This window comes from Halanaerobium hydrogeniformans, assembly GCF_000166415.1.
Classification (GTDB): Bacteria; Bacillota; Halanaerobiia; order Halanaerobiales; family Halanaerobiaceae; genus Halanaerobium; species Halanaerobium hydrogeniformans.
Genome location: NC_014654.1, coordinates 576,714 through 1,499,459 on the forward strand (window position 1 = coordinate 576,714; position 922,746 = coordinate 1,499,459).

Annotated in this window: 806 protein-coding genes, 15 tRNA genes, 1 other RNA gene, 23 pseudogenes, 9 riboswitches and 4 other annotated features (2 of these 858 running past the window's edge); of the genes and pseudogenes, 668 read left to right on the top strand and 177 right to left on the bottom strand. The window is 32.6% G+C overall.

Annotated features, from left to right (window positions below; translation table 11 throughout):
• Positions 1-459, top strand: partial view of a transposase gene (locus HALSA_RS02520; RefSeq protein WP_013405073.1) — the 3' portion only. It extends 84 nt beyond the left edge of the window; the window shows 459 of its 543 coding nt (coding positions 85-543); its start codon lies off the left edge, out of view; the stop codon is at positions 457-459.
• Between the two features lie 87 nt (positions 460-546).
• Here the strand turns inward: HALSA_RS02520 and HALSA_RS02525 are convergent, their stop codons facing one another.
• Positions 547-2,103: a PTS sugar transporter gene (locus HALSA_RS02525; protein WP_013405074.1), complete on the bottom strand. Its 1,557-nt coding sequence runs from the start codon at positions 2,101-2,103 to the stop codon at positions 547-549.
• A gap of 244 nt (positions 2,104-2,347) precedes the next feature.
• On the opposite strand from HALSA_RS02525, the gene HALSA_RS02530 reads away from it, so the two are divergent.
• The 8 genes from HALSA_RS02530 (at position 2,348) to HALSA_RS02565 (ending at position 12,916) form a co-directional block, all read left to right on the top strand.
• Positions 2,348-2,926: a hypothetical protein gene (locus tag HALSA_RS02530; protein ID WP_013405075.1), complete on the top strand. Its 579-nt coding sequence runs from the start codon at positions 2,348-2,350 to the stop codon at positions 2,924-2,926.
• A 184-nt stretch (positions 2,927-3,110) separates the two neighbouring features.
• Positions 3,111-4,172: an SARP family transcriptional regulator gene (locus HALSA_RS02535; RefSeq protein ID WP_013405076.1), complete on the top strand. Its 1,062-nt coding sequence runs from the start codon at positions 3,111-3,113 to the stop codon at positions 4,170-4,172.
• A gap of 192 nt (positions 4,173-4,364) precedes the next feature.
• Positions 4,365-6,215 (top strand): excinuclease ABC subunit UvrC, encoded by a 1,851-nt coding sequence (gene uvrC, locus HALSA_RS02540; RefSeq protein ID WP_013405077.1) that lies wholly within the window; start codon positions 4,365-4,367, stop codon positions 6,213-6,215.
• Positions 6,216-6,233: 18 nt separating this feature from the next.
• The gene (locus HALSA_RS02545) at positions 6,234-7,421 is read left to right on the top strand and encodes an FAD-dependent oxidoreductase (RefSeq protein WP_013405078.1); all 1,188 of its coding nucleotides are present in this window, start codon (positions 6,234-6,236) and stop codon (positions 7,419-7,421) included.
• 196 nt (positions 7,422-7,617) lie between these two features.
• A complete protein-coding gene (locus tag HALSA_RS02550; protein WP_013405079.1) occupies positions 7,618-8,610 on the top strand; it encodes a Gfo/Idh/MocA family protein in 993 nt (330 codons plus the stop codon).
• A 103-nt stretch (positions 8,611-8,713) separates the two neighbouring features.
• On the top strand, positions 8,714-10,315 hold the full coding sequence (locus HALSA_RS02555; protein ID WP_013405080.1) for a UDP-glucose--hexose-1-phosphate uridylyltransferase: 1,602 nt from the start codon (positions 8,714-8,716) through the stop codon (positions 10,313-10,315).
• 23 nt (positions 10,316-10,338) lie between these two features.
• On the top strand, positions 10,339-11,025 hold the full coding sequence (locus HALSA_RS02560; protein ID WP_013405081.1) for a GntR family transcriptional regulator: 687 nt from the start codon (positions 10,339-10,341) through the stop codon (positions 11,023-11,025).
• A gap of 55 nt (positions 11,026-11,080) precedes the next feature.
• On the top strand, positions 11,081-12,916 hold the full coding sequence (locus tag HALSA_RS02565) for an HD domain-containing phosphohydrolase (RefSeq protein WP_013405082.1): 1,836 nt from the start codon (positions 11,081-11,083) through the stop codon (positions 12,914-12,916).
• Between the two features lie 78 nt (positions 12,917-12,994).
• Here HALSA_RS02565 and HALSA_RS02570 read toward each other — a convergent pair whose 3' ends face one another.
• The gene (locus HALSA_RS02570; protein ID WP_337998478.1) at positions 12,995-14,146 is read right to left on the bottom strand and encodes a diguanylate cyclase; all 1,152 of its coding nucleotides are present in this window, start codon (positions 14,144-14,146) and stop codon (positions 12,995-12,997) included.
• Entirely contained in the window at positions 14,116-15,321 is a 1,206-nt protein-coding gene (locus HALSA_RS02575) for a PAS domain-containing protein (protein ID WP_013405084.1), read from the bottom strand. The genes HALSA_RS02570 and HALSA_RS02575 overlap by 31 nt, the downstream gene beginning before the upstream one ends.
• 547 nt (positions 15,322-15,868) lie before the next feature.
• Here HALSA_RS02575 and HALSA_RS02580 point away from each other — a divergent pair.
• Positions 15,869-18,805: an inverse autotransporter beta-barrel domain-containing protein gene (locus HALSA_RS02580; RefSeq protein WP_013405085.1), complete on the top strand. Its 2,937-nt coding sequence runs from the start codon at positions 15,869-15,871 to the stop codon at positions 18,803-18,805.
• 329 nt (positions 18,806-19,134) lie between these two features.
• Here HALSA_RS02580 and HALSA_RS12915 read toward each other — a convergent pair whose 3' ends face one another.
• Positions 19,135-19,257, bottom strand: coding sequence for a transposase (locus tag HALSA_RS12915; protein ID WP_238524772.1), 123 nt, complete (start codon positions 19,255-19,257; stop codon positions 19,135-19,137).
• A 79-nt stretch (positions 19,258-19,336) separates the two neighbouring features.
• Between HALSA_RS12915 and HALSA_RS13295 the strand changes: the two are divergent.
• Positions 19,337-20,718, top strand: a pseudogene (locus tag HALSA_RS13295) (RNA-guided endonuclease InsQ/TnpB family protein).
• A 107-nt stretch (positions 20,719-20,825) separates the two neighbouring features.
• Here the strand turns inward: HALSA_RS13295 and HALSA_RS02590 are convergent.
• A complete protein-coding gene (locus tag HALSA_RS02590) occupies positions 20,826-21,011 on the bottom strand; it encodes a nucleotidyltransferase domain-containing protein (RefSeq protein WP_041595758.1) in 186 nt (61 codons plus the stop codon).
• A 165-nt stretch (positions 21,012-21,176) separates the two neighbouring features.
• On the opposite strand from HALSA_RS02590, the gene HALSA_RS02595 reads away from it, so the two are divergent.
• The 18 genes and pseudogenes from HALSA_RS02595 to HALSA_RS02680 all read left to right on the top strand — a co-directional run bounded on the left by HALSA_RS02595 (position 21,177) and on the right by HALSA_RS02680 (position 43,699).
• Positions 21,177-22,325, top strand: a complete 1,149-nt coding sequence (locus HALSA_RS02595; RefSeq protein WP_013405086.1) for a glycerate kinase family protein — start codon at positions 21,177-21,179, stop codon at positions 22,323-22,325.
• 198 nt (positions 22,326-22,523) lie between these two features.
• A complete protein-coding gene (gene gltB, locus HALSA_RS02600; RefSeq protein ID WP_013405087.1) occupies positions 22,524-27,116 on the top strand; it encodes a glutamate synthase large subunit in 4,593 nt (1,530 codons plus the stop codon).
• A 21-nt stretch (positions 27,117-27,137) separates the two neighbouring features.
• Entirely contained in the window at positions 27,138-28,604 is a 1,467-nt protein-coding gene (locus HALSA_RS02605) for a glutamate synthase subunit beta (protein WP_013405088.1), read from the top strand.
• Positions 28,605-28,784: 180 nt separating this feature from the next.
• Positions 28,785-29,519, top strand: coding sequence for a basic amino acid ABC transporter substrate-binding protein (locus tag HALSA_RS02610; RefSeq protein ID WP_013405089.1), 735 nt, complete (start codon positions 28,785-28,787; stop codon positions 29,517-29,519).
• A gap of 163 nt (positions 29,520-29,682) precedes the next feature.
• Entirely contained in the window at positions 29,683-30,372 is a 690-nt protein-coding gene (locus tag HALSA_RS02615) for an amino acid ABC transporter permease (protein WP_013405090.1), read from the top strand.
• On the top strand, positions 30,362-31,120 hold the full coding sequence (locus HALSA_RS02620; RefSeq protein ID WP_013405091.1) for an amino acid ABC transporter ATP-binding protein: 759 nt from the start codon (positions 30,362-30,364) through the stop codon (positions 31,118-31,120). The genes HALSA_RS02615 and HALSA_RS02620 overlap by 11 nt, the downstream gene beginning before the upstream one ends.
• Complete coding sequence (locus tag HALSA_RS02625; protein ID WP_013405092.1) at positions 31,120-31,782, top strand: amino acid ABC transporter permease; 663 nt, start codon at positions 31,120-31,122, stop codon at positions 31,780-31,782. Before HALSA_RS02620 ends, HALSA_RS02625 begins: the two co-directional genes overlap by 1 nt.
• A gap of 280 nt (positions 31,783-32,062) precedes the next feature.
• Positions 32,063-33,580, top strand: coding sequence for an FAD-binding oxidoreductase (locus HALSA_RS02630; protein WP_041595759.1), 1,518 nt, complete (start codon positions 32,063-32,065; stop codon positions 33,578-33,580).
• Between the two features lie 235 nt (positions 33,581-33,815).
• The gene (locus HALSA_RS02635) at positions 33,816-35,114 is read left to right on the top strand and encodes an MFS transporter (protein WP_013405094.1); all 1,299 of its coding nucleotides are present in this window, start codon (positions 33,816-33,818) and stop codon (positions 35,112-35,114) included.
• 6 nt (positions 35,115-35,120) lie between these two features.
• A complete protein-coding gene (locus HALSA_RS02640; RefSeq protein ID WP_013405095.1) occupies positions 35,121-35,915 on the top strand; it encodes an electron transfer flavoprotein subunit beta/FixA family protein in 795 nt (264 codons plus the stop codon).
• A 1-nt stretch (position 35,916) separates the two neighbouring features.
• A complete protein-coding gene (locus tag HALSA_RS02645) occupies positions 35,917-36,858 on the top strand; it encodes an electron transfer flavoprotein subunit alpha/FixB family protein (RefSeq protein WP_013405096.1) in 942 nt (313 codons plus the stop codon).
• 10 nt (positions 36,859-36,868) lie between these two features.
• The gene (locus HALSA_RS02650) at positions 36,869-37,648 is read left to right on the top strand and encodes an SDR family oxidoreductase (RefSeq protein WP_013405097.1); all 780 of its coding nucleotides are present in this window, start codon (positions 36,869-36,871) and stop codon (positions 37,646-37,648) included.
• Between the two features lie 29 nt (positions 37,649-37,677).
• The gene (locus HALSA_RS02655) at positions 37,678-39,108 is read left to right on the top strand and encodes an FGGY-family carbohydrate kinase (RefSeq protein WP_013405098.1); all 1,431 of its coding nucleotides are present in this window, start codon (positions 37,678-37,680) and stop codon (positions 39,106-39,108) included.
• A gap of 127 nt (positions 39,109-39,235) precedes the next feature.
• A complete protein-coding gene (locus HALSA_RS02660) occupies positions 39,236-40,849 on the top strand; it encodes a BCCT family transporter (RefSeq protein ID WP_013405099.1) in 1,614 nt (537 codons plus the stop codon).
• Between the two features lie 30 nt (positions 40,850-40,879).
• Positions 40,880-41,692 (top strand): 5'/3'-nucleotidase SurE, encoded by an 813-nt coding sequence (gene surE / locus HALSA_RS02665; protein ID WP_013405100.1) that lies wholly within the window; start codon positions 40,880-40,882, stop codon positions 41,690-41,692.
• Between the two features lie 110 nt (positions 41,693-41,802).
• Positions 41,803-42,393, top strand: coding sequence for a Coenzyme F420 hydrogenase/dehydrogenase, beta subunit C-terminal domain (locus HALSA_RS02670; protein ID WP_274377475.1), 591 nt, complete (start codon positions 41,803-41,805; stop codon positions 42,391-42,393).
• 20 nt (positions 42,394-42,413) lie between these two features.
• Positions 42,414-42,566 (top strand): annotated as a pseudogene (locus HALSA_RS13300) (hypothetical protein); the annotation flags it as partial.
• A 404-nt stretch (positions 42,567-42,970) separates the two neighbouring features.
• Positions 42,971-43,699 carry a MurR/RpiR family transcriptional regulator gene (locus HALSA_RS02680; RefSeq protein WP_013405101.1) on the top strand — a complete coding sequence of 243 codons (729 nt, stop codon included), beginning with the start codon at positions 42,971-42,973 and terminating at the stop codon, positions 43,697-43,699.
• 23 nt (positions 43,700-43,722) lie between these two features.
• On the opposite strand, the gene HALSA_RS02685 is transcribed toward HALSA_RS02680, so the two are convergent.
• Positions 43,723-44,244 carry a GGDEF domain-containing protein gene (locus tag HALSA_RS02685; RefSeq protein ID WP_083789290.1) on the bottom strand — a complete coding sequence of 174 codons (522 nt, stop codon included), beginning with the start codon at positions 44,242-44,244 and terminating at the stop codon, positions 43,723-43,725.
• A 135-nt stretch (positions 44,245-44,379) separates the two neighbouring features.
• Entirely contained in the window at positions 44,380-44,628 is a 249-nt protein-coding gene (locus HALSA_RS02690) for a PAS domain S-box protein (protein WP_041595764.1), read from the bottom strand.
• Between the two features lie 246 nt (positions 44,629-44,874).
• On the opposite strand from HALSA_RS02690, the gene HALSA_RS02695 reads away from it, so the two are divergent.
• From HALSA_RS02695 to HALSA_RS02760, 15 genes and pseudogenes are all read left to right on the top strand, one after another.
• On the top strand, positions 44,875-45,735 hold the full coding sequence (locus HALSA_RS02695) for a patatin-like phospholipase family protein (RefSeq protein WP_013405102.1): 861 nt from the start codon (positions 44,875-44,877) through the stop codon (positions 45,733-45,735).
• A 142-nt stretch (positions 45,736-45,877) separates the two neighbouring features.
• Entirely contained in the window at positions 45,878-46,975 is a 1,098-nt protein-coding gene (locus HALSA_RS02700) for an alpha-amylase family glycosyl hydrolase (protein ID WP_160143047.1), read from the top strand.
• 36 nt (positions 46,976-47,011) lie between these two features.
• Entirely contained in the window at positions 47,012-50,032 is a 3,021-nt protein-coding gene (locus HALSA_RS02705) for a histidine kinase (RefSeq protein ID WP_013405104.1), read from the top strand.
• A 16-nt stretch (positions 50,033-50,048) separates the two neighbouring features.
• The gene (locus HALSA_RS02710; RefSeq protein WP_041595765.1) at positions 50,049-51,560 is read left to right on the top strand and encodes a GGDEF domain-containing protein; all 1,512 of its coding nucleotides are present in this window, start codon (positions 50,049-50,051) and stop codon (positions 51,558-51,560) included.
• Positions 51,561-51,601: 41 nt separating this feature from the next.
• Entirely contained in the window at positions 51,602-52,696 is a 1,095-nt protein-coding gene (locus tag HALSA_RS02715) for a response regulator (protein ID WP_013405106.1), read from the top strand.
• A 179-nt stretch (positions 52,697-52,875) separates the two neighbouring features.
• The gene (locus HALSA_RS02720; RefSeq protein ID WP_013405107.1) at positions 52,876-53,238 is read left to right on the top strand and encodes a response regulator; all 363 of its coding nucleotides are present in this window, start codon (positions 52,876-52,878) and stop codon (positions 53,236-53,238) included.
• 58 nt (positions 53,239-53,296) lie between these two features.
• The gene (locus HALSA_RS02725; protein ID WP_013405108.1) at positions 53,297-55,945 is read left to right on the top strand and encodes a TonB-dependent receptor; all 2,649 of its coding nucleotides are present in this window, start codon (positions 53,297-53,299) and stop codon (positions 55,943-55,945) included.
• A 66-nt stretch (positions 55,946-56,011) separates the two neighbouring features.
• Positions 56,012-59,137 carry an MBG domain-containing protein gene (locus HALSA_RS02730; protein ID WP_013405109.1) on the top strand — a complete coding sequence of 1,042 codons (3,126 nt, stop codon included), beginning with the start codon at positions 56,012-56,014 and terminating at the stop codon, positions 59,135-59,137.
• A 26-nt stretch (positions 59,138-59,163) separates the two neighbouring features.
• Positions 59,164-59,286, top strand: a pseudogene (locus HALSA_RS13305) (hypothetical protein); the annotation flags it as partial.
• Between the two features lie 138 nt (positions 59,287-59,424).
• The gene (locus HALSA_RS02735) at positions 59,425-61,410 is read left to right on the top strand and encodes a DUF11 domain-containing protein (RefSeq protein ID WP_041595766.1); all 1,986 of its coding nucleotides are present in this window, start codon (positions 59,425-59,427) and stop codon (positions 61,408-61,410) included.
• A 163-nt stretch (positions 61,411-61,573) separates the two neighbouring features.
• Positions 61,574-62,965 carry a FecR domain-containing protein gene (locus tag HALSA_RS02740; protein ID WP_013405111.1) on the top strand — a complete coding sequence of 464 codons (1,392 nt, stop codon included), beginning with the start codon at positions 61,574-61,576 and terminating at the stop codon, positions 62,963-62,965.
• Positions 62,966-63,128: 163 nt separating this feature from the next.
• Positions 63,129-65,855, top strand: a complete 2,727-nt coding sequence (locus HALSA_RS12345) for a sensor domain-containing diguanylate cyclase/phosphohydrolase (protein WP_013405112.1) — start codon at positions 63,129-63,131, stop codon at positions 65,853-65,855.
• 51 nt (positions 65,856-65,906) lie between these two features.
• The gene (locus HALSA_RS02750) at positions 65,907-66,086 is read left to right on the top strand and encodes a SurA N-terminal domain-containing protein (protein ID WP_013405113.1); all 180 of its coding nucleotides are present in this window, start codon (positions 65,907-65,909) and stop codon (positions 66,084-66,086) included.
• A gap of 394 nt (positions 66,087-66,480) precedes the next feature.
• On the top strand, positions 66,481-66,807 hold the full coding sequence (locus HALSA_RS02755; RefSeq protein WP_013405114.1) for a hypothetical protein: 327 nt from the start codon (positions 66,481-66,483) through the stop codon (positions 66,805-66,807).
• An 8-nt stretch (positions 66,808-66,815) separates the two neighbouring features.
• The gene (locus HALSA_RS02760) at positions 66,816-67,490 is read left to right on the top strand and encodes a carboxypeptidase-like regulatory domain-containing protein (protein ID WP_041595767.1); all 675 of its coding nucleotides are present in this window, start codon (positions 66,816-66,818) and stop codon (positions 67,488-67,490) included.
• Here HALSA_RS02760 and HALSA_RS02765 read toward each other — a convergent pair.
• Positions 67,396-68,522 (bottom strand): IS3-like element ISHahy2 family transposase gene (locus HALSA_RS02765; RefSeq protein ID WP_095522093.1). Its coding sequence is split into 2 segments (ribosomal slippage): positions 67,396-68,270 and positions 68,270-68,522, totalling 1,128 coding nucleotides; the frame shifts between segments, so codons are not numbered across the junction. The genes HALSA_RS02760 and HALSA_RS02765 overlap by 95 nt on opposite strands.
• A 120-nt stretch (positions 68,523-68,642) precedes the next feature.
• On the opposite strand from HALSA_RS02765, the gene HALSA_RS13115 reads away from it, so the two are divergent.
• Complete coding sequence (locus tag HALSA_RS13115) at positions 68,643-69,053, top strand: formylglycine-generating enzyme family protein (RefSeq protein WP_337998479.1); 411 nt, start codon at positions 68,643-68,645, stop codon at positions 69,051-69,053.
• A gap of 1,057 nt (positions 69,054-70,110) precedes the next feature.
• Here the strand turns inward: HALSA_RS13115 and HALSA_RS02780 are convergent.
• The gene (locus tag HALSA_RS02780; protein WP_013405117.1) at positions 70,111-70,821 is read right to left on the bottom strand and encodes a flagellin; all 711 of its coding nucleotides are present in this window, start codon (positions 70,819-70,821) and stop codon (positions 70,111-70,113) included.
• Entirely contained in the window at positions 70,822-71,793 is a 972-nt protein-coding gene (locus tag HALSA_RS12350) for a flagellin (protein ID WP_013405118.1), read from the bottom strand.
• An 817-nt stretch (positions 71,794-72,610) separates the two neighbouring features.
• Between HALSA_RS12350 and ltrA (HALSA_RS02790) the strand changes: the two genes are divergently transcribed.
• The 7 genes from ltrA (HALSA_RS02790) (at position 72,611) to HALSA_RS02825 (ending at position 80,142) form a co-directional block, all read left to right on the top strand.
• Positions 72,611-74,026 (top strand): group II intron reverse transcriptase/maturase, encoded by a 1,416-nt coding sequence (gene ltrA, locus HALSA_RS02790; RefSeq protein ID WP_013405119.1) that lies wholly within the window; start codon positions 72,611-72,613, stop codon positions 74,024-74,026.
• Between the two features lie 106 nt (positions 74,027-74,132).
• The gene (locus HALSA_RS02795; RefSeq protein WP_013405120.1) at positions 74,133-74,318 is read left to right on the top strand and encodes a hypothetical protein; all 186 of its coding nucleotides are present in this window, start codon (positions 74,133-74,135) and stop codon (positions 74,316-74,318) included.
• A 204-nt stretch (positions 74,319-74,522) separates the two neighbouring features.
• Complete coding sequence (locus tag HALSA_RS02800) at positions 74,523-74,714, top strand: hypothetical protein (protein WP_041595770.1); 192 nt, start codon at positions 74,523-74,525, stop codon at positions 74,712-74,714.
• Between the two features lie 108 nt (positions 74,715-74,822).
• Positions 74,823-75,122, top strand: coding sequence for a M48 family metalloprotease (locus HALSA_RS02805; protein ID WP_041595771.1), 300 nt, complete (start codon positions 74,823-74,825; stop codon positions 75,120-75,122).
• Between the two features lie 54 nt (positions 75,123-75,176).
• The gene (locus HALSA_RS02810; RefSeq protein WP_049773828.1) at positions 75,177-75,620 is read left to right on the top strand and encodes a host-nuclease inhibitor Gam family protein; all 444 of its coding nucleotides are present in this window, start codon (positions 75,177-75,179) and stop codon (positions 75,618-75,620) included.
• Positions 75,621-75,960: 340 nt separating this feature from the next.
• Entirely contained in the window at positions 75,961-78,879 is a 2,919-nt protein-coding gene (locus HALSA_RS12355) for an inverse autotransporter beta-barrel domain-containing protein (protein ID WP_013405121.1), read from the top strand.
• 136 nt (positions 78,880-79,015) lie between these two features.
• A protein-coding gene (locus tag HALSA_RS02825; RefSeq protein WP_095522093.1) for an IS3-like element ISHahy2 family transposase occupies positions 79,016-80,142 on the top strand; the annotation gives its coding sequence in 2 pieces (ribosomal slippage) (positions 79,016-79,268 and positions 79,268-80,142; 1,128 coding nt in all).
• A 31-nt stretch (positions 80,143-80,173) separates the two neighbouring features.
• Here the strand turns inward: HALSA_RS02825 and HALSA_RS02830 are convergent.
• The 4 genes from HALSA_RS02830 to HALSA_RS02845 are packed head-to-tail and all read right to left on the bottom strand — an operon-like array spanning position 80,174 to position 84,256.
• A complete protein-coding gene (locus HALSA_RS02830; RefSeq protein ID WP_013405122.1) occupies positions 80,174-80,887 on the bottom strand; it encodes a CpsD/CapB family tyrosine-protein kinase in 714 nt (237 codons plus the stop codon).
• The gene (locus tag HALSA_RS02835) at positions 80,871-82,334 is read right to left on the bottom strand and encodes a GumC family protein (protein ID WP_013405123.1); all 1,464 of its coding nucleotides are present in this window, start codon (positions 82,332-82,334) and stop codon (positions 80,871-80,873) included. The genes HALSA_RS02830 and HALSA_RS02835 overlap by 17 nt, the downstream gene beginning before the upstream one ends.
• 11 nt (positions 82,335-82,345) lie before the next feature.
• On the bottom strand, positions 82,346-83,464 hold the full coding sequence (locus HALSA_RS02840; protein WP_013405124.1) for a polysaccharide biosynthesis/export family protein: 1,119 nt from the start codon (positions 83,462-83,464) through the stop codon (positions 82,346-82,348).
• A 15-nt stretch (positions 83,465-83,479) separates the two neighbouring features.
• Positions 83,480-84,256, bottom strand: a complete 777-nt coding sequence (locus HALSA_RS02845; RefSeq protein WP_041595772.1) for a tyrosine-protein phosphatase — start codon at positions 84,254-84,256, stop codon at positions 83,480-83,482.
• Between the two features lie 126 nt (positions 84,257-84,382).
• On the opposite strand from HALSA_RS02845, the gene HALSA_RS12770 reads away from it, so the two are divergent.
• The 38 genes and pseudogenes from HALSA_RS12770 to HALSA_RS12595 all read left to right on the top strand — a co-directional run bounded on the left by HALSA_RS12770 (position 84,383) and on the right by HALSA_RS12595 (position 123,611).
• Positions 84,383-84,523 (top strand): OmpA family protein, encoded by a 141-nt coding sequence (locus HALSA_RS12770; RefSeq protein WP_013405126.1) that lies wholly within the window; start codon positions 84,383-84,385, stop codon positions 84,521-84,523.
• Between the two features lie 157 nt (positions 84,524-84,680).
• Entirely contained in the window at positions 84,681-85,832 is a 1,152-nt protein-coding gene (locus tag HALSA_RS13310) for a YecA family protein (RefSeq protein WP_013405127.1), read from the top strand.
• A gap of 129 nt (positions 85,833-85,961) precedes the next feature.
• Positions 85,962-86,468, top strand: coding sequence for a hypothetical protein (locus tag HALSA_RS02855; protein ID WP_013405128.1), 507 nt, complete (start codon positions 85,962-85,964; stop codon positions 86,466-86,468).
• A 195-nt stretch (positions 86,469-86,663) separates the two neighbouring features.
• Positions 86,664-88,589, top strand: a complete 1,926-nt coding sequence (locus HALSA_RS02860; protein WP_013405129.1) for a sigma 54-interacting transcriptional regulator — start codon at positions 86,664-86,666, stop codon at positions 88,587-88,589.
• Between the two features lie 260 nt (positions 88,590-88,849).
• Positions 88,850-90,157, top strand: a complete 1,308-nt coding sequence (locus HALSA_RS02865) for a four-carbon acid sugar kinase family protein (RefSeq protein WP_013405130.1) — start codon at positions 88,850-88,852, stop codon at positions 90,155-90,157.
• Entirely contained in the window at positions 90,150-91,172 is a 1,023-nt protein-coding gene (gene pdxA, locus HALSA_RS02870; protein WP_013405131.1) for a 4-hydroxythreonine-4-phosphate dehydrogenase PdxA, read from the top strand. Before HALSA_RS02865 ends, pdxA begins: the two co-directional genes overlap by 8 nt.
• Before the next feature lie 16 nt (positions 91,173-91,188).
• On the top strand, positions 91,189-92,046 hold the full coding sequence (locus HALSA_RS02875) for a dihydrodipicolinate synthase family protein (protein ID WP_013405132.1): 858 nt from the start codon (positions 91,189-91,191) through the stop codon (positions 92,044-92,046).
• Positions 92,047-92,069: 23 nt separating this feature from the next.
• Positions 92,070-93,233, top strand: coding sequence for an iron-containing alcohol dehydrogenase (locus HALSA_RS02880; protein WP_013405133.1), 1,164 nt, complete (start codon positions 92,070-92,072; stop codon positions 93,231-93,233).
• Between the two features lie 79 nt (positions 93,234-93,312).
• On the top strand, positions 93,313-94,317 hold the full coding sequence (locus HALSA_RS02885; RefSeq protein ID WP_013405134.1) for a TRAP transporter substrate-binding protein: 1,005 nt from the start codon (positions 93,313-93,315) through the stop codon (positions 94,315-94,317).
• A 118-nt stretch (positions 94,318-94,435) separates the two neighbouring features.
• Positions 94,436-94,996, top strand: a complete 561-nt coding sequence (locus tag HALSA_RS02890) for a TRAP transporter small permease (protein ID WP_013405135.1) — start codon at positions 94,436-94,438, stop codon at positions 94,994-94,996.
• Between the two features lie 34 nt (positions 94,997-95,030).
• Entirely contained in the window at positions 95,031-96,317 is a 1,287-nt protein-coding gene (locus HALSA_RS02895) for a TRAP transporter large permease (protein ID WP_013405136.1), read from the top strand.
• 48 nt (positions 96,318-96,365) lie between these two features.
• The gene (locus HALSA_RS02900) at positions 96,366-97,580 is read left to right on the top strand and encodes an MFS transporter (RefSeq protein ID WP_013405137.1); all 1,215 of its coding nucleotides are present in this window, start codon (positions 96,366-96,368) and stop codon (positions 97,578-97,580) included.
• Between the two features lie 37 nt (positions 97,581-97,617).
• Positions 97,618-98,364 carry an SDR family NAD(P)-dependent oxidoreductase gene (locus HALSA_RS02905; protein ID WP_013405138.1) on the top strand — a complete coding sequence of 249 codons (747 nt, stop codon included), beginning with the start codon at positions 97,618-97,620 and terminating at the stop codon, positions 98,362-98,364.
• Between the two features lie 69 nt (positions 98,365-98,433).
• Positions 98,434-99,507: a sialidase family protein gene (locus HALSA_RS02910; protein WP_013405139.1), complete on the top strand. Its 1,074-nt coding sequence runs from the start codon at positions 98,434-98,436 to the stop codon at positions 99,505-99,507.
• Between the two features lie 403 nt (positions 99,508-99,910).
• A protein-coding gene (locus tag HALSA_RS02920; protein WP_095522092.1) for an IS3-like element ISHahy4 family transposase occupies positions 99,911-101,178 on the top strand; the annotation gives its coding sequence in 2 pieces (ribosomal slippage) (positions 99,911-100,211 and positions 100,211-101,178; 1,269 coding nt in all).
• Between the two features lie 450 nt (positions 101,179-101,628).
• Positions 101,629-102,732, top strand: coding sequence for a glycosyltransferase family 4 protein (locus HALSA_RS02925; protein WP_041595733.1), 1,104 nt, complete (start codon positions 101,629-101,631; stop codon positions 102,730-102,732).
• 16 nt (positions 102,733-102,748) lie between these two features.
• On the top strand, positions 102,749-103,366 hold the full coding sequence (locus HALSA_RS02930; RefSeq protein WP_013404664.1) for a sugar transferase: 618 nt from the start codon (positions 102,749-102,751) through the stop codon (positions 103,364-103,366).
• Between the two features lie 20 nt (positions 103,367-103,386).
• Complete coding sequence (locus HALSA_RS02935) at positions 103,387-104,562, top strand: LegC family aminotransferase (RefSeq protein WP_013405141.1); 1,176 nt, start codon at positions 103,387-103,389, stop codon at positions 104,560-104,562.
• Positions 104,563-105,154: 592 nt separating this feature from the next.
• A protein-coding gene (locus HALSA_RS02945; RefSeq protein ID WP_095522093.1) for an IS3-like element ISHahy2 family transposase occupies positions 105,155-106,281 on the top strand; the annotation gives its coding sequence in 2 pieces (ribosomal slippage) (positions 105,155-105,407 and positions 105,407-106,281; 1,128 coding nt in all).
• 141 nt (positions 106,282-106,422) lie between these two features.
• Positions 106,423-107,460, top strand: coding sequence for a glycosyltransferase family 4 protein (locus tag HALSA_RS02950; RefSeq protein ID WP_013405142.1), 1,038 nt, complete (start codon positions 106,423-106,425; stop codon positions 107,458-107,460).
• Between the two features lie 93 nt (positions 107,461-107,553).
• Positions 107,554-108,603, top strand: coding sequence for an IS30 family transposase (locus HALSA_RS02955; protein WP_013405143.1), 1,050 nt, complete (start codon positions 107,554-107,556; stop codon positions 108,601-108,603).
• A gap of 184 nt (positions 108,604-108,787) precedes the next feature.
• Positions 108,788-109,732, top strand: coding sequence for an NAD-dependent epimerase/dehydratase family protein (locus HALSA_RS02960; protein WP_013405144.1), 945 nt, complete (start codon positions 108,788-108,790; stop codon positions 109,730-109,732).
• 42 nt (positions 109,733-109,774) lie between these two features.
• A complete protein-coding gene (locus HALSA_RS02965) occupies positions 109,775-110,851 on the top strand; it encodes a mannose-1-phosphate guanylyltransferase (RefSeq protein ID WP_013405145.1) in 1,077 nt (358 codons plus the stop codon).
• A 139-nt stretch (positions 110,852-110,990) separates the two neighbouring features.
• Positions 110,991-111,263, top strand: a complete 273-nt coding sequence (locus HALSA_RS02970; protein WP_013405146.1) for a hypothetical protein — start codon at positions 110,991-110,993, stop codon at positions 111,261-111,263.
• 134 nt (positions 111,264-111,397) lie between these two features.
• The gene (locus HALSA_RS02975) at positions 111,398-113,278 is read left to right on the top strand and encodes a DEAD/DEAH box helicase (protein ID WP_013405147.1); all 1,881 of its coding nucleotides are present in this window, start codon (positions 111,398-111,400) and stop codon (positions 113,276-113,278) included.
• 48 nt (positions 113,279-113,326) lie between these two features.
• On the top strand, positions 113,327-113,671 hold the full coding sequence (locus tag HALSA_RS02980) for a hypothetical protein (protein ID WP_013405148.1): 345 nt from the start codon (positions 113,327-113,329) through the stop codon (positions 113,669-113,671).
• 959 nt (positions 113,672-114,630) lie between these two features.
• Positions 114,631-116,047: pseudogene (ltrA, locus tag HALSA_RS02985) on the top strand (group II intron reverse transcriptase/maturase).
• 371 nt (positions 116,048-116,418) lie between these two features.
• Positions 116,419-116,547 (top strand): hypothetical protein, encoded by a 129-nt coding sequence (locus HALSA_RS13120; protein WP_013405149.1) that lies wholly within the window; start codon positions 116,419-116,421, stop codon positions 116,545-116,547.
• 15 nt (positions 116,548-116,562) lie between these two features.
• A pseudogene (locus HALSA_RS02990) lies at positions 116,563-117,288 on the top strand (DarT ssDNA thymidine ADP-ribosyltransferase family protein); the annotation flags it as partial.
• A 57-nt stretch (positions 117,289-117,345) separates the two neighbouring features.
• Positions 117,346-118,613: pseudogene (locus HALSA_RS03000) on the top strand (IS3-like element ISHahy4 family transposase).
• A gap of 165 nt (positions 118,614-118,778) precedes the next feature.
• Positions 118,779-119,474 carry a macro domain-containing protein gene (locus HALSA_RS12360; RefSeq protein WP_013405151.1) on the top strand — a complete coding sequence of 232 codons (696 nt, stop codon included), beginning with the start codon at positions 118,779-118,781 and terminating at the stop codon, positions 119,472-119,474.
• Between the two features lie 183 nt (positions 119,475-119,657).
• A complete protein-coding gene (locus HALSA_RS03010; protein WP_013405152.1) occupies positions 119,658-119,996 on the top strand; it encodes a helix-turn-helix domain-containing protein in 339 nt (112 codons plus the stop codon).
• Positions 119,997-120,728 carry an ImmA/IrrE family metallo-endopeptidase gene (locus HALSA_RS03015; protein WP_013405153.1) on the top strand — a complete coding sequence of 244 codons (732 nt, stop codon included), beginning with the start codon at positions 119,997-119,999 and terminating at the stop codon, positions 120,726-120,728. It abuts the gene before it with no gap.
• Positions 120,729-121,005: 277 nt separating this feature from the next.
• A pseudogene (locus tag HALSA_RS13315) lies at positions 121,006-121,602 on the top strand (IS3 family transposase).
• Between the two features lie 176 nt (positions 121,603-121,778).
• Positions 121,779-122,027, top strand: a complete 249-nt coding sequence (locus tag HALSA_RS03035; RefSeq protein WP_041595773.1) for a hypothetical protein — start codon at positions 121,779-121,781, stop codon at positions 122,025-122,027.
• A 70-nt stretch (positions 122,028-122,097) separates the two neighbouring features.
• On the top strand, positions 122,098-122,655 hold the full coding sequence (locus HALSA_RS03040) for a HipA domain-containing protein (RefSeq protein WP_041595774.1): 558 nt from the start codon (positions 122,098-122,100) through the stop codon (positions 122,653-122,655).
• 2 nt (positions 122,656-122,657) lie between these two features.
• A complete protein-coding gene (locus tag HALSA_RS03045) occupies positions 122,658-123,359 on the top strand; it encodes an HIRAN domain-containing protein (protein WP_013405154.1) in 702 nt (233 codons plus the stop codon).
• A 123-nt stretch (positions 123,360-123,482) separates the two neighbouring features.
• The gene (locus HALSA_RS12595) at positions 123,483-123,611 is read left to right on the top strand and encodes a helix-turn-helix domain-containing protein (RefSeq protein ID WP_013405155.1); all 129 of its coding nucleotides are present in this window, start codon (positions 123,483-123,485) and stop codon (positions 123,609-123,611) included.
• Between the two features lie 108 nt (positions 123,612-123,719).
• Here HALSA_RS12595 and HALSA_RS03055 read toward each other — a convergent pair whose 3' ends face one another.
• Both HALSA_RS03055 and HALSA_RS03060 read right to left on the bottom strand, forming a co-directional pair.
• Positions 123,720-124,034: a type II toxin-antitoxin system RelE family toxin gene (locus HALSA_RS03055; RefSeq protein ID WP_013405156.1), complete on the bottom strand. Its 315-nt coding sequence runs from the start codon at positions 124,032-124,034 to the stop codon at positions 123,720-123,722.
• Positions 124,027-124,281 carry an AbrB/MazE/SpoVT family DNA-binding domain-containing protein gene (locus HALSA_RS03060; RefSeq protein WP_013405157.1) on the bottom strand — a complete coding sequence of 85 codons (255 nt, stop codon included), beginning with the start codon at positions 124,279-124,281 and terminating at the stop codon, positions 124,027-124,029. The genes HALSA_RS03055 and HALSA_RS03060 overlap by 8 nt, the downstream gene beginning before the upstream one ends.
• A gap of 206 nt (positions 124,282-124,487) precedes the next feature.
• On the opposite strand from HALSA_RS03060, the gene HALSA_RS03065 reads away from it, so the two are divergent.
• The 8 genes from HALSA_RS03065 (at position 124,488) to istB (HALSA_RS03105) (ending at position 132,580) form a co-directional block, all read left to right on the top strand.
• Positions 124,488-124,817: a sugar transferase gene (locus HALSA_RS03065; protein WP_041595931.1), complete on the top strand. Its 330-nt coding sequence runs from the start codon at positions 124,488-124,490 to the stop codon at positions 124,815-124,817.
• 57 nt (positions 124,818-124,874) lie between these two features.
• Positions 124,875-126,142 (top strand): IS3-like element ISHahy4 family transposase gene (locus HALSA_RS03075; RefSeq protein ID WP_095522092.1). Its coding sequence is split into 2 segments (ribosomal slippage): positions 124,875-125,175 and positions 125,175-126,142, totalling 1,269 coding nucleotides; the frame shifts between segments, so codons are not numbered across the junction.
• 72 nt (positions 126,143-126,214) lie between these two features.
• Positions 126,215-126,475 (top strand): sugar transferase, encoded by a 261-nt coding sequence (locus HALSA_RS03080; protein WP_049773831.1) that lies wholly within the window; start codon positions 126,215-126,217, stop codon positions 126,473-126,475.
• A gap of 199 nt (positions 126,476-126,674) precedes the next feature.
• Positions 126,675-128,549 carry a polysaccharide biosynthesis protein gene (locus HALSA_RS03085; protein WP_013405158.1) on the top strand — a complete coding sequence of 625 codons (1,875 nt, stop codon included), beginning with the start codon at positions 126,675-126,677 and terminating at the stop codon, positions 128,547-128,549.
• Between the two features lie 270 nt (positions 128,550-128,819).
• A complete protein-coding gene (locus HALSA_RS03090) occupies positions 128,820-129,260 on the top strand; it encodes a hypothetical protein (protein WP_238524775.1) in 441 nt (146 codons plus the stop codon).
• 173 nt (positions 129,261-129,433) lie between these two features.
• Positions 129,434-129,919: a TIGR00725 family protein gene (locus HALSA_RS03095; protein WP_013405160.1), complete on the top strand. Its 486-nt coding sequence runs from the start codon at positions 129,434-129,436 to the stop codon at positions 129,917-129,919.
• Positions 129,920-130,247: 328 nt separating this feature from the next.
• Positions 130,248-131,825, top strand: a complete 1,578-nt coding sequence (gene istA, locus HALSA_RS03100; RefSeq protein WP_013405161.1) for an IS21 family transposase — start codon at positions 130,248-130,250, stop codon at positions 131,823-131,825.
• Entirely contained in the window at positions 131,825-132,580 is a 756-nt protein-coding gene (istB, locus tag HALSA_RS03105) for an IS21-like element helper ATPase IstB (RefSeq protein WP_013405162.1), read from the top strand. Before istA (HALSA_RS03100) ends, istB (HALSA_RS03105) begins: the two co-directional genes overlap by 1 nt.
• Positions 132,581-132,638: 58 nt before the next feature.
• Here the strand turns inward: istB (HALSA_RS03105) and tnpA (HALSA_RS03110) are convergent, their stop codons facing one another.
• Positions 132,639-132,998, bottom strand: coding sequence for an IS200/IS605 family transposase (gene tnpA / locus HALSA_RS03110; RefSeq protein WP_013405163.1), 360 nt, complete (start codon positions 132,996-132,998; stop codon positions 132,639-132,641).
• A gap of 335 nt (positions 132,999-133,333) precedes the next feature.
• Here tnpA (HALSA_RS03110) and HALSA_RS12600 point away from each other — a divergent pair.
• The 3 genes and pseudogenes from HALSA_RS12600 (at position 133,334) to HALSA_RS03130 (ending at position 136,350) form a co-directional block, all read left to right on the top strand.
• Positions 133,334-134,600 (top strand): annotated as a pseudogene (locus HALSA_RS12600) (IS3-like element ISHahy4 family transposase).
• A 108-nt stretch (positions 134,601-134,708) separates the two neighbouring features.
• On the top strand, positions 134,709-135,845 hold the full coding sequence (locus HALSA_RS03125) for an RNA-guided endonuclease InsQ/TnpB family protein (RefSeq protein WP_238524796.1): 1,137 nt from the start codon (positions 134,709-134,711) through the stop codon (positions 135,843-135,845).
• Between the two features lie 154 nt (positions 135,846-135,999).
• Positions 136,000-136,350, top strand: a complete 351-nt coding sequence (locus HALSA_RS03130) for a hypothetical protein (RefSeq protein ID WP_041595777.1) — start codon at positions 136,000-136,002, stop codon at positions 136,348-136,350.
• Between the two features lie 85 nt (positions 136,351-136,435).
• Here HALSA_RS03130 and HALSA_RS03135 read toward each other — a convergent pair.
• From HALSA_RS03135 to HALSA_RS03155, 4 genes and pseudogenes are all read right to left on the bottom strand, one after another.
• A pseudogene (locus HALSA_RS03135) lies at positions 136,436-137,874 on the bottom strand (carbon starvation CstA family protein).
• 74 nt (positions 137,875-137,948) lie between these two features.
• Positions 137,949-139,075, bottom strand: a protein-coding gene (locus HALSA_RS03140) for an IS3-like element ISHahy2 family transposase (protein ID WP_095522093.1) whose coding sequence is annotated in 2 segments (ribosomal slippage) — positions 137,949-138,823 and positions 138,823-139,075 — 1,128 coding nt in all. Because the reading frame shifts where the segments join, the coding sequence is not laid out codon by codon here.
• 121 nt (positions 139,076-139,196) lie between these two features.
• The gene (locus HALSA_RS03150) at positions 139,197-139,967 is read right to left on the bottom strand and encodes a LytR/AlgR family response regulator transcription factor (protein ID WP_013405165.1); all 771 of its coding nucleotides are present in this window, start codon (positions 139,965-139,967) and stop codon (positions 139,197-139,199) included.
• Position 139,968: 1 nt separating this feature from the next.
• A complete protein-coding gene (locus HALSA_RS03155; protein ID WP_013405166.1) occupies positions 139,969-141,669 on the bottom strand; it encodes a LytS/YhcK type 5TM receptor domain-containing protein in 1,701 nt (566 codons plus the stop codon).
• Positions 141,670-141,848: 179 nt separating this feature from the next.
• On the opposite strand from HALSA_RS03155, the gene HALSA_RS03160 reads away from it, so the two are divergent.
• From HALSA_RS03160 to HALSA_RS03270, 23 genes are all read left to right on the top strand, one after another.
• Positions 141,849-142,283, top strand: coding sequence for a phosphoenolpyruvate hydrolase family protein (locus HALSA_RS03160; protein WP_013405167.1), 435 nt, complete (start codon positions 141,849-141,851; stop codon positions 142,281-142,283).
• A 251-nt stretch (positions 142,284-142,534) separates the two neighbouring features.
• Positions 142,535-143,788, top strand: a complete 1,254-nt coding sequence (locus HALSA_RS03165) for an RNA-guided endonuclease InsQ/TnpB family protein (RefSeq protein WP_013405168.1) — start codon at positions 142,535-142,537, stop codon at positions 143,786-143,788.
• A gap of 118 nt (positions 143,789-143,906) precedes the next feature.
• A complete protein-coding gene (locus HALSA_RS03170; protein WP_013405169.1) occupies positions 143,907-145,304 on the top strand; it encodes a sigma 54-interacting transcriptional regulator in 1,398 nt (465 codons plus the stop codon).
• 257 nt (positions 145,305-145,561) lie between these two features.
• Positions 145,562-146,776 (top strand): Tm-1-like ATP-binding domain-containing protein, encoded by a 1,215-nt coding sequence (locus HALSA_RS03175; RefSeq protein ID WP_013405170.1) that lies wholly within the window; start codon positions 145,562-145,564, stop codon positions 146,774-146,776.
• 16 nt (positions 146,777-146,792) lie between these two features.
• Complete coding sequence (locus HALSA_RS03180; RefSeq protein ID WP_013405171.1) at positions 146,793-147,623, top strand: phosphoenolpyruvate hydrolase family protein; 831 nt, start codon at positions 146,793-146,795, stop codon at positions 147,621-147,623.
• Positions 147,624-147,934: 311 nt separating this feature from the next.
• Complete coding sequence (locus HALSA_RS03185; protein ID WP_083789297.1) at positions 147,935-149,269, top strand: SLC13 family permease; 1,335 nt, start codon at positions 147,935-147,937, stop codon at positions 149,267-149,269.
• A gap of 95 nt (positions 149,270-149,364) precedes the next feature.
• Positions 149,365-149,838, top strand: a complete 474-nt coding sequence (locus HALSA_RS03190) for a Rossmann-fold NAD(P)-binding domain-containing protein (protein ID WP_013405173.1) — start codon at positions 149,365-149,367, stop codon at positions 149,836-149,838.
• A gap of 115 nt (positions 149,839-149,953) precedes the next feature.
• The gene (locus tag HALSA_RS03195; RefSeq protein WP_013405174.1) at positions 149,954-151,762 is read left to right on the top strand and encodes an ABC transporter ATP-binding protein; all 1,809 of its coding nucleotides are present in this window, start codon (positions 149,954-149,956) and stop codon (positions 151,760-151,762) included.
• Positions 151,763-151,813: 51 nt separating this feature from the next.
• Positions 151,814-152,959: a glycosyltransferase family 4 protein gene (locus HALSA_RS03200; protein WP_013405175.1), complete on the top strand. Its 1,146-nt coding sequence runs from the start codon at positions 151,814-151,816 to the stop codon at positions 152,957-152,959.
• Positions 152,960-152,988: 29 nt separating this feature from the next.
• On the top strand, positions 152,989-154,176 hold the full coding sequence (locus tag HALSA_RS03205) for a glycosyltransferase (protein WP_013405176.1): 1,188 nt from the start codon (positions 152,989-152,991) through the stop codon (positions 154,174-154,176).
• Positions 154,173-155,069, top strand: coding sequence for a glucose-1-phosphate thymidylyltransferase RfbA (rfbA, locus tag HALSA_RS03210; RefSeq protein ID WP_013405177.1), 897 nt, complete (start codon positions 154,173-154,175; stop codon positions 155,067-155,069). Before HALSA_RS03205 ends, rfbA begins: the two co-directional genes overlap by 4 nt.
• 23 nt (positions 155,070-155,092) lie before the next feature.
• Positions 155,093-156,031, top strand: coding sequence for a UDP-glucuronic acid decarboxylase family protein (locus HALSA_RS03215; protein WP_013405178.1), 939 nt, complete (start codon positions 155,093-155,095; stop codon positions 156,029-156,031).
• A gap of 24 nt (positions 156,032-156,055) precedes the next feature.
• Positions 156,056-156,910 (top strand): DUF4422 domain-containing protein, encoded by an 855-nt coding sequence (locus tag HALSA_RS03220; RefSeq protein WP_013405179.1) that lies wholly within the window; start codon positions 156,056-156,058, stop codon positions 156,908-156,910.
• Between the two features lie 53 nt (positions 156,911-156,963).
• Positions 156,964-157,515: a dTDP-4-dehydrorhamnose 3,5-epimerase gene (gene rfbC / locus HALSA_RS03225; RefSeq protein WP_013405180.1), complete on the top strand. Its 552-nt coding sequence runs from the start codon at positions 156,964-156,966 to the stop codon at positions 157,513-157,515.
• Between the two features lie 22 nt (positions 157,516-157,537).
• Positions 157,538-158,395, top strand: coding sequence for a glycosyltransferase (locus HALSA_RS03230; RefSeq protein WP_013405181.1), 858 nt, complete (start codon positions 157,538-157,540; stop codon positions 158,393-158,395).
• Positions 158,396-158,405: 10 nt separating this feature from the next.
• Positions 158,406-159,248 carry a dTDP-4-dehydrorhamnose reductase gene (rfbD, locus tag HALSA_RS03235; protein WP_013405182.1) on the top strand — a complete coding sequence of 281 codons (843 nt, stop codon included), beginning with the start codon at positions 158,406-158,408 and terminating at the stop codon, positions 159,246-159,248.
• A gap of 4 nt (positions 159,249-159,252) precedes the next feature.
• Positions 159,253-160,275, top strand: coding sequence for an EpsG family protein (locus tag HALSA_RS03240; RefSeq protein ID WP_013405183.1), 1,023 nt, complete (start codon positions 159,253-159,255; stop codon positions 160,273-160,275).
• 19 nt (positions 160,276-160,294) lie between these two features.
• Complete coding sequence (locus HALSA_RS03245) at positions 160,295-161,215, top strand: glycosyltransferase family 2 protein (protein ID WP_013405184.1); 921 nt, start codon at positions 160,295-160,297, stop codon at positions 161,213-161,215.
• Positions 161,216-161,265: 50 nt separating this feature from the next.
• A complete protein-coding gene (locus tag HALSA_RS03250) occupies positions 161,266-162,036 on the top strand; it encodes a glycosyltransferase family 2 protein (protein ID WP_013405185.1) in 771 nt (256 codons plus the stop codon).
• Between the two features lie 29 nt (positions 162,037-162,065).
• Positions 162,066-163,031 (top strand): dTDP-glucose 4,6-dehydratase, encoded by a 966-nt coding sequence (gene rfbB, locus HALSA_RS03255; protein ID WP_013405186.1) that lies wholly within the window; start codon positions 162,066-162,068, stop codon positions 163,029-163,031.
• A 54-nt stretch (positions 163,032-163,085) separates the two neighbouring features.
• The gene (locus HALSA_RS03260; RefSeq protein ID WP_013405187.1) at positions 163,086-164,414 is read left to right on the top strand and encodes an O-antigen ligase family protein; all 1,329 of its coding nucleotides are present in this window, start codon (positions 163,086-163,088) and stop codon (positions 164,412-164,414) included.
• A 36-nt stretch (positions 164,415-164,450) separates the two neighbouring features.
• Positions 164,451-166,256: a sugar transferase gene (locus HALSA_RS03265; RefSeq protein ID WP_013405188.1), complete on the top strand. Its 1,806-nt coding sequence runs from the start codon at positions 164,451-164,453 to the stop codon at positions 166,254-166,256.
• A gap of 373 nt (positions 166,257-166,629) precedes the next feature.
• Complete coding sequence (locus HALSA_RS03270) at positions 166,630-166,860, top strand: DUF2905 domain-containing protein (RefSeq protein ID WP_013405189.1); 231 nt, start codon at positions 166,630-166,632, stop codon at positions 166,858-166,860.
• Between the two features lie 2 nt (positions 166,861-166,862).
• Here HALSA_RS03270 and HALSA_RS03275 read toward each other — a convergent pair whose 3' ends face one another.
• From HALSA_RS03275 to HALSA_RS03285, 3 genes and pseudogenes are all read right to left on the bottom strand, one after another.
• The gene (locus tag HALSA_RS03275) at positions 166,863-167,198 is read right to left on the bottom strand and encodes a DUF190 domain-containing protein (RefSeq protein ID WP_013405190.1); all 336 of its coding nucleotides are present in this window, start codon (positions 167,196-167,198) and stop codon (positions 166,863-166,865) included.
• 18 nt (positions 167,199-167,216) lie between these two features.
• Positions 167,217-168,398 (bottom strand): cation:proton antiporter domain-containing protein, encoded by a 1,182-nt coding sequence (locus tag HALSA_RS03280; protein WP_013405191.1) that lies wholly within the window; start codon positions 168,396-168,398, stop codon positions 167,217-167,219.
• Between the two features lie 3 nt (positions 168,399-168,401).
• A pseudogene (locus tag HALSA_RS03285) lies at positions 168,402-170,115 on the bottom strand (dynamin family protein).
• 72 nt (positions 170,116-170,187) lie between these two features.
• A riboswitch (Fluoride riboswitch) is annotated at positions 170,188-170,254 on the bottom strand.
• Positions 170,255-170,365: 111 nt separating this feature from the next.
• Here HALSA_RS03285 and arsM point away from each other — a divergent pair.
• The 17 genes from arsM (at position 170,366) to HALSA_RS03365 (ending at position 187,052) form a co-directional block, all read left to right on the top strand.
• Positions 170,366-171,157, top strand: coding sequence for an arsenite methyltransferase (arsM, locus tag HALSA_RS03295; protein WP_013405192.1), 792 nt, complete (start codon positions 170,366-170,368; stop codon positions 171,155-171,157).
• A gap of 41 nt (positions 171,158-171,198) precedes the next feature.
• Positions 171,199-171,513, top strand: coding sequence for an ArsR/SmtB family transcription factor (locus HALSA_RS03300; protein WP_013405193.1), 315 nt, complete (start codon positions 171,199-171,201; stop codon positions 171,511-171,513).
• A 309-nt stretch (positions 171,514-171,822) separates the two neighbouring features.
• Positions 171,823-174,735 (top strand): sigma 54-interacting transcriptional regulator, encoded by a 2,913-nt coding sequence (locus tag HALSA_RS03305; protein ID WP_013405194.1) that lies wholly within the window; start codon positions 171,823-171,825, stop codon positions 174,733-174,735.
• On the top strand, positions 174,728-175,192 hold the full coding sequence (locus HALSA_RS03310; protein ID WP_013405195.1) for a PTS sugar transporter subunit IIA: 465 nt from the start codon (positions 174,728-174,730) through the stop codon (positions 175,190-175,192). Before HALSA_RS03305 ends, HALSA_RS03310 begins: the two co-directional genes overlap by 8 nt.
• Before the next feature lie 24 nt (positions 175,193-175,216).
• Positions 175,217-175,507: a PTS sugar transporter subunit IIB gene (locus tag HALSA_RS03315; RefSeq protein WP_013405196.1), complete on the top strand. Its 291-nt coding sequence runs from the start codon at positions 175,217-175,219 to the stop codon at positions 175,505-175,507.
• A gap of 34 nt (positions 175,508-175,541) precedes the next feature.
• On the top strand, positions 175,542-177,011 hold the full coding sequence (locus HALSA_RS03320; RefSeq protein WP_013405197.1) for a PTS galactitol transporter subunit IIC: 1,470 nt from the start codon (positions 175,542-175,544) through the stop codon (positions 177,009-177,011).
• A complete protein-coding gene (locus HALSA_RS12780; RefSeq protein WP_013405198.1) occupies positions 177,011-177,163 on the top strand; it encodes a hypothetical protein in 153 nt (50 codons plus the stop codon). Before HALSA_RS03320 ends, HALSA_RS12780 begins: the two co-directional genes overlap by 1 nt.
• A gap of 13 nt (positions 177,164-177,176) precedes the next feature.
• Entirely contained in the window at positions 177,177-177,821 is a 645-nt protein-coding gene (locus HALSA_RS03325; protein WP_013405199.1) for an L-fuculose-phosphate aldolase, read from the top strand.
• Positions 177,822-178,024: 203 nt separating this feature from the next.
• Positions 178,025-178,159: a hypothetical protein gene (locus tag HALSA_RS13135; protein WP_013405200.1), complete on the top strand. Its 135-nt coding sequence runs from the start codon at positions 178,025-178,027 to the stop codon at positions 178,157-178,159.
• 18 nt (positions 178,160-178,177) lie between these two features.
• Positions 178,178-179,254: a mannose-1-phosphate guanylyltransferase gene (locus tag HALSA_RS03330; protein WP_013405201.1), complete on the top strand. Its 1,077-nt coding sequence runs from the start codon at positions 178,178-178,180 to the stop codon at positions 179,252-179,254.
• 223 nt (positions 179,255-179,477) lie between these two features.
• Positions 179,478-180,389, top strand: coding sequence for a sugar-binding transcriptional regulator (locus tag HALSA_RS12370; protein WP_049773836.1), 912 nt, complete (start codon positions 179,478-179,480; stop codon positions 180,387-180,389).
• A 2-nt stretch (positions 180,390-180,391) separates the two neighbouring features.
• Positions 180,392-181,306 carry a sugar ABC transporter substrate-binding protein gene (locus HALSA_RS03340; protein WP_013405203.1) on the top strand — a complete coding sequence of 305 codons (915 nt, stop codon included), beginning with the start codon at positions 180,392-180,394 and terminating at the stop codon, positions 181,304-181,306.
• Positions 181,307-181,368: 62 nt separating this feature from the next.
• Complete coding sequence (locus HALSA_RS03345) at positions 181,369-182,871, top strand: sugar ABC transporter ATP-binding protein (RefSeq protein ID WP_013405204.1); 1,503 nt, start codon at positions 181,369-181,371, stop codon at positions 182,869-182,871.
• Entirely contained in the window at positions 182,871-183,803 is a 933-nt protein-coding gene (locus HALSA_RS03350; protein WP_013405205.1) for an ABC transporter permease, read from the top strand. The genes HALSA_RS03345 and HALSA_RS03350 overlap by 1 nt, the downstream gene beginning before the upstream one ends.
• An 18-nt stretch (positions 183,804-183,821) precedes the next feature.
• Entirely contained in the window at positions 183,822-184,622 is an 801-nt protein-coding gene (gene trpA, locus HALSA_RS03355) for a tryptophan synthase subunit alpha (RefSeq protein ID WP_013405206.1), read from the top strand.
• On the top strand, positions 184,612-186,105 hold the full coding sequence (locus tag HALSA_RS03360) for a xylulokinase (RefSeq protein WP_013405207.1): 1,494 nt from the start codon (positions 184,612-184,614) through the stop codon (positions 186,103-186,105). The genes trpA and HALSA_RS03360 overlap by 11 nt, the downstream gene beginning before the upstream one ends.
• Positions 186,106-186,287: 182 nt before the next feature.
• Positions 186,288-187,052, top strand: coding sequence for a nitroreductase family protein (locus HALSA_RS03365; protein WP_013405208.1), 765 nt, complete (start codon positions 186,288-186,290; stop codon positions 187,050-187,052).
• Here HALSA_RS03365 and mgtE read toward each other — a convergent pair.
• Positions 187,049-188,413 (bottom strand): magnesium transporter, encoded by a 1,365-nt coding sequence (mgtE, locus tag HALSA_RS03370; RefSeq protein ID WP_013405209.1) that lies wholly within the window; start codon positions 188,411-188,413, stop codon positions 187,049-187,051. The two genes, HALSA_RS03365 and mgtE, sit on opposite strands and share 4 nt — an antisense overlap.
• Positions 188,414-188,569: 156 nt before the next feature.
• Positions 188,570-188,738, bottom strand: a riboswitch (M-box (ykoK) riboswitch).
• 132 nt (positions 188,739-188,870) lie between these two features.
• Here mgtE and HALSA_RS03375 point away from each other — a divergent pair.
• The 4 genes from HALSA_RS03375 to HALSA_RS03390 all read left to right on the top strand — a co-directional run bounded on the left by HALSA_RS03375 (position 188,871) and on the right by HALSA_RS03390 (position 191,819).
• Positions 188,871-189,110, top strand: coding sequence for a hypothetical protein (locus tag HALSA_RS03375; RefSeq protein ID WP_013405210.1), 240 nt, complete (start codon positions 188,871-188,873; stop codon positions 189,108-189,110).
• A 108-nt stretch (positions 189,111-189,218) separates the two neighbouring features.
• The gene (locus tag HALSA_RS03380) at positions 189,219-190,046 is read left to right on the top strand and encodes an aldo/keto reductase (RefSeq protein WP_013405211.1); all 828 of its coding nucleotides are present in this window, start codon (positions 189,219-189,221) and stop codon (positions 190,044-190,046) included.
• Between the two features lie 30 nt (positions 190,047-190,076).
• The gene (locus HALSA_RS03385) at positions 190,077-190,382 is read left to right on the top strand and encodes a hypothetical protein (protein WP_013405212.1); all 306 of its coding nucleotides are present in this window, start codon (positions 190,077-190,079) and stop codon (positions 190,380-190,382) included.
• Between the two features lie 78 nt (positions 190,383-190,460).
• Complete coding sequence (locus tag HALSA_RS03390; protein ID WP_013405213.1) at positions 190,461-191,819, top strand: FAD-dependent oxidoreductase; 1,359 nt, start codon at positions 190,461-190,463, stop codon at positions 191,817-191,819.
• A gap of 142 nt (positions 191,820-191,961) precedes the next feature.
• Here HALSA_RS03390 and HALSA_RS03395 read toward each other — a convergent pair whose 3' ends face one another.
• Positions 191,962-192,732 carry a DeoR/GlpR family DNA-binding transcription regulator gene (locus tag HALSA_RS03395; RefSeq protein ID WP_013405214.1) on the bottom strand — a complete coding sequence of 257 codons (771 nt, stop codon included), beginning with the start codon at positions 192,730-192,732 and terminating at the stop codon, positions 191,962-191,964.
• A gap of 208 nt (positions 192,733-192,940) precedes the next feature.
• On the opposite strand from HALSA_RS03395, the gene HALSA_RS03400 reads away from it, so the two are divergent.
• The 10 genes from HALSA_RS03400 to HALSA_RS03445 all read left to right on the top strand — a co-directional run bounded on the left by HALSA_RS03400 (position 192,941) and on the right by HALSA_RS03445 (position 204,543).
• Complete coding sequence (locus HALSA_RS03400; RefSeq protein ID WP_013405215.1) at positions 192,941-194,107, top strand: iron-containing alcohol dehydrogenase; 1,167 nt, start codon at positions 192,941-192,943, stop codon at positions 194,105-194,107.
• Positions 194,108-194,284: 177 nt separating this feature from the next.
• Positions 194,285-194,950 (top strand): aspartate/glutamate racemase family protein, encoded by a 666-nt coding sequence (locus HALSA_RS03405; protein WP_013405216.1) that lies wholly within the window; start codon positions 194,285-194,287, stop codon positions 194,948-194,950.
• Positions 194,951-195,704: 754 nt separating this feature from the next.
• Complete coding sequence (locus HALSA_RS03410; protein ID WP_013405217.1) at positions 195,705-196,187, top strand: RpiB/LacA/LacB family sugar-phosphate isomerase; 483 nt, start codon at positions 195,705-195,707, stop codon at positions 196,185-196,187.
• A 25-nt stretch (positions 196,188-196,212) separates the two neighbouring features.
• The gene (gene fsa, locus HALSA_RS03415) at positions 196,213-196,866 is read left to right on the top strand and encodes a fructose-6-phosphate aldolase (RefSeq protein ID WP_013405218.1); all 654 of its coding nucleotides are present in this window, start codon (positions 196,213-196,215) and stop codon (positions 196,864-196,866) included.
• Positions 196,867-196,885: 19 nt separating this feature from the next.
• Positions 196,886-198,859 (top strand): transketolase, encoded by a 1,974-nt coding sequence (gene tkt, locus HALSA_RS03420; RefSeq protein ID WP_013405219.1) that lies wholly within the window; start codon positions 196,886-196,888, stop codon positions 198,857-198,859.
• Positions 198,860-199,086: 227 nt separating this feature from the next.
• Positions 199,087-199,647: a glycerol-3-phosphate responsive antiterminator gene (locus tag HALSA_RS03425; RefSeq protein WP_013405220.1), complete on the top strand. Its 561-nt coding sequence runs from the start codon at positions 199,087-199,089 to the stop codon at positions 199,645-199,647.
• A 256-nt stretch (positions 199,648-199,903) separates the two neighbouring features.
• Positions 199,904-200,671: an SDR family NAD(P)-dependent oxidoreductase gene (locus HALSA_RS03430; RefSeq protein ID WP_013405221.1), complete on the top strand. Its 768-nt coding sequence runs from the start codon at positions 199,904-199,906 to the stop codon at positions 200,669-200,671.
• Positions 200,672-200,751: 80 nt separating this feature from the next.
• Complete coding sequence (locus HALSA_RS03435; protein WP_013405222.1) at positions 200,752-202,290, top strand: FGGY-family carbohydrate kinase; 1,539 nt, start codon at positions 200,752-200,754, stop codon at positions 202,288-202,290.
• A gap of 100 nt (positions 202,291-202,390) precedes the next feature.
• Positions 202,391-203,254: a class II fructose-bisphosphate aldolase gene (locus HALSA_RS03440; RefSeq protein WP_013405223.1), complete on the top strand. Its 864-nt coding sequence runs from the start codon at positions 202,391-202,393 to the stop codon at positions 203,252-203,254.
• 32 nt (positions 203,255-203,286) lie between these two features.
• Complete coding sequence (locus HALSA_RS03445; protein WP_013405224.1) at positions 203,287-204,543, top strand: zinc-binding dehydrogenase; 1,257 nt, start codon at positions 203,287-203,289, stop codon at positions 204,541-204,543.
• Between the two features lie 50 nt (positions 204,544-204,593).
• On the opposite strand, the gene HALSA_RS03450 is transcribed toward HALSA_RS03445, so the two are convergent.
• On the bottom strand, positions 204,594-205,364 hold the full coding sequence (locus HALSA_RS03450; protein WP_013405225.1) for a DeoR/GlpR family DNA-binding transcription regulator: 771 nt from the start codon (positions 205,362-205,364) through the stop codon (positions 204,594-204,596).
• 338 nt (positions 205,365-205,702) lie between these two features.
• Here HALSA_RS03450 and HALSA_RS03455 point away from each other — a divergent pair, with 338 nt between their 5' ends.
• From HALSA_RS03455 to HALSA_RS03535, 17 genes are all read left to right on the top strand, one after another.
• A complete protein-coding gene (locus HALSA_RS03455; RefSeq protein ID WP_013405226.1) occupies positions 205,703-207,028 on the top strand; it encodes a sn-glycerol-1-phosphate dehydrogenase in 1,326 nt (441 codons plus the stop codon).
• Between the two features lie 43 nt (positions 207,029-207,071).
• A complete protein-coding gene (locus tag HALSA_RS03460) occupies positions 207,072-207,872 on the top strand; it encodes an HAD-IIA family hydrolase (protein ID WP_013405227.1) in 801 nt (266 codons plus the stop codon).
• Between the two features lie 184 nt (positions 207,873-208,056).
• Entirely contained in the window at positions 208,057-209,055 is a 999-nt protein-coding gene (locus HALSA_RS03465) for a dihydroxyacetone kinase subunit DhaK (protein WP_013405228.1), read from the top strand.
• Between the two features lie 189 nt (positions 209,056-209,244).
• Positions 209,245-211,131 (top strand): LTA synthase family protein, encoded by a 1,887-nt coding sequence (locus HALSA_RS03470; RefSeq protein ID WP_013405229.1) that lies wholly within the window; start codon positions 209,245-209,247, stop codon positions 211,129-211,131.
• 39 nt (positions 211,132-211,170) lie between these two features.
• On the top strand, positions 211,171-212,115 hold the full coding sequence (locus HALSA_RS03475; RefSeq protein ID WP_013405230.1) for a glycerophosphodiester phosphodiesterase family protein: 945 nt from the start codon (positions 211,171-211,173) through the stop codon (positions 212,113-212,115).
• 179 nt (positions 212,116-212,294) lie between these two features.
• Positions 212,295-213,461, top strand: coding sequence for an iron-containing alcohol dehydrogenase (locus tag HALSA_RS03480; protein WP_013405231.1), 1,167 nt, complete (start codon positions 212,295-212,297; stop codon positions 213,459-213,461).
• 16 nt (positions 213,462-213,477) lie between these two features.
• Positions 213,478-213,984 (top strand): Na+/H+ antiporter subunit E, encoded by a 507-nt coding sequence (locus HALSA_RS03485; protein ID WP_013405232.1) that lies wholly within the window; start codon positions 213,478-213,480, stop codon positions 213,982-213,984.
• On the top strand, positions 213,981-214,238 hold the full coding sequence (locus tag HALSA_RS03490; RefSeq protein ID WP_013405233.1) for an MrpF/PhaF family protein: 258 nt from the start codon (positions 213,981-213,983) through the stop codon (positions 214,236-214,238). Before HALSA_RS03485 ends, HALSA_RS03490 begins: the two co-directional genes overlap by 4 nt.
• Entirely contained in the window at positions 214,235-214,600 is a 366-nt protein-coding gene (gene mnhG, locus HALSA_RS03495; RefSeq protein ID WP_013405234.1) for a monovalent cation/H(+) antiporter subunit G, read from the top strand. Before HALSA_RS03490 ends, mnhG begins: the two co-directional genes overlap by 4 nt.
• Complete coding sequence (locus tag HALSA_RS03500; RefSeq protein WP_160143049.1) at positions 214,578-214,829, top strand: Na(+)/H(+) antiporter subunit B; 252 nt, start codon at positions 214,578-214,580, stop codon at positions 214,827-214,829. The genes mnhG and HALSA_RS03500 overlap by 23 nt, the downstream gene beginning before the upstream one ends.
• Before the next feature lie 23 nt (positions 214,830-214,852).
• Positions 214,853-215,572: a hydrogen gas-evolving membrane-bound hydrogenase subunit E gene (mbhE, locus tag HALSA_RS03505; RefSeq protein WP_013405236.1), complete on the top strand. Its 720-nt coding sequence runs from the start codon at positions 214,853-214,855 to the stop codon at positions 215,570-215,572.
• A complete protein-coding gene (locus HALSA_RS03510) occupies positions 215,573-215,908 on the top strand; it encodes a sodium:proton antiporter (RefSeq protein ID WP_013405237.1) in 336 nt (111 codons plus the stop codon).
• A complete protein-coding gene (locus tag HALSA_RS03515) occupies positions 215,908-217,440 on the top strand; it encodes a complex I subunit 5 family protein (protein WP_041595781.1) in 1,533 nt (510 codons plus the stop codon). The genes HALSA_RS03510 and HALSA_RS03515 overlap by 1 nt, the downstream gene beginning before the upstream one ends.
• Positions 217,441-217,443: 3 nt before the next feature.
• Positions 217,444-218,985: a complex I subunit 5 family protein gene (locus tag HALSA_RS03520; RefSeq protein WP_013405239.1), complete on the top strand. Its 1,542-nt coding sequence runs from the start codon at positions 217,444-217,446 to the stop codon at positions 218,983-218,985.
• 122 nt (positions 218,986-219,107) lie between these two features.
• Positions 219,108-220,292, top strand: a complete 1,185-nt coding sequence (locus HALSA_RS03525) for a M20 metallopeptidase family protein (protein ID WP_013405240.1) — start codon at positions 219,108-219,110, stop codon at positions 220,290-220,292.
• A 187-nt stretch (positions 220,293-220,479) separates the two neighbouring features.
• Complete coding sequence (locus tag HALSA_RS03530; RefSeq protein ID WP_013405241.1) at positions 220,480-221,697, top strand: pyridoxal phosphate-dependent aminotransferase; 1,218 nt, start codon at positions 220,480-220,482, stop codon at positions 221,695-221,697.
• 54 nt (positions 221,698-221,751) lie between these two features.
• Positions 221,752-222,531: a thermonuclease family protein gene (locus HALSA_RS03535; RefSeq protein WP_013405242.1), complete on the top strand. Its 780-nt coding sequence runs from the start codon at positions 221,752-221,754 to the stop codon at positions 222,529-222,531.
• 122 nt (positions 222,532-222,653) lie between these two features.
• On the opposite strand, the gene HALSA_RS03540 is transcribed toward HALSA_RS03535, so the two are convergent.
• From HALSA_RS03540 to HALSA_RS03550, 3 genes are all read right to left on the bottom strand, one after another.
• Positions 222,654-224,609 carry a TRAP transporter permease gene (locus HALSA_RS03540; protein WP_013405243.1) on the bottom strand — a complete coding sequence of 652 codons (1,956 nt, stop codon included), beginning with the start codon at positions 224,607-224,609 and terminating at the stop codon, positions 222,654-222,656.
• Complete coding sequence (locus tag HALSA_RS03545) at positions 224,588-225,118, bottom strand: DUF1850 domain-containing protein (protein WP_013405244.1); 531 nt, start codon at positions 225,116-225,118, stop codon at positions 224,588-224,590. The genes HALSA_RS03540 and HALSA_RS03545 overlap by 22 nt, the downstream gene beginning before the upstream one ends.
• Positions 225,119-225,191: 73 nt before the next feature.
• Complete coding sequence (locus tag HALSA_RS03550) at positions 225,192-226,151, bottom strand: TAXI family TRAP transporter solute-binding subunit (RefSeq protein WP_013405245.1); 960 nt, start codon at positions 226,149-226,151, stop codon at positions 225,192-225,194.
• Positions 226,152-226,485: 334 nt separating this feature from the next.
• Here HALSA_RS03550 and HALSA_RS03555 point away from each other — a divergent pair, with 334 nt between their 5' ends.
• Entirely contained in the window at positions 226,486-227,580 is a 1,095-nt protein-coding gene (locus HALSA_RS03555) for a putative sulfate/molybdate transporter (protein ID WP_013405246.1), read from the top strand.
• A gap of 81 nt (positions 227,581-227,661) precedes the next feature.
• On the opposite strand, the gene HALSA_RS03560 is transcribed toward HALSA_RS03555, so the two are convergent.
• The gene (locus HALSA_RS03560; protein WP_013405247.1) at positions 227,662-228,867 is read right to left on the bottom strand and encodes a hypothetical protein; all 1,206 of its coding nucleotides are present in this window, start codon (positions 228,865-228,867) and stop codon (positions 227,662-227,664) included.
• Between the two features lie 430 nt (positions 228,868-229,297).
• Between HALSA_RS03560 and HALSA_RS03565 the strand changes: the two genes are divergently transcribed.
• From HALSA_RS03565 to hydE, 3 genes are read left to right on the top strand one after another with little or no spacing between them, the layout of a single operon-like run.
• Positions 229,298-229,567: a TM1266 family iron-only hydrogenase system putative regulator gene (locus HALSA_RS03565; protein ID WP_013405248.1), complete on the top strand. Its 270-nt coding sequence runs from the start codon at positions 229,298-229,300 to the stop codon at positions 229,565-229,567.
• The gene (hydG, locus tag HALSA_RS03570; protein WP_013405249.1) at positions 229,568-231,019 is read left to right on the top strand and encodes a [FeFe] hydrogenase H-cluster radical SAM maturase HydG; all 1,452 of its coding nucleotides are present in this window, start codon (positions 229,568-229,570) and stop codon (positions 231,017-231,019) included. It abuts the gene before it with no gap.
• 18 nt (positions 231,020-231,037) lie between these two features.
• Positions 231,038-232,090 carry a [FeFe] hydrogenase H-cluster radical SAM maturase HydE gene (gene hydE, locus HALSA_RS03575; RefSeq protein ID WP_013405250.1) on the top strand — a complete coding sequence of 351 codons (1,053 nt, stop codon included), beginning with the start codon at positions 231,038-231,040 and terminating at the stop codon, positions 232,088-232,090.
• 26 nt (positions 232,091-232,116) lie between these two features.
• On the opposite strand, the gene HALSA_RS03580 is transcribed toward hydE, so the two are convergent.
• The gene (locus tag HALSA_RS03580) at positions 232,117-233,850 is read right to left on the bottom strand and encodes a SulP family inorganic anion transporter (protein ID WP_041595782.1); all 1,734 of its coding nucleotides are present in this window, start codon (positions 233,848-233,850) and stop codon (positions 232,117-232,119) included.
• A gap of 142 nt (positions 233,851-233,992) precedes the next feature.
• Here HALSA_RS03580 and HALSA_RS03585 point away from each other — a divergent pair, with 142 nt between their 5' ends.
• The 28 genes from HALSA_RS03585 to HALSA_RS03720 all read left to right on the top strand — a co-directional run bounded on the left by HALSA_RS03585 (position 233,993) and on the right by HALSA_RS03720 (position 264,443).
• Entirely contained in the window at positions 233,993-235,924 is a 1,932-nt protein-coding gene (locus HALSA_RS03585; protein WP_013405252.1) for an SLC13 family permease, read from the top strand.
• Between the two features lie 183 nt (positions 235,925-236,107).
• The gene (locus tag HALSA_RS03590; RefSeq protein ID WP_013405253.1) at positions 236,108-236,482 is read left to right on the top strand and encodes a DUF2089 domain-containing protein; all 375 of its coding nucleotides are present in this window, start codon (positions 236,108-236,110) and stop codon (positions 236,480-236,482) included.
• A 35-nt stretch (positions 236,483-236,517) separates the two neighbouring features.
• Complete coding sequence (locus tag HALSA_RS03595; RefSeq protein ID WP_013405254.1) at positions 236,518-236,907, top strand: SHOCT-like domain-containing protein; 390 nt, start codon at positions 236,518-236,520, stop codon at positions 236,905-236,907.
• Positions 236,908-236,987: 80 nt separating this feature from the next.
• Positions 236,988-237,095, top strand: a riboswitch (TPP riboswitch).
• Positions 237,096-237,140: 45 nt separating this feature from the next.
• Complete coding sequence (thiT, locus tag HALSA_RS03600) at positions 237,141-237,677, top strand: energy-coupled thiamine transporter ThiT (protein WP_013405255.1); 537 nt, start codon at positions 237,141-237,143, stop codon at positions 237,675-237,677.
• Between the two features lie 18 nt (positions 237,678-237,695).
• A riboswitch (TPP riboswitch) is annotated at positions 237,696-237,797 on the top strand.
• Between the two features lie 104 nt (positions 237,798-237,901).
• Complete coding sequence (thiW, locus tag HALSA_RS03605) at positions 237,902-238,402, top strand: energy coupling factor transporter S component ThiW (RefSeq protein WP_013405256.1); 501 nt, start codon at positions 237,902-237,904, stop codon at positions 238,400-238,402.
• A gap of 51 nt (positions 238,403-238,453) precedes the next feature.
• Complete coding sequence (thiD, locus tag HALSA_RS03610; protein ID WP_013405257.1) at positions 238,454-239,278, top strand: bifunctional hydroxymethylpyrimidine kinase/phosphomethylpyrimidine kinase; 825 nt, start codon at positions 238,454-238,456, stop codon at positions 239,276-239,278.
• Positions 239,279-239,294: 16 nt separating this feature from the next.
• Complete coding sequence (thiE, locus tag HALSA_RS03615) at positions 239,295-239,948, top strand: thiamine phosphate synthase (RefSeq protein WP_013405258.1); 654 nt, start codon at positions 239,295-239,297, stop codon at positions 239,946-239,948.
• Positions 239,949-239,950: 2 nt separating this feature from the next.
• Complete coding sequence (gene thiM, locus HALSA_RS03620) at positions 239,951-240,754, top strand: hydroxyethylthiazole kinase (protein ID WP_013405259.1); 804 nt, start codon at positions 239,951-239,953, stop codon at positions 240,752-240,754.
• 19 nt (positions 240,755-240,773) lie between these two features.
• Complete coding sequence (locus HALSA_RS03625; protein WP_013405260.1) at positions 240,774-241,484, top strand: methyltransferase domain-containing protein; 711 nt, start codon at positions 240,774-240,776, stop codon at positions 241,482-241,484.
• A complete protein-coding gene (locus tag HALSA_RS03630; RefSeq protein WP_013405261.1) occupies positions 241,485-242,141 on the top strand; it encodes a TenA family protein in 657 nt (218 codons plus the stop codon).
• 112 nt (positions 242,142-242,253) lie between these two features.
• Positions 242,254-243,555 carry a radical SAM/SPASM domain-containing protein gene (locus HALSA_RS03635; protein WP_013405262.1) on the top strand — a complete coding sequence of 434 codons (1,302 nt, stop codon included), beginning with the start codon at positions 242,254-242,256 and terminating at the stop codon, positions 243,553-243,555.
• A gap of 202 nt (positions 243,556-243,757) precedes the next feature.
• Positions 243,758-245,302, top strand: coding sequence for a transposase (locus HALSA_RS03640; protein WP_013405263.1), 1,545 nt, complete (start codon positions 243,758-243,760; stop codon positions 245,300-245,302).
• A 405-nt stretch (positions 245,303-245,707) separates the two neighbouring features.
• Positions 245,708-247,345 (top strand): sigma-54 interaction domain-containing protein, encoded by a 1,638-nt coding sequence (locus tag HALSA_RS12375; protein WP_013405264.1) that lies wholly within the window; start codon positions 245,708-245,710, stop codon positions 247,343-247,345.
• A 271-nt stretch (positions 247,346-247,616) separates the two neighbouring features.
• A complete protein-coding gene (locus HALSA_RS03650) occupies positions 247,617-248,303 on the top strand; it encodes an aldehyde ferredoxin oxidoreductase N-terminal domain-containing protein (protein WP_013405265.1) in 687 nt (228 codons plus the stop codon).
• 123 nt (positions 248,304-248,426) lie between these two features.
• Positions 248,427-250,949, top strand: coding sequence for a glycyl radical protein (locus tag HALSA_RS03655; RefSeq protein WP_013405266.1), 2,523 nt, complete (start codon positions 248,427-248,429; stop codon positions 250,947-250,949).
• 21 nt (positions 250,950-250,970) lie between these two features.
• Positions 250,971-251,375 carry a GlcG/HbpS family heme-binding protein gene (locus tag HALSA_RS03660; protein WP_013405267.1) on the top strand — a complete coding sequence of 135 codons (405 nt, stop codon included), beginning with the start codon at positions 250,971-250,973 and terminating at the stop codon, positions 251,373-251,375.
• 72 nt (positions 251,376-251,447) lie between these two features.
• Complete coding sequence (locus HALSA_RS03665; RefSeq protein ID WP_013405268.1) at positions 251,448-252,428, top strand: glycyl-radical enzyme activating protein; 981 nt, start codon at positions 251,448-251,450, stop codon at positions 252,426-252,428.
• 260 nt (positions 252,429-252,688) lie between these two features.
• Positions 252,689-253,651, top strand: coding sequence for a transposase (locus HALSA_RS03670; RefSeq protein ID WP_049773841.1), 963 nt, complete (start codon positions 252,689-252,691; stop codon positions 253,649-253,651).
• The gene (locus HALSA_RS03675) at positions 253,618-254,232 is read left to right on the top strand and encodes a transposase (protein ID WP_041595783.1); all 615 of its coding nucleotides are present in this window, start codon (positions 253,618-253,620) and stop codon (positions 254,230-254,232) included. Before HALSA_RS03670 ends, HALSA_RS03675 begins: the two co-directional genes overlap by 34 nt.
• A gap of 301 nt (positions 254,233-254,533) precedes the next feature.
• Positions 254,534-254,657: riboswitch (molybdenum cofactor riboswitch) on the top strand.
• An 8-nt stretch (positions 254,658-254,665) separates the two neighbouring features.
• On the top strand, positions 254,666-256,471 hold the full coding sequence (locus HALSA_RS03680; protein WP_013405269.1) for an aldehyde ferredoxin oxidoreductase family protein: 1,806 nt from the start codon (positions 254,666-254,668) through the stop codon (positions 256,469-256,471).
• Complete coding sequence (locus HALSA_RS03685; protein ID WP_013405270.1) at positions 256,472-256,753, top strand: MoaD family protein; 282 nt, start codon at positions 256,472-256,474, stop codon at positions 256,751-256,753. It begins immediately after the preceding gene.
• Positions 256,754-257,425, top strand: a complete 672-nt coding sequence (locus HALSA_RS03690) for a HesA/MoeB/ThiF family protein (protein WP_013405271.1) — start codon at positions 256,754-256,756, stop codon at positions 257,423-257,425.
• A 79-nt stretch (positions 257,426-257,504) separates the two neighbouring features.
• Positions 257,505-258,254, top strand: a complete 750-nt coding sequence (locus HALSA_RS03695) for an MBL fold metallo-hydrolase (RefSeq protein WP_013405272.1) — start codon at positions 257,505-257,507, stop codon at positions 258,252-258,254.
• Between the two features lie 23 nt (positions 258,255-258,277).
• Positions 258,278-258,928 (top strand): DUF1028 domain-containing protein, encoded by a 651-nt coding sequence (locus HALSA_RS03700; protein ID WP_013405273.1) that lies wholly within the window; start codon positions 258,278-258,280, stop codon positions 258,926-258,928.
• Between the two features lie 81 nt (positions 258,929-259,009).
• Positions 259,010-259,954, top strand: a complete 945-nt coding sequence (locus HALSA_RS03705; protein ID WP_013405274.1) for a carbohydrate kinase family protein — start codon at positions 259,010-259,012, stop codon at positions 259,952-259,954.
• Positions 259,955-260,018: 64 nt separating this feature from the next.
• Positions 260,019-260,229 (top strand) — a binding site (T-box leader).
• A gap of 91 nt (positions 260,230-260,320) precedes the next feature.
• Positions 260,321-261,535 (top strand): argininosuccinate synthase, encoded by a 1,215-nt coding sequence (locus HALSA_RS03710; protein ID WP_013405275.1) that lies wholly within the window; start codon positions 260,321-260,323, stop codon positions 261,533-261,535.
• Positions 261,536-261,551: 16 nt separating this feature from the next.
• The gene (argH, locus tag HALSA_RS03715; protein WP_013405276.1) at positions 261,552-262,946 is read left to right on the top strand and encodes an argininosuccinate lyase; all 1,395 of its coding nucleotides are present in this window, start codon (positions 261,552-261,554) and stop codon (positions 262,944-262,946) included.
• A gap of 192 nt (positions 262,947-263,138) precedes the next feature.
• Positions 263,139-264,443, top strand: coding sequence for a M48 family metallopeptidase (locus HALSA_RS03720; protein ID WP_013405277.1), 1,305 nt, complete (start codon positions 263,139-263,141; stop codon positions 264,441-264,443).
• Positions 264,444-264,527: 84 nt separating this feature from the next.
• Here HALSA_RS03720 and HALSA_RS03725 read toward each other — a convergent pair whose 3' ends face one another.
• Both HALSA_RS03725 and HALSA_RS03730 read right to left on the bottom strand, forming a co-directional pair.
• Positions 264,528-265,829, bottom strand: a complete 1,302-nt coding sequence (locus tag HALSA_RS03725) for a chloride channel protein (RefSeq protein ID WP_013405278.1) — start codon at positions 265,827-265,829, stop codon at positions 264,528-264,530.
• A gap of 24 nt (positions 265,830-265,853) precedes the next feature.
• The gene (locus HALSA_RS03730; protein WP_013405279.1) at positions 265,854-266,522 is read right to left on the bottom strand and encodes a potassium channel family protein; all 669 of its coding nucleotides are present in this window, start codon (positions 266,520-266,522) and stop codon (positions 265,854-265,856) included.
• A gap of 547 nt (positions 266,523-267,069) precedes the next feature.
• Here HALSA_RS03730 and HALSA_RS03735 point away from each other — a divergent pair.
• The 3 genes from HALSA_RS03735 (at position 267,070) to HALSA_RS03740 (ending at position 268,119) form a co-directional block, all read left to right on the top strand.
• Positions 267,070-267,432: an ArsR/SmtB family transcription factor gene (locus HALSA_RS03735; RefSeq protein WP_013405280.1), complete on the top strand. Its 363-nt coding sequence runs from the start codon at positions 267,070-267,072 to the stop codon at positions 267,430-267,432.
• 207 nt (positions 267,433-267,639) lie between these two features.
• Positions 267,640-267,783, top strand: a complete 144-nt coding sequence (locus tag HALSA_RS12785; RefSeq protein WP_013405281.1) for a hypothetical protein — start codon at positions 267,640-267,642, stop codon at positions 267,781-267,783.
• 84 nt (positions 267,784-267,867) lie between these two features.
• The gene (locus HALSA_RS03740; RefSeq protein ID WP_013405282.1) at positions 267,868-268,119 is read left to right on the top strand and encodes a hypothetical protein; all 252 of its coding nucleotides are present in this window, start codon (positions 267,868-267,870) and stop codon (positions 268,117-268,119) included.
• A gap of 145 nt (positions 268,120-268,264) precedes the next feature.
• On the opposite strand, the gene tnpA (HALSA_RS03745) is transcribed toward HALSA_RS03740, so the two are convergent.
• Positions 268,265-268,708, bottom strand: a complete 444-nt coding sequence (gene tnpA / locus HALSA_RS03745) for an IS200/IS605 family transposase (RefSeq protein ID WP_420795045.1) — start codon at positions 268,706-268,708, stop codon at positions 268,265-268,267.
• A gap of 40 nt (positions 268,709-268,748) precedes the next feature.
• Here tnpA (HALSA_RS03745) and HALSA_RS03750 point away from each other — a divergent pair.
• The 28 genes and pseudogenes from HALSA_RS03750 to HALSA_RS03885 all read left to right on the top strand — a co-directional run bounded on the left by HALSA_RS03750 (position 268,749) and on the right by HALSA_RS03885 (position 301,940).
• Positions 268,749-270,130: pseudogene (locus tag HALSA_RS03750) on the top strand (RNA-guided endonuclease InsQ/TnpB family protein).
• Between the two features lie 387 nt (positions 270,131-270,517).
• Entirely contained in the window at positions 270,518-271,699 is a 1,182-nt protein-coding gene (locus tag HALSA_RS03755; RefSeq protein ID WP_013404695.1) for an IS256 family transposase, read from the top strand.
• A gap of 41 nt (positions 271,700-271,740) precedes the next feature.
• Complete coding sequence (locus HALSA_RS03760) at positions 271,741-272,586, top strand: PfkB family carbohydrate kinase (RefSeq protein ID WP_013405284.1); 846 nt, start codon at positions 271,741-271,743, stop codon at positions 272,584-272,586.
• A 167-nt stretch (positions 272,587-272,753) separates the two neighbouring features.
• Positions 272,754-273,731, top strand: a complete 978-nt coding sequence (locus HALSA_RS03765; RefSeq protein ID WP_013405285.1) for a type I phosphomannose isomerase catalytic subunit — start codon at positions 272,754-272,756, stop codon at positions 273,729-273,731.
• A 121-nt stretch (positions 273,732-273,852) separates the two neighbouring features.
• Positions 273,853-274,629: an IclR family transcriptional regulator gene (locus HALSA_RS03770; protein ID WP_013405286.1), complete on the top strand. Its 777-nt coding sequence runs from the start codon at positions 273,853-273,855 to the stop codon at positions 274,627-274,629.
• A 90-nt stretch (positions 274,630-274,719) separates the two neighbouring features.
• Positions 274,720-275,757 carry an acyl-CoA dehydratase activase-related protein gene (locus HALSA_RS03775; protein WP_041595949.1) on the top strand — a complete coding sequence of 346 codons (1,038 nt, stop codon included), beginning with the start codon at positions 274,720-274,722 and terminating at the stop codon, positions 275,755-275,757.
• A 2-nt stretch (positions 275,758-275,759) separates the two neighbouring features.
• The gene (locus tag HALSA_RS03780; protein WP_013405288.1) at positions 275,760-276,845 is read left to right on the top strand and encodes an acyl-CoA dehydratase activase-related protein; all 1,086 of its coding nucleotides are present in this window, start codon (positions 275,760-275,762) and stop codon (positions 276,843-276,845) included.
• Positions 276,846-277,799 (top strand): annotated as a pseudogene (locus tag HALSA_RS03785) (acyl-CoA dehydratase activase); the annotation flags it as partial.
• Positions 277,800-278,030: 231 nt separating this feature from the next.
• A complete protein-coding gene (gene fumC, locus HALSA_RS03790) occupies positions 278,031-279,425 on the top strand; it encodes a class II fumarate hydratase (RefSeq protein WP_013405290.1) in 1,395 nt (464 codons plus the stop codon).
• A 434-nt stretch (positions 279,426-279,859) separates the two neighbouring features.
• On the top strand, positions 279,860-281,149 hold the full coding sequence (locus tag HALSA_RS03795) for an HD-GYP domain-containing protein (RefSeq protein ID WP_013405291.1): 1,290 nt from the start codon (positions 279,860-279,862) through the stop codon (positions 281,147-281,149).
• Between the two features lie 21 nt (positions 281,150-281,170).
• Entirely contained in the window at positions 281,171-281,785 is a 615-nt protein-coding gene (locus HALSA_RS03800; RefSeq protein WP_013405292.1) for a hypothetical protein, read from the top strand.
• Positions 281,786-281,931: 146 nt separating this feature from the next.
• Complete coding sequence (locus HALSA_RS03805) at positions 281,932-282,513, top strand: TetR/AcrR family transcriptional regulator (protein ID WP_160143051.1); 582 nt, start codon at positions 281,932-281,934, stop codon at positions 282,511-282,513.
• 210 nt (positions 282,514-282,723) lie between these two features.
• Complete coding sequence (locus HALSA_RS03810) at positions 282,724-283,041, top strand: cupin domain-containing protein (RefSeq protein WP_013405294.1); 318 nt, start codon at positions 282,724-282,726, stop codon at positions 283,039-283,041.
• 110 nt (positions 283,042-283,151) lie between these two features.
• Positions 283,152-284,231 carry a TolC family protein gene (locus HALSA_RS03815; RefSeq protein ID WP_013405295.1) on the top strand — a complete coding sequence of 360 codons (1,080 nt, stop codon included), beginning with the start codon at positions 283,152-283,154 and terminating at the stop codon, positions 284,229-284,231.
• Positions 284,218-285,630, top strand: a complete 1,413-nt coding sequence (locus HALSA_RS03820; protein ID WP_013405296.1) for a TolC family protein — start codon at positions 284,218-284,220, stop codon at positions 285,628-285,630. The genes HALSA_RS03815 and HALSA_RS03820 overlap by 14 nt, the downstream gene beginning before the upstream one ends.
• A 1-nt stretch (position 285,631) precedes the next feature.
• On the top strand, positions 285,632-286,927 hold the full coding sequence (locus tag HALSA_RS03825; RefSeq protein WP_013405297.1) for an efflux RND transporter periplasmic adaptor subunit: 1,296 nt from the start codon (positions 285,632-285,634) through the stop codon (positions 286,925-286,927).
• Positions 286,928-286,930: 3 nt separating this feature from the next.
• Positions 286,931-290,038, top strand: a complete 3,108-nt coding sequence (locus tag HALSA_RS03830) for an efflux RND transporter permease subunit (RefSeq protein ID WP_013405298.1) — start codon at positions 286,931-286,933, stop codon at positions 290,036-290,038.
• 237 nt (positions 290,039-290,275) lie between these two features.
• A complete protein-coding gene (locus HALSA_RS03835; RefSeq protein ID WP_049773920.1) occupies positions 290,276-291,844 on the top strand; it encodes a gamma-glutamyltransferase family protein in 1,569 nt (522 codons plus the stop codon).
• A gap of 92 nt (positions 291,845-291,936) precedes the next feature.
• The gene (gene argC, locus HALSA_RS03840; protein ID WP_013405300.1) at positions 291,937-293,004 is read left to right on the top strand and encodes an N-acetyl-gamma-glutamyl-phosphate reductase; all 1,068 of its coding nucleotides are present in this window, start codon (positions 291,937-291,939) and stop codon (positions 293,002-293,004) included.
• A gap of 50 nt (positions 293,005-293,054) precedes the next feature.
• Positions 293,055-293,945, top strand: coding sequence for an acetylglutamate kinase (argB, locus tag HALSA_RS03845; protein ID WP_013405301.1), 891 nt, complete (start codon positions 293,055-293,057; stop codon positions 293,943-293,945).
• 16 nt (positions 293,946-293,961) lie between these two features.
• The gene (locus HALSA_RS03850; RefSeq protein ID WP_013405302.1) at positions 293,962-295,155 is read left to right on the top strand and encodes an aspartate aminotransferase family protein; all 1,194 of its coding nucleotides are present in this window, start codon (positions 293,962-293,964) and stop codon (positions 295,153-295,155) included.
• Positions 295,156-295,190: 35 nt separating this feature from the next.
• Positions 295,191-297,095: an SEC-C domain-containing protein gene (locus HALSA_RS03855; protein WP_013405303.1), complete on the top strand. Its 1,905-nt coding sequence runs from the start codon at positions 295,191-295,193 to the stop codon at positions 297,093-297,095.
• Between the two features lie 123 nt (positions 297,096-297,218).
• Positions 297,219-297,767: an ECF transporter S component gene (locus HALSA_RS03860; protein WP_013405304.1), complete on the top strand. Its 549-nt coding sequence runs from the start codon at positions 297,219-297,221 to the stop codon at positions 297,765-297,767.
• A 169-nt stretch (positions 297,768-297,936) separates the two neighbouring features.
• Positions 297,937-298,674 carry a polysaccharide deacetylase family protein gene (locus HALSA_RS03865; RefSeq protein WP_013405305.1) on the top strand — a complete coding sequence of 246 codons (738 nt, stop codon included), beginning with the start codon at positions 297,937-297,939 and terminating at the stop codon, positions 298,672-298,674.
• A 5-nt stretch (positions 298,675-298,679) separates the two neighbouring features.
• A complete protein-coding gene (locus HALSA_RS03870) occupies positions 298,680-299,246 on the top strand; it encodes a hypothetical protein (RefSeq protein ID WP_013405306.1) in 567 nt (188 codons plus the stop codon).
• 135 nt (positions 299,247-299,381) lie between these two features.
• The gene (locus tag HALSA_RS03875) at positions 299,382-300,002 is read left to right on the top strand and encodes an HAD family hydrolase (protein WP_013405307.1); all 621 of its coding nucleotides are present in this window, start codon (positions 299,382-299,384) and stop codon (positions 300,000-300,002) included.
• A 4-nt stretch (positions 300,003-300,006) separates the two neighbouring features.
• On the top strand, positions 300,007-301,362 hold the full coding sequence (locus tag HALSA_RS03880; RefSeq protein ID WP_013405308.1) for a mechanosensitive ion channel family protein: 1,356 nt from the start codon (positions 300,007-300,009) through the stop codon (positions 301,360-301,362).
• A 29-nt stretch (positions 301,363-301,391) separates the two neighbouring features.
• On the top strand, positions 301,392-301,940 hold the full coding sequence (locus tag HALSA_RS03885) for a DJ-1 family glyoxalase III (protein ID WP_013405309.1): 549 nt from the start codon (positions 301,392-301,394) through the stop codon (positions 301,938-301,940).
• 115 nt (positions 301,941-302,055) lie between these two features.
• Here the strand turns inward: HALSA_RS03885 and glgP are convergent, their stop codons facing one another.
• The 3 genes from glgP to HALSA_RS03900 all read right to left on the bottom strand — a co-directional run bounded on the left by glgP (position 302,056) and on the right by HALSA_RS03900 (position 306,268).
• Positions 302,056-303,669, bottom strand: a complete 1,614-nt coding sequence (gene glgP, locus HALSA_RS03890) for an alpha-glucan family phosphorylase (RefSeq protein WP_013405310.1) — start codon at positions 303,667-303,669, stop codon at positions 302,056-302,058.
• 131 nt (positions 303,670-303,800) lie between these two features.
• Positions 303,801-305,282: a glycosyltransferase gene (locus HALSA_RS03895; protein ID WP_013405311.1), complete on the bottom strand. Its 1,482-nt coding sequence runs from the start codon at positions 305,280-305,282 to the stop codon at positions 303,801-303,803.
• Entirely contained in the window at positions 305,282-306,268 is a 987-nt protein-coding gene (locus tag HALSA_RS03900) for a carbohydrate kinase family protein (protein WP_013405312.1), read from the bottom strand. The genes HALSA_RS03895 and HALSA_RS03900 overlap by 1 nt, the downstream gene beginning before the upstream one ends.
• 202 nt (positions 306,269-306,470) lie before the next feature.
• Here HALSA_RS03900 and pulA point away from each other — a divergent pair, with 202 nt between their 5' ends.
• From pulA to HALSA_RS03915, 3 genes are all read left to right on the top strand, one after another.
• On the top strand, positions 306,471-308,390 hold the full coding sequence (gene pulA / locus HALSA_RS03905; RefSeq protein ID WP_013405313.1) for a type I pullulanase: 1,920 nt from the start codon (positions 306,471-306,473) through the stop codon (positions 308,388-308,390).
• 162 nt (positions 308,391-308,552) lie between these two features.
• On the top strand, positions 308,553-310,451 hold the full coding sequence (locus HALSA_RS03910) for a DUF4914 family protein (protein ID WP_013405314.1): 1,899 nt from the start codon (positions 308,553-308,555) through the stop codon (positions 310,449-310,451).
• A gap of 207 nt (positions 310,452-310,658) precedes the next feature.
• Positions 310,659-312,026, top strand: a complete 1,368-nt coding sequence (locus HALSA_RS03915; RefSeq protein ID WP_013405315.1) for an alanine/glycine:cation symporter family protein — start codon at positions 310,659-310,661, stop codon at positions 312,024-312,026.
• Between the two features lie 61 nt (positions 312,027-312,087).
• On the opposite strand, the gene glgD is transcribed toward HALSA_RS03915, so the two are convergent.
• The 3 genes and pseudogenes from glgD to glgB all read right to left on the bottom strand — a co-directional run bounded on the left by glgD (position 312,088) and on the right by glgB (position 316,392).
• A complete protein-coding gene (gene glgD / locus HALSA_RS03920) occupies positions 312,088-313,239 on the bottom strand; it encodes a glucose-1-phosphate adenylyltransferase subunit GlgD (protein WP_013405316.1) in 1,152 nt (383 codons plus the stop codon).
• 1 nt (position 313,240) lies between these two features.
• A pseudogene (locus tag HALSA_RS13320) lies at positions 313,241-314,422 on the bottom strand (glucose-1-phosphate adenylyltransferase).
• Between the two features lie 23 nt (positions 314,423-314,445).
• Positions 314,446-316,392, bottom strand: coding sequence for a 1,4-alpha-glucan branching protein GlgB (gene glgB / locus HALSA_RS03930; protein WP_013405317.1), 1,947 nt, complete (start codon positions 316,390-316,392; stop codon positions 314,446-314,448).
• Between the two features lie 263 nt (positions 316,393-316,655).
• Here glgB and glgA point away from each other — a divergent pair, with 263 nt between their 5' ends.
• From glgA to hcp, 22 genes are all read left to right on the top strand, one after another.
• Positions 316,656-318,428 (top strand): glycogen synthase GlgA, encoded by a 1,773-nt coding sequence (glgA, locus tag HALSA_RS03935; RefSeq protein WP_013405318.1) that lies wholly within the window; start codon positions 316,656-316,658, stop codon positions 318,426-318,428.
• A 153-nt stretch (positions 318,429-318,581) separates the two neighbouring features.
• Positions 318,582-319,808 (top strand): L-arabinose isomerase family protein, encoded by a 1,227-nt coding sequence (locus HALSA_RS03940; protein ID WP_238524777.1) that lies wholly within the window; start codon positions 318,582-318,584, stop codon positions 319,806-319,808.
• 19 nt (positions 319,809-319,827) lie between these two features.
• Positions 319,828-320,577 carry an ABC transporter ATP-binding protein gene (locus tag HALSA_RS03945; RefSeq protein ID WP_013405320.1) on the top strand — a complete coding sequence of 250 codons (750 nt, stop codon included), beginning with the start codon at positions 319,828-319,830 and terminating at the stop codon, positions 320,575-320,577.
• Positions 320,577-321,515 (top strand): SufB/SufD family protein, encoded by a 939-nt coding sequence (locus HALSA_RS03950; RefSeq protein ID WP_013405321.1) that lies wholly within the window; start codon positions 320,577-320,579, stop codon positions 321,513-321,515. The genes HALSA_RS03945 and HALSA_RS03950 overlap by 1 nt, the downstream gene beginning before the upstream one ends.
• 30 nt (positions 321,516-321,545) lie before the next feature.
• Positions 321,546-322,505: an ABC transporter substrate-binding protein gene (locus HALSA_RS03955; protein WP_013405322.1), complete on the top strand. Its 960-nt coding sequence runs from the start codon at positions 321,546-321,548 to the stop codon at positions 322,503-322,505.
• The gene (locus HALSA_RS03960) at positions 322,486-323,238 is read left to right on the top strand and encodes an ABC transporter permease (RefSeq protein WP_013405323.1); all 753 of its coding nucleotides are present in this window, start codon (positions 322,486-322,488) and stop codon (positions 323,236-323,238) included. Before HALSA_RS03955 ends, HALSA_RS03960 begins: the two co-directional genes overlap by 20 nt.
• Positions 323,231-324,013, top strand: a complete 783-nt coding sequence (locus HALSA_RS03965; protein WP_013405324.1) for an ABC transporter ATP-binding protein — start codon at positions 323,231-323,233, stop codon at positions 324,011-324,013. The genes HALSA_RS03960 and HALSA_RS03965 overlap by 8 nt, the downstream gene beginning before the upstream one ends.
• Positions 324,014-324,028: 15 nt before the next feature.
• Positions 324,029-325,069 (top strand): bifunctional lysylphosphatidylglycerol flippase/synthetase MprF, encoded by a 1,041-nt coding sequence (locus HALSA_RS03970; protein WP_013405325.1) that lies wholly within the window; start codon positions 324,029-324,031, stop codon positions 325,067-325,069.
• A 22-nt stretch (positions 325,070-325,091) separates the two neighbouring features.
• A complete protein-coding gene (gene lpdA / locus HALSA_RS03975; RefSeq protein ID WP_013405326.1) occupies positions 325,092-326,489 on the top strand; it encodes a dihydrolipoyl dehydrogenase in 1,398 nt (465 codons plus the stop codon).
• Positions 326,490-326,688: 199 nt separating this feature from the next.
• Positions 326,689-327,060 (top strand): encapsulin-associated ferritin-like protein, encoded by a 372-nt coding sequence (locus tag HALSA_RS03980; protein ID WP_013405327.1) that lies wholly within the window; start codon positions 326,689-326,691, stop codon positions 327,058-327,060.
• The gene (locus HALSA_RS03985; protein ID WP_013405328.1) at positions 327,060-327,860 is read left to right on the top strand and encodes a family 1 encapsulin nanocompartment shell protein; all 801 of its coding nucleotides are present in this window, start codon (positions 327,060-327,062) and stop codon (positions 327,858-327,860) included. The genes HALSA_RS03980 and HALSA_RS03985 overlap by 1 nt, the downstream gene beginning before the upstream one ends.
• A gap of 128 nt (positions 327,861-327,988) precedes the next feature.
• Positions 327,989-328,711, top strand: a complete 723-nt coding sequence (locus tag HALSA_RS03990) for a radical SAM protein (protein ID WP_013405329.1) — start codon at positions 327,989-327,991, stop codon at positions 328,709-328,711.
• An 87-nt stretch (positions 328,712-328,798) separates the two neighbouring features.
• Positions 328,799-330,190, top strand: coding sequence for an aminomethyl-transferring glycine dehydrogenase subunit GcvPA (gcvPA, locus tag HALSA_RS03995; protein ID WP_041595953.1), 1,392 nt, complete (start codon positions 328,799-328,801; stop codon positions 330,188-330,190).
• A 21-nt stretch (positions 330,191-330,211) separates the two neighbouring features.
• Entirely contained in the window at positions 330,212-331,786 is a 1,575-nt protein-coding gene (gene gcvPB / locus HALSA_RS04000; RefSeq protein ID WP_013405331.1) for an aminomethyl-transferring glycine dehydrogenase subunit GcvPB, read from the top strand.
• 28 nt (positions 331,787-331,814) lie between these two features.
• Complete coding sequence (locus HALSA_RS04005; RefSeq protein ID WP_013405332.1) at positions 331,815-332,939, top strand: ATP-NAD kinase family protein; 1,125 nt, start codon at positions 331,815-331,817, stop codon at positions 332,937-332,939.
• 211 nt (positions 332,940-333,150) lie between these two features.
• The gene (locus HALSA_RS04010) at positions 333,151-334,398 is read left to right on the top strand and encodes a putative DNA modification/repair radical SAM protein (RefSeq protein ID WP_013405333.1); all 1,248 of its coding nucleotides are present in this window, start codon (positions 333,151-333,153) and stop codon (positions 334,396-334,398) included.
• A 122-nt stretch (positions 334,399-334,520) separates the two neighbouring features.
• Complete coding sequence (locus tag HALSA_RS04015; protein WP_013405334.1) at positions 334,521-335,294, top strand: TIGR03915 family putative DNA repair protein; 774 nt, start codon at positions 334,521-334,523, stop codon at positions 335,292-335,294.
• Between the two features lie 36 nt (positions 335,295-335,330).
• The gene (wecB, locus tag HALSA_RS04020) at positions 335,331-336,479 is read left to right on the top strand and encodes a non-hydrolyzing UDP-N-acetylglucosamine 2-epimerase (protein WP_013405335.1); all 1,149 of its coding nucleotides are present in this window, start codon (positions 335,331-335,333) and stop codon (positions 336,477-336,479) included.
• Between the two features lie 151 nt (positions 336,480-336,630).
• Positions 336,631-338,304: a 2-oxoacid:acceptor oxidoreductase subunit alpha gene (locus HALSA_RS04025; RefSeq protein WP_013405336.1), complete on the top strand. Its 1,674-nt coding sequence runs from the start codon at positions 336,631-336,633 to the stop codon at positions 338,302-338,304.
• On the top strand, positions 338,304-339,155 hold the full coding sequence (locus tag HALSA_RS04030) for a thiamine pyrophosphate-dependent enzyme (protein WP_013405337.1): 852 nt from the start codon (positions 338,304-338,306) through the stop codon (positions 339,153-339,155). The genes HALSA_RS04025 and HALSA_RS04030 overlap by 1 nt, the downstream gene beginning before the upstream one ends.
• A gap of 60 nt (positions 339,156-339,215) precedes the next feature.
• Complete coding sequence (locus tag HALSA_RS04035; protein WP_013405338.1) at positions 339,216-339,704, top strand: ferritin family protein; 489 nt, start codon at positions 339,216-339,218, stop codon at positions 339,702-339,704.
• Positions 339,705-339,950: 246 nt separating this feature from the next.
• Positions 339,951-341,615 (top strand): hydroxylamine reductase, encoded by a 1,665-nt coding sequence (gene hcp, locus HALSA_RS04040; RefSeq protein ID WP_187323469.1) that lies wholly within the window; start codon positions 339,951-339,953, stop codon positions 341,613-341,615.
• Positions 341,616-341,707: 92 nt separating this feature from the next.
• Here hcp and HALSA_RS04045 read toward each other — a convergent pair whose 3' ends face one another.
• Positions 341,708-343,516 carry a S8 family serine peptidase gene (locus HALSA_RS04045; protein WP_083789302.1) on the bottom strand — a complete coding sequence of 603 codons (1,809 nt, stop codon included), beginning with the start codon at positions 343,514-343,516 and terminating at the stop codon, positions 341,708-341,710.
• Positions 343,517-343,704: 188 nt separating this feature from the next.
• Here HALSA_RS04045 and hydF point away from each other — a divergent pair, with 188 nt between their 5' ends.
• The 8 genes from hydF to HALSA_RS04085 all read left to right on the top strand — a co-directional run bounded on the left by hydF (position 343,705) and on the right by HALSA_RS04085 (position 353,286).
• Positions 343,705-344,934, top strand: coding sequence for a [FeFe] hydrogenase H-cluster maturation GTPase HydF (hydF, locus tag HALSA_RS04050; RefSeq protein ID WP_013405341.1), 1,230 nt, complete (start codon positions 343,705-343,707; stop codon positions 344,932-344,934).
• 155 nt (positions 344,935-345,089) lie between these two features.
• On the top strand, positions 345,090-345,866 hold the full coding sequence (gene phnC, locus HALSA_RS04055; RefSeq protein ID WP_013405342.1) for a phosphonate ABC transporter ATP-binding protein: 777 nt from the start codon (positions 345,090-345,092) through the stop codon (positions 345,864-345,866).
• A gap of 6 nt (positions 345,867-345,872) precedes the next feature.
• Positions 345,873-346,685 carry a phosphonate ABC transporter, permease protein PhnE gene (phnE, locus tag HALSA_RS04060; protein WP_013405343.1) on the top strand — a complete coding sequence of 271 codons (813 nt, stop codon included), beginning with the start codon at positions 345,873-345,875 and terminating at the stop codon, positions 346,683-346,685.
• Entirely contained in the window at positions 346,685-347,497 is an 813-nt protein-coding gene (phnE, locus tag HALSA_RS04065; RefSeq protein WP_013405344.1) for a phosphonate ABC transporter, permease protein PhnE, read from the top strand. Before phnE (HALSA_RS04060) ends, phnE (HALSA_RS04065) begins: the two co-directional genes overlap by 1 nt.
• A gap of 83 nt (positions 347,498-347,580) precedes the next feature.
• Positions 347,581-348,552 carry a phosphate/phosphite/phosphonate ABC transporter substrate-binding protein gene (phnD, locus tag HALSA_RS04070; RefSeq protein ID WP_013405345.1) on the top strand — a complete coding sequence of 324 codons (972 nt, stop codon included), beginning with the start codon at positions 347,581-347,583 and terminating at the stop codon, positions 348,550-348,552.
• 195 nt (positions 348,553-348,747) lie between these two features.
• Positions 348,748-350,160 carry an aspartate ammonia-lyase gene (locus tag HALSA_RS04075; RefSeq protein WP_013405346.1) on the top strand — a complete coding sequence of 471 codons (1,413 nt, stop codon included), beginning with the start codon at positions 348,748-348,750 and terminating at the stop codon, positions 350,158-350,160.
• A 307-nt stretch (positions 350,161-350,467) separates the two neighbouring features.
• Entirely contained in the window at positions 350,468-351,721 is a 1,254-nt protein-coding gene (locus HALSA_RS04080) for an RNA-guided endonuclease InsQ/TnpB family protein (protein WP_013405347.1), read from the top strand.
• Positions 351,722-351,897: 176 nt separating this feature from the next.
• Complete coding sequence (locus tag HALSA_RS04085) at positions 351,898-353,286, top strand: MBL fold metallo-hydrolase (RefSeq protein WP_013405348.1); 1,389 nt, start codon at positions 351,898-351,900, stop codon at positions 353,284-353,286.
• Positions 353,287-353,387: 101 nt separating this feature from the next.
• On the opposite strand, the gene HALSA_RS04090 is transcribed toward HALSA_RS04085, so the two are convergent.
• The 3 genes from HALSA_RS04090 to HALSA_RS04100 are packed head-to-tail and all read right to left on the bottom strand — an operon-like array spanning position 353,388 to position 355,161.
• Positions 353,388-353,597: a hypothetical protein gene (locus HALSA_RS04090; protein ID WP_013405349.1), complete on the bottom strand. Its 210-nt coding sequence runs from the start codon at positions 353,595-353,597 to the stop codon at positions 353,388-353,390.
• A 24-nt stretch (positions 353,598-353,621) separates the two neighbouring features.
• Positions 353,622-354,458, bottom strand: coding sequence for an RnfABCDGE type electron transport complex subunit D (locus tag HALSA_RS04095; protein WP_013405350.1), 837 nt, complete (start codon positions 354,456-354,458; stop codon positions 353,622-353,624).
• 34 nt (positions 354,459-354,492) lie between these two features.
• On the bottom strand, positions 354,493-355,161 hold the full coding sequence (locus HALSA_RS04100; protein ID WP_013405351.1) for a Crp/Fnr family transcriptional regulator: 669 nt from the start codon (positions 355,159-355,161) through the stop codon (positions 354,493-354,495).
• Between the two features lie 214 nt (positions 355,162-355,375).
• On the opposite strand from HALSA_RS04100, the gene HALSA_RS04105 reads away from it, so the two are divergent.
• The 5 genes from HALSA_RS04105 to HALSA_RS04125 all read left to right on the top strand — a co-directional run bounded on the left by HALSA_RS04105 (position 355,376) and on the right by HALSA_RS04125 (position 361,100).
• On the top strand, positions 355,376-356,581 hold the full coding sequence (locus HALSA_RS04105; RefSeq protein ID WP_013405352.1) for an ABC transporter substrate-binding protein: 1,206 nt from the start codon (positions 355,376-355,378) through the stop codon (positions 356,579-356,581).
• Entirely contained in the window at positions 356,582-357,283 is a 702-nt protein-coding gene (locus HALSA_RS04110; protein ID WP_013405353.1) for a GTP-binding protein, read from the top strand.
• Positions 357,276-358,310, top strand: a complete 1,035-nt coding sequence (locus HALSA_RS04115) for an ATP-binding cassette domain-containing protein (RefSeq protein ID WP_013405354.1) — start codon at positions 357,276-357,278, stop codon at positions 358,308-358,310. The genes HALSA_RS04110 and HALSA_RS04115 overlap by 8 nt, the downstream gene beginning before the upstream one ends.
• A 209-nt stretch (positions 358,311-358,519) precedes the next feature.
• The gene (locus tag HALSA_RS04120) at positions 358,520-360,322 is read left to right on the top strand and encodes a DAK2 domain-containing protein (RefSeq protein WP_013405355.1); all 1,803 of its coding nucleotides are present in this window, start codon (positions 358,520-358,522) and stop codon (positions 360,320-360,322) included.
• A gap of 1 nt (position 360,323) precedes the next feature.
• A complete protein-coding gene (locus HALSA_RS04125; RefSeq protein ID WP_013405356.1) occupies positions 360,324-361,100 on the top strand; it encodes a DUF1295 domain-containing protein in 777 nt (258 codons plus the stop codon).
• A gap of 71 nt (positions 361,101-361,171) precedes the next feature.
• Here the strand turns inward: HALSA_RS04125 and HALSA_RS04130 are convergent, their stop codons facing one another.
• The 6 genes from HALSA_RS04130 to HALSA_RS04155 form a co-directional block, all read right to left on the bottom strand.
• Positions 361,172-362,341 carry a glycosyltransferase family 4 protein gene (locus HALSA_RS04130; protein ID WP_013405357.1) on the bottom strand — a complete coding sequence of 390 codons (1,170 nt, stop codon included), beginning with the start codon at positions 362,339-362,341 and terminating at the stop codon, positions 361,172-361,174.
• Positions 362,342-362,422: 81 nt separating this feature from the next.
• Positions 362,423-363,823, bottom strand: a complete 1,401-nt coding sequence (gene gndA / locus HALSA_RS04135; RefSeq protein WP_013405358.1) for an NADP-dependent phosphogluconate dehydrogenase — start codon at positions 363,821-363,823, stop codon at positions 362,423-362,425.
• Positions 363,824-363,834: 11 nt separating this feature from the next.
• Entirely contained in the window at positions 363,835-364,491 is a 657-nt protein-coding gene (locus HALSA_RS04140; protein WP_013405359.1) for a cyclase family protein, read from the bottom strand.
• A 24-nt stretch (positions 364,492-364,515) separates the two neighbouring features.
• Positions 364,516-366,045, bottom strand: a complete 1,530-nt coding sequence (zwf, locus tag HALSA_RS04145; protein WP_013405360.1) for a glucose-6-phosphate dehydrogenase — start codon at positions 366,043-366,045, stop codon at positions 364,516-364,518.
• Positions 366,046-366,136: 91 nt separating this feature from the next.
• Entirely contained in the window at positions 366,137-366,772 is a 636-nt protein-coding gene (locus HALSA_RS04150; RefSeq protein WP_013405361.1) for a lactate utilization protein, read from the bottom strand.
• Positions 366,773-366,848: 76 nt separating this feature from the next.
• Positions 366,849-367,655 (bottom strand): glutaminyl-peptide cyclotransferase, encoded by an 807-nt coding sequence (locus HALSA_RS04155; RefSeq protein ID WP_013405362.1) that lies wholly within the window; start codon positions 367,653-367,655, stop codon positions 366,849-366,851.
• 198 nt (positions 367,656-367,853) lie between these two features.
• On the opposite strand from HALSA_RS04155, the gene HALSA_RS04160 reads away from it, so the two are divergent.
• The 41 genes and pseudogenes from HALSA_RS04160 to HALSA_RS04345 all read left to right on the top strand — a co-directional run bounded on the left by HALSA_RS04160 (position 367,854) and on the right by HALSA_RS04345 (position 411,624).
• Positions 367,854-368,381, top strand: coding sequence for a tryptophan transporter (locus HALSA_RS04160; protein ID WP_013405363.1), 528 nt, complete (start codon positions 367,854-367,856; stop codon positions 368,379-368,381).
• Positions 368,382-368,514: 133 nt separating this feature from the next.
• The gene (locus tag HALSA_RS04165; RefSeq protein WP_013405364.1) at positions 368,515-368,949 is read left to right on the top strand and encodes a MarR family winged helix-turn-helix transcriptional regulator; all 435 of its coding nucleotides are present in this window, start codon (positions 368,515-368,517) and stop codon (positions 368,947-368,949) included.
• Positions 368,950-368,969: 20 nt separating this feature from the next.
• On the top strand, positions 368,970-371,666 hold the full coding sequence (locus HALSA_RS04170; protein ID WP_013405365.1) for an efflux RND transporter permease subunit: 2,697 nt from the start codon (positions 368,970-368,972) through the stop codon (positions 371,664-371,666).
• 32 nt (positions 371,667-371,698) lie between these two features.
• Positions 371,699-372,520 (top strand): outer membrane lipoprotein-sorting protein, encoded by an 822-nt coding sequence (locus HALSA_RS04175; RefSeq protein ID WP_013405366.1) that lies wholly within the window; start codon positions 371,699-371,701, stop codon positions 372,518-372,520.
• Between the two features lie 57 nt (positions 372,521-372,577).
• On the top strand, positions 372,578-373,954 hold the full coding sequence (locus HALSA_RS04180) for a DUF1302 family protein (RefSeq protein WP_013405367.1): 1,377 nt from the start codon (positions 372,578-372,580) through the stop codon (positions 373,952-373,954).
• Positions 373,955-374,146: 192 nt separating this feature from the next.
• Positions 374,147-374,317, top strand: a complete 171-nt coding sequence (locus tag HALSA_RS04185) for a DUF362 domain-containing protein (RefSeq protein ID WP_013405368.1) — start codon at positions 374,147-374,149, stop codon at positions 374,315-374,317.
• 203 nt (positions 374,318-374,520) lie between these two features.
• On the top strand, positions 374,521-375,753 hold the full coding sequence (locus HALSA_RS04190) for a serine hydroxymethyltransferase (protein ID WP_013405369.1): 1,233 nt from the start codon (positions 374,521-374,523) through the stop codon (positions 375,751-375,753).
• Positions 375,754-375,822: 69 nt separating this feature from the next.
• Positions 375,823-376,662, top strand: a complete 840-nt coding sequence (locus HALSA_RS04195; RefSeq protein WP_013405370.1) for a Cof-type HAD-IIB family hydrolase — start codon at positions 375,823-375,825, stop codon at positions 376,660-376,662.
• Positions 376,663-376,740: 78 nt separating this feature from the next.
• On the top strand, positions 376,741-377,403 hold the full coding sequence (locus HALSA_RS04200) for a YesL family protein (RefSeq protein ID WP_013405371.1): 663 nt from the start codon (positions 376,741-376,743) through the stop codon (positions 377,401-377,403).
• A gap of 28 nt (positions 377,404-377,431) precedes the next feature.
• Positions 377,432-378,406 carry an ROK family protein gene (locus HALSA_RS04205; RefSeq protein ID WP_013405372.1) on the top strand — a complete coding sequence of 325 codons (975 nt, stop codon included), beginning with the start codon at positions 377,432-377,434 and terminating at the stop codon, positions 378,404-378,406.
• On the top strand, positions 378,399-379,316 hold the full coding sequence (hprK, locus tag HALSA_RS04210) for an HPr(Ser) kinase/phosphatase (RefSeq protein ID WP_013405373.1): 918 nt from the start codon (positions 378,399-378,401) through the stop codon (positions 379,314-379,316). The genes HALSA_RS04205 and hprK overlap by 8 nt, the downstream gene beginning before the upstream one ends.
• A 24-nt stretch (positions 379,317-379,340) precedes the next feature.
• The gene (locus HALSA_RS04215) at positions 379,341-380,279 is read left to right on the top strand and encodes a glucodextranase DOMON-like domain-containing protein (protein WP_013405374.1); all 939 of its coding nucleotides are present in this window, start codon (positions 379,341-379,343) and stop codon (positions 380,277-380,279) included.
• Positions 380,280-380,309: 30 nt separating this feature from the next.
• Entirely contained in the window at positions 380,310-381,284 is a 975-nt protein-coding gene (locus HALSA_RS04220) for a squalene/phytoene synthase family protein (protein WP_013405375.1), read from the top strand.
• Positions 381,285-381,338: 54 nt separating this feature from the next.
• Entirely contained in the window at positions 381,339-382,187 is an 849-nt protein-coding gene (rapZ, locus tag HALSA_RS04225) for an RNase adapter RapZ (RefSeq protein WP_013405376.1), read from the top strand.
• 38 nt (positions 382,188-382,225) lie between these two features.
• On the top strand, positions 382,226-383,506 hold the full coding sequence (locus HALSA_RS04230; RefSeq protein WP_013405377.1) for a gluconeogenesis factor YvcK family protein: 1,281 nt from the start codon (positions 382,226-382,228) through the stop codon (positions 383,504-383,506).
• Positions 383,507-383,538: 32 nt separating this feature from the next.
• Positions 383,539-384,462 carry a DNA-binding protein WhiA gene (gene whiA / locus HALSA_RS04235; protein WP_013405378.1) on the top strand — a complete coding sequence of 308 codons (924 nt, stop codon included), beginning with the start codon at positions 383,539-383,541 and terminating at the stop codon, positions 384,460-384,462.
• A 155-nt stretch (positions 384,463-384,617) separates the two neighbouring features.
• Positions 384,618-385,664 carry a sugar-binding transcriptional regulator gene (locus HALSA_RS04240; protein ID WP_013405379.1) on the top strand — a complete coding sequence of 349 codons (1,047 nt, stop codon included), beginning with the start codon at positions 384,618-384,620 and terminating at the stop codon, positions 385,662-385,664.
• Between the two features lie 94 nt (positions 385,665-385,758).
• The gene (gap, locus tag HALSA_RS04245; RefSeq protein WP_013405380.1) at positions 385,759-386,757 is read left to right on the top strand and encodes a type I glyceraldehyde-3-phosphate dehydrogenase; all 999 of its coding nucleotides are present in this window, start codon (positions 385,759-385,761) and stop codon (positions 386,755-386,757) included.
• Between the two features lie 115 nt (positions 386,758-386,872).
• Positions 386,873-388,060, top strand: coding sequence for a phosphoglycerate kinase (locus HALSA_RS04250; RefSeq protein ID WP_187323470.1), 1,188 nt, complete (start codon positions 386,873-386,875; stop codon positions 388,058-388,060).
• Positions 388,061-388,090: 30 nt separating this feature from the next.
• Positions 388,091-388,855, top strand: a complete 765-nt coding sequence (tpiA, locus tag HALSA_RS04255) for a triose-phosphate isomerase (RefSeq protein WP_013405382.1) — start codon at positions 388,091-388,093, stop codon at positions 388,853-388,855.
• 61 nt (positions 388,856-388,916) lie between these two features.
• Positions 388,917-390,461 carry a 2,3-bisphosphoglycerate-independent phosphoglycerate mutase gene (gene gpmI / locus HALSA_RS04260; RefSeq protein WP_013405383.1) on the top strand — a complete coding sequence of 515 codons (1,545 nt, stop codon included), beginning with the start codon at positions 388,917-388,919 and terminating at the stop codon, positions 390,459-390,461.
• Between the two features lie 66 nt (positions 390,462-390,527).
• On the top strand, positions 390,528-391,814 hold the full coding sequence (eno, locus tag HALSA_RS04265; protein ID WP_013405384.1) for a phosphopyruvate hydratase: 1,287 nt from the start codon (positions 390,528-390,530) through the stop codon (positions 391,812-391,814).
• Between the two features lie 172 nt (positions 391,815-391,986).
• Positions 391,987-393,171, top strand: coding sequence for an HD domain-containing phosphohydrolase (locus HALSA_RS12380; RefSeq protein WP_013405385.1), 1,185 nt, complete (start codon positions 391,987-391,989; stop codon positions 393,169-393,171).
• 127 nt (positions 393,172-393,298) lie between these two features.
• On the top strand, positions 393,299-393,469 hold the full coding sequence (locus HALSA_RS12605; RefSeq protein WP_013405386.1) for a TetR/AcrR family transcriptional regulator: 171 nt from the start codon (positions 393,299-393,301) through the stop codon (positions 393,467-393,469).
• A gap of 114 nt (positions 393,470-393,583) precedes the next feature.
• On the top strand, positions 393,584-394,765 hold the full coding sequence (locus HALSA_RS04275) for an IS256 family transposase (RefSeq protein WP_013404695.1): 1,182 nt from the start codon (positions 393,584-393,586) through the stop codon (positions 394,763-394,765).
• Positions 394,766-394,783: 18 nt separating this feature from the next.
• Positions 394,784-395,212 (top strand): TetR-type transcription factor C-terminal domain-containing protein, encoded by a 429-nt coding sequence (locus tag HALSA_RS04280; protein WP_013405387.1) that lies wholly within the window; start codon positions 394,784-394,786, stop codon positions 395,210-395,212.
• Positions 395,213-395,215: 3 nt separating this feature from the next.
• Entirely contained in the window at positions 395,216-396,544 is a 1,329-nt protein-coding gene (locus tag HALSA_RS04285; RefSeq protein WP_013405388.1) for a TolC family protein, read from the top strand.
• Positions 396,534-397,778, top strand: coding sequence for an efflux RND transporter periplasmic adaptor subunit (locus tag HALSA_RS04290; protein WP_013405389.1), 1,245 nt, complete (start codon positions 396,534-396,536; stop codon positions 397,776-397,778). Before HALSA_RS04285 ends, HALSA_RS04290 begins: the two co-directional genes overlap by 11 nt.
• Positions 397,775-400,855 carry an efflux RND transporter permease subunit gene (locus tag HALSA_RS04295; protein WP_013405390.1) on the top strand — a complete coding sequence of 1,027 codons (3,081 nt, stop codon included), beginning with the start codon at positions 397,775-397,777 and terminating at the stop codon, positions 400,853-400,855. Before HALSA_RS04290 ends, HALSA_RS04295 begins: the two co-directional genes overlap by 4 nt.
• Before the next feature lie 203 nt (positions 400,856-401,058).
• Positions 401,059-401,280 carry a preprotein translocase subunit SecG gene (gene secG, locus HALSA_RS04300; RefSeq protein ID WP_013405391.1) on the top strand — a complete coding sequence of 74 codons (222 nt, stop codon included), beginning with the start codon at positions 401,059-401,061 and terminating at the stop codon, positions 401,278-401,280.
• 194 nt (positions 401,281-401,474) lie between these two features.
• On the top strand, positions 401,475-403,427 hold the full coding sequence (locus HALSA_RS04305; RefSeq protein ID WP_013405392.1) for a sodium-translocating pyrophosphatase: 1,953 nt from the start codon (positions 401,475-401,477) through the stop codon (positions 403,425-403,427).
• A gap of 66 nt (positions 403,428-403,493) precedes the next feature.
• On the top strand, positions 403,494-403,922 hold the full coding sequence (locus tag HALSA_RS04310; protein WP_013405393.1) for a PaaI family thioesterase: 429 nt from the start codon (positions 403,494-403,496) through the stop codon (positions 403,920-403,922).
• Positions 403,923-403,939: 17 nt separating this feature from the next.
• Positions 403,940-404,491 (top strand): HDIG domain-containing metalloprotein, encoded by a 552-nt coding sequence (locus HALSA_RS04315; RefSeq protein WP_013405394.1) that lies wholly within the window; start codon positions 403,940-403,942, stop codon positions 404,489-404,491.
• Between the two features lie 88 nt (positions 404,492-404,579).
• Positions 404,580-406,727, top strand: a complete 2,148-nt coding sequence (rnr, locus tag HALSA_RS04320; protein ID WP_013405395.1) for a ribonuclease R — start codon at positions 404,580-404,582, stop codon at positions 406,725-406,727.
• Between the two features lie 18 nt (positions 406,728-406,745).
• Positions 406,746-407,228 carry an SsrA-binding protein SmpB gene (gene smpB, locus HALSA_RS04325; protein ID WP_013405396.1) on the top strand — a complete coding sequence of 161 codons (483 nt, stop codon included), beginning with the start codon at positions 406,746-406,748 and terminating at the stop codon, positions 407,226-407,228.
• Between the two features lie 115 nt (positions 407,229-407,343).
• Positions 407,344-407,700: a transfer-messenger RNA gene (gene ssrA / locus HALSA_RS12610) on the top strand.
• Positions 407,701-407,843: 143 nt separating this feature from the next.
• On the top strand, positions 407,844-408,770 hold the full coding sequence (locus HALSA_RS04330; protein ID WP_013405397.1) for a PAS domain-containing protein: 927 nt from the start codon (positions 407,844-407,846) through the stop codon (positions 408,768-408,770).
• A gap of 26 nt (positions 408,771-408,796) precedes the next feature.
• Positions 408,797-409,114, top strand: a pseudogene (locus HALSA_RS13225) (PAS domain S-box protein); the annotation flags it as partial.
• A gap of 9 nt (positions 409,115-409,123) precedes the next feature.
• A complete protein-coding gene (locus HALSA_RS13230) occupies positions 409,124-410,155 on the top strand; it encodes an HD-GYP domain-containing protein (RefSeq protein ID WP_337998481.1) in 1,032 nt (343 codons plus the stop codon).
• A gap of 124 nt (positions 410,156-410,279) precedes the next feature.
• Positions 410,280-411,359 carry a mechanosensitive ion channel family protein gene (locus tag HALSA_RS04340; RefSeq protein ID WP_013405399.1) on the top strand — a complete coding sequence of 360 codons (1,080 nt, stop codon included), beginning with the start codon at positions 410,280-410,282 and terminating at the stop codon, positions 411,357-411,359.
• Positions 411,340-411,624, top strand: coding sequence for a DUF503 domain-containing protein (locus tag HALSA_RS04345; protein ID WP_013405400.1), 285 nt, complete (start codon positions 411,340-411,342; stop codon positions 411,622-411,624). Before HALSA_RS04340 ends, HALSA_RS04345 begins: the two co-directional genes overlap by 20 nt.
• A gap of 4 nt (positions 411,625-411,628) precedes the next feature.
• On the opposite strand, the gene HALSA_RS04350 is transcribed toward HALSA_RS04345, so the two are convergent.
• Together HALSA_RS04350 and HALSA_RS04355 are read right to left on the bottom strand one after the other, a co-directional pair.
• A complete protein-coding gene (locus tag HALSA_RS04350) occupies positions 411,629-412,192 on the bottom strand; it encodes a chromate transporter (protein ID WP_013405401.1) in 564 nt (187 codons plus the stop codon).
• A gap of 26 nt (positions 412,193-412,218) precedes the next feature.
• On the bottom strand, positions 412,219-412,794 hold the full coding sequence (locus tag HALSA_RS04355; protein WP_013405402.1) for a chromate transporter: 576 nt from the start codon (positions 412,792-412,794) through the stop codon (positions 412,219-412,221).
• Positions 412,795-412,973: 179 nt separating this feature from the next.
• Here HALSA_RS04355 and HALSA_RS04360 point away from each other — a divergent pair, with 179 nt between their 5' ends.
• From HALSA_RS04360 to HALSA_RS04485, 26 genes are all read left to right on the top strand, one after another.
• On the top strand, positions 412,974-413,378 hold the full coding sequence (locus tag HALSA_RS04360) for a hypothetical protein (RefSeq protein WP_013405403.1): 405 nt from the start codon (positions 412,974-412,976) through the stop codon (positions 413,376-413,378).
• Between the two features lie 307 nt (positions 413,379-413,685).
• Positions 413,686-414,747 carry an ABC transporter permease gene (locus tag HALSA_RS04365; protein WP_013405404.1) on the top strand — a complete coding sequence of 354 codons (1,062 nt, stop codon included), beginning with the start codon at positions 413,686-413,688 and terminating at the stop codon, positions 414,745-414,747.
• Positions 414,740-415,255 (top strand): hypothetical protein, encoded by a 516-nt coding sequence (locus HALSA_RS04370; protein ID WP_238524778.1) that lies wholly within the window; start codon positions 414,740-414,742, stop codon positions 415,253-415,255. The genes HALSA_RS04365 and HALSA_RS04370 overlap by 8 nt, the downstream gene beginning before the upstream one ends.
• Positions 415,248-416,177 carry an ABC transporter ATP-binding protein gene (locus HALSA_RS04375; protein WP_041595787.1) on the top strand — a complete coding sequence of 310 codons (930 nt, stop codon included), beginning with the start codon at positions 415,248-415,250 and terminating at the stop codon, positions 416,175-416,177. Before HALSA_RS04370 ends, HALSA_RS04375 begins: the two co-directional genes overlap by 8 nt.
• Positions 416,178-416,226: 49 nt before the next feature.
• On the top strand, positions 416,227-417,804 hold the full coding sequence (locus HALSA_RS04380; protein WP_013405407.1) for a sensor histidine kinase: 1,578 nt from the start codon (positions 416,227-416,229) through the stop codon (positions 417,802-417,804).
• A 19-nt stretch (positions 417,805-417,823) separates the two neighbouring features.
• Positions 417,824-420,106 carry an N-acetylmuramoyl-L-alanine amidase gene (locus HALSA_RS04385; protein WP_013405408.1) on the top strand — a complete coding sequence of 761 codons (2,283 nt, stop codon included), beginning with the start codon at positions 417,824-417,826 and terminating at the stop codon, positions 420,104-420,106.
• Position 420,107: 1 nt separating this feature from the next.
• A complete protein-coding gene (locus HALSA_RS04390) occupies positions 420,108-420,647 on the top strand; it encodes a GerMN domain-containing protein (protein WP_013405409.1) in 540 nt (179 codons plus the stop codon).
• Positions 420,648-420,674: 27 nt separating this feature from the next.
• The gene (gene murI / locus HALSA_RS04395; RefSeq protein WP_013405410.1) at positions 420,675-421,550 is read left to right on the top strand and encodes a glutamate racemase; all 876 of its coding nucleotides are present in this window, start codon (positions 420,675-420,677) and stop codon (positions 421,548-421,550) included.
• Positions 421,543-422,262 carry a ribonuclease PH gene (gene rph / locus HALSA_RS04400; protein WP_013405411.1) on the top strand — a complete coding sequence of 240 codons (720 nt, stop codon included), beginning with the start codon at positions 421,543-421,545 and terminating at the stop codon, positions 422,260-422,262. The genes murI and rph overlap by 8 nt, the downstream gene beginning before the upstream one ends.
• A 2-nt stretch (positions 422,263-422,264) precedes the next feature.
• Positions 422,265-422,867: an XTP/dITP diphosphatase gene (locus HALSA_RS04405; RefSeq protein WP_013405412.1), complete on the top strand. Its 603-nt coding sequence runs from the start codon at positions 422,265-422,267 to the stop codon at positions 422,865-422,867.
• A gap of 128 nt (positions 422,868-422,995) precedes the next feature.
• Positions 422,996-423,072 (top strand) — tRNA-Pro (locus HALSA_RS04410).
• A gap of 8 nt (positions 423,073-423,080) precedes the next feature.
• Positions 423,081-423,154, top strand: a tRNA-Gly gene (locus HALSA_RS04415).
• Positions 423,155-423,156: 2 nt separating this feature from the next.
• A tRNA-Arg gene (locus tag HALSA_RS04420) sits at positions 423,157-423,234 on the top strand.
• 243 nt (positions 423,235-423,477) lie between these two features.
• Positions 423,478-423,554 (top strand) — tRNA-His (locus tag HALSA_RS04425).
• A 14-nt stretch (positions 423,555-423,568) separates the two neighbouring features.
• Positions 423,569-423,645: transfer RNA gene (locus tag HALSA_RS04430), tRNA-Pro, on the top strand.
• A gap of 27 nt (positions 423,646-423,672) precedes the next feature.
• A tRNA-His gene (locus HALSA_RS04435) sits at positions 423,673-423,749 on the top strand.
• 101 nt (positions 423,750-423,850) lie between these two features.
• On the top strand, positions 423,851-424,972 hold the full coding sequence (locus HALSA_RS04440; protein ID WP_013405413.1) for a YibE/F family protein: 1,122 nt from the start codon (positions 423,851-423,853) through the stop codon (positions 424,970-424,972).
• 160 nt (positions 424,973-425,132) lie between these two features.
• Positions 425,133-426,662: a putative bifunctional diguanylate cyclase/phosphodiesterase gene (locus HALSA_RS04445; RefSeq protein ID WP_013405414.1), complete on the top strand. Its 1,530-nt coding sequence runs from the start codon at positions 425,133-425,135 to the stop codon at positions 426,660-426,662.
• 86 nt (positions 426,663-426,748) lie between these two features.
• Positions 426,749-427,381 (top strand): TetR/AcrR family transcriptional regulator, encoded by a 633-nt coding sequence (locus HALSA_RS04450; RefSeq protein WP_013405415.1) that lies wholly within the window; start codon positions 426,749-426,751, stop codon positions 427,379-427,381.
• 144 nt (positions 427,382-427,525) lie between these two features.
• Positions 427,526-427,611, top strand: a tRNA-Leu gene (locus tag HALSA_RS04455).
• Positions 427,612-427,723: 112 nt separating this feature from the next.
• Complete coding sequence (tig, locus tag HALSA_RS04460; RefSeq protein WP_013405416.1) at positions 427,724-429,004, top strand: trigger factor; 1,281 nt, start codon at positions 427,724-427,726, stop codon at positions 429,002-429,004.
• Positions 429,005-429,106: 102 nt separating this feature from the next.
• Positions 429,107-429,703 carry an ATP-dependent Clp endopeptidase proteolytic subunit ClpP gene (clpP, locus tag HALSA_RS04465; RefSeq protein WP_013405417.1) on the top strand — a complete coding sequence of 199 codons (597 nt, stop codon included), beginning with the start codon at positions 429,107-429,109 and terminating at the stop codon, positions 429,701-429,703.
• A 21-nt stretch (positions 429,704-429,724) separates the two neighbouring features.
• The gene (gene clpX / locus HALSA_RS04470) at positions 429,725-430,990 is read left to right on the top strand and encodes an ATP-dependent Clp protease ATP-binding subunit ClpX (protein ID WP_013405418.1); all 1,266 of its coding nucleotides are present in this window, start codon (positions 429,725-429,727) and stop codon (positions 430,988-430,990) included.
• Positions 430,991-431,156: 166 nt separating this feature from the next.
• Complete coding sequence (gene lon, locus HALSA_RS04475) at positions 431,157-433,508, top strand: endopeptidase La (protein ID WP_013405419.1); 2,352 nt, start codon at positions 431,157-431,159, stop codon at positions 433,506-433,508.
• Positions 433,495-434,097, top strand: coding sequence for a ribosome biogenesis GTP-binding protein YihA/YsxC (gene yihA, locus HALSA_RS04480; RefSeq protein WP_013405420.1), 603 nt, complete (start codon positions 433,495-433,497; stop codon positions 434,095-434,097). Before lon ends, yihA begins: the two co-directional genes overlap by 14 nt.
• A 1-nt stretch (position 434,098) precedes the next feature.
• Complete coding sequence (locus HALSA_RS04485; protein ID WP_013405421.1) at positions 434,099-434,968, top strand: class I SAM-dependent DNA methyltransferase; 870 nt, start codon at positions 434,099-434,101, stop codon at positions 434,966-434,968.
• Positions 434,969-435,027: 59 nt separating this feature from the next.
• Here HALSA_RS04485 and HALSA_RS04490 read toward each other — a convergent pair whose 3' ends face one another.
• A complete protein-coding gene (locus tag HALSA_RS04490; protein WP_013405422.1) occupies positions 435,028-436,788 on the bottom strand; it encodes an FAD-dependent oxidoreductase in 1,761 nt (586 codons plus the stop codon).
• Between the two features lie 402 nt (positions 436,789-437,190).
• On the opposite strand from HALSA_RS04490, the gene HALSA_RS12960 reads away from it, so the two are divergent.
• From HALSA_RS12960 to HALSA_RS04545, 11 genes are all read left to right on the top strand, one after another.
• Complete coding sequence (locus tag HALSA_RS12960) at positions 437,191-437,646, top strand: hypothetical protein (protein WP_238524779.1); 456 nt, start codon at positions 437,191-437,193, stop codon at positions 437,644-437,646.
• 667 nt (positions 437,647-438,313) lie between these two features.
• A complete protein-coding gene (locus HALSA_RS04500) occupies positions 438,314-439,378 on the top strand; it encodes an FAD:protein FMN transferase (protein WP_420795049.1) in 1,065 nt (354 codons plus the stop codon).
• Positions 439,359-440,360, top strand: a complete 1,002-nt coding sequence (locus tag HALSA_RS04505) for a polyprenyl synthetase family protein (RefSeq protein ID WP_238524780.1) — start codon at positions 439,359-439,361, stop codon at positions 440,358-440,360. The genes HALSA_RS04500 and HALSA_RS04505 overlap by 20 nt, the downstream gene beginning before the upstream one ends.
• 100 nt (positions 440,361-440,460) lie before the next feature.
• On the top strand, positions 440,461-441,123 hold the full coding sequence (locus tag HALSA_RS04510; protein WP_013405425.1) for a peroxiredoxin: 663 nt from the start codon (positions 440,461-440,463) through the stop codon (positions 441,121-441,123).
• A gap of 186 nt (positions 441,124-441,309) precedes the next feature.
• Positions 441,310-442,323 (top strand): peptidoglycan-binding protein, encoded by a 1,014-nt coding sequence (locus HALSA_RS12390; protein ID WP_013405426.1) that lies wholly within the window; start codon positions 441,310-441,312, stop codon positions 442,321-442,323.
• Between the two features lie 14 nt (positions 442,324-442,337).
• Positions 442,338-442,414, top strand: a tRNA-Arg gene (locus HALSA_RS04520).
• A gap of 75 nt (positions 442,415-442,489) precedes the next feature.
• Positions 442,490-444,004 (top strand): sensor histidine kinase, encoded by a 1,515-nt coding sequence (locus tag HALSA_RS04525; RefSeq protein WP_013405427.1) that lies wholly within the window; start codon positions 442,490-442,492, stop codon positions 444,002-444,004.
• Positions 443,997-445,508, top strand: coding sequence for a response regulator transcription factor (locus tag HALSA_RS04530; RefSeq protein WP_013405428.1), 1,512 nt, complete (start codon positions 443,997-443,999; stop codon positions 445,506-445,508). The genes HALSA_RS04525 and HALSA_RS04530 overlap by 8 nt, the downstream gene beginning before the upstream one ends.
• 138 nt (positions 445,509-445,646) lie before the next feature.
• Entirely contained in the window at positions 445,647-446,627 is a 981-nt protein-coding gene (locus tag HALSA_RS04535) for a TRAP transporter substrate-binding protein (RefSeq protein ID WP_013405429.1), read from the top strand.
• 73 nt (positions 446,628-446,700) lie between these two features.
• On the top strand, positions 446,701-447,231 hold the full coding sequence (locus HALSA_RS04540) for a TRAP transporter small permease (RefSeq protein WP_013405430.1): 531 nt from the start codon (positions 446,701-446,703) through the stop codon (positions 447,229-447,231).
• Positions 447,231-448,523 (top strand): TRAP transporter large permease, encoded by a 1,293-nt coding sequence (locus tag HALSA_RS04545; protein ID WP_013405431.1) that lies wholly within the window; start codon positions 447,231-447,233, stop codon positions 448,521-448,523. The genes HALSA_RS04540 and HALSA_RS04545 overlap by 1 nt, the downstream gene beginning before the upstream one ends.
• A gap of 83 nt (positions 448,524-448,606) precedes the next feature.
• On the opposite strand, the gene HALSA_RS04550 is transcribed toward HALSA_RS04545, so the two are convergent.
• Positions 448,607-449,596 (bottom strand): SDR family oxidoreductase, encoded by a 990-nt coding sequence (locus HALSA_RS04550; protein WP_013405432.1) that lies wholly within the window; start codon positions 449,594-449,596, stop codon positions 448,607-448,609.
• Positions 449,597-449,854: 258 nt separating this feature from the next.
• On the opposite strand from HALSA_RS04550, the gene HALSA_RS04555 reads away from it, so the two are divergent.
• Together HALSA_RS04555 and HALSA_RS04560 are read left to right on the top strand one after the other, a co-directional pair.
• Complete coding sequence (locus HALSA_RS04555; RefSeq protein ID WP_013405433.1) at positions 449,855-450,124, top strand: ACT domain-containing protein; 270 nt, start codon at positions 449,855-449,857, stop codon at positions 450,122-450,124.
• A 42-nt stretch (positions 450,125-450,166) separates the two neighbouring features.
• On the top strand, positions 450,167-451,525 hold the full coding sequence (locus tag HALSA_RS04560) for a PFL family protein (RefSeq protein ID WP_013405434.1): 1,359 nt from the start codon (positions 450,167-450,169) through the stop codon (positions 451,523-451,525).
• A 92-nt stretch (positions 451,526-451,617) separates the two neighbouring features.
• Here HALSA_RS04560 and HALSA_RS04565 read toward each other — a convergent pair whose 3' ends face one another.
• Positions 451,618-452,433, bottom strand: a complete 816-nt coding sequence (locus HALSA_RS04565; protein WP_013405435.1) for an alpha/beta hydrolase — start codon at positions 452,431-452,433, stop codon at positions 451,618-451,620.
• A 157-nt stretch (positions 452,434-452,590) separates the two neighbouring features.
• On the opposite strand from HALSA_RS04565, the gene HALSA_RS04570 reads away from it, so the two are divergent.
• From HALSA_RS04570 to folK, 58 genes are all read left to right on the top strand, one after another.
• Positions 452,591-453,274: a GntR family transcriptional regulator gene (locus HALSA_RS04570; RefSeq protein WP_013405436.1), complete on the top strand. Its 684-nt coding sequence runs from the start codon at positions 452,591-452,593 to the stop codon at positions 453,272-453,274.
• 110 nt (positions 453,275-453,384) lie between these two features.
• The gene (locus HALSA_RS04575) at positions 453,385-454,068 is read left to right on the top strand and encodes a GntR family transcriptional regulator (protein WP_013405437.1); all 684 of its coding nucleotides are present in this window, start codon (positions 453,385-453,387) and stop codon (positions 454,066-454,068) included.
• Between the two features lie 175 nt (positions 454,069-454,243).
• Positions 454,244-455,476, top strand: a complete 1,233-nt coding sequence (locus HALSA_RS04580; RefSeq protein ID WP_013405438.1) for an ABC transporter substrate-binding protein — start codon at positions 454,244-454,246, stop codon at positions 455,474-455,476.
• Positions 455,477-455,592: 116 nt separating this feature from the next.
• Entirely contained in the window at positions 455,593-456,462 is an 870-nt protein-coding gene (locus HALSA_RS04585; protein WP_013405439.1) for a carbohydrate ABC transporter permease, read from the top strand.
• 11 nt (positions 456,463-456,473) lie between these two features.
• Positions 456,474-457,322, top strand: coding sequence for a carbohydrate ABC transporter permease (locus HALSA_RS04590; RefSeq protein WP_013405440.1), 849 nt, complete (start codon positions 456,474-456,476; stop codon positions 457,320-457,322).
• Positions 457,323-457,365: 43 nt separating this feature from the next.
• Positions 457,366-458,433, top strand: a complete 1,068-nt coding sequence (uxuA, locus tag HALSA_RS04595) for a mannonate dehydratase (RefSeq protein ID WP_013405441.1) — start codon at positions 457,366-457,368, stop codon at positions 458,431-458,433.
• 27 nt (positions 458,434-458,460) lie between these two features.
• Positions 458,461-460,077, top strand: coding sequence for a mannitol dehydrogenase family protein (locus HALSA_RS04600; RefSeq protein ID WP_013405442.1), 1,617 nt, complete (start codon positions 458,461-458,463; stop codon positions 460,075-460,077).
• A gap of 174 nt (positions 460,078-460,251) precedes the next feature.
• Positions 460,252-461,334, top strand: coding sequence for an aldose epimerase family protein (locus tag HALSA_RS04605; protein ID WP_013405443.1), 1,083 nt, complete (start codon positions 460,252-460,254; stop codon positions 461,332-461,334).
• 94 nt (positions 461,335-461,428) lie between these two features.
• Complete coding sequence (locus HALSA_RS04610; RefSeq protein WP_013405444.1) at positions 461,429-462,685, top strand: PorV/PorQ family protein; 1,257 nt, start codon at positions 461,429-461,431, stop codon at positions 462,683-462,685.
• Positions 462,686-462,974: 289 nt separating this feature from the next.
• A complete protein-coding gene (locus HALSA_RS04615) occupies positions 462,975-463,523 on the top strand; it encodes an outer membrane beta-barrel protein (RefSeq protein ID WP_013405445.1) in 549 nt (182 codons plus the stop codon).
• A 285-nt stretch (positions 463,524-463,808) separates the two neighbouring features.
• Positions 463,809-465,344, top strand: coding sequence for a tagaturonate reductase (locus HALSA_RS04620; RefSeq protein ID WP_013405446.1), 1,536 nt, complete (start codon positions 463,809-463,811; stop codon positions 465,342-465,344).
• An 88-nt stretch (positions 465,345-465,432) separates the two neighbouring features.
• On the top strand, positions 465,433-466,953 hold the full coding sequence (locus HALSA_RS04625; protein WP_013405447.1) for a tagaturonate epimerase family protein: 1,521 nt from the start codon (positions 465,433-465,435) through the stop codon (positions 466,951-466,953).
• 110 nt (positions 466,954-467,063) lie between these two features.
• Entirely contained in the window at positions 467,064-468,431 is a 1,368-nt protein-coding gene (gene uxaC / locus HALSA_RS04630) for a glucuronate isomerase (protein WP_013405448.1), read from the top strand.
• A gap of 56 nt (positions 468,432-468,487) precedes the next feature.
• Positions 468,488-469,993 carry a UxaA family hydrolase gene (locus HALSA_RS04635; RefSeq protein WP_013405449.1) on the top strand — a complete coding sequence of 502 codons (1,506 nt, stop codon included), beginning with the start codon at positions 468,488-468,490 and terminating at the stop codon, positions 469,991-469,993.
• 101 nt (positions 469,994-470,094) lie between these two features.
• On the top strand, positions 470,095-471,042 hold the full coding sequence (locus HALSA_RS04640) for an AEC family transporter (protein WP_013405450.1): 948 nt from the start codon (positions 470,095-470,097) through the stop codon (positions 471,040-471,042).
• Positions 471,043-471,199: 157 nt separating this feature from the next.
• Positions 471,200-473,068 carry a glycosyltransferase family 2 protein gene (locus tag HALSA_RS04645; protein ID WP_013405451.1) on the top strand — a complete coding sequence of 623 codons (1,869 nt, stop codon included), beginning with the start codon at positions 471,200-471,202 and terminating at the stop codon, positions 473,066-473,068.
• Complete coding sequence (locus HALSA_RS04650; protein ID WP_013405452.1) at positions 473,061-473,843, top strand: hypothetical protein; 783 nt, start codon at positions 473,061-473,063, stop codon at positions 473,841-473,843. The genes HALSA_RS04645 and HALSA_RS04650 overlap by 8 nt, the downstream gene beginning before the upstream one ends.
• Positions 473,844-473,948: 105 nt before the next feature.
• On the top strand, positions 473,949-474,221 hold the full coding sequence (locus tag HALSA_RS04655) for a hypothetical protein (RefSeq protein WP_013405453.1): 273 nt from the start codon (positions 473,949-473,951) through the stop codon (positions 474,219-474,221).
• 133 nt (positions 474,222-474,354) lie between these two features.
• Positions 474,355-476,319 (top strand): sigma-54-dependent Fis family transcriptional regulator, encoded by a 1,965-nt coding sequence (locus HALSA_RS04660; protein WP_013405454.1) that lies wholly within the window; start codon positions 474,355-474,357, stop codon positions 476,317-476,319.
• 432 nt (positions 476,320-476,751) lie between these two features.
• Complete coding sequence (locus HALSA_RS04665; RefSeq protein ID WP_013405455.1) at positions 476,752-477,738, top strand: thiamine pyrophosphate-dependent dehydrogenase E1 component subunit alpha; 987 nt, start codon at positions 476,752-476,754, stop codon at positions 477,736-477,738.
• Positions 477,738-478,712, top strand: a complete 975-nt coding sequence (locus HALSA_RS04670; protein ID WP_013405456.1) for an alpha-ketoacid dehydrogenase subunit beta — start codon at positions 477,738-477,740, stop codon at positions 478,710-478,712. Before HALSA_RS04665 ends, HALSA_RS04670 begins: the two co-directional genes overlap by 1 nt.
• Before the next feature lies 1 nt (position 478,713).
• A complete protein-coding gene (locus HALSA_RS04675) occupies positions 478,714-479,730 on the top strand; it encodes an ATP-NAD kinase family protein (protein ID WP_013405457.1) in 1,017 nt (338 codons plus the stop codon).
• A complete protein-coding gene (locus HALSA_RS04680; RefSeq protein WP_013405458.1) occupies positions 479,731-480,441 on the top strand; it encodes a class I SAM-dependent methyltransferase in 711 nt (236 codons plus the stop codon).
• Positions 480,441-481,637 carry a dihydrolipoamide acetyltransferase family protein gene (locus tag HALSA_RS04685; RefSeq protein ID WP_013405459.1) on the top strand — a complete coding sequence of 399 codons (1,197 nt, stop codon included), beginning with the start codon at positions 480,441-480,443 and terminating at the stop codon, positions 481,635-481,637. The genes HALSA_RS04680 and HALSA_RS04685 overlap by 1 nt, the downstream gene beginning before the upstream one ends.
• Before the next feature lie 66 nt (positions 481,638-481,703).
• A complete protein-coding gene (locus HALSA_RS12865; protein ID WP_013405460.1) occupies positions 481,704-482,705 on the top strand; it encodes a VOC family protein in 1,002 nt (333 codons plus the stop codon).
• A gap of 36 nt (positions 482,706-482,741) precedes the next feature.
• Positions 482,742-483,803 (top strand): 2,3-butanediol dehydrogenase, encoded by a 1,062-nt coding sequence (locus tag HALSA_RS04700; protein WP_041595966.1) that lies wholly within the window; start codon positions 482,742-482,744, stop codon positions 483,801-483,803.
• Positions 483,804-483,822: 19 nt separating this feature from the next.
• Positions 483,823-484,602: an SDR family NAD(P)-dependent oxidoreductase gene (locus HALSA_RS04705; protein ID WP_013405462.1), complete on the top strand. Its 780-nt coding sequence runs from the start codon at positions 483,823-483,825 to the stop codon at positions 484,600-484,602.
• A 144-nt stretch (positions 484,603-484,746) separates the two neighbouring features.
• Complete coding sequence (locus tag HALSA_RS04710; RefSeq protein WP_013405463.1) at positions 484,747-485,190, top strand: GNAT family N-acetyltransferase; 444 nt, start codon at positions 484,747-484,749, stop codon at positions 485,188-485,190.
• A 101-nt stretch (positions 485,191-485,291) separates the two neighbouring features.
• On the top strand, positions 485,292-486,104 hold the full coding sequence (locus HALSA_RS04715; protein WP_420795046.1) for an inositol monophosphatase family protein: 813 nt from the start codon (positions 485,292-485,294) through the stop codon (positions 486,102-486,104).
• A 47-nt stretch (positions 486,105-486,151) separates the two neighbouring features.
• Positions 486,152-486,610 carry a hypothetical protein gene (locus HALSA_RS04720; protein WP_013405465.1) on the top strand — a complete coding sequence of 153 codons (459 nt, stop codon included), beginning with the start codon at positions 486,152-486,154 and terminating at the stop codon, positions 486,608-486,610.
• Positions 486,611-486,759: 149 nt separating this feature from the next.
• Positions 486,760-487,338, top strand: a complete 579-nt coding sequence (locus HALSA_RS04725) for a class I SAM-dependent methyltransferase (protein WP_013405466.1) — start codon at positions 486,760-486,762, stop codon at positions 487,336-487,338.
• Positions 487,339-487,445: 107 nt separating this feature from the next.
• Positions 487,446-488,636 (top strand): MFS transporter, encoded by a 1,191-nt coding sequence (locus HALSA_RS04730; protein ID WP_013405467.1) that lies wholly within the window; start codon positions 487,446-487,448, stop codon positions 488,634-488,636.
• Positions 488,637-488,799: 163 nt separating this feature from the next.
• Entirely contained in the window at positions 488,800-489,687 is an 888-nt protein-coding gene (locus tag HALSA_RS04735; RefSeq protein WP_013405468.1) for a bifunctional metallophosphatase/5'-nucleotidase, read from the top strand.
• 64 nt (positions 489,688-489,751) lie between these two features.
• Positions 489,752-490,417: a bifunctional metallophosphatase/5'-nucleotidase gene (locus HALSA_RS04740; RefSeq protein ID WP_013405469.1), complete on the top strand. Its 666-nt coding sequence runs from the start codon at positions 489,752-489,754 to the stop codon at positions 490,415-490,417.
• A 193-nt stretch (positions 490,418-490,610) separates the two neighbouring features.
• Positions 490,611-492,209, top strand: coding sequence for a sigma-54 interaction domain-containing protein (locus HALSA_RS04745; protein WP_013405470.1), 1,599 nt, complete (start codon positions 490,611-490,613; stop codon positions 492,207-492,209).
• Positions 492,206-493,495 carry a HisA/HisF-related TIM barrel protein gene (locus HALSA_RS04750; protein WP_238524781.1) on the top strand — a complete coding sequence of 430 codons (1,290 nt, stop codon included), beginning with the start codon at positions 492,206-492,208 and terminating at the stop codon, positions 493,493-493,495. Before HALSA_RS04745 ends, HALSA_RS04750 begins: the two co-directional genes overlap by 4 nt.
• Positions 493,474-494,871: a DUF4346 domain-containing protein gene (locus tag HALSA_RS04755; RefSeq protein WP_013405472.1), complete on the top strand. Its 1,398-nt coding sequence runs from the start codon at positions 493,474-493,476 to the stop codon at positions 494,869-494,871. Before HALSA_RS04750 ends, HALSA_RS04755 begins: the two co-directional genes overlap by 22 nt.
• A complete protein-coding gene (locus HALSA_RS04760) occupies positions 494,861-495,412 on the top strand; it encodes a DUF447 domain-containing protein (protein ID WP_013405473.1) in 552 nt (183 codons plus the stop codon). Before HALSA_RS04755 ends, HALSA_RS04760 begins: the two co-directional genes overlap by 11 nt.
• A gap of 4 nt (positions 495,413-495,416) precedes the next feature.
• The gene (locus HALSA_RS04765) at positions 495,417-496,391 is read left to right on the top strand and encodes a beta-ribofuranosylaminobenzene 5'-phosphate synthase family protein (RefSeq protein ID WP_013405474.1); all 975 of its coding nucleotides are present in this window, start codon (positions 495,417-495,419) and stop codon (positions 496,389-496,391) included.
• A 381-nt stretch (positions 496,392-496,772) separates the two neighbouring features.
• On the top strand, positions 496,773-498,260 hold the full coding sequence (locus HALSA_RS04770) for a DUF2193 domain-containing protein (protein WP_013405475.1): 1,488 nt from the start codon (positions 496,773-496,775) through the stop codon (positions 498,258-498,260).
• 89 nt (positions 498,261-498,349) lie between these two features.
• On the top strand, positions 498,350-499,207 hold the full coding sequence (locus tag HALSA_RS04775; RefSeq protein WP_013405476.1) for an NAD(P)-dependent methylenetetrahydromethanopterin dehydrogenase: 858 nt from the start codon (positions 498,350-498,352) through the stop codon (positions 499,205-499,207).
• 3 nt (positions 499,208-499,210) lie between these two features.
• Positions 499,211-500,416 carry an ATP-grasp domain-containing protein gene (locus HALSA_RS04780; protein WP_013405477.1) on the top strand — a complete coding sequence of 402 codons (1,206 nt, stop codon included), beginning with the start codon at positions 499,211-499,213 and terminating at the stop codon, positions 500,414-500,416.
• A 56-nt stretch (positions 500,417-500,472) separates the two neighbouring features.
• Entirely contained in the window at positions 500,473-500,826 is a 354-nt protein-coding gene (locus tag HALSA_RS04785) for a molybdopterin dinucleotide binding domain-containing protein (protein ID WP_013405478.1), read from the top strand.
• Positions 500,823-502,106 carry a formylmethanofuran dehydrogenase subunit B gene (locus HALSA_RS04790; RefSeq protein ID WP_013405479.1) on the top strand — a complete coding sequence of 428 codons (1,284 nt, stop codon included), beginning with the start codon at positions 500,823-500,825 and terminating at the stop codon, positions 502,104-502,106. Before HALSA_RS04785 ends, HALSA_RS04790 begins: the two co-directional genes overlap by 4 nt.
• Positions 502,099-503,775 carry a formylmethanofuran dehydrogenase subunit A gene (locus HALSA_RS04795; RefSeq protein WP_013405480.1) on the top strand — a complete coding sequence of 559 codons (1,677 nt, stop codon included), beginning with the start codon at positions 502,099-502,101 and terminating at the stop codon, positions 503,773-503,775. Before HALSA_RS04790 ends, HALSA_RS04795 begins: the two co-directional genes overlap by 8 nt.
• Positions 503,757-504,656 carry a formylmethanofuran--tetrahydromethanopterin N-formyltransferase gene (fhcD, locus tag HALSA_RS04800; RefSeq protein WP_013405481.1) on the top strand — a complete coding sequence of 300 codons (900 nt, stop codon included), beginning with the start codon at positions 503,757-503,759 and terminating at the stop codon, positions 504,654-504,656. Before HALSA_RS04795 ends, fhcD begins: the two co-directional genes overlap by 19 nt.
• Positions 504,649-505,503: a formylmethanofuran dehydrogenase subunit C gene (locus HALSA_RS04805; protein WP_013405482.1), complete on the top strand. Its 855-nt coding sequence runs from the start codon at positions 504,649-504,651 to the stop codon at positions 505,501-505,503. The genes fhcD and HALSA_RS04805 overlap by 8 nt, the downstream gene beginning before the upstream one ends.
• Positions 505,488-506,453, top strand: a complete 966-nt coding sequence (mch, locus tag HALSA_RS04810; RefSeq protein ID WP_013405483.1) for a methenyltetrahydromethanopterin cyclohydrolase — start codon at positions 505,488-505,490, stop codon at positions 506,451-506,453. The genes HALSA_RS04805 and mch overlap by 16 nt, the downstream gene beginning before the upstream one ends.
• 17 nt (positions 506,454-506,470) lie before the next feature.
• Positions 506,471-507,337 (top strand): ATP-grasp domain-containing protein, encoded by an 867-nt coding sequence (locus tag HALSA_RS04815; RefSeq protein ID WP_013405484.1) that lies wholly within the window; start codon positions 506,471-506,473, stop codon positions 507,335-507,337.
• A 22-nt stretch (positions 507,338-507,359) separates the two neighbouring features.
• Complete coding sequence (locus tag HALSA_RS04820; protein WP_013405485.1) at positions 507,360-508,271, top strand: triphosphoribosyl-dephospho-CoA synthase; 912 nt, start codon at positions 507,360-507,362, stop codon at positions 508,269-508,271.
• Positions 508,272-508,292: 21 nt separating this feature from the next.
• A complete protein-coding gene (gene mptA / locus HALSA_RS04825) occupies positions 508,293-509,303 on the top strand; it encodes a GTP cyclohydrolase MptA (RefSeq protein ID WP_013405486.1) in 1,011 nt (336 codons plus the stop codon).
• Entirely contained in the window at positions 509,300-510,013 is a 714-nt protein-coding gene (locus HALSA_RS04830) for a (5-formylfuran-3-yl)methyl phosphate synthase (RefSeq protein WP_013405487.1), read from the top strand. Before mptA ends, HALSA_RS04830 begins: the two co-directional genes overlap by 4 nt.
• A 1-nt stretch (position 510,014) precedes the next feature.
• Positions 510,015-511,061, top strand: coding sequence for a hydantoinase/oxoprolinase family protein (locus tag HALSA_RS04835; protein ID WP_013405488.1), 1,047 nt, complete (start codon positions 510,015-510,017; stop codon positions 511,059-511,061).
• Positions 511,061-511,708: an amino acid kinase family protein gene (locus HALSA_RS04840; RefSeq protein WP_013405489.1), complete on the top strand. Its 648-nt coding sequence runs from the start codon at positions 511,061-511,063 to the stop codon at positions 511,706-511,708. Before HALSA_RS04835 ends, HALSA_RS04840 begins: the two co-directional genes overlap by 1 nt.
• A gap of 17 nt (positions 511,709-511,725) precedes the next feature.
• The gene (locus HALSA_RS04845; RefSeq protein ID WP_013405490.1) at positions 511,726-512,724 is read left to right on the top strand and encodes an ADP-ribosylglycohydrolase family protein; all 999 of its coding nucleotides are present in this window, start codon (positions 511,726-511,728) and stop codon (positions 512,722-512,724) included.
• A 34-nt stretch (positions 512,725-512,758) separates the two neighbouring features.
• Entirely contained in the window at positions 512,759-513,622 is an 864-nt protein-coding gene (gene folP, locus HALSA_RS04850) for a dihydropteroate synthase (protein WP_013405491.1), read from the top strand.
• Positions 513,612-513,986 (top strand): dihydroneopterin aldolase, encoded by a 375-nt coding sequence (folB, locus tag HALSA_RS04855; RefSeq protein WP_013405492.1) that lies wholly within the window; start codon positions 513,612-513,614, stop codon positions 513,984-513,986. The genes folP and folB overlap by 11 nt, the downstream gene beginning before the upstream one ends.
• A gap of 1 nt (position 513,987) precedes the next feature.
• On the top strand, positions 513,988-514,500 hold the full coding sequence (folK, locus tag HALSA_RS04860) for a 2-amino-4-hydroxy-6-hydroxymethyldihydropteridine diphosphokinase (protein ID WP_013405493.1): 513 nt from the start codon (positions 513,988-513,990) through the stop codon (positions 514,498-514,500).
• On the opposite strand, the gene HALSA_RS04865 is transcribed toward folK, so the two are convergent.
• Entirely contained in the window at positions 514,487-515,494 is a 1,008-nt protein-coding gene (locus HALSA_RS04865) for an ATP-grasp domain-containing protein (RefSeq protein WP_013405494.1), read from the bottom strand. The genes folK and HALSA_RS04865 overlap by 14 nt on opposite strands.
• Positions 515,495-515,669: 175 nt before the next feature.
• Between HALSA_RS04865 and HALSA_RS04870 the strand changes: the two genes are divergently transcribed.
• From HALSA_RS04870 to HALSA_RS04895, 6 genes are all read left to right on the top strand, one after another.
• Positions 515,670-516,848: a dicarboxylate/amino acid:cation symporter gene (locus tag HALSA_RS04870; protein WP_013405495.1), complete on the top strand. Its 1,179-nt coding sequence runs from the start codon at positions 515,670-515,672 to the stop codon at positions 516,846-516,848.
• A gap of 81 nt (positions 516,849-516,929) precedes the next feature.
• Positions 516,930-517,033, top strand: a riboswitch (SAM riboswitch).
• A 64-nt stretch (positions 517,034-517,097) separates the two neighbouring features.
• Positions 517,098-518,375: an O-acetylhomoserine aminocarboxypropyltransferase/cysteine synthase family protein gene (locus tag HALSA_RS04875; protein ID WP_013405496.1), complete on the top strand. Its 1,278-nt coding sequence runs from the start codon at positions 517,098-517,100 to the stop codon at positions 518,373-518,375.
• Between the two features lie 53 nt (positions 518,376-518,428).
• Entirely contained in the window at positions 518,429-519,346 is a 918-nt protein-coding gene (gene metA, locus HALSA_RS04880; protein WP_013405497.1) for a homoserine O-acetyltransferase MetA, read from the top strand.
• Between the two features lie 393 nt (positions 519,347-519,739).
• Positions 519,740-520,438, top strand: coding sequence for a purine-nucleoside phosphorylase (gene deoD, locus HALSA_RS04885; RefSeq protein WP_013405499.1), 699 nt, complete (start codon positions 519,740-519,742; stop codon positions 520,436-520,438).
• A 246-nt stretch (positions 520,439-520,684) separates the two neighbouring features.
• On the top strand, positions 520,685-521,314 hold the full coding sequence (trhA, locus tag HALSA_RS04890; protein ID WP_013405500.1) for a PAQR family membrane homeostasis protein TrhA: 630 nt from the start codon (positions 520,685-520,687) through the stop codon (positions 521,312-521,314).
• Between the two features lie 31 nt (positions 521,315-521,345).
• Positions 521,346-522,440: an RNA polymerase factor sigma-54 gene (locus HALSA_RS04895; protein ID WP_013405501.1), complete on the top strand. Its 1,095-nt coding sequence runs from the start codon at positions 521,346-521,348 to the stop codon at positions 522,438-522,440.
• 28 nt (positions 522,441-522,468) lie between these two features.
• Here HALSA_RS04895 and HALSA_RS04900 read toward each other — a convergent pair whose 3' ends face one another.
• From HALSA_RS04900 to HALSA_RS04910, 4 genes are read right to left on the bottom strand one after another with little or no spacing between them, the layout of a single operon-like run.
• Complete coding sequence (locus HALSA_RS04900) at positions 522,469-523,575, bottom strand: ABC transporter permease (protein ID WP_013405502.1); 1,107 nt, start codon at positions 523,573-523,575, stop codon at positions 522,469-522,471.
• A 58-nt stretch (positions 523,576-523,633) separates the two neighbouring features.
• Positions 523,634-524,602 (bottom strand): ABC transporter permease, encoded by a 969-nt coding sequence (locus HALSA_RS04905; RefSeq protein ID WP_013405503.1) that lies wholly within the window; start codon positions 524,600-524,602, stop codon positions 523,634-523,636.
• 5 nt (positions 524,603-524,607) lie between these two features.
• Complete coding sequence (locus tag HALSA_RS12395) at positions 524,608-524,817, bottom strand: hypothetical protein (RefSeq protein WP_049773849.1); 210 nt, start codon at positions 524,815-524,817, stop codon at positions 524,608-524,610.
• Between the two features lie 51 nt (positions 524,818-524,868).
• Positions 524,869-526,332: an ABC transporter substrate-binding protein gene (locus tag HALSA_RS04910; RefSeq protein ID WP_049773850.1), complete on the bottom strand. Its 1,464-nt coding sequence runs from the start codon at positions 526,330-526,332 to the stop codon at positions 524,869-524,871.
• A 298-nt stretch (positions 526,333-526,630) separates the two neighbouring features.
• On the opposite strand from HALSA_RS04910, the gene HALSA_RS04915 reads away from it, so the two are divergent.
• The 36 genes from HALSA_RS04915 (at position 526,631) to HALSA_RS05090 (ending at position 560,320) form a co-directional block, all read left to right on the top strand.
• Positions 526,631-527,605 (top strand): helix-turn-helix transcriptional regulator, encoded by a 975-nt coding sequence (locus HALSA_RS04915; RefSeq protein WP_013405504.1) that lies wholly within the window; start codon positions 526,631-526,633, stop codon positions 527,603-527,605.
• Positions 527,606-527,731: 126 nt separating this feature from the next.
• A complete protein-coding gene (locus HALSA_RS04920) occupies positions 527,732-528,070 on the top strand; it encodes a phenylpyruvate tautomerase MIF-related protein (RefSeq protein WP_013405505.1) in 339 nt (112 codons plus the stop codon).
• A 143-nt stretch (positions 528,071-528,213) separates the two neighbouring features.
• Positions 528,214-529,554 (top strand): phosphomannomutase/phosphoglucomutase, encoded by a 1,341-nt coding sequence (locus HALSA_RS04925; protein WP_013405506.1) that lies wholly within the window; start codon positions 528,214-528,216, stop codon positions 529,552-529,554.
• Between the two features lie 43 nt (positions 529,555-529,597).
• Positions 529,598-530,386 carry a nitroreductase family protein gene (locus HALSA_RS04930; protein WP_013405507.1) on the top strand — a complete coding sequence of 263 codons (789 nt, stop codon included), beginning with the start codon at positions 529,598-529,600 and terminating at the stop codon, positions 530,384-530,386.
• Between the two features lie 166 nt (positions 530,387-530,552).
• Entirely contained in the window at positions 530,553-531,686 is a 1,134-nt protein-coding gene (locus tag HALSA_RS04935) for an aldo/keto reductase (RefSeq protein WP_013405508.1), read from the top strand.
• A 60-nt stretch (positions 531,687-531,746) separates the two neighbouring features.
• On the top strand, positions 531,747-532,640 hold the full coding sequence (locus HALSA_RS04940) for a YegS/Rv2252/BmrU family lipid kinase (protein WP_013405509.1): 894 nt from the start codon (positions 531,747-531,749) through the stop codon (positions 532,638-532,640).
• A gap of 161 nt (positions 532,641-532,801) precedes the next feature.
• Positions 532,802-534,064 carry an ABC transporter substrate-binding protein gene (locus tag HALSA_RS04945; protein WP_013405510.1) on the top strand — a complete coding sequence of 421 codons (1,263 nt, stop codon included), beginning with the start codon at positions 532,802-532,804 and terminating at the stop codon, positions 534,062-534,064.
• A gap of 75 nt (positions 534,065-534,139) precedes the next feature.
• Complete coding sequence (locus HALSA_RS04950) at positions 534,140-535,792, top strand: glycoside hydrolase family 10-like protein (protein ID WP_013405511.1); 1,653 nt, start codon at positions 534,140-534,142, stop codon at positions 535,790-535,792.
• 45 nt (positions 535,793-535,837) lie between these two features.
• The gene (locus tag HALSA_RS04955; RefSeq protein ID WP_013405512.1) at positions 535,838-536,101 is read left to right on the top strand and encodes a YkoF family thiamine/hydroxymethylpyrimidine-binding protein; all 264 of its coding nucleotides are present in this window, start codon (positions 535,838-535,840) and stop codon (positions 536,099-536,101) included.
• A 301-nt stretch (positions 536,102-536,402) separates the two neighbouring features.
• The gene (locus HALSA_RS04960) at positions 536,403-537,539 is read left to right on the top strand and encodes a CBS domain-containing protein (protein WP_013405513.1); all 1,137 of its coding nucleotides are present in this window, start codon (positions 536,403-536,405) and stop codon (positions 537,537-537,539) included.
• Positions 537,540-537,563: 24 nt separating this feature from the next.
• The gene (locus tag HALSA_RS04965) at positions 537,564-538,787 is read left to right on the top strand and encodes a sensor histidine kinase (protein WP_013405514.1); all 1,224 of its coding nucleotides are present in this window, start codon (positions 537,564-537,566) and stop codon (positions 538,785-538,787) included.
• Positions 538,788-538,859: 72 nt separating this feature from the next.
• Positions 538,860-540,473, top strand: coding sequence for a response regulator (locus tag HALSA_RS04970; RefSeq protein ID WP_013405515.1), 1,614 nt, complete (start codon positions 538,860-538,862; stop codon positions 540,471-540,473).
• Positions 540,474-540,708: 235 nt separating this feature from the next.
• Positions 540,709-540,978, top strand: a complete 270-nt coding sequence (gene pduA, locus HALSA_RS04975) for a propanediol utilization microcompartment protein PduA (protein ID WP_013405516.1) — start codon at positions 540,709-540,711, stop codon at positions 540,976-540,978.
• Positions 540,979-541,006: 28 nt separating this feature from the next.
• A complete protein-coding gene (pduB, locus tag HALSA_RS04980) occupies positions 541,007-541,840 on the top strand; it encodes a propanediol utilization microcompartment protein PduB (protein WP_013405517.1) in 834 nt (277 codons plus the stop codon).
• A gap of 75 nt (positions 541,841-541,915) precedes the next feature.
• Positions 541,916-543,586 (top strand): propanediol/glycerol family dehydratase large subunit, encoded by a 1,671-nt coding sequence (locus tag HALSA_RS04985; protein WP_013405518.1) that lies wholly within the window; start codon positions 541,916-541,918, stop codon positions 543,584-543,586.
• 24 nt (positions 543,587-543,610) lie between these two features.
• The gene (locus HALSA_RS04990; protein ID WP_013405519.1) at positions 543,611-544,267 is read left to right on the top strand and encodes a propanediol/glycerol family dehydratase medium subunit; all 657 of its coding nucleotides are present in this window, start codon (positions 543,611-543,613) and stop codon (positions 544,265-544,267) included.
• Between the two features lie 25 nt (positions 544,268-544,292).
• Positions 544,293-544,811, top strand: coding sequence for a diol dehydratase small subunit (locus HALSA_RS04995; protein ID WP_013405520.1), 519 nt, complete (start codon positions 544,293-544,295; stop codon positions 544,809-544,811).
• Positions 544,812-544,835: 24 nt separating this feature from the next.
• Positions 544,836-546,677 carry a diol dehydratase reactivase subunit alpha gene (locus HALSA_RS05000; RefSeq protein ID WP_013405521.1) on the top strand — a complete coding sequence of 614 codons (1,842 nt, stop codon included), beginning with the start codon at positions 544,836-544,838 and terminating at the stop codon, positions 546,675-546,677.
• The gene (locus tag HALSA_RS12400) at positions 546,670-547,257 is read left to right on the top strand and encodes a glycerol dehydratase reactivase beta/small subunit family protein (RefSeq protein ID WP_013405522.1); all 588 of its coding nucleotides are present in this window, start codon (positions 546,670-546,672) and stop codon (positions 547,255-547,257) included. Before HALSA_RS05000 ends, HALSA_RS12400 begins: the two co-directional genes overlap by 8 nt.
• Before the next feature lie 34 nt (positions 547,258-547,291).
• Complete coding sequence (locus tag HALSA_RS13160; protein ID WP_013405523.1) at positions 547,292-547,861, top strand: BMC domain-containing protein; 570 nt, start codon at positions 547,292-547,294, stop codon at positions 547,859-547,861.
• A gap of 19 nt (positions 547,862-547,880) precedes the next feature.
• Positions 547,881-548,186 carry a BMC domain-containing protein gene (locus tag HALSA_RS05015; protein ID WP_013405524.1) on the top strand — a complete coding sequence of 102 codons (306 nt, stop codon included), beginning with the start codon at positions 547,881-547,883 and terminating at the stop codon, positions 548,184-548,186.
• Between the two features lie 84 nt (positions 548,187-548,270).
• Complete coding sequence (eutJ, locus tag HALSA_RS05020) at positions 548,271-549,098, top strand: ethanolamine utilization protein EutJ (RefSeq protein ID WP_013405525.1); 828 nt, start codon at positions 548,271-548,273, stop codon at positions 549,096-549,098.
• Between the two features lie 20 nt (positions 549,099-549,118).
• A complete protein-coding gene (locus HALSA_RS05025) occupies positions 549,119-549,943 on the top strand; it encodes a flavoprotein (protein WP_013405526.1) in 825 nt (274 codons plus the stop codon).
• The gene (locus tag HALSA_RS05030) at positions 549,925-550,200 is read left to right on the top strand and encodes a EutN/CcmL family microcompartment protein (RefSeq protein ID WP_013405527.1); all 276 of its coding nucleotides are present in this window, start codon (positions 549,925-549,927) and stop codon (positions 550,198-550,200) included. The genes HALSA_RS05025 and HALSA_RS05030 overlap by 19 nt, the downstream gene beginning before the upstream one ends.
• 12 nt (positions 550,201-550,212) lie before the next feature.
• Complete coding sequence (locus HALSA_RS05035; protein WP_013405528.1) at positions 550,213-550,779, top strand: cob(I)yrinic acid a,c-diamide adenosyltransferase; 567 nt, start codon at positions 550,213-550,215, stop codon at positions 550,777-550,779.
• A 1-nt stretch (position 550,780) separates the two neighbouring features.
• Complete coding sequence (locus HALSA_RS05040) at positions 550,781-551,197, top strand: GlcG/HbpS family heme-binding protein (RefSeq protein WP_013405529.1); 417 nt, start codon at positions 550,781-550,783, stop codon at positions 551,195-551,197.
• A gap of 22 nt (positions 551,198-551,219) precedes the next feature.
• Positions 551,220-552,623, top strand: a complete 1,404-nt coding sequence (locus HALSA_RS05045; RefSeq protein WP_013405530.1) for an aldehyde dehydrogenase family protein — start codon at positions 551,220-551,222, stop codon at positions 552,621-552,623.
• Between the two features lie 35 nt (positions 552,624-552,658).
• Positions 552,659-554,008 carry a 4Fe-4S dicluster domain-containing protein gene (locus HALSA_RS05050; RefSeq protein ID WP_013405531.1) on the top strand — a complete coding sequence of 450 codons (1,350 nt, stop codon included), beginning with the start codon at positions 552,659-552,661 and terminating at the stop codon, positions 554,006-554,008.
• Positions 554,005-554,553, top strand: a complete 549-nt coding sequence (locus HALSA_RS05055) for a BMC domain-containing protein (protein WP_013405532.1) — start codon at positions 554,005-554,007, stop codon at positions 554,551-554,553. Before HALSA_RS05050 ends, HALSA_RS05055 begins: the two co-directional genes overlap by 4 nt.
• Positions 554,554-554,571: 18 nt before the next feature.
• A complete protein-coding gene (locus HALSA_RS05060) occupies positions 554,572-555,708 on the top strand; it encodes an iron-containing alcohol dehydrogenase (RefSeq protein WP_013405533.1) in 1,137 nt (378 codons plus the stop codon).
• Between the two features lie 28 nt (positions 555,709-555,736).
• The gene (locus HALSA_RS05065; protein ID WP_041595790.1) at positions 555,737-556,966 is read left to right on the top strand and encodes an acetate/propionate family kinase; all 1,230 of its coding nucleotides are present in this window, start codon (positions 555,737-555,739) and stop codon (positions 556,964-556,966) included.
• A 25-nt stretch (positions 556,967-556,991) separates the two neighbouring features.
• The gene (gene eutS / locus HALSA_RS05070; RefSeq protein ID WP_013405535.1) at positions 556,992-557,336 is read left to right on the top strand and encodes an ethanolamine utilization microcompartment protein EutS; all 345 of its coding nucleotides are present in this window, start codon (positions 556,992-556,994) and stop codon (positions 557,334-557,336) included.
• Position 557,337: 1 nt separating this feature from the next.
• The gene (locus tag HALSA_RS05075; RefSeq protein WP_013405536.1) at positions 557,338-557,772 is read left to right on the top strand and encodes a EutP/PduV family microcompartment system protein; all 435 of its coding nucleotides are present in this window, start codon (positions 557,338-557,340) and stop codon (positions 557,770-557,772) included.
• Positions 557,773-557,798: 26 nt separating this feature from the next.
• On the top strand, positions 557,799-559,067 hold the full coding sequence (locus HALSA_RS05080; protein WP_013405537.1) for an S-methyl-5-thioribose kinase: 1,269 nt from the start codon (positions 557,799-557,801) through the stop codon (positions 559,065-559,067).
• Between the two features lie 39 nt (positions 559,068-559,106).
• On the top strand, positions 559,107-559,754 hold the full coding sequence (gene pduL, locus HALSA_RS05085) for a phosphate propanoyltransferase (RefSeq protein ID WP_013405538.1): 648 nt from the start codon (positions 559,107-559,109) through the stop codon (positions 559,752-559,754).
• A gap of 164 nt (positions 559,755-559,918) precedes the next feature.
• Positions 559,919-560,320: a DUF2177 family protein gene (locus tag HALSA_RS05090; RefSeq protein WP_013405539.1), complete on the top strand. Its 402-nt coding sequence runs from the start codon at positions 559,919-559,921 to the stop codon at positions 560,318-560,320.
• A gap of 82 nt (positions 560,321-560,402) precedes the next feature.
• Here HALSA_RS05090 and HALSA_RS05095 read toward each other — a convergent pair whose 3' ends face one another.
• Positions 560,403-561,164 (bottom strand): hypothetical protein, encoded by a 762-nt coding sequence (locus HALSA_RS05095; protein ID WP_013405540.1) that lies wholly within the window; start codon positions 561,162-561,164, stop codon positions 560,403-560,405.
• Positions 561,165-561,316: 152 nt separating this feature from the next.
• Between HALSA_RS05095 and HALSA_RS05100 the strand changes: the two genes are divergently transcribed.
• The 18 genes and pseudogenes from HALSA_RS05100 (at position 561,317) to HALSA_RS05195 (ending at position 580,532) form a co-directional block, all read left to right on the top strand.
• A complete protein-coding gene (locus HALSA_RS05100; protein WP_013405541.1) occupies positions 561,317-561,868 on the top strand; it encodes a Spy/CpxP family protein refolding chaperone in 552 nt (183 codons plus the stop codon).
• 232 nt (positions 561,869-562,100) lie between these two features.
• Entirely contained in the window at positions 562,101-562,625 is a 525-nt protein-coding gene (locus HALSA_RS05110) for a hypothetical protein (protein WP_013405542.1), read from the top strand.
• A gap of 269 nt (positions 562,626-562,894) precedes the next feature.
• Positions 562,895-563,929: a TIGR00341 family protein gene (locus tag HALSA_RS05115; RefSeq protein WP_013405543.1), complete on the top strand. Its 1,035-nt coding sequence runs from the start codon at positions 562,895-562,897 to the stop codon at positions 563,927-563,929.
• A 590-nt stretch (positions 563,930-564,519) separates the two neighbouring features.
• Complete coding sequence (locus tag HALSA_RS05125; protein ID WP_013405544.1) at positions 564,520-565,272, top strand: hypothetical protein; 753 nt, start codon at positions 564,520-564,522, stop codon at positions 565,270-565,272.
• A 120-nt stretch (positions 565,273-565,392) separates the two neighbouring features.
• On the top strand, positions 565,393-565,683 hold the full coding sequence (locus HALSA_RS05130) for a DUF2325 domain-containing protein (protein WP_013405545.1): 291 nt from the start codon (positions 565,393-565,395) through the stop codon (positions 565,681-565,683).
• A 146-nt stretch (positions 565,684-565,829) separates the two neighbouring features.
• Positions 565,830-567,155 carry a radical SAM/SPASM domain-containing protein gene (locus HALSA_RS05135; protein ID WP_013405546.1) on the top strand — a complete coding sequence of 442 codons (1,326 nt, stop codon included), beginning with the start codon at positions 565,830-565,832 and terminating at the stop codon, positions 567,153-567,155.
• Between the two features lie 83 nt (positions 567,156-567,238).
• The gene (locus HALSA_RS05140; RefSeq protein WP_013405547.1) at positions 567,239-567,559 is read left to right on the top strand and encodes a hypothetical protein; all 321 of its coding nucleotides are present in this window, start codon (positions 567,239-567,241) and stop codon (positions 567,557-567,559) included.
• 261 nt (positions 567,560-567,820) lie between these two features.
• Positions 567,821-568,603: a polysaccharide deacetylase family protein gene (locus HALSA_RS05145; RefSeq protein ID WP_013405548.1), complete on the top strand. Its 783-nt coding sequence runs from the start codon at positions 567,821-567,823 to the stop codon at positions 568,601-568,603.
• 74 nt (positions 568,604-568,677) lie between these two features.
• A complete protein-coding gene (locus tag HALSA_RS05150; RefSeq protein ID WP_013405549.1) occupies positions 568,678-569,550 on the top strand; it encodes a damage-control phosphatase ARMT1 family protein in 873 nt (290 codons plus the stop codon).
• A 70-nt stretch (positions 569,551-569,620) separates the two neighbouring features.
• Complete coding sequence (locus tag HALSA_RS05155; RefSeq protein ID WP_013405550.1) at positions 569,621-570,265, top strand: cobalamin B12-binding domain-containing protein; 645 nt, start codon at positions 569,621-569,623, stop codon at positions 570,263-570,265.
• A 286-nt stretch (positions 570,266-570,551) separates the two neighbouring features.
• Entirely contained in the window at positions 570,552-571,865 is a 1,314-nt protein-coding gene (locus tag HALSA_RS05160) for an AraC family transcriptional regulator (RefSeq protein ID WP_013405551.1), read from the top strand.
• A 154-nt stretch (positions 571,866-572,019) separates the two neighbouring features.
• Positions 572,020-573,564 carry an FGGY-family carbohydrate kinase gene (locus tag HALSA_RS05165; protein WP_013405552.1) on the top strand — a complete coding sequence of 515 codons (1,545 nt, stop codon included), beginning with the start codon at positions 572,020-572,022 and terminating at the stop codon, positions 573,562-573,564.
• 82 nt (positions 573,565-573,646) lie between these two features.
• A complete protein-coding gene (locus HALSA_RS05170) occupies positions 573,647-574,795 on the top strand; it encodes a uroporphyrinogen decarboxylase family protein (RefSeq protein ID WP_013405553.1) in 1,149 nt (382 codons plus the stop codon).
• 169 nt (positions 574,796-574,964) lie between these two features.
• A pseudogene (locus HALSA_RS05175) lies at positions 574,965-575,606 on the top strand (corrinoid protein).
• A gap of 76 nt (positions 575,607-575,682) precedes the next feature.
• Complete coding sequence (locus HALSA_RS05180) at positions 575,683-577,482, top strand: ASKHA domain-containing protein (RefSeq protein ID WP_049773852.1); 1,800 nt, start codon at positions 575,683-575,685, stop codon at positions 577,480-577,482.
• Between the two features lie 73 nt (positions 577,483-577,555).
• Positions 577,556-578,251, top strand: a complete 696-nt coding sequence (locus HALSA_RS05185) for a hypothetical protein (RefSeq protein ID WP_013405554.1) — start codon at positions 577,556-577,558, stop codon at positions 578,249-578,251.
• 5 nt (positions 578,252-578,256) lie between these two features.
• Positions 578,257-579,606 carry a uroporphyrinogen decarboxylase family protein gene (locus HALSA_RS05190; protein WP_013405555.1) on the top strand — a complete coding sequence of 450 codons (1,350 nt, stop codon included), beginning with the start codon at positions 578,257-578,259 and terminating at the stop codon, positions 579,604-579,606.
• Positions 579,597-580,532, top strand: a complete 936-nt coding sequence (locus HALSA_RS05195) for a CobW family GTP-binding protein (protein WP_013405556.1) — start codon at positions 579,597-579,599, stop codon at positions 580,530-580,532. Before HALSA_RS05190 ends, HALSA_RS05195 begins: the two co-directional genes overlap by 10 nt.
• Before the next feature lie 112 nt (positions 580,533-580,644).
• Here the strand turns inward: HALSA_RS05195 and HALSA_RS05200 are convergent, their stop codons facing one another.
• Entirely contained in the window at positions 580,645-581,772 is a 1,128-nt protein-coding gene (locus tag HALSA_RS05200) for an IS3-like element ISHahy2 family transposase (RefSeq protein ID WP_083789307.1), read from the bottom strand.
• 333 nt (positions 581,773-582,105) lie between these two features.
• On the opposite strand from HALSA_RS05200, the gene HALSA_RS12405 reads away from it, so the two are divergent.
• From HALSA_RS12405 to HALSA_RS05245, 9 genes are all read left to right on the top strand, one after another.
• Positions 582,106-582,720, top strand: coding sequence for a TetR/AcrR family transcriptional regulator (locus HALSA_RS12405; protein ID WP_013405558.1), 615 nt, complete (start codon positions 582,106-582,108; stop codon positions 582,718-582,720).
• 88 nt (positions 582,721-582,808) lie between these two features.
• Positions 582,809-583,855: an AI-2E family transporter gene (locus HALSA_RS05210; protein WP_013405559.1), complete on the top strand. Its 1,047-nt coding sequence runs from the start codon at positions 582,809-582,811 to the stop codon at positions 583,853-583,855.
• A 371-nt stretch (positions 583,856-584,226) separates the two neighbouring features.
• The gene (locus tag HALSA_RS05215) at positions 584,227-584,562 is read left to right on the top strand and encodes a hypothetical protein (protein WP_013405560.1); all 336 of its coding nucleotides are present in this window, start codon (positions 584,227-584,229) and stop codon (positions 584,560-584,562) included.
• A 228-nt stretch (positions 584,563-584,790) separates the two neighbouring features.
• Positions 584,791-585,972 (top strand): IS256 family transposase, encoded by a 1,182-nt coding sequence (locus HALSA_RS05220; protein WP_013404695.1) that lies wholly within the window; start codon positions 584,791-584,793, stop codon positions 585,970-585,972.
• Between the two features lie 36 nt (positions 585,973-586,008).
• Entirely contained in the window at positions 586,009-587,586 is a 1,578-nt protein-coding gene (gene istA, locus HALSA_RS05225) for an IS21 family transposase (protein ID WP_013405161.1), read from the top strand.
• Entirely contained in the window at positions 587,586-588,341 is a 756-nt protein-coding gene (gene istB / locus HALSA_RS05230) for an IS21-like element helper ATPase IstB (protein WP_013405162.1), read from the top strand. The genes istA (HALSA_RS05225) and istB (HALSA_RS05230) overlap by 1 nt, the downstream gene beginning before the upstream one ends.
• A 306-nt stretch (positions 588,342-588,647) precedes the next feature.
• Positions 588,648-589,760, top strand: a complete 1,113-nt coding sequence (locus HALSA_RS05235; protein ID WP_013405562.1) for a hypothetical protein — start codon at positions 588,648-588,650, stop codon at positions 589,758-589,760.
• Positions 589,714-590,244, top strand: a complete 531-nt coding sequence (locus HALSA_RS05240) for a replicative helicase loader/inhibitor (RefSeq protein ID WP_013405563.1) — start codon at positions 589,714-589,716, stop codon at positions 590,242-590,244. Before HALSA_RS05235 ends, HALSA_RS05240 begins: the two co-directional genes overlap by 47 nt.
• 53 nt (positions 590,245-590,297) lie before the next feature.
• The gene (locus HALSA_RS05245; protein WP_013405564.1) at positions 590,298-590,585 is read left to right on the top strand and encodes a hypothetical protein; all 288 of its coding nucleotides are present in this window, start codon (positions 590,298-590,300) and stop codon (positions 590,583-590,585) included.
• A 62-nt stretch (positions 590,586-590,647) separates the two neighbouring features.
• Here HALSA_RS05245 and HALSA_RS12620 read toward each other — a convergent pair whose 3' ends face one another.
• Together HALSA_RS12620 and HALSA_RS05250 are read right to left on the bottom strand one after the other, a co-directional pair.
• Entirely contained in the window at positions 590,648-590,824 is a 177-nt protein-coding gene (locus HALSA_RS12620; protein WP_013405565.1) for a YvrJ family protein, read from the bottom strand.
• Between the two features lie 646 nt (positions 590,825-591,470).
• Positions 591,471-592,833 (bottom strand): annotated as a pseudogene (locus tag HALSA_RS05250) (DDE-type integrase/transposase/recombinase).
• 184 nt (positions 592,834-593,017) lie between these two features.
• Here HALSA_RS05250 and HALSA_RS05255 point away from each other — a divergent pair.
• From HALSA_RS05255 to HALSA_RS05295, 9 genes are all read left to right on the top strand, one after another.
• Positions 593,018-593,248, top strand: a complete 231-nt coding sequence (locus tag HALSA_RS05255; protein ID WP_013405566.1) for a hypothetical protein — start codon at positions 593,018-593,020, stop codon at positions 593,246-593,248.
• A gap of 216 nt (positions 593,249-593,464) precedes the next feature.
• A complete protein-coding gene (locus tag HALSA_RS12625) occupies positions 593,465-593,692 on the top strand; it encodes an MBL fold metallo-hydrolase (protein WP_049773854.1) in 228 nt (75 codons plus the stop codon).
• A 57-nt stretch (positions 593,693-593,749) separates the two neighbouring features.
• A protein-coding gene (locus HALSA_RS05270) for an IS3-like element ISHahy4 family transposase (protein WP_095522092.1) occupies positions 593,750-595,017 on the top strand; the annotation gives its coding sequence in 2 pieces (ribosomal slippage) (positions 593,750-594,050 and positions 594,050-595,017; 1,269 coding nt in all).
• Positions 595,018-595,261: 244 nt separating this feature from the next.
• Complete coding sequence (locus HALSA_RS05275) at positions 595,262-595,906, top strand: hypothetical protein (protein WP_160143053.1); 645 nt, start codon at positions 595,262-595,264, stop codon at positions 595,904-595,906.
• Between the two features lie 15 nt (positions 595,907-595,921).
• The gene (locus tag HALSA_RS12790; RefSeq protein WP_013405568.1) at positions 595,922-596,098 is read left to right on the top strand and encodes a hypothetical protein; all 177 of its coding nucleotides are present in this window, start codon (positions 595,922-595,924) and stop codon (positions 596,096-596,098) included.
• Positions 596,099-596,118: 20 nt separating this feature from the next.
• Positions 596,119-599,067 (top strand): site-specific DNA-methyltransferase, encoded by a 2,949-nt coding sequence (locus tag HALSA_RS05280; protein WP_013405569.1) that lies wholly within the window; start codon positions 596,119-596,121, stop codon positions 599,065-599,067.
• 15 nt (positions 599,068-599,082) lie between these two features.
• Positions 599,083-602,457, top strand: a complete 3,375-nt coding sequence (locus tag HALSA_RS05285; RefSeq protein WP_013405570.1) for a DEAD/DEAH box helicase family protein — start codon at positions 599,083-599,085, stop codon at positions 602,455-602,457.
• Between the two features lie 20 nt (positions 602,458-602,477).
• Positions 602,478-605,312, top strand: a complete 2,835-nt coding sequence (locus tag HALSA_RS05290) for an ATP-dependent DNA helicase (RefSeq protein ID WP_013405571.1) — start codon at positions 602,478-602,480, stop codon at positions 605,310-605,312.
• Between the two features lie 109 nt (positions 605,313-605,421).
• The gene (locus HALSA_RS05295; protein ID WP_013405572.1) at positions 605,422-607,461 is read left to right on the top strand and encodes a hypothetical protein; all 2,040 of its coding nucleotides are present in this window, start codon (positions 605,422-605,424) and stop codon (positions 607,459-607,461) included.
• 122 nt (positions 607,462-607,583) lie between these two features.
• Here the strand turns inward: HALSA_RS05295 and HALSA_RS05300 are convergent, their stop codons facing one another.
• Positions 607,584-608,765, bottom strand: coding sequence for an IS256 family transposase (locus tag HALSA_RS05300; RefSeq protein ID WP_013404695.1), 1,182 nt, complete (start codon positions 608,763-608,765; stop codon positions 607,584-607,586).
• Between the two features lie 77 nt (positions 608,766-608,842).
• On the opposite strand from HALSA_RS05300, the gene HALSA_RS05305 reads away from it, so the two are divergent.
• The 14 genes from HALSA_RS05305 to HALSA_RS05365 all read left to right on the top strand — a co-directional run bounded on the left by HALSA_RS05305 (position 608,843) and on the right by HALSA_RS05365 (position 621,267).
• The gene (locus HALSA_RS05305; protein WP_013405573.1) at positions 608,843-609,844 is read left to right on the top strand and encodes a hypothetical protein; all 1,002 of its coding nucleotides are present in this window, start codon (positions 608,843-608,845) and stop codon (positions 609,842-609,844) included.
• A gap of 60 nt (positions 609,845-609,904) precedes the next feature.
• Positions 609,905-610,576, top strand: coding sequence for a PDDEXK family nuclease (locus tag HALSA_RS12875; RefSeq protein WP_202943514.1), 672 nt, complete (start codon positions 609,905-609,907; stop codon positions 610,574-610,576).
• A gap of 96 nt (positions 610,577-610,672) precedes the next feature.
• A complete protein-coding gene (locus HALSA_RS12880; protein ID WP_202943515.1) occupies positions 610,673-610,846 on the top strand; it encodes a hypothetical protein in 174 nt (57 codons plus the stop codon).
• A 160-nt stretch (positions 610,847-611,006) separates the two neighbouring features.
• Positions 611,007-611,633: a DUF2225 domain-containing protein gene (locus HALSA_RS05315; protein WP_013405574.1), complete on the top strand. Its 627-nt coding sequence runs from the start codon at positions 611,007-611,009 to the stop codon at positions 611,631-611,633.
• A 57-nt stretch (positions 611,634-611,690) separates the two neighbouring features.
• Complete coding sequence (locus tag HALSA_RS05320; RefSeq protein WP_013405575.1) at positions 611,691-611,990, top strand: hypothetical protein; 300 nt, start codon at positions 611,691-611,693, stop codon at positions 611,988-611,990.
• A gap of 280 nt (positions 611,991-612,270) precedes the next feature.
• Positions 612,271-612,396, top strand: a riboswitch (cyclic di-AMP (ydaO/yuaA leader).
• Between the two features lie 123 nt (positions 612,397-612,519).
• Positions 612,520-614,361, top strand: coding sequence for a HAMP domain-containing sensor histidine kinase (locus HALSA_RS05325; RefSeq protein WP_013405576.1), 1,842 nt, complete (start codon positions 612,520-612,522; stop codon positions 614,359-614,361).
• Positions 614,354-614,752, top strand: coding sequence for a response regulator (locus tag HALSA_RS05330; RefSeq protein WP_013405577.1), 399 nt, complete (start codon positions 614,354-614,356; stop codon positions 614,750-614,752). The genes HALSA_RS05325 and HALSA_RS05330 overlap by 8 nt, the downstream gene beginning before the upstream one ends.
• Positions 614,742-615,437, top strand: a complete 696-nt coding sequence (locus HALSA_RS05335) for a response regulator (RefSeq protein ID WP_013405578.1) — start codon at positions 614,742-614,744, stop codon at positions 615,435-615,437. The genes HALSA_RS05330 and HALSA_RS05335 overlap by 11 nt, the downstream gene beginning before the upstream one ends.
• Positions 615,438-615,836, top strand: coding sequence for a potassium channel family protein (locus HALSA_RS05340; protein WP_013405579.1), 399 nt, complete (start codon positions 615,438-615,440; stop codon positions 615,834-615,836).
• Positions 615,837-615,853: 17 nt separating this feature from the next.
• Positions 615,854-616,516: a potassium channel family protein gene (locus tag HALSA_RS05345; protein ID WP_013405580.1), complete on the top strand. Its 663-nt coding sequence runs from the start codon at positions 615,854-615,856 to the stop codon at positions 616,514-616,516.
• Between the two features lies 1 nt (position 616,517).
• Complete coding sequence (locus tag HALSA_RS05350) at positions 616,518-618,002, top strand: TrkH family potassium uptake protein (protein ID WP_013405581.1); 1,485 nt, start codon at positions 616,518-616,520, stop codon at positions 618,000-618,002.
• A 402-nt stretch (positions 618,003-618,404) separates the two neighbouring features.
• Positions 618,405-618,917: a YeeE/YedE thiosulfate transporter family protein gene (locus tag HALSA_RS05355; protein ID WP_013405582.1), complete on the top strand. Its 513-nt coding sequence runs from the start codon at positions 618,405-618,407 to the stop codon at positions 618,915-618,917.
• An 18-nt stretch (positions 618,918-618,935) separates the two neighbouring features.
• Complete coding sequence (locus HALSA_RS05360; protein WP_013405583.1) at positions 618,936-619,472, top strand: DUF6691 family protein; 537 nt, start codon at positions 618,936-618,938, stop codon at positions 619,470-619,472.
• A 1-nt stretch (position 619,473) separates the two neighbouring features.
• Positions 619,474-621,267, top strand: coding sequence for an SLC13 family permease (locus HALSA_RS05365; RefSeq protein WP_013405584.1), 1,794 nt, complete (start codon positions 619,474-619,476; stop codon positions 621,265-621,267).
• A 34-nt stretch (positions 621,268-621,301) separates the two neighbouring features.
• Here the strand turns inward: HALSA_RS05365 and HALSA_RS05370 are convergent, their stop codons facing one another.
• A complete protein-coding gene (locus HALSA_RS05370; protein ID WP_013405585.1) occupies positions 621,302-621,883 on the bottom strand; it encodes a hypothetical protein in 582 nt (193 codons plus the stop codon).
• A 302-nt stretch (positions 621,884-622,185) separates the two neighbouring features.
• Between HALSA_RS05370 and HALSA_RS12415 the strand changes: the two genes are divergently transcribed.
• The 15 genes and pseudogenes from HALSA_RS12415 to HALSA_RS05445 all read left to right on the top strand — a co-directional run bounded on the left by HALSA_RS12415 (position 622,186) and on the right by HALSA_RS05445 (position 645,319).
• Positions 622,186-624,831 (top strand): diguanylate cyclase, encoded by a 2,646-nt coding sequence (locus tag HALSA_RS12415; protein WP_013405586.1) that lies wholly within the window; start codon positions 622,186-622,188, stop codon positions 624,829-624,831.
• Positions 624,832-625,181: 350 nt separating this feature from the next.
• Positions 625,182-625,637 carry a hypothetical protein gene (locus tag HALSA_RS12970; protein ID WP_041595794.1) on the top strand — a complete coding sequence of 152 codons (456 nt, stop codon included), beginning with the start codon at positions 625,182-625,184 and terminating at the stop codon, positions 625,635-625,637.
• A 401-nt stretch (positions 625,638-626,038) separates the two neighbouring features.
• Entirely contained in the window at positions 626,039-626,215 is a 177-nt protein-coding gene (locus HALSA_RS12795; RefSeq protein ID WP_160143054.1) for a hypothetical protein, read from the top strand.
• Between the two features lie 248 nt (positions 626,216-626,463).
• Positions 626,464-626,649 carry a hypothetical protein gene (locus HALSA_RS05390; protein WP_013405587.1) on the top strand — a complete coding sequence of 62 codons (186 nt, stop codon included), beginning with the start codon at positions 626,464-626,466 and terminating at the stop codon, positions 626,647-626,649.
• 287 nt (positions 626,650-626,936) lie between these two features.
• Positions 626,937-630,338 (top strand): HD domain-containing phosphohydrolase, encoded by a 3,402-nt coding sequence (locus HALSA_RS12420; RefSeq protein ID WP_013405588.1) that lies wholly within the window; start codon positions 626,937-626,939, stop codon positions 630,336-630,338.
• A gap of 48 nt (positions 630,339-630,386) precedes the next feature.
• The gene (locus tag HALSA_RS05400; RefSeq protein WP_013405589.1) at positions 630,387-631,835 is read left to right on the top strand and encodes an ATPase domain-containing protein; all 1,449 of its coding nucleotides are present in this window, start codon (positions 630,387-630,389) and stop codon (positions 631,833-631,835) included.
• A 36-nt stretch (positions 631,836-631,871) separates the two neighbouring features.
• Positions 631,872-633,638: a diguanylate cyclase gene (locus HALSA_RS12425; RefSeq protein WP_013405590.1), complete on the top strand. Its 1,767-nt coding sequence runs from the start codon at positions 631,872-631,874 to the stop codon at positions 633,636-633,638.
• A gap of 171 nt (positions 633,639-633,809) precedes the next feature.
• A complete protein-coding gene (locus tag HALSA_RS05410) occupies positions 633,810-635,120 on the top strand; it encodes a glucose-1-phosphate adenylyltransferase (protein WP_013405591.1) in 1,311 nt (436 codons plus the stop codon).
• A 163-nt stretch (positions 635,121-635,283) separates the two neighbouring features.
• Positions 635,284-637,764, top strand: coding sequence for a GH39 family glycosyl hydrolase (locus HALSA_RS05415; protein ID WP_013405592.1), 2,481 nt, complete (start codon positions 635,284-635,286; stop codon positions 637,762-637,764).
• Positions 637,765-638,106: 342 nt separating this feature from the next.
• A protein-coding gene (locus HALSA_RS05425; RefSeq protein WP_095522093.1) for an IS3-like element ISHahy2 family transposase occupies positions 638,107-639,233 on the top strand; the annotation gives its coding sequence in 2 pieces (ribosomal slippage) (positions 638,107-638,359 and positions 638,359-639,233; 1,128 coding nt in all).
• 175 nt (positions 639,234-639,408) lie between these two features.
• A pseudogene (locus HALSA_RS12975) lies at positions 639,409-640,752 on the top strand (MFS transporter).
• Between the two features lie 72 nt (positions 640,753-640,824).
• The gene (uidA, locus tag HALSA_RS05435) at positions 640,825-642,618 is read left to right on the top strand and encodes a beta-glucuronidase (protein ID WP_013405593.1); all 1,794 of its coding nucleotides are present in this window, start codon (positions 640,825-640,827) and stop codon (positions 642,616-642,618) included.
• 122 nt (positions 642,619-642,740) lie between these two features.
• Positions 642,741-642,893, top strand: a complete 153-nt coding sequence (locus HALSA_RS12800; RefSeq protein WP_160143055.1) for a hypothetical protein — start codon at positions 642,741-642,743, stop codon at positions 642,891-642,893.
• Positions 642,894-642,896: 3 nt separating this feature from the next.
• Positions 642,897-643,583, top strand: a complete 687-nt coding sequence (locus HALSA_RS05440; RefSeq protein ID WP_049773859.1) for an HAD family hydrolase — start codon at positions 642,897-642,899, stop codon at positions 643,581-643,583.
• A 29-nt stretch (positions 643,584-643,612) separates the two neighbouring features.
• On the top strand, positions 643,613-645,319 hold the full coding sequence (locus HALSA_RS05445; RefSeq protein WP_013405594.1) for a glycoside hydrolase family 3 protein: 1,707 nt from the start codon (positions 643,613-643,615) through the stop codon (positions 645,317-645,319).
• Between the two features lie 123 nt (positions 645,320-645,442).
• On the opposite strand, the gene HALSA_RS05450 is transcribed toward HALSA_RS05445, so the two are convergent.
• Positions 645,443-647,239 carry an alpha-amylase family glycosyl hydrolase gene (locus tag HALSA_RS05450; protein ID WP_013405595.1) on the bottom strand — a complete coding sequence of 599 codons (1,797 nt, stop codon included), beginning with the start codon at positions 647,237-647,239 and terminating at the stop codon, positions 645,443-645,445.
• A 252-nt stretch (positions 647,240-647,491) separates the two neighbouring features.
• Here HALSA_RS05450 and HALSA_RS05455 point away from each other — a divergent pair, with 252 nt between their 5' ends.
• The 5 genes from HALSA_RS05455 (at position 647,492) to HALSA_RS05475 (ending at position 649,922) form a co-directional block, all read left to right on the top strand.
• The gene (locus HALSA_RS05455) at positions 647,492-647,794 is read left to right on the top strand and encodes a hypothetical protein (protein WP_013405596.1); all 303 of its coding nucleotides are present in this window, start codon (positions 647,492-647,494) and stop codon (positions 647,792-647,794) included.
• A 55-nt stretch (positions 647,795-647,849) separates the two neighbouring features.
• Positions 647,850-648,125 carry a hypothetical protein gene (locus tag HALSA_RS05460; protein WP_013405597.1) on the top strand — a complete coding sequence of 92 codons (276 nt, stop codon included), beginning with the start codon at positions 647,850-647,852 and terminating at the stop codon, positions 648,123-648,125.
• A 255-nt stretch (positions 648,126-648,380) separates the two neighbouring features.
• Complete coding sequence (locus HALSA_RS05465) at positions 648,381-648,656, top strand: hypothetical protein (protein WP_013405599.1); 276 nt, start codon at positions 648,381-648,383, stop codon at positions 648,654-648,656.
• A gap of 88 nt (positions 648,657-648,744) precedes the next feature.
• Positions 648,745-649,419 (top strand): HD domain-containing protein, encoded by a 675-nt coding sequence (locus HALSA_RS05470; RefSeq protein WP_013405600.1) that lies wholly within the window; start codon positions 648,745-648,747, stop codon positions 649,417-649,419.
• Positions 649,420-649,448: 29 nt separating this feature from the next.
• Positions 649,449-649,922, top strand: coding sequence for an FxsA family protein (locus HALSA_RS05475; protein ID WP_013405601.1), 474 nt, complete (start codon positions 649,449-649,451; stop codon positions 649,920-649,922).
• 81 nt (positions 649,923-650,003) lie between these two features.
• Here the strand turns inward: HALSA_RS05475 and HALSA_RS05480 are convergent, their stop codons facing one another.
• Positions 650,004-650,594: a zinc dependent phospholipase C family protein gene (locus HALSA_RS05480; RefSeq protein ID WP_013405602.1), complete on the bottom strand. Its 591-nt coding sequence runs from the start codon at positions 650,592-650,594 to the stop codon at positions 650,004-650,006.
• Between the two features lie 243 nt (positions 650,595-650,837).
• Here HALSA_RS05480 and rpiA point away from each other — a divergent pair, with 243 nt between their 5' ends.
• On the top strand, positions 650,838-651,506 hold the full coding sequence (gene rpiA, locus HALSA_RS05485; protein ID WP_013405603.1) for a ribose-5-phosphate isomerase RpiA: 669 nt from the start codon (positions 650,838-650,840) through the stop codon (positions 651,504-651,506).
• Positions 651,507-651,586: 80 nt separating this feature from the next.
• On the opposite strand, the gene HALSA_RS05490 is transcribed toward rpiA, so the two are convergent.
• Positions 651,587-651,829 (bottom strand): glutaredoxin family protein, encoded by a 243-nt coding sequence (locus tag HALSA_RS05490; protein WP_013405604.1) that lies wholly within the window; start codon positions 651,827-651,829, stop codon positions 651,587-651,589.
• Between the two features lie 249 nt (positions 651,830-652,078).
• Here HALSA_RS05490 and HALSA_RS05495 point away from each other — a divergent pair, with 249 nt between their 5' ends.
• The gene (locus HALSA_RS05495; protein WP_013405605.1) at positions 652,079-653,080 is read left to right on the top strand and encodes a M23 family metallopeptidase; all 1,002 of its coding nucleotides are present in this window, start codon (positions 652,079-652,081) and stop codon (positions 653,078-653,080) included.
• A 111-nt stretch (positions 653,081-653,191) separates the two neighbouring features.
• Here the strand turns inward: HALSA_RS05495 and HALSA_RS12635 are convergent.
• Positions 653,192-653,302 (bottom strand): annotated as a pseudogene (locus HALSA_RS12635) (transposase); the annotation flags it as partial.
• A 67-nt stretch (positions 653,303-653,369) separates the two neighbouring features.
• On the opposite strand from HALSA_RS12635, the pseudogene HALSA_RS13325 reads away from it, so the two are divergent.
• From HALSA_RS13325 to tkt (HALSA_RS05605), 22 genes and pseudogenes are all read left to right on the top strand, one after another.
• Positions 653,370-654,578, top strand: a pseudogene (locus HALSA_RS13325) (RNA-guided endonuclease InsQ/TnpB family protein).
• Between the two features lie 225 nt (positions 654,579-654,803).
• Complete coding sequence (locus HALSA_RS05505) at positions 654,804-656,930, top strand: heavy metal translocating P-type ATPase (RefSeq protein WP_013405606.1); 2,127 nt, start codon at positions 654,804-654,806, stop codon at positions 656,928-656,930.
• A 43-nt stretch (positions 656,931-656,973) separates the two neighbouring features.
• Positions 656,974-657,360 (top strand): ArsR/SmtB family transcription factor, encoded by a 387-nt coding sequence (locus HALSA_RS05510; RefSeq protein WP_013405607.1) that lies wholly within the window; start codon positions 656,974-656,976, stop codon positions 657,358-657,360.
• A gap of 128 nt (positions 657,361-657,488) precedes the next feature.
• Complete coding sequence (locus tag HALSA_RS05515) at positions 657,489-658,256, top strand: class I SAM-dependent methyltransferase (protein WP_013405608.1); 768 nt, start codon at positions 657,489-657,491, stop codon at positions 658,254-658,256.
• A 53-nt stretch (positions 658,257-658,309) separates the two neighbouring features.
• The gene (locus HALSA_RS05520; RefSeq protein ID WP_013405609.1) at positions 658,310-658,942 is read left to right on the top strand and encodes a molybdenum cofactor guanylyltransferase; all 633 of its coding nucleotides are present in this window, start codon (positions 658,310-658,312) and stop codon (positions 658,940-658,942) included.
• Positions 658,943-658,973: 31 nt separating this feature from the next.
• Entirely contained in the window at positions 658,974-659,795 is an 822-nt protein-coding gene (locus HALSA_RS05525) for an FxLYD domain-containing protein (RefSeq protein WP_013405610.1), read from the top strand.
• Between the two features lie 59 nt (positions 659,796-659,854).
• Positions 659,855-660,098 (top strand) — a binding site (T-box leader).
• A 49-nt stretch (positions 660,099-660,147) separates the two neighbouring features.
• The gene (locus tag HALSA_RS05530; protein ID WP_013405611.1) at positions 660,148-662,802 is read left to right on the top strand and encodes a valine--tRNA ligase; all 2,655 of its coding nucleotides are present in this window, start codon (positions 660,148-660,150) and stop codon (positions 662,800-662,802) included.
• 231 nt (positions 662,803-663,033) lie between these two features.
• Positions 663,034-664,413 (top strand): SLC13 family permease, encoded by a 1,380-nt coding sequence (locus HALSA_RS05535; protein WP_013405612.1) that lies wholly within the window; start codon positions 663,034-663,036, stop codon positions 664,411-664,413.
• A 27-nt stretch (positions 664,414-664,440) separates the two neighbouring features.
• Positions 664,441-665,700 (top strand): molybdopterin molybdotransferase MoeA, encoded by a 1,260-nt coding sequence (locus tag HALSA_RS05540; RefSeq protein ID WP_013405613.1) that lies wholly within the window; start codon positions 664,441-664,443, stop codon positions 665,698-665,700.
• A 29-nt stretch (positions 665,701-665,729) separates the two neighbouring features.
• A complete protein-coding gene (locus tag HALSA_RS05545; RefSeq protein WP_013405614.1) occupies positions 665,730-667,649 on the top strand; it encodes a molybdopterin biosynthesis protein in 1,920 nt (639 codons plus the stop codon).
• Positions 667,650-667,692: 43 nt separating this feature from the next.
• Entirely contained in the window at positions 667,693-668,658 is a 966-nt protein-coding gene (moaA, locus tag HALSA_RS05550) for a GTP 3',8-cyclase MoaA (RefSeq protein ID WP_013405615.1), read from the top strand.
• A 3-nt stretch (positions 668,659-668,661) separates the two neighbouring features.
• Positions 668,662-669,144, top strand: a complete 483-nt coding sequence (gene moaC, locus HALSA_RS05555; RefSeq protein ID WP_013405616.1) for a cyclic pyranopterin monophosphate synthase MoaC — start codon at positions 668,662-668,664, stop codon at positions 669,142-669,144.
• The gene (mog, locus tag HALSA_RS05560; protein ID WP_041595796.1) at positions 669,125-669,634 is read left to right on the top strand and encodes a molybdopterin adenylyltransferase; all 510 of its coding nucleotides are present in this window, start codon (positions 669,125-669,127) and stop codon (positions 669,632-669,634) included. The genes moaC and mog overlap by 20 nt, the downstream gene beginning before the upstream one ends.
• 30 nt (positions 669,635-669,664) lie before the next feature.
• Positions 669,665-670,111 (top strand): MOSC domain-containing protein, encoded by a 447-nt coding sequence (locus HALSA_RS05565; RefSeq protein ID WP_013405618.1) that lies wholly within the window; start codon positions 669,665-669,667, stop codon positions 670,109-670,111.
• 75 nt (positions 670,112-670,186) lie between these two features.
• Positions 670,187-670,792 (top strand): P-loop NTPase family protein, encoded by a 606-nt coding sequence (locus tag HALSA_RS05570; protein WP_013405619.1) that lies wholly within the window; start codon positions 670,187-670,189, stop codon positions 670,790-670,792.
• Between the two features lie 169 nt (positions 670,793-670,961).
• The gene (locus HALSA_RS05575; RefSeq protein ID WP_013405620.1) at positions 670,962-671,951 is read left to right on the top strand and encodes a beta-ketoacyl-ACP synthase III; all 990 of its coding nucleotides are present in this window, start codon (positions 670,962-670,964) and stop codon (positions 671,949-671,951) included.
• Between the two features lie 76 nt (positions 671,952-672,027).
• Positions 672,028-672,957, top strand: a complete 930-nt coding sequence (gene fabD / locus HALSA_RS05580; RefSeq protein ID WP_013405621.1) for an ACP S-malonyltransferase — start codon at positions 672,028-672,030, stop codon at positions 672,955-672,957.
• Between the two features lie 32 nt (positions 672,958-672,989).
• Positions 672,990-674,231, top strand: a complete 1,242-nt coding sequence (gene fabF / locus HALSA_RS05585; protein ID WP_013405622.1) for a beta-ketoacyl-ACP synthase II — start codon at positions 672,990-672,992, stop codon at positions 674,229-674,231.
• Between the two features lie 195 nt (positions 674,232-674,426).
• Positions 674,427-675,245: an Asp23/Gls24 family envelope stress response protein gene (locus tag HALSA_RS05590; RefSeq protein WP_013405623.1), complete on the top strand. Its 819-nt coding sequence runs from the start codon at positions 674,427-674,429 to the stop codon at positions 675,243-675,245.
• A 15-nt stretch (positions 675,246-675,260) separates the two neighbouring features.
• Positions 675,261-677,600, top strand: coding sequence for a glycoside hydrolase family 65 protein (locus HALSA_RS05595; RefSeq protein WP_013405624.1), 2,340 nt, complete (start codon positions 675,261-675,263; stop codon positions 677,598-677,600).
• Between the two features lie 48 nt (positions 677,601-677,648).
• Positions 677,649-678,554: a DMT family transporter gene (locus tag HALSA_RS05600; protein ID WP_013405625.1), complete on the top strand. Its 906-nt coding sequence runs from the start codon at positions 677,649-677,651 to the stop codon at positions 678,552-678,554.
• A gap of 99 nt (positions 678,555-678,653) precedes the next feature.
• Positions 678,654-680,615 carry a transketolase gene (tkt, locus tag HALSA_RS05605; RefSeq protein WP_013405626.1) on the top strand — a complete coding sequence of 654 codons (1,962 nt, stop codon included), beginning with the start codon at positions 678,654-678,656 and terminating at the stop codon, positions 680,613-680,615.
• A 96-nt stretch (positions 680,616-680,711) separates the two neighbouring features.
• Here the strand turns inward: tkt (HALSA_RS05605) and HALSA_RS05610 are convergent, their stop codons facing one another.
• Complete coding sequence (locus tag HALSA_RS05610) at positions 680,712-681,146, bottom strand: divergent PAP2 family protein (RefSeq protein WP_013405627.1); 435 nt, start codon at positions 681,144-681,146, stop codon at positions 680,712-680,714.
• Positions 681,147-681,270: 124 nt separating this feature from the next.
• Between HALSA_RS05610 and HALSA_RS05615 the strand changes: the two genes are divergently transcribed.
• From HALSA_RS05615 to abc-f, 30 genes are all read left to right on the top strand, one after another.
• Positions 681,271-682,578, top strand: coding sequence for a bifunctional folylpolyglutamate synthase/dihydrofolate synthase (locus tag HALSA_RS05615; protein WP_013405628.1), 1,308 nt, complete (start codon positions 681,271-681,273; stop codon positions 682,576-682,578).
• Positions 682,579-682,588: 10 nt separating this feature from the next.
• Positions 682,589-683,092, top strand: coding sequence for an SPOR domain-containing protein (locus HALSA_RS05620; protein WP_013405629.1), 504 nt, complete (start codon positions 682,589-682,591; stop codon positions 683,090-683,092).
• Positions 683,093-683,216: 124 nt separating this feature from the next.
• On the top strand, positions 683,217-684,548 hold the full coding sequence (gene rsxC, locus HALSA_RS05625; RefSeq protein ID WP_013405630.1) for an electron transport complex subunit RsxC: 1,332 nt from the start codon (positions 683,217-683,219) through the stop codon (positions 684,546-684,548).
• Between the two features lie 11 nt (positions 684,549-684,559).
• The gene (locus HALSA_RS05630) at positions 684,560-685,471 is read left to right on the top strand and encodes an RnfABCDGE type electron transport complex subunit D (protein ID WP_013405631.1); all 912 of its coding nucleotides are present in this window, start codon (positions 684,560-684,562) and stop codon (positions 685,469-685,471) included.
• Positions 685,472-686,029 (top strand): RnfABCDGE type electron transport complex subunit G, encoded by a 558-nt coding sequence (locus HALSA_RS05635; protein WP_013405632.1) that lies wholly within the window; start codon positions 685,472-685,474, stop codon positions 686,027-686,029. It abuts the gene before it with no gap.
• A complete protein-coding gene (rsxE, locus tag HALSA_RS05640; protein WP_013405633.1) occupies positions 686,029-686,637 on the top strand; it encodes an electron transport complex subunit RsxE in 609 nt (202 codons plus the stop codon). Before HALSA_RS05635 ends, rsxE begins: the two co-directional genes overlap by 1 nt.
• A 3-nt stretch (positions 686,638-686,640) precedes the next feature.
• Complete coding sequence (gene rsxA / locus HALSA_RS05645) at positions 686,641-687,231, top strand: electron transport complex subunit RsxA (protein WP_013405634.1); 591 nt, start codon at positions 686,641-686,643, stop codon at positions 687,229-687,231.
• A gap of 20 nt (positions 687,232-687,251) precedes the next feature.
• On the top strand, positions 687,252-688,247 hold the full coding sequence (locus tag HALSA_RS05650; protein ID WP_013405635.1) for an RnfABCDGE type electron transport complex subunit B: 996 nt from the start codon (positions 687,252-687,254) through the stop codon (positions 688,245-688,247).
• A 516-nt stretch (positions 688,248-688,763) separates the two neighbouring features.
• Positions 688,764-690,179, top strand: a complete 1,416-nt coding sequence (gene ltrA, locus HALSA_RS05655) for a group II intron reverse transcriptase/maturase (protein WP_013405636.1) — start codon at positions 688,764-688,766, stop codon at positions 690,177-690,179.
• 161 nt (positions 690,180-690,340) lie between these two features.
• On the top strand, positions 690,341-690,748 hold the full coding sequence (locus HALSA_RS05660; protein WP_013405637.1) for a NusG domain II-containing protein: 408 nt from the start codon (positions 690,341-690,343) through the stop codon (positions 690,746-690,748).
• Position 690,749: 1 nt separating this feature from the next.
• Positions 690,750-691,274 (top strand): Gx transporter family protein, encoded by a 525-nt coding sequence (locus tag HALSA_RS05665; RefSeq protein WP_013405638.1) that lies wholly within the window; start codon positions 690,750-690,752, stop codon positions 691,272-691,274.
• Positions 691,271-691,864 (top strand): Maf family protein, encoded by a 594-nt coding sequence (locus tag HALSA_RS05670; protein ID WP_013405639.1) that lies wholly within the window; start codon positions 691,271-691,273, stop codon positions 691,862-691,864. The genes HALSA_RS05665 and HALSA_RS05670 overlap by 4 nt, the downstream gene beginning before the upstream one ends.
• Positions 691,865-691,883: 19 nt before the next feature.
• Entirely contained in the window at positions 691,884-692,579 is a 696-nt protein-coding gene (radC, locus tag HALSA_RS05675) for a RadC family protein (protein WP_013405640.1), read from the top strand.
• 37 nt (positions 692,580-692,616) lie between these two features.
• A complete protein-coding gene (locus HALSA_RS05680) occupies positions 692,617-693,657 on the top strand; it encodes a rod shape-determining protein (RefSeq protein WP_013405641.1) in 1,041 nt (346 codons plus the stop codon).
• A gap of 12 nt (positions 693,658-693,669) precedes the next feature.
• Positions 693,670-694,500: a rod shape-determining protein MreC gene (gene mreC / locus HALSA_RS05685; protein ID WP_013405642.1), complete on the top strand. Its 831-nt coding sequence runs from the start codon at positions 693,670-693,672 to the stop codon at positions 694,498-694,500.
• A gap of 33 nt (positions 694,501-694,533) precedes the next feature.
• Positions 694,534-695,031, top strand: a complete 498-nt coding sequence (gene mreD / locus HALSA_RS05690) for a rod shape-determining protein MreD (protein WP_013405643.1) — start codon at positions 694,534-694,536, stop codon at positions 695,029-695,031.
• Complete coding sequence (gene mrdA / locus HALSA_RS05695; RefSeq protein ID WP_013405644.1) at positions 695,019-696,866, top strand: penicillin-binding protein 2; 1,848 nt, start codon at positions 695,019-695,021, stop codon at positions 696,864-696,866. Before mreD ends, mrdA begins: the two co-directional genes overlap by 13 nt.
• Positions 696,867-696,978: 112 nt before the next feature.
• The gene (gene minC, locus HALSA_RS05700; protein ID WP_013405645.1) at positions 696,979-697,584 is read left to right on the top strand and encodes a septum site-determining protein MinC; all 606 of its coding nucleotides are present in this window, start codon (positions 696,979-696,981) and stop codon (positions 697,582-697,584) included.
• Between the two features lie 23 nt (positions 697,585-697,607).
• Complete coding sequence (gene minD, locus HALSA_RS05705; protein WP_013405646.1) at positions 697,608-698,402, top strand: septum site-determining protein MinD; 795 nt, start codon at positions 697,608-697,610, stop codon at positions 698,400-698,402.
• Positions 698,403-698,425: 23 nt separating this feature from the next.
• Positions 698,426-698,680, top strand: a complete 255-nt coding sequence (gene minE / locus HALSA_RS05710; RefSeq protein WP_041595797.1) for a cell division topological specificity factor MinE — start codon at positions 698,426-698,428, stop codon at positions 698,678-698,680.
• A 32-nt stretch (positions 698,681-698,712) separates the two neighbouring features.
• On the top strand, positions 698,713-699,852 hold the full coding sequence (gene rodA / locus HALSA_RS05715; protein WP_013405648.1) for a rod shape-determining protein RodA: 1,140 nt from the start codon (positions 698,713-698,715) through the stop codon (positions 699,850-699,852).
• A 16-nt stretch (positions 699,853-699,868) separates the two neighbouring features.
• Positions 699,869-701,731 carry a TIGR03960 family B12-binding radical SAM protein gene (locus HALSA_RS05720; RefSeq protein WP_013405649.1) on the top strand — a complete coding sequence of 621 codons (1,863 nt, stop codon included), beginning with the start codon at positions 699,869-699,871 and terminating at the stop codon, positions 701,729-701,731.
• A 1-nt stretch (position 701,732) separates the two neighbouring features.
• Positions 701,733-702,434 (top strand): TIGR03936 family radical SAM-associated protein, encoded by a 702-nt coding sequence (locus tag HALSA_RS05725; protein ID WP_013405650.1) that lies wholly within the window; start codon positions 701,733-701,735, stop codon positions 702,432-702,434.
• 4 nt (positions 702,435-702,438) lie between these two features.
• Positions 702,439-704,121: an Rne/Rng family ribonuclease gene (locus HALSA_RS05730; RefSeq protein ID WP_013405651.1), complete on the top strand. Its 1,683-nt coding sequence runs from the start codon at positions 702,439-702,441 to the stop codon at positions 704,119-704,121.
• Between the two features lie 88 nt (positions 704,122-704,209).
• Positions 704,210-704,287 (top strand) — a sequence feature (ribosomal protein L21 leader region).
• A 12-nt stretch (positions 704,288-704,299) separates the two neighbouring features.
• Positions 704,300-704,611 carry a 50S ribosomal protein L21 gene (rplU, locus tag HALSA_RS05735; RefSeq protein WP_013405652.1) on the top strand — a complete coding sequence of 104 codons (312 nt, stop codon included), beginning with the start codon at positions 704,300-704,302 and terminating at the stop codon, positions 704,609-704,611.
• Between the two features lie 84 nt (positions 704,612-704,695).
• Entirely contained in the window at positions 704,696-704,971 is a 276-nt protein-coding gene (gene rpmA, locus HALSA_RS05740) for a 50S ribosomal protein L27 (RefSeq protein WP_013405653.1), read from the top strand.
• An 85-nt stretch (positions 704,972-705,056) separates the two neighbouring features.
• Entirely contained in the window at positions 705,057-706,328 is a 1,272-nt protein-coding gene (gene obgE / locus HALSA_RS05745) for a GTPase ObgE (protein ID WP_013405654.1), read from the top strand.
• A gap of 35 nt (positions 706,329-706,363) precedes the next feature.
• Positions 706,364-706,657 (top strand): ribosome assembly RNA-binding protein YhbY, encoded by a 294-nt coding sequence (gene yhbY / locus HALSA_RS05750; protein WP_013405655.1) that lies wholly within the window; start codon positions 706,364-706,366, stop codon positions 706,655-706,657.
• A gap of 45 nt (positions 706,658-706,702) precedes the next feature.
• Positions 706,703-707,584, top strand: coding sequence for a DegV family protein (locus HALSA_RS05755; RefSeq protein WP_013405656.1), 882 nt, complete (start codon positions 706,703-706,705; stop codon positions 707,582-707,584).
• Positions 707,585-707,614: 30 nt separating this feature from the next.
• Positions 707,615-709,555, top strand: a complete 1,941-nt coding sequence (gene abc-f / locus HALSA_RS05760) for a ribosomal protection-like ABC-F family protein (RefSeq protein WP_013405657.1) — start codon at positions 707,615-707,617, stop codon at positions 709,553-709,555.
• Positions 709,556-709,661: 106 nt separating this feature from the next.
• On the opposite strand, the gene HALSA_RS05765 is transcribed toward abc-f, so the two are convergent.
• The 4 genes from HALSA_RS05765 to glnA form a co-directional block, all read right to left on the bottom strand.
• The gene (locus HALSA_RS05765; protein WP_013405658.1) at positions 709,662-710,003 is read right to left on the bottom strand and encodes a P-II family nitrogen regulator; all 342 of its coding nucleotides are present in this window, start codon (positions 710,001-710,003) and stop codon (positions 709,662-709,664) included.
• A gap of 1 nt (position 710,004) precedes the next feature.
• Positions 710,005-711,354, bottom strand: coding sequence for an ammonium transporter (locus tag HALSA_RS05770; protein WP_013405659.1), 1,350 nt, complete (start codon positions 711,352-711,354; stop codon positions 710,005-710,007).
• A gap of 144 nt (positions 711,355-711,498) precedes the next feature.
• A complete protein-coding gene (gene nadE, locus HALSA_RS05775) occupies positions 711,499-712,281 on the bottom strand; it encodes an NAD(+) synthase (RefSeq protein ID WP_013405660.1) in 783 nt (260 codons plus the stop codon).
• Positions 712,282-712,476: 195 nt separating this feature from the next.
• Complete coding sequence (gene glnA / locus HALSA_RS05780) at positions 712,477-713,811, bottom strand: type I glutamate--ammonia ligase (RefSeq protein ID WP_013405661.1); 1,335 nt, start codon at positions 713,809-713,811, stop codon at positions 712,477-712,479.
• 591 nt (positions 713,812-714,402) lie between these two features.
• Positions 714,403-714,660: a binding site (T-box leader), on the top strand.
• Between the two features lie 112 nt (positions 714,661-714,772).
• On the opposite strand from glnA, the gene ilvB reads away from it, so the two are divergent.
• The 15 genes from ilvB (at position 714,773) to HALSA_RS05855 (ending at position 733,279) form a co-directional block, all read left to right on the top strand.
• Positions 714,773-716,515 carry a biosynthetic-type acetolactate synthase large subunit gene (ilvB, locus tag HALSA_RS05785; protein ID WP_041595985.1) on the top strand — a complete coding sequence of 581 codons (1,743 nt, stop codon included), beginning with the start codon at positions 714,773-714,775 and terminating at the stop codon, positions 716,513-716,515.
• A 127-nt stretch (positions 716,516-716,642) separates the two neighbouring features.
• Positions 716,643-718,520: an LTA synthase family protein gene (locus HALSA_RS05790; RefSeq protein ID WP_013405663.1), complete on the top strand. Its 1,878-nt coding sequence runs from the start codon at positions 716,643-716,645 to the stop codon at positions 718,518-718,520.
• Positions 718,521-718,547: 27 nt separating this feature from the next.
• Positions 718,548-719,864, top strand: a complete 1,317-nt coding sequence (locus HALSA_RS05795; RefSeq protein WP_013405664.1) for a hypothetical protein — start codon at positions 718,548-718,550, stop codon at positions 719,862-719,864.
• 59 nt (positions 719,865-719,923) lie between these two features.
• Positions 719,924-720,041, top strand: a riboswitch (FMN riboswitch).
• Between the two features lie 228 nt (positions 720,042-720,269).
• Entirely contained in the window at positions 720,270-721,415 is a 1,146-nt protein-coding gene (gene ribD / locus HALSA_RS05800) for a bifunctional diaminohydroxyphosphoribosylaminopyrimidine deaminase/5-amino-6-(5-phosphoribosylamino)uracil reductase RibD (RefSeq protein ID WP_013405665.1), read from the top strand.
• Positions 721,416-721,439: 24 nt separating this feature from the next.
• Complete coding sequence (gene ribE / locus HALSA_RS05805; protein ID WP_013405666.1) at positions 721,440-722,090, top strand: riboflavin synthase; 651 nt, start codon at positions 721,440-721,442, stop codon at positions 722,088-722,090.
• Positions 722,091-722,128: 38 nt separating this feature from the next.
• A complete protein-coding gene (locus HALSA_RS05810; RefSeq protein ID WP_013405667.1) occupies positions 722,129-723,325 on the top strand; it encodes a bifunctional 3,4-dihydroxy-2-butanone-4-phosphate synthase/GTP cyclohydrolase II in 1,197 nt (398 codons plus the stop codon).
• Positions 723,326-723,366: 41 nt separating this feature from the next.
• Positions 723,367-723,834 carry a 6,7-dimethyl-8-ribityllumazine synthase gene (ribH, locus tag HALSA_RS05815; protein WP_013405668.1) on the top strand — a complete coding sequence of 156 codons (468 nt, stop codon included), beginning with the start codon at positions 723,367-723,369 and terminating at the stop codon, positions 723,832-723,834.
• Positions 723,835-724,064: 230 nt separating this feature from the next.
• The gene (gene glpK, locus HALSA_RS05820) at positions 724,065-725,567 is read left to right on the top strand and encodes a glycerol kinase GlpK (RefSeq protein WP_013405669.1); all 1,503 of its coding nucleotides are present in this window, start codon (positions 724,065-724,067) and stop codon (positions 725,565-725,567) included.
• 44 nt (positions 725,568-725,611) lie between these two features.
• Complete coding sequence (locus HALSA_RS05825; RefSeq protein ID WP_013405670.1) at positions 725,612-727,051, top strand: NAD(P)/FAD-dependent oxidoreductase; 1,440 nt, start codon at positions 725,612-725,614, stop codon at positions 727,049-727,051.
• An 18-nt stretch (positions 727,052-727,069) separates the two neighbouring features.
• Positions 727,070-727,372, top strand: coding sequence for a hypothetical protein (locus HALSA_RS05830; RefSeq protein ID WP_041595798.1), 303 nt, complete (start codon positions 727,070-727,072; stop codon positions 727,370-727,372).
• A 72-nt stretch (positions 727,373-727,444) separates the two neighbouring features.
• A complete protein-coding gene (locus HALSA_RS05835; RefSeq protein WP_274377481.1) occupies positions 727,445-727,699 on the top strand; it encodes a GNAT family N-acetyltransferase in 255 nt (84 codons plus the stop codon).
• Between the two features lie 98 nt (positions 727,700-727,797).
• Entirely contained in the window at positions 727,798-729,000 is a 1,203-nt protein-coding gene (gene msrB / locus HALSA_RS13235) for a peptide-methionine (R)-S-oxide reductase MsrB (RefSeq protein ID WP_013405671.1), read from the top strand.
• Between the two features lie 202 nt (positions 729,001-729,202).
• Positions 729,203-730,516 (top strand): Na+/H+ antiporter family protein, encoded by a 1,314-nt coding sequence (locus HALSA_RS05845; protein ID WP_013405672.1) that lies wholly within the window; start codon positions 729,203-729,205, stop codon positions 730,514-730,516.
• A 240-nt stretch (positions 730,517-730,756) separates the two neighbouring features.
• Positions 730,757-732,292 carry a phosphohexomutase domain-containing protein gene (locus tag HALSA_RS05850; RefSeq protein ID WP_013405673.1) on the top strand — a complete coding sequence of 512 codons (1,536 nt, stop codon included), beginning with the start codon at positions 730,757-730,759 and terminating at the stop codon, positions 732,290-732,292.
• Between the two features lie 30 nt (positions 732,293-732,322).
• Positions 732,323-733,279 carry an aldo/keto reductase gene (locus HALSA_RS05855; RefSeq protein ID WP_013405674.1) on the top strand — a complete coding sequence of 319 codons (957 nt, stop codon included), beginning with the start codon at positions 732,323-732,325 and terminating at the stop codon, positions 733,277-733,279.
• Positions 733,280-733,397: 118 nt separating this feature from the next.
• Here the strand turns inward: HALSA_RS05855 and HALSA_RS05860 are convergent, their stop codons facing one another.
• Both HALSA_RS05860 and HALSA_RS05865 read right to left on the bottom strand, forming a co-directional pair.
• The gene (locus HALSA_RS05860) at positions 733,398-733,766 is read right to left on the bottom strand and encodes a GerW family sporulation protein (protein WP_013405675.1); all 369 of its coding nucleotides are present in this window, start codon (positions 733,764-733,766) and stop codon (positions 733,398-733,400) included.
• A 20-nt stretch (positions 733,767-733,786) separates the two neighbouring features.
• Positions 733,787-734,461: a hypothetical protein gene (locus HALSA_RS05865; protein WP_013405676.1), complete on the bottom strand. Its 675-nt coding sequence runs from the start codon at positions 734,459-734,461 to the stop codon at positions 733,787-733,789.
• A gap of 133 nt (positions 734,462-734,594) precedes the next feature.
• On the opposite strand from HALSA_RS05865, the gene thrC reads away from it, so the two are divergent.
• The 3 genes and pseudogenes from thrC to HALSA_RS05880 all read left to right on the top strand — a co-directional run bounded on the left by thrC (position 734,595) and on the right by HALSA_RS05880 (position 738,547).
• Complete coding sequence (gene thrC / locus HALSA_RS05870) at positions 734,595-736,088, top strand: threonine synthase (RefSeq protein ID WP_013405677.1); 1,494 nt, start codon at positions 734,595-734,597, stop codon at positions 736,086-736,088.
• A 32-nt stretch (positions 736,089-736,120) separates the two neighbouring features.
• The gene (locus HALSA_RS05875) at positions 736,121-737,794 is read left to right on the top strand and encodes an EAL domain-containing protein (protein WP_013405678.1); all 1,674 of its coding nucleotides are present in this window, start codon (positions 736,121-736,123) and stop codon (positions 737,792-737,794) included.
• Positions 737,787-738,547, top strand: a pseudogene (locus tag HALSA_RS05880) (Mut7-C RNAse domain-containing protein). The gene HALSA_RS05875 and the pseudogene HALSA_RS05880 overlap by 8 nt, the downstream one beginning before the upstream one ends.
• 65 nt (positions 738,548-738,612) lie before the next feature.
• Here the strand turns inward: HALSA_RS05880 and HALSA_RS05885 are convergent.
• On the bottom strand, positions 738,613-739,662 hold the full coding sequence (locus tag HALSA_RS05885; protein WP_013405143.1) for an IS30 family transposase: 1,050 nt from the start codon (positions 739,660-739,662) through the stop codon (positions 738,613-738,615).
• A 153-nt stretch (positions 739,663-739,815) separates the two neighbouring features.
• On the opposite strand from HALSA_RS05885, the gene HALSA_RS05890 reads away from it, so the two are divergent.
• The 10 genes from HALSA_RS05890 (at position 739,816) to HALSA_RS05935 (ending at position 756,192) form a co-directional block, all read left to right on the top strand.
• Positions 739,816-741,321, top strand: coding sequence for an SLC13 family permease (locus HALSA_RS05890; RefSeq protein WP_013405680.1), 1,506 nt, complete (start codon positions 739,816-739,818; stop codon positions 741,319-741,321).
• 129 nt (positions 741,322-741,450) lie between these two features.
• Positions 741,451-741,978 carry a GNAT family N-acetyltransferase gene (locus tag HALSA_RS05895; RefSeq protein WP_013405681.1) on the top strand — a complete coding sequence of 176 codons (528 nt, stop codon included), beginning with the start codon at positions 741,451-741,453 and terminating at the stop codon, positions 741,976-741,978.
• The gene (locus HALSA_RS05900; protein ID WP_013405682.1) at positions 741,966-743,924 is read left to right on the top strand and encodes a fructose-bisphosphatase class III; all 1,959 of its coding nucleotides are present in this window, start codon (positions 741,966-741,968) and stop codon (positions 743,922-743,924) included. Before HALSA_RS05895 ends, HALSA_RS05900 begins: the two co-directional genes overlap by 13 nt.
• Before the next feature lie 410 nt (positions 743,925-744,334).
• Positions 744,335-746,455 (top strand): BglG family transcription antiterminator, encoded by a 2,121-nt coding sequence (locus tag HALSA_RS05905; RefSeq protein ID WP_013405683.1) that lies wholly within the window; start codon positions 744,335-744,337, stop codon positions 746,453-746,455.
• Positions 746,456-748,342, top strand: coding sequence for a PTS mannitol transporter subunit IICBA (locus HALSA_RS05910; protein WP_013405684.1), 1,887 nt, complete (start codon positions 746,456-746,458; stop codon positions 748,340-748,342).
• A 45-nt stretch (positions 748,343-748,387) separates the two neighbouring features.
• Complete coding sequence (gene pfkB / locus HALSA_RS05915; protein ID WP_013405685.1) at positions 748,388-749,317, top strand: 1-phosphofructokinase; 930 nt, start codon at positions 748,388-748,390, stop codon at positions 749,315-749,317.
• Between the two features lie 13 nt (positions 749,318-749,330).
• On the top strand, positions 749,331-750,587 hold the full coding sequence (locus HALSA_RS05920) for a zinc-binding dehydrogenase (RefSeq protein ID WP_013405686.1): 1,257 nt from the start codon (positions 749,331-749,333) through the stop codon (positions 750,585-750,587).
• A 21-nt stretch (positions 750,588-750,608) separates the two neighbouring features.
• Entirely contained in the window at positions 750,609-750,887 is a 279-nt protein-coding gene (locus HALSA_RS05925; protein ID WP_013405687.1) for an HPr family phosphocarrier protein, read from the top strand.
• A gap of 242 nt (positions 750,888-751,129) precedes the next feature.
• Positions 751,130-754,189 (top strand): stalk domain-containing protein, encoded by a 3,060-nt coding sequence (locus HALSA_RS05930; RefSeq protein ID WP_013405688.1) that lies wholly within the window; start codon positions 751,130-751,132, stop codon positions 754,187-754,189.
• Between the two features lie 260 nt (positions 754,190-754,449).
• Positions 754,450-756,192 carry a collagen binding domain-containing protein gene (locus HALSA_RS05935; protein WP_013405689.1) on the top strand — a complete coding sequence of 581 codons (1,743 nt, stop codon included), beginning with the start codon at positions 754,450-754,452 and terminating at the stop codon, positions 756,190-756,192.
• 93 nt (positions 756,193-756,285) lie between these two features.
• Here the strand turns inward: HALSA_RS05935 and HALSA_RS05940 are convergent, their stop codons facing one another.
• Positions 756,286-756,957: a DUF3159 domain-containing protein gene (locus tag HALSA_RS05940; protein ID WP_013405690.1), complete on the bottom strand. Its 672-nt coding sequence runs from the start codon at positions 756,955-756,957 to the stop codon at positions 756,286-756,288.
• Positions 756,958-757,184: 227 nt separating this feature from the next.
• Between HALSA_RS05940 and HALSA_RS05945 the strand changes: the two genes are divergently transcribed.
• From HALSA_RS05945 to HALSA_RS05960, 4 genes are all read left to right on the top strand, one after another.
• A complete protein-coding gene (locus HALSA_RS05945; protein ID WP_013405691.1) occupies positions 757,185-757,730 on the top strand; it encodes a macro domain-containing protein in 546 nt (181 codons plus the stop codon).
• 52 nt (positions 757,731-757,782) lie between these two features.
• On the top strand, positions 757,783-758,373 hold the full coding sequence (locus HALSA_RS05950) for a hypothetical protein (protein ID WP_013405692.1): 591 nt from the start codon (positions 757,783-757,785) through the stop codon (positions 758,371-758,373).
• 207 nt (positions 758,374-758,580) lie between these two features.
• Complete coding sequence (locus HALSA_RS05955; protein ID WP_013405693.1) at positions 758,581-759,201, top strand: cyclase family protein; 621 nt, start codon at positions 758,581-758,583, stop codon at positions 759,199-759,201.
• A 50-nt stretch (positions 759,202-759,251) separates the two neighbouring features.
• Positions 759,252-759,998, top strand: a complete 747-nt coding sequence (locus HALSA_RS05960) for a DUF1385 domain-containing protein (protein ID WP_013405694.1) — start codon at positions 759,252-759,254, stop codon at positions 759,996-759,998.
• A 51-nt stretch (positions 759,999-760,049) separates the two neighbouring features.
• Here the strand turns inward: HALSA_RS05960 and HALSA_RS05965 are convergent, their stop codons facing one another.
• Positions 760,050-760,244 carry a DUF6485 family protein gene (locus HALSA_RS05965; RefSeq protein WP_013405695.1) on the bottom strand — a complete coding sequence of 65 codons (195 nt, stop codon included), beginning with the start codon at positions 760,242-760,244 and terminating at the stop codon, positions 760,050-760,052.
• A gap of 147 nt (positions 760,245-760,391) precedes the next feature.
• Between HALSA_RS05965 and HALSA_RS05970 the strand changes: the two genes are divergently transcribed.
• The 11 genes from HALSA_RS05970 (at position 760,392) to HALSA_RS06020 (ending at position 771,810) form a co-directional block, all read left to right on the top strand.
• Entirely contained in the window at positions 760,392-761,192 is an 801-nt protein-coding gene (locus HALSA_RS05970; RefSeq protein ID WP_013405696.1) for a Cof-type HAD-IIB family hydrolase, read from the top strand.
• A 51-nt stretch (positions 761,193-761,243) separates the two neighbouring features.
• The gene (locus HALSA_RS05975) at positions 761,244-762,605 is read left to right on the top strand and encodes an N-acyl-D-amino-acid deacylase family protein (RefSeq protein WP_420795034.1); all 1,362 of its coding nucleotides are present in this window, start codon (positions 761,244-761,246) and stop codon (positions 762,603-762,605) included.
• 48 nt (positions 762,606-762,653) lie between these two features.
• Positions 762,654-764,060, top strand: coding sequence for a YfcC family protein (locus HALSA_RS05980; protein WP_013405698.1), 1,407 nt, complete (start codon positions 762,654-762,656; stop codon positions 764,058-764,060).
• A 267-nt stretch (positions 764,061-764,327) separates the two neighbouring features.
• A complete protein-coding gene (locus HALSA_RS05985; RefSeq protein WP_013405699.1) occupies positions 764,328-765,551 on the top strand; it encodes an NAD(P)-dependent malic enzyme in 1,224 nt (407 codons plus the stop codon).
• Between the two features lie 118 nt (positions 765,552-765,669).
• Positions 765,670-766,212, top strand: coding sequence for a nucleotidyltransferase family protein (locus HALSA_RS05990; RefSeq protein ID WP_013405700.1), 543 nt, complete (start codon positions 765,670-765,672; stop codon positions 766,210-766,212).
• 57 nt (positions 766,213-766,269) lie between these two features.
• The gene (locus tag HALSA_RS12640; protein ID WP_013405701.1) at positions 766,270-767,292 is read left to right on the top strand and encodes a GTP pyrophosphokinase; all 1,023 of its coding nucleotides are present in this window, start codon (positions 766,270-766,272) and stop codon (positions 767,290-767,292) included.
• 260 nt (positions 767,293-767,552) lie between these two features.
• Positions 767,553-767,759: a hypothetical protein gene (locus HALSA_RS06000; RefSeq protein WP_013405702.1), complete on the top strand. Its 207-nt coding sequence runs from the start codon at positions 767,553-767,555 to the stop codon at positions 767,757-767,759.
• Positions 767,760-767,997: 238 nt separating this feature from the next.
• Positions 767,998-769,281 (top strand): homoserine dehydrogenase, encoded by a 1,284-nt coding sequence (locus tag HALSA_RS06005; RefSeq protein WP_013405703.1) that lies wholly within the window; start codon positions 767,998-768,000, stop codon positions 769,279-769,281.
• A gap of 91 nt (positions 769,282-769,372) precedes the next feature.
• A complete protein-coding gene (locus HALSA_RS06010; RefSeq protein WP_013405704.1) occupies positions 769,373-770,392 on the top strand; it encodes a class I SAM-dependent methyltransferase in 1,020 nt (339 codons plus the stop codon).
• A gap of 57 nt (positions 770,393-770,449) precedes the next feature.
• Positions 770,450-771,205: a hypothetical protein gene (locus HALSA_RS06015; protein WP_041595800.1), complete on the top strand. Its 756-nt coding sequence runs from the start codon at positions 770,450-770,452 to the stop codon at positions 771,203-771,205.
• Positions 771,206-771,234: 29 nt separating this feature from the next.
• Positions 771,235-771,810: a TVP38/TMEM64 family protein gene (locus HALSA_RS06020; RefSeq protein ID WP_013405706.1), complete on the top strand. Its 576-nt coding sequence runs from the start codon at positions 771,235-771,237 to the stop codon at positions 771,808-771,810.
• 11 nt (positions 771,811-771,821) lie between these two features.
• Here HALSA_RS06020 and HALSA_RS12445 read toward each other — a convergent pair whose 3' ends face one another.
• A complete protein-coding gene (locus HALSA_RS12445) occupies positions 771,822-772,982 on the bottom strand; it encodes an acyltransferase family protein (RefSeq protein ID WP_013405707.1) in 1,161 nt (386 codons plus the stop codon).
• 212 nt (positions 772,983-773,194) lie between these two features.
• Between HALSA_RS12445 and HALSA_RS06030 the strand changes: the two genes are divergently transcribed.
• Together HALSA_RS06030 and HALSA_RS06035 are read left to right on the top strand one after the other, a co-directional pair.
• Positions 773,195-773,530, top strand: a complete 336-nt coding sequence (locus HALSA_RS06030; protein WP_013405708.1) for a rhodanese-like domain-containing protein — start codon at positions 773,195-773,197, stop codon at positions 773,528-773,530.
• Positions 773,531-773,558: 28 nt separating this feature from the next.
• On the top strand, positions 773,559-775,511 hold the full coding sequence (locus HALSA_RS06035) for a thioredoxin domain-containing protein (protein WP_420795035.1): 1,953 nt from the start codon (positions 773,559-773,561) through the stop codon (positions 775,509-775,511).
• Between the two features lie 9 nt (positions 775,512-775,520).
• On the opposite strand, the gene HALSA_RS06040 is transcribed toward HALSA_RS06035, so the two are convergent.
• Positions 775,521-776,783, bottom strand: coding sequence for a 4Fe-4S dicluster domain-containing protein (locus HALSA_RS06040; protein ID WP_013405710.1), 1,263 nt, complete (start codon positions 776,781-776,783; stop codon positions 775,521-775,523).
• A gap of 203 nt (positions 776,784-776,986) precedes the next feature.
• Between HALSA_RS06040 and HALSA_RS06045 the strand changes: the two genes are divergently transcribed.
• Both HALSA_RS06045 and HALSA_RS06050 read left to right on the top strand, forming a co-directional pair.
• On the top strand, positions 776,987-777,757 hold the full coding sequence (locus HALSA_RS06045; RefSeq protein WP_013405711.1) for an S-methyl-5'-thioinosine phosphorylase: 771 nt from the start codon (positions 776,987-776,989) through the stop codon (positions 777,755-777,757).
• 147 nt (positions 777,758-777,904) lie between these two features.
• Positions 777,905-779,245 (top strand): citrate synthase, encoded by a 1,341-nt coding sequence (locus tag HALSA_RS06050; protein WP_013405712.1) that lies wholly within the window; start codon positions 777,905-777,907, stop codon positions 779,243-779,245.
• Between the two features lie 63 nt (positions 779,246-779,308).
• On the opposite strand, the gene HALSA_RS06055 is transcribed toward HALSA_RS06050, so the two are convergent.
• The gene (locus HALSA_RS06055; RefSeq protein ID WP_013405713.1) at positions 779,309-779,653 is read right to left on the bottom strand and encodes a hypothetical protein; all 345 of its coding nucleotides are present in this window, start codon (positions 779,651-779,653) and stop codon (positions 779,309-779,311) included.
• Positions 779,654-779,815: 162 nt separating this feature from the next.
• Here HALSA_RS06055 and HALSA_RS06060 point away from each other — a divergent pair, with 162 nt between their 5' ends.
• The 3 genes from HALSA_RS06060 (at position 779,816) to HALSA_RS06070 (ending at position 782,455) form a co-directional block, all read left to right on the top strand.
• Entirely contained in the window at positions 779,816-780,655 is an 840-nt protein-coding gene (locus tag HALSA_RS06060; protein ID WP_013405714.1) for an oxidoreductase, read from the top strand.
• A 42-nt stretch (positions 780,656-780,697) separates the two neighbouring features.
• Positions 780,698-782,044, top strand: a complete 1,347-nt coding sequence (locus tag HALSA_RS06065) for a C1 family peptidase (protein ID WP_013405715.1) — start codon at positions 780,698-780,700, stop codon at positions 782,042-782,044.
• An 81-nt stretch (positions 782,045-782,125) separates the two neighbouring features.
• Positions 782,126-782,455: a tRNA-binding protein gene (locus HALSA_RS06070; RefSeq protein ID WP_013405716.1), complete on the top strand. Its 330-nt coding sequence runs from the start codon at positions 782,126-782,128 to the stop codon at positions 782,453-782,455.
• 165 nt (positions 782,456-782,620) lie between these two features.
• Here HALSA_RS06070 and HALSA_RS06075 read toward each other — a convergent pair whose 3' ends face one another.
• A complete protein-coding gene (locus tag HALSA_RS06075; protein WP_013405717.1) occupies positions 782,621-783,928 on the bottom strand; it encodes a YihY/virulence factor BrkB family protein in 1,308 nt (435 codons plus the stop codon).
• A gap of 125 nt (positions 783,929-784,053) precedes the next feature.
• Between HALSA_RS06075 and HALSA_RS06080 the strand changes: the two genes are divergently transcribed.
• From HALSA_RS06080 to HALSA_RS06105, 6 genes are all read left to right on the top strand, one after another.
• Positions 784,054-784,539: a hypothetical protein gene (locus HALSA_RS06080; RefSeq protein WP_013405718.1), complete on the top strand. Its 486-nt coding sequence runs from the start codon at positions 784,054-784,056 to the stop codon at positions 784,537-784,539.
• A 211-nt stretch (positions 784,540-784,750) separates the two neighbouring features.
• Entirely contained in the window at positions 784,751-788,182 is a 3,432-nt protein-coding gene (locus HALSA_RS06085; RefSeq protein ID WP_013405719.1) for a pyruvate carboxylase, read from the top strand.
• A 219-nt stretch (positions 788,183-788,401) separates the two neighbouring features.
• Positions 788,402-788,752: a DUF4870 domain-containing protein gene (locus tag HALSA_RS06090; RefSeq protein WP_013405720.1), complete on the top strand. Its 351-nt coding sequence runs from the start codon at positions 788,402-788,404 to the stop codon at positions 788,750-788,752.
• Positions 788,753-788,887: 135 nt separating this feature from the next.
• Positions 788,888-789,346, top strand: coding sequence for a hypothetical protein (locus HALSA_RS06095; protein ID WP_013405721.1), 459 nt, complete (start codon positions 788,888-788,890; stop codon positions 789,344-789,346).
• Between the two features lie 28 nt (positions 789,347-789,374).
• Entirely contained in the window at positions 789,375-790,691 is a 1,317-nt protein-coding gene (locus HALSA_RS06100) for a metallophosphoesterase family protein (protein ID WP_013405722.1), read from the top strand.
• Positions 790,692-790,693: 2 nt separating this feature from the next.
• Positions 790,694-793,591: an AAA family ATPase gene (locus HALSA_RS06105; RefSeq protein ID WP_013405723.1), complete on the top strand. Its 2,898-nt coding sequence runs from the start codon at positions 790,694-790,696 to the stop codon at positions 793,589-793,591.
• A gap of 18 nt (positions 793,592-793,609) precedes the next feature.
• Here HALSA_RS06105 and HALSA_RS06110 read toward each other — a convergent pair whose 3' ends face one another.
• Positions 793,610-794,866: a Y-family DNA polymerase gene (locus HALSA_RS06110; RefSeq protein ID WP_013405724.1), complete on the bottom strand. Its 1,257-nt coding sequence runs from the start codon at positions 794,864-794,866 to the stop codon at positions 793,610-793,612.
• Positions 794,867-795,021: 155 nt separating this feature from the next.
• Between HALSA_RS06110 and HALSA_RS12805 the strand changes: the two genes are divergently transcribed.
• Positions 795,022-795,174 (top strand): hypothetical protein, encoded by a 153-nt coding sequence (locus tag HALSA_RS12805; protein ID WP_013405725.1) that lies wholly within the window; start codon positions 795,022-795,024, stop codon positions 795,172-795,174.
• Between the two features lie 114 nt (positions 795,175-795,288).
• Positions 795,289-796,458: a ribose-phosphate diphosphokinase gene (locus tag HALSA_RS06115; protein WP_049773862.1), complete on the top strand. Its 1,170-nt coding sequence runs from the start codon at positions 795,289-795,291 to the stop codon at positions 796,456-796,458.
• Positions 796,459-796,601: 143 nt separating this feature from the next.
• On the opposite strand, the gene HALSA_RS06120 is transcribed toward HALSA_RS06115, so the two are convergent.
• The 3 genes from HALSA_RS06120 to gdhA form a co-directional block, all read right to left on the bottom strand.
• Positions 796,602-797,870: an ATP-binding protein gene (locus tag HALSA_RS06120; protein WP_013405727.1), complete on the bottom strand. Its 1,269-nt coding sequence runs from the start codon at positions 797,868-797,870 to the stop codon at positions 796,602-796,604.
• A 146-nt stretch (positions 797,871-798,016) separates the two neighbouring features.
• Positions 798,017-799,606: a DEAD/DEAH box helicase gene (locus HALSA_RS06125; protein WP_013405728.1), complete on the bottom strand. Its 1,590-nt coding sequence runs from the start codon at positions 799,604-799,606 to the stop codon at positions 798,017-798,019.
• Between the two features lie 1,006 nt (positions 799,607-800,612).
• On the bottom strand, positions 800,613-801,953 hold the full coding sequence (gene gdhA, locus HALSA_RS06130) for an NADP-specific glutamate dehydrogenase (RefSeq protein ID WP_013405729.1): 1,341 nt from the start codon (positions 801,951-801,953) through the stop codon (positions 800,613-800,615).
• Between the two features lie 251 nt (positions 801,954-802,204).
• Positions 802,205-802,395, top strand: a riboswitch (Lysine riboswitch).
• A 116-nt stretch (positions 802,396-802,511) separates the two neighbouring features.
• Between gdhA and HALSA_RS06135 the strand changes: the two genes are divergently transcribed.
• From HALSA_RS06135 to HALSA_RS06155, 5 genes are read left to right on the top strand one after another with little or no spacing between them, the layout of a single operon-like run.
• Positions 802,512-803,744 carry a diaminopimelate decarboxylase family protein gene (locus tag HALSA_RS06135; protein WP_013405730.1) on the top strand — a complete coding sequence of 411 codons (1,233 nt, stop codon included), beginning with the start codon at positions 802,512-802,514 and terminating at the stop codon, positions 803,742-803,744.
• A gap of 1 nt (position 803,745) precedes the next feature.
• Positions 803,746-804,624 carry a 4-hydroxy-tetrahydrodipicolinate synthase gene (gene dapA, locus HALSA_RS06140; protein WP_013405731.1) on the top strand — a complete coding sequence of 293 codons (879 nt, stop codon included), beginning with the start codon at positions 803,746-803,748 and terminating at the stop codon, positions 804,622-804,624.
• Positions 804,621-805,268 (top strand): 4-hydroxy-tetrahydrodipicolinate reductase, encoded by a 648-nt coding sequence (locus HALSA_RS06145; protein WP_013405732.1) that lies wholly within the window; start codon positions 804,621-804,623, stop codon positions 805,266-805,268. Before dapA ends, HALSA_RS06145 begins: the two co-directional genes overlap by 4 nt.
• A gap of 23 nt (positions 805,269-805,291) precedes the next feature.
• Positions 805,292-805,990 carry a 2,3,4,5-tetrahydropyridine-2,6-dicarboxylate N-acetyltransferase gene (gene dapD / locus HALSA_RS06150; protein WP_013405733.1) on the top strand — a complete coding sequence of 233 codons (699 nt, stop codon included), beginning with the start codon at positions 805,292-805,294 and terminating at the stop codon, positions 805,988-805,990.
• Between the two features lie 12 nt (positions 805,991-806,002).
• The gene (locus HALSA_RS06155) at positions 806,003-807,121 is read left to right on the top strand and encodes an aspartate aminotransferase family protein (protein WP_013405734.1); all 1,119 of its coding nucleotides are present in this window, start codon (positions 806,003-806,005) and stop codon (positions 807,119-807,121) included.
• A gap of 41 nt (positions 807,122-807,162) precedes the next feature.
• On the opposite strand, the gene xerA is transcribed toward HALSA_RS06155, so the two are convergent.
• On the bottom strand, positions 807,163-808,098 hold the full coding sequence (xerA, locus tag HALSA_RS06160) for a site-specific tyrosine recombinase/integron integrase (RefSeq protein WP_013405735.1): 936 nt from the start codon (positions 808,096-808,098) through the stop codon (positions 807,163-807,165).
• Between the two features lie 153 nt (positions 808,099-808,251).
• Between xerA and clpB the strand changes: the two genes are divergently transcribed.
• The 3 genes from clpB to HALSA_RS06175 all read left to right on the top strand — a co-directional run bounded on the left by clpB (position 808,252) and on the right by HALSA_RS06175 (position 812,223).
• Positions 808,252-810,834, top strand: a complete 2,583-nt coding sequence (clpB, locus tag HALSA_RS06165; RefSeq protein ID WP_013405736.1) for an ATP-dependent chaperone ClpB — start codon at positions 808,252-808,254, stop codon at positions 810,832-810,834.
• Between the two features lie 197 nt (positions 810,835-811,031).
• Entirely contained in the window at positions 811,032-811,736 is a 705-nt protein-coding gene (locus HALSA_RS06170) for a methyltransferase (protein WP_013405737.1), read from the top strand.
• 79 nt (positions 811,737-811,815) lie between these two features.
• Positions 811,816-812,223, top strand: coding sequence for a pyridoxamine 5'-phosphate oxidase family protein (locus tag HALSA_RS06175; RefSeq protein ID WP_013405738.1), 408 nt, complete (start codon positions 811,816-811,818; stop codon positions 812,221-812,223).
• A gap of 390 nt (positions 812,224-812,613) precedes the next feature.
• Here HALSA_RS06175 and HALSA_RS13330 read toward each other — a convergent pair.
• Positions 812,614-812,872, bottom strand: a pseudogene (locus HALSA_RS13330) (RNA-guided endonuclease InsQ/TnpB family protein); the annotation flags it as partial.
• Positions 812,873-812,929: 57 nt separating this feature from the next.
• On the opposite strand from HALSA_RS13330, the pseudogene HALSA_RS12810 reads away from it, so the two are divergent.
• Positions 812,930-813,040 (top strand): annotated as a pseudogene (locus HALSA_RS12810) (transposase); the annotation flags it as partial.
• Positions 813,041-813,331: 291 nt separating this feature from the next.
• On the opposite strand, the gene HALSA_RS06180 reads toward HALSA_RS12810, so the two are convergent.
• The gene (locus tag HALSA_RS06180; protein ID WP_013405739.1) at positions 813,332-813,727 is read right to left on the bottom strand and encodes a type II toxin-antitoxin system death-on-curing family toxin; all 396 of its coding nucleotides are present in this window, start codon (positions 813,725-813,727) and stop codon (positions 813,332-813,334) included.
• Entirely contained in the window at positions 813,724-813,948 is a 225-nt protein-coding gene (locus HALSA_RS06185; RefSeq protein WP_013405740.1) for an AbrB/MazE/SpoVT family DNA-binding domain-containing protein, read from the bottom strand. The genes HALSA_RS06180 and HALSA_RS06185 overlap by 4 nt, the downstream gene beginning before the upstream one ends.
• A gap of 370 nt (positions 813,949-814,318) precedes the next feature.
• On the opposite strand from HALSA_RS06185, the gene HALSA_RS06190 reads away from it, so the two are divergent.
• From HALSA_RS06190 to HALSA_RS06260, 15 genes and pseudogenes are all read left to right on the top strand, one after another.
• Positions 814,319-815,407: a Fic family protein gene (locus HALSA_RS06190; protein ID WP_013405741.1), complete on the top strand. Its 1,089-nt coding sequence runs from the start codon at positions 814,319-814,321 to the stop codon at positions 815,405-815,407.
• Between the two features lie 178 nt (positions 815,408-815,585).
• Positions 815,586-816,344 carry a class I SAM-dependent methyltransferase gene (locus HALSA_RS06195; RefSeq protein WP_013405742.1) on the top strand — a complete coding sequence of 253 codons (759 nt, stop codon included), beginning with the start codon at positions 815,586-815,588 and terminating at the stop codon, positions 816,342-816,344.
• A gap of 12 nt (positions 816,345-816,356) precedes the next feature.
• Positions 816,357-817,127, top strand: a complete 771-nt coding sequence (locus tag HALSA_RS06200; RefSeq protein WP_013405743.1) for an SAM-dependent methyltransferase — start codon at positions 816,357-816,359, stop codon at positions 817,125-817,127.
• A 181-nt stretch (positions 817,128-817,308) separates the two neighbouring features.
• On the top strand, positions 817,309-818,154 hold the full coding sequence (locus HALSA_RS06205; protein ID WP_013405744.1) for an SDR family oxidoreductase: 846 nt from the start codon (positions 817,309-817,311) through the stop codon (positions 818,152-818,154).
• 83 nt (positions 818,155-818,237) lie between these two features.
• Complete coding sequence (locus HALSA_RS12450) at positions 818,238-818,936, top strand: type II CAAX endopeptidase family protein (RefSeq protein WP_013405745.1); 699 nt, start codon at positions 818,238-818,240, stop codon at positions 818,934-818,936.
• A gap of 251 nt (positions 818,937-819,187) precedes the next feature.
• Complete coding sequence (locus tag HALSA_RS06215) at positions 819,188-820,441, top strand: RNA-guided endonuclease InsQ/TnpB family protein (protein WP_013405746.1); 1,254 nt, start codon at positions 819,188-819,190, stop codon at positions 820,439-820,441.
• 274 nt (positions 820,442-820,715) lie between these two features.
• The gene (locus tag HALSA_RS06220; protein ID WP_013405747.1) at positions 820,716-821,213 is read left to right on the top strand and encodes a dihydrofolate reductase; all 498 of its coding nucleotides are present in this window, start codon (positions 820,716-820,718) and stop codon (positions 821,211-821,213) included.
• A 142-nt stretch (positions 821,214-821,355) separates the two neighbouring features.
• Positions 821,356-821,982 (top strand): NAD(P)H:quinone oxidoreductase, encoded by a 627-nt coding sequence (gene wrbA, locus HALSA_RS06225; protein ID WP_013405748.1) that lies wholly within the window; start codon positions 821,356-821,358, stop codon positions 821,980-821,982.
• 191 nt (positions 821,983-822,173) lie between these two features.
• On the top strand, positions 822,174-823,343 hold the full coding sequence (gene trpB, locus HALSA_RS06230) for a tryptophan synthase subunit beta (RefSeq protein ID WP_013405749.1): 1,170 nt from the start codon (positions 822,174-822,176) through the stop codon (positions 823,341-823,343).
• A 308-nt stretch (positions 823,344-823,651) separates the two neighbouring features.
• A pseudogene (locus HALSA_RS13175) lies at positions 823,652-823,819 on the top strand (GntR family transcriptional regulator); the annotation flags it as partial.
• A gap of 36 nt (positions 823,820-823,855) precedes the next feature.
• Positions 823,856-824,323: a GntR family transcriptional regulator gene (locus HALSA_RS06235; protein WP_238524736.1), complete on the top strand. Its 468-nt coding sequence runs from the start codon at positions 823,856-823,858 to the stop codon at positions 824,321-824,323.
• 55 nt (positions 824,324-824,378) lie between these two features.
• Positions 824,379-824,948 carry a chromate transporter gene (locus HALSA_RS06240; protein WP_274377483.1) on the top strand — a complete coding sequence of 190 codons (570 nt, stop codon included), beginning with the start codon at positions 824,379-824,381 and terminating at the stop codon, positions 824,946-824,948.
• Positions 824,949-825,002: 54 nt separating this feature from the next.
• A protein-coding gene (locus HALSA_RS06250; protein WP_095522095.1) for an IS3 family transposase occupies positions 825,003-826,129 on the top strand; the annotation gives its coding sequence in 2 pieces (ribosomal slippage) (positions 825,003-825,255 and positions 825,255-826,129; 1,128 coding nt in all).
• A 100-nt stretch (positions 826,130-826,229) separates the two neighbouring features.
• Entirely contained in the window at positions 826,230-826,754 is a 525-nt protein-coding gene (locus tag HALSA_RS06255) for a chromate transporter (RefSeq protein ID WP_013405753.1), read from the top strand.
• Between the two features lie 45 nt (positions 826,755-826,799).
• On the top strand, positions 826,800-827,300 hold the full coding sequence (locus tag HALSA_RS06260; RefSeq protein ID WP_013405754.1) for a flavin reductase: 501 nt from the start codon (positions 826,800-826,802) through the stop codon (positions 827,298-827,300).
• A gap of 250 nt (positions 827,301-827,550) precedes the next feature.
• Here HALSA_RS06260 and HALSA_RS06265 read toward each other — a convergent pair whose 3' ends face one another.
• Both HALSA_RS06265 and yneA read right to left on the bottom strand, forming a co-directional pair.
• Positions 827,551-828,222, bottom strand: a complete 672-nt coding sequence (locus tag HALSA_RS06265; protein WP_041595994.1) for a YneB family resolvase-like protein — start codon at positions 828,220-828,222, stop codon at positions 827,551-827,553.
• Positions 828,223-828,273: 51 nt separating this feature from the next.
• Complete coding sequence (gene yneA / locus HALSA_RS06270; RefSeq protein WP_013405756.1) at positions 828,274-828,621, bottom strand: cell division suppressor protein YneA; 348 nt, start codon at positions 828,619-828,621, stop codon at positions 828,274-828,276.
• A 177-nt stretch (positions 828,622-828,798) separates the two neighbouring features.
• On the opposite strand from yneA, the gene lexA reads away from it, so the two are divergent.
• Positions 828,799-829,425 carry a transcriptional repressor LexA gene (gene lexA / locus HALSA_RS06275; RefSeq protein WP_013405757.1) on the top strand — a complete coding sequence of 209 codons (627 nt, stop codon included), beginning with the start codon at positions 828,799-828,801 and terminating at the stop codon, positions 829,423-829,425.
• Positions 829,426-829,447: 22 nt separating this feature from the next.
• Here the strand turns inward: lexA and HALSA_RS06280 are convergent, their stop codons facing one another.
• From HALSA_RS06280 to HALSA_RS06335, 12 genes are all read right to left on the bottom strand, one after another.
• Positions 829,448-830,080 carry a uracil-DNA glycosylase gene (locus HALSA_RS06280; protein WP_013405758.1) on the bottom strand — a complete coding sequence of 211 codons (633 nt, stop codon included), beginning with the start codon at positions 830,078-830,080 and terminating at the stop codon, positions 829,448-829,450.
• Positions 830,081-830,106: 26 nt separating this feature from the next.
• Entirely contained in the window at positions 830,107-830,745 is a 639-nt protein-coding gene (locus tag HALSA_RS06285) for a hypothetical protein (RefSeq protein WP_013405759.1), read from the bottom strand.
• A gap of 37 nt (positions 830,746-830,782) precedes the next feature.
• A complete protein-coding gene (gene hfq, locus HALSA_RS06290) occupies positions 830,783-831,025 on the bottom strand; it encodes an RNA chaperone Hfq (RefSeq protein ID WP_013405760.1) in 243 nt (80 codons plus the stop codon).
• 87 nt (positions 831,026-831,112) lie between these two features.
• A complete protein-coding gene (locus HALSA_RS06295) occupies positions 831,113-831,490 on the bottom strand; it encodes a thioredoxin family protein (RefSeq protein WP_013405761.1) in 378 nt (125 codons plus the stop codon).
• Positions 831,450-832,418, bottom strand: coding sequence for a tRNA (adenosine(37)-N6)-dimethylallyltransferase MiaA (miaA, locus tag HALSA_RS06300; RefSeq protein WP_013405762.1), 969 nt, complete (start codon positions 832,416-832,418; stop codon positions 831,450-831,452). Before miaA ends, HALSA_RS06295 begins: the two co-directional genes overlap by 41 nt.
• Positions 832,418-834,256, bottom strand: coding sequence for a DNA mismatch repair endonuclease MutL (gene mutL / locus HALSA_RS06305; RefSeq protein WP_013405763.1), 1,839 nt, complete (start codon positions 834,254-834,256; stop codon positions 832,418-832,420). The genes miaA and mutL overlap by 1 nt, the downstream gene beginning before the upstream one ends.
• 1 nt (position 834,257) lies before the next feature.
• On the bottom strand, positions 834,258-836,864 hold the full coding sequence (gene mutS / locus HALSA_RS06310) for a DNA mismatch repair protein MutS (protein ID WP_013405764.1): 2,607 nt from the start codon (positions 836,862-836,864) through the stop codon (positions 834,258-834,260).
• A gap of 82 nt (positions 836,865-836,946) precedes the next feature.
• A complete protein-coding gene (miaB, locus tag HALSA_RS06315) occupies positions 836,947-838,275 on the bottom strand; it encodes a tRNA (N6-isopentenyl adenosine(37)-C2)-methylthiotransferase MiaB (RefSeq protein ID WP_013405765.1) in 1,329 nt (442 codons plus the stop codon).
• A gap of 28 nt (positions 838,276-838,303) precedes the next feature.
• Positions 838,304-838,957 (bottom strand): potassium channel family protein, encoded by a 654-nt coding sequence (locus HALSA_RS06320; RefSeq protein ID WP_013405766.1) that lies wholly within the window; start codon positions 838,955-838,957, stop codon positions 838,304-838,306.
• 21 nt (positions 838,958-838,978) lie between these two features.
• Positions 838,979-840,301 carry a TrkH family potassium uptake protein gene (locus HALSA_RS06325; RefSeq protein ID WP_013405767.1) on the bottom strand — a complete coding sequence of 441 codons (1,323 nt, stop codon included), beginning with the start codon at positions 840,299-840,301 and terminating at the stop codon, positions 838,979-838,981.
• Between the two features lie 114 nt (positions 840,302-840,415).
• Positions 840,416-840,580: a rubredoxin gene (gene rd / locus HALSA_RS06330; RefSeq protein ID WP_013405768.1), complete on the bottom strand. Its 165-nt coding sequence runs from the start codon at positions 840,578-840,580 to the stop codon at positions 840,416-840,418.
• Between the two features lie 117 nt (positions 840,581-840,697).
• The gene (locus HALSA_RS06335) at positions 840,698-842,983 is read right to left on the bottom strand and encodes a chloride channel protein (RefSeq protein ID WP_013405769.1); all 2,286 of its coding nucleotides are present in this window, start codon (positions 842,981-842,983) and stop codon (positions 840,698-840,700) included.
• A 324-nt stretch (positions 842,984-843,307) separates the two neighbouring features.
• On the opposite strand from HALSA_RS06335, the gene HALSA_RS06340 reads away from it, so the two are divergent.
• A complete protein-coding gene (locus HALSA_RS06340) occupies positions 843,308-844,351 on the top strand; it encodes an IS30-like element ISHahy10 family transposase (protein WP_013405770.1) in 1,044 nt (347 codons plus the stop codon).
• Positions 844,352-844,440: 89 nt separating this feature from the next.
• Here the strand turns inward: HALSA_RS06340 and gyrB are convergent, their stop codons facing one another.
• Positions 844,441-846,351, bottom strand: coding sequence for a DNA topoisomerase (ATP-hydrolyzing) subunit B (gene gyrB, locus HALSA_RS06345; RefSeq protein WP_013405771.1), 1,911 nt, complete (start codon positions 846,349-846,351; stop codon positions 844,441-844,443).
• A 163-nt stretch (positions 846,352-846,514) separates the two neighbouring features.
• Between gyrB and gyrA the strand changes: the two genes are divergently transcribed.
• On the top strand, positions 846,515-848,896 hold the full coding sequence (gyrA, locus tag HALSA_RS06350; RefSeq protein ID WP_013405772.1) for a DNA gyrase subunit A: 2,382 nt from the start codon (positions 846,515-846,517) through the stop codon (positions 848,894-848,896).
• Positions 848,897-848,971: 75 nt separating this feature from the next.
• On the opposite strand, the gene HALSA_RS06355 is transcribed toward gyrA, so the two are convergent.
• The 27 genes from HALSA_RS06355 to HALSA_RS06485 form a co-directional block, all read right to left on the bottom strand.
• Positions 848,972-849,577 carry a cell wall hydrolase gene (locus HALSA_RS06355; protein WP_013405773.1) on the bottom strand — a complete coding sequence of 202 codons (606 nt, stop codon included), beginning with the start codon at positions 849,575-849,577 and terminating at the stop codon, positions 848,972-848,974.
• A 42-nt stretch (positions 849,578-849,619) separates the two neighbouring features.
• Positions 849,620-850,309, bottom strand: a complete 690-nt coding sequence (locus HALSA_RS06360; RefSeq protein WP_013405774.1) for an S-layer homology domain-containing protein — start codon at positions 850,307-850,309, stop codon at positions 849,620-849,622.
• Between the two features lie 2 nt (positions 850,310-850,311).
• Positions 850,312-852,306: a hypothetical protein gene (locus HALSA_RS06365; RefSeq protein WP_013405775.1), complete on the bottom strand. Its 1,995-nt coding sequence runs from the start codon at positions 852,304-852,306 to the stop codon at positions 850,312-850,314.
• A 9-nt stretch (positions 852,307-852,315) separates the two neighbouring features.
• A complete protein-coding gene (locus HALSA_RS06370; protein ID WP_013405776.1) occupies positions 852,316-853,263 on the bottom strand; it encodes a TonB family protein in 948 nt (315 codons plus the stop codon).
• A gap of 15 nt (positions 853,264-853,278) precedes the next feature.
• Positions 853,279-853,686 carry an ExbD/TolR family protein gene (locus HALSA_RS06375; protein WP_013405777.1) on the bottom strand — a complete coding sequence of 136 codons (408 nt, stop codon included), beginning with the start codon at positions 853,684-853,686 and terminating at the stop codon, positions 853,279-853,281.
• The gene (locus HALSA_RS06380) at positions 853,667-854,326 is read right to left on the bottom strand and encodes a MotA/TolQ/ExbB proton channel family protein (RefSeq protein ID WP_229343208.1); all 660 of its coding nucleotides are present in this window, start codon (positions 854,324-854,326) and stop codon (positions 853,667-853,669) included. The genes HALSA_RS06375 and HALSA_RS06380 overlap by 20 nt, the downstream gene beginning before the upstream one ends.
• Before the next feature lie 75 nt (positions 854,327-854,401).
• A complete protein-coding gene (locus HALSA_RS06385) occupies positions 854,402-855,769 on the bottom strand; it encodes a sensor histidine kinase (protein ID WP_013405779.1) in 1,368 nt (455 codons plus the stop codon).
• Complete coding sequence (locus HALSA_RS06390; protein WP_013405780.1) at positions 855,769-856,446, bottom strand: response regulator transcription factor; 678 nt, start codon at positions 856,444-856,446, stop codon at positions 855,769-855,771. Before HALSA_RS06390 ends, HALSA_RS06385 begins: the two co-directional genes overlap by 1 nt.
• A gap of 139 nt (positions 856,447-856,585) precedes the next feature.
• Positions 856,586-856,846: a stage V sporulation protein S gene (locus HALSA_RS06395; protein ID WP_013405781.1), complete on the bottom strand. Its 261-nt coding sequence runs from the start codon at positions 856,844-856,846 to the stop codon at positions 856,586-856,588.
• 96 nt (positions 856,847-856,942) lie between these two features.
• Positions 856,943-857,719, bottom strand: a complete 777-nt coding sequence (locus tag HALSA_RS06400; protein WP_013405782.1) for a TIGR00282 family metallophosphoesterase — start codon at positions 857,717-857,719, stop codon at positions 856,943-856,945.
• 137 nt (positions 857,720-857,856) lie between these two features.
• Positions 857,857-859,401 carry a ribonuclease Y gene (gene rny, locus HALSA_RS06405; protein WP_013405783.1) on the bottom strand — a complete coding sequence of 515 codons (1,545 nt, stop codon included), beginning with the start codon at positions 859,399-859,401 and terminating at the stop codon, positions 857,857-857,859.
• 142 nt (positions 859,402-859,543) lie between these two features.
• Positions 859,544-859,996, bottom strand: a complete 453-nt coding sequence (locus HALSA_RS06410) for a regulatory protein RecX (protein ID WP_013405784.1) — start codon at positions 859,994-859,996, stop codon at positions 859,544-859,546.
• Between the two features lie 3 nt (positions 859,997-859,999).
• Positions 860,000-861,037, bottom strand: coding sequence for a recombinase RecA (gene recA / locus HALSA_RS06415; protein ID WP_013405785.1), 1,038 nt, complete (start codon positions 861,035-861,037; stop codon positions 860,000-860,002).
• 88 nt (positions 861,038-861,125) lie between these two features.
• A complete protein-coding gene (gene thpR / locus HALSA_RS06420; protein WP_013405786.1) occupies positions 861,126-861,680 on the bottom strand; it encodes an RNA 2',3'-cyclic phosphodiesterase in 555 nt (184 codons plus the stop codon).
• A 12-nt stretch (positions 861,681-861,692) separates the two neighbouring features.
• Positions 861,693-862,868, bottom strand: a complete 1,176-nt coding sequence (locus tag HALSA_RS06425; RefSeq protein ID WP_013405787.1) for a tetratricopeptide repeat protein — start codon at positions 862,866-862,868, stop codon at positions 861,693-861,695.
• 13 nt (positions 862,869-862,881) lie between these two features.
• The gene (locus HALSA_RS06430; RefSeq protein WP_013405788.1) at positions 862,882-864,114 is read right to left on the bottom strand and encodes a CinA family nicotinamide mononucleotide deamidase-related protein; all 1,233 of its coding nucleotides are present in this window, start codon (positions 864,112-864,114) and stop codon (positions 862,882-862,884) included.
• A gap of 99 nt (positions 864,115-864,213) precedes the next feature.
• Positions 864,214-864,654 (bottom strand): phosphatidylglycerophosphatase A family protein, encoded by a 441-nt coding sequence (locus HALSA_RS06435; RefSeq protein WP_013405789.1) that lies wholly within the window; start codon positions 864,652-864,654, stop codon positions 864,214-864,216.
• Between the two features lie 20 nt (positions 864,655-864,674).
• Positions 864,675-865,205, bottom strand: coding sequence for a CDP-diacylglycerol--glycerol-3-phosphate 3-phosphatidyltransferase (gene pgsA / locus HALSA_RS06440; RefSeq protein ID WP_013405790.1), 531 nt, complete (start codon positions 865,203-865,205; stop codon positions 864,675-864,677).
• A complete protein-coding gene (gene rimO / locus HALSA_RS06445) occupies positions 865,189-866,526 on the bottom strand; it encodes a 30S ribosomal protein S12 methylthiotransferase RimO (protein ID WP_013405791.1) in 1,338 nt (445 codons plus the stop codon). Before rimO ends, pgsA begins: the two co-directional genes overlap by 17 nt.
• An 85-nt stretch (positions 866,527-866,611) precedes the next feature.
• Positions 866,612-866,688 (bottom strand) — tRNA-Pro (locus tag HALSA_RS06450).
• A 71-nt stretch (positions 866,689-866,759) separates the two neighbouring features.
• Positions 866,760-867,053, bottom strand: coding sequence for a DUF2103 domain-containing protein (locus HALSA_RS06455; protein WP_013405792.1), 294 nt, complete (start codon positions 867,051-867,053; stop codon positions 866,760-866,762).
• A gap of 118 nt (positions 867,054-867,171) precedes the next feature.
• A tRNA-Thr gene (locus tag HALSA_RS06460) sits at positions 867,172-867,247 on the bottom strand.
• 26 nt (positions 867,248-867,273) lie between these two features.
• Positions 867,274-867,349 (bottom strand) — tRNA-Trp (locus HALSA_RS06465).
• Between the two features lie 98 nt (positions 867,350-867,447).
• Positions 867,448-868,953, bottom strand: coding sequence for a MutS-related protein (locus HALSA_RS06470; protein WP_013405793.1), 1,506 nt, complete (start codon positions 868,951-868,953; stop codon positions 867,448-867,450).
• Positions 868,953-870,479 (bottom strand): MutS-related protein, encoded by a 1,527-nt coding sequence (locus HALSA_RS06475; RefSeq protein WP_013405794.1) that lies wholly within the window; start codon positions 870,477-870,479, stop codon positions 868,953-868,955. The genes HALSA_RS06470 and HALSA_RS06475 overlap by 1 nt, the downstream gene beginning before the upstream one ends.
• A 557-nt stretch (positions 870,480-871,036) precedes the next feature.
• Positions 871,037-871,112: transfer RNA gene (locus HALSA_RS06480), tRNA-Thr, on the bottom strand.
• 25 nt (positions 871,113-871,137) lie between these two features.
• Positions 871,138-871,213, bottom strand: a tRNA-Trp gene (locus tag HALSA_RS06485).
• A 290-nt stretch (positions 871,214-871,503) separates the two neighbouring features.
• Between HALSA_RS06485 and HALSA_RS06490 the strand changes: the two genes are divergently transcribed.
• Both HALSA_RS06490 and HALSA_RS06495 read left to right on the top strand, forming a co-directional pair.
• Positions 871,504-872,907, top strand: coding sequence for a dihydrolipoyl dehydrogenase family protein (locus HALSA_RS06490; protein WP_013405795.1), 1,404 nt, complete (start codon positions 871,504-871,506; stop codon positions 872,905-872,907).
• Positions 872,908-873,014: 107 nt separating this feature from the next.
• Complete coding sequence (locus tag HALSA_RS06495) at positions 873,015-873,968, top strand: L-lactate dehydrogenase (protein WP_013405796.1); 954 nt, start codon at positions 873,015-873,017, stop codon at positions 873,966-873,968.
• 54 nt (positions 873,969-874,022) lie between these two features.
• On the opposite strand, the gene HALSA_RS06500 is transcribed toward HALSA_RS06495, so the two are convergent.
• From HALSA_RS06500 to surE (HALSA_RS06510), 3 genes are all read right to left on the bottom strand, one after another.
• A complete protein-coding gene (locus HALSA_RS06500; protein ID WP_013405797.1) occupies positions 874,023-875,312 on the bottom strand; it encodes a DUF362 domain-containing protein in 1,290 nt (429 codons plus the stop codon).
• 135 nt (positions 875,313-875,447) lie between these two features.
• The gene (mnmM, locus tag HALSA_RS06505; protein ID WP_013405798.1) at positions 875,448-876,020 is read right to left on the bottom strand and encodes a tRNA 5-(aminomethyl)-2-thiouridylate-methyltransferase MnmM; all 573 of its coding nucleotides are present in this window, start codon (positions 876,018-876,020) and stop codon (positions 875,448-875,450) included.
• Positions 876,010-876,825 (bottom strand): 5'/3'-nucleotidase SurE, encoded by an 816-nt coding sequence (gene surE, locus HALSA_RS06510; protein WP_160143058.1) that lies wholly within the window; start codon positions 876,823-876,825, stop codon positions 876,010-876,012. The genes mnmM and surE (HALSA_RS06510) overlap by 11 nt, the downstream gene beginning before the upstream one ends.
• Positions 876,826-877,152: 327 nt before the next feature.
• Here surE (HALSA_RS06510) and HALSA_RS06515 point away from each other — a divergent pair.
• Both HALSA_RS06515 and HALSA_RS06520 read left to right on the top strand, forming a co-directional pair.
• Positions 877,153-877,228, top strand: a tRNA-Glu gene (locus HALSA_RS06515).
• A gap of 4 nt (positions 877,229-877,232) precedes the next feature.
• A tRNA-Tyr gene (locus HALSA_RS06520) sits at positions 877,233-877,317 on the top strand.
• Between the two features lie 54 nt (positions 877,318-877,371).
• Here HALSA_RS06520 and HALSA_RS12455 read toward each other — a convergent pair.
• The 14 genes from HALSA_RS12455 to HALSA_RS06590 form a co-directional block, all read right to left on the bottom strand.
• Positions 877,372-878,445 (bottom strand): helix-turn-helix domain-containing protein, encoded by a 1,074-nt coding sequence (locus tag HALSA_RS12455; protein ID WP_013405800.1) that lies wholly within the window; start codon positions 878,443-878,445, stop codon positions 877,372-877,374.
• A gap of 344 nt (positions 878,446-878,789) precedes the next feature.
• Positions 878,790-879,434: a reverse transcriptase domain-containing protein gene (locus tag HALSA_RS06530; protein ID WP_274377484.1), complete on the bottom strand. Its 645-nt coding sequence runs from the start codon at positions 879,432-879,434 to the stop codon at positions 878,790-878,792.
• 719 nt (positions 879,435-880,153) lie between these two features.
• Positions 880,154-881,053 carry an ABC transporter permease gene (locus tag HALSA_RS06535; RefSeq protein WP_013405801.1) on the bottom strand — a complete coding sequence of 300 codons (900 nt, stop codon included), beginning with the start codon at positions 881,051-881,053 and terminating at the stop codon, positions 880,154-880,156.
• Positions 881,053-882,165 carry an ABC transporter permease gene (locus tag HALSA_RS06540; protein WP_013405802.1) on the bottom strand — a complete coding sequence of 371 codons (1,113 nt, stop codon included), beginning with the start codon at positions 882,163-882,165 and terminating at the stop codon, positions 881,053-881,055. The genes HALSA_RS06535 and HALSA_RS06540 overlap by 1 nt, the downstream gene beginning before the upstream one ends.
• The gene (locus tag HALSA_RS06545; RefSeq protein WP_013405803.1) at positions 882,158-883,708 is read right to left on the bottom strand and encodes an ABC transporter ATP-binding protein; all 1,551 of its coding nucleotides are present in this window, start codon (positions 883,706-883,708) and stop codon (positions 882,158-882,160) included. The genes HALSA_RS06540 and HALSA_RS06545 overlap by 8 nt, the downstream gene beginning before the upstream one ends.
• A gap of 93 nt (positions 883,709-883,801) precedes the next feature.
• The gene (locus HALSA_RS06550; RefSeq protein ID WP_013405804.1) at positions 883,802-884,893 is read right to left on the bottom strand and encodes a BMP family lipoprotein; all 1,092 of its coding nucleotides are present in this window, start codon (positions 884,891-884,893) and stop codon (positions 883,802-883,804) included.
• Positions 884,894-885,046: 153 nt separating this feature from the next.
• Positions 885,047-887,305 (bottom strand): FtsK/SpoIIIE family DNA translocase, encoded by a 2,259-nt coding sequence (locus tag HALSA_RS06555; RefSeq protein ID WP_013405805.1) that lies wholly within the window; start codon positions 887,303-887,305, stop codon positions 885,047-885,049.
• Between the two features lie 151 nt (positions 887,306-887,456).
• Positions 887,457-889,133: a ribonuclease J gene (locus tag HALSA_RS06560; protein ID WP_013405806.1), complete on the bottom strand. Its 1,677-nt coding sequence runs from the start codon at positions 889,131-889,133 to the stop codon at positions 887,457-887,459.
• A gap of 201 nt (positions 889,134-889,334) precedes the next feature.
• Positions 889,335-890,348 carry an aspartate-semialdehyde dehydrogenase gene (locus tag HALSA_RS06565; protein WP_013405807.1) on the bottom strand — a complete coding sequence of 338 codons (1,014 nt, stop codon included), beginning with the start codon at positions 890,346-890,348 and terminating at the stop codon, positions 889,335-889,337.
• Positions 890,335-891,267, bottom strand: a complete 933-nt coding sequence (locus HALSA_RS06570) for a DMT family transporter (protein ID WP_013405808.1) — start codon at positions 891,265-891,267, stop codon at positions 890,335-890,337. Before HALSA_RS06570 ends, HALSA_RS06565 begins: the two co-directional genes overlap by 14 nt.
• Before the next feature lie 11 nt (positions 891,268-891,278).
• The gene (locus HALSA_RS06575; RefSeq protein ID WP_013405809.1) at positions 891,279-892,418 is read right to left on the bottom strand and encodes a THUMP domain-containing class I SAM-dependent RNA methyltransferase; all 1,140 of its coding nucleotides are present in this window, start codon (positions 892,416-892,418) and stop codon (positions 891,279-891,281) included.
• An 11-nt stretch (positions 892,419-892,429) separates the two neighbouring features.
• Positions 892,430-893,026, bottom strand: a complete 597-nt coding sequence (pncA, locus tag HALSA_RS06580; protein WP_013405810.1) for a bifunctional nicotinamidase/pyrazinamidase — start codon at positions 893,024-893,026, stop codon at positions 892,430-892,432.
• A gap of 11 nt (positions 893,027-893,037) precedes the next feature.
• Positions 893,038-893,319: an acylphosphatase gene (locus HALSA_RS06585; protein WP_013405811.1), complete on the bottom strand. Its 282-nt coding sequence runs from the start codon at positions 893,317-893,319 to the stop codon at positions 893,038-893,040.
• Between the two features lie 81 nt (positions 893,320-893,400).
• The gene (locus HALSA_RS06590) at positions 893,401-894,588 is read right to left on the bottom strand and encodes an FAD-dependent oxidoreductase (RefSeq protein WP_013405812.1); all 1,188 of its coding nucleotides are present in this window, start codon (positions 894,586-894,588) and stop codon (positions 893,401-893,403) included.
• A 123-nt stretch (positions 894,589-894,711) separates the two neighbouring features.
• Here HALSA_RS06590 and HALSA_RS06595 point away from each other — a divergent pair, with 123 nt between their 5' ends.
• Positions 894,712-895,056: a YlbF/YmcA family competence regulator gene (locus HALSA_RS06595; RefSeq protein ID WP_013405813.1), complete on the top strand. Its 345-nt coding sequence runs from the start codon at positions 894,712-894,714 to the stop codon at positions 895,054-895,056.
• Positions 895,057-895,118: 62 nt separating this feature from the next.
• Here HALSA_RS06595 and HALSA_RS06600 read toward each other — a convergent pair whose 3' ends face one another.
• The 4 genes from HALSA_RS06600 to pepV are packed head-to-tail and all read right to left on the bottom strand — an operon-like array spanning position 895,119 to position 899,285.
• Positions 895,119-896,342 (bottom strand): BaiN/RdsA family NAD(P)/FAD-dependent oxidoreductase, encoded by a 1,224-nt coding sequence (locus tag HALSA_RS06600; RefSeq protein ID WP_013405814.1) that lies wholly within the window; start codon positions 896,340-896,342, stop codon positions 895,119-895,121.
• A gap of 23 nt (positions 896,343-896,365) precedes the next feature.
• Positions 896,366-897,583, bottom strand: a complete 1,218-nt coding sequence (locus tag HALSA_RS06605) for a MalY/PatB family protein (RefSeq protein ID WP_013405815.1) — start codon at positions 897,581-897,583, stop codon at positions 896,366-896,368.
• Positions 897,584-897,615: 32 nt separating this feature from the next.
• A complete protein-coding gene (locus HALSA_RS06610; protein ID WP_013405816.1) occupies positions 897,616-897,846 on the bottom strand; it encodes a hypothetical protein in 231 nt (76 codons plus the stop codon).
• 44 nt (positions 897,847-897,890) lie between these two features.
• The gene (gene pepV, locus HALSA_RS06615; protein WP_013405817.1) at positions 897,891-899,285 is read right to left on the bottom strand and encodes a dipeptidase PepV; all 1,395 of its coding nucleotides are present in this window, start codon (positions 899,283-899,285) and stop codon (positions 897,891-897,893) included.
• A 219-nt stretch (positions 899,286-899,504) separates the two neighbouring features.
• On the opposite strand from pepV, the gene HALSA_RS06620 reads away from it, so the two are divergent.
• A complete protein-coding gene (locus tag HALSA_RS06620) occupies positions 899,505-900,320 on the top strand; it encodes an alpha/beta hydrolase (RefSeq protein ID WP_420795036.1) in 816 nt (271 codons plus the stop codon).
• A 16-nt stretch (positions 900,321-900,336) separates the two neighbouring features.
• Here the strand turns inward: HALSA_RS06620 and pepF are convergent, their stop codons facing one another.
• From pepF to nusA, 21 genes are all read right to left on the bottom strand, one after another.
• Complete coding sequence (gene pepF / locus HALSA_RS06625; protein WP_013405819.1) at positions 900,337-902,133, bottom strand: oligoendopeptidase F; 1,797 nt, start codon at positions 902,131-902,133, stop codon at positions 900,337-900,339.
• Positions 902,118-902,657 (bottom strand): methylated-DNA--[protein]-cysteine S-methyltransferase, encoded by a 540-nt coding sequence (locus HALSA_RS06630; protein ID WP_013405820.1) that lies wholly within the window; start codon positions 902,655-902,657, stop codon positions 902,118-902,120. Before HALSA_RS06630 ends, pepF begins: the two co-directional genes overlap by 16 nt.
• A gap of 44 nt (positions 902,658-902,701) precedes the next feature.
• On the bottom strand, positions 902,702-904,093 hold the full coding sequence (gene asnS, locus HALSA_RS06635; RefSeq protein WP_013405821.1) for an asparagine--tRNA ligase: 1,392 nt from the start codon (positions 904,091-904,093) through the stop codon (positions 902,702-902,704).
• A 180-nt stretch (positions 904,094-904,273) separates the two neighbouring features.
• Entirely contained in the window at positions 904,274-904,399 is a 126-nt protein-coding gene (locus HALSA_RS06640) for a desulfoferrodoxin FeS4 iron-binding domain-containing protein (protein WP_013405822.1), read from the bottom strand.
• Between the two features lie 81 nt (positions 904,400-904,480).
• On the bottom strand, positions 904,481-905,704 hold the full coding sequence (locus HALSA_RS06645) for an aspartate kinase (protein WP_013405823.1): 1,224 nt from the start codon (positions 905,702-905,704) through the stop codon (positions 904,481-904,483).
• A 31-nt stretch (positions 905,705-905,735) separates the two neighbouring features.
• The gene (locus HALSA_RS06650; protein WP_013405824.1) at positions 905,736-907,022 is read right to left on the bottom strand and encodes a homoserine dehydrogenase; all 1,287 of its coding nucleotides are present in this window, start codon (positions 907,020-907,022) and stop codon (positions 905,736-905,738) included.
• Between the two features lie 3 nt (positions 907,023-907,025).
• Positions 907,026-907,946 carry a homoserine kinase gene (gene thrB / locus HALSA_RS06655; protein WP_013405825.1) on the bottom strand — a complete coding sequence of 307 codons (921 nt, stop codon included), beginning with the start codon at positions 907,944-907,946 and terminating at the stop codon, positions 907,026-907,028.
• Positions 907,947-907,967: 21 nt separating this feature from the next.
• Complete coding sequence (mtnA, locus tag HALSA_RS06660; RefSeq protein WP_013405826.1) at positions 907,968-909,011, bottom strand: S-methyl-5-thioribose-1-phosphate isomerase; 1,044 nt, start codon at positions 909,009-909,011, stop codon at positions 907,968-907,970.
• A gap of 20 nt (positions 909,012-909,031) precedes the next feature.
• Positions 909,032-909,472, bottom strand: a complete 441-nt coding sequence (gene dut / locus HALSA_RS06665) for a dUTP diphosphatase (RefSeq protein ID WP_013405827.1) — start codon at positions 909,470-909,472, stop codon at positions 909,032-909,034.
• Positions 909,473-909,519: 47 nt separating this feature from the next.
• The gene (locus HALSA_RS06670; RefSeq protein WP_013405828.1) at positions 909,520-910,446 is read right to left on the bottom strand and encodes a cell wall hydrolase; all 927 of its coding nucleotides are present in this window, start codon (positions 910,444-910,446) and stop codon (positions 909,520-909,522) included.
• Positions 910,436-912,901, bottom strand: a complete 2,466-nt coding sequence (locus HALSA_RS06675) for a helicase C-terminal domain-containing protein (RefSeq protein ID WP_013405829.1) — start codon at positions 912,899-912,901, stop codon at positions 910,436-910,438. Before HALSA_RS06675 ends, HALSA_RS06670 begins: the two co-directional genes overlap by 11 nt.
• Before the next feature lie 12 nt (positions 912,902-912,913).
• The gene (locus HALSA_RS06680; RefSeq protein WP_013405830.1) at positions 912,914-913,762 is read right to left on the bottom strand and encodes a deoxyribonuclease IV; all 849 of its coding nucleotides are present in this window, start codon (positions 913,760-913,762) and stop codon (positions 912,914-912,916) included.
• A gap of 5 nt (positions 913,763-913,767) precedes the next feature.
• Positions 913,768-915,858 (bottom strand): polyribonucleotide nucleotidyltransferase, encoded by a 2,091-nt coding sequence (gene pnp, locus HALSA_RS06685; RefSeq protein WP_013405831.1) that lies wholly within the window; start codon positions 915,856-915,858, stop codon positions 913,768-913,770.
• Between the two features lie 76 nt (positions 915,859-915,934).
• Positions 915,935-916,201, bottom strand: a complete 267-nt coding sequence (rpsO, locus tag HALSA_RS06690) for a 30S ribosomal protein S15 (RefSeq protein ID WP_013405832.1) — start codon at positions 916,199-916,201, stop codon at positions 915,935-915,937.
• Between the two features lie 99 nt (positions 916,202-916,300).
• Complete coding sequence (locus HALSA_RS06695; protein ID WP_013405833.1) at positions 916,301-917,224, bottom strand: bifunctional riboflavin kinase/FAD synthetase; 924 nt, start codon at positions 917,222-917,224, stop codon at positions 916,301-916,303.
• Between the two features lie 69 nt (positions 917,225-917,293).
• Positions 917,294-918,187, bottom strand: a complete 894-nt coding sequence (truB, locus tag HALSA_RS06700; RefSeq protein WP_013405834.1) for a tRNA pseudouridine(55) synthase TruB — start codon at positions 918,185-918,187, stop codon at positions 917,294-917,296.
• Positions 918,180-919,154, bottom strand: a complete 975-nt coding sequence (locus tag HALSA_RS06705; protein WP_013405835.1) for a DHH family phosphoesterase — start codon at positions 919,152-919,154, stop codon at positions 918,180-918,182. Before HALSA_RS06705 ends, truB begins: the two co-directional genes overlap by 8 nt.
• Positions 919,138-919,521, bottom strand: a complete 384-nt coding sequence (rbfA, locus tag HALSA_RS06710; RefSeq protein WP_013405836.1) for a 30S ribosome-binding factor RbfA — start codon at positions 919,519-919,521, stop codon at positions 919,138-919,140. The genes HALSA_RS06705 and rbfA overlap by 17 nt, the downstream gene beginning before the upstream one ends.
• A gap of 12 nt (positions 919,522-919,533) precedes the next feature.
• A complete protein-coding gene (gene infB, locus HALSA_RS06715; RefSeq protein WP_013405837.1) occupies positions 919,534-921,564 on the bottom strand; it encodes a translation initiation factor IF-2 in 2,031 nt (676 codons plus the stop codon).
• A 30-nt stretch (positions 921,565-921,594) separates the two neighbouring features.
• Positions 921,595-921,855 carry an RNase P modulator RnpM gene (gene rnpM, locus HALSA_RS06720; RefSeq protein WP_013405838.1) on the bottom strand — a complete coding sequence of 87 codons (261 nt, stop codon included), beginning with the start codon at positions 921,853-921,855 and terminating at the stop codon, positions 921,595-921,597.
• Between the two features lie 39 nt (positions 921,856-921,894).
• Positions 921,895-922,746, bottom strand: the 3' portion of a protein-coding gene (gene nusA, locus HALSA_RS06725; RefSeq protein ID WP_013405839.1) for a transcription termination factor NusA. It continues 357 nt past the right edge of the window; the window shows 852 of its 1,209 coding nt (coding positions 358-1,209); its start codon lies beyond the right edge, outside the window; it ends in the stop codon at positions 921,895-921,897.

Genomic DNA, 922,746 nt, shown 5'->3' on the forward strand with positions numbered 1-922,746 from the left:
GATCAGGCTGATAACAAATATTTTCTTAACATAATGTTAAAAGCCAAAAACAAATTTAACTTTCAATTATTTTCATATTGTTTAATGATTAATCATTATCATTTAGAAATTCAAACAAATGAAACTGAAATATGGAAAATTATGCGCAGTGTTAACCTTCATTATGCAAAATATTTTAATAATAAGTATGATCTTTCGGGACACCTGTTTCAGGATAGATATAATTCAACTATGATAGAAAATAATTACCAAAAACTTCTTGTTAGCCGATATATACATTTAAATCCAGTTAGAGCAAATTTAGTTAGTGAGGCAGCAAAATATAAATGGAGTAGTTTTGGGGTGTATCTGGGCAAAAGAAAAAGTGAGTTAGTAACGACCGAAGCTTTACTAAGTTTTTTTGCTAATAATAGCAGAAAAAAATATAAAGACTATGTAGAATCTTTGATTAAAATTTAAAAGTACCGAGAAGTACCAGGTACCACCAGAAAGAACACTGCTATCTGGCGGTACCTGCTTTATTTTAAAACTATACGTACCTGGTACTTATTCCACGTGTTTTATTTTGTTGGCCATTACTGTAAAAGTGAAAGAAGATATTAAAGCTACAGCCATAGAAATTGCGAATCCGATTCCATTATTAGATAAAAAAGGAGCAGAAAAAGAAGGCACATAGGCTGTTCCTCTAACTCCTAAAAAGCCTACAAAAGCTCCAGATATTGCTCCTGAAACCATGGCTCCAGCAAAGACCAATTTATCTGAAAACATGAAAGGATAGGAAGCTTCAACAAAGGTTCCAAATCCCATGTTAATTAAAAATCCTGGTAAAGCAATTGCTGTCTCTTTTTTCTTTTTTGGAAATAGTATATTGGCCAGGGTAATACCTGCAGAAACCATGACCAGGCCGGTCATATCTATTGCGCCAAGAAAACTTGAACCGGTCTGTTCCATTTCTAAAAGCACAATTGGAAGTATTGCAGCATGATAAACCCCGCCAATAATTGCCGGCCAGATTAAAAATCCTGCCAGAGCACCAGCCAATACAGCATTATAATTAAGAGCCATTTCAATTAGATCTCTAATCCCATTCCCTAGATAAAGGGTAATTGGTGCCAGGATAAAAAAGACTAAAAAACCAGCTGCCAGTCCTGCTATTCCACCCGCAACTATATTTGCAGTTGTACCGGGGAAATTTAAATTTAAAGTAAATCTGATCAAATAAAGAGCTAAAATACCAGCTAAAATACCACCTGCTAAACCACCAATGATCCCACCATCAGTAGACAATACACCGGCAACTATCCCAGCAACTACACCAACCTCATCCAATCCCGAAACCTGTTTGGCTGCTATTGCTGCTATGATAACAGGTAAAGCATTGATTAAAAGATCAAAAGCATCACCTAAAGGAGCAAAGGCAGGTACTTTACTTAAAGCAAGGGTAATAGCCATCGCTATAAAACCTGGTAGAGCTGCCATCATAATACCTCTAAAACTTATTCGCTTTAAGATGTTTTCATCCACTGCTGAATTAGAACTTTCTGCAGAACCAATCACCGGTTTGTACTTAATATTCCAGTATTTCGCTAGGGCCTGAATGGCCGCAACAGCTCTGGTCCTATTAGTGGTACCTGTTGTGCCAGAGGTTGAAATTACATTTGCCCCCATATATTGAACAGCAGCCATAGAACTACCACCTGTTCCTACTACAGGGATATTTTTTTCAACAGCAGCTTCAACTGCTTTTTTATTAACACCTTCCGGATCACAGCTGACAAGTATTAAAGCATCTATTTCTTCTTTTTCTATCATTTGAGCAAGCTTTTGATCTTCTTTTTCAGCCATTTTATTTATTTTTTTTATCTCTTTTTCCTCAGAAATTTCTATACTGTCTTGATTACCATCCCAGCTGTAAAGCCTGGCCTTAGTTTTGGCATTCACATTATCCATTGATTTATTGGCTCCCACAAACTGTACTGCAGCAATTTGCAGTTTAGCTGCCTTAATCTGATTTTCTATTTCTTCGATCAATTTGATCGGATTTTTGCCACCTGAATTATATAGATTACCACCACTACTGCCCAAAATCGCAATATTTTTCACTAAATCTCCTCCTTGATTTATTATACTTTAATACTTTAATAGTTTAATAAAGTAAAATATTTAATTTCAATCATTATTATAACTTTTATTTGCAAATAATTCAATTAAAAAATATATTATGCAGGAATTTTTAAGCAAATAAAGAATAATAGTATATAGCAATAAAAGTAAATTATAATAATTTTATCAATTAAAGCAAAATAAATGTAGAAAAATATCTTTTTTTGGGGAAGGGTGTAGTATTATGGATTTATATGATATTTTTATTTCAAATTCAAAAGTTGATTTTATAAAAAAAGTTGGTCTGGAAGATTGGTGGGAGTCAGCTTTTACTCCAAAAGAAAGAAAATATATTAGGAGCAGAAATAAAGATTTGTTCACTTTAGAAAACTATGATGATGTTTTGAATTTTCTATATTTACTTGCCAGTAATTTGTTTACCAAAAACACCGAAAAACATAGAAGATTAGCTTTTATAATCCTAAAAAAAGCCGTAAATTCCACAGAAGATCAGTTAAAATTGTTTGATTTATATAATTTAATCATTTACATGTTAGATAAATATCAGGATCCGTCTTTTTATAGCTCAGAGAGATTATCTGATTATTGTCAAAAACAGATTGAGATTTCTGAAAAAGTTTTAAAAATAATTAAAGAGGAAGATGAAGAAAGCGTTAAACTTTTTAATCATCATGGTTATAAAATACTGGCAAAAATGAAATTAAAGCAGGGAAAAACAGCTGAGGCATTAAGTATTGCTAAAACAGCAAAATCACAAAACTGGTCAGGTGAATGGGATAAAATCATTTGCTGTATAGAATAAAATATTCAGAAAATTAATTTATCTCGTTATTATTTACTTGTTTAGTAGAGCAATAAAGTATATAATAAATAAAGAGATTAATAATGAGATTAATAATTATTGTTGATAACAAAATGAAAACATTAAGAATTTTAATAAAAGTTAAAAGCAAGACTAAAATTTTGTTCAAAGAGAGGAGAGTTTTATGAATTCTGTTGTATATATGGGTGATCGTGAAAATGATGATATTTTAAATGTATTAAGTTCTGACACAAAAAACCTTGAGATCTCAGATGTTTTTTATTCTGCAGAAATCCTCCTTGATTTTTTAAGAGAAGATGAAGAAAAAATAGATATTATCTTTCTGGATATAGATAAGAATGAAGATGATATTTTTACTTTGGTTGAAAAATTATTAAAATTATCTCCTGAATTTAATTTTGTCTTTATGATTTCTAAAAATCATGATTTTTTAGAAATATTACAAAACAAAGAGTTGTTCTATCTTTTAAAGCCTATTTCTGCTGCTGATCTTAAGGTAGTGATCGAAAAGGTTAGAAAAGAAAAGCAAAGTGTTGGTTCTTTAACTGAATTATATATAGAAACTCAGGGAGATATAAGAATCTATGATGTCGATAGAAATAAGCTTAATATAAATTGGCCTGATTCAAAAACAAAAGAATTATTCGCTTTTTTACTTCATCATAAAGGTGAATTTGTAAGTAGAGATAAAATTATTGAAAAACTCTGGGGAGCAAACGATAACAAAAACTTTAGAATATTATTTTTCAGCACCCTGTTAAAGCTCCGAAAAATTTTCTCTCAATATGGATTTGATAATCTTATAGAAGCAAATTTGACAGCTTATAGAATTTCATTAAAAAGAATTGAAGTAGATTTTATCAAAATTGAGATTCTTTTAAAAAAATCTATCACAAACAAATATAGAGTTTATAAGTTGTTGAATTTATTAAAAGGTAGTTATTTAGCTGCTGATAATTTTGACTGGTGTAAAGAATACAGAAAAGAATTTGAAAAAAGAATAAAAAAAGAATTAAATCATGCCGCAGAATATTTTATGTCAGTAGGTCAGAATACAATTACAAAAAATATCTTAACTACACTTATAAATATAGGAGTAGTGGATGAATCTGTTTATGATAAACTTATAAACATCTATAAACGAGAATGTAATAATGAGAAAGCTGAACAACTTTTAAAAGAATTAGATAATATTTCAAAAGAAGAACTAGCTTCAATAATTTAAAATAGCTAAAATTTTTAGTTCTAAGTTTTTTCAGTATTAATTTTAATTAACAGACCAGCAATTATTAGTGCTGGTCATTTTTTTGTCTGGATAATTTTTAAAAGAATTCTGCTGATTGATAAATAGCTTTAAATCAATTATAATTAAGTTAAATTAATATTAAAATAATTAAGTTAATATCAGGTGATAGAAATGACAGATAACAAAATAACTAATGCTCAAATTGAAGCTCAAATAAAAGAACTTCCCGCTCAACCGGGAGTATATATGATGAAAGATGAAACCGGAATGATCATCTATGTTGGCAAGGCAAAATCACTTCGGAGTAGGGTCAGATCATATTTTCGCAAAAATAACCAGAGTTATAAAACCCAGCTTTTGGTCCGTTATATTTACGATTTTGACTATATAATAACTGATACTGAAGTGGAAGCATATATTTTAGAGGCCAATTTAATAAAAAAACACCAGCCTAAATTTAATATCAGGCTTAAAGATGATAAAACTTATCCCTTTATAAAAGTAACTAAAAATCTTGATTTTCCCCGGGTTTTTAAAACCAGGCTTGTTAAAAATGATGGGGCAGAATATTTTGGGCCTTTCGCTGATGTTGATGCGATATATAAGACATTAGATGTGATTAAAGATATTTTTCAATTGAGAAGCTGCAAAAAAGAAATTATAGCAGGTGAGCCTGAGGCTAAACCCTGTTTAAATTATCATATCAACAAATGTCTGGGTCCCTGTATCGGGGCTGTTAGTAAAGAAGATTATCATGAATTGATAGATCAGGTTATGCTCTTTTTATCAGGTCGACAGGAAGAACTCAAAGCAGAAGTTGAAAAAATGATGGAAAATGCTGCCCAGGAGAGAAATTATGAAAAGGCAGCTCGTTTTCGAGATGCTTTAAAAGCTTTTGCCAAATTAAGTGAAAGTCAGAAGGTAATGTCTGATAAAAACATCGATCAGGATGTTGTTGCCTTAGTAGAAGGTGAAAATGATTTAGCCTGCTCACAACTGCTCTTAGTTAGAAATGGTCGTTTAATAGGTCAGGAATACTTTATCTTAGAGGGAACCGAAGAAGAGAACAAGGCAGAAATGATGGGGTCATTTTTACAGCAATATTATGAACAGGCGGCAGGGATACCTGATGAATTACTGCTTAACACAGATCTGGCTTACCGAAAGCTTATAGAAGAAAGACTTGCTGTTTTAAAAGGCAAAAAAGTAAAAATACTTCAGCCACAAAAAGGAGATAAAAAGAAGATGCTGGAGATGGCAGAAAGAAATGCCGCTCAGAATCTTAAAAAAGAAGATATCAGGAGCAAATATGAAAAACAGCGGACTTCAGGAGCTGTAAAAAAGCTGGCTGAAATATTAGAGATTGAGAAAGAACCACATCATATAGAAGGTTTTGATATTTCCAATATACAGGGGACAGATACAGTTGCCTCAATGGTTGTTTTTAAAAATGGTAGGCCTTCTAAAAAAGATTACCGACGTTTTAAAATTAATACTGTAGAAGGGCCTGATGACTTTTCCAGCATGAAAGAAGTTGTGGAAAGAAGATATGCAAGGTTATTGCGTGAAGATAAAAAACTTCCTGATTTAATTTTGATCGATGGTGGTAAAGGTCAGTTAAGTGCAGCTTATGAGGTGCTTGAACTTCTGGGAATTGATGATTTAGCAATCATTGGTTTAGCTAAAAAAGAAGAAGAAATCTTTAAACCAGGTCAGAGTGAAGCAATAATTATTCCTCATCATTCACCAGCTTTACAGCTTTTGCAGAGGGTAAGAGATGAGGCCCATCGTTTTGCTGTTAGTTATCATCGCAAACTTCGTTCAAGAAGATTAACCCATAGCATGTTGGATGAGATTCCGGGAGTGGGAGAAACCCGCAGAAACGCTCTCCTCCAGCATTTTGGTTCTTTAGCCAAGATAAGGGAAGCAAAAATCTGGCAGTTAAAAGAGGTAGAAGGGATAAGCTCTAAAACTGCCCGTAAGATTTTCGATTATTTAAGAGAAAATATGAGAGCATTTTAAAAGAAAGGGTTTGATTTGATGAATAAGTCAGATATTGAAATCTATACAAAACAGTGGTGCCCTTACTGTAGAAGAGCAAAAGCAATGTTGAGAAGTCTGGAGTTAGAATATATCGATTATGATATCACAGATGATAAAGAATTATATGAAGAAATGGTAGAAAGAAGTGGCCATAAAACTATTCCCCAAATTTTTATAGATGGTGAAAACATCGGTGGTTATGATGCTTTGATTGAAAAAATAAGTTCTGGTGAACTGGATTATTTAATCGATTTTGAAATACCGGAATGTGAAGGCAATGTCTGGGATCTAACAGTGATTGGTGCTGGCCCGGCTGGAATGACAGCAGCAATTTATGCGGTAAGAAAGGGATTGAAGGTGCTTTTAGTTGCCAGGGATATAGGAGGACAGGTTCTAGAAACAGATATAATAGATAATTATCCACCTGAATATAATGTTAGCGGACCTGATCTGATGCAGGATTTTTTAGATCACCTGAGAAACTATAAGATCGATACCCTGTTTGGAGAAGAAGTTATTGAGATCAAAGTTAAAGAAGCTGGCCATCAGATAATCGTCAAAAGTGGTAAAAAAATCAATACAGATGCAGTCATAATTTCTGCCGGTACCAAAAAACGTCACCTTGGTATCCCTGGTGAAAGCCAATTAAAGGACAAAGGTGTAAGTTACTGTGCTACCTGTGATGGATTTTTATATGAAGGCCAGCCAGTTGCAGTAGTTGGTGGAGGTAATTCCGGTCTTGAAGCAGCCCTTGATATGGCCAGAATAGCAGAGAAGGTTTATCTTCTGGTCAGAAGTGAGCGGCTTTCTGGTGATCAAACTCTACAGGATAAGGTAATGAATTCGGATAAAATTGAGATCTGCTGGTCCTATCAGGCGATTAAGATTAATGGTGATACTAAGGTAGAGTCACTTTTAATTAAAAACCTAAATACCGGCAAACAGAGAAAGCTTAATGTTGATGCAGTATTTATAGAAATCGGATTGCTTCCAAACAGCGGTTTTATCTGTGAAGATCTTAAAATAAATGATTATAATGAAGTAATGATAGATCAAAACAATCAAACAAGTGTCGAAGGGATTTATGCAGCTGGAGATATAACTGATATAAAGGACAAACAGATTATAGTAGCAGCAGCAGAAGGTGCCAAAGCAGCTTTAAGAGTAAATGAGTATTTGAGCTAAATTTTGCTTTTTCCGTCAATTCACGTTTCTATTATTAAATATTTTCACAAATCTGGGCGGTTTAAAAGCTGTCTGGATTTTTTGTCTTTTAGAGGAGATATGTCTTTATTCTTGAATATAATAGATAAGAAAAGAAATATATTTTTATTATTTTAATTATAATTAAAATTAACTATATTAATCAAGGAGAGATATTATGACTAAAGTAAAATGGGGAATTTTAGGTTGTGCAAATATTGCAAGAAAAGCTACTATACCAGCAATTTTAGCAGCAGATAATAGTGAGCTTTATGCAGTAGCTAGCCGCAGTAAAAAGAAAGCAGAAAGTTTTGCAAAAGAATTTGGAGCAGAAAAATATTATGATGATTATCAAAAGCTGCTTGAAGATCAAAATATTGAAGCAGTTTATATACCATTACCAAATAAACTTCATAAAGAGTGGACAATCAAGGCAGCTGAAGCAGGTAAAAATATATTATGTGAAAAACCTCTTTCAGGTAGTTCGAAAAAAGAAGCTGAAGCGATGTTAAAAGCAGCTCAAGAAAATGATGTACTGCTGATGGAAGGTTTTATGTATAGATTTCAGCCCTTTGTGATTAAACTCAAAGAAATGGTTGATAAAGGTGTTATCGGAGAAATCAAGGAGATTAAAGCTAATTTTGCCTTTGATGTAAGTGATAGAGGCCAGGATCTCAGGCTTAATGCCGAATTAGATGGTGGAGCTTTAAATGATATCGGCTGCTATACCGTTAATATTGCCCGTTATTTAATGGGGGAGAATCCAACTAAAGTAGCTAATTTCTTTGAAAAAGAAAGTGCAGATGGAGTTGACTTAAGTGGTAGTGCAACCCTTTATTTTGCAGGTGGTTCATTTGCCAGCCTCTATTATTCTATAATGTCTTATGAAGAAAAAGATATTGAGATTATTGGAACCAGAGGTATTATTAAGGTGCCTGGATTTTTTGCCTGGAAAGATGATAATTATTTTTTAGTTGAGCAGGAAGGTCATAAACAAAAAATGCCTGTAGAAACAGGTGAACAGTACAGATTAGAGGTTGAAGCTTTTGCTGATGCTATTCTCAATCAAAAAGAAGTACCCTTAAGTGTTGAGGAAGAAAGTTTTGCTAATCTTGAGGTGGTTGAAGCAATGCGAAAATCAGCTGCAGAAGATGTGATAGTTAGACTTTAAGCTTTTTTATAATTTGATAAATTAAAAAAAATGTTTAAAAGTGGATTTTTTTGGTGAAATAAATTACAATATATATAGAGCTTGATTTAAAGGAGGTAATTGTGTGCAGGTAGCTAAAGCAAATCAACTGATAGAAAAACTTTTAGCCTATGGTGAAAAAAACAATTTATTGGTTGAGTGGGATAAAATAGCTGCTAGAAATGAAATTAGAGATATTTTAGAGATCAAAGAAGCACCAGCAGAAGCATTGGATTCGGAATCAGAGCTTGAATTAGCCGATAATCCCCAGCCAATCCTTGATGGTCTGCTTGATTTTGCAGTGGCTAAGTCTTTAATCAATGATAATCTGACTGAAAGAGACCTTTTAGATACCAGGATCATGGGTGCCCTAACCCCCAGACAGTCAGAAATAGCCAAGCGTTTTTATGAGACCGCTGAAGAGGTCGATGTCAAAGCTGCAGCCGAGCAATATTATAATTTTGCTCAAAAAAGCAATTACATCAGGCTTAAGAGAACTTCTAAAAACTTAAACTGGAAGGCAGAAAGTGATTACGGTCAAATTGAGATCACAATCAACCTCTCTAAACCAGAAAAAGATCCAGCAGAAATTGCCAGGGCCAAAGCAGAACCACAGAGCAATTATCCTAAATGTTATCTCTGTTTAGAAAATGTTGGTTATGCAGGTAGTTTAAATCATCCTGCCAGGCAGAACCATCGGGTAATCCCCCTGAAGTTACAGAATGAAGACTGGTTTTTACAGTATTCTCCCTATGTTTACTATAATGAACACTGTATAGTTTTTCATCGGGAACATAAGCCGATGAATATCAACAAGAACACCTTTGCAGTTTTGATGGACTTTTTAGATCAGATACCCCATTATTTTATCGGTTCTAATGCAGATTTACCTTTAGTGGGTGGATCAATCTTAAACCATGACCATTTTCAGGGAGGTAGACATATATTCCCGATGGAAGAAGCAGAAAGTGTTGCTTATTATGAACACCCCACTTTTATGGATATTGAGATATCGAGGCTTAAATGGCCTTTGTCGGTGATCAGGCTAAGGTCAGCAGAGCGGGGAGAGCTTATCAATCTGGCTGATAAGATACTGCAAAACTGGCGTGAATATACAGACCATGGTTTAAAGATCAAGGCCTACAGCAAAGAGGAGGGCAAGAAAACAGCCCATAATACGGTTACTCCAATTGCCCGGAAAAGAAAGTATGGTAGTGAAGAACAGGCTGAACAGTATGAGCTTGATCTGGTACTGCGCAATAACCGCTGTAGTGAGGAATACCCTTATGGTATTTTCCATCCTCATCAAAAGCTGCATCATATTAAAAAAGAGAATATAGGTTTAATAGAAGTAATGGGGAGGGCTATTTTACCGGGGCGTTTAAAAAAAGAGCTTAATCTTATAGCTGAATATCTAAGTGCAAAGCTTAGCCTTGAGGAACTTAAGGCTGCAGAAGGAATGGCAAAACATTTAGAATGGGTAGAAGAACTGGAAAGCACTTATGGAAATGAGCTTCAGTTTGAGCAGGCAGAAAAGATCTTAGAAAAAGAAACAGCTAAAAAATTCAGCCAGGTTTTAGAAAGGGCTGGAGTTTTTAAGAATGATATTGTTGGTGTAAAAGGCTTCGAAAGATTTTTAAAAAGCATTGGTATTAAGAGGCTCGAAGATGGAAATTCAGAGCTTTAATAAAGAGAAGGAAGTGTTATAGTATGAGTAAATTTAATTTATCAGCCATTGATTCTTATAGTTATGAACCCCTGCGTAAACAGGTTTACAATGTTTTGAGGGAGGCAATTTTAAAGGGCGAATTAATGATCGGCGAAAAAATTACTGAAATGGAAATTGCTGATGAACTTAGTGTCAGCAGAACTCCTGTTAGAGAGGCATTCAGGATGTTAGAACAGGAGGAATTGATCAACATCATTCCTCAGCAGGGAGTTTTTGTAGCCGGGATTGAAACTAAAAAAGAAATTGATGATATTTTTCAATTGAGGGCAGAACTTGAAGGGCTGGCCGCTTATCTGGCAGCTCAGAATATTACTGAAAAGCAGAAAGAAAAATTAAAAGAATATACTGAAGAGCTGAAAGACCATATTGCCCATAATGATTACCGGGGCTGTATTAAAGTTGATATTGCCTTTCACAGGATTATAAAGGAAGCTTCTGATAATAAGTGGCTGGAAAAATTTCTTGATACGCTTTTTGAACAGGCAACCCGTTTTCGCCGCAGCAGTTTTAGTAGACAGGGTAGGTTACAGGAATTTTTACAGGAACATCAGGAATTAGGAGAGGCCATTATAAATGGTGACCCTGATAAAGCAAGAGAATCTGCAGAAGGGCATATCAGAGCCGCCTGGGATAGTATTATTACAGTATTTGAAAAAGAACAGCGATAGGTGATAGGTACCTGGTACCAATAGCACTTATAGCTGACTGGGGGTGTTGATTATATTGTTTAAAAAAGAAAAGAAAATTATATTTGTATATCTTATTATAGGAATAAGCTGGGTTTATTTTTCTCAGCGATATCTTCCTTTATTCTCAGATAACTTTGAACAGTATAATCAACTACAGAGCTATAATTTTTTAATATTTGTTCTTTTGAGTTCTTTGTTCTCTTTTCTATTTTTAAAAAAATATCTAGCAATGATAAGGGATAATAATCGCCTGCTTAAATTAAAAGAAAAAGATCTTCGAGATCTCAAAGAGCAAAAACAGCAGCTTAATAACAATTTAGAGCAGGCAGATCAAAAGATTAAAAGCAAAAATCAGAGGTTCGTTAAGATGATAGCTGCGGTTTCTGCCTTAAATGACAATCCAGAGGAAGTTGAAGAAGATTTTTTAACTAAAATTCTCAGCAGTGCGGTTCATATTATTCCTGAGGCTGATTATGGAAAAATATATATTTTTGAAGGTGAGAAATGTAAGTTTGTAAGTGCTGTAGGCCATGATTTTGAAATTTTAAGGAAAACTGATATCAACAAAATTTTCGTTTGTGATTTAAGTGATTATAATTCTAAATGTATTCGAGATTATACGATAAAACTTGAAAAGCTGCCAAAAAAACAGCGTGAAGAGATCATTAGGGCTCTAAGACCGATTAAGGAATCTATTTACAATGAAATTAAAGTTAAAGGTAAGGTAATAGGTCGAATAAGCTTAGATATTGCAGAAGAAAGTGATCAGAATTTTAGTAATCTTAGCTCTATTATTTTAGAATCCTTTGCTGCTTTGGCTTCCTCTCATTTCGCTTACAAAAAATATGATAAATTACAGGCTAAGTTTACTAAAGAGTTAATAAATTCTATTATTAAAATCTTAGAAATGTATGACATGTATACAAAGGGTCACTCCGAACATGTAGCTAATTTATCGCTTTTATTAGCAGAGGAAATGGAGTTGTCAGATAAAAATGTGATGGATGCATATTGGGCAGGAATGGTACATGATATCGGTAAGCTTTTGATTCCAATTAATATACTTAATAAGAAAAACAGGTTAACAGATGTTGAATATGATCTGATCAAAAGGCACCCTTTGTGGGGCAGCAAATCGCTTTCTGATTCTGATGCTTTAAAAAATATTGCCAGGTATATTCATTATCATCATGAAAGGTGGGATGGTAAGGGATATCCAAATGGTTTAGAGCGCAATGAGATTCCAGTAATTTCACAGATTCTTTCGGTGTCAGATACCTGGGATGCCATGACTTCTGATAGATCATACAGAAAATCATTAACAAAAAAGGAAGCACTCGAAGAAATCAAAGAAAATAGAGGCAGCCAGTTTTCACCCGTGGTTGTAGATGCATTTGTTCATATTATGGAAAAAAGAAAGCTTAATATTGAGCAAAAAGTTAAAGAAAAATTTAATCAATTAGAGAGCAAAGCAGTTATTGGTAGTGAAAATAAGCTTTTTGAAAATTTATTTGAGCGGTCAAGACAGGGTATAATTATCCTGGATGAGGAATTTAATGTGGAGAAAGTAAACCCCTATTTTTTAAATGTTTTTGGTTTTCAAAGAAATGATGTGCTGGGAATTAATATTAAAGACTTTTTGCTGCCCCGAGAAAAAAGAGCTGAGTCAGAAAAAAATATTGAGGCTCTAAAAGCTGGAAGAGAAATAAATGTGAAAACATACCGGCAGAAAAAAAGCGGTGAAAAAATTGAAGTTGAGATCCAGGCTTTTCCGGTGGGCGAATCAGAAAATGAAATAAATTATTGTTTTATCTATCGAGATATATGTGAAGCTGGTTTGAAAAGAAATCTTTATAATTATCAGATGTAAAAAAGCTCTCCCTTTTGGGAGAGCTTTAACACTTTAACAGGGGGTAAATCTGCTAAAGCAAAATTAATTTCTTTTAAATTAAAGATCAGATTCAATTATTTTAAAAAACTTATCCACTAATTCTGGGTCAAATTGACTACCTGCACATCTTTGTAATTCCAGATCGGCTTCTTTTTTAGTCATTGCCTTTTTGTAAGGCCTCTCATTTATCATGACATCATAAGCATCAACTATAGTTAATATCCTTGCTAAAAGGGGAATCTCTTTGCCTTTTAACCCCCTCGGATAACCACTGACATCAAAGTGTTCATGGTGGCTTAATATTTCTTCAGCTACAGGAGCAAATTCATCAGTTTCGGAGGCTATTTCTGCTCCTTTAATCGGATGTTTTTTAAGTATTTCCCATTCTTCTTTATCTGGTTTTCCAGGCTTGTTTAAGATTGATTCAGGTATAGTAATTTTACCTATATCATGGATATTGGCCAATAGAGCAAGTTTATTTAAATCATTATTTCCTACCCCAACAGCTCTGCCTAACTCTTGAGCTAGTTCTGCCATTCTGACTGAATGATGCTCGGTTTCATTACTTTTATTTCTTAAAGTACTTAATAAGCTTTGGACAATTTTATTTTTGCTGCTCTTTTCTTTTGTTAGCTGATCTGTAAATAAGGCCTGCTCTGCCTGCTGGATGAGATTTAAGATCTTTTCCTCTGCAGTGATTTTCAAAGCTGAACCAGCACTCAAAGAGATATCAATTTTACTTTGAGGCTCAATATTAATTAGATTTTTTATTTCACGGGTATAAAGCTCAACTTCCTGTTTGTGAGTATTAATCATTATAATTATGAACTCATCTCCACCCCAGCGTCCGATAATATCATTGCTTTTGAGGGTGGTTTTTAAAAGTTCCGCACTTTTTATAATTATTTGATCGCCAATCTGTTGTCCGTAACTATTATTTATTAATTTAAGGCCATTGATATCTGTCATGATTATTCCAATCGGGAGATTTTCTTTTTTGTCCAATTTTTTCATTTCGGAAATAAAGCACTTTCTATTATATAATCCCGTTAGGTTATCATGTGTATTAAGATGAGTGATTTTTTTGAAATTAATATATTTGTTATAAGCAGCAGAAACAAGATCTCCTAAAACTTCTAAAGGATATATTACTTCTTTGCTAAAAGCTCTTTTTTTCTTTACCGATTCAAAGCTAGAAAGCCTTTTAATTCATCTTTATTGAAAATAGCAACTGCAACTAAAGACTTAATCTTTTGATCTTTTAAGGATTTTTTTTTATTAGCTGCATCTTCACTCAATTGATCTGTATCAGCAATGTAAACATAATGATTGTTAACTAAATTATCTCTAAACCAGGGGAAAGAATCATTATCTAAATCCTGAAGTTCATCAATCTTAGGCTCGATACCATCTCTACACCATTCATGAGTATTACTGCTGTTACTCCCATCTTCAGAGGTTAAAAACAAGTAACTACGATCTATTTCAAAAAAACTTCCTACTTTTTTTAAAGCATAATCTACTGCTTCATCAAATTGATCAGAATCTAATTTAACAAAATTAGACGAAATATCTGCTATGAGTTTTTGGAAATCAAACTGAAATTCTAATTTTTCATCTGATTTTTTTCTTTCTGTAATATCCTGTACAATTCCTTCAATTCTAATTGGATTGTTGTTTTCATTGTATATAAATCTATTTTGATCTTCTACCCAGATAATCTCACCACTTTTTTTGATGATACGCATTTCTTTTTGGGAAAATCCTGTTTTATGTAAATCATTATAAGTCTCTTTAATTTTATTTCTATCATCAGGATGTACACATTCATACCAGAGTTTAAAATTATTTTTGAAGTCTTCGGCTTCATAACCATAAATATCTTTGATGGAAGGACTAATATAATATGTTTTATAATCAGGCCAGGAAGCAGACCAGATTGCATTTTTGACATTGTTTAAGATGCTCTTTAGTTTTTCGGTGCATTGATCTGGATCTAAAATATTTAAAGCAAAGCTCAAATTTTCTTTGCTCTTTTGTTTAAGTTTAAAAGGATATATTTCGAGCTCAGCTTTAATTTTTTGCCTATTTTTATTTATGATCTCAATGTCTTCATACTTTAGTTCATTTTTTAATGCTTTATTCACTATGTCTGAAATTATATTAGTCTGATTTTTATTTAGAATTACTGCAAAATTTTTATCTATTAATTCAGTGCTTTGATAACCTAAAAGTTTTTCCGCTCCACGGCTTAAAAATTTGATATAAGCTTGTTTGGTTTTCTTGTTAAACTGGATGATTATTAAAGCAAGCTTTTTGTTTTTGGTGAATAATTTTTTGCAATTTTCTTCATCGAATAAATTAGTATTTAAGTTAGATTTCATATTAGCTCCTTTTTAAACCTAGATTTAAATCTTTTTACAGTAATTGTAATTAAATTCTATATTAATGATATTAATATTATATATAATATTGAAAGAATTTTCAAGTAATAATAACTATTATTATATAGGTACCAGGTACCAATAAATATCGACATAATTAGATGAAATATTTGGAAGATATTACACTAAAGTGTAATATCTTTTGCTGCTTTAGTATAGTAAAATAAATATATATATCTTTTGAGGGGAGAATAATATGGAATTTGATAAGAGATTTTTTACTATAATTTTTATTATGATTTTGATTTTATTTTTCAGTCATTTAGTTAACTCTCAGACTTTTTGTATAAATTGCATATATAAAGATAACTGTTTATTCAAAGCTAATTTTATAAAGATCTTTTTGTTCTTGGCGTTTGTGATAGCATAGAAAATCATTTTTGGAAAATATTACACTAAAGTGTAATATAATTATTCTCTCAGAATTGTTAAAATTAAATTGAAGAAAGAAAAGCTCTGCGGATTTTAAAAGGGAGGTATTAAATTTATGAGCTATAAAGCCAAATTTTTTCTTTTTGGTGCTCTAATTTTCATATTTCTAATTTTTTTGCTGACAATGGTTTGTTATGGAGAAGTGGATAGAAGGGCCAGGTTTGATATTGATGGCAGCATCGGAGATGATTTTATAGGTCAGGCAAGCATATTATATCCTTTAAGAAATAGTGAAGATTCTATTGTCTATTCTGACTTAAGGTATAGGGTTGGTAGTGATGATCCTGAAGAATGGAATATTGGTTTAGGCTATAGAAGAAAATTTAGTGATAGAGACAATGCTCTAGCCGGTGTATATCTTTTTAGAGATCGCCGGGATGAATATGATAACTACTGGGATATGTGGACCATCGGTGGGGAAATATTAACTGATCAGTGGGATTTTAGGGTCAATGCTTATTTAAGTGATGATGATAAGGTACTGGCAGCTGGTTCTGAGAATGCAAATAATGAGCTTTTGGTGAATAATGAACAGCAGTTAATATTTGCTAGTAGTGGAGCAGTATATTATAAAAGTATGGATGGTGTTGATTTAGAAGTAGGGAGAAGGCTTAGAGAAAGAGATGACTTTTTAAATAATGTTGGAGCCTATCTCAGAGTCTTTAGATTTTCGGCTGATGAAATGGAAACAATGACAGGACAACAATTAAGAATAGATAAGTTAATAGGTGAAAGAGATGATATCAACTATAAATTTGGTGTAGACTGGCAGAATGATAATCTAAGGGACAGTGAAACTAAGGCTACTTTTTCAGTTTCTATTCCTTTTGGCGGCAGTTCAGATAGCAAAGAAAGTGAAGAAAGAGAAAGCGAAATGACTGCAGATGAGGTATTAGAAGCAAGAATGACAGAAAAACCAGTCAGAGATTTAGATATTATTATAAGTGAAACAGAAGAAGATGGAGAAATTAGAGAAGAAAGAATAGCTGTTGATCCTTTAACCGGTGAAGAAATAGGCACTGTATATTTTGTTACTGATGATGGAGATGGCGATGGAAGTGAAGATAACCCTACTAAGTTAAGTGATTTAAACAGTGAAGAACATGATTTAATCATACTTTCAGGAGAAATTAATTATGATCAATTAATCCTATCTGAAGGCCAAAAATTAATATCTGCTGAAACCGGAGAACTTGAAGTAAGTGATGGCAATGGAAGTACCGCTGTTTTTGCTCCTGATGGTAATTCGGCAACATTGAAAGGTGAACCATCTGAAAATGATGCATTGTTGAAATTAAATAATATGAATACTGTTTCAGGGCTAAGGATGGAAATAGAATCAAACGGTGATTATAAAAGACAGATAGCAATAATTATTGAAGATTCATCTGATACTGACAAATTTCATATCATAAAAGATAATACTATTGATTCAGCCAATATTGGAATCGCTTATGAAAATGATGAGATAGATTTAGAAGAAAAGTATGAAGCTGAGAATACATTCAATTCGGTAGATCTAAAATCTCTGGATGGTCAATGTGCTTCTGATGATTCTTTAATAGTAAATTGGCATGAGTTAGATAATGTTAGAGAAGATTTAACAAAAGATTATGAGCTAGTCAATAACTTAAATGAAGACGTAAGTGGTTATGATGAACATGCAAGTGAAAATGCTAATGATGATAAAGGCTGGAATCCTATAGGTGCTGATTCAGTTGAATTTGTGGGTGTTTTTGATGGTAATGATTATGTAATAAGTGATTTATATATAGATCGTGAAGGAGAAAATTATATTGGTTTATTTAGTGAAATAGACTCAGCAGGGGAGATTAAAAATCTTGGCTTGGCAGATGTATATATAACAGGTGATGATTATGTTGGTGGCCTTGTTGGTCGGAATGATGGGACAATCGAGAATATCTCTATAAAAGATGTAGATATAACAGGTGATAAATTTGTTGGTGGTCTGGTTGGATATAATCATAATGGGACAATCGAGAATATCTCTATAAAAGATGTAGATATAAGTGGTAAAGCTCAATTTGGTGGGCTCGTTGGTATAAATTATCAAGGGACAATCTATGATTCTTATGTAACAGGTGAGGAAAAAATAACAGGTGATGACCATGTTGGTGGTCTGGTTGGTATAAATTATCAAGGGACAATCTATGATTCTTATGTAAGAGGTGATGTAGATATAACAGGTGAACAAAGAGTTGGTGGACTGGTTGGATATAATAATTTTGGTGAAATAATTAATTCGCATGCAACAGGCTCTGTGACAGCTACTGAGCGTCGAGTAGGCGGATTAGTTGGCCAAAATAGTGGTGGCACAATAGAAAAATCTTATGCAGATGTAGATGTAGAAGCAGAAAATTCTGATGAAATAAGAGTAGATATAGGTGGTTTGGTTGGACATAACAGTGGTACAATTGAACAAAGTTATGCTGAAGGGTTGGTAAAAGGAAGCAATGATAGTGATGATTCTGATGCAAGGATAGAAATAGGTGGTTTAGTAGGACGTAATCAAGACGCTACAATTAAAAATAGTTATGCAACTGGAGATGTTGAATTAGTATCTGCTGGAGATAATGTTGAAGTTAATTTAGGGGGATTGGTCGGCAAAAATCGTAACAATCATAATCCTCCTAAAATTGAGAATAGCTACGCAATTGGAGAAATTAATGGTGGAAATTCTGAAGAACATAATTTAGGAGGCTTGGTTGGTTATAATAATAAAGATGGTAGCGATAAACCAGAGATTATTGATTCATTTGCCTTAGATAATAGTCTTGAAATAATAGGGGAAGATGAAGGTGAATTAACTGGTAGAGTTGCACTAGCTTCTGAAGATGATTTGAAGGGAAGTAATCTTTATAGAAAAGTAGAAGATTTCAATAGCTATGATAATCTAAATGAAGCCTGGGATGAAAACATCTGGGATTTTGGCAGTGATGAAGATTATCCAATTTTAGAATGGCAGGATTAATTATCAGAAGAATTTAAGTTATAAATAATAAGAAGGTAGCAGTTGCTTTACTTTTTAAAGTAGCTGCTGCTTTTTTTTAGCTTAAAAATATGTAGGTACCAGGTACCTTTTCAGCTCTCAAATCTTTTTTCTTTAATTCTTTTATCTAAATATTTAGCCTGAACTTTATACATCGGCAAAAAATCTAGATATTCTCGCATTGTCTTTTCATGAAAGCGGCTTCATTTTTGATCGGACTTATTAATTAGCAAAACTCCACTCTCAGGTTTTTTATCTAAAACTGCCAAGAAAACTCCATCCAAGCTATGCATTGGGTGGAGATGAATTGGCTATTTATTCTGATTTTCAATATACTTTTTAATTGTCTCAATAGTAGCACCACCAGAAGATACAACTAAATGATATTGTAGACTATAAACAGAATGATAATTGTTATTTAAGTCTCTATTCATAAAAATCAAACCTCCATTTTTTCTTTTACAAGCAAACATATGTATGATATAATTATAGTAGGATGGAGGTGAAAAATCAATGCGATTATCATTTAAATTCAAGCCTAAATTAAGCCATAAGCAATTAGTAATAATTAATGAATTAGCCTGGCATTGCTCTAAATTATATAATACAGTCAATTATCAGATTAAAAATAATAAAGATGTAAAAGCTGTCTATACTGAATTAGAAACTAGATATAAAAATAACTGGCATAATGACTACCTTCACTCCCATAACAGACAGCAGGCATTAAAGCAGTTAGCTAAGGACTGGAAAAGTTTTTTTAATTCTCTCAAAGATTATAAAAAGAATCCTCAAAAATATAAGGGGCAGCCAGGGTCACCTAATTTTAAACATATGAACAGTAATCCCTGTGAAATAATTTTTACCAATTTAGCTGTTAGAATTAAAGATAACAAATTACTCTTATCCTTATCTAAAAAGATACAATCTAAATATAATGTGAAGGTCACTAAAGCTTTTAATTTATAATACGCAAGGAAAGCTTTAGTATGACCGTATTCGATTTGGCCTCCTTAATTTTGAGCTGCCTGAAGCAGTTCAAAGCATTATAGATTTAGATGCTGTCCAGCAGATAAAGATTAAGCAGGACCGTATTTCTAAAAGATGGTATCTCTTAATTATCTATAAGACCGAGGAAATAAAAGAAAATAATAACCCTAACATAATGGCAATAGATCTAGGTCTTGATAATTTGGCTACTTTAACATTTAAAAACAATTTTGATTGTTATATTATCAATGGTAAAACTATTAAATCCAAAAATTCTTATTTTAATAAAGAAATTGCCAGACTACAAAGCATTAGAATGAGGCAGTTAGCTACCAGTAAAATTAGAGATACTAAACGAATAAAATATCTGAGATTAAAGAGAAGAAATTATATTAGCGATTATCTCCATAAAGCTAGTTGCAAAATAGTTGATTTAGCAATTGAAAATCAAGTAGAAACTATTGTAATCAGAGATATAAAAAATATTAAACAATGCAGCAAGCTTAAATCTTTTGTCCAAATACCAATCCAGAGATTAAAAAAATTAATTGAATACAAAGCTAAACTAAAAGGTATCAAAGTTGTTGAAATTGATGAAAGCTATACTTCTGGGTGTACTAAAGCTTTTAATTTTAATTACGCAAGGTAAGCTTTAGTATGACCGTATTCGATTTGGCCGCTATTCAGTAGATCTGGAAAAAATAAATAAAAGTAACTATGATAAATCCAGAAGAATTACCAGAGGTCTCTTTAAAACTAACGAGGGCCTATTAATTAATGCTGATCAGAATGGTAGCTTTAATATACTTCGTAAATATCATAAGGATAAATGTATTCTCAGACCTATCAAAGAGGCGAGAGATAATGGATTTGTGGACAATCCTTCAAGATTAAGGGTATCCTAAACTATTAGGAGCAAAACTTAAAAGCCAAACATCTTGTAAACTGACCTAGTAATATAGGTTGAACTTTAATCTATATGAAGCAGTTAGAAGCTCCATCCGACGCGAAGCTAGTATCTCTTTTGATGCAAATCTTGGTTTTGATTTAGATGGAGAGGTTCACTTTGATCTATATAGACAGCTAAATCTATATCGCTAAGGGAATTTTCTTTATTTTCAGCAAAAGATCCGAAAAGATAAGCAAATATTATTTCTTTTCTCTTTAATAGGATTTCTTTTAATTTTTCTATATTCATCTTATCGCCCCTTTTCCAGATAAATATTTTCTAACTAATGGCATTTAACTTAATATAATTATATGCTGAAAAATTAGCATTAGCAAATTTGTGCTGCTAAAGTTTCTGGTTTATAATTGAAATATATATTGGTACCAGGTACCTATATAACTAAGGAGTGATATTATGAAAATACTTGTTGCCCCGGATTCTTTTAAAGGCTCATTAACAGCTTTAGAAGCAGCAGAAAATATCAAAAAAGGCATCAAAAACTTTGATGCTCAGATAGAGGTTGATCTTTTACCCCTGGCAGATGGAGGAGAAGGAACTGTTCAATCCCTGGTAGATGCTGCTGATGGTGAAATAATCAAAAAGAAAGTTACAGGCCCTCTTGGTGAAAAAGTAGAGGCTTTTTATGGTTTGCTTGCTGAGCAAAATACTGCTGTTATAGAGATGGCAGCTGCTTCTGGACTTCCGCTGCTTGCTGAAGCTGAGAGAAATCCTCTTAAAACTACCACATATGGAACTGGAGAGTTGATTGCAGCAGCTTTAGATAAAGGAATTGAAAAAATAATTATCGGAATTGGAGGTAGTGCTACCAATGATGCTGGAGTGGGGATGGCCCAGGCTTTAGGTGCTAAAATTACTGATAAAAATGGCAGGCAATTGGCTTTTGGAGGAGAAAGTCTGGCTGAAATCGATAATATAGATTTAAGCAGCTTAGATCCCAGATTAAAAGAGGTAGAAATTTTAGCAGCCTGTGATGTAGATAACCCTCTTTATGGCGAAAATGGTGCTGCCTATGTATATGCACCGCAAAAAGGTGCTGATCAAAAGATGGTAGAAATTCTTGATAATAATTTACGAAAATTTAATCAGGTTGTTATGGAAGAACTCAATATAAACAGCAATCATATTGCTGGAGCTGGTTCAGCCGGAGGACTTGGAGCTGGCTTGGCAGTTTTTTTAGGTGCTGAATTAAAGGCTGGAATTGAGATTATATTAAATAGTCTTGATTTTGAGTCCAGACTGGAAGGTGTAGATTTTTTGATAACCGGTGAAGGAAGGTTGGATGGGCAGAGCATTAATGGTAAGGTGCCAACTGGAGCTGGCAGGCGAGCTCAAAAATTACAGATACCTGTTATCGCTGTAGCAGGCAGCCTGGGTGAAGGAGTAGAAAAAGTTTTGAAACATGGTATTGACGCTTATTTTTGTATTATAGATAGACCGGCTGATTTAGAGGCGATAATAAAAGATAGCCCAAAATTGCTGGCAAGTTTAAGTGAACAGCTAATGAGAACTTTAGCCCTATCTGTACCAGGTACTAAACGCTAAAGCGCTGTTATACCAGTATTGCTATGCAATGCAATGCAATACTGGTACCAGGTACATATATATAATCCCTGTATACAGGTATAGAAATCATGACTACTATTTACACTTTAAGCTTTTCAATTTATACTATGAAGTACACCTTTCAAGATTTAATTAGCAGGAGAGAAGCGAAAAACTTTAAGAGAAGGAATGATTATTATGCGATTTAGTAGAATGCCTGAAAAGCAGGGATTGTACAGTCCAGAATTTGAACATGATGCTTGTGGAATGGGATTTGTAAGCCATATTAAAGGAAGAAAGTCCCATCAGATAGTGGAACAGGCACTGGAAGTGCTTGTCAATTTAAGTCACCGAGGAGCTACAGGAAGTGAAGAAAACACTGGAGATGGAGCAGGTATTTTGCTGCAGATTCCAGATCAGTTTTTACGAGCTAAAGCTCTAGAAAATGATTTCAAACTGCCTGAAGTCGGTGATTATGGAGTAGGACTGGTCTTCCTACCCAGAGAAGAAGAAAAAAGAAATGTGATAGTTAAAATAATAGAAGATATTACTGCAGATGAGGGGCAAAAAGTTCTCGGTTGGAGAGATGTACCAGTTGATTCTTCTGAAATTGGTAATTCAGCCAGAGAGGTTATGCCCTATTTTAAGCAGCTTTTTATTAAACGCTCTGCTGAAATAAAAGCAGGGATTGATTTTGAACGCAAACTATATTTGATCCGTAAAAGATTGGAAAAAAAGATTCGAAATTCAGAATATAAGGGTGAGCTCTACATTGCCTCACTTTCAAGCCGGACTTTAGTCTATAAAGGTATGTTGACACCAGGTCAGCTAAAAGGTTTTTATCCAGATCTCAGTGATCCTGAACTTAAATCAGCAATTGCCCTGATTCATTCACGTTTTAGCACAAATACCTTTCCCAGCTGGGAGAGAGCCCATCCCAATCGCTATTTAATCCATAATGGTGAGATAAATACTATGCTTGGTAACCAGAATTGGATGCGGGGAAGAGAGAGTCTATTTGCCAGCAAAGCTTTTGGGAATGATTTAGCTGAGCTTCTGCCTGTAATCAATGAAGATGGCAGTGATTCAGCTCGATTTGATAATGCCCTGGAATTTCTTTATTTATCTGGACGTTCTCTGGCCCATTCGATGATGATGATGATTCCAGAACCATGGGAGCACAATGATTTAATGGAAGAGAAAAAAAGAGATTTTTATCATTTTCATAGTACTTTAATGGAAGCCTGGGATGGTCCAGCAGCCATGGCTTTTACAGATGGAACCCAGGTTGGAGCTGTGCTTGATAGAAATGGACTCCGTCCCTCCCGTTACTATATTACCGATGATGATCTTTTAATAGTTGCTTCTGAAGTGGGAGTATTAGATCTACCGGAAGAAAAGATAGTCAGCAAACAGAGGTTAGAGCCCGGCAGGATGCTTTTATTAGATACTGAAAAGGGTAGAATTATCAATGATAAAGAACTTAAAGCAGAAATTTCAGCAGCTGAACCGTATGGAGAATGGCTGGATGATAATCTGCTTAAAATGGAAGAGATAAATAATATGGAAGATAGTGAGCAGGACTTAGAGATTGATTCCAAACGGCTGCTCAGAATGCAGAAAAGTTTTGGCTACAGTTATGAAGATCTGCAAAAAATATTGATTCCAATGGCTAGAGATGGAGTTGATCCGATCGGTTCTATGGGTAATGACGCCTCTTTGGCTGTTTTATCTGATCAACCCCAGCTTTTATATAACTATTTTAAACAATTATTTGCCCAGGTAACAAACCCTCCCATTGATTCGATTAGGGAGAAGTTAATTACCGCCAGCAAATCATATTTAGGTTCAGAAGGCAATCTGCTTTCTCCTGAAGCTAAAAGTTGTAGACAGTTGGAATTAGAAGATCCATTTTTGAGCAATGCTCAACTTAAAAAGATTAAAGAACTTGATCAAGCTGGTTTTAAAACAGCTGAAATAGATATTATATTTGATAAAGAAGAAAATGATTTAGAAAAAGCAATCAACGAAATTTTTGCTAAAGCAGATAGTTTAATTGAAAATGGAACAAATATTATTATTTTAACAGATAAAAAAATCAATGCTGATAAACTGCCGATTCCAGCCCTTCTTGCCGTATCTGCTTTACACCATCATCTGATTAAAAATGGAAGCAGGACAAAGGTCTCCATAGTCTTAGAATCAGGAGAGCCAAGAGAGGTTCATCATTTTGCACTTTTGATCGGTTATGGTCTGGATGCTGTTAACCCATATTTAGCCTATGCTTCCCTGGTTGACTTAGTTAAGGAAGGTCATTTGGAGATGGACAGCAAAAAGGCTGTGCAAAAATATATTAAGGCAGCTGTTAAAGGGGTTATCAAGGTAATGGCCAAGATGGGTATTTCAACTGTACAAAGCTACAGAGGAGCCCAGATTTTTGAAGCGATCGGGATTGGAGAAGAAGTGATCGATAAATACTTCTGTCGTACACCTTCTCGAATTGGTGGAATAGGCTTAGAAGAAATAGCAAAAGAAAGCCAGCTCAGACATGATAGTGCCTTTAAGGGAATTAAAATAGAAAGAGATACCCTTGATCCTGGAAGTAATTTTGCCTGGCGAAAAGATGGAGAAGAACATCTATACAATCCGGAAACCATCTACCTGCTGCAGAGAGCAGTTAGGGAAGATAATTATCAATTATATAAAGAATATGCAGCTAAAATAAATGACCAAAGTGATAAAATGCTAACCTTAAGAGGACTGCTTGAGCCTGATTATGCTGCAGAAGCTATTCCTTTAGAAGAGGTTGAGCCAGCTGAAAATATAATGAAGCGCTTTAAAACAGGTGCTATGTCATATGGTTCAATCAGCCAGGAAGCCCATGAAGCTTTGGCCATTGCGATGAATAGAATCGGCGGTAAGTCGAACACCGGTGAAGGTGGAGAAGACCCTGATCGTTATACTCGCGATGCCAATGGTGATCTCCGCAATAGTGCAATTAAACAGGTTGCTTCAGGTCGCTTTGGAGTTGATTCAAGTTATCTCGTTTCTGCTGAGGAGATCCAGATCAAGATGGCCCAGGGTGCTAAACCCGGTGAAGGTGGTCAGCTGCCCGGCAAGAAGGTTTATCCCTGGGTAGCTGAAGTTAGGGGAACAACACCTGGTGTTGGCTTGATCTCCCCCCCTCCTCATCATGACATTTATTCTATAGAAGATCTGGCCCAGCTGATTCATGATCTAAAAAATGCCAATCGGAATGCCGACATAAATGTTAAATTGGTATCTGAGGTTGGGGTAGGGACCGTAGCAGCTGGAGTGGCCAAGGGTAAAGCAGATGTAATTTTAATCTCTGGTTATGATGGTGGTACAGGTGCTTCTCCCAGAACAAGTATTAGACATGCAGGTTTACCATGGGAGCTCGGTCTGGCTGAAACTCATCAGACTCTGGTTTTGAATGATTTAAGAGATAGGGTTAAATTAGAAACTGATGGTAAGATTATGACAGGTAAAGACCTTGCAGTTGCTGCAATGCTGGGAGCTGAAGAATATGGTTTTGCTACAACACCTTTAGTTGCCTTAGGTTGTGTTATGATGCGGGTCTGTAATAAAAATACCTGTCCGGTTGGAGTTGCAACCCAGGACCCGGAATTAAGAAAGAAATTTACAGGTAAACCGGAACATGTTGTTAATTTTATGCGCTTTATGGCTGAAAATCTCAGAGAAGAGATGGCAGCCTTAGGTTTTAGAACAATTGATGAGATGATAGGCCGGGTTGATAGATTGGGTAGAGATAAGGCTTTTGATCACTGGAAGGCGAAGGGACTTGATTATTCAGCGATTTTACATCAACCTGAAGTAGCCAGAAAGAAAGCTGTTTTCTGTCAACAAAAACAGGAACACGGTCTGGAAAATAGTTATGATTTGAGAGAACTGCTTGAGTTATCAAAAGATGCCATTGAAAATGGAGAAGCAATAGAAAAAGATCTACCGATTAAAAATACTGACAGGGTGGTTGGAACCATTCTTGGTAGTGAAATAACAAAGAGATATGGTGGAACTGGCCTAAAAGAAGATACGATCAAATTGAACTTCAAAGGTTCAGCTGGACAGAGTTTTGCCGCCTATTTACCTAAAGGATTAACATTTAGCCTTAGTGGAGATAGCAACGACTATCTTGGTAAAGGACTTTCTGGTGGTAAGGTAATTGTTAAAAAACCTGCTGAAGCTTCATTTAAGGCTGATGAAAATATCATTATTGGTAATGTAGCCTTTTTTGGTGCAACTTCTGGTAAAGCCTATATAGAAGGAGTTGGCGGGGAAAGGTTTGCAGTCCGCAATAGTGGAGTTGAGGCGGTAGTTGAAGGCCTTGGAGACCATGGTTGTGAATACATGACAGGTGGTAGGGTTGTTGTACTCGGCTCGGTTGGCCGCAATTTTGCTGCCGGGATGACCGGTGGAACTGCTTATGTGCTTGATCTTAATGGAGATTTTGCTTTAAAGGCCAATCAAGAGATGGTTGATTTAGAAGCTCTGCCTGAGGTAGAAGATGGCCCGATCGTTAAAGAAATGATAAAAGAACATTTAGCTTACACAGGTAGTCTTAAAGCAGAAGAAATCCTGAACAACTGGGAAGAGTATAAGCATAAATTTGTGAGGGTTATGCCGAGAGATTATCAGCGGATGATTACAGCAATCGAGGACTTTAAACAGCAGGGATTATGTAGAGAAGATGCCTTAATGAGAGCTTTTGAAGAAAATGCCCAGGATAAAGCCCGTGTCAGCGGTAACTAAAGCAGGAGAGGAGAATATATTATGGGTAAAGCAACAGGTTTTATAGAATATCAGCGGGAAGTGCCAGAGGAGCGCCCGGTTAAAGATAGAATTAAAGACTGGCAGGAGTTTAAAACTAAGTTCAGCGAAGATGCTGCAAAGATTCAGGGAGCCCGCTGTATGGAATGTGGAATTCCTTTCTGTCACAGTGGTTTAGAAATCGGAGGAATGGTCTCAGGTTGCCCGGTTAATAATTTGATTCCAGAATGGAATGATTTAATCTATAAGGGGAAGTGGGAGGAAGCAGTAAAAAGACTGCTTAAAACCAATAATTTTCCCGAGTTTACTGGTCGAGTTTGTCCGGCACCATGTGAGGGTTCCTGTACTTTAGGACTTAATGAGCCTGCAGTGACTATTAAACAAAATGAATATCAGATTATAGAAAAAGCCTTTGCTGAAGGCTGGATGGAACCTCAGCCACCTGAAACAAGAAGTGGAAAATCTGTGGCTGTTGTTGGTTCTGGTCCGGCTGGTCTGGCAGCAGCTGATCAGCTGAACAAGCTGGGACATTGGGTTAAAGTCTATGAACGTCAGGATAGAATAGGTGGTCTTTTAACCTACGGTATCCCTAATATGAAGCTGGATAAAGAAGAAGTTGTTAAAAGAAGGCTCGATATTATGGAAGCAGAAGGTGTGGAGTTTGTAGTTAGTACAGAAGTCGGTATTGATATCAGTCTAACAGAACTCCAGAAAGAAAATGATGCTGTTGTGCTGGCAGGAGGAGCTACTAAAGCAAGAGATTTAAAGGTACCCGGTAGAGATGCTGAAGGAGTTCATTTTGCCGTTAAATTTCTTAAAGAAAACACCAAAAAAGTCTTGGATAAAGATAATCCTGATTATATTTCAGCAGAAGATAAAGATGTTATAGTAATCGGGGGAGGAGATACAGGTACCGATTGTGTTGCAACTTCTATTCGTCAGGGCTGTAATAGTGTAACCCAGTTTGAAATTATGCCTCAACCCCCAGAAGCCAGGCAGGATAGTAATCCCTGGCCTGAATGGCCCAAAACAGAAAAAATAGATTATGGGCAAGAAGAGGCAACAGAACTTTATGGAGCTGATCCGAGAGAGTATCTGATCATGACAAAAGAGATTATTAAAGATGACTCAGGTCATGTTAAAGCAATTAGAACTGTAAAAATTAACTGGGATAAAGATGAGCAGGGTAATTTTTATCCTGTAGAAAAAGAGGATACAGAAAAGATCTGGCCTGCTGATCTGGTTTTAATTGCAATGGGCTTTTTGGGTCCAGAAGAGACTTTGATTAATGCTGCAGGCTTAGAACAGGATGCTCGTTCTAATGTTAAGGCCAATTATGGTGATTTTAGAACCAATCTCGATGGTGTTTTTGCAGCAGGTGATATGAGAAAAGGTCAGAGTCTGGTTGTTAATGCAATTGATGAAGGTAGAAAAGCGGCTAAATCGGTTGACCAGTATTTAGCAGAATAAATAGATACAGGCAAAAGAGACGAATAAGAGCTCTTTTGCTTGATTTTTATGCTTTAATGTAGTAAAATTAACTTTAAATAATCTTTATTATATAAGATTAAAGAATATTTTTTTTGCTTTAGTAATTATTATTTAGGAGCGAGTATTAAAAAAAACGATTTTGAAGGAGGAAATTTAATAATGAAAAAGATTTTAGTTTTAATGCTTTTAGTTTTTGCTGTTTTTGCATTTAGTTTTTCAGCTTATGCAGAAACATATGTTGTAGGTACAAGTGCTGGTTTTCCACCTTTTGAGTATGTAGAAGATGGAGAGATCGTTGGTTTCGATATGGATTTAATTACCGAGATCGGTAATCGTCAGGGTTTTGAGGTTGAATTCAGAGATATCAGTTTTGATTCTCTAATTCCAGCTTTAACCACAGGTAGTATTGATATCATTGCAGCTGCAATGACAATTACAGAAGAAAGAGCAGAGGTACTTGACTTTTCTGATCCCTATTATTCAGCCAATCAAGCTGTTTTAGTTCATGAAGATTCAGAAGAGGGCTTAACAATACTCTTTGGCGATAATGATATTGGTGTACAGACAGGTACTACTGGAGATATCTGGGTACAGGATCATTTAGTTGAACCTGGTATTTTAACAGGTAATGTAAGAAACTATGATAGTTTTGTGCTGGTTATTAGAGATCTGGCTAACCAGAACATCGATGGTGTTGTTTTAGATAAGCCTGTTGGTGAAACTTACAGTCAGGGTAATCCTGTTAAAGTTGTAGCAGAGATCATTACCGGTGAAGAATACGGAATGGCTGTTGCTCAGGGTAATGATGAATTATTAGAAAAAATCAATGCTGGTTTAGAAGAAGTTAGAGAAGATGGAACCATGGATGAGTTAATCGAAAAGTATTTTGAGTAAAATAATAATTGAAATTTTAGTTCTAAGCTAGTATAATATTAAATTGTATAAGCTATTGAAATATCTAAAAGCTTAAAGCAGTTGAGTTTATTATTAACTCTGGCTTTAAGCTTTTATTTTACTAAAACTTTACTATTTTTTTGTTTGAAGAAAGGGTTATTCTATGCTAGAGAATATTGTTTTAATTCAGAGAGCATTACCATTTTTACTGAGAGGTACGGTTGTAACTATCCAGCTGACATTCTGGAGCCTTCTTTTGGGTGTGGTTATCGGGCTGCCGTTAGCTTTTGCTCAGGTTTATGGGAATAAAATTGTTACTTTCTTTACAGCTATTTATGAGAGGATTGCCAGGAGTATTCCCCTGCTGGTTATACTTTTATTGATTAATTATGCTCTACCGATGTTAGGTTTTAGAATACCTGTTTTTAGAGCAGCTGTATTGGGGATAGGTCTGCGTAGTTCTGCCTATCAGTCACAGATCTATCGGGGAGCTATTCAATCTGTCAGTGGTTCTCAGCTTAAGGCAGCTATGTCACTGGGGATGAACAAACTGACTGCTTTTAGCCATATTATTGCACCTCAGGCGATCAGGATTGCTATTCCACCGGTTACCAATGAATCGGCAATTGTGTTAAAAGATACTTCACTTGCTTTTACTATCGGGGTTGTCGAGCTTGTTAGGCAGGGAGATTACTTTATTGCTACTTCTAATGAACCGATGGTAATTTATCTAACAGTTGCAGCAATATATTTTATTTTAACTACGACTATTAACCTGGCCCTGTCCTTATTTGAGAAAAAGTATAAGATACCGGGGATAGGGATTGAAGGAGGACATTCAGATGCCTACTAAGCATTTATTAAAAATAGAGGATTTACACCACAGCTTTGGTGATGAGGAAGTTTTAAAAGGTATATCTCTTGCTCTAGATAAAGGAGAAACCAAAGTTATTGTAGGACCAAGTGGTACCGGAAAAAGCACAATTTTAAATAATATCATTCGTTTAGTACCTCCTGTTAGTGGTAAAATTTATTTAGAAGATGTAGAGATTACTTCTACTAAAAAGATCAACCAGATTAGACAGCAGATTGGTTTTGTTTTTCAGGATTTTGGGCTGTTTAATCATTTAACTGCTAAAGGAAATGTGATGATTGGTTTAACAAAGGTTAAAAAAATGGATAAAAAAGAGGCCGAAAAAATTGCTATAGAAGAGTTAGATAGAGTTGGAATCGGTAATTATGCAAACTCTTATCCATCTCAGTTATCAGGTGGTCAAAAACAGCGGGTTGGTATAGCTAGAGCTCTCGCTATGAAGCCCAAATTGATCTTATTTGATGAACCGACTTCTTCTTTAGATCCTGAACTAACCGGAGAAGTTTTAACAGTTATGAAAAACTTAGCTCAGGAAGGTATGACGATGTTAATTGTTACTCATGAGATGGGTTTTGCCAGAACTGTTGCTGATGAGCTTATATTTATGGAGGGTGGTCATATTGTTGAACAGGGGCCTCCAGAAAAATTATTTAAAAATCCTGAACACAAAAGAACCAGGGAATTTCTCTTTAAGCTCACAGACTTATATGGTGAGGGTGAAGAATAATGCTAGATATCTTTCTTGATTTTTATCCGGTCTTATTTAGAGGTCTGGGAGTTACCATAATGATCACTCTTATTTCTTGTACTTCAGGCACTATTTTAGGGATTTTTCTTTCCCTGGGTAAGATTTATGGAAATAAGCTGATTTCAAGAACGGTAACAGCCTTTATTGCTGTTATCAGGGGAACCCCTTTACTGGTTCAGCTTTTCATAATATATTATGGCTTACCTGCTTATGGAATTCGTTTTGCTCCAATTACTGCAGCTGTAATCAGCTTTATCATTAATTCTGGAGCTTATCAGGCAGAGTATTTAAGAGGTTCTATTCAATCTGTAAGTTCAGGTCAGCTTAAAGCTGCTCTTTCTTTAGGAATGACCAAATGGATGGGGATTATCTATGTTGTTTTACCACAGGCATTAAGGAGGGTTATTCCCGCCTGGACAAATGAATTTATTTATATGATCAAGTATTCTTCTTTAGCCTATGTTATCGGTGCTAAAGAATTGATGACAGAAGGTAAGTTAATTGCCAGTCGTAATTATCAGTTTTTTAATGTTTATATGGTTGTAGCTTTAATTTATCTTGTTGTGATAATTATCTTTGTTTATCTATTTAATAAGTTTGAAAAGAAAGTTGCTATACCAGGTTTTGATTTTGAAAGGTAGATAGGAAAAAATATCTTTATATTATATCTCAACCATTAAAGAAATTGAATTTTCTTTGCTGGTTGAGTTTTTTTATGCCTTTAGATAAAAAAATAATAGAATTAAAACCTTTTAATGGAATTATATAGAAATAAAAAATAGAAAGTTTTCCATTTTAGCTATAAAAAAAGCAAATAAAACGAAAATTTTCTACATTTTCTCTTGACATCGACAAATTCGCGTATTATAATGAGTTTAAATTGAAATAGTCAAATAAATTCAAAGATTAAAAATTATTAAAATGAGGTGGGAGAAAGTGAGTATAGCTCAGAAAGGTAAAAAGAAAGTAGTTGTTCAAAATTTAATTGATTTATTATCAGAAAAACAGGTAAATACCAATGAAGAAGATTTATATGAAGCATCAGTGGATAGGTATAAAAAATTTGCTTTTGCACGCAATGCTATTGATGTTCCAAAACCGGTAGCGATAGTCTATCCGAATTCCTCAGAAGAAGTAAGCAGCATTTTAGAATTTTGTAATCAGCAAAAGATTAATGTAATTCCTAGGAGTGGTGATACTTCAACAGAAGGGGGGTTAGAAAACTGGAAAGAAAATACCATAATTATTGATGCAGAAAATTTAGACAAGATTGTAGATATTAATACTTATAATATGGAAGCAAAAGTTCAGGCAGGAGTACCATTAGAAGAACTTGAAAATGCCCTTAGAGAAAAAGGATTTACAACTGGACATTCTCCACAATCTAAACCTGTAGCAAAAATGGGTGGACTTGTGGCAACAAGAAGTATAGGGCAGCTTTCAACTTTATATGGTGGAATCGAAGATATGGTTATTGGATTAGAGTGTGTATTTCCTGATGGGCATATTGCTAATATCAAAAATGTTCCCAGAAGAGCTGGTGGCCCAGATATAAGGCATATTGCAATTGGAAATGAGGGTACACTCTGTTACATAACAGAAGTTACAGTAAAAATATTTAAATATTATCCTGATAATAATAAGTTTTTCGGATATCTCACAGAAGATATAGAAACAGGGATAAAAGTGCTAAGAGAAGTAATGGTTAATGGTTATCGTCCTTCAGTAGCAAGAGCATATTCTGAAGAGGATGCTAATCAACATTTCTATCACTTCAGTAAAGACAAATGTGTTTTGATTTTAATGGCAGAAGGACCAGAAAATATTGTTGAGGCTACTGGTGAAGCAATTGAAGAAGCAGTTAAAAAGTTTAGTGATGGTATTATCGAAGAGGTGGATAGTGAACTAATTGAAAACTGGTTTAATAACTTAAACTGGTCACAGCAAGATATTGATGATGAATATGAAGGTATGATTGAAAATGATTCGCATACTGGATTTACTACAGAAATATCTGCTAATTGGGAAACTATACCGGTAATTTATAATAATGTCATGAAAAGAATTAAAGAAGAATTTCCTCGTGCTCATGAATTAACTTTGCTTGGTGGTCATTCATCTCACAGTTACATTAATGGGACAAATTTATATTTTGTCTACAATTATGAAATTAATTGTGCACCTGAAGATGAATTAAGGGTTTATCACCATCCAATTCACAAGATTATTGTAGACGAGACCTTAAAACAGGGTGGTTCAATGTGTCATCACCATGGAATAGGAAAATACAGAAGTGAATGGACTAAAGAAGAACATGGATCTGCTTATTATATGTTAGAAAAACTAAAAGAGGCGTTCGACCCTAATGATATTATGAATTATGGATCAATTTTCCCAAAAGAAGATGGAATTAAAAAATATATAAATAAAGAAAAATAAATAAAAAAGAGGTATCCTTCTTTGAATTTCTAATAAAACAACAGCCATTGTTCTAATATTCAAAGAAGGAATCCTCAATTAATATTTTATCAGAAAAGAACTTAAATTAAAATAGATTATTAGTTTGATTTTTGATAAAATAAATTATTTTTATTTTTAAAATTTAGAATCTTTTAAATTTATCAAAACTAGTAATTAGCTTTCAGTAGCTTTGTAATTAAAAAAGGAGGGAATTATGCTTAATAAAATAAAAAAGAAAGATTTAAAAAGATATATTCAATTTTCATTAGTAGTTTTAGCTGCAGGTGCTATTTATCCAGTCGTATATATGAGAACTCAATTTCAAGAAACCATACTCGAAGTATTTAATATGACGAGTGGCCAATTCAATAATATTTACTCTATTTTGGGTATAGTATTTATTGTTGGCTATCTACCTAGTGGGTTATTGAGTGACAAATTTTCAGCTAAAAATTTATTGACAGTATCACTTTTAGGGACTGCTGCTGGTGGTTTTTGGTTTGCTCAGGTACCAGACTACCCTCAAGTACAAATAATTTTCGCTATATGGGGCTTCTTTACAGTATTTACCTTTTGGAGTGCCCATATGAAATTAGTTAAAATGATGTCTACAGATGATGATGAAGGAAGATTTTTTGGTATACTTGATGGTGGTCGAGGAATTATAGAGGCTGGATTGGGAAGTGTAGCAGCTTTCATTTTTGCTCAAGTTCTTGGATCGAGTACTGAACTAGCAATAAAAACAGATGCTTTAACGTCTGTCATATATATGTATTCTTTTGTTTTATTGATTACAGCTGTTTTAATATTTATTTTTGTAGAAAAGCAACAGAAAGATTTGGAATCTAAAGCTGATAAGTCTAAAGCTTCATCTTTTAAGCTTTCCGATCTTAAAAAAGTGTTTAAAAATAAATATATTTATTTACAGGGCGGAATTGTATTTATGGGTTACTCAGTTTTTTGGACTTCATATTATGTTGGAGGTTTTTTAGAAACAAATGTAGGTGTGACTTCAGTTGCAGTTGGAACAATTATGGGTATAGTACTTTGGATGCGACCACTTGGAGGTTTTTTAGGAGGATATTTAGCAGACAAAGTAGGTAAGGAAAAAACTGTAGGTGGAGCAATATTGGGAGCATCTATTACTTTGGTATTAATAGCCACCTTACCAACTGCAATAAATAATTATATATTTTATACATTAGCTATAATCTTGGCTATATTTTATTATGCAATTCGAGGGACCTATTGGGCTTTATTGGGAAAAGCTAATATTAGTCCATTAATTCTGGGAACTGGAATTGGAATTATTTCATTAATTGGTTATTTTCCAGATATTTTGATACCACAGTTGAATTCATTTTTATTTAATACATTTGGTGATACCGGTGGTTATAATGCATACTTTTTGGTTAGTGCATTTATAGGTTTATGTGGTGTACTAATAGCTGGTATTTATTATAAGATTAATCAAAAAGAAATAAAAGAAAATGCAGAGAAAGAGGTTGCATAAATAATTATGAAAATTATCTGTCTTGTTAAATATGTTCCTAATGTAGAAGATATAAAATATGATTATGAAAAAAATATTTTAATTAGAGATAATGTTAAATTGATTCTTAATCCTGATGATGCCTGTGCAGTAGCTTTTGCACTTGAATTGAAAGAGCATCAGCCTGAGACCGAGATAAAGGTTGTAACAATGGGACCGAAAGCGGTTAAACCTTTTGTTGAAGATCTGTTGAGAAGAAATATTGATAAAGCCAGCATTATTTCGGACAAGTTATATGCAGGTAGTGATACTTATGCAACAAGTAAAATATTGTCTCATTATTTAAAGAATGAAGAATTTGATTGTATTTTAACAGGAACAAATAGCCTAGATGGGGACACATCTCATATCCCTTCTCAAATTGGAGAGTTATTGGGTCTAAACCAAATGTCAAATATAACTAAAATTAACCTGGCAAAATTTAAAAAAGCAAAGGCAGTGATTGAAGTAGAAAATGGAGAGAAAATATTAACTTATGAAATGCAGTTGCCAGCTATATTAAGCCTTAGAAAAGAAAGTGATTATAAACTACCTTATATTAAATATGAGAATATTTCTTTAGATGTTAGTGATAGATTAGATATCGTTTCCAATCAAGAGTTAGGTCTTGCTAAAGAAGAAATAGGTCTTAAAGGATCTTTAACCAAGGTAGTTAATACCTATAATAAGAACTTTGAAGAAAAAGACAAAGTAGTAGTTGAAAATAATGAAGAAGGTATTGATTTTGTCTACTCATTTTTAAAAAAGAAAGGCTTTGTTTAAAATGAAAAAAACTTTAATCTATATTGACCAAGAAAATATAATTAACTCAATAGAATTATTGGAGGCTGCCAGACAAATCCATGCTGATCAAGAATATCAAAGCTTTGGTCTAATAACCAATCAGCAAATTGAGAATAAATATCTAGGTGAATTTGATTCAATTATCAATATCAAAGATCAAAACATAAAAAGTTATGATCAGCTTGCTTTAACAGATGTGATAGAAGAGCTTCAAAATAAATATCAATTTGAGAGCATAATAATACCAGCAACTCACATTGGAAGGATGCTGGCACCTCGTTTAGCAATGAGACTTCATGTTGGTTTAGTTGCAGATGTGACAGAGATTAAAAAAGATGAAAAAAGCTTAGAATTGATCAGGCCGGCTTTTAGTGGAAGGATTATGGCTGGGATTGAAACAAATGCAAAAAAACCAATCATGTTGACTGTTAGACAAAATGTTTTCACTCATCATATCGATCAGAATAAAGAAGTAGAGATGGTTAATTATCAGCCTAATAATTATAATAAAGCTGAGATTGATTTATTAGAAAAAAAGCAATGTGAATTATCTTATGATATTCGTGAAAGTGAAATTTTAGTTTCAGGAGGAGGTGGAGCTCTTAAAGACTTTGAGCAAATCAAAAACTTAGCAGATAAATTAAATGCTGAGGTTTCAGCAAGTAGGAAAATAATAGATAATGGTAAAGCATCTAGAAATATTCAGGTTGGACAGTCAGGTAAAACAGTTAGTCCAGAACTTTATATTGCTTTGGGAATTAGTGGAGCAATTGAACATGTGGCAGGACTAAAAAATATAGAAAATATTATTTCGGTAAATATTAATAAAAATGCTCCTATCTGCAGTCTTTCTGATATAGTTGTAGTGGGAGATGCAATTGAATTTGTTAAAAAATTAACAAATAAATTAGAAAAAAATTAGGGGGATAAAAATGAAAATTATGGATTTTGATTTGGATATGTTTAGTTTAGAAGGTAAAAACGCTCTGGTTACAGGTGGCAATACTGGGCTTGGACAAGCTTTTTCTACAGCTTTAGCTAAAGGTGGAGCTAATGTCATGGCAGTAGGTTTAGATGATGATGGTGGAGAAACTAAAGAAATGATAGAAGCCTGTGGTAGTGAATATAAATTTATGCAGGCTGATATTACTAAAGATGGTAAATGTAAAGCAGCGGTTGATGCAGTTGTTGATGAATGGGGAAGTATTGATATTTTAGTAAATTGTGCTGGTATTTCTATAAATGTTAAAGATGTAACAAAATATACGAGAAAAGAATGGGATAAAATGATTTCTGTTAACTTAACTGCTGCATTTGAGTTGATACATGAGTCAGCTAAGTATATGATAGAACAAGAAAGCGGTAAAGTTATAAATATTGGTTCTCTTTTCTCTTTCTTAGGTGGACAATGGTCACCTGCTTATGCCTCTACTAAACATGGTATTGTTGGTTTAACCAAAGCTATGTGTGACGAATTAGCCCAATTTAATGTACAGGTTAATACAATTGCTCCAGGTTATTTTAAAACAAAAATCACTGAAGAAACCAGAAAAAATGAAGAGAGAAACAAAACTATTTTATCACATATTCCTGCCAATAGATGGGGAGATAAAGCTGATTTAATGGGAGCATGTGTATATCTTGCCAGTCCTGCTTCTGATTATGTAAATGGAACTGTACTGACTGTTGATGGCGGTTACTTAGTAAGATAAATTTATATTTTAAAAAGGAGAATCTAAAAATGGCTAAATATATACTTGGTATAGATCAAGGAACTCAGAGCACAAAAGTTACGATTTTTGATACCTTCGGCAAAAAAATTGCTTCTCATACAGAACAATTAAGAGAAATTCAATTAGGTGATAATGGTAAAGCTATTCATCCTGATGATGATTTATGGACCAGTCTTAAACTGACCTGTAATAAATTATTTGAAAAGTTCGAAGGGAATAAAGATGATATAATTGGAGCAGGCTTATTATCTATTAGATGCTGTAGAGCAGTTATGAAAGAAAATGGTGAATTATTTTCACCAGTTCAGAGCTGGATGGATATCAGGCTTTCTCGTCCCTATAAAGTAGAAGATGATGAAATAGCTTATGTTACCACAACAACAGGCTATTTAACCCACAGGTTAACAGGAGAAACAAAAGATACACGCTCTAATTATGTTGGTCCCTGGCCTATTAACCCAGAAACTTTAGAGTGGTATGCAGATGAAGAAAAATATACCACTCCCAAAGAAATGTTGTTTGAACTTGTAGATCCTTCTACAGTTTTAGGAGAAGTAACAGAAAAAGCAGCCGAATTAACCGGTATACCGGCTGGGATTCCAGTAGTATCTACCTCAAATGATAAAGCTGCAGAAGGTTTAGGAGCAGGTTTAGTTAATGATGGAACTGTCCTAGTTTCTTTAGGAACATACATAACTTCGATGATGCTAGGTGAAGACTATGATCCAAACCCAAGCAATTATTTTACTAACCCAGGTGCAACACCAGGTGAATTTCTCTATGAGAGTAGTGGAATTAGAAGGGGTATGTCAACAGTAACCTGGATCAAAGAATTACTTGGTAGTGATATTATAGATGAGGCAGAAAAGAGGGGGATTTCACCGGAAAATTATTTGAATATTTTGGCTGATGATGTTCCAGCTGGTAGTGATGGCTTATATACAGTTCTTCATTGGTTACCTCGTCCAAGTAATATTCATGAACGGGGAATAATGCTTGGTTTTAATGGTAAACATAAGGGGCCTCATATGTTCCGCTCTATTTTAGAAGGTATTGCTATGACCATGTATAATAATTCTCAGGCAATGTGTGATGAATTAGATATTGATCTCAATCATATAGTTGTAAGTGGGGGAGGTTCTAAAGGGGACTTATTCATGCAAATTTTTGCAGATATCTATGGAGTACCTGCTCGTAGAAATGAAATAAATGGAGCAGCTGGACTTGGTTCTGCAATTTGTGCAGCTTTAGCACTTGATGTATACGATAGCAGAGAAGAAGCAATAAAGAACATGGTTAATTTTGAAGATGAGTTTTTACCTAATCAAGAAAATCATGAATTATATCAAGAAATAAACGAAAAAGTATATAAACATATTCCAGAAACAAATGATGAGCTTCTAAAAAGATCATATCAAATTATTAATGGAAATAATTAATATGATTTAATGATTAAAAAATAATGGCTGGCAGGTAATACTATCTGTCAGCTATTTATTAGACTAAATATTTTGAAAATACCAATAGCAATTCAAATTAAAGTAAAATGGAAGGAGATTTATTTTAATGAAAGAAAAGCAAAAAACAAAAGTTGATCAAGCTAAAAACAAAAAAATAAAGCCTTTAGTATTTTGGCCACCTTTTTTAATATTAGTTAGTGCGGTTGTTTTTAGTTTAGTTAATTATGATGCTTTTTCAGTAGCAATGAACAATGCTAATGATTGGTTGTTAGGCAATTTTAGTGGTTTGTTCAGTATTGGGGCTTTGTTAATGTTGATTTTGAGTATTTTTATTATTTTTTCTCCTTTTGGCAGGGTTAAAATTGGTGGCTCTCAGGCTAAACCAATGTTAACTAAATTTGAATGGTTTTCAATTACTATCTGTACAACTATTGCAATTGGTATTTTGTTTTGGGCAGCAGCTGAGCCAATGTATCATATGATGGAACCACCTGCCTCTTTAGGTATAGATCCTAATAGTGCTCAATCAGCAAATTTTGCCATGTCTACTATGTTTTTGCACTGGACTTTTACCCCTTATGCTATTTATTCCATACCCGCATTGATGTTTGCTTTTGCATATTATAATATGAAAGAAGATTTTAGTTTATCGTCACTTCTTACACCGTTATTTGGTAATAGATTAAAAGGAAAAGCTTCTAGTATTATAGATGCCATAGCTTTATATGCTTTGGTCGGTGGGATGGCAGCTTCTTTAGGAACAGGTATTTTAACAGTCTCTGGTGGTATTAATAATGTTTTTGCTATTCCAAGCAATCATTTGTTATGGGCAGTAGTTGCTTTAGCAATTATAGGGACTTTTATAATTTCTGCTTCTACAGGTTTGATGAAAGGGATTAGAATCTTATCAAGTCTTAATGTCAAAGTCTTTTTAATATTGATAGTTTTTACTTTTATTGTGGGACCGACAGGCTTTTTTATAAACTTTAGCATTGAATCTTTTGGACATTACTTAAGAAATTTTTTCCAGAGCAGTCTATTTACGGGTGCTGCAGCTGGTGATGATTGGTCAAAATGGTGGACAACATTTTATTGGGCAAATTGGTTGGCCTGGGCACCTGTAACTGCTCTATTTCTGGGAAGAATTGCTTATGGTTATACTGTCAGGATGTTTATGTTTGTTAATTTTGTTCTACCCTCATTATTCGGAAGTTTATGGATGTCAATATTTAGTGGAACAGCTATTCACCAGCAATTAAATGGTCTCAATCTAGCAGAAGCATTAGGTGGAACAGGTCCTGAAGCAGTTTCATTTGCAATGTTTTCTAATCTTCCTCTTTCAGGTATAGTTATTCCCTTTTATATATTTATTGCTTTTATTTCTTTTGTTACAGCAGCAGACTCTAATACAAGTGCTATGGCTGGAATAAGCTCTACGGGTATTTCGCCTGATAGTCCTGCTCCACCGCTGCACATAAAATTAATCTGGGGATTAACAATTGGAGTTGTAGCTTGGGGAATGATTACTTTTGCTGGTATAGACGGAATAAAAATGCTTTCAAATTTAGGTGGATTTCCTGCTTTGTTTTTAATTTCTTTGGTTGGAATATCTTTAGCCTTAGTTGCATTTAATCCTAAAAAATATGATTCCTTTAAGTCTGACTATGATAAAGCAGGTAGACCTTTAAATAAAAGTGAAATTATAGAAAAAAGCAATTAATTAGATATAGATTTTGGAGGAGGATTTGATTTGAATAAAAAAAAGAAAGAAAAACCTTTAGTTTTAATTACAAATGATGATGGGATTAATTCACCTGGTCTAAAATCACTAGCAGAAGCTATATTACCATTGGCCAATTTATTAATTGCTGCTCCCAAAAATCAACAGACAGGTATGGGAAGGGGATATTTAAAAGGGGAAGATGTAGGAAGTATTGAAACAAAAAAAATAAAAATAAATAATCAGTTAATTAAAGCTTATGCTGTTAATGGTTCACCAGCACAATCTGTAGCTCATGCTGTTTTAGAATTAACAGATAGAAAACCGGATTATTGTATTAGCGGAATAAATTATGGTGAAAACATTGGCCTTTCTTATACCTGTAGTGGAACTCTTGGAGCAGCATTTGAAGCTGATAGTTTAGGAATAAAATCTTTGGCTTTTTCCAAAGCTTTTCCATTTAATAAACAACAGTCTCAAAATTATATCAATATAGATTGGAGTTCTGAAAAGTTTTATATTAAAAAAATATTTTCTAAAATAATTACTAATGGCTTTCCTGAAAATACAAGAATATTAAATATAAATTTTCCTTATAATCTTAGCAAAAATACTGAGATTCGTATAACTGAACAGGCATATACAAATTTTGGGGTTTATATAAAACCTAAAAATAGGACTTTGAATAAAGCTCATTCTTTAGACTGGAAAATAAACCCTGAAATTAATAATTTAGAAAAATATACAGATATTTATGCAGTTCATAAAGATCAAGTTGTTTCTATTACACCAATGAATGCAAAAATGTCAGTTGAAATAGATAAAGAATTTAGTGTTTTTTAATATTTTAACTTTAAAAGATAAAGAGCCTTGATTGGAGCTGGATAAAGAAAATGAATCATGTGGGTAAATTATAATTAGATTATATATTAGGAAATTATATCTCCAATTATATTGGCTATTCCAATAACAATACTTTAAGATTTAATGCTGCTTCTGGTGGAATAGCAACACATTTGTTATTATCTTTATTAAAAAATAATTATATTGATGGTGCAATTGTAACTAAAATTGATGAAAAATATCCACTCAAGGCTAAAAGCGTTATTGCTCATAGCAGTGAAGAGATCATCAAATCAAAAACTTCAAAATATTGTCCTACAAATCCGATTACTGCAGTAAAAAAAATCAAAACTCAAAAGAAGAATGATAGAAAGTATGCCTTTGTTGGTTTACCATGTCAAATTCAGGGTTTGCGTAAGTTGCAGGAGAATGATCAATGGGTAAAAAATAATATAATTTTTACTATTGGCTTGTTATGTTCACATAGTGTAAAATATTCAGGGACTAAATTAATTTTAGATAGATTAGATTATAAACAAAATAAAGTAAGAAAAATTCAATATAGGGGTCATGGTTGGCCCGGCGAATTAAATATAGAGCATGAGAAATTAAATATTTCTATCCCCTTAATGATTACTGGGAAGCTTATTTTGGTTCATATTTTTTCACACCATACAGATGTCTTACTTGCCATGACTTAATGGCATAATTAGCAGATGTTTCACTGGGTGATGCTTGGTTAAATGAAATAGTAGAAAAAGATAATATAGGTAGTTCAATTATCATTTCGAGAACTGAATTTGCTGAAAAAATAATAAATGAAATGAAAAATAATAATTCTATCACAGCCTATAAAATTAAAAAAGAAAAATAAAAGAATCCCAGAAAGAGATTATTATGAGAAGAAAGGGTGCTTTCAAATACCGGATGCTATTATTAGATTTTTTTAATAAACCGATACCTAAATATGACGATTATTCTTTAGACGATATTAATCAAGACCCAATAAAAATAAAAGTTAAATTTTATTTTGGAGCTTTTTTGATTTACTTAAATGCTTATTTAGGTTCAACTTCATTGGGGAAGTTTTTAATAAAATATTCTCCAACAAAATTACTAAAAAAATGGTGTTTTTTTATATATAAATTTGGAGGTAGGCAATGTAATCAGAATTATAAAAATTCCATTCTTTGACTAAGCAAAATTTATATTATATAATAAAGACTGGAAATTTATTATAGACAATTAAAATTACAAAAATGGGGAAAGTGAAAAATATTGATACAAATCAATCTTAGCAATTTAAATGATTTTGAAAAGGAAATATATAATAAACTTTTAAAGTATTCGAAGGAAAATCCTCCTTTTAGAATTAAAGATGCTGCAGAAGTTTGTGATTGTTCAGTTTCAAAAATTTCTAAATATGTTAAGAAGCTTGGCTTTAGAAATTACAAACAATACATATCCTTTTTATATGGAGAAGAACTAGAAAATGAAAATCAATCTGATGAATTGGATAGGCTTAAAAAATTTATTAATGACTTCGATACCTCAATGGTTGATGAGTTTATAGAGTTACTGGATAACCATCAAAAGATAGTTTTGTTTGGTTATGGTCCTTCTGGAGCAATCACCGAATATTTTGAATACAAACTTAGAACTTGCTCAGATAATTTTGTTATTTCCTTATTAGATGAAACTTCACTATTATCTGTAATTGATGATAATACTTTACTGGTTATCTTTACAGCTACAGGAACATTTCGCTCATTTGAACCGATTTATAAAAAAGCTAAAAAACAAGGTGCTAATGTGGCAATAGTTGTTGAAGAGTATAATACCAGGCTATTTAACCAGTGTGATCGAATTTTCTGGTTATCAAAGTTCAATCAGCCTGATTATTTAGAGCCATATCAAAAGACCAGAACGATATTTTTTATATTTATGGAAGAGGTTATAAATAAGATAATATTGAGTGAAAAGAATATAAAACAGGAAGATAAATAGAAAAAAGCCCGAAAGGGCTTTTTTTAATATGAAATCATATTTTTATTGGCATTTTTGGCTTTATAAAGCATTTTATCTGCTTTGGCAACAAAATTATCTGCATCTTCTCCATCAAATTGATAGAGACCAGCACTCATTGTAATCTTAGCATCATTAATATCTATTTTTCTAACCTCATCTAATATTCTTTCGGCAACTATTTTTGCTTCTTCTAAGCTTGTATCAGGAAAAACAATTAAAAATTCATCTCCACCATGGCGGCCTGCAATATCCATTTCTCTGATATTTTCATCGATTTTTTTTGCAAATGCAGCTAAAACTTTATCTCCAATTACATGGCCGTGGTTATTATTAACATTTGTAAAATCATCAATATCAAGCATCATTATTGTTAGCTTATCATTACCATGACTTGCTCTATTGATTTCAGCTTTAAGTCTCTGCATTATCTCACCATAGTTATACAACCCTGTCAAATCATCGATCAATGCCTTTATTTTTAATATTTCATTCATTTGAATTAATTCTTCTTCCTGTTTTTTCATTTTTGTAATATCAATTACATAGGTAACTTTTTTATATTTACCATCTGGACCAAGAACTCTGGCTGCACTGGCAGAAATGGTCTTTTCTTCTCCATTTTTTGTTTTTACCTTCCATTCTTTACTGAGTTCACAACCTTATTCTATGAATTCATCATGCAGTTTAGTTAAAGTTTCTCTATTTTCTTCAGTTGTAACTATTGAGAAGTGTTTGCCAATAAGTTCATCACGGCTGTAACCATATATTTTTGAATAATGAGAATTAACAGTTTCGAAAATTCCCTTTTCATTAGTAATACAAAAGCCAATTGGAACTGCATTTACTATTGTTTCATTGATATTAAGTAATGCTATTAATTCCTCTTTACTCAAATTATCGTAATTCACTTATATCTACCCCTATTTTTGTAATTTTATATGATGATTTTAGAAAATAATAATTTTGATATTTATCATTACACATCATTTAAGAGTAAAAATTCAAATATCATTATAGCATAAGAGATATTTCTAAGCAAGAAATGAGAATATTGAGGAGTTTGTTTTTGTAGCTGTTTTTCTCTTATGTTATAATTATAGTTGCTTGATTTGTAAATTAACGCTAAATAATAGATATAGGCGGGGTGAATAATATTGAAGATTAAAGATTGTGCTTTTGTACTTGAAGGTGGAGGTATGAGAGGTGCTTTTACGGCCGGAATTATAGATTATCTATTGCAAAATAATATATATTTTGAGCAGCTATATGGTGTTTCAGCTGGAGCTAATAATGCTGCTAATTACTGCAGCAGGCAGAGGGTGAGAAATAAGAAGCTCTTTACTGAACTTGTGGAAGATAAAAGATATATGGGAATTAAAAATTTAATTAAAAATGGCAGCTATTTTGGGATGGATTTTCTCTTTCATAAACTTCCCCGGGAGGTACTTCCTTTTGATTATCAGGCTTTTAAAAATTCTTCCAGCAATCTAAAAGTAGCTGTTACTGCCTGTGAAAGTGGGGAAGTAGAATATTTTTCTCCTCAAAAATTTGAGAGTAATGAAAAAATAGATAAACTATTTAAGGCTTCAAGCAGTTTGCCTTTGATGGCAAGTCCGGTAGAGATTGAAGGAAAAGCCTATCTAGATGGTGGAATAAAAGACTCAATTCCTGTTAAAAAGGCTTTGGCTGATGGTTATAAAAAGGTTTTTGTAATCTTAACCAGACCTAAAGATTACCGTAAATCACCTCTTAAAGCTAAATTCATATTAGATCTTTTCTTAAAAAAGTATCCTAATTTAGTTGAAGGCTTAAAAACAAGACATCTTAATTATAATAAAACTTTAGAATTAATTGAGGAGAAAGAAGATAAAGGTGAATTTTTTGTATTTAGACCTAAAGACTTAGAGATTGATCGCTTTACTAAAGATGTAGATCAGCTTAAAGATCTTTATAGTAGAGGCCATGATTTAGCACTAGAAAAAGCAGAAGAATTAAAGAATTGGCTTAAAATTTAACTAAGCAATCTTTGTGTTATCTGTCTATTTGTGAAAATACAGGTAAAATTGTGTGTTTAATTCTAAAATATGTTATAATTAAGTAAGAATAGAAATTAATATTCACAAATAAATGATAGATCTAACAGGAGATAAAAAAAATATGGTAATATTACAGGCTTTTCATTGGAATTGTTTGAATGACTGGTGGAAAGAAATTAGTGCAATTGCTGAAGAGATTTCTATAAAAGGTTTTGATGCAGTCTGGCTGCCACCTCCTTCAAAAGGAATGGCGGGAGATAATTCTATGGGATATGATATTAAAGAACATTACAACTTGAATTCAAAATTTGGAGATAAGAAATCGCTGAAAGAACTGATAAATAAACTGCATAAAAATGATGTCGAAGTGATGGCTGATCTAGTTTTAGGCCATATGTTGGGTGAAAAAAAAGAATGGAATCCATATTTTAAGAAAAAAACATATACTAAATTTGAGGAAAGACACTTCCCGAAAAATTACGAGCATTTCTGTCACGAATGTGGTAACTGTCAGAGCAGAAACAGTTTTGGGGAAACGGTTTGCTATTATTCAGATAATGCATATATGAAAGATGGACTTATCGATTGGGCTAAATGGTTAAAATATGAAATAGGTTTTGATAGTTTTAGGCTTGATAATTTAAAAGATATGCGCTGGGATTTTTCAAAGGATTTTGCAGCTGAATTTATAGATCATACTTTTATGGTGGGTGAATACTGGTCTGGTGATGATGAATATTTAAATGGTTTTATTAATCATACCAATTTAAATGTTTTTAATTTCCCTCTCTATTATAATATTAAAGAGATGTGTATGAACCCCTTATTTTCAATGCGAAATTTAGAAAAAACATCTAAAAAGAATAAAATTAACTTTTTATCCAATCATGATATTGAGAGAGATGAAAGAGATTTCAATAAAGATGCTATTATTACAAATAAAGAGCTGGGTTATGCTTATATACTATTTCAGGATAATCCGGCAGTCATTTACTGGAATGACTATTTTAAATATGCTCTGAGAGAAAAACTGGATGAATTGATCAATCTTAGAAAAAATTCAATTGATAAAAAACTGGAATTAATAACTTTAAATGATGATATTTATCATGCCCGTCGGGGAAGATACAATATAATTATAAATAACGGTTATGATAGTTATAATTACTCAGGACTGGATGTTAAGGGTAGAGACTATGAGATCTTCATCCAGGATTAATGCTAAACTAATTTCTTTAATAAGGGAGCGACCTTAATGAAAAAAATCTTTATAATATTTGCATGTTTTCTGTTTTTATTTCTTTTAGCTGATGGAAGCCATGCAAATAATGATATTAGAGAATTTGAAAATCAGACCTGGGAATATATCCCTGGTGATCTTCCAAGTGGAAGAGATAATATATATAATTTTGATTTAGCAGAAGGCTGGCAGTCCTATCAGCCTGGAGATACAATTGAACAATCTACCGATTATAGTTATATCTGGCTTAGAGTAAAGCTGCCAGATTATGATATCGATAATCCTACGCTTTATTTGCCAGGAGTTCTAGCCATAGAATATCCTTTCCCCTATCAATTATATCTTAATGGTGATCAAATTTATGAAAATGGCAGTTTAGAAGGAAAACTCAGGCTGCCAGAAAATTATCATTCTCTGGTTTCTTTACCTCAAAACTGGCAGGATAAATATCTTTATTTCCGTTTTTACAATAATAATCGTCAATTTACTATTGGAGAAGAGATTATTGCTTCGATTTCTTCATACCAGAATCTAATTGATGATTTATTTTCTCGAGCTCCAATCGGGCTTATTTTCGCTTTAATTTATCTTTTGCTTGGGATCTTTGCAGGAATTATTTATTTTTTTAGACTAAATGAAAAAATTTACTTATATTTAGCTCTTTTTTTATTGGCAACTTCTATTTATACAATACTCTATAACCAAATTTTTTCGGTAGTATTTAATCAATGGAATTATAGTTTTTATTTAATTTATTATTTTAGTATTTTTGTTTTAGCCGGTAGTTTCAGTTTTTTAATTAGTCAGATTATAAGCTCAAAAGAATTTTTATATAAAGCAATTGGTTATTCATATTTGATTACACTGGTTTTAGCTGTATTTTCTTATCTACTTCACCCACCATCTATGTTTACATTTTTAAAATTTTATAATATTTCGATTATTATTTTTTCTATATTTACTTTTGCCCAGATATTAAAGATCTTTCTGGTAGATAAAGAAGAGTTAAGTAAAGAGATTCTGATTTTATTAACTACAATTTCTTTTTTGGGAATAATTGCACTAATACTTGTTTTCGATATGTTAGCGGTTCAATATGATATTCAAATTTTTAGAGATCAATTTGATTTGCTTTCCTATAATCTTTTGTCATATGGAATATTCTTCGTTGTCCTCTCATTGCTCTTTATAGTCGGCAGGCGTTTTTCTGCTGTATATACCGACCTAGTTCAATATTCAGAAAAACTGGAAGAGGCTAACAAAAATTTAAGCAAATTAGACCACTTTAAAGATAAATTTATTACTACTACTTTAAAAGAATTTAAACTACCCTTATATAATATTATTTCAGCTGCAGAGTCGGTAATTAGGAATAATGTTAAAGCCCTAACAGTAGATTCTAAAAAAGATTTAGCCGGTATAATTAAAGGAGGTCAGGGTTTAAATTACCTTTTTGACAGTTTTATTGATTATGCAGATATTAAAAAGGGAACTATTGAATCAGAAACTGAAGATTTAGAGCTTAATCAGATTATTGATTATATAATAGAGTTTTTTAAGCCCATGCTTTCTGAAAAAGATATTAAGGTAGAAAATAATATTGAGAAAGAAAAGTTTATTATTGTTGCTGATAAAGGTCAGCTGATTCAAGCGATTTACAATCTTTTAGAATATGTCACAGTTTCTATCGATTCAGCGGAGATCTCATTTATGGCAGAAAAAGCTAATAATAAAATTAAAATAAAGCTAAAAATCGAAGCAAATAAAATTTTATTTAAATATAAGTCAGACATTCTTGATATTGAAGGTGATTCTTTATTTATTACTGATTTAAATGATTTAAGACAGTTTATTATTCAGCAGCTGATTAAAAAACAGGGAGGAGATTTTGAGGTCGAAAAGCTGGCCAATAGGTCACTGCTTTTTACTATTTCGCTTCCGGGTTTAAGTTATGATAATTATCAAGAAGTTCCTGAAATTGTTGATTCAATTAGATCAGAAACAATTGAAAAAGAAAATAAATTAAAATATTCACCTAACAATAGTAAAGAAACTATTTTGATTATAGGAGAAAAATCAAGTGATATTGAATTCTTAAAAAATATTTTAATAGTTGAAGATTATAATATTCAGTTTGTAGATAAAAAAGAAGATATTAAAGATATATTAAATGAGGAAGTTGCTTTGATTATAATTAATTTATTTTCTTTAGATCAATCAACTCTGAAATTATGCAAAATAATTAGAGATGATTATATGCTGTTTGAGCTTCCTATATTAGTGGTTTTAGCCAGAAGTGAACCCGATTATTTAATTCAGGGCTTTGAAATAGGCATTAATGACTTTATTCAAAAGCCTTTTACCAGCAGTGAATTAAAGGCAAAAGTAAGAAACATGGTTATTTTAAAAGAAAAAGTAAAAGATAGTATCCAGCAAAAGCAGAATTTTCTTAGAGCCCAAATCAAGCCTCACTTTTTATATAATACCCTGGGTGCCATTGCTTATTTATGTGAAAATAATCCAGCAAAAGCCAGCAAATTAGTGTTAGAACTTTCAAGTTATCTCCGTTATAGCTTTGATTTTGACAGTTTAAATAAGCAGGTTTCCATCAAAAAAGAGTTAGAACTTATTGATTTTTATTTAAACATTCAAAAAGCTCGTTTTGGTGATAAGATAACAGTAAAATATAATCTAGCTGCAGATTTAATATTTACGGTACCACCTTTAATAATTCAGCCTTTAGTTGAAAATGCAGTTAAACATGGACTTTTAAGCAGAGAAAATGGAGGTAATTTAGAAATTTGCATAAGCGAGTTAAAAGATTATTTTGAAATTAAAGTCATTGATGATGGGCCGGGTATGAGTGAAGAAGAATTGAAGCATTATCTGTTAAAAAATGATAATAAGGAAAGAGAAAAAGTAGGGCTTAAAAATATCAATCATCGTTTAAAAAGGATTTATAATCAACAATTAGAAGTAGAAAACACTAAAAGAGCTGGCACAACTATAAAATTTAAAATACCGAAGCAGGGTTAGAGGGGTGAGGCAAAGATTGAATAATTTTTTTATAAAGTATAAATTTCTTTTTATTATTTTATTAACTTTAGTGATAATGTTCATTTCTTATAATAATTATCAGAGAAGCAATGTCTTAATAGAAAATAATTATGAGAAACGTCAGAAACTGGTGGAAAGAAATATAGTAGATTCTATTATTCATGTTGATCAAAGTTTAAAAATTGCTGATAATCAATTAAACATGGAGATGCGTAAATATTCTCAGGTTTTATTAGATAAATATAAAGATAATCCTAATGTGAAAGAATGGAATTTAGAAGAATTAAAAAAGGAGTTTGTTGATTATGAAATCTTTATTGTTAATAGTGATTTAAAAGTCACAGCAACAACTTATGCTCCTGATTTAGGATTGGATTTTAATCGCTTTCCCAGCTTCGCTGAATCATTAAGGCAGCGATTAAAAGGTGATTCATTAGTTATTGATAGACTTGATTTATCGATAAACACGGGTGAATTTAAAAAATATAGTTATCAGCCAACCCCTGATAATCAGTATTTATTAGAATTAAGTGTTGATATCCTGAAAAGATTTCCTGCGTTAAAGGATTTGAAATTATTTAGAGATGTAGATAATTTAATTGCAGAATATGAAATTGTAGAAGACATCGGACTTTATAGAGTTGATGCTCTCCAGGGAAATGTTAGTAGGTTAAGTAATGAAGAACCCTTTTTATATTCTGAGATACCTGAATATGAGGCTGAATTAGCCAGCAATGCTGCTCAAAGCAATCAGATGCAGTCAAGAAATATTCAAGCAAATGGAAGTAATTATATCCATAATTTTTTTCCAGCTATAGTTGAAGACTCTCTGGAAAGCAGCCAGGGCTGGGCTTCATATATTGTAGGTATTCAGTATAACGAGTCTGTAATGCAGGCTGACATTAATTTTAATAGAAACTTATTTTTAATTAACAGTATGATTATGTTTGTAATTCTTTTAATTTTCATCGGTATTGTAATATATTTATTACAAAATTTAGAGAATCAGGCTTATCATGATCAGCTTACCGGTTTGGCTAATCGTGATTTAGTTGTTAAATCATTTTCTGATTTAAAAGAAAAAGCTAAAAACAGGCAGAAAAAAATTGGAATATTATTTTTAGATATAGATAATTTCAAAGAAATTAATGATAATTACGGGCATGATGTTGGTGATAAAGTTTTAAAAGAAGTAGCTGATTTGTTAAGTAGCAGTTTGCGAAGTAATGATAAATTGTTTCGGCTTGGTGGTGACGAATTTGTGATTACGGTTACTGCTATTAATTCCATGGAGGAGATAAAACAGGTGGCTAAAAGAATTGTCGATGCTTTCAAAGAACCACTGATAGTTGATCAAAGCAACTTTTTTATAAGTGTTAGTTTAGGTATCAGTATTTATCCTGAACATGGGCAGGATCTCAGTGAACTTTTAAAAAATGCTGATAATGCAATGTACAGGGCAAAACAGCAAAAAGAAGATTATATTTTATATGAAGATTTCGAATAAAGATAGAAACTTTTTAAATAGCTTAGATGAGGAGGTCGGATATGTTAAATGCAATAATAGTAGATGATGAAATACATGCTTTAGAAAGAATGAAAGATTTTGTAATTAAATCTGACAGCTTAAATCTACTTGGCAGTTACAGTCAGGCAGAAAAGTGTCTTAAAGAATTAGAGCAGGGTAAGTTGCCTGATGTAGTATTTTTAGATATTCAAATGCCTGGAGTTAATGGTTTAGAACTGGCCCAAAAGATCCAAGATATTGATGAAAATCTTGATGTGGTATTTATTACCGCTTATGATAATTATGCAGTTGACGCTTTTGAGTTAAATGCTCTAGATTATTTATTAAAACCGATTTCTAAACAGCGATTTAAAAAAACAGTTCAGAGATTAAAAGAAAAGCAAGGTTTAGTAGAAGAAAAATCTGAAAAAATAAAGGTCAATTCTTTTGGTCAATTAGACTTAAGCTATCAGGAAGAAAAACTAAATATTAAATGGCCGACCTTAAAATCTCAAGAATTATTTTTATTATTGCTTGATCATAAAGGTAATCTTGTAGCAATTAATAAATTAGCAGGAAAGTTGTGGCCGGACAAAACACAGCAGAAAGCCAATAATATTTTATATACTACCATTTATAGTTTAAGAAAGGCTTTTAGAGAGATAGGTTTCAAAAAAATTATTACCAGTAAAAGGGGTTATTACAGACTTAATTTAGATAACTTCGATTTAGCTTTATTAGAATTTGAAACTCTAATTACTAAAATAAAATCTAATTCTGCTTTTTCTTCTGAAGAAATTGAGCAGTTGATAAAAGTTTATCAGGGCCCTTATCTTGAAGATGTAGATTATGAATGGGCCTATAATTATAAAGCCAAACTTGAAAAAGAATATAAAGATGCTCTTTTAAAAGCAGCAGATAACTATTATAAACAGCAAAAATTTCAAAAGTCAGAGCAGCTTCTAAAAACTATTTTAGAGCTTGATTTTTTATTTGATCCAGCTCAGAAAAAGCTTATAAAACTTTTAAAATTTCAGGCTAAAGAAGAATTAGCAAGAATGCAATATAATCAGTATAGGATGACCTTAAGCAGGGATTTAGGTATTGAGCTTAAAATCAGTTATGATGACATTTAATCAAGTGAATTTTAAAAATAAAATATTTTAATCAAGATGATTCCAGGTTGTTTTTAGCAGACAATCTGGGATTTTTTTATGGAGTGAATTATTTTTGATTGCCAGTTTTAGATTACTTTTAGATTTCTATGCTATGCTGTAAATATAATACAAAATTAGCAGTTTAGAAGGGAGAACTTATGTTCAACACAGTGATAATTAATGATAATGCCAACTATTTTAAAGAAATAACAAGCTTGATTTCTCAAAATAAAGAATTAAATTTGATAGCAAATTATGAAAATCCTATCAGATGTTTAACTGAATTAAAAAAAGATAAAAGAGAACTTAAAGTAGTAATTATGACCACTAATATTATGGGATATAGTGGTTTAGAGGTAGCAAAACAAATTCATCACTTGGACAAGAAGATTAAAATTATCTTTATTGCTGATAATCATGATTATGCAGTTGAAGCTTTTGACGTAGGCGCATTTGACTATCTTTTATGGCCGGTTGAGGAAAAGAGATTTAGAGAAACCATTAATCGCCTGGAAGAATAGTGATTTATTAGAGCTTATTTTTATAATTACAACAAAAAAAGATTAAGGGGGAGCAGTTGTGAAAATTTTGAAAACTAATTTTTCTTTTATATTTATATTTTTCATATTTTTCTTATTAGCATTAACTCTTATTTATTCAGCAGACATTAAAGCAGAAGAAGGCAATTCATTTTATCAGGGAGAATTTTTTGTAGGACTGGCCGAATTATATTATGGAAATAATTCTATAAAAAGCGAAATTGAGCTGGTAGATGATAGTGATCAATTTGCAGAGGAAGTAGATATAGGAAGGATCGCCTTTTATCTTAGAGGGAAAATACAGGGTAAGTATTTAATTACCGCCTGGTTAGATACCGGAGAAGAAAAAATTGATGAAATTTTTAAAAATATAACTGATAAGAAAAAGACTACACCTTTTGAAAAAATAGATGCAGAAAAATACTATCCGGTTTATGGTGATGATTCTAAAATATATTCTGAAGTTGATACAGCAGGCAAATTTTATCTTGCATTAGAATCAGAAACCTTTAAAGCCTTATGGGGTAATTATCGGGTTAATTATGATCAGAACTCTTTAATTAACCTCAGAAAAACTATTTATGGTCTCAATTTAAGCTATGATAAGCGATTTTTTGCAGATGCTTTTCTGCAGCAGCCTTTTACCATCAGAGCTCAGGATGAATTGGAACTTACTGGAGGCTCACTATATTATTTAAGAAATGATGATATTACAGCAGGTAGTGAAAGTATAACTTTAGAATTAAAAGATGCAGTAACTGGTAGGGTGATTGAAACAAAGAATTTAGCAGCAGGTAGAGACTATGAAATCAACTATCTACAGGGAAGGCTGATCTTAAAAAATAGGCGAGAACTTATCGCTGATAGAAATTTAATTGAAGATGCAAGTGGTGAAGATAAATACTACATAATAGTAAATTATGAAGTTGACTATGATTCTGCAGCAGATAGCTATGATAATTATGGTCTGGAAGCAGGGCTTAAATTGAGTGAAGATCTAAGCATAAGTTTACAGCAGGCAGAAGAAGTTAATATAAATGATGATGATTACAAAATTAGAGGTGTAAATTTAGAATATAGTCCTTCTTCAACGAGGAATATATTAATTGAATGGGCAAAAAGCAATGAACTTGCTGCTGGCAGGTATTTTTCTGATGATGGGGGCTTAAATTACAGAGAACTTAATTTAACTTCTCAAGCAGAGGCAGAAGCCTTTAATTTTGAATTCAAAGAACAGCTGACCGAAAAGATTTATCTTGATGGTTATTACAGTGATAAAGAAGCAGGTTTTAATTCAAGCAGCAGTTTTTTAGAAGAAGACAGGACTGATTATGGATTAAAGACAATCTATAGTGGAGTTAAATATGAAAATAGTTTAAGTTATGATAAAAGCAGTAGAGGTTATAGAGATACTGAGATGATTACTTTAGCTTCTAAAATGGATTACAGTCAGAAAACAGATATAAGGGTAGAACTAAAAAATAAATATGAGCAGGAAGAAAGTAAAGAAAGTGAAAATACCTTAACCGGAGCCTTAGGTTTAGATTATATATTAAGTGAAAACAGAAGTATTTATGCCAAACAGCAGCTTACTTTAAGTGGGGACAATGATGATTATAATATCACAACTTTAGGTGGCAGGGCTGACTTTGATAAGTGGAGCTTTAATGCTCAAGCTGAAGCTGGAGATAAGCAAAGCTTGAGTCTGGGTACAGCTTACAGGATAAATGAAAAAAGTGAGCTTTATACAGAGCTTAAAAGAGATATTACTGAAGAAAAAGATACAGCGGTATTTGGCAGCAGCTCAAGTCTGAATGATAAAACAGATATATACGGAGAGTATAGAATCGAAGCTCAAAATCAGGGTAGAGAAAATACTAATATTATAGGTATAGATTATTCACCTTTAGAAGGATTATTGTTGAGTCTTGATTACAGCCGTAGTGATGTGATTAGAGATGATCGGGATGATTTTAAAAGAGATATAATTGGTTTTGGTACTAGTTACAGAAGAAACAATCTCAATAGTTCAGCTCGTTTAGAATACAGAGAAGATGGAGGTAGTGAAGATTTAGAGCAGTTTTTCTATAAATCTGATTTAAGCTGGAACTACAGTCCTGCTTTAACTTTAGTCTCAGGAATAGAATATTCAAGAGAAAAAAGTGAGGAAGAGGATGAATATTTAGATGCTAGTTTAGGTTTTGCTTACAGGCCGGTAAAAAATGATAGACTTAATTTACTCGGTAAGTACACATATTTAAAAAAGGATAATTATCTAACTGATGATGATTTTGGCAGTTTTCCGGCTGAACGATCGCAGATATTTGCTCTAGATTTTATTTTTGAGATAAGTCCAAAATGGCAGCTTACAGAAAAGATAGCCTATAAAAACGGAGAAGTAAAGCTTAATTCTTTGAGTGATGAATGGACTTCAAGCGAAACCTATCTCTGGGTTAATAGATTAAATTATCAGTTAAGAGAAGATATAGAACTATTTGGAGAATACAGAATTTTAGAGAACAAACTGGCTCAAGATAGAAAGAGCGGCTTTTTACTGGGAGGTTATAAGAGATTTGAGAATGATTTAAAACTTGGAATTGGCTATAATTTTACCGATTTCAATGATGATCTGAGTGATTTGAGTTATGAGTCAGAAGGCTGGTTTGTTAATATTATAAAAGCATGGTGAGCTTTAATATAGTTGAGTTAATGGTAAAATTTTGATTTATAAGGAGATAATCCGGGAGGGAATATAATGAAGATAAAAGCACATAAAACTAATAAATTATATTACATTTTCTTTTTTGCTTTGATGTGTTTATTATTTATCGGTATTACTAATACAACCCCTGCTTATGCCAGGGGTGGTTCAGGGGATTTTCGAGTTTCAAATTATGCAAGTGGGTTTCAACTCAATAATTTTTTATGGCGTGGTTATGCATTTACAGTTTCTCGAGAAGTTGAGGTTACACATTTATGGGGTGGTGGTGGGCCAACTGCAACTGGTGGATTTCAAGGTGGTATATATGAAACCTCCTGGACTGGGGATACAATTGGGGATGGAAATCCAAGACTTGACAAACTTTTGAGTGGAGTTGTATTTGACCATACACGAGATGTTGTAGTTGGTGGTGACTCAGGTCAAGAAGAGATGGTAAAATTAGGCAAAAGTGTTACTCTATATCCCGGGCAAACATACTTTATTGCTCAAGGGAGAGTAAGTACAGGTAGTGGAACTCACTACGCAGCTGACAGCATTGATTATGAAAATATTGAAATCGGAAGTCCGATTATTGATCAGTGGTGGCCGCAGGCAAACATGGCTTATCAACCAGGAGGTGATGGAACAGCTGTGGACGCTGTTGGGAGAACAGCATTGAGTGAGACACCTATACGTGTCATGATGGGATTTAGATATATAACAGATGTCAATGAACCAAGTTTAGGACCTGAAGCAGAAACAGGTGCTATGTCTACAGGAAAATATGAGGCTGTCCTGGAAGGTGTATTAAGTGATTCTGGAGCTGCTAATGATGAGCCTACAACCTTATATTTTGAATACAGCACTAACTCAGATCTAAGTAATTCGACCCTAGTTGCTGCTTCCCCTCATACTATTGAAGGTCCAGCTACAGATGTAGGTTTTTCTCGTCAGATTACTGGCCTTAACGATGGTACTACATATTATTATAGGGCGGTTGCAATTAATGAAGCAGGCAGATCTAATGGTGATATTGTTAGTTTTGTCCATGATAGTGTGAATTTTGCCAGGACATTAACAGCAGAAGTATTAGGTTCGGGAGGAACGGTTATTCCAGAGACCAGAGCTGTTCCTATTGGTGAGAGTACAACTTTTGAACTTAGACCAGATAGTGATTATGAGCGATCTGACAATGTTGTAATTTCTTCAGAACACTCTTTTGATAGTGAGGGTTCTTGGAATGGAAATGTTTTTACAACGGGAGTGATTGCTGAAGGAAGTGAAGAGAACATTACTTTGACATTTTCTTTTCTTAAAGAACAAGCTATCACCTTTGAAGCAGGTGATTGGCAAAGCAAGACATATGGAGACGATAATTTTGTTCTTGAGGCAACTGCATCTTCAGGCTTAGATGTTTTCTATGAGAGTTCAAATCCAGATGTAGCAAGTATTGATGGTAATACAGTAAACATTCATAATGCTGGAACAACTACAATAATTGCTTTACAGGATGGTAATGTATCTTATCTACCAGCAGATAATGTAGAGCGCTCACTTACAGTTGAGAAAAAAGCAATAACAATTGCAGCAGATGATATATCAAAATATGAGGGTACAGATGATCCAGAACTGAGCTATCAGATAACAGAAGGAAATCTCGAAAGTGGAGATAGCTTAGCTGTAGAATTAAACCGTGAAGACGGAGAAGAACCAGGAAATTATGCTATTGAACTAAATACATTAGATAATCCCAATTACGATATAACTTGTGAAAATGCAAATTTCACTATTAAACCAGCTTACAGTGTGAGTATTGATCAAGAAATTATTAACTCTAACAATGAAGAAAATATATCTTTTAAATTTGCAGATGGAGATGTAGGTGCAGATTATGATTACATTATAGTTGATGAAAATGAGAACACAGTAGAAGGAAATGGAGAAATAACTGAAACTGTTCAAACAATTTCTGGAATAAATGTTAGCAGTTTAAGTGATGGAATTTTAACATTAACTGTGACCTTAACAGATTCTGCCGGTAATACTGGTAATGAGGTAACAGACCAAATTGATAAAGAGACTTCTATTCCTACCTTAGATACTGTAAATATAGAATCAGATAATGATAATAATGATCATGCAAAAGTAGGAGATAAAATAACATTAAACTTTATATCAAGTAAAGACATAACTGAACTGAGTATAACCATAGCTGATAATCAAGTCTCCGCAACAGACTTAGAAGATAATGATGCTACCACCTGGCAGGCCGAATATACCATGACAGATGAGGATACAGAAGGCGAAGTTGTTTTTGTAATCAATTATGAAGATATGGCAGGAAATTCAGGACAGGAAATAAATCAAACAACAGATAATAGTTCAGTTTTCTTTAGCAAAACTGCACCTGAAAACTACTATATTGATGAAAATAGTATTAATTTTGAAAAAGAAACCGGCCTTTACTTTGATATAAAAAATGCAGAAATAGATAGTTCCTACAATTCAATTATTAGAGATCAAAATGGCAGAGAAATTAATGAAAACGGAGTAGTCAGTTCAGAAACTCAGCAAATCACTTTTGCTGAAGATAAGCTTGATAGATTAGATGCAGGTGATTGGACAATAGAAATACAGCTTACAGATCAGGCAGGTAATATTGGTGAGAAAATTAGTCATACTATAGAACGCCCAGAAATTAAGGCTGAATTAACTGCAGACTATGATGGAAACACTTTAAGTTCTGGTGCAGAAATAACTTACAGCCTGGAAATAGAAAATATCGGGGCAGGATTACTCAAAGACATAGAAGTTTATGCTCCAATACCTGCAGGTAGTGAGTATATTGCTGGATCAACAATAGTTAATGGCAAAAATATAGATGACATTAATAATAGCCTTCCACTTTTAGATGGGCTTAATATAGCAAATCTGGCCAATGAAGATGGTAATTTAGAAAGTGGCAAAAATATAGAGATAAGCTATAAAGTAAAAACCATGGATAATCTAATAAGTGGAACTGAAGTAATAAATCAGGCTGAAGTAAGTGGTAAAGATGATCTTAACTATCAGCTGAAAGATAAATTAAGTGATGATCCAAGAACAACAGGATTAGAGGATCCCCTTAAACTTAGAATAGGTGATGTGATAGTGCAGTACTTGATATTGAAAAAGAAATAACTAAAATTGATATAAACGAAACTGAAATTAATTCTGGAGATGAACTAGAAATTAAAACAACAATTAAAAATATTGGTGGAGCATCAGCATTAAAGGTTAACTTAAGTGATTTAATACCAGACAATACTAGTTTAATTGAAGAAAGTATAGAAATAAACCAGATTCAAAAACAGGCATTTTTAGGAGTTAGACTATTTGAATTTGCATTAAATAAATATTTCAATAATACAGTTGAAGCTTCAGAGTTTGGAAGCTATAGTATAGTCGACAATCAAGTGGTTTTTGATTTGGGTGATTTAGAAGCTGGTGCAGAAATTGAAATCAAATATCAGGTCAAGGTTAATGAAGGAGTTGACAATGGAGAAATAATAAACAGTAGAGCAGATCTTTCTTCAGAGAATAGTAGTACAGTTAAGAGGAGTAAAGATGTGACTGTAGGAAGTACTCCAGTTATCCGGGCAGAGATAGAAGTTAATGATATTAATGGTGGAAAAATCGAAGTTGGAGATACTCTGGAATATATCTTCACATTAGAAAATATAGGTAAAAATACAGCCTATAATCTTAATCTAAGTGCTCAAAATCCAGAATCTCTTAGTTATATAAAAGAAAGCACAAAAGTTGATGGTAGGACAATAGATGATGAAAATGACGAATCAATCTTCTTTAATGGATTAAGCTTTAACGAAATAGCTCCAGAAATAGCTCCAGGAGAAAGAAAAGAAATCAAGTACAGAGCCAAAGTAGAATCAGCCGAAAAAATTACTGTAAAAATTGATTATTTTGCTTCAAAAAATAATTATGATCCCTTAAGCGGAAGTGTAGAAAAAACTATAACAGCAGGTGTTTTAAACAGCCAGGCAAATCTGAAGTTTGAACTCAACAGCAGTATATTTAATGACTTTAGCGGCTGGTATTTAGATATCAGAGCTGAAAATGGAGAAGAAATCTACAATGACCATAAAGTTCTAAGTGCAGCTGAAAGTGGACAGTTAAGTCTGCCATCTGCTGATAGAAACTACACAGCTTTAATTAAGAATCAGGACAAAACAACATTTGCTAAGATAGAAATTACTGCAGATGAAATATCAAATGGTAATCTGACAATTAAAACTGAAGAGATTGATCCTGAAGGTATAGTTTACAACTCAATTACAAGAGAAGCTGTTGCAGGGGTAGTGCTCTATCTGCTGGATGAAGATGGCAATAAAGTTGACCCAGGACTTTTAGAAACAGGACAACAGGGTCAGGTAACTGATGCAAGTGGAAGCTATCAATTTATAGTAACAGCAGAAGGGAAATATCAGATTGCAGCTGAAAAAGACGGTTATGATCTGACCCCATCTGAAGTATTATCACCAGAGTCAACTGAATATATTAGACCTACTGATATCACTGATGCAGATCCATCAACTACTGGGGTTCAGGTTGTAGATTATAGTAGACCACCGAAACTGAATGAAGATGCTTTATATTATCTCAATTTTGATTTGCAGACAGGTGATCCAGATGTTTTCAATAACCATATTCCAATTGATCCAATTCAGGAAAACCTGCTCAAAATAAATAAAGAAGCATCGGCCAAAACAACAGCAGTCGGAGAATTTATCAGCTATCAGATTAGAGTAGAAAATGATGGTGAAAATGATGTTGAAGACTTTAAACTCTATGATAAGCTACCTAATTTCTTTAAATACACAGCTGATTCAGCCTTAATAGAAAGAAATGGTACTAAAGAACTCTTTGAGCCAGAAGGAGAAAGACTATTAAGCTGGGAGATTTCTGAATTAAAAGCTGGAGAAAGCTTAAAGCTAAGCTATACATTAGTGGTTGGAAGTGGAACTCAAACTGGTATAGAATATCTAAATGAAGCTTATCTAATGAAAGCTAATACATTGATTTCAGATAAAGTAGAAGCTGCAGTATTGGTCAGTAAAGATCCTGTCTTTGATTTATCAACAATAATCGGAAAAGTCTACCATGATAAAAATGAAAATGGTGTACAGGATGAAGGAGAAGCAGGAATAGCAGGAGTGGAGATTATTTCAATCACTGGAGAAATAATAGAGGTTGATAACCAGGGAAGATATCATTTTGTGTTTGACCCTGATAGTAACACTGTGGTTGGAGAAACTCTTGTCTTAAAGATTAACGAAGCTAGCCTGCCCGAAGGTGCAGAGATAATAAGTCAAAATCCGTTGATTATAAAGGTTAGACCTGGGTTAATGGACAAGGCTAACTTCAGAATTAGACTTCAAGATTGCAATGATTAAAACAAGTAACATGATAAAATAAAATAGAAAATCAAGCTGATTATACACTCCTGATGGTTTTTAATTAGGGGTGTATAATTATATTTTTTTACTAATTTTGAATATTGTAGTATAATAAAGATTATTAATACTATTAAATTAATTATTGCAAGGAGTGCTGAGAATGAAAAAAATATTTAAGGTTTTTTTCTTTTTATTTATATTGTTTATATTTTCTTTTCCAGTAAGTGCTTCACAGCCAGAATGGCCTCTGGATTTTGAAAGTAATATTTCAATATATGGTGAAACTTTAGAAGTTGTTGTCAGAGATGGAAAAGTTGTTGAAGCTGGATTTAGATTAAATAAATCAATGTTTGAAAACAGTCGATATAAAGTAGTACCTGATTTAATTGATATTTCTCAGACTCCAACTGATGTCCAGGAACTTCATAACAATTATGAAACCTGGTATTATATGGATGAAAAAAATTATGCTAACTATCAAGAACTTGAAACTGATGGGGAAATGATAATTTCTGATGATTTAACTCTTATGGAATTTGCTATTCTTGGTGCAGCAGGATATCATCCAGCAATTATTATAGAAAATTATCATATTGAGCAAATTAGTTATCGACAAGGGGTTCTAGAAATTAGTGTAAATAAACATGAAGAAATAAGATATACGCGTTTTGAAATAGAAGGATATCCTGATAAGATGCTCGAAGGCTCTGTTACTGATACAATCAAATATCGTTTTTTGAATAGAGCGGAAACAAGCAGAAATTTAAGAGAAAATCAGGCAGATTGGGACGTGGAGAAAAAAGTTGACCGCTATATTGATGTCTTTAAGTTAAAAAATCACTATAGTCATTATCTTGGTCATAGAAATCTTGGTAGTTTTAAAGAAGAATATGAGATTGAAAATACTCGAATGCGTCTTTCAAACCTGGGAAATACGGTAAAAGAAGAAGCAGATAGGTTTGATGCTGCAGGAAGTATTTCATATGTTTATGGTATAGTTGAGATAAAAAAATTGGGTAGTGATGAATGGGTTAATGCTAAACAGCAAGATCAATTAATACCTGGTGACCGTATTAGAACGGGAAGAGCATCACATGTAGAAATTGTTCATGAAAAGGCTCAGAAAATAATAAGTCTTAACCCAAACTCTGACGTAGAGTTTAAAGAAGAGCTCAAAGCGAGAAGTAAATGGTCAGAAGCTTTGAGAATGTTTTTTGGTTTTATTTATATAAATGGTAAAGAAACCGAAGGTGAGTTAAATGTTCATACACCAAAAGCAATATGTGGGAGTAGAGGCACAATATATTCAATTGAAGTAGATGATGAGCAGGGTGTTGAAACTTTTAGTGTCTATCAAGGCACTATTGTTATAGCAGCAGCTGAAAATATTGATAATTACGAAGAAATAGATAACGAAAAATTAGATGAGATTGGAACATTTTTGGAAGCAGGTCAAAGAATAAAAATTGATCAAGACGGTAATATTTCCAGCATTGAAAACTTAAGTGATGCAGAGATAAAAGAAGGAATAAAAAATTCTGAAGCGAATTAATAAGCTGCTAATTATTTTTATTTCTTTTTCGATATAAATTAAAATTTAGCAAATAAAGGAATTATCTGCTCTTTAACTAATTATAGAGTAGACAACCATTAAGCATTTAAAAATTCACTTAAAGCAGATAAATATAACTTTGTTGTATATGAGGAGGTTGAAAATGGGAAAGCCAAAATCTGATTTTATAAAAAAGAAAAGAAAAAGAGAGCAGATAGATTTCCTCTCTATAACCTTAAATTCAATTGGTGATGGTGTTATAGTCACCGATAAAAAGGGAAAGATAATTAAGATAAATAAAGTTGCTCAAAATATAGCTAGATTTAGTCAGAAAAAAGCAAAAAGAAGCCATATTAGTGAAGTATTTAAAATGATCAATTCTAAAACTGGTAAAATTATTAAGAATCCTCTTAAAAAAATTATCAGAGAAGGTAAACATCTTAACCTGGCAAATGATATAAAATTAATTACTAAAACTAAGCAGGAAGATTACATTGTAGATATTGCTGCTAATATTAAAGATGAAGCAGGAGAAATTTGCGGGATTGTTTTTGTTTTAAGAAATGTAAAAGAAAAATGTAAAATGAGACAAGAAATAAAGAATAAATCAGAGCTTTTTACTAATGCAGTTGAAGAATCTCCATTCTCGATAATGCTTCACAATGATAATGGTGAGGTTTTAAAAGTCAATCAAACCTGGCAGGAGTTAACTGGTTATTCTGAAGCTGAATTACCTACAATTGATAAATGGCTGGAAAAGGCATATGGGAAAAATTTAGATAACAAAGATTTAAAAGAAGTTTATAATAATATCAAAAACGTAAGTAGTGGAGAATTTAAAATAAGCACTAAGAAGAATGAGCAAATAATCTGGGATATAAAAAATGCATATCTTGGCTTGGATGAAGATGACAATAAGTTATTTATCTCAATGGCAGTAGATGTAACAGAAAAAAAACAGCTGGATAAGAAAATAGAAATTTTCAATCGTATTTATCAAAGCTTGAGTTCAATTAACCAATTAATCGTAAATGAGAATTCTTTAGATCGTTTGCTCAAAAAAGCTGTTCAGATTATGACAAATGTAGCTAAGTATGATACTGCCTGGATTGCAGAGTTGTCAGATAATAAAGAGTTATTAAATGTAAAAGCTTTGGCTGGCTATCAATGCAGCTTTTTGAATGAGAGAAAAGTTAAGCTTAATTATGGAAAAGATGATTTAAATATTTATAAAAATGCAATTTTAAAGGAAGAAGCTGTTATTATAGATGTTGATACAGAAAAAGAACTAAAAGGTAAAAACTGTGGTTCAACAGGTATTTTTGTTTTAAAAGTATTTGATAAAATCTGGGGACTTTTGGTTTTTTGTTCACAAGAAGAAAACCGTTTTGATGATAAAGAATATGCTCTATTAGAAGAGTTGACAACAGATATTTCATTTGGAATAGAAAAAATAATTTCAAATAGTAAACAAAAGGAATATGAGGCTAAGCTGACAAAAAGTGAAAAAGAATATAGACAGTTAGTGCAAGAATCACCAATTGGGATCTATAAAACAAATTTCAGCGGTAAAGTTTTATTTATTAACTCTGCAATAGTTAATATGCTGGGATTTAATAATGCTGAAGATCTTTATGTTCATTATAAAGATGATTTAAAAAATAATTTTTATGTTAATCCCAATAAACGCAGAGAATTTCTAAATAGGCTGCAGCAGAATGGTGTGATAAAAGGTTTTGTGTGTCAAGTTTATGATAAAAATAATAATATAAAATGGATAGAAAACAATGCGAGAATCAGCTCCGAAAAGCAGGAGGGAAGTACTGTTATTGAGGGTTTTATTTCCGATATTACAGAACGAAAAAAACGTCAAGAAAAAATAGCCTATCTTAGTTTACACGATGATTTAACAGGACTTTATAATAGAAGCTATTTAGAAGATATGATGAAAAGAATTGACACCAAAAGGAACTTGCCGATCAGTATAATAATGGTTGATATCAATAATTTCAAAATAATAAATGATACATATAGTCATTCTAAAGGTGATGAATTATTAAAGAAAACTGCTGAATTATTGAACGATCTTTGTAGACAGGAAGATGTTGTTGCCAGGTGGGGTGGAGATGAGTTCGTTATTTTACTTCCAGATACTAGTTTAGAACAGAGCGAAACAATAATTGAAAGAATTAATGTTAAATCAACTTTTGTTTACAAAGATATTCCAATATCTTTAGCTCTTGGAGCAGCTACAAAAACTGAAGATGAGGAGGACCTTATTGAATTATTAAACACAGCAGAAGATAGAATGTATACCAATAAACTGGCCAAAAGATCAGGTGGTAGAAGCATGGTAGTTTCTAGTTTCTTAAATACATTGAAAGAAAAAAGCCATGAAACTGAAGAACATGTAAATAGAATGAGTATAATAGCTGAGAAGTTTGCAAAAAGGCTTAATCTTTCTAAAGAGAAAATTGATAGACTGGCTTTATTATCTCTTCTACATGATATCGGTAAAGTTTCTGTTCCAGAAAAAATACTAAATAAAGTAGAAAAATTAACTGATGAAGAATGGGAAATAATAAAGTCTCATCCTGAGGCAGGTTATAGGATTTTAGTTAGTATTCCTAAATTTTCACATATAGCAAAAGATGTATTATATCACCATGAGCGTTGGGACGGAAGTGGCTATCCTGAAGGACTAAAAGGTAAAAAAACCCCACTACTTTCAAGAGTATTAACTATTATTGATTCTTATGATGTTATGGTTAGTGGTAGACCATATAAAAAAGCTATGAGCCAGAGCGAAGCCCTTGCAGAGATTAAAAGATGTTCTGGAACTCAGTTTGATCCTGAACTAGCTCAAGAGTTTATAAAAATGTTAAGTTAATATTTTCAAGACTATTTGACTTCTCTATGTTAGAAACTTAAGGGGGAAAAAATGGGAAAAGTAATAGCTGTTATTATTATTTTGTTTGTTTTAATGGTGATTTTAACTTTATCTTCCTATATTTCAGCAGCAGACTTTGATAGTGCAGCAAGAATCAATCTTAGAGAGATAACTGAAGATGATTTTATTGTTATCTATCAAATTAATCCATTAGAAAAAGATAAATATTAATCAAAATAAATAAAAAAGTATACATAATATTGGCAGAGCATGGGGGAGAATGTTATCTCTTCCATGCTTTTATTATTTAAAATACAATTTAGAAAAATAATGTTTATAATTCAATAAGTATTAACAAAACAAAAATTTACAATTAAGATCCATTTTTTTATACAAAAGAATTATTTTAGTGAAGGTGGACAATTACAGAAAAAGCAAATATTATACTTTCGTGTAATATCTAAAAGCGACTCAAATTGTTATAATTAACTATATATAATTTTATACTATATGAAAACTATGTTTTTTAACATATTGGATAGGGTTAAAATATTCTTGACTCAGCCATCCTGCAACTTTCTTCTGCCTGAATCACCCATATGTGGGCTTAAGAAGGTGTGAAAACTTGTTAATAGATATTGCCGAGCACTATTTATTATTTAGCAAGCTCCTTCCAAATCTTTTTTATGATTTGGTGGGAGAAGATGACCAGGGTAGCTATAAGTTAAAAATAGTTAAAGATGGCTTTCCTGAAAGCTATTGCAACAATAATCTAGAGCTGGAGATTGCCAGAGAACAATGGCTTGAAGGCCTTGAAAATACAGACGAATATAGTAAGGTCTTTAATGGTAAATGGTACTATTTTAAGTTCCCCAAAAACAGCAGTAATAAAATAAGCTCAATGTGGATTCCAGAAACTATAGTGTTAGAAGTCTTTAAAACCGAAAGTTAAGTTATTTTTTGTTTTTACTATTGGTGCTGTCTTTATTTGTCATAACAGCCTGCGGAAGTTCTTCGGGAAGTAGTGATGTTAGCAGTGGAGACTATATTGTTGCAGAGTTTGAGGTATTGGTGCTCGATTCAAACCAGGATCCTGTTGAAAACGCAGAGGTTTCTTTGGATCAAAAAACCCATTCTACAAACAGTCAGGGTGTTGTAGTCTTTAACGACATACAATCTGGGAGCTATACATTAAACGCTCAGGCAAGCGACCATGAAGAGCACAACGAAAGTATTATTATTGGAGAAGATTATCAAGCTCATAAGGTAAATTTAATGCCGGTTTTAGATCCTATGGTGCTGGTGGAGTCTGGCACTACTTTACCTGATAACGGGTCTGTAAGTGTTCACGAACATTTTTATCTGGGTAGATACAATGTTACACAGAAAGAATATGAAACTCTCATGAGTAAATATTATGATAGCGATGATTATGTTTCAAACAACTCTCCCTTTTCAGACGAGCCAGACAGTTCTAATAGACCTGTTGAAAGCATAAGGTGGATCGATGCTGTAATGTATGCTGGATTGTCAATACTTTTTACAACAATTTTTTATCGAACATTAAATATCTATATTCAACAGGTGTTAGGTAATCTAACGACCCGTGGATTCTGTGGTTATTATACCAGTTAACATAGTCAAATAGCTCATATTCCAGCTCTTCAAAGCTGTTAAATATTCTGTCATAAGCAAATTCAGTCTTAACTACTTTAAAGGCTGCTTCTGCCACTGCATTATCATATGGGCATCCTTTATTGCTTAAAGAACGCTCAATATCAAACCTGACTAAAATATCATCGATAGCTTTATTTTTGAATTCATTACCTCTATCAGTATGTAAAATATTAATTTGATTTAGTGGTCTTTTAATACTTTTAAAAGCCTCAGTTACTAATTCGGCATTTTTCTTTTTACCTGCTGCATAACCAACAAATTCACGGTTGAAGAGATCTATGATCAGACAGACATAGTTCCATTTTCCTTTTACATTAACATAGGTTAAATCACTGACAACAACGTCTAGAGCTTCTTCTTTGTTAAATTCTCTGTTTACAATATTAGCAATTTTATCTTCATTACAGCTTGGAGAATGAACTTTGTATTGTTTTTTAGTATAAGTAGAAACTAGATTATATTTTTTCATTATTTTACCTATTCTTCGCTTGGACACCTGATAACCTTTTTTAGCTAATTCTCTTTTGATTTTTCTGGTTCCATAGTGATTTCTACTTGCTTTGTAAATGGAAATCACTTCGCTTTCTAGTTCAACATCAACCTGTTTTTCTTTAGGGGTATAATAGATCATACCCCTTGATATATTGAGTGCTCTGCACATGGCGCTAATACTGTATTTATCCCTGTTTGCCTTAATAACTGCTACTTTCGTCCCATTATCAGCGCCGCTTGCTTTAAAATATCATTCTCCATTTTTAACTGCTTGTTTTCTTTTTGTAATTTAATTAATTCTTTTTCTTTATCAGATCTATTATCTTTAGCGCTGAATGAACCTGAGTTATTATAGTCTTTTATCCATTTATGAAGTGTGGACCTTGCCATTCCATATTCATTGAGTATTTCAGTTTGATTTTTACCATTATTGGCCAGAGCAACAACTTTTCTTTTGATTTCTTCAGGATATTTTGTAGGCATGATATTTTCCTCCATTTTAGTTTGTTATTATCTTATTATATCATGTCCGAGAAAAAACTGTTTAATTAATTATACCCGATCCATGCCAACGCCTTAAGCCAGGAGGAAGGTTTTGATGTCTATTATAATATAGACCTGGAAGAAGAAACACTATCAAGAAACGAGAATGCTGACGGATATCGACTTCCCACCTCACTAGAGCATGAATATGCCGCAAGAGGCGGAGCAGACGGCGATGCCACAGTCTATCCTGGTAGTGATAATATAGATAAAGTTGCCTGGTATAATGCTAATTCGAACAACGAAACTCATCGGGTTGGCTTAAAAGCCCCTAATGAATTAGGGTTGTTTGATATGGGAGGTAATGTAGCAGATTGGGTAGATGACGGGAGATCATTTGATGAACCAGTAACATATAGAGGTGGAGGCTATACTTCTGGTGCCACAAATATAGAGGTAGGAAGTACAACAAATGAGGTAGAAAATGTTCGTCTTGTACTCTCATACACAGGCTTTCGTTTAGCAAGACCGTCCCCAGTTTTATAAAAAGTTTTTAAGAATTTAATAGGGTTGATTTTAGTGTTAAACAAAGAGTAATTTTCTATCGGAGACTAAATTTATATTATGAGATTGATAGAGTTTTTGAAGATGGTGTAGAAACAGATACATCTCAACTTCCTTCCGAAATAAAAGACCTATTTTCAGGCGACATTGACCTAGATGGTTTTAAGATAACAGTAGGGCTGTCATATAGTTTTTAACTTTAACAATATATAAATATAACCTAATAAGCTCAGGATTTCTCTGGGCTTATTTTTTTGTCTAAATACTGCTATCATTTAATAACTCAATCGGTGAATATTTTCCTATTAAATTTAAAACAAAAACAATTTTCGATGAACATTAAATATTTGCAGGACTTTATTAGTTCAAAATATATATCTTCTGGATATGCAAATATTATAGTTGCTATCGATTAAAAGGGATAAGTTGACTCTTTCCCTATCTGTATCAAAATTTTTGGCTTCTATAGGCACTCTTTTAGGTAGATTGTTGCCTTCTATTGTTTGTGAATGATTAAATCACTAATAAAAGTATATCTCCTCATCTTATTCTGATATAGGAAGCAAAACCTGATTAATACTTATTAGTGATAGTTTGAATTTTTAAAAGAATAGCAAATCACAGGTTATTAACCAACATTAATATTTGTAGACTTTAATTTTAGAACAGCAGATTAATTTACTAATAATATAAGATAAATGTTTCTAAAACTGTTACCAGCAGCAACCCAGCAGATTTTTCCTTCTATATAGAGCTCCCCTCCCCCTGTCAGGGTATCCCAGCAACAAGTATTTCTCAAATAAACTGCTAGTTGAGCAAGTAAATTAGCAAGAATTGAGCAGAAAAATTTAACACATTAAGACACCCTTAAACGATGCTATATAGGCTTTAGGAGGTCTCTATTGCTTATCATGTAATATGCATAGTTTAAATAATCCTCTTTGCAGCCACCCTGAGAGCCTGTTATAACCAATTTAATGCCCAATACATTTAATCTATCTTTTTGCTAAGCATATTTTTAAAGATATAATATAGCCTTTTAATTTATTAATTGCATTATCCCTTGAGGAATTTGATTTGCTTGAGCTAATATAGCTGTTCCAGCCTGAGATAGTATCTGCTGTTTACTCATTGAAACCATTTCTTTTGCTATATCTGCATCTTCAATTAATTCCACATTAAAATGCTCTCCTGGATTAGGACCTATCTGTAAAGTAAGCGAAGTATCTTCTATTTCTTTAAGTTCTTCAGGATCAGGTTCTATTGGATCTTGGTCCTCAGGTGGGTCAGGATCTACTGGATCTGAATCATCAATTGGCTCATAACCTTCTTGAGAAATTTTAATTACATCAGAATACCGACTAGTTATATATAAATTTCCTTCATTGTCAATATCTATATCCGATATATCAAAACTTAATTCATGTTCCCATAACAATTCACCGCCTGAATCATATTTGTACAATGTATCATTATCTGATTCACTAGTATAAATATTGCCTCTATCATCAACTAGTAATCCTCTAAATGATGAATCTGATGTTGTTTCTATATTCCAAATTTTATTACCATCTGAATCATACATATATAAATTTTTATTTTCATTTATTGCATAAACATTTCCATCATTATCAACTTCCACTTCATTAAAATTAATATATTCTTCATCGCCCCCAAATTCTATAGACCATTCTTTTTCTCCCTCAGAATTTAACTTAATTAGACCTTTTCCTTCAACAACTGCATACAATTAATTGTTTTCATCGCTTACAATATCAAGAGTACCTATAGCTTCACTAGGTAAAGAATATCTCCATATCTCATCGCCAGAAGAATTTTTTTTTCTAATTGTATCATAATTTCCTGGACCAGCTCTGCTTCCAGTTATAATATTATTATTATTATCAATGGCTAATCCTTTTACATGGTCATAATGGTCATTAAAAACCCATAAAGTATTCTGATCAGGATCTAGCTTTTTTACAGTTTCATCATTACTAGTTATAACAATATTATCATTTAAAGAAATTTCGATTTCATTTATCATGGCATTATCAGCTGCTTTAAAATTAAAAATTTCATCACCATTACTATTAAGCTTTATAATAGTGCCATCATAATAACCAACATAACTATTTCCTTCTGAATCCACTGAGATTGCATTAGTCCATTGTCCATATTCATTATAAACCCATTCTCCAACAGGTTCTACTTTTTGGGATTCCTCAGTACCTTGAGTTTCTTCAGTACTTCCAGTCTCATCCGTGCCATTTACAGAATCCACCTCAGTTACTGACTCGATTTTAACATTCAACAGCTTTTGCGTATTAAACTCAGTATTATTAGCAATATCATCGATACTATTTTTCATTTCATCAAACTCATTCTGCATAGCTTTTCTATCATTTTCTGTGTATGTATCGTTAGCAGCCTGTAGGGCAAGTTCTCTCATTCTCTGCAGAGGCGGATCTTGGATTTCAGCTAACCCACCTTCAGCAGTTTGCAGCAAAGAAATACCGTCCTGAACATTTCTTTGCGCTTGAGCGGTACCTCTAACTTGACCATTCATTTTTTGAGAAATAGCTAGACCAGCTGCATCGTCTGCAGCCTTATTGATTCTTTTGCCAGAAGATAATCTTTCTAAAGAAGATCTTAGATTCTTTTGAAATTTATTAACTTTATTATATGTATTTAAAGCTGTAGCATTTGTGTTAATTATCAACAAAATCCCACCTTAATAATTCTATGTATTTTGAGTTTATAGACTCATAATTTGCCCTTAAAATATTTACGATTTTATGTTTAATATTCAATATATATTATCATGCTATTTAAATAATTATTAAACAAGTACAACAGTGATTAAAAGTTCTAAGCTCTCTATAAATAGAACATACTTCAATTATTGGCAAGATATGTCTAATTTAAAGTAATTTTAAAAAATAAATGGCAAAGTTTGTTCGGATTATTTTATTTGTTATATTTTCTTAGATATACAAATCAAGATATTCCATTAGGCGATTTGAAAAATTGGTTTTTGAATGAGCGATCCAGGTAATAGTTATAGAAAGGTTTAAGTCTTTCGAGCCCCCACCCCTAATTTAAGGGGTGTTTTTTTATGGTTTGCCTGGCATGAATATTTGCTAATCAGTGAAAGTCTGATGTGGGGGTTGATAGTGCCAACCACTAGCTGAAGACAAGGGTGTCCATCGTAAGGTGGAATCTGAAGGAAGTTGGAGGCAAAGCTTCGGTCTGAGGGATACGAACTGTATAAAAGGCACAATCCTGTGGATGAGTTTGCCATACAAAACAAAGTCCAAAACTATTCAAGACAGGAAGTGTAAATACAGCAGATAGATGGAGTGAAAGCAAATATTCTTAACCAGGGAAGGTCTGACAGTAAATTGTGAGGATGAATTTCTAAGCAATAAACTCTGCAGTAATGCAAGAACTGAACTGTCAGAATGCAGCAGAAGTCATAGTAGATTGGTGGATATATACACTAATTGAAGGATGAAACATTAGGAGGTTTCTTAAATTTGAACAACTCGACGGAAACACATAGAAAGCAGACAACTTCATATGAAGGCTGCTCTCAGGAGGAGAGGCTGGAAGCTGGAAGTAATGAGAGAGTGCAGAGTGTTTCTGCGGCGTTGCCGAAGAAAAGAAACGGTGAAAAGGCAGACTCCAGTAATCTGATGGAGAAAATTCTTGCAGCTCCAAACCTGAATAAGGCATATAAAAGAGTTGTAGGAAATAAAGGCAGCCATGGTATTGATGGGATGAGTGTAGATGAACTTCTACCCCTCCTTAAAAGAAACGGCAGTCAACTTCTGAAAGATATACTGGAAGGTAATTACAAACCACAGGCAGTAAGAAGGGTAGAAATACCTAAGCCTGGTGGTGGAGTAAGACTACTTGGTATTCCAACAGTAATAGATAGAATGATTCAACAGGCAATAACACAACAGCTGACGCCAATATTTGACCCAGGATTTTCAGAATACAGTTATGGATTCAGACCTGGAAGAAATGCACATCAGGCAGTAAATAAAGCTAAAGAATATATCAATGATGGTTATACATGGGTGGTCGATATCGACCTTGAAAAGTATTTTGATACTGTTCAACATGATAAACTAATGTCTTTAGTAGCCAGGAAAGTGCAAGATAAAAGGGTACTGAAACTAATAAGAGCTTATCTTAACGCAGGAGTAATGATTGATGGTTTAATTAAGAAAACAGATGAAGGTTGTCCACAGGGCGGGCCTTTAAGTCCGTTACTTAGTAACATAATGCTGGATGAACTGGATAAAGAACTGGAAAAACGCAATCATAAATTCTGCCGCTATGCTGATGATAGTCAGATCTATGTCAAAAGCAGAAAAGCGGCCAAAAGAGTTATGAAGAGCTTGACGGTATTCATTGAAAAGAAACTGAAACTCAAAGTCAATGCAACAAAAAGTGCAGTCGGCAGACCCTGGAGAAGAAAATTCCTGGGGTTTTCATTCTACAATAGTAAAGGTGAAGTAAGGGTTAGAGTCCACCCAAAATCAATCAAGAAAATTAAAGCAAAAATAAGAGCACTCACATCAAGAAGTAAGCCCTGGACAATGAAATATCGTTTTAAGAAGTTAAAGCAGACGATTACAGGCTGGGTCAGCTACTATAAAATAGCTGATATGAAAAGTAATATGAGAACTCTTGACCAGTGGGTAAGACGAAGAATAAGAATGTGCTACTGGAAACGGTGGAAGAGAATCAAAACTCGTTTTAGGATGCTCAGGAAACTGGGTATTAAAGAAACCAAAGCTTGGGAATATGCTAACACAAGAAAAGGCTACTGGAGAATATCCAATAGCCCAATACTTGCAAGAACCTTTACTAACCAGTTCTTAAAGAAACTGGGATACTTTAGTTTTACAGAAAGATATGCACAAGTAATTAATTCTTAATGAACCGCCCAGTACCGAACGGTAAGCTGTGGTGGTGTGAGAGGACGGGAAATAAATTAATTATTTCCCTCCTACTCGATTCTAAATTAAAGAGGGAGTGAGATAAATGGGAAAATTTAAATTTGATGTTAACTGGATGGAAAGACACGGTGGTAGTTTGGTGGTCGAGGCTGATAGTAAGGAGGAAGCTCTTAATTTACTGAAGGCTGACGAGAATAGATTACTTGAGATTATGGTGGACAAATATGGTGTTGAGACTTTTGTTTATGTAAGTGGAGTTACTATTGTTTAAGGTGAGGTTGTTGGTGATTCTATTGTAGATCTTACTAATAATATGTATAAAGCTGAAATTGATTTGTCTTGATGTGAGATGGTTCTTTTGTTAGGCTCTGTCTTTTTAAAACTCTTACTTCTCATCTTAATGAGAGGACCTGGTTAACTTGTGGTCCTCTCTTCTTTTTTATTAGTGGTATTAAAAACGAAAGGATATTCTATTATGTCAAAAAAGAAAACAGCTAAACTTTTAGAAAAGCTAAATGAAAAAATTGATCAGGTTCAAGGCTCTGAAGAATTTAAGGAGATACTTGCTTTCTTTTCTAAGTTCCACAATTACTCTTATCATAATAGCCTGTTGATTTTGACGCAGAAATCTGAAACTATATTTGTGGCAGGATATAAACAGTGGTAGAAAAAGTTTGATCACCACGTAAAAAAGGTGAAAAAGTAATAGCTATATTAGCTCCTTTTACCTACAAGAAAAAAGTTAAAAAGACTAATCTTAACTCTACCCCTGATGATGAAGAACGCTAACGACACTGAAAAAGCCTGCATATTAGCCCATGAAATTGCTCATGAGCTCCTTCATATTAAGGATAATAAAAATAAATCAAAGCTTACTAAAGAAGTTCGAGAAATGGAAGCAGAAGCAGTCTCTTTTGTGGTGATTGATTGCTTTGGTATAGAAACTAAATCCGAAAAATATCTTGCTTTATACAAAAAAATCTATGACCTGATGAATAGTTTAAAAAAGATCAGCAAGATGAGTGAAAAAATGATCGACTATATTTTAGAGCAGCTCAAATTAAAAGAGAAATGAATCCAACCAGCTGATTATTTTATTAGTGAATTAGAATTCAAAAAGGAGGAAATTATGAATAACAACGTAAAGAAACTGGAAACCAATGAGCAGCAAGAAAAAAATGAAGGCTTTGTAGTGGATAATGACAATAAAGCTATCTGGTGTCTTAGGAAGATAAGGCATTTCAAAAGTAAGCAGCAGAAAAATAAAGAGCTAGCACAAAAACAGATTGAAGAAATAGAAAAAGAAATCAGAAAGGTGGAAGAATGGTTAGAAGGTGAGAATTCTAAACTGGACAACAGCATCGAGTTTATGAAAACAAAACTTTTTGCTTATGCTCAAACTTTGAAAGAAGATAATCCAGAGCTAAAAACCCACAAGCTACCTTTTGGTCAGCTGCAGTTTAGAAAGAAACGCCCGAAATGGAAGTATGATAACGATAAGCTGTTGGAGTTTGCAGAGAAAAGTCTTAAGGATACTGTTAAAATCAAGAAGTTGTGGATAAGAGGAAGTTGAAAAAGAAGGTGAAAGTGGTAGACAGCCTTGCTGTGGTAGAGAAAACTGGAGAAGTCGTGGAAGGAGTAGAGATTATAGAAAGACCAGAAGAATTTAAGGTAAAAGTTAAGTAAGATAACTACCAGGCAGCTTGTAGCGGGGTTGCTCTGGTTTTAATAGATATTTTTCTTTGCTTCAATTAACTTTCATTCTTTTTATGCAAAAAACTCTTTTAGTGAATGGGAATCAATTAAAGAAAAAAATATTATACTTTCGGGTAATATCTAAAAACAACTTAAATTGTTATACTTAAATATATATAATCTTATACCATATGACAACATATGAAGGGAGAGAAAAAATGAAATATGTATCAACTATAATCATTGCTTTATTAATTTTATTAATTTTTTTAACATTAGCTTCCCCTATTTTAGCAGAAGAGTTTGATAGAGCAGCAAGAATTAATCTAAGGGGAATTACTGGAGATGATTTTATTGCTCAAGCAGGAGTGCTTTACCCCTTTAGGAATAGGGAGGATTCTCTCTGGTATTCTGATGTGAGGTATCGGTTTAGTGATGATGATATTGACGAATGGAATTTGGGTTTAGGCTATAGAAGAAAGTTAGATAATTATGATAACAGATTAGCAGGAGCTTATATATTTAGAGACAGGCGAAATGAGTTCGATCACTACTGGGATATGTGGACCTTAGGTGGAGAAATTCTAACAGATCAGTGGGATTTTAGGTTAAATGCCTATATAAGTGATGATGATGAAGTATTAGCACCTGGTAGTACTGTTGGTGGCGGTGGATTGGATGTAAATGATAATCAAGAATTAATTTTGACTTTAGGTAATGAGCTATATTATAAGTCGATGGATGGGTTAGATCTTGAATTTGGTAGAAGATTTACAGAAACAGATTCAATATTTAGAAATGTCGGTGTTTATGGTAGGTTATTTAGATTTTCTGAAAGTGATACTCCTACTATAACAGGTAGGCAGATAAGAATAGATAAGCAGTTTGGAGATGTAAATAAAACCAACTGGAAATTAGGTGCCATGTGGAGAGATGATAATGTGAGAGATAGCAAAGTAGAAGCTACTTTTGCAGTATCTATTCCTTTTGGAAGAAGCACAGCAGCAGAAGTAGAAAAAGAAGATAAAACAAAAGCAGATATTTTGGAAGCCAGAATGACAGAACAGCCAGAAAGGGATTTAGATATTGTAGTAGGAAAAGCAGTTGTTGAGAATGGTATGGCTGGAGAAGTAATAGTAGTTGAAAATCCTGTTTTAAAAGGTGAATCTATAAGAGTATGGTATGTAACAGGTGATGGGGAGTATTTTGCTTCAGGCTCAAAAGATGATCCGATTAGAATAGAAAGAATTGAATATACTGGAGATGCTCCTAAAGAAGGAGATATTATAGTTTTAAGTGGTGCAAGTGGAGATATATTGTTGAATTCAGGTAATATTACAACATTAGGAATACCTGATCTGGATTTTATAGAACTTAAAGACTATCAGCAGTTGATTTCTAAAAGAGGTTATGCTGTAGTGAAAACTGAAGTTTCAGGTGAATTAAAAGAATTTGAATTCAGACCAAATGTAGAGCAGGCAACTTTAAAAATTAATGGTGGTTTTACTGGTGATGGTGCTATAATACTAAATCAATACAATACTGTTTCAGGATTAGATATAGTTAATAATAGCTTAGAAATATATGATAACAATACCGAGACAGATATATATAAAGGTATTTATCAGCAAACATTAGATGTTAATAATGCTCCTGATATCAGAGATAATAAAATAGAAAACTTTGATATTGGTATATTCTTTGAAGAAATAGCGGGATCCAATAACCAAGATAAGATAGATAATTTGAGAACATTTGATACAGAATACGAAAAAATGAATGAAATAACTGGAGCAAAGATTGTAGCTGTCCATGACCATTTAATAAGAGACTGGTATGATTTAAATTCAGTGAGATACAACTTAGCTGGAGTTTATATAATGAAAGGTAATTTAGATTCTGATACAGCTGGATATGATCAGTTAGCCAGTGAAAATGCTAATGAAAACAAGGGATGGGAACCTTTAGGAGATGATAATGAAAAGTTTTCTGGACATTTTGATGGGCAAGTTTATGAGATAAGTAATCTATATATCAGTAGAACAACAGAACGCGAAGTTGGTTTATTTGGATATATTGAAAGTGGTTCTTTTATTGAGAATGTGGGCTTAATAAATGTTGATGTCGAAGGTGGAGATTATAACGTAGGTTCACTAGTTGGCCGTAATGATGATGGAAAGATAGCAAACAGCTATGCAGCAGGTAATGTTGCAGGAGATAATAATGCAGGTGGACTGGTTGGACGGAATAATGGAATTATAGTAAACAGCTATGCAGAAGTTGATATTACAGGAAATGACCTTGTAGGCGGACTGGTTGGTTATAATTTTGATGGGGCAATAGATAACAGTTATGCAGCAGGTGATGTTAAAGGAAGACAAGAAGTAGGTGGACTGGCAGGCTGGAGTTATAAGGGAACGATAGATAACAGCTATGCAGTAGGTGATGTCACAGGAAATGAACGTGTAGGTGGACTGATTGGACGGAATGATGGTGGAACGATAAAAGAAAGCTATGCAACTGGTAATGTTATTACAGGAACAAATACTTATTCAGCTCATTTAGGTGGATTGGTTGGAGACAACGAAAATGGAGCGATAGTAAAAAGTTATGCTGAAGGTGATGTTACAGGAATGAATGATGTGGGTGGACTAGTTGGACGGAATAAGGATGGACTGATAAAAGAAAGCTATGCAACAGGTAATATTGAAGGAGAACGTAGAGTAGGTGGACTGGTTGGATGGAATAGAGATAATGCAACGTTAGAGAACAGCTATGCAACAGGCAATGTTACAGGAACGGTTGAAGATGTAGGTGGATTGGTTGGATACAATTATTTAGGAACAATAGAAAACAGCTATGCAGCAGGTAATGTTACAGGAGATAATAATGTAGGTGGATTGATTGGACGGAATAATGATGATGAACAAACAAATAACAGTTATTGGGATATTAATTCTTCAGGCCAAAAAACATCAGCTGGTGGAGAAGGTAGAACTATAGAAGAAATGATACAACAAGATACATTTGAACCAGAATGGGATTTTGAGGATAATTGGGTTATAATTGATGGAGAAAGTTATCCATATCTTCAATGGCAGGGAGAGGAAAATATTCCTTATCCACCTGCTGGCTAAAAAAAAAGAAAACCCTACTAAAGAAATATTAATTATCATTTATAGTAGGGTGACCGTTAGGTTATTTGTGGATCGGGTATAATTAATTAAACAGTTTTTTCTCGGACATGATATAATAAGATAATAACAAACTAAAATGGAGGAAAATATCATGCCTACAAAATATCCTGAAGAAATCAAAAGAAAAGTTGTTGCTCTGGCCAATAATGGTAAAAATCAAACTGAAATACTCAATGAATATGGAATGGCAAGGTCCACACTTCATAAATGGATAAAAGACTATAATAACTCAGGTTCATTCAGCGCTAAAGATAATAGATCTGATAAAGAAAAAGAATTAATTAAATTACAAAAAGAAAACAAGCAGTTAAAAATGGAGAATGATATTTTAAAGCAAGCGGCGCTGATAATGGGACGAAAGTAGCAGTTATTAAGGCAAACAGGGATAAATACAGTATTAGCGCCATGTGCAGAGCACTCAATATATCAAGGGGTATGATCTATTATACCCCTAAAGAAAAACAGGTTGATGTTGAACTAGAAAGCGAAGTGATTTCCATTTACAAAGCAAGTAGAAATCACTATGGAACCAGAAAAATCAAAAGAGAATTAGCTAAAAAAGGTTATCAGGTGTCCAAGCGAAGAATAGGTAAAATAATGAAAAAATATAATCTAGTTTCTACTTATACTAAAAAACAATACAAAGTTCATTCTCCAAGCTGTAATGAAGATAAAATTGCCAATATTGTAAACAGAGAATTTAACAAAGAAGAAGCTCTAGACGTTGTTGTCAGTGATTTAACCTATGTTAATGTAAAAGGAAAATGGAACTATGTCTGTCTGATCATAGATCTCTTCAACCGTGAATTTGTTGGTTATGCAGCAGGTAAAAAGAAAAATGCCGAATTAGTAACTGAGGCTTTTAAAAGTATTAAAAGACCACTAAATCAAATTAATATTTTACATACTGATAGAGGTAATGAATTCAAAAATAAAGCTATCGATGATATTTTAGTCAGGTTTGATATTGAGCGTTCTTTAAGCAATAAAGGATGCCCATATGATAATGCAGTGGCAGAAGCAGCCTTTAAAGTAGTTAAGACTGAATTTGCTTATGACAGAATATTTAACAGCTTTGAAGAGCTGGAATATGAGCTATTTGACTATGTTAACTGGTATAATAACCACAGAATCCACGGGTCGTTAGATTACCTAACACCTGTTGAATATAGATATTTAATGTTCGATAAAAAATTGTTGTAAAAAGTATTGACAATCCATTTGATTTTAATAATTATTCTTCACCATAATAGTAATAGTTTTCATAAGTATAATAAGAGCTTTTATTGACAGGATATTTATTTAATATAGTACCTAAGATATTTGCTTCTACCTGCTCTAAACGCTGTTGAGCTTTTTGAAACACATCTTTGCGGGTTTCATTACATTCAGCTGTAATAATAACTCCATCAACTTTTTGTGATAAAAGCACTGCATCTGTAACAGGTAAGATTGGTGGAGCATCAATTATTATAATATCTGCTTTTTCTTGTAAATTTTCTAATACTTTACTCATTCTTTTTGAACCAAGCATTTCAGCTGGATTCGGTGGGATAGGACCGGCAGGTAATATATAAAGCCCGCTTTGATCACATTTAGCAGTTAATTCCTCAAGATTTTCTTTTTCACCAGAAAGATAAGAGCTTAATCCCTGAAAATTGGGAAGACCAAATAATTGGTGCAGCATTGGTCTTCTCAAATCTGTATCAAGCAAATAAGTTGTATTACCTGTCATTGCAAATGTTATAGCTAGATTAGAAGCCATAGTTGACTTACCAACACTTTTTTCCGCTCCAGTTATCATTATGATTTTAAGATCTTCATCTGGACTCATGAATTGAAGATTAGTCCTTATAGTTCTAAAGGCCTCTGTGGCTGGTGATTTAATATGGTGGAGAGCGACCAGTTTGTCACTGTTTAATTCACTTTTTTTATTTTTCTTTTTCATCTTGATCCTCCTCACCGTAATTTTTATGGTGATCTATCTCATCTAAATCAGGTATTATTCCAAGTACTGGAAGGTCTGAAATGTTTTCCAGATCATTTTCATTTTTGATTCTATTATTTAAGAACTCGAGCATGAAGATAATAAATACTGCTAACATTAAAGCAAGTACAGCTGCAATTGCTATATTTAAAGTTAAATTAGGTCTAACAGGGTTTGTAGGTAAATGAGCAGCATCAATAACAAATATGTCTGAGGTCTGCATTGCCTGTTGGATACTTATTTCTTCTTTTCTGTTTCTTAATAGTAGATAAATTTCTTCAGTAATATTTTTTTCTCGCTGAAGTCTTAAATAATGAAGTTCTGCTGCTGGAAAAGCTGCTAATTCTTCTTCTACTTCAGCTGCTAGATCTCTATAGGAATTCACTTTTGCTTCTGATGTGACCATCTGCACTTCAAGATTGATAAGCTGGTTGTTAAAATCGCTATATAATGGATCAGTTCTTTCTATTCTACCAGCCATAATTTCTTCTGTCTTTTCCCTGAGTCTCGCTTCAAGAGAATCTATTCTTGCCTGGATATTTAGTACTTCTGGATGTTTTTTAGTATATTTTGTTTTAAGTCCTTCAAGTTCAGTATAAAGAGTATTTAGTTGGGATTGTATTTCAGTAATTTCAGGATTGCGGTTTAAAGATTCATCTCTATCTACTGATTCAAGGGTATTATTAATTTCATTGATGCTTAACTGGGCTTCCTCTTGCATAATTTCAGCTTCCAGCAATTTAGCTTCTAGTTCTGTAGAACGACTTAAAAGGCTCTGTGCTTGAGTTTCTGGCATTAGAATCTCATTGTTTTCTCTATAATCTAAAAGTTCATCTTCTAAATCTAAGAGCCTATGCTGAGTATTTTCAAGCTGAGAATCTATAAATTCATTTGCTGCTCGCAAAGAAGCTTGATTTAATTCTCTGATCTCATACTGCATGTTCTCGACCAGAGAATCAGCTATTTTTTGAGCAATTGCTGGATCATTATATTCAACCTCAATGGTCATTAGATCAGATTCTCCACCTGACTGAATAGAGATATTCCCTCGTAAAGCACCTGCTGATATATATTCTCCAGCTTCATTTTTTAGTTCCACATCTCTAATTACTTTGTCTAAAATGAGGCGGCTGGTAAATATTCTGCTATAAGTGTTAATGGTTTTTTCATTACGACCTCCAAAAGCAAGTTGTTCTTCAAAGAGACTAGCTGCTCCACTGTCAGTTTGTACCATAACTAAAGTTGAAGTCTGATAAATTCTTTCCATCTGTTGAGTTAAAAAAAATGAAGCAATTATTGCGATAGCTACTAAGGCAATAATTAGCCATTTTTTGTGCCAGATTATCATAAGATATTCTCTTAAGTCTATTTCGTAAATTTCCTCGTTATTTATGTAGTCATCCTGCATTTTATCGCTCCTTACCAACTTATATCAAAAAAGTCTTTGATATTATTAAAGCCGCTAAACATAAAGAATACGCGTGACCAGTTTATTGAGTCTTCTTCTCCGATAAGAACCAGGTCACCAGGTTCTAAGACAGGATTTGCTGCGAGATTATTATTTTCAAAGAAGTCTTCTATATTAATTTCTCTCATTTCTCCTTCTTTGTGAATCAATCTTATTTTCTCTAAATTAGCTCTATCTGAAGTATTACCTGCCTGAGCTATTAAGTTGGCAAGTCTCATATCTTCATTCCATTCATAGCTACCTGGACTTGATATTTCTCCTAGTATTGTTACCTGCTCTACAGCAGAAGGAATATATACAGCATCCCCTGCTTTTACAACAGGATTCGAATCACTTTTTGCAGCTAAAGTATCTTCTAATTCAAACTCTATCGGCTCACCATCTGAGATCAAACGTATTATATCTCCAGAATTTTCGGTAACACTACCTGCTTGAGCTAAAAATTCATTGAGGCGTATTTCCTGTTCGTGTTTAAGCTCATATTGACCAGGGTTTCTTACCTCGCCCTGAATCGAAGCATTAAGTATTTCTCTTTCTGGAACAAAAATTTGATCACCATCTTCAAGTTGATAGTTATCTTCCTGGTTATTGCCTCTTAATAGTTCTTTTAAATTAATTGGAATCTTCTGGTCATTTCGCTGCAAATTTGTTTCTTCTGCAGCTGCATTTTCTCTTATTCCACCGGCAAGAGAGATAACATCAAGCAATTTATTATCAGCTCTAACCTCAAAACTGCCTTCGTTTCTGACTGCCCCCATTACTATTATTTCTAATTTTCTATGAGATAAGATACTGACATTGACTTCAGGATTTATTATATATTCTGCAAGTGAAACTTTAAGTTCTTCTTTAAGTTCATTTATACTTTTACCTTCAGCTTCAATTGTTCCCACCAGGGGATAAGAAATTCTTCCATCTGGATCTATAGTTGATTCTCTAGTTAAATCCTGATGACCCCAAACAGAAATAGAAATCCTATCACCAACATTTAGCTCATACTGTTGGCTTAAAACTGGAGTTGTTATTAACAATATTATAATCGTTGTTAATAATATTCGTTTTATTTGCAAAGATACTCCTCCTTTTTAGATCAAAAAAGAAAAAATATTATTCAATATGCTTTTTTCTTCTCTTTGAATTCTAAAGTTTTTTAATTCTTTATTATTTAGAACAGACTGAGCATTAGCTTTAAATATTTTTGAACTACCGTTTTTTATTTCTTCCGCTCTTTTAAGTCCCTGATCAAGGGTAAATGATCTTTTAATTAAACCATGGGTATCTGAGGCCATAAGATGGCCTAAACCCAGTCTCAATAATTTTTCAGCCGTTGCTTGGGCTTTTTGGCCATGATGCCCCAAAAATGAAGAGCTGTTAAAGATTAATTTTAAATCATATTCTTCCAGCCATTTGTATAAAATGGTGTAATCTTTTTGGACATAGTGGTATCTTTCGGGATGAGCTATTATTATCTTAGCTCCCATTGCTTTTAAATCATGAATCACATCAAAAAAATATTTCGGATATCTGTTGAGTGATGTTTCTAACAAGAGATAATCCGAATGACCGATAGATATTAATTTGTTGTTATAATATAGTTCTGCTGTATTTTGGCTTATAAGTATTTCTGATGCTTTTATTAATTTTATATTAAGGTCAGCTGCTCGAATTTTTTCTTGCAATAGTTTAAATTTATTGTTTATTTCACTTTTATAATTATCATATTTATAAATTGGGAAGTGTGAAGATAATGCTACTTTTGTTACTCCTCTTTTTTCCATAGTTTTTAAGATTGCCAGAGATTCTTCAAGAGTGGATGCTCCATCATCTATCCCTTGTAGTAAGTGAGTATGTAAATCTATCATCTTTATCACCTAATTCCTATAAATTCCATATTAATTATAGCATAAGCCATTTAAGTTAACAAGAGCTTTTATATAATTTTACTTTCTTTGTTAAATTATAGTCATTTAGCTAAACGAGAGTGGCTTGTGGAGTTCCTTGTTAATAATCATAATATTGATGAAAATAGGCTTCAGCCCTATGGTGTTGGTCCACTTGCTCCTCAGGCTACCAATGAGACAGAAGAGGGAAGACAGCAAAATCGGCGGGTGGAACTGGTTAAACCTTGAGCTGAAAAAGATGATATACAACCCTCCGGGCTTAACTGGAGGGTTTTTTGATGGAAATTATGTTTTTATTTAATTATAAATGTTATAATAAAGAAAAAGTGAAAATATTTAATTTTAGAAGGGAAAATTTTATCAGCTTTATAGGAGGATTGGGATTATGAAGCAAAATAACTTAAAACAATTTTTATCATCTTTAACTAAAAAAGACCTAACTGAAATCAGACAGTATTGGCAGTTTGGAGGAATCAGTCAGCTAAATAAAGCGGAATTAATTGAAGCATTAGATGAAAGAATCAAATTAAACCTTAAAGATTGCTTAAATTATCAACTTTCAAGAAATATTGAATTTATAGAAAAAGTAATTGCAGAGCAAAAAAGCAACAATCGAGTTGAAGTTAACTTTAGAGATATTTTACCACCTACCCTTTATAATTTTTATTACAGAGGGATAATAGATCTAAAAGATAATGAAGAAGAAAGCTCAGTCAGAATTCCGGCTGATTTAGTCAAAGAGATTAAAGAGATCATTAGTGAACCTGAGTTTAAAGAACAAATCAAAGAAAACGAAGAAATTATGACTTTTGTTCGCGGTTTATTAGTTTATTATGGAGCGTTAAGTGGAAGTCAAATTTATGATTTTTATGAAAAATACTATAATAATAAAGAAAAAACATATTCTTATATTCATCTATTAAACTTAGTAGAAGAAACATATTTCTCAAGTTATGATATTGAACGCCATAATTATTATTATCTTGACCCCGGAGTTTTGAATCCAAAAAATATAATTGATGAAATAGAGATGAGACCGAGCATCGATTATTATCTGCCGCACAAAAAAGAAATACTCTATGCAGGAAGCAATGAAATAGAGAAACTTAATTTTGTGCAGCGCAAATTCAAAAAAATGCTTAAAAAGGATTTTCCAATTAACGATGATACAGCAGAGGATATTCTCTGGGAAATGATGCTTGACATAAAAAATGATTTAAATTCAATAATAACCTTTCAAAAATTTGCTGACCAATATAGTTTTAAAAGTGAAGAGCAGACAGACGAGTTTTTGCGGCAGTTAAATGAGCTGCACAATAATACCAGGATGTGGATTCTTAAAGGTCATAGCCCAGCCGATATTTTTGAAGAAGAAAGAAAACATTTAAAACCTCTGCCTAAAAAGAAATATAATTCTGGCTCAGTTGGAAGTCAGACCGTTGTTAAAGGCGAAAAGGTTGGCAGAAATGATCCCTGTCCCTGTGGCAGTGGAGAAAAATATAAAAAATGCTGTCTGGGAAAAGATAATAACAGATAATAATTTAAGATTTAAGTTTTTTTCATTGTTTTAATCCTTTTTTTGGTATATAATATAACTGTTAGTTAGTACAGATTTTATATTTAATTTTCACTATGGAAACCCGGGAGAAAGGAATGGTGAGATTAATTGGCTGAAGATAAGGCTTTAGATCAAATCCTTTCTAAAATGGAAAATATGGATAATAAAATGGAGAAAATGGATTCAAAGCTAGAAAGTTTAGATTCTAAGGTAAGTAGTCTTGATTCTAGGGTAGAAAAGATGGATTCTAAAGTAAGCAGCATGGATTCTAAAGTAGGCAGTCTTGATTCTAGGGTAGAAAAGATGGATTCTAAAGTAAGCAGCATGGATTCTAAAGTAGGTAGTCTTGATTCTAAATTTGACGGAATCGAAAATATATTATCTAACTTCAGAAATGAATTTGATGACTTTAGAGAACAAACTGATGAGACACTTGCTCGAATTGAACATAGAGCAGATGCTACTTTTGAACAAACTGGCATGCTGAGTGAATTCAGGACTGAAACTCTATCAGGAATTGATGATCTAAAAGATGATATTAATTTTTTTATCAACAAAGAAGCTGAAAATGAAAAAGAGATATATAAATTGAAGCAGAAAATAATAAATAACTAAATATGATTAGTCTAAAAATCGACCCTCTGGTGCTCAACCAGGGGGTTTAATTATCTGTTACAGATATTAAAATGCTTACAAACATTTAAAATTATAAAAAATCGCTGTTTGGAAAAGGATAATATGCTATAATATAAATAAATTATTTAAAAATTTAGATAAAACAATATATTTAATATTTTTGGAGGTATTTTAATGAAACATAATATAGCGTTTATTGCTCCTTATAAAAAAATGGGTGAGGTTTTTAATGAAGTAGCTAAAGAATTAAATCTTAAAATACCAATCTATATTGGTGATTTAGAAGAAGGTGCTGCAATAGCTGTTAAACTTGAAGAAGAGGGAACAGATGTTATTATAAGCAGAGGTGGAACTGCATTAAGCATTGAAAGTAAGGTTATGGATGTACCAGTAGTAGGAGTTAATGTAAGTGGTTTTGATTTGATTAGAATAATTTATCAGGCTAAAGAAGAGACTGATAAAATAGCTGTGGTTGGTTTTGACCCCTTTACTTCGGGTATCAAACAGTTAGGTAATATTTTAGACATTGAGCTTGAAGTATTAACTATTGAACCGCGATGGTCTAATCAACCTTATTATATCGAAAATAAATTAAATGAATTAAAAGCTAAAAATTTTAATTGGGTTGTTGGAGATAATATTTCAGTAAAAATAGCTAAAAAACTAAATATGAATGCTCTTTTAATTAGATCGGGGAAAGAGGCCTTTGCTCAGTCTATAAAAAAAGCTCAAGACATTGCTGAAGTTAGAAATAAAGAAAAGAAAAGAGCCCAGAAAAACAAAAGTATTATAAATTATGCCTATGAAGGAATAATTAGTATTGATCAAAATGGTATAATAAATACTTTCAATCCTCAGGCTGCAAAGATTTTAAATAGAAAAATATATAAAGTGCTTGGTGAAAATATTAAAAATGTTTTCCCAGATTTTGAACTCGAAAAATATATTTCTCTTAAAACAAGAGAAGAAAATAAAATTTTAACTGTTAATAAAATAAAAATAGTTGCAAATATTATCCCAGTAACTATTAATAAAGAGCTTTCAAATATAGTAATTACCTTTCAAAAAGGTAAAAATATTAAAATTGCCGAAAAGAAACTGAGAGAAGATTTAAATTATAAGGGTTATACAGTCAAAAATAAATTTTCAGATATTATTGGTAAAAGTAATGTATTAAAAAGAATAAAAGAAGAAGCCAAAGATTACGCTCAGGTTGACCTTCCTTTATTGTTATTTGGTGAAACAGGTACGGGTAAAGAACTATTTGCACAATCAATTCATAATCATTCTCCAAGGCGTAATCAACCATTTGTAGCCTTCAACTGTGCTGCGCTGCCCGAAAAATTAATTGTAAGTGAATTATTTGGTTATGTTAGTGGGGCATTTACTGGTGCAAAAAAAGAGGGTAAAGAGGGTTTGTTAGAACAGGGTAATGAAGGTACTATTTTTTTAGATGAGATTCAGGAAACTTCTTTAAAAATTCAGGCCAGATTACTACGCTTTCTTGAAGAAAGAAAGATTAGAAAAATTGGAGATAATAAATTGACACCTGTTGATGTAAGAATAATTTTAGCTACAAATAAAGATCTTGAAGAAATGGTAGAAAACAAAGAATTTAGAGAGGATTTTTATTATAGAATCAATGTTTTAAATTTAAACCTTCCTCCTTTAAGGGAGCGTAAAGAAGATATTGCAGAACTGGTAGAGTTTTTTATAAAAAAGGTTAATGCAAAGGTAAATATGAATATTAAAGGCATAACTGAAGAAGGAATTGAAATTCTAAAAAAATATCACTGGCCTGGTAATGTAAGGCAATTAGAAAATGTAATAGAAAAACTGGTCATTCGTTCTAAATCAGATTATATTCTAACTGATATGGTCAGAAAAACTGTTGCTGAATTAAAAATGCCACAAAAAAAGAAAAACAAGCTTAGCGGAAATAGAAATATTATTGATCTAAATAGAAGTTTAAAAGAGATTGAGAAAGAAATTATTTTAAAAGTTCTGGCAGAAGAGAATGGTAATAAAACAGAAACAGCTAAAAGACTGGATATTGGTAGGACAACAATTTGGAGACATTTAAAAAATGAAGTTAATTAATGTTTCAAAAATAAACTATATTTCATAATGAAACACCAATTCGGTTCATTTTGAATCGAATTGGTGTTTAACTTATTTTTAGAGTTTGAAAAAAGAATAAATTTGCTAAATTATTTAATTTAAAATATTTTTCTCCTGCTATTTGGCTTCAAAACCATAATTTAATGCATAAAATAAGAAATTTTCTAAAAAATCTGCCTTTTGGCATAAATAATGCATTTTAACTTTAGTAAGTAAATATTTTTCGGAGGTGATAAAAATTGATATACATAATTGCTGATGACCTTACTGGAGCAAATGATACTGGAGTACAGTTCCATAAACAGGGTTATGAAGTGAAGGTATTAATAGAAGATTTAACAGAAATAGATCTTTTTAATGAAAAGCCAGAAAAAAAGGTAGGTGTTATTGATACAGAAACTAGGGAAAATAATTTGACCGAAAGTAATGTCAAATTAAATAGATTATTTAAAGATTTGAAATTCAAAAAAGAGGATATTATATATAAAAAAATTGATTCTACATTAAGAGGTAATATAGGTTCAGAAATAGAATTAATTATGAATTTTGCTAATAAGGATTTAACAATGTTGACTCCAAGTTTTCCTCAAAATAAAAGATTTACTATTGGTGGTAATTTAATTGTAAATGATGAACCTTTAGGTAGCAGTGAATATAGCCAAAGAAATATTGATGCTGGTGAAGCTTCATATATACCATCAATTATAAATTTGCAAACTGATTTAGCAGTTGGGAAAGTTGAATTAAAAGATATAATCAAAGGTAGAGAAAAAATATTAGAAGAAGTAAAAAAATTATATGATCAGGGAAAGAGAATTATTGTTTTAGATTCTATTACAGAAGAACATTTAAATGAAATATTATCAGCTGGTGAAAATTTAGATAAAAATGTTTTATATTCAGGTTCTGCTGGGTTTGCCAATATTATTGCTAAAAGATATTCATTGGATAACAAAAAAAATAATTTTTCTTTAAATGCCTCTCCTTTTTTAATAATTAATGGCTCGAGGAACAGTATTGCTAATCAACAAATAAATTATTTGAGCAAAAATAAAGAACTTTTTATTTATGAACTTGATGTTGAGAAAATACTGAGCAATAAAGAGGCAAGCAGTTTCTTTTATGATGAAATTATTCAAAAATATGAGAATCAAAATTACATAGTAATTAGACCAGATCCTTATTATATGGATGAAAAGATAATCAAATCTCTATTAAAAGAAAAAGATATTTCTTTCCGTTATTTAGGAGAAAAAATTAGAGATAGTCTCGGTAGTTTAGCTAAAAGGATAATAAAAGAATATGAGATTAAAAACTTAATGGTTACTGGTGGAGATACTCTAATAGGTTTATGTAAATTATTGAAGATTAATAAAATGAAAATACTTGCTGAAATTAGTGAAGGTATACCGATGGTTGAGCCAATAACATTAGATATAGAAAACAATTTTAAAATAATCAGTAAAGCTGGAGGTTTCGGTGAAGTTGAGACAATAGATAAAGTCATTAATAAAATGTTGAGGAGGATGAAATCAGAAAATGAATAAAGCCATTATAGCAATTACAATGGGTGATCCTGCAGGAATTGGAGCAGAAATAATAGTAAAAGCTTTAAACAATAAAGATATTTATGAGAAAGCTAATCCAGTGGTGGTTGGAAGCTCTAATTTCTTAAAAGATGCAGTGAACTTAATTCCATCTAACTTAAAAATTAATCCTGTCGAATCTGTAGATGATATTAAGGGAGAATATGGGACAATAGATGTAATGGATTTAGAAAATATCCAATTAAGTGATATACAATATGGTGTTGTAGATAAAAAAGCTGGAAAAGCTGCAGTAGAATATATTTTTAAGGCAATAGAACTAGCAAAAGAGAAAAAAATTGATGCTGTAGTAACTGGTCCCATAAATAAAGAAGCTATAAATGCTGCTGGTTTTCATTATTCAGGCCATACAGAGATTTTTGCTGAAAAAACTGAGACAGATGACTATGCAATGATGCTGGCAGATGATGAGATGAAAGTTATTCATGTATCCACTCATGTTTCACTTCGTGAAGCCTGTGATTTAGTTAAAAAAGAAAGAATTTTAACCGTAATAAATCTGGCCGACCAGGCATTAAAAAGTCTGAGTATTAAGGAACCTAAAATAGCAGTTGCTGGACTTAATCCGCACTGTGGGGAACAGGGATTATTTGGTAGTGAAGAAGCGCGCGAAATATCCCCTGCTGTTAAAGAGGCACAAAAAGCTGGCATTAATGCTGAAGGTCCTATTTCTCCAGATACGATTTTTTCTAAGGTTAGAGGTGGTCAGTATGATATTGCAGTTGTAATGTATCATGATCAAGGGCATATACCAATGAAGGTAATAGGCTTTCAATATAATCAAAAATTAGAAAAATGGGAATCGGTAAGTGGTGTTAATATTACAGTTGGTCTACCAATTATTAGAACTTCAGTTGATCATGGTACAGCTTTTGAAATTGCAGGTGAAGGAAAAGCAAATCAGGAGAGTATGATCGAGGCTATAGAAATGGCAATTCAATTTACAGAAAATTAATAGGGAGGTTTTAAAAATGGAGCAAAAAGAAATTTTGAAGGGGATTATTCCCCCAATGATTACTCCTTTAAATAAAGATTTTAAAATAGATAGAAAATCTACTGAAAAACTTGTTGATTACTTAATTGATGGTGGTATTCATACTCTTTTTATACTTGGCACAACAGGAGAAGGCCCATTAATATCTAAAGCAGAGCAGTTTAAATTAGCAAAATTTGTTGTTGAATATACAGAAGGTAGAGTCCCTGTTATTGCAGGTGTTTCAGCTCCTTCTAGCCTAGAGGTCTTAAAAAATATTGAAAATTTAAATGAGAGTGGACTTGATGGCTATGTCAGTACTTTACCGTTTTATGATAAAACTAATCTAAAAGAAGAGATCAAACACTTTGAGATTTTAGCAGCTGAATCCGAGTTGCCGATAATTATTTATGACATTCCGGTAAAAGTTGGACAGAGATTGAGCGAAAAAGCTTTAGAAAATTTGGTAGAGGTTGATAATATTATAGGTTTAAAAGATTCTTCTAGTAATTTAAGAAATTTTAGGGAAAGAGTAGAGAAATTCAGACATAAAAAGGACTTTTCTTTTGCTTTAGGACATTCAGATATGATCGATATTTCTATTTATTTAGGTGCAGATGGTGTAGTACCTTCTGATGTTCATCTTTTTCCTGAATTGTGTGTAGAAATCTATAATAATGCTCAGAAAGAAGATTGGATTAAAGCCAGAAAGCTGCAATCTGAATTAAATAAAAAAAGAATAGAACTTTATAACAGCTTTCCAGCTCAAAGCAGAGCAAATAATAAGGTGTGTAAAAAACATCTTAAAGCAAAGGGAATAATAGCTTCTGATTATATAATGGCTCCCTATATATAAACACTCATACTTAAATAAAAGAGGTGATAGCAATTAAAGATTTAGATTTTAAGATTCCAAAAGAAATTAAAATTGGTTATGATAAGAGAAATCATTTGTCAGAATATCTAAAAGAGCTTAAAATAGATAAAGTTTTAGTAGTTATTGATAAAATACTTGAAGAACTGGGACTTTTAGATAATATTTGGTCAGAGTTTGATAAAAATAACATACAATATAGTATATATGACGAGATTAAGGGCGAACCAGGTATAAAGGATATAGATAATGCTTTAAAAGAATTAAAAGTTGATAGGAATTTTACAGGGGTTATTGGTATCGGTGGTGGTAGTGTAATGGATACTGCAAAAGTTTTAGCAGCAGCTGGAGAAATAAAAGGTTCAATAGTTAATTATATAGGTACAGATACAATTCAAAAAAAAGCTCTGCCTATGATAATGATACCTTCTACAGCCGGAACTGGCTCAGAAGCAACTCCAAACTCAATTGTCAAAAATGAAGAAGTAGAGAGCAAACAGGGTATAGTTAGTTCATATTTGATTCCAGATTTAGTTGTCTTAGATCCAGCTTTAACCCTCTCTCTACCTGCCAGAGTAACAGCAGAAACAGGTATGGATGCTTTTACCCATGCAGTTGAATGTTTTATTTGCAATAAATCAAATGAGATGAGTGATCTCTATGCATTAAAGGCGGTTGAATATATAAGCAAATATATCAGAAGAGCTGTTAAAAATAAAGAAGATAAAGAGGCTAGATATTATATGCTGTTGGCAAGTTTTATGGGAGGAGTAGCTATAACTAATTCTGGCACAGGTGGAGTTCATGCTTTATCATATCCGCTAGGTGGTAAATATGGAATTAGTCATGGTTTATCTAATTCTATATTACTACCTGCTGTAATGGACTTTAATTCCCAGGCAGTACCAGATAAATTTATTCAGATAGCTGAGGCAATGGCTCTAGATACTGATGGCTTATCAGAGGAGCAGATAGTCACTAAAGCAGTTCAAGAAATTCAGAAATTGATTGAAGATTTAGAGATTCAACTTGAAGATTTTAAAATAACTGAAGAATTAATTGATGATTTAGCAGAAAATGCAATGCAGGTAGAAAGATTACTCAATAATAATCCTATTGAGATTAAATATGAAGATGCAGTAAATATATATAATACAGCTTTGAAATAAAAGGAGGTGAGGTAATCAAAATAATTTAAGACTTGCTGGTATTTTCTTAACATTCAAAAAATAAGAGGAGGAAAATTTAATGTTAAAAAAGTTTAAAATTAAAAAAATGACTTTATTAGTATTGGCAGTATTTTTAATCACAGGGATTTTTGCTAGTAGTATGAGTGCGGCAGAAGTAAACTTAATTGCAGCAACTATTAATCGAGGAGATCATATTCATACTAGAACCTTAAATTATTTGGCAGAACTAGTTGAAGAAAGAAGTGATGGAAGATTAACAATGACAGTTTATCCAGATGCTCAACTTGGTGGAGCCGCGGAACTTTATGAAGGAACCATCGAAGGTGCAATAGACTTAGTAAGTCTTGATCCAGGCTGGTTTGCTGAGCACCATGAAGATTTTGATATTTTGGATTCCTTCTACCTATTTAGAGATGGTGAACATTATAAAGAAATAATGAATGAGCCCGGAAGATTATCATATTTTGAAGATCTTTTAAGAGAAAATCCTGGTTTAGAAACTATTTATTATGTTGGTGGTTTTGAAAGAAATATCTTAAGTACATTTGCTATCAATTCGATTGAAGATCTCGATGGACAAAACTTTAGAAGTAGAGAAGTTGCAGCAGAGATGGATTGGTGGTCTGCTTTAGGTGCAAACCCTATCCCAATAGCATATGAAGAAGTCTATACTGCTATTCAGACTGGTACAGTTGAAGGCTCCCAAAGTAGTATAAATGCTATTTTAGAAATGGGATTTGCTGAAGTAGCGGGCTATCTGGCTCGTACTCAGCATGTATTTAATATTAATCTTGGTGTTATGAATATGGATACTTATAATAATATGGATCCAGAGTTACAAGATATTTTAAAAGAATCAGCAAGAGAAGCACAGATGAGATTTATTGATGAAGCAATGGGAGAGCAAGATGATTTATTAGACCAGCTTGTTGCAGAATATGATGTAACAGTTACTTACCCAGATACTGCTCCTTTTGTAAATGCTTCTCAGGGCTTAGTTGTAGACAAAGCAGTAGAATTAGGGATTGAAGATGTTGTTGCTGAGATTTTTGATATTCAATAATTATTATATTTTAAAATATAATAATTAAAAATACACTGCTCATATGTGTGTTTTTAAGCACGCATATGAGCTTATAATACCCGTAACATAAAGTTTGATTTTAAAGGGGTGATTATTTGTGGCCAGTAAAGACAATAGGAAAAATCAAAGCATTTTAATTTCTATTGAAAAAATAATTAATAAAATTACAGATTACCTTGGTTATTTTGTAGCTTTTTTAATAGTTTTTATGACTACAGTTATGTTTGCTCAGGTAATTTTAAGATATGTTTTTGGTACTTCAATTCGACAACTCACAATATTAGTTCGTTTTTCTATTTCCTGGATGACTTTTGTAGGTTCTGCAATTGCATTGAAAACACAGGATCATTTAGAAATCGAAATTTTTCCTGAGTCTACACCAAAAATTATTCTAAAAATAAGAAATTTTATTGTAGATATTGTAACTTTTTTTGTAATTTTTATTTTGCTCCGGGTAGGTCATCATGCTTTTAACTTAGGTTTTGCTAAAGCAGAATTGGTTGATAGAAGAATTACTCAGGGCTATTATTATAGTTCTCTATTTATCGGTGCAATTTTGATGTTAATATTTTTTACATGGCATTTAGTTAAAAGATATATTATCAAAAATGAAAATTTGTTAGAAGAACATCAGGATAGAAGTTGTAATATTAAATAATCAAAATAGCTATAATATAGAAAGGAGAGATTTAATGATTTTAGGTGCTGTTGTGGGAATTTTTCTTGTCAGCCTATTATTAAAAGTACCAGTTGCCTTTAGTCTTATTCTGGCATCTTCCATTCCTGTTTTTTTAGATCCGGGAGTAAGAATTGCGATGATGACCTCCAGATTTTTTGCTCAGATGAGAAGTTTTCCTTTATTGGCAATACCACTTTTTATTTTATGTGGTAAGCTACTTGGAGCAGGTGGGGCAACAGATGATTTAGTATATATATCAAAGGTTTTGGTCTGGAGATTGAGAGGTGCCATGGCACAGGTTAATGTTGTGGCAAGTATATTTTTTGCTGGTATCTCTGGTTCATCAGTAGCGGATGTTTGTTCTATAGGTACAGTATTAATCCCAGGTATGAAAGAAGAGGGTTATAGTGCAGAATTCAGTGCTTCTATTACTGCTGCTTCTGCTGCCATAGGCAATATAATACCTCCAAGTATATTGATGATAGTTTATGGAGCAATAGCTCAAACTTCTATTGCTGCTTTGTTTTTGGGTGGTATAATTCCTGGTATATTAATTGGACTTATGCAGATGATTTACTGTTATTATTATGCTAGAACAAGAAATGTTGGTGGAGGAGAGTATAATAAGAAACCTACTATTGAGATGAAGAAAAAAGCTCTTAAAAAAGCTATATTTCCTGCTTCAATTTTTTTGATAATTATTGTAGGTATAACTAGTGGAGTATTTACTCCATCTGAAGCTGGAGCATTTGCGGTTATTTATTCTTTTGTTATAATCTTTTTTGTTTACAAAAAACGAAATATAAAAACTTATATAAATGTAGCCAGGCAGTCAGCGATTGATACGGCAACAATTTATATACTAATATGTGGAGCTTCATTTTTTGCCTGGGTTCTTACATATTACAGGGCAATGATGCCAATTGTTAACTTAGTACAAGGAGCTGGAGTTGGTCAGGTACCTTTTTTAATAACAATTGCAATTCTTTATGTAATTTTAGGAACTTTTATGGAGCCTGCTTCAGCAATGCTAATATTTGTGCCATTACTTAGGCCTATAGTAACATATTTGGCTATTAATCCAGTTGCATTGGGGATTATCACTGTAATGTCAATCAGAGTGGGAACTATTACTCCACCTTATGGATTATCAACACTTATGGCTGCAAAAATAGCAGAGGTTAGTGTGCCTAAGATGATGAAACATATTCTGATTTTACTTGGCTTTTATATGTTTGTAGTTTTTGTATTAATTTTCTTCCAGGATATTATCTTATTTTTACCTAATATCTTTCTTTAATTAATAATTAGGTATAAATTAAAAGGCTTTTAAAAGTGAGTGATAAATATGATAGGCCAAAAATCAAAAAGTAAACTCGATTGGGGATTCTTATTATTACTTTCTTCTTCTTATTTTTCAGGTACAATTATATTACAGGGTCTCCAATCTTTAATGCCTTTTTTCCAAAGTGATTTTAATCTTAGTAGAGCTCAGGTAGGGCTTTATTCAACTGCTTTTTTTATTACCGCAACTATAGCAGCTATTTATAGTGGTCAGTTGGTAGATAAAATAGGTAGCAAAAATGGAATGCTACTTTCTGGTTTGATGATGGGGATATTTGTTATTTTACATAGTTTAACATCAAGCTTTGCTATATTACTTGTTTTTGCTTCTTTTACAGGTTTGGGTTTTAGTGTAATTTCTCCTGCCTTAAACAAAGCGGTTATTGATGAAAGTCCACCTGATAAGGTAGGGCTGTCGATGGGTATAATGCAGTCTGGTGGAGGAGTTGGAAGTTTTGTTGGTGCTAGTCTTCTACCTGTTCTTGCAGTAGCTTATGGATGGAGATTGGCAGTAATACTAGCCGGGTTAAATTCTATTTTAATCTTATTTTTGGTGAAATTTAAATTACCAGATGATTTTGGAGTAAGTAATTATCAAAATGAAGACCAGGGTAATTTGTCAGAAAAAGTTAAACTTTTATTTGCTAATAAATCAATGCTTTTAGTCTGTTTTTTGGGGTTGATTCTGGGTACTTCATCTGGAACAATTCCCAACCATTACACTCTTTATCTAACAATGGATTTAGGATTCACACCACAGATGGCAGGTTTAATGCTTGGAGTATTACAGATTGGTGGACTTTTTGGCAGGATATTTTGGGCCTGGTTGAGTGATAAATTACATAGAAACAAGAGGCATTTAAGCTTTTTATATTTAATTATTACTATCAGCTTATTATACATATTCTATAGTTACTTTATTTGGCGTGCAGCTGCTCTGACCTGGTTAATTTTTATCTTTTCTTTTTTCTTGGGTACAGCAGCTATGGGTTGGATGGGATTATATTTTACTGTTGTCGGTGAACGATCAAGTTCAGAAATGACAGGTTTAGCAACGGGTTTATCTTTGATTTTTATTAGACTTGGAGTCTTAGTAAGCCCACCTGTTTTTGGTTTGATTGCAGACCAATTTGATCATTATAATTATAGCTGGCTTGTATTAGCTATATTTACATTTGTAGGTGGAATGATATTATATTTTCAGGAAAGAAAGATTTAATTTTAAATCTAATATATTTTCTATGGGAGGTGTTTTTTTGCTGCTTGAAAACAAAACTGCTGTTGTTACTGGTGCAACAAGAGGTATAGGTCGAGAAATCGCCTTAAACTTAGCAGAAGAAGGAGCAGATCTTGTTATCAATGGAAGAAATGAAAAGCTGCTTAAAGAAGTCAAAAGCAGCATTACTCAACTTGGTAGAGATTGTATTTATATTGCTGGTGATATATCTGCACAAAAAACCAGCAAGTTAATTATAAAAAGAGCTATTGCGAAATTTTCTAAAATCGATATTTTGGTCAATAATGCTGGTATCATAATAAGAGATTCAACAGAAGAAATGGATTTAGCTGATTGGAATAAAGTTTTGGCTGTTAATCTAAATGGAACTCTTTATACAATATTAACTGTACTACCTCACATGAAAAAAAAGAAAGCTGGTAAAATTATCAATATTGCTTCGAGTGCTGCTAAAAAACCACATGCAAATGCTTCTCCCAGTTATGGAGCCTCTAAAGCAGGGGTTGTTTATTTAACCAGACATTTCGCAGCTGAAATGGCTAAATATGGTATTTATGTAAATGCGGTTTGTCCTGGACCAATTGAAACAGATATGTCAAAAGATTGGAGTAAAGAATATAAAGAAAGAGTAATTAATAAAATACCTTTAAATAAATTAGGCACTCCTAAAGATGTTGCCCAAGCTGTTCTGTTTTTGGCTTCAAATATGTCTGATTTTATTACAGGTGAGTCGCTAAATATTAATGGTGGTTCATTTATGGATTAGTTTATCATTTTAAATAAAACTAAATTATAGAAATCATATTCAAAATTAGCTATATAAGGAGTTTTAATCATGAAAAATTATAAAATACCAAATAAATATCCTCATAATCATGCACCTAATCTATTATTATTAAGTAATGGTGATTTATTGTGTACCTGGTTTGGTGGTAGCTGTGAAGGTAAGGCTGATATTTCAATTCACTACAGTCGTTTAAAAAAAGGAGAAGTTAGTTGGTCTAAAGCAGTAGTATTATCAGGTGATGAAAACAGATCTGAACAAAACCCCATCTTATATGAAGTTAAACCCGGTCACCTTTGGTTGCTGTATACCGCTCAAATTGGTGTACATCAAGAAACTGCAGTTGTACGAATTAGAAGATCAGATGATTATGGTCATAACTGGAGTAAGGCTGAAGATTTATTCGAAGATGAAGGATTATTTGTTCGAAATCCACCAATAAAGCTTGAAAATGACGATATATTATTACCAGCTTATTACTGTCAAAAATCTGAAACAGGATTTTTGGGGGATGATTATAGTGTTGTGAAACTTTCTTCAGACGGTGGATCTACCTGGAAAGAAGTATCTATCCCAGAAAGCAAAGGCCTTGTTCATATGTCTGCTGTAGAGCTTGATAATAAAGATATTGTTGGTTTTTTTCGCAATAGAAGAGCAGATTACATATATAGAACTTTTTCAAAAGATCAGGGGATAACTTGGTCGGTTCCAGAGCCATTGGAACTTCCAAATAATAATTCCTCTATCCAATGCCTTAAATTGAAGAGTGGAAAACTTGCATTAGTTTATGATGATGTTAATAAACATATTTCTCCGCCTACAGTCGATATGCCTCCCTGGTTTGATAAAAAAGATATGGAGAATGTAGGTGTTAAAGAAGTTGAAAAACCAAGTGCAGTTTGGGGAGTAAAAAGGAATCCCTTAGTAATATCTCTGTCAGATGATGGTGGTAGGACATGGCCGCAAAAAAAAGAATTAATGACAGATGAAGGTTTAGAAGGGGAGCCAGAATTTTCTTATCCATCTTTAGTGCAGGATGATACAGGACTTATTCATATAGCATACACATATTTAAGAGAATATATTAGATATGTAACTATAGAAGAGAGTGAAATATTAGACTAGATTTTTCTGTTTAAAATGAACAAACAAAATATAAATTCTTTAAATAGCAATCCTTGGATGCTCATATGCAGCAATCAGGGGTTGTTATTTTAATTCATTCTATTAATTTTTAATTAATATATGAGCACCTAATTACAGAAAAAAGAGCATAATATCTGGTTGAGCATGCTTTTATAAGGAAATACTAGTAAAAACATTGATATTTTCTAGTAAATATTGTAAGATGATAATGTCTTCATATTATTTTTAAATTAGGAGCTGATATTTTTGACAGATAATGGTAATGGAGCACCGCAATATTATGATGAATACGAGATAGATTTAAGAGAGCTATATAGCCCCCTAACAGAATTGGAGAAAAAGTTTGAAAGTGATATACTCTAATTACAAGGGGGAAACACCAATGGCAAACAGAAAATATTCCGATGAAACTAAAGAACAAATTGTAAAAGAATGTCGCGAAATAGGTAACACAGCTCTTGTAGCAAGACGACATAATATTTCTAAGCATACTGTTTACAGCTGGGTCAAAAAAGCTAAAGAAACAGGATCAGTTAGATCTCTTCCTAAAGATGAAAAAAAGCAAATGAAAGAGATAGAAAATAGATTAAGTAAAATGAGCGATGAAAATGATAAGCTCAAAAAAATTGTAGCAGAAAAAGAATTAGAATTAGCGATTTTAAGGGAGTTGAGAGATAAAGTAAACCCCCGATAGCCCTCAAAGTTCAGATTGCATCAAAGTGGATAAATAAAGGGTATAAAATCTCTATTGTTTTAGACTTTGTTGGGCTTAATTCTTCCACTTACTACAGTAATATAAATAGAAAAACTGAGAGTGAAAGTACTAATAGCAGCAATTCCAATAATCCTCAAGGAAGACCTGTCCCTGGGTATTCTCTAACTGAATCAGGTGAAAAAATATCTGATGAACAGATTAAAGAATGGCTCTTAGAACTGGTTGCAGGAGATGGCTTCCCTTATGGTTACAGGAAACTTACAGTCTGTTTAAAAGAAGACTATAACTTGAAAATAAATAAGAAAAAAGTATACAGGTTATGCAAAGAACTGGATATATTAAGATCGCAAAGAAAAATCAAAAAATTTAGACCTAAAAAGATTGCAAAACAGGAAGAAATTACAGAACCAAATCAACTCTGGCAGATGGATTTAAAATACGGCTACATAAATGGAACAGATCAGTTCTTTTTCCAGATGTCAGTAATTGATGTCTTTGATAAGACTGTTATAGATTATCACCTGGGACTAAGCTGTAAAGCTAAAGATACCTGCAGGGTATTAAAGGCTGCTTTAAATAAAAGAAAGCTGTATAAAGGCATGAATTTGCCTAAAATTAGAACAGATAATGGACCACAATTTGTCTCTAAATTATTTGGAGACACCTGTGAAAAACTGGGGGTAGAGCATCAGAGAATTCCAGTTAGAACACCTAATATGAATGCTCATATAGAATCATTTCATTCGGTTTTAGAAAAAGATTGTTATTCAATTAATGAATTCAGTAGTTTTATTGACGCCTATAAAAAAGTCAGTGAGTATATGAATTATTATAACAACAGATACCGTCATGGCAGTCTTAATGATATGCCTCCAGCAAAATTTTATAAACTGGCTAAAGCAGAAAAAATAGTTGCTGAACCAGTACTCGCCTAAATCAAAAAATGAGAAACTAAGAATGAGCGAGCTTAACAAACATATTTTCCATATTTAGGGGGTTGAACCGAGATGACTTATGCTGATGTTAAGGATTTAATTGAAGATGTTGGCTATAAACCTGAAACTCCTCTAAAAACTGGAGTTAAGAGGTTTATTGATTGGTACAGAGAGTATTATGGATTTTAATCACTTCAAAAAATAGCAATAATTTCAAATATTTTAATCTCACTTATAAATTATCGCGTTGCATTATTAAAAATGTCTTAGTTTAAATTACAAAGTACATTTATTAGCTTTTTATTTTGACAAATAACATAAAAAATCAAATTAATTTAATATAGTATTTTTGAGTTATTATTTGCACTGCAGTGGAAAGAAATACAGTTAAAGTTTTTAAATCAGGCTTTGAAGACCCTATTGATTGATATAAGGAGAATCTATAATTTGATGAAAAATAACAAAAAAAGAATTTTGATATTAGCTAATTCGGGTAGAGATATATATATATTTAGAGGAGAATTAGTATCGAGATTGATAAAAGAAGGATTTGAAGTATATTTTTCTGTCCCTCAAAAGAACTCTAACAAGAAAGTTGAAGTATTGGAAAATATGGGAGCAAAACATATTAAGACTTATATTAATAGGAGAGGAATAAATCCTTTAGAAGATTTAAAGCTTATCATTGATTATAAAAATATAGTAAAAAAAATATATCCAGATTTAATTTTAACTTATACAGTAAAGCCTAATATTTATGGTAACTGGGTTGCAAGTTACTATAATATCTCTTCAATCATGAACATAACTGGGATTGGAACCTCTTTAAATTCAAAGTTAAAGTATTTTGTAAAACATTTATATAGTTCTGCTTGTAAAAGAACAGATATTGTATTTTTTCAAAACAAATCTAATTTAACTTTATTTCTAGAAAAAAATATGGTATCAAAAAATAAAAGTGTTTTAATCCCTGGGTCAGGTGTTAATATTGATAAATTCAAACCACTAGAGAAAGAAAGTAATGATAATAAGATTAAGTTTCTATATATAGGAAGAGTGATGAAAGAAAAAGGAATAGAGGAATATATTGAAGCTTCAAAACTATTAAAAGAAAAATATTCAAATTTAGAGTTTCAAATTTTAGGTTCTTTTGAAGAAGATGAATATGAAGAAATAATTGAAAAAACCTCCTCGGTAAAATTTCTTGGTTATTCTCATGATGTAAGACAAGAAATAAAAGAAGCAGATTGTATAGTTAATCCATCTTATCATGAAGGTATGTCGAATATTTTGTTGGAGGGAGCTGCAATGGCTAAACCTTTGATTGCTTCTAACATACCTGGATGCAAAGAGATTATTGAAAATAATATTAATGGTTTTTTATTTAAAGCCAAATCTTCTCTTCAACTACAAAAAAGAATAATTCAATTTATTAGCTTAAGTCCAGCAGAGAGAACTAAAATGGGAGAAGAATCTAGGAAAAAAATTGAAAAAGAATTTGATAGAAAAATTGTTACAAATGAATATTTAAAGAAAATAAATAAATTAATTTAAGAAGGGTAAGTTTTTAATGAGTAAAAAGATTAGAATTTCAAAACGAGAAAAGTTAATCAAACGATTTTTTGATTTTATAATTGCTAGTATTGGTTTAATTATTGTTTTGCCTATTATTTTAATAAGTTATTTAATTGCTTTAATTGAAACTAAAGAAAGTGGTTTTTTTACTCAAAAAAGAGTCGGTAAAAATGGGAAGATATTTAAAATAATAAAAGTTAAAACAATGAAATCTAATACTAAACATAATACTAATGTAACTACAAAAAAGGATCCCAGGATAACGAATTCAGGAAAATTTTTTAGAAAAACTAAAATAGATGAATTACCACAGTTGATTAATATTGTCAAAGGAGAAATGAGTTTTGTTGGGCCAAGACCTGATGTGCCAGAGATAATAAATACAATGAACAAGGATGATAAAGATATTATTCTTTCAGTAAGACCTGGGATTACCGGTCCTGCTTCTTTAAAATATGAAAATGAAGAAGAAGTATTAGCAGAAAAAGACAATCCGGAAAAGTATAATGAAGAGGTAATCTTTCCGAATAAGGTTAGGCTGAATAAAGAATATATAAGGAATTATTCTTTTTTTAAAGATATATATTATATTTTTAAGACAATATTTTTTTAATTTTAAAAAAGGGTGATATAATGCCAGAAAAAAGATCAATCCCACTTTCAGTACCCAATCTATCTATGGATATAGTTGAAAATATAAAAGACACCATAGAATCAGGCTGGGTATCCACAGGTGGTAAATTTATAAAAGAATTCCAGGAAAAGATGGAAAAGTACTTAAAAGTAGACAGAGCAGTAGCAGTTCAGAGTGGAACAGCAGGTTTGCATCTTGCTATGAGAGTTTTAGGAGTAGAACATAATGATGAAGTAATTGTTCCGACAGCTACCTTTATAGCAGCAGTAAATCCAGTTACTTATGTGGGAGCAGAACCTGTTTTTATGGACTGTGGAGATGATATTAACATAGATCCAGATAAATTAGAATCATTTTTAGCCAATCAATGTAAAATGGTCGATGGTAAAGTAATCAATCAGAAAACAGGTAGAGAGATTAAAGCTATAGTAGTAGTTCATGTCTTCGGTAACCCAGCTGATATGGAAAGAATAATGGAAGTTGCAGTTAAATATAATCTAAAAGTAGTAGAAGATGCAACAGAAGCACTGGGCTCATATTATACTACCGGTAAATATCAGGGGCAGCACTGTGGAACAATAGGAGACATCGGAGTTTATTCCTTTAATGCAAATAAGATAATTACTACTGGTGGTGGAGGACTGATGGTTTCCAACCACCCTGAGCTTTTAGAAAAAGCATCATTTTTAGGGGTTCAGGCTAAGACTGACCCTTTATATTATCAGCATGATGAAATAGGATATAATTACAGAATGACCAATATTCAAGCTGCTTATGGGACAGAACAGATAGACAGGCTGGAAGACTTTATAGTAACTAAAAAGAAAAACTATCAGCTTTATAAAAAAGCAATAGCTGAAATAGACGGTTTAAGTTTATTACCTTTTAATCAGGGAACAAGAGCTAACCACTGGTTTTATGCAGTAATGGTTGATCAGGATAAATACGGAATAGATAGAGATCAACTTTTAAGAAAGTTAAATGATGTTAATATTCAGGCCAGACCTCTCTGGGGACTGATTCATCAGCAGAAACCATATCTTGACAATCAGTCCTATCAGATAGAAAAGGCTCAATACTTTGTAGATAATTTAATTAATATTCCCTGTTCTTCTAATTTAACGACAGAAGAAGTGGATATTGTAGTTGAGTGGTTAAAAGAATTTAAAAAATAATAATGATACAGAAATTATTTCAGTTTTCTTAACTGAGTTAATAAAATTGAGTAACAACGATGAGTGCAGAAAGGTGTTTTTTTTGCAAACAAATTTCCGGTTTTTGCAATTTTATTAGTAGCTACCCAATAGCGAAAAATTAAAATAAATTCTGGGCTCTTTTGAATGTCCAATAATATTTTACACTTTTCGTTAATTAAGATTTTACACCTAAGATTTTCTAAAAATGCTTTCTTTGTGATTTAGTCTGCAGTTGTAATAACCTGATCACCTAATATTTAACCCCACTTTGAGGTTCTCTTATTCGAGGTGATAATAATTGAGATATGACCAAAAAGTTTTTTATCAACTGTGAAAACAGGAATTCAACCTATTTTTGCAGGAAATTTTTAATTAAAAGAGAAATAAGAAAACAGGTGTTTAGTTTAGGTTTTATTTTTAAATTTATAAATTGAAAATCTGATTACATTGAAGCTAGCTATGAGTAGAATTAAATCAGGAGTGGTTAAATGAATTGGGAAAATTGGATCGGGTATAATTAATTAAACAGTTTTTTCTCGGACATGATATAATAAGATAATAACAAACTAAAATGGAGGAAAATATCATGCCTACAAAATATCCTGAAGAAATCAAAAGAAAAGTTGTTGCTCTGGCCAATAATGGTAAAAATCAAACTGAAATACTCAATGAATATGGAATGGCAAGGTCCACACTTCATAAATGGATAAAAGACTATAATAACTCAGGTTCATTCAGCGCTAAAGATAATAGATCTGATAAAGAAAAAGAATTAATTAAATTACAAAAAGAAAACAAGCAGTTAAAAATGGAGAATGATATTTTAAAGCAAGCGGCGCTGATAATGGGACGAAAGTAGCAGTTATTAAGGCAAACAGGGATAAATACAGTATTAGCGCCATGTGCAGAGCACTCAATATATCAAGGGGTATGATCTATTATACCCCTAAAGAAAAACAGGTTGATGTTGAACTAGAAAGCGAAGTGATTTCCATTTACAAAGCAAGTAGAAATCACTATGGAACCAGAAAAATCAAAAGAGAATTAGCTAAAAAAGGTTATCAGGTGTCCAAGCGAAGAATAGGTAAAATAATGAAAAAATATAATCTAGTTTCTACTTATACTAAAAAACAATACAAAGTTCATTCTCCAAGCTGTAATGAAGATAAAATTGCCAATATTGTAAACAGAGAATTTAACAAAGAAGAAGCTCTAGACGTTGTTGTCAGTGATTTAACCTATGTTAATGTAAAAGGAAAATGGAACTATGTCTGTCTGATCATAGATCTCTTCAACCGTGAATTTGTTGGTTATGCAGCAGGTAAAAAGAAAAATGCCGAATTAGTAACTGAGGCTTTTAAAAGTATTAAAAGACCACTAAATCAAATTAATATTTTACATACTGATAGAGGTAATGAATTCAAAAATAAAGCTATCGATGATATTTTAGTCAGGTTTGATATTGAGCGTTCTTTAAGCAATAAAGGATGCCCATATGATAATGCAGTGGCAGAAGCAGCCTTTAAAGTAGTTAAGACTGAATTTGCTTATGACAGAATATTTAACAGCTTTGAAGAGCTGGAATATGAGCTATTTGACTATGTTAACTGGTATAATAACCACAGAATCCACGGGTCGTTAGATTACCTAACACCTGTTGAATATAGATATTTAATGTTCGATAAAAAATTGTTGTAAAAAGTATTGACAATCCATATATTAATAAATATAATTTAGAATATTTAAACATTGATAATAATACTAAGTCAGACTTAAATGATAATATTGAATCTATAAATGAATTCATTAAAAATATGATGGAAACTCAGGAAGGTAATTATGAAAAATAAATTAGTAATAATCTCTAACATTTCAACTTCTCTTATAAATTTCAGAGGGGATTTAATAAAAAAATGGATTGATTTAGATTATGAGGTCTATACCTTTGCTCCTAAATATAAAGCTGATCATCAAGAAATTTTAGAGGGCTGGGGAGCAAAAACAGTAGAATATAAATTAAATAGAAGTGGATTAAACCCTTTTAAAGGTATTAGTTCAATAATTGATTTAAAAAATAAATTAAAAAATATTGAACCTGACTATATTTTTGCCTACACAATTAAACCAGTCATATTTACATCCTTAATAAGTAAAAGTTTTAATTTAAAAGGCATGTATTCTCTGATGCCAGGTCTTGGTTATACTTTTAATAGTGGTGGAATTAAAAATAAAATAGTAAATAAAATAGCAGTTTTTTTATATAAACTTTCATTAAAGAATAACGATAAAGTATTCTTTCAGAATCCAGATGATCAAAATTTATTTATTGATCTAAATTTAATCGATAAAGAAAAAACAGTCGTTGTAAATGGTTCAGGAGTAGATATAGAAGAATTTTATAATTCTGATCCCCAAACTGGAAAAATTTCATTTTTAATTATGGCCAGGTTACTTAAAAGTAAAGGCATAAAACAGTATATAGAAGCAGCAAGTATAATTAATAAAGAATACCCAGAAGCAGAATTTAATATTTTAGGTTCTCCGGGTTCAGGACCTGATGCAGTTTCTTTAGATTATGTAAAAAAAGCAGATCAGGATAATATAATAAATTATCTTGGGCGAGTAGAGGATGTAAAACCATTTATAGCTCAAAATAGTGTTTATGTATTACCTTCCTATTATAGAGAAGGTACACCAAGATCTATATTAGAGGCTATGTCAATGGGGAAACCCATTATAACTACCGATAATCCTGGCTGTAGGGAAACTGTAGTTGATGGTCAAAATGGATTTTTAATACCGGTTAAAGATCATAAAATATGGGCAGAAAAAATGAGATATTTTATTAAGCTTAATTGTAAAATGAACTTGAACTAATTAAAAAAAACTAATAAAAAATGCCCATAGTGGCACAAACTGTAATATAATTGAATTACTACAAACAATAAACATTACAGGAGGGTGCACACTATGGACTACTTATATGATACACCAAATTCTCGAAAAAATAAACACCTTAATGCTTATGATCGCGGTCAAATTGCTTTATTACATTCAGAAGGAATGTCACCTTATGCAATTGGTAAACGCTTAGGTAGAGCTTCAAATACAATTAGAAACGAGTTGAAACGTGGTACAGTTTCTCAAATAAAGGCCAATAAAAAGGTTGATATTTATTTCCCTGATGTTGGTCAAAGAGTTTATGAAAATAATCGTAAAAATTGCGGACCTAAGTTTAAACTCCTAGAGTGCGAAGATTTCATAGAACATGTTTTAGATAAATTTTACAACTCAGATCATTCAATTGATTCTATTTGTGGATCAGCTCAGGTGCATAATAAATTTCCAAATTCAAAGATGGTTTGCACCAAAACTCTCTATAATTACATAGATGCTGGACTACTTAAGATTAAAAATATTGATCTACCATTGAAATTAAAGCGTTCTACAAAACCAAAACGTATTAAGCAGAATAAAAAGAAACTGGGTACCAGCATTGATGAACGCCCTGAAAGCGTTAATGATCGCAGCGAATTTGGCCACTGGGAAATTGATACTATTATTGGTAAAAAGACTAAAGATGAAGCAGCACTACTTACTATGACAGAACGTACAACTCGCTCACAAATTATTCGCAAAATTGATGACAAAACATCTTGTTCTGTTCAGGAAGCTATGACAAAGCTAATCAAAGAAACTGGAGATCTTTTTTCTACAGTCTTTAAAAGCATTACCAGTGACAATGGTTCTGAATTCTCAGAGCTAGCCAGTGTAGAAGAAATAGTTGGCACTAAAATTTATTATACTCATCCCTATTCAGCCTGGGAAAGAGGAACAAATGAACGTCACAATGGCTTGATAAGAAGGTTTATACCTAAAGGTAGAAGTATAAATGAATTTTCAATTGAAGCTATTGCTAGAGTTCAAAATTGGTGTAATACTTTACCTAGAAAAATATTAGGATATTTAACTCCTGATGAAGCTTTTGAAGACCAACTAAAACTAATTCTATACAATTAAAATTATTACAGTTTGAAACTAGTTCAATTTAACATTGCAATTCAAGGATAATTTATTAAAAATAAAAATGAAATTATAAGAATGGGTAAAGAAAGCAGAAAGATTGCTGAAGAAAAGTATGATGTACATAAGGTAAATCAAAAAATTATAGAAGAGATGAATTTAGAATAGTTGGGGGATAACTATGAAAACATTAGTAACAGGAGCAGCGGGATTTATAGGTTCAACATTAACAGAGAAATTACTTGAAGAAGGATATGAAGTTATAGGAGTAGATTGCTTTATAGATTATTATGACCGTTCATTAAAAGAAAATAATATGAGTTCATTTATAGATCATGAAAACTTTACTCTAATAGAAGAAAACATAAATGATCTTGATTTAAAAGAATTACTTAAAGATGTAGACTACATATTTCATCAAGCAGCTCAGGCTGGAGTAAGATCAAGCTGGGGAGAAGATTTTGAAATTTATACTCATAACAATATAATGGGGACTCAGAGACTATTAGAAGCAGCTAAAGAGAGTAATATTAAAAAGTTTGTTTATGCTTCTTCATCTTCAGTTTATGGAGATACAGATCAATTACCAATGCAAGAAACAAATAGATTACAGCCTGTTTCTCCTTATGGCGTATCTAAACTTGCCGGAGAAAACCTATGCTATTTATATTATAAAAATTTCAATGTACCAACAGTATCCTTAAGATATTTTACTGTCTTTGGAGAGAGACAGAGACCGGATATGGCTTTTCATATTTTTATTAAAGCTATTTTACAGGATAAAAAACTAACTATTTTTGGTGATGGTAAGCAGTCAAGAAACTTTACCCATGTTCAGGATATAGTTAAAGCCAATATTCTGGCAGCAGAAAGTGATGCTGCAGGAGAAATATTTAATATTGGTGGCGATGGTAAAAGAGTAGTCTTAAATGATTCTATTGATTTAATGGAAGAAATAATAGGCAAGAAAGCCAATAGAGAGTATCAGAAGGTTGTTAAAGGCGATGTCAAACATACTTCTGCCGATACATCAAAAGCTAAAGAAATGCTCGGCTATGAGCCTGAAACTGATTTTGAAGAGGGTCTTGAACGTGAGGTTGAGTTTTTAAAAGATTTATATCTGTAAATAAATTTTAATGTATACTTTTTTATCCGGAGTTGATTTCAAATGCTAACAGCACTAATAATGGCTGGAGGAGAAGGAACCAGATTCTGGCCTTTAAGCAGAAAAGATAATCCAAAACAATTTTTTAAATTAAATGATGACCAAAAAACAATGTTACAGGAGACTGTAGCCAGAATAAAAGAACTTGTACCAATAGAACAGGTCTTTATAGCTACCAATGCAGCTTATCAGGAAGCCATTAAAAGGCAGCTTGATGGAATACCTTCAGAAAATATAATAGTAGAACCAATGAAAAGAAATACAGCTGCCTGTATAGGTCTTTCTTCAGTAGTTATAGAAAATAAATATCCTGGTTCAGCAATGATTGTCTTACCTGCAGATCATTTAATAAAAGATGAAAAGAAATTTATTGATATTTTGTCTAAAGCAGTAATGACAGCTGCAACAGGTAAAAATCTTGTTACTTTAGGTATTAAACCAACCCATCCAGAAACAGGTTACGGCTATATCCATTATGGTAATCACCTACATACAATTGATGGAGACCAGGTATTTGAAGTTCAAAACTTTACTGAAAAACCTGATTTAGATACAGCTAAAGAATTTTTAGAAGCTGGTAACTATCTCTGGAACAGCGGCATGTTTATCTGTCAGCTGGATAGTATCTTATATAATATAGAAAAACATCTACCTGAGATGTATAGTTCCTTATTAAAAATAAAAAAGGCTTTAGGAACAGATTTAGAAAAGAAAGTTATTAAAGAAGAATTTGAACAGATGGAAAGTGTATCTATCGACTATGGAATCATGAAAAGAGCAGATGATATCTTTGTTATTCCCTCCTCTTTTGGCTGGGATGATTTAGGCAGCTGGCCTGTTCTGGAGAGAGTTGAAAAAATAGATAATGATGGTAATGTGGTAATTGGTAAACATTACGGTATAGATACTACTAATCCTATTATTCACAGTCCGAATAAGGTAGTAACTACCATTGGACTTGATGATGTAGTTATTATGGATACAGAGGATGCTATTTTAATCTGTGATAAAAAAAGAGCTCAAGAAGTAAAAGAGATCAGAAATATTCTGGCAGCTGATGGGCTGGAGGATTGTTTGTAGGAGTTTATTTTTCTTTATATTAATTAATACCTAAATTAAACTTCAAAATTATTTTCAGAAAATTTAAAATAAACTTGCTTTTTGTGAACATCTGTTTTATAATGTTCTTATAAATTAGTTAATGTGAAGGAAATATTACATGAAGCTAACTCATGAGATTAGAGACCCTATACATATTTTTATTAAACTTTCTTCGGAAGAAAGGAAAGTCTTAGATTCTCCGCAATTTCAGCGTTTACGCTATATTCACCAATTAGCATTAACATATCTAGTTTATCCAGGGGCAACCCATAATCGCTTTGAACATTCATTAGGTACAATGGAACTGGCAAGTACTGAAGAATTAAACTGCCATAGAATTACAGTAAGTCGTGAAATTTCAAAAAAAGAAATAAAGCTTAAAAATAGATAAAGATAATTTTATATATGAGACCTAAAAAGTTGAAAAAGATAAGGCTAAAGAAAGAGTAGCGCTACGAGACGCATAGAAGGTCAGACAATTAGAGATTGGCCTGAAGAAGCTGATACAAGTGGGAGGGTTTATTCATGGATGAAATTGATTTTAATGAAGAACATTTTTTGATTTCTGATCCCCAAATGATTAATAATAATAATTTAAGAGAACCTCAAATTAGCGCATATCATAAAGTATACAATCATTTTGTTACCAAAAGTAAAACATCACATGCAATAATAGTCTTACCAACTGGAGTAGGAAAAACAGGTTTAATGGCAATATTACCGTACCATATTTCTGAAGGCAGAGTATTAATTATAACTCCTGGTACAACAATAAGAGATTCTATTATTGATTCCTTAGATCCTGATAATTATGACAATTTCTGGTTAAAAAGAAAAGTTTTTAAAGATGTTGAGAAGCTACCTAATTTAATTGAATATGAAGGAGACGATACTCCCTTAGAAATAATAAATAACGCAAATATAGTTGTTTTAAATGTACATAAACTTCAAAATAGACTTGATTCATCACTATTAAAAAGAGTTAATGAAGATTTTTTTGATATGATATTAATTGATGAAGCTCATCATTCTACAGCAGATACCTGGGTTGAAGCAGTAAACTATTTTTCTGATGCTAAAATAGTTAAATTAACCGGTACCCCTTTTAGAAGTGATGGTAAACCAATTGTAGGGGAAGAAGTATTTAAATATAAGTTGAGTGCTGCTATGGCGAATAATTATGTAAAAAGTTTAGAAGATATTGTCCATGTACCTGGAAAATTATATTTAACTATTGATAACAAATATAAAAAAGAGTATACTGTAAAAAAAATATATGATATGGATTTAAAAGATGAAAATTGGATCAGTCGGTCTGTAGCATATTCTAAAAATTGTTCTGAAAAAGTTGTAGTTGAAAGTCTTAAACAGTTAGAAGAAAAAACTAATAAGAGTTCTGTTCCCCACAAAATTATAGCAGTTACTTGTAGTATAGATCATGCGGAACAAATTAAAGAAATATATATAAACAAAGGATATGAAACTACAATTGTGCATAGTAAGATGAGTGATGAAAAGCTGCAAAAAGCTCATAGTGATATTGAAAATCATAGAGTTCAAGTTGTAGTTAATGTGGCAATGTTAGGAGAAGGTTTTGATCATAAGTACTTATCTGTTGCAGCTATTTTTCGACCTTTTAGGAGTAAATTACCATATGCACAATTTGTTGGTAGAATATTAAGAAGAATTCCTGAAGATGAAGTAGAGAGTGTAGAAGATAATATTGGTGTAATTGTATCTCATCAATACTTATACTTAAAGGATTTATGGGATTATTATAAAAAAGAAATTCAGGAAAGTGATACTATAAAATATTTGAATGAATTAGAAATTTCGGATGATGAATCAGAAACTATAGATGGGAAAAGAGATCTAAGTATTGGTAATGCTAGAGAAGAGGGTGAAGGAAAGGTTATAGTAGATCCCTATATTACTACAGAATTGCTCAAAAAAAGGAAAGAAGAAATAGCTAAAAGAAAAGAAGCAATTAAAAATTTACAAGATATGTTAGAAATACAAAAAGAAGAAGCAGCAAAGATTTATGATTCCAGTCAGACTAGTAAGTCTAAAATAAAAAGGCCGGATCAATATTTTAAAAACAGAAAAAAAGATATAGATCATTTGATAAAGTATGAAATTGTTCCAGAATTAATTAATGAATTTAATTTACAAAAAGATGGTGATGAAATAATTGGCTGTAGGCTTTTTAAAGATAAATTTTCTTGGATTAGAAAGATAGGTAATAATGCGGGGATGTTGTCGGCTTATTTTAGTGATGCATTAAGGCATAAGATTAGCAAAAAAAGAAAGGATTGGAATTTATCTGATTATGATATTGCATTTGAACAAATAGATGCAATTAAAGAGTATGCAGAAAATGTGCTTCATAGTTATTTGGAAGGTTAAAAGTTTAAAGTTTTGAAACTTAATGATTAAAATGAAGGGTGTGATCAAATGAAAGACGATATCAAAAATCTTTATGAGTTATTTTATTCTTCGGTGGTAACCCCCTATAATTTACTAGAAAATGCAAAATTACCAAATTATAGTTATGTTAACTATTATATGGGTGATGATGGTTTAATTGCAGAAATGAAGTGTGAAATAGAAGATTATCAGGGGCAGGTAATTTTTTATTATAATTTTGATAAAGAGGATAAGTTGGAACAAGTATTTATTGAAGAAAATGCAGCTGAAAAGAAGTTGATTTATGATAGAAAAACAGAACAAAAATATCAAATCAATGATATTTTAAAGAAATGGATGGAAAACAGTGATAATATGGGTGAAGCAATTTAAATAAAATAAATGGTTGTATAAAAGTAATTGTGTATTTTTAAAACTAACCAGAAATAAAAAAATACTTGGTTTTTAAGTTTTCAACTTTGGGAATAATAAAGTCAATTCTTTTGACAAATTTGACTTTATTATTTAAAGCGTGAATAGACTTTTTAAAATAAAGGTATACAGTAAGTTTCTAAACTCCTCTGTAAGCGCCCATGCTTTTTCTAAAGCGGGAGATAGTTCGAAAATTTCTATCAACCGCTGGTGTGCATCATCATTAAGTTTTTCATCGGTTATTAAAAGAGTGAGCTTGATTTATGGAATTTATTTCTATTATAAGCAGTTTGCTTTAAAAGATAGAGTTTGAAACGCTTAGATTTCCTAGAATATTTAGTGATACTCTGTATTTTTTTCGGTAGTGTTCTTTTGCCACAGTGACCGTATGTGAATGTCAAATAACATTTTACACTTTTCGTTTATTAATAGTTCAATCTAAAATTTTTTATTTGTCATATCATTAAAGCTGACTCTCACTGGAAGGTGGGAGTTTTTTTATGTTTGCCTGGCATGGATATTTGCTAGTCAGTGAAAGTCTGATGTGGGGGTCAATAGTGCCAACCACTAGCTGAAGACAAGGGTGTCCACCGTGAGGTGGAATCTGAAGGAAGTTGGAGGCAAAGCTTCGGTCTGAGGAATACGAACTGTATAAAAGGCACAATCTTGTGGGTAAGTTTGCATAACAAAACAAAGCCCAAAACTATTCGAGACGGGAAGTGTAAATACAGCAGATAGATGTAGTGAAAGCAAATATTCTTAACCAGGGAAGGTCTGACAGTAGATTGTGGTGATGAATTTCTAAGCAATAAACTCTGCAGTAATGCAAGAGTTGAACTGTCAGAATGCAGCAGAAGTCATAGTAGATTGGTGGATATATACACTAATTGAAGGATGAAACATTAGGAGGTTTCTTAAATTTGAACAACTCGACGGAAACACATAGAAAGCAGACAACTTCATATGAAGGCTGCTCTCAGGAGAAAAGGCTGGAAGCTGGAAGTAATGAGAGAGTGCAGAGTGTTTCTGCGGCGTTGCCGAAGGAAAGAAACGGTGAAAAGGCAGACTCCAGTAATCTGATGGAGAAAATTCTTGCAGCTCCAAACCTGAATAAGGCATATAAAAAGAGTTGTAGGAAATAAAGGCAGCCATGGTATTGATGGGATGAGTGTAGATGAACTTCTACCCCACCTTAAAAGAAACGGCAGTCAACTTCTGAAAGATATACTGGAAGGTAATTACAAACCACAGGCAGTAAGAAGGGTAGAAATACCTAAGCCTGGTGGTGGAGTAAGACTACTTGGTATTCCAACAGTAATAGATAGAATGATTCAACAGGCAATAACACAACAGCTGACGCCAATATTTGATCCGGGATTTTCAGAGTACAGTTACGGATTCAGACCTGGAAGAAATGCACACCAGGCGGTAAATAAAGCCAGGGAATATATAAATGACGGTTATACATGGGTGGTCGATATAGACCTTGAAAAGTATTTCGATACTGTTCAACATGATAAACTGATGTCTTTAGTAGCCAGGAAAGTGCAGGATAAGAGGGTGCTGAAGTTAATAAGAGCTTACCTTAACTCAGGAGTAATGATTGATGGTGTAATCAGTAAAGATGATAAAGGTTGCCCCCAGGGCGGCCCGTTAAGTCCGCTGCTCAGCAACATAATGCTGGATGAACTGGATAAAGAACTGGAGAAACGCAATCATAAATTCTGTCGCTACGCTGATGATAGTCAGATCTATGTCAGAAGCAGAAAAGCGGCCAAGAGAGTTATGGAAAGCATAACTGTATTTGTTGAAAAGAAACTCAAACTTAAAGTCAATGCAAGGAAAAGTGCAGTCGGCAGACCCTGGAGAAGAAAATTCTTAGGGTTTTCATTCTATAGTAGGAAAGGTGAAGTAAGGGTTAGAATCCACCCGAAATCGATTAAGAAAATTAAAGGAAAGATAAAAGCACTCACATCAAGGAGTAAGCCATGGACAATGAAATATCGTTTTAAGAAATTAAAACAGATAATCACAGGCTGGGTCAGCTACTATAAAATAGCTGATATGAAAAGAAAGATGAGGGAACTTGACCAGTGGGCAAGACGAAGAATAAGAATGTGCTACTGGAAGAGGTGGAAGAAAATTAGAACCCGCTTTAAGATGCTCAGGAAACTGGGTATCAAAGAAGCTAAGGCATGGAAATATGCTAACACAAGGAAAGGCTACTGGAGAATATCCAATAGCCCAATACTTGCAAGAACCTTTACCAACCAGTTATTAAAGAAACTGGGATACTTCAGTTTTACGGAAAGATATGCACAAGCAACTAATACTTAATGAACCGCCCAGTACCGAACGGTACGCTGCGGTGGTGTGAGAGGACGGAAAATAAATTAATTATTTTCCTCCTACTCGATTTCACTACAACACAATTTACACAGTGTTGAAGTGTATGGGTGTTTTTGTCCTGCAATAATAGGGAATTTTAGTTTGCAACTTTTGGGAATGCTACTTTGCAATTCCCGGTAATTATATTATGCAAAAAATAAATAATAGGAGTTGCAGGAGTTGAGGACTGATTTTGCTGAGTCTGTAGATAAAAAGAAATTTGAGATTTAGAATTCAATTAAAATATAATATTTAACTTTATTTCCAAATTATTCTATGTTATACTTTAAGTAGTATAAATATTATAAGGAGATGGGGTTATGTATAAAGATAATTATAAAAAATTAAAGGCTGCTATTAATAAACTCAAATCTAAATATGACTTTAAAGGTTTATATCATTTTACTGATTTCAAAAATTTAAAAAGCATTATTGAAACAGAGTGTTAAAAAAGCAGGGCTGAATGCCAGAATAGTGAGATTGATTTTTTAGATGCAGCCAATGAGGATGTTATTGAACATACTAAACAAGATATAAAAAAATGTGTAAGGTTTTATTATAAAGAAAAAACTCCTACTTTATACAAGAATGAAGGAATTAAAGTAGATAATGCGAAACCTCATATTCCCCTGCCAGTGTATTTATTATTTGATTATGAGTTAATATTATTAGAAAATACAGTATTTGCGAGTTGTAATGCAGCATCCTCAAATGTTAATTTTGGAAAAGATTTTGAATTTTTTAAGACGATGGACTGGGATAAAATATTTCATCGAGGATCATTGCATATCGAAGATACCCCATTAAAAAGAGAAATTATTAGTAAACGGCATGCTGAATTATTGGGGTTACAGGATATTTCACTGAATTATTTAAATAAGATATTTTTTAGAAGTAAGGCAGATTACAAAAGAGCAATTAATTTATTTGGAAAGGATGATAAATTAGAGCTTGACGCCAGCTTATTTAACTGCAATAATAATTATATAGAAGATTATAAACTAGAAATTCATAAACAGACTCAGAAAACTATTGATATTAACTTAGAATTTAACAAAAGAAATTATAAAAATTATACTCATACAATTATAATTAAAGATTTGGAATCTGCTAATATAGTTTATGATAAAAATATTAATTTCACGAATGGAAATGATTTGAAACGTCATGGTAACTATATAGCCCCCTAACAGAATTGGAGAAAAAGTTTGAAAGTGATATACTCTAATTACAAGGGGGAAACACCAATGGCAAACAGAAAATATTCCGATGAAACTAAAGAACAAATTGTAAAAGAATGTCGCGAAATAGGTAACACAGCTCTTGTAGCAAGACGACATAATATTTCTAAGCATACTGTTTACAGCTGGGTCAAAAAAGCTAAAGAAACAGGATCAGTTAGATCTCTTCCTAAAGATGAAAAAAAGCAAATGAAAGAGATAGAAAATAGATTAAGTAAAATGAGCGATGAAAATGATAAGCTCAAAAAAATTGTAGCAGAAAAAGAATTAGAATTGGCGATTTTAAGGGAGTTGAGAGATAAAGTAAACCCCCGATAGCCCTCAAAGTTCAGATTGCATCAAAGTGGATAAATAAAGGGTATAAAATCTCTATTGTTTTAGACTTTGTTGGGCTTAATTCTTCCACTTACTACAGTAATATAAATAGAAAAACTAGAGAGTGAAAGTACTAATAGCAGCAATTCCAATAATCCTCAAGGAAGACCTGTCCCTGGGTATTCTCTAACTGAATCAGGTGAAAAATATCTGATGAACAGATTAAAGAATGGCTCTTAGAACTGGTTGCAGGAGATGGCTTCCCTTATGGTTACAGGAAACTTACAGTCTGTTTAAAAGAAGACTATAACTTGAAAATAAATAAGAAAAAAGTATACAGGTTATGCAAAGAACTGGATATATTAAGATCGCAAAGAAAAATCAAAAAATTTAGACCTAAAAAGATTGCAAAACAGGAAGAAATTACAGAACCAAATCAACTCTGGCAGATGGATTTAAAATACGGCTACATAAATGGAACAGATCAGTTCTTTTTCCAGATGTCAGTAATTGATGTCTTTGATAAGACTGTTATAGATTATCACCTGGGACTAAGCTGTAAAGCTAAAGATACCTGCAGGGTATTAAAGGCTGCTTTAAATAAAAGAAAGCTGTATAAAGGCATGAATTTGCCTAAAATTAGAACAGATAATGGACCACAATTTGTCTCTAAATTATTTGGAGACACCTGTGAAAAACTGGGGGTAGAGCATCAGAGAATTCCAGTTAGAACACCTAATATGAATGCTCATATAGAATCATTTCATTCGGTTTTAGAAAAAGATTGTTATTCAATTAATGAATTCAGTAGTTTTATTGACGCCTATAAAAAAGTCAGTGAGTATATGAATTATTATAACAACAGATACCGTCATGGCAGTCTTAATGATATGCCTCCAGCAAAATTTTATAAACTGGCTAAAGCAGAAAAAATAGTTGCTGAACCAGTACTCGCCTAAATCAAAAAATGAGAAACTAAGAATGAGCGAGCTTAACAAACATATTTTCCATATTTAGGGGGTTGAACCGGTAAAATCAAAAATTTGCCTAATGAACAATTAAAGTTTGAATATTATATGAACGGAATACTAAGTATAGAGGCGACTATTTAGGATGGTGAAATTATGATTAAATACTATCAAGGAACAGTATTCAATGCTCCCGCTAAAACTATAGTTAATACAGTTAACTGCGTTGGAATAATGGGGGCAGGTATAGCCCTGGAATTCAAACTCAGATTTCCCGAAATGTATAAAGATTATAAGGATAAATGCAATAAAAACTTAGTTAGAATAGGACGGCCTTATATCTACTGTCATAGTGATGATTTATGGATATTGAATTTCCCAACAAAAAAACACTGGCGAAATAAGTCAGAAATAGAATGGATTGAAGCAGGACTTAAATATTTTAATAAAAATCATTCTAAAGTTGAGATGGAATCAGTTGCTTTTCCCAAATTAGGTACAAACAATGGTGGTTTAGACTGGGAAGCAGTTAAAGATTTAATGGAGAAATATTTATCTGATTTGGATATTGATATTTATATCTGCTTGAATGAGAAAAATGAAGCAGAGGGTATAGAAAAAAAGATGTTGGATCTAGTTAATAAAGTTGATCGTGAACATTTAATTAAAGAGGTTGGTATAAACGCCAAGCAGGCTAAAAAAATAGTAGATAAGCAGCCGGTTCAGAGATTCTGGCAGATAAATAATTTTAAAGGAATAGGGAAGAAATCTTATGAAAAAATATTTAGATATTATTATCAACTGGCGAAAGGTAAAAAAAGAGAATTAGTTCAGATGGCTTTAGAGATGTAAATTGAATCTAGAAAATAATTTTATCTGAAGATTACTCTCACTGGAATTATTAAAATTCTGGTGGGATTTTTTTATTTCTTTGTAGCATATTTTAAATTATGTTACACTAATAAATTAATATTGATAAATTGTAACAATTATGTTACAATAAATATACAATAATTTAAATGAAAGGGTGGTCTAATGTTAGATTATGAAGTGATTGCAAAAAGGCTAAAAGCAGCTCGGAAAGAAATGAATTATTCACAGCAGGAAGTAGCTAATTTCATTGGCAAAAAAAGAAGTCAAATATCGTATTATGAAACTGGTGCCAGAAAAATTAATTTATCTTTGTTAAATCAATTTTCCAATTTATATGGTAAAAGTATTGAGTATTTCATTGGTGAAAGAGAGGAAGAGGATAAATTAGAAATAGCTCACCGCTCGACTGATATTGCTCAGGATGATCTAGAAAAAATAAAGTGGGCTAAGAATTTTGTGAACAATTTATGTGAATTAAGAAATATGCTGGGGGTAAAATAAATGAGTAAAGCAAATAATCCTCTTGCTGAAACAAGAGCTATAGAAACCAGAAATGAATTTGGATTGAGCAATACAGAAGCTATAAATATTTTTGAAGTATTAAAATACAATGCTAATGTCAGTATTATCAAAATGCAAATTGATAGTGGTTTATATGGGCTTTTTCTTAAAAAAGGTGAAGTCCAGGCAATATTAATTAATGTGAATACCTCATTAGGCCGGCAATACTTTACTGCTGCTCATGAATATTATCATTTAAAATATAATGTAAATTTAAATGGAAAGCAAAAATACCTGGAAAAAGAAGCTGATACTTTTGCCTCTTATCTATTAATGCCTCGTGAAGCTTTAAACTTTCATCTAAAGAAAAGATTAACCCAAAAAAATAGAAATAAGGTAGATATTTCAGATTGTCTTTATTTAGAAAACTATTTTAAGATCAGTCATCAGGCTCTAATTTTAAGGCTTAAACTAGACAGGCATATCAATAACAAAAGATATAAAGAATTGAAAGAGATTAATGTTATTAAAAAAGCAAGAAAATATGGATATTCAACAGAATTATATACTAAGCCCAAAGTAGAGGATGATGTAATTGTTGAGTCTGATTATGCAGAATTAGCCGAAGAGGCTTTAGAAAAAAACAAAATCTCAGAAAGTAGATATAATGAATATCTAATTGAAGGTGGATATGGTTATTTAGTCTTTGGAGATGAAAACGATGAGGGCTGATAAATTAGTATATAAAACTGATATTAAATTAGTTTTTGATAATGATTGTCTTGCCTCTTTTATTTGGATTAAAAGAATAGATATTCTCGTTGACTTATATCGAGATAGGATATTTGTTCCCCAGGTAGTAGTTGATGAATTTAGTTTTATGAAAAGATATAGTAAATACAGCTGGGTTTATAAAGATGAAATTGAGGCAATTGATGTAGGTCTGTTTAAAGTCATTGAAATAGATAGTGAGTATCAAGCTTTTATTGAATATAACAAGCTTATAAAAATGGGGAAAAGAAGAACTTACACAGAAGAATTCAAAAGAGATGCTGTTGAACTCAGTCTGAACTCTGATAAATCTGTTAAAGAAATTGCTGAAGATCTAGGTATTAATTATGGTAATCTCAATCGCTGGCGTAGAGAATATAGAAACAACAGGAAACTGAAAAATGAGAAATTAAAGCTAGAAATAGCTAAAATATATTGGCAGCATGGGGCCGCTATGGAAGCCCCAGAATACACCAACAGTTGGTAAAAGAAGGCCATAAATGTAATATAAAAAGAGTTGTTAGACTTATGTGAGTAATGTTCTTAAGGCAATTCAGAAAAAGAAATTCAAAAAGAACTATGGAAAAATGTTATAAGATCCTCAATGAGCCGAAAAGGAGACTGCTGGGATAATGCAGTTGCAGAAAGTTTCTTCTCCACTATAAAAACAGAATTAATTTATCAAAAAGATTACAAAGCAAGAAAACAAGCAAGACAGGATGTTTTCGAATATATAGCTGTTTATTACAACAGAATCAGAATGCACTCTAGATTAAATTATAAAAGTCCAGAAGAATACGAAAATGAAAGAAAACTATCTAAACTATGTGTCTAATTTAATGGGGGAACCTCAGAAGTATAGTTACAGAGATGCAATTGATTCACTCTTTAGATAAAAAATCCATAAAGTATGTAGGGAAATAACGAGATATGAAGAAGTAATTAAGTAGGATTAATTTACATTCAATATATATTAAAGTATAATGTAAATATAAGAAGGGTAATTTAAATATGAATAAAAATCAAAAATATAAAATTGTAGATGTAAGTGACTGGGAATTAATAAAAGAAGGAAAAGGTTATAGTAATTCTTATTGGCTTCGTGACACAGAATCTAGAAATAGAGCTTTATTTAAAATGCCAAAATATAATGAACATTATGATTGGTATGGTGGAGGGCACTGGGCAGAAAAAATTGTTTCAGAAATAGGGGAAGAACTAAATTTAAAAGTTCCAAAAAGTAGATTTAGCTCTTTATAATAACAGTCAGGGTTGTATTAGTTATAGGTTTTTAGATAAAGATGAAATCCTGAAAGAAGGCGTAGACCTAATGAGCTATGAAATCACTGAGACTAATAGACAAAATTATACTCTGAATAATATTTTGAGTGATCTAAAAGAATATGATTTAATTGAAGATTTTATTGAAATACTGCTTTTTGATGGCTTTATTGGTCAAACTGACAGACATGAAGAAAATTGGGGGATAATAGTTTCTGAAAAAAAAGATATAACTCCAAAATTAGCTCCAATTTATGATAATGCTTCTTCTTTAGCAAGAGAAAGATTACCACATCATGTTGAGAAGCTTCTTAAAGATGAGAACTTTTTAAAGTCCTATTTAAGAAAATGCAAATCTTGTATTAGACTAAACGGTAATGAAAAAATTACACAATATGATATGCTCTGCTATTTAAATCAGTGTTATTCGGATATATATAAAGCATTTATTATTAAATTAAAATTACTGCAAGAAGATATTATTCGAGAGATTATTTTTAAAGTACCTGAAAATTTCATAAGTGCTAACCAAAAGAGATTAGTGCTTAAGATATTAATGGAACGCAGAAGTTGGATGTTAGATTTAGTGGAGAAAGAAGGTGATTGATTGTGGTAATTGCTAAACACAAAAATGAGCTTTTAGTTGTCTGGAAGGATCCAGATACCAGAGAAAGAATTGTAATCGGTAGATTATGGAAAGAAGATGGATTGTTTCAATTTAAATATATTAGAGAAGACGAAAATGAGCATGGGAGTATTGAATATGCACTTAAGATGGGATATAAAACGATTAAGATTTTTGAAGATATTGACCAAAAATATACTTCTGAAAAATTATTTGCTCCATTCCTTAATAGATTAAATGGTAAAGATAGAAAAAATAAGCCATTTGAGGCACTGAAACGAACTGGAGGAAGATTGAATACAGATACATTAGAATTCATGGAGCCTATTGATGAAGAAAAGAAATGTAGAACAGTTAAATTCAATATTGCAGGTTGGAGACATTATGATGGAGATAAAGCTTTAGAAAACTTAGATTCAGGACAGGAAATTCATTTAGAAATTGAAGAGGATAATATTTATGATATGCATGCAATTGAAATCTGGACTAAAGATAAAGAGTACAAACTTGGTTATGTTCCAGCTGTTTACAGTAGGTATATTGATAAGCTGGTAGAAGATGGAGAATATGATGCTGTAATTGCTGAGGTTAATCCTAAAGCTGACCCCTATCAAATTTTAGAGATTAGATTTAGAGGTGAGATGGTTAATCCCAAGGTGGAAGAAACTAAATTTTCTATCGCTTAGGAAATATCAAAATATAATATGAATTAACTTAATGCCGTTACTTTCATTTGTAGCGGCTATTTTTAATATTTCACACTTTATGTTCCAATAAATATATTATAATTTAAATGAAAGGGTGGTCTAATGTTAGATTATGAAGTGATTGCAAAAAGGCTAAAAGAAGCCCGGAAAGAAAGGAATTATTCACAGCAGGAAGTAGCTAATTTCATTGGCAAAAAAAGAAGTCAAATATCCTATTATGCAAGAAATTAGTTTGTAGATAATTAATTAAAAATGTGATGAATATAAAATGGTTAGATAGGGTAAAAAAAAAGTATCAGATCACTGGATTTTCTTACCATCAATTCATCTGATACTTCACTAGATTAATACCTGTTTTTTTAGAGATTTAACTCTTCGTTTGGCTTCTAAATAGATATTTTGTCTGCTGCCGATAATGATTAGCAGGTATACTTTATTATCTTCTAAAATTTTAAAGATTGCTCTATATTGTCCATCAGCTAAAGTGAATTGAAAACTTCTTAATCCTTTGAGAATTCCAGATAGAGATTTACTTTTTTTAACTGGGTTATTTTCTAAAGAAATAATCTGATTAATGGCATCTTCTTTTTGATGTTTAAGTTTTTTTAAGTCGTTTTTAATTAAGTGAATAATCTCAATTGAATAATCACTCATCTAGTTTAATCCCTTCTTCTTTAGCAAAATCTCTCAAATTTTGTGTATTACCTTTTTTATATTCACTTTCCGCATATGCTGCTAATTCTACAATTGGATCCTCAATAGCTCTTGTCAATTCTACTCTTCCAGGACTAAGATTCATAAAAAGAGCATCTCCTGATTCAATATCTGCAGCCTCTCTAGCTTCTTTGGGGATTGTTATCCTGCCTCTTGAGTCAACTTTAACAACTAATTTGTCATTCATTTTATCACCACCTATTGTATTTTGTGGGTTTTACCCACACTTATATTATATAATGGGTAGAATTTTATAGCAAATAATCAATCAAATTTGCAAAATTTTTCTATATAATTTGAAAGAGTTGACTTTATAGAGTATAATTAAAATGGTGTATTTTAATTTTTAAGAGAAGGGAATAATGACTATTGATTAGGGCAGGAGGACTTTAATTGTTTTTTAAAAGATTGTTTGATTTTATACTATCAATTTTTTTAATTATTTGTTTAGCTCCATTTCTAATTATAATTGCCATTTTAATTAGACTGGAGTCAAAGGGGAGCCCAATCTTTGCCCAGGAACGAGTTGGTCAGGATAGCAATCCATTTACCATTTATAAGTTTAGAACTATGAGGATCGATACTCCTGATGTACCTACAAATGAATTTAATGATCGTGACAAATACATAACTAAGATGGGTAAGTTTCTCAGGGTGACCAGCCTTGATGAACTACCACAACTATTTAATATTTTAAAAGGTGAGATCTATATAGCCCCCTAACAGAATTGGAGAAAAAGTTTGAAAGTGATATACTCTAATTACAAGGGGGAAACACCAATGGCAAACAGAAAATATTCCGATGAAACTAAAGAACAAATTGTAAAAGAATGTCGCGAAATAGGTAACACAGCTCTTGTAGCAAGACGACATAATATTTCTAAGCATACTGTTTACAGCTGGGTCAAAAAAGCTAAAGAAACAGGATCAGTTAGATCTCTTCCTAAAGATGAAAAAAAGCAAATGAAAGAGATAGAAAATAGATTAAGTAAAATGAGCGATGAAAATGATAAGCTCAAAAAAATTGTAGCAGAAAAAGAATTAGAATTAGCGATTTTAAGGGAGTTGAGAGATAAAGTAAACCCCCGATAGCCCTCAAAGTTCAGATTGCATCAAAGTGGATAAATAAAGGGTATAAAATCTCTATTGTTTTAGACTTTGTTGGGCTTAATTCTTCCACTTACTACAGTAATATAAATAGAAAAACTGAGAGTGAAAGTACTAATAGCAGCAATTCCAATAATCCTCAAGGAAGACCTGTCCCTGGGTATTCTCTAACTGAATCAGGTGAAAAAATATCTGATGAACAGATTAAAGAATGGCTCTTAGAACTGGTTGCAGGAGATGGCTTCCCTTATGGTTACAGGAAACTTACAGTCTGTTTAAAAGAAGACTATAACTTGAAAATAAATAAGAAAAAAGTATACAGGTTATGCAAAGAACTGGATATATTAAGATCGCAAAGAAAAATCAAAAAATTTAGACCTAAAAAGATTGCAAAACAGGAAGAAATTACAGAACCAAATCAACTCTGGCAGATGGATTTAAAATACGGCTACATAAATGGAACAGATCAGTTCTTTTTCCAGATGTCAGTAATTGATGTCTTTGATAAGACTGTTATAGATTATCACCTGGGACTAAGCTGTAAAGCTAAAGATACCTGCAGGGTATTAAAGGCTGCTTTAAATAAAAGAAAGCTGTATAAAGGCATGAATTTGCCTAAAATTAGAACAGATAATGGACCACAATTTGTCTCTAAATTATTTGGAGACACCTGTGAAAAACTGGGGGTAGAGCATCAGAGAATTCCAGTTAGAACACCTAATATGAATGCTCATATAGAATCATTTCATTCGGTTTTAGAAAAAGATTGTTATTCAATTAATGAATTCAGTAGTTTTATTGACGCCTATAAAAAAGTCAGTGAGTATATGAATTATTATAACAACAGATACCGTCATGGCAGTCTTAATGATATGCCTCCAGCAAAATTTTATAAACTGGCTAAAGCAGAAAAAATAGTTGCTGAACCAGTACTCGCCTAAATCAAAAAATGAGAAACTAAGAATGAGCGAGCTTAACAAACATATTTTCCATATTTAGGGGGTTGAACCGAGATGAGTTTTGTTGGGCCAAGACCACCACTTTTTTCTCAAAAGCAGCTGGTAAAAAATCGCAAGCAGTATAAAATAGATCAATTTAAGCCAGGAATTACCGGCTGGGCTCAAATCAATGGACGAGATGATATTGATGATCAGGTAAAGTTTGAATATGATCTGTATTATAAGAAAAATTATTCTTTTCTGCTTGACCTTAAAATAATAATGATAACTTTTCTACAGGTCATTAAGCAAGAGGGATTAATTGAGCACAAGTAGAGATATCAAAACATATAATAAATTAAATAAATACAATAATAAATCTAACACTCACTATAACACTACTCCTACTAAAATTTATTTGTCTTATTGACAGTAGGGGCCTTTTTATTTTTAGATAATTGAATTTGTAATAAAAATTCACTATAATTGAGTTAGAATAACAGGGAGAAATTTAAACTTTGGGGAGTTGAAATTTATGCTCGAATATTTATTAAAATTGTATAAAAAACCACGTTTAATAATCATAGATTTATTATTGATTAATTTTGCCTTAATATTTTCTTTTATGCTTCGTTTTGATGAAAATTGGCTGCAGTATTTTAGATTCAGCTATTTTATTGCAATTACTATAATTAGTTTTGTAATCCTATATTTCTCATCTCTATATAACAAGATGTGGCAGTATGCCAGCATGTCAGAACTATACTCCATTTTTAAAGCTGCTCTAGCGATTAATTTTGTTTTTGTGATCTACCTATATTTCTTTAGAGTTGCTTTTCCCCGCAGTATAATAGCAATTAATCTGATGTCAAATATCTTTTTGCTGGGTGGATTTAGATTTTCTTTGCGGCTGCTCAAGGACTTTTTGAACCGCAACCAAAACAAAAAATCTAAAAGTAGAGTTTTGATTATTGGTGCCGGTGATGCAGCAGAAATAATCATTAGAGAAATGCACAAACATCCAGAATTAGGCAAAAAAATAGTTGGTTTGGTAGATGATGATCCTGACAAACAATCACTGGAAATTCATGGTTATGAAGTACTTGGAAAAACCAAAAAGATACCCCAACTTATAGAAGAATATGATGTAGATGAAGTTATTATAGCAATACCTTCTGCAGAAGGTAAGACAATTAAAAGGCTATATAAACTCAGTAATAAAAAAGATGTAAAGGTCAAAATAGTACCTGGAGTTTATGAAATACTCAAAGGTGATGTTTCCTTAAATCAGATTAGGGAAGTTAAAGTAGAAGACCTTTTAAGAAGAGATCAGGTCGACTTAATTACTGATGAAATATCTGACTATCTGGAAGAAAAAACTATTTTAGTAACAGGTGGTGGAGGTTCAATCGGTTCTGAACTCTGCCGACAGTTAGCAAAATTTAATCCAAAAGAAATAATTATTTTTGATATTAATGAAAACAATACATACTTTTTAGAACGCGATTTAGAAGATGAATATCCTGATTTAAAGATAACATCTATTATCGGTAGTATTAGAGATAAGAATAAACTACAGAATTTATTTAGAGAATTTGAAATTGATGTAGCCTTTCATGCAGCTGCTCACAAACATGTTCCCTTAATGGAAACAAGCCCAGAAGAGGCTGTTAAAAATAATATTCTAGGAAGTAGAAATGTAGCTGAAGTTGCTGCTGAATTTAAGATTGATCGTTTTGTTTTAATTTCCACCGATAAAGCGGTAAATCCAACCAATGTTATGGGGGCTTCTAAAAGAGCTGCCGAAATGATAGTCCAGTCAATTAATAAAAAGTCTGAAACGAAATTTATGGCAGTTCGCTTTGGCAATGTTTTAGGCAGCCAGGGAAGTGTAATTCCTTTATTTAAGAAGCAGATTGCCAATGGTGGGCCTTTAACGGTAACCCACAAAGATATAACCCGCTATTTTATGACCATCCCTGAGGCTTCTCAGCTTGTTATACAGGCCGGAGCATTAGGTGAAGGGGGAGAGGTCTTTGTGCTCGATATGGGTGAACCGGTTAAAATTATGGAATTAGCAGAGGATTTAATTAATCTTTCTGGTTTAACTCCCTATGAAGATATTGATATCGATGTAGTTGGGTTAAGACCGGGAGAAAAGCTTTATGAAGAACTGCTCTGTAATACAGAAGATAATATTGCGACAAAACATCAAAGGATCTTTATCAATAATCTGGAGGCTGTGGATGGAGAGTTTTTAAATATGCATCTAAGTAAATTGGAAAGATTAGCTGAGCAAGCTGATGCTTTAGAGATCATCTCTGCTTTAGTTAATCTTGTTGATAGTTATCAACCGAGGCGAGATAATGTAAAAAAGATCGATTTTAAAAATAAACAGAAATCATCTTAGCTTTTCATAAGGCTTTCTTTTCCTTTTTTGAACTAAAATGCTAAAATTAAATAACTTTCGATATCTCCTGCTATTTAAAAGATGGCAGGATTTTTTTATTTCAACTGCAACATAATGCTCACTGTGTTGAATAATGAATTTTTAATATTAATGAGGTTAAAAAATATTATTTGCTAATTAATAGCAAAATAATGTATAATAATTGTATATGGAGAATACGAGGGAAGGCAGGTGAAACAGATGTCAGAACCTAAATTTTTAGAGAAACTTATGAGTCGCTTTGATGAAATAGACAGCCGCTTTGATGATATAGACAGCCGTTTTGATAAGGTTGACAGTCGCTTTGATGAGCTAGAAAAAAATACAGACGATCGTTTTGATAAGGTTGACAGTCGCTTTGATGAGCTAGAAAAAAATACAGACGATCGTTTCGATAAGGTTGACAGTCGCTTTGATGAGCTAGAAAAAAATACAGACGATCGTTTTGATAAGGTTGATAAAGTTCTTGAAGAACAAAGTATTGAACTTTACAATGTTAAAAATATACTTAAAAAACATAGTAGCCAATTTGATGAAATAAATTATACTACTAAGATGATTCATAATCAGACTGTTCGCCTCAGCCTTGAACAGGCTAACTTAAATATGAAAATTGATAAAATCACAAAATCTGATGATCAAAAAGAGAGCAAAAATATTAACAGCATATAATTTTGCTACAAATTAAAATATTTTAGAGCAGTTCTTAAGGTTTTTTAATGAACTGCTCTTTTTAAATTGGGTTATTTTTTACTTGCAATTACATATTTAATATTTTGTAGAGGATTTAAAGCTGTGCTATAATTAAAATAGAAATGATAATATAAACGGACCGGAGGGATACAATGAATATTGGTGTTATCGGCAGCAGTGTTTGTTCCAACCAAACCTATGAGACAGCAGTAGAAATAGGTAGTTTAATTGCTGAACAGGGAGCTGTCCTTGTTTGTGGCGGCAGAAGCGGAGTAATGGAAGGGGCAGCTGAAGGTGCTTTAAAAAAAGATGGTACAACTGTCGGTATTTTACCGGGAATGGATCGGCAGCAAGCTAACGAGTTTGTCAAATATCCAGTTGCTACAGGTATTGGCCAGGCTAGAAATTTAATTGTTGTTCTCAATTCAGATGTAGTGATTGCTGTAGAAGGTAAATATGGGACACTTTCAGAAATAGCTTTAGCTTTAAAGCATGGGATTTCTGTTGTTAGTCTTAATAGCTGGGATTTAAGTAAAATTACTTTAGATAATAGTATTAATAAGTTTTTCTTCAAGGTTGAAACAGCAGAAGAGGCGGTTGGAAAAGCCTGTCAGCTAGGAGAAAAAAGAAAAAGATAAAAAGAGAATTAAAAATGAAAAATATCTTTTAAATGACAAACATATGTTTGACTTGCATAAATCTTTATGATATAATTTAATAAATGAGAGTATTTTTTTACTTTCAGTCATTAAAGCCTGAACTAAAATTTTAATTTAGGGGGAGATGAATTTCAACGGTCTTGATTTTCTATATATTTCTTTACAGCATCAATACTAGCTCCACCTGTAGACACAATTGTATATGATAATCTAAAAGTGACCCAGGATAATAATTTAAAATTGACCCGTTTAAATAGATAATATAAACTGTCCATAATAAAATAAAAATTATGGGCAGGTGAAAAAGGTGATAAAATTGAATGAAAAAGCCGATATTCTAATTAAACATTTTGTCGAGGGTCAATCAATTAGAAAAATAGCTAGAGAGTCAGAATTTTCAAGAAATACTATCCGCAAATATATCCGAGATCATGAAGAAAAACTTCAGAATCTGGATAAAGCAAAATCCAGAGATGAAATATTAACCTTAATTGAATCTCTAGTAGAAACTCCTGAGTATGACAGCTCTAACCGTAATAAATATAAAATGAATGAAGCTATCAAAAAAGATATTGATTACTGCATTAAAGAAAACAAAAAACGGCGAGCAACAGGTATGCGTAAGCTGCAGCGTAAAAAGATTGATATTCATGAATATCTGCTCGGTAAAGGTCATGATATTAGTTACTCAACAGTCTGCAACTACATCAGAAACACCTATGAAAATGCAGCCAAAGAAGCATATATAAAACAGCTCTATCATGAAGGAGAATCCCTTCAGTTCGACTATGGTGAAGCCAATTTAGAAATTGCAGGTAAAAACAAAACCCTTAATATGGCTCTATTCACAACTGGTTTTGGTTTTCATCACTATGGTAAATTTTATGCTAATAAAAAGATGACTTCATTTTTAGATGCTCATGTTAAAGCATTTAAGAACTTCAATGGAGTATATCATGAAGTAGTTTATGATAATTTAAAACAGGCTGTAAAAAGATTCGTTGGTCCTTCTGAAAAAGAAGCTACTGAGGATCTAGTTAAGCTTTCCCTCTACTATGGCTTTAAATACCGCTTTTGTAACGCATATCGCGGGAACGAAAAAGGCAAAGTTGAGAAAGGCGTTGATTTCGTCAGGCGGCGGATCTTCTCCCAGAAAACAAGTTTTGAATCCATAGAAGAAGCAAATGAGTATCTTGCTGCAGGACTAAAAAGGCTTAACTCAATGAAAAAAGCTGAATTAGATAACAGATCACCATATGAGCTCTGGCAGCAGGAAATACCATATCTACTGCCTTTAAAACCTCCATATGAGGCCTGCAGAGAAAAAGAATGTAGAGTCAATAAATACAGCTTTGTAACCTTTGAGCAGAATAAATATTCTGTACCTGATCATCTTGTTGGAAGATTTGTTAACAGCAGAATTTACTCAGATTATATAAAAATATACTACAACGATGAGCTGGTAGCAAAGCATCAGAGAATATATGAAGTTCATAAATGCAGTATTGAAATAGAACATTATCTTCTAACTCTAAAAAGAAAGCCTGGTGCATTGAAAAAATCCCTAGCTTTTCATCAAATGGCACCAGACCTCAAAGAGATATATAAATTATACTACGATAATTATACCAGAAAAACTAAAGAATTCATAGAGCTTTTAGAACTGGTAAGTGAGAAAGGTCTGGATGAAATTAAGGGTGCTATAGAAACTCTTTCTAAAAACAAAAAGTCAATGGTAACAACTGCTAATATCAAAGTGTTAGTTCAAAAGGAGAATACTCCTGATTTTACAATTTCCAGTGAAATAAATGAGAATTCTCTGGAACTATTAAAAAAATGGGATACTATGTTTAGTCTCCAAAATCATCAGGAGGTGATCCAGTAATGAATAAAGAAATAATACTGGAAACTAAAAATTACATCAAAGAACTAAAGATTGCTGGTATTAGAAACGACTTAAATCAAAAACTGGCTGAAGCTTATCGCAACAATACACCTTACGAAGAACTATTAAGAGATCTATTTCGAGATGCATATGATATGCGTAAAGAAAATGGCCGTAAAAATAGGATTAAAAATGCTAAATTCCCATACAAAAAATATTTGGATACCCTAATTGTAGACTATCTACCTGAGAGTGCTCAAGCTAAGTTTAAAGAGTTAAAGTCGCTTAAATTTATTGAAGAAAATAGAAACATAATTTTCTCAGGAAATCCTGGGACTGGAAAAAGTCATTTGTCTATAGGCCTTGGTATCAAGGCCTGTAACGAGGGCTATAAAGTCTTCTTTGCCACAGTACCACAGTTTATCAACCAATTGAAAGAAACCCAGAGCGAAAGAAGATTAACTAATTTTGAATCTAAATTCCAAAAATATGACTTAATAATTTTAGATGAATTGGGCTACATCTCTTTTGACCAGAAAGGAAGCGAACTTTTATTCTCCTTTCTTTCACTAAGAGCAGAACGCAAATCTACTATCATAACTTCCAATCTCTCATTTGAGAGGTGGAATGAGGTGTTTAATGATCCAGCATTAACTGCAGCTATGGTAGATAGATTGACCCACAAATCATATGTAATTAATATGAATGGTAATTCTTACCGAATGAAAGAAACTGAAGAGTGGCTGGGTCAATAAAATTAATATTATTTTTTGCTTACCCGGGTCAATTTTCAATTAATAAAAGGGTCAAATTTCACTTGACAAAAACACACAATACAATAACTTCTTGACCAGAAATATTTTTTAGATAAAAATCTTTCAGATAATCACCATAGTCTCTTCTAATCAACCTAGATGTACTAGTCTTTAAACTATTAAGCACTTTTGATAATTGAACTTGTGGTGGTGTACTAAACATGACATGAATATGATCTTTTTCACCACCAAATTCTAACAAGTTACAGTTTTTACCTTCCAATAATCTCTTGAAATGCTTGTTCAAATCACTATACATATTATCACTGATACATTCTTTCCTAAATTTAGTTACTACAACTAAATGATAAATTAAATTATATTTAGCGTGTCTATTACTATCAAGTTGGTTGCTCATATATATCCTCTCCTATAAAATATTAGTTTACAACTAAGTTATATCATAATATAAATATACTATAATATAACAATAGAGTCAATAATTTCAAATAAAGGGGGGTGAAACAATAAATAAAATTGTCTTTTAAATTTAAGCCAGCTATTAACCATAAGAATTTAAATATTATCAGAACATTAAGTTTTCACTATATAGCCCCCTAACAGAATTGGAGAAAAAGTTTGAAAGTGATATACTCTAATTACAAGGGGGAAACACCAATCTATATAGCCCCCTAACAGAATTGGAGAAAAAGTTTGAAAGTGATATACTCTAATTACAAGGGGGAAACACCAATGGCAAACAGAAAATATTCCGATGAAACTAAAGAACAAATTGTAAAAGAATGTCGCGAAATAGGTAACACAGCTCTTGTAGCAAGACGACATAATATTTCTAAGCATACTGTTTACAGCTGGGTCAAAAAAGCTAAAGAAACAGGATCAGTTAGATCTCTTCCTAAAGATGAAAAAAAGCAAATGAAAGAGATAGAAAATAGATTAAGTAAAATGAGCGATGAAAATGATAAGCTCAAAAAAATTGTAGCAGAAAAAGAATTAGAATTAGCGATTTTAAGGGAGTTGAGAGATAAAGTAAACCCCCGATAGCCCTCAAAGTTCAGATTGCATCAAAGTGGATAAATAAAGGGTATAAAATCTCTATTGTTTTAGACTTTGTTGGGCTTAATTCTTCCACTTACTACAGTAATATAAATAGAAAAACTGAGAGTGAAAGTACTAATAGCAGCAATTCCAATAATCCTCAAGGAAGACCTGTCCCTGGGTATTCTCTAACTGAATCAGGTGAAAAAATATCTGATGAACAGATTAAAGAATGGCTCTTAGAACTGGTTGCAGGAGATGGCTTCCCTTATGGTTACAGGAAACTTACAGTCTGTTTAAAAGAAGACTATAACTTGAAAATAAATAAGAAAAAGTATACAGGTTATGCAAAGAACTGGATATATTAAGATCGCAAAGAAAAATCAAAAAATTTAGACCTAAAAAGATTGCAAAACAGGAAGAAATTACAGAACCAAATCAACTCTGGCAGATGGATTTAAAATACGGCTACATAAATGGAACAGATCAGTTCTTTTTCCAGATGTCAGTAATTGATGTCTTTGATAAGACTGTTATAGATTATCACCTGGGACTAAGCTGTAAAGCTAAAGATACCTGCAGGGTATTAAAGGCTGCTTTAAATAAAAGAAAGCTGTATAAAGGCATGAATTTGCCTAAAATTAGAACAGATAATGGACCACAATTTGTCTCTAAATTATTTGGAGACACCTGTGAAAAACTGGGGGTAGAGCATCAGAGAATTCCAGTTAGAACACCTAATATGAATGCTCATATAGAATCATTTCATTCGGTTTTAGAAAAAGATTGTTATTCAATTAATGAATTCAGTAGTTTTATTGACGCCTATAAAAAAGTCAGTGAGTATATGAATTATTATAACAACAGATACCGTCATGGCAGTCTTAATGATATGCCTCCAGCAAAATTTTATAAACTGGCTAAAGCAGAAAAAATAGTTGCTGAACCAGTACTCGCCTAAATCAAAAAATGAGAAACTAAGAATGAGCGAGCTTAACAAACATATTTTCCATATTTAGGGGGTTGAACCGTTCATACATCTAAACTATATAATATTGTTAATTATTCTATTCACAATGGAGAAAATAAACCTGTATATACTAAATTAGATAAAAAATTTAGAGGTAACTGGCATTGTGATTATTTACATTCACATAATAGACAACATTGTCTAAAATTATTAGCTCAAAATTGGAAATCATATTTCAGAAGTTTAAATGATTATAAAAATAATCCTTCTAAATACAATGCCATACCTAAACCTCCTAGATATAAATATTTAGATTCTAATCCCAATGAGATTATTTTTACCAACCAAGCTATTAGAATTAAAAACGGTAATCTTTTATTATCTTTATCTAAAAAGATAAGATCTGATTATAAAGTGGACAATCTTAAATTTGAGCTTTCTGATAAAGTTCAAAGCTTTATAAACATGGATTCTATCCAACAGGTAAAGATCAAAAGAAAATCCGGTTCCAATAGATGGTATTTAATTGTTTTTTATAACAAAGAGTGTAAAAACAACGATGGTAAAAATGTAATGAGTATTGATCCTGGATTAGATAATTTAGCTGCTATAACATTTAAAGACAGTAATAAAAATTATTTAATTAATGGTAAACCTCTTAAATCTAAAAACTCTTATTACAATAAAGAAATTGCAAGACTGTCATCTATTAGAATGAAACAGGTTGGTAGTAGGAAATTTAAAAACACCAATAAGATTAAAGCCCTTAGAGTTGATAGGAATAATTATGTTTTAAACTACCTGCATAAAGCAAGCAGGCGGGTAATTGATATAGCATTAGATAACAAGGTGGGTACTATTGTTATTGGTAATATTAAAAACATCAAACAAAATTCTACTATTAAATCTTTTGTTCAAATACCAGTACAGCGATTCATTAATATGATTGAGTATAAGGCTGAATTAGGAGGTATTAATGTTGTTAGACTTAATGAAGCATATACTAGTGGATGTAGTGCTATTGAGTTAGAAAAAATTAATAAATCTAATTATAATAAGTCTCGTAGAGTATATAGGGGTTTGTTTAAAAATAAAAAGACCAACATTAATAGTGATATTAACGGTAGTCTCAATATATTAAGGAAATATTTGAAAGATAAATGTATTCCTGAACTCATTAATGGAGCTAGGGATAATGGAGTTGTGTACCCTCCGAGACGAATAAGTGTTGCTTAATAGGTGGAAACTTAATTACAAAACTTCGTCTAAATCTATCTAGTAGCATATAGCCACTGTGGTTTATGTGAAGTAATAGAAGCTCCTTCCAAATCTTGTTTTTGATTTGGTGGGAGAGGTTCACGGAGACCTTGAGGGAAGGAAGGTGAATAAAATGACTGAAGATAACAAACTTAATAAAATACTTTCGAAAATTGAAGCAGTAGATACAAAAGTTACTAATTTGGATACTAAAGTTACTAATTTAGATACAAAAGTTACTAACTTAGATGGTAGAGTAGCTAAGCTTGAAGACAAATTCGATAAGCGTGCTGAACAGGTCGATAGAAGGTTTGATAAAGTTGATAATAAACTGAACAAAATGGATAAAACCTTAACTGTGACATATAAGCAAACTGGTCATTTAACCGAGTTTGAAAATGTAACTCTTTCGAAACTAAACAGTATACAATATGACCTTTCTTATTTAATTAAAAAAGATAAAAAAGCTGTTAAGAATGATTAATTAAATATAGTAAAAATTTAGAGCCTCTTAAATATTTAAGAGGCTCTCATAAGTTCTTTTTAATTATTTTTTAAATTAAATGACTTTAAACTGCTTCTTTTTGTTGTTGAGGATACTCTATAAAATCAGCTTTTGATATTTTGTATAAAAATAACAGCATTGTAGTTACAGCTGTGATTATTCCTATAGGAACTGAAATATTATAGGCTAGTTGAAATCCTTCAGGAGCATAAAGAATATATGTAGCAGAAACTCCAGTCATAAAGAATGCTGGTAAAGAAGCAATCCAGTGATTTTTGTCGTTCTTAGCAAGCCAGACTGCTCCAGCCCATAATACTACCATAGCTACTGTTTGATTTGACCAGGCAAAATAGCGCCAGAGAATATCGAAGTTAATTTGAGACAGGCTGCCACCAATTATAAAAATAGGAATTGCCAGCATCAGTCTATTTTTAATAGATTTTTGTTCAAGATCAAAAATATCAGAAAGAGCTAATCTAACACTTCTAAATGCAGTATCTCCAGAAGTTATTGGTGCTGCAACAACTCCTAACATTGCCAGCAATCCACCAACAACACCCATCATTGAGCCAGTAATCTCATGAACGATTCCAGCTGGACCACCAAGTTCAACTAAAGCTGTATTCAAACCACCAGTGCTTTGGAAAAATGTCATAGCTGCAGCTGCCCAAATTAAAGCAACTATTCCTTCTGCTACCATAGCTCCATAGAAAATTTTACGCCCTTCTTTTTCATTTGTCGTACAGCGAGCCATAATAGGAGACTGGGTAGAGTGAAAACCACTAATAGCTCCACAGGCAATGGTAACAAACATCAAGGGCCAGATTGGCAGAGATTCAGGATGTAAATTATTTAAAGCTATGTTCGGAATATCATAACTTCCAAAAATCAAGCCACCACCAACACCTAAAGCCATTACCAAAAGCGCAAGTCCAAAAATCGGATAAAGCTTGCCGATTATTTTATCTACAGGTAAAAATGTTGCCACAAAATAATAAGCTAAAATAATTATTAGCCAGCTGTTTACACCCATAAATGCAGGGGTTAAGTTAGCAAGTAACAGGGCCGGTCCTGTCATAAAAACTGTACCTACTAATATTAAGAGAAGAATAGTAAATACTCTCATCGCTTGTCTAACTTTATTACCGAGATTTTCGCCGATAATCTCAGCTATAGAAGCTCCGTTAGAACGAATTGAAAGCATACCAGATAAATAATCATGTACGCCTCCTGCAAAAATTGTTCCCAAAACTATCCAGATAAAAGCACTTGGTCCCCAAAGAGCTCCAGCAATTGCCCCAAAGATTGGTCCTAAACCAGCTATATTCAAAAACTGAATTAAAAAGCTTTTTTCCAATCCATTGCAACATAATCTACACCATCAGCATTCGTAACAGCAGGAGTTTCTCTATCTAATTCTGAACCAAAAATGTGATCAACGATCTTTCCATAAGTAAAATACCCTAAAATTAAAACTGCTAAAGAAATAAGAAATGAAGCCATATATGCATTCCTCCTCATAAGTTTTTATTACATATACAATTATACACTTATAAGGATTGGATTGTCAATACTTTTTACAACAATTTTTTATCGAACATTAAATATCTATATTCAACAGGTGTTAGGTAATCTAACGACCCGTGGATTCTGTGGTTATTATACCAGTTAACATAGTCAAATAGCTCATATTCCAGCTCTTCAAAGCTGTTAAATATTCTGTCATAAGCAAATTCAGTCTTAACTACTTTAAAGGCTGCTTCTGCCACTGCATTATCATATGGGCATCCTTTATTGCTTAAAGAACGCTCAATATCAAACCTGACTAAAATATCATCGATAGCTTTATTTTTGAATTCATTACCTCTATCAGTATGTAAAATATTAATTTGATTTAGTGGTCTTTTAATACTTTTAAAAGCCTCAGTTACTAATTCGGCATTTTTCTTTTTACCTGCTGCATAACCAACAAATTCACGGTTGAAGAGATCTATGATCAGACAGACATAGTTCCATTTTCCTTTTACATTAACATAGGTTAAATCACTGACAACAACGTCTAGAGCTTCTTCTTTGTTAAATTCTCTGTTTACAATATTGGCAATTTTATCTTCATTACAGCTTGGAGAATGAACTTTGTATTGTTTTTTAGTATAAGTAGAAACTAGATTATATTTTTTCATTATTTTACCTATTCTTCGCTTGGACACCTGATAACCTTTTTTAGCTAATTCTCTTTTGATTTTTCTGGTTCCATAGTGATTTCTACTTGCTTTGTAAATGGAAATCACTTCGCTTTCTAGTTCAACATCAACCTGTTTTTCTTTAGGGGTATAATAGATCATACCCCTTGATATATTGAGTGCTCTGCACATGGCGCTAATACTGTATTTATCCCTGTTTGCCTTAATAACTGCTACTTTCGTCCCATTATCAGCGCCGCTTGCTTTAAAATATCATTCTCCATTTTTAACTGCTTGTTTTCTTTTTGTAATTTAATTAATTCTTTTTCTTTATCAGATCTATTATCTTTAGCGCTGAATGAACCTGAGTTATTATAGTCTTTTATCCATTTATGAAGTGTGGACCTTGCCATTCCATATTCATTGAGTATTTCAGTTTGATTTTTACCATTATTGGCCAGAGCAACAACTTTTCTTTTGATTTCTTCAGGATATTTTGTAGGCATGATATTTTCCTCCATTTTAGTTTGTTATTATCTTATTATATCATGTCCGAGAAAAAACTGTTTAATTAATTATACCCGATCCAGATATTAACAAAGAATATTTAACTGAAAAGTAAAAATATTATACTGAAATGCATTATTTAAGATTCAAAAGTTTGTTAATCTCATCAACTCGACTGCGGCTGACAGAAATTTCACTTTCTGAATAGTTTTCCATTCTAATCTGATACTTGCCTTTAAACCATGGAATTACCGCTTTAATATTCTTAAGATTTACAATATAGCTTTTATGAATTCTATAAAAATAATCAGGTAATATTTCTTCTAAGTCTTTAAGCTGGAATTGAGTCATATATGATTTTTTATAACTGTGTGCCCAAACTTTTTTATCTTTAGTAGAAAAATAGTAAATATCTTGAAAGTTAAGCATCAAAAAACAGTCTCCATCTACTACGGCAATTTTATTGATCTCCTCTTTATTTTCATTAGCTTCAAGTATATTTAAAAGATTTTCCATCTTTTTTTGATAATTACCTTGATCTAAAATTCTTTCTTTAGCTTTTAATAGGCTTTTATGAAGCCTTTGCTCAGAAATAGGCTTGAGCAGATAATCAACAGCAGATAATTTAAAAGCTTCAACAGCATGCTCATCAAAAGCAGTGGTAAATATTATATAAGGAGGATTATCTCGATTTTGCAGCTGTTGAGCAATTTCAATGCCAGTTTTACCAGGTAATTGAATATCCAGCATTATAAGATCCAAGTCATTTTTTTCTAAAATTTTTAATGCTTCACTGCCATCAACAGCTAAAAATAAAAGCTCAAAGTCATCTTCTTGTTTTAATAAATATTTAAGTTCAACTCTAGCTGGCCGCTCGTCTTCTACAATCATTGTCCGGATTTTCAATTTATTCTTCTCCTTTCATAAGTGGTGTTAAAGGGATTTTAATTATATTTTTAAAACTATAATCAGAATTCGAGCTGATTTTTAGTTTTGCACTATTACCATAGACAGACTGCAGGCGCTCTTTAATATTTTTTAAACCAATAGAGTTATTATCAGAATTAAAAATATCATCCATATCTTTTTCTGAAACACCAATCCCATTATCGCTAATTACAATTTTTAGACTATCATTTTCTTTAATTATAGATGTTTCAACTTTCCCACCTTCTTTAAGTGGATAAATACCATGTTTGATTGAGTTTTCAATCAGAGGCTGAATAATAAATGGAGGTATTTTATAATCCATTAAATCAGCTTCAATATTCCATTCTACTTCAAGTCTTGACCCCAGTCGAGCTTTTTCTATACTCAAATAATCTTTAGAAAAATCTATTTCCTGTTTTAAAGTTATTTGGTGAATATCACGTTTTAAAGTTCTACGGAAAATACCGGCTAATTTAATCAAAAGATTTCTTGCTTTTTTCGGTTTGTTTCTGCATAGAGCAGAAATCGTATTCATTGAGTTAAATAGAAAGTGAGGGTTAATCTGTGTCTGAAGTGCTTTTAATTCTGCTTCGCTTTTGAGTTCTGCCTGTTTGGAAAGGCGAAACAATTTAATCTGAGTTGCTAAAAGATTAGCAATACCTTCCGCCATTTTAATATCTAAAACAGATATCTTTTTATTAATTCTATATAATTTAAGCAAACCATATACACTATTTTCGATTTTCAAGGGGGTAATTACAACATTGGCAAGTGGACATTTATTATTAGCACAATTAATTTCTCCTTTTTCATCAATAACTATAGTTGTCTCTTCTTTAAGTGCTTTTTTACTGGCTTCAGTTTTAATCTTTTCTCCTTCAAAATGATGATCATCTCCACTACCAACAAAAGCAAGAACCTGTTTTTTATCAGTTATTGCTACTGCATCAGCACCACTTTCTTCTTTTATCATCTTAATAATTTCAGCAGCTGATTCTGAATCAAGTCCACTTTGAATGATAGGAAGTGAGCGGTCAGCAATAGAGAGAACTTTTTCTGCCTGAAGGGCTCGTATTTTTTGATGCTCTTCTTTAACATTGTTTAAAATACTGATGAAAATAGCAATACCTAAAGCATTGCTAAATACCATTGGTATAGCAATAATCTGGACAAGGTCTACAGCTAGAGCAAATGGTCTGCTAAAAATCAAAACTATAATCATTTCTATAACTAAAGCAAAGCCTCCAATAAGAAAACCGTTTTTAAAATTTATTTCGTCATTTAAATATTTTTGGTGAAAATAGCCACCTATTAAACCGGTTAAAGTTGTACCAACAGCACAGGCTAAAGCTGTAAAGCCACCTAATGAAAAGCGGTGTAAGCCAGAAGTTAAGCCAACTGCAAAACCAATTAAAGGCCCGCCAACTAAACCACCTACTAAAGCACCAATACCTCTGATATTAGCATAAGCATCCATTATTATAATACCCATATATGTACCTAAAATACTTAAGATAGAGAAAAAGACAAACAAAAAAGTTTTTTCATATTTATTAAATTTTTTTTTGAAAATATATTTAACACCATTAATTCGGCTCAAAACATAAGCGAATGTTACTATAACACTCATGCTGCGAAATAAATTAAATAATAATACAAAAACTCTACTATAATCCATTTTTTAACCCCTTTATAATTTTTAAAAAAATTCCAAAACTTGACATCTATTTTTATTATATAACATAAATTTTAATAAGTGAAATAAAATTTGTTCTCAGCCTGAATTAGCTATATAATTAATATAGATTAACCTATTATCTTAAAAGTTAATTATACTTTAATGAGGAGCAAGAGAAAATGGATATCAAAACTCGCATTGCTAAAAGTATTAAAGAAAATCATCCTGTCATAGGAGTTGCTGTAGGCAGTGGATTATCAGCGAAACAGGTTGCAGAAGGTGGAGCTGATTTTATACTTGCTTTAAGTGCAGGTAAATTCAGAAATGCTGGTGTGTCTTCAATGGGATGTATGCTTCCCTTTGCCAATAGCAATGATATGAACCTGGAATTTGCTAAAAAAGAGATTTTGCCGAGGGTTAAAAACATTCCGGTGGTTTTTGGTGCTTTTGCAGCAGATATTACTAAATCTAACGATACATTATTGGCTGATATTATAGAGGCTGGCTTTGTAGGAGTTAATAACTTTCCAACGGTAGCTTTAATCGATGGAAATTATAGAAAGGCTCTTGAAAAAAGTGGACTGGGCTTTCAAAGAGAAGTAGAATTTATCTAAAACTGCCAAGAAAACTCCATCCAAGCTATGCATTGGGTGGAGATGAATTGGCTATTTATTCTGATTTTCAATATACTTTTTAATTGTCTCAATAGTAGCACCACCAGAAGATACAATAATGATATTGTAGACTATAAACAGAATGATAATTGTTATTTAAGTCTCTATTCATAAAAATCAAACCTCCATGTTTTCTTTTACAAGCAAACATATGTATGATATAATTATAGTAGGATGGAGGTGAAAAATCAATGCGATTATCATTTAAATTCAAGCCTAAATTAAGCCATAAGCAATTAGTAATAATTAATGAATTAGCCTGGCATTGCTCTAAATTATATAATATAGTCAATTATCAGATTAAAAATAATAAAGATGTAAAAGCTGTCTATACTGAATTAGAAACTAGATATAAAAATAACTGGCATAATGACTACCTTCACTCCCATAACAGACAACAGGCATTAAAGCAGTTAGCTCAGGACTGGAAAAGTTTTTTTAATTCTCTCAAAGATTATAAAAAGAATCCTCAAAAATATAAGGGGCAGCCAGGGTCACCTAATTTTAAACATATGAACAGTAATCCCTGTGAAATAATTTTTACCAATTTAGCTGTTAGGATTAGAGATAACAAATTACTCTTATCCTTATCTAAAAAGATACAATCTAAATATAATGTGAAGGCTCTTAATTTTGAGCTGCCTGAAGCAGTTCAAAGCATTATAGATTTAGATGCTGTCCAGCAGATAAAGATTAAGCAGGACCGTATTTCTAAAAGATGGTATCTACTAATCATCTATAAGACCGAGGAAATAAAAGAAAATAATAACCCTAACATAATGGCAGTTGATCTAGGTCTTGATAATTTGGCTACTTTAACATTTAAAAACAATTCTGATTGTTATATTATCAATGGTAAAACTATTAAATCCAAAAATTCTTATTTTAATAAAGAAATTGCCAGACTACAAAGCATTAGAATGAGGCAGTTAGCTACCAGTAAAATTAGAGATACTAAACGAATAAAATATCTGAGATTAAAGAGAAGAAATTATATTAGAGATTATATCCATAAAGCTAGCTGCAAAATAGTTGATTTAGCAATTGAAAATCAAGTAGAAACTATTGTAATTGGAGATATAAAAAATATTAAACAATGCAGCAATCTTAAATCTTTTGTCCAAATACCGATCCAGAGATTAAAAAAATTAATTGAATACAAAGCTAAACTAAAAGGTATCAAAGTTGTTGAAATTGATGAAAGCTATACTTCTGGATGTAGTTCAGTAGATCTGGAAAAAATAAATAAAAGTAACTATGATAAATCCAGAAGAATTACTAGAGGTCTCTTTAAAACTAACGAGGGCCTATTAATTAATGCTGATCAGAATGGTAGCTTTAATATACTTCGTAAATACCATAACGATAAATGTATTCTCAGACCTATCAAAGAGGCGAGAGATAATGGATTTGTGGACAATCCTTCAAGATTAAGGGTATCCTAAACTATTAGGAGCAAAACTTAAAAGCCAAACATCTTGTAAACTGACCTAGTAATATAGGTTGAACTTTAATCTATATGAAGCAGTTAGAAGCTCCATCTAAATCTTGGTTTTGATTTAGATGGAGAGGTTCACGAAAAAAGCTGTAGAAAAAGGTCTTTATACTATTGCTTTTGTGTTCAACAAAAAACAGGCCAGGGCCATGGCAGAAGCAAAAGTGGATATGGTTTGTGCTCATCTTGGCTGGACTGCAGGGGGAGAAAAAGGAATAAAAACCAGGGAAGATATTTCAGAAAAAATTAAATTAGTTAAAGATATCTTTTCTACAGTTGAAGCAATAAATCCTGATATATTACATATGATTTATGGAGGAGGAGACATACAGAATCCCATTAAAGCCAATGAATTCTATAAAGAGACTGATACATTAGGCTATATTGGTGGCTCAACTTTTGAGCGAATACCAGTTGAAAGCTCTATCAAAGATACTGTCAGCAGTTTTAAAAATTTTTATAAATTACAGAAAGAAAATATTAAATTAAAAGAAGAATTAAACAAGAAAAAGAGCTTTGATAATCTGGTCGGTCACAGTTTAATCATGCAGCAGATGTATGAATTAATCGATAAGGTAGCTAATAAAAATGTCAATGTTTTAGTTTTTGGAGAAAGTGGAACAGGTAAGGAGTTAGTTACCAGGGCCATCCATTACAGCAGCCAGAGAACAGATAAAGCCTTTGTTAAAATAAACTGTGCGACAATACCAGAAAAGCTCTTAGAAAGTGAACTTTTTGGTCATGAAAAAGGATCGTTTACAGGAGCAGCAAAACAGCGAATCGGCAAATTTGAATTAGCAGATGGAGGCACTCTTTTTCTAGATGAAGTTGGAGAAATAGATATTAATCTACAGTCAAAACTTTTAAGGGTATTACAGGAAAAAGAATTTGAAAGAGTTGGCAGCAATAAAACAATTAAAGTAGATGTGAGAGTTATTTCGGCTACAAACAAAGATCTCTGGCAGGCCGTAGCAGAAGGCAAGTTTAGAGAAGATCTTTTTTACCGTTTAAATGTTGTTTCAATAAACACCCCACCTCTTCGTAAACATAAAGAGGATATACCTCTGCTTGTTAATAGCTTTATCAAACAGATTAAAGAAAAGTTTGATATCAAAATACTAAAAATAGAGCCCAGAGTTTTTGATGTTTTAATGGAATATGATTGGCCAGGTAATGTACGAGAATTAAAAAACAATATAGAAAGAGCAGCAATACTATCTGAAGATAAAACAATCAAGCTTGAAAATCTACCCCAATATTTTAAAAAATTTACTAAGCAGCAGGATTATTTTAATCCGAGCAAGGAAAATGATGATTTAGCTGCTCATTTAGCAACCTTTGAAAAACAGATAATACTTAATGCTTTAGAAGAGCAGCAGTGGAATCAAACAAAAACTGCAGAAATGCTGGGTATCAGCAGAAAAACACTCTATAATAAAATACAAAAATATAATCTAAATAATTGAGATGATCAGTGGGTAATTAATTACACAAAAGCATTTTTTGGGGTTTTAGCAGCTTATTATTTGTGTAAATAATTACTCACTTTTAATTTTAACTAAAAACTATTTTTTAAAAATCGGCTCAATTTAGTCTCAAATTATCTAAAAATAAACAAAATTTAGTATATTGTTGGCTTTTTAATCTATTTGGCATAGATAATGCATTTATATATTAGTGAAGAGAATATATTTAAGCAAATAATAAGTAAAGGGGTGGTTTTTTGTCTAAAGTAGCTGTTCTAGGAACCCTTGACACAAAAGGTGAAGAATTTCTTTATGTCAAAGAAATAATCGAAGGTGAAGGTTTAGAAACGATAGTAATTGATGCTGGAGTAATGGGTGAACCCTATTTTGAAGCTGAGATAAAAAAAGATATGGTTGCAAAAGCAGGTGGAGAGTCGATTGAAAATTTAATCGAAAAATCTGACCGAGGTTATTCAATGGAAGTGATGTCTAATGGTGCAGCCAAAGTAGTAGAAGAATTATATGAAGCTGGCGACATAGCTGGAATAATATCATTAGGAGGCTCAGCAGGAACAACAATTGGAACTACAGCCATGAAGAAGCTTCCGGTCGGTATTCCTAAAGTTATGGTTTCTACTCTAGCTTCAGGTGACACAAGACCTTATGTAGGAACAAAAGACATAACGATGATGTATTCAGTAGTAGATATACTTGGAGCAAATAGCTTATCAGCTAATATACTGGCTAATGCTGCCTTTGCAGTTGCCGGGATGGTAAAAGGTAAAAAGCCTGAGCCTAAAGAAAAAAGACCTTTAATTGCTGCTACAATGTTCGGGGTAACAACTCCCTGTGTAGAAAAAGCAAGAGAATATTTAGAAGAAAACGGTTATGAGGTTATCGTTTTTCATGCTACAGGTACAGGTGGAAAGGCAATGGAGAATTTAATAGAAGAAGGCTTTATAGCAGGTGTTTTAGATCTTACCACAACAGAATTATGTGATGAACTGGTAGGAGGAGTGCTTTCGGCAGGACCTGATCGTTTAGAAGCTGCTGCAAAAAATTCTGTTCCTCAGGTAGTTTCTACCGGTGCTCTGGATATGGTTAACTTTGGCCCTATTGACTCATTGCCAGAAGAATTCAAAGCTAGAAATATTTACAAACACAATCCAACAGTTACACTGATGAGAACTAATTTAGAAGAGAACAAAGAATTAGCTGAGATCATGGCAAAAAAATTAAATCAAAGCACAGGCAAAACAGCACTAGTACTACCATTAAAAGGTGTATCGATGATCGATGCAGAAGGACAGCCTTTTCACGGAGCGGAAGAAGATCAAGTCCTTTTTGATACTTTAAGAGAAAAAATTGATCAAGATAAGGTAGAATTAATCGAAAAAGAGCTGCATATAAATGATGAAGAATTTGCTTTATCAGTTGCTAAAAAATTAATTGAATTAATGGAAAATAATTAAAGGGGGAAGATAAAAAATGGCATTTACTCGTCAAGAGGTTAGAGAAAAATTACTGGCTGAAGTTGAAAAAGGAAATAGTGTTGTTGGAGCAGGGGCTGGAACAGGTATTTCTGCTAAATTTGCCCAACAGGGTGGAGTAGACTTAATAATTATCTATAATTCAGGCCGCTATAGAATGGCAGGTAGAGGTTCATTGGCCGGTCTGCTTCCCTATGGAGATGCAAACGGGATCGTTGTAGAAATGGCAGATGAAGTTTTACCCGTAGCAAAAGAAACTCCTGTTTTAGCAGGTGTCTGTGGAACAGATCCCTTCAGATTAATGGATAAGTTTCTGGCAAAACTTAAGGAGATAGGTTTTTCAGGAGTACAGAATTTTCCTACAGTTGGTTTGATCGATGGAGTCTTTAGACAAAATCTGGAAGAAACAGGTATGGGCTATGATCTGGAAGTAGAAATGATCAGAAAAGCTCATCAGCTGGATATGTTCACCGCACCATATGTCTTTAGTGAAGAAGATGCAGCAGCTATGGCCGAAGCAGGTGCAGATGTCTTAGTAGCTCATATGGGACTAACAACAAGCGGCAGCATTGGTGCAGAAACAGCATTAACCTTAGAAGAAAGTGCTAAAAAAGTTCAAAGAATTGCAGATGCCGGTAAAAAAGTAAATCCTGATGTCATGGTTATCTGTCATGGTGGGCCAATTGCAATGCCTGATGATGCAAAATATGTACTTGAGAACACTGAAAACGTGATCGGTTTCTTTGGTGCTTCAAGTATAGAAAGACTCCCAACTGAAAAAGCAATTAGAGAACAGACCGAAGACTTTAAAAATATTAAAATAAAGTAAATATCAAACATTTATCTAAAAATAAAATTTCACAATAAATTGTTTAATCAAGCCCTCTTAAAAATAATAAGAGGGCTTTTTAAAATTAATAGTAATTGAACTTCAGCTTTTCAAGCAGTTTAAGTATTTTAACTTAGCTGAGCCAGAGCAGAAAATCAGATAGCTTGTTATTATTCTCTTAAAGTAATATAATTAAATTAATTCATGTTGTCTTTTCACAATTGAATGATTATTTATAGTTTTTATTTTAGGAGGTTATTGCTATTAAATACATAAAAAGTATTATAAAATACACGGGTATAATTCTCTTTATATTATTATTAGTCCTGCCAACTTTTGAGGGCTTAAGTATTGAAGGGCAGCGAGCTTTAGCAGTATTTGTGTTAGTTATGACCTTCTGGTTAACTAATATTATACCACTGGCTATTACAGCTTTGCTGGGAATGGTTTTAATGCCATTATTAAATATTATGTCAGTTGACCATACATTTGCATTATTTGGTAATAAAGCTATATTTTTTATATTAGGTGCTTTAATTATTTCTGCTGCTCTTTACTATACCGGTCTGGGAAGCAGAATGGCTTTTTCTATAATTAAGCTTTTTGGCAATAGCCCTCGCAATCTCCTGGTGGGTATATTGTTAACTGCAGCTTCTATGGCCTGTTTAATGCCTGAGCATGCAGTAGCAGCTCTTTTATTTCCGATAGTTATGGAAATAGCTTTAAGTTTGGAACTAAAACCATTAGAAAGCATTTATGCTAAACTTCTTTTTCTATCGATGGCCTGGGGAGCTATTATAGGTGGTATAACTACTTATCTTGGTGGTTCACGTAATTTACTTGCTGTTGAGATATTAGAACAAAAATATAATATGAGTATTGGTTTTTTTGAATGGATCAAATATTCCTGGCCTATTCCTACTTTAATGCTGATATTTTTTATGTTATTGATCTGGAAGTACTTTAAGATTGATATCAATAATATAGATAAGGCATATAGTGTTCTAGAAGATAAGCTGGCTCAAAAGGGTGGTTTAAGTTTTGCTGAAAAAAAATTAATTGGTGTTTTAATAATAATAATCTTTAGCTGGCTTTTTTTAGCTCAAATTATTCATATTTCTGTCACCGCAGTAGCAGGTGCTGTGTTAATTTTTATTTTAAAAATAGTGGTCTGGCGGGAAATAGAGGAATATGTTAACTGGGGAATAATTATAATGTGTGGAGGTGCAATAGTAGTTGCCAGTTCACTGGTAGAAACTGGAGCAACCTCCTGGTTATCCAATCAAATTTTTGCAGAGCTTGACCTTTCAATATTCTGGTTTTTATCACTTTTAGCTCTATTTACTATTTTATTAACTGAGGGAGTTAGTAATGTTGCAGCAGTAGCTGTAGTTTTACCGATCGCCTTTAGTATTAGTGATATTTATCAGTTAAACCCAATAATTATTACCCTTTCTGTTGCTTTACCAGGTGGGCTTGCTTTTATGTTTCCCATGGGAAGTCCTCCAAATGCTATAGCTTTTTCTTCCGGCTATTATAAAATAGAAGATTCAGTTAAATTAGGAATAATTTTAAATATAGCAGGCTGGTTAATTTATATGCTGGTACTCAAATTTTATTGGCCACTTTTAGGATTAAGATTTTAAAACAAATTAATTATCTAATATAGGTTGCAATCGCTATTTCCTCCAACTATAATATGAATATAGAAAGATAATCTAATTAATTAAGGATTGATAATATGAAAAAATATCTACTCATTCTTTTCAGCTATGCTGGTTTAGAAGGTTTAAATAAAGTTCTCTTTAACAAGCTCAAAAGTGGTGACAGGCTATTTGTTAGAGCAGTTATTTTAGAGGGTGTACCCAAATTATACAATCACCTAACTTCTGATCTTGGCTTTTTAGGGGATAAGGTAGCAAATGATATAGAAGAATCAGTGCTGGAAGGCCATCAATGCATTACTGATAATTATTTAAAAAATTTAGAAGAAACTGCTGCAGAAAATAATATTGATTTTACTAAACACTTAATTGATCATCATCAGCTAGATAAGATGAAAAAAGATATTTTGGAAAAAGACTTAGATGCAGTATTTATAAACTTTTCTAAGAATGAATTTATCTCAGATCAAGTTAAAGAAAAAGAAATAAAAGATTTTTTAAAAAAAGCTGGGCTTAAACATTACAGTTTTTATGATGGAAAATTAGAATAGGCCTGGCAAGATCACCTTCCTTAAAAGGAGGGCTTTTTCTTTTTAGGCAGGATTTTATCTAAAGATGTTTAACTATAACAATAATAATTATTAATTTGCAGGAGCTGAAAAAGAGATGCAGCAGACATTAAAAAAATTATGGGAGTTATTTAATAAAAAAGAGAAAAAACAAATATTAATTCTATTTATAGCTGTTTTAACCATGGCTTTAGCTCAAATTATTGGTATAGCCTCAATAATGCCCTTTATGGATTTGGTCATGAGCCCTGATATGATAGAGGAAAGTCGAGCATTACAAAGCATTTATAACTTTTTAGGCTTTCAATCAATCACTGCTTTTACCATTTTTATCGGGACAGTAATGTTTTCTCTAATCCTCTTATCGAACGCGATTTCTACTTTTGCTAGCTGGTATAAACTAAAATTTGTCTGGGAAAATAATCACCGCCTTTCCAGAAGACTATTAAAAAAATATATGTCAAAACCATACAGCTATTTTTTGATGCACAACACTGCTGATCTAGGCAAAAATGTTCTGCATGAAGTTTATGCTCTGACGATAAATTATTTAATTCAGCTGATCGATTTAATAACTTATTCTATAGTAGCCTTAGCAATTATAATTTTATTATTTCTTACAGATCTTTTAATAACTTCAGCAGCAATTATTATATTAGGCAGCAGCTATATTTTAATCTACCTGGCCACAAAAAACAAAATGAAAACTGCTGGAGAAAAAAGATTAGAAGCCAACATGAACCGTTATAAAACAGCATATGAAGCCTTTAATGGAATCAAAGAAATTAAAGTCAACAGTCGAGAAAATGAATTTTTAAATAGATATACCCATTATTCAGCCAAAAATGCTAAATTACAGGCCTGGAATCAGATAATCAGGCAGATGCCCCGCTATGTTATGGAGGCACTAGCCTTTGGCTCAGTAGTTTTGCTTGTCCTATACTTTGTCATAAGAGGAGAAGACAGCACTCAGCTGATTTCTAAGGTAAGTCTTTTTGCCTTTGCCGGTTACAGATTGTTGCCTGCTCTGCAGAGTATTTTTAATTCAGCCAGTTCAATGGTCTTTAATACTGCAATTTTAGATAGAATACATGAAGATATTTTTGAAGCAGGTAAGTTTGCCGCTCAAAAATGGCCTGATAGCTTACCAGAACCGATGGAATTCAGGGAATCCCTCAAACTAAAAAATATAACATTTAGTTATCATGAACAGGGTGAAAAAATATTAAAAAATATAAATATAGAGATCAGAAAAGATAGCCAGATCGGTCTGGCAGGGGAAACAGGCTCCGGTAAATCAACCCTGGTTAATATCATTTTAGGTCTATTAGAATCAGATCAGGGTAAAATAATAGTTGATGGTAGAGAACTTAACAGAGATAATATACGGAACTGGCAGCGTAATATAGGGTATGTACCCCAGGATATCTATCTTTGTGATAATACTATTGTAAAAAACATTGCCTTTGGGGTTCCCGAAGCAGAAATAGATTTTAAGGCTGTAAAAAGAGCTGCTCAGATTGCAAATATCGCAGATTTTATAGAAAATGAATTAGAAAAAGGCTATCAATCTATAGTTGGAGAGAGGGGCATCAGGATCAGTGGTGGTCAAAAACAGCGGCTTGGTCTGGCCAGAGCTCTTTATCATGACCCTGAGATATTGATCTTAGATGAAGCCACAAGTTCTCTAGATGAAGCAACTCAAAAAGCAGTAATGGAGGCAATAGATAAAATAGCTGAAGTTAAAACAATGATAATTATTGCCCACCGGCTGAGTACTGTGCAAAACTGTGATAAGATTTATTTAATCGAAAAAGGTCAAATAATAGATTCAGGTAATTATGCTGAATTGGCTAATAACAGTCAGAAATTTAGAAAACTGGCTGATATAAACAGCCAGTTATAATAGATGATTATTGTTTAATCTTCATTAAATATAGTTTGGAAAGGAAATACAATGAAAATAGCAATTGATGCATCTGCTTTAACTTTACCTATTACAGGAATAGGACGGTATACTCAGCAGTTAATTAAACAACTAAATAAAATTAAAAAATCTAAAGATGAAATAATATATTTTTGGGGTGCAGGCTATAAAGAAAGTGATTTTATTAGAGATGATATACAAACTTCTAAACATACTCACCGCAACAAAATAAAAGGTTTTCAAACTTTATGGGAACAATTTGTTTTACCATATAAAATCTCTAAATATAAATTTGACCTTTATCATACACCAAGAGATAAAAACATTCCTTATTTAAAAATAAATAACACTTTGATCTTTGTGACAATGCATGACACACTAGTTTTTTCTCATCGTTCTAATTCTATTTCTAATTCTATAAATAAATTGAGATGGCATAGAGCAGCAAAAATTGCTGATAAAATTATTACTGTATCTAATAACTCTAAAAAAGATTTATTAGAACAATTTCAATTTTTAAATAAGGAACAGGTTTTTGTAAATTACTGTGGAGTTGATGATAAATTTTTAAAGAAAAATATAAATATTAAATTATTAGCTAAAATAAAAGCTAAATATGGAATAAAGAAAAAATATTTTTTAGCGACTGGCAGTACAGAACCAGTAAAAAATAATAAATTATTACTAGAAGTAATGAAATTAGCAAATAAATATTTTGAAAAAATGTTTGAAAATTATGAATTAATTATAGTAGGTCCAGAATGGCCAGGTGAAAAAGAACCTAGAAAATTGGCCAAAAATATTAAATTTACTGGCTATGTTGAAGAAGAAGACCTGCCAGTTTTAATGTCCGGAGCGGAAATTTTCCTTTTTCCTTCTCTTTATGAAGGATTTGGTTTACCAAGCTTAGAAGCAATGGCAGCTGAAACTGTGGTTATTACTAGTAATAGCTCTTCCTTACCGGAAGTTATTGGAGAAGCAGGCATCATGCTTGATCCAAATTCACCTCAAATTTGGCTGGATTCAATTATAAATATATTAAAAAATAATGTAAAAAGGCAAAAATATATTAATTTAGGAAAAAAAAGAATAGGTAAATTTTCCTGGCAGCACAGTGTAGAAGAATTATATTTATTATATGAGAAAGCAGTTTGGAGAGCTGATTCAAACAAATAATTTTAGAAAGCTAGGAGTTGCAATTAAAAGTGAAAATTGTCTATATTTCTTCTTTAAAAATAAAAGGAATAAGTGGTGGCAGTATCGAAGCTGCAAAGATTCATTTATCTTTAAAAAAACTTGCCCAAAAAGACCAAAATATTGATTATCAAGTTATTTCCTTAGATAAAAATATTTCTTTTAAATCAGACATTAATATTTCAAAAAGCCAAGCAAAGAACTTTTTAACAAGATTTTTTTTACATAGTAATTATATTTATATTGAGTGGTTAAAAATACGCAAAAAAGTATTGAATTTAGATGCAGATATTATAATATTGGGTAATTCAAGAATGGGTTTTATAGCTAAAGAGATTAAAAAGAATAATGATGAGATCTTTATAATTGGGCATTTTGATAATATTGAATTAGATTACTTAAAAGCATATTCTTTAGCTTATAATTCATTTAAAGCAAAATTATTTAAATTTATAGAAAGCAAGGCAGTAAGAAGAGATGAAAAAATGTTCAATGATAATATTGACTTAGGGTTATTTTTAACTGAAAGAGATTTAATTAGAGCTAAAAAATTATATGATTTTAAAGGAGATTATAGAATATTAGGAGTTTGTTTAAATAAAATTGACTACAGCTTAAAAGCTGCAAATAATTATGATCTTAATCTAATATTTTTAGCATCTTTGTGGTATGGAAGCAATATTGAAGCAATAAAATGGTTTTTAAATAATGTCTGGTCTGAAATAAATAAATTAGATTATGATCTTCAGCTGATCATAGGAGGTAGTAATCCCAGTCATAATTTCTTGAAATATTTAGGTGCTGTTAAGAATGTTAAAGTTTATCCTAATTTCAAAAACAAAGAAAATATTATACCTAAAAATTCTGTTTTTATATCACCAATACAAACTGGATCTGGAATGAAAGTTAAAGTAGCTGAAGCATTGTCCATGGGCTTAGCTGTTATTGCTTCCCAAGAAAGTCTAATTGGTTATGAAGAGGCAATAAATGATCAGGAAAACAAAGCAATAATAAATGAGGTTAGAACTGCTTCTGAATATATAGATAAGATAAAAAAACAAATAGATTTAAATAATATTAAGCAAATTAGAAAAAGAGCAAAATTACTATTTAATAAATATTATTCTATGCAAAGAGCTGCTGCAGCAATTGAAAGTATTATAAATAATATAAAAATAGAAAAATATCAAAGTAGGTGATTATAATTTATCACACTAAAAAAGGTATAATTTTAGCAGGTGGAAAAGGTACAAGACTCTATCCTCTTACATTGGTGACTAACAAACATCTTTTAGCTGTATATGACAAACCAATGATATTTTATCCATTGGCAGTTTTAATGTTGGCGGGTATACAAGATATTTTAATTATTTCAACATCAAAAGCTTTGCCTGCTTACAGAAGGCTATTAGGAGATGGAAGAAAATATGGAATTAACTTATTCTATAAAGCGCAAAAATCTCCAGATGGATTACCACAGGCATTTATTATCGGTGAAGATTTTATAGCTAATGATTCTGTAGCTATGATATTAGGTGACAATATTTTTTATGGAAATAATTTAGACAAATTATTGAAAAAAGCTGGCTCTAGAAAAATTAAATCTACAATTTTCGCTTATTATGTTAATAATCCTAAAAATTATGGAATAGTTGATTTTGACCAAAAAAATCGAGTTAAATCTATTGAAGAAAAACCTGATAATCCAAAATCAAATTATGCAGTAACAGGTTTATATTTTTATGATAATAGAGTAGTGGATTATGCAAAAAAATTAAAACCCAGTCACAGAGGAGAATTAGAAATAACTGATTTAAATAATTTATATCTTGGTCAAGAAGATTTAGAGGTTGAAATATTGGGTAGTGATTTTACCTGGTTTGATATGGGAACGGTTAACAATTTAATTGAAGCTTCAAAATTTGTTAAAAATATTGAGCAAAGAACAGGGACTAAGATTTGCGTTTTAGAAGAAATAGCTTATAGAAATAATTGGATTGACAAAAAAAAGATCTTAAATGTATTAGATAAATATGAAAATTCTCCATATGCTAAGTTCTTACAAAAAGTAGCGAAAGATAAAATAAGATAACTTAATTGAAAGGAATAATTTTTATGAGAAAAAAAGAGAAAATTCTTATTACAGGTGGAGCTGGCTTCATAGGGGCAAATTTAACAAAAAAGCTATTGGCTTCTGGTTTTTATGTTATCTGTATGGATAATTTATATTCTTCTAAAAAAAATAATATTGAAGAATTTTTAAATAATAAAAATTATGAATTTATAGAACATAATATTATTGAACCTTTTTATTTAGATGTTGATAAAATATATAATTTGGCTTGTCCAGCTAGTCCTGATTTTTATCAAAAAGACCCTATTTATACAATGAAAACTTCTATTTTTGGAGCATTGAATGTGCTTGAAAATGCAATTAAAACAAATGCAGTAGTTTTGCAGGCTTCTACATCAGAAATTTATGGTTCGCCTACACTACATCCACAAACAGAAAACTATTGGGGAAATGTAAATCCAGTTGGGTTCAGAAGTTGTTATTCTGAAGGGAAAAGAGCTGCAGAGACAATCTTTTATGATTACTTGAGAAATTATGACTTAGATATAAAAATAGCTAGAATATTTAATTCTTATGGACCAAAGATGAGAGAAGATGACGGGAGAGCAATTCCAAATTTCATTGTCAATGCACTGAAAAATAATAAGATTGAAATTTTTGGTAACGGTAATCATACAAGATCTTTTTGTTATATTAGTGATCTTGTTGATGCTCTCATAAAGATGATGAACAGTGATCTGAGTGGTCCAATAAATTTAGGTAAACCTGAAGAAATAACTATCCAAAAACTTGCCAAAAAAATAGTTAGTTTAGGTGATTCTAAATCTAAAATAATTTATAAGAAGTCACGCTGTAATGATCCGAAACACAGAAAGCCAGATATAAGTCTTGCTAAAAATAAATTAAACTGGGACCCCAAACATAATCTTTTAGACGGCTTAATTAAAACTATTGATTATTTTAAAAAAGTATTAAAATAAAATTTTAAGTTAGGTGTTATTATAATGTATTCTATAAATAAAAAAGTAAAAATAATAAATGTTTTTCATAAAAAATATTATCAATTTGATAATGATTTATACTTCAAAATTCAGGCTGGGTCAGCTCTTTCAAAAGAAAATTTGGCTATGTATAAAGACAATTCAGGAGATAATATTTCTAATAAAAACCCATATTATAGTGAATTGACAGCACAATATTGGTTTTGGAAAAATTATAATTATAGTAATTTAGATTATATTGGATTATGTCATTATCGAAGGTATTTTGCTTTTTTAAATGCAAAAAATAAAATTAAAAAAAACATCAAATATTTAAAGTTTATTGTAAAAAAATATTTTTTGAAAAACAATTTAACATTTAGTTATTTTCCAACCTTATATTTAAATTATGATGAAGCGGATAAAGAATTAGAAAATTTCAATGACCAAATCATTGATCAATTACCTACATTTGATATATTTTTGCCTTATAAAGTTATTTTCAGCAATTTTAATATTGAAGAGCAATATATATACTCTCATATTTATCAAGACTTTGAAATAATTAAAGAAGTTTTATTGAGAAAAAATAAAAATTATCAGGAGAGTATGGAGACTGTTCTTAATCAAAATAAGTTTTTAGCATATAACATGTTTATTATGCGCAAAGATATTTTTGTTGAATATAATAAATGGCTTTTTAATATATTGTTTGAAATAGAAAAGAAAGCTAAAATAAGCAAATATAATTATCAGGCCAGGTTATTAGCTTTTGCTGCTGAAAGATTATTTAATATATATATTCATAAATTAAAGCAGGATAAAACAATAAAAATTAAGTATCTTGATACGATTTTTATAAAGGAAAAAAATAAGTAAAATAATTTGATGACTTTAAAGTTTTTAAAATATCAAAATTATGGGGTGGCAAAATGAATTTACTAAAAACTAAAATACAGGGCCTATATATTTTAAGTGCAGATGTTTTCGCTGATCAAAGGGGCTGGTTCATGGAGTCATATTCTTTGAAAAAGTTTAGGGAGTTAGGAATAGATATTAATTTTATTCAGGATAATTATTCTTATTCAAAAAAAAGAGGAGTTTTGAGAGGCTTACATTTTCAAACTGAACCTAAAGCACAAAGCAAGTTAGTGAGATGTATTAAAGGTAGAATTCTAGATATAGCAGTTGATTTAAGAAAAGAATCACTTACATATAAAAAACATTGTAAAGTTTTATTAAGTCAAAAAAACAAAAAACAGTTATTAATTCCAAAAGGCTTTGCTCATGGTTTTATTTGTTTAGAGGATGAGACAGAAGTTTATTATAAAGTTGACGAATATTATTTCCCTGAACATGAAAAAAGTATTTTTTATAATGATCCAGAATTAAATATAGACTGGGAAATAGAAAATGTTATTCTATCAAATAAAGATAAAAATGCTCCATTATTAAAAGACCTAGAACTTGATAAAAGTATCTAAGCAAAGGATGTTGTGAATAAAAATGAAAATTGCAGGAGTAGTAGTTTTATATAATCCTGATGAAGATATAATAAACAATATATTATCTTATTATAATAATTTAGAGTTGTTATATATAGTTGATAATTCAAGTTTTGCTAAAGAAGAATTAATTGCTAAATTAATTTCTTTTGACAAAATCTCTTATTTTAAAAAAGAAGATAATATTGGTATTGCTGCAGCCTTAAATTTTGCTGCTGAAAAAGCCATAAAAGCAAGATTTGATTGGTTGCTAACTATGGATCAGGACAGTAAATTTTCAAGTAACGGATTACCATATATGAAAAATTTTATTAAGGTTAATGATACTGAAAAAATTGCTTTAATAACTCCTTTTCATAAGATTAGATCTAGAAAAGCGCCTAAAAGTTCAGAAAATGAATATGTTTTACATGCAATGACTTCAGGTAATTTAGTGAATTTAGATATCTTTCAAATTATAGGGGGATTCAATGAAAAACTTTTTATTGACTCTGTCGATCATGATTATTGTTTAAAAGCTAATTCTAAGGGTTACAAAATACTCAGAATGAATTCTGTGATTTTAAATCACAATCTTGGCAATATATCAATCGAATTAAATATTTTAGGCAAAAAAATCATTACGACTAACCACAATTATATACGTCGCTACTATATTTATAGGAACTCATTTTATATAATAAAAACATATGGCAGAAAATTTCCTCAAATAGTAATATTATTTGTTAGAATTAGAATCTTGGAATTAATAAAAATAATATTTTTTGAAGACAATAAATTTAAAAAAATAAAATACATTTTAAAAGCTATAATTGATTTTAAAAATAATAATTTTTATAAAATTAATAAAAAAGATTAAGGTGATTAAAATGAAAGTTTTTTTAACAGGTGGAACAGGGCAACTTGGGAGTGCTCTAATAAATTTACTTAGAGATAAAAATATTGAATATTCTGCTCCAACAAGAAAAGAATTAGACTTAAAGAATAAAGAAAAAATAAAATGTTCTATTAGCAAATATAAACCTGATATTATTATACATTCCGCAGCCTATACAAATGTTGAAAAAGCAGAATTAGAAAAAGACTTAGCTTATAAGGTCAATGTGGAGAGTACAAAATGGATTGCTAAATCTGTTAAAGAAATTGATGCAAAATTATTATATATAAGCAGTGATTATGTTTTTGATGGTAAAAAGGAGGAAGCATATGAGAATTATGATCTTCCTAATCCTATTAACTATTATGGTTTAACAAAATATTTAGGTGAAAAGCAAATAAAAACAATAACTGATAAAGCTTTTATTATAAGAACCTCATGGCTTTATGGAAAAAATGGAAATAATTTCGTGAAAAATATTCTTAAGTTAACTAAATCAAATCAAAAAATTAAAGTTATTGATGATCAAATTGGGTCACCTACTTATACAAATGATTTAGCAGAACTAATATTAAATATAATGAAAACTAAAAAATATGGTATTTATCATGCTGTTAACGAAGGTTTTTGTAGCTGGTATCACTTTGCTCTAGAAATAGTTAGGGCGAAGAATATCAAGGTAAATGTTAAAGCAATTAAAAGTGAAAAGTTTATCAGTAATATAAAAAGACCAAAAAACTCACGATTATCCACGAAGTCTTTAGAAAATAATGGTTTTAATTTATTAAGAAATTATAAAAAAGCTCTAAAAGAATATCTAGATTGTGAGGTTTAATAATATGATTGTATATTTTAAAGAAAATAGAAGAGAGCTAATTTATAATTTATCCTTCGTATTATTTTTTATTATTTTATTTAGCATTGCTGCTTCTAGAGAAATTGGTTTTGATCGAGATTCAATTGTTTTTGCTGAAGTTATTTATGATTTTTTAAATGGAGAAATAAACATAAATTTGATTGATAAAGAGCCAACTTTCTGGTTGATAATTTTAATTTCTGATTATCTTTTTTCAGATCCTGTATCTGGAGTATTTATTATATATTCTGCTATAAGTATCTCTATAAAACTATATGTAATTAAAAAATTATCTTTATCACCATTTTTAAGCATTATTGTTTATATTTCTTTATATTATATTCTGCATGAACTGACTCAATTTAGAATAGGTGTTGCAGCGGCTTTTTTCTTACTTAGTATAGATGATATTTATAAAAAAAATTTTAAGGGGTTTTTATTAAAATATTTTTTAGCAATTTTATTTCATTACTCAGCTGTTATTATCTTCCCCCTATATTTTATTAATCAGAAAAAGAAACACTTAAATTATTATTATTTTCTTCCTGTTTTAGCTTTGTTAATTTCTTTATATCCAAACTTTCTAATGAATTTTATTAAATTATTAATCCCAATTTTACCGATTTTTTTGGGAGATAAATTGGATTTATATTTTCAAATTTATGAGCAAGGAGTTCATACAGACATTAATTTATTTAATTTTTATATTTTATCTTTAATTTTTATATATTATTTTGCTCTTTATTTTTCTGGAAATTTTAAGTCTGATTACGATATAATTCATTTAAAAATTATGGGTATTATGATTTTTTCCTTTTATACTTTTGCTTTTTTGCCTGTTTTATCATTTAGGATTTCAGAATTTTTAGGAGTAATTCTGATAATTTTTTTAGCAAACTTAACTCATATCTTTGATAATATAATTCTTGCTAAAATATTATTAATTTTATATTCTTCAACAATGCTATATAATTATCTCTTTATTCAAAATATGTTAAGATTTTAATTTAATGGAGTTGAATATTATGCATCAAAAAATAGATATTCTTCTGGCTGTATATAATGGAGAAAAATTTTTAGCAGAACAGTTAGAATCCATAATAAACCAGAGCTATAAAAACTGGAACTTGTTAATTCGTGATGATAACTCTAAAGATGATAGTTTAAGAATTATTAATAAATTTCAAAAAAGAGATCAAAGAATTACTGTAATTAAAGATGAAATTGGAAATTTAGGTGTTAATAAAAACTTTCAAGTTTTACTAAATAATTCAAAAGCAGAATATATAGCTTTTGCAGATCAAGATGATTACTGGTTAGAAGAGAAAATAGAAATGCTATATAATAAAATTAAAGAAATAGAGACCAAAAAAACTCAGCCTTCTTTAGTACATTCTGATGCATTTGTTGCAGATGCAAATTTAAATATTATTGCTAATGAATTTATAGGAGCAAGAGCTCTTGAAAAGGGATTAAACAAAATTATTTTTTCTCCTTTTGTTCAGGGAGCTTCAATGCTGATAAACAAGAGTCTTAAAAAAGAAGTTATAGATTATTTAGGAGATTTTAAACTTTATGATTATTATATTTCTCTAATAAACGAGGCTATTGGTAAAAGAGCTTACATTAATCAGCCTTTAATGTATTATAGGCAGCATCAAAATAACCTAATTGGTGCTTCTCCACATATTTTAGTAAAATTATGGCAAAAAATAATTGGCGGTTATAATTCTATTAGTAATGATCAATATCAGATGTTAAATATCATTTTTAATGACTTCTATGATTTAATAAAGTATGAAAACAAAAAATATTTAGAAGCATATTTTAGAATTATTAATTCCAATAATATTTTAGAAATGTTTAATCTGATAAGAAAATATAAATTTAGTTATTGTTATGGGTCAATACCCTTAATGATAAAAATCTTAATTGAAAAAAAATAATCTAAAATTAAATTTTTATAATCTGTTTTATGATTTAACTGGAGGACAAAATGAATAAAATAACAGTTTCTATTGTCACATATAATAGCCAAGATTTTATAGAAAGAGCAGTCAAAAGCCTGATTAAAAACTTATTATTTATTAAATATAAAATATTTTTGATTGATAATGCTTCTCAAGATAATACATTATCAATAGTTAAATATTTAGCTAAATTAGATAATAATATAGAAATAATAAAAAATGATTATAACATTGGCTTTGGAGCTGCACATAATAAAGTATTAAATTTTATTGATTCAGATTATCATATTGTAATGAACCCAGATATTGTAATAACAACAAATGTAATTAAAGAATTGATAGATTATATAAAAAATGATAAAAAAATAGGGTTAGTAGTCCCTATGCTCAAATATCCAAATGGAAAAATACAATATACTGCTCGACGCGAAATTACTTTTCTTGATCTATTAATTAGGAGATTTTTTCCTAATCAATTTAAGCAAAGGCAGAATTATCATAAAAGATTAAATCAAATCAAAAAGCCAATAAAAATTGAATTTGCCTCTGGAGCTTTTCAATTATTTAGAACTGACATTTTTAAACAAATTAATGGTTTTGATGAGAATTTTTTTATCTATTTAGAAGATGCTGATATTACAAAGAGAGTAAACAAAGTTTCTAATACAATTTTTTATCCACATAATTATGTTATACACCACTGGAATAAAGAATCTTACAAAGAAATTAATGCTTTTATTTATCATTTAAAATCAATGTATTATTATTTTAAAAAATGGGGATTTAAGTTATATTAAATTAGAATGATATGAAAGGAGCGAGGAATGTGAGAATTTTAATTGCAGGAGGAGCAGGTTTTATTGGCAGCAATTTCATATATTATATGAATGATAATTATCCTGAGTATAAATTATTTTGTCTTGATGCTTTAACTTATGCTGGAAATTTAAATAATTTAAAGCACATTATAGGTAAAAAAAACTTCAGTTTTTATAAAGGGAATATTTGTGATCGCAATTTTGTTTACAGATTTTTTAGAGAAATGGAATTTGAATTAGTTATTAATTTCGCTGCTGAATCTCATGTTGACAAGTCAATAACAGAACCAGTAATTTTTTTAGAAAGTAATGTTAAAGGTACCCAGGTTTTATTAGATGCTTGTAAAAAGTTTGGTGTGAAAAAATTTCATCAGATTTCAACAGATGAAGTATATGGTTCTTTACCATTAGAAAAAAAAGAACTAAAGTTTACTGAACAATCAGTACTAAATCCATCATCACCTTATTCTGCCTCTAAAGCAGCAGCTGATCTTTTGGTTAAGTCTTATTATAAAACTTACAATCTAGCAATTACAATTTCGCGTTGTTCTAATAATTATGGTCCTTATCAACTTTCTGAGAAGCTTATTCCCCTTATGATTATCAAAGCTTTAAAAAACGAGAAGCTACCTATTTATGGAGATGGAAAAAATATTAGAGATTGGATTCATGTGAAAGACCATTGTCAAGCCATAGATTTAATCGTTCATAAAAGCAAGCCTGGAGAAGTTTATAATATCGGTGGTGGGTATGAAAAAAACAATTTGCAGGTAGTAAAAACAATTTTAAAAGAATTAAAAAAGCCATTATCTTTAATTTCTTTTGTCAAAGATAGAAAAGGTCATGATTTAAGATATGCAGTTGATATAAGAAAGATGAATTATGAATTTGATTGGCAGCCTCAAATTGATTTCAAAAATGGATTAAAACAAACAATAAAGTGGTATTTAGAAAATCAAAATTGGTGGGAGTAAATATAAGATTATTGAATATAAAATTTAAATTACTTAAGTTTGGTGGGATATAAAATGAAGGAAAAATCAAATATTTTAACAGCAGCTCTCATAATAGCATTATTATCTGTGCTGATTGATATAGAGTTATTTTCTTTTATTACTTTAAATATTTCAACTGCAGAGTTGGGCTTATTATTTTTTATTTTGATTTCAATTTATATAATGGATTATAAAAAGATAATTATGAGCTATTCTGATAAGTTTGTCTCATTAAAAATGGGAGAAAAATTAATTATAATAATTACTCTGATTATTCTAATTATAACTTCGGTTTTCAGTCCTTATTTTATTGAAGCACTTAAAGCAAACCTGAGACTAACTGCTGTTTCTATTTTTGCTTTATTATTTGTTTATAGCTGGAAAAATAAATATCTAAAAAAAAGACTGCTCAAAAAATTCTTGTTAATTATTTCTTTTATTTCAACTTTATTAGTTGGCTTACAGTACATTTTCCCACGTTTAAACCTGCTAATGATCAATCTTTTCGCAGATGGATTTGCTAATTATGGAAATAGTTTGGCAAGACCTATAGGAACTACCCATCATCCTAATTTAATTGCCTGGTTTTTAATGGCCGCATTTATATACATATTAAGTGACAAATTCTTTTCAAATTATCTCAATAATAATTTTCTCCTGGCTTTAATGTTAATATTTTTCTTTTCTTTTTCTATAGCAACCACACAGTCGCGCAATGCATGGTTAGTTTTTATTTTTGCAATGGGATTTATTATTTTATTCTTTCCTTTAAAAAGAATAAAATTATATGCTTTATCAGCTATTTTAATTCTAATTATGAGTATTTTTCTATTTTTTCCTGCTAGAACTGATATTTATTCTGAAGTTTCAGCTTTTTTAAATAGTATAGGTTTAGAAAATATTGAAATCACAAGAGATGAAAATATTAATAAAAAACTTAGAAATTGGCAGGCAGAAGCTTCTCGCTTGGCTCTGTGGGAAGCAGCTTATAATATTGGCTTAGAAAATCCCTGGACAGGTGTAGGTAGAGGAGTATTTAAAAATGTTTTTCCCGAATATATATCAGAAAAAAATGATACAGAATGGGCTGAATCGAATCTAGGCAACTTTTATTCTCATAATCTATTACTATCCTCGTGGGCTGAGTTTGGTATCATTGCCACCCTTTTTATTATGATATTTTCAATTTATTTATTTGTAAATATTATAACTTTAAGTTCAATTAATTTATTAGCTTTTTTTATAGTTGTTTTAGCTTCGGGAATATTTGATGATTTTTCTTATTTTTATATTTATTTAGTTTATACCTTTGTTTTTGCATTTATATTATTTGAAAATCATAAAAAATATAATCTGAATTAAGAATTTCAAAACTATAATTGAATTAGGGAGATATATATGAAGATATTATTTTTATTAAGCTTATTTATAATCATATATGGTTATTTTGTTTATCCGTTATTATTATTTATCACTGTTAAATTTATAAAAAAGGATGAGATTAATTTTGATGGAAATGAAGAATTGCCGACGATAACTATGATTACTGCTGCTTATAATGAAGAAAACATAATAGAAGAAAAAATAAAAAACTTTTATAAGCTTAAATATCCTGAGGATAAATTAGAAATTTTACTTGCTTCAGATGGAAGCACTGATCTTAGTAGTAAAATAATTGCTGCTAATAAAGGCAAAAAAATTAAATTTTTCGATTATAATTTTCGTAGGGGAAAATCAGCTGTTATTAACTCATTGATTAAAGAAGCTAAGGGAGAAATTTTAGTTTTTTCAGATGCAAACACGATTTTAGAATCTGATATTTTAATAAAGTTAGTTAGACCTTTTAATAATACGCAAATTGGAGGAGTTAGCGGCAATTTAATCTTTGAAAATCCTAATTCTAATCCTGGTGGTGAAGGAGAAAAGCTTTATAGTATTTACAAAAATTATCTCAAAGAGCTTGAAAGTAAATTCAAGACAATAATTTCGGTAGAAGGAGCTATATATGCTATTCGGAAAAAATTGTTTTCTCCAATACCCGAAAATACAATTGTTGATGATTTTATAATTGCAATTTTAATAATAACTAAGGGATACAAAATACATTATCAAAAGTCTGCTAGAGCATATGAAAATACAGCTTTATCTTTGAGTGATGAATTCAAGAGAAGAATCAGAATTGGAACAGGTAATCTGCAGTCAATATCTTTGCTAAAAGATATATTTTCTTTTAAAAATTATAAAATATTATTTATGTTTTCGTCTCATAAGATAAGTAGATGGTTAGTTCCTTTTGCAATCATCACAACTTTTATTAGCAATTATTTTCTTTATGGCAATCACATTTTTTATCAGATAGCTTTTTATTTACAAATATTATCTTACTTTATTATAATTTTTGTCCATTTTCTAAATAGATTAAATATTCCTATTGGGAAATTATATATACCCTATTATTTTTTGGCGATGAATATAGCTCTACTTTACGGTTATATTAATTTCATTTTTAAAGCAAAAGATGCTAAATGGGAAAAAATAGCTAGACAAAATAAAGTGGCTAAAAATAGCAAGCAAAAACAAGCACGTAGAGAATATGATTTTATTAAGCGGATAATGGATCTCATATTATCACTATTAGCATTAATCCTGCTATTGCCGTTATTTTTTATCATCGCTTTTTTGATAAAAAAAGAAGATGGAGGTCCAGTAATTTTTAGCCAAAATAGGATCGGAAAAAATAAAACAGAATTTAAATTATATAAATTTAGAACCATGGTGGTTGATGCTGAAGAAAAATTGAATAAAATGATTTCAGAAAATGAAAAAATCAAAGGAGAATATTTATCTAATTATAAATTAAAGAATGACCCTAGAATAACTGAGATCGGGAAAATTTTAAGAAAATTACGTTTAGATGAGTTACCACAAATTATTAATATTCTTAAAGGTGAGATGAGTATAGTTGGTCCTAGGCCGGTATTAGAAAAAGAACTAAAAAGACATTATGGGAAAATTGGGGAAAAAGTCTTTTCTATAAAACCGGGTTTGACAGGTTATTGGCAATCAGAAGCGATCAAAAATGAAATAGATTATCAGCAGCGAATAACTTTAGATCTTAAATATTTAAAAGAAAGAAATATTTTATTAGACTTAAAACTGATTATTAAAACTCTTAAAGATATTATAGTTTTTGAAGAATTCTAATTGCTCTAAAAGAAATCCTATACTATTCTATTAGTGCTGTAAGTATCTCACAATAATTTAATTGAATAGAGCCGTATATTTTAATATAATCAAGTCTAGGCAAGAGTTTCTCGAGCATACAAAGATAATTCTAATGTTTTAGTACAGGTAGTTAATGTAACTGCCAGAATAATTTTTGCTGAAGAATTATTTGTTATTCAGGAAAATGGTCTGATTAATATTGATGTTCCAGATGATATATACGTTAATAATGTTGATATTTAAATCTATTTAAAAGCACTATTTAATAAATCAAAATTTCACTTAAGGTCAGAAATTTAGAAAACTGGCTGATATAAACAGCCAGTTATAATTTAAAAAGGAGTTAACTAAGATGATATTTAGGAATATTGGATTTTTAATGATAGTTGTTGGTCTTATAATGGTAGTTTTAGGTGCCCTCTTTTTTATTTCTGGAGATCATTTTTCCTGGCTGGGCAATCTACCCGGTGATCTTAGAATAGAGAGGGATAATTTCACCCTCTATTTTCCGATAACCACCATGATAATAATTTCGATTCTTTTAAATATCATCGTCAGGATCTTTCTTTATTTTTTTAGATAAGACTATTCTTCTTCTTGAGATTTATAAGTTATAATTTCTATTTCTTCTACTGTTACCAGGCCATCTTTGACCATTTCTTCAACCATAGGAATTACAGCTTCTATTTTTTCTGCCTTATCGACAACTTCAACTATAATAGGTAAGTCTTCAGAAAGCTCCCAGATATGAGAACTTTTAATTTTTGTGCTGAGACCAAAACCTTCAATACCGGCAATTGCTGTTGCACCTGCAAGACCCTTTTCCTTGAACTTCATTATTAATTGTTCATAGAGTGGTTCACCCTGCCATTGATCAGTTTCACCAATATAAATTTTTAAGATTTTTCCTTCACCAATCATTTTATTCACCCCTTTAATTTATTTTTTACTGAGCCATCTTTCACCACTAAATTTAATCCCTACAGCACCCAGGGGAGCAGTTATAATAATAGCTAATACTGCTATAGCTAGGATCAGTTCTCCTGATTCAACACCTGCTGCCAGTGGAACAGCACCAATTGCCGCCTGAACAGTTGCTTTGGGAGTATAGGCAATAACAGCAAAAAATCTTTCTTTCCAGTTAAAATCTGTACCTGCTACAGAAAGGAGAACCCCTGCCGATCTTGCCAGAAGTCCAGCTGTAATAATTATAAGTCCCAGTATACCAGATTCAAAAGCAAGATAAATATTTACTTCTGCACCTACCAACACAAAAAGCATAATTTCTGCAAAGACCCAGATTTTATTAAATTTCGAAGATAATCTTTTCCCCAGAATTTTATATCTTTCCTGAAGAACAAAACCAATTGTCATCACTCCAAGTAGAGCTGCAATAGGTATTATACCTTCTAGAACCTCTTCAAAACCTGTCAGCAAAATAGCAGAACTTAAGATTAAGAGAGCCTTTTTAGTATCACGCATATGATATTTTTTAAACAAATAGACGAGAATAAAGCCAGCAATTATACCCAAAATTATACCGATAATTATTGAGACAGGAACATTAAATATTTGCTGTCCAATACTAAGGTGACTTCCTCCATACATACCTAAAAAGGTAGAAAAAATGGTAATTGCAATAACATCATCAATTGAAGCACCTGTTAAGATTAAAGTTGGAATACCTTTTTCAGCTCCGCGATTATCATTAATTAAAGATAACATCTGGGGAACAACCACTGCAGGGGAGACAGCTGCAACAATAAAAGCAAGCATCCCTGCTTCAATAATCGAAAGAGAAAATATGTAGCGGGAAATAAATAAGATGGTTATTCCTTCCATAACACCCGGAATAAAGCTAAGTTTTACTGCAGGTAAACCTACTTTTTTTAAGGTATCTTTTTCTATACCAAGACCTGCTCTTATTAAAATTATTATTAAAGCTATTTTCCTTAAATCAGCTGAAATATTTAAAATATCACCACTAATTAAAGAAAATCCATAAGGACCAATCAAAACTCCTAAAATCAACATTCCCAATAAACTGGGTAGTTTTATTTTTTCAAAAATTTTATTTATCAATAATGCTAAAATCAAAATTAATGCAAGGCTAAATGCCATCAACTAACACCTCATTATAAAATTATTTAAGTTATTTAGGTCTTTTTCCAATTTTTTTAGATGTTTATTCTGTTCTTCTAAACCTTTAGTCTTTTTTTCTCTACTGTTTTCAATTATTTTATTTATCTTTTCGATTAATTCATTAATTTCTTCTTCCCAGTGAGAAATGAATCCAGCAGCAGTTTTATTTATTCTTTTATCGAAGTCATAGCGGATCCGACCACAATTTTTATCAACCTGATGTTTTACCTCCTCTTCAATTTTGTTTTTAATAATCTTATCTTTAAATATAGCAGGTAGGAATTTTAAGAATTTGCTGGCTTCAATTTTGGTATAGAAAGTTTCTTCTTCTTTAAAATGGTAAGAAAAATCCCAGCTTTCAACGATTTGATCAGGTTCCTGAATTTGCACTCTTAGTTCAAATTGTTCTGTTAAAACCTGATTAATTTCTTTTATAACTGACTTGATTTCTTCAACAAATTTTTGACCCTGCTTTTTAATCATTTCACTTATTTTTTCTTTTTCTTCCTGCCGCCATTTTTCGAAACTTTCTTCAATTTCTTTGCTCAAAAATTTTTCTAATTCTTCAACAAAATTTGAACTATTACTTGCATTTATTTTTTCTTGAGCAGCTTTAATAAGTCTTTTTTCTTCCTTCTTTTTAAAATTATCTATATCGTCTGCAAGTGTTTTTATAATATTTTCTATTTCAGCTTTAAAAAGATAGATTTTATTTTTTTTCTTTTCCCTGATTATTTCAAGTTTTTCATCAATAATTTTGATCTTTTCCTGCAGTGTTTCCAGTGGTTCCAGCATTATCTTCTTTTCTAATTTTAGTTTAAAAAGCAGTTCTTCAATAATATAGTTCAACTTTCTTTCAACAGAATCAATAATTATTTGAGCTTTTTGTTCAGTTATAAGTTTTTCGACTTTTTGACTGAACTTTTGAAAAGCAGAACTTTTTTCGTCATTAGAATTTAAGATATTTTCTGCAGAAAGGGGAAAAATGGAGATCTCATCAAGCTTTGTTTTATTTGTAATAACTTTTCGAGCAAAATCAATAATCTCTTTTTTTTCATCCTCAGCAACTAAATCAATTTTATTAACGACAAATATTATTTTATTTGCTATTCCTTCTACTTTGTTTAGAAAATTAACCTCATCTTCGGTCATCGGTGGATCTACAGCCAGGACAAAAATTACAGCATCTGCATGTTTTAAATATTTTTCTGTTGTTTCTGTATTATTCTGGTGAATAGAGCCAATACCAGGAGTATCAATTAAAATTACACCTTTTTTAAGCAATTCAGAAGGATAATAAATATTAACTTCTTTAATATTTTTTTCGTTTTTAGGATTCTCTTTTTCTGAAATATAATTATTTAATTCTGAGAATTTAATAGCTTTTTTTTTCATCATTTAAGAATACAACCTCAGCTTTTTTCTCTTCTCCATAATAGAGTTTTGTTATAATGGCCGTTAAAGGTAAAACCCCACTGGGCAGTAATTCCTCATTGATAAGAGCATTAATCAAGGTTGATTTACCTCTTTTGAACTGTCCTAAAACTGTAAGATTAAAATGGCTTTGTTTTAATTTTTCTTTTTGTTCTAATAAAAGTTTTTCTAAGCCCTGATTATCATATTCTTCAATAAAATAGTCAAGTTCCTCAGCTTTATTAAATAGTTCATTTTTGCTCTGCTCAAATTTTTCTAACATCAAATCACCCCATAAAAATAAATTTACAATAAAAAAAGCCCCTATTTATCAGCTATATCTTTAAAATATAACCAGTAAATAGGAGCCATCATCTCAATTTAATGAGCAATTATAGGTGAGCACCTTCACCTTATTTATATGTACTATTAAATTATATGGGAAGCTCAGTCTAAAGTCAAGTAGAACCTTATAATCGCCTATTTACGATTAACGATTAATATGCTATAATAATGCTGAGGAGGTTGATATAATGGAAAATAAAAAAGAAAAAATAAAGCAGAAAGTCAAGCAAAATTATGGGGAAATAATAAATGCTGATCAGCTAGGCTGCTGCAGTGGTTCTTCCTGCTGTGGAGAGGAAACAGGGATTGGCAGAACCAAAATAGCACAAAAAATAGGCTACGAAAAAGAGGCGCTCAACTCAGAATTTGCAGAGGCAAACTTCGGCTTGGGCTGTGGCAATCCCCGGGCCATCGCTGCTCTCAAGGAAGGAGAAACAGTTCTTGATCTCGGCTCTGGAGCAGGTTTTGATGCTTTTTTAGCCTCCAGAGAAGTAGGTGAAAAAGGCAAAGTGATCGGGATCGATATGACAGAAGAGATGGTAGAGAAAGCCAGAGAAAATGCGCAAAAAAATGGAGTTAAAAATGTAGAATTTATTCTGGGTGAAATTGAGGATTTACCTCTGGCAGATGAGAGTATAGATGTAATAATCTCCAACTGTGTCATTAACTTGTCAACAGATAAAAAACAGGTTTTCACTGAGGCAAAAAGGGTCTTGAAAAAAGGTGGTAGGCTTGCCATTTCAGATGTCTTAAGGGCAGCTGATTTCCCAGAAGAGATCAAAGCTGATCTTGATAATTACAGCAGCTGTGTCACAGGTAGTATTGAGGAAAAAGAATTAAGAACCATTTTAACAGAGCTTAACTTCAAAAAAATTAATATAGAAAGAAAGTCTAATAGTGATCAAATTGTTGCAGACTGGAGTTCTAAACTGCAGCTATCTAACTATATCTATTCTGCCTATATTGGAGCAGAAAAATAAGGGAGGTGCAGGTTTATCGTTAATTTCGATAAACTGCAAAAATGGTTGAAAAAGAATCTTTAAATCAAGAAGCTAAAATAGCAGAACTGGCTGAACTTGCTAAGGCGCTGGGTCACCGCCACCGGGTAAAAATTATTAAAATGCTGGCAGAATTTCCGGAAAACAATAAATGTATGGTAAGCTCAATTGTAGAAGAATTACCGATTGCTCAATCTACGGTTTCCCAGCATCTTAAAATTCTAAAAGAGGCAGGCTGGATAGAAGGCAGAATAGATGGACCCAGGGTCTGTTACTGTCTTAAAGAAGGAATTTTAGAATATTTTAAAGCGGAATTTGATCAGCTGTTGAATAGTTAAATGCAGGATATATTTGCTAATTGATAAAAATAATAAACAAACTTAAACCTGCTTATGGCAGGTTTTTTATTTTAAATAGTAATTTTTTTTACAGGTATTAATAGCGGTAGATTTTGTTATTACATTTTATACCACAAAATAAATAGTATATAATGTTATTAGCTTAAATAATTTAAATAAATATTTTAAAAAATTTTATGCCATAAGTGTTGTTTTGCAAGTGATTTCTCAATTTTTTATAATTTATTTTTTTAAAAATCAGACTATTGGAACAAGAATTGCATAATTATTAAGTGAGGAGGAAAAGAGATGAATAGTGAACTAAAAAAAATAATTGGTGGTGAAAACAAAAAAAATCCGTTTACAGATGAAGAAATCGCAGAAAAAATTAATTTAAGCAGAGAAAAGGTAACCTTAATGAGAAAAGAAAATAATATTCCCTCATCTAAAGAGCGAATGAAACCATTATTAAAAAAAGAGATTAAAAATATATTAACTGATAATCCAGATATTTCAATAAGGCAGCTGACCCAAAAGGTTAAAGAAAATGGATTTGCAGTTTCAAGATATATAGTGAGACAGGAGTACAATAAACTTTCTGCTCAGATACTTAATGGGAAAAACAATGTTGAAAATTATAATTCCAAAATAGATGATTACAGTTTCAATGATAAATTTAGTTCTGATAAAGAAGATTCTTTTAAAGAAATTATAGGTGCAGAATTAAGCTTAAAAACACAGATCCAGCAGGCAAAAGCAGCGGTTCTTTATCCACCTAATGGGCTTCATACCTTGATAATTGGAGAAAGTGGGGTAGGCAAGAGTTTTCTAGCAAAGAAAATGTATAATTTTGCTGAAGCTAATAAAAGGCTTGAAAAAGATAAATTTGTTGTTTTTAATTGTGCAGATTATTCAGAAAATCCTCAGCTTCTTTATTCCCATCTCTTCGGTCATAAAAAAGGTTCATTTACAGGTGCAGAAAAAGATAAAGATGGTCTAATTAAAAGGGCTGATGATGGCATACTTTTTCTCGATGAAGTGCATAGATTATCCAGTGAAGGCCAAGAAATGCTTTTTAATGTTATCGATAATGGTTTTTATAGAAAATTAGGTGAAACAGAAAAAAATGAAAAGGTTAATCTCATGATTATTGCTGCAACAACGGAGGATATCAAGTCAAATTTATTGGCAACTTTTAGACGAAGAATTCCTCTGATAATCGATCTTCCTCCTCTAGATAAAAGAACTTTAGAAGAAAAATTAAAGTTTATAAAACTTTTTATTTCAAGGGAAAGCAGGCAGATAAATCAACAAATTACATTAAAATATGAAGCTGCCAGAGCCTTATTGAGTTTTGACCCGGATAATAATATCGGACAGCTTGAAAGCAAGATTAAAGAAATTTGTGCACGTGCTTACCTTAATTTTATAAGCGGAAAAAATGAAAGCGTAAAAATAACAATTGAATTGCTAGATCTAAAAATTCAGCGAAGTTTTTTTGAAGGCAGTGTAAAACGAGAAGATATCAAAAAACTGATTAAAGATGATATTATTTTGAACCCTGATGCTAAAAAGAATGCCATAAAAACTGATTTTAAACAGGCATATAAATTAGATAATGACATTTATAAATACTTAGAAGAAAAAAATAAAGAACTATATTCTTTGGGCTTTACTAAAGATGAGATAAACAAAAAGTTGAATCAATTGTTAGCTGAAAAAGTAAAAAGTGTTTTTAATCAGGCAGAAGATAGTTTTTTTGAGAATGAAGAAATATTAAAAGAAATAGTTTCTACAAAGGTATTAGATATGGTGAATGATGTATTGGTGATTGTTCATCGTGAATTACCAGAATTTGTTTTTAATCAGCGCTTAAAATATGCTCTGTCTATTCATCTGGATGCGGTAATTGAAAGAATCAAATCTGGCAAAATTATTAAGCACCCTGATCTTAGAGAAATAAAACAATCACATGAAAAATTATTTAAGGTCTCAAAAAAGATTGTTGAATATATAAATCAAGAATATGCACTTCAGATACCAGAAGATGAGATCGGATATATTACAATGTATCTTAACTCTGTAATAGATAGTGAAAAACAAAGAAATAAATTATCAAGGCCTGGTGTTATTGTGGTTTCACACGGTGGTGTTGCATCCGAGATGCTTAAAGTTGCAAACTGTCTTTTGGGCAAATCAAATGCAGTAGCAGTTGATATGTATTTGGATCAACCACCAAGACAAATTTTAGAAGACATTGTAATGCTGGCAAAAGAAGTTGATCAGGGTAAGGGAATATTACTGTTAGTTGATATGGGATCACTTAAAAGTTTTGGTGATATTATCACAGAAAAAACAGGAATTAATACAAAAGTAATTTCAAGAGTCGATATTGTTATGCTGATGGAGGCCATAAGATGGTCAAGGTATGATAATTTAGATCTGAATGAAATCGCTGCTAGAATAACAAAATCAGTGAATAGTTACACAGGAAGCAGAGAAAAAGTATTATTGATATACTGTATAACTGGTCAGGGAGCTGCTTTAAGAATTAAAGATTATCTAATCCACAGACTACCTGGATTAGAAGACGAATTGAAAATAATCACAACTGGTCTGCATGATAAAAATATAAAAAAATATCTAAATGATATTGCGAAGGAATACCAGGTGGAGGCAGTTATCGGCAACTTAAAACCAGACATTACTGATATTGATTATTACAGTTTTGAAGATATATTTTCTGAAAAAGGTTTTGATAATTTTATAAAAAAACATAATTTGCAGAAAATAAATGTAAAAGAATTTGATTCAGCAAAACTATTAGATAAAAATTTAATTTATCTTAGTCCTGGATTTAACAGTAAAAAAGAAGCAATAGAATTTTTAAGTAAGAAAATGATTGTTTCAGGTTCTGCAAAAGATACATATTACAATGCAGTTCTTGAAAAAGAAAATCAGGGTGTAACATATGTTGGCAATGGAATTGCAATTCCACATGCAGAAAGCAAACATGTCAATTATTCACAATTTGCAATTGCTATACTTGAAGAGCCAATTGACTGGTCAGGTTTTGAAGTAGATATAATATGTATGTTTGCATTTAAGGATCTCAAAACCGACCACTTCAAGGAATTTTATAATAGATTACAAAAAAATATAGATTATATAAAAAATGCTGATAATATTGATCTTATTAAGGAGGTGCTTATAGATGGATGAAATACATATTGATGATGATTTAATAGAAATGGATTTAAAGGTTGATTCTAAAAAAGAAGTTATAAAAAAATTAAATAAGAAGATGCTAAAAAAGGAGATTGTAAAAGAAAGCTATCTGGATGCTGTATTAAAGCGGGAAGAGGAGTTTCCAACTGCACTTAGTACTGAAAATATAAACTTTGCTATACCACATACAGATCCTAAACATGTCAATCGAGCAGCACTTGCAATTGCACTTTTAAAAAACAAAGTAAATTTTATTAGTATGGAAAATTATGATAAAGAAATTGAAGTAGAGATTGTTTTCCTTTTAGCAATTAAAGATCCATCAAAACAGGTGAAAGTTTTGCAGAAACTAATGGAAATTATGCAAAGCAAAGTTATAGTAGATAAAATTTTGACTGCTGAAAATCAAAGCAAACTGGTAGATATTTTTGAAAAAAGATTAAAAATATAAATCAATAATTTAGGGGGGTTAGAAATGAAAAAGAAAAAAGTATTGGTCGCTTGCGGTTCAGGTATTGCCACTTCCACATTAATAATGGACAAATTAAAAAATGGTTTAGAAGAAAGGGGTGTTGATATTGAATTAGAACAGTGCAAAATATCTGAGGCAAAAAACTATATAGAAGATTTAAACTTAGATATTATTATCTTAAATGGGCCGGTAAACAGTGAATACGACATACCAGCTTTTAGTGGGGTTAGTTTTTTAACCGGGGTCGGAGAAGAAAAACTTCTAGATGAAATTGAAGATGAACTAAGAAACTAGAATTTAATAAAAAATAAGAAGAGGAGGAAAATTTATGCAACAAGTAATGGATATTATTAATTTTATTTTGGATATGGGACCCAGTATAATGATGCCGATTATATTGTTTGTTATGGCAATGGTTTTCAGAATTAAAATTAGCAAAGCAATTAGGTCATCATTAACAGTAGGCATGGGCTTTATTGGTATTAATTTAGTTTTAGGTTTAATGGTTGAAACTCTTAGTCCAGCAACTGAAGCAATGGTAGAAAACTTTGGTTTACAGTTAAATGTTATGGATGTAGGATGGCCTGCAGCTTCGGCTATTGCATTTGGGACTACATCGCTTGTTCCCTGGATATTTGGTTTGGGAATACTGCTAAATATAGTAATGATCATGCTAAAATGGACAAAAACTTTAAATATAGATTTGTGGAATTATTGGCATTTTATATTTGCAGCAGCTTTTGTTTATGCCGCTACCAACAACTTTGTTTTAGCAATTACAATTGGTTTATTGACAGAAGCAATTGTTTTGATTTTAGCTGATATAAGTGCACCCATTGTTCAAGATTTTTTTGGTATGCCTGGAGTATCTTTGCCCCATACAGAAACAATCTCCTGGGCACCAGTAGGATGGGCAATCAATAAAATTATAGAAAAAATTCCAGTTGTTAGAGAATGGGATTTAGACCAGGATAAAATTCAAGAAAAATTTGGTATAATGGGAGAATCTTTAATGATTGGTACAGTCATAGGTTTAATTATTGGTTCATTAGCTTATGGCCCGGGTATTGCAACAGATATGTCAGGCAGTCTTTCTCAAATAATTAATACAGCAATAACATTGGGTGCTGTAATGCTTATATTCCCAAAAATGGTTAAATTACTTATGACAGGGTTATTACCCTTATCAGAGGGTGTTAAAAAGTTCTTAAATAAACGTTTTCCTGATAGAGATTTATATATAGGTCTTGATGCTGCTACAGTTATTGGGCATCCTGCAAATGTTGCAACTGGTTTAATCTTGATCCCTGTGTCTATACTTCTAGCTGTTCTTTTAAGCATGTTGGGCTTAAATCGGATGTTACCATTTGCTGACTTGGCGATTATGCCTATTTTAATTCTATGGGCGACAGGCTGGTCAAAAGGTAATATTTTTAGAGGTGTTGTAATTGGAAGTGTATTTATCGTTGGATTTTTAGTAATTGGAACATTTTTAGCCCCTATGACAACAACCCTTGCATATGAAGCAGGTTTTGCTATACCAGAAGGAGCAACACAAATTTCTAGTTTAAATGGTGGTGCTCATCTTGCCCCCTGGCTATTAATGCTTCCTTTCATAGGTAATATATTTGCAGAACTTGGAAGTGGATTTGCAATATTTTCAATTATATTTGCAATATTCACTGCCGGGTGTTATGGAATATTTTTTTACAAAGCTGCTAAAGGAGAACTGATAACAGATTCTGATGCAGGTATTGAGTCAGAACAATCATTTAGAAAAAAGGAAAGTGTTAACTAATGATATATCAATTTGTCTTAGCAGCTTTAGGCCCACATGGGCGGAGGATGTTGAGCTTTATTGTTGATCATCAATTAATAATAATGGCAATTGTTTTTACACTTTTGATTATAGAAAGAATTAAAAAAGGACCTGAAACAGATAATTATTAACTGGAGGAAAAAAATGAAATTAGAATTGGAAAAAATGAAAATAATAGAATTTGGCAAAAAATTAGTTGATACAGGTTTAACCAAAGGAACTGGTGGAAATTTAAGTATTTATAATCCTGAAAAAGGGTTAATGGCGATCAGTCCATCTGGAATTCCTTACTATGATATAAGATTAGAAGATATTGTCGTAATGGATTTAGATGGCAATATAGTTGAGGGAAGCAGAAAACCCTCTAGCGAATACGAAATGCACAAAATATTTTATGAAAAAAGAGATGATATTTTTGCTGTAGTTCACTGTCATTCTATTTATTCAACCACTATCTCGATCTTAAGAGAAGATTTACCTGCATCTCATTATATGATCGCTTTAGCAGGGAAGAATGTTCGCTGTGCTGAATATGCAACATATGGTTCTTCAGAGCTTGCAGTAAATGCCTTTGAAGCTATGCAAGATAGATATGCAGTAATCCTGGCAAATCACGGATTGCTTACTGGAGCAGATTGTATAGAAAATGCATTTAATACTGCAGAAGAATTAGAATATGTAGCTGAAACATATTATAGAGCCAAATCTATTGGTGATCCTATAATTTTAGATGATCAGGAAATGGAAAAGATGGAAGAGAAGTTTAAAAGTTATGGACAGGCTAGGTAATTAACTTGTCATCTATAAGTTAATTAAATATTTGCATCTATCAAAAACTTTACATTATTCACTGTGAGGCTCTCTATTATAGAGAGTCTCATTACTTATGTAAAGCAGAATTTGATCAACTGCTGAATAGTTAAATGCAGGATATATTTGCTAATTGGCTAAATATATTAATAATGATATAATAATTACAGGAGGTAATTATTATGAGCAAAGAAAAAGAAAGCCAAAAACAAAAAGAAGAACTCAGAAAAAGGCTAAAAGAAGATTGTGGTAGAATTATGATCGGCAGCAGTCAAAAGGGTTGTAAGATGGGCTGTTGTGACTTTAAAATAAAATAATTTTGGGAGTGGTAAACTGTGATAAATGCGCTCATAATGGCCGGAGGAGAAGGGACTAGATTTTGGCCTTTAAGTAGAAAAAACAAACCAAAACAATTTTTAAAACTAAGTGATGAACAGTGTAATATGCTGCAGAAAACAGTTCATCGGATCAAGAGCTTTGTTGGTTTGGAAAATATATATATATCAACAAATCAACTTTATGCTCCTGCCATTAAAGAACAGTTATCTCATCTGCCAGCAGAGAATATAATAATCGAGCCATTAAAAAAAGGGACTGCTCCTTCTATAGCATTATCTACTGCTGTAATTTCTAAAAAGAATCCGGGGTCTACTATCATAGTTTTACCCTCTGATCATTTAATACAGGATTCTGAAGCTTTTATTGAGATTATAAAAAAAGCAGTTATGACTGCTTCGATAGGTAAAAATTTAGTCACAATCGGGATTGAACCAACCCATCCAGAAACCGGTTATGGCTATATTCAATATGGTAAAGAGATTCATAATATAGATGGTAAATCTGTTTTCAAAGTTGAAAAATTTAGAGAAAAACCAGATCTGGCTAAAGCTAGAGAATATTTAGAGGCAGGAAATTATCTCTGGAATAGCGGTATTTTTGTCTGGAATATAAAAACTATTCTGGCAAGTTTTAAAAAATATTTACCTGAAATTTATCAATCAATGCTCAAGATCAAAAAAGCTCTTGGCAGTGAAAATGAAACAGAAATTATTAGAACTGAATTTGAAAAAATGCCTGAGATAACTGTTGAATACGGAATAATGGAAAAAATAGAAAATATTTATGTAATTCCAGGTTCATTTGGCTGGGATGATTTAGGTAGCTGGCCTGCCCTGGCAAGAATAAAAAAATCAGATCAAGAAGGTAATATCGTAGTTGGTAAACATTATGGTATAGATACTACAAATTCTATCATTTACAGTCAGGATAAGGTAATTACCACTATCGGCCTTGATAATCTGGTTATCGTCGATACTGATGATGCAATTTTAATCTGTGATAAAGATAGAGCTCAGGATGTAAAAAAAATCAGAGATATTCTGGCAGCAGCAGGTTTAGAAGCTTATATTTAAAGGCTCTTCTTTTGAAAAAAACTTCTTAACATTAGAAATAATGTTTTTAATCCTCTTATGAGGATTTTTTTCTTTTTAATATAAAGAATTTTCAAATTAATTTGACAGCTCAAATATTTAGGTATATAATTGAATTGAACAAAAATTCAAAGCATGAAATATTGTAAGGAGGTGTTCTAAAGTCGCAAATAAGGATATAGATTTAATTACGAAGGTTGCAATATTGTATTACAAAAAAGAATTAAACCAGACCAAAATTGCTGAGAAATTAGGTATTTCAAGACCGAAAGTAAGCAGACTTTTAGCAAAAGCTCGTGATAAAGGGATAGTAAAAATTGAAATAGTAAGTCCTGTTACTGATACCTCCTATTTAGAAAGTGAACTGGCTCAGAAATTCAACCTAAAAGAAGTTATAATTGTTGATATGACAGATGAAGAGCCAGAAGCAGAACGAAAAAGAACTGCCGCAGATGCAGCCCTATCTTTTGTTGAAAGAATAACAACCGGCAGTGAATACATAGGAGTTTCTGCCGGTACAACCATCCATGCTTTAGCCAAAAGAGCCCAAGCGACTGCAAAAGAAAATTATAAGATAATACCAATCATTGGAGCTTTAAAAGATACCGGAAAGAGTTTTAATGCCAATGAAATTTCCAATCTTTTATCAGAGAATATGGGAGGAACAAGTTTTCTTTTAAATGCACCTGCCTTTGTTAAAGACAGTAAAACTGCCGCTTTTTTTAGAAATGAAGATAGGATTAGAAAGATATTTAAGCTCTATGATAAATTGGATTTGGTTTTGCTGGGAATTGGTAAGGCAGATCAAAAACATCCACTTATAGCAGGGCATTTAAGGGGAAAAGAGCTTGCGAAATTTAAAAAGTTAAACACCTGTGGCAGTATTAGCTCTATTTTTTTTGATCAGGCAGGAGAGATTTTAGAGCTCCCCTTTAGAGATAGAATTATAGCAATCTCTGCTGAAAAATTGAAAAAAGTAGAATTTAAAATTGGAGTAGCTCTGGGAGGATATAAAAAACAGGCAATTTTAGGAGCTTTAAGAAGTGGCTTAATTAATGTCTTAGTTACAGACAGGTCGATGGCAGCCTGGTTAAAAAAACAAAAACAAGGAGTGTAAACATGAAAAAAACATTAATCTTATTTTTAGTGGTAGCCGTTGTTTTAACTTTTTCCATTTCGGTCTTGGCTGAAAGCAAAGAGATAGCAGTTTTAACACCCTATCTAGAATCAGTTACAACCAATACCATGATCAGAGCTTTTGAAGAAAAGGCAGAAGCAGAAGGCTGGAATGTTAGGGTCATTGATACCAAAGGTGACTTTAATGAACTGGCAAATCGCTATGATGATGTTATATCTCAGGGAGTAGACGCTATTGTAATGGGAATGGGAGATCCCAATCAGCTGAGACAGCAGATAAGAAAAGCCAATGAAGAAGGTATTCCTGTTTTTGGTGGAGATGCAGGCTATATAGAGGGAATGGAAGTTAATGTAACTTCTAATAACTACGTTTTAGGAGCTCAAAATACAAGTTATTTATTAAATAGGATCGGTTCCGGAAAAATAGTTAAATTATATCATTCTGCTCATCCAGGTGTTTATCAGCGTGAAGTAGTATTTGACGCTATAGTTGATTCGCGTGATGATATTGAAGTAGTAGCAGAACACTATGTACAGGTTCCTGGACCAATCGAAAATGCTCAGCAGGCTATGCAGTCAATTCTTCTCTCCAATCCAGATATTGATGGAGTCTGGGCAGCCTGGGATGAACCTGCAATTGGAGCAGAACTTGCGATAAGGCAGTCCGGAAGAGATGATATTGTTGTTGTAGGTATAGATGGCAACTCTCAGGCAATTGAAATGATAGCCCGCGGTTCTTCTATTAAAGCAACAGTTAAACAGGATTTTGCAGCGATGGGAGAAATTTTAGTAGAACAGATTAAAACCGTTTTTGCCGGGGAAGAACTAACAGATCATATTCTTTATGCACCTGCTAATTTAATAACTGAAGATAATGCAGCCGAATTTATGGATTAAAAAGTTAAATATAACAGCCCCTCAATATCCGGGGGGTTGTTTTTTTAAAAGGTGGTGAAAAAATGGCAGAGAATTTATTAGAACTAGAGAATATAACAAAAACTTTTCCCGGTGTTAAAGCATTAGATAAAGTCGATTTTTCACTTAATAAAGGAGAAATTAGAGCCCTGGTCGGAGAAAATGGTGCCGGTAAATCAACTTTGATTAAAATTCTGGCAGGAATATATGAAAAAGACAGTGGTAAGATATTTTATCAAAAGCAAGAGGTTGAAATAGATGATCCAGCCCGGGCTAAGGAACTTGGTCTGGCCTTTATCCATCAGGATTTAAATCTGATCCCCTATTTTAATGCGGTAGAAAATATCTGGTTGGGTTATGATTATCCCAGACAGGGGGTTAAATTTAATAAAAAAAAGATGAGAAAAAGAGTTTTAGAACTGGCAGAAAGTTTAAATTTCGAATTTGACATTCTAAAACCTGTTTCAGAACTATCAACTGCCAATAAATGGCTGGTGGCAATTTTAAAAGCATTTATCATGGATGCAAAATTACTGGTTTTAGATGAGCCAACAGCAGCTTTAACAGATAAAGAAATCAAGGAATTATTTATAAATTTAAAGAGGATTAAAAAAATGGGAATAGCAATAATCTATATTTCTCACCGTTTAGAAGAAATTTTTGAGATAGCAGATTCGATAACTGTTTTAAAAAATGGCAAAAAAGTAGCTGACCGTAAGATAGATGAGGTTAGTAAAGAAGCTTTAATCAAACTGATGACAGGAAAAGAAAAATTGAGCCGTTTTCCAGCCCGTGAAAACAGGCAAAAAAGCACAGAAAAGGTTTTAGAATTAGAAGGCTTAAGTGGAGAAAGCTTTTCTGAAATCTCTTTTACTTTAAACAAAAATGAGATATTGGGCTTTTTCGGCCTGGTGGGTGCAGGCAGAACAGAACTGATGGAAGCAATATTTGCTTTAAGAGAAATTAAAAATGGCAGTCTTAAAATAAATGAAGAGGAGATCAAAGTAAAAAATCCCGGGCAGATGATAAAAAAGGGTGTTGTTTTAATTCCTGAAGATAGAAGAGAAGAGGGTCTTGTTTTAAATATGGGTGTAGATGAAAATATCTCCCTCCCCAATTTAGAAATGATGCTGCAATCAAAGCTTTTAAAAAATATAGATAAAAAAGCAGAAAAAAAAGAAAGTAAAAGGCTAATAGAGGAGCTGAGTATTAAAACACCTAGTTTAGGTCAGCAGGTAAAATTTTTAAGTGGTGGTAATCAGCAGAAGGTAGTAATAGCAAAATGGTTATATAGAGACACCTCCGTCTTTATTTTTGATGAACCAACAGTAGGCATAGATGTAGGAGCTAGAACTGAAGTCTATTCGCTAATCAATCAGCTTGTTGATGAGGCCGGTGTTATTGTGGTTTCTTCTGATATACTGGAGGTTATGGGTATTTGTGACCGGATTGCAGTAATGAGTAATGGTAGCTTAACAGGTATCTTAAATAAAGAAGAGTTCAGTCAGGATAAAATACTGCAGTTAGCCTATGAGGAGGTTAGATGATGACAGAAATTTTTAAAAAATATGGAACAATAATTGGACTAATGATTATAATAATTACCTTTGCAATATTAAGGCCAAATACATTTTTAAGCCTTAGAAACTGGTCTAATATCTTAGAACAGATCTCCCTTTTAGCAGTAATTTCTGTTGGGGCAACAGTGGTAATGGTTATTGGAGAATTTGATCTTTCTATAGCCAGTGTGGCAAGTTTTGCCGGAATAATTACAGCCGGACTTTTGGTACAGGGATTTTCCATGTATTTAGTAATCCCAGCAGTTTTACTTTTAAGCTTTGCTTTTGGTTTAATCAATGGATTTTTTGTAGCAAAGTTAAACATCCTTTCTTTTATTACCACTCTTTCTAGTGGTACCTTTTTAGGTGGAATAACTTACTGGTATTCGGGAGGAACTATAATCTTTTCCGGAATTCCAGATGAATTTTTAATCTGGGGTCAGGGAAGTTTTTTAAATATAGCTCTGGTAATCTGGATTATGCTGATAGTTGCTGTAGTTTTCTGGTATATCTTTAATCAAACAATGCTGGGCAGGCATCTCTATGCTATTGGGGGTAATGAAAAAGCAGCCCGCTATTCTGGAATCAAGGTAGAAAAAAATAAATTAATCGCCTTTGGTTTAACAGCTGTTTTAGCAGCCTTAACTGGAATACTTTTGGCATCACGTCTCGGCTCTGCCCATCCAACAGCTGGAGGAGGTTATCTTTTAAGAGCATATGCAACAGTGTTTTTAGGAATGACCCTCTTTAAACAGGGAGAAGCTAATGTTTTAGGAACCCTGGTTGGTGTTTTAATCATGGGAGTATTGGCAAATGGTTTAACCCTCCTAAATGTTCCTAATTATTTTCAGGATATGCTTACAGGCTCAATAATAATTGCAGCTTTAGTTTTTCAGGGAATGACAGTTAAAAACAATTAATTCAGGCAGGTGATAAATGTGGACAATAAAGAATTAAGCCAATATCTAAAAGAAAAAAAAGCAGCAGATAAAGCAATTTTAGTAGCATATTTACCTGCACTTTATCCGGACTATGAAAGATCAAAAAGATGGATAAATTTACTTTTTGCAAATGGAGTAGATGCTGTAGAACTTGGTTATCCAGCCCGGGATTCCAGTATGGATGGCCAGATTATTACAGAAGCCAACCAAAAGCTCTATCAGGTAGGTTTTAATGCAGAAAAATATTTAAAATTGGCTGCAGATATAAATAGCAAAACAGAGATCAATAGATTGATCTTGATGGGTTACTGGAAAGAGTTAAAAAAAGAATTTTTCAGTGAATATAAAAAGCAGTGTCTTGAAACAGGTATTGAATCATTGATTTTACCTGACCTAAAGGATAATGAGGATAAAAAATATCTCCAGGCTGAGGGTTTTAAAATAATATCTTTTCTGGACAAAAAAGAAAAAATAAAAAGCTACCAGCCTGATGGAGAACCTTTTGTTTACTGTCCCAGTTATCTGGGGAAAACAGGTCAGAGCAGTGAATTTGATTATGAACATTTAAAAAATTTAAAAAAAGCTCTTGCCAATTCAGCTTTTGCTTTAATGCCACAGTTGGTTGGTTTTGGCATCAGTTCTGCCGAAGATGCAGCTCAGGTCATGGAATTAGGTTATGATGGGATAATAGTCGGCAGTGCTCTGCTGAATAAATTTGAAGAGAGCGAAGCCGAAGCTATCGAATTTTTAAGAGAACTTAAGAAGGGTCTTAATAAGGAGTGGTCATATGTCAGATGAAAAATATCTGTTGAGTTTTGATATCGGATCAACTGCAGTCAAATTGATCATATTTGATAAAAAGCTAAAAGTAGTTTATAAAGCTCAAAAGGCGGTTCCAGGCTACCAGGAAGATGGTTTTCAGTATCAGAAGGCTGAAGACTGGTGGGAAATCATCATAGAATTAAGCCACAAAATGCTGCAAGAAAGTTCAATTGATGCGGATGAGATTGCTGCAGTAAGTTCTACAGGCCAGATGGAAGACTGCCTACTTTTAGATCAAGCAGGTAAACCATTGACAGAAGTGCTGCTTTATTCTGATGGCAGGGCAAAAAAGCAGTATCAATTTTTAGTTGATAAATATTCACAAAAAACTTTAAATAAAATGACAGCCAACCAGTTTGATGTTTTAATGTCAATTAATAAATATCTCTGGCTGAGAGAGAACAGAAAAGAAACATTTAAAAAACACCGTAATCTTATTCTAGGTGCAAAAGATTATTTAAACTTTAAATTAACAGGAAAAAATGTATCTGATTATACTAATGCATCTACAACAGGATTTTTAGCTATGGAGAAAATGGAATATAATCAGAAATTGATTAAGGAGCTTAATTTTGAGCGGGAGTATTTACCAGAACTTAAGACAGCTGAGGAGATTATTGGCACTATTAATGCTGAAGCAGCAGCAGAACTTTGGCTGCAAGCAGGAACGAAGGTTATTAATGGTTCAGGTGATGTTGGAGCCTCAACCCTGGGAGCAGGAGCCCTAAAGGTAGGAGATATTTACTGTTACTTGGGTACTACCGGTTGGTTAGCAATGCCCTCTGAAGATATTTCTGAAAATAAAAATTTATTTACTTTAAGTAATACAAGAGCAGAAAATTATATTATTGCTGGAGCTGTTTTAAATGCAGGTCAGGCTTATGATTGGTTTTTGAGTAAGATAATGAACCATCAAGAAATAGATGAAGAGGTTTATAAAAATGCAGAAAATAAATTATCCAACTTAGACAGCACAAAAAATCAATCGATATTTATTCCCTATATAAATGGAGAAAGAAGTCCGCTTAAAGTCAGCGAAAAAAGTGGTGTTTTTGCCAGGCTAGGTGCTAATTCAGATAGCTGGCAGCTTTTAGAAGCTGTACTGGAAGGTGTGAGCTTTTCTCTAAAACATAACTTGATTGAAATGACCGGCAGCTCCAGCTTATTTGATAAAAAGCTACAGCTTAACTTAATTGGTGGTGGCAGTAAATCTAAAATCTGGCCGCAGATGCTGGCAGATATTTTAGAAAGCAGAGTTAATGTACTTGACTTAGAAGTTGGTGCACCATCTCTGGGAGCAGCGATGATAGCCCTTAAGGCTCTTGGTGAAATTGATGGCTATGGAGAGCTGAGAGAGAACTTTAAAATAACTAAAAGCTTTGAACCACAGAGTAGATTGAAAGATCATTATCAGCAGAAATATGAAAATTATATTCAGTTGGTAAATAAGATTTTTTAGTAATATCTACTGAAAAATTTTATATTCAACTAAAAAGCTCCTGCATATGCAGGAGCTTTACTGATAATATTAAATAAATTCAATTTGTAATTTGCTTTTTTAAGTCATATAATTAAGCTGAAAACAGGCTGAAATTTAAATTTTTTTAACTCAAATGATCTTTAAATAAGGAGCTGAAAAAAATGGCAGGAAATAATATAGAAGAAAAACTTTATCAGAGTATTTTTAAGAGAAAATCGATTAGAAAGTACAGCCAGGAGCCTTTAGAAATGCATAAATTGAATCAGATCAGAGATTTTTTAGCCAGCAGATCAGGACTCTATTCAAACATAGATGTAGAGAGCAAAATTGTTTCCGAAGATAAAATCAGCAGTCTGCTGCCGATCAAAGCTCCCCATTATCTTGTCTTTTTTTCTGAAGAAAAAGACGGGTATTTGCAAAATGCCGGTTTTATACTTCAGCATTTAGATCTTTATCTTTCTTTAATTGGTCTTGGTAGCTGCTGGTTTGGACTTGCTAAAGCAAAAAAAGAAATAGCTGAGCAGTCTCAGCTCAGCTATGTAATAACTCTAGCCTTTGGTGCGGCTGAAGAAAAGCTTTATAGAGAAAATAAAGCAGAATTCCAACGCAAAGAGCTTCAAGAGTTAAGAGATAAAGATATTCATGATGAGCTGATTGAAGCTGCCAGGCTTGCACCTTCAGCAACCAATAATCAGCCCTGGTATTTTAAAGTCTCTCAAAATAGGATAGATCTTTATTTAGAAAAGCCTAACCTTTTAAAAAAGATATTTTATCAAAAAATGAATCAAATTGATATAGGTATTGCAGCAGCTCACTTAAAGTTAGCTGCCACTCACTATAATAAAGATGATAAATTTTTATTCAACTGTCCAAAAGCAGATCAATTAGTTGATTATCTTTATCAATTTTCTTTAAAAGTTAATTAAAGCAGATGGCCTAAAAATACATTTACCAAAAAGAAGTAAATAAATAGGCCGGTAATATCTTTAATGGTTGTGATAATCGGGTCAGAACCTGCTGCCTGATCAAAACCTAATTTAACCAGTAAATAGGGGATCATGAATCCGAGTGCAGTAGCAATAGTAATTGTAAAGGTTAAAGAAAGCCCTACAACAATACCAAGAGCAGGCATCTGCTGCCAGAGGGCTGCAATTATTCCTGCTGCTAGGCCCAGTAATGCGCCCATGCTTAAACCTACCTTTACCTCACGCCACCAGTGCTGAAAAAACCTGCGGACATTGATCTGGCCTAAAACTAAGGCTCTAGTAAAAATTGTTGATGACTGAGTACCAACATTACCACCCATATCCATGATAACAGGGATAAAAATTGCCAGGGCTGCAATTGCCTCTAAACTTGCTTCAAAACCTTCAATCACCAGGCCGGCCAGCATACCACCGATTAAGGTGATAATTAAAAACGGGAGCCGAACCTTCCAGACATCCATCATTGAACCTGAAATCAATACTCTACTCCGGTCTGTTTCATCTTCACCAAAACTACCAAAACCAGCTTTATTTAAAATATCCTCTGTTGTTTCTTCTTCAAGTACATCCATAGCATCATCAAAAGTAATAATTCCAACCAGCCTGTTTTCTCTATCTACTACAGGAACTGATAAAAGATCCTGGTGCTGGAGAAGTCGGGCAACCTCTTCCTGATCAGTATAGGTATTTACAGAAACAGGATTATCATACATTATATTTTCGATTTTTTCTTCGGGATCTGCTATTACCAGAACTCTTAAAGAAAGAACACCTTCAAGCTTTCTCTTGCTGTCAAGGATATAGATCGAATATATAGTTTCTTGATCGATCCCCATTTTTCTGATTTGTTTTAAAGCATCTTCAGCTGTTATTCCTTTTTTAAAGGCAACATAATTGGGGTTCATTATCCGACCTGCTGTTTCTGGAGCATATCCTAAAAGTTCTGCTATTGTGTCTCTTTCTTTTTTGCTAAAAGAGTTCATGATCCTTTTGGCAACTTTCGCGGGTAGTTCATCTAATAGTCTGGCCCGGTCATCAAACTGCAAATCTTCCATTAGTGCAATAACTTCATCTTCAGCAAAATTATTAATTAAATCTTCCTGGAAATTAGGGTCTAATTTTTCAAATACCTCAATTGCAAAGTCTTTATTTAATAATCTAAACACAATGACCTGATCATTTTTTTCTAATTCACGCATCAGTTCAACTATTTCTACTAAATTCAGCTGATTTATTCTTGCTTTCAGCTGTGTCATCTTCTTTTTATCAATGAGATGAGTGATTTCTTCATAAAGTGACATTTTAATTCCTCCTCAATCTTTATTTTTTTAAATTTTATAAGTGTTTGATCATCATCATCAGCCACTTTTGTATCACCCCCAATTAAAATTATTGCCAGGAAAAAGAAAAAGGCTCCCTAAGGAGCCTTGAATAATCAAGATAATAATTTTTAGATTAATTTTACTCCTCATCCTGGCTTTAGCACTATATGACGTAGATTAAAAATCAATCAGCTGCATTGGGTAGGCCTTATTCCGACCGTACCTGTTATACCCATTGGCGTCTCTGGACGTTTTTGGGCAGCAGCCTATATTCATATAGGAGCCTCACCTAACAAGTAATATTTATTTTTTTTAATATTAACACACAATTTTTTTGCTGTCAAGAAAATATTAATTTTTATCTTCTCCAGGTAGATGATATAATGAAAAAAATGAATGAATATTTGTGTAAAACTTTTAAGGGGGCTAATAAATTATGAGAAATGACTGCTGCTGGTGTGGAAAAGATACGACTGGTGGTCCTGTGTTTTCGCTGTCTGCTTCTTTTAATGAAAAGGGTCAAAGTCTGACTGAAGAAGAAGGTTATATTAAAGACTTAAAAACAAGTGATGGTAAAGAAGTCTGGACGATGATTACTGGTGAAAAATCACCTGCTAAAAAAATGGACAGGATATGCTCTTTATGTGCTGTTCGAATAAATGTGCTAGTGAGTTAAAAGAAACTCTTAAAGAAGAAAAATCATTTCTGGATTCCATTTCTTTTTTCTAAAAAACTAAAAATAGTTAATTATTTCTCTTAAAAAGATAAAAGGAGATGGTAGTTGATGCTTAAAGAAAAAAAATTAATAACAGGTGATAAAATACCAGAGATAGGATTTGGAACCTGGGATATAGCAGAAGAAGATGTTGGTAGAGCAGTTGAGATGGCTCTTGAAGCTGGCTATAATCATATAGATACAGCTGAAGGCTATAAAAATGAGGAGGGAATTGGCAGAGCAATTAAAGATTATGATCGCGAAAAATTATATTTAACCTCAAAGGTTCTGCCTAAAAACCTCTATTATGATCAATTGCTTGAGGCTGCTGAAAGATCAATAAATAAATTAGGTGTTGATTATCTAGATCTCTATTTAATCCACTGGCCTAATCCGGCTGTTTCTTTAAGAGAAAGCCTGGCAGCTATGAATAAACTTTATCAAAAAGGGTTAGTAAAAAGCATTGGAGTCAGCAACTTTTCTATATACCAACTAATGTTTGCTTTAAAAATAACTGATGTTCCGATTGCTGTTAATCAGGTAGAATTCCACCCCTATTATTATCAAAAAGAATTACTGGAATTCTGCAAAAATAATGATATTGTTGTGACTGCTTCTGCACCTTTGGCCAGAACAAAGGTTTTAAAAGATGAGCTCATTAAAAGTCTGGCTCAAAAATATGATAAATCAGCTGCTCAGATAGTACTGAAATGGGAACTCGCTAAAGGAGTTGTTCCTTTACCTAAGTCTACTTCTGCAGAGCATATAAAAGCTAATCTTGAATTATATGGATGGGAGATTGAACAAGACGACCTTGAAAAAATTGATCAACTTGAACAGCAGAAAAAAGTATATATGATCAGTTTAGATAGTGAAACCTATGGTATTAATGCTTAAGTATAGATAAAAAATAGAAATGAGGTATTTATGAGAAAAGAATGTACTATAAAAGCACTAAATTATGATAAAGAAATCGAGGCAACTATTTTTGTCGAATTAAAAGGGGAATGTCTTTGCTGGCATGGTTATGGAACAAGTGAAGACAATTGGGAAGAGGAAGAAGTATTTGCTACAGATCATGGAAATCTTTCCCTAAAATCTGTTTCTGCAGCTAATTATAATTATGAAATCGAAGGACTAGGAGAATTTAAGGTTGAGCTCAAGTGGTGTGATTCTTCCGAATCCGAAAAGGATATTGACTTATCATCAATGGGCCAACAGATAGATTTTTAAAATTTAACAAAAAGTTAACAGAGAAGATATAGTTTGTTCAGCTCAATTATGTTAATATTATTTTAAGGAGCTGAGAATATGAAAAAAGAAGTTGTAATTGTTGGAGGAAGTGATGTAGGAATTAGTGCTGCTCTGCGGATCAGAGAGCTTGATCAGAGTCTTAGGCCTTTAATAATAGCTGATAATAAATTTCCTAATTTCAGTATCTGTGGGATTCCCTTTTTCCTAGGGGGAGAAGTAGAAAAATGGCAGGATTTAGCCCATAGAAAAGAGAGTGACATTAAAGCGGCTGGAATAGATTTGCTTTTAGAAACAAGGGTAGAAAAAATTATACCTGAAGAAAATAAGCTGCTGGCAGTTAATGAAAATGGGACTCAGGAAATATTTTATGAGCAGCTTGTTCTGGGTACAGGTGGAATTAATATTGAACCCCCGATTAAAGGTCTAGAATTAGATGAGGTCTTTTTTATGCGCTGGATGGATGATGCGATTAGTTTTGATAATTTTACCAAAGCAGAAAAGCCCAAAAAAGCTGTTGTTGTTGGAGGCGGCTATGTTGGTCTTGAAATGGCAGAAGCTCTGATCAACAGAGGTTTAGAAGTTACCCTGGTAGAATTTTTAGATAGTGTTTTGACAACAGTAAATGAAAATTTTAGAGAGAAAGTTAAAGCAAAACTTGAGGAAAAAGGTGTTAAAATAATAGTTAATACAGCTGTAGAAAAGATCGAAAAAACAGAATCAGGGTTAAAGGTTTTAGGTAGTGATGGCTTTAAAACAGAGGGAGATACAGTTGTTGTATCAGTTGGTACGAAGCCAAACACAAAATTAGCAGAAGGAACAGAGCTTAAAACTAATGATACTAATGGTGCTTTTAAAGTAAATAAAAAGCTGCAGACAAATATCGAAAATATCTATGCCGGTGGTGATTGTGCAGAAACTTTAAACACTATAACTCAAGAATATGCATATTATGCTTTAGGAACTGTAGCTCACAAGCACGGCAGAATAATCGGTAGTAATATTTGCGGTAAAAAGGTAGAATTTGAAGGTGTAATTGGAACTCAGTCAATTAAATTGTTTGATCTGGTAGTTGCCAGAACCGGTTTAGATGAAAGAGAAGCCAAAAAGGCAGGTTTTGAAGTTCAAAGTACTCAAATAGAGGCCTGGGACCACAAAATATATTATCCACCAGCCTATAGAACTTATCTTAAGGTTATCGCTGATGAAAAGACCCGCAAAATATTGGGAGCCCAGATTTTGGGAAATATCGAAGCTGAGATTTCCAAAAGAATAGATATCTTTGCAACAGCTATCTATAATGAGATGACAATCGAAGAGTTTAGCCAGCTTGATTTAAGTTACACACCGCCTTTAAGCAGTCCCTGGGATCCGGTTCAGTCAGTAGTTCAAAAACTAGAATTGAAATTAGAAGAATAAAAAGCTTAAAACCTTAGACCAGTTTAAAAGCGGTCTAAGGTTTTTTCTTTATATCTTATATGTACCAGGTACAGACAACGAGATCATTGATATTGTGGGGAATTAATAACCTGATGAAAGATTTCGTACCAGGTACCTATTATTATTCCTCCTTATTTTGAGTTTTTATAATCTTTAAGTACTGACTATATTTATCAAATTTGTCTTCACTTAAATTTTGATCAGTAATAATAGCATCAATTTCATCAAAATCAGCAATTTTATAAAAAGAAGCTTTATCAAATTTTGGGCTTTCACTTAAAATAAAGCTTTGCTCACTGCAGTCGATCATTGCCTTTTTGCTAAGAGCTTCTATGGAGCTGGCAGTTGATAAACCAAGACTGCTGTCAATTCCATTAACACCTAAAAAAGCTTTATCAAAATGCATTGCTCTGATCTGTTTTTCGGTTATAGGACCTTCAATCGTCCTAGCAAGATGAACATAATCCCCTCCAAGGACTGAAATATCATATTTTTTGCTGCCGCTTAATTCATTAATCACATCAATAGAATTGCTAACGATTTTTAAATTAGCAGCCTCAAGTTCTTTAGCCATGAGATAAGTTAATGTACTTGAGTTAATTGCAATAATTTCTCCATCTTCTATTAAAGAAGCTGCATATCTGGCAATAGAGCTTTTTTCTGCCCTATTTTCAGTTGTTTTTTTAATAAAATTATATTCATCATCAAAATTCTCTTTTAAGATTGCTCCCCCGTGGGTTCTTTTAACATAACCTTTTTCCTCTAAATCGTTTAAATCACGCCTGATTGTAGAATCTGAAACTCCAAAAGAATCAGCTAATTTTTTTATTGTGGTAGATTTGCTAACATTTAATTTATTAATAATTTTGAGCATACGTTGTTCTTTTAGCATTAGCATCTCCTTTCCAGCTTTATATTAATTTTATCAAGAAAGCCTGTTTTAATCAAGCTAACTGCATACTTTTGATAAATTTACACCTATTTTAATAAATAATTGGCATAAAAGTGAAAGAATTTGCTAATTATGCTTGACAAAATGCTCACTTTAGAGTATTATTAATTTAAGTTAAATAATTCACAAACTCTAAGGAGGAAATTAAATGTATGATTATATGTTACCAACAGTAAATTTTATGGGAGCAGGTTCTGTTAAAGTAGTAGGAGAAAGAGCAAAAATTCTGGGTGCAAAAAAAGTTCTTTTAGTCACTGATGACTTTTTAAGTAATCTAGATGGTGGACCCTTTGAGACCGTAGTTAAATATATTGAAGAAGCGGGTTTAGCATATGCTGTTTATGATGGTGTAAAGGCTAATCCCAGAGATACTAATGTTTATGAAGGCTTAGAAATTTACGAAAATGAAAATTGTGATATGATAATTACAGTAGGTGGAGGAAGTCCTCATGATTGTGGTAAGGCAATCGGGGTTGCTGCAACTCATGATGGAGATTTATATAAGGATTATGCCGGAGTAGAAAAATTAGAAAATGAAACACCTGCTATGATCTGTGTTAATACAACTGCTGGAACAGCCAGTGAGGTTACCAGACATGCAGTAATAACTGATACTTCTCAAACACCTCATGTAAAGTTTGTAATTGTCAGCTGGCGTAATGTGCCAGATGTGTCTATTAATGATCCGGAACTAATGGTAGCTAAACCTGCTGCATTAACTGCAGCTACAGGAATGGATGCTTTAACTCATGCTTTAGAAACCTTTGTTTCAACAGGTGCTAATTCATTAACAGATGCAGCTGCCAAAGAAGCTATGGAACTAATAGCTAAGTACTTAAGAAGGGCAGTTTATAATGGAGAAGATATTGAAGCCAGAGAAGAGATGGCTAATGCTTCAGTTTTAGCCGGTTTTGCCTTCAACAATGGTGGTTTAGGTTATGTTCATGCTATGGCCCATCAGTTGGGTGGATTTTATGATATGCCACATGGGATAGCCAATGCAATCCTCCTGCCTTATGTTGAAAAATTTAATTTAGGAGCTAAAATAGATAAATTTGCCAAGGTCGCAGAAATATTTGGAGTTCCTACAGCTGGGCTTTCTAAAAGAGAAGCTGCTGAAAAATCTTTAGATGCAATTGTACAGCTGGCTGAAGATATCGGAATCCCGACTTCTTTAAGTGAATCAGAATATGATGTCAAAGAAGAAGATTTTGAGGAGATGGCAAGATTAGCTTTAGAAGATGGTAATGCTTTAAGCAATCCTAGAAAAGCAACTCAAGCAGAAATTGCCGGAATCTTTAAAGCAGCTTATTAATTAATTGACTAATTAAAAAATGAGCAAGAACGAGAAAGCCTTTGTCTTAGACAGGGGCTTTTTTTAATGTCCAGAAAATTATAATTAATGCTTGTTTTAGATAAAATTTAAAGGTTTTTTCTTTTCAATCTAAAATTAATATATTAGAAGAATTATTTAAGGAAGGGGAGATTAATAATGGCCAAAATCGCTCTTATTCATACAACACCTGTTACAGTTGAGTCACTTAAGAATTTAATTAAAGCAGGTGCTCCTGATCTAAAAATTATTAATATAGTAGATGATTCAATTTTACCGGAGTTAATTGATAATGAGGCTGACCTTAGTCTGGTAGAAAAAAGGGTTAAATATTATATTAATACGGCAGTTAAGCAGGGAGCAGATTTAGTCATGAGTGCCTGTTCATCAATTGGAGAGATTTTTGAAGAGGAAAATAGAAAATATGAGATTCCAATTATGCGAATTGATTCTGCAATGGCAGAAAAAGCAGTAGCAAAGGCTAGAAAAATTGGAGTAGCAGCAACTTTAGCAACCACTTTAAAACCAAGCACTAAATTATTAAAAAATAAAGCTGCTGAAATAAATAAAGATATAGTAATTAGAAAAGTTCTGGCAGATAAGGCCTATCAAAAATTAATGGCTGGAGATCAAAAAGCCCATGATCAACTTTTAGCTGAAAAACTAAAAGAACTGGCAGCAGAGGTAGAAATAGTGGTACTGGCTCAGGCATCAATGGCCAGGGCAGTAAAAGTTTTACCAGCTGAATTAAAGGATAAATTTTTAACAAGTCCTGAACTAGGAATAGAAAAAGCCTTAAAAATATTAGAAAAAAAACTAAATTAAAAGAGGAAGACTCCACAATTTTTTCTCTGCTCATTAAGAAAAAAAGTGAAGTCTCTGCGTTGGAAATTATGTCTTAGCCTTATAATTGATCAGGAAAATTATTTAGCCCTAGCTAAATTTTTATTTACTTGTTAATAGTTTACACTAAGCAAAGAACTTTTTAAAGCTTATTTTAGCAATTATCAAAAAATTCATATAATTGAACAGGATATTACTATTGCTTGATTTTTGGTATTTTTGGTACCAGGTACCTAGGTACCTGGTACCAAAAATCAAGTACCAAAAATCAGGTACCAAAAATACCTATAAATAGAGGGAGCTTCACTACTTAATCTCTTGCTCAGGGAGAAATAGAAGTGAAGCCCAATTTGGAAATATGTCTTAGCCATTTATTAATTCGTATTATATTGCAATTATTTTTTGTTGTCAAGCATTTTTTATTAAAAATTAAAAAATATTTTTGAATTATTTCATTTAATAATAGTTTTAAATAGTGGGATATGATTGTTAGATCGGCACTTTAAAAGGCGTTACAGCACAATTAATAGAGAAAAATAGCTTTATTTTAGATTTGTTAACTTTTTAAAAAAGCTAATTAATATAAAAAAACTAAACTTTAATTGCAATTATGAAAAAATATAAAAGAAAATAAAAATAAATAATAAAAATTGCTTGCATTACTTTTTATATTGTGGTATTATCTAATTAAGAAAGAAAATAAGCAGAATTAAAATTATTTTAGGAGGGCTTAAATATGAGTGATAAAGTCAATAAAAAGATCGTTATTGGTGCAGCAGCAGCTGGTATAGAACTAAAAGAAACAATTAAAGAACTAATGGATGATTTAGGAGTAGAATATGAAGATGTAGGTCTTAATTCAGCAGATGAAGATGTATATTATCCTACAGTTTCAAAAAGGGTTGCCGAAAAGATAATTGATAGTGATTATGAAAAAGAAGGTATAATTATCTGTGGAACAGGGATAGGAGTTGCAATTACAGCAAATAAATTCCCGAAAATTTATGCAGCTCAGGTATATGATTGCTATGGTGCTGAAAGAGCAGCTCTAAGTAATGATGCAAACGTAATAACCTTAGGTTCTAGAATTACCGGTCCTGTTTTAGCTCAAAAAATAGTTAAAGAATGGTTAGGCCTAGAATTCAAACCAAGCCGCTCATCTAAAAAACTGGACGAAATTTATGAGATAGAAGCAGAAAATTTAAAAGATCTTAAATAATAAGCACCCAAAAAGGAGTGATATAATGAAGTTTTTTATAGATACAGCTAATTTAGAAGAAATTAAAAAAGCAGAAAGTCTTGGAGTAATTGATGGGGTGACAACAAACCCCTCTTTAGTTGCTAAAGAAGGCGATATAGATTTCGAAACAAGAATCAAGGAGATTTGTGATATTGTAGATGGTCCTGTAAGTGCTGAAGTAGTTGCTTTGGATGCAGAGGGAATGATTGAAGAAGCAAGAGAATTAGCAAAAATTGCTGATAATGTAGTTATCAAAATTCCAATGACGATGGAAGGTTTAAAAGCGGTTAAGACTTTAAGTAAAGAAGGTATAGATACCAATGTAACCTTGATCTTCTCTGCTAACCAGGCTCTTTTAGCTGCAAAAGCTGGAGCAACTTTTGCCAGTCCGTTTATCGGTAGGTTAGATGATAGAGCACATGATGGAATGGATTTAATAAAAGAAATAGTTCAGATTTATGATAACTATGATCTCGATACAGAAATAATCTCTGCCAGCATTAGACATCCAATGCATGTTAAAAATGCAGCTTTAGCTGGAGCACATATTGCAACTATACCATTTAATGTAATTGAAACACTTTCTAAACATCCTTTAACTGATATGGGAATTGAAAGATTTTTAGAAGACTGGAATAAAACTCAAGGTTCTAAATAAATAAGAAGGTGGTTATGAAATGTTAAATAAAATAGCAAAAACTGTCCGGGGTCTGGCCGCAGATGCAGTAGAAGATGCCAGCTCTGGACATCCAGGATTACCAATAGGTTGTGCTGATATCGGAGCAGTTCTTTATGGAGAAGTTATGAATTATGATCCTCAAAAAACTGATTGGGCAAATAGAGATCGTTTTGTACTTTCAGCAGGTCATGGTTCAATGCTGCAGTATGCTTATCAGCATCTAGCAGGTTTTGATCTTTCTATAGATGATTTAAAGAGTTTTCGTCAGCTAGGTTCTAAAACACCAGGTCATCCAGAATATGGCTGGACACCAGGAGTAGAAACAACAACCGGTCCTTTAGGCCAGGGTTTTGCCAACGCGGTCGGTATGGCTCTAGCTGAAGAAATTAAAGCAGCTAAATTCAATACAGAAGACCATAAAATTGTTGATCACTACACTTACAGTTTAGCCGGTGATGGTTGTATGATGGAAGGTGTAACTTCAGAAGCAGCTTCACTTGCAGGTCATTTAGGCTTGGGTAAATTAATCGTGATCTATGATGATAATGATATTTCTATTGCTGGAAATACAGATCTAACTTTTACAGAGGATGTAGCAGCCAGATTTAAAGCCTATAACTGGCAGGTAATAGAAAATGTAGATGGTCATGATGCAGAAGAAATTAAGGCTGCAATTAATAAAGCGAAAGCCGTAGGAGATAAACCAAGTTTAATCATGGCTAAAACAAAAATAGCCTGTGGTGCCCCAACTAAAGAGGGTACAGCCGCATCTCATGGTGCTCCTTTAGGTCAAGCTGAAGTTGATGGTTTAAAAGAAAACATTGGTCTACCTGTAGATGAAAAATATTATATCCCCGGTGAAGTTAAAAAATATTTTGCCGAACATCAAGCAAAACTAAAAACAAAACGTTTAAAATGGGAAAGTGAATTTTCTGGCTGGGCAGCAGCAAATCCAGAACTTAAAAAAGCCTGGGATAAAGCAGAAAATCAGCTACTACCAGAAGGACTTAAATCAAGTCTTAAAAATTTAAAAATTAAAGCACCTGCTTCAACAAGAGATGTTTCAGGAGCAGTTTTAAAAGAGATGGCAGATCAAATCGATTATCTGCTTGGTGGTTCTGCAGATTTAGCACCATCGAATAGAAGTTATTTAGATAAATATGCCGAAATCCAAAAAGATAATTATAATGGTCGTAATCTGCGTTTCGGAGTTAGAGAACATGCTATGGGAGCGATTGTAAATGGGATTTCTCTTTATGGTGGTTTTAGACCATACTGTGCAACCTTCCTGGTATTTAGCGATTACATGAAACCAGCAATCAGGATGGCTGCTTTAATGAAACAACCAGTTATCTATATCTTTACCCATGATTCAATCTATATTGGTGAAGATGGACCAACCCATCAGCCTGTAGAACATCTGGAAGCCCTAAGAATTATTCCAGGACTTAAGGTTTTAAGACCAGCTGATGAGGAAGAAACAAAGGCTGCCTGGTTAGAAGCACTTGAAAACAAATCAGGTCCAACAGCTCTAATTTTAACCAGACAGGGATTAGACCACTTAGATAAAGAAAATGATTTCTGGACAGGTGTTAAAAAAGGTGGTTATACTGTTTTATCCACTCAAGCTGAAAAATATGATTATACATTTTTAGCAAGTGGTAGTGAGGTTTCACTGGCAGTTGAAACAGCAAATAAATTAATTGAAGAAGAGAAAAAAGATGTTAGGGTAATATCTGTTCCGGATAGAAAAACCCTGGCTGAACAAAAAGATTTTGTAAACAAATTAACTGCAAATAGCAAAAAAACCGTTGTCATAGAAGCTGGTATTGGAAATGGCTGGTACAAACTTCTCAAAGGAGATTGTGAACTGATTACAGTTGAAGATTATGGAGAAAGTGGTCCAGGTCAGGAAATTGCAGAAGAAAAAGGTTTCAGTGTAGATAAAATTATTGAAAAAATAAGTAAATAGAAAAAATATCTTAAGAAAACAATTATTAAGCAGGCTCTGGAAAGTTAAGTTCCAGGGTCTGCAAACAAATGAAATAATTCAGAATATTATTTAAAAAAATAGCAAAAATTTGTTTAATTTTTTTGACTTTCTTCAAATAAGATGTTATAATTATAAACGTGATAAGAAGTAAAAGTTCAAATGTAAAAAAATAAAAGGTTGTGAAAATAATTAAAAAGAGCAAATTAATGATAAGTGAAATATTTAATAACAATTTGATCATACCATCACTTAGAAAGTTGAGATATCTTGAAACTGCTCTTAACGGTAAAGCTCCTGCCCTTTATTTATCCAATGTCCATATCGGAAATTTGAAATCAATAACTCAAAAATGTCATCAAAAAAATAAATTAGTTATTGTCCATACAAAATTGATTGGTGGTTTTAAGGCTGATCAGACGGGGATTAAATTATTGAAGAACTCATTTAAGGTAGATGGATTATTTTCTACCAACCCCCAGACAATAAATCTGGCTAAAAAAGAAGGACTTTTTGCTATTCAAAGATTGTTTTTTATGGATTCAATCTCAACTGATTATGCACTTGATAATCTGAGAAATTCAAGTCCTGATGCCTGTGAACTCTTACCTGGACCTATAGCTTTAAAAGTTAAGGATAAGATTAAAGAAGTGGTCCCAGAAATACCTCTTTTAGCAGCAGGATATATAGATAATCAAGAACTTGTAGATAAAATCTTTGCAGCTGGTCTGGATGGTCTAACTACGAGCAGCAAAGAATTATGGCCTTAAAAACTTATTTTAAGTAAATTAATCTTAATTTTCAAAATAAATAAGCAATTAAAACTAATTAAAACAAAATAACATAACAAAATAATGAGCTAAAAATAAATATCATTTTAAATTTTTAATATTAACTAATTAAAACAAAATTAACCTAACGGGTCTGTGAAGAGAAACCCCACTCTTAGACAATAGAAGATTTTCTGTTGTTCTAAAGTGGGGTTTTTATGCATTTTTTTAAGACCTATTTGAGGAGAGTGAGTTTATGGAAGCAGATTATCTGGGAATCAAAGGCAAAAAAGCTTTGGTAACCGGTTCTTCACGTGGGGTTGGTAAGGCAATAGCTCTAGCACTGGCAGAAGCAGGGGCAGATGTTGCTGTTAATTATAGAAGTAGTGCAGAAGAAGCCCTGGATGTTGTTGAAGAAATTAGAGAAATGGGTAGGGATAGTCTGGCTATTCAGGCGGATTTAGCTTATCCTGATCAGGCCTTAAATTTAATGGAAAAGACCACAGAAAGATTTGGTGAGCTTGATCTTCTGGTAAATAATGCAGCTTATTTCCCTACAAATTGGGTTAAAGATATCAGTCTTAAAGAATGGCAGAAAACCCTTGATGTTAATCTAACAGCTGTCTTTCTCTGCAGTAAGTTTTTGGTCAATCATGCTTTAGAAAATGAGAAAAAGGCCAAAATTTTAAATATCAATTCACAGGCAGCTTTCCATGGCTCAACTACCGGTCATGCCCATTATGCTGCTTCAAAAGGTGGGATGTGGACCTTTACAATCTCTCTGGCCAGAGAGGTTGCAGATCAGGGTATAAATGTAAATGGACTGGCTTTAGGAATAGTTGAAACTGAGATGGTTAAACCACTTTTAAAAAAAGATGAAGAATATTATTTAGATAGAATACCGAAAAATGAGTTTGCTCAACCTGAAGAAATTGCAGATATTGCAGTGTTTTTACTTTCAGAAAAAGCAGATTACATTACCGGAGCAACCTTAGATGCAACTGGTGGAATGTTAATGCGTTAATTTGTCAAAATTTTTAAAATAGCTTTTAAATTTGCTTATTTTAAGCAAGTATCATAAATCTAATTAGGAGGTAATTTTTTATGAAGTATTTATTAGGAGTAGACATTGGGACATCTGGAGCTAGATCAGCCGTTTTAACTGAAGAGGGAGATTTTGTAAAGTCGGCTTATACAACCCATACTTACAATATCCCCAATCCTGGCTGGGCAGAGCAGGAAGCAGAAGTATATTGGGAAAGCTTTTGTGAAGTAGCAAAAGAAGCAGCAGAATGGATAGAGGAGCAGAATGGCGAATTAGCGGGCTTATCTATTAGTGGTTTAACACCTGATGTTTTACCAATCAACAAAAATGGTGAAGCGATTTATCCGGCGATTTTATGGTTGGACAGAAGAGGGACAGATGAAGATGAATGGATTAGAAAAAATATCGGTGAAGAAAAGGTATTTAAACTGAGTGCAAATACAGTAGATCCTTATTATGGTCTGGTAGAACTTCTCTGGCTTAAAAACAAAGAACCTGAGATTTATAAAAAAGCATATAAGTTCTTAAATGTTAAAGATTATGTAGCATATAAGGTTACTGGAGAAATAACCATGGACTATACTCAGGCTGGATGTACAGGTATCGGCTTTGACATTAGAAATAAGAGATGGGATCCTGAAATGTTCAATAAATTAGGACTTGACATCGAAAAAATGCCGATGCTGGTTGAATGTGAGCAGGTAATAGGTCATACCCAGCCAGAAATTCAAGAAGCTACAGGATTAGAACCTGGTATCCCTGTTGTTGCAGGTGCTGGAGATGCAATGGCAAGCATGATGGCTGCCGGAATAAGTGAAGTAGGAGAAAATGTTGTTGCTTTAGGTACCTCTGCAGTTTGGGGCTTTTTAGGAGAATCAGATGAATTTGCTAAAAATATGCTGGTAACACCTGCAGTAGGCTATAAAGATATGTATTTAACCAGTGCAGCTCCTGCCTTTACAGGTGGTGTATTTAAGTGGATGAGAGATGAATTGATGAAAGATGTAGAAGATGGTGCCTATGATACGATGAACGAAGAGGCAGCTAAGATTAATCCTGGTTCAGATGGTGTAATAACCCTTCCTTATTTTGCTGGAGAAAGATCACCTGTCTGGGATGCAAGAGCACGAGGAGTTGTTTTAGGACTTTCAACAGATCACAGCAGAGCTCAGCTATTTAGATCAGGTTTAGAAGCTGTAGCATTTGCCCTATTAGATAGTTTGAAATATATTAGAGCTTCAGGAACAGAAATCGGTGAAGATATGGTTGTAACCGGTGGTATGGCTAAAAGTAAGCTCTTACGTGAGATCTTAGCCAATGCTCTTAATATGAATGTAGTCTATATCGGTGGTAATGTTAGTGCAGAAGTAGGAGTTGCCTATATTGCCGGTAGAGGTGTAGGAATCTTCGATAGTTATGAAGTAGCTAAAGAAAAGCTAGAGGTTATTGATAGAATAGAGCCAGATCCAGAAATGAACGAAATCTATGAAGAATACTACGAAAAAGTATATAAGAAGATGCACCCTGCTTTAAAAGAAATTTTTGCTGATAACTATGATATTAGAGCAAAAGTAGACAAAATCATGGAAAAAAAATAATTAAATAATCATAGCTTGGCCTCCTTTACGTATAATTAGGGGGCTGAGTTATTATTTTGCAATATTATCTCAGTGTTCATATTATAAGGAGTTGGTAATTATGTTAGCAAATTTAAATTATGTATTAGCAGATGCTCAAAAAAAAGGCTATGCAGTTCCTGCTTTTGACTGTGTAGAAGATTTTATGGTTAGGACAATTTTAGAAACAGCGGAGGCCAAAAATTCTCCTGTAATTTTAATGTCATTAAGACATGATTTAGAAGAGGGAAAAGGTTTTGAATATATTTCTGGACTTATCAATACAGTTGCTCCTGCTTATGATATTCCCATCGTTTATCATTTAGATCATGCTGAAGATTTTGATTTTATTAAAAAAGCAATAGATATGGGTTTTACCTCGGTTATGTATGATGGCTCTAAACTTCCTTTCGAAGAAAATGTTAAAAACACCAGACAAGTTGTGGAATATGCCCACAAAAGAGGTGTTTCAGTAGAGGCAGAATTGGGTCATGTTGGTGGAATGAACTTAGATGGAAGCAAAGAAGGAGACTCACAGCTTACAGAAGCTTCTGATGTTAAAAGATTTATTGAAGAAACAAATGTAGATGCCCTTGCAATTTCAATTGGTACAGCTCATGGAGTATATGAAGCAGAACCTGTTTTAAATATAGAACGCCTAAAAGAAATTAGAGAAATTACTGATGTACCACTAGTTTTACATGGGGGTTCCGGAACTCCTTTAGATCAAGTACAGGAGACAATAAAAAATGGTATTACAAAGATAAATATCTTCGCTGACCTCAGAATAGCAATGTATAAAGGCCTGCTGGAAGCAGCAGAAAAAGCAGAGGCAGCAGATAGAGATGACCCAACCCCAGATGTATTATTTGCTCCAATTAAAAACTCTTTAGGAAAAGTTGTTGGGAAAAAAATAGAGCAGCTTTATGCTAATGATAGAGTTTAAATAAACTCACATTTGAATGGAGATGATAAATAGTGAAGAATAAAGCGCTTAGATTATATGGAAAAAAAGATTTGCGATTAGAAGAATTTGAAATGCCGGAAATAAAAGAAGATGAAATACTGGCTAAGGTAGTGACAAATAGTGTTTGTATGTCAACCTATAAAACTGCCCTTCAGGGTTCTGATCACAAAAGGGTACCTGATAATGTAGCAGAAAATCCTACTATTACCGGTCACGAATTTGCCGGAGAAATATTAGAAGTGGGTGAAAAATGGCAGGATCAGTTTTCAGCTGGACAAAAGTTTACCGTCCAACCAGCTTTAGAGTATCAGGGTAGTTCTTATGCAGCTGGTTATTCCTATCAATACTTTGGTGGAAACAGTCAATATGTAATTATTCCTCCAGAAGTAATGGAATTAGGTTATCTGCTTAAATATGATGGGGAAAGCTATTTTGAAGCTTCTCTTGCCGAACCCGTTGCCTGTGTTATTGCAGGATATAAGACGGTTTATCACACTCATCCTAAGGATTATGGTCATGATCATGGTATAGTCGAGGATGGTAAGATGGCCCTTTTTGGAGCAGCTGGACCTATGGGTTTAGCAGCTATAGATTATGCAGTTCATGCTGATAAAACCCCAGCATTGCTTGTGGTAACTGATGTTAACCAGGAAAGATTGGATAGAGCTAAAAGGATTTTCCCTAAAGAAGATGCAGCTCAAAATGGAGTTGACCTGCATTTTGTAAATCCTAATGATTTAGATGATACTGTTGCTGAGCTGAAAGAGATGACAGGTGGAGATGGTTTTGATGATCTATTTGTCTATGCTCCGGTAAGAGAACTGGTAGAACAGGGAGATCAGCTACTTGCTCAAGATGGTTGTCTGCACTTTTTTGCCGGTCCGACAGATAAGAATTTTTCTGCAGAGGTTAATTTCTATGATGTACATTATTCTGCAACTCATTTTACCGGTTCTTCTGGCAGTAATGACCGGGATATGAAAGATGCCCTAGAGCTATTTGCTAAAGGAAGATTAAATCCAGCAAAAATGATAACCCATATCGGTGGCTTAGATAGTGCAGAAGGTGTTATCTTAAATTTACCTGATTTACCTGGAGCGAAAAAACTAATTTATACAGATATCGAAATGGAATTAACGGCACTTGAAGATTTGAGAGAAAAAGGAGAAGAAAATCCGCTTTTTATAGAGCTTGCTGAAATAGTAGAAAATAATAATGGGCTCTGGTCTAAAGAAGCAGAAGATTTTTTATTGAAAAACTTTAGTTAACAATAATAAAACCCCGCAGTTTAAAAGCTGTGGGGTTAAATTCAAAACTATTATTCTCCAACTTCTATATTGATTCCTGACTTACGGATCCTTTCTACTTCTTTAGGATCTACATTGGAGTCAGTTATTAAAACATCTATATCCTTTGTTCTGGCAAATTGGGCTGCAGAAGTATGACCGATCTTAGTATGATCAACTAAAGCAATTAATTTATCTGCTTTAGCAACCATTCGCTTTTTTAGTTCAACCTCATAAAAGTTGAAATCTGTCAGGCCGTTTTCTACATTAAAGCCGTGGGAAGAAGTAATCATTATATCTGCCGAAAGATTATCTATCATACAGCCACCAATTAATCCTTCAACAGAACCTGATTTAGGCCGAACAATACCACCTAACAATATAACATTGAAATCTTCTTCGTTCTTTACTTCTAAAGCAGTATAGATGCCATTTGTAATCACGGTTAATTTCTGACAGTTTGATAAATAAGGGAGCAGATATAAGATAGTTGAGCTTGCATCAAGGATAATGGTCTGACCATCTTTAATATACTCTTTGGCTTTTTTACCGATCGATTTTTTTTCTTCAACATTTTTTTCGCTTCTTTTGTGGAAGCTTCTAAAACTGCTTTTATCATCCTGCTTGGGTAAAACAGCTCCACCATGGATTCTTTCTATCAGGCCTTTTTCTTCTAACTGAGCAAGGTCATTTCTGATTGTTGCTCCGGAGACATTTAACTCTTCTTCAAGCTCCTGAGTAGAAATCTGTTTATGAGTTTTTAAAAGCTCTAGTATTTTGTTTTTTCTAGTATGTGATAGCATTGTTCAAAGTCCCCCCATTTATATAATAATAATTCTTGTTCTTATACTTCATTTATTATAATTGTATTTTATTTGATTTTATTTGTCAAGAATTCCTTTGCAATTCAAGAGCAAATAAGCATTATTAAACAAAAAAATAAGATTAAATAAAAAAATATTAAAAATAAATAAAAAATAATAAAAATAAATAACAAAAAGTGCTTGTTTTTAGTTTTATTTTATGGTATTATTTAATTAAGAAAATCATATTTATATTGTTATTTCAAAATTGCTGAAGATGGAAATTATAGACAACTTGACAAATAAGGGTAAAGACATAACATGAGGAGGAAAAAATTATGGATTTAAAAGAAATTTCAGCTAAAGAATGTTCTTGTGGAAGGGTACACCAGGTTCCAATTAAAGAAGTCTTGATTGAAGAAAATGCTGTAAATAAGGCTCCCCATTTGTTAGAAAAAGTAACAGATTTCAAAAAGATTTATTTAGTAGATGATAAAAATACCAAAGAAGCTGCTGGTAATGAACTCAAAATGACTCTAGAAGAAGCGGGTTTTGAAGTAGTAGAAATAATGCTTAAAGAAAAAGAAGGGGATGACCACCTGGTACCAGATCCAGATGCAGTTTTTGGGGTGTTAGCAGGGGTAGAAGCTGATGGTTATATTTTAGCCTGTGGTTCTGGTAGTTTAAATGATTTAACTGCTTATGCAGCCCATAAGATGAATAAACCTTATTCAATTTATGCTACTGCACCCTCGATGGATGGTTATGCATCTTCAATTGCTTCTATTACTGTTGATGGAGTTAAGAAGTCATATGATATTACACCACCTGAATTAATTATTGGAGATTTAAATGTACTTGCAGAATCACCATGGAAATTGATCCAGTCAGGCCTGGGAGATCTACTTGGTAAGGTTACTTCATTATTAGGCTGGAAAATGCAGAACTTTTTATTGGATCCCTATTTTTGTCAGGAAGCTTATGATTTAGTTGAAAATGTTTTAGATGATTTAATGGATAATTATGAAAGTATTATAGAAAGAGATATAGAGGGAGTAGATTCTTTAACCAAAGGTTTAATCTATTCCGGTATAGCAATGATGATGGTCGGTAATTCCAGACCTGCCTCTGCGGGCGAACACCAGATTTCACACTTTTTTGATATGTATTCAGGAATCTTTAAAGAGCCTGTTCCAACCCATGGAATCAAAGTTGGGGTTGCAAGTGTTATCACAAGTGATTTATACTTAAGGTTGTTAGAGCAAGATTTTTCAGAATTAGAGCTTAATCATGACCGTCTGGCAAGAGAAAAAGCTATCAAAGAAATTTATTTAGAAAAAGCTCCTAAAATTCTAAGCCTTTTAGATGAGAGATGGGAAAGAGAAAAAATCTCAAAAGAAAGACTTTTAGATAAAGAGGCTGAAATTAAGGCAGCAATTAAAGAATATCAAAGAAACCTCAAACAGGTTGAAGGTATTTTAGATGATTTCGAATTTTTTGCCAGAGAAGATGTAAAGAATTTAAACAGGGATTGGTTGAGAAAAGCCGTAAATTATGGTTTTGAAATTAGAAGTCGTTATTCCATCTTAACCCTATTATCACAGGTAGGACTCTTAGCAGAATGGGGAGAAGATGCGGTACAAAAACTTGAAGCAAAACTTTAAGAATCTTAAGTTCTAAGAATTTAATTACAAAGGAATGGTTTAAATGACAAAGCTTAAAGAAATAGAATGTTATTTACTTGATATGGATGGGACTATCTATTTAAGTGATCAGCTGATTGATAAGGCCAAAGAATTTGTTGAGACCCTGGAAGAAAAGAACAAGGATTATGTGTTTTTCACCAATAATTCTGCTAAAAACAGTCAGGATTATCAACAAAAACTGGAGAGACTTGGTCTTTCAATACCCTTAGAAAGAATTATTAATTCTGGAGAGGTTACTGCCGATTATATCAGAAGCAAAAAAGAAGGTGCAAAGGTATATCCGCTCGGAACACCTTCATTTGAAAAAGAACTGGAAGATGCCGGTTTAGAGGTAGTTAAAGAAAAAGAGGCAGGAATAGACTTTGTAGCTTTGGCTTTTGATACAACTTTAAGCTATCAGAAACTCTGGGATGCCCATGATTTAATTTTAGCTGGAGTAGAGTATGTAGCAGCAAATCCAGATTATGTTTGTCCTTTAAAAGATGGTAAAACGATGCCGGATTGTGGCTCAATGATCAGTCTTTTAGAAACTTCAACCGGTAAAAGTCCACTGGTTATAGGTAAACCAAATAGTTTGATGATAGATTATGTAGCTAAAAATTTAGGGATCAAAAAAGATAACCTGGCCATGGTTGGAGATAGATTATATACAGATATTCAGATGGCTATAGATGCTGATATTACAAGCATCTTGGTTTTAAGTGGAGAAACCGATAGGGAAATGTTAGCAGAAGCTCCTCAAGATCCGGACTTTGTTTTTGAATCAGTTGCAGAAATAAAAAGCGAATTAGAAAAGCTCTAAAGAAAAAACTTAAAGCTTTTAAATAGATTATAATATCTTTATAAATTAAAAGAGAGCTGAAACTAAGCTGAAGTTTCGGTTCTCTTTTTAAGAAATTAAATTAACTGAATTATTTAAATATTTCAAAATAAATGATAAGATAAAAGAGAGATAGTATTTTTATATTTAAAGGAGGGCTTAGAAAATGAAAATTTATAATGATCCAGAAAAGGTTGCAGGTGAAGCAGTAGAAGGTTTTTTAAGAGCACACAGGAATAATTACAAAAGAATCGGTGATTATAATGCTGTGGCAAGAAAAGAAACCCCTATTGATGACAAAGTAGCTGTTTTAATTGGTGGAGGTGCAGGTCATGAGCCGGTATTTTTAGAATTTATTGGTCCAGGACTGGCAGATGTTTCGGTTAATGGAGATATTTTTACCTCACCTGATCCAAATATGATTTATGAAGCTACTAAAGCCGTTGATAGTGGTAAAGGTGTGCTTTATCTTTATGGTAATTATGCTGGAGATAATATGAATTTTGATATGGCTGCAGAAATGGCAGAAGCAGATGGAATAGCTGTAGAAACTGTTCGAGTTTGGGATGATGTAGCTTCCGGCCCACCAGAAGAAAAGAGCAAAAGACGTGGAATTGCTGGCGACTTATTTTTAATCAAAATTGCAGGAGCAATTGCCGATACAGGGGCAGATTTAGCAGAGGTAAAATCAGTTGTAGAAGCAGCCCGGGCAAATACAAGAAGTTTAGGAGTTGCTTTCTCAGCAGCAACCCTGCCGACGGAAAAAGAACCGATGTTTGAAATGGCAGACGATGAAATGGAGATTGGAATGGGTCTTCATGGTGAACAGGGTATAAAAAGGACAAAAATAAAACCAGCTGCCGAACTGGTAGAGATGATGACAGAAAAATTGTTGAATGATGATTTAGAATTAGATGCCGGAGATGAAATAGCAGTTCTAATCAATGATCTGGGAGCTATGACCAGAGAAGAGTTATTACTGGTATACAAGGAATTAGATGACATTCTAGCTGCAAAAGAGATTAAAGTTCATGATGTAGTTATGGGCGGATATTGTACAAGCCTTGATATGGCAGGTTTTTCTATCAGCTTCTTTAAATTAAATGATCAGCTAAAATCTCTTTATGACAGTAGTGCAGAATCTCCAGGTTTTAAAAAGCTTTAACTTTTAGAAAAAGTATAGTTATAGATGATCAGCCCTCTTTAATTAGGGGGCTTTTTTTCTGCAAAAAATTGCAGTTTATGTGTTTTTTTGACCACCTTTAAATTTCAAAAAATATCTTTTAAAAAAACTTTTAATAAAGCAAAATATCTGATATGATAAAAACGAAAATAGAAAAAGGAGGTCAATCTATTGTTGCAAAATAAATTAGAGCAGAGGGTTAGGTATTTTTCCTTAATTCTCTTTTTAGCTTTTTTAATCAAATATAATTATTTAATGTTCCATATTTTTCAAACTCCATCTGTTATATCACTGGGTTTGAGAAATATAATTTTTGCTTATTTTTATATCAACTTCATTGAGCCTCTGCTAGTTTATAAAAGATCTCGGCAGAGGTTATTTATACTTGTCATTATTTTCACCACTTTTTTCTTTAGCAACTACTTTTACAACCGTTATTTTGGTAATTTTTTAAGTGTGAGTGATATAATGTCTGCAGAAGGTCTGGGAACTTTTTCCCTTTATGAAGTTCTTTTCAGACATATTATTAGATATAGAGATGTTGTATTTATTCTTGATATTATCATCCTCGGTTTTTTAGGATTTAGTTATTTACCTGATTTTAAATTTATCAAAGATCCACAGCGTATTTTTAAAAATGCTGCCAGTGATAAAAAAATGGCTATGTTAATAATCGTACTTTTAATAGTGGTTCAGTTATTCACAGCTTCATTAATCTTTAATGGAGCTCAGCCAAACAGACTTTATCAGATTGGAAGCGGGAGTTTTGTTTCAGTCCATGGTCTAAGTTCATTTTATGCTGTTGATAGTTATAGTTATCTGCAGCGCCAGAAACAAGCAACTCCTGAATTAGAAGATATGCCCTATTACAGGAGGAGGGAACAATTAAGTGATATAGAAAAACTACCTGAGAATACAAATGTTATCATGATTCAGGTAGAATCACTTGATGAAAGAATAATTAATTTTACCCAGGAAGGAAAAGAAGTTGTTCCGTTTTTGAATTCTTTCAAAGAAGAAAGCATATATTTTGAAGACTTTTATGCTCAAAAGGTAAATGCCAGCTTTGATGCTGATTTATCTGTTTTGACCTCTCTTTATCCGGTTAATAGGAGTTATGTTTATAGAGATATAGATTTGAGTAATTTTGCTTCATTACCAAAATTGCTAAATGAAAGAAATTATCAAACCCTTGCTTTTCACAACAACAACAAGGAATTTTTTAATCGTGGAGAAGCTTATCCAGCTTTAGGCTTTGATAATTTTTACAGCAAAGAAGATTTTAGTGAAGAAATTTTTGTGCTCCCTGAAGAAAGATCACTTGGGGTAAATGATTATGACTTTTTCAATCAGGCAGCTGAGATAATTATTGATGCTGAGCAGCAGGATGAGCCGTTTTTGGCTTTCATGATATCACTGACCTGTCACACTCCCTTTAATTTTTATCCTGAAGATGGAGTGGATGATTTTGAAGGAGTAAACAGCAATTTTGTGCTTGATTATTTTAAATCAATCAATTTTACTGATAGTGCTTTAGAAAACTTTTTTCAAAAATTAGAACAAGCAGGTATTTTAGATAATACTTTAGTTGTGATTTATTCTGATCATGAATCTGAAGTTGATACACCAGAATATAGTTCAGATAGGGATTTTAATCTCTGGAGAAATATTAAAAAGCCAGATCATGTTCCTTTATTTATCAGTCACCCTGATCTAGAAAGTCAAATAAGCAATAATCCCGGTACGACTACAGATCTCAGCCCAACAGTGCTAGATTTACTTGGGTTTGAGGAACTCCCTCAACAGTTTGTTGGCCGTTCACTATTTTTAGATAAAGAAGAGCCCCTGCTCTTTTTGGATGAAACTCCCAAGATCTTATATAAAGATCAGCTTTTTGTAGAAGAAATGGGTGTGTTAAATAAAGTAGGTTATCTTGAAGATAAAGAAAAAGAAGTAGAAATTGATCAGCAGAGAATTGCTGAAATGGAAGGGATAATCCGCTATATGCGGAGAATTTTTGGAGTTCATGAAGGAGAGATTTTTAGGGAGGTGGAATAAATTAAAAAATATCTAATAATAATTGCCATTGTTTTAATAGTGGCATTTATATATTTCGAATTTTATTATTTAATCCGTCCTTCTAGACTGGGAAAAGAAATTATTGAGAAATATAATTTTGATTATCCTGTTTTAATTGCTCACCGAGGTTCTTCTTATGAGGCTCCTGAATCAACAGAACCTGCCATGAAAAAATCTGTTCAAAGTGGTATCGACTATATAGAAATGGATGTACAGAGAACAAAAGATGGAGAGTTGGTTATCTTCCATGATCAAGAACTCTTAAGATTAACCGATGCAGCTGAGGTTTTTCCTGAGCGTGATAACTACAGATTCAGGAATTTTACCCTGGAAGAATTAAGAAAACTTGATTATGGCAGCTGGTTTAATGAAGCCTACCCTGATCGAGCCAGAGATGAATATGAGGGTTTAGACATCTTAACTTTAGAAGAGGTAATTGAGATTGTTGATCCTGTAAATACTGGGGTGGGACTGGCAATAGAGTTGAAAAGTCCTTACCTTTATCAGGATATTGAAAAAGAAATAATTGAACTATTAAATGAAAAAGAAATATATGAAGATGAAGAATTAGCTCCCAGGGTTCTTTTTCTTTCCTTTTCACCTGCCAGTTTAGAGAGATTGGGAGAGTTGAGACCAGAATCCCCAAGGCTGCTTTTAACCAGCAGTAATGTAGCTACTAAATGGCGTTGGGAGGGCTGGCTTAATTTAACTGAAGAGGTTGCAGAAGGAATTGGACCGAAAGGACATGTCTCTCTGCCCTGGTATATAGGTGCAGCTCATAGAAGAGGGCTGTTTGTATTTCCTTATGTTATTAATCATTCCTGGCAGATAAAAGTATTGACCTGGTTTAGTGCAGATGGCTATATTACAGACCGACCAGAGCTGCTTAATAACTTTTTTGACAGGGCCAGAGAAATCAGTGAAAGAACTGAAGAATTTGGTGAAGAAATGTTTTCTGATTAATTCTTAATTTTTATGGAAATCAAAGTTGTTTTTGTGATATAATTTATTGAGTAAGAAATTTATTAATTATAAATGTTTTTTGAGCAAAAAGCTGAATTTTTTTCAGGTTTAAAGGAGTTTTATGAAAATTTTTGCCTGAAAACATTTTCATAGAGCTATTTAAAAGGAGGCAGTTAATAATGAGAAATTTTATTTATGAAAATCCTACCAAAATTATTTTTGGTAAAGATAGAGAAAAAGAAGTGGGTAAGCATACTGCAGAACACGGAACTAAGGTGCTGCTTCACTATGGTGGTGGTAGTATTGAAAAATACGGCACCTATGATGCCGTAGTTAAATCTTTAGAAGAGGCAGGTATAGAATATGTTGAGCTTGGTGGGGTTAAACCTAACCCCAGATTGGAGCTTGTTAAAAAAGGTATAGATATTGTAGAAAAAGAAAATATAGATTTCATCCTAGCTGTTGGTGGTGGTAGTGTAATTGATTCTGCTAAAACTATTGCAGTTGGCCACTATTATGATGGTGATGTCTGGGATTTCTTTGAGTCCAATGCAAAAATCAAGCAAGCTTTAGCAGTAGGGGTTGTACTAACTATTCCAGCTGCAGGTAGTGAATCAAGCACCTCAGCAGTTATCACTAAAATGGAAGGAGAGCACAAGCTCTCTATAAATTCAAAACATATTAGACCCCAATTTGCGATTATGAACCCTGAATTAACCTACACCCTTCCTGATTACCAGACAGCTGCTGGTGCAGTTGATATTATGTCCCACATCCTGGAAAGATATTTTACAAAAACAAAAAATGTAGAATTAACAGATAGACTTTGTGAAGCTGCTTTAAAAACCATGATTACTAATACTCCACTTGTTCTAGAAGATAATGAAAATTATGCTGCCAGAGCAGAAATTATGTGGACTGGAAGTATAGCCCATAATAATCTTTTAGATACAGGTAGGATTGGTGATTGGGCTTCACATGGGATAGAACATGAGTTAAGTGCTCTTTATGATGTGGCTCATGGAGCTGGGCTTGCAGTAATTTTACCTGCCTGGATGGAGTATGTTTATGAACATGATTTAGAACGTTTTGCCCAGTATGCGGTTAGAGTTTGGGGTGTAGATCCTGATTTTAAAGATCTTAAATGGACTGCTGAACAGGGGATAAAAAAGACCAGAGAATTTTTCAAATCTATAGGAATGCCCCTTACACTTAAAGAATTGGGTGTACCCGGTGACCGCCTGGAAGAAATGGCTGCTAAAGTAGTTGCAGGTAAGGAAAGAGGAAGTATTGTTAAAATAGATAAAGAAGATGTTTTAAATATATATAAGAGCGTATTAAAATAAAATTGGAGGTGTTTAAATGCTGCAAAAAATATCTGCTTTTATCATCTTATTAATAGTTTGGATTATTTTTGCAGGAAGAATAACTATAGATGTATTGATAGTTGGTAGTGGCGCCTCCCTATTGGTAACCCTATTTTTTAGTGATATGCTGTTTAGAGAGGTTAAAAGAGATCTACCCTGGTACCATTATTTTCGTAAGTTATTTTTATTGTTCTTATTCATTCCAGTTTTTTTCTATGAAGCAATTTTGTCTGCTCTAAAAGTTTCTAAACATGTTTTTGAAAAAGATCCAAGTTTTAATCCGGGAATAGTAAAGGTTAAAACAGAGTTGACAGATATTACCGGCTTAAGTGTGCTGGCAAATTTAATTACCCTGACTCCGGGGACTCTAACCCTAGATTATGATAGGACAGAAAAATCATATTATATTCACTGGATAGATGTAAAAACTTTAGAACAGGCAGAAATGAAACAGGAAATCATTGCCCGTTTTGAAAAATGGATTGGAGTGATCTTCAGATGATACTTGGATTGGCAATATTTTTTACAACGCTTTCAATTATAGTATCTTACCGGGTTATTGTGGGACCTACAATTACTGACAGGTTGATCGGTGCAGATACAATAGGAATATTTATGTCCCTTGTAATGTTGATGATTGCCCTACATTTTGATTTATTTTTACTGGTAGATATCGTTTTAGCCTATGCAATACTGCTTTTTGTTGATATGTTGATTTATGCCAAATACTTTGAACATGGGGAGTTGTATAGATGATGTCAATCAGGTTAATAGCCGCATATTTTTTGATGTATTCTGGGGCAGGTTTTGCCCTGATAACGGTGCTTGGATTGCTGCGTTTTCCTGACGTATATACCAGAATTCATGCCGGGGCTGTGGTTTTAACAATTTCTGCTGTGCTGGTGACTATGGGGACTGCAGTGTATGTCTGGGAATTCTTTTTAAGTGCTAAAATAGTATTGATTGGAGTATTTTTTCTCTTTTCAAACCCGATGGCTACTCATGCAATAGCAAGGGCGTCTTATCATCGTGAGGTTGCATTACCAAAAGAATATGCAATTGATGCCTATTCTGAATACTTAGGGAGAGATTATGATGACAGCAACAGTAATTCTTGAAAATTTATTGCTTGTATTTTTGGTTTTATGTGCTGTAATGGCAGTCAGATTTGATGAAGAATTAATTTCTATAATATTTTTGTCGACATTTTCTATAGTTTTAACAGCACTTTATCTACTACATAGAGCTGCTGATGTTGCATTAGCAGAAGCAGTTATTGGAGCAGGTTTAAGTACTGCAATTTTTATGAGTGCAATCAGTCAGATCAGACATGGTGATTCCGACTGAAATTCAGCCGGAGGTGAAAAAATTTGCATAAATATTTTAAAAAAACATTGGTTATTTCAGTTTTTATATTAACAGCAATTGCTTTATATGAAAATTTTTCCCTGGTACCTGAATATACAGGTCTTGAGCTTGGAGTTTCTGACTACATTATCAGCTCAGGCTTAAGTGATACAGGTTCACTAAATTTAATTACAGCTGTACTTTATGATTATAGAGCTTTTGATTCACTTGGAGAAAGTACGGTGATTTTTGGTGCAGTAAGTGGTATTGTTTTGATTTTATCTAGAAAGATGCTACCGGTTTCTTCACGTGGGCTTTCCTTTATAGTTAAAAGAACTTTTGGTCTGGTTACTCCTTTTATTGCCCTTTTTAGCCTTTATGTAATCACCCATGGGCATTTAAGTCCTGGTGGAGGCTTTCAGGGTGGTGTTATTTTAGCAGTTATTTCGATCATTTTCTCTATAGTTTATGGTAGTGCCTATGATTACAGGCGTTATAGTCCACAGATGAAAACTGCTTTGGAAACAGTTGGAGCTTTTACCTTTTTGGGGCTCGGAGTTGCCGGTATTTTTATGGAGGGCTTTTTCCTGAAAAATTTAGGTTTTTTAACCGCTGAAACTGGAACTTTAATTTCAGCTGGTAGTATTCCATATGTAAACTTTGGGGTTGGAATTAAGGTTGGAGCAGGACTGGCGATAATATTTTATAGTATGATTCAAAAAACTTTTAAGGAGGATTTTTAAATGCGAAATAATTTCATCTTTATAATCCTCTTTATGCTGGGTTTATATGCACTGATAATGAAAACTAACCTGATAAAAAATGTAATTGGTTTAAATTTAATGGAGGCTTCAATATTTTTCTGGGTAATTGCCTTTTCTGATGTTGGAGGAGATGTAGCAATTCATAGAATGGGAGAGGAGTTTAGCAAGTTTAATGATCCTGTACCACAGGCTCTAACTTTGACGGGAATAGTTATTGGAGCAAGTACTGCAGCTCTTTTGTTAACCTTGATCATTGAATTAAATCAGTTTACTGATACCATTGATAGAGAAAAGATAGAGGGGTTGAATAATTGATGGAGACAAGAATAATACTGCTGATTATAGTACCCCTCGGAACAGCTTTTATAATTCCTTTTATCGATTTGATTAATGCAAAGCTGAGACGACTTTTTGTTCTGCTGGGTATTTTTATTCAAATCTTTAATTTGAGTTCGATTATTGTCAATTATTATGAGCAGATTAGAGATGGAAGTTTGTTTTTACAGTACCACCTAGGTGGTTGGAGGCCACCTTTTGGTATTAATCTGGTAATGGATAATTTAAGCTTTTTGTTTTTGTTAGTAGTTAATCTAAGTTTATTTTTCATAATAATATATTCTATAGGCTATGTTGGTCATCATGAGGGGAAATTTTATGTACTTTATTTTATAATCATTGCAGCTTCTAATGGTGCAATGCTCACCGGTGATCTCTTTAATATGTATGTATTTATAGAACTTTTAACGATTGCTTCAGGTGCTTTGATTGCTTTTCAGAGGAGTCATCCAGGTAGTGAGGCTGCAATTAAATATTTATTTTATAATATTGTTGCAGGATCTTTAATCTTTTTTGGAGTTTTGTTAACTTATTTTAATCTGGGTACCCTGACAATGGCAGATGTGGCAAATAACTTTGCCTCTTTAGAAAGTGGAATCCAGCTTTTTATTATTTCAATATTTTTAACAGCTTTATTAATCAAAATGGGTGTATTTCCATTTTTGTTCTGGCTGCCTAAAAGTTATGATTCTTCACCGGCACCCGTAACGGCTGTTTTATCTGGAGTTCTTTCTAAAATTTATCTTTACTTATTTATTCGGATGATCTGGACAGTAATAGGTTTTGAAACTATTGTGGCATTAAACTTAAATGTATTACTTTTGGATATTGCACTCTTTTCTTCCTTTTTAGGCCATGTTTTTGCCCTGCAGTCAAATAATATTAAAAGATTGCTGGGATACTCAAGTATTGGCCATATTGGGATGATTTTTGCTGTAATAATGCTCAATACTGAAGCCGGTTTTTATGGAGGGATACTCCATATTATTGCCCATATGTTTATGAAAGCTGGACTTTTTGTAGCCTGTGGTTATCTCCTGCAGTATACGGTTTCTAATCATTACCGCGATTTTAAAGGGGTAGGGTTGAGAGATAAACCAGTTTTTATTGCTTTTATCATCCTGCTTTTAAGTATGATCGGGATGCCACCACTTTTAGGTTTTGCAAGTAAGTGGTTTATTTTAATGGCCTTTTTGGAGGCTCAAAGTTATTTTGGTGCCTTTATAGTTATTTTTGGTAGTTTGACCGCTGTAATTTATTATCTGCGTTACATAGCAAAGGGATTTGAAGAGGTTAGGCTAACCGAAGATGATTTGAAAATGGAAGTTTTCAATCAGCCCCTGCTCTCTGTATTATATAGGGAAAAGATTGTTAGCTTTATTACCTATGCTTATACTGCAGTAATAATATTTTTTGGCTTTGGTTTCAGATTTCTTGATATACCACTGAGAATGTCAATTGAAAGTATTATGAATGTGGAAAGATACATAGAACTAGTGTTGGGAGGTTAAACAGTGGCTTTATTATGGCAGCAGTTTTTAGCAAGTTTTAGTTTTGAAAGTTATTTTCCTCTGCTGGCTGAAGTTGGGGTTATTTTAACCCTTATTACAGCTTTAGCAGCCTGGAATTACATAAAAGAATATAAATTTTGGTATTATATATTAACCCTGGTTTACCTGATCAGCACGGTGGTAGTAATTTTAACAACTGACTGGTTCTTTTTTCTCTTTGCCTGGGAAATGGTCACTTTGAGCACAACTTTTTTATTGGCCTGGAGCAGCTGGAAGCTGGTTAAACAGTATTTTGTGATTCAATTTGCGGGTAGTAGTATTTTGCTTTTTGCAGCTCTGGCAGCTAATGCCCTTGGTTATACCGAAATCGCAGCAATAGATTCTGTGCTGCTGCAGTTTTTATTAATTATCGGTATTGCCACCAAAAGTGGTATTTTTATCTTCCATTTCTGGTTGCCTCCCATTCATTCTGAAGCACCATCACCTGTTAGTGCAATTCTTTCTGGTTGGGTTGTTAAACTTGGTTATATTTTCTTGCTTAAGATTATCCCGGTTGAAAGTGGAAATACAATGCTTTATTTGCTGGGGATAGCAATGGTGGTTTATGGAGGTTGGCAGGCTATACGCTCTGCTGATCTTAAAATTATGCTTGCCTATAGTACGGTAAGTCAGCTCGGATTTATTGCTTTAGCAATCGGTACAGGTGGAGAAGTGGCATTTTTAGGAGCTGTACTTTTTATTATTGCACATGGTTTTGCTAAAACAACCCTCTTTATTACAAGTGGTATTTTGCAGAGAGAATATGGGAGCAGAATCGTCTATGATTTTAAAGGTGCTATTTTTAAAAGACCTATTACCTCTCTGGCAGTTATTATTTCCTTTTTGTCAATGGCTGGTCTTGTTTTTTCAGCTGGATATAATGCTAAATATTTGATAAGCTCTGCCCAGATTCCAGGTCTTTTAACTAGAATAGTATTTTTTGGTTTTACCTTAATCAGTGTTATTTATTCATTGAGAATACTGTACTGGATCTTTGTTGTTGATGAAGATTACAGTCACTTTACTGAGAAGCTAAAAAAAGCTATCAACAGCTATCAAATTCACAGTACAGATATTCTTGCCATATTATTTGGTACTTTAGGGGTTTTAGTAGTTGCTTTTTGGCCGGAAATGCCAGGTGATATGCTGGGATATTTAGTTGATTATGATTTTAATATCATGGCTGGAATTAGGGATAGTCTATTATATCTTTTAATCGTGGTTTATTTACTTCATAATAATGTAGGTTTTAAAGTTAAAGTAAGAGAAAATCTTTCATTGGAAAGATATCTCAGTTCAGCCCTTGATTTTATATTTAGTATGAGTCGTAAAGATGCTAAATTTGATACTGATAAAATCTTTGAGACGGTTTTCTATAATACGATTTTTAATACATCAAAGAAAATACATGATTTTTTCTATCAGGACTTAACTCTACAGCTGCTTTGGATTCCTGTCTTTTTAAGTATTTTACTGCTCTGGCAGCAGATTTACCGATATTTTTAGTCATTTAAATAATTTGACATTAAGACTATCTTTTTGCTATTATATATTTATCTTAATGATAATTATTATTATTTAATAAAAGAGCAGGAATAAGTTCTTTGAAAGATTGAGGAGTGAAAAAAATGAGAGAAGAAAAGATATTAAAAAAAGCAGCTGAAATTGAAAATAGAATTATAGAAATTAGACATCAAATTCATCAAAATCCGGAACTTTCTTTTGCAGAAAAAGAAACAGCTAACCTTGCTGCAGATGAGATGAAAAAACTCGGTTTTAAAGTAGAAGAAAATATCTTTGGTACAGGAGTTTGTGCAAGTTTTTTAAATAGTGATAGTGATGATGCAAAAACACTTCTGATCAGGGCTGATATGGATGCTTTACCGGTAGAAGAAAAAAATGATTTAGACTATAAATCGAAAAATAAAGGGGTAATGCATGCCTGTGGTCATGATGGTCATACTGCTATTTTGATCGGTACAGCCATGGTTTTAAAAGAACTGGCAGCAGAATTTAATGGTAATCTTAAATTTATTTTTCAACCTGGTGAAGAAACCAGCGGTGGAGCTGAAGGCATGATCAAAGCAGGGGTTCTAGAAGATCCTAAAGTAGATGCTGCAATGGGTTTACACCTCTGGGGAAGTACTGAAGAAGGAATTGTTGAATATAAAAGTGGGCCTTTGATGGCTTCACCTGACCGCTTTAATTTAAAAATTATTGGTAAGGGAGGTCATGCAGCCAGACCTCATAATACAATTGATCCTATTCCGATTGCTGCCCAGATTATCTCTTCTCTACAGAATATAGTTAGCAGAAGAATTGATCCCCTTGAGTCAGCAGTTATTTCGGTTGGTAAAATAGAGGCCGGTCAAACCCATAATGTTATTCCTGATGAAGTGGAAATCAAGGCAACTGTCCGTTCTTTAAAAAAAGATATCAGAGAAAAATTGGCTGAATATGTGGAAAGTGTAATTAAAAACATCTGTGAAATATATGGAGCTGAATATGAACTTGAATATATTTTCGGTTATCCAGCTGTAATTAATGATCCAAAGATGACAGATATTATTAAAAAAGCGGCTCAAAAGATTCTTGGTAAAGAAAAGGTTAGAAAAAAAGAAAAAGCTGAGATGGGTGGAGAAGATTTTTCTTATTTTGGTAGAGAAGTACCAGCAGTATTCTATTATCTTGGGATCGCTCCTCAGGGGGAGATTGTAAACCATCATCAATCAGATTTTAAGTTTAATGATTCAGTTCTAAAGACCGGGGTGGCGGTTATGGCCCAGGCAGCTTTAGATTATTTTGAGGCCTGAGCTAAAAATTAAAATTGTTTTTAAATTCACATTTAATATATTAAGATTCTACTTAAATCGGCTCTAAATTAGAGTCGATTTTCTATTGCTAGATGCTAAAAAGTTTGATATAATCAATTATTAACAAGAATTTAATTATTAGCAGTAGCTCGAGTAGAGAGTATTGAGTAAAAATGGGGGAAAAAAGATGGATTATATTAAAAAGTCTCAAAAGTTACAAAATGTTTGTTATGATATTCGGGGACCTGTTTTAGAAGAGGCGACCAGACTGGAAGAAGAAGGCTATAATATCTACAAATTAAATATTGGTAATACCGCACCATTTGGCCTGGATGCACCAGATGAAATTATTCATGATGTGATGTATAATTTAAAAAATGCCCAGGGATACTGTAATGCCCATGGAATTTTTCCGGCCCGCAAGGCAGTAATGCAGTACTATCAGAATAAAGGTATTTTAGATGTAGAGATGGATGATATCTTTATTGGTAATGGAGTCAGTGAGTTGATTGTTATGGCAATGCAGGGGCTTTTAAATGATGGAGATGAGATTTTAGTTCCTACACCTGATTATCCACTTTGGACTGCAGCAGTGAATTTATCAGGTGGCAAGGCGGTTCATTATCTCTGTGATGAAGAAGCAAAGTGGTATCCTGACTTAGATGATATTAGAAATAAAGTTAATGAAAAAACAAAGGGGATAGTGATTATTAACCCCAATAATCCGACAGGTGCTAATTATCCACCGGATATATTACAGGGAATAATCAATATCGCTAGGGAAAATGATTTGATTATTTACAGTGATGAAATTTATGAAAAGATAATTTATAACGGGACAGAACACACTTCAGTGGCAACTATGACTGATGAAGTTTTAGTTGTAACCTTCAGTGGGCTTTCTAAGTCTCATCGGGTACCAGGTTTTAGAGCAGGTTGGATGATGCTGAGTGGCCAGAAATATCATGCTAAAAGTTATATAGAAGGTTTAAACATGCTGGCTTCGATGAGGCTCTGCAGTAATGTTCCTTCTCAGTACGCAATTCAGACCTCACTGGGAGGATATCAGAGTATTGAAGATCTTGTTTTACCCGGAGGAAGATTAAAAGAACAGCGTGATCTTGCCTATGATCTGCTAACAGATATTCCAGGGTTAAGCTGTGTAAAACCAGAAGCTGGACTTTATTTATTCCCGAAAATAGATACAGAAAGATTTAATATTAAAAATGATGAAAAGTTTATCCTGGATTTTTTAACCCAGGAAAAAGTATTATTGGTCCAGGGTAGTGGCTTTAATTGGCCAAAACCAGATCATTTTAGGATCGTTTTTTTACCTGCTGAAGAAGATTTAAGAATTGCTCTAGGACGTTTAAAGAAATTTCTAAGTAACTATTCTCAATCATAGTCGATTAGATTGATCTTTAAGAGCCTTTAGAAAATTAAGTTAAGGATGATTTTAATGCTGAAAAAGCCTCTAACAGCTGTTATTTTAATAGCGCTAATAATATCGGGTTCATATTATTATCTGACAGAGGAAAGTCTTGAAGAGGTTTATATAAATCATGTTATTGATGGAGATACGATTAGAATAGCCAATGGTGAATCGGTCAGATTTATCGGCATAGATACCCCAGAAATTGACTGGGATAATAATGAGGCCGAATATTATGGCTGGGAGGCAAGAGATTATCTTCAGCAAAAAATTCAAGCTAAAAATGTTAGGCTTAAATATGATCAAGAAAAAGAAGATCACTATGGACGACTTCTAGCTTATGTTTATTTAAATGGGCTGCATCTTAACCAGGTCTTACTGGAAAATGGTTATGCTACCTTAATGATCGTTGAGCCCAATAATAAATATGAAACAGAGTTTAAAAAAGCAGCAGAAGAAGCCAGAAGAGCTCAAAAAGGACTCTGGAATAAGGTGGAAGAATTTAGTTCAAAATTACCACTGCTTGATTATCAGACAGCTCAGTTATTTATAGGTGAGAAGGTTATAGTAGAAGGAGAAATCGTCAATACTGCTAAAACAGATGCTGTGACTTATTTAAACTTTTCTGATGACTATCATAACACACTTTCAATAGTGATCTTTAATCGTAATCTGAATAAATTTGCCTATGAGCCTGATCAGTATTTAAAAGATAAGAGGATTAGAGTTCTGGGAACCATTGAAATATATCAATCAGCTCCCCAGATTATTGTTAGTGATCCTCACTATATTATGGTTGAATATTAAAACTAATAATTTATTAACTTTAAAAATTAAATTTTAGCAAATAAAGAAGCCCTCTCAACACTTAATTGTGCTGAAAGGGCTTTTGGTTTTTCGAAAAATTTCTTTAGAAGTATTTCTTTAAATTAAGCTGCAGCCTGATGGACACTAATTTCCTCTTTGTAATGAAGGAAAACAATAAATGCAACTATAATTGCCCCGATAAAATCAGTCGTCAAACCTGGTACTAAAAGTCCTAAAGAACCCAGGATTAAGGCAAGCCTTTCAACATTACTTACTTTTCTATTCAAATAACCAAGCACTGCTGCTGAAAGTGCAAATACTCCCAGAATAGAAGTTATAACAATTAAAACAACCTGAAAAATAGTTGCATCAATTAAGAGCATTGAGGGTGAATAAGCAAAAACAAAAGGAACCACAAAACCAGCCACAGCTAGTTTAACTGCCGTGAGCCCTGTTTTAAGTGGGTTTGAACCAGCAATACCAGCTCCGGCATAAGCAGCTAAAGCAGCTGGTGGAGTAAGATCAGCTATAACACCAAAATAAAGTACAAATAAATGTGAGGCTAAAATAGGAACTCCCAAATTAGTTAAAGCAGGAGCCGCCATTGTTGCCAAAACAATATAGGTTGCAGTTGTAGGCAGGCCTTTTCCTAAAATAGTACAGGCTACCATTGTAAAGAATAATGCTAGAAAAAGATTGCCCCTTGATAAAGCAACAGTTAGACTGGTAAACTTAAGTCCAAGCCCGGTTAAAGTAGTAGTACCAACAATAAAACCAACTGCTGCACAGGCTGCAGCAACTCCTAAGGCAGAAATTGCCCCTTCTTTAAGTGTATCAATTAAATCCATTAAACTCATCCTTGTATCTTTTTTTAGAAAACTTAAAGCAAAAGAAACTAAAATACCAAGATAAGCTGCTCTTAAAGGCGTATAACCCCTAAATAGATAATAAAAAATTACTATCAATGGTGCTATCATATGTCCTCTAGTTTTTAAAACAGTTAAAAACTTTGGAATTAATTCTGGAGCCATTCCTTCTAAACCCTGCTTTTTTGATTCCAGGTGAACCATTATACCAACTGAGATATAATATAATAATGCTGGTAGAATAGCTGCTCTTGCAATCGTTACATAAGGCACACCAATAAATTCTGCCATTATAAAAGCAGCAGCTCCCATGATCGGTGGCATTATCTGTCCTCCAGTTGAAGCAGCAGCCTCAACAGCAGCAGCAAACTGTGAATTATATCCGACTCTTTTCATTAATGGGATCGTAAATGAACCTGTAGTAACTGTATTAGCAACAGAACTTCCTGAAATCGAACCCATAAAACCACTGGAAACAACTGCAGCTTTAGCAGGTCCACCGGTTGTTCTACCGGTTAAAGACATAGCGAGATCAATAAATAAATCTCCCAGTCCGGTTCTTTTGGCAAAAGCTCCTAAAAGTAAAAAGAGAAAAATAAAAGTAGATGATACTCCAAGAGGAATACCAAAAATACCTTCAGTTGTATAATACATATGTTGAGCAATCCTTGTCCAGGAATAACCACGATGGCCTAACATTCCAGGCATCATAGGTCCAAAACGGGCATAAACTAGAAAAAGTATTGAAATAATCGGTAATTCTGGACCAATTACTCTTCTAGTACCTTCTAATACGATAATTATAGCTAAAACAGCCATTATATTATCCAGTTGTGTAAACATTCCTGCTCTTCTAACTAAAACTTCATAATTAATAATAATATATGAAGATACTGCTATACTTCCCAATACAAATAATAGGTCAAGCCCCCAGATAAATTTATTATCTTCTTCTCCCTTTATTGCTGGATAGAGTAAAAAGATTAAGGTAAACATTAAACCTAAATGAGTTGCTCTTTGTTTAAGAGCTAAAAGAACTCCAAAACCAGCTGTATAAAGATGAAAAAGTGAAGTAAATACAGCAATACTTGTCACTATAATTGCTGCAATACCAGTATAACTGCGGTAGTCAGTACTGGGATCATATTTTTTTAGTAGTTCATCTTCTTTAAGATGTCCATTTTTTAATTTTAGTTCTTCTGATTCAGCCATTTTTTAACCTCCCATGTCAAAAATTGAAAATAGCTTAATTTTTCAGTCCTAAATTCTATTAAAGTATTAGTGCCAGCCAATTCATAGAGAGGATATCTTTTATTCAGATATATCAACTCATGTTGAGAACTATCACTAATCCTTAACAAAAGATTATCTATTTTTTCTTCAATATCCTTAATAATAAATTTATCATTTTTTAAAATATATTGTCCTCTAGTATTGACAGGAAGACCTGCTCCATAAGATTGGTATTCAGTTGCTGTGAGAATGATTTCTCCATCTCTAATTTCAAAGAATTCTTTAACTTCTGTTTTAGCTACAGAATGAAGGTACTTAATAACAAAGCTATTTTTATTTATAATTCTTCTTTCCCAGATTAAATTTTCATCTCTACTTTCAACTACTCTTAAAATTGTAACTTCATTTTGAAGAGAATAAAATAAAGTAAAAAAAATAAATAAAACCAGGATTATTAAAATTAATTTAAAAGTATTTTTTTCTAACATAACAAATTAGAGCCGGGTATTTTGCAATACCCGGTCATCCTCCTTTAAAATCTATAATATTTTAGATTTTAGTTTACATTACTTCATCAAAGTATGCTCGAGCACCAGGATGTAATTCTACTGTCATTCCTTCTAGAGCTGTATCAAGTGTGATATCATTTGCTCTTGAGTGAGCATCAACTAAACTCTGGCGATTTTCAAATATTGCTTTAGTCATATCATAAACTACTTCATCAGATAATGAAGCTTCAGCAACTAAGATAGCCTGTAAAGCAACAGTTTGTATATCATTGTCAACACCAGAATAAGTTCCAGCAGGAACTGTTACTCCAGTTAGGAATGGTAATTCTTCATTGATTTTTTCTACATCAGAATCACTAAACTCAAGGAGTTCAATATCCTGTGTTGCTGCTACATCCATTACAGCTGCGGTAGGAATACCAGCTGTTAAAAATGCTGCATCAATCTGTCTATCACTAAGACGTCCAGCTGCTTCTCCAAATGAAAGATAATCTTCATTAATGTCATCATAAGTTATTCCAAATAGGTTTAAGATCTGGCTTGCATTAGCTTCAGCACCACTACCTGGAGCACCAACAGCAACTCTTTTGCCTTTTAAATCTTCCATAGTCTCGATATTGGCATCGGCACGAACAACAATTTGAATTACTTCAGGATATAAAGCGGTGATACCTTTCATATTAGTAACTTGATTACCCTCAAATTGATTTTCTCCAGCAACAGCATAACTTGCTATATCATTCTGGATTATTGCTACTTCTACTTCTTGATTGTAAATCAAACGTGCATTCTCAACAGAAGCACCGGTAGACTGAGCTGAAGCATTCATACCCTCAATATTATTATTGAAAACAGAAGCAATAGCTCCTCCAATTGGATAATATGTTCCAGCCGTTCCTCCAGTAGCAATTGAGAGGAAAGTTCTTCCCTGGGCAGCAATACTACCACTAAGCACAACTGCTAAAATCATAAAAACTGCTAAAATCACTAAAAACTTTTTGCTTTTTAACATAAATTACATCTACTCCCTTCGAAATTATGATAATTAAAAATCAGAGAAAAATTAACATAAACATCTCCATAAATATTTTATAACAAATTTGTGAAAAAAGCAAGTTTTGACAGCTGCGATTAGCTCTTGAAAACAAGAGTATAGCAGTATTCATGGATAATTACTAAGTAAATTGATGGATGCTTTTTAAACAGTTTTGAAAGAAAATTAAAGCCCAAAAAATTAATGATTAATCAACAAAAAGCTTTGGATTTAATTGAATTATCTATTTTTCTATAATATAATTCACATTAGTTAAGCTTTAGTCAATAAAGACAAAGGTTAGGTGAAAGATATGCAGAAGAAATGGCCTGATTTTCGTTTTACAGCAGAAGAGACTGCAGGAGCTGTTGGAGATTTTGGGACCCTTTTTCCAATTATTATGGCTGTGGCAGTAATAAGTGGGATGGAATTAGGTCCCATACTTTTATTTATGGGTATCGCCTACATAATAACCGGTTTATATTATAAGCTGCCGATGCCTGTAGAACCAATGAAATCTATCGGTGCTGTAGCTATAGCCGGTGGATTGAGTCAGGCTGAGATCGTTAGTGCAGCAATGATGATGGGGATAATCTTACTTATTTTAAGCTATACAGGCTGGATGTCCAGATTTAAATCTGAAATACCTGAGTGGTTGATAAGAGGTATTCAGCTGGGATTAAGCTTTATTTTATTGGAACAGGCCGTAGTCTTTATAGTGGGCGATCTTTACCTTGGTTTAATCGCTACTGCAGTGATCATTGCCTTTATTTTTCTACCCTTTAAAGATATATCTTCTCTGCTTGTTTTAGCTTTAGGTTTGCTAATCGGTTTTATGGAGTTGGGCTATATTCCAATTCATATTGCTGATCTACCTCAATTATATATTCCACCAGCAGAAGCATGGCTGCCCGGACTTTTGCGGGGAGTCTTTCCACAACTGCCTTTAACTATTGCCAATGCAGTTTTGGCAACTTCGTTGATCATCGATGACCTTTTTGCTAAAAAAGTACCTGAAGAAAAGCTGCTTAAAACTATGGGTTTTTACTGTCTTTTTTTCAGTCCATTTGGTGCTTTTCCGATGTGTCATGGTTCAGGCGGACTGGCTGCTCAGTACCGCTTTGGAGCCAGAACCGGAGGCTCAAATATAATTTCTGGGGTTATTATCTTAATAATGGGTCTGTTTTTTGCCTCACCTCAGCTTTTAGAGTTTTTTCCCTATGGAGTTTTAGGAGCTCTGCTCGTTTTTTCTGCTTTGCAGATGCTTAAATCAGGTAAAGAGAGCAATAGACCACTTCTAAGCCTCAGCACAGCTGTAATCGCATTTTTTGCTGATATAGGTATAGCATTTCTAGTTATGTTAGCCTTTATAATTTTAAGTAGATTTTTCAGGCAGCAGGCAGAGTGAATTATTCTCTATCAAAAGCCCAACTAAACTATAGTTGCTGTTTAGTTGGGCTTAATCTTTATCTTATGTCAAACATAATTTTTAATATGGTGGATAATCTCTGTATTCTATTGGTATATCTGAATTAAATTCATGAATTGTTATTTCTCGAGGGTCTTTAGGGTTTTGATAAATTTGTTCAAATTGATTATTTCTTATAGTATTAGCAAGATAATTTTCTCTGTATTTATTTGCTACATTTGTTTTTGTACCTATAGCTGGTAATCTTGTTTCTGATATTAGGCTCATGTGAGCAATATTTGGGTTGAAATATGTCAACATATCAATGAATGGATTGAAATCAGGATTACCATATTCATCAATATTTATTTCATGGATTACCCCTAATGAATTTCCTTCATAATAAGTTTGACCATTTTCTGGTGAAGAATAAACTTCTTGTTCCATAATATAGGGGAGGCCATCAAATACATAATATTTATTATTATGTTTTATATAATTAATTAGATGGCCACCTCGTCTATCACCTAAAATATAACTATTGCTATACCAAATTGTCCCAACTTCATCATAATTATCTTCAAGTAAATAGGTTATTAAATTAGCCATACCAGCACAATTAGCATGATTTTTTTCTATTGTATATTCAGCAGGAGCTGGAAACTGCCATGAGATTAAATAATTGCGATATTCTTCCATTGTCGTTTTATTTCCCGAACTAAGCTGCATATCAGATATTTGAATATATGCCAGTGCTTCGTATAAGGTTGTAATTTCATTTCTTAATTCTTCAGGCTTACCTTTAAGTGCTTTAAGTTCATCTAAAGTTTTTATCGGATAACCCAGTCTGTTTGATGGTACCCAGTGCATTTGACCTGTTTCAGGATGATAATTTGTCAAATCAACCCTATAATTTGCTTTGACCCTTAATTGTCTTGTGTTAAAATCAGCTTCATCATAATTGTTTATTATCTCTTGATTAAAATCTTGAATAATTTTTTCTGCATTTTTATTTTGCATATCATGACTATCGAAATAATTTTCTACAAATTCTATTGTTATATTTTTTTCTTCTATCATATGTATAATCTCATTAATTAGATTATTTCTTTGAACAGTATTTAAGTTAGGTACTCTATTGATGCCCATTGTTAACTGAATTCTAAAGCTCCTGGGTATTTCTATTTCGTTTTGGCTGGCAGACACTTGCCCAAAAAACATAAAAGCAATTAAGATTGTTAGAGAAAAAACTAAAATATATTTTTGAAATAGATGTTTTTCTTTCATATTATCATCCCCTTTAAGAATATATTCACGATAAAGTAAATTTTTCCTTTTTTTATTTAATTTATAAGTAAATATTTAACTTTTATGATTAATTTTGTTACAGATATCAATAAAGCTTTAGATAAGCTGAGAAAACAGGAATAATAATTAGCTTTCAAAACATTTTTTAAAGAACAAAAAAGATTTATTTTATTAGTGAAAACTTGAACAAAGTCTAATTTTAGTGTATAATTAACTCAAATTTAATATTTGAGCTGCCGGGTTAGTTAAATTTTACTAAGCTGTCTCCAAGGATATAATAATTAAGCACTTCCTGAATTTAAGGGGTTTAGCCTAAAAATCAGGGGAGGGGATCTTTTTATGCCTAATTTTACCCTGCCTATTTTTGGCAGGTTTTTTGTTTTTAAAATATTTTTATGAGGTGAATTTAATGAAAAAAAGAATTGGTGTTGTTGGTATTGTAGTAGAACAGCGAGAAAAGGTAGGGGACAGGATTAATAGTATTTTAAGCAAACATGTTGAAATTATTATTGGTAGGATGGGTATTCCTTCTGCAGAACATAATTTATCGATGATTTCTTTAATTGTAGAAGGTACTCCAGATGAGATCGGTGCTCTTACCGGTCAATTGGGTAATCTTAAAGGTGTAAATTTAAAATCAGCCTTAACTTCTGTAGAAATAGAAGAGGAAGGAGAATAAATGAGTAAGCAGATAAATTATTTTAAAGAGGATTTTGGTGAAGATTATAGAACAGAAGTCTGTGATTATATAACAGACGGTAAAATAGAGTCAATATTAGATTCTGCTAAAAAGCCTGACAAAAAAGAAATTGAAAGAATTATTGCTAAAGCTTTAAAAATAAATGGAATTACCCCCCAGGAAGCAGCAGCTTTACTGCAGGTTGAAGATGAAGAGATGATCAATCAATTTTTAAATGCAGCCAAAAAGGTCAAAGAGAAAATTTATGGTAAACGACTTGTTATCTTTGCCCCTTTATATTTTGCCAATCAATGTGTTAATGACTGTCTTTACTGTGGTTTCAGAAAAGGGAATAAGGATATAGCAAGAAAAAAATTAAGTCAAAAAGAGATTATAAATGAAGTTGAAGCTTTAGAAAGAGAAGGCCATAAAAGGCTTTTGGTTTTAACCGGTGAGGCACCAAATACAGATTTAGACTATGTAGTTGAAAGTATTAAAACTGCCTATTCTGTAAAAACTGAAAATGGAGGAGAAATAAGAAGAATTAATGCTGAAATTGCTCCTTTAAGTACAGAGGACTTCAAAAAATTAAAAGAATCAGAGATTGGAACCTATACCTGTTTTCAGGAAACATATAATAGAAAGGCTTATGCTGAGCTTCATCCATCTGGCCCCAAAAGTAATTTTGAATGGAGGCTTTCAGTGATGGATAGGGCCCAAGAAGCCGGAATTGATGATCTCGGAATTGGAGCTTTATTTGGTCTCTATGATTATAAATTTGATGTAATCGGCCTGCTCTTACATGCAGAATATCTTGACAAAAAATATGGAGTTGGTCCCCATACTATTTCGGTTCCCCGCTTAAATCCTGCCAGTGGTAGTCCTTTAACTGAAGTTCCGTATCCGCTTTCTGATGCTGATTTTCGCAAACTGGTAGCTGTGTTAAGACTGGCAGTTCCTTATACAGGCATGATTTTAAGCACCAGAGAAAGCACTGAAATGAGAAATGAGCTCTTTGCCCATGGTGTTTCTCAGATAAGTGCTGGTTCAAGAACAACTCCAGGTGGTTATGAAAAAAAAGAAAAAAACAAAGAAGAACTGGCCCAGTTTTCACTCCATGATTTAAGGCCTATTGATGAGATAATTACCGGTATAGCCAAAGATGGTTATATACCTAGTTTTTGTACTGCCTGTTACAGATTAGGAAGAACAGGAAAGGACTTTATGGATCTGGCTAAACCTGGTAAAATCCAGGAATTTTGCCGTCCTAATGCAATGTTGACCTTTAAAGAATATCTTGAAGATTATGGAACGGAAAGCAGCATCAATCATGGAACTCAGTGTATAAGTAATCTAATGGAAGAACTGAAAAAAGATAATTCTAAATTAGCAGCAAATATTGCTCAAAAACTTGAGGCGATTGCTGATGGTGAACATGACCTTTACCTATAATTTTAAAGAGGTGTTGTAATGAAAAATAAAAAAATAAAAGAGCTGGTTGATAAAGCAGCTGCTGAAGCTAATTTAAGTAAAAAAGAAATAATATATTTATTAGAACAGGATTTTTCTAAACTTGATTATTTAATAAAAAAAGCTGATCAAAAACGCAAAGAATTATTTGGAGATGAAGTCCATTTAAGAGCTATCATAGAAATTTCTAGTTACTGCAAACAAAACTGCCATTATTGTGGGCTTCGCAAAGACAACAGTGAGTTAGAGCGCTATCAGCTTGAGAAGGAAGAAATCATAACTGCAGCCAATCAGGCTGCTGAGCTGGGTTATAAGACCATTGTTATTCAGTCAGGAGAAGACGATTATCCAGCTCAAAAAATAGCGGAAATTATAAGAGAAATAAAACATAATAATGATATTGCTGTAACACTTAGTCTGGGTGAACGTGATTTTGGAGTCTATAAACTCTGGAAAGAAGCTGGGGCAGATCGCTATCTTTTAAAACATGAAACAGCAGATAAAAAACTTTATCAAAAATATCATCCCGGAATGAGTTTTGAAAATAGAATTGAAAGTTTAAAGTATTTAAAATATCTAGGTTATCAAACAGGTAGTGGGGTAATTATTGGTCTGCCGGGCCAAAATGCAGAAACCCTGGCTGAGGATTTATCACTATTAAAAGAACTTGATGTTGATATGGTCGGTTCTGGTCCTTTTATCCCTCATCAAAACACACCTTTAAAAAACAGCAGGCAGGGAACTTTAGAAATGACCTTAAAATTTAATGCATTAAGCCGCTTATTATTGCAGTTGACCCATATTCCTGCTACAACAGCTTTAGGTACTATAGATGATTTTGGCAGACAAAAAGCCCTTCAGGCTGGAGCAAATGTTGTGATGCCTAATGTTACAGATAGCAAATACCGTCGTAAATATGAAATCTATCCAGCTAAAATTTGTATTGAAGAACAAGCAGCTGACTGCAGACAGTGTATAGGTGGAATTATTAATTCTCTAGGACGTTTTGTAAGTACAGAGCGGGGAGATAGTCGAAAAATTAAAACTGGCTGATTAAAGCCAGTTTTTTTGCTAAATATTTAATTTTTATCACTTTCATTTTTCTCGCTTTCGTCTTCTTCGCTTTCACATTGGCTTGTTTTATCTTTATCATTATAGCTTGTACTCATATTTAAGGCTTTATTTGTTGAAGCAAAATATTCTTTTTCGGGTTGGAAGATATTTTCCTCTCCAATTTTTTCTGCAATGCCTAATCTTCTTAGTATTTTAATGATTGTTTTATTAACTCCGGTTAAGATCACCTCTGAGCCTCCAGCTTGAACTTTATCTATAAATTCTTCTAAGACTCTAATGATCGTAATATCTATTCTACAGACATTGCGGAGTCTAATTATATAATCGGTATCTTTAGTATAAAATTCTTCCAGCTGTTTTTTGAGGTCATCAGCAGCACTAAAATGAACTGCTCCTTTAAGATCAATTACTCTTGCTTGTTTGCTTTCAATTTTTGATTTATCACTATCTTCATGTTCGACATGGTGGAGATGGTAACCTTTATCACTCTCTTTTTTATCATAATAGAGCATATCTATATCAGCTTTTTTGGAAATCTGCAGTACTACTACAAGTGAGACAAAAACTCCAAAATAAATTGCCTGATCAAGATTTGGCAGGATAACAGTTGCTAAAAAAGTTGACCAAAAGATTATTGCATCTCCCTTTGTTGTTTTCATATTTTTTATTATTTCTTTAATATCAACAATAGAGATTGCAGCTGCAATAACCAATCCAGCTAGAACAGGAACTGGAACGAATGAGATTAAAGGTCTTAAAAAGACGATAAAGATTATTATTGATAGGGCACAGAAAAACTGTGATATCCTATTTTTAGCTCCAGCAGTTAAATTGGCAAAAGTATTTGAAAAAGAAGCAGAAATAGCAAAACCACTGAAAAAGGAGATTATCATATTGGTAAGTCCCTGGCTTCTAAACTCCCTTTTGAAATTTGCAGTTTCTTCTGTTTTTAAGGAAACTGCCTGTAAAACAGCCATGGTCTGAATTAAACCAAGTAAGGCGATAGAAAAAGCAGTTGTATAAACTTCACCTATTATCCCCCAATCAAAATTAACAATATTAAAATCAATAATCCGACGGGGTATTTCACCAATCACAGGCACATAATTATTTAAACCACTTAAACTTGTAATAATTGTCATAATGATAACTGATAACAGATATTCAGGCAAATTTTCTTTTAATTTAGGTAGTATATAGATAAGGGCTATAGTAATAGTGCCAATTATTATGCTTAAATAATTTATTTCTGAGAGATTCGATATAAACTGCCAGCTTTTTGTCAAAACATTGTTCCCATATACAGTGACACCGGTAAAATTTTCTATCTGACTGAATAGGATTAAAACTGCAGCCCCATGGGTTAAAGCTACTACCACCGGATGTGAAACATATTTAACCAGCTCACTTAAATTTAAACTGACAAGCAAAAACTGAAATAAACCGATCAAAAAGGTGGTTAAAAATATTACTTCCAGATAATTATCTCCCTGAAAATTGCTTAAACTACTGTAAAGTGCTACAGCCATCATATTTGTAGGACCAACGATCATATATTTAGAGACATTAAAGATAGAAGCACTTAACATCGAAAAAATCGAAGCATATATACCATAAATTGGATTAACACCAACAATTAAAGCATAAGCCATATTTTGTGGAAGTGCAATCGTGGCCGTTGTTAAACCACTAATCATGTCAGGTTTTAAGCTATCAATTTTTTTTCTTAAATCATCCATCACATCCACCTCCCGGCCTTTGAAAAATCTTTGCTTATAGTTTAAAAGCTATACTGTTAAGATTCAATAATAATCTAGAAATATCCTCTATTTTTTGTTAAAATATAAATAAATGGTTTTAAGAATTGCTAGGAGGGAGATAATGTTTAATCTTAAGAATAAGGTGTTATTTGTTTTATTAATAATCTTAATTTTAAGCAGTTTATTTTCTGCTAATATATTGGCCCAGGATATAAATTTTGAAAATAATGGAGAACTGGCTGAACCAGAAAGTCAATTAAATGCCAGTATAATTTTTATAATGCTATTAATAGCTGTATTAGTAACTTTATTTATCTGGGAGCCCATGCCGATAAGTATGCTCGCGGTTTTGGTTCCTATTGCCCTGGCCTTTTTTATCAATTTAAGTAATATGACCGTTGAGGAAGCACTCTCAGGTTTTGGTAATTCTGCTACAATTACAGTTATGTCGATGTTCGTTTTTAGTGCAGGTATTCAGCGAAGTGGAGCTGTACAGCTTTTAGGTGATAAAATTTCTAAAATAACGGGTAGTAATCCCAGAAGGCAAATTGCCTTAATTTCTGCTCTGACAGGTTCAACTTCAGGCTTTATCAATAATACCCCGGTGGTTGCTGCCTTGATTCCCATGGTAAGAGAATTAGGGAGAAAAACTAAAGTTTCTCCTTCAAAATTATTGATTCCTCTTTCCTATACAGCGATGTTAGGTGGAACAGTAACTTTAATCGGTACTTCAACCAATCTTCTGGCCAGTGAGGTTTCTGATAGGATTATCGGCCATCCTTTCCATCTTTTTGAGTTTACAGGTCTGGGGATTATAGTTTTGTTTATCGGAGTTTTTTATCTTTTAACTATCGGATATAAGTTGATACCAGCTCGCCTTGATGTAGAATCCAACTTAACTGATGAATATGAAATGCGGGATTATTTAACAGAAGTTTTAATAGGAGAAGATTGTGTTTATGTGGGAAAAAGTGTTGCTGAAATTGAAGCAGATAAAGAACTTGATTATGATATTATTAGAATAATTAGAAATGGCAAGCAGTTTATGGAACCTTTAAATGCCAAAACTATTAGACCAGGTGATCATCTAATTATTAGAGCTAAACAGGAAACTCTGCTCGAACTTGTCAAAAATAAGGGTATGACCACAATGGCTGAGCTTATAGTAAATGGTAAATCTATTGAACAGCCATTAAAAGGTGAGATCTTAGTTGAAATAGTTGTCCCTGCTCACTCGCTTATGGTGAATAAAACCATGGAGGAAATCAACCTCCTACAGCGATATGACTGTAATGTTCTGGCTTTAAGACGTGGGGAAGAAATAACCCATCAAAAAATGACAGATTACCGCTTTAAGGCAGGAGACTTGATTTTAATGCTGGTTACTGAAAATACCTTAGAAAGAATGAGGGCTAACAGTAACTTTATAATTGATAGAGAATATGATCCTAACTTTTTTGACCGCAAAAAAATGTATATATCTATTGCTATTTTAGCTTATTTTATAATTACCGTGGCTTTTAATCTGCTTCCCGTTGCAATTGCAGCTTTAAGTGGAGCTTTTATGATGGTTCTTAGTGGTTGTATAAATAAAAAGGAGTTTTTTAGTGCCATAGACTGGGAGGTATATTTTCTATTATCAGGTTTGATCCCGATGGGGCTGGCAATAGAAAAATCAGGTACAGCTTCTTATCTGGCAGCCCAGATCTTAAATCTATCTTCATTAATGCCACCAATTTTTATTATGATGTTAATCTATTTAATCACATCATTGATGGCAAATATTATCGGTAATAATGCCAGTGTGCTTTTAATGTTACCGATTGCGATTGGGACAGCTCAGCAGTTGGGTGTAAATCCTTTCGCTTTTGTTTTAACCACAACCTTTGCTGCCAGTGCTGCCTTTGCAAGTCCTGTTGGATATCAGACAAATCTGATGGTTTACAGTTCAGGAGGTTTCAAATTTAAAGATTTTATTGTTGTCGGGGCACCATTACAGTTGATTTTGACTGTAGTTGTCCCTTTATTGATAAGATTGTTTTGGGGATTCTAAATCAAAAAAATATCTAAAGAATATTCAACCTGGAATGGTATTAAAATTAATATTATTCCAGGTTTTTAAGTTATTAAATAAATATATTTAATTTTTTTATTAAATTAATCAATTTTATTAAAAATATATTTACAAATATTAATTTTTAGTTTATAATATTAAATATAGAGAGGGGTGAAAGAGATGAGTTATCCAATTCCTGATCAATGCCCTAGCTGTGAAGCTAAATTATCTGTAAGAGAATTAAAATGTCAAAGCTGTCAGACCAGAATAATCGGTGATTTTTATCTTGACGAAATTTTTCAGTTAAATTATGAACAACAGCAATTTTTGAAAATTTTTATTAAAACCAGGGGCAATATTAAAAGTATGGAAAAAGAGCTGGAGATGTCTTATCCTACTGTTAGAAATAAACTTAATGAGCTTATCAAAAGTCTTGGCTATGAAGATGAACTGTTAGAAGAAGACCAGGAAGAAAAAAGAAAAGAAATTTTGGATATGTTAGAAGCTGGTGAAATTGAAGCTGCAGAGGCAGCCCAAAAATTAAAAGAACTTTAAAGAGCTAAGAAATTAAAACTAAGGGGATGAATTAAATGAATCAAGAAAGAATGAGAATTTTAAAAATGCTGCAGGAAGGCCAAATTAATGCTGAAGAAGCAGAAGAACTGTTAAGTGCTTTAGCTGATGTTGATTCAACTTCTCAAATCGAAAAAAAAGGCAGTAAAACTGAAGCTCAAAAGAAAAATAAAAAACATCTGAGAATTATTGTTAATGAAAAAGGAAAAGAAAAGGTCAATATTGCGCTACCACTGGGGATAGCAAAAACTATGCTGAACTTTGTTCCAGGATCAGCTAAAGCAAAACTGGCTGAAAATGAGATCAATTTAGATGCTTTAAGTCAAAGTTTTGAAGATCTCTCAGAGGAGAAAGAAATATTAAGGGTTGATGATGACGATGAAACCGTAATCATCAGAGTTGAGTAAAATTGTTAAATGTTTTATTTGATTTACGAAATTTTATGTTATATAATACAGGTAGAAAGAAATTAATAATAATTACTAAAAAATAAAAACTGGGGAGTCCGAACTGGAGGCTGAGAGGATGAATTTATTCATCGACCCATTGACCTGATCCTGGTAATGCAGGCGTAGGCATTAATAATTTTTAAAATCCTTAAACCCTCCGGTTCGTAATCCACACCAGGAGGGTTTTTACTATGGAAAGCAAATTTTCTACTCGGATGTTAGCAGAAATTGGAGTTGCCGTCGCCTTAGCTGTAGTGTTGAATTTTTTTAAACTCTGGAGAATGCCCCAGGGTGGTTCGATTAGTTTAGAAATGCTGCCGATTTTAGTTGTTGCTTTTCGCTGGGGTTTTGGTGCAGGTGCTTTTAGTGGTCTTAGCTATGGTTTATTACAGTTGATGTTTGGAGCCTATATTATTCATCCCGTGCAGCTGATAATGGATTATCCGCTGCCATATATGTTACTGGGTATTGCTGGCTATTTTACAATCAGAAAAGATGGAGTAATTAAGCCGCTTAATGTTCTGGTAGCTGTTGTTGTTGCCGGGGGAGCAAGGTTGATAACTCACATTTTATCAGGAGTTATTTTCTTTTCACAATATGCTCCAGAAGGTCAAAATGTCTGGGCATATTCTACAATCTATAATGCAAGCTTTTTAATTCCAACTTTAATTATTAACTATATTGTTATTTTGATCTTGTTGAAAAGTTTAAACACATTAGACACTTAAAAAATTAAAAACAAATATTCACTAACACAGGGGAGCCATCTGGCTGAGAAAAGTTCTTACTTTAACCCTTTGAACCTGATCTGGATAATACCAGCGGAGGGAGATGTGCATTTTAAAAGTATCTAAAATATTTTGATATTTTTATAAAAGGCACAGTTCCTGACTCTGGGGCTGTGTTTTTTTGTTTATTAATTAATATTTTTAGAAAAGAAAGGATGATGGAAATGAAAAATAGAAATTTAACTTTTTCAGCATTGTTGATTGCTTTAGGAACTATTACAGGTCATATAATTTATATACCGGTTGGAGTTGCCAGAGCTTTTCCGGTTCAACATTTAATCAATGTTTTATCTGCGGTTTTATTGGGACCTGCCTATGCTGTCTGGAATGCCTTTGCTATTTCTCTACTCAGAAATCTTTTAGGAACGGGTTCACTACTTGCTTTTCCCGGTAGTATTGTTGGAGCCTTTTTAGCCGCTTTATTTTTCAAACTGAGAAAAAGTAATTTCTCAGCAGTGTTGGGAGAAGTAATTGGCACAGGGATTTTAGGTGCCCTGGCAGCTTATCCGATCGCAAATTATTTAATGGGAAGTGGTTCAGCAGTATTTTTCTTTGTTATCCCATTTTCAGTTAGCTCTATCGGAGGTGCACTTATAGCCTATTTCTTTTTAGAGATTGTTGCAGAAACAGAATTGTTTACCGGTTTAATAGATAGTGATTTTTAGATAAACGAAAAATTAAATTGAAATCAAAATATTTCTCAAGGAGCGATAAAAATGAAAAAAGTTTTAACTATTGCTGGTTCTGATTCCGGTGGTGGAGCTGGAATACAGGCTGATTTAAAAACAATGACTGCTCATGGAGTTTATGGTGCATCTGTGATTACTGCAGTGACAGCCCAAAATACCCTGGGTGTACAGGCGGTTGAAACATTAAATAAAGACTTCGTGGCTGCTCAGCTTGATTCTGTGCTGAGTGATATAGATTTTGATGCTCTTAAAACTGGAATGCTGGCTACAAAAGAGCTGGTAGAAATTACAGCTCAAAAAATTGAAGAATATGAGCTAAAAAATCTGGTTGTTGATCCGGTTATGGTTGCTACCAGTGGTGATTTGCTGCTGGCAGAAAATGCTGTAGAAAGTTATAAAGAGCTGCTTTTTCCTCTAGCTGATTTGATAACCCCTAATTTAATGGAGGCTAAGGTTTTAGCAGGAATAGACAAAGAAGCTGAGGTTGAAGCGGAATTTCTAGCGAAAAAGCTCCATAGTTTTGGCAGTAAATATGTTTTAATTAAAGGTGGTCACTTTAGTAATACTGTTCAGCAAAGCAAAAAAGCTGTTGATCTGCTTTATGATGGCAGCAGCTTTGTAAAATTTGAGGCTGATTATATTGAGACCAATGATACCCATGGTACAGGCTGTACATTATCTGCAGCTATAGCGAGCAATCTGGCCCTTGGTTATAGCATGGAAAAAGCGGTAGAAAAAGCCAAAATATATTTAACTAAAGCCATAGCTGAAGGAGAAAAAATTGGTATGGGTAACAGTCCTCTCAATCATATCTATCAGCTCGATCTTAAAAGAGAATCAATACGAGGCTAGTTTAAAGGAGGAAAAAATGAAGGATACAAACTGGAGCTTATATTTAATAACTGAAGAAAACCTTTCTCAGGGAAGAACGAGCCTTGAAGTTGTAAAAAAGGCTGTAGCAGGTGGAGTTGATGCTGTACAACTTCGTGATAAGTCATTATCGGTCAGGGAGAGGTATTCGCTGGGTTTAAAATTAAAAGAGTTTACCGCTTCTAGAGGGGTAAAACTAATCATAAATGATAGGGTGGATCTGGCCCAGGCCTTAGATGCAGATGGTGTTCATTTAGGTCAGGATGATCTACCTTTAAAGGAAGCAAGGGCCATCCTGGGACCAGACAAAATTATTGGGATCACTGCCACAGAATTAAAAGCAGCCCAAAAAGCAGAAAAAGAGGGAGCAGATTATCTGGGGGTGGGCTCAGTTTTTAAAAGCAATTCTAAAAAAGTAGCCGCTTTTAAAGCTGGAATAGGAACTGCAGGTATCAATAAACTGAGAAAAGAATTGTCTCTGCCAATAACTGCAATCGGTGGTATTCAAACAGCTAATGCCGCTGAGGTTATTAAAGCTGGTGCTGACAATATTGCTGTCATTTCTGCATTAAGCCAGGCAGAAGATATACAAAAATCTGCTCAAGAATTCAGAAAGATAATAGTCAAAGCTAAAAAAGAAAGGGAAGTTTAAGCATGGAAGTAGAAGCTAATAGTTTAGCAAAAAATATTGAAGAAAACTGGCAGCAGATAAAAGCAGTAATTAAAAAGGAAAGACCGTTAATTCACCAGATAAGTAATTATGTTAGTGCCAGTGATTCTGCCAATATAACTTTAAATTGGGGGGCCTTACCTGTAATGGCATCAGCCCCAGAAGAAGCTGCAGAAATGGTAGAATCAGCATCTGCCCTATTAATAAATTTAGGGACCCTTAATCAAGAACGATTAAAAGCAATTTTTAAAGCCGGCAAAAGAGCCAATCAGCTAAATATACCAGTAATCCTGGATCCTGTAGGAGTAGGTGCCACGGAGTTTAGAAAAGAGGCAGCCTTTAAAATTTTAAAAGAATTAGATTTAACTTTAATTAAAGGAAATAGGGCTGAGATTGCTGTGCTGGCTGAAGAAAAAGCAGAACTAAAAGGTGTAGAATCGATCGGTGAATATAAGAATATGGCCAAAATTGCTCAAAAACTGGCCCAAAAAGAGAATAGTCTTGTGGCAGTCAGTGCAAAGGTGGATATTCTGGCCGGAGAGGAAGAAATTTTTTATTCAGACCGGGGAAGCTACTTAATGGGAGAGATCGTTGGAACAGGTTGTATGCTGGGTTCAACCCTGGCCGTTTTTGCAGCAGTTGAATCAAAGTTGAGCCTATTTGAAAAAATAAAAACTGCTTTAATATATTATGCTTATGCAGGTGAAATAGCAGCTTTAAAAACTCAAACCCCTGCCAAATTTAAAAGAGAATTTATGGATACGATCTATTTGCTGGCTAACAAATAAAAATCAGGAGGAGATAATAATGACAAAGATAAAAAGCAAAAAACTTAACAGATTGGAATTAAATCAAGAAAAATTTAATCAGGGTGCAGAAGATTTTGAGATCTGGTTTAAAAATAATGAAAATTTATTTTTGACTGAACTTAATGCTCTTGCTAAAATGATAACAAAGCCAGAAAAATGTCTTAGTGTTGGAATTGGGAATGGTCTCTTTGCTGAAAAGCTGGATATTAAAAAAGGAGTTGAGCCTTCTCAAGCTATGGCTGATCTTGCAAGGGCCAGAGGAATAGAGGTCAAAGCTGGAAAAGCCGAAGCCCTACCCTTTGCCGACCGGAGTATAGAGCAGATTCTTTTAGGAACAATACTGGCCTATGTAGAAGATAAGCAAAAGGCGGTTTCAGAAGCTTATCGGGTACTTAAAAAGGGTGGTGAGATAATAGTCTCTATTCTACCTGCTGAATCATCTTTTGCTCTGCTCTACAGACTGGCCTTTTTGGAAGGCCATTACAGAACTGAACTTTCACCTAAATATCCCTATCCAATGGATTTTCTGGCAGGAACCGATTGGCTTTCCACCGAAGAACTAATAGAAATCATGGAAGAAGTTGGCTTTAAAAATTTAGAATTCAGGCAAACTTTAACTAAACACCCCAAATATGTTAATGATGAGGTAGAAAAATCAATTCCAGGCTACAAAAAGGGAGATTATGTTGTTGTGAGGGGGGAAAAATAATTGCAGTTTAAAGATTTAGTAAGCGAAAACAAAAAAGACTGGCTTAAGGTTGTTAAGCATCCTTTTGTAGATGAAATTTACCGAGGCAAATTAGCTGAAGAAACATTTAAATTTTATTTAATTCAGGATCATTATTACCTAAATCAATCGATGCGTAATATGGCCATTTTAATCTCTAAAGCGGAAAATTTAAAGCAAAAACAGCAGTTGATAGACATTTTAAATATTGAAGCAAATGTTGAATTTGCTAAATATCAGGAGCTTTTAGAATATTATAGTCTTGAAGTTAAAAGTGCTGAAGAAATGAAAATGACTTATTCAAATATCGCCTATTCAAATTATTTGCTGGCGGTAAGTTCTCAAGCAGGTTTTGCCGAAGGAATGGCAGCTTTGATACCCTGTTACTGGATATATTTAAAAATGGCTGAATATCATCATCACAAATTAAAAGAGAATGATAATCAAATATATCAGGACTGGGCCACCGTTTTTAAAAGTTCAGATTACAAAGAGTTGGTTGAAAATATGGTCGAGATTTTAGAAAAAGAAATAGAAACAAAGAACTTCAAAAAGCTTAACTATCATTTCAAAAATTCTATCAAATTTGAATATCAATTTTTTTCTGATGTTTACCAGAGAAAAATTTGGGAAATATGATTGAAAAAAGTTGACAGAAGTTGTATGATATAATTACTTAATCTTAAGTTTTTTATTATTAAGCTTAAAGTTCAGAAAAATATGACTTTAAAAAGAGAAAGGGGTAAAAATATTGCAGTTTTTAGTCAACAATCCTCAATTTTGGAGAAGTGATGGTTTAAATGAAAAGCCACCAGAAAGTCTGGAGGTTAAGCTTGAAGATGGTAAATTAAAAATCCCATCTGAAGTTAAAGATAGACTGGGTATAGAAGAAAATACAGAATTAAAGTTAAAGCTTGGCTCAAGGGGTTTTTATTTAGAAAGAATGGATCCTCTTTTAACTAAAGTTTATATTGAACCAACCAGTGACTGTAACCTTGACTGTATAACCTGTGTCCGCCATTCCTGGGATGAAGAGATGGGGCATTTAGATCTTGATGTTTATAATAAATTAATTGAAGATTTAAAAGAATTCAAAGGGGTAGAAAAGATTTCTTTTTGGGGGATAGGTGAACCACTCTATAATCCCAATATTGTTGAAATGGTTGAAAAAGCATCTGAGCTTGATGTTCAAACCCAGATGATTACAAATGCACTGCTGCTCGACAAAGAGAAGGCAGAAGGTCTTTTAAAAGCTGGTCTTGACAGTATTGTGGTTTCAGTTGATGGAACTTCACCTGAAACAATGGCAAATATTCGCTCTGGAGCTGATTTAAATCAGGTTGTTTCCAATGTGCAGGAATTTAAAAAAATCAGGGACAAATTAGGTTTTGAAACAGAAATTGGAGTTCAGTATGTTATTATGAAATCAAATGTAGATGAGCTTAAAGATCTACGCCGTTTGGCTTTTAAAATGGGAGCATCATTTATCTTTTTAACCAATCTACTTCCCTATACAGAGAGCATGACCGATGAAATTCTCTATTCTTTTTCAATCAGCCGCTCCAGACCTGAGATAAGAACAGAGCACCGACCAGAAATATATTTACCACCGACAGATTTGAGAGAAAATATTGTTAAAGATATAGCTGCAGTGGGAGGTAAATCTAGTTCTATCAGTACAACCCAGGTGCCATTTAATCCCCATAAGGGTTACTGCAAATTTGTAGAAGAAGGCTCAATCGCTGTTAACTGGCGGGGAGAAATCGCCCCGTGTATTGCTCTAATGCACAGCTATGACCTTTATATCAGGGAGAGAGAAAAACACATCAAAAAATATTCACTGGGTAATGTTAAAGAGCAGCCATTAAATGAAATCTGGAACAGTTTGGAATTTAAAGACTTCCGTAAAGAAGTTAAAGAATTTCCTTATTCAGATTGTACTCAATGCTCGGGTTGTGATATGTCAGAAACAAATGAAGAAGACTGCCATGGAAATCAGTTTCCAGTATGTGGTGACTGCCTCTGGGCCAGAGGTGTAATCCAGTGTCCTTAATCCAGTAAATACTTCTTTAAATTGATAATTGCTATTTGGTTTGCCCCCAAAAAGCCTAAATAAATTTCATCAATAACCAAATAATAACAATTAATTTTTCTTTTATCATCCTAAAATTAATTAGATTAATCCGCCATAATCCTTTATATGACAGGCTTTCTTTGATATAATTAACTTAATAAATCATAGAAAGGATGATAGAATGTTTGTTCCCAACAGTCACCAGCAGTTAAGTCTTTACGACTCATTTAAGGATTTACCTAAATATCTACAGGAATATCTTTTAAATTCCTGGGCCGATACTTTTCAGGAAATTATCTTCCCTGCAATTGATGAAGAACGCTTTGCTGTACTCTACAGTGATAAAGGTTCAAGACCGAATACTCCTGTTAATATAATTATCAGTTCCCTTGTAATTAAAGAACTTTTTGATCTCACTGATGAAAGATTAGTTGCCAATATCCATCTAAGTATGGAATATCAGTATGCTCTTAGATTAACCAGTGAAGAAAGACCGCCTGTCTCTAAAAATACATTCAGTAATTTTAGAGAACGGGTTACAGATTACTACAAAGAAACAGGTATAGACTTAATTCAGCAGGAAGTTGAATCCCTGGCTGAATTAATTACAGATAATCTGGAAATCGAAGGCGATAGAGCTAGAATTGATTCTTTTATGGTTTCTTCTTCCGCCAGAGAATTATCCAGAATAGAACTTGTTTATACTGTTAATGCTAACTTCATCAAAATGCTTTCTCAGTCTTTTGAAGATCTAATTCCTGAAGGACTTGAAGTATATTTAAAAGAGTCCCACAGAAATGAAGTCATCTATCGAACCAAAAATGATGAAACCAAAAGCAAACTCAAAAAGCTATTAGAAGATGCTAAAACTCTTTATGATTCAGCAGTTACTGCCGGAGGCAGTGTTACTGAAACTGAAGAATTTATGCTTCTAAAAAGAATGCTCGGAGAACAGACAGATTATGATGACGATGATTTTGATGATCTTGATCCTGATAATATTGAAGCTAAGGACGGTACAGAATTGGAATCTGATATTCTGCAGAACCCCAGTGATCCTGATGCAACTTTTAGACAGAAATATGAAGCTAATATCGGCTATACAGCCAATGTGCTGGAAGTTTTTGACGACGATAATTCTGTAATTACAACCTATGATTTTAAGCCTAACATATATTCTGATCAGGACTTTAGTGCTGATACTTTAGAAAAGCTGAACAGTGAGCATGTGCTAAACTTTAATATTGAGAACCCAATAAAAATCTTTATGGATGGTGCTTATTATACTTATGGCCTTGCTAAAAAGGCTTTAAATCTCGGTATTAAGTTTATGCCCGGTGAATTAACCGGTAAAAAACCTGCTGCTGACAAAATGACCTATTATCAAAACTTTAATCTTGGTTCTGACTATGAAAATGTTTTAAGCTGTGCCAATGATGTAGAACCTGATTATCAGGAGAAAGACCCTGATAAGAATTCATTCTATGCCATCTTTGATAAAGAAAAGTGTGCTGGCTGCAAACTAAAATCAGAGTGCAGAATAAAAAGCAACAAAAAACATAATTCAGTCAGTTTTACTGAACAACGATATGAAACAGGAAAACTAAGAGAAACAATGGGAGAAAAAGAATACATCCAAGAATGTAACCAGAGAGCAGGCGTAGAAGGAATACCTTCTGTTTTCAGACGCAAATATGATGTCGATGATATGCCGGTCAGGGGTTAAGTATGTCAAAAAATCTGGTTTGGATTCAAAGTTGCAGCAGCAAACTTCAAAAAGTTGCTGAAAGGACTGGAACCATCCACCTCCTGAACCAGGTAAGTCTTTTTTACACTATATAATTTTATTTTTACTGATAAATGAGAAATTTATTACTCAAGACCTTAGATAATTTTATTTCTAAGGATATTTATTTAGTCTTTTTGGGGGCAAACCATAATATAGAATTATGGATCTCCAGATTTAAGTGCTTTGTTTTATTAATCATTTCTTGAATTGGATTCGTTATAGATTATTTCAGACTTTTTGCAGTGCAAATATTTATTTTTTTAAAATAAAGGAGTTTACAGAATATTCGTGAACATTAACATTATAAGCTGTTATTATTTTAAATGAGAGGAGGCAAAAAAATTGTTTGTTGAAAATACTTATTATTTAGAAAAAATAAGTGATGCATGGGAAAAATTAGCAATTAGTGGTGATATAGAAGAATCTATCAGAGATAATATTAAAGAATCATGGAATAGATGTATTAATGATGATAATAATAAATTAAACCCAATAACTGATAAACCAACTGATGTAATAATAAGGGGTAATAAATTAAAAGAAATTAAAGAACAAAATAGCAAATTAATTTATTACTGTTTGCCTAAAATGAAAGAGCTATACTCTCTGGTAAAAGGTTCAGGTTATAATGTAATTCTTGCTGATAACAAAGGTTGTATTTTAAAAGTTATAGGAGATAAAAGTTTGGCTTTTTCTAAAAAATATGATATTATCGAAGGCGCTAATTGGTCAGAAGAAGTACAGGGAACTAATGCAGTTGGAACTTTAATTAAAAACAAAACACCGGTTACAATATTTTCTAAAGAACATCTTCTTAAAAAAAACCATGATTTAGTTTGTACAGCAGTACCAATCATAGATAAATTCGGTTATATATGTGGAGTATTATGTATGGCTGCCAATTATAAAAATATTCATCCTCATACATCTGCACTTTTAAAAAAAGTATGTGAGGATATTAACAGAGAGCTAATTGTTCAGAGTAAGGATTATAGTTCGTTAAATAACAGCTTAAAAAACAAGCAAAAAGAAGAAACTGCTGATTATAATTTTTCTGATATAATTTATAAAAGTCTTAAAATGAAAGAATTAATGAAAGCTGCAAAAAAAGTAGCATTTAATGATTCTACGGTTTTGATTCATGGCGAAACCGGAACAGGTAAAGAGCTTCTGGCACAATCGATTCATAATTATAGTTTTCGTTCAAACAAACCATTTGTTGCTGTAAACTGTAGTGCAATACCGGATGATTTGTTTGAAAGTGAATTTTTTGGTTATGAAGAAGGTGCATTTACAGGCGGGAAAAAAGGTGGTAGAGTAGGAAAACTTGAATATGCAGATGAAGGAACAGTATTTTTAGATGAAATTAATAATTTAACCAAAGTAAATCAGGCCAGATTATTAAGAGTAATTGAAGAGCAGAAAATCACTTCATTAGGAAGTAATAAGAGTAAAAATATTGATTTAAGATTTATTGCAGCTTCAAACAAATCGCTTGCTAAACTTGTTGAAGAAAATAAATTCAGAAAAGATCTTTATTATAGATTAAATGTTGTCAATCTAAATATTCCACCTCTAAAAGAGAGGAAAATTGATATTTTAGTATTGGCAAATTATTTTTTAAGAAAATTAGGTTATAAATTCAATAAAGGTAGTCTTAAAATTGGAAGGGAAGCAAAACAAATATTCTTAGATTATAACTGGCCGGGAAATGTCCGAGAACTGAGGAATGTAATTGAAAGCGCATTAAATTTAATGGACAATTCTATACTTAAATTAGAGCATATACCTAACCACATCAGAAAGATTCTTAATGATAAGGGAAATAGAATTCTTACTTTTGATGAGTATGAAAAGAAATTTATTAGAGATGCTTTAGTATTTTTTGATGGCAATATCACTTTAACAGCTAAACAGTTAAACATTGCGAGAAATACTCTTTATAGGAAGCTTGAAAAATATAATATTAGTGGTTGTTAGAAAATCTAACACTAATTGAATAATATATAAAGCCTTACATCTCAACTTTTAATCTCCTTAATTTATTGATTAGGGAGGTTTTTTTATTTTTATATGAAAGATGTGTAACTAAACCTAACAGTTTTTTAAATTTTGTGAATTTATTAACTATATATTTCTTTGGAATTGACACTAATAATAGGAATAATAGCTATTTTTTTTGATTGGCATAATTAATGCATTTAAATATATGTAAATTGAACTCCTAACTAATTTGTAAAGGAGAATTAAAATGGATAGTAAAATTCTAAGAATTAATATGTCAGAACTTAAAATTAATGAAGAAGAAGTTTCTAAAGATTATTTGCTTTTAAATGGTAGAGAATTAACTACAAAAATTATGAGTGATGAAATTCCTGAAAATTGTAACCCACTAAAAGAAAAAAACAAAGTTGTAATAGCTCCAAGTATATTAAATAATACTAATTCATCATGTTCAGGAAGACTTTCTATTGGAGCTAAAAGCCCTTTAACTTTAACTATTAAAGAATATAATTCTGAAGCAGTCTGCAGCCACAAATTAATTAAACTCGCTATTAAAGCAATAATTATAGAAGGCCTTTCAGAAGAAAATAAATTTTATAAAGTAATAATAAAAAACGAATCAATTGTACTTGAACTTGCTGAAGAATATGAAGGTATAGGAAGTTATAATTTAATTGACTTAATTAAATCTGAATATGGAAACGAAATTGTTTTAATTTCTATTGGAGTTGAAGCAGAAAATAAAATGATTGCTGCTGGGATATCCATTAATGATGTGGATAGCCATTTTCATAGATATGCTGCAGGAGGGGGGTTAGGAGCAGTTTTAGCTGCGAAAGGGGTTAAAGCTTTAATAATTGATAATAATAATTCTGATAAAGCTGAATTGCATAATAAGGCAAAGTCTAATCTATCAGTAAAAAAGTTTGACTAAAGTTATATTATAAAAAAAGAAGGGAGTTGGTTATTTGAATTGATGGTTCATATTTAGTATTTTAGTTTTGAAGCTGACAGAGTTATATTTTTAAAATTCAAATTAATAATAGGAGGTTTCTAAATGGCAATTACAAAAGATAAATTAACTTATGGAATTAAGCCTTATAATGAAGATTGGGGTACTGGTGTTTCTGGTATGAATGCGGAGACTGCCTCTCCATTTGAAAGAATTCGCAATTGGAGAAAACAATTTTTAGATACTCCGCTAACTCTTGATGAAGAAAGGGCAATTCTTTGGACAGAAGCTTTAAAAGGAAATGAAGATAAACCACAGATTATAAGAAATGCAGAGGCATTGGCCTATGTGTTGGAAAACATTCAAATTCATATTGGCGATTACGAATTAATTTTAGGTAACATGGCTGCTCCGCCTCGCTGTGCACCTGTGTTTCCAGAGTTTTCTTATGAATGGATGTTAGATGAATTAGAAAATGCTCCTTTTAACGAAAGAGACGGAGATAGATTTGAATATAATAAGAAAACTAAAAACAATTTAATGAACCTGGCTGAATTTTGGAAAGGTCAAACTGTTCATGATTTAGCTAAAAATCTAATGAGTGAAGAAGAATTAAAAGGAACGGGCGGGTATGGGAAAGGTCTATATTTACTTGGGAATTATTTTTATGGTGGAGTTGGTCACTGTTCACCTAGATATGAAAAACTTTTAGATTTAGGCTGGCAGGGGATCAAAGAACAGGTAGAAAAAAATTATGCTAAAATAGATATGACAGATCCTGAAGGAATAAAAAAAGCAGCATTTTACAAAGCAGAATTAATTAGTGTAGAAGCAATAATGAATTATATAAAAAGATATGCTCAATATGCTAGAGAAAAAGCTGAAGCAGAAAGTGGTGCTCGTAAAGAAGAATTAATGCAAATGGCAGATAACTGTGAATGGATTTCAGAAAATCCACCAAGAAATTTCTGGGAAGCAATGCAGATGTGGTGGTTTATTACAGTTACTATAACTATAGAAGGTAATGGACATTCTATAGCATATGGAAGATTTGATCAGTATATGTATCCATTTTATAAAAAAGATATTGAGGATGGTACTTTTTCTAAAGAATTTATACAAGAATTAATTGAATGTGGTTGGATAAAAATAAGTGAACTGACCAAAATTAGAGATGCCGGTTCTACAGCTGCTTTTGGTGGTGTTGAACTTGGTGGAACTTCTTTAACCCTCGGTGGAGTAACACCTGATGGTGATGATGCTACAAATGATTTATCATTTATGGGAATTGATGCGTTAGCTCATGTAAGATTACATGCACCATGGATAACAACAAGACATCATATCGATGAACCTAAAGAATGGATGCTAAAATGTACCAAAGTTGCAAAAATGGGATTTGGTTTACCTTCATTTTTCAATGATGAAGTAATTATTCCTTCTATGTTGAACAGGGGCAGAAAAATTGAAGATTGTCGTGACTATAATGCACTTGGTTGTGTTGAGCCAGATGCAGGAGGTCGTGAATATGGCTGGCATGATGCTGCATTCTTTAATATGAACAAAGTACTTGAGCTTGCTATAAACAATGGAAAATGTATCAACTGTAGTTCTGACTGCCCTATTTATGAAAATTGTGTAGGAGCTGGCTCACAGCTTGGTTTAGAAACAGGTTCACTTGCTGATTTTGAAACATTTGAAGAAGTAAAAGAAGCATATGAAAAACAGATGGAATACTGGGTTGATCGTTTAACTGCTGCTCTTAATTCTTGTGATATAGCTCATATGGAGCGCAAACCACTACCATATTTATCACTACTTATCGAAGATTGCATAGATAAGGGGGTTGATGTTACAAGAGGTGGAGCTAGATATAACTTTATTGGTCCTCAGGGTGTAGGTGTTGCAAATGTAGCTGATGGGCTTTCCAATATTAAATATCTTGTTTTTAATGAAAAAGAGATAAGCGGAGAAGAATTATTAGAAGCTTTAGAAAAAAATTGGGAAGGCTATGAACCTATTTATGTTAAAGCAAACAGCAGCAATATACCTCATTACGGAAATGATGATGACTATGCAGATACATTAGCTAAATACGGGGCCAATGTATATTGTAAAGAAGTAGAAGAAAGACCGGCTGCTCATGGGGGTATTTTTCAGCCTGGATTATATCCTGTTTCTGCTAATGTTCCACATGGTGCTATGCAAGCTGCAACACCTGATGGTAGGAAAGCTGGTGAAGCAGTTGCAGATGGAGTTTCCCCTGTTCATACAAGTCGGGCTTCACATGATATTTCTGGACCTACAGCATTATTTAAATCTGTATCTAGTCTTGATCATGCAAGAGCATCAAATGGTACACTATTAAATACAAGATTTGCGCCATCAACACTTGAAGGTGAAACAGGTGATGAAAACTTCATGGCTTCAATGAGAGTATATTTTGAACGCAAGGGTATGCATAATCAGATTAATGTAATTAGCAGTGAAGTATTGAAAGATGCTATGGAAAATCCTGGAAATTATAAAGGTCTACTTGTTAGGGTAGCTGGATATAGTGCTTTCTTCACTGAACTTGATTCTAGTTTACAAAAAGATTTAATTGAAAGAACTGAGATGTCTTATTAAATATATGGAGGTTTGACAAATATGAAACTAAACTTAAAAACTGCATTAAAAATGATTGAAGCGGCTGAAGCAAAGGCAGAAGAAATTGAGGTGCCAATGGTAATAACTGTTTTAGATGGAGGAGGAAATCTTATTGCTCAACATCGTATGGACGATGCAATATTTGCAAGTGTAGATATTTCTCTTAATAAGGCATATACTTCAGTTTCTACTAAAATGCCTTCTCATGTTATTGGTGAAGCTTCTCAGGTTGATCAACCTCTATTTGGTATAAACACCACTAATAATGGCAGACTTGTGATATTCGGTGGAGGCTTTCCAGTTAATGATAATAAAGGTAATGTAATAGGTGCTATAGGTGTTAGTGGAGGAGAAGTAGAAGATGATATGAGCTGTGCTGAGGCTGGATTAGAAGTTTTAGAATAAATATCAACTATATAAGTGGTGGGGCTTGAATTCCTCACCACTTGTATACTAATTTGTCTAGAGGTGATTATTTTGAATGATATAAATGGAAATGTATTTAACATCCAGCGATATACAGTTCATGATGGCCCTGGAATTAGAACTGAAATATTTTTAAAAGGTTGTTCTTTAAAATGTCTCTGGTGTTGTAACCCAGAAAGTTTTAATAAAAATCTTGAAATTGGAGTATATCCAGATAAATGTATAGGGATAGATAAGTGTGGTTATTGTCTAGAAGCATGTTCTTTTCCTAAAGAGAAAATATTTGAAATAAATGAAAATAATGCTGTAGAATCAATTAATAGAGAATTATGCACTAATTGTCTGAGATGTGCTGAAGTTTGTCCAGGCGATGTGATTATTACTTGGGGTGAAATTAAAAAGGTTAGTGAAGTAATTGAAGAAGTAAGTAAAGATAAAATATATTATGATGAATCAGGTGGTGGAATTACTATTTCTGGAGGTGAGCTTCTCGTACAGTGGGAGTTTGCGCTAGAATTATTAAAAGAGAGTAAAAGACTAGGTATCAATACTTGTATAGAAACCACTCTTTACGCCAAATGGAATATAATAGAACAATTATTAGATTATAGTGATCTTTTAATAACAGATATTAAACATATGAATGCAAAAAAACACAAAGAATTTACGGGAGTTTCTAATAAATTAATATTAGAAAATATTATTAAAGTTTCAAAAGAAGATATTCCATATCTTATTCGTATACCTATGGTTCCTGATCATGTAGCAACCGAAGAAAATATGAGAGAAACTGCAAAATTTATCAAAGAAGAACTAAAAAATATGCCTTTGCAGATACAACTACTTCCTTTTCATGAATATGGCCAAAGCAAATATAATACACTTGGAATGAGTTATCTTTTAAAAAATTATAATTTTCCTGAAAGAAAAACTCAAAATTATCTAATTGAAAGTCTGCATACAATAATGTTAGATTATCAAATACCAGTTGTTATCGGAAGTACCAACAAACTTCCTTTGAGTAAAAAATAAGAAATTTAAACTTTTTGATAGAGCTCTGTCAGTATGATATTGTTTATTTTCATTCAGTAAGAAAAACACAAAAAGTTTCATTAAAGATAAAATAAGGTTTGCCCCCAAAAAGCCTAAATAAATTTCATCAATAACCAAATAATAACAATTAATTTTTCTTTTATCATCCTAAAATTAATTAGATTAATCCGCCATAATCCTTTATATGACAGGCTTTCTTTGATATAATTAACTTAATAAATCATAGAAAGGATGATAGAATGTTTGTTCCCAACAGTCACCAGCAGTTAAGTCTTTACGACTCATTTAAGGATTTACCTAAATATCTACAGGAATATCTTTTAAATTCCTGGGCCGATACTTTTCAGGAAATTATCTTCCCTGCAATTGATGAAGAACGCTTTGCTGTACTCTACAGTGATAAAGGTTCAAGACCGAATACTCCTGTTAATATAATTATCAGTTCCCTTGTAATTAAAGAACTTTTTGATCTCACTGATGAAAGATTAGTTGCCAATATCCATCTAAGTATGGAATATCAGTATGCTCTTAGATTAACCAGTGAAGAAAGACCGCCTGTCTCTAAAAATACATTCAGTAATTTTAGAGAACGGGTTACAGATTACTACAAAGAAACAGGTATAGACTTAATTCAGCAGGAAGTTGAATCCCTGGCTGAATTAATTACAGATAATCTGGAAATCGAAGGCGATAGAGCTAGAATTGATTCTTTTATGGTTTCTTCTTCCGCCAGAGAATTATCCAGAATAGAACTTGTTTATACTGTTAATGCTAACTTCATCAAAATGCTTTCTCAGTCTTTTGAAGATCTAATTCCTGAAGGACTTGAAGTATATTTAAAAGAGTCCCACAGAAATGAAGTCATCTATCGAACCAAAAATGATGAAACCAAAAGCAAACTCAAAAAGCTATTAGAAGATGCTAAAACTCTTTATGATTCAGCAGTTACTGCCGGAGGCAGTGTTACTGAAACTGAAGAATTTATGCTTCTAAAAAGAATGCTCGGAGAACAGACAGATTATGATGACGATGATTTTGATGATCTTGATCCTGATAATATTGAAGCTAAGGACGGTACAGAATTGGAATCTGATATTCTGCAGAACCCCAGTGATCCTGATGCAACTTTAGACAGAAATATGAAGCTAATATCGGCTATACAGCCAATGTGCTGGAAGTTTTTGACGACGATAATTCTGTAATTACAACCTATGATTTTAAGCCTAACATATATTCTGATCAGGACTTTAGTGCTGATACTTTAGAAAAGCTGAACAGTGAGCATGTGCTAAACTTTAATATTGAGAACCCAATAAAAATCTTTATGGATGGTGCTTATTATACTTATGGCCTTGCTAAAAAGGCTTTAAATCTCGGTATTAAGTTTATGCCCGGTGAATTAACCGGTAAAAAACCTGCTGCTGACAAAATGACCTATTATCAAAACTTTAATCTTGGTTCTGACTATGAAAATGTTTTAAGCTGTGCCAATGATGTAGAACCTGATTATCAGGAGAAAGACCCTGATAAGAATTCATTCTATGCCATCTTTGATAAAGAAAAGTGTGCTGGCTGCAAACTAAAATCAGAGTGCAGAATAAAAAGCAACAAAAAACATAATTCAGTCAGTTTTACTGAACAACGATATGAAACAGGAAAACTAAGAGAAACAATGGGAGAAAAAGAATACATCCAAGAATGTAACCAGAGAGCAGGCGTAGAAGGAATACCTTCTGTTTTCAGACGCAAATATGATGTCGATGATATGCCGGTCAGGGGTTAAGTATGTCAAAAAATCTGGTTTGGATTCAAAGTTGCAGCAGCAAACTTCAAAAAGTTGCTGAAAGGACTGGAACCATCCACCTCCTGAACCAGGTAAGTCTTTTTTACACTATATAATTTTATTTTTACTGATAAATGAGAAATTTATTACTCAAGACCTTAGATAATTTTATTTCTAAGGATATTTATTTAGTCTTTTTGGGGGCAAACCACTATTTGAGCAATGAATTATTAAAATAATTTTCAAAAAATATAGAAATTTACAAAAACTAAGCAGGAATTTAGCCTTTTATATTTAATAATATTAGTAATACCTTCGAGTTTTTCTGCCTAAAGAAAATAGCTTTCTAAGGTGGCTAAACCGATGGGTTGAGAAAGAAATGACTCAGCCTCCCGTGCTTGGAAAGAAGAGTAATCTTAAGGAGGTATAATTAATGGGAAAAATTTATGAATATCAGGTATTAAGGGTAAATTTAAGTGATGGAGAAATTTCACGCGAAACAATTGCTGGTGAAAATGTTAAAAAGTTTTTAGGTGGGAGAGGTCTCGCTTCTAAAATGCTTTATGATGAAATTGATCCAAAGGTTGATCCTTTAAGCCCTGAAAACAAGCTTATTTATGCTTCAGGTCTTCTAACAGGTACTGCAGCTTCTACGGGAGGACGCTATATGGTAATCACCAAGGGTCCTTTAACAGGTACTATTGCAAGTAGTAACTCAGGTGGATTCTTCGGTGCTGAAATGAGATTTAGCGGTAATGATATAATTGTATTTGAAGGTAAAGCAGAAAAACCTGTCTATCTATCTCTAAAAGGAGATAAGGCTGAACTCAAAGATGCTTCACATCTGTGGGGTAAAGGTGTTTATGATACTACAGATATGTTAATTGAAGAATTTGGTGATGAAAAAGCAAGAGTAAGCTGTATCGGTCCTGGTGGAGAAAAACTGGTTAAATTTGCTTCAATAATGAATGAAAAAGATAGAGCAGCAGGTAGAACCGGTGTTGGAGCAGTTATGGGTTCTAAAAACTTAAAAGCCATAGTTGTTAAAGCTGATGAAAAACAGGTAGAGTATTTTAAAGATGAGATGATGGAAGTGGTTAAAAAGCAGACTAAAACATTAAAAGAAGATGGAGTTACAGGAGAAGGTCTTCCTGCCCTGGGTACTAAGGTGCTTGATAATATTATCAACTCACATGGAGCATATCCAAGAAATAACTTCCAGTATGGTACCTTTGCAGATGTTGAAGAGGTATCAGGAGAAGCTTTAGTAGAAAAAGGCTATCTACAGGGTAATAAAGGATGTTATGGTTGTCCTATCCGCTGTGGTAGACATACCAAACTTCCAAATGGCCAGGAAGGTGAAGGTCCTGAATACGAAACTGGTTGGGCTTTTGGTGCTGACTGTGGTGTTAATGATTTAAATGCTATAGTTCAGGCAAACTTCCTCTGTAATGATTTAGGTTTGGATACAATATCTGCTGGTGCAACCATTGCAGCTGCAATGGAATTATATGAAAAAGGTTATATAGATAAAGATGAACTGGAAAATGGTCCAGAACTTAAATTTGGTTCTTCAGAATCAGTTATTTATTATACAAGACAGATGGCTTATCGTGAAGGTTTTGGCGACCAGATGGCTGAAGGTTCATATAGATTAGCAGAAGCTAAAGGTAATGCAGAACTTTCTATGAGTGTTAAAAAACAGGAATTACCTGCCTATGATCCTCGCGGAATTCAAGGCCAGGGTTTAAATTATGCTACCTCTAATCGTGGTGGATGTCATGTAAGAGGATATATGGTTTCTCCAGAGGTATTAGGAGTACCAGAAAAACTTGATCCGCTTGAATTAAAAGGAAAGCCAGAGTGGGTTAAAATATTCCAGGATCTAACAGCAGTAATTGATTCACTTGGAATGTGCCTCTTTACTTCTTTTGCCCTTGGTTTAGAAGATTATACAGAAATAGCTAATGCCGGAACAGAGTTTGATTTTACACCAGAAGAAATGCTGGAAAATGGAGAAAGAATCTGGAACCTGGAGCGTCAGTTTAACCTTGAAGCAGGTATTACACCTGATCAGGATAAACTTCCTAAGCGCTTTGATGAACCACTTCCAGATGGAACCTTTAGAGGTTCTGCAGCTAAATATAGAGAAATTCTGCCCGAGTATTATGAAATTCGCGGCTGGCAGGAAGATGGCTGGATTAGTGACGAAAAATTAAGTGAGATGGGATTGAAATAAATGTCAGTAGAAGTTAAGTTTCATTCTTTATTTAGAATTAATTTAAAAAGTCGCGGTCACAAATATCAGATTGAAAATGAAATCAATGTAAGAGAATTGATTGATCTACTTGACAGCGACTATGATGATTATTTTTCTAAAAAATTGTTGGATGCCGGGAAAATTTCTCCCGGCTCCATCATCTTATTAAATGGAGAAAATGTAATCCATTTAGATGGTCTGGATACTAAAATTAAAGATGGGGATAAAGTCACTCTATTTCCTCCCTCAGCAGGTGGTTAGATGCGAGAATATCTTAAAAGACAGAAAAAACTATTTAGCAGTGAGGAAAGAAAAATAATGGCAGGCTTAAATGTAATGCTCGCTGGTACAGGAGGTCTTGGCACAAATCTAGCAGTTCAGCTGCAGAGAATTGGGGTTAATAAAATCTATCTTTATGATTATGACAAAGTAGAAGTCTCCAACTTAAACCGGCAGATTTGTTATGGCCGTGATGATATTGGTAAAGCCAAGGTAGACTGTGCTGCAGAATTCTTAAAGAAATTTAAGCTTGATACTGAAATAGTTGCTAAAAATGAAAAAATTAGAGAAGACATGGAACTGCCTGATGATTTAGATATAATTTTTGATGCTCTTGATAACTTTAATACCAGATTTATCGTAGATAAGCTGGCTCAAAAGTATGAGCTTCCCTTTATTCATGCCGGGGTTGAAAATTTTTTCGCTCAGATAATGCTGATTCTACCCGAGAGTGAAAAGAGACTCAAGGATATCTTTGCCGGAGCAGAAAAAGATGAAGTGCCGGCAGTATTTTCACCTGCAGTTACTATAGCCGCTTCTTTTCAGGTGCTTGAAGCATTAAAATATCTATTGGGCAGGGATAATTATTTAAGTGATAGTATTTTGCATCTTGATTTTATGAATTCAGAAATAGAAAAAATAGAGTTAAAATAACTTGACTTAAATATTTGATCTTAATTAAGCCCTGTTTTTAAAAATGGGGCTTTTTGTTTTTTAAAAAGGAGGTAATTTTATGCAGGCAGAAGTATATCATCTTTATCACAGTGGAACAGCAGTTAAAATTGACAATAAGCTTTTTATCTTCGATTACTATAATGACCAGCCAATGAAATCAGAAAAAGGTAGTTCTTTAGAACGAGGAGTTATTAGAGAAGAGAGCTTTTCTAGAATAGAAAAGGCCTATGTTTTTGTTTCTCATGACCATCATGACCACTATAATAAGGTGATTTTTAAGTGGGAAGATTACTGTGAAAATATCAAATATATACTGGCAGACCAGGTTTCATTAACTAATCAATTAGCACAGAAAGAAAACTTATTTACAATAGCTAAAGATCAAAGCTTAGAATTAGAAGCAATTAAGGTTAAGGCTCTTGGCAGCACAGATAAGGGAGTATCTTTTCTAGTAAAGAGTGATAATATAAATATATTCCATGCCGGTGATCTAAACTGGTGGAAGTGGAAAAAGTTTACCCCCAAAGTACAAAAAAAAGAAGAGCAGGACTATAAAAGAGAGGTTAATAAGTTAAAAGGCGAAAAAATAGATATTGCCTTTGTGCCTGTTGACCCTCGTTTAGAAGAAAATTATTATCTTGCCGGTCAATATTTTATTGAAGAAATAAAACCGGAGCTTTTTGTACCTATTCACTTTTCAAATAATTTTGAGGTTACAGCAAATTTTGCCGAAAAAATGCTGAAAGAAGGGCTCGATTACAGCAAAATTGCAAAAATTAATTCTCGTGGAGAAAAAATTATTTATTAAAATAATCTCAAGAGGTGTAAAAAATGGTCCAGAGAAATTTAATCTCAACTTTTTCCATAATCGCCTATGATCCAGAAAGCAAAGAACATGGAGTTGCTGTACAATCAAAGTTTCTGGCAGTTGGCTCAATGGTTCCCTGGGCCAGAGCAAAAGTTGGGGCAGTAGCTACTCAGGCCTGGGGAAATCCTTCTTTTGGGCCTAAAGCACTTGATCTGCTTGAAAAAGGGAAGAGCCCTGAGGAGGTTATTGAAATTCTGAAAGCTTCTGATCCGGGGATCGATTACAGGCAATTTGCAGTAATAGATGCTAAGGGTAGAACAGCAGCTTATACCGGTTCAGAGTGTTCGGACTGGGCAGGAGAAATAACTGGGAAAAATTATTCGGTGCAGGGAAATGTCTTAGTGAATGAAAAAACCCTGCAGGCTATGGCAGATAGTTTTGAAAATAGCAGAGGAGCTTTAGCAGAGCGGCTTGTTAAAAGTTTAAGAGCAGGTCAATTTGCCGGAGGAGATAAAAGAGGCAGACAGGCAGCAGCCCTTTTTGTTGTAAAAGAGGGTGGAGGGATTGGTGGTTTTGATGACCGCTATATTGATCTGAGAGTAGATGATCATCCTCAACCAATTGAAGAACTTTCTCGTTTATTAAAGCTTTTTTATGAGCAAAGGGATAATTAAATATTAAATTTAAAAATTCTTCTAAAGAAAACTAACTGATTAATAATTTAGAGATTATTATTTTAATGAAGGAGGATTAAAATGACCGATATTATTACCTTAGGGGAAGCTTTAATAGACTTTACCCCACTTGATAAAGGAAATAGAGATTTCCGCAAAAATCCAGGTGGTGCTCCAACAAATGTAGCTGTAGCTTTAAGTAGACTGGGAGTAGATGTCAGTTTTATCGGTAAGGTTGGAGACGATGTTCTGGGTAGATTTTTAGTAAATAAGTTAAAATCAGAAGCCGTTAACATAGATAATATGCTTTTAACTGATGAAGCCAAAACCGCCATAACTTTTGTTACTCTAAAAGAAGATGGAGACCGCAGTTTTGATTTCTACATTGATCCGAGTGCAGATCGTTTTTTAAGGAAAGAGGAAATAGATAGAGAATTGTTTAATGAGGCTGAAATTTTTCATTTTGGTTCTATATCATTGATCGATGAGCCTGCTAGATCTGCTACTAAAAAGGCTATAGAGCTGGCCCATAAAAATGAAATGCTGGTCTCATATGATCCAAATTTAAGAGAAATGCTCTGGGATTCTCTTGCTGAAGCAAAAGAAATGATCTTATCAGTTATGGAGAGTATAGATATTTTAAAAGTTTCAGAAGAAGAATTAGAGTTTTTAACAGGCAAAAAAGATATAAGTGAAGGCACAGCAGAGATTTATAGAAAATATCAAATTCCCCTGATTTTTATCAGCTGTGGCAGTGAGGGTTCATATTATCATTATGAAAATGAACTTTTCTTTAGTCCGGCTTTTCAGATAGATGCTGTTGATACTACTGGAGCGGGAGATGCTTTTGTTTCTGCTGTTTTATATAAGATATTAAAGTCAGAAAAAGATATTTCAGAAATGGAACATTCTTATTTAGAAAAAACTCTTAAACTGGCCAATTATTCCGGATCACTTACTGCTTCTGCCAGTGGAGCTATGGCAGCTTTACCTACTTTAAAAGAATTAGAGGCTTTAGAAATTTAAGAAATATTTTTAATCACTTGCAAAAATTAAAAAAATACTATATAATACTTAAAAATAAACAATAATAAATCCTGTGACTAGAAATAGTAGGAAAAAAATAAAAGTCAGCGAATCGAGGATGGTGTGAGCTCGAGTAGAGGTTTTTTCTGAACGCATCTGTGAGGATTTTTCTTGAAATAAGTAGGGAAAAACGTAGAACTGCGTTAAATTAACTTAAAGTGGATAAATTTTATTTATCAAGCAGAGTGGTACCACGGAATTAACCTGTCTCTATTAATTGGAGGCGGGTTTTTTAAATTTTATCTGGCTGGAATTATTAAAAGTTTTAAAAAGCTAGTAATCAAAATTGAGGAGGAAGATATTAAAATGAAGATTGAAAAAGACAAGATCAACAAAATTTTATTGGCCTATTCTGGTGGTTTAGATACCTCAGTAGCTATTAAATGGCTGCAGGATAAATATGATGCAGAAATCATAACCTATACTGCTGATTTAGGTCAAAAACAGGACTGGGATGAAGTTGAAGCAAAGGCACTTAAAACAGGGGCTTCTAAAGCATATATCGATGATATCAGAGAAGAATTTATTACTGATTATGTTTACCCGGCTTTAAAGGTAAATGCCTTATATCAGGAAAAATATCCCCTTGCCACAGCCTTAGCCAGACCTTTAATTGCTAAAAGAATGGTCGAGGTTGCTAAAAAAGAAAATGTAGATGCACTTGCTCACGGCTGTACAGGTAAAGGTAATGACCAGGTAAGATTTGAGGTTACCTTTAAAGCACTTGCACCTGAACTTGCAATTTTAGCACCACTTAGAGACTGGGGTTTTACCTCTAGAGATGACGAAATAGAGTATGCAGCAGAAAACAATATTGATGTTAAAGCTACCAAAGATAGTCCTTACAGTATTGATCAAAATCTCTGGGGAGTCAGCATAGAATGCGGTATTTTAGAAGATCCCTGGGCTGAACCACCTTCTGATGCCTATCTCTGGACAAAGGATGTAGATGATACTCCTGAAGAGCCTAAATATATTGAAATCGAATTTGAAAAAGGAGTTCCAACTGCAGTTGATGGAGAAAAATTATCTCCAATCCAAATAGTAAACAAGTTGAATGAAGCTGGTTCTGAATATGGAGTTGGCAGGATTGATATGGTAGAAGATAGGCTGGTTGGAATTAAGTCAAGGGAGATCTATGAAGCTCCTGCAGGTGAAATTCTAATCACAGCTCACAAAGCCTTAGAATCTCTTACCTTAGATAGGGAGAGCAAAAACTATAAAGCAGAAATGGCCGCTAAATATGCAGAACTATGCTATTATGGTCTCTGGTTTTCACCGCTGAGAGATGCCTTAGATGCTTTTGTAGATAAAACTCAAAGCTATGTAAGTGGAACAGTTAAGGTTAAACTTTATAAAGGTAACTGTACTCTGGCTGGAAGAAAATCAGATTACTCCTTATATGACCACGGGCTTGCCACTTATGATGAAAGTGATGTTTTTGATCATGAATCAGCAGCTGGCTTTATCAACCTCTGGGCATTACCTGTTCAGGTTGCAAATGAAAAAAATAGAAAATAATTAAAGGGTGAATAAAATGAAATTATGGGGAGGCCGCTTTGAAGGCGGAATTTCTGAAAAGATGGATAGATTTAATGCTTCACTGCCCTTTGATATAAATCTTTTGGAATATGATATCGAGGGCAGTCTGGCCCATGTTAAAATGCTGGGTAGAGAAGGAATTATTTCCGAATCTGAAGCTGAAAAGATAATCTTAGGCCTTAAAGAACTAAAAGCTGAATTATTAGAGGAATTAGAAAAAGACAAATTAGATTTAAGCCAGGCGGAAGATATTCACAGTCTGGTTGAGATGAGATTAACAGAAAAAATCGGAGCTGTTGCTGGAAAACTGCATACAGGTAGAAGTAGAAATGACCAGGTAGCTCTTGATATGAGGCTTTATCTGCGTGATCAGACTGCTGATATCAAAGCTTTGATCAAAGCTTTTATGAAAGTATTGCTTGAACTTGCCGGTGAACATACAGAAACTGTTATGCCCGGTTATACTCATTTGCAGAGGGCCCAGGCTTTAACCTTTGGTCACCACCTTCTGGCCTATTACTTTAAATTAAAACGTGATTATGAGCGGTTTGAGGATGCTGAAAAAAGAATTAATGTGTCCCCACTTGGTTCTGGAGCACTGGCAGGTAGCTCTTTTAAGCTTGATCGTGAATTTACAGCTAAAGAACTAGGGTTTGCTAGAGCCTGTGAAAACTCTTTAGATGGGGTCAGTGATAGAGATTTTGTGCTTGAGTTTTTGGCTGTAGCTTCTAATCTAATGTTACATTTAAGCAGGTTAAGTGAAGAAATTATTCTCTGGAATGCAGCAGAATTTTCTTTTATAGAGTTAGCTGATCAATATACAACAGGCAGTTCTATTATGCCTCAAAAAAAGAATCCTGACCTGGCCGAGTTAGTCAGAGGCAAAAGCGGTAGAGTAATCGGCAGCTTAAATCAATTGATGATTACGATTAAAGGTCTTCCTTTAGCCTATAACAAGGATTTACAGGAAGATAAAGAAGGACTTTTTGATAGTGTGGCAACAGTTAAGCTGATTTTAGAATTATATCCTGAAATGCTTAAAACCATGAAGGTAAATAAAGAAAAAATGAAAAAAGCTGCAGAAACAGGTTTTCTCAATGCTACTGAACTGGCCGATTATCTGGCCGCAGAAGGTATACCTTTCCGTAAAGCTCACCAGATAGTTGGGAAGGCGGTATTATTTGCAGCTGAAAAAGATAAAGAATTAGAACAATTAAATTTAGAAGACTGGCAGTCATTATTTTCTGGAATTATAGAAGTTGACCAGAAGAAGTTAAAAGAGATCTTAGCTGTAGAAGCTGCTGTCAATTCTCATGCAACAAAAGGTGGACCTGCTTTTAAAGAAACAAAGCGGGTTATTGCTGAAGAAAGAAGTTTTTTTGATGATTAATTATTAAAAATCAATATAGATATTAATTTACCCCCATTAGATTTAAATATATTTCTAATTGGGGGTTTTAATTTTAGCTAAAAAGCATTAAAATATACTTAGAAGCTGAAAAAGTTCTTAAATTATTCTGGAAAATTTAGCCGAGCCGACATTTCAAATTTAAGCTCAATTTGATGAGCAGGAGGAATAAAAATGGCTGCAAAAAACTTATCTTTAAAAAAAGTTAATAATGTTTATAAGGGATCTTTAAAGTCAAAGTTATTTAAGAGTATTTTAGTCCTAATCACATTGTTCATATTTTTAAGTACTTCTTTTCTTTTGAGTCAGCAGGTTGAGGCGGCTTTTTCCAGTTATGAAAGATCAACTTCGGAAGCATTGTTAAAGGATTTAAATAGACAGCATGATATGCGTGAATATGGAGAAGATGATAAGGAATATCAAATTTTAAAAAGACTTAAGCAAAATATTGACAAAAGAAAATTTAGAGAGGCAGACTTTAAAATATATCATGTTGATGATGAACTTATCAATGCCTATTATATTGGTGATGGCAGGATTATTTTATTTGATGGTTTGCTAAAACTATTAGAAACTGATGATCAGCTGGCTGCTTTAATTGCGCATGAGATCGGTCATGGTGTTGAAGGACATTTAGATAGTAATTTAAAGAGAAATTTAAGTCTTTCTTTAATGAGCATTTTATTTAACAGGTTTACTGACCGGGAATATCAAACCATGACAAATGTAGCCTATAATTTAATTAATAATGGTTATTCCAGACAGCAGGAAAAAGAGGCAGATATATTTGCTGTTGATCTGATGCTAAGAGCTGATTATGATCCGCAGGGTTTAATTGAGCTGATGAAAATTTTTAAAGAAAGGTCTCATAATATTAAACTGCTGGAATTCACCCAGACTCACCCAATACCTGACAGTAGAATTGAATATATAAGTCAATATATAGCTGAAAAGCAGGGTCCAGAAAGCATAAAAGTAAAAAATGAAATAAAAGAAGAAACACCTTCAGAAAGTCAAACAGAGCAGTCAGATAAGGAGAAATTTCAAATGAGAAATACTTTTAATGCTGATATAGTTAGTTTTAGATATCCTGCAGAATGGCAGTTGAATAAAGTTGAGTCTGTAAATAATGAGGAGATTTTCAAATATAATCTTATAGCAGATAATATTGAGGGAGAATTAACCTTTTTTGACTTCAGCAGCAGAGACTTTATGGCAACAGCGGAAAGGAATTTTGATTATGCCTTAATAATGGCTGATTCAGAAGGTTATAGAGTTAATAGAGCCATTCAAAAAACAGCCGAAAAAGAGGTATACAGGCTTCAAAAAGAAAAAGATGAAAAAATAACAATAGAATATTTTATTGGGATTGCTGAGACAAAAAAAGTTCTTAATTTAAATTTTTCTTTTGCAACAAAAGATTATGAACAAATTATTAAAGTGCTTAATTATTTAATAAATACTTTAAAATTTCAATAATTGTTTGTTAATATGCAAAGAGAGCCTCGCTGTTTCCAGCAAAGCTCTCTTTGCGCTAATTTATAGGCAGGGCTAACTATCAAATTATTTTTCATTACCAAAATGGTGTAATACTTTTGCCATCTCAAAACGACTAACATATGATTCTCTATATAAAGTATCGCTCCTGGCAATCCAGGCTCCTGCAAAGCAGACTATAGTTCCTGGAATTATTAACTCAATTCCAAACATCTCAGCGATCATAATTGAAGTTGTCAAAGGAATATGGGCTGCACTCCCAAGCACACCGGCAGCACTTGCAGTTATGATAGCAAGAGGAAAGTCAAAATTAATCACTCTAGCTATAATTGCTCCAGTTATAGCACCAATTGTTAAACTGGGGGCTACAACTCCACCACTACCTCCAGAACCAATAGTAAATGATGTGGCCAATATCTTACCAATCAGTAACATAATTAACAGGCCAAGAGAAAATCCTCCCTGAACAGATATCTGTTCCACCAGAGAAATACCTGTACCTAAAATCAATGGAGTAGCAAAAATAGCCATAAGGCCAGTCAATGCTCCACCTATTGCAGTCTGAACATAAGTCGGTAATTCAATATGTTCATTTAATTCTTCATAACCATATAATGATTTAATATATACAAGGCTTATAAGTCCTACTATAACTCCTATACCGACAAATAACAGAATATCTCTTTCTGGAACAAAAGAGTATTCTGAAGGGATCGGGAATTTAAACAAGCTTTCCTGCCCCATAACAATTGAAAATAAGAAAAAAGCAGTAATACTTGATACCAGACTTGGAAAGAGCATATTATATTCTACATCATCCCGATATAAAACTTCAGCTCCAAAAATCCCCCCGGCTAAAGGTGACGTGAAAATTGAACCAAAAGAAGCTGCCATACCACAGATAACGATCTTTCTAGTATCTGTCAGACTCAATTTTAATTTTTTTCCGATCATATAACCAAGACCACCACCCATCTGAACTGTAGGCCCCTCTCTACCTGCAGAGCCGCCAAAAGCAATCGTAAAAACTGAAGCAATTAATTTAATTGGTACAACAATAAAATTAATTCTACCCCAGTTTTCATTATAAGATTTTATAATTGCGTCTGTACCATGACCGGCTGCTTCCGGGGCAAAAGTCGATGTTAACCAGCCACTCATAAATAGTCCAAAGACTGGCATAATATAAACCCACGAGGTATCAGATAACCCGGCTAACAAAGCAATCCCAAAATTAAGGGCACCTGTAAATACTACAGCAGCAAGCCCAACTATTAGACCAACTAAAACTGCAATCAAAGTCCACTTTATAATATATTGAAGTGACTCTTTTGTATCCTTTTTAATCTTATCAATTTTTAAATTCATAAATTCGACCTGCCTTTTTATTTATTATCTTAATCCTAAAATTCCGCTAGTTTTTTTCTTTTGTTTCTTTTTAATAATATAAACAACTGTATCAGATATTTTTAAGTAATCCACCTCATTTGGCATAAAATACTTGTTATCGCGAATCAAAAATATTGGATAAGCAATATCATCAAAAAGGCTAGGGAAATCACATAATTCTTTTCCCTCAGCTCCTTCTAAATCCTGAACTTTAATCTTATTAAACTCTATATCTAAGTGGAGATCCTGAATCAAATTAACAAAATCTACTCCCTGCAGCCTGGTTATAATCTCTGCTGAAACTGCCTCGGCCGGGTCCATCACATGATCAAAATCCATCAATTCTGCAAGTTCTCTATACTCAGATGCTGTTACTTTAACCATAATATTGTCGATTCCCATCTTTTTAGCTGCCTTGGCTGCCAAAATGTTAGATTTATCATCTCCAATAACAGCAATAAAAACATCTGCTTTCTCTACTTCAGCAGATTTTAATACATTGGGATAAGTCGCATCTCCCCAGACAATATTAACATCAGGGTAACCCTCAGAAATCCATTCACACCTTTTAGCATCTGTTTCAATTAATGTGATTTTAAAACGATCTTTTTCAGAAAACAATTTAATTAAATTTTGTCCAGTTTTATCGCCACCAGCTATAATTATTTTCATAAAAAACACTCCCTCTTTAAATTATGTTATATTTACCTCAATTATAGTAATTTTAATAATATATATCAAAACCTTTTTGTGTTTATTAAATTAACCCTTAAATGAAATCGAAATTAATTATATATTTGTTTTTTTACTAAGTCAACCAAAATAATTCGAATTAATCAAATTCTAATATATGGTTCATTGTAAATATTAAATTCCACTCCATCCAAGCTATGCATTGGGTGGAGTTTCAAAGAGGTGAGAGATAATGGATTTGTGGCCAATCCTTCAAGATTAAGGGTATCCTAAACTATTAGGAGCAAAACTTAAAAGCCAAACATCTTGTAAACTGACCTAGTAATATAGGTTGAACTTTAATCTATATGAAGCAGTTAGAAGCTCCATCCGACGCGAAGCTAGTATCTCTTTTGATGCAAATCTTGGTTTTGATTTAGGTGGAGAGGTTCACTTGACAGTTTCTAAAATTACTGCTATTATATAAGTAAAGATTTATATTCAAATATAAATCTTCCTGAATTTATTTATGGAAGGAGAGTTTGTAATGGTTCAAGACGATAAATTTATCGATGCATTTGCAGAATTCCTTAGTATACTTGGAGAAAAAAGCAGATTGCAGATTTTATTTGCCCTGCATGAAGCCCCAAGATCGGTCAAGGAAATTGTTAAGGTAACAGGACTTTCACAACCCCTGGTTTCATTTCATCTAAAAACCCTTAGGGAGAGAGGCTTGGTAGGTACAGAAAGAAAGAAAACCTTTGCCTACAATTATATAATAGATAAAGAATTAGTGGATGATCTTCTTAAACTGAGCAAGCATCTGGAAAATTACTCTTCACAGGAAGAAGATTTCGATTTTAAATGGCCTCCCTGGAGGAATTGTAAATTCTTTAAGGATTTTAGCTAGAGAGATCTATATGATTAGACTTATTTTAAATATTTTTCTTTTGTAGCTTGACAAATATAATATTTTATGTTAATTTATAATTAAGATAAATATAAACAACTACTTATATAAGCAAAAACTTATAGTTAAATTTGAGGGAAAAAATTTTAATCACTATATAAGTAAATGCTTATATAAGTAATTATTAATAAAAAGGGGGTGAAAAATATGATGTTTATGAACCTAAAAAATTCTGAACAGGCACAAGAAATAATGGAAAAACGCAGAGAAATGTGCGAACAGGCTATGGATCTCTGTCAAAAGATGACAGAAGAGATGATATCTGGAGAGGAAGAAAAGCAGAGAGACTAAAAGCGATATTCTGCCAGTTGTTTTCGGTCGGTCTTTTATATTGCAGAGAAAGATCGTCTGAATTTTCACTAGGAGGTGAAAAATATGCCATTTTGTTTTGCCTGGTTATTTCCATTTATGTTTTTTGGGTTTTTCATCTATATGTTCTTTTTCAATAAAAAAGGACCATCTTTTCAACCACCCTGGAATAATCACGAAAAGCCTTATCGAGAAAAAGCTCCAAAAAAAAATTACTATGAGGATACAAACAAAGAAATAGAACTTCAAAAAAAAGTACAGGAACTTGAACAGGATCTGGAATATCTTCGCCGCAGATTGAATGAAAGTGAAAATTAAGAGAAAAAATATTGTATTTAAATAGAATTATATTTTTAATAACACCTGTTAATTAACTCAAACTTCACACTTGCAAAATAGTTGTTTTATCTAAAACTGCCAAGAAAACTCCATCCAAGCTATGCATTGGGTGGAGATGAATTGGCTATTTATTCTGATTTTCAATATACTTTTTAATTGTCTCAATAGTAGCACCACCAGTAGACAAAATGCAGTAGCTTCTAGACCAAAAAGCAGGTTTCCAATAATATTTTTTCAGATGGTGTTCATATTGCTTTTTGATAAGTCTTGAAGATACTGTTTTTAATATATTAACTAACTTAGATAATTGTACCTGAGGTGGAGTTTCAAAGAGGATATGCACATGATCTTTTTCTCCTCCAAACTCTAGAACATTACAAACTTTGTCCTTGAGTAATCTGGTGAATATTTTTTCTAATTCTTCAAGCATTTCAAAAGTAATACATTCATGTCTGTATTTTGTAATTACAACTAAATGATATTGTAGACTATAAACAGAATGATAATTGTTATTTAAGTCTCTATCCATAAAAATCAAACCTCCATTTTTTCTTTTACAAGCAAACATATGTATGATATAATTATAGTAGGATGGAGGTGAAAAGTCAATGCGATTATCATTTAAATTCAAGCCTAAATTAAGCCATAAGCAATTAGTAATAATTAATGAATTAGCCTGGCATTGCTCTAAATTATATAATACAGTCAATTATCAGATTAAAAATAATAAAGATGTAAAAGCTGTCTATACTGAATTAGAAACTAGATATAAAAATAACTGGCATAATGACTACCTTCACTCCCATAACAGACAACAGGCATTAAAGCAGTTAGCTCAGGACTGGAAAAGTTTTTTTTATTCTCTCAAAGATTATAAAAAGAATCCTCAAAAATATAAGGGGCAGCCAGGGTCACCTAATTTTAAACATATGAACAGTAATCCCTGTGAAATAATTTTTACCAATTTAGCTGTTAGAATTAAAGATAACAAATTACTCTTATCCTTATCTAAAAAGATACAATCTAAATATAATGTGAAGGTCACTAAAGCTTTTAATTTATAATACGCAAGGAAAGCTTTAGTATGACCGTATTCGATTTGGCCCTCTTAATTTTGAGCTGCCTGAAGCAGTTCAAAGCATTATAGATTTAGATGCTGTCCAGCAGATAAAGATAAAGCAAGATCATATCTCTAAAAAATGGTATCTCTTAATTATCTACAAAGTTAAAGAGGCAAAAGAAAGTAAGAAATCTAACATAATGGCAGTTGATTTAGGCCTTGATAACTTAGCTGTACTAACATTTAAAGATAATTCTGATTGTTATATTATCAATGGTAAAACTATTAAATCCAAAAATTCTTATTTTAATAAAGAAATTGCCAGACTACAAAGCATTAGAATTAGGCAGTTAGCTACCAGTAAAATTAGAGATACTAAACGAATAAAATATCTGAGATTAAAGAGAAGAAATTATATTAGAGATTATCTCCATAAAGCTAGTTGCAAAATAGTTGATTTAGCAATTGAAAATCAAGTAGAAACTATTGTAATTGGAGATATAAAAAATATTAAACAATGCAGCAAGCTTAAATCTTTTGTCCAAATACCGATCCAGAGATTAAAAAAATTAATTGAATACAAAGTTAAACTAAAAGGTATCAAAGTTGTTGAAATTGATGAAAGCTATACTTCCGGATGTACTAAAGCTTTTAATTTTAATTACGCAAGGAAAGCTTTAGTATGACCGTATTCGATTTGGCCGCTCTTCAGTAGATCTGGAAAAAATAAATAAAAGTAACTATGATAAATCCAGAAGAATTACCAGAGGTCTCTTTAAAACTAACGAGGGCCTATTAATTAATGCTGATCAGAATGGTAGTTTTAATATACTTCGTAAATACCATAACGATAAATGTATTCTCAGACCTATCAAAGAGGCGAGAGATAATGGATTTGTGGACAATCCTTCAAGATTAAGGGTATCCTAAACTATTAGGAGCAAAACTTAAAAGCCAAACATCTTGTAAACTGACCTAGTAATATAGGTTGAACTTTAATCTATATGAAGCAGTTAGAAGCTCCCTCTAAATCTTGGTTTTGATTTAGGTGGAGAGGTTCACGTGTGAAGTTTGAGTTAAAAATATTAAAGGCCATATTGTAAATAATTAACTATTATTTTTTAACTAAGAGTATGTTATAATAATATATATGAAAATGATAAAAATATTAAGTAAAGTTCTTTTTTTAAAGGAGGTCTTTAGTAGTGTACAATAAGTTGTGTAAATAGATTTTTTTCAATAAAAAAAGAGGAATCCTTCTTTGAATGGTTGAAATATTTATTAGCGAAATAAACTCAACCCAAAGGAGGACTCCTCATGAACAGTATACCCGAAAAAAACAGTGATGGTCAAGTTGAATTTCACGATTTAATCATTGAACTCATCAAAAATTTTCTCGAGAATTTCCTCAAGGCTGAATTAACTGAATTTCTAAACTATGAAAAACATGAATACTCAGGTAGAAACTCTGGCAATAGTCGTAATGGATCTTATCTTCGTGATTTCTTAACTCAGTTTGGCAGTATTAAAGGCTTAAATGTTCCTAGAGATAGAAATGGTGAATTCCAAACTGAACTATTCCAACCATATAAACGCTATGATAACTGGCTTGAAGAAGCTATAATAAACATGTATGCTAATGGCCTTTCCACCCGCTATGTAGCTGATTGGATAGAGCAGATGTATGGACAAAAATATAGCCCTACTACTATTAGTAATCTAACTAATGTTGCTCTTGAAGAGGTTAAAAAGTGGAAAGAAAGACCACTTCAAAAACGGTACAGCGTTATTTTTATTGATGGCATGAGCATAAAAGTCAGACGAGATACTGTTGCAAATGAATCTGTATATATTATCATTGGTATCAATGAAGACGGCTATCGTGAAATACTTGATTTCTACATTGGTGCAACTGAATCTGCTGCTTTATGGGAAGAAGTACTAAGTAATTTAAAAGAACGCGGAGTCCAGGAAGTCCTACTAGGTGTTATAGATGGACTCCCAGGACTTAAAGATTCTTTTCTAAAAGTATTCCCTAAAGCGGATGTGCAGCGTTGTATAGTTCATAAAGTGCGTAATACAATAGTCAAAGTTAGAAAAAAAGATACTGATGAAATCGTTAAAGATTTAAAAAAGATCTATAGATCTCCCAGCAGAGAGTTTGCAGAAAAAGCTTTAGAAGAATTTGATTTTAAATGGAGTAAAATCTATCCTAAAGTTACTCAAAGCTGGTACGTAGATAAAGATGAACTATTAACATTTTATAAATATCCAGAAAGCATACATAAAGCCATATACACAACAAACTGGATTGAAAGAGCCAATAAAGAAATCAAAAAAAGATTAAAGCCTATGAATAGTTTGCCTAATGTACAAGCAGCTGAAAAAATAATTTATTTAAAGATTATTGAGTACAACTCAAAATGGTCTGATAGAAAGATGAGAGGATTTTTAGCTGCAAAAGATCAGCTCCATCAACTATTTAAAGAACGATACTGATTTATTTACACAAGATTCTTGACGTTATCAGGTCTTTAACAATGAAATATGATATTTTTGCAGTTGGAGATAATGTAGCAGATTATTATCCGGAGCAAAAAAAAATATATGCAGGTGGAGGAGCCTTTAATGTAGCGGTGATTGCCAGAAGGCTGGGAGCAAAAACAGCCTATTATGGAGCCTTTGGCACAGACGAAAATGCCAAATTTCTTTATGATACATTAAAAAAAGAAAAGGTAGCTTATCCGGTTAATGATATCCGTAAGGGAAGAAATGCGGTCTCAATTATAGAAAAAACCGATGGCATAAGCAGGGTTAAAGGTGTTGACAAAGGTGTATATAAAAATTTAAATCTCAATAAAACTGTCTTAGAAATTATCAAAAATTCTAAGATAGTTCATACAAATATTTATAGCTATTTTGAAGATTATTTAAAAAAGATCGAAGATAAAGCAATAATTTCTTTTGATTTTTCTCATTTACGGAATAAAAGCTATATAAGTGAAATTTCTAAAATGGTTGATATCGCATTTTTCTCTAAACCTAAAACAGATGAAAATCCCAGGGAGTTTATTAACTGGGCCGCTGAACAGGGAGCAAAAGCAGTAATTTTAACCCTTGGCAGTAAAGGTGTATTGATGAATTATCAGGATCAGTTAATAAAAAAAGAGGCCAAAAATACAAAGCTTAGAGATACATTAGGAGCAGGAGATGCTTTTATTGCTGGTTTTTTAAATAATTTCAAGGATTCTAAAAATTATGAGGCAGCTTTAGAAAAAGGTTTAGAGCAGGCTGCCAAAAATTGTCAGATTAATGGTGCTTTAGGAGTTGCTGCCTTGAGAGAAGAAGATATAATTTTAGAGAATGATATTCATCAGGATTTTTAATGATAATAAATACTCAAAGGCCATTTCTGGCCTTTTTATTTGCTTAAAGATGTTTTTTACTAATTGCTATTTGGAATTTTTTAGAGGTATATAAGCTTTAATATAGAATAATATTAGCAGGTTAGATTAAGCAGGTTAGGTTATCAGTTAATTTAGGGGGAAATTAAATGTTTTATCCATTAAAATTTGACCATAAATATATTGAAAAAGTCTGGGGAGGTAAAAAATTAAGCAAATACAGAGATGATATGCCAGAAAAGCAGATCGGTGAAAGCTGGGATGTTTCTGCCCAGAAAAAAGCTGTTAGTGTTGTAAAAAATGGCAAATTGGCTGGAAAAAGCCTCAGTGAGCTGGCTGAAATGTATCCGGTTCAAATTATGGGAGAAGAATTTGAGGATAAAACTTTTCCACTTTTATTAAAGATAATTGATACTCAAGAACAGCTGTCTATTCAGGTTCATCCTGATAAAAGATATGCAGCTAAATTTGAAGGTGAAGCCTCAAAAAATGAAGGCTGGTATATTATTGATGCTGCAGAAGATGCTTATTTAATTATAGGAACTAAAGATTGTACTGAAAGCGAATTTAAGAAAGCGGTACAAAACAAAGAGATCAATAAATATGTAAATAAGGTCAAAGTAGAAAAAGGTGATGTCTTTTTTATTAAAGCTGGACTTTTACATGCAATTGGACCCGGGATATTGATGGCAGAAATTCAGGAAACAAGTGATACTACCTATAGAATTTTTGATTATGACAGGGGTAGAGAACTTCATTTAGCAAAAGCTATGGATGTTATTAATTTCAAACTTCAGACCAAAAAAAGAAAAGGGCTTAAAGTTTGTGCTAAAGACTACGATTATACTTATTATTGCCTTACTGAAGAGCTGGCCCTTGACATCATAGACCTTAAAGACATTTTACATGCTGAGGGAGATAGGAAACGATTTTATATTTTAACAGCTGTAAAAGGCGAAGGATTTATAAGCTGGGAGGGTGGAGAACTGGAAATTACCGAAAGTGAAAGTGTTTTAATTCCAGCTTATGCTCAAGAATATAAAATTGAAGGTGATTTAAAGTTAATGAGAAGTTATGTGCCGGATTTTGAAAAGCAAAAAGAAGAAATTATCGATATAATAACTTAAATATTTTTTAATAATGTAAATTACTTAATTGCTTTTTTTAGGGTGTTTTATTAAACTTTAACAAAATAATCGATACAAAAAGTTATTATAGTGATTACAAATGGTAAAAAAGGAGAAAATGATGAGTAAAAAAGAACCGAATCAGTTAATTAAATCTCTTGATAGAGCTTTAACTATTCTAGAAAAATTGCTGGAATCGGAAAATGGAATGGGAGTTACTGAGCTCAGTAGAGAACTTGAACTACATAAAAGTACTGTTTACAGGCTTTTAGATACTTTAAAATACAGGGGTTATCTAGAAAAAAATGAAGATAACCAAAAATATATTGCAGGGATTAAACTTTTTGAATTAAGCAGCAGGGTTTTAAATGATATCGACAGTCGAATTAGGGTTAGACCCTATTTAGAAGAATTAATGGAAAAAACAAAGGAGACAATCCATCTTGGTATATTAGATGATGGTGAAATAATTTACTTAGATAAGGTAGAAAGCAATGCTACAATCAGGATGTATTCACAGATAGGCAGAAGGGTTCCTGTCCACTCTACAAGCCTGGGAAAGGCTATTTTGGCTCATCTTTCTGAAAAAAAAGTTAGAGAAATAGTTAATGATAAGGGTATGGAAGCTAAAACAGAAAATACTATAACCGATATAAATGAACTGCTTAAACATTTAAAAAAGGTAAAAAAACAGGGTTATGCTGTAGATGATGAAGAACAGGAAGAAAATATTCGCTGTATAGCTGCACCGGTTTTCAACCATAAAGGAGAGGTTATTTCTTCTTTCAGCCTGTCTGCTCCAATCAGCAGGATGGGTGAAGAAAGGATGGAAAAACTTAAAAAGCTGATAGTAGAATATTCAAATAAAATGTCAAGATCATTGGGCTATAATATTTGATTTATATATGATTATCATATAAAATACTTATAAACTAAAAATTATTAAGAAAACTAATTGAAAATTTTGGAGGCTTAAGAGATGGATAAAATAAAAATAGGTATCCCTCGTGCTTTGATATATTATTATTATTTTCCTTTTTGGCTGAAACTTTTCAGCTCTTTAGGGATGGAAGTAGTTGTTTCAGACCCAACATCAAGGGAACAACTAGATCAAGGCATTAAAAATTCTTTGTCAGAAATTTGTGTACCAATTAAAATAATTGTAGGTCATGTTTTAGATCTCCAGCAAAAAGGTGTAGATTATATATATTTACCTCGTTTTAAAAGTTTGAGGAAAGATGCAGTTTTATGTCCTAAGTTTTTAGGATTACCGGATTTATTTAGACACTCACTGCCACAGCTTAATGATTTTATAATTTCTGATACTATTGAATCAAAAAGTGATGATATTTCTGATTATAGTAATTATAAGCAGCTTGCGGAAGTATTAAATCTTGATAAATCTGAACTTAAAAAAGCTTTAAAAAAGGCTTCAGTTTTATGGCTTAGATTTAGAAAATTATTATTTGATGGCTATTTAATTGATGAGTTTTTAGCTCTTGATAATATAGGAGCAGTAGAAGCGAAAATAGATAAGCTAGAAAAGGCAACTGATTTACCACAGAGCAGGGCTGAGGTTGCTTTAGAAGAAGGAATGGAAGAGACTCTTGATATAGCATTAATAGGTTATGTATATAATATTTATGATAATTATGTAAATATGGATATTATCAATAAATTTAAAGAATTAGGAGTTAGGATCCACACTTTTTCTATGGTAAAAAATAAGATAATAGAAAAAGAATTAAAAGAGCTCCGGAAGCCAATGTTCTGGGAATTTACTAATAAACTTTATGGTGCCTCACAGCACTTTTTTAAAGATAATAAAATAGATGGATTGATTCATATTACTGCCTTTGGTTGTGGACCTGATTCAATCTTAGGGCAGATTTTAGAATTGGATGCCAAGAAATACGATAAACCTTTTATGACTTTAAGAATTGATGAGCAAACTGGAGAAAGTCATATCACTACAAGAATCGAGGCATTTATAGATATGCTGAGATTAAAAAAGGAGAGTAGTTAATAATGAGATTATCTTTTCCCTATATGGGACCAACTATAGTCTATGCTAAGCTTTTAGAACTGCTCGGCCATGAGGTAGTTATGCCTCCTAAACCAAATAAAGAAATTATTGATTTAGGAGTTAAATATAGCCCTGAATTTGCCTGTTTTCCTTTTAAGGTACTTACAGGTACTTATATAAAATTGATGGAAAAAGATGTGAAATACTTTGTAACCAGTGGAGGCCATGGGCCCTGTCGTGCCGGTTATTATGGCGAGGTACATCAGAGAATACTTGATGATTTAGGTTATGATGATGTTGAGATTATTGTTATTGATTCTATTCATGATGATTACAAATATTTTTATGATGTAGCAAAAAAACTTAAAGGAGATAGTTCCTGGCTGCAGGTATATAAGGCGATTAGAATAGTCTATGATCTAACAAAAGCCATTGATGAGGTAGAGAAGCAGGTAGAAATTTTAAGAGCCTATCATGAAAATTCAGTTATTAATAAAATCTGGATGGAAGCTGAAGCAGAGTTCTATAAGATCGAAGATAGAAATGATGTAGAAAGGGTTAAAAATAAATATTTACAAAAACTGAATCAATATTCAGATAAAATACCTGAAGAAAAAGATCGCTATAGGATTGGAATTATTGGTGAAATCTTTGTTATTTTAGAGCATTCAATTAATTATCAGGTTGAAGAAAAGGTAAATAAATTTGGTTTTGAGGTAGAAAGATCACTCTATTTATCTGATTGGATTAATGAAAATGTTATTCCCTTTGCCGGGAAAGAAATTGAAGAAATTGAAGAACTCGGTGAAGAATTTATCGAAATTCAAATCGGTGGTCATGCTCAGGAAAATATCGGCCATATCTTAGACTTTAAAAAGAAGGGTTTTGATGGTATCATACACATAAAGCCATTTGCATGTCTGCCTGAGTTGATCTCACAGAGTGTGATGGATGATTTATCAGAGAAATATGATATTCCGGTTTTAACAGTTTCTGTTGATGAACAAACAGCTGATGCAAATATATTAACAAGAATTGAAGCCTTTTTAGATATGATTAGAGAAAAAGACTATGAGGAGGTTGTGTAGATGAAAAATCTTTATCTGGGAGTTGATATTGGCTCAGTAAGTATCAATATAGTAGCAATAGATGAAGAAAATGAACTAGTTTTTAAATTATATACCAGGAATTCTGGCAATCCGATTGATCTAGTAAAAAAAGGATTAAGTAAATTTGAAAAAGAGATAGAATTGGATGACTTTAAGATTAGTGGAGTTGGAGTTACAGGAAGTGGAAGACAGCTGATCGCCTATGTTTTAGGGGCAGATACAGTAAAAAATGAGATTACCGCTCATGCCCGTGCTTCAACCTATTATCATCCTGATGCTGGTACTATCTTTGAAATAGGTGGTCAGGATTCTAAGCTAATAATTGTAGAAAATGGAATAGCGGTTGATTTTGCTATGAATACCGTTTGTGCTGCTGGTACAGGTTCTTTTTTAGACCATCAGGCAGAAAGACTGGGAATTCCAATCGAAGATTTTGGTGGTCTGGCCCATGAAGCAGAAAGAGATGTTAGAATTGCAGGCCGCTGTACAGTATTTGCTGAATCAGATATGATTTCTAAACAGCAGTATGGCTTTACTAAACCAGAAATAATTAAAGGGCTTTCAGAAGCTCTTGTGAGAAACTATATGAATAATCTGGTTAGAAATAGAGCTTTAGAAGGAGAATTCATTTTCCAGGGTGGTGTTGCTGCAAATGAAGGAATCAAAGCTGCCTTTGAAGAAGAAATCGAATCTGAGGTCACAGTACCTAAACATTATGATGTAATGGGAGCTATCGGTATTGCTATGCTGGCCAAAAGAGATGTAAAGAGAAAAGGTGTAGAAAGTCAGTTTAGAGGTTTTAATTTAACAGAGCAAGAATTTGAAACAAGTAGTTTTGAATGTAGTGATTGTGCAAATTGCTGTGAGGTTATCAGGGTGATAGCTGATGATAAGATAATTGCTGTAACCGGTGACCGCTGTGGTAAACACACTGCTGCCTCAATGACAGTAAACGATAGGAATCCCAAAAAAGATGAAAAAGAAAGCAGTAAAGAAAAAAAGGCTGAAAGAAAAGAAGAGGAAATAGAAGAGGTTGATCTTTATAAAGTTGATCCTGATAAAGAGAAAAAAGTTATGAAAGAGCTGGAAGAATTAGAAGAACAGGAAAGAGAAAAAGAAGAAGCAGAAGATAATGTATTATTATGATAGATAATGAGGTGGAGTATGGATTATAGATATGAAAGTGATAGTTTAGGTGAGGTTAAGGTGCCCAAAGATAAATATTATGGTGCTCAGACTGCTAGAGCTGTTGCCAATTTTCCTATTGGTGAACAAAAAATGCCGGTCGAAATCATTAGAGCCTATGGGATTATAAAAAAGGCAGCTGTCTTGGCCAACCACGAGCAGGGCTTAATAGATAATGAAAAAAAAGAATATATCATTAAAGCCTGTAATGAACTAATTGCCGGCAAATTAGATGAACATTTCCCAATATCTCTCTGGCAGACCGGTTCTGGTACTCAGACAAATATGAATGTTAATGAGGTGCTTGCCAATAGAATATCAGAAATAGCAGGAGAAAAATTGGGATCAAAAAAACCGGTTCATCCTAATGATCACCTTAATATGTCCCAATCTAGTAATGATACTTTTCCTACTGCTATGGCTGTAGCCGTAGTAAAAAAGACCAAAGATTATCTAATCCCAATTCTGGAAGAACTTAAAGCAGAATTGAGCAATAAAGCTAAAAAATATAAAGATCTGCCCAAGGTCGGTAGAACTCATCTAATGGATGCAACCCCGATAACCCTTGGTCAGGAATTTGATTCTTTTAGGGCCCAGCTTGGTGAAATCCTGGAGATTTTAAAAGATAGTTTAAAGTATTTAAAAAGACTGCCTATTGGTGGAACAGCTGTAGGTACAGCTTTAAATACCAAAAAGGGTTTTGATAAGCTGGCAGTTAAATATATTAATACAGAAACCGAAAAAAAATTTAAGGCTGCCGAAAATAAATCAGCAGGAATTTCTGCCCACAATAATTTTGTTAATTTTAGTGGTGTTTTAAAAACTCTGGCCGCTTTTTTAATGAAATTAGCAAATGATATTCGCTGGCTGGCTTCTGGCCCTCGCTGTGGAATTGCTGAAATAAAAATACCTAAAAATGAACCAGGTAGTTCAATTATGCCGGGCAAGGTTAATCCAACTCAGGCTGAGGCTCTTTTCCAGGCAGCAGCCCAGGTTATGGCCAATGATACGGCGGTTAATATCGGTGGCAGCAGTGGTAATTTTCAGCTTAATACTGCTAAACCATTAATCATCTATAATATACTGCAGTCTATTAACTTAATCGGTGATAGTGTAAAATCATTTCAACAAAGATGTTTAAACGGAATAGAGGCTGATGAGGAGAAAATAAAAGAATATCTTGAGCAGTGTTTAATGCTGGTAACTGCTTTAAATCCCATTATCGGTTATGATAAAGCAGCCGAAATTGCTCAAAAAGCTTATCAAGAAAATATTTCTCTAAAAGAAGCTGCAGTTAAACTGGATTATTTAAGTGCAGAAGAATTTGATAAATACATAGACCCTGCTGATATGACAGAGCCAAATCTGGATTAAATTAATTTTTATTTAAAAAAAGGAATATTGATCTAAATTATTCAAAAGAGCAGGTTTCTGCTCTTTTCGTCATTAATTTACATTTTTATAAAAAATGCCACAAAATAAAGGAATTTTCTAATATATATTGAAATATATTAAAGAGTGAATTGACGGCAGAGAGACTAGCTTAAAAAAAATAGAGCTTAGCTTACCTTCGTGTTACGAGCTTAGAAAGATATATGCGAAGGGAGCTGGATCTTAATGAAAAAGTTTTACGTTGCCATTACAACAGCATTAATTACTTTTGGTACTGCAATTTCAGTACTGGCAGAATCAAGTAGATGGGGTTAAAACTTAAGTAATACCTTTAACCTGTCCGTCATTCACTCACTTATAAATATACTAAAAATATAGTAGTTAATAAAATATTAATTAACAGAGGATGTTTTAAGATGGATAAAAACTTAAAACTATATTTAACAACAATTTTTACAGCTGCCTTTTTAGTTTTTTTGCGTCTAGGCAGCAGCTATATATTTGATTTTGCTCTGAATGAGGTGCTTTTTTTTACTGCAGCTCTTTTGATATTAAGTAATATGAGCATGTTATTTAATAGTATCTCTAAGGTTATAACATCTATGAACCTGCCGATTTTGCTGACGACCTTTGTTGTATTAAATCCTTTCTGGGCTGCAGTGGTATCTGCTGTAGGTACTACAGAATTTAAGACTAGAGAAAGTGGTTTTATCTGGTTTAAATTTTTATTTAACAGAGCTGTTTTTTTCCTGAGCGCAGCTGCCGGTGCTTTAGCTTTTAATTTTACCCAGGCGCGGCTGGGGGAAAGTGGTTTTCCATTTTCAGCCCTTCTGGCAGCCAGTCTAATTTATTTTCTGGTAGATAATATTTTAGTTTACATAGTTCTATATTTAGCTGAAAATGATATTAAACAAACTTCTTTAATTAATTATTTTTTCGAACTTTCTAAAAATTTAGTTACATCTTATTTTATCGGTATTATACTATTTGCTTCCTATATTTATTTTGGCAAGGTCTTTTTTGCTCTGGTAATTGTATTATTATATGTGATTAAAGATTTCTTTTATTCGCGTTTACAGCAGATCAACTCCTATACCCAGATCGTGGAGAGCTTTTTAAAGGTTATCGATTCTAAAGATCATTATACTGAAGGCCACTGTAAGCGGGTAGCATATTACACCTATCATCTCTGTAAACAGCTTGGATTATCAAAAACAAAGTCAGAAAAAATAATCAATGTGGCTAAAATTCATGATATAGGTAAAATTTATGTTAATGATGAAGTATTAAAAAGTTCTGATAAATTATCTAATACTCAGTATCAGGAGATAAAAAAACACGCAGTTTATGGATATCAACTTTTGAAGGATATAGATATTTTAAAAGAAGAACTGGATGTTTTATTACACCATCATGAGCGATGGGATGGGACCGGTTATCCTGATGGTCTTTCCGAAAAAGAGATACCAATTGGGGCCAGGATATTAAATATCACGGATTCTTTTGATGTTATGACAACAGGAAGAAGTTATAAAGCACCATTAACAAAAATGGAAACAATAGAAGAATTAGAGATCTGTTCTGGCAGTCAATTTGATCCAGAAATTGCTGCAGAAATGATTAAACTGATTGAAGATGGGCATTTTGACAACAACTTTTTAAGAGAGGATTTAATTAGTGAGTACCAATTTTCTATAGAATATTAAAAATGGGGGTCTGGCTTGGCTATGGAGAAGAATATTAAGAATTTAATTCAGGAGTTAGATGGTGTGGTCTCATGTACTTTAACTGGTGGTAATGAAGTAGACGAAATACATATTATTGCTGATCAAAAAAGAGATCCAAAAAGGATTGTAAGAGATGTAGAAACAGTATTTTTGGTTCATAATGATCAAAAAATTGATCATAAAAAAATTAGTATTGCAAGAATTAGAAGTGATTTTTCCCAGGATATAGAGAAAATGGCTTCAAATAGGGTTGAATTAATCTCTGTTTATACTGAAAATAATCGTTCTCGCTGTATGGTGATAATGGAAATTAATGAAGAGCGAATAGAAGAGAGCTTCGAAGCTCAAGTTGGAGAAAGTATCGAAAAACTAATTGCCAGGTCAGTGATAGAAGTTTTAAATAGATACTTTAAAATTGAAGGACGTTTGATTGTAGAAGATGTTTTTACGGTAAAAGGAAAAGAAGATTTGGTAATTGCACAAGTATCTAAATTTGAAAGCCAGAGAAATCGACTGGCAGAAAAGTTGGTTGGAGCAGTTTATCTAGATAATAATATGGCTTTAGCAATTGCAAAAGCCTGTTTGAAGGCGGTCAATCGTCAGTTAACAGCTTAATTAGCTCTGCTTAATCTGGGAATAAAAAATATAAAACTGGGTCCCAGCTTACCGGCTTTTTTATCAGAAATATTGCTGAAACTGCAATTTAATTTGACATAATAAATAAACTCTGCTACAATATGAATGAACATTCATTCAAGGAGATGATTAATGTGGGTCAGGAAACTAAATTAAAGATCAGAAATGCTGCAGTTCAGGTAATATCTAAAAAGGGCTTTTATAATACAAGAATGTCAGATATTGCTGAAGAGGCAGAACTTGCTGTTGGTACCCTCTATAACTATTTTAAGAGCAAAGATGAAATCTTAGAATATATTTTCAAAAAAGAAATGGAAAGAAGAATGGAGATAATGGCAGAATTAAGAGAAAAAGATATCTCCACTAAAAAATTTCTTAAAGAATTTTTAGATAGACATTTTGAAGTATTAATCAGGAATCCTCATTTAGGTAGAGTGGTTGTCAGGGAAAAAGATTTTTCTGGTAGAGAAAAGTCAGGCAATATTCAAAAGTTTATAGAAACATTAATCAAAGCTTTAGAAAATATATTTGTTGAGGCTATAGAAAACTCTGAGATTAAAGATCTTGACCCTCATTTGATGGCAGTTTTCTTTTTTGGGGCGATTCATGGAATTATAGAACATGCTCTAACTAAACCAGAAATAATGATGTTAAAAGATGCTCCGGAATTTATTATGGCGAGAATAGAGCATATATTTATCAAATAATATTTATTCATCATTAATGAATGTATATTCATTTTCTAATTAAATTTTGATTTCTGGGCCAGAACTATTTTCAATGAAAGCAAATTAATGTGAGCTGTATCACGGAATTAAATAGAGTAAAGCACTATACTTAATGTACTGAATGAATAATCATTCATATTTGTAGATGGCGATATAAATTAAAATTAATCAAAGGGAAGGATGATAAAGATGGAAATAATCAAATTAGAAGAACTAGAAGGAAAGAAAAATAAAAGAGGTGTAGTTGCAAAGGCAGTTTTGAAAAATGATAATGCTCAAGTTATGAATCTAGTTTTAAGTCCAGGTGATGTAGTACCTCCACATCAGGTACCGGTAGATGTATTTTTCTATATTGTTGATGGTAAAGGAACTCTAAGTATTGGTGATGATTCAGCTGTTGTAGAAGCAGGTACAGTTATAACCTGTCCAACAAATACCAAGATGAAACTTGAAGCTGATCAGGGAGAGAAATTTGAAGTTTTAAATGTAAAAACACCTTCACTCTAAATTATAAAGTGTTTCCCAGGGAAAGTTCCAGAATAAGCCGGCTGTTTCTGGCAGCTGGTTTTTTAATCTCAATAAGTGAATGAACATTCATTCAAAGGGGTATTGATAATATGAAAGCTAAAATAGCCATAATCTTAGTATTTTTCTTTAGCCTGTTATTTTTAGTGACCGGCCTTCAGGCAGCAGAGCATAATCAGTATAATTTAGAAGAATATCTAAAAGAAGCAGTTGAAAAAAGTAGAGAACTTGAAGATTTCAAATTGGCTCTATTAGAAAAAGAAATTAATTTAAAAACGGTTAAGGCAGATCAAGAAGTATCACCTTCACCATTAAATTTAAGACAGGCAGAGTTGGAATTAGAATTAGCCGAAAAAGAACTAGAAAAGAAAAAAGCAGATTTAATTTATCAATTTCTAAACGACTTTTTTAATTATTATAAAACAGAAAACTTGATTGCTCTTCATCAAAGATATCTAGAAACTTTTAAAATAGAATTTGCTAATATTCAGCAAAAATACGAAGAGGGTATATTAATAAAATCAGATATTTTTCAGGCTGAAGTTGAGTTAAACAGGGTTGAAGCTAATCTAAAAGCTGCCAAAAGAGATCATAATAAGATTAGCTATAAATTAAAAGATAATCTTGGCTTAAGTTATGATAGAAAATTAAAAATAACTTTTTCTGAAGCTGATTTAAAAGATTTTAGATTGGATAAAAGTTTAGATTCATTATTTGAGCTTGCTTTAGATAATAGAATAGAAGTTGAGTCTGCTGAAGTTAATAATGAGCTGCAAGAAATAAATTATAGATTAGCTCAGCAGGATTATAATCCCTGGCTGCAGGAAAAAAGGGCTGAAAATGAATATTTGAAGGCAAAAAATAATCTTGCTTTAACAAAATCAAGGATTAAAATAGATCTCAATAATCACTACCAGGATTATTATAAAAGTAAAGCTGATATAGAAAGCCAGCTTAAACTTAAAGCAAGTTTTGAAGAAGCACTTAGGGTTAAAAAACTATATTTTACAGAAGATTATATAAGTGGAACCGAATTTTTAGAGGCAAAAAATGATTTGTATAATGCGGAAATAAATTATCTTCACACAAGAATTGATAATTACCTGGCATTAGCAGAATTATATTTAAGTGCCGGTGACTTCAAGGAGCTGTTTAGCTATGTTGAAAAATAAAATAATTACAGCAGCTTTAATACTTTTAATGATCTTTTCTGCCTTATTTGTTAATTATGAAAATCTTAAGGCAGCCGAAAGATTGGATTTGAGTACTGCTATAGAGATGGCACTTAAAAATAACCGCAATTTCGAAGCTGCCAGGAATAAACTGCTTCAGGCAGAAAAGCAGAGTGAAGCTGCAAAAACAATTATGAATTCAAAATTATTTGCTGAAACCGCCTGGCAGAGCGAAGAATTAAATCAATCGGGAGACTTCATTGCTTCATTAAATTATCAGAAATTATTGGCCCAATCTAAAGGAACTAAGGCAGTTCTTCAAAAAGCAGAACTTGAACTATTAATAGCTAAGTTAAACTTTGACAAAAATAGAGAAGAAGTTCTTCATAATTTAATTAAACAGTACTATGCTATTTTAAGTATTAATGAAAAAATTGAAAGTCAAAAAGTGATAATTGAAGAAGCTGAATCATTTTTTGCAGATGCTAAAGCTCGATATGATGATGGTTTGTTAACAGAGGCAGACCTTTTAGAATTAGAAATTAACTTAGATAAAAGTTTAGATGCTTTAGCTAATTTAAAAAATGAAGAGCAGAGGGCTAAAGAACACCTGGCCAGATTAACTGCCTATCAGGAGACCGATTTTATAGTTCAAGCTCCAGAAAAAGACTTTGAGGTATATGAAGCTAGAGAAATGCTAATAGAAAAAGCATTAAATAACCGCAGTGATTATTTAACTCAGGAGTTAGAGCTGGAAATAATAAAAAGTGAAATAGCATATTTAGATAGTGAAAAAAGAGCAGATCTTAATTTGAGAGGCGAATATATATTCGAAGATGGCAGGATTAAAGCAGCTTTTAATGATGACTATCAGCTCAGCTTAAAAGGATCATTTGATACCATCGATAAAGAGCTTGTTGATAGAGATATGCTGCAAAGTGAAGAAACAATTAAATTGATAGATAATTTAACTGAAGAAAGTGAATGGAAAATAACAGCCTCAATTTCCTATGAATTTTCAGATGGAGGCAGAAAAAAAGCAGAAAGCAAAGCCTTAGAAGCTGGCTATAATGCCCTTCATTTAAACAGGGAAGATTTAGAAGAGGAGCTTAAAATAGAAATTAAGCATTTAGTAAATAAAATTAGAGAGGCAGAACAGAAGCTTTTAACTGCTGAAAAGAATCTAGAAAAAAGTAGATTACAGTATCAAAGCTCTAAAAATAGATTTGAACAGGGTGCAATAAATCAAAGTCAATTGATAACTTCTCAGCGTCTTTTTAGAGAAGCCGAGGATAATAAGATTAATGCTGATTATAATTTATCACTAACTAAATTAGAACTGCTTGCTTATTTAGAAATTATTTATCAAGAAATTTTTGTCAGCAGTCTGGAGGTATAAGATGAAGAAAAACTTTAAAAAATATTTAATCATAGCTCTGATAATTATAGTAGGTATAGCTGCTTTATTGCTTATAATTCAGCTGAGAAATAGAGAAGCAGAAAAAAGAGAAGAATTAGATTTAGGAGTACCTGTAGAAACTTATCAGCTTAGAAAAGATGATTTAGAAATAATACTAAATTATAGTGGTACGGTTAGTTATTTAAATAAAGCAAGAATTTTTCCGCAAACTCAGGGAGAGATTATTGACATTTATGTAGAAGAAGGTCAAAATATTGAAGCAGGAGAAGTATTAGCAAAATTAGATGATCGTGAAATCAGAAACAATTTAAGTCAGGCAGAGATGGCAAAACAAGAAACAGAGCTTGCCTATAAAAAAGCCGAGCTTTCACTTGAAAACTCCAAAAACAACTTAGTACAGAGCAGAGCTGCTTTAAATGAAGCTAAAAGCGATTTAGAACAATGGCGTAAAGACTATCAAAGGGACAAAAAATTATATGAAGAAGATGTAATTGCCAGAGTGAAATTTGAACAGAAAGAAAATCAATATCTAAAGGCAAGGTCAAGGGTTGAGAGCCTGGAGGCTGCACTTAATATTGCAAGAACGGCTATAACTATTGCCGAGTCTGATCTAGAGATAAGAGAAAGCCAATTAAATCGGGCAGAAAGCGAATTAGAAAATGCCAGAATAAGACTTGATAATACAGAAGTAAAGGCACCTTTTTCAGGTATAATCCTGGATAAAATTTCTGAAAAAGGAGAAATGGCAGCCAGTTCTCAGCCTATATTTCTGGTATCAAAATCAGTAGAACAAATAGAGGTAGAAAGTCATATAGGAATGAGTGACCTCAATAAAATCGCGATTGGCACTGAGGCTGAAATAACTTTTTCTAATTTAAAGGGAGAAAAGTTCAGAACAGAAATTAGTGAAATTTCTCCTATCTCCAATCCTCAAAATAGAACACCAAAGATTAAATTTAAAATTGATAATAGGGAGCAAGTATTAAAAGATGGAATGGCAGCATCTTTAAAAATAATTGCAGACAAAATTGAAAATGAGCTAATTATTCCCAATCAAGCTATTTTTGAATTTAGAGATCAAGCCCATGTTTATGTAATTAAAGATTCTCAAGCAGAATTAAGAAAAATTGAGCCCGGGATAAGTGATGGCCATTCTACTGTTGTTGAAGGTGGACTAAATGAAAATGAAATAGTAGCAGTTTCAAATATTAATGAACTTAGAGATGGAGCAGCAGTATATTTAAGATCAGAACAGATTGAAAATGGAGATGATTAAGCTATGACACTCTCAGACTTTTCGGTAAAAAACAAATATACTACAATTGCTGCTGTAATAGCGATCATTCTACTTGGGATTGCTGCAGTTTTAGCTTTAAATATTCAGTTGAATCCTGATATAGATCCGGTTATTGTAACGATTCAGACTTCATATCAGGGGGTTTCAGCTTCTGATATAGCAGAGCAGATAAATGAGCCTTTAGAGGAAGAATTAGGTACTATTGAAGGTATAGATAGTATTAGTTCTGATGCTATGGAAGGTATCTCGATCATAACAGTTGAATTTGATTATGATCAGGATATAAATGTTGCAGCAGTTGATGTGCAAAATACAGTTAATCAAATAAGAAATCAGCTACCTGCAGATATAGATGAACCTCAGGTTAAGAAATTTAGTACTGCAGATAGACCGATTTTAACCTTAGCAGTAAGTGGTCCACGTTCAGAGATTGATTTGAGAACTCTGGCAGATAATCAGCTCACAAATCGTCTGCAGCTTGTCAGTGGAGTTGCTAATATAGATGTGTATGGAGGTAAGGTAAGAGAAATACAGATCAATGTAGACCGGGATAAACTGAACAGCTATAATATTTCAATAGCACAGATTGTAAACAGATTGGACAGTGAGAATGTGAATCTGGCTGGTGGAAGACTGAGCAGAGATGAAAGTGAATATTCGATTAGAACAATTGGAGAATACAAAAATTTAGAAGAGATGAAAAATTTAATAATTCACTCTCATAATTCCCAGAATATTTATTTACGTGATATTGCTGAAGTAAATGACAGTTTTGCAGAACTAAGAAATAAGTTTAGGGTTGATGGAGAAGAAACAGTTGCTATAAGTATTCAAAAACAGCAGGATGCAAATACTGTGCAGGTTGTAAACAATATTAAAGCTGAACTAACAAATCTTGACAGGGAATTTCCAGATTTAGAATTTCATATTACAGATGATCAGTCAGATCTGGTTAGACTGGTAATAAATAATATGGCCAGTACCCTTTTGATTGGTGTTCTTTTAACAATATTAGTTATTTTCCTATTTCTTGATAGCTGGAGAAGCACCCTGGCAGTAACGATTTCAATCCCGACAACCTTTGTTTTAACCCTTGCTTTAATGAGAGCTTTTAATTTAAGTTTAAATATGGTTACAATGACAGGACTAATCTTATCGATCGGGATGCTGGTAGATAATTCTATTGTAATAATTGAAAATGTTACCCGGCATTTTGAAGAGTTAAACAAATCTGCTTTTGAGGCAGCTATTGATGGAACAAATGAAATGATCCTTGCTGTTATTGCCGGGACCACAACCTCTATGATAGTTTTAACTCCAGTTATGTTTATCGGTGGATTTGTCCAGCAGATGTTTAGACCTTTATCAATGACATTATTGTTTGCCTGGACAGGTTCTGTATTAAGTTCATTTACCATCGTTCCCCTTGTCTTATCTTTAGTTTTAAAAGCTAAAGATATAAAAAAATCTAATTATAGCAAGTTTAACATTTTTAAAAAAATTACATCTGCCTTTTCTGCTGTTTTAGATAAAAGTAGAGAAATATATTTAAAATTGCTGGAAAAATCCTTAAATAACAGGGCGATTGTAATCACAGCTGCAGTAGTCTTATTAATTATTACCATAAATTTAATTCCCTTGATTGGTGCTGAGATGACACCCGTAATGGATAGCGGCCAGAGCTATATCTCTATAGAAACAGAGGCTGGCTCATCTTTAGAAAAAACTGAAAGAATTTCTAAAGAGGTCGAAGCAATTGTAGAGAAAATACCTGAAGTAATTATTTATTCAAATCAAATCGGCTTTGAACCCGGTTCTGGTACTCAGGCAGTTACCGGTGCTAATGGAGTACAGCAGTCATTTATGTCATTAATTTATGAAGACAGAAATAATAGAGACCGTTCTATCTGGGAAATTCAAAGTGAATTAAGAAATGAAATAGCTAAAATTCCTGGAATCAAAGCTTTTGTTGTTGAAGAAGCAGTTTCAACAGCTGTTTCAACTACACAGGCTCCCCTAGTTCTCAGGGTGAGTGGAAGGGACCCGGCTTTACTTGAAGCTATTGCTAAAGATTTAGCAGAAGAGATTAGAGCTGTTCCTGGAGCAACTAATCTTAATTTACGCTGGTCTTTAGATCATCCAGAATACTGGGTTAATATAGATAAAGAAAGAGCTGCTGAAGTTAATTTGAGCAGTAGAGAGATATCTCAACAGATTGCTGCTTCCGCAAGAGGAATAGAAACTCAAAATGATTTTAAGGTTGAAGGTCAAAAGAATATTAACATTCTGGTTAAGTATAGGGATGAGCAGATCTATTCTCAGGGTGATTTAGAAAACATTATAATTATTACTCCTCAGGGAGAAAATATTCCTTTAAGAGAATTAGCAGAGATAGAGATTCAGAGAGGTCCTAATCTTGTCAGTAGAGAAAATATGCAGTATACTCTTGATATTTTAGGATTTACCGAAGATCGAGCGATGAGCATGGTAACATCTGATATTAACAGTATTTTAGAAGATTATTCTCTACCGGCAGGATATAATGCTGAGATAACTGGTGAACAGGATGATATGGAAGAAGCCATTGGTAGATTGGCAGTAAGTTTAATCTTTGCTATAGCCTTTATCTATTTGCTGTTAGTTTCTCAGTTTAAATCACTGCTGCATCCTTTAACGATTATGCTTTCTTTACCACTTGAACTGGTTGGAGTAGTTGCAGTACTGTTAATTACAAATACCTATCTTTCTATGCCTGCTATGATGGGGGTAATACTTCTGTCTGGAATTGCTGTAAATGATGCTATTCATTTGATTGAATTTATTATAGAAAGAGAAAAAGAAGGGATGTCAACCTTTGCTGCTATATATGAAGGTGCCAGACTTCGTTTTAGACCGATTTTGATGACTACCTTCTCTACTTTAGCTGGTATGACACCACTGGCCCTGGAATTAGCAGTTGGTACTGAGCAGTATTCGCCACTGGCAAAAGTGGTAATGGGTGGATTATTTTCTTCAACCATGCTGCTTTTAATTATAGTTCCAGTTGTTTATTCACTATTTGAAGATCTTAAGCTTAAATTAGCAAAATAATAATTTTTAAACTAAGAGCCTATTTAAATTAGGCTCTTTTTGCTTGCAGACTATTTGCTGCTCTTTTGGCAGTTCTAACTGTACTTCTGTCTATGTGAATTTAAAATATTAAAATAAAAAAGAATATTTATTTAAATTTCTGCTAAAAAAACATATAATGGTCTTAGATTAAATATTTTAAAGGGAGGGCTCAAATTGAAATTTAACTTTCAGGACTATCCATTTAGATCAAAGAGGATGGCATCATTCTCAAAACGGGGAATGGTTGCCACTTCTCAGGCTTTAGCTTCTCAAGCAGGATTAGAGATCCTCAAAAAAAGTGGGAATGCAGTTGATGCAGCTGTTGCAGCCGCAGCCTGTTTGACTGTTGTGGAACCATGTTCTAATGGAATTGGCTCAGATGCCTTTGCTATGGTTTGGATTGATAATCAACTTTATGGCTTAAATTCCAGTGGGCCAGCTCCTAAATCGATTTCCATCCAGGCTTTAAAAGATAGAAATATCACTGCAATGCCTAAATACGGTTTTATTCCAGTAACCGTTTCTGGTGCACCTGCTGCCTGGGCAGAACTTAACGAGCGTTTTGGCAGCTTATCACTTGCAGAATGTTTAGCTCCAGCAGTTAAATATGCCAGAGAAGGTTTTGCAATTACTCCGCTTACAGCAGCAGCCTGGAAAAGAGCATTTGCAGAATACAAAAAAGAATTAAAAGGCGAAGAATTTGAAGAATGGTTTAAAGTATTTGTACCTGGTACCAATCCACCTGAGGCTGGTGAAGTCTGGCACTCAAAAGATCATGCTGAGACCCTTGAAAAAATTGCTACCACAAATGCCAAAAGTTTTTATCAGGGAGAGATAGCCCAAAAAATTGTGGATTTTTCAAATAAATATGGTGGCTTTTTGCAATTAGAAGATTATGCAGATTTCAGTCCTGAATGGGTTGAACCATTAAGTGTAAATTATCGTGGTTATGATGTCTGGGAGCTTCCTCCCAACGGCCAGGGGCTGGTAGCTTTAATGGCTTTAAATATTCTGAAACACTTTGATATTTCAAGTATGTCAGCTGTTGAAAGATATCATAGAGCTATTGAAGCTTTAAAATTAGCTTTTTCAGCTGGTAAAAAATATATTACTGACAGCAGAGATGTTGATTTTGATTACCAGGATTTTTTAACTGCTGATTATGCTCTGCGGAGAAAAGAGCTGATAACCGATCAGGCAATTTCTCCACCTCCAGGTAATTTGCCTGCTGGAGGTACCGTTTATCTGGCAGCTGCTGATAGTGAGGGAAATTATGTTTCTTTTATTCAGAGTAATTATATGGGCTTTGGCTCTGGCCTGGTGGTACCTGGTACCGGTGTTGCACTCCAGAATAGAGGTCATAATTTCAGTCTTGACCCGGAAGCTCATAATGCGCTTAAAGGCGGTAAAAGAAGCTATCATACCATAATTCCCGGTTTTTTAACTAAAAACGGGAAGCCGATTGGTCCCTTTGGAGTTATGGGAGGTTTTATGCAGCCTCAAGGTCATCTCCAACTTTTAATTAATACAATTGATTTAAATTTAAATCCCCAGGCTGCCCTTGATGCACCTCGCTGGCAGTGGATTGAAGATAAAAAGATAAAATTAGAGGCGGATTTTCCTGAACGGGAGGCCAAATTACTGGCTGCTAGAGGTCATGAAATAGAACTCAGTCTCGATTCCTCAACATTTGGCAAAGGCCAGATGATCTGGAGAGATCAGAAAGAAGAAGTACTAATAGGTGGGACAGAGCCCAGAGCAGATGGTGCAGCTGCAGTTTATTAAAGCTAAATCCTGTGAATAGCTTGATTAGATCACTTTAATGAGATAAAATAAGCAAAAGATCAATAAGTAAAAAACAGCTAGGAGATGATAAGATGATCAAGGTCAGTATAGTTGGTGCTACTGGATATGTGGGAATTGAATTAATGAGATTACTGCAGCAGCATCCGCAAGTAATAATCAAAGATCTAATTTCAAAAAGCAATGCTAAGAAAAAGCTGGTAGATGTTTATCCTCAATTTAGAGGCTCTAAACTCGAAAATTATACTTTAATTGCTCTAGAAGATTTTCAGCCGGAAGATAGTGATCTCATATTTAGCGCTCTTCCCCATGGCGTATCACAGGACATTAGCTCCCAGTTAATTAAATCCGGGACAAAAATAATAGATATGAGCGGTGATTTTAGATATCATGATATAGAAATATATGAAAAATGGTATGGAGTTGAACATAAGCATCCTGAACTTGCTAAAAAGGCAGTTTATGGACTGACAGAATTAAATAGAACCCAAATAAAAAACGCGGAGTTTATTGCAAACCCGGGTTGCTATGTAACAGCATCACTGCTTGGTATTTTACCTTTGATAGACTCTGATTTAGTAAAAACTGAATCGATAATTATTGATGCCAAATCAGGTGTCAGTGGAGCTGGAAGAAGCTTAAAAAGCAACCTACTTTTTACAGAATGTCATAATACAATGAAAGCATATAGTCCGGCAGTACATAGACACAGTTCAGAGATCGAATATATTTTAAATGAGTTTTTGCAAGGAAGTTATGATAGCAGATCTTCTGAACAGAGGGCTGAGATTCTTTTTACACCTCATTTAATTCCTATCAAAAGGGGAATTCTGACAACTATTTATCTTGACTGCAAAAGAAAAAGTTCTGATAGCGAAATTTTTAGTCTATATGAAGATTTTTATGGACAGGAAAAATTTGTTCAGGTCTTAAAAGATGAGCTGCCAGAGATTAAAAACATAGCAGGCTCTAATTTTGCTCAGCTTGGCTTTAAATATGATCAAAGAACTGATAGAATAATAGTAATTTCAGTTATTGATAATATGCTTAAAGGAGCTGCAGGACAGGCAGTCCAGAATATGAATGTCTTATTTGGTATTGATGAGGATACAGGTCTACAGGCAACTGCCCTATTTCCTTAAAACTATAGTAAATCCAGAAATTTGAGAGCTAAAATTTAAGCACTTTTATAATGCTTGAGGAGGAGAGTAAAATAGAAGAACTAATAGAGAAGGCATATGTTTTAATCGAAGCACTACCATATTTTAAGGACTATTATGGCAAAACTTTTGTGATCAAATATGGTGGAAGTATTATGGCTGATGAAAAACTAAAAAAGAATTTAATTGAAGATATTACCCTGCTTAAATATGTTGGTATTAACCCGGTAATCGTCCATGGTGGAGGTCCTGCTATCAATAAAACACTTGATAGATTAAATATTAAAGCAAATTTTGTTGATGGACTAAGGGTTACAGATAAAGAAACAATGGAAATTGTAGAAATGGTTTTATCTGCCCAGATTAATAAAGAAATTGTTTCTTTGATTAATCAAATGCAGGCCAGTGCTGTTGGTATTTCCGGTAAAGATGGTAATCTAATTAAAGCGGTAAAAAAGACTTTTGACTCAAAAGAAAAAGACCTTGGTTTTGTGGGTGAAGTAGAAAAAATAAACCCAGAGCTTGTTGAACAATTAATAGCAGATGGCTATATCCCTGTAATTGCACCAATTGGAGTTAGTGAAAGCGGAGAAACATTAAACATTAATGCTGATAGTGTTGCAGGAGAGTTAGCAGTTGCACTTAAGGCAGAAAAGTTGATTTATTTAACTGATGTAGATGGAATTCGTTATGATCCTGAAGATGAAAACAGCAGGGTTTCGAAATTAACATTTGCTGAAATTGATGAATGGATAGAACAGAAAAAGATTAAAGGGGGAATGGTGCCCAAGGTTAAAGGTTGTAAACAGGCTGTTGACTCTGGGGTGCTGAGAACCCACATTTTAAATGGTTTAGTACCACATCCACTTTTACTTGAGATCTTTACTGATCAGGGTGTTGGAACAATGATAATTAAAGAATAGCAAAGGAGTAGATAGTATGGAGATAGCAGAAATTATTCAGAGTGATAAAGAACATTTTATGACCGTTTATGGTGGTAGATATCCTCTTTATGCTGAAAAAGCTGAAGGAATAAAAATCTACAGTAAAGATGGTAAGGTATATCGTGATTTTTTATCTGGTATAGGTGTTAATTCTATCGGTTACAGTAATCAGCGTTTTAAAGAGGCTTTAAAAGATCAGATTGACAAGATTATTCACTGTTCAAACTTTTATTATATAGAACCCCAGGCAGAGCTGCAGAAGAAATTATGTGATAACTCTGCTTTTGATAGAGTTTTTTTCGCCAATAGTGGTTCTGAAGCTAATGAGGGTGCTTTAAAACTGGTTAGAAAGTATTTTAGAAAAAAAGGTAAAAAGAAATATGAAACCATCACTGCTGACAGATCATTTCACGGGAGAACGATGTCAACAGTAACAGCAACCGGTCAGGATAAATATAAAAAGCCATTTGCTCCTTTACCAGTTGGTTTTAAAACTGTTCCCTTTAATGATTTAGAAGCTTTAAAAAATGCTGTTGGAGAAAAAACTGGAGCAATTATGCTGGAGCCAATTCAGGGTGAAGGAGGAATTTATCCAGCCAAGCAGGAATATCTTGCCGGTGTAAGAGAATTATGTGATGAGAAGGATATACTGCTGATCTTTGATGAAGTACAGTGTGGTATGGGCAGAAGTGGAGAACTCTTTGCCTATCAGCATTATGGAGTTGAACCCGATATTATTACCCTTGCCAAAGCACTTGGTGGTGGAGTACCAATTGGTGCTTTTCTGGCTAAAGAAGAGGTTGCAGCAGCTTTTGAACCGGGAGACCATGGAACTACCTTTGGTGGGAATCCACTCGCAACCAGAGCGGCTTCTGAAGTGCTTGACATTATGCTGGCAGATGGCTATTTAGATAATGTCAAAAAGATGGGAGAATATTTTATTGCTGAACTTGATAAATTAATTGAGAGAAGTGATAATTTAGTTGAAAGTAGAGGGATGGGTTTGATGCTGGCCCTTGAGCTTGCTGAAGATCTATCTGCAAAAGAGCTTACCCAGCTCTTATTTGAAAGAGGCTTTTTGGTTAATGCTGTTAAAGATCATACACTTAGATTTTTACCACCCTTTGTGCTTGGAAAAGAAGATATTGATTTATTAATCGAAAATATTGAGGAGATTATCAATTTTTAGTTAAATAAATATTTTGTTTGAGAGGCAGGGTTTTTATGAATAATTTAAATATGATTAAAAATTTAGTCAAAGAAGATAAAGATCAGCAGAGTAAAATAAGTTATAATATAGGTAGAAATGAGAAATGCCCCTGTGGCAGTGGCAAAAAATTCAAAAAATGCTGTGCACTTAATAATCCTGAGTTAAGTCGCGAAGATTATTTTCAAAAAGTAAAAGAGATAAAAGATGAAGAAAAATTAATTGCAGTGCTCAAAGAGGCTGTAGAAAATTATCCATTGGAGCAGAGCTTTATTTTACCATTGATAGTTTATTCTCTGCAGCACAGCAATTACCAGACAGCTGTTAAATATCTAAAACATGCCTGGCAGCTGATGGGTACAGATTTGGATGAAGCATTTATCTCACCGCTTGTAAATATCATGCTGGATAAAGGGGAAATAGAAGAGGCAGAAGCAATTATTAGAGAATCTCTAGAATCCAAAGGAGAATCGATTCCTCTTTTAATTGCCCTAGCAGAGGTATACAAAAAAGAAGAAAAAATGCAGAGGGTAAATGATATAATCGATCGGGCAATGGAGATTGATCCAGAAAACTTACAGTTGATAGTTTTTAGACTTGAAACTTTAATGGACTTTGATGATGTAGTTAGTTCTCTTGCCCTTTATGAGAAACATTATGAGAAGCTCAAAGACTATAAGCAGATGCGGGTAATAGGTTTTTTAGATGATTTTATAGAAAAAAGGTTTAATTTAAAAGAAAATCAGGAGTTAAATGAAAAAGAAGCTTTAAATTCTGCCAAAAAAACCTTTAGTGTATTTGAAGAAATTGATAACTTACAGCTAAATGCTGCTGACAGCAGGGCTAAAGAACTACTTGAAAAAATAAAAGAGCTACCTCCTAAAAATTCTCAAATTGCCTTAGATATTTTAGCCTATTATCTGACAGCTGAATTATATGATGAATTTGAAGAATATGCTCAGGAAATTAATGCAGTTCAAAAAAATAATCCTAATTACTTAAGGCTGCTATTTTTGAAATTCTACAACCAGGGTGAACTAAAAAAGGCCTATCAATATATTTCTCAAGCCTTTGAACTTGAAAAAACAAGAAAAGATGGGCATTTCCATAACTGGCAGGTTGCAGCTGATTATCTGCAGTTTATAGTTGATTATGACAGCAATGATGATTTAAAGAATTTTATTAATGATTTTGCTGCTTTAATTGCAGAAGATAAAGATCTGCTTTCTAACTTAATGATGCTGCTTGAAAATAATAACTCTGAACAGTATAAAGAGAAATTATTAAATAAAATTCTAGAAGTATTAGAACAGAGTGATATTAAAAATATTGAGGCTAAGGATGTCTACAATAAACTGTTTTTTACAAAACTGCTGGAACTTGATTTGAGAGAACATTTTAATAATACAGCTGCCGAAGAAATTATTAAAGAGATTGAAAAAGTCAGCAGAGAAGTTGAAGAAAAAGCGATAAATACTCCTGTTTTAAGTTATGCAAAATTGAGATTGCTTAAATATCAGGCAGGTAATTTAGAAGAAGAAAAAGAAAAATTAATTGCTTCACTTAAAAATTCTAAGATAGAAAGCTATTATGATGCTATTGCTTATTATGAAACTATGCTGCGTTTTGCTGATCCAGCTCCAATCTTAACTGAGATTCCCTATAGTAAATACTTAGATGATCAGCAGCTTGAATTCTATCGACTCACTGCAGCATTAAAATTAAGATATTATGAAATAGCTTCAAAAATATTTTACAAGCAGTTTTTAGAAAAAACTCAGAAAAGTGAGCTAGGGTCATTTTTTATAAGTCTGCTCCGCTATTTTGATAGCAAAGATATATTAGAACACTTAGAAAATATGGAAGTTAATGAAGAAATAGTTAATTATTTAATAGATATAATGAATATCAAAAATAATTAGCTAAATACCCTTGTCAAAAGTGAAAATAATTACTATAATATAGCTATGACGGTAGGGGCGGAATTCATTTATTGATACTGCACCCACAAATACTGTTAAATTTATTTAGTTTGGTCCACCTGGATCATTGGACCGGGATGGGAGGAAAAGAAGATAAAACTTAAGACAAGACAAATTGTTATTGCTGGAATGTTGGGAGCTATTTCTATTATTTTGGGGGCTACAGGTTTAGGGTTAATACCTGTTCCTACCCCGGCAGGTCATGTGACGATAATGCACCTACCTGCTATTTTGGGTGGTATTATTGAGGGACCTGCGGTTGGACTGCTGATCGGTTTAATTTTTGGTGTATTTAGTTTTCTTAGAGCTACCAATCCGATTTTTGCAGATCCTTTAATTGCAATATTACCGAGACTTTTTATTGGTGTTGCAGCTTATTATAGTTATAGGGCAACTTTAAGGCTAAATCAAAATGTATCTTTAGCAGTTGCTGGTGTAATTGGAACAGTTGTTAATACTGCAGGTGTTTTGACTCTGGCTGTTTTGAGAGGTTATTTACCGATGAGTGCAGCTTTAGCAGTTGCAGGTACTCATGGGATTCCAGAAGCAGTTATTGCAGCACTTTTTGCAGTTCTTCTCGGAAGAGTTTTAATCAATTATCAGGCAAGCTAAGAGTAAATCTATGTTTTTGAGCAAAATAATTTAAGTTAAATGAAAAGAAGGCTGCTAAAGCCTTCTTTTTGACTTAAATAACTGTTATAATGTATAATATAGATAGAGAAATAGCTTTTCAGTCAAAAATTGAATAATCTCTACTTCAGGCCTGAGAGGAGGAGTTAAGATGAAAGATAAAAACAAGATTAAAGAAGTTCTGGAGAACACAGAAATATTGTTAGAACCAGAAGATTTAATTTCAACATCTCATGATACAACTCTCCACTATTTTGTGCTCAGTGAGCCATATTATCTGGAAGAATTTCCGGAAGAAGGACCTGAAACCAAGGTAAGAGAAGGAAAAATTACCTGGGAAAAACCAAAACTTCTAACCCCAGATTACATGATAAATATGAGTGGATTTAGTGGTGAAGCCAAAAAAGCGATGCAGATGATTGCTAATGAAAACCCTGATTTGGCCGGATTATTATATAAAATGAATTATCGCAAACAATCAATCAGTACTTTTACAATATCAAGAGAATTAGAAAAAGCTCAGGAAGAGATTGAAAATGAAAGAATTAATGATGAAGATAATTTAACTGTAATAATCAAAGGTGTTGATGAGCTCTGGGATGTTTCACTGATGAAGTTTATTCAAAGTCTGATGTTAAAAAGTGCTTATAAATCTCAACTTCCCTATTATGAGGAAAAGGGTTATTTAAGTACTGATGAAGAAGGTTATTCTGTTGTAACAAGAAATTTAGAAGGACTTCCAATCGCAGCAAGTGAAGAGATAGAAAGAATGTTTGAAATGGTTAAAAAAGGTGAAGAAGACCCGGCTAAATTAAAAAGAGAATTAGACCGCTGGGGAGTCTTCAATGCTTATCAAGATAGATTCTTTGATCTTTTTAAGGAGGATTGATAGTTGTGAAAAGCGCATATGAAGTTGCTATGGAAAGAGCGGAAAGAATTTATGCTGATGATGAGGGTGATAATTCACTGGAGATCAGGGAAAATTTAAAAAAAGTTATGGCCCCTTTTTTCAAAGGTGATATGGATCCTGAAGGTTTATGGCATGAATTAAAAGATGAAGATGAGGCTGTTTTAGTTGAGGCCCAGTTAATGTTAATTGAGTCGATTGGACTACGTAATAGCTCTGAACAGATTGAGCGGAGAAAAGAAGCAGTAGTTGCCGTAGAATCACTTAAAGATACGGAAAATAGTAGTTTTTTCGAAAAATCTTTTACTCAGGCTCAGAGCCTACAGCAGCAGTATCAAACTCAAAAAAATAAATTAGATCAACAGGTACAGCAGCATCTAGATAATTCTCAGGCACAGGGTTTAAGTGCTCAGGCAGCTGCAAATGGTGGCCAGGAACAGGGAATGAATGGTCAGATGAGACAGCAGCTTGCTAAAAAACTTTCTGAATTTCAAAAAAGCTATAATCAGCGTTTTGATAAATTAATTGAAAAAATGAAAGCAGAATTGAAATAATAATTAAAAACTTATTTTAGGAATCCGACTTTTTGGTCGGATTTTTTTTTAGACGATAGTTCATTTATAACTTTAAGCAGGATTAACATAAAACAGCTAGAATTATATACTTAGATAATATTCTGGGGTGAGAAAATGATTAAAAATATAGTGTTTGACCTGGGGAATGTCCTCTTAGACTTTGATCCGGAAAGTTATTTGGCTGATCTAGAGTATGATGAACAGCAAAAAATGGAAATTAAAAAAGCTGTTTTTGCCAGTCCCGAATGGCTGCAGCTGGACAGGGGAAGCCTTAACTTTGCTGAAGCTAAAAAGAAAATGATCGCGAGAAATCCCCATTTAGCGCCTGAGATAGAAAATGTAGTGGATGGCTGGGAAAAAATACTTAGTTTGAAAGAAGATACTCTTTTAATTTTAAAAGAGCTGGCTCAAAAAGATTATCAGCTTTATGTGCTTTCTAATTTTCATCAGAAAGCTTTTGCTTATGTTCATGAAAAATATGATTTTTTCAGTTATTTTTCTGGGATTGTTATTTCTTCTGAGGTAGGGATGATCAAACCAGAAAAAGAAATTTATTCTTATTTATTAAATGAATATCAATTAAAAGCAGAAGAAACTTTATTTATTGATGATACACTGGCTAACATTGAAGCAGCTCAAAGCAAGGGGATAAAAGGAATTCATTTTCAAACAGCAGAAATGTTAAAAGAAGAGTTGCAATATTATTTCGAATCAGTAGAATCTTTAGGGGAGTGAGGCTATGTTTGAAGGCATCGAACCGGATTATGTTTATCATCAATTAATTGAAATTATAGAAAATTATCTTTTGGTTCGAACAAATTTAATAGAATTAATTATTTTTCTTATAATGATTTTTGCAGCTTATTTTTTAAGCAAAATAACTGCAACTAGAATAGAAGAATTACTTAAAAAAATAAAGTTTTTTAAAGAAAATAAGATAAAAAGGGCTGTTAATAGACTGTTATTGCCTTTAATTTTAATGCTTTTGATTTCTGCTTATTATGTTATTGCAGCTGTTTTAAATCTACCATTAGCAGTAATCAGTATTTTTGCGAATCTTGTTACAGCCTGGTTGATCGTCAAATCTATAACTCTGTTTTTTCCTAAAAAGAAAATGTTTAAATTTCTATCAGTTTTAATTTGGATAATTGCCGCTTTAAGAATTCTTAATATTTATGAAGAAACGATTAGCTTTTTGGATAGTCTTGCTTTTAGAAGTGGCAACCTGAGAGTCTCAGTTTTACTTATTGCCCAGTCGTTAATTATTTTCAGTATATTATTATGGGCTGCTGATAGAATAAGCAGGATCGTTAGTAGACAGATTAATAAAAATACGGACCTTACTCCTTCGGTCAGGGTTTTATTAAATAAAATTGCTAAATTTTTGATCTTCACCGCTGCAGCTTTATTTGCCTTAAGTTCACTGGGAATTGATTTAGGTGCTTTTGCCTTCCTTGGTGGTGCTGTTGGTGTTGGTTTAGGTTTCGGGCTGCAGAAAATTGTATCTAATTTTATCAGTGGAATAATTATCTTGGCTGATAAATCCATTAAACCCGGGGATGTTGTAGAAATCGGTGATGTTTATGGCTGGGTTAGGGAACTTGATACCCGTTTCGTCTCTGTGGTTACCCAGGCAGGCAAGGAATTTCTGATTCCAAATGAGGATTTTATAACTAAAAAGGTAATTAACTGGTCATATAGTGATAACCTGGTTCGGGTTAATGTAGAAGTTGGTGTTTCCTATGATAGTGATTTAAGACTGGTTGAAGAACTGATTCTAAAAGCTTCAGAGGGGAAAAAAAGAATCTTGGATTCTCCTAAACCAAGCTGTTTGCTGATGGAATTTGCTGATAGCTCTGTAAACTTTGAGCTGCGATTCTGGATTAGTGATCCACAAAATGGGATCCATTCAATTCAAAGTGATGTACTCTTATCCATCTGGGATAATTTTAAAGAACATGATATAGAAATTCCATTTCCGCAGAGAGATTATCATCTTAGATCTATGTCTGAATCTATATCTGAATCTATTAACAAAAATTTGGCTGGTTTGGGCAAAAATTCAAAACAAGAAGATAATATTGAGCAAGAATAATTTGAAAACTGGATTAAGGAGGCTAATTTATGGGAAAAATTTTAATTCCACTTGCTGAAGGTTTTGAAGAAATAGAGGCGGTTACCAATATCGATGTTTTAAGAAGAGCTGGTCTTGAGGTTGTTACTGCAGGAATTGGTGGCAGAGAAATCATGGGAGATCATGCTATAAAAGTAGAAGCAGATGAAAAAATCGAGAATATTGACAGTGCCGATATTTCTGCGGTGGTTTTACCTGGTGGTATGCCTGGAGCTGCTAACTTAAGAGATAGTGAAGAACTCTTAGAGATAATCAGGGATGTTAATAATAGAGGTGACCTGTGTGCAGCGATTTGTGCTGCTCCAATTGTTTTAGAAGCAGCAGGAATATTAGAAGGTAAAAAAGCTACCAGTTATCCAGGTTTTGATGAAGAGATGCAGTCTGCTGATTATCAGGAAAAAAAGCTTGTTATAGATGGTAATATTATAACCTCTCGTGGCCCTGGACTTGCCCTTGAGTTTGCTCTAAATATAGTTGAGTATTTAGTAGATAGTGATAAAAGTGAGCAGCTAAAAAATGCGATGCTCTTTCAGGGCTAAATATTCAATTTTAAAGCAATAATAAAATAATTGCCGATAAGAAAACCCCGTTCTTTAGAACGGGGTTTTTATTTGCTAAATTTAAATCAGCAAGTTATTATATTAGCTTTTTGTGTTATTCACTAACATACATTTCTTCATAATATCTTTCCACCATTTTTTTAGCAGAAAATCTTTCATAAGTTGATTGCACACTTTCAAACATCATATCCTGCCAGCGATCTTTGTTTGCATAAAAGGTAGGAATTACATCATTGAATAGAACCCTATAGAGAGCGTAAAGATCACTTTCATCCTGGCCTTCACCTTCATAGCCATCTCCAAATTGCCAGCCGTTAATCCCGTGCTCACAACCTTCGACCCACCAACCATCAAGTATACTGAGGTTGAGACCACCATTCATGGCAGCTTTCATACCTGAAGTACCACTTGCTTCTAGAGGTTTACGGGGGTTGTTCAGCCATACATCAACACCACGGGTCAGCATTCTTCCAGTTTCCATATTATAATCTTCTAAGAAAACTACACTATTTGGGAATTGTTTTGCTTTTTTAACAATATTAGCTACGATGTTTTTACCATTATCATCTGTTGGATGTGCTTTACCTGAGAATACTAATTGAATATCACCACATTCTAAATAAGGATCGATCACATCTGATTTTTGAAAAATAAGATTTGGTCTTTTATATGCTGTAGCTCTTCTTGCAAAACCAATAATAAGCTTATTGGGATCAAGTTGTGCTCCATTAGTTTCTTTTATATAATCTACCAATTCATTTTTCATCTCTTGATGTTTTTCAACAATTTTCTCCTTGTTATCAACATTATCTCTAATTCTTTTGTCAACCCAGGTACTTCTGTGTACACCATTCGTAATTGAGATTATTGGTGATTTTCCTGTAACATCTTTCCACATTTCTCGAGCTGTTTGACCGTGTAATTTTGCAACACCATTAGAGATTCTAGAGAGGCGTAAGCCTGCCACTGTCATTCCAAAAGGGCTGTCTCCAATTTCTTTCATCTGTTCTCTTGTCAGGCTATTAAAGGCACCCATTTTTTCTAAGCTATCTAAGCTATGAGCCTCATTACCTTCTTTAACAGGGGTGTGGGTTGTAAAGACAATATCTTCTTTAACAGTTTTCCAGGCTTCATGGAAATCCATTCCGTTTTCCATTTTTTCTCTGATTAATTCTGTACCTGCTAAAGCTGCATGTCCTTCATTGAAGTGATAAATATCAATGTTAAGGCCTAATTTTCTAATTGCCTTAACTCCACCAATTCCCAGAACAATCTCCTGAGCAATTCTTTTTTCATTAAAACCATCATAAAGTCCGTCAGTTATGTTCTGGAATTTCTTGTTTTCAGCTAAGTTAGCATCGAGAAGGTAAAGGGTTGCATTATCAAATTTATCAACTTTCCAGATTTTAAGTGTTACATCTTGATCCTTAACTTTTACGGTAACTTTTTCTCCTGTATCAACTGCATGTTCATAATTTCTTTTTTGGATAGGATGTTTATCAACAGGACGTCCATCTTTATTTATAACCTGCTTAGAATATCCTTTTTTCCACAAAAGACCAATTCCTGTAATAGGATAAGAATATTCTTTTGCTGCCTTTAAAATGTCTCCTGCCAAGATTCCTAGTCCACCTGCATAAATCCTCATATCTTCATCTAAACCATATTCCATACAAAAATATGCTGTATGGGGTTTGCTGTTGTTCATCTACTTCACTCCTTTTTAATATTAAAACTTTTCCCAAATATAATAAATTAATATAGATCCAAAATGCCTACCTTTTTTACAATTTATAAGTATGCATCTATTTATTATAACAAATTCTCAGCAAATGTCTATTATTTTAGTACATTTTGGTTAAATTTTTCTAATAGTTTATGTTCATTATCACTATCTGGTAGGAAAAAATAACTTGGTATATCACTGTGATCAACCGGAATTTTAAATTCTAGACCTTTTTCTATAGCTGCTATATATCTTTTTGCTGTCTGCTTCCAGGTATATTTGCTTTCAACCCGCTTTATTGCTTTTTTCTGATATTTCTCCCAGACATCTTTTTTACCGAGAATCTTTTTTAGACCTCTAGCAATATCAGCTGAATCTTCAGGATCAATTAGTATTCCATACTCATCATCTTCCATAATTTCTTTTTGCCCACCATTTTTGGTCACAACTGCTGGTAATCCTGCGGCCATAGCTTCAACTGGGGCTAAACCAAATGGCTCATAAAATGAAGTCAGAGAAAAAACAGATTCTTTCTCTGCCAGGAAGGCATAGCATTCAGAAAGCTCTTTTTGGCTTGAAATTGGAAACATACTTACTTTTCCTTCAAGGTTATTTTCAGCGATAATTTTCATTATCTTAGCTAAGATTTCTTTTTCTTCTCCACCTGCAGCACTGTAATCTTCAAATGGATTTTCAATACCTCTTAATGTTATAATAAGGTTTGCAATTTCCTGCAGTTTTTTATCTGCAGCAAAAGCTTTAACAAGGCTGATATGATTTTTCTTTTGATCAAGTCTACTGGCAGAAATTACGCAGGGCAATTCAGTCCGTTCTGCACTAAGATCTCTATTTAGATAATTGGCCAATTTTTCAGCAGTTTCCTGGCTATAATTGCCATCAAAGACTGTAGTATTTACCCCCGGTGGAATTACGGAAAACTTTTTGTCATCCTCAACTACAGCTGCTCCCTCATAATAAGGGTGAGAGTACTGCTCATATCTTTCCTGTGAGGTGCTAACTATGATTTGATTGCAATATTTCATTGCCAATCTTTCTGCAACTATTCTAGAGTGGAACTTAAATCTCTCTATTAACTCATTATAATTATCTTTACTAAAATTGAGTTTATCCATTTTTTGAGCACCTAAAGAATGGCCGGTAAAGGAAAAAGGAGTTTCCATTTTTTCTTTTAATAACACACCGGCAAGACCGCCATCTCCATAGTGAGTTGTAAAGAAATCAGGAAAAACTCCTTCTTCATCATAAAAATCGGCAACTGCATCAACATATTCTTTAAGATGAGGCCATAACTTTTCTTTTTCTAAAAATTTGTCACCACCAAAAGGAAGCCTGATTATTCTTAAGTTATCAGCTCCTTCATAACTATCATATAAATCACTAAATTCCGGCCATTTTGGATCATTAATTTGTCTTGTTACAATATCAACTTTAACTCCCAATTCTGCCATGGCTTTACTAACTTCCTTAACATAGACCAGTTGACCTCCAAAATCGGGATGTTCTGTCCAATAACTATCATCTTTATCAAAGTTTCCCTGTGGATTCAAAAAAGCAACATGTTTAATATCACTCATTAATTTTCTCCCCTTTCAGCCGGATTAATATTATAATATGACATAATTTCTAGAAGTGGTGGTATTGATGACAGGGCACCAACTCCCTGGATTTTGAAAGCTGCTACTGCATTCCCCAATTTAGCTGATTCTTTAATAGTTAATGATCTTAAAATGCCACTTAAAAAACCAGACCAAAAAGAATCACCTGCTCCAGTTACATCAATAACCTTTTCTGAAAAAACTTCTATATGTACGGGTTCGTTTTTTCCATCAGATACTAAGACTCCATCTTTACCTAAGGTTAAAATAACTATTTTGGCTCCACATTGATGATATTTTTTAAGATAATTTTTTGGGGTATCTTTAGCAAATAAATGCTCTGCATCATCAAGTGAGGGTTTAATAAAATCGGATTTACTGATAATGTCTTTAATGATTTGTTTGCCTTTTTCACCTTCAGGCCAGAGGCTGGCTCTAAAACTGGGATCAAAGGCCAGTAAAGTATCATTTTCAACTGCATAATCAATAATTTTTAAAGCAGTTGATCTGGCAGGATTTTTTGAGAGAATAAAACTGCCGATAAAAAAGATTGAAGATTGATCAATTTTTTCATAAATTTCTTCTTCAAGTTCAATATTAATATCTGCACCTCTGTAAGCTAACCAGGAGGGTGTAGCTTTACTTTTATTAACGAAAATTACCGGTGTAGCGGCAGAACTGTCTATTTGAAGACAGTCTAAGTTAACTCTTTCATCTTTTAAAATATCTTTTAAATAATCTCCAAAGGCATCATCTCCTATTCTCGATATAAAAGCAGTTTGATTGTCCAGTCTCTGTGAATTAACAAGAACATTGGCAGGAGAACCACCAAAATATCTTGTGAAATTAATACACTCTTTTAAAGGAGCTTCCTCACGAGAGATCATATCAAGAAGAACCTCACCAAAAGCTGTTATATCGATAGGTTTTTTCTCAGGGTATAAGCGATCATAAATACTTAACAATAGTCTCACCTCAGTGTTAATTATTATACTTCCTATCTAATCATTATTTCTACATAAATTTTAAATAACCTGTTTTTTTTGGAGATTAATATATTCTCTGGGCAGGAAATGAGTATTTAATAAAGAATTAGTAATAAAATAGCAGGGTATATTGATATTTATTGATGTTTACAAAACTGTAATTATTTTGGGGATGGTTTAAATGCTAAAAGAAAAAGTTAACAGGCGGGCTGCTAAACTCTATTATTCTGGTGATGATCTAGGTTTTACATTCGATTCTAAAAAAATATATTATAGAATTTGGTCACCTCCGGCTCAAGCTGCAGCAATAGAAATTTATGATGATGATAAAGGCAAAAAGAAAATTGAAGAATATAAATTAGAGCGATCTATAAGTGATACCTGGAAGGTTAAACTACCTTTAAGTGTTTACGGTAAATATTATCGTCTCAGATTAAGGACACCAAAACAGGAGTTTAATTTTGTTGATCCCTGGGTTAAAGCTGTTGGTACAAACAGTAAATATGGTTTAATAGTTGATCCTTCAAAAGTTAATCCACCTACCTGGAAAGAAGATAAGAAAGTCGAAATAGAGGATCCGGTTGATGCAGTTATTTATGAACTCCATGTTAAAGATTTCTCCATTTCTAAAGAAAGTGGGATGAGAAATAGGGGTAAATATACAGCTTTTACTGAAAGACATAGTGTTAATCAGGAGGGAATGTTAACCGGTATTTCTCACTTAAAAGAACTGGGTATTACCCATGTGCATCTTCTACCAGTCTTTGATTTTTGTACTGTTGATGATCTAGATAAAAAAGATTATAATTGGGGCTATGATCCACTATATTATATGGTTCCTGAAGGTTCATACTCATCAAATCCCAGCAATGAAAGCAGGATTTATGAGTTTAAAAAAATGGTTAAAACTCTTCATTCTTATGGGATTGGAGTGATTATGGATGTAGTCTATAATCATACATACCAAACTGAAGATTCACCCTTCCAAAAAATATTTCCAAATTATTTTTACAGGTTTACTGAAGACGGAGAATTTGCCAATGCTTCTGGTTGTGGTAATGAAATAGCAACCGAGCGCGAAATGATGCGCAAATTTATTTTAGACTCTTTATTATATTGGAGTCGCGAATACCACATTGATGGTTTTCGCTTTGATTTGATGTCTGCTATTGATCGAGAAACGATGCTTTTGGCATCAGAGAAGTTAAGACGAGAAAACCCTTCGGTTTTAATTTATGGAGAACCATGGACTGCTCTTGAGCCACAGCTGAGCAATTATCAGCAGATTAAAAAGGGTGATCAAAAAGGTACGGGTATTTCAGTTTTTAATGATGATTATCGTTCTGCGATTAAAGGAGATAATGATGGGATTGGAAAGGGCTTTGTTCAGGGTAAAATAGGTCTTGAGAGACAGATAAATGAGGGGATCATCGGTTCTGTTGGTCTTGCTGAAAGAAGGCTGCATGGCTTTGCCCATTATCCGAGTGAAACAATTAATTATGTTGAATCTCATGATAATCTTACCCTTTGGGATAAACTGGCCCGCTGTTGTCCTGGTGCTGATGAGGAAGAACGCAAAAAAATGCATAAATTGGCTATGGTAATCCTTTTAACTTCACAGGGGGTACCATTTGTTTTAGCAGGAACTGAATTTTTAAGAACAAAGTTCGGTGATCATAACAGCTATAATTCAGGGATAGATATTAATGAGCTTAAATGGGAACGTAAAACCACTTATAGAGATCATTTTAATTATGTCAAAGGTTTAATCAATTTACGCAGCCACCATCCTGCTTTCAGGATGAAAACGAAAGAGGAGATAAGAAAAAATATAGAATTTATCAATTCACCTTTTGGTACTGTAGGTTATGGCATTTATAACAATGCAAATGGTGATGCCTGGAATAAAATATTGGTACTTTTAAATCCTTCTCATGAATGGAAACAGTTTTTTCTGCCAGAACATGGCACCTGGGCCATCGTCGTTGATGAGCAGGAAGCTGGTACTGAACCGATTAGATTTTTTCACTCTGATGAGGTTGTTGTCCCACCTATTACAGGAATGGTGATTTATTCTGAAGATCTTGTTTTAGGGTATTAGAGATTCAAAATACTTGTATAAAAATATTTTCTGTGATAAAATTCAATTACTAAACTGAATTTTTTTTATATTTTCGCAATTAAAAATATAAAAATTTTGGTTTTTAATAAATTTTTTAAAAATCTAAATTTTAAAGAAAGAAAGGAGAAGCGAGTATAACTTATGATTAAAGAAAAACAACTAGAAAATGTTGTGTTACCTGATGAAGTATCTGAATTGTTAGAAGCATGTCCAAATTATATTGTTGCTCACAAAGAAGAAGAACTGGTCGATTTAGCAGTTAGAGATGCAAAAAATGGCTGCCAGGAAGTTAAATATGATATTCCCGGCCAGGGAGAAGTAGTAGAGGCTGTTGTTTGTAAGGTTAGAAATGGTATATCTGCTAATTATCCTGACCCATATATGAGAAGGCGTGATCCCAACTGTATGTTAATAGCAGATGATCAGCCAACTGATAAGGAAAGATATGAAAATAGATTTGGTGAGGATTTTTCCGGAGTGAGGGAAGAAACCTTTGACTGGTTAAAAGAACAGGAACTTGCCGTATTCTTTTTTGAAACTGGACCTTCTGGTTTAGGTGTCAAAGCAATGGCAATTGCACCAGCTAATGCCGGTTTTTTTGCTTTTGGGCTGGCCCTACTCCAGGGAATAGTTGATACACGGGAATTAGAAAAGGATTTTGTACCAGAATCCTTTATCTATATCGCTCCCCCATTTAGACACACCCATTTTGACGGTAAACAGGTAGTTGTCCATAGAAGATTAAAAAATAAATATGAAATGTTCGCCTATAATCTTTATCCAGGCCCTAGTGCCAAAAAAGGTGTTTATGGAATGTTAATTAATCAGGGGGTAGAAGAAGAGTGGGTTACCCTTCACTGTTCAGCAGTTCAGGTAGTTACTCCTTATGGTAATACTGTAAACATCTCTCATGAAGGTGCAAGTGGTGGTGGAAAAAGTGAGATGTTAGAAGATATGCACCGCGAAAGAAGTGGTAGGTTGCTTTTTGGTAAAAATTTAATGACCGAAGAAAAATATCGGATCACCTTACCTCAAGGTTGTGGTTTGAGACCGATGACAGATGATATGGCTATCTGCCATAACTCCTTACAGAAAAATAATGGCAAATTAACCTTAATGGATGCGGAGAATTCATGGTTTGTAAGAGTAGATCATATTAACAAATATGGAACTGAGCCAAACCTAGAGGCAATTACTGCTGATCCAGACAAACCGCTTTTATTTTTGAATATTGATGCAGCACCAAATAGTACTGCTTTGATCTGGGAGCATATTGAAGATGAGCCAAATAAGCCCTGTCCTAACCCCAGGGTTACAATACCAAGAGATATTATACCAGATGTATTAAAAGAGCCACTTTCTATCGATGTAAGAAGCTTTGGTGTTAGGGTTCCCCCCTGTACAAAGGAAAACCCAACTTATGGTATTTTAGGGTTATTCCATGTTCTACCACCTGCTCTTGCCTGGCTGTGGAGACTTGTGTCCCCACGTGGACATGGTAATCCCAGTATAATTACTGGTGATGGTATGAGTTCAGAGGGTGTTGGTTCTTACTGGCCCTTTGCTACCGGTAAAAAAGTTGATCAGGCCAATTTGCTTTTAGAGCAGATTATAGAAACCCCGAAGGTAAAATATATTGTAACTCCCAACCAGCATATTGGTGCCTGGAAGGTTGGCTTTATGCCAGAATGGATAACCAGAGAGTATTTAGCCCGGAGAGGTGGAGCCTGGTTTACAAAAGATCAGTTGAGACCTGCCAGGATGCCGCTTTTAGGTTATTCTTTAAAAGAATTACTGGTTGAAGGTCAGCAGATAGAAAAAGAATTTCTGCAGGTTCATCGTCAGGCAGAAGTTGGCGAAAAAGCCTATGATATTGGTGGTAAGATTCTTTCCGACTTCTTTAAAAAATGTGTGAGAGAATATCTAGAACCAGGTCTTCATCCAATTGGAGAAGAAATAATAAAAACCTGTTTAAATGATGGTAAAGTTGAAGATTATTGTGATCTAATAGAGGGTGAAGCAATTATAAGAGAGGTTTAATTTGCATCCTTTATAAAGCGGTAATTTTTTAATAGTAAAATATATATCAAATCAAGCTTCTGCTTCACAAGCAGGAGCTTTTTGTATACATGGATAAGATTATTAAACATATTTATTACTTTTATTTTGCAGGAATATGCAGCCTGCTATCTAATTATAAATCTATGTAGTTAATATAACTGCAAATATCATACGAGGAGGAAGCAGATGTTAGAAACATTTTTATCTATTAATGATGCTGTAAATGCAGTTGTTTGGGGACCACCGTTTTTAGTTTTACTTGTCGGTACAGGTCTTTATTTAACGATCAGGCTTGATTTTTTCCAGTTTAAACACTTTAAACTTTCCTGGGACAAAAGTTTTGGCCGATATTTTAGTAAAGAAGTAGAAGAGGAGGGAGGAGTTTTATCTTCATTTCAGGCCATCAGTTCAGCTATGGCGGCTACCCTTGGAGTTGGTAATATTGCAGGGGTAAGTACTGCAATTTCTTTAGGTGGTTCGGGAGCTGTTTTTTGGATGTGGATTTCGGCCTTAGTAGGTATGGCGACCAAATTTGGTGAGGCCCAGCTTGGTGTAAAATTTAGGGAAAAACACGGAGAAGACGACTATACTGGTGGAGTTATGTATTATATAGAACATGGTATGGGAGGAAAATGGAAGTGGCTGGCGGTTTTATATGCATTTTTTGCTGGAATTGCCGCTTTTGGAATCGGTAATATGGTTCAGTCAAATACTTTAGCCCATGCTGCAGAAAGTGGATTTGCTATTCCAACCTGGATTACAGGAGTTGCTGTTTCCTTTTTTGTGGGGCTTGTAATTTTAGGTGGGATTAAAAGGATCGGTAAAGTGGCAGAAAGACTCGTTCCGGTAATGGCAATTTTTTATTTTATAGGTGGATTTGTAATTATTTTAATGAATATTTCTGCTTTACCAGGAGTTATGGGTGATATTTTTGCGAATGCCTTTAGTCCTGCAGCAGCATTTGGTGGATTTGCTGGTGCTTCAGTAAGAATGGCAGTTCGTTTTGGTATTGCCAGAGGAGTTTTTTCTAATGAAGCCGGTTTAGGTGCAGCTTCAATAGTTCATGCCCAGGCTAAAAATCAACCAACTCGTCAGGGCATGTGGGGCATTTGGGAAGTATTTATTGATACAATTGTTGTTGGTTCTATAACTGCTTTTGTTGTTTTATTAACTGGAGCTCTTGGTACAGGAGAAACAGGGGCTGTTTTAGCTGCAGAAGGTTTTAGCAGAGGTTTGCCCGGGCCAGGTGGTTATATAATTAATATTAGTATCATTATTTTTGCTTATACCACAATGTTAACCTGGAGTTTTTATGGAGAAGAGAGTTGGAGATATCTATTTGGCAAGAAAATAGTTAAGCCCTATAGATTTGTTTTTGTAATTTTACTTTTTGTAGGGGCAGTTGGAGCTTTAGAACCGATCTGGCTTTTAGCTGATACATTAAATGGTTTAATGGCAGCCCCTAATTTAGTTGCCTTAATTGTACTGGCAGGGGTTATAGTTAAAGAGAAAGATGATTATATGGCCACCCTTGACAAGGACAAGGCTGCTTAAAATATTATAGTTTACAAATACGAAAAGGATGAGCCGGGGTTACTCCCAGTTCATCCTTTTTTTAAACTATTGAGTTTTTAGCAATTATCATTGGTAAATTTATATCTCCTTTGAGAGATTTATCAGCTGTAATCTGAACTCCTTTATCCAGGATAACATTTTCTAGTTTAGCGTTTTCTCCAATAATAGATTTTTGCATAATAATCGAATTTTTAACAACTGCTCCCGGGTGTATTTTAGCACCCCTAAAAAGAATACTATTTTTAACTTCACCCTGGATCGAACAGCCATTAGCTACCAGAATATTTCTGGCATTGGCACCACTTTTATAAGAACTTGGGGCTTCATCCTTTGGTTTGGTAAAGATCGGTGCACCTTTTAAAAAAAGGTCCTGCCAGACATTTGGCTTTAGAAGCTCTAAATTCGCTTTGTAATAACCATTAATAGAATTGATGACTGCTGCATAAGAATCAAAAGGATATCCATATACTTTAAGCTTATTTAAATTACCGATAATAGCATTTTTAACAAAATCCCACTGCCCCATACTGATACAATCATCAATAATATCTAGCAGCAGATCTTTTTTAATAATATATCTCTGTAAAGAGATTTTTTTAAAATATTTATCTTTAGGATTAACCTTCATTTCTATTATTCGGTCATGATCATCTGTATTAATCACTATATATGAAGTATCACGACGAAAAACATCCAGCTGCTTATAGATAATTGTTATATCATTTTTGTTTTGTAGATGAAATTTAAAGGCATCTCTGTAGTCAATATTTGCGACTATATTAGGACTACCGATAATTGCATATTCCTGTTCACTTCTTTCTATATAATCGATATTACTGCTGAAATTTTGCAAATCCCCTTTATAGGCTCGCTCAGCCTTGTAAATATGAGATGGTGGTAGAATAAAAAGGCCGTTTCTTTTTCTATCCAGATCCCAGGCCTTACCAAAACCAATGTGATCCATTAAGGAGCGATATTTAGACTGCAGCAGTAGACCGACATTGGTGATTCCCGAATTTACCATATTAGAAAGTGGGAAATCAATCAATCTATACCTTGCCCCAAAGGGAACAGAAGCTAAAGAGCGGTGTGAGGTTAATTTATCTAAAAATGACTCATCAAGGGCATTATTAATTATTCCCATTACATTTTTCATACTCTGTCCATCTTTTTTATAAATTGAGCTCACCATTTTAGCCCACCACCGTTCCGGATTTAATTTTAGAGTTCTCTGGAATCAATTCATCATCACCAATAACCGTAATTTTTAATCCATCAGTTTGAGAATCAATTCCTATCTGAGAATTTTTCTCTATATTGACATTACGCCCAATAATAGAATTATTTATCTGAGAACCTGAAGCTATACAGGTATTGGGCAGGACAACTGAATTTTCTACAACAGCATCCCTGCCGATTTTGACCCCAAAAAAGAGTACAGAGTTTTTAACCTTACCCATTACCTGTGTCCCTTTATTAATCATTGAATTTTCTACTTCGGCTTCACCGGCAATATATTGGGGTGGTCGATTGGGATTAACACTGTAGATCACCCATTTGCGACTCTGAAGGTCAAGTTCAGGTTGATCACCTAACAGATCCATATGAGCCTACCAGTAGCTTTTTATTGTTCCAACATCTTTCCAGTAATCTTTAAAAGTATAGGCATAAAAGGAGAGCTCATCATCCATCATCGCTGGAATGATATTATGACCAAAATCTCCAGCAGAATTTTCATTTCTTTCTGCTTCTGCATTTAGATATTTGCGGAGTGTTTCCCAGTTAAAAATATAGATCCCCATTGAAGCTAAATTATTTTTTGCGTTTTTTGGTTTTTCCTGAAATTCAATAATTTTTTGATCCTGGTTTGTATTCATTATTCCAAAACGATGGGTTTCCTCCCAGGGAACTTCAAGAACAGCAATACTTACTTCTGCCTTTTTTTCTTTGTGAAATTCCAGCATCTTAGAGTAATCCATTTTATAGATATGATCTCCTGATAATACTAATACATATTCAGGTTCATAGAGATCGATAAACTCTATATTTTGATAAATAGCATCTGCAGTTCCCTTATACCAGTGGCCTCCCCCTTCTTTAACATAAGGAGGTAGAACAGTAACTCCACCACTATTTCTATCTAGATCCCAGGAACTACCACTACCGATATATCTATTTAAAACAAGGGGCTTATATTGGGTTAAAACCCCTACTGTTGTAACTCCAGAGTTCGAACAATTACTCAAAGGAAAGTCAATTAACCTGTATTCTGCACCAAAGGGAACAGCAGGTTTAGCAATATTATTAGTTAGAACACCGAGCCTGGTACCTTTACCACCTGCAAGCAGCATTGCAAGCATTTCTACTTTGGGCATGAGCTACCTCCTTTTTAAAACTTTTAGCCATTTTTGCTCTCTTTCTTTTTTTCATCTCTCTTTTTGACTTCATTCGTCTTTTTATTGTATTTTAAATAAATACCAGCCAGTGGGGGTATGTTGATACCGATAGAATAATCAAAACCATGATATGGCTTTTGTTCAGCCTTAACCCTGGCAGATGTTTCATAATCTGAGCCACCAAATACTTCCTGGTCACTATTTAAGAGCAGTTCGTATTCTCCTGGACCAGGTACCCCAATCCGATAATCATCTCTGGGTTCAGGTGTGAAGTTCAATAGAACAATAATCTGCTGTTTAGCATTTTCTGAGCTTCTGATAAAACTGAGCACACTTTGTTCATAATCATCGGCTTCAATCCATCTGAAACCATGGACATCATGATCTAGTTCCCAGAGAGCTTTTTCTTTTAGGTAAAGTTGATTAAGATCTTTAACAAATTCCTGGGTTTGTTGATGTTTTTCATAATCAAGTAAAAGCCAGTCTAGTTCCTGTTTGTAATTCCACTCTATAAATTGACCGAATTCTCCACCCATAAAAATCAGGTTTTTACCTGGATGAGCATACATATAAGTAAATAATAATCTTAAATTGGCAAATTTCCTCCAGTAATCTCCAGGCATTTTATCTACAAGAGATTTTTTGCCGTGGACTACTTCATCATGAGATAGGGGAAGAATATAATTTTCGCTGTGACTGTACATGCTGGAGAAAGTTAATTTATTATGTTCCCATTTCCTGTAAACAGGATCTTTTTCCATATAATCTAAGGTATCATTCATCCAGCCCATATTCCATTTAAAATTAAAGCCCAGACCACCTTCATGAACAGGTGCTGTCACCAGAGGCCAGGCACTTGATTCTTCGGCAATCATCAGCAGACCTGGATAACGGCTGAATAGTTCGGTGTTGAGTTCTTTAATAAATTCTATAGCTTCTAAATTTTCGAAGCCTCCATATTGATTGGCTGCCCATTCTCCATCTTCTTTTTCATAGTTTAGATAAAGCATATTGCTGACAGCATCTACTCTTAAACCATCAATGTGGAATTTTTCCATCCAGTAGTTGGCACTTGAAATTAAAAAACTCCAGATCTCATTTTGGGCAAAATCAAAATTTAAGGTATCCCACTGTAAGTTCTCTGCCCGCCGGGGATCATTACTTTCAAATAATGCAGTACCATCAAAAAGTCTTAGCCCATGGTCATCTTTACAAAAATGACTTGGAACCCAGTCCATTATTACACCTATATCATTTTTATGGAGTTTATCCACAAAATACATAAAATCTTCGGGAGTACCATAACGGGAAGTTAAGGCGAAAAAGCCTGTTGTTTGATAACCCCAGGAACCAGGAAATGGATATTCGGTTAAAGGCATTAGTTCTATGTGGGTAAAGCCCATCTCTAAAATATAGGGGACCAACTCATCTGCTATGTCTCTATAATTCATTAATTCACCATCATCCTGTTTCCAGGAACCGAGGTGAAGTTCATAAATGCTTATTGGCTCTTTAAGAACATTTTTCTTTTCCCGTTTTTTCATCCATTTTTTATCCTGCCAGTCATATTCTTCTGCCTCATAGATCTGGGAGGCTGTTTTAGGTGCTTTTTCCTGTCTTTTTGCATAAGGATCTGCCTTGACTCTAATTACACCTCTATATCCTCTAATCCAGTATTTATAATACATCTTATTTTCTGCTTCAGGCACGAAAACAGTCCAGATTCCAGATTCTTTTATCTTTTTTAATGGATCAGCAGTCTTATCCCAATCATTAAAATCACCAATTACACTTATCTCTTCTGCATTGGGAGCCCAAACTGAAAACCTAACTCCTTTTACACCATCTTCTTCTGTCAGGTGAGCTCCAAGAAATTCGTAACTTTCATAATGTCGTCCCTGATGAAACAAATATCTATCATAATCACCAGGATAATTATCCTTTGTCATAAAACTCCCTCCTCTCAGTCAAAATCAAAATTATCAAAAAAGTTTTTAACTTACTGTATTATAACTATTCTCTATTTAGTGATATTTTCCTTTAATTAACTTGCTTTTGTGCTCAATTTAATCAGCTTAAAAATCTTTAATTTGACAGGAGGTGAGAGTTTTAATAAACTATTGTTATACGGGGAAATATATATTTAGCTTAATTTGGAAATTATTCACTTGTCGGAGATAAAGATTTATCGAACTTTTTAGGAGGTGGCTTGATGAAAAAAGAAAAAATGAAAATTTTATTTGTAGCTTCAGAGGCAGATCCATTTATCAAAACTGGAGGTCTTGCTGATGTAGCAGGTTCTTTACCACAGGCTTTAATTGAAGAAGGCCATGATGTAAGGCTGGTAATACCTCAGTACAGACAGATTCCGGAAAAATATCAGGAGAAGATGGAATCAGTCTGTCATTTTAGGACTAAACTGGCCTGGAGAGACAGATATCTAGGGGTTAACTATTTAGAAGAAGATGGAGTACCGGTTTATTTTATTGATAATAAACATTACTTTGATAGAGATTCTCTCTATGAAAATGAGGATAAACATGAGCAGTATGCGTTTTTCTCACAGGCTGTATTAGATATGCTGCCTGTAATTGGGTTTCAACCTGATGTTATTCATGCTAATGACTGGCAAACTGGTCCTTTGCCTGTGCTTTTTGCAGACCGCTATCGACAGCAGGATTTTTATAAGGATATAAAGACCGTATTTACTATACATAATATCCGCTATCAGGGTCAATTTGGACCTGAAGTAGCTGGCGATGTTTTAGGTTTAGCTCATAATCACTGGGAGAGCGGTAAAATCCGTCATAATGGACTTACAAATTATATGAAATGTGGAATAATGTATGCTGACCATATTACAACCGTTAGTGAAAGTTATGCTCAGGAAATACAGACTTCATATTTTGGAGAAGGTCTTGATTATGCTCTCAGGCTGCGTGGTGATGATTTAAGTGGAATAGTTAATGGAATAAGCTATGATAAATTTAATCCTGCCACAGATGAGAACATCCCGGTTCGTTATTCTAAAGGGGAGATTGATAAAAAAATAGCTAACAAGATCCATATTCAGCAGAAAATGGGCCTTAAAGTTGATGCAGATATTCCTTTAATCGGCTTTATTTCTCGCCTGGTTGAACAAAAGGGTCTTGATTTGGTTAAGGCTGTTTTTGATGAGATCTTAGAAACTGGTGCTCAGCTTTTAATTCTGGGTACAGGTTATAGAGAATACGAAGATTTCTTAAAAGCTAAACAGTCCGAATATCCGGATAATCTCTCTGTTAATATTATGTATGACAGCAAACTGGCCAATCAAATTTATGCAGGTAGTGATATGTTCTTAATGCCTTCTCGCTATGAACCATGTGGTTTAAGCCAGTTGATCAGTTTCCGTTATGGAACAATTCCTATCGTTAGAGAAACCGGTGGCTTGAATGATACAGTGGTTTCCTACAAAGAAGAGACAGGAGAAGGAACAGGCTTTGCATTTGCTGCCTATAATGCCCATGATATGCTTTATACGATCCAGAGAGCGGTTTCTTTCTATAAGCAAAAAGGAGTCTGGAACAAATTAGTTTCAAGAGTTATGAATCTTGATTACAGCTGGCACAATTCAGCTCGCAAATATGAAGACCTTTATGCTGAACTTGTTGGTTTAGAGATCGAAAAAGAAGAACAAGAAGCTGATACCCCCGTAAATATTAAAGTTTATGAACCACAGGTAACCGATATTGTTGAAACTAAAGAGAGTAAAGAGGCAGGAAAAGCAGAGTCTGAGCAAAAAGAAAAAGCTCGGCTAATTGATATTAATGCTGCTTCTGTTGAAGAACTTTCGCAGTTAGATGGGATCGGCAATGCTTATGCAGAAAGAATAGTTTCTTACAGAGAAGAAAATGGTCCTTTTGCAGCAAAAAGTGATCTAACAGCTGTTAAAGGTATAGGCAAGAAAAAATATCAAAATATTGCCGATATGATTAAGGTATAGTAAATATAAATTATCAAATATTAAATCAAGGCCGTCTACTTTGGAATTGCAAATCAAAGTAGCGGTCTTTTTTTGTTAAAATTAGGTTTGCTTATAGAGCTAAAATTAAATATAATAGTAATGGAAAAGAGAAAAAGACATTTTGGAGGTTAGATGATGAAAATTGCCCTGCTTTCTATATTATCAGAGATACATGATGAAGAGAGGATTAATGATAGTCTTAAAGATAAATATCAATTTTTAAATAATAATTTTGAAATTACAGAAATAGCAGTTGATGAGGTTGCTGACCATGATTTTTCAGATTATGATCTAACTATTAATTTTATTAAATCAGGAGGTTCTGAGAAAAATTTTGCCAGGATTTTTGAATATCTACCCCAACCGGTTTATTTATATGCTGTTGAGCTTCATAATTCCCTTCCAGCTGCTTTAGAAATATTGAGCTTTGTTAATGCCCGAGGAGCAGAAGCGAAGATTCTTCATGGAGAAAATGAAGATCTGCTGGTTGAAATTAAGGAATTAATTGAATACAGACGGATCAGAAACAAGATCTCAGAAGCTAAAATCGGTGTGATTGGTAAACCATCTGACTGGTTAATAGGGAGTCAGGTCGATAGAGAGCATGCTGCTCAACACTGGGGTACAGAATTTATCGATATAGAAATGGAAGAAGTTTATAGTGCCTTGAAAAATATTGAGCAAAAAGAAGCAGAAAAAGTTGCAGAACAATATTTTATTAAGGCTGAAAAGATGCTTGAAAGTAGTAAAGCAGATTTAATAAAGGCTGCTGAGATTTATCTGGCCCTTAAAAAGCTTGCTGTTGATTATGATTTAGATGCTTTAACGATTAGATGTTTTGATCTGGTTGAAAAAATTAATAATACCGGCTGTCTTGCACTTGCACTTTTAAATGATGAAGGGATTACTGCAGGTTGTGAAGGAGATATAGCAGCTGTGTTTACTATGTATTTAGCTGCACAATTGACCGGTGAGACACCCTTTATGGCAAATCCGGTTAAAATAGATAGTAAAAAAGATCAGATAAATTTTGCCCACTGTACTGTTCCCCTCTCTATAAGCGAAAAATTTATTTTGCGTTCTCATTTTGAAACAGGAATTGGGGTCGGAATACAGGGTATTTTAAGAAAAGAGGCTGTTACCGTTTTTAAAATTGGTGGAGCTGGTTTAGAACAATATTTTGTTGCTGAAGGAAAAATTATAGAGAATATGAATTCTCAAAATGCCTGTAGAACTCAAATCAAAGTTGAGCTACCACAGAGCTCAGATTATTTTCTTTCTGACGCTATTGCCAATCATCATTTGATTATAGCAGGTCATCATGCCGCTAAAATAAACCATTTTTTAGCAAAGGAATAAATTTATAAGGAGTGTTATAATGCCAAAATTACTGGAAGTTAAAGATTTACATTTAAAAATTGAAGATGCTGATATCTTAAATGGCTTAAGTTTCAGCCTGGAAAAAGGAGAAGTCTTTGCCCTGATAGGTCCAAATGGTTGTGGTAAATCAACCCTTGCCTATACTTTAATGGGGATTAATAAATATTATCCCGACCAGGGCCAGCTGCTTTTAAACGGAGAAGAGATAAAAGACCTGCCGATTAATGAAAGAGCAAAAAAAGGAATAACCCTGGCCTGGCAGGAACCAGCCCGTTATCAGGGTGTTACAGTGAGAGAATTTTTATCACTTGGCTTAAAAGCAAAAGGTGAAGAAGTTACAGAAGCAAAACTCAGAGATGCTCTGCAAAAAGTTGCAATAAGACCAGAAGTTTATTTAGATCGCTTTGTTGATAAAAGTTTAAGTGGTGGAGAAAGAAAAAGAATAGAGTTAGCTTCTTTGATTTTAATGCACCCAGAATTGATCATTTTAGATGAGCCTGATTCTGGAGTAGATATTGTAGCTTTAAATAATATTGCTGATATGATAAATTATTTTAAAGATTCACAGAGCGGAATTTTATTGATCACCCATTCACAGGAAATGCTCAAGTATGCAGATCGGGCCGCTTTATTATGTGATGGTGAAATCATTCGTCAGGGTAAACCTGATGCAATAAGTGAGTACTTTCAATCATTCTGTGGGCCCTGTAAAAAGGCTGAAGAATGTGAAACGGAGGTGGCAAGTTAATGAAAGATTATGAAATGATGGTTGATGCCTATAAAGAGGCTGGTGGAAATGATATATTTTCTGATAGTGAAGTAGCCCATTTAGTTATGGAAAGAGATCAAATACTGGGTTCTAATCTGGTAGAAGGTTTAGAAGTTGATGCCAAAAAAATTGCCGAAGATACTGTTGCTGTTAAAGTAAGAATTAAAGCAGGCTATAAAATAAAAAATCCTGTTCATATGTGTTTTGGAGTTCTCCCAAAAGAAGGTAGACAAAAAATAGATATGCAGGTTGAAGTAGAAAAAAATGCCCATGTTGAGGTTAGAGCAGACTGTGTATTTCCAAATGCAGTTAAGGTTCAGCATATCATGGATGCTGTAATCAATGTTCAGGCTGGAGGCAGCTATATCTATAAAGAACATCATTTTCACGGAGATAATGGTGGAGTAGAGGTAATTGCTAAATCTAAGATCAATGTTGGTCCTCATGGTCATCTGGTTACAAAGTTTGATCTGCTTAAAGGTAGATGTGGTAAGATCGATTTTGATTATACTGCCGATTTAGATGATTATGCTAAAGTAGATATGCTGGCCAGGATAAGTGGGGAAAAAGATGATGTGATTAAAATAAGGGAAGCCGCCCATTTAAATGGCAGGGGCTCTAGAGGAGTGCTTGATTCTAAGATCGCTATTAAAGATAAAGCAGAAGCTGAGATATATAATGAATTGACAGCTGATGCACCAGAAGCGATGGGACATGTTGACTGTACCGAGATCATTAAAGACCATGCTATTGCAAGAGCAATACCGATTGTAGATGTTAGGCATCCAGAAGCAAAGGTAACCCACGAGGCTGCTATAGGGAGTGTGGACAGTACCCAGCTGCAGACTTTAATGGCCCGTGGCTTAGATGAAGAAGAAGCTTCAGAAGTGATTATTCAGGGTCTGCTAAATGACTAAAGAAAGTTTAGCAACAAGGAGGAATAAGTAGTGCTTAAGAAAAAAATAAAAAGCTTATCAATTCTAACCCTACTTTTATTAATGCTCTTTATATTCTCAGCCTTTAATCCGGCAGCAGCTTTAGAAGTAAATATTAATGCTCCTAACGTACCAGCTGCAATTCCATTTTTGTGGATGCAGGAAGAAGCTGAAGTTTTAGATTCTCTTGAGATCAATTTAAATTTATCCTCAGATCACCAGCGGGGAATATCACTAATAGCTCAAAATGAGATAGACTTTTTGCTTACAGGCAGTAATGTTGGAGCAAATGCCTATAATAGAGGAGTAGATTTAAAACTTTTAAATATCAATACCTGGGCCATCGACTATTTATTAACTTATGATTTTGAAATAGAAGAATGGCAGGAACTTAAATCTAAATCACTTGCTTTACCATTACAGGGAGGTCCACTTGACTTTTTGGCCCGTTACTTGCTGGAGGCCAATGCTGTTGACCCAGAATCTGTCAACTTTGTCTACAGATCTTTACCAGGGGCTGCCCAATATTTTATGGCAGGTAATCTTGATGCAATAATCTTGCCTGAACCCCTTGTTACGGTGACAATGCTAAATTCTGAAGAAGCTGTACTGTCAATGGATATTCAGGAAGAATGGGCTGAGGTTCATGGAGATCCCAGGATTCCTTTTGTAGGTCTTTTTGTAAGTGGTAAATTTGCAGAAGAGAACCCCCAGTTTACAAATATCATCAACGGTTATTACGGTCAGGGAGTTAACTGGGTAAATGAAAATCCAGCTGCTGCAGCTGAGCTTGCCGCAGAGCATTTTGACATGCCTGCTCCAGTGATCGAGCAGTCTTTAAGCAGGGTTGATTTAAATATCTATCCTGAAGCTGAAAGCAGAGCTCTTGTAGAGTTATACTTCTCTGAAATATTAGAGATGTATCCAGAAATGATAGGTGGCCAGATGGTAGATGAAGAATTCTATTTTTAAACCCTTTTATTTAGTTTTAATTATTCTAATCCTGATCTGGGAGCAGGCAGCTGCTGGTTTAAACAGCCTGATCCTGCCCTCGGTCGGGGAGAGTTTAAATGCTTTACATGAAATTGCAGCCACAGGGATTTTGTATTCAAGTTTTATGATTACCCTCAGGAGAACTTTAATAGCTTACAGTCTGGCTGTAGCTGTTGGAATAATACTGGCTTTATTAATGCATAGATTTGAATATTTTAAAAGATCATTTAGACCTTTAATTACGATGATTCAGGCTACTCCACCTGTTGTCTGGATCGCCTTGGCTATAATCTGGTTTGGAGTAGCAGAAGATCTTACCCCGATTTTTTTGATATTTATTGTTTCAATGCCGGTTATATTTGTTAATCTTTTTCAGGGTATAGATGATCTCAATACAGAGCTGGTGGAAATGGCAGAGGCCTATTCTACTCCCCGATTGAGAATAATTAAAGAAATATATTTCCCAGCTTTACTTCCTGCCCTTGTCTCTGCTTTAAGTATAGCTTTTGCCTTTGCCTGGAAGTCATCAGTTTTTGCAGAGTTTATCGGTTCTTCCAGTGGAATCGGTTATCAATTGAGCAGGGCTAATAGTATGCTGGCAACAGATAAATTGTTTGCCTGGACCATAATCTTGCTTCTGTTTATGATTTTTGTAGAATATTATCTCCTGGAAAAATTAAAGGCCAGGGTTAGTAGGTGGAAAAATGACTGAAGAAAAAGAAAAAATACTGGAATTTAAAAATGCTAAAAAAAGTTATGGGAAATTAACAGTTTTAAAAGATTTAAATTTAAGTGTTTATAAAGGGGAAATAACCTGTTTGCTTGGTCCCTCAGGTAGTGGTAAAACAACCGTATTTAGAACTGCTGCCGGAATAGAAGAACTTGATGAAGGAGCCATAATTAAAAAAGATTCACTGCGTTTAGCTTATGTTTTTCAGGAGCCAAGGCTTTTGCCCTGGAAAAGTGCAGAAGAAAATTTAATTTTTGTTCAGAAAAATTATCAACTGGAAAAGGAAGCCAAATTGCGTGATCTCTTATTTAAGCTCTCTGGTTTAAGTAATTTTAAAAATAGCTACCCTCATGAATTATCCGGGGGAATGAAACAGCGCTTAGAGTTGATCAGAGCTTTTGCGGTTAAAGCTGATCTGGTTTTTTTAGATGAGCCGCTCAAGTCATTGGACATGAAAACTAAATATAATCTCAGAAAAATGATTAACTTAATCCAAAAAGAAAGTGGAGTCAGCCTGTTTTTTATCACCCATGACCCAGAAGAGGCTCTTCTGCTGGCAGATAGGATTTATATTTTAGCAGGAGAAGGTTCGGGAATAAAAAAAGAGATGCAGATCAAAAAAGAGCGCTCTAAAAGGAAAATAAGTGATCCTGAGCTTTATCAAAGCTTAGAAGAGATAATGGCAATATTTACTGACTTAGTTGCAGAATTTGCGGTAGATAAAAATGAATTAAAAGAATTACAAGTAAAGAATTAACAGGGATGTGCTTAAATGGATAAAAATAAAAAGGACTATTTGTATCAAATTGTCAGCAAATATGGACAGAACCCTATTTCTTATCATGTTCTAGAAAGTGATAAAAAACATTTTTTCGTTGCAGGGATAGAGGGGGTTATAGCATATGCGACAGTTGGTGATGTGGTGGTAGTTTCTGGAGATATTGTTGCTTCTCAAGCAGATGCAGCAGAACTTTTATCAGAATTCACTGCTTTTTCTAAAAAAAATAATTATTCTATTCTTTTTTTAAATACAACCGAAAAGTTTTTGGAATTATATAAAAAATTTGGTTTTGAAAATATTAAGTATGGAGAAGAAGCCCTTTTTAAACTGGCTGATTATGATCTTAAAGGTGGTAAGGTGGCAAAGGTTAGAGCTGCTATTAATCATGCTAATAAAGCCGGGATCGAGGTTGGTGAATATAAGCCTAAGGAAAAGAGAGATCCTGAATTAGAAGATGAAATTATAGAACTATCTAAAGAATGGTTTAAAATGAAAAAAGGTGGAGAAATTAAGTTTAGCCTGGGTGGAATTGGGCTTGAAGAACCTTATGACAGAAGATATTTTACGGCAAAAAATAGTGAGGGCAAACTATTAGGTTTTGTAGTATTTATCCCTTATGAAAACAAAAAGGGTTATCTGGCTGAAGTTACTAGAAGGCTGCCTGATGCACCACAGGGAGTAATTGAAAAAATGGTTTATGAAGCTTTTATGCAATTTAAAGAAGAAGGAGCAGAATGGGGAAGCCTGGGGCTTGTACCTCTGGTAAATGTTAGAGAAGAGGATATTAAAAACAAGTTAACCACCAGGATTTTCGAATATATATATGAAAATATGAATTATTTTTATGGTTTTAAAAACCTGCATCATGCCAAAAAGAAATATGCACCAACTGATTGGGAAGCAAGATATTTAGTTTATTATCCCAAAAGATTTACTCCCCAACTTGCTTATGCATTATTAAAGGTTAAAAAACCGAAGGTGCTTAAAAATTATTTACTACCGATGCTCAAAAAGGGTTTTATATCTAACTAATTTAAATTAAGGAGTTGAAAAAATGGCTGAAAAATATGACATTGCGATTGTAGGAAGTGGACCAGGAGGATATGTAGCAGCTATTAGGGCTGGACAGATGGGAGCTAAAACTGTTTTGATAGAAAAAGAAGTTTTAGGAGGTACCTGTTTAAACTGGGGGTGTATACCCACTAAAGCCTTTGTTAGATCAGCAGAACTCTTTGCAGATATCAAAGAAGCAGAAAGTTTTGGGATAAAAGTAGAAGGAGCAGAAGTTGATTTCCCGGCTGTTGTAAAAAGAAAAGATAAAATAGTTAAAAGATTGGTTGCCGGAATAGATCATCTGCTTAAGAAAAATGGGGTTGAGAGAATAGAAGGTAAGGCTTCATTTATCGATAAAAACTATCTGAAGGTAGTGGGTAAAAAGACTACTGCAATAGAGGCAGAAAATATCATCATAGCCACCGGTTCTGTTCCCTCAAAACTGCCGATAGCAGGAGCAGATTTAGCTGGGATCTTAAGCAGCAGAGATGTACTTGATTTAAAAGAACTACCTGAATCGATGATCATCGTTGGTGGTGGAATAATCGGGATGGAATTTGCCTTTATCTTTCAAAACTTCGGGGTTGATGTAACAGTAGTAGAATATTTAGATCAGCTTGTAACAGGAGTGGATACAGAAATTGCTAAAGAATTAAACCGTTCTGCTAAAAGAAGGAAGATAAGTGTTAAAACAGGGGCAGAGGTTAAAGAGATTAAAGAAACAGCAGCAGGTTATGAGGTGATCTTTGAACAAAAAGGCAAAGCAAAGAGTATAGAGGGTGAGAAGGTTTTAATGGCAGTTGGCCGCAGACCCTATCATGAAGGTTTAAAAACAGCTAATGCCGGGGTAGAGATTTCAGAAAAAAGAGGAGCAATAGTTGTTAATAATAAACTGGAGACAAATGTAGAAGGTATTTATGCAGTTGGAGATGTAACTGACAAAGTACTGCTGGCTCATGTGGCTTCACATCAGGGAGTAATAGCGGTGGAAAATATAATGGGTCATGATAAAGAGATAGATTACACTGCAGTACCAGGTGCAATTTTTACCTCACCAGAGATAGGAACAGTGGGCTTAACAGAAGAAGAAGCCAGAGAAAAAGGAATTGATTATAAAGTGGGAGCTTTCCCCTTTGCAGCAAGTGGTAAGGTACTGGCGATGGGAGAAAGAGAAGGTAAGGTAAAAATAATAGCAGAAAAAGAAACAGGAAAAATTATTGGTGGAGCAATAATAGGGATAGAAGCCAGTGATTTAATTGCAGAATTAACCCTGGCAGTTAACCTGGGTTTAAAAGCAGAAGATCTGATAGAAACGATCCATGCTCACCCGACAACAGCAGAGGTTATTCATGAGGCTGCTTTAGGCTTAAAAGATGGTCCAATCCATTTTATGAGCTAAAATGAGAAGCGTTAATTTTATCACAACAAACCGTTATAATCCCTGATTTAACAGTATTGATAACTAATATAGCTATTAAGATTTATTTGACATTAGCTCGAAAAAAATATATAATATATATGATAATTGTTATCATTAAAAAAGATTTTTAATGTAGTTAAAAACAAAGTGAATAAAAAATGAAAGGGTGGTCAATTTTATGAGTTATCATGAACCAGAAGACAAATTAACCCCAGAAGCTATTGATTATCACCGGATAATCAAAAGTGTAATTGAGGAACTAGAAGCTGTTGATTGGTACAATCAGAGAGCTGTAGCAACTGATGATCCTGATGTAGAGGCAATTGTGGCCCATAACCGGGACGAAGAAATTGAACATGCATGTATGGGATTAGAATGGCTGCGCCGTAACAGTGAGGTCTGGGATGAGATGCTTAGAACTTTCCTTTTCACAGATGCGAAGATAACAGAAATAGAAGAAGATGAAATGGCTGAAGGTGAAGAAGGAGCGAATCCTGCTTCTAATTCAAATGGATCACTCGGCCTTGGTAATATGAGAGGAGGAGAATAATGGATATTTTAAAACGTTCAAAAGCACCATTTGCTGATGAAGCCTGGTATTTTCTGGATGAAGAAGCAACCGATGTTTTAAACCAGAAGTTAAAAGCAAGATCAGAGGTGGATTTTATAGGACCTAAGGGTCTAGAATTATCTTCAATTAATACTGGTCGTTTTACAGATGCTGGAATTCAAGATGTTGAAGGTGTAAGTTATGCAACTAGAGATGTTCTGCCTTTGGTGGAATTGAAGATTCCTTTTACAATGGAATTAAGTGAGATAGAAGCTCTAGCTAGAGGTGCAGAAGATGTTGATACTGATGCTCTAATGGAAGCAGCTTCTAAAATTGCTCAGGCAGAAAACAAAGCGATTTTCTATGGTCTAGAAGAAGTTAATATTAAAGGTATTATCGAATCTTCAGATTATGAAGAGGTTAGTGTATCAGGTGGAGAAAAAGAACTGATTTCCGGACTCTTAAAAGCATTATCTCTCTTTGAAGAAAATAGTGTTGGTGGACATAAGCGTCTACTTTTAGGGCCTGAACTTTATTCTCTACTTTATGAATTAGATGATAAAGGCTATCCTCTGAAGCGTAAGGTACAGGAAATGGCATCAGCTGGAGTAGTTTATGTGCCAGATCTAGCCAATAGAGGACTTTTGATCTCTGAACGTGGTGGAGATTTCGAATTAACAGTTGGTCAGGATATTTCTCTTGGTTTTGAAGAAAGAAAAGGTGACAAAGTAGAGTTATTCTTCCTTGAAACATTTACATTTAGGGTAAATGGACCTGAGGCTGCAGTTGTACTTAAGTAAACTACCCTGTAATATAAATTAATATAATACCGTCTGCTATGGTGGAGGCGGTATTTTCTTTGCTCTTTAAAAAATCAGAAAATTCAAAATAAAACAAATTATGGAATCATTTGAATTGGGGGATGATAATGGGTTATCAATATATTTATGGTCCAGTAAATTCAAGAAGGTTAGGGCTCTCATTGGGGGTGGATTTATTAGGAGCTAAAGTTTGTTCTTTTAACTGTGTATATTGTGAACGGGGTAGGACCGATCAACTCACAGTAGAAAGAAAAGAATATGTTGCATATAAAGAAGTTACAAATGAGCTCAAAGATTTTTTAGCAGCAGGACCTAAATTAAATTACATAAGTTTTTCCGGCTGTGGAGAACCATTATTACATAAATATTTTGGCAGGATATCTGCTTATTTAAAGGAAAATTTCCCCCGGTATAAACAGGCTCTGCTGACAAACAGTTCTCTAATAACTGCAGAAATAATGCCTGAGCTTAAAAATTTAGATTTAATTGTACCTTCTTTAGATGCTGTTTCTGAAAATACTTTTAAAAAAATTAATCGTCCCCATAAAACAGTTGAAATTGATAAGATCATTACTAATATTGCTAAAGCTAAAAAAGAACTTAAGGCAAAAATGTGGTTAGAAATATTTTTGCTGCCCGGGATTAATGATCATCAGGAAGAATTGGAGCTCTTTAAAAAGGCTGTTCAAACGATCAAGGCTGATAAAATTCAACTAAACAGTCTGGACCGACCTGGTGCTGAAAACTGGCTAGAAAAAATGAGCAAAGATAGATTAAGAGAAATTGCTGATTTTTTAGGAGATAATGTAGAAATTGTGGCAGGCTATTAAATCTTAAGGGAGGTGAATTTAACGAGCACTGGAGCTCAAACTTTGATAATTGTAAAAGACGATAATATTAAAGGGGAGGAAAAGAAATTGGCTAAAAGAGCGTTTCCATATATACCAAATTCAGTTGAGGAAATTAAAGCAGAGCTTTTAGAAGACATAGGCCTTTCAGATGTAGAAGACATTTTTAAAGAGATTCCTGATCATCTAAGATTTGATGGCAAACTAAATATTCCTGAGCCCAAATTATCAGAATATGAGCTAAAAAAACATGTTGAAAGAATATTGAGTAAAAACGAAAGTGCTCAAAATAATTTAAATTTCAAAGGAGGAGGAGTCTGGCAGCATTATGTTCCTTCGGTCTGTAGAACTATTGCCGGAAGGGATGAGTTTTTAACCGCTTATGTAGGTGATGCTTATGCAGATCACGGCAAATTTCAGGCCTTATTTGAAACTGCAAGTATGATCGGAGAATTAGTTGAGCTGGATGCGGTTAATACTCCAACTTATGATTGGTCTAATGCTATCGTGAGAAGTATTAGAATGGCTTCTCGGATTAATGGTCGGAAAGAGGTCTTAATTCCAGCTTCAATGAGTCCCAGCCGTAAAAAAGTTGTTTTAAACTACTGTAAACCTGATATCAAGGTTACAGAAGTTGATTTTGATCAAGATACAGCTTTAATCAATCTTGATGATTTGCAAGCTAAACTATCTGATCAAGTAAGTTCGGTTTATATAGAAAATCCTAATTATCTGGGTTATTTAGAAATTTCTGCTCAAAAGATCGGCGAACTTACTCATCAGCATGGAGCCGAGTTTATTGTCGGAGTTGATCCCAGCTCACTAGGTGTATTAGAAGCACCTGCAAATTATGGAGCAGATATGGTCTGTGGAGAACTACAACCCTTTGGTTTAAATATGAAGTGGGGAGGAGCCCTGTCAGGTTTTATAGCCTCACCAGATGAAGAAAAATATGTTGGAGAATATCCATCTCTGCTCTTTGGAATAACACCTACTGTTGAAGAAGGAGAATATGGTTTTGGTCATGTTGCCTTTGAAAGAACATCTTATGCACAACGCGAAAAAGGTAAAGATTTTATTGGTACAAGTACAGCCCTTTACGGGATAGTTGCAGGGGTTTACCTGGCTCTAGTTGGACCAAAAGGTTTAATAGAACTTGGGGAAGGAATTATGCAGCGCTGTGAATATGCTAAAAAGAAATTTGCTGAAATAGAAGGTGTTTCAGTCCCGATTAAAACTCCTTCATTTAAAGAGTTTGTAGTTGATTTTTCAGGATGTAATAAAAGTGTAAAAGAGATCAATCAGCTCCTAGAAGAAGAGAATATATTTGGGGGAATTGATCTAGGAGAAAAAATGGAAGAGTATGAAAATTGTGCCCTCTTTTGCTTTACAGAAGTTCATGACAGATATGATATTAATAAACTGATCAATAGTATAGAAATGATTATCGAAAAATATTAAGTTAATGAAGGAGGAAGAAAAGTGGGAAAAACAATTTTTAGAGAAAATTTTCATCAGGCAGATTGGGATGAACCGATCATTTATGAGATGTCTACTCCTGGTGTCAGGGGAATACTTGTTCCTGAGCCAGATCAGAAAATAAAGGATAGTGCAGGAGATGTAATGGCAAAAATTCCAGACAGTTTGAGAAGAAAAAAAGAGCCTAATTTACCAGAGGTTTCACAAAAACATGTTTTAATGCACTGGACCCATTTAGCCCAGGAAACGATGGGCTCTAACCTGACTAATGATATTAGTGAAGGTACCTGTACTATGAAATATAATCCACGTATTAACGAAGAACTGGTAGAAAATACTGATTTTTCACTGCTGCATCCAGAACAGAGTGAAGAAACTGTTCAGGGTATTTTAGAAATATATTCTGAGTTCGAAAACATAGTCAAAGAGGTTTCAGGTCTTGATAAAGCAACCTTACAGCCCGGTGGTGGAAACCATGCTGTTTACACAGCTGCCTCTATTGTTAGAAAATACTGGGAAGAAAAAGGTGAGCTTGACCAGAGAGATGAGATTATTACAACTATTTTCTCACATCCCTGTGATGCAGCTACACCAAAAACAGCCGGTTTTAAGGTGATAACCCTACAGCCTGATGAACAGGGCTTACCTGATATCGAGGCTTTAAAAGAAGCTGTTTCGGAAAGAACAGCTGCAATATTTATGACCAACCCTGAAGATATTGGTTTATATAATCCTAAGGTAGATAAATTTGTAGAAATAGTTCATGAAGCTGGAGGCTTGTGTTTTTATGATCAGGCAAATGCCAATGCATTTTTAGGTGTTGCCAGAGCTAGAGAGGCTGGCTTTGATATGTGTCACTTTAATGTGCATAAAACCTTTGGTACTCCTCATGGTGGTTCTGGACCTGGTAATGGAGCCTTTTGCTGTAAAGAAAAACTGGCCAAATATTTACCGGTACCAACCGTTGAGCATGATGGTGATAAATATTATCTTGATTATGACCGCCCTCACAGTATCGGTAAGGTTAGAGATTTTTATGGTACTGCAGGGGTAATTGTCAGGGCATATGCCTGGGTAATGGCAATGGGCGAAGAAGGTCTAAGAGAAACTGCCGATATATCAGTTATTAACAACAATTATCTTTATAGGAACCTGGTTGAAGAGGTTAAAGGACTATCCTATTGTTATCGTGATAATGGATTGATCCGTCAGGAACAGGTAAGATATACCTGGGAAGAACTGACAGATGATACAGGGGTTGATACCCTTGCCATCGAAAGAAGAATAGCAGACTTTGGTATTCAGCATTACTGGACAAGTCATGAACCATGGTTGATTCCAGAGCCAATGACACTTGAACCATGTGAAAGCTATTCTAAAGATGATCTTGATGAATATATTAAGGTGCTAAAAAGAATTGCAGAAGAAGCATATCAGGATCCTGAACTGGTTAAAAATGCACCTCATAAAGCAGCATCCAGGAAAAGAAAAGACGATAATATGCTTGATGATCCAGAAAGATGGGCTTTAACCTGGAGAGCATATCAGAAGAAAAAAGATAAAATTCATGCTGATTAATTATAATAAAGAATGGATGGTGTAATTTATGAAAAAAGTGGGGTTTATAGTAAATCCTATTGCCGGAATGGGCGGAAAAGTCGCCCTTAAAGGAACAGATGGAAAAAACATTGTAAAAAAAGCTAAAGAACTTGGAGCAGAACAGGAATCACCCCAAAAAGCAGAAATGGCTCTAAAAAGCCTAAAAGAAGAATTAAAAAAAGAAGCTGAAGTCGAGCTGATAACCTTCCCCCATTTAATGGGGGAGGAACTGCTCAAAAATTCCGGTCTCAGCTATCAGGTGATAGGTTCTATAGAGAAAGATAATACTACTGCAGAAGACACCAAAAGGGCGGCCAGATTAATGAAAGAAAAGTACCAGGTGGATTTACTGCTTTTTGCAGGTGGAGATGGTACGGCCAGGGATGTTTATGATGCTTTAAATCTTGATCTACCAGCCCTTGGTATTCCTGCAGGAGTAAAAATTCATTCTGCAGTATATGCAACCACTCCTAAGAATGCCGGGATTATTGCGGCTCGATTTATTGAAGGGGAGATTTCTGCTACCGAAGAAGCAGAAGTTATGGATATAGATGAAAAAGAATTTAGAAAAGGCAGGGTAACTGCTAAACTCTACGGATATTTAAAAGTTCCAGTAGAAAGAAGATTAAGGCAGAATTTAAAATCAGGTAGTGCAGATAGTGAAGAAAGGGCAGCAGAAGCCATCGCTGCAGGAATAATAGAAACTATGAAAAAAGACTGCCTTTATTTAGTTGGTCCTGGTACCACAACCAGACCGATCATGCAGAAATTAGGTCTAGAATACTCACTATTAGGAGTTGATGCGGTTGCAAATAAAGAACTGCTAGCTCTGGATCTTAGAGAAGCTGATATTCTAGATTTATTAGAACAATATCCTGAGGCTAAAATAATAGTAACTGCAATTGGTGGTCAGGGATATATCTTCGGCAGAGGTAATCAGCAGTTTAGCGAAAAGGTACTGAAAAAAGTTGGCAAAAAAAATATTATTGTTGCTGCAACCAGAAATAAGCTGAGCGCTTTAAATGGTCCTCTCTTGATAGATACTCCTGAGCCAGCCTTAAATAAAAAATTAGCTGGTTATTATAAAGTTGTGATCGGTCATCAGGACTTTATGATGCAAAAAGCTGAATAAGTGACTTCAACCCCTTTTTTAAAAGGGGTTTCTTTTTTAAAATGCTAATTAAAAACACATGTTTGTGCAACAAGCTTGAATATGATAAAATAAATAAAAGAGTAGAGATAGTTCTGCATATTTAAGCCGTCTGAAATGTAATTTAACCAGGCAATAAGCTTTTCTTTATTCTTAATACATTTTTAAAATTATGGAGAAAGAAGGATTTAACATGGAACTAGAAGAAAAACTTGAAATTTTAAGTGATGCAGCTAAATATGATGTTTCCTGTTCTTCCAGTGGCAGCAGTAATCGGGGTGGGAAAAATAGTCTTGGTAATACTAAAGCCTCAGGTATCTGTCACAGCTGGTCTGATGATGGACGCTGTATTTCCCTCTTAAAAATATTATTCAGCAACTACTGTATTTATGACTGCCAGTACTGTGCTAACAGGTCCAGTGTTGATAGAAAAAGGGCCACCTTTACTCCAGAGGAAGTAGCTAAATTAACCATTGATTTTTATAAGCGCAATTATATTGAAGGCCTTTTTTTAAGTTCAGCTGTCACAAAAAGTCCGGACTGGACCATGGAACAGCTGCTGGAAACTGCCAGACTGCTGAGGAATAAATATAATTACCAGGGTTATCTCCATTTAAAGGCTATTCCAGGAGCAGATTTTAAACTTATTTATCAGGCAGGTCTGCTGACAGATAGGATGAGCGTTAATATTGAACTACCCAGTGAAAAAAGTTTAAAAAAATTAGCACCTCAGAAAGAAAAAGCTGCAATTTTAAAACCGATGCAGAATATCGGCACTGAAATAGAAAATAATTTAGTCGAGCGCAAAAAATATAAAAAGCAAAAAGAGAAATTTGTTCCTGCAGGTCATTCAACCCAGCTAATAGTGGGAGCAAGCCCGGAATCAGATAGAACCATCATTAATTTAGCTGAAGGTTTATATAATAAATTCAACTTAAAAAGAGTATATTATTCTGCCTATCTACCTGTTTCTAATTCTTCTTTATTACCTGCTTTAAACAGCAGTCCACCTCTTAAAAGAGAACACAGGCTTTATCAGGCAGACTGGCTCTTGAGATTTTATGGATTTAAAGCTGATGAACTGCTTAATCTTGCTAGAGAAAATCTTGATTTAAAGCTTGATCCTAAAGCTGATTGGGCACTTAATAATTTAGATAAATTCCCGGTAGAGGTAAACACCGCAGATTATCAGATGCTTTTGAGGGTGCCGGGGATTGGGCCACGTTCGGCGGCTAAGATAGTCAAAGCCAGAAAAGAGAAAAAATTAAATCACTACAATCTTAAAAAAATGAGAATAGTACTAAAAAGAGCTAATTTTTTTATTACCTGTGATGGCAAATATGCAGCTGCTGTTCCCTTTGATTCAGAAATTATTTATCAGCGTTTAGTTGAAAAAGAAGCCAAACAGCTTTCTTTATTTTCAAATCAGGGTAATAAATAGAGTTAAGTTTCAGCTTTGTTAAATTATTTACCTACTTTATATAAAAAATATTATATAATAAGCTATGGTTGAAAATTAATTTCAAATAAATAACTTAAAAGCAGAAAATGGAGAAATATACTATGAAAAAAGAAATTTTTATTTATGATGGCAGCTACCAGGGTTTATTAACAGCTTTATACACTGCTTTTAAAAGGAAAATAATGCCTGTCAAAATTGTTAAAGCAGCTGATTTTAGAGAAGATCTCTTTTATAAGAAGACAATTATTAAAAGCTCTGAAGAAAAAGCTGCTCTATTAATGGAAAATATAAAAGAACATATTTCTTCAGCAAGTTTAAAAAATGTATTTGCTGCTTATCTCTCTGAAATAGAGTCCATTGAAGATTATATTTTTCGTTACCTTTTTTTGGGTTTTAAAAAAGGGGAAAAAATCGATGAATTTTTAAGCACTACTGCGGTAATCAAGGTACAGGAAGCAGCCAAAAAAGTTAGGAGAGAAAGTCATAGGTTTAAAGGACTAATTCGTTTTCGGGAAGCTCAGGGAAATAAATATTATGGGGCAGTTGAGCCAGACCATGACATCTTGATTTTGCTGGCACCCCATTTTAAAGATAGGTTTTCTATTCAGGATTGGCTTATCCATGATAAAAAAAGAGAAAAAGCCGTTATTTATTCTGCAGAAAGCGGGGAATGGCTTCTAATCGAGCTGGAGGCTGATTTTGAACCACAATATTCAGAACAAGAAGATATGGTCCAGGATTTATGGAAATCATTTTTTTCAGCAGTTAGTATTAAAAACCGTTATAATCCTAAGCTGCAGAGTCAGTTTATGCCTAAAAAATACTGGGGATATTTAGTTGAAAAACCTGGCAGCAGCAGGGATAGCAATAAATGAATATTATAAAATATTATAAATTAGGATGATTTTAAAATGAAAAAGAAGATAATGGCTGTCTTTGGCACCAGGCCGGAGGCTATTAAGATGGCCCCATTATTAAAAAAGTTAGAGAATGAAAAAAATTATGAGCTAACAATCACTGTAACAGCTCAGCACAGAGAAATGCTTGATCAGGTTCTAAATCTTTTCGCCTTAAAAGCAGATTATGATCTGGACATCATGCAGCCAAAACAGACTTTAAATGAACTTACAGCAAGAATAATCAATAAATTGGCTGATGTTTTGAAAAAAGAAAAACCCGATCTATTACTGGTTCATGGAGATACCTCAACAACTTTTGTCAGTGCTTTAGCTGCTTTTTATCAGCAGATCAGTGTAGCTCATGTTGAGGCTGGACTCAGAACACATGTCAAGTATTCACCTTTTCCAGAAGAAATGAACCGTCAACTAACAGGAGTCTTAGCCGATCTTCATTTTGCACCAACCAAAAAGGCAGCAGAAAATTTACTTAGTGAGAATATCGAAAAAGATAAGATTTACATAACAGGAAATACGGTTATTGATGCTCTTTTTTCTGTGGTCGATAAAAATTATAGCTTTCAGAATCCAGTATTAAAAGAAATTGACTTTGAGAAAAAGGATGTGCTGCTCCTTACTGCCCACCGCCGTGAGAATTTAGGGGAACCGATGGAAAATATTTTTAGGGCTGTCAGAGATCTAACAGCAGAGCTCCCTGATTTAGAGGTGGTATTTCCTGTTCATCTCAATCCTTTAATCAGAGAATTGAGCAAAAAAATGCTGGGCGATAATTCTCAGATTCATCTGATAGAGCCACTTGATTATCTGCCTTTTGTAAATTTAATGGCCCGTTCTAAAATAATTTTAACAGATTCTGGAGGTATTCAGGAAGAAGCTCCCTCTTTGGCTAAACCTGTTTTGGTTTTAAGAGATACTACCGAAAGGCCAGAAGCACTTGAGGCTGGAACTGTAATCAAGGTAGGTACTGAATATCAGGCTATTTATCAGCAGAGCCTTAAATTATTAAAAGATGAGGCTGAATATAAAAGAAGGGCTGCTGCAGTTAATCCTTATGGGGATGGAAAAGCTTCTGAAAGGATCATTAAAGCCTTAGATTATTATTTTGCTTTCAGCCAAGAAAGAGCAGCTGATTTTAAGGGTTAATTCTTTTCTTATCTCTTTGCTATCCAAACGAACTAAAAAAAATGGATTTAATAGGAAGGATTTAGAGAAGGCTTATGGAATAAATTATATTAGCAAGAATAATTATTAAGAAAATTTATTAATTAGAAGTTGAGAAGAGGAGGTAATAAGATTGGATTTTAATATTGTAATTGCTGGAGAAGCAGGACAGGGTTTAAAAACCGTAGAATCACTTTTAACAAAAACTTTTTCCAGGCACGGATATTACTTATTCAGCACCAAAGATTATATGTCAAGAATCAGAGGTGGCCATAACTTTATGCAGGTCAGAATAAGTGATGAAAAGGTTGAAGGTCCAGCAGAAGGAATAGATTTGCTGGTCGCATTAAATGAAGAAAGCGTTGAGGTTCATCGGGATGAGATGAGTGAGCGAGGAGTCATTTTAACTTCACTTGAATCCGATTCTGATCAGGTTGTGACTATTGATGCAAAAGCAATCGCAAAAGATGTAAACCCCAGAGCAGCAAACACGGTGTTTGTAGGTGCTGCTTTTAAAATTATGGGACTTCCTACAAAAGAGGCAAAAACTGCTTTAAAAGAACATTTTGCCAAAAAAGAATCTGTAATCGAAGATAATCTCACCTTATTAGATCAGGGCTATGAAACAGTAAACGAGGTTTTTGAGCTTGAAGATTTAGGTGCTAAAGAAGGTAGAATGATTATTGATGGTAATAGTGCAGTTGGTCTTGGAGCAGCTTTAGCCGGGCTGAGCTTTTATGCGGCTTATCCGATGTCACCATCTACAGGTATTTTAACTTATCTGGCTGGAAAACAGGAAGAGCTGGGGATAGTTGTAGAACAGGCAGAAGACGAAATTGCCGCGATCAATATGGCCCTGGGTGGCACATACAGTGGTATGCGTTCAATGACTGGTACCTCAGGTGGAGGTTTAGCACTGATGGCTGAAGGGGTTGGACTGGCCGGTATTACAGAAACACCAATTGTAATTGCAGATGTACAGAGACCAGGGCCAGCAACAGGCCTACCGACAAGAACAGGACAGGGCGACCTATTATTTGCAATAAATATTGCCCAGGACGAGTTTCCTTTAATGGTTATTGCTCCTAAGGATCAGGAAGACGCAGTTTACCAGACCTTTAGAGCCTTTAACCTGGCTGATAAATATCAGATTCCAGTAATTATTTTATCTGATCAATTTATCGGTGATTCTTCTAAAACTATCAGTGAAATAGATACTAGTGGATTAGAGATCAATAGATATCTTATGGATGAAACAGAAGTTGAAGGAGAATATAAGCGCTATAAATATACTGAAGATGGTATCTCACCACGAGCTTATCCAGGTCAGTTAAAAGATCAGATTGTTTTACTAGACAGTGATGAGCATGACGAATTTGCTCATATAGTTGAAGATGGTGAAACAAGAAATAAGATGGTTGAAAAACGGGCCAGAAAAATGGAAAAACTAAAAGAAGAAGATCTCTTAGATGCAGAATATTTTGGTCCTGAAGATCCTGAATATATAATAGTTAATTGGGGTTCTACAGCTGGTCCAACTAAAGAAGCAAGAAAATTACTTGCTGATGAATTTAAGGTAGGGCAGCTTTGCTTTAATGATGTCTGGCCATTACCGGAGAAAATGATAAAAGAAAAAGCAGCTGAAGCTGAATTAGTGATTGTAGAGAATAATAGTACAGCTCAATTTGCAAAACTGCTGAGATCTGAGACCGGTATTAAGGCTGATTATAATATTTTAAAATATGATGGTAGACCATTTTCCGGCAGCGAATTAGCGAGAAGATTTAAAGAAGAGGTGAGCAAATAATGACTGATATAAATACTTATGAAGCAGATAGAGAAACTGCCTGGTGTCCAGGCTGTGGTAACTTTCCTCTCAGAACCGCTCTAGCAGAATCTCTGGCTGAAATGGATTTAAAGCCAGAAGAGATTACTATGTATACTGGAATCGGCCAGGCTGCAAAAATGCCTCATTATATAAAAGTTAATGGTTTTAACGGTCTTCATGGGCGTTCATTACCACCTGCAGTGGCTATGAAGGTTGCAAATCCAGAAATGACTGTAATAGTAGAATCTGGTGATGGCTGTAGTTATGGTGAAGGTGGTAATCATATACTCCATAATATCAGACGAAATCTTGATATTATTCACCTTGTTCATGATAATCAGATTTATGGACTTACCAAAGGCCAGGCCTCTCCAACCAGTGGGCCAGAAATTAAAACCGGAGTTCAGACCCATGGAGTTAATGCAGAACCTTTTAATCCAGTTCGCTTTGCAGTTGGTATGAAAGCCAGCTTTGTGGCCCGGAGTACAGTAGGGGATAGGGAGCACCTTAAAGAAATGATTAAAGCAGCTAAAGCTCATAAAGGCTATGCTTTAATAGATATTTTTCAACCCTGTGTATCTTTTAACAAGATTAATACCTATCAGTGGTACAATAAGCGGGTCTATAAATTAGAAGACCATGATCCCGGTGATTATGAGGCAGCTGTTAAGTTGGCAGATGAGTTTGGAGATAAGATTCCTATCGGGATCATCTATCAGGAAGAAAAACCAAGCTTTAGGGATAGAATTCCTTATCTTAAAGATAAAGCACTGGTTGATAGAAGACCCAAGGTTGAAGAATTGAAGTTTTTAATTGACGAGTTTAAATAAATTCAAGCTGATAATATTTACTATTTGACTTGATTGCTCAAAATCAAAGGAGGCCAAAAAATGGATATTTATGAATTTGCGATTAATTTTGAACAGGAAAATCGAGCTTTTTACGAGGAATTTGCTGAAAAGTGCAGCCATACTTCACTAAAAAGTGTATTTTTAAATCTTGCTGATGAAGAACGCAAACATGAAAATATAATCAGACAAATGCGTGATAACAAAGAACTTGATTCAGTAGAATCAGATATTTTACCAAAAGCTAAAGAGGCATTTGAAGCGATTTCTAAAGATCTGCCTGAAAACGAAATTTTCGACACTGAACAGGTAGATGTGTATCGGAAAGCAATTGCTGTTGAAGAAAAAAGTATCGAGTTTTATACTGAGCAGGCAGAAAAAGCAACAGATCCTGAAACAAAAGCAGCTTTTGAACGTCTGGCAGAAGAAGAAAAGAAACACGAAAAGATCATGAGAAATATAACTGAAATGGTTAATCGTCCAAATACCTGGTTAGAAGATGCAGAATGGTATCATCTGGATGAATATTAATAATCTCAGTTTAAATATGTTATAATAATATATAAACAAGCAAAACACCTGTATCTGGTTAAAAATTTATCAATTTTCTGGATATAGGTGTTTTTTGTGATATATATCATAGAAGAAGTAATTTAAAAGGATATAATTATACTTGAGTTAAATGCTTATATTTATTTTTAATTATCATGCTGTTGTTTAAAAAAGAAATAATATCAGCAGTTTTATTTATTAAAAAGAGGAGGAATAATTATGTCCATGTTTTGTTATCAGTGTCAGGAGACAGCTAAAAACGAGGGCTGTACAGTTCGAGGTGTCTGTGGAAAAGATGCAGATGTAGCTAATCTTCAGGATCTATTGATATTTGTTTTAAAAGGTGTTTCAGTTTATGCAGAAAAGGCAAAAGAAGAAGGGATAGATCTTTCAGCAAAAACAGCACCATTTATCATGGAGGGTTTATTTGCAACGATTACCAATGCTAACTTTGATGCCAAGCGCTTTGAAGATTTAATTGTTGAGGCTTTTTCCTTAAGAGATGAAGTAAAAGCAGAGTTTGAAAAGGCTTATCAAAAAAATCATGGTGAAGAATTTGATGGTGAACTACCTGAACATGCTGTCTGGACAGCAGAAGAAGTTGATGAATATTACACTAAAGGTGAAGGTGTAGGAGTTCTAGAAACAGATGATGTTGATCTAAGATCTTTAAGAGAGCTTGCTACCTATGGTCTAAAAGGTATTGCAGCTTATGGAGATCATGCCAGAGTATTAGGAAAACATAAGGAAGAAATTGATAGATTCACTCAAAAAGTACTTGCTGCAACTACAGATGATAGCTTAAGTGTTGATGAACTGGTAGGTCTGGTTATGGAAACAGGTGAAAAGGCCGTAGAAACAATGGCTCTACTTGATGAGGCTAATACTTCTACCTATGGTCACCCTGAGCCTACAGAGGTTAATATCGGTGTAAATGATAATCCTGGTATTTTAATCAGTGGTCATGATCTAAAAGATATGGAAGAATTATTAGAGCAGACAGAAGGTACTGGAGTAGATGTTTATACTCACAGTGAAATGCTGCCGGCTAATTCCTATCCAGCTTTCAAAAAATATGATCACTTTGTAGGTAACTATGGTAATTCATGGTGGAAACAGGATAAAGAATTCGAGCAGTTTAATGGTCCGATTTTGATGACTACTAACTGTATAACACCGGTTAAAGATTCTTACAAAGACAGAATCTTTACTACAGGTATGGCGGGTTATCCGGGTGTAACTCATATTCCTGATCGTGAAGAAGGTGGAAGTAAGGACTTTTCTGAAATAATCGAATTAGCTAAAACATGTGATTCTCCAGTTCAGCTTGAAGAAGGTACAATTCCAGGTGGTTATGCTCGTAATACGGTAATGAGTGTTGCCGATAAAGTTATCGAAGCTGTAGAAAATGGAGATATCAGCCGTTTTGTTGTGATGGGTGGTTGTGATGGCCGCTTTAAATCCAGAGATTATTTTACAGATGTAGCTAAAGAACTACCAGAGGATGCTGTAATCTTAACTGCTGGTTGTGCAAAATACCGCTATAACAAATTAGATTTAGGAGATATTGGTGGAATTCCTAGAGTTCTAGATGCAGGTCAGTGTAATGACTCTTATTCCTTAGCTTATATTGCCTTACAGCTTAAAGAAGCTTTAGACCTTGATGATATAAATGAACTACCTATTTCTTATGATATCGCCTGGTATGAGCAAAAAGCTGTAGCAGTATTACTTGCTCTGCTTTCACTGGGGGTTAAAGGAATCCGCTTAGGACCCACCTTACCAGCCTTTGTTTCAGAAAATGTATTAAATGTACTGGTTGATAAATTTGATATCAAGCCAACTACTGATGCAGAATCTGATGTTGCTGCTATTATGGCAGGAGAGTAATTTAAAAATAGATATTTAAAACAGCTAATTGTATACCCTTAGATAAGTAGAGACCTGCCGTGATGGCAGGTCTTTCACAATGTCTAGGTTTTTTAGATTTCTTCTTTGTTTTCTAAGGCTAAAAGGGCAGGTTCTTTTAATTTTTGTTTATTTTTATTTAAAAATTGCTGATAATCATTATCTTCTTTACCCAGTTCTTTATAGGCCTGTAATAAATAATATTTGAGCCAGTTGTCATCACTAGCCTGAAATATTTGCCGGAGAAGTTGAGAAAAGTCTGCAGCTTTAAACCCAAAATCTCTTAGAATTTCCAGAATAAAATAGAGGCTATGATTATTATTAATTATTGCAGAGCTCTTTTTTAAAATATTTTTTAAAGGGATCAAGAGCAGCTCATCCTGGTATGAGCCTATTATCTGAGCTGTAAGTTCCTGCTTTTTATAATCTTTATTAAGCAGATAATAGATAAGCTCAGCTGTGAGAACTGCTCTATCAGTATAATTTCTTTCTGTTTTATTTAATTCTTCTCCTATAAAATAGGCTTTCAATTTATTTTTCTTTAAGCTTTTTATGATTTCTTCAAGTGGAACTTTATTTAATCTGGCCAGGATCTTGAGCTTGATTTTATCTTTTTTTGGATTAATACCTCTACTTAGCTTTTTAAAAATTATTTCTTCTGAGTGTTTAGCAGAACTGTTAAGTAATAAAACGATTCGCTTGATTATCTCTTCCTGCTTTTTTTCACCCAGATAATAGCTCAAAAATAAGAGGAAGTTCAGGTTTTTAGTGTTTTTGAAATAATATAAAGCTAATATATTAACTAACTGTGATAATATGATTAACATAAAAATTGTAAATAATATTATTCTAAAGCCTAATTCCCTGTAAAGGATTATTAAAAAGGGTTGGGCTAAAATAATAATTACTGCTAAAGCTGTAAAGATAAAAAGAGAAACAAAGGAAAACTTTTTCCAGAGTATAATTAAGCTGGTTAGAGAAAATATGAATAAAGCAGTATAAGTGATTAGAGTTAAATAAAAATAAAAAGGGCTGCCTTCTCTTAATGCTCTGTTAGAATTTATAGCACCTGCACCCAGTTTGGAATTTTGATATAATTCATCTTCGATAGGAGAAGCGGTTGTTTTAACGATTTCCAGGGCTTCAAATGGGTTTAGCTCATTATTATAAGCCAGCATTTTTGAGATTAAAGCTGTAAGTTGAGGAGCTGCAAAAGAGCTTCCCCTGCTGACTATAGTTCTACTTAAGTTAAGTGAAGGGAGATAAAGATACTGGTTAACTGCTAAAACACCAGGTGCAGAAATATCTATATATTCTCCATAATTAGATGCTGCCATCTTTTTGCTATTTTCAAGGGCTGCTACTGCAATAGTTTCTTCAAAACCGGCCGGATATATTTTTACCTCACTATTATTATTGCCTGCAGCAGCGATGATAAGCAGGTTAGGGCTGCTCATTTTTTCTATTATTTCTGCCTGTGAATCTTTTTCAGAAAAACCAAGGCTTATATTGACCAATATATTCTTGTCAGGATTATTTTCAGAATAACTTTTTACTTCTTCTAAAGCCTCTAGATATTTATCCTGATCAATCTGTCCAAAAACATTTTCTACGGCTAATGCTTTTATTTGAACCTTCGATCTATTCCGAATTATGGCCGCTATTTTACTTCCATGAGAGCTGTCTGCTGTTATTTTTGCCAGGGGAGATTGTAAATAGGCCTGATCTATTTGAGAATCAATTATAAAGATAATAGTATCAGCATTTTGTGGAATTTCTTCAGAAATATGAAAAGCAATTAAAAATATTAATAAAGCTATTAAAGCAATAAAGAAATATTTTTTGATCCTCAGCCCCTCCCTTCTAAAAAAGTTTTGTTCTATTTAAATAATATTATATCACAGCTGGGGGAATTAAATTAAATTAAAGTTAATATATGTTTGTGAATTCTTGCACGTTTATTAATGCAGTGATATAATTAAAAGAAATTGTTGAGCTTTCATTGAAGCTAATCCAATAGTTAAGGCCATTAAAATTGAAAGAAAATATTATTATATAAAAGGATGATTTTATGCAGTCTACACCAAAAGGGAATAGACCTCACATTGCGGTTTTTGGCAGAAGAAATGCCGGTAAATCTAGTTTGATTAACAGCCTCTGCAATCAAAAGCTGGCCCTGGTATCAGAAGTTCCTGGTACTACAACAGATCCAGTCTATAAAGCTATGGAATTACTACCATTAGGACCGGTGATGATGATCGATACTGCTGGAATAGATGATAGTGGAGACCTGGGAGAGATGCGGGTTAAAAAAAGTTATGAAATAATTCGAAAAACCGATCTGGCAGTGCTGGTAATCGATAACCAGGTTGAGTTTGGTAAATATGAGCAAAAACTGCTGGATAACTTTAATAAAACAAATACGCCAGTGGTAGCTGTAATTAATAAAATTGATTTAGCTTTTGATAAAACCGAGGTAGTTGATAAGCTGCAAAGAGAATATGATCTTAAGCCGATTTTGCTTAGTGCAGAAAGTGGTCAGGGTATCGAAGAATTAAGAGATAAAATAGCAGAAAAAATGCCCCAGGATACTGAAGAAGCTTTTATAGTTGGAGATATCGTTAATCCTGGTCAAACGGTGGTTTTAGTTACTCCTATTGATACTGCTGCACCCAGGGGAAGATTAATTTTACCCCAGGTACAGACGATAAGAGATATACTTGATCATGATGGGATTTCAATTATCTGTAAAGAAACAGAGCTTAAAGCTTCGCTGGCTGCTTTAAAGGAAAAACCTAAATTAGTTATAACTGATTCTCAGGCTTTTATGAAAGTTGCTGCTGATCTAGATGAAGATATTTTACTGACAGGATTTTCTATTCTTTTTGCCCGTTATAAAGGTGATTTAGAGATCTTTTTAAGAGGTGCAAAAAAATTAGCAGAATTAAAAGCAGATGATAAGGTATTAATAGCTGAAGCCTGTACTCACCGCAGACAGGCTGATGATATCGGCACTGTTAAACTGCCCCGCTGGCTGCGTTCTAAAGTGGGATCTTCATTAGAATTTGAGCATGTTTCGGGAAGAGAGTATCCAGAGAATTTAAGTGATTATGATTTAGTCCTTCACTGTGGCAGCTGTATGCTGAACAGAAAAGAAGTTTTGTCAAGGTTGAGAGAGGCAGAAGAAGCAGGTGTAGCTGTTATTAATTATGGAATGGCCATTGCTCAATTACATGGAATACTTGATAGAGCTTTAAAGCCTTTTCCAGCAGCTTATCGGCTCTGGCAGCAGCAAAAATAATATTTTAGGGGGCCTGCTTTTTAATAATCGCAGGCCTTTTAATAATGTAAATATAAGTAAAATTATATTTCAAATTTTAAGCAGGATTTAAAAAATCTATAGAGAAATAATTTAATAGTGTGAAAATTAATAATATTTATTAAAGGAGATGGGTTATGCTTGAAATAATTGATCTGGTAAAAAAATATGATTCTGGTCCATTGGCTTTAGATGGAGTTAATTTAGAAATTGAAGATGGTGATATCATAGCATTGATTGGCCCGTCAGGAGCAGGCAAAAGTACCCTTGTTAGATGTATAAACAGACTTGTCGAACCTACTTCTGGCAAGATACTGCTCAATGGGGTTGATATTAGCTCATTAAATAAAAAAGAATTGCGTGATGCAAGAAAAAATATCGGGATGATTTTTCAGGAATATGCACTTGTAGAGCGCTTAAGTGTAATGGAAAATGTTTTATCAGGCAGACTTGCTTCTGTGAACTTTTGGCAGAGTCTGCGCCGTAAATTTCCGCAAAAATACATAAGTGAAGCTCTATCTTTGTTGGACAGGGTTGGTTTAGGTGATTATATTGATACCAGAGCAGATCAGCTTTCTGGTGGTCAGAGACAGCGGGTTGGTATTGCCAGAGCATTACTGCAGAAACCGGATTTACTGCTGCTTGATGAACCGACAGCCAGTCTTGATCCTAAAACAGCCAGGCAGATAATGCGCCTGGTAGTGGATTTAGTTCAGGAAAAAAATATTTCTGCGATTATTAATATTCATGAGGTTAAACTAGCTGAATTATTTACCAAAAGGATTGTGGGCTTAAGAGAGGGTAAAATTGTTTATGATGAGGAAGCGGCTAAATTGGATACTGATGCCTTAACCCTCATTTATGGGGAAGAAGACTGGGATTCTGAGGGCCCTGCAGAAGATGAAGGTGAGTGATATGAGATGAACACAGAAAATCAAGCAGTTGAAGAACGAAGCTGGTCAAAACCGAAACTTATTAATTCAGCATTTTTAAGATGGACAATTATTTTTCTAATATTTATTTATATTGTTTTTGCAGTTAGATCATTTGAGATCAATGTAGACAGAATTATTAGAGGTCTTGATAGAGCCTGGGAGATGCTTTATGCATTTTTGCAGCCTGATTTTTTGGCCAGACAGAGCCATATTTTTCAGGGAGTTTTAGAAAGCATAACTATGACAGTTGTGGCAACAACCCTTGGTATATTATTTGCAATTCCTGTTACTCTGGGAGCAGCCAAAAACATTTCGCCTCTGCCTGTATATTATGTCTGTAGAGGTATTTTAGTAGTTTTTAGAAGCCTGCATGTAGTTATTTTAGCTATTTTATTTGTTATCATGTTCGGATTTGGTCCTTTTGCAGGAGTTTTAACTATGATAATCAACAGTATGGGTTTTATCGGTAAACTTCTCTCTGAAGATATTGAAAATATTAATGAAGAGACTTTAGAAGCCATCAGAGCTACCGGGGCTTCCTGGCCACAGCTGATTATTTTTGGTGTCTGGCCTCAAATTTCTTCTAGATTTATTGGTTTATCAATTTACAGAGCAGATATGACATTCCGTCAGTCAACAGTTATTGGTCTGGTCGGAGCTGGTGGAATAGGTGCTGTTTTGGATACAGCGATGGGACGTTATGATTTTAATACTGCTGCTGCAATTTTAATAGTTATTATAATACTTGTACTGATCGGCGAATATGTTTCAAGTGCAATTAGAAGGAGGTTAACCTAATGCCCTGGAAAAATATAGAGAATAAAAGTGAGTGGGTATTTAGAAATCAGAAGGAATCTCTAAAAAGGTTTTTTCTCCTTTTAGCTGGTTTAATAGTATTTTTAATCGCTTCCAAATTTATCTCTGATGCAACGATGTGGCCTTTTGTTATGGATGCCCCTGCTCAGGCGATGGATTTTGTAACCAGGATGTTTCCACCTGATTTAGGATATACAAGGAGAATATTACCTGCCCTCTGGGATACGATTAATTTAGCTGTTTTTGGGACTGTCCTGGCTGCTTTAATATCTGTTCCTATAGCAGTTATGGCAGCACAAAACACAACTCCCCACAGGATAGTAAGGGGAATGGCTCTAACAATTATTGTTACTTCCAGGTCGGTCAATAGTTTAATCTGGGCTTTATTAATAGTTCAGGTTGTAGGTCCGGGTTTGTTTGCCGGGATGCTGGCTATTGCTGTGCGTGGAATTGGTATGATTTCTAAATTATTTTATGAAACTATAGAAGAAATAAATCAAGAGCCGATAGAAGCTATTAAAGCAACTGGTGCTTCTAAAGCTCAGGTCTTTTTATATGGCTATATTCCCCAGTTAATGCCCTCTTTTGTAGGAGTTTCTGTTTACCGCTGGGAAATAAATATCAGAGAATCAACAATAATTGGGATTGTTGGTGGAGGTGGAATCGGCTTTTTATTAAATTCTGCTATCAATAGATTGCGCTGGGATCAGGCGATTATGGTTTTAATTACAATATTAATTACCGTGTTTATTGCCGAATGGGTTTCAGCGAAGGCTAGAGAGGCAGTTGCTTAAATTATTTTATTAAAAAGTGGGGTGATAAAATATTTTTTAAAGCTTAAGTCAAAACAAATAATAACAAGGAGGAGTTAATTAAAATGAGATTTAAAAAAATATTTATAATAATGTTAGTTATGATTTTTGCAGCTTCATTTTTTGCTTTAGCTGCAGTTGAGGCTTCAGAGTTAGATCCTCGCTACACAGATGAAGATGGAGATATGGTAGCCGATCCGCCAGCAGATGAATCAGAATGGCTTGATCCTAATATTATTGTATTTGCCTATTCTCCTGTAGAAGATCCTGCAGTTTATGAAGAGGTATTTGCAGACTTTACCGAACATCTTTCTAATGAGCTGGATCGTCCGGTTCGCTATTTTGGAGTACAGAGTTATGCTGCCCAGGTCGAAGCAATGCGGGCAGGAAGACTTCATGTATCAGGTTTTGCATCAGGAGCAGTTCAGGATGCTGTTAATAAAGCAGGTTTTGTACCTCAGACCGCCATGGGTGATGAAGATGGCATGATAGGTTATCGGATGGCTTTAATTGCCAGACAGGATAGTGATATTGATTCAGTAGAAGATTTAAGAGGTAGAGAAATTCCCTTTGTTTCTGAATCATCAGGTTCAGGCTTTTTTGCTCCTCGAGCTCTTTTATATGAAGAGTTTGATATGCTGCCAGGCAGAGATTATGACTATACCTTCTCTGGATCACATGATAACTCAATTTTAGGAGTTTATCATGAAGATTATATAGCAGCCCCTATTGCTGATGTTGTAGTAGGCAGAATGTATGAAGGTGGTAGAATCGAAGATCCTTCTGGCTGGCTAAAAACTGTTTATGAATCACCTTTATTTCCATCTACTGCTTATGGTGTAACCCATAAATTACATCCAGATTTACAGCAAAGAATCAAAGAGGCATTCCTTAACTTTGACTGGGAAGGTACAATGCTTACCCAGCAGTGGGAAGATGAAGATCGTTTTGTAGAAATAAACTATAAAGAAGACTGGGAAGTTCAGAGAACAATTAGAGCTGGTAGTGAAGCAGTAGCAGAGCTATTAGGTGAATAAATCTAAGTTTATACTCAAACAAAAAGGGCTGTTTAAGCAGTCCTTTTTGTTTTTTCGCTTTTAATTGTTATTTAATTTTCTCAGCTTTAAAATTTCAAATAAGTGAAATCTTGAACATTATTGGATATTCTGTTACAATAAATAGCAATAATTACCTTATTTGATATTAAATTAAATGGATCAGGAGTGTTAATAATGAAAAAAGATACTAAAAATAATTATAGAATTGAATCAGATAGCATAGGTGAAAAAAAGCTTGCAGCTGAATCTTATTTTGGCATCAATACGATCAGAGCCTTTGAAAACTTTTCTATCAGCAGGAAAAAAGTACACCCTGATTTAATAAAGAGTATTGCCATGATAAAATTTGCTGCTGCCCAAACAAATCTTGAGATTGGCCTTTTAGAACAAGAGAAAGCTGAGGCAATAAAAAGTGCAGCTCAAGAAATGATTAATGGTAAATTTGATCATCTTTTTAAATTAGATGCTCTGCAGGGTGGTGCAGGAACTTCAAGCAATATGATGGTTAATGAGATAATCGCAAATAGAGCTTTAGAAATTATGGGTCAGCAAAAGGGGCACTATCAATACCTCCATCCTAATGACGATGTTAATAAGGGGCAATCGACAAATGACGTTTATCCCACAGCTCTAAGAATTGCTGTTTTAAACTTACTTAAAAAATTAACTGATTCAATAGCGAATTTGCAGGAAGCATTACAGAAAAAAGAAAAAGAATTCGCAGGGGTTATAAAGCTGGCCCGGACGCAACTTCAGGATGCAGTACCAATCACTTTAGGTCAAGAATTTTCAGCCTATGCAGAAGCAGTCAATAGAGATAGATGGAGATTATATAAAATAACTGATCGATTAAAAAAGATAAATCTGGGTGGAACTGCTGTTGGAACAGGTCTCAATACCAGCTGGGCATATATCTATAAAATAGCCAAAAACATTAGATCCATAACCGGTCTGAGTCTGGCTCATTCAGAAAACATGATCGATATAACCCAGAACATGGATATTTTTGTTGAAGTCTCAGGTCTATTAAAATCTGCAGCAGTTAATCTTAATAAAATTGCAAATGACCTTAGATTGCTTGCCTCAGGTCCCAGAGGAGGCTTAGCTGAGATAACATTAAGTGAAGTTCAGGCGGGTTCATCAATCATGCCTGGAAAGGTTAACCCGGTAATATGTGAAATGATAAATCAGCTGGTAATAGAGGTTATTTCCAGTGACCAGGCTATAACTTTAGCTGCTAAAGAAGGACAGTTAGAATTAAATGCCTTTGCTCCAATTATAGCTCATCATCTATTAAACATGATTGAGGAAATGACAAAGGGAATTGATATTTTTATAAATAAAACCATCAATGGGATTGAAGCAAATCCTGAGCGCTGTCGTGAACTTTTAGAAGCAAGTTTAGCCCAGTTAACTGCTTTAGTTCCTCATATCGGCTATGAAAATGCGGTTAAAATAGCAAAGAAAATTTTAAAAGGTGATAATAAAAATATTAAAGAATTAATTATTGAGGAGGGACTATTGTCAGAAGATAAATTAGAAGAGCTTTTAACCATAGAAAAAATGACCGGATTATATAACCTGTAAATTAATTGCAGGTATTGAACTTCTAACGTAGAATAAATTATTAAGAATTTATCTAAAACTGCCAAGAAAACTCCATCCAAGCTATGCATTGGGTGGAGATGAATTGGCTATTTATTCTGATTTTCAATATACTTTTTAATTGTCTCAATAGCAGCATCACCAGAAGATACAATAATGATATTGTAGACTATAAACAGAATGATAATTGTTATTTAAGTCTCTATTCATAAAAATAAAACCTCCATTTTTTCTTTTACAAGCAAACATATGTATGATATAATTATAGTAGGATGGAGGTGAAAAATCAATGCGATTATCATTTAAATTCAAGCCTAAATTAAGCCATAAGCAATTAGTAATAATTAATGAATTAGCCTGGCATATTAGTAAACTATATAATACAGTCAATTATGAGGTTAAAAACAATAAAGATATAAAAGCTGTCTATACTGAATTAGAAACTAGATATAAAAATAACTGGCATAATGACTACCTTCACTCCCATAACAGACAGCAGGCATTAAAGCAGTTAGCTCAGGACTGGAAAAGTTTTTTTAATTCTCTCAAAGATTATAAAAAGAATCCTCAAAAATATAAGGGGCAGCCAGGATCACCTAATTTTAAACATATGAACAGTAATCCCTGTGAAATAATTTTTACCAATTTAGCTGTTAGAATTAAAGATAACAAATTACTCTTATCCTTATCTAAAAAGATACAATCTAAATATAATGTGAAAGCTCTTAATTTTGAGCTGCCTGAAGCAGTTCAAAGCATTATAGATTTAGATGCTGGCCAGCAGATAAAGATTAAGCAGGACCGCATTTCTAAAAGATGGTATCTACTAATCATCTATAAGGTCGAGGAAATAAAAGAAAATAATAACCCTAACATAATGGCAATAGATCTAGGTCTTGATAATTTGGCTACTTTAACATTTAAAAACAACTCTGAGTGTTATATTATCAATGGTAAAACTATTAAATCCAAAAATTCTTATTTTAATAAAGAAATTGCCAGACTACAAAGCATTAGAATGAGGCAGTTAGCTACCAGTAAAATTAGAGATACTAAACGAATAAAATATCTGAGATTAAAGAGAAGAAATTATATTAGAGATTATCTCCATAAAGCTAGCTGCAAAATAGTTGATTTAGCAATTGAAAATCAAGTAGAAACTATTGTAATTGGAGATATAAAAAATATTAAAAAATGCAGCAAGCTTAAATCTTTTGTCCAAATACCGATCCAGAGATTAAAAAAATTAATTGAATACAAAGCTAAACTAAAAGGTATCAAAGTTGTTGAAATTGATGAAAGCTATACTTCTGGGTGTAGTTCAGTAGATCTGGAAAAAATAAATAAAAGTAACTATGATAAATCCAGAAGAATTACTAGAGGTCTCTTTAAAACTAACGAGGGTCTATTAATTAATGCTGATCAGAATGGTAGCTTTAATATACTTCGTAAATACCATAACGATAAATGTATTCTCAGACCTATCAAAGAGGCGAGAGATAATGGATTTGTGGACAATCCTTCAAGATTAAGGGTATCCTAAACTATTAGGAGCAAAACTTAAAAGCCAAACATCTTGTAAACTGACCTAGTAATATAGGTTGAACTTTAATCTATATGAAGCAGTTAGAAGCTCCCTCTAAATCTTGGTTTTGATTTAGGTGGAGAGGTTCACTATATTTAAAAAATAGTAATATTATAAGTCAGAGGGAGGAAAAAATGTTTTATAAAAAAATTAGTTCAAAAGGTTTAGCTCATTTTTCGTATTTAATTGGTGATGAAAATGAAGCAGCTGTTATAGATCCCAGGCGAGATATAGATGTTTATCTTAAAGAAGCAGAAAAAGAAGGAACAGAGATTAAATATATCTTCGAAACCCACCGGAATGAAGATTATATTATCGGCTCTCGAGCTTTAGCTTCTGTGACAGGTGCTGAGATTTTTCATGCAGATGGACAATTAGCTTATCAATATGAAAACACTGTAGAGGCCGGAAAAAAATATAAATTGGGTAGATTGAACCTGGAAGCAATGCATACTCCCGGACATACTAAAGGTTCTCATTCTTATATTTTAAATGATTATGATGATCAACCCTGGATGATTTTTACCGGTGATATACTCTTTGCCAATGATGTTGGCAGGATCGATTTTTATGGCGAAGAAAATATTCCCGAAATCGCTGCTCTGCTTTATGATTCACTATATAATAAGATAATGCCACTCGGAGATGGAGTGATTATTTGTCCGGCTCATGGTGCTGGCTCAGTCTGTGGCAGCCAGATAGCAGATCGAGAAATAACTACAATCGGGATCGAGAAAAAGTCAAATCCGTATCTCCAGTATAAGAGTAAAGAAGAATTTGTCAGTGAAGTGGGAGAAATGGAGGAGAAGCCTCAGTATTTTAAAGCAATGGAAGCCGCTAATTTAGAAGCTCCAGCAAGAACAGAGCTTCCTTTTGTTAAGCCCCTAAAGCCAGGAGAATTTGAAGAAAAGGCTGCCCAAAAAGATTATGTTGTGATTGATATTAGAAGTGAAAGTGACTTTGCAAGTGCTCATGTTCCATCTGCTCTATATTTACGGGATAATATTCTGGCCAGTTTTATTGGTTGGTTTATGCCAACTGATAAAAAGATTCTACTGGTTAATGATGGTAGTTATCCAGAAGAAACTATTAGAACCCTTTATAGAATGGGCTATGAAAAGATTGAGGGCTATCTTTACAGAGGAATGTTAAGCTGGAATATGGCAGGGAAAGATAGTAATTCGATTTCTGCAGTTAACATTAGTGAATTTTGTGACTTTGTTAAAGACAAAAATAAAGATGAATATTTGCTGCTGGATATTAGAAAAGAAGAAGAAAAGGAAGAAGAGGGTTATCTTGAAAGTGCAAAAGAGATTCCTCTAAATGACCTTCAGGCAGATCTGAACAATTATCTTGCAGAACTGGAAAACAAAAAAGATATATATGTATTCTGTGGGAGTGGAATTAGATCTATGACTGCAGCCAGTCTTATTAACGCTCATTTAGAAGCAGATGTTAAAGTTGTATTAGGTGGTTTAACTGCCTGGTCAGCATCAAAATGTTTGCTTAAAATTAAAAAGTAGATTTTTACAGAAAAAAATAAATTTAAATAATAATAACTCAAACTTCGCACTTATAAAAGAGTTAAATATCTGCGAAGTTTGAGTTAATTATTTTCAAAGGATTATCCTGAAATCCCCAGTATTACAACCATATATATTACACCTAAAACTACTGAAAACTTAATCCCTTCATTTTTTGCCTCTTCTTTTATTTTTTTGTGATCTTCTTTCTCATTCTTTAATTTCTCCAGCTTTATTTTATACCAGCCTATACCTGTCACAATCATTAATATGGCAAGCGAAATAATTCTAAATAAAGAGTCTTCTATCATCAGTAATCCACCTCCTGAAGTATGTTAAGCTTTGAATTTTTTATCGAGTAAAGGTACAAAGATATTCATTATCAAGACACCAAAAGCCATACCTGCTGGCAGCCAACCCCAGAACCTCATGGCCATTAGAATCAAAGCAATTCCTATCCCGAAAACTATCTGAGCTTTCGGAAAACGGGGAGAAGTCATCGGATCAACTGCATAAAAGAAAGAACCAAGCATTACACTACCTGTGAATATATGAAAAAGAGGATTATGTCCCATTAGCAGGGCGAAAATACCTACGGTAGTAATAAGGCTGACCGGAATTCTCCAGCGGGCATATTTTTTATAAATTATATATATCCCACCAATTAATATTAAAAGAGCAGACATTTCCCCCAGACTTCCAGGAACTAGCCCTAAAAAGGCTTCACCTGTTGAAACCATTTCCCCGCTATCCCAGAAAATACCAAGAGGAGTAGCTGTACTTACCATATCTATCCTCGTCTGCCAGGGAGATAGAGCCGCAGGAAAAGCAAAAATCAAAAATAATCTACCAAGTAAAGCGGGATTAAATAGATTTTTTCCTACTCCACCAAAAAGTTCTTTTCCTACTATTATACCAAAAGCAACTGAAATTGCAGCTGCATAAATTGGAGTACTTGGAGAAAGTGTAAAAGAAAATAATAAGCCTGTAACTACTGCACTTAAATTTTTGATCTTCAGAGGCTGATTGCTTAATTTCTGATAAGCTGCCTCAGCAGTTACAGCACCTAAAATTGAAACCGATATTAATATAAAAGCTGATAAACGATAACTATATAAAGCATATAAAGTTACCGGTATTAAAGCCAATAACATGCCCTTCATCATCTTCATAATTAAATTCCTCCCTTATTTTCATTAAAAGTAATCAATCGATATCTTTTAATTTGTCAAGTTCAAAAATGTATATTTTTTTGCGAGAAGTTTTGATGATTTCTTGAGCTTCAAATTTACCGAGCACTCTAGAGACCGTCTCTCTGCTGCTGCCTATCATATTAGCCAGTTCTTTTTGGGTTAGTGAGAGATCAAGTACAATTTTATCTTTTTTCTTGACTCCATATTTTTTTGCCAAAAAGACCAGCAGTCCTGCCACCCTGGCCGAGCTGTCTTTTAAGGCTAAGTCTCTAACATTTTCCTGAGCTCTTCTAAGGCGGTGACTCATCTCTCTTAAAAGCTTAATCGCTATCTGGGGATTGTCTAAAATTAGTTCTTCTAATTTTTCTTGTTCAAAAACTAAAACCCGGGTTTTGGCCATGGTAACAGCGGAAGCAGGATAATTACCCTTATCAAAAGCCACTATTTCTGCAATTATATCGTTTTTACCAAAAATATTTAAAATTTGTTCATCACCATTTGCTATCATTTTGATTAATTTAACCTGACCAGCTTCTATTATATAGAATTTATCTCCTTTTTCTCCTTCAAAAAAGATATACTCCCCTTTTTTAAAAGTCCTTTTAATAACTATTTGATCAATTAATTTTATTTCTTCATCTGTGAGTGAACTAAAAAGAGGTATTTCTTTGACAATACTCATTTTTTCACCTCGTTTAAATTATTAATTACCTATAGCATAACCATATCTTTGAATTTAATGATATTAAATCAGAACATAAATTGCAAGAAAACTGTTTTTTTGTAGATTTATAATTTTTTTAAAAAATTTTAAGCAGAGTGAGCTGTATCACAGTGTAAACCTGAGTACAATGCTATACTTTAAATAATGAAAATTAAAGGAGTTGTAAAAAATAATGAAAAACTTAAATATTAATGTAAATGATAATTTGTACCAGATAACAGAAAAGTACCCTGCAGTGATCTCTGTATTAACAAATAAAGGTTTTAACCAGCTTGATGACGAAAAGAAAAGAAAAGTTTTCGGCTCTAAAATAACTTTAAAACAGGCAGCAGCTTTAAAAAATATTGATTTAGATAAACTTGTAGAACTTATGGAAGAAACAATCTTAGAAAACAGCCAAAATAATTCTCAGGCAGAAACGATCAGGGTTGCAGGCTCACTACCATGTCCTGTTAAAAATCCTCTTACTGAGGAATTAGAAAAGTTGAGAGGAGAGCTGGATTATAATCTGGAATTAGATTTAAAATCTGCCTCCCAGGGTTTAGAATGGTTGAAAAATGGCTTTGAAGATATAGAATCAGAAGATGAACTTTTTGATTTATTTATTTCAGCTGGATTCGATCTTTTCTTTGATCGTGATCTAATGGATCGCTTTAGAAGACAGGATGTTTTTAAAGATGCAAGTGGAATAAATGAGCTAAACAGTGATTTTGAAGATCAGAACATCGATCTACTTGATCCTGAAGGTGATTATTCGGTCTTATCAATTGTACCAGCCGTATTTTTAGTTAATGAAGAAGAACTAAATGGAAGAGATGTTCCCAGAAGCTGGGAAGAAATTATGAGTGAAGAATTTGCTAATAGTGTTAGCTTACCTGTCAGTGATTTTGATCTTTTTAATGCCATCTTATTAAATATCTATAAAAGTTATGGTAGAGAAGGGGTAAAAAATCTAGGGCGCTCAATGCAAAAAGCTCAACACCCTTCACAGATGATTAAAGAAGGTGGCCGCAAAGCCCAAAACCAGGCAGCAGTAACAATAATGCCATATTTCTTTACCAGAATGGCTAAACGTTTTCCTCATATGCAGTTTATCTGGCCTGAAGATGGTGCAGTGATTTCACCAATCTTTATGTTAAGTAAAAAGAAAAAGAATCAAAAAATGAAAAAATTAATTGATTTAATGGCATCAGAAAAAATTGGCCGGATTTTATCTGAACAGGGACTTTTCCCAAGTGTATTAGCAGGAATAGATAATAATTTACCTGAAAACGCTAAATTTATGTGGCCTGGCTGGAAATTCTTAAGAGAAGAAAATCCCGGTCAGCTGCTTAAAGAATTAGAATCGGAATTCAATAGTGCAGTGGGAGTGGTATAAATGAATTTAGTAACTTTTTCTGGACCTCCTTCTTCTGGAAAAACTGCAGTAATTTTGAAAACAATAGAAGCAATTCAGGAGCGGGGACTAAAGGTTGGAGTTGTGAAATTTGACTGTCTCTATACAAATGATGATGAGCTTTATGCAAAAGCAGGAGTACCTGTAAAAAAAGGTCTTTCCGGTTCACTCTGTCCTGACCACTATTTTGTCAGTAATATTGAAGAAGTGGTTCAGTGGGGTAGAAAAAAAGAGCTGGATCTATTGATCACAGAAAGTGCGGGCTTATGTAATAGATGTTCTCCCTATATTAAAGATATTAAAGCTATTTGTGTAATCGATAATTTAAGTGGAATCAATACTCCGCGTAAGATAGGACCAATGTTAAAAACTGCAGACATAGTTGTTATTACAAAAGGCGATATTGTTTCTCAGGCGGAAAGAGAGGTTTTTGCTTCTCGGGTTAGTTCAGTAAACCCTGAAGCCATGGTTATGAATATCAATGGTTTGACAGGTCAGGGAGCTTATGAATTTTCAACTTTGCTCTATGATCAAAAAGAAGATGTTGAAACTGTTAAAGGTAAAAGATTGAGATTTTCTATGCCTTCAGCAATGTGTTCTTATTGTTTAGGAGAAACCAGAATTGGTTCAGAACATCAGCTTGGCAATGTCAAAAAAATTGATTTAGGTGATAATAATGCTTAAAAAAAATGAATTAAAAAAATTAACTATTAATGAAATTTTTGAAAAATATCCTTATACAGAAAGTTTTTTTGCTGATCAGCAATTTCCCCTTAAAGATAAAGATAAAAGACTCTCTGAGATTTTCATTTCACTCAGCAGAGAAGAAAGAGAAGACCTGGTCTATGATCTTGATGAACTATTGGCCAGTTTAATTTCTTATATCAAAAATATGCAGGAATTTTTGGGTGAAAATGATTCAACTGTTGAGGTATTATCAATTCTGGCCGGTCAAAACAAAGCCGGTGAAAAAGAAAATTATCAAAAACTTGATATTAAAAGTGGAGAAATTATTTCAATAGTGGGTCCAACCGGTTCTGGTAAGAGCAGGCTTTTGGCTGATATCGAATGGACTGCTAGAGGTGATACACCGACTGAAAGACATATTTTAATAAATGATGAGGTGCCTGATAAAAAATGGCGTTTTTCTGGCGGCAAAAAATTAGTTGCCCAGCTTTCACAAAATATGAACTTTGTAATGGATCTTTCAGTAATGGAGTTCTTGAACCTACATGCTGAAAGCCGTTTAATAGATAACCAGACAGAGGTCGTAGAAAGAATTTTTAAAGAGGCAAATCAGCTGGCTGGTGAGCAGTTTGCACGTGATGCCCAGATTACAAGTTTAAGTGGTGGGCAGTCAAGAGCTTTAATGATTGCTGATACAGCAATTTTAAGTTCTTCTCCGATTATATTGATAGATGAAATCGAAAATGCTGGGATTAACAGAGAAAAAGCACTTGAGTTACTGGTTGGTGAAGAAAAGATCGTGCTAATGGCCACCCATGATCCTATTTTAGCCTTAATGGGTGATAAAAGGATTATTATCAATAATGGTGGAATTATTGATATCATAGAAACTTCTGCTGAAGAAAAAGAACTGATGCAGGAACTTAAAGTACTTGATAAAGTCTTAACAAATCTGCGTGAAGACCTCCGTTATGGAAATAAGCTTAATAGATTGAATTCTAAGTTGAATGCAGTCAATATCTAAACTTTAAAAAAATATTATATTCTCTGAACCTTATTTTCTTAAATTTTTAAGAGAATAAGGTTTTTTTGTTGAAAAACTATTCACATTTAAAGCTCGATAAATAATTTAAAAGAAATTTTTGTAATTGAAGAACTTTTAATTACTATTAAAAAAGGTTATAATAAAACTAAGGTAAAGAATGTAAAAATTAAAATCAGGAGGGATTAAAATTGCAAATAAACTATCTTGATGGTAAACGTCTCTATTATGCCGTTTTATCAGGCTCTAGAGAGGTAATTAAAAATAGAAGAGAATTAAATGAAACCAATGTATTCCCTGTGGCAGATGGTGATACAGGTACCAATCTCAGCCAGACCCTTAATGTTGTAAAAACAGAATCAGTTAAAGATGATTCCTTAAATGTTACCTTAAATTCAATGGGAGATGCAGCTTTAAAAGGTGCAATTGGAAATTCAGGCATTATTTTTGCTCAATTTATAAATGGACTTAAAAAGAATTTAGCCGATAAAGCCAGTACAGATTTAAACGAATTTGCCGCTGCAGTAGAAAATGCTGTTGAATACACTTATCAGGGGATGAGTAACCCTGTTGAAGGTACCATTTTAACTGTTATGAAAGACTGGGCTGGAGCTTTAAAAGAATTTAAATATATAACAGATGATTTTGCAGAAGCAATGGAAAAATCGCTTGAGACAGCTTTTAAATCACTTCAGCAGACCAAAGAAAAACTGCAGGTATTAAAAGATGCCGATGTGGTTGACTCTGGTGCTCAGGCTTTTGTTTATTTTTTAGAGGGAATTGTAGATTTCATTAAAAGTGGTAATATAAAAGAAATTAGCAGTTCTCAGATAGAAAATATTGAAAGAATAAGTGAAAAAGAGCTTAGCCTGGAAGAAGAAATTAATCATCGTTACTGTACTGAAGCCTATCTTGAAAACCTCAGCATCTCTATTGATCAGTTGAGAGAGGAAATTTCATATTTAGGAGATTCACTGATTGTTGCTGGAGATAAAGAAAAACTGAGAGTTCATATTCATACAAATAATCCAGAAGAACTATTTGCCGACCTTGATCAACTGGCAGATATTATTGATCAAAAAGCAGATGATATGCTGCTTCAATATCAGGTAAAGTATAATAAAAATTCCGAGACTGCAATTTTAACTGACTCTATAGCAGATTTGCCGCGAGAATTTATCGACAAACATCAGATTCATTTATTACCTTTGAATATTTTAATAGATGGAACAAATTATCTTGATAAACTAACTTTAGATAGTGATAAGTTTTTTGAAATGCTTGAAAAAGCAGAAGAATATCCAAGTTCAGCTCAACCAGCTATTAAAACAATAGAAAATAAGCTTGCCTATTTAGCAGATCATTATCAGTCTATTATTGTAATTACTGTTTCTCAGAAAATGAGTGGTACCTATGATAATGTTGCAAAAGCAGCTGAAAAGATTAGAACAGAAAATGAGAATTTAAAAATAGATGTTATCGATTCCAGAAGCAATTCCGGTGCTCAGGGACTATTAGTTATGGAAGCAGCTGAGCAGTTGAGTAGTGGTAAAAGTTATCAAGAAACAGTAGCACATTTAGAAAAAATCAGAAAAGATCTATATATATATGTTAGTGTGGATGATTTTAAATATATGGTCAAAGGTGGAAGGGTCAGCCCACTTAAGGGTAAGATTGCTAATTTCTTAAATTTAAAACCTATTATTTCCATTGATCGAAAAGGTAATGGAATAGCTCTTGCCAAGGCTTTCAGCAAAAAAGGTAATTTTAAGAAAATAAAAGCTATTTTAAAAGAACATCAAGAAAATAGAGGAATAAAAAGATATGCAATTGTTCACGGTGATGACCGAAAAAGGGCGGAAATGTTTGCCGAAAGCTTTGAAGAGTTATTGGGCCAGAAAGCAGATTTTGTTGAAAATATTTCTCCGATAGTTGCAATTAATGCGGGAAGGGGTAGTACAGCGGTTGCTGTTTTGTTGAGAGAGGAAGGATAAAATGCTAACTTCAATTTATTTACAGGTTTTATTATTTATCTATGTATTTTTTACAGCTTTTTTTCTTCTAGCAGTTTATAAAGATAACAATTCTATTATCGATATTGCCTGGGGTTTAGGTTATGTACTGGCAGCCAATTTTGCTCTTTATATTACCGATAACTTTAATCCCAGGACAATACTTATAACCTTAGTTGTGAGCATCTGGGGTTTGAGATTGGCCTATCATATAATGAAGCGAAACTGGGGTAAAGGGGAAGATTACCGATATAAAAAATGGCGAGATGACTGGGATAATTTTTATTTGAAATCATATATTCGGATTTTTCTTTTACAGGCAACCCTGCTTTTTATCATAGCCAGTCCGATTATAAAAGTGATTAATTCCTCCTATCAGAGCTTTAAAATAACAGATTTCATTGGCCTGGCAGTCTGGGGAATAGGATTTTTCTTTGAAGCTACTGCCGATAAACAGCTGCAGGATTTTAAAAAGAAAACAGCTGCAGAAAAAGATGGCCATGTTATGAAAGAGGGGGTCTGGAAATACAGCAGACATCCTAATTATTTTGGTGAGACTTTAATCTGGTGGGGTGTTTATATTATAACCCTTTCGGTTAGTGGAGGCTGGAAATTCATTTACAGTCCAATTTTAATTACTTTACTGTTGTTATTTGTTTCGGGTGTACCACTTTTAGAAAAAAGATATGCAGATGATGAAGAATATCAAGAATATGCGGAAAAGACCAATAAGTTTTTCCCCTGGTTTCCAAAAAAATAAGTGATTTAAATTATTAAAGAGATGGTGTACACCATCTCTTTTGCTTTGCTGTGAAAATTATTTAAAATTGATCAATTTAAGATTGAATTATAAACTTCTAATAATTCGTCAATTACTCTGGCCCAGGAAAAATTATTTAGGGCATAATCTGCTGCATATTCTCCTTTTTCATTTTTATCATCTTCTTTGATGGCAGTAATGATCTTAGCGGCTAAATCATCAGAATTATCCATCTCAAATAAGCGTCCGACCTTTTGATTTATAAAATCGGGTAGTCCACCAGCCTTTGAAGCAATGACCGGAGTTCCACAGGCAAGAGCTTCTAATGCAACAAGACCAAAGGGTTCAACTCGAGAAGGAACTATAGATAGGTCTGCACTGCTGTAAAAAGCAGGTAATTCACTTTGATTTAAATTACCAAGAAAATAAATATTTTCTAAGTTTAATCTTTTTACCTGTTCTTTAAGCTGAGCTGATAATTCTCCACTACCGATTATCAAAGTTGTGATACCGGGAAACTCTTTTTCGTATTTTTGAGCTGCTTCAATTAAGAGATCTATCCCTTTAAAATCGGTTAGCTTGCCGACAAAATTAATTAAATAAGGAGGATCTTCTTTAATATCTGGCAGATACTTCTGCAGTAATTTAAGCCGATTAAGCTCTAATGGTTTAAATAATTCATCATCAACCCCATTTAAAATTTTTCTTAACTTCTTTTTATCTGGAGAATAATATTTTTCCACCTCCTGGTGAACCTGATCAGAGATGGTGATTATTTTTTCAGCATTTCTAGCTCCCTCTAAAGCAAATTTTCGATAGCGTTCATCTTTTTTAAAACCTTTAATATCTGTACCATGGGCTGTAATTATATAAGGTAGATTCGTACTTTGGGCAGCATAGGGAGCAATCCAGAGATGTTGAGCGTGGATTAGATCTGCCTCAAATTCTTCTGCTTCTTTTTTTATTATTTCTTCAAAACTATTCAGATAGGAATCTATTTCAGATTTACTTAAATTATAAAATTGATTATTGCTTTTAGGATGGGTAGTAAAACAGGGAAAATCATCGTGAACTAAGGTTTCAACAGGAAATTGATATTGATTATTTTCAGCTTTTTGATTATCCACTGCAATTACTTTTACTTTATGTCCTTTATCTAAGAGACGCTGGGCTATATTTTTAGTATAGATTCCACTACCTGATCCCTCAAGTGGAAAATGATTAACCAATAAAATTCTCATAATATTTAGCTCCTTCCTGTAACCACTCAGTCTATAGCAAAACCCTCTTTTACAGATAAAAGAGGGCTTCTCAAATTCATATTAAGCTTCCCATTCTGTATGAAAAACTCCTTCTTTATCTCTGCGCTGATAAGTATGGGCACCAAAAAAATCTCTTTGAGCCTGGATTAAATTAGCAGGCAGTTTTTCGGACTTTAAACTGTTAAAATAATCAGAAGCTGCATGGAGGGCTGTTAGAGCTAATTCAGATACTGCAGCAGTAGTAAATATTTCTTCTAAATCTGCCCCTGCTGCTTTTAACTTATCTTTAAACTGATCTGATTTGATCAAAGTACTGAGATCATTATCTACAGCAAATGACTTTTGAATAGGCTCTAAAAAAGCAGAGCGAATAATACAGCCATCTTCCCAGATCCTGGCTATTTCCTGATAATTAAGCTGATAATTATATTCCTTAGAAGCAGCCTGCAGCAGTTTAAATCCTTCTGCATAAGCAATTACAGAAGCAAAATAAAGGGCCGATTTGAGCCTGGGAATGATAAGTTCATTATTTACATTAACTGAATCAGGAGCAGGAAAATCTTTAGAATTTTCTACCCTTTCTTCTTTTAGAGCAGAAAGGAGACGGGCATTTACCCCTGCATTAATTGTAGGTATTGCTACCCCTAGATCAAGAGCATTTTGTACACTCCATTTTCCTGTGCCTTTGTGTTTGGCTTTATCTAAGATAAGATTGATCAATTTTTTTCCGCTTTCTGGATCATCTTTTTGCAGAATTTTGGCGGTTATTTCTACTAAATATGACTGGAAATCCAGATTCCACTCAGCAAAAATATAACTCATTTGAGCTGGCTCTAAAGCCATAACCTTTCTCATATAATCATATATTTCTGCAATTATTTCCATGATCCCGTATTCAATACCATTATGGATCATTTTTACATAATGACCTGCTGAATCAGGACCAAGATAACTTACACAGGCACCTTTTTCTGTTTTAGCAGCGGCATTATTAAAAATTGCTTCTACTTCCTGATAAGCTTCTTTGTTCCCTCCAGGCATAATTGACGGTCCGTGCAGGGCTCCATATTCACCACCACTGATACCTACTCCCAGATAACGAATTCCTTTTTTAGCCAGTTGTTTTGTTCGTCTATTTGTATCTTTAAAATGGGAGTTGCCGCCATCAATTATTATGTCACCAGTCTCAAGATAAGGCAGTAGACTTTCTATAACTAAATCTACCGGTTCACCTGCTTTAATCATCAGCATAATTTTTCGAGGTTTAGCAAGTGAAGAGACCAGCTCCTTTAGATCATAACTGGCTTTAATTTGCTGCTGTTCTACTTTCTCTTCCATAAATTTTCTTGTTTTAGCTTCTGTCCGATTATAGACGGCTATAGAATGATTTTCAGCAATATTTAAAGCTAAATTTTGCCCCATTACTGAAAGACCAATTAATGCGATTTCATATTTTGACATATTATGTCCTCCTAATTAAAACTGTTTAAAAGCTTTTCGATTTCACCCTTTTCAAAAAGATGAGCTCTGGCAGGCAGTCCATCACTATTGGCTACTTTTAATAAAGCGAGTAAAAGCACATAATCTCCTGCGGGAACATCATTTAACCTTAAACCTTCTAGAATTATTACCCCATTTTTAAGCAGATTTTTGTGGGTTGGATGATCAGACTGATTTCTTTCAATACCATTAGAATCGATTCCAATTCCCCTGAGATTTTTTTCTAAAAGATATTCTGCACCTGATTTGGCCAGATAAATGAACTTTTCTGGAGTTTTTTCTAAATAATCTTTGGCTGAATTTCTGGTTTTTAAAATTAAAAAAACATTATTTTTAATCTGATATTCTTTTAGATCAGCTGCAGTAATTTTTTCCTCAACTTTAGTTAAATCTATAAGTTGAGCATTATAAAAAGGATTTTCCTGCAGAAAAATATTACTGTTTTCTCCATCTTCCAGCATGTGAAGAGGTGCATCAATATGAGTACCGGTATGAACATTCATTTTGAGCTCACTTTCATGGGCATCTCCATCACTATAATCTCTTACAATTTTTAACTCCGGCCTAATTTCATCTTTACCTTTATAAACTAACATATCTTCTTTAATTGTCATAGAAATATCATACATTGTATGGCCTCCTATAAATCGAGATTATTTTAATTTTTTATCCCACCACTGTCTTTCATCATCTGCTAATAGTTCATCTGCAGCTTTTGGTCCCTGACTTAAAGCAGGATAGTGGTGCAGATTTATATTTTCTTCTTCACATTTTTGCATAAATTTATCAATAAATTTCCAGGAATAATAAACTTCTTCCCAGCTGGTAAAAAGGGTTTTGTCTCCAACGATCATATCATGAATTAAAACCTCATAACTTTCTGGTGAGTTAAAAAGTTGCTCACAGCTGTGGCAGAACTCCATTTGAACAGGAACAATTCTATTAATGCTCCCCGGTTTACGGGTATTAAACTGTAAGGAAATACCTTCTTCAGGCTGGATTTTAATTAAGAGCAAATTGCTTTCACTGCCCTTTTCTTTAAGATAAGATTGATGAAAATCATCGTTAAATTCTACAGCGATAGCCGCTTCTTTTTTGGCCAGTCTTTTGCCTGACTTAATATAGATTGGAACATCCTGCCAGCGCTGATTATTTAAAAAGAGTTTTAAGGCTATAAAGGTTGAGGTCATTGAATTATCAGGGATACTGTTTTCTTCCCGATAAGACTTGATCTCCTGTCCGTCTTTTTTGCTCCCCGTATATTGAGCTCTAACTATATGATCATCAAAATTATCCAGGTTAATTTCGGCAAGTTCTTTAAAAACTTCAACTTTTTTTCGAGAAATTTCCTGAGATGATAAATCATCTGGTTCTTCCATGGTGATTAATGATAGTATCTGCAGCATGTGATTTTGAATCATATCTTTAACCACACCGGTATCATCATAATATTTACCCCTGTTTTTTACCCCTTCTGATTCATTTAAATAGATCTGAATATTATCGATATAGTCTTTATTCCAGAGGGCTCTAAATATTGGGTTGCTTAATCTGATTACCATGATATTTTGGATCATTTCTTTACCTAAATAATGATCTATTCTAAAGATATTCTTTTCTGAGAAAATATTGCTAAGACTTTTATTTAATTGCTGGGCAGAATCTAAATCACTTCCAAATGGTTTTTCTATAACAAGTTTTGAGTCTCTGTCTTCAAAGCCCAGATTTAATAAATTAAACTTTTTAAGATTTTCAGCTATCTCAGCAAAAAAGCCGGGAGCAGTAGCAAGATAAAAAAGACGGTTATGAATTGTTTTTCCGGCTGATTTTTGTTTTAAGATTTTCTTTAAAGCTAAAAAATCAGCTTCATCTTTAAAATTAAGCTCAAAATATTCGATATTAGCAGCTAATAACTGCCAGATACGTTTATCAAGCTTGATGTTTGAACTTAGAGATTTTTTAATTTCAGCAAGATATTCCCGCTGGCTGTCATAACGCCTTCCTGTTGCAATTATGGTAAATGTTTCTGGAAGTATATCCTTTTTGAGCATATTATAAAATGCTGGCATTATCTTGTTATGAGCCAGATCTCCGGTTCCTCCAAAAAGGATAAACTGAAAATTATCTTTTATTTTTTTTTCCTGATCTACCTGTTTTAATTTTGTAATCAATTTTTTATTCATTTACAGCCACCTTCCTTAATAGTAGATTGGCTATTTTAATCAGTATTATCAACTTAACATAAATACTGTTTTAAAACTGTAAATGAATTAACTAATAACCTAATTCTTCTCCAACTAAGATTACTTTAATCCTGCCGTTCTTTCCAGAGCGCCTTGTAATCACAGTCTGACAGCAGATAGTATCTTCTTCCTGGCATTCATGACAGCGGCCTGTTTGAGAACAGGGTGTATTTTTATCTAAGCGCATCACATTTTCAGGGGCAGCTTGATTTTTTACTCTTTTTAAGGCTGCTGATTCATCGATACTTACTTTGTTCATCCCGGCAACAATAATAACATTTTTGGGACCATAAAGCAGAGCAGCCAGGCGATTTCCTGTACCATCTATATTTACAAGTTTACCATCTTGAGTAACTGCATTAGAACTCATTAAATAATAGTCTGCATTTAAAGCCTGATGATAAATATCTTCTTTTTCAGCTCTATTTTTTGCAGTTGCTCTATCGATTAAGTTCAGCTCAGCTTTTTGCAGCTGCTCAAAAATATTAATTTCTTTTAAAGTCATTGAGCCTCCCCATGATACTGAAGCATTATCCTCGATCAGGCTCATCACTTTTTCGGCTGCTTTTTCTGAACTATCACAATAATAAGCTTCCATATTCCTCTGTTTAAGACTCTTAATTAAATCTTCTGCTTTTCTTTGATAATAAATTTTTTTCGTTTCCATTATTGATCACCCTTCTTTTTAAATTTTAGTTTTATCTTTTAAAAAAATTATTTAAAATAAAAATCCTCTACCAGCGTTAATCTAATAGCACGATCTCAAATAATTTAGGCCACAATTTACCAGTAACTAAAAAACTTTCTTTTTCCTCTAAATATGCTATACCATTTAAAACATCAAGTTGATGTTCATATTGATCTTTATCTATAATATTTTCCAGATCAAGGTATGCTTTAACTTCAGCATTTTCCAGATCAATTTTAACAATATAATCTTCTAACCAGATATTTGCATACAAATACCCATCTAAGTACTGAAGCTCATTAATATTGTTTAGGGGGATATCATTAGCAGTTATAGAAATTTTTTTAACTATTTCAAAATCTTCTGGATTACGGTAATAGATATACTGGCTGCCATCACTCATGATTAAAAAATCTTGATTTGAAGTTAAACCCCAGCCTTCTCCTTGATAAGTAAACGTTTTTAGCAAATTAAAATCTAAATCATAAACGAAAGCTTTATTTTCTCGCCAGCTTAATTGATATATTTTATTAGCAAAAATTGTGATTCCCTCTCCAAAATAATTTTCATCAAGTTGAATTGATTTAATTATTTCACCACTTTGATAATCTGTTTTGCGCAGAGAAGAACTTCCATACTGACCTGTACTTTCATAAAGATATCCTTCATGAAATATTAAACCCTGGGTAAAGGCATCACTGGCATGGGGATACACAGCAATAATCTGATAATTGATTTCTTTTAGCTCAGAATTTATTTTTTCAACCGGAATAGCATTAACAACTTTCATTTGACTGGCTAAAAAAATGCTGATTAGAAAAAACATTGTTGTTATAATGCTAATTTTAATTAATTTTTTCATCTGCTTCTCCTTCAAAGAGCTATGATCAGCCTATATCAAAAATTTTGTGATTAATTATTATTTTCTTTATTGAGCTTTTAAAACCTTTATTTTAGTTATTTTAAAATATTTTGACATAAAATTCTTGATAATATATAATATAAACAATTAATAGTTGAGTTTAGTTTAGAAAAAATATAAGAGGAGAGATGAGTTGAGATGAGAACAAGAGATTTAGCACAGGCGGCTTTGTTGGTGGCAATTGCAATGATTTTGAGGACTTTAACACCCCCGTTGGTATTGGGAATGAAACCTGATGTAACCCTGGCAATGATGTTTATTATCCTGATAATTAAAAGAGATATTAAATTAGGATTTTTGGTTGCTTTGTCTACCGGGTTATTTACAGCTTTAACCACTACTTTTCCCGGGGGTCAGGTAGCAAATATTGTAGACAAATTACTTACTTTTATAATTGTATATAATTTGATACCTGTTATTACAAAGTTTGCCTCAAAAAGAATTGCCGCAGGGATTACAACTGCAGTAGGAACAATTATAAGTGGAAGCTTATTTTTGACTATTGCTTCTTTATTAGTTTCTTTACCGGCTCCATTTGTGGTTTTATTTACTACAGTGGTTTTACCGGCAGCAGTGATTAATACAGTAACAGCAGTTGTACTCTTTAGTGTGGTTAACTTTGCAATGGACATCGAATATAATCAGGCTGAAAATAAAGCCGTGTAAAAAATTAATAATTAATTTTTGGGTCCTTTTAATAAAGGGCTCTTTTTTTATAAATATAGTTGCATCTGCAACTAATCTATGTTATTATTGATTAAACAAGTTGCAGCTGCAACTAAAAAAAGAGGTGGTAATTATGCAGATAGATGCGCCAATTGGAAAATGGATTGCTAAATTATATAAACATCATGATCAATTTGTGGATAAACTATTAGAACCACTTAGTATTAATCACAGTGAAGGTAATATGCTGATTTATCTCTATAAAGATGGAGATGGGATAAGTCAGAAAACTTTGCAAGAAAACCTTGGAGTAGATAAAGCTACAGTGTCACGCTCGGTTAATAGTTTAATCCAAAAAGGCTATATTCGTAAAGAGTCTTCTCCTGAAGATGGTAGAGTGAATTTGATATATTTAACTAAAAAAGCAAAAGAGTTTGAAAAAAAGATCAAGGATATTTATCAAAAATGGTTTGATATTTTTTTAAAAGAGATTTCTGAAAAAGACACAAAAATAGTGCTTAATACTTTAAAGAAGATGTATGAAATGGTTCAGGGCACAGTTGATTAATGAATTTGGGAGGTAAAGTCATGAAAGAGATTTTAAAACATAATAAATTGATAGTTGTGGTAATTTTAGTGATGACTGTATTTTTTGCCATACAACTGCCGAAGGTAGAAATAGATAATGATATCGAGGTGTTTTTACCAGATGACCATATTTCAAAAGTTACTACTGAAGAAATAGAGGATATATTTGGTGAAAATGATGGTATAGTTACTGCAGTCAGATTTAAAGAAGGTAGTATTTTTGATTATCATAATATCAGCAGAATAGAAAATATTACCCATGATTTAGAAAATATTAAAGAAGTTGATGAGGTCACCTCATTGACAAACGTAGATTTTATCGAAGGAACAGCAGAAGGTATGCTGGTCGAAAATTTAGTAACTGAACTCCCCAGAACAGACAGAGAGAAATATCAGATTAAAGAAAACATATTAAGCTGGGATTTTTACAGAAATAATCTTTATTCAGATGATTTTCAGTCAACCCAGATTTTAATAACCCTTAATGAAGGGCTTTCAACAGAAGAAGAAAATGCTGCCTATTATAAAGTTGAAGAGATAACAGAAGAATATAATGCCCGAGATCTAGAGAGTTACATTTCTGGAGCAACAGCTATTAATGTCAGGATGGGAGATAGCATGTTAGAGGATATAAAATACTTGATCCCTTTTATTGTCCTGGTTTTAATACTTACATTATATATATTTTTCAGAAAAATATTACCTGTAATTTTGATCATGCTCAATGTATCGATAAGCAGTATCTGGGCAGTTGGCTTAATGGCCTATCTTGGGGTCAATCTGACACTTGTCTCTACGGTTATACCTGTACTCTTAATCGCAGTGGGAAGTGCATATGGAATCCATATTTTAAGCCATTATTATGATTATCTGGCAGAATATGATGGAGAGATAGATCAGGAAAAGCAGGAAGAATTAGTACTTAAAACAGTTAAGCAGTTGGGCAAACCGGTCTTTCTTGCTGCCTTAACAACTGCGGTTGGTTTTGGTTCACTTGCATCAAGTGAGATTATTCCAATTAGAACTTTTGGTATTTTTACAGCGATAGGTATTTCAACAGCTTTTATAATTTCTCTATTTTTGATACCTTCGTTGTTGATTTTAATTTTCTCATATCAAAAAGACACTTCTAAACTTGACTATCAAAAAATAGATTATTTTGAATCAACGATTTTAAAACTGCATAAATTTTATTCAAATAAAAGGATCTCAATTATAATTACCGCTTTAATCATCGTAATTGTTTCAATTATAGGTTTACCCAGGATAGTAATAGATACACCATTAATAGAAATGTTTAGAGAAAACAGTCAGATCAGACAGGCAGATGATTTTATTAATCAAAATTTTGCCGGAACAACAATCATGAATGTGATGATTGAGGGTGAAGATACTGGAAGTCTTAATCACCCTCAGATATTAAAACCAATGGCTGATATGCAAAACTATATGAGTTCATCTTTTAAAGAAGTTGGTAAGATGTCTTCAATCGCTGATTATATCAAAAGGATGAATCAAGTAATGCATTATCCAGAAGAAGAGATAGTTGAGGAAGAAACGGATTCTCAAGAAGTTGATGATGGGGCCAGCTTCTATAATCAAAGTGAGGAAGAAGATAATGATACCGGTAGTTTTTATCAGGAAAACAATGAGGCTGATACCGGCAGTTTCTATGAAGAAGAAAACTCCAGTGAAGCAGATACAGGCAGTTTCTATGAGGCAGAGACTGAGCCAGAAGAAGAAACCCCGGCTAGGGAGATAATTCCCGGTCCTGACAGGGAGCAGAATCTAAGTGAATATGAGTTTATGATGCTAATAAATAGGGCGCTGGCAAGAGCTGATAGGCTTGATATTTCTGCAGATGAGATGGTCAGACTGCTTAATCAAGAAATGAACTACCAGGCAGCAAATTATTATGAAATACCGGTTGATCTAGAAAAATATGGTGCTGAAAGAGAAGAAAATCTCCAAAATCTAATTTCTCAATATTTACTGCTTTATTCAGGTAGTCTTGATGATATGATAAATGATGATTTAGAACCAGATAAAGCTCAGATCTTAGTTCAGCTTAATGACCCCAGTACAATTGTAGCTGGAGAGGTTAGAGAGACAATTTTAAATTATGCGGATAATAATTTTCCGGATGGTTATGAAACTACAGTTTCTGGTAATGCTGTAATGGCTCAAGCGGCAAATGATTTAATTGTCAGCAGTCAAACCAGAAGTATTTTAATCTCATTTATTGTGGTATTTTTGATAGTTTCTTATTCGTTTAAGTCTTTAATTGCTGGAATTTATGGGATTATACCATTAGCCTTTGCTCTATTGATAAATTTTGCCTTGATGGGTTATACAGGTATAAAACTCGATGTGGGAACAGCTATGGTTGCTTCAATCGCAATAGGTATTGGAGTAGATTATACAATTCATTTTCTCCACAGCTATCATAAAGAGAGACTAAAAAGTGATGATCTATTTTTGGTAACACAAAATACTTTAACCTCAACAGGTAAAGCGATTATCTTTAATGCAATATCTGTGGCAGCAGGTTTTATGGTACTTCTCTTTTCGAACTTTTATCCACTTGTATATTTAGGGCTTTTAATAACAGTTACTATGTTTTCTTCTTCAATGGCTGCTTTAACAATTTTGCCATTGATGCTCAATATATTTAAACCTAAGTTTATTCAAAAATAAGTTTTGACCCAAATTAAAAGGAGGAATTAAAAATGACAAAATTATTTAGAAACTCACTAAAGATAACAGCTTTGATTTTGATGATTTTAACCGTATTTAGCTTTTCTGTATTTGCTGTTGATGGTAGAGAGGTGATGGAAAGGGTAGATGAACGTGATACCGGAGATGCCAGACATGCTCTGATGGGAATGGATTTGATTGATGAATCTGGAGATGTGAGATCCAGGGTTATAGAGACCTGGTCAAAAACAGCCGATCAGGAGCTTGATTTAGATAAAACCATAATGGTGTTCCATGAGCCCTCTTCTGTTAGAAACACCCGTTTTTTACAGGAAGAGGTTGATGGTGATGATGATAACCAGTGGATATATTTACCTGATTTAGGTAGGGTAAGAAGAATTTCTGGTTCTCAGGGTGAAGACTCTTTTATGGGTTCTGATTTTACCTATGATGATATGAAATCTAGAGAACTTGATGATTTTGAATATGAGCTTTTAGGTGAAGAAGAACTCGGTGAATATGATACCTATGTTGTAGAGGCAATTCCAATCAACCCGGAAGAAGAACAGTACAAAAAGACCATTTCCTGGGTTACTAAAGAACATTATATCCCTGTTAAAGTAGAGATGTATGATCATGATACTGGTGATTTATATAAAGAGATGACTGTAGAGCATAATATAGAAAAGATTGATGGAATCTGGACTGTTTTTTCTACAACCATGAAAGATTTAGATTCTGGCCACAGTACCCGTCTTTATGTACAGGAAAGAGACGGAGAACCTCTGATAGAATATAATGTAGATATAAGTGATCAGAGATTTACTCAGCAGTTTTTAAGAACAGGTCGGTAAACTTAGATTGAAATAAAATTTGCTTTAAGATAGTTAAGTCCAAGGAGGGTCAAAAAAATGCTAAAAAAAGATAAAATGATACTGCTATTACTGCTGATTTTTGTGCTAAGCTTTTCTTTTTCCACAGCAGCTTTTGGAGGTGGATTTTATACTCAGGATACTCAGGTAACATTGGAAGGAGATATTTATCCAGAATTTAGAATCTTTAGTGATAGTGGTGATATAGAGGAAAACTTAAGGGGTAAGCTGGATATTGCTTATCCTGGATCAACCCATGAATTTAATGTACTGCTCAATTACCAAATAGGTGCTGCAGAAGAGATAGATTTTGCTGAAGCATATTACAGGTATTATGGAGAACAGTATGAAATATTGATCGGAAAAAACAGATTGGTCTGGGGTGAAGGTGATCAGGTCCATGTAGTTGATCATATTAATCCAGAGGATTTAAGTGACTTTATTAATCCTGATTATTTAGATAGGCAGGTTGGTGAAGAAATGATTAAAATTGACCGCTATTTTAGAGGTGGTAATGCCAATTTAGAGTTCGTCTATACTCCTGATTTTAATGGTAATCGGCTGGCAAATGATCCTGACAGTCCTTTAGGCAATTGGATTATCAATCCTTTTGCAGCAGAAATAACTTTTGCAGAGATATTAGATAATACTGCTTACAGGAGTGAAAAGGAAATACTAGATAGGGTGGAATCCTCAATTCAGGATGAAGACCATCAGTTTGCCCTTCGCTTTACAGATAGCCGTGGTGGAACAGATTATGGTTTCAGTTATTATAAAGGTTATTTAAGAGAGCCAAGTTATGATAAGGCTGCTATTAATAGACTTAGAACTGCTTTGGATCAAAATGGTTTTGATCAAAGTGAATTTGAGGCAGAACTTGATGCGGCTGACATCCACTATGATGAGGTAGATGCATTTGGTTTTGAGATGGCCAGGGTTATCGGTGATATTAACAGTCGTTTTGAGTTAGCCTATTTAAGAACAGATGACAGCTCTGGTGATGATCCTCTAACCAGAAATAATCGAATAGGCTGGGTAGTCGGTGGAGACAGAAATCTTCCTTATAATAATCTGAATTTAAATATTCAGTTTACCGGTGAAAAAATACTTGATGATGATGCAATCGGAAATAATGAACTGCATATAGATTATGATGAAGATGGTGACTATACAACCCACCGGGCCATAGTTAAGCTTGAAGACAGCTATCAGAATGAAAGGATAATTCCCCAGTTAACCTGGATCTATAACTTCAATGATAATGACTACAGTTTAGAAGCAGCTGTTGATTATGAACTACAGCAGGATCTAGAACTGCAGTTATCTCATAAGATCTTTAGGGGAGATGAAGATACTACCTTTGGCCAATTTGAAGACAATGATTTTACTTCAATTGCTTTAAAATATAGTTTTTAAACAGCTTTTTTAAAAAGCAATATATTTGGCTGATATTAGCTGGCTAAAAAAATAATTATGGGCCATAATAAAATAACTCTCCTGTAATTGTAAAATAGTTGACAATTATATAGTGAATAGTTATAATAGTTTTGTGAACTTTTTTTTAAAAATTATAAATAAAGTTGAATAGCAGGAGGTGAACTACTTAATATGGCTCATGTAATTAATGATGATTGCATTCTTTGCGGTGCCTGTGCACCTGAATGTCCTGTTGACTGTATTAGCGAAGGTGATACTAAATACGAAATTGATGCTGACGAATGTATCGATTGTGCAGCATGTGTATCTGTTTGTCCTGTCGATGCTATTAGTCAAGCTTAAACCATTTTTAGAAGCCGGAGTATTTGCTCCGGTCTTTTTCTTTATTAGATATTGAATTTATCTTTAAATAATGGAGTGGTAATTTTTGGGAGCAATAATTAAAGCAGGATTTGATTATTTTTTAGAGAATTGTTAATAATGTAGAGAAAAAAATTGAAAAAATATAAATTAGTACGGATTTTAAATAAGGAGATGAAGCTTGAATGCAGGAATTAAAAAAGGTTGATCCTGAAATTGCAGCAATAATTTCAGAAGAGGATAAAAGGCAGGTTCAAAATATTGAACTTATTGCCTCGGAAAATTTTGTTAGTTCAGCTGTTATGGAAGCAGCTGGGTCAGTTTTAACAAACAAGTATGCAGAAGGTTATCCCGGGAAAAGATATTATGGTGGCTGTGAAGTAATCGATAAGGCAGAAGAACTAGCAATAGAGCGAGCTAAAGAATTATTTAATGCAGAACATGCAAATGTGCAACCACATTCTGGCTCACAGGCAAATCAGGCAGTTTATTTTGCCCATGTACCTCTAGGTGGTACGATTTTGGCGATGGACCTCACCCATGGCGGACATTTAACCCATGGTAGCCCGGTTAATATGTCAGGTGAATACTATAATTTCGTTCATTATGGTGTTACTAAAGATAAGGAAATTATAGATTACGAACAGGTAAGAACACTGGCCAAAGAACATAAGCCGGATATGATAGTTGCAGGAGCAAGTGCCTATTCGAAGGTAATTAACTTTAATGCTTTTAGAGAAATAGCTGATGAAGTTGGTGCATTATTTACAGTAGATATGGCCCATATTGCAGGGCTTGTTGCAGCAGATCTGCATCCTAACCCTGTTCCGGTGGCTGACTTTGTTACAACTACAACCCATAAGACCTTAAGAGGAACCAGAGGTGGAATGATCCTCTGTAAAAAAGAATATGCAAAATCAATCGATAAAGCTATATTTCCTGGTCTGCAGGGTGGCCCTCTGATGCATATTATTGCAGCTAAGGCAGTTTCTTTTAAAGAAGCATTAACAGATGATTTTATAAAATATCAACAGCAGATCATTAATAATGCCAGAGTACTTGCTGAAGAAATAAGCAGTTATGGAATGAGAATTGTTTCCGGAGGAACCGAAAATCATATGATGTTGGTAGATTTAACTAATATGGAAATCACCGGCAAAGAAGCAGAAGAGGCTTTAGATAAAGTCGGTATAACTGTTAATAAAAATACAATTCCATTTGAAACTAGAAGTCCTTTTGTTACAAGTGGAATTAGAATTGGAACCCCAGCAGTTACAAGCCAGGGAATGAAAGAAAAAGATATGAAAAAAGTAGCAGAATATATTTTTGAGGCACTAAAAAATATTAAAGATGAAGAAAAATTAAAAGAGATGAAAAAAGAAGTACATGCTTTCTCAGCTCAATTTAAAATGAACTAAAAAGCAAAAAAATTCAATCTCTAATGAGCCGGGGAGACCCGGCTATTTTTATAATAGAAGGTGGTAAAAATGAATATAAAATTAATATCTTTTGATTTAGATGGAACCCTTTTAAATGATCAGCATCAGCTACATGAAAAAACTATTGAAGCTGTTCAGGCAATCCGCCAAAAGGGGATAAAAACTTTAATTGCTACAGGTAGAATGTATATTTCTGCTAAACCATATGTAAATTCTTTAGAAATGAAAGACCCGGTTATTACCTATAATGGTGCTTTAGTGATGAATCCGCTTTTAGATCAAGAAATTTATCACTCCCCAATCCCCTTAGATATTGCCAAAGATATCAGCAAAAGGTTAAAAGAAGGGAATTATTATTTACAGACTTTTCTCGATGACACACTTTATGTTGCTGAAAAAAATGATTTCACCCTTAAATATGAAAATATTGCCGGGGTAGAAGCTCAGGTTGTAGGTGATCTGACGGAGTTCATGGATAAAGGACCCACTAAAATGTTGATTATTGAAGAAGATGAAAGTGTTCAAATAGAAATTCAAAATTTTCTTTTAGATAATTTTTCTGATGAAATTGAAATTACTTCTTCTTATCCTTCTTTTCTTGAAATAACTAAAAAAGGTATTTCTAAAGCAGTTCCTTTAAAAAAATATGCTGAAGAAAACAACTTAAAAAAAGAAGAAATAATGGCTTTTGGAGATGGATTAAATGATTTAAAAATGATAGAGTGGGCTGGACAGGGAATAGCAATGGAAAATGCTCATCCTGGGTTAAGAGAAGCAGCTGATGATATTGCTCAAAATAATAATCAGCTCGGTGTAGCCAGATATTTAAATGATAAATTTGATTTAGCTTTAGAGATAGAAGCAGAAGTTGAGAAAGAAAAAAACTAAAATTGCTGTTATTCTAAAATAGAAGCTAAATATGTTATAATTAAATTAAGTTTAAAGTTTTCTCAGGAGGGGTTTTTATTGGAAATATTCTCTGTCTTAAAATATACTTTCAAAAAGTTTTATGAACACCTATTTAAACTTTTTATTTTAGGAATGAGCTGGTTTATATTAACTTTACTGCTGTTACTGGTGGTTATAATTTCTATTACAACTGGCTGGTATATTATTTTGCCTATACCACTGCTTTTATTAGGCCCTCTGTTTTTAACTGCTCTTTATGGGGTTAATCAACTTTTAGAATATCGAGAGTATTCTTTAAAGGTGTTATTAAGTTATTTTAAAAATAATTTTTGGCGGGGATTTTTAGCCTGTATTTTTAGTATAGTTATTTATCTGATCCTATTATTTGATATACGCTTTTTTATTCTGCAGGGCCAACATAATACCTGGTTTTTAGCTTTCGCCTTTTTATTTGGCTATTTGTTAATTTATTTTTCTATTTATGAGGCTTATTTATGGGGTATGTTAGTTATTCAGCCTGAAAAAAGTCTTAAAGATATTTTTAAAAATGCAATTGTATTAAGCCTTGACAATATTGTTTTTTCTTTGGTCTGGTTTTTAGCATTATTTTCAATTTCATTTTTATTATTAATGATCGGAATCGGACTGCCGACAGCTTTTATCGGTATTATCGGGACTTTGATTTTAAAAGGCAATAAAGAAATGCTGGCAAAATATTAATTTTAGTTAATCTGAGGGGGATTTGGGGATGAAAGAATATTATCTTGGTCTAGATTTAGGTGGCACAAAAATATTAACCGGTTTAGCTGATAAAAATGGCAAAATTTTAGCCCGTTCACGTAAAGATACTGAGGCAAAATATGGTGAAGAAAAAATTATAGCCAATATGGTTGAGAGTATAGAAGATGTTTTAGCAAAAACAGAACTTAAAGCAGAAGATATCAAATGTCTTGGCATCGGAAGCCCTGGTCCTTTAGATGCTAAAAAAGGAATAATTATAGAGAATTCTAATTTGCCCTGGAAAAATGTTGCTATTGTTGACAGAATTGAAAAAGAAGTTGGAATTAAAACTTTGTTAAAAAATGATGCTAATGCTGCAGCTTTAGGTGAAAAATGGTTTGGAGCAGGTAGAAAAGTAAAAAATTTAGTTTATATTACCATTTCAACCGGTGTTGGTGGAGGAGCTATAATCAATCAGGAATTATTTACTGGAGTTAATGATAATGCCTGTGAAATCGGTCATACCGTAATTGATCCAGATGGGCCTCTCTGTGGATGTGGCAATCATGGCTGTTTAGAAGCTTTTGCTTCTGGAACTGCGATAGGCCGGATGGCTCAGGAGGCAACAGCTGAGGGTAAAAGCAAAAAAATGCTTGATCTGGCAGATAATATTATAGAAGATGTTGATGCTGTTATCTGTGCTCAAGCTGCTTATCAGGGTGATCAGATAGCAAAAGACATCTTTGCTATAGCAGGATTTTATCTTGGGATTGGCCTGGCTAATTTGATAAATATCTTTAATACAGAAATGATAATCTTAGGAGGCGGAGTTATGAAGGCATCTGATCTTTTTTTAGATAAAGCTTTAGAGTTGATGCGGGAAAATGCCCTGGCAGGACCACTAGAAATCGTTGAGATAAGGGAAGCTGAACTTGGTTCTGATATTGGTTTAATGGGAGCTATTGCAGTTGCAATGGAAGACAGGTTGATAAAAAATGGCTGAAGAAGCACACGTACTTGTATTAGATATTTTTAATCGTTTTGATCTTGAAATCAAGGCAGGCCGAAGTGGTATTAAAAATAAAATTACTGTTAGTGATATAAAAAGGCCGGGTATAGAATTAGCAGGTTTTTGGGAGCATTTTTATCCAGAGAGAATTAATTTGATAGGTACAACTGAACTTTCTTTCTTAAGAGGCTTAGATGAAAATGTCTTTATAGAAAGGATAGATGAATATGTTTCTTATGATCCGGTTTGTATTATTGTTGCAAGGGGAGAAGAAATACCAAAATATCTGCTTAAAAGAGCTGAAGATAAAGGAATACCCATTTTGTCAACTAAGATTACTACCACTAGATTTAGCAGTATGCTTTTAAATTATTTAGAAGAAAAGCTGGCTCCTTTAACCGTTATCCATGGAGTTTTAGTAGATATTTATGGAATAGGGGTTTTGATTAAAGGAGAAAGTGGAATCGGTAAAAGTGAAACAGCAATCGAATTGGTTAAACGTGGACATCGCCTGGTAGCAGATGATATAATTGAAATTAAAAAGATTGGAGAACTGCGTTTATCGGGTAGTGCTCCTGAAAATGCCCGCTATTTTTTAGAAATGAGGGGAATAGGAATAATCAATGTTAAAACCCTTTTTGGGGCTGGAGCTGTTAAACATGATTCACCAATAAATCTGGCAGTTCGGCTTGAAAAATGGGTGGAAGGATATGATTACGAAAGATTGGGCTTAGATGATCACAAAACAGAAATTATGGGTCTAGAGATAGACGAGATTGTTATTCCTGTTAAACCGGGTCGTAATCTGGCCCTGGTACTTGAGGTTGCGGCAATGAATTATAGGATGAAAACGATGGGTTACAATGCGGCTGTAGATTTTACAGAAAATATTATGAAAAAATAATCTAAACAGCAGAGGTGATTAAAATTGACTTTACTTAGCAGAAAAATCTGGCAAATAATAATCTTATTATCAATCCTCATTTTCCTGATTTCTTTTTTGATGACAGCTGTTTCAGCAGCTGAATATCGAGTTGTTTTTAATCACCTTGATGCTCGTGGAGATGACTTTGGCCCAGGAGATTATGAATATCCTTTAAATCATATTTTCCATCAGGCTGATAATCTTTTTGATATCCAGGCTTTAACAATTTTCGAATCAGAGCACAGTTATCGTTTTCGCTTTTCTTTTGGAAATTTGACTGATCCCTGGGATTCAGAATATGGGTTTTCACTACCTTTAATAGAAATCTATCTTGATAATCAGAGTTCAGGAGCCGATCAGCCTTTTCATGAAGGTGCTAACATATCTTTTTCTGATGATTTTAAGTGGAATAAATTTTTGAAAATTAGCGGCTGGTGGGCCAGACTTTATACACCAGAAAGTGAAGAAGAATTTCTTAACTTAAATGAACTGGCCCTTGATGATAAACACCAGGCCCAAAGTGCAGAAATTATTAGAGATGATAATGATCTGTATTTAACTTTAGCTAAAAGTGAGCTTGGTTCATTAGATGACAGTTCAATTGTGCTGCTTGTTGGCAGCTTTGATCCTTTTGGTTATGATTATTACAGAGATCTTTCGCGGCGGAGGCAGCTCTGGAAGATTTATACAGAAACAGACTTAGATCTAGCTAAAGCACCTCGAGTTATGGATATTTTAACTCCAGGTCCTTACAGTCAGCGAGATATTTTAGATAATGAGCTGGCAGAAGTACCGGCAATAAGGGTCAAACCTCCTCTACCTACGCGAAGGAGAGGATTAATAGAATTTTTTATGATTGAAAACTTATTGATTGTATTTGCTTTTCTAATTTATCTTGTATTGATAAAGGTAATTGTTCATAAATTTGAATATAAAAAATAATATCAGTTTAGTTTGATTTGAGGTGAGAAGATGAGAGATACTCCAATTAAATTTGCTAAAAATATATTAAAAGATGTTTCCCGAAGCTTTGCTTTGACCATTCCCATGCTCGATAAGATCATTAAAGATGAGGTGCTTGTTAATTATCTTCAGGATAGGATTCTTGATAACTTTGAAGATGAAATTCAACCTCCAGATCTTAAGTTACAAAAGAGGATGATGGATAAGGTAAGCAGAATATTTTCACCTGAAGATTATGATCGTCAGGAAGATTTTAAAGAAATTAAAGCTAAAAGTGCTTTAATTAAGGATGCAGATTTATCTCGCTTAAATTATAATATTGATATAATTTATCAGGCATATCAAAGCTTCGACTTAGAAACTCAAAAAATATCACATAAGTGGCTGCAGGAAATGAAGCTGGGAATGCAAAAATATTTGACTAAAACGGTAGAAAACTTTACAGAACTGGATGAATATTGTTATTATGTAGCTGGAACGGTTGGTGGTTTTTTGACTGAGCTGATCATCTACAAATTAGATTTTGCTGCAGAAGATAAAGAGATTTTGCTGGATAATTTTAATGAGGCCGGTCTATTTTTACAAAAAGTTAATCTGATCAGGGATATCAAAGATGATTTAGAAAATAGAGAAAAACACTTCTGGCCTTTAAAGGAATTAAATATTACAGAAGAAGAACTGCTCAACAGAGAAAATGAATCTAGGGTGATGGAAGCTTTAGATAAAATGCTGGATGATTTACTCAAACATACAGCAGCTTTAAAAAAATACTATCATGCTCTACCACAAAGTTTGAGCGGCTATAAGAAGTTCTTTGCAGTTAATAATGCTCTTGGCTTAGCTACGGTTGAGAAATTACGGGATAATACAGCTGTTTTTTATGGTGATAAAGCTGTTAAGGTTTCTAAATTAGCCTTTGCCAATATTTTGCGAGCACCAGAGAAATATTTTTTAAAATATTGTTCTAAATACATAACAGACTAAATAATTATGGCAATTGGAGCTGTACCATAAATTGAAAGGAGCTAAACTTTAAAAATGGATTTTTTATTGATCACAGGTATGTCAGGAGCTGGCAAATCACTTGCTTTAAATCATTTTGAGGATAGAGGCTATTTTTGTGTTGATAATTTACCACCTGCTTTAATTTCTAAGTTTGCAGAAATTTGTCTGCAGTCTGATCTAGAAAAAATTGCCCTTGTCAGTGATATTAGAGGCAGAGAGTTTTTTAATGATCTTTTTGCAGAGCTGGGAAAATTAGAAAAACTTGAATTAGATTATAATATATTATTTTTAGAAGCTTCTGATGATATTTTAATAAGACGATATAAAGAAAGCAGAAGACGTCATCCCCTTGATAAAGAAGGAAGAGTTCTTGATGCTATTCAGCAGGAGAGAAAAATCCTTGAAGAGCTTAGAGGACGGGCAAGTAAGGTTATTGATACAGGAGAATTAAAAATTGCAGAACTTCAGGAGGAACTAGATAATCTTTATATCAGTCAGGATCAAAAAAGTTATTTGCAGATTAGTTTAATTTCTTTTGGCTTTAAATATGGTATACCGCTTGATGCTGATCTGGTTTTTGATGTACGCTTTCTGGCCAACCCATATTATGTAGAATCACTAAAAGAAAAAACAGGTGAGGACAAAGTTGTACAGGATTATATATTGAAATGGCCGATTACCGAAAAGTTTTATGAGAAATTTTTTGATTTAATTAAATTTTTGATTCCCGAATATAAAAATGAGGGCAAAAGTCATCTCGCTATAGCAATTGGCTGTACAGGAGGAAAACATAGATCTGTTACAACGGTTTTAAAATTATCAGAAGTTTTAGCAGAACAGGATTTAAACTATAATATAGAACATCGTGATATAGATAAATAAGATTAAGGTTAATTTATCTTAATAAAGGAAGTGTAATTATGAACCTGCCTAAATGGTTTTTTCCAGGTTTGGGTGTTAAAAGATGGTTTATTTTGATGATTTTTGCTTTTACTTTAATAAGTATTGGCATAACACCATTATTAGGTTTTGACCTAGGTGTTTTTGTAACTGAATATTTAACATTTCATTTAAATAATTTAATTGGAGAAGGTACAGAAATCGCCCTGAAATCTATCGCAGTGATAATGGTTGTTGGGGGATTATTTACTATATACTATTCTTTGATTAAAATAAGAGCTGAACTTAATACCCATATAACACCACATTCAGAGATTTTAGACCTTTTATATGAAAAAAGGCGCTCAAACAAAGGTCCAGAAATTGTTGCTTTTGGTGGAGGGACTGGTTTAGCTAATTTGTTAAGAGGGTTGAAAAAAAATAGCGATAATTTGACAGCAGTTGTCACTGTTGCAGATGATGGAGGTAGTTCTGGGCGCTTAAGAGATGAAATGGGTATATTGCCTCCTGGTGATATTCGCAACTGTCTGGTAGCTTTAGCTGACCGGGAACCGCTGATGGAAAAATTATTTCAGCACCGCTTTAAATCAAATGGTGGTCTGGAGGGCCATAGTTTTGGCAACCTATATATAGCTGCAATGACAGAGGTTTTAGGTGATTTTGAAGAGGCTGTACTTGCTTCCAGTAAAGTTCTAGCAATTAGAGGTAAGGTATTAGCTGCAACAAATGAAAATATTAAATTGGGTGCTGTTTATGAAGATCAGGAAAAAAGAATTGGTGAATCCGCAATCCCTGCCGATAACAAAAAGATTGAAAGAGTATTTTTAACACCTGAAAATCCTAAAACAACTCCTGAAGTAAAAGCAGCAATTGCTGGAGCAGATGTTATAGTAATCGGCCCTGGTAGTCTATATACCAGTATTTTACCCAATTTACTGGTTGAAGGGATCGCAGATGCTATCAGAGAGAGTGATGCTTTAAAAATATATATTTGCAATGTGATGACCCAGGCCGGTGAAACTGATGGTTATACAGCTGCTGATCATGCTAAAGCAATTATAGATCACTGTGGAGAAGGAATTTTCGATTATATTATTCTTAACAACCAGACAGGAACAAAAGAATTAAGGAAAAAATATGAAGCTGAAGGTGCTTATCCGGTCAAAATAGACCGTAAACGCTTAAAAAAATTAGGTTTAAAAACTATAGAAAAAGATCTTTTGAAAAAAAACAGTTATCTTCGCCATAATCCTGATGCTTTAGCTGAGTTGATCTATAAGCTTAATGCAGAAAAAAAATAATATTATTAAAATTATTAAAGTAGGTGTTTAAAATGTCATTTACTGATCAGGTTAAAGAAGAATTAACCCGAGCAAAAAAGAAAAGTTATCAGGAGCAGCTGGCAGAATTAGCTGCTTTGATAAGAGTTGATGGCTCAATTCAGATATCTAATAAACATCTTTCTTTAAAAGTTAAACTATATCATGGCAATTTAGCCAGGAGGATATATTCGTTGATCAAAGATCGTTTCGGCTTTGATATAGAGATTAGAGTAAGACAGCATAAAAAATTCAACTTAAGTCATAGTTATGATATTATTGTTACACCCCAACCGGGGATTAGAGAATTTTTACTTGAGCTGGGTTTTTTAACTCCTCAAAACAATTTGATTTTTCACATTAAAGAAGAATATTTAGAAAATAGGAAGCTGGCCCAGGCATATTTAAGGGGTATCTTTTTAGCGGGAGGGTCTGTAAATAGTCCCAAAAGTGAATATCACCTTGAATTCCGCTGTGAAAGGGAGAGCCTTGCTGAAGATTTAATTAAATTACTTGCTAAATTTGAGCTGGATGCCCATCAAACTGAGCATAAGGGCTTTTATGTTGTTTATTTCAAAAGCTATGATGAGGTTATAAAGGTTTTAAATATTATTGGAGCCCATCAGGCGATGTTAAAAATGGAAAATGATCATATAGTTAAGCAATTAAAAAATGATGTAAATCGTAGAGTAAATTTTGAAACAGCAAATCTAGAGAAATCTGTTTCTGCAGCTATGGATCAGCTGGAAAATATAAGAATAATTGAGAGAGAAAAAGGTTTGGAGAACTTAAGCCCCAGTTTAAGGGAAATGGCCCAGGTTAGAAGAGAAAATCCCTATGCTTCACTTAAAGAATTAGGTGAGATTCTGGATTTAAGTAAATCAGGTGTAAATCATCGTCTCAGGAGAATTAAAAAAATTGCTGAAAATTTAGCTTGATTTATTTTCAAATGATGATATAATAAACATGAAGGAAAAAATATTCTTAACTAAATAAACTATTACAGCTGATTATTAAGTCAGCTTTGTTTTTGGCTTTATTGGGACATTTTTGTTCCGTTTGGACAAAATCGTTCCAACTCGGAGGCTTAGTTATGAAAAAACTTTTTAAAATTCAAGAAAAATTAGTTCCAGAAATTGTAGAAAGAGCTCAACAGCGTTATAATATACTGAGAGGTATTTATTATAATCAACCTGTTGGCAGAAGAGCACTTGCCAGGATATTAGATCTTAGTGAGAGAAAAATCAGGAATGACCTTGAATTTTTTGAAAAAAATGCTTTTATTACTATTACTCCCTCAGGAACAAGAATAACTAGAATTGGCGAAGAATTTTTGATAGAATTAGATGAATACATAAAAGAATTAAGAAATATTAGCTATTTAGAAAAAAAACTTGAAAATATATTAGGACTTCAAAAGGTTAAACTTGTTAATGGTGCTGTTCCTGCTGATAATATAAAAGTAGAAATCGGTCGAATGGCATCACAGTTATTGAAACAAGAAATCAAAGATGGAGACATTCTTGCTGTAACAGGAGGGACAACCCTGGCCCAGGTGGCCGCTGAAATGACATATAGTCCTGAATCCTATGATATTACAGTTGTACCAGGTAGAGGTGGTCTCGGTGAGAATGTTGAGATCCAGGCAAATACGATTGTAGCACAAATTGCTAAAAAGCTAGGTGGAAGTTATCATCTGCTGCATATACCTGATAATATTGCCCAGGAAAATATCCATCCTTTAATCACAGAACCCAGTATACAAAAGACACTGGAAATTTTGAAGAAAGCAAACATTTTAATTCATGGTGTTGGTACTGCTGAAGACATGGCCGGTCGGCGAGGAATGAACGAAAAAGAAATAAAGGAATTACTGGCAGCCGGTGCTGTTGGTGAAGCCTTTGGATTCTATTTTAACTATCTAGGTGATATAGTTTATTCTACAAGTAGTGTTGGCTTAAACTTGAGTGATTTAAAAGTCATAGAAAAAGTTATAGTCGTGGCTGGTGGAGAAAACAAAGCTGAAGCAATAATAGCAGCTGTCTCTAATGTATACCAGGATATTTTAATAACTGATGAAAATACAGCCAGGAAAATTATCTCTCTTAAGGGGGGTGAGGCCGAAGCAGGGGCTGAATAATTAAATCAGTAATCCATCGAAGTCTTGAAGTTTTGTAATTTAAATTTTGCACAATAAATGTTTAATGTTCCATAATTATAAGGAGGTATTTTAAATGACAAAAAAAGTAGCAATTAATGGTTTTGGAAGAATTGGTAGAGGATTTTTAAGACTTGTAGAAGGTAGAGACGTAGACATGGAAGTAGTAGCAATTAATGACCTGGTAAATGTAGATAACTTAGCTTACTTATTAAAGTATGATTCTGTACATGGACGTTTTGATGGTACAGTAGAAGTTAAAGATGACAATACTTTAGTTGTTAATGGTAAAGAAATTAATGTAACTGCAATTAAAGATCCTGCAGATTTACCATGGGCAGAACATAATATTGATGTTGCAATAGAAGCAACCGGTGTATTCCGTCATAAAGAGCAAGTTATGAAGCACATTGAAGCTGGAGCTAAAAAAGCTATTCTAACAGTTCCTGCGAAAGATGAAATTGATAACACAATTGTACTTGGTGTTAATGATGATGATCTGAAGGATGATGATCTGATTCTTTCTAATGCATCCTGTACTACTAATTGTCTGGCCCCAATGGCTAAAGCATTAAATGATGAGTTTGGTATCAAAAAAGCTCTAATTACTACTGTTCATGGTTATACAACAAGTCAGGCTATCTTAGATATGCCAGCTTCAAAAACTAGAAGAGGTAGAACAGCAGCTGAAAATATTATTCCAACTACAACTGGTGCTGCTATTGCTACAACTAAAGTACTGCCTGAATTAGAAGGCAAAATTGATGGTATGGCTATTCGTGTTCCTGTACCTAATGGCTCCTGTGTTGACGGAGTATTTACTTTAGAAAAAGATGTTACAGTAGAAGAAGTAAATGCAATGTTTAAAGAAAAAGCAGAAGGAGAAATGAAAGGTATCCTTGGCTATACAGAAGAAGAATTAGTTTCCAGAGATATTATGGGACAATTTGAATCTTCAATGATAGATGCTGAGTCCACTATGGTTGTTAATGGAAATATGGTAAAAGTTATTTCCTGGTATGACAATGAACTAAGTTATACCAATAGAGTTATTGACTTAGCTTTAAAAGTATAAATAATTAATACATTTATTTCAGGGTCAGGTTCGCCTGTCCCTGAAATTTTAATGTTAAGTAAATATAAAGGATTTTACTGAAGAATATAAGTGGAGGTGGATTTTAATGTACGATATTAATAAAAAAACATTAAAAGATATGGATTTTAAGGGCAAGAAAGTTTTAGTTAGGGTTGACTTCAATGTTCCGCTTAAAGAAGGTGAAGTGACAGATTCAACTAGAATCAAAGCTGCTCTGCCAACTATTGAATATTTAATTAGAGAAGAAGCAAAGGTGTTATTGATTTCTCATCTTGGGCGTCCTGGTGGAGAGGTAAATGAAGATCTCAGAATGGATGCAGTTGCTAAAGAATTGGCAAACCAATTAAATAAAGAGGTTAAAAAAGCTGATGACTGTATCGGTAAAGAAGTTAAAAAAGCTGCTAATAACCTTGAAAATGGTGAAGTGCTTTTACTGGAAAACAGTCGTTTTTATCCTGGTGAAAAAGCTAATGACCCAGAATTTTCAAAAAAACTGGCTTCTTTAGCAGATCTTTATGTAAATGATGCTTTTGGTGCAGCTCACAGAGCTCATGCTACAACAGTTGGAGTAACTGAATATTTACCATCTGCAGCAGGATTTCTAATGCAGAAAGAATTAAATGCTTTAGGAGAAGTAATGGCAGCTCCAGAAAGTCCTTTTGTTGCAATTATGGGTGGAGCAAAGGTTTCTGATAAAATCGATGTTATTAAAAATTTAATCAATAAAGTTGATATCTTAATCGTTGCCGGTGGAATTGCAAATACATTCTTATTGGCAAAAGGCTATGAAGTTGGAGATTCCCTGGTAGAAGCAGATAAAGTAGATCTTGCCAGAGAACTTATGGCAGAAGCCGAAGAAAAAGGTGTTAACATTGTACTTCCGATAGATGTTGTTATAGCTGATGAATTTTCCAATGATGCTGAAACTCAGGTTGTTAAAGTTGATCAAATTCCAGCCGGCTGGCAGGTATTAGATTGTGGTGGACCGGAAAGTTTAGAACAGTATAAAGAAATTATTAAAAATGCTAAAACTGTTATCTGGAATGGACCACTTGGTGTTTTTGAAATGGAGAAATTTGCCCATGGTACTGTTGAACTGGCAAAAGCTCTGGGTCAATCTGATGCTCATTCAGTAATCGGTGGAGGAGATTCTGCTGCAGCTATCAATCTTGCTGGAGTAGCAGATCAAATGGATCATATTTCTACAGGTGGTGGGGCTTCCTTAATGTTCTTCGAAGGAAAAGAACTACCTGGTGTAGTAGCATTAGATGAAATTGAATAATTAGACATTCCTTATAGAGGGGGAAATAAAATGCGTAAACCATTTATTTGTGGTAACTGGAAAATGAATAAAAATGTTGATCAGGCTAAAGATATGATAGAAAAACTAAAAGCTAAAGTTGCAGATGTAACAGAGGTCGAAATGGGAATCTGCCCAACTGCTCTTGCTTTAACTGCATTTAAAGAAGCTGCAGCAGGTAGTGATATTGTAACTGGAGCACAAAATATTTACTGGGAAGAATCCGGTGCTTATACTGGAGAAATTTCTGCGAAAATGTTAGCTGATAGTGAGATAGAATATACAATCATCGGTCACTCAGAACGCAGAGAAATATTCGGTGAAAGCGATTTTGAAGTAAATAAAAAGGTTCATGCTGCACTTGAAAATGGAGTAAAAGCAATTGTTTGTGTAGGTGAAACTTTAGAAGAAAGAAAAGCAGAAAAAATAGAAGCCAAGGTTAACTTTCAGGTAGATGCTGCTTTAGCTGGATTAAGCGAAGAAGAAATTGCCGAGGTAGTAATTGCCTATGAACCTATCTGGGCGATTGGTACAGGAGAAACTGCTTCTGCAGAAGAAGCAAATAGAGTGATCGGCATAATTAGAGATCACATTAGAGAAAGTTATCCTCAAGCAGCAGAAAAAATTCGTATTCAGTATGGTGGTAGTGTTAAACCACATAATGTTGAAGAAATCATGGCTCAGGAAGAAATTGATGGTGCTTTAGTTGGTGGAGCCAGCCTTAAAGCTGAATCTTTTTCTGAGATAATATTAAAAACAGAAGAAATATATAAATAAATCTAGAGTCTAAGGTTAGAACAAACCTATAAGACAAATAAGTTAATAAGGAGGTTATTTAATGGATAATAATAGACCACTTGCTCTAATCATCATGGATGGAGTAGGTATTAATGAAAATGCAGAAGGAAATGCTGTCTATCAGGCAGATACTCCTTATTTAGATAAACTATCTAAAGAGTATCCCCATTCTATTTTAAAACCATCTGGAGAAGCAGTTGGTCTTCCAGAGGGACAGATGGGTAACTCAGAAGTTGGCCACCTCAATATAGGGGCAGGTCGGATAGTTTATCAGGATTTTACAAGAATCAATAAAGCTGTAGAAAATAAGCAGTTATTGGATAATGAAGCTCTAAAAAAAGCAGTAATGCATGCTAAAGATAATGATGGTGCTCTACACTTAATCGGATTATTATCTGATGGTGGAGTTCACAGTCATATTAAACATCTTTTTGGCCTGATTGAAATGGCTGATCGTGCTGATTTAGATAAAGTATATATTCATCTAATTCTTGATGGTCGTGATACACCACCCTCCAGTGGTACAGGTTATTTAAAAGAGCTGGAAGAAGAAATAGAAGAGGTTGGAGTAGGCAAAATTGCAACAGTTAGCGGTCGTTATTACACGATGGACCGTGACAATCGCTGGGATAGAACTAAAAAAGCTTATGATGCCCTTGTTTTAGGAGAGGGTGTAAAAGCAGAAGATCCAGTTGCTGCTGTAGAAGCATCATATCAAGAAGATGTAGAAGATGAATTCGTTCTGCCAACAGTTATAACTGAAAATGGAGAGCCAGTTGGGACAATGGAAGACCATGATTCTGTGATATTCTTTAACTTTAGGGCAGATAGAGCTCGTCAAATTACAAAAGCTCTTACCATAGATGGTTTTGATAAATTTGAAAGAGCAGCAGAACACCCAAAAGATCTCTATTATGTAACAATGACAGAATATGATGAAGAGTTTGATCTACCGGTTGCATTTGAACCGGTTGAAATAGAAGATGGCCTGGGAGAAGTTTTAAGTCGAGAAGGATTAAAACAGCTCCGGATAGCTGAAACTGAAAAATATGCTCATGTAACATTTTTCTTCAATGGTGGAGTTGAAGAACCAAATAAAAATGAAGATAGAATTTTAATTCCATCTCCCCAGGTTGCAACCTATGAAATGAAACCTGAGATGAGTGCTTATGAGGTAACCGATACACTCTTAGAGAAAATTGAAGCAGATGAGTATGATGTAATAATTCTTAACTATGCAAATGCAGATATGGTAGGTCATACAGGTTACCTTGAGGCAGCTATTAAGGCTGTTGAGGCGGTTGATGAATGTCTTTCAAAAGTAGTTCCTGCTATTATAGAAAAAGGTGGGCAGGCTTTAATTACTGCTGATCACGGTAATGGAGAACAGATGGAAGAACCTGATGGTAGTCCATTTACCGCTCACACTGCAAATCTGGTTCCACTCTATTATGTTGGTGGACCTAAAAATAAAGGGATCGCTTCTGGCAAATTAGCAGATTTAGCTCCAACTATGCTGGAAATTCTCGGTATTGAAAAGCCAGAGAAAATGACCGGTGAATCTCTTTTAATCGATAAAAAATAAAAAATGAAGTTGTTTAATACTTAACTAAAAAGTTAAGTTTATATTAATAAGGAGGTTATTAAATATATGTTTAATACAACAATTGTAGATGTTTATGCAAGAGAAATTCTGGATTCCCGTGGGAACCCAACTGTTGAGGTAGAGGTTGTTTTAGAAGATGGAGTAATGGGTAGAGCTGCTGTACCTTCTGGAGCTTCAACTGGTGCTTATGAAGCAGTAGAATTAAGAGATGGTGGAGACCGTTATCTTGGTAAAGGTGTTTTAAAAGCAGTTGAAAATATTAATGAAATTATCGCTCCAGAAATTATTGGTTATGATGTTAGAAGTCAAATCGAAATTGATAATATTATGTTAGAACTTGATGGTACAGCTAACAAAGGTAAGCTTGGTGCAAATGCTATTTTAGGTGTTTCTATGGCAGTTGCTAAAGCAGCAGCAGAAGCTACCGGTACTTTCCTCTATAACTATATTGGTGGTGCTAAAGCAAATACTCTTCCTGTTCCAATGATGAACATCTTAAATGGTGGGGAACATGCTGATAACAATGTAGATCTGCAGGAATTTATGATTATGCCTGTTGGAGCAGTAAGCTTCCGTGAAGCTCTGCAGATGGGAGCAGAAGTTTATCATAACCTTAAAAAGGTTCTCCAGGATAAAGGTCTTGGTACCGGTGTTGGTGATGAAGGTGGATTTGCACCTGACTTAGATTCAAACGAAGCTGCATTAGAAGTTATTGTAGAAGCTATCGAAGCGGCCGGTTATGAATCAGGCGAAGATTTCTATATAGCTCTTGATCCAGCTGCTACAGAGTTCTATAAAGACGGTAAATATGTTTTAGCTGGTGAAGGTGTAGAAAAAACTTCAGAAGAAATGATTGAGTTCTATGCAGAATTAGCTGACAAATATCCAATTATTTCAATTGAAGATGGACTTGCCGAAGATGACTGGGAAGGTTTTGCCAAGATGACTGCTCAACTTGGTGACCGTATGCAGATTGTTGGAGATGACCTCTATGTTACAAATACCGAAAGACTTTCTAGAGGTATTGAAGAGAATAGCAGTAACTCAATTTTAATTAAGGTTAATCAGATTGGTACTTTAACAGAAACATTAGAAACAATTGAAATGGCTACAAGAGCTGGCTTTACTTCTGTAGTATCTCACCGTTCAGGTGAAACAGAAGATGTTACCATCTCAGACTTAGTAGTAGCTATGAATACTGGTCAGATTAAAACCGGTGCACCTGCTCGTTCAGAAAGAGTAGCTAAGTACAATCAGCTGCTAAGAATCGAAGAAAGTTTAGGCGAAGCCGCTCAGTATGCCGGTAAAGATGCTTTTTATAACTTAAAGTAAGAACTTAATTAATTAAATAGTAATCAACTTGAGGAACAGGAAATTTCCTGTTCTTCTTTTTTTGCTTAAAAATTGATTCCTTAATAGATTTTTTTGTAATTATATGTTATTATTATAATATTATAAATTTCTAAATTGTGTATTAGATTGAATTTGAGTGGAGGTCTTCAGGATGAAAAATAGCTATTTTGATAAAGATTATACTATGGATGAATTAGTAAAAAAATATGAGTTGGAACTGGAGTATCGAATAAATTTTGAGAACCAAATTAACCAAATTACTGAAGCTCTAACTCATTATCAGGAAAATAATATAGATCAAGCTCTGGCTAAGCTTGGAATTACAACAGATATGGATAGAGTATATATTTTTGAGTTTAAAGAAGAATTAAATATAATGGATAATACCTATGAATGGTGTGCAGAGGGTATAACACCCCAAAAAGATTATTTAAGTGATTTAGAAAGCAGCATGTTTCCCTGGTGGATGGATAATTTAAAAGAAAACAAAGCCATTGTTGTTAATGATGTAGAAAAAATCCCACCTGTTGGAACAAATGAACAAAATATATTAAAAGAACAATCTATTAAATCGGTTCTTGTTATCCCGCTTTTTAATGAAGAATTAATAGGGTTTATGGGTTTTGATGATACCCGAAGCACGAGAGAATGGAATCTGGCTGATATAGAGCTTTTAAATGCTGCAGGTAATTTGATTATTTCTTATTGGGATAAAAAAAATAAAACTGATGAATTAAAAGAAAAAAATCGTGAACTTGAAGAAACTGTTAATACAATAATTCAAACCCTTGCTAATATCAGTATAGAAAGAGATCCCTACACTAAAAGACACTCTGTTAGGGTAGAAAGCATTGCCTCTAAAATGGCAGAAAAATTGGGTTTTGATAGTGAGACTGTTAGAATTATTAGAATTGCATCGCTATTACATGATGTAGGTAAGGTAAATGTACCTAAAAGTATCCTCTTTAAACCTGGTCCCTTAACTGAACTGGAATATGAGATGGTCAAAAAACATTCAGAAATGGGCTATGAAATTATAAGCAATATTAAACTTCCGGAAAAGATCAAAGATATAGTCTTACAGCATCATGAAAAAAACGATGGTTCCGGCTACCCAAATAATTTAAAAGCAGATGAAATCTTAATTGAGGCGAAAATTGTTGCTGTTGCTGATGTATTTGAATCGATGATTTCTCATCGTTCTTATCGACCGGCACATGATGTTTCTACAGCAGCAAAGTTTTTAAAAGATAATCGAGGAAATTTATTTGATAAACATGTAGTAGATATCCTTATTGAGATGGTTGAAAACAAAGAAATTGACATTTTAAACTAAGTTAATTTTCAATTAAATAAAGCAATATTAAATTTATTGAAGTTTATGCATTTTTTTCTTGCATAAACTTTTTTTATGCTATATAATCATTATAAACTGACCGGTTAGTCGAGAGGAGTGTCAACAAGTGGGAAATGATACAAAACAGTGTATTTTAAACTCTGCAGTAAAAGTATTTTCAGAAAATAATTATCATGCTGCTTCAATGGCAATGATCGCAGAAGAAGCAGGAGTTAGCAAAGGCACTCTTTACTGGCATTTTGACAGTAAAGAAGAACTCTTTAGAGAAATTGTTTAGTAGTGTACAATAAGTTGTGTAAATAGATTTTTTTCAATAAAAAAAGAGGAATCCTTCTTTGAATGGTTGAAATATTTATTAGCGAAATAAACTCAACCCAAAGGAGGACTCCTCATGAACAGTATACCCGAAAAAAACAGTGATGGTCAAGTTGAATTTCACGATTTAATCATTGAACTCATCAAAAATTTTCTCGAGAATTTCCTCAAGGCTGAATTAACTGAATTTCTAAACTATGAAAAACATGAATACTCAGGTAGAAACTCTGGCAATAGTCGTAATGGATCTTATCTTCGTGATTTCTTAACTCAGTTTGGCAGTATTAAAGGCTTAAATGTTCCTAGAGATAGAAATGGTGAATTCCAAACTGAACTATTCCAACCATATAAACGCTATGATAACTGGCTTGAAGAAGCTATAATAAACATGTATGCTAATGGCCTTTCCACCCGCTATGTAGCTGATTGGATAGAGCAGATGTATGGACAAAAATATAGCCCTACTACTATTAGTAATCTAACTAATGTTGCTCTTGAAGAGGTTAAAAAGTGGAAAGAAAGACCACTTCAAAAACGGTACAGCGTTATTTTTATTGATGGCATGAGCATAAAAGTCAGACGAGATACTGTTGCAAATGAATCTGTATATATTATCATTGGTATCAATGAAGACGGCTATCGTGAAATACTTGATTTCTACATTGGTGCAACTGAATCTGCTGCTTTATGGGAAGAAGTACTAAGTAATTTAAAAGAACGCGGAGTCCAGGAAGTCCTACTAGGTGTTATAGATGGACTCCCAGGACTTAAAGATTCTTTTCTAAAAGTATTCCCTAAAGCGGATGTGCAGCGTTGTATAGTTCATAAAGTGCGTAATACAATAGTCAAAGTTAGAAAAAAAGATACTGATGAAATCGTTAAAGATTTAAAAAAGATCTATAGATCTCCCAGCAGAGAGTTTGCAGAAAAAGCTTTAGAAGAATTTGATTTTAAATGGAGTAAAATCTATCCTAAAGTTACTCAAAGCTGGTACGTAGATAAAGATGAACTATTAACATTTTATAAATATCCAGAAAGCATACATAAAGCCATATACACAACAAACTGGATTGAAAGAGCCAATAAAGAAATCAAAAAAAGATTAAAGCCTATGAATAGTTTGCCTAATGTACAAGCAGCTGAAAAAATAATTTATTTAAAGATTATTGAGTACAACTCAAAATGGTCTGATAGAAAGATGAGAGGATTTTTAGCTGCAAAAGATCAGCTCCATCAACTATTTAAAGAACGATACTGATTTATTTACACAAGATTCTTGACGTTATCAATTGTTTTATCAGGTTTCGATTATTTTAATCAAAAGTTTATAGAAATTGGAAAAGAAGACATAACTGCCGAAGAAAAAGTATATAAAATTATCGATTTTGGAGTTACGACTTTAATAGAAAACTCTCAAATGGCAGATATTCTAAGAAATAATGTCCAGCTGGTAAGTGAAGATTTTCAAAAAAGAATTGAAATAAAACAGATAGAAAGTGTAGAAATTTTCAAGAAGATTGTTGAACAGGGAATTAAAGAAAAAAGTATAAAAAAGTTAAATCCAAGAAATACTGCAGTTATGGTGCTGACCGCCTTATTTACTTCGAATTCAGAATGGTTGATCGATGAAACTCCTGAGAGTGAACAACAGGTAGAATTTATCTATAATTTTTTAATGGATGGTATCCGCAGAAGGGAGAATTAAAAGATGAAAGCAAAGAAAATTATTGTTATTTTAATTGTATTATTAATTTTTTCAGCAATTAATGTTACTGCAGCTCAGGATTTGAGCTTAGATGAAGCAGTAAATATTTTAGTTAATCAAAACAGACAGCTTGAAAATGCCCGTAAGGATATAGAAAAAGCTGAACAGGATATTAGCTTAACAACGAGAAGCTATTTTCCCAGTTTAGAACTGCAGAGTTCTTATACGAGAATGGATGATGGGCAATCACCTTTTGGAGATATAGATGAATCTGAAGACTTGCCATTTGATATCGATACCCCAAATGAAAATTATAGAACCTCTTTTAATCTAAACCAGCCGATCTGGCTGGGTGGTAAGGTTGGTCTGCAGAGAGAAATTGCAGGATATGGTTTAGAAATAGCAAAAGCTGATTATCAGAGTCAGGTTGAAGAACAGATATTCAATTTAATTCAGGCTTACTATGGGGTGCTGCAGGCTGAAGGTCTGGTAGGCATAAGAGAAGAAGCACTTGAGATAGTTAAGGAACATTTAAGGGTAGTAGAAAGAAGATTAGATCTCGGTACTGCCATTCGCCAGGATTTACTGCAGAGTCAGATTGAAGAAAGGCGAGCTCGGGAAGAGCTGAGTTCTGCTGAAAACAATTTAAAAATAGCCAGAAGAAGGCTGGCTCAACTTCTGGTAAGCACTGAAGAATATAGTGTTTCTAGACCAGAGATGGACTTTGAGATTAGTTTAGAACAGCAGCAGTTATTTGGAAAAGCAGTTGAAAATGATCTAGAGCTTTTAAAATTAGAAATAAATCGCAAAATTATAGAATTAAATCAGAAATTAGAAAGACAGCATTATCGGCCTGATATCAGTCTCAGTGGTTCCTACAGCTGGGAAGGTGATGAATTTTTAGATGAAGATAGCTGGTCAGTAACGATTGGCGGCAGTATTTCCCTTTATGATGGAGGAAGAGGTAAAATTACTTCTGAGAAAGAAGAAAAAGAATTAGAGAAACTGGCTAACAGCCGTCAGGATTTTTTGGAAAATCTTGATATAGAGATTGAAGAAGTTATTTTAACAGTTAAAGAAAATGAAGAATTGATAGAATTAGAAGAACTTTCTTTAGAAAATGCCGAAGAAAATCTGCAGATTGCCAACAGAAGTTATGATGCTGGAGTAGCCAGCAATACAGATGTAATCGATGCACAGAGCAGATATAATCAGGCACAGATTTCTCTTTTGCAGGCAGAATATGATTATGAGATAGAATTATTCAGAAGTCTTTATAAGAGCGGACAGCTTACAGACTATTTTGAGGATGTGATAGAATATGAAAAATAGAATAATTATTTTTTTGGCCTTGATGTTAATTTTAACTGCAGTACCTCTTTCAGCAGCTACAACTGTTGAAGTAACTGAAGCGATTATAGAAGATATCAGTCTTGATGAAATTATTACCGGTAATCTAACTCCTTTTGAAAAAGCAAATATACCTGCTCAAGTTGGAGGAGTTGCAGAAGAAGTTAATATTGATATTGGAGATGAAGTTGAAGCAGGTTCAGAATTAATTAAAATGGAACAGGATAGTTTTTTAATTCAAAAAAGGCAGGCTGAAGCAGCTTTAGAAAGTGCAGAGGCAAATTATGATGAGTTAATAAATGGTGTAACTGAAGAAGAATATAGAAGGGTTAAATCATCATATGAAGATGCAAAAGCAGGTCTGGAAATTGCAGAAATTAATTATAAACAGGCAAAAAGAGCTTTTGAAAGATCAGAAGAGCTTTTTCAGGACAATATAATTTCCAAACAGGATTTTGAAGATGCAGAAGATGCCTTTAAAAATGCTAGAAGTCAGGTAAAAAGTGCAGAAACAAATCTTGCAGTTGCAGAAGCTAATTTAGATGAGGCAGACAGAGGTCCCCGTGAAGAACAAATAAGAGCAAGTGCTGCTCAGGTTAAACAGGCTGAGGCAAGTCTTGATGAAATAGAGGATACTTTAAGTAAAACTGTTATTAGAGCACCTTTTACTGGTCTTGTTTTTGAGCGTCACATAGAAAAAGGGGAAATGATCGGTTCTGGTCAGCCAATAGTTAATTTAATTAATATTGATCAGCTTTATGTAGAAATAGAGATTACAGCTTCTGCAGTTTCCAGGATAAATAAAGGTGATATTGTAGAGGTTAAAGCAGAAACGATGCAGCACTATATTGAAGGAGAAATTACTAATATTGCTCCTCAGGCAGATCCAGAGAGCAGAAGTTTTTTGGTTAAAGTAAAAATAGATAACCCTGACCACAGCTTAAGACCAGGCATGTTTGCTGATGTTAGATTACTTAAAGGTGAAGCAGGTGATGCAGTTGTAGTGCCCATAGAAAGTATTCTGGATTTAACAGAAGAAACCCCCTATTTATATGTAGTCGAAGATGGTAAAGCAATAAGAAGAGAGGTAGAAGTAGGACTGCAAACTGATACACAGGCAGAAATTATTTCCGGACTAGAAGCTGGAGAAAGTGTAATTATCCGAGGCCAGCAGAGGCTTGATGCTGAAGATGAGGTTGAGGTGATTAATCGATGAAGATATCAGAATTCTCGATAAAAAGACCAGTCACCACCTCTATGATTATTCTAGCAGTAATTTTAATCGGGATAGTTGCTTTGCTAAATTTAAGCCTTGATCTTTATCCTGATATAACCTTTCCGGGAGCAGCAATAGTAACAAGTTACAGTGGAGTAGGTTCTGAAGAAATTGAAAATTTAGTAACAAGACCAATAGAAAGTTCTGTCTCTACTGTTGAAGGAGTACAGGCAGTTCGTTCTACTTCAGCGATGGGCTCTTCAACCGTAGTAGTTGAGTTCAATTGGGGTAGGGATATGGATTTTGCGGTACTTGATTTAAGAGAACAGATCGATATGATAAGTGGTACAGCTCTTCCTGATGGTGCAGATAATCCTTTAGTTTTTAAGTTTGATCCAGCAATGCTTCCAATAATGGTTTATGGTGTTAGTGCAGATGATCTGGATTTAGCTGAGCTTAAAGAAGAAACAGAAGATCAGTTAATTCCCCGTTTAGAAAGAACTCCAGGGGTTGCCCAGGTTAATCTACAGGGTGGTTTAGAAAGAGAGATTATAGTTTCTTTAAAAAGAGACCGCTTAAATCATTATAATCTTGATTATGAGACTATAAAAGGTATACTGGCTCAGGAAAATGTAAATGTTTCTGCCGGTGATGTCAGACAGGGAAATAGAGAGCTGTTGGTTAGAACCATCGGTAAATTTTCTTCTATAGAAGAGATTAAGGATGTAAACATCCCTGTAGGAGAAAGAGGTTTTGTTAAACTATCTGATATTGCTGAAGTAGAAGATGGTTTTGCAGATGTCCAAACAATTTCAAGAACTGATGGTAAGGAGAGTATTTCACTTTCGATTCAAAAACAAACAGACGCAAATACTGTAGATGTGGCTGAAGCAGTAAAAGAAGAGGTTGAAGCTATTAAAGGAGATTATCCTGACTATAATTTTGCTGTAGCATTTGATCAATCAGAGTTTATAGTGGATTCAATAAACTCCGTAAGTAGAAATGCAATAATTGGTGGTTTATTAGCAGTACTGATACTCTATCTATTTTTACGTAATATTCGCAGTACATTAATAATTGCTACAGCTATGCCGGTTTCGATTATAGCAACTTTTGTACTAATGTTTTTTGCCGATGTTAACTTAAATGTTATCTCACTGGGTGGTTTGGCCCTTGGAGTCGGGATGCTCGTTGATAATGCGGTGGTAGTTTTAGAAAATATATACCGCTATAGAAGTATGGGTCAGGGTAGGATTGAAGCAGCAAAAGAAGGTAGTTCAGAGGTTGGGATGGCAATTGTAGCTTCCACTATAACTACGGTAGTAGTATTTTTGCCAATTGTTTTTGTTGAAGGGCTGGCTGGAGAGCTATTTAAGGATCTAGCTTTAACTGTTGCATTTTCATTACTGGCTTCTTTAATGGTTGCTCTTACACTTATTCCAATGCTTTCATCTAAATATTTAAAAGTAACTCAAAAAGAAATCGAAAGAGGTAAAACAGAGGGGAAGATCAGAAAAAAATACCGCAGTCTTTTAACATCTGCCCTAAACCATAGATGGGTGATTATTGGGATATTATTAGTTTCTTTAGTTGGTAGCTTTGCCTTATTACCGAGAATTGGTTTTGAATTTATACCCGCCACAGACCAGGGAGATATTTCTATAAGCTATAATCTACCTGTAGGTACTGTGCTTTCAGAATCTGATCAGGCAGCTGCAAAAATTGAGGAAATCTTGTTTGATCTACCAGAGGTTGAAACAGTTATTGCAAATATTGGCTCAGGAAATATGATGCAGACAGCTACCAGTAGTCATACTGGAAACTTTAATGTTTCACTTGTGCCCGCCTCAGAGAGGGATCGAACAACAATTGAAGTTATGGAAGAGATTAGGCAGAAAGTTAATATTCCAGACCTTGATATCAATGTCTCAGAACAGGGTGGCCCAGGTGGAGGAGATGATAAACCTGTAAATGTTAGACTAAGAGGAGACAATTTAGAGATTTTAGAAAGAGAAATCCAGAGAGCTGTTATGGAAATTGAAGATATTGAAGGTTTAGTTGAACTGGAAGATAGCTTTGATGAAGGCCGACCGGAATTGCATTTAAAAGTTAATCGATCCATGAGTTCAAGATTTGGCTTAAATGTAAATCAAATTGCTAATACGGTCAGAAGTGCAGTTAGTGGAGATGTTGCTACCAGGTATGAAGTTGATGGTGATGAATATGATATAAGAGTTCGTTTAGATGGAAAAGAAATCGAGAGCTCAACCCAACTAGAAGATTTAACTATTCGTAGTCCAGGTGGTAATATGATTCCGTTAAATCGTTTTGTTAGTACCGAAATAACAGAAGGCCCTGTAGAAATACTAAGAAGAGATCAGGAAAGATACGCAGAAATTACAGCTGATATTCAAGGGAGAGATTTAGGTTCTGTGATGGGAGAAATCCAGCAGAGACTGGAAGAATTGGAACTACCTGATGGTTATAGATTTACCTATGAAGGAGAGTTTGAAGATACAATTGAGGCTTTTGAAAGTTTAATATTTGCTTTTGGCCTTGCTGCAATACTGGTTTATATGGTTATGGCGTCTCAATTTGAGTCACTTGTCCATCCCTTTACAATAATGTTTACAATTCCAATGGCTATAATTGGAGTGATTTTTGGACTCTTTATCAGTGGTAGCATAATTTCAGTACCATCCTTTTTAGGATTAATTACACTGAGTGGAATTGTTGTTAATAACGCTATCGTAATGGTTGATTTTATCAATCAACTGAGGAGAAGAGGTCAGAATAAAATTGAGGCTATTATCAATGCTGCTTCAATAAGATTGAGACCAATTATGATGACCGCTTTAACAACTATTCTTGCCCTACTACCAATTGCTTTTGGAATTGGTGAAGGAGCAGAAGCAACTCAGCCGATGGGAATTGTTATAGTTAGTGGACTTAGTTTTGCTACTTTCTTAACACTTTTCGTAATTCCGATAGTATATTCATTATTAACTGATCTAAGAGAGATAACAATTGCAAAGCTGAAAGGCATAGATAGAGAAGAAGCTTCTAAATTTGTTTAAAATTATAATTCCTGTACCTGACTGCAGTTTTAGCAGGTACAGGAATTCTTATTGTTCTATTTTTCTGAATATTTGCAGTTCAACATTAGTGTAGTTTTTCTCTTGAAATTATTGTTTTTTTATCTTTTGTATGTTAAAATTAAAGCTGTGTTGAAAGATGTTAAGCAAGCAATATTTTACTAATCACTGGAGGTGAGATTAGAGTGTTAGTTCTTAAAGTAATTCATTTTATTATAGCTATCGCTGTAATTGTTGGTGTTCTGCTGCAGTCAGGTAAAAGTGCAGGTCTCTCCGGAGCAATTGATGGAGGAGCAACAACTTTTTTTGGTAGCTCAGGTAGAAAAATGGAGGATAAAATAAGCAAGGCTACTACAGTTGCAGCTATATTATTTATGTTAAATTCTCTACTTCTAGCTATTTTATAATATTTTAAATAAGGGTTTAAAAATAGAATATAAGTAGTTGTATTTTATATCATCAAATAAACTCTGATGTAATATTTAAAATTATTAACTATTATAAACTTGAAATTTTACTTTGTATTTTTTTAAAATTCATTTTGATTCAATTCATTTAATTTATAAGCTGAAATAATATTAATTTATAAGGAGGTTGGTGCATGATTTTTTATACACCCCTGGCAGGAATAATTGCCTTAGTTTTTGCATTTATTCTTACAGGAAAAGTTAAAAAAGCAAGTATGGGTTCTGAAAGAATGGCAGAATTATCACGTGCAATCAATGAAGGAGCTATGACATTTTTAGGGCGTGAATACAAGATGCTGTCAGTTTTTGTTGTTGTAGTAGCAATTATTATGGCGTCTGTTCCTAATTTAGGGTGGCAGACAGCTGTATCCTTTATACTGGGAGCATTCTTTTCTGCTTTAGCTGGATTTATTGGGATGCAAATTGCAACTCAATCTAATTCTAGGACTACAGAAGCTGCAAAAACTGGGCTTAATGAAGCATTAGATATTGCCTTTTCTGGTGGTACAGTAATGGGGATGTCTGTTGTTGGATTGGGTACTTTAGGTTTAGGAATTCTCTACATATTTTTTGCAGACAATGTTGAGTTTATTCGTGGTTTTGCCTTCGGGGCAAGTTCTATAGCACTTTTTGCCCGTGTTGGTGGTGGAATTTATACCAAAGCTGCTGATGTTGGAGCTGACTTAGTTGGTAAGGTAGAAGCAGGAATTCCAGAGGATGATCCTCGTAACCCTGCTGTTATTGCTGATAATGTTGGTGATAATGTTGGAGATGTTGCAGGTATGGGGGCAGATTTATTTGAATCTTTTGTAGGTTCAATTGTTGCTGCAATGACTCTTGGTGTAGCAAGGGGAGCGAATTATGTTATTTTGCCAATGCTAATTGCTTCTGTTGGTATAATCGCTGCTATTATAGGAACTAAATTTGTTAAGGCAAAAGAAGGTACTAATCCTGCTAAGGCACTGGAGAGAGGAACTTTAACAGCAGCATTCTTGACTGTTATTGCTGCCTATTTCCTTGTTCAGAATTTGATTGGTGGTACCGGTGTCTTTATAGCGATCGTTGCTGGATTATTGGCTGGTACTTTAATCGGTCGGATTACTGAATACTATACATCTGAACATTATGGACCTGTAAAACATATTGCAAGTCAGTCACAAACAGGTGCTGCTACAAATATTATTAGTGGTTTATCTGTTGGAATGAGAAGCACGATGTTCCCAATTCTGGTTATTGCTATTGCAATTTATTTTGCTTATCAATTTGCCGGTTTATATGGAATAGCGATGGCTGCTGTAGGTATGCTTTCAACAACAGGGATTACACTTTCTGTTGATGCCTATGGTCCAATTGCTGATAATGCAGGTGGAATTGCTGAGATGGCAGAACTAGATCCTTCTGTAAGGGATATAACAGATAAGTTAGATTCAGTTGGTAATACAACAGCTGCAATCGGTAAAGGTTTTGCAATTGGTTCAGCTGCATTAACAGCTTTATCACTATTTGCTGCTTTTTCCGAAGCTGTTCAATTAGATTCAATTAGTTTAACTAATCCTCAGGTAATCATTGGTCTCTTTATTGGAGCAATGCTTCCTTTCCTATTTTCTGCGATTACAATGGAGGCTGTTGGAAAAGCTGCTTCTCAGATGATAGAAGAGGTTAGAAGGCAGTTTAAAGAAATGCCAGGAATTATGGAAGGTACTCAAAAACCTGATCACAAAAAATGTATTGATATTAGTACAACAGCTGCCTTAAAAGAAATGATATTACCAGGTCTTTTAGCAGTAATAGTCCCAGTTCTGGTTGGCCTCTGGGATGTTCAAGCTCTTGGTGGATTACTAGCTGGTGCTCTTTCTTCAGGTGTTTTATTAGCTATCATGATGGCTAATGCTGGTGGAGCCTGGGATAATGCTAAAAAATATATTGAATCTGGAGCTTTTGGTGGTAAGGGTACAGAAACCCATTCTGCTTCAGTTGTAGGAGATACAGTAGGAGATCCTTTTAAGGATACATCTGGTCCTTCCTTAAATATTCTCATCAAGTTAATGACTATTGTTTCTCTTGTATTTGCTCCATTATTCATGTAAAATTAAAACTAGTAGTAAAGTTATTAAACACCCTCCTTGTAGTAAATTACTGCTGGGAGGGTTTTTTTGCAGGAAGGTAGTGATAGAATGCCGGAAGTTGATGATGCAATGTGTTTTGCCTGTGGAGAAGAAAATCCAATTTCTCTTGGGCTAAAATTTAAAAAGACTTCTGCAGATATTGTAGAAGCAAAATTTACTGCTCTTAAAAATCATCAGGGCTATAATGGGATCATGCATGGTGGTTTAGTGGCAACACTATTGGATGAAGCGATGGCTTATGCAGTAGGGATTAAGGGTATAACTGCTTATACAGCTGAACTAAATGTCCGTTTTAAAAAAGCATTAAAAATTGGAGAAAAGGTAATTATTATGGGTGAGTATGAAAAATCTCTGAAAAGAACTATTGCTGTAATTCACTACTGTTCAGCTCAAATTTTAGATAGCTCGGATAAATTAATTGCAAAAGCTGAGGCCAAATTTGTAGAAAAAACTTAAGCTGGGAGGTTTTAATTATGCAGAGAGAAGAAGCACTTCAATTGATGAAAGAAAATATTAAAGAAAAAAATCTTCGCAAACACTGTCTGGCGGTAGAAGCAGTTATGGCAGAACTTGCCGATTATTTTGATAAAGATCAAGATAAGTGGCGCTTGGCTGGTCTTCTTCATGATATAGATTATGAAGATACTGCTGATCAGCCACATAAACATAGCCAGCTTGGAGCTGATATGCTTGAGGAGATGGGAATGGATGAAGACCTGGTTAATGCGGTAAGAGCTCACAATGGTATGCATGGTTTAGCTAGAGAAACTCTACTGGCAAAAGCTCTTTATGCAGCTGATCCTCTGACCGGATTAATAGTGGCATCTGCTTTAATTCATCCTGAGAAAAAATTAGAAGCTTTAGATAGTGAATTTGTCTTAAATAGATATTCAGATAGCTCTTTTGCTAAAGGGGCAGACAGGGATGTTATAGCTTCCTGTCAGGAGATGGATTTAGCATTGAAAGAATTTGTAGGACTTTCATTATCAGCAATGCAGAATATTTCTGATCAGCTGGGACTCTGATTTTTACTTTTAAATTATCTCAGTTTTTGGAATGAATTTATCTTAAAATTTTTAAAAATAGTCTAAAATGACTGGGGATGATTAATAAATGAGTGCAAGAAGTGAATTATTAAGAAAACTAAGAGAAGATGTCCATAAACCACTTAGCAAAAAAGAAATTTATAAAAAATTTGATATTAGTCGTGATCAACAGCAGCTATTTTCTGAACTGCTGGATGATCTTTTAGAATCTGGCTATATTTATCAAAATGAAGCAGGTTTACTTGGTATACCAGAGAAATTTAATTTGATTGCAGGTAGAATAGAAAAAACAGCTTCTGGTAATGCTTTTTTAATACCTGATGACCCAGAAAAAGATGACATCTATATTTCTTCAGCCAATATGAATGGTGCTATGCATAATGATAAGGTATTTGTGCGTTTAGTACGTTCTTCAAGGGGTAAAAGCCAGGCGGGAGAAGTTGCAGAAATAATAGAAAGAGTTAACAAAACAATAGTAGGTAATTTAGAAAAATATAAAAATTATGGTTTTTTAATACCTGATAATAAAAGAATTTGTAATGATATATTTATTCCGCCAGATGCTTTAAATGGTGCTCAAAATGGGCATAAGGTCGTAGCTAAAATAACACGCTGGCCTGCTAAAAACCGTAATCCTGAAGGTGTAATTACAGAGATTTTGGGCCACAAAGATGATGCTGGAGTTGATATTGAGGCTATTATTCGTCAGCTTGATTTACCTGGAGAATTTCCGAAAAATCTCAGAAATGAATTAAAAAATATTGCTGATGAGGTTGATGAACAAAGCATTAAGACCGATGAAGATCGAGTAGACTTAAGAGACTTAAAACTGCTTACCATTGATGGTGCTGATGCAAAAGATCTAGATGACGCGGTTTCTATAGAAAAAATCAGTGATAAGAAATATCGCCTGGGGGTTCATATTGCTGATGTGAGTCATTATGTAAAAAAGGGCAGTTTGCTTGACAAGGAAGCATATAATAGAGCAACAAGTATTTATCTGGTAGATAGGGTTATTCCAATGCTGCCTGAAAAATTATCAAATGGAATCTGTAGTCTTAATCCTCATGTGGATCGGATGACATTAACGGTCTTTATTGAATATAAACTATGTGGAAAGATAGGAATTGAAATTTCGGATCACCAAATAGTTAAATCTGTTATCAAATCTAATCACCGGATGACCTATGATGATGCTCAGGCAATAATTGAAGATAAAGATGAAAAGATAAAAGATGAATATAGTGATTTTGTCGAAGAAATAAATATGATGAATAAGCTCAGAGAAAGATTGCGCAAAAACCGCTTTGAAGAAGGAAGTATGGATTTCAACTTTACTGAGGTTAAGGTGGAACTGGATGAACAGGGAAAGCCGGTTAAATTAAAGAAAAGACCTCACCGGGAAGCAGAACAGTTGATTGAAGAATTTATGATTGCAGCTAATAGGATTGTAGCTGCTGAAATGTCATGGCGGGAAATGCCCTTTATTTATAGAATTCATGAAGAACCAGATCTTGATAGGATGATCCAGTTTAAAGAGTTTATCCATAATTTTGGTTATGAATTAAAGGGAATAAAAAATGGTGTTCATCCCCGTTCTTTACAGGCTATATTAGAGGAAGTCAGGGGAAGTAAAGAAGAGAAGATAATTGAAACAGTTATGTTAAGATCATTAAAAAAGGCAGTATACTCGGAAAAAAATATCGGTCATTTCGGTCTTGGTGTTACCCATTATACTCACTTTACTTCACCGATTAGAAGATATCCTGACCTCACAGCTCATCGAATCATTAAAGAAACTATAGCAGCAGGTTATTTAAGCAAAAACAGGCAGGATAAAATTGATGCTGAACTTCCTAAAATTGCCGATCACTGTTCTTTACAGGAAAGAAGAGCCACAGATGCTGAGAGAGATTCAGTTGATCTTAAAAAGATTGAATACATGGAAGATAAGATTGGCGAGGAATTTGAAGGCATTATTAGTGGTATAACCGGTTTTGGTATTTTTGTAGAGCTGGAAAACACTGTTGAAGGTTTGATCCATATCAAGGAACTAAAAGATGATTATTACCATTATGATCAGGATCAATACCGCCTGATAGGTGAGAGAACAAATAAGATTTATAGAATTGGTGATGAACTCAAAATTAAAGTAGTCAATGTTAATCGTGATGAGCGAGAGCTTGACTTTAGCTTAATAGAAAAGATTGAATAATTAAAGGATGTGGTAAACTTGGCTAAAAAAGATGAAGATATAGAGATAGTGGCCAGAAATAAAAAAGCAAAGCATGACTTTTATATAGAAGAAGTATATGAAGCAGGAATTAAATTACAGGGAACAGAGATAAAATCTATCCGTAACCATAGGGTTAACCTAAAAGACAGTTTTGCCCTGGTTGAGGGAGGAGAAGTTTATCTGCATAATATGCATATAAGTCCTTATAAAGAGGGCAACCGTTTTAATCATGAACCGGAAAGAAAGCGGAAACTTTTACTGCATAAAAGTCAGATCAGAAAGTTGATCGGTTATACTACTCAAAAAGGATATACCCTTGTTCCCCTAACTATTTATTTAAGAAAAAACCTCTGTAAAGTAGAGCTTGCTGTTGCTAAGGGTAAACAAAAGCATGATAAAAGAAGAGATATTGCAAAAGAAACAGCCAAAAGAGAGATGGAAAAAGCTTTTAATAGAAGAAGAAAAGAGGGAGACTTTTAATTTATTTTCCTCCTTTTCCCGCTTGAATGCAAGTTAAATGGCTGTTTTTAAATTAATTTGACATTTCCTGACCTTTAAGTTATAATAGTTATGCAGTAAAGATAAAGCTAATTTTGGGGGTGTTCTGGCTTCGCCTGGATGGTAAATCCTTTAGAAGCGAGTCGAGGATTCTCTTTCACTCGAAAAACACTGGGAACTATAAAATTATCCGCAAACGATAATAGTTACGCTTTAGCTGCCGCGTAGGCAGTTAACGCCTGGCCGTCTCCTGCCTGTGGAGTCGTCCCAGGTGCCATATAAAGCAGGCTAACTTTCTTCTGATGTCTGTAAGAAGAAAGGACAATTAACAGACTGGCAGTAAATGATCCTGTTCAGTGGAGCATTTACTGTGAGATTAAAAACTGAACTACACTCGTAGAAACTACTGGGTGAGTCATTCAGTACGTGGGTTCGACTCCCACCACCTCCACCAAAATTAAAATATATTTATTTGGAATGCTCAGCTGAGGCTGAGCTTATTTTTTTGCAAAAAAATATCTATTTTTATTTAAAACTGGTGAATAATACTATATAATAATTATAATGTTAATAAAATGTCGGGAGAGGGAGATTATCTTGTTTAAAAATAAGCTTAAATTTCTCAAAGAGCAAAGTAAAGATAAATACGGCTCTGCTAATTTTTACAGGGTTATTTTATTGGTTATTGCTTATTTTTATTTTGTTTCAGGACTTTTTTATTATAATATTCCCACTGGAGCGGATCCGATTCCACTTGCCCATCGGGGATTTATAATCTTTTTATCCATAATTTTATTTATCATATCTTACTTTAATGATTGGCTTAAAAGGAGACTTGAAACAGCTTCTTATCTAATAGTTTATTCTGTTTTAGCCCATCTAGCCTATATTACATATTTTTATTCTTTTCAATATAATCTGGCTGTAGCATTGATTGGCTCAATGATAATTGCCAACCTCTTTTTTAAGGGAAATCAGGTTCTCCTTTACTGCAATGTTGCTCTGGCTCTTTTTGTGGGCTTAACCCTGCTTCTTGCAGAAGAGCTTTCGATCAGTTTTAGACTATATTATTTTGCCTTTTATTTAAGCTCAGCAGCATTTACTTCTATAGTTAGCTATCAAAAATTTAAAACAAGACAGCAGTTAGATAAACTGAATCAAGAGCAAAAAATACTTTTAAATAATACCGATACCCAAATCTGGTATCTTAAAGATTATGATAGTTATGGGAAGGTCAATCAGGCTCATGCAGATTTTTTAGGATATGAAAAAGAGGAAATTGAGAATAAAAAACTGGCTGATGTTCTTTCATTTGAAGAGGCAAAGATCTGTAGAAAAGGCAATAAAAAAGTTTTTGAAGATAAAAAGAAAAACAAGAGTGAAGAATGGGTAAAAAATCACAGGGGAGAAAGAAGACTTTTAAGTATTAGAAAAATTCCTAAAATAAATGAGCAAAATGAAGTAGAATTTGTAGTTTGCTCTGCCGAAGATATTACTAAAAAAAGGCAAGGGAAGAAAAACTAAAATTAACTCAATTTTCAGTTGACAATGCCCCTTTAGGCATATTCTGGATTAGTCCAGAAGGTAGTTTTGAATATGTTAATAAACAGGTCAGTGAAATTTTAGCTTATAGTTCTGATGAGTTGATCGGCAAAAAAATATTTGATATAGATATGAGTTATTTAAAAACTGAGCGAAAAAAAGATTGGGAAAATTTAAAAATACAAAAAACTGATATAATCGAAAGTAAAGTTATAACTAAAAATTCGAAGCTAATTGATGTCGAAATTACAAGCAGGTATTTAGAACATAATAATAAAGAATATGAGTTAGCTTTTTTAAAAGATATTACTGAAAGAAAAGCAAAAGAAGAAGAGATTAAATATTTATCATATAAAGATAAACTTACTAACCTCTATAATCGAAGATTTTTTGAAGAAGAATTACAAAGACTTGATACAAAAAGACAGCTTCCGATAAGTATAATCATGGCTGATGTAAATGGTTTAAAAATTATAAATGATACCTTTGGCCATGATAAAGGAGATAAAATGCTGATCAAGGCTGCTAAAATATTAGATAATGTGGTTAGAAAAGAAGATATTTTAGCCAGGCATGGTGGAGATGAGTTTGTTATATTGTTACCACAGAGTGACCAAACAACAGCTGAAAAAATATTAAAAAGAATAAAAAAAGCGACTCAGAAAACAGAAAATGAGCAAATCCCCATCTCACTAAGTTTTGGTGTGGCTACTAAAACACAAAAATCAGAAAAGATCGAAGATATTCTAAAAAAAGCAGATGATGCAATGTATCAAAACAAGCTGCTCGAAGGCAAAAGTGCCAAAAATAAAATTATTCAGGGCTTGCTAAATACTTTAAGTGTTAAAAGTAGTGAGACTAAAGAACATGCTTTAAGAATGATTGAGTTGGCCCATGATTTGGGAAAAGACAAGGGGCTGCCAAGTTCGGAATTAGACCGTTTATCTCTGCTGGCAGTATTACATGATATAGGGAAGGCTACTATTTCCGAAGAAATATTAAGCAAAGCAGGTAAGCTAACAGATGAGGAATGGGAGATAATAAAAAAACATCCGGAGATAGGCAGTAGAATAGCTGCTTCTACCAAAGAATTCGCCTTGATTGCAGAAGAGATATTAGCTCATCATGAAAATTGGGATGGCTCTGGTTATCCCAGAGAGCTGGAAAAAGAAGATATTCCCTATTTAGCAAGAATAATTGCAATCGCAGATGCTTATGATGTGATGACCAATGAAAGGCCATATAGTGCTGCTATTTCTCAAAAAGAGGCTTTAGCAGAAATAGAAAGCTGTTCAGGAAGTCAGTTTGATCCAGAATTAGCCAAAGCTTTTATAAAAATGATTAGATCTTTAAAAAAAGAGCCTTAAAAGGTTCTTTTTTTAATCTAAAATAGCTAAATTTAGCTGATTTAAAAGCAGGTAAATAGCTAAAAATGGTTAATATATAATATAAGCCTATTATCGGCTAAGCTTTAAAACCGGGAGGAATTTGATGCAGAATCTAAATTTAAATACCATAATTTTTAATAATACTATACTCAATTATTTAAGAGCATTTATTTTTATTATAAGTGTATATTTATTAATCAAATTATTTGATAAATTTTTACTTGATAGAGTCAACATATTCATTGATAAATTTTCTCATTCATTTGCTGAGCTACTTAAAAAACTGATCAAAAAGAGGCTTTATCCATTATTATATTTCTTGACAGTATATATAGCTTTCAATCAATTAAGAACTATAGATGTGCTAGATACCGTTATTACTGCTGTGCTAATGATCTTAACTGTATTTTTTGCAGTTTTAATTATTCAGGATATTATTACATATCTCTTAAGAAAACACTGGGAGAAAAAAGAAAGAAGTACAGAAGAAAATAATATTCTCACAATAACTTTATTTATAATTAAAGCGATTATCTGGATCGTTGCCTTTTTATTCATTCTGGATAATTTAAATATTGAGATTACAGGTCTTGTAACCGGTCTGGGTATCGGTGGTATTGCTATTGCTTTTGCAGCCCAGAATATTTTAAATGATCTCTTTAATTATTTTACTATTTATTTTGATAAACCTTTTGATGTAGGGGACTATATAGTGATTAGTGATTATAGAGGTACGATTGAGCATATTGGGATCAAAACAACTCGTTTAAGAAGCATAAGTGGAGAAGAATTAATCATTTCTAATACCGATTTAGTTAACTCAAGGATCAACAATCTCAAGCGAATGCAGAGAAGAAGGATTAACTTCAACTTTGGAATAGAATATGGAACTCCTTTAGAAAAAATAAAGCAGATTCCTGGAATCGTTGAAGAAATAATTAAGGCTGAAGATAAGACCGAATTTGATCGAGCTCATTTTGAAGCATATGGAGATTTTTCGCTAAAATTTCAGGTGGTCTTTTTTGTTCAGAGCCGGGAATATAGGGTGTATATGGATATCCAGCAGAATATAAACTACAAATTAAATGAAAAATTTAATGAGCTAGGAATCAACTTTGCCTTCCCCACTCAAACTATTCATTTACAGGATGGTGGTAAAAATAATGATAATAGCAAGCTGTAAACTTAAATTATATCTACCAGGGCTTAGTTCTCTAAAAGATAAAAGGCATATAATTAAAAGTCTGCTGCAGAAAAGCAAAAATAAATTTAATGTTGCTGCAGCAGAGCTCGAATCTCAAGATTATTTACAGACTGCTGTGATAGGAGTTGTTACAGTTGGAAATGATTATCGCTATCTACAGAGTATAATGGATAAATATTTAGATTTTATAGATACTTTTCATGAATTTTCAGTTGATGACTATGAGGTAAATATCAGCAGATAGCTTTTTAGAATTTGAAAACGATTCCAATTAAAGCAGAAGCCAAAATATATATAATTGGATGTTTTTTAAATTTCCGGATCGCTAAAAATATTAGCAGTAATAATATGATTCCCTTTAAATCTAAAAAACTTAAAATTTCTAAATCGGTGTTAAGTTTATCGAAATGAAAGATTTGTCCTCTGCTGAGCTGAAAAGCTGCAGAAGCAATTAGTCCGGCAACAGCAGGTCTAATTCCGACAAAGGCAGATTTAACAAGAGGATGATTATTAAACTCTTTAAAGTAATGAGCAATAATTGAAATAATAATAATTGATGGGGCAGCGAGTCCAATTGTGGCGATAACTCCTCCCATAATACCAGCAGTATTATAACCTATAAAGGTGGCTGTGTTAATACCAATTGCACCTGGAGTTGATTCTGAAACTGCAATCATATTTAGCAGTTCTTCAGAGGTTATCCAGCCATATTTTACTATTAGTTCCTGTAAAAAGGGGAGGGCAGCTAAGCCTCCACCGAGGGCGAAAAGACCTACTTTAAAAAATTCTAAAAATAATATTATGTAAATCATTAAAATTGACCTTCTTTCTTGAAAATTTAGTTTTTATTATTTTTATATTCTTTAACACTTTTTTTGAATTCACCTCTAAACCTTTGAATAATTATACCACTTATTGCAGAGGCTAAGATTACAAAAACTGGTGAAACCCTTAATAAGGCAAGTAATATAAAAGCCAGAACAAAAATCAATAAACTTATTTTACTTTTATCAGACTTATTCCACATTTTTATCACTATGTCTATTATAAGTGCTACAACAGCAATCTGAATTGCAGAAAAAGCATGCTGGAATAACTCTATTTCTTGAAAACGACTAAAATAGCTGGCAATAATTGTAATAATAATTAAAGAAGGCATAATAAAGCCTGATGTAGCAGCTAAAGCACCCTTAATTCCTTTTAGATTATAGCCGGTCATAGTAGCAGTATTAACTGCGATTATTCCCGGTGTGCTTTGACCAATCGCATAATAATCAAGGATATCACTTTCTGTGATCCAGTTTAGATTATCGACCAGTTCTCTTTTGATTATTGGCAGCATGGCATAGCCACCACCAAAAGTAAATAAACCTATTTTAAAAAATATAAAAAATATTTTAAATATCTCTTTCATCTTTACCACCACCTGAGCTAAAATAATATTTCAAAATATATTATAAAAGAATTCGCTCTTTATTATAACATATTAATTATATTTTATCTAAATTATATGATATCAATTAACCTGACCGGAACATTTTCTTTGCTTTAAAAATAAAGTAATTACTTTAAAGAGAAAAGAGGTGTAAAAAATTGAAAAAAAATCTAAATATATTGATATCTTTTTTAATGATTTTCTTTTTGAGTGCTGTATTAAATACTGCTGCAGTAGAAGCGGTTGAATTGGAATTTGAAGAAAAACACTTTATGATCATGCCTCAACAACTCGATGAATCAACTTTATTTGTGGTCGATGAATTAGCAGATGAACTTGATATTAATCTTTATCAGCTTGAAGCAGAAAGATTCTTATTGATTTCTGGAGGTAGGTTTTATTTATTAAATGTCAATAGTAATATATTAGAAACTGAGGCTGGAGATTATGAAATGCCGACAGAAGTACTGTTTGTTAATAACAAATTATTGGCTCCTCTTTATATAATAGAACTTTTAGCCGGTTTAGAGCTAAGTGAATATGGGATAATAACAACCGAATAGTGCACTTTGACAGTGCTTTTAAAGGAGATTAATAATTTTTGTAGAAATATCTATATAGTAGAAAATAAAAAATCTATAGTCTTTTTGAGGAAGGGGGGAGTTATAATGGCAGAAATAGTAGGAATTATAGTAATAGTTTGGGCATTAGTTTACTTTTTTGATAGAATGGCTCCCTAATACTGAATTTAAAAGGGAGAAATATAAAAATATTTCTCCCTGCTATTATTTTGCAGCAGGAATAACTATTAATTTCCAGAATATAAAATATATAGAGTATAAAAAGCAGTAATATTTAAAGGAGTAATTTATGCAAATTTTTTTTAATAAAATCAAAGTCATTTCATTGATTATTTTAAAAGATCTTAAAGAATCTTTGAAAAATAGAACAGCAATTATGATAATTTTACTACCACTTTTTGCATCTTTAATGTTTTCGCTTGTTAGTGGAGAACAGCTGATGAGAAACTTTAATTTAGGTATTAGTGGTGAAGGTTCAGAAGAAATTGCAGCTTTTATAGATGATAATTTTCAAAATTTTAATGTAAATAAATATTCTGAAGCAGAAGCAGGCAGGCAGGATACAGCTTCAGGTAATATTGATGCAGCTTTAATATATTATCAGGATAGAGAAAATATAGAAGACCGGTATCAAATTTACCTTGACAGCAGGGATACAATTAATTTTTTTATTTTAAGAGAAAATATTTCACAGATTTTAAGTTCATATCATAGACTTGATCAGGGACCTCAATTCAACTTTGAAAGTGCAGCTGAATTTGAAGCAGCAAGTGCTATTTTACCGGTCTGGTTAACTGTAACAATAACGATGATTGGTTTAATGCTTATTTCAGGTTCGCTTTCTGAGGAAAAGGATAACTATACCCTGGCAGCTTTAATGGTTACAAAACTTAAAGCATCTGATATAATAATAGCTAAGAGCCTTTTTGCACTCGTTTTAACTTTAATAACTTCTGTTTTAATGGGAGCTTTAAATGGTGTTTTGGTACTTTCATTTAACCGTTTATTACTTTCACTTTTTATAATAACCATTGCTTCTTTTGTTTTCAGTGGTTTAGGTCTAATAATAAGTATCTTTACAAATTCTCAGGCTTCAGCTAGATCAATTTCTACAGTTATCTATTTTCCTATAATTTTTCCGGCTTTAGTAGCAGATGTATCTCCTTTAACTCAGAGGCTGGCCCTGTTTTTTCCGTCACATTATCTTTATCGGGCTTTAGACAAAACTTTAGTTTATCAAGGAGCAAATATCAATCTTTTTATTGAAATAACAGCATTAACTCTTTTTGCCCTACTATTTTATATTATAATATATGTTTATTTAAGAAAGGCTGATTCATTTGTTGAATAAAAATTATAAGTGGAAAATATTTTCTTTGTTGGTATTGACGATTTTAATTTTTTCTTTTACCCAAAGTACTGAGGCAGGTTATTTTGCTAATCCGGTAGAATTTGGCGAATATATCTATGACAATTATGCTCAAGAAAATTTCAAAGAAGTTTATGATAATTTTGCAGATGAATTAAAAATAATTTTGAGCAGTGATGAATATATTGAATTTCAACAGGATAATTTCGAAAAATATGAGCTTGAATATACTGATATTGAAGTAACTAATCCTGAGGAAATTTCTTATCAAGAGTTTAAAAAAGAATTTCCTTTTCTAGAAGATGAAGGTACTTTTTATACAGTTGAAGTTTCATATTTAATCAAGTTTAGGCGTTTAGGTAGTCGGGAAAGAGAATCTGATAAATTGATCTATTTAAGAGAGAAAGATGATCATTTTGAATTGTTTTGGGATCCGGAACCTATTTTAGATGATCTGAGTCCGGAAAGTGTGGCCGAGGATAATGGTTGATGATTATATCTTAGAGATCAAAGATCTCAAAAAAAGTTTCGGCAGCTTTGAAGCTTTAAAAGGTATTGATTTAAAGGTTAATAAAGGTGAAATCATTGGGCTCTTAGGACCAAATGGAGCTGGAAAAACAACAACTATTAAAATTATTATCGGACTTTTAAAAGCAGATAGTGGAGAGATCAATATTTTTAGCGAAAATATAATATCTGGGCTGCCCGGTTGGATTAAAGAAAAAATAGGAGTTGTTTTTGAAGAAAGCAATTTGTATCATCGGCTTAGTGCTTATGATAACCTGATTTTTTTTGCCAGAATAAATAATGTTAAAAAAGCTAAGGTTGAAGAGCTTTTAAAGGAATATAAATTATTTGATGTTCGCAAAAAAGCTGTCAAAAACTTTTCTAAAGGTATGAAAAAAAGGTTGATGATCTGTCGTTCTCTTTTAGCAGAACCAGAAATATTAATCCTTGATGAAGCAACTGGAGGTCTTGATCCAATTTCTGCAGAAATAATAAGAAAAAAGATTTCTCAATTAAAAAATGAGGGTAAAACTGTTTTATTAAGTACTCATTATTTAGAAGAAGCTGATCGCCTCTGTGATAGAGTAGCTTTTATAAATAAGGGAAATCTGATTGCACTGGATAAACCATCGATCTTTAAAGATAATTTACAACAGGATTTTTTAGAACTGATTTTTGCTTATGATCCTTTTTCTTTAAATAAAAAAAGTTTAAAAAGGCAGTTAGAAGTTTTGCTTAAAAAAGGTGAAGAATTCAAAATTGAAGAAGACAACTTTTATCTTAAGCTATTTGTTGAGGAGAATCTTTTTAAAAGGCTAAATCAGATTACTGACCAATACAAATTAGTTGATCTTAAAAATAGAGAAGGAGACCTACAGGAAGTTTTTAAACAGATTAATTCTTAGCCTCCTTATAATATACTGTTTTAAATTTTTTAAAAAAGAGGTTTTTAAATTGACTATATTATCAGATGATTTTTATTTTCTATTTAATGATTTAAAACAAATTGCATTTACTTTTAATAAGGCAGATGAGTTTGGTGCTGTTAATAAAAAAATGGCCGATTTTTGCGGATTAAAAATTGAAGAACTTGAAAATAAAAATATATCAGTGATTTTAAATCAAGAGGACTCTCTAAAAATCAAAAACTTTAATCAAAAGATTTTTGAAAGTGGAGAGCGGAAAAAGAAAAAAATAATTTTGGAAATAAATAATAAAAAGAAGAATGTTGAGGTAGATGTAATTCCTCATCAAAATTATGAGCAGGAAATTGATTATTTGCTCTGTCTAGCAGTTGATATCACAGATAAGATAAAAAAAGAAAATATATTTTTTAGAAATAGAGAAAGGTATAGAACCTTGTTTGATCAGGCTCCATTAGCTTTTGTCGTTTATGATCGTCAGACTAATATTATTGATTGGAATCAACGGGCAGAAGAAATTTTTGGTTGGGAAAAGGAAGAGGTTCTTGATAAGAATTTTAATCTTTTAGTTCCAGAGGACTATTATTCAGAAGTTACAGAGATGACTGAAAAGTTATTCAGTGGTTTTCAAAATTATAATAATAATATTAACAAAAATGTTTCTAAAGATGGTAATGAGATATATTGTGAATGGAACAATGCAATTATAAGAGATCAAGAAGATAATATAATCGAGGTTATTTCAATTGCGAGAGATATTACAGAAAGACTTAGAGCTGAAGAAAAAATTAAAAAACAAAACGAAGAACTAGAATACAGTAAATTAAGAACTCAATTTTTTGCCAATATTTCTCACGAATTAAAAACGCCATTAAATTTAATTTTTTCTAGTCTACAGTTGCTCGAGTTTTATTTGTATAATTCTCAAACTTATAAAGACAAAGACAAAATAAATAATTATTTAAAATCCATAAAAAACAATGGTTTTAGACTTTTGCGTCTGGTTAATAATTTAATAGATATAACACGAATTGAAGTGGATGCTTTCAGTTTGCACAGAGGTAATTTCGATATAGTTAAACTTATTAGAGAAATTGTGAATACAGTTAGTGATTATCTTGAAGAGAAAGAAAGAGATTTTAAATTTATTTGTGATTTAGATTCTGCTGTTATTGCCTGTGATCCTTTTAATATAGAAAGAGTTATTTTGAATTTAATTTCTAATGCTGTCAAGTTTTCTGCTAGAGGAGATCAAATAATTTTAACTCTCCAGAAAGTTGATGAAGCTATATCATTATCTGTTAAAGACACTGGAATTGGAATTGAAAAAGAAAATCAGGCAATAATTTTTGATAAGTTTAGACAGGTCGACCAAAGTTTTAAGAAAAAAAGAGAAGGCAGTGGAATTGGACTTTCTTTAGTTAAATCAATAATCGAAATGCACGGTGGCAAAATAGAGCTAGAAAGTGACTATGGTTATTATAGCAATTTTAAAGTTTTTTTGCCGTTTAAAACTATTGATCAAGAAATAGTTGAAAAAGAAAGTTATTCTCCTGATAGTTTGTTAAACAAAGTAGAACTAGAATTTAGTGACATTAATTATATATAACCAGAAAGGGGGAGAGATCTTGTCTTTAAGATGCAGGGTAATTTTTACAGCATTTATTTTATTATTACTTCCAATTCTTGCTTTTGAATCCGCTGCTGCTCAAAATACTATTTATTTTAATAATGAAGATATTACAGATCAAATTTCTAGTACTGTGGTTGAAGGTGAATTTTTAATTAAAGCTACTGATCTTGCTGATCTCTTGGATATTGATTATAACTGGCACCCTTCACTTAAATTACTGGAAATGGAAACAGATGGGGTAGAAGTTAAATTGATGGCCAACAGCAGATTTATTCAGATTAGAAATAATAATCGAAATGATGCTATTCGGACTGAAGCCGGGCTGGTTTTAATTGATAATCAGGCTTACATACCACTGGCAAAAACAATAGAAGCTTTTGGCTATTTATTGGAATTTCAGCGAGATAGTGATGAATTATATATTTTTCAGCCAGATACTACCATTAATAATATCGAGTGGAAAGAGGATGGTAATCAGTTAAATATTGAAATGGATGAGATCTCTCCTTATCGGGTTTTACAGAGTGATGATGGTAGAGAAATTATAATTGAAATCGATAAAGCTGAGGTCAACCGAGAATTCAGTGATAATGTTTCAAATAACAACTTTTATTTAAGGGTAGTCAATGTTCCAGATCGGGCACTTTTGAGACTCGTTTTGAGAAGTAGAAATCCGATTCCATTTCAAATTGATGGAGGAGTTTATGAATATAGTGGTGAAGATAGTGATACCCTTGCTCTGAGCTTTTTGCCTCAGTTAAAAAGAGTATCTATTGGTGATGACAATTTCTTTAATATAGAAGCTACCGGAGATATACCTCAGGCAGACATCAATTATTTAAGTGATTCTAACCGGGTGATTATTGATATTCCTTCACTTGTAATTGGTAATTATGAAAAGGATCTGCGAGATAATCCCCTAATTAAAGATGTGAATGTCACTCAACATAGCCTGGATCCTGTTATTTTAAGAATAGAAGCCCAACTTAAAGATAATCAAATTATGCAGGCGGTTGATAACAGCGAAGACAGGCAGAGCAGTATTTTGAGCTTTAGAAAAGGTGAGCAGTCAGAAATCAGCAATTTAGAATATGCAGCAGGCAAAATTACTTTTCAATCACAATCTTCTATAAATCCTGACAACTTTTTGTTGTCTGAGCCGCCAAGACTTGTTGTTAATCTCTTGAATACTAAAAGAGGTGCAAATATTGCTGATAAATTAGAGGTTGATGATCCCTTAATAAACAGTATAAGAACTGCTCGTTTTGATAATGATACAGTTAGACTGGTAGCTGATTTACATGAGCTAACTGGCTATAACTGGCATGAAGAAAAGAAAAATGGAGTTTATAATTATACAATTAGCTTTCAAAATAAATTTTCTAGCATACAAAGCAGTGAAGATGAAGATTTTCAAAATCTGGCTGTAGCATTAACAGGTAATCCAGATTATGAAGTTAAAAAATTTACTCATCCTCACCGAATTGTTATTGATGTGGAAAATACTATAGATAATATTTCTGAACTAGATTTGCCAGAAAAGGGTTCTTTAATTAAGGACATTCGAAGCAGTAATTATGTTATAGAAGACAGAGAAGTTACCCGTTTAGTTTTTGAATTAGATGAATATTATAATCATCGGGTAAATGAAAGTGATCAGGGAAGGGTAATCAATATTGCTCTTTCTAAGCATGATGATGTACTTGATGATATTAAAGAAATGCCGGAAAGATTAATTGTTGTTGATGCTGGCCATGGAGGTTTTGATCCTGGAGCAATTGGCAGAGCAGGTTTAGAAGAAAAAGAGCCTGCACTTGCTATTTCATTAAAAATTGCTGAATTATTAGAAGCAGAGGGTCAGAATGTTCTTTTAACCAGAGATAAAGATGAATTTCTTTCTTTACAACAGAGGGTAAGAATTGCCAATCAATCAGGGGCTGATTTATTTGTTAGTATTCATTCTAATTCGACGAACAACCCTGAAGTTGGTGGTGTTGAAACTTATTTCAACCATAACAATACTGAGTACAGTCGCAGATTCGCGGAAAAAATTCATGATAAGTTATCAAGGAATCTTGGTCTTGTAGATCGTGGTCTGAAAAACGATAATTTTTATGTAATAAGATACACAGAAATGCCGTCTGCACTGGTGGAATTAGGTTTTCTATCTAATCCTGAAGAAGAAGCTCTACTTAAAACAGATGAATTTCGAAATAAAGCTGCCAATTTAATTGTTGATGGTGTTCTTGACTATATCAGAGAGAACGGAGGCAGATAAAATGGCAGAAAAGCAAAGTATTTTGAATCCAGAAATGAAAAGAAAGATTTTAGCTGTCATGCGAATTCTTCTTTTAACTGCTGCTTTAGTTTATTTGCTTATCTTTATCTCCAATAATTTATTTGTAGATGATCAAATTAATGTCTATTTTTCAACAGAGGATGCTCAATATTTAGTTGCCGAGCAGAGAGAAATTATTGAAGATGATGATCTTTATTTTCAGATCATCGCAGAGCTAAATAAAGGACCCGAGTCTGAAAATCTTTCAGCTACAATACCAGAGGAAGTGGAGTTGCTGGAATATGATTTAGATGAAGATGTTTTAATATTAAATTTCAATTCAGCTTTAAGAGAAAACCACTGGGGTGGAAGCACTGGTGAACTATTAACTATCTATTCTATAGTTAATAGCTATACAGCTTTAAATGAGGTTCAATCAGTACAAATTTTACTGGAAGGTCAAGAAGTAGAAACTTTAGTTGGTCATCTTGACTTGAGTCGCCCTTTAATGTACAATCAAGAACTAGTTACAGACAATTAAGAATAGGAGATTTAGGAGTTGGTCTTTTTGGATGATTCTAAAAGAGCAATTGGTTTGCTTGATTCAGGTGTTGGAGGTTTAACAGTTGCTCGCGAAATATTTAAGCTATTACCTGGAGAGGATATAATTTACTATGGTGATACTTTGCACCTGCCTTATGGTCCTAAAAAACTCTCTGAGGTTAGAGAATATGTAGAAAATATAATAGCTTATTTAAAACAAGAAAAAAATGTTAAAGCTGTTGTAATTGCTTGTAATACTGGTAGTTCAGCAGCTTTAGATTATGTAAAGCAAAAATTTGAAATTCCGATCTTCGGAATGATCGATAGTGCGGCCAAAAAAGCTGTTAAAGTTAGTCAGAACAATAAAATTGCGGTTATAGGTACTGAAGGGACTATAAACAGTCAGGCCTATCAGAAGGCTATTAAGTATGAATCAGCAGAGTCAGAGATTTTTGCAAAAGCCTGTCCGGGTTTTGTAAAATTAGTAGAAGCAGGAAAGTTTTCTGGCCCTGAGGTAGAAAAAACTGCTTATAGATATTTAGAATCAATTATAAAAGCGAAAGTGGATGTATTGATTTTAGGCTGCACCCATTTTCCATATTTAATGCCTGTTCTAGCAAAGGTTATGGGAAAAGATGTAATGCTTGTTAATCCTGCTCAGGAAACAGCCTTAAAGTTCAGAAAAGAATTAAATAAAGCTAATTTATTGAACAAGGATATCTTTTTAAATAAAGATATTGTTGAGGGGGAACATAAATTTATTGTAAGTGATGAGAGTAGAATATCTAAAAGCTTTTTGGAACATGGAAGACGTTTTTTAAAGCTGGATAATTTAGAATTTAAAGAAGAAAATATTTTTCTTGCTTTAAAAAACAGAGGGGGAAATTTAAATAATGCGTAATGATGGAAGAGAACTTGATCAGTTAAGAGATATTCAAATAACGAGAGATTTTACAAAATATGCTGAAGGCTCAGTATTAGTTGAAACTGGAGATACAATGGTTTTGTGTAATGTTTCTATAGAAGATAGTGTACCATATTTTTTGAGAGGGCAGAACACTGGCTGGTTGACAGCAGAATACTCTCTTTTACCTAGAGCTACTCAGGATAGAAATATTAGAGAAGCTGCTAAAAGAAAGTTAAGTGGCAGAACCCAAGAAATACAGCGTTTAATTGGTCGTAGTTTAAGAGCAATAATTGACCTTGATAAAATGGGAGAAAGAACTATCTGGGTTGATTGTGATGTTTTACAGGCTGATGGAGGGACTAGAACTGCTTCAATAACAGGAGCTTATGTTGCTTTAGTTGATGCGGTTAACTTTTTGCTTGCTGAGGGTAAGTTAAGCGAAAACCCTTTAAAAGATTTTATGGCAGCTACCAGTGTGGGAATTGTTGAGGGGAAAGCAATGCTAGACCTCTGTTATGAAGAAGATTTTAGGGCTCAGGTGGATATGAATATCGCTATGACCGAAAATGGTGAGATAATCGAAATTCAGGGTACTGCTGAAGAAAATCCCTTCACCAGAGAAGAAATGAACAAATTGTATGATTTAGCTGAAAAAGGAATTAGAGAATTAATAGAGATACAAAAGCTGAATCTGGCAGTTGAATAATTATGCAAAAAATTATAATTGCCAGTGGTAATCAGCATAAAATTGAAGAGATAAAATCTTTTTTTTCAGATTTAAAAATAGATTTTTTGCCGTTACCAGAAGATAAAAAGCTGCCTGAAGTTATAGAAGATGGGAAAAGTTATAGAGAAAATGCCCTCAAAAAAGCAAGGCAAAGGGCAGCTGAACTTAATGAGGTTGTTTTAGCAGATGACTCAGGGCTTTCAGTAGAATATTTAGCTGGTGCTCCAGGTATCCGTTCTGCTCGATTTGGTGGAGATGATCTGGATGATCGTGAGAAGTATTTAAAAATCATCTCTCTATTAGAGGGAATAAATGGGGAGCAGCGCAAAGCTGCTTTTATTTCGGTACTGGCCCTTGTAGATCCTTTTAAAGAGGAAGAAATAGTTGTAGAAGGACGCTGTGAGGGCTTGATAGTTCAACAACCTGCAGGAGAGCATGGTTTTGGCTATGATCCCATTTTTTATCTACCAAAATTCAATAAAACTATGGCAGAAATATCACCTGAAACAAAGAATAAAATAAGCCATAGAGCTAAAGCACTTCAGAAATTAAAAGAGGTACTTAAAGAGTGTTATATGGAGTAAATGAGAGTATCTAATACTTTATTTAATTTAAGAGCTAATATATGGCTATTTGTTTTTTGACCGAGGCATATATTTACTATATACTATTAATTGCTGTCACAGAAAAAATACTTTTTTGGCGGCATAATCGGAGCGTGGCGCAGCTTGGTAGCGCACCTGCTTTGGGAGCAGGGGGTCGAAGGTTCAAATCCTTTCGCTCCGACCATTTTATACGCGGGAGTAGCTCAGTTGGCTAGAGCATCAGCCTTCCAAGCTGAGGGTCGCGAGTTCGAGTCTCGTTTCCCGCTCCGCGCCTGTAGCTCAGTCTGGATAGAGCAACGGACTTCTAATCCGTAGGCCATAGGTTCGAATCCTATCAGGCGCGCCATTTTTATTTTAATAAGAACAAGTATTAATTCACCTGAGAAGGTGTTTTTTTATTTAAAAAACATTTAAATGTGATATAATATGAATAGAAGCTTAATAGAGTTAATAATATTAGTTTTATTTTTGTCTGATTTTTAATTTAAAAGATTAAAAGCTGCTTGACAAATACTTAATTTTACTGTTATAATAACAATTGTCGTCAGATAATTAAGCTTGATTTTCAAGCTTTAATCAATCTAATATGGTGGATGTAGCTCAGTTGGCTAGAGCGCAGGATTGTGGCTCCTGAGGCCGTGGGTTCAAGCCCCATCATCCACCCCATTTTTATTTTTTTGCGGAGCGTGGCGCAGCTTGGTAGCGCACCTGCTTTGGGAGCAGGGGGTCGAAGGTTCAAATCCTTTCGCTCCGACCATTTCAAGTTTTTAATCAATCTAATATGGTGGATGTAGCTCAGTTGGCTAGAGCGCAGGATTGTGGCTCCTGAGGCCGTGGGTTCAAGCCCCATCATCCACCCCATTTTTTTATAAAAGTTTATAACAGCTTCTCCACTCTATAATCGGTGGGGATTTTTTTGGTTAAATTGATATACTTAAAATTCAAATAAGTTGGTGAAAAATATGGATTTAAAGATAGATTTTAAAAAATGGATATTTGTGATTATTATACTCAGCCTGATATTTATTATTTCAAGTTTTTTTATTCCAGAAACAAACTTAATTTCATCTCAGCCTACAAACGAAGAATATTTTAGGGGTAGAGTTTTAGAAATTGAAGAATATCAATCTGAGGATGGATATATTCAAGAGGCTTTAGTTGAAGTTACTGATGGACCCCTGGCTGGTGATATAGTAGAGATTGAAAATGACTATCAGGCTGATCACAGATTTTTAAATATTAGACTGGAAGAAGGATTAAGGGTTGTTTTAGTTTCTTTTGAACATAATGGAACAAGAGATATTTATCTGCAGGATATTGCAAGAGATCGAGGATTATTATTAGCGGTAATAATATTAGTTTTAGCTCTGCTTTTGGTTGGCAAACTAAAAGGTCTGGAAACTATATTTACCTTATTTATTACAGCATTTATAATTGTTCGGGTTATGCTGCCTCTTATTTTAGCGGGCTGGTCACCAATTTTGGCAACTACTTTTAGTGCACTTGCAGTTATAGTGTTAATTTTAACAATTATTGGTGGTTTGAATGTTAAATCTTTATCTGCAATAATTGGTACTGGTTCAGGTGTAATAATAGCCGGTATTTTGGCCTATTATATTGGAAATATAGCTCACCTATCAGGGCTTGGAACCCAGGAGGCTCAAATGTTAGCTTCAGGTATAGAAGGACTTGATTTCAGAGGCCTTTTATATGCAGGAATAATAATTGCTTCTTTAGGTGCAATTACTGATGTGGCAATGTCAATAGCTTCAGGAGCTTATCAGATTAAAAATGCCAATCCTGAGATTGAATTTAAAGAATTAATGGATCATTCACTTGAGCTGGGAAGAGATATTATGGGGACAATGGCAAATACTCTGATCTTAGCCTATGTAGGTGGAGCAATTCCGTTTTTATTACTTTTATTATTTAATCAAATTTCCTGGTTGAGAATTATCAATATGGATTTTGTAGCAACAGAAATTTTAAGTGGTATAGCAGGAACGATAGGACTGGTAATTTCTATTCCTATTACAGCTTTTTCTGCAGCACTTTTAATTAATAAAGTTAAGAAAAAGCATTAATTATTTTACTGCTTGATAATATTGCTAATTTTAGTATATAATGAAGTTAAAATAGTAAATAAATTTTGTAAATTATTAAAACTCCGGTTATAGCTTTATAAGCTTTAGCTGGAGTTTTATCTATATTAGTAAAATAGTTACGCTTTGATTGGAGGATATTATGAAAAAAAATGATAGTAATAATCCTGTTAGGAAAATAGTCATTAGATATTTCGTGTTTGGGATTTTATGGATATTGTTTTCTGATTCTTTAGCTGCCTTTCTTTTTAAAGATTATGTTAGCTATCAGCAAATCCAGTCGGTAAAAGGGATAGCCTTTGTTGTAATAACAGGTTTCTTTTTATATTATCTTCTAGTTAGTAATTTTGAAGAGATTTTTAAAAAAGAGGAAGAGTTATATCAGCAGGCTTATTATGATTCATTAACCTCACTTCCTAATAAAAGATATTTAGATGAAGAATTAAAAGCTAAGATAAAAAAATCACAAAATAATAAAAATTATAACTTTGCAGTTTTTTACATAAATATTGAAAATATTAATACTTTAATGGATATTAAAGGCTATAAGCAGACCAGTAATTTTATCAAAAAACTGGCTGATATCTTAAAAGATATAGAAAAAGAAGATTCAAAATCATTTATTGCAAATTATAATTATAGTAAGTTTATAATCATTAACAATAGGGTCAACAAGAAAAAATATAGTAAGAAAGCAGAAAAAATTCTAGCAGCTGTTCAAAAACTCTGGGAAAAAGGAGAAATAGATTATTATTTAAATATTAATATAGGTATAGCTTTTTACCCTGATTCTGCATTAGATGGTGAAGGATTAATTTCGGCTGCTCAAATAGCTGCTCACAGTATAGAAAATAAGAAACAAAATTATAGATTTTTTGATCAGGAACTTTATTTAAGAAAGTTGAAATTTGAAAATCTAAAACAAGATTTAAGAACCGGTTTAGAAAAAGATGAGTTTTCACTTGTCTATCAACCTAAAATCAGGCTTAGTGATAAAAAAATTGTCAGTTTAGAAGCTTTAATTCGCTGGCAGCATCCTGATTTAGGTATTATTTCTCCAGCAGAATTTATACCAATTGCCGAAAAAACTCATCTGATTAGAGAAATAGGCTGCTGGGTATTAGATGAAGTTTTAAAGCAGATAAGCAAGTGGAAAAATAATACTGAAGAAGAAATCAAGGTTTCTATTAATTTATCTCCACTGGAATTATCCAATCCAAATAAAATTAAAAATATTGATAGGGCTTTTGAGAAATATAAAATAAAACAGGAGCTAATAGAATTTGAAATAACAGAAAATGCTTTTTTAGATAATAAATATAATTTTCTAAAGATCTTAAAGCAATTAAAGGGACGAGGTTTTACTATAGCTTTAGATGATTTTGGAAGTGGTTATTCTTCTTTAAATTATCTTAGCTATTTACCTATTGATAAATTAAAAATTGATAAATTATTTGTAGATAATTTAGAAAAAGAGAAAAATCAGCTTTTAACTCAATCGATAATTAGTTTATCACATAATTTAGATTTAAGTGTTATTGCCGAAGGAGTAGAAACCAAAGAACAATTAGATCTGCTTGAAAAATTCAATTGTGACCAGGTTCAGGGTTATTATTTTTATAAAGCACTTAGTCCAAAAGAAATAGAAAAATTATTGCTAAATAACGACTGATTTTAATCTTTAATTTTTTTAAAAACTATGCTATAATATATATACCTTGTTGACCATAAGTCATATTACAGTGGAGGGAATAAAGATTGGCTAAAAAGACAAAAAAATCGCTTAAGAGGCGTAACACAATTTTAAGAGAAGCAGAAAAGCTATTTATTGAAGAAGGTTTTGAAAAAGCAACTGTTAAAGAAATTGCCGAAAGAGCAGGAGTTGCTAAAGGAACCTTTTATTATTATTTTGACACAAAAGAAGATATAATTAATGCTTTGTTAGGAAAAAGGTATAATCATACTGAAAAAAAAGCTCAACATATTTTAGAAAGTGATAAATACAGTCCACTTGAAAAATTAGAAAAAGTAATTTTAAGGCTTATTTTTACCAGACAGGGTAATTTTAAGGTTTATGAGTTTTTTAAGATAGATGAAAATGCAAAGTTTATGAAAAAAAGAAATAAAGAATTCTGGAATAAGTTTATTCCGGTTTTTACTGAAATAGTAAAAGAAGGTGTAGAAGCTGGAGTGTTTGAAACCGACTACCCGGAAGAATTAACAGAAATATTATTTATGGGTATTGATGGTTTTTTGCATCGGCATTATGCTAAATTTACTACCAAAGAAATGTACCAGGCAAAATTTTGTGCTGTAGAAGAATTATTAACCAAAGCACTTAATTTAAAAGGACAAAAAGTTGATCTATCATTGATGAAACCGGATAATTAAATTTAATCTAAAATTTATTAAGAAAATTAGGTCTTAAGTCTTGACATTTATAAAAAGCTATGCTAACATTATATGTGCTTTTTGTGAAAAGTAAAGTTAATTTTTACAATTAAAATAATTAATTTGAAATTATCTCAAAAGCTTGCGAAAGTGGCGGAATTGGCAGACGCGCTAGATTTAGGATCTAGTGGGTAATCCCCGTGTGGGTTCGAGTCCCACCTTTCGCACCATTTAATAATTCTGTCATTGACCCCCGATATTGGCCCGGTGCCAGATCGGGGATTATTAACATATAGAGCCTATAACAAAATAGTTTTTAAATATGAGTTAGGAGGAATATTGGTGGAAATAAATAAAGAGGTATTAGAAGGTAACAAGATTAAACTGGATATTGAAATAGAAAGTGAAAAGGTTGAAGAAGCTTTAGAAAAAGCATATCGTAAGGTTGTTAAAGATATGACCATTCCTGGTTTTAGAAAAGGGAAAGCTCCTCGAAAAATTGTAGAAAAAAGATATGGTGAAGAGGTGCTTCATAAAGATGCACTTGATATTTTAATTCCTCAGGGATATAGTCAAGCATTAGAAGAAACTGATATTGAACCAATAGATCAACCAGAAATTGCAGATTTTTATATTGCCAAAGGTGAGCCTGCTAAATTTACAGCAGTAGTTGAAGTTAAACCTGAAGTAGAACTTGGTGAATATAAAGATTTAGGTATAGAAAAAGAAGATGCTTCTGTAAAAGAAGAAGAAATAGATGCACGTCTTAAAAATATGCAAAATGAACACAGCCAGCTTGTAACTTCTGAAAGAAAAGAACTGCAGGAAGGTGATTTTGCAATAATAGATTTTACCGGTTATGTTGATGGAGAAGAATTCCCCGGTGGATCTGCTGAAGAATACAGTTTAGAGATTGGGTCAGGTAGCTTTATTCCTGGTTTTGAAGAACAGCTGATTGGACTTGAGGTTGGTGAAGAAAAAACTGTTGAAGTAACCTTCCCCGAAGAATATCAGGCAGATGACTTAGCCGGTCAGGATGCTTCATTTGATGTAAAGTTAAAAGAAATCAAGGTTAGAAAGTCTCCAGAGCTTGATGATGATTTTGCTGTTGAAGCCAGTGAATATGAAACTTTAGCTGAATTAAAAGAAAGTATTAAAGAAGAGCTTTCAGAACAAAAAGAAAAAAATGCTGAAAATAACTATAGAGAAGAATTAATTAAAAAAGTAAGTGAAAATGCTGAAGTTGAGATGACTGATACTTTAGTAGATGAACAGCTTGATCAAATGTTCCAGAGTCTTTCCCAATCAATTTCTCAGCAGGGTATGGAAGTTGAAGATTATCTAGGATATATGGGAATAGATGAGGAAGAATGGCGTGAACAGAATAGAGATTCTGCAGCTGAAAGAGCTAAAGAATTGCTTGTTTTAGATGCTATTGCAGAAGTTGAGGGAATTGAAATTAGTGATGAAGAATTAGATGAAGAAATAGAAAATATAGCTGAAATACATGACAGAGAAGCTGAACAAATTAAAGCTATCTTTCAGATGCAGGGACAGCTTGAAACTCTAAAAGATGATATTAAACGTCAAAAAACTATTGAGTTTTTAAAAGAAAATAACTAAATGTAATTATAGTATTTTGTAAATTATTAACTGTTTTTAAGTGATAATACTGTTATAATTTATTTAAATACTTTGATTTAAAAAATAAGGAGGTAAATTGTTATGAGCCTTATACCAATGGTAGTAGAACAAACAAATCGAGGAGAGAGATCATATGATATATACTCTCGTCTTTTAAAAGATAGAATCGTATTCTTAGGTTCTCCAGTATCAGATCAGGTCGCCAATACAGTAATTGCTCAATTGCTTTTTTTGGAAGCAGATAATCCAGATAAAGATATATATCTTTATATTAACAGCCCAGGAGGTTCTGTAACAGCTGCTCTGGCTATGTATGATACAATGCAATATATTAAACCTGATGTTGTTACAATCGGTATGGGACAGGCCGCAAGTGCGGGTGCACTTCTTTTAGCAGCTGGTGCTGAAGGTAAACGTTATGCTTTACCTTATGCGAGGGTTATGATCCATCAACCTGCTGGAGGAGCACAGGGAAAAGCTACTGAAGCGGAGATTCATATTAAAGAGCTGATGAGGATTAGAGAGCTCTTAAATCAAATATTAAGTGAGCATACTGGTCAGGATGTAGAAAAGATTGCTCAGGATGTAGAAAAAGATTATTTCATGACTGCAGAAGAAGCACTTGATTATGGTATCATTGATGAAGTAATCACACGTAACGAGTTAGAGGAAAAGTAATTTAGCCTAAGAGGTGATATAATGTTTAAATTTGGCGATCATGAAGAAGGAGAACTTAAATGTTCTTTTTGTGGAAAAAGCCAGGATCAAGTAAAAAAGCTAGTTGCTGGCCCAGGTGTATATATATGTGATGAATGTATAGAATTATGTAATGAAATTGTTGAAGAAGAAATTGATGAAGAAATTGATCTTAAGCTTAGTGAAATACCAAAACCAAAAGAAATAAAAGAAATCTTAGACCAATATGTAATTGGTCAAGAAAGAGCCAAAAAATCACTGTCTGTTGCTGTATATAACCATTATAAAAGGGTTAATACAAATATGGTAGTTGATGATGTTGAATTACAGAAAAGTAATATTATGATGGTTGGACCAACCGGATGTGGTAAAACATTAATGGCTCAGACTTTAGCAAGAATCTTAGATGTTCCTTTTGCTATTACAGATGCTACTTCTTTAACAGAGGCTGGTTATGTAGGAGAAGATGTAGAGAATATTCTCCTCAAATTAATTCAGGCTGCTGATTATGATGTAGAAAAAGCGGAAAAGGGAATTATTTATGTAGATGAAATTGATAAAATTGCCCGCAAATCAGAAAACACCTCTATAACTAGAGATGTGTCTGGAGAGGGAGTACAGCAGGCACTGCTCAAAATAATTGAAGGGACAGTTGCAAGCGTACCACCACAGGGAGGCAGAAAACATCCCCACCAGGAATTCATTCAGATAGATACAACAGATATTTTATTTATTGCCGGTGGAGCTTTTGATGGTCTGGAAAAATTAATTGATTCTAGAATTAGTGAAAAAGTGATGGGTTTTGGTGCTGATATTAAAACCAAGAATGAAAGTAAAAATATAGGAGAAATTTTAAAGCATATTCAACCACAGGATCTTCTTCATTATGGTTTGATTCCTGAATTTATCGGTAGAATGCCTGTTCAGGTGACTTTAGACGAACTTGAAGTTGAAGATATGGTGAGAATAATGCAGGAGCCTCGTAATGCACTTGTAAAACAATATCAGAAGTTTTTCTTGATGGATGATATAGAGTTAGAATTTACAGATGATGCTTTAGAAGCTATTGCCAATCAGGCACTTTCTAGAAATACAGGTGCCCGTGGTTTAAGATCTGTAGTAGAAAATACTGTACTTGATATTATGTATGACTTACCATCAAGACCAGAAATCAAAAAATGCATTATAACTAAAGAGGTTATAGAAAATAATGCAGATCCAATTTTAGAAATAGAAGATGAAATGACAGAAAAAGAAGAAAGTGCTTAAAAACTTAGTTCAGACTAAAATCATTTAGTTCTCTGCTAAGGATTGCTTTACTAAGAATTAGAGATAATATTACTCTTTAAGAGTGGTATTGTCTCTTTCGTTTTTAAAGATTTATAAAGGTAAAATATTAATTATATCGAATTATAATAGGTGAGAGGTGAGATAAATGTCTGAAGCAATTAAAAGTAAAAAAACTATGGAACTGCCTTTGCTGGCTTCAAGAGGAGTAATTGTTTTTCCCCATATGGTTATACCTCTTTTAGTGGGTAGAGATAAGTCGATTGAAGCACTTGAAGAAGCAATGATGGAAGAGAAGAAAATTATTATTGTGGCCCAAAAGGATGAAAAAATCGAGGACCCAGAAATAGATGATATTTATTCATTTGGTACTATTGCTGAGGTTAAGCAATTTGTTAAATTACCAAATGATATGATGAAAGTAGTTGTAGAAGGTTTAGAAAGAGCCAGAGTTAAAAGATATATTGATACTGAAGGTTATTTTCTAGCCGAGGTAGAAAGTTGCCCTGAAGAAAAAGTTGAGGTTGATACTGAAACAAAGGCTCTGATGAGAACAGTTGTTAAAGAGTTTGAACAGTATATAAAATTCAATCGTAATTTACCCGCAGAAACCATTATGTCGGTTAATGATATAGAAGATCCCGGTAGACTGGCAGATGTTATATCTTCGCAAATCGACTTAAAATATCAGCAGCTGCAGGAACTTTTAGAGGCAACTGATATAATAGAACGTTTAGAAAAAATGCTGGCTGTACTTCGTAGTGAGATAGAGGTTCTTAAAATTGAGCAAGATATAAATAAGAGAGTGAAAAAAAAGGTAGAGAAAAATCAAAAAGAATATTATCTGCGCGAAAAGATGAAAGTTATTAAAGATGAACTTGATGAAGATCAGGGTGCAAGTGCAGAGATAGCGGAGTATTATGAAAAGCTTGAAGAAGTAGATCTACCTGAAAAAGCTGCAGAAAAAATTGAAGAGGAGATAAAAAAATTGGATCGAACCCCAAATATGTCTCCTGAGGCAACTGTGATACGTAATTATCTTGACTTTATACTTGATTTACCATGGAATATTTCTAAAGAAGACGAAATTGATATTAAAAAATCTGATGAGATACTTGAGGCAGATCACTATGGTTTAGAAGATGTCAAAGAAAGAATCATCGAATATCTGGCTGTAAGGAAAATGGCACCTGCTAAAAAGAGCCCGATCTTATGTCTTGTAGGTGCTCCAGGAGTTGGTAAAACTTCACTTGGGCGTTCAATTGCAAGGGCTTTAAATAGAGAATTTGTTCGCCTGTCTTTAGGTGGTGTAAAAGATGAGGCAGAAATTAGAGGGCACCGTAGAACCTATATTGGTTCACGTCCAGGTAGGATATTAAGTGCAATAAAAGATGCTGGTACTAAAAATCCTGTGTTTTTATTAGATGAAGTGGACAAAATGAGTTCCGATTTTAGAGGAGATCCCGCCTCAGCTTTATTAGAAGTTCTTGACCCGGAGCAAAATATAGAGTTTAGTGATCATTATTTAGAACTTCCTTTTGATTTATCAGAAGTATTATTTGTGACCACTGCTAATGTTGCTCATACAATACCGGCTCCACTTTTAGATAGAATGGAATTGATAGAGATACCTGGTTATACAGAAGATGAAAAATTAAAAATAGCAGAAAAACATCTCTTGCCAGATATTTATGAAGATCATGGTTTAAAAGAAGATCAAATCAACATTTCTTCTAATGCTATTTATAAGGTTATTAGAGAATATACAAGAGAAGCTGGAGTTAGAAATCTTGAGCGCAAACTTGCAGCAATTGCTCGTAAAGTAGCTAGGGAATTTTTAGAAGGCAGAGACAAAAAAGTATTAGTAGCTGTAAATAGTGTTGAAAAATACCTTGGTTTACCAGATTATGAATATCAGCAGAGCAGCTTGGAGGATAGAGTTGGAGTTGCAACCGGTTTAGCCTATAATCAGGCAGGTGGAGACATTTTAGATATTGAGGTTGCTGTAGTACCGGGCAAAGGAGAGCTTACTCTAACTGGTTCTTTAGGTGATGTTATGAAAGAATCAGCCCAGGCTGCATTGAGTTATGTTCGTTCAAAACAAAATGAACTTTCTTTAACTGATGGATTTTATAAAAACTTTGATATTCATATTCATGTTCCTCAAGGTGCCGTACCAAAAGATGGCCCATCTGCAGGAATCACAATTGCTATTGCTCTTGCTTCTGCACTTACAAATCGTAAGGTGCGGGGAGATTATGCAATGACAGGAGAGATTTCACTTAGAGGTAGGGTGCTGCCAATCGGTGGCTTAAAAACTAAAATTCTTGCCGGCCGTAGAGCGGGTTTAAGTAAGTTTATATTACCTCAAAAAAACAAAAACAATTATGAAGAAATAGATAGAGAAATAACAAAAGATATAGAGGTTTCTTTTGTTTCTCATATGGATGAAGTATTAGAAATGCTGTTATGTAAGGAAGATGAAAATGAAATTGAGTAATGCTAAATTCTATAAAAGTGTTTATAAATATGAAGAATGTCCAAGATTACAACAGCCAGAGGTTGCTTTCAGTGGGCGTTCAAATGTTGGGAAATCATCTTTGATTAATAGAATTACAAAAAGAAAAAAACTGGCAAGGACAAGTAACACTCCTGGCCGGACCCAATCATTAAATTATTTTAATATTGATGATAAATTTTATCTGGTAGATTTGCCGGGTTATGGTTTTGCAAATGTACCCAAAAAGGTCAAAGATGATTGGGCAGAATTAATAGATAGTTATTTAAATTATAGAGAAAATTTAATCGGGATAGTACAAATTATTGATTCCAGACATAAACCAACTAAAGACGATAAAATGATGGTAGAATGGTTAAAAGCCAGTGGGTTAAGCTTCTTAATTGCTGCTACTAAAGTTGATAAAATTTCAAATAATGAAAGAGCAAAACAGAAAAAAATTATTTTAAAAGAACTAAATTTAGATAAAGAAGACAATTTTATTTTCTTTTCTGCAGAAACAGGAGAAGGAAGTAAAGAAATTTATAATTATTTAGAGTCTCTACTTCAACTTGCCAAAGACAGGTCTTAAAATGGAAAATAGTTATACGAATTCTTTTGCCAAAATATATGATGATATAATGCAGGAAGTACCCTATCAATTTTGGTTTAAATATTTAAAAGATCTGCTTAGCTATTATAACTTAGAAGTAGAATCCATTCTTGAGCTTGCAGCAGGAACTGGCAATATGACAGAAGAACTGATAAATCTTCCTAAAATAAAAGAAATTAAAGCTCTTGATCTATCATCAGCAATGCTCGAAAGAGCAGAAAACAAACTTTCCCAATATGAGCTTAAAAATTTAAAGCTAGAATTTGTTCAGGCAGATATGACTGACTTTAAATTTCCTGGTAATTTTGATTTAATTTTATCTGTTTTTGACAGTTATAACTATCTTCTAACTGAGAAAGATCTTAAGGAGAGTTTTAGCTGTGCTGCAGAAGTTCTACAAAAAGATGGCTTATTTATTTTTGATATGAATTCGATTAAAAGGATTAATACTATTGAAGAAAAAAAGACAATGCTTGAGGGCGAAAATTACAGCTGTTTATGGGAAGATATTGTGAATACAAAAGAATCCGTCTGGCAGGTTAAATTACAGATCAGTCCTGAAGATGATAAGCTACCTGCTTTTGAAGAATTTCATACTGAAAAAGGTTATGAAATTAAAACAATTAAAAAGTTACTCCAGCAAAGTGGTTTTAAAGGGGTAGAAGTTTATCGATCATTTAATTTTTTTAAAGCAAATGATAAGGTGGATAGGATTTATTTTGTAGCAGCCTTAAGTGAAGAAAGGCTGGCAGAGAAAAAAGGTTTTATGACTAAACTTTATTTCTCAATAAAAAATGAATTTAAATATTTATTAATCGGTTTAAAAACCATTTTTAAACAAACTATCTGAAACTAAGAAACTGCCGGGTATAATACCCGGCAGTTTGTGTTTAAATAGCATATTATCTTTTATTTTCTTTTTGTAACAACTTCTTTAAGATGTTCAGCTTTATTTTTGGGTTTTCTCCAGACTAATTTCTTGATTAAAGGAAGTACATAATAGTCAAGTCCTAATGATTGACCTGAATTTGCCAGACAGGGGAAAGAAGCCATTAAATACCACATGTTTCCCGTTCCAGATAAAAAGAAATTAATATTCATGAATATAGAAGCCATGGCTCCTAAGACACTAAAGAGACCTAAAAAGAGTGATAGTCCAATCGCAATTTCGGTAAAGGTTACGACAACCTGGAAGAACATCGGATACTGCATAACCACTGCTTCCATAAAAGCTTCATACCAGCCAACAGCATTTGGCCCTATTGGAGCAGCTGTTGCTCCTGCAACTAGATGATCAGGGCTCTGCAACCAGCCATCCTGAACTTTAGATATACCACTCATCAACCACTGATAACCAAGGAATATTCTTAAAATAGCGATAAAGAAAGTATGAGATTTCATTGTAGCTTGATCAAATAGCTGAGGTACTATACCCTTTTTTGAAGCCTGTTCATGGATGTATTCATTTACTAAAGAAAAACCTTCTTTAATTCCACCTATTTCAAAGAAATAAAACATATTAACAAAATGTTTTAGCAATAATGCGGGTCGTCCTTTTAATGATAGGCCGGTAACATCTGCAACAGCATAATCCGAACCTACTGATACCATTACTCCATGTAATTTGGCATCAATTTTTTCTTTATTCTGGCCTTTTATATCTGCAAAAATATTTTTTGCTGCACATTCACCAGTCTGCATGGCTGTCTCTACTAAAGCAGGCAGTGTTTTTTTATCGGCCCATGGAGCTGCAGAATTATCACCAATTGCATAAACTTCTTTATGCACTGGTATTTGTAAATATTCATTAACTATTAATCTTTCAGTTTTATCTTTTTCTAAATCTAGATCTTCAACTAAAGGAGCACTTTTTACTCCACAGGTCCAGATTACTGTATTTGAAGGTATTGTTTCAGTTCCCTGCTCACCTTTATCAATAATAATAGCATTTTCTTTTACTTCCTGAGCGAAGTGACCTGTTAAAATTTCTACATTTTTTTTATTGAGATATTTTTCAGCTTTTTTGGCCATTTCTTTATCTATATTGGGAAGAATTCTTTCTAATCCTTCTACAAGATAAAGTTTGATTTCATTTCTAGGAACTTCATATTGTTTAGATAATTCATCAAACCATTGAGTCAATTCTCCAACCATTTCAACTCCGGTAAATCCAGCACCTGCTACAACAAAAGATAATAATTCTTTTCTTTTCTCAGGATCATCTTCAAATTGGGCTTTATGAAACATTTTTTCTACCTGATGATTTATTTTTTTAGCATCATCCATTGACCAGAGAGTAAAGGCATTTTCGTTAACACCTTTGACACCACAGTCATTTGGCTGACTACCAGTTCCTAAGATCAAATAATCGTAACTATATTCTTTTTCCTCGGAATAAAGCTTTTGATCATCAAAATTTATCTCAGTTATTTCATCCCAGATTAGATTAACCTTGGTACTTTCAAAAAGTCTGTTTAAGCTAATTTCTAGATTTTCAGGCTCAACTCTATTACCTGCAACTTCGTGTAATTCAGTAATTAAATGGTGCTTTTTTCCTTTATTAAGAAGCGTAACCTCTATATCTTCTTCTTTTTTGGCGAGTTTAGCCATTTTTTTGGCAGCAGAAACACCTCCATAACCTGCGCCTAATATAATAACATGTTGTCGCATAGTAGTTCCTCCCTTTTAATTAATGTGCAAAATTAAATTACTTAAATAATTAGCTAGTAGTTATATTTTTCACACTACAATTATAGCATATATAAAAAAAAATGCAAATATCTGAGTAAATTACTCAAGAATAAAATATTATTTTATCTAAAACTGCCAAGAAAACTCCTTCCAAGCTATGCATTGGGTGGAGATGAATTGGCTATTTATTCTGATTTTCAATATACTTTTTAATTGTCTCAATAGTAGCACCACCAGAAGATACAATAATGATATTGTAGACTATAAACAGAATAATAATTGTTATTTAAGTCTCTATTCATAAAGATCAAACCTCCATTTTTTCTTTTACAAGCAAACATATGTATGATATAATTATAGTAGGATGGAGGTGAAAAATCAATGCGATTATCATTTAAATTCAACCCTAAATTAAGCCATAAGCAATTAGTAATAATTAATGAATTAGCCTGGCATTGCTCTAAATTATATAATATAGTCAATTATCAGATTAAAAATAATAAAGATGTAAAAGCTGTCTATACTGAATTAGAAACTAGATATAAAAATAACTGGCATAATGACTACCTTCACTCCCATAACAGACAGCAGGCATTAAAGCAGTTAGCTCAGGACTGGAAAAGTTTTTTTAATTCTCTCAAAGATTATAAAAAGAATCCTCAAAAATATAAGGGTCAGCCAGGGTCACCTAATTTTAAACATATGAACAGTAATCCCTGTGAAATAATTTTTACCAATTTAGCTGTTAGAATTAGAGATAATAAATTACTCTTATCCTTATCTAAAAAGATACAGTCTAAATATAATGTGAAAGTCACTAAAGCTTTTAATTTATAATACGCAAGGAAAGCTTTAGTATGACCGTATTCGATTTGGCCGCTATTCAGTAGATCTGGAAAAAATAAATAAAAGTAACTATGATAAATCCAGAAGAATTACTAGAGGTCTCTTTAAAACTAACGAGGGCCTATTAATTAATGCTGATCAGAATGGTAGCTTTAATATACTTCGTAAATACCATAACGATAAATGTATTCTCAGACCTATCAAAGAGGCGAGAGATAATGGATTTGTGGACAATCCTTCAAGATTAAGGGTATCCTAAACTATTAGGAGCAAAACTTAAAAGCCAAACATCTTGTAAACTGACCTAGTAATATAGGTTGAACTTTAATCTATATGAAGCAGTTAGAAGCTCCCTCTAAATCTTGGTTTTGATTTAGGTGGAGAGGTTCACTCATTTTTAAGGCGGTTTTTTCCTATAAACCTTTAAAATCTAGTGAAAAATATGTAATTTAACTAAAAAAAGTTTTAATTTCTTGGTGACTTAAATCAAAAAAACAATCCAAAATAAGATTTAATTGAAATAAAAAAATGCTATGTTAAAATTATAACAAATATATTCCGATATTATTTACTTTGCATTAATTAATATTTATGATAAAATATAAGTAGTTTACTCCGGTTTAAGTTGAGCCTTAATAAATTAATACAAAATAATGGAGTGGTAGATTTGTTAAAAAATAAAAAATTAACTTTTTTATTAATTGTAATTATTAGTTCATTTTTGTTTATGACTGCTTGTGGAAGGGATGGTGGACAAGATATTCCTTCTGCTGAAGACAATTCTTTTATTATGAATACCCTGGTCCAGATGAGGGCTTATGGTGAAAATTCTGAAATAGCAGTTGAAGAGAGTATGGAGAGGATAAGAGAGATTGAATATTTAATGAGTAGAACTTTAGAGGATAGTGAAATTAATCAGATTAATATGAATCCAAAAGAATTTATTGAACTTTCTCAAGAAAGTAAAAAAGTATTGGAAGAAGCGCTTTATTTTGCTGAATTAAGCAGTGGTGATTATGATCCCACAATTGGCCCTATTGTAGACTTATGGGGTATTGGTACTGATCAGGCTCGAATCCCTTCTGAGGAAGAGATTGCTAAAGCTTTAGAATTTGTAGATTATAATTATCTCGAGATCGAAGGTAATAGAGCTAGAGTTACTAAAGAAGGAGTAAAAATTGATTTAGGTGGAATTGCCAAGGGTTATGCTGCAGACGAAGTTAAAGAGATCGTTAAAAAGCATGATGTCCCAAGTGCTTTTATTAATATCGGTGGTAATGTATTAGTTGTTGGAAATAATGTTGATGATTCAAAGTGGAGAATAGGTATACAGGACCCCAGACATGGTAGAGGTAATGTGATGGCCATTATTGAGAGTGAAGATCAAACTATAGTTACTTCAGGTAATTATGAACGCTATTTTGAAGAAGATGGAGAAATTTATCATCATATTTTTGATCCAGAAAATGGCCATCCAGCCAGAACCGGTCTGCTGAGTGCTACAATAATTACTGAAACTTCTTTAGACGCTGATGCTCTATCAACAATAGCTTTTATTAAAGGTTTAGAAGATGGAATGAAATTTGTTGAAGATATTGAAGATGTTGAAGTGATGTTTATAACTGAAGAATTAGATGTTTATATTTCTTCAGGTTTAAATGATGGTTTTGAAATAACGGGTCCGGACTTTAACTTAATTGAAGGTGGAAATATTGCTGATTGAAGATAGGTATTACAAAAATATTGTAAAAAAATTAGATAAAAATATTATAGAAAAAACTACAACACATCGAGAAATAATTAATTCTGCCATTGTTGATTTAATTGATGGTGGTGGAAAAAAGCTTAGGCCGTTCTTAATGTTTTTAGCGGCAAGTTTTGGTGATTATGATAAAAAGGAACTCTTAGATCTAGGAAGCAGTATTGAAATACTGCATATGGCTTCATTGCTTCATGATGATATAATTGATGATGCTGATTTGAGGCGGGGAAAAGTAACTGCTCAAAAAAGATTTGGTAAAAATGAAGCTGTTTTTATCGGAGACTTTTTAATATCCAGAACTTTTGATATTTTATTTGAATATCTTGATAAAGAAACATTAATAAAAATGAATAAAAACCTCCGTTTAATCTGTGAAGGAGAAATAGAACAGGCTGAAAAAAAATATGATTTTAATATTTCAATTAGAGATTATTATAGGAGAATTAGACATAAAACAGCCTTATTATTTGCAATCAGCAGTTATTTAGGTGCATATGTAAGTGGAATTAGAGGTAAAAAGTTAAATATATTATATAAACTTGGTTTAGAAATTGGAATGGCTTTTCAGATCCAGGATGATATACTTGACTTTAATGGAGAACAGGCAAAAACCGGCAAAAAAATTGCCAAGGATTTAGAAGAAGGAGTTATAACCCTTCCTGTAATTTTATTATTTCAAAAAGAAGAATATCAAAAAAAATATTCTCATGTATTAGAAATGGGTGGACTTAAAAATACTGAGCTTGATAACAGAAAACTTGAGCAGGAGACAATTATTTCAATTACTGAAGATGTAAGGAACTCTTCAGTATTAGAGGAAAGCCGTGAAATTTTAAAAATATTTATCACTAGAGTGGATAAATATTTGAATTATCTGCCTAAAAACAAAGCAAAAAAGAGATTAAAAAAGCTAATTGCTGCTCAAATTGATAGGAAATATTAATTGAAGAAAAAATTAATTATTTTGCTTGACAAATAACCTATTTTTGACTATAATTGATAATAGCAATCAATACTAATAATTAATAATAGGAGTGATAAAAATGGAAGAGAAAAAATCTATGCCATTAATTGGGGATCAATTTCCAGAATTTGAGGTAACTACAACTAAAGGTAAAATTAATTTACCAGAAGATTATAAGGGTCAGTGGTTTATATTATTCAGTCATCCTGCTGACTTTACACCTGTTTGCACAACTGAATTTGTTGCTTTTCAAAGAAGATATGATGAATTTCAAGAATTAAATACTGAATTAATCGGATTAAGTATTGATCAAGTATTCAGTCATTTAAAATGGGAAGAATGGATAGAAAATAATATGGGTGATAAAATTGAATACCCAATTATAGCTGATGGAACAGGCAGAGTTGCAAGAGAAATAGGTTTACTACATACTGCTAGTGAAACTGCTACAGTAAGGGCGGTATTTATTGTTGATCCTGAATCAAAGATAAGAGCAATTTTATATTATCCTTCCGAATTAGGTAGAAACATGGACGAAATAGTTAGAATGGTTAAAGGACTGCAGAAAGCAGATAAAGAAAATGTAGCAATTCCTGCTAACTGGCCAAATAATGAAGTTGTAGGAAGCAATGTCATAGTACCACCTGCTAATAGTGCAAAAGAAATAGAACTGAGGAAAAAACAGGTTGAAAGTGGAGAACTAGAAAGTTTTGATTGGTGGTTATGCCACAAAAAATCTTAGAATTTAGAAATTTAATAACTTATATTAAGGCGGAGAGCTTATTTCTCCGCCTATATTTAGTTGATAGCGATTATTTTTAACTTTTTAGCAAAAAAAATAATTTAATTATAAAATATTATTTATAAAAATTCAAATATATGTTAAGATTAATATTGAGGATTTAAATTTAAACAGGAGGTAGGATTTATGCTGATAGAGAAAAAAAATGAAGAATCTAAAGAAAATAATATTTTAATAAATATATTTAAATTTAAGCAATTTAAGTTTGGGATACTGATACTGCTTTTACTCTTATTTTTGGGAAGTCAAAACACTATGGTTTTTAATAATCAAGTTTTTGCACAGCCGGATAATACAGGCAGCAGAGAAAGCTTTTCCAGCAGCCAGGCAGAATCAATTTTTTCCAGTAATCAAATTTTACGTGAAAATGATCGCGGTGAGAATGTAAAAAAAGCTCAAAAGATTCTTAGACAAAAAGGTTTTTATCAGGGGGAAATTGATGGTCATTACGGACATCAGACAAGGCTGGCTGTGATTAAATTCCAAAAAATAGCTGGGTTACAGGCTGATGGTGTTTTGGGTCCTAAAACTTTAAGCAAATTAACTGCAGAAGGAGAAAATGATGTTGCTGAATATACTGTACAGTCAGGAGATAGTCTGTGGGTTCTGGCAAGAAGGTTTGATAGCAGCATTAATGAACTCAAAGCAATTAATAATTTAAATTCTGATAGTATAAGAGCAGGAGATAAGTTAAAAATTCCTGGTGACAATCACAGTTCTTTTTCGGTTAATATTGTTGACATGGAATGGAGCAAGGTAGATTCTATTTTTCCCAGGGAATCTAAAGCAATTATAACTGATGTAGAAACAGGTTTAAGCCTTGAGGTTAAAAGACTTTATGGAACAAATCATGCAGATGTTGAACCACTAACTGCTCAGGATACTAGAATTTTACGTAGTATTTATGGTGGTAGCTGGAGCTGGGAGAGAAGATCAGTAATTGTTTATGTTGACAATCATTTAATTGCAGGTTCTATAAATGGTAAACCACATGGTGGTGCAGCCATAGAAAACAATAACTTTCCAGGCCATATCTGTCTTCACTTTAAAAACAGTCGCTTACATAATAATGGAACAAAAGATCCTGAACATCAAAATATGATTGAAAGTGTTGTTGAAAATGATATTTATGATCTTTAATTTATAATATAAAAGGGGCTATAGCTCAGGCGGATAGAGCGGTAGATTCCTAATCTGCAAGCCACAGGTTCGAATCCTGTTAGCCCCACCATTATATTAATAATATTATTATATTTTATAAAATACCTCCCACTTTGGTTGGGAGTTTTTTGCTATTAAATAGGGGGTGGAAATAATATTTTCTAAAATAAAGGAGTTTTTTAGTAAAGATAAACGTTCAATAAGAACTAGAATTATTAGTGTTTTTATTATAATAATTATTATCTTAAATTTAGTTTTCTTTTTTTCTTTTATCAGAAGAGAAAGAGAAATCCAAATTTATCAAGATAATGTAGATATAAATTTTAAATTAAATCAGCTGTCATTAGAAATAACTGAAAACTCTCGTTATTTCTCGCTTTATTTTCAAAACAGAAATGAAGAAAACAGAGAGATGTATTTAAATTCTAGGGAAAAAATTATGGGTTTAATTTCAGATATAGAAGCGGAAGTAGCTCAAGATCAAAAGAGTAGAACTTTTTATAGAAATTTAAACAATATGTTAAATTATCATGATGAGTTGGTCAATGAAGTCCTAGAGACTAATATTTTTGATTCCAGCACTTATCAGACTTTAACCAGAATAGACACATTATATTCCTATATGAGCAGTCATTCTCAAAATCTTATTAATTCTTATTTAGAGCATCACAGTAGAAGTTATGTAGATTTATTGATCAGCACTCAGGAGAGAACAAAAACTATTTATTTAATTATTATTTTGATCAGTATAGCAGTTTTTATTTTTTCAGTTTTATTTACCAACAATATTTTAAAAGCAATAGAAAAACTTTCTTATTCTGCTCGTTATCTATCTTTAGGCCACTGGGATATTGAAGATATAGAAGAAATTAGATATAGAGAATTAAATATATTGGGACAAACTTTTAATTTAATGAAAAATAATATTAAAAAATATATAAATGAGTTAAAAGAAAAAGCCGAATTGGAAAACAAATTAAATAAACAGAAGATGAAAAACATCGAAAAAGAAAGACTTTTAAAAGAATCGCAATTATTAAATCTGCAGATGCAGATGGATCCACATTTTTTATTTAACACTTTAAATACAGTTTCGAGGACAGCAATGTTCGAAAATGCTAAAAAAACTCAAAAGTTAATAATAGCTATTTCAAAAATAATGCGTTACAATCTTGATCACACTGGTAAGTTGGTAAGTTTAGAAAAAGAAATTGAAGTTTTAAAAGCATATTTAACTATTCAGAAAACTCGTTTTGAAGAACAGATGGAGTTTGATATACAGATAAATGGAGATATTTCTGATATTGAAATCCCCCCAATGCTCTTACAACCTGTTGTTGAAAATGCTATTATTCATGGTTTATCTGATAAAGATTCAGGTGGTCAAGTGATAATTAGAATTGAAAGAAAAGCTACAAACTTGAAAATAATTATTGAAGATAATGGTATAGGTATTAAAAAAGAAAGATTAGTAAGTATTCTAAATGGGAAAATAAATGACAAAGATGAATCACAAAAAGGTAGTCTTGGTTTGTTGAATGTAAAAAAACGCTTAAAGCTTCAATACGGAAAAGATTTACTTTCAATAAAAACGGAAGTCGATAAAGGTACAAAAATAATAATTAATATTCCTTTAACAGCAGGAGGTAATGATGTATAAAATTTTAATTGCAGAAGATGAAAAGATTGAAAGAAAAGCTATTAAATTCTATTTAAATGAGTTTTATTCTAAAGAATTTGAAATTGTTGCAGAAATTGCAAATGGAAAAGAAGCAGTTAAAAAGGCACTTGAAAATGATGTAGACTTAGTATTGATGGATATTAAAATGCCTAAAATGGATGGTTTAGAAGCTGCCAAAAAAATTAAAGAAAAAAATGAAGAGATTGAGATTATTATATTAACTGCTCACAGTGAATTTGATTATGCAAAAAAATCAATTGAAATTGGAGTTATTGATTATTTAGTAAAACCATATCTTGAAGATGATTTTTGTCGAGTAATTGATAAAAGTTTAGCTAAAATAAAAGAGAAAGAAATAAATAAATCCAGAGAAAAAAATCTTGTTAATAAAGTTAAAGAAACCTTACCTTTTTTAGAAAAAGAAATAATTCTAGAAGTTGTTTATAACACAAAAGCTTCTTTAGTTAATTTTGAAGAACATAAAAAATTATTAGGTATAGAGGCTGCTGAACATCAGTTTCTTCTTTTGAGTGCCAAACCACGAGAAAAATTATCTGATACTTTTTTTTATAAAGCAAAAAAAATAGTAAAGAAGCATTTCAAAGGAACTATTTCTTATAATGGTTTAAATGATATAATTTTTTTAATAATTGCTGATAATTTAGAGGATGATGCTGAACAAAAAAAAATGGATATCATCATAAATGAGCTTAAGAAAAATTATAATGAAAAATATAATTCGCGTTTATATCTTAAAAAAAGCAGGGTAATTAAAGATATAAAAAACTTAAACCAAATTTATAATAAAACTAGATCACATCTTTTTGAAAGTGAGCTTCAAATTGATAGCTATCCTTATCAAAGAGAAAAAAATATTTTTGCTAAAATAATTGATAAAGATCAAAATGCTGCTGAAACAGAATTTGCAGAAGTCTATCAATATTTAATTGAAGAAGAGAATTGTGATATTTCAAGTATAAGATCCTATTTAAGACGCTTTGTTATCTTTTTAAATAGAAGGATCATGGAATATTACAATAGAGAAGAGCCACTATTCAATTTAGAAAAAACAGAAAATGAAATTGCAGCTATAAGTGATTTAGAAAACTTAAAGCTTTATGTTGAAAACTTGATCAACAAAATAATCTTAAATATAAGTCACACACATAAAGAACAAAAAGTTGAAGTTATAGAAAAAGTAAAACAATATATTCAGGATAATTATTGTCATGATATTACTCTAGAGATGGTTGCAGAACATATAGCTTTTAGCAAATACTATTTAAGCAAATTGTTTAAAGAGGTTGAAGGTATAAATTATAAAGATTATTTAATCAAGGTTAGAATGGAGAAAGCTAAAGAACTGTTAAAAGATGGTGTAAAGATAAAAGTAGTTGCCCAAAAAGTGGGATATTCAAATCGTAATTATTTCAGTAGATCCTTTAAAAAATATACGGGTATTTCACCCGGTAAATACAAATAGTATAAGAAAAACAACTCTATTTAGACAATTTTCAGAAAATAAACAATGAAGTGAATAAAATAGCAATTTAGTCTATAGTAATCATTTATTTGCCCTGATATTATATTAGTAGAGTAAATAAATGAGGAGGAGAAATTAATGAAAAAGATTTTTGCTTTCGTTTTAGTTGCTGTTCTGGTATTTTCATTTGGTGTTCAGGCTCAGGAAATGACACTTCGCCTGGCTGATAACCAACCTGAAGGATATCCAACAGTTGTTGGTGCTGAAGAATTTGCCCGTTTAGTTGAAGAAAGAACTGATGGTAGAATTAAGATCGAAATTTATCCTGGTGGTGTTTTAGGAGATGAAAGTTCTACAATAGAACAGATTCAGTTTGGTGCAATTGATTTTGTAAGAACTTCAATTACTCCAATGTCTAACTTCGAACCTGCTATGGATGTATTATCACTTCCTTACTTATATCCTAGTGATGATTTCATGTTTGAAGTTCTTCAAAGTGAAATTGGAGAAGGAATCCTGGAAGGTTTAGAAGATTCAGGTATTGTTGGTTTAACCTGGTATGATGCTGGTGCTCGTAGTTTTTATACAGCAGATAAAAGAGTAGAAAGTGTTGAAGATTTAGAAGGATTAAGAATTAGAGTTCAGGAAAGTGGTTTGATGATGGATATGGTAGAAGCTTTAGGTGCATCACCTACTCCTATCGCCTGGGGTGAAGTATACAGTGCCCTACAAACTGGAGTTGTAGATGCTGCAGAAAACAACTATCCTGGATGGTATTACAACAGTCACCATGAAGTTGCTCCATATTTTGTAGAAGATGAGCATAACCGTATTCCTGAGTTAATTATTATGAGTAAAATTACCTGGGATAGCTTAAGCCCAGAAGATCAGGATATTATTAAAGAAGCAGCAGTTGAATCAACTGATACTCAGCGAGAAGCATGGGCTGAAAGAACAGAAGAAGCTAAAGAACTGGCTGTAGAAGAAGGAGCAGAGATTATTACTTTATCCGAAGAAAAACAAGCAGAATTCCAGGATGCAGTAATGGATATGTATCCAGAATATAGTGAAGGATATGAAGATTTACTTGAAAGTATTCTTAATTTCGAAGTAGAGTAATTAATATAGAATAATAGTATTGTAAATTAAGGTGGAGTATTCATTTCTCCACCTTTAATAAAGGGTGAGAGTAATGAAAGATAATAAAAAAACAGGATTTATTAAATCTGGCATTGAACTTTCTGATAAATTACTTAATTATCTTGCAATGTTTTTTTTAATTATTATGGTTGTGGTTGTTAGTACAACTGTATTTACCCGTTATGTATTTAATTTTACTTTAAGATGGACCGATGAGGTTGCCCTATTGATGATGATCTGGTTTGGGTTTATTGGAATGGCTTTAGGAGTTAAAGAATCAATTCATTTAAGTATAGAATTTTTTATGAGTTTACTACCCGATAAATTTCAGGAGTTTATTTATAGAATTGAAGATATATTAGTAGGTCTTTTTGGTTGGTTTTTATTAAGGTATGGATGGCAATTATATAATGCTACAAAAAGAACTAGATTGCCAGCAACTAAATGGTCAAGAGGCCTATTGTTTATAGTACTACCAATTTCAGGTTTTTTGATTATAATTTATTCTTTAGCAAAAATGTTTTCTGTAATTAAGCATGGCACTAAAATTGCTAGAGTTGATGAATGTGAGGGGGAAGAATAGTGGATCCAGCTGTACTGATTTTGTTAGGTTCATTTTTAATCATGTTAGTTATTCGTATCCCCATTGCTTTTGCACTTGGTCTTTCAAGCATGTTTACTGCCTTTTATGTTGGCTTATCACCGATGGTAATAGTTCAGCAGATGGTAAGTGGAATTAATTCTTTTTCACTTATGGCAATACCGTTTTTTATAATAGCAGGAGAAATAATGGGTAAAGGTGGTATTTCTGACCGGTTAATAAAATTTTCGAATGTTATGATCGGCTGGATGCGTGGTGGACTGGCAATGGTAAATATTTTAGCAAGTATGTTTTTCGGTGGAATTTCTGGTTCCTCAGTAGCTGATGTTTCTTCAATTGGATCTATCATGATTCCAATGATGGAAAAAGCAGGTTATGATAAAGATTATTCCATAAATGTTACAATTACTTCTTCTGTTCAGGGGATTATTATCCCTCCCAGTCATAATATGATCATTTATTCACTGGCTGCTGGTGGAGGAATTTCAGTGGCAAGATTATTTTTAGCTGGTATAGTTCCCGGTGTTTTATTGGGAGTAGCTTTGATGATCTTAAGTCATCATATTGCTGTAAAAAGGGATTATCCAAGAGAAAAAACTGTTTCACTAAAAGAATCATTGATTATTGTAAGAGATAGTATACTTGGTTTATTGACTGCAGTAATTATTATCGGTGGAGTTACAACTGGTATTTTTACAGCAACAGAATCTGCTGCAGTAGCTGCGGTATATGCCTTTATTCTTACATTTTTTGTTTACAGAGATATTAAGCTAATAAAGTTGATAGATATTTTAAAAAATTCATTGAGTACTATAGCAATGGTTGTTGCAATTATTGCAACCTCCAGTTCTTTTGCCTGGATGATGTCATATTTACAGGTTCCAAGGATGATTACTAATACTTTACTGGGTATTTCAGAAAACCCGATAATTATACTTTTATTAGTTAATCTTGTTTTACTACTTTTAGGTATGATAATGGATATGGCACCATTAATATTGATCGCCACTCCAATCTTATTACCTGTAGTGACAAGTGTTGGCATGAATCCAATTACCTTTGGTGTAGTAATGATGCTTAACCTGGGAGTAGGATTATTAACTCCTCCGGTTGGCTCAACTTTATTTGTTGGCTGTTCAATTGGTGGGGCTCCAATAGAAGATATTGCGAAATCACTGATGCCTTTTTATATGGTGCTCGTTATTATGGTACTGCTGCTGACTTTTGTACCAGAAATAACTCTCTTTTTACCCCGCTTATTAATGGGAATTTAAACTAAAGTTTTTAAGATAAAATTTATTTCAAAAACTCCTTATAAATTAATATAATCTAGAAAAAAGCCCTTAAGGGCTTTTTTCTATTTGTTTTCTGCGATGATTTTATCTATCAGTTTATTCCAATCTTCATCTACGGTCTGATATTCTCGATTATTGTCAAACCAATCAATTGATTTTTTTACACCTTTTGCAAAAGGAATTAGAGTTTTATAATCAGGGGCAAATCTTTTTATTTTGCTATTGTCAAAAACAACACTCACTGCTTTATCACCCAGTAAAGTACCTCTTAGGCTTTGATCATACTGAATGATCTTTTCAGATGCTACATGAAGCAGTTCTATCTCTACTCCAGCTGCTTTAGCTATTAATTTAAATATTTGATTCCAATTTAGACTTTCATCGGAAGTAATCTGAAAAGCATGCCCAATTGCTTGAATATTGCCCATTAAAGGTAGAAAAGCCCTGGCAAAGTCTGTATTATGGGTCATTGTCCAGAGTGAACTTCCATCTCCATGAACTAATATTTTTTTCCTTCTACGCATCCTATCGATTAAAGACCAGGGAGCTTTACTACTGTTTAAAGCTGCTGGTATTGAACGATAACCATAAGTATGAGAAGGTCTGACAATTGTCACCGGAAAACCATTGCGGCGATATTCAGCCATCAGTAGGTTTTCACATGCTATTTTATTTTGTGAATATTCCCAGTAAGGATTTGCTAAAGGTGTGGATTCATCAATCAGATAACTACTCTGTGGTTTCTGATAGGCAGAAGCAGAGCTGATAAAAATATACTGTTCTGTTTTGTCCCTGAAAATTTCTAGATCATTTTTAATGTGCTCAGGCTTATAGGCAATCCAGTTAACAACTACATCAAAATTATGATCTTTAAGTTGAGTTTTTACTTCTTCTTGATTGCGAATATTGCCTTTGATAATGGTAGCTTTGTTTGGAGCAAATTGATTATTATTACCTCGATTAAATAAATACAGGTCGATGTCTTTTTCCATACTTAATTTTGAGACTGCTTCACTTATAGTTCCAGTGCCTCCAATAAATAAAACCTTCATTTAATCCACCACCCATTTTGATTTTTAGTTTACTATTATTTAATATATTCACTATTAAATTTTTTTCACCTTTAAGTAATTAGATTAAAAGCCAAGTTTTCTTGAGATAACTACTGGAATTTTTAAAATAGCTGGAAATAGCCTTTGATAAGTGATAAGATAGTATATTAGTGAAGGGATAATATATATTAAAATATTATTAAAGTAAATTTAAAATGACATCTATATAATTATTAATTTGGAAAGGAAGTCACTTATATGAAAGCAATAATTAGTGTAATTGGAGTAGATCAAATAGGAATAATAGCTGAGGTAAGTTCTTTACTGGCGGCAAATAAGGTTAATATTCTTGATATTAATCAGACAGTTTTAGATGAGTATTTTACAATGACAATGTTGGTTGATTTAGAAAAATTAGAAACCCCATTAGAAGAATTAAAAAAAGAATTAAGCAATAAGGGGGAAAAGATGGGGCTTTCAATTAAGCTGCAGCATGAAGATATTTTTAGATCTATGCACAGAATTTAGCAGTATTAATTAAATAATTTTTTCTAAAAAGGAAGTGGAGAAATGATAAATAATTATGAAATAATGGAAACTATTAGAATGTTAGAGGAAGAAAAGCTTGACATTAGAACAATAACAATGGGCATATCTTTAAGTGATTGTGCTGATAGTGATGGCGATAAAGCCAGAGAAAAGATTTATAATAAAATAGTTGATTATGCGGGAGAGCTGGTCAGTGTAGCTGAAGAAATTGAAGTTAAGTATGATATACCGATAATAAACAAAAGGATTTCAGTTACCCCGATCTCACTAGTAGCAGCAGCTTCAAATGATGATAATTATTTAAAATTTGCTAAAACATTAGATAAAGCTGCAAAAGAGGTTGGTGTTGATTTTATTGGCGGCTTTTCTGCTTTAGTACATAAAGGAATGACTAAAGCTGATAAAAAATTAATCGCCTCCATTCCTGAGGCGTTAGCTCAAACTGAGCGGGTATGCTCATCAGTTAACATAGGTACTACAAAAGCAGGTATAAATATGGATGCAGTTGCATATATGGGTTTAATAGTTAAAGAGGCTGCTCAATTAACTGCAGAAAATGGAGGAGCAGGAGCCAGTAAATTAGTTATTTTTGCTAATGCCCCTGAGGATAATCCGTTTATGGCCGGTGCTTTTCATGGAGTTGGTGAGGGAGAATGTATGATTAATGTTGGTATTTCTGGTCCGGGAGCTGTAAAATCTGCTTTAACCAATGTTAAAGGAAAATCTTTTGATGTAGTTGCAGAAACTATTAAAAAAAGTGCCTTTAAAATTACCAGAATGGGTCAGCTTGTTGCAAATGAAGCTTCAGAAATGCTTGGGGTAACACCAGGTATAGTAGATTTATCTTTAGCACCTACTCCAGCGGTTGGAGATAGTGTAGCAAGAATTCTAGAAGAAATGGGTTTAGAAAGCTGTGGTGTACATGGTACAACAGCTGCTTTAGCCCTTTTAAATGATGCAGTTAAAAAAGGTGGGGTTATGGCTTCTTCTCATGTAGGTGGCTTGAGTGGTGCCTTTATTCCGGTCAGCGAAGATGCGGGTATGATTGAGGCTGTAGAAAAAGGATCTCTCAGTTTGGAAAAATTAGAAGCTATGACTGCAGTTTGTTCAGTGGGACTCGATATGATCGCAATTCCAGGCAAAACAACGGCAGAAACTATTTCTGCTATTATTGCTGATGAAGCTGCAATTGGGATGGTAAATAATAAAACTACTGCCGTTAGAATTATACCAGTACCAGGTAAAGATGTCGGTGATGAAGTAGTATATGGAGGTTTATTTGGCCGGGCTCCTATTATGAAGGTTAGTGAATTTTCCAGCAGTGAATTTATAAAAAGAGGTGGCAGAATTCCTGCTCCAATGCATAGCTTAAAAAATTAATAATTAAAAAATTAACTCCCTTTTTAGATAAAAGCTTAGAAAAGCATCTATCAAAAAGGGAGTTTTTTAATTAGAAAAAATTAAACTACTTGTTAGATTCTTTTTTCAATCCAGTTAAGGATATCTATAATTACATCTTCTTTTTCTGGAGCATTTAAGATTTCGTGATAAAGTTCATCGTAAATTTTTAATTCTTTATCTTCAGATGAGATTAATTTATAAAGTTCTTCTGAGCAATATGAATCTACTATCTGATCATCTCCACCATGTAAGATCAAAGCAGGGTAGGTGTATTTATTTAAATTACTTACCAACCAGGGGATACCTTTATCAAGCATTGTTTTCATTAATCTTAAGGTAGTATATTCTGATACATAAGGATCTTTTAAATAATCGTCTATAACATATTGAGATCTTGAGATTAAATCTCCCAGTTCATTTGGTAATTTAAGGTCTGGATTATCTTCTAAGCTCATATTATCAATTTCTGCAAAAGCATCAGTTTTATTTGTCCAGCCTCCTGTTAAAATTTGACCATCTAAACTTTCAGGATATTTAATACCATAGCCTGCTGCAATAAAACCACCCATACTGTGCCCAAGCATAAATATCGGCAAATCCGGATTTTCACTGCTGGCTTTTTGGACTGCAGTATCTGCATCATCTAAATAAACATTATGATCTTCTAGATATGCCTGTTTGCCATCAGAGCGCCCATGACCTCTATTATCAAATCTATAAACAGAAAAACCTTCACCATTAAAACGACCAGCCAGATAATCATATCTGCCCTGATGTTCATCTAAACCGTGAACTATAACGATTACTGCCTTCGGGTTATCAACTAGGTCTCTGCGAAAAAACATCTTTTTACCGTCAAAAGTTTTAAGATATTCACTATTATGCATTTAATTACTCCTCCTTTAAGATTAAGTAATTTCTAATTATATAATTAACTATAAAAGATTTTATTCCTGCTTGAGAAAATTTAATTTAAATATCGTTGAGTGTTAATCCACTATATGGTAATATATAATCAATACAGTTTAGATTGGGGCTGGTAAAATGAACCTGCTTAAACATGAGGAATATAAGAATCTCAAGATGAAAGATTATGTTTATAATGTTTTAAAGAAAAATATAATTTACTTAAAATTAAAACCAGGGAAACGTTTAATAAAAAAAGAAATCAAAAAAGAATTTAATGTCAGCAGAACACCTATTAGAGAAGCTTTTATAAAACTGCAGGAAGAAGCTTTAATTGATGTTTATCCACAAAGAGCAACTTATGTTTCCTATATTGACTTAAAAAATGTAGAGGAAGCAAAATTTATGCGAAATACTTTAGAAAAAGAAATTGTAAAATTAGCGGCGCAAAAAAGGACTGAAGAAATAATTTTTGAACTTGAAACAAATTTAAAGTTGCAGGAGATAAGTTTTGAATCTAAAGATCATCTCAAATTATTTGAATATGATAGTGAGTTTCATAAAATTTTATTTGCCTGTGCTGATAAAATTAAAACCTGGGCTGCAATTGATCAGATCAGTACTGATTTAAAAAGAATGAGGATTTTAGCTTTATCAACAGGACTAAGTCGTAAAAAAATTATTGAAGACCATCAAAAAGTAATAGAGGCATTAAAAAAAGCTGATGCAGATTATGCAGAAGAGATGATGCAGTCTCATCTTGCTAGAATAAAAATCGATCAGGAAAAATTAATTAATAAATATCCTGATTATTTTAACTAAAAATTCACTATTAATTTAACTTTGGAAATTGTTTGACAATTATGAACTGATATGTTAGTATACATCTAGTGAGTTTATTTTTTAAACTGTTTAACTGAAAGGAGAAGCTGATGAACCTTATTGAACTTAAAAATAAAGATAATTTATCCATGAAAAATTATGTTTATAAAATATTAAAAAAGAATATTTTAGAATTAAGATTAAAACCAGGTACAAATTTGCGCAAAGAAGAAATTGCTGAAACTCTTCAGGTCAGTAGAACTCCTATCAGAGAAGCATTTTTAAAATTAGCTGAAGAAGCTTTAATTGATGTTTATCCACAAAGAGGAACTTATGTTTCTTATATTGCTCTTGATAATGTTGAAGAAGCAAAGTTTATGCGCCAGACTTTAGAAACAGCTATAGTTAAACTGGCCTGTGATTTATTAACAGAAGATGATCTGTTTAAATTAAGAACAAATATCAGGCTGCAGGAAATGACTTCAGCCCAATCAGATTATATTAATTTTTTTAGACATGACAATAATTTCCACAGAATATTATTTGATGCCTGTCATAAAAGTAATATCTGGAATGCTATGGATCAGATGAGTAATCATTTAAATAGATTTAGAATTCTTAGCCTTCAAGAGAAATTTAACAGTAAGGCATTAATCGAAGAACACAGATCTATTTATAAAGCATTAGAAAAAAGAGATAGCTTAAAAGTTGAAAATGTTATGAAAGAACATATTGAAAGAGTAAGAATTGATGCTAATATTCTTAAAAGAGAACACCCAGAATATTTCAAATAATTTTTTTATTATAATGCTAACATGTTAGTATTATAAGTATGTTAATAATTAATATTTTTATTAATTATTAAATTTTTCTAATATTCAATCAAGGAGGTGAAAAAGACTTTAGTTGTTGTATTAGTAGGTATGTTTTTTAATAAAACTTAAAAATTGATCTATAGGGGGAAGTAAATTGTTTAAAAAAACAAAAGTATTATGGGTTTTAATGGTCTTGATTTTAGCTTTTTCTCTTAATGTTAGTGCAGAAAATATTGAATTAGATGTCTGGGTTGTTAGGGATAATTATCAAATTGATTTAACTGAATGGAATGAAGCTAATCCAAATGTTAAAATCAATTTTGAGGTTGTACCATGGGAGCAAGCTTTAAATCGTCTAATTATGTCTGCAAGTTCAAATAGAGCCCCAGATGTAGCGGTTTTAGATAGACCCTGGGTTGGTACTCTTGGTGGTTTAGGTCATTTAACACCACTTGATGATTATATGGATGAGTATTATACCGAAGAAGAACTTAATGATTATATTGATGCAGCCTGGGATTTTGCCCAATATGATGGTACTACATATGCAATGCCATTTACAGTTTTTGGTAGAGCATTATTTTATCGGGCAGACTGGTTTGAAGAAGCTGGTTTAGATACTCCTGAAACCTGGGAAGATGTTGTAGAAGCTGGAAAAGTATTTACTGATCCTGCTCAGGATAAATGGGGCTTAAGTGTTAGAGGTATTAGAGATGACGGCACCACACAGGGTTGGTTACCGATCTTTGCAGCTATGGGTGGAGAATTTGATGGGCAGGCCCCACAAATTAATTCTGAAGCAGGTATTGAAGCTTTAAAATTATATAGAGATTTAGTTTTTGACTCAGAAATCATGTCACCAGAAACAGTTATTTTTGGTAGTGGAGAAGCCAGAGGACTATTCCTCTCAGGCAATGCAGCAATGGCCATTATGGGAAGTCATATTGCACCTGCAGTTGTAAATAATGGTATCGAATATGGAGATTTTAAAATGACTCATATTCCAGTACCTGAAGCAGGAATGCCGAAAAGAAATGTTGCAACCGGTTTTCAGTGGGCTGTTCATGAACAATCTGAGCACAAAGATGCAGCTTTTGAATTTGTAAAATATGCTACAGATACAGCTGGACAGTTCGAGTTTAATCAGGATTATATGGAAGCTGTAAGGTTAAGTGTTTATGATATACCAGAATATAGAGAAGCAAAGCCATGGGTTGACTTTATTTTAGATGATATGGAAGGTTTTAGTGCTATTCCAGCAGCTCCACAATACAGTCAGATGTCACAGGCTATTCAAAACGGTATCCAGGAAATGTTAAATAATCCAGATGCAGATGCTGAGGCAGTAGCTGCAGAGATACAGTCAGTTATAGATCCTTTATTCTAAAATAATTCAAATCAAGAATAATTAAAAACTGATAAAAAAAAACTCAAAAGATAATACTGTCTTTCGCTCCAGTTTGAACGGAAGACAGTATTATTAAATTAGGAGGATAGCATAAAATGAAATTATCGAAGTTAAAATTTAGCAGTGATGATAAAGTAGCTTATACATTTATCTTACCTTCTTTTATTATTATTGTTTCTTTATTAGGTTATCCAATGCTTTTTGCTTTAAACCAGAGTCTCCAGGATGTAACAGTTTTTAATGAGGGCAGTTATATAGGTTTAACAAATTACATAAATGCTTTTCAAGATACAGCTTTTATGGGGAGTTTTGGCAGATCATTTGCATTTGTAGGATTTTCTATGATAGGGGCCTTTTTCATCGGCTTGATAATTGCCCTATTATTAAATAGAGATATTTTTGGCCGTGGCTTTTTAAGAGCGCTAATAATATTACCATTTATAGTTTCTGAAGTGTCTGTTGGTGTTATCTGGCAGTGGTTATTATCACCACAATTGGGTGTATTAAATCGGATGTTAAGTGCAGTTAATCTACCTACTTTCCGCTGGTTGAGTAATCCTTTTTTAGCAATGGTATCGATTATTATGGCAAATACCTGGCGCTTAACTCCTTTTGTAGTTTTAATATTATTGGCAGGTCTACAGGGAATTGACAAAAGTTATTATGAAGCTGCCGATGTGGCTGGAGCTAATCACTGGCAGAAATTTAAAAGTATTACTTTACCGATGATTAAACCGATGATGCTTGTTACTTTAGTATATCTATCTTTTGCATCTTTTAATCAGTTTTCAGTTATTTTTTCTTTAACAGGTGGAGGCCCGGGTAATGCGACTGAGGTAATTGCTTTAAATATGTATCAAAATGCTTTTCAGCATTTTAACTATGGTTATGGTTCTGCTTTAGCAATTTTATTATTTTTATTAAATGTTGCTTTAAGTATTTTTTATACTAAGGTATTAGATTAGGGAGGATAGTAATGAACTTAACATACAAACAAAAAACTAAAATTAGAAATATTTTCTTATATTTATTAACGATTGTCTTAGTTTTGTGGGCGGTAATTCCTTTTATTTGGTCTCTGTCAACTTCATTTAAAACTTCAGCAGAAATATATTCGGGTGGGATGACTTTGATTCCCAGAGCAGTAACTATTGCCAATTATGAGATCATTTTTGAAAGGTTGACCTTTTTCAGATTTATGTTAAATAGTGCAATAGTAACTACTGCAACAATCATAATAACGGTTGTTTTTAGTTTATTTGCTGCTTATGCTTTTTCTAGATTTAATTTTCCATTCAGACATCTTCTATTATTATTTATTTTAATACCGAGAATTATTCCAAGTGTTACCAGAATTATTCCTTTATATCAAATATTTGCTCGCTTCAATTTATTGGATAGTTATATTGGTTTGGTCTTACCATATGTTGCTGATGCTTTACCTATAGCTATCTGGATTTTAATTGGGTTTTTTGATGGTATACCAAAATCATTAGAAGAGGCTGCCTGTATTGATGGATGTAATAGGATACAGGCTCTATGGAAGGTTATAATACCTTTAACTGCACCTGGCATAGTTTCTGTAGCCTTATTTACTTTTCTAAGGGCCTGGAATGAGTTTATTATTGCTTTTACATTTATTTCAAGAAATGCAATGTCTACTTTACCGGTTTCTCACTACCGGGTATTTGAACTCTTTGGTTTAAGAGACTGGGGAGCAATAAATGCCTTTACAATTCTGGCTATATTGCCAATAGTGATTTTCTTTATGATTTTCGAGAAAAACCTGGTAAAAAGTATGGTTTCTGGAGCAGTAAAAGGGTAATCAGTATATAATTTATATAACAAATAAGGATTGGTGATGAAAATTGAAAATGGTCTTTCGTTGGTTTGGCAGTAATGATGATAGTGTGAGCTTAGAAGAAATTCGACAGATTCCTGGTATGACAGGGGTTGTTAGTGCACTACAGGAAATTCCTGTCGGAGAAATCTGGCCTTTAGATAGAATACTGGAATTAAAAAAAGAAGTAAATGAAGCAGGACTTGAGTTAGAAGTTATAGAAAGTGTTAATATACATGAAGATATTAAACTGGGTCTTCCTGCTAGAGATGAATATATAGATAATTACATAATTACCCTGAAAAATTTAGCAGAAGCAGGGATTAAAGTAATCTGCTATAATTTTATGCCTGTTTTTGACTGGTTGCGATCTGATCTGTCCCGTATACTTGAAGATGGTTCAGAGACCATGTCATACGATGAACAAAAGATTAGAAACACAGACCCGGTAAAATTAGTAGAAGAATATGATAAGGAAAACTCTGAATTCTCTTTACCAGGCTGGGAACCAGAACGTCTGGCTGAATTAAAGGAAATAATGGAAAAGTATAAAAATATTGATGAAAATGATTTGTTTACAAATTTAAAATATTTCCTAGAAAAAGTGATACCAGTCTGTGAAGAAAATGAGATTAAACTTGCAATTCATCCTGATGATCCACCCTGGCCGATTTATAATTTACCGAGGATTATGACAGGGGCAGATAATATGAGAAGAATGCTCAACCTGGTTGATAGTCCCTACAATGGTTTAACATTATGTAGTGGCTCTTTAGGTTCTAACCCAACTAATAATGTAGCAGATTTAGTCAGAGAATTTGGCAGCAGAATTCATTTTGCCCATGTCAGGAATTTGAAATTTGATGGTGATGACAAATTTCATGAAACCTCCCATTTATCATCAGATGGATCACTTGACTTATATGAGATTATGAAAGCTTATTATGAGATAGGATTCGAGGGTTATTTAAGGCCTGATCACGGTCGGATGATCTGGGGAGAAAAAGCAAGACCAGGTTATGGACTATATGATAGAGCTTTGGGTGCAAGTTATATAAATGGGCTCTGGGAAGCTATTACTAAAATGAGTTATTAAATAATGTATTTAAGGTAGGTGTAAAAAATGCTTGAATTAAATAAAGAAGAATTAAAGAACAAAGAACAGTGGCAGGATGAAGGAATTAAAACCCCAGAATTTAATTTTCAAAATTTATGCAATAATACTAAAGAGAATCCAGAGTGGGTTCATTTTGGAGCTGGAAATATTTTTAGAGCTTTTATAGCCAGACTGCAGCAGGAATTAATTAATCAAGGAGAAGTAGAAACCGGTATTATTGCAGCAGAAGGTTATGATTACGAAATAATTGATAAAGTTTATGCTCCTAATGACAATTTGAGTTTACTTGTTAAAATGCATCCCAGTGGAGAATTAAGTAAAACTCTTCTGGCCAGTATCACAGAGGGCTTAAAAGCTGATCCAAGCTTTAGTTCAGACTGGGAGAGACTTAAAGAGATTTTTCAAACAGAAAGCCTTAAAGTGGCAAGCTTTACTATAACAGAAAAGGGCTACAGTTTAAAAAATATGGAGGGAGATTTTTTTGATTTAATTTTAGAGGATTTCAAAAATGGCCCTGAATCACCAAATCATATTATGTCTAAAGCTACAGCATTGGCTTATGAAAGATTTAAAAGTGGACAACTTCCTTTTGCTTTTAGCAGTTTAGACAACTGTGCTCATAATGGACAAAAACTTCATCAGTCTATACTTACAGTTGCTGAAGCCTGGGTTAAAAATGGTCTAGTTGAAAAAGAATTTTTAGGCTATCTTAATGATGAAAGCAGGGTTACTTTTCCCTGGTCGATGATCGATAAAATTACTCCAGGGCCATCTAAAATTGTTCAAAAAGAATTAGAAAAAATAAACTTTAAAAACTCCGAAATAATAACAACTGATAAAAATACAGAAATAGCAGCTTTTGTAAATGCTGAAGCACCAGAATATCTAGTTATTGAAGATAAATTTCCCAATGGCAGAATCCCTCTAGATAAAGTAGGGGCAATTTATACTGATCAGGAAACTGTAAATAAAGTTGAAAAAATGAAGGTGACAACCTGTTTGAATCCCCTTCATACCGCAATGGCAGTTTATGGTTGTCTGCTGGGCTATCATTCAATAGCTGAAGAAATGCAAGATCAGGAAATTAAAACTTTAGTAGAAACGATTGGTTATCAAGAAGGATTACCTGTGGTTGTAAATCCAGGTGTTCTTGATCCAAAAGAATTTATAGATGAGGTTGTAGAGGAGCGTTTAACAAATCCCTATATTCCGGATACACCACAAAGAATTGCTAAAGACACATCACAAAAGATAGCAATTCGCTTTGGCGAAACCATTAAATCTTATCGTGATGGCAGTGATTTAAAAGCTGCTGATTTAACAGCTATTCCACTGGCTATTGCCGGCTGGTTGAGGTATTTAATCGCTGTTGATGATTCAGGCAAAAAAATGTCTTTAAGTTCTGACCCGATGTTAACTGAGCTTAGAGAAGAATTACAGGGTATTGAATTTGGCAGTCCTGATACTGTTAACGGACAATTAAAAAATCTTTTAAGCAGTGAGCAGCTGATGGGCTTAGACTTATATCAAGTTGGACTTGGCGATAAAATAGAAAGCTATTTCAAAGAAATGATTGCTGAAAAAGGGGCAGTTAGAAAAACATTAAAAAAATACCTAAATTAAATTTAATATCTTAACTTTTTTTAAATGCTTGCAAATTGATTTGATCCTCTTAGGCTAAACAGATTTAGTAAATCTGTTTAGCGAAAGGGGATTTTTTTGCTTATTTTTTGCAGAATTTAACTTAATAACATATAATTAATTAAACTGAAGAATTATTAAAAGAGGAGGGCTGAGATGTCAAATATTAAAATAACTAAAGATACCTTCGCAAAAAAAGAAAAGATTAAAGGACTTAAACTTTATAGCCTTGAAAACGAAAATGGAATAAAGGTTGATATCACTAACTATGGTGGGATAATCCAGAAATTGATCGTTCCAGATAGGTATGGAAATAAAGAGGATATTGTTTTAGGTTATAATGACTATCAACACTATTTAAGAGATAAAAACTATTTTGGTGCTTTAATAGGTCGTTATGCTAATAGGATTGCTGAAGGTAAATTTGAGCTTGATGGCCAGAAGTACCAGGTACAGACAAATGAAGAGATAAATGACAGATTAAACTGCTTACACGGTGGAGAGCAGGGTTTTAATTCAGTCATCTGGAAGGCAGATGTGAAAAAAATAGATTCTAATAAATCTCTCAGCTTAAGTTATTTAAGTAAAGATGGAGAGGCAGGATTCCCCGGCAATATAGAAGTAACTGTAAACTATATTTTAAGAAATGATAATACTTTAAGAATTGAATATCATGCTAAAACTGATCAGACTACAGTTGTTAATTTAACCCAGCACAGTTATTTTAATTTAAAGGGGCATGGAGAAGGTAAAATCACAGATCATCTTCTACAGATAAATGCAGATTATTTTACCCCGGTTGATAAGTTTATGATTCCCACTGGAGAAATTAAGGACGTTAATGATACTCCATTTGATTTTAGATCAGCAACTGAAATCGGAAGTAGAGTTGAAGTAGAAAATGAGCAGCTACATATTGGGGGCGGTTATGACCATAACTGGATTTTAAATAAAGAAGAAAATGAGCTCTCTCTTGCAGCAAAACTAATTGAAACTTTCAGTGGTAGAACTATGGAAGTCTGGACTACCGAACCTGGGCTGCAGTTTTATAGTGGGAATGTAATAGATACTGGAAATATAGAAGTTAAAGATAAGCAAATTTATCAAAAAAGAGGAGCCTTATGTTTGGAAACACAGCATTATCCCGATTCACCAAACCAGCCAAACTTCCCTTCAACCGTCTTGGAAGCTGGTGAAGAATATAATTCAATAACAGAATTACGTTTTAATACACAGTGATTTAGTTTCTGATTTATTTTAAAAAGAACATTGTATTATAAGAATAATTAAAAATATTAAATGAGAACTAAAGAAAATAAAACAGGAGGAATTTATGTATAAGAAAAGATTAATAATTTTATTCGTGTGTATTATTTTGCTTACCACCTTAAATGCTCAAGCAGCATTAAATCCCAGGGCCATCGGGTTAGGTCATGATTTCTCAACTTTGAGCGGTGATGATTTTTATTATTCAAATCCTGCTGGTCTGGCTGGAAGAGAAAAAACAGCTTCTTTAAAAAGCTTTGCATCTTTTTCAGCCTGGAATAATATCCTCGATAACACAGAGTTTACAGAAGATGTTATCAAAAGCAAGTTAGAAGATGAAGATTTAATTTTAGCTGCTCGATCAGCAGCGGGGGTTCATTTTTATTATAAGAACTTTGCCCTTGGAATAAGTGGTAGAGCAGATGGGTTGATGGAACTAGACAGTGATGTAACAGAAATTTTAACCGCTGACAAACCACAAATAACCTTTGAAAATGGAGAAATTACTGCTGATAGTGTGACCGCCAACTTTGATGTTACTCAAGGTGGGGCAGCTGCAGCAGCTGATATTTCTTTAAGTTATGCCAGACCTGTTGCAGATCGATTTATAGATAGTTTTAATGAAAACAGAGATAACAAAATTGAATCTATTTATCTTGGTGGAACATTTCATTATTTAGAAGGAGATATCTATAATTTTTCAGGTGATGGAGAAATAAAGGCAGAATTAGAAAATCAACAAATTAAATATTCAGGTGAAGCAGAATTTATCACAAATAGAACTGACCAAAAAAAAGCTGTCGGCAGTGTTTTTGATCTGGGAATCAATCTTAAAATGGAAGATAGATATAGTTTTGCTTTTGCTTTAATGAATATTGGTGAGCTATCTGCAAATAACTTTATAAGAGATGGTTATAAATATTATCCTGATGAAAATGATAATACTGAACTTATTGAAGAAGAAATAGAAGATCAAAAAGTTGAAGAGCAGATAAAATACAAATTGCCTTTAATCTATAAGCTGGGAGCGAAGCTGGATTATAGTGAAAACACCGCATATTATGCTGAATATTCAAGAGTTGATTACGATAATGGTCCTACTGATAATATTTTTTCTTTTGCCGGTGATTTTAGACAAGACAGCAGCGTACCTTTAAGATTTGGAGTTAATTATGCCTCTTTAAGAGAAAGTTTAGAAGTTGCTGCAGGTTTAAGTCTTAACTTCAATAATTTTAAAATAGATTTTGGTATGGCAGATTTAAGAGCTTTATTTGATGATGCAAAAAGTGTTAAATTAGGACTAGGTACAACCATTACTTTTTAAATTTAGAAATAATTTAAAATGATTGTATAACTGAATAATGGTATTAAAATATATAATAATTCAGATAGCTTGACACTTGAAAATAAAAGGATTAAGATTATATCAGTATCGAATATTTGTTAGGCTTGGATTGTAACTTTTGGTGGGGTAGTTTTGAACTCTCCTGCTTCTGCCTCACCAAAGATTAAATTATTAAATTGATATTTTTTTGTTTTTTAAAAAAGAAAGGGTTTTTTTGCCTTATCCGGAATATTATTAATAAGCGATAAAAAAAAAGGAGGAATTATTTATGAAAAGAACTTTAATTGTTTTAATGGTACTTTCTTTAATGTTATTTAGTTTTTCAGCTCTGGCAGAAGCTTATACTGCTCAAAGAGCTGGTGATTTTGAGGTTAAGCTGGGTATCGATTTTGGTGGAGATTTTGATTATGGTTCAGATAGTTATGATGTTGATATGGGTTACAGCCTGATTGGTGAATATAAGTATGCTTATAATCAAAATATTAACTTAGGTGCTGGCTTAAATTATCAATTTGACCGTGACTTTGATGATACTGATGGTGACTTTTCTTTTACAACAGCCTATATTTTAGGAGAATATAAAGTAACAGATAGTCCTGTTTATTTAATCGGTCATCTTGGTTATGGTTCTCTAAGTGTTGATAGTGCAACATTTTCTGGAGATGAAAGTGGAGGCCTTTATTATGCAGCTGGTGCTGGTATGATTCTAGATAATGATTATGTGGCAGAAGTTCTTTACAGCCGTAATAACGGTGAAGTTAATGATGAAGATGTAGAATATGATAAATTTACTATTTCTTTTGGAATTAGATATTAATTTAACAGCCCTGTTTTAATAATATAAAGTATTTACTTAAATTAGTCTTCCTCTGCATTTAAAAGTGCAGGGGAGGCTTATTTTTATTTAAAAGAGGAGAAATGCAAATGAAAACAGCAGTTATTTATTTGTCAAAAACTGCTTTTGTAAAAAAAGAAACTGCGCTAAAGATTACATAAAAAAACAAGTTATTTTATTGTTTATTAACTAATATTCTTATATCATTAAATTTGAAAGGTAAAATAGATTTAATAGTTAGTTTTTAGAAGTTGAGGGAGGATAAAAATGGCTAAAAAAGAGTTGAAGACCTTGAATCGAGAACTTCTTGAAAATGAATTTTTGGGCAGTAACTTAGCTGATTTCCCGGCTGAAATATTGGATTATCCCGAAAAAGTGGTTCAGTTTGGAGAAGGGAATTTTTTAAGAGCTTTTATTGACTGGATGTTTCACAAAATGAATAAAGAGGGGATTTTTAAAGGTAGAGCTGTTGTAATTCAGCCGATCAGAAAAGGAAGGGTCAGTAATTTAAATGAACAGGATGGTCTTTATACCCTTTATTTAAGAGGTATTGAAGCAGGTAAAGAAGTTAATAAAAAAGAAATAATCACCTCTATTTCAAGAGGCTTGGAATCTTATGCTCAATGGGATAAGGTGCTTGAGCTTGCTGAAAAAGAAGAAATAGAAATAGTTGTTTCAAATACAACTGAAGCAGGCATAAGTTATAATCCAGAAGATCATCTAGAAGACTGTCCACCCGAATCTTATCCAGGCAAATTAGCTGCCTATTTATATAGAAGATATGAACATTTTGCTGGTGATCCTGAAAAAGGTATGATTATCCTACCAGTAGAGCTTATAGACCGCAATGGTGATAATTTAAAGAGGATTATCTTAAAACTTGCAGATGACTGGAAGCTTGAAAAGGAGTTTAAAGATTGGATTAAAAACAGCAATCATTTTTTAAATACTCTTGTTGATAGGATAGTTACCGGTTATCCCTTCAACGAGATTGCTAAATTAGAAGCAGAATTAGGCTACCATGATCAGAATTTAGATACCGGAGAGATTTTTCACCTCTGGGTTATTGAAGGTGATGAAAGTTTAAAAGAAAAATTACCTTTTCATCAAGCTGCTTTAAATGTTAAATGGGTTGATGATTTAACACCATACCGCACAACTAAAGTTAGAATTTTAAATGGAGCCCATACTTCAACAGTTCCGGTCGCTTATCTAGCTGGAATCGATTTAGTTAGAGATGCAGTTAATGATCAACTGCTAGGAGAATTTATCAAAAAGGCTGTTTTTGAAGATATTATACCAACCCTTACAGCAGGTAATGCTGAATTAGAAGATTTTGCAGCAAAGATATTTGAAAGATTTAAAAATCCATATATTGATCACAAGTGGCTGGATATATCATTGAATTCTACCTCTAAATTTAAAACAAGAGTATTACCATCTATAATTGAACATATTGAAAAATTGCATAAAACACCGAAATATTTAAGTTTTTCTCTGGCTGCTTTAATAGCCTTTTATAAAGGTACAGAAATAGAAACTTCTCAGCTTAAAGCCTATCGAAATGGAGACAGCTATTTAATCAAAGATGATCAGGCTGCTTTAGAATTTTTTGCTCAACTCTGGTCTGAATATGAGAATAAAGAAATTAAATTATCTGAGCTAACAAAAAAAGTTTTAGCTGCAGAGAAGTTCTGGGAAAGAGATTTAACTGAACTGCCAGAATTAGAAAAAACTGTTGTTGATCAGCTTAAAAATATTGAAAAAGAAGGAATGAAAGCTGCTTTAGAGAATTTATTATAATAGAAAGAATAAAATAAATTTTAAAATAAGCAGATTAGAAGATTTCTATTAGCTGCTATTTTGCTTTAACTTCTAAGGAGGTTATATTATGCCATGGAGAGACTTTGCTGAAGAACTTGTAGGTACTTCAAAAGAGGCAATTAAAAAGCTTGCAGAATATGCTGAGGATTATAGAATTTATCCTCGCTCTATTAACAAACTGGGTAAATCATTTTTCTTTTTAGCAAAAGTTGAACAAAAAAAGAAGCTCATTATTTTAAATGAAAGCAAACACTTTGAAAGTTTTAATGGTGAGATTGAAGAGTTTGCCGGTTTTAAAGCAAAGGTAGCACCTTTAAACCATCACAATGCTCAAAGACTTAGAAAACTATTTCCTCATACAGCTCCTAAAGTACTGGGTAATAAAAATCCAAGTATTGGCCTTGGAGACAGGCTTGGTATAGCAACACCTGGCCATATCGATGCTGTTAAAGAAAGTGAAGTTATGCCAGTTTTTGCTCAGCAGTCAGTTCGTGAGTTAAATTTAACAAACCGAAGTTTCGAAGCTGTCTTAGATGATGTAAGTTGGGCTGTTTTTCAAGAGGGTTATGAAGACGGTTTTGCTGCTGATGCTGATCATTTAAAAAATAAAAATGAGGTCGAAACAGCTCTTGATATTGGTTATACCATGATAACTCTGGACTGTACTGATTATATCAATAACCTTAGAGAAGGTATAACATTTCAGGAACTTAAGGCACAATATGAGGAAATTGCTGATTATTTAAAAGATGGTCTGGAAAGTCAATATTTAAATAAAACATTTGTTTTAGGTTCAAATCATGAATTGGAATATAATAAAATGAATTTTTATAAAATTGTGCTCACCTATTATCAGATAATTGATTTTGCCAAAGAAATTTATCACCTGATAAAAAAAGAAAGTAAAGAGATTGATTTTGAAATTTCGATTGATGAGACTTCTCTACCTACCAGTGCAGAAGCTCACTTTTTTGTTGCAAATGAGTTAAAAAGAAATGGAATTAATATCAATAGTCTTGCCCCAAGATTTGTTGGCAGTTTTGAAAAGGGTATTGATTATATTGGCAGTTTAGATAAATTTGAAAAACACTTTAAAATCCATGCTGAAATTGCTGATCGCTTTGGCCATAAGTTGAGCATTCATTCCGGTAGTGATAAATTCAGTCTTTATCCTATTATCGGTCATCATACAAAGGGTAGAGTTCATGTTAAAACTGCTGGTACAAATTGGCTGGAAGCACTTAGAGTTTTAGCAGAAAATGACCCAGCACTTTTTAGAGACATTTATTATTATGCTCAGAAAAAATATAAAGATGCTAAAGAATATTATCATGTAAGTACTGAACTGGTTGATATTCCAGATTTAGCAAGGTTAAGTGACAAAGAACTGTCAGAGCTGCTGGAAATTGATGAGGCCAGACAGCTGCTTCATATTACCTATGGTTTTATTTTAGAAGCAAAAAAAGATGGGGATTATCTATTTAGGGACAAACTCTATAAATTTTGGGAAAAACATGATAAAGAATATAGAAAAGCCCTTGAGTTTCACATTATAAAACATCTAAAAAAGTTAGGGTTTTATAATTAAAGCTGATCAATAATTTCTTTTAATTGAGAGAAATTACGTCTAATATCTATGAAATATCTAGATTTTTAAGTATCATGAAAACATTTTCAAAAAAGTTAAGGAGGCTTATAATGGCGTTATTAGATCAAAATTATTTGTTAGAAAGTGAAAGTGCAAAACGTTTGTATAAAGAAATTGAAGAACTGGCAATTTTAGATCCCCATAATCATGGAGATGTAAAAGAGATACTGGACAATGAAGCCTGGAATGATATTTGGGAGGTTGAAGCTGCAACTGACCATTATGTCTGGGAATTAATGAGAAAAAGAGGGGTTCCTGAAGAAAAAATAACAGGTGACGCTTCAAATAAAGAAAAGTGGATGGCCCTTGCGGAAGTATTTCCAGAATTTGCTGGTAATCCAACCTATGAATGGATCCATCTTGATTTGAAGAGACAGTTTGGTATTGAAGAGAGTATTTCCAAGGATACTGCAGAACTGATCTGGGACAAAACTAAAGAAATTTTAGCTCAGGCTGATATGAGGCCTCAAAGTTTATTAAAAAAGATGAATGTTGAGATAATGTGTACAACAGATGAGCCATATTCTCTATTAGAAGAACACAAACGAGCTAAAGAAGAGGTGGATGGAGTTAAAATATTACCCACCTGGAGACCTGACAAAATCATGAATATAGAAGCTGATAACTGGCTTGAATATGTTGAAAAACTAACTAAGGCATATAATGAATCAAAAATTGAGCAGTTAGATGATCTTTTAACTGCCTTAAAAAATTCTCATGATTATTTTGCCGAGATGGGTTGTATTGCAAGTGATCACGGGATTTTAGAACCGATTTCTTATAGAGTTGAAAAAGGCAGAGCTGCAGAAATTTATCAAAAAGGCCTTAAAAATAAAGAGCTCAGCAAAAAAGATATTAAAGATTTCAAGGCTTTTATGCTGGCAGAATTCGCTAAATTAAATCAGGAAAAAGACTGGGTAACCCAACTTCATATTGGTGCAGTAAGAAACTACAGAGAGAGCCTGTATGAAAAGCTCGGACCTGATACTGGTGGAGATATTTCTAATTATTCTATAGAGATAGTAGATAACCTTAAGTATTTTATTAACCAATTTGGTGAAGACTTAAATATAGTACTTTATACTATGGATCCTGTCCATTGGTTTACGGTTTCTACGATCAGCAGGGCTTTCCCTAAAGTAAGTTTAGGTGCCCCCTGGTGGTTAAATGATACTCCTTATGGTATGGAAACACAGCTTAAACAGGTGACTACTGTTGATTTGTTTTATAATTTGGCGGGAATGGTAACAGACTCAAGAAAATTAATGTCTTATTCTTCTCGAACAGAGATGTTTAGAAGAACATTAGCCAATGTAGTTGGAAAGATGGTTGATAAAGGCCAGATGCCTTATAGTGTTGCTGCTGACCTTGTGAATCATGTTTGTTATGAGGGTCAATACAATCTATTTTTTAAATAAATATTATAAATAGCCCGGTTATAACCGGGCTATTTAAGGTTTAGGAGGAGTTAATTTTGGGAGATAAAACATTATTAATCAATCAAAAAGATAATATAGCTATTACTTTAACAGAACTGGATGCAGGAGAGTTTGTTGAAATAGATTCACAAAAAATTAAAGTTTTAAGTGATATTCCACTTGGTCATAAAATTGCTCTAAAAGATATTAATAAAGGAGAGCAGGTTATCCGCTATGGATATCCAATTGGAAATGCAAAAGAAGATATTAAAAAGGGAGAATGGGTACACACCCATAATCTAAAAACCGGGCTCCAGGGTAAGCTTGACTATAATTATCAACCTCAGCTAAAAAACCTAGAATGTTCTGGGAAAATCCCGGAATTTCTTGGCTATAAAAGAGAAAACAAGAAAGTTGGAATTAGAAATGATATCTGGATTATTAATACTGTTGGCTGTATAAATAAAGTTGTAGAAAAATTAGCTTTTAAAGCAGAACAAAAATATCAATCTTTAATTGAATCAGGCATTATTGACAGCATTCATGCTTTTCCTCATCCTTATGGTTGCTCACAATTAGGAGGCGATTTAAAAAATACTCAAAAAGCTTTAGCAGGTCTGGTAAATCATCCCAATGCTGCTGCAGTTTTGGTTGTTGGCCTGGGTTGTGAAAATAATTTGATTGAAGACTTTAAAAAATATATTGGTGATTATAACAACAAAAGGGTTAAGTTTTTAAATCTTCAGGATGTAGAAGATGATATTAAGGTAGCAGAATCTCTGCTTGATGATCTGGTTGTTTATGCTAAAGATTTCAAACAGGAAAAAATTCCGGTTTCTAAGCTAAAGATTGGTCTTAAATGTGGAGGTTCAGACAGTTTTTCCGGGGTAACAGCAAATCCTCTTTTGGGTAAAATTTCTGATAAAATAGCAGCTTATAATGGGATCAGTATTTTAACTGAGGTTCCAGAGATGTTTGGCGCAGAAAAGATTTTGATGAATAGGGCTAAAGATAAAGCAACGTTTTATAAGCTTGTTAAATTAATAAATGATTTTAAAGATTATTTTCTTTCTCATGACCAAGAGATTTATGAAAATCCATCTCCTGGTAATAAAGAAGGTGGGATCACAACTTTAGAAGAGAAGTCATTAGGTTGTACTCAAAAAGGTGGTACAGGGACTGTAAATGATGTCTTTTTCTATGGTGAACAGGTTGAAGGAAAGGGTTTAAATCTTTTAGAAAGTCCTGGCAATGATCTGGTTGCAACTACTGCACTTACAATAGCTGGTGCCCACCTGATCCTCTTTACTACAGGAAGGGGAACCCCTTTTGGAGGAGCTGTTCCCACTGTTAAAGTTTCTACAAATAGTAGAATTTATGATCAAAAAAGAAATTGGTTTGATTTTAATGCCGGGCAATTACTTGAAGGCAAAAATATGGAAAATCTGGCAGAAGAATTTTTTGATTATATTATTAAAGTTGCCTCTAAACAAATAAAAACAAAAAATGAAATAAATGATTATCGCGAAATTGCAATTTTTAAAGATGGTGTAACATTGTAACATTGTAAAAAGAGAACTTGATTAAAGCTCTAAAATTTAGTATTATTAACTAACAAAATATAAATTATATAATTAATTACAGCACCTCAGAGGAGGTTTAAATGTTAGACGACTTTATTTTTAGTCTAAGTGTAGCTTTACCGATATTTTTAATAATGCTAAGTGGCTTTATATTCAGAAAAAAACGAATAATTACTGTAGAGTTTATTGATGCAGCTAATTTCATTATTTTTTATTTGGCTTTACCAATAAAACTTTTTAATAGTGTTGCAGAAAGCTCTGTTACTGAAAATTTTGATATTAGATTTATTGGCTATGCCCTTTCAGCAACAATTATAAGTGTTATCATAGTCTATTTGTTTTCAGTATTTTTTATTGATGAAAAGAGCAAAATAGGAGCTTTTGTCCATGGAACTTTTAGAGGTAATTTTATATATGTAGGTTTTTCATTAATGGAAAATGTAACTGGAAGTATTGGGGCTAAAACCCCTTTGATAGTTGCTTTTATAATCCCACTATATAATATAATCGCTGTTTTGATTTTAGTTTTTACAAATCCAGCCAATAAGGCAAAAAATCAACTTAAAAGTGCCTTTAAAAATATTTTAACTAATCCCTTTATCATTGCAATAATTTTAGGTGCTGCAGCTTCTTTAATTGATTTTAAATTACCTTTAATTTTGCAGAATACTGCTGATTATTTTGATGTACTGGCAACACCTTTAGCTTTATTGACAATTGGGGCAACATTTAAAATTGACAAATTATTTGTAGATATTAAATCTTCTATATTTGCCACCATATTAAAATTACTTATTTTACCTGCTTTAGCAGTTTCAACAGCAATTGCTTTTGGTTTTGCAAATGAGGAAGTGTTTTTGATTTATGTACTTTTTGGAGTACCCAGTGCTGTTGTTTCTTATGTGATCACAGCAGCTATGAATGGTGATCAGGACCTGGCAGCTTCAATTGTTATGATGACAACCTTATTTTCTGTTTTTTCGATCACTTTGTTTATCTTTTTATTTAAGGTTTTTGCTATTGTATGATAATGATAATTTTAACTTTTTAGATTAAATTTTATTCTAATTAAAAAAGTATATATCATTTAGACAATATTATCTTTGATTTACATATATAGAAAATAAATTTCTATAATGATGTTTAATAATCAAAATACAGCAGCAAAAAGGTAGGCGACAGATCATGAAAAATAATAAGGATAGTTTTTTAGGAGAAGCGTTAGTTAAAAGAGCTTTAATAACCGAAGAAGAACTTAATAAGGCCCTGCAAATCCAGGCTAAATCCGGAGGACTGCTTGGAGAAATACTTGTGGCTGAAGGTTTTATTAAGATGATTGAGTTGTTTTATATTATTGCTGAAAAAGAAGAGCTGTCTTTAGGAAGTAATGATTTAGCAGCCTGTCAAAAACTGCTTGATCCTGAGTTAGCTCATAAATTTGAAGTGGAAACTCTGGTTATTCATCAATTTTTCCCAATTATTATAGAAGACCAGAGATTAAAGGTCTTTGTTTCAAATCAAGGGAATCGGAAAGTTGATGAACTGCTTAAAAATGAATTTGGAGATATAGAAATCCACAAGATTATTGCTACAAGTCGGGATATCAGGTTTATGCTCGAAGAAGTTTTTAAAGAAGAGATGGTTGAAGAAGCAGTAAATGGCTTATTTTACCGCAGTCCAAAAGAATCTGCTTCAACCGTATTTACCTCTGAACAGATATTTTTCTTTTTTCTGGTTATAGCTATTTCTGCATTTTTGGCCTATCTTTATCCAAGTGAAGCATTAAAATATTTTCTTTATTTTTTCAATATTTTGTTTTTAGCTTCTATACTTTTTAAGTTTGTTTTAAGTATTGTTGGATCTTTTCAAGAAAAAAAGAACCTTATTTCAGAAGAAGATGTCACCGGTATAGATGAAAAAGAACTGCCTGTTTACAGTATTTTGGTACCCGTTTATAAAGAGCCAGAAGTTATAGATAAACTGATTTCAAGTTTGAAGAATTTAGATTATCCTAAAAGCAAATTAGATGTTTTGTTTTTATTTGAAGAAGGCGATATAGAAACTATTGAGGCAGCTAAAAATGCTTCACCTCCTGATAACTGGAGCTTTATTTATATTCCCGACAGTCATCCGAAAACTAAACCGAAAGCCTGTAATTATGGGCTTAAAGAAGCAAGAGGAGAACTCTTAACTATTTATGATGCTGAAGACATGCCGGAGCCAGATCAGCTCAAAAAAGCTTATTTAGCATTTAAAAAATCTGATGATAATGTAATTTGTTTTCAATCTGCTTTAAATTATTTTAATAGAGATGATAATATTTTAACAAAATTATTTACCCTTGAATATTCTTACTGGTTTGATTATATGCTGCCAGGACTTGATGCTTTAAAACTTCCTATTCCTTTAGGTGGCACATCAAATCATTTTAAAATTGAAAAATTAAGAGAACTGGGAAGTTGGGATCCTTTTAATGTTACTGAAGATGCAGATCTAGGAATTAGAGCTAATGCACGAGGTTATAGAGTTGGTGTTTTAAATTCAACAACCTATGAAGAAGCCAATAATAAATTATCTAACTGGATTAATCAGCGTTCTCGCTGGTTAAAGGGATATCTGCAGACTTTTCTGGTTCATAACCGACAACCCGTTAAATTTATCCAAAAAGTTGGATTTAGAGGTTGGTTTACTCTGCAAATTTTCATCGGTGGTAGTGTACTAACTCATCTAGTAGCTCCATTTTTCTGGTTTTTATTTATTTACTGGCTTTTAAGTGGCACACCTTATTTTGGAGAATTTTATTACGGAACATTACTGCAAATTTCACTCTTAAACTTGCTATTTGGTAACTTTTTGGGCATCTATCTGGCAACAATTGCAGTTTTTAAAAGAAAATATTACAGCTTAATAACCTATGCTCTATTAAATCCTTTTTATTATTTACTGCAGTCGGTAGCAGCCTGGAAAGCACTTTATCAATTATTTTTTAATCCATTTTATTGGGAAAAAACCCAACATGGTCTTACTGCAAGAGAGGTGAAAGAAAATGATTGAGCTAATAGTATTTGCAGCTGCCAATTATTTCTTAGTGGCTTACTTTAAAAAAGAAGAAACTGCTTATTTGTATATAGGTAGTTTGATGCTGGCCTTAGTTTATGTTTTAGCACCAGCAGTAATATTTTTGCTGCCTTTATACAGTCTTATTTTTTATTTTGAGCTAGTTTTTAAAAATAGTGAAAAAGCCTGGGCCCAGCTCTTTACTTTTATTCTGCCTTCTTTAGCAGCAATATTTTCCTTAAGTTATATCAGCTGGCTTTATGGAAGAGGCTTTCGTTTGATTTATCTCAATGATGCTCTTTTTAATTCGGTTTCACTTTACAGTGGTAATTTAGATTATCAGGCTTTTATTTCAGCTTTGTTTAGCAATATAATCTTTCTTGCCTTAAGTTATTTGCCTGTACTGTTGTATTTTGTTTTTAAAAAAGGTTTTAACAAACCATATCTATATTTATTTTTGATGCCTGCTTTATGGCAGTTTACCGGTTATTTTACAACAGGTTTAAAAGCAGAACTTTCTTTTTATATGCTCTATTTGTTTTTTGTGATAATATTTTTTGTATTATTTAGTGATGAGCTATCATTAAAGCTAAATAGATTGTACAGTCTTGCTGTAATCACTAATGTAGTAATTGCTGCAATATATCTCAGTACTGCTTTAAATATCTATCTACCGGAAAACTATATATTTATCAATCAAAGTATAGATAGTTTTTTACAATCTTTTGAAAATATAGTTGTAGATAATTGGCCTGGCCCCAGCTTATTTTGACATTGTCAATAAAGATTGATATTATATAAATACTGAATATATTATTAAAAAAGGAGAAGTGATATTATCAGTAAGAAAGCTACAATTTTAAAAGATCTTCTCTCAATGTTTATTGCTCAACACAAAAGCCAACTATCCTATGCCTTAGGATTTCTAACAGCCTTTGCTTTTAGTATAAGCTATATAAAATTTGGATTAGAATATGCTTTGCTTGCTCTTTTAGCAGGTCTTGTGATATTTGAAATATTCAATTACTTTTTTGGTAGTACTCCTGATATTATTGTGATGGGTGTAGATAGTGAAGAAGATATTATGAAGACTTTGAAAAAATCTTTAAACAAAGCCGTACAGGAGAAGAAAGAAGAAAATAACAAATAAATTTTAAAATTAAGACAGCCGAGCAGGCTGTTTTTTTTATTGCTATTAGTCTAGAATTATTGCTCAAATTATGATAATATTAAAATATAGAAAATTTAGACAATAAGCCATTATTTCAAAGAGGAGAAAAATAATGAATATAGATATTAAAAAAATCGAAGAGGCCTGGCAAAAGTTTATAGAAGAGGATATTGTAATTGAGAATAATTTAAGAAATGTGATTATTGAATCATGGCAGCGCTGTAAGGAGTATCAGGTAAATCCCTTTAGTGGGAGGGGTTCACATATTGCCGATAAAACTTTACAGAGAATTAGAAAGGCCAATCAGAATTTAATAAGAATTGCTCAGCCCTTTATGGAAGAATTAGCTGAGATAGTAAAAGATTCTGGTTTTGTTGTGGTATTAACAGATAATAAAGGTATGATTATGGAATCTACAGGTGATAAGCAGACTCTTAGCAATGCAGAAAAATTGAAATTCACTCCTGGTTCTTACTGGTCAGAAGAAAAGGTTGGAACTAATGCGATCGGAACAATAATAAAAATAGATAGACCACTTCAGGTCATTGGTGCAGAACATTATTGTCAAGAACATCATCCCTGGACCTGTTCTGCTGCTCCTATTCATAACCCTCAGGGAGAGTTAATTGGTATTTTAGATATGTCCGGTCCTTTTGATCATGCTCACCCACATACTCTCGGTATGGTAGTTGCTGCAGCTAAATCAATTGAAAATCAGCTTTCTTTAACTGATAAAAACAAAGAATTAAGAAAAACAAATAAATTTTCTAATGCTGTCTTTAACTCGATGTCAGAAGGTTTAATTTCTATAAATAAATTTGGGAGTGTTATTTTTATAAATCAGGCTGCTTCAAGAATGTTCGGTATTGATAGGAAAAAAGTAAATAACAAAGATGTAAGAGATATATTAGGAGAGCAAAAAGTAGTAGAAAAGATGTTAGCTGAACACAAAGTTTTTACAGATGAAGATATCTATATCCATAAGAATGAAGAAAAATTATACTTTAATGCTTCTGCCAGAATGATGTTAAGCCATGGTGGAGTTGCAGATGGTTTTATTATAATATTGCGTAAAATGAAAACTGTAAAAAAGATAGTTAATAGAATGTCCGGTAGTGAAGCAAGATTTTCTTTTAAGGATATCATCGGTAAAGATCCAGGTTTAAAAAAGGTTTTAGAAACAGCTAAAATGATCAGCAATAGTGATGCTGCAGTACTAATTGAAGGTGAAAGTGGGACAGGAAAAGAGATGGTTGCCCAGGCAATTCATAATAACAGCACCCGCAGTAAAAGGGTCTTTTTAAGTATTAACTGTGCTGCTATTCCGCAAAGCTTATTAGAAAGTGAGTTATTTGGTTATGAAGGAGGAAGCTTTACAGGTGCTCGCAAAAAGGGGAGACCTGGTAAATTCGAACTGGCTTCAGGTGGAACATTACTCTTAGATGAAATAGGAGAAATGCCGCTTAATATGCAGGCAAGCCTTTTAAGAGTTCTGCAGGAAAAAGAGATTAATAGAATAGGTGGTTTAGAACCTGTAGCAGTAGATGTAAGGATTTTAGCTTCTACAAATAAAGATTTAGAAGAAGAAGTAGCAAAGGGTAATTTCCGTAAAGACTTATTTTTTAGATTAAATACTGTGAAATTAGAAATGCCTCCTTTAAGAAAAAGAAAAAAAGATATAGAAAAACTGATAGAACATTTTATTTTTATTTTAAACCAGAGAAGCAATAAAAATATCCATGGAGTAGAAAAAAAGGTAATTGATCTACTTGAAGGATATAACTGGCCTGGCAATGTAAGAGAATTACAGAATGTTATTGAAAGAGCAGCTCTTTTATCTGAAGATGGTTTAATTAGGATTGAACAGCTTCCAGAAGACCTTAAAGAAAGTGAGCAATTTAATTTTAGTAATTTTGATCCAGGTCAAATTCCTTTAGTTAAGCTCAAAGATATGGAAAAAATAATGTTAAAACACAGTTTAACTCAAACCAAAACAATTACTGAGGCTGCAAAAGCACTTGGGGTTAGTCGCTCTACATTTTATAGAAAAGCTGATCAATTCAATATAAAAATTTAAGCAAAAATCAATATACTTCTAAAATTAACCATCCCTTGTATTAGTGAAAATAAACACTTGTTTTATTTTAACACATATCATTATATTGTATCAAAATAAAACATATACCCCCGCGAAGCCTGTCATCACAAATATTTATATTTTTTTTAGTTCTATTCATGTTTCACTTTAAAACATAAATTAATTAATTCACAAATAAAATACTTTTTAGATTTATATATAATAAAAAAATAACAGAACAAAAAAGCTGACATGACAACAATCTTAGAGCATTTTTAAAAAAATATTACAAATTATAATATTTTGGTATGATTAATGCATCTTAAATAGTGTGAAAGTTTAAAATTTTATTATTTTCTTGTAATAATTAATTATTAAGGAGGTGAGACTTACTTTAGTTCATTGAATTAACTTATAAAGGGAGGGGTCAAATTGAAGGAAAGTAAAGAAGAATTGGTTGAATTGTTAGAGAAAATGTTAGTAATCCGTGAATTTGAGACCAAGGTACAGAAACATTTTGCAGAAGGTGAAATTCCAGGTTTCGTGCATCTTTATTTAGGTGAAGAAGCAGTTGCGGTTGGTGCCTGTAGTGCTCTTAAAGAAGATGATTTTATAACCAGTACTCACCGTGGACATGGTCACCTGTTAGCTAGAGGTGGAGATATTAAGAAAATGATGGCTGAGATTTTTGGTAAAGCCACCGGTTATAATAAAGGTAAGGGTGGCTCAATGCACATTGCAGATGTTAGTCTTGGTATTCTTGGAGCAAATGGTATTGTTGGTGCAGGTTTGCCAATAGCTGCCGGTTCCGGAATAAGTGCTCAAATATTAAATAAAGATTCTGTTACTATCTGTTTCTTTGGTGATGGAGCCTCAAATAGGGGTACATTCCATGAAGCAATTAATATGGCTTCTGTATGGAATTTACCTGTAGTTTTTGTTTGTGAAAATAATCTATACGGAATTTCAATGCCTCAATATACCAATGATAAAAGAAAAGGACAAAACATTCAGGATGTATCAGATCGGGCAGTAGCATATGGTATTTCTGGTGTAACAGTTGACGGTAATGATGTTATGGCCGTTAATGAAGCTGTTGTAGAAGCAGTTAAAAAAGCTAGAGCTGGAGGCGGACCAAGCTTAATCGAATGTAAAACTTATCGTCACCGCGGACACTTCGAAGGAGACCCAACTGTTTATAGATCAGATGAGGAAGTAAAACGCTGGAAAGAAAAAGATCCTATTGATAGATTTGTTAAAGTTCTTAAAGACCAGGAAGTTCTCGATGATGACGGCTATAAAAAACTTCGACAAGAAGTTAAGGGCAGAATAGAAGAAGCACTCCAGTTTGCCCAGGAAAGCCCTGAGCCAGATCCATCAGAAGTTACAACAGATGTTTATTATGGGGGTGCTGAATAATGAAAAAATTAAGTTATGCTGAAGCTTTAAGAGAAGCAATGGCAGAAGAAATGGAAAAAGATAGCTCAGTATTTATAATGGGTGAAGATGTAGGTATATTTGGGGGCTGTTTTGGTGTTACAGGTGATCTTGTAGAAAGATTTGGTGAAGATAGAGTTAGAGATACACCTATTACCGAAACCGCGATTATCGGTGGTGCAGTTGGGGCAGCAATGACTGGAAGTCGCCCTATTGCAGAAATAATGTTTGCAGGCTTTTTGGGGGTATCAATGGATGAGATTTTCAATCAGGCTGCCAAAATGTGTTATATGACAGGTGGTCAGGCTAAAGTACCAATGGTCTTAAGAGCACCTAATGGAGCAGGTATTGGAGCAGCAGCCCAACACTCCGAAAGAACAGAAGCCTGGTTTACTCATATTCCAGGTCTTAAAGTAGTTTATCCTTCTAATGCAGCAGATGCAAAAGGGCTCTTAAAAACAGCGATTCGTGATGATAATCCGGTCATGTTTTTTGAGCACAAAATATTATATAATCATGTTGGAGATGTACCAGAAGATGAAGATTATGTAATACCTTTTGGAGTTGCTAAAATTAAAAGAGAAGGTAGTGACTTAACCATAATTGCTACAGGTATAGAAGTTAGTCATTCTCTGGAAGCTGCAGAAAAATTAGCAGAAGAAGGAATAAGTGTAGAAGTAATTGACCCAAGAACATTAGTTCCACTTGATAAAGAAACTATTTTAAAATCAGTTGAGAAAACTGGTAAATTATTAATAGTTTCTGAAGAAACTAAAAGAGGTTCATTTGCTTCAGAAATTTCTGCAGTAGTTGCAGAAGAAGGCCTGTTCTATCTAGAGCAGCCAATTAAAAGAGTCTGTGCACCAGATGCACCAGTTCCATTCAGTAGTGTACTAGAGCAAGCCTATCTACCAAATCCAGATGACATTGTTGCTGCAGTAAAAGAGATGTTGTAATGTGACTGAAAATATTAATTCAGTTGGAATCATTGCTAATCCAGCCTCCGGAAGAGATATCCGGAGGTTGGTAGCACATGGTTCTGTCTTTGATAATGTTGAAAAAGTCAATATTGTAAGGCGTATACTGCTGGCTTTAAATAATCTTGATCTGGATAAAGTATATATAATGCCTGATTCATTTGGAATAGGTAATTCTGCTTTAAATGGACTCTGGGGTGAGGAAAAGAAAAACTTCAAGCTTGATGTAGAAATTATGGATATGATCATAAATGGTTCAGCAGAAGATTCTTTTAATGCTGCCTGTTTGATGGAAGAAAACGGGGTAGATGTAATCATCGTCTTAGGTGGAGATGGTACAAATAGGGTTGTTGTAAAAGCTCTAAAAAATACAGCAGTACTTTCGCTATCAACAGGAACAAATAATGTTTTTCCAATTATGGCCGAAAGTACGATGTTGGGGCTTGCAGCAGGTTTATATACTAAATTTACTCCTGAAGAAAGAGAAAAAGTAACCAAGCCAATAAAGTGTATCTATATCATTATAGATGGAGAAATAGTCGATATAGCATTAATAGATGCAGTAGTGGTTAATGAATCATATATAGGAAGTAAAGCACTCTGGCATGTAGAATTATTAGAAGAAATACTTGTTACCAGAAGCACTTCCTATGATATTGGGATGGTTTCAATTGCCGGTCGTTTAACAGATGTTGGAGTACTTGATAATGGTGGAGCTTTTATTAGAATAGGTGATTCAGAACATAAGGTTAAAGCTGCAATTGCTCCAGGTGTTATCAAAACTATTCCAATTAAAGATTGGAGGAGAATAAAACAGGAAGAAGTTATTGAGCTTCCCAAGAAAAAAAGAATAATTGCTCTGGATGGGGAAAGAGAAGTAGTTGTAAAAAAAGATCAAAATTTAAAAATGCAGTTGACTTATGCTCCTGCCAGATTTTTAGATTATAAAGCAGCTTTAGAACTGGCTGACAGCAAAAAAATGCTGGAGGTGAAGTAATTGGATCTAGATCAATTGGCAGAAAAATATGCGGATTGGTATAAAACTGCCAGAGGAAGTTATGTTGGCGAAAATGAATATCAGTGTCTTGCCAGACACATTGGTGATTGTTCTGGAAAAAAAATTATTGAAGTTGGCTGTGGTACTGGCTTTTTTTTAAGGAAATTTGCAGTTGATGCAGAAGAAACCGTAGGTTTAGATATAACAGAAGGTATGTTAACTGCGGGCAGAAAAATTGCCAGAGAAAAAGGTATAGATATCAATTTTATTCAGGGAGATGTAACCGAAAATATTCCTTTTGCAGATAATTATTTTGATATAGTCTATTCTAATTCAATGATAGAATTTTTTGAAGCCGGAGAGGAATTAGAAGCTGTATTAAAAGAAATGTGGAGGGTTCTTAAACCAGGTGGTAGATATGTAATTGGTGTTCTAAATTCAAAAAGCACCTGGGCATATAAAAGAATTGCAGAAACTATAGAAAAAGATAGTATTTTTTCTGAAGCTACTTTTTACAGTTGGGAAGAACTAAAAGCTATTTTAGGAAAATTTGGTCAGGTAAAAATTGAATCAACACTTTTTGTTCCACCATATTTTAAAGCTAAAGAGGACTTTGATTGGTTTAAAGATTTAGAAGCTGAATTTAAAGCACGTTATCCTAAAAGGGGAGCACTGTTAGTTGCAAGTGTTGTAAAAGAGGAGGGAAATTGATGTCAAATCAATTGTTAATGCCAAAGTTAGGTCTGACAATGGAAGAAGGTACATTGATTGAGTGGTATATAAAAGAAGGGGATTCATTTACAGAAGGGGATTTGATTTATTCTGTTGAAACAGAAAAATTAACCAATGATGTGGAGGCAAATCAAAGTGGTGAGATATTAGAAATATTGGTACAAGAAGGAGAAACAGTTCCTGTTAAAACACCTGTTGCCAATTTAGTTGGTTATGAAGGTGATTCAGCAGCAGAAAGCAAAGAGGAAGCTTCTCAAGAGGAAGCTGAGCCTAAAGAAGATGTTCAAGAAAAAGAGGTTAAAAAAGCAAAAAAAGAAATTTCCTCTGATATGAAGGTCGTTGCTGCTCCAAAAGCGAGAAAGATTGCATCTGATAATGATATAAGTTTAGAAGAAGTTGCAGCAGCATTGGGTAAAAGCAGATTATCAGTTTCTGATGTAGAAGAATATCTTGCAAGTGAACCCGAAGAAGTTGAAGTTGAAGTTAAAAAAGAGAAAAAAACAGCAGCTAAAAAACAATCTTCTTCTATGCGTAAAATAATAGCAGAAAGACTAACAGAAAGCTGGAGAGCACCTCATATTTATCTGCGCAGAGAAATAGATGTAGAAGCTCTAATGTGTTTTAAAGAATCATTAAAAGCAGAAGGTAGAAATGTTTCTTTAAATGATGTTATTACCTATGTTACTGCAAAAGCTATCAGTGACAGTAAAAAGGTAAATACAGTTGGAACTGGAGATGGAGAATTCGAGGTTGCAGAAGATATTAATATTGGCTTAGCTGTGGCTGTTGAAGATGGTCTCTTAGTACCAGTAGTTAAAAACGCAGATCAGTATAGAATTGAAGAACTGGCTGCTAAAAGCAGAGATTTAATTAGTAGAACAAAAGAAAATAAATTAACTCCAGATGAAATGCAGGGTGGAACATTTACAATAACAAATCTAGGCATGTTTGGAGTAGATGAGTTTACAGCTATTTTAAATCCACCCCAATCAGCTATTTTAGCAGTAGGTACAATAAAAGAAAAACTATATATAGACTCATTTAATGAGCTTCAGCAAAAAAGGGTAATTAACTTTACTCTGGGATTAGATCACAGATCAATTGATGGAGCAACTGGAGCTAAATTTATGCAGAAATTTGCCTCATATATTGAAAATCCATATTTATGTTTTTAATCTGCTGAATGGATTGAATTTTTAATTCCAGGGTCAAAATCATATCTTAAACAGGGGTGAAATAGAATGGAAGCTGTATTTAAAGATGTTTTACAGGTGGGTGTAGTTGTGAAAGACCTGGATTCAACGATGAAAACTTATGCAGACAAATACGGTATTGGACCCTGGGTTGTTTATGAATTCAACAAGGATACAGTCGCAGATATGGAAGTTGAAGGAGAAAGACAGGACTACAGGATGAAGTTAGCAGTTGCAGATATTGGAGGAGTACAGTGGGAGCTTATTGAGCCTCTCGATGAGATCAGTGATTATGCTAAGTTTTTAAAAGAACATGGGGAAGGTATTCACCATGTTGCTCTTGATACTGAATCATATGAGAGTGCTTTAAAGTTTTGTGAGGAAAATGATCTGGACCCCCTCCAGTATGGTTACTGGGGAAGTAATTTTCACTATGATTACCGCAAAACTCAAGAAGATCTAAAATGTATAGTTGAACTGTACGGTCCAGAAGAAGATTTTGAGTGGCCTGAGCCTGATGCGGTTTATCCCGAGGGCCCGATGGAAAAAGAAGCTGTATTTAAAGATCTTTTACAGGTAGGTGTAGTTGTTAAAGACCTGGATTCAACGATGAAAACTTATGCAGATAAGTACGGTATTGGACCCTGGGTTGTTTATGAGTTCAACAAGGATACAGTCGTAGATATGGAAATTGAAGGAGAAAGACAGGACTACAGGATGAAGTTAGCAGTTGCTGATATTGGTGGTGTACAGTGGGAGCTTATTGAGCCTCTCGATGAGATCAGTGATTATGCTAAATTTTTAAAAGAACATGGGGAAGGTATTCACCATGTTGCTCTTGATACTGAATCATATGAGAGTGCTCTAGAATTTTGTGAGGAAAATGATCTGGACCCCCTCCAGTATGGTTACTGGGGAAGTAATTTTCACTATGATTACCGTAAAACTCAAGAAGATCTAAAATGTATAGTTGAACTTTATGGACCAGAAGAAGACTTTGAGTGGCCTGAACCTGATGCAGTTTATCCAGAGGAAAAGTCAAAAGTCTAATAATAATATTTAGGGGGAACAAATATGGGCAAAAAAATGAAGGCAGCTCTTTGGTATGGACCTAAAGATATAAGAATAGAAGATGTTGATGTTCCAAAAGTAAAGTCCGGGCAGGTTAAAATTAAAGTAGAATGGTGTGGAATCTGTGGCTCTGACTTACATGAATATATGGTTGGACCAATTTTTATACCTTATAAACAAAAACACCCTTTAACAAAAATGGAAGCTCCGATTATTATGGGCCATGAATTTGCAGGAGAAGTTGTTGAAAAAGCAGATGATGTCTCTAATTTAGAAGTTGGTGATAAAGTAACTTTAGAACCTATAGTTGCCTGTGGTGAATGTCCTAACTGTCAAAAAGGATATTATAATATCTGTGAAAGCTTAGGCTTTCATGGTTTAGCTGGTGGAGGTGGAGGACTGGCAGAATATACAACATTCCCTGCTGAATTTGTCCATAAACTTCCCGATGGAGTAAGCACTAAAGAAGGTGCTTTAATTGAACCAATAGCAGTAGCTGTACACTCTCTAAGAAGAGCAGACTTTTTACAGGGAGAAACAGCTATAGTTACGGGAGCCGGTCCGATTGGTCTTTCAACAATACTCTCATTAAAAGCAGCCGGTGCTCAGCAGGTTATTTCGGTAGAAATTGCAGATGCTCGGAAAAAGTTTGCCCTGGAATTTGGAGCAGACCATGTTTTAGATCCCAATGAAGTTGATGTAATAGAAGAAGTTAATAAATTAACAGATAATAAAGGTGTAGATGTTGGTTTTGAAACGACAGGTGTCCAGGCTGGTTTTGAAACAGCAGTTGCAGCCACAGCCAGGAGAGGTAGAATTGTTGTAACAAGTATCTGGGAAGAAGCTGTAGAATTTAATCTTAATAATCTGGTTTTAACTGAAAAAGAAATAAAAGGTACAATCGCCTATTCAAAAGGTGTTTTCCCGGCAGTTATTTCTTTAATTAAAGATGGTAGAATCAAAGCTTCTAAAATGATAACAGAAGAGATTAAACTAAGTGATTTAGTTGACAAAGGATTTGAGGAGTTAATGGGTCACAAAGATAAACATGTAAAAATCATAGTAAAACCATCTTAAATCAGGGGAGGAATTTATAATGGAACTAAAAGGTAAAGTTGCTCTTGTTACTGGTGGTGGCAGAGGTCTTGGTGAAGGGATTGCTAAAAAACTTGCAGAAGCTGGTTGTGATGTTGCAGTTGCTGATATCGATTTAGATAATGCCAAAAAAGTTGCAGCAGATATCAAAGATATGGGCAGAAAAGCTGTAGCGATTAAAGTTGATGTAACTAAATGGGAACAGGTTAAATCAATGGTCGATAAAACTATTAAAGAACTGGGCAGTCTTGACATTGCAGTTAATAATGCAGGTGTGATTTCTATTAAATCTGTCGAAGACTTAAGTGAAGATGATTGGGATCATGTTCTCGATGTTAATGCAAAGGGAGTTTTCCTCTGTGCAAAAGCTGAAATACCCCATATGAAAAAACAAAACTGGGGAAGGATCATTAACACAGCTTCTATAGCAGGAAAAGCTGGATTCCCTGATTTAGCTCACTACAGTGCTTCAAAATTTGCTGTGGTTGGTTTTACCAATGCTCTGGCCAAAGAATTAGCACCATCTACCAAAATTACTGTAAATGCTATCTGTCCAGGGATAATTGGAACCCAGATGTGGTATGGAGATAAAGGTCTTGCCAACAAATGGAAGGGCGAAAATGAATCTATGGATGAGTCCTGGCAGCGCAATCAAGAAAGTTTAATTCCTCAGGGTGAAGCCCAAACTGCAGAAGATATGGGAGATCTGGCGGTTTATTTTGCAACCGCTCCTCATGTAACCGGTCAGGCAGTAGCAGTTGATGGTGGTATGACTTTATAGTATAATAAAATATGAGTTAAAAATTATTTATTGAACTTAACCTCTTTATTTTGTTCTTATAATAACGGGGTTAAGTTTTTTCTATTTTAAAAAGAAAGTTCAGCTAAAAAAGGATTTACTATAATCAGATAAAGGAGTTATCCGATGAAATTTATTATCAAAGAATTTGATGAGCTTAGTACTTATGAATTATATAAGATTATCCAGGTCAGGATAAATGTTTTTGTGGTAGAACAAAATTGTCCTTATGAAGAATGTGATGATAAAGACTTTGATTCTTATCATTTATATTATGAGGATAATGAAAACATTGCAGCATACTTAAGAATTATAGCAGCCGGCGTTTCCTATCCGGAACCTTCAATCGGAAGAGTTTTAGTTAAAAAAGAATATAGAAGGCAGGGGCTAGCTTCGGAAATGATGAAAAAAGCTATAGAATTTATAAAAGAAAATTTCAAAAGTGAAGCTATAAGAATTTCAGCTCAAAAATATCTGCTGGAATTTTATCAAGATTTAGGTTTTGAAAGAGTTTCTGAAAAATATTTAGAAGATGATATTCCTCATTATGAAATGCTTTGTGAATTTTAAAGTTAACAATTTTTAAAAAAATGTTAAATTATTTTTTATATAAATTGTAATAAATAATTCTATCTGATAAAATTAAATTGCTCTCTTTTAAATACATGGAGGTGGACATTTTGTTAGATTTAAATGAAGCTTCTTTACTGGCAAAAAAATGGGCTTTAGAGGTAGGTCAGATTCAGAGAGAAAAATTTAAACAGAATGATTTCAAAACAAAAACGAAAAGTAGTAGTGCAGATTTAGTGACTGAGGTTGATATTTTAAGTGAAGATATAATTAAAAATAATATAGAGAACAATTATCCTGAGCATAATATTATTGGTGAGGAACAGGGAGAAAGCCAAAAAGAAAGTAATTACACCTGGATTATTGATCCTTTAGATGGTTCGAATAATTATTCAATGGGCTATCCAATTTATGGGATTTCAATTGCACTTCAGCTTAATCAGGAAATAGTAATGGGATTAATATATTTACCTGAACAGGATGAACTGTATTCAGCTGTCAAGGGTAGAGGTGCTTTTAGGGCAGCTGAGCCAATTAAAGTTGCAGATAAAAAAGAATTAGAACAGGCAACAGTTTCCACCGGCTTTCCCTATGATAAAAAAGATTCTGAACTTGATAATCTGCTGCCCTTTATGAAAATTGTGAAAAATTCCAGGGGAGTACGCCGTTCTGGTAGTGCAGCTTTTGATCTTATCTCAGTGGCCTGTGGTAGAACAGATCTATTTTGGGAGTTTAAATTAGCAGAATGGGATATTGCAGCTGCAAAAATAATAATTAAAGAAGCCGGTGGGACGTTGTTTGAAGCTCAGGTTGCTGATGCTCCTTTAATCATAGTGGGTAACAGTTATCTGGTTAAAATTGTTAAGAATATTATATCTGAAATATACACCTTAGAAAAAGAAAAATTTCTTTAATTTATCTAAAATTGAATATTTAAAATAAACTCTTCGGGGAGGTATTTATGCAATTTTTTAATCAACAAACAATGACTTTATTAGTCCCTGTTCTCTTAGTTGTCCTATATTTTACTATTAAGAATCATTTAAATAAGATAAAAAGTAAAAGGGCAGAAGAACTATTTACAAATTATCACAAAGATCGGATACTATATTTTTCAAAAGAAGTTGATTATCTGGGTAGAGAATCAATTGGAAAGCGCAATATAGTAAAAAATGGTTCATTATTACTAACTCCTGATGAATTACATTTTTTAAGGTGGGGTCCAAAAGAAGAACTTATAATTCCTTTAGAAAATATTAAAAAAGTTGAAGAAGTCAATTCGTTTTTAGGGGTAAATAAAAACAAAGCAATATTAAAAATAGAATTTAATGATCAAAATGGAGAGCTAGATTCTGCAGCCTGGAGCATTGATAATATGCATGCCTGGATGGAAAGCTTAAAAAATCATACAAGTAATTAAAATTTTATTTTATATTCAGAAGAAACCGCTCTATCATAAAGATGGAGCGGTTTCTTGCTTAAATATTAGATGTTTGTTTTTTACTTAAAAATAATTTTAAATAATGTATAATAAATAGAGTAAGTTAATATAAAGAAGGAGTGTTTAAAATGGCTAAACATAGATTTGACCCCACAAAAAAAGATAAATTATTTAATAATGACAGAAAAGATAGGCTAAAACCAATGCAGCTATTAAAGAATCATGGTTTAAAAGAAGGGGATAAGATTGCAGATATCGGAGCTGGTAATGGCTTTTTCGCTATACCAGCTGCTCAAATAGTTAAAAGTAAGGGTAGAGTATTTGCGGTTGATGTTGAGGAAATCATGCTTAGAGATTTAAAGATAAATGCTAAAAAAGCTGATGTTGATAAGACAATAGAATTTATAAAAAGTGATGAATATAAGGCTGACTTAAATGAAAAGGTGGATTTTATGCTCTTTTCCTATTTGATTCACGAGATTGATGATAAGGAGTTATTTTTAGATAATTATTTAAGTTTTTTAAAAAGCAATTCTAAAGTACTGATAGTTGAGTGGACTAAAAATGATTCAGAAGCTGGTCCACCCAAGGAACATAGAATAAGTAGAGATGAACTTAAAAAAATATTAGAAAAAAAACAAATAAAAAATATTAAAGTAGAAGATATTGATGAAAAGAATTATTTAATTAGTGGGATTAAAAGCTAAATTATTAAAATAATTCAATATAGTTTCTAGGTGCAGCATCCTTATTTATTGGCTGGGGCTGCACCTTAGCTTGTTATAAATAAATATTTTGGGAGTTGGGTTCTTAAATGAATAAAGCAGACAGTTATAATAATAAAAGAAGATTAATGATTTTAGCATTCACAATAATGCTTACAATTGGAGTAGTAAATAATTTAAGAGGTCAGATTGGTCCCTTAATTATTGATGATTTTGCTCTTAATTACAGCCAGCTTGGCTTTTTATTCTCATTTTTATCTATTGGGCCGATTATAGTATTTTTCTTTAGTGGAAAACTAATAGAAAAATTTGGTCTGATAAAAGTTTTAGTTTATGGTTTGATCCACACTGCAATATCACTTTTTGCGGTACATATTTCACCAGGTTATTATTTTTTACTTATTTCTTTCTTTTTTGTTAGCCTGGGACTAACCCTGTTAAACATAGTTTCTGTTACAATAATTTCGCTTGGTTATTCTAATCAAAGAGGCAAAATGATAAATCTACTTCATTTATTTTATGGTTTAGGAGGAATTATTGCTCCTTATTTTGTAACTTTATTAATTAGATTTGGTTTCGGTTGGTCACACAGCTTTTTATTTTCAATAATATTTATTATTATAGTATTTTTTGAATTCAAAAACTCTAAATTGCCAGAAACAAGGGCTTCAAAAAGTGATTCTGTGCTTAAAACAGCAGAATTACTTAAAAATAAGGTGGTTATCTTATTTTGTATTGTTGTCTTTATTCAGGTAGGGGTAGAAATCTCTATAGTGACCTGGCTGGCCCCGTATTTAAAAGATGTACAGGGCAGATCAGAATTGGTTATTAGTTTTTTTCTATCTTTATTTTTTATAACTTTTACTGTTGGAAGACTTTTGGCCAGCTTGATTGTAGAAAAAATTGGTTATTATAACTTTTTACTCTATACCCAGGTTTTAACGGCTTTATCAATCCTCTTAGCACTGATTTTTGGCAGTCCCTTGACTTTTCTTTTATCTGTTTCTGGAATTTTTATTGCAGTACAGGTTCCTACAAGTCAGGCGGCTATTTTAGACAACTTTGGAGCCAGCGGAATTAAAGTTGTAGGTTTTGCCCAAACAGCTGGAACTATTGGAGCAGCTGTTTTATCAAACTGGGTGGTAGGTTTTATAAATGATATTTTGAGTATCAACGCTGGTTTTATCTTTTTAATCATACTTCTAATAATTCTATTTATTATTACAATCTATTTAAAAAAATTAACTTTAAATAGTCCAATGTTTGCTCAAGATAATTAAAAAATTTGTAATTTATAGAGGAATATTCTAAATTATCGTGAATTTTAGCTATAGTATGAAATAAATAATGATTTCAGTGCTTTAAAATTAAATTGAGTTTTAATTTAAAGAGGGAGGTAAAAATGCTGTTTAAAAAAAGTTTTTTCTTACAGGTATTTTATTGGTGATATTATTCTTACTTACAAGTACTTTAATTATTGCCCAGGATAATAAATTAATAGTTTTACACACCAATGATATTCATGGCCGGATTGCTGTTGATGATGATTTGATGGGAATGCCGTATCTTTCTTCAGTGTTTAAAGACTATCAGTCTAATTATGATAATTTATTAATTCTAGATGCTGGTGATACACTTCATGGTAGACCTATTACAGATCAGCTCGAAGGAGAGAGTGCAGTAAAACTTATGAATGAGGCGGGGTATACTGCTATGGCTCCTGGCAACCATGACTTTAATTATGGTTACCAGAGGCTCTTGGAATTAGAAGAGATGATGGAATTTGATCTTATAGCTGCAAATGTATTTAAAGAAGGAGAGCTTTTATTTAATCCTTATATAATAAGAGAATTTGCAGGTTTCAGAGTTGCTATTTTCGGTCTTGCGACCTCTGACACCTACAGCACTACTCACCCAGATAATGTAAGGGGCATAGATTTTGAAAATACTGTAGAAACTTCACAAAAATACTTAGATATTTTAAAAAATGAGGAAAATGCTGATTTTGTTATAGCCTTAACTCACGTCGGTTTAAGGGGAACCACCGAGATTGCTGAATCAGTTTCTGGGATAGATTTAATAGTAGATGGTCACAGTCATGATCTCTTACCATCAGGGAAAATGGTTGGAGAGACAATGATCGTCCAGGCCAATGAATACAGCAAATATTTAGGGAGAGTGGAAATCACTTTAAATGATGATAGAAAAGAAATAGAGGCTGCAGTAATTTCTGCTTCAGAGGTAAAAGAAAATTATCAACCTGACCCAGAAATCGAAGCTTTATTAGATCACTTTAGTGAAGAGCTAACTGCAATAATGCTTGGTCTTTAGATTAACCCGTCTTTAAGGATTTAATAGATCCTTAAATATAAAAAACAATGGAGGGGATTAACCAATGAAAAGAAAATTATTAACTATTGCTGTGTTGACTGTATTTGCTTTATCATTTTTTAGTTTATCATTATTTGCTCAGGGATTAGATACTGTAATTGGCGAAACAGGGATCAGCCTTAATGGGGAAAGACAGCATGTAAGAACCCAAGAAACAAATCTGGGTAATCTTATAAATGATATTTTAAGAGAAAATACAAAAGCAGACATAGCCCTTTATAATGGAGGAGGTATCAGAGATTCTGCAGACTTAGGAGAAATAACTCTTGAGGATGCTATGGCAATTCTGGCCTTTAATAATGAAGTAGTTACTTTACTTATGTCAGGTCAACAAATCTGGGATACTTTAGAACATGGACTCCATGAATATCCTGAAGTAGCAGGTAGTTTTTTACAGGTTAGTGGACTCAGATTTTATTTTGATCCAGCTGAAGATCCTTATAACAGGGTAGAAAAAATTCTGGTTGCTGGAGAAGAAATAAATCTTAGACGTCACTATGTTGTTGCCACCAACGAGTTTTTAGCAGCTGGTGGAGATGATTATCAAGTTATGGGAGAAGCAGAACAGCTTAAATTATTTGAGAATACAGACCAGCAGATGTTTATCCAATATATACAGGAAAACTCCCCGCTTTTCCCATCAGTAGAGGGCAGAATAGTTATTCAATGAGATTAAGTAAAAGCTTAAAATTAAACAATTCAATATAACAAAAATAAAGGCATTACTTAAGCATTAAAGCAACTGAACTAATACAGCTTAGGTGGTGTCTTTTTATCTTTAAAGCTAGATTAATATTCAGGCAGGATTAAAATATTGTTTGTAGAAATATATATGTAGTATAGTAAAAAAAGGGGAGTTTTTTATGAATAATCAAAATTCCGATTTTAATGCTCTTCTGACTAATATAAAAAGAAATTATACTCCAACTAGAAAAACTATTCAAAAATCATGGGCAAGAAGTGGTAATTATGGAATTAAAACAGATCAATTTTCAAGTGATATAATCCTAAATAAAAGTGAAATAAGGGAAAGAATTAAGAAAAACAAAAACTTTGTTGAAAATTTTGACCTCTTATTTTCAGAATTTAGAGAATTAATCACAGAGCTTGCTGCTGCTTTTTTTGTTACCGATAAAGAAGGCTATATTCTTTCTTCAAAAAATTATCTGGACAATTATCTAAAATTGTCTGCCGGAGAAAATTATAGTGAATTTTATCAGGGGACAAGTGCGGTTGGTTTAACTTTATTTTCTAAAAAAGATTCTTATGTAAAAGATAAGGAACACTACAAAAAATTCTTGATAGATTATAATTCAGCTGCCTATCCTCTTTTAGATAAAGCAGGAATATTGACGGGGACAATTGCTGTTTTTTTTAGCAAAAATATCGATATATACTATATGCGTTTACTTATAAAATTATTTGCTTTTGCTTTAACAGATAAGATTCCTGTTAAAGATTTAGTAGAAGAAGAATCAGATAAGAATAATCCCAAAACCGGCTCAAAAGCTCGTTATTTTTTCGAGGATATAATTACCAATTCTAAAAAGATGAAAAAAGCCAAAGAAGTTGCAAAAATTGCGGCTAGAAATGATTCAACTGTAATGTTAATAGGTGAGAGTGGAACAGGTAAAGAGATGTTTGCTCAGGCTATTCATAATTATAATCACCGCAAAAACAGTCCCTTTGTTGCAATAAATGTGGGTGCGGTGCCGAAAGATTTAGTAGAAAGTGAGTTTTTCGGTTATGAAGAAGGAGCATTTACAGGGGCCAGAAGAGGTGGCCGGCCTGGCAAATTTGAATTAGCAAATGGAGGCACAATTTTTTTAGATGAAATAGGAGAAATGACCCTCTCAGCTCAGCAAAATTTATTAAGGGTTATTCAGGAGCGCGAGGTAACAAGGATTGGTGGAAACCATGCTATAAATATTGATGTTAGAATTATCACAGCAACTAAGAAAAAACTCATGGATGAAGTTAAAAAAGGAAACTTTAGAGAAGATCTTTATTACCGGCTTAATGTAATCAGAATTCCACTGCCGAATTTAAAAGAACGCAAAGATGATGTAATTTTATTGGTTAAAAACTTTATTAAAAAACACTGCCAGAAATTTGGAATACCAAATAAAGAGATTTCTGATGAGAGCAAAAAGTATTTTATAAATTATGATTGGCCGGGTAATGTTAGGGAATTAGAAAATGTAATAGAAGGTATAATAACTTTTGCAATGGATGACAAAGTTATTCAAACAAAGCATCTACCCAGAGAAATCAAAGAAAATAAAAGCTTAGATACTGATTCCGGGCAGATATTAACAATAGAAGCAGCAGAAAAAGAAGCAATAAAAAATGCTCTAAAAGTAGCAGCTAATAATGTCTCTGAAGCTGCTGAAATATTGGGTGTTACCAGAGCAACACTATATAATAAATTGAAAAAATATAATATAAACTACAGGGAGTGATCTATTTGGAGGCAGTAGCAGTATTAGATATTAAACATGGAATTGTGGTCCAGGGTAGGGCTGGTGATCGAGAAAATTATCAGCCGATAGAAAGCAGGTTAATTGCTGCTGATGATAAAAGTCCTCTGGCAGTTGCGAAAGCATTTTATAATAAATTAGCTATTAAAAAATTGTATATTGCAGATCTAGATGCAATAATGAAAAAAGATGAGGCTAATATTGATGAAATTAAAGCCATTAAAAAAGAACTTCCCCAAGTAGAAATAATGCTCGATGCAGCTTTACTTGATTTTAAAACTGCTCAAAAGTACTTAGATGATTTTTTAGATTATTATATAATTGCCACCGAAAGTTTAAATGATCTTAAATACCTGGCAAAATTTAGTGATTACAGCAAAAAAGTAATTATTAGCATTGATCTAAAAAATGGTGAGTTAATTAATAATCTAGAGCAGTGGCAGGATAAAACTACCCGGCAGATAATTGAAGAAATCAAGGGATATGGCTTTAAAAAATTCATCATCCTTGATATAGCTGCAGTTGGAACAGCTAGAGGTATAGCAGCCTATATTAAGGAACTGAAAAATTTATTTCCAGAACTTGAGTTCATAACCGGTGGAGGGGTAAAAGATTACAGAGATATTAAACCCTTAAAAAAGCAGGGTTTTTCTGGTGTTTTAATTGCAACTGCTTTTCATAATGGTTCTTTAGGCAGAAAAGAAGTAGAATTAATCGAAAATGAGAAAATATTATTTAAAATTGCCTGGTGTATTACTGGAGCTGGCCATCTTTTGGCAGAATCAATAGAGGAAATTGCGAACCTTAAAAATAAATATAATAACTTAGAGATAGATATCTATCTTTCGAAAGCCGGTTTTGAGGTTTTAAAAATTTATAAATTATTTAATAAATTAGAAGAACTTGGCTGTGAGATTCAAAAGGATAGTGCTGCAAGTTCTCCTATAATGGGCAGACTTTATAAGGGTCATTATGATCTGCTGGTTAGTTCTCCCACAACCTCAAATACAGTCGCAAAATTTGTGCATGGTATTTCTGACACCTTAGTTAGTAATTTTCTGGCTCATGCAGGTAAATCAAAGATTCCAATACTTTTGCTGCCAACTGATACAGAGGAGGAACTAGTCTCAGCTGCCCCAAATAAAATGGTAGATGTTTATCCAAGAGAAATTGATATTAAAAATACCGATAGACTTAAAGGAATTGATAAGCTAGAAATTATTTCTGATCTAGAAGAGGTGGAGCAATGGTTGAAAAATTATTTATAACAGGCAAATTAGCTTATCCAGCTCTCAATAATACTTTAAAAAAGCTTGATTTAAAATTTGATTATCAAATAATTGAAATGCCGATTACCGTTGCAGCTTTAATTGACAGTAGTTTTATCTGCAAAAATCTCGAAAAAATAAAAGGTGATGTTTTAAAAAATGCAGAAGATTTAGAGATCATTATTCCAGGCAGATCTCAGGCAGAAGTCAAGAAATTACAAAACTTTTTTCAGAATAAAAATCTCAAATTTTATCAGGGACCAGATGAAATAATGGATCTGCCAGAATTTTTAGGCAAGAAAAAAATCAAGATCAATCTGGAAGAAAAAAGCCGAAAAAATAAAATACTTGCTGAAATCAATGCAGCTGCTCTGATGCCAATTTCCGAAATAGTTAAAAAAGCAGAATATTATAAAAAAAATGGAGCAGATATAATCGACCTGGGCTGTGTAAATGGCAGAGAATTTCCTCATCTAGAAGAATGTATTGCTATTTTAAAAGATAAGGGTTATACACTGAGTATTGATACCTTTAATGCAGAAGAAATAAAAAGAGCAGATAAAGCAGGAATTGATTATTTGCTAAGTATCAACAGCCATAATGTTTCTTTAATAAATGGAGAAAATTCTTTTATACCTGTTGTGATTCCCGACCCTGAAAAAGATTCTTTAAAATCATTATTAGCCAATATAGAAGAAGTAGAAAAAAGAGGCTGTGATAACTATATTGTAGATCCCATTTTAGATCCGGTTAATTTTGGTTTCAGTGATTCACTTTTTAGATATTTAAGCCTGGTTAAAAACAAAAATATTAAACAGCCAATTATGATGGGAGTGGGCAATTTAATAGAATTAAGTGACTGTGATAGTGTAGGCCTTAATTTTATAACCGCAGCCCTGGCTGTAGAGCTTAATATTGACTATCTATTAACCACAGAGGCTTCTTTTAAAACCAAAGGTGCGGTAAAAGAGTTAGATCTGGCCCTGAAAATGATTTCTTATGCTGCTCAAAATAATAGTTTACCCAACAATATTTCTGAGTTATTATTAAATCTAAAAGACAGAAAAGACCTCAATTACAGTTTAGAGGAAATCGAAGAACTGGCAGACTCTGTAAAAGACAAAAATTACAGGATTTTAAATGACGGCCAGAATATAAATATTTTTAATGCAAAAGAGTATTATAGAGGTCAGGATATTAATCAGCTTTTTAAAAAATTATCAGAAGTCAATGAACAGTCTCATGCCTTTTATCTGGGCAAAGAACTGCAAAAAGCTTATACTGCTCTCAAACTCGCCAAAAATTACCGCCAGGAAGATGAGCTTAACTGGGGTTATTTAAATCAAAAATTTAAGGGAGATAAAAATGATAATTGAAACAGTTATGACTAGCCTGGACAGCAAAAACGATTTAAATTTTTCTGCAATTGGGGTTGAGTTTGTTAAAGATAAAGTTATTTTTTACCCCTATAAAAATACAACAACAGCTGAAAACATTTTAGCCACAAAAAAAGGAACTGTAAATATAGTTGATAGAAGCTATTATCTTATCCTGGCAGCTCTCTCAGAGCCTGAATTTGCAGTCGATAAAACCGATCTGGGTAATTATTATTTAAAAGACTGCTGTTATTATTATGAATTTAAACTCTCAGCAATTTCTGATCTGGGTAAAAAATATAAATTAACAGCTAATATAACCGCTCAAAAGAGCAGAAATGATTTTATAGGTTTAAACAGGGCAGAGAATCTTCTTCTTGAAGCAGCAATTATTGCCTCGAGAATTGGAATTACTAAGAAAACAAAAGAATTAAAAAACTACTTAGCTGAAAACAGAGAAATTATCTTTAAAACAGGGGATCAAAAATCAAAAGAAAGCTATCTTTTCCTAAAAAAATATTTACAAATACAGGAGGAATAAATAATTGCTAAAAATAAAAACTCCAGCAAGACTTCATTTTGGTCAACTTGATCTAAATGGTGGTTTAGGCAGAATATATGGTGGCTCAGGAGTAGGGGTAAAAGAGCCCTATACTTTAATGTACTTTAAAAAAAGCAGAAAACTTGAAGTAAAAGGTGCTGATAATATAAAAAAAATCGCAGCAGATTTTTTAAGCAGTTTAAAAAATGCCGATCTACTGGCTGAAGAAGCAGCTTTAAATATCAGGGTTGAAAAGCTTTTACCTGCTCACTGTGGTTTAGGCTCTGGAACTCAGATCGGGCTTTCTATTGCAGAAGCGGTTAAACAATTATATAATTTGCAGTTAAAAGAAAAAAGAACTGCCACCTTAGTAAATAGAAAACACAGTCGTTCAGCAATTGGATTTGGTGCTTTTTATCAGGGAGGCTTTATTGTTGATGGAGGTAGACCAACTTCCCAAAAAGAAAATGATAATTATTTGCCACCAGTACTATATAGAAAAGAGGTACCAGAAAGCTGGAATTTTATCATAATAATTTTAAATGAAAAAAGTGATAAAGTTGCAGGCAAAAAAGAAATAAAAATATTTAATAACATAGAAAAAATGCAGCTTAAAAAAAGTGCAGAAAACTGTCACCACCTTTTACTGGGTATGCTGCCGGCTTTAGAAGAAAAAAATTTAACTAAGTTTTCAAAACATCTTAATACAATAGAAGATAATGTTGCCAATTATTTTGCTCAAATTCAGGGAGGAAAATATAGCAGAGATTGTTCAGCAAATATTATAAACTTAATGGAAAGAGAAGGGATCCAGGCCAGAGGTCAGAGTTCCTGGGGTCCAACGCTTTATGGAATAGCAGAAGACAGAGAAAAACTGCTTAATATTAAAAGAAAATTGGAAAGTGAATACCCAGAAATCATAAAAAATATCCTGGTAACTAAAGCTGCCAACAGTGGTGCAGAAATAGTTTATGTATAAAAATTAAACAAAGCGTATAAAAATTAAACACAATTTAAAAAACTATTTGCAATAGTAAAAATATTCACATAATAAAAGGTTTATGATTCCTATTATGTCAAGTTTTAAAAAAATATTTATTTTGTACTCTTTTTGGAACACTTTATGCATTATATATAAGTGGAAACAAGTTTCACTAGTTTTTTAATTAGCTACACATAAATTTCAGATGATTTCAGGTAATTATTGTTTTCAAAACTGCTTATAGTTATCTGAAATTAAAATTACTTTATAGAAAGGAGGGTCATCTTAATAATAGGGGATTAGAAGACAGAATAATAAGAAAATTGGGTTATTTGTTTTGAAAAATGAAATCTAAAAATTTACAGAGGGGGATGTTTTATGGTTGCTAACGCAAAAATTGCTAAGAAAATGATCGATGAGGCTGTAGCGGCACAGATGGCTGATGTTGGTGTATTTAAAGAAAAGAGAGGTAAGAAGTTTAAAATCACTGATGCACAGCCTTATGTTGATGCAGTAAAAAACATGAAAGCCATTGAAGGTCAAAGCAAAGAAGTAATCGATCTTCATGTTGAATCTGTAAAAGCTCATTATGAGATTCTAAAAGATTTAACTGATACTATTGCTCCAAAAGATGATCCATTTGTTGAGCATTATCAGACACCTCCAATTCTCGAAATTCTTTATGAAGATGATCCTGATTTCCGTGCTGCAGCCGAAAAGTTTATGGCACAGTTAGAAGCTGATGAAGCTCTAATCGCCAGAGAATCAATGCGTAGATATGGTGGAATGTATGGTCCTACCTGTGTTGTTGACTTTGCATTCAGTCCTGGCTCAGTAAGTAATGTAGTTAATGAAGTTCTAAAAAATACTGATATTGATAGTGATTACAAAAAAACACTTCTAGCTTCTAAGTCCTGGGGTATGAATACTTCTTATGGTATTGGTGCTGCCTTTACCGAAGCTGTTGAAGCAGGTAAAACTGCTACAGAAGCAGCTAGATTAGAAGTAGAGCAAATGCAAAAACTCTATGATACTCCTGTACAGGCTCAGGTAGATCTGATGGATGATGCAGATATGACTTCCTTTGATCAAGCTGAATACATGAAGCGCTATAAAAAGTGGATGAAACCTTATGTATTAGCTGCTAAAGAAGCTGGCGTACATCCCGGTAATATAGTTGTAGTTCCTGCTTATTGTGTTGGGGATGTAGGACACCATATTGCCCAGTCAACCTTTAATATGCTTAAAGATGATGTAAATATGGAAATAGTAGAAGTTGTATCAAATATAATGAAAAATACACTTGAAAGAGGACTCGAAGAAGGTTATGAGAGCCTCTATGATATTTTAAGTGTTGCAACTGGTTCTACTGCAGCAGCTGTAAGTGCTATGTTATGGGATGAAGGATTTACTGCTCCGATGATCGTTGATCTACTTACAAAAAGATTCCACAACTATGTAAATCTAAATCCTGCTAGAGGACAGGCAGCTGAATTACACAATGTTGACTTTATGGATATGATCCACCGTGGCGATAAAATTATTGATGATGAACCTATCGGTGCTGGCTGTAAAGTTAAAGGAATCGATGTTGACTTTAGCCCATGGAAAGAAAGCGATATTCTCAGTAATCTACATCGCTATGCTTATCCAGCCTGTTCTATAACAGTTAAGTTTTCTTCCTTTATGAGAATGGCTGACTTCCCTTGTCTATTAACCAGTGAGCCAGTTACTGCTACCCTGATGACCAATATTATTGCAACCGATCCAGGTCAGGTAGTTGCTCCTGCACGTTATTGTAAAGATTGTGCAGTATGTATGTATATTAAGAAACACAAGCACTGTAACTGGAGTGATACTGTTTAAAATCTCATAGGTGAGCTATAAATAAATAAATCTTTGTTGAAGACAGTGGAATATTCCACTGTCTTCACAAATTATATAGGGGTGAAAAGATGAAAAAACTTTTAATTCAACTGGATACAGATAAAAGGGTTAGTACTTTTGATCAGGTTGTAGCTTATGATGCCGGGGTGGATAATATTATCGCTCACTCTGGAATAACTAAAGAAGAAGTAGAAGATATTATCTATGGTGCTATTTTTACCCGTAGTGCAAAAAAATTAAAAAATACCGCTGTATTTATTGGTGGTTCTGATGTTGAAGCAGGCGAAGAAATCATGAAAGCTGTTAAAGATGTATTTTTTGCTAATTATAGTATTTCTACTATGCTGGATTCAAATGGTTCAAATACTACTGCAGCTGCAGCGGTATTAAAAATTAGAGAAGCCATTGATTTAGTAAACAAAAAGGTTGTTATTTTAGCAGGTACAGGACCGGTAGGAGTTAGAGCAGCTGCTCTCTTTGCTAAAGAAGGAGCCTCTGTAACAATAACTTCCCGTAAACAGGCTAAAGCTGATAGAAAAGCAGCCAATATCAAAGAAGTATATGGATTTGAAGATGTTAGAGGTTTAGAAGCAAATACTGATCAAGAATTCAGAAACGCTATCAAAGATAAAGATATTATCCTATCTGCTGGACCTCCTAAAATTAATTTCTTAAAAGAGGATATGTGGAAAAATACTGAGGGAATTAAAGTTATGGCTGATATTAATGCGGTAAGTCCTGCCGGAATAGAGGGTATAAAACCACAGGATGATGGTGAAAAACTTGCTGATATTACAGTTTTTGGTGCTTTAGGTATTGGCGGCTTAAAAATGAAGTTGCATAAAAAGGCTGTTGCCAGTTTATTTAAAGATAATGATAAGTTTTTAAATGCTTTAGAAATCTATAAACTTTATGAGAAGATATAAAAAATGAATTTAATTGTCAGTGCTTTTTCCAGTCGGGCATTAGCAGAAACTGCTGCAGTATATGGTGCAAAAGTATTTTCTTTTGATTTTTTTGCAGACCAGGATCTAAAAAAATATACTGAAGAATCTTATTCATTAAAAAAAGCTCAAAAAAAATATAGGACAGAAGAATTATACAGAATCATTCAGAGGTTTTTGCTAAACAATAAAGAAAAATCCTTTTATTTCTGCTATGCTTCTGACTGGGATAATCACTATCAACTGCTCTCTAAATTAGAAGCTAATGATAATCTGATTATCACTGGTAATTCAGCAGCTGTTTTAAAAAAATTAACCGGGGTCAAAAAGAAAATAAGATTATTTAATCTGCTAAAAAAAACAGATTTTAAAATCCCCGAAGTGATCTTTAAACAAAAAGATCTTAAAAAAATCAATTATACTGCTGATTCAATTTACCTAAAAAAGCCTATCAGAAGTGGTGGAGGCAAAAATATAGAAATTATAAAGAATAAAAAAGAATTAAGCAAAAAGCTTGCAGAAAATAAGTCTGATATCTATTATTTTGAAAAATATATAGAAGGTGAGCTTTTATCTCTGCAGTTTGCAGCTGATGGTCAAAATGCAAAATTAATTTCCTTCAGCAAACAGTTAACTGCTTTAGACTCTGATTCTCCATTTAAATATGGTGGCAATATTTTAATAAAACCTTCTTCTCAATTAGTTCAAAAATCAAAAACATTAATAAATCTTTTAACTAAAAGATACTCTTTGCGGGGAATTAATGGAGTTGATTTCATTAAAAAGGCTAATGATTTATATTTTTTAGAATTAAACCCAAGATTTACAGCTGCAGTAGAATTATTGCTTGATATTTATGGCAGTGAATTATTTGCCATCTATTTTGAAAATGATTTACAAAAAGATTATTTGGCTAAATATTTAAAGCAGCTTAAAAAAATAAAAGCTAAGCTCATACTTTATAGTTTTTATGATCTGAAAGTCACCCATAATATTACTGAACACATTGATAAATTTGCTTCTAATAATTTTGATTTTAAAATAAAAGATATTCCTGAAGCAGGAGAATCTTTTGCTAAAGGAGAGCCACTCTGTACTCTAATAATTGAAACGGAAAGTGAAGAAGGATTGTGGGAGTGCTATCACTATTTAAGTGAGCTTATAAAAAGAGAGTTTACCAAAAAAGTTTAAAAAATTTTGATTTCAATAGTTTTACCTATCACATAAACAAAAAAGGAGGGGTAATTTTGCTTGAAAATAAAAGTTTTACCCTGATTACCGGAAGAACCATTAAACAGGGAATGGCTTCAGTCTCTGGCAAAAAAAATGAGGGCTATAAAAAAGAAACAGCCTATGTAGAGATAAGCAAAAAATTGCTGGAAGAATATGAGATAAAAGAAGATGAAAAAGTGATTTTGCAGAGTGATTCAGGTAAAGTAGAAGTTAGATGTAAAGGGGCAGATCTTTCTGAGAAGATAGTTTTTATGCCCTATGGAGAAACTGCAAATAAATTAATTGGAACCGATACAGGTGGTACAGGAATGCCTAACTCTAAAAGTAAAATTGTTAAGATAATGCGGAAGGAGGAGAAGGCTAATTGACTAAAGTAAAAGAACACAAAAATATTACCTGCACATTTTGTGGAGCGCTCTGTGATAATATCGAAGTTGAAGTAGAAAATAATCAGATTAAAAAACTAAAAAATGTCTGTGCAATTTCCAGAAAAAAATATGAGCATGCTCTAGAAGATAGAACCGTGCCGATGATTGAGGGAAAGAAAAGTGACTATCAGTCAGTAATTAAAAAGGCAGCAGAAATTCTTGAAAATAGTAAAAATCCTTTGATTTATGGATTGAGCAGCACAACTGCTGAGGCACAAAAGAATGCGGTCAAATTGGCTGAATTATCTGGGGCTAATATTGATAGTACCTCTTCTGTCTGTCATGGCCCGGGTACAATGGCCAAACAGCTGGTTGGAATGGTTACTGCAACCTTAGGTGAAATAAAAAATCGCTCTGATTTAATGCTTTTCTGGGGAGCTAATCCTGTTGAAGCACATCCAAATCATTCTAAAAGATACAGCATTTTATCTGAGGGATTATTTAAAAAGAACCGTTCAGAAAGAGAAATAATTGCCTTTGATGTGAGAAAAACTCCAACAGCAAAAATGGCAGATCATTATGTAGAGCTTGATCCGGGTAAGGATTTTGAACTACTAATGGCTTTAAGACTTTTGATAAATGGTAAGGAACTGAATACAGAAAAAGACAAAATAGCTGGAGTGAAAATCGCAGAAATAAAAGAAATTGCAGAAAAGCTTAAAAAAGCTAAATATGGCAGTATTTTTTATGGAATGGGTTTAACTATGACAGGTGCAAAATATATGAATACCTGGGCAGCAATGAGCCTGATCAGAGATCTTAACAGTTATGGTCGCTTTGTAATGATGCCGATGCGGGGACACGGGAATGTAGCTGGAAGCGAAATTACAATGGCCTGGCAGACCGGTTATCCCTTTGCTGTTAATTTTAGTCGTGGTTATCCGCGCTATAATCCTGGAGAATATACAGCTGTTGATTTACTGGCCAAGAAAGAGGTTGATGCAGCATTTATCATAGCTTCAGATCCAGCCGCTAATTTACCTCATCAAGCAGCAGCATTTTTAAAAGAAATACCAACCATTGTCCTTGATCCTCACTGGAATTTAACGACTGATCTGGCAGATGTAATAATTCCTTCAGCTTTAAAGGGAATTACTGCCTCGGGAACAGTTTACAGAATGGACCATGTACCTCTTCATCTGCGATCATTTTTAGAAGATGAGTGGCCGGATGATGCAGAAGCTGTTTCTAGAATAGGGGAGCTGATAGAAAATGCTTAAATTAAAAAATGCTTTAATTTACGATCCAAAAAATAATAAAGACGGAGTTAAAGAAGATATCTGGATTAAAGATGAAAAAATAGTAGATAAACCGTCAGAGAGAGAAATTAAAGAATTAAAAGCCAAGGATCAATTAGAAGAAATAGATCTGCAAAACAAAATTGTAATGGCCGGGGGAGTAGATATCCACTCTCATATTGCCGGTCCCAAAGTAAACTCCGGTCGGGTATTAAGACCTGAAGATCACAGGAGAGATAATGTACCCAGAAAGGGTAAACTGCGTTCTGGAGTTGGATCTACTGTACCCTCAAGTTATGTAACAGGTTATCGCTATAGTTTAATGGGTTATACCACTGTTATGGAAGCAGCCGGTCCACCCATGAAAGCCAAGCATATTCATGAAGAATTTAATGACCTTCCTTTCATAGATAAAGGCTTTTTGGTTTTAAGTGGTAATAATTACTTTGTTTTAAAGTTTATCAGTGAAAATAATTTTGAAGCACTTAAAAATTATTTAGGCTGGTTAATAAATGTTACTGGTGCTTTTGCTCTAAAGGTTGTAAATCCGGGTGGAGTTGAAGCCTGGAAAGAGGGCAAAAGGATGCGAGGTATCCATGATAAGGGGACATCATTTAATTTAAGCCCTTCAGAAATTTTGCTGGCCCTTGCAAAAGCAAATGATGAATTAGGTATTCCTCATGCAATTCATGTTCATACTAATGATCTTGGTACTGCAGGTAATTATAAAACAACCAACGAAACTCTGCAGCTGCTTAAAGATTATAGGGTTCATGTTACCCATATCCAGTTTAGCAGTTATGGTAAAACTGAAAATGACAGGGTTAAATTTATCACTGCTACAGACCAGGTAGCAGCAGAAATAAACCGTCAGCCAAAATTAACTGTAGATATTGGACAGTTAGTATTTGGAGAAGCTACCACTATGACCGCAGATGGAATATTAGAGTATAATCTGCATAAACTCTCGGGCAATAAATGGGTTAATACCGATGTAGAAATGGAAACAGGTTCGGGGATCGTACCCATGAATTATAAAAAGAAAAACCTAGTTAATGATATTCAGTGGGCTACCGGGATGGAATTATTCTTAAAAATTGAAGATCCCTGGAAGGTCTTTTTAACCACTGATCATCCAAATGCTGGCCCATTTACAGCTTACCCCTGGATAATAAAATTACTGATGGATAGCAACTATAGAAATGATTATATTTCTGGAATGCACAAAAAGTTTGATGATTATACAGATCTAAGTAATTTAAAGCGAGAATATGATTTATCTGAAATTGCAGTTATTAGCCGTTCAGGTCCAGCTAAAGCACTTGGGCTAGAAAATAAAGGGCATTTAGGTGTTGGAGCTGATGCAGATATTACTGTCTATGAAAATTTAGAAAACAGGGATATTGCAGAAGTTTTTGCAAAACCTAAATATGTATTTAAATCTGGAACGATGATCGTCAAAGATGGTGAATTAATAACCGAATTACAGGATGGTAAAACATTGGTTACTAAACCGGATTATGATCCTCAAATTGCGGAAGATATTAGAGAAGAATTCCAAAAATACTACAGTATTTCTATTGACAATTATGGTGTTACAGATAATTATTACAAGAAAGTAGAGGTGGTTCCATGCAATTTCAAGGGATAGAGATAGAAAATACATTTGCAGAAGCATTTAATATGTATGGAACAAGAATTATTGTTACAGCTGATAATAAAAAATGGGCAAAGATTGCCGCTCGAGAATCAACTGGTTTTGCTACCTCAATTATTGAATGTGGTATTGAAGCAGGAATCGAAAGAGAACTACGTGAAGAAGAAACTTTAGATGGTAGACCGGGTTACAGTTTGCTCTTTTTTACAATGAAAAAAGATAATCTCCAAAAAGAATTACGCAAAAGAATCGGTCAGACCATTATGACTGCAGCTACAGCTGCCTGTTATAATGGATTAAAGAGTCAGGAAGAAATTAAAGTAGGCTCTAATATCCGCTATTTTGGTGATGGCTATCAAATCTCTAAACTCTATGATAAAAGAAGGTTCTGGAGGATCCCGATTATGGGAGGAGAATTCTTGATAGAGGAGAGTTTTGGCATTAAAAAAGGTCTTGGTGGTGGAAACATTATCATTGTTGCTGAAGATCAGAAAAAGGCCCTCAATGCGGCTGAAAAGGCAGTAGAGGCAATGAAAGAGGTTGAAGGTATAATTATGCCTTTTCCAGGTGGAATTGTCAGCAGTGGCAGTAAAGTTAAATCAAAATATTCATTTTTAAATGCCTCTACCAACACTCCCTACTGTCCAACAATAAAAGCACAGGTTGAAAGTGAACTTCCTGCTGAGGCCGGTTCTGTCCTGGAAATAGTTATTGATGGTTTAAGTGTCAAAGCTGTAGAAGAGGCAATGAAAGTTGGAGTTAAAGCAGCTGCTGTTCAAGGAGTGATCAAGATTACTGCAGGTAATTATGGAGGAGATCTTGGCTCTGAGAATATCTATCTTCATGAAATATTGAGAGGTGGTCTTAGTGAGTAAATTACAATTAACTTTAAAAAGAGAAAACCCGGCGCTAATAAAAAAAGATAAAAAGATTATAGGAAAAGTACCTGTAGAAGCTCAAAATATAGATCCCGCTCTGCTAAAAGACCTCAATATTTCTGAGATAGGAGAGATAAATTTATTATGCGGCAAAAATACTTATCAGCTCAATGATTTTTTCGAAATTGAGGGTAGTCCCTCAGAAGAGATAATTATCAATGGTAACTTAAGCAATTTTAAATATTTAGGAGCTGGTATGAAAACTGGCAGTATAACAGTCAATGGCAACCTGGGTATGCATTCAGCTTCAGAAATGGAAGCCGGTTATCTTGAGGTTAACGGTAATGTAGGGGACTGGCTGGGAGCCGAAATGACCGGAGGTTTTATTAAAATAAATGGTCATGCTGGTAATTATATAGGTGCTGCTTTCAGAGGAGATACCCTTGGCATGAATCGTGGTGTTATATATGTAAAAGGAAATGCCGGTAATTTTGTTGCTAATAAGATGCGTAGAGGTGAAATAATTATCGAAGGTGATTGTGGTGAGCTTCTTGCTGCTCAAATGATAGCGGGTTCAGTCTATGTTTTTGGTAGTTGTGGCAGCAGGATTGGAGCAGGTATGAAAAGAGGTACGATTGTTACTTTAAATGATGTTGAGACGCTGCCCACTTTTAATTACAATATTAGTTATTTCCCCGATTTTTTAAATATTGCCTATAATCATCTCAAAAAAGATTATGGAGTTGAGGTACCACCTAAGGCACATAAAGGCAGGTACAAAAGATATACAGGTGATAATACCGAATTAGGGAAAGGAGAAATATTGATATGGGAAAACGCCTAGCTTTAAACAAAAATGCTGTAATGCTGGTTAAAGAAATGTTACAAATGAGAAGAGAGTTAAATATAGAATTACACCATTATGATGATGGAATTACAGTAATAGATGGTGGAATTAATGTTAAAGGTGGTTATGAAGCTGGAGCGTATTTTTCAGAAATCTGCCTGGGTGGAATGGGAAAGGTTGATTTTTGTGATTATGAAATTGATTCTTATTTAATTCCTGCTGTTAAGGTTCAGGTTGATCATCCCTTAGAAGCATGTATGCTATCTCAATATGCAGGTTGGAAAATAGAAAAAGATGACTTTTTTGCCATGGGATCTGGCCCGGGTAGGATGTTGGTCAAAAAAGAAGATATAATAAAAGAATATGATGCATATTATGAAAGCAAAAATGCTCCTGCTGTAATAGTTCTTGAATCATCACAGCTGCCAGATGAAAGTACAGCAGAGTATATTGTTGATGAAATGACAACCCCCTGTAGTGATAGCTATATACTGGTAGCTCCAACCGAATCTTTAGTTGGTTCTATTCAAATTAGTGCCAGGATTGTGGAAACGGGAATGCACAAACTTCACGAATTAGATTTTGACCTTAAAAAAGTCGAAGCAGCTTGGGGTATCTGTCCGGTTTCTCCAACAGCAGATGATAGTTTAAAAGGTATTGGCAGGACCAATGATGCGGTTTTATATGGAGGTACAGCCTATTATCAATTTTACTGTGAAGATGAAGAAATCGAAAAAATAATTGAGCAGATACCTTCTTCTTCATCAGAAGATTATGGAGAAAAGTTTTTAACCCTTTTTAAGCGTTACAATAATTTTTATGATATCGACCCTATGCTTTTTAGCCCTGCTCGTGTTATAATAAATAATAGGAAAACTGGAAAAGTATATAAAGCAGGTAAAATTAATGCAGAAATATTAAAAGAATCATTTTTCAATAATGGTTGATTAGGGGAGGTAAGTAATTGCAGGCTATAATTTTGTCTTCTGATGATGGATGGCACATTAGAGAGTTAAAAAATGCTTTAAAAAAACATAATATCCTCGCAAAAAGGGTTGCTTTTAAAGAACTTGGGGCAGCAGTTGCAAGTTCTTTTCATTTAAAAAATAGAGAAACAATTTTTGATGAGGTTGACTATATTTTTGTTAGAATTATTCCGGGTGGGAGTTTAGAACAGATTATTTTAAGGATGGATATTTTAAATAGAATGGCTGCTCTGGGCAAAAATATTATCAACAAACCTTCGGTTATAGAAAAAACCGTTGATAAATACTATACTCAGTTTTTACTTGCTGACCAGGGTATTCCCACCCCTGAAACTTTTGTCAGTGAAGATTTTAGACAGGCTTTAGAATTTTTTTCTAAATGGCAGGATATTATTTTAAAACCCCTTTTTGGTTCACTGGGAAAGGGGATCGTTAGAATCAAAGATGAAGATACAGCTTACAGGGTTTTTCGGGCCTGGGAAGAAAATAATTTCGTCTATTATATACAAAGATATATAGAACACGGCAATAGTGACCTTAGAGTTTTTGTCTGCAGAGGAGAAATTATTGCTGCTTCTAAAAGATGTGGTAGGAGCTGGAAAACTAATGTGGCCCGCGGTGCAACAAGCCACAAAGTTTCTTTACCAGATCATATTAAAGAGCTGGCTTTAAAGTCAGCTTCTATTTTAGACTTAGATTATGCAGGGATAGATATTGTCTTAAAAAATAGTAATTATGATGATCCCTATGTCATTGAAGTTAACAGCATACCAGGCTGGCATGGTTTGCAGCAGATTACTGACTTTAATATAGCAGAGAAAATTGTAGAATTGCTGCTGCAATAAATTAGAGATAGGAGTGAGCTGGATGTCATTAACTGATCAAGAAATCGCTCAGGTTTTACAGATTGCCTGTTTACTGGAGGCAAGTACTGCCAAACCTGGTAATGTAAGTCCGGGCAGAGAATTTGAAGATTTAAAATATAGAGATTTTTTATTTAGTTCTGCAGCAGTATTTCCAGCTTTTTTGGATCTTGAGCAGAAATCAGTGGGAGAAATAATTTATCAGGCTGTTAGAGAAACTCATTCTTTTATCAAAACTAATACGAATCTGGGGATTATACTTCTCTGTGCTCCTTTAGCTTCTGCCTATTCTCGGTTAAGAGCTAAAACAGAGATTGAATCTCTTGCTCAGAGTGAATTAGTTATTCAGCTTAGAAAAGAACTTAAACTGCTTTTAAATAATTTAGATCAAAAAGACGCAGAACACTGTTATCAAGCAATTAATTATTCAAAGGCTGGTAATTTAAAAGAAGTTGATCAGGCTGATATCAGTGAAAAACCGGAAATAACTCTTTTAAAAGCCATGAAACTGGCTGAAAAAAGAGATAATATAGCATTTGAATATACAAATAATTATTCTATAACTTTTGATTATGCTTATCCTCGTTTTAAGCAATACAGTCAAAAATATAATGAGATAGAAAAAATAATAATAATGACTTTCTTAGAAATATTAGCTGAATATCCTGATACTTTAATTGTTAGAAAACACGGTCTTAACAAGGCTGTAGAGGTATCCAGATCAGCTGCAGAAGTTTTGCGGTCAATTAATTTAGAACAGAAAGATTTCTGGCAGCAGATAGAAAAATTTGATCAAGAATTAAGAACTCAGGCAGAGAAAGTTAATCCCGGAACTACTGCTGATTTAATTACAGCAGTAATATTTTTAGCTATTTTAATTTCCGGGAAAAAATTGATTAAAAATTGGGCAGATTAGTTAATTAGGAGGGGGATATTAATGGATCAATTTAAAAGAGATGTTCAAAAAGAAGAACCCAGATTTATTGTTGGTTTAAATAGAGTTGGAGTTAAAAATATTCACAAAATAATTAGAATAAAAAACAATAATAAAGATAATCTTTTTTACTCAGAAATAGATATTTATGTTGATTTGCTTCCTCAACAAAAAGGAGCACATATGTCCCGTTTTGATGAAACCATCACCCAAATCATTGATGAAACTATTCAAAAAAATGCGATGGTTTTGGAAGATTTTGCTTCCTATATGGCAGAGATGGCCAGAAAAAAACAGGGAGCAAACAGAGCAGAGGTTAGAATAAAAGCTAAATATCCGGTAGAAGAAATTGCACCTGCTTCAAATAAAAAAACGCAAAAGATTAATACAGTAATGGCCAGGGCTGTCAGTACTCCAGAAGGTACCAGGCACTTATTTGGGGTAGAAACAAATGGGATGACCGTCTGCCCATGTGCTCAGCAGATGATAAAAGAATATTCTGAAGAAAAACTCTTAGCAGAAGGATTTACTAAAGAAGAATTGAAAAAGGTTTTTAAACACATTCCCTTAGCTTCACATAATCAAAGAGGTACAGGAATTTTGATGATAGGAAGTAAAGAAAAAATAAATGCAGAAGATCTGGTAAAAATTGTAGAAAACTCTATGAGCAGTAAGGTATTAGATCTTTTAAAAAGGGTAGATGAACTAGAAATCGTCAAAAACGCACATCAAAATCCCCGTTTTGTAGAAGATGTGGTTAGAGAAATGGTAGCTCAAACTTTAGATAAATTTGATTTTTTAGAAGATGACGATTACTTTTTAGCAAAACAGACTAATTACGAAGGAATCCACAGTTATGAGGTATATGCAGAAAGAAGTGGAAAAATAAAAGAAATAAAATCAGAAATAGAAGAAGCCGTTCAAAATAATAATTCAAAAGACAATCATTATATAACCTGTGAAAATACTACTGCAGAAAAATGGCTTCAGGATACTGGAGGATCTGGAAAGTGAAACTATTAATTAGTGTGCAAAGTATTTCAGAGGCAAAAAAAATTAAAAGAAGCGATTTTGATATTTTAGATATAAAAAATCCAAATGAGGGATCACTTGGGACTAATTTTCCTTATGTTATTAAAGGAATCAGGGAGCAATTCCCTGATTTTCCTTTAAGTGCAGCAGGTGGTGATCTACCAGCTTTACCGGGTCTGGCCTCTCAGGTTGCTTTTGGCCTTGCCCATTTAGAGCTTGATTATATTAAACTCGGATTATATGGCATGCAGAGTGTAGAAGCTGCCACAGATTTATTAAGAGAGGCAAAAAGGGCAGTGGATATGAGTGGAGCTAAAAATATAAAAATAATAGCTGCTGCTTTTGCAGATTTTAGAGAAGCAAATACTTTTAGTCCTTTTTTGTTAAATGAAGTTGCAGCTGAGACAGGTATTGATGGGGTTATGATAGATACAATAAATAAAAAGAATAAAAGTCTTTTTAGCTTTTTAAAAATAAAAGAATTAAAAAACTTTGTCGAAGATGGCAAAAAATTAAATCTAATAACTGCTTTAGCGGGTTCGTTAAACTTTAATGACCTTGATAAATTGCGAGAGATAAAGGCAGATATTATCGGTTTTAGAGGAGCAGTTTGTAAAAATGAGGACCGCAGTGCAGAAATATCACCAGAAAAAATAAACTCTCTTTATAAAAAAATAAATAGGAGAATTTAAAGTGAAAAATTTTACAATTACCGCCTGGGATATTGGGGGAGCAAATATAAAGGCGACTAGAATTGAATATAACCATAATGTAGATCAGATTAAAAATATTAGATCAAGCAGCAGCTTTTTCCCGATGTGGGATCAGAGCAAAAATCCCCTTGATACAATAAAAAAGCTTGATAAAAAATTGGGTTCTAGCAATTATTTTGCTGTAACAATGACAGCAGAACTGGCTGATCGCTTTAATACTAAAATTGAAGGCATCAATTATTTAGTAGAATTATTTGAAAAAAATTTTATGCAAAAAAACATTTTTTATTATGATTATTATGGAAATGTAAAACAGAAATCAGAGCTCAAAGCTATTCAGACTCTGGCTGCAGCAAATTGGGCGGTTTCGGCAAAATTTATTGCAGAGTTTTTTGATGAGTTTATACTTTTTGATATGGGAAGTACCAGTACTGACTTAATCCCGGTTAAGAATTCCCGGTTAATTAATCGCGGCAAAACAGATAGTGAGCGGCTTTTTTGGGGAGAACTAATATATTTGGGTTATCTCCGCAGCAACCTCAGCTTTTTGGTTGATCAACTCCCCTACCAGGGTAAAATGATAACAGTGATAAATGAACATTTTGCCAGTACAGCTGATCTCCACCTTGTTAAAGGACTTATTGAACAATCTGAATATAATATTCCAACAGCTGATGGCAAAGCTAAAAACAGAAGGGCTGCTCTAGCAAGAATTGCCCGTTTAATCAGTCTTGATTTAAATACTGCTTCTGAGGCAGAAATAGAGCTGATTGCAGATTATATCTATCAGGAAGAAATCAATTTAATATTTGAAAAAATAATGCAGCTTTATTCTCGAGTTGATCCAGCTTTTAAAACCGTGATTTTGGCCAATAAGGGAGCATTTAAATTTGCTGAAGAGCTAAAAAAGAAAAAGAATATAGAAATTTTAAATTTAGAAAACGAGATCGAACTTTTAAAAAATAATATACTAACTACTACTGCTGGAGCATATTTATTATTAAAAAAGCTAAAAGAGGGTTCTTGATGGAAAAATTATTTGTAATTAAAATAGGAGGTAGTTTTTTTAGGGATGATAAAATAGATATTCTTAAAAAGCTAACAGAGATTATCAAAGCAAATACTGAAATAAAATTTTTGATTGTCTGTGGAGGAGGAGTGGCTGCAGATTTAGTTAGAAATTTTGATCAAAGAGAAAATTTAACTGATCATGCAGCTCATTTTGCCGCAATCACTGCGATGGATTTAAATACATTTCTCCTCTCTACTTACTTTAAAGATAAATCTTATTTAGATGCAGAACTGAAGCTAAAAAGTAGAATTAATCTTTTCTTAGCCCAGGATTATTATAGAAAAATAGATCCACTCCCTCATTCCTGGAAGGTGAGTTCTGACAGTATTGCTTTAGAACTTGCAGATAGATTTAAAGCTGATAAGTTAATTTTATTAAAACAGCGCTATTGTAAAAGCAGTAAAAAAAGAGATGAAAATACCGCTAAAAGAAAAATTAAAGCAGATAACCTGGCAGCAGATGGTTTAATAGATCAATATTTTCCCACCCTGTATAAAAAACAAAAAACTAAGATTACAGCTCTAATTATTAATGGCAATCAGCCAGATTATTTGAGAAAATATTTTTTAAGAGAAAAATCGGTGATTGATATAATAAGCTAGTTTTAGGGGGCTTTTAAATGGATATTGCTAAAAGAGCTTATGGTGTATTAGCAGGTTTAGCACTTGGAGATGCTGTAGGAATGCCTTTTGAAATGATGAATCGTGAGCAGATTAAAAAAATTATAAAAAGTGATCAATTGTTTTATGAAATTCCAGAAGAACATTTTTTAAATAGAGATCTCGGCCGAGTTGAGGTTACAGATGATACAATTTTAACCCTCCATCTTGCCGATTATCTAATTGCTAATCAGGCTGAACTAAATAGAGATGAGTATTTTCAAAGTTTGGCTAATTTTATTAAATCCCGACAACTTATTGAGAAGGGTGTTATTGGACCAAGTACTGGGAAAACGGTCACTAAAATACTAAATAATGAGAGTTTCACTAAAGGTGAAAGAGCCGGCTTTTCAAGTGGACTACCTATGAAAATTACCCCTTTAGGAATTATCTATTCTGATACTCAAGGGGATAAAATACTTGCAATGCTAGAAGAAATAGCCTATTATTCTCATTACACTGATACAGCTCTTTCTGCAGCTGCAGGGGTAGCAGGCTTTATTGCAGGTGCTTTAAATGCCAGAAAATATGAAGAAATATTAGAGTTTTCCTTTAAACTAATGGAAAAAGCTGAAAAAATAGCCCTAAAAACTTTTCAGCCTTCTACTTTTAAAAGATGCAAGTTTTTGCTATCCTATTTAGATAGTTATAGTTCTCAAGAAGAGGCCTTAGATTTTATCAGCCAGGTTATGGGGACAGGAATTAACAGTTATGAAGTAGTACCAGCAGCTTTTGCTGTGTTTAATTTATATCTTGATCAGCCCCAAAAAGCTATCAAAAGTTCAATGGCTTTAGGAGGAGATACTGATACTATTACTGCGATTTTAGCTTCTTTTATCGGAGCATATCATGGGGTCGATATATTTGAAAAACAATGGTTGAAGTTATTATATAAAGTTAATGATAATTTAAATCTTGCCAACACAGCTCAATCTTTACTTAAATTAAGAAATACTTAATGGAAGTTAAAAATACTTAACAGAGGTGATAGAAATGGGCAAAAGTAAAAATGTTATTATCACAAATCGGGGAGAACTTGATTATAGCAGAAAAACATTGATTATGGGGATTCTTAATCTAACACCTGATTCTTTTTCTGATGGAGGAGAATATAATGATCTTAAAGGAGCAGTAGCAAGGGCTGTAGAAATGGAAAAAGCAGGTGCAGATATCATTGATATTGGTGCAGAATCCAGCCGTCCTTACTCAGAAAGGATCTGTGAAGAAGTAGAGAAGAAGAGATTACTGCCTATTTTAGATGAAATATTAAAAGTTACTAAAATTCCTATTTCAATCGATACTTATAAAAGCTCTGTGGCTCGTGCTGCACTCAAACGAGGTGCTTCGATGATCAATGATATTAGTGGGCTCCGTTTTGATAAAAAAATGGCTGCCACTGCTGCGGAATTCAATGCTCCAGTTATTATAATGCACATTCAGGGAAAACCAGAAAATATGCAGGATGATCCCAGTTATAAAAATCTGATTTTCGAGATCAAAGAATATCTCTGGCAGGGCATAGAGCTGGCTATAGAAGCAGGGATAAGTGAAGAACAAATTGTTATTGACCCCGGAATAGGTTTTGGCAAAAAACAGATTCATAACCTGCAGATTTTAAATAGGCTGGAAAGTTTTAAAGAGCTAAATTATCCTATTTTAATCGGTACTTCAAGAAAATCTTTAATTAAATTTATAAATGAGGATGAAACAGATAACAGACTTTTTGGAACAGCTGCAACTGTATCAGCTTCGATTCTTAAAGGAGCAAATATTGTTAGAGTTCATGATGTTAAAGAAATTAAAAAGGTTGCCTTAATGTCAGATGCTCTTAAATGGGAGGGCAAACATGAAAAATAGTATTGCTTTAAATGAGATGATTTTTTATGCCTATCATGGAGTGCGTGACACTGAAAAAGAACAGGGCCAGCGTTTTATTTTGAATTTCAGAGCAGAACTTGATTTTGAAGAAGCTGCAGTCAATGATGATTTAAATAAAACTGTCAGTTATTCCGAAGTTTATAAGTCTATTAAAAAGATTGTTGAAGCTGAGAAATATGATTTATTAGAAAGTTTGGCTCATAAGATCATCAGCGAATTATTTAAAAACTTTTCGCGACTGGAAATGATAGAAATAGAGATCAAAAAACCAATGGTTCCAATTCCTGGTGTCCTGAGCAGTGCTTCAGTAAAAATGAGCAGAAAAAGAACTGAGGTTGAATAAGATGCCTGATGTCTTCCTGGGACTTGGTTCTAATATTGAGCCAAGATCTGAATATTTAAAAAAAGCTGCAGCAGAACTTGCTGAGCTTAAAGCTGTCAGAGTAAAAAAAACTTCTTCAGTCTATGTTACAAAGCCCTATGGTGGGGTAGAGCAGGCTGATTTTTTAAATGCTGTAATTTTGATCAACACTTCATTAAACCCGGAAGAACTTTTAAAAAAGATTTTAGAAATCGAAAAGAAACTGGGTCGGGTAAGAGATATAGAATGGGGACCAAGAAAAATAGATATAGATATCCTGTTTTATGATAAACTTTATTATCAAAGTCCAAATTTACAGATTCCACACCCGGAAATTAAAAAAAGGGCTTTTGTTATCATTCCTTTATTAGAGATAATTGGCGAAAAAAAATTATTGATTGAAGGTAAAGATTTAAATTATTGGTTGAACCAACTAGAAATGGATGAAGATGAGATTAAACTATATTCAGATTTTCCGGAGTTTAAGCAAGCATAAATCTAGATTGAGCTTTGTTTTTGAGCTCCGGAAAGATATTAGTCTCTTGAAGTTGACAAATAAATTTAATTGGATTATAGAGCTCTGCAAGTCCGATTAAAGAAGAGGTTATCCGGGGATTTATTTCTAAAAGATAAAATTCCTTATCCTGACAGATAAAATCAACTCCATAATAACCTCTAAGCTCTGGATATTTTTCTTTGATTTTAGTTGAAATTTCAGTAAATTTTTTTGAACTTTTAAAGGGGTAATTAACTATTCCTCCCTGATATTTAAAATCTTGCCTGTTAATAATTTGTTTGTTGATGGTTAAAATCTCTGTTCTTTCTTGATTTGCCAGCACAGAAAGACTACCTGCTGTACCTTGAACTATTTTTTGGATCAGATAATTTTTATTTTCTTTTAAATCCAACTTTTTTAACGACCGATAATCATCGATAACCATCAATTCTGAGCCAGCACCATAAAATTCTTTGATAACTGCTGGAAAGATATTTTGCTTAATCTTATTATCTCTGATCAACTGATTATTAACCAATTCAGTTTCTGGTAGAAAGATTTTGCTTTCAATAAAATTTTGATAAAGCAGCCATTTATTAGCTGCTTTTTTTATGCATTTAGAACTACTACCAAGATTTTTAATCTCTTTTTGTTCTAATATTTTGCTCATTTCATAGAGTATATTATCTGTTTCTGGAGCAATAATTAAAAAATAATCTAAGTTCTTTATTTTTAAATTTTCAAGAAAGCTAAAATATTCTTTATTGTTATTAAAATCAGGAAGAGAAAAGTTTATATTTATCTCAGCTCTATCTGTATTTTCGAAAGTGCTGTTAAAACTTTTATTGAGCCAGCTATATAATTTTAAATTTTCTGTTTTTAAACAAGAATTAATAATGGCCTGAAAAATATTTATAGCTTCACTGTAAAAAGAAAGCCGTTTATTATTAGGAGTTCCTTTACTTAAGAAATATTCGAGAACTAAAATATTCATCTTTAACCCACTTTCATAATCAGATAATTTAACTTGATTTTATCATATTTTCTAGGTATTTAAAAATATTTAAAATAGATTGATTTATTAAGTTTTTTTTAGAAAATGCTTGTAATTTATTCCTTTAGCCTTTAAAATATAAATAGGTTTGTATAAAAAAAAAGGAGGCAAACAAATGAAAAAGATTCCATTAGTTCTAAGATTATTAATTGGTATTATATCAGGTATTATTATTGGTTTATTTTTTCCTGAAGGTATTTCAAGAATATTGTATACTTTTACAATAATTTTTGGAGAATTTTTAAATTACATAGTACCTTTAGTTATTCTAGCATTTATCATTCCGGGAATTGCTGATTTAGGAGAAAAAGCTGGTAGATTATTGGGTACTACAGTTTTAACTGCCTATGTATCTACTATTGCTGCAGGTACAATTGCCTATTTAATCTCAGTAAGAATTGTGCCAGCAATTGTTGAAGCTTCTGAAATAGCTGATCCTGAAGCTGGAGGTCTGGAGCCATTTTTACGTTTAGAAATTTCTCCAGTAATCGGTGTTATGGCTGCACTTGTGACAGCTTTTGTTTTTGGACTGGGTATTAATTATTTATTAAGAAATAATGGAGATGAAAGTTTATATAATATTGCTAATGAATTTAGAGATATTATTGTATTGGTAATAGAATATGTTATTATTCCATTTTTACCACTGCATATTGCCGGGGTATTCGCAGATATGGCATTTGCCGGGAATGCATTTGAAACACTAGCAGTATTCAGTCAGGTATTTGGAATTATAATAGCCATGCATATTGGATATCTCTTGATTCAATTTGCTATTGCGGGAAGTGTTTCTGGTAAAAATCCACTGACAAGCTTAAAAAATATGATTCCAGCTTATACGACTGCAATCGGTACCATGTCAAGTGCTGCTACTATTCCAGTTACCCTAAAAAGTGCCAGAAAAAATAATATAACTGCAGAAATAGTAGATTTTGTAATTCCACTGGGGGCAACTGTCCATTTAGCCGGTAGTACTATATCACTAGTTGTTTGTGCTGTTGCAGTTGCAGCAATTATGGGACTGCCATTAGATTTTGCTTTGTTTTTCCAATTTATCGCTTTACTTGGTGTAACAATGGTTGCTGCACCAGGTGTTCCGGGAGGAGCAGTTATGGCTGCTTTAGGATTATTAACTACCATCCTTGGATTTGGTGAAGGTGCAACTGCTTTAATGATCGGTTTATATCTTGCCCAGGATAGTTTTGGTACTGCCTGTAATGTTACCGGTGATGGTGCAATTGCTATATTTATTGATGCAATTAAAGCTAAGCTTCCAGCTCCAAAAACTGCTTAATTAAAGCAGCCTGGAGAAAAATTAAGCTGAATTATTCTTGACAGATTTCAAAATCTGTGTTAAAGTAATAAAAAACAATATAACTTATCAAGAGAGGTGGAGGGACTGGCCCTTTGAAGCCCAGCAACCAGCATAATTTATGCCCGGTGCTAATTCCAGCAGGTAAAAGACCTGGAAGATAAGTAGGTAAAGAAATTAACCCATTCCTACTTACAGGAGTGGGTTTTTTAATTCAAAGGAGGAATAAAAATGACTTTAGGATTTGACACACTTGCATTACATCATGGTTATGATCCGTTGGAGAACAGAAAAGCTGCAGCAGTTCCAATTTATCAGACGACCTCATATACTTTTGATAGCACAGAACATGCTGCTAAATTATTTGCACTAGAAGAAAGTGGAGATATTTACAGCAGAATTCAGAATCCAACCAATTCTGTCTTAGAAAAGCGGATTGCTGCTTTGGAAGGTGGGGTTGGTGCTCTTGCTCTATCATCAGGACAGGCAGCTGAAGTGACTGCTCTATTAACAATAGCTAAAAATGGTGATGAAATAGTAAGTGGGAGTTCAATTTATGGTGGTACTCACAATCTTTTCAAACATACTTTTAAAAATTTTGGAATAGAGGTTAAATTTGTTGACTCAGATAACCCTCAATCATTTAAAAAAGCAATAACAGATAAAACAAAAGCACTATATATTGAGACTATTGCTAATCCAACTTTAAATGTGCCTGATTTTAAGCTGATTGCAGAAATAGCTCATCAGAATGGAGTGCCACTGGTAGTTGATAATACCTTTGCTTCTCCCTATTTAAGCAATCCAATTGAATATGGAGCAGATATAGTTATTCACTCTACAACGAAATATATTTCAGGTCATGGGAATTCAATTGGGGGCATAATTGTAGATAGTGGTAATTTTGATTGGGATACAGGTAGGTTTCCAGGTTTAGTTGAACCTGATCCGAGCTATCATGGGATTAAATTCCAGGAAGAATTTGCTGAGGCAGCATATATTACTAAGGCAAGGGTGCAGCTTTTAAGGGATTTAGGTAGTGCTCCCAGCCCCTTCAACTCATTTTTAACCCTAAATGGTATAGAAACATTAAGTTTAAGAATGGAGAGACATTCAGAAAACGCTTTAAAAATTGCAAAATTATTGGAAGCAGACAATAGGGTAGAATGGGTTAATTATCCAGGTTTAAAAAGCAATGAAAGTCATGAGAATGCAAAAAAATATTTAAAAAATGGTTTTGGTGGGATGGTAACCTTTGCTGTTAAAGGTGGTAAAAAAGCAGCAGAAAAATTCATCAATAATTTAGAACTCTTTTTACACCTTGCAAATGTTGGTGATGCAAAATCTCTGGCTATTCATCCGGCAAGCACTACCCATCAACAGCTCAGCGAGGAAGATTTAATTAAAACGGGTATTTCACCTGCTTTAATAAGACTTTCAATTGGTATTGAAGATGTCAAAGACTTAAAGGCAGATTTAGATCAGGCTTTAGAAGCTTCACAGCGATAGATTAAGAGTTTTTCAAAATAATATTTTTACTAATATTTTAGGAGGTGAAGAAAATGCCGATTAAAATCCAGGATGAACTACCAGCAGTTGAAACTTTAGAAAATGAGAATATATTTGTTATGAAAGAATCAAGGGCAACTCATCAGGATATTCGTTCTTTAAAAATATTGATTTTAAATTTAATGCCTAAAAAGATTGTAACTGAAACACAGATCTTAAGGTTACTGGGAAATTCTCCGCTTCAGGTTGATATTGATCTTTTACATCCTGCAACCCATAATTCTAAGAATACGGCTCAGTCACACCTGAATAAATTTTATAATACATTTTCTGAAATTAAGGATAACAATTATGATGGAATGATTATTACAGGTGCACCGGTGGAAACACTGCCTTTTGAAGCTGTGGATTACTGGGAAGAATTAAAAAAGATTATGGAATGGAGCTTACATCATGTTTATTCTACCCTGCATATCTGCTGGGGAAGTCAGGCAGCACTTTATCATCATTATGGTGTACCAAAATATCCTTTAGAAGAAAAAATGTTTGGAGTTTTTCCTCATTATCAGTCAAAAGAACATGTAAAATTATTAAGAGGTTTTGATGATATTTTTTATGTTCCCCAGTCCCGTCACACTGAGACCAGAAGAGAGGATGTAGAAAAAGTTGACGAACTGGAAATACTATCAGAATCAGATGAGTCAGGTCTTTATCTAATGGCCAATAAAAATGGTAGGCAGGTGTTTGCAACAGGTCATTCTGAATATGATGCGGAAACACTTAAAACTGAATATCTGCGTGACTTAGAAAAGGGAATTGATATTGCTGTACCTAAAAATTACTTTAAAGATGATGATCCAGAAAAAGACATATTAGTTCGCTGGCGTGGTCATTCTAATCTCTTATTTGTCAATTGGTTAAATTACTATGTATATCAGGAAACTCCTTTCGATTTATCTGAACTAAAATAATTCAAAAATATTGACTAATTGTCTGTAAATTTAGACTTCAGACTAAAACTTGACAGTTCTTTTAAAAGGTGTATAATTACCTTAGATAATTCCTATAACTAAAATAAGATTATAAGAAAGGATGATTTAGATGTTTAATTCGATGTATTCATTTATTAGAGAGGCTAAACTGGAAAAACTACACAAAAAATCAGTTGAGCTTGATGCATTTAAAAATCTTGGTAACTACTAAATAAAAATAATAAAATAATATAATAACTAATAATAAGAGATCGATTTATTTTTGGAACATCCATTCAGGGTGTTCTTTTTTTTGCCTAAAAAAAGGATTTAGCTAACAATTGAATAATTATATATAAAAGGGATTATAATAATTACAGGAGGGTAAAATATATGAGTACACACATTAATGCTGAAAAAAGAGATATCGCTGATACTATTCTTCTGCCCGGGGACCCTTTAAGGGCAAAATTTATTGCTGAAACGTATTTTGAAGATCTAAAACAATATAATTCTGTAAGAGGTATGTATGGTTATACCGGGACTTATAAGGGTAAAAGAGTTTCTGCTCAGGGAACAGGAATGGGAATGCCGTCTTTATCAATCTATGTAAATGAGCTGATTAGAGATTTTGGTGTTAAAAACTTGATCAGAGTAGGTTCTTGTGGATCATTAAATGTAGAAGCAAAACTTAGAGACGTTATTCTGGCCCAGGCTGCCTGCAGTAATTCTCAGATGAATAAATTACGTTTTAATGGTAAAGATTTTGCTCCAGCAGCAAGTTTCAAGCTTTTATCTCAGGCACACCAAATAGCAAAAGAAAAAGGGATTAAAGTAAAAGTTGGTACTGTTTTAAGTACTGATTCGTTTTATAATGATGATCAGGATGCCTGGAAAAAATGGAGACAGTATGGAGTTCTAGCTGTAGAAATGGAAACAGCCGAACTATTTACTCTTGCTGCAAGATATGATGTTGATGCTTTAAGTATTTTAACAGTTAGTGATTCTTTAGTTAGTGGTCAGGAAACAACTGCTGATGAGAGAGAAAAAACCTTCACTGATATGATGGAAATCGCTCTAGAGCTTGCCTAACTAAGTTTTTATTAATTTTTTCCAGACTGAAAACTTAGCAATTTATCAAAAAAAACCAAAAATTAAGCCAGTAATAAATCTTCACCGATTATTACTGGCTTTTTTTGCTGAAATTTTAAATTAATAATGTTATAATAATAATTAACAAGCTCAAGTAGTTTTATTGGCTAATTTGTTATTGCTTTGACTTAAAAAAATAAATATAGTTGATACACTTGTTTAAAGGATTATCTGGAGGTAAATATTATGAAAAAAGAGGAGCGAGTATCATTTTATTCTCACTTTGCTGGTTTTATAATGGCTTTTATAGGTTTAATATTATTGATCTATAGAGCTTTAAACGATCCGGGACGAATTGTCGTGGCAGCTGTATATGGTGTATCAGTTGTATTCTTGTTTTTAGCTTCTTCTCTCTATCATGCTTTTAAAAAAGAAGAAGATGAAAAATCTATCTGGAGAAAATTAGACCATTTTGCTATTTTTGTTATGATAGCAGGTTCTTACACTCCTATAGCCTATCTTTATTTAGATGGTTGGCTGCGTTTGACGATTATCTCTATTCAGTGGGGACTTGTTATTGGTGGTTTTTTCTTGAAATTTCTTTATTTTAAAACTCCCAGAATATTGTATACTATTATCTATATTGCAATGGGCTGGGTAGGTGTTTTTGCTCTACACAGATTATTTACTGAAATGCCTACCTCCTTATTTATGCTAATGTTTGCTGGAGGTCTATCTTTTACAATAGGAGCAGTATTTTATATTATTAAAAAGCCAAATAGTAATCCTAATTTTGGTTTTCATGAGATTTTTCATTTTTTTATATTAGCTGGTGGCTTATTTCATTATTTAATGGTTTTTTTTGCTCTAGGTTAATTTTCAAAATAATTTTTAAGGAGAAAAATATATGCAGCTTGACTTTGACTTAAATCTAGAACAAAAACAGGAGCTGGTCTTAACTCCTAAATTACAGATGGCGATTGAAATTCTGCAGTATAGCAATTTAGAATTAAAAGACTATATCGAGGAAGAAATGAAAGAAAATCCTCTCTTAGACATGTTAGAGGCTGAAAAAGAAATGGATTATAGGCAATCTAATTTCAATGTTATTGAAAAAGATAGGATACAGTATGAGAACTTTGTAGCTTACAGGCCGGATTTTTGTGAATATCTTGAAAATCAACTTTTTGAAGTTTTATCTGATGAACAAATAGAACTGGGCAAATTTATTGTTGGTAGTTTAAATCAGTCTGGCTGTTTATCCATAGAACCTGAAAAAATTGCAGAAATCTTATCTAGAACTGAAAAAGAAGTATTAGAAGTCTACGATAAAATAAAAGAACTGGATATAAAATCAGCAGATGATTTAAAAAACTGCAGCACAGAATATATTGATCCTGATTTAATAGTTAAAGAAAAAGATGGTGATTTTGAGATTATCTCAAATGATAAATCATATCCTACCCTAAGGATTAGTTCGTATTATTATAACCTGCTCAAAAATCAGGATGATGAAGAGATAAGTGATTATTTAAAAAGAAAGTATCAGTCTGCTATCTGGTTGATGAAAAGTATTGAGCAGCGCAGAGAGACGATTAGAAAGATTGTCGAAACCATTGTTGAAAAACAGAGGGATTTTTTTAAAAAAGGTTTAAAACATCTTTATGTGATGACCATGGAAGAGGTAGCTGAAGCAATTGATATGCATGAGTCTACCGTTAGCAGAGCAACAACCTCAAAATATTTGCAAACTCCCCATGGTATATTTAGTTTGAAATTGTTTTTTAATAGTGGAATCAATAATATTTCTTCGGTCAGTATCAAGGCAATTATCAGTGAAGAGATAGCAAAGGAAGATAAAAACTCACCCTTAAGTGATAGTAGTTTAGCAGAAATATTAATGACAGAATATTCACTTGATATTTCAAGAAGAACTGTTGCTAAATACCGCAAATCACTTGGCATACCATGTTCGAGAAAAAGAAAGAAGAATTTTAAATAAATAAAACTCTGTCAGCAAAGACAGAGTTTTATTTATGTTTAGGGTCTAAAGCATCTCTTAAACCGTCCCCAAGGATATTATAACTTAATACGGTTAGAAAAATAAAAAAACCGGGTAATAATAACCAGGGGAAGTCACTGATTTTTGTAATGTTTTGTGCTGCAGTCAACATATTGCCCCAGCTTGCCGAAGGCTCCTGAATCCCAAGGCCGATAAAGCTCAAACCACTTTCCATAATTATATAACCGGGAATCGCAATTGTAGCTCTAATAATTACATAAGTAGTAGTTGCAGGTAGAATATGTCTGGCAATAATCCTTTTGTCTCTAGCACCCATCGCTTTTGCAGCAGCAATATATTCTTTTTCTTTTACAGATAAAACCATACCTCTAATTACTCTGGCCATTCCTGCCCAGCCTTGAAAAGCCAGGATAGAAATAATTAAAAAGAAACGAAAACCGGATGAGATCTCAACCGGAAGAACTGCTGCCAGGGCCAAAAGTAGATAAAAGCTTGGAATAGACATAATAACTTCAACAATTCTCATTACTAAATTATCAAGCCAGCCTCCATAATAACCTGAGATACCACCGATAATTAGACCAAAAAAAGTAGTGATAAAAATTGCTCCAAAACCGACAAAAAGCGAGATCCGACCTCCATAGAGGATCCGGGTAAAAAGATCTCTGCCATAATTATCACTTCCAAGTAAAAAGATCGGTATATCACCTTCTACCTGAAAAAAATGAAGATCAGTGTTAATAACACCAAACAGTTTATATTCATCACCTCTGGCAAAGAACCTGACGGGATATTTTTTCTCATCATTGATTTCATAGTCTGCCCAACCTCTAACTTCTGTTTCATAGATAAAAGGAGACCGAAAACCATCTTCATCTCTAAAATGAACTTTGGTTGGAGGATGAAAAAATTTATCTTTAAAATTCCTATTAGCAGAATAAGGAGCAAAAAAGGGTGCAAATATTGCCAGTAAATATAAAAATAAAATTAAAAAAGCTGCACTGACAGCAAATTTATTTTTTTTAAATTTTTTCCACTTCTTTTTCCACAAAACATTATTAGAATTTCTATTATTTTTTTTTCGTTTTTTGCTGCTAGTATTTATTTTCTTCATTTAAACACCTCAAAATTTGATATGAGTGTGTTTCATCTTCAAAAATATTATAAGTATTTTAACTATAATGAATACGAGGATCATTAAGAGCTAATAATAAATCAGCAATTAAATTACCTATTACAAGCATCAAACTGCCCATCATTAAACCTGCCATAGCTAGATAGAGATCTTTTGATCTTACTGCAGTCAGCATCAGATTACCAAGTCCAGGCCACCCGGTTACTATTTCAGTTAAAGCTGCACCACTGAATAAAGAGCTGAGCTGGAGTCCAAAAATAGTTATCATTGGATTGATAGCATTGCGAACGGCATGTTTGTTAATTACAGTACGTTCTTTAAGACCTTTAGCCCTGGCTGTTCTGATATAATCACTGTTAATAACATCTAACATCTGACCCCTCATCTGTCTCATTATAGTTGCAGTACCTGCTGAACCAAGGACAACAGTTGGTACAATTAAGTGTCTTAAAATATCTATAATTTGCTCTCCTGGTGTCATAAAATCATGCATTATACTTGTCATCCCACTTACAGGTAATGGTATATTATATCTTACAATTAAAAACAATAACAGCAGAGCAAAAAAGAAATTGGGGATAGAAAGTCCTATAAATGCCAGCACACTAAAGAGATTATCAAGTATATTATAACGATGAGTGGCCGAATAAATTGCAATCGGAATTGCGATTACCCAGGCGAAGATCATCGCAGATAATGATAGAATTAGAGTGTTAAAAAGTCTGCTGCCGATAATTTGTGTTACAGGAACTCTATAACTAAATGACTCACCTAAATTACCCTGAAGTATTTGACCCAGCCAGGCAAAATACTGGGTCACTACTCCTTCGTTGAGGCCGAAATCTTCTTTCATATTTTCGATCAATTCCTGTGAAATATCTGGATTCATTCTCATCTGATCCAAATAATTGCCTGGCGAAAGCTGCATAATAAAAAAGGAAAGCATCGAAATCGCCAGCAAAAGAGGAATTACAATTAAAATTCTTCTTAATATATAAGTTTTCATATTAATTAATTCTCCAGATATAATTCATAAATGTTCCAGAGGACTCCACCATAAGCAGTTGTTTCAGTGTTTTTAAGATTATCTCGAACAGCATAAATATTATTTGGTGTAACAGTATAAATAACAGGCAGTTTTTCAGAAATTATTTCCTGAAACTCATTATAATATTCTACCCTTTCTTCAGTTTCTACTGTAGAAACTCCTTTTTTAAACAATTCATCTATTCTAGCTTCCCATTCGGTTGCTGGTTCTTCCTGAACTGGATTTCACATATGGAGATGACCATGTGAAGGCCAGACATTAGCACCTGCATGTGGTTCAACCCCACCGGTTAGACCGATTAATATGCTGTCATAATCCCAATCACTGCTCATGTGGCTGGTCAACCTGTTAAAATCGATTGGATTAGAATTAACTTTCATCCCCAGTTCTCTTAATTCATTTGCAATAATATTAAGTAATGTTTCTCTGGCTTCATTACCGGAATTTGTGAGCATATTAAATTCTACCCTTCTGCCATCCTGATCAATTAAGTGTCCATTATCATTCCAGCTAAAACCACCTTTTTCTAGTTCTTCTCTCGCTTTTTCTAGGTCATAGGGATATTTTTCTACATCTTCATTCAAAAAGACTTTATTGGGTGCGCTAATTGGACTCCACTGCTTACTGCCCTGACCTGCTAAAGCCTGATTAATCATAGAGTTTTTATCCATCGAATAGGCAACTGCCCTTCTAAAATGAAGATTTGTAAACCAATCATATTTCCAGGGCTGTTTTTCTAAATTTGGATTACGAGGATTCATATTAAAAACCAAAAAATTTGTGCTAAATGATGGCCCACCATCTATAATCGAAAAATTACTTCTTTCTGATTGCTGTTTAAGCCTATTATAATCTATTCCTCTGACACCAAGAATATGAGTTTCTCCTCTTTCAAAAAGCAGAGCTTCAGTTTCCTGACTGCCAACTATAATTCTTACCCATCTATCAAGATAAGGCAGTGTTCTTCCTTCAGGATCCTGCCGCCAGTAATGTTCATTTTTTTCCATGACAATTCTTTCGCCATTTCTGTAGTCAGCAAGCTTGTAGGGGCCGGTACCGACTATTTCGGATGGGTCGGTATTGATCCCCCAGGTAGAATTAAAGTTACCATTCTGCCATGGTTCATATAATTTATGTTTGGGTAAAATTGATAAAGTCATACTGTTTAAAAAGGGCGCAAAAGTTGAGGGTAGTTCAAATTCTACCGTGTATTTATCAATTTTCCTGTATTCTGGAAACTCTCCGTCAATAATCAAACCATCTCTAGCACTGGTAGGAATATCTCTATCACTTATCAAATCAAAGGTAAAAATAACGTCATCAGCGGTAAATTCATGCCCATCATTCCATTTGACACCTTCTCTTAAATAAAATCTGTATGTTTTTCCATCTTCACTAATATCCCAATCTTTGGCCAGACGGCTCTCAATTTCTGTGGTTATTCCATTTCTTCCAACAAGACCTTCAAAAATATAACCATCTGTAACTTCGCTGGAAGAGGTTTCTTTTGCAATCAAAGTATTAAAAGTTTTTGGATCACCTAATAAAGTTGTTATCAATGTACCACCATGATTGCCCTGATCTCTTTGCGAAATCCAGGGATCTTCTAATTCGATATTGTCTGCAGCAGCTAATATTGCAAAATTAAAAAGTAATATAATTGTAAGAATAAATACCATTTTTTTCATTTTCGACTCTCCCTTATAGTTTAATTGAGAAATACTTCTTAATAAAATATATTCTAGTTATTGAGGTGATTTCCTGCAAAATCACAGTTTAATTTACATTATTCGCGTTAAATCAAGCGATATTAGCAAAATGAAAGAAATCAAGCCATTAATTTTCAAAAGTTTTTAAAAATAAGCAAAGAATACTAAATTATAGAGGGGAATTAGATTTTTTAATGAATATTATAATTAGAGACCTATATTATGCTCTAATAGTTACTAACTGCTTATTAAAAAACTGTAGAGGAGAGTATTGCTGATGGCAGATAAGAACAGGATATTTAGAATAATTAAAATCATGATGCTATTAAATGAATCATATAATAGCTGGAATGCAAGAAAAATAGCAGATTATTTTGGTATTTCAATTAGAACCTTTCATCGAGATAAAAGCTTAATGGAAGAACTGGGAATTCCAATCTATTATGACCACAATTTAAAATGTTATAGAATTCTAGATAATTTTAGATTGAAAAGTCCGGATTTAGATAAAGAAGAAACAGAAGCTGTTTTTTTAGCTGCTAAAGAATATCAAAATAGGAATTTTCCGATGAAGACAGAACTAGAATCTGCTCTTGCTAAAATTTTTAATTCTTTACCAGAATACTTAAAGGGGAGTATTGGCAGCTATATTAAAAATTATGAAATAATCTCTGCTCCCTTTGTAAAACTTGAAAAGCACCAGCAGAAATTCAATAAAATAAAGGAAGCGATGAGCAGCAATCTTCAGATAATGGTTAAATATTATTCTATGAGTAGTGATGAAATCAGGGAGAGAAAACTTAACTGCTACAACCTGTTTTTTAATAATGGTGCTCCCTATCTTTCTGCATACTGCCACCTCAGGGAAGAAACAAGGTTTTTTAGAATCGATAGGATTAAGGAGATAGAATTATTGGCTGAGGAATATCAGATTCCAGAAGATTATTCTTTAGATAATGAGCTGGCAGCTACCTGGGGAGTTGAGCAGGGGAAAGAAGATCTTGCTTTAAAGATCAAGTTTAGCGGTAGAGCGGCAAGATTCGTCCCTGAATATCACTGGAGTGATAAACAAAACATTGAAAGGATAAATGACAATGAAATAATATTTTCTATAAAAACGAGCAGCAAAGAAGAGATTAAAAGCTGGATATTAAGTTTTGGTTCAGATGCAGAAGTTCTACAACCAGCTAGCTTGAAAAAAGAAATTGAGGCTGAGATAAAAAAGATGCTAAAAATATATCAGCATAATTAAATAACCCTTTATCTTTACTTAAGCTGACTTTTTGCAAGAAAATTAAAAATATCATATAATTAAACTGTTGATAAAAAGCTGTAATTAATTTTATGTTTTAAAAAATATTGAGGGAGGCTGATACTATTGCCTTATTTAAAAGTACAGACAAATCAAAAAGTTAAATCAACTGAAGATTTTATTAAAAAATTATCCAAAGAGAGTTCAGAGGCTCTATCAAAACCAGAAGATTATATTATGGTGGTTTTAGAAGCAGAAAAACAGATGAGTTTTGCTGGAAGCTCAGAGCCCTGTGTTTTCATGGAAGTTAAAAGTATTGGGCTAAAAAAGTCTATGACAGAGGGTCTATCAGAATTTTTATGTAAATTTGCCGAAAAGGAGTTAAAAGTTAATCAGAACAGGGTATATATTGAATTCAGTGATGCTCCAGGCAAGATGTGGGGCTGGAATGCTGGTACTTTTTAAAGATCGGCAGCACTTTAAGGTGCTGCTTTTTTCGTTATTAACAAGGAATATTTGTATATTTATCGAATATTAATAATATAGAGACAGCTTATAATTATTAATTAAAAAATAATAGATATATTTTCATCAGAGGGGGCGGTAATTTGAAAGCATTTAAAGCTTATGATATTAGAGGAGTTTATAATAAAGATTTTAATAAAGAAGATGTATATAAAATAGGGTATTTTTTACCCAAACTACTGGCAGCAGATAAGGTATTAGTTGGTTATGATGATCGTGAATCAACTCCAGAGCTTTTTGAAGCCCTAGCAAAGGGTATAACCGATCAGGGAGCTGATGTATATAAAATAGGTTATGCTACAACTCCGATGGTTTATTATGGTACAGCTAAACATAATTATAAAGCATCAGTTATGATTACCGCATCACATAATCCTCCTGAATATAACGGATTAAAGATATCTCGCGAAAATGCTCTTCCGGTTGGCTATGATTCCGGATTAAAAGAGTTAGAAGAGATGATAGCACAGGAAGAGGTAAAAGCGGTAGGTAAAAAGAAAAAGGGTAATATTTTAGAACATGATATAAAAAATGAATATCTAGAATTTTTAAAAGGTTATTTACCAGATCTTTCAGAACTAAATCTGGCCATTGATGTTTCAAATGGAATGGCAGCAATATTAACAGAGCAAATTTTTGGTAAAGAACCTCATTATCTATATAATGAGCTTGATGGTAGATTCCCAAATCATGAAGCAAATCCCTTAAATCCAGAAAATAGAGAAGATGTGCGGAAACTACTTTTAGAAAAGAATTCGGATTTAGCTTTGATCTTTGATGGAGATGGAGACAGGGTAATGTTTTTAGATGAAAATGGCGAATTTATTGCTCCTGATTTAATAATTGCCCTGCTGGCAGAATACTTTATAAAACAGGGTAAAGGTAAAACAATTTTATATGATATTAGAACCTCCTGGTCAGTAAAAGAGCATATCGAAGATTTGGGTGGAAGTACCCATATGTGGAAAGTAGGTCATGCATATGCAAAACTAAAATTAAGAGAAATTGATGGGATCTGTGGTGGAGAACTGGCCGGCCATTATTATTATAAGGATTTCTTTTATTGTGATTCAGGAATGCTGACTGCTTTAATAGTTTTAAATGTAGTTGCCAGATTAAAAAAAGAAGGGAAAAGTATTTCTGAGTTAATAGCTGAGCTTGATAAATATGCAAATTCAGGTGAGGTTAATTTTAAAATCGAGTATAAACAGGAAGTAATGGAAAAATTAAAGGAACATTATTTAAGCACAAAAGAACCAGAAAGATTTTTCGATTTTGATGGTTATAGAATTGAGTATGAGAACTGGTGGTTTAATGTGAGACCGTCTAATACTGAACCATATTTAAGGTTGGTTGTTGAAGCTGAAAATCAGAAGCTGTTAGATGAAAAATTAGCTGAGATCAAAAGTATCATGAATGTTTAAATTTTATTTAATAAAGAGACTTCTTTAGAAAGGAGCGGGTTTTATGCATATCCCAGTCAAAGAATGGTATAATGCAGTTCAGACGAGATATTCTCATCAAAAATTTTCCACAAAAAATATTAAGGCCTATACTCAAAAAACGCTGGAGAATACTATTTATTCACTCAATCAGGTATATCCTGAAGTGAGGTTAGAACTTTACAAAAGTTCAATTCAAGATATTTTACCTGCCTTAAACGGTAAATATGGTAATTTTACTGATAGTCCGGCATTTTTGGCTATCATTATTAAAGATGAAGGCAAACATCGCTGGACAAAAGCAGGTTATATTGGTGAGGCTGCAATACTTGAGGCAACTGCTGATGGTTTAGGAACCTGTTGGATTGGAGCAAATTTTGTACAAAGAAAATCTTTGATTAATATTAATCTCCAGCCTGGAGAACAGTTAATTGCAGTTAGCCCTTTAGGATATTCATCTGAGGGTTATAGTTTTACCAGGCACTTTATCTCTAAACTCTTTCCAAATCGAGATCGCAAAGATTTAGAGCTTCTCTGTCCAAATGGCTATAATGATGAATGGCCTGGCTGGGTAAAAAATGCAATCCAAACAGCCAGAGCTGCTCCTTCCAGGTTAAACAGACAGCCATGGCGTTTTTATTATGGAGATGACAGGATTGTCGTTGACTGTGCAGGTGAACCAAGTGAATATAAAAGGCTTGAGTGTGGAATAGCCCTTCTGCATATTCAAATTGGAGCTATGGATGGTGGGGCAGAAGGGAATATAGAATTCGGTGAAGTAGGACTTGCTTCTTTTGTAAAGAAACATTATTAGATAAATATTAGATAAATTATTAAATAAAATCTTCTAAACCGCAGATGAAAAATATACTGCGGTTTTTTTAAATTTAATTAAAATACTCAAGATAAATAAAGAGGATTTAAAGTACTTCTCTTGAAATATATAAAATAAGAAATAAAAAATTTTTGGAGGTCAAATAATGCAGTATAGAGATATGGGAAGTTTAAATATAAAGGTTTCCGCATTGGGCTTTGGAGCGATGCGTTTACCAATAATCGATGATGATTCAGCTAATATTGATAAAAAAAGAGCTGCTCAGATGATCCGTTATTCAATTGATAAAGGAGTTAATTATATAGATACCGCCTGGCCCTATCATCAGGGGGAAAGCGAAAAATTAGTGGCAGAAGTTCTTAAAGATGGCTATAGAGATAAAGTTTATCTTGCCACAAAATTACCTATCTGGGAAGTAGAAACAAAAGCAGATCTTGACAAATATTTAAATCAGCAGCTGGAAAAGCTAGAAGTTGATTATATTGATTTTTATTTATTACATGCTCTCAACCAACAAAGATGGGAAAAGGTAAAAGAGCTTGAAATACTTGAGTGGCTGGAAGAGAAGGTCGAAGCAGGAAAAATAAATTACATTGGTTTTTCTTTTCATGATAGTTATCAGGTTTTTTCTGAAATACTGAATGCCTATCAGTGGGATTTCTGTCAGATTCAATATAATTATTTGGATACAGAATATCAGGCTGGTAAAAAAGGGCTTAAAGAAGCCTATGAAAAAGATATTGCTGTTATAGTTATGGAGCCACTAAGAGGAGGGTGGCTTGCTCAAAAACCTCCTCAGAATGTAAAAGACCTGTTTAAAGAAAAAAATAAAGAGTGGAATGCTGTTGAATGGTCATTACACTGGCTCTGGAGTCAAAAAGAAGTAGCACTTGTTTTAAGTGGTATGAGTAATTTCGAACAGGTAAAAGAGAACATCCAAATTGCTGAAGAATCTGAGATTGGACTTTTAAACGAGTCAGATTTTGAAATGATGGCAAAGGCAGCAGAAAAAATGAGAGGACCCATTAGCTGTACAAGGTGTGAGTATTGTTTACCCTGTCCGGAAGGAATTAATATCCCCAGGATTTTTTATCTTTATAATAAGGCTATATTATTGGATGAGGCTGAGAAAATGGCAGAAAAATATTATAAGCTAGATGAGGAGACAAGGGCAGATAATTGTATAGAATGTCAACAGTGTGAACCTGCCTGTCCTCAAAACCTGGAAATTATCGAACTATTAAAAAAGACAGAAAAGTTTTTTGCTGAGTATCGTTAATAACAAGGTAAAAATTAAAATATTGCTTTAATTTGAATTGTTTTAGGAGTTGATCAGATTTTGGGAAATAAAGTTAAATTTATTTATAATCCTGCTGCAGGTGACAGAAGTGTGATTAGATATCTGGATACTTTTTTTGAAAAATTTCAGTCAGCAGGTTTTAAATTAGATGTATATAGAAGTATGGAAGAAGGCGATTTTAGTAATGGACTTAATGATTTAAGCAAAGAGTATAAGGCCATTATAATTGCAGGTGGAGATGGTTCTGCAAGTAATGTTATTAATATTATGCAGCAGAAAAATATTGAACTCCCACTGGGCATTATCCCCACCGGTACGGCCAATGATTTTGCCTCATATATTGGCATGAGTGAAAATATAGAAAGAAGTATCGATATTATTTTAAACTGGAATATTAGAGAAGTTGATATTGGAAAGGTAAATGATAGATATTTTCTTAATGTATGTGCAGGTGGTATTATATCTAACATTGCCCATCGTACAGAAACAGAGATGAAAAATCGTTTGGGTAAAGTAGCATATTATCTCTATGGCTTAAAAGAATTGCCCAATATTAAACCCATGTCTTTAAAGATTACAACTTCTCAAACAGAAATCAGTGGTAATTATTTAGCCTTTTTTATATTTAACAGTAAAGATGCTGGGGGTTTTAAAAACATAGCCCAGTTTGCATCTATTGATGATGGACTTTTTGATCTAATTGCAGTTGAATCTGCTAATATTATAAAGATAAGCTCTGTTATTGCAGATCTTTTACAGGGTAAAAATATTAACGATGAAAATATTTTTTATGTTCAGGATAACTATTTTAAAATTGAAAAAACCGATACAAATATACAGACAGATCATTGTGATATAGATGGAGAAAAGGGGCCAGAATTCCCCCTGGAAATAGAATTGCTGCCAAAAGCTCTAAAAATTATTAGTGCTTGAAGGAGTGATTTTTGCAGGAATATAATTAATTATCTCTAATTATATTATATGTATTTATAATATTGCATATAATTTTACCCTGCTGCCAGGTAAGAGCCTCTCTAAAGTGAGAGGCTTTTATCATCTAAAGAATTTAAAATAATTTTAGGTGGAGGCATAAAATGTTTAAGCAAAGTAAAAAAATAATCTTTTTAACTTTAATCTTAGTTTTTTTCTTTAGTATTTATACAAGAGCAGAAACTCAGATAGAATTCTGGACCATAAATTTAAGCCCCCAGTATGATCAGTATTTCCAGGATAAAATTGCTGAATTTGAAGCTGAAAACCCAGATCTTAAAATTAAATGGGAGGATATAAGTTTTTCTTCAATTCAGCAGCAGTTAAGACAAAAAATTTCTGAGGGTAATCCACCTCAGGTGGTTAACCTTTCTCCCCAATTAATGTCAGCTCTGGTTTATGAAGATTTATTATATCCGGTCTCAAATTTTGAGAAAAATTATAAATCAGAATATTTTGTAAATTTATGGGAATCTAATAATTATGATGGTAAAATATATGCTTTCCCCTGGTATGTTAGTTCGCGAATAATGGCTTATAATAAAGAGATTTTTAAGATTGCTGGATTAGACCCTGATGATTTTCCCAAAAGTCAAAAAGAATTTTTTGAGACTGCCCACAGAATAAAAGCAGAAAGTGGAGTTTATGCTTTTATGCCTCAACTGCAGATCCACGAAGAATTCATAAAAGCTGGTCTTAATATTTTTGAATTAAATAATGATAAACCTCAGGTTGCTTTTAATAATGATCAGGCAGTCGAAATAGTTGCAGAATATCAAAAGCTAGCTCGGGAAAGTGTTATACCGGCTGATAGTCTTAATTCTTCTTTTAACATTGCTTTAGACAGATATTTAAAAAATGAACTGGCTGTTTTAATTACAGCACCACAGTTTTTAAAAGAGATAGAAGCAGAATCAGATTATCTAAAAGATATGACAGCTTTAGCTGTTCCACCAGCCGGAGAAGGAGAGTTGATTAATGCTTCTTTGATGAATCTGGTCATTCCTAAAGCTGCTGAAAATAAATCGGAGGCAGCCGATTTTGCAGCATTTATAACTGGAGCAGAGGCACAGCAAGAATTTGCTAAAATCACCGGTTTACTACCTTCAGCAAAAGGAGCAGTTAATGTTGATTTTTTTGCTGATACTGATCAATTAGAAAATGAAGACATATCGTTAAACGATCAGGCAAGATATTTAATGGCAAAAGAACTTGAAAATATGGCTGATATGACCCTGATTATTGAAAATTCTTCTGCTTTAACTAGAGCTATGAATGAACAATTTGCTAGAGCTTTTTCTGATAAAATAACCGCTCAAGAAGCTGTAGATTTTATGGAGCAGCGTTTCTTGGAGATTTTAGATTAAGATAATATTTTTAAATAGCTTATTTTAAATATTAATTATTTTGACAAAAAAGTATAAGATGCAAAGGAGTATAAGATGAAAAACTTTAGCTTTAAGCTTATAATTTTTTTATTGATTTCAATAATTTTAATTTTTACTTATAATACAGCTGCTTATTTTAAAGCTGAAGAATACAGGCCGATTTTATTGGAAATCAGAAGGGCTGAAAGATCAATTAGAGAAGCAGAAAATAAGCTTGAGCAGGCAGAAAATAAATTTATTTTAATTGATAAAAATTTAACTGCAGAGATCCAGGCAGAGATTGAAGAAAATTATCAGTTGATGATAGAAGCCTATCAACAAAATAATGATCCGGTATTGAAAAAAAATGCTGATAAAGTGGTAGAGCAGGCAGAACAACTGGCCTTAACAGCTGTAGAATCCAGGGAAGTCCAGTTGAGAGCTTTTTGGCTTGACAGCAGAACTTTAGCTGAAGCCGGAAGTAGAGAGGGTATTCAGGAATTATTGGACCTAGCTGCTCAGGCTAATTTTAATGTTATTTTTCCTGAAATTTATTTTAAAGGTGAATCTATAATTCCCGATAATGAGTTAATTAAACAGGATGAGAGATTTAAAGACTGGGAAGAAGACCCGCTTAAAGTTCTGATAGAGGAAGCTCAGCAGCGGAATATTGAAGTTCACGGCTGGGTCTGGGTTTTTAATGAAAATACCGCCGGAGAAGCAGGACCTATACTTAAGCAAAACCCAGAATGGGCTAATAAAAATAGGGCAGGAGATTTTATAACTTATCATAATACCAGCTGGCTTAGTCCTGCTCGTGAAGATGTAAGAAAATATCTCCAGCAGAGATATATCTATCTGGTAGAAAATTATGATTTAGATGGAATAAATTTAGATTATATTCGCTATCCAGATGAATATCATGGCAGTTTTGGTTATGATCAAAAAAATATAGAATTATTTATAGAAAAAACAGGGATTAACCCCTTCAATATTGAAGATAATACAGAGGCAGAAACACAGTGGAATAGATTTAGAGAAAGCTTAATAACTAAAATGGTTAGAGAAACAGCTCAGCTTTTAAGAGAAGTTGATCCAGATTTAAAATTATCGGCAGATGTATTACCAGGACTCACAGAAGCCAGATATCGTTCAATGCAGGATTGGGGTTTATGGCTGGAAGAGGGTTATTTAGATTTTGTGCTGCCAATGACCTATACAGAAAATATGTTTTCTGAATTAGAGAGATGGATTAAAAATGATAGACAAAGGCTGTCTGAACCTATTTATCCCGGAATAGCAGTTTTTATGTTAACGGAAACTCAACTTTTAAGACAGATAGAGGAAATAAACGCTCTAAACCCTAATGGGCTTTCACTTTTTGCAGCAGCCCATTTAAAAGAAAAGGATTTTGAAGTTTTAGCCCGGGGCTTATTTAGAGAAAAGGCTTTACTGGCTGAAAATGATAAAAACAAAGCTCTAAACCAGCTTAGTGATGGTATAATTAATAGATTAGAGCTGATAAAAAAGGCAGATAAAATAAAAGCAGATGACAAAAAAATCATAGAAAAATATTTAAGAGAAATTATAGAATCTGATCAAAAAAATTATAGTGAAGAAAATTTTTTAAATTATTTAGAACAAAAGTCTATAACTTTAACAGCTCAGATTAAAGATGTTTTAATAAAGGACCTCGATTATCTTAATGATATTTTAACTTTATATTAATATTTTGCTTAAAAACTTCAGAAAAACCTGGGAAGGTGTTATAATATGAGTAAAGCTCAAATAATTTCCTGTCAGATATCATTTTACCCTCTTTATACTGAAAAGGTTAATGATGCTGTCAAAGAAGTCATCAAGTTGATTGAAGATTCTGAACTACAGAGTGAAAGTAATTCTCTTTCCACAAATATTTTTGGGGAAAGTAAGCAGGTATATGATTTACTTGCCAAAATAACAGATTTTATGGCAGATAAAGAAATTAAATTTGCCATGAACTGTAATATTTCAAACAGCTGTGGCTGTGAAATTTAAAAGAATGATTTCAAGTAGTTAATCTTTATCTCGGAGTATCCAAAAATAACAATTTTAGTGGAAAATACTGTTTATAAAAAAATCTTCATAAAATAAAAAGTGATAGAGAAATAGCAAATAATATTTTTCTTAACAAATTTAATGATGATATCAGTCTTTTTATGCAAAGTAAACAGGGATTAGTAATTATTTTGGGCTGTAGTCACAAAGGTATTATCAATATTGTTGAAGAAATAATAAAGAAGAGCGGAGATAAAATTAAATTTGCAGGGGTTGGTGACAGTATATAGGAGGAGATTTCATGAATATAACTTTTGATTTAGGTGAGTTATTCGGTATTCCTATCAAAGTACATTTAAGTTTATTGATCATTCTTCCCTTTTTTGTCTGGGCTTTTGGTAGTAATTTTATCTACTTAGCAGAACAGACAGATATCGCAAGAAGAGAATTGATTTTAAACCCCTATATACTTGGTGCAATAATGGCTACCTTGCTTTTTATGAGTGTTTTAGTTCATGAACTCGCACATTCACTTACTGCAAGAAGTAAAGGTGTCAAAACTAATGATATAACCCTTGTTTTATTTGGTGGAATGGCTAATATAGAGGATTTTTCTGATAAGCCAAATGATGAAATAATAATTTCTGCCAGTGGCCCCTTATTGAGTTTAGTGATTGGTTTGATTCTGGTTCCAGCTGCAAATCTTGCTCCAGAATTTTTATTAGAAGATATTAGATTAATTATTCTTTATACAGGTCAGTTGAATATAATTTTAGCATTGTTTAACTTACTGCCGGCTTTTCCAACTGATGGTGGAAGAATTTTGAGGGCCTTTATAGCTAAAAAACATTCTTTAGCAGAGGCTACCGAGATTGCTTCTAGAATTGGCAAAATTTTTGCAGTAGCCTTTGGTATTTTGGGTTTAATGAGTGGTAACTTGCTTTTGGTTCTGATTGCTTTATTCATCTATTTTGGTGCAATGCAGGAACACAAATACAGTGTCATTAAATCAGCTCTTTCCAATTTGAAAGTAAAAGATTTAATGACCAGGGATGTAAAAACTGTACCGGTAAATATTAGTGTCCATCGCTTGATAGAAAAGATGTTTGAATGCAAACATTCAGGTTTTCCGGTTGAGCGAGATGGGAAAATCGTCGGGATGGTTACAATGGAGGATGCCCGAAAAATTCCTCAAGAAGAATACAGTAATACACCTGTCCAGGCTATTATGACAAAAGAAATACACAGTGTAAAAGCAGATGACGAATTATATGAGGCTTTTAAACTTCTCTTCCAAAAAGATATCGGGAGACTTCTGGTAATGGATGGTCAGGAACTTTTAGGTATAATTACCCGTTCTGATGTTATGACCGGGATTAGAGTACAGCAGTTAGAAAATATAAAACGAGAAAATGATGATCAGCTTTTTAGTAATTAAATATGCTAATCAATTTTTAGGAGGATGATTAAAATAAGATACGATTATGATTTGAGTGAAGTAATAAATATAGATGTACTTCAGAGTATTCAGGATAAATTTGCTGAAGCAACCGGTTTAGCAGCTGTTATTGTTGATCGTGAAGGTATTCCAGTAACTAACTGCAGTAGGTTTACATCTTTTTGTAAAACAATTCGCTATTGTGAAAAGGGTTTTCAGAAATGTACTCTATCTGATTCTCAGGGTGGTATCAGAGCAAAAGAAGAGGGTAAATCTGCTCCCTATGTATGTGAATCTGGTCTAATAGATATGGCGGCTCCTATTATTTTAGAAAATCGTTTTATTGGAACTATCCTTTGTGGGCAGATAATATTAGAAGAAGATGGAAGAGAAAAAACCCTGCAGCGGGTTAAAGAAAGAACTAAGGATATTGATATAGATTTTGAAACGATCAAAAGAAAGTTTAATGATATAGAAGTTCTACCAAAAAGTAGAATAGTTGCTGCAACAGAATTTCTCTCTATAACGGCTAACTATATTGCAGAAATGGGTCTGGCAAATATTTATCAGCAGGAATTACTGGAAGAATCAAGATCCAGAAGACAGCTTGAAGAACATTTAAGAACAAAAAAATTGCAAATTTTACAGTCACAGGTTAATCCTCATTTTCTATTTAATGTTTTAAATTCTATTGCCAGACTTTCGTTGATAGAAGGAGCATCTGAGACAGAAGACATGGTTTATGCCCTCTCAGATTTACTAAGGTATAGTTTGAGAAATGTAGAAGAAGTTGTTAAATTAGAAGAAGAATTAAACTGTGTTAAAGATTATATAACGATCCAGAAAAAAAGGTACAAAGATAAATTTGATTTTGATATCGATATTGATGAGGATTTACTGGATATTAATATTCCTTTATTGACCATCCAACCATTACTAGAAAACTCTATCATCCATGGATTTAAAGAAAAGTCAACCGGAAAGGTTAAAATCAAAGCAGAAAAAATGGATAATATGATCAGTATTTCTGTGATTGATGATGGTTTAGGGATGAAAGATAATTACACAAAAGAACTTTTAAGTTCTGCTGGCAAAAGCAAAGATAAGATTACCAGCCATATTACAGGAATTGGAATCAATAATGTTCATCAGAGATTAAAACACTATTTTGGTGAAGAATATGGCCTGGAAATAAAGAGTGAGCTCAATAAAGGAACCGAGGTTAAGATTAATTTACCAGGAGAGTAATCTAATGATTAACACAATTACAATAATTAAATGCTGAAGCTAATATATATAGAAGTGATTGGAGGGTAGCAATTGTTTAAGATACTTGTTGCAGATGATGAATATTTAGAAAGAAAGGCTCTTTCTATAATTCTAGGAGAAAAAAGTGGAATTGACAATATAGAAATAGTAGGAGAAGCTGCTGACGGAAAAGAAGTTGTAGAACTTGCCAGAGAAAAGAAGCCTGATATTATTTTCATGGATGTTAAGATGCCAGGGATGAATGGTTTAAAAGCGATCAAATTGATTAAGGAAAATTCATCTAATACTAGATTTGTAATTTTAACTGCTTATGATGAATTTGAATATGTTCAGGAAGCTCTCTCCCTTGGTATTGAAGAATATCTATTAAAACCGGTTAAACCACAAAAAGTTAGAGAACTGGTTAGCAGACTAGTTAATAAGATTCAGAGTTCTAAAAAGGATGAAAAAATAAGAAAACAGATGAGAGAAAAACTTGATATGGTTATGCCCTATATTAAGATGTCCTTTGTTTTTGACCTTGTTTTTTTAAATATTGATACCATCGAGGAAATTAGAAGTAGAACCGAATTTTTTGATATCGAAGAACTGCCTTCTGCAGTTATGATCGCAGACATTGACCAATTTGCCAGTTCAACGGTTAATGAAGATGAATTAAAAAGACAGCTGCATAAAAAAGAAGTTTTCAGTGTGATTAAAAATTTCGAAAAAAAATATAATTCTTTAATGGTAGTACCGATGACAAGTGACAAGATAATCATCCTTTATTTTGGCGAAAAAATGTACAAAAATGAAAAAATAAAAAAATGGTTAAAAAAAGTAGCAGCAGAAATCAGCCAGGAAGTAAAAAATAAGACCGAATTTACAATAACAATTGGTATCGGTAGTTATTACGATGATCCACGGCTAGTTGATAGATCATATCATGAAGCTCTTGGTGCAATAAGAAATTCATTATTGGTTGGTGAAGGTTCTGCTGTCCACTGGGAAGATATTAAAAATAGGGATTTTCATGAAATAGCTTATCCATATGATATAGAAAGTCGTCTGGTGGAAAAGTTTAAATCAAGGAAGGTTAATCATTTTACAGAATTAGTTGATACACTTTTTAATAGCTGGCAGGTAGATGAAAGCTTTAACTCGATTCTGGTAAAATCAAGGATGATGGAATTATTGGGTGTGCTGTCGAGATCAGCTGTTGAAGCAGGGGCCAGTTTTAAAGATATATCCCCTTTAAATTATAAGTTTACCCAGGAATTATTTAAAATAAATAACCAGGAACAGATGAAAAACTGGCTTAATACGGTTTTGGTAAAATTATCGGAAAAGATCGATGATTTTGGAGCAGACTTTAAAGAAAAAATTATCTATAATGGTGTAAAGTATGTACAGTCTAACTATACCGAGGATATTACTTTAAGTGAAGCTGCTGAAGCTGCCAGTTTAAGCACCCATTATTTTAGCAGAATTTTCAAAAAAGAGATGGGCTGCACATTTAAAAGTTATTTAACTAAATTAAGGATAGAAGAAGCAAAAAGAAGACTGGATAATAAAAATGTAAATATTGCTATAATAGCTAAAGAAATCGGTTATAATGACCCAAGTTATTTTTCAAAAGTTTTTAAAAAATATGAAGGAGTTTCACCATCAGAATACAGAGATTGACAATTTATAATAAAATAATACAAAAAACAATTTATTAATACTAAAAGACAATTTAATACCATATTTAAGCTTATATAATTAGCTAATATTTAGAAAATAAAAAAAATATGGAATAGAGCAAATAATTCTTACAAGAAAACTGTTTTTTGACAAGGGAATTAGAAGTTTTTTGTGAACAATAATAGATAGGGGCACCGAAAATTTATTTAATTATGTTTTGAAAGGAGGGGAATAAATGGCTAGAGAAGCATTAGGCCTGGTGGAAACGATTGGACTTGTTGGTGCTATAGAAGCTGCTGATGCTATGGTTAAGTCTGCAAATGTTGAGCTGGTAGGATATGAAAAAATCGGTTCAGGTTTGGTTACTGTTATGGTAAGGGGGGATGTAGGAGCTACAAAAGCTGCTACTGATGCTGGTGCAGCTGCCGGAAGAAAAGTGGGTGAGGTTGTTTCTGTACATGTAATACCAAGACCACACGAAGATGTTAATAAACTTCTTCCGTAATTTCTAATGGAGAGGAGGGTTAATCGATATGGAAGAGCAGAAAATTAATGATTTAGTTAATGAAGTCATGAATAGGATTAAAGATGCAGAATCTTCAAATGAGACTGAAAATAATGAAAAAAATGTAGAAAAAAGCGAAAATAAAAAAGGTGGTGAAGCTAAATTGAATCTGGCTAATGAAGTAACTGAATTTATCGGAACAACTATTGGAGATACAATTGGTCTTGTAATTGCAAATGTAGATCCTCAATTAAGAGAAATGATGGGTATTGATAAGAAATATCGTTCAATTGGTATATTTAGCGCAAGGACTGGTGCAGGTCCACAAATCTATGCTGCAGATGAAGCAGTTAAAGCTTCAAATACAGAAATAGTAAAAATTGAGCTTCCAAGAGATACTAAAGGTGGAGCCGGTCATGGTTCTTTAATTATCTTTGGTGCTGAAGAAGTTTCTGATGCAAGAAGAGCAGTTCAGGTTGCACTAGATGACCTGGAACGTACTTTTGGTGATGTATATGCTAATGATGCTGGTCACCTTGAATTCCAGTATTCCGCAAGAGCAAGTAAAGCTCTAAATGAAGCTTTTGGCGCTCCTGAAGGTAAAGCGTTTGGTATTTCTGTTGGTGCTCCTGCTGGTATTGGAGTAATTATGGCTGATGTTGCTGTTAAGGCTGCAACAATAGATGTAGTTGGCTATGCTAGTCCTGCTGATGGTACAAGCTTAACTAATGAGTCCATTTTATTCTTCAGCGGAGATTCTGGAGCTGTTCGTCAGGCCGTTGTTGCTGCTCGTGAAGTAGGATTAAAACTTCTGGGTAGTTTAGGTGACAAACCTGAATCTGTTACAACTCCATATATTTAAATCTAACAAAAAATACAATAAAGCAAGTTGTCTTGTCAATAGAAATATTGCAAAACGAACTAAGGAGGGAAAAATGTGAAAAGGTCCAAGCGATTTTTAGAACTTGAAAAAAGGCCGATTAGTAATGATGGATTTATCAATGAATGGCCAGAAGCTGGTCTTGTGGCTATGGAAGGACCCAATGATCCAAAACCAAGCGTTAGAGTTGAAAATGGTAAAATAGTAGAGTTAGATGGTAAAAGAAGAGAAGAATTTGACATGTTAGACTCTTTTATTGCCGATCATACTCTTGATCTAGATATAGTTGAAGATGTTATGGCCCAGGATTCAAAAGAACTGGCTCATAAAATAGTAGACATAAATGTTTGTAGAGATGAGGTTAAGAGATTTGGTTTAGGTATGACCCCTGCTAAAGTTGTTGAAGTGGTTGGTCATATGAATGTTGTTGAAATGATGATGGCGGTTCAGAAGATGAGAGCTAGAAAAACTCCTTCTAACCAGTGCCATGTTACAAATGTAAAAGACCACCCAGCATTATTAGCTGCAGATGCAGCAGAAGCAGCTCTGCGTGGTTTTGATGAAATGGAAACAACAGTAGGTATAGTTAGATATGCGCCTTCTAACGCTATTTCAATCATGGTAGGTTCACAAACTGGCCGTGGTGGAGTTTTAACCCAGTGTGCTGTTGAGGAAGCTATGGAATTAGAAATGGGTATGCGTGGATTTACAGCCTATGCTGAAACAGTTTCAGTATATGGTACAGAGCAGGTATTTGTTGATGGTGATGATACACCATGGTCTAAGAGTTTCTTAGCATCTGCTTATGCATCCCGTGGATTAAAAATGAGATATACTTCTGGTACCGGTTCTGAAGCAGAAATGGGATTTGCTGATGGTAAATCTATGCTTTATCTTGAAGCTCGCTGCTTATATATGACCAAAGGTGCAGGAGTTCAGGGTATACAGAATGGTTCAATCAGTTGTATTGGTGTGCCCGGGGCAGTTCCATCCGGAGTTAGAGCAATTCTGGCTGAAAACTTAATTGCCATGTTACTTGACTTAGAGTGTGCATCTGGTAATGATCAGACATTTACTCACTCAAGTACAAGAAGAACTGCTAGAATGTTAATGCAGTTTTTGCCTGGTACTGACTTTGTATTCTCAGGTTACAGTGCTGTACCAAACTATGATAACATGTTTGCAGGTTCAACTCATGATGTTGATGACTATGATGACTATCTAACATTACAGCGTGACTTAAAAGTTAATGGTGGATTAGTACCTGTAGATGAAGAAGATGTTATTAAAGTTAGAAACAAAGGTGTTAGAGCTTTACAGGCAGTATTTAAAGAAATCGGTATGCCTGATATTACAGATGAAGAAGTAGAGGCTGCAACATATGCCCACGGTAGTAAAGATATGCCTGACCGTGATGTAAGAGAAGATTTCAGAGGTATAGAAGAAATGCTCAATAAAGGAACCACAGGTGTTCAAATCGTACAGGCACTTGCTAAACATGGATTTGAAGATGTAGCTGAAAACTTCTTTAATCTCTTAAAACAGAGAATTGCTGGAGATTATCTCCATACATCAGCGATCTTTGATGAAAACTTCCATGCAATAAGTGCTGTTAATGATAAAAATGATTATGCAGGTCCTGGAACAGGATATAGAGTTTCTGATGAACTCTGGGAAAAACTTAAAAATGTTAGATTCGCTAAAGATATTGACGAAATAGGAGAATAAATAAATATATCGGGAGGTGTAACAATGCAATTAAATGAAGATGCTATTCGCCAGATCGTTGTCGATGTTGTATCAGGAATGACAGATAAAGGTGGAAACTCTGCTTCAACTAAAACTTCCACTGCTAGATCTGGGAATATGACTTTAAAAGAAGTAGGATTGGCCAAGGAAGGTAAAAGTAGTGATGAAGTAGTTATTGCAATAGCACCAGCTTTTGGAACTCATTTATCTAAAACCATGACAGAACAGAATCATTCAGATGTTTTAAGAGAAGTTATGGCTGGTATAGAAGAAGAAGGTATCAAAGCCAGGGTTGTTAAAAATTATATTACCGCAGATGTTGGGTTTATGGGACATAAAGCTGCTCAATTAAGTGGTTCAGGGATAGGAATCGGGTTACAATCTAAAGGTACTATTTTAATTCATCAGAAAGATTTAAATCCACTTTCTAACTTAGAATTATTCCCACAGGCACCACTTATTGACCTGGAAACATTCAGACAGATTGGTACAAATGCTGCAAGATATGCTAAAGGTGAAAACCCTGATCCAGTACCTACAAGAAATGATCAGATGGCCAGACCTAAGTATCAGGCAATATCTGCAGTACTATATAACAAAGAAGTTAAGTTCCTTTACGAGAACAAAAAAATTGTAGAAGTTGAGGTAACATTCAAATAATTTAAAATACCAGGAGGTGTATGTAATGGATAAAGAGTTAGTTGAATCTATTGTACGCAATGTGCTCAGTAATCTTGATGAAGGTCAAAGTAGCCCTTCAAAAAGTTCAAAGAAAAGTACTGGAGGTAATGGTTTAACAGATAAAGATTATCCTCTAGGAGAAAAAAGAAAAGATCTTGTAAAAACTCCTACAGGAAAATCACTTGATGATGTTAAGTTTGCCGATATAATCTCAGGTAAAACTGATGGTTCAGAACTTAAAATTACAGCTGATACATTAAACTATCAGGCTGAAATCGCAAGATCTGTTGATAGAGAACAGTTTGCAAAAAATCTAGAAAGAGCTGCTGAATTAACCAGAGTAGAAGATGAGAGAATTCTTGAAATTTATAATCAGCTTCGCCCTTATCGTTCAACCAAGCAGGAACTTTTAGATATTGCAGACGAATTAGAAAATAAGTATGATGCGGTAATTAATGCTCAATTGATCCGTGAAGCAGCAGATGTTTATGAAAAGAGAAACAGACTAAAAGGTGATAGATAAAGAGTCTAATAGGTAGGTGGGAGTATGGAATATATTGTAGGGGTCGATATTGGCAACTCTACTACAGAAGTTGCTATCGGAAAAGTGGATAAAGAAAAAGAGAATATTGACTTTATTTCAGATGGGATATATAAAACAACTGGTTTAAAGGGCACCATTGATAACATAGATGGTATTCTTAATTCTTTAAACTCTGCTTTAGATAAGGTTAATCTGAGCTACGATGATCTTGCCCTGATTAGATTAAATGAAGCTACACCAGTTATTGGAGATCTAGCAATGGAAACTATAACTGAAACTGTGATTACAGAATCAACTATGATTGGCCATGATCCCTGGACTCCAGGAGGAATTGGTTTGGGTGTTGGAGTTACAACACTTGTCGATGATATTGATGACTGCAAGGCAGGTGATGATGTTATACTTATCATTCCAGGATCAGTTGATTTTGCTGATGCTGCAAATATCATTAATCAGGCTAAAGAAAGAGGGGTTAATGTAAATGGTGCAGTTGCTCAAAAAGATGATGCAGTTTTAATTGTAAATCGTCTTGATGAGACAATCCCTGTGATTGATGAGGTTAAATATATTGATCGGATTCCACTTGCTAAAAAAGCTGCTGTAGAGGTTGCAAGACCGGGAGGAACAATTGATAAACTTTCGAATCCCTATGGTATAGCTACGATCTTTGATCTTGATTCTGAAGACACCAAACATATTTTTCCAGTGGCAAGGTCGTTGATTGGTAACAGATCTGCAGTGGTTATTAGGACACCAGCAGGGGATATTGAAGAACGAAAAATACCGGCTGGAGAAATAGTGATAATTGGTGATAGAGGAAAATCAGAAATTGGTATAGATGCAGGAGCAGAAGAGATCATGGATTCTCTTGAGAAAATACATCCCATAGAAGATGTTAAAGGTCAGCCTGGAACTAATGTTGGTGGAATGCTTGATAGAGTTAAAGTAACTATGAGTAAAGTTACAGATCAACCACTTGAAGACATTAGAATAAAGGATATATTAGCAGTAAATACCTTTGTTCCTAAAGAAGTAAAAGGTGGCCTGGCTGAAGAATATGCTATGGAAAATGCTGTTGGTCTGGCTGCAATGGTTAAAACAAGTCAGCTGCCGATGCGCAAGATAGCAGATAAACTTGAAGATGAAACAAATGTTGAGGTTGAGATAGCTGGTGTTGAAGCCAATATGGCAATATTGGGTGCTTTAACAACACCGGGTACAGATAAACCTTTCGTTATCCTGGATATGGGTGGTGGCTCAACTGATGCTGCAATGGTTACCAACAGAGATAATATTTACACTACTCATCTTGCTGGTGCCGGAGATATGACTTCACTTTTAATTAATATAGAACTTGGCTTAGGAGATATAAATCTTGCAGAATTAATCAAGAAAAATCCTCTGGCTAAAGTAGAAAGTGTTTTCCATGTCAGGCATGAAGATGGAAGTGTTAGTTTCTTTGATGAGCCCCTTGCACCTAAGCTTTTCGGTAGGGTTATAATTCTCAGTGATGACGATAAAATACCAATACCTACAGATCATTCTCTTGATAAGATACGCCAGGTGCGAAGAGATGCTAAAAATGATGTTTTTGTTCGCAATTCAATCAGAGCATTAAAACGGATTATTCCAACTGGAAATATCAGAGATATAGATTTTGTAGTAATGGTCGGTGGCTCAGCAATTGATTTTGAAATACCTACTATGATTTCCAATCAACTTTCAGAATATGGAGTGGTTGCAGGTCGTGGTAATATAAGAGGTGTTATGGGACCTCGAAATGCTGTAGCAACTGGTCTGGTTCTTTCCTATTTGGAAACGGAGGGAAGTGTAATAGATGAGTAATCAATCTCAAAAGCCTTCTGTGAATATAGGAGTACAGAAAGAGTATGAAGAAAATAGCCTTTTCAGAAATCTATGTTATGGTCTGGAAGAAGAAGGAATACCATATCAATTCTTTTTAAGTGATGATAAAAACGTCCATAAACTTGCCAATGATGCGGCAAACGAATCTCGTTTAAATGTGGGTGTTGGAATCGGTGATCAGGACAATATCATAATTCAGCATAAAAAACTGAATATTGATCAGCCATTTTTAGAGAAAAAAGTTGATGAGGACTTTCAGGCTAAGATTATGGGCTCTAATGCAGCTCGTCTGGTAAAAGGTATTCCAATTAAAGATATTCCTTTAGAAGATGAATACAGCAGAAACTCTATTCCAGAACAAAAAAGAGAAGATATAGTTAAAGAAATAAATAAAGCAAACGATACAGCAAAAAACACAACAACTACTAAAATAAATAAAGAAACAAATAATGAGACTAAAGAAGAAAAACCAGTTAATCAAGCCCAGAATGCAGAAATCAACTCAGATGATGTCGAAAGAATAACTAAACTGGTACTTGAAGCACTAAAAGATAGCTAGATAATGGAATAGAGATAGAAAGGAAGGAGGGAATATGTCCAGAACTGCAATTGGTTTGGTTGAAACCCGTGGTTTATTACCTGCATATGAAGCAGTAGATGTAGCTGCAAAATCAGCCAATGTTGAGCTTATTGGTTATGAAATAAGCCGTGGAGGTATGATAATTATCAAAATATCCGGTGATATTGGAGCAGTTAAATCGGCGATTGATGCTGCCAAAACTGCTGCATCCAAACTGGGCAAGGTTTATTCTGCTCATGTTATTCCAAGACCGGCTAAAGATATTCACGAAAAACTCATCTATACAGATGATACAGTTGGATATCAAAAAGATGATGTTGATGATCAATCTACGGTAGAAGAAATAGATCAAGAAAAAACTGAAGATCAAGCTGTAGAAGAAGTTGTAGAAGAAACTGAGGCTGAAGAAACTTCTTCTGAAGAAGAGGCTGAAACAGTTGAAAGTGAAGAAGAGGAAGAATTAGAGGATTCAGAAGATGAAGAAATTTGCAATATCTGTGAAGATCCTAATTGTCCTCGTACTAAAGGTGATTTAAGAACAGATTGTATACACTATGATGAAATCATAGGTGATGATGAATAAATTTAAGGGGGAATGACAAATGAGTGGTGAAGCTTTAGGTTTGATTGAAACTAAAGGTTTTGTTGGAGCAATTGAAGCTGCAGATGCTATGGTTAAAGCAGCAAATGTTAGTCTGGTAGGATATGAAAAGATAGGTTCTGGACTAATTACCGTTATGGTAAAAGGTGATGTTGGAGCTACAAAAGCTGCTACAGATGCTGGTGCAGCTGCTGCAGGTAGAGTAGGAGAACTAATCTCCGTTCACGTAATTCCAAGACCACATACCGATGTTGACGCTATTTTACCACAAATGGCTAAAGATAAATTAGACGAATCACAATTATAATAATTTAAATATAATATCCCCCTTCTTTTGGGAGGGGGGATACTATTAATGATTTATATTGTCTGATGGAGGAGAAATGTATGTATGGATAAATATGTTGAGAAGGCAAATATGACATTAGATATTCTTGCGGGTTTAATAGATGATAAACCTGAAAGTTTAGACTACCAGGGTAAAATAAAGGCTGGAGTTGACCTTGGTACAGCAAATTTAGTATTAACACTTTTGGATGAAGATAATAATCCCATTTTAGCTGCAAGTCAAACAGGTACAGTTGTCAGAGATGGACTTGTTGTAGATTATATTGGGGCTCTCAGGATGGTTAAAAGTATGAAAGCAGAGCTCGAATCAATCTTAAATAGAGAGATAGAATTTGCTGCAACAGCCGTTCCACCTGGAACCGGTGATAGGGATGTTGATACATTCAAAAATGTTGTTCAGGGAGCAGGATTTACGGTAAGTAATGTTGTTGATGAACCATCTGCTGCCGCTGCTGTACTTGGTATTGAAAGAGGTGTTGTAGTAGATATAGGTGGTGGGACTACCGGGATTTCTATTATGCAGAATAAAGAGGTTGTTTATACTGCTGATGAAGCAACTGGTGGAACTCATTTAAATCTTGTTATTGCTGGTGGACTTGGAGTCAGTGTAGAAAAAGCAGAACAAATAAAAAGAGATCCCCAGCGGACAGATGAGATCTTTCCCATGGTTATACCTGTAATCGAAAAGATTGCCTCGATCATTAATAATCATATAGGTCGCTATAAGGCAGAAACAGTTTATCTTGTTGGTGGTACTAGTGCTATTGATGGGATTGAAGATATTCTTGAGCAAAGAACAGGCTTAAAAATTATAAAACCTTCTCAAACTTTATTGGTAACTCCCCTCGGTATTGCCATGAATTGCAAATAGTTGAGGATGGAGGTAAGAAGATGTTAGAAGTAACAGAAGAATTGATCACTAGATTAGTCAAAGAGGTTTTAGAATCTCTTAACAATGAAATATCTCAAAAAAAGAATATAATAGCTCTTTTTACTGGGGGTAAAGTAGATTGTGAAAAATCTTTATCACAATTGAAAAAAATTGATAAACAATTTTCTGTAAATTGGCAGCTCATGTTTTCTCAAAGTGCAAAAAGTGTACTTGATTATGAGTATATTGCCTCAGAATTAGGAGTTGAAAATTTTTTAGAAGAAAATTCTTTTGCCTGTCTTGAGGATGCAGACTTGATTGTGGTTCCTGTTTTAACAAGGAATACCGCAGCTAAGATTTCTGCTCATTTTGCTGATACAACTTTAATTGACTTGATTTTTCATGGGCTGATGGCTGGCATACCAGTCGTAGCTGCTCGAAATGCTGCTGATTTAAGCAGTGATATCTGGGCAGAACTTGGGATGGATAAGATTCCACCTGCTTTATTAGAGGAGAACCAGAAACAGCTGAGAAAAATCGAGAGTTATGGTATTCAGTTAATAGAAGCAGAAGCTATCTCTCAAACAGTTCAAAGATTGCTTGGTCAGACTGAAAAAAGTTCTGCCGGGCAAAAATCGAATAAAAAAGTTGAAAGCAAAAATACAGATAATAATACTATTAATAATTCTATCTATCTCGACAGTAAGGTTTTAACCTACAGGGATATTAATCCTCTTGCTGACGAAATTGAAATAGTATATGTAAAAGAAAATGCAATAATTACTCCTTATGCCCGTGATGTGGCACAAAACAAAGGAATGATAATATGTTCTCAGCCAGAGTAGTTGGTAATGTTGTTGCTACCCAAAAAGACAAAGGTCTTGTTGGAACTAAACTGCTGATAGTTTGCCCACTTTATGAAGAATTTAAAAAAGAAAAGTGTCTGGTGGCAGTTGATAGTGTTGGTGCTGGAATTGGTGAAACAGTTTTAGTTGCCAGTGGTAGTGGTGCTCGTAAGACAAATCAATTTGAAGGTAGTCCTGTTGATCTTGCTATTGTTGGTATAATTGACGAAATTGAACTGGATGAATCCAGTTTTTAGGAGGTGGTTAATATGTCATCTATAGCCACCAAAAGAGGTGACAAAGGCAAAACAAGTCTTCTCAGTGGTGAAAGAGTTTTAAAATCAGATCCCCAGGTAGAAGCATATGGTGTAATTGATGAACTTAATTCCTGGCTGGGTCTAGCCAGGGTAAAATGTGATTATTCCGATATTAAAGAAATAATCTATAAGATCCAGAAGGATCTATTTATTCTTGCTGGAGAACTTGCTTCCAGGCAAAAAGAAGCTAAAGATCAAATTGGAAAAAGTCATTTAGATTATTTAGAAAGTAATCTTGAATGCTATCAGGCTGAGTTCAATTTTACAGGATTTACAGTACCAGGGCAAAGTGAGCTGGGAAGCTACTTAGATATATCAAGAACTATATGTCGCAGAGCTGAAAGAAGAATTGCAGCTGCTGAAGAAGAAAATAATATTACTTTCTCTGAGTTAGTTCACAAATATGTAAATAGATTATCTGATGTAATCTATATTTTAAGCCGGACTGCAGATAAAAGAGAATTAGTTACTGCAGTTACTGAAGAAGTTATAAAGGCCATGGAAAGTGAGGAGAATTAATATGAAAATTACTCTTGATATTGCAGAAAAAATTGCTCAAAAATGTGTTGATAAGGCAGAAGAGATCAATGTACCCATGATTATCTCCATAATGGGTGATGACGGTAGATTGATAGTTTTCAAAAAAATGAATAATGCTCTTCCAGTAAGTATAAAAATCTCTCAGGCTAAAGCTTATACTGCTTATGCTTTAAAAATGAGATCTGATGAACTGGGCAAACTGTCTCAACCAGGTGAAATGCTTTATGGAATAGATACAGTTTGTGATGATATAGTTCTCTTTGGTGGAGGAATTCCGCTTAAAGTTAAAGGAGAACTCGTTGGATCAATCGGTGTAAGTGGAGGCTCAGTAGAAGAAGATATGACTGTTGCTGAAGCCGGCGAAGAGTTCTTTAATAATAGATATACCAGCAATTAGTATTTAATGAGGAGGTACGATAATGGACATAAATAAAGATGAACTTGCTAAAATAATAGATGAAGTTGTTAAAGCATTGGATGATAATGTTTGTGAAAGAAATTCTGAATCAGCAGGTGATTATGGTGTCTTCAAGACTATGGATCAAGCAATTGCTGCTGCAGAAAAAGCCCAGACAGAACTGCAGACTAACTTCTCAGTTCAGGAAAGAGAAGTATTGATCAAGGCAATGCGGGAAGAAATCAAAAAACATGTTGAAAAAATGGCCAAAATGTCTGTTGAAGAAACAGGGATGGGTCGTCCTGAGGATAAGGTTGTTAAGATTACTCTAGCAACTGATAAAACTCCGGGTACAGAAGATTTAAGAACCGAAGCTTACAGTGGTAGAGATGGATTGAGTATTTTAGAAGAAGCTCCTTTTGGAGTTATCTGCTCAGTTACTCCATCTACCAATCCAGCCCCAACAATTATCAACAACTCTATCAGCATGATTGCTTCCTGTAATAGTGTTGTCTTTAACCCCCATCCTGTAGCAAAAGGTGTTTCGCAATATGCTATGAAACAGTTAAATAAAGCGATAATTAATGCAGGTGGACCGGCTAACCTATTAACAGCTGTTGAAAAACCAACTTTACAGACAGTAGAAGAATGTATGCATGATGACAGAGTTACAATGTTAGTAGTAACTGGAGGTCATGGGGTCGTAAAAGCTGCTTTAAGTTCAGGTAAAAAAGCAATTGGTGCAGGAGCAGGTAACCCACCTGTTTTAGTTGATGATACTGTTGATATTGCAAAAGCTGCCAGTGACATAGTTAAAGGCTCCAGCATTGATAATAATGTTTTATGTACTTCAGAAAAAGCTATTGTAGCTTTAGATTCAATTGCAGATCAATTGATTGACTGTATGGAGGCTGAAAATGCCCAATTTGTTGATAATCCAAAAGCGATTGAAAACATAGTTATTAATGAAGATGGAACAGTTAATAAAGAGTATATAGGTAAAGACGCTTCTTATATCTTAGAAAGTGCTGGAATAAAGCCAAAGAACAAAGATGTACGTCTGGCTATAATCGACGTAGATATAGATCATCCTATAGTTAGAAAAGAACAATTGATGCCTGTTTTACCACTTGTAAGAGCTAAAAACTTTGAAGAAGCAATGGAGATGGGTGTAAAAATAGAAAATAAAAATCGTCATTCAGCGATAATTCATTCCAAAAATGTAGATCACTTAACAGCTTTTGCTAAAAAAATTGGAACCACTATCTATGTTAAAAATGCTCCTTCTTATGCAGGTTTAGGTGCTGGTGGAGAAGGATTTTCTTCCTTTACTATCGCCGGACCAACTGGTGAAGGAATCACTTCAGCTAGAACATTCACCAGAAAGAGAAGATGTATTTTAGTAGATGGATTCTCCATAATATAATTCAGCAAAAGTTTTAGACGGAGAGGGGTAGTAATATGAGCCTTATTGATAAAATTGCTGAAGCAGGAGTGGTAGGAGCCGGCGGTGCCGGTTTTCCTACTCATGTTAAATATGGTGCTGAAGCAGAGTATTTTATAATAAATGGAGCAGAATGTGAACCTTTATTAATGACAGATAAATTTTTAATGCGCAGTTTTGCAGCAGAAATTTTAGAAGCAATCGATGAAGTTGCCAAAATTGTAGGAGCAGATAAAGTTGTTTTTGCTCTTAAAAAGAAATATACAGAAGAACTGGCCTGTTTAAAGCGAATTAGAGATGAAAACAATTATGATATTGAATTTTTTCTAATGGAAAGTTATTATCCAGCTGGTGATGAACAGGTAATGGTATATGAAATTACCGGTAGAACTGTTCCTGAAGGTGGGATACCACTTCATGTTGGAGCAGTGGTTTCAAATGTTGGAACCCTTTATAATGTTTACAGGGCAATTAGAGCAGATAAAGCTGTAACAGATAAATATGTTTCAGTCTTAGCCGAAGTAAATAAACCCAGAATTGTTAAAGTTCCAATTGGAACTTCCATCAACGAATGTATTGAAGCTGCTGGAGGAAGTACCCTCGACGAGTATGCTGTCATAATTGGTGGACCGATGATGGGAGAAAATTTAGTTGAAGAAGAAGCGATCAATCAAGCGGTTATAACTAAAACTGCAGGTTCAATAATTATTTTACCTAAAAAGCAGTTCGTTATCGAGATGAATCAACAGAGTATGGAACATATCAAAAACAAAGCAGAAGCTGCCTGCATACAGTGTACATTCTGTACTGAGTATTGTCCCCGTTATTTAATTGGCCATGAAAATCTTGAGCCTCATCGTATTATGAGAGCTTTAGCCTACGAAAAAGAAGACAATACTGATATATTTAAAACAGCCCAACTCTGCTGTGAATGTGGTATCTGTGAATTATATGCCTGTCCTATGGGATTATCTCCCAGACTGGTTAATGTTTATTACAAGCAAAAAATAGATGAAAAATATGAAACAGATAAAGATGAGTTTAAGCCCCACATTATGCAGGAATACCGAAAAATTCCTACTGATAGACAGATCGCTAGATTAAATCTGAGCAAATATAATCATCAGGAATTACATGAACCGGTAGAAATTGAAGTTGATAAAGTTAAAATACCTCTCAATCAGCATATTGGTGCACCGGCAGAATTAATTGTTAGTGAAGGCCAAACAGTAGAAAGAGGACAAAAAATCGCAAAAATAAGAGAAAATGCTCTAGGAGCAAATATACATGCAAGTATCAGTGGTAAAGTTATCAAAGCCGATGATAATCAAGTCATTATAAGTGGAAGCGCAGAGGTGGTATCATGATTAATACAATTGGAATGCTTGAGTTTAACTCTATAAGTCAGGGTATTAAAGTAGCAGATGTGATGAAAAAAGCTGCTGATGTTGAGATAATTTTAGCTCAACCAAATTGTCCTGGAAAATATACTGTATTGATTGCTGGAGATATAAGTGCTGTAAAATCTTCAATGCAGGCTGGTAAAGAACAGAGTGGACCATTTTTAGTAGATGATATGATTATTTCTCGTATCCATCATTCCTTAATCAGTGCTATTAATGGTACAACCCAGATCGAAAAGGTCAATGCTGTTGGAGTATTAGAATACTTTTCTATGCCCAGTGCTATAATAGGTGGAGATGCAGCAGCAAAGGCCTCAGATGTAAATTTAATTCAGGTTAGACTGGGTACAGGTCTTGGTGGTAAGGGTTATGTTACTTTTACCGGTGATGTTAGTGCAGTCAAAAATTCTCTGGATGCTGCAGTTGCTGCCAGCAGTAAAAACGGAATGCTTTATAATAAAGTATTTATTTCTTCACCCAGTGAAGAAGTGTTTAAAACATTATTATAATTTTAAGGGGAAAACAATATGAATAGCTTTGATTTTGAATTTCAAATTAAAACTAAAATTAAATTTGGTAGAAATAAGATTAAAGAAATCAATTCTACTTTACATTCCTTAGCTGCTAAAAACTTAATGGTTGTGGTTGATAAAGGAATAATTGAGGCTGGAATTTTTTCTGGTATAGAAAAAGAGCTGCAGAATTCTAATATTAATTATGTAGTTTATGATAAAGTAAAACCTGATCCAACCATTGAAATAGTTAATTCTGCTGTAGAGTGTGTTTTAAAAAATGATATTGACTCCCTTTTGGCAGTTGGTGGAGGAAGTCCTATTGACACTGCTAAAGCTGTAGTTGCATCTTTTTTTGATAATGATTTAAAAAAGGAAATCAGTGTTGATAGATTAAAGCTCTTAACAATACCAACTACCGCTGGATCTGGAAGTGAAGTAACAACTGCAGTTGTAATAACAGATCAGGAAAACAAGAAAAAATTTGCTTTAATTGATGAAAATTTAGCTCCTGATGTAGCAATTGTTGATCCAGAGCTAACTAAGAGTTTACCTACTTTTTTAACAGCAGTTGGAGGTATGGATGCTTTAAGCCATAATATTGAAGCTTATGTATCACAGGATGCAGTTCTTCCCTTTGAAATGATTGCAACTAAAGGTATTGAGATGGTTAAAGATTATCTCAGACCTGCAGTTGGTAATGGTAATAATATGGCTGCTCGTGAAGGTATGGCCTTAGCTTCACTTTTTGGAGGGATTGCTTTAACTAATTGTGGATTAGGTTTAGTTCATGCAATTTCCCATCCTTTAGGAGGTAATTTTGAGATACCTCATGGTTTAAGTAATACCATCTTATTACCGTATGTAATGAAGTTCAATTTAATAGCTAATCCAAAAAAATATGCAAATATAGCTAGGATCTTTGGAATAGATATTAATCAGTACACAGAAATGGAAGCAGCTTATAAAGCTGTAGAAGAAGTTCAAAAATTAATAAAAGATATAGGTATTACAGAAAGTTTAAGAGATTTTAAAGTAGATAAATTTGAATATATAGCTGAGCATGCTTTAGAAGAAAGAGCAATGCTGAAAAGTAATCCAAGACCCGTTACTAAAGCAAACATTATAGATATTTTAAAAGATGCCTATTAACTAAGCTGATATGGAAGGGAAAGATTATATGAATATTTTTGTTCTCAATTGTGGCAGTTCTTCATTAAAATTTCAATTAATAAATATTGAAAATGAAGAAGTTATTGCAAATGGCTTAGTAGAAAAAATTTCTGAGAGCATCTCTGACTTTAAATATTATACTAAAAACAAAGTAGAACTTGAAATTAAAATGGAGATACCTGATCACAAAAATGCAATTCAGCTGGTGCTCGAAAGATTAATCAGTAGTGAGCATGGAGTAATCAATGATTTTGACGATATTGATATTGTTGGGCATCGGGTTGTTCATGCGGGTGAAAAATTTTCAGGCTCGGTTTTAATAACTAAAGAGGTCATTAATGCTTTAAAAGAAAATATTAAATTAGCTCCTCTGCATAATCCGGCTAATATTGTCGGCATAGAAGCCAGCAAAAAATTAATGCCGAATACTCCTGATGTAGGTATTTTTGATACCGCTTTTCATCAATCGATGCCTAAAGAGTCTTATTTATATGCTCTTCCCTATCAGTGGTATCAGGAAAATGGAGTACGCAGATATGGCTTTCATGGAACATCTCATAAATATGTTACAGAACGGGGAGCAGAACTTCTTAAAAAAGATTATGACAGCTTAAAAATAATTAGCTGTCACCTCGGCAATGGAGCAAGTATTGCTGCTGTTGACCAGGGAAGGGTAATTGATACCAGTATGGGTTTTACTCCCTTAGAAGGACTGGTTATGGGTACAAGACCTGGTGATTTTGACCCTGGAATCATATCCTATATTATGCAGGAAAGAAATTTAAGTATTGAAGAAATTGATGAAATTCTGAATAAGGAAAGTGGAGTGCTCGCTTTATCTGGAATCAGCAATGATTTTAGAGAAATTTCCGAAGCTGCAGAAGCAGGAAATGATAGGGCTCAATTGGCTTTGGATATATTCTGCAGGCGGGTTAAAAAATATATTGGTGCTTATGCTGCCCTGCTAGGTGGAGTGGATTTATTGATCTTTACTGCTGGAATAGGTGAAAATGCCGTAAATATTAGAGCTAAAATACTGGCTGAATTAGAATATTTCGGGATTATCATTGATCCTGAAAAAAATAATATACAGGGTAAAGAAGCTAAAATCAGTGCCAAAACTTCTATTGTTGATGTTTATGTAATACCAACCAATGAAGAACTTGTAATTGCCAGAGAAGCAAAAAAGGTTATAGAACAAGAGATAGAAACTATAATTAAAGATATACTTAAGTAATTCGTTTTAGTCCGGAGGAGATATTATGGCAAAAGAAAAGGAAAGAGTAATCCAGGAATATGTTCCTGGTAAACAGGTGACAATGGTTCATTTAATTGCTCATCCTACTAAAGGCCTTTATAAAAAAATTGGTTTGAATGAAGAACATGAGGCCCTCGGCATTCTAACCATAACCCCAAGTGAAGCAGCCATAATTGCTGCAGATGCTGCCAGCAAAAATGCTGATGTTAAAATAGGTTTTATTGATCGTTTTAGTGGTTCCCTTGTTATCAGCGGCAAGGTATCAAGTGTAGAATCTGCCTTAAAAAATATATTAAATTTATTAGAACACGTGCTTGGTTTTGATGTAACCAAGATAACGAGGTCTTAATATGCAAAAAGTTATTCTCATGGGGGGAACAAAGGCAGGTAAAACAACCCTGCTTGAAGTTCTTAAAGGTAAGGAATTTAGAGAAATTGATACAAGAACACAGAGTCTGGAGTTCGAAAATAAAGCCATTGATACCCCAGGCGAATATATTGAAAACAGACATTATTATACAGCTTTAATTTCTGCTGCTCAGGAGGCTAAGGTAATTGCCCTTGTTGCTGATGCTACTGCAGATCAGTATTTTTTTCCACCAACATTCGCCTCTATTTTTTCCAGACCGGTAATCGGTATTGTAACCAAAATAGATGATGATGAAGCAGATGTTGAGTATGCAAAAGAAACCCTGGAAATGGCAGGTGTCAGTAAAATATTTTTAACAAGCGCAGTTAGTAGAGAAGGTTTAGAAGAACTTGCCGAGTATTTAGCAGAAATATAATTTTTCGTTGATCTGGAGGCGATTTAATGGAGATAGACGGTTTTTTAGATGAAAAAACAGCCCTTAAATATATTAAAGAAGAAACAGAAATATTATCTGATGCAGAAAAAATCAATGTTAAAATCATGGACTCCAACAGCCTCAGTTTTGATGGACTGGCCAATAATTTGCTCGTTATAGGAGATGAAAATACAAAAAAACGCTTTATTCTCAAACAGATGCTGCCATATGTAAGGGCAGCTATCCAAGAGAGTGATTTAAAAATATCTCTACCTGAAGAGAGAATTTATTCTGAATACTGTTCCCTAAAACTTTTTAAAGGTATCTGTCCTGATTATGTGGCAGAAGCCTATTTTTTGGATGCAGAAAATAATATTATAATTTTTGAATATATAGATGATATGGAGCTTTTAAGAAGTGAATTTATCAGGCAAAACAGACATGAACATCTGGCTGAACAGATAGCTATTTTTCTGGCCAGAATTCACTTTTTTACTTCAGGCTTTTTTTTAGATAAAAAAACACTAAAGGATCTGCAGGATTTCTTTGCAAAATCTGACTCAGTTAAATCCTGGGATAAATTCATTTTCACCGGCTCTATACTTGAAGCAGAAGATAAGCAAATGAATCCCTATCTGGAAGAGAAAATAACTGAATTTAGAGAAGATGAAATTGTCAGAGAAAAGGTAAAAGAAATCAGAGCTATATTTATGAACAAAAAAGAGTCGCTAACTCATGGTGACTTTCACACCTCAAATATTTTTATTAACAAAGAAAAAATTATGGCTTTTGATACTGAGTATTCTAATTACACTCCGGCCTCTTTTGACTTAGGAAGACTTTTGGCCAATGTAATTTTAAATTATGCTTCTTTAATTTCTAAAGATTACAGTCAGGATAAGAAAGAATATCAGGTCTATCTTTTAAACTTAATTGAGGCTATATTTAATCATTATCAAAAAGAATATTCAAAACTGCTAAAAAAGCACTGTAATTATGGGCAGCAATATCTTGATGATTATTTTGATAATTATTTATTCGAATTAATCTCGCTTATTGCCTGTACAATTATTACCAGGATTTATGATGGTGGTATCTGTCTGGACTTTGCACTAATTGAAGATTTAAAAAAGCGAGCTCTTGGCCAGGAATTTATTATAGATCTTGCTAAAATACTTTTAGAAAAAAATAAAGAATTTAAAAATATTGAAGCGGTCACAGAATGTATTTCTAATTTTGCAGTTGAATTTCAGTTGACTAAAATAGTTGAAAATACTCTGGCTGAAATAACTTAAGCTGTGAAAAATATAAAATTATTAAAAAGAGGTGGTTTAATGTCCAATCCAGAACTCAGACAAAAAATAAAAGAGATAATTGCAGAAATGAATCTAGGCGAAAAAAAAGAAGAAAAAATAATTCCCATCGAAGCATCAGGAAGACATGTTCATTTAAGTAGAGAAGATGTTGACCGCCTATTTGCAGAGGGTTATGAGCTAACTCCTAAAAGAGAGCTTTCTCAACCGGGACAGTATTTAGCTGAAGAAAAGATAAGATTAATTGGGCCCAAAGGAATTATCGAAAGAGCTGCTATTTTGGGACCTGCCCGCTCAGATACTCAGGTAGAACTTTCAAGAACAGATGCCGTAAAATTAGGTATAGATCCACCTTTAAGATTTTCAGGTAATGTAGAGGGTAGTGCTTCTATCTTTTTAGGCTCTGCAAAAGATATAGTTAAACTTGAAGAAGGAGTAATAATAGCTAAAAATCATATACATATGCAGCCTCAGGATGCCGAAAGACTTGGAGTAGAAGATGGAGAAAAGGTCAATGTAGAGGCTATGACCGAAAGACCCATTATCTTTAAGAATGTTTTGATCAGGGTTAATGAAGCTTACAGGTTAAGCATGCATATCGATTATGATGAGGCAAATGCCTGTATGCACAAGCCTGGAGATAAGGGAAAAATTATAAAATTAGATTAAAAATTAGAGTTAATTATGACTGGATAAAATCCAGTCTTTTTTTTATTCTACAATAATTTTAAAAAATAATTTTTAAAAAAGAGGATTTGAAAGAATTATTTAGAATTATCTAATAGAAATGATAATTATTATTAAGAAATAATTCTTGAAAAGGAGGTTTTAAATTGTTATATTTAAAAAGTTATTTAATTGCACTTGTTATTTTCTTTGGCATAGATATCATCTGGCTGGGAACAATAGCTCAGGACTTATATCAAAAACATCTCGGCTTTTTATTAAAAGAAAATTTTAATATGACTGCTGCAGTAATATTCTATTTATTTTTTATTGCCGGCCTGGTCTTTTTTGTTATCAATCGAGCTCTTTATTTATCCAGCTGGCAGTATGCCCTTTTTGCAGGGATGTTCTTTGGCTTTATAACTTATGCTACCTATGATATGACAAATTTAGCAACAATTAAGGATTGGCCGGTGATTATTACGGTAATTGATATAGTCTGGGGTTCTATTTTGTGTGGTGCAACTTCATTATTCACTTATTTAGTTATTAGCCATTTTAACTTGTAAAAGCAAAAAAAATATAAATTCAAAAAAGAGGTCCAGAATATTCCGGACCTCTGCTTAATTTAAATAATAAATATTTTTAAGGTTAATTCAACAAATCACTTAAATCTATAACTATGTCAAAACTTATATCTATGCCATTATCTCCATTATCCTTATCATCAGTTTCTTCTTGATAGCTATCCTTAAGTTGATTATAAACTGTATCTCTAGAGAGCTGTCTACCTCTACCATCTTTTTCGATTGTCCTACCGGTATTTAAATCTTCATAATAATAGCTATATCTATTATTCGCATAATGAACACTTAGTTTTTCGATCATATTTCTATCACGGTAATAGTAATCATATTTTTGATTTTTTATTTCGATTTCTTCTTCAATTCCACGAGCTTCATTATAGTAGCTGTAATCATAATTATGTCCTCTTACCCTTACAGTTTCTATTCCACCCCTATATTCGCGCTTTCTATCATAATTTTTGCTGTCAAGTGGGGGTAAAAGCCTCTGTCGTCTGGGATGTCTCAGACGGATTAAAGAATCTTCAAATATTACGTTTGGCAGCCAAAAATTATGGTGATACTTTTCTAAACTGCCTCTTTTTCTGGCAATATTTCTTAATTCATGTTCGTCTAACTTCTGACCTGAATTACTATAATAATATAATATTAGGCTGATATCTTTACTGTTAAGGCCTAATCTGGCCATATATTCTAAATCATCAGAATCTAAATCATTATAAACTCTAATTAATAATTCTTTATCAAAATCATCCAGTGAAACAGCAGCAGCTGTAACAGATAGCAAAAAGATTATTATAAGAGTTAAACTGAGAACTTTTTTAGGCATAAATAACACCCCTTTCAATATCTTTATTATACTTCTTAACAACAAAAAAAGCAAAGTAAATTATATTATTTACTAAAATTCATATTCTCTTCATATTTGCCCTCTATAATGAACTCAGAAGTTAAAAAACAACAAATAAGGAGTGGAAATTAATGAAAAAAATATTAACAGGAATTTTAGTACTCACATTTTTAATTACAGCTTTTGTAGGAATGACTTATGCACAAAGACCTATGGACAGGGCAAATCATGATCAACAACAGGGTAGTATGCATTTTGCCCAGCGAGGATCTGGCATGGGTTATCAGGAGCTTGATTTAACAGAATCTCAAGTTGATAGAATGTCTGAACTGCGAGAAGAATTTTATAACGATACTTCCGAGTTGAGAGAAGAGTTAAGAGCTTTAAACTGGGAAATGAGAGATTTAAGGTTAAAAAATGCTTCTAATGCAGAGATTGGTGCAGTTCAGGATGAAATAGATGTTATAGTTTCTCAATTAAATGAAAAGCGGTTGGAAATGCAGGAAAACATGCATAACTATTTAACTGATGAGCAGCTTGCTTTAATAGAAGAGGCCAGAAGTGATTTTCAGGGACGCTTTGGCGAAAAAGGTTCTAGAACAAATAGAGGATCTTCTTCAAGCACAGGCAGATTTCATCAGAGAGGAAGTAGAGGCAGTTTTGGTTTTGGCTGGTGTCACTAATTCATTAAAATAATATTTTAGCTTAAAATAAATTGATTTTCATGATATACTCCCTTTCGTAGAGGGAGTATTTTTTTGCCTATTTATTGGTATTTTTTTATACTACTGGCAGGATTACAGGCTTAGATATTGAATTTAATAATAAGACTAAATTTAGTTTCAATTTTTTTACTTATAAAGGTTCTATTTTAAAATTGGCATTAGAAAAATATTATTGGAAGTTGGTGGTTAGATGGAAGATATTTATAAATACAATAACTATAAATTTTTAGAAAAGATATATACTCCAATTGGGGTTGTAATGGCAGGATTTTTACTTCAGTTTTTTTATCCGGTAAGTGGTTTTTACCAGAGAATTTTAATATATTTAATTTATCTCTCAGCAGTATTACTTTTTGTTTTTGATGCGGTTCCAGTTATTATCAGCACCTATCATGCCTGGAATAAGGAAGTTATACTCACAAATAGGACCGTAATAGTTAAAGGTGATGATCATCTTGATACCAGAATAGTTAACCGCAGTGATATCAATAAGATAGTTTTTAGAAGTCTAAGGGGAGAAGATGTAGAAATACCTCACTACAGAAAACTGGAAGATATAGACGATGATATTTATGAATTACCGGGCAGAAAATTTGTGATAGATTATGATTCAGATACCGCAGAAGATAATCTTGTTATTTATTTAGAACTTCTACCAGAGGAGTTTGTAGAGGAATTTATTAAATGGTATCAGGCCGATGTCGCTTTAAAATAATTATTTAACCTCATTGAGATTATTCATATTTATCTTAATGAGGTTTTTGTCTTTGCCTGGCATTAATATTTGTTGGTCAGTGAAAGTCTGATGCAGGAATTAAAAAGATTCTGAAGAAATATAAACTTGAAAGCAGAACATAAGCTGCTGCTACCAAAAGTGTTAATTTAATGGCAGCTTATTTACTATATTAACTGAACAAATTAATCTTGATTAGATTCACAATAACTAAATTTAGATATAAATGCAAGAAAGGCTGTGATTATTTTATGTTAAGAAAGATTGAAATTGTTCTGCCTGTTGATGAGACTGATAAATTAAATGAAATTCTGGAGGATTACAAAGTTCTGGATAGATATAAAATTTCTCTACTTGAAGACCAGGCACTCTATTTAATCACCCTAAATGTTGAAAATAGTGGACCTTTATTGGATGAGCTAGAAAAGAAGCTGGCTTTTGCTGAAGGTTTTAGATTAAATATGCTTGAGGTTGAGGCTACTATTCCAGCTGTAAAAATGGATGAAGAAAATGATAAAAACAAAGAGGACAAGGCAATTACAGATGAAGATTCTGAGGATAAGCAAGAAGAGAAAAATAATACAACTAAAGGTTTAAGCCGGCAGGAACTTTATGCTGATATCTCTGATTCTATAAACTTAAATAGCAATTATATATTGATGTGTCTCCTTTCGGCTATTGTTGCCTCCAGTGGTGTTATGCTGGATAATGTTGCTGTTATAGTTGGTGCCATGGTAATTGCCCCATTACTGGGTCCAAATGTCGGTATGGCTCTAGCCTCAACCCTAGGAGATATGGAATTAGGCAAGAAAGCTTTTAAGGCATCTTTATATGGTGCCGGAGCTGCTCTCATAGTTGCTCTAATAGCTGGATTAATTTTAAGTCCTGATAGCTGGCCCCATGAGGTTTTAAGCAGGACCAGTGTTGGCTGGGGAGATATTACTCTGGCTCTGGCCTCAGGAAGTGCAGGAACCCTGGCCTTTACAACTGGAACCTCTGGCGCTGTAATTGGAGTCATGATTGCTGTGGCCTTGATGCCACCCCTGGTGGTTGTTGGAATATTATTAGGAGCAGGGGAGTTTTTTATGGCTGGTGGTGCTTTAATGTTATTTATCTCAAATATAATCTGTATAAATTTAGCCGGAGTTTTAACCTTTATCTATCAAGGGATTAGGCCTTTAAACTGGTGGGAAGAAAAAAAAGCTGAAACTTCAAGGAAGTACAGCCTTTTTCTCTGGATAGTTTTATTGACTCTATTAATTATCGGAATTCAGTTTATTCAATAGGAGATCAGATCTATATCAGAAGCAGAAAAGCGCCCAAAAGGACTTCTTTTTAACTTTACATAGCCAATAATGAATGTGCTAAACTCAACAAATATAACTGTTAGCCATATTCCACGGAGAGGTTCACTAATTACGGTTTCCCATAATTCCCTTGCAGCTTCTCCATTTCTTTCAATAACTCTAGCTAATCTTATATCTCTAGGGGTGTCTAGCCAAATTTTAAAATCATAAAACAATTCCAATCAACTCATTAAATTCTATAATTAAATAGCTGGCAACTTAAAGTTCATGAGGACAAGTTGAAAACAACTCTTATCTCAGGACGATGTAGTCTTAAAACAACACAGTAATGGTTATTATTACTGTTATGACAGTGTTTATAACAAAAAATATTGTTGACAAAAAAATAATAATAGTATATAATATATTTGAGATTGAGAATCGTTTTCAATTAAAATATAAATAAAGAGGAGATGATGCTGTTAATAGATGTTATTTTTTTTAGTATATATTACATAAATATCTAAAATTGTTATATTAAGGCTTTGAGTTTTAAGTTAGTTTTTTTAAAAAAAAGGGGTGTTATATTAATGTTTAAAAAGAAATATCTAATTATTTTTGCTTTCACTGTATTGCTGGTCAGTCTTTTCTCAGTTTCTGCTCTGGCTCACTGCGTCTGGGTGGAGCTTCCAGCCCAAACTTCTCTAAATGAAGAATTTGAAGTTTATGCTTACTATGCAGATCCGGATGATCCGATGGAAGAGAGAGATCAAACAGAACTTGAGTTATATATTATTGATTACAATGGAGAAAAACACGATTTGGATTTAAGTGAACAAAGTACATATTATAATGCATTTGCCGAATTATCAACTGCAGGAGAATATAATTTTATTCTTGAGAGGGAGCCCAACAGATACCGCTTACAGCAGATTAGAGACTTCGGGAAGGCAGTAACTCTGGCCGGTAATAGTTTAAATTATTCATATGAGCCAGCTGGGATTCCTTTAGAAGTACAGCTTGTAGAAAGCAATACTATTAATGAGCAGGAAGTAGAAATTGTTGTCGAAGTTTTATATGAGGGTGAAGTAATAACTGATAGTGATATAGAACTATTTCAATCCCTGGAAAAGGGTTTAATAACCGAAGCTGGAATGGCTTATGAAGAAATTGCAGATGTAGAAATTTCTGAAGATGGCAGAACTACCTTTGCTATCAATCCAGAATATAATTATGTTTTTGAAACAGATTATCATGTAGATGCCGATCAGGTAGAAGATACTGGCTTTTTTATTAGGGAAGTAAGATTTAGATCAACACTATTTTTACCTGCCGCTCAATAATATAAGAGGTATTTAAAAATATTCAATTAACCCTCCATTAATCCGGGGGGTTAATTAGATTAATAGCTGTTAAATATTTTTTTAACTTAGTTTATACATAAAGTAGAGAGGAGTTTTAATATGAGTATTATGATAGTTGGTGCAGATAATTTAGGTTCAATTGAAAACAATGTTAGAAAACTCGGTTTTGATCAAATCACTCATCTTCCGGGAAGAAAAAAATCTAAATTCAGGAATTTTAATATTCCCGGAGAGGTAGATGTTGTCTTAGTAATGACTGATTATATTAACCATGCAGTTATGAAAAAAGTCAAAAGAGCAGCAAAAGCTAAAGACTTAAATGTTATCTATGCTCGCAGAAGCTGGGCTGCTATTTATAAAAAACTGCAGAGAAAAAGAATTGTAAATTAAAAAGTTCTAGTTATTAATTTGAAATCTCCAGTGATTTCTATTGAAAAAAATAGATTTAAAAATTTTTGAAAAATAAAAGGATAAATATTGTAGGCCGCGAATAGAAGGTTATAATAATTAAAAACAGAGAGGGGGAGTGAAAAAGGATGTCAAAATGGAAACTGTCTAAATATACAGTAGTTTTTAGATGTGAATCCGGTGATGCGATCTTTCATAACAGTTTTATGGGTGCAATAGCTGTAATCCCCTCTAATGAATTTTCCAGGCTAGAAGAAGATCTTTATCAAGAGATTGATGAAAAAGATTTTGCAGATAATTGCTTAAAGGAGCTTTGTGAAAATGGATTTTTCTTTCCCAGCCAGATCGATGAAGCAGACTTTGTAGAGAAAATTTTAAAAAGAGAAAATAGATCTAAGAACTTAGATCTTGTTATACTCCCTCATGAAAATTGTAATTTCAGGTGTGATTATTGTTATGAAACCCATCAGGGTGGTATTATGGAAACAGAAATTGTTGAAGGCCTTAAGTTGTTCACCTATAATAAAGTTGCAGAATACAGCAGCCTTAATACCAGGTGGTTTGGTGGGGAACCTCTATTAGCAAGGGATATTATCTATCAACTGTCGGACTCTTTTCTGGAAAGCTGTGAGCGAGCGGGAATTCCTTATAGTAGTCATATGACAACCAATGCCTATTTATTAACGCCAGAAGTAGTAGATGAACTTTTAAAGCGAAAGATCAATAAATTTCAAATCACTTTTGATGGTCCTGAAATTATTCATGATAGTACAAGGAAGTTAGCAGGAGGCGGGAAGACCTTTAAAGTGATTCTTAATAATTTATTAGCGATGAAAAATAGGGATCTTGATTTTTATGTTTCGCTGAGAGTTAATTTTAATAATGCATCTTTAGTATTAATGGAAGATTTGTTTCGATTAATTTCAGAAAATTTCGGCAATGATCCCAGGTTTGGTTTATATTTTAGACCGATTGGCAAATATGGTGGGCCAAATGATGAAAAGCTTGAAATCTGTCAGCCGGAGTATGCCAAACTAATTGAAATGGAACTTACTGAGGAATACAGTCAGTTTGGTTATTTAGATAAGTTAGTTAAAAAGAGTCTGCAGCCTCATGGTCAGGTCTGTTATGCTGCAAAGGAGTCTTCTCTGATCATTGGTGCTGACGGAACTATTTATAAGTGTTCGGTGGCTTTTGAAGACCCGAAAAATCATGTCGGTAAATTAAAGCCTGATGGCACAATGGCAATTGATAAGTCGCGTTGGAATTTATGGGTAGCCAATGAAGATAGTGAAGCCAGCAAATGTATTTCATGTCCGGTCAAGCCAATCTGCCAGGGCAAGTATTGTCCAAGATATACTATTCGAAAGAAGGAGCCTATCTGTGCTATGAAGGCAAAAGAGTATGAGAAACTAGTTCAAATTGCCAGCAGTTATGATGGAATGCTCCTCTAAGTTTTTAGGGGGTGATTGCTAAATTAAACAATTGTTAGGGCATTAACTATTGGGCCGTTTAAAGTTTAAAAGGAGGAAATCTGATGGATAAGAAAAAGTTACAGGATATTAAAGAAGCTAAGAAAAAAATAGTTGAGGGTTCATTGACTATCTGGAATGCCAGGTTAGATGCTTTAGCAGAAAGAGGAAATATTAGAGATTTAATTAATTATATTGGTGGACCAGTTGTTGATGATTCCTGGACAAATATTTGTGGTTGTCCCGAGCCTGATTCTCCTGTTTGTTTTTGTTCATGTCCACCTGACAATTCTGAAGATCTTTATTATCATATCAACGAAATGGGAAGAAAGATTAATCTAATTTTAGAGAATATAGATGATCTAAGGAATAACTTTAAAAAATAAGAAGATAAAAGAAATAAAAAAAGCTTAAAAAACTGAAGATTGATATTTATTCACCTGCTAATAGCAGGTTTTTTTTGCTTAAAAATTTATTTAATTAACTAATTGTACACTAATAAATTGCAGGACAAGCTGTAGTTTATCTTGAATTATAAAATAACGAAAATTTTTTAAAAGCATTACAAAATCAAAATTATACTTCACCTGCCAATTATGATAACTATAAATATTTAATTTTATATATTCACAGACTGGAGGATAAAAATGAATAAAAGATTAATATTTTTCTTATTAATAATAATATTATTTGCTTTAATAATAGGAGATAGTGGATTAGCTGCAGCAGAATATCCCAAGTTATATAATTATTTAGAAGGCTCAGAAGAATTTAAAGAAAATGTGGAAAGACAGGCTGTAAAGTATGCTGATACTTTTCATTTAAGTGCCAGGACTGAGGAAAAAGTGGTAGCACTTACTTTTGATGATGGCCCTCATCCTAGCTACACTGAGAAAATTTTAGATATTTTAGATGAATATGAAATAAAAGCCAGTTTTTTTATGATTGGAAATAGGGTTGGGAGATATCCCGGACTTGTAGAGAAAGTTGCTAATAAAGGTCATTATGTAGGCAATCATTCTTATAATCATCCTAATTTAAGTAATATGAAGGATGAAGCTGTATTTGCTGAAGAAATATATCCCACTTCAGAAATTATAGAAGAAGTTACCGGTAATTATCCTAAGATAATTAGACCACCTTATGGCAGTATTACAGACTCTCAAATAGAGTATTTAAAAGAAGAAAACTGGCAAATTATTAACTGGTCTGTTGATACTTTTGATTGGAAAAGTGAATTAAATGATCCGCAGCAAATGTATGAAGAAATAGTTAAACATCATCATCCAGGAATGGTTATTTTAATGCATGATTCAAGTGGAGGCAGTGGAAACGGTTTAGAGATGCTACCTCAGTTAATAGAAACTCTTCATGCTAAAGGATATGAGTTCGTAACAGTTAAAGATCTATTATATCTATATAATAATTGAGGATAAGAAGATTTAGAGCATCGTTTTCTCAGATTTGATGCTCATGTTTTTAAAAGAATTGGAGGAGATAAGTTATGAATTTTGGTTTTGAATGTTATTCCTGTATTTTACGGCAGGGTTATGAAGCAGCTACAATGGTTACAGATAATGATGATGTGATCAGGGAAATATTGTCTGAAATATGCTCTGAATTAGCTAAACTTGATCCGACTATTAGCCCACCAGAATTTATTGCAATTGTTCATCAGATAATAAAGAAAAAAACAGGTGTAGAGGATCCCTATGCGAAGATTAAAGCCAAAAACATGAAGACTTCTTTACAGATTTATCCTAAGGTTGAGAAAATTGTCAGTAATTCAGATGATCCACTTTTAGCTTCTTTAGTGATGTCGGCAGTTGGTAATTCTATTGATACAGCTGTTGGTTTGGAAGTTGATATTGTTAAAAATATAGAAAAATCTCTGCAGACAGGACTTAATTATTCTGATTATGGACTTTTAAAAGAAGAGCTTGATCAGGCAGATAATGTTCTGATAATTGCAGATAATACTGGTGAGGCCGTATTTGATAGATTATTACTGAAAGAACTTAATAAACTAGATATGAAGATAACTTATGTAGTAAGAAGTAAAGCTGTATTAAATGACATAACAATTAGAGATGCAAAAAAGTTAAACATTGATTCAATGGCTGAAGTAATTGAAAGTGGTACCTTTACTCCAGGTGTTATTTTAAGTCAGTGCAATGATAATTTTAAAAATATTTACTACAATTCAGATCTAATCATAAGCAAGGGCCAGGGTAATCTGGAAGGCCTTAGCAATGCAGGGGAAAATATTTTCTTTCTTTTAAAAGCCAAGTGTAAATTTATAGAGTTTATTTTAAAAAATGGTATAGAAAAAGGAGATTTAGTATTGATTAAAAGTGATAAAATTTCTGAGAAATAATTTCTGTTGAGCAGAACGATTAAATATTAATTAATATACTAATTTATTATATCAATAAGGAGCAAAAATCATGGAGACATTTAACACATTATCTATTAATCTGCAGAAGGGTAATATTAAAAAAACTAAAAATATAATAATTAATGCTTTAAAAGAAGGATATAAACCTGAAGAATTACTGAATAAAGGTCTTTTGCCTGCTATGGAAATAATAGCTGAAAAATTTAGAAAAGATGATATTTTTATACCAGAAGTTTTAATATCTGCAAGAGCTATGAATGCTGCTTTAAAAATTTTAAAAAAAGAACTTATTAAAACAGATTATAAAGCAAAAGGAACTGCTGTAATTGGAACTGTTGAAGGTGATATACACAATATAGGTAAAAATATTGTGAAAATCATGCTTCAAAGTAAAGGTTTTGAGGTTTATGATCTTGGTACTGATGTGACACCAGAAAAATTTACAGAAGCTGTTAAAAAATATCAGCCAGATTTACTCTGTATTTATGCTTTATTGACTACAACAATGCCTGTTATGAAAAAAGTCATTGAAAGAATGGAGGTGGAGGATCTTAGGGAAGATTTAATTATCATGATTGGTGGTGCTCCAATTACAGATAATTTTCGTAATATTATTCATGCAGATTTATATGCCGCAAATGCAGCAGATGCAGCTGATAAAGCGGAAAAGATATTAAAAAGTAAAAGAAAATAAAGATTGGTTTAATACTCTATTTTCAGAAAATTATGAAAATAGAGTATTTTTTAAACTGTTTAATATTTTACAAAAATTTATTGAATATTACAATAAATATATTGAGAACCTAACTATAATGTAATTATGGTAAATGATATCGCTAATTTTTGAGAGCGAGCTTAAAACTAAAAAAGATGATATTTAATCAAAGCTTATATTGAATGTATACAATTATTCTTTAATAGAGAAAATTAAATATCTTTAAATTAATACAACAAATATCTTAAAAATAAGGATGAATAAAATGAAATTTAAATCTGACAAAGATGAAAAATATTTAAAAGAAATAATTAATGATTATACATCTACAAGTGGTATGAATGTCAATGCTTGCAAGATAGATAACTCTGAAATAGTTAAATGTATTAAATGCAGTGAGCTGAGAAAAGAATATAAATTTTGCAATCTTGTCCATGAATTAAGCAGTACTGAAAATAATAATAAAGATATATGTACTAATGATGATTGTAAAAATACCTGTCTTTATGGAAGTCTTCAAGCAGAAAAACTTGGTAAAGAATATATTTATTTTTGTCCTTTCGGATTAGTAAAATGGACAGTACCAATTTTAGTTGATGGGGAAATGAATTATTTTCTTTCCGGTGGTCCTGTTTTAATGCATTCTATAGATGATTTATTAATAGAAGATGTGATAAGTAAAAATAAAAAATTAGAACCAAAAGTAGATGAAGTCAAAAAGTATCTTCAAGAATTTGAAGTAGTAAATACTAAACGGGTAAGACATCTGGCAAGGGTTTTAAGAATGCTTGCAGAAAGTCTGATGACAGATGAAAATCTTCGGCGGGTTAGAGAAAAAATGAAAATTAATGAAGATAATGCTGCAGTCGCAGAATTTGTGGGAGACTTCAAAGAAAAGAATGATGAATATTTGTATCCACTTAATAAAGAGAAGAAATTGATTTCTAAAATTAAAATTGGAGACAAAGATGAGTCACGTAAAATATTAAATGAAATTTTAGCTTATATATATTCAAAAGAAAATAAGGGATTTCAGATGACAAAAGTACGAATAATCGAGCTGATTGGAGTGCTTTCAAGAACTGCTGTTGATGTAGGTGCAGATTTAGAGATTATTTTTGGTTTAGAATATGAATATTTAGAAAAAATAAATCAAGTTAAACAAATTGATAAACTTTCAATTTGGTTGACAAAAATAGTTGAAAGATTTATAGAGTGTACTATTTCTATCAAAAATGTAAAAAATAGAGATTTAATATATAAAAGTATGGATTATATAAGAAATAATTATTCTAACAATATTTCTCTTAAAGAAGTAGCACATCAGGTTGGATTAAGCCCAAATTACTTAAGCTCATTGTTTAAGGAAGAAGTCGGTATGACTTACAATACTTATTTAAATAGAGTTAGAATTGAAAATAGCAAAAATTTATTAAAAAAAGGATATTCACTAGTAAAGGTTGCACATATGGTTGGATTTAATGATCAGAGCTATTATTCAAAGGTCTTTAAAAAAATAGAAAAAACCTCACCTGGTAAATGGCAAACGGGGCAGAAGATTAACATCTATAGAGGTTAGTAATTATTAATCTTAAGAAGGGTGGAGATATATAGGAGAATAATAAGGATCTTTAGTTAGGTAGTGTTGATTGTATAGTTGGATTCATATAACTAGTGTTAATTTTCATTGTAAATTTTTTTAAAATTTCTAAAATAGAAGGAGTGCAGATAATATGGGGAAAAAATATGTATGTGGAATTGATAATGGGACAACTGGAACAAAGGCCATGATATTTGATTTGGAAGGTAATGTAGTAGGTAGTGCTTATCGTGAATATAAATGTGAATATCCTAATCCAGGTTGGGTAGATCAAGATGCAGATGTGCTCTTTAATGAACTCTGTAATGCTGTAAAGTCTGCTGTACAGAACTCGGGAGTTGAAAATAAAGATATAATTTCTGTTGGGCTTTCAACACAGAGATGTACTATGGTTCCGGTTGATAGTGATTGTAAACCTATACGTAAAGCAATTTCCTGGCAAGATAGGCGTCCAACTAAAGAATGTGATTGGATAAGGGAAGAATTTGGAGCGGATAGATATTACAATATAACAGGACTACCTGTAGATACAACTTGGGCATTACCTGCTATTATGTGGATTATAAATAATGAAAAAGATATATATGATAAGACGGATAAATTCCTGTTAACTCAAGAATATATTTTACATAGATTGGGGGCGAAATCTTATCCAGAAGATTGGTCAAATGGATCACTTTATGGTCTCATGGATATTGAAGAATTTGAATGGAGCACTGAACTTTTAGAAGCCACTAATATTTCAATAGATAAGTTACCTGAATTAGTACCGTCTGCCAAAAAAGTTGGGAAAATTGATAAAAAAGCTTCTATATTAACAGGTTTGGCTGAAGGAACTATTCTGGTTACTGGTGGTGGAGATCAGCAGTGTGCAGGAGTTGGTGCAGGAGTAATTAAAGAAGGTCTGGCAGAAGTTACCTTAGGAACTGCTGGGGTTAGTCTCTGCTTTATGAATGAGCCCAATAAAGATCCAGATGGAGTTATGCCCTGTTCTGCTCATGCAGTACCTGGTAAATGGGAATATGAAGGACTGCAGATGGCTGCTGGAGCCTCACTGAAATGGTATAGAGACAATTTTGCAGATTTAGAAAAACTTATGGCTGAAAGAGTAGATATGGATCCATATGAGTTCATTAATATTGAGATTGACAAAGTTCCAGCTGGTTCAGATGGACTTATCTTTTTACCTCATTTAGCTGGTGCAGGTGCTCCTATCTGGAATCCAATTGCTAAAGGTGTTTTGTTTGGTCTGACATTATCTCACACCAGAAATTCCATCGCTAGAGCAATTATGGAAGGTGTATCGATGGAAACTAGACAGATATTAGAATCCTTTGAAGATTTAAATTTAGATCTAAAAGAGATTAGGATTACTGGTGGAGCAACTAAATCAAATATCTGGAATCAAATGCAGGCCAATATTTATGGTAAGCCTGTTGTTCCATTAGTTGTTGGTGAAGCGACTGTTCTTGGTGCTGCTTTATTAGGAGCAGTTGGTGCAGAATTATTTGACGATATAGAAAGTGCAGTAGAAAGCATGGTAAGAACTGAAGGCGTATTTGAGCCTGATGAAGAAATTCATGAACATTATAATAAAATATTTAAATTGTATAAAAATATTTATAATAGTTTAGCTGATGGAAATTCTTACGAGAAAATGTCAGATATCATGAATTAAAGAAGATTTATATAACTTTCAGATTAATTAATATAAAAAAGATTCTAAATTTAAATAAAAGTTAGTTGAAGGAGATGGGAAAATGAATGAAATGACTTCGAGAGAAAGGGTTCAGAAAACTTTAGAGCATAAAGAACCTGATAGAATACCTATTGATATAGTGCCGCTACTTGAAACATATAAAAATTTAAAAGAGTATTTAGGATTTGACATTGAAGAAGAGCTCAATCCTGGCAAATGGACTAATGTAGAAATGCATCCAAAGGTTATGGATAGACTGGGTGTTGATATTGTTCACTTAGGTCCCGGCAAACCAAATAATTGGAGTCCAACAGTTTATCCAGATGGTTCAGTAGATGATGAGTGGGGTGTTAGGCGCAAAAAGGTATCACATGGTGAAAGCTATTATAATGAGATAGTAAAATCGCCTCTGGCAGATGCTGATATTGATGATCTTGATGATTATCAATGGCCTGATCCAGATGATCCGGGTAGAGTAGAGGGATTAAGGACAAAGGCTAAGAGGATTCATGAAGATACTGACTATGCAATTCTAGCACGTTTTGGTGGTAATGTTAATGAAGGGGCTACTGCTTTTCGAGGTTTTGAGCAGTGGTTAGTTGATTATATGATCAATCAGAAATTTGTGGAGAAGCTACTTGATATAGTAATGGATATACAATTTAAAATTAATAAGAATTGTTTAAGAGAAGCCGGAGAATATATTGATATTTTAAGACTTGGTGGAGAAGATATGGGAACCCAAAACTCACTTCTTTATCCACCTGATAAATTAAGAGAAATATGGTTTCCTAGACTAAAAGAATTTATCAAAAAAACCAAAAATGAATTTCATAAATATAATCCAAATGGGAAGATTATGTTACATTCTTGTGGTGCTATCTATCCAATTATTGAAGATCTAATAGATTGTGGGGTAGACATTCTTAATCCAATTCAACCTATGGCAAAAGGTATGGATACTAAAAAAATGAAAGAAGATTTTGGTGATAGATTAACTTTCCATGGAGCAATTGGTATTCAGGAAGTTCTGCCTAATTACACTCCTAGCGAAGTAGAAGAATTTGTTAAAGAAAAAATAAATGATCTTGGGCCTGGTGGAGGTTATATTCTATCACCAGCCCATAATGTACCTGAAGACTGCAAGGCAGAAAATATCGTTAAAATGTGTGATACTGTTAAGAAGTACGGAAGATATCCTCTGTATTAATTAAATTAGAAATCAGTGATTAAATTGTCATAGAGTTTAAATTATTATAAGAATATATTCAAAATATTATAATGTTAAAGAAGCCTCAGGCTGCTCACTATTATGGGGCTTCTTTATAAAAAATAAAAATTTTAATTTATAAAATTGATTTGAGAGGGGAAATATAGTAATGAGCATATTAGATAAATTATCAACATCAATACAGGCAGGTAATGTTGCCAAAGTAACTGAGCTAGTCAACCAAGGTTTAAGAGAAGGAATTGAACCGTATGCTATTTTATATGATGGCTTAATGGACGGTATGGGAATTATTGGTGAGAAGTTCAAAAAGAATGAAGTTTTTGTACCTGAAGTACTGATTGCTGCTAGAGCAATGAACGCTGGCATGAAAATACTAAAACCAAAGTTAATAGAAACAGGTGTGGAGGATATTGGCAAGGTTGTTCTTGGTACTGTTAAAGGAGATTTGCATGATATAGGTAAAAATCTAGTCAAAATGATGCTTCAGGGAAATGGTTTTGAAGTAATAGATTTAGGAACGGATGTTTCTGCATAGGAGTTTGTTGATGCTTTAGTTACACATAAACCAGATATTATAGGTCTTTCAGCTTTATTGACAACAACAAAACCTGTTATGAAGGAAATTGTAGAGAAATTAGAAGCAGAGGGAGTTAGAGATAAAGTTATAGTTATGATTGGTGGTGCCCCTATTTCTGAGAAGTACTGTTTAGAAATTGGAGCTGATTTTTATGCAAAAGATGCTGCCACTGCAGCCACTATTGCAAAAGAAAAGGTTACGAGAGTTTCATAAAATATTATAAATAAAAAGACTAAAGATATGTTTTTTAATTATCATATAGAATAATTTTATTCTAGGAGGTGCTATTTTGGTATATCAGCTGAAAATTTTATCATCAAAAAAAGAAAGTATCATAGCAGTTAGACAGCCGGATAATTTATTAGAAACACTTCACTCTCATCATTACAGCCTGCCCTCTATCTGTGGTGGTAATCAAAGCTGTGGGCAGTGTAAAATCAAAGTATTAGAAGGTGATTTGAAGCTTACTGATGCTGAAATAGATATGCTTAGCAGAAAAGAAATTAACAAAGATATAAGACTTGCTTGCTGCCATAAAATTAATGGATACCTTAAAATTAGTCTTCCTGAATATAATAAAATAAATATATTAACAAAAAGTTCGGAAGTTGATATAGAGTTAAATCCTTCTATTAAAAGAAAAATTATAAATCCAGTTAATTCTTCCATAGAAAAACAAACTGATTTATTAACAATTTTAAAAGAAAATAATACCTGGTTTAATTGTATTAAGATTAACTTATTAAATAAATTACCTAATTTATCAACAGAAAGAAAAACTGCAGCAGTTGTAAATCAGGGAGAGATAATAGATTTTCAAAGAGTTGATCATACTTCAGGTGTATATGGATTTGCATTAGATATTGGTACTACAACAGTGGTAATGTATTTGGTTAATCTTTTGTCTGGTAAAGAAGTAGATGTGATTTCATTTGCTAATCCTCAAAAAGAACAGGGAGCAGATGTAATTTCTCGAATAAATTATACTCAAAAAAATAAAGAAGGCCTAAAAAATTTGCAGCAGAAAATAATCAATGGGTTAAATACAGCAATTGATAAAATACTTAAAAAAAATAATATTAAAAAAAATAATATTTATCAAATAAGTATTGTTGGTAACACTATAATGCTCCACTTTTTATTAGGTGTTTCAGCAGAAAAAATGGCTAAATCTCCCTATATTCCAGTATTTACAGAGGAATTAAACTTAGACCCTGGTGATTTAGATCTTAATATCAATAAAAATGCAGTAATAAAGTTGCATCCTTCTATTTCCAGTTATATTGGAGCTGATATTGTCGCTGATATTACAGCTACTGATTATGAAAATTACAGATACAGTTTACTAATTGATATTGGTACAAATGGCGAAATAGTTTTGTTTAAAGATGATAAGATTTATGCATGTTCTGCAGCAGCAGGACCTGCTTTTGAAGGTGCAGGGATTAGATATGGTTCTGCTGGAGTTCCTGGAGCTGTTGCTGCTTTTGATGAAAATGGATATCATACCATTGCTGATCAGCCCCCACATGGAATCTGTGGTTCAGGCCTACTTGATATTGTTTGTTATTTGCTGGAAAAAAATTATATTGATAAAAATGGTGCTTTTAATAAAAAAGAAAATCTTTCAAAGCCTAAACAGAAAAGATTACTTCAATACAAAGGAAAACCTGCCTTTATAGTTGTAGATTCTGAAGAAACAGCAAATTCTGAAGCTTTAATACTTACTCAAAAGGATATAAGAGAATTTCAGCTTGCTAAGGGTGCTGTTGCAGCTGGAATAGAGATTTTAATTAAAAAAGCAGGTATCCAAACTTCTGATATTGAGAGATTATATCTTGCAGGTGGATTTGGAAATTATATCAATATTGAAAACGCAAAAAAAGTAGGTCTTATTCCTAATATGTTGACAGCAAATGCAGTTAAAATGGGTAATGGAGCAGGATTAGGAGCAAAAATTTATTTGCTTAATCTAGATAAAGCAAATGAAGCATCAGAAACTTCAACTAAAATTGAGTATGTAGAATTATCAAAAATCAAATTATTCCAAAAATATTTTATGGATAATATGCTTTTTAATATGATTTAAATAACATTAAAAATTTTCCAGTTTATACCGAAGTGCAAAGTAGAAGTTATAATAAATAATGGGGGGGTTGAGAGTGTTTAAAAAATTAGTGCCAAGGGCAGATAAAGAAAAATTAAAAAAGCAACTTTATTTAAGAGAAAATCAGTTTAAAGAATTTAATTTGATGTTAGAAGAGGCTTTAAAAATAGCTGTTCCTAAATCTCTTTTTAAAACAGCAACAGTGGAAATGCAAGGAGAAGAATTTGTTGTTATTGACGGAATAAAATATAAAAGTCGAATTTTAAGTGTTAACTTAACTGAAGTGAAAAAGGTTTTTCCATATATAACTACAGCTGGAATAGAACTTCAAAATTGGGCTGAAAAATATACAGAAATACTTGCAGATTATTGGGCTGATTCTATTCAAGAGGAGATATTAAGAAATGCAGTTAGTGATATCTGTGGTTTTATAGATAAGATCAATAACTTGGAAAAATCTTCTGAAATGAATCCAGGATCTCTTAAAGACTGGCCAATTGAAGAACAGCAACAGCTTTTTGAACAATTTTCTGATATACCTTCTGAAATGAAAATTGAGTTAACAAAGTCTATGCTGATTTTTCCACCAAAGACTATAACTGGGATAAGGTTTTCTGATAATAATGACTATGAAAACTGTCAGTTGTGTCCACGAGAAAATTGCATAACTAGATGTGCAAAATATAATCCTAATTTATTTGAAGAAAGATATCAAAATACTAAAAAAATCTGTAGCACTAGGGAAGTGTAAATTTAATGAATGGTAAAGAACTAATATTTCAAGTTTTTGAATCTGGTAAAGGTGATAGACTGCCCTGGGTTCCTTTTGCAGGAGTTCATGCAGGAAAACTAAAAAATTATACAGCAAGAGAAGTACTGGAAGATGAAGAGAAATTATTTGAATCTTTGTTGGAGGTTAATAAGATATATCAACCGGATGGGCAACCCATATTATTCGATCTTCAAGTGGAAGCAGAAGCCCTGGGTTGTGAGTTAATGTGGGAAGAAGATTCACCTCCTACAGTGAAAAATCATCCACTCAAAGATACAGATGAAATTCCTACAAAGATACCACAAAAAGATGAGGCAAGAATACCAATGGCTATGGAGGTTACTAGAAAAATGAAAGAGGCTGTTGGAGATCACACTGCTTTATATGGTTTGATCTGTGGTCCTTTTACTCTTGCATCACATTTGCGAGGTACAAATTTATTTATGGATATGATCACTAATCCAGGGTATGTTAAAGATCTGCTTGGCTATACAAATAAAATTGCAAAAAAAATGGCATCATATTATATAAAAAATGGAGTCGATATTGTTGCTGCTGTTGACCCTATGGTTTCTCAGATTTCTCCAGCTCACTTTAATCAATTTTTAAAGGAACCCTATACTGAATTATTTGCAGAGATTAAAGATCAGGATATTTTTGCTTCATTTTTTGTCTGTGGTGATGCAACAGCAAATATAGAGCCTATGTGTCAAACAGAACCTGATAATATTTCTATTGATGAAAACATTCCATTGGAAAAAGCAAAAGAAATTACAGATAAGTATGATATAGTTCTTGGAGGTAATATTCCATTAACAACTGTTATGCTTTTAGGAAATCAGCAGGATAATATGAAATGGGTAATTGATACCCTTGATAAGGTTAGCAAAGAAAATCTTATTTTGTCTCCAGGTTGTGATATGCCTTATGATGTTCCAATAGAAAACTCAATTGCTGTTGAACAAGCAGTACATGAGCCAGAACAGGTAAGAGAAATGGTTAAGAACTATCAAGCAGAAGAGATTAACACGGATGCTGTAGAATTACCTGATTATGAAAATTTAGATCGACCATTGATAGAAGTATTTACTCTTGATTCTGCAACTTGTGCAGCCTGTACATATATGAAGGAAGCAGCAATGGATGTTAAAGAAGAATATATAAAAGATATTGATGTTGTAGAATATAAATATAACAGCAAAGAAAACATAGCTAGAATTACGAAAGTCGGCGTTAAACAGTTACCCAGTATTTATATAAATGGTCAACTTGAGTTTTCTTCTATAGTTCCCAACAAAGAAGAGCTTGTGGAGGCAATTAAAAAATGCCAGTAAAAAAAATAAATCCAAATTCTAAGCCGATACCATTAATAATTATCACAGGATTTTTAGGGTCTGGGAAAACTACATTTTTAAATAATATTTTAAACAGCCTTCGCTTAAAAAAAATAGGGTTAATAATAAATGAATTTGGCGAGATAAATGTTGATGCAGAGCTAATTAATATGGAAGGTGATTCTGAAATAAGTGAGATAAATAATGGTTCAATATTTTGCAGTTGTTTATCTGGCTCTTTTATTAATACACTTGCAAAATACCAGGATTTAGACTTAGATTATATTTTTGTAGAGAGCTCAGGTATGTCAAGGCCGATCAGTTTAGATAAAATTTTGGATAGTTTAAACACTTTAACAGAACAAAGTTTTAATTATTCAGGTATGATTTGTATTGTAGATGCTTTAAACATTAATAATTTGCTAAAATCAGTCAATTCTGTTAAAGAACAGATTGCCTATAGTGATCTTATATTGATAAATAAGACTGATCTTGTAGATGCTAAAGATATAGAAAATGCAGTAGTTAATATAAAAATGATTAATGAGCATGCTAAGATAGTAGAAACATCTTTTGCAAAAATAGATATTAATTTATTAGAGAATTTATCTAATATAAATGATTTAAAGTCAGTTAGATTAGATGATAATTTATCTTCGGAAAATATTATACCTGAGAATTTTTTATTAAAATTTGAAAAAGAAATTAAAGAGCAGGAATTAGAATTTTTTTTAAATCAAATTAAAAATAATATATACCGGATAAAAGGATTTGTTAAGATTAAAGGAGGTAAAACTGCTCTTGTAAACAGCAGTAGAAAAGAAGTAGAATGGAGCCTTGTTGATAATAAAGAAATTAAGGATTCTAAATTGGTAGTTTTTGCTGAAAATAAAGCAGATATATCGGTACCTAGCTCTTGGAAGTAAATTCAAATCAGAGCAACTGAAATTAAAAGTACTAAACAATTTCATATTATAATGATAACTCCACTTTTTTGATATGATACTTCCAAAGTAGACAGTGGATTGTCAATACTTTTTACAACAATTTTTTATCGAACATTAAATATCTATATTCAACAGGTGTTAGGTAATCTAACGACCCGTGGATTCTGTGGTTATTATACCAGTTAACATAGTCAAATAGCTCATATTCCAGCTCTTCAAAGCTGTTAAATATTCTGTCATAAGCAAATTCAGTCTTAACTACTTTAAAGGCTGCTTCTGCCACTGCATTATCATATGGGCATCCTTTATTGCTTAAAGAACGCTCAATATCAAACCTGACTAAAATATCATCGATAGCTTTATTTTTGAATTCATTACCTCTATCAGTATGTAAAATATTAATTTGATTTAGTGGTCTTTTAATACTTTTAAAAGCCTCAGTTACTAATTCGGCATTTTTCTTTTTACCTGCTGCATAACCAACAAATTCACGGTTGAAGAGATCTATGATCAGACAGACATAGTTCCATTTTCCTTTTACATTAACATAGGTTAAATCACTGACAACAACGTCTAGAGCTTCTTCTTTGTTAAATTCTCTGTTTACAATATTGGCAATTTTATCTTCATTACAGCTTGGAGAATGAACTTTGTATTGTTTTTTAGTATAAGTAGAAACTAGATTATATTTTTTCATTATTTTACCTATTCTTCGCTTGGACACCTGATAACCTTTTTTAGCTAATTCTCTTTTGATTTTTCTGGTTCCATAGTGATTTCTACTTGCTTTGTAAATGGAAATCACTTCGCTTTCTAGTTCAACATCAACCTGTTTTTCTTTAGGGGTATAATAGATCATACCCCTTGATATATTGAGTGCTCTGCACATGGCGCTAATACTGTATTTATCCCTGTTTGCCTTAATAACTGCTACTTTCGTCCCATTATCAGCGCCGCTTGACTTTAAAATATCATTCTCCATTTTTAACTGCTTGTTTTCTTTTTGTAATTTAATTAATTCTTTTTCTTTATCAGATCTATTATCTTTAGCGCTGAATGAACCTGAGTTATTATAGTCTTTTATCCATTTATGAAGTGTGGACCTTGCCATTCCATATTCATTGAGTATTTCAGTTTGATTTTTACCATTATTGGCCAGAGCAACAACTTTTCTTTTGATTTCTTCAGGATATTTTGTAGGCATGATATTTTCCTCCATTTTAGTTTGTTATTATCTTATTATATCATGTCCGAGAAAAAACTGTTTAATTAATTATACCCGATCCACAGTCTAATTAATTAAAATAGACTGTCTACTTGGAGGTGTTTTTTTATGGAAAGAAAAAATCACAAAAGACCTTAATTATTTTGTATGTATGATAACTAATGCCGTGAATTATAATACCTTGAAAAAACTAATAATCAAAAATCTACCCTAAATAAATTCTAATATCTTTGACAGAAGTGTATTTTTTTGTTAAAATATGAGTGTACTCATTAAATGAATATACTCATATTATACATAATAATATGTTTAGGAGGAATAATTATTATGAGTTTAAGAAATAAAAGAAAGCAAGAAACTAGAGAACAGATATTAAAGTATGCCAGGCATCTTTTTTCGGATAGAGGTTATCAACAAACTACTGTTTCAGAAATTGCGGCCCAGTCGGGAATTGCAGAGGGTACAATCTATAACTACTTTGACTCTAAAGGAGAAATCTTAGTTACTATTTTTGCTGAATATTTCCCACAGAAAAGTTATCAGTTTAATGATATTAAGCCTGGTAAGCCAGAAGATTTGGTAGAAGAAATAATTAATTTTTTAGAACATCATTTGTCAATAGTTAAAAAATTGGATAAATCCCTGCTTCGAGAGGGATTTTCTTTACAGCTTAAATACAAGCATGAAAATGAAAATATTTTTAAAGAATTAGATAAGATCGATCAGAAAATTATAAAAGAAGTGAGAGAATTTTTGTTTGAGCTAAAAGATAAAAAGGTTATAGTTTCTGATGTAGATCTATATAAATTTACCAATATATGTTATTCGATTTATCATTATAACTTCAGCAAATTTGTGATGGGCCCTCAGAGTGATTATGGAAACTTTATATCAGAGTTAAAAGAAGAAATTAGATTTATAATTAGAGAAATTTTAATGTAATAGTTCTTAAAATTTATGGTGATTAATTTCAGTCCTGGTGGTGCAGTTATATATAGAAATTAAAAAAAATATTGTGGGGTGATTAAAAATGTTTCAGAATCGTTTTTTCAAATTTACTGCAGCTATTATAATGCTTTTGTTAATATTTTTCATAATAACCCAGCTTCCCCAGTTAATTAATTTTTTAAAGGGAGTTTTTCAATTAGTTATTATTCCTTCATTGTTGGGAATATTTATTTATTATCTTTTGAGGCCTTTAGTACGCTTTTTGCATAAATATATCAAATATAAAAATTTATCGATTCTGCTTACAATTACTGCACTGTTAATCCTGATATCATTTATAACATATTTTGCCGGTAATATTATCTATACTGAGATTCAGAGGTTAATCAGGTTCTTAAGTGATTACGAAAATATTGCAATCCGGATTAGTGAGTTAATTAGTGATATAGAAGAGATTGGCTTTTTAGAAGAATTAGATATAGAGAGCAGATTAATCCAATTTGCCAGAAATGTCGGCAATCGGCTAACAGATTATGATTTTGTAGGTATCTTTGATTCGCTGGCCCAAATGTTTACAATTGTCTTTTTAACTCCATTTATAGTAATTTATTTTCTTAAAGATGATAAGCTTTTATTTGAAAAACTAATTAAATTAGTTCCAAAAGATAATCAGGAAACAGTTAAAGTTATTTTTAAAAAAATAGATCGTATCTTTGGAGTTTATATGCCCAGCCAGCTCTTAGTTGGAGCAATCTCAGGTACTATTATGTTTATTGGTTATACATTTATCGGCATGCCCAATGCCCTGGGCCTATCCTTTATTTTAGCAATAGCCTCAATAATACCTGTTATAGGTCCAGCTATTGGAGTTTCCCCAGCAGTCTTTATTGCCTTAACAACTAGCTGGGTAATGCTTATTCAGGTGGCAGTTTTGATGACTATTGTCCAGCTCTTTGAAAATAATGTTGTTCGGCCTATTCTTCAGGGAGGAATGTTAAATACTCATCCTATCGCCATTATTTTTAGTATTGTGATTGCTACCCTTCTATTTGGCATTTTAGGAGCTTTAGTGGCAGTTCCTATATATGTATCTATTAGAGAGAGCAGCAAGGTTATACTCAATAGATGAATAGGATTATTTTAGACAAGTAAATGATAATTTAAAACTGGAAATGAATAATAAAAGTAGCGCTTTGACATTCACAATAGTATTAAAACAGCTAAAAAATATATAATTTAGTATTTTCAAAGTTTGAACATAATTCACCCTAAAATATTTATTATGAGAGATAACAATAACATCTCGAATCTTACAATCAATAACTTCACTTTTTTTTGATATTATACTTTCAAAGTAGACGGTCTAATTAATTAAAATAGACTATCTACTTGGAGGTATTTTTTTACTGCTGAATACTATATATTTTAAGCAGCTAGCAGGAAATTTTGTTTAATAATAGAACTTAAATATAATAAATATAAAAAAAGGAGTTGTTTATTATGGGAAAAAATGATTGGAAAAGTAAAATGTTACCTGGTTGTCCAGGGAATTTTGGTAGTTTCAAAAACTTTTTAATAGAAGGAAATAAAAAAGTTTTTGTAGGCTTTGATGGAATGACTCAAGCTGTTGAAGTATGGGAAGGCACTTTTGAAGAGGATATTAGTTTATATTTTGAAAAGGAGGAGCAGGATCTTACTAACTATGGATTATGTTTTTTCGACTGTGATAAATCAATAGTAAAAAAGAAACTTCAAGAAAAGCTATCAAAAATAGGTTTTAATGATGAACAAATTAATGATATATATCAGGAGTTTGTTGATTCTTTCTATTATTAATTGTATATGATAATCTAAAAGTGACCCAGGATAATAATTTAAAATTGACCCGTTTAAATAGATAATATAAACTGTCCATAATAAAATAAAAATTATGGGCAGGTGAAAAAGGAGTAGTGTACAATAAGTTGTGTAAATAGATTTTTTTCAATAAAAAAAGAGGAATCCTTCTTTGAATGGTTGAAATATTTATTAGCGAAATAAACTCAACCCAAAGGAGGACTCCTCATGAACAGTATACCCGAAAAAAACAGTGATGGTCAAGTTGAATTTCACGATTTAATCATTGAACTCATCAAAAATTTTCTCGAGAATTTCCTCAAGGCTGAATTAACTGAATTTCTAAACTATGAAAAACATGAATACTCAGGTAGAAACTCTGGCAATAGTCGTAATGGATCTTATCTTCGTGATTTCTTAACTCAGTTTGGCAGTATTAAAGGCTTAAATGTTCCTAGAGATAGAAATGGTGAATTCCAAACTGAACTATTCCAACCATATAAACGCTATGATAACTGGCTTGAAGAAGCTATAATAAACATGTATGCTAATGGCCTTTCCACCCGCTATGTAGCTGATTGGATAGAGCAGATGTATGGACAAAAATATAGCCCTACTACTATTAGTAATCTAACTAATGTTGCTCTTGAAGAGGTTAAAAAGTGGAAAGAAAGACCACTTCAAAAACGGTACAGCGTTATTTTTATTGATGGCATGAGCATAAAAGTCAGACGAGATACTGTTGCAAATGAATCTGTATATATTATCATTGGTATCAATGAAGACGGCTATCGTGAAATACTTGATTTCTACATTGGTGCAACTGAATCTGCTGCTTTATGGGAAGAAGTACTAAGTAATTTAAAAGAACGCGGAGTCCAGGAAGTCCTACTAGGTGTTATAGATGGACTCCCAGGACTTAAAGATTCTTTTCTAAAAGTATTCCCTAAAGCGGATGTGCAGCGTTGTATAGTTCATAAAGTGCGTAATACAATAGTCAAAGTTAGAAAAAAAGATACTGATGAAATCGTTAAAGATTTAAAAAAGATCTATAGATCTCCCAGCAGAGAGTTTGCAGAAAAAGCTTTAGAAGAATTTGATTTTAAATGGAGTAAAATCTATCCTAAAGTTACTCAAAGCTGGTACGTAGATAAAGATGAACTATTAACATTTTATAAATATCCAGAAAGCATACATAAAGCCATATACACAACAAACTGGATTGAAAGAGCCAATAAAGAAATCAAAAAAAGATTAAAGCCTATGAATAGTTTGCCTAATGTACAAGCAGCTGAAAAAATAATTTATTTAAAGATTATTGAGTACAACTCAAAATGGTCTGATAGAAAGATGAGAGGATTTTTAGCTGCAAAAGATCAGCTCCATCAACTATTTAAAGAACGATACTGATTTATTTACACAAGATTCTTGACGTTATCGAAAAAGGTGATAAAATTGAATGAAAAAGCCGATATTCTAATTAAACATTTTGTCGAGGGTCAATCAATTAGAAAAATAGCTAGAGAGTCAGAATTTTCAAGAAATACTATCCGCAAATATATCCGAGATCATGAAGAAAAACTTCAGAATCTGGATAAAGCAAAATCCAGAGATGAAATATTAACCTTAATTGAATCTCTAGTAGAAACTCCTGAGTATGACAGCTCTAACCGTAATAAATATAAAATGAATGAAGCTATCAAAAAAGATATTGATTACTGCATTAAAGAAAACAAAAAACGGCGAGCAACAGGTATGCGTAAGCTGCAGCGTAAAAAGATTGATATTCATGAATATCTGCTCGGTAAAGGTCATGATATTAGTTACTCAACAGTCTGCAACTACATCAGAAACACCTATGAAAATGCAGCCAAAGAAGCATATATAAAACAGCTCTATCATGAAGGAGAATCCCTTCAGTTCGACTATGGTGAAGCCAATTTAGAAATTGCAGGTAAAAACAAAACCCTTAATATGGCTCTATTCACAACTGGTTTTGGTTTTCATCACTATGGTAAATTTTATGCTAATAAAAAGATGACTTCATTTTTAGATGCTCATGTTAAAGCATTTAAGAACTTCAATGGAGTATATCATGAAGTAGTTTATGATAATTTAAAACAGGCTGTAAAAAGATTCGTTGGTCCTTCTGAAAAAGAAGCTACTGAGGATCTAGTTAAGCTTTCCCTCTACTATGGCTTTAAATACCGCTTTTGTAACGCATATCGCGGGAACGAAAAAGGCAAAGTTGAGAAAGGCGTTGATTTCGTCAGGCGGCGGATCTTCTCCCAGAAAACAAGTTTTGAATCCATAGAAGAAGCAAATGAGTATCTTGCTGCAGGACTAAAAAGGCTTAACTCAATGAAAAAAGCTGAATTAGATAACAGATCACCATATGAGCTCTGGCAGCAGGAAATACCATATCTACTGCCTTTAAAACCTCCATATGAGGCCTGCAGAGAAAAAGAATGTAGAGTCAATAAATACAGCTTTGTAACCTTTGAGCAGAATAAATATTCTGTACCTGATCATCTTGTTGGAAGATTTGTTAACAGCAGAATTTACTCAGATTATATAAAAATATACTACAACGATGAGCTGGTAGCAAAGCATCAGAGAATATATGAAGTTCATAAATGCAGTATTGAAATAGAACATTATCTTCTAACTCTAAAAAGAAAGCCTGGTGCATTGAAAAAATCCCTAGCTTTTCATCAAATGGCACCAGACCTCAAAGAGATATATAAATTATACTACGATAATTATACCAGAAAAACTAAAGAATTCATAGAGCTTTTAGAACTGGTAAGTGAGAAAGGTCTGGATGAAATTAAGGGTGCTATAGAAACTCTTTCTAAAAACAAAAAGTCAATGGTAACAACTGCTAATATCAAAGTGTTAGTTCAAAAGGAGAATACTCCTGATTTTACAATTTCCAGTGAAATAAATGAGAATTCTCTGGAACTATTAAAAAAATGGGATACTATGTTTAGTCTCCAAAATCATCAGGAGGTGATCCAGTAATGAATAAAGAAATAATACTGGAAACTAAAAATTACATCAAAGAACTAAAGATTGCTGGTATTAGAAACGACTTAAATCAAAAACTGGCTGAAGCTTATCGCAACAATACACCTTACGAAGAACTATTAAGAGATCTATTTCGAGATGCATATGATATGCGTAAAGAAAATGGCCGTAAAAATAGGATTAAAAATGCTAAATTCCCATACAAAAAATATTTGGATACCCTAATTGTAGACTATCTACCTGAGAGTGCTCAAGCTAAGTTTAAAGAGTTAAAGTCGCTTAAATTTATTGAAGAAAATAGAAACATAATTTTCTCAGGAAATCCTGGGACTGGAAAAAGTCATTTGTCTATAGGCCTTGGTATCAAGGCCTGTAACGAGGGCTATAAAGTCTTCTTTGCCACAGTACCACAGTTTATCAACCAATTGAAAGAAACCCAGAGCGAAAGAAGATTAACTAATTTTGAATCTAAATTCCAAAAATATGACTTAATAATTTTAGATGAATTGGGCTACATCTCTTTTGACCAGAAAGGAAGCGAACTTTTATTCTCCTTTCTTTCACTAAGAGCAGAACGCAAATCTACTATCATAACTTCCAATCTCTCATTTGAGAGGTGGAATGAGGTGTTTAATGATCCAGCATTAACTGCAGCTATGGTAGATAGATTGACCCACAAATCATATGTAATTAATATGAATGGTAATTCTTACCGAATGAAAGAAACTGAAGAGTGGCTGGGTCAATAAAATTAATATTATTTTTTGCTTACCCGGGTCAATTTTCAATTAATAAAAGGGTCAAATTTCACTTGACAAAAACATATTAATCCAGCAATTTTAAAAAATATAAATAAATATAATTGGATATCAATTAGTATATTATATGAGTATGTGCAAAATGAAAATCAATAACTCCACCTTTTTGGTGGAGTTATTAGTTTATTATAGAAAAAATTACCAAAAGCCCTTTTATTAATTTACAATTTATGTTATAATGAATTAAATGTAAATATTTTACATCAATTACATAAATTATAAAAGGAGCTGAGATAAATGCATTATAATAAAGTGCAGAATAACTTTTGGCGAGATTACCCACGCAAAGGCTGGGATAACAACACGAAATTGATAGCTATTTATCTACTTACAAATCATCACAGAAATACTGAAGGTCTATTTGTTCTTGCAAAAGGATATATTATGGCTGACCTTGGTTTATCAAAAGAAGAGATAGATAAAGCATTAAAAGTTTTGATCAAAGATGATTTTATATGTTATGACAGCAATTATTCTGTATTTATGATAACTAATGCCTTAAAATATAATACCTTAAAAAATCCCAATCATCAAAAATCTGCCTTGAATAAATTAGAAAATTTACCTCCAACCCATCTTTTCTTTGATTTTCTAGAAAAAACAAAAGAATACTGCCCTTCCTTTACTGAGATGCTTCTAGAATGTCTTAATAATAAATATCTTGAGCAAATAATAGCTGCTAAAATAAAGGAAGAAGGATGCCATTCCGATGTCATCATTGATAGGTTCAATGATACTATAGGTGATCCTCAAGCTCTATCTCTAACTCTAACTCAAACTCAATCTCTAACTCAAAAAAAGAATAATCGTTCCCACGCCAAAAATCAAAATGAAATAATCACTAAAGAAGTTGATGATAAATTAAAATTAGATAAAAGCACTGAATTAGTAAAAACAAAACAAACATCTAAAAGAAATAATAAAACAAAAGCTTATGAGCTTACTAATTACTTAATAGCTAAAATTAAACAAAACAACAAAAGAGCTTCTGTACCAGATATTAATTATAAATCTTCATTATTTAAAAGCTGGGTTAAAGAAATTGATAGACTTCACAGGCTTGGTCCTGTCGGAAGCAAAAAGTTAGAAAAGAATGGTTACAGCTGGAATGAGATCAGACAACTCATTGATTTTAGTCAGCATGATCAATTCTGGAGAACAAATATTCTTTCGGCAAAAAAGTTGAGAAAGCAGGTGATAAAATTAGAAAATCAGATGAAAAGTTCTAGCCTTTCAGATTCACAAAAAAAGATGGATATGCTTCAAGAGATTTATATTGAAGCTTCCGAGGAGGATAATATTGATGAACAGAAAAGAGATTGTTCGACTTCTAAGCTACATGAACTATAATTATTCCGGGAGGTTTAAGTTTCCAAGGGATTCGAAAACTGAAAACAAGATGATGATAGAAGTCTGGTTAGATTTGCTAAAATATTATGACTATTCTCTGATCATAAAAGTTTTGAAGAAACTTATGATCACTAATGCAATGTGGCCGCCATCTGCTGGAGAACTGATTAAAGAAGCAGAGATGATTATGAAAGCTCCAGAAGATAAATTAACTGCAGGAGAAGCATGGAGCCTGGCATTAAATGCTGTTCGCAATTATGGATATTATGAAGTTCATAAGGCTATGGATTCTTTACCAAAGAAAGTTAAAGATACGGTTGAGCATTTCGGTGGATTTAGAACTCTCTGCCATTCTGATATTACTAATGGTTATGCCAGAAATCAATTTATGAGACTTTATAAAGAGGTAGACAGAAAAGATAAAGAGCTTCTCTTTCTTCCAGATAAATTAAAAAATGACATTTTAATGCTTGCTGACAAATAGAAAAATAATTTATCTGGAGGTGTAATCCAAATGATATAGATAAAGAAAAATTAATGAATTTATTCAGGCAGAAAGCAGAAGAGATTGGCAAAGTCCCAAACAGTAATGACATACAGCAGGATATAGATTTACCTTCTTACGAAATTTTCAAGAAAGAATTAGGCAGGATAAGAGAATCTGTTTACTTAAAAGATATAGTAAAAGAATTCAATGACCTCTATAAAAAAAATAAAAATTTTTGTAAAGACTGTGTTAAAGATCCAGATAGTTGTAATGAAAATCTAGAAGTTTGCAAACAAGATGCAAAACTGTATTTTGAAAAATATGATGAAATTTACTAATCCTCCCCTTGTGTAACACCACCCCATGCAGCCTTTGTTTTATACAGGGGCTGCAAAATTAATTAATGAATAAAATCAGTTTTATTACTGGATCTATTATCAGAGCTGTTGTTAAGAAGAATTAGTGTGTCGATAGAAGATTCAAGGTCTTTAAGCTTGGTTTCAAAACGAATCAAGAGATAGACCGATAAAACCATCGGAAAACCATAAGAACTGATAAGAGTAAATAGTTCTTCCATGATTGCTCCTTTCTTAAAATGCTATTTATTAACTATATATTACCATTTATTTGTTAAAAATGTAACACTAAAACTTGATTATTTTACGAAAATATAAAAAAATAGCAATTTTATTTTAAATGAGTATAGTCTGAACTTGAAATTCAAAGTAACTGCTAAATAAATAGTCATTTTTTTGCTTTCCTTCTACAATATAGTAGAGGAATTTTTTGATTAAAATATTATAAAATTAATTTAAACACAGGAATTTTAATTTTGTTGTTGAATTTAGATAACAGGAGTAAAAATAAAGAAATATTAGGAAAATTATAAAATATAAAATAATGTCTGTTTGTTTTATATTTTTTTTAGACACTTATGACTGATATATGTATTCAAACAAACAGCTAAAAAGCTTAACATATAAAGGGTTTTATTGCTTATTATTGAATATATTAATTAGAACGATAATTTAAGATAACGTCAAATAAAATATGATAGTTACCATAAAATGTAAGCAAATAGTAATAGAGCACCACTAATTACGATTATAATGAAAATGATCAGAATGTCAAAAGTTTAAAGTTGTAAATAAAGTAATAAAATGGTATCTGGTGATTATAAATATCTAAAGGGATAAAACATGATTTTTCTAAAAGATATTTAATTACCTATCAGTTTTGGTGATCCATCTGATAAGTTGGGCCCAGGATTCGATAGGCTGACCTCTTGCTCCTTCTACTATCAGTGGTGGTTTATCATTAAAGGAACTATGAGGTTTTAAATAATTAAAATAGAGCTGATAAAGAGTTATATGAGCAAGTGCACCATCAAAAGAGCTAAAGCTTTTATGGCGTTTGTAATGGGCTTTATAAGTACCGAAAAACCTTTCAATGATGTTTTTATAAGGTCTGTAAATTTCATCTGAGTTATCATCGTTAGCAAATAGCCCCTTAAGTTGTTTGTGGTCAATATTGGTTTTCAAAAACACTTTAGCAGCATGGACAGCAGCTCTGTAAATTGGAGCCATATCAGTAACTAGAACAAAGTTTTGATCTTGATATTGGTCGATGATTCTTTTTAAAATGGTTATTGCACCTTTAGCGTCGCGATTTTTAGAAAGATGCTGAGCGATAACACAGCCATTTTCACCATCTATGGCAGTAAAAAGATAATGCCAGCTGCCTTTGATTTTAATATATGTTTCATCAACAGCAACAATACCAGATAAAGGCAGATCAAGCTCATTGATTTTAGGAGCAAGTCTGTAAGCTAAAGAGACAGTCCAGTTTTGGATGGTTTGAGCTGAAGGTGAAACACCATAGGCAAGTTTAAGAGCTCTTTCAGCCTGTCTTAAAGAAAGACCAAGACTGACATAAAAGTCAATAGCTTTAGAGATGGTAAAGTTTCCATAGTGAGAATTATCAAGGTTAACAGGTTCTTTATCAGGTCTGGAAACTTCAAGCTTATTGATATCAAAATTATAGGCTCTGTAGCGATAACGCTTATGTTCATTTTTCCATTTAGAACAGTCATCATTGCGGCATTTATACTTGGTAAAATGCTTGCGCTTTTTCTCTTTAGCAAGAGCATAGTTGCAGAAAGGACAGCGATATGTAGGGTGGTTTTTAGGTTTTTTAGGTTTCTTAGGAGCCCCACTGATGTTTACAGAGTTTACACTGGAACTTTTGGTATCCATCTGGATCATGACCGAAACTGTAGAGATATTTTTTGGGAGCTCCACATTGAGAGCACTCCTCAACCTTTACAGTTAGAGGTTTATTGCGATTAACAGGCTGAATATTTTCACCATTTTTTTCAGCTTCAGCTAGAATATCGCGATAGTCAACCTGATTATATTCTATAATAGGTTGTGGGTCATCAAAACTGTTAAATTTAGTATAACTATCATCGAGTTTATCATTGGGTTCAAAATCAACCTGGAAAAGTCTGGCGAAAAAAAGATAGGTCAAAAGAACAAAATTCATGATAGGTTTAAGCAGGAAATTAGGTATTTTTCGAGAAAACATAACTTACATCCCTTCCTTTCTGGGTTTAGTAGGTTGTGACTTTTTCAATTACTATTTACTAGCTCAGGGGGAGGGATTCCTTCTTTTTATGGAGATTCCTAGCCTGACAACTATGATAACTATTAATATTTTTGAAAAAACTATTAGATTTGACGTAACATAATTTAAATATGGAGGAGATCATATGGTGAGAAAAAACGAAAAGTTTGCAAGTGATAGCATTTTAGGTATCCAAATTGACAATAATATTTGTTTTAAATGCATTAGAGTTTATAAAAATGGATTTACCTGTGATGCTTTTTCAGAAGGAATACCGCGTGAGATCCTAAATGGAAGTTTTGACCACAGGAAAAATCATCCTGATGATAATGGTTTAAAATTTAAGCTCAACGAGTTTTTTGCAGGCGAAGATTAATATTTGATTTTAGTTAGAAAGTTTATTATAAAAGATAGATTTAAGGAGTGAGATTGTATTAAAACCAACAAGTTAAATAAACTACTAAAAGCACTTTTTTTAAGCATTATTTTAATTCTTATAACAATAGCTCCTGTCCAGGCAGCACTTGATGTTCATTTTATAGATGTTGGCCAGGGAGATGCGATACTCATTCAGAGCAGCGAAACAAATGTCTTGATAGATGCAGGTGATAGGTACAGCAGTATAGCAACAAAAATGGTGGATTATCTTAATTCTAATAATGTAGAAAGGCTGGATGCAGTTTTTTCTACTCATCCTCATGCAGATCATATTGGTGGTATGTCAGCAGTTATAAATAATTTTGAGGTTTCTCAAATATATGATTCAGGCAAAATACATACTTCTAAAACCTACGAGGATTATTTCTATATAGCCCCCTAACAGAATTGGAGAAAAAGTTTGAAAGTGATATACTCTAATTACAAGGGGGAAACACCAATGGCAAACAGAAAATATTCCGATGAAACTAAAGAACAAATTGTAAAAGAATGTCGCGAAATAGGTAACACAGCTCTTGTAGCAAGACGACATAATATTTCTAAGCATACTGTTTACAGCTGGGTCAAAAAAGCTAAAGAAACAGGATCAGTTAGATCTCTTCCTAAAGATGAAAAAAAGCAAATGAAAGAGATAGAAAATAGATTAAGTAAAATGAGCGATGAAAATGATAAGCTCAAAAAAATTGTAGCAGAAAAAGAATTAGAATTAGCGATTTTAAGGGAGTTGAGAGATAAAGTAAACCCCCGATAGCCCTCAAAGTTCAGATTGCATCAAAGTGGATAAATAAAGGGTATAAAATCTCTATTGTTTTAGACTTTGTTGGGCTTAATTCTTCCACTTACTACAGTAATATAAATAGAAAAACTGAGAGTGAAAGTACTAATAGCAGCAATTCCAATAATCCTCAAGGAAGACCTGTCCCTGGGTATTCTCTAACTGAATCAGGTGAAAAAATATCTGATGAACAGATTAAAGAATGGCTCTTAGAACTGGTTGCAGGAGATGGCTTCCCTTATGGTTACAGGAAACTTACAGTCTGTTTAAAAGAAGACTATAACTTGAAAATAAATAAGAAAAAAGTATACAGGTTATGCAAAGAACTGGATATATTAAGATCGCAAAGAAAAATCAAAAAATTTAGACCTAAAAAGATTGCAAAACAGGAAGAAATTACAGAACCAAATCAACTCTGGCAGATGGATTTAAAATACGGCTACATAAATGGAACAGATCAGTTCTTTTTCCAGATGTCAGTAATTGATGTCTTTGATAAGACTGTTATAGATTATCACCTGGGACTAAGCTGTAAAGCTAAAGATACCTGCAGGGTATTAAAGGCTGCTTTAAATAAAAGAAAGCTGTATAAAGGCATGAATTTGCCTAAAATTAGAACAGATAATGGACCACAATTTGTCTCTAAATTATTTGGAGACACCTGTGAAAAACTGGGGGTAGAGCATCAGAGAATTCCAGTTAGAACACCTAATATGAATGCTCATATAGAATCATTTCATTCGGTTTTAGAAAAAGATTGTTATTCAATTAATGAATTCAGTAGTTTTATTGACGCCTATAAAAAAGTCAGTGAGTATATGAATTATTATAACAACAGATACCGTCATGGCAGTCTTAATGATATGCCTCCAGCAAAATTTTATAAACTGGCTAAAGCAGAAAAAATAGTTGCTGAACCAGTACTCGCCTAAATCAAAAAATGAGAAACTAAGAATGAGCGAGCTTAACAAACATATTTTCCATATTTAGGGGGTTGAACCGATAGAAGCTGCTCAAATTGAAAAAATTTGGGAAGATGCTAAAAAAGCAATATTAAAAACTTTCGATTTTTTTGAGAACCATTTACATTTAAAAGGGCCTAGATTAGTACCTTTTCGCTATTTTTATATGAGTATAGTTTCTTATTTTTATAAGAATCCAGAACCTAATTATGAATTGCTGAATAAATATTTTTGGTTTTATAGTTTTCATACTGAAGAAAAGTTAAGAAACACTACCCATTTGAGAAATCATGTAGATTGGCTTGAAAGAGCTAAACAGGGAAAAGAAGTAAAATTTCCTGATTTTGTATTAAATAAAAATGATTTAAGAGATTCATCTTATAGTTCTCGTGGACGATTATCTCGTTCAATTCTATCTTTATTATCCAGTCAAGAACCTAAAGACTGGAAGTATAAAGACAGTTCTGTTTTAAAAGATGTTTATTATCATTTAACTGACAAACCTAATTTACATCATATATTTCCTTTGAATTTTTTAGATAATTTTACTGATGAAATTGAAGTTAATAAAAATAGTTTAATGAATATTGCTTATATACCACAAAAAACTAACCTTGAAATCAGTGATAAAAATCCTGTTAATTATTTAAAAGAATACAATTTAGAAGAATTAGATGAAGTTTTTGAGGATCATTTAATACCTAATGAATTAATTCAATGGGCAAAAAAAGACTATTTGCCTGAAGATGCTTTAGATGTTTTTATTGAAAAAAGAATTGATTGTTTTATTGATTCTTTAGAAAATAGATTAAGAGAATTAAATTTTAATGTGATTGATTCAAAAGGTGAAGAAAGCTAGAACAGGAGGATATTAATGAAAGACAAACAAAAAAATTTAATTGAAGATTTATATGAAATATTAATAAAGATAAATGAAGAAGGATTAGAGGATGATGAATTTTATAGTTGGTTGAGCAAAAATTATTTTTTCGAGAAAGATTTAGAAGAAGTTATTTTTAAAATAAAAGATGCTAAAGAAAAATATAATTAAAAAACCAGGAGGAATATTTAATGAATGATAGAGATAGGCTAACATCTTTGCTAAAAGAATTATTTCGTTTTGATAAAGCTGAATTAGATTTTGGAATATATAGGATTATGAACCAGAGGAAAGATGAAATAGAAAAATTTATCGAAAAAGATTTAGTACAAACTATTGATAAAGAAATGAATCAACTTGTAAATAAAGATAAGGAATTATTGGAAGAAAAAATTGAAAAGATAAAAAATGAAGCTGAAGAATTAGGTGTGGATTTTAAAGACTCAAAAAAATATCAAAAAGCAAAAGAACAGCTAAATTCATTATCTAGCTCTACTAATATTGATACTAATATTTATAATGATATTTATAATGATATTTATAGATTTTTTAAAAGATATTATGATAATGGTGATTTTTTATCTAAAAGAAGATATTCAAAAGATGAAAAATATGCTATTCCATATAATGGTGAAGAAGTTCATATGCATTGGGCTAATAAAGATCAATATTATGTCAAAACAACAGAAGAATTTGACAATTATAGTTTTAAAAATAATTGGGTAACTGTTAATTTTAAAGTTGTGCAAGCTGAAGAAGAAAAAAATAATAATAAATCTGATGAAGATCAGTATTTTTTACTTAAAAAAGAAAATTATTTTGATTATGATAATGAAAATAAAGAATTAAATATTTACTTTGAATATAGAAGTTTGACTAAAAAAGAAAACCAAAAATACAAAAATAGAAATACGCAAGCTGATATTAGAGATAAAACTTTTGATAAATTAGAGAATAAAATTAAGAAACAGACTAAAGATATCTATGATTTAGGATGGTTAATTGATGGAGATAAAAAAGCTAATCCACCTTTGAAATCTCAGCTTTATAAATATACTACAAAAAACAAATCAGATTATTTTATACATAAAGATTTAAAAGGATTTTTAAATAGAGAATTAGACTTTTTTATTAAAAATGAAATTATGAATATTGATGCTATAGGTACAGAAGATGAAAAGAGTGTAGATTCATACTTAAATAAAGTCAGAGTAATAAAGAATGTTTCAAAAAAAATAATTGAATTTTTAGCTCAAATAGAAAATTTTCAGAAAAAGTTATTTGAGAAGAAAAAGTTTGTAATTGATGATGAATATTGTTTGACATTGGATAAAGTGCCAGAGGTAATTCAAGATGAAATATTTGAAGAAGTATTAAATAATAAAAAACAAATTAATGAATGGAAAGTCTTTTTTAATGAGAAAATTGAAACTAAAGATGATTTATTTATCAATAAGAGTAAATTATTTAATGAGAGAAAATTGAAAAACTTAGTTGTAGATACTAAATATTTTAATAACGATTTTAAAGAAAAGTTGCTAGATTCATATAATAATGTTAATGATGAAATAAAAGGATTAATGATTAATAGTGAAAACTTTCAAACACTTAATCTTATAATGGAAAAATATAAAGGTAAAGTTAAAGCTATCTTTATTGATCCTCCCTATAACACAGGTGGAGAAGATTTTGTATATAAAGATAATTATCAGCATTCCAGTTGGTTAACAATGATGGAAAATAGATTGAAGCTTGCTAGTAAGCTTATGGCAAATAATGGAGTAGTTTTTATTAGTATTGATGATAATGAACATTCTAATTTGAAAAAGCTTTGTGATGAAATTTTTGGTAAAAATAATTTCGTGTCAAATATTATCTGGCAAAAGAAATATTCACCTCAAAATGATGCCCGCTATTTTAGCGATAATCATGATTTTATTTTAGCTTATGCCAAAAATAAAGATAATTGGGATATAAATTTATTACCGCGAACAGAAGAAATGGATGAGAGATATAAAAACCCTGATAATGATCCACGAGGCCCATGGAAGTCAAGTGATTTATCAGTTAAAAGAGTTACCCCAAAAGATATTTATGAAATTAGGACTCCTAGTGGGAGAAAAGTTTTGCCTCCCCAAGGAAGAAGTTGGGTAGTATCTGAAGAAAAATTTGAAGAAATGGTTGAAGATAATCGTATCTGGTTTGGGGAAGATGGGAATAATGTTCCTTCAGTAAAAAGATTTTTATCAGAGGTTAAAGATGGTATAACCCCTATGACAATTTGGACATATGAAGAAGTAGGACATAATCAAGAAGCAAAACAGGAATTGAAGGCTTTATTAAATGAAGAAGATGATGTTTTTGATACACCAAAAACATTACGACTAATCAAAAGAATTTTAAGAATTGCTTCTAATAAAAATGATATTGTTATGGATTTCTTTGCTGGATCAGGCACTACTGGCCACGCTTGTTTGGATTTAAATGAAGAAGATGATGGAGAACGCAAATATATTCAAGTTGAATTGGGTAATTATTTTTATACCACTATGTTACCTCGTATAAAGAAAGTGATGTATTCAAAGGAGTGGAAAGATGGTAAACCTCAAGATAATGATGGTTATAGTCATTTTTTCAAATATCAGAGTATAGAACAATATGAGGATACTCTTGAAAATATAGAATTTGAATCTAATAATCTAAAGTTAATTAATAATTATGATGATTATCTAATAAAATATATGCTAGACTATGACACTAAGTCTTCTGTAATAAATATAGATAAATTTAAAGAACCATTTAATTATGAAATAATTTTTACAGAAAATAAAGAAAAGATAAATAAAAAAGTTAACTTAATAGAAACATTTAATTATTTGATTGGGCTTAAAGTAAAAACATTTGATGTATATGATCAATTTGATAGGAAGTATAAAATTGTAAGTGGTAAGAAAGATGATGAGAGTGTATTGGTTATCTGGAGAAAGACTATTGATTTAGATTTAAAGAAAGATAAAGAATTTATTGAAAACAAACTAAATCTTGATGATTATAAAAAAGTATATATTAATGGAGATAATTATGTAGAAAATTCTTTACTAATAGAGGAAAGCTTTAAGAAGTTGATGCTTAATGATTAAAGGATTGGTGAGATAATGCAATTACAAGACAGAGAAATTTTAAATAAATATCTTTTGTCATTATTTGGAGTTGAAGAATTTATAAGTAATGAAGGTAATTTTAAAACACTTAGGAAAGTTGCACAACCTGATTTAATAGATGATGGTTTTGATGAAGAAGGGAGGAGTTATATACTTCAAAACCTATTGATGGTTAATTTTGAAATTGAAGATGAGTTATTTAATAAATTAGAAACCTATGATAGTAATATTAAAGAATATGTAGATCATATCAGCGAAAACAGGGAAAATTTGATAGACTTAAAATATTTTCAGTATTTTGCTGTTTTATTTACTGAAATATTTTTGGATAGATATTTTAATAGTAAAGAAAAATTTCTTATTGATATAAACGAATTTGTAGATGAAGAAAATAAAAAAATTAAGAAAGATAAAAGGAAATATTCATATTTTGAAGAAGACGATTTAAATAAATTAGCATATTATATGGCCACTGGGTCAGGAAAGACTCTTATAATGCATATAAATTTTCTTCAGTTTTTAAAGTATAATAAAACTAAATTAGATAATATTATACTAATCACTCCAAATGAGAGACTAACAAAACAACATATAGAAGAATTTAAAGTAAGTAACATTGATGTTGATCATCTAAATAAAATGGGTGGTGGATTAATTGGAGATAAAGATATTTATGTAATAGAAATACACAAACTTAAGGAAAATAAAACTGGTGAAGGTGAAAGTGTAGAAATAAGTACATTAGAAGGTAATAATTTAGTTTTTGTAGATGAGGGACATAAAGGTATGCAGGGAGTTGAATGGAAATCTAATAGAGAAGCACTGGCTAGAGATGGATTTTTATTTGAATATAGCGCAACTTTTGGTCAGGCCATTGGTGATAGAATAGATAGATCAGAAAAGATAAAAAATGATTATCCTAGATACAATGAAAAAGTTGAACTTTTAGGTCTTGATAAAGAAATCAAAGAGGAAATATTTAATATTAATAAAAATAATACCTATATTAATATGTCAAAATATCAGTTAGATAAAAAATTAGATAATATGGAGATATCTGAGTATAAGAAAAGTCAGATTAAACAGTTCCATGTAAATTTATTAGAAGAGTATTCTAAAGCTGTTATTTTTGATTACTCGTACAGATATTTTTATCATGACGGATATGGTAAAGATTATAACATTTTAAATTTAAAAGATTCACAGCTTAAAGAATATAATTTCCGATATATGCTAGCAAACTTATTATCATTTTATGAGCAGAAAAAATATTATGTTGAGAATAGAAAAGCAATAAAAAAATATAATTTAGAGAATCCTTTATTAGTATTTGTTGGAGATACTGTGCTGGCTCCAAGTGGAAGTATGGCTAAAATAGATAAAAGAAGTGTTAGTGATATAGAATTTGTTATTGAATTCATTAAAAATTTATTTGAAAACAAAGCTGAGATAATAACAATTATAAAAAATATTTTAAATAAGAAAAGCGGATTTGAAGATGAAAATGACAGAGATATTTTTGATGATAAATTTAGATATCTGAAATCTAAAAATATTGATGAAAGAATAAGTTATAATGAAATGTTAGAATTAATTTTCAATACATCTAATATAACTGGAGAACTAGAATTATATAATATTAAGGGTGGAGATGGTGAGATTGGCCTGAAGTTAAAGGGAGCTAAAGATTATTTTGGATTAATAAATATTGGTAATTCTTCTAAATTGATAGATAAGTTTGAAGAAAATAATTATAGAGTAAAAGAAGATGAATTTTCAGATTCGCTATTTACCGATTTAAATGATTCTACTTCAAATATAAACTTATTAATAGGATCAAAGAAATTTACTGAAGGCTGGAATAGTTATCGTGTTTCAAATATTGGAATTTTAAATTTAGGTCGTAGCCGAGGCTCACAAATAATACAGTTATTTGGCAGGGGTGTACGAATAAAAGGTTTAAATGGGTCTTTAAAGAGAAGTGAAGCTTTTAGTGATGTATTTCATCCAGATTATATTAATCTTCTAGAAACTCTAAATATATTTGGTATAAGAGCTGATTATATGGAGGATTTCAGAAAATATTTAGAGGAAGAGGGAATAGAAGATAAAGATGATAAAGAAATTATTCTTCCAATTAAAGAAAATAGTGAGTTTTTGAATAAAAATCTATATACAATAAAGGTGAAAGATGATGCTAACTTCTATGAAGAGTTAATTGAATTAGATATTACTAAAAACAATGAAATATCTGTAGAGTTAGATTTAAGGCCTAAGACTGAAATAGTTTCAAGTTTTGATGCTGATTTAGAATTTAAAGATAATAGCCAATATGAGAATTATTATTTTGATCAAGAAATTTTAAATCTAATGGACTGGGACCAAATTTATTTAAATTTGGTTAGATATAAGAAAAAGAAAAGGTTTCATAATTTACTTATACAAAAAGATAAACTCAAAGAGATTTTAGAAAATAAAAATTATGAGGTTTTTTGTGAAGACGATACTCTAAAAATGAATAAATTTGCTGATTTAAAAAAATTGCAAGAGATAGCTGAAAAGATTTTAAAGAAATATGTAAATAAGTTTTATAAAACTTCGCATAAACATTACCAGGATGATAAATTAGTTTACAGGTCATTAACCAAAGAAGATTCTAACTTTCAGGATTATGTAATAAAAATAGAGAGAAAAAACTTTAATTTAATTGATGAAGTTGAAGATTTAATTCAAGAAGAAACAGAAATGTTTTATTCAGCAAAATTAAATGGTAATGATCACTTTAAAAATATTTATTTTGATCGTCATCTTTTCCAGCCATTGTTATGTAAAAATGGTGAAATTAAAACAACACCACAAGGTTTGGAAGAGAGCGAAGAAACTTTTATAAGTCTTTTAAAAGATTATATAGAAAGTGATGAAGCAAAAGAAATAATAGAAGATAAAGAAATATTTTTATTAAGAAATTTAACCAGAAGTAAAGGTGTATGTTTTATGGATGATGTAGATAGATATTATCCAGACTTTATGCTTTGGATAAAAGAAGATAAAAAGCAATATTTAAGTTTTATTGATCCAAAAGGGATTCATAATTTAGGGAAAATAGAAAAACATCCTAAAGTACAATTAGCAGAAACTATAAAAGAACAAGAACCTAAAATTGCAGCTAATTCGATTAATGAAGATGAGATAATTTTAAATTCATACATTATGGCCTACAGTGAATTTGAGAGTTCAAATAAACATTATAATCTAACTAGAGAAGAATTTAATGCTTTAAATATATTCTTTATAGATAAACAATCATTGAATAAATATAATTCCAGACCTATTGATAAATTATTTAAATCAATATTAGAAGTTAATTAATCTTTGGGAGGAATAAAACCATGAATGACATCTATAATTTACTAGATTTTACACCAAATAAAGAGCAGCAAAAAGCAATTGAGACAACAGATGGTCCTTTATTAATAATTGCAGGTCCTGGTTCAGGAAAAACTCAAAGCTTAATTTTAAGGACTGTAAACTTATTAGCTAATAAAAAAGTAAAGGCCAAAAATATTTTAGTTTGCACCTTCACAGAAAAGGCAGCTCTCCAATTAAGAACCAGGATAGCTAATATGATTGACAATTTGGATCATAGAATTGATACTAGTGATATTATGATTAACACCATTCATGGTTTTTGTAATGAGATTTTAAGAGAGTTTACAGATGTTCATCCACATTTAGATAGAGGTTTTGAAGTTTTAGATGAAGTAATGCAAAAGTTTTTCATTAATGATAACTTTAATAAGATATTAGAAGATTCTACTGATGAATCTAGATATAAGAAGTATCTTAATAAATGGAAATATAAATGGAGAACTATAGAAGGATTAATTAAATATTTCAATAAATTGACTCAAGAGTTAATATCACCTGAAGATTTAGTGTTTAGTGGTGATAAATTTTTCGAGGAATTAGGTTATGCTTATCAAAATTATAGAGATTTGCTTTCTGAAAAAAATTATGTTGATTTTGCTTTTTTACAGTTCTATCTTAACGATCTATTAGAAAACAAAGAAACAGAAGAAGAATTAAAAAATAGATTTAAATATATAATGGTAGATGAATTTCAAGATACCAATTATATACAAGAAACAATAATTTATAAACTGATTGAGAAAACCAATAATATTTGCGTTGTTGGTGATGAGGATCAGTCATTATATAGATTTAGAGGTGCTACTGTTAGGAATTTACTAGAATTCCCCAAACATTTTCCAGAGGCTGAAAAGGTTAATTTAACTATTAATTATAGATCTCATCAGCAGATTATTGATATTTATAATCGTTTTATGAAATCACTTAAATGGGGTAATGCAAGGTTTAATAAAAAAATAAAACCATGCAGACAAAATAGAATGCCTTTTTATAATAGTGTTTTTAAGATTAATGAATTTGATAAAAGCAAACAAGCAAAAAAAGTGGCTGACTTTATTGAAGATTTAAAAACAAGAGAAGTTATCAATGATTATAGTGAAGTTGCAATTTTAATTGATTCAGTAAAAGGAAAATACTCTGATTCTTTTATAAATGCACTTGCTGATAAAGGAATAAGAAGCAATTGCCCTAGAGCCAAAAACTATTTTCAGTATGAGGAGATAAGATATTTGCTGGCAGCTTTTGTCTATATTTTTGAATTTGATGAGAAAGCTGTTTCATATGCAAATGATTGGAGATTATACCTAGAAGAAATAAAATTTGAACTTAAAGAATTATTAGAAGAAGAAAGGTATCATTCTTTTTCTAACTGGCTTCGAGAAAAGAGAAAATATTATAAAGAAATTGCAGAAAAAAAGGAAACAACAGATGAAAATTTATTAGATGTAATGTATCAGATGTTTGAGTTCAAACCATTTAAAAAATATTTAGAAGACAATAGTTTATCTAAATACAATCTGGGAATAATGTCAGATTTATTAGCTAAATTTAATAAATTTTACTTAAAAGAATCACAAATCATAACTTTTAGAAATGTTGAGTATATACCACAAAGATTATTTAAGAGTTTCTTTTATGTTCTTCATCGATCAGGTTTAAATGAATATGAAGATCGAGAAAAGATATTGATAAAAGACCATGTTTCAATAATGACTATTCATCAAGCCAAAGGATTAGAATTCCCTGTAGTTATTGTCAGCAATTTAGGTAAGAAGACGATGCAAAGTGGTCAGCTTGATAAGGAATTAAAAGACTTTAAGCACAGAAAAATATTTGAAGATTTAAATAAAATTAATGATTTTGATTATATGAGAAAATATTATGTAGCTTTTTCACGAGCAGAGAATTTTTTAGTGCTAAGTAAATATAGAAAGAATGCTAATCCTAAAATAAGACCAGTGTGGAATATGGTGAAAAGTTTAGAAGAAATAAATAAAAATGACTGGGATCAAGTTAATATTAATGAGAAAAAAGACAGTAAATTAAAGAAGCAATATAGCTTAACTACTGATATTTTGGTATATGATACTTGTCCTAGACAATATAATTTTTATAAGGAATCTGGATTTACTTCAAGTCGTAGAGGTGGAGCATTGTTTGGTAGTTTGGTTCATGAAACTATTGAAGATGTAAACAAATATTGCTTAGAAGAAAATAACGATAAGCTTAGCAATGAGAAGATTAAAGAGTGGTATGAAAATAATTATGACAATTTAAGAGAGCATATGCAGCAGAGTTTAGCACCTAATATTAAAAAAGAAGCATTTAATCAAATTATTAGATATTATAAAAATAATCAAGAGTTAATAGAAAAAATCAGTGAGTCTGAATTAAATATAAGTATAGAAAAACCTGATTATTTTATTAGTGGAAAAATAGATATAATTTTGGATGATGAGGGGAAGTATCATTTAATTGATATTAAAGCGACTAAACCAGAAGAATCAGAAGAAAAGATGGAAAAATATAAATTTCAGCTTGCAACTTATGCTAACTTATTAAAAAACAAACATGAAGTTAATATTGAAAATGCAATGATATATTTCACTGGAGCTAAAAATCCTGAAGAAGCAAAAGTGAATATTTCAATAAATGACAAAGACTTTAAAGAGGCAAATTACAAATTTGATAATATAGTTAAAAAAATACAAAACGAGAAATTTGCTCTTGAAAGTTTTCCGCCAAAGAAGATTTGCAGAGAATGTGATTTTAGGTTTTTCTGCAATCAATATTAAGTATTAACGATAACTTTAATTTCAAATAGAAGGTTGTTATCGATTAGGATAAGTTTTATAGCGAAAAGGAGGTATTTAAATTAATAAAAAAATATTGATATATATATTATTGCTTTTAATTATAGGTTTTTTCGCCTTTAACGATTTTAGTGAAAGTACAATTCAAATCACCTATAAGGAGCAGATACCTGGAAGTACAATCACTCATTCAGGAGAAACCATTGAGGAAGTTTTAGGAAATAAAGAATCTTTAAGTGATAATGAAAAAGCTTTGCTTCAAGAATATCTAGAGAAATATTCAAGTTTATTAAAAAATCAGTTGGTAGAAAATACTGATATAGAAGAAGATTACACGAATATTATAGAACATTATCCAGTAGAGAATAGAGAACCTGCATGGGTGGATTTATTTCGGGAAGGTCGTTTTCAGCTTTATTATAATTCTGACTTAATAAGGGTTTTTGTTCAAGGGAGTAATCCAAAAGAAGATTTTGAAAAGCATAAATCCATTATTAGATTTCCAATTCGCTCAGTTATAAATAGTGATGATACAGAAATAAAAGAAATTGAGGTTTATAGTTTCGAAAATGATTATGCATCTCAAAAATTAACTTTATATGAAAAACCTCATTCTATTTCTATTAATGATTTGGATTTAAAAAATAATAAGCAATCTATTGACTTAACTAGTATACAAAATATGTTTAATCAGAAAGTAAACTTAGAAGCACTAGAGATAACAAATGATGATGAATTATATTTTTATGGGAAATTAGACGAAACTGCCACTTTAGCCAACGAAATCATATCCTTGTCAGATATAGCAGTTGTTTACAGAGCATTATTTCATCATGGATATAATAGCCCCTATATAAGTTTGGATAAACATGAAATAAATAAGTATGCTAAAGTAAATTTTGGAGGTTATTTAGATAACACTAGAGCAGGATATGTTTTGCTAGAAGCAGATAAGTTTTTTAAAACATTATCAGTGGGATTAGATCCTAACACTTATGAATTAGTTGCTGATGATATGAAAGAAGATATTCCTGGCTTTTTAACCGAAGATGAAAGAACTTTATTAAATGAAAGTGGAAAAAGTATATCAAAAAATGATCAAATAAGTTTTTTGTTTGATAGTTATACAAACAATGACATCAAAAGAATAAGATATTGGTTTTACCCAGAAGAAATAACAACCATCACTGATGGCAACATTGGAGTGATAAAAAACAATCAATTTTTAGCTGGTTCAGAAAGAATGGATGAAGAAGATATTACGTTAGATAAGTCTACTAAAGATACAATAGCACACTTAAATAATAATTATCATTATTATGAAAGTCATTCAAAAAGAATGAAAGAATTAAGCAATCTTGGTAAAATATTAGGGTTAATAAATTGGCTTAAAGAAGAACGTATTGATAATAGAGTAGATTTAGATCAGTTTTTATCGGTAGAATTACCATCTTTAAAAACAGATAATAAAACAGACAAGTTGTTAGCAGCTACTGCTTTAATTTATCCAAGTGGCAAGGTAACATTAAATGAAAATAATATTAATGAATATACACACGTAATGAATAAATCTAATCTGTTTAAAGAATCCTCTCTGAATAAGAGTGATCAATATTATATAGATCAAATCAGTGAGAATATAGACGAGGAAGAATTATATGGCTACTATGAGCCTTATAAAGAACTTAATGAAGAAATAAAAACATTAGAAAATGATATTGATGAATTAGATGAAAAAATAGAAACCCTATATGAAGAAATAAATAGCTATATTCCTGTCAATAGGTATGATAGTGAAGAAGTTGACAAGTATAATAATTTGGTTAATAAATATAATAATTTAACCAAAAGATATGAAGAATCAGTAAATGAATACAATGATAAGATAGATAGAATGAATAATATGGCTTTAAAACAAAAAGTAATTGTTTCTATTAGTGGTGGAATTTCTTTAAACCCAACTGAGTTTAAGAGTCCAATATATAATGAAAATGCATTAGAAGTTAATACAATTAAAAATATCAAAACTTCTTTTGAGGATAATGGCCAATTTTTAGAATATAATAATTGGGTTAAAAGTGATTATAAAGATTCTGAAGTTTACTATAATGAGCTGCCAGCTATTAATTAAATGATGATATAGCAAATAACAAATTAATAAAGAATTGTTGTCATAAAAACTATCTGAACTATGTGTCTAATTTAATAGAAGAACCCTACCTCAGATAACGTCAAGAATCTTGTGTAAATAAATCAGTATCGTTCTTTAAATAGTTGATGGAGCTGATCTTTTGCAGCTAAAAATCCTCTCATCTTTCTATCAGACCATTTTGAGTTGTACTCAATAATCTTTAAATAAATTATTTTTTCAGCTGCTTGTACATTAGGCAAACTATTCATAGGCTTTAATCTTTTTTTGATTTCTTTATTGGCTCTTTCAATCCAGTTTGTTGTGTATATGGCTTTATGTATGCTTTCTGGATATTTATAAAATGTTAATAGTTCATCTTTATCTACGTACCAGCTTTGAGTAACTTTAGGATAGATTTTACTCCATTTAAAATCAAATTCTTCTAAAGCTTTTTCTGCAAACTCTCTGCTGGGAGATCTATAGATCTTTTTTAAATCTTTAACGATTTCATCAGTATCTTTTTTTCTAACTTTGACTATTGTATTACGCACTTTATGAACTATACAACGCTGCACATCCGCTTTAGGGAATACTTTTAGAAAAGAATCTTTAAGTCCTGGGAGTCCATCTATAACACCTAGTAGGACTTCCTGGACTCCGCGTTCTTTTAAATTACTTAGTACTTCTTCCCATAAAGCAGCAGATTCAGTTGCACCAATGTAGAAATCAAGTATTTCACGATAGCCGTCTTCATTGATACCAATGATAATATATACAGATTCATTTGCAACAGTATCTCGTCTGACTTTTATGCTCATGCCATCAATAAAAATAACGCTGTACCGTTTTTGAAGTGGTCTTTCTTTCCACTTTTTAACCTCTTCAAGAGCAACATTAGTTAGATTACTAATAGTAGTAGGGCTATATTTTTGTCCATACATCTGCTCTATCCAATCAGCTACATAGCGGGTGGAAAGGCCATTAGCATACATGTTTATTATAGCTTCTTCAAGCCAGTTATCATAGCGTTTATATGGTTGGAATAGTTCAGTTTGGAATTCACCATTTCTATCTCTAGGAACATTTAAGCCTTTAATACTGCCAAACTGAGTTAAGAAATCACGAAGATAAGATCCATTACGACTATTGCCAGAGTTTCTACCTGAGTATTCATGTTTTTCATAGTTTAGAAATTCAGTTAATTCAGCCTTGAGGAAATTCTCGAGAAAATTTTTGATGAGTTCAATGATTAAATCGTGAAATTCAACTTGACCATCACTGTTTTTTTCGGGTATACTGTTCATGAGGAGTCCTCCTTTGGGTTGAGTTTATTTCGCTAATAAATATTTCAACCATTCAAAGAAGGATTCCTCTTTTTTTATTGAAAAAAATCTATTTACACAACTTATTGTACACTACTGAAATATTTATCAGTTATATCTATAGTTTAATAAATAGAGTAGAGCCTCAAGATGAAATTCATTTCAAAACACAACAGTCAGGCAAAGATTTAACAAGGCCTGATATGGTAGGAGTTAATGAAAAACAGGAAGAAATATTAATTATAGAATCAAAATTTTGGGCTGGATTAACTGAAAATCAACCCATAGCTTATTTAAAAAGATTAGAAGAATCTAATTATTCAGGTGTTAAAATTCTTTTGTTTATTTGTCCAGAAAAAAGAATCAATTCTTTATGGTCTGAATTAAAAAGAAAATGTAACAATGAATTTAGTGTTTTGAAAAATAAAAATTCAGAATATTATAACTTTGATGTTAAAGAAGAACTGACTATTACAATAACCTCATGGGATAAAATTATTAATATAATTAGGCAGGAATTAGTAACAAATAATTTGGATATATTATTATCAGATATCAATCAGCTTGATGGACTTTGCTCAAGAATGGATGAAGAAGCATTTTTACCACTTAAAGAAAAAGATGTTGGGGTTGACATAGCAAAAAGAATATATGGGTATATTCAACTAATAGATAAATTTACTGATAAATTAAAAATAAAATTAAATGTAAATACAGATGGGTTGAAATGCAGACATTTTCGTGAAGGATATAAGCAATATTTGATGATTAATGATCAATGGGGTGTTAGTTTAGAATTTAATTTAGAATACTGGATTAAAAAAGCTGAAACTCCTTTTTGGATAGGAATAAAAGATAGTAATTGGAATTATGCTCCTGAAATCAAAGATGAATTGTTAGCAATAAAGAAAATTGATATAAATCAGGTTTTTATTGGTAAATATGACTTTACTTATATACCAATATTTTTACCTTTTGGAGTGAGTGAAGATGTTGTTGTTAATAATGTAATAGATTTTATTGATGAAATTTTTGTGAGGCTTTCATTTAGCAAGTCTTAAATCTTTGTAGATTATTTTTGATTAATTTAAGTAAATAGATTAAAGAATGAGGTGAAATATATGCCAATAGAAGTAGGTTTTTGGAAACTAAATAATAATCAAATTGAGAAAATTGAATTTACTAGTATAGAATCAGAAAATAAATTGGAAAACATACTTGAGAGTGATATATCTATATTAAGTGATGATATATTCTTATTAGGGAGGCAAATATTAACAAGTTACGGGAAATTTATTGATATGTTGGGTATGGATATGGAAGGTAATTTAAACATTATTGAATTAAAAAAAGATAAGACTCCAAGAGATGTTGTTGCACAAACTCTTGATTATGCTTCCTGGGTACAAAATTTATCATATGAAGATATTAGTCATATTTATTCTGAAAATAATAATGGTAAAAATATTGAAAAAGCTTTCTATGAAAAGTTTGATACTGATTTACCTGATACAATAAATGAAACACATAATATACTTATTGTAGCTGCTGAACTAGATTTTGAAACTGAAAGAATTATTAATTATTTATCTGATAATTATAATGTTCCAATTAATGCTGTCTTCTTTAGATATTTTAAAGAAGCAGAAAATGATTATATAAGTAGAACTTGGTTGATTAATCCAAATGAAGTAGAAGAAAAGAAAAATATAAATAAGAATTTGAGTAAGTCTGAACCTTGGAATGGTAGAGACTTTGTAGTTAATATTGAAAATAAGAATGAAACGGAATAGAATGATTGTAGAAAATTCAATTTTGTAATTGGAAGCGGAGGAAAGTGGTACAGCAGAACTCTGAAAAAATTGTTTTCTGGAGCTCGGATATTTTGTATGATTCCTGGTCAAGGATATGTAGGTGTAGGAATAGTAAAAGAAAAAGCCGTTCCGGCTAAAGAATTTAAGGTGGAATATAATGGTGAAATGGTTTCTATTATCGATGCTCCAACAAAAACTAATGGTCTTGATTATGAAATTAATGATCTAAATAATTGTTATTATTTGTAAAAATTGATTGGATAAAAACAATTGATGCAAAAAATGCTTACTGGAAGAAAGGACTAAAGGCTAATCAGAATACTGCTTTTAAATTAAAAAGCAAGTATACAATTGAAAAGCTTGTTAAATTTTTCGATATAGAAAAATAATCTTCAAAGGAGGAATACCCATGCAACCAGGGCCAGTTGAGATAATTCAATGTCCATATTGTGACAATAAATTTAAAAAGTCAACCTTAATGTCGGGTAATACTATTGGAGCTAAATTTTGGACTGATGGGAAAAGAGAAGCTCCAATGCTCCCTGATAGTGTTGTTGTAAGCTTTTGTGAAAAGTGCAGCGAATATTTCTGGGTAGAAGATGCCAAAAAAATTGATCAGGTTTTATATGACAGTGATAAATATTCAGATTTAGAGTTTTTGAAAGATTTAACTTTAGAAGAATATATTTATGCCTTAAAGCAAATAGACATTCGCAGTGATGACGATACTTTTTATCTATTAAGACAAATTTGGTGGAAATATAATGATTATTATCGCAAGAATAATGAGGCAGAATTATCGCAAGATGTAGAGAAAATAATGCCGGATCTATTGGAAAAATTATTAAATGTTTTTGATGAAAACGATGATAATCATCTATTGATGAAAGGAGAATTATTGAGAGAATTGGGTCAATTTGAAAAAGCTAAAGTAACTTTAAATAAAATATCTTCAGATGAATATGACAAAGTAAAACAAATTATAATAGACTTAGCAAAAAATGAAGTTTCAGAATTAAGGGAATTAAAATTTTAATTCTATGAAAAAAATTCTAAGCAGGTTTAAATTTTAAAATGAAAGGAATTTAGAGTAATGGATGAAAAATTAAATAAAATTCCTAAAGAAGATGCTAATTGGATGGAAATACAAGAATTTAGTCTTAGTTTTAACGGTTATGATTATTGGGGCAGCTTCGAAAAAGCAGCTGATATTGCAAATCAGCATTACAATAGATATGAAAAAGATAATATTATTTCTAATAATATGGAAGTGTTGAGAACATCTTTATTTTTCGAACAAAGAAGATATCGTCACTTTGGATCTGATCCTGGACCTGAGACAATGAAATATTTAAGAAAGATTATTAAGAAAATCAAAGAATTAGTTAAGTGAATATCTATAGATGAAGATGAGAATAATATTAATTTCTTAGAGATAATAGTGGAAGAGTATATAAATTGGGATTGGACCTAGGTCAATATCAACTTTATTTAAACCATCTAACAAGAAATATAATCAAGAAATTTAAAGGAGAGTTTCATGTCTAAATTTGTAAATTTTAGCTTACCATGATAAACTAAAAATGAGAAGAATGTTAAAATCTTCTCATATGATTACTGGTGAAAATATTTGACAAAATAATTATAATATGTTTTAATAATATGAAAAGAAAATATTTCTGTTGTCTAATCTCAATTGAGAGCGGGGGACCCACTTTTTTGGGGCGAATCTAAATTTTAGAAGAAGACCTTTACTTCTAGCCCGACAGCTAACTCCGTAGACTTTAAATAAAGGACAGACTTTATGCCACCATTATGCTATTTTTTGGTGAACTTAACTATTGGCACTACAGTCTATCTGTGGTGTTTTTTTTATTTTTAATTATATTTAAAGAAAAATATATTATTTAGGAGTGTAAAAAATGAATATTAAAACTTTAAAGGGTAAAATGCTCCTTGGTTTTGCAGTGATGATAATCATTATAGCTGGAGTTGTAGTCTGGAGTATTTATAACTTTGAAATTCTTTCAAATGCTATCAATGATATTATGGTGGAAAACTATAGAAGTATTACAGCCAGTGATGCTATGGTTGAGGCACTAGAGCGTCAGGATAGTGCTTTACTATTATTAATTCGAGCACCTGAAGATCAGGGTCAGGAAATATTTAGAAGCAATCAAAAGGAATTTTACACCTGGCTGGCCAGAGCAGAAGATAATATTACAATTGAGGGTGAAGGAGAAATCTTGTCCAGGATAAATGATAACTATTTTAATTTTATTACAAGCTTTGATAATTTTTTTATTGCTTCACCTGGAACAGACGAAACAGGAGAACGCTGGGAAATATATAATGAAGAACTCCTACCTACTTTTACAGAAATAAAAGAAGATATTCGAGAACTTAGAGAAATAAACCGTGAGGAAATGGTAAATGCTCAGCTAGGTGCTGACTCTAGAGCCAACCAGGCAATAATCTATACAATTGTACTTGCGTTATTGGTCACAGTTTTCTCGCTTATTTTTGCCTTTCATCTTACAAAACAGATATTGCGGCCAATTAAAGAACTGGGAAAAGGTATTAAAGAAGTAGCTGCAAGAAATTTTCAGCAGAAAGTTGAAGTCGCTTCTGAAGATGAGATTGGTGTTCTGGCTGATGAATTTAATGAAATGATTTCAAAATTGCAGGAATATGAAAAATTAAATGTAAAAAAATTATTGATAGAAAAAGAAAAATCAGAAGCAGTAGTAAATAATCTGAGCAGTCCTTTAATAGTTACAGATATTGAGCATAAAATTGTTTTAATTAACGAAACCGCTAGAGAATTATTTTCACTAAAAAATGACGTTGTTGGGACTCACTTTTTAAAAGTTATAAAAGCAGAAGAAATTTTTGAACATATTAAAAATCCTGAAGCTAAAGAAGAAAAAACTTTTATCTTAAAGAAAAACGATAAAAAAAGACATTATAGGATTTCTACTAAACAGGTAATTGATGAAGATGAAGAATATCAATTTACTGTTACCCTCTTAGAAGATATTACTCGATTAAAAGAAATTGATAATATGAAATCTGAGTTTGTTTCTACTGTATCTCATGAATTTAGAACACCTCTTACATCTATGAATATGGGATTAAGTATGGTAATTAATGAAGATACTGGAGAATTAAATGAGGAGCAGCATGAATTGTTAGAAGCTGCTTATGAAGATGTTGAGCGGCTAACAGAACTGGTTAATGATCTACTTGATCTCTCAAAAATTGAATCCGGTAAAATTGAAATGGAATTTGATAAGGTTGATGTCAATGATATTATTGAAAAAACACTAAATCCATTCTTTAAACAGGCAGAAGAAAAAGATATAGAGCTTAAATTTAAGCAGTCAGAGGAAAATGTTTTTGCCTATGCAGATCCTTCAAAAATCAGCTGGGTTATTTCTAATTTGATTGGAAATGCACTTCGTTATGCTGAACAGGGTAAAATAGAAGTAGATGCAGAAATTAAAGGTAGAAGGGTTTTGGTTTCTGTAGCAGATAATGGCCCGGGAATTCCAAAAGAATATCAGGCAAAAATATTTGAGAAATTTGTGAGGACAGGTAATGATCAGGACGAAAAGAGTGGAACTGGTCTTGGCCTGGCTATTGCAAAAGAGATAATTACGGCCCATAATGGTAGGATCTGGTTTGATAGCGAAGAAGGAGAAGGCTCTACCTTTTCATTTTACATTCCAAGATATGGCTATCAGGAGGAAGATAATGAGTAAAATTCTAGTAGTAGATGACGAAAAAAATATTAGACTGGTTGTTGGTAAATGTCTGGAAAAAGCTGGTTTTGAGGTAGATTATGCTGTTAACGGAGTTGAAGCAGTTGATAAAGCGAATGATATAGGCCCTGATTTAATATTACTCGATTTAAGACTGCCGAAAATGAATGGTTTTTTAGTGCTAGAAGCTTTAAAAAGTGATTCAGCAACTGTGGATATACCAGTAATTATATTATCTGCCCTGTCTGAAGAAGACGATGTTCAAAAAGCTATTTCTTCAGGTGCTGAGGATTTTTTAGTTAAACCTATCAGTCAGGATAATTTACTAACAGCAGTAGAAGAAAATAATAATAATATAGAAATAAAGGAGGAAGATGATAATGAAAAATAAAATCTTAATTGTTGATGATGAAAAGAATATTCGTTTAACTTTAAAAAAGGCCCTTTCTAATGCAGGTTATGAAGTCGAAACAGCTGTGAATGGAGAGGATGGACTTTCCAAATTAAAAGAAGAAGAAATACCAGTGGTGCTGCTTGATATGAAAATGCCAGGAATGGATGGGATCCAGTTTTTAAAAGAGGTAAAAAATGAGGGAATTAAAACTAAAATAATTTTGATAACGGGTTATGGTAGTGTTGAAACAGCAGTTGAAACTCTTAAATTAGGGGCTGTTGATTATCTGCGCAAACCATTTAAGCCAGAAGAGATTATTGGTATTGTTGAGGATGTTTTTGAAAGGTATGAAGTAGAAAATAGTGAAAAAGAAGTAGAAAGTTTTGAAGAATATATAATGCTGGCAAAAAATGCAATTAATAAAAGAGATTTCTCAAAGGCAAAAGAAATGCTGCAGCAGGCTACATCTTTAAACTCTGAGAAACCTGAACCTTTCAATCTTCTTGGAATCATCTATGAGATGCAGCACAAACAGGGAGAAGCAATGAAAATGTACAGAGCAGCTCTGGCACTCAATCCTGGTTATAAACCTGCAAATGAAAACATCGAAAGAGCAGGAGAGAGTATGGGTGCAGTTGATCTTGATGAATTAAATCTTGGAGATGATGAGGAGGAGCAATAGATGTTTATTGTTATTGTAGGTTGTGGTCGTACAGGTTCTTTGCTGGCGGGTAAGCTTTCTCGTTCTGGAAATGAAGTCGTTGTTATAGAAAAAAATCAAACTTCATTTTCTAATCTGCCTGTTGATTTTTCCGGCTTTGAAATAGAAGGTGATGCTGCTGAAAGAGATGTATTAATTGAAGGTAAAATAGAATCAGCAGATTTGTTAATAGTCAGCACTGGAGATGACCAGATAAACTATCTTGTGTCTCAAATGGCCAGGGTTAATTTTGATGTACCCAGGATTATGGTTAGAACTATAGATCCAGCAGTAGAGAAGATGTATGAAAATGAAGACCGATTTGAGATATTTTCTCAGATATCTCTTTTAGCTGAAAACATGATAAATAAAATTGAGTGAGAAGGGATGAGATAGCTATGGAAATCATAATGATTGGGGGAGGAAAATTAATTTATCATCTTGCCAAAAAATTAATTTCTAAGGGCCATTTTGTAACTATTATCAATAAAGATAAAAAGCTTGCTGAAGATTTAGCTAGAGAAATAAATGCGACAGTAGTTTTTGGTGATGCAACTGATCAAAAAGTTTTAGAAGACGCCGGTGCCTATCAGGCAGATAACTTAGTTTCCTTAACCCAGAAAGATCAAACTAATCTTTTTATATGTAAGATGGCAATGGATTATTTCGGTGTAGATAGAACTACAGCTCTGGTAAATAGTCCAGATAATGTGGAATTATTTAATATCTTAGGGGTCACAGGTATATTTAACATCACTGATTTAATTAGTTCAATAATAGAACAGACTGTAATTTCAGAAGATGTAAGTAACCTGACAATGATTGAAGAGGGAAAATTAAGTATCTTTCAGGTTGAGGTGTCCCCTGATTCCGAAGCTGTGGGAAAAGAAATTAAAGAAATAGACCTCCCCCTCACTATTGTTTTAGGTGGTATTGTTAGGGATGGAGATATTTCTATTCCTAGAGGCGGTACGAAGATACAGGCTAGAGACAAAATAGTTATAATTTCTCTGCCAGAAGAACAGGCAAAAGCTATTGAAGTTTTTGGTGGTGAAGAATAAAATGAAATATAAAAAGTTGCTTATTTCTCGTTACTATTTAATTTCAAAATATACCGGCATTATAATTATTTTTGCCGGTGCTGCTATACTTTCTCCTCTTTTATTTTTGCTGGCTTATCCAGAAGAAAGTATGCTTGCTCCCCACTTTTTGCTGGCAGGTGGACTTTCAATACTGACAGGATTAATATTATTTATTTATGGAAGTAAATATCAGACAGAGAATGTAGAATTATCTTTAAATGAGGGAAGTATAATTGTTATATTTTCCTGGCTGGGAGCAATATTTTTTTCTGCAATACCGTTTGTAACGATCTTAAATATGAGCTGGACTCATTCGATTTTTGAGGTGGTAAGTGGCTGGACAACAACTGGATTATCACTTGTTGATGTTACCACAGCTCCTAAATTAATTTTAATCTGGCGCTCGATTATGCAGTTTTTTGGTGGAGCTAGTCTGGCAGTAATTGCACTGTCATCACTGCTGCCTGTACATGGAATGGGGCTTTATATTGCAGAAGCAAGAAGTGACAAACTTTTACCTCATGTAAAAAGATCAACAATGATGATAATGAAAATCTATACTTTTTATACTGCAGCCGGTATTTTCCTTTATTATATTGCCGGGATGCCTTTGTTTGATTCAATTAATCATTCTATGGCAGTAATTTCTACCGGTGGATTTTCTACTCAAGTCGACAGTATAGGTCATTATAACAGTCTTTCTATCGAAGTTGTAACAATTGTTTTAATGTTTTTAGGAACTATCAATTTTGCAACTCACTATACATTGATTAAAGGTAAAATAAAGACATTTTTTAAAAATGCAGAAATTCGTCTGATGATTACTTTATTTACTCTACTAACACCAATTTTAATGTTTTTCTCATTAAATGCTTTATATCCCAGGTTAAGTGAGAATTTTAGGATTACTTTTTTCCAGATAATTACTGCTTTATCAACAACAGGTTTTTCAACTATTGCATTTGCTGGTTGGCCGGTTTTTGCTATCTTTATTATAGTTTTGATTATGCTGGTAGGTGGTGGAACAGGATCAACTGCGGGTGGTATTAAGCAGTACAGAATTTATCTAATTTTCAAATCAATTTACTGGGAAATTAAAGAACAATTTTTGCCAAGGAGAAGTGTAAGCAGCAATTATCTCTGGCGGGGAGAAAATAAATTTTATGTAAAAGATCAGCATGTAAAAGATGTAGCCAATTATATAATTTTGTATTTGTTTACCTTTTTTGTCGGAGTGGCAATACATACAGCTTATGGATATTCTTTATTAGAAAGCATGTTTGAGTTTGGTTCTGCTCTGGGAACTGTTGGGCTTTCAATTGGTCTAATTTCTCCAGAAGCACCAACAGGTATCATCTGGACTCAAACTATTGGTATGTTTTTAGGAAGGTTAGAGTTTTTCATTATTCTTTATGCCGGTATAAAATTATTTAAAGATGGAATTTACATTTCAAAACATAAATGATTTTATACATTGTTTTGTCTAGAAAAATCAATTTGATAAAATGTAAATCATAAAAGCGCTCTTCCCTTAGGATAGCGCTTTTTTAAGTTCAATATGTACCTAAATTTGAGCTTTTAATTTTTTAAGAACCATAAGTTTTTATTAATTTAGCTTTTATGATATAATTTAAGCAACTTAAAATTTACATTAAAAGTATAATAAGGAAAAATTATATCAATTCGTCAGCAATTTTAAAAAACTTTAGCAGAAAAAAAGAAATTCAGCATTAGCTTGACCGATATTATAAAAATATCACTTCTCTCATTATTAGAGCTGGATATTGAGATTGCTGTTGGATTGTTTTCATTTTACTTGCATTAATTGCTTTAATTAAATATCATTATATGAAAGGAGATGATATTTATGACTCAGTTGATTTTTGCAGGACGCTGGTCACCATATCTTGTGGGTACTTTCATAGGTGTGTTAAGCTGGTTATCCTTTATTATTTCTAAAAAACCTTTAGGAACTTCTACTTCCTATGCCAGAGTTTCCTCTAGATTAGGAGCTCTCTTTCTTGGAGATAAAGTTTATGACTGGAAATATTACAAACAGTATAAACCTGTACTGGAATGGCAGATTATGCTGGTGATCGGAATAGTCATTGGCAGCTTTATTTCAGCAGTACTTTCTGGGCAGTTCAGTTTAACTTTTATACCTCTGACAGATTTTGAGTCTATCTTGAATCAGAATATACTGGGCAGGATATTTTCTGCTTTTTCAGGTGGTATTTTATTAGGTTTTGGTGCTCGCTGGGCAGGTGGCTGTACAAGTGGTCATGGGATCAGTGGTGCTCTTCAGTTGAGTATTGCCAGCTGGATAAGCCTGATTTCTTTTTTTGTTGGTGGAGTTGTAACTGCACTTTTAATACTTTAATGGGGCAGGTGAATATAAATGGAAAGTAAGCTTAGATTGATGAAGGGACTTGGCACGGGAATTGTTTTTGGTTTTTTTCTGCAGCGCGGTGGAGTAACAGATTATAATGTATTGGTTGGTCAGCTGCTTTTAGAAGATTTTACTGTAGCCAAGATAATTTTAACGGCTGTAGTTGTAGGAATGATCGGTGTTCATTTTTTAAGTGAGAGAAACATTATTGAGCTGAAACCTAAATCCGGTTCTCTAAGGCGGACTATCCCAGGAGGTTTGATTTTTGGTGCCGGTTTTGCTCTGCTTGGCTATTGTCCGGGTACTATTGCTGGAGCCATTGGTCAGGGCAGTATAGATGCTCTTATCCCTGGACTTTTAGGGATAGTTACAGGTTCATTCTTTTTTGCAGCCTTTTATGAGAAATTTAGTGATTCAATAGATAAGAATACCTTTAAAGTGAATACATTGCCTGAGCTACTTAAGATTAATCACTGGAAGATTATCATTCCCCTATCAGCTGTGATTATTATATTTTTAGTCTGGCTTGAAGGCATAGGGTTTTAAGATGAATTTTGATATAGCTTTAACCTTAATGATTCTGTTGACTACAATCATATTATTTGTAACTGAAGCTTTTCGGGTAGATATTATTGCGATTCTGGTAATGTTAACTCTGGGCTGGACTGGTCTTGTTACACCAGCTGAAGCTTTTTCTGGCCTATCCAGTAATGCTGTTATAGCTGTAATCGCAGTAATGATAATTGGTTATGGTCTGGACCAGTCTGGAGTTATGCAGAAAATAACCCGGCCCTTGATGTCGGCTTCAGGCAGAGAAGAAAAGAGGCTGACAGTTATTCTTTCTTTAGCTGCAGGTGCAATCTCTAGTTTAATGCAAAATATCGGTGTTATAGCTTTGTTTTTACCTATAGTCAGGAAGATAACTAGAAAACTTAATCTGCCTTTAAAAAGAGTTTTGATGCCGGTTGGATTTGCTGTTATTCTTGGTGGTAACCTAACTATGGTTGGTGCTGGAAATCTAATTATCCTCAATGACCTTTTACTTCAGCAGAATGCAGAGCCCTTTAATCTTTTTGCTGTGTTTCCAATTGGGCTTGCGGTTTTATTATTAGGAATTATATATTTTTATTTTTTTGGTGGCAAACTGCTTTCAGCAGATAAAAAAGAGGAAGAAGGATTTTTAGAAAAACAGCAGAAATTGATTACAGCCTGGGAAATATCAACTACTGTGTATACATATAGAGTTCCAGAAGGCTGTAATCTTTTAATTAATACCCTGGAAGAAACAAATCTCTGGTCTGATTATAATCTCTATCTTCTTGCTTTAAGAGAAGATGGTGATATTTCCTATGCTCCCTGGCGGTTCACCAGATTTTCTGCTGGCCAGGAATTGATTATCATGGGAGATAAAGATAATCTAAATGCTTTTGGTAAAGACTACAATTTAACCCTTGAAAAAGAATACAGTGATTATTTGGATCATCCTAAATTGGAGAATACAGCTTTTGCTGAGCTGATGTTAACCCCTCGCTCAGATCTGGCTGGAAAATCTATCAGAGAGATTGCACTTAGAAAAAATTACTATGTTAATCCTGTTCATCTAATCAGAGGAGAAAAAGAAATTAGTTCTGATTTTTCTGATGTTACTTTACAGGCAGGGGATACCCTGGTTGTCTATGGTCCCAATGAAAATATCAGACTATTGGAGTCTGAAAAAGGTCTAATTCTTCTGACTGCTTTACCTCCCAAAAAATCTGAAGGAAATAAACCGCTTTTTGCAGTAGGAGCATTTTTGCTTTCTATTTTATTGATAATCCTTGGTTTTAATCTGGGTCTTGCTTTCTTTACTGGAGCAGTGCTTATCATATTATCGGGGATTTTAAAGATTGACGAAATTTATGAGGCAGTTGACTGGAAAACTGTTTTTTTACTGACAGGTTTGATTCCTCTTGGTGTAGCTATGGAGAATACCGGTGCTGCTCAATATCTGGCTAATTTGATGATTATGCCGCTTAAAGATGGCCCGGTTTTTTTAATACTTTTAGCAGTGGCACTGCTGGCCAGCATTTTTACATTATTTATGTCAAATGTTGCTGCATCAGTTGTGCTGGTTCCACTTGTAATGATAATCGGCAGACAAATCGGGATCGATCCCCGAGGGCTTGCTCTGCTTGCTGCAGTTTCAGCCTCTAATTCCTTTATACTGCCAACCCACCAGGTTAATGCCTTCTTTATGTCGGCCGGTGATTATAAGAGCAGTGATTATCTAAAAGCAGGAGGTTTTCTGACATTGATCTATATTTTTACTGCATCTTTGATGGTTTATTTATTTTATATTTAGAAAATTAAAAGAGTAAAATTTTGTAGATGTTTTATTAAACACTTTCATATTTGCTGCTAAAATATAAAATAATTATAACAATACTTATTCCAAAACCAGAAGAACCTAAAAGCATTGTTAAAAGAAGAGGACTGATGATAAAAACAGTTAATAAGCAAGCAACACTTTTTATTTTATCAGAAGCTTTATGCATTTTATAAGTCAAAAAGTCTGCAGGCTTTTTGGCTTTGAAATTCGTTGCAACTTTCTTATTTATTGATTTTTTATTTACTTTTTGTATATTTTTCTCAATATATACCTCACATTCTAGGGTTTTGCTTTCATTATCTTTTTCAATAATTTCTGATATTTCAGCCTTATATTGATTACCATCCTGGATCCACTTGTAAATGCTTTCTGCCTTTGAGATTTCGAGCCATCCAAGTTGTTCATTCAAAGGTTTGCTTATTACTTTTAAAACAGGTTTTTTATATTCATTAACTGAAGGGATTAAAAATAATTCATCTCCAGGTTTTGATACCTTTAACAATTTTTGTCTATTTATACCATTATCAGTATCTAAAGTTACTCCGACAATTTTTCTATCAAATCCATGGTTTTCATTTTTTTCGTTCATCAAATCCCCCCTTATAGTTTAATTAAAATCTTTATCAATTATAATTATAATTAATATGATTAAAATGTCAAAAGTTCAGCTGCAGTAAATGGCTTTAACAGTAAGAACTGACATAGAATTAATATATCAACTTTTTTTGGAAATATAGAATATATTATCAGCTAATTGATTTGTGTCTTCTAATTTGTTAAAATAATAGCAATAGTTAAATTATTCTGAAATTGAATAAATTAAGTAAAAATTTGTATCTGCTAAATTGTTATGTTGGAAAATAATATTAAAATAATTTGAGGAAGTGAGAAATGATGGGGAATAAAGTGATAAGCCTTATTTTAGATGATAATGACAAAAGTTTTGATAAATTAAGACAGATTTTAAAACAGGGAAATTATCAAGTAGAATTAGCAGGCTGTTATCAGGATGGATTAGATATCACTTCTAAAGAGCAAATAGATTTAATATTATTGGAAAACGAACTTTCTGGAAAAAATGCTTTTGAAGTTTACGAAAACTTAAAAACAAAAAACAGTAACCGAGATATTCCGGTAATCTTTATCAGTTCTCTAAATAAGGCAGAGCAAAAAGCAAGAGCTTTTGAGTTAGGTGCTGTAGATTATATCACTAAACCTTTTAACGAAAATGAAATTATGGCAAGAATAAATAGACATTTAAATATTAAAGAAGAAAAAGATAAGTTGAAAGTAAAGAATGAAAAGCAGGAAATTCTATTAGAAAATATTGAAACTCAAATCTGGTATCTAAAAGATCCTGAAACTTATGGGCCGGTAAATGAGGCTCATGCTGATTTTTTGGGATTTGAGAAGTCAGAGATAGAACATAAGAAAATAAGTAATTTTTATTCCGAAGAAGAAACTGAGATTTGCATAATGGGTAATAAAAAAGTATTCCAGAAAAAAGAGAAAATAGAAACAGAAGAATTGATCAATAATCGTGAAGGTGAAAACAGACTTTTTGCTGTAACTAAAACCCCAAAAATTAATAAAAATGGGGAAGTAGAGTATGTTGTCTGTACAGCATTAGATATAACGGAAAGAAAAAAACAGGAAGAAAAACTTAAAAAACAGAAAGACAGGTTAAACTGGATTATTGAAGGTACTAACTCGGGTACCTGGGAGTTGAATCTTCAGACAGGAGAAGCTTTTTGCAATCAAAAATGGGCAGAACTGCTTGGATATGAACTGGAAGAAATTGATTTAACAACTATAAATAACTGGAAAAATCTAGTTCATCCAGATGATTTAAAAAAATGTAAAAAGGCTTTTAAAAAGCATTTTAGGGGAGAAGCAGAATCCTACAATGTGGAAGCACGAATGAAACATAAAGCAGGTCATTGGATCTGGATGCTCGGACTGGGTAAAGTTATTTCCTGGACAGATGATGGTAGTCCATACAAAATGTTTGGAATTGATATTGATATTTCAGAGCAGAAAAAACAGGAGCAGATCATCAAAGAACTTCACAGTGCTACTATTGGTTTACAAAAGCTTGATAGTGAAAAAGAAATCTGCCTGAAAACCATTGAGTCAGCCAGAGAAATATTAGATTTTGATTTGTGTCATGTTAGCCTGCTTAAAAACGATCAATTTGTTCCAACAGCAGCTTCTGAAATAATGGAAACAAAAACCCTGCCTCTAGATTATGGAATTGCTGGTAAGGCATTTAAAAATAATGAAAGCTATCTTACTTTAAATACGGCTAAAGATCCAGATGCAAAGCCAACCGAGAAAAAGTATAAATCAGGAATTACTATCCCAATGAAGGATACCGGTTTTTTCCAGGCTATATCTACAGAGATAAATGATTTTAATCAAAAAGATTTAGAACTTGCTGAGATTCTTATCGGGAGCACTAAAGCAGCTTTAGACAAGCTTTATTATCAAAAAGAACTAGAATATAAATCTTTTCATGACAGCTTAACTAATTTATATAATCGGAGGTTTTTTGAAGAAGAGCTGCACAGACTGGATACCAAAAGACAGCTGCCAATTAGTATTATAATGGCTGACTTGAATGGCCTAAAACTTATCAATGACAGTTATGGTCATGAAAAAGGTGATGAATTATTAAAAAAGACAGCAGAAATTTTAGAAAGCTCTATACGAAAAGAAGATATAGTTGCTCGTCAGGGTGGGGATGAATTTGCTGTTCTGCTGCCTAAGACCGATAATGAGCAGTTAAACAAAATAATAAAAAGAATTAAAGCTGAAGTTAAAAATGCAAATAATAAAGAGAATATTCCGATCTCTATAGCTCTTGGTTCAGCTACTAAAGAAGACCCGGCAGAATCAATAAATCAGGTACTCAAAAAAGCAGATGACAATATGTATCAGAACAAATTATCAGAAAGTAGGAGTACTAAAAGCAAGATAGTCCAGGGATTATTAAACAGCCTCAGTGCAAAAAGCAATGAAACTCAAGAACATTCTTTAAGAATGCGGAATTTAGCGCTTAAATTTGGCAATAAATTGAAACTAACTTATTCTGAGCTTAACAGACTTTCGTTGTTAGCCACCATGCATGATATTGGTAAAACTACAATCCCAGAAAATATCTTAACTAAACCTGGACAACTAACTGATAAAGAATGGGAGTTAGTTAAAAAACATTCAGAAAAGGGATATAAAATCGCTTCTGCCTCTGAAGAATTGGTTTTAATAGCAGAGGATATATTATCTCATCACGAAAACTGGGATGGGAAGGGTTATCCACAGGGGTTAAAAGGTGAAGAAATCCCCTATTTAGCCCGCATAATATCAATTGTTGATGCTTATGATGTAATGGTAAATGAAAGTTCATACAACAGGGCTATCTCAGCTGAAAAAGCTTTAGAAGAAATAAGGAAAAATTCTGGCAGTCAGTTTGATCCAGAGTTAGCAGATGAATTTATTGAGTTGATGACTGAAGTTTTTTCTCTGTCTTTAGAATAAGCAATTTTACCTCACTAAATTTAGCATAAAGGAGGGGCGATTTATGCAATATTTATATATCATCATGTTTATTTTGCTTATCATTTCATTTTTATCTAAAACTGCCAAGAAAACTCCATCCAAGCTATGCATTGGGTGGAGATAAATTGGCTATTTATTCTGATTTTCAATATACTTTTTAATTGTCTCAATAGCAGCATCACCAGAAGATACAATAATGATATTGTAGACTATAAACAGAATGATAATTGTTATTTAAGTCTCTACTCATAAAGATCAAACCTCCATTTTTTCTTTTACAAGCAAACATATGTATGATATAATTATAGTAGGATGGAGGTGAAAAATCAATGCGATTATCATTTAAATTCAAGCCTAAATTAAGCCATAAGCAATTAGTAATAATTAATGAATTAGCCTGGCATTGCTCTAAATTATATAATACAGTTAATTATCAGGTTAAAAACAATAAAGATGTAAAAGCTGTCTATACTGAATTAGAAACTAGATATAAAAATAACTGGCATAATGACTACCTTCACTCCCATAACAGACAGCAGGCATTAAAGCATTTAGCTCAGGACTGGAAAAGTTTTTTTAATTCTCTCAAAGATTATAAAAAGAATCCTCAAAAATATAAGGGGCAGCCAGGGTCACCTAATTTTAAACATATGAACAGTAATCCCTGTGAAATAATTTTTACCAATTTAGCTGTTAGAATTAAAGATAACAAATTACTCTTATCCTTATCTAAAAAGATACAATCTAAATATAATGTGAAAGTCACTAAAGCTTTTAATTTATAATACGCAAGGAAAGCTTTAGTATGACCGTATTCGATTTGGCCGCTATTCAGTAGATCTGGAAAAAATAAATAAAAGTAACTATGATAAATCCAGAAGAATTACTAGAGGTCTCTTTAAAAATAACGAGGGCCTATTAATTAATGCTGATCAGAATGGTAGTTTTAATATACTTCGTAAATACCATAACGATAAATGTATTCTCAGACCTATCAAAGAGGCGAGAGATAATGGATTTGTGGACAATCCTTCAAGATTAAGGGTATCCTAAGCTATTAGGAGCAAAATTTAAAAGCCAAACATCTTGTAAACTGACCTAGTAATATAGGTTGAACTTTAATCTATATGAAGCAGTTAGAAGCTCCCTCTAAATCTTGGTTTTGATTTAGGTGGAGAGGTTCACAGTGCAGTATTTAGGGACACAGAATATCTTAGTTGGCAGTTTAGTCGGCACAGTTATTGGCTCTATTACCATGATGCCGGGCTTTATAGCTTATCCCTTAGCAGGGATATTACTTAGCCGTGGAGTTAGTTATATGGTGGTAGCATCTTTCATAATTCCACTTATAACTTCATGTTAGAATGGTGTGATCGTCAGGCTGAAGAAAAACCAGAATGTGATTGCGGCTGCTGGGGTTATCCGCTGGAAATAGGAACTTACTGGACCTGGGATCACAAAAAATTTAAAGGCTGTCCTAAATGTGGTGAAAAGATTTAAATAGCTGCAGAACTAATTGAACTTTAATCTTAAGCAAAGATAAAATTAATATTCAGCTGATAAGATTTAATTAAGATAAAGTTATTGAATCTTTAAAAGGAGCTGATAATAATGGTTTATATTAAAATATGTCCAGAATGCGAAAGCAGAAGTATAAGTGCTAGCAAAGAAGAGTGGCCCTGTCCGCACTGCAATAAAGATCTATCTGAAGAACCGGTATTTAGAGAAATTAGAACTCAAAAAGAATGGTGGAAAACTGCAGAAACTAAAAAAAATAAAAAAAGAGTTTTTGCATAAAGAGATTAAATACTTTAATTATTAATTTCAAAACATCTGTTTTTAGATAAATGATTGAGCCCGGAAGCTTCCGGGCTTATTTTTTTTGGAAAAAAATTAAATAAATTTTCATAATGTCGAATAATGTTATATAATGAACATAGTGCTAAAAAAATTCTATAAGTAAAATTTAATACTTAATAGCAAATCCGGATTTGAAATATAATTATCTGAACTGCAATTTTCAATATTTAGCAATTAAAAAAGAAGGGTTAATTTTTTAACAATATTATATTGGAGGCTAGAAAATGCGGGAAAACAATTTAGAACTAAAAAAAATCCTCTTCAACAATCTAACACTAATTATACTAGGGCTTTTATTTATTTTCATTTCTCTATTTACCGTGGTAGAAATAATTTTACCCCTGGTTTTTTTATTGCTGATTTATTCCAGTTACAAATATAATAAAAGAGGTATTATCTATGCAACATTATTTTCTATTTCACTTTTATTGATTCAGAATTTATATATTCTAGAAGTTCAGCCAATCGAACTTATCATAGAAATATTTATAATTATAACTGCCGCATTATATATTTATAACAGTAGCTCTTCGATTGAAAAACTAAATTCTAATTTAGAAGAAAGGGTTAAAGAGCTCAGTGCTTTAAATAATATTTCTAAAATAACTGAGGAGTTTTATGGATCTCTTGATACAATATTAAAAAAAATAGCCTCAGAAATACCTCAGGGTTATCAACACCCTGAAGATCTCTGTGTGAAAATCAACTATCAGGATAAAGAATATAAGACAGATAACTTCAAGAAAACAAAGTGGCAGCAAAAAACTGCAATAACCATAGATAACGAAGCTGTAGGTAGGATTGAAGTATGCTATCTTAACAAATATTCAGAAGAATATGATAACTCTCCTTTTTTAAAAGAAGAATTTAATCTTTTAGAATTATTTTCAGATAAAATAAGCAATATTATAAAGATTGCTGAACAGGAAAAAAGAGCAAAAGAGCAGAGAGATTTCCTATCTATCACCTTAAATTCAATTGGTGATGGTGTTATTATCACCGATAAAAACGGTAGAGTAACCAGGCTAAACAAAACTGCTCAGAAGATGACTAAGTGGAATCAAGAAGAAGCAAAAGGAAGTCATATTAGTGAAATATTTAAAATAATCAATTCTAAAACTGGAGAAATGGTTAAAAATCCAGTTAAAAAAGTTCTGACAGAAGGCAAAACTGTTGATCTGGCAAATCATACAAAATTAATTGCCAGAGATAATACTGAACATCATATTGCAGATAGTGCTGCACCTATTAAAGATAAAGCAGGAGAAATTTATGGTGTTGTGCTTGTCTTTAGAAATGTAACGGAAAAATATCAAATGAGAGAAGAAATAAAAAATAAAGCAGAGCTTTTTTCTAATGCAGTTACAGAGGCTCCATTCCCGATAATGCTTCACAATAATAAAGGTGAAGTATTAGAGGTTAATGATGTCTGGCAGGAGTTAACAGGTTATTCTGAAACTGAGATATCTACGATAGATGAATGGCTGGAACAAGCATATGATAAAAGTTTAAATAAAGAAGATCTTAAAGAAATTTATCAAAACATTTCTGAAGTGAGCACAGGAGAATTTACGATTAGAACCAAAGAAAAGCAGCAGAGAATCTGGGACATCAAAAATTCATACCTTGGCTTAGATGAACAGGATAATAAATTATTTATCTCAATGGCGGTAGATATAACAGAAAACAAACAGATGGATAAGAAAATAAAGATGTTTAACCGTATTTATAGAACTTTGAGTTCAGTTAACCAACTAATTGTCAATGAAAATTCTATAGATCATTTACTAAAGCAGGCGGTTGAAGTTGTAGTAGATGTTGGTAAATATGATACAGCCTGGATTGCAAAGGTATCAGATAATAAAGATTTATTGGATGTTAAAGCTATTGCTGGCTATAATTGTTCATTTTTGAGGGAAAGAAAAGTTGAGCTTAATTATCAAAAAGATAATTTAAACATCTATAAAGATGCAATTTTAAACGAAGAAACTGTTATTCTAAACTTTGATACAGAACAGGAACTAAAAGGAGAAAACTGTGGTTCAACAGGCGTATTTGTCTTGAAAATATTTGATGAAATCTGGGGGCTTATGGTATTTTGTTCAAATGAAGAAAACCGTTTTGATAATAAGGAATATGCCTTATTAAAAGAATTAACTGCAGATGTTTCTCTCGGAATAGAAAAGATAATTTCCAAGCAAAAACAAAAAGAATCTGAAGCTAAGCTGGCAAAAAGTGAAAAAGAATACAGACAGTTAGTACAGAAATCACCGATCGGGATCTATAAAACAAGCTACAGTGGTAAATTGTTGTTTGTTAACCCCACAATAGCTAAAATGCTTGGCTTCAATACTCCTGAAGAGGTATATGATCATTATAATGAAGATTTAGAAAACAAATTATATGTGGATTCTAACAAACGCAAAAAATTTATAAAACAGCTGCAGAGGTATGGTGAAGTTAAAGATTTTGTTTACAGAATTTATGATAAAAATAATGAGATAAAATGGATAGAAGACAATGCCAGAATCAGCTCTGATAAACAATTAAACGATTTTACAATTGAGGGGTTTGTTCTGGACATAACTGAAAGGAAAAAACACCAGGAAAAGATAGCTTATATGAGTTTTCATGATAGTTTAACAGGTCTATATAATAGAAGTTATCTAGAAGATATGATGGAAAGAATAGATACCAAACGAAATCTACCGATATGTTTAATAATGGCTGATTTAAATAATCTAAAACAGATTAATGACTTATACGGTCATTCAACAGGTGATAAGTGGATAAAAAAAGCAGCAGAAATAATAAAAAATTCCTGCAGGCAGGAAGATGTTATAGCTAGATGGGGTGGAGATGAGTTCGTTATTTTGCTGCCCCATACTAAAATAAAAGAAAGCGAAAAAATTATCGCCAGAATAAATGAAAGCAAAATTGAAACTGATGAGGGAATAGAAATTTCCATTGCTCTGGGTACTGCCTGTAAAAACAAGCGTGAACAGGATATTTTTGAAGTTTTAAATGAAGCTGAAAATAGGATGTATATAAATAAATTTGCTGATAGAGAAAGTGGTAGAGGAATTGTTCTGGCAGGTTTTTTAAACACTCTAAAAGAAAAAAGTTTTGAAACTGAAAATCATGTTAATAGAATGGGTGAATTATCCAGACGGTTTGGTAAAAAGTTAGATCTATCAAATGAGCAGATAGATAAACTATTTATTTTATCACTGCTGCATGATATAGGCAAAATATCTGTACCTGAAAAAATATTGACCAAAGCAGGAAAGTTAAGTGAAGAAGAATGGGGAATTATAAAATCTCATCCAGAAGCAGGTTATAGAATAATCGAAAGTATCCCCAGATTTTCTCATATTGCAGAAGAAATACTTCACCATCATGAACGCTGGGATGGAAGAGGTTATCCTGATGGTCTTGCGGGTGAAGAGATCCCTTTATTATCACGTGTATTAACCATCGTTGATTCCTATGATGTAATGACAGGTGGTAGACCATATAAAAAGGCTATGAGCAAAAAAGAAGCCATCGAAGAATTAAAAAGATGTGCTGGAACTCAATTTGATCCAGAGTTAGTTAAATATTTTGTTGATATGATAAGCAATTAAAATAGCAGAAAAGAAAGATAAAATTCAAACTATTGGAGGAGTCAATATATGAGAAAACACCTATCTACAGGTATTAACGGTCTGGATGTAATCTTAAGAGATGGGCTAATTCCGGGGAGGTTTTATTTGCTTCGTGGAGGTCCCGGGACCGGGAAAACAACCCTGGGCTTACATTTTTTGATTGAAGGTTTAAAAAATAAAGAAGAAGTTCTTTTAATAACTATGACTGAAGATATAGAAAAAATAAAAGAAAATGGCAAGCAATATAATTTTCCCATGGACGAAATCAACTATATTGATTTAAGCCCTGGTGAAGACTTTATCTCTGCTAAAAAAGATTATGACATTTTTTCCTCAGCTCAGAGTGAACAAAAACCCTTGGTTGAAAAAATGACTCAAAAGATTGAAGAATTAAGTCCTGATAGGATTTTCTTTGATGGTTTTACTCAGTTAAAATATTTGAGTTCAGATACTTATAAGTTTAGAAAACAGATTTTATCTTTTATGCAGTTTGTAAAAAAATATGATTCCACTATTTTATTGACATCTGAAGTAGGTGCTTCAAATCCTGATGATGATCTGCAGTTTATGGTAGATGGAATTATAAACATCGTTTATGAAAGTCAAAATCATTATTTAGAAATAACAAAATATCGTGGTTCAGGTTTCCAAAAAGGGAAACACTCCATGAAATTTAAAAAAGATGGTATTGAAGTTTATCCTCAATTAGAATTTATAAAAAGCAGCTATAATTATGAAAGCGAATCACTTTCTTTTGGTGTTCCAGAAATAGATAAATTGCTTAATGGAGGTATTGAAAAAGGAACCACAACTATTATTACCGGACCAACAGGGGTTGGCAAAACCACCCTCGGAACTCAGTTTATTAAAACTAATGGTGATAAGGATTTAAAATCAATTATATATACTTTTGAAGAAACCCAAAAATCTTTAATGCTGAGATCTAAGTCGGTTAAAATCAATTTAGAACAGTTAAAAAATGATAAAAAAGTGTATATTAAAGAAATTAGTCCTTTAGAATATACTCCTGCTGAATTTGCTTATGAACTAAGCAGAGATGTACAGGAAAAGGGTATCTCAATTGTTTTACTTGATTCAATCGCAGGTTATTTTTTAACCTTTAATAATCCTGATAAGATGCAGAAAATGATTACGGGGATTCATAATTTATGTGAACATTTAAAATCTCTGGGAGTTACAGTTTTAATGATTAACGAACAAAAAATGATCACCGGTGATTTTCAGGCAACAGATACACAGACCAGTTTTATAGCAGATAATCTGATATTTTTAAGATATTTAGAGATTCAGGGTAAACTGGAAAAGGCAATTGGTGTCTTAAAAAAGAGGATGAGTGGTTTTGAAAATACTATGCGAAAATTTGAGATAACTGAAGAGGGAATAAAGGTTGGAAAACCATTGGAAAATTTAAGAGGTATATTAAGTGGTAATCCTGAATTTTTGAATAAAAAATGATTATTAGTTAAAGTATAAAAAGGAGACTGAATAAAATTGATAGATAAAGATATTTTGGATGATAAGCTCAATTTAATAGAAAAAAACAGGATTTTTTTACTGGTATCTCATCGGGAAAATCAAAATATTTTAAAAAAATATTTAATGCCAGAGCATGAAGTTATTACAAACAATTTTTCTCAAAATCTTGAAAAAATAGATTTAATAATCGCTGATGAACAGGGATTACAAAAATTTGAGGAAGATATTTTTGAAATCAAAAAAACCAAGAGCAGCTTTCTTTATTTACCTCTGCTTTTAATAACTAGAATTGCTATCGAAGATATACCTGATAAGTATCTTAATATAATAGATGAAATAATCGAGATCCCCATTGAACAAAGGATTTTTATTTCTCGAATAAAAAAATTACTGGGTATTAGAAGTATGTTTTTAACTGTACAGATATTTCAAAAACTAATAGATAATAATCCGGCTGGGATATGTATTTTACTGGAAAACAGGGAAATAAAGTATGTTAATGATACATTTTCAAGTATTATAGAAAAAAAGAAGGAAGATATTATAAATAAAAATATAGTTGAAGTTTTCCCTGAAGATATAATAGATCAATATTTTAATAAGAGGAAAAAAATTGATAAAAGCAGATCCACAATTGAACTACAGTTAAAAGATAAACACAAATGGCTGGATATACAGAGTATAGAATCAAAATATAAAAATATTAAATTAAGTTCATTAATTATAATTGATATGTCAGAACGAATAGAACAACAACAAGAAATAGAGTATTTATCTTATAAAGATAAATTAACCGATCTCTATAATCGGCGTTTTTTTGAAGAAGAAATGGAAAGACTGGATACAGAAAGACAACTGCCAATAAGTGTTATTATGGCTGACTTAAATGGTTTAAAATTAATTAATGACAGTTACGGACATAAAAAAGGTGATGAATTATTAAAAAGAACAGCAGAAATTTTAGAAAAATCTATCAGAGAAGAAGATATTCTAGCCCGTCAGGGTGGAGATGAGTTTGCCTTTTTGCTGCCCAGGACCAGTAAAAAGCAGACAGAAAAAATATTAAAGAGAATTAGAGAAGAAATTCAAAAGTCAGAAGACAAAAAATTTCCTATCTCTATTGCTTTAGGTACAGCAACTAAAAACAAGTCTGAGCAAAACCTGGCAGATGTTTTAAAAAAAGCAGATGATAAAATGTATCAAAACAAATTATCAGAAAGCAGAAGCAGTAAAAGTAATATTGTCCAGGGCTTACTTAATGCTTTAGCAGCTAAAAGTCATGAAACAAAAGAGCATTCGGATAGAATGCGAAAATTAGCTTTGGATTTTGGCGAAAGTTTAGTACTTTCTAATTCTGAATTGAATAGATTATCTCTACTGGCCAGGTTACATGACATAGGTAAGACTAATATTAGCGAAAAGATTTTAAACAAGCCAGCTGAGCTAAACAAAGAAGAATGGAAGATCGTTAAAAATCATTCAGAACAGGGTTATAAAATTGCTTTAGCCTCAGAAGAATTTGCTGTAGTAGCTGAAGATATATTTGCCCATCATGAAAACTGGGATGGTAGTGGTTATCCTCGAAATCTTGACGGAGAAGATATTTCTTATCTCGCCAGAATAATTTCTATAATAGATGCCTATGATATAATGATTCATGATCTTCCCTACAGTAAAGCAATAAGTAAAGAAGAGGCTTTAGCGGAGATAAAAAGATGTTCTGGAACTCAATTTGATCCAGAGTTAGCTGATAAATTCATTGAATTTATCAAAAACAATTAAACTTTTTGTCTATCCCCTACTTGAATTAATGTTAAATATTTTGAATATTTAAAAAGGAAAACAGAGAGAAATCTAGAAGTATATTTATATAAGCAAAATAAATAATTTCCCATTTTTTAGAACTCTCTATATATTCAGTTTAAACTGCATTAATATTAAGGGGGTATAAGAATGAGAACATTAGCATTGATTTTAGCAGGTGGAAGAGGTAGTAGACTGGATCTTTTATCGGCTCATAGAGCAAAACCAAGTGTGCCTTTTGCTGGTAAGTTTCGATTGATTGATTTTGTTTTAAGCAATTGTGTTAACTCTGATATTTTCAATATTGGTGTTTTAACACAGTACTTACCTCATTCTCTTAACAATCATATTGGTATTGGTAAACCCTGGGATCTTGACCGAAAACAAGGTGGTGTAACCATTTTGCAGCCTTTTAGAGGCAAGCCAGGTCAGACAGATTGGTATGAGGGAACCGCTCATGCAATTTATAAAAATTTAAGTTATTTAAAAAACCAGTCTCCAGATCAGGTTATTATTTTATCAGGAGATCATGTTTATGAGATGGATTACGGTAAAATGGTAGATTATCATATCAAAAAAGATGCAGATTTAACAATTGCTGCTCAGCCAGTACCATATGAAGAAGCCAGTCGTTTTGGCATTTTAGACTGTAATCAGGAGAAGAAAATTACTGATTTTGTAGAAAAACCTGTTGATCCTCCCAGTAATTTAGCTTCAATGGGGATTTATGTTTTTAAATATGATGTTTTAATAGAGGTATTAAAAAAATACTGTACTCATCAAAGTACAGATTTTGGTCATAATATTATCCCCCCAATGATCGAAGAAAATAATGTTTATCTTTATGAATATGATGGTTTTTGGAGAGATGTAGGAACCCTTGGTTCATATTGGGAAACTAATCTTGAACTTGTAAAATCGATTCCAGAGTTAAATCTTTATGATGAGGAATGGAAAATGCAGACAAGAAGTGAAGAAAAACCACCTGCAAAATTCGGAAGATACGGGAAGGCTTCCTGCAGCCTTATCTCCAATGGAGCAATTATTAATGGTGAGGTAGAAAATTCGATAATAAGTCCGGGAGTATATATAGAAAAAGGTGCAGTTGTTAGAGATTCGATTATTTTCAATAACAGTATAATCCGCAGCAACTCAGTTATAGATAAAACAATTATTGACAAAGAGGTAGAAATAAAAGAAAACTGCAAAATAGGTTATGGAGATGATTACACTCCAAACAAAGAAGTACCTGATCTTTTAGCAAATGGTTTAAATGTTATTGCAAAAAGGGCTAAAGTCCCAGCCGAAACAAAAATGGGAAGAAACTGTAGAGTTCACTCATATGTTGGAATAAATAGCTTTGATGGCAAAGACATAAGCAGTGGTAGTACTATAACCTCTGGTATTGGCAAAAAAATTGCTGAAGGTGATGAAAAAACAATTGAAGAATTGAATATTTAGCTTTTTTAAAAGCTCAGGTTTTCCTGGGCTTTTTTTGTTTAAATATTTTTAAAAGAAGTTAATTTAAGTGGTTATATTTGTCAAAATTTAATTTTAGTGTTAAAATATTAATAGATATAATGTGATTCTTTTTCGAGAAAACTAATTTTGAGGAGTTTAAATTATGACCTGTGAAAACATAAATTTCATATTTGGAGTACCATATAAAATTTCTCTTAATTCTCTTAGTAAGAAAAAGATTTTTAACCGATCTTTCAAATTGATTTGGGTTTTAAAAGGTAATATTACTTTTGAGAGCAGCAATTATTATTCTGATGCTAAAGAAATCAGCAATTTAAAAGAAGAAGAACTGCAGATAATTAATTCATATTCACCTTTTAAATTAATCAATCAAAGTAAAGATGCTAAATTTCTTGTTTTTGATTTTAAAACAAAATATTTAAGAGATTTTAAACTAGATTTTGAAGAAAAAATATTTTATCTAAATAATAGCAATAGTTTAGATAATCTAAAATATTTACTTGCCTCTTTAGCAAAAGATTATTTTCAGCTGGATTATCAACTTCATGAAAATTCAAAACCTACTTTAGATGAAGTTTTAACTTTACTGCATAATAAATACTGTATTCACAATCAAAGAAAGGACGATTTTTACCAGCAAAAACAAAATAGTATTGTCATGAAAGTTGTAGAAAAGATTGAAAAAGATTATAATCGAAATTTAACATTAAACAGTATAGCAGATGAGTTTCATTATAATAGTTCATATTTATCAGAAAAATTTAAGTCTTTAATGGAGATAAACTTTAAAAATTATTTAGATAGATTACGCCTTGAAGAAACACTGTATGAACTTTATTATACAGATAAAAATATTAATCAGATAGCTCTAGAAACAGGATGTAATAATATAAAAAGCTTTTACAGAGTTTTTAATAAATATTTTAATTTAAGTCCTATACAGGTTAGAAAAAAATATCCAAAACTCAAAAAAGACTCTTTAGTTGAAGAATTTGGCGAAATAGACTTTTTTATAATTTATTTTAAGCATGTTATTAGAGCTTATGAAAAAAAGGAATTACAAAGAAAAGAAAAATTCAAAAAAGAAATCAAAATTGAACTAGGGCATTCTAAAAAAACCATCAATCCTGTCTGGCAGAAACTGATTAATGCCGGAACAGCACAGAGTATTATGGATTCTAATTTGAGAAAGCAAATTAGAGATTTGCAGGAAGGAATTGGATTTGAGTATCTGCGTTTTGAGGGTATTTTTAATGATGATTTAGAAATTATCAAAGGTGATAATCTGGATAATATACATTATAACTGGAAATTAGTAGACAATATTTTTGATTTTGTTTTAGAAAATAATTTAAAACCTTTTGTTAGTCTGAGTTTTATGCCTAAAGCACTTGCCAGTAAGGATAAAACTATTTTCTATTATCAGGCTAATTTTTCTCCTCCAAAAAATATTAACCATTGGCTTGATTTAATTGATGCTTTTATTATTCATTTGATAAATCGTTATGGAATTGATGAAATAAAAAAATGGTACTTTCAAGTCTGGACTGAGCTTCCTCATCGAGGATTTCACTGGGCTGCTTCTCTAGAAGAATATTTTGATTTTTATGCTGCCACAGCAGTTAAGATAAAAAATATTTCCTCAGATATAAAAGTTGGTCCAGCTTCTGACAGTTTTTTGGAAAATAAAATACAGACTAAAAAGTTTTTAAAATATGCGGCAGATAACAACTTACCCCTTGATTTTTATAATATTAATTTATATCATAATGCTATTCCTGCTATAGAAGAAGAGATTAATTTAAGAGATTTTTATAAAGAGAGAACTTTAGAAAATATTAAATTTAAATTTCAAGAAAAAGATTATTCTTTTAAGAAGGCAGAAAAAATTAAGTCTATGTTAAAAGAATTTTATCCAGAGACAGAATTGATTTCTACTCGTTGGAATTTAAGCTGGAATCCTAAAGAATATATTCATGATACTGCTTTTATGGCAAATTATATAGTCGACAATGCTTTAAAACTTCAGCATAAATTAGATGGTCTGGGCTATTTAAATTTATCTGATTTAATTTCAGAATGGCCTATAAATGAGCTTCCCTTTTTTGGTGGTAGAGGCCTGGTAAATACTGAAGGAATCAAAAAATCCGCTTATTATGCCTATCTTATTTTATCTAAATTAGGCAGCAAAATTATTGATCAGGGTGACAACTATATTGTGACTGTAGAGGGAGAAGATATCCAGATCATTATTTATAATTATGCTTATTTAAGTAAGAGTTATCAAAATGCGGATTATAGTTTAATTAATGAACATGAAAGATATCAGGTTTTCGAAAAAAAAGATCCGCTGGACTTTGAATTAAAATTATTAAATTTAAGTGGCAAGTATAAAATGAATCGGTATTTTTTGAATAGAGACTCTGGTTCTGCTTTTGATGAATGGCTTAAAATGGGAGCTCCGCCTGAATTGAGCAAACACGAAATAAAATATCTTAAATATAAATCATATCCTGACTTAAAAGTAAAATATTTAAACTTAAGTGGCGAATTTGAGATTAATACTGTTTTAGAAGCTCATTCACTTGAATTTATCGTTTTGAAAAAACAATTTTCGGTGTAAATCAAGTTTTTTCATAGTTTATTTAGCTAACCCAAAGAAAAGCTATTAAATTTTAGCTTTTTCTTGGGTTATTTTCTTTCTATACTTTTTTATTTTCTTAGTGCGAAAATAAAAATTAAATTTTACTAAAAAATAGAAGCGACATATTATTATTATTATTTTATAATGTTATTAGTGATTGATATAAGAGTTAGTTTTGCTAACATAAGTCCGATAATAAAAAATTGCTCATTTAAATTCCCCGGGAGAATTTAATAAAACTTAAAAAATAAGGTGGATCGGGTATAATTAATTAAACAGTTTTTTCTCGGACATGATATAATAAGATAATAACAAACTAAAATGGAGGAAAATATCATGCCTACAAAATATCCTGAAGAAATCAAAAGAAAAGTTGTTGCTCTGGCCAATAATGGTAAAAATCAAACTGAAATACTCAATGAATATGGAATGGCAAGGTCCACACTTCATAAATGGATAAAAGACTATAATAACTCAGGTTCATTCAGCGCTAAAGATAATAGATCTGATAAAGAAAAAGAATTAATTAAATTACAAAAAGAAAACAAGCAGTTAAAAATGGAGAATGATATTTTAAAGCAAGCGGCGCTGATAATGGGACGAAAGTAGCAGTTATTAAGGCAAACAGGGATAAATACAGTATTAGCGCCATGTGCAGAGCACTCAATATATCAAGGGGTATGATCTATTATACCCCTAAAGAAAAACAGGTTGATGTTGAACTAGAAAGCGAAGTGATTTCCATTTACAAAGCAAGTAGAAATCACTATGGAACCAGAAAAATCAAAAGAGAATTAGCTAAAAAAGGTTATCAGGTGTCCAAGCGAAGAATAGGTAAAATAATGAAAAAATATAATCTAGTTTCTACTTATACTAAAAAACAATACAAAGTTCATTCTCCAAGCTGTAATGAAGATAAAATTGCCAATATTGTAAACAGAGAATTTAACAAAGAAGAAGCTCTAGACGTTGTTGTCAGTGATTTAACCTATGTTAATGTAAAAGGAAAATGGAACTATGTCTGTCTGATCATAGATCTCTTCAACCGTGAATTTGTTGGTTATGCAGCAGGTAAAAAGAAAAATGCCGAATTAGTAACTGAGGCTTTTAAAAGTATTAAAAGACCACTAAATCAAATTAATATTTTACATACTGATAGAGGTAATGAATTCAAAAATAAAGCTATCGATGATATTTTAGTCAGGTTTGATATTGAGCGTTCTTTAAGCAATAAAGGATGCCCATATGATAATGCAGTGGCAGAAGCAGCCTTTAAAGTAGTTAAGACTGAATTTGCTTATGACAGAATATTTAACAGCTTTGAAGAGCTGGAATATGAGCTATTTGACTATGTTAACTGGTATAATAACCACAGAATCCACGGGTCGTTAGATTACCTAACACCTGTTGAATATAGATATTTAATGTTCGATAAAAAATTGTTGTAAAAAGTATTGACAATCCAAGGAGGACTTATTAATGTTAAAAGACATGGATAAAAAAGAAATTGAAAAGAAAAGAAAGAAATTGAAGGAGCAGGGAAAATATCATAATGCAGAGAAATGGCAGATCGCTTTATTTGCTTTAAATAATACTGCAACAAATACGGCTTTTGTTTTAATAATGTATTATGCATTTTTCACTCAAAATGTATTGGGCCTTTCAGCAGCAATTGTTGGTGGTATTGCAACAGCGATGAGAATGTTTGATGGTTTTACTGATCCCTTTATTGGTTTTATTCTTGATAAAACTGACACTAAGTTTGGTAAATTTAGACCCTTTATGTTTGCTGGAAATGTTATTTTAGTTATTACTATAATTCTACTATTTAATACACCACCAGAATGGGCTTCAAATATGAAATATATTTACACTGCAGCTCTTTATGGTATAGCAATTATTGGCTATACTTTTCAAACAGCCTGTACAAGAGGTGCACAGGCCGCTTTAACAAACGATCCGGAACAACGTCCATTATTTACATTTTTTGATTCTATTTATAACACTGTTTTATTTGCTGGAGCAACCTACCTAATTATGACAGTTATGGCTCCAAATTATGCTCAGAATGTTAATGACCCTCAACTGTGGTCACATGTATCGGTAATATTTATGGCTGGTTCTTTTGTAATGATAATTTTAGCTATAATTGGAATCTGGTCTAAAGATCAGACAGAGTTTTTTGGTCTTTCAGATGTTAAAAACAAGGTCGAAGTTAAATTTGGGGATGCCTGGGATGTAATAAAAAATAATAGACCTTTACAAATGTTAATTGTTGCCGCATCTACTGATAAGCTTGCTTTAACGGCTAGAAGAGCTGGATTTGTTTACTTTTTCTCAAATATTCTTTACAACACTGCTTTGTAGGGACGCTTTGAAATGTGGGTAATGGGACCTGCGATCTTAGTAACCTATATTGGGGTTAAATTTGCTGAAAAAGTAGGACTTAAAAATGCTTTTGTTACTTTAACCTGGATTGGAACATTTTTAATTATTGCTCTTTTAGTACTAACTCCAGTTATAGATGGTGGAGAAATGACTACAGGAGTTTGGATTCTATTGATTGTTCTGGGAGCTCAATATTCTGTAAGTCAGCTTGCAGGTAATATTGTGATCCCGATGATCGCAGACTGTACTGACTATGAAAGCTTAAGATCTGGAAAGTTTATGGCAGGTTTTATTGGAACTATTTTCTCTTTTGTAGATAAAATGATTTCTTCTTTAGGAACGGTAGTTATTGGTTTAAGTATCGCAATGGCAGGTTATGGTGGAGTTCGCATACCACCCAATAGTGCAGTTTCTACAAGTCTTGAGGTTGCAATAATGTTTATTATCTTAGGCTTACCTCTAATTGGCCATGTAGCTTCGTTAATTGCAATGAAGTTCTATAAACTAGATGCTAAAGAAATGGCAAAGATTCAAGATGCACTTGATGAGAAAAAACAAGCTGCAGCAGATGCTGTATAATTATTAAATATAATTAAAATTATAATTGGGGGCGGCCCTGGCTGCTCCTGATTTAAATATGGAGTGATAAAAATGGAATCGCAATTTTTATATCCTGCTGAGTCTTCAACTCGACAGGTAGTAGATTTATCAGGAATCTGGAAATTCAAAGTTGATTATGAAGGAAAAGGAAGAAAAGAAGGCTGGCAAAATGGCTTAGATAATTACAGTGAAGTTCCTGTTCCTTCAAGTTATAATGATCTATTTACAGATAAAGATATTAGAGAACATGTTGGAGATGTCTGGTATCAAACAGAATTTTATTTAGCAGAAGAGTGGCAGCACAAAAATGTAAATTTACGTTTTGGTAGTGCTACACACAGAGCTGAAGTCTGGCTGAATGGCGAAAAAATTGCAGAACATGAGGGAGGCTACATGCCTTTTGGTGCAATTATTAATGAAGCCGGTAACTTTGGGCAGAAAAATACTCTTGTAGTTGTTGTAAACAATGAGCTTGATTTAACAACTATACCAACAGGCCAGGTAAAAGAGTATGATAATGGTAAAAAAAGATTATTTCCCTATTTTGATTTCTATAACTATGCTGGAATTCATTCTGCAGTAAAACTACAGATTTTACCCAAAGACTATATATATGATATTACTACAGTTACAGATTATGACGGAAGTACTGGTTTGGTAGAATATGAAATAGAAAGCAGCAGTGATTTAGAAATAAAAGTTGAATTAAAAGATGCAGCCGGAAATATAGTTGCTGAAGCTACTGGAGCTAAAGCTAAGCTTGAAGTAGAAGATGTTAAGCTCTGGCAGCCTGGTGAGGGATATTTATACCAGTTGGAAGTAAATTTATTAAATGATGGAGATCTTGTTGATAATTATCCACTACCAGTAGGAATCAGAACAGTTGAAGTTAAAGGCAATCGATTTTTAATAAATGGAGAGCAGTTCTACTTTAAAGGTTTCGGTAAACATCAAGATAGTGAGATTAATGGTCGTGGATTTGATCCTGCAGTAATGATCAGAGATGCTGAGCTTTTAGACTGGATTAATGCTAATTCAGTCCGTACATCTCATTATCCCTATGATGAAGAATTTTATCGGATGTGTGACCGCCGTGGAGTTGTGGTTATTGACGAGACTCCAGCAGTCGGCTTATTTGATATGAATATGAACTTCCTGGCAGCTGGTACCGGTAAGAAATCCGATTTCTTTGATAAGGAAATTGTACATCAGGAGACCAAAGAAAATCACAAAAGAGAAATTGAACGACTGATAAAAAGAGATAAAAACCATGCCTCTGTTGTCATGTGGTGTCTGGCAAATGAACCTGATAGTGCTCAGGAGAGAGCAGAAGAATATTTTAAAGATATCTTTTCCTTTGCCAGAGGGCTTGATCCACAGGAGAGACCTTTAACCTTTACCAATATAATGACAGCTCCTTATGGAAAATGTAAGGCTGCTCAATTTGCAGATGTGATTTCTTTAAACCGCTATTACGGCTGGTATATAATTGGTGGTTCTGAGCTCGAATATGCACAAAAAGATTTTGAAGAAGAACTTGCAGGCTGGGAAAAAGAAGGAAAACCAATTCTGATGACAGAATATGGTGCAGACACTAAAGCTGGAATTCATAAACTTCCTTCAGTACAGTGGTCTGAAGAATATCAGAATGAATATTTAGAACTTCAACATAAAGTCTTTGATAACTGTGATTCTTTAGTTGGAGAACAGATGTGGAATTTCGCAGATTTTCAAACTGTTGAAGGGATTTTAAGAGTCAATGGTAATAAAAAAGGTGCATTTACCAGAGATAGACAGCCTAAAATGGCAGCCCATCTTTTAAGAAAAAGATGGTCAAAAATTTAGTATATGTACCTGGTACCAAAAAATAAATCTTAGATGCGAAAGTTGTTATACCAGGTACCAAGCACTTGGTACCTGGTACCAATAACAATAAGTGACAAAACTTATAAAAGATAGGTGAAAAAATGAATACGATAGATAATTTTAAAAAAGAATCGGATTATCTGCTTTGTATAGATTCTGATGGCTCAGCAATAGATACTATGACAGAAAAACATTTAAAGTGTTTTGGTCCCGTTCTAGTAGAAGTATGGGATTTAATCGAGATTAAAGAATAATTTTTGCAAAAATGGAATGAAATTAATCTATATTCTAATACAAGAGGTATAAATCGCTTTAGAGGTCTAGTTGAAACTTTTAAAGCCTTAAATGCTGATGGTTTAAAGCTACCTGAGATTAGTAATCTCGAGAATTGGGTAGAAAATAGTGAAGAATTATCAAATCCAGCTTTAAAAAAAGAAATAGAAAAAAAAGAGGATAATGAAGATCTTAAATTAGCTTTAGAGTGGAGTCAACAGTTAAATATAGAAATTTCTAGGCTTAAAAAAGATATCTCTAAAGTATTCAGTGGAGTTAAAGCTTCTCTTGAAAAAATGAAAAAAAAGGCAGATTTAGCTGTTGTGTCTTCAGCAAATACTGAAGCATTAATGGATGAATGGCAGAGTTATGGACTGGATAATTATGTGAAGATTATTTTAGGTCAGGAATCAGGCTCAAAATCTGAAAATATTAAAAAGTTAAAAGCTAAAGGTTATGCTGAAGATAAAATACTGATGATAGGTGATGCCTTAGGTGATTTTAGAGCAGCTGAAGAAAATAAAGTTTTATTTTATCCTATTCTAGCTGGCCAAGAAGAAAAATCCTGGCAGTTATTATATGAAGAAGCCTCAGATAAGTTTTTCTCTGGTACTTACAGAGGAAAATATGAATCAGAACTAATAGCTGAGTTTAAATCAGTTTTAAATTAATATTAAATTAGCATAAATGGAGGAGAAAGATGGTTAATTTAAAAGCAAAACCGTTTTATTTAGATGATGATGATATAAAGTGGGTTAAAGATACAATTGCAGAAATGACTATAGAAGAAAAAATTGGACAGCTCTTTATTACTCGTTTTCATGGTGAGCTTGATGATCCAGAAAATGTAGAAAGAATCAAAAATTATCATGTTGGTGGTATTCGTTATGCCAGCAAAAGTTCTGAAGAAGTATATAATTTTATTAAAGAAATGCAGGCAAACTCTAAAATACCGTTATTAGCTGCTGCTAATTGTGATAATGGTGGAGATGGAGCCTGTACCGATGGTACATTTATAGCCAGTGGAGCAATGGCAGAAGCTTCAGAAGATGAAGAAGTAGCCTATAATGCCGGTTTGGTTAGTGGGCGTGAAGAAGCAGCACTTGGTGTAAATTGGAACTATGATCCCTGTGTTGATATTTTATATAACTGGAGAAATACCATTGTAAATACTCGAGCATATGGAAATACTCCAGAAAAAGTAATAAAATATACTTCAGCTTATTTAAATGGATTAAAAGATAGTGAAGTAAGTGATATTGCAAGTTGTGTTAAACACTTTCCGGGGGATGGAGTAGAGGAAAGAGACCAACATCTTGTTTTAGGTATAAATGATTTTGAACCAGAAAAATGGGATGATACTTTTGGTAAAGTATATAAACATCATATTGACAATGGCTTAATGAGTATTATGGCAGGCCATATCGCAATGCCTGAGTATCAAAAGAAATTAAACCCACAATTAAGTGATCAGGATATTATGCCAGCTACTTTGGCACCAGAATTATTAAATGATTTATTGAGAGATAAATTAGAGTTTAATGGGTTAATTTTAACTGATGCCTCCCATATGCTTGGTATGACAGCTGCTATGCCGAGAAAAGACTATGTACCGAAATCTATAGCTGCTGGTTGTGATATGTTCCTTTTCTTTAATGATATTGAAGAAGATTTTCAATTTATGTTAGATGGATATAAAAATGGAATAATTACAGAGCAAAGATTAAATGAAGCTTTAGAGAGAATATTAGGTCTTAAAGCAGCAATTAAGCTGCACAAAAAAGCAGAGAAAAATGAACTTGTTCCTGCCAAAGAAAACTTAGAAATAATCGGCCAAAAAGAACATTTAGATATGGCTGCTCAAGCCGCTGATAAAGGTATTACTCTGGTTAAAGATAGTTTAAATCAATTGCCAATAACACCTGAAACTCACCCAAGAATTAAATTATATTATCTATATGGAGAATTAGGTGGAATTTATAATAGTGACATTGCTTCAAGAGATATAATTATTGAAGAGTTAGAAAAAGTTGGTTTTGAAGTAGATTTAAATGAGGGTGAAGGTCGAGAAAAAGGTAAAATAATGGATTATCGAGATAATTATGATGCTGCTTTCGTTTTTGCCGATGTAAGAGGTTATGCTCAACAAAATAATTATCGTATCCAATGGAAAGCTCCTATGGCTAATGAAGTACCCTGGTATGCTGCTGAAATTCCTACAGTATTTGTTTCTTTAAACTTTACAAATCATTATATTGATGTACCTATGATAAAAACATTTATAAATGCCCACTCTAATACAAGAGAAGTTATCAGACAAAGTATTGAAAAAATTATGGGTGAATCAGAATTTAAAGGCAGTTATAATGAAAATGTTTGGTGTGATACCTGGGAAGCAAGAAGATGATTTTTTAATTAGCTCCTTATTAAATTAATATAGATAGTAGAAGACCCTACATTTAATTTTGTAGGGTCTTTTGCTTATAAATAAGTAATATTTAGCATAATGATGAATAGATGTTCTTAAAGCTTAAATAGACTTATAAATTATTCTTCCCTGAGCTGGGATATGGATTTCAAGATGTTGATTCCATGTATCAGTTTTTATTACCTCTATCTCTTTTCCAACATGTTCTTTCTCAGAAGAGTAGATACACTCAAATTTATCTCCTGGCTGATGGAGGGTTCCATCAACCATTACCCTTGCGCTTTTTTCATTTTCTAAATTACAATTTACTGCTAAAAGAAATTCTTCCTGGCTAAAAACTCTGGACCAGGCGATTATCTCTTTATATCTCTTTTCATCGAAAGAGGGTAGATGGAATTCCTGTTCATTAAATTTTGATATATTTCTTAAATACTGACGACCGATTCTAAGATGAACATATTCATTTCTAATATCAGCAAAATTTTTAATTTCCTGATAAATCGGATTATTTTTATTAAAAAAATTCCTGTTTTTAGTTCTGAAAGCTCCAAAATCACCGCCAAACATCGATTCTCTTATATATTTATCATTGTCACCATTGCCATCAAAACCCTGTTCTGTTCCATAATAAATGCAGGGAATGCCAGCTGTAAAGTAATTAATAAATTCAGCGTTGATTAATAAAGGAGCTGTTTTTTTGTCAGCGCAAAATCTTTCTTTATGATGCTGTTTATAAACCATATCATGATCATCAAGCATGGTCATTACTTTTTTATGATACCATTGATGTTTACCTTCCTCCATCTGCTCAGTATTGGTAAAAATCGAAAAATAATTTTCGGGAGGATAATATCCTTTAGCAACATATTCTAAATTTTCGGGTATTTTATTAATTCCCAAAGCAGCGTTAAGACCGGTTTTCTCACAGATCATTTTTGCAAATTCCATTCCTCCAGTGATTTCTCCAACAATAAAGAAATCTTTTTTATCTATTGTCTGGGCAAATTCCTTTAATTCTTGTACAAAATAGCGTACAGCTCCAGGATTTATATGTTTTACTGTATCAAGTCTAAATCCATCTAAATCAGCATATGCGATCCAGTATTTATAGCATTCTGTAAGAATCTTTAATGCTTGAGAAGGATGATAATTTTTTATATCTCCAGTACCAGTGTTGATGTTTTTTAAAGAATAAAAATCACCTTCCCTATATTCAGGATCATTATCCCAATCAGTAATATAGCCTTTACGGCTAAATGTTTCTAAATTAAATATCTCCTGGGGCCAAACTCCTCCTTCAGGCCAGCTTTTATCATAATCAGGATTTTCTGGGTCAATATTTGGCTCTCCAGTTTCATCTCTAAAAGCCTTAACCTTATATTCTTGGCCATTATAGGCAGGGTTATCATTTTCATAGGCAAAAACATCACCTGAATGATTAATAATCACATCTAATATAATATAGAGCCCCATTGAATGTGCTTTATCTACCAGCTCTTTTAAATCCTCTTTAGTGCCAAAATGAGGATCAATTTCTAAAAAGTTTTGAATCCCATAACCATGATAATTGTTAGAAAATTTAGGCTGTTTAAGCACAGGACTTATCCAGAGCACAGTAACTCCTAAATCTTTTAAATAATTTAATTTTTCGATGATTCCTCTTAAAGTTCCTCCAACCCATTTGTCTCCAGCTTTAATCCATTTGTCTTTATCAGTTTCATTTTGAATTGCATTTTCATAATCTTTGTTTGGGTCATATAAGGGATAATCTTCTTGATGTGAATTAAACCTATCAACAAGTAAAAAATAAAAAATTTCTTCATCCCAGGCGTCTGGTGATTTAAAATATTTTTTATCTTTTGTTATTTCTTTTAAATTTATCGATTTATATTTTCTCATAATCAACCCTCTTTCTTTAAGTAGTGTAAACATAATTATAGCAAAATTATGAAAATTAATAAAGAAATATCAATTTTTAAGTCAGATAATCCTTTAAAATTGTAGTTAATAATTATTAAATAAATTATACAAATGAAAAATATCCTATTATTTAAAGGATTATTACCGTTAATAAAGAATAGTTTAAACAGACTAGAGCTAGAATTTATTAATTTTATCTATTTGTTTATTTCAAAAAAGGGGTTGTTAATTATGATGATTAACTATCAGGTTGGTGAGTATTATACAGTTAAAGAAGATCATGACAGTGTTTATGATTTTCCAGAGGGAAAATATAAATTAAAAATTATTATGGATGGTTTACCAGAAAGAACTATTTATACAGAAGACGAAATTGCAATAGCAGAAGAACTCTGGTTGGAAGGTTTTGAGGGTTTAGAACAGTATAAAATTGATTTAGAGGGCAACTGGTATTATTTCGAGTTTCCTGAAAATGAAAATAATGTAGAATATATGTGGATACCAGAGTCAATAGTAATCGATGTCTTTGAGTAAATTTTTAGTTTCTTAAATCGCAATGCTAAAAAAAACATATCAAAGGAGCAAATAAATGCTTGGAAAAATTATTCCGATTGTACTTATAATTACCAACCTTGTTTTTGTAGTACTTGGTTGGATGTTATTATATCTTTACTTTAAAAACAAAGACAAATTTGTCTTATTTGGTGGGTTAACCTATTTAGCTTCTGCTGTAATCGCCCATAACCTCTCAACATGGTGGCCGCTTCTAATAGGCCTTATTTTAGCCAGGATTTTTAAAAAGTTTGAGACTGACCTTCCAGATAATAACAAAGCAGAATTAAACTCTTCTGAACAGGGTCGGTGAAATTTAATGAAGATGTAGATATACTGGAAATGGAAGAAGCAGAGCTAAAATTTAAAGCTGAAATAGAAGAAGAGAATTACAAAACTGCCTAATAGCTATTAAATCCCGTTTTATTTCGGGATTTTTTGTTATTTAATTGCAAAAGCCCTTAATCTTCTATATTATTAGTTTAAAGCAGTTAAATTTAAGATTTTAATATGATTTTAATTTTCTTACTATATAATAAGAAGAGATCTTGTTGAAGGAGGAAGTATAATGTCTAAGCAATGTGGAGATTGTAATTGTGAACATCGGAGCAATTTTGCAGACAAGGCAGATCAAAGTAAAACAACAAAAAATAGAAACAGAAAATATTCTGTAAAATATAGAGTTAAATTAAATAATCTTGAGTGTGATGAAGATCAATTTATAGAAAGAATTAAGTCATACCAGGGTATAGTTGATGAAGTAGAGTTTACCGAAGAAGAGTTAATTATTTCTTATGATGATAGATTAATCTCACCATCTGAAATAGAAAAAATTGTGTCTTAATTGCTTGCAATTCCTCCAGTATTATTAGATAATATTTACTAATAACTTTTTAATTAGTAATTCACGATAATTTTAAGGAGGAATTATAATGCTTTATTTAAATGATATAAAAAACAATTCTGATTTTCAGCATATGATAGAAGAAGCCAACAATTATCTTTCGGAAAAAGGTTATACTGAACATGGTTTTCGCCATGTTAATTATGTTTCCGAAACAACTGAAAGGATTTTAAAAAGGCTTAACTTTGATGACAGAACAGTTGAATTAGGTGCTATAGCAGGTTATCTACATGATATTGGAAATATGTTTAATCGTAAACACCACGGAATTTCTGGTGCGAATATAGTTTATACAGAGCTAAGAAGGCTTGATGTTCCATTAGAAGATATAACCAAAATAACTACAGCAATTGCAAATCATGATGTAGATATAGGTAAAGCAGTAAGCCCTATTACCGCTGCTTTAATTCTGGCTGATAAAAGTGATGCTCATCGAACAAGGGTCAACAAAAAAGATTCTACTTTTATTCATGACAGAGTAAACCTTGCTATTCGTGATTCAGAAATATCTGTTCAACCAGAAGCTGAAACTATTACCTTAAATATCGATTATGATTCTTCAATCAGTCAGGTTATGGATTATTTTGAAATATATCTTTACAGAATGGAAATGTGTAAAGAAGCTGCATCTTATCTCGGCTCTAGATTTAGACTTTTTATCAATGATCTCGAATTATTGGGTCATGTTGATTATCAAGAATAATAATATTTTTTATATAAGGAAGGTACATTATGTTTTTTAAACTATTAATGCTATTTATTTTAATACCTTTAATTGAATTGTTTTTACTCCTGGAAATTAGTTCTTATATCGGTGTTTTTACAACTATAATGATAATTGTTTTAACAGGAGTTATTGGAACTGTAATAGCTAAAACGCAGGGATATATGGTCGTAAATAACATCAGGCGAAAGCTGAATACAGGGCAGATGCCCACTGATGATTTAATTGGTGCGTTATTAATCCTTATGGGAGGGGTTACACTTTTAACTCCGGGTTTCTTAACCGATATTACTGGATTTTTATTAATCCTACCAGGTTCAAGAAACGTAATTGCTGCTCTGGTTAAAAAGCGGTTCTTAAAATATGTAAAAGAAAACAAAGTGGAGGTCCATCGAAGTGGAGATAGTTATTATTCCAGCAGTGATAATAGTGAAGATGACTTTATTGATATAGATCCTGAAGATGTTGAGGATATAAAATAAAAAAAAGAGGAAATCCAGCTCTGATTAAAGCTGTGATTTCCTTTTTGTTTTTGTAAATATATTAGTATATTTAAATTTTTATTATGCATTTTGGTAAAGCAGACGATGTCTGAGATTAAACTCATATGAGAAAGCATAATTATGTTGTGCCTGCAGCTCAAACACCAATTTATTTGTCATTAATACACACATTCTAAATGCTGCATCAATATCATTTTTAAAGCTATATTCAGATTCAGTAAATTTTTGGTGTTCGTCCTCAATAAAAGCTGCTAAAGTTTTTTTATAAACCGGTCTTGTTTCTATATCTTTTTTGAAAAAATCTGGATGTAAGTTTTGAGCAACTCTATTTAGTTTCCATTCATAAAAAATGTGTTTTGCTTTTTCAAAAAAAGTTCCAGCTTCTAATTCCGGATCTGTGTGAGCCCGACTAAAATAATCAGTAATATAGTGAAATAACTCTCCCAGTTTAACAGCAAATTGATAGGGATTTTGATCAGGATTAATTTCTTTTAGTTCATCATAATTTTCATAAAAGATTTCGATGGTTTCATCTTTAAAATGACTGATTTCCCCTTCTATAATATCTGGTTTAATACTACCCCAGGTTAATGCTGTTTTGGAAAGCCATATATCATCCTTTGCAAAATAATCATGAATTTTTCCGGCCAATAACTTGTGTGTTCTAGTATCCAGTTTGACTACCTCCCGAAGATTTTTCTCTTTCTTAAAATCCTAATTTAACTAACTGTTTTTATTCTATCATAGATAAATGCTTTTGACAAATGGTAATTATTGTTAACAAACAAACTGTTTTTTTCATAAGTAAAATCAGCTTAAAAACAGGTTTGCTTAATAATAATTTTTTTGATAATATTTTAATTGGAATATAATTATATAAATGGAGTGATAAAATTGAATCCTAAAAAGTTAACAGGAGAAAAAGCAGCAGAATTTATTTCAGATGGAATGATTATTGGACTTGGTACAGGTTCAACAGCTTATTATGCAATTAAAAAAGTAGGAGAAATGGTTAGAGATGGTCTTAATGTTAAAGCAGTACCTACTTCTAAAGAAACAGCAGAATTAGCTCTTGAAGAAGGAATAGAATTGATTGAACTTTCTCAGGTTGAAAAGCTTGATCTCACCATAGATGGAGCTGATGAGGTAGATCCTGACTTTAATTTAATCAAAGGTGGGGGAGGAGCTCTATTAAGAGAAAAAATAGTTGCAGCAGCTACTGAGAAATTAATTATAATAGTAGATGAGTCTAAACTGGTTGATAAGTTAGGAGACTTTTTATTACCTGTAGAAGTAACTCCTTTTAGCTGGCAATACACACAGAAGATGATTAATAAAATGGGAGGAAGCTCTGAAATCAGAAAAAAAGATGGAGAAATATTTGTAACTGATAATGATAATTACATATTAGATTGTGATTTTGGTAAAATAGAAAAGCCAGAAAAACTAACCATTGACTTAAATACAATTCCGGGTGTTGTTGAAAATGGGATTTTTGCAAAGATGGCTGAAGTTGTTGTTGTCGGCCATAATGATGGTAAAATAGAAGTTTTATATAGATAAATTGAAGCAATAATATTAAAAGCACACTCTCTTTAAAGTTATAAATTTCTTATGAAGCACTTTAAAAAGAGTGTGCTCAATTAATCATTAAGCTTATTTTTCTTTAGCCATTTTATAATATCATCAGACTCATAAAGAGCTTGACCATCAATAAATAAGCAGGGTACCTGTCTTTTCCCACCAACTTCGACTAATTTTCTAGCAGCTTCTTTATCTTTATTGATATTTTTTAAATTAACTTTAAGATCATGTTTGTTGATAAACCTTGTTACCTTCCTACAGTAAGGGCAGGCTGGGTAATAATACAATTTTAATTCTTGCATTTTTGTCTCACCCTCTCATTAATTATAATTCTATCTTTATAATTATTTTCTCTTTAAACTTTATAATTCCTTTTAAATTATAAATAATCTTAAAAATTTATGCTGAACTCTTTCAAATTTATGCTTTTTTTGGTATAATAGTAAAGGTAGTATAAAATTTATAGGGTATTAAAGTAAAATAATAAATATTTTTTATTTTTTTGTTTAATTATTATCTTTTGAAAATAACTTGAGAAGGTGGAGAGTAGATTGAGAAGACGAGAGCGTTTAACGGGTTTTTTTATCATTTTTATTTTGCTTGCATTTTCTGCTTATAGTAATTCAATGTATGTCGGGGGAAATATTACGAATCTTTCCGATCAAAGTATGGTTCAGAGCAGAAACATTGAAGAAAACAGAGGAGAAGATAGTAGTGAGCAAAGCACTGTTTTAGATGGAAAATACTCAGAAGACTCAGATTCTTTAAGTTCTCAAATGGAAATTGATAACTCAGCAAACAGAGATAAAGCACCTCAAGTTAAAGAAGAACCACCAAAAAGTTTAACAGAACAAATAAAAGTACATACGGTAAAAAGCGGTGAAACACTCTGGGATATTGCTCACCATTACTCTTTAAACATTGATTCTTTAATTGGAGCAAATAACATAAGTAATATGAATAGTATTAGGCCAGGTCAGGAGTTTAAAATCCTACCAGTCCGAGGTATTTTGTATCGAGTTTCACCTGGTGAAAGTTTAAGTGATATTTCAGATAAATTTGATATTAGTGCTGAAACAATTAAAAAAGATAATAATATTGCTGATGGTTCTAAATTAAGGGTTGATCAAAATATAATTTTAAGAGATGTTAAGCCAGAATTAACCTATCAAGATCGTCTGGATGAGAAACTGATGTTTCCTATTAATACACGAATAACTTCTCCTTATGGTCCAAGATGGGGGCGTATGCATTATGGTGTTGACTTTGCTGCCCCGATGGGGAGTCCGATCAGAGCTGCATCTTCGGGTAGAGTTGTTTTTAGTGGTTGGTCTGGTGGTTATGGAAAAGTTGTTATTATTGAACATAGAAAAGGCTTAAGAACACTTTATGCACATAACTCACAGTTATTGGTAAGTGAAAGACAAACTGTTGATAAAGGTCAGGTTATAGCACGTTCTGGTAATACAGGTAATTCTACTGGTCCTCATCTACATTTTGAGGTTCAGATAAATGGTAGACCCGAAAATCCTTTAGACTATTTACACAGGTAACAAATAATATAGTAATTAACTCCCTTCTCATTGCTTATGCAGAAGGGGGTTTTTTTATCTAAAATTGTCAAGAAAACTCCATTCAAGCTATGCATTGGGGGAATGGTGTTCATATTGCTTTTTGATAAGTCTTGAAGATACAGTTTTTAATATATTAACTAACTTAGATAATTGTACCTGAGGTGGATTTTCAAAGAGGATATGCACATGATCTTTTTCTCCTCCATTTTTCCTTTTATAAGCAAACATATGTATGGTATAATTATAGTAGAATGGAGGTGAAAAATCAATGCGATTATCATTTAAATTCAAGCCTAAATTAAGCCATAAGCAATTAGTAATAATTAATGAATTAGCCTGGCATTGCTCTAAATTATATAATATAGTCAATTATCAGATTAAAAATAATAAAGATGTAAAAGCTGTCTATACTGAATATGAACAGTAATCCCTGTGAAATAATTTTTACCAATTTAGCTGTTAGAATTAGAGATAACAAATTACTCTTATCCTTATCTAAAAAGATACAGTCTAAATATAATGTGAAGGTCACTAAAGCTTTTAATTTATAATACGCAAGGAAAGCTTTAGTATGACCGTATTCGATTTGGCCTCCTTAATTTTGAGCTGCTTGAAGCAGTTCAAAGCATTATAGATTTAGATGCTGTCCAACAGATAAAGATAAAGCAAGATCATATCTCTAAAAGATGGTATCTACTAATCATCTACAAAGTTAAAGAGGCAAAAGAAAGTAAGAAATCTAACATAATGGCAGTAGATCTAGGTCTTGATAATTTGGCTACTTTAACATTTAAAAACAATTCTGAGTGTTATATTATCAATGGTAAAACTATTAAATCCAAAAATTCTTATTTTAATAAAGAAATTGCCAGACTACAAAGCATTAGAATGAGGCAGTTAGCTACCAGTAAAATTAGAGATACTAAACGAATAAAATATCTGAGATTAAAGAGAAGAAATTATATTAGAGATTATATCCATAAAGCTAGTTGCAAAATAGTTGATTTAGCAATTGAAAATCAAGTAGAAACTATTGTAATCGGAGACATAAAAAATATTAAACAATGCAGCAAGCTTAAATCTTTTGTCCAAATACCGATCCAGAGATTAAAAAAATTAATTGAATACAAAGCTAAACTAAAAGGTATCAAAGTTGTTGAAATTGATGAAAGCTATACTTCCGGATGTACTAAAGCTTTTAATTTTAGTTACGCAAGGTAAGCTTTAGTATGACCGTATTCGATTTGGCCGCTATTCAGTAGATCTGGAAAAAATAAATAAAAGCAATTATGATAAATCCAGAAGAATTACTAGGGGTCTCTTTAAAACTAACGAGGGCTTATTAATTAATGCTGATCAGAATGGTAGTTTTAATATACTTCGTAAATACCATAACGATAAATGTATTCTCAGACCTATCAAAGAGGCGAGAGATAATGGATTTGTGGACAATCCTTCAAGATTAAGGGTATCCTAAACTATTAGGAGCAAAACTTAAAAGCCAAACATCTTGTAAACTGACCTAGTAATATAGGTTGAACTTTAATCTATATGAAGCAGTTAGAAGCTCCCTCTAAATCTTGATTTTGATTTAGGTGGAGAGGTTCACTTGACATCAGAATTAAATTAATTTATAATTTAATTAATGAATATTTGAATAATTGTTCATATATAGTTTGTTTTGTCAGGAGGAGATATTATAATGGATAAAGAAAAACAGGAGGAATATCAAATAGATGGTTTAAGTTGTGCAAATTGTGCTTTAAAAATTGAAAAAGAAGCTCAAAAAATTGAGGGGCTCGATAATGTAGAGCTTAACTTTGCTGCTTCAACCATAAATGTTTCAGGTGATAGTAAAAGGGTTTCAAATTTAGAACAGGAACTGCAAAAAATATCTGATAGAATAGAATCTGGAATAAAAATTAAAAAGCAGGATAATAATAAAGAGAAAAAAGAACTGAATGTTTTTTCTTTGAAAGAGTATTTATGGATTAAAAAAGATCTTATTATTGGAGCAATAATTTTCTTTGTAGCTCTTAGTATTTCCTATACCGATTATTTCAGGGCTGATTTCTGGCCTAATCTTAGTCTTCCACTTTATCTGAGTGCCTATTTACTTATCGGCTGGCCGGTTTTAAGAGCAGCTTTAAGAAATATCGGTAGAGGTCAGCTTTTTGATGAAAATTTTTTGATGACAATTGCAACTTTAGGTGCATTTGCAATTAATGAATATCCTGAAGCAGTAGCAGTAATGCTTTTTTATATGATTGGAGAGCTTTTTCAAGAAAGAGCGGTTAATGACTCAAGACGCTCAATAAAAGATTTAATGGATATTAAAGCAGAATATGCTAATTTGATTAAAGGTGATGAGATTATACAGGTTGACCCAGAAAAAATAGAAGTAGGAGCACAGATAGTTGTTAAAGCAGGAGAGAAAATACCGCTTGATGGTAAGATCATTAGTGGCAGTTCAGCACTAGAGACCTCTGCTTTAACTGGAGAATCATTACCAAGAGAAGTTGAAAGTGGAGATGAAGTATTGAGTGGTATGGTAAACTTAAATCAACTTTTAACGATTGAAGTAACTAAAGAATATAATCAATCAACAGTTAAAAAAATATTAGATCTGGTTGAAAATGCAAGTTCGAAAAAAGCAAAAACGGAAAAATTTATAACAAAGTTTTCACGTTATTATACACCTTTTGTTGTTGGAATTGCTTTTCTTGTAGCCGTATTACCACCTCTATTGACCGGAGCTGCTTTTAACACCTGGTTTTATAGGGCACTAATCTTTTTAGTTGTTTCCTGTCCCTGTGCCCTGGTTATTTCTATTCCGCTTGGCTTTTTTGGTGGAATTGGACTAGCTTCAAAAAATGGTATATTAGTTAAAGGTGGCAATTATCTAGAAGCTTTAAATTCTGTTGATAAAATTGTGTTTGACAAAACTGGAACATTAACTAAAGGTAGTTTTGAGGTTGCTGAAGTTAAATCACATAGCAGCTATAGTGCTGATGAATTATTAAATTTAGCAGCTGAAATTGAACAGTTTTCAAATCATCCAATTGCGTTATCTATTATTGATGCAGCTGGTAGTTTTGAAAATCATTCTTCAAACTCTCAATATGAGGAAATCAGTGGTGCCGGTATAAAGGCAAAGTTAAATGGAAAAACTTATTTAGCCGGTAATAAAAGATTAATGGAGAACAATAATATTAAACTGGAAGATCACGAAAAAAATGCTACAGTTGTATATCTGGCTGAAGAAGGTAATTATTTAGGACATATTTTAATCAGTGACCAGATTAAGGAAGACTCTTATGAGGCTATTAAAAAACTAAAAGCTATGAATATTACTAATATAACAATGCTTACCGGAGATAATGATTCAACTGCTCAGGATGTTGCTTTTAAACTGGGGATTAACCATTATTATGCAGAATTACTACCAGACCAAAAAATTGAAAAAATCGAATCATTATTAGATAAAAAAGGGAAACTTGCTTTTGTTGGTGATGGAATTAATGATGCTCCAGTACTGGCAAGATCTGATTTAGGTATAGCAATGGGTGCTCTAGGTTCAGATGCAGCAATAGAGGCTGCTGATATAGTGTTGATGACAGATGAACCATCTAAAATAGCAACGGCTTTAGAGATAGCAAAAAAAACAAAAAGAGTAGTCTGGCAGAATATAGTGATGGCTCTTTCAATTAAGGCTATTGTCATGATCTTAAGTGTTTTTGGTTTAGCTTCCATGTGGGCTGCAGTTTTTGCAGATGTTGGTGTAGCTTTAATGGCTCTCTTTAATGTGATGAGAATCTTGAAATCATAATCTATAATTGCTTTAAATTTTAAATAAGAATGGAGTGTAAAAAATGCTTAATCAAAGTAATAAAGAAGTTTTAAAGGAAGAAATATGCGATGTTTGTGAGATCTTTAATCCTAATAATGAAGTTGTAGAAATGATGAAAGAACAAAGATTAGAAGATGGAGTAGTATTTGATCTGGCAGAGCTGTTTAAAACAATTGGAGATCCAACCAGGATTAAAATATTATATGCTTTAAAAGAACGTGAACTATGTGTTTGTGATCTATCTGAACTTTTAGATATGAGTTCTTCAGCTATTTCTCATCAACTGAGGGTGCTCAGAAATAATAAACTGGTTAAATACCGTAAAGAGGGAAGGTCGGTCTATTATTCACTTGATGACAGCCATGTATTAAGTCTTTTTCGACAGGGGCTTGAACATGTATTAGAATAACGAACATTTTTTTAAAATAGTCAATTAATTCCTGTTTAAAAGCAGGGATTATTTTTTTTATAGTTAAATATTTAGTATAGATACAGAACTATATAATTAATCCTAGAATTTTTATGGAGGTTTTATAAGTGGAATTTTACAGCGGCTTTAGTAAAAACTATGATAAGATATTCCCACTCAAAGAAAACAAACTAAAATTATTAGATCAAACTTTCAGTTATTTAAAGAATGATAAAAAGCAGACAAAGCTATTAGATGTTGGTTGTGGAACAGGCAGCTATGCTGTAGCATTGGCTGGAAAAGGTTATCAAGTTATTGGAATTGATTTAGATTCAGAAATGATAGCTCTGGCTAAAAACAAACAGGCAGGTCTGAGTCAAACTGAAGCTGAAGATAGGCTTGATTTCTTTGTTCTGGGCATGTTAGAACTTAAAGATAAGTTTTCACAGGATACTTTTGATGGTATCTATATAATCGGTAATGTTTTGGTCCATTTAAATAAAAGTGAGATCAAAGAATTTATTCATATTTTAAGAAAGTTAATAAAAAAAGAAGGGAAAATTGTTATTCAGATCGTTAATTATCAACGTATTTTAGATCTAGAGTTGAAAGGATTGCCAACGATTTATAGCAAAGACGAAAAGCTGCGTTTTGAAAGAGATTATGAATATGATCCAGCTGATAATAATATCTATTTTAAAACTACTTTAGTAGAGCAGGAAGATAATAATATTTTAGCTAAAAACAAAATAAAGCTTTATCCGTTGACAAAAGATGAACTAATTGATCTACTTGAAGCTGCAGCTTTTGAAATAGAAAATATTTACGGAAGTGCTACCGGTGATTCCTATCAAGAGCTGGAATCATTACCTTTAATTTTAACAGCAGTAAAGTAAAATTTCTTGTGGTTAATGCTTACTAAAAACTTTTTATAATGGGAAGTGGAGTAATGACAAGTTCAAATGCAATCTTATTAGCAGGTGGTGAAAGTAGCCGTTTTGGTGGTAATAAAGCCTTAGCTGAATTTAACGGCAGGCCTTTAATTGAATTAATCTATGCCAATTTAAATGATTATTTTAATCAGGTTATAGTAATTGGAGATAAGAAAACCTATAGCTTCCTTAAAGGAGCAGAAATAAAAGCAGATATTATTGAAAACAAGGGGCCCCTGGCAGGTCTTTATACAGGTCTTTATTATTCAAATAAAGATTATAATTTTTTAGCAGCCTGTGATATGCCTTTTTTAAATAAAAGCTATTTTTCTTTTTTAGAATCATATTTTTCTAGTGATAATAATAATTATCAGATAATTGTTTCTGAATACAGGAGTTTTCTTGAACCTTTAGCCGGATATTATCATAAAAATTTATTAAAGCTTATCGAAAAGAAATTAAAAAATGATGAATTGCGGATTAAATCTATTTATCAAGAGGCTGATTTGAAAATCGTGAAAGAGGATATTTTAAAAGAAAAGTTTAATTTAAAAAAGTTGTTATTTAATATAAACTATCCTGAGGATAAACTTAAGGCAGAAAAAATATTAAATAAACTAAAGAGTGAAGACGATTTTAGTAGTGTTTAGTCTGAGTTTAATCTGAGAAAGGAGCTTTATAATGAAAAAAAATTCAATATTTGTAATAATTATTTTTGTTCTTTTTATCTTATCACTTAGCTCGACTGTTCTGGCCCAGGAATTAGAGATAACATATCTTAATTATTATACAGAAAATAGAATTGATATATCTGAACTGAGGTATTATGGTAATCCAACCCCCAATCTTTTTGATTATAAAAGTGTTATCGTTGGTGAAATAAGAAATAATAGCTCCACAGATATGACATCAGTCAAAATAATAATCGAATTGTATGATCCTGAAGAGCAGGAAATGCTTGCGACAGGAACTGCAAGACCACTTGCCTCAACAATTAAAGCAGGAGAAACTATCCCTTTTTCTTTTCCTATTTCCGCACTGCAACCTCATTCTCTTAGCGAACAGGCTATCAGAGATTATTTGAGTTTAGAAGATCAGAGCCAGGACTGGGATGAAAAGATTAATCTATTTACTGATCCCAGATTTGAATTTTATCTAAGTGAGTATCGAGAAGTTGAACACCCTAGTGATAATAATGTTTTTAACCACAGGGATTTAGAGATTATTAATCTTCAGAGAATGCGGGAAAGTAATGAGCAAGTCTATTATGACTTTTCTGTTCAACAGATAGATAACTCAGCTTTCAGAGAAATATATGGTGGTGGGCTGGCAGTTTATGGTAATGCTAATAATCTAATTTATATCAGCAGTTTAAGCAGAAAAAATAATAATTTTGCTGCAGAAGAATTTTATACGGTAGATTATAATTTTAGCATACCTAAACATATTGATAAATATGCAAGTGAATTTGAGTTTTTTGCTATTGGAACCCTTGTTGACTAAGTTTTTAGCTCTTGACAGATAAAGGTTTAATACGATATTATATTAACGATAGTTGAATAATTAAGACTTTGATGAGAAGTAGTAGTTTTACCTGAAGTTGGAAGAGAACGGAATCCACTGGCTGTAAGATTCCGGCAGCGTCAAAAAATGAAGTCGTCTCAGAGTTTTACCGATGAAGCAGAATGCTGAGTTAGAGAATTCTGTGGGTAGTTGGTAACGGCACAGCAGTCGTTAATTAATGAGAGCTTTCTTAATAAAAGGAAGAACTAAGGTGGTACCGCGAATAAACTCTTCGTCCTTATGGATGGAAGGGTTTTTTTATTTTAGATTAAAAATATGGGAGGTAATCAGTTTGGAAAATTTAGAAAAAACTTATGATCCGGCTAAAACAGAAGATAAATGGTATGATTTTTGGCTGGAAAACGATTATTTTAAACCAAAAGAAAAAAGTGAGACAGAGAAGGGTACTTTTAGTATTGTTATGCCACCACCAAATATTACAGGTCAACTGCATATGGGGCATGCTCTTGATAATACCTTACAGGACATTTTAACCCGCTGGAAAAGAATGCAGGGTTATCGCTCACTCTGGCTTCCTGGCACAGATCATGCAAGTATTGCTACTGAGGTAAAAGTTGTAGATAAGCTAAAAGATCAGGGAATAGAAAAAGATGAAATCGGTAGAGAAGGATTTTTAGAAAAGGCCTGGGAATGGAAAGAAGAATACGGTAATAGGATCACCAATCAGCTCAAAAAAATGGGTTCATCCTGTGATTGGTCAAGAGAGAGATTTACCCTTGATGAAGGTTGTTCTGAAGCTGTGGAAGAGGTTTTTATCCAACTATATAATGAGGGCCTAATTTATCAGGGAGATTATATTGTTAACTGGTGTCCAAGCTGTCATACAACTTTAAGTGATATCGAGGTTGAGCATAAAGAAACAGAGGGTAAATTTTATCATATGAAATATCCGTATAAAAATAAAGAGGGCTATATTACTGTTGCTACTACCAGACCAGAAACTATGCTCGGTGATACCGCTATTGCAGTACATCCATCTGATGAGCGCTATAAAGATTTAGTCGGGGAAAAAATAATTGTTCCGCTAGTAGATAGAGAAATAAAAGTAGTAGCAGATGAATATGTTGATAGTGAATTTGGAACCGGGATGGTAAAGGTAACTCCAGCCCATGACCCAAATGATTTTGAAATTGGCCGCAGAAACAATCTGGAAGTTATTTCTGTTATTGATGAAGATGCAAAGATGACAGAAGCTGCTGGTGCTGACTATAGTGGTCTTGATCGGTATGAAGCCAGAAAAAAAGTTGTTGCAGATTTAGATAAAGAAAATTTATTGATTAAAACAGAAGATCATCAACATAATGTTGGAGAATGTTATCGTTGTGATACTGTAATTGAGCCTTTAGTTTCTAAACAGTGGTTTGTTAAAATGCAACCCCTTGCTGAGCCTGCAATTGAAGCTGTAGCAGAAGGTGATATAAATTTTGTTCCAGACAGGTTCAGCAAAGTATATATGAACTGGATGAACAATATTAGAGACTGGTGTATTTCAAGACAGTTATGGTGGGGTCATAGAATTCCAGTCTATTATTGTGATGATTGTGGAGAAGTAATGGTAAGCCGGGAAAGACCTGAAAACTGCAGTAACTGTGAGAGTAATAATCTTCATCAGGATGAAGATGTATTAGATACCTGGTTTTCTTCAGCACTTTGGCCTTTTTCTACATTAGGCTGGCCAGAACAATCAGAAGACTTAATTAGCTTTTATCCAACAGATGTGCTGGTTACAGGTAGGGATATCATCTTTTTCTGGGTTGCCCGAATGATTTTTATGGGACTTAAATTCCAGGATGAGAAACCATTTTCTGATATATATATTCATGGTTTGATTCGTGATGCTCAGGGTAGAAAAATGAGTAAATCTTTAGGTAATGGAATAGATCCTTTAGAAGTTGTAGATAAATATGGTGCAGATGCATTACGCTTTACTTTAATAACCGGTAATACACCTGGAAATGATATGCGTTTTAGAGAAGAAAGACTCGAGGCAAGTAGAAATTTTGCCAATAAAATCTGGAATGCTTCTCGTTTTGTGCTGATGAACTTAGAAGATTTTGATTTGGAAGCTCTAGATAAAAGTGATCTCAAAGAGACTCTTGCCGATAAATGGATGCAGAGTCGACTAAATACAGTAATTGCTGAAATTGATGATGCTTTAGAAGATTATAATTTTGGCGAAATGGCAAGCAGTTTATATGATTTTATCTGGAATGAATTTTGTGACTGGTATATTGAGCTTTTAAAAGCTAGATTATATCAAGAAGAAGATCCAGCAGCAAAATTAACCGCCCAGTATTATGCTTTAAATACCTTAGAAAGCCTTTTAAGACTGCTCCATCCGGTTATGCCTTTTATAACAGAAGAAATCTGGCAGAAACTTCCCGGAACAGAGGGAAGTATTATGAGGGCTCCCTGGCCGGAAAAAGATAAAACAAAGCTTAATAAAGATGCAGAAAACAAAATGGAAGTAATTATGAGTGTTATAAAGGCAGTTCGGAATATTAGAAACGAAATGAAAGTTAATCCTGGCCGGCGGATTAAAGCTTTACTTTCTGCCCCAGAGAAAAAAGTAGCTGTCTTAGAAGAAGGTAGAGAATATCTTGAGAACCTGGCCCGAATTAAAGATTTAGTTATTGCCGGTGATCAGTTAGAGAGACCTGAGAAAGTTTCTACCTCAATTGTTAATGAAGTTGAAGTTATATTACCTTTAGAGGGTATGATTGATCTTGATAAAGAAATTAAGCGCTTAGAAAAAGAGATCGAAGAGGTAGAATTTGAAATTCAAAGAGCTCAGGGTAAATTAAATAATGAAGGTTTTGTAAATAATGCTCCAGATGATTTAGTTGAGGGAGAAAAAACAAAGCTTAAAGAATATAAAGAGAAGAAAGCAAAATTAATTGAACGTAAAGAAGAACTTGCAAAATAAGAGTTCAGATATTTTAGATTAGAAGCTTATTTGATTATAAGGACCAGGGTGAAGGGGTTTTTAACTTTCAACCTGGTCTTTAAACTATTAATTAGCTATTTAATATCCAGAAAATAGCACAAGTAAAAGAAGGATTTGACCTGCTAAGCTAGAATATATTTCTTAGTAATATACTATATTTTATAACATAACTCTATTAAACAAAAAATATGAGCAGGGAGAAGGAGAAAATTGAAAAAGTACAAAAAGGAAATAAGTTTTTTTGTAGCTATTATTTTAGCAATTATAGTCTGGAATTTAGAGATAAAAACCTTACCTGCTGCCGGCCAAAAAACTCTGGCCTTATCATTAATGACTGTTCTTTTTTGGGCGACTAAAGTAGCCCATCCTGGTTATGTTTCTGCTTTGTATTTATCATTATTATTAATTTTTGAGATTGCTCCTCCAGAAGAGGTTTTTTCACTCTGGACTTCATCTTTAATTTATATAATCATTGGAGCTTATCTGATAGCCGCTGCTGTCAAATCTTCAGGCTTAGGTGAGAGAATCGCATATAATTTTATCTTAAATTTTGTTAATTCTTATAAAAGTATTATCTATTCAATTTTTATTTTAACTCTTTTTTTGAGTTTGTTAATTCCTCATCCCTGGCCTCGCTCATTTTTGATTATGTCAGTTATGGCAGTTGTAATTGAAAGTGCTGGTTTATCAGATAATGATGCAGCTAAGGTGGGATTAGCGGTATTTGCTTTTTCAGTACCGATTTCAATGATATTTTTAACTGGAGATAGTACAATTAATATTCTGGCCGTAGAAATGTCGGGACAGACAATGAGCTGGTTAGGCTGGCTTTATCATATGGGAGTTCCAGCAGCTTTAGCATCGATTTTAACCCTTATTTTATTTTTAAATTTATTTAAAGCAGAAAAAAAAGTTACAATTGATAAAGCAAAAATTAAAGAGAAATTATTAGATTTAGGTTCATTTTCAAGTAAAGAAAAAAGAATGATTTTCTGGATTACAACAGCAATTATACTCTGGACAACTGACTCTTTGCATGGAATAGATTTAGGTTGGGTTACACTATTAATTGCAGTTTTAATGGGGATGCCTGTTGTTGGTAATGTTTTAGAAGCCAGAGACTGGCAGAATGTTCCCATCGGAATTTTGTTTTTTTTAACTGCTGCTGTTTCTATTGGTAGAATCGGTAGTAGTACTGGTATGAATGCCTGGATTGCTTCAGTTATTTTACCAGCTGAAATCCCGGCCAACATGCTTCTTTTTGCATTAATGGTTGCTTTAATATCAATAACTTTACATATGTTTTTGGGCAGTGTTATAGCGGTAATGGGAATTGCCATTCCTTCTTTTATCATTTTTGCAGAAGGCTATGGAATAAATCCTTTAGTACCAGCATTAATGGCCTATTCTTCGATAGCACTGCATTATGTTTTCCCGTTTCATCATTTAAATATACTGGTAGGATTGGGCAAACATAACGGCTTATATGATGATAAAAAGGTAATAAAGCTTGGAATACCACTTACTATTGTAATTATAATTGTAGTTGTATTTGAGGCTGTCTGGTGGCAGTTAACCGGATTATTATAAATTAAATAGATAATTAGAGGAGGAAATATGAGAGAATTTTTGGAATTAAATCCACCCAAAATATTTTGGGAGAAAATTAAAGAATATTTAGTAAATAAAGAATTAGAAGTTGAAAAGTTAAATTTAGATGAGTCACTGGGAAGAATTGTGGCAGAGGATATACTTTCACCAGTAGATCTTCCCCCATTTACTAGATCCACTGTGGATGGTTATGCTGTTAGAGCAGCAGATACAGCTGGAGCATCTGCCTCTATGCCTTCGTTTTTAGAGCTTGTAGGTAGTGTTGTAATGGGCGAAAAAACTGAATTGGAAGTTTTAGCAGGTGAGGCAGCTGCTGTACCTACTGGAGGGATGCTCCCTGAAGGTGCAGATGCTGTTTTGATGATAGAAAATACCGAAAAAATTGATGATATAACCATAGAGAGTTCTAAATCTCTGGGTATTGGTGAAAATCTTGTAAAAAAAGCAGAAGATATAGCAAAAGGAGAAATATTATTTAAAAAAGGTCATAAGTTGATGGCCCGTGATATCGGTGCATTAGCAGGTTTAGGTATTACTGAACTTAAGTGTTTTAAAAAACCTGCAGTATCTGTAATTTCTACAGGAGATGAATTAATTCCGCCTGAGGCTGAAGCAGAAGCAGGTCAGATAAGGGATATTAATAGTTATTCAATTGTTTCTTATCTTAAAAAAATTGGTGCTGCTCCCAATAAAGTTGGAATTATAGAAGATAACTTAGCAAGTTTAAAAAACAGTGTAAAAAATGAACTTAATCAAGACCTTGTTTTAATCTCAGGAGGAAGCTCAGTTGGGATTAAAGATATGACAATAGAGATTCTTGATTCTCTCGGTGAACCAGGTGTTTTATTACATGGACTTTCTATAAAACCTGGCAAACCAACAATACTGGCAATTATTGATCAGACAATTGTGATTGGTTTGCCCGGACATCCAGGTTCAGCCTGGACTGTGACAACAGTACTGGTTTCAGAGATTATTAAAGTGCTGGCTGGAGAAAAAAATATTTCAGAAATTGGTCTTGATGATGAGAAATATATTATAAAAGCGAAATTGAGCAGAGCTATAGTCTCTGATAAAGGAAGAGAAGAATATATACCTGTAAAAATAACTAAAAACAGCTCTGGTGAACTCTTAGCTATTCCTCAGCTTGGCAAGTCAAGCTTAATTAGCAATTTGGTAAAAGGAGATGCAGTATTAAAGATTAAAAGCTATCAAGAAGGAAAAGAATTAGGAGAAATTGTGGATTTAAAAATAATCGAAAATTAAATAGATGTTTATAAGGAAGGATGTTTTTAATGGCTAAAAGATATTTAGATAAACTGCCGCTTCAGGTAGCTCTTGATCAACTGCATGAAGAATTTAAAAATTTTAGGGCTGAAACAGAAATTATTGCTGTTGATGAGGCAGCTGGCAGAATAACTGCTCAGGCTGTTAAAGCCAATAGATCTGCTCCGGATTTTTATGCATCTGCTATGGATGGTATTGCAGTTAGGGCTAAAGAAACAGCAGATGCCAGCAGCAGAAACCCGGTTTTATTAAAAAAAGGTGTTCAAGCTGTAGCAGTAGACACGGGTAACCCTATTCCTGAAGGATTTAATGCAGTAATTAAAATAGAAGAGGTTAATGAAGTTGATGAAGATTATTATAAAATCGAAAAAAGTGTAGCGGTCTGGAATCATGTTCGTTCAATCGGAGAAAGTGTAGTTAAAGGTAATCTCATTTTAACTGTTGGACATAAAATTCGAGATTTTGATCTTGGTGCTTTACTGGAAGCTGGTATAACTGAGGTTGAAGTTTATAAAAAACCAGTAGTAACAATTATTCCCACCGGTGATGAACTTGTTAAGCCGGTAAAAGAATTGCAAAAAGGTGAACTAGTAGAATTTAATTCAACTATGGTAAAATCTGCCCTGAGAAAATGGGGAGCAGAGGTTAAAATCACAGATATTATAGTTGATAATAAAAAATTAATAAAAAAAGAATTCAAAAAAGCAATTAAAGAAAGCCAATTAGTTATTATTTTATCAGGTTCGTCTGCTGGAAGAAAAGATTTTACCCGAGATATCTTAAAATCAGAGGGCAGAATATTATTTCATGGAGTAAATATAATGCCTGGCAAACCTATTTTAGCAGCTAAAGTAGCTAATAAGCCTGTTATTGCTTTGCCTGGTTATCCGATCTCTGCTCTGCTTGATAATTATTTATTTGTTAGAGAATTAGTATATTTAATGCAGGGCCAAAAAGCCGCTGAATTTGATCAGCAGCAGGTAGAAGTTAAACGCAAGATAAATTCGGATATCGGTTTAGAGGAATTTTTAAGAGTTAATTTGATTGCTAAAAATGATGATCAGGAACTATTAACCGCTGTTCCTTTAAAAAGAGGTTCTTCAGCAATGGAATCAATGGTAAAAGCCGATGCTATTTTGAGAATTTCCGAAAATAAAGAAGGATTGGCTCCTGGAGATAAAGCACCTGCTATATTATTAAAATCAAAAGCTGAAATTAAAAAAGATTTACTTTTAATAGGTAGTCATGATTTAAGTCTTGATTTAATCAGAAATGAAATTGCAAAAAGAGGATTAGATTTTAGGCTCAAGCTGCAAACAGTCGGTAGTATGGCAGGTTTAACAGCTTTAAGAAGAGGAGAATCACATCTTGCAGGAGCTCATTTGCTGGATATTGAAAGTGGAGAATATAATATATCTTATCTTAAAAGATTTTTTAAAAATAAAAAGATGGCTTTAATAAATTTAGTTGAAAGAGAACAGGGTTTTTACTTAAAAAAAGGTAATCCTAAAAATATTAAATCGATTGCTGATTTAAAAAATAATGATCTTAATTTTGTAAATCGACAGCGTGGAGCTGGAACAAGGGTTTTATTAGATTATTTACTCAAAAAAGAGGGAATAGATAGCAGTCAGATCAACGGTTATAATAAAGAGGAATTTACTCATATTGCTGCTGCAGCAGCTGTTGGGAGAGGTTCTGCAGATGCAGCTTTAGGTATTAGAGCAGCAGCTGCTGTAATTGGGGTTGATTTTCTAACTGTTGCTGAAGAAAGATATGATTTAATTGTTGAGGCGGCTATGTTAGAAGATCATCGGATAAAATATTTAATTAAAATCCTGCGTGACAAAAAAGTTAGAGAAGAGATTAAAAATCTTGGTGGATATAGAACAACTGATAGTGGTTCCCTAAAAATTTTAGATCTTTAATTTAATTTTAATTAAGTTATGATATGTTAGGGAAGGAGATATCATGGAGAATTTAAATGATAAATTAGGTAGAAAAATAGATTATTTAAGGGTTTCAATTACAGATCGCTGTAATTTGCGCTGTCATTACTGTATGCCTGCAGAAGGTATTAAAGAGAAAAGTCATTCTGAGATATTAAGTTATGAAGACCTTATAAAAATTATAAAAACAGCTCAAAAAATAGGAGTGGATAAAGTTAGAATCACAGGAGGGGAACCTCTGGTAAGGCTTGGTGTTGAAGATTTAATCGCCGGTCTTTCTAAACTCGGTTTAAAAGATTTATCGATGACAACAAATGGTGTTTTACTGGCTGAAAAAGCAGCAGAATTAAAAAAAGCAGGTCTTGATAGGATAAATATCAGCCTTGACACTTTACAAAGAGATAAATTTAAAAAAATTAGTAGACGTGATGATTTTGACAATGTAATAAATGGTATTAAAGCAGCCCAAAATTATGGGCTGGATCCTGTTAAGTTAAATGTTGTTGTTATGAAAAATATCAATGATGACGAAATACTTGATTTTGTTGAGCTCAGTAAAAACAATAAGCTCGTTGTCCGTTTTATAGAATACATGCCCCTTGGTGGAGAGACAGAATCAGAAAAATTTATCAGTGTTAATGAAATCAGATCTATAATTGATAAAAAATTTAAATTGATAAAAACTGAATCAGAAGGTAATGGTCCTGCTGAGTATTATAAATTAAAATCTGCAAAAGGAAGAATAGGTTTTATTGCTGCTTTGACTGAACATTTTTGTGCAGACTGTAATCGCTTAAGATTAACAGCAGATGGGAAATTAAAACCCTGTTTAGCCAGCGATTTAGAGGTCGAAATTGATAAAAGCATGAAAAGTGATCTGATCTTAAAAAGTTTTAAAAAAGCATTGATGATAAAACCTGCTGCTCACAATTTAAATTTTGACGATGAGCTCAAATATAAAAGGAGCATGTCACAAATTGGAGGTTAAGTTATGAAAAATGCTTTCACACATTTAGATGAAAATGGAAAGGTAAAAATGGTAGATGTTTCAGAAAAAGAGATTACAATGAGAAAAGCTATTGCTGCTGGAGAAATTGTTATGAAAGAAGAAACTTTAAAAATGATTAAAGCGGGCGAAATTAAAAAAGGAGCGGTTTTAGAAACAGCAAGAATTGCTGGAATAATGGGAGCTAAAAAAACTTCAGAATTGATTCCTATGTGCCACCCCTTATTATTGAGCAGCATAAAGGTTGATTTTAACAGTGATTTTTCTGATAGAATTAAAATAAAGGCTGAGGTTAAAAATAGTGGTCAGACAGGTGTTGAAATGGAAGCTTTAACAGCTGTAAACCTTAGTGCCTTAACAATTTATGATATGTGTAAAGCTGTTGACAGGTCAATGGAAATTGGTGATATAAAATTGTTATATAAATCTGGAGGGAAGAGTGGGATTTATGAGCGAAAAAAAGAATAATAAAATTAAAACAGCAGTTTTAACTATTAGTGATAAAGGTTCTCGAGGTGAACGCGAGGATTTAAGTGGGCCAGTATTAGAAAAAATGATGCTTGAAGTTGGGGCTGAAATAGTTCATCGAGAAATTATTGCAGATGAAATGGAAGAAATTAAATCCGCTCTGATTTACCTCTGTGATCATAAAGATGTAGATTTGATATTAACTACCGGGGGCACAGGATTTGCAAAAAGAGATATCACACCAGAGGCTACACTTGCCGTAATTGAAAAAGAAGTACCTGGACTGCCGGAAAAAATGAGAGCAGATACGATTTCAATTACACCTCAGGCTGCCCTATCTAGAGCTAGAGCAGGGATCAGAAAAAATAGTTTGATAATCAATTTCCCGGGCAGTCCCAAAGCTGTTCAGGAATGTTTAGAATCGATAATAAATGTAATCCCCCACGGAGTAGAAATACTAAAAGGTGAGTTTACTGAACATAATCATTAATTATATAGAAAAATTTGAGAGGTGGTAAAGTTGGAAGCTAAAGTATTAGCTGTCTCTAAAAGCGAAAATAAAGGTACTGTTAAAAAACCGGTTGAAATAGCTTACTTAAAAGAAAATCATGGGCTTAAAGGTGATTCTCATGCCGGAAAATGGCATCGTCAGCTCAGTCTATTAGATAAAAGCAGTATTGATAAAATGAGAAATAAAGGATTTGAACTAAAATATGGAGATTTTGCAGAGAATATTACAACTGAAGGTTTGAGTAATTTATATGAACTCCCAGTTGGAACAAGATTTAAAATAAATGAAAATATAATTATCGAGCTTACTCAGGTTGGCAAAAAGTGCCACCATGATTGTGAAATTTTAGAGGCAATAGGTGATTGTGTGATGCCTAAAGAAGGAATATTTGCCAGGGTAATTAGTGGTGGTCCCATTAAAGCTGGAGATAAAATTAAGATTTTAGAAAATAATTAAAACAAGCAATTTCATTTTAAATAGTGATAAAGTTTAATGTCACTAAGTATATTATACGAGGGAGGAAGAATAATTATGGAAATGATAGGAGTCAGTGCATCGACAAGTAAAGCTGGCAAGACAACTTTAATTTCCTTAATGCTTAAAAACAGCCGTTATAAAGATGCTGTTATCAAAACTTCGGTTGACAATGAAATGGATCAATACAAAGTTATTAATGATCCTAAAATTATTAACCAATCAGGTACTGATACAAGTAGATTTGTTGAACACGGTGCAGACAAGGTTATTTTATTACAGAGCCCGGCTGCTGAACTGCCAAGTGCTTATCAGTTAGCAAGAAGCCTGCTTGCTGATGATATAGAAAGATTATTTATTGAAGGAAATACAATAATTAATTTTTTAAATCCTGATCTGTTATTTTATTTAGAAAATAAAGATCAACCAGAAAAAAAATCTGCTAAAATGGTTAAAAATAGAGCAGCCATTAAAATAAATACTAACCTTATTTTACAGACAAATAATTTAAGTAATCTATCTTTTGATATTCAGGCTGAAAAATTAAGCTGTTATCAGGCCCATCTTTTAGCTGATCTCTTTGATTTGAAGCTGGGAGAAGTAGGGAAAATAGTTAAAGAACAGGATGTTAAAATTACAAAATGTATGCTGGGTCTTTTTTAAGAGAAATATCTTAGAGTTAAAAGGGAAAGAGATTATAAAAAATATTAAAGTTATAACGAAAAAATCTCTTTTCTTTTTTTTGACTAAACTTGACTAGTAGTCGAAAAAGTGATATAAATTTAGTTAGACTAGCTTATTTAGTTAGACTAACTTAAGGAAGGTGAATGATGTGCGAAAAGCTACAATAACTGGATTGGGTAAATACCTCCCAGAAAAAGTAATGACAAATAAAGATCTGGAAAAAATTGTTGACACAGATGATGGTTGGATTAAAGCTAGAACCGGAATCGAAGAACGCAGAATAGCAGCTGATGATGAAACTGCATCTGATTTAGGAGTTAAAGCTGCTGAAGAAGCTTTAAAAAAAGCTGGGATTAAAGCTGAAGAATTAGACCTTATTATAGTAGCTACAATAACTCCTGATATGCCTTTTCCTGCTACAGCCTGTTTGATCCAGGATAGAATCGGGGCAAGTAATGCTGGAGCATTTGATTTAGAAGCAGCGTGTTCAGGTTTTGTTTATGGGATAAGTGTTGCCAGTAGTTTTATCGAATCAGGAATGTATGATAATATTATGGTTATAGGGACAGAAGTATTATCTAAAATAATAAACTGGGAAGATAGAGGAACCTGTATTTTGTTTGGTGACGGTGCAGGTGCAGCAGTTTTACAACCCACTGATAAAGGTGGTATACTTGCTTCTGATCTTGGTTCAGATGGATCAGGAGGAGACACATTATATATGCCGGGTGGAGGCTCACTTAAACCTGCTACACATGAGACTGTTGATAATAAAGAACATTATTTATATATGGAAGGTAATCAGGTATTTAAATTTGCAGTAAAAATAATGAGTAAAGCCTCACTAAAAGTTTTAAAGAAGGCAGGTCTTAGTACAGATGATGTCGACTTATTGATACCTCATCAGGCTAATACCAGAATCATTGCTTCATCTACAAAAAGATTAAAGCTTAAGCCAGAACAGGTTTTTGTTAATCTAGATAAATATGGGAATACATCTGCAGCCTCAGTTCCAATCGCTTTAGCTGAAGCTGAAGAACAGGGTTTAATTAAAAATGGAGATACTATAGTTTTGGTTGCTTTTGGGGGAGGATTAACCTGGGCATCTACAGTATTAGAGTGGAATGATCTAAAGTAAATAATTTTTAATTTAAAAATAAAATGTATATTTAAATAAGTAATAGTGAAAATATTAATAAAGTGGAGGTTTCAAAATGACTAATAATTTGGTATTTATGTTTTCAGGTCAGGGTTCCCAGTATGTTGGAATGGGAAAAGATCTTTATGATAATTATAGAGCTGCTGAAGAAGTTCTCAATAAAGCTGATAATTTAGTAGATTTTGACCTAAAAGATATAATTTTTAAGGGACCAAAAGAAACTTTAAATAATACTAAAAATACTCAGCCCGCTATTTACACTATCAGTGCTATGGTTAAGGCTGTTTTAGAAGAAGAAGGTATTAGAGCTTCTGCAGTGGCAGGTCATAGTTTAGGTGAATATTCTGCTCTTTATGCTGCTGGTGTTTTATCTTTTGCAGATGGACTTAAACTGGTGCGTAAAAGAGGAGAACTAATGGATAAAGCTGACCCAGAAGGTAAGGGAACTATGGCTGCTGTAATTGGTTTAGAAGACCAGATAGTAGAAGATATATGTGAGCAGGTTGACGGAATCTGTCAGGTTGCTAATTATAATTCTCCTGGTCAGGTTGTTATTTCTGGTGAGGTTGATGCTATAAAAAAAGCTGAAGAAATTTTAAATGAGCAGGGAGCAAAAAGGGTTATTCCTTTACAGGTTAGTGGGGCTTTTCATTCTCCATTAATGGAACCTGCAAAAGAGGAATTAAAAAAACTGATCGAAGAAATTGAATTTAAGGATGCAGAACTACCCCTATTAGCAAATGTTAGTGCTGATTATGTTAAAGATCGTCAGGATATAAAAGAGGTATTAATTAAACAGCTTGATAATAGTGTACGCTGGTCAGAGATAATCCAAAAGTTTAAAGAAGATGGTTATCAGGATTTTGTAGAATTAGGGCCAGGAAGAGTTTTAAAAGGGTTAATGAGAAGAATTGATCGTTCTTTAAATGCCTATAATGTTGAAGACAGCAAAAGTTTAAACAAGACATTAAAAAAACTAAAATAAATGCTAAAATTTTTTAGGAGGAATTTAATAATATGAATAAAAGAGTAGTAATTACTGGTGCAGGTGTTGTTCATGCCCTTGGTACTGAGGCAGATGAATTCTGGGAAAAAATAGCAGCAGGTGAATCAGGGGTAAGCAAGATCGAAAATTTTGATGCATCTGAGTTTCCAAGTCAGATCGCTGCTGAAATAAAAGATTTTGATCCAGGAAAGTATATTGACCGTAAGGAAGCTAAAAGAATGGCCCTTTACAGCCAGTATGCAATTGTATCATCTTTAAAAGCTCTTGAAGATGCAGATTTAGAATTAACAGATGATATTGCAGATAGAGCCGGTGTTATAATGGGTTCTGGTATTGGAGGAATAGAAGTTTTTGAAGAGCAGGTAGAAAAGTTACATAAAAGAGGTCCCCGCAGAATCAGTCCTTTTTTTATACCGATGATGATTGCTAACATGGCAGCAGGTAATGTTGCTATTTATGCAAATGCCAAAGGACCAAATATGAATACAGTAACTGCTTGTGCTTCAGGTACCTCCGCAATTGGAGAAGCATTTGAAACAATTAAAAGAGGTGCAGCAGATATTATGATTGCTGGAGGAACTGAGGCTGCAATTTCCCCTTCCGCATTAGCAGGATTTGGTAATATGAAAGCCCTATCTACCAGAAATGATGAACCTCAAAAAGCAAGTCGTCCCTTTGATAAAGATAGGGATGGATTTGTTATGGGTGAAGGTGCGGGAGTACTGATTTTGGAGGAATTAGAAACTGCTAAAGCTAGAGGAGCAAATATCCTGGCAGAAATTGTTGGTTATGGAGCTTCTGGTGATGCTTATCATATTACTTCTCCAGCTCCAGAAGGTGAGGGAGCATCAAGAGCTATGCTGGCTGCAATAGAACGTTCTGGTCTTGAGTTGACTGATATTGATTATATTAATGCTCATGGGACTTCAACCCCTTTAAATGACGAATATGAAAGTACAGCAATTAAAAATGTTTTTGGAGATCATGCTTATGATTTAACCGTTTCTTCTTCAAAATCTATGACAGGTCATCTACTTGGAGCTGCTGGTGGTGTGGAAGCCTTAATTACCACTATGGCAGTAAAAAATGACTTAGTTCCACCTACAATTAATTTTAATGAAGGTGGAGAAGGCTGTGACCTTAATTATCAGCCAAATCAAGCTGGCAAAAAGACCATTAAAGCTGCCTTAAGTAATTCTTTTGGTTTTGGAGGGCAAAACGCCTGTATTATCATTAAAAAATATCAGGATTAAAAAAATCAATAAATAAATAATTAATTGCCTGTCAGCTGAATAAGTTGACAGGTTTTATTTTAATTAATTTTATAATTACTTTTATCTCAACAATTAATTTGTCTCTAAATGATTGAAATTTCGCAACAAAAAATATATAATCAAAATGAAGTAAAAAATATATTTTGTTTTATCAGGAAGAAGGTATTCTAAAATATGAAAGTATATGCACTTGTAGGTGCCAGTGGGACCGGGAAAAGCCATAGGGCTGTTTTGCTGGCCAATAAATATCAGATACCCCTTATAGTTGATGATGGTCTTTTAATATATTCTGGTAAGATCATGGCAGGAAGTTCTGCCAAAAGGGAAGAAAGTAAAATGGGAGCAATCAGACGTGCTCTCTTTTTTGATGACAGACATGCAGAAGCAGTAAAATCTTCAATAAAAAAAATTAATGAAGATAAAATACTGCTGCTGGGAACTTCACTTGGAATGGTAGAAAGAATTGCCGAGCGACTGGATTTAGAAAAAATCGATAATTATATTGATATAAAAGATATTTCATCTCCAGAGGAGATAGAGAAAGCACTTGAAGTAAGAAATAAAAAAGGAAAACACGTTATTCCAGTACCAACAATCGAGGTTGAAGAAGAATTTACTGGTTATTTGCTCCATTCATTAGAACTTTTCTTTAAAAAGGATAATCGTACGGTAAGACATGAAAAAAGCATAGTAAGGCCGAGATTTAGCTTTTATGGAAATTTAAGTATTCATAATCGTGTTTTAGTAGATTTAATCAAGTATTTTTTAAAAAGAAAAAAAGAAGTTGGAAAATGTAAAAAAACTAGAATCGAAGAATTAAATAATTTTTTATATGTTGATATTTCAATTGAATTAATGTATGGAATTAATATACCTCGATATTTAAAACAGCTTCGTTATAATTTGCGGGAATATCTAGCAAACAGTACTGGAATAAATGTTAAAGAAATTAATATAGAGGTTTATACTCTTTTTTTGGAGAATGAAAGTTAATTAAGGGGGGATTTTATGCGCAAATATCATCAAAAAAAATTGGAGGCTGAGGCAATTTATCCATATCAGCCCTGGAAGATAACCGAGGAAGAATTTTTGGTAGAACACAATCATCATAATGAAGCAATTTTTGCTTTGGGTAATGGTTATATGGGGATTAGAGGTACTTTAGAAGAAGATTACCCTGCCAGTGAAAAAACTACAACTCCCGGATTTTATATTAATGGAGTTTATACAAGTGAAGAGATTATTTATGGAGAAAAGGCACCTAATTTACCTAAAGATGGTCAGACTATAATAAACCTGGCTGATTGGAGTGAAATAAATCTCTATATTAATGAGGAAAAACTTAATCTACTCAAAGGTAATTTAATTGACTATAAAAGAGAATTAGATCTTCAACACGGTGTATTGAAAAGAAAATTAATCTGGGAAGACCGAAAAGGGAGACAGGTTGAAGTTAAAATAATAAGACTTGTTTCTTTAAGTAGAGATCACATTGCAGCAATTAGATATGAGGTTACTCCACTTAACTTTTCTGGAAAAATCAGTATAAACTCAGCAATTAATGGGGATGTTAGTAATCACCATCATCTTCGAGACAAAAAAACTCTTGAAGGTTTAAAATCAGAGTTAGATGGAAATACAGGTATTTTATTACATAATGTTAAGAAAACTAATTTTAAAGTTGCCTATGTTGTTGAACATATTTTAAACGAAGATGCCGAGGAAAATTGTGAGATTAAAAGTAATTCTTTTAATGATAGAATTGACTGGGTATTTGAAGCAAATGCGACTAAAGGTAAAACCTGCAGGCTAGATAAAATTGTTGGTATTCATCACAGTAAAGAGGAAAAAGAAACTCCACTTAGTGATGCTAGAGCATCTGTTGCTAGAGCTGTAATATCCGGTTTTGATAAGCTAGTTCAGGAACAAACAGAATTCATGAGAGGATATTGGCGTGATACTGATGTTAAAATATCCGGGAATATGGCACTTCAACAGGCTTTTCGTTTTAATGCATTCCATATTCTTCAGGCAACAGGTAAAGATGGGATGACAAGTGTTGCTGCTAAAGGTCTAAGTGGAGAACATTATGAAGGTCATTATTTCTGGGATACTGAAAGCTATATCTTACCATTTTATGCTTTTCAGAGACCTGAAGTTGCCAGGAATTTATTGCTTTATCGTTATAACTGTTTAGCAGAAGCTAGAGAAAATGCTAAAAGAATGAAACTTGATGGAGTATTATTCCCCTGGAGAACTATAAATGGTAAAGAGGCATCCGGATTTTTTATGGGCTCAACTGTACAATATCATATTAATGCTGACATAGCTTATGCAGTAAATTTATATTATCAGGTTAGCAGAGACCAGGAGTTTATGCAAAATTATGGTCTGGAAATCTTGATTGAAACTGCCAGGATGTGGATTAGTTTTGGAAGTTATATTGCTGATCATGACAATAAGTTTTGCTTTAATGTAGTCTGTGGTCCAGATGAATATAAGCCCGGTGTTAATAATAATGCTTTTACAAATTATATGGCTAAATTTAACTTAAAAACTGCTGCAGAAATGGCAGAGATAATTAAAGCTAAAGCTCCTGAAAAATATAATAAATTACTAAATAAAATAGACTTCAGCCAGGAAGAACTAAATAAATTTAAAGAAATTGCTGAAGATATTTATTTACCATATGATGAAGAACTGGAAATAACTCCTCAAGATGATTCATTTTTAAGTAAAAATCCGATAGAAGTAGATAGTATACCTGAAGCAGAACTGCCTCTGGTTAAAAACTGGCATCCATTAATTATCTGGAGATATCAGGTTATTAAACAGGCAGATGTTATTTTATTAATGCTGCAGCTGGGTGATCAATTCAGCAGAGAACTAAAAACTAAAAACTATGATTATTATGAGCCTAAAACAACTCATGATTCTTCCTTATCACCGGCTATTTATAGTATTATAGCTTCAGAAATTGGCTATAAAAAACAATCATATAATTATTTTATCCAGACGGCCAGACTTGATCTTGATGATTATAATGAAAATGCCTATCAGGGTGTACATACTGCCTGTATGGGTGGGACATGGATGGCTTTAGTACAGGGATTTGCTGGAATGAGGATGTTTTCTGGTAAATTATATTTTCATCCTCATCTACCAGAAAAAATGGATGAATATCAATTTAGAATTCGTTTTAGAGGCAGCCAATTAGAAGTAACTGTTGATGAGCACGAGACAAATTATCTGCTAATTTCTGGCGATAAGATTGAATTTAAACATTATGACCAGTTAATTATTCTGGATAAAAATAATTTATCAAAAAAAGCAAGAAATGAAAAGTAGTATTTAGTTTATTTGAGCTTTAAATTTATATTTTAAGCAGGTGTAAAAATGGATTTTAAGCAAAAAATATATATCTTACTTGCTGGAGGAGTTTTCTTTTTATCTCTTTCAGGTATTTTAGTAAAAATTGCAACTTCTCCACCAATGATTACAGCTTTTTATCGTATGTTCTTTACTGTGCTGCTATTAACACCTTATTTTATAAAAAATCACCGCCACAAAGCAGCTTACTTTTTGGATTACCGACCCCTGCTGGTCGGTTTTCTGCTTGCAGTTCATTTTATACTCTGGATTACTTCAATTGAATATACTGATATTTCAAATTCGGTAATTTTTGTTGCTTTACAGCCTCTTTTTACTATTATTCTGGAGTTTTTGTTTGCGAAAGAAGATTTAAGACCAGGAGCCTTAATAGGGATTATTATGGCATTTATCGGGACTAGTATAATTAGTATCGGTGATTTTTACCATTTAGGAGATAAATTATTTGGTAACTTTCTTGCTTTATCAGCAGCATTATTTGCAGCCTCATATTTATTTATTGGGCGAGGAGTAAGAAAAAAACTAGATTATTTTCCCTATTTATTCATTCTTTATACTTATGCGGCTTTTTTCCTGGGGATAGGAGCTTACATTTTTGAGATCCCATTTTTTGGTCATGGAATAAATAATTATTTGATTTTATTGGCTCTGGCTGTTGGACCAACTTTAATTGGTCATTCTATATTAAATTATTCTGTTCGTTATCTACCGACTTCAATTGTTTCTTTATCTATTTTAGGTGAGCCAGTTTTAACTACTTTTTTAGCCTGGTTATTATTAAATGAACAGGTTCTTTTAACTACATTAATTGGAGGAGCTTTCATATTGGGTGGGATTTATTTAGCCTCAATCTATAATTATCGAAAAAGCAAAATGCAAAAAAAAGCTTTTTCTGCTAAAAAAAATAGTTAAATTAAAAATTTATCAGTTTCTGACTGGACATTTATAAATATTACATATAAAATAAAAAATGAGTTAAGTTTAAAAAGTTTATTGAGGGAGGGATAAAACTTGTTAAAAGAACTTGCGAATACTGTAAGAGGCTTATCAGCTGATATGGTTGAACAAGCTAATTCTGGTCATCCTGGAATGCCGATTGGCTGTGCAGATATAGGAGCTTTATTATTTGGAGAAGTTATGAATTTAGATGGTTCAAAACCAGACTGGCCAAATAGAGATCGTTTTGTATTATCTGCTGGACATGGTTCTGCCTTTCTTTATTCATTTTTGCATTTGAACGGATTTGACATTACAATGCAGGACTTAAAAGAATTTCGACAATTACACTCAAAAACTCCTGGTCATCCAGAATATGGAGAGACAGCTGGTGTAGAAACAACGACTGGACCTTTAGGACAGGGTTTTGCCAATTCAGTTGGTATGGCTGTTTCTGAAAAAATGCTGGCTGAAAAATTTAACACCGAGAAACACAAAATTATTGATCACTACACATATACTATCCTTGGTGATGGATGTATGATGGAAGGAATTACTTCAGAAGCTGCTTCTTTAGCAGGTCACCTTGGTTTAGAGAAATTAATTGCTATTTATGATGACAATAATATTTCTATTGCTGGTAAAACCGATTTAACTTTTAGTGAATCTCCAGCAGATAGGTTTAAATCCTTTGGCTGGCATGTAATCGAAGATGTTGATGGTCATAATATAGCTGAGGTCCGTCAGGCCATCAAAGAGGCAAAAGCAGAAAAAGATAAGCCAAGTTTAATTATGGCTCAAACTCACATTGCCTTTGGTGCCCCTACAAAACAAGATACTAGTGATTCTCATGGTGCTCCATTAGGTGAAGCTGAAATTAAAGGTTTAAAAGAAAAGTTTAATTTACCAGTTGATGAGAAATTTTATGTAGCAGAAAATGTCAAGGATTTTTCCCGTAAAAGAGCCTCAAAAATGCAGGATTTAAGATTGGAATGGGAAAAAGAATTTAATAAATGGGCCGTAGAAAACCCTGAACTTAAAAAAGAATGGGATCATGCGCAAGGATTAAGGTTGCCCATAGAATTAAAAGAAGAACTTACAGCACTTGATATTAAGACTCCAATAGCGACCAGAAAAGCAGCTGGAGCTGTTCTCAAAAAAGCAGCAGATATGATCCCATATTTAGTTGGAGGTTCTGCTGATCTTGCTCCATCAACTAAAACATATCTTGATGACTATGGAGAAATTCAAAAAGATAATTTTAAGGGTAGGAACTTTAGGTTTGGAGTTAGAGAACATGCTATGGGAGCTGTAGTTAATGGGATTTCCTTACATGGAGGTTTGCGTCCATTTGCAGCTACTTTCTTAGTCTTCTCCGATTATATGCGTCCTGCTATCAGGTTAGCTGCATTAATGAAACAGCCAGTAATTTATGTATTTACCCATGATTCTGTTTATGTAGGTGAAGATGGTCCTACCCATCAACCGGTAGAACATGTTGAAGCATTAAGAATTATTCCTGGCCTAAAAGTTTTAAGACCTGCTGATGCAGAAGAAGCAAAAGAAGCCTGGGTAGAAGCTTTAGAAACTAAAGATCAACCAACTGCCCTGATTTTAACAAGACAAAATCTTCCTCATATTGATAAGATAAATGGTTTAAAAGAATTTCATAAAGGTGGCTATTTTGTTAATGATCCAGAAAATGCTGATCTAATTATTTTTGCCAGTGGCAGTGAGGTTTCACTTGCTGTAGAAAGCAGTAAACAGCTTGCTAAAAAGGACATTAAAGCTGCAGTTATGTCTGTCCCGGAAAGAAAAAAACTTGAAAACTATCTTGTCCAACATAAGCTGCCAGATTTCAGTTTAAAAGTTGCTCTTGAAGCAGGAGTGGGAAGTGGCTGGTATAAATTAGTTGGTAGTGATGGTTTAGTTATCTCACTAGATCGTTTTGGTTTGAGTGGAAAAGGGCAGGAAGTAGCAGAAGAATTAGGTTTTAAAGCCGAAAAAGTAACTGAAAAAATCATGAAAGCAATTTAATAAACTATTGTTAAAGAAAGCTTAAAATTAAATATTCAATTCGGATTGAGATAATGAGTAAATCCGCCTGGAGCTAATGCTGCTCTAGGCGGTTTTTTACAATAGAAAAATATACCAATTTATTATAGCGATTAAAGCACCTAATAAAATACCTGCTAAGACCTCAAAAGGAGTATGGCCTATTAATTCTTTAAGATCTTCTTTAATTATTTCTTTATCATCACTAAAAGCTTTAGCTTCTAAATGTCGGATCAGATTATTTAATACATTAGCCTGTTGACCTACTGCCCGTCTGACACCACTGGCATCATAGGTAACTATCATTGCAAAAACTGCAACTATAGCAAAAAGATCAGAGTTAAAGCCATATTTCAAGCCGACCGAAAAAGCTAATGTAGAAACAAAAGACGAATGAGAACTGGGCATACCTCCTGAGGTAAAAAAGACATAAAAATTAAAGGGTTTGATAAAAAATATTTTCAGAAATTGAGCGATAAATAATGATAAAATAGAGATTGCAAGTAAGGACATTCTGAATCCCCCTTATATATATTTTGTTCTTTTATAACATTTTGTGTATAATGATATTAATCTTATAAATATATTTTAACTTATATGTAATATTGAATGCAAATAAAATCGAGGGAGGATAAATGTGGATCCTTATAGCTATATAAATTCTCTTTCACTTTTTGGGACAAAAGGTGGATATAATCCTGGTTTAAAAAGAATAAAAAAACTGCTTGCTTATCTTGGTAATCCTGAGCAAAATTTCAATGTAATTCATCTTGCTGGAACTAATGGCAAAGGTTCGACTGCAGCATTTATTGAAAATATTTATCGTCAGGCAGGATATAAAACTGCCCTTTATACATCACCTCATTTTTATCATTTTAATGAGAGAATAAAAGTTAATGGTAAAGCTGCCTCAACTTATTTATTAAAAGATTTAATAAAAGAACTCAAAAAGGCAGTGGAAAAACTTAAAAAAGATGGTTTTGGTGAAGCAAGTTTTTTTGAGGTTGTTACAGCACTGGCTTTTCTGTATTTTGAATTTCATCAGCCAGATATTGTTATTTTAGAAACAGGACTTGGCGGAAGGCTAGATGCGACAAATGTCATTAAAAAACCTCTTTTATCTATAATTACCACTATAGATATTGAGCATAGCAAATTGCTTGGTAATTCTCAATCAGAAATCGCTTATGAAAAAGCTGGTATTATTAAAGAAAATTCAAAAGTATTAACTGCAGTGACTTCTCAGGAAGCTTTAAGTGTTATTGAAAAAACTGCAGCTGAAAAATCAACTCAATTGATTAAATTAACTCAAAAATATGATAAAATAAAAAGCAGTGGTGGATTAAAGAAAAATTATTTATATTTTAGCAGCTCCAATAAAAAATATAAATATAAATTATCTCTTCTTGGAATGTATCAGGCTCAAAATGCTGCTCTTGCTCATTTGGCAGTAAATATCTTGAAATCTGAATTCCCTTTTAAAAAAGAAGATCTTCAAAAAGGCCTATCAACAGTTGTCTGGCCGGGAAGAATGCAAAAAATTTCTAAAAAACCTTTAACCATTCTCGATGGTGCTCATAATCCGGCAGCTGTTAAAGCACTTGCTGAAAGTCTTAAAACTGCAGCAGCTGAATTTAATAATATTCATCTTATATTTTCTGCTCTTAATGATAAAGATATTGTAAATATGTTGAGTTGTTTTTTGAATTTTAAGCCAAAAATTCAATTATATTTAGCAGAAAATAATTCTTTTAGAACATCTACTTTAGCAGAACTAGAAAAAACAGCAAAAAGTCTTAATTTTAAATATCAGTTATTTTCAAGTTTATCACAGGCAGCTGAAGAGGTTGTTAAAGTTAGCAAAAAAGATGATTTGATTTTAGCTGCAGGTTCTTTTAGTACGGTTTTTGAGTCTGGTATAACATTAATGACAAAAAAATTTTGAGGTGGCAGAAATGAAGAAAAATGAAAAAGGATTTTCTCTAGTAGTAGTAGTAATTTTTATGTCAATCGCTGCTTTATTTGTAGGTTATTTACTGGGAAGTTGGTTGATTACTTTTTTAGTAGATGATACTGAGGACGAAATTGCTCAAAATGAGGTTGAAGAAGTTCAGGAAGGCACTTTAAACGGTATATCTGATGACTTATTAGAAGATGAGTTCGTTGATGAACAGCCTGTAGATGATCCTCAAGCTGAGCCGGGAGAAACTATTGAAGAAACTCCAACTACTGAAGAATTTTCTGGGCAGTATGGTGTTCAGGTGGGAGCATTTGCTAACTATACTAGTGCACTTGCTCTAAAAAACGAATTAGAAGAATTGGGTTATGAAGTTTTTATAACCGATACAAGCCCACATCAAATTCAGGTTCATGGCTATGAGAGTAGAGAAGATGCGGAAGAGGCACAAAGCGAACTGGAGACTGAAGGTTATGAGGGATTCATAATACATCGTGAATAATTTCTTTAATACTGATTTGGTGTTGTTTTTAACTTATAATTAGTATATAATAATAAATGGTTTGCAATATATTTTGAATAAAAATGGATAAATTTATAAAAATTTAAAGGGGTGAAATTAAATAGTGAAAGCATTGACTTTTAAACAGGGGATACATCCTGCTTATAATAAAGAAATGACAAAGGATAAACCTCTGAAAAATGCAGAGCGACCTAAAGAGGTGCTGATACCGATCAAACAGCATATCGGAGCACCATTAGATTTATTAGTTAAAAAAGGTGATCAGGTTAATTTAGGTCAAAAAATTGCAGATAGTGAAAGTTTTGTCTGTGCACCGATTCATGCATCAGTTTCAGGTAAGGTAAAAGAGATTAGAAAAGTGACTGATCCTGGTGGAAATGCCGTTGATGCAATTGTAATTGAAGCTTCTGCTGAAAAAGATGAAAAATTGGTTTCAGACTTAGAAAAACATCAAAATCTTGATAATTTAAGTCCTGATGAGATCAGAAATATTGTTCGTGAAGCTGGTATTGTAGGCTTAGGTGGAGCTATGTTTCCTACCCATGTTAAACTTTCTGTGCCAGAGGATAAAAATGTTGAGTATGTTATCTTAAATGGTGCTGAATGTGAACCTTACTTAACTGTTGACCATAGAGTGATGGTTGAAAGACCTAATGCAATTGTTTTTGGTCTAAAAGCACTCATGAAAGCAGTTAATGCCGAAAAAGGCTTAATCGGGATTGAAGATAACAAAATGGAAGCAGTAGAGAGTATGCAGGATGCAGTTGCTGATGAAGACAATATAGAAATAAAGATCGTTGAGACAAAGTATCCTCAGGGTGGAGAAAAAATGTTAATTGAAGCCCTTTTGGATAGAGAGGTTCCTGTTGGAGGATTACCACTTGATATTGAAGTAGTAGTAAATAATACTTCAACAGCTGCAGCAGTTGCAGATGCGATTCGTGAGGGAAAACCATTAATTGACCGATCAATTTCTATAACTGGAAGGGGTATAGAATCTCCCTGTAATTTAATTTATAGAATTGGTACGAAATTATCTGATTTAGTTGAACAGGCTGGTGGTTTAAAAGAAGATGCAGTAAAGGTTATAGCTGGTGGTCCGATGATGGGAGCTGCCCAAAAAAATCTTGATGTCCCTGCAGTTAAAGGAACATCAGGTCTTTTAGTGTTTGTAGCTGATGAAGTAGAAGAGTTTGATCCAGATCCATGTATTAACTGTGCTAAATGTGTTGATCACTGTCCAATGTATTTAATGCCAACTACTTTAGTTAGATATGCTAAAAACAATATGGTTGAAAAACTAGAAGAATATCAAATTCTAAATTGTATTGAATGTGGTTCTTGTTCTTATGTTTGTCCATCAAAAATACCGCTTGTTCATTATCTGAGACTGGGAAAATCTCAGGCAATGGCTAAAAGGCGAGAAGAGAAATAAGGAGTGTTAAGATGAATAGTGCAGAATTACTAGTAACATCCTCTCCCCATGTTAGGTGTGAGGATTCAGTACCTAAGATAATGTGGTCAGTAGTAATTGCTCTGCTGCCGGCATTTTTTGCCTCTGTATATTTTTTCAGTGCTAGAGCAATTTCAATTGTTTTAGCAGGAATAGCTGGTGCTGTAATAAGTGAGTACATATTTCAAAAGGCACGAGGCAAAAAAATTACAATCAAAGATGGTAGTGCAGTTGTAACAGGCTTACTTTTAGCTTTAACTCTGCCTCCAACCATACCTCTCTGGGCTACTTTTTTAGGTGGAGTAGTGGCCATAGTTTTAGGTAAACAGGTTTTTGGAGGGATCGGACATAACCCTTTTAACCCGGCTTTAATTGGTAGGGCATTTTTGGTAGCTGCTTACCCGGTATTAATGACCGATTGGGCAGTAGATGGTGTTTCTACGGCAACTCCACTTGCTTTAATGAAATCAGATGGAGTTGCTACTGATACATGGAGGCTTTTTGTTGGCCAAATTGGTGGTTCACTTGGTGAGACATCTGCTTTAGCATTACTTTTAGGATTTTCATTTTTATTATATAAAGGTTATGTAAACTGGAGAATACCTCTTTCCATGATATCTACAGTATTTTTAATGACTTTCATTTTTGGTCAAAATCCAGTATTCCATATTTTTGCTGGTGGTTTAATGATAGGTGCTTTATATATGGCAACTGACATGGTATCAAGTCCAACCACAAAATTAGGTCGTTATATATTTGGTATTGGTGCCGGTATTATCGTTGTAGTAATTAGACTCTGGGGTGGCTATGCAGAAGGTGTATTATTTGCCATCTTATTGATGAATGCAGCAGTACCTTTAATTAATAGATACACAAGACCTCGCAGTTTGGGAGAGGTGAAATAAATGGAAAAGAATAGCAATTTAAGGCTGGTTATAACTTTAGTAACGATTGGACTTGTTTCAGCTTTTGTTCTAACCTTTGTTTATCAGTGGACTACTCCATATATAGAAGCAAATCAGGCTGAAATAAGAAGAAGAGCTATTAATGAAGTTCTGCCAGGTGCTGAAGAAATTGAAGAGATTGATATTGATGGAGATATATTTTATAAAGCTTATGATCAAGATAACCGCAAGATAGGTGTTGCTACTCAGCATTCTGGAGCAGGTTATAATGGTATGATCGATGTTATGGTAGGAGTGGATATTGAAGAGCAAAAAGTATTAAATATCAGTATTGTAGAACATGAAGAAACTCCTGGATTGGGTGCTAGAATTACTGAAGAAGAATATAGACGTCATTTCCAGGAAAAACCATTTGGTGATTATCAGGCTGTAAGTACTGAGCCAACTGATCCGATGGAAGTGCAGATCATTGCTGGTGCTACAATTTCTTCAGAGGCAGTAATGAAAATTGTAGAAAATGCTGTTGATAAAATAAATACTGTTTATGGAGGGAGATAATGATGGCCGAAAAAGCAAAAAGTTTATTTCATATATTCAAAAATGGGCTCTGGAAAGAAAACCCCGTCATGGTATTAGTTATCGGTATGTGTCCGACCCTTGCTGTAACCAATACTGGTGCAAATGGATTTGCAATGGGAATTGCTACAGCTTTTGTGCTTATTTCTTCAGAGATTGTAATCTCTATAATTAAAAATTTAATTCCGAGTAATGTTAGAATTCCTAGTTTTATTTTAATTATTGCTACCTTTGTAACTTTTACAGATTATTTTGTAAAAGCATTTTTTCCAACTATTGCAGCATCTTTAAGTATCTTTATTCCTCTAATCGTAGTAAACTGCTTGATTTTAGGACGTCAGGAAGCTTTTGCCTCTAAAAACCCTACTCATAAAGCAATTGCAGATTCAATAGGTATGAGTATTGGTTTTACCTGGGTATTAACTCTTCTGGGTATTATAAGAGAATTTTTTGGAATGGGATCAATTTTTGGTCTGCAGTTATTAGGTGAATGGTATAGACCGATGGTTATTATGTTGCTTCCTGGTGGAGCATTTCTAACATTAGGTTTAATGGTTGGTATTTATAATCATGTTAGCAGGGAGGGTTAAATAATGGAAGAATTTTCTCAGATATTACTTTTATTTATCAGTACCATTTTAGTTAATAATTTTATTTTAGTTAGATTTTTAGGGATATGTCCATTTTTAGGTGTCTCTAAACAGATCGAAACAGCTTTTAGTATGGGATTAGCTACGACCTTTGTTATGACTCTAACTGCTGGAGCAACATGGTTAATAAATACATATATCCTTGAAGCATTTAATTTGCCATTTCTACAGTATGTATCATTTATTATTGTTATTGCTTCATTAGTTCAGTTTGTAGAAATGTTTATTAAAAAAACCAGCCCTGTCTTATACAAAGCACTTGGAATTTTCCTGCCCCTAATTACTACTAATTGTGCAATCATGGGACTGGCATTATTAATCCCACTCAATAATTATAGCTTTATTGCAAGTATAGTATTTGGTTTTGGTGCAGGTGTTGGTTTTACCCTGGCGATCGTTTTGATGGCAGGATTAAGAGAAAACTTAGAATTTGGCGATGTACCAGAAGCCTTACAGGGAGTGCCAATCACCTTAATGATTGCAGGTATTTTGGCATTATCTTTTATGGGTTTTGCTGGTATGATCGCAATGTAGTGGAGGTGGCAGAGAAATAAATGAATTCAATATATTTTTACTCAATGATTAGTATGGGTGGTATTGCAGCCTTGCTTGCAGGAGGACTCGGTTTTGCTGCAAATCACTTCCATGTAGAAAAAGATCCTAGAGTTGCTAAGATTGAAGACACATTACCTGGTGCAAATTGTGGTGCTTGTGGTTATGCTGGTTGTGAAAGTTTTGCAGAAGCGGTTGCTAAAGGGAATGCCCCGGTCGGTGGTTGTCCGGTTGGTGGAGACAGCGTTTCCAGTGAAATTGCTGATATAATGGGCTCTGAAAATGAAAGTTCAGAAAAAGTAGTTGCTGAACTTTTATGTGGTGGAGGATTAAAAGAAACCAAAAAATCAGGCAGTTATGATGGTATAAAAACCTGTAAAGCAGCTAATCAGGTAAATGGTGGAGTTAAAGTTTGCCAGTACAGTTGTATGGGTTTTGGAGATTGTAAGGTAATTTGTCCTTTTGATGCCATAATAATGAATGATAATGGTTTACCAGAGATTGATCCAGATGTATGTACTGGATGTGGCAAATGTATTGAGGAATGTCCAAGAAATATTTTGCTTTTAGCTCCCTATAAATCAAAAAACCATATTAGATGTTCATCTCATAATATAGGTAAAATTGTCCGTAAAACATGTGAAGTTGGCTGTATAGCCTGTAGTCTTTGTGTTAAAGCATGTCCGGTTGATGCAATAGAAATGAAAGATAATCTGGCCGTTATTGATTATGAAAAATGCGTTGACTGTGGTATCTGTGCTGAAAAGTGCCCTACAGGAACGATAGAATTTCAGGGGGAGAGAATTAAAAATGTTGAAATTAATGATAATTGTGTCGGTTGTACTCTCTGTGCTAAAGCATGTCCGGTTGATGCAGTCGAGGGTGAAATCAAAAAACTTCATAAAATAGATCAAAATCTTTGTATTCAGTGTGGTCTCTGTTATGAAGCTTGTAATGTTGATGCTGTTGATCTTTTCTATGAGTCAGATCTAGATTAAATATCACCTTATTATTGTTAAAGATATTTCTTGATTAAAATATAATATAAGTTAATAATTATTAAACCCGGCCAGCAAAGGTCGGGTTTTCTTTATGTTTGCCTGGCATGGATATTTGCTAGTCAGTGAAAGTCTGATGTGGGGGTCAATAGTGCCAACCACTAGCTGAAGACAAGGGTGTCCACCGTGAGGTGGAATCTGAAGGAAGTTGGAGGCAAAGCTTCGGTCTGAGGAATACGAACTGTATAAAAAAGGCACAATCTTGTGGGTAAGTTTGCATAACAAAACAAAGCCCAAAACTATTCGAGACGGGAAGTGTAAATACAGCAGATAGATGTAGTGAAAGCAAATATTCTTAACCAGGGAAGGTCTGACAGTAGATTGTGGTGATGAATTTCTAAGCAATAAACTCTGCAGTAATGCAAGAGTTGAACTGTCAGAATGCAGCAGAGGTCATAGTAGATTGGTGGATATATACACTAATTGAAGGATGAAACATTAGGAGGTTTCTTAAATTTGAACAACTCGACGGAAACACATAGAAAGCAGACAACTTCATATGAAGGCTGCTCTCAGGAGAAAAGGCTGGAAGCTGGAAGTAATGAGAGAGTGCAGAGTGTTTCTGCGGCGTTGCCGAAGGAAAGAAACGGTGAAAAGGCAGACTCCAGTAATCTGATGGAGAAAATTCTTGCAGCTCCAAACCTGAATAAGGCATATAAAAGAGTTGTAGGAAATAAAGGCAGCCATGGTATTGATGGGATGAGTGTAGATGAACTTCTACCCCACCTTAAAAGAAACGGCAGTCAACTTCTGAAAGATATACTGGAAGGTAATTACAAACCACAGGCAGTAAGAAGGGTAGAAATACCTAAGCCTGGTGGTGGAGTAAGACTACTTGGTATTCCAACAGTAATAGATAGAATGATTCAACAGGCAATAACACAACAGCTGACGCCAATATTTGATCCGGGATTTTCAGAGTACAGTTACGGATTCAGACCTGGAAGAAATGCACACCAGGCGGTAAATAAAGCCAGGGAATATATAAATGACGGTTATACATGGGTGGTCGATATAGACCTTGAAAAGTATTTCGATACTGTTCAACATGATAAACTGATGTCTTTAGTAGCCAGGAAAGTGCAGGATAAGAGGGTGCTGAAGTTAATAAGAGCTTACCTTAACTCAGGAGTAATGATTGATGGTGTAATCAGTAAAGATGATAAAGGTTGCCCCCAGGGCGGCCCGTTAAGTCCGCTGCTCAGCAACATAATGCTGGATGAACTGGATAAAGAACTGGAGAAACGCAATCATAAATTCTGTCGCTACGCTGATGATAGTCAGATCTATGTCAGAAGCAGAAAAGCGGCCAAGAGAGTTATGGAAAGCATAACTGTATTTGTTGAAAAGAAACTCAAACTTAAAGTCAATGCAAGGAAAAGTGCAGTCGGCAGACCCTGGAGAAGAAAATTCTTAGGGTTTTCATTCTATAGTAGGAAAGGTGAAGTAAGGGTTAGAATCCACCCGAAATCGATTAAGAAAATTAAAGGAAAGATAAAAGCACTCACATCAAGGAGTAAGCCATGGACAATGAAATATCGTTTTAAGAAATTAAAACAGATAATCACAGGCTGGGTCAGCTACTATAAAATAGCTGATATGAAAAGAAAGATGAGGGAACTTGACCAGTGGGCAAGACGAAGAATAAGAATGTGCTACTGGAAGAGGTGGAAGAAAATTAGAACCCGCTTTAAGATGCTCAGGAAACTGGGTATCAAAGAAGCTAAGGCATGGAAATATGCTAACACAAGGAAAGGCTACTGGAGAATATCCAATAGCCCAATACTTGCAAGAACCTTTACCAACCAGTTATTAAAGAAACTGGGATACTTCAGTTTTACGGAAAGATATGCACAAGCAACTAATACTTAATGAACCGCCCAGTACCGAACGGTACGCTGCGGTGGTGTGAGAGGACGGAAAATAAATTAATTATTTTCCTCCTACTCGATTTCTGATAGTGTGGACATAAGCATTGAAAGATGTTAAAATATATAGTAATGATAGGAAAAAGAAATTAGTGGTGAATTATTTTGAGAATACTTGATATAACAACAATTTATGATAAAATACTTATAATAATTGTTATAATAGCCAGTTTAATTATGATGGTTATACCTTTTTATTATTATAGAACAACTGAAGGTGATGAATTATATTTGATCGTTCAGCAGGACAACGAAATTATCAGGGAAGTACCAATAGCTGATAGTTATGAAAGCCCAATTCACTTTACAGTAGATGGTCCAATTGGAACTCACCATATAGAGATTATCCAGGGTAGGGTTAGGGTCAAAGAAGCTCCACCTGATGACCCTCTAAAAATATGTGAAAAAACAGGCTGGATAGATAGGAAAGGGCCTGTTATTATTTGTGTTCCAAATCGTTTAAGCCTTTGGATTGAGAGTACTAACTCTGATATAGATGGGATGAGTTGGTAAAATGAAAAATACAAAAAAAATAGTTATTATTGCTCTTTTAATAGCACTTGGTCTGGTACTACATCTGGTTGAAAATATTTTTCCTTTAGCAGCCTTAATCCCTGGTGCAAAATTGGGTTTAGCAAATATTGTAACTTTAATTGCTATTGTACTTTTTGGATTTACAGCTGCATTTCAAGTGCTGATGTTTAGGGTGATTTTAGCTTCATTACTTGCAGGAACTTTTATGACAATTAGTTTTTATCTAAGCTTTAGTGGAGGTTTATTAAGCTTTTTGCTGATGTATTTAGCTTATTATCTTTTAAAAGATAAGTTGAGTTTAATTGGAGTCAGCATAATTGGAGCAGTAGCTCATAATACTGCTCAGGTTATTGCTGCTTATTACCTTATCGAAAATCCGGGTATATTCTATTATCTACCTTTTCTAACACTTTTTGCAATACCAACTGGTTTTAGTATTGGTTTAGTAAGTTATTTTACTATTGATTATTTGCCTATTTCTTTAAAACAGGGGGTTAGCAAATGAGCGAAGAATCAGAAGAAAAAAAATTAGTTTTAGCTTCAGCCTCACCGCGGAGAGAAGAAATATTAAAACAATTGAAATTAAAGTTTACGATCATTCATCCAAAAATTGATGAGAATAATTTTAATGGAGATACACCTGAAGAACTTGTTGAAATTTTGGCAGAAAAAAAGTCCAGGTCTGTATCTGATATAGTAGAAAATGCTCTGATAATTGCTGCAGATACAATCGTAGTCTTAGATGGGAAAATTCTCAATAAACCTATTGATAATGAAGATGCAAAAAAAATGCTGCATTTATTGAGTAATAGAGAGCATAAGGTTATTACAGCATTGGCAGTCTTAGACTCAGATAGTGGTAAAATAATAGTAGAAAGCAATGTTACAGATGTTAAAATGCTTGAATTAAGTGATGATGATATAGATAAATATTTAAATACTGGTGAAGCTATGGATAAGGCTGGTTCTTATGCAATCCAGGGATTTGGTGGCTTATTTGTAGAGTCTATTCAGGGATCTTATTATTCAGTTGTTGGTTTACCTATCCATCAATTAGCAACAATTTTAAAGAAATTCAATTATGGAATCTTATAAGAGAAAGGAGCTTGTTTTGATGGAGAGCCCAGAAAAGGGATTTACCATCAAAGAATTACCAGCAGAAGAGAGGCCACGCGAAAAAGTTTTAAAAAGAGGCAGCAGTTATTTATCTAATGCCGAATTACTTGCTTTGATAATCAGAACTGGAAATAGGAAAAGGACTGCGGTTGAGCTTTCTCAGGATCTTTTAAATTCTTTTGGAGGTCTCAGAGAAATTTTGGACCTAAGTTGTGAAGAACTGCAGGAGGTTAAAGGGATAGGATTAGCAAAAGCTGCTCAAATTGTAGCAGTTGTTGAGCTTGCCAAAAGAATATCATCAATAAAAAATTATGAAAAGGATTTAGTTAGTAATCCTGTTCAGGCTGCAGAACTTCTTGCTTCAGAAATGAGGTTTTTAAAGCAGGAAGTTTTAAGAACTATTTTATTAGATGTAAAAAATAGGGTTATTGCTATACCAGAAATTTCTAAAGGAGGACTTAGCAGTTCTATAGTTCATCCCAGAGAAGTTTTTAAAGAAGCAATTAGAAGAAGTAGTGCTGCAGTTATTCTAGTTCATAACCATCCCAGTGGTGATCCAAAACCAAGTGCCGATGATTTAAATATTACTAAAAAACTGCAAAAAGCAGGAGAAATTATCGGGATTAAGGTAATTGATCACATTATAATAGCTGGTGATAAGTTTTTAAGCTTTAAAGAAGAAAATTTAATTTAAAAAGATAGATGTTATATTCGAAAGGGGTATTTATTAAATGGTTTTCAAATTTCTTAGTGCACCATTTTCAAGAGATATGGGTGTTGATTTAGGAACAGCTAATACACTAGTTTATATTAAAGATAAAGGTATTTTAATTAGAGAACCTTCTGTTGTAGCTTTAAAAAAGGACAAAAATGAGGTACTCGCAGTTGGTAATGAAGCAAAAAGAATGATCGGTAGAACACCGGGTAATATTATCGCGGTAAGACCTATGAAAGACGGTGTTATAGCAGATTTTGATGTTACTGAAAGTATGCTGCGGTATTTTATAACCAAAGCTCATAAAAGAAGCAGAATGGTCAGGCCAAGAATAATAATCTGTGTTCCTTCAGGTGTAACTGAAGTAGAAAAAAGAGCAGTTATAGATGCTGCAATACATGCTGGAGCCAGAGAGGCATATTTAATTGAAGAGCCCATGGCTGCTGCGATAGGAGCTGGATTACCGGTTCATGAGCCAACTGGAAACATGATTGTTGATATCGGGGGAGGAACTACTGAAGTAGCAGTAATCTCCCTGGGAGGTATTGTAACAAGCCGTTCTATCCGTATTGGTGGTGATGATATGGATACTGCGATCGTACAGTATGTTAAAAGAACATATAATTTAATGATTGGTGAAAGAACAGCTGAAGAAATCAAGATTGACATAGGTTCAGCTTTTTGTGATAATCCAGAAGGAGTTAAAGAAATCAGGGGTAGAGATTTAGTTAGTGGGTTACCAAAAACTATAGAAATTACTGCTGGTGAGATTCAGAATGCACTCAAAGAACCGGTTATAAATATTATTGATTCAGTTAAAATGACTTTAGAAAAAACACCTCCTGAACTTGCCTCAGATGTAATGGATAGAGGAATAATTTTAACAGGAGGAGGAGCCCTGCTTAAAGGTCTTGATACTCTATTAAGAAATGAAACTCAGATGCCTATCCATATTGCTGATAATCCTCTAGATTGTGTTGCTAAAGGAACAGGGATTGCTTTAGAAGAGATAGATGAATTGAAGAAAATTTTAATTACCAACAAAAAGTTATCATAAGGGGGGAGCCTGTTGTATAAATTTGACAGGAACTCTTTAATAATCGCCGCTCTCTTATTAATATTAGTTCTTACATTTCTTTTTGTCTTTATAAACGATATTGAAATTGGTTTTTTAAATTGGTTTGGAGATATAATATATAATTTATTAACTCCCATTTTGAACTTAATGAATAATATTATTAGCAGAATTCAGGGCTTTTTTAATACATTATTTTCTATCAATGAAATTCAGGAAGAAATAAGCAATTTAAGACAGCAAAATCAAGTTTTAGAAAGACAAATAATGTTTTTAAGCAATTATGATCGTGAGAATAAGAGACTGCGAGAACTCCTTGATTTTCAAGAAAGAGTTGAGTATGAGATGATTGGAGCAGAAGTAACTGCTAACTCTCCCTCGGTTTTTGAACAGATAATTACAATTAATAGAGGTAGAAGAGATGGTCTGGAAGAAAGAATGCCTGTAATTACTTATAATGGTTTTTTAGTTGGTAGAATTGACTATGTTGGCAGCAGCTCAGCTCAAGTTAGATTAATTACTGATAATCAATTTGTAGTTGGTGGTGTAGTTGCAAGAAGTGATTCAAGACAAATAGGTTTAGTCAGAGGCTCAGGCCGAAGAGATCAGAATAATACTATGGATAATATTGCCTGGGATGCAGATGTAGAAATTGGAGATGTTATTTTAACTTCCGGATTATCAAATAATTTTCCTGAGGGCTTAAAAATTGGTCAAATAAAAAGTATAGAGACTGATAACTATGGTTTATCTCAAAAAGCAGAGGTAGAACTTGACATTCAGTCAGTAACTATTGAAGAAGTGATGGTAATTAAGAATTTTTAAGTTTATCAATCAATATTAACTGGAGAGATTAAATTGAAAAAATACTTTAAAAACCTCATTATTATGGTTTTACTATTAATCTGCCAGTTATTAATAGGTATAATTTTCCCTAACCTTTATTTGATACCTGATTTTATTTTAATTTTTATAGTTCTAAAAGCAATTTTCCATGGTTCAAATCAGGCCATGATTTATGGTTTTACTGGAGGAATATTACAGGATGCTTTTTTGGGTACATTTATTGGTATCTTTACTCCTGTTAAAACAGCGGTTGCCTTTCTTTCTGGACTGCTTTCAGGCAGGTTTTTTCCAGAAAACCTTTTAATTCCTCCATTAGGGGTTTTTTTGGCAACTATAGTCCATCAATTTCTATATATTTTACTAAAAGAAAATTATCTGTTTAATACAAATATTATATTGTTATTTAGAGAATTAATCTTACCAATGGCTGCTTTAAATGCTCTGCTCACATTTGGCTTTTATTTAATATATTTTTTCTTAGGAAGGCGGAATATTAATTGGATAGACTAAAAATACTAAGAATTATAATTCTAGTTATATTTATTATTTTAATTTCTAGAGCAGCTTATTTGCAAATTATCAATGGAGATTATTTCTTTAGATTATCTGAAGGTAACAGGATTTCTGTACGTCCAATTAATGCTCCTCGAGGTAAGATTATTGACAGTCAGGGGAAAGTAATCGTTTCTAATCGTTTAACCTATAATTTATATTTAATGCAAAATGAAATTCCACCTGGAGTATCTGCAGAAGATATTCTAGAAGATCTTTCAGAAATTAGTGGTATTGATTCTCAGAGATTGATAGGTAATTATAGAAATACTGATGCAAAAAGTTTGGTTGAACCGATTCTTTTAGCCCGGCATCTTTCTAAAGAAGAGATGGTAGTCATAGTCGAGAATAATGATTTATTACCCGGGATAATTGTTCAGGAAGCATCGTTAAGAGATTATATTTATCCTGAAAATTTGGTTCATACTACTGGCTATATTGGCGAAATAAGCAGAAATGAATTAATATCTTTCAATGAACTGGGATATAATTATAAAGCTGGAGATTTTGTCGGTAAAAGCGGTTTAGAAAGACAGTATGAATTTTATTTAGCTGGTCAAGCAGGTGCAGAACAAATAGAGGTAGATAATCGGGGACAAAAAAAACAGACTTTAGGAATTAGAAAGCCTATTGCCGGGAATGATTTAACTTTAAATATTAATTTTGATCTACAGCAGTCTGTAGAAGAAATATTAAAAGAAAGTTTTGATCGCTTGCGTATTGAAGCTGAAGAAGATGATGAAAGAACCAAACCGACTTCAGCTGCTGCTATTGTAATGGATGTAAACAGTGGGGCTGTGCTTGCAATTAGCAGTATACCCAATTACAATTTAAATCTATTTGCAAAAGGTATTTCAAACAGTGAGTTTCAAGAACTTTCAAATAATCCTTTACGGCCAATGCTTGACAGAACGGTTATGTCTGACTATCCTCCAGGCTCAATTTTTAAATTAATTACAGGAGCTGCTGCAATGGAAGAACTTGGAGTAAGAGCTGATACAAGTTTTTATGATCCTTCGGGAAGATTTTATCTCCCTAATTGGTCCAGACCTTTTAGAAACTGGCTTGATAGAGGTGAAGGACAGCTTGACTTTGTAAGAGCAATGGCCCGTTCAAATAATATAGTTTTTTATGAATTAGGCCATGAACTATATAAAGAATATCGTGGTGATAAATTAGCAGAATATGCTCGTAAATTTGGCTTGGATGAAAAAACAGGTATTGATTTACCATCTGAAAAAACCGGTGTAGTACCTGATGATCAGTGGAAAAGAGAAAAGTTTAATGAACCATGGTATCCAGGTGATGCAGTCAATCTTTCGATTGGTCAAAGTAATTTATTAACAACACCACTTCAAATTGTTCAGATGTTTTCTGTTTTTGCTAATGAAGGCTTATTATATAAACCACAGCTAGTAGATAAAATAACTTCTCCAGAAGGCGAAATAATAGCAGAATTTGAGCCGGTTATCAAAGCTGACTTACGCTCTGAAATTAGCCCTTCAACCTTTTCAGCTCTTAAGCAGGGACTTTATGATGTTGTAAATCAAAGCTATGGAACTGCTTCTCATCATTTTATAAATTTTCCGATTGAGGTAGCTGGTAAAACCGGGACTGCTCAAACTTCAGTGGCCCTGACAAATCATGCCTGGTTTGGTGGGTTTGCACCTTATGAAGACCCAGAAATTGCAGTAGTTGTTTTATTAGAAAATGGAGGATCAAGTTCTTTTTCGGTACCCATTGCTAGAGATATTATAGCTCATTATTTTGGGGTTAATCAAGAAGATGAGTAAAAAATAGTAGTTTAATGAAGATTAAAAAATATTAAAGTTATAATTGATGAAGGTATTTCAATTATATTAAAGAATATAATTAATTAAGTGCATATAATTGAGGAGAGATTTTATGAGTTCAGTTTTTTCTTTTCAGGCAGTATCAGATGGAATTGTGATGAACTTCCGCAGTGGTAGTACATTTGGTAGTATTAAAGAGGCAATTACTTTACATGCTTCACAGGCTTCAGATTTTTTTAATGGGGTTAATTTATACCTTAATCTAAGTGGTTTGGAGCTGGCTTTTGAACAACTTCAGACACTGATGGATATTGTTCAAAATTATAACAGAGTAAATAAGATATATTTTACAGCAAAAGAAATTAAAGCGGAAAATAAAGAGGCTGTTCCAAAATCTGAAGCTGTAATTATTAATAGGACTTTGCGTTCAGGCCAGATGGTAAAAAATCAGGCTAATGTCGTGATTGTTGGAGATGTTAATCCTGGTGCCGAAGTAATCGCTGGAGGTGATATTATCGTCTTTGGCCGCTTAAGAGGAGTTGTTCATGCAGGAGCTGGAGGAAACGAAGCTGCTCAAGTAGCTGCTTTAATATTAGATCCAACTCAACTTAGAATAGCTTCTTTAATTGCCAGGTCACCAGATGATAATCATAATTCAGGGCTGAATCCGGAAAGAGCATTTATCAAAAATGACAGTATAATGGTAGAAAAGATTTAATCATAAATCAGGGGGGATATAATTTGGCAGGCAAAACAATTGTTGTCACTTCAGGAAAAGGTGGAGTAGGTAAAACAACATCTTCAGCAAATATTGGTACAGCACTTGCTATGAATGGCAAAAAGGTGTGCTTAATCGATGCTGATATTGGTTTAAGAAATTTAGATGTTGTTATGGGCTTAGAAAATAGGATAGTTTATGATATTGTTGATGTTGTAGAAAATAACTGTCGTTTAGAACAGGCTATGATTCGTGATAAAAGATATGATGGTCTTTACTTATTACCGGCAGCTCAAACCCGTGATAAAACTTCAGTAACCCCATTTCAGATGAAAGAACTACTTGATAATTTAAAAGAAGAAATGGATTATGTAATAGTTGATTCACCGGCTGGTATTGAGCAGGGATTTAAAAATGCTATATCTGGTGCAGATAGAGCAATTATTGTTACAACTCCAGAAATTTCTGCTGTTAGAGATGCAGATAGAATTATCGGTCTTTTAGAAGCTGAAGGGCTGCGTGATCCAGAGGTAATAATTAACCGGATTAGGGCAGATATGGTTGATAGAGGTGATATGATGGGTATTGACGATATGATAGAGATATTAGCAATCGATCTACTGGGAATAGTCCCGGAAGATGAAGGTATTGTTGTTTCTACAAACAAAGGTGAACCGATTGCCATCAACCAAAAAGCAAAAGCTGGACTGGCATATAGAAATATTGCTAAAAGAATAATGGGAGAAGATTTACCAATTATGAAATTAGAAAAAGAAAGTTTTCTTTCTAAATTTAAGAAATTAGTTGGCTTATCTTAATTTAAGGGGGGAGTAAAATCGATATTCTAAAATGGCTCGGCTTAAAGAGTGATAAAGACAAATCAAGTAAAAATGTTGCAAAGGAAAGACTTCAATTTGTACTTGTTCAGGATAGAATAAAGTTAACTCCAGATGAAATGGATGCAATGAGAGAAGAATTGATCGGAGTATTAAGCAAATATATCGATGTAGATTCTCAAAAAATAGAGATGGATGTAAAAAGAGAAGACGAAATGACAGCTTTAGTAGCTAATTTTCCCCTTAAAGGTTCAAAATAAGGGTTAAACTTAATAATTTAAGGAGCTTTACGATGTCTTGGAACAAAAAATTTCTACACTATTTAAATTTAAATGTACCTTTAACAGTTGTTTTTTTGATTATAATAGGATTTTTAACAATTAGTTCAGCTGTAGAAATTAATCAAGTTGATTCTAATGCTCTTGTATTTTTGCAAAGACAGGCAGTCTCAGTAGTGTTGGGACTGCTAGTAGTTTTTATAATACAGGCTTATGATTATAGGATATTTAAAGAATATGCAGCAGTAATCTATTTGCTAATGATCGGGCTTTTAAGTTTTACCCTTTTAATGGGTAGAACAGTTGCAGGTGGTAAAAGATGGCTCAGTATTGGACCAATCAACTTTCAGCCAGCTGAATTGGCAAAAATTATGCTGGTTTTAGTTTTAGCTGCGGTCATAGATAATAATTCAGATGATATGGGTTATCTTAAGGGAATGTTTCTGCCTTCAATTATAGCTTTTATACCATTTGTATTGGTAGTGCTCCAGAATGACCTTGGTACTGCACTTGTTTTATTCTTTATTTACCTTGTAATGCTCTTTGCAGGTGGAGGTAATATAAAATATATGGCCCTGGTTTTTGGGACTGGTTTCTTAATTGTTGTTTTAGTTATCAGTGCTCATGTGATGCTCGATACACCTTTACCTTTTTTACAGGAATATCAGTTAAATCGATTAATAGTATTTATTAATCCAGATATTGATCCTTTTGGTAGTGGCTATAATATTATTCAATCAAAAATCGCTTTAGGATCAGGCCGATTAACTGGTAAAGGCCTTTTTGCTGGTACTCAAAATCAGCTTAATTTTTTACCGGAAAAACACACAGATTTTATTTTTTCTGTGATTGGAGAAGAATTTGGTTTTATAGGATCTGCTGTAGTAATTATATTGTTTTTATTTTTGCTCTGGCAGTTTTTAAAAATTGCTGAAGAGGCAAGGGATAGATACGGTTATCTGGTGGTTATAGGAATAACTGCTATGTTTTTGTTTCATGTCCTGGAAAATATCGGGATGACCATGGGTATTATGCCTATTACTGGAATCCCACTCCCTTTTATTAGTTATGGGGGTACATTTATGATAACCTCTTTAACTGCAATTGGTATAATAATTAATATAAACTTAAGACAAAACAAGTTAATGTTTTAATAGATGAGGTGGTTTTTTGCAGTATAAGAAGAAAATAATGGAAAACTTATATAAGGTTTCAAGTCCAGAAAGATATACAGGAAATGAATGGAACACAATAAATAAAGAATGGCAGGCTGAAAAATTAAAAATTGCCTTCGCTTTTCCCGACGTTTATGAGATAGGAATGTCTCACCTTGGACTTAAAATCTTATACCATTTAATTAATAATGAAGAAAATATGCTGGCAGAGAGGGTTTATGCTCCCTGGCAGGATATGGAAGATTTACTGAAAGAAAAAGAGATTCCACTCTATACACTGGAATCATATCATGAAATAAAAGATTTTGATATTTTAGGTTTTACCCTTCAGTATGAAATGAGCTATACAAATATCCTGAATATGCTCGATTTAAGCGGGATGTCTATTTATTCGAAAGAGAGAAATGAAGATGATCCGCTGGTAATTGCTGGTGGGGCAACTGTTTTTAATCCAGAGCCAATAGCAGATTTTATTGATCTCTTTTTTATCGGTGAAGCAGAAGGCATTATTATAGAATTATTAAATAAATATCAGCGGTTAAAATCTAAAGGGATGCTCAAAAAAGATGTTTTGCTTAAATTAAGCAAAATAGATGGAGTATATGTACCATCCTTATACAGTGAAATTTATGGTGAGCAGGGAGAAATTCTAGCTTTGAATTCTCAAAATGGAGTTAAAGCAAGAACAAAAAAACAGCTTGTGCAAAATTTAGATCAGGCCTTTTATCCTACTGATTTTATTGTTCCTTATCGTGATACGGTCCATGAGCGGGTTGTTTTAGAAATTTCTCGGGGCTGCACCAGAAGCTGTCGCTTTTGTGCTGCTGGAATGACATACCGCCCCAGTAGAGAAAGAAGTGTAGAAAGATTGATGGAATTAGCCGAAAAAGCCTTAAAATCTACTGGTTATGATGAAATTTCTCTAACTTCTTTAAGTGCAATGGATTATACAAAAATAGAGGAATTATTAAAAAGAATGACTGAAAAATTTAGTCAGCACAAAATTAGTGTTTCTTTATCCTCTCTTCGAGTAGATGAATTTTCTGTAGAACTTGCTAAAGAAGTTCAAAAGGTCAGGAAAACTGGTTTAACCTTTGCACCAGAAGCTGGGACTCAGCGTTTAAGAAATGTAATTAATAAAAATATCAATGAAGAAGATCTTTATAATGCTGTAAGGTCTGCTTTTGAAAATGGCTGGTCAAGGATAAAACTATATTTTATGATCGGATTACCAACAGAAACTATGGATGATATAGCAGGGATTGTAGAACTGGCAAAAAAAGTAAGAGATATTGGTAGAGAAGTTCGTAAAAACACTAAAAAAAGAATGAGAAATATACAGATATCTGTCAGTGTTTCTACATTTGTTCCTAAAACCTTTACCCCTTTTCAATGGGTAAAGATGGATGATGTTCAGACTATAATCAAAAAACATGATTATTTGAGAAATAATTTGCGGGGACATGGTTTGAATTTCAGCTGGAATGATCCAGAGTTATCAAGGCTTGAAGGGGTAATTGCTAGAGGAGATAGAAGACTGTCAGAGGTTATAGCCAGTGCCTGGGAAAAGGGAAGTCGCTTTGAAGGCTGGAATGAATGTTTTGATGCCAGAATCTGGGGAGAAGCATTTAGAGAAAATAAAATTGCTCCTGCAGAATATTTAAGAGAAAGAAAAATATCAGAAATTTTTTCCTGGGAAAAAATTGATGTAGGTGTTTCTAAAGAATTTTTACTAAAAGAATATCAAAAATCTGAAGATGGAGATTTAACAACTGATTGTCGCTTTGAAGAATGCACAGGCTGTGCAATTTGTGCTGATTTTGGAGTCGATTTAGAACTGGTGGGTGGTAAAAGATAAAATGAATTATAGAATTAAATTTGAAAAGTTAGAAGATCTTATGTATATTTCTCATTTAGAGGTTATGAAGACGATTAGAAGGATCATCAGGAGAGCAGAGTTTCCTGCAGCTTACAGTCAGGGCTTTAATCCCCACATTAAAATTTCTATGGGTCCCCCACTTGCTGTTGGTTTGATTAGTTATGGTGAATATTTTGATTTAGAACTAGAAGAAGAATTACTTGAAACTGAATTAATTGAAGCTTTAAATCAATTCTCACCTAAAGATTTAAATTTTATTAAAGCAGTTAAAATTCCAGAAAACATCAGATCTTTATCTTCACTACTTGATACAGCAATTTATACGATAAAATTTAATTTTAAAACAACGAAAACAAGGGAAGAGGAAAAAGAAATTTTAAAAAATTTTATGGACGAAGAAAGTATTATGATTATTAGGCACCGCCGCAAGAAATCAGATAGAGAGATAGATTTAAAGAAAAGAATCTTTTCTGCAGAGGTAATCGAAAAAAACAAATGGAAATTTGCTGTTGTTACAGGCAGTAGAGGCAACTTAAGACCAGAAGAGCTAAATAGAGCTTTGAAGGACAGATATCCAGAAATCAAAGATTTTTCACCTCTCAATGTTGTTAGAGAGGGAGTTTTTGTAAATGAAGAAGACGATTTTTATCCTCCCTATGCAGAAAAGTTTATCGGGAGTTGAGAAGATGAGTAGACAAATAATTATTAATTCGGAGTTTAGAGAAAAAAGAGCTGCATTATTAAAAAACAATACTTTAGAAGACCTGTTTTTTGAACGTGACACTTATCAAAAAATAGCAGGCAATATTTATCGAGGTAGAGTACAGGATGTACTGCCTGGAATGCAGGCAGCATTTGTTGATATTGGTATTGCTCGTAATGCATTTCTTCATTTAAATGATTTATATCCAATCTTGAGTAATACACAGAAAAATAAATTGAGTAAAAAAGAATTAAATATCAAACATGTTTTACAGCCTGGACAATGGTTGATGGTTCAGGTAGTTAAAGAACCCATGGGTTCTAAAGGAGCAAAGGTTACCTGTAAAATATCGATTCCAGGCCGCTTTTTTGTTTACATTCCTTCAGATAACAAAATCGGTGTTTCGAGAAGAATTACTGATGATGAAGAGCGTAATCGTTTAAAATCTATTGCCGGTGATTTAAAAAATGGCAAAGAAGGTTTGATTATTAGAACTAATGCTCATTCTGAAAGCTATTCTAAATTACAAAATGACTACAATTTTTTATCTGGAACCTGGAAAAGAATTAGAAATGATTTTTTCCAGAAAAATAATATCGATATACTTTATCAGGAAGAAGATTTACTTAAAAATTTAATCAGAGATTATTTAGATGAAAATATAGATAGGGTTGTTGTAGATGATAAAAAAGATTATCAGCGTTTAAGAGATTTGACATCAATTTTTGCACCTGATCTAAAAAATCGGATTGCACTTTATCAGAGGAATATTCCTATTTTAGCAGCTTATAATATTGAAAAAGAAATAGAGAGCCTTCTTCAGCGCAAGGTCTGGCTTAAATCGGGTGGTTATCTGGTTATTGACCAAACAGAGGCCCTTGTTGCTATTGATGTAAATACAGGCAAATTTACCGGCAAGAAGAACCTTCAGGATACCATCGTAAAGATCAATAAGGAGGCAGTTGCCGAAATTGCACGGCAGATAAAGCTGCGTGATATTGGTGGGATAATTATAATCGATTTTATAGATATGAATAATAGTTCTGATCAACAGTCTGTTACAGATCTTTTAGCTAATGAACTACAAAAAGATAGAACTAAAACCTCTATTTTGGGTTTTACCCAGCTTGGTCTTTTAGAAATGACCCGAAAAAAAGTTAGAGAAGGTTTTGGATCTTTGATGCAAAAAGATTGCCACTGTTGTGGTGGAACTGGAAAAGTTTTATCAGAATCTACTGTTGCCATGAAGGTTATTCGAAAAATTGATGAGATAACTATTAGAGATAAATATCCTGCTGTATCTTTAGAACTTCATCCTGAAGTTGCTGCAGTTTTAATAGGAGCCGGGGGAGAGAAACTTGAGGAGTTGGAAAATAAGTTTGGAATAGATATTTTCATAAGTGGAAATACTGAATTAAATTATGAAGATATGGTAATTGAAAAAGGAAGCAAAGAAGAACTTCAACCTGATTTTCTGGATTTAGATGTTGGTGACAGAATTACTGTTGAAATAGAAGATCAGCATGCAAGCAATCAAAATGCAGGTATTGCTAGAATTGATGGTTATATTATTATCGTTAATCATGCCGGGAATATGGTTGATAATGAGGTGGAGATAATTATTGATGATCTTCATCGGACTTATGCTAGAGCACATTTAGCATAAACCAAAAAAATCGCGTGATTGCTTGACTCATAGCTTAAACTATGCTAAAATTTATATCTGGAGTTATATATCCGGTCTCCGTTCTGCGGAGATACCAAAACCGCACGGTACAGGCTGTCAAATCTCTTTTAGTAGAGTGCCTCATCCGGCGAGTCTGAGGTAAGGGAGGTGCAAGAATATGTATGCTATTATAAAGACTGGTGGTAAACAATACCGCGTCGAAGAAGATCAAATTATCACAATAGAAAAGCTTTCTGCTGAGGAAGGCGATAATGTAGAGTTTGAACAGGTTTTAGCTTTATCTGATGATAATGGTTTTAAAGCAGGTTCTCCATTTGTAGAAGGAGCAACTGTTAAAGGAAGAGTAATTGAACAGGGTAAACATAAAAAGGTCATTGTTTTTAAATATAAACCTAAGATCAGGTATCGCAAAAAGACGGGTCATAGACAACCATTTACAAAAGTTATTATTGAAGAAATTACTGCTTAGTAATTAATTAAATCAAAAATAATGTTATTAAAAATATTTAGCTTTAAAAATATTTAAACTTAATTTATAGGGGGGTGGAGTTAAATGTCCCAGAAGAAGGGTGTCGGTAGTTCGCGGAATGGTCGTGATAGTGAATCGAAACGACTTGGAGTTAAAGAATTCGATGGTGAATTCGTTTCTGCAGGTAGTATTTTAGTACGGCAAAGAGGTACTAAATTTAAACCTGGTTTAAATGTTGGCCGTGGGAAAGATGATACATTATTCTCCAAGGTTAACGGTTATGTAAAATTTGAAAGAAAAGGAAAGAAAAACCGTCAAATAAGTGTTTATACAGAAGATCAGGTGGCTGCTTTAGCCTAATGTAAGTTCTTTGCAAATTACCCTCAGTGCTTTGGTGCTGGGGGCTTTTTTCGCTTATAATATTTTTAATTATGGAGGTGATCACTTGTTTATAGATGAAGTAGAATTTAAAGTTAAGGCTGGTGATGGGGGTAATGGTGTTGTCAGCTTTCGCAGAGAAAAGTTTGAAGATATGGGTGGGCCTGATGGTGGAGATGGTGGTGATGGTGGTGATATAATACTGGAAGTTGATGAAGGTATGAACACCTTAGCTGACCTAAGGTATAATAATATATATAAGGCTGAAAAAGGTAAAAATGGTAAAGGCAAAAATCAGCATGGTAAAAATGGTGATGATTTAATATTAAGAGTACCACCTGGAACAATGGTTTATGATGCTGATACAGATAGCTTTTTAGCCGATTTAAAAGAAGCTGGTGAGAAGCATATAGTAGCTAAAGGTGGAAAGGGTGGAAGAGGTAATGCCCGCTTTAAAAAATCAACCCGTAAAGCTCCTCGTTTTTCTGAAAATGGAGCACAAGGAGAATTCCGCAAACTTAGGCTTGAGCTAAAAGTATTGGCTGATGTTGGTCTGGTGGGTTATCCTAATGTCGGTAAATCAACATTAATTTCACAAGTTTCACATGCTAAACCTAAAATTGCTTCCTATCATTTTACAACCCTTACGCCCAATCTTGGGGTAGTAAAGTATGGAGAGTATCAGTCATTTGTAATGGCAGATATTCCTGGTATAATAGAAGGAGCACACCAGGGAACAGGACTTGGTGATGAATTTTTAAAACATCTTGAAAGAACAAGGCTATTAGTTCATGTAATAGATGTATCGGGAATTGAGGGTAGAGACCCACTGGAAGATTTCGAAAAAATTAATAATGAACTGCAGAAATACAATGAATATTTAGCATCATTAGAACAGGTTATTGCTTTAAACAAAATAGATTTACCGGCAGCTAAGCAAAATATTGAAAGGGTAAAATCTGAGCTTAATGACCGCGGTTATAGTGTGTTTCCTATATCTGCTGTAACTTCTGAAGGCTGCCAGAAATTAGTTTACCATCTTGGTCAGAGATTAGAAGAGCTACCTGAAAGAGAAATTGCAAAAGAAGAGGAAGTCGTGATTAGACCTGATTTTGTTGATGAGATCTATTTTGAGAAATTAAATGATAATAAATATGAACTTAAGGGAACTTTGCTCGATTCTTATCTAGAAAAAACTGATTTTAATAATGATGCAGCAGTTCAGCGCCTGATGAGAGTTTTAAAACATCATGGCTTAAATGAAATTATGGAAAAACAGGGTATTAAAGAGGGAGATACTGTTATTATCGGCCCCTTAGAATTTGATTATGTAGAATAAATATAAATAAAATTATTAAAAAGGAAGGTGATTAAATGCTTAATGGAAAAAATAGAAGTTATTTAAGAGGAAAAGCAAATAAACTTAATCCAGTAATTCATGTTGGTAAAGAGGGAATCACAGATGCTGTAATTGATCAGCTTGATCAGGCATTAGAAGACCATGAACTACTAAAAGTTAGGATTTTAGAAAGTGTTGGTCGTTCAACCCGTTCTAGTGCAGAGGAACTTGCAACTGCTACTGCAGCAGAAGTTGTTCAGGTTATTGGTGGTATTGCTGTACTTTTTCGTCAGCGAGATGAAGATTCTGAATATAAATTAAAAAAATAATTTCAGTTTAGATTAATTTTTTACTCGGGGGAGAAATTAAAGGGAGTGATCTTTATTTCTAAAGTTAAAATTATTGCAGACAGCTGTTCTGATCTACCACAGGAGATTGTTGACCAATATGATATAGAAATACTTAATATTCCTGTTCATATAGCAGATCAAGTTTACTATGATAGAGATGATCTGCAGCCAGCAGATTTTTATGAGCTTTTAGCAGAAAAAGAGATTAAACCTACAACATCGAGAATTACACCGGAAAGGTTCAAAAAATGTTTTGAAAAATACTTAGCTGATTATGATAAAATACTCGTAATAGCTTTTTCTTCTAAATTGAGCGGTATCGCTGAATCAGCTGTTATAGCTAAAAATGAGCTTGGAACAGATGATATAGTTATTATTGATTCAAAAGCTGCTTCTGTTGGTTTTGGATTATTAGTCTATCAGGCTGCTAAAATGCTTCAAAATGGAGAAGACTTTCAAAAAGTTGTAAGAAAGACTGCTCATACTGCTTCTCATTTAGAGCATATTTTTGTTGTTGGAGATCTGGAAATGCTAAAAAGGGGTGGTAGGATATCTAAAACTAAAGCCTTTTTTGCTGATGTATTAAATATCAAACCGATACTTCATATTCAAGATGGAGAAATATTAGCCTATGATCGGATTCGTGGTAAAAAGAGAATGTATAATTATTTGTTGAATGAAATCGAAAATAAGTGTAAAAATCCAGGTGAGCAAATTATTGGAGTCAGTTATTCAAAAGATCATAAAGCTGCAGAAAAATTAAAAAATATGATTTTTGATAAGTTTCAACCTAGAGATGTTTTTACCGCTGAAATTGGAGCAGCGGTTGGTTCTCATGCTGGTCCAGGAACACTCGCAGTTGTATTTAAAAATAGTGAAAAAACAGCAGAAGCAAAAATATATTAATCTTAAAATTTAGCAGATGTGGGGTAAATTATGTCAATTTTAAATATCACTGATCTCAAAAAAGAATATGGCATAAATGAAGTATTAAATGGATTTTCTATGCACATTAATGAGGGAGAAAGAATTGCTTTAATTGGTGCTAATGGCTCAGGCAAAACCACTGTGTTTAAATTAATCGCTGGAAAAGAGAATTATTCTGAAGGTAATATATCTATTCGTAATGATATCGAGCTTGGTTATTTAGATCAGCTGCCTGATTTTGAAGCTGACTTGACAATTTATGCCGAACTAGAGAAAGTTTTTCAAGCAGTTATTGAGCAAATAGCGAGCTTAAAAGAATATGAAGAAAAAATTGCTCGTTATGGTAAAAGAGCGGATGGCTCAACTTCTGATTCACCAAAATTGAATAAGTTGATGCGGGAATATTCGCAACTTCAAGAAGAATTTAATCAGGGAATAGCTTATGAATATCAAAGTAAGATACGCCAGGTTGCAGCAGGACTTGGTTTTAATGAAGAAGAGCTTTATCAAAAAAAACTGGGCCAATTAAGTGGAGGCGAAAAAACTAGATTAGGTTTGATAAAACTTCTTTTAACTGAGCCAGATTTATTATTATTAGATGAACCCACAAATCATCTTGACCTAAAGGCTGTAGAATGGCTAGAAAATTATTTAAATAGTTATCAGGGTACCCTATTAATTATATCTCATGATAGATATTTTCTTGATAATGTTGTCAATAGGATAGTTGAAATAAAAAATGGTAAAAATGAAGATTATACAGGTAATTATAGTTATTATAAAAAGGCAAGAAAACGCCGTTACGAACAGCGCTTAAGAGAATATAAAAACCAGCAGAAAAAAATAAAAGAGTTAGAAGATGCCATAGAACAACTCTATATCTGGGGAAGATCCAGAGATAGCGAAAAAATGTTTAAAAGGGCAAAAGCCATGCAGAAAAGGCTTGATAAAATTGACAGATTAGAAAAGCCAACTCTAAAGGGAAGAAAAATGAACCTTAACTTAAACACAGAAGTTAGAGGTGGCAATGATGTACTTAAAGTCGAAAATTTAGCGAAAAGTTTTGCTGATTTAAATTTGTTTAGGGATTTAAACCTTGAGCTTTATAGAGGTGATAAGGCTGCTATTATTGGGGATAATGGGAGCGGCAAAACCACTCTTTTGAGAATAATAATGGGAGAAATCAAAGCTGATTCTGGCCAGATTAAAATAGGTACAAATATTTATCCTGATTATTACAGACAGGAATTTGATGGTTTTGATGAACAGGATGATCTGATAACTGCTTTAAGAAAAGAGACTAGAATTACCGTCTCAGAGGCCAGAAATCGACTTGCTGCCTTTTTATTTACCGGAGAAGATGTATTTAAAAAAGTTTCTCAGTTAAGTGGTGGAGAAAAAAGTAGATTAAGGCTTTTACAGCTGATGAGTGGAAATTATAATTTTTTAATCCTGGATGAGCCTACAAATCATCTTGACCTGCCTTCTAGAGAGGTTCTAGAAGATGCCTTAAAAGAATTTGAAGGTACTGTTTTAATTGTATCTCATGATAGATATTTTCTGGATGAAGTTGTTGATTATATTTATGAACTAGAAAATAGTGTGCTAAAAAAATATTATGGTAATTACAGTTATTACAGCAGAAAAAAAGAGAAAATAAATATTGAAAGTGATGCAACAGAAGCTGAAACAATAAACCAGGGAAAACTCGATTATGAAGCCCAAAAACGGGCCAGAAATGAAGAAATGCAGCGTCAAAAAAGTTTAGAAGAAACTGAAGCTGAGATAGAAAAGTTAGAAAATAACTTAGCGGAGATCGAATCAGAGCTGACAGCAGAAGAGAACCTGTCCGATTTTGAACTGTTACAGGATCTAAAAGAAAAATATAAGCGATTAAATAATAGATTAGATAAATTATATAAAAAATGGGAAGAACTTTTAAAACATTAAAAAGAAAACCCCCTGCTAAGAGAAGGAGAAGTGAACATGGCAGGGGGTTTTCCGGTCTATAATATTATTTATATGTGATAGTTAATAATATTATCAATATTAATTTTTATTGCAGGGCTTTTACACCTTCTTCACCGGTTCTAATTCTGATGGCATTTGAAATATCTGAAATAAATATTTTTCCATCACCAATTTCACCAGTGCCAACGGCTTTTTTAATTGCTTCAACTATTTTGTCTACCTCATTATATTCTACAACAACTTCTACCTTGATTTTTTTTCTGAGCCTAATCCTATAAGTAACTCCTCTATACATTTCGGAATGGCCTTTTTGAGAACCATAACCTTTTACCTCAGTAATATTTAAACCACTAACTCCCTGTTCTTCAAGTATATCGATTAAATTATCGGTTTTTTCAGGTCTGATAATAGCTTCAATTCTTTTCATTTTATACCTCTCCTTTTTGTGCTTTTAAGTTGGGGACAAAATCTGGATAAGATTCTGTTCCATGCTCTGAAAAGTCAAGGCCTTCTATTTCATCTTTTTCAGAAACTCTTAAACCAATTACTAAATCAATTGCTTTAAAGAGTACTAAACCAAGGCCAAATGCCCAGAAGAAAACTGCTGCAACACCGATTAATTGAGTTGTTAAAAGGCTTATTCCTCCACCATAGAGAAGACCACCATCTATAGCAAAAACACCGACTGCTAAAGTACCAAAGGCACCACAGACACCATGAACCGAGATAGCTCCAACTGGATCATCAACCTGGATTTTATCAAAAAATTCTACAGAATAAATAACTATAATACCTGCAATTGAACCAATTATTACTGCTGAAATATTGGTTACATCAGCTGTTCCAGCTGTTATCCCAACTAAACCTGCTAACGCACCATTTAAAGTCATACTTACATCTGCCTTGCCATATTTTATCCAGCTAACTGTCATTGCTAATACAGCACCTGCTGCAGCAGCTAAATTTGTAGTAACAGCAATAGAAGCTATACTTAAATCAGTTCCTGCAATTGTAGATCCCGGGTTGAAACCAAACCAGCCAAACCAGAGGATGAAAACACCTAAGGCAGCCATCAATAAATTGTGACCGGGTAAAGCATTTGCTGAACCATCTTCATTATATTTACCTATTCTTGGTCCTAAAATTATTGCACCAGCTAGAGCTGCCCAGCCACCTACTGAGTGAACAACGGTTGAACCAGCAAAGTCGATAATACCCATCTGTTCCAACCAACCTCCACCCCAGATCCAGTGTCCTACAACAGGATATATAAATGCGGTAATAACGACACTGTAAGCCAGGTATCCGGAAAAGTTAGTTCTTTCTGCCATTGCTCCAGAAACTATAGTTGCTGCTGTTGCTGCAAAGACTGTCTGAAAAATAAAGAAAGCCATAATTGGAATATCAAGTCCTAAATTTTCAAATGTTCCCTGAAGAAAAAATCCAGTACTCCCTATAAAAGCATTTCCAGCTCCAAACATGAAAGCAAATCCAACCGCCCAATAAACCAAAGAGCCAGCTGCAAAATCCATCATATTTTTCATGATAATATTTCCAGCATTTTTTGCTCTGGTAAAACCAGCTTCCACCATTGCAAAACCGGCCTGCATAAAAAATACTAAAAAAGCAGCTATTAAAGTCCACATTGTATTAATAGCTACTGCGTTAGCTGCAGCCTGATCTTCCTGGGCTAAAACTAAAGAGCTCATCAAAATCACCAGCATAAATGTCAATCCAGCTGTCTGCAAAATCTTGCTTCTCAATACTTTTCTACTCATTGTTATTTCCTCCTATGTAAGGTTTATGTTAACTATGAATAGATTATATATTAGCTTTATTCAGCAAAGCAAGTGATTTTAAGTTTATATAATGGTATACAGTGTATACATTATTTAATAGAATTTTCAGACACAAAAATACTTTTAAAAGTCCGGCATTTCGGGGAGTTCTAACTTATGAGAGTTCTTTTTAGCAAGATTTTCTATTTTTGTTTTTGTTTCTTCTTTTGCCTCACCTGTTAAAATGTATTTATCTATTTCTTCATAACTCATTCCCAGTTCAGTTTCATCTTTTTGTTCTTCCCAGAGTCCGGCAGAAGGTGCTTTATTTATTATTTTATCGGCTATATTTAACTCTGCTGCTGTTTTTCTGACCTCGGTTTTTGTTAGATTGGCCAGGGGAGCCAGATCAATTCCTCCATCACCAAATTTAGTGAAATATCCTAATTTTAACTCACTTCTGTTGTCGGTTCCAACTACCAGATAATTGTTTAAATTGGCATAAAAATAAAGGTAGGCCATTCTCAATCTTGGTTTAACATTTGCCAGGGCCAGTTTTAATTTTTGATCACCATTAATATTTTTAATTGAAGTAGAAAATCTATCTAAATTATCAAGATTTAAACTCTTAACAAATTCCTGATAGGTATTTTTAAGATCTATAATCTTATAATCTATCTCAAACTTTTCGGCATGTGCAATCGCATCTATTTGATCCTGTTCATTGCTCTGACAGGGTAAGATTAAGCCAAGTGTATTGTCTGGAAAAGCTTTTTTGCAGAGAAGAGAGGTAAGTGAAGAATCAATTCCACCGGACAAACCTACTACAGCACCATCAGATCCACTTTCTTTAACCTTATTTTTAATCCATCGACTTAAATTTTCTGCAATTTCCTTATAATCTTTATCTAAATAATCTTCAATCATTTTTTTCACCTCTTAATTAATTTAAAAAAATATATATTATAAAAACTTAACCTCCCACTTGTTTTGTAGGCAAGCGAGAGGTTAAGAACCATAATTTAAACATTTATTGTTTAAGTAATTAGGGGGGGCTAATAGCTGCTCATTTTAAGCGCTAAACAATTAAATATTTATAATTATTAGCAATTAATAATTTGTTTAGAAAGTTGTCAGGTATTGCTCAAGTTCCCAGTTTGTGACCTGGGTTCTATAGGCATCCCATTCTGCTTTTTTAGCTATTACAAAGTGTTCATAAACATGTTTGCCTAAAGTAGCTTTGATTAATTCATCACCAGCTAAAATGTCTACAGCTTCATTTATATTAGAAGGAAGACTCTCTATTTGTAACTTTTCTTTACGATCTGCAGTCATTTCATAAATATTTTCTAGAACTTCTTCTGGTGGTTCAATTTCATTTTTAATACCATCTAAACCAGCTTTTAACATTACTGCAATTGCAAGATAAGGGTTTGCGGTTGGGTCAGGATTTCTAAGTTCGAGTCTGGTTCCGTTCCCACGTGCTGCTGGGATTCTTATTAAAGCACTTCTGTTAGCACTTGACCAGGCGACATAAACTGGAGCTTCATAACCAGGAACAAGCCTTTTGTATGAGTTAATAGATGGATTAGTTATTGCAGCAATTGCTCTAGCGTGTTTTAAAATTCCACCAATATAATGATAGGCAGTTTTGCTTAATCCTAATCTATCATCTCCATCATAAAATACATTTTCCCCATTTTTAAATAAAGATTGATGGACATGCATTCCTGAACCATTTTCTCCAAAAATAGGTTTAGGCATAAAAGTGGCATGTAAACCATGTTGATGGGCAATAGATTTTGTTACAAACTTAAAGGTTGCAATATTATCTGCTGTTCTTAAAGCAGGAGCATATTTAAAATCAATTTCGTGCTGACCTGGAGCAACTTCATGGTGAGATGCTTCTACCTCAAAACCCATTTCTTCTAAAGCTAATACTATATTTCTTCTAGCATTTTCACCTTTATCAACTGGACCTAAATCAAAATAGCCACCATTGTCATGGGTTATAGTAGTTGCTTCTCCATTCTCATCTAATTGAAATAAGAAAAACTCTGGTTCAGGGCCTACATTCATTTCAAAGCCCATTTCTTCAGCTTCTTCCAGTGCTTTTTTTAATACATTTCTTGGTCCACCAGAAAAAGGTTTTCCTTCAGGGGTATATACATCACATATTAAGCGAGCTACTGTACCACCTTCATCTGGGCGCCAGGGGAAAAGAGTAAAGGTATCATAATCTGGTCTTAAATACATATCAGATTCCTGAATTCTTGTAAAACCATCTACAGAAGATCCATCAAACATAATTTTATTATCTAAAGCATCTTCTAATTGTTGAACTGTGATCGCTACATTTTTTACTATACCTAAAATATCTGTAAACTGCATTCTAATAAACTTAACATTGTTTTCTTCAGCCATCTTTAAAATATCTGTTTTACTTAAACTTGACATTAAAATCACTCTCCTATTTTTTAATTAATATTTTTAAATCTTGATATCAGTATAAGCACTTTTTTAAAGGGTGTCAATAGAGCTAAAAATTAAAAATAAAGTGCTATAAAGCCTGCTATGACAGGAGTGTTGTTCTTGAATTATAAAAATAAAGTAATTTTAAATACCTGTATACAAATATAATATACTGTATTTTTACTAAAAATATAAAACTTTTGTTAAAATTTATGCTGATATTTACAATAAGAAATATTATCACAACTAAATTTATGATTATAAACTATTAAAAAGGACTAATAGATAGTATTTAGGAGCTAATTAACTTTAAAAGCTATATTTAATGTGAAATAAAGCACAAGTTATTTGTATTTTTACTTAATTTCTGATAATCTATAATTAAATAATAAAGCAAAGTTGTTTTCTGGTTTTGAGACCAGGAAATTTAAAATAAACTTTAAAAATTTGCCCAAATGCTATACTAATCCTCTGTAAAGGTGTCCCTGCCCGGACGCCTTTTTTTCTTGCTTAAAAAATTTCTCTGATTCTTGACAATTTTCTAAAAATAATATATACTATACAAAACATAATAGTTAAAAAGTGTTGAGAGGAAGGAAAATAATTGTTCTAGATGACAGAGAGTCGGATCAGCTGAGAGCCGACATCTAAGCCAATTATTTTTGTAGTCCTTGAACTGTAAAGCTGAAAAGAAGTAAGCTTTACCGGCTGCCCAAATGGGCCAGGCATCCGTTATCATATGCTGAGGTATAATCAGTTTAAAACTTTTTGTACCAATGAGGCTGTTTACAGCAAAAATGGGTGGTACCACGTGAGGGAACTCTCGTCCCTATTAATAGTTAGAACTATTAGTAGTGATGAGGGTTTTTTTGATTTATTTTTTAATTAATATTAGAATTTTAAACTAAGAGGAGTGAGTAGAGTGACTAAAAATAATGAAAAATTGATGAGTGGAGCAGAAATTTTTGTTAAATCGTTAGAGGCAGAAGGAGTAGAAGTAATTTTTGGTTATATTGGTGCTAAGGTTATTACTATTTATGATAAGCTTTATGATTCCAAGATAAGGCATATTATGCCTCATCACGAACAGGGTGGTGTTCATGCTGCAGATGGATATGCTCGCTCTAGCGGTAAAACTGGGGTCTGTATAGCTACTTCTGGCCCGGGAGCTGCTAATATGGTAACTGCTTTAGCAACTGCCCATATGGATTCTGTGCCCCTTGTTGCTTTTACTGGACAGGTTCCTAATACAATGATAGGTACAGATGGATTTCAGGAAGCAGATATTAAAGGTATTACCATGCCGATTACTAAAAACAATTATATTGTCAATGATGTTAAAGATATTTCACGGATTATAAAAGAAGCTTTTCATATTGCTTCAACCGGAAGGCCAGGGCCAGTTTTAGTTGATATACCTTCTAATATTTTAGCTGATCAGGCGGAGTTTAATTATCCAACAACCGTTGATTTACCAGGTTATAATCCAACTTATAAAGGGAATAAACTTCAGATTAAAAGAGCAGCTGAACTGATTAATAATGCTGCTAAACCTATAATCTATGCTGGAGGAGGAGCAATAATATCCGGTGCAGATAAAGAGGTTGCAGAACTTGCTAAAAAAGCAGAAATACCTGTTACAACAACCTTAAATGGAATAGGTATTTTTGATGAAAATGATTCTTTAAGTTTAGGTATGCTTGGAATGCACGGCAGTACTGAAGCAAATTTAGCCATCACTAATACCGATTTAATAATAGCTTTAGGAGCTCGCTTTGATGATCGAGTAACCGGTAAGATTGATAGCTTCGCTAAAAATGCAGCTGTTATCCATGTCGATATAGATCCAGCTGAAATCGGTAAAATCATAAAAACTCAGGTGCCGATTACCGGTGATGTAAAATCTGTAGTTGAAGAGCTTATTCCAAAAGTTAAAAAGGCAAAAAGGCCTGGCTGGTTAAAAGAAATAGATGACTGGAGAAAAATCGATAAAAAGGCTGACCCAGCACTCAATGATAAACTATTACCATCTGAGATAATTGAAACTCTTTATGAGCTGACTGATGGAAAGGCTATTATCACTGCTGGAGTTGGTCAGCATCAGATGTGGGCCGCACAGTATTATAAGTATTCTCGCCCCCGAAGTTTTATCAGTTCTGGTGGACTTGGAACAATGGGTTTTGGATTCCCTGCTGCAATTGGAGCAAAAATAGCTAATCCAGATCAGGATGTATTTGCCCTGGTAGGAGATGGAAGTTTTCAAATGAATATTCAGGAATTGGCGACAGCTGCTAAAAACAAGGTGCCTGTTAAAATAATCTTATTTAATAATCAGTATCTAGGTATGGTTAGACAATGGCAGGAACTATTTTTTGATAAACGTTATTCAGCTACCTGTTTGCGCAGACAGATAGATTGTCCACCTCAGTGTTCCGGACCTAATCAAAATTGTCCGGAAATGATACCAGATTTCATTCAGGTGGCTAAAGGTTATGGTATTCAGGGCCAGACTATTACTAATAGAGAAGATATAGAGAGTGCTTTAAAAGCTGCCATTGAATCTAAAGAGAGTTATTTGCTTAACTTTATGATCGAAGAAGAAGAAAATGTATTTCCGATGGTATCAGCTGGTGGTAGCTTGAAAGATATGATTTTAAGAAAAGAACAGGAAAAGTATGCTAATAAATAAAAATAAAATAATTCACTAAAAATCAGCTCATAATTATGGTACAATAATATAAGAAAGAATAGACAGCTCTAAAATTAAAATAATAGATAAAACTTTAGAAATATTATTTATCAAGGGAGAGATTTTAGTGGATATTACAGCAAAACTAAAAGGAAAAAATAAATTTTTGTTTTTCCTTTTAGTTTTTGGTATTTTAATTAAGTATAATTTTTTACTCTGGTCTGTTTTCCAGGTTTCATCTTTTATTAGTATAATTTTAAAAAATATTATTATTATAGCTTTGCTTACAATATTATTTGACTTTTTAGTAAAAACTAATAAAAGAAAGATATTAACATTTATAATTTATTTCTTTTTTCTGATTTTCTTTTTAGCAAATCTCTGGTATAATCGATATTTTGGCAATTATTTAAGCTTAACTGATATGACTATGGGTCAGGGTGTAAGGCCATTTAAAGTTTTAATTCGCCAACTTATTAGATGGCAGGACATAGTATTTATTATTGAGCTGCCATTTTTAAGTTATTTGCTATTATTTAATCGGGAGAAAGGAAATAAATATACTTTTAATCATGTTACTTTAAAAAAAGACCGTGTGAAATACAAAATTATACTGGCTGTATTAATAGTAATTTTATTTGCAGCTCAAATATCTTACAGCAGTTCTCTTTTCAAAAAAAATGGCTTTATGGAATTATATGAATTCAGTACATCTGCTTTTGTCAATGTATATGGAGTTTTTCCCCTCTATATTGCAGAATACAGACAGCTTAAAATTAGAGAGGAAAGAGCAAAAAATCTTCCTGATATAAATGCTGTAGCCACTGAAAAGAAGATGAGTGGAAAATACGAAATTGAAGATGTTGATAATATAATAGTAATTCAGTTAGAATCGGTAGACAAAAATATTATTGATTATGAATATCAGGGCCGAGAAATCACGCCTTTTATAAATAAACTAAAAAGGAAGTCTCTTAACTTTACTGATATTTATGCTCAACACATTAATGGTAGTTTTGATGCTGAATTTTCACTTTTAACTTCTTTATATCCGATTAATAGAAATTATGCTTTTAAAACAAATGATATGGCAGAATTTAATACCTTAAATAGAGTTTTAACAGAAGAAGGTTTTCAAACCTTTGCTTTTCATGGAAATGATGATCGCTTTTTTTACAGGGATAAAGGATATTTAGAAATGGACTTTGATAAATTTTACAGTCGAGATCATTTTTCGGCATCAGAGGGAGTTATTGGTGATGATAGCTATTTAGGGATTAATGACTATGATTTCTTTGATCAATCCTTAGATTATTTAGCAGAAGCTGAAGAAAATATTTTTGCTCTTTTTATTACAGTAACCAGCCATACTCCATTTGATTTTTATCCAGAGGAAAAAAGTGTAGAAGAGTTTGAAGATATTAGTCCAAAATTCCTTAAAGATTTCTTTAATTCTATGGCATTTGTTGATCAATCATTAGAAATGTTTTTTGATGGCTTAGAAGAACTATCATTGCTTGAAAATACCTTATTTGTTATTTATTCTGATCATGTGGCTGATATAAATCAGGACAAATATACCTCTGCCGGTAATTTTGTCACAAAAAGAAATATAAAAGAGCCAGAGCATATACCGCTTTTTATATATCATCAGGATTTAGATCCAGAAGAAATTGATAAAACAGGTACTCATACAGATATTGCACCAACCATACTTGATATTATAGGTTATCCTGAAAAGCCAGAAGAATTTTTGGGTGTTTCTTTACTTAATGATATTAGAAAACCAGTATTCTTTTTACATGAAATTCCTCAAATCTTATATCGAGATCAATTATATTTAAGACTTCCTGGTTCTGAAGATGAAGGGGCTATTTTTAATAAAATTGCTTATAAAGCTGATACAGAAATAAGAGAGCTTGATTTTAGTAGTGAAGAAAAAGAAAGAATGGATCAAATTATAAACTATATGCAAAAAATAATGAATACAATTTTATATCAGTAAAAGCTTTGATTATGAGGGGGCAAAAATATGTCAGGTAAATTAAAAAAAGGCTCCATTTATTTATTGATGATGGTATTGATTGCTGCAGTGATTTTTTCTTTAAACTATTTTTATGCCAGTAGAATTTCTGAAGATATTGAAGAAAACATTAGAACATTTGCCATTGAAGAAGATTATCAGATTAGAGAACTTCAGATCAGTGCTAATCCCTTTTTAAGAACTGTAAATATCGAGCGTTTGAATTTTTTGGAAACAGATAATTTTAGTCTGGAGTTAAGTAATCTAGAAATAAAGTTGAGCTGGCAGCAGTTAATTAACTATATTCAGGAAGGTGATTTTAACCTTTATAGAAATACTCAACTTCTTATTGATGATATTATTTATTCAAATTTATCAGATGACTACCAGTTAAACTTTAAAGAGAGTAAAATTAATTATCAGGGCAGTTCAGATTTTGATAAATTTATAGAAAGTAAAAATATATATGAGGCAGATCATGATTTCGATTTTAGAGCAGCAGAACTTAAAGTAGATTATCCTTATTACAGACGCTATGGAATAACTAAAGATAGCTGGGATAAATTACCACTTTTTGACAATTTTGTGCTCAAAGTTAATTATGATTCTCAAAGTGATGAATTAATAATTGAAGAATTTGATTTAAGTGGAGAATTTTTAAGTTGCCAGGCTGATTTAGAAGCAGTGGTGATTGATATTGATGAACAGCAGGCTTTAGAAACAGATTATAGTTTAATAACTGCTGATTCTAAAAAGGCTTTTAGTGATTTTAAGGCAAATTATTATTTTGCTTTTGATGGTAGTGGATTAGAAATACTCGAAAATGAATATTTCAAAGACATTAAGCTTGATTCTTTAAGTTTTGATGGCTATTTTGATTTATCTTTAGATGAGCCTGAAGAAATGAGCTATCATGCTAATCAGCTTAATCTAATCCTGGAATTAAAAGATTTAAAACTATTATTTTCAGAAGAATTAAGTCAGCAAATTAATCAGAATACATTTGGTATTTTAGCAAGTGATCAGCTTTTTTCTATAGAAATAAATTTATTTAATTATCTCCAGGATTTCACACATCCTCGGGGTAGTACTGAATCTAATCTTGAATCTCCTTTTGCAGATGCTCAATTAATAGCCGATTTTAATTATAGTCAGGAAACACCATATCTCACCAATGGTCAGTTGAGGTTTAGGCCTAAAAAAGATTCAGCCCAGCAGCTGATTTTATTTTCACAGTTAATTTTTAATAGAGAATTTGAAGAAGATGAAGCTGGATACTATATTATCGAAGCCTGGGGAGATTTTGATGATCTACAGTTTGATTAAAAAACACTTTACAACTCAAGATTAAAATGCTAAAATAATTATTAGTATTTTAAAATTAAATATACTAGCGAGGATGGGTGTGATTCCCTACCGGTGGTTAAAGTCCACAAGCCTATTTGGGGTTGATCTGCTGAAATTGCAGAACCGACAGTAAAGTCTGGAAGGGAGTTAGTAAAGTAATCTTAAGATTGTCTCTTTTAAATAGCAGTTATTTAACATTTTATTTAAAAATAGTTGTATCTGGATCTGTCATGCTGTTTAAAACGAGATTAACAAATCTTTTTATGAATTTTACAACCCTTCCATTTCTCTGGAGGGGTTTTTTAATGCCTGGTTTAATTACAGATTTCTAGAGGACATTTTGTCCTTTGAATTAATAATTTTAATTAAGATGGGGTGAGAATTATGGAAGAAAAGTTTTCAATTACTGACATTAGATATATGGCAAGAGCACTTGAAATTGCTAAAAAGGGTGAAGGTAGTGCCTCTCCAAACCCTATGGTAGGAGCTGTTTTAGTAAAAAATGGAGAGATAATCGGTGAGGGATATCATAAATTTTATGGCGGTCCTCATGCAGAGGTTTATGCACTAAAAGAAGCGGGTCAAAATGCCAATAATGCTGATATTTATTTAACTTTAGAACCCTGCAGTCATTATGGAAAAACACCCCCCTGTGCGGATAAATTAATTAAATCAGGAATAAAAAGAGCAGTTATTGCTATGGTTGATCCAAATCCAGAGGTCTCAGGTAGAGGTATAGAACTATTAAAAGAAGCTGGAATCGAGGTCGAGTTAGGCTTGATGGCCGAGAAAGCTAAAGATTTAAATGAAGTATTTTTAAAGTATATTACAAGTGATTATCCTTATGTATATTTAAAAAAGGCTCAGACCTTAGATGGTTTTATTGCAAGCTCTACCGGTCATTCTAAATGGATAACAAATGAAAAAGCTCGTTTAGAAGGACATAAATTAAGACATAAAGTAGATGCGATAATGGTTGGGATAGGAACTGTTTTAGCTGATGATCCATCTTTAACAACAAGATTAGAAGAACAGGGAGGTATTGATAGTTTAAGGGTTATACTTGATCCGGAACTGGATATGCCCTTAGATGCTAAAATTATTAATCAAGAATCTACTGCTTCAACCCTGTTGATTGCATCAGAGGCGAGTTTAGAAAGCAATTCAGCAGCTTTAATGGAGAAAAAAGAAAAACTTTTAGCTAAAAATAATGTAGATATTATTGCTGTCCCTTTAGAAGAAGAAGGTTTTTTAAATTTAGATTTTATTTTAAGACAACTTCATGATTTAAATATCAGCAGTATTTTGCTTGAAGGTGGAGCTAAATTAAGTTACTCATTTTTAAATAAAGGTTTAATTGATAAATTTTATTATTTTATCGCTCCTAAAATTTATGGTGGTGATGATGGTATTTCTTCATTCTGTGGTCAGGGACCTAAATTAATGTCAGATTCAAAAGATATTAAAATTTTAGATAGAAGATTTTTAGGTGATAATATCCTATTAATTGGTGAATTACAAAACAAATAAGATTTAAGCTGGAGGTGAGCTTAATTGTTTACTGGAATTATACAGGAAAAAGGAGAATTTATTCGTAGAAACAAAGGTGATAATAAATATCAGCTGGAAATTGCTGCAGAAACTGTGCTGAAAAATGTTAAAACTGGAGATAGTATTGCAGTGAATGGTGTCTGTTTAACTGTAGTTGATTTTTCTGATAATTATTTTAGAGCTGATGTAATGTTAGAAACTTTAAAAGCTACAAATCTTGTTCAACTTGCCGGTGGTGATAAGGTTAATTTAGAGCAGGCCCTACAGCCAAATAGTTTTATAGGTGGCCACTTTGTAACCGGGCATATCGATGATACTGCTGAAATAAAAAAAGTTGTAACAGAGAAAAATGCAAAGATAATTACAATGGAAGTTACGGCTGAAGTAGAAAAATATATAGTTAAAAAGGGTTCAGCTGCGATTAATGGTGTTAGTTTAACCGTGATGGAAATTGAGGATAATCTTTTGACCATTTCTTTGATCCCAGAAACCTGGTCAGAAACTAATTTAGCTGATCTTTCTGTAGGAGATAAAGTTAATATAGAAACAGATATGCTGGGTAAATATATTTATAAAATGTTGAATAGAGAACAGAGCAAAAATGCAAAAAGTAAAATCTCTAAAGAATTTTTAGCTGAAAATGGTTTTATTTAAAAATTTAATTTAAAAATTATTTTGAAAGGGAGATAAAGATGGATAAAATTGAAGATGCGATAGCTGATATAAAAGCAGGGAAAATGGTTGTTGTCGTTGATGATGAAGATCGTGAAAATGAGGGGGATCTTCTCATGGCAGCAGAAAAAGCTACTAAGGAAACTATAAACTTTATGATTAAAGAGGGCAGAGGGCTTGTTTGTACACCTGTAGAAGAAGAGATCATCGAAAGGCTTGATCTACCGATGATGGTTGATAAAAATACAGAAACTCATTCAACAGCTTTTACAGTTTCAATTGATCATGTTGATGTAACTACTGGTATTTCTGCTCAAGAAAGAGCTTATACCATCTTGAAAATGGTTGCTGAAGACTCTGAACCGTCTGATTTTATGCGCCCAGGCCATGTATTTCCACTTGGTGCTAAAAAAGGTGGGGTATTGAGAAGAGCCGGCCATACAGAAGCTGCAGTAGACCTTGCTAAATTAGCCGGTCTGAAACCAGCAGGTGTTATCTGTGAAATTATCAAAGAAGATGGTGAGATGGCTAGAATGCCCTATCTGGAAAAATTTGCTCAAAAACACGATTTGAAATTAATCTCAATTGAAGATTTAATACAATATAGAAAAAAAGAAGATAAACTAATAAAAGAGGCTGCAAAAGCAGAACTACCAACTGAATTTGGTGATTTTAAAATTAAAATTTATACAACAGATGTTGATAACAAAGAACACATTGCAATTATTAAAGGTGATGTTAAAGGTAAAGAAAATGTTTTGGTTAGGGTTCACTCTCAATGTATTACAGGTGATATATTTGCTTCTAAACGCTGTGATTGTGGTGAACAGCTGGCTGCTGCATTACAGTTAATAGAAAATGAAGGAGAAGGAGTTGTTCTTTATATGCGTCAGGAAGGTAGAGGTATTGGACTGGCAAATAAGATTAAAGCATATCATCTGCAGGATGAGGGTATGGATACTGTAGAAGCTAATGTTGCCTTAGGATTTGAAGTTGATATGAGAGATTATGGTATTGGAGCTCAGATTCTTGCAGAACTTGGTTTATCAACCCTGCGCTTACTGACAAATAATCCAACCAAAATCGTTGGTTTAGAGGGTTATGGCCTTGAAGTTACTGAAAGAATACCACTTGAGATTAACCCAAATAAAGATAACGAATTTTATTTAAAAGTTAAAAAAGATAAGATGGGACATCTTTTAGATTTTGAAGAATAAAATTTTACTAAAATAAATACTTTTTAAAAAGGAGAATTATAATGCATAAAACATATGAAGGTAAGTTAATCGGTGATGGAATTAAAGTTGGTATTGTCGTAGGTCGGTTTAATGAATTTATTTCCGGCAAATTACTTGAAGGAGCCTTAGATGCTTTAAAAAGGCACAATGTGGCTGAAGAAGATATTGAGATTGCCTGGGTACCAGGTTCTTTTGAAATGCCTTTAACCGCAAAAAAAATGGCTTCTTCTGAAAAATATGATGGTGTAATCGCACTTGGAGCAGTCATCAGAGGTGAAACTCCTCACTTTGATTATGTATCTGCAGAGGTTTCTAAAGGTATAGCAAATGTTGGCTTAGACCTTGAAATACCGGTTATTTTTGGTGTTTTAACCACCGATACTATTGAACAGGCTATTTCAAGAGCAGGGACTAAATCTGGCAATAAAGGTTATGATGCAGCTGTTTCTTTAATTGAAATGGTTAATCTTTTTAAAGAAATAGAGTAAATTGTCTTTAATCAAGGAACCCGAGCAGTTTTGCTCGGGTTAATTGTTTCCCTCCTACTCGATTAATTATTAACTAAAAAAGCAGGAAGTTTTGAAATTATCTTTAATAGAGAAAATAGTACTATAAAATATTTAGTGCTGATGTTTTAAGTTATAATTTTTCAAAATATTCTTTATTTTAATAAAAAGTATAATTTTTTGTAATAAGTTAATTTGTGAGGAGGTATAAAATGAAAAAGAAAAAATATGTTGTAGGTATTGACCAGGGGACTTCTGGAACGAGGACTTTGATTTTAAATGATGATTGGGAAATATATTCTCAGGGATATTATGAACATCAACAATATTATCCAAAACCAGGCTGGGTGGAACATGATCCAGCAGAGATCTGGGAAAAAACAAAACAATCAATGGTTCAGGCGATTAAAAATGCTAAAATTAATAAAAAAGATATCAAGGCTCTGGGGCTTGATAACCAGGGTGAAACTGTAATTGTTTGGGACAAAAATACAGGTAAGGCTATTTATAATGCCATTGTCTGGCAGGATAGACGTACTTCTAAAATGGCAGATAAATTGAAAGCCAGCCATGGGAAATTAATCAAAGAAAAAACAGGTGTAGTAGTTGATTCTTACTTTTCTGCTTTGAAGATAAAATGGATTTTAGATAATGTAAATGGAGCTCGTGAAAAATCCGAAAAAGGAGAACTACTGGCCGGGACAACTGATACCTGGCTGATCTGGAATATGACTAATGGTAGATTACATATGACTGATTATTCTACTGCCTCTCGAACAATGCTTTTAAATATTCACAGTAAAAAATGGGATCAGGAGATTTTAGATATTTTAGATATACCAAAGCAGATGCTGCCTGAATTAAGAAATAGCAGTGAGGTATATGCAGAAACAGATCCTGTGTGTTTTTTAGGACTTAAACTACCTATAGCAGGAAGTGCTGTAGATCAACAGGCTGCATTATTTGGTCAGACCTGTTTTGAGGCTGGTACTGTTAAAACAACTTATGGTACAGGTTGTTTTATGCTGATGAATACCGGTGATAAAATTGTTAATTCAGAAAATGGATTATTAACAACTGTAGCCTGGGGATTAAATGATAAATTGAGTTTCGCTCTTGATGGAGGAGTATATATTACAGGTGGAGCTGTTCAGTGGTTGAGAGATGGTTTAAAAATTATTGATAATGCTGCTCAATCTGAGTCAATGGCAAAATCAGTTGAAGATACTGGCGGGGTATTTTTTGTGCCTGCTTTTTCTGGTCTGGCAGCACCATACTGGGATCAATATGCAAGAGGTACTTTAATTGGAATTACTGGTGGGACTGAAAGAGAACATATAGTTAGAGCAACTTTAGAAAGTATAGCTTATCAGGTAAATGATAATCTTAAAGTAATGAAAAAAGATTCAGGGATGGATATCGATGTAATGAGAGTTGATGGAGGTGCGGTAGTTAACGAATTTTTAATGCAGTTTCAGGCAGATATTTTAAATATACCGGTTGATGTACCTGCAATAACAGAGACAACTGCTTTAGGTGCAGCATATTTAGCAGGTTTGGGAATAGGTATTTTTAATAATTTAGATGAAATCTCGAAAAAATGGAAATTAGCAAAACGCTATGAACCACAAATGAGCAGCAAAAAAAGAGAATTTTTAACCGGCCGCTGGAAAGAAGCTGTTAAACGCTCAAGAGACTGGGCTAAAGGAGAATAATCATTTCACTTAATTTTTAATATATAAATAAGGAGAGGATTAAGATGAAAGAGCACTATGATATTGTAATAATTGGTGCTGGTGCAATTGGTAGTGCAATTGCCAGAGAACTATCAAGATATAAATTAGATGTTTTACTCTTAGAAAAAAATGTGGAAATCGGTGGAGAAGCAACTACTTCTAATAGTGCTATAATCCATACGGGTTATGATGCTAAACCTGGTACTTTAGAATCGAAGTTAGTTGTAGGGGCCAATCCGATGTATGATCAGCTTTGTGATGAGTTAGATGTTCCTTTTAAAAAAGTAGGGGCCATTTTAGCAGCTGTAACAGAAGAAGAACTAAAAGCATTACCTCAGATAATGAAAAAATCATATCAAAATGGAGTATATGATATTGAATATTTAACTGGAGAAGAAATAAAACGTAGAGAAAAAGATCTAAGTGATGATGTAAAGGGTGGTATTTATATCCCTAGGGAAAGCATTATTGATCCATTTATTTTAAATATAGCTTATGCAGAAAATGCTTATACAAATGGAGTAGATGTTAGCTTATCTACTAAAGTAACTGATATTAAAACAGCAGATAATAGAGTAAAAAGTGTGGTGACAAACAAAGGAGAAATAAATTGTGATTATATTGTCAATGCAGCTGGAGTATACTGTGATCAAATAGCTGAAATGGTAAATTTATGTGATTTTAAAGAACATCCTCGAAAAGGGGAATTCTTTATTCTCGATAAAAATGTTTCATATGAGTTAGACCACATTATTTTACCAGTACCAACTAAATTAACGAAAGGCAAGCTGATTACTCCCACTATTCATGGTAATCTATTATTGGGACCAACTGCTGAAGATATTGAAGATAAAAAAGATAAATCAACAACAAGGGAGGGTTTAGAAAGCATTATCGAAGATGTGCAAAAAAGAGTTCCTAAAGTAAGTGCCAGGGATTCAATTAAGCAATATGCCGGTTTAAGGCCAACCAGGACTCCAGAGGGCTATCACATTGAGAGCTATGATTTAAAGGGATTTATTGGCTTATCAGGTATTAGATCGACCGGTTTAACCTCTTCACCATCTGTAGCTAAATATGTTGTAGATTTGCTTAATGAAGAAGGTGTTAAACTAATTGCTGATCCTGATTTTAACCCCAATCGAGAAGGCATAAGAAAATTTAGTGAATTATCCTGGTCAGAAAAAGAAGAATTAAAAAAAGAAAACAGTAAATATGGCCAGCTGATCTGCAGATGTGAAGAAGTACCTGAAGCAGAAATAATTGCAGCTATTAATAGACCACTGGGAGCTACAACTTTGGATGGAATTAAAAGAAGAGTACGCCCGGGAGCGGGAAGATGCCAGGGTGGTTTTTGTAAGCCAAGGATTTTAAAAATACTTGCCAGAGAATTAAATATTCCTGTAAGTGAAATTCTCAAAAAAGAAAAGGGAAGTAAAGTTATTTCCAGAAGTAAAATTTAATAATTGAGGATGATAGCCATGTATAATATAAAAATATTAAATGCAGGAAAAGATGATTTAAAAGAGGTTTTTACTGTTTTTAGCAATGCTTTTGTAAATGAAGGAATTAGTAGTTATATTTTTGATTTCTCTAAAAAGAACAGTAAAGAAGTATTTTGTCGTCTCAACATTTTAATAGGTGAGTTATATTTAGCAAAAGGAAATCAGATTCTGGCTGCTAAAAAAGAAAAGAAAATTGTTGGGAGTGCTATACTTGCTAAAGAGTATGAACTTTCTGATGCTCAACTATTTAAACATATTTTAACTAAAGATATTGTTTGATTTGCAGCAGTTTTAAAGAGTTTAAATTTCATCAGGGCATATAAAGTACATAAAGCATCTAAAAAGCCTGACATTCTTCCTGATAACTATATTACCCTTGATATGCTGGCAGTAGATCCTGCCTGTCAAAATCAGAGCATTGGCACTCAATTGTTAAATAAGGTTCATAAAATTTCTGAAGAAAGTGGAAAATATAAAGGAGTTTATTTAATTACAGGTGAGAAAGAAAATGAAGAACTTTATCAATATTTCGGCTATAAAACTATAGAGGTCAAAAAAGTAGGTGATTTAAACATTTATCATATGTTTAGAGAAAACAATCTTTAAATAAAAGTATAATACTTACTTTTAAACAGTAATGATAATTGTTAAAATTAAAAAAATGATTAGATTTGTCATACTGTTTAGAGATAAGGAGGAAAAATATGAGTAATATAATTATACTTTTATTAACATTTTTATTAGTTCTTAGTACGATTAATACAGTTCAGGCAGAAAGCCAGATTTCTTTTGATCAAAAAATGAGAAATATTGAAACAGAAACTGCAACCTTTGCTTTAGGCTGTTTTTGGGGTCCAGATGCTTCTTTTGGTGCTTTAGAAGGTGTTGTGAGGACAAGGGTTGGTTATGCAGGAGGAACTACTGAGAATCCGAGCTATAAAGCAATTGGTGATCATACTGAAACGATAGAAATTGATTATGATCCTGAAGTTATTTCATATAGAGAATTGCTAGAAATATTTTTTAAGAGTCATAATCCATTTCAGAGATCTTATTCCAAACAATATGCTTCATTAATATTATTTCACAATGAAGTACAAAAAAATATGGCACTTGAAGTTAAAGCAGAGCTTAATGCTGAAAGATCTGCTGAGATTAAAACGAATATAAAAAAATTAGATGAATTTTATTTAGCTGAAGATTATCATCAGAAATTTAGATTACAGCAGAGTTCGAAATTTAAAAATCATTATTTAACTAAGATGTCAATGGAAGAATTTATTAATTCACCTGCTGTCACAAAAGCCAATGGGTATATAAGTGGTAATGGTTTAAAAGACAACATTATTAAAAACATTGGCGAGCTTGGACTTTCTGAGCAACTACAGGAAGAACTCCTGGAATTAAATGATATTGATCCAGCCGAATGTACAAGTTTTTGTGCAACCCAGGCTGCTGATAGTGTAGAAATAAATGAAGCAGAAAGTGATGCAGAATTAAGGGAACGTTTAACTGATCTGCAGTATAAAGTAACTCAGCTTGATGCTACTGAACCTGCTTTCAATAATAAGTACTGGGATAATAAAGAACCTGGTATATATGTTGATATAGTTTCTGGTGAACCACTATTTTCTTCTAAGGATAAATTTGAGTCAGGTTCAGGCTGGCCCAGTTTCACTAAACCACTGGTGGATGAAAATATAGTCGAAAAAGAGGATAACTCATTTTGGATGAAAAGAATAGAGGTTAGAAGTAAAAACGCTGACTCACATTTAGGGCATGTATTTAATGATGGTCCTCAACCAACTGGTTTAAGGTACTGTATTAATTCAGCTGCTTTAAGGTTTATACCAGTTGAAAACCTGACTGAAGAAGGTTATTCTGAGTTTAAAGAATTATTTGAGTAAAATTGCAGATCAGGTCCTTGGCAGTTTTGTTAATGCTGAGGACTTTTTTATCTTTATTTAAAGCGAGAATTTGCACTAAAAAAAATACCAAAAAGAATTTAATAATTTAATTGATTAAAGTATCTAATCTATGTTAAAATTAGGATACTTAATAAGTCTGAGCAGAATTGCTCAAATAAATAGAAAAAAAGGAGGATTTATTTTGTTAACTAACCCAGTAGTAATCTCAGTAATTGTTATGACAGTGTTATCATTATTAAAATTAAATGTAATTTTAGCTTTAATCATGGCGGCTATAGTAGGTGGAACACTTTCCGGTCTTTCAATTGGAGAAACAATGTCAACTCTGGTTAATGGAATGGGAGGGAATGCAGAAACTGCTCTAAGCTATATTTTATTAGGAGCTTTAGCTGCATCCATTCATAAAACAGGATTGGCTGCATTATTAGCAAAAAATATGGCCAGATGGATGAAGGGGAAAGGAACTGTTTTAATTTTAATTATTGCTTTTGTTGCTTCTTTATCTCAGAATTTAATTCCGGTACATATAGCTTTTATTCCAATTTTGATACCACCTTTAATTGGTGTTATGAATAAACTTAAAATTGACAGAAGAGCTGTTGCAGTAGCTCTTACCTTTGGTTTGAAAGCACCATATCTTGCTTTACCAGTTGGTTTTGGATTGATCTTTCATAATATAATTAGAGACCAGATGATTGAAAATGGCATGGAAGTAACGAATTCTATGATTACAAGTGTAATGTGGGTTCCAGCCCTGGGAATGGTAGTTGGTCTTATCCTGGCAGTTTTCTTTACTTATAAAAGTGGTAGAGAATATAAATCACTGGAAGAGTTGGATCTTGCAGATAAAATAAATGGTAAGCAGGAAACTGAAGAATTTAATTCAAGACATTTTGTAGCTTTAGTCGGGGCAGTTGCAGCTTTAGCCATTCAGCTTTTAACAGACTCTTTGCCATTGGGTGCTATAGTTGCTTTAACAATAATGTTAGTTTTTAGAGCAATCCAATGGAAAGATATCGATGAGCTTGTAAATGAGGGAATAGGAATGATGGGCTTTATTGCCTTTGTAATGTTAGTTGCATCCGGTTATGGTGAAGTTATCAGGGAAACCGGTCAGGTTGCAGTTTTAGTAGAAAATGCTTCTGCTTTAATGGGAGGCAGTTCTTTTGTTTCAGCCTTTATTATGGTTTTCGTTGGTTTAATAGTTACAATGGGGATTGGAACTTCTTTTGGGACTATTCCTATCTTAGCAGTAATCTATGTACCACTGGCAACAGCTACCGGTTTTAGTCCTTTAGCGACAATAGCTTTAATTGGTACAGCAGCAGCTTTAGGTGATGCTGGTTCACCGGCTTCTGATAGCACCTTAGGCCCTTCAGCAGGACTGGATATTGATGGGCAACATGATCATATCTGGGATACCTGTGTGCCAACTTTTATACATTTTAACATTCCAATTATGATCTTTGGTATAATAGCAGCACTTGTATTTTAATTATTATTAAAGCATGAATTTAATATAAGATTTATTTGTCGCCTGCCAGAATTATGAATTAAAATTCTATCTGGGAGGCGATTTTTGATTTCCGTGAAAAATTATTAAAATCACAAATATGATTGAAGATGAAATAACAATGATTTATAATAATAAGTGAAGGTTTGTTATAAAAATAATTATCTATCTAATAGTTTTAGTAAATTTCAAACAAATTTAATAAAAATTGGAGTGATAAATTTGTCAAAAATTAATTGGTCAAAATTATTAAGTGGTACAGATATTAGAGGTAAAGCAGTAGGAAGTAAGGATTCTCAGATCGAATTAACCGATCAAGTAGTTTATGGAATAGGAATTAGTTTCTGCACCTGGCTTGCTGATAAAAAAAATAAAGAAGTTAAGAATCTTACAATTGCAGTTGGACATGATTCTAGGGTGTCTGCCCAGAGGCTAAAAGATGCTCTGTTTAAAGGTCTGTCTCATTATGATGCCAGGGTCTTTGATGCTGGTTTGGCTTCTACTCCAGCAATGTTTATGGCAACTGTTTTAGAAGGTCATCAATATGATGGAGCAATCATGATTACAGCCAGTCATCTTCCCTTTGATAAAAATGGATTTAAATTCTTTAGTCGAGAGGGTGGACTGGAAAAAGAAGATGTCAAAAATATATTGAGCTTTGCTGCTCAAAATGAAACAGATATTTTAGAAAACTATAAAAAAGAGCAGTTAAAGGAAATAAAAGCTAATAAAATTAATTTGATTTCTGATTACTGTAGTCATTTAAAAGCTATAATTAGAAATGAGTTAAATAAAGATATTGATAAAGATAAACCTTTAGCCGGCTCAAAAATTATTGTTGATGCTGGTAATGGAGCAGGAGGCTTTTTTGCTGATCAAATATTAAAGGATCTTGGTGCTGATATTGATGGAAGTCAATTTTTAGAAGCTGATGGTTATTTTCCTAACCATCCCCCAAATCCAGAAGATAAAGAGGCAATTAAGTCTATCAAAAAAGCTGTAGTTGAAAATGATGCTGACCTTGGCATTATTTTTGACACAGATGTGGATCGAGCAGCAGTTGTTGATGGTGATGGACAGGCAATTAATAGAAATAAGTTGATTGCTTTAGCAGCAAAAATTGTTTTAGAAGATTATCCGGGAACAACTATAGTTACCGATTCTGTAACTTCAGTTGGTTTAAATAAATTTATAGAAAATAAACTGGGTGGTATTCATCACCGTTTTAAAAGAGGCTATAAAAATGTAATTAATGAAGCCAAAAGATTGGAAGAAGAAGGCCAAACGGTTCCACTTGCTATAGAAACCTCAGGCCATGCAGCATTTAAAGAAAATTATTTTTTAGATGATGGTGCTTATATGGTTGCTAAAGTTTTAATTAAAATGGCTAATTTAAAAGCTGAGGGAATTAATAATATAGGAGAATTAATTTCTGATTTAGAAGAAGCAGAAATTAAAAAAGAATATAGAATGCAAATTGAATTGGAAGATTTTCATCAATATGGACAGGATATAATTGATAACTTAAAAAATTATATAAAAGTTATTGATAATTGGGAGCTTGCTCCTAAAAATTATCAGGGTATTAGGGTAAATTGTGGTAATAAAGACTGGTTTTTATTGAGAATGTCTTTACATGACCCGGTATTAGTTTTAAATGTAGAATGTGATGATAATTCTAAACTGGAGTATATTAAAGAACAATTAAGAAAATTTTTAAGTAATTATGAAAAAGTTAAGCTTGAAAATTTAAGATAATTTCAAAAGAGATTATTAGGAGGAATTAATATGCAGTATAGAGAAATTGCTGGAACTGATCTCAAGGTATCTGCAGTTGGCCTGGGTACCTGGGCATACGGAAATGATACATTTGGTAGGGTTGATGATCAAAAATCTATTCAGGCTATTAAAACAGCAGTGTTTTCTGGAATTAATTTAATTGATACTGCTCCAGCTTATGGAGATGGACATGCAGAAAAGATAGTTGGAAAAGCAATAAAAGGCATTAAAGATCAAGTGATAATTGCAAGTAAATGTGGAACTTATAGAGATGGTTCAAAATATATTAGAGATTTAAGTCCTGCCAGGATAAGAAAAGATCTTGAGCTTTCTTTAGATAGGCTTGAGGTTGAAGAAATCGATATTTATCAAATCCACTGGCCTGATCCTGATACACCACTTGAAGAAAGTATTGAAGAACTAAAGAAATTAAAAAATGAGGGTAAATTTAAGTATTTAGCTGTCTGCAATTTTGATATTAATTTACTGGATAAAATTAGAGAATTAGCAGACATTATTAGTTTGCAGCCTCAGTATTCGCTTTTAAAAAGAGATATTGAAGCTAAAATAATACCCTATTTAATTGAGCATCAATTAGCAGCCATAAGTTATGGAACCCTGGGTGGTGGAATTTTAAGCGGTAAATACAAAAAAAGACCTGACTTTAGTTCTGATAAAGAAAATCGAGATTCATTTTATCCTTTTTTTAAAAAAGAGAACTGGGGTCTAGTACAAAAGCTGATTAAAGTTATTGAAGAAATTGCAGCAGCAAATAGAAAAACTCCAGCTCAGGTTGCAATTAACTGGGCTATAAATAGAGCCGGGATCACAACTGCTTTGGTTGGAGCTAAAAACAAAAAACAGGCTGCAGAAAATGCTGGAGCAGCAGAGTTTAACTTAAGTGAAAAAGAAATGGAGTTATTAACAGAAAAATCTGATCAAATAATTTCTAAACTTGAATTGTAAATATGAACTATTATACTGAAAAAAGCGGACAAAAAATGGTTTTGCCTTTCTTGTCCGCTTAATTATTTTTAGCTTTTAATTTTAATTAGGTGGATTTTTGCTGATAGCTTTTGCTAAATTACTCTTCGTTTTCTATATCACTTTCTTGCTTTTTCTTTTCTCGGCAGGAATTTATTTTTTCCAAAAGTTCTGGTACTTTTTCAATAAGCTTATCTAGAGAACCACGAGTATTTACAGGCATCATCTCAACTTGATTATCTTTAATGACTAATATTGCATCTGGGGAGATTTTGCAGCCTAAACCACCTCCACCCCCACTTTCATTATTTTCTTCTCCAATACCGCCACCTAAACCAAAAGAAGCAGTTATGATTGGAATTAATTTTATATTGTCTACAACTATTGGTTCACCAATTACTGTTTCTGTTTTCAAAAAATTATCCAGCTTATCATACATTGATTGTAGTACTTTTTGGGTTGTCTCCATATCAATTCACCTTCCATTTTTTAGTTTTTTGCTATTTTGTAAAATTGTTTTAAAAGTCTTAAGGTTTTCATTGAAAAAAGAAATGAGATTAAAATCCAGAGCAGTCTAATTACAATAACATTACCTGTCAATTCTAAATCAGCTTTTAATTTAGTTTCCTGCCAGCAAATATTTGTTTCTAACACTCCTTTCTTAAATATTTTTTTAAAATTATAATAATAAGCAAAAAATAAACCAAGATAATAGGGGTCAGAGAGTGAAAAGTTGAGTTTTATTTTTATTAAAGTATCTTTGAAATAATCAAATAACCTAATTAAAAATTTAAAAATATGGCTAAAATTTTCCTGATTAATTATTAAAGAAAATTCTTTAAAGTTGATTTTATTTTTAAATGATTTAACCTTTTTTTTATCAGAGCCCTTACTTTTTTTTGGTTTAGAGAGGGTGCTTAAATCTTTATTCTTTAAAAAAGGAATTTCAGCTAAATTAATATTGTAATCAAAAAAACTTATGGTCAGCTCAGTACTTAATAACTTTCCTTTGATTTTAAAAGAAATAAAGGCAAATTTTATTAACATTAAGTATTTTAGATCATCAGCATAAGCTAAATTAATTTTATAATCATATGGAATTAATAATAGGGTTATGAGAAAAAATAATATTAAAGCAAATAATATAAATATAAATTGTAGCAATTTATCCACCCCTCTATTAGTTATATTATACAAAAAATTATCAAATTTGTATATTAATATTTTCATTTAATAGACATCAGGTGCAACATTCGATATAATAGTAATTGATCATATAAATTGGGGGTTAAAAAGAATGGAGTATTTGAGTACAAGAGGAAAACATAAAAATGTAAGTGCTGCAGAAGCAATCCGTTTAGGATTATCTCCTGATGGAGGTCTTTTTGTTCCTGCAGAAATAAAAAAAATAAGTAGAGAAGAAATAATGGGGAATAAAGATAAAAGCTACCAGGAAATAGCAGTCTGGATTTTAGAATATTTTTTAAGTGACTACAGTAGAAAAGAAATTGAGGAGGCAGTTAATGCTGCCTATTCAAAACAAAACTTTCCAGCCGCTAAAGTAACTCCTTTAAAGAAATTGGATACTGATAGATATATTCTTGAATTATGGCATGGACCTACAGCTGCATTTAAAGATCTTGCTCTTCAGATAATGCCATATTTACTTGTTATTGCTGCAGAAAAAAGCGAGATAGATGATGAGATAGTTATTCTTGTTGCTACTTCAGGTGATACTGGTAAGGCCGCTTTAGAAGGTTTTAAAGATGTTGATGGGGTAAAGATAATTGTTTTTTATCCAGAAGCTGGTGTGAGTAGGGTCCAAAAAGATCAGATGAACACAACAACTGGTAGAAATACTGAGGTTGTTTCTTTACAGGGTAATTTTGATGACTGCCAAAATGCTGTAAAAGAAGTTTTTAGTGATCAAAAATTTAAAGAAAAAATGGAGAGAAATTCATATCGTTTTTCTTCAGCTAACTCAATAAATTGGGGTAGGTTATTACCCCAAATAGTATATTATTTTTCGGCCTATTTTCAATTGATAAATGATAATGCGATTGATAAAGGTGAAGAAATTAATATTACAGTACCTACAGGCAATTTTGGTAATATACTTGCAGCTTATTATGCCTATAAGTTGGGTCTGCCAGTTAATAAATTTATCTGTGCCTCAAATGACAATAAGGTTTTAACTGACTTTTTAAAAACAGGTGTTTATGATATAGATAGAGAATTCAAAAAAACTATTAGTCCTTCTATGGACATTTTAATTTCTTCAAATTTGGAGAGATTTTTATTTGAGATCACTGAACACGATAGTGAACAGATAAATAAGTGGTATGAAGAACTAAAAGAAAACAACAGATTTAAAATAGACAGTAAAAGTTTAGCTAAAATCCAGGATAAATTTGTTGGTCAATTTAGTCAGGAAGATGAGGCAAAACAAGCTATAAAGATTTGTTATCAAAACTTTGACTATTTAATTGATCCTCATACTGCTGTTGCTTATGATTCTTTAGATAAATATCGAAAAGAGAGTTCGGATTTAACTACTGCTGTGATTGATTCTACTGCCAGCCCTTATAAATTTAGTCGGGCTGTTCTGGAAGCATTAAAAGATAAAACTGTTGAGAAGGATGAATACAGAATAATAGAGGAACTTAAAGAGCTAACCGGTACAGAAATTCATCGGGCGATCAAAGGTTTAGAAAATATGGAAGAAAAACACCAAAGAAACTGTGCTAAAGATGGGGTTAAAGCTCAATTAAAAGATATTTTAGCTATTTAAATAACTGAATTAATATTTTCGCTTTAATTGAGGTGATTATTATTAAAACTGATTTTTTTGCTTATAATAAACTTAAAACATTTAAAAATCATTCTAAAGCACTACAGGGCTTTTTGCTGATATTTATTCTTTTAATAGGAGCTTTAGTATATTATACAGGTGGAACTAGAAACAGTTATGCTCATTTAATTTATCTACCGATTGTTCTTTCAGGATATTTTTATGGTTTAAAGGGAGGCATTACTGCTGCAGTGATCAGTGGGCTTGTGCTGGGCCCTTTTATGCCTATTGATACTGAGACAATGTTAATGCAGCAGCCGCAAAACTGGCTTTTTAGAATGGTATTTTTAATTATTATTGGAAGTTTTGTGGGCTATCTTTTTGCAAATCTAGAAAGGCAGGTAATTAAAAATAGGAAAATAGCTTATTTTAATCAAGAAACAGGTTTGCCTAATAAAAGTACTTTGAAAAATGTTATAGATAATAAAATAGATAATAAAAAGGAATTTCATTTATTTATTTTGACCATTAACAACCTTTTAAATATCTATAAATTGACCGGTTTTAGCAATTTTACGGATTATATGGATCTTTTAATTGAACATATTAAGCAATATCCAGCCTTAGGAAAACAAATTTATTATATTAATGAAAATCACTATGGAATAATTTTGGATAAAGATAAAGTTGATGATCTAGTTGAATTCTCAAATGATTTTTTAAAATACCTTGATAAACCTGTTAACTTTGGTAATATTTCAATTTATAATAATTTTACAATGGGAATCACAACTTATCCAGATTATGCGAAAAAAACCGATAAAATTATTAATCAGGCTTTTTTATCGATTAAAAAAGCCAAAAACAAAAAACTTCCTTTCTGGCATTATGAGAATATTAATTTTAAAGAAAAAAATATTAATCTGGATTTGCTAGCAGAAATTAATAATTCTATTGAGAACAATAATTTTGAAATTTATTATCAGCCTAAAATTAACTTAAAAAACAATAAGGTACAGACTTTTGAAGCTTTACTTCGCTGGAACCATCCTGGTAAAGGCTATATATCTCCAGGAGACTTTATTCCCCTTGTTGAAAAAAGCAGTTTAATTGAACCTTTAACAGAGTGGGTAATTAATGAAGTTTTAAAAGATATTAGCAATTTTAAAGCTAAAAATAATAGTTTTAAATATGATATTGCCATAAATATCTCAGCTCGCAATCTTCAGCAGCCTAATTTTGTCGAATTATTAATTGATTATCTTAAGCAATATAATGTTAACCCAGAAAGATTTAGCATTGAATTAACAGAAACTGACCTGATGGTTGAAATAGATAAAAATATAAAGAAGTTGAATCAATTAAAGGAAAAAGGGATAAATATTTATCTAGATGATTTTGGTAAGGGATATTCCTCTTTGAAATATCTAAAGGAAATTCCAATTGATTTTATCAAAATTGACCAATATTTTATCAAAAACTTGACTAAAGAAAAAAAGTCTCTAGATATAGTTCGTTCGATTATAGAATTAGCTCATGCCCTTAATATTGAAGTTGTTGCAGAAGGTGTAGAAACTGAAGCTCAACTTGAAGTGCTAAAAGATATTAATTGTAATTATGCACAGGGTTATTTATTTGCTAAACCGGATAAAAAAGAAAAGATAATAGAGTTTTTAAAAGAATTGGAAGCAGAAAGTTATGCTTAAAAAAACTATTAGATTAAGATTTTACGCAGCTTTAAATGATTTTATTGATGTTGATAGAAAAAAGAATTTGAGAGCAGTTGGTAGAGAATATCTACATTATTATCAGGGGAGACAAACTATTAAAGATAGGATTGAAAGCATTGGCATTCCACATCCTGAAGTTTCTTTAATATTAAAAAATTCACAAGCAGTGGATTTTTCTTATCTGGTTAAAGCAGGGGATAGATTTTCTATTTATCCCTATTTTTATGAATTTAAACTTGATGATAAGATCAAGCTTATCAATGAATATCAGGGTAAACCTGCCTTTATTCTTGATGTACATCTTGGTAAATTAGCCCGTTATTTGCGCCGTTTTAATTTCGATACTGTTTACAGCAATAAATATGATGATCAAGAAATTGTAGATAGATCTCTTCAAGAAAAAAGAATTATTATAAGCAGAGATCTTGGTTTACTGATGAGAAAGAGGGTCAAATGGGCTAAGTTCATCAAAAGTGATGATCCTAAAAAGCAGTTTAAAGAGATTTTAGAACGTTTTGATTTAGCTGCATATTATAATGGAAAAGAAAGTAGATGCCCTGACTGCAATAAATTATTACAAAAAATTGAAAAACATAAAATTCTTAATCGGCTAGAGAAAAAACAAAAAAATATTATAATGATTTTAAAATTTGTCCTGCGTGCAGAAAAATTTACTGGAAAGGTTCTCATTTTAAGAGCACAGAAGATTTATTGAAAAAATTTTGTTAAAAATTGATTATAATATTTTCTTGAATTGCAATGTTAAATTGAACTAGTTTCAAACTGTAATAATTTTAATTGTATAGAATTAGTTTTAGTTGGTCTTCAAAAGCTTCATCAGGAGTTAAATATCCTAATATTTTTCTAGGTAAAGTATTACACCAATTTTGAACTCTAGCAATAGCTTCAATTGAAAATTCATTTATACTTCTACCTTTAGGTATAAACCTTCTTATCAAGCCATTGTGACGTTCATTTGTTCCTCTTTCCCAGGCTGAATAGGGATGAGTATAATAAATTTTAGTGCCAACTATTTCTTCTACACTGGCTAGCTCTGAGAATTCAGAACCATTGTCACTGGTAATGCTTTTAAAGACTGTAGAAAAAAGATCTCCAGTTTCTTTGATTAGCTTTGTCATAGCTTCCTGAACAGAACAAGATGTTTTGTCATCAATTTTGCGAATAATTTGTGAGCGAGTTGTACGTTCTGTCATAGTAAGTAGTGCTGCTTCATCTTTAGTCTTTTTACCAATAATAGTATCAATTTCCCAGTGGCCAAATTCGCTGCGATCATTAACGCTTTCAGGGCGTTCATCAATGCTGGTACCCAGTTTCTTTTTATTCTGCTTAATACGTTTTGGTTTTGTAGAACGCTTTAATTTCAATGGTAGATCAATATTTTTAATCTTAAGTAGTCCAGCATCTATGTAATTATAGAGAGTTTTGGTGCAAACCATCTTTGAATTTGGAAATTTATTATGCACCTGAGCTGATCCACAAATAGAATCAATTGAATGATCTGAGTTGTAAAATTTATCTAAAACATGTTCTATGAAATCTTCGCACTCTAGGAGTTTAAACTTAGGTCCGCAATTTTTACGATTATTTTCATAAACTCTTTGACCAACATCAGGGAAATAAATATCAACCTTTTTATTGGCCTTTATTTGAGAAACTGTACCACGTTTCAACTCGTTTCTAATTGTATTTGAAGCTCTACCTAAGCGTTTACCAATTGCATAAGGTGACATTCCTTCTGAATGTAATAAAGCAATTTGACCGCGATCATAAGCATTAAGGTGTTTATTTTTTCGAGAATTTGGTGTATCATATAAGTAGTCCATAGTGTGCACCCTCCTGTAATGTTTATTGTTTGTAGTAATTCAATTATATTACAGTTTGTGCCACTATGGGCATTTTTTATTAGTTTTTTTTAATTAGTTCAAGTTCATTTTACAATTAAGCATTATAATATTTTATGAATGGGGAGATTATAAATGGAAAATGGTTTAAATAACTCAGAAAAAGAAAAAAAACTAAAAAAAGGTGGAAGATTTTTAGTTGATAATTTTGGGGTAGATATGGGCCAAATTTCTTACATACTTATCGGGCCATTAATTTTTCTAGCGATTATGCTTATTCCAATTCCAACTCTTGACTGGCAGGCTAGAGGAGGACTGGGTGTTTTAATTTGGATGGCTTTTTGGTGGACAAGTGGCCATATTGCTGTTGCAATAACAGCCCTTGTACCAATTTTTGTAACTACATTTATTCCAATAGCTCCAGTTGGTGAGATCGTTTCTGTATTTAGCCACAGGATAGTTTTTTTAATTGCAGGAAGTTGTGCAATGGGGGCTGCCTGGCAGAGATGGGGGATAGCCCGGAGATTATCCCTTAAAATCTTATCTTTATTTGGGAATAGTGCCCGAAAACAGATTTGGGCCTGGTTTTTAATTTCTGCGCTTTTAAGTTCTATTATTGCAGATACTGTAACCGCAGCTGTTTTTGTGCCGGTAGCAGTTACATTATTAAAATATTTAGGTTATGATTCTAATTCTAAACGCTGGAATAATGCTGCTGCAACAAATATCTTGCTTGCGATTGCCTGGGGAGCCTCAATTGGTAGTTTACCGACTCCACTTGGAGGAGGTCAGAATTTATTAATTTATGAATTTCTTACAGAGGCTGTAGGTAGACAGATATATTTTTATGAATGGACAATTAGAATGCTTCCCTTTACTCTATTTTTTATACCCTTTATTGGTTTTTATTTAACAAGAATTTTGCAAAAAGAAGATGTAATTTTACCTGGTTCTAAAGAAATATATCAAAAAGAATTAGATAAGATGGGAAAATTAAGTAAGGGAGAATTATATTCTGGTTTGGTATTTGTTCTTGCTGTTTCAGCAGCTTTTTTAGAGCCTTTATATACGAATTTTTTACCTTTTTTAGACCCGGCATTTATATTTTTTAGTCTGGCATTTCTCTTATTTTTCATCCCGACTGAAGAACATGAAAATGTATTATCTATTAAAAGCATGGGCAATTTCCCCATAACAGTTATGATAGTCTGGCCAAGTGCTTTAGCTTTAGCAAAAGTTTTAGAGCATTCTGGTTTAGCAGAAATTATTGGAGAGAATCTCAGTTTTTTTGCTACTGGACATGGAATAATTACCTTTTTAATCTTTGCTGGAGTGACAGTTTTACTGACAAATATATCTACTAATACAGCTTCAGCTGCTTTGTTAATGCCTGTTATAATTCAGCTTTTTATAGCACAGGGGATTAATCCGGTTCCTATCATATTGCTATTAACTGTATCAGTTAATTTATCATTTGCAATTGCATCTGGAAATGGTTGTCTTGCTGTAAGTGCTGGCTATGGTGTAAATCTTAAAACCATGTTCAAACATGGTATTATTATAGCTTTTTTGGGTTTTTTCCTTTCAACATTTTTTGCATTTTTTCTGGATAATATTCTTCCCTGGTGGGGAGTGCTCTAAAATTAATAATAAATTTTTACCATATCTTTATTAATTTTAATCCTTTGCAGGAAAAGTTCCTGATAACTAGAATAATGTTATATAGACTTCTTTAAAAAATATCTGTAATTATTAAGGAGTTAATTGAAAATGGAATTTAGATTAGCTGAAAAAAAAGATTTAAAAGCTATTATGAAAATAATTAATGCGGCCAAAGACTTCTTAAAATCTGAAGGAATAGATCAGTGGCAGCAGGGTTATCCAGATTGTAAAGTTATGAGAAAAGATATTTTAAATCACAATTGTTATATTTTAGCTGAAAAAGATAAAATATTTGCCCATGCAGCTGTAACATTTTCTGAAGAGAAAAGTTATAATAAGATATATCAGGGTAAATGGCTGAGCAATGCTAACTATGCTGTTGTGCACAGATTAGCTGTTGATAATGAATATAAAGGTAAAGAACTGGCAAAACTACTGCTGGATAAAATAGAAGAATTAGTTTTTAAAAATGGAATAAATAGCATTAAGATTGATACCCATCAAGATAATATTTCCATGCAGAGATTATTAAAAAAAAGTAATTTTAAATATTGTGGGATAATATATTTAGAAGATGGAAGTAAAAGGTTGGCTTATGAGAATCATTTGGAGGGAGATAACTTATGGAAGAATTAAAATATTTAAAGCTTTTATCTAAGCAATTTCCAAATATACCAGCTGTGAGCACAGAAATTATAAACTTAAAGGCAATTTTAAATCTGCCTAAAAGTACAGAACATTTTCTTACTGACCTTCATGGTGAGCATGAGGCGTTTCAGTATATGCTTAAAACAGCTTCTGGAGTAATAGAATACAAGATTAATAATATTTTTGATAAAGAGTTAAATGAGGTTGAAAAAAGAGATTTAGCAACTTTAATTTTTTATCCAGAAGAAAAAATGGAGAAGATCGAAAATAAAAATATAGATGGTTTAACTGAAGAATGGTATAAAGATTCTTTAGATAAAATTATTAAATTATGTAAAGAAGTTTCTTCAATTTATACCCGGTCTAAAGTAAGAAAAGCTTTGCCTGAAGAATTTGCCTATATTATAGAAGAACTTCTTCACTTAAGAGACGATGATGAAAACAAAAAAGATTATCATGAGCAGATTACTTCAACAATTATTGAAATTGGACAGGCTAAAAATTTTATAAAGTCTCTTTCAGAATTAATTCAAACATTTGCTGTCGATAAACTTCATATTATTGGCGATATATATGACAGAGGGCCAAATCCTCATAAAATAATGGATGTTTTAAAAAATCATCATAATGTAGATATACAGTGGGGAAATCACGATATACTCTGGATGGGAGCAGGTTTAGGCCATAAGCCGTTGATTGCAACTGCTATTAGAATTGCTTTAAGATATGGTAATTTAGAAATGATTGAAGAAGGTTATGGTATTAACATGAGACCTTTAGCAAGACTGGCTATGGAAAATTACAAAGGGGATATTTGTGATGTTTTTTGTCCGAAATTACTTGATAAAGAACTAGAAGAAAAAGAACTTAGAATAAGTACTCAGATGCAAAAAGCTATAGCTATAATTCAGTTTAAGTTAGAAGGTAGTTTGATTAAAAGAAGAGCCGAGTTTAATATGAATGAAGCACTTTATTTAGAAAAGATAGATTATGATAAAGGAATACTTTATTTAAATGACAATGAAATTGAGCTGACTGATAAAAACTTTCCAACTATTGATCCTGATGATCCATATCAATTAAGTCCTCAAGAAGAGGAGGTAATTAATCAATTAAGTGAGTCATTTAAAAATAATGATAAACTTCAGGAAGATATAAGATTTTTATTTAATAATGGCAGTATGTATAAAAAATATAATGGAAATCTCTTATTTCATGGCTGTGTACCTTTAAATGAAGATGATGATTTTGCCTGTGTTGATGTTGGTGGACGGAGAGCAAAAGGTAAAGAACTCCTTGATTTCTTCCAGGATATAATCCGTAAAAGTTATTCTGATACAAATGGAGATGAAGATCAAAGAGATTGGCTCTGGTATCTCTGGAGAGGTGAATACTCACCTTTATTCGGTAAAGATAGAATGACAACATTTTTACGTTACTTTACTGATGAAGATGATAAATCTTTATATAAAGAAAATAAGAATCCTTATTATAAAGCAAGAGAAAATGAGTTCACCTGTAAAAAGATCTTATCTGAATTTGGTGTTGATCCTGAAAAAGGTCATATTATTAATGGGCATACACCAGTTGAAGAAAAAAGGGGTGAAAGCCCAATTAAGGGAAATGGAAGACTGCTTGTAATTGATGGTGGAATTTCAGCTGCCTATCAAAAGAAAACTGGTATAGCAGGTTATACTTTAGCATATACTCATTCTGAATTGAGATTAATCTCTCATGAACCGTTTATCTCTAAAGAAGAAGCTTTAACAAAAAGAAGTCATGATACTGTGTCATCAATCAGAATAATGAAATTTGATGGTCAACAAAAAATTGCAGACACAGATAATGGAGCAAAATTACAGGATGATGTAAAATATTTAAATAAACTTCTTGAAGCATATGAAAAAGGCATTATTAAAGAAAAGTATAAGTAAAGAAAAAATCAGATTATGATAGAACGTGTTTAAAAATGATTAAATATGTTTGTTGTTATTAAAATAAAATACTTTACTTTTATTTAAAACAGCTCTTTAATGGAGCTGTTTTTTTTCTTTATATTAAAATTTAATTTTTTTTTAAATATAAAGTGGTATGAATTACAGGATGTAACTGACATTTTTAAAGATTATAAATTCTGTCATTTGTGATAATTGACATATCTATTTTTCTTTAGCTTGCATTATTGGAAGCATACGAGTAAAATTAAATTAGCGCTGAAGAAAAGCAGGTATAATAATTTTAATAAGTGACACAATTTAATAGTAGCTCTATTAAATTGAAAAGTACCTGGTACCTTCAATAGATTTGATTACATTAATTTATGATTATCTTGGAGGGTAAAAAAATGAAAATTAGTTCTAGAACTAAGAAGATATTGGAAATACTGCTCACAAACGAAAATTATGTTGTTATTGATTTTATAGCAGAAAAACTTGGAGTTAGTTCTCGTACTATTTTAAGAGCTTTACCCAGGGTAGAATCCTGGCTTGAAAAAAATGACTTTAAGCTAGAGAAAAAAAAGGGGACAGGAATTCGACTTGACTGCAGTCTAGAAGAAAAAGAGAAGATTAAAAATCTACTTAATATTGAATCTGTTGAGAATTATTATTCTCCTGAAGAAAGAAGACTGATAATCTTGGCTGAGTTATTGAAAACTCAAGAGGCTACAAAGTTATTTAACTTTACAATGCTGACAAATGTATCTGAAGCAACAATAAGTCATGACTTAGATGAAATTGAAGAATGGATAGAAAAGTATAATTTAAAACTAGTTCGCAAACCTGGTCTGGGTGTTTATCTAAAGGGTAGAGAAAAAGATATCAGAAGAGCAAGCATAAATTTACTTTATGATAATTTAGATCTACAGGAAATATTTGATATCATGCAGAACAAATTTAACGAAAATACTAAGGATACAAAGAGAACAAATTTATCAAGAAGTAGACTTTTAAATCTGATTGGCTTAGATACAATTCATCTCCTCGATAATTTTATTCAAGAACTAGAAGAAAATTTAGATTATAAGTTGGCTGATGATTCATATGTGGCTTTGATGGTTCATTTAGCAATCGCTTTAAAAAGAATAAAAAATGGAGAAAAAATTGTAATAAAAGAAGAAATATTAGATGAATTAAAAAAGAGCAAAGAATATCCAATTGCTGTCTCACTAATTGCTAAGATAGCTGAAGCATTTTCTATGGATATTCCAGAAGCAGAAATCGGCTATGTGACAATGCATCTTAGGGGAAGTAAAGGTAGAGGTGGTTTTTATAACGATAATATCTCTATAACTGATGATTATAAATTAGTATTATTGACCAAAAAAATTATTGAAAAAGCAGAAATTGAACTCGGCATTTATCTAGAAGATGATGATGAATTATTGATTGGATTGGTTAGACATTTAGAACCTACGATTAACAGAATTAAGTTAAACCTTGATATTCGAAATCCTCTCTTAGATGAAATAAAAGAACAATATGCTGAACTTTTTAAAGTTTCACAAAAATGTGCAGATATTATTGCTGAAAATGAAAAGATAGATGTGCCAGATTCAGAAGCAGCTTATATTGCCATGCATTTAGGAGCAGCAATAGCTAGAAAAAAAACACCTGTTAAGAAATTCAGAGCAGCAGTGGCCTGTACTAGTGGGATAGGAGCTTCAAGACTTCTAGCTTCGAGATTAAACTCAGAGTTTGAAAATTTAGAAGTGGTTGCATTAATTTCAACGATAGATTTTAACAATCAAGAAATATCTAAAATGAATGTTGATCTTATTATATCAACGGTTTCTATTCCTAAAAGCAATGTTCCAGTTATTGTAGTTAATCCTCTTTTAACTGATAAGCATCAAAGAAAGATAAATGAATTTCTAGCAACTCATAAAGCTGCTAAAAGAAAAATTAATAGTAATAACATCAGTCTTAAAGAAAAATTATCAATTATAAATAAATATAACCAAAGAATTTTAGAAGTTTTAAATAATTTTGAACTTCAAAATAATTATAAATACAAAAATCTTGAGCAATTATTAAGTGATGCTGCAGAACTATTAGCTGATAATGGAGACGAAAAAAAGGTTATACAAAAAGATTTATCTTTGCGTGAAGAAAAGGGAAGTACAGTATTAGAACACAATAAAATACTATTATTACACTGCAGAAGTAAGGTAGTAGAAGAAGTTAAATTTATCGTTATCAGACCGGAAAATAAATTTAAAATTTTAAATGAAGATAAAAATAAGGCAGAAATTGAGATTGTTGTTGTTATGGCAGCACCTTTAAAAGGAGCTGAACAGGGAAGAGAAGTTTTAAGTGAAATCAGTCGACTCTTAATTGAAAGTACAAGTTTTATTAAAGCAATTAATTCAGGACTAAAAAATGAAGTTTATTTTGAGATGGCAGAGTATTTTGATCATTTTTTACAACAAAAAAGTACTATGGAATATCACAAGGAGGAAAAATAAATGACTAAGAGTAGTTTTCAAAATAGTGTACAGAGTTTTGGTAGATTTTTAAGTGGGATGGTTATGCCTAATATTGGAGCATTTATTGCCTGGGGTTTAATCACAGCCCTATTTATTCCAACTGGTTGGCTTCCTAATGAAGGGCTTGCTTCTTTAGTTGGACCTATGATTACTTATCTATTACCTCTATTAATCGCATTTTCTGGTGGTAAATTAGTAGCAGGTATTAGAGGTGGAGTAATCGGTGCTGTAGCGACTATGGGTGTTATCGTTGGTTCTGATATCCCAATGTTTATTGGAGCAATGTTGATGGGACCACTTGGTGGGTATACTATAAAAAAAGTTGATCAGCTTTTTGAAGGCAATGTTAAATCTGGCTTTGAAATGCTCGTCAGTAACTTTTCAGCGGGTATTGTTGGTGGTGCACTTGCAATATTAGCCTTCCAGATTATAGGACCTGTTGTTTATGGGCTAAATACGGTTTTAGCAGCTGGAGTTGAATTTATAGTTAATCAGGGATTATTACCTTTATCATCTCTGTTTGTAGAACCTGCTAAAATACTCTTTTTAAATAATGCTATAAATCATGGTGTATTAAGTCCACTGGGAATCCAAGAGGCAGCAGAAGCCGGAAGATCGATCTTCTTTATGTTAGAAACTAATCCTGGCCCGGGTTTAGGTGTTTTACTGGCTTACTGGGTATTTGCAAAAGGGATGATAAAACAATCAGCACCTGGTGCAATTATTATCCATTTCTTTGGTGGAATTCATGAAATTTATTTCCCATATGTATTAATGAAACCATCACTTTTATTAGCTGTTATTGGTGGTGGAGCAAGTGGAGTATTCGTATTCAATTTGTTAGGAGCTGGTTTAGTTGCTACTCCTTCTCCTGGTAGTATATTTGCCTATATCGCAATGACACCAAGGGGAGCTTTGTTTTCAGTACTCTCAGGTGTAGTGGTTTCAACGGTTGTTTCTTTTGCAATAGCCTCTGCATTAATTAAAAGATCTGCTGATAAAGGTGAGGAATTAAGCCTGGATGCAGCAACTAATAAATTAAGAGACATGAAAGGTAGAGATTTGCATAATGAAAAAAAATCAGGTGAAAAGTCATATAGTGCTGATGAAATTAATAAAATAGTATTTGCCTGTGATGCTGGTATGGGTTCAAGTGCAATGGGAGCAAGTCGACTTCGTAAAAAATTAGAAAATGTTGGCTCTGATATTACTGTTGTTAATAAAGCAATCGAAGAAATACCACAGGATGCACAAATAGTTATTACTCATAAAAATTTAACCGAGCGGGCCAAAAAAGCTGCTCCCAAGGCAGAACATGTCTCAATAGATGATTTTTTACAGACTCCTGCCTATGACATGTTAGTTAATAGAATTAAAAAAGGTTTAGAAGAAAAAAAAACTGAAGTAAAAACAGTAAAAAAAGAATCTGAAGAAAAATTAAATAAAAATATATTGAAGAAAAAAAATATTAAACTTGGCCTTGAAAGTGTTGAAAGAGATGAAGCAATTAAAATGGCTGGTAATCTTCTTTATGAAAGCGGATATGTAGATGAAGACTATATCGATGCTATGCTTGACAGGGAAGAAGAGTTAACAACTTATATTGGTCAGGGTGTAGCAATACCACATGGTGTTGGAAGTGCTAAAAAGAAAATAAAGAAAACTGGTATTTCAATTCTTCAGTTTCCAGAAGGAGTAGATTTTGATGGAGAAACTGCCTATCTTGTAATTGGTATTGCAGGCCTTGGTAATGAACACTTAAAAGTACTGGCTAATTTATCAGAACTGATTGAAAATGACGAAACAGCAGAAAAACTAAGAAAAACAGATGATCTTGATTATATTTATAATAAGTTTACATTATAAATGTTTGCAGTAAACTATAATTAACAATTAAGGATGGATAAAAAAATGATTAAAACATTAACTTTAAATCCAGCTCTTGATAAAACAATAATTGTGGAAGATTTTAAAATTGATAGTTTAAATAGAATTAAAAAAGTTTTTCGTGATGCTGGAGGTAAGGGAATAAATGTATCAAAAATGATAAGCAATTTAGGTGGCATTACCACTGCTTCAGGTTTTTTAGGTGGTGATGCCGGTTCATTTATCAAAAATGAGCTGGAAAAAGAGAATATAAAGCACGATTTTATTGAGGTTGAAGGAGAGACAAGAACCAATCTGAAAATGGTTGATAAAATTCAAAATACTTTTACTGACATTAACGAAAAAGGTGTTTATGTTAGTAATAATAAGCTAAATGAAATAAAAAAAGAACTTTTTTCTGATTTAAATAAAGGGGACATACTGGTTTTATCAGGTAGTGTTCCAGATGGAGTAGAAGCTAATATTTATCAGGAATTAATTGAAATAGCTCACCAAAAAGAAGTTAAAACTATTTTAGATGCAGATGGAGTTCTTTTTGAAAATGCATTAAAAGCTTGCCCAAGCTTAATAAAACCAAATGAACATGAACTGGCTCTTTATTATGGTAGAGATTTTAATAATCAAGAAGAAATGATTGAAGCAGCAAAAGAGTTTTTTCGCTATGGAGTGGAGAAAATTATGCTGTCACTTGGTAAAGAAGGAGCAGTATTTTTAACAGAAGAGGAAGTTATAAAAATAGAAGCACTAGAATTAGATGTTAAAAGTACGTTTGGAGCTGGAGATGCAATGGTTGCAGGACTTGCAATAGCCCTAGAAAATAATCTTAAAATAAACGAAATGATAACTCTTGCAGCAGCTTGCAGTAGTGCAAGTTTAATTAATGAGGGTACTGAGATGGGTAAAAAAGAAGATGTCAATAATCTAAAGAATAAAATAAGATATTACTATATTTAGAAAGGTGATTATAATGAAAACAAGAGCTGTTAGATTATATGGAGAAAATGATTTAAGACTGGAAGAGTTTGAATTACCAGAAATTAATGATGATGAGATATTAGCAAAAATTATTTCAAATAGCATCTGCATGTCAACTTACAAAGCTGTTATACAGGGAGCGAGACATAAAAGAGTTCCCAATGATGTTGCTGATAATCCAACTTTAACCGGACATGAATTTGCAGGTGAAATTGTAGAGGTTGGGGCTGATCTAAAAGATGAATTTGAAGTTGGTCAAAAATTTGCTGTACAACCGGCTTTAAATTATAAAGGTAGTCCTTATGCACCTGGATATTCCTATCCACATTTTGGTGGTAATAGTGAATATGCAATAATCCCTAAAGAAGTAATGGAATTAGGCTACTTATTAAAATATGAAGGAGAAGCTTTTTACGAAGCATCTCTATCAGAACCAATGTCATGTATTATTGGTGGATATCATGCAGTTTATCACACCGAAAGCAATAACTATATTCATAAAATGGGAATTGTTGAAGGTGGTAAAACTGCTTTACTTGGAGCTGCTGGACCAATGGGCTTAGGAGCAATTGATTATGCACTTCATGCAGATAGAAAACCCTCTGTTTTAGTTGTTACTGATATTGATCAGGACCGTCTTGATAGAGCAGCTTCTTTATTTACTCAAGAGGAAGCTCAAAAGCAGGGTGTAGAACTCCATTTTATTAATACTGCTGATTTAGATGATGTTCCTGCAGAGTTGAGAAAAATTGTTGATGGGGACGGTTATGATGATGTATTTGTATATGCTCCTGTAAGAGAATTAGTTGAACAGGGTGATCAAATATTAGGCAAAGATGGCTGTATGAACTTTTTTGCCGGACCAACAGACAAAGAATTTTCTGCAGAAGTTAATTTTTATAAAATCCATTATTCACCAACCCACATTATGGGTTCAACCGGTGGAAATGATGATGATATGAGAGAATCATTAAAAATGTCTGCAGAAGGTAAAATTAATCCGGCAACCATGATTACCCATGTCGGCGGGCTTGATAGTGCAGCTGATACTATTTTAAATCTTCCGGATATACCAGGTGGTAAAAAGTTGGTTTATACAGGCATTGATATGGAATTAACTGCAATTGATGATTTTAAAAACAAAGCAGATCAAAGTCAAATTTTTGCAGACTTGGCAGAGATAATCGAGAAGCATAATGGACTCTGGTCAGAAGAAGCAGAAAAATATCTGCTTAAAAAATGCAAATAACTTATAAGGAGTAAGATATTAATGGTAAAAACTGAAATTGAACTGAAACATGAAGAAGGCTTTCATGCAAGACCGGCAGGACTTTTTGTTAAAACTGCCTCAAAATATAATTCAGAGATTAAGCTTTTAAAAAATGGTGATCAAAATAAAGAATATAATCCTAAAAGCATTATTTCAATTATGAGTATGGGAGCAATTAAAGGTGACAGAATAACTATCATTGCTGATGGCCAGGATGAAAAAGAAGCCGTTGAAAATTTAAGATCACTGGTAGAAAATGATTTTGTAATTCCAAATTAGAGAATAAATAGAATAAATAAATGGAAACCCAGCATTCACTTTTTAATAAGTGTTTGCTGGGTTTTTAACTTTTATAGGTTTTTTTAGGTTAGTAATAATATTAATTTTTAAAAAATTATTAATAATAGTTACTATTTTCGTGTTATTTTCGATTTTTATTCGAGTAAATTTCTTAATTATTTTGATAAAATATTTTCAGAAGATATGAATAAATTATTATTTTGAGCTGGGAGGTGAGAACTGTGATAAAATTGAATCAAAAATTTTCATTATTTTTATTAATATTAATTCTATCCATAATTTATAATATGCAAGTACAGGCAGAAATCTATCCAACTCAGGTAAAACTTATAATACAGTCCAGACAGGCAATAGTAGGACAGGATGATTTTTTTGAAATTATAGAAATGGATGAGTATATATTAATACCTTTAGTATCACTTTCTAGATGGCTTGATATTGACTTAAATTATGACCGAAATAATAAGTTGCTAACAGTTTATTATGAAGAAAAAGATATTAATTTAATTGTAGATTTAAAATATAAAATTTATTATGATTTTCCAGATTGGTCAAAAGATCCTCCCAAAATTGTAGAGGGAGATTTTTATGTCGCAGTAGATCTGATTGAACATTTAACAGGTGCTAAAGTTGATTGGCAGCCTAGAAGACAGGAGTTGGTGCTTGATTATGACTATTCTGAGTTAGAAGATGGAGAAAAGATCACTGAAGTCAGAATTAAAAAAAGGCCGGATGAAATTATAATAGAACCTGAAGTCACTGGCCCTGATTTTTATCTAGCAGCTATTCAATATAAATTTGGTTTTGATTATGAATTTACCGATGAACCTGATGATGATTCTTTAGAGTTTAATAAGATTCTTTATTTGTATGGGCGAGCAGGTGACTGGGCAATATCTACAGGTCACACATTAGAATATGATTTTGATAGTGAAGAATATGAGTTTGAAAACAAGCTTTTAAGAGCTAGAAATATAGAAAATGATCGAATAATAATAATCGGAGATAATAAATTTAGATTTCCCAACACAATTGGAAGAACAGATATCAGAGGTTTTTATCTTCAATATCCGCTTCAACAGATAAGTGACAGAAGAGCATATACTGCTGTAAGTGGTGAAGCGGAAGAAGGAAGCAATGTTACTTTATATGTTAATGATAGAAAGATAGACAACAAATATCTATATCAAGGTGAAAGTGAATATTATTTTGAAAATGTTCCTATAACAGAAGAAAGAACAAATATAATTAGAATATTAATAGAAGATATTGATGGCAGGGAAACTGAAATAGTTAAAAAGGTTGCTGGTAGTTTAAATGTTTTTCCAAAAGGCACTAATGAAGGGGTATATACTTTTGGCAGCAACAACAGAAGAACTGATTCAGAATCATTTTTTGAACTTGGTGGTATGCAGATAAAATATGCACCTTCTGCAGGTACTTCTTTGTTCTGGGAGCTTGGAGTGGAAAAAATTTATAATAATTCTGATTCTGATGATTATAATCTTGGTAATTTACTTCGCGTTGCTGTAAGTCCTGAAGACCTTCCTTTAGTTTTTTTAGCAGATTGGTTAGCTGGCAGAGATGTAGATTTAGTTGAGCACGGTGTAAGAGCAAGTACACTTTATACTAAGGAAGACGGATATATAAAAGCGTCAGTTGCTTATGTTCCTCCATTAGTTGAAAAAAGAGTAAATGCAGATGCCGGACAACAGGCTTTAATAAACTTAGAAAAAGAGCTCAATCAAAACTGGAATTTAGATTTAGGATTAGAAAATCATCGTTCAATCCTGGATATGGATAATTTTGAAGTAAGTACTATCAATTTAGCTTTTGACTATAGTGATAAGGCTAGAAATACATTAACTATTGCAGCTGAATATGGAAACAGAGAAGAAGAAATTTACTGGAGAAGTTTAGATTTCACAGAAACTGGGCGTGATTGGTTTGATATTAGCTTAACTGGTAGAACTTTTAGGGGACCAGCTCGTCTGGGAAGCGAAATAATCTATGTCATCTCTGATATTGATTTCTATGATGATTTAGAAGATATTGATCTTTCAAAAAGAGAAGATTTTGCTTCAGTAAAATTAAATTTAAGCAGTAGTTTAACAGATAATTTAGTTTTAAGTGGTGGTTTATCATCTTCATTTACCTGGCTGGAAGGTGATCGACTTGAAAGTGATGCTGATGTTGATTTAAGGGTTAGGTTAAAAACTGGAGATTATACCTCAATTACTGCGGGAATTTCTACTGATATTGATTACAGAAAAGATAAATACGGATTTGAATCAACATCTGAAGTACAGGAAGTGGAATTATTTTTAAGGCACGATATTCCAAGAAGTATTACTCTGACAACTGGTGTGAAAAAAACTTTTTTAGATGATGAAAGTTATCTGAGAAGTAATGCCGGTTTGGATTATGATAATCCAGATAATGACTGGAGATTGAGCTTAGACTATGAATATATAGCTCCATATGGGACTAGAGAAAATCCACAACAGAAATATGGAATTGGATTTAAAAAACATTTATTTTCAGGCTTAGAAGCTCTATTTAATTTTGAGAGAACCTTTGCTTCTTCTAGAAGTGAAGAGCCTGTTTATGAAGCTTCTATATATTTGAGTCAGGTTCTTGGTTTTACAAAGGATAGAGTTATTGGTCAAAAATATCCTAGAATACAAAGAGAAACTTATAATTCATTTATTGCAGGTCTTGTTTATTTAGATATAAATGGAACTGGAAAAAGAGATCCAGGTGATCCCCTTTTATCAGGGATAAGTATTTCTAACGATGGTCGTAGGATAAATACAGATGAGGAAGGCTATTTTATTTTTGAAAACCTTAGAAGTGGATTATATAAAATAGGTTTTAACTTAAGAGAGCTTCCCGAAGAATATAAGGTGCTTACCCAGGATAAGGTTATACAAATTAGAGAAAACGAAAATATATTTCTTGAATTTGCTTTGACACAAATGGGAGAACTAAAAGGAAAAATTACTCTTGATCAAGATAAATTCATTGAAAAATATACAGAAGATATCCAGATAAACTTAATCAAATTTGAAATTGTAGAACTTAATCGGATTATTTTCAGTAGAAGTGATGGTAGTTTTATAGCTAGAAATATCCCTTTGGGTCAATACAAATTGCGAGTTGTAGAAGATTCTTTACCTGAAGGAACTATGCTGGAAGAAAAAGGAATTTATGAGTTCGATATAACTACTGATAGTTTAGTAAATCAGGATATTAAAATCACTTTAGTTCCGAGCAATTAACATCATTAAAATAAGAGCTAAACAATATCATTTATTTGATAATAGCTTTTTAAATAAAAATATTTTTTTAAAAAGGTGGTGATAACTAAAAAGTGAGATAATAATATTTATTATGTTGAATTGTAGAGTACTAAATAAATTTGTCAAAACTTATTGGATGCTGAGATCTGCCAGGATAAAATGGTCACCAGATTAATTGGCAGTGAGCTAAATGGTGAAACCGGCCAAAATTGATTAAGACCAATAAGGAGGAAATTTAAATGAATAAAAAAAGCTTATTTTCTATTTCAGTAGTCCTTATTTTAACACTATTGATGGTTTTTGGTGTGTTTTTAACTACAAATGTTTTGGCAGTTGAACCTGAATATATTTCTGGAAATGATCAAGCCCTTCCAAGTGATATACGAGCATTGGATTCATATAAATTTGATCCAGTTGATCTTGGTATAACAACTAGAAGTGGTATTACAATTGATGTATATGACACCACAAGAGGTCAGGAGTTTGACTGGGAATCTAATAGGGCGATCGCATATGTTTTTGTTAAAGGTGGCCCTGGTGGTAATCTTTACGATTATACTCCTGGAGCAACTTCAGGGGATGGCCTTCATGCACCTGAAGCACCTAGTGGAAATTGGCATGGTTTAAGCCATATAACATTTTATTTTTCTGATGAAGAGTTAACAGGTGAGCTATTGATAACCAAACAGTTTGAGTTAGGCGATGTAGTAGGAGATGTAGACTTCCCTGATTCTATCACAGTGGAAGTAACAGGTCCTTCCTATCTTGAAGGCGAACTAGTTACCATAGATATCGATGCTGATGGTTATGGTGATATACTTTTAGAGAACCTGATCCCCGGTGACTATGATGTAGAAGAATTGGACTTTGAAGGCTCAGATGCCTGGGATTCCGATATAGTCGGTTCACCAGCAACAGTTGTGGCAGGAGCTACAGCAGTAGTAGAGGTTAATATCACCAACAGCTATTTAACAGGTGAGCTATTGATAACCAAACAGTTCGAGTTAGGAGATGTAGTAGGAGATGTAGACTTCCCTGATTCTATCACAGTGGAAGTAACAGGTCCTTCCTATCTTGAAGGCGAACTAGTTACCATAGATATCGATGCTGATGGTTATGGTGATATACTTTTAGAGAACCTGATCCCCGGTGACTATGATGTAGAAGAATTGGACTTTGAAGGCTCAGATGCCTGGGATTCCGATATAGTCGGTTCACCAGCAACAGTTGTGGCAGGAGCTACAGCAACAGTAGAGGTTAATATCACCAACAGCTATTTAACAGGTGAGCTATTGATAACCAAACAGTTCGACTTAGGCGATGTAGTAGGAGATGTAGACTTCCCTGATTCTATCACAGTTGAAGTAACAGGTGAATCATATCCTAATGGTGAGTTAGTTACCATAGATATCGATGCTGATGGTTATGGTGAAAAACTCTTAGAGAACCTGATCCCTGGTCTCTATTATGTAGAAGAGTTGGACTTTGATGGCTCAGAAATCTGGGATTCTATTATAGTCGGTTCCCCAGCAGAAGTTGTAGCAGGAGCTGCAGCAGCAGTAGAGGTTAATATCTTTAATAACTTTATAATGGCTGCTGAAACTGCCTGGGCTGCTCACGATGTTGGAGAATTTAGATATAATCCTGGCAGAGGTGGTAACTGGGCAACTTATGTTGAATATGCAGTTATTCTTGAAGATGGTGGCGTAGCAAATATTTATGCAGGTCAATCTGAATATGTAGGTTATGTAGTATTTATAGAAGATGGTAATTATGTAGACATTGAAGTTTATCTAGAAGATTGGGCATTTGAACCTGGTACCATTAATTTATATGTCCAGGATTATAGTGACCAACCTAGTGGAAATCCTGCTCCTGGAAGATTTGATTTTAAAGCAACAGAATCAGGTCTTGAAGCTAGTATTAGAGTTCCACTAAATGATTACTATGGTATCCACTTAAATGTCTATCAACTATATTAATCATTTAAAATTTATTATAATATACAGCCTTTAAATGATTATAGCTAAAGCAAATAAGTTAAACCCCGAATTTTAATTTCGGGGTTTAGCTTATTAAAATCCTTTTTTCTGTCCTTCCCAGGGAGGTTTTTTATTATTTTTAAATTCTTCAACTCCTGGGCCACCTAAGTTTTTAAGCCTCCAGAGTCCATAGATATAACTAATAATTAAAATTGTTATTGTAAATGGCCAGCCAAGTAAAATATTAGACCAGGCAAGGAATAAGGGGCTTGCAGATTGAAATAGTAATATTTGAATGCTTAGTCTAAAGGCTATAAATATTGCCCAAAAAATACTTACTTCTCTATAAGCAGGTTTAATATCTTTTCTCCAAAACCATTCTAAAGGCCATGATCTTGAGATATGACTTGCCAGGGCAGCTATTGGTTTGCCTAATATTAGTGAAATTATTGTAATAATAAGTAGCAAAGAACTACTGAAGATTGCAGGAAGAAAATAGCTGCTTGCATTATCTGTTAAAAAAGCAAGAGCAGATGCAAATATAACTATAAATAAACCGACAAAAGAATATTTCCAGTTCTCTTTTTTAATAATTCTTTTAAAAATTATTGCTAAAGCAGTAAAAACTGCAAAAATCAGGGCATAGTTAAGTGTGAAAAAATTATTAATTATAGCAAAGACTAAGGGTGGTAATATAGCATCAAAAGTTCTACTGAAAACTATAGATTTTAATTCAGATAATATTTCCTGAGCATTTATTTTCATAGTTATATCTCCTTTTTAAATACAAATCAACTAGCTTTGTATAGATGCTATAATTATTTTTTTATAATAACAAGTAAAGATTTAACTAAAATCAAAATAGTTATAGATCATATTATTATATATAGTAGAGCAGGCAGGAAATAGTGATTGATTATCGAATATAAAAAATAGAAATATATAATAATTTTTAAAATACTTGTTATTTTAAATTAAGGAGGTATCTAAATATGTATAGGATTCAAATCTCTGATCTTGAATTAGAATTTGTTCAGGGAGATATTGTTGGCCAGCCCGATTTAGATGCCATTGTTAATGCAGCCAATGCAGAACTTAGAATGGGGGGAGGGGTTGCTGGTGTTATTCACAGAGCAGCTGGTCCAGAACTTGAAAAAAAATCAAGCTCATTAGCTCCACTAAAACCAGGAGAAGCCGTTATTACTGATGGATATCAACTGGAAAATGATTTTGTTATCCATACTTTAGGACCTGTTTATGGTGTGGATAAACCAGAAGAAAGACTGCTTGCTAAATGTTATCAAAATAGTTTAAAAATTGCAGAAAAAACTAATATAGAATCTATTGGTTTCCCGGCTATCTCAACAGGAGCATTTAATTATCCCATTCAAGAAGCTGCTGCTGTTTCACTGCAGACAGTTAAAGAAGAAATTTATGAACTAAAAAGCATTAAATTAATAAGATTTATACTTTATAATGAAGATGATTATAATATCTATAAAAATATAGCTGAGAAAATATTTATAACTGATGAGTGAACTTAATAACTAGTGAATTCTTTTTTTATGAAAACTAAAAGGAGGGTTAAAGATGGACATTACCTGTGATCAGGACTGTGATATGGGATATATCTACCTTAAAGAAAGTTATTCTGGCAATTATGAACAATTTAAATTAAAAGAAACTATATCACAGCAAAATATAGATAATACTATCAATAATATTTATCTGCAGCTTAATAGATTAAATTGGCCAAAAAAAACTTACAGAAAAGCTTTAAATGACGGTGATTTTATAGAAGAATTTCAAAATGATTTAGATGAGAATGGCTATATGAAGGGTATTGAACTAAAATTAACCAGCAAAAAGTTAAAAGAAATAGTTGATAATCTAGAAATATCTACTTTTGAATTTGCTAATTCGCAATTTTATTACATTCCTTTAGCCAGAAAGGATGAAATATTTTCTGATAAAAATTTTATTTATCCTTTTAGCAAAGCTGAAGATGCTTATGTAATTTTATCAATATCCAAACAAAGTCGATATGAAATAAATAAAGATGGTGGAAAAACTAATGTTTATGCTGTTGCATATATTAAAGCTATAATGTTCACAGATAAATCACCTTATGATATAAATTACTTTAAAAATTTAAAGATTTATAAAGCATCTAACACTTAAATAATTATTTAAGGCCGGGGGAGTATTTCAATCCCTCGGTCTTTAGATATATCTATCATTTTAAAGCTATATAGAAAATTATTTTAGCAATATATGTCTTTAAATACTTTCATTGTATTTAAATTACCTTGAAACTCTGATATAATAAATTTTAATAATAATTATTAAAAATATATTAAATTATCCAAAATACAAAAGGAGAATTTTATGAAAAAATTAATAGATTTAAGTCACGAAATTAGATCAAACATGCCTGTTTATCCTGGAGACAGAAAAGTTAATTTGGAAAAAGATCGTGATTTAGAAAAAGATGAATACATTAATCATAATTTAAGCATGGGAATGCATGTTGGCACTCATATTGATTTGCCAATGCATATGATTAAAAGCAACTATGCTGTTAGTGATCTTACACTAAATAAATTATCAGGACCAGCAAAGCTGATTTACGCTAAAGGAGAAAAAGTAATACAGTATAAAAGCGCTTATGAAAAGCTAATTAAAAAAGATGATATTGTTATTATTTATACAGGGTTTGCTGAAAAATTTAATAGTCAAGAATATTATCATGAGCATCCTTTAATCAGCAAAGGACTAGCTGAGTTTTTTGCTAAAAAAGAAATAAATATCCTTGCTTTTGATATGCCATCTCCAGATAAATCGCCGTATGAGATTCATAAAATTTTATTCAAAAAAAATATACTTATTTTGGAAAACCTATGTAATTTAGAAAAATTACTTGGTTTTAAAAAGTTTAATTTATTTATCTTTCCATTAAAAGTTAAGACATCTGGAGCACCTGTTAGAGTAGCAGCAGAGCTTCCTTAAAAAACCTGCATAATATTTCTAAAAATTTTTATTAAATAAGGAGATTTTAAATGAATAAAAACGAAAGTATTGGTGGTCGAGCATATAGCAATGGTGTTCAGCTTATGAATAGTAGTAAAGCTGTTAAAGCTTATTACAACAAAGCTGGAGACTTAAAAGTTGATATTAAACGTTCTAGAAAAATAAAAAAAGCAAATTTTTTAAAAAAGATTCCTGTGATAAGAGGTATTTTAAGTATTTTTATTGCTCTCTGGGTATTTTTAAAAGAAGTATTAAAAAACCCAATCAAATACTGGTTTATATTTTTAATTATACTTTTCGATCTTATTTTCTGGTTTGGTGGTAATGGTGAGGTTACTACTTTTAGGGCTCTGTTTTTATTAAGTTATTTTTTCCTGCCTTTATTTTTGATCTTTTATTTTCGAAATAATATATCTGAAGTTTTAAAATTTCACGGGGCAGAACATATGGCAGTAAATTATTATGAAAATGACTGTCAGGGCCAGATAAAAAATTATTCTCGAATTCATAAAAGCTGTGGAAGCAACTTTATTTTTTATTTTATTTTATTTCAAATAATAGGTAGTCTACTTGCTCTTGATTTAAATATTATTATTCGCCAGCTTTTATATATTGGTTTAGCTTATGAAGCAATGAAATATACTCCTGATAGTTTGCTTTTTATTGTGACTATTATTCAGAGGTTTGTGGCAAAAAAACCGGATAAAAAACAAATTATTGCTGCAGAAAAAGCATTAAATGTTTTGATGGACGAAAAAGTAGATAATTATATATAAAAAAATGCCCTAATTTTATTAGGGCATAAAACATTGTATATTTAGATTTATTTAAGAATTAAGCTGAACAAAATGATTTATACTGCGATCATAGGTTTTTTCAGCATCTGCACTAAAATAACAGGCAGGTAATTCGCCTCTTTTGCGGTGATAGTGGAGGCATTCACAGCAATAACCTTTTTTAGAACAGCTATAAGTGCAGTTGCAAATTTCTTTGTTATCATTAAAATTTTTGCAGTCTGCCATTTCTATTCCCCCTTTTTAAAATTTTCTAATTTTATTTTAACTAAAAATAAGCTTTTTGTCCAATTAATTAGCTTGCTGTAATTTTTAAAAATTATATATTTTTTCAATTATATAATATTAATAATAAATATAAATGGAGTGATTAAATTGAATACCAAATTATTGGCATTAGACTTAGATGGAACTTTATTAAAAGATGACTTGACTATTTCTTCTAGAAATAAAGAAGCAATAAAAAAAGCTAGACAAAAGGGAGTAGAGGTTGTTATAGCAACTGGAAGGCCTAACTCAGCTGCAATGAAGTATATAGAAGAATTAGAGTTAGATAGTTACCTTATTACATATAATGGTGCTTTAATCAAAGATCTTAAAAAAGACAGGATAGTTAAACATTCTCCTGTTGAATTAGAGATGAGCTATGAGATTTTAGATTATGTTAAAGCAAATGATTTGTATTTAAATATTTATTTACAGGATCAAATATTTTGCAATAAAGAATGTGAAGAAAGACAATATTATGAAGAATTAATGGGGGTAGAGCCAACTTTAGTAAAAAATAAATTTAAGAAAGTTTTTGATCAACAATCTACTAAATTATTAATAATAGAAAAAGACCTTGAGGAAACTGAAAAAATATTTAATCATTTAAGTGCAAAGTATGCAGATAAATTAAAATTTAATAGATCTATAATTGATTGTATTGATATTATGGATAAAAGCGTTTCAAAAGGTAATGCTTTAAAGACATTAGTAGATTTATTGGGACTAAATTCTGAGCAGCTTGTTGCAATCGGAGACAGAAATAATGATCTAGAAATGATTAAATATGCCGGGGTTGGAGTTGCTGTCTCAAGTGGTGAAAAAATATTGAAAGATGCTGCCGATTATATTACCACTTCAAATAATGAAGATGGGGTAGCAGAATATATAGAAAAGTTTATTCTTTAGTAAAAATAAAATGAATTAATTTGAAAGAATTGTTACTGAAAGAAAAAGGAGGTGATCTATTTGTATGATCTATTAATAAAAAACGGAACAATTGTTGACCCGATCAAGGGGAAAGAAAAATTAAATATTGCTGTAAAAAATGGTATAATTGCAAAGTTAACTAAAGAATTTTTGCCTACAAATAAAGAAATTAATGTAGACGGTCAATATATAAGTCCTGGATTCATAGACATTCATATCCATGAAGATAAATTAGAAAATAATAAGATTGAATTTGACATTTTTAAAACTATGGCTTTAATGGGTGTAACAACAGCAGTAGGTGGTAATTGTGGTTTTAGTTCTCAAAATCTATCGAATTATTTTGAGTCTTTAGAAAGACAAAAACCTTTAATCAATTACTTAGGTTTAAGTGGTTATGGTAGTTTGAGGGAAAAAGCAGGTGTAAAAGATAATTATAAGCATATTTCAGACTCTAAAATTAAAGAAATCAAAAGGCTCTTAAAAGAAGATTTAGAAGCAGGTAGTTTAGGACTTTCTTTTGGTTTAGAATATACTCCCGGACTAACTACTAAGGAAATGATTGAACTTTCTGAGCTTGTTGCAGAATATCCTCAGCGTTTAGTTACAGCGCATTATAGATTTGATTCTGTAAGGGCTTTAGAATCAATAGCAGAATTGATCATTATTGCTAGAGAAGCAGGAAACAAGATGCAGATATCTCATTTAGGCAGCTGTACTGCTTATGGGCAAACAGCTGAGGCCTTAAAAATGATCGAGCAGGCAAATAAAGCAGGGATTGATATAATGGCTGATATTTATCCCTATGATGCTTTTAGCAGTTATATTGGTAGTGCAGTTTTTGATGCTGGTTGTTTTGAAAAGTGGGGAATTGATTATGAAGCAGTTAAAATTTTAGAAGGAAAATATAAAGGTCAAGAGTGTACAGAAAAAATCTTTAATTATTTGAGAAAAAATGAAGTAGATACTCTTGTAGCCGTTTCTGCAATGGATGAATCGGAAATTGTGGAAGCTATTAAAAATCCCCTGCTGATGATTGCAAGTGATGGACTTCTCAATCAAGGCCAGGGCCATCCGCGTTCAGCTGGAACTTGCCCCAGAGTAATTGCAAAGTATGTTAGAAAAGAAAAACAGATAAGCTTAAAAAATGCAGTAAATAAAATGACTAATCTTCCTGCTCAAAGAATAGGTCTTAGTAAAAAAGGGAGAATCAAAGAAGGTTATGATGCAGATCTAACAATCTTTGATTTTAATACAATTGAAGATAATGCTAGTTTTGAGCAGCCGACAAAAGCTCCAACAGGAATTAACCATGTACTTATAAAGGGAGTTGAAATAGTGAAAAACTCTGAATTAACCGGTCAAAGATCTGCTGAAGTAATAAAGTTATAGAATTTTAATTTTTTTAATTAAAAAAAGATAAAAGGAGGAAAATTAGCAATGAGTAGTGAAAAAAAGAGAGTAGGATTTGCTGAAAAGTTCCCACATGTATTAGTTTTACTGTTTGTAATTATAATACTGGCCGCCCTTTCCACTTATATAGTGACCCCAGGTTCTTATGAGCGGGTGATAGTAGAGGGGAGAGAGGTCATTGATCCCGGTTCTTATCAGGTAGTAGAGAGGACACCAGTTGGTATTTTCGGGATCTTAAAAGCTATTCCGGAGGGTTTAAATGAGGTAGGTTTTATAATATTCTTTATCTTTATCGTTGGTGGTTCATTTGGAATAATATCTAAAACTGGAGCCGTTGATGCTGGTATAGCTTCTTTGACAAGACTCTTAGAGGGAAGAGAGAAAATTATAATCCCGGCAATTATGGGAGTTTTTGCCTTGGGAGGTTCAACCCTGGGAATGGCCGAAGAAACCCTGGTTTTTATACCGGCAATGGTACCACTTGCAATAGCATTAGGTTTTGATTCGATTACAGGGGTAGCAGTTGTTTTAATTGGAGCTGGAGCAGGTTTTGCAGGTGCATTTATGAACCCTTTTACAATTGGAATAGCTCAGGGAATTGCTGAACTACCAATCTTTTCGGGGATGGGTTTTAGAATAGGAGTTTGGTTCGTTATTACAGGGATAGCAGTTGCTTTTGTTTATAGATATGCAGCAAAAATAAAAGAGAATCCAGAATTAAGTCCGATGTATGAAGAAGATCGTCAGAGAAATCTTTCAGTAGATATTTCTGAGTTTGAGAAATTAGAAAAACATCATAAAAATGTATTAGCAGTTGTTATTATTGGTTTTTTAATGTTAATCTGGGGAGTAACTCAATATGGATGGTATATAACTGAAATATCTGCCCTTTTTCTTGGGATTGGAATAGCTGCTGGTTTAATAGGTAAATTAGGTGTTAATGGGACTGCAGAATCATTTGTAGAAGGAGCAAAGGATTTGACAATGGCAGCTATAATTGTTGGTGTTGCTCGTGCTATATTAGTAGTTTTAAATGATGGCAATATTATTGACACAATCTTATTTTCTGTATCTAATGCAATTGAAGGACTTCCGTCTTATTTTTCTGCACTTGGAATGTATTTTTTCCAGAGTCTTTTAAATATCATAGTTCCTTCTGGTAGTGGGCAGGCAGCACTAACAATGCCCATCATGTCACCTCTGTCAGATTTAGTAGGTGTTTCCAGACAAACTGCCGTTCTTGCCTATCAATTAGGTGATGGCTTTACAAATATCTGGTCCCCAACTTCAGGCTATTTTATGGCAGGTTTAGGATTAGCGGGAGTCGGTTGGGAAAAATGGGCTAAATGGTTTATGCCTTTATTGTTGATTTGGTTTGCTGCAGGAGGGGTTTTAGTAACAATTGCTCATCTGATTCAATATGGCCCATTTTAAATTAATTGTTTAATATAACAATGACTTTAAGCCCTGCTTGAAAGTTGAAAGCAGGGCTTAATTTGAGTAATTTTTTTTAAGCTGAAGGAATAATATTAATTATGAAGAAAAAATAAGGTAGGAGAATGATTTAACTCAAAGAGTAAGTTAATGATTTTCTTCATCAAGTTAAAGGTAATTTGAATTTTATAGAGAATAATCTAATAGGATTATTTTTAATGTGCAAGCTAATACTATCTTTATTTATAGAAGGAGAGAATAAATTATATGAATTTAAAAGAAGAAGCTCTAAAGTTACATAAGGACAATCAGGGTAAATTGATGGTCAAAACAAAGGTTGCGGTAAATGACGAACATGATCTTTCTTTAGCTTATTCACCTGGAGTTGCTGAACCATGTTTAGAGATCGAAAGAGAACCTAATAAAATCTATGAGTATACAAACAAAGCAAACTTTGTGGCGGTAGTTAGTGATGGTAGTGCAGTTTTAGGCCTGGGCGATATTGGAGCAGCAGCTTCGATGCCAGTTATGGAAGGAAAAGCAGTTCTTTTTAAAGAATTCGGTGGTGTAGATGCATTTCCAATCTGTCTTGACGAATCTGACCCAGACAAAATAATAGAAATAGTTAAAAAAATGGAATCTGTCTGGGGTGGAATTAACTTAGAGGATATTAAGGCTCCAAAGTGTTTTTATATAGAAGATAGACTTAAAAAAGAGCTCAGTATTCCTGTTTTTCATGATGACCAGCATGGAACAGCTATTATAACTTTAGCAGGTTTGATTAACTCTCTTAAAATTGTTGACAAAAAGATGGAAGAGATAAAGGTTGTTGTCAATGGTGCTGGAGCTGCTGGAGTAAGTATTATCGATTTACTTTTAGCAGAAGGAGTCAAGGATATAATCGCTTTAGACAGCAAAGGGGCTATTTATGAAGGTAGAGATAATCTTAATGAGAGCAAAGAAGAGTTAGCAAAATTAACAAATAAAAATAATAAAAGTGGAGATCTTGCCGAGATTATGAAGGATACAGATGTATTTATTGGAGTATCAATTGCCAATTTGGTTTCAAAAGATATGGTTAAATCAATGAATGCCGATCCAATAATCTTTGCAATGGCCAATCCCGTTCCAGAAATCATGCCTGATGAGGCTTTTGCAGCAGGTGCAAAAATCGTTGGTACAGGTCGTTCTGATTTTCCAAATCAGGTTAATAATGTACTTGCATTTCCCGGTATTTTCAGGGGTGCCCTTGATGTAAGAGCTAGAGAGATCAACAAAAAAATGAAACAGGCAGCAGCATATGCTTTAGCTGATCTAATTGCTGAAGATGAACTTAAGCCTGATTATGTAATACCAAAACCATTTGATCCAAGGGTAGGACCATATGTGGCAGCTGCAGTCGCTCAAGCAGCGATAGATACCAATGTAGCCAGAATAAAATTAAGTTATGAAGAAGAATTAGAAAATGCCAAAAAAATTATGGCAAAATAAATGAGTTTAGCTTTTCTTAAGTATAAATTAATCAAAAATAGGACAGTTCTTTTTTAGAGCTGTCTTTTTTCATTAACTTTAAACTACTTATCAGGGAATTTAAGATAGGAGTGAAATTATGAAAAAGATTTTATTGAATATAGCAGAAAACTTTAATAGAGACAATATTAACTGGGCAATTGGGGCTTCATATTTATTGAAAATTCATAACATTGTTGATACAGCAAATGATTTAGATATTTTAGTTGTGAAAACTGATTTTAAAAAGGCCGCTTCTCTTTTAGATAGGATAGGACAGAAAGAAAAAGCAGAAAAAAAACAAAAATATTTTTCAAATGAATTTTATAAGTATCAAGTTGATGGTGTTGAAGTTGATTTATTTGTTGATTTAGTTTTAAACTATAATAATAGTTTTTTAAATTATCAATTTAAAAAAGAATCGATCACAGAGTATAAAAAGATTAACCGGGTTCAAATCCCACTGGCTTCACTAGAAGACTGGTATATTTTATACTCATTAATGCCTGACAAAGAAAACAAAATTAAATTACTGGAAGATTATTTTAAACAGCATGGGGTAAAAAAACCTGAAATATTTCATAAAATTCTAAAAGAAGACCTTCCTAATGAGCTAAAGAAAAGGATTAATAGATTTTTATAATAATTTGATTATATTTTGATATAATTAACTTAACTTTAAGTGGAAGGAGCATATAAAATGGCTGATAAAATAACAGTTGAAAAAGCTGTAGAAGATTACAAAAAAAATAGAGAGAAATTCATTTATTTAACTTCAGAAGTAGAGAAAATCATAAAAGAAGTTTTAAATGATAAAGAGATAGAATATCATAACATTGAAAAACGCACCAAAAGTATTGAAAGTTTTAAAAGAAAAGCAAAGAGAGAAAAATATAAAGATCCAATTAACGAGATAACTGATTTAGCTGGAATAAGAATAGTAACCCTTTTTGAAAAAGATGTTTATAAAATTAGTACAATTATAAAAGAAATATTTAAAATTGATTATGAAAATAGTGTAGATAAATCTGATTTTTTAGAAGCAGACAAAATGGGGTACAAATCTGTTCATTATATTGCTGCTTTAACTGACAAAAGAATAACGGATTCTAAATTGGAATCTTTTAAAGACTTCTATTTTGAGATACAAATTAGAAGTATTCTTCAACATGCCTGGGCTGAAATAGAACATGACAGAAACTACAAATTCAAAGGCAATTTACCCAAACATTTACAGAGGAGATTTTATTCTCTAGCCGGAATGCTGGAAATGGCAGACCGAGAATTTAATCAACTTGCTAAAGAGGTAGAGGAATATAAATCAAGGGTAAAAGATATTACAAAAGATGGAGAAATAGAATTAGAATTAACCCTTAATTCATTAAAAAAATACTCATTAAATAAATTTAATGAGGCAATAAATTCCAGTTTGATAAGTGTTGATTTTGATAACGAAACAATTTTAAAAGAATTAAAAATTTATGGGATTAATAATTTAATAGAATTAGATGATATTGTACCAGAAAATTTTTGCGAGTTTATAAAGAAAATTCTAAATAAAAAAAGAATAGTAAAATTATCACCATTAATTCGAACCATGATGATAATAAATGATCATCATAAATATTTTGAAATTGTCTGTGATAACAATGAACTAAATCCAGACAACTTTTATCTAAGATTATTAAAAGAATATGATATTACTATTAATAAGATTATTTAACTGTCCATTGAAACCCGGATTACACTCAAATTTAAGACAATATTTACTATTAATTTACTATTAGATTAGAATAAGATTAGAATCTAAAAAATCAGCAGGAAAAATCTAAAATATCAATAATATAAAAATAGAGACACATTTTGTTCAGACTTAATAATCCTGTTTTTTGAAAATCATTAATTATTTATAATTTTAGCCTTTTCAAATAAAGAACAAGGCTATTTTCATAAGATCATTAATTTTTGAAAGGAGGTTTAAGGATGAGAAATTTGAGAAACAAGAAACTAATAATTCTCTTAAGTATCTTAGCTTTATTTGCTTTAGTTCTTGTTGGATGTGGTGTTGATGATATTGAGGAAGAGCCTGTTGAAGAACCAATGCAGGAAGAGCCTATGGAAGAGCCAGCTCCTCCTATGGAGGAAGAGCCTGCTCCAGCACCTGAAGATGATATGAATGGAGAATTTTAATTAAAAATATATTTGACGTTATCTAAAATAACATTTAAGTTATTATAAACAAGAGGTTCCTGAATATTCAGGAGCCTCTTGTTATTTATATGGCATAAAATTATCACAATCACATTATACAGGTTTAATTATTAAAAAAAAGATGGTATAATAAATTTATAAAATAATAATAGGTTTTAATCCCTAATAATTAGGGATTTCCTTAATTTTTTATAAAAAATATTGGGAGGTTAAAAATTTGCTTAAGATAGGTATTTTAGGATTAGGAACTGTTGGTAGTGGAGTAGTAAAGATTATGCAGCAAAATAGTGTGAACATCCATAATAAAGTAGGGACAGATTTAAAGATTGAAAAAATCTTAGTAAATAACATAAATAAAGAAAGAATTGTAGATATTGAGCCAGGTGTATTAACTGAAAATGAATCTGATATATTGGATAATCCGGCTATCGATATTGTTGTAGAATTAATTGGTGGAGAAGAACCTGCTTATAAATACATAATGAGAGCAATTGAAAATGGAAAACACATAGTAACGGCCAATAAATTAGTTATAGCAAAACATGGTAAAGAAATTTTCAAAAAAGCAGAAGAAAAAAATGTGCAGGTTAGTTATGAAGCAAGTGTTGCGGGCGGTTTGCCGATTATCAGGCCTCTCCAAAACTCATTAGCAGCTAACAGAATTGAAAAAATATATGGAATTTTAAATGGTACAACAAATTATATTTTGACTAAGATGAGTGAAGATAATCAGAGCTTTGAAGAGGCATTGCTTAAAGCTCAGGAAATGGGTTATGCCGAAAGTGACCCTACTTCAGATGTAGATGGTTATGATGCTGCCTATAAAATAACTATTTTGTCTTCTTTAGCTTATCAAAGATTTGTAGATGTAGAAAATGTCTATGTTGAAGGTATCAGAAATATTGCTATTGATGATATTAAATTTGCGAAAGAAATGGGTTATGTAATTAAACTTTTAGCAATTGCTAAAAATTCTGATGAGGGGCTTGATATTAGAGTTCATCCTGCTTTCGTTCCAGAAAATCACACCTTAGCAATGATTAATAATACTTATAATTGTGTTTATTTACACGGTGATGCAGTTGGAGAAGTAATGTCTTCTGCAGAAGGTGCAGGTCAAATGCCGACTGGAAGCGCTGTAGTTGCTGACATAATCTATATTAGTAAAAATATAAATTATAATAAACAGGAGTATCCTAAAATTGATTCCTGTCAAAAAAATAATATTATTGATACAAAAGAAATAGAAAGCAGTTTTTATATTAGATTAAGTGTTTTTGACAAGCCTGGTGTAATGGCAAAAATAGCTAAGATTTTTGGCGATAATAATGTTAGTCTGGCATCTGTATTACAAAAAGAACGTTTGAATCCAGTTGTGCCGCTTGTTTTAATTACTCATTCTGTTAAGGAAAAATATCTTTACAAATCAATTTCTGAAATCAAAGAATTAGAAGATGTTAATGATATTAATAGTGTTATTAGGGTAGAAAAGCATATTTAATAATGGATAACCTAATATTTAACTATAATAATTAAATAAATCAATCAATCTAGATGACAGGCTTAAGGCTAATTATCTGGAGGAAAAAATTATGAAGAAAAACAAAAAGGACAAAAAGTTAGTTGTCAGGTTTTTCGAGTTTATAGTTTATTTAATTGTGCAGATAATCTTTATACCTGTAACCTTATTAGGTATTCTAATTATTAGTTATACAAAAAGAGATCACAGAGCCAAAGACAAATTTCCGTATGAATTAGAAAATTTATCTGCTAAAGTGTTAATGCATTATTGTAATATTAGAAGTGACGAAGAGTCTGTAAAATTATTAAAAAACATATCTAAAAATTATTATTATGGCTTAATATTAACTATGGCTCCAGTTATTATTGCAAATAATAAATCAGAATATTTACCTAAAATTGTTTCAATACCATATCCGGAAAATGAAACTATGTTTTTGATGCCAAATATTAAAATTATTCAATTTGATAAAATTATAAAAAAATATAAAGGTGATTATGAACAGATAGTCTTTGTTGAAGCAGGTTATGACACAAGATCATTTATGTTAACAAAAACTGAAAATCCAGATATTAAGATATTTGAAATTGATCAGCCTAAAAGGCAAAAGATAAAACTTAAAGCATCAGAAAAAGCTGATATTTCAAGAAAAAATATAATTTTTATTCCAATGGATTTAAAGCAGGGAGTATTATTTGAATCTTTAATAGAACAGGGATTTATAACTTCTCAAAAAACATTATTTTTATTGGAAGGTTTAAGTTATTATCAGGAGGAAAAAATAGTAAAGAAAATACTTTCTTCAATAAAAGAAAATTGTGCAAAAGAGAGTATTATAGTTTTTGATTTTTTATCTAGAGTTGTAGAAGAAGAGAATATACCAATTGACTTTAAATTTCGTAAAAAATATTTAGGGTTAATTGAAGAAAAATTATTATTTAGTTTAGATATTCAGCAGAACCCTGAAGCCAGGGTTAGGGATTTTGTTGAAGAGATTGGCCTGAGTTTAAAAAGTTATTATTGTGGTGGCAGCAAAAATGATAATACCCCTAATTTTATGGCAGTAATTGAATTACTTAAAACCGACTAGAATTGATTTATAAGCTGCAAAAATATATTAAAACATAAAATTTTGGAGGCAGAAATGATGAGAGAGAAAATTGAAACTTTAATTAAAGATTTTGTAGCTTGTTATCAGAGAACAGAGGATGTAAAAAGCAATTGGAGAGAAGCCATTGTGAGATTTGCGGATGCTGATCAAAATTTCAAAGAATTAATTTCCCCTGCGCATGCTTTAGCTACAGATTATCTAACAGGAGCTAAAACCATTATAGCTTATTTTTTGCCATATGCTAAAGAAATTGTTGATTCAAATATTGAGGGTAGGTACAGTTCTCATGAATGGGCATTGGCTTATATAGAAACAAATAACTTGATTGTAGAACTTGATGAATATTTAAAACAGGAACTTAATAAATTGGGTTTTAATTCTGCAGTTATTTCTCCAAGAGAGAATTTTTATCAAGCTGAAAAACCTGCAGATTGGTCACATAGACATATGGCCTATTATGCTGGAATGGGTGCTTTTGGTTTAAACAATATGTTAATTACTGATCAAGGATGTTGTGGGCGATTTGGAAGTATTATAACAACTCTAGATATTACTACAGATCGAACTACTAATAGAGAATACTGTCTATATAAAAATGGAGAAGGGTGTCAACTTTGTGTTGAAAACTGTATAACTAATGCTTTAAAAGTTGATTCTTTTAATGGGGAAAAATGCTATAAAATTTTGTTATATAACGATGTTTTGCATTCAGATATTCATGTACCTACTGAAGTATGTGGCAAATGCTGTGTGGGAGTTCCCTGTTCAATGAGCAATCCAGTAAAAATATAAAAAGAAGTAATCGTTGTTGGGGGTAGAGGATGAATAAAAATTGGTATAAATTTTTGTTATTAATTTTTGTTATAGTTATCGGAATGTTTTTGCTATACTATTTTGGCGCAGTTGATTATTTTACACTAGAAAATTTAGAACAGATAAGAGATCAAATAGAAGGATATGGGTTTTGGGGGCCATTAATATATATTTCTGTATTTACAATCGGGACTCTATTTTTTTTGCCTGCTATTCCTTTTGCTATTTTAGGAGGCTTATTGTTTGGATTTTTTTGGGGATTGATCTGGGTTTTAATAGCAACAAGCACTGCAATCTCTTTAGCTTTTTTTGCAGGAAGATATGCAATCCATGATCTGGCAGAAGATATTTTTAAACACAAAGATTATTATCAGAAAATACAAAGTGGATTTAATGAATATGGATGGAAAGTAATTTTAATTACTAGACTTTTACCGATGTTTCCTTTTATTCCCCAGAGCTATATTTATGGGTTGATAAAAATAAGGTTTAGAACCTATTTTATTTTTTCTTTTATAGGAAAAATACCTGCCAGTATGGTATACGTATATATTGGTTCATCACTGATGCACTGGGTAGTTTAAATAATTATATTTTATACTAAATTTTGGATTGATTTTTTTAGTTGTTGATATAGCTTGATATAAAGTTCACTAAATAAATAACTAAATATAAAACTAGCTACAAAAACAAGCATAAATTTAGTGGAAATAGCAATGTTAAAGTTTAGCAAATAATACTGAAGTATTACTAAAATTATCATATGGATAAAATAGATTCGGTAGGAGTTAACTGCCAGACGATTAAGGATTTTGAAAGGTTTGTCCAGATATTTTTTGAAAAATAATAATAGGCTGCTAAATATTAAAAAACAGAGCGAAAAGTGTAAAAAAGCATTAAGTAATTGTAATGGTCTTGTTTTATTAGCTAATGTCATAAAATTTATTTTAAAAGCTAAATAAAGAATTGATAAAATTGCTGTTGAAATAAGAAAAAACGGCAATTTTTTTGTCATAGCAGTAGTAATTTTTATTTTGTTTAGATATGCAAAAATTCCAAAAGAAAAATAGAGAATATAAATGGTCCATCTTGTTGGTTGAAAAACAAGCAAGTTCAAAATGGATACCCAGCTATCATCAGCACTAAATTGACTAACAAGAAAAAATGATAAAATTCCTAACGCAAAAAAGCCAATTAAAAATTTATTAAGTTCATTTTTGCTGATGCTTTGGCTATTATACATAGAATCAATTTTGTCTTTATTTAACCTGTAAATTACTACAAAAGCTAAATAAAATACAAAAAGTGAAGATAAAAACCAGTAATGACCTGCATGTTCTGCTTGAATAAAATTATTAAAATATAAATTCGTCCAGTATTCAAAATAGCTAAGATTTGGTGAAATATACTCTAGGGCATAAAAATAGTTCATTATTGGTGATAAAAATATAACCCCGACCACAAAGGGAAGCAAAATCCTTTTACTTTTTTTAGTTATAAAAAGCTTAGCACCATACTTTTTTAAAGAATAATAACAAAAATAACCTGCAATGAAAAACATTATGGGCATTATGAAAACATCAATTAAAAGGCTTAAAAGACCAAATAAATCACTTTTAGGTGTATCATTGACATACCACTCATAACCATGCACATGGGGCAGCAGAGAATGAAGTAAAACTACTAATGTTATAATAAATACTCTTAAATAATCAAAATAATACATTCTATTATTTGTTTTGCTTTTAATTGACATTTATATCACCCTTTGCTAAAATAAATAAACTACATTTTACATTATAAGCTTTTTAGGAAATTTTTTCAAGCAATATTGAGAAAATTTGAACAAATATTGACTAAATTAATTTTTTTGTTTATTATATTCAATAATTATGATATAATTATAAAAGAAAAGTAATATTTGGTATTTAGTTATTTATTTACAATAAAAATAGGGAGGAATTAATTATGATTAAAGATCTTATAGCAGGTGTTTTTGGCAAAGGCGTAGAAAAGATTGATGCAGAAGAAGTTGTAGAAAAAGACTTAAAAATAGTTGATTTAAGAAATAAAAAAGATTATGAAGAAGGTCATATTCCTGATTCCATAAACATCCCGTATGGAGAATTCAAAACTGACCATCCCAAATTATCAGAATTTGATAAAGATGAAGAGTTTTGCGTTGCCTGTATTGCAGGTATTTCTAGCCAAAAAATAACCAGATTATTAAATGAAGCCGGTTATAAAAATGCTAAAAGTTTAAAGGGTGGAATTAAATCCTGGAGCCATGATTGGGTAGAATAATAATGTTAAATATTTCTTTAAAAAAGAGGTGTTAAATTTGACTTCATATAATAAATTAAAGGATGAGAACAGTCCCTATCTTAAACAACATGCAGACAACCCGGTAAACTGGTACCCCTGGGGAGAAGAAGCATTTAAATTGGCTAAAGACAAAAATCTTCCCATATTTTTATCTATCGGTTATTCTACCTGTCACTGGTGTCATGTAATGGAAAAAGAATCTTTTGAAGATGAAGAAGTCGCTCAAATGCTCAATCAGTTTTTTATTTCAATAAAGGTAGATAGAGAAGAAAGGCCAGAAATTGATAGCTTATATATGGATGTCTGTCAGACGATGACAGGTAGTGGAGGTTGGCCATTAAGCATTTTTATGACTGCAGATAAAAAACCATTTTATGCAGCTACTTATATACCCAAAGAAAATAAATATGGCAGAAAAGGTTTATTGACCATTCTACCGGAAATTCATTATTTATGGACTGAGGAGAGAAAAAAATTACTTCAAGCTTCAGAAAATATTGTTTCCCATTTGTCTAAAATAAATCAAAATCAAAAAGCAGAATTGGCAAGTAATATATTTGAAAAAACTGTAGAGGCAATAGAGAGTAATTATGATCATCAATATGGTGGGTTTGGTAGTTCACCCAAATTTCCTATGTATCAATACCTTTTATTTTTACTTCATTATTGGAAGAAAACCGGTGAAGATAAGTATTTATCAATTTTAGAAACAACACTTCAGCAAATGCGGGCTGGAGGAATATATGATCAACTGGCATTTGGTTTTCATAGATATTCTACAGATCGAGAATGGAAAATGCCTCACTTTGAAAAAATGCTCTATGATCAAGCATTAATGATCTATATTTACACTGCAGCTTATCAAGCAACTGCTAAAGAAATTTATGCAGATGTTGTAAAGGAAATTGTTAGTTTTTTAGAAAGTGAAATGTTAGCAAAAGAAGGTGCTTTTTTTACAGCAATTGATGCTGACAGTGGAGGTGAAGAGGGGAAATATTATCTCTGGGAAAAATCAGAACTTAAATCTATTCTTAATGAAGCTCAATTTAATAGATTAAATAAAATTTTTGATATACAAGCTAATAAAAATATAAATTTGAGTTTAAAGAATGTTCAAGATTATAATCAGTTAGCAGAGCTTAAAGATAAACTACTAAAGCATAGAAAAGAAAGGATCCATCCCAGTAAGGACAAAAAGATCTTAACAGACTGGAATGGTCTTCTAATTGCAGCTTTAGCAAAAGCAGGCTTTGTTTTAAAAGAAGACAGGTACTTAAAATTAGCTGATGATGTTGAAAAATTTATTCATAATAACATGAAAACCAATAAAGGTAGATTGGCTCACAGTTATTATGAAGGAGAAAAATCTAAAATAGATAATTTGAATGATTACAGCTTTTTGCTCTGGGGATTAATAGAATTATATCAGGCAACTTTAAAAGATGAATATTTAATAAAAGCAGAAAAAACTGCTAAAATAATGAAAGAATATTTCTGGGATCAAAAAGAGGAAGCTTTTTATTTTAGTGCTAAGGATAATGAAGATCTCTTTATAAAACAAATTAATGCTAATGATCATTCATTGCCATCAGCTAATTCTATTGCAGCCTTTAACTTTTTAAAACTAGCTCATCTTAAAGATAATTTAGCATACCAAAAAGATGCCCAAAAAATTATTGCAGCTTTTTCTGATCAAATTAACAAAGCACCGAGTAATTATATTTTTCTGGTTTTGAGTAATTACTATTTTAATAATCCTTTTATAGAGATTAAGATTCATGGTGATAAAAAATATCCTTTAGCCCAGGAATTAATTGAGAATATTAGAGATAGATATCTACCTGATTATCTAATCAAACAGCAAAAAGGTGATAAGAATAACAAATTATCGCTTTGTAAAGATTTTGTCTGTGGAATTCCAACTGATAAATTAAATGATATTTTAAAAGAACTAAATTAGTTTGCTTAATTAACTAAACTTTTTTATCATTTTAGCAAGATATTTTGATTTTAGCTGTTTATTGGCCATAATCTGCTTTATTGGTGGCAGTTTTAATACAGCAGAAATTACTGCCGCCATCGCTCTATGGCTGGCAAAAACCTGTTTATCAAAAATTAGATTTTGCAATTTACCTCTTTCAATTGCCATCATAACAGTTCTATGGACAGAATTAACAGGTGTAATTATTTTTTCTTTACGTCTTTTTAGCTTAATATTATTTTCAGGACATGTTCTTAGACAGACACCACATCCTAAGCAGAGTTCTTTATCAACAACAATTTTTTTGCCTTCTTCATCTTCAATCTCAGAGATAGCATTAACAGGACAAATCGAAAGACATTTCTGGCATTGACTGCATTTGTTATTAGTGAGCTCAGCTAAATAATGAGTTGTTTGAATAGGATGTAAGGCCCCAAATTCTTTTGCAGCTACAAGTGCCTCACAACAACATCCACAGCAGTTACAGATAAAACTAGGATTATTTTTAACATTTTCTCCACACTGGACTAAGTTGTTTTCATAGGCTTTATGTAATAATTCAAGACATTCTGAACTTTCTACTCTGCGAGCATGGTCATGTCTAATTAAAGAATCTGCGGTATTATTAAAAGTCATACAGATATCTAAAGGTGCAGAACAAGCTTTATCTAAATGATGCATTTTATGTCTGCAATAACAGGTGCTTATCCCAATATAATCTGCAGTTTTTATTATATGACTTGCTTTTTCAAAATCAAGAATATGGACTAAATTATCTCTTGATAGTACCTTCTCATTAACATATACTCTGCCTAATTTAGTTTCTCCACCTAAAAAAAGATCTTTTATAAAGTCTTCTTCAACATTTAAATACTGATAATATAGCTCAGCTAATAGTTTTTGATTAATATCATTTCTAGTTCTCATCATTGAGAACTCAAAAAATCCTGCCATTGGTGGAGGAAGTATATAATATTTTTTATCTTTATTTTGTGAATCTAATAAAATTGCTCTTGTTGCAAGCTCGTTTAATATTTTTTCACTTTCTGTTTTGTCTATCTTTAGTATTTTAGCTGCTTCATCAGCAGTAAAAGGTTTTATGGGTAATTGAGCAACTATTTCTGCTTCTTTTTCACTAAATAACATCGCTAAAATTTCATAAAGAGTTTTTGATGGGGGAGCACCCTGGGGGAATTTGTTTAATCTTTCGACAAGATTCTCATATGACTTTTTTGCAGTTTTATGTGACATAATTCTCACCTCTAATTAAATAATTAATTGTTTGTCTTTAATCTCCTCTATATGATTTAAATGAATTCAATTTATTTTCAAAGGTTACTTGACACAATCCCTATTGAGCTAAATATTGACTAAAAAAATTTTAAATGATACAATTTTATAATATAGATATATTTATATAGTTTTAAATTGGCCTTATATAAGGGGGTAATAAATTGAAAAAAGCTGTAATAGGTGGAACAGGTATTTATGATTTGAACATTAAAAGTATCAGCAAAGAAGTAAAAACCAGGTATGGAGTAGTAAAAGTTGATATTGTAAATCATTATGGAGAAGAAATAGTTTTTTTAGCTAGACATGGCAAAGAACATACAAAACCACCCCATCAGATTAACTATAGGGCTAATCTGAAGGCTTTAGAAAAGCTAGGTGTTAAATATATATATGCTACAGCTGCTGTAGGATCTTTCAATGAAAATTATGAACCCGGTGATATAGTTATAATAAAAGATTTTATTGATTTTACTAAAACTAGAGTTCAAAGCTTTGTTGATTCTCAAACTGAATCTGTAAAACACTATGATATGAGTGATCCTTATTGTCAGAACATGCGCGGTAAATTTTCTAAAAGGTCTTTAACAAAACAACTAAAGATTAAAGGTGATGCAGTATATGTTTGTACAGAAGGTCCTAGGTTTGAAACAGCTGCAGAAATTCAGATGTTTAAAAAACTTGGTGGAGATGTTGTTGGTATGACAGGAGTTCCAGAAGTGGTTTTAGCCAAAGAATTGGGAATCTGTTATGCTTCAATTGCAATTATTACTAATTGGTCTACTGGCATAAGAGATGAATTAAATAGCCATAATATTAAAGACTTAATTTCAGCAAATAAGTCTAAAATTACTGAGGTGTTTATGCATATATTTCTAGAGGGAATTGATCAAAAAAACTGTAACTGCGGTGATTCTCTAATAGAAATTGGATAAATCAATTATAAATGATATAATTAATTTAAGAATTATATTTTTTAATAAATGAATATATAAAATTTATTTTGCTGCTTAAATTTTTTGGTAGGAATTTTTTTGATTTAAGCAAATACATATTTTAAAGTAAATAATAGGAGTGAGAATATGAGTATTAAAAAATGGTTAAAAGAAGTTTCTTCTACTGTTGAGGAAGTAAATAAAATTGACAAAAGATATTATAAAAAATATGACATTAAACAGGGTTTGAGAAATGCAGATGGTACAGGTGTGGTCGTTGGTTTTACCAAAATTGGTTCTGTTCACGGTTATACTAAATGTGATGGTAAAAAAATTCCTACTGAAGGAAGATTATTTTACAGAGATATAGAAATTGGTGAGTTAATTGAAAAAACAGGTAAGTTTGGATATGAAAGTATAATCTATTTATTGTTATTCGGGGAACTTCCCGGCAAGAGAAATCTAAGAGATTTTAATGCCATTTTGGACAGATTTAGAAAACTACCACCTCATTTTACTGAAAACACAATTTTAAAAAGTCCCAGCAATGATATTATGAATAAACTGCAGAGAAGTATTTTAGTTCTTTATTCATATGATAATAATCCGGATTGTCTTGATATTGAAAAAATATTATTACAGAGCATTAAACTAATCGCCAGGTTCCCAACTATCATTTCTTATGGTTACCAGGCTAAAGCTCATTATTTTGATAATCAAAGTCTTTATCTCCATAATCCTAAAAAAGGTATAGGAACTGCCGCTAATATCCTGCATATGATTAGAGCAGATAATAAATATTCTAAATTAGAACTGGACACACTTGATTTATTACTAATTCTTCATGCTGAACATGGAGGAGGTAATAATTCAGCTTTTGCTACCCATGTTGTCTCTTCAAGTGGGACTGATACTTATTCAGCTGTAGGGGCAGCAGTTGGCAGCCTTAAAGGGCCAAAACATGGTGGAGCTAATCTACGGGTGAGAGCTATGATAGAGGATATGAAAGAAAATATTAAAGATTATGGTGATGAAAAAGAGGTAAAAGATTATCTAATAAAAATTTTAAAAGGAGAAGTTTTTGATAAAAAAGGTTTAATTTATGGAATGGGACATGCGGTATATACGAAGTCTGATCCTAGAGCCGAAATTTTAAAAGAAAAATCATTAGAATTAGCAAAAGCTAAAGGTAGAGTTGAAGAGTTTAAACTATATAATAATATAGAAAAATTAACAAAAGAAATTTTTAAAGAAATAAGGGGTGAAGATACAGAAATTTGTGCCAATGTTGACCTGTATTCTGGTTTTGTTTATGATTTACTTAATATACCTAAGGAATTATATACACCGTTATTTGCAACATCAAGGGTAGCAAGCTGGTGTGCCCACAGAATAGAACAGGTAGTTAGTGATCATAAGATTATCAGACCAGCTTACAAGTCAATTAAAAATGAGGAAAAATGCAATTTTGAAGATATAAAGCGATAGTTTGAGCTATTATATCATTTAAAAAGCCCTCCCTAAATAATGAGGGAGGGTTAATAATATTTCTTATTCAATAAGCATTTCTTCTTCTAGTGAGCCAAATTGATTACAGTAGGCAATAATTTTAATAGTATCACCTTCTACAACACCAGGCATTAGATAAAGCAAATTTTGTTGATCATTATTTGATTGGATTAAGAAATCTTGCTTAATCATTAGTTCATCATTAAGAAAAATTTCGACTTTTTCAACAAAATGATCCTGGTTATTTTGGGATCTGTGAGTTACAGAAGCTTCTAAAATATTATTTTCAAGTTCAAATGCCATTTCAATGTCTGCAGGTGGATGAGAAAATGCAGTAAGACTGAAAAGAAAAATGATTACTGCAGTTATTAAAAACACTTTTTTCATAATTTTCTCCTTTCTTTTATTGATAACTAATCTTAACTATTATATTATACAAGAACTCAGAAATCCCTTTATTTTTAAGCAATAATTGCAATATATGTGTATTGCTAAATGTATTGCAATACAAAAGCAATACAGATAACAGGAAAGTGAGGTTTCATATATATGGAGAAAAAAGTTGTTTTGATAACCGGTGCTTCAAGTGGTATAGGAAAAGTGACTGCTGAAAAGCTCTTAAAAGCTGGCTATACAGTTTATGGCGCAGCAAGATCAATTGATAAGTTAAAATATTTAGAAGAATATAATCAAGGTTATTACAAATATCTAGATCTTAGAGATACTAAATCTATTAAAAACTGTATTTCCGAAATACTAAATTCAGAAAGTAGAATTGACATTTTAATTAACAATGCAGGTTATGGAGCTTTTGGAGCCTTGGAAGATTTGGATATTTCTGAAGCAAAAAATGAATTTGAAGTTAATCTTTTTGCAGCTGCAGAAATGATAAAACAGCTTTTACCTAATATGCGGAAAAACAAAAATGGTAAAATAATCAATATTTCTTCTGTAGCAGGTAAAATATGGTTTCCTTTTGCAGGTTGGTATAATGCTAGCAAATTTGCTCTTGAAGGATTAAGTGATGTTTTAAGAAATGAATTAAAGGGATTTGGTATAGATGTTATTATTATTCAACCAGCTGCTGTTAAGTCAAACTGGGTTAATAAAGCTACAAATAGTTTATTAGAAAATTCGGCTGAAGGAGTATATGCAGATAACGCGAAAAAAACTGCTGCAGCATTTAAAAATATTTATGCAAAAAATGGTCTGGCAGTAGATGCTGAGATTATTGCAAATGTAATTTTAAAAGCAGTTAAAGCTAAAAAACCAAAAGCTAGATATAGCACTCCATTTTATGCAAAATTATTGATCCTTTTCAGAACTATTTTACCTGATAGTGTTTTTGATTATATGACTAATAAAATAATGACTTTCTTTGCCAAATAGATAGAATTTTAAATAAATATATAACTTATGGGAGGAATACAAATGAATAGACAGATAATTAATTTTGAACAGTTAGAAAAATTCTCTAGTAAATTTAAGCAAAGAGAAAATAATAAGGTTATTGCAAATGCAATAATCAAAAATGGAATTAATAATACTGCTTTAAATAATGAATCAGTTAAAAAAATGCACCATGATTTTTCTCAAGAAATAGATGTTGGTTCAGTAACTAACCAGAAAAAAAGTGGTAGATGCTGGATGTTTGCAGCTTTAAATAATATCCGCTATAGTATTTCAAAAAGTTTAAATATTAAAGAACATAACTTTGAATTATCACAATCATATACAATGTTTTGGGATAAACTTGAAAAAGCAAATTACTTTTTAGAAAATATAATTTCAACTGCTGACTTAGAACTTGACAGTCGTAGGGTTATGTGGCTTTTAAATGAACCCACAAATGATGGAGGTCAGTGGGATATGTTTACTGCTTTAATCGAAAAATATGGTATTGTTCCTAAATATGTTATGCCTGAAACTTATCACAGCAGTAATTCTCGCTTAATGAATAAAATTTTAAATCTTAAGCTTCGTGATCAAGCACATACTTTACGTAGTGATTTTAATCATGGAGCTGATAAGGAAAGTTTAAGAGAAGAAAAAGAGGTATTATTAGAGGAGATATATTCTCTGTTAGCTTATTTTTTAGGTGAACCTCCTCAAGAATTCGACTTCGAATATAAGGATAAAGAAGGGCATTTTTATAGAGATTCCAGCTTAAGTCCGATGGAGTTTTATAATAAATATTCTAAAGTTAAAATGACAGATTATGTTAGTATTATTAATGCACCCACAACTGACAAAGATTTTTATAAAACTTATACAGTTGAATTTTTAGGAAATGTTAAAGAGGGACAAAAAATACATTATCTAAATTTACCTATTGAAAAACTTAAAGAATTAAGTAAATCACAAATTAGCGATGGTGAACCTGTTTGGTTTGGCTGTGATGTTGGACAGTGGTATGATAGAGATTTAGGTATAATGGATACTGAATTATTTAATTATGAAGAAGTTTTAGATACAAAATTCAAACTTGATAAAGGCAGTAGACTTCAATATGGAGAAAGTGTTTTAACCCATGCAATGGTATTTACTGGTGTTAATATAGATAACAATGGAAATGTTAATCGCTGGAAAGTTCAAAATAGCTGGGGAGATAAGGTAGGTAAAGATGGATTTTTTATTATGAGTGAACAATGGTTTGAAGAATTTAATTATGAAGTTGTAATTAATAAGAAATATCTTTCTGATGAATTATTAGAAGCATATGCAAAAGATCCAATTGTTTTAAAACCATGGGATCCAATGGGATCACTAGCAAGATAGCATTTTGATTTAAAAAGCTGAATTGCTCCTTTAGCGTCAACCCTTTTTGATTTTAAATTTTGATGAAAAGGAATGATAAAAATGGCTAAATTTAAAGACTTTTTAAAACTTGATATTAGAGTTGGTGAAATAATTGCAGTGGAAGATTTTTCGGAAGCAAACAATGCTGCTTATAAACTTAAAATAGATTTTGGAGAAGAAATTGGGATAAAAGACTCTAGTGCTCAAATTACTGAGTGTTATAAAAAAGATGATTTATTTAATAAGCAAATCTTAGCTGTTGTAAATTTTCCTCCAAAACAAATAGCAAATTACATCTCAGAAGTTCTGGTTTTAGGAACATATTCCAGCGAAGGAGTTGTTTTGATTACCCCAGATAAAAAAGTAAGAAAAGGAGATAGATTAGGCTAAAAAAAGATATGCAAAAGGTGAGATTAATAGTGAAAAATATAAAGAAATGATAGCAGAATTATTAAAAATTAAAAGAAATCCCCTTAAAGCTAATTATTTTAATTTAAATTTCTTAGCTAAAGGGGATTATTGCTTTAAAGAAATATTTTTCTAAATTTAAAATCTTTACTTTTTCTTAGTTAATAAATCTTTAATTTTAACTTCTCTAAGACTTTTATTAAGATTTTGACTGAGGTGGTCATAAAATGCTTCCATTTCTGGATCAAGGAAAACTTCTTTTATATCTATTTCAGCTTTAAGAGTTGGAGAATCATAAATTTCCCAAAGGGATAATGAAGAAACATCAGTTAAAAGTGTATAGTTTCCTTCTTTTGTTTCAGTTATTAAATTTTTGCTCTGCATTTCTTTAAGAACTTCTTTTATTTTTTCTGTTGGCAATTTTATTTTATTAATTAAATCTTTGAATTCCAAACCATTGCTGTCTTTTTTTAAAAAATCTTTTTGTAGAGCAATTAAAACTGCTGCAGGGATAAGAGCTTTAAATCCTTTTTTGTTTTCCTGTCCTTCTTTTAAATATTCTAGATCGTTTCTATAATGGAATACATAAGATATTACAGCACCAATAAGGACAATAAGCCAGATTAAATAAAGCCAGACTAAAAAGAATGGAATTACATATAATGAACCATAAATTTGCCTTTCATAACTGTGAACAACCAGATTGCGAGTATAGATAGTATAAATATTTTTACTTAAAATAAAGAGTCCTCCACTTATTAAACCTGCAAAAGTTGCAGCCAGTGGATCCACATCTCTATTAGGAATAAAATAATAGGCAATTATAAATACTAAAAAATTAAAGCTAAAAAGTATCCAATTAAAAATATTACTTTCACTTATTCTTGAGCCGGGCATCCCCAGACCAAGATATTGTTCTGCTAAAACCAGTGTTGCTGTTAAAAGCAAAGTGATTAAAAATGTTCCTAAAGTAATAAATGTCCAAAATGCAACAAATCTTTTTACTATATCTCTATGTTCTCTAACAGACCAGATTTGATTAAAAGTTACTTCGACCCTTGCCAGCATAAAGACTATTAAGATGATCAAGGAAAGAAAACTGACTGCACCTAATTGCTCAATATCAACATTAAAGATATAGATTTCTAAATAATTAATTAGAGTTTCACCGGTACCAGCTGCTAAATTATTTAAAATTACATTTTTGATTTGTTCTACAATAGTATCTAATCTCCCGAAAAAATTAAAGAGTGTCATGATATAAAACGAAAAGATTAAAAAAGGCACAATGGTTAGTATAGAGATATAAGCCATACCCATAGCCTGGATTAATATATCATTTTCTCTCGATTTTTGATATACTCTAATTATAAACATTTTCCATTTTGCGGGAGAAAGCTGAATGTTTTTAAGATTATTTTTAATTTTATTTAAAAAGTTTTTTTCTTTTGTCATTTTAATCACCTTTGTTTTAAATTTAAAATAATTTTTTAACGCAATCTAACCTATTATAATTATTCAACAAAGAATTTTTTTAACCTTTAAAGAAATCAAATTATAATTTTAGGAGGGGTTTAATTATGGATAAAAAGAAATTAGGTATTATTTTAATAGTCATAGGAATATTTTTGCTATTAAACACTTTAAATTTAATAGGGGAAGACATATTTATCTATATTTTAGGTGGTGGTTTTATCTTTGCCTATTTTTCATTTGGAGCAAGAAAACATTACAGAAACATTGGTTTTTTAATTCCAGGAACTATTTTACTTGCACTAGCTTTATTTTCTGATCTGCAGCGAATAGAATTCTTTCGAAATATTGGTGGTGGATTATTTTTTGTCTTACTTGGTAGTGCCTTTTTGATCGTTTTTATTCACACTAGAGCTTTCTCCAAATGGGATTGGCCAATTTATCCTGGATTGGCTTTATTGATTTTTGGTCTTTTTATAATTACAGTTGAAAAGACCGAGCTATTAAGAGATTTAACTGTACTTAACTATTTAATACCAGTTATTTTAATCGCTGCTGGCAGCTTATTGATTTTTAAGCAAAAAAATAATTGATTCCAAGTGAACATTAGTTAATTTTCGCATTATTTTAAAAATTATAAATCTAGCTATGAATTAGATATTAGCAAATAAATATGATATACTATAAAAAATATTGAAAAGCAGAATAATGTGTTAATAATTTCTACCTAAAATAGGTAGGATTTTATTAAATATAACTACTTTAAAGAGCAAGTAATAACTTTGTATGAAGGGAGATTAGAGTATGCCAAAAAAGTTTAAAAGAGTTTTAGTGGCCAATCGAGGAGAAATAGCAATTAGAGTAATTAGGGCCTGTCAAGAACTAGGAATTAGAACAGTAGCAATTTATTCTGAAGAAGATAAAACTGCTTTATTTAAAACTAAGGCAGATGAAGCTTATCAAATTGGTGGTAACAAGGGACCAATTGGAGCTTATTTAAGTATTAATGAAATTATTGACCTGGCAATCAAAAAAGATGTGGATGCAATTCATCCTGGCTATGGTTTCTTAGCCGAAAATCCAGATTTTGTGCGCAAATGTAAGGAAGCAGATATTAAATTTATTGGACCAGATGCTGAAATAATGGATAAATTGGGGGATAAGATTAAATCCAAAATTTTAGCCAATAAATTAGGGGTTCCAACTATTCCAGGTTTAGAAAGACCCATAAAAAAAGAACAGGAAATCAAAGATTTTGCAGAAAAAAATAATTATCCTTTAATGCTTAAAGCTGCTGCAGGTGGTGGTGGCCGTGGCATGAGGATTGTAAGATCTGATGATGAATTACTTGAATCATTTAGGGATGCTCGTGAAGAAGCACGTAAGGCTTTTGGGGTAGAAGATATTTTTGTTGAAAAATATCTGGAAAACCCAAAACATATAGAGGTTCAGATACTTGGTGATGAGCACGGGAATATTGTTCATCTTTATGAAAGAGATTGTTCTATTCAAAGAAGACACCAAAAGATTATTGAGTTTACACCAGCTATTTCTTTAAGTGATAAAAAAAGAAATGAAATTTTAGAAGATGCTTTAAAGCTATGCAAAGGAGCAAATTATAAAAATGCTGGTACAGTAGAATTTTTAGTTGACAAATATGATAATCATTATTTTATAGAAGTTAACCCAAGAATTCAGGTTGAACACACTGTTAGTGAAATGGTTACTGGAATAGATATTGTACAGAGCCAGATTTTAGTTGCAGAGGGATACAGACTGGATTCTCCGGAGATAAATATCAAATCACAGGATGAAATAAAAGTTAGTGGATATTCTATTCAGTGCAGGGTTACTACTGAAGATCCTACAAATAACTTTATACCTGATACAGGAAAACTTGATCATTATCGCACTGGTTCAGGTTTTGGAATTAGACTTGACGGAGGAAATGGATACACAGGTTCTATTATCCAACCTTATTATGACAGCCTCTTAGTTAAAACTATTTCCTGGTCTAGGACTTTTGAAGATGCAATTCGCAAAGTGCTTCGTTCTGTTGAAGAAATGAAGGTAAGAGGAGTTAAAACTAATGCTTCCTTTTTGATTAATGTATTAAATCATGAAGATTTCAAAAAAGGAATTTGTGATACTGGCTTTATAGAAAATAATCCTGATCTATTTGATATCACTCCTAAGTCTAATCAAGAATATAAAATTTTAAAGTATTTAGGAGAAATTATTGTAAATAAAACAAGAGGTCATAAACCTGACTTTGATGTACCAAAAGTGCCTAAATTCGAAAAAATCGACAATTTAAGTGGCACAAGACAACTTTTAGAAAATGAAGGACCTGAAGCACTTGTAGAATGGATTAAAAATAAAGAAGAAATTCTTTTAACTGATACAACTTATAGAGATGCTCATCAATCATTAATGGCTACAAGAATGAGAACAGTTGATATGGAAAAAATAGCTGAAGCAACTTCTCATCTAGCTTCAAATTTATTTTCGCTTGAAATGTGGGGTGGAGCTACCTTCGATGTTTCCTACAGATTTTTAAAAGAATCTCCCTGGGAGAGAATAGAAAGGTTAAGAGATAAAATACCAAATATCTTATTCCAGATGTTATTAAGAGGTTCAAATGGAGTTGGATATAAAAACTATCCTGATAATGTTATCAGAAATTTAGTTAAAGAAGCTTCAGATGCAGGGATTGATATCTTTAGAATCTTTGATTCTTTAAACTGGCTTCCTGGTATGGAAGTTTCCATTGACGAAGTAATCAAAAATGATAAAATTGCAGAAGTTTCTATTTGTTATACAGGTGATATATTAGACATTGAAAGAGATAAGTTTGATCTGGATTATTATTTAGATTTAGCAAAGAAAATTGAAGATATGGGTGCTCATATACTGGGTATTAAAGATATGGCAGGTTTATTAAAACCTTATGCAGCTTATGAATTAATTAAAGCTTTAAAAGCAGAGATATCTATACCAATCCATCTTCATACACATGATACCAGTGGAAATGGTGTAGCAACTTTATTAATGGCTGCAGAAGCTGGAGTTGATATAATTGATACAGCCTTCAACACTATGGCTGGATTAACAAGTCAACCACCTTTAAATTCCATTGTTGCTGCTTTAGAAAATACTTACAGACAACCTGATATTGATATAGAAAATTTACAAAAAATATCTAACTATTGGGGTGCAGTAAGACCAGTTTATGCTGAGTTTGAGTCTGACCTTAAATCTGGTACTGCAGAGATATATAAATATGAAATACCTGGTGGCCAATATTCTAACCTTAAACCACAGGTTGAAAGTTTAGGTTTAGGCCATAGATTTAAAGACGTAAAAGAGATGTATAGAAAAGTTAACTTTATGTTAGGAGATATACCAAAAGTAACTCCATCTTCTAAGGTTGTTGGAGATTTAGCTATTTTTATGGTTAAAAATGATTTAACTCCTGACAATATTCTCGAGAAAGCTAAAAATATGGCTTTCCCAGATTCAGTACACGCTTATTTTAAAGGTATGTTAGGCCAGCCTCCTGGAGGATTTCCAGAAGATTTACAAAAACTGGTTTTAAAAGGTGAAGAGCCAATTACAGTTAGACCTGGTACTCTTTTGGAGCCTTTTGATTATGAAGAAGCTAATAAACTTTTAAAAGAAAAATATAATAAAGATGCTACTCAAAAAGAACTTATAAGCTATTCTCTATATCCAAAGGTTTATCAAGATTATTTAGATTATGTTGATCAATATGGAGATTTAAGCCATATGGGTAGTGATATATATTTCCATGCCCTTGCTGAAGGAGAAACTAGTGAAATAAAACTTGAAGAAGGAAAAACTCTTGTAGTTAAGCTACTTGAAATTGGCAAGGTTAATGATAAAGGTTATAGAAGACTTGACTTTGAGGTAAATGGTTTCAGAAGAGAGATAGAAATCTTAGATGAGGCTACTAATGTTGTAGTAGATGGTTCTGCTCAACAATTTGCTAATCCTGATAATGAGCTTGAAATAGGAGCCAGTTTACCGGGTAATATAGTTGATATCCTGGTAGAAGAGGGAGAAGAAGTTAAGAAAAATCAGAGCCTTGTTATCATGGAAGCCATGAAAATGGAAACAAATATTACAGCACCTGTTGATGGAGTAGTAAGTTCTATTCATGTTAGCAAAGGACAGCAGCTCGATTCTGGAGAATTAATAATGGAACTTGAGTAAAATACAACTTAGATTGATTTATAATACCCTGCTCTTGATCTGGAGCAGGGTTTTTAATATTACTCAACATCTAATGCTTTAAATTTTAAATATTGATCAATATTTAAAATTAGAATGTAATTTTTCCATAAATATGATACTATATAAGTAGATACTAAAGATTCACCTTGTGTTTAAAATATTTATATTATAATTTGTCAAACAGAAGGGGGAATAACTATGTATCATAAAAAAACTTCTTTAGGAATGGATGAGAATATTGAATCTATACTTTGTTATGCTGGAATCTGGGTTACAGGATTATTTTTTCTCTTTTTTGAAAAAGAAAATAATCATGTTAGATTTCATGCCATGCAGTCTTTATTAACTTTTTTCTCTTTATTTATTGTTTCTTCTCTTATTCTTATACTTCCTGGTATAGGATTAATAATAGCTTCTTTGATAACTTTTTTTGGAACTATACTCTGGATATTTTTGATGTATAAAGCTTATATCGGAGAAGTTTATAAGCTGCCTTTTATTGGTGATGTAGCAGAAGAAATGGTTTTTGGAGATAGTTTTGATGATTAAAAAAATAATATTTAAAATTATTTGCCTGTAGAAGTAAATGTCTACAGGCTTAATTTGTTAATGAATTGATTAGAAAAGGGTTTAGAAGATTTATCTAGAAATTTATAGTTAGAATAACTTTTGGGGGAGAAAGATATGGGAAAAAAATTTTACTACTTTTTGGCACGATTTACTATTGTCCATTTAATTACATATGTTTTTATCGGTGTATTGTTTATGAATATACAAAATTATCCCAATATTTTTATTGGTGTTGAGCAATTTGAAAGCCTTCGAGTAAGCAATTCCTTAATTATTAGAACTGCACCCTTATGGCAGGTCTTAAGAGGATTGTTTTTGGCAACAATTTTATATCCTTTTTATGAAATCATTATTAAAAGCAAATATGCTATATTAAAATTATTTTTTTTGATTTTAGGTTTATCTCTTATTGGAGGTCTTTTCCCGGCACCTGGTACTATAGAAGGCTTTATTTATAGAAGTTTAACTCTAACAGAGCATTTAAATTCACTTGCAAAAGCAGCAGTTCAAATATATGTTTTCAGCTGGTTTTTTATTAAATGGGAAAATAGAACCAATAGGGATTATAGTTAAATAAACAAAGTTTGTTTGGGGGTAAATAATGACTAAAAAATTTAAATTTATTCATACTGCAGACATTCATTTAGGAAGACCTTTAAGTTATGGTGGAAATCCAGATGAAGAATTATTAGATATCTTTAGTCAGGCAGAACAAAAATCACTGCAGAGACTGGTGGATAAAGCAATTACTGAAAAAGTAGATTTTATAGTTATTTCAGGAGATTTATATGATAGAGAAGCTAGATCGGTCAGTTCAAGCCGCTTTTTTCTTAAACTCTGTCAAAAGCTAAATAACGAAGGTATTTATATTTACATTATTTCTGGAAATCATGATCCTGCAGGAAGAAAAAAAGAACCATTTGAACTACCAGAAAATGTACATTTCTTTTCAAGTGAAGAGGTTGAAATTAAAGAATTTAAAAAAAATAATCAAGTTATAGCTAGAATTTTAGGTCAATCATACAGACAGAAATTCGAGTCTAGAAGCATGTATAATTTTTACACTCCTCAAGACAAATCTGTATTTAATTTAGCGCTTCTTCATACCGCATTAAAGGCAGATAGCAGAAGATATGTACCTGTTACAAAAAGTGATTTATTGTCAAAAGAAGAAATACATTATTGGGCCTTGGGACATATTCATCAATATCAAGAAATAAATAAAAACAACCCTGTTTTAGCTTATTCAGGGACTATACAGGGGAGAGATATTAATGAGAAAGGTAACAAAGGTTGTTTGCTGATTGAAGTTGATCAGGATATGAGAATTACTAAAAACTTTATAAAACTTTCACCGATTGTATTTAAAAATATTAAAATTGAGCTAAGCAACAAAGAGGAATTGCAAAATATTTCTCATTTAAAAAAACATATTTTCAATAGAGCTGAAAAATTGTTGAATGAATTGATCAACAGCAACGAAAATGAGATCGTAGAAGGTTATATAGTACGCTGGCTCATTAAAGGTAGGACAGAAGTTAATCAATATATTAAAAACAACAGAAGTGAAGTAGAAACCAGTCTTTTAAGTGAACTCAGATCAATTTTTGCAAAACAAAGACCCTTTTTGTGGTCACATTCAATTGTGTTAAGAACCGCTGATAAACTTCCTGAGCTCGATAATCTCAAAGGAAGAAATCAGCTTTTTAAAGAACTTGAAAATTTAATGGCAGATCTTTTAAAAAAACCAGAACTAGAAGAAAGCTTATTAGATGAGTGGGGAGCAATTTGGCAGGGTGATTCTGAAGCTGAAGATCGAGAAAATGATAGATTTTTTGCCAGTAAAGAGTTAAAAAAAGAGATTTTAGCAGAAGCTGAAAAAATTATAATATCTGAATTGATTGAAGGTGGAGATTAATATTGAAACTTAAAAGTATTTATATACGGGATTTTGGTATTTTTAATAATCAGTATTTAGAAGGTCTTGGTGATGGTCTGGTTGTAATAGGTGGTCATAATCGTTCCGGGAAAAGCAGTTTTTTAAATATAATTAAAAATCTTCCCTATGGCTTACCTCAAGATGGTTCTATACCTCCTGCTCGTGAACAGTATTATATAGAAACAGTGTTAAAAACCGATGATCAAAACTATAATTTAATTTTAGATGGTTTTGCTAAAGCAAAAGCACAGCCAATAAATAACAGTAATCCTGATGAAGATTTAGATGCTGTGCAATTATTTAATGATCTTGATAGGTTAACATACCAGCAATTATTTACTATAAGTTTAGATGAATTACAGCATGTTTCTAAAATCAGCAAAAATAATAAAAAGCAAAAAAAGGTTTTTTCTCTACTGCTTGGAGCTGGTCTTTCTGAATTAATAAAAGTACCGGAAATAGCAGATAATTATTTTAATGATGCTGTAAAAATTGGTGGAAAACTGGGGAGTACAAATGTAAGTCAATTTAAAAGTTATTATAATCAGATTAAAGAAGCAGAAAAAGATAAAGATAAAGCTCTAAAACAGTTAGACGATTTTATAGCAAAAAGAAAAGAACTGGCTGAAAAAGAAGAAAATCTAGAGTTGCTTGAAAAAAATAACAAAAAATTAACAAGAAAAGAATTTTTATTTGATCTTTTAAAAAATAATTATCAAAACTATCAAGAGATTGAAGAACTTGAATTTAAGTTGAATCAGTTTTCTGTTAAAGATTTAGATTCAGAAAAATTCAGTCGGGAAAATTATGAAAAAGCAATCTCTTTTAAAAAAAGCTATCAAGTTTTAAAAGAAGATTATCAAAGTAAAAAAGACAATTTAATATCTTTGTCTCTTGAAGAACACAGAGAAAAAATCCTGGCAATTATTATAGAAAATTCTGGACAAATAAATACATATAAGTCTAAAAAAGAGGTGTACATAGAAAAAATACGTAGTTATTTAGAAGCTAAAAATGAATTGCATGAAAAAAGAAATATACTAGAAAACGAGCTTAAAGAGATTAATTCTGAGTGGGATGAACCACTTCAGGAGATAAAAAATATAAAAATTGATGAACTTAAACAAAGGGATTTAAGTAGAACAATAGAAACTTTTAGAAATATAAAACAACAATTAGAAAGCTTAAAAAAAGAAAAAGAGGATCTAAAAGAAAAACATAACGCTCATCTGGAAGAATTAAAGCAATATGATGATCTCAATCCAGAATCTACTCTTAAAAGAACTTATCTTTTTGGCTTAATAGCCTTTATTCTTGCAATTTTTACAGCTTTTTATAATCTGAGTGCAGCCTTAATCACTTTGCTTTCTGCTTTGTTTTTAAATCATATTTACTTTTCTACTCAATATAAACCCCTTTTAGAGAAAGAAAAAGCAAAAGAAGAGTTGGAAATTGTAATCAAAAAAAATGAGAAAAAACTTAATAGCTTGAATTTGAAACTTAAAGAACTTGAGCAGGATTTAAAAAATCACGAAGAAAAATTAACTAACTATCGACTTGAACTGGGAATAGAAGATAGTCAAGCAGTTAGTATAATAAGTGATTATTATAGAATGATTAAGGATAAGAAAAGCAGGTTGAATTTATTAAATAAAGACCAAGAGAAGTTGGAAGTAAAGAGAAAGGAATTAGAAGCTGTATTAAAAGAAATAATAAAAATAATAAATAATATTTATCAATATACTGAAAGTGAACTACTTAAAGTAAATGAAGCTAATTTAGTTACTAAATATCAAGAAATTTTTGTTGAGTTTAAAAATATTGTGAAGAATTTAGAAGTTGTTAATAGCTTTAAAGAAGTTGAAGAAAAATATCTCGGTCTTGAATCTGATATAAAGAGTTTTTTTAAAGCAAATCAAATAAATTTTGAAGCTGATCTATTATCTGCTTTAAATAAATATCTTAACAAAGCAGAAGAATTTTCGGAATTCAAAAATTTAGAAGAAAAATATTTAAATAAAAAAGACCAGCTGAGTTCTAGTTTTAACTCTTCAGATAGAATTCGCAGTTATCTTGTCAATTATTTTGCTGAACCTGAAGGTATTGATAATGAAATAGGAGCTTTAACATCATTTAAAAAACTTTATCGGGGTTTTTCCTCACTTCAGGCTGTGGAAAAAGCATATAAAGAAACTTCAACTGAACTTAGTGAAAACAAAAAGCAGCACAAAATATTACTGGAAGAAATTAATACATTAAAAAATGAAATTGATAGATTAGCATCTTCACAGGATGTTCAAAAAGCACATCAAAAAATTAATGATGCCAGAAGTGATTTGAGAAATCTTGCAGAAAGATATGCAGTTAATAAGAGTGTTTATTTTATTTTAAACAAGTTGAGGGAGAGATTTATCAATAGAGCAGAAGATGAGCTCTTAAAGCCTGCAGCTGATATTTTGGCAGAAATAACCTCAGATGAATATAATTCTATTGAGACTTCTGGAGATCTTGAAGATACAGAATTCAAAACTATTTTAGCAGATGGTAGAACTTTTAATAGAGTTGATTATTTAAGTAGAGGAACAATGGAACAGCTCTTTTTAGCAGTTCGTTTGAGCAGAATAAACGAAATCAAACCTCATTTACCGGTTGTTTTAGATGATTCTTTGGTTAATTTTGATCACAGTCATTTACTTAATACTGTTAAGGTTATTTCTAGACTTGCTCAGACTCATCAAGTTTTTGTTTTAAGCTGTCATCCACATTTAATAAAGTGCCTGAAAAACATTTCTCAATCTGCTCAGTACTGGAGATTAGAAAAGGGGAGTTTTGAACTGACTGATGCTGAATCTCTCCAGGAACATCTTTTAATTGAGTGATAAAGACAACTAAGGCGGCTACTTTTTATGGCCGCCTATTGTATTATCTATTTTAGCTTTTATACTTCCTTTTTGAATATTCCTGGCATAAAATAAAGCATCATGTCCAAATTGTTTTTCCAGCTTATCTCTAATTTCATTAATTTTTATTTGCCTATCATCATTTCCGAAAAGATTTAACTGCCTATAATTATTATTCGAAAAATTACCCAGGGTTAAAGTTATTTTTCTTACTTTTTCTCCCTGATAATTTTTTTGCAAAAGAACTAGAGCAGCTCTAAAAATATCTTGACTGAAATTAGTAGCTCGTTTATGTGTCAGCTGTCTGCTAAAGCCTTTCTTAACTTCTTGATAGGAAAAAGAAAGGCTTAATTTAATAGTTTTAGCTCTTAAGTTGTTATGTCTGGCTCTTTTGGCTACTTCTTCAGCTAAATTAAAAATAACAGTTTTAATTTCTTCAAGGTCATTATAATCTCTAAGTAGAGTAATTCCTCTGCCAATATTATGTCTGTGATCTTGATAGTGACCTTCTAACTTAGAATAATCAATCCCCCAGGCATGATAATATAATTGATTACCTATTATTCCAAATTTTTTTTCTAAATAACTGAGAGGTAATTTGGCTAGCTCTCCAAGTTTAAAAACTCCAATTGCGTTTAGCTTTTTTTCAGTTTTTGAACCAATTCCCCAGCATTGAGATAATTTAATAGGCCAGAGTTTATCTTTTACATCAGAATAGTCCCATTTACACAAACCAGTTTTTTTACCTTCAATATCCATAGCAACCTTGGCTAAAAACATATTTGGAGCAACTGCCATACTGCAGAGAAGAGAATAATCATCCCAGATTTTTTGTTTGATTTTTTTAGCTGTAGTCAAACTATCTCCAAACTTTTTTTCAGTACCATTTAAATTAAGCCAGGCTTCATCAATAGAATAGATATGGATAGCTTCTAAGGGAAGAAATGAATTATAAATTTCAGTTATCTTCATTGAGATATCTAAATATAACTGCATATTAGCTTCTGCAATTATTATTTCATCTTTTTTAGGAATTTCAAAAAGCCTACTGCCTGTATGAATGCCATATTTTTTTTTAAGAGCTGTAGAAGCAGCTAATATTACAGAGCCTTTTCTTTTTTTGTCTCCAACAACAGCCAAATGATTTTCTAAAGGATTTAAACCTCTTTTTACTAATTCTATACTTGCATAAAAAGCCTTCATGTCAACACACAAAATATTGTTTTTTGGAGCATCACTGTAATCAATCTTCATCTTAACCCTCCCACTAATGCGAACATCTGTTTTATATAATTTTAACAAAAAACTGATATTTATGCAAACATTAGTTTGTTAAAATCAGCTTTTAAATTTGGCCAATAGTTGTTATAATTAAGTTAAGAACAAATATACAAAGGAGGTAATTTTTATTGAATAGATTAATTCTTTATGCTTTTATCGGTGCAGTTTCAGCAACTGTTATAAATTATTTTAATTTGAATCTTGTCACAGGAGCTATTGCAGCAATATTAATAGGTAGTACAGCAGGTATTTTAATGCATTTTTTCTTAAATAAGCATTAAAAGTTAATTAGTAAAAATTATACTTGCAATCCTTAATAATAATGATATACAATATTAATGATATATACAGCAATTAGTTATAGTCTAATTTTAAAAATATAATAATTTATTTAAATGAGGTGGATTAAGAAAGTGGAAGAAGACAATTTTAAAAAAATACCATTTGGACAGTTGGGAATTATTGTGCATGAAAGCTGCAAAGAACTTGGAAAAAAAATTGATAAATATCTTGTTCAAAAAAGGAAAGACATGTTAGCTGAATGTTCTGAAGAATATCAGGTAGAAAAGTTGCAGGAATCTTATATTATTGAGAGTGAAATTATAAGATTTTCTAATGGTGAAGGAAAGGGACATTTAAAAGAAACCATTCGCGGCAAAGATATTTTTGTAATAGCTGATGTTGGCAATTATAGTGTAACCTATAATATGTTTGGCCAGGAGAATAGGATGAGTCCTGATGATCATTTTCAGGATATAAAAAGACTTATCTCAGCTATAGCAGGTAAAGCAAGAAGAATTCATGTTATTATGCCTCTTTTATATGAAAGTCGTCAGGATAAAAGAAATAGCAGGGAATCACTTGATTGTGCAATGGCTCTGCAAGAATTAGAAAATCTTGGTGTAGAAAACATTTTTACCTTTGATGCTCATGAACCAAGAGTGCAAAATGCAATTCCTCAAACTGGTTTTGAAAGTCTACATTCGACTTATCAAATTATTAAAGCTCTCAAAAGAGTGGAAGAGGACCTTAATCTTGATCTTGATAAAGACAAATTAATGGTCATTTCTCCAGATACTGGAGCCATGAATCGGGCAATTTATTATGCAGGAGTTTTAGGTTCAGATGTAGGTCTATTTTATAAGCGTAGAGATTACAAAAAAATTGTTAATGGCCAAAACCCGATCGTTCAACATGAATATATGGGAGCCGAAGTTGCTGGGAAAGATGTTTTAATAGTTGATGATATGATTGCATCTGGAGGATCTGTTTTTGATATTTCAAAAGAATTGAAAAAGAAAAATGCAAGAAATATTTTTGTAGCAGTTTCTTTTACTTTCTTTACAAATGGAATAGAAAAAATGGATGAGTACTATAAAAAGGGCTATATTCAAAAATTGTTTTCAACTAATTTAACCTATATACCGCAGAAATTTAAAGATTCAGACTGGTTTGAAGAAGTAGATATGTCAAAATTAATTGCCCATTTGATTGATACTGTTAACTATGATGAATCTGTGAGTCCACTGCTTGACGCTACAGACAAAATTAAAGGGATTTTATAATATTCTATTTAAAATAAAATTAAAGTACTAAAAAACCAGCAAAGGAGAAAAAATGACCTTGCTGGTTTTAATCGTTTAATTTTTTTCTCTAGCCATTACAAATCAAAAAGCATTTCACTAAATTAAATAATAACAAGCAAGTATTAGCTTTTTAATTTTAAGAGTTGATCAATAAATTGACGAGCACTTCTGCCTGACCTACCATTATGCCATTTACTCCACTTTAGGGCTTTATTTTCAAGTACAGAATTATCAATATCTATATTTTCCTGAGCTGCAATTTCTCTAACTATCTTTAAGTATTTCTCTTGATCAGGATTATTATACATTAAAGTTAAGCCGAATCTTTCAGCAAGTGACAATTTTTCATTTAATATATCATTTTTATGAACTTCAGATTTTCGATCCTGCCATTTTTCTCTTACCAGATGGCGACGGTTACTTGTTGCATAAAATAACACATTATCTGGTTTAGATTCAATACCACCTTCCATAATTGCTTTTAAACTTTTATACTCAGTTTCAAATTCTTCAAAAGAAAGATCATCCATAAAAATAATAAAATAGAGACCTCTTTGACTTAAATATTCCATTATTTCCGATAATTCTTTAATTTGTGAAGTGGTAATTTCAATTAATCTTAAGCCCTGATCCTGAAATTCATTTAATAGTGCTTTAACAGAAGAAGATTTACCTGTACCACTGTCACCATATAATAAAACATTATGGGCTTTACTGCCATTAATAAAACTTTTTGTATTATTTATTAACTCATCTTTTTGTTTTTGATAGGCAATTATTTGTTCAAAGGTTATTTTATCAGGGTTTTTAACAACTTTTAAGGCAGAATTTTGCCAGTAAAAAGCGGAACTTTGATTCAAAACAGAAGTCCCAAATTTTTGATAAAAATTATTAATATTTTTTAAGGAATCTTTAATATTATATTGACCATCTAAGATAGAATTATATATTTTAAGATTTCTTTTGTTAATTTGATGAGCATGATAAGGAGATAAAAAAGAATAGCTTTCTAAATTAAATACTCTAATTAAATCAGAAAATTTAATTTTAACAACTTGATTAATTATGGCTAAATCGTTTATTGCGAGCTGATATAGACTTGAATTTTCAGCTATTGTATTTTTTTCGGCGGCTAAAGAAAAACTGTTTTGATCGTTAATGAAAATACCTTTAACATAATTTCTAAAAATATCACCTTTAAGGCCTAATCTTTCATTAAAGTCAACCAGCTCATTGATAACCTGACTAAAATTAAAGTTTTGTTTGGAATCTTCTTTAATTAATTTCCTTTTAATTTTATTTAAGAGATCATTTTTAGCTAGCTTTCTATAAAGTATAAGCTGATCTAGAGCAGATAAGCTCTCAACTATTTCTTTTTTAGTATAACTCATTATTATATTCACTTCCTTAATTAAAGTAATTTAAAATAATTATAGCAAAAAAATTAATGGATTTATAGCTAAATTAAATTTTCTTAAAAAAATACAAAAAAAGAGCTAAGAAATTTAATTCTCAGCCCTTTTGCAGTATTCATTTCTTATTTAGCTTTAGCTGTTTCAATATTTATTTTATTACCTTTGATATAGTTATTTTTCATTACTCCTAAAACATCATGGCCTTTTTCTCTTGGGACTTCAACAAAGGTAAAATTATCGTAAATGTCTATTGCTCCAATAAGTCCACCGGGAAGACCGGTTTCTCCAGCAATTGCTCCAACAATATGTCGGGGTGATATTCTATCTTTTTTACCTATGTTGATAAATAATCTAACCATTCCTGGTTCTGCACCTGTATCACCAAAATTCGGTGATTCAACTTTTTCTGTATCATCATTATCAGCTTTATTAAATGATTTTTTCATCAGTGCTGCTGCAATTTCAATAGCAGAAAACTCTTCATCAATAATATTTTCTATCAACTCAATATATTTATCCAGTTTTTCTGATTCAATATATGCACTAAGTTCTTCATTAAATTGTTCAAACTTAGCTTCTTCTATATCATCAGCACTAGGTATTTTGTCTCTTTTGATTTTAGTTTTTGTGTATTTTTGAATATCTCTTAATTTATATATATCTTTACCTACCACAAAACTAAATGCTTTACCACTTTTACCTGCTCTACCAGTACGTCCAATTCTATGCACATAATAGTCGGTATCCTGTGGTAAATCGTAATTGAATACTGCTTCAATATCATCAACATCAATTCCCCTAGCAGCTACATCAGTTGCTACAAGTATTTCTATTATACCATTTCTAAATTTACCCATTACTCGATCACGCTGATTTTGGTTTAAACCACCATGGATTGCATCAGATAAATAGCCACGAGCCTGTAATTTAATATTTAATTCATCAACCATTTTCCTGGTATTACAAAACACAATTGCCAGCTCTGGATTATTTAAATCAAGTAACCTGGTTAGTGCTTTTAATTTATCATGCCTTCTTAGTTCATAATAATACTGCTCTATAGAAGGAACAGTTAATTTTTCATGAGCAACTTTTAAAAACTGAGAATTTTTTTGATATTTTCTGCTTAATCTACGAATAGATTTAGGAATTGTAGCAGAAAAGAAGAGAGTTTGTCTATCTTCGGGAATATCTCTTAAAACAGTTTCTATATCATCTATAAAACCCATATCTAACATAACATCTGCTTCGTCAAGTACAAAGTAATTAATCTGGTTTAATTTTAATGTACCTCTTCTTATATGGTCCATAACTCTTCCCGGGGTACCAATAACAATCTGAACTCCTTTATTTAAAGCTCTAATTTGTCTCTGGATTGATTGGCCACCATAAACAGGTAAAGTATAAATTCGTTTTTTATATTTGGCCAGTCTTTTTAATTCTTCAGATACCTGGATTGCAAGTTCTCTAGTGGGACAGAGGATAATTGCCTGAGGATCTTTTTTATTAGCATCCATTTCTTCTAACAATGGAATACCAAAAGCTGCTGTTTTTCCTGTTCCAGTTTGTGCCTGTCCTACAATGTCCTTGCCTGCCAGTACTGCCGGTATAGCATTTGATTGAATAGGGGTAGTTTCTTCAAAACCCATATCATCAACTGCTTTTAAAATCTCGTTTGAAATATCTAGTTCATTAAATCTAATTTTTTGCAAATCTAATTCCACTTCCTTTATAATTTTATTTCTTTTTTACTTCAAGATATTAAATCTATTAGTTAATTTAATAAAAGCAATTTTGATCTAAACACAAAAAATCCTTGACTGAATTTATATAGTCAAGGCTTAAGTGCTATATTTTTATTAATTATAAATTAACTTTTATTCAACTTGTTTAGTATAACCTAAGCTATCAGCAAAGTCAAATTTAATTATTTGTTTTTTCTAATGTTTGACAAAAAAAGCACTTTGTTATTATTTGAACAAGTTAAAAATACTTTTATATTTTATTAGTAAAGCAAATTGCTACTGGTGAACCTCTCCACCTAAATCAAAACCAAGATTTGCATCAAAAGAGATACTAGCTTCGCGTCGGATGGAGCTTCTAACTGCTTCATATAGATTAAAGTTCAACCTATATTACTAGGTCAGTTTACAAGATGTTTGGCTTTTAAGTTTTGCTCCTAATAGTTTAGGATACCCTTAATCTTGAAGGATTGTCCACAAATCCATTATCTCTCGCCTCTTTGATAGGTCTGAGAATTGACTGTATTATATAATTTAGAGCAATGCCAGGCTAATTCATTAATTATTACTAATTGCTTATGGCTTAATTTAGGCTTGAATTTAAATGATAATCGTATTGATTTTTCACCTCCATCCTACTATAATTATATCATACATATGTTTGCTTGTAAAAGAAAAAATGGAGGTTTGATCTTTATGGATAGAGACTTAAATAACAATTATCATTCTGTTTATAGTCTACAATATCATTATTGTATCTTCTGGTGGTGCTACTATTGAGACAATTAAAAAGTATATTGAAAATCAGAATAAATAGCCAATTCATCTCCACCCAATGCATAGCTTGGAGGGAGTTTTCTTGGCAGTTTTAGATAAAACAATTCTAGTCCTTTTTCTCTGTAAAAAATATACAAAAAGATCCCAGCTCATTAAACAAAAGAACTGGGATTTTATCTTTTATACAGTTTAATTTTATTTAAATTACACCCTGATCAATCATTGCATCAGCAATTGTGTGGAAGGAAGCAATATTGGCTCCTGCCACTAAATCACCTTCTAAACCATATTCCTTTGCCACTTGACTTGCATTTTTATAGATATTTATCATTATCTGCTGTAATTTTTGATCAACTTTGTCAAAACTCCAGTTATCCCACATAGCATTTTGGGTCATTTCTAAAGCAGAAGTGGCAACTCCACCAGCATTAGCAGCCTTACCAGGTATATAATATACATTATTCTCCTGAACAAGTTTAGCTGCTGCAGGTGTTAAAGGCATATTTGCTCCTTCAGCGATTGCAGTTACTCCATTATCTATTAATTTTTGAGCAGCTTCTACATCCATTTCATTTTGAGTAGCACAGGGAAGAGCAATATCACATTTCATTGACCAGATATCAGTACAATCCTCACAGTATTCTGCTTCAGGATATTTATCTAAGTATTCTTTAATTCTTCCGCGATTAACTTCTTTAATTTCTTTTATATATTCAAGATCAATTCCGTTTTCATCATAAAGGTGACCGGAAGAATCACTCATTGCAACTACTTTAGCTCCCAACTGAGTTATCTTTTCAGCAGCATAAATTGCAACATTACCGGAACCAGAAACAACAACTTCCTTATCAATTAGTGAAACGTTATTTTCTTTAAGCATTTCTTCAAGTATGTAAATTAAACCATAACCGGTTGCTTCAGTACGAACAAGGCTTCCACCCCAGGCTAAACCCTTACCGGTTAATACTCCAGCTTCATATCTATTTTTAATACGTTTATATTGACCAAAAAGGTAACCAATTTCTCTTGCACCAACTCCAATATCTCCTGCAGGAACATCTGTCTTCTCACCGATATGGCGTGATAATTCTGTCATAAAACTCTGACAAAAACGCATTACTTCCCCGTCTGATTTACCTTTGGGATCAAAATCACTACCACCTTTACCTCCACCAATAGGGCGGCCGGTTAAAGCGTTTTTAAAAATTTGTTCAAATCCAAGAAATTTTATAATTCCTGAATAAACAGATGGATGAAATCTAATACCACCTTTATATGGACCAAGAGTACTATTGAATTCAACTCTAAAACCACGATTTACTTTTACATTTCCGTTATCATCAACCCAGGGAACCCTAAAGATAATTTGTCTTTCTGGTTCTACCAATCTTTCTAAAATACCATGTTCATCATATTCAGGGTGTTTGTCAAAAACAACTTTAATAGATTCCAGCACTTCTTCAACTGCTTGATGAAATTCTGATTCTCCCGGATTTCTTTCTTTTACCATTTTTAATACTTTATCAGTATATTTACTCAAACTTCTCACTCCTCAAAATTTAATATTAATTTAACTATCACATAAATTTATATTATTATATATTCAGATTAAAATCAATTAAAATACTTTAGATATCAATAAGTATACATGTATACAAAGAATATTTCTAAACTGTAAATAAATCTCTGAGATTTTCTTGACAATAAAACTACAATTATATATACTAAATCTAAGTAATATTATAAATATTAAAATTGAATAAATTAAATAGGAAAATGCCTCATCTTCTTGGATGGGGTAGAGGCGCGAATTATAAATTAGTAACTTAAAGTTTAATTTAAGCTTAAGATTTTAAGTGAAAGGTTTATTCGCCGAAGTGGTTAATTGAGCTTAAGCATTTAACTGCTGGGTCTGTATAAAATATGTACAGAACTGTCATTAAAAGTTTAATCCAGACTTTTAGTGTTGAGCTATCTCAAAAGATTTGGAAGAGGTGATTTCTCTGGTTAAGCTATTTAACTCAGCGAATTCGCTGAGTTTTTGTTATGCTATAATTATAATAGAACGAAAATAATTAAATGGAGTAGATATATTGTTATGAAAAATATTACCATACCTAAAAACAAAATTAAAAAAATAATTAAAGAACATGGAACTCCCTTTCATATTTATGACGAAAGAATAATTATTGAACGCTTAAATAATTTGATTGATTCATTTAACTGGACTGATTTTAAAGAATATTTTGCTATCAAAGCAAATCCAAATCCACATATTTTAAAAATAATGAAAGAAATGAATTGTGGTGTTGATGCTGCAACAGTATCTGAAATAAAACTGGCAGAAAAGGTTGGTTTTAGTGGTACTGATATAATGTTTACCTCTAATTTAACAACCCTTGATGCTTATCAATATGCAGTAGATAGGGGAGCTATTATAAACATAGATTGGGCTGCTGATATTTATGAGCTTTTTGAGAATGATATTATTCCTGAAAATATTTCTTTTAGATTAAATCCCGGTTCTATTGAAAATGAGATCATGGGTGATTCAAAAGATTCCAAATTTGGTTCTACTGCAGAACAAATTAAAGAAGCTGTTTCTTTTTTATCTAAAAATGGTATAAAAAAACTTGGGCTGCATACTATGGTGGTTTCGAATGAAAATGATCCAGCAATATTTAAAGATTATACAGAAATGATTTTTGACTTTGCTTTAGAATTAATTAATGAATTTGGAGTAGAAATAGAATTTATTAATATTGGTGGTGGAATTGGTATTCCATATTTGCCTGAGCAAAATGTTGATCTAAAAGCAATTGCTGATTCTGTATATCAATCATATAAGAACATCATATTAGCTGAAGATTTAAAACCCAAGATTTTTCTGGAATCTGGCAGATATGTGACTGGAGAATCAGGATATTTAGTTACAAAAATAATTAAAGAAAAAGAAACCTTTAAAAAATATTTAGGACTTGATGCTTCTATGTCAGACTTAATGAGGCCTGGTATGTATGGAAGTTATCATCATATAACTAATATTGATGCTGAGGAAAGAGGAGAAAAAGAAACAGAAATTTATGATGTTGTCGGTTCTCTATGTGAAAATAACGATAAATTTGCCGTAAATAGAAAGCTTCCTTTAAGTAAAAAGAATGATATAATAGTTATACATGATACCGGTGCTCATGGTCATGCAATGGGTTTTAATTATAATGGTATGTTGAAAAATAGTGAATTTCTTTACACTCGTGATGGAAAAGTTAGACAAATTAGGCGGAACGAAACTTTTGAAGACTACACAAATACTATTATAGGAGGCTATTAATATGTTTAAAGGTTTAGGCACAGCTCTTATCACACCATTCAAAGAAAATGGAGATGTTGATTATCAACTTTTTGACAAAATTTTAGACCATCAATTAGAAAACAATGTTGATGCATTAATTGTAATGGGTACAACTGGTGAATCACCAACCATTCATTTTGAAGAAAGAAAAGAACTAACCAAAATGGCCGTTGCTAAAGCAGATGGCAATGTACCTGTAATTATTGGAACCGGAACAAATGATACTGTTAAAGTTGTAGAAATGAACGAAATGGCCGAAGAGCAGGGTGCAGATGGTCTTTTAATTGTAACTCCTTATTATAACAAAACCAGTCAGGCTGGATTGGTAGATCATTATACTTATATTGCAGAAAGAACAGAACTGCCCATTATAGTGTATAATGTACCATCTAGAACAGGAGTTAATATTGAAGCTAAAACTTTTAAAGAAATGGCCGATAAAGCTGATAACATTGTTGCTATTAAAGAAGCAAGTGGTGACATGAGTCAAATTCTAGAAGTAATTTCTTTAAGTGGAGATAATAATACAATCTTATCTGGTAATGATGATCAGGCAATGCCTCTTATGATGTCTGGTGGAAGTGGAGTTATTTCTGTACTTTCTAATTTACTTCCAGGAGTAATGAAAGAAATATGTGATAAAATTTTAGCAGAGGAATATCAAGCAGCTCGAAAAACATATTATAAATATCATCGTTTAATGCAATTAATTTTTATTGATGTTAATCCAATTCCAATTAAATTTGCGATGGCTCAAATTGGTCTGGCTAATAATAATTTACGCCGTCCCCTTATAAATTTAAGTCCTGAAAATCAGGAACTTCTCTTAGAGGAGATGAGGAGGTTAGAGATTATATGAAATATGGAATAATCGGTTATTCTGGAAGAATGGGACAGTCTATAGAAAAAATATTTTCTCAAGCTGGCCATGAATTAGTATATCAAAAAGATGAGAATGGCGAAAAGGAATTAGAAAAACCTGAATTGATAATTGATTTTTCTTTAAAAGAAGCTTTCCCAGAAACTGTGAGGGTAATTAAAGAAAAAGAGATTCCTCTCATTATTGGAACAACTGGCTTAGATGAAGGTGATTTTAAGCAGCTAAATCAATTAGCAGAAAAGGTAGCAGTTATTCAGAGTTTTAATTTTTCTATTGGAATCAATATTTTAAGTGAACTTGTCACTAAGATAGATAAATATATTGATCAGGATTGGGATATTGAAATTTCTGAAACTCACCATAGATTTAAAAAAGACAAACCTTCGGGGACAGCAATTATGCTCTCAGAATTGATAGATAGAGATATTGAAATGCATTCAAAAAGACTTGGTTCAGAGTTTGGTGAACACGAAGTTTATTTTGCCAGTACCGGGGAAGTTTTAACTTTAAAACATAGAGCATATTCAAGAGAAGCCTTCACAAAAGGTGTTCTTTTAAGTGCAGAAAAAATATTAGATTTAAAGCCCGGTTTTTATTCTTTTAAAGATATATTAACAAATTAAATATATAAAATGGAGTGATATAAATGAATTCTTATGATTTAATTGATTATATTTCTAATTCAACAAAGAAAACACCTGTAAAATTCTATGTGCAGGGTGAAGATTTAAGTGAAGCTTTAAGTGATTATGATTACTTTGGTGATGATAATTCTGGTGTTGTGTTTTGCGACTATAATGATCTGAGTGAAATTAGAGACAAACTTGCTGACAAACTAGATAAAGAAAAGATAGAAATGGATCGCAAAAATTCAGCTATACCTTTAGCTGATTACAATAAATATAATGCTAGAATTGAACCAGGTGCTCATATAAGAGACCAGGTTGAAATTGGCGATGGTTGTGTTATTATGATGGGTGCAGTTATAAATATCGGTGCTAAAATTGGCGAAAATACCATGATTGATATGAATACAGTTTTAGGTGGGAGAGCCACTGTAGGTAATAACTGCCATATTGGCGCTGGGACAGTCTTAGCAGGTGTAATTGAACCACCAAGTGCTGATCCGGTAATAGTTGAAGATAATGTTTTAATCGGAGCTAATGTTGTTGTCTTAGAAGGAGTTAAAATTGGAGAAGGTGCTGTGATTGCTGCTGGATCTATAGTTATTGATGATGTGCCTCCAGCATCTGTTTTTGCTGGTGCTCCAGCTAAGAAAATTAAAGATGTTGATGATAAAACAAAACAAAAAACCGAATTAGTTTCAAGTCTGCGTAAATTATAAAGGGTGGTTATAATGAATTATTTAGATATATATAATCATTATGATTTTGAAATTGATTTTGCAGATGGAGTTTATATCTATGATAAAGAAGGAAATAAGTATATAGATACTTTTTCTGGAATAGGAGTTTTGGCATTAGGGCACAGCCATTCAGAAGTAATAAACTCTATAAAATCTAAACTGGAACGTTATGCTCATACTTCAAATTATTTTTTAGATGAAGATACTGAAGCAGTTTCTAAGCTTTTATGCCAGGAAGATGAAAAAGTTTTTTATGTTAACTCAGGTACTGAAGCAACAGAACTTGCTTTAAAGATCATAAAAAAGAAAATTAAAAATGGAAAGATATTATATTTCTCTAATTCTTTTCATGGTAGAACTTTAGGAGCACTTGCAGTTAATGGTTTTCCTGAAATTAAAGATCAGTTTAAACCACTAATTCCCAATACTGTTGAAGCTGAGTTCAATAATATTGAGTCATTAAGAAAAACAGCTGCAGAAAACCCTGATATTAAAGCAGTATTTTTTGAACCTCTCCAGGGTTCAGGAGGGGTTAGACCTGCAGAAAAGGAATTCGTAGAAGAATTAAAAAAAATGACTGCAGCCAATAACTGGATAATGGCTGTTGATGAAGTTCAAGCAGGCTTATATAGAACTGCTAAAAAATATTCTTTTCAACACTATGATATTGAAGCTGATCTAATAACCGTTGCTAAAGCATTAGGAGGAGGATTGCCTTTAGGTGCTGTTATAATGGCAGGAGAAATGAGAGAAGTTCTAGAGCCTGGAGACCATGGTTCAACCTTTGCGCCAAATCCTTTAGCCTTAAGAGGTGCTAAGGTGGTTTTAGAAAAACTGAGCAATATGCAAGAACAAATCAAAGAAAATGGCGATTATTTTTATAATCAGCTTAAAACCCTTGATTCTGATATAATTAAAGAACATCGAGGAATTGGCTTAATGCTTGGTCTGGAATTAGCAGAAGAGATAGAAGGCCTACGTGATAAAGCTGAAAAAAATGGCCTGCTGCTCAATATTTTAAAGGGTAAGACAATCCGTTTTTTACCTGCATTAAATATCACTAAAAAAGAAATCGATGAGATTATAGAAAAATTAAATAGTATATTATAAATTCAAAAGAGCTTATCAGATTTTATCTGCTAAGCTCTTTTTTAAAAATCAGGCATTTCATCAATGGCACTTTTCTTTTCTTCAGTATCCACATGAGTATAGATTTGAGTTGTTGAAATATTAGCATGACCTAAAAGGTCCTGTAATACTTTAATATCTTTAGTCTGTCTGTATAGCATACTTGCAAAGGTATGCCTTAATTTATGAGGAGTAATCTTATCTGCTCTACTTAAACCGGCTTTTTTTGCATATTTCTTGACAAATAACTGAATAGTTCGGGGACTTATTCTTCTGCCGTGTCTGGATAAAAATATTGCCTGTCTGGCATCTTGATCCTTAATTTTAATGGTGTTTCTTTCCTTTAAATATCTTTTCAAAGCTTCTGTAACATCATTATGTAATGGCACATATCTTTCTTTACTTCCCTTACCATAAAATTTAATAGAGCCATCTTCAAAATCTACATTATCAAAATCCAAATTAACAAGTTCAGAAATTCTTAATCCTGCATATAAAAATAATTTTGTTATGGCAATATCCCGTAGACGATTTATATTATCTTTATCATCAATTGCTGCAATAAATTTTTGTGCTTCTTTTAATTTAAGATAAATGGGCTCAAGTTTAGTATCGGTTTTACTGCTGTCAATCGCTTCAGCAGGGTTTTTTTCTATTACCCCATAACGAAGTAAATATTTATAAAAAGAGCGAATAGCAAAGAGCTTCCTGTTTCTTGTAATAGCCTTATTATCATTGACAATTACTGCATCTGCTAAAAATTCTGCTATATCCAGTCTATCAACATCTTCAGGCTTAAACTCTTCAGGAAAATCTAATTCTTCTTTTAAATATCTATAAAGCTGTTGAAGATCATTTTCATATTCCTTGATGGTTAATTTAGAATAGCCTTTTTCTACATCTAAATATTTTTTGAATTTATTTACTGCTTCTAAAAATTTTAATTGAGAAATTATCATCACTCCTCTTTAAAGAACTACCTAATAATATAATTCTATTAATTAAGTGAAAATCCTGCTTTAAAATACTTGACCATCTCTGACCTTTATATTATAATATATTATAGAAGTTAATACTATAAATAATATATTGAATTGAGGAGGTTAAGGCTTATGGATATGGAAAAGTTTACTCGTAAAGCTCAACAGAGCCTTGTGGAGGCTCAGCATATTGCTAAAGATTATAGTCATCAGGAGATTTTCCCCTCTCATCTTTTAAAAGCAATGTTAAATCAAGATGATGGAATAGTAATACCACTATTAGAAAAGGCTGAGGCTAATATAAAAATTATTAAAGAAAAAAATGAGGAATTATTAGATAAGTTGCCTCAAGTATATAGCAAAAAAGATGCTCAAGCCTATATGTCATATAAATTAAACGAAATCTTAAGAGAAGCTGATAAACAGGCTGATGCTCTGGGGGATAAGTTTGTTTCTACAGAACATTTTCTATTAGCATTCTTAGCAAAAAGAAATACCGACATTGCTAAAATACTTTCTGAAAATGGAGTTAGTCTTAATCAAATGAAAAAGATCATTAAAGAAATCAGAGGCGGAAGTAATATAGATTCTCAACAGGGTGAAGATGGCTTTAATGTTCTAGAAAAATATACTATTGATATTACAGAACAGGCAGCTGAAGGTAAGTTAGACCCTGTTATTGGACGTGATAACCTGATCAGAAGGGTTATGCAGGTCCTTTCTCGCAGAAGAAAAAATAATCCGGTTTTAATCGGTGAACCCGGTGTTGGTAAAACTGCAATCGTAGAGGGGCTTGCCCAAAGAATTGTTAATGGAGATATTCCAGAAAGTTTAAAAAACAAAAGAGTCATATCACTTGATATGGGGTCATTAGTTGCTGGAACAAAATTTAGAGGAGAGTTTGAAGAAAGACTAAAATCTGTTTTAAAAGAAATTAAAAAAGCAGAAGGACAGATAATTTTATTTATTGATGAGATGCACACTTTAGTTGGAGCAGGAGCAACTGAGGGTTCAATGGATGCAGCTAACCTTTTAAAACCAGCTCTTGCTAGAGGTGAACTGCACTGTGTAGGAGCTACTACCTTAGCAGAATATAAAAAGCATATAGAAAAAGATGCTGCTTTTGAAAGAAGATTTCAACCTGTTAAAGTATCAGAGCCAGATATAGAGGATACAATCTCTATCTTAAGAGGTTTAAAAGAAAAATATGAAATTCATCATGGAATTAAAATAACTGATAATGCGATTGTAGCTGCAGCCAAATTATCAGACCGCTATTTAACTGAAAGGTTTTTACCTGATAAAGCAATAGACTTAATTGATGAAGCTGCTTCTAAAATCAGAATAGAAATAGATTCTATGCCACTTGAGATAGATGAACTGGATAGAAAAGTCAGGCGTTTAGAAGTTGAAAAAGAGGCTCTTAAAAAAGAAGATAATCCGGAAGCAAAAGAAAAGCTGGAAGAAATTGAAGAAAAATTGCAGGAGTTAAAAGATAAAAGAGATCCCTTACAGTTAAAATGGCAAAACGAAAAAGACCAACTTGCTAAAATACAGAAATTAAAAGAAGAAATTGATAGAGTAGAGGTTAAAGCCCAGGCTGCAGAAAGAGAAGCAAATTATGAAGAAGCTGCTAAATTAAAGTATGGAAAACTTCATGATCTGCGTAAAGAACTAGCAGAACTTACTCAAAAAGTAGAAAGCTCAAAAGAAAATACAGAACAGTTGGTTAAAGAAGAGGTAACTGAAGAAGATATTGCAGAAATAGTTTCACTCTGGACCGATATTCCACTCCAGAAATTAATGGAAGAAGAGAAAGAGAAATTAATCCATTTAGAAGAAGAACTAGAAAAAAGAGTTGTTGGACAAAGAGATGCAGTTGTTGCCGTCAGTAATGCAATTAGACGCTCTAGAACAGGTCTTCAGGATGCAGATAGACCACTTGCCTCATTCCTCTTTATGGGACCAACCGGAGTCGGAAAAACAGAACTTGCTAAAACACTGGCAGCTTATTTATTTGATGACGAAAAAGCACTTATCAGGCTTGATATGTCAGAGTATATGGAAAGACATGCAGTCTCAAAACTAATCGGCTCACCTCCTGGTTATGTTGGTTTTGAAGAAGGTGGACAGCTAACTGAAAAGGTAAGAAGAAAGCCTTATTCTGTAATATTATTTGATGAAATTGAAAAAGCTCATCAAGATGTATTTAATATCTTACTACAAATACTAGATGATGGTGTATTAACAGACAGCCAGGGTAAAGAAGTTGATTTTAAAAATACTGTGATCATTATGACTTCTAATATCGGCTCTCAATTTATCATGGATCTTCAGGAAAAATCAGAAATAAGAGAAAAAATAGAACAGTCACTTAAGTCTCACTTTAGGCCGGAATTCTTAAACAGAATTGATGAAAAAATTATCTTTAACTCATTAAGCAAGGAAAATCTCTTTGATATTATTGATATTCAAATATCTTATCTCCAGCAAAATTTAGCAGATAAAGATATAGAAATAGAATTAACAAAAAACGCTAAAGAGGAACTACTTGAGATAGGTTATGATCCAGCCTATGGAGCACGACCTTTAAGAAGAGTAATCCAGAGTCAAATTAAAGATGAACTTGCAATGGCTCTACTGGAAGGTAAAATTGAAGAGGGAGATATCATTACTGTAGATTTTGAAGATGGCGAATTTAAATTTAACATTTAAGTATGAAACTATTAGCAGATCAGTGTAAAAACTGCTCTGCTTTTTTTATCTTGAAATAAGTTTTGTTCAATAACAAAGGATTAATAATCCAAACAAAGAAAGATAATAATATGGAAACAATAAGAGAAAGGAACTTAAATATTTAATTAACTTATAGTCAAATAAAAGTACAATCCAGTCAGGAGGATCAGATTATAATGAAGAACAAAGAAAATATATGGCATCAAAAAGCACGTTCATTACATTATTTTTTTCATAGACAAATATGGCACCTTGTTGCTTTATTAATATTACTACCTATTGTTTGGGCATTTGCGTCACCAGTAATGGGTGAAGGTTCCTGGTTGGGTATTAGAGATATAACTTGGTTTTGGCTTACAATTGGAACAGCTGTCTTGCATCAAATATTAGTCTGGATTGTTTTTCGTCTTCAATTAGGTTGGGCTACTTTATCTAAAATATTTGGTAGTTTTGATCTATTTATCTGGAGTTTAATTTTTTTACCCTTTCTTTTAGCTCGTGTTATTACACTTATTGGCTTAGCTAAATCTGATTCTAGTTCTCTTTTTCTTCCAGAATTAATAGCACTAGCTCTTACATTCTTTTTGTTAATTCCAGCTATTTATACTATTTGGTCAGTTCTAAGATATTTTGGAATAATTAGAGCATTAGGAGCAGATCATTTTCGAGTTTCTTATAGAAAAATGCCTTTAGTAAAAAAAGGAATCTTTAAATGGAATAATAATTCTATGTATTCCTTTGCTTTTTTTCTATTGTGGGTTGTTGCATTATTCTTAGGTTCTCAGGCAGCATTAAGTGCAGCATTATTCCAACATGTTTATATCTGGGTACATTATTTCTGCACTGAAAAGCCAGATATGGAAATTATCTATAGTAAATGAAAAGGCATTTGGAAGTGTTAAAGATGCTTATAATAAAATGATTATATAATAATATTATCTAATTTAAAGGAGGATAATTATGGATATTCCAAATAATATTAAATTTTTACTAAAAAATAAAAGTTTTTGTACAATGGCTACATGTGGGGAGAATAAACCCTATTTATCATTAATGAATTTCACATATGTTGAGACAAAAAATAAAATTATTTTAAGCAGCAGAATAAATAGTAAAAAATATTCTAATATTCAAAAGAACAAAAACATATCACTGCTGATATCATCAATTTCTGATGGTTTAAGTGCTACTTTTTTGGGAACTGCTGTAACAATGGAGGATAAAGAGGGAGATAATTATAGAGAAATGCATTTAAAAAAGAATAATATGCCTCAATTTATCATAGGAGATAATATCGGCTTAATTATTTTTAGTATTGAAGAAATAATTCTTTCTGACAAAGAAGATCAAGTTAAGTATATTGATTAAATTTTAAATATTTAATACATTTTCTCCAATTGAGAAGCTCAGGAGAATTTTGTTGATAGTTTGAGATAAATATTATTTAAGCCTTTAAAAAGGGTTTAGACAGGCTGATTCCTTTAATCTCACCTAATTTTTAAGTTTTGCTCCTAATAGTTTAGGTACCCTTAATCTTGAAGGATTGGCCACAAACCCATTATCTCTCGCCTCTTTGATAGATCTGAGAATACATTAATTAATAGGCCCTCCTTAGTTTTAAAGAGACCTCTGGAAATTCTTCTGGATTTATCAAAGTTACTTTTATTTATTTTTTCCAGATCTACTGAAGAGCGGCCAAATCGAATACAGTCATACTAAAGCTTACCTTGCGTATTATAAATTAAAAGCTTTAGTGACCTTCACATTATATTTAGACTGTATCTTTTTAGATAAGGATAAGAGTAATTTGTTATCTCTAATTCTAACAGCTAAATTGGTAAAAATTATTTCACAGGGATTACTGTTCATATTCAGTATAGACAGCTTTTACATCTTTATTATTTTTAATCTGATAATTGACTGTATTATATAGTTTACTAATATGCCAGGCTAATTCATTAATTATTACTAATTGCTTATGGCTTAATTTAGGCTTGAATTTAAATGATAATCGCATTGATTTTTCACCTCCATCCTACTATAATTATATCATACATATGTTTGCTTGTAAAAGAAAAAATATTATTGGAAACCTGCTTTTTGGTCTAGAAGCTACTGCATTTTGTCTACTGGTGGTGCTACTATTGAGACAATTAAAAAGTATATTGAAAATCAGAATAAATAGCCAATTTATCTCCACACAATGCATAGCTTGGATGGAGTTTTCTTGGCATATTTAGATAAAAGTTCAACTACAACTGAGATTTACACTCATGTAAGTAATAAGAATTTGATCAAGATTATTAATCCTTTTGATAAATTATAGAATATAGATCTTAACGAAATAACAGTCTTGAAGATCAAACATATTTAGAAATGATGAACTTTTATTCGCAAAGAAAAGAGTTATCTGACATTTGCCGACTAGTAAATTACGAAACAAAAAACCCCCTGATATATTAAATCAGAAGGTTTATCATTTTATTGAATTTGTATTATTTTCAAGCCATAACGTTAGTTCTTTTTTTGATAACTGACCAGAAGATACCTGGATCATCATTTTATAGGCTTCTTTTTCAGAAGCTGTAATTTCTAGACCATTTTTTTGTAAAAAAGTATCCATAGCTACAAAAGCAATTCTTTTGTTCCCATCAATAAAGGGATGATTATTACAAAGATGGTAGCCATAAGCTGCTGCCATTTTTAGCAGTGAATCATGCAAATATTCACCCTGATAAGTTGTTTTAGGTTGTTCAAGAGCTGAATTTAATAAATTTTCATCTCTAATACCCATACTTCCACCATAAATTTTAACAAGTTGTTCGTGGAAAAAAAGAATTATGTCTTTAGGAATAAATATAATGTCATTCATTTAGCTAATTCCTTAAGAGTGTTTTTGTATTTTTGGTTAGTCTTATCAAAAGCTTTAGCCCACTCTTCAAATTCAGGATTAAAAGGAGTTACTGTAAAACCATCTTCATTTTCAATAATATGAAGTTCTTCACCTTCTTTAAGATTATATTTTTCTTTAAGCTCTTTAGGAATAGTAAACCCATAGCTGTTACCAACTTTTCTTAGTTTTATGGTTTTCATAGTCAATCACCTCAACTATATTATAACATTTGTATTACTTAAAAAGCAAGCAGGTAAAAGAAAAAGAATAAGTGATTATATAAAGAGAAGGTCAAAAGAAGCAAACGATCAGATAACATGGGATTGACGTCATGCCTTCTGTCATAAAGCTTGCAATTTAACTAATTACGAATACGGAAAAGCAAGCTTTACGCCAGTTCCTGACGGAATCAGGCATGAGCGCAAATCCCAGGAACGTTATTTGAAATATAATAAACCAAATAATCTCTTTTTTATTTTCAAATAATATAAATTTGAAAACAATTGCAATTTATAGCCATTATATTATAATATAATGTATAAAATGAAAATAAAAGAGAGGATGATTTAAATGAAATCTTTTAAACCATTTGAATTACCAATAGAAAAACAAATTGATCCTATGGAATTTTATACTGAACTAATTAATGCAAGTACAAATGTAGGGAAATATCAGGTGATGTTAAAAAAATCTAAAATTAATGAGTATTTTCTTATTACTCCATTTAGTTTACAGGAGGCTGTACAGTCCAGCAAAATTGAAGGAACACAAGTAACTTTTGACGAAGTTTTAGAATTTGATATTGATAAAAATAAAAAAAATAATGATGCTCAAGAGGTTCTAAATTATTATGATGCATTAAACTATGGTGAGAGTGCTTTAGAAAAATATCCTATATCAACACGTCTCTTCAAAAAATTACATGAAATTTTGATGAGTAATGGAGTTCGAGGACAAAATGGAGCTCCTGGAGAATATCGTTCTATTCAAAATTTTATAGGACCAGAAGGTTGCACTTTAGAAACTGCTACTTTTGTGCCACCTCAGCCACAATTAGTTGATTCCTATATGTCTAATCTAGAAAAGTATATTAATAACCCAAATGATAATTTGCATTCTTTAGTTAGAATAGCAATTATACACGCTCAATTCGAAACTATTCATCCATTTTTAGATGGTAACGGTAGAATTGGCCGTATATTAATTCCACTGTATTTATATGATGTAAATCTCATAAATTCTCCCAATTTATTTATCAGTGAAGTATTAGAAAAAGATAAGCATAAATACTATAGATTACTGAATGGAACAAGAAAAGAGGGTAATGGTTGGAATCAATGGATTAAATTCTTCCTGCAAAGTGTAAACAAACAAGTAATCAAAAATATTAATCTAATTGAGGAAATTGATAACCTGTATGAAAGAGATTTAGAAAATGCAATGAATATAATAAATAGTACTAATGTATTAGACCTAATTAAAGCGATGTTTCAAAAGCCGATATTTAATGTAAAAACAATTAGTTCTTTAACAGGGATACCTGATACAACTTGTAGAAGATATCTTTTTACTCTTGAAGAAGAGAAGGTGATATTTTCAGATAATAAAATGAGAAATAGAAAATATTATTATTATAATTTACTTGATTTATTAAGATAAAGCCATGATACATCACATAACATGGGATTGGCGTCATGCCTTCTTTCATAAAGCTTGCAGGTTGCCATATTTTAAAGTATTTTCATAGTAATTTAATGTTAAGCTGTACTGTTGAAAAAAGGCTTTATCAATATGAAATAATTTGCATTGAATATAAATTACCAGGAGGAGAATGTAAATGAAGGAAGTAGAATTATTAATTGATTTTCATAAAAATGCTAAAAGACAAGGGCCTGGAAGTCCTTCTGATACATTAAAGGCATTTAATTTTATGGATATTAGCAAGAAAAAGTCTTTGAAAGTTGCAGATATTGGTTGTGGTACAGGTGCTCAGACAATTACCCTGGCTCAAAATATTGAAGGGGAAATAACTGCAGTTGACTTATTTCCTGAATTTTTAGCAAAATTAAATTTAAAAACAAAAGAACAGGGTTTAGAAGATAAAATTACAACAGTTAAAAAGCCAATGGAAAATTTATCTTTTGACAAAGAAGAATTTGATATAATTTGGTCGGAAGGTGCAGTTTACATTATGGGGTTTGAAGCAGGAATAAAGAATTGGAAATACTTTTTAAAAACTGGCGGCTATATAGCTTTAAGTGAAATTACATGGACTACAAATTCAAGACCAAGTGAAATAGATCAATACTGGAATAATGAATACCCAGAAATTGATACTGCCTCAAAAAAGATTAAAATATTAGAAGAAAATGATTTTTCTCCGATTGGTTATTTTATATTATCAGAAGATAGCTGGATTGAGAATTATTATAAGCCTATGGAAGAACGTTTTGATGATTTCCTTAGTAAGCATAATAATTCTGAAATTGCGAAAAATATGATAGATAATCAAAAGGAAGAAATAAGGAAATACAAAGAGTATAAAGATTATCTAAGTTACGGTTTTTATATAGCTAAAAAAGTATCCAATGAATAGGAATGATAGATAATGAAAACAATTGAAGAAAGCATTTTAACTTCAATGGATTGTACAGACAGTGAGATTTTAACGTATCTACCGTACATTCTTCAAGATTTTTGGGAAATTGGGTCTGACCCTAAAGTAATGATAAAGCTTATTAAAAAGCATTTTGCAAATATTAATAACCTTACAGTGTTGGATTTAGGCTGCGGAAAAGGTGCAGTTTCTATTAATATAGCTAAACAAATCAATTGTGAGTGCTACGGGATTGATGCAATACCAGAATTTATTTCTTTTTCAGAATCAAAAGCTGAAGAACATGGAGTTAGCAATTTGTGTAAATTTGAAGTTGGTGATATTCGAGAAAAGATAAAAGAGCTTGGAAAATATGATGTAATAATATTAGGTGCTATTGGACAAGTATTTGGTGATTATTTTGAAACTCTTACAATATTAAACAACAATTTGAAAGACGGTGGCATTATAATTATTGATGATGGATATATTGATGATGATAGTAACTTCAAACATAATAATTTTCACAATAAAAGCGAACTAAAAAAACAAATTTCAGAAGCTGGTATGCATTTAATAGATGAAGTAGTTATAAGTGAAGATGATAACCTTGCAGCAAATTACGATAAAGAATACAGAAATCTATTCAAACGTTGTCAGGAATTGAGTGTTAAATACCCAGACAAAGCTGAAATATTTATCAATTATAGCAATCAACAAAAAAAAGAATACGAAAATTTAAAAAATGTAATTACATGTTCAACTATGGTTCTAGAAAGATGATCAAATGAAAAAAATAAATTAACATTTCAAAATCTAGAATTAACTGCAATAATGATAGCAGCAACATTTGTAGCTCAAATACTTACATTTAGCTTTTCATTAAGTATATATCAAAAAAAGCAAAATTAAGGATAAACACTATGGAAATTTAAACATCTAATGATATGGAGGAATATATATAATGACAAAAGTGCTGTTAGCTGGAGCAACTGGATATCTCGGAGGATATATTTTAAACGAACTTATCAACCGTAATTATGATCTCAGAGTTGTTGTACGTAGTCCTTCTAAATTAAGTCCAGAAGAAGTAAAAAAAATAGAAATATTAGAAGCTCAGGTTACCGAAGCTGAGTCGATCATAAATTGCTGTCAAGACGTCGATATTGTAATTTCTACATTGGGAATTACAAGACAGAAAGATGGTTTTAAATATATTGATGTGGATTACCAGGCCAATAAAAATTTATTGGATGAAGCTCTAAAACATGGGGTTAAAAAATTCATTTACATTTCGGTTTTTAAAGGAAGAGAGCTTAGAGATTTAAAAATATGTGAAGCAAAAGAATTATTTGTAGATGAACTAAAGCAAGCTCAGCTTGAGCACTGTATTATTCGTCCCAATGGATTTTTTTCGGATATGGCTGAGTTTTTTCACATGGCACAAAAAGGACGTATTTTTCTATTTGGCGATGGAGAATTTAAAGTTAATCCTATTCATGGTAAAGATCTAGCTGTAGTATGTGTAGATGCAGTGAAAAATAATGAAAAAGAAATAGAAGTTGGTGGTCCTGAAATATTATCACAAAATGAAATTGCATCTATTGCTTTTGATGTTGCAGGGAATGAAAAAAAGATAACTTATATACCAGAGTGGTTGATAAAAATATCTTTATTTTTGCTAAGAACCTTTACATTTCAAAAATTTTATGGACCAATAGAGCTATTTTTGACAGTCCTGTCACAGGATATGGTTGCTCCAGCAATGGGTGATTTTACTCTGAGGGAGTTTTATATGAATTTGAAATAATTTAAAACTATATATTAAAAGATAGCAACGATTTATTTTTCATTCAATTACTTGAGATGAAATAATAGAAGGAGAAACTAAAAATGTTAGAAAAAAATAAAGCTAATCCATGGTTTTTTCTTGTCGGTACAATTATTTGGACCTGGACTTTTTTAGGTTTAACTATTTTAAGCAATCAAAATTATCTGCAATTTCCTACTGTTATTTTATCTTTAACAGGAGCGCTTGGTCCTTTAATTATATCATTAATCTTAATTAAACTGGGTTATTGGGATAAAGATCTTGATAAAACGCCTTTTAAATTTATTTGCAGAGTTTTTAATCCCTTTACATTAAAATTTAATTGGTATTCATATGTAATTATTCTTGTATTAATACTAAAGATTACACCAATACTGCTAAATAATTTCCTGTATGAAGAAATAGCTATTTTTGATATTGGTCCTCTGATATTTATGTTAATTGGAGTGATTATTGGTGGAATGGAAGAGATAGGCTGGAGGGCTTATGCACTAGAAGGTTTGCAGAGAAAAGTGCCAATAATACTGGCCAGTTTAATTATAGGACTTTTCTGGGCTTTATGGCATTTACCTCTATTTTTTCTGGAGGGTACATATCAATCTCAATTGGGTGTAGGAACCACAGCTTTTTGGACTTTTCATCTTAGTATATTGCTGGGTTCACCAATCTATGCATGGTTATATAATAAAAGTGGACGGGTTGCTTATGCTGTTGTATTATATCATGCATTAGGTAATTTAAGCGGTGAATTATTTATCTAAAATTGCCAAGAAAACTCCATCCAAGCTATGCATTGGCTGGAGATGAATTGGCTATTTATTCTGATTTTCAATATACTTTTTAATTGTCTCAATAGTAGCACCACCAGAAGATACAATAATGATATTGTAGACTATAAACAGAATGATAATTGTTATTTAAGTCTCTATTCATAAAAATCAAACCTCCATGTTTTCTTTTACAAGCAAACATATGTATGATATAATTATAGTAGGATGGAGGTGAAAAATCAATGCGATTATCATTTAAATTCAAGCCTAAATTAAGCCATAAGCAATTAGTAATAATTAATGAATTAGCCTGGCATTGCTCTAAATTATATAATACAGTCAATTATCAGATTAAAAATAATAAAGATGTAAAAGCTGTCTATACTGAATTAGAAACTAGATATAAAAATAACTGGCATAATGACTACCTTCACTCCCATAACAGACAGCAGGCATTAAAGCAGTTAGTTCAGGACTGGAAAAGTTTTTTTAATTCTCTCAAAGATTATAAAAAGAATCCTCAAAAATATAAGGGTCAGCCAGGGTCACCTAATTTTAAACATATGAACAGTAATCCCTGTGAAATAATTTTTACCAATTTAGCTGTTAGAATTAGAGATAACAAATTACTCTTATCCTTATCTAAAAAGATACAGTCTAAATATAATGTGAAGGCTCTTAATTTTGAGCTGCCTGAAGCAGTTCAAAGCATTATAGATTTAGATGCTGTCCAGCAGATAAAGATTAAGCAGGACCGTATTTCTAAAAGATGGTATCTCTTAATTATCTACAAAGTTAAAGAGGCAAAAGAAAGTAAGAAATCTAACATAATGGCAGTAGATCTAGGTCTTGATAATTTGGCTACTTTAATATTTAAAAACAATTCTGATTGTTATATTATCAATGGTAAAACTATTAAATCCAAAAATTCTTATTTTAATAAAGAAATTGCCAGACTACAAAGCATTAGAATGAGGCAGTTAGCTACCAGTAAAATTAGAGATACTAAACGAATAAAATATCTGAGATTAAAGAGAAAAAATTATATTAGAGATTATCTCCATAAAGCTAGTTGCAAAATAGTTGATTTAGCAATTGAAAATCAAGTAGAAACTATTGTAATTGGAGATATAAAAAATATTAAACAATGCAGCAAACTTAAATCTTTTGTCCAAATACCGATCCAGAGATTAAAAAAATTAATTGAATACAAAGCTAAACTAAAAGGTATCAAAGTTGTTGGAATTGATGAAAGCTATACTTCTGGATGTAGTTCAGTAGATCTGGAAAAAATAAATAAAAGTAACTATGATAAATCCAGAAGAATTACTAGAGGTCTCTTTAAAACTAACGAGGGCCTATTAATTAATGCTGATCAGAATGGTAGTTTTAATATACTTCGTAAATACCATAACGATAAATGTATTCTCAGACCTATCAAAGAGGCGAGAGATAATGGATTTGTGGACAATCCTTCAAGATTAAGGGTATCCTAAACTATTAGGAGCAAAACTTAAAAGCCAAACATCTTGTAAACTGACCTAGTAATATAGGTTGAACTTTAATCTATATGAAGCAGTTAGAAGCTCCCTCTAAATCTTGGTTTTGATTTAGGTGGAGAGGTTCACTAGTTTTTCTGTACTGAATTTGCTAGTAGAGATTTTGATAGCTTTATTTCTAACAACTTATTCCTGGAAATGGATGAAAAAGAAAGTTGAGATTAGTGAATAGATTTAAAATAAAGAAAAATAAAGAAAAAAGGAGGAATGTATGAGTTTATCAATTATCGCAGCAATGGATCAGAATCAATTGATCGGTCAAAACGGGAAACTTCCCTGGAAACTACCCGCAGATTTAAGGTATTTTAAGCAGACTACTATGGGATCAGCTATTATAATGGGGAGAAAGACTTTTGAATCTATTGGATCTCCTTTAGCAGGTAGAAAAAACATCATTTTATCTAAAAATAAAAATTATTCTGCAGAGGGCTGTGAGATAATTCATTCCAAAAAAGAAATTCTAAATAGATTTTTAGTGCAGAAAAAAGAAGCTTTTATAATTGGAGGTCTAAAAATTTTTCAACTTTTTTTGCCTTATTGTGATAAATTATATTTAACCATTATAGAACACGAATTTTCCGGAGATACTTATTTTCCAGAGATAGATTTTGATAATTGGATTAAAATACAAGTAAAGAAAGGTGTTACTGATTGTGAAAACCCATATGAATATTATCATAATATTTATCTAAGGAAAAAAGGTAAATAGGGGTGAAATTTAGGCTTATGTTAAAAATTATACAGTAATTAATTATAATAATTGATATTATTAAAATAACAAGAAGAATTAAATGCCTATATAGCTATTATTTGAAAAAACAAATCAACAAAATGATCAGGAGGGTAAAATAATGACAAAAGTATTAATCACATATTATAGTTCTTATGGTCACATATTTAAAATGGCTCAAAGTGCAGCTGCAGCTTTAGAAGATAATGAAGATTATGAGGTAAAACTTCGTAAAATCCCTGAATTAGAAGCAGCTAGAAAAGGAATGTCTTCTCAAGATGCTTATGTAGAAGCTCAAAAAGCTCAGGCAGATGTTAAAAAAGCTAATCATTCTGATTTAGAATGGGCAGATGGTATAGTCTGGGGTATTCCAACTCGTTTTGGTAATATGCCAGCTCAGGTTAAACAATTTATTGATACAGCTGGAGGTCTATGGGCTAAAGGAGCTCTAGAAGGAAAGGTCACTGGAATTATGAGCAGTACTAATACTGTTCACGGTGGACAGGAAAGTACAATTCTTTCTTCATTAATTCCGCTGCTTCATCTGGGAATGATTTTTGTTGGTTCTCCTTATGGGGAAAATAAAGAACTAAATGAATTTAAACTCCAGGGAGGTACACCTTATGGTCCCTCAACAATTGCCGGTGGTGATGGATCACAGATGCCTACAGATGGCGACTTAAATATGGCTGGAAGACTGGCTAAAAGAGTTGCAAAAGTTGCCAGTGGTGTTAAAGAAGTTTATTAAAAATAATTAAAATTTATAAATCATTCAACCCTGCTATTAAAAGCGGGGTTTTTTCAATGAAATATTTACAATAAAAAGATTTTAATGTTATTCACAATGGTTGACAGTTAAGAATATTTCTGCTAAACTTTTATTAAATTCAAAATTTTAAGTAACTAAGATATTAAAAAAATGAGATGGAGGATGAGAGAATGAAAGAGAAGAGTAGAGAAGAGCAAAGAAGTGGTTTTTTTGGTGATTTTGGAGGCAGAATAGTTCCAGAAGATTTAGCTTCTGCTTTAGAGGAATTAAAAGAGGGGTTTGAAGAAATCAAAGACAATAAAGAATTTCGGGATGAACTTGCTATTCTTTTTAAAGATTATGTAGGTAAACCCAGCCCTTTATATTTTGCTAAAAATCTCACTAAAGAAGTCGGAGGAGCAAAGATATACTTAAAAAGAGAGGATTTAAACCACACAGGTGCTCATAAAATTAATAACTGTATTGGTCAGGCGTTACTGGCCAGAAAAATGGGCAAAAAAAGAATTATTGCTGAAACTGGTGCTGGTCAACATGGTGTAGCAACAGCAACTGCCTGTGCACTTTTTGATATGGATTGTGAGATTTTTATGGGAGAAGTTGATACAAAACGCCAGGAATTAAATGTTTTTAGAATGGAATTGCTTGGTGCTAATGTTAATGCTGTTTCTGCAGGAGATGGAACTTTAAAAGATGCAGTTGATGAAGCATTAAAAGATTTTGTTACAAATGTTGATACTACTTTTTATATGCTAGGTTCTGCTGTTGGACCTGATCCTTATCCAACTATGGTTAAAGAATTCCAGTCCATAATTGGTAAAGAAGCCAGAATGCAGATTTTAGAAAAAGAAAATAAATTACCTGATTACATAGTTGCCTGTGTTGGTGGAGGAAGTAATGCAATTGGATTATTTGCTCCTTTTGTAGATGATAAAGAAGTTAATATATTAGGTATTGAGCCAGGTGGTAAGGGTGATAAACCCGGACAAAACGCAGCTCCATTAACTTTTGGAAAACCTGGAGAATTACATGGATTTAAAAGTTATGTTCTTTATGATGAAAATGATGAGATTTCTCATACTCATTCTATTGCAGCAGGACTTGATTATCCCGGTGTAGGACCAGAGCACGGTTATTTAAAAGATAGTGGTAGAGCTAAATATACAACCGCTTCTGACCAGGAAGCATTAGACGCTTTCCATCTTTTATCCGAAAAAGAGGGTATTATACCCGCTTTAGAAAGCGCTCATGCTGTTGCAGGAGGAATGAAAATAGCTAAAGATCTAAATGAAGATCAAATTGTAATAATCAATCTCTCAGGTAGGGGAGATAAAGAGATGTAGGACAGATTAAAAAATTACATGAAAATGGTAATTTAAAATAATTTAGTAAATTAACACCTCTAATTTCTAGAAATTGGAGGTGTTTTTGATCTTTAATACAAAAAATTATTTTAGTATAATTTGCATTTTAAAGATCCAAAAAATTTTTTAAATTTTTTTCAATATAGCTTGACATTGCTTTTAAATAATACTAAACTGTTAAACAAGCTACTTGTGTACACAAGTAGTATTTTTTAAATTAACAAAAATTTAATTTCACAGGAGGAGATATTATAGCTAAAAATCATTTATCAGCAATCTATAAAAATATTGCTGCAGAAATCACTCAAAGAATATATAAGGGGGTTTATCCATCTGGAGCATATCTTCCTTCAGAAAACAAATTATCTCAAGAATTTGAAGTTACTCGTTCAACGATTCGTAAAGCCCTAAATGTTTTAAAAGAAAAAGGTACAATTGAAAGCAAACAGGGAAAGGGATATTTAGTTAAAGAACTGCACTGGGAACAGAGCTTGCTGCAATTTTATAGTTTTGGGCAAAATATAGCTCAAAATATTGAAAATCCTGAAAGCAAATTACTTGAACACAAAAAAATAAAAGGTCTAAAAAGTATTGATGAGTTTGTTTCTACTGAACTCTGGCAGATAAATAGGCTTAGATTAATGAATGAAGTGCCTTTAATTCTTGAAACATCATATATACCTATTGATTATTTAAAAAACTTTGAAATCCCTGAATTAAAACAGGATTCATTGTATAACCTTTTAAAGAAAAATGATAATCATGTTGTAAGAGCAAAAGAATATTTAGAACCTGTTTTACCTTCATTAAATGATCAAGAGTTGTTAGAAGTTAAAGAAGATAGTTGTTTATTCCAGACTATAAGATACAGTTATGATTCAGAAAATAAACTAATAGAACTAAGAGAAAGTTTGATAAGAGGAGATCATTTTAGTTTTTCAGTGGAAATGACTCTATAATATGAGGAGTGTTATAAATCTATCAATGAATAAAAACATTAAACGGTTATTTAAAATGTTTATAACCTTTTTTAAAATAGGACTTTTTACCTTTGGTGGCGGACTCGCAATGATTCCAATTATGGAAAAAGAATTTGTTGATAAACAGGGTTGGGTTGATAAAGAAAAGTTTGTAAATGCTATCTCTATCACTCAAACTGTACCAGGTGCAGTAGCAATTAATATGTCCATATTTTTTGGTTATAATATTGCCGGTTTTGCCGGAGCATTAGTAGCAGCTATTGGGATTGCTTTACCATCATTTTTTGTGATTTTAACAATAGCTATAGTTTTTAGAAACTTTAATGATTATGTAATTGTTCAGAACATTTTAAGAGGAATTCGTCCAGCAGTTGTGGGCTTAATTATTTATGCAGGTCTTGATTTAGCAAAATATATAGAATGGGATCCACCTTTAGCCGCAACCATTAGTCTAGTTCTTTTAATTGGTTTAACTTTCGCTGTAAATCCAGCATTTTTAATTCTTATGGCAATATTTTTCGGCTCAATTTCTTACAAAAAAGATTATTTCATAAAGCTAAAAAATAAAGTGCAGAGAAATTATAAAAAAGTGGATCGGGTATAATTAATTAAACAGTTTTTTCTCGGACATGATATAATAAGATAATAACAAACTAAAATGGAGGAAAATATCATGCCTACAAAATATCCTGAAGAAATCAAAAGAAAGGTTGTTGCTCTGGCCAATAATGGTAAAAATCAAACTGAAATACTCAATGAATATGGAATGGCAAGGTCCACACTTCATAAATGGATAAAAGACTATAATAACTCAGGGTCATTCAGCGCTAAAGATAATAGATCTGATAAAGAAAAAGAATTAATTAAATTACAAAAAGAAAACAAGCAGCTTAAAATGGAGAATGATATTTTAAAGCAAGCGGCGCTGATAATGGGACGAAAGTAGCAGTCATTAAGGCAAACAGGGATAAATACAGTATCAGCGCCATGTGCAGAGCACTCAATATATCAAGGGGGATGGTTTATTATACCCCTAAGAAAAAACAGGTTAACATTGAACTGGAAAGTGAAATAATTAGAATCTTTAAAGAAAATAAAACTCATTATGGAACCAGAAAAATCAAAAGAAAACTAGCTAAAAAAGGCTATCAGGTATCCAGACGCAGAATAGGTAAAATAATGAAAAAATATGATCTGGTTTCCACTTACACTAAAAAGCAATACAAAGTCCATTCTCCAAGCTGTAATGAAGATAAAATAGCTAATGTTGTAAACAGAGAATTTGATAAAAAAGAAGCTCTAGATGTTGTTGTCAGTGACCTAACCTATGTTAATGTAAAGGGCAAATGGAACTATATCTGCCTGATAATTGACCTCTTTAACCGCGAATTTGTTGGTTATGCAGCAGGCAAAAAGAAAAATGCTGAATTAGTAACTGAGGCTTTTAAAAGTATTAAAAGACCACTGGATCAAATTAATATTTTACATACTGACAGAGGTAATGAATTTAAAAATAAAGCAATCGATGATATTTTAGACAACTTCGATATTGAGCGTTCTTTAAGCAATAAAGGCTGTCCTTATGATAATGCAGTTGCAGAAGCAGCCTTCAAAGTAGTTAAGACTGAATTTGCTTATGATAGAATCTTTAATAGTTTTCAAGAGCTGGAATATGAGCTATTTGACTATGTTAACTGGTATAATAACCACAGAATCCACGGGTCATTAGATTACCTAACACCTGTTGAATATAGATATTTAATGTTCGATAAAAAATTGTTGTAAAAAGGGTTGACAATCCAAAGTTTATAAAGAGGTTTATATTGATTAGATTAGAAGTGAAATTATAAAATTTTAATTGATTAATTTAAAAAGTGGTTGTAAAATGCTGGAAATAATAATTGCTTTAATGAGATCGTTTTTTAAAGTTGGTTTGTTTGGCTTCGGTGGCGGTTATGCTATGATATCACTTTTACAGAGGGAATTAGAAAGATATGGCTGGCTAACCATGCAAGAATTTGTTGATATAATCGCTATTGCCCAGATGACACCAGGAGCTATTGCTGTAAATAGTGGTACTTTTGTTGGTTTTAAATCAACTTCAAGTGTTTTAGGAGCATTTTTTGCAACTTTAGCTGTTATAACACCCTCATTTATTCTAGTTTTACTCTTAGCTCATTACTATAAGAAAATAAAGGATTCTGATTATATAAATGCTGTAATTAGATATATAAGACCAACCGTAATCGGTTTGATTATTTTAGCAGCACTTTCACTGGTTAAAACAAGTATTATCGATATTCAGACATTTATAATTTCAGTATCAGTACTGGGAATAATGATAAAAACAAATATTAATCCAATTACCTTAATTGTTTTAGCAGGAGTTTCAGGAGCACTAATATATTAAGAAAAATTATATAAAATTAATATAAAGCAAAAAGAGGTGTAATAAATGAAAAAAATAGAATTTAATCAGGTTTTAAATAATTATAGAGAAGTTCTGCCCCAGGGAGTATTTTTAACCACTAAAGCAGATGGAGAAGTTAATACAATGACCATGGGCTGGGGCACTGTTGGATATATATGGAATCAAAATATTATAATGGCACCAGTGAGAAAGTCCAGACATACCCATCAATTAATAGAAAACAGTGATTATTTTACAGCTAGTGTACCCTTAAATGGACAGCTAAAAAAAGAACTGCAATTTTGTGGAACTAAGTCGGGTAGAGATTATGATAAAATTGACGAATTAAATTTAGAATTACTTGAAGTAGAAGAATGTGAAGTTCCAGTGATAAAAGGAAATGATCTTCATTTTATTGCCAGGATAAAATATAAACAGGATATGAACATAGATAAACTGGCAAAAGATATAGTTGAAAAAAAATATCCCAAGCAAGATATGCATACATTTTATTATGGAGAGGTAGTTGCAGTATATCAGGAGTAATAAAAACAGAGGCTCTAGAAGCAAAAAGTTTTCGCTTTGATGTGGAATAGGACAGCTTTTCACATTAAAGCGATTTATTTCTTTTTAAATAACTTCGTAAAATAACAATTTTACGAAGTTATACTACAAAAATGCCTAAAAACAGTAAATTTAGCTAAAATTGCTTATATCTCAATCCTTAAGTTCACTTAGGAAATTGGGATTTCAAAAAATTTTAAGCAATTATATTAAGCAATTAAAAAAAGCAGCTCTAAAGCTGCTTAATTTCTTGATCACTTTCTTTTTTATTTTTATATTCCTGATATCTTCTGTGTACAGTAGATTTAGAAACATCATAGCCAAGCCCTTTTAAGGTAGCAGCAATATCTTTAAATGTTAAATCTAAGCTCCTTAATCTTATAATTTCTTTTAAAGGAACTTCTTTGCGATCTCTACCACCCTGATCAATATTTTTTAAATTTGCTGCAGGATTAAAATCGCCAGAGTTTATCTTTTTTTTCATAGCTCTACTGATATTTTTATTCCTTAATTCCTGTTGATAGTTTTCGACTACTGATAAAATTTCTAAAATCATTTTTTCTAAATCATTTAACGCTATCGCTCCTTTATCAGCTAGGGTATGTATTTCTGCCTCCATTTTCGTTATTTGATGGATCAAAGCCATCTTTGCATTACCCCTGCCTAAACGACTGCTATCCTGGATTAAAAGTATTTCAGCTTTATTTCTCTTTATAAGATCTAAAACTTCTAAAATACCAGGTCTGCTTTCATTAAAACCACTTTCTTTTTCTTCTACAATTTTAATAATTTTTAAATCATTTTTTGCTGCATAGCTTAAAAGCTCATCTTTTTGGCGCTTTAAGCTGCTTTTCTGGCTATCTTTTTGAGTACTAACCCTTGTATAAATAACTGCTTTTTTTATTTTGAACACCCTTTCTATAATTTCTTTATTTATTTATAGAAATAGTTATTACTATTTGTTTATTGGAATTATCAATTTTTTACCGGGAGTAATTATTGCAGAATCAATATCATTGGCCTGTTTGATATTATAAATTGCTTTTCTAATATCTATATTATGATCATAATATGAAGCTGCAATTGTCCATAATGTATCACCACTTTTAACCTCATGGACAGGTGCTTCACTATTATCTTCTCCAAAACCAATTAAAGAAAAAGCACTAATAAGTATTAGCGTAATAAATAATATAAGTGAAATTATAAGTAAAAAGTTAAATATAAGTTTCACTCCTTTTTTTTCAGCCTCTTTTTTAAGAAAATCCTTATTATTTATTGAATACCCTTTGCTATAGGTCATAAATAACTCCCCCTCATTAAAAATTCTTATTTTTTACGAACATATATACTAAACTGATGTTCACTATCTATATTATAGCAGTACGTATGTTCATTGTCAAGCATTATTTGAACGATTGTTTGTTTATAAGCAATTTTTATGTTATAATAAAAGAAAATTAGAATGGAGGAATTAAATATGGAAGAACTATCTAAAAGACAGAAAAGTATTTTAAATTTTATTATGGATGAAATTAAAACAAAAGGATATCCCCCTTCTGTTCGTGAAATAGGTAAGGCTGTCGGGCTTAAATCTCCTGCTTCTGTTCACAGTCATCTAAAAACTTTAGAAAAACTTAAATATTTACGCAGAGATCCCTCTAAACCGAGAGCTATTGAGGTTATATATAATAAAAATGATGAAAATAAAAGTAATAAAGAGATGATAGAAATACCTTTGGTAGGTAAAGTAACAGCTGGAGCTCCTATATTGGCAGAAGAAAACATAGAGGACTACTTTCCTCTACCCTTAGGATATATTAAGGTTGGTAATAATGATGTTTTTATGCTGAGAGTTAGCGGAGATAGTATGATAAATGCTGGAATACATGATGGAGATTATGTTATTGCAGAAAAGCAAAGTTATGCAGAAAATGCCCAGATTGTGATTGCATTAATTGAAGATGAAGCAACCGTTAAAAGATTTTATAAAGACAATAATAATATAAGGCTCCAGCCTGAAAATCCGGCTTATGAGCCAATAATATCAAAAGATGTTAAGGTTTTAGGAAAAGTAATAGGTTTATATAGAAGGTTTGATCAATAATTGTTTAATCACAAAAAAATACTTATAAATCTCCGCTGCTGGATAATTCTATAATCCTATCAGCGGCTTTTTTTATTAATTTAAAATCATGCCAGCTATATTTCTTCATATTTTCATTGCGTAATAAATAGGCAGGATGAAAGGTAGCTAAAAAGTATATATCTCCTCTTTTTAACCATTTTCCTCTCATTTTTGTAATTGAATCTTCTGGATTCAAAAGAAAATTCGTTGCTGTACTACCTAGAGTTACAACAACTTTAGGTTCAATTAGCTCTATTTCTGCTTTTAAAATTGCAGAACAGGCTTTAACTTCTTTTTTATAAGGAACTCTATTATCAGGAGGTCTACATTTAACAACATTGGTGATATAAATTTCATCTCTTTTTAAATTAACACTTTGCAGTATTTTATCCATCAGCTTTCCTGCTCTACCTACAAAGGGCCTGGCCATTCTATCTTCGGTTGCACCAGGTCCTTCGCCAATCAGCATGATTTTATTATCTAGATTCCCTTCCCCCATAACAACATTAGAACAGCCTTCTCTAAGCTGACAGCGAGTACATTTTAAAGCTTTTTCTTTTAATTTTTGATAATTATCATTTGGATATGAAAATAGTTGTTGAATTGAAAAATTACCGTTTTGATCAAATAACATAAAGACCTCCTGACAGAAGTAAACTATTAATTCATAAAATCTTGATACTCATCTTCAGCTAATGCCCTAAAAAGAGAGCGCGATCTTGTAGCCTGATATAGTGCCCTCATATAATTTCCACGTTTATAATAAACTACACCTTTAATTAAATGAGAATATTCATTGCTTTCCATACTTAAGGCCTTGTCAGCATAATTAAGTGCTTTATCATACTCTTCAATTTCTATTGCAGCAGCTGCAGCATTATTATAAGCCCAGAGGTTATTTGAATCTAATTTAATAATATACTCAAATAAATCAACAGCATCATGATAATTTCTATTTATAACATTTGCAAATGCAGCGTAATTTAATAATAAGAGGTTATCTCTATTTTTGTAATTCTCTAAATTTTTTAAATGAGGTCCTAGAGCATTATTAAATTCTTCTCGACTTACATTATTTCCAAATACATCAATAATTTCATATGCTTTAACAACTTCACCGGTGTTTGCATAAGCAACTGCAAGAGTATAATTTAAAACAATATCTGAACGATTTAATTCCAATTGACTTTGAGTAGTTTCAATTAATTCCTGCCAATTATAATTAGATTCTGCTTGGATTTCTATACTAAAAATGCTTAAAAATATTATTAACAGAACTAAAAAAACTTTTTTAGACAAATAAATCAACTTCCTTTTTTATGGTTTTCTTTTAAAACTACTCCTTTTCTTGATCAAGGTCAAGGAGACCACTAATCTTTTCTACAGGAGCAATAGTAGAAATGGCATGCTTGTATATCATCTGATCCCTCTGATCACTTCTTAAAATAATTGTAAAATTGTCATAGGCTGAAATCTTACCTTTTAACTGATAACCATTAACAAAATACACAACAACTTCAATTTGATTTTCATAAACATGGTTTAAAATGTGATCCTGATAATTAATTTTGCTATTCATCTTTGCAGCCTCCTTTATATATTTTAAAGCTTTTGACTCTTATATTATAAATTCAATATTATTCTGAAAATTCCTGCAAAGATAAAATTAATTATTTTTAGAAAGTTCTTTAAAATAAGAATCAGAGCTTTTAAAAAATGATTTCAACTGATAGTAAATATCACTGGGTGGTCTGATTCCAAAGGCTGTATAGGCTGCTTTTTGCTTTATAAAAACTTTGGTAACTGGAACCGACTTAATATTATATTCTTCGAATATTTCAGGTGCATCACTTAATTTTAATTTGTAAAGTGTTAGTCCCTGAAAAGAATCTAATATTTTTTTAATATTGTTTTCTGCCATTTGACAGTAACCACAGCTATCATTAGAAAATAAAACTAATAGTTTTTCTTCTTTTTTAAGCAGTTTTTTAAAATCTTTTCCGTTAGAAATTGATTTCACTTCTTTTTTTAAGTTCTCTTTCATAATCTCTTTCTCCTTTAACAATCTCTATAATAGTATTTACTACTGATTCTTTTCTTTCATTATCTAGGTTAAAAACAATCAAATCGTCTTCTTTTCTTAACCATGTTAGCTGTCTTTTGGCAAAATTACGGCTTCTTTTTTTTATTTCATCTACTGCTTTATCTAAAGTAATTTCTTGATTTAAATAAGCAATCAGTTCTTTATAGCCAAGTGCCTGTTTGGCTGTTTCACTTAAATCATAGTTAGAAATTAATTTTTCTACTTCTTTTAACAGACCTTCTTCCATCATAATGTCTACTCGCTTATTTATTCTTTGATATAAGTTTTCACGGTTTCTTATTAGAGCAAATTTATAAACACTATAACGAGGTGGTCTTAATTTTTGTTCCTTTTTATAAACACTTTTTTTCTTGCCTGTTTGATTAAATATCTCTATAGCTCTAATAACTCTTCTGAGATCATTAGGATGAAGTTTTTGGGCAGTTTTAGGATCCTTTTCAGCCAGAATTTGATGTACTTTTTTGTTGCCTTCTTTTTCTGCCAACTCTTCCAGTCGATTTCTCAAATCTTGATCAGCTTCAATTTTAGGCAGCATAAAACCTTCCAGTACTGCTTTAATATAAAGATGTGTGCCCCCAACTAAGATCGGGATTTTCCCTCTGGATTTAATATTCTTGATAGCCTGATCGGCATCTTTTTGAAACTCTGAGACTGAATAATCCTGATCAGGTTCGATAAAATCGAGCAAATGATGTTTTATTTTTTCCTGTACTTTTTGAGCTGCTTTAGCAGTACCAATATCCATTTCTTTATAAATCTGCATTGAGTCAGTAGATATTATTTCCGCTTCAAGTCTGTCTGCAACTTCAAGTGATAATTCAGTTTTACCAACTGCAGTAGCTCCAGTTAAAACAATTAAATCTCTCATTATCTACCAATTCCTTTTTCAATTTCTTCTCGACTTATATTGATCATTACTGGCCTACTATGAGGACAGCGATAGGGATTTTCAGATTCAAATAATTCTTTAATTATTCTTAAGCTTTCTTGATTATTTAGAGGTTGACCTGCTTTAACAGCAGTTCTACAGGCTAAATATTCTATCATAGTTTTTTGCATTTCAGCAGCAGACTTAGTTTTGCCTTCTTCAGCCAGTTCTGCAATTAACTCTTCTATGATATTTCTTGTTGATTTGTTTTTCAGTAAAACAGGAACTTCCTGAATTAAAATAGTATTTTTACCAAATTCACTGAAATCTATACCTAATTCTTGAAATGATTGCTTGTATTCATCTACAAGCTGTTTTTCTTCTGCGGTAAGTTCAATTTTTACCGGTATTAATAAAGATTGGGTTGCTGTATTTTTTTCATCATATTCTTTATAAAGCTTCTCATACAAGATTCTCTCATGAGCATTATGCTGGTCAATAATTTTTAAACCCTCAGGGGTTTCTATTAATAGATAGCTGTTAAAAATTTGGGCTAAAAACTTAAATTTGTCTTCTTTAGCAGATTTATTATTAATCAAATATTCTCTGTTAACATCTTCTGCAAATTGTTCTTTAAGCCCTTCTTTTTTTTCTGAGTAATTAATATTTTTCTGGAGTTCTTCGGCACTATGTTTTCTTGATTTATTAAATGGCATATTCTTTTTTTGATCAGAAATATTTTTTAGTCTTCCCTGTTCTTTAAATACCTGTTTTTCATAGACAGGTGCAGTGTTAACTTCATTATCTTTACTGTCATTAGATGAATTCAACTTAATCCTGGTGGTAGGATCAGCGGCTTTTAAAGTTTTACGAACCCCTTTTGAAATCACATCATAAATTATTTGACTACGACTAAATTTAACCTCTTTTTTGGTAGGGTGTACATTTACATCAACTAAAATAGGATTTATTTTTATAAACAAAAACACAATAGGTTTTCTGCCGGGATCGATCAATTTACTGTACGCATTTTCTACTGCTTTAGCAGCAAGATTATTGTGTATAGGTCGACCATTTGCAAAAAACAATTCATGACTTCTACCGGCTCTTGTTTTCTCAGGTCTAGCAATATACCCACTTAATTTAATATAGCGGTCTTCAATATCTATTGCTAATAAATTATCTGCTATTTCTTCTCCATAAAGGGCATAAATACAGTCCTTCAACTTACCATTACCGGGGGTTGAAAGTAGCTGTTTATTGTTATGATATAATTTAAAACTAATTTCATTATTCGCAACCGCCTCAGCATTAACAATTCGAATGATATGAGAAAATTCAGTTGAAGTTGTTTTTAAATACTTATATCTAGCAGGAGTATTATAAAATAAATCTCTTACCTTTACTTCAGTTCCGATAGTTGAAGCAGCAGGCTTATTTTCAATAACTTCTCCACCTTTGAGTCTAATTTTAACTCCATTTTCTTTACTTTTATGACGACTGAGCATTTCAACCTCTGCAACAGAAGCAATACTGGCAAGAGCTTCACCTCTAAAACCCAGACTGTATAAAGAATAAAGATCATCAATATCTTTAATTTTACTAGTGGCATAACGATTAAAAGCTGCTTTAATATCTTCAGGCAAAATACCATGTCCATCATCTTTTACTTTTATAAATTTTTTGCCACCTTCTTTTACTCTAACCTCAATATTTTTAGCTCCAGCATCGATAGAATTTTCAATCAGTTCTTTAACTATAGAAGCAGGTCTTTCGACAACCTCTCCTGCAGAAATTTGATTGGCAACATTTTGCGGCAGCTGTTTAATTTCACCCATACTAATTCTCCTCTTTTTTTAAGTCCTGTTTGAGTTTATATAAAAAGTTCATAGCATCCAGAGGGGTCATATCCATAATATCTTTTTCGTCTAATTTCTTTAAAATAGGATTTTCTTTATCTTCAAATAAGGGTAACTGCTGATGTTTGCTGTCCTGAAGAGATTTTTCTCTCTTTCTCAGTGGCATTTTATTATTCTCTTCTAGTCTACTAAGTATTTTTTGGGCACTAATGATTATTTCCTCTGGAAGCCCTGCCAGACGGGCAACTTCAATCCCATAACTATCATCAGCTCTCCCTTCACCAATACGGTGTAAAAAGTGTACCCCATCACTATCTTCTTTGACCAATACATTATAATTCTTGATTCCATCATACTCATCTTCAAGTCTTGTCAGTTCATGATAGTGAGTTGCAAAAAGTGTCCTTGCTCCAATCCTTTCAGGGTTATTTAAATACTCACTGACAGCCCAGGCAATACTAACTCCATCATAAGTGCTGGTTCCTCTACCAACCTCATCTAAAATAATCAAACTTCTGTCTGTACTGTTATTAACAATATTTGCAACTTCATTCATCTCAACCATAAATGTACTCTGACCAGTTGTAAGATCATCACTTGCTCCCACCCTGGTAAATATTCGATCAGTTAAACCAATTGTTGCTTCATCAGCAGGAACAAATGAACCTACCTGGGCAAGTAATACTATTAAAGCTATCTGCCTCATATAAGTAGATTTACCGGACATATTAGGACCTGTAATAATAATAAAGCGCTGCTTAGTCTGATCTAGATAACAATCATTGGCAACAAACTGTTCACTAAACATCTTTTCTACAACAGGATGGCGCCCATTTTTAATAATTATCTCTTCGCCAGAATTAATTTCAGGTCTATTATAATTATTTTCTATTGCTAAAAAGGCAAATGACATCAATACATCTATCTCTGCAATTAAAGAAGCGGTTTTATTAATTCTGTCTACCTCCTGAGCAATTTCATCTCTTATTTCAACAAAAAGCTTATATTCTAAATCATTTATTTTTTCTTCCGCTCCTAGAACTTCTGCTTCTTTTTCTTTCAATTTTGGAATTATATATCTTTCACTATTACTTAAAGTTTGTTTGCGTTCATAGCGCTCCGGTACTTTATCTAAATGTGAGTTTGTTACTTCTAAATAATAACCAAAAACCTTATTAAAACCTACTTTTAAGGTGTTGATTCCTGTTTTTTCTCTTTCTTCTTTTTGTAAAGCACTAATCCAATCTTTGCCTTGATTAGCCAGGCTGCGAAGTTCATCAAGTTTTTTATTATAATTATCTTTAATAATTCCACCTTCAGTAATTGTAGTTGGTGGTTCATCAATTATAGAATCATCTATTAACTTAAAAATATCTTCTAGAGAATCAAAACCATCCTGTATCTCAGAAAATAGCTCTGTTTTAAAGTCAGCAATAAGTTTTTCTAAACCGGGTAGTTTAGCCAGTGAATTTCTTAAGGCGATTAAATCACGTCCGTTGGCTGATTGATAAGTTATTTTACTCATTATCCTCTCTAAATCATAGATATCTGCCATTAAATCTCTGCATTTATTTAAAATTCTAAAGTTATCCAGCAATTCTTCAATTGAATCATGTCTTTTTACTATTTCTTTTTGATTTATTAAAGGCTGATTTATCCATTTTTTAATGGTCCTACCTCCCATAGAGGTAATAGTCTGATCTACTATAGAAAGCAGTGAACCAGAAGTTTTATTATCTCGAATTGTTTTAGTTAATTCTAAATTACGTCTGGTGGCTGCATCTAAAACCATATAATCCTCTAAATAATAGGGATGTAAGGTGGTTATTTGTTTAACAGTTCTTTTCTGGGTCTGTTTTAAGTATGCTAAAATCTGACCTGCTGCATAAACAGCTGTTTCCATATCTTCACAGCCAAAACCTTCTAAGGAATTAATGTTAAAATGGCTTAGCATTTCCTCTTTTAAATAATTGAAATCTTTTTTTTCAGTTTCATTGATAGTGAAACCATATTGTGCCTGAAGTTGATTTATTTTATCCATTTTGGCAGTGTTCTCATCAGTTAAAAGCTCCTGAGGTGCAATTCTATTTATTTCATCAGAAAGCTTATCAGCAGCTTCTGCAGAAAATTCAGTTAAATAAAATTCTCCGGTTGAAATATCAGTATAGGCAAAACCATAATTACTTTGATATTTAAAAGCTGCAGCAAGGTAGTTGTTTTCATTATCAGCAAGAATTTCATTTTCAATTACAGTACCAGGGGTTATCACTCTAATAACATCTCTTTCTACAATACCGCTTGCTTCAGAAGGATCTTCAAGCTGTTCACATATAGCAACTTTAATCCCTTTTTTTATCAGCTTTTCGATATAGGATGCTGCAGAATGGGCTGGAACACCTGCCATATCTATTTTTTCGCCCCCACCCTTGTTCCTTGAAGTAAGCGCAATATCTAATAACCTGGCAGCTTTTTTGGCATCTTCACCGAACATTTCATAAAAATCACCCAGTCTAAAAAACAATATTGCATCCTGATGTTTTCTTTTTAAATTATAATATTGCTGCATCATTGGTGTTAATTCTGCCAAACTAATCCCTCCAAAAATATATAATATTCAAAAACCTGAAAGATAAAAATAGTAATCTCTCAGGTTAAAAGTCTGCTAATATTTATTCAACTACAGTACCCTGTAGAGTCCAGCTTTTTGCTGAATCTATTTTTACCTTTACAATTTTACCGATCAAATCAGGCCTTTTGTTTATAAAACAAATTTTATTTGTTCCAGTTCGACCTTCATAAACATTCTCATCTCTATTGCTGGGTCCTGTGACCAGTATTTTTTGAATTTTACCGATTAATTTTTGATTTTTTTGATAGCTAATCCTATTTTGAATGTCCATTAATTTATTTAGACGTTCTTTTTTAACTTCTTCTGCGATTTGATCTTCTCTTTTAGCAGCTGGAGTTCCACTGCGAGGAGAATAGATAAAAGTATAGGCCATATCAAATCTTAGTTCTTTAACAAGTTTTAATGTCTGCTCAAAGTCTTCATCACTTTCTCCAGGGAAACCAACAATAAAATCTGTTGAAATAGCCGCTTCCGGCATCTTATTTTGAATTTCTTTTACGGTATCAATATAATATTCTCTGCTATAACCTCTATTCATCTCTTTTAAGATCTTATTGCTTCCAGATTGAATAGGAAGATGAATGTGTTTAGCTACTTTTTCTAAATTTTTAATTGCCAAAAGTAATTTTTCAGAAAAATCTCTGGGATGAGAGGTCATAAACCTAATTCTTGCTAAAGAATCGACTTTGTTTAGTTCTTCTAAAAGTAAAGGGAAATCTATTTCTTCTGCCAGATCATTACCATATGAATTTACATTTTGACCTAAAAGAGTAACTTCTTTAACTCCCTCGGCAGCTAATTTTTCTGCTTCCTTTATTATAGCTTCCAGTGGTCGACTGCGCTCTCTACCTCTAACATAAGGCACAATACAATAGGTGCAGAAATTATCACAGCCCTGAATAATAGATATCCAGGCAGAATGTTCAGACTCTCTCTGAGAAGGTAGGTCAGGAATTAAACCTTCCTCCTGATCCCAAACTTCAACAACCCTTTCTCTATTTTTTTCTATTTTCTTTATTAATTCAGGTACCTGGTGAATGTTATGGGTTCCGAATATTAGATCTACATGACGGTATTTTTTATAAATTTCTTCTACCGGTTCTTCTAACTGCATCATACAGCCACCAATACCTATTATTAAATCTGGATTTTTCCTTTTATATTCTTTAAGCTGACCCAATTTACCAAAGACTTTAAGTTCAGCATTTTCTCTAATTGTACATGTGTTAAGCAATACAATATCAGCATTTTCTAATTTATTTGTATTATTATAACCTATATTTTCTAACATACCTGCCAGTTTTTCTGAATCATGTTCATTCATCTGGCAGCCATATGTTATAATATGATAATATTTATTTTTAGTCATTTTTTCACTCCTGCTGTATTACAACTATTTAACTGCCATAATTTTTAATCTGATCAAGACTTTCGTTTTTACCCATAACAACAAGTCTATCTCCTTCAAGAACCTTATCATCAGCTCCTGGAGAAATATGTAAGTCTTCTCCTCTTTTTATGGCCATAACATTTACATTAAATTTAGATCTTAACTCTAATTCTTTTAAGGTTTTACCGATCATTTTATCTGCTGCTATTATTTCGATAACTCCATAATCAGGAGCAAATTCAATATAATCTAACACATTAGAAGAAATAAGGTTATGAGCAATTCTAGCTCCCATATCTCTTTCTGGATAAACAACCCTGTCTGCCCCTATTTTTGTTAAAACTTTGCCGTGTAACCTATCAGGTGCCTTAACAATTACATAAGGAACCTCTAATTCTTTTAAAATTAAGGTACATAAAATATTAGCTGAAACATCATCACCTATACTCACCACAGCTACATCAAAATTTCTAGCTCCCAGAGTTTTTAATGCATCTTCATCAGTTGCATCTGCTTCTACTGAATGAGTTACCTGATTTGCCAGAGCCTGAACTCTTTCTGCATCTTTATCTATTGCCAGGACATCATAACCGTTTTCAGAAAGTGTTGTTGCCACACTTGAGCCAAAACGTCCTAAGCCAATTACTACAAACTGTTTCATTGCCTAAACCTCCTGTAAAAGTTAACCAACCATAACTTTTTCTGTTGGATAATGATAAATTCCTTTTCTAACTTTATCTCCAAATGCTACTGCCAGAGTTAAGGGTCCAACCCTACCAGCAAACATGGTAATGGTAATTAAAACTCGGCTTATATTTGACAGGCTACCTGTTATACCCGTAGAAAGGCCTACAGTACCAAAAGCAGATACAGTTTCAAATAAAACATCTATAAATTGAAAATCTTCAATTATTAATATTAAAGTTGTCATTAATATAACTAGAGCAGCTGCCAGCATTGTGATAGTAAAGGCCTTATAAATTATCTGAGTTTCAAACCTTCTATTATATACTTCCATATCACTTTTGCCAGAAACCATATTTTTTAAAGTCACTAACATTACACCAAAAGTGGTAGTTTTTATCCCCCCACCTGTTGAACCAGGTGAAGCTCCAATGAACATTAGAACAATAATTAAAAACAAAGAAGATTGTCGTAAAGCTCCTGTTGGCAGGGTGTTAAATCCAGCAGTTCTAGGTGTAACAGATAAAAACATTGCCGAAAGAACTTTATCTAAAAATGGTAAACCTTCCATAGTATTATTGTATTCTAAAGCAAAGAAAACTACAAAGCCAAAAATAAGTAAAGCTGCAGTCACAACTAGAACAATTTTAGTCTGCAAAGTTGCTTTTTTAAATTTAACCCTATTATAAACTTCTAACATTACTCCAAAACCTATTCCACCTAGGATAATTAATGCCATTATTACAAAGTTAATAGTGATATCTCCGGTAAAACTTTCTAAACTATTCCCAAATAAATCAAAACCGGCATTATTAAAGGCAGAAACAGCATGAAATATTGATAAATAAACAGCTCTCAAAAAGTCATGATCCTGGCTTAAACGAAGAAATAAGATAGATGCTCCAATACCTTCGATTGCAAAAGTAAAACCTAATAAATATTGTACCAATCGGACCATTCCTGAAATCTTATACTGGTTAAGGTCTTCCTGAATAATTAGCCTTTCTTTCAAACTGATCTTTTTGCCGATTATAAAGGCAAACAAGGTGGACATTGACATAATTCCAAGACCACCAATTTGAATCATCATCATTATTACAGTTGAGCCAAATAAAGTAAAAGTTTCTTTAGTATTAACTACAATTAAACCTGTAACACAGGTTGCAGAGGTAGCAGTAAAAACTGCATCAATAATATTTAAACCCTGGCCATCAATTGTAGCAATAGGTAACATCAGCATTATTGATCCCAGTAAAATTACAACAAAATAGCCGATAACTAAATATTGAGCTGGACTAAACTTTTTCTTAGTTAATTTCATTGCTTCCTCTCCCATGTTATTATCGAAGTTATTATACTATATATATTAATAAAAGTAAAATAAAAACTGGGGATAACACCCCAGCTTAAAAGAGATTATTCTAATATAATTACTTTAGCCATCATATGGTTCAAACATATCTTTTCCTACACCACATTCAGGACAAACCCAATCATCAGGTAAATCTTCAAAAGAGGTTCCTGCTTCAATTCCTCCTACAGGATCTCCTTCTTCAGGATCATAGATATACATACATACTGTACATTGATATTTCTGCATGATTTACATTCTCCTTTCTCCTTTTATGAGATTATTTCTTTAATTATAAAACAGAAATACTAAACATGTCAAGTACACCAATATAAAAGTGATGAACATATTTTTTAAAAGCAAAGATTATTCATCTTCATCAAAGTAAGCATCTAAACTTAAAATGAAAGTCGTACCGCTTTGACTACTTTCTTCGACCCATAAATCTCCATTGTGAGCAGAAATAATTTCTTTACTGCTTGATAAAGGTAAATCATCACCATTAATATTGTCTTTTGTTATCATCGAAGAGTATTTATTAAAAACCTCTAGTTGTATATGTTCTGGAATTCCTCCACCTTGATCTTTAATACTAATAAGAACTTTTTCACCTTCGTTATAGGCATGAATTTTTATAACTCCACCATTTACAGTATATTGAATAGAGTTACTGAGCAGAGAATTTAAAACCCAGAGAATTTTATTGCTATTAACTATTATTTCAGGAAGATTATCATCAAGTTTTTTCTCAATAATGATATTTTTATCTTCAGCTGTTTTTGAAACGCTATCAACAGCGAAATTAATTAAATTCTTAACCTCTAAAGTTTCTTTATCAGAAAGAGTAAATAAATTCTCTTTATCACCTCTGGTAATTTTTTTGTGATAGGCATCCAAGATATCACTTCTGCTAACAACTCCAACTAATTTTTCATCATCATTTGAAAAGACCGGGAGGGTTTTACTCTTTGTATTACTTATAATTTCTAATGCTTTAATTATACTATCTTCTGTATGAATTTTGTTTGAAGTAGGAAAAACAAGATTCTCAATTTTTTTACTACCTAGGTCATCAATATTTTCATTTTTTTCAATAAAATTCATTAAATTACGATAACTCATCATACCGATGTAATCACCTGATTTTTGTTTTAAAACAGGCACATATGATACAAAAGCACCTTTGAATAACTTTTTAGCATCTGCAACTGTATTAGTATCATAAAGGGTTAAAGGATTAGAGCTCATTATTTCTTTTACTTTAATATTCTTAATTAAATTAGCTTGATCAATTACACTTAAATCTATTCCTCTATTTAAAAGTTTTGTTGTATAAATATTTTTCTTTTGTACTTTTCCAGTTGCAACAGAGCTTACTATGCAGGCTAACATCATCGGTAAAAAGATTTTAAAATCTCTTGTCATTTCAAAAAGAATTACAATCGAAGTTAAAGGGGCATGGGCTGCACCAGCAAATACTGCACCCATTCCAATAATTGCATAAGAACCAGGTCCACCAGTTATATTTGGGAAAAAGGTATTAATAATTCCACCATATGAACTTCCTGCCATGGCTCCTATAAAAAGAGAAGGAGCAAAAATACCACCAGATGCTCCACTACCAAGAGTAAAATCTGTTGCTAATATTTTAGCTATCATAAATATTAGGGTCAAATAAAGAGGTAAAGTGCCATTTAATGCCTGCTCCATAATTGGATAACCTGTAGAATGAATTTCAGGAATTCTAAGAGCCAACAAAGCAATTAATAAACCACCAAGAGCTGGTTTTAAGTAGGGCGGAAATTTAATTCCTTCAAATAAATGTTCCATTCCATAAAGAGAATTTTGATATATTAATGCAACTACAGCTGCAAAAAGGCCTAAACCAATGTAAAAAAAGAATTCCCAATTGCTGACAAAATTGTGGGTAGGTATGTTGAAAATAGCCTGTCTTGGACCGAAAAAGAGGTTAGCAACCGCATTACCGGTCAGAGAAGCTATAACAACTGGTGAAAAGTTTTTTAATTTTATATTTTTCATTATTACTTCTAAACTAAAAATTACTCCTGCTAATGGAGCATTAAATGTTCCGGAAATACCTGCTGCTGCCCCAGATGCAAGTAGTATTTCAATACTATCACCGTCCAGTTTAAAAAACTGTCCTAAAGCTGAACCAAAACCAGCGCCAATTTGGACAATCGGTCCTTCACGACCAGCGGAACCTCCTGACCCTATGGTAATCGCTGAAATTAATGCCTTAAAAGGAGCAACTCTAGCTCTAATTTTACCAGAGTTTAATGCTGCTGCTTCCATAACTTCTGGTACACCATGTCCTTTAGCCTCAGGTACAAAGAAATAAATTAATGGTCCAACTATTAAACCACCAATCACTGGAGATAATATTCGATGATACCATGGTAAGCTTCTTATTACAGGAACAAAATTGATTCCAGCATCTACCCCAAAAAATATATTTTTAATTATAGAAATCAAATGATGAAAAACAGCTGCTGCCACTCCACCTACAATTCCTACAAGTAATGCTAAAATAATTAAAGATGATACATCTGAATCTTGAATATATTTACAGATTCTTAGATGAATATTATTATATATGTTTTTAAATCTACTGGAGAAATTATTTGCAGACATATAATTATACTCCTTTCAGCTGGAAAATAGAATTTTAATAATACAGTTAAATAATAAATAAATTTAGCAGAAATATTTTCTTGACTTCAAGATTAACTGCTAGATTATTTTTAATTGATAGATTTTTAAATTATAATTAAATTCTAAAGCAGATATTAGTATATATTATAAATATAAATAATGCAATAAATATCTGATTATTTCACAAAAATTTTAAATTTGTTTCATTGTAAAATTAAATGCAACAGACAAAAAAATTAGAACCATAGCTAAAAACCTAGTATGATATAAGTGACCAAACAAAATCATATGGAGGTTTAAGCTATGGCTCATACTAAAGATAATACCACAACTCAAAGAACTTTTAAACATCTTTCTTCTTATGAAAGAGGTAAAATTGCTGCTCTTCTGCAAGAAGGATACTCTCAAAGAAAGATTGCTGAAAAGCTAGGCAGAAATCACAGCACTATTAATCGTGAAATTAAAAGAGGTACTACAACTCAACTTAACTATGATCTGTCTACTTATGAACAGTATTTCCCTGAAACTGGTCAAGCTGTCTTTGAGAAAAATCGTTCTCACTGCGGTAATAAATCTAAATTGCTTAAAGTGGAATCTTTTCTACAACATGCTGAAAAAATGATCTTGAAAAATGATTGGTCTCCAGATGTTGTTGTTGGACACGCTCTAAAAAATAATGAATTTACTAAAGATGAAATGGTATCCACTAAAACTCTCTATAATTATATAGATCAAAATTTATTAGATGTTAAAAATATTGATCTTCAACTTAAAGTTCGCAGAAAACAAAGAGATCCTAATAAAAGAAAGCATAAAAGACTTCAGGGTAAAAGTATTGAAGAAAGACCAGAAACAGTTGATGATCGAAAAGAATTCGGCCACTGGGAAATTGATACCGTCAGAGGTACTAGAACTAAAGATAATGTCCTTTTAACTATTACTGAAAGATCCACTCGTCAGCATTTAATTAGACTCTTAGAAGATAAGAGCTCTGCTGCTGTAGATCAAGCAATTAAGAAACTTAAAGTTCAATTTTCTAATGTTTTTAAAAAGGTATTTAAAACCATTACAGCTGATAATGGAACTGAATTTGCTAATTTATATAATCATGATGTTGATGTTTACTATGCTCATCCTTATTCAGCCTGGGAAAGAGGCACTAATGAAAGACATAATGGTCTCATTAGAAGATTCATTCCTAAAGGAGAACAAATAAGCAACTATACAGAAAAACAGATTCGGAGAATACAAAATTGGTGTAATAATTATCCAAGAAAATTATTGGATTATTCTACTCCAAATGAATTATTCCAAAAAGAACTTCAAGCTATTATTAACCCTGTTTAAACAATTTAAAATTCAAAATACTATATTATACTAGTCTTTTCTATAGGTGTTGCATTTAATATTGCAATTTAAGAAAATTTTAAATTTTATTAAAAATCTATAGTTTGGACTAATTCTGCATTATTAAAAATAAATTCTTTGCGTAAAGAAGCATTAGAACCCATTAAACGGGTAAATATATCATCAGCTTCAAAATCATCGTCAATTTCTACTCGTAATAAAACCCTGTTTTCTGGATCCATAGTTGTATCCCACAGCTGACGAGGATTCATTTCTCCCAATCCTTTGTAGCGCTGCAGTGAAAAATTTTCATGTTTTTTCTTATATTCTGCTAATTCTTGATCACTGTATAAATACTTTGTAGATTTTCCTCTACTAACTTTGTAAAGGGGTGGTTTAGCAAGATAAATATAGCCTTCCTCTATTAACTCCGGCATATATCTATAAAAAAGAGTTAAAATTAAAGTAGCAATATGAGCACCATCTACATCAGCATCGGTCATAATAATAATTTTATGATAGCGTAAATTTTTAATATTAAAATCTTCTCCAATACCTGCTCCTAAAGCAGTGATTATTGAAGCAATTTCAGTATTATTTAATATCTTATCAAGCCTTGCCCTTTCAACATTTAAAATTTTACCTTTAAGTGGCAGAATGGCCTGAAAATTACGGTCTCTACCCTGTTTTGCAGAACCACCAGCAGAATCTCCCTCAACTATAAAGAGTTCGCTCTTTTCTGCTTTTTTGCTGCTGCAATCCGCTAATTTACCCGGCAGAGCATTTGAATTCAAAGCACTCTTTCTTTTAGTAAGTTCTCTAGCTTTTTTTGATGCTTTACGAGCTCTAACAGCCTGTACAGCTTTATCAATAACTTTATTTGCTAGATCAGGATTGGTGTCAAAATAAAGGCTTAGATATTCATATACTTCACTTTCTACTATACTTCTAAGTTCACTATTACCAAGTTTGGTTTTGGTTTGACCCTCAAATTGAGGTTCTGGTAATTTTACATTGATAATAGCAGTAATACCCTCTCTAACATCTTTACCTCTTAAAGAAGAAATTTTTGCCGGTAAGCGATTATTATTTTTTGCAAAGTTATTAATTGCTCTTGTGAGAGCTGTTTTAAAACCTGTTAAATGATAGCCACCATCTATTGTGTTAATATTATTTGCATAAGAATAAATTCTCTCATTATAACCATCGTTGTATTGTATGGCCATTTCTACTTCATAATCTTCTGGCTTAGATTCAAAATAAATTATATCTTCATTAATAACGTTTCTATCTTTATTTAAGAATTCAACAAAGGCTTTAATGCCACCATCATATTGGAAGACTTTTTTCTTTTCGCCTTCTCCTCTTTCATCAATTAAAATTAAAGTTAAATCTTTATTTAAATAAGCAGATTCCTGTAATCTATGGGCAAGATTCTCAAACTTATAATCTCTTGCCGCAAAAATATCACTATCGGCTTTAAATCTTATCACTGTACCACTACGCTTAGTTTTGCCCAGTTTTTCAAGCTTGGAAGTTGGAACTCCTTTTTTAAAAACCTGTCTATATTTATTGCCTTCCCAGTGAGTGGTTAAAACAAGTTTTTCTGAAAGTGCATTTACAACTGAAACACCTACTCCATGTAAACCACCAGAAACTTTATAACTGTTATTATTAAATTTACCTCCTGCATGTAAGGTGGTTAAAACAACCTGAACTGCAGGTAGACCACTGTCTTTATGGATATCTGCTGGAATACCTCTCCCATAATCCTCAACAGTTATCTCATTATTCTCATGAATTGTTACTTTGATTTCATCTCCATAACCTGCTAAAAACTCATCTATACTATTATCAACTACCTCCCACACAAGGTGGTGTAGACCTTTGATTCCTGTACTCCCTATATACATACCAGGCCTTTTTCTAACTGCTTCTAGACCCTTTAATACCTGTATTTGATCAGCATTATAATCTGTTTTATCAAAAAGTGTTTCCATGATTCGTCACCATCCTTCATTTCCTTATTATAACAAAGAGTTAAATATAATGCCAGTTAAAAAATAAATTGATTTGCATAAGCTATTCATTAAATGATATTATATATTAGCAGAACTTAGCTAATTATCAAATATTATTTTATTTGTTGAGAGGAGATAAAAGATGAGTGAAGAAATTTATCCAATTGCGATTGAAGATAAAATGAAAGATGCTTATTTAAACTACTCGTTAAGTGTTATTGTTGGAAGAGCTCTTCCGGATGTTAGAGATGGTTTAAAACCTGTCCACAGAAGAATTTTATATGCAGCAAGAGAACTGGGGTTATTACATAATAAAGCCCATAAAAAATCTGCCCGGCTTGTTGGAGAGGTTCTTGGTAAGTTCCATCCGCATGGAGATTCTGCTGTTTATGATGCTCTTGTTCGGATGGCCCAGGATTTTAATCAGCGCTATCAGTTAATAGATGGTCATGGTAATTTTGGTTCTATTGATGGCGATAGTGCTGCAGCAATGCGTTATACTGAAACAAAATTAACGGAAGTTGCTGAATCACTTTTAGAAAATATTGACGAAGAAACTGTTAAATTTAGAGATAACTTTGATGGTACCCTTCAGGAACCGGAAGTTTTACCGTCTAAAATACCCAATCTTTTGATTAATGGCTCAAGTGGTATTGCGGTTGGAATGAGCACCTCTATTCCACCTCATAACTTAGCTGAGGTTATAGATGCTGTGCTGCATTTACTTGAATATCCAAATGCTCGTCTGGATACAATTATTAAAAATCATCTTCCCGGTCCAGATTTCCCAACTGGGGCCAGTATTGTTGGTAATGAAGGTATAAAAAGCGCCTATGAAAATGGTAAAGGAAAAATCATTTTAAGAGCCAAAAGTAAAATTGAAAAAGAGGGCAGACATAAAAATATTATTATCACAGAAATTCCCTATCAATTAAATAAATCAAAACTAATTGAGGAAATAGCTGAGCTCGTTAATAAATCTAAATTAACTTCTGTTTCTGATTTGCGGGATGAATCAGACAAAGATGGGATCAGAATATTAATAGCTTTAAAAAGCGGTGCTGATCCAGAATTAACTTTAAACAGACTCTATAAATATACTTCAATGCAGAGTAGTTTTAGAATTAATCTTTTAGCACTTGATAATAAAAAGCCTAAAGTGATGGGACTACTTGAAATTTTAAATCATTTTATAGAATTTCGTAAAGAAGTTATCAAAAACCACACTAAATATAACTTAAATAAATCAGAAAATCGCTTTCATATTCTAGAAGGTTTAAAAATCGCAATAAATAAACTTGATTTAGTAATCCAAATTATTAGAAATTCTAATGAAAAAAGTGAAGCCAAAGCTAAGCTTGTTGAACAGTTAAATATTTCTGAAGTTCAAGCGCAATCAATACTACAAATGCAGTTACAGAGATTAGTTGGAATGGAAATAGAGAAGTTAGAAGCTGAAAAAACTGAACTGGCAGCAAAAATCAAGGAATACAAAAAGATTTTAACTGAAGAAAAAACTTTAAAAGAATATTTAAAAAATGAGTTAAAGGAAATGAAAGATAAATTCGCAGATAAACGTAGAACTACTATTATCGAAGATGATGAAAAAGCAGAAATTAATAAACAGGATTTAATCAAGGAGAAAGAAGCTGTTGTCTCCCTCTCTTATAGGGGAATAATTAAAAGAAATGAAGAGTATTCTAATTTAAGAGCAGCTAAAAATGACTATTTAATTTCAACTGTCAAGGGATCTTCACTTGATCAATTGTTATTCTTTAGTGATCACGGGGAGGTCTATAATCTTCAGGTCCATGAACTGGAAGAACATCACGGTTTAGCTACAGGTGATAATTTATCTAAATATATGCAGCTTCCTCTTGAAGAAAATATTATTTCTTTAAACATACTTTCAAAAAAGAATAAGCAAAATAACTTTTATGTTTTTGTTACAGAATCGGGGCAGATTAAAAGAACTGCAGCTAAAGAATATGAGACAAATTACAGTCATATTAGAGCAATTAAGCTTGATAATGATAAGCTGATAAATGTTGAAAAAGCTGAGGAAAAAGACCAAATAATGATAATTTCTCAAAATGGTTATGCAATTAGATTTAAAGGAAAAAGTTTTTCCAGTACAGGTCGTAATACAATGGGCAGTAAGGCAATAAAACTTGCCAAAAATGATAAAGTAACTGCTTTTTCAATCTTTAATAAAAATAAATATCTTGTTTCTGTAACTGAAACAGGAAGAGCTAATAAAATAAAATTAAGCCAATTTAGATTGCAAAAAAGAAATGGTAGAGGCCAAAGAATCTTCTCCAATCAAAATTATAAATTAGCAGGAGCAGCTTTTTGTGAGGAAAATGAAAAAATATTAATCGCTGCAAAAAATGGCGAAATGTATACAGTAGAGGTAGATAAAATACCAGAAACATCTCCCGGTGGTAATATGTATCAGATAACTAAGAATATCGATTTTGAAAAAATAACAAGAGTAAAAAAGATTCTCATCCCAGATGATTAATCTTGATAATAAAAGCTCCCTTTAAACCCGGATTCGATCTGAGTTTAAATGGGAGCTTTATCAATTACTATCATTCTATTTTAAAAACACATGGTTTCCTATTCTTACTACTTTTTCTCGGCGAGCAAAAAAGCCGGGATTAACTGATTTATCAGGATTATAAAAATAGATACTTCCCTGACTGGGATCATTACCATCTATTGCCTCATAAGCTGCCTGAATCGATTCATTGTTTGGAGTTATATTTATCATACCATTCTCAACCGGTGTGAACTGACCTGATTGATAAACAACATCTTTGATTGTATTAGGAAAAGAAGGATGATAAACTCTATTTAAAACCACTCCACCAACTGCAACTTTGCCTTTATAGCTTTCACCTCTAGCTTCAGCATGGATGATACTTGCTAGTATCTGCACATCTTCTGCACTAAAACTTCCTCTTTTTTCAATATCATCTCTATTAATATTGATTTCTGGACTGGAACTATTTCTGCTTCTGCTGCTACCAAAGGCAACTAATAAAAAAACTAAACCAAGGCCAGTATAAAGGTCTTCTTTATCAATTGAGCTTGATGCTCTCGCCCTATTTACCGGATAAAGAATAGGAATAAATATACTATTAATAATCAAGATGAAACTCAAGCCTATAATAATTTTTTTAAAGGATATTTTTTGCATTATGTCTTCTCCTTTTTAAAAGCCTGTTTTAGACTAGTATATTTATAAAATTAGAGCCAATAATGCAAGGCCACCAATTATATAGCCAGTATTAATTGAATCTAATCCAGCTCTTCCTCTTAAATCAGCATCTTCAGGATCAACACCAGATTCGAGTTGAGCAACTCTAGTTTCTAAATCTTCAATTCTTGATAAACTCATTTGCTGTCTTTCTTGAATATCAACAAAAGTTTCATCACCTTCAAGCTGTTCTTCTAAACTGGCTAAAGTTTCAATCTGATTAGACATTACTGTTAACTCTTCCTTGAGATCAGATACTCTTATGTTAACATCTGAAATATCTTCATCTTGAATTTTATTTTGATCTTCAATTTCATTAATTCTGTCTTCAAATTCTCTTTGGTTTTGAGCTACAGCTACCAATTCATCTCTAAATTCAAGTGAAAGTTCTCTAATTATATCAACATCTTCTTCAGTAAGTTCTCCTCCACCAGCTACCATATTATCAAGCATGTTAGCTATAATTTCAGCTAACTCATATCTTGTAACACTTTCGTCACCATCGAAATCTTCACCTGCATATAAGCTCAAATAACCTCTTTCAGCTAGAGTTTGAACACTATCATAAGCCCAGTGATCTCTTGGAACATCTTCAAATTCCTGGGCTGCTGCTCCAAAACTAAAGATAAAAGTGAAGATTAAAGCTAAGATAATTATATTTTTTATTTTCATATTTATTCTTCCTCCTCAATAATATTTCTCAGCATAATTTCTATTTCATTATTGTCAGCATTTACTAAAGATAAATTTTCTATCTCAATATTTCCAATACTGTCAGATCTTTTTCTAAAGTGGACTGTTGCTATAACACCATTGAAGTGATCATAAGGTAATTCCTGTTCAAACCTTAATTTACCAGCTTCAACTCTTTCTGGCCTATTAAAAGGCAGTAGATTATTTTGTCCAATAAAGAAGTCTCCACGAGAAACATGGCTTAAAATTAGGCTTTCACTATCAAAAGCAAAATCAAAGTCCATTGTTTCAGCTTCACCAATATTGGCCGCAACTATATCTACAGAAAAATAGTTTTGGTCACGCTGACCTGGATTTTCTCTTAAATATATAAGGGGACTTAATTCAGGTAATTCTATTTCTTCAACAATTGTTTTTTCATATTCATTAATCCCACTTACTTTAACTGCAAATGGTAATGTGCCATCTACCCTTAATGCTTGAATTAACCAGTTAACATTTAGACTTTCATCAGAATCTAAGATACCTAAATGTTTAGTTAATTTTTCACTAGCAGCAGCATCGAGACCAGGTGCTAAAATCAATTCAGCTTCTACTCCGTATAAAGCAGTCTCACCAACATTGCTGATATTTGCCTGAACTTTAAATGGATTTGGATCTAATTTGCCATCTACAGCTTCAACCTCTTCCATTAAGCTTATATCTGCCTCTAATATAGGTGGTCCTAAAAACTCAACAAGTCTTTCGACCTCGTTAGAATCAGTGTTATCTGCTTCTACAATAACTCTATATGTCATATCTTCAGGTATTTCTCCATAATCTTTAGGTCTTACATTCCAGTTTATCTGACTAATACTTCCAGCTTCCATATCTCCAAGCTCTCTGCTAGTATTATTAGCTTCAAAACCATCAGGCAATTCAATATTTGCCCTTACATTTTCAGCCTCAATTTCAGATGTATTTTCAAGATAAGCTACAACCGGAAAACTCCTTTTGTTTTCATTAAAGGTAACTTCTGCAGGAGATGTTACACCCAATGATAAAATACCGGGGACAATAGTAATACCACCCAATCCATAATTACTGATAATAGTTTTGCTTTCACCAGCTTCAAGGATTTCAGGAACCCAATACATTGCCATTGCACTATCTATTTCAAATTCTCCTCGGCGGATAAATTCTTCACCTGGATTGAAATCAAAATCCCAGACCCCATCTGCCAGACTCCCCCAGTCTGAAAAATAGACTCGATCCGGGGTTGTAACATTTGGACCAATCAGAGTTCCCTGAGAAGTGACCTGTGGATTAGATATACTATCAAAAGCCTGCCAAAAAGTTTCTAATTGTTTGTCATAATATAATGTGTCTGTTGAAATAGTATCTTCTCCAAGTCTAAAAGGTGCTCCATCATTTTCACCTAACATAGTATCAATCATCAGACGGAGTCCAACTTTTTCTTCTTCATCACCTTCATTGATAATTCTATATTTTATTTGTGCAGTATCTGCTAAACCGGTGGTAGAACTTCTAACAATAGATAATATCTGCTCTACAACAATATTATCAAATTGAGTTTTGGTAACAATTTGACCATCTTCAAGAGTTGGTTCTTGAATAACCTCACCATACTTGGCATCTTTACCAGCTCTTCTTTGTGTCTGCCCACCAAAAACATATTTTTCATCATTTAACCAGAGAGTTGTATAAGAAGTCCAGGGATTTGGTCTTCCATAAATTAAGGGTTTATTCATATCATCTTCCCTTAACGGAGCACCCCCGGTTGTTTCAACAGCAAATCTTCCCATAGCATTATCATTTTGATTCACTACAATTACTATATATTCATTACCAAAACGCAAATTATTATGTTCATCAACAGTACTAAAAGTATCATTTTGAGCATTTAAATTTACATTTATGATAAATAGAAATGTAATTACAGTTATAAAAATAAGTATTTTTTTATATATTTTCATATTTTTTATTTACTCACCTCCTGAAATGAATTGTATTTCTCCAAGTTCAACCTCAACTTGAGTATTGTCTGAATCATCAATATAATATTCTACTGTAACAGGTATCCGATAAGGCTGTTGATATTCTTTAAATGTCCAGCCTCTTTCAATTGTTATTGCAGCAACTCGATCCATTGATTCATAACCAGATGATTCTACAATATCAACTTCTCTAATTTCACCCTGCCTGGATACTTCAGCACTTAATTTAACTACACCTTCAGATCTACTTCCAACTAAATCTTTTGGAAAAGCAGGTGCTACTATCAGATTAACTAAATCTCCTGAGGTTGGAGGAGGTGGAGGTGGTGGTTCTTCTTCAACTGCAGTTTCTTCTACAGTTTCACTTTCCTGCTCTACTTCACTTTCCTGTTGAGTTTCACTTTCTTCTTGCTCAATCTGCTCAGTATCTGATGCTGTATCCTGATCCTGATCTATTTCAATTTCCAATTCACTTTCTTCAGCAGCTATAATTTCTTGAACCTCTTCTGCGATATCTTCTTCAATTATATCCTCAACTGCTTCTTCAGCAATTTCTTCAGATGGCTCATCAACAATAATCTCTTCTTCTTCAATTTCAATATCTTCTTCAATCACTTGTTCTTCGATTTCTTCTTCAACCGGATCATCAACTTCATCAATTTCTTCTTCAACCGGATCATCAACTTCATCAATTTCTTCTTCCACTACTTCCTCTTCTTCCGCTTCTGCTTCAGCTTCAGGCTCCACTTGATCTACATCAGGCAGAGAAGGTTGATAATCTACCATTTGAATATATCTATAATCACTTAATTGACCATTGCTCTGTGCACTACCATGCATAAAGCCAATTGGAATAATATAAATAATTATCAAATGAAAGATAAGTGAAAGAATTATATATTTAAGTAATTTATTTTGATCATTTTTATTCGGCATAAATTCACCATCCTGTTAACTGCCATCTTTTTCTGCTGCAAGTGCAAGTCTATATATTCCAGCATCCCTCATTTGATCAATTAATGCAACTACATTATCATATCTAGTTTCTTTATCTGCGCTAATAATTATTGTCAACTGCCCTTCATTATCCTGATTTCTTAATTCTGCTTCAGAAATAATTTGAGCTAAAGTTAATGTTTCACCCTCAAAATAATATGAACCATCAGCATCTATTTCAACTATAAAATTCGTCTCGCTCTGATCTGTTGCAGTAACAGCAGTTGGAAGCTGCATATCAATTCCCTGAGGATTTGTTCTAAAAGTTGTAAAAAGCATAAAAAAGACAAGCAAGAAAAATATTACATCAACCATTGGTATAATATTTATTGAACTTTTCTTTTTAAGAGTACTTTTGAACATTTTCTTCACCTCGATTATTGGAAACAACATCAATAATCTCTACCATGCTTAAATTCATATTATGGGCTTTCCTTTCTACCATATGAGAGAAATATGAATAAAAAATAGCAGTAGGTATAGCAATAATTAATCCTAAAGCAGTACTAATTAAAGCAGCAGCTATTCCAGAACTGATCTGAGCTGGATTGGCTGCTCCAGCAGCAGTTCCAAGAATATTAAAACTGCTAATAATTCCAATTACAGTACCTAAAAGACCTAAAAGTGGTGAGATCATTGCAACTACATCAAGAATTGGTAAATGCTTCTCCATTTTCTTAATCTCATCTTCACCAACTGCCTGCAGCACTTCCCGGAGCCGTGCAGGATCTTCACTATTATGAGCTAAAGCAGTTGAAATTAATTTTGCATTTGTGCTTTTTTTACCTTTAAGCTCATTTAAAGCACTTAAAATATCTCCTTCTTCAACAAGTATTTCTATTCTCTTTATTAGTCGAAAATTATTATCTTTATTTCTGGCAAAGAAAATTGTTTTTTCTATTATTACCGCTAAACTAAAGACCGAAGCAATTAATAGTGGTAATGTCATTGGTCCACCTAATGTAAATAAATTAAAAAAACGGGTAAAATTCAATCCGATCACTCCTCTTAAATCATTATATTTGAGTTTATTAAGTTTCATAAATTACTTTGTATATAATTAAAATTTGTATTTCAATTAGACTGGGAAAATAATTTTGAAAATACTACCATTATTATTACTATCCACCTCTATTTTTGCACCATGAGCTTCAATTAATTCTTTTGTAACCGCAAGTCCAATCCCGGTTCCACCATTTTCAGAAGAACGAGATTTATCTGCTCTATAAAATCTTTCAAAAATATATGGTAAATCTTCTCTAGAAATTCCATAACCCGTATCAGAAATTTGAATAATAATATTATTATCTCTTTGGCAACTTTTAATTGTAATCTTTCCATTATCTCGGTTATATTTGACAGCATTTTCAATTAAGTTATTTAATATTTGAATCAAGCTATCTTTATCTGCCTCAATTATTAGTTCTTTTTCCAATTCTAGATTCAATTTTATATTTTTAGATTCAATCTGCTTTAGCTTTTTTTTGCTTACATTTTTAATCAGTTTGTTAATTTCTATTTGCTCTTTCTGTAGATTAAAAATCTTATTTTGAGCTTCAGCAAATTCTTTTAATTTCTCTATTAAAGATACCATCCTTGCAATTTCTTCTTTAAGTTCATCAAGATTTTCCTGGTTTAAAGAAATTTTGCCATCTTCAAATGCTTCAATATATCCCTTGATCGTAGTAATTGGAGTTCTTAATTCATGAGCAAGATCAGATGCCGATTCTTTACGTATTTTTTCTAATTTCACTAATTTTTCTGTCATTTGATTAAATGCTGTTATTAATTCTGCTAATTCATCATCCCCATTATTAGAAATTTTTTGGTCAAAATCACCTTCTGCTACTTTGAAAGCTGCATTTTTTAATTTGATTAAGGGTTCAGTTATTATTCTAGAGATTATAAAAGAAATAATTATTACCAGAACTATCACTATTAAAGCACTAAAGATTATAGCCTGAAAAACATTTCTTCTAAAATAATTATAAAGTTCTGAATCAATCTGCTCACGAGAGCTAACTTCCTGCCAGTATAAAGTAGCCTGAAGGCTGTCTTCAACATAAATTTCTTCTCTTCTACTTTGTCCAGGTAGAAAATCACTTCTTTCAGTCACCATATGAGAATCTCCCATCATCCTTCTCATCATTTGATGATGTTGAGTTGGAGCAAATATTATATTGCCATCTCTGTCTTCAAGCCAGACTGGGATTCTATGGGTTCTCACAAAATTATTTAAGAGTGAGTTTATCTCATTTCTTGAACCAGCTTCAAAGTTTTCTCTTAGCATCTCTAAGAGTTCTTCTATACTTTCCTGCTGTTGTAAGTTAATAAAATCATCAAATCTTTCTCCGATCGAATAATTGATAAAAAGACCTACTAAAAGCATAGAGAAAACAACAAGTATTAAAAAGATTATAAATAATTTTTTACCAAGTTTAGACATTAAATATCACCGGTAAACTTATAACCTGCTCCGTAAACAGTGACTATATATTCATCTTTTTTTAGTTTAAGTTTTTTGCGAATATTTTTTATGTGTGTATCAATAGTTCTATCAAAACCACTGAATTCTAAACCCATTACCTTATTCGCTAATTGTTCTCTACTTAATACTTGCCTGGCATTATTTATTAATTCCATTAATATTTTGAATTCAGTTGAGGTTAAATCACAATTATCATTATCCTGTTTAACAACCATTTCTTCTGGATATATTTTTATATTACCATCTTTTAAAGTTATTATGCTTGCTTTATTGCTGTCATTGCTTCTTCTTAGAACTGCCTTTATTCTTGCTTTAAGTTCACGAGGGCTAAATGGTTTAGTGATATAATCATCAGTTCCATAATTAAAACCATCAATTTTATTTTCTTCACTACTTTTAGCGGTGAGCATTATAATAGGAATTTGTGAACTTTGCCTTATTTTTTGACAGACTTTTTCGCCGCTTAATTTTGGGATCATTAAATCCAGGATTATTAAATTAAAATTATTATCGGCAAATAATTTCAGTGCTTTTTCCCCATTCTCAGCTTCATAAACCTCATAATCTTCTTCCAAATAGGAGGTTATTATTTTTCTTATTTTATATTCATCTTCAACTATTAAAATCTTATCCATATCAACACCTCAATAAAGTAAAAATATTATTGGAAACCCTTAACCATCTATTATACATTATATAACTTTTAGGGCCTATAGTACAAGCTTAAATTGAAAAAATCTGTTTGCCCGTTAAGGCAAACAGATTAATTAAACTTTATCTTGGCTCTACAATCAATTTAATGGCTGTTCGTTCTTCACTATCTATTTCTATATCTGTAAATGCAGGAATACAGATTAGATCTACTCCACTTGGAGCAACAAAACCTCTTGCAATGGCTACTGCTTTGACACCTTGATTAATTGCTCCAGCCCCAATTGCCTGCAATTCAGCATTGCCATTCTCCCTCAAAACCCCTGCTAGAGCACCAGCAACCTTGTTTGGGCTAGAACTAGATGATACTTTTAATATTTCCATTTCATCGATTACCTCCTTGATTGGTTATATATTTATTCCCTCTATAAATTATATATTAACCGTAAATGACACATTTTCCTGCATGAAAACAAAAAATTACAAATTATTTTTATTTATTATACTAATATTTTCTGTAATTCTATTTATTTCATCTACTTCAAGGAGTACAGAATTGATTTTAACCGCTCCAGTAGCAACTTCATATCTAACTGGTAGTGAAGTTTTCATTTTCTCAACCATATTTTCAACTTTCATACCAATAATAGAATCAACTGCACCAGTTAAACCAACATCGGTTATGTAGGCAGTTCCCTTAGGAAATATCTGAGCATCATTAGTTTGAACATGGGTATGGGTTCCTATGACAGCGGTAACCATTCCATCTACCGCTCTTGCAAATGCCATTTTCTCCCCTGATGCTTCTGCATGAAAATCAACGATTATTATATCTGAATCCTTTATCGCTGGATAGAGTTCCATAAATTCATGATAGGGAGAATCATGAGTATTCATATAAACCTGACCGATTAAATTGACCACAGTAATATTTTTATTATTTTTATTAATTGTAATCCAACCCCTACCGGGATTATTTTTAGGAAAATTCAATGGCCTGATAATTCTCTTATTATACTCAATAAAGTTAAAGATATCTTTATTATCCCAGGTGTGATTACCCATTGTTAAAACATCTATCCCATATTCATAAAGTTCTTCAGCAGTTTTTTCGGTTATTCCAAAACCACCAGCAGCATTTTCACCATTTGCGATTATTAAATCTACCTCATGTTTTTTTACAATCTTATCTAAGAACTTTCTTAATGCTCTGCGCCCTGCTCGACCCATTACATCTCCAACAAATAATATATTCATTAAAATTCTCCTTACAATTTATACTGGATTTAGATTTTATTATCCAATTATAATGTATTTTAGCAAATTTATCAAATATTTTCATTATAAAAAGGCCCCTCAAAGAGGAGCCCATTACTTTCAAGTTTATATTTAACTTATTTAGCATAATCAACTACCCGAGTTTCTCTAATAATTACAACCTTTATTTGGCCTGGGTAGTCTAGATTTTTCTCGATTTTCTTTTTGATATCTCTAACCATTTTTGTTGATTCGAAATCATTGATTTTATCTGGTTCTACGATAACTCTAATTTCTCTTCCGGCTTGAATAGCATAAGCTTTTTCGACACCTTTAAAAGATTGTCCGATTTCTTCAAGATCTTCAAGACGTTTAATATATGATTCGAGAGTTTCTTTTCTTGCTCCAGGTCTTGCAGCAGATATTGCATCACCAGCTGCTACTAAAACTGCTTCAACCGATTTAAACTCTACATCACCATGATGAGCATCTATAGTATGGAGTATCTTTTCGCTCTCACCGTGTTTCCTGGCTATATCTACACCAAGATCAACATGTGTTCCTTCTAAATCATGGTCGATTGCTTTTCCAATATCATGTAGTAATCCACCACGTTTTGCTAAAGTAACATCAGCCCCTAGTTCAGCAGCCATGATACCAGCTAAATAGGATACCTCTGTTGCATGTTGTAATACATTTTGTCCATAACTTGTTCTGAATTTAAGTTTACCTAATAATCTTACAAGTTCAGGATCTAAACCATGAACACCTGTATCAAATGTTGCCTGTTCACCTATTTCTTTAATGTGTTGGTCAAGTTCTTTTTCCGCCTTTTCTACCATTTCTTCTATTCTAGCGGGATGAATTCGACCATCATCAATTAGTTTTTCAAGTGCTATTCTTGCAATCTCACGTCTGATTGGATCAAAGCCAGAGATTACAACAGCTTCAGGAGTGTCATCTATAATCAAATCAATTCCTGTAAGACTTTCTAATGTTCTGATATTTCTACCTTCACGACCGATAATTCTACCTTTCATATCATCATTGGGTAGATTAACAACCGAAATGGTTGATTCAGTTACATGATCCGCTGCACTTCTCTGAATAGCAAGCGATATTATTTCTCTTGCTTTTTTATCAGCTTTTTCTTGAGCTTCTGCTTCTTTTTCTTTAATCATTTTAGCTAACTCATGATCAAGCTCAGCTTCAACTTTATTCAGCAAATATTCTTTTGCTTCACTTTCTGAAAAACTAGAAATCTTCTCTAATTTTTCAGTTTGTTCTTCTTTAATCTTTTCTATTCTTTCTTCAGTCTGACTGAGATTTTTTTCTCGATCTTTAATGCTCTGCTCTTTTCGTTCTAAGTTGTCAGCTTTGCGATCAAGGTTTTCCTCTTTTTTCATGAGGCGATTCTCAAGCTTTTGCAGCTCATCACGTCTTTTTTGACTTTCTTTATTCGCTTCTTCACGAATTTTATGAGCTTCTTCTTTAGCTTCAAGAGTAATTTCTTTTTTCTTTGCCTTAGCATCTCTTTCTGCATCTTTTAAAATCTTTTCTGCTTCATTTTCTGCAGACTGCATACGGGCTTTAGCAATATATTTTCTAATTAAATACCCGGTTACAATACCGATGGGTAGGGCTATTATAAAATACAAAACAGCTTCGTTAATAATATTCACCTCCTGACTTATATTCAGTTTTTAGTTGATTTTAATTTTATTTACTATTTACATTTTAACTTTTTTAAGGCCTTATGTCAAGCAAATATATTGATATGCCTTAATAGTAAAAAGCCTGCAGAAGCAGGCTTAAAGTTAAAAATCATTTATCTGTTACTTCAAAAATGATATCATAGTCAAATCCTTTGTTCGAAAGATAATTTTTTAGTTTATAACTTGAGCGGTCTTCTTCTTTTCTCCGCCTCAACCATTTGTTGCTTAAATACTCTGCCATTTTTATTTCTTCTTCTCTACTTAAGTATTCATCTAGGGCAGTATTGATTATCTGTTTTTTTACCCCTTTATTTCTTAATTCTTTGTAAATTAACCTTCTACCTCTGGGATGATTATTAATTCTAGAACGTATCCAGAGTTCTGAAAAACGTTTTTCATTTAATAAATCTTTATCGAGAAGATAATCAATAACCTTATCTATTACTTCTAAAGAAAAGTCTTTTTTTTCTAAACGATCTCTCATTTCCTGAATGGTTCTTTCTCTATAGCTAAGTAATTTAAAAGCTTTATTTTTTGCCTTTTTTAATTCTTCCTGATCCATTCTTTATTCATCATCCTTTTCTTTTTCAACTTCTTCTTCGATTTCACCATCTTTTAAACCAACTTTAACTCTAATCTTTTCATCAATCTCATTTAAGATATCTGGGTTATCCTGTAAAAATTCTTTTGAATTTTGTCTACCCTGACCAAGTCTAACATCTCCATAAGAATACCAGGAGCCAGCTCTATCAACAATACCTGTATCTACCCCTAAATCTAAGACACATCCAGAACGAGAGATTCCAGTACCATACATTATATCAAATTCTGCACTTCTAAATGGAGCAGCAACTTTGTTTTTTACAACCTTGACCTTAGCAGTACTACCGATTAATTTATCTCCATCTTTAATTGTTTGTGATCTTCTCATTTCAATTCTAACCGAAGAATAAAATTTGAGGGCTCTCCCTCCAGGAGTAGTTTCCGGATTACCAAACATTACCCCTATTTTTTCTCTAATCTGATTGATAAATATTATAGCAGTATGTGATTTGCTGATTGCTCCTGACAATTTACGCATTGCCTGAGACATCAATCTTGCCTGTAAACCCATATGTGAGTCTCCCATGTCTCCTTCTAGTTCTGCCTTAGGCACTAAAGCGGCAACAGAGTCAATTATTACTAAATCTATTGCATTACTTCTGACAAGTGCTTCTGCAATTTCTAAAGCTTCTTCTCCACTATCAGGTTGAGAAATTAAAAGATTATCAATATTTACTCCTAAATTTTTAGCATATTTAGGATCTAAGGCATGTTCAGCATCGATAAAAGCTGCTATACCATCAAGTTTTTGGGCTTCAGCTATTATGTGCAGACCAAGTGTTGTTTTACCTGAAGATTCATTACCATAAAGCTCAATAATCCTTCCTCTTGGAATACCTCCTACTCCAAGTGCCAGGTCAAGCGGCAGTGCTCCAGTTGGAATTGCCTCTACATTTAAGCTGGATGCTTCACCAAGTTTCATTATTGAACCTTTACCAAACTGTTTCTCAATTCTTTTGACAGCTTGATCAAGCGCTTTTTCTTTATCTTTAGTTGCCAATATTATCTTCCTCCCTATTTGTTTTATATTTTAACTGCAGTTTTTGTCTTTAATTTTATTATAGAACAAATGTTTAGATAATGCAAGTCTATTGTATTTTTTTGGAAAATAGCTCAATGTATTCTGGGCCAGCTGGATGAAGTTTACTTTGATAAAGACTGATTGTATTTAATTTAGAATATATATTAATAAAATTTTTATCTAAAAATATATCTTTAAAATCTATCGAGGCTGATTTTTTATTGCGAGCCAGGCTTAGATGGGCTGTAAATTCTCTATCATCCCTTTTAAAACCTAATTTTATCATTTCTCGCTCTATTATTTCTTTACATTGCTCTAAAAATTCACTGCCTTTAACAACTTCTAAAAATATTACCCTGGGCTCTTTTAAATTTGGAAAAGCATTTAAAGAATTAAATTGAATGTATTCTAGCGAAGTTCTAATTTCAATTTCCTCTAGTTTTTCAATTATTTCTTCTTTCTGTTCCTCAGTACATTCACCTAAAAATTTTAAAGTTAAATGCCAGTTTTCTTTTTTTATCCATTTAAGTTTTGGGTTTAATTCTTTTTTTAAAAGTTTAACTTTTCTAGCTATTAATTCGCGGCTTCTCTCACTGATATTTACTGCAATAAAAAGACGCATTAATATACACCCCTAATTTTTTTCGATCTCATCAAGTAAATCTCTTGCTTTTTGAAATCTATCATTTAAGTGTAGAGTCCTTCTTAGTTCAGCTCTAGCAGCTTCCATCATATTCGCGTGATAATAAGCCAGTCCCAAATAATATCTGCTTTCAAAAAACTCAGGGTTTTTCTCTACTGCTTGTAAAAAGCTTGATATAGCATTATTATATTCTTCTTTTTCCAAATATAATTTACCTTCTGCCAGATAAGCATTTACATAATCGGGATTATAAGTTAAAGAATTAGAATAGTAGTTTAGTGCCTGTTCATAATCTTTTCTTTCTTGAGCTATTACACCGAGCAAATAATATGCATGATAAGAATTCCTGTTTATATCTATAGCCTTGATTAAGGCGTCCTCTGCATTTGAAAAATTATCTAAAGCAAGATAATTTTCTGCAATTTTAACATAATAAGGTACAAAATTAGGATTTGCTTTAATTCCTAATTCATATATTGATATCGCAGAATTATAATTTCCTAATCTTTGATATAAATTACCTAAATTTAAATAAATAGATTGCTGAACAGTTCCTTTAGCTAAAGCCTGCTCATAAAGTTCTACAGCTTTATTTAAATCACCATTTTCCTCATATAATTTTGCCAGATTAAGATAATCTTCTGCAATTGGGTTGTCATCAATTATTTCTTGATAAATATCTGCTGCGTTTTCTCTTTTATTGTTCTCTCGATAAGCATAGGCTAAATCTCTTTTAAATGTATTTGAACTTAAACCCAATTCTGAAGTTTTTTTTAAATATTTTAAAGCCATTTCAAAATCTGCACTGTCAAATTGTCTGTTTTTGTTTAAAAACAATTCTCCAATTTGCCAATTTAAAGTTCCGCTCTGATAACCCAGTTCTTCTAATTTTTCCACGTAATTTATTGCTGACAGAGTTCTGTTTTCTTTTACTGCTGTCATTGTAAGATAATATAATACACTGAATTTAAAACCTTCATCTAACTCATATTCGTTTAAGAGTAGAGAAAATTCTTGTTCTGCCTGATTAAAATTCTGTTGATTATAATTTTTTAATGCCTGAGAAAATAAATCTTCAGCAGTTGTTTTTGCACCCTCCTGAGCAGCTAAATTAGATGAAAACACTAATATAATGATTAAAACAATTAAAAAAAATTTCTTTTTCATCATGATTCTCCTTTTATTTTAAGAGCTTAATAGTTTCAAAAAAAGCTATTTGAGTTGCATAATAACGGTTGAGAGACCTGCCATAGTTTTTATTTAACTCTATGGTTTTAATTTCATCATTATATTTTATTGCAATATGCATGGTTCCAGGCATCTTATCTTCCATACTACCAGGGCCAGCAACACCACTAAAGGCAATCGCAATATCACTTTTAAAAATCTCAGCTGTATTTTTGGCCATTGCAGTTACACATTCTTTACTTATCATCCCATATTTTTTGATGATTTGAGGATCTAAATTAAGTAGATTTATTTTCGCCTCTTTAGTATATGCCACAATAGAACCCTTAAAAAATTGTGAGCTCCCAGCTTTATCACTCAACCTTTTTGCAAAAAGACCACCTGTAAAAGATTCTGCACTTGCAATTGTTAATCTTGAGTTTTTTATTTTCTCGACAAAGATTTCTAAAATATCTTTATCGTCTTTACTATAAAGATACTCTCCTAAATGTTTGACAAGTTTTTGTTCAGCATTATCAAGCATGGTTTCAGTTTTTTCTCTATCCATAGAATCAGAAAGCAGAACCTTTAATCTTAATTTAACCTCACCCTTGGTGGCTTGATAACTTTTTTCTATTTGTGAATCAATTTTTATTTGATTAAATTTATCTTCTAGTGTTGATTCACCAATCCCAATAAAATTATATTCTCTATAAATTATTTTGTTTTTTGATAATTTCTCAAGTTCTTTTTTTATACTATTATTAAATATTGCGACCATTTCTCTAGGAACTCCAGGTAATAAATAAAATCTAGTCTGATTATCAAAAATTTTTAAAGCTGGAGCAGTACCATTATTATTTTTAATTATTTTTGCATCTTTTGGTAGATAGGCCTGACGAAAATTATTTTCGGTCATTTTATAATCATGCCTGGCAAAAAAATCTTTAAGACTTCTGGCAATTTCTTCAGAATAAATCAGTTCTCTGTCTAAGGCTTCTGCAAGAGCATCTCTACTTAAATCATCTTCTGTCGGTCCAAGTCCACCGGTAATAAAGATCAACTCAGCATTCTCAGAAGCAAATTTAATTGTTCTAATAATATCCTCTTTTTTGTCACTGCTAAGATAGATACCGGTTACTGTAAATCCCAATTCTCTTAAATTTTCTGCTAAAAATTTAGAATTACTATCTTTTACTAAACCAGCTAATAATTCAGATCCAGTTGCAATAATTGCTGTATTCACTATTTTCACCTCATCATAATTATTATATCATTTTAAGAAAAGAAAATCGACCACAGAGGGTCGATTAAATATAATTTCTAAACTAAGTTTTTTTAATTTTTAAAGAAAATGAATTATTATTTTTAATATTCCCAGTGAAACAACTCCAGCCAAAACATCATCTAACATAACCCCTAATCCTGATGATAGAGACTGTACCCTATCAATTAGCCAGGGTTTTTTAATATCAAAAAACCTAAATAAGATAAAACCGGCAATTAATACTGCTACACTGGTCTGCAGGCTGTAAAAAGTTATCAGCTGGCCTGCCATCTCATCAATAACTATCTTAGAATGATCTTTGATACCGGTTCTTTTTTCCTCATAATTAGCAACAGCTATTCCACCAATTGTTAAAGCTGTAATTAAATAAAAATTATTTAAAAATGGAAAGAAAAATAATAAAATGATAATCAGCAGTGAACCCCATGTACCTGGTGCATAAGGCAAATACCCACTGTAAAAACCAGTGGCTAAAAAGTGGTTTATTTTATCGAGCATTTTTTCTCCTCCTGCTAACATTATGAATAATCAACTTCTGCTCCGGCAAAATATTTATATCCTGAATAAACTGTAATTAACACTGCTATCCAGACAAGACCTTTAGTCATATATACTGGCAAATTGATTATATGAGGATCTATTATTAAAGCTATAACAGTAATTATTTGAATAGTAGTTTTTACTTTCCCCCATATACTGGCAGCTATAACAGATCCTTGATCAGCAGCAACTACTCTTAAACCGGTTACTGCAAGCCCCCTTGCAATTATAATAATAACTGGCCAGGCGGTAATTTTACCGATCTGTACAAAAGCTATTAAAACACCATAGATTAAAAGCTTATCAGCTAAAGGATCAAGAATTTTACCCAGGGCAGTTATCATGTCATATTTTCTGGCAAAATAACCATCATATCTATCAGTTATTGCAGCAGCAATAAAAACAATTAAAGCCAAAAGATCACCCACAAATGTACCGATAAATAAAAGGCCAATAATAATAGGTACCAGCAGAATTCTCAGAGCAGACAACTTATTTGGTAGATTCATCTTTTATCTCTCCTTTCAATTCATAATGATAGGCTTCTGTAATAAAGGTCCTATAGATATTACCAATTTTTAAGTCATTATTCGCAACTGGAATGTAAATTTGATTATCAATCTCTGGAGAATCAAATCTAGAACGAGCCAGATAATGATCATCAGTTTTTTCTTCAATGATTACCTCAAGCTCTTGATTTAAAAGACCTTTGTTTTTCTCTAAAGAAATTTCTTGTTGAATTTCTAAAAGTTCTTCTTTTCTCTGTTTTTTAACTTCAGGAGATATTCTGTTGGGCAGATTATAGGCTGCAGTATCTTCTTCTAAAGAAAATTCAAATACTCCTAAGCGATCAAATTTAAATTCTTTTATAAAGTTTTTTAGATCTTCAAAATCGGCTTGACTTTCACCTGGGAATCCACTTATTAAAGAAGTTCTTAATTTTACATCAGGAATTTTATTTCTTATCATATTTATTATATTAGCGATATCTTCCCTATCTCCTTTGCGATTCATTAATTTCCTAATTTTAATTGCTGAATGCTGGATTGGTAGATCAAGATAATTACATATTTTATCTTCTTCAGCAATTACTTCTATCATCTCTTCTGTTATAAATTCTGGATAGCTATATAAGATTCTTATCCATTCAATACCCTCAACTTCAGTTAACTTTCTTAAAAGTGGGGCAAGAGCAGAACGACCATAAATATCAATTCCATACTGGGTTGTATCCTGGGCAATTAAAATTAACTCTTTGATACCGGATTCCGCTATTTTTTTGGCCTCTCTTATTATATCAGCAATTGTTCTGCTTTTTATACCACCTCTAATCTGAGGTATACTGCAGTAACTGCAGTTGTTATTACAGCCTTCTGCAATTTTTAAATAAGCAAAAACATTATTATCAAGCTCTCTTGGTAAAGATGCACTGTAATCAAAACCGGCCTCTTCTATTCCACCGGCTTTTTTACCGGCTAAACTCTCCTTTATTACCTCTGTTATTTTATCAAAATTAGAGGTCCCAAGTACTGCATCAATCTCTGCTATCTCATCCTGTAATTCTTCACTATATCTCTGAGTTAAACAACCGGTTACAACAACCGATCTACAATTGTGTTCTTTTTTATATTCCAGTGCTGTTAAAATTGTGTCTATAGATTCTTCTTTTGCATCCTGAATAAAACCACAGGTATTAATAATGATTACCTCTGCTTTTTCAAAGTTATTTATATATTCAAACTCGCTGTCAGAATTTAAAAAACCCTGCATATGCTGACTATCAACTTCATTTTTTGGACAACCTAATGTCATTATAGAATATTTAATCATTTTTACTCCTTTTTTATTAAGCATTTATTAAAAATTAAGTCTATAATTAGAAAAAAGCCCCTGAGGGCTTTAAATTATTTAAAAATGGTCGGGCTATCCGGATTTGAACCGGAGACCTCTACACCCCCAGTGTAGCGCGCTACCAAGCTGCGCCATAGCCCGATCTCAACAAGAAATATTATATATAAAGAAAAGATATTTGTCAAATTTTTTAAGCTTATTTGACTAAAAATTTACTTTACATAATCTAATTTTTTTAAAAATTCCATAGTCTTATCCGGGTAATCTGTTACTACAAAAATCTCCTGCAGAGAAGAACTGTTTTTAGCTATCAATTTGATTCCACTTCTTGTATTATATTTCAACTGCAGATAAGCAGGAACTCCACTTCCCTTACGACGATTTATTCTACCAGGAATAATGCTCTTGATCAGTGCTGAAATAGCAATATCCTCTAAAAATGGAAGTATATCTTCAATAATAGTATGCTCCTGTTTTATTTTGTTGTGTCTGTACTTATTAGCCATTTGAATCACATCCTCAATTTATTATAACATTGTAGTATTATAGTAGCAAATCTTAAGTAAGAAAATCAACTTAAGCATTAAAAAAAAGAAGTCGAATTCGACTTCCCTGTCATATCAATGGAGCTGATGACCAGACTTGAACTGGTAACCTGCTCATTACAAGTGAGCTGCTCTACCAATTGAGCTACATCAGCCTATTATTTTATATTAATTAAAAAAATGGCAGGGGAGGCAGGAATTGAACCCGCAACCAACGGATTTGGAGTCCGCTACTCTGCCAGTTGAGCTACTCCCCTAAAGCTTTCTTTAACAATAGATTTATTTTCTCAGCGACAATTAATATTATAATCATTAAGCCGACATTTGTCAAGGAAATGTACTTAAAAAAGTATAATTACTTTGCAGTAGAAAAAATATTATGATAGAGGTCCTGACCATAACTGGTAATTAATGGCCTTGCTTCAACTATTTTAAAAGTTCGGCTACCATCATCTTTTCTTTCTGCTCTCAGAAATTTAACATCATCATCTTCTCTCTCATAAAAACTAGATGCAAAATTATAGAGATGAGTGACAAATAAGATTTTAATTTTTTTCTCTATTAATGCCTTTACAATCTGTCTTGCGATCTCTGAGCCTTCTTTTTCAGTTGTTGCTGCAAAAGACTCATTAAACAAAACCATAGCATTAGGCTCGAGATTATCCACTATTTTGTTCATCCGTTTTAATTCTTCATCAAACTTTCCACTTTCCATTTCCGTGTCTTCTTCTCGTTTATAATGTGTATAAAGATCCTGGCAGAGATTAGAAGTGTATGATTCTGCTGTCACAAACATTCCTGCCTGCATCATAAGTTGAGCTAAACCGATCGCTCTTAAAAAAGTTGATTTGCCACCTTGATTGGCCCCAGTAATAATATAAAGACTTTCTTTTTCAGCTTTTAGATCATTTCCAACAACTTTATTTTCCATGGTTAAAGCTAAACAGGGATCATATAATTCTGTAATTTGCTGTTTTCGTTCAGTAACTTTCAGTGGTTGGGGAAAACTTATCGGCTCATCTAGTTTTTCTAATTTCTTAGAAAGATTTAAACAACCAATATAGAAAGAAAGTTCTACACGTAATTTTTCAAAAAAACCCAGAATATGATCTGAGGCTTGACCAACTGTATTGGCAGTATAATTGACTGCTCTATCTTTAATCTCTGAAATGGCCCTAAAGCCAGCATCATCGCGGGAATTTATAGAGAACCTATATGAACGAGCTGAATTAAAAGAAATCTTTGACCAAAGATGTTCAAACAAATTACTGTTTTCATTTCTGAGCAGGGAATAGTTGTTTCCTTTATTACCCTCTTTCAATTCTGCTTTGATGAAAGTTCCTTGTCGGAATTTTAACTCCTCTAAATGCCCTTCTGCTTCAGCAAAAAATTGATTATTTAGTTGTTTCTGTATTATTTCAAAAAACTGTTTAAATCCCTCAGAATCAAATTCTTCTTTATGGTTATCAGCCATCATTCTTAACTTTTCTAGCATTTCCAGAAAATCTTTAAGTAAATTTACAGAACCACTCAATATTGATGTTGGTGATTTCCTTAAAATACCGATATAATGATTATTTTTTTTATCGATAGCTTCAATTACAAGTTTATAAAGATCTTTAACAACTTTAGTATTTTTTAAACAATCTTTTAAAATATCCTGCCGATAAATAATGTTAGAAATGTCAGTAAGACTATTAAGTATTGTTTTTTTGACAACATCTTTAATCAAATCATCTTCATTTGCCATAGCTTTTAGTAAAGTATTAAGTTCTAGATCTTTAATCAGGGCTTTAGAATTTTCTGGCAATTTCATCTCTTGATCAAAATCTTTTTCTGGATACATTAGAAATACCTTCATTAACTAATCCTCTCCTTCAAGCAATCATAAGTAAGCCTGTATTTTTCAGCAATTGAAACTGCATAGGCCACCCCATTAGCTTTTTCTCTAATTAACTTATATGTTCGATTTGTGGGATCATCTGATTCAACCTGTGCTACCATACTAACTACTTTAGGGCTCATAGAAGTCAATTCGTCCAGAAAAGTTACACAGATAGCTATTGAATCTTTCTTTATTATTTTTTTAAGGACTTTTTTGCCGAGAAAAACAGCATCTCTTGCTGTTGTAGAAGTAAATATTTCATTCAAAATAACCAGGCTGCGATCTGTTATCTGATTAATAATTTTTCGAATTCTTAAAAGATCACTTTCTAATTTTCCATGCAAATCCTTAATATTTTCTTCTCTTTCAAAGTGAGTAAAAATTCCTTCAAATAAAAAGAGCTTGGCTTTTTTAGCTGGTATAGGACAACCAAGGTTTGCTAGATAATGTAATTGTCCAAAACTACGTGCAAAGGTCGTTTTACCACCCTGGTTAGGTCCTGTTACAACTATAATTCTTTCCCTGTCTTCTAGATAAAAATCATTACTGATCACAGTTTTTTGCTTTTTGGAATATTTTTGAGCTAGAGCAAGATCAAACATCTGCTGACAGGATTCATTCTTATCATCAGTACTCAGTATAGGATAGCAGAAACTTAAACCAGCCTTCTTCAAAGAAGAAATATTTTCAAGATATGCTAAATAGAATTGTACCTCTCGATCAAAAACGCTAATAGTTTGGTCCAAAAAGTCAGAATGAGTATTATAATAATTATCAAGTCTAGAAAAAATATCTGGATACAGTTTTGCTACCCTTTCAATTATTTTAGCTTCAACATGGTTCATACCTGTAGAAGTTCGCAAATTATTTTTATAATCCTTTGCTCCATTTTCTTTAAATCTTGCGAATGTTTGTTCTATTTCGGGTCGGTAATCTTTTTCACCCTGATATTCCTGAACTCTAACTTTCCCTCCATAAATATTCAGACAGTATTTAATATCTGCCAGTTCTTCTTTAATTTCCTCCATTTCTCGCTGCAGATTATTAAAATAATCAGTATCTACATAATCCAGTAGATATTCTTTAAAGCTAAGAAAACCTAATGATTTTAATTTAGTACTTTTTAATCCAGCAGTTAGTTCATTTACTGCCTGACAGTAAAGATCAACAGCCTCTAATAACCAGCCCTGCTGGTTATACTTATAGCTAAGTTCTTGAACTAGATTGAGAAACTGTCTTACCCTACGCATCTTTTTAGCAAAACTATCTATCTTTTTGTAAAGTTCATTATTTTCTAGCTCCTGCATTATCTGCTGACGGTACTTGATATTTTCAAGGTTGCTAAGAGGTCTGTAAAAAAAAGATTTCAAGTTATATTCTTTCTTCCCAGCAGTAATATTATTAACTATCTGATCAAGATTTAGATCACCAAAAAAATCTGGTTCTTCTTCATTTCCATTATAAGTAGCATCTTTATATAATATACTATGGAAATCTTTCATTTAATCGTTCCCCCTTTTTAAAATAAAAGCAATAATTAGTATTTTAAAACTCTCTGTTTTAGGATATGAACTGCTTGATTACTTCTTTAATATTTTTTGTAAAATCATAATTGTTGCAATTTTCTCTGAAAAAGTATAGTAAAATGCAAAAAGCCCCTATTTATCAATAAAGTCGAATCTTTACTGTTAAATAGGAGCCATTATCTCAAATAATTGAGCAGTTTAAGTGAGCACCTTCACTTATTTAGTTTTACTTTACTACTTAAATATTATATTAAAATTTATTATTAAAGTCAAGATAAGCAACTTAAAAAATCATCTATTGGTCTGTTAAACAGCTAACTTTAGCTTAGATTTCATTTTTAATATCTTTTCTCCCCTTGATATACTCACTATAACTTTCCTATCTTGGCAGTTTTAGATAAAATGCTGGAAGCAGCAAAAGATAATATTCAGATGATGTATAAAAACGCAAGTGATTTTTAAATAGCAGTAAAATGGCAAAATTGCATTAAAAAAAGGAAAGCCGAAAACATCCGACTTCCCTGTCATATCAATGGAGCTGATGACCAGACTTGAACTGGTAACCTGCTCATTACAAGTGAGCTGCTCTACCAATTGAGCTACATCAGCATATTATTTTATATTAATTGAAAAATGGCAGGGGAGGCAGGAATTGAACCCGCAACCAACGGATTTGGAGTCCGCTACTCTGCCAGTTGAGCTACTCCCCTAAACGCATGTATTTTCAATCAAGCAATAACTATTATAATAGAGTTATGGTTTAAGGTCAAGTGTTATTAAAGCGATTATATAACTTTAAATTAATTTAAGTCAATTATACTCTGCTTTACGCTAAAATACTTCGCTTTTATACTGAAAATCTATTAAAAAATTACTAAGATAATATTGATTATTTCTCCTCTATTGTTAATATGTTTCTATTTACTTGCAAAAAGATTGAGAATATATTATCATTATATCGTAAAAGATGAATATTTACTTAAAATGAGGTGGTTATAAAATGGAAAAACACGATTTGATTGTTATTGGTATGGGACCTGCTGGAATGGCAGTTACAGCGATGGCAGCAAATATGAACTTAGATGTACTTGCAATTGAAAAACATAAAGTTGGTGGAGAATGTTTAAATTATGGCTGTATTCCCAGCAAAGCTTTACTTAAAGCTGGTGAGGCAAATGAAGTTACAAGAAACTTAAAACAATATGGAATTAAATTAGATGCAAAAACTGAAATTGATGATCCTTTAGAGGTAGTTCGAAAAAAGGTTAATCAAATTAGTGGGGCAAAAACAATGAAGGCTTTTGAGAGGGCTAATTTGATAGTTGATCAGGGAGCAGCTAAATTTGTAGATAAAAAGGTTATAGAAGTTGATGGGCAGAAATATACAGCAGATAAAATATTTATTGCAGCTGGAACAAGGCCTATGATACCTCCTATTCCCGGTTTAAAAGATGTCTCTAGATTAACTAATTTAAATATATTTGAACAGAAAGAGATTCCAGAAAAGCTAACTATTATTGGTGGAGGAGCAATTGGATCTGAGATGGCCCAGGCCTTCTCTAGACTTGGTTCGGAGGTAAATATATTTCAAATTGATAATCACCTTGTTCCTTCAGGTGATGAAGAAGCAGGCAGAGTATTGGAGGAGAAATTCAAAAAAGAAGAAATTGGAGTATTTAATAGTACAGGAATAGACAAAGTAGAAGAGAAAAACGGCAAAATTATTACTCATACAGAAAAAGGAATATTTGAATCAGATGAAATTCTTGTCGCTGCAGGAAGAGAAATATATCTTGAGCCTTTAGAACTCGGTAAGGCAGGGATTGAATATGATCAAAATGGAATCGAAGTTAACAGCCGTTTAGAAACAAATGTCAAAGGTGTTTATGCAATAGGTGATTGCAATGGTATATCAATGTTCTCTCATGCCGCTATGCATCAGGGGATGCTTGCTTTAATGAATGCGATAAATCCTACTCCAATCAAACAATTCAAATATGAAGATTTTGTTGTACCCTGGTCTGTTTTTACAAAACCAGAAATTGCACAGGCAGGTATGACAGAAAAAGAAGCTGAAGAAAAAGGCCTTGATTTTCAGGTAATTAAATCTAAATATGGGGATTATGGCAGAACTATTGCTGATGGTAAACCTGAAGGATTTGTAAAAGTTATCTGCAGCAGTAAAGGTAAGGTATTCGGGGCCACAATCGTTGGAGAAGCAGCAAGTGAATTAATCCAGGAATGGGTGCTTGCAATTCAGCATAATCTTTCAATGTTTGATATTATGATGACTCAGCATTCCTTCCCCACCATTTCTCTTTTAAATAAAAGGGTTGCAGAAAAATGGATGATGGGTAAAACTGATTCAGGTATAGTAACAAAACTAGCTAAAAAATTTATATAAGAGCTTTAATTAAAAGCAGGTCTCGAGCCTGTTTAAATAACAGGTGTTAAAATAAGATTAGAATTTGATAATATACAATTTATATATTCATATGAGGTGGTAAATTAATGCAAAAAAATATTAAAGCAAACAAAATTGCTGTAATTGGAGCTGGGAACGTTGGAGCTACCACAGTTTATGCTCTGATGGCTCAAGGTATTGGCTCAGAGATTGTTTTAATAGATATTAACCAGGACAAAGCCGAAGGTGAGGCGATGGATTTAATGCATGGCTCTTCTTTTGTTAAACCTGTTGATATATATGCTGGTGATTATGAAGATCTAAGTGATGCTCATTTAATTATAATAACTGCTGGAGCAGCTCAAAAAACTGGAGAAACTCGACTGGATCTCATCAAAAAGAATACTGAAATATTTAAAAATATTATTCCTTCGATTACTGAATACAACCAAGATGCTATTTTGTTAATTGTTACAAATCCAGTTGATATTTTAACCTATCTAAGCTGGAAATTATCGGATTATCCAGCTAAAAGAGTTATCGGTTCTGGAACTGTATTAGACAGCTCACGCTTTAAATCTTTATTAAGTAAACATTGTGGTGTGGCTGCAAATAATGTTCATGGATATATTATTGGAGAACACGGAGATAGTGAGGTGGCTGTCTGGAGTTTAACCAATATTGCTGGAACTAAGCTAAAAAATTACTGTCCAATTTGCGACAAAAATTGCCATACTAATGAACTTGAAAAAATTGCTGAAAATGTTAAAAATTCAGCCTATGAGATTATAGATAAAAAAGGTTCTACTTTTTACGCAGTTTCTCTAGCTGCTGCTAGAATCGCCAGAGCTATTTTAAGAGACGAAAATGCTGTTTTAACAGTATCAAGTTTAATGAAAGGATATTATGGTATCAATGATTTAAGTCTTAGTTTGCCAACTGTTGTAAACTCTACAGGTATAGAAAAAGTTCTAGATCTACCCCTTGCTGAATCTGAAGAAAAAGATCTTAAAAAATCAGCTGCTCAATTAAAATCCAATCTTAAAAAATTAGATATTTAATATAAAAAGGATGCCAGCTGGCATCCTTTTTAATATTTATTTTATTTCTGTAGATTAAGCATCTAAAGCCTGCAGATCACTATTTAATTGGGCAAATACATAAATAGGTGCACAACCTTGGTATTCAGTTACATCTGCTGCTACTTCCATTGCTTTTTCTACTTCTTCTCTTGATCCAAACTTTTTCCAGCAATCTCCAACAACAAATAAATGCTTACCTACAGCATCATTATAATCTAGAGATGGAACTCCACCTGCAATTATTAAAGATTCTCCATTTTCTTCTACAAATCTTTCGGTGTCTACTCCACCTTTAAAGCTATCCATAGCTCCTCTTATATATTTATAACAGCCTGGACAGGTCTGCTGGATTAAAACATCTATTCCAGGAATAAGTCCAACTGGATTACTTGATGGACGTTTAAAGAAACGTCTTACACTATCAGCTGAAACACCTACAACTTCTATTTCTTCTAATCTCATTTCACCCTGGCCTTCAGAAAAGGCTATTTGAGTTGAAGGAACTTCATGAGGTTCATAGCCCATAACATAAGAAGTTAGTGCATCTACTGCTACTGTATCTTCACCAGCAATTAGAAGATTCATTTCAACCGGGGTACCTGCATGAGGTCCCTGACCTTCCATAGCTATAATAGAATCCACAATTGTTAAGTCAGCTCTCCTTATTCTTAATAAGTCTGCAATTTTTTGGTCTAAATCTATTCTATGAGTATCCTGTTGTTCTCCGGATGGATGTACATTAGGTATAATTCCCTGCCAGTTTTTAAGTCCTAATGTAACAGTACCACCTAGGTGGGTTTTCATCTTAGGTAAATTAATAACAACATCAGCATCTAAAATAGGTCTGAATACAGATGCCTTTTTAAACACTTTTGCCATTGGAATATCAACTTGTACAGATGCTTCTTCATCAAAATAAAGAACTCTATCTGCACCACCTCTATAGGCAGCTTCTTCCATTTCAGCAGCTTTAAAAGCAGGTTTTGCTCTACCTACATGTTTACCTAAAGATGGATTGTCACCTACCCATACTTCTCCAGCTTCAGATTCTTCTTTAAGTAAAGAAACCAAAGCTTCAATTACTCTTGGGTCGACAACTGAGAAACTCTCTGGTGGAGCTAAAAAGGCAAGGTTAGGTTTAATTAAAACTCTGTCTCCATTTTTAATCAAATTACCAATACTACCTACACTTGCTTCAATAACTTCTTTAAGTTTAATTTTTATCTCTTTAATATCTTCGTCATAACGAGTAAAGTTTCCACCAATAAATTCTTCATTGCCTTTTAAAGAATCAAACTTAGAAATTGCTACTTTTGCACTCATTTAGTATCCCCCTTATTAAGATTTAGTCAGAATTTTGCAACAATAATTAGCAAAAAATTTTTAGATAATCACCTGCCTTTCGTGAAAATTTATATTTACTTAGCAATGCTAAGAAGATTATTAAATAACTAAAATTCACGCTCTTTTGATAATAGCAATAACTTCCGGTGGTTTTGCAGCTTGATTAATAAATTCATATTTTAAAACATTATATTTCTTATAGTCTAAAGCTTCAACGAAATCGATAATAGCTTTTTCTTCTTTTAAACCACCTTTATGACCTTTATATATTACTAATATTATTATACCATATTTTTTCAGAAAATCTAAACTTTTTTTTACTGCCTCTAGAGTGGATTGAGCTTTTGTTATTATTGACTTATCTCCTCCTGGAAGATATCCTAAATTAAATAAAACTAAAGACAGCTGATTTTCATTAATATATTTATCTAAATTAGCATGAGAATCATGGATTACTTTGACCTGAGCTTGAAGATTATTTTTTTCAAGTAGTTTTTGAGTGTTCTTAACAGCCTTTTTTTGAATATCAAAAGCAAGTATTTCTGTGTTTTGATCTGTAAGTTCTGCCATAAATAGTGTGTCTTTTCCGTTTCCAGCTGTTGCATCTATTAAAATAGAATCGGTGTCTAAATGTTTTTTTATTAAAAAATGAGAAAATTCAACTGCATTCATAAAATCATTTTTCACTTATTTGCCTACTTTCTAAATTTAAATCTTTATTTTTTAGTTTTATTTTTTTGGGAAAATTTTTGGATAAGAACTTAAATTGTTGATTATCAGTTAAATCAATTTTTAAAGGTGTTATTGAAATATTTCCCTTTAAATATTCTGAAATATCGGTGTTATCATCTTTTAATTTTTTGTTGCTACCATTTAACCAAAAATATTTATTACCAAAAGGATCTTCTCTTTCTACAAAACTATCAATATATAGAGATTTGCCCAATTTAGTTATTACAATATCAGCTTCATCATTAATCTCAACAGGAAAGTTAATATTTAGCAATAAATTTTTATCATCAACTAAAATTTTATCAGAATCCAGTAAATCAACAATATATTCAGCTGCTTTTTTAAAATCGCTTTCTTCAGTATAATTCATAGAAACAGCCAGTGAGGGAAATCCAAGCATCGAACCCTCTATTGCTGCAGAAACTGTCCCTGAATATAATATTTCTAATCCTAAATTAGGACCATGATTGATACCTGAAATAATCAAATCAGGTTCAAAATCCAATAATTTTTCTATTGCTAATTTAACACAATCAGCAGGTGTTCCATTTACACTGTAGACTGTTAAATCAGGTAACGAAGATCTTTTAATTTTGAGTGCTCTAAGTGGATCATGTAAAGTGATCGCATGTCCAGAAGCACTCCTTTCTCTATCTGGTGCAGCTACCGTAACATAATGCCCATTAGCAGATAAAACTGTCGCTAAATCTGTAATACCATCAGCATATACTCCATCATCATTAGTAAGTAAAATTTTCAATTTGCCACCTTCTGTATAATGAAAATAGGGAAGAACATTATACATTTCCTTTCTTTAAAATATTGAATAGCTTTAGCTTCTGCTGTAAATTTTTTATCAGCCAGGTCTGCTCTCCCTATTAGCCATATCCAGCAGCCAAACTGATATAAAACTCTTATTTAAATATTATTATTTTTGAAATTAATAATGTCTTTAAATAGCGAAAATTATAATATAATTGAGTAAATAGTATTTAATCTACTTAGATAAGCAATAGTAGTCTATAAATGAAATTGAACTTACTGAATAGATAATATATACTATTAATTGTGCTTGTGAAAAACATCCGCCCTCATCGTCTAGGGGTCTAGGACACCAGGTTTTCATCCTGGCGGCAGGGGTTCGAATCCCCTTGAGGGTACCAAATTGGAGGGGTGCCCGAGTGGTTAAAGGGAGCAGACTGTAAATCTGCCGGCGATGCCTACAAAGGTTCAAATCCTTTCCCCTCCACCATTAATTTTATATTTTGTAAGAATATTTAAACACCCATCAAATAGGGTGTTTTTGTCATTCTCTTAAATTGTTAATTTCTACATCTTCATCCCCAATCAAAATTTCAATTTCACTTATATCTCCGGTCCCAGTCCAGGGCCCATACTGCTGATTATTTATTTGAGCAGTAACAGCCGCTGGTCTTCCTATCCGCATATATAAAATCTCTTCTGGTTCATATTCTAGACTATCTCCAGCCTGTAACAGACCACTAAAAACTGTTGCTCCATCTAAATCTACTCTTAGCCAGACTAAATCATCAGCATTAATAGTAATATTATTATCTATTACAGTCTCTGCATTTTCTACTTCCTCTTGATCAGGATCAGCAGTTACTTCTTGATTTAAGTCGGTTAAGCTTTCTTCAGAGCTGAACTCATCTTCTGTACCAAACTCTAAACTACTATCATCAATAATTATTGCAGGACTTTCAGAAATATTAATTTGTTCATCCAAAATATCACTTTCTGCTATATCGATAATGGCCTCTTCTTCATTCAGCTGAGCATCATTTAATATTCCTTCTAAACTAGTATCCAAAACATTTAGTTCTTCTTCAATACTACTGCTTATTAAAAGGTTTTCTTCTTCAATATAAGTAGCAGTTAATTCTTCGCTTTCTTCCTGTTGATCTACAATCTCTGTATTATTATCACCATCATCTAAAATTAAATGATCAGCACTGCTAAAATATTGAAATGCATAAATTGAGGCTAAAATAATTAAAAAGCCTAAAGATATGAACAAAATAATTTTAAAAAAACTTTTTAGTTTTCTCTTTCTGCCTCCACCTGGCTTTATATTTGTTCCACTTAAATAGTCTTCATGTATATTCTTTTCTTTTTTTTCTTCAATATTTAAAACAGCATAATTTTCCAGGAGCTTTTGATAATTAATATCAACTTCTCTTGCATAACCCTTTATAAAAACTTTTAAATAAACCGAACCTGGCAGTCTATCAAATTCATTTTTTTCTATTGCTTCCAAATAAATCTTTCTGATTTTAGTTTTTTCCTGAATATCATCCAGGCTTAACCCCTTTTCCATCCTTGCTTTTTTTAATAACGTCCCCAGTTCCAACTCTTCCAATGGAATGTCCTCCTTTAAAATATATCATAAATATTATAATAATAAATTGCAGTATTTTATATTAATTTAGATTAATTTAATAGATATTTTTATTCTCTTATTCATTATAACATACTTTGACAAATTATTTAATACTATGTTATCAATATTCGAGATTCTTTATCAAAATACCTTCATAATATTAAAAATATTTTGATAAAATAGAGTAGGACCAGCCTTTCGGCTGGGACCCTTCGTCAAACTGCACGTACGGTTCTCCCGTATACAGCTTTCCGTCAGTCGTTGCCCCGTCTCAAGGAATAAGTCTTCGTCGCTGTGTTACCACAGCTGTATATTTTAGCCCTCTAGGACAATCTAGTAAGTAGTGAAACGAGTCCCTTCTTCCTGAAAAAGGAATTGGGGATTCTTTTGTTTTGATTCATAACTGCTTTCTTCACATTTCCATGGCCGAAATAGTTAGCCCAGCCATATATTTTAGCATTTAGTCTCTTGATGATTGAGTCCACTTTCCAGGGCTGATTTCTCTTAGTAACTTTTCTAACTTTGTCTTTGAATTTCTCTAAAGACTTCTTTCTCGGTCTTTTGTATCTCCAGGCTATGAATTCAAATCCCAAAAATACAAAACCTTCACCAAAGTTAGTTATTACTGTCTTTTCTGGATGCAGTTCTAATTTTAGTTTTCCTGTAATAATTTCCTTAACTACCTCATAAGCTCTTTTAGCTTTCCTTTTTGACTTTGTCATTACTACAAAATCATCAGCAAATCGCACCAGTTTGTATCCTCTTTCTGTCATCACCTTATCAAACTGATGCAGAAAGATATTTGCTAGCAGTGGCGATATTACGCCACCCTGAGGGGTGCCTTTTTCTGTGGGTATATATTCTCCATCTTTCATGACTCCCATGGTCAGCCACGATTTTATTATTTCAATTACCCAACCATCTGTTACTTTTTGTCTGATAAATTCTATTAGAAGCTTATGATCTATATTATCAGCTGCGTTTTAGGTTCTCACCAATCGCCCCCTCTGACATATTACTACTGAGGTTATGGTGTTTCTAGCCTACCACCTTTGAGATTAGATTTCTCTCTACGGCTACCAACTGACCCACTGCTTTAAGCAGTGTTTAAACCATTAAAATCTGTCTACCACTCCTGTATTATCTTCAACTTCGACTGCGCTGGCTGTCCTTTGCTAAACTGGCTTTTTCCTCCTTCAGGTCGCCCTGCTATCACCAGACCAGTTATTATCGCTACTATTGAGGCCATCTGAACTCTGTATCTACTTTATCTTGGTTTTCCCGTTCAGGTTATGTCTCGACTTACTAAAACTAGTTTCAGTCTTAGATAAATACAGAACTCCTCCGGTCAATTATTCCATCTTACTGTCATTCCAACCCTAATCACACCTGTAAATCCGGCCTAGATTGCATGGTTGTTATGCCGGCATTGAGCTTCTTCGTTTACTTGGCGAATCACCATTTACAGATGCCACCTCTGGTTCACATAATGTTCTGGACTAACAGCACGTCTCAGACTCTTCAGATTCCACCTCACGGTAAACAACCTGTCACTGTTGACTTCTACATGATACATGCCACAACATAGATAGGAATTCCACCTACTATCAGAATAATTTTTACGGAGCACACAAGCAAGATAGGACAGCTTTAAGCTGTCCTATAATATATAATATATATTTGAATTCTATTTTTCACCTTTATAATAAGGTTTCCCAGAAGCTCTTGGAGGAATAGATTTACCTATAAATCCAGCTAAGACTACCAGAGTTAAAACATATGGTATAGCACTAATTAATTCTGAAGGAATAAAAACAAAATCAACCCTAACTGCTATAGCTTCAGCATAACCAAATAACATTGCAGCTCCAAAAGCACCTACAGGATGCCATTTACCAAATATCATGGCTGCTAAAGCTATAAAACCTCTCCCTGCAGACATTTCTCTTACAAAAGCACTGCCATCACCTATCGATAGGTGAGCACCTGCTAGACCAGCCAGTAAACCACTTATAAGCACACAAACAAACCTCCACAGATTTACATTAATACCAAGTGTATCTGCAGCTGCTGGATGTTCTCCAATTGAGCGAATCCTTAAACCCCAATGAGTTTTATAGAAAATAAACCAGACAATTGGAACTAAAATTAATGCAATATAAGTAATCGGATTAAATCTTACTCCAAGTACCCTTAAAAATGGTAATCTCATAACTCTTGGTGAAGTTCCGCGTACTCTAAAGAAAATCTGAAGTAAAAATATTGTAATTCCTGATGCAAAAATATTTATACCAGTTCCTACAACAATTTGATCGGCTTTAAAAGTCACACAGACCAGAGCAAAAATGGCTGCAAAACTAATTCCAGCAAGCATTGAATATAAGACTCCTATCCAGGGATTACCGGTACTTGCACTTCCATAAACAGCTGCAAATGCACCAATAAGCATCATACCTTCTAAAGCGATATTAACAACTCCTGATTTTTCAGAAAAAATTCCACCTAAGGCAGCTAAAATCAAAGGGGTTGCAAAGCGAAAACTTGCCAGTAATAAAGAGATTGATAGCATTTGCCTAATTGTATCCATTATTCAACCCCTCCTTTAGCTTTTCTTTTAGCAAGATAAACTTTTAGTACCTGTAAACTTGCAACAAAGAAAATTACTAAAGCCTGTATAATCATTACAATATCTGATGGTACACCAGCAAATTGCATTTCAAGTCCACCCTGAGCTAAAGCTCCAAATAATAGTCCACCAAAAATTACACCAATTGGATGGGTCTGACCGATCAAAGCAACTGCAATCCCGGTAAATCCGTGTCCGGCATCCATACCTGCCATAAAGCTTAGATGGGTTCCCAGTGCTTCTCCAACTCCTGCCAGTCCTGCAACTGCACCACTTATAAACATGGCTAAAATAACTCCCTTACTGGGATTAATTCCACCATATTCTGCACCATCTGGATTAAAACCAACTGCTCTCATTTCATAACCAAGCGTAGTTTTAAAAAGTAGAAACCATAAAATTATTGCAGATATGATAGCAAAGATAAAATTTATATGTAAACGTATACCAGGTTGCTCAAAAATTTCAATAAAAGGTATCCTGCCAAAAATCACATGATCTACCATATCATTAAAACGCAGTAGAGCAGCACTCTCCAGGATTCTAGGTGTTGCCTGCCTTCCAGTCTCTCTAAAATAATTTATCCCATAATTTATTGTAAGTGCGATCGCGATATTGTTTAACATTATGGTCGAAATTACTTCATGCACATCCATTTTAGCCTTTAAAAATCCAGGAAGACCACCCCAGATTCCACCAACCAAAACTCCTGCTAAAACTGCAAAAGGCAGATGTATAAAACCAGGTAATGAAGTAAAGTAAAACCCAACTACACCAGCTGTGAAACCTCCCATTAAAAGCTGACCTTCTGCACCTATATTAAATAATCCTGCTCTAAATGGCAGAGCTACTGCAAGCCCAGTTAAAATTAATGGAGTAGAACGCCAGAGGGTATTTAAAATTGCTCTGAAATCGCCAAAAGCACCTTCATATAAAGCTGAATAAGCTGTTATTGGAGATTGTTCTGTTAATAGGATAAAGAAAATCCCAAAAATAAGTGCAATTATAATAGATAATAAAGATAAGCCTAAATTAATAAGTATAGTTTTAACTTTATCGACTAGATTATTCAAGCGTTTCACCTCCAGCTTCATCAGCTTTAGAACCGGTCATTAATTTACCAAGTTCCATTTCATCTGTTTCTGAAGCTTCTAAAATATCAACTATTTCACCTTCGAAAATTACTGCAATTCTATCACTTAAAGATAAAATTTCACTTAATTCAGCAGAAACCAATAATACGGCAGCTCCATTATCTCTTCTATCAATAATTTGTTTATGTATAAATTCTATAGATCCTACATCAACACCTCTTGTCGGTTGAGAAGCAATTAATAATTCTGGGTCATGAGAAAATTCTCTTGCTACAATTAGTTTTTGCTGATTTCCACCAGACAAATTTTTGGCAAAAGATTGCATTCCTGCACCTCTAATATCATATTCTTTAATTAATTTAGTAGTATATTTTGCTATATTCTCATAATTCATGATTCCTTTTTTTGAAAATTTATCTAAATCATGATATCCCAAAATAGTGTTTTCTTTTAAATCGAAATCCATGATCAAACCATGTTTGTGTCTATCTTCAGGTATATGGGCAACTTTTTCTCTTTTTATCTTACGAGCAGTATAATTTGAGATTTCTTTATTTCTCAATTCTATAGAACCACTTTTAATCTCTCTCAAACCCGTTAAAGCTTCTACCAGCTCAGATTGTCCATTACCTTCAACTCCTGCTATACCTAAAATTTCTCCTTTTTTTACTGAAAGAGAAACATCTTTTACAGCAGGAAGTCCACGATTATCATCAACTTTTAAATTTTTTATATTTAAAATTTCTTCAGTAGGTTGAGCTGGTGTTTTTTCTACTTTCAATAATACCTGTCTTCCTACCATTAATTCAGCTACATCTGCTTCTGTAACTTCATTAGTTTCAACAGTGTCAACACTTTTGCCATCTCTTAAAACAGTAATTCTATCTGATATAGCTTTTACTTCTTTAAGTTTATGGGTGATAAAAATTATTGTTTTACCCTGTTTTTTTAAAGAACGAAAAATTTCAAAAAGTTCTTTTATTTCTTGTGGGGTTAAAACTGCTGTAGGCTCATCAAAAATGAGTAATTCGGCACCTCTATAAAGAGTTTTTATAATTTCTACTCGCTGCTGCATTCCTACCGAAATATCCCTTATTTTAGCATCAGGATCAACAAAAAGCCCATATTTTTTAGAAATATCCTGTACCTCTTTTTTTGCTTTCCTTCGGTCAAGCATTAAACCTTTATTTTTTCGAGGCTCATTACCCAAAATTATATTTTCCGTAACAGTTAGCGGTTGAACCAACATAAAATGTTGGTGAACCATGCCTATTCCCAGGTCAATAGCTTTTTGAGGATCTTTCAATTTAACTTTCTTCCCTTTATAATAGATTTCGCCTCCATCTGGATCATAAAGACCATATAAGATATTCATTAAAGTAGTTTTACCTGCACCATTTTCACCAACCAGTGCATGGATTTCACCAGTTTTAATTGATAAATTAACATTATCATTTGCTTTTACACCTGGAAATAATTTGGTGATATTACGCATATCAAGAAAATACTCTTCCCTGGCCATTCTTATTCCTCCCTGAAAAATACTTAATCTAAAAAAATAGGACCCTGCATAACAGCAGAGCCCTTCAACTTTAATTATACTTTAAAGAGAATATTATAGTTCATCAGGTCTGCCTATTTCTCCCCAATTGTCAACTTCAATTTCACCATTGATAATCATTTCTTCAATCTCAGCTATTTTTTCAGCGTGAGGAGCAGTAAGCTCTTCTTTCATTTCTCTAATTATTTCTAATTCTTCTTCACTAATAATTCCTTCTTCATAAGCCTGAATTTCTTCTACAGCTAATTCTTCTAAATCGGTAATTCCAACTCCTTTATCAGCAAGTGTGAAATACAAGTTTTGTCCACCTTCATAAGTACCATCAACAACAGATTCTACTGTTTCATATACAGCATTATCTACTCTTTTTAACATACTTGCAATTACATGGCCTGGAGCGACATGGTTCTGGTTAGAGTCAACCCCAATTGCATAACGATCTTCTTCTTCAGCGGCTTCAAAAACTCCGGTCCCTGTTCCACCAGCAGCATGATAAATTACATCAGCACCATTATCGTACATACCGAGTGCAATTTCACGTCCTCTAGCAGGATCACCAAAGTCATCTGCATATCTTATTTGAACCTCAATATCTGGATTTATATATTTAGCTCCCTGATAAAATCCACCTTCAAAACGGTGAATCAAGGCAAAGTCAACTCCACCAACATAACCAACATTGTTTGTTTCACTAACTAAAGCTGCCAGAGCACCTGCTAAAAATGAACCTTCCCATTCTGCAAAGTTCAGACTGACAACGTTATCTAAAATATCAGGAAATGCTTCATCAACATGGGCAAAATTAACATGTGGATAATCCATAGCAACTATTTCTAAGCTATCAGACATCTGGAAACCTACCCCAATAACCAGATCATAACCTCTCTCTGCAAAACGACGCAGAGCAGTTTCATCTTCTGCAGGGTCAGCAGGCTCAATATAATCAAATTCTATGCCGAGTTCACTTTCTGCTCTCTGCAAACCACGATAAGCAGCATCATTAAAAGAAAGATCACCAAGCCCACCAGTTGAAAGCACAATTCCAACTCGGGTATCCTGAGCAGAAGTTGCTTCTGGAGCTGCAGCAAAAACCACCATAAATATAAAAGCAAAAACAACAGATAATGCTAAAACTTTTTTAAACAAAATTTTAACCCCCTTGTATATTTTTTTATACTTCTAAAAATTTTTAAACACAATTATAATATAACATTTTTTTATTATATTTGCAAGATAAATAGTTCCGTAGAAAATAGCGTAATCCTTGCTAAATTAAGCTTTATCGCGAAATTTATTCACTTATTTAAAATCTTCATCATTGGAAATATCAAGATCCATTATCTTATCAAGGTCTTCAGTCTCAACAAGGACTTCTCTTGGTTTACTGCCAGCATAAGGCCCTACTATACCATCTTCTTCCATTTGATCGATCAATCTAGCTGCTCTAGAGTGACCTATATGTAATCTTCTCTGCAGCATTGAAATTGATGCTCTATATTTTACTACCAGTTTTACTGCATCCTCATATAACTCGTCCTGTTCATCATCTAAAGAAAGCTCTACTTCTTTTATATCATCTTTTTCTATTTCATACTCTGTTTTCGCCTGTGATTTTACAAATTCAGTTATTTTATTTAATTCAGGATCAGTTAAGTAGGCACCCTGAATTCTCATCGGTTTTTGCATACCAACCGGAGCAAACAACATATCCCCATTTCCTAAAAGCTTTTCTGCTCCTCCCATATCTAAAATAGTTCTTGAATCAGTAGCAGATGAGACTGCAAAAGAAATCCTGCTGGGAATATTAGCTTTAATCAAACCTGTAATCACATCAACTGAAGGCCTTTGAGTTGCAATAATTAAATGGATACCAGCAGCTCTTGACATTTGAGCTAAACGGCAAATATTGTCTTCTACCTCATTAGCTGCAACCATCATTAGATCAGATAACTCATCAATAACAACAACAATATAAGGTAACATATCATCTTTTGCAGCACACTGCTGATTATAAGATTTAATACCTCTGCTCGCTGTTTTAGAAAAAAGGTCATATCTATCTTCCATCTCTTCAACTAGTAATTTTAATACATTAGCCGCTTTTTTGGGATCTGTAACAACAGGGGTAAGCAAATGAGGTAAACCCTGATAACTATTTAACTCAACCTTTTTAGGGTCGATCAAAAGAAGCTTGACTTCTTCAGGGGTAGCCCTAAATAATATACTGCTGATCAAAGTATTTATACAGACACTTTTTCCTGAACCTGTTGCACCAGCAACCAATAAGTGGGGCATTTTGCTTAGATCAAAGACAACTGTATCCCCATCTATCCCCTTACCAAGGGCAAGCTTTAATTTACCTTTAGAACTCTGAAATTCTTCAGATACAACAACATCTCTAAAAGATACTGTTATATCATTACCATGAGGAACCTCAATACCTACAGCAGCTTTACCAGGAATTGGTGCTTCAATCCGAACATCTCTTGCTGCTAAAGCCAGGGCAATATCATCTGATAAAGTAACTATTTTACTTACTTTTACTCCTGTAGCAGGCTGAATCTCATATCGGGTAATTGTCGGCCCATGGTTTACATTTATAACCTTTGCTTCCACTCCAAAACTACTTAATGTTTCTTCTAAAAGCTGACTCTTATTTGCTAGCTGGGCCCTTTTTTTACCATTGTCATTTAAAAGCGAAATCCCGGGTAATGTATAATCACCATGTTTTTCACCTTCGTCTGTTATATTATCAGATTGATCTTTACTGATATCAAAATTCTCAGTTAAGGAACTACTTTCCTGTTTTTGAACACTCTTTTTTCTTGCTTTTCTTTTCTGCTTTGTATTAATATTTTCTTCAACTACAAAACTGTCTTCTTGCTTATTTTTTGAATTATAATTAGCTTTGCTGTTGCAATCTTCTTCAAATTCGTTAGGCTCTTTTTTCTTTTTAACACTTTTAAAAAATGAAAATACTTTATCTTTTTTTGCTCCAAGCTTCTCCCTTAATAGATTAAATTTATTTTTGATAGCCTGAACTGCTTTTTTGGGTAAAAGCAGTAACGACTTAATTTTTTTAAAAATAGTATCCAGAAATAAGTCAAATAAAAGCATTAAGCCGATCAACATTAGCATAGACAAAATTATGTATGCCCCATTGTAGGCAAATAATTCAACTAAAGAATAGCTAATACTGCGTCCAATTATTCCCCCTGCATAACCCTGTCTTAAGTCAATTATTTGATTTTGATAATTATTTAAATCAATAATAGATATAATAGTAATAAAAGTAATGATAAATCCAAGCAGCCGGCTAGAAAAAATTATCTTTTTGGCTCTAATCAGCTTAATCCCCCAATAAATAAATATAAAAGGTAAAATATAACTTCCACTACCCACTAAATAATAATAGGCAGCACTTATACTATCACCAATTAAACCTGCAGAACTACTGAAAATAGCAAAAAAACTTATAGCAGCAAAAGTAATTAAAAATAAGCCCAATAATTCATTTTTTCTTTTTTCAAGTTTTAAATCTTGTTTATTCTTAGCCACAGCTGCACCCCCTTTAACTTTTTTTCTTTAAATACCTTTATAATTAATATAATTATAACACATTTAGAAACATATGTTCAAGAATTGGCCAAATTTAAAACCAGCTGGATTTAACTCACAGCTGGTTAATTTATAAATCTAGCTTAAATTATTATACCTCCATTATAACAGGTAAAATCATTGGATTTCTCTTGATTTTTTGGTAGACATAATTATTAAGTGAATTTCTAATTGTATTCTTTAAAACTGACCATTCTGTGACATTATTTTCTTCACATTCTTTAAGTGCATCTTCAACCCTTTGGGTAGCAGCTTCAATTAATTCTTCAGATTCTCTAATATAGACAAAACCTCTGGTAATAATATCCGGACCAACCAGAATATTACCTTTTTTATCAATTGTAACTACAACAATAATAATACCGTCTTCAGAAAGCATCTTTCTATCTCTTAAAACTATATTACCAACATCTCCAATACCTAAACCATCTATCAATACATCACCTGATTGGACATTATCCTTTTTAGAAACTTTATCTTCCGCAAAGTTTATCTTATCTCCAACATCAGCAATATAAATATTATCTCTAGGAATACCGACTTCTTCAGCCAAATTTGCATGTTTATAAAGATGTCTGTATTCTCCATGAACTGGAACAAAGTATTTTGGCTTAACTAGATTTAACATTAGTTTTAATTCTTCTTTACTAGCATGTCCAGATACATGAACACCTGATACATCTTCATAAATAACATTAGCTCCTCTTCTAAAAAGCTTATTAATGGTCTCTCCTACATATTTCTCGTTTCCAGGTATCGCAGAGGCTGAAATCATAACTGTATCTCCCTCTTTGATATTGATATGATAATGATCACCACGGGCCATTCTAGTTAAAGCTGCCATGGGTTCTCCCTGACTACCGGTTGTAAGCAGGGTTACTTCATTATCAGGCAGACTAGAGCAGTCCCTGATATCTACAATCATATCTTCTGGAACCTGAAGATAACCAAGTCGGCGCGCAATATCAACATTATTAAGCATACTACGACCTGTAAAAGCTACTTTTCTATTATACTTAAATGCAGCATCTACAACCTGCTGAACACGATGTATATTAGAAGCAAAAGTAGCAACAATTATCCTTTCTTTGGCACCTCTAAAAATCTCATCAACAGTTTCCCCAACAACTTTTTCAGATAATGTATAACCATCCCGTTCTACATTTGTACTATCTGAAAAAAGGGCTAAAACCCCTTCTGGGCTATCACCTAGTTCAGCAAATTTATGAAAATCTGCCACTTCTCCATCGACTGGAGTTTGGTCAAATTTAAAGTCACTTGCATAAACTATCGGTCCAAGGGGAGTATGGATAGCCAGGGCACAGGTATCGGCAATACTGTGATTAACTCTAATAAATTCTACAGTAAAATTACCAACCTGAATTTCCTTTCCAGAGTGAACTATTTTTAATCTACAATCTTTTAAAAGCCTATGTTCCTTTAAATTGCCCTCTAAAAGACCAAGAGTAAGTTTAGTCCCATAAATTGGTGCATTAATTTCTTTTAACAGATATGGTAATCCACCAATATGATCTAAATGACCGTGGGTTAAAACGATTCCATTAATCCGATCCTTGTTTTTAATCACATATTCGAAATCAGGAATCACTAAATCAATTCCTAATAAATCATTTTCTGGAAATTTAACTCCCGAGTCAATTATCAACATATCTTCTCCAATTTCCAGAACCCACATGTTTTTTCCAATCTCTCCCACTCCACCGAGTGTTGTCATAGTAACATTTTTTATTTTATTTTTATCATTCATTTAAAAAACAAAACACCTCCATATTTTTATAAAACATAAACCATTCTAAAACACAACTAAACAATTGAAACTATAATTCTAAAGTATAACATTATCGATATTTAAGATAAATTTTAAGAAAATAAAGACCCGATCCAAAGCGTTAATACTATTATACATATTTAATTTATAAAAAACAAGCGTAAAATAAATTTCGCCTAATTAAAGCATATCATGTTCTGCTAAATATTCAGCAATCTGTACTGCATTTAAAGCAGCACCTTTTCTGAGATTATTTGCGGTCAACCATAAATTTATAGTGTTTTCTTTAGAATAATCTCTTCTAATCCTTCCCACTAAAATATTATCATTATTTTCTGTATCAATCTGCAGAGGATATTTTTCTTGAGCAGGATTATCAATCAGCTCTACATTTTTGGTGTTAGCAAAAATATTTTTAATATCATTAATATTATAGGTAGAATTTAACTCAATATTTAAAGATTCTCCATGGCCAAAGATAACTGGTATTCTAACACAGGTTGCAGTTACTGCTAAATCCTCATCAGCCATTATTTTTTTGCATTCATTAACCATTTTCATTTCTTCTTTGGTATAATCATTATCTAAAAATGTATCAATTTGTGGAATTGCATTAAAAGCAATCTGATGATTAAAGTTTTCTTTTTTAATTTCCTCTTTGTTTAAATAAGCTTTAGTTTGCTCGATAAGTTCATCAACAGCTTTTTTTCCAGCTCCAGAAACCGCCTGATAAGTGTTAATAACTATTCTTTTGAGTCCATAACTATCTGCTAAAGGTTTTAAAAGCATAACCATCTGAATTGTAGAACAGTTTGGATTTGCAATAATTTGCTGATGGTCATTTAGAGCCTCACCATTTACTTCAGGCACGATCAGAGGAACATTTTTATCCATTCTAAAAGCATTACTATTATCAATAACTATTCCACCTGCTTTTTTTACAAGTGGAGCCACCTCTTTTGAAATATCACTTCCTGCACTAAAAAGGGCGATATCTATCCCTTCAAAACAACCTTCTTTTACTACTTCTACGGTTAATTTTCTATCTTCAAATTCTATTATTTTCCCCTCTGAACGACTGCTGGCAAAGACCTTTAAATCAGCAATCGGAAAATTTCTTTCACTAAGTATTTTTAACATTTCTCGACCGACTAAACCTGTTGCACCTACTACTGCTATATTATATTCTTTCATTATATGTCTCCTTCCTTATTATAGGACGTCCAAAATAATTTGTACCCCAAACACCAATAATTATCAAAAATGCACCTAATGCCTGTAATTTATAAAATGATTCACCTCTTAAAAAAACTCCCGCTAAGATAGAAACCACAGTGGTAAAGTTTGCAAATACTGCAGCCTGGGCCGCATTAATCTTAGAGAGGGTATAATTCATCATGAAAAATGCTACTACAGAAGATAAAAGTCCTAGATATAAAATTGCAATCAATGCATCTCTATCTGATATAATACTAAAATAACTTTCCAGGCTAAAATCAAGCTCATAAATAGCTATAATATTAAAAACAAAAGCACCAAAACCCATCATAACATATGTAATTTCTATTGTAGAAAATTCTAGAGAAAGTTTTCTAGAAATTATATTATAAAAAGCTGCTGCAATTACAGCTACTCCCAGTAATAAAAGACCAAATAAATTTCCTTCTATTCCACTACTGCCTCTGTTAAAAATTATCAAAGCTGCACCAAAAACAGATAAAAGCACAAAGATGCTCTGTTTAAATGTAGTTTTTTCTTTCAAAATAAATGCTGCTAAAATAGTTACAGCTATCGGTATTAATGCAATCATCATTCCAGCCTCTGAAGATGTAGTATAAATCATTCCGGTTGTTTCAAAAACAAAATAAATTCCTGGCTGAAATAGGGCCAGCAAAAGCAGCATTTTAATATTTTTTGATTTTAAATCGATTTTAATTATACCAGCAATCCTCAAAATACTCAAGCTTAAAAAAGCTAAAGCAAAACGAAAACCAAGTAAGTGGAATGGAGCCATTAACTCCAAACCCTCCTTGGTAAATAAAAAAGAAAAGCCAAATATTGAGCTAAATATCAGACCAGCAAAATAAGGAGCAAATCTGCGTAATTTTTTCATTAACAAACCACTCAATTCTTGGGAGGCCAGGGACCATAATATTGATAATAATGTGTTTCCATCCCACCACTGTATAATTTTCTTCTTTTATCTGCTTCTTTAGCAAAAATCTCTTCGAAATTTGGATGAGAGGTAATTATATAATAGGACCAGGTATCTAAATCCCGAAACTTTTCCCCCATTTTTTTATATAAAGCTTCAACTTCTTCTTGATCGGACATTCTTTTACCATAGGGTGGATTTGTAATAATATATCCATATTTTCTGCTGCTAGAAAAGTCTTCAAACTTTTTTTCTTGAAAATGAATCAAATCATCTACCCCGGCTTTTTTTGCATGATAACGGGCTATACTAATTGCTTCAGGATCATGATCATAACCCATGATAAGTCTTGGCTCAACATCAATTTTTTTTGCTTTTTTCGCCTCAACTCTGGTCTTTGCCCAGAGCATATTATCAAAGATTGGCCATTTTTCAGAAATAAAGTTTCTTTTAAGCCCCGGAGCCTGATTTTTGGCAATCATTGCTGCCTCTATTAAAATAGTTCCTGAGCCACAAAAAGGATCAATTAAAATTCTATCTTTATCCCAGCGGCTTAAATAAATCATTCCTGCTGCAATTGTTTCCTGAATTGGAGCGGTTACCGTTAGATCTCGGTAGCCTCTTTTATGCAGACCAGTACCAGAACTATCGATTGTCAATAGAGCTTGATCTTTATATAAGGCAATTTCTATTGGATAAAGTGGGCCATCTTCTGGAAACCACTGATCTCCATATTTTTCTTTCATACTGTCAACTACAGCTTTTTTTACTACAGACTGACAGGTTGGAACACTGCTCAATTGAGAGTCTATTGATTTACCACTAACAGGAAACTCTGCATTTTCAGGCAGCCATTTCGGCCAGTCAAGAGCTTTTACTCCTTCATATAACTGATCGAAGTCCAATGCCTCAAACTCTCCTATTTTAATCATCACTCTTTCTGCAGTTCTAAGCCACAAATTAGCTTCAGCAACCGCCTTTAAATCTCCGGTAAATGTTATCCGGCCATTTTTTACTTCTGTTATTTCATAACCTAATTTTTTTATTTCTTTTTTTACAAGAGCTTCCATTCCAAATGTACTGCTTGCTATAATTGATAAATTAGTCAAAAAATTTCCTCCTAAATTAAATTAACACCTGCTTGTTTGAGTTCTTGATTACACTTTTCTATTTCATCCGGATTAACAGCTGCAGAAGCTGCCTGAATAATATTTGTTTTAAAAGCATTTTTAACACTATCAAGAGCAGTATATTTTACACAGACATCATATGCTAAACCACAAATATCTACTTCTTCTATCCCAAAAGACTTGAGTAGAGCTGCCAAGCCTAAATCACTACCATCATTGTCTTGAAAGGCAGAATAACTATCAACTTCTGGATCTGTTCCTTTACGAAGTATATAATCGAACTTATGGGTCTTAACTTCACTGTTAAATTCTGCACCCTCACTTTTTTGCACACAGTGATCAGGCCAGAGAACTGGCCCTAGTCCTTCTTCTTTGTCATAAGGTGTAAATGCTTTTTCACCATGAACAGAAGCAAAACTGCGGTGATTTTGAGGATGCCAGTCTTGAGAAGCAACAATAATCTCATACTCTTCTGATTCCAGTAATTCATTTACCTTCTGATTTATCTTAGATGCAGCTGGAACAGCTAATGCCCCATCTTCATAAAAGTCATTTTGTAAATCAACGGCTAATAATGCTTTTTTCATAATATCCACCTCTAAAGTCTTATTTCAAATTTCCTAAAATCCTCACACTCTTCATTTTTTATTTCAATATCTTCTACCCTGGCAAAAGATGGCCCTTCTTTAACATTCTCAACCATCTTCTCTACCTTAGCAGGCTGACCCTGAATTACAAGTTCAACTCTACCATCTCTAAGGTTGCGAACCCAACCTTTGATACCTAAAGTTCGGGCAGTGCTTCTACAAAATGCTCTAAAACCAACACCTTGAACTCTACCTGAGATATAGATATGCTTTTGAATATCTTTTTCAGCCATCTTATCCACCTCCATCTGTTTACATTATACATTTTAATATAATATCTGGCAAATTTAAATGGCTGAATTTAAATAATTATTTTAAGCTAAGTGTTGATTAACTCTCAAAGCTGCTTTAGCACCTTCTGCAGCTGATATTATAATCTGTTTATCCATAATATTGCTGACATCTCCAGCTGCCCAGATACCTTTTTCAGATGTTTCATTTTTTTCGTTAATAATTATCTCTTTTTGTTGATTTAATTTAACCATATCACTAACAAAATCACTATTAGCAATTAGACCTATTTCTATAAAAAGTGCATCTACATCAAGCTCTTTTTGAGAAGAATCATTTAAGCTTTCAACTACTATTGACTGCAGTTTTTCTTCACCATTAATTTCACTAACTTTTGCTGAGGTGTGAACTTCGATCTTATCACTATTATAAATTTTTTCTTGTAAATATTCATCCCCCATTAAAGAAGGCTCAATCTCGATTAAATCGACCTCACAACCTATTTTTGCCAGATCAAGGGCACCTTCTAAACCAGAATTCCCTCCACCTACAACAGCAACAGCTTGTTCTGCATATAAAAAGCCATCACAATTAGTACAGTAGTGAACCCCTTTACCACTTAAAACATATTCCTGTTTCATACCTAATCTTCTTTTCTTTGCTCCGGTAGCAATTATCACTGTTTTAGTCAGATACTCTTTATCATTATCTGTTTTAATTATTTTTTGGCCATTTTTCGAATTTACTGCAGTTGCTTTTTCTCCGATAACTGTTTTAATATCATATTTGCTGATATGAGACCAAAAATCATAAACAAGATCGGCTCCAGTTGTTCCTGCTTTCCCTAAATAATTATCTATTTCATCAGTATTAATTACCTGGCCTCCAATATCTTTAGTTAAGAGTAGAACTTTTATTCCTTTTCTGGCTGCATAAAGTGAGGCATTTAAAGCTGCAGGTCCAGCTCCAAGAATTATTAATTCCCATTCTTCTTCTGAATAGTCAATATTTTCTCTACCGATTAACTGATTAAATTCACCATTTTTTTCTAATTCAATAATATCATCATAACCACCTAAACTTTTATCATTTATGATGATCTGAGGAACGGTTTTGTTAGAAGTTCTTTTTTTCATTATCTCATAATTATCGGCTTCATTAATGTTAATTTCTTCAAATTCTAAACCCTTGCTTTTTAAAAAAGCTTTAGCTTTTTTGCAGTATGGACACCAGTCTTTAGAATAAACTTCGATCTTTAATTCTTTCTTCATTTTTATTTAAACCCTCCTAATTAAATATCTCTCAGCATTTGACATAATAAGAGTAGAATGTTAACATTAATATGGTTAGTTAGTATGAAAATAAAAAATAAAACTCAAAATGAGGTGAAATTAATGGCAACAGTAATTAATTATGCAGAAGAACTCGCAGATGCAATTGTTGAATCCAGTGAATTTCAAGAGCTGAAAGAAAAAGAAGAAATAATGGTCGGAGATGACGAAGCTAAATCAATGCTTGATGATTTAAACGCAAAATATCAGCAGGTACAAATGATGCAGCAAAATGGTCAAGAGATTAGCGATGAAAAGAAACAAGAATTAAGTATGATGGAACAAAAAATGAAGCAAAATGAAAAAATTGCTGAATTTTATGAAGCTCAAAATCACTTTAATCAACTAATGAATTCTGTAAACCAGGTAATTACCGATAAACTGCAGAACTTTGAAGAAGCAGAGTAATTATACTTATGAACTAAGACCGCAGTTTTAAAACTGCGGTCCTTTTTTTTATTATATAAACCTTAGACACTATTACCTGCTTTATAACCACTTGAAAATGCAATCTGCAGATTATAGCCCCCGGTCATTGCTGCAACATCCATGATCTCTCCAGCAAAATATAAATTTTCTATTACTTTAGATTCTAATGTATTTGGATCAATTTGATCTGTATCAACTCCACCCCTAGTTACAATCGCCCTTTTAAAACCCTTTTTGGCTGTTATTGTCAGACTAAGTTCTTTAAATAATTTTAACAGTTCCTGCCTTTCCTCTGCAGTAATCTGATTTACTGTTTTATCATAATCGATGGAAGAAAGTTTAATAAAGACCGATCTTAGTTTTATAGGAAGCAGATCATCTAAGCTATTAGCAAAATACTTATTATTATATTTGGCAAAGTCTCTTAAAATACGCTGATCAAGAGTTTCATAATCAAGAGCAGGTTTTAAATCAAGCTTCAGCTGATAAGAACTTTCTTTTTTAAAATCAAGCATCATACTGGCAGAGATAATCATCGGACCATCTAAATATCCATCTCTAATTTCCAATTCTCCAAAATCCGAATATATTTTTTGCCCCTTATTGTTATAGACTTCAAGCCCGGTATTCCTTAATTTTAGCCCCTGAGCTTCATAAATCCATTTTTCTTCACAAATTAATGCTGTTAAACCTGGAGAGGGTTCAACGATATTGTGGCCGCATTTTTCGGCTAATTTAAAGCCACTGCCATCTGAACCTGTTTCCGGATAAGAACAACCTCCAGTAGCTAAAATAATCCTATCTCCCTTTAAGATATCACCATATTTTAGCTTTACTCCTACAGCCTTCTCATCTTCAATAATTACTTCCTGTACAAAATCTTGAATTATTTTAACATCTTTGTTTAGTAATTCTTTTTTTAAAACCCTTAAAACATCTGAAGCACGCTTGGACCTGGGAAAGATTCTATTACCACGCTGTATTTCAAGCTCCAATCCCAGTTGAGAAAAATATGAAAAAAGTCGATATGCATCAAATTCAGCCAGCAAGCTGTATAGAAATTTAGGGTTATCGACAATATTATCAATATGTTCATTAATTGCTGAGTAATTGCTTATATTACAACGACCTTTACCAGTTATTAATAATTTTTTACCAAGTCTTTTATTCCTTTCAATTATATAAACATCATTATCATTAGCAGCAGCCTCAATAGCAGCTATCATTCCAGCTGGACCACCACCAATAATTAATACTTTCTGCAAAATATTCCTCCATTCAAATAAAATTATGCCATTTTTTCAACCGCATTTTTTATTCTAATTAAAGCAGTTTTTAGCCTTTTTTTAGGGCAGGCGATATTTAATCTCATAAAGCCACTTCCAGCTTTACCAAACCAGATTCCTGGATTTAAACCAACTCCAGCTTCTTCAATCATAAATTTCCTCAGTTTTTGATCATTCTCAAAATTTAAATCTCTGCAGTCTAACCAGATTAAAAAAGTCCCTTCCTGTTCAAACAATTTGATAGCTGGGATTTCATTTTCAATAAAGTTTTGAAGATAATTTTTATTTTCAACTATATATTGGAGCTGTTCTTCCAGCCATTTTTCCCCATTATTATATGCACTTTTTAAAGCTTCTAAACCAAAAGGACTATTACCAGAAGAAAATCCATTTTTAGTTCTGTTATATTTTCTTTTCAATTTATCAGAACTTATAATAGTATATGAAGTATGTAAACCAGCAATATTAAACGTTTTACTAGCCGCCATATAAGTAATTATTTTTTTTCTGTAAGCTTCTAATTCAGGATTATCATCTATAATTTTTAAGCTGGGATAATGATCATAAGCTGGATAAACTAAATCAGAATGGATCTCATCACTTAATAAATAGATATTTTCTCTTTTTAAAATTTTAATTAATCTTTTTAATTCAGATTGTTTCCAGACCCTGCCAACCGGATTATGAGGGCTACAAAAAATCAAGGCTTTAATGTCTCCTTTTTTGTCTTTCCAATCAGCTATTATTTTTTCCAGTCCAGCAAAATCAATTTTATAATGTCTGTCTTTAATGACCAAGCTATTTTTTATCAGTTCACAGTCATTATTTTTTACTGCAGAAAAAAAAGGTCTATAAACTGGTGGTTGAATAACAACACCATCACCAGCTTTAGTAATTGCTTTTAAAGTAAAATTTATAGCGGGGACAACCCCGGTATCGAAAACAAGCCAGTTTTTATCAATTTCCAGGTCAAATCTTTTACTTAACCAGTTTTTAACTGCAGTTTTAACTTTTTGATCAGCGAAAGTATAACCAAGTATACCGTTTTCAGCTTTGTTGATTAGAGCAGCTTTGATTTCTGGAGCAGTAGGCCAGTCAGAATCAGCAACCCAGAGGGGAAGAATATCATCTTTACCAAAAATTTCTTCACATTTATCCCATTTTACTGACATTGTATTATTTCTATTATGTAGTTTTGAAAAATTATATTTATCTTCCATCTTCTAACCTCCAGTCTCTTACTTCTCTTAAGTTATATTAAAAATCTATCATTTAAATATAAATTATAGCTGGATTGGGAATTTAACACTTCATTTTCTTGACTCATATTATTTGCAGCAAAAAAAGCTAAAAGCAGTCCTAGAATTAAAACAATTAAAGCAACTTTTCTATTTCTTATTCTAAGTGAAATCAAATCACCTTTTAACAAAGCAACTAATCCTACAGCAGCCAGTAAAGCTCCAAGATTGGCTAAAAGTTCCACAAAAACCCCTCCATTTAATATATTTTATTTTAACATTTAATATTTTACCCTGTGATATCAATTATTGCTTTTGCGTAAATAGCAGCACTCTTGAGCAGGTTATCTATCACTATATATTCATCTTTTTGATGAGCCAGTTCTTCCTGTCCTGGAAAAAGCGGACCAAATGCAACTCCTTTTTTCACCTTTCTGGCATAGGTGCCTCCCCCAATTGCGATAGGCTGACCCTTATCTCCCGTTATTTCTTGATAGGCATTCATCAATTTTTGGATAAAAAGATCATCTTTTTCAATATAGAGAGGTTCAGCATCACTCTGCAGTTCTACTTCTATATTATAATCTTTAATGGAATTTTTTATAGAATTTATCACTTTAGAACTACTTGATTTAACAGGATAGCGAATATTTACTATTAACTTTATTTCTCTCTGATTTAAAGCTACTATCCCAGAATTAAAAGTTAACTTTGTCGGTATATCATCTTCTTCTGCACACCCAATTGAACTCCCATCATATTCTAAAGCTATTTTACTTTGATAAAATTCAAGAAAATCAGCAACATCAGATTCAGTAAATGGTAATTGAGCAAGGATATTTATTAAATGGGAAATGGCATTTTCCCCATCCTCTGGCAAACTAGCATGGGCAGAAACTCCATTATAACTGAGTTTTAATCCTTTTTTACTTTCGCTTATCTGCAGTTTATCTTTTTCATACTCGATTTCTGCCAGGATATTCTGCAGCTCATTTTTATCTATACCCTTAATAACTGCCTCTGCATAATCTGCAACCATATTAGCAGCATTACCCCCTTTTAAAGCAATTAATTGGAGGCTTGAATCAACGTTCTTTGTGATTTTTTTAGAAAATTTGAGATCAAGAATTCCTTTTTCTGCATGAATAGCCGGAAATACTGCATCTGGACTAAAGGATAATTCAGGCATTTTTTCTTTTTTAAAATAATAATCTATAGATTCCATACCGCTTTCTTCATCAGTACCCAAAATCAATCTTACTTTTTTACTTAAATTTATATCAAGCATATCAACAATTTTCATAGCATAAAGTGCAGCAACAGTTGGCCCTTTGTCATCTATTGCACCTCTACCATAAATCTTTCCTGCATGAATTTCTGCTGCATAGGGAGGGTATGTCCAGTTGCTTCCCTCAGGTACAACATCTAAATGACATAAAATACCTAAAATCTCTTCTCCCTCGCCTATTTCAATATGGCCAGCATAATTATCAATATTTTTTGTTTTAAAACCGAGCTCAGAGGCAATATCTAAAGCTTTTTCTAAAGCTAAATAAACATTTTCCCCATATGGATATTTTTCTTCTTTTTTTGCTTTAACACTTGGTATTTGTATTAATTCTTGAGTGCTTTTAATAATATCATCTTTCAGCTTTTCAGCCTGTTTTAATATCTTCTCTTTCATAGTCCTGTTTAATAGATTAAACTATTAAACTTCACCTCCTTGAACATAAGTTATCTATATCAATTTCTTAAGTTATATTTTCCACTCAACTTATATTTTATCATTTATCAGAAGTTATTTAAATTAAATCTTAAAAATAAATTATTGAAATTTAAATATATTGTAATTTGTAGATTTATCATTGTAAAAAAAAACAAAAAATGTTATATTAATTTCGAGGTGATAAAATTGCAAATAAAAAAAATAAGTACAGAAACTAAAATTAATCCCTTAGCTGAAGAAATAAAACTTGGCTTTAATGATAAATCTCTAGATAAAGCAGTTCTGTTGCTCCATGGTTTTGCTGGCAGGAGCAATAACTGGAAATATATCGCAGAAAAAATTTATCAGCAAAAAAATACTGCTGTCTATGTACCAAGACTACCTGGTCATGGAAGCAGCTCAAGTGATTTTAGGGCAAGTAATTCAGAACAGTGGCTGCGCAAAAGTGTTGATAGTTATTTGTATTTAAAAAGTAATTTTGAAAAAATTTACCTTGCCGGATTGTCAATGGGAGGGCTGCTCGCAGCATTATTAGCAGCAAATTTCAAGATCGAAAAGCTCTCTTTAATTGCTCCTGCTTTTTATAGCAGAGATAAAAAAATCGCCCTAACCCCAATCGGTAAATATTTTATTGAAAAAATTGATCATCCATCTGCAGAAGAAAATAAAGAAGATCTTTCAGAAGAAGAACTGGATTATAGAAATAATTACAATAAATATTATTATCTCGAACAGTTGGCCGAATTATATGCTTTGATGAAAAAGGCTAGAAAAGAGATTTCAAAGCCCAAAATACCAACTCAATTAATAATCAGCAAAAATGACCGGACAATTGCCAATACAAAGACTCTGGAGTTTTTAAACAAAAAAATGGGACAATCTTTAAAAGATATAAAAATATATCAAGAATCGTCCCATGTAATTACTAATGATGTTGAAAAAGAAAAATGTGCTTCTGATATAATTGACTTCTTTTTCAATCTACAAAATTAGCTATTTTTGTTCAACTTTAAATTAAGTCTTTTAATTTTTTTAAATAGCGGCTAAATTTATCAACAGCATTTTCTATCACCAGTGGTTTTTCCATATTTACGCCTGCATTTTTTAAGATATTTAAGGGATAATCACTGCCACCAGCCCTCAAAAAATCTAGGTATCTTTCTGCAGCTTCACCACCTTCATTTTTTATTTTTTCTGCCAGTGCGGTTGCTGCAGAGTAACCTGTTGCATATTTATAAACATAAAAATTATAATAGAAATGCGGGATTCTGGCCCATTCGTAATCAAGTTTTTTATCAATTGCGAGTTGATCTCCAAAATATTTTTTGTTCAAATTATTATATTTTTGCTGCATACTTTGAGAAGTTAAACCCGCTCCTTTTTCTACCTCTTGATGAATTAATTTTTCAAATTCTGCAAACATTGTCTGTCTATAAACCGTTCCTCTAAAACCTTCTAAAAAATAATTTAATAAATAAAGTTTTTCTTCTCTACTTTCAGCATTATTTAACATGTAATCAACCAGTAAGTTTTCATTTAAAGTAGAGGCAACTTCAGCGACAAAAATCTTATATTTAGAATAGATATAGGGTTGGTTTTTATTTGTATAATAGCTGTGCAGAGCATGTCCCATTTCATGAATTAAAGTAAATAGATTGCTTATATCTTTAGTATAATTCATGAGAATAAAAGGATGGACACCATAACAGCCGCTGGAATAGGCCCCTGATCTTTTACCCTTGTTTTCATAAACATCTATCCAGCCTGAATTAAAGGCTTTATCCACTATGGAAACATAATCTTCTCCAAGTGGTTGTAAAGCTTTTTTTATAATATCTTTAGATTCCTCATATTCAAATTTAAGGTCGATTTCTTTTATCAATGGAGTATATGTATCATAAATATGTAGTTCATCAAGTTCTAACATTTCTTTTTTTAGTTCCATATACTCATGTAGGGGGGCTAAGTTATCAGAGATACTGTTGATTAAATTATCATAAACATCAACACTGATATTGTCATCATCAAGTGAGGCTTCTAAAGAACTTTCATATTTTCTGGCCCTTGCATAAAAAATATCACCTTTGACACTACTGTCTAATACAGCTGCAAAGGTATTATCAAGCTTTTCATATTCGCCATGCATACCATTAAAAGCCTCTTTTCTAACTTCCCTATCCTCATTTTTTAAGAGATCGATATATCGACCGTGAGTTAGCCTTATTTCTTCTCCATTTTCATCTTCAATTAGCGGAAATTCTAGATCAGCATTGTTTAACATGCTAAAAATATTTTCAGAACTCTGGGTTACTTCTCCAGCCAGAGCTAAAATCTTTTCTTCATCAGCTGATAAATAATGATCTTTCTGCCTCATTATATTATCAAAAAAATGTTCATAAAATGATAACTCCTCGTTTTCTTTAATATATTCTTTTAATTTTTCTTCTCCCAACTCAATTATTGCAGGTAACATAAATGAGGTGGAATTATTCAAATTATTATAGGCAGTCATAGCCTTGTTTTTATAATTTTGATATTTCTCATTTTTAGTATTCTGATCATATTTCATGTGAGCATAGGCATATAAACGTGAAGTTTTTTCCTCAACCTTTATAATTTCATTTAAAGCATTATAAAGCTTTTCTCCATCTTCACAAAAGTCATTTTTATAATTTTTTATTGCTTCAATTTTCTGCAACACTTTCTGCAGTTCTATTTCAAAGCTATTATCATCTGCATAAATATGATCTAAGTTCCATTTATATTGATCTGAAATCGAATTTCTATCTTTTAATTCCTTAGACAAAAGTAATCTTCCTTTCTAAGCTTTTGAGTTTTTCTTTTTTCGTGCTCTAAAAGCCATTTTTTTCTCCAGATACCATCTGCATAACCATGTAAACTACCATCACTGGCTATTACTCTGTGACAGGGGATAATAATTGAAATGGGATTATTATTATTAGCTTGGCCAACGGCTCTTGCTGCAGCCGGCTTATCAATAGCTTTTGCAAGCTCTAAATAAGACATAGTTTTAGCATAAGGGATTTTTTGTAAACAATTCCAAACCTTTAGTTGAAACTCACTCCCATTTAAGGATAAGGGTAAGTCAAATTCTCTTCTCTCACCCATAAAATACTGGTTAAGTTGATCAAAAATCATATTATATATTTTTAGGACTTTTTTGTCCTGATAAAAGTTTTCTCTACAATTATTTTTAATTTCTCGAATCTTATCTTCAAAATCAATTCTAAGTAAAGCAGAATTATTGAATTTTATTTTCAAGATTCCTATTGGAGAAGGATAATATGTAAGATAATTCTTTTTTTCCAAGCTATTCACCCCTAATCTTTTTTAGCGCAAAAATATTTTAGCTTCTAGAATTTTGCAGTACCAGGTGTCCTAGGGAAAGGTATTATATCTCGAATATTTTGCATACCTGATAAATACATTAAAAGCCTTTCAAATCCAAGTCCAAATCCTGAATGGGGTACTGTTCCGTATTTTCTGATCTCTAAAAACCACTGATATTCGTCCAGATCCATCTTTAGTTCCTGCATCCTGGACTTTAATTTTTCGTATCTTTCTTCTCTCTGGCTACCCCCGATGATTTCTCCTACTCCAGGAACAAGACAATCCACAGCAGCAACGGTTTTATTATCATCATTTTGCCGCATATAAAAAGCTTTTATATCTTTAGGATAATCTTTAACCATAATTGGTTTTTTAAAGAATTTTTCTGTCAAAAACCTCTCATGTTCAGACTGAAGATCAATTCCCCAGCTAACCGGATATTCAAAATCAACTCCGCTTTTTTCTAAAATATCAATAGCTTCTGTATATGTGATTTTAGCAAAATCAGCTTCAATGATATTGGCGATTATTTCTCTTCTCCCTTTATCGATCTGTTTGTTAAAAAAATCCATTTCTTCTGCTGCTTCATTAAGGGCAAAAGTAAAAAGTTTTTTAATAAAATCTTCGATTAAAACCATCATTTCATCTAAATTACAAAAAGCCATTTCTGGTTCTATCATCCAAAACTCTGAAGCATGACGTGATGTATTAGACTTTTCGGCTCTAAAAGTAGGGCCAAAAGTATATACATCTCCTAAAGCAGAAGCCATTAATTCTGCTTCCAGCTGACCACTAACAGTTAAGCCGGTTTCTTTACCAAAAAAATCCTGGCTATAATCGATCTCTCCATTTTCAGCTTTTGCTAGTTTTTCAAAATCAAGAGTAGTAACCTTAAAAATTTCTCCGGCTCCTTCGGCATCACCTGATGTTATAATCGGAGTATGTATATATTTAAAATCTTTATTATAAAAATAATCATGGACAGCATATGACATTTTACTGCGGAATCTATTAACAACCCCAAAAGTATTTGTTCTTGCCCGCAGATGGGCGATCTCTCTTAAAAATTCAAAACTGTGTCTCTTTTTTTGGAGAATAAAATCTTCTGGAGCTTCACCAATTATATCGATTTTTTCGGCTTTCATCTCTAAATCCTGTTCTCTACCTTCAACTTTATCTATATAGCCCGTAACCTTTATGCTGGCCCCTCTATTTATATCATCTAGAGGAAATTCTGAAGGATTTAAAATAACAATTTGCAGATTATTCAAACAACTTCCATCATTAATTTCTATAAAGGCGATATTTTTAGAGACCCTTTTGGTTCTTACCCAGCCCATAACAATAACATCTTTATAGCTATCAATATTGTCTGCTAGAATATCTTTTATTTTTTTTCGTTGAAAATAATTCATCCAAAACTTCCTTTCCCTTGTCTAAATTATTTATATATATTTTGACTATTATATTATTTCTTGCAATCTCAACTAAATCCTTTAAAAAAATCAAATGAATTTAATTTAATTTTAATCTCAAATTATAAAGTTTTAAAGAGCCCGGTTTTTATGCCGGGCTGATTGATACATTTTTTATACCTATTCTTCTTCTAATGTCATGTCCTGTCCACAGCAGACGAGAGTCCCGCCGCCAACATCTTTTACTTCTACAACATTACCACAAACTTCACAATGATAAACTTCACCTTTTTTCTTTACAGCCATCTTAAAACCTCCTCTTTTATAAGATTTGACAAATAATAACTATTAATATTATAAAGCATCTGTCAAATTTTTTCAATAATATTATTTATTTACTCTGTCAAGAGAAAATTCTTCATGTAAAACATTTACTGCTTTGTCTGCTAAATCTTTTTTGATTAAACAAGAAATTTTGATTTCAGAAGTTGTAATCATTTGAATATTAATTTGATCACGGCCTAAGGCAGAAAACATTCTTGCTGCAATACCAGGAGTAGACTGCATACCAGCTCCAACTATAGATATTTTTGCAACATCTCTATCTATATTATAATTATTAATTTTTAATTCTGGTTTTATTTTTTCTAAAACATTGACTGCTCTTTTTTCATGATCATTATTAATAGTAAAGGTAATATCATTTAAATTATCACGCTGCAGGTTCTGAATAATCATATCAACATTAACTCCTGCATCAGCTAGAGAATTAAATAATTTACCAGCTACTCCAGGTTGATCTGGTATTCTTTCTACAGTTATTTTTATTTCATTAATATCACTGGCCACTCCAACTACATTTTGTTTTCCTTCCATTTTGTCATCTCCTCTAACAATTGTTCCTAATTTGTTATTGAAACTTGAAGCAATATATAATTTTAGACCATAATGATTTGCCAGTTCTACGGCTCTAGGATGGAGCACATTAGCACCTAAATTGGCAAGTTCAAGCATTTCTTCATAAGAAATATAATCTAATTTACTGGCATTTTTAACGATTCTAGGGTCAGCTGTATAAACACCATCAACATCAGAATAAATCTCACATCTATCAGCTTCTACGGCTGCAGCAACTGCAACTGTGGTGGTGTCTGAACCACCTCTACCAAGTGTTGTGAAATCATGATTATCATTTACACCTTGAAAACCGGCTACTATTACTATTTTGTTTTGTGCCAGTTCTTTAAGTAGTCTGCTGGTATCTATATCGGTTATTATTGCCTGGTTGTGTTTTTCATTTGTTTTGATCTTCATCTGGCTTCCAGTTAATGAAATTGCAGGATAACCATAAGAATGGATTGCCATTGTCAACAGAGCTATAGAAACCTGTTCTCCAGTTGTTAAAAGCATATCAACTTCACGAGGGTCTGGATCATCTGTAATCTGTCCCATTAAATCGATTAGCTTATCTGTTGTATCTCCCATTGCTGAAACAACAACAATCATTTGATTGCCTTTTTTATATCCTTCAATTACTCTTTTTGCTACATTATCAATCAACTCTGGATTAGCAACAGAGCTGCCTCCATATTTTTGTACAATTAGTGACACATCTTTCACCTTCCCTATTGTTCTAATAATTCTAAATAACTGTATCTTTAATAGGAATAATATTATTTATTGTTAATACACCTTTTAAAGATTCTATTTTTTTGATAATTTTCTCTAATTTATCTTCCCTGATTTTTTTAGTTATAATAATTACCGGCAGTAAAGGTGTTTCTGTTTTATTATCTTTAAAAAATAATTCTGCCAGATCTTTTTCTGCAAAAATTTCTTTTATTTTATTTATTGTTTGATCATCTTTTTCTATTTGAATCCTAATATAAAATGATTGCTCAAGATAAGCATGTAAATCAAATGTTGTTGTTTTTTCTAATGGATTAAGATCCATTTTTGTTTTATTTTCTTTAATAGTTTTTGCAGCTTCAATCAAATCAGAAATAACTGCATTTGCACTGGGATATTTGCCAGCCCCCATACCATCAAAGCTAAGTTTTTGTGAATACCGTGAATAAACTTCTATTCCATTAAAAACTCCATCAATTGATGCTAAATACTCTTCTTTCTCAACTAAATTTGGCCTTACTCCAATATTTATCTTGTTGTTTATATTTTTTATACTTGCTATCAGTTTAATTTTATAACCCAGTTCAGAAGCATAAATCAAATCATAACTTGTAATCCCTTTAATACCTTTACAGGGAATATCTTCAGGGTTTACCGAAATATCGAAAGCTAAATTCGCTAAAATGCAAATCTTATATAAAACATCATAACCTTCTAGATCTTCTTCTGGATCCTGTTCTGCATAACCCATTTCCTGTGCTTTTTGAATTGTTTCTTTCATACTGATAGTTTTTTCTTCCATAATCGAAAGAATATAATTTGTAGTACCATTTAAAATCGCATCTATTTCCTGGATATTATCTCCAGCTAGATGTTCTCTTATTGCTTTGATAATTGGAATCCCACCACCAACACTACCCTCAAAATAAATATGGGTATCATTATTTTCAGCTAAAGCCAGTAATTGATTATAATGTTTAGCAATCAATAGTTTATTAGCTGTTATAACAATTTTATTCTTTTTTAAAGAATTCGTGATATATTGATAGGCAGCTTGTTCTCCCCCAATTAATTCTACAACAATATCTACTTCGGGGTCCATTAAAATTTTATTGAAATCATCAGTTAAAATAGATTTATCTTCAAGATTTTCTCTTTTTTTATTAAGATCTTTTATTAAAATATGTTTAAGCTTGATTTTTTCTTTAACTATATTTTCAATTTTATTTTTATTATTTTTTAATATTTCATAAAAGCCACTGCCTACAGTTCCATAACCCAATAGGGCAATGTTAATCATATATTAGTGCCTCCCTTTTAAATACTCATATAAGTTATAATTACAGCCTTTTAAAATAAAACTACTGCAATTAATATTTCTTGCTTTAAAAGGTTTTTTCATTTCTTCAGCTATTTTTTCAGTATTTTTATCAGCTACAGCAATTATAGTCGGTCCAGCTCCACTCAAAGCTGCCCCATATGCTCCCCATTCATAAGCTTTAGATAAAACTTGATCAAATTCTTCAATTAATTCTTTTCTGTAGGGCTGATGTATTTTATCTTCCATTGCCTTTTTTAATAGTTGATATTCATTATTAATAAATGCTGCTGTAAATAAAGCAGTCCTACTTAAATTAAAGATCGCATCAGGATAAGTTATTTTATCTGGCAAAACTGCCCGCAATTCTTTAGTTTTTAATTCGTAATCTGGAACAACTAAAACAAAAGAAATATTTTGACTTACATTTATTTTATAATAACTATAGTCCTCATTGCAATTATAATTTATTGTTAACCCACCAACTAAAGCAGGAACTACATTATCAGGATGTTTTTCAAGTAAAACTGCAAGTTTAATAAAATCTTTTTCTTCAATTACTTTTTCAGAAACAATAGCTGCTGCTGTAAGTCCACCAATAATTGCGGATGCACTACTACCTAAACCTCTTGCCAGGGGTGTTTGCATAGTTTCAATAATTTCTACCCCAGAAGCTTTTTGATTAATAAAGTTAAAATAACTTTTATAAGCTAATGAGATTAAATCATTTGCCGGGTTGAGCTTTAAAACATGATCATTATTGCTCTTATCTATAACCTTTACCTTTATTAAATCATCTTTTCTTTTTTTTACTTTAAAATTATTAAAAAGATTTAGAGCCATTCCTATTGTATCATAGCCTGGACCTAAATTAGCTGATGTAGCTGGTACTTTAAATTCATCCATTTTTATATTCCTCTCTAGAAATTAATAAGCTTGAAATAATTTTGCAATAGATTTTTTCTTAGGATTTTTTACAATACCTTTTTCAGTTATAATAGCACTTATATTTTCTGCAGGAGTAACATCAAAGGCAGGATTATAGACTTTAACATTATCTGGAGCAATCTGTACTCCTTCAATATGAGTTATTTCTTGACTATCTCTTGCTTCGATTTCGATCTGGCTGCCGCTTTCAAGTTTTCTATCAATAGTGGATAATGGAGCAGCAACATAAAAAGGAACATTGAAATTCTTCGCCAGTTCAGAGAGCATAAATGTACCAATTTTATTTGCTGTATCACCATTTGCTGCAATTCTATCTGCACCAGTAATGATATAGTCAATTTTAGCATCTCTAATTAAAGTAGCTGCTGTACTATCTGCAATTAAAGTAACATCTATCCCTTCTTCCATTAGTTCAAAGGCGGTTAGCCTGGCTCCCTGTAATCTTGGTCTTGTCTCATCGGCAAAAACCTTTATATTTTTATTACTAAAATGAGCTTCTCTGATGACCCCTAATGCAGTCCCATATTCAACCGTTGCCAGTGCACCTGCATTACAATGGGTTAAAATTACCGCATTATCTTTAATTAATGTATTACCGTTTTCTGCCATCTTTTTGTTAATTTTTCTGTCAGAATCAGCAATATTATCTGCCTTATTTTTTAAAATTGTTAAAAATTCATCTTTAGATTTATCTAAATTATCTAAAGCTAGTTCTAAAAGCTGTTCAACCGCCCAGCTTAAATTAACGGCAGTAGGACGAGCAGCGATTAATTCTTCTGCCGCTTTTTTTAGTTCTTTTTTTAATTCTACTTTTTCCAGATCAGCAAATTCTAAAGCAGCAAGATAAAATCCATAAGCTGCTGCTGCTCCAATTGCTGGAGCACCTCTTACAACCATATCAGAAATTGCAAACTCTGTATCCTGATAATTTTTACAACTGAAATATTCAATTTCACCAGGTAGTTTTCGTTGATCGAGTAATTTTAATTGTTCATCTTTAAAATACATAGTTTCATTTTTCATTATCCTGCCCTCCAGTTAGATTATTTGCCTTTAACTCCTGTATGACCAAAGCCTCCTGAACCTCTATCGCTTTCTTCTAAATCATCAACAAGCTCCCACTCAATTAGATTAACTTTTTGAATTATTAACTGGGCGATTCTATCATTAAAATTTATTTTAAAATCTTCACTGCCGTGGTTAATTAATATTACTGCGACTTCTCCTCTATAACCGGAATCAATAACTCCATCTGCATTTAAAACAGTGATACCATGTTTTAATGCAAGTCCACTTCTTGGATAGACAAAAGCAGCATAACCTTTGGGAACCGCTATTTTTAATCCTGTTTTAATTAATTCATATTCACCACTTTTAATGATAACTTCTTCAGCAGCATGAAGATCTAAACCTGCATCTTCTCCAAAATGTTGATATTCAGGTAATTTAACCTGATCATTAAGCTTTTCAACTTTGATATTCATATTATCATCCTCTCTGAGATTGTACAGTAAAATTTTATAGATGATAGTTATTCTATAAAAAGATGTTCACCAATTTTTGTGATTACCCTTCTCCCCTGAAAAAAGTTCGTATTTGTGGCAGTTCTAGGATTATAGAAGTAGAGAGCTCCATTGGTAGGGTCATTACCATTTAAAGCATCTCTGGCAGCATTATAGGCTTGCTGATTGGGAGTTAGGTTAATCTGACCATCACTAACTACACAAAATTGACCCTGTTGGTAAATAACTTCTGCAAAAGAGTTTGGAAACTGTCTACTTAAAACCCTGTTAATTATAACGGCTGCAACAGCAACCTGGCCCAGATAGGGCTCTCCTCTAGCTTCACCATAAACTGCTCTAGCTAAAAGATTTAATTCCTGTCTGCTGACTCTTTTGTTTAAAATCTGATGAGAGGTTAAATTATGTACAGGCAACCTCAGCTTTTCTCCACTTCTCAAAAAATTATTTTCTTTATTATTTAAAGCCATAATCGTTCCAATTGTTGTACTAAAATCTCTAGCTAGATCATATAAAGTATCACCCGGACCCACATAATAATCGATAATTTTATCTTCAGGTATATCACTGATATCTGGCTGCTGCTGAGATGGATTTATTCTGACAGCATAATTTGTATTAACAGCAAAAGATAGTTGTTTCTTTTTTGATTGATAATCAGAAAAAAGCTGATCATCCTTTTTTATTTTCTCATTTTTTGCTTCAGGTAAAGGGATTAAAAGTTCATCACCCATTTTTATAGAAGAATTAATGTTAATCTCATTTAAATCTCTTAATTCACTTGTTGAAATATCAAAATCAGAAGCTATTTCTGATAGTGTATCTCCCTGCTGAATTACATAGACTAAACTTAAATTCGGAGCAGCAGAAGCACTGTTAACAGCTAAAAAAACAAAAGCAATAAATATTATTAGTACTAGTTTATCCCTATTTTTCATCAATTCCAGCTCCATTATCTAAGATTTTCTGCTTAATTGTTTCTAAATTAACTTCATTAACCGGACAGCCTTCGGGTAGTGACTTTAAGAAACTTTTTCCGTAAGATCTGCTGACAACCCGACGATCGAAAAGAATTATTAAACCATGATCTTTACGAGAACGGATCAATCTCCCAAAACCCTGTCTAAATCGAATAACAGCTTCTGGAAGGGCAAGATTATAAAAAGGATTTAAACCCTCTTTTTTCAAGAGATCCTCTTTAGCCTTGTAAAGAGGTTGTCCAGGAACTGGAAATGGCAATTTAACCATTACTAAAAATTTCAACAAATCTCCTGGCAGGTCTACTCCCTCCCAAAAACTAGAGGTACCAAAAATAACAGTATTATAAGATGCACGAAACTCCTTCATAATATAATTTCTCGATAATTCTGATTGTGATAAAATCCTGATACCCTTTTTCTCAACCTTATCTTTAAGGTTATTATAACTGTAATTTAACATCCGATAAGAAGTAAAAAGAACCAGGGTTGAGCCACCTGAATTAATTATGATTTCATAAAGATTTTTGACAAGTTCTTTTAAAAAAATATCAGCTCCAGGCTCCGGAAAATTCAATGGAATTAACAGCTCTGCCTGTTTAGAATAATCAAAAGGTGATTCTAATTTTAATTCTTCAGCCTTTTTAATTCCTGTTGAGCGATAAAAATATTCAAAAGATCCAGCTGCAGTTATTGTAGCAGAAGTAAATATAATATTACTCAGCTTTGACCATAACAATTCTGGCAAAAATTTACCAGAATCGATCGGAACAGATTTCTGAACCAGCTGTTCACTCCCCCGATAAAAACTTGACTCCAGCCAGTATACATAATCTTCGTCTTCTGCTTTTAAATTAAATTCTATTCTTTCGATCAAAGTGTGACAGCGGTTGATGCTGGATGTTATTTTCATTTCGTTTTCATCTGTGTTATCATCTATGTCTAAATATAAATTATCATAAATAATTTGCAGAAACCCGGCAATATTTTTTAAATAACCAGCCAGATTTTCAGCAGTAGTTTTAAATTCCTGCCATTTAGAGGTGCTTTTTAATTTTTGATCAACAGTTATTTTTCGTTTTTGATAGTTATTAACTATAGTTTTTAATTCATTAAAGTATTGAGGAATTAAATCATTTATCTTCTGAGAAGCCGGTATTACCTTAGCATCTAAAACCTTACGGAGCCTGGCCTGGTCACTATCTAAATAAAAGGCTATATCTTCTCTTATCTCAGAAATTAAAGAATTTTTTTCTCCGCTTAAACTTTTTAACCATTTATCTAATAATGGTTTATATAAGGGGTGACCAAGATGTTCTGTTGCTATATCACCAATATTATGAGCTTCATCAATAATCAAATGATTAAAATTTGGCAGTATACCCCTATCAACAGAACCGGTATCTTCTTTTAACCTTGCATCTGATAATAGCAGATGATGGTTAACAATTAGTATATCTGCCTTATATACTTTTTTTCTGGCCTGCATAAAATAACATGCTTTAAAAAAAGGACAGACAGTATTAAGACATAAATCACTTTCTGCAGCAATTTTATTCCAGATTGAAGATTTTATCTGAAAATTAATCTCAGATTTTTCACCGCTTTTGCTTTCTTCTTTCCATTCCTGCAGCTCAGAAAATAGTTCTTTTTCGATCTCTATTTCCCCGTTTTCAAAATTGTTTTTAAAATTTTTATATTTTCGCAAACAAAGATAATTATTTCTACCTTTAACCAATACAGCCTTAAAGTCAAAATCCAAAATTCTGGCCAGGGTGACTAAATCTTTGTTTATTAATTGTTCCTGTAAATTAATAGTATTTGTAGAAACTACAATTCTGCTTTTGTTTATATTATTATAAAAAAGAGCAGGAATTAGATAGGCAAAAGACTTGCCTGTTCCAGTACCTGCTTCAATAAAGTCAAACTGATGATTATTAAAAGAATCTATTATTTTTTCTGCTGCACTAAGCTGTTCTTTTCTTTCTGAAAAACGTTCTAGTTCTTTAGAAAGTTTTCCTTCAGCTTTAAATAAATTTAGAATCTTTTCTTTTGGCAGGACTTTGCTTTTTTCTTTTTTACCGGGCTCAACTACAACATAGATATCTTCAGCCTTATTATCAATAATTGCAAAGCCAACTTCTCTTGCAGCCATTTTTGAAGCAAGACGAATGTCAGCAGCAGATGGAGTTAGATCTCCTGAAGGATGATTATGAATAATCATCTCCCCTGCCATTATATTATTAATCACAGCTGGAGCAGAATAACTATTTCCTCTGGCTAACACTTCAAAAGAATCAATAATATTTTTATCATTAAGTTGAGCTCTAATAAAAATTTCATTGCCAGAGGCTGATTCGATTTCTTTTTTTAAGCTTTTTGCTGCTTTTTTTAGCAGTTGATCTCTGACAGACAAAATAAAGCCCCCTTAATATCTTAATTTTTCTAGCAAAATAACATCTTGATCAACTTCATCTTCAAACCATGGTGTTTCTAAAATAAAAGGCAGATCTTTTAGTTTAGGATGATTGATAAGCTCTTTAAAACCGTTTTCACCTATCTTACCTTCTCCAATATGAGCATGCTCATCTTTGTTTTCACAACAATTATGTTTGGAGTCATTTAAGTGAATAACCTTTAACATAGAAAGTCCGATATCATCATCTAAATCTGAAAGTAATTTATTGAGCCCCGATTTTTGCTGGAGATTGTATTTTGCAGCAAAAGCATGACAGCTATCTATACAGATACCAAGTTTTTCTGACTGTTCAACTTTATCAATGATAGCTTTAAGCTCTGAAAAATCCTGGCCAATACTACTACCTGCTCCAGCAGTATTTTCCAGTAATATCTTTGTTTTTTCAGTTAAGCTGTCATCAATTTCAGAAAAAATAATATTTAAGGCCTCAGCGATTCTTTTTATTCCACTGTCTATTCCAGATCCAGTGTGGCTACCAGGATGAAAAATCAAGTATTCAGCTCCTAATCTGGCACTTCTGCTTAATTCCATTTTGAGAGCTGAAATTGATTTTTCCCATAGTTCTTGTTTTGGTGAAGCCAGATTGATTAAATAAGCAGCATGTACTACAACAGGGTTAATATTATATTTTTTTCTATTTATTTTAAAACGCTCAACTTCAGCATCTGATAAAACTCTAGCTTTCCAACCCCGAGGATTTTTTACAAAAATCTGTACAGAGTTACAACCAATCTCAGCTGCTCTTTTAAGCGATTTATCTATTCCCCCGGCTATAGATGCATGTTTACCTAAAATCAAATTGATTACTCCTTATCTTCCAGTTCTTTTTTTGCTGCTTTGAGAGATAGATTAATCCTATCCTGATTATCTATTTCAATAACTTTAACTGGAATTTCATCTCCAACAGATAATACATCACTAACTTCTTTAATATGTCTGTCAGCAATTTTAGAAATGTGGACTAAACCTTCTTTATTTGGAAGTATTTCAACAAAGGCACCAAAATTCATGATCCTTTTAACTGTACCCTGATAAATTTCTCCTACTTCCACTTCTTTAGTAAGGTTCTCTACCATTTTTTTAGCTTCTTTTCCACTTTCCTGGTCATCTGTTAAAATCATAACAGTACCATCATCATCAATATCTATTTGAGCACCAGTTTTATCTATAATTTCATTTATTGTTTTACCTCCAGGTCCAATAACAAAACGTATTTTTTCTGGATTAATTTTCATGCTGATCAGAGCAGGAGCATTTTTAGAAAGTTCAGGTCTTGGTTCAGCAATTACTTCTAGCATTTTTTCCATTATATGCATTCTGCCTTTTTTAGCTTTATTTAAAGCTTCTTCTAAAACATCTTTAGAAAGCCCTTTAAGTTTCATATCCATCTGTAAAGCTGTTACACCATTTTCGGTTCCTGCAACTTTAAAGTCCATATCACCATGGAAATCTTCAAAACCCTGGATATCAGATAAAACAACAATCTCATCATCTTTTTTCATAAGTCCCATTGCTATACCAGAAACAGGTGCCTTTATAGGTACTCCTGCATCCATTAAAGAAAGTGTGCTTCCACAGATACTGGCCTGAGAAGAGGAACCGTTTGATTCAAGAACTTCTGATACAATTCTGATCGTATAAGGAAAATCGTCTTTTTCAGGGATAACCGGAAGTAAAGCTTTCTCACCCAGTGTACCATGACCAATTTCTCTCCTACCTGGAGAACGCATCGGACTTGTTTCACCTACACAAAAAGATGGGAAATTATAATGGTGCATATATCTTTTTGTTTCTTTTTCGCCCAAGCCAAATAATATCTGTTCATCACTGGATGCACCGAGTGTTAAAACACTTAAAGCCTGGGTTTCTCCCCTTGTAAATACACCTGAACCATGTGAACGAGGTACTACTCCTACTTCTGCCCAAATTGGTCTGATTTCATCATGTTCTCTACCATCTGGACGGATACCATCATCAATTATTAGACTTTTAACTGATTTTTTAATCATGTTTTCAAAAGCTAAGTTAAGTTGAGAATCAATATCCTCATCTTCATCAGGATTTAAATTTTCTTTAAGCTCAGCTTTTAAACTAGCTATTTTTTCACCTCTAGCCTGCTTTTTTTGAATTTGAATTGCTTCTTTTAATCTGTCACCGAGAAGCTCTTCAACTTTTTCAGCAAGCTCATCATCAACAGTTGGTTCGATAAATACTTCTTTTTCTTTACCTGCTTCTTCTCTAATTGTTTTTTGAATTTTGATCATTTTTTGAATTTCTTGATGCGCTAAATCCATTGCTTCCAGGATAACAGCTTCTTCAACTTCATTTGCACTGGCTTCAACCATCATGATTGCATCTTTTGAACCAGCTACAACTAGATCAAGCTCACTGTTTTCTCTTTCTTCTTCATTTGGATTTATAATTATCTCACCATCAACTAAACCTACCTTTACTCCACCTATTGGTCCATCAAAAGGAATATCAGATATAGTTAAAGCAATTGATGCTCCATTTAGAGCGAGCATTTCTGGATCATGATCATCATCAACAGATAAAATGGTAGCAACTACCTGTACATCTTTTCTATAGCCATCTGGAAAAAGCGGTCTTATTGAACGGTCAATTACTCTTGCTGCAAGGGTTGCTTCATCACGTGGTCTTCCTTCTCTTCTTAAAACACCACCAGGAATTTTACCGATAGCATATACTCTTTCTTCATAATTCACCATTAAGGGAAAATAATTCATCCCAGGTCTTGGTTCATCCATTGTTGCTGTTACAAGAACTTGTGAATCTCCACTACGAACCATTACAGAACCATTAGCCTGTTTTGCTAATTTTCCTGTTTCTATGTGAAAATCAGAACCGGCATATTCAAGTGTCCATTCTTTCATATTTTGCCTCCTTTTTTATTTTTTAACATTATATTTAAATAAAGAGCGGGTAAGCCCCGCTCTTTAAAGTGCATTATTAACCGCGAAGTTCTAATCTAGAAATTAAATCACGATAACGCAGAACATCATTATTTTTTAAGTATCTTAATAATTTTCTTCTCTGACCAACCATTTTTAATAAACCTCTTCTTGAATGATGATCATTTTTATGTTGCTTCAAATGATCAGTTAATTCTGAGATTCTAGCTGTTAAAAGAGCAACCTGTACTTCTGGAGAACCAGTATCTCCCTCTTCTAGTTGATATTCTTTAATGATTTCTTCTTTCTTTTCTTTATTTAACATGGAAAATTCACCTCCTGAATTATTAATCCAGCATAAGCCAAGAATACGTCGGAGATTCGCAATCCTAGCAAATGCTAATCTAAAACTTTCCTTTTAATTTTAACATAAAATTTTTCGAGTGTAAAGAACATCCTTACGCATTTGTTCTTTTAATTCTTCAACATCAGCAAATTCTTTTTCCGGGCGAATATACTCGACTAAATCAACACAGAGTCTTTTTTGGTAGAGTTTATCTTTAAAATCAAGTATAAAAATTTCAAATGAAGTATTCACTCCATTAAAAGTGGGATTATCACCAATATTGGCGGCCCCACAAAATCTTTGACCCTTATAATGAACCTCCACAGCATATACTCCCAGGGGAGGTAACACATAATCACTTTCTAGTTTTAAATTTGCGGTTGGAAAACCAAGTTTTCTCCCTATTTTTTTCCCGTGGACTACTCTGCCACAAATTTGAAATGGTCTTCCTAAAAGTTCTTCAGCTTTATTTAGTTTGCCTTTTTGCAGTAGATTTCTTATTCTAGTACTGGAAATCCTGTCTTCATTTGCGTTCAGCTGTGAGATGATCTTCGTTTTAAACCCATGTATATCAGCGAGTTTATTTAATATCTCTACATTGGCCTCATTATTTTTACCAAATCGAAAATCACTTCCAACCACTACAGTGTCTAATTTTAACTTTTCAGTCAAAATATTTTCAACGAACTCAACTGCAGACAGCCCGGCAAATTCCTCATCAAATTTTTGTTCAAAATAATAATCAAGGCCCATGTTTTCTAAAATAGAAAGTTTTTGTTTTCTGGAAACCAGTGCTGGAGGAGGGGTTTGGTCTGGAATAACTTCTAAAGGATGAGGATTAAATGAAAGAACTGCAGAAGGTAGCTGGTTTAGTTTTGCAGTTTCAATACATTTTTCAATTATTAATTGATGCCCTTTGTGTAAACCATCAAAAGCTCCAATAGCAATAACAGAATTGTTTTCTCTAAAATTATCATAATTTTCACTAGTTATTATCTGCATTCAATTGTCCTCCAGTCTATTAACTTTACTGTCTTTTTAACAAACCCTATTAGTTTTATTAAATATCTTTTATATAAAGACCTTAACTGGCTGATATATTTGATAATCATCTTTAGTTGTAAATTTTGCGATAGCAAGAAATTTTCCTTCCTCTGAAAAACAGAGAAAATCTTCTTCTAATTCTAGCTCAATATCAGCTTCTACGAAATCTTTTGCCAATAAATAATTACCATTTTCAATTCTGAAAAATGAAGAGTCTTTAACAGTATATTTAGCTAAATCCAGCGGCTGTTCTGGACTTAAAAGTATTCTGCTGCCTTTTTCTTCTAATTCTTCAATAGTAACAGAATTTTCAAGCTTAAATGGACCACTTTGTGTTCTCAAAAGAAAAGTCATAACCGCAGATGAATTGAGAGATTCACCGATATCTCTGACCAGAGAACGGATATAACAACCTCTTGAAACCGTTACTTTAAATCTGATTATCGGCAGAGAAATATCAAGTATGTCAAGAGAATATATTTCTATTTCTCGAGCTTCTCTTTCAACTCTAATTCCCTTTCTAGCCAGTTTGTATAAACGTTTGCCCTGATGATGAATTGCAGAATACATGGGGGGGATTTGTTTACCTTGCCCTTTAAATTTCATAATCTCTGCTTTAACTTTAGCTTCACTTAGTTTGTTCCAGTTTAGATCTTCACGAATTGTTTTTCCATCAAGATCAAGACTATCGGTTTCTTTGCCCAGCTCCATTTCACAGATATAACTTTTTTTGCTGTCATCTATAAAGGGAATAGTTTTAGTTGCCTTACCAAAACAAACAGCTAAAACTCCAGCTGCAGCTGGATCTAAGGTGCCAGTATGACCGGCTTTTTTTTCATCCAATATTTTACGCAATATCTTTATAAAATAACCTGAAGATATTCCAGGTGGTTTTATAATATTTGCAGTACCATTAAACATGTTTTTTGGCCACCTCTACAACCTCTTTAATAGCTGTCTGTAGATCTTTTTCAACAGTTGCCCCGGCAGCCCTCGGATGACCACCACCATCGAATTGAGAGGCAATTTTATTAACCTTTGCATAAAAATTAGAACGCAGGCTTACTTTGATTTTTTCTTTTTCTTCCTCAGTAAACAAGATACCAATTTCTACATCCTCAATATCTCTTGCTTGATTTACCAATCCTTCTGTATAATCAGTCCCGGCTTCATGCATCATATCTCTGCTGACATATAACCAGGCTACTTTACCATCTTCACTTAATTTAAGTGTAGAAAGCACAAGACCCCTTAAGACAATTGCCTTATAACTTACAGTGCCAAATATTTCTTTATTGATCTTGTAAATATTTACTCCACTTTCAACCAAATCTGCTAAAACTCTTAAAACATCAGCACTGGTATTTTCATAACGTAAAGCTCCAGTATCGGTAATAATAGCTGTTGCAAGAGGAGTTCCAATCTCTAATGGTATATCTCCATTTAGAAGTTCTTTAACAACAGCATATATCATTTCTCCAACTGCAGCTTTATCTGAATCAACAAGATTTATCTTGCCAAAACGACTATTATCTTGATGATGATCAATGTTTATAATATATTTGGCAGAATCGATTATCTCTTTTTCAAGATCAACCCTTTCTAAATTACCTGAATCCAGGGCAATTAATATATAATCTGACTCGATTTCTTTTTTCAATCGCTCAAAATCATCATAATATTCTTCCTTGTTTAAATCTAAAAAAGAAAAAGGAGCCAGAGTGTCTCGATTAAAATAAGCTCTGGCACTTTTGTTTTTCTTTCTTAAAAGTCTTGTTAATGCAGTTACTGAGCCAATACAATCTCCATCAGCACCTACATGACCTGCAATCAAGAAATTATCTTCTTTATTAAAGATCTCTATTATTTTATTAATTTCCTTTTGCATCAGAGTCAGACTCCTTTATCTCTCCTGATTCTTTGAGATTATTGATTATTTTAGAAATATGAACACCCTGTTCAATAGAATCATCATATCTAAAGATAATTTCTGGGGTATGATGAATTTTTACTCTTTCCCCAACCAGCTTTCTAATATAACCGGTAGCTTTGTCAAGGCCTTCCATTGTTTCTTCTTTTTCTTTATCAGTTCCAAAAACACTGACAAATACTTTAGCATGCCTTAAATCTCCACTAACTTTTACATCAGTAACTGAAACAAAGGCAATTCTTGGATCTTTCATTTCTCTTAATATTATTTGACTTATTTCTTCTTTTAATAATTCGCCAACTCTAATCGCTCTTTTTTTTGTCATTTTTTTTCACCTCTATAAGGATCTTTTAATTTCCCTATAAGTATAGAATTCAATAATATCGCCTTCTTTGATATCATTGTAATTTTCGATTCCAATTCCACATTCATAGCCTTCTTTTACTTCTCTTACATCATTTTCAAATCTTTTTAGAGAAGAAACAGTACCTTCATGAATTACGACACCATCTCTAATCAAGCGGGCATCATAATTTCTATTTACATGTCCATCAGTTACATATGCACCAGCTATTATTCCAATATCAGGCACTTTAAATGTAGCCCTTACCTCTGCTCTACCTGTTACTTCTTCTCTTAGCTCAGGATCAAGCAGACCGGCCATCGCATCTTTAATATCTTCAAGTGCTTTATAAATAACCCTATAAGTTCTAATATCAACCTGCTCTTTTTCAGCTACTTTTAAAGCATTATTATCAGGTCTAACATTAAAACCAATAATAATCGCATTAGAAGCACTTGCCAGATTAACATCGGTTTCATTTACTCCACCAACACCGGTGTGTATAACATTTACTGTTACCTCATCTGTTCCAAGTCTTAATAGTGAAGCCCTTAAAGCCTCAATAGAACCCTGAACATCTGCTTTAATAATTATATTAAGCTCTTTAACTTCACCTTCCTGGATCTGTTTGTAGAGATCTTCAAGTGAAACCTTAGCATCCTGTTTAATTTCCTGCTGTCTTTTTTCAGCCTGTCTTTCAGCAGCAACATTTTTTGCCTTTTTTTCATCTTCTAAGACCTGAACAAAATCTCCAGCATTGGGTACATCATTTAAACCTAATACCTCAACCGCAGTGGAAGGTCCAGCTTTTTCGATATTTTCTCCAAATTCATCGAACATCGCTCTAACTCTACCACAGGTTAAACCTGCTAATAGGGTTTCTCCTACCTGAAGTGTACCGTTTTTAACCAATACAGTTGCAACAGGACCTCTACCTTTATCAAGTTCAGCCTCGATTACAACTCCTTCTGCAAGGCGTTTAGGATTTGCTTTTAATTCTTCCATTTCTGAAACCAGAATTATCATTTCCAGTAATTCATCAATATTTGTTTCCTGAAGGGCCGATACATTTACACAAATTGTATTGCCTCCCCAGTCTTCTGGAACTAATCCATATTCAGTTAATTCCTGTTTTACTCTTTCTGGTTGGGCATTGACTTTATCAATTTTATTGATTGCCACTATAATTGGAATCCCAGCAGCTTTAGCATGGTTAATTGCTTCTTCTGTTTGAGGCATAATACCATCATCAGCAGCTACTACAAGAATAGCGATATCGGTTAGCTGAGCTCCTCTGGCCCGCATGGCTGTAAAAGCCTCATGACCGGGAGTATCAATAAATGTTATCTTTTTATCATCTATTTCAGCCTGATAGGCGCCAATATGCTGAGTAATTCCACCTGCTTCACTTCCAGCTACTGCAACTCTACTTTTTCTGATTACATCAAGTAAGGTTGTTTTCCCATGGTCAACATGACCCATTACAGTAACTATTGGTGGTCTTGCTTCGAGGTCTTCCGCTTTATCTTCAATTTCAGGACCGATCCGCATTGATTTAATCTCTTCTTCTTCACTCATTAATTTAATCTTAATACCCAATTCATCTGCTAATAATTCTAGAGTCTCTTCATCTAAATTCTGGTTTACATTTGCCATAACACCAAGATTCATTAATTCTACAATTATATTATTAGCCTGTTTATCAATTTTTTCAGCAAACTCTTTAACAGTTATTGGAGTTTCTATTTCTACTGCATCTAAAACTTCAACTTCTTCGGTATCACTTTCTTCTGCATTTTCTGTTTCTTTTATTTCTTCAGCTGTTTCTGTTTCAGTTTCTGTTATCTCTTCTACTGCAGTTTCATCATCTTCTTTATACATTGCTTTGACAAGTTCTGCTGTTTCATCGGTAATTGTGCTCATATGACTTGATACTTCAATACCTAAGTCATCTAATATATCTAATAGTTCTTTACTATCTTTATCCAGCTCTTTGGCCAGATTATAAATTCTAATTTTTCCCATACTTGCACCTCCAAAATATTCTGTTGTTAATTAATCATGTTTAATCTCCTCCGAAATTTTTTCATAAATTTCATCGGTTATTTCAAATCTTAAAGCTTTTTCGAGTGATTGATTCTCTACAGCTTTATCAAAACATTCCATATTAGGACAGAGATAGGCACCTCTTCCTGGTATTCTTCCACCTGGGTCAACCAGGATTTCTCCTTTGTTATTAACCACTCTTAATAATTCTATTTTATCTCTTCTGGCACCACAACCTACACATTTACGAATAGGGCTTCTTTTCTGCAATCTCAATCCTCCTTAAATTTTTATTGTTTCTTTTAAGTTTTATTCAAGCTCTTTTTCTGGCTTAGTTTCTTCTGTTTCTTCAGCCTGAACTTCTAATTCTTCCTGCTTAGATTCTAAATCTTCATTTTCCATTTCTGATGATTCTTCAAATTCATCTAAACTTTTTTCTAATTCCTGAGCACTTTTTTCTATTTCTTTAGTTTTTGCTGGAGATTTTACTATTTCTGATTCTTTTTTGATATCAACCTTCCAGCCGGTTAATTTTGCAGCCAGTCTGGCATTTTGACCTTCTTTACCAATCGCTAATGAAAGCTGAAAGTCAGGTACTACTACTTCTGCAATTTTATCTGATTTATTAATCTTTACATCTATTACTTCAGCAGGATTTAAAGCATTTGCAACAAAAACTTCTGGAGATTCATCCCACTTGACAATATCGATTTTTTCTCTGTTTAACTGTTCCACAACAGCTTGTACCCTCATCCCCTTAGGACCTACACAGGCTCCTACTGGATCAACCTGTTTATCTTTACTTGCTACTGCCATCTTAGAACGCTGTCCAGCTTCTCTGGCAACAGCTTTGATCTCGACCAGCCCCTGAAAAATCTCTGGAACTTCGATTTCAAATAATCTTTTTAAAAGTCCGGGATGGGTTCTAGAAACCAAAATTCTTGGCCCCTTACTTGTGCTGCTTACCTCTACAACATACAATTTAATTCGTTTTCCTATCTCGTATTTTTCACCAGCAATCTGTTCAGATGGTGGTAAAAGAGCTTCGGTTTTACCCATATCAATCAAAATATTGTCATTGTGAAAACGCTGAATGGTTCCGGTGATTAATTCATCTTCTTTTTCTTTGAATTGGTCAAAAATGACATCTCTTTCTGCTTC

Bases quoted from the DNA above. Each gene is read 5' to 3' on its own strand.
- HALSA_RS02530 (WP_013405075.1), top strand. From the start codon at position 2,348: ATGGATTTATATGATATTTTTATTTCAAATTCAAAAGTTGATTTTATA.
- HALSA_RS02535 (WP_013405076.1), top strand. From the start codon at position 3,111: ATGAATTCTGTTGTATATATGGGTGATCGTGAAAATGATGATATTTTA.
- uvrC (WP_013405077.1), top strand. From the start codon at position 4,365: ATGACAGATAACAAAATAACTAATGCTCAAATTGAAGCTCAAATAAAA.
- HALSA_RS02545 (WP_013405078.1), top strand. From the start codon at position 6,234: ATGAATAAGTCAGATATTGAAATCTATACAAAACAGTGGTGCCCTTAC.
- HALSA_RS02550 (WP_013405079.1), top strand. From the start codon at position 7,618: ATGACTAAAGTAAAATGGGGAATTTTAGGTTGTGCAAATATTGCAAGA.
- HALSA_RS02560 (WP_013405081.1), top strand. From the start codon at position 10,339: ATGAGTAAATTTAATTTATCAGCCATTGATTCTTATAGTTATGAACCC.
- HALSA_RS02575 (WP_013405084.1), bottom strand. From the start codon at position 15,321: ATGAAATCTAACTTAAATACTAATTTATTCGATGAAGAAAATTGCAAA.
- HALSA_RS02580 (WP_013405085.1), top strand. From the start codon at position 15,869: ATGAGCTATAAAGCCAAATTTTTTCTTTTTGGTGCTCTAATTTTCATA.
- HALSA_RS12915 (WP_238524772.1), bottom strand. From the start codon at position 19,257: ATGAATAGAGACTTAAATAACAATTATCATTCTGTTTATAGTCTACAA.
- HALSA_RS02590 (WP_041595758.1), bottom strand. From the start codon at position 21,011: ATGAATATAGAAAAATTAAAAGAAATCCTATTAAAGAGAAAAGAAATA.
- HALSA_RS02595 (WP_013405086.1), top strand. From the start codon at position 21,177: ATGAAAATACTTGTTGCCCCGGATTCTTTTAAAGGCTCATTAACAGCT.
- gltB (WP_013405087.1), top strand. From the start codon at position 22,524: ATGCGATTTAGTAGAATGCCTGAAAAGCAGGGATTGTACAGTCCAGAA.
- HALSA_RS02605 (WP_013405088.1), top strand. From the start codon at position 27,138: ATGGGTAAAGCAACAGGTTTTATAGAATATCAGCGGGAAGTGCCAGAG.
- HALSA_RS02610 (WP_013405089.1), top strand. From the start codon at position 28,785: ATGAAAAAGATTTTAGTTTTAATGCTTTTAGTTTTTGCTGTTTTTGCA.
- HALSA_RS02615 (WP_013405090.1), top strand. From the start codon at position 29,683: ATGCTAGAGAATATTGTTTTAATTCAGAGAGCATTACCATTTTTACTG.
- HALSA_RS02620 (WP_013405091.1), top strand. From the start codon at position 30,362: ATGCCTACTAAGCATTTATTAAAAATAGAGGATTTACACCACAGCTTT.
- HALSA_RS02625 (WP_013405092.1), top strand. From the start codon at position 31,120: ATGCTAGATATCTTTCTTGATTTTTATCCGGTCTTATTTAGAGGTCTG.
- HALSA_RS02630 (WP_041595759.1), top strand. From the start codon at position 32,063: ATGAGGTGGGAGAAAGTGAGTATAGCTCAGAAAGGTAAAAAGAAAGTA.
- HALSA_RS02635 (WP_013405094.1), top strand. From the start codon at position 33,816: ATGCTTAATAAAATAAAAAAGAAAGATTTAAAAAGATATATTCAATTT.
- HALSA_RS02640 (WP_013405095.1), top strand. From the start codon at position 35,121: ATGAAAATTATCTGTCTTGTTAAATATGTTCCTAATGTAGAAGATATA.
- HALSA_RS02645 (WP_013405096.1), top strand. From the start codon at position 35,917: ATGAAAAAAACTTTAATCTATATTGACCAAGAAAATATAATTAACTCA.
- HALSA_RS02650 (WP_013405097.1), top strand. From the start codon at position 36,869: ATGAAAATTATGGATTTTGATTTGGATATGTTTAGTTTAGAAGGTAAA.
- HALSA_RS02655 (WP_013405098.1), top strand. From the start codon at position 37,678: ATGGCTAAATATATACTTGGTATAGATCAAGGAACTCAGAGCACAAAA.
- HALSA_RS02660 (WP_013405099.1), top strand. From the start codon at position 39,236: ATGAAAGAAAAGCAAAAAACAAAAGTTGATCAAGCTAAAAACAAAAAA.
- HALSA_RS02685 (WP_083789290.1), bottom strand. From the start codon at position 44,244: ATGAAAAAACAGGAAGAAGAATTAATTCAAATGAATGAAATATTAAAA.
- HALSA_RS02700 (WP_160143047.1), top strand. From the start codon at position 45,878: ATGGTAATATTACAGGCTTTTCATTGGAATTGTTTGAATGACTGGTGG.
- HALSA_RS02705 (WP_013405104.1), top strand. From the start codon at position 47,012: ATGAAAAAAATCTTTATAATATTTGCATGTTTTCTGTTTTTATTTCTT.
- HALSA_RS02715 (WP_013405106.1), top strand. From the start codon at position 51,602: ATGTTAAATGCAATAATAGTAGATGATGAAATACATGCTTTAGAAAGA.
- HALSA_RS02720 (WP_013405107.1), top strand. From the start codon at position 52,876: ATGTTCAACACAGTGATAATTAATGATAATGCCAACTATTTTAAAGAA.
- HALSA_RS02730 (WP_013405109.1), top strand. From the start codon at position 56,012: ATGAAGATAAAAGCACATAAAACTAATAAATTATATTACATTTTCTTT.
- HALSA_RS02740 (WP_013405111.1), top strand. From the start codon at position 61,574: ATGAAAAAAATATTTAAGGTTTTTTTCTTTTTATTTATATTGTTTATA.
- HALSA_RS12345 (WP_013405112.1), top strand. From the start codon at position 63,129: ATGGGAAAGCCAAAATCTGATTTTATAAAAAAGAAAAGAAAAAGAGAG.
- HALSA_RS02750 (WP_013405113.1), top strand. From the start codon at position 65,907: ATGGGAAAAGTAATAGCTGTTATTATTATTTTGTTTGTTTTAATGGTG.
- HALSA_RS02795 (WP_013405120.1), top strand. From the start codon at position 74,133: ATGGGAAAATTTAAATTTGATGTTAACTGGATGGAAAGACACGGTGGT.
- HALSA_RS02800 (WP_041595770.1), top strand. From the start codon at position 74,523: ATGTCAAAAAAGAAAACAGCTAAACTTTTAGAAAAGCTAAATGAAAAA.
- HALSA_RS02805 (WP_041595771.1), top strand. From the start codon at position 74,823: ATGAAGAACGCTAACGACACTGAAAAAGCCTGCATATTAGCCCATGAA.
- HALSA_RS02810 (WP_049773828.1), top strand. From the start codon at position 75,177: ATGAATAACAACGTAAAGAAACTGGAAACCAATGAGCAGCAAGAAAAA.
- HALSA_RS12355 (WP_013405121.1), top strand. From the start codon at position 75,961: ATGAAATATGTATCAACTATAATCATTGCTTTATTAATTTTATTAATT.
- HALSA_RS02830 (WP_013405122.1), bottom strand. From the start codon at position 80,887: ATGAAAAAGAAAAATAAAAAAAGTGAATTAAACAGTGACAAACTGGTC.
- HALSA_RS02835 (WP_013405123.1), bottom strand. From the start codon at position 82,334: ATGCAGGATGACTACATAAATAACGAGGAAATTTACGAAATAGACTTA.
- HALSA_RS02845 (WP_041595772.1), bottom strand. From the start codon at position 84,256: ATGATAGATTTACATACTCACTTACTACAAGGGATAGATGATGGAGCA.
- HALSA_RS13310 (WP_013405127.1), top strand. From the start codon at position 84,681: ATGAAGCAAAATAACTTAAAACAATTTTTATCATCTTTAACTAAAAAA.
- HALSA_RS02860 (WP_013405129.1), top strand. From the start codon at position 86,664: ATGAAACATAATATAGCGTTTATTGCTCCTTATAAAAAAATGGGTGAG.
- pdxA (WP_013405131.1), top strand. From the start codon at position 90,150: ATGAATAAAGCCATTATAGCAATTACAATGGGTGATCCTGCAGGAATT.
- HALSA_RS02875 (WP_013405132.1), top strand. From the start codon at position 91,189: ATGGAGCAAAAAGAAATTTTGAAGGGGATTATTCCCCCAATGATTACT.
- HALSA_RS02885 (WP_013405134.1), top strand. From the start codon at position 93,313: ATGTTAAAAAAGTTTAAAATTAAAAAAATGACTTTATTAGTATTGGCA.
- HALSA_RS02895 (WP_013405136.1), top strand. From the start codon at position 95,031: ATGATTTTAGGTGCTGTTGTGGGAATTTTTCTTGTCAGCCTATTATTA.
- HALSA_RS02900 (WP_013405137.1), top strand. From the start codon at position 96,366: ATGATAGGCCAAAAATCAAAAAGTAAACTCGATTGGGGATTCTTATTA.
- HALSA_RS02910 (WP_013405139.1), top strand. From the start codon at position 98,434: ATGAAAAATTATAAAATACCAAATAAATATCCTCATAATCATGCACCT.
- HALSA_RS02925 (WP_041595733.1), top strand. From the start codon at position 101,629: ATGAAAAATAACAAAAAAAGAATTTTGATATTAGCTAATTCGGGTAGA.
- HALSA_RS02930 (WP_013404664.1), top strand. From the start codon at position 102,749: ATGAGTAAAAAGATTAGAATTTCAAAACGAGAAAAGTTAATCAAACGA.
- HALSA_RS02935 (WP_013405141.1), top strand. From the start codon at position 103,387: ATGCCAGAAAAAAGATCAATCCCACTTTCAGTACCCAATCTATCTATG.
- HALSA_RS02950 (WP_013405142.1), top strand. From the start codon at position 106,423: ATGAAAAATAAATTAGTAATAATCTCTAACATTTCAACTTCTCTTATA.
- HALSA_RS02955 (WP_013405143.1), top strand. From the start codon at position 107,554: ATGGACTACTTATATGATACACCAAATTCTCGAAAAAATAAACACCTT.
- HALSA_RS02960 (WP_013405144.1), top strand. From the start codon at position 108,788: ATGAAAACATTAGTAACAGGAGCAGCGGGATTTATAGGTTCAACATTA.
- HALSA_RS02965 (WP_013405145.1), top strand. From the start codon at position 109,775: ATGCTAACAGCACTAATAATGGCTGGAGGAGAAGGAACCAGATTCTGG.
- HALSA_RS02970 (WP_013405146.1), top strand. From the start codon at position 110,991: ATGAAGCTAACTCATGAGATTAGAGACCCTATACATATTTTTATTAAA.
- HALSA_RS02975 (WP_013405147.1), top strand. From the start codon at position 111,398: ATGGATGAAATTGATTTTAATGAAGAACATTTTTTGATTTCTGATCCC.
- HALSA_RS02980 (WP_013405148.1), top strand. From the start codon at position 113,327: ATGAAAGACGATATCAAAAATCTTTATGAGTTATTTTATTCTTCGGTG.
- HALSA_RS13120 (WP_013405149.1), top strand. From the start codon at position 116,419: ATGTATAAAGATAATTATAAAAAATTAAAGGCTGCTATTAATAAACTC.
- HALSA_RS12360 (WP_013405151.1), top strand. From the start codon at position 118,779: ATGATTAAATACTATCAAGGAACAGTATTCAATGCTCCCGCTAAAACT.
- HALSA_RS03010 (WP_013405152.1), top strand. From the start codon at position 119,658: ATGTTAGATTATGAAGTGATTGCAAAAAGGCTAAAAGCAGCTCGGAAA.
- HALSA_RS03015 (WP_013405153.1), top strand. From the start codon at position 119,997: ATGAGTAAAGCAAATAATCCTCTTGCTGAAACAAGAGCTATAGAAACC.
- HALSA_RS03035 (WP_041595773.1), top strand. From the start codon at position 121,779: ATGAATAAAAATCAAAAATATAAAATTGTAGATGTAAGTGACTGGGAA.
- HALSA_RS03040 (WP_041595774.1), top strand. From the start codon at position 122,098: ATGAGCTATGAAATCACTGAGACTAATAGACAAAATTATACTCTGAAT.
- HALSA_RS12595 (WP_013405155.1), top strand. From the start codon at position 123,483: ATGTTAGATTATGAAGTGATTGCAAAAAGGCTAAAAGAAGCCCGGAAA.
- HALSA_RS03055 (WP_013405156.1), bottom strand. From the start codon at position 124,034: ATGAGTGATTATTCAATTGAGATTATTCACTTAATTAAAAACGACTTA.
- HALSA_RS03060 (WP_013405157.1), bottom strand. From the start codon at position 124,281: ATGAATGACAAATTAGTTGTTAAAGTTGACTCAAGAGGCAGGATAACA.
- HALSA_RS03080 (WP_049773831.1), top strand. From the start codon at position 126,215: ATGAGTTTTGTTGGGCCAAGACCACCACTTTTTTCTCAAAAGCAGCTG.
- HALSA_RS03085 (WP_013405158.1), top strand. From the start codon at position 126,675: ATGCTCGAATATTTATTAAAATTGTATAAAAAACCACGTTTAATAATC.
- HALSA_RS03090 (WP_238524775.1), top strand. From the start codon at position 128,820: ATGAGTCGCTTTGATGAAATAGACAGCCGCTTTGATGATATAGACAGC.
- HALSA_RS03095 (WP_013405160.1), top strand. From the start codon at position 129,434: ATGAATATTGGTGTTATCGGCAGCAGTGTTTGTTCCAACCAAACCTAT.
- istB (WP_013405162.1), top strand. From the start codon at position 131,825: ATGAATAAAGAAATAATACTGGAAACTAAAAATTACATCAAAGAACTA.
- tnpA (WP_013405163.1), bottom strand. From the start codon at position 132,998: ATGAGCAACCAACTTGATAGTAATAGACACGCTAAATATAATTTAATT.
- HALSA_RS03130 (WP_041595777.1), top strand. From the start codon at position 136,000: ATGACTGAAGATAACAAACTTAATAAAATACTTTCGAAAATTGAAGCA.
- HALSA_RS03155 (WP_013405166.1), bottom strand. From the start codon at position 141,669: ATGGATTATAGTAGAGTTTTTGTATTATTATTTAATTTATTTCGCAGC.
- HALSA_RS03160 (WP_013405167.1), top strand. From the start codon at position 141,849: ATGGATATCAAAACTCGCATTGCTAAAAGTATTAAAGAAAATCATCCT.
- HALSA_RS03165 (WP_013405168.1), top strand. From the start codon at position 142,535: ATGCGATTATCATTTAAATTCAAGCCTAAATTAAGCCATAAGCAATTA.
- HALSA_RS03170 (WP_013405169.1), top strand. From the start codon at position 143,907: ATGGAGAGGTTCACGAAAAAAGCTGTAGAAAAAGGTCTTTATACTATT.
- HALSA_RS03180 (WP_013405171.1), top strand. From the start codon at position 146,793: ATGGCATTTACTCGTCAAGAGGTTAGAGAAAAATTACTGGCTGAAGTT.
- HALSA_RS03190 (WP_013405173.1), top strand. From the start codon at position 149,365: ATGAAAAAATATCTACTCATTCTTTTCAGCTATGCTGGTTTAGAAGGT.
- HALSA_RS03195 (WP_013405174.1), top strand. From the start codon at position 149,954: ATGCAGCAGACATTAAAAAAATTATGGGAGTTATTTAATAAAAAAGAG.
- HALSA_RS03200 (WP_013405175.1), top strand. From the start codon at position 151,814: ATGAAAATAGCAATTGATGCATCTGCTTTAACTTTACCTATTACAGGA.
- HALSA_RS03215 (WP_013405178.1), top strand. From the start codon at position 155,093: ATGAGAAAAAAAGAGAAAATTCTTATTACAGGTGGAGCTGGCTTCATA.
- HALSA_RS03220 (WP_013405179.1), top strand. From the start codon at position 156,056: ATGTATTCTATAAATAAAAAAGTAAAAATAATAAATGTTTTTCATAAA.
- rfbC (WP_013405180.1), top strand. From the start codon at position 156,964: ATGAATTTACTAAAAACTAAAATACAGGGCCTATATATTTTAAGTGCA.
- HALSA_RS03230 (WP_013405181.1), top strand. From the start codon at position 157,538: ATGAAAATTGCAGGAGTAGTAGTTTTATATAATCCTGATGAAGATATA.
- rfbD (WP_013405182.1), top strand. From the start codon at position 158,406: ATGAAAGTTTTTTTAACAGGTGGAACAGGGCAACTTGGGAGTGCTCTA.
- HALSA_RS03240 (WP_013405183.1), top strand. From the start codon at position 159,253: ATGATTGTATATTTTAAAGAAAATAGAAGAGAGCTAATTTATAATTTA.
- HALSA_RS03245 (WP_013405184.1), top strand. From the start codon at position 160,295: ATGCATCAAAAAATAGATATTCTTCTGGCTGTATATAATGGAGAAAAA.
- HALSA_RS03250 (WP_013405185.1), top strand. From the start codon at position 161,266: ATGAATAAAATAACAGTTTCTATTGTCACATATAATAGCCAAGATTTT.
- HALSA_RS03260 (WP_013405187.1), top strand. From the start codon at position 163,086: ATGAAGGAAAAATCAAATATTTTAACAGCAGCTCTCATAATAGCATTA.
- HALSA_RS03265 (WP_013405188.1), top strand. From the start codon at position 164,451: ATGAAGATATTATTTTTATTAAGCTTATTTATAATCATATATGGTTAT.
- HALSA_RS03270 (WP_013405189.1), top strand. From the start codon at position 166,630: ATGATATTTAGGAATATTGGATTTTTAATGATAGTTGTTGGTCTTATA.
- HALSA_RS03275 (WP_013405190.1), bottom strand. From the start codon at position 167,198: ATGATTGGTGAAGGAAAAATCTTAAAAATTTATATTGGTGAAACTGAT.
- HALSA_RS03280 (WP_013405191.1), bottom strand. From the start codon at position 168,398: ATGGCATTTAGCCTTGCATTAATTTTGATTTTAGCATTATTGATAAAT.
- arsM (WP_013405192.1), top strand. From the start codon at position 170,366: ATGGAAAATAAAAAAGAAAAAATAAAGCAGAAAGTCAAGCAAAATTAT.
- HALSA_RS03300 (WP_013405193.1), top strand. From the start codon at position 171,199: ATGGTTGAAAAAGAATCTTTAAATCAAGAAGCTAAAATAGCAGAACTG.
- HALSA_RS03305 (WP_013405194.1), top strand. From the start codon at position 171,823: ATGAATAGTGAACTAAAAAAAATAATTGGTGGTGAAAACAAAAAAAAT.
- HALSA_RS03310 (WP_013405195.1), top strand. From the start codon at position 174,728: ATGGATGAAATACATATTGATGATGATTTAATAGAAATGGATTTAAAG.
- HALSA_RS03315 (WP_013405196.1), top strand. From the start codon at position 175,217: ATGAAAAAGAAAAAAGTATTGGTCGCTTGCGGTTCAGGTATTGCCACT.
- HALSA_RS03320 (WP_013405197.1), top strand. From the start codon at position 175,542: ATGCAACAAGTAATGGATATTATTAATTTTATTTTGGATATGGGACCC.
- HALSA_RS12780 (WP_013405198.1), top strand. From the start codon at position 177,011: ATGATATATCAATTTGTCTTAGCAGCTTTAGGCCCACATGGGCGGAGG.
- HALSA_RS03325 (WP_013405199.1), top strand. From the start codon at position 177,177: ATGAAATTAGAATTGGAAAAAATGAAAATAATAGAATTTGGCAAAAAA.
- HALSA_RS13135 (WP_013405200.1), top strand. From the start codon at position 178,025: ATGAGCAAAGAAAAAGAAAGCCAAAAACAAAAAGAAGAACTCAGAAAA.
- HALSA_RS03340 (WP_013405203.1), top strand. From the start codon at position 180,392: ATGAAAAAAACATTAATCTTATTTTTAGTGGTAGCCGTTGTTTTAACT.
- HALSA_RS03345 (WP_013405204.1), top strand. From the start codon at position 181,369: ATGGCAGAGAATTTATTAGAACTAGAGAATATAACAAAAACTTTTCCC.
- HALSA_RS03350 (WP_013405205.1), top strand. From the start codon at position 182,871: ATGACAGAAATTTTTAAAAAATATGGAACAATAATTGGACTAATGATT.
- HALSA_RS03360 (WP_013405207.1), top strand. From the start codon at position 184,612: ATGTCAGATGAAAAATATCTGTTGAGTTTTGATATCGGATCAACTGCA.
- HALSA_RS03365 (WP_013405208.1), top strand. From the start codon at position 186,288: ATGGCAGGAAATAATATAGAAGAAAAACTTTATCAGAGTATTTTTAAG.
- mgtE (WP_013405209.1), bottom strand. From the start codon at position 188,413: ATGTCACTTTATGAAGAAATCACTCATCTCATTGATAAAAAGAAGATG.
- HALSA_RS03375 (WP_013405210.1), top strand. From the start codon at position 188,871: ATGAGAAATGACTGCTGCTGGTGTGGAAAAGATACGACTGGTGGTCCT.
- HALSA_RS03380 (WP_013405211.1), top strand. From the start codon at position 189,219: ATGCTTAAAGAAAAAAAATTAATAACAGGTGATAAAATACCAGAGATA.
- HALSA_RS03385 (WP_013405212.1), top strand. From the start codon at position 190,077: ATGAGAAAAGAATGTACTATAAAAGCACTAAATTATGATAAAGAAATC.
- HALSA_RS03390 (WP_013405213.1), top strand. From the start codon at position 190,461: ATGAAAAAAGAAGTTGTAATTGTTGGAGGAAGTGATGTAGGAATTAGT.
- HALSA_RS03395 (WP_013405214.1), bottom strand. From the start codon at position 192,732: ATGCTAAAAGAACAACGTATGCTCAAAATTATTAATAAATTAAATGTT.
- HALSA_RS03400 (WP_013405215.1), top strand. From the start codon at position 192,941: ATGTATGATTATATGTTACCAACAGTAAATTTTATGGGAGCAGGTTCT.
- HALSA_RS03405 (WP_013405216.1), top strand. From the start codon at position 194,285: ATGGCCAAAATCGCTCTTATTCATACAACACCTGTTACAGTTGAGTCA.
- HALSA_RS03410 (WP_013405217.1), top strand. From the start codon at position 195,705: ATGAGTGATAAAGTCAATAAAAAGATCGTTATTGGTGCAGCAGCAGCT.
- fsa (WP_013405218.1), top strand. From the start codon at position 196,213: ATGAAGTTTTTTATAGATACAGCTAATTTAGAAGAAATTAAAAAAGCA.
- tkt (WP_013405219.1), top strand. From the start codon at position 196,886: ATGTTAAATAAAATAGCAAAAACTGTCCGGGGTCTGGCCGCAGATGCA.
- HALSA_RS03425 (WP_013405220.1), top strand. From the start codon at position 199,087: ATGATAAGTGAAATATTTAATAACAATTTGATCATACCATCACTTAGA.
- HALSA_RS03430 (WP_013405221.1), top strand. From the start codon at position 199,904: ATGGAAGCAGATTATCTGGGAATCAAAGGCAAAAAAGCTTTGGTAACC.
- HALSA_RS03435 (WP_013405222.1), top strand. From the start codon at position 200,752: ATGAAGTATTTATTAGGAGTAGACATTGGGACATCTGGAGCTAGATCA.
- HALSA_RS03440 (WP_013405223.1), top strand. From the start codon at position 202,391: ATGTTAGCAAATTTAAATTATGTATTAGCAGATGCTCAAAAAAAAGGC.
- HALSA_RS03450 (WP_013405225.1), bottom strand. From the start codon at position 205,364: ATGCTATCACATACTAGAAAAAACAAAATACTAGAGCTTTTAAAAACT.
- HALSA_RS03455 (WP_013405226.1), top strand. From the start codon at position 205,703: ATGGATTTAAAAGAAATTTCAGCTAAAGAATGTTCTTGTGGAAGGGTA.
- HALSA_RS03460 (WP_013405227.1), top strand. From the start codon at position 207,072: ATGACAAAGCTTAAAGAAATAGAATGTTATTTACTTGATATGGATGGG.
- HALSA_RS03465 (WP_013405228.1), top strand. From the start codon at position 208,057: ATGAAAATTTATAATGATCCAGAAAAGGTTGCAGGTGAAGCAGTAGAA.
- HALSA_RS03480 (WP_013405231.1), top strand. From the start codon at position 212,295: ATGAGAAATTTTATTTATGAAAATCCTACCAAAATTATTTTTGGTAAA.
- HALSA_RS03485 (WP_013405232.1), top strand. From the start codon at position 213,478: ATGCTGCAAAAAATATCTGCTTTTATCATCTTATTAATAGTTTGGATT.
- HALSA_RS03490 (WP_013405233.1), top strand. From the start codon at position 213,981: ATGATACTTGGATTGGCAATATTTTTTACAACGCTTTCAATTATAGTA.
- mnhG (WP_013405234.1), top strand. From the start codon at position 214,235: ATGATGTCAATCAGGTTAATAGCCGCATATTTTTTGATGTATTCTGGG.
- HALSA_RS03500 (WP_160143049.1), top strand. From the start codon at position 214,578: ATGACAGCAACAGTAATTCTTGAAAATTTATTGCTTGTATTTTTGGTT.
- HALSA_RS03510 (WP_013405237.1), top strand. From the start codon at position 215,573: ATGCGAAATAATTTCATCTTTATAATCCTCTTTATGCTGGGTTTATAT.
- HALSA_RS03515 (WP_041595781.1), top strand. From the start codon at position 215,908: ATGGAGACAAGAATAATACTGCTGATTATAGTACCCCTCGGAACAGCT.
- HALSA_RS03525 (WP_013405240.1), top strand. From the start codon at position 219,108: ATGAGAGAAGAAAAGATATTAAAAAAAGCAGCTGAAATTGAAAATAGA.
- HALSA_RS03530 (WP_013405241.1), top strand. From the start codon at position 220,480: ATGGATTATATTAAAAAGTCTCAAAAGTTACAAAATGTTTGTTATGAT.
- HALSA_RS03535 (WP_013405242.1), top strand. From the start codon at position 221,752: ATGCTGAAAAAGCCTCTAACAGCTGTTATTTTAATAGCGCTAATAATA.
- HALSA_RS03540 (WP_013405243.1), bottom strand. From the start codon at position 224,609: ATGGCTGAATCAGAAGAACTAAAATTAAAAAATGGACATCTTAAAGAA.
- HALSA_RS03545 (WP_013405244.1), bottom strand. From the start codon at position 225,118: ATGTTAGAAAAAAATACTTTTAAATTAATTTTAATAATCCTGGTTTTA.
- HALSA_RS03550 (WP_013405245.1), bottom strand. From the start codon at position 226,151: ATGTTAAAAAGCAAAAAGTTTTTAGTGATTTTAGCAGTTTTTATGATT.
- HALSA_RS03555 (WP_013405246.1), top strand. From the start codon at position 226,486: ATGCAGAAGAAATGGCCTGATTTTCGTTTTACAGCAGAAGAGACTGCA.
- HALSA_RS03560 (WP_013405247.1), bottom strand. From the start codon at position 228,867: ATGAAAGAAAAACATCTATTTCAAAAATATATTTTAGTTTTTTCTCTA.
- HALSA_RS03565 (WP_013405248.1), top strand. From the start codon at position 229,298: ATGAAAAAAAGAATTGGTGTTGTTGGTATTGTAGTAGAACAGCGAGAA.
- hydG (WP_013405249.1), top strand. From the start codon at position 229,568: ATGAGTAAGCAGATAAATTATTTTAAAGAGGATTTTGGTGAAGATTAT.
- hydE (WP_013405250.1), top strand. From the start codon at position 231,038: ATGAAAAATAAAAAAATAAAAGAGCTGGTTGATAAAGCAGCTGCTGAA.
- HALSA_RS03580 (WP_041595782.1), bottom strand. From the start codon at position 233,850: ATGGATGATTTAAGAAAAAAAATTGATAGCTTAAAACCTGACATGATT.
- HALSA_RS03585 (WP_013405252.1), top strand. From the start codon at position 233,993: ATGTTTAATCTTAAGAATAAGGTGTTATTTGTTTTATTAATAATCTTA.
- HALSA_RS03590 (WP_013405253.1), top strand. From the start codon at position 236,108: ATGAGTTATCCAATTCCTGATCAATGCCCTAGCTGTGAAGCTAAATTA.
- HALSA_RS03595 (WP_013405254.1), top strand. From the start codon at position 236,518: ATGAATCAAGAAAGAATGAGAATTTTAAAAATGCTGCAGGAAGGCCAA.
- thiT (WP_013405255.1), top strand. From the start codon at position 237,141: ATGGAAAGCAAATTTTCTACTCGGATGTTAGCAGAAATTGGAGTTGCC.
- thiW (WP_013405256.1), top strand. From the start codon at position 237,902: ATGAAAAATAGAAATTTAACTTTTTCAGCATTGTTGATTGCTTTAGGA.
- thiD (WP_013405257.1), top strand. From the start codon at position 238,454: ATGAAAAAAGTTTTAACTATTGCTGGTTCTGATTCCGGTGGTGGAGCT.
- thiE (WP_013405258.1), top strand. From the start codon at position 239,295: ATGAAGGATACAAACTGGAGCTTATATTTAATAACTGAAGAAAACCTT.
- thiM (WP_013405259.1), top strand. From the start codon at position 239,951: ATGGAAGTAGAAGCTAATAGTTTAGCAAAAAATATTGAAGAAAACTGG.
- HALSA_RS03625 (WP_013405260.1), top strand. From the start codon at position 240,774: ATGACAAAGATAAAAAGCAAAAAACTTAACAGATTGGAATTAAATCAA.
- HALSA_RS03640 (WP_013405263.1), top strand. From the start codon at position 243,758: ATGTTTGTTCCCAACAGTCACCAGCAGTTAAGTCTTTACGACTCATTT.
- HALSA_RS03650 (WP_013405265.1), top strand. From the start codon at position 247,617: ATGGATAGTAAAATTCTAAGAATTAATATGTCAGAACTTAAAATTAAT.
- HALSA_RS03655 (WP_013405266.1), top strand. From the start codon at position 248,427: ATGGCAATTACAAAAGATAAATTAACTTATGGAATTAAGCCTTATAAT.
- HALSA_RS03660 (WP_013405267.1), top strand. From the start codon at position 250,971: ATGAAACTAAACTTAAAAACTGCATTAAAAATGATTGAAGCGGCTGAA.
- HALSA_RS03670 (WP_049773841.1), top strand. From the start codon at position 252,689: ATGTTTGTTCCCAACAGTCACCAGCAGTTAAGTCTTTACGACTCATTT.
- HALSA_RS03680 (WP_013405269.1), top strand. From the start codon at position 254,666: ATGGGAAAAATTTATGAATATCAGGTATTAAGGGTAAATTTAAGTGAT.
- HALSA_RS03685 (WP_013405270.1), top strand. From the start codon at position 256,472: ATGTCAGTAGAAGTTAAGTTTCATTCTTTATTTAGAATTAATTTAAAA.
- HALSA_RS03690 (WP_013405271.1), top strand. From the start codon at position 256,754: ATGCGAGAATATCTTAAAAGACAGAAAAAACTATTTAGCAGTGAGGAA.
- HALSA_RS03695 (WP_013405272.1), top strand. From the start codon at position 257,505: ATGCAGGCAGAAGTATATCATCTTTATCACAGTGGAACAGCAGTTAAA.
- HALSA_RS03700 (WP_013405273.1), top strand. From the start codon at position 258,278: ATGGTCCAGAGAAATTTAATCTCAACTTTTTCCATAATCGCCTATGAT.
- HALSA_RS03705 (WP_013405274.1), top strand. From the start codon at position 259,010: ATGACCGATATTATTACCTTAGGGGAAGCTTTAATAGACTTTACCCCA.
- HALSA_RS03710 (WP_013405275.1), top strand. From the start codon at position 260,321: ATGAAGATTGAAAAAGACAAGATCAACAAAATTTTATTGGCCTATTCT.
- argH (WP_013405276.1), top strand. From the start codon at position 261,552: ATGAAATTATGGGGAGGCCGCTTTGAAGGCGGAATTTCTGAAAAGATG.
- HALSA_RS03720 (WP_013405277.1), top strand. From the start codon at position 263,139: ATGGCTGCAAAAAACTTATCTTTAAAAAAAGTTAATAATGTTTATAAG.
- HALSA_RS03725 (WP_013405278.1), bottom strand. From the start codon at position 265,829: ATGAATTTAAAAATTGATAAGATTAAAAAGGATACAAAAGAGTCACTT.
- HALSA_RS03730 (WP_013405279.1), bottom strand. From the start codon at position 266,522: ATGAAAATAATTATAGCTGGTGGCGATAAAACTGGACAAAATTTAATT.
- HALSA_RS03735 (WP_013405280.1), top strand. From the start codon at position 267,070: ATGGTTCAAGACGATAAATTTATCGATGCATTTGCAGAATTCCTTAGT.
- HALSA_RS12785 (WP_013405281.1), top strand. From the start codon at position 267,640: ATGATGTTTATGAACCTAAAAAATTCTGAACAGGCACAAGAAATAATG.
- HALSA_RS03740 (WP_013405282.1), top strand. From the start codon at position 267,868: ATGCCATTTTGTTTTGCCTGGTTATTTCCATTTATGTTTTTTGGGTTT.
- tnpA (WP_420795045.1), bottom strand. From the start codon at position 268,708: ATGTTTGCTTGTAAAAGAAAAAATGGAGGTTTGATTTTTATGGATAGA.
- HALSA_RS03755 (WP_013404695.1), top strand. From the start codon at position 270,518: ATGAACAGTATACCCGAAAAAAACAGTGATGGTCAAGTTGAATTTCAC.
- HALSA_RS03760 (WP_013405284.1), top strand. From the start codon at position 271,741: ATGAAATATGATATTTTTGCAGTTGGAGATAATGTAGCAGATTATTAT.
- HALSA_RS03765 (WP_013405285.1), top strand. From the start codon at position 272,754: ATGTTTTATCCATTAAAATTTGACCATAAATATATTGAAAAAGTCTGG.
- HALSA_RS03770 (WP_013405286.1), top strand. From the start codon at position 273,853: ATGAGTAAAAAAGAACCGAATCAGTTAATTAAATCTCTTGATAGAGCT.
- HALSA_RS03780 (WP_013405288.1), top strand. From the start codon at position 275,760: ATGAGATTATCTTTTCCCTATATGGGACCAACTATAGTCTATGCTAAG.
- fumC (WP_013405290.1), top strand. From the start codon at position 278,031: ATGGATTATAGATATGAAAGTGATAGTTTAGGTGAGGTTAAGGTGCCC.
- HALSA_RS03795 (WP_013405291.1), top strand. From the start codon at position 279,860: ATGGATAAAAACTTAAAACTATATTTAACAACAATTTTTACAGCTGCC.
- HALSA_RS03800 (WP_013405292.1), top strand. From the start codon at position 281,171: ATGGAGAAGAATATTAAGAATTTAATTCAGGAGTTAGATGGTGTGGTC.
- HALSA_RS03805 (WP_160143051.1), top strand. From the start codon at position 281,932: ATGATTAATGTGGGTCAGGAAACTAAATTAAAGATCAGAAATGCTGCA.
- HALSA_RS03810 (WP_013405294.1), top strand. From the start codon at position 282,724: ATGGAAATAATCAAATTAGAAGAACTAGAAGGAAAGAAAAATAAAAGA.
- HALSA_RS03815 (WP_013405295.1), top strand. From the start codon at position 283,152: ATGAAAGCTAAAATAGCCATAATCTTAGTATTTTTCTTTAGCCTGTTA.
- HALSA_RS03820 (WP_013405296.1), top strand. From the start codon at position 284,218: ATGTTGAAAAATAAAATAATTACAGCAGCTTTAATACTTTTAATGATC.
- HALSA_RS03825 (WP_013405297.1), top strand. From the start codon at position 285,632: ATGAAGAAAAACTTTAAAAAATATTTAATCATAGCTCTGATAATTATA.
- HALSA_RS03830 (WP_013405298.1), top strand. From the start codon at position 286,931: ATGACACTCTCAGACTTTTCGGTAAAAAACAAATATACTACAATTGCT.
- HALSA_RS03835 (WP_049773920.1), top strand. From the start codon at position 290,276: ATGGCATCATTCTCAAAACGGGGAATGGTTGCCACTTCTCAGGCTTTA.
- argC (WP_013405300.1), top strand. From the start codon at position 291,937: ATGATCAAGGTCAGTATAGTTGGTGCTACTGGATATGTGGGAATTGAA.
- argB (WP_013405301.1), top strand. From the start codon at position 293,055: ATGCTTGAGGAGGAGAGTAAAATAGAAGAACTAATAGAGAAGGCATAT.
- HALSA_RS03850 (WP_013405302.1), top strand. From the start codon at position 293,962: ATGGAGATAGCAGAAATTATTCAGAGTGATAAAGAACATTTTATGACC.
- HALSA_RS03855 (WP_013405303.1), top strand. From the start codon at position 295,191: ATGAATAATTTAAATATGATTAAAAATTTAGTCAAAGAAGATAAAGAT.
- HALSA_RS03865 (WP_013405305.1), top strand. From the start codon at position 297,937: ATGAAAGATAAAAACAAGATTAAAGAAGTTCTGGAGAACACAGAAATA.
- HALSA_RS03875 (WP_013405307.1), top strand. From the start codon at position 299,382: ATGATTAAAAATATAGTGTTTGACCTGGGGAATGTCCTCTTAGACTTT.
- HALSA_RS03880 (WP_013405308.1), top strand. From the start codon at position 300,007: ATGTTTGAAGGCATCGAACCGGATTATGTTTATCATCAATTAATTGAA.
- HALSA_RS03885 (WP_013405309.1), top strand. From the start codon at position 301,392: ATGGGAAAAATTTTAATTCCACTTGCTGAAGGTTTTGAAGAAATAGAG.
- glgP (WP_013405310.1), bottom strand. From the start codon at position 303,669: ATGAACAACAGCAAACCCCATACAGCATATTTTTGTATGGAATATGGT.
- HALSA_RS03895 (WP_013405311.1), bottom strand. From the start codon at position 305,282: ATGAGTGATATTAAACATGTTGCTTTTTTGAATCCACAGGGAAACTTT.
- pulA (WP_013405313.1), top strand. From the start codon at position 306,471: ATGCTAAAAGAAAAAGTTAACAGGCGGGCTGCTAAACTCTATTATTCT.
- HALSA_RS03910 (WP_013405314.1), top strand. From the start codon at position 308,553: ATGATTAAAGAAAAACAACTAGAAAATGTTGTGTTACCTGATGAAGTA.
- HALSA_RS03915 (WP_013405315.1), top strand. From the start codon at position 310,659: ATGTTAGAAACATTTTTATCTATTAATGATGCTGTAAATGCAGTTGTT.
- glgD (WP_013405316.1), bottom strand. From the start codon at position 313,239: ATGGTGAGCTCAATTTATAAAAAAGATGGACAGAGTATGAAAAATGTA.
- glgB (WP_013405317.1), bottom strand. From the start codon at position 316,392: ATGACAAAGGATAATTATCCTGGTGATTATGATAGATATTTGTTTCAT.
- glgA (WP_013405318.1), top strand. From the start codon at position 316,656: ATGAAAAAAGAAAAAATGAAAATTTTATTTGTAGCTTCAGAGGCAGAT.
- HALSA_RS03940 (WP_238524777.1), top strand. From the start codon at position 318,582: ATGATGAAAATTGCCCTGCTTTCTATATTATCAGAGATACATGATGAA.
- HALSA_RS03945 (WP_013405320.1), top strand. From the start codon at position 319,828: ATGCCAAAATTACTGGAAGTTAAAGATTTACATTTAAAAATTGAAGAT.
- HALSA_RS03950 (WP_013405321.1), top strand. From the start codon at position 320,577: ATGAAAGATTATGAAATGATGGTTGATGCCTATAAAGAGGCTGGTGGA.
- HALSA_RS03960 (WP_013405323.1), top strand. From the start codon at position 322,486: ATGAAGAATTCTATTTTTAAACCCTTTTATTTAGTTTTAATTATTCTA.
- HALSA_RS03965 (WP_013405324.1), top strand. From the start codon at position 323,231: ATGACTGAAGAAAAAGAAAAAATACTGGAATTTAAAAATGCTAAAAAA.
- HALSA_RS03970 (WP_013405325.1), top strand. From the start codon at position 324,029: ATGGATAAAAATAAAAAGGACTATTTGTATCAAATTGTCAGCAAATAT.
- lpdA (WP_013405326.1), top strand. From the start codon at position 325,092: ATGGCTGAAAAATATGACATTGCGATTGTAGGAAGTGGACCAGGAGGA.
- HALSA_RS03980 (WP_013405327.1), top strand. From the start codon at position 326,689: ATGAGTTATCATGAACCAGAAGACAAATTAACCCCAGAAGCTATTGAT.
- HALSA_RS03985 (WP_013405328.1), top strand. From the start codon at position 327,060: ATGGATATTTTAAAACGTTCAAAAGCACCATTTGCTGATGAAGCCTGG.
- HALSA_RS03990 (WP_013405329.1), top strand. From the start codon at position 327,989: ATGGGTTATCAATATATTTATGGTCCAGTAAATTCAAGAAGGTTAGGG.
- HALSA_RS04005 (WP_013405332.1), top strand. From the start codon at position 331,815: ATGAAAAAAGTGGGGTTTATAGTAAATCCTATTGCCGGAATGGGCGGA.
- HALSA_RS04010 (WP_013405333.1), top strand. From the start codon at position 333,151: ATGGAACTAGAAGAAAAACTTGAAATTTTAAGTGATGCAGCTAAATAT.
- HALSA_RS04015 (WP_013405334.1), top strand. From the start codon at position 334,521: ATGAAAAAAGAAATTTTTATTTATGATGGCAGCTACCAGGGTTTATTA.
- wecB (WP_013405335.1), top strand. From the start codon at position 335,331: ATGAAAAAGAAGATAATGGCTGTCTTTGGCACCAGGCCGGAGGCTATT.
- HALSA_RS04030 (WP_013405337.1), top strand. From the start codon at position 338,304: ATGACTGATATAAATACTTATGAAGCAGATAGAGAAACTGCCTGGTGT.
- HALSA_RS04035 (WP_013405338.1), top strand. From the start codon at position 339,216: ATGGATATTTATGAATTTGCGATTAATTTTGAACAGGAAAATCGAGCT.
- hcp (WP_187323469.1), top strand. From the start codon at position 339,951: ATGTTTTGTTATCAGTGTCAGGAGACAGCTAAAAACGAGGGCTGTACA.
- hydF (WP_013405341.1), top strand. From the start codon at position 343,705: ATGCAGTCTACACCAAAAGGGAATAGACCTCACATTGCGGTTTTTGGC.
- phnC (WP_013405342.1), top strand. From the start codon at position 345,090: ATGCTTGAAATAATTGATCTGGTAAAAAAATATGATTCTGGTCCATTG.
- phnE (WP_013405343.1), top strand. From the start codon at position 345,873: ATGAACACAGAAAATCAAGCAGTTGAAGAACGAAGCTGGTCAAAACCG.
- phnE (WP_013405344.1), top strand. From the start codon at position 346,685: ATGCCCTGGAAAAATATAGAGAATAAAAGTGAGTGGGTATTTAGAAAT.
- phnD (WP_013405345.1), top strand. From the start codon at position 347,581: ATGAGATTTAAAAAAATATTTATAATAATGTTAGTTATGATTTTTGCA.
- HALSA_RS04075 (WP_013405346.1), top strand. From the start codon at position 348,748: ATGAAAAAAGATACTAAAAATAATTATAGAATTGAATCAGATAGCATA.
- HALSA_RS04080 (WP_013405347.1), top strand. From the start codon at position 350,468: ATGCGATTATCATTTAAATTCAAGCCTAAATTAAGCCATAAGCAATTA.
- HALSA_RS04085 (WP_013405348.1), top strand. From the start codon at position 351,898: ATGTTTTATAAAAAAATTAGTTCAAAAGGTTTAGCTCATTTTTCGTAT.
- HALSA_RS04090 (WP_013405349.1), bottom strand. From the start codon at position 353,597: ATGATAGAAGACTCTTTATTTAGAATTATTTCGCTTGCCATATTAATG.
- HALSA_RS04095 (WP_013405350.1), bottom strand. From the start codon at position 354,458: ATGAAGATGATGAAGGGCATGTTATTGGCTTTAATACCGGTAACTTTA.
- HALSA_RS04100 (WP_013405351.1), bottom strand. From the start codon at position 355,161: ATGAGTATTGTCAAAGAAATACCTCTTTTTAGTTCACTCACAGATGAA.
- HALSA_RS04105 (WP_013405352.1), top strand. From the start codon at position 355,376: ATGAAAAACTTAAATATTAATGTAAATGATAATTTGTACCAGATAACA.
- HALSA_RS04110 (WP_013405353.1), top strand. From the start codon at position 356,582: ATGAATTTAGTAACTTTTTCTGGACCTCCTTCTTCTGGAAAAACTGCA.
- HALSA_RS04115 (WP_013405354.1), top strand. From the start codon at position 357,276: ATGCTTAAAAAAAATGAATTAAAAAAATTAACTATTAATGAAATTTTT.
- HALSA_RS04125 (WP_013405356.1), top strand. From the start codon at position 360,324: ATGCTAACTTCAATTTATTTACAGGTTTTATTATTTATCTATGTATTT.
- HALSA_RS04130 (WP_013405357.1), bottom strand. From the start codon at position 362,341: ATGAGAATTTTATTGGTTAATCATTTTCCACTTGAGGGATCAGGTAGT.
- gndA (WP_013405358.1), bottom strand. From the start codon at position 363,823: ATGTCAAAATATGAAATCGCATTAATTGGTCTTTCAGTAATGGGGCAA.
- HALSA_RS04140 (WP_013405359.1), bottom strand. From the start codon at position 364,491: ATGTATGATATTTCTATGACAATTAAAGAAGATATGTTAGTTTATAAA.
- zwf (WP_013405360.1), bottom strand. From the start codon at position 366,045: ATGAATAAAAAATTGATTACAAAATTAAAACAGGTAGATCAGGAAAAA.
- HALSA_RS04150 (WP_013405361.1), bottom strand. From the start codon at position 366,772: ATGGAAACGAAAAAAATTTATTATCAAAGAAAAGCAGAAGATTTAATT.
- HALSA_RS04155 (WP_013405362.1), bottom strand. From the start codon at position 367,655: ATGAAAAAATTAATTAAAATTAGCATTATAACAACAATGTTTTTTCTA.
- HALSA_RS04160 (WP_013405363.1), top strand. From the start codon at position 367,854: ATGAGAACAAGAGATTTAGCACAGGCGGCTTTGTTGGTGGCAATTGCA.
- HALSA_RS04165 (WP_013405364.1), top strand. From the start codon at position 368,515: ATGCAGATAGATGCGCCAATTGGAAAATGGATTGCTAAATTATATAAA.
- HALSA_RS04170 (WP_013405365.1), top strand. From the start codon at position 368,970: ATGAAAGAGATTTTAAAACATAATAAATTGATAGTTGTGGTAATTTTA.
- HALSA_RS04175 (WP_013405366.1), top strand. From the start codon at position 371,699: ATGACAAAATTATTTAGAAACTCACTAAAGATAACAGCTTTGATTTTG.
- HALSA_RS04180 (WP_013405367.1), top strand. From the start codon at position 372,578: ATGCTAAAAAAAGATAAAATGATACTGCTATTACTGCTGATTTTTGTG.
- HALSA_RS04185 (WP_013405368.1), top strand. From the start codon at position 374,147: ATGGCTCATGTAATTAATGATGATTGCATTCTTTGCGGTGCCTGTGCA.
- HALSA_RS04190 (WP_013405369.1), top strand. From the start codon at position 374,521: ATGCAGGAATTAAAAAAGGTTGATCCTGAAATTGCAGCAATAATTTCA.
- HALSA_RS04195 (WP_013405370.1), top strand. From the start codon at position 375,823: ATGAATATAAAATTAATATCTTTTGATTTAGATGGAACCCTTTTAAAT.
- HALSA_RS04205 (WP_013405372.1), top strand. From the start codon at position 377,432: ATGAAAGAATATTATCTTGGTCTAGATTTAGGTGGCACAAAAATATTA.
- hprK (WP_013405373.1), top strand. From the start codon at position 378,399: ATGGCTGAAGAAGCACACGTACTTGTATTAGATATTTTTAATCGTTTT.
- HALSA_RS04220 (WP_013405375.1), top strand. From the start codon at position 380,310: ATGAGAGATACTCCAATTAAATTTGCTAAAAATATATTAAAAGATGTT.
- rapZ (WP_013405376.1), top strand. From the start codon at position 381,339: ATGGATTTTTTATTGATCACAGGTATGTCAGGAGCTGGCAAATCACTT.
- HALSA_RS04230 (WP_013405377.1), top strand. From the start codon at position 382,226: ATGAACCTGCCTAAATGGTTTTTTCCAGGTTTGGGTGTTAAAAGATGG.
- whiA (WP_013405378.1), top strand. From the start codon at position 383,539: ATGTCATTTACTGATCAGGTTAAAGAAGAATTAACCCGAGCAAAAAAG.
- HALSA_RS04240 (WP_013405379.1), top strand. From the start codon at position 384,618: ATGAAAAAACTTTTTAAAATTCAAGAAAAATTAGTTCCAGAAATTGTA.
- gap (WP_013405380.1), top strand. From the start codon at position 385,759: ATGACAAAAAAAGTAGCAATTAATGGTTTTGGAAGAATTGGTAGAGGA.
- tpiA (WP_013405382.1), top strand. From the start codon at position 388,091: ATGCGTAAACCATTTATTTGTGGTAACTGGAAAATGAATAAAAATGTT.
- gpmI (WP_013405383.1), top strand. From the start codon at position 388,917: ATGGATAATAATAGACCACTTGCTCTAATCATCATGGATGGAGTAGGT.
- eno (WP_013405384.1), top strand. From the start codon at position 390,528: ATGTTTAATACAACAATTGTAGATGTTTATGCAAGAGAAATTCTGGAT.
- HALSA_RS12380 (WP_013405385.1), top strand. From the start codon at position 391,987: ATGAAAAATAGCTATTTTGATAAAGATTATACTATGGATGAATTAGTA.
- HALSA_RS04275 (WP_013404695.1), top strand. From the start codon at position 393,584: ATGAACAGTATACCCGAAAAAAACAGTGATGGTCAAGTTGAATTTCAC.
- HALSA_RS04285 (WP_013405388.1), top strand. From the start codon at position 395,216: ATGAAAGCAAAGAAAATTATTGTTATTTTAATTGTATTATTAATTTTT.
- HALSA_RS04290 (WP_013405389.1), top strand. From the start codon at position 396,534: ATGAAAAATAGAATAATTATTTTTTTGGCCTTGATGTTAATTTTAACT.
- HALSA_RS04295 (WP_013405390.1), top strand. From the start codon at position 397,775: ATGAAGATATCAGAATTCTCGATAAAAAGACCAGTCACCACCTCTATG.
- HALSA_RS04305 (WP_013405392.1), top strand. From the start codon at position 401,475: ATGATTTTTTATACACCCCTGGCAGGAATAATTGCCTTAGTTTTTGCA.
- HALSA_RS04315 (WP_013405394.1), top strand. From the start codon at position 403,940: ATGCAGAGAGAAGAAGCACTTCAATTGATGAAAGAAAATATTAAAGAA.
- rnr (WP_013405395.1), top strand. From the start codon at position 404,580: ATGAGTGCAAGAAGTGAATTATTAAGAAAACTAAGAGAAGATGTCCAT.
- HALSA_RS04340 (WP_013405399.1), top strand. From the start codon at position 410,280: ATGCAGAATCTAAATTTAAATACCATAATTTTTAATAATACTATACTC.
- HALSA_RS04345 (WP_013405400.1), top strand. From the start codon at position 411,340: ATGATAATAGCAAGCTGTAAACTTAAATTATATCTACCAGGGCTTAGT.
- HALSA_RS04350 (WP_013405401.1), bottom strand. From the start codon at position 412,192: ATGATTTACATAATATTATTTTTAGAATTTTTTAAAGTAGGTCTTTTC.
- HALSA_RS04355 (WP_013405402.1), bottom strand. From the start codon at position 412,794: ATGAAAGAGATATTTAAAATATTTTTTATATTTTTTAAAATAGGTTTA.
- HALSA_RS04365 (WP_013405404.1), top strand. From the start codon at position 413,686: ATGCAAATTTTTTTTAATAAAATCAAAGTCATTTCATTGATTATTTTA.
- HALSA_RS04375 (WP_041595787.1), top strand. From the start codon at position 415,248: ATGGTTGATGATTATATCTTAGAGATCAAAGATCTCAAAAAAAGTTTC.
- HALSA_RS04390 (WP_013405409.1), top strand. From the start codon at position 420,108: ATGGCAGAAAAGCAAAGTATTTTGAATCCAGAAATGAAAAGAAAGATT.
- rph (WP_013405411.1), top strand. From the start codon at position 421,543: ATGCGTAATGATGGAAGAGAACTTGATCAGTTAAGAGATATTCAAATA.
- HALSA_RS04405 (WP_013405412.1), top strand. From the start codon at position 422,265: ATGCAAAAAATTATAATTGCCAGTGGTAATCAGCATAAAATTGAAGAG.
- HALSA_RS04440 (WP_013405413.1), top strand. From the start codon at position 423,851: ATGGATTTAAAGATAGATTTTAAAAAATGGATATTTGTGATTATTATA.
- HALSA_RS04445 (WP_013405414.1), top strand. From the start codon at position 425,133: ATGAAAAAAAATGATAGTAATAATCCTGTTAGGAAAATAGTCATTAGA.
- clpP (WP_013405417.1), top strand. From the start codon at position 429,107: ATGAGCCTTATACCAATGGTAGTAGAACAAACAAATCGAGGAGAGAGA.
- clpX (WP_013405418.1), top strand. From the start codon at position 429,725: ATGTTTAAATTTGGCGATCATGAAGAAGGAGAACTTAAATGTTCTTTT.
- lon (WP_013405419.1), top strand. From the start codon at position 431,157: ATGTCTGAAGCAATTAAAAGTAAAAAAACTATGGAACTGCCTTTGCTG.
- yihA (WP_013405420.1), top strand. From the start codon at position 433,495: ATGAAATTGAGTAATGCTAAATTCTATAAAAGTGTTTATAAATATGAA.
- HALSA_RS04485 (WP_013405421.1), top strand. From the start codon at position 434,099: ATGGAAAATAGTTATACGAATTCTTTTGCCAAAATATATGATGATATA.
- HALSA_RS04490 (WP_013405422.1), bottom strand. From the start codon at position 436,788: ATGCGACAACATGTTATTATATTAGGCGCAGGTTATGGAGGTGTTTCT.
- HALSA_RS12960 (WP_238524779.1), top strand. From the start codon at position 437,191: ATGCGATTATCATTTAAATTCAACCCTAAATTAAGCCATAAGCAATTA.
- HALSA_RS04510 (WP_013405425.1), top strand. From the start codon at position 440,461: ATGGAAGAGAAAAAATCTATGCCATTAATTGGGGATCAATTTCCAGAA.
- HALSA_RS12390 (WP_013405426.1), top strand. From the start codon at position 441,310: ATGCTGATAGAGAAAAAAAATGAAGAATCTAAAGAAAATAATATTTTA.
- HALSA_RS04530 (WP_013405428.1), top strand. From the start codon at position 443,997: ATGTATAAAATTTTAATTGCAGAAGATGAAAAGATTGAAAGAAAAGCT.
- HALSA_RS04535 (WP_013405429.1), top strand. From the start codon at position 445,647: ATGAAAAAGATTTTTGCTTTCGTTTTAGTTGCTGTTCTGGTATTTTCA.
- HALSA_RS04540 (WP_013405430.1), top strand. From the start codon at position 446,701: ATGAAAGATAATAAAAAAACAGGATTTATTAAATCTGGCATTGAACTT.
- HALSA_RS04550 (WP_013405432.1), bottom strand. From the start codon at position 449,596: ATGAAGGTTTTATTTATTGGAGGCACTGGAACTATAAGTGAAGCAGTC.
- HALSA_RS04555 (WP_013405433.1), top strand. From the start codon at position 449,855: ATGAAAGCAATAATTAGTGTAATTGGAGTAGATCAAATAGGAATAATA.
- HALSA_RS04560 (WP_013405434.1), top strand. From the start codon at position 450,167: ATGATAAATAATTATGAAATAATGGAAACTATTAGAATGTTAGAGGAA.
- HALSA_RS04565 (WP_013405435.1), bottom strand. From the start codon at position 452,433: ATGCATAATAGTGAATATCTTAAAACTTTTGACGGTAAAAAGATGTTT.
- HALSA_RS04570 (WP_013405436.1), top strand. From the start codon at position 452,591: ATGAACCTGCTTAAACATGAGGAATATAAGAATCTCAAGATGAAAGAT.
- HALSA_RS04575 (WP_013405437.1), top strand. From the start codon at position 453,385: ATGAACCTTATTGAACTTAAAAATAAAGATAATTTATCCATGAAAAAT.
- HALSA_RS04585 (WP_013405439.1), top strand. From the start codon at position 455,593: ATGAAATTATCGAAGTTAAAATTTAGCAGTGATGATAAAGTAGCTTAT.
- HALSA_RS04590 (WP_013405440.1), top strand. From the start codon at position 456,474: ATGAACTTAACATACAAACAAAAAACTAAAATTAGAAATATTTTCTTA.
- HALSA_RS04600 (WP_013405442.1), top strand. From the start codon at position 458,461: ATGCTTGAATTAAATAAAGAAGAATTAAAGAACAAAGAACAGTGGCAG.
- HALSA_RS04605 (WP_013405443.1), top strand. From the start codon at position 460,252: ATGTCAAATATTAAAATAACTAAAGATACCTTCGCAAAAAAAGAAAAG.
- HALSA_RS04610 (WP_013405444.1), top strand. From the start codon at position 461,429: ATGTATAAGAAAAGATTAATAATTTTATTCGTGTGTATTATTTTGCTT.
- HALSA_RS04615 (WP_013405445.1), top strand. From the start codon at position 462,975: ATGAAAAGAACTTTAATTGTTTTAATGGTACTTTCTTTAATGTTATTT.
- HALSA_RS04620 (WP_013405446.1), top strand. From the start codon at position 463,809: ATGGCTAAAAAAGAGTTGAAGACCTTGAATCGAGAACTTCTTGAAAAT.
- HALSA_RS04625 (WP_013405447.1), top strand. From the start codon at position 465,433: ATGCCATGGAGAGACTTTGCTGAAGAACTTGTAGGTACTTCAAAAGAG.
- uxaC (WP_013405448.1), top strand. From the start codon at position 467,064: ATGGCGTTATTAGATCAAAATTATTTGTTAGAAAGTGAAAGTGCAAAA.
- HALSA_RS04640 (WP_013405450.1), top strand. From the start codon at position 470,095: ATGTTAGACGACTTTATTTTTAGTCTAAGTGTAGCTTTACCGATATTT.
- HALSA_RS04645 (WP_013405451.1), top strand. From the start codon at position 471,200: ATGAAAAATAATAAGGATAGTTTTTTAGGAGAAGCGTTAGTTAAAAGA.
- HALSA_RS04650 (WP_013405452.1), top strand. From the start codon at position 473,061: ATGATTGAGCTAATAGTATTTGCAGCTGCCAATTATTTCTTAGTGGCT.
- HALSA_RS04655 (WP_013405453.1), top strand. From the start codon at position 473,949: ATGTTTATTGCTCAACACAAAAGCCAACTATCCTATGCCTTAGGATTT.
- HALSA_RS04660 (WP_013405454.1), top strand. From the start codon at position 474,355: ATGAATATAGATATTAAAAAAATCGAAGAGGCCTGGCAAAAGTTTATA.
- HALSA_RS04670 (WP_013405456.1), top strand. From the start codon at position 477,738: ATGAAAAAATTAAGTTATGCTGAAGCTTTAAGAGAAGCAATGGCAGAA.
- HALSA_RS04685 (WP_013405459.1), top strand. From the start codon at position 480,441: ATGTCAAATCAATTGTTAATGCCAAAGTTAGGTCTGACAATGGAAGAA.
- HALSA_RS12865 (WP_013405460.1), top strand. From the start codon at position 481,704: ATGGAAGCTGTATTTAAAGATGTTTTACAGGTGGGTGTAGTTGTGAAA.
- HALSA_RS04700 (WP_041595966.1), top strand. From the start codon at position 482,742: ATGAAGGCAGCTCTTTGGTATGGACCTAAAGATATAAGAATAGAAGAT.
- HALSA_RS04705 (WP_013405462.1), top strand. From the start codon at position 483,823: ATGGAACTAAAAGGTAAAGTTGCTCTTGTTACTGGTGGTGGCAGAGGT.
- HALSA_RS04710 (WP_013405463.1), top strand. From the start codon at position 484,747: ATGAAATTTATTATCAAAGAATTTGATGAGCTTAGTACTTATGAATTA.
- HALSA_RS04720 (WP_013405465.1), top strand. From the start codon at position 486,152: ATGCAATTTTTTAATCAACAAACAATGACTTTATTAGTCCCTGTTCTC.
- HALSA_RS04725 (WP_013405466.1), top strand. From the start codon at position 486,760: ATGGCTAAACATAGATTTGACCCCACAAAAAAAGATAAATTATTTAAT.
- HALSA_RS04730 (WP_013405467.1), top strand. From the start codon at position 487,446: ATGAATAAAGCAGACAGTTATAATAATAAAAGAAGATTAATGATTTTA.
- HALSA_RS04740 (WP_013405469.1), top strand. From the start codon at position 489,752: ATGAAAAGAAAATTATTAACTATTGCTGTGTTGACTGTATTTGCTTTA.
- HALSA_RS04745 (WP_013405470.1), top strand. From the start codon at position 490,611: ATGAATAATCAAAATTCCGATTTTAATGCTCTTCTGACTAATATAAAA.
- HALSA_RS04755 (WP_013405472.1), top strand. From the start codon at position 493,474: ATGGTTGAAAAATTATTTATAACAGGCAAATTAGCTTATCCAGCTCTC.
- HALSA_RS04760 (WP_013405473.1), top strand. From the start codon at position 494,861: ATGATAATTGAAACAGTTATGACTAGCCTGGACAGCAAAAACGATTTA.
- HALSA_RS04770 (WP_013405475.1), top strand. From the start codon at position 496,773: ATGGTTGCTAACGCAAAAATTGCTAAGAAAATGATCGATGAGGCTGTA.
- HALSA_RS04775 (WP_013405476.1), top strand. From the start codon at position 498,350: ATGAAAAAACTTTTAATTCAACTGGATACAGATAAAAGGGTTAGTACT.
- HALSA_RS04780 (WP_013405477.1), top strand. From the start codon at position 499,211: ATGAATTTAATTGTCAGTGCTTTTTCCAGTCGGGCATTAGCAGAAACT.
- HALSA_RS04795 (WP_013405480.1), top strand. From the start codon at position 502,099: ATGCTTAAATTAAAAAATGCTTTAATTTACGATCCAAAAAATAATAAA.
- fhcD (WP_013405481.1), top strand. From the start codon at position 503,757: ATGCAATTTCAAGGGATAGAGATAGAAAATACATTTGCAGAAGCATTT.
- mch (WP_013405483.1), top strand. From the start codon at position 505,488: ATGGGAAAACGCCTAGCTTTAAACAAAAATGCTGTAATGCTGGTTAAA.
- HALSA_RS04820 (WP_013405485.1), top strand. From the start codon at position 507,360: ATGTCATTAACTGATCAAGAAATCGCTCAGGTTTTACAGATTGCCTGT.
- mptA (WP_013405486.1), top strand. From the start codon at position 508,293: ATGGATCAATTTAAAAGAGATGTTCAAAAAGAAGAACCCAGATTTATT.
- HALSA_RS04840 (WP_013405489.1), top strand. From the start codon at position 511,061: ATGGAAAAATTATTTGTAATTAAAATAGGAGGTAGTTTTTTTAGGGAT.
- HALSA_RS04845 (WP_013405490.1), top strand. From the start codon at position 511,726: ATGGATATTGCTAAAAGAGCTTATGGTGTATTAGCAGGTTTAGCACTT.
- folP (WP_013405491.1), top strand. From the start codon at position 512,759: ATGGGCAAAAGTAAAAATGTTATTATCACAAATCGGGGAGAACTTGAT.
- folB (WP_013405492.1), top strand. From the start codon at position 513,612: ATGAAAAATAGTATTGCTTTAAATGAGATGATTTTTTATGCCTATCAT.
- folK (WP_013405493.1), top strand. From the start codon at position 513,988: ATGCCTGATGTCTTCCTGGGACTTGGTTCTAATATTGAGCCAAGATCT.
- HALSA_RS04865 (WP_013405494.1), bottom strand. From the start codon at position 515,494: ATGAATATTTTAGTTCTCGAATATTTCTTAAGTAAAGGAACTCCTAAT.
- HALSA_RS04870 (WP_013405495.1), top strand. From the start codon at position 515,670: ATGAAAAAGATTCCATTAGTTCTAAGATTATTAATTGGTATTATATCA.
- HALSA_RS04875 (WP_013405496.1), top strand. From the start codon at position 517,098: ATGACTTTAGGATTTGACACACTTGCATTACATCATGGTTATGATCCG.
- metA (WP_013405497.1), top strand. From the start codon at position 518,429: ATGCCGATTAAAATCCAGGATGAACTACCAGCAGTTGAAACTTTAGAA.
- deoD (WP_013405499.1), top strand. From the start codon at position 519,740: ATGAGTACACACATTAATGCTGAAAAAAGAGATATCGCTGATACTATT.
- trhA (WP_013405500.1), top strand. From the start codon at position 520,685: ATGAAAAAAGAGGAGCGAGTATCATTTTATTCTCACTTTGCTGGTTTT.
- HALSA_RS04895 (WP_013405501.1), top strand. From the start codon at position 521,346: ATGCAGCTTGACTTTGACTTAAATCTAGAACAAAAACAGGAGCTGGTC.
- HALSA_RS04900 (WP_013405502.1), bottom strand. From the start codon at position 523,575: ATGAAGAAAATAAATACTAGCAGCAAAAAACGAAAAAAAAATAATAGA.
- HALSA_RS04905 (WP_013405503.1), bottom strand. From the start codon at position 524,602: ATGAAAACTTATATATTAAGAAGAATTTTAATTGTAATTCCTCTTTTG.
- HALSA_RS04910 (WP_049773850.1), bottom strand. From the start codon at position 526,332: ATGAAAAAAATGGTATTTATTCTTACAATTATATTACTTTTTAATTTT.
- HALSA_RS04915 (WP_013405504.1), top strand. From the start codon at position 526,631: ATGGCAGATAAGAACAGGATATTTAGAATAATTAAAATCATGATGCTA.
- HALSA_RS04930 (WP_013405507.1), top strand. From the start codon at position 529,598: ATGCATATCCCAGTCAAAGAATGGTATAATGCAGTTCAGACGAGATAT.
- HALSA_RS04935 (WP_013405508.1), top strand. From the start codon at position 530,553: ATGCAGTATAGAGATATGGGAAGTTTAAATATAAAGGTTTCCGCATTG.
- HALSA_RS04945 (WP_013405510.1), top strand. From the start codon at position 532,802: ATGTTTAAGCAAAGTAAAAAAATAATCTTTTTAACTTTAATCTTAGTT.
- HALSA_RS04950 (WP_013405511.1), top strand. From the start codon at position 534,140: ATGAAAAACTTTAGCTTTAAGCTTATAATTTTTTTATTGATTTCAATA.
- HALSA_RS04955 (WP_013405512.1), top strand. From the start codon at position 535,838: ATGAGTAAAGCTCAAATAATTTCCTGTCAGATATCATTTTACCCTCTT.
- HALSA_RS04960 (WP_013405513.1), top strand. From the start codon at position 536,403: ATGAATATAACTTTTGATTTAGGTGAGTTATTCGGTATTCCTATCAAA.
- HALSA_RS04965 (WP_013405514.1), top strand. From the start codon at position 537,564: ATGATTAAAATAAGATACGATTATGATTTGAGTGAAGTAATAAATATA.
- pduA (WP_013405516.1), top strand. From the start codon at position 540,709: ATGGCTAGAGAAGCATTAGGCCTGGTGGAAACGATTGGACTTGTTGGT.
- pduB (WP_013405517.1), top strand. From the start codon at position 541,007: ATGGAAGAGCAGAAAATTAATGATTTAGTTAATGAAGTCATGAATAGG.
- HALSA_RS04990 (WP_013405519.1), top strand. From the start codon at position 543,611: ATGCAATTAAATGAAGATGCTATTCGCCAGATCGTTGTCGATGTTGTA.
- HALSA_RS04995 (WP_013405520.1), top strand. From the start codon at position 544,293: ATGGATAAAGAGTTAGTTGAATCTATTGTACGCAATGTGCTCAGTAAT.
- HALSA_RS05000 (WP_013405521.1), top strand. From the start codon at position 544,836: ATGGAATATATTGTAGGGGTCGATATTGGCAACTCTACTACAGAAGTT.
- HALSA_RS12400 (WP_013405522.1), top strand. From the start codon at position 546,670: ATGAGTAATCAATCTCAAAAGCCTTCTGTGAATATAGGAGTACAGAAA.
- HALSA_RS13160 (WP_013405523.1), top strand. From the start codon at position 547,292: ATGTCCAGAACTGCAATTGGTTTGGTTGAAACCCGTGGTTTATTACCT.
- HALSA_RS05015 (WP_013405524.1), top strand. From the start codon at position 547,881: ATGAGTGGTGAAGCTTTAGGTTTGATTGAAACTAAAGGTTTTGTTGGA.
- eutJ (WP_013405525.1), top strand. From the start codon at position 548,271: ATGGATAAATATGTTGAGAAGGCAAATATGACATTAGATATTCTTGCG.
- HALSA_RS05025 (WP_013405526.1), top strand. From the start codon at position 549,119: ATGTTAGAAGTAACAGAAGAATTGATCACTAGATTAGTCAAAGAGGTT.
- HALSA_RS05030 (WP_013405527.1), top strand. From the start codon at position 549,925: ATGTTCTCAGCCAGAGTAGTTGGTAATGTTGTTGCTACCCAAAAAGAC.
- HALSA_RS05035 (WP_013405528.1), top strand. From the start codon at position 550,213: ATGTCATCTATAGCCACCAAAAGAGGTGACAAAGGCAAAACAAGTCTT.
- HALSA_RS05040 (WP_013405529.1), top strand. From the start codon at position 550,781: ATGAAAATTACTCTTGATATTGCAGAAAAAATTGCTCAAAAATGTGTT.
- HALSA_RS05045 (WP_013405530.1), top strand. From the start codon at position 551,220: ATGGACATAAATAAAGATGAACTTGCTAAAATAATAGATGAAGTTGTT.
- HALSA_RS05050 (WP_013405531.1), top strand. From the start codon at position 552,659: ATGAGCCTTATTGATAAAATTGCTGAAGCAGGAGTGGTAGGAGCCGGC.
- HALSA_RS05055 (WP_013405532.1), top strand. From the start codon at position 554,005: ATGATTAATACAATTGGAATGCTTGAGTTTAACTCTATAAGTCAGGGT.
- HALSA_RS05060 (WP_013405533.1), top strand. From the start codon at position 554,572: ATGAATAGCTTTGATTTTGAATTTCAAATTAAAACTAAAATTAAATTT.
- HALSA_RS05065 (WP_041595790.1), top strand. From the start codon at position 555,737: ATGAATATTTTTGTTCTCAATTGTGGCAGTTCTTCATTAAAATTTCAA.
- eutS (WP_013405535.1), top strand. From the start codon at position 556,992: ATGGCAAAAGAAAAGGAAAGAGTAATCCAGGAATATGTTCCTGGTAAA.
- HALSA_RS05075 (WP_013405536.1), top strand. From the start codon at position 557,338: ATGCAAAAAGTTATTCTCATGGGGGGAACAAAGGCAGGTAAAACAACC.
- HALSA_RS05080 (WP_013405537.1), top strand. From the start codon at position 557,799: ATGGAGATAGACGGTTTTTTAGATGAAAAAACAGCCCTTAAATATATT.
- pduL (WP_013405538.1), top strand. From the start codon at position 559,107: ATGTCCAATCCAGAACTCAGACAAAAAATAAAAGAGATAATTGCAGAA.
- HALSA_RS05095 (WP_013405540.1), bottom strand. From the start codon at position 561,164: ATGCCTAAAAAAGTTCTCAGTTTAACTCTTATAATAATCTTTTTGCTA.
- HALSA_RS05100 (WP_013405541.1), top strand. From the start codon at position 561,317: ATGAAAAAAATATTAACAGGAATTTTAGTACTCACATTTTTAATTACA.
- HALSA_RS05110 (WP_013405542.1), top strand. From the start codon at position 562,101: ATGGAAGATATTTATAAATACAATAACTATAAATTTTTAGAAAAGATA.
- HALSA_RS05115 (WP_013405543.1), top strand. From the start codon at position 562,895: ATGTTAAGAAAGATTGAAATTGTTCTGCCTGTTGATGAGACTGATAAA.
- HALSA_RS05125 (WP_013405544.1), top strand. From the start codon at position 564,520: ATGTTTAAAAAGAAATATCTAATTATTTTTGCTTTCACTGTATTGCTG.
- HALSA_RS05130 (WP_013405545.1), top strand. From the start codon at position 565,393: ATGAGTATTATGATAGTTGGTGCAGATAATTTAGGTTCAATTGAAAAC.
- HALSA_RS05135 (WP_013405546.1), top strand. From the start codon at position 565,830: ATGTCAAAATGGAAACTGTCTAAATATACAGTAGTTTTTAGATGTGAA.
- HALSA_RS05140 (WP_013405547.1), top strand. From the start codon at position 567,239: ATGGATAAGAAAAAGTTACAGGATATTAAAGAAGCTAAGAAAAAAATA.
- HALSA_RS05145 (WP_013405548.1), top strand. From the start codon at position 567,821: ATGAATAAAAGATTAATATTTTTCTTATTAATAATAATATTATTTGCT.
- HALSA_RS05150 (WP_013405549.1), top strand. From the start codon at position 568,678: ATGAATTTTGGTTTTGAATGTTATTCCTGTATTTTACGGCAGGGTTAT.
- HALSA_RS05155 (WP_013405550.1), top strand. From the start codon at position 569,621: ATGGAGACATTTAACACATTATCTATTAATCTGCAGAAGGGTAATATT.
- HALSA_RS05160 (WP_013405551.1), top strand. From the start codon at position 570,552: ATGAAATTTAAATCTGACAAAGATGAAAAATATTTAAAAGAAATAATT.
- HALSA_RS05165 (WP_013405552.1), top strand. From the start codon at position 572,020: ATGGGGAAAAAATATGTATGTGGAATTGATAATGGGACAACTGGAACA.
- HALSA_RS05170 (WP_013405553.1), top strand. From the start codon at position 573,647: ATGAATGAAATGACTTCGAGAGAAAGGGTTCAGAAAACTTTAGAGCAT.
- HALSA_RS05190 (WP_013405555.1), top strand. From the start codon at position 578,257: ATGAATGGTAAAGAACTAATATTTCAAGTTTTTGAATCTGGTAAAGGT.
- HALSA_RS05195 (WP_013405556.1), top strand. From the start codon at position 579,597: ATGCCAGTAAAAAAAATAAATCCAAATTCTAAGCCGATACCATTAATA.
- HALSA_RS05200 (WP_083789307.1), bottom strand. From the start codon at position 581,772: ATGGAGGAAAATATCATGCCTACAAAATATCCTGAAGAAATCAAAAGA.
- HALSA_RS12405 (WP_013405558.1), top strand. From the start codon at position 582,106: ATGAGTTTAAGAAATAAAAGAAAGCAAGAAACTAGAGAACAGATATTA.
- HALSA_RS05210 (WP_013405559.1), top strand. From the start codon at position 582,809: ATGTTTCAGAATCGTTTTTTCAAATTTACTGCAGCTATTATAATGCTT.
- HALSA_RS05215 (WP_013405560.1), top strand. From the start codon at position 584,227: ATGGGAAAAAATGATTGGAAAAGTAAAATGTTACCTGGTTGTCCAGGG.
- HALSA_RS05220 (WP_013404695.1), top strand. From the start codon at position 584,791: ATGAACAGTATACCCGAAAAAAACAGTGATGGTCAAGTTGAATTTCAC.
- istB (WP_013405162.1), top strand. From the start codon at position 587,586: ATGAATAAAGAAATAATACTGGAAACTAAAAATTACATCAAAGAACTA.
- HALSA_RS05235 (WP_013405562.1), top strand. From the start codon at position 588,648: ATGCATTATAATAAAGTGCAGAATAACTTTTGGCGAGATTACCCACGC.
- HALSA_RS05240 (WP_013405563.1), top strand. From the start codon at position 589,714: ATGAACAGAAAAGAGATTGTTCGACTTCTAAGCTACATGAACTATAAT.
- HALSA_RS05245 (WP_013405564.1), top strand. From the start codon at position 590,298: ATGAATTTATTCAGGCAGAAAGCAGAAGAGATTGGCAAAGTCCCAAAC.
- HALSA_RS12620 (WP_013405565.1), bottom strand. From the start codon at position 590,824: ATGGAAGAACTATTTACTCTTATCAGTTCTTATGGTTTTCCGATGGTT.
- HALSA_RS05255 (WP_013405566.1), top strand. From the start codon at position 593,018: ATGGTGAGAAAAAACGAAAAGTTTGCAAGTGATAGCATTTTAGGTATC.
- HALSA_RS12790 (WP_013405568.1), top strand. From the start codon at position 595,922: ATGAAAGACAAACAAAAAAATTTAATTGAAGATTTATATGAAATATTA.
- HALSA_RS05280 (WP_013405569.1), top strand. From the start codon at position 596,119: ATGAATGATAGAGATAGGCTAACATCTTTGCTAAAAGAATTATTTCGT.
- HALSA_RS05285 (WP_013405570.1), top strand. From the start codon at position 599,083: ATGCAATTACAAGACAGAGAAATTTTAAATAAATATCTTTTGTCATTA.
- HALSA_RS05290 (WP_013405571.1), top strand. From the start codon at position 602,478: ATGAATGACATCTATAATTTACTAGATTTTACACCAAATAAAGAGCAG.
- HALSA_RS05300 (WP_013404695.1), bottom strand. From the start codon at position 608,765: ATGAACAGTATACCCGAAAAAAACAGTGATGGTCAAGTTGAATTTCAC.
- HALSA_RS12875 (WP_202943514.1), top strand. From the start codon at position 609,905: ATGCCAATAGAAGTAGGTTTTTGGAAACTAAATAATAATCAAATTGAG.
- HALSA_RS12880 (WP_202943515.1), top strand. From the start codon at position 610,673: ATGATTCCTGGTCAAGGATATGTAGGTGTAGGAATAGTAAAAGAAAAA.
- HALSA_RS05315 (WP_013405574.1), top strand. From the start codon at position 611,007: ATGCAACCAGGGCCAGTTGAGATAATTCAATGTCCATATTGTGACAAT.
- HALSA_RS05320 (WP_013405575.1), top strand. From the start codon at position 611,691: ATGGATGAAAAATTAAATAAAATTCCTAAAGAAGATGCTAATTGGATG.
- HALSA_RS05325 (WP_013405576.1), top strand. From the start codon at position 612,520: ATGAATATTAAAACTTTAAAGGGTAAAATGCTCCTTGGTTTTGCAGTG.
- HALSA_RS05330 (WP_013405577.1), top strand. From the start codon at position 614,354: ATGAGTAAAATTCTAGTAGTAGATGACGAAAAAAATATTAGACTGGTT.
- HALSA_RS05335 (WP_013405578.1), top strand. From the start codon at position 614,742: ATGAAAAATAAAATCTTAATTGTTGATGATGAAAAGAATATTCGTTTA.
- HALSA_RS05340 (WP_013405579.1), top strand. From the start codon at position 615,438: ATGTTTATTGTTATTGTAGGTTGTGGTCGTACAGGTTCTTTGCTGGCG.
- HALSA_RS05345 (WP_013405580.1), top strand. From the start codon at position 615,854: ATGGAAATCATAATGATTGGGGGAGGAAAATTAATTTATCATCTTGCC.
- HALSA_RS05350 (WP_013405581.1), top strand. From the start codon at position 616,518: ATGAAATATAAAAAGTTGCTTATTTCTCGTTACTATTTAATTTCAAAA.
- HALSA_RS05355 (WP_013405582.1), top strand. From the start codon at position 618,405: ATGACTCAGTTGATTTTTGCAGGACGCTGGTCACCATATCTTGTGGGT.
- HALSA_RS05360 (WP_013405583.1), top strand. From the start codon at position 618,936: ATGGAAAGTAAGCTTAGATTGATGAAGGGACTTGGCACGGGAATTGTT.
- HALSA_RS05365 (WP_013405584.1), top strand. From the start codon at position 619,474: ATGAATTTTGATATAGCTTTAACCTTAATGATTCTGTTGACTACAATC.
- HALSA_RS05370 (WP_013405585.1), bottom strand. From the start codon at position 621,883: ATGAACGAAAAAAATGAAAACCATGGATTTGATAGAAAAATTGTCGGA.
- HALSA_RS12415 (WP_013405586.1), top strand. From the start codon at position 622,186: ATGATGGGGAATAAAGTGATAAGCCTTATTTTAGATGATAATGACAAA.
- HALSA_RS12970 (WP_041595794.1), top strand. From the start codon at position 625,182: ATGCGATTATCATTTAAATTCAAGCCTAAATTAAGCCATAAGCAATTA.
- HALSA_RS05390 (WP_013405587.1), top strand. From the start codon at position 626,464: ATGGTTTATATTAAAATATGTCCAGAATGCGAAAGCAGAAGTATAAGT.
- HALSA_RS12420 (WP_013405588.1), top strand. From the start codon at position 626,937: ATGCGGGAAAACAATTTAGAACTAAAAAAAATCCTCTTCAACAATCTA.
- HALSA_RS05400 (WP_013405589.1), top strand. From the start codon at position 630,387: ATGAGAAAACACCTATCTACAGGTATTAACGGTCTGGATGTAATCTTA.
- HALSA_RS05410 (WP_013405591.1), top strand. From the start codon at position 633,810: ATGAGAACATTAGCATTGATTTTAGCAGGTGGAAGAGGTAGTAGACTG.
- HALSA_RS05415 (WP_013405592.1), top strand. From the start codon at position 635,284: ATGACCTGTGAAAACATAAATTTCATATTTGGAGTACCATATAAAATT.
- uidA (WP_013405593.1), top strand. From the start codon at position 640,825: ATGGAATCGCAATTTTTATATCCTGCTGAGTCTTCAACTCGACAGGTA.
- HALSA_RS12800 (WP_160143055.1), top strand. From the start codon at position 642,741: ATGAATACGATAGATAATTTTAAAAAAGAATCGGATTATCTGCTTTGT.
- HALSA_RS05445 (WP_013405594.1), top strand. From the start codon at position 643,613: ATGGTTAATTTAAAAGCAAAACCGTTTTATTTAGATGATGATGATATA.
- HALSA_RS05450 (WP_013405595.1), bottom strand. From the start codon at position 647,239: ATGAGAAAATATAAATCGATAAATTTAAAAGAAATAACAAAAGATAAA.
- HALSA_RS05455 (WP_013405596.1), top strand. From the start codon at position 647,492: ATGATGATTAACTATCAGGTTGGTGAGTATTATACAGTTAAAGAAGAT.
- HALSA_RS05460 (WP_013405597.1), top strand. From the start codon at position 647,850: ATGCTTGGAAAAATTATTCCGATTGTACTTATAATTACCAACCTTGTT.
- HALSA_RS05465 (WP_013405599.1), top strand. From the start codon at position 648,381: ATGTCTAAGCAATGTGGAGATTGTAATTGTGAACATCGGAGCAATTTT.
- HALSA_RS05470 (WP_013405600.1), top strand. From the start codon at position 648,745: ATGCTTTATTTAAATGATATAAAAAACAATTCTGATTTTCAGCATATG.
- HALSA_RS05475 (WP_013405601.1), top strand. From the start codon at position 649,449: ATGTTTTTTAAACTATTAATGCTATTTATTTTAATACCTTTAATTGAA.
- HALSA_RS05490 (WP_013405604.1), bottom strand. From the start codon at position 651,829: ATGCAAGAATTAAAATTGTATTATTACCCAGCCTGCCCTTACTGTAGG.
- HALSA_RS05505 (WP_013405606.1), top strand. From the start codon at position 654,804: ATGGATAAAGAAAAACAGGAGGAATATCAAATAGATGGTTTAAGTTGT.
- HALSA_RS05510 (WP_013405607.1), top strand. From the start codon at position 656,974: ATGCTTAATCAAAGTAATAAAGAAGTTTTAAAGGAAGAAATATGCGAT.
- HALSA_RS05520 (WP_013405609.1), top strand. From the start codon at position 658,310: ATGACAAGTTCAAATGCAATCTTATTAGCAGGTGGTGAAAGTAGCCGT.
- HALSA_RS05525 (WP_013405610.1), top strand. From the start codon at position 658,974: ATGAAAAAAAATTCAATATTTGTAATAATTATTTTTGTTCTTTTTATC.
- HALSA_RS05540 (WP_013405613.1), top strand. From the start codon at position 664,441: ATGAGAGAATTTTTGGAATTAAATCCACCCAAAATATTTTGGGAGAAA.
- HALSA_RS05545 (WP_013405614.1), top strand. From the start codon at position 665,730: ATGGCTAAAAGATATTTAGATAAACTGCCGCTTCAGGTAGCTCTTGAT.
- moaA (WP_013405615.1), top strand. From the start codon at position 667,693: ATGGAGAATTTAAATGATAAATTAGGTAGAAAAATAGATTATTTAAGG.
- moaC (WP_013405616.1), top strand. From the start codon at position 668,662: ATGAAAAATGCTTTCACACATTTAGATGAAAATGGAAAGGTAAAAATG.
- mog (WP_041595796.1), top strand. From the start codon at position 669,125: ATGAGCGAAAAAAAGAATAATAAAATTAAAACAGCAGTTTTAACTATT.
- HALSA_RS05570 (WP_013405619.1), top strand. From the start codon at position 670,187: ATGGAAATGATAGGAGTCAGTGCATCGACAAGTAAAGCTGGCAAGACA.
- fabD (WP_013405621.1), top strand. From the start codon at position 672,028: ATGACTAATAATTTGGTATTTATGTTTTCAGGTCAGGGTTCCCAGTAT.
- fabF (WP_013405622.1), top strand. From the start codon at position 672,990: ATGAATAAAAGAGTAGTAATTACTGGTGCAGGTGTTGTTCATGCCCTT.
- HALSA_RS05590 (WP_013405623.1), top strand. From the start codon at position 674,427: ATGAAAGTATATGCACTTGTAGGTGCCAGTGGGACCGGGAAAAGCCAT.
- HALSA_RS05595 (WP_013405624.1), top strand. From the start codon at position 675,261: ATGCGCAAATATCATCAAAAAAAATTGGAGGCTGAGGCAATTTATCCA.
- HALSA_RS05600 (WP_013405625.1), top strand. From the start codon at position 677,649: ATGGATTTTAAGCAAAAAATATATATCTTACTTGCTGGAGGAGTTTTC.
- HALSA_RS05610 (WP_013405627.1), bottom strand. From the start codon at position 681,146: ATGTCCTTACTTGCAATCTCTATTTTATCATTATTTATCGCTCAATTT.
- HALSA_RS05620 (WP_013405629.1), top strand. From the start codon at position 682,589: ATGAAGAAAAATGAAAAAGGATTTTCTCTAGTAGTAGTAGTAATTTTT.
- HALSA_RS05630 (WP_013405631.1), top strand. From the start codon at position 684,560: ATGAATAGTGCAGAATTACTAGTAACATCCTCTCCCCATGTTAGGTGT.
- HALSA_RS05635 (WP_013405632.1), top strand. From the start codon at position 685,472: ATGGAAAAGAATAGCAATTTAAGGCTGGTTATAACTTTAGTAACGATT.
- rsxE (WP_013405633.1), top strand. From the start codon at position 686,029: ATGATGGCCGAAAAAGCAAAAAGTTTATTTCATATATTCAAAAATGGG.
- rsxA (WP_013405634.1), top strand. From the start codon at position 686,641: ATGGAAGAATTTTCTCAGATATTACTTTTATTTATCAGTACCATTTTA.
- HALSA_RS05650 (WP_013405635.1), top strand. From the start codon at position 687,252: ATGAATTCAATATATTTTTACTCAATGATTAGTATGGGTGGTATTGCA.
- HALSA_RS05665 (WP_013405638.1), top strand. From the start codon at position 690,750: ATGAAAAATACAAAAAAAATAGTTATTATTGCTCTTTTAATAGCACTT.
- HALSA_RS05670 (WP_013405639.1), top strand. From the start codon at position 691,271: ATGAGCGAAGAATCAGAAGAAAAAAAATTAGTTTTAGCTTCAGCCTCA.
- radC (WP_013405640.1), top strand. From the start codon at position 691,884: ATGGAGAGCCCAGAAAAGGGATTTACCATCAAAGAATTACCAGCAGAA.
- HALSA_RS05680 (WP_013405641.1), top strand. From the start codon at position 692,617: ATGGTTTTCAAATTTCTTAGTGCACCATTTTCAAGAGATATGGGTGTT.
- minC (WP_013405645.1), top strand. From the start codon at position 696,979: ATGAGTTCAGTTTTTTCTTTTCAGGCAGTATCAGATGGAATTGTGATG.
- rodA (WP_013405648.1), top strand. From the start codon at position 698,713: ATGTCTTGGAACAAAAAATTTCTACACTATTTAAATTTAAATGTACCT.
- HALSA_RS05725 (WP_013405650.1), top strand. From the start codon at position 701,733: ATGAATTATAGAATTAAATTTGAAAAGTTAGAAGATCTTATGTATATT.
- HALSA_RS05730 (WP_013405651.1), top strand. From the start codon at position 702,439: ATGAGTAGACAAATAATTATTAATTCGGAGTTTAGAGAAAAAAGAGCT.
- rplU (WP_013405652.1), top strand. From the start codon at position 704,300: ATGTATGCTATTATAAAGACTGGTGGTAAACAATACCGCGTCGAAGAA.
- rpmA (WP_013405653.1), top strand. From the start codon at position 704,696: ATGTCCCAGAAGAAGGGTGTCGGTAGTTCGCGGAATGGTCGTGATAGT.
- yhbY (WP_013405655.1), top strand. From the start codon at position 706,364: ATGCTTAATGGAAAAAATAGAAGTTATTTAAGAGGAAAAGCAAATAAA.
- abc-f (WP_013405657.1), top strand. From the start codon at position 707,615: ATGTCAATTTTAAATATCACTGATCTCAAAAAAGAATATGGCATAAAT.
- HALSA_RS05765 (WP_013405658.1), bottom strand. From the start codon at position 710,003: ATGAAAAGAATTGAAGCTATTATCAGACCTGAAAAAACCGATAATTTA.
- HALSA_RS05770 (WP_013405659.1), bottom strand. From the start codon at position 711,354: ATGAGTAGAAAAGTATTGAGAAGCAAGATTTTGCAGACAGCTGGATTG.
- nadE (WP_013405660.1), bottom strand. From the start codon at position 712,281: ATGATTGAAGATTATTTAGATAAAGATTATAAGGAAATTGCAGAAAAT.
- glnA (WP_013405661.1), bottom strand. From the start codon at position 713,811: ATGTCAAGTTTAAGTAAAACAGATATTTTAAAGATGGCTGAAGAAAAC.
- ilvB (WP_041595985.1), top strand. From the start codon at position 714,773: ATGAGTGGAGCAGAAATTTTTGTTAAATCGTTAGAGGCAGAAGGAGTA.
- HALSA_RS05795 (WP_013405664.1), top strand. From the start codon at position 718,548: ATGTCAGGTAAATTAAAAAAAGGCTCCATTTATTTATTGATGATGGTA.
- ribD (WP_013405665.1), top strand. From the start codon at position 720,270: ATGGAAGAAAAGTTTTCAATTACTGACATTAGATATATGGCAAGAGCA.
- HALSA_RS05810 (WP_013405667.1), top strand. From the start codon at position 722,129: ATGGATAAAATTGAAGATGCGATAGCTGATATAAAAGCAGGGAAAATG.
- ribH (WP_013405668.1), top strand. From the start codon at position 723,367: ATGCATAAAACATATGAAGGTAAGTTAATCGGTGATGGAATTAAAGTT.
- glpK (WP_013405669.1), top strand. From the start codon at position 724,065: ATGAAAAAGAAAAAATATGTTGTAGGTATTGACCAGGGGACTTCTGGA.
- HALSA_RS05825 (WP_013405670.1), top strand. From the start codon at position 725,612: ATGAAAGAGCACTATGATATTGTAATAATTGGTGCTGGTGCAATTGGT.
- HALSA_RS05830 (WP_041595798.1), top strand. From the start codon at position 727,070: ATGTATAATATAAAAATATTAAATGCAGGAAAAGATGATTTAAAAGAG.
- msrB (WP_013405671.1), top strand. From the start codon at position 727,798: ATGAGTAATATAATTATACTTTTATTAACATTTTTATTAGTTCTTAGT.
- HALSA_RS05855 (WP_013405674.1), top strand. From the start codon at position 732,323: ATGCAGTATAGAGAAATTGCTGGAACTGATCTCAAGGTATCTGCAGTT.
- HALSA_RS05860 (WP_013405675.1), bottom strand. From the start codon at position 733,766: ATGGAGACAACCCAAAAAGTACTACAATCAATGTATGATAAGCTGGAT.
- thrC (WP_013405677.1), top strand. From the start codon at position 734,595: ATGGAGTATTTGAGTACAAGAGGAAAACATAAAAATGTAAGTGCTGCA.
- HALSA_RS05885 (WP_013405143.1), bottom strand. From the start codon at position 739,662: ATGGACTACTTATATGATACACCAAATTCTCGAAAAAATAAACACCTT.
- HALSA_RS05890 (WP_013405680.1), top strand. From the start codon at position 739,816: ATGGAAAATGGTTTAAATAACTCAGAAAAAGAAAAAAAACTAAAAAAA.
- HALSA_RS05895 (WP_013405681.1), top strand. From the start codon at position 741,451: ATGGAATTTAGATTAGCTGAAAAAAAAGATTTAAAAGCTATTATGAAA.
- HALSA_RS05900 (WP_013405682.1), top strand. From the start codon at position 741,966: ATGGAAGAATTAAAATATTTAAAGCTTTTATCTAAGCAATTTCCAAAT.
- HALSA_RS05905 (WP_013405683.1), top strand. From the start codon at position 744,335: ATGAAAATTAGTTCTAGAACTAAGAAGATATTGGAAATACTGCTCACA.
- HALSA_RS05910 (WP_013405684.1), top strand. From the start codon at position 746,456: ATGACTAAGAGTAGTTTTCAAAATAGTGTACAGAGTTTTGGTAGATTT.
- pfkB (WP_013405685.1), top strand. From the start codon at position 748,388: ATGATTAAAACATTAACTTTAAATCCAGCTCTTGATAAAACAATAATT.
- HALSA_RS05920 (WP_013405686.1), top strand. From the start codon at position 749,331: ATGAAAACAAGAGCTGTTAGATTATATGGAGAAAATGATTTAAGACTG.
- HALSA_RS05925 (WP_013405687.1), top strand. From the start codon at position 750,609: ATGGTAAAAACTGAAATTGAACTGAAACATGAAGAAGGCTTTCATGCA.
- HALSA_RS05935 (WP_013405689.1), top strand. From the start codon at position 754,450: ATGAATAAAAAAAGCTTATTTTCTATTTCAGTAGTCCTTATTTTAACA.
- HALSA_RS05940 (WP_013405690.1), bottom strand. From the start codon at position 756,957: ATGAAAATAAATGCTCAGGAAATATTATCTGAATTAAAATCTATAGTT.
- HALSA_RS05945 (WP_013405691.1), top strand. From the start codon at position 757,185: ATGTATAGGATTCAAATCTCTGATCTTGAATTAGAATTTGTTCAGGGA.
- HALSA_RS05950 (WP_013405692.1), top strand. From the start codon at position 757,783: ATGGACATTACCTGTGATCAGGACTGTGATATGGGATATATCTACCTT.
- HALSA_RS05955 (WP_013405693.1), top strand. From the start codon at position 758,581: ATGAAAAAATTAATAGATTTAAGTCACGAAATTAGATCAAACATGCCT.
- HALSA_RS05960 (WP_013405694.1), top strand. From the start codon at position 759,252: ATGAATAAAAACGAAAGTATTGGTGGTCGAGCATATAGCAATGGTGTT.
- HALSA_RS05965 (WP_013405695.1), bottom strand. From the start codon at position 760,244: ATGGCAGACTGCAAAAATTTTAATGATAACAAAGAAATTTGCAACTGC.
- HALSA_RS05980 (WP_013405698.1), top strand. From the start codon at position 762,654: ATGAGTAGTGAAAAAAAGAGAGTAGGATTTGCTGAAAAGTTCCCACAT.
- HALSA_RS05985 (WP_013405699.1), top strand. From the start codon at position 764,328: ATGAATTTAAAAGAAGAAGCTCTAAAGTTACATAAGGACAATCAGGGT.
- HALSA_RS05990 (WP_013405700.1), top strand. From the start codon at position 765,670: ATGAAAAAGATTTTATTGAATATAGCAGAAAACTTTAATAGAGACAAT.
- HALSA_RS12640 (WP_013405701.1), top strand. From the start codon at position 766,270: ATGGCTGATAAAATAACAGTTGAAAAAGCTGTAGAAGATTACAAAAAA.
- HALSA_RS06000 (WP_013405702.1), top strand. From the start codon at position 767,553: ATGAGAAATTTGAGAAACAAGAAACTAATAATTCTCTTAAGTATCTTA.
- HALSA_RS06010 (WP_013405704.1), top strand. From the start codon at position 769,373: ATGAAGAAAAACAAAAAGGACAAAAAGTTAGTTGTCAGGTTTTTCGAG.
- HALSA_RS06015 (WP_041595800.1), top strand. From the start codon at position 770,450: ATGAGAGAGAAAATTGAAACTTTAATTAAAGATTTTGTAGCTTGTTAT.
- HALSA_RS06020 (WP_013405706.1), top strand. From the start codon at position 771,235: ATGAATAAAAATTGGTATAAATTTTTGTTATTAATTTTTGTTATAGTT.
- HALSA_RS12445 (WP_013405707.1), bottom strand. From the start codon at position 772,982: ATGTCAATTAAAAGCAAAACAAATAATAGAATGTATTATTTTGATTAT.
- HALSA_RS06030 (WP_013405708.1), top strand. From the start codon at position 773,195: ATGATTAAAGATCTTATAGCAGGTGTTTTTGGCAAAGGCGTAGAAAAG.
- HALSA_RS06040 (WP_013405710.1), bottom strand. From the start codon at position 776,783: ATGTCACATAAAACTGCAAAAAAGTCATATGAGAATCTTGTCGAAAGA.
- HALSA_RS06050 (WP_013405712.1), top strand. From the start codon at position 777,905: ATGAGTATTAAAAAATGGTTAAAAGAAGTTTCTTCTACTGTTGAGGAA.
- HALSA_RS06055 (WP_013405713.1), bottom strand. From the start codon at position 779,653: ATGAAAAAAGTGTTTTTAATAACTGCAGTAATCATTTTTCTTTTCAGT.
- HALSA_RS06060 (WP_013405714.1), top strand. From the start codon at position 779,816: ATGGAGAAAAAAGTTGTTTTGATAACCGGTGCTTCAAGTGGTATAGGA.
- HALSA_RS06065 (WP_013405715.1), top strand. From the start codon at position 780,698: ATGAATAGACAGATAATTAATTTTGAACAGTTAGAAAAATTCTCTAGT.
- HALSA_RS06070 (WP_013405716.1), top strand. From the start codon at position 782,126: ATGGCTAAATTTAAAGACTTTTTAAAACTTGATATTAGAGTTGGTGAA.
- HALSA_RS06075 (WP_013405717.1), bottom strand. From the start codon at position 783,928: ATGACAAAAGAAAAAAACTTTTTAAATAAAATTAAAAATAATCTTAAA.
- HALSA_RS06080 (WP_013405718.1), top strand. From the start codon at position 784,054: ATGGATAAAAAGAAATTAGGTATTATTTTAATAGTCATAGGAATATTT.
- HALSA_RS06085 (WP_013405719.1), top strand. From the start codon at position 784,751: ATGCCAAAAAAGTTTAAAAGAGTTTTAGTGGCCAATCGAGGAGAAATA.
- HALSA_RS06090 (WP_013405720.1), top strand. From the start codon at position 788,402: ATGTATCATAAAAAAACTTCTTTAGGAATGGATGAGAATATTGAATCT.
- HALSA_RS06095 (WP_013405721.1), top strand. From the start codon at position 788,888: ATGGGAAAAAAATTTTACTACTTTTTGGCACGATTTACTATTGTCCAT.
- HALSA_RS06100 (WP_013405722.1), top strand. From the start codon at position 789,375: ATGACTAAAAAATTTAAATTTATTCATACTGCAGACATTCATTTAGGA.
- HALSA_RS06110 (WP_013405724.1), bottom strand. From the start codon at position 794,866: ATGAAGATTGATTACAGTGATGCTCCAAAAAACAATATTTTGTGTGTT.
- HALSA_RS06115 (WP_049773862.1), top strand. From the start codon at position 795,289: ATGAGGTGGATTAAGAAAGTGGAAGAAGACAATTTTAAAAAAATACCA.
- HALSA_RS06120 (WP_013405727.1), bottom strand. From the start codon at position 797,870: ATGAGTTATACTAAAAAAGAAATAGTTGAGAGCTTATCTGCTCTAGAT.
- HALSA_RS06135 (WP_013405730.1), top strand. From the start codon at position 802,512: ATGAAAAATATTACCATACCTAAAAACAAAATTAAAAAAATAATTAAA.
- dapA (WP_013405731.1), top strand. From the start codon at position 803,746: ATGTTTAAAGGTTTAGGCACAGCTCTTATCACACCATTCAAAGAAAAT.
- HALSA_RS06145 (WP_013405732.1), top strand. From the start codon at position 804,621: ATGAAATATGGAATAATCGGTTATTCTGGAAGAATGGGACAGTCTATA.
- dapD (WP_013405733.1), top strand. From the start codon at position 805,292: ATGAATTCTTATGATTTAATTGATTATATTTCTAATTCAACAAAGAAA.
- HALSA_RS06155 (WP_013405734.1), top strand. From the start codon at position 806,003: ATGAATTATTTAGATATATATAATCATTATGATTTTGAAATTGATTTT.
- xerA (WP_013405735.1), bottom strand. From the start codon at position 808,098: ATGATAATTTCTCAATTAAAATTTTTAGAAGCAGTAAATAAATTCAAA.
- clpB (WP_013405736.1), top strand. From the start codon at position 808,252: ATGGATATGGAAAAGTTTACTCGTAAAGCTCAACAGAGCCTTGTGGAG.
- HALSA_RS06170 (WP_013405737.1), top strand. From the start codon at position 811,032: ATGAAGAACAAAGAAAATATATGGCATCAAAAAGCACGTTCATTACAT.
- HALSA_RS06175 (WP_013405738.1), top strand. From the start codon at position 811,816: ATGGATATTCCAAATAATATTAAATTTTTACTAAAAAATAAAAGTTTT.
- HALSA_RS06180 (WP_013405739.1), bottom strand. From the start codon at position 813,727: ATGAATGACATTATATTTATTCCTAAAGACATAATTCTTTTTTTCCAC.
- HALSA_RS06185 (WP_013405740.1), bottom strand. From the start codon at position 813,948: ATGAAAACCATAAAACTAAGAAAAGTTGGTAACAGCTATGGGTTTACT.
- HALSA_RS06190 (WP_013405741.1), top strand. From the start codon at position 814,319: ATGAAATCTTTTAAACCATTTGAATTACCAATAGAAAAACAAATTGAT.
- HALSA_RS06195 (WP_013405742.1), top strand. From the start codon at position 815,586: ATGAAGGAAGTAGAATTATTAATTGATTTTCATAAAAATGCTAAAAGA.
- HALSA_RS06200 (WP_013405743.1), top strand. From the start codon at position 816,357: ATGAAAACAATTGAAGAAAGCATTTTAACTTCAATGGATTGTACAGAC.
- HALSA_RS06205 (WP_013405744.1), top strand. From the start codon at position 817,309: ATGACAAAAGTGCTGTTAGCTGGAGCAACTGGATATCTCGGAGGATAT.
- HALSA_RS12450 (WP_013405745.1), top strand. From the start codon at position 818,238: ATGTTAGAAAAAAATAAAGCTAATCCATGGTTTTTTCTTGTCGGTACA.
- HALSA_RS06215 (WP_013405746.1), top strand. From the start codon at position 819,188: ATGCGATTATCATTTAAATTCAAGCCTAAATTAAGCCATAAGCAATTA.
- HALSA_RS06220 (WP_013405747.1), top strand. From the start codon at position 820,716: ATGAGTTTATCAATTATCGCAGCAATGGATCAGAATCAATTGATCGGT.
- wrbA (WP_013405748.1), top strand. From the start codon at position 821,356: ATGACAAAAGTATTAATCACATATTATAGTTCTTATGGTCACATATTT.
- trpB (WP_013405749.1), top strand. From the start codon at position 822,174: ATGAAAGAGAAGAGTAGAGAAGAGCAAAGAAGTGGTTTTTTTGGTGAT.
- HALSA_RS06240 (WP_274377483.1), top strand. From the start codon at position 824,379: ATGTTTATAACCTTTTTTAAAATAGGACTTTTTACCTTTGGTGGCGGA.
- HALSA_RS06255 (WP_013405753.1), top strand. From the start codon at position 826,230: ATGCTGGAAATAATAATTGCTTTAATGAGATCGTTTTTTAAAGTTGGT.
- HALSA_RS06260 (WP_013405754.1), top strand. From the start codon at position 826,800: ATGAAAAAAATAGAATTTAATCAGGTTTTAAATAATTATAGAGAAGTT.
- yneA (WP_013405756.1), bottom strand. From the start codon at position 828,621: ATGACCTATAGCAAAGGGTATTCAATAAATAATAAGGATTTTCTTAAA.
- lexA (WP_013405757.1), top strand. From the start codon at position 828,799: ATGGAAGAACTATCTAAAAGACAGAAAAGTATTTTAAATTTTATTATG.
- HALSA_RS06280 (WP_013405758.1), bottom strand. From the start codon at position 830,080: ATGTTATTTGATCAAAACGGTAATTTTTCAATTCAACAACTATTTTCA.
- hfq (WP_013405760.1), bottom strand. From the start codon at position 831,025: ATGAATAGCAAAATTAATTATCAGGATCACATTTTAAACCATGTTTAT.
- HALSA_RS06295 (WP_013405761.1), bottom strand. From the start codon at position 831,490: ATGAAAGAGAACTTAAAAAAAGAAGTGAAATCAATTTCTAACGGAAAA.
- miaA (WP_013405762.1), bottom strand. From the start codon at position 832,418: ATGAGAGATTTAATTGTTTTAACTGGAGCTACTGCAGTTGGTAAAACT.
- mutL (WP_013405763.1), bottom strand. From the start codon at position 834,256: ATGGGTGAAATTAAACAGCTGCCGCAAAATGTTGCCAATCAAATTTCT.
- miaB (WP_013405765.1), bottom strand. From the start codon at position 838,275: ATGACTAAAAATAAATATTATCATATTATAACATATGGCTGCCAGATG.
- HALSA_RS06320 (WP_013405766.1), bottom strand. From the start codon at position 838,957: ATGAAACAGTTTGTAGTAATTGGCTTAGGACGTTTTGGCTCAAGTGTG.
- HALSA_RS06325 (WP_013405767.1), bottom strand. From the start codon at position 840,301: ATGAAATTAACTAAGAAAAAGTTTAGTCCAGCTCAATATTTAGTTATC.
- rd (WP_013405768.1), bottom strand. From the start codon at position 840,580: ATGCAGAAATATCAATGTACAGTATGTATGTATATCTATGATCCTGAA.
- HALSA_RS06335 (WP_013405769.1), bottom strand. From the start codon at position 842,983: ATGTCTGCAAATAATTTCTCCAGTAGATTTAAAAACATATATAATAAT.
- HALSA_RS06340 (WP_013405770.1), top strand. From the start codon at position 843,308: ATGGCTCATACTAAAGATAATACCACAACTCAAAGAACTTTTAAACAT.
- gyrB (WP_013405771.1), bottom strand. From the start codon at position 846,351: ATGGAAACACTTTTTGATAAAACAGATTATAATGCTGATCAAATACAG.
- gyrA (WP_013405772.1), top strand. From the start codon at position 846,515: ATGAGTGAAGAAATTTATCCAATTGCGATTGAAGATAAAATGAAAGAT.
- HALSA_RS06355 (WP_013405773.1), bottom strand. From the start codon at position 849,577: ATGCAAAAAATATCCTTTAAAAAAATTATTATAGGCTTGAGTTTCATC.
- HALSA_RS06360 (WP_013405774.1), bottom strand. From the start codon at position 850,309: ATGAAAATAAAAAATATAATTATCTTAGCTTTAATCTTCACTTTTATC.
- HALSA_RS06365 (WP_013405775.1), bottom strand. From the start codon at position 852,306: ATGAAAATATATAAAAAAATACTTATTTTTATAACTGTAATTACATTT.
- HALSA_RS06370 (WP_013405776.1), bottom strand. From the start codon at position 853,263: ATGCCGAATAAAAATGATCAAAATAAATTACTTAAATATATAATTCTT.
- HALSA_RS06375 (WP_013405777.1), bottom strand. From the start codon at position 853,686: ATGTTCAAAAGTACTCTTAAAAAGAAAAGTTCAATAAATATTATACCA.
- HALSA_RS06385 (WP_013405779.1), bottom strand. From the start codon at position 855,769: ATGTCTAAACTTGGTAAAAAATTATTTATAATCTTTTTAATACTTGTT.
- HALSA_RS06390 (WP_013405780.1), bottom strand. From the start codon at position 856,446: ATGGATAAGATTTTAATAGTTGAAGATGAATATAAAATAAGAAAAATA.
- HALSA_RS06395 (WP_013405781.1), bottom strand. From the start codon at position 856,846: ATGGAAATATTAAAAGTATCATCTAGTTCTAGCCCAAACAAGGTTGCT.
- HALSA_RS06400 (WP_013405782.1), bottom strand. From the start codon at position 857,719: ATGAATATATTATTTGTTGGAGATGTAATGGGTCGAGCAGGGCGCAGA.
- HALSA_RS06410 (WP_013405784.1), bottom strand. From the start codon at position 859,996: ATGGATCAGGAAGAATTAAAAAAGGCAAAAAATAAAGCTTTTAAATTA.
- thpR (WP_013405786.1), bottom strand. From the start codon at position 861,680: ATGCGTCTTTTTATTGCAGTAAATATCAGTGAGAGAAGCCGCGAATTA.
- HALSA_RS06425 (WP_013405787.1), bottom strand. From the start codon at position 862,868: ATGAAAAAGAAATTTTTTTTAATTGTTTTAATCATTATATTAGTGTTT.
- HALSA_RS06435 (WP_013405789.1), bottom strand. From the start codon at position 864,654: ATGCTCGATAAAATAAACCACTTTTTAGCCACTGGTTTTTACAGTGGG.
- pgsA (WP_013405790.1), bottom strand. From the start codon at position 865,205: ATGAATCTACCAAATAAGTTGTCTGCTCTGAGAATTCTGCTGGTACCT.
- rimO (WP_013405791.1), bottom strand. From the start codon at position 866,526: ATGATTAAATATTCTATAATGACATTAGGTTGTCCAAAAAATGAAGTT.
- HALSA_RS06455 (WP_013405792.1), bottom strand. From the start codon at position 867,053: ATGGCTAATAAGTACAGACACAACAAAATAAAACAGGAGCATACTATT.
- HALSA_RS06470 (WP_013405793.1), bottom strand. From the start codon at position 868,953: ATGAAGGTATTTCTAATGTATCCAGAAAAAGATTTTGATCAAGAGATG.
- HALSA_RS06475 (WP_013405794.1), bottom strand. From the start codon at position 870,479: ATGAAAGATTTCCATAGTATATTATATAAAGATGCTACTTATAATGGA.
- HALSA_RS06490 (WP_013405795.1), top strand. From the start codon at position 871,504: ATGGAAAAACACGATTTGATTGTTATTGGTATGGGACCTGCTGGAATG.
- HALSA_RS06495 (WP_013405796.1), top strand. From the start codon at position 873,015: ATGCAAAAAAATATTAAAGCAAACAAAATTGCTGTAATTGGAGCTGGG.
- HALSA_RS06500 (WP_013405797.1), bottom strand. From the start codon at position 875,312: ATGAGTGCAAAAGTAGCAATTTCTAAGTTTGATTCTTTAAAAGGCAAT.
- HALSA_RS06535 (WP_013405801.1), bottom strand. From the start codon at position 881,053: ATGGATACAATTAGGCAAATGCTATCAATCTCTTTATTACTGGCAAGT.
- HALSA_RS06545 (WP_013405803.1), bottom strand. From the start codon at position 883,708: ATGGCCAGGGAAGAGTATTTTCTTGATATGCGTAATATCACCAAATTA.
- HALSA_RS06560 (WP_013405806.1), bottom strand. From the start codon at position 889,133: ATGAATGATAAAAATAAAATAAAAAATGTTACTATGACAACACTCGGT.
- HALSA_RS06565 (WP_013405807.1), bottom strand. From the start codon at position 890,348: ATGAAAGAATATAATATAGCAGTAGTAGGTGCAACAGGTTTAGTCGGT.
- HALSA_RS06570 (WP_013405808.1), bottom strand. From the start codon at position 891,267: ATGAAAAAATTACGCAGATTTGCTCCTTATTTTGCTGGTCTGATATTT.
- pncA (WP_013405810.1), bottom strand. From the start codon at position 893,026: ATGAAAAAAGCATTATTAGCCGTTGATTTACAAAATGACTTTTATGAA.
- HALSA_RS06585 (WP_013405811.1), bottom strand. From the start codon at position 893,319: ATGGCTGAAAAAGATATTCAAAAGCATATCTATATCTCAGGTAGAGTT.
- HALSA_RS06590 (WP_013405812.1), bottom strand. From the start codon at position 894,588: ATGAAGAAAGAATTAAAGATCGAAGTTTATTCTAAAGACTGGTGTCCA.
- HALSA_RS06595 (WP_013405813.1), top strand. From the start codon at position 894,712: ATGGCAACAGTAATTAATTATGCAGAAGAACTCGCAGATGCAATTGTT.
- HALSA_RS06605 (WP_013405815.1), bottom strand. From the start codon at position 897,583: ATGGAAGATAAATATAATTTTTCAAAACTACATAATAGAAATAATACA.
- pepV (WP_013405817.1), bottom strand. From the start codon at position 899,285: ATGAAAGAGAAGATATTAAAACAGGCTGAAAAGCTGAAAGATGATATT.
- asnS (WP_013405821.1), bottom strand. From the start codon at position 904,093: ATGAATTATTTTCAACGAAAAAAAATAAAAGATATTCTAGCAGACAAT.
- HALSA_RS06640 (WP_013405822.1), bottom strand. From the start codon at position 904,399: ATGGCTGTAAAGAAAAAAGGTGAAGTTTATCATTGTGAAGTTTGTGGT.
- HALSA_RS06650 (WP_013405824.1), bottom strand. From the start codon at position 907,022: ATGATTAACATTGCCCTATTGGGTTATGGAACTGTAGGCAGTGGCTTT.
- thrB (WP_013405825.1), bottom strand. From the start codon at position 907,946: ATGGATGAATTTAAAGTACCAGCTACATCAGCTAATTTAGGTCCAGGC.
- mtnA (WP_013405826.1), bottom strand. From the start codon at position 909,011: ATGAAAAATGAAACTATGTATTTTAAAGATGAACAATTAAAATTACTC.
- dut (WP_013405827.1), bottom strand. From the start codon at position 909,472: ATGAATATCAAAGTTGAAAAGCTTAATGATCAGGTTAAATTACCTGAA.
- HALSA_RS06670 (WP_013405828.1), bottom strand. From the start codon at position 910,446: ATGAAAAATAGGGATAAACTAGTACTAATAATATTTATTGCTTTTGTT.
- pnp (WP_013405831.1), bottom strand. From the start codon at position 915,858: ATGAAAGAATGGACACTTGAATATGCCGGTTCTGATTTTCACATAGAA.
- rpsO (WP_013405832.1), bottom strand. From the start codon at position 916,201: ATGTTAAATAAAGAAAAGAAAGAAGAAATCATTAAAGAATATCAACTA.
- HALSA_RS06695 (WP_013405833.1), bottom strand. From the start codon at position 917,224: ATGCAGATAATAACTAGTGAAAATTATGATAATTTTAGAGAAAACAAT.
- truB (WP_013405834.1), bottom strand. From the start codon at position 918,187: ATGTTTAATGGTACTGCAAATATTATAAAACCACCTGGAATATCTTCA.
- HALSA_RS06705 (WP_013405835.1), bottom strand. From the start codon at position 919,154: ATGCAAAAGGAAATTAATAAAATAATAGAGATCTTTAATAAAGAAGAT.
- rbfA (WP_013405836.1), bottom strand. From the start codon at position 919,521: ATGACAAAAAAAAGAGCGATTAGAGTTGGCGAATTATTAAAAGAAGAA.
- infB (WP_013405837.1), bottom strand. From the start codon at position 921,564: ATGGGAAAAATTAGAATTTATAATCTGGCCAAAGAGCTGGATAAAGAT.